The 922,746-nt window shown below is 40.1% G+C and carries 902 protein-coding genes, 31 pseudogenes, 9 riboswitches and 9 other annotated features (2 of these 951 running past the window's edge); of the genes and pseudogenes, 269 read left to right on the forward strand and 664 right to left on the reverse strand.

Translation table 11 applies throughout. From position 1 onward, the window contains the following. The 5 genes from ABIE66_RS19680 to zapA form a co-directional block, all read right to left on the reverse strand. Window positions 1-382 carry the 5' portion of a DUF350 domain-containing protein gene (locus ABIE66_RS19680; protein ID WP_370016006.1) on the reverse strand. The gene continues 26 nt to the left of window position 1, outside the view, so the window shows 382 of its 408 coding nt (coding positions 1-382); its start codon is at window positions 380-382; its stop codon lies beyond the left edge, outside the window. A gap of 64 nt (window positions 383-446) precedes the next feature. After that, window positions 447-2,801 carry an endonuclease MutS2 gene (locus ABIE66_RS19685; protein WP_370016007.1) on the reverse strand — a complete coding sequence of 785 codons (2,355 nt, stop codon included), beginning with the start codon at window positions 2,799-2,801 and terminating at the stop codon, window positions 447-449. A 35-nt stretch (window positions 2,802-2,836) separates the two neighbouring features. Beyond that, window positions 2,837-4,555: a DNA polymerase/3'-5' exonuclease PolX gene (gene polX, locus ABIE66_RS19690; protein ID WP_370016008.1), complete on the reverse strand. Its 1,719-nt coding sequence runs from the start codon at window positions 4,553-4,555 to the stop codon at window positions 2,837-2,839. A gap of 211 nt (window positions 4,556-4,766) precedes the next feature. Continuing rightward, window positions 4,767-5,312, reverse strand: coding sequence for a CvpA family protein (locus tag ABIE66_RS19695; protein ID WP_289315420.1), 546 nt, complete (start codon window positions 5,310-5,312; stop codon window positions 4,767-4,769). A 4-nt stretch (window positions 5,313-5,316) separates the two neighbouring features. Further along, window positions 5,317-5,577: a cell division protein ZapA gene (gene zapA / locus ABIE66_RS19700; RefSeq protein ID WP_048678967.1), complete on the reverse strand. Its 261-nt coding sequence runs from the start codon at window positions 5,575-5,577 to the stop codon at window positions 5,317-5,319. A 172-nt stretch (window positions 5,578-5,749) separates the two neighbouring features. Between zapA and rnhC the strand changes: the two genes are divergently transcribed. Together rnhC and ABIE66_RS19710 are read left to right on the forward strand one after the other, a co-directional pair. Continuing rightward, window positions 5,750-6,709 (forward strand): ribonuclease HIII, encoded by a 960-nt coding sequence (gene rnhC, locus ABIE66_RS19705; RefSeq protein WP_289325966.1) that lies wholly within the window; start codon window positions 5,750-5,752, stop codon window positions 6,707-6,709. A 38-nt stretch (window positions 6,710-6,747) separates the two neighbouring features. Further along, a complete protein-coding gene (locus tag ABIE66_RS19710) occupies window positions 6,748-8,292 on the forward strand; it encodes a hypothetical protein (RefSeq protein ID WP_370016009.1) in 1,545 nt (514 codons plus the stop codon). Window positions 8,293-8,333: 41 nt separating this feature from the next. Here ABIE66_RS19710 and pheT read toward each other — a convergent pair whose 3' ends face one another. The 3 genes from pheT to ABIE66_RS19725 all read right to left on the reverse strand — a co-directional run bounded on the left by pheT (window position 8,334) and on the right by ABIE66_RS19725 (window position 12,919). Beyond that, window positions 8,334-10,748: a phenylalanine--tRNA ligase subunit beta gene (pheT, locus tag ABIE66_RS19715; protein ID WP_370016010.1), complete on the reverse strand. Its 2,415-nt coding sequence runs from the start codon at window positions 10,746-10,748 to the stop codon at window positions 8,334-8,336. Window positions 10,749-10,776: 28 nt separating this feature from the next. Continuing rightward, window positions 10,777-11,817, reverse strand: a complete 1,041-nt coding sequence (gene pheS, locus ABIE66_RS19720) for a phenylalanine--tRNA ligase subunit alpha (protein ID WP_098370018.1) — start codon at window positions 11,815-11,817, stop codon at window positions 10,777-10,779. Between the two features lie 58 nt (window positions 11,818-11,875). Beyond that, window positions 11,876-12,117, reverse strand: a binding site (T-box leader). Between the two features lie 43 nt (window positions 12,118-12,160). Continuing rightward, window positions 12,161-12,919: a TrmH family RNA methyltransferase gene (locus ABIE66_RS19725; protein ID WP_370016011.1), complete on the reverse strand. Its 759-nt coding sequence runs from the start codon at window positions 12,917-12,919 to the stop codon at window positions 12,161-12,163. Between the two features lie 122 nt (window positions 12,920-13,041). Here ABIE66_RS19725 and sspI point away from each other — a divergent pair, with 122 nt between their 5' ends. After that, window positions 13,042-13,251 (forward strand): small acid-soluble spore protein SspI, encoded by a 210-nt coding sequence (gene sspI, locus ABIE66_RS19730; protein WP_214748415.1) that lies wholly within the window; start codon window positions 13,042-13,044, stop codon window positions 13,249-13,251. A gap of 33 nt (window positions 13,252-13,284) precedes the next feature. Here sspI and ABIE66_RS19735 read toward each other — a convergent pair whose 3' ends face one another. The 7 genes from ABIE66_RS19735 to ABIE66_RS19765 all read right to left on the reverse strand — a co-directional run bounded on the left by ABIE66_RS19735 (window position 13,285) and on the right by ABIE66_RS19765 (window position 21,874). Continuing rightward, window positions 13,285-13,677, reverse strand: a complete 393-nt coding sequence (locus ABIE66_RS19735) for a hypothetical protein (protein ID WP_370016012.1) — start codon at window positions 13,675-13,677, stop codon at window positions 13,285-13,287. A 342-nt stretch (window positions 13,678-14,019) separates the two neighbouring features. Then, window positions 14,020-14,790: a general stress protein gene (locus ABIE66_RS19740; protein ID WP_370016013.1), complete on the reverse strand. Its 771-nt coding sequence runs from the start codon at window positions 14,788-14,790 to the stop codon at window positions 14,020-14,022. A 180-nt stretch (window positions 14,791-14,970) separates the two neighbouring features. Next, window positions 14,971-15,900, reverse strand: coding sequence for a YsnF/AvaK domain-containing protein (locus ABIE66_RS19745; RefSeq protein ID WP_370016014.1), 930 nt, complete (start codon window positions 15,898-15,900; stop codon window positions 14,971-14,973). 244 nt (window positions 15,901-16,144) lie between these two features. Further along, window positions 16,145-17,470 carry a (Fe-S)-binding protein gene (locus ABIE66_RS19750; RefSeq protein ID WP_370016015.1) on the reverse strand — a complete coding sequence of 442 codons (1,326 nt, stop codon included), beginning with the start codon at window positions 17,468-17,470 and terminating at the stop codon, window positions 16,145-16,147. Further along, a complete protein-coding gene (glcD, locus tag ABIE66_RS19755) occupies window positions 17,467-18,879 on the reverse strand; it encodes a glycolate oxidase subunit GlcD (RefSeq protein WP_370016016.1) in 1,413 nt (470 codons plus the stop codon). Before glcD ends, ABIE66_RS19750 begins: the two co-directional genes overlap by 4 nt. 117 nt (window positions 18,880-18,996) lie before the next feature. Next, window positions 18,997-20,109, reverse strand: coding sequence for a PucR family transcriptional regulator (locus tag ABIE66_RS19760; protein ID WP_370016017.1), 1,113 nt, complete (start codon window positions 20,107-20,109; stop codon window positions 18,997-18,999). 73 nt (window positions 20,110-20,182) lie between these two features. Continuing rightward, a complete protein-coding gene (locus tag ABIE66_RS19765) occupies window positions 20,183-21,874 on the reverse strand; it encodes an L-lactate permease (protein ID WP_370016018.1) in 1,692 nt (563 codons plus the stop codon). Between the two features lie 253 nt (window positions 21,875-22,127). On the opposite strand from ABIE66_RS19765, the gene ABIE66_RS19770 reads away from it, so the two are divergent. From ABIE66_RS19770 to ABIE66_RS19785, 4 genes are all read left to right on the forward strand, one after another. After that, the gene (locus ABIE66_RS19770; RefSeq protein WP_289334609.1) at window positions 22,128-22,859 is read left to right on the forward strand and encodes a FadR/GntR family transcriptional regulator; all 732 of its coding nucleotides are present in this window, start codon (window positions 22,128-22,130) and stop codon (window positions 22,857-22,859) included. A 180-nt stretch (window positions 22,860-23,039) separates the two neighbouring features. Next, on the forward strand, window positions 23,040-23,756 hold the full coding sequence (locus tag ABIE66_RS19775; RefSeq protein ID WP_289325978.1) for a (Fe-S)-binding protein: 717 nt from the start codon (window positions 23,040-23,042) through the stop codon (window positions 23,754-23,756). Between the two features lie 22 nt (window positions 23,757-23,778). Next, on the forward strand, window positions 23,779-25,209 hold the full coding sequence (locus ABIE66_RS19780) for a LutB/LldF family L-lactate oxidation iron-sulfur protein (protein WP_370016019.1): 1,431 nt from the start codon (window positions 23,779-23,781) through the stop codon (window positions 25,207-25,209). Continuing rightward, on the forward strand, window positions 25,206-25,907 hold the full coding sequence (locus ABIE66_RS19785) for a LutC/YkgG family protein (RefSeq protein WP_370016020.1): 702 nt from the start codon (window positions 25,206-25,208) through the stop codon (window positions 25,905-25,907). The genes ABIE66_RS19780 and ABIE66_RS19785 overlap by 4 nt, the downstream gene beginning before the upstream one ends. A 54-nt stretch (window positions 25,908-25,961) precedes the next feature. Here the strand turns inward: ABIE66_RS19785 and ABIE66_RS19790 are convergent, their stop codons facing one another. Together ABIE66_RS19790 and ABIE66_RS19795 are read right to left on the reverse strand one after the other, a co-directional pair. Next, entirely contained in the window at window positions 25,962-27,047 is a 1,086-nt protein-coding gene (locus ABIE66_RS19790; protein WP_289325980.1) for a M42 family metallopeptidase, read from the reverse strand. Between the two features lie 71 nt (window positions 27,048-27,118). Further along, window positions 27,119-27,607: a dUTP diphosphatase gene (locus ABIE66_RS19795; protein ID WP_370016021.1), complete on the reverse strand. Its 489-nt coding sequence runs from the start codon at window positions 27,605-27,607 to the stop codon at window positions 27,119-27,121. A 109-nt stretch (window positions 27,608-27,716) separates the two neighbouring features. Here ABIE66_RS19795 and ABIE66_RS19800 point away from each other — a divergent pair, with 109 nt between their 5' ends. Further along, entirely contained in the window at window positions 27,717-28,097 is a 381-nt protein-coding gene (locus ABIE66_RS19800; RefSeq protein ID WP_289325982.1) for a sigma-w pathway protein ysdB, read from the forward strand. A 53-nt stretch (window positions 28,098-28,150) separates the two neighbouring features. On the opposite strand, the gene ABIE66_RS19805 is transcribed toward ABIE66_RS19800, so the two are convergent. The 26 genes from ABIE66_RS19805 to ABIE66_RS19930 form a co-directional block, all read right to left on the reverse strand. Continuing rightward, window positions 28,151-28,720 (reverse strand): TVP38/TMEM64 family protein, encoded by a 570-nt coding sequence (locus tag ABIE66_RS19805; RefSeq protein WP_289315403.1) that lies wholly within the window; start codon window positions 28,718-28,720, stop codon window positions 28,151-28,153. A gap of 60 nt (window positions 28,721-28,780) precedes the next feature. Further along, window positions 28,781-29,056 (reverse strand): DUF1294 domain-containing protein, encoded by a 276-nt coding sequence (locus ABIE66_RS19810; RefSeq protein ID WP_289325983.1) that lies wholly within the window; start codon window positions 29,054-29,056, stop codon window positions 28,781-28,783. A 67-nt stretch (window positions 29,057-29,123) separates the two neighbouring features. Next, window positions 29,124-29,483, reverse strand: a complete 360-nt coding sequence (rplT, locus tag ABIE66_RS19815; RefSeq protein ID WP_034309067.1) for a 50S ribosomal protein L20 — start codon at window positions 29,481-29,483, stop codon at window positions 29,124-29,126. 35 nt (window positions 29,484-29,518) lie between these two features. Beyond that, a complete protein-coding gene (gene rpmI, locus ABIE66_RS19820; protein ID WP_034309070.1) occupies window positions 29,519-29,719 on the reverse strand; it encodes a 50S ribosomal protein L35 in 201 nt (66 codons plus the stop codon). 34 nt (window positions 29,720-29,753) lie between these two features. Further along, window positions 29,754-30,254 (reverse strand): translation initiation factor IF-3, encoded by a 501-nt coding sequence (gene infC / locus ABIE66_RS19825; protein WP_034309072.1) that lies wholly within the window; start codon window positions 30,252-30,254, stop codon window positions 29,754-29,756. 98 nt (window positions 30,255-30,352) lie between these two features. Beyond that, window positions 30,353-30,489 (reverse strand) — a sequence feature (ribosomal protein L20 leader region). A 126-nt stretch (window positions 30,490-30,615) separates the two neighbouring features. After that, complete coding sequence (locus tag ABIE66_RS19830) at window positions 30,616-31,110, reverse strand: GNAT family N-acetyltransferase (RefSeq protein WP_370016022.1); 495 nt, start codon at window positions 31,108-31,110, stop codon at window positions 30,616-30,618. A 52-nt stretch (window positions 31,111-31,162) separates the two neighbouring features. Beyond that, the gene (locus tag ABIE66_RS19835) at window positions 31,163-31,333 is read right to left on the reverse strand and encodes a hypothetical protein (protein WP_370016023.1); all 171 of its coding nucleotides are present in this window, start codon (window positions 31,331-31,333) and stop codon (window positions 31,163-31,165) included. A 105-nt stretch (window positions 31,334-31,438) separates the two neighbouring features. Further along, on the reverse strand, window positions 31,439-33,370 hold the full coding sequence (gene thrS / locus ABIE66_RS19840; protein WP_370016024.1) for a threonine--tRNA ligase: 1,932 nt from the start codon (window positions 33,368-33,370) through the stop codon (window positions 31,439-31,441). Window positions 33,371-33,783: 413 nt separating this feature from the next. After that, complete coding sequence (gene ytxC / locus ABIE66_RS19845; protein ID WP_370016025.1) at window positions 33,784-34,620, reverse strand: sporulation protein YtxC; 837 nt, start codon at window positions 34,618-34,620, stop codon at window positions 33,784-33,786. A gap of 121 nt (window positions 34,621-34,741) precedes the next feature. Further along, window positions 34,742-35,680 carry a primosomal protein DnaI gene (gene dnaI / locus ABIE66_RS19850; protein ID WP_289325987.1) on the reverse strand — a complete coding sequence of 313 codons (939 nt, stop codon included), beginning with the start codon at window positions 35,678-35,680 and terminating at the stop codon, window positions 34,742-34,744. Continuing rightward, window positions 35,667-37,079: a replication initiation and membrane attachment family protein gene (locus ABIE66_RS19855; RefSeq protein ID WP_370016026.1), complete on the reverse strand. Its 1,413-nt coding sequence runs from the start codon at window positions 37,077-37,079 to the stop codon at window positions 35,667-35,669. Before ABIE66_RS19855 ends, dnaI begins: the two co-directional genes overlap by 14 nt. A gap of 64 nt (window positions 37,080-37,143) precedes the next feature. Next, the gene (gene nrdR / locus ABIE66_RS19860; protein WP_063232877.1) at window positions 37,144-37,605 is read right to left on the reverse strand and encodes a transcriptional regulator NrdR; all 462 of its coding nucleotides are present in this window, start codon (window positions 37,603-37,605) and stop codon (window positions 37,144-37,146) included. Window positions 37,606-37,850: 245 nt separating this feature from the next. Next, the gene (gene speD, locus ABIE66_RS19865) at window positions 37,851-38,231 is read right to left on the reverse strand and encodes an adenosylmethionine decarboxylase (protein ID WP_034311443.1); all 381 of its coding nucleotides are present in this window, start codon (window positions 38,229-38,231) and stop codon (window positions 37,851-37,853) included. Window positions 38,232-38,586: 355 nt separating this feature from the next. After that, the gene (locus ABIE66_RS19870) at window positions 38,587-39,624 is read right to left on the reverse strand and encodes a glyceraldehyde-3-phosphate dehydrogenase (RefSeq protein ID WP_289334599.1); all 1,038 of its coding nucleotides are present in this window, start codon (window positions 39,622-39,624) and stop codon (window positions 38,587-38,589) included. 159 nt (window positions 39,625-39,783) lie between these two features. Continuing rightward, window positions 39,784-40,383 carry a dephospho-CoA kinase gene (gene coaE / locus ABIE66_RS19875; protein ID WP_289315394.1) on the reverse strand — a complete coding sequence of 200 codons (600 nt, stop codon included), beginning with the start codon at window positions 40,381-40,383 and terminating at the stop codon, window positions 39,784-39,786. 24 nt (window positions 40,384-40,407) lie between these two features. Beyond that, window positions 40,408-41,040 carry a sporulation membrane protein YtaF gene (gene ytaF / locus ABIE66_RS19880; protein WP_289315393.1) on the reverse strand — a complete coding sequence of 211 codons (633 nt, stop codon included), beginning with the start codon at window positions 41,038-41,040 and terminating at the stop codon, window positions 40,408-40,410. Between the two features lie 79 nt (window positions 41,041-41,119). Next, window positions 41,120-41,950 (reverse strand): DNA-formamidopyrimidine glycosylase, encoded by an 831-nt coding sequence (gene mutM / locus ABIE66_RS19885; protein ID WP_289334598.1) that lies wholly within the window; start codon window positions 41,948-41,950, stop codon window positions 41,120-41,122. 19 nt (window positions 41,951-41,969) lie between these two features. Next, window positions 41,970-44,594: a DNA polymerase I gene (gene polA, locus ABIE66_RS19890; RefSeq protein WP_370016027.1), complete on the reverse strand. Its 2,625-nt coding sequence runs from the start codon at window positions 44,592-44,594 to the stop codon at window positions 41,970-41,972. A 126-nt stretch (window positions 44,595-44,720) separates the two neighbouring features. Next, window positions 44,721-45,653: a protease modulator HflC gene (gene hflC, locus ABIE66_RS19895; RefSeq protein WP_289315390.1), complete on the reverse strand. Its 933-nt coding sequence runs from the start codon at window positions 45,651-45,653 to the stop codon at window positions 44,721-44,723. Then, window positions 45,650-46,684, reverse strand: coding sequence for an FtsH protease activity modulator HflK (gene hflK, locus ABIE66_RS19900; protein ID WP_289327362.1), 1,035 nt, complete (start codon window positions 46,682-46,684; stop codon window positions 45,650-45,652). Before hflK ends, hflC begins: the two co-directional genes overlap by 4 nt. A 257-nt stretch (window positions 46,685-46,941) precedes the next feature. Continuing rightward, window positions 46,942-48,720: a two-component system histidine kinase PnpS gene (pnpS, locus tag ABIE66_RS19905; RefSeq protein ID WP_370016028.1), complete on the reverse strand. Its 1,779-nt coding sequence runs from the start codon at window positions 48,718-48,720 to the stop codon at window positions 46,942-46,944. Continuing rightward, complete coding sequence (locus tag ABIE66_RS19910) at window positions 48,717-49,436, reverse strand: response regulator transcription factor (RefSeq protein WP_370016029.1); 720 nt, start codon at window positions 49,434-49,436, stop codon at window positions 48,717-48,719. Before ABIE66_RS19910 ends, pnpS begins: the two co-directional genes overlap by 4 nt. 256 nt (window positions 49,437-49,692) lie before the next feature. After that, window positions 49,693-50,628, reverse strand: coding sequence for a malate dehydrogenase (gene mdh / locus ABIE66_RS19915; RefSeq protein WP_370016030.1), 936 nt, complete (start codon window positions 50,626-50,628; stop codon window positions 49,693-49,695). 126 nt (window positions 50,629-50,754) lie between these two features. Continuing rightward, complete coding sequence (icd, locus tag ABIE66_RS19920) at window positions 50,755-52,071, reverse strand: NADP-dependent isocitrate dehydrogenase (protein ID WP_289325995.1); 1,317 nt, start codon at window positions 52,069-52,071, stop codon at window positions 50,755-50,757. 94 nt (window positions 52,072-52,165) lie between these two features. Further along, window positions 52,166-53,281, reverse strand: a complete 1,116-nt coding sequence (gene citZ / locus ABIE66_RS19925) for a citrate synthase (RefSeq protein WP_289325996.1) — start codon at window positions 53,279-53,281, stop codon at window positions 52,166-52,168. Between the two features lie 522 nt (window positions 53,282-53,803). Continuing rightward, window positions 53,804-54,265, reverse strand: coding sequence for a DUF441 domain-containing protein (locus tag ABIE66_RS19930; RefSeq protein ID WP_289327363.1), 462 nt, complete (start codon window positions 54,263-54,265; stop codon window positions 53,804-53,806). A gap of 191 nt (window positions 54,266-54,456) precedes the next feature. On the opposite strand from ABIE66_RS19930, the pseudogene ytvI reads away from it, so the two are divergent. Beyond that, window positions 54,457-55,585 (forward strand): annotated as a pseudogene (ytvI, locus tag ABIE66_RS19935) (sporulation integral membrane protein YtvI). Between the two features lie 94 nt (window positions 55,586-55,679). Here ytvI and aceA read toward each other — a convergent pair. The 11 genes from aceA to dnaE form a co-directional block, all read right to left on the reverse strand. After that, window positions 55,680-56,963 (reverse strand): isocitrate lyase, encoded by a 1,284-nt coding sequence (gene aceA, locus ABIE66_RS19940; protein WP_370016031.1) that lies wholly within the window; start codon window positions 56,961-56,963, stop codon window positions 55,680-55,682. 38 nt (window positions 56,964-57,001) lie between these two features. Then, window positions 57,002-58,594 carry a malate synthase A gene (gene aceB / locus ABIE66_RS19945; RefSeq protein ID WP_370016032.1) on the reverse strand — a complete coding sequence of 531 codons (1,593 nt, stop codon included), beginning with the start codon at window positions 58,592-58,594 and terminating at the stop codon, window positions 57,002-57,004. 397 nt (window positions 58,595-58,991) lie between these two features. Beyond that, window positions 58,992-59,384, reverse strand: coding sequence for an FxsA family protein (locus ABIE66_RS19950; RefSeq protein ID WP_370016033.1), 393 nt, complete (start codon window positions 59,382-59,384; stop codon window positions 58,992-58,994). Window positions 59,385-59,465: 81 nt separating this feature from the next. Continuing rightward, on the reverse strand, window positions 59,466-61,226 hold the full coding sequence (gene pyk, locus ABIE66_RS19955; protein WP_289326000.1) for a pyruvate kinase: 1,761 nt from the start codon (window positions 61,224-61,226) through the stop codon (window positions 59,466-59,468). Between the two features lie 128 nt (window positions 61,227-61,354). Then, window positions 61,355-62,314, reverse strand: coding sequence for a 6-phosphofructokinase (pfkA, locus tag ABIE66_RS19960; RefSeq protein ID WP_289326001.1), 960 nt, complete (start codon window positions 62,312-62,314; stop codon window positions 61,355-61,357). A gap of 115 nt (window positions 62,315-62,429) precedes the next feature. Beyond that, entirely contained in the window at window positions 62,430-62,585 is a 156-nt protein-coding gene (locus ABIE66_RS19965) for a hypothetical protein (protein WP_370016034.1), read from the reverse strand. 7 nt (window positions 62,586-62,592) lie between these two features. After that, window positions 62,593-63,594, reverse strand: coding sequence for an acetyl-CoA carboxylase carboxyl transferase subunit alpha (accA, locus tag ABIE66_RS19970; RefSeq protein WP_289315378.1), 1,002 nt, complete (start codon window positions 63,592-63,594; stop codon window positions 62,593-62,595). Further along, window positions 63,591-64,454, reverse strand: a complete 864-nt coding sequence (gene accD / locus ABIE66_RS19975; protein WP_289315377.1) for an acetyl-CoA carboxylase, carboxyltransferase subunit beta — start codon at window positions 64,452-64,454, stop codon at window positions 63,591-63,593. Before accD ends, accA begins: the two co-directional genes overlap by 4 nt. A 90-nt stretch (window positions 64,455-64,544) precedes the next feature. Next, the gene (locus tag ABIE66_RS19980; protein WP_289326003.1) at window positions 64,545-65,174 is read right to left on the reverse strand and encodes a FadR/GntR family transcriptional regulator; all 630 of its coding nucleotides are present in this window, start codon (window positions 65,172-65,174) and stop codon (window positions 64,545-64,547) included. 5 nt (window positions 65,175-65,179) lie between these two features. Next, entirely contained in the window at window positions 65,180-66,421 is a 1,242-nt protein-coding gene (gene ystJ, locus ABIE66_RS19985) for an NADP-dependent malic enzyme (RefSeq protein ID WP_370016035.1), read from the reverse strand. A 112-nt stretch (window positions 66,422-66,533) separates the two neighbouring features. Beyond that, the gene (gene dnaE, locus ABIE66_RS19990; RefSeq protein ID WP_370016036.1) at window positions 66,534-69,893 is read right to left on the reverse strand and encodes a DNA polymerase III subunit alpha; all 3,360 of its coding nucleotides are present in this window, start codon (window positions 69,891-69,893) and stop codon (window positions 66,534-66,536) included. Window positions 69,894-70,075: 182 nt separating this feature from the next. Here dnaE and ytrH point away from each other — a divergent pair, with 182 nt between their 5' ends. Further along, entirely contained in the window at window positions 70,076-70,411 is a 336-nt protein-coding gene (gene ytrH / locus ABIE66_RS19995) for a sporulation membrane protein YtrH (protein ID WP_076364742.1), read from the forward strand. After that, window positions 70,408-70,911 carry a sporulation membrane protein YtrI gene (gene ytrI / locus ABIE66_RS20000; RefSeq protein WP_370016037.1) on the forward strand — a complete coding sequence of 168 codons (504 nt, stop codon included), beginning with the start codon at window positions 70,408-70,410 and terminating at the stop codon, window positions 70,909-70,911. The genes ytrH and ytrI overlap by 4 nt, the downstream gene beginning before the upstream one ends. Window positions 70,912-71,010: 99 nt before the next feature. Here the strand turns inward: ytrI and ABIE66_RS20005 are convergent, their stop codons facing one another. Continuing rightward, entirely contained in the window at window positions 71,011-71,949 is a 939-nt protein-coding gene (locus ABIE66_RS20005) for a DHH family phosphoesterase (RefSeq protein ID WP_370016038.1), read from the reverse strand. Between the two features lie 168 nt (window positions 71,950-72,117). On the opposite strand from ABIE66_RS20005, the gene ABIE66_RS20010 reads away from it, so the two are divergent. Continuing rightward, entirely contained in the window at window positions 72,118-72,420 is a 303-nt protein-coding gene (locus tag ABIE66_RS20010) for a YtpI family protein (RefSeq protein WP_289315371.1), read from the forward strand. A 30-nt stretch (window positions 72,421-72,450) separates the two neighbouring features. Here ABIE66_RS20010 and ABIE66_RS20015 read toward each other — a convergent pair whose 3' ends face one another. The 3 genes from ABIE66_RS20015 to ABIE66_RS20025 all read right to left on the reverse strand — a co-directional run bounded on the left by ABIE66_RS20015 (window position 72,451) and on the right by ABIE66_RS20025 (window position 74,948). Next, on the reverse strand, window positions 72,451-73,770 hold the full coding sequence (locus ABIE66_RS20015; protein ID WP_370016039.1) for a DRTGG domain-containing protein: 1,320 nt from the start codon (window positions 73,768-73,770) through the stop codon (window positions 72,451-72,453). A 60-nt stretch (window positions 73,771-73,830) separates the two neighbouring features. After that, window positions 73,831-74,088: a hypothetical protein gene (locus tag ABIE66_RS20020; protein WP_353957742.1), complete on the reverse strand. Its 258-nt coding sequence runs from the start codon at window positions 74,086-74,088 to the stop codon at window positions 73,831-73,833. A gap of 179 nt (window positions 74,089-74,267) precedes the next feature. Continuing rightward, window positions 74,268-74,948, reverse strand: coding sequence for a metal-dependent hydrolase (locus ABIE66_RS20025; RefSeq protein WP_289326008.1), 681 nt, complete (start codon window positions 74,946-74,948; stop codon window positions 74,268-74,270). Window positions 74,949-75,062: 114 nt separating this feature from the next. On the opposite strand from ABIE66_RS20025, the gene ABIE66_RS20030 reads away from it, so the two are divergent. Then, window positions 75,063-76,160: a M24 family metallopeptidase gene (locus ABIE66_RS20030; RefSeq protein ID WP_370016040.1), complete on the forward strand. Its 1,098-nt coding sequence runs from the start codon at window positions 75,063-75,065 to the stop codon at window positions 76,158-76,160. Between the two features lie 146 nt (window positions 76,161-76,306). Here the strand turns inward: ABIE66_RS20030 and ABIE66_RS20035 are convergent, their stop codons facing one another. After that, complete coding sequence (locus ABIE66_RS20035) at window positions 76,307-76,816, reverse strand: hypothetical protein (RefSeq protein ID WP_370016041.1); 510 nt, start codon at window positions 76,814-76,816, stop codon at window positions 76,307-76,309. A 248-nt stretch (window positions 76,817-77,064) separates the two neighbouring features. Here ABIE66_RS20035 and ABIE66_RS20040 point away from each other — a divergent pair, with 248 nt between their 5' ends. Continuing rightward, window positions 77,065-77,517 (forward strand): universal stress protein, encoded by a 453-nt coding sequence (locus ABIE66_RS20040; RefSeq protein ID WP_370016042.1) that lies wholly within the window; start codon window positions 77,065-77,067, stop codon window positions 77,515-77,517. Between the two features lie 47 nt (window positions 77,518-77,564). Here ABIE66_RS20040 and argH read toward each other — a convergent pair whose 3' ends face one another. Both argH and ABIE66_RS20050 read right to left on the reverse strand, forming a co-directional pair. Continuing rightward, the gene (gene argH, locus ABIE66_RS20045) at window positions 77,565-78,944 is read right to left on the reverse strand and encodes an argininosuccinate lyase (RefSeq protein WP_289326011.1); all 1,380 of its coding nucleotides are present in this window, start codon (window positions 78,942-78,944) and stop codon (window positions 77,565-77,567) included. Continuing rightward, window positions 78,941-80,146 (reverse strand): argininosuccinate synthase, encoded by a 1,206-nt coding sequence (locus ABIE66_RS20050; protein WP_370016043.1) that lies wholly within the window; start codon window positions 80,144-80,146, stop codon window positions 78,941-78,943. The genes argH and ABIE66_RS20050 overlap by 4 nt, the downstream gene beginning before the upstream one ends. 212 nt (window positions 80,147-80,358) lie before the next feature. Here ABIE66_RS20050 and ABIE66_RS20055 point away from each other — a divergent pair, with 212 nt between their 5' ends. Then, complete coding sequence (locus ABIE66_RS20055) at window positions 80,359-80,673, forward strand: hypothetical protein (protein WP_370016044.1); 315 nt, start codon at window positions 80,359-80,361, stop codon at window positions 80,671-80,673. A gap of 58 nt (window positions 80,674-80,731) precedes the next feature. On the opposite strand, the gene ABIE66_RS20060 is transcribed toward ABIE66_RS20055, so the two are convergent. From ABIE66_RS20060 to ABIE66_RS20075, 4 genes and pseudogenes are all read right to left on the reverse strand, one after another. Then, window positions 80,732-81,244: a MogA/MoaB family molybdenum cofactor biosynthesis protein gene (locus tag ABIE66_RS20060; protein ID WP_289315362.1), complete on the reverse strand. Its 513-nt coding sequence runs from the start codon at window positions 81,242-81,244 to the stop codon at window positions 80,732-80,734. Then, on the reverse strand, window positions 81,244-82,083 hold the full coding sequence (locus tag ABIE66_RS20065) for an EcsC family protein (protein ID WP_370016045.1): 840 nt from the start codon (window positions 82,081-82,083) through the stop codon (window positions 81,244-81,246). Before ABIE66_RS20065 ends, ABIE66_RS20060 begins: the two co-directional genes overlap by 1 nt. A gap of 238 nt (window positions 82,084-82,321) precedes the next feature. Next, window positions 82,322-83,525, reverse strand: a pseudogene (locus ABIE66_RS20070) (acetate kinase). Window positions 83,526-83,705: 180 nt separating this feature from the next. After that, window positions 83,706-84,692 (reverse strand): class I SAM-dependent methyltransferase, encoded by a 987-nt coding sequence (locus ABIE66_RS20075; protein WP_289326016.1) that lies wholly within the window; start codon window positions 84,690-84,692, stop codon window positions 83,706-83,708. 491 nt (window positions 84,693-85,183) lie between these two features. Between ABIE66_RS20075 and ABIE66_RS20080 the strand changes: the two genes are divergently transcribed. Beyond that, window positions 85,184-85,501 (forward strand): hypothetical protein, encoded by a 318-nt coding sequence (locus tag ABIE66_RS20080; protein WP_370016046.1) that lies wholly within the window; start codon window positions 85,184-85,186, stop codon window positions 85,499-85,501. A 108-nt stretch (window positions 85,502-85,609) separates the two neighbouring features. Here the strand turns inward: ABIE66_RS20080 and tpx are convergent, their stop codons facing one another. The 9 genes from tpx to ABIE66_RS20125 form a co-directional block, all read right to left on the reverse strand. After that, a complete protein-coding gene (gene tpx / locus ABIE66_RS20085; RefSeq protein WP_370016047.1) occupies window positions 85,610-86,110 on the reverse strand; it encodes a thiol peroxidase in 501 nt (166 codons plus the stop codon). 173 nt (window positions 86,111-86,283) lie between these two features. Continuing rightward, window positions 86,284-86,760, reverse strand: coding sequence for a GerW family sporulation protein (gene ytfJ, locus ABIE66_RS20090; protein WP_289326019.1), 477 nt, complete (start codon window positions 86,758-86,760; stop codon window positions 86,284-86,286). Between the two features lie 15 nt (window positions 86,761-86,775). After that, entirely contained in the window at window positions 86,776-87,468 is a 693-nt protein-coding gene (locus tag ABIE66_RS20095; protein ID WP_370016048.1) for a DUF2953 domain-containing protein, read from the reverse strand. Window positions 87,469-87,568: 100 nt separating this feature from the next. After that, complete coding sequence (locus ABIE66_RS20100) at window positions 87,569-88,108, reverse strand: RDD family protein (protein ID WP_289326021.1); 540 nt, start codon at window positions 88,106-88,108, stop codon at window positions 87,569-87,571. A gap of 12 nt (window positions 88,109-88,120) precedes the next feature. Further along, window positions 88,121-89,122, reverse strand: a complete 1,002-nt coding sequence (gene sppA / locus ABIE66_RS20105) for a signal peptide peptidase SppA (protein WP_370016049.1) — start codon at window positions 89,120-89,122, stop codon at window positions 88,121-88,123. A 376-nt stretch (window positions 89,123-89,498) separates the two neighbouring features. Beyond that, window positions 89,499-90,494 carry a 4-hydroxythreonine-4-phosphate dehydrogenase PdxA gene (gene pdxA / locus ABIE66_RS20110; protein WP_370016050.1) on the reverse strand — a complete coding sequence of 332 codons (996 nt, stop codon included), beginning with the start codon at window positions 90,492-90,494 and terminating at the stop codon, window positions 89,499-89,501. Beyond that, entirely contained in the window at window positions 90,494-91,786 is a 1,293-nt protein-coding gene (locus ABIE66_RS20115; protein ID WP_370016051.1) for a four-carbon acid sugar kinase family protein, read from the reverse strand. Before ABIE66_RS20115 ends, pdxA begins: the two co-directional genes overlap by 1 nt. A 28-nt stretch (window positions 91,787-91,814) precedes the next feature. Continuing rightward, window positions 91,815-92,789: a 2-keto-3-deoxygluconate permease gene (locus tag ABIE66_RS20120; protein ID WP_370016052.1), complete on the reverse strand. Its 975-nt coding sequence runs from the start codon at window positions 92,787-92,789 to the stop codon at window positions 91,815-91,817. A 154-nt stretch (window positions 92,790-92,943) separates the two neighbouring features. Beyond that, window positions 92,944-94,611, reverse strand: a complete 1,668-nt coding sequence (locus tag ABIE66_RS20125; RefSeq protein ID WP_370016053.1) for a PrpR N-terminal domain-containing protein — start codon at window positions 94,609-94,611, stop codon at window positions 92,944-92,946. Window positions 94,612-94,949: 338 nt separating this feature from the next. Between ABIE66_RS20125 and ABIE66_RS20130 the strand changes: the two genes are divergently transcribed. Continuing rightward, window positions 94,950-95,750: an NAD kinase gene (locus tag ABIE66_RS20130; protein ID WP_289326023.1), complete on the forward strand. Its 801-nt coding sequence runs from the start codon at window positions 94,950-94,952 to the stop codon at window positions 95,748-95,750. 35 nt (window positions 95,751-95,785) lie between these two features. Here ABIE66_RS20130 and ABIE66_RS20135 read toward each other — a convergent pair whose 3' ends face one another. Genes ABIE66_RS20135 through ABIE66_RS20155 form a run of 5 tightly spaced genes read right to left on the reverse strand, consistent with a single transcriptional unit; the run spans window position 95,786 to window position 99,378 of the window. After that, complete coding sequence (locus ABIE66_RS20135) at window positions 95,786-96,556, reverse strand: TatD family hydrolase (protein WP_289326024.1); 771 nt, start codon at window positions 96,554-96,556, stop codon at window positions 95,786-95,788. 18 nt (window positions 96,557-96,574) lie between these two features. Then, window positions 96,575-97,318 (reverse strand): ABC transporter ATP-binding protein, encoded by a 744-nt coding sequence (locus tag ABIE66_RS20140; RefSeq protein WP_370016054.1) that lies wholly within the window; start codon window positions 97,316-97,318, stop codon window positions 96,575-96,577. Then, window positions 97,302-98,084, reverse strand: coding sequence for an ABC transporter permease (locus ABIE66_RS20145; protein ID WP_289326026.1), 783 nt, complete (start codon window positions 98,082-98,084; stop codon window positions 97,302-97,304). Before ABIE66_RS20145 ends, ABIE66_RS20140 begins: the two co-directional genes overlap by 17 nt. After that, window positions 98,081-98,362, reverse strand: coding sequence for a thiamine-binding protein (locus tag ABIE66_RS20150; protein ID WP_289326027.1), 282 nt, complete (start codon window positions 98,360-98,362; stop codon window positions 98,081-98,083). The genes ABIE66_RS20145 and ABIE66_RS20150 overlap by 4 nt, the downstream gene beginning before the upstream one ends. Window positions 98,363-98,373: 11 nt before the next feature. Next, complete coding sequence (locus ABIE66_RS20155) at window positions 98,374-99,378, reverse strand: ABC transporter substrate-binding protein (RefSeq protein WP_370016055.1); 1,005 nt, start codon at window positions 99,376-99,378, stop codon at window positions 98,374-98,376. Window positions 99,379-99,499: 121 nt separating this feature from the next. After that, a riboswitch (TPP riboswitch) is annotated at window positions 99,500-99,609 on the reverse strand. Window positions 99,610-99,926: 317 nt separating this feature from the next. On the opposite strand from ABIE66_RS20155, the gene ABIE66_RS20160 reads away from it, so the two are divergent. Continuing rightward, a complete protein-coding gene (locus ABIE66_RS20160) occupies window positions 99,927-100,754 on the forward strand; it encodes a protein-glutamine gamma-glutamyltransferase (RefSeq protein WP_289326029.1) in 828 nt (275 codons plus the stop codon). 91 nt (window positions 100,755-100,845) lie between these two features. On the opposite strand, the gene rarD is transcribed toward ABIE66_RS20160, so the two are convergent. The 7 genes from rarD to ezrA form a co-directional block, all read right to left on the reverse strand. After that, a complete protein-coding gene (gene rarD, locus ABIE66_RS20165; RefSeq protein WP_370016056.1) occupies window positions 100,846-101,775 on the reverse strand; it encodes an EamA family transporter RarD in 930 nt (309 codons plus the stop codon). Between the two features lie 80 nt (window positions 101,776-101,855). Further along, window positions 101,856-103,457, reverse strand: a complete 1,602-nt coding sequence (locus ABIE66_RS20170) for an amidohydrolase (protein WP_370016057.1) — start codon at window positions 103,455-103,457, stop codon at window positions 101,856-101,858. Between the two features lie 146 nt (window positions 103,458-103,603). Further along, the gene (mbcS, locus tag ABIE66_RS20175) at window positions 103,604-105,187 is read right to left on the reverse strand and encodes an acyl-CoA synthetase MbcS (protein WP_370016058.1); all 1,584 of its coding nucleotides are present in this window, start codon (window positions 105,185-105,187) and stop codon (window positions 103,604-103,606) included. A 135-nt stretch (window positions 105,188-105,322) separates the two neighbouring features. Next, window positions 105,323-105,529 carry an alpha/beta-type small acid-soluble spore protein gene (locus ABIE66_RS20180; RefSeq protein ID WP_289315342.1) on the reverse strand — a complete coding sequence of 69 codons (207 nt, stop codon included), beginning with the start codon at window positions 105,527-105,529 and terminating at the stop codon, window positions 105,323-105,325. Window positions 105,530-105,611: 82 nt separating this feature from the next. After that, entirely contained in the window at window positions 105,612-106,823 is a 1,212-nt protein-coding gene (gene thiI / locus ABIE66_RS20185) for a tRNA uracil 4-sulfurtransferase ThiI (protein WP_289315341.1), read from the reverse strand. After that, complete coding sequence (locus ABIE66_RS20190; protein ID WP_370017087.1) at window positions 106,820-107,968, reverse strand: cysteine desulfurase family protein; 1,149 nt, start codon at window positions 107,966-107,968, stop codon at window positions 106,820-106,822. The genes thiI and ABIE66_RS20190 overlap by 4 nt, the downstream gene beginning before the upstream one ends. Before the next feature lie 239 nt (window positions 107,969-108,207). Continuing rightward, complete coding sequence (ezrA, locus tag ABIE66_RS20195; RefSeq protein ID WP_370016059.1) at window positions 108,208-109,902, reverse strand: septation ring formation regulator EzrA; 1,695 nt, start codon at window positions 109,900-109,902, stop codon at window positions 108,208-108,210. 168 nt (window positions 109,903-110,070) lie between these two features. On the opposite strand from ezrA, the gene hisJ reads away from it, so the two are divergent. Then, window positions 110,071-110,874 carry a histidinol-phosphatase HisJ gene (hisJ, locus tag ABIE66_RS20200; RefSeq protein ID WP_370016060.1) on the forward strand — a complete coding sequence of 268 codons (804 nt, stop codon included), beginning with the start codon at window positions 110,071-110,073 and terminating at the stop codon, window positions 110,872-110,874. Window position 110,875: 1 nt separating this feature from the next. Here hisJ and refZ read toward each other — a convergent pair whose 3' ends face one another. Continuing rightward, on the reverse strand, window positions 110,876-111,529 hold the full coding sequence (gene refZ, locus ABIE66_RS20205; protein ID WP_289326036.1) for a forespore capture DNA-binding protein RefZ: 654 nt from the start codon (window positions 111,527-111,529) through the stop codon (window positions 110,876-110,878). Between the two features lie 154 nt (window positions 111,530-111,683). Between refZ and ABIE66_RS20210 the strand changes: the two genes are divergently transcribed. Together ABIE66_RS20210 and rpsD are read left to right on the forward strand one after the other, a co-directional pair. Next, entirely contained in the window at window positions 111,684-112,163 is a 480-nt protein-coding gene (locus tag ABIE66_RS20210) for a GAF domain-containing protein (protein ID WP_289326037.1), read from the forward strand. A 370-nt stretch (window positions 112,164-112,533) separates the two neighbouring features. After that, window positions 112,534-113,136 carry a 30S ribosomal protein S4 gene (gene rpsD, locus ABIE66_RS20215; RefSeq protein ID WP_057276730.1) on the forward strand — a complete coding sequence of 201 codons (603 nt, stop codon included), beginning with the start codon at window positions 112,534-112,536 and terminating at the stop codon, window positions 113,134-113,136. Between the two features lie 99 nt (window positions 113,137-113,235). On the opposite strand, the gene tyrS is transcribed toward rpsD, so the two are convergent. Then, entirely contained in the window at window positions 113,236-114,492 is a 1,257-nt protein-coding gene (gene tyrS, locus ABIE66_RS20220; RefSeq protein WP_370016061.1) for a tyrosine--tRNA ligase, read from the reverse strand. A 66-nt stretch (window positions 114,493-114,558) separates the two neighbouring features. Then, window positions 114,559-114,775: a binding site (T-box leader), on the reverse strand. Between the two features lie 149 nt (window positions 114,776-114,924). Here tyrS and ABIE66_RS20225 point away from each other — a divergent pair. Beyond that, the gene (locus tag ABIE66_RS20225) at window positions 114,925-117,960 is read left to right on the forward strand and encodes a transglycosylase domain-containing protein (protein ID WP_370016062.1); all 3,036 of its coding nucleotides are present in this window, start codon (window positions 114,925-114,927) and stop codon (window positions 117,958-117,960) included. Between the two features lie 160 nt (window positions 117,961-118,120). Here ABIE66_RS20225 and acsA read toward each other — a convergent pair whose 3' ends face one another. Next, window positions 118,121-119,839, reverse strand: a complete 1,719-nt coding sequence (gene acsA / locus ABIE66_RS20230) for an acetate--CoA ligase (protein ID WP_370016063.1) — start codon at window positions 119,837-119,839, stop codon at window positions 118,121-118,123. A 348-nt stretch (window positions 119,840-120,187) separates the two neighbouring features. Here acsA and ABIE66_RS20235 point away from each other — a divergent pair, with 348 nt between their 5' ends. The 3 genes from ABIE66_RS20235 to ABIE66_RS20245 are packed head-to-tail and all read left to right on the forward strand — an operon-like array spanning window position 120,188 to window position 122,671. Beyond that, window positions 120,188-120,820, forward strand: coding sequence for a GNAT family N-acetyltransferase (locus ABIE66_RS20235; RefSeq protein ID WP_370016064.1), 633 nt, complete (start codon window positions 120,188-120,190; stop codon window positions 120,818-120,820). 26 nt (window positions 120,821-120,846) lie between these two features. Further along, window positions 120,847-121,497 carry an acetoin utilization AcuB family protein gene (locus ABIE66_RS20240; RefSeq protein ID WP_370016065.1) on the forward strand — a complete coding sequence of 217 codons (651 nt, stop codon included), beginning with the start codon at window positions 120,847-120,849 and terminating at the stop codon, window positions 121,495-121,497. Beyond that, a complete protein-coding gene (locus ABIE66_RS20245; protein ID WP_370016066.1) occupies window positions 121,490-122,671 on the forward strand; it encodes an acetoin utilization protein AcuC in 1,182 nt (393 codons plus the stop codon). Before ABIE66_RS20240 ends, ABIE66_RS20245 begins: the two co-directional genes overlap by 8 nt. Window positions 122,672-122,760: 89 nt before the next feature. Here ABIE66_RS20245 and ccpA read toward each other — a convergent pair whose 3' ends face one another. The 5 genes from ccpA to ABIE66_RS20270 all read right to left on the reverse strand — a co-directional run bounded on the left by ccpA (window position 122,761) and on the right by ABIE66_RS20270 (window position 127,346). Next, window positions 122,761-123,762, reverse strand: a complete 1,002-nt coding sequence (gene ccpA, locus ABIE66_RS20250; protein ID WP_289315329.1) for a catabolite control protein A — start codon at window positions 123,760-123,762, stop codon at window positions 122,761-122,763. Between the two features lie 380 nt (window positions 123,763-124,142). Beyond that, on the reverse strand, window positions 124,143-125,219 hold the full coding sequence (locus ABIE66_RS20255) for a bifunctional 3-deoxy-7-phosphoheptulonate synthase/chorismate mutase (RefSeq protein WP_289315328.1): 1,077 nt from the start codon (window positions 125,217-125,219) through the stop codon (window positions 124,143-124,145). A 543-nt stretch (window positions 125,220-125,762) separates the two neighbouring features. Further along, entirely contained in the window at window positions 125,763-126,089 is a 327-nt protein-coding gene (gene ytxJ, locus ABIE66_RS20260; RefSeq protein ID WP_289326043.1) for a bacillithiol system redox-active protein YtxJ, read from the reverse strand. A 127-nt stretch (window positions 126,090-126,216) separates the two neighbouring features. Then, on the reverse strand, window positions 126,217-126,789 hold the full coding sequence (locus ABIE66_RS20265) for a YtxH domain-containing protein (protein ID WP_289326044.1): 573 nt from the start codon (window positions 126,787-126,789) through the stop codon (window positions 126,217-126,219). Window positions 126,790-126,836: 47 nt separating this feature from the next. Next, entirely contained in the window at window positions 126,837-127,346 is a 510-nt protein-coding gene (locus ABIE66_RS20270; RefSeq protein ID WP_289326045.1) for a DUF948 domain-containing protein, read from the reverse strand. Between the two features lie 225 nt (window positions 127,347-127,571). On the opposite strand from ABIE66_RS20270, the gene ABIE66_RS20275 reads away from it, so the two are divergent. Then, on the forward strand, window positions 127,572-128,684 hold the full coding sequence (locus ABIE66_RS20275) for an aminopeptidase (RefSeq protein WP_370016067.1): 1,113 nt from the start codon (window positions 127,572-127,574) through the stop codon (window positions 128,682-128,684). Window positions 128,685-128,740: 56 nt separating this feature from the next. On the opposite strand, the gene murC is transcribed toward ABIE66_RS20275, so the two are convergent. The 7 genes from murC to ABIE66_RS20310 all read right to left on the reverse strand — a co-directional run bounded on the left by murC (window position 128,741) and on the right by ABIE66_RS20310 (window position 136,739). Beyond that, window positions 128,741-130,045, reverse strand: a complete 1,305-nt coding sequence (murC, locus tag ABIE66_RS20280) for a UDP-N-acetylmuramate--L-alanine ligase (RefSeq protein ID WP_370017088.1) — start codon at window positions 130,043-130,045, stop codon at window positions 128,741-128,743. A gap of 284 nt (window positions 130,046-130,329) precedes the next feature. Then, window positions 130,330-132,240: a DNA translocase FtsK gene (locus ABIE66_RS20285; protein ID WP_483313979.1), complete on the reverse strand. Its 1,911-nt coding sequence runs from the start codon at window positions 132,238-132,240 to the stop codon at window positions 130,330-130,332. A gap of 13 nt (window positions 132,241-132,253) precedes the next feature. Further along, window positions 132,254-133,150: a hypothetical protein gene (locus ABIE66_RS20290; protein ID WP_370016068.1), complete on the reverse strand. Its 897-nt coding sequence runs from the start codon at window positions 133,148-133,150 to the stop codon at window positions 132,254-132,256. Between the two features lie 438 nt (window positions 133,151-133,588). Continuing rightward, complete coding sequence (locus ABIE66_RS20295) at window positions 133,589-134,776, reverse strand: amidohydrolase (RefSeq protein WP_289327365.1); 1,188 nt, start codon at window positions 134,774-134,776, stop codon at window positions 133,589-133,591. 168 nt (window positions 134,777-134,944) lie between these two features. Continuing rightward, entirely contained in the window at window positions 134,945-135,751 is an 807-nt protein-coding gene (locus ABIE66_RS20300; RefSeq protein WP_289326048.1) for a DUF1444 domain-containing protein, read from the reverse strand. A 50-nt stretch (window positions 135,752-135,801) separates the two neighbouring features. Next, window positions 135,802-136,113, reverse strand: coding sequence for a thioredoxin family protein (locus tag ABIE66_RS20305; protein ID WP_134783638.1), 312 nt, complete (start codon window positions 136,111-136,113; stop codon window positions 135,802-135,804). Between the two features lie 119 nt (window positions 136,114-136,232). Next, on the reverse strand, window positions 136,233-136,739 hold the full coding sequence (locus tag ABIE66_RS20310) for a hypothetical protein (protein ID WP_370016069.1): 507 nt from the start codon (window positions 136,737-136,739) through the stop codon (window positions 136,233-136,235). A 123-nt stretch (window positions 136,740-136,862) separates the two neighbouring features. Between ABIE66_RS20310 and ABIE66_RS20315 the strand changes: the two genes are divergently transcribed. Beyond that, window positions 136,863-137,312, forward strand: coding sequence for a YtoQ family protein (locus ABIE66_RS20315; protein WP_289326051.1), 450 nt, complete (start codon window positions 136,863-136,865; stop codon window positions 137,310-137,312). A gap of 119 nt (window positions 137,313-137,431) precedes the next feature. Here the strand turns inward: ABIE66_RS20315 and ABIE66_RS20320 are convergent, their stop codons facing one another. The 3 genes from ABIE66_RS20320 to ABIE66_RS20330 all read right to left on the reverse strand — a co-directional run bounded on the left by ABIE66_RS20320 (window position 137,432) and on the right by ABIE66_RS20330 (window position 140,128). Beyond that, entirely contained in the window at window positions 137,432-138,301 is an 870-nt protein-coding gene (locus tag ABIE66_RS20320) for an AraC family transcriptional regulator (RefSeq protein ID WP_289326052.1), read from the reverse strand. A gap of 159 nt (window positions 138,302-138,460) precedes the next feature. Further along, window positions 138,461-138,973: a DUF84 family protein gene (locus tag ABIE66_RS20325; RefSeq protein ID WP_370016070.1), complete on the reverse strand. Its 513-nt coding sequence runs from the start codon at window positions 138,971-138,973 to the stop codon at window positions 138,461-138,463. An 81-nt stretch (window positions 138,974-139,054) separates the two neighbouring features. Further along, a complete protein-coding gene (locus ABIE66_RS20330) occupies window positions 139,055-140,128 on the reverse strand; it encodes a M42 family metallopeptidase (protein WP_289315318.1) in 1,074 nt (357 codons plus the stop codon). Between the two features lie 176 nt (window positions 140,129-140,304). Between ABIE66_RS20330 and ABIE66_RS20335 the strand changes: the two genes are divergently transcribed. Beyond that, complete coding sequence (locus tag ABIE66_RS20335; RefSeq protein WP_370016071.1) at window positions 140,305-140,622, forward strand: hypothetical protein; 318 nt, start codon at window positions 140,305-140,307, stop codon at window positions 140,620-140,622. 48 nt (window positions 140,623-140,670) lie between these two features. Here ABIE66_RS20335 and ABIE66_RS20340 read toward each other — a convergent pair whose 3' ends face one another. Beyond that, window positions 140,671-141,516, reverse strand: coding sequence for a YtnP family quorum-quenching lactonase (locus ABIE66_RS20340; protein ID WP_370016072.1), 846 nt, complete (start codon window positions 141,514-141,516; stop codon window positions 140,671-140,673). A gap of 332 nt (window positions 141,517-141,848) precedes the next feature. Next, window positions 141,849-142,487 (reverse strand): tRNA (guanosine(46)-N7)-methyltransferase TrmB, encoded by a 639-nt coding sequence (gene trmB / locus ABIE66_RS20345; RefSeq protein ID WP_289315315.1) that lies wholly within the window; start codon window positions 142,485-142,487, stop codon window positions 141,849-141,851. A 251-nt stretch (window positions 142,488-142,738) separates the two neighbouring features. On the opposite strand from trmB, the gene ABIE66_RS20350 reads away from it, so the two are divergent. Then, window positions 142,739-143,014 carry a YtzH-like family protein gene (locus ABIE66_RS20350; protein ID WP_289326054.1) on the forward strand — a complete coding sequence of 92 codons (276 nt, stop codon included), beginning with the start codon at window positions 142,739-142,741 and terminating at the stop codon, window positions 143,012-143,014. On the opposite strand, the gene ABIE66_RS20355 is transcribed toward ABIE66_RS20350, so the two are convergent. The 9 genes from ABIE66_RS20355 to ABIE66_RS20395 form a co-directional block, all read right to left on the reverse strand. Next, window positions 143,015-143,797, reverse strand: coding sequence for a phosphotransferase family protein (locus ABIE66_RS20355; RefSeq protein WP_289326055.1), 783 nt, complete (start codon window positions 143,795-143,797; stop codon window positions 143,015-143,017). Between the two features lie 292 nt (window positions 143,798-144,089). Next, entirely contained in the window at window positions 144,090-144,473 is a 384-nt protein-coding gene (locus ABIE66_RS20360) for a diacylglycerol/lipid kinase family protein (protein WP_370016073.1), read from the reverse strand. Continuing rightward, on the reverse strand, window positions 144,457-145,050 hold the full coding sequence (locus tag ABIE66_RS20365) for a diacylglycerol/lipid kinase family protein (protein ID WP_370016074.1): 594 nt from the start codon (window positions 145,048-145,050) through the stop codon (window positions 144,457-144,459). Before ABIE66_RS20365 ends, ABIE66_RS20360 begins: the two co-directional genes overlap by 17 nt. Next, entirely contained in the window at window positions 145,031-146,038 is a 1,008-nt protein-coding gene (locus tag ABIE66_RS20370; RefSeq protein ID WP_370016075.1) for an NERD domain-containing protein, read from the reverse strand. Before ABIE66_RS20370 ends, ABIE66_RS20365 begins: the two co-directional genes overlap by 20 nt. A gap of 20 nt (window positions 146,039-146,058) precedes the next feature. Continuing rightward, window positions 146,059-146,616 (reverse strand): RNA 2',3'-cyclic phosphodiesterase, encoded by a 558-nt coding sequence (gene thpR / locus ABIE66_RS20375; RefSeq protein ID WP_370016076.1) that lies wholly within the window; start codon window positions 146,614-146,616, stop codon window positions 146,059-146,061. Window positions 146,617-146,885: 269 nt separating this feature from the next. Next, window positions 146,886-148,124, reverse strand: coding sequence for an Nramp family divalent metal transporter (locus ABIE66_RS20380; protein WP_353957920.1), 1,239 nt, complete (start codon window positions 148,122-148,124; stop codon window positions 146,886-146,888). 301 nt (window positions 148,125-148,425) lie between these two features. Continuing rightward, on the reverse strand, window positions 148,426-149,280 hold the full coding sequence (gene dat, locus ABIE66_RS20385) for a D-amino-acid transaminase (RefSeq protein ID WP_370016077.1): 855 nt from the start codon (window positions 149,278-149,280) through the stop codon (window positions 148,426-148,428). A 21-nt stretch (window positions 149,281-149,301) separates the two neighbouring features. Further along, window positions 149,302-150,714 (reverse strand): dipeptidase PepV, encoded by a 1,413-nt coding sequence (pepV, locus tag ABIE66_RS20390; protein ID WP_370016078.1) that lies wholly within the window; start codon window positions 150,712-150,714, stop codon window positions 149,302-149,304. A 153-nt stretch (window positions 150,715-150,867) separates the two neighbouring features. Then, entirely contained in the window at window positions 150,868-152,208 is a 1,341-nt protein-coding gene (locus ABIE66_RS20395; protein WP_370016079.1) for an MATE family efflux transporter, read from the reverse strand. Window positions 152,209-152,557: 349 nt separating this feature from the next. On the opposite strand from ABIE66_RS20395, the gene ABIE66_RS20400 reads away from it, so the two are divergent. Further along, the gene (locus tag ABIE66_RS20400; protein ID WP_289326061.1) at window positions 152,558-153,292 is read left to right on the forward strand and encodes an SDR family NAD(P)-dependent oxidoreductase; all 735 of its coding nucleotides are present in this window, start codon (window positions 152,558-152,560) and stop codon (window positions 153,290-153,292) included. Window positions 153,293-153,366: 74 nt separating this feature from the next. Here ABIE66_RS20400 and ABIE66_RS20405 read toward each other — a convergent pair whose 3' ends face one another. From ABIE66_RS20405 to ABIE66_RS20440, 8 genes are all read right to left on the reverse strand, one after another. Continuing rightward, window positions 153,367-153,852: a DedA family protein gene (locus ABIE66_RS20405; RefSeq protein ID WP_289326062.1), complete on the reverse strand. Its 486-nt coding sequence runs from the start codon at window positions 153,850-153,852 to the stop codon at window positions 153,367-153,369. Between the two features lie 255 nt (window positions 153,853-154,107). Next, window positions 154,108-154,686 (reverse strand): signal peptidase I, encoded by a 579-nt coding sequence (gene lepB, locus ABIE66_RS20410; RefSeq protein ID WP_289326063.1) that lies wholly within the window; start codon window positions 154,684-154,686, stop codon window positions 154,108-154,110. 64 nt (window positions 154,687-154,750) lie between these two features. Next, window positions 154,751-155,134, reverse strand: coding sequence for a DnaJ family domain-containing protein (locus tag ABIE66_RS20415; protein ID WP_370016080.1), 384 nt, complete (start codon window positions 155,132-155,134; stop codon window positions 154,751-154,753). A 188-nt stretch (window positions 155,135-155,322) separates the two neighbouring features. Beyond that, window positions 155,323-157,215 (reverse strand): immunoglobulin-like domain-containing protein, encoded by a 1,893-nt coding sequence (locus tag ABIE66_RS20420; protein WP_370016081.1) that lies wholly within the window; start codon window positions 157,213-157,215, stop codon window positions 155,323-155,325. Between the two features lie 178 nt (window positions 157,216-157,393). After that, window positions 157,394-157,804: a DUF4064 domain-containing protein gene (locus tag ABIE66_RS20425; protein ID WP_370016082.1), complete on the reverse strand. Its 411-nt coding sequence runs from the start codon at window positions 157,802-157,804 to the stop codon at window positions 157,394-157,396. Between the two features lie 227 nt (window positions 157,805-158,031). Then, window positions 158,032-158,205: a hypothetical protein gene (locus ABIE66_RS20430; protein ID WP_289315302.1), complete on the reverse strand. Its 174-nt coding sequence runs from the start codon at window positions 158,203-158,205 to the stop codon at window positions 158,032-158,034. An 88-nt stretch (window positions 158,206-158,293) separates the two neighbouring features. Then, window positions 158,294-159,742: a uroporphyrinogen-III C-methyltransferase gene (gene cobA, locus ABIE66_RS20435; RefSeq protein WP_370016083.1), complete on the reverse strand. Its 1,449-nt coding sequence runs from the start codon at window positions 159,740-159,742 to the stop codon at window positions 158,294-158,296. Window positions 159,743-159,755: 13 nt separating this feature from the next. Next, entirely contained in the window at window positions 159,756-160,571 is an 816-nt protein-coding gene (locus ABIE66_RS20440; RefSeq protein ID WP_370016084.1) for a uroporphyrinogen-III synthase, read from the reverse strand. A gap of 193 nt (window positions 160,572-160,764) precedes the next feature. On the opposite strand from ABIE66_RS20440, the gene ABIE66_RS20445 reads away from it, so the two are divergent. Beyond that, window positions 160,765-160,980 carry a hypothetical protein gene (locus ABIE66_RS20445; RefSeq protein WP_370016085.1) on the forward strand — a complete coding sequence of 72 codons (216 nt, stop codon included), beginning with the start codon at window positions 160,765-160,767 and terminating at the stop codon, window positions 160,978-160,980. A gap of 170 nt (window positions 160,981-161,150) precedes the next feature. On the opposite strand, the gene ABIE66_RS20450 is transcribed toward ABIE66_RS20445, so the two are convergent. From ABIE66_RS20450 to ABIE66_RS20460, 3 genes are all read right to left on the reverse strand, one after another. Beyond that, on the reverse strand, window positions 161,151-161,432 hold the full coding sequence (locus ABIE66_RS20450; protein ID WP_370016086.1) for a hypothetical protein: 282 nt from the start codon (window positions 161,430-161,432) through the stop codon (window positions 161,151-161,153). Window positions 161,433-161,564: 132 nt separating this feature from the next. Next, on the reverse strand, window positions 161,565-162,275 hold the full coding sequence (locus ABIE66_RS20455; protein WP_370016087.1) for a DsbA family oxidoreductase: 711 nt from the start codon (window positions 162,273-162,275) through the stop codon (window positions 161,565-161,567). Between the two features lie 75 nt (window positions 162,276-162,350). After that, window positions 162,351-162,806, reverse strand: coding sequence for an RrF2 family transcriptional regulator (locus ABIE66_RS20460; protein ID WP_289326072.1), 456 nt, complete (start codon window positions 162,804-162,806; stop codon window positions 162,351-162,353). Between the two features lie 135 nt (window positions 162,807-162,941). On the opposite strand from ABIE66_RS20460, the gene ABIE66_RS20465 reads away from it, so the two are divergent. Further along, window positions 162,942-163,847 (forward strand): DMT family transporter, encoded by a 906-nt coding sequence (locus ABIE66_RS20465; protein WP_370016088.1) that lies wholly within the window; start codon window positions 162,942-162,944, stop codon window positions 163,845-163,847. A gap of 104 nt (window positions 163,848-163,951) precedes the next feature. Here ABIE66_RS20465 and ABIE66_RS20470 read toward each other — a convergent pair. The 4 genes and pseudogenes from ABIE66_RS20470 to ABIE66_RS20485 all read right to left on the reverse strand — a co-directional run bounded on the left by ABIE66_RS20470 (window position 163,952) and on the right by ABIE66_RS20485 (window position 168,185). Continuing rightward, a pseudogene (locus ABIE66_RS20470) lies at window positions 163,952-165,225 on the reverse strand (histidine--tRNA ligase). 398 nt (window positions 165,226-165,623) lie between these two features. Next, window positions 165,624-166,388 carry a TIGR03943 family putative permease subunit gene (locus tag ABIE66_RS20475; RefSeq protein ID WP_370016089.1) on the reverse strand — a complete coding sequence of 255 codons (765 nt, stop codon included), beginning with the start codon at window positions 166,386-166,388 and terminating at the stop codon, window positions 165,624-165,626. Further along, window positions 166,388-167,398 (reverse strand): permease, encoded by a 1,011-nt coding sequence (locus tag ABIE66_RS20480; protein ID WP_289315292.1) that lies wholly within the window; start codon window positions 167,396-167,398, stop codon window positions 166,388-166,390. Before ABIE66_RS20480 ends, ABIE66_RS20475 begins: the two co-directional genes overlap by 1 nt. Before the next feature lie 121 nt (window positions 167,399-167,519). After that, the gene (locus ABIE66_RS20485) at window positions 167,520-168,185 is read right to left on the reverse strand and encodes a YdeI/OmpD-associated family protein (protein ID WP_370016090.1); all 666 of its coding nucleotides are present in this window, start codon (window positions 168,183-168,185) and stop codon (window positions 167,520-167,522) included. Between the two features lie 698 nt (window positions 168,186-168,883). Between ABIE66_RS20485 and ABIE66_RS20490 the strand changes: the two genes are divergently transcribed. Next, window positions 168,884-169,387 carry a DinB family protein gene (locus ABIE66_RS20490; RefSeq protein WP_370016091.1) on the forward strand — a complete coding sequence of 168 codons (504 nt, stop codon included), beginning with the start codon at window positions 168,884-168,886 and terminating at the stop codon, window positions 169,385-169,387. A 372-nt stretch (window positions 169,388-169,759) separates the two neighbouring features. Next, a complete protein-coding gene (gene guaC / locus ABIE66_RS20495) occupies window positions 169,760-170,743 on the forward strand; it encodes a GMP reductase (protein WP_370016092.1) in 984 nt (327 codons plus the stop codon). 76 nt (window positions 170,744-170,819) lie between these two features. On the opposite strand, the gene ABIE66_RS20500 is transcribed toward guaC, so the two are convergent. After that, on the reverse strand, window positions 170,820-171,158 hold the full coding sequence (locus tag ABIE66_RS20500) for a zinc ribbon domain-containing protein YjdM (protein WP_289326079.1): 339 nt from the start codon (window positions 171,156-171,158) through the stop codon (window positions 170,820-170,822). Between the two features lie 195 nt (window positions 171,159-171,353). On the opposite strand from ABIE66_RS20500, the gene ABIE66_RS20505 reads away from it, so the two are divergent. The 4 genes from ABIE66_RS20505 (at window position 171,354) to ABIE66_RS20520 (ending at window position 175,842) form a co-directional block, all read left to right on the forward strand. Then, window positions 171,354-172,043, forward strand: a complete 690-nt coding sequence (locus ABIE66_RS20505) for a response regulator transcription factor (protein ID WP_289318312.1) — start codon at window positions 171,354-171,356, stop codon at window positions 172,041-172,043. Beyond that, a complete protein-coding gene (locus ABIE66_RS20510) occupies window positions 172,040-173,044 on the forward strand; it encodes a sensor histidine kinase (RefSeq protein ID WP_370016093.1) in 1,005 nt (334 codons plus the stop codon). The genes ABIE66_RS20505 and ABIE66_RS20510 overlap by 4 nt, the downstream gene beginning before the upstream one ends. A 100-nt stretch (window positions 173,045-173,144) precedes the next feature. Beyond that, window positions 173,145-173,906, forward strand: coding sequence for an ABC transporter ATP-binding protein (locus ABIE66_RS20515; protein ID WP_370016094.1), 762 nt, complete (start codon window positions 173,145-173,147; stop codon window positions 173,904-173,906). Further along, entirely contained in the window at window positions 173,896-175,842 is a 1,947-nt protein-coding gene (locus ABIE66_RS20520) for an FtsX-like permease family protein (protein WP_370016095.1), read from the forward strand. Before ABIE66_RS20515 ends, ABIE66_RS20520 begins: the two co-directional genes overlap by 11 nt. A gap of 204 nt (window positions 175,843-176,046) precedes the next feature. On the opposite strand, the gene ABIE66_RS20525 is transcribed toward ABIE66_RS20520, so the two are convergent. After that, a complete protein-coding gene (locus ABIE66_RS20525) occupies window positions 176,047-177,114 on the reverse strand; it encodes an NAD(P)/FAD-dependent oxidoreductase (RefSeq protein WP_370016096.1) in 1,068 nt (355 codons plus the stop codon). Window positions 177,115-177,652: 538 nt separating this feature from the next. Further along, window positions 177,653-179,293: a PucR family transcriptional regulator gene (locus tag ABIE66_RS20530; RefSeq protein ID WP_370016097.1), complete on the reverse strand. Its 1,641-nt coding sequence runs from the start codon at window positions 179,291-179,293 to the stop codon at window positions 177,653-177,655. A gap of 454 nt (window positions 179,294-179,747) precedes the next feature. Between ABIE66_RS20530 and ABIE66_RS20535 the strand changes: the two genes are divergently transcribed. The 3 genes and pseudogenes from ABIE66_RS20535 to ABIE66_RS20545 form a co-directional block, all read left to right on the forward strand. Beyond that, complete coding sequence (locus ABIE66_RS20535; protein ID WP_370016098.1) at window positions 179,748-180,869, forward strand: alanine dehydrogenase; 1,122 nt, start codon at window positions 179,748-179,750, stop codon at window positions 180,867-180,869. Between the two features lie 386 nt (window positions 180,870-181,255). Beyond that, window positions 181,256-182,623 (forward strand): APC family permease, encoded by a 1,368-nt coding sequence (locus tag ABIE66_RS20540; RefSeq protein ID WP_370016099.1) that lies wholly within the window; start codon window positions 181,256-181,258, stop codon window positions 182,621-182,623. Between the two features lie 17 nt (window positions 182,624-182,640). Further along, a pseudogene (locus tag ABIE66_RS20545) lies at window positions 182,641-182,799 on the forward strand (IS110 family RNA-guided transposase); the annotation flags it as partial. Window positions 182,800-182,864: 65 nt separating this feature from the next. On the opposite strand, the gene ABIE66_RS20550 reads toward ABIE66_RS20545, so the two are convergent. Both ABIE66_RS20550 and ABIE66_RS20555 read right to left on the reverse strand, forming a co-directional pair. Further along, a complete protein-coding gene (locus ABIE66_RS20550) occupies window positions 182,865-183,167 on the reverse strand; it encodes a hypothetical protein (RefSeq protein ID WP_370016100.1) in 303 nt (100 codons plus the stop codon). 422 nt (window positions 183,168-183,589) lie between these two features. Next, window positions 183,590-183,940: a hypothetical protein gene (locus tag ABIE66_RS20555; protein ID WP_098372038.1), complete on the reverse strand. Its 351-nt coding sequence runs from the start codon at window positions 183,938-183,940 to the stop codon at window positions 183,590-183,592. A gap of 543 nt (window positions 183,941-184,483) precedes the next feature. On the opposite strand from ABIE66_RS20555, the gene ABIE66_RS20560 reads away from it, so the two are divergent. After that, window positions 184,484-184,705 carry a DeoR family transcriptional regulator gene (locus tag ABIE66_RS20560; RefSeq protein WP_034309346.1) on the forward strand — a complete coding sequence of 74 codons (222 nt, stop codon included), beginning with the start codon at window positions 184,484-184,486 and terminating at the stop codon, window positions 184,703-184,705. A gap of 84 nt (window positions 184,706-184,789) precedes the next feature. Here the strand turns inward: ABIE66_RS20560 and ABIE66_RS20565 are convergent, their stop codons facing one another. Both ABIE66_RS20565 and ABIE66_RS20570 read right to left on the reverse strand, forming a co-directional pair. Then, on the reverse strand, window positions 184,790-185,512 hold the full coding sequence (locus ABIE66_RS20565) for a pseudouridine synthase (RefSeq protein WP_370016101.1): 723 nt from the start codon (window positions 185,510-185,512) through the stop codon (window positions 184,790-184,792). 124 nt (window positions 185,513-185,636) lie between these two features. After that, window positions 185,637-187,238, reverse strand: coding sequence for a putative polysaccharide biosynthesis protein (locus tag ABIE66_RS20570; RefSeq protein ID WP_289334533.1), 1,602 nt, complete (start codon window positions 187,236-187,238; stop codon window positions 185,637-185,639). Between the two features lie 205 nt (window positions 187,239-187,443). Here ABIE66_RS20570 and ABIE66_RS20575 point away from each other — a divergent pair, with 205 nt between their 5' ends. After that, window positions 187,444-188,709: a BaiN/RdsA family NAD(P)/FAD-dependent oxidoreductase gene (locus ABIE66_RS20575; protein ID WP_370016102.1), complete on the forward strand. Its 1,266-nt coding sequence runs from the start codon at window positions 187,444-187,446 to the stop codon at window positions 188,707-188,709. Between the two features lie 92 nt (window positions 188,710-188,801). Here ABIE66_RS20575 and ABIE66_RS20580 read toward each other — a convergent pair whose 3' ends face one another. The 3 genes from ABIE66_RS20580 to ABIE66_RS20590 form a co-directional block, all read right to left on the reverse strand. Continuing rightward, the gene (locus ABIE66_RS20580) at window positions 188,802-189,182 is read right to left on the reverse strand and encodes an MGMT family protein (RefSeq protein WP_370016103.1); all 381 of its coding nucleotides are present in this window, start codon (window positions 189,180-189,182) and stop codon (window positions 188,802-188,804) included. Continuing rightward, a complete protein-coding gene (locus ABIE66_RS20585; protein ID WP_370016104.1) occupies window positions 189,151-189,711 on the reverse strand; it encodes an MEDS domain-containing protein in 561 nt (186 codons plus the stop codon). The genes ABIE66_RS20580 and ABIE66_RS20585 overlap by 32 nt, the downstream gene beginning before the upstream one ends. A gap of 239 nt (window positions 189,712-189,950) precedes the next feature. Then, window positions 189,951-190,121 carry a hypothetical protein gene (locus ABIE66_RS20590; RefSeq protein WP_169803975.1) on the reverse strand — a complete coding sequence of 57 codons (171 nt, stop codon included), beginning with the start codon at window positions 190,119-190,121 and terminating at the stop codon, window positions 189,951-189,953. A 147-nt stretch (window positions 190,122-190,268) separates the two neighbouring features. Here ABIE66_RS20590 and ABIE66_RS20595 point away from each other — a divergent pair, with 147 nt between their 5' ends. Then, complete coding sequence (locus tag ABIE66_RS20595; RefSeq protein WP_289326094.1) at window positions 190,269-191,198, forward strand: SDR family oxidoreductase; 930 nt, start codon at window positions 190,269-190,271, stop codon at window positions 191,196-191,198. 162 nt (window positions 191,199-191,360) lie between these two features. Here ABIE66_RS20595 and ABIE66_RS20600 read toward each other — a convergent pair whose 3' ends face one another. The 4 genes from ABIE66_RS20600 to ABIE66_RS20615 all read right to left on the reverse strand — a co-directional run bounded on the left by ABIE66_RS20600 (window position 191,361) and on the right by ABIE66_RS20615 (window position 194,508). Next, window positions 191,361-191,546, reverse strand: a complete 186-nt coding sequence (locus ABIE66_RS20600; RefSeq protein WP_057913195.1) for a sporulation protein Cse60 — start codon at window positions 191,544-191,546, stop codon at window positions 191,361-191,363. A 65-nt stretch (window positions 191,547-191,611) separates the two neighbouring features. Continuing rightward, complete coding sequence (locus ABIE66_RS20605) at window positions 191,612-192,694, reverse strand: tartrate dehydrogenase (protein ID WP_370016105.1); 1,083 nt, start codon at window positions 192,692-192,694, stop codon at window positions 191,612-191,614. Window positions 192,695-192,999: 305 nt separating this feature from the next. Continuing rightward, the gene (locus ABIE66_RS20610) at window positions 193,000-193,311 is read right to left on the reverse strand and encodes a rhodanese-like domain-containing protein (RefSeq protein WP_370016106.1); all 312 of its coding nucleotides are present in this window, start codon (window positions 193,309-193,311) and stop codon (window positions 193,000-193,002) included. Between the two features lie 168 nt (window positions 193,312-193,479). Then, window positions 193,480-194,508 (reverse strand): NADH:flavin oxidoreductase/NADH oxidase, encoded by a 1,029-nt coding sequence (locus tag ABIE66_RS20615; RefSeq protein ID WP_370016107.1) that lies wholly within the window; start codon window positions 194,506-194,508, stop codon window positions 193,480-193,482. Window positions 194,509-194,689: 181 nt separating this feature from the next. On the opposite strand from ABIE66_RS20615, the gene ABIE66_RS20620 reads away from it, so the two are divergent. After that, window positions 194,690-195,130 (forward strand): MarR family winged helix-turn-helix transcriptional regulator, encoded by a 441-nt coding sequence (locus tag ABIE66_RS20620; protein ID WP_370016108.1) that lies wholly within the window; start codon window positions 194,690-194,692, stop codon window positions 195,128-195,130. Between the two features lie 138 nt (window positions 195,131-195,268). On the opposite strand, the gene ABIE66_RS20625 is transcribed toward ABIE66_RS20620, so the two are convergent. Together ABIE66_RS20625 and ABIE66_RS20630 are read right to left on the reverse strand one after the other, a co-directional pair. After that, window positions 195,269-196,111 (reverse strand): aldo/keto reductase, encoded by an 843-nt coding sequence (locus ABIE66_RS20625; RefSeq protein WP_370016109.1) that lies wholly within the window; start codon window positions 196,109-196,111, stop codon window positions 195,269-195,271. A gap of 193 nt (window positions 196,112-196,304) precedes the next feature. Next, window positions 196,305-197,510, reverse strand: coding sequence for an MFS transporter (locus tag ABIE66_RS20630; protein ID WP_289326100.1), 1,206 nt, complete (start codon window positions 197,508-197,510; stop codon window positions 196,305-196,307). A 188-nt stretch (window positions 197,511-197,698) separates the two neighbouring features. Between ABIE66_RS20630 and ABIE66_RS20635 the strand changes: the two genes are divergently transcribed. From ABIE66_RS20635 to ABIE66_RS20645, 3 genes are all read left to right on the forward strand, one after another. Beyond that, complete coding sequence (locus tag ABIE66_RS20635; RefSeq protein ID WP_063232600.1) at window positions 197,699-198,070, forward strand: winged helix-turn-helix transcriptional regulator; 372 nt, start codon at window positions 197,699-197,701, stop codon at window positions 198,068-198,070. A 368-nt stretch (window positions 198,071-198,438) separates the two neighbouring features. Further along, window positions 198,439-198,750 carry a hypothetical protein gene (locus tag ABIE66_RS20640; RefSeq protein WP_370016110.1) on the forward strand — a complete coding sequence of 104 codons (312 nt, stop codon included), beginning with the start codon at window positions 198,439-198,441 and terminating at the stop codon, window positions 198,748-198,750. A gap of 30 nt (window positions 198,751-198,780) precedes the next feature. Beyond that, window positions 198,781-199,929 (forward strand): CAP domain-containing protein, encoded by a 1,149-nt coding sequence (locus ABIE66_RS20645; protein ID WP_370016111.1) that lies wholly within the window; start codon window positions 198,781-198,783, stop codon window positions 199,927-199,929. Window positions 199,930-199,993: 64 nt separating this feature from the next. On the opposite strand, the gene ABIE66_RS20650 is transcribed toward ABIE66_RS20645, so the two are convergent. Then, window positions 199,994-201,187 (reverse strand): nucleoside transporter C-terminal domain-containing protein, encoded by a 1,194-nt coding sequence (locus tag ABIE66_RS20650; RefSeq protein ID WP_289327367.1) that lies wholly within the window; start codon window positions 201,185-201,187, stop codon window positions 199,994-199,996. A gap of 175 nt (window positions 201,188-201,362) precedes the next feature. Continuing rightward, a riboswitch (purine riboswitch) is annotated at window positions 201,363-201,466 on the reverse strand. Window positions 201,467-201,881: 415 nt separating this feature from the next. On the opposite strand from ABIE66_RS20650, the gene ABIE66_RS20655 reads away from it, so the two are divergent. Then, window positions 201,882-202,586, forward strand: a complete 705-nt coding sequence (locus tag ABIE66_RS20655) for a DUF421 domain-containing protein (RefSeq protein ID WP_370016112.1) — start codon at window positions 201,882-201,884, stop codon at window positions 202,584-202,586. A gap of 159 nt (window positions 202,587-202,745) precedes the next feature. On the opposite strand, the gene ABIE66_RS20660 is transcribed toward ABIE66_RS20655, so the two are convergent. Further along, the gene (locus tag ABIE66_RS20660) at window positions 202,746-203,492 is read right to left on the reverse strand and encodes an alpha/beta hydrolase (protein WP_289326105.1); all 747 of its coding nucleotides are present in this window, start codon (window positions 203,490-203,492) and stop codon (window positions 202,746-202,748) included. A 308-nt stretch (window positions 203,493-203,800) separates the two neighbouring features. Between ABIE66_RS20660 and ABIE66_RS20665 the strand changes: the two genes are divergently transcribed. The 7 genes from ABIE66_RS20665 (at window position 203,801) to ABIE66_RS20695 (ending at window position 205,301) form a co-directional block, all read left to right on the forward strand. Then, window positions 203,801-204,121 carry a PadR family transcriptional regulator gene (locus ABIE66_RS20665; protein ID WP_289315262.1) on the forward strand — a complete coding sequence of 107 codons (321 nt, stop codon included), beginning with the start codon at window positions 203,801-203,803 and terminating at the stop codon, window positions 204,119-204,121. Window positions 204,122-204,164: 43 nt separating this feature from the next. Beyond that, a complete protein-coding gene (locus tag ABIE66_RS20670; RefSeq protein WP_370016113.1) occupies window positions 204,165-204,362 on the forward strand; it encodes a hypothetical protein in 198 nt (65 codons plus the stop codon). A 15-nt stretch (window positions 204,363-204,377) separates the two neighbouring features. Continuing rightward, window positions 204,378-204,527 (forward strand): hypothetical protein, encoded by a 150-nt coding sequence (locus tag ABIE66_RS20675; protein ID WP_370016114.1) that lies wholly within the window; start codon window positions 204,378-204,380, stop codon window positions 204,525-204,527. Window positions 204,528-204,542: 15 nt separating this feature from the next. After that, window positions 204,543-204,692, forward strand: a complete 150-nt coding sequence (locus ABIE66_RS20680; RefSeq protein ID WP_370016115.1) for a hypothetical protein — start codon at window positions 204,543-204,545, stop codon at window positions 204,690-204,692. Window positions 204,693-204,768: 76 nt separating this feature from the next. Beyond that, window positions 204,769-204,918: a hypothetical protein gene (locus ABIE66_RS20685; protein ID WP_370016116.1), complete on the forward strand. Its 150-nt coding sequence runs from the start codon at window positions 204,769-204,771 to the stop codon at window positions 204,916-204,918. Window positions 204,919-204,974: 56 nt separating this feature from the next. Continuing rightward, entirely contained in the window at window positions 204,975-205,103 is a 129-nt protein-coding gene (locus ABIE66_RS20690; protein WP_370016117.1) for a hypothetical protein, read from the forward strand. 15 nt (window positions 205,104-205,118) lie between these two features. Further along, a complete protein-coding gene (locus ABIE66_RS20695; RefSeq protein ID WP_370016118.1) occupies window positions 205,119-205,301 on the forward strand; it encodes a hypothetical protein in 183 nt (60 codons plus the stop codon). A 14-nt stretch (window positions 205,302-205,315) separates the two neighbouring features. Here ABIE66_RS20695 and ABIE66_RS20700 read toward each other — a convergent pair whose 3' ends face one another. Both ABIE66_RS20700 and ABIE66_RS20705 read right to left on the reverse strand, forming a co-directional pair. After that, window positions 205,316-205,465: a hypothetical protein gene (locus tag ABIE66_RS20700; protein WP_289326111.1), complete on the reverse strand. Its 150-nt coding sequence runs from the start codon at window positions 205,463-205,465 to the stop codon at window positions 205,316-205,318. Window positions 205,466-205,486: 21 nt separating this feature from the next. After that, window positions 205,487-206,029, reverse strand: a complete 543-nt coding sequence (locus ABIE66_RS20705; RefSeq protein WP_370016119.1) for a VUT family protein — start codon at window positions 206,027-206,029, stop codon at window positions 205,487-205,489. A 51-nt stretch (window positions 206,030-206,080) separates the two neighbouring features. Then, window positions 206,081-206,123, reverse strand: a riboswitch (PreQ1 riboswitch). Between the two features lie 35 nt (window positions 206,124-206,158). Here ABIE66_RS20705 and ABIE66_RS20710 point away from each other — a divergent pair. The 3 genes from ABIE66_RS20710 (at window position 206,159) to ABIE66_RS20720 (ending at window position 207,465) form a co-directional block, all read left to right on the forward strand. Continuing rightward, window positions 206,159-206,323, forward strand: coding sequence for a hypothetical protein (locus ABIE66_RS20710; protein WP_370016120.1), 165 nt, complete (start codon window positions 206,159-206,161; stop codon window positions 206,321-206,323). Window positions 206,324-206,502: 179 nt separating this feature from the next. Beyond that, window positions 206,503-207,018, forward strand: coding sequence for an SRPBCC family protein (locus tag ABIE66_RS20715; protein ID WP_370016121.1), 516 nt, complete (start codon window positions 206,503-206,505; stop codon window positions 207,016-207,018). 6 nt (window positions 207,019-207,024) lie between these two features. Beyond that, the gene (locus ABIE66_RS20720; protein WP_370016122.1) at window positions 207,025-207,465 is read left to right on the forward strand and encodes an SRPBCC family protein; all 441 of its coding nucleotides are present in this window, start codon (window positions 207,025-207,027) and stop codon (window positions 207,463-207,465) included. A gap of 205 nt (window positions 207,466-207,670) precedes the next feature. Here the strand turns inward: ABIE66_RS20720 and ABIE66_RS20725 are convergent, their stop codons facing one another. Both ABIE66_RS20725 and ABIE66_RS20730 read right to left on the reverse strand, forming a co-directional pair. Continuing rightward, window positions 207,671-208,642 (reverse strand): HD domain-containing protein, encoded by a 972-nt coding sequence (locus ABIE66_RS20725; RefSeq protein WP_370016123.1) that lies wholly within the window; start codon window positions 208,640-208,642, stop codon window positions 207,671-207,673. Between the two features lie 46 nt (window positions 208,643-208,688). Continuing rightward, the gene (locus ABIE66_RS20730; protein WP_370016124.1) at window positions 208,689-208,976 is read right to left on the reverse strand and encodes a hypothetical protein; all 288 of its coding nucleotides are present in this window, start codon (window positions 208,974-208,976) and stop codon (window positions 208,689-208,691) included. A 348-nt stretch (window positions 208,977-209,324) separates the two neighbouring features. Between ABIE66_RS20730 and ABIE66_RS20735 the strand changes: the two genes are divergently transcribed. Together ABIE66_RS20735 and ABIE66_RS20740 are read left to right on the forward strand one after the other, a co-directional pair. Continuing rightward, window positions 209,325-209,894 (forward strand): TetR/AcrR family transcriptional regulator, encoded by a 570-nt coding sequence (locus ABIE66_RS20735; RefSeq protein WP_289326118.1) that lies wholly within the window; start codon window positions 209,325-209,327, stop codon window positions 209,892-209,894. Between the two features lie 53 nt (window positions 209,895-209,947). Further along, window positions 209,948-210,295, forward strand: coding sequence for a DUF4260 domain-containing protein (locus ABIE66_RS20740; RefSeq protein ID WP_370016125.1), 348 nt, complete (start codon window positions 209,948-209,950; stop codon window positions 210,293-210,295). A gap of 63 nt (window positions 210,296-210,358) precedes the next feature. On the opposite strand, the gene queE is transcribed toward ABIE66_RS20740, so the two are convergent. From queE to queC, 3 genes are read right to left on the reverse strand one after another with little or no spacing between them, the layout of a single operon-like run. Then, complete coding sequence (gene queE, locus ABIE66_RS20745) at window positions 210,359-211,087, reverse strand: 7-carboxy-7-deazaguanine synthase QueE (RefSeq protein WP_370016126.1); 729 nt, start codon at window positions 211,085-211,087, stop codon at window positions 210,359-210,361. Further along, window positions 211,080-211,550, reverse strand: coding sequence for a 6-carboxytetrahydropterin synthase QueD (gene queD / locus ABIE66_RS20750; RefSeq protein ID WP_289326120.1), 471 nt, complete (start codon window positions 211,548-211,550; stop codon window positions 211,080-211,082). The genes queE and queD overlap by 8 nt, the downstream gene beginning before the upstream one ends. Then, window positions 211,550-212,215 carry a 7-cyano-7-deazaguanine synthase QueC gene (gene queC, locus ABIE66_RS20755; protein ID WP_289315248.1) on the reverse strand — a complete coding sequence of 222 codons (666 nt, stop codon included), beginning with the start codon at window positions 212,213-212,215 and terminating at the stop codon, window positions 211,550-211,552. Before queC ends, queD begins: the two co-directional genes overlap by 1 nt. Window positions 212,216-212,270: 55 nt before the next feature. Further along, a riboswitch (PreQ1 riboswitch) is annotated at window positions 212,271-212,313 on the reverse strand. Between the two features lie 715 nt (window positions 212,314-213,028). Here queC and ABIE66_RS20760 point away from each other — a divergent pair. From ABIE66_RS20760 to ABIE66_RS20790, 7 genes are all read left to right on the forward strand, one after another. Then, entirely contained in the window at window positions 213,029-213,241 is a 213-nt protein-coding gene (locus ABIE66_RS20760) for a hypothetical protein (protein ID WP_289326124.1), read from the forward strand. A 768-nt stretch (window positions 213,242-214,009) separates the two neighbouring features. After that, window positions 214,010-215,191: a poly-gamma-glutamate synthase PgsB gene (gene pgsB / locus ABIE66_RS20765; protein ID WP_289315245.1), complete on the forward strand. Its 1,182-nt coding sequence runs from the start codon at window positions 214,010-214,012 to the stop codon at window positions 215,189-215,191. Window positions 215,192-215,206: 15 nt separating this feature from the next. After that, a complete protein-coding gene (pgsC, locus tag ABIE66_RS20770) occupies window positions 215,207-215,656 on the forward strand; it encodes a poly-gamma-glutamate biosynthesis protein PgsC (RefSeq protein ID WP_370016127.1) in 450 nt (149 codons plus the stop codon). A gap of 10 nt (window positions 215,657-215,666) precedes the next feature. Beyond that, entirely contained in the window at window positions 215,667-216,941 is a 1,275-nt protein-coding gene (locus ABIE66_RS20775) for a CapA family protein (protein ID WP_370016128.1), read from the forward strand. Window positions 216,942-217,015: 74 nt separating this feature from the next. Next, complete coding sequence (locus tag ABIE66_RS20780) at window positions 217,016-218,599, forward strand: gamma-glutamyltransferase family protein (protein ID WP_370016129.1); 1,584 nt, start codon at window positions 217,016-217,018, stop codon at window positions 218,597-218,599. A 69-nt stretch (window positions 218,600-218,668) separates the two neighbouring features. Beyond that, entirely contained in the window at window positions 218,669-218,818 is a 150-nt protein-coding gene (locus tag ABIE66_RS20785; RefSeq protein WP_176474433.1) for a CapE family protein, read from the forward strand. Window positions 218,819-218,901: 83 nt separating this feature from the next. After that, complete coding sequence (locus tag ABIE66_RS20790) at window positions 218,902-219,531, forward strand: poly-gamma-glutamate hydrolase family protein (protein WP_370016130.1); 630 nt, start codon at window positions 218,902-218,904, stop codon at window positions 219,529-219,531. Window positions 219,532-219,536: 5 nt separating this feature from the next. Here the strand turns inward: ABIE66_RS20790 and ABIE66_RS20795 are convergent, their stop codons facing one another. Then, window positions 219,537-220,739: a C40 family peptidase gene (locus ABIE66_RS20795; RefSeq protein ID WP_370016131.1), complete on the reverse strand. Its 1,203-nt coding sequence runs from the start codon at window positions 220,737-220,739 to the stop codon at window positions 219,537-219,539. A gap of 496 nt (window positions 220,740-221,235) precedes the next feature. Between ABIE66_RS20795 and ABIE66_RS20800 the strand changes: the two genes are divergently transcribed. Together ABIE66_RS20800 and ABIE66_RS20805 are read left to right on the forward strand one after the other, a co-directional pair. Beyond that, window positions 221,236-221,517 carry a HesB/IscA family protein gene (locus ABIE66_RS20800; RefSeq protein WP_370017089.1) on the forward strand — a complete coding sequence of 94 codons (282 nt, stop codon included), beginning with the start codon at window positions 221,236-221,238 and terminating at the stop codon, window positions 221,515-221,517. Window positions 221,518-222,000: 483 nt separating this feature from the next. Further along, a complete protein-coding gene (locus ABIE66_RS20805) occupies window positions 222,001-222,219 on the forward strand; it encodes a hypothetical protein (protein ID WP_370016132.1) in 219 nt (72 codons plus the stop codon). Between the two features lie 138 nt (window positions 222,220-222,357). Here ABIE66_RS20805 and ABIE66_RS20810 read toward each other — a convergent pair whose 3' ends face one another. From ABIE66_RS20810 to ABIE66_RS20830, 5 genes and pseudogenes are all read right to left on the reverse strand, one after another. Beyond that, a complete protein-coding gene (locus ABIE66_RS20810) occupies window positions 222,358-222,555 on the reverse strand; it encodes a hypothetical protein (RefSeq protein WP_289326131.1) in 198 nt (65 codons plus the stop codon). A gap of 192 nt (window positions 222,556-222,747) precedes the next feature. Next, window positions 222,748-223,999 (reverse strand): annotated as a pseudogene (locus ABIE66_RS20815) (MFS transporter). Between the two features lie 601 nt (window positions 224,000-224,600). Further along, the gene (locus ABIE66_RS20820; RefSeq protein ID WP_370016133.1) at window positions 224,601-225,086 is read right to left on the reverse strand and encodes an SRPBCC family protein; all 486 of its coding nucleotides are present in this window, start codon (window positions 225,084-225,086) and stop codon (window positions 224,601-224,603) included. A 23-nt stretch (window positions 225,087-225,109) separates the two neighbouring features. Continuing rightward, window positions 225,110-225,622 (reverse strand): GNAT family N-acetyltransferase, encoded by a 513-nt coding sequence (locus ABIE66_RS20825; RefSeq protein ID WP_370016134.1) that lies wholly within the window; start codon window positions 225,620-225,622, stop codon window positions 225,110-225,112. Between the two features lie 36 nt (window positions 225,623-225,658). Further along, window positions 225,659-226,176 (reverse strand): annotated as a pseudogene (locus ABIE66_RS20830) (YfiT family bacillithiol transferase). Window positions 226,177-226,410: 234 nt separating this feature from the next. Between ABIE66_RS20830 and ABIE66_RS20835 the strand changes: the two are divergent. The 4 genes from ABIE66_RS20835 to ABIE66_RS20850 all read left to right on the forward strand — a co-directional run bounded on the left by ABIE66_RS20835 (window position 226,411) and on the right by ABIE66_RS20850 (window position 232,099). Next, complete coding sequence (locus ABIE66_RS20835) at window positions 226,411-227,511, forward strand: endospore germination permease (protein ID WP_370016135.1); 1,101 nt, start codon at window positions 226,411-226,413, stop codon at window positions 227,509-227,511. Further along, the gene (locus tag ABIE66_RS20840; RefSeq protein WP_370016136.1) at window positions 227,486-228,970 is read left to right on the forward strand and encodes a spore germination protein; all 1,485 of its coding nucleotides are present in this window, start codon (window positions 227,486-227,488) and stop codon (window positions 228,968-228,970) included. The genes ABIE66_RS20835 and ABIE66_RS20840 overlap by 26 nt, the downstream gene beginning before the upstream one ends. A 3-nt stretch (window positions 228,971-228,973) precedes the next feature. After that, window positions 228,974-230,119 carry a Ger(x)C family spore germination protein gene (locus ABIE66_RS20845; RefSeq protein WP_370016137.1) on the forward strand — a complete coding sequence of 382 codons (1,146 nt, stop codon included), beginning with the start codon at window positions 228,974-228,976 and terminating at the stop codon, window positions 230,117-230,119. A gap of 1,542 nt (window positions 230,120-231,661) precedes the next feature. After that, the gene (locus ABIE66_RS20850) at window positions 231,662-232,099 is read left to right on the forward strand and encodes a GNAT family N-acetyltransferase (protein ID WP_289315228.1); all 438 of its coding nucleotides are present in this window, start codon (window positions 231,662-231,664) and stop codon (window positions 232,097-232,099) included. A gap of 52 nt (window positions 232,100-232,151) precedes the next feature. On the opposite strand, the gene ABIE66_RS20855 is transcribed toward ABIE66_RS20850, so the two are convergent. Beyond that, window positions 232,152-232,433, reverse strand: a complete 282-nt coding sequence (locus ABIE66_RS20855; RefSeq protein ID WP_289315227.1) for a transition state genes transcriptional regulator AbrB — start codon at window positions 232,431-232,433, stop codon at window positions 232,152-232,154. Between the two features lie 502 nt (window positions 232,434-232,935). On the opposite strand from ABIE66_RS20855, the gene ABIE66_RS20860 reads away from it, so the two are divergent. Beyond that, window positions 232,936-233,931, forward strand: a complete 996-nt coding sequence (locus ABIE66_RS20860) for a DMT family transporter (protein ID WP_370017090.1) — start codon at window positions 232,936-232,938, stop codon at window positions 233,929-233,931. Between the two features lie 47 nt (window positions 233,932-233,978). Here ABIE66_RS20860 and ABIE66_RS20865 read toward each other — a convergent pair whose 3' ends face one another. Next, window positions 233,979-234,215: a hypothetical protein gene (locus tag ABIE66_RS20865; protein ID WP_370016138.1), complete on the reverse strand. Its 237-nt coding sequence runs from the start codon at window positions 234,213-234,215 to the stop codon at window positions 233,979-233,981. Between the two features lie 214 nt (window positions 234,216-234,429). Further along, window positions 234,430-234,530, forward strand: a riboswitch (guanidine-I (ykkC/yxkD leader). A gap of 72 nt (window positions 234,531-234,602) precedes the next feature. Between ABIE66_RS20865 and ABIE66_RS20870 the strand changes: the two are divergent. The 3 genes and pseudogenes from ABIE66_RS20870 (at window position 234,603) to ABIE66_RS20880 (ending at window position 235,551) form a co-directional block, all read left to right on the forward strand. Next, window positions 234,603-234,945, forward strand: a pseudogene (locus tag ABIE66_RS20870) (DMT family transporter). Continuing rightward, the gene (locus tag ABIE66_RS20875; RefSeq protein WP_370016139.1) at window positions 234,945-235,259 is read left to right on the forward strand and encodes a DMT family transporter; all 315 of its coding nucleotides are present in this window, start codon (window positions 234,945-234,947) and stop codon (window positions 235,257-235,259) included. The pseudogene ABIE66_RS20870 and the gene ABIE66_RS20875 overlap by 1 nt, the downstream one beginning before the upstream one ends. 106 nt (window positions 235,260-235,365) lie before the next feature. Beyond that, window positions 235,366-235,551, forward strand: coding sequence for a DUF8096 family protein (locus ABIE66_RS20880; RefSeq protein ID WP_289326142.1), 186 nt, complete (start codon window positions 235,366-235,368; stop codon window positions 235,549-235,551). A 133-nt stretch (window positions 235,552-235,684) separates the two neighbouring features. Here ABIE66_RS20880 and ABIE66_RS20885 read toward each other — a convergent pair whose 3' ends face one another. The 16 genes from ABIE66_RS20885 to pruA form a co-directional block, all read right to left on the reverse strand. After that, window positions 235,685-238,894, reverse strand: coding sequence for a DEAD/DEAH box helicase (locus tag ABIE66_RS20885; protein WP_370016140.1), 3,210 nt, complete (start codon window positions 238,892-238,894; stop codon window positions 235,685-235,687). A 171-nt stretch (window positions 238,895-239,065) separates the two neighbouring features. Then, on the reverse strand, window positions 239,066-239,296 hold the full coding sequence (locus tag ABIE66_RS20890) for a YczF family membrane protein (RefSeq protein ID WP_370016141.1): 231 nt from the start codon (window positions 239,294-239,296) through the stop codon (window positions 239,066-239,068). Window positions 239,297-239,315: 19 nt separating this feature from the next. Further along, window positions 239,316-240,434, reverse strand: a complete 1,119-nt coding sequence (locus ABIE66_RS20895) for a GerAB/ArcD/ProY family transporter (RefSeq protein ID WP_370016142.1) — start codon at window positions 240,432-240,434, stop codon at window positions 239,316-239,318. A 21-nt stretch (window positions 240,435-240,455) separates the two neighbouring features. After that, window positions 240,456-241,679, reverse strand: coding sequence for a Ger(x)C family spore germination protein (locus ABIE66_RS20900; protein ID WP_370016143.1), 1,224 nt, complete (start codon window positions 241,677-241,679; stop codon window positions 240,456-240,458). Further along, window positions 241,669-243,306, reverse strand: a complete 1,638-nt coding sequence (locus ABIE66_RS20905; protein ID WP_370016144.1) for a spore germination protein — start codon at window positions 243,304-243,306, stop codon at window positions 241,669-241,671. Before ABIE66_RS20905 ends, ABIE66_RS20900 begins: the two co-directional genes overlap by 11 nt. A gap of 180 nt (window positions 243,307-243,486) precedes the next feature. Next, entirely contained in the window at window positions 243,487-244,098 is a 612-nt protein-coding gene (locus ABIE66_RS20910; protein WP_289326148.1) for a DedA family protein, read from the reverse strand. Window positions 244,099-244,180: 82 nt separating this feature from the next. After that, window positions 244,181-244,831, reverse strand: coding sequence for a phosphatase PAP2 family protein (locus tag ABIE66_RS20915; RefSeq protein ID WP_370016145.1), 651 nt, complete (start codon window positions 244,829-244,831; stop codon window positions 244,181-244,183). A 210-nt stretch (window positions 244,832-245,041) separates the two neighbouring features. After that, window positions 245,042-245,164 (reverse strand): hypothetical protein, encoded by a 123-nt coding sequence (locus ABIE66_RS20920; RefSeq protein ID WP_370016146.1) that lies wholly within the window; start codon window positions 245,162-245,164, stop codon window positions 245,042-245,044. An 81-nt stretch (window positions 245,165-245,245) separates the two neighbouring features. Next, window positions 245,246-246,484, reverse strand: coding sequence for a cytochrome P450 (locus ABIE66_RS20925; protein WP_370017091.1), 1,239 nt, complete (start codon window positions 246,482-246,484; stop codon window positions 245,246-245,248). 786 nt (window positions 246,485-247,270) lie between these two features. Next, window positions 247,271-247,450 carry a DUF4083 domain-containing protein gene (locus ABIE66_RS20930; protein ID WP_289315216.1) on the reverse strand — a complete coding sequence of 60 codons (180 nt, stop codon included), beginning with the start codon at window positions 247,448-247,450 and terminating at the stop codon, window positions 247,271-247,273. Window positions 247,451-247,586: 136 nt separating this feature from the next. Beyond that, the gene (locus ABIE66_RS20935; RefSeq protein WP_370016147.1) at window positions 247,587-248,264 is read right to left on the reverse strand and encodes a DUF975 family protein; all 678 of its coding nucleotides are present in this window, start codon (window positions 248,262-248,264) and stop codon (window positions 247,587-247,589) included. Between the two features lie 282 nt (window positions 248,265-248,546). Further along, window positions 248,547-248,786, reverse strand: a complete 240-nt coding sequence (locus ABIE66_RS20940) for a hypothetical protein (protein ID WP_289326151.1) — start codon at window positions 248,784-248,786, stop codon at window positions 248,547-248,549. 273 nt (window positions 248,787-249,059) lie between these two features. After that, window positions 249,060-249,314, reverse strand: coding sequence for a biotin/lipoyl attachment domain-containing protein (locus ABIE66_RS20945; protein WP_370016148.1), 255 nt, complete (start codon window positions 249,312-249,314; stop codon window positions 249,060-249,062). 37 nt (window positions 249,315-249,351) lie between these two features. Beyond that, window positions 249,352-250,617 (reverse strand): Glu/Leu/Phe/Val family dehydrogenase, encoded by a 1,266-nt coding sequence (locus ABIE66_RS20950; protein WP_289315212.1) that lies wholly within the window; start codon window positions 250,615-250,617, stop codon window positions 249,352-249,354. A gap of 22 nt (window positions 250,618-250,639) precedes the next feature. Further along, window positions 250,640-251,833: an ornithine--oxo-acid transaminase gene (locus ABIE66_RS20955; RefSeq protein WP_289315211.1), complete on the reverse strand. Its 1,194-nt coding sequence runs from the start codon at window positions 251,831-251,833 to the stop codon at window positions 250,640-250,642. Between the two features lie 17 nt (window positions 251,834-251,850). After that, entirely contained in the window at window positions 251,851-253,398 is a 1,548-nt protein-coding gene (gene pruA, locus ABIE66_RS20960) for an L-glutamate gamma-semialdehyde dehydrogenase (protein ID WP_370016149.1), read from the reverse strand. A gap of 383 nt (window positions 253,399-253,781) precedes the next feature. Between pruA and ABIE66_RS20965 the strand changes: the two genes are divergently transcribed. Then, window positions 253,782-255,194, forward strand: coding sequence for a sigma-54 interaction domain-containing protein (locus ABIE66_RS20965; RefSeq protein ID WP_289315209.1), 1,413 nt, complete (start codon window positions 253,782-253,784; stop codon window positions 255,192-255,194). A gap of 101 nt (window positions 255,195-255,295) precedes the next feature. Here the strand turns inward: ABIE66_RS20965 and ABIE66_RS20970 are convergent, their stop codons facing one another. The 23 genes and pseudogenes from ABIE66_RS20970 to ABIE66_RS21080 form a co-directional block, all read right to left on the reverse strand. Beyond that, on the reverse strand, window positions 255,296-255,982 hold the full coding sequence (locus ABIE66_RS20970; protein ID WP_289315208.1) for an FMN-dependent NADH-azoreductase: 687 nt from the start codon (window positions 255,980-255,982) through the stop codon (window positions 255,296-255,298). Between the two features lie 49 nt (window positions 255,983-256,031). Next, the gene (locus tag ABIE66_RS20975) at window positions 256,032-256,877 is read right to left on the reverse strand and encodes a VOC family protein (RefSeq protein WP_370016150.1); all 846 of its coding nucleotides are present in this window, start codon (window positions 256,875-256,877) and stop codon (window positions 256,032-256,034) included. 4 nt (window positions 256,878-256,881) lie between these two features. Beyond that, window positions 256,882-257,286 (reverse strand): DoxX family protein, encoded by a 405-nt coding sequence (locus ABIE66_RS20980; RefSeq protein ID WP_289315206.1) that lies wholly within the window; start codon window positions 257,284-257,286, stop codon window positions 256,882-256,884. 126 nt (window positions 257,287-257,412) lie between these two features. Further along, the gene (locus ABIE66_RS20985) at window positions 257,413-258,234 is read right to left on the reverse strand and encodes a nicotianamine synthase family protein (RefSeq protein WP_370016151.1); all 822 of its coding nucleotides are present in this window, start codon (window positions 258,232-258,234) and stop codon (window positions 257,413-257,415) included. Beyond that, complete coding sequence (locus tag ABIE66_RS20990) at window positions 258,212-259,549, reverse strand: MATE family efflux transporter (protein ID WP_370016152.1); 1,338 nt, start codon at window positions 259,547-259,549, stop codon at window positions 258,212-258,214. Before ABIE66_RS20990 ends, ABIE66_RS20985 begins: the two co-directional genes overlap by 23 nt. A 69-nt stretch (window positions 259,550-259,618) precedes the next feature. Then, a complete protein-coding gene (locus ABIE66_RS20995) occupies window positions 259,619-260,383 on the reverse strand; it encodes an ABC transporter ATP-binding protein (RefSeq protein WP_370016153.1) in 765 nt (254 codons plus the stop codon). Further along, on the reverse strand, window positions 260,380-261,177 hold the full coding sequence (locus ABIE66_RS21000; RefSeq protein ID WP_370016154.1) for an ABC transporter ATP-binding protein: 798 nt from the start codon (window positions 261,175-261,177) through the stop codon (window positions 260,380-260,382). The genes ABIE66_RS20995 and ABIE66_RS21000 overlap by 4 nt, the downstream gene beginning before the upstream one ends. Next, window positions 261,174-262,013 (reverse strand): nickel transporter permease, encoded by an 840-nt coding sequence (gene nikC / locus ABIE66_RS21005; protein WP_370016155.1) that lies wholly within the window; start codon window positions 262,011-262,013, stop codon window positions 261,174-261,176. Before nikC (ABIE66_RS21005) ends, ABIE66_RS21000 begins: the two co-directional genes overlap by 4 nt. After that, window positions 262,004-262,957: a nickel ABC transporter permease gene (nikB, locus tag ABIE66_RS21010; protein WP_370016156.1), complete on the reverse strand. Its 954-nt coding sequence runs from the start codon at window positions 262,955-262,957 to the stop codon at window positions 262,004-262,006. The genes nikC (ABIE66_RS21005) and nikB (ABIE66_RS21010) overlap by 10 nt, the downstream gene beginning before the upstream one ends. Further along, window positions 262,957-264,486 (reverse strand): nickel ABC transporter substrate-binding protein, encoded by a 1,530-nt coding sequence (gene nikA, locus ABIE66_RS21015; RefSeq protein ID WP_370016157.1) that lies wholly within the window; start codon window positions 264,484-264,486, stop codon window positions 262,957-262,959. The genes nikB (ABIE66_RS21010) and nikA overlap by 1 nt, the downstream gene beginning before the upstream one ends. A gap of 130 nt (window positions 264,487-264,616) precedes the next feature. Continuing rightward, on the reverse strand, window positions 264,617-264,841 hold the full coding sequence (locus ABIE66_RS21020) for a hypothetical protein (RefSeq protein ID WP_370016158.1): 225 nt from the start codon (window positions 264,839-264,841) through the stop codon (window positions 264,617-264,619). A gap of 1 nt (window position 264,842) precedes the next feature. Then, window positions 264,843-265,025 (reverse strand): hypothetical protein, encoded by a 183-nt coding sequence (locus ABIE66_RS21025; RefSeq protein WP_370016159.1) that lies wholly within the window; start codon window positions 265,023-265,025, stop codon window positions 264,843-264,845. Between the two features lies 1 nt (window position 265,026). Continuing rightward, on the reverse strand, window positions 265,027-265,188 hold the full coding sequence (locus ABIE66_RS21030) for a hypothetical protein (RefSeq protein WP_370016160.1): 162 nt from the start codon (window positions 265,186-265,188) through the stop codon (window positions 265,027-265,029). A 456-nt stretch (window positions 265,189-265,644) separates the two neighbouring features. Beyond that, window positions 265,645-266,790, reverse strand: coding sequence for a mannitol-1-phosphate 5-dehydrogenase (locus ABIE66_RS21035; RefSeq protein WP_370016161.1), 1,146 nt, complete (start codon window positions 266,788-266,790; stop codon window positions 265,645-265,647). Window positions 266,791-266,795: 5 nt separating this feature from the next. Continuing rightward, entirely contained in the window at window positions 266,796-268,886 is a 2,091-nt protein-coding gene (locus tag ABIE66_RS21040; RefSeq protein ID WP_370016162.1) for a BglG family transcription antiterminator, read from the reverse strand. Window positions 268,887-268,972: 86 nt separating this feature from the next. After that, window positions 268,973-270,916 carry a PTS mannitol transporter subunit IICBA gene (locus ABIE66_RS21045; protein ID WP_370016163.1) on the reverse strand — a complete coding sequence of 648 codons (1,944 nt, stop codon included), beginning with the start codon at window positions 270,914-270,916 and terminating at the stop codon, window positions 268,973-268,975. A gap of 230 nt (window positions 270,917-271,146) precedes the next feature. Then, on the reverse strand, window positions 271,147-272,409 hold the full coding sequence (gene ltrA / locus ABIE66_RS21050) for a group II intron reverse transcriptase/maturase (protein ID WP_370015463.1): 1,263 nt from the start codon (window positions 272,407-272,409) through the stop codon (window positions 271,147-271,149). Between the two features lie 601 nt (window positions 272,410-273,010). Further along, the gene (locus ABIE66_RS21055; RefSeq protein ID WP_370016164.1) at window positions 273,011-274,303 is read right to left on the reverse strand and encodes a CitMHS family transporter; all 1,293 of its coding nucleotides are present in this window, start codon (window positions 274,301-274,303) and stop codon (window positions 273,011-273,013) included. Window positions 274,304-274,544: 241 nt separating this feature from the next. Beyond that, window positions 274,545-275,404, reverse strand: a pseudogene (locus ABIE66_RS21060) (helix-turn-helix transcriptional regulator). A 137-nt stretch (window positions 275,405-275,541) separates the two neighbouring features. Then, on the reverse strand, window positions 275,542-276,231 hold the full coding sequence (locus ABIE66_RS21065; protein ID WP_289326167.1) for a response regulator: 690 nt from the start codon (window positions 276,229-276,231) through the stop codon (window positions 275,542-275,544). After that, complete coding sequence (locus tag ABIE66_RS21070) at window positions 276,225-277,820, reverse strand: ATP-binding protein (RefSeq protein WP_370016165.1); 1,596 nt, start codon at window positions 277,818-277,820, stop codon at window positions 276,225-276,227. Before ABIE66_RS21070 ends, ABIE66_RS21065 begins: the two co-directional genes overlap by 7 nt. 425 nt (window positions 277,821-278,245) lie before the next feature. Beyond that, on the reverse strand, window positions 278,246-278,620 hold the full coding sequence (locus ABIE66_RS21075; RefSeq protein ID WP_370016166.1) for a collagen-like protein: 375 nt from the start codon (window positions 278,618-278,620) through the stop codon (window positions 278,246-278,248). 164 nt (window positions 278,621-278,784) lie between these two features. After that, a complete protein-coding gene (locus tag ABIE66_RS21080; RefSeq protein ID WP_370016167.1) occupies window positions 278,785-279,711 on the reverse strand; it encodes a DNA-3-methyladenine glycosylase family protein in 927 nt (308 codons plus the stop codon). A 210-nt stretch (window positions 279,712-279,921) separates the two neighbouring features. Between ABIE66_RS21080 and ABIE66_RS21085 the strand changes: the two genes are divergently transcribed. Further along, the gene (locus tag ABIE66_RS21085) at window positions 279,922-280,488 is read left to right on the forward strand and encodes a bifunctional transcriptional activator/DNA repair enzyme AdaA (RefSeq protein ID WP_370016168.1); all 567 of its coding nucleotides are present in this window, start codon (window positions 279,922-279,924) and stop codon (window positions 280,486-280,488) included. Between the two features lie 20 nt (window positions 280,489-280,508). Next, window positions 280,509-281,039, forward strand: coding sequence for a methylated-DNA--[protein]-cysteine S-methyltransferase (locus ABIE66_RS21090; protein ID WP_370016169.1), 531 nt, complete (start codon window positions 280,509-280,511; stop codon window positions 281,037-281,039). 82 nt (window positions 281,040-281,121) lie between these two features. Here ABIE66_RS21090 and ABIE66_RS21095 read toward each other — a convergent pair whose 3' ends face one another. From ABIE66_RS21095 to ABIE66_RS21110, 4 genes are all read right to left on the reverse strand, one after another. Beyond that, a complete protein-coding gene (locus ABIE66_RS21095) occupies window positions 281,122-281,607 on the reverse strand; it encodes a DUF2690 domain-containing protein (protein ID WP_370016170.1) in 486 nt (161 codons plus the stop codon). A gap of 42 nt (window positions 281,608-281,649) precedes the next feature. Then, the gene (locus tag ABIE66_RS21100) at window positions 281,650-282,111 is read right to left on the reverse strand and encodes a YjfA family protein (RefSeq protein WP_289326172.1); all 462 of its coding nucleotides are present in this window, start codon (window positions 282,109-282,111) and stop codon (window positions 281,650-281,652) included. Between the two features lie 386 nt (window positions 282,112-282,497). Then, on the reverse strand, window positions 282,498-283,148 hold the full coding sequence (locus ABIE66_RS21105) for an NUDIX hydrolase (RefSeq protein WP_370016171.1): 651 nt from the start codon (window positions 283,146-283,148) through the stop codon (window positions 282,498-282,500). 55 nt (window positions 283,149-283,203) lie between these two features. Further along, entirely contained in the window at window positions 283,204-283,470 is a 267-nt protein-coding gene (locus ABIE66_RS21110; RefSeq protein ID WP_370016172.1) for a transporter suffix domain-containing protein, read from the reverse strand. Window positions 283,471-283,788: 318 nt separating this feature from the next. Between ABIE66_RS21110 and ABIE66_RS21115 the strand changes: the two genes are divergently transcribed. Beyond that, entirely contained in the window at window positions 283,789-284,337 is a 549-nt protein-coding gene (locus tag ABIE66_RS21115; protein ID WP_370016173.1) for a copper homeostasis protein CutC, read from the forward strand. 164 nt (window positions 284,338-284,501) lie between these two features. On the opposite strand, the gene ABIE66_RS21120 is transcribed toward ABIE66_RS21115, so the two are convergent. Beyond that, window positions 284,502-284,927 (reverse strand): UPF0715 family protein, encoded by a 426-nt coding sequence (locus tag ABIE66_RS21120; protein ID WP_370016174.1) that lies wholly within the window; start codon window positions 284,925-284,927, stop codon window positions 284,502-284,504. A 225-nt stretch (window positions 284,928-285,152) separates the two neighbouring features. Continuing rightward, window positions 285,153-285,890: a MerR family transcriptional regulator gene (locus tag ABIE66_RS21125; RefSeq protein WP_370016175.1), complete on the reverse strand. Its 738-nt coding sequence runs from the start codon at window positions 285,888-285,890 to the stop codon at window positions 285,153-285,155. 108 nt (window positions 285,891-285,998) lie between these two features. Between ABIE66_RS21125 and ABIE66_RS21130 the strand changes: the two genes are divergently transcribed. Next, window positions 285,999-287,012: a hypothetical protein gene (locus ABIE66_RS21130; RefSeq protein ID WP_370016176.1), complete on the forward strand. Its 1,014-nt coding sequence runs from the start codon at window positions 285,999-286,001 to the stop codon at window positions 287,010-287,012. Between the two features lie 49 nt (window positions 287,013-287,061). Here ABIE66_RS21130 and ABIE66_RS21135 read toward each other — a convergent pair whose 3' ends face one another. Then, complete coding sequence (locus ABIE66_RS21135) at window positions 287,062-287,925, reverse strand: pentapeptide repeat-containing protein (protein ID WP_370016177.1); 864 nt, start codon at window positions 287,923-287,925, stop codon at window positions 287,062-287,064. 278 nt (window positions 287,926-288,203) lie between these two features. Here ABIE66_RS21135 and yyaC point away from each other — a divergent pair, with 278 nt between their 5' ends. Next, window positions 288,204-288,770, forward strand: a complete 567-nt coding sequence (gene yyaC / locus ABIE66_RS21140; protein ID WP_370016178.1) for a spore protease YyaC — start codon at window positions 288,204-288,206, stop codon at window positions 288,768-288,770. 144 nt (window positions 288,771-288,914) lie between these two features. Here yyaC and ABIE66_RS21145 read toward each other — a convergent pair whose 3' ends face one another. From ABIE66_RS21145 to ABIE66_RS21170, 6 genes are all read right to left on the reverse strand, one after another. After that, window positions 288,915-289,082, reverse strand: coding sequence for a hypothetical protein (locus tag ABIE66_RS21145; protein ID WP_342602701.1), 168 nt, complete (start codon window positions 289,080-289,082; stop codon window positions 288,915-288,917). A gap of 58 nt (window positions 289,083-289,140) precedes the next feature. Beyond that, the gene (locus ABIE66_RS21150; protein WP_063232505.1) at window positions 289,141-290,451 is read right to left on the reverse strand and encodes a CitMHS family transporter; all 1,311 of its coding nucleotides are present in this window, start codon (window positions 290,449-290,451) and stop codon (window positions 289,141-289,143) included. Between the two features lie 181 nt (window positions 290,452-290,632). Then, window positions 290,633-291,331, reverse strand: a complete 699-nt coding sequence (locus ABIE66_RS21155) for a response regulator (protein ID WP_370016179.1) — start codon at window positions 291,329-291,331, stop codon at window positions 290,633-290,635. A 2-nt stretch (window positions 291,332-291,333) separates the two neighbouring features. Then, window positions 291,334-292,923, reverse strand: coding sequence for an ATP-binding protein (locus tag ABIE66_RS21160; RefSeq protein ID WP_370016180.1), 1,590 nt, complete (start codon window positions 292,921-292,923; stop codon window positions 291,334-291,336). Window positions 292,924-292,951: 28 nt separating this feature from the next. Then, the gene (locus ABIE66_RS21165; RefSeq protein ID WP_370016181.1) at window positions 292,952-293,422 is read right to left on the reverse strand and encodes a VOC family protein; all 471 of its coding nucleotides are present in this window, start codon (window positions 293,420-293,422) and stop codon (window positions 292,952-292,954) included. Between the two features lie 156 nt (window positions 293,423-293,578). Then, window positions 293,579-294,088: a GNAT family N-acetyltransferase gene (locus tag ABIE66_RS21170; protein ID WP_370016182.1), complete on the reverse strand. Its 510-nt coding sequence runs from the start codon at window positions 294,086-294,088 to the stop codon at window positions 293,579-293,581. A 312-nt stretch (window positions 294,089-294,400) separates the two neighbouring features. Here ABIE66_RS21170 and ABIE66_RS21175 point away from each other — a divergent pair, with 312 nt between their 5' ends. Next, on the forward strand, window positions 294,401-295,789 hold the full coding sequence (locus ABIE66_RS21175; RefSeq protein WP_289326180.1) for an L-cystine transporter: 1,389 nt from the start codon (window positions 294,401-294,403) through the stop codon (window positions 295,787-295,789). Window positions 295,790-295,870: 81 nt separating this feature from the next. Here ABIE66_RS21175 and ABIE66_RS21180 read toward each other — a convergent pair whose 3' ends face one another. From ABIE66_RS21180 to ABIE66_RS21210, 7 genes are all read right to left on the reverse strand, one after another. Continuing rightward, on the reverse strand, window positions 295,871-296,626 hold the full coding sequence (locus ABIE66_RS21180; protein WP_370016183.1) for an HAAS domain-containing protein: 756 nt from the start codon (window positions 296,624-296,626) through the stop codon (window positions 295,871-295,873). A 2-nt stretch (window positions 296,627-296,628) separates the two neighbouring features. Continuing rightward, window positions 296,629-296,958 (reverse strand): PadR family transcriptional regulator, encoded by a 330-nt coding sequence (locus tag ABIE66_RS21185; RefSeq protein WP_370016184.1) that lies wholly within the window; start codon window positions 296,956-296,958, stop codon window positions 296,629-296,631. Window positions 296,959-297,204: 246 nt separating this feature from the next. Beyond that, a complete protein-coding gene (locus tag ABIE66_RS21190; RefSeq protein WP_370016185.1) occupies window positions 297,205-298,410 on the reverse strand; it encodes a hypothetical protein in 1,206 nt (401 codons plus the stop codon). A gap of 166 nt (window positions 298,411-298,576) precedes the next feature. Then, window positions 298,577-299,233 carry a phosphatase PAP2 family protein gene (locus ABIE66_RS21195; RefSeq protein WP_289315182.1) on the reverse strand — a complete coding sequence of 219 codons (657 nt, stop codon included), beginning with the start codon at window positions 299,231-299,233 and terminating at the stop codon, window positions 298,577-298,579. Between the two features lie 243 nt (window positions 299,234-299,476). Continuing rightward, the gene (locus ABIE66_RS21200; RefSeq protein WP_370016186.1) at window positions 299,477-300,826 is read right to left on the reverse strand and encodes an amino acid permease; all 1,350 of its coding nucleotides are present in this window, start codon (window positions 300,824-300,826) and stop codon (window positions 299,477-299,479) included. A 59-nt stretch (window positions 300,827-300,885) separates the two neighbouring features. Next, window positions 300,886-301,122 (reverse strand) — a binding site (T-box leader). Between the two features lie 348 nt (window positions 301,123-301,470). Continuing rightward, a complete protein-coding gene (locus ABIE66_RS21205) occupies window positions 301,471-302,007 on the reverse strand; it encodes a hypothetical protein (RefSeq protein WP_370016187.1) in 537 nt (178 codons plus the stop codon). Between the two features lie 131 nt (window positions 302,008-302,138). Then, entirely contained in the window at window positions 302,139-302,372 is a 234-nt protein-coding gene (locus ABIE66_RS21210) for a hypothetical protein (RefSeq protein WP_370016188.1), read from the reverse strand. A gap of 188 nt (window positions 302,373-302,560) precedes the next feature. Here ABIE66_RS21210 and ABIE66_RS21215 point away from each other — a divergent pair, with 188 nt between their 5' ends. After that, complete coding sequence (locus ABIE66_RS21215) at window positions 302,561-303,724, forward strand: MFS transporter (protein WP_370016189.1); 1,164 nt, start codon at window positions 302,561-302,563, stop codon at window positions 303,722-303,724. 72 nt (window positions 303,725-303,796) lie between these two features. On the opposite strand, the gene ABIE66_RS21220 is transcribed toward ABIE66_RS21215, so the two are convergent. From ABIE66_RS21220 to ABIE66_RS21245, 6 genes and pseudogenes are all read right to left on the reverse strand, one after another. Next, window positions 303,797-304,096 (reverse strand): hypothetical protein, encoded by a 300-nt coding sequence (locus ABIE66_RS21220; protein ID WP_370016190.1) that lies wholly within the window; start codon window positions 304,094-304,096, stop codon window positions 303,797-303,799. Window positions 304,097-304,244: 148 nt separating this feature from the next. Then, entirely contained in the window at window positions 304,245-304,886 is a 642-nt protein-coding gene (locus tag ABIE66_RS21225) for a response regulator transcription factor (protein WP_289326188.1), read from the reverse strand. Beyond that, window positions 304,879-305,926, reverse strand: a pseudogene (locus tag ABIE66_RS21230) (sensor histidine kinase). The gene ABIE66_RS21225 and the pseudogene ABIE66_RS21230 overlap by 8 nt, the downstream one beginning before the upstream one ends. Continuing rightward, a complete protein-coding gene (gene liaF, locus ABIE66_RS21235; RefSeq protein WP_289315176.1) occupies window positions 305,923-306,669 on the reverse strand; it encodes a cell wall-active antibiotics response protein LiaF in 747 nt (248 codons plus the stop codon). The pseudogene ABIE66_RS21230 and the gene liaF overlap by 4 nt, the downstream one beginning before the upstream one ends. Window positions 306,670-306,823: 154 nt before the next feature. Then, window positions 306,824-307,459 carry a PspA/IM30 family protein gene (locus ABIE66_RS21240; RefSeq protein WP_370016191.1) on the reverse strand — a complete coding sequence of 212 codons (636 nt, stop codon included), beginning with the start codon at window positions 307,457-307,459 and terminating at the stop codon, window positions 306,824-306,826. A 19-nt stretch (window positions 307,460-307,478) separates the two neighbouring features. After that, a complete protein-coding gene (locus tag ABIE66_RS21245) occupies window positions 307,479-307,826 on the reverse strand; it encodes a lmo0954 family membrane protein (protein WP_370016192.1) in 348 nt (115 codons plus the stop codon). Between the two features lie 217 nt (window positions 307,827-308,043). Between ABIE66_RS21245 and ABIE66_RS21250 the strand changes: the two genes are divergently transcribed. From ABIE66_RS21250 to ABIE66_RS21260, 3 genes are all read left to right on the forward strand, one after another. Beyond that, a complete protein-coding gene (locus ABIE66_RS21250; protein WP_370016193.1) occupies window positions 308,044-308,262 on the forward strand; it encodes a hypothetical protein in 219 nt (72 codons plus the stop codon). 174 nt (window positions 308,263-308,436) lie between these two features. Beyond that, the gene (locus ABIE66_RS21255) at window positions 308,437-308,604 is read left to right on the forward strand and encodes a hypothetical protein (RefSeq protein WP_370016194.1); all 168 of its coding nucleotides are present in this window, start codon (window positions 308,437-308,439) and stop codon (window positions 308,602-308,604) included. A gap of 6 nt (window positions 308,605-308,610) precedes the next feature. Next, entirely contained in the window at window positions 308,611-308,943 is a 333-nt protein-coding gene (locus ABIE66_RS21260; RefSeq protein ID WP_370016195.1) for a hypothetical protein, read from the forward strand. 55 nt (window positions 308,944-308,998) lie between these two features. Here the strand turns inward: ABIE66_RS21260 and ABIE66_RS21265 are convergent, their stop codons facing one another. Then, the gene (locus tag ABIE66_RS21265) at window positions 308,999-309,613 is read right to left on the reverse strand and encodes a TetR/AcrR family transcriptional regulator (protein ID WP_370016196.1); all 615 of its coding nucleotides are present in this window, start codon (window positions 309,611-309,613) and stop codon (window positions 308,999-309,001) included. A gap of 182 nt (window positions 309,614-309,795) precedes the next feature. On the opposite strand from ABIE66_RS21265, the gene kynU reads away from it, so the two are divergent. The 6 genes from kynU to ABIE66_RS21295 all read left to right on the forward strand — a co-directional run bounded on the left by kynU (window position 309,796) and on the right by ABIE66_RS21295 (window position 315,586). Next, window positions 309,796-311,073 carry a kynureninase gene (gene kynU, locus ABIE66_RS21270; protein WP_370016197.1) on the forward strand — a complete coding sequence of 426 codons (1,278 nt, stop codon included), beginning with the start codon at window positions 309,796-309,798 and terminating at the stop codon, window positions 311,071-311,073. 130 nt (window positions 311,074-311,203) lie between these two features. Continuing rightward, window positions 311,204-312,625 carry an amino acid permease gene (locus ABIE66_RS21275; RefSeq protein WP_370016198.1) on the forward strand — a complete coding sequence of 474 codons (1,422 nt, stop codon included), beginning with the start codon at window positions 311,204-311,206 and terminating at the stop codon, window positions 312,623-312,625. Between the two features lie 55 nt (window positions 312,626-312,680). Next, window positions 312,681-313,535: a tryptophan 2,3-dioxygenase gene (gene kynA, locus ABIE66_RS21280; protein WP_289326197.1), complete on the forward strand. Its 855-nt coding sequence runs from the start codon at window positions 312,681-312,683 to the stop codon at window positions 313,533-313,535. Window positions 313,536-313,598: 63 nt separating this feature from the next. Next, complete coding sequence (gene kynB, locus ABIE66_RS21285) at window positions 313,599-314,225, forward strand: arylformamidase (RefSeq protein WP_289315165.1); 627 nt, start codon at window positions 313,599-313,601, stop codon at window positions 314,223-314,225. 199 nt (window positions 314,226-314,424) lie between these two features. Next, a complete protein-coding gene (locus tag ABIE66_RS21290; RefSeq protein ID WP_370016199.1) occupies window positions 314,425-315,057 on the forward strand; it encodes a LysE family translocator in 633 nt (210 codons plus the stop codon). Window positions 315,058-315,250: 193 nt separating this feature from the next. Next, window positions 315,251-315,586, forward strand: coding sequence for a hypothetical protein (locus ABIE66_RS21295; RefSeq protein ID WP_370016200.1), 336 nt, complete (start codon window positions 315,251-315,253; stop codon window positions 315,584-315,586). A gap of 123 nt (window positions 315,587-315,709) precedes the next feature. On the opposite strand, the gene ABIE66_RS21300 is transcribed toward ABIE66_RS21295, so the two are convergent. Beyond that, entirely contained in the window at window positions 315,710-316,561 is an 852-nt protein-coding gene (locus ABIE66_RS21300; protein ID WP_370016201.1) for an MBL fold metallo-hydrolase, read from the reverse strand. 163 nt (window positions 316,562-316,724) lie between these two features. Further along, window positions 316,725-318,152, reverse strand: a complete 1,428-nt coding sequence (locus ABIE66_RS21305) for a phospholipase D-like domain-containing protein (RefSeq protein ID WP_370016202.1) — start codon at window positions 318,150-318,152, stop codon at window positions 316,725-316,727. Window positions 318,153-318,375: 223 nt separating this feature from the next. On the opposite strand from ABIE66_RS21305, the gene ABIE66_RS21310 reads away from it, so the two are divergent. Beyond that, window positions 318,376-318,804: a hypothetical protein gene (locus ABIE66_RS21310; protein ID WP_289315160.1), complete on the forward strand. Its 429-nt coding sequence runs from the start codon at window positions 318,376-318,378 to the stop codon at window positions 318,802-318,804. A gap of 222 nt (window positions 318,805-319,026) precedes the next feature. Here the strand turns inward: ABIE66_RS21310 and ABIE66_RS21315 are convergent, their stop codons facing one another. The 3 genes from ABIE66_RS21315 to ABIE66_RS21325 form a co-directional block, all read right to left on the reverse strand. After that, complete coding sequence (locus ABIE66_RS21315) at window positions 319,027-319,185, reverse strand: hypothetical protein (protein WP_370016203.1); 159 nt, start codon at window positions 319,183-319,185, stop codon at window positions 319,027-319,029. A gap of 164 nt (window positions 319,186-319,349) precedes the next feature. Beyond that, window positions 319,350-319,910 (reverse strand): peptidoglycan-binding domain-containing protein, encoded by a 561-nt coding sequence (locus ABIE66_RS21320; protein ID WP_289326200.1) that lies wholly within the window; start codon window positions 319,908-319,910, stop codon window positions 319,350-319,352. 214 nt (window positions 319,911-320,124) lie between these two features. Next, complete coding sequence (locus ABIE66_RS21325; protein WP_370016204.1) at window positions 320,125-320,307, reverse strand: hypothetical protein; 183 nt, start codon at window positions 320,305-320,307, stop codon at window positions 320,125-320,127. 263 nt (window positions 320,308-320,570) lie between these two features. On the opposite strand from ABIE66_RS21325, the gene ABIE66_RS21330 reads away from it, so the two are divergent. Both ABIE66_RS21330 and ABIE66_RS21335 read left to right on the forward strand, forming a co-directional pair. Then, entirely contained in the window at window positions 320,571-321,341 is a 771-nt protein-coding gene (locus ABIE66_RS21330; RefSeq protein ID WP_370016205.1) for an alpha/beta fold hydrolase, read from the forward strand. 90 nt (window positions 321,342-321,431) lie between these two features. After that, complete coding sequence (locus tag ABIE66_RS21335) at window positions 321,432-322,100, forward strand: DUF2238 domain-containing protein (protein WP_370016206.1); 669 nt, start codon at window positions 321,432-321,434, stop codon at window positions 322,098-322,100. 29 nt (window positions 322,101-322,129) lie between these two features. On the opposite strand, the gene ABIE66_RS21340 is transcribed toward ABIE66_RS21335, so the two are convergent. The 17 genes from ABIE66_RS21340 to kdgD form a co-directional block, all read right to left on the reverse strand. Beyond that, the gene (locus tag ABIE66_RS21340) at window positions 322,130-322,582 is read right to left on the reverse strand and encodes a DinB family protein (RefSeq protein WP_370016207.1); all 453 of its coding nucleotides are present in this window, start codon (window positions 322,580-322,582) and stop codon (window positions 322,130-322,132) included. Between the two features lie 173 nt (window positions 322,583-322,755). Beyond that, window positions 322,756-322,953, reverse strand: coding sequence for a hypothetical protein (locus ABIE66_RS21345; RefSeq protein WP_370016208.1), 198 nt, complete (start codon window positions 322,951-322,953; stop codon window positions 322,756-322,758). Then, on the reverse strand, window positions 322,919-323,068 hold the full coding sequence (locus ABIE66_RS21350) for an FbpB family small basic protein (RefSeq protein WP_370016209.1): 150 nt from the start codon (window positions 323,066-323,068) through the stop codon (window positions 322,919-322,921). Before ABIE66_RS21350 ends, ABIE66_RS21345 begins: the two co-directional genes overlap by 35 nt. Beyond that, on the reverse strand, window positions 323,061-323,228 hold the full coding sequence (locus ABIE66_RS21355; RefSeq protein WP_081112861.1) for a Fur-regulated basic protein FbpA: 168 nt from the start codon (window positions 323,226-323,228) through the stop codon (window positions 323,061-323,063). Before ABIE66_RS21355 ends, ABIE66_RS21350 begins: the two co-directional genes overlap by 8 nt. Then, on the reverse strand, window positions 323,149-323,760 hold the full coding sequence (locus tag ABIE66_RS21360) for a flavodoxin domain-containing protein (RefSeq protein ID WP_370016210.1): 612 nt from the start codon (window positions 323,758-323,760) through the stop codon (window positions 323,149-323,151). Before ABIE66_RS21360 ends, ABIE66_RS21355 begins: the two co-directional genes overlap by 80 nt. Before the next feature lie 263 nt (window positions 323,761-324,023). Beyond that, window positions 324,024-324,626 (reverse strand): nitroreductase family protein, encoded by a 603-nt coding sequence (locus ABIE66_RS21365; protein WP_370016211.1) that lies wholly within the window; start codon window positions 324,624-324,626, stop codon window positions 324,024-324,026. Between the two features lie 55 nt (window positions 324,627-324,681). Then, the gene (locus tag ABIE66_RS21370) at window positions 324,682-325,332 is read right to left on the reverse strand and encodes a DsbA family oxidoreductase (RefSeq protein WP_370016212.1); all 651 of its coding nucleotides are present in this window, start codon (window positions 325,330-325,332) and stop codon (window positions 324,682-324,684) included. Window positions 325,333-325,610: 278 nt separating this feature from the next. Next, a complete protein-coding gene (locus ABIE66_RS21375; protein WP_370016213.1) occupies window positions 325,611-328,649 on the reverse strand; it encodes an efflux RND transporter permease subunit in 3,039 nt (1,012 codons plus the stop codon). Between the two features lie 601 nt (window positions 328,650-329,250). After that, window positions 329,251-329,949, reverse strand: a complete 699-nt coding sequence (locus ABIE66_RS21380; protein ID WP_370016214.1) for a polysaccharide deacetylase family protein — start codon at window positions 329,947-329,949, stop codon at window positions 329,251-329,253. A gap of 103 nt (window positions 329,950-330,052) precedes the next feature. After that, on the reverse strand, window positions 330,053-330,502 hold the full coding sequence (locus ABIE66_RS21385; protein WP_370017092.1) for an ASCH domain-containing protein: 450 nt from the start codon (window positions 330,500-330,502) through the stop codon (window positions 330,053-330,055). 73 nt (window positions 330,503-330,575) lie between these two features. Beyond that, window positions 330,576-331,052 (reverse strand): VOC family protein, encoded by a 477-nt coding sequence (locus ABIE66_RS21390; protein WP_289315147.1) that lies wholly within the window; start codon window positions 331,050-331,052, stop codon window positions 330,576-330,578. Window positions 331,053-331,087: 35 nt separating this feature from the next. Continuing rightward, window positions 331,088-331,399: a hypothetical protein gene (locus ABIE66_RS21395; protein WP_289315146.1), complete on the reverse strand. Its 312-nt coding sequence runs from the start codon at window positions 331,397-331,399 to the stop codon at window positions 331,088-331,090. A 247-nt stretch (window positions 331,400-331,646) separates the two neighbouring features. Then, entirely contained in the window at window positions 331,647-332,060 is a 414-nt protein-coding gene (locus ABIE66_RS21400) for a hypothetical protein (RefSeq protein WP_289326213.1), read from the reverse strand. 318 nt (window positions 332,061-332,378) lie between these two features. Next, on the reverse strand, window positions 332,379-332,831 hold the full coding sequence (locus tag ABIE66_RS21405) for a GNAT family N-acetyltransferase (RefSeq protein WP_370016215.1): 453 nt from the start codon (window positions 332,829-332,831) through the stop codon (window positions 332,379-332,381). Between the two features lie 207 nt (window positions 332,832-333,038). Continuing rightward, complete coding sequence (gene garD / locus ABIE66_RS21410) at window positions 333,039-334,562, reverse strand: galactarate dehydratase (RefSeq protein WP_370017093.1); 1,524 nt, start codon at window positions 334,560-334,562, stop codon at window positions 333,039-333,041. Between the two features lie 124 nt (window positions 334,563-334,686). Then, the gene (gucD, locus tag ABIE66_RS21415; RefSeq protein WP_370016216.1) at window positions 334,687-336,150 is read right to left on the reverse strand and encodes an alpha-ketoglutaric semialdehyde dehydrogenase GucD; all 1,464 of its coding nucleotides are present in this window, start codon (window positions 336,148-336,150) and stop codon (window positions 334,687-334,689) included. Window positions 336,151-336,167: 17 nt separating this feature from the next. Next, window positions 336,168-337,100: a 5-dehydro-4-deoxyglucarate dehydratase gene (kdgD, locus tag ABIE66_RS21420; protein WP_370016217.1), complete on the reverse strand. Its 933-nt coding sequence runs from the start codon at window positions 337,098-337,100 to the stop codon at window positions 336,168-336,170. A 309-nt stretch (window positions 337,101-337,409) separates the two neighbouring features. On the opposite strand from kdgD, the gene ABIE66_RS21425 reads away from it, so the two are divergent. From ABIE66_RS21425 to ABIE66_RS21435, 3 genes are all read left to right on the forward strand, one after another. Next, entirely contained in the window at window positions 337,410-338,771 is a 1,362-nt protein-coding gene (locus ABIE66_RS21425) for an MFS transporter (protein ID WP_289326218.1), read from the forward strand. Between the two features lie 31 nt (window positions 338,772-338,802). Continuing rightward, complete coding sequence (gene gudD, locus ABIE66_RS21430) at window positions 338,803-340,161, forward strand: glucarate dehydratase (RefSeq protein WP_370016218.1); 1,359 nt, start codon at window positions 338,803-338,805, stop codon at window positions 340,159-340,161. A gap of 150 nt (window positions 340,162-340,311) precedes the next feature. Then, window positions 340,312-341,013, forward strand: coding sequence for a FadR/GntR family transcriptional regulator (locus ABIE66_RS21435; protein WP_370016219.1), 702 nt, complete (start codon window positions 340,312-340,314; stop codon window positions 341,011-341,013). A 388-nt stretch (window positions 341,014-341,401) separates the two neighbouring features. Here the strand turns inward: ABIE66_RS21435 and ABIE66_RS21440 are convergent, their stop codons facing one another. Beyond that, a complete protein-coding gene (locus tag ABIE66_RS21440; protein WP_289315136.1) occupies window positions 341,402-342,160 on the reverse strand; it encodes an SDR family oxidoreductase in 759 nt (252 codons plus the stop codon). A 189-nt stretch (window positions 342,161-342,349) separates the two neighbouring features. Between ABIE66_RS21440 and ABIE66_RS21445 the strand changes: the two genes are divergently transcribed. Then, window positions 342,350-342,976 (forward strand): TetR/AcrR family transcriptional regulator, encoded by a 627-nt coding sequence (locus ABIE66_RS21445; protein ID WP_370016220.1) that lies wholly within the window; start codon window positions 342,350-342,352, stop codon window positions 342,974-342,976. Window positions 342,977-343,065: 89 nt separating this feature from the next. On the opposite strand, the gene ABIE66_RS21450 is transcribed toward ABIE66_RS21445, so the two are convergent. Both ABIE66_RS21450 and ABIE66_RS21455 read right to left on the reverse strand, forming a co-directional pair. Beyond that, window positions 343,066-343,755, reverse strand: coding sequence for an alpha/beta fold hydrolase (locus ABIE66_RS21450; RefSeq protein WP_370016221.1), 690 nt, complete (start codon window positions 343,753-343,755; stop codon window positions 343,066-343,068). A gap of 255 nt (window positions 343,756-344,010) precedes the next feature. Next, window positions 344,011-344,913: a LysR family transcriptional regulator gene (locus tag ABIE66_RS21455; protein WP_370016222.1), complete on the reverse strand. Its 903-nt coding sequence runs from the start codon at window positions 344,911-344,913 to the stop codon at window positions 344,011-344,013. A 122-nt stretch (window positions 344,914-345,035) separates the two neighbouring features. Here ABIE66_RS21455 and ABIE66_RS21460 point away from each other — a divergent pair, with 122 nt between their 5' ends. Further along, window positions 345,036-347,039 carry a YhgE/Pip family protein gene (locus tag ABIE66_RS21460; RefSeq protein ID WP_370016223.1) on the forward strand — a complete coding sequence of 668 codons (2,004 nt, stop codon included), beginning with the start codon at window positions 345,036-345,038 and terminating at the stop codon, window positions 347,037-347,039. A 251-nt stretch (window positions 347,040-347,290) separates the two neighbouring features. Here the strand turns inward: ABIE66_RS21460 and ABIE66_RS21465 are convergent, their stop codons facing one another. Further along, on the reverse strand, window positions 347,291-348,796 hold the full coding sequence (locus ABIE66_RS21465) for a DHA2 family efflux MFS transporter permease subunit (protein WP_370016224.1): 1,506 nt from the start codon (window positions 348,794-348,796) through the stop codon (window positions 347,291-347,293). 200 nt (window positions 348,797-348,996) lie between these two features. Between ABIE66_RS21465 and ABIE66_RS21470 the strand changes: the two genes are divergently transcribed. Then, window positions 348,997-349,893: a TetR/AcrR family transcriptional regulator gene (locus ABIE66_RS21470; RefSeq protein ID WP_289326225.1), complete on the forward strand. Its 897-nt coding sequence runs from the start codon at window positions 348,997-348,999 to the stop codon at window positions 349,891-349,893. 238 nt (window positions 349,894-350,131) lie between these two features. Next, window positions 350,132-351,805: a ribonuclease J gene (locus tag ABIE66_RS21475; RefSeq protein ID WP_370016225.1), complete on the forward strand. Its 1,674-nt coding sequence runs from the start codon at window positions 350,132-350,134 to the stop codon at window positions 351,803-351,805. 50 nt (window positions 351,806-351,855) lie between these two features. On the opposite strand, the gene ABIE66_RS21480 is transcribed toward ABIE66_RS21475, so the two are convergent. The 4 genes from ABIE66_RS21480 to asnA all read right to left on the reverse strand — a co-directional run bounded on the left by ABIE66_RS21480 (window position 351,856) and on the right by asnA (window position 356,766). Then, on the reverse strand, window positions 351,856-353,193 hold the full coding sequence (locus ABIE66_RS21480; protein ID WP_370017094.1) for an amino acid permease: 1,338 nt from the start codon (window positions 353,191-353,193) through the stop codon (window positions 351,856-351,858). A 199-nt stretch (window positions 353,194-353,392) separates the two neighbouring features. Next, a complete protein-coding gene (locus ABIE66_RS21485) occupies window positions 353,393-354,025 on the reverse strand; it encodes a LysE family transporter (RefSeq protein ID WP_370016226.1) in 633 nt (210 codons plus the stop codon). A gap of 183 nt (window positions 354,026-354,208) precedes the next feature. Continuing rightward, on the reverse strand, window positions 354,209-355,444 hold the full coding sequence (locus tag ABIE66_RS21490) for an MFS transporter (RefSeq protein ID WP_370016227.1): 1,236 nt from the start codon (window positions 355,442-355,444) through the stop codon (window positions 354,209-354,211). Window positions 355,445-355,770: 326 nt separating this feature from the next. Next, the gene (gene asnA / locus ABIE66_RS21495) at window positions 355,771-356,766 is read right to left on the reverse strand and encodes an aspartate--ammonia ligase (protein ID WP_289327377.1); all 996 of its coding nucleotides are present in this window, start codon (window positions 356,764-356,766) and stop codon (window positions 355,771-355,773) included. 252 nt (window positions 356,767-357,018) lie between these two features. On the opposite strand from asnA, the gene ABIE66_RS21500 reads away from it, so the two are divergent. The 3 genes from ABIE66_RS21500 (at window position 357,019) to ABIE66_RS21510 (ending at window position 358,735) form a co-directional block, all read left to right on the forward strand. After that, window positions 357,019-357,645: a LysE family transporter gene (locus ABIE66_RS21500; protein WP_289326229.1), complete on the forward strand. Its 627-nt coding sequence runs from the start codon at window positions 357,019-357,021 to the stop codon at window positions 357,643-357,645. 240 nt (window positions 357,646-357,885) lie between these two features. Next, entirely contained in the window at window positions 357,886-358,446 is a 561-nt protein-coding gene (locus ABIE66_RS21505; protein WP_370016228.1) for a hypothetical protein, read from the forward strand. A 73-nt stretch (window positions 358,447-358,519) separates the two neighbouring features. Further along, window positions 358,520-358,735, forward strand: a complete 216-nt coding sequence (locus ABIE66_RS21510) for a hypothetical protein (protein WP_370016229.1) — start codon at window positions 358,520-358,522, stop codon at window positions 358,733-358,735. On the opposite strand, the gene thrS (ABIE66_RS21515) is transcribed toward ABIE66_RS21510, so the two are convergent. After that, entirely contained in the window at window positions 358,695-360,602 is a 1,908-nt protein-coding gene (gene thrS, locus ABIE66_RS21515) for a threonine--tRNA ligase (RefSeq protein ID WP_370017095.1), read from the reverse strand. The genes ABIE66_RS21510 and thrS (ABIE66_RS21515) overlap by 41 nt on opposite strands. A 59-nt stretch (window positions 360,603-360,661) precedes the next feature. Continuing rightward, window positions 360,662-360,886: a binding site (T-box leader), on the reverse strand. A gap of 31 nt (window positions 360,887-360,917) precedes the next feature. Further along, window positions 360,918-361,142: a binding site (T-box leader), on the reverse strand. A gap of 30 nt (window positions 361,143-361,172) precedes the next feature. Continuing rightward, window positions 361,173-361,392 (reverse strand) — a binding site (T-box leader). A gap of 120 nt (window positions 361,393-361,512) precedes the next feature. Here thrS (ABIE66_RS21515) and ABIE66_RS21520 point away from each other — a divergent pair. Beyond that, a complete protein-coding gene (locus ABIE66_RS21520; protein WP_289326233.1) occupies window positions 361,513-361,788 on the forward strand; it encodes a hypothetical protein in 276 nt (91 codons plus the stop codon). A gap of 38 nt (window positions 361,789-361,826) precedes the next feature. Here ABIE66_RS21520 and ABIE66_RS21525 read toward each other — a convergent pair whose 3' ends face one another. The 11 genes from ABIE66_RS21525 to ABIE66_RS21575 all read right to left on the reverse strand — a co-directional run bounded on the left by ABIE66_RS21525 (window position 361,827) and on the right by ABIE66_RS21575 (window position 373,421). Next, complete coding sequence (locus tag ABIE66_RS21525) at window positions 361,827-362,462, reverse strand: DUF7010 family protein (protein ID WP_370016230.1); 636 nt, start codon at window positions 362,460-362,462, stop codon at window positions 361,827-361,829. A gap of 511 nt (window positions 362,463-362,973) precedes the next feature. Next, a complete protein-coding gene (locus ABIE66_RS21530) occupies window positions 362,974-364,461 on the reverse strand; it encodes an amino acid permease (RefSeq protein ID WP_289326235.1) in 1,488 nt (495 codons plus the stop codon). Window positions 364,462-364,621: 160 nt separating this feature from the next. Next, window positions 364,622-365,947: a peptidase gene (locus ABIE66_RS21535; protein ID WP_289326236.1), complete on the reverse strand. Its 1,326-nt coding sequence runs from the start codon at window positions 365,945-365,947 to the stop codon at window positions 364,622-364,624. Window positions 365,948-365,989: 42 nt separating this feature from the next. Beyond that, window positions 365,990-366,652, reverse strand: coding sequence for a 3-oxoacid CoA-transferase subunit B (locus ABIE66_RS21540; protein WP_289326238.1), 663 nt, complete (start codon window positions 366,650-366,652; stop codon window positions 365,990-365,992). Continuing rightward, window positions 366,637-367,335: a CoA transferase subunit A gene (locus ABIE66_RS21545; protein WP_289315117.1), complete on the reverse strand. Its 699-nt coding sequence runs from the start codon at window positions 367,333-367,335 to the stop codon at window positions 366,637-366,639. Before ABIE66_RS21545 ends, ABIE66_RS21540 begins: the two co-directional genes overlap by 16 nt. Window positions 367,336-367,345: 10 nt before the next feature. Further along, window positions 367,346-368,713, reverse strand: a complete 1,368-nt coding sequence (locus tag ABIE66_RS21550; protein WP_289326239.1) for an aspartate aminotransferase family protein — start codon at window positions 368,711-368,713, stop codon at window positions 367,346-367,348. Between the two features lie 80 nt (window positions 368,714-368,793). After that, on the reverse strand, window positions 368,794-369,024 hold the full coding sequence (locus ABIE66_RS21555; protein ID WP_289326240.1) for a ferredoxin: 231 nt from the start codon (window positions 369,022-369,024) through the stop codon (window positions 368,794-368,796). Window positions 369,025-369,037: 13 nt separating this feature from the next. Continuing rightward, a complete protein-coding gene (gene ablB, locus ABIE66_RS21560; RefSeq protein WP_370016231.1) occupies window positions 369,038-369,901 on the reverse strand; it encodes a putative beta-lysine N-acetyltransferase in 864 nt (287 codons plus the stop codon). 65 nt (window positions 369,902-369,966) lie between these two features. Then, complete coding sequence (locus tag ABIE66_RS21565; RefSeq protein ID WP_289315114.1) at window positions 369,967-370,233, reverse strand: YokU family protein; 267 nt, start codon at window positions 370,231-370,233, stop codon at window positions 369,967-369,969. Window positions 370,234-370,235: 2 nt separating this feature from the next. After that, complete coding sequence (gene kamA / locus ABIE66_RS21570) at window positions 370,236-371,672, reverse strand: lysine 2,3-aminomutase (protein WP_289327379.1); 1,437 nt, start codon at window positions 371,670-371,672, stop codon at window positions 370,236-370,238. Between the two features lie 267 nt (window positions 371,673-371,939). Next, complete coding sequence (locus ABIE66_RS21575) at window positions 371,940-373,421, reverse strand: sigma-54 interaction domain-containing protein (RefSeq protein WP_289326242.1); 1,482 nt, start codon at window positions 373,419-373,421, stop codon at window positions 371,940-371,942. Window positions 373,422-373,587: 166 nt separating this feature from the next. Here ABIE66_RS21575 and ABIE66_RS21580 point away from each other — a divergent pair, with 166 nt between their 5' ends. Further along, window positions 373,588-374,100, forward strand: coding sequence for a GNAT family N-acetyltransferase (locus ABIE66_RS21580; protein ID WP_370017096.1), 513 nt, complete (start codon window positions 373,588-373,590; stop codon window positions 374,098-374,100). Between the two features lie 329 nt (window positions 374,101-374,429). On the opposite strand, the gene ABIE66_RS21585 is transcribed toward ABIE66_RS21580, so the two are convergent. Continuing rightward, window positions 374,430-375,347 carry a peptidoglycan-binding protein gene (locus ABIE66_RS21585; RefSeq protein ID WP_370016232.1) on the reverse strand — a complete coding sequence of 306 codons (918 nt, stop codon included), beginning with the start codon at window positions 375,345-375,347 and terminating at the stop codon, window positions 374,430-374,432. A gap of 432 nt (window positions 375,348-375,779) precedes the next feature. Here ABIE66_RS21585 and ABIE66_RS21590 point away from each other — a divergent pair, with 432 nt between their 5' ends. Continuing rightward, entirely contained in the window at window positions 375,780-376,694 is a 915-nt protein-coding gene (locus ABIE66_RS21590; RefSeq protein WP_370016233.1) for an iron-hydroxamate ABC transporter substrate-binding protein, read from the forward strand. 337 nt (window positions 376,695-377,031) lie between these two features. On the opposite strand, the gene ABIE66_RS21595 is transcribed toward ABIE66_RS21590, so the two are convergent. The 6 genes from ABIE66_RS21595 to ABIE66_RS21620 all read right to left on the reverse strand — a co-directional run bounded on the left by ABIE66_RS21595 (window position 377,032) and on the right by ABIE66_RS21620 (window position 384,478). After that, window positions 377,032-377,679 (reverse strand): 3-oxoacid CoA-transferase subunit B, encoded by a 648-nt coding sequence (locus tag ABIE66_RS21595; RefSeq protein ID WP_370016234.1) that lies wholly within the window; start codon window positions 377,677-377,679, stop codon window positions 377,032-377,034. 17 nt (window positions 377,680-377,696) lie between these two features. Then, the gene (locus ABIE66_RS21600) at window positions 377,697-378,392 is read right to left on the reverse strand and encodes a CoA transferase subunit A (protein WP_370016235.1); all 696 of its coding nucleotides are present in this window, start codon (window positions 378,390-378,392) and stop codon (window positions 377,697-377,699) included. Window positions 378,393-378,424: 32 nt separating this feature from the next. Then, window positions 378,425-379,810, reverse strand: coding sequence for a GntP family permease (locus ABIE66_RS21605; RefSeq protein ID WP_370016236.1), 1,386 nt, complete (start codon window positions 379,808-379,810; stop codon window positions 378,425-378,427). Window positions 379,811-380,623: 813 nt separating this feature from the next. Further along, complete coding sequence (locus ABIE66_RS21610; RefSeq protein ID WP_370016237.1) at window positions 380,624-382,294, reverse strand: sigma-54 interaction domain-containing protein; 1,671 nt, start codon at window positions 382,292-382,294, stop codon at window positions 380,624-380,626. 64 nt (window positions 382,295-382,358) lie between these two features. After that, window positions 382,359-383,534 (reverse strand): acetyl-CoA C-acetyltransferase, encoded by a 1,176-nt coding sequence (locus ABIE66_RS21615; RefSeq protein WP_289326249.1) that lies wholly within the window; start codon window positions 383,532-383,534, stop codon window positions 382,359-382,361. Next, on the reverse strand, window positions 383,531-384,478 hold the full coding sequence (locus ABIE66_RS21620; RefSeq protein WP_370016238.1) for a 3-hydroxyacyl-CoA dehydrogenase family protein: 948 nt from the start codon (window positions 384,476-384,478) through the stop codon (window positions 383,531-383,533). Before ABIE66_RS21620 ends, ABIE66_RS21615 begins: the two co-directional genes overlap by 4 nt. Window positions 384,479-384,731: 253 nt before the next feature. Between ABIE66_RS21620 and ABIE66_RS21625 the strand changes: the two genes are divergently transcribed. After that, window positions 384,732-385,508 (forward strand): 3-hydroxybutyrate dehydrogenase, encoded by a 777-nt coding sequence (locus ABIE66_RS21625; RefSeq protein ID WP_370016239.1) that lies wholly within the window; start codon window positions 384,732-384,734, stop codon window positions 385,506-385,508. A 318-nt stretch (window positions 385,509-385,826) separates the two neighbouring features. Continuing rightward, entirely contained in the window at window positions 385,827-386,666 is an 840-nt protein-coding gene (gene mleCBF, locus ABIE66_RS21630) for a CBF family alpha/beta fold macrolide esterase (RefSeq protein ID WP_370016240.1), read from the forward strand. Window positions 386,667-386,763: 97 nt separating this feature from the next. On the opposite strand, the gene ABIE66_RS21635 is transcribed toward mleCBF, so the two are convergent. From ABIE66_RS21635 to ABIE66_RS21675, 9 genes and pseudogenes are all read right to left on the reverse strand, one after another. Continuing rightward, entirely contained in the window at window positions 386,764-387,282 is a 519-nt protein-coding gene (locus ABIE66_RS21635; RefSeq protein WP_370016241.1) for a histidine phosphatase family protein, read from the reverse strand. 196 nt (window positions 387,283-387,478) lie between these two features. Beyond that, complete coding sequence (locus ABIE66_RS21640) at window positions 387,479-387,853, reverse strand: hypothetical protein (RefSeq protein ID WP_370016242.1); 375 nt, start codon at window positions 387,851-387,853, stop codon at window positions 387,479-387,481. Between the two features lie 130 nt (window positions 387,854-387,983). Then, complete coding sequence (locus ABIE66_RS21645; protein WP_370016243.1) at window positions 387,984-388,163, reverse strand: DUF4083 domain-containing protein; 180 nt, start codon at window positions 388,161-388,163, stop codon at window positions 387,984-387,986. Between the two features lie 191 nt (window positions 388,164-388,354). Beyond that, entirely contained in the window at window positions 388,355-388,579 is a 225-nt protein-coding gene (locus ABIE66_RS21650) for a DUF6980 family protein (RefSeq protein ID WP_370016244.1), read from the reverse strand. 1,153 nt (window positions 388,580-389,732) lie between these two features. After that, a pseudogene (locus tag ABIE66_RS21655) lies at window positions 389,733-390,268 on the reverse strand (DUF1572 domain-containing protein). Window positions 390,269-390,320: 52 nt separating this feature from the next. Continuing rightward, a complete protein-coding gene (locus tag ABIE66_RS21660; RefSeq protein WP_370016245.1) occupies window positions 390,321-391,067 on the reverse strand; it encodes a class I SAM-dependent methyltransferase in 747 nt (248 codons plus the stop codon). Between the two features lie 190 nt (window positions 391,068-391,257). Continuing rightward, on the reverse strand, window positions 391,258-392,130 hold the full coding sequence (locus ABIE66_RS21665; RefSeq protein ID WP_370016246.1) for an AraC family transcriptional regulator: 873 nt from the start codon (window positions 392,128-392,130) through the stop codon (window positions 391,258-391,260). A gap of 326 nt (window positions 392,131-392,456) precedes the next feature. Further along, the gene (locus ABIE66_RS21670; protein ID WP_370016247.1) at window positions 392,457-393,107 is read right to left on the reverse strand and encodes a hypothetical protein; all 651 of its coding nucleotides are present in this window, start codon (window positions 393,105-393,107) and stop codon (window positions 392,457-392,459) included. Window positions 393,108-393,247: 140 nt separating this feature from the next. Continuing rightward, window positions 393,248-393,709 (reverse strand): GNAT family N-acetyltransferase, encoded by a 462-nt coding sequence (locus ABIE66_RS21675; RefSeq protein WP_370016248.1) that lies wholly within the window; start codon window positions 393,707-393,709, stop codon window positions 393,248-393,250. Window positions 393,710-393,938: 229 nt separating this feature from the next. Here ABIE66_RS21675 and ABIE66_RS21680 point away from each other — a divergent pair, with 229 nt between their 5' ends. After that, entirely contained in the window at window positions 393,939-394,118 is a 180-nt protein-coding gene (locus ABIE66_RS21680) for a small acid-soluble spore protein H (protein WP_054399815.1), read from the forward strand. A gap of 256 nt (window positions 394,119-394,374) precedes the next feature. Here the strand turns inward: ABIE66_RS21680 and ABIE66_RS21685 are convergent, their stop codons facing one another. The 3 genes from ABIE66_RS21685 to ABIE66_RS21695 all read right to left on the reverse strand — a co-directional run bounded on the left by ABIE66_RS21685 (window position 394,375) and on the right by ABIE66_RS21695 (window position 397,482). Continuing rightward, the gene (locus tag ABIE66_RS21685) at window positions 394,375-394,887 is read right to left on the reverse strand and encodes a DUF3189 family protein (RefSeq protein ID WP_370017097.1); all 513 of its coding nucleotides are present in this window, start codon (window positions 394,885-394,887) and stop codon (window positions 394,375-394,377) included. Between the two features lie 66 nt (window positions 394,888-394,953). Further along, window positions 394,954-396,063, reverse strand: a complete 1,110-nt coding sequence (locus ABIE66_RS21690) for a D-alanyl-D-alanine carboxypeptidase family protein (protein ID WP_370016249.1) — start codon at window positions 396,061-396,063, stop codon at window positions 394,954-394,956. A 447-nt stretch (window positions 396,064-396,510) separates the two neighbouring features. Beyond that, window positions 396,511-397,482 carry an acyltransferase family protein gene (locus tag ABIE66_RS21695; protein ID WP_289326263.1) on the reverse strand — a complete coding sequence of 324 codons (972 nt, stop codon included), beginning with the start codon at window positions 397,480-397,482 and terminating at the stop codon, window positions 396,511-396,513. Between the two features lie 390 nt (window positions 397,483-397,872). Between ABIE66_RS21695 and ABIE66_RS21700 the strand changes: the two genes are divergently transcribed. After that, window positions 397,873-398,265, forward strand: a complete 393-nt coding sequence (locus tag ABIE66_RS21700) for a thiol-disulfide oxidoreductase DCC family protein (protein ID WP_289326264.1) — start codon at window positions 397,873-397,875, stop codon at window positions 398,263-398,265. 113 nt (window positions 398,266-398,378) lie between these two features. On the opposite strand, the gene ABIE66_RS21705 is transcribed toward ABIE66_RS21700, so the two are convergent. The 7 genes from ABIE66_RS21705 to ABIE66_RS21735 all read right to left on the reverse strand — a co-directional run bounded on the left by ABIE66_RS21705 (window position 398,379) and on the right by ABIE66_RS21735 (window position 402,061). Further along, window positions 398,379-399,725 (reverse strand): DUF3238 domain-containing protein, encoded by a 1,347-nt coding sequence (locus ABIE66_RS21705; RefSeq protein ID WP_370016250.1) that lies wholly within the window; start codon window positions 399,723-399,725, stop codon window positions 398,379-398,381. Window positions 399,726-399,899: 174 nt separating this feature from the next. Continuing rightward, a complete protein-coding gene (locus tag ABIE66_RS21710) occupies window positions 399,900-400,364 on the reverse strand; it encodes a KGG domain-containing protein (protein WP_370016251.1) in 465 nt (154 codons plus the stop codon). A gap of 113 nt (window positions 400,365-400,477) precedes the next feature. Then, the gene (locus ABIE66_RS21715; protein WP_251432644.1) at window positions 400,478-400,744 is read right to left on the reverse strand and encodes a KGG domain-containing protein; all 267 of its coding nucleotides are present in this window, start codon (window positions 400,742-400,744) and stop codon (window positions 400,478-400,480) included. A 155-nt stretch (window positions 400,745-400,899) separates the two neighbouring features. After that, complete coding sequence (locus ABIE66_RS21720) at window positions 400,900-401,055, reverse strand: YvrJ family protein (protein ID WP_289315092.1); 156 nt, start codon at window positions 401,053-401,055, stop codon at window positions 400,900-400,902. Between the two features lie 50 nt (window positions 401,056-401,105). Continuing rightward, a complete protein-coding gene (locus ABIE66_RS21725) occupies window positions 401,106-401,324 on the reverse strand; it encodes a DUF2922 domain-containing protein (RefSeq protein WP_289326268.1) in 219 nt (72 codons plus the stop codon). 39 nt (window positions 401,325-401,363) lie between these two features. Continuing rightward, window positions 401,364-401,582, reverse strand: a complete 219-nt coding sequence (locus tag ABIE66_RS21730) for a DUF1659 domain-containing protein (protein WP_289326269.1) — start codon at window positions 401,580-401,582, stop codon at window positions 401,364-401,366. Window positions 401,583-401,779: 197 nt separating this feature from the next. After that, window positions 401,780-402,061 (reverse strand): DUF2798 domain-containing protein, encoded by a 282-nt coding sequence (locus tag ABIE66_RS21735; protein ID WP_370016252.1) that lies wholly within the window; start codon window positions 402,059-402,061, stop codon window positions 401,780-401,782. A 192-nt stretch (window positions 402,062-402,253) separates the two neighbouring features. Here ABIE66_RS21735 and ABIE66_RS21740 point away from each other — a divergent pair, with 192 nt between their 5' ends. After that, window positions 402,254-403,120, forward strand: coding sequence for a LysR family transcriptional regulator (locus tag ABIE66_RS21740; RefSeq protein ID WP_370016253.1), 867 nt, complete (start codon window positions 402,254-402,256; stop codon window positions 403,118-403,120). Between the two features lie 380 nt (window positions 403,121-403,500). Next, window positions 403,501-404,145 carry a hypothetical protein gene (locus ABIE66_RS21745; RefSeq protein ID WP_289315088.1) on the forward strand — a complete coding sequence of 215 codons (645 nt, stop codon included), beginning with the start codon at window positions 403,501-403,503 and terminating at the stop codon, window positions 404,143-404,145. A 47-nt stretch (window positions 404,146-404,192) separates the two neighbouring features. Here ABIE66_RS21745 and ABIE66_RS21750 read toward each other — a convergent pair whose 3' ends face one another. Together ABIE66_RS21750 and ABIE66_RS21755 are read right to left on the reverse strand one after the other, a co-directional pair. Beyond that, window positions 404,193-404,447: a sigma-G-dependent sporulation-specific acid-soluble spore protein CsgA gene (locus ABIE66_RS21750; RefSeq protein WP_289315087.1), complete on the reverse strand. Its 255-nt coding sequence runs from the start codon at window positions 404,445-404,447 to the stop codon at window positions 404,193-404,195. 232 nt (window positions 404,448-404,679) lie between these two features. Next, window positions 404,680-404,970: pseudogene (locus ABIE66_RS21755) on the reverse strand (GntP family permease); the annotation flags it as partial. Window positions 404,971-405,118: 148 nt separating this feature from the next. Between ABIE66_RS21755 and ABIE66_RS21760 the strand changes: the two are divergent. From ABIE66_RS21760 to ABIE66_RS21770, 3 genes are all read left to right on the forward strand, one after another. Continuing rightward, complete coding sequence (locus tag ABIE66_RS21760) at window positions 405,119-406,045, forward strand: NAD(P)-dependent alcohol dehydrogenase (RefSeq protein ID WP_370016254.1); 927 nt, start codon at window positions 405,119-405,121, stop codon at window positions 406,043-406,045. 182 nt (window positions 406,046-406,227) lie between these two features. After that, complete coding sequence (locus tag ABIE66_RS21765; protein ID WP_370016255.1) at window positions 406,228-406,581, forward strand: hypothetical protein; 354 nt, start codon at window positions 406,228-406,230, stop codon at window positions 406,579-406,581. A gap of 513 nt (window positions 406,582-407,094) precedes the next feature. Then, window positions 407,095-407,198: riboswitch (purine riboswitch) on the forward strand. Between the two features lie 176 nt (window positions 407,199-407,374). Next, the gene (locus tag ABIE66_RS21770) at window positions 407,375-408,256 is read left to right on the forward strand and encodes a 5'-methylthioadenosine/S-adenosylhomocysteine nucleosidase (RefSeq protein WP_289326275.1); all 882 of its coding nucleotides are present in this window, start codon (window positions 407,375-407,377) and stop codon (window positions 408,254-408,256) included. Window positions 408,257-408,399: 143 nt separating this feature from the next. On the opposite strand, the gene ABIE66_RS21775 is transcribed toward ABIE66_RS21770, so the two are convergent. Continuing rightward, the gene (locus ABIE66_RS21775) at window positions 408,400-408,765 is read right to left on the reverse strand and encodes a hypothetical protein (RefSeq protein ID WP_289326276.1); all 366 of its coding nucleotides are present in this window, start codon (window positions 408,763-408,765) and stop codon (window positions 408,400-408,402) included. A gap of 391 nt (window positions 408,766-409,156) precedes the next feature. Here ABIE66_RS21775 and ABIE66_RS21780 point away from each other — a divergent pair, with 391 nt between their 5' ends. After that, the gene (locus ABIE66_RS21780; RefSeq protein WP_370016256.1) at window positions 409,157-410,062 is read left to right on the forward strand and encodes an Abi family protein; all 906 of its coding nucleotides are present in this window, start codon (window positions 409,157-409,159) and stop codon (window positions 410,060-410,062) included. A gap of 150 nt (window positions 410,063-410,212) precedes the next feature. Here ABIE66_RS21780 and ABIE66_RS21785 read toward each other — a convergent pair whose 3' ends face one another. Both ABIE66_RS21785 and ABIE66_RS21790 read right to left on the reverse strand, forming a co-directional pair. Continuing rightward, a complete protein-coding gene (locus ABIE66_RS21785) occupies window positions 410,213-410,938 on the reverse strand; it encodes a ZIP family metal transporter (protein WP_370016257.1) in 726 nt (241 codons plus the stop codon). Between the two features lie 216 nt (window positions 410,939-411,154). Continuing rightward, window positions 411,155-411,493: a hypothetical protein gene (locus tag ABIE66_RS21790; RefSeq protein WP_057276953.1), complete on the reverse strand. Its 339-nt coding sequence runs from the start codon at window positions 411,491-411,493 to the stop codon at window positions 411,155-411,157. A 213-nt stretch (window positions 411,494-411,706) separates the two neighbouring features. Between ABIE66_RS21790 and ABIE66_RS21795 the strand changes: the two genes are divergently transcribed. From ABIE66_RS21795 to ABIE66_RS21805, 3 genes are all read left to right on the forward strand, one after another. Beyond that, window positions 411,707-412,201: a L,D-transpeptidase family protein gene (locus tag ABIE66_RS21795; RefSeq protein ID WP_370017098.1), complete on the forward strand. Its 495-nt coding sequence runs from the start codon at window positions 411,707-411,709 to the stop codon at window positions 412,199-412,201. 1,387 nt (window positions 412,202-413,588) lie between these two features. Beyond that, complete coding sequence (locus ABIE66_RS21800) at window positions 413,589-414,005, forward strand: very short patch repair endonuclease (protein ID WP_370016258.1); 417 nt, start codon at window positions 413,589-413,591, stop codon at window positions 414,003-414,005. Window positions 414,006-414,352: 347 nt separating this feature from the next. Next, a complete protein-coding gene (locus tag ABIE66_RS21805) occupies window positions 414,353-415,645 on the forward strand; it encodes a DNA cytosine methyltransferase (RefSeq protein ID WP_370016259.1) in 1,293 nt (430 codons plus the stop codon). 486 nt (window positions 415,646-416,131) lie between these two features. On the opposite strand, the gene ABIE66_RS21810 is transcribed toward ABIE66_RS21805, so the two are convergent. The 10 genes and pseudogenes from ABIE66_RS21810 to ABIE66_RS21855 all read right to left on the reverse strand — a co-directional run bounded on the left by ABIE66_RS21810 (window position 416,132) and on the right by ABIE66_RS21855 (window position 424,640). Then, complete coding sequence (locus ABIE66_RS21810; RefSeq protein WP_370016260.1) at window positions 416,132-417,862, reverse strand: hypothetical protein; 1,731 nt, start codon at window positions 417,860-417,862, stop codon at window positions 416,132-416,134. Window positions 417,863-418,330: 468 nt separating this feature from the next. Next, window positions 418,331-418,786: an SMI1/KNR4 family protein gene (locus tag ABIE66_RS21815; protein WP_370016261.1), complete on the reverse strand. Its 456-nt coding sequence runs from the start codon at window positions 418,784-418,786 to the stop codon at window positions 418,331-418,333. Between the two features lie 82 nt (window positions 418,787-418,868). Then, on the reverse strand, window positions 418,869-419,318 hold the full coding sequence (locus tag ABIE66_RS21820) for an SMI1/KNR4 family protein (protein ID WP_370016262.1): 450 nt from the start codon (window positions 419,316-419,318) through the stop codon (window positions 418,869-418,871). 37 nt (window positions 419,319-419,355) lie between these two features. Beyond that, window positions 419,356-419,690, reverse strand: a pseudogene (locus ABIE66_RS21825) (tRNA-Val4). Window positions 419,691-419,704: 14 nt separating this feature from the next. After that, window positions 419,705-420,199: pseudogene (locus ABIE66_RS21830) on the reverse strand (ankyrin repeat domain-containing protein); the annotation flags it as partial. A gap of 338 nt (window positions 420,200-420,537) precedes the next feature. Continuing rightward, window positions 420,538-420,987, reverse strand: coding sequence for an SMI1/KNR4 family protein (locus ABIE66_RS21835; protein ID WP_370016263.1), 450 nt, complete (start codon window positions 420,985-420,987; stop codon window positions 420,538-420,540). Between the two features lie 540 nt (window positions 420,988-421,527). Beyond that, window positions 421,528-422,082: an SUKH-4 family immunity protein gene (locus ABIE66_RS21840; protein ID WP_370016264.1), complete on the reverse strand. Its 555-nt coding sequence runs from the start codon at window positions 422,080-422,082 to the stop codon at window positions 421,528-421,530. Between the two features lie 57 nt (window positions 422,083-422,139). Continuing rightward, window positions 422,140-423,255, reverse strand: coding sequence for a hypothetical protein (locus ABIE66_RS21845; protein ID WP_370016265.1), 1,116 nt, complete (start codon window positions 423,253-423,255; stop codon window positions 422,140-422,142). 70 nt (window positions 423,256-423,325) lie between these two features. Then, entirely contained in the window at window positions 423,326-423,946 is a 621-nt protein-coding gene (locus ABIE66_RS21850) for a T7SS effector LXG polymorphic toxin (protein ID WP_370016266.1), read from the reverse strand. A 334-nt stretch (window positions 423,947-424,280) separates the two neighbouring features. After that, a complete protein-coding gene (locus tag ABIE66_RS21855) occupies window positions 424,281-424,640 on the reverse strand; it encodes an SMI1/KNR4 family protein (protein WP_370017099.1) in 360 nt (119 codons plus the stop codon). A 155-nt stretch (window positions 424,641-424,795) separates the two neighbouring features. Between ABIE66_RS21855 and ABIE66_RS21860 the strand changes: the two genes are divergently transcribed. Further along, window positions 424,796-424,927, forward strand: coding sequence for a hypothetical protein (locus ABIE66_RS21860; RefSeq protein WP_370016267.1), 132 nt, complete (start codon window positions 424,796-424,798; stop codon window positions 424,925-424,927). Between the two features lie 369 nt (window positions 424,928-425,296). Here the strand turns inward: ABIE66_RS21860 and ABIE66_RS21865 are convergent, their stop codons facing one another. From ABIE66_RS21865 to ABIE66_RS21880, 4 genes are all read right to left on the reverse strand, one after another. Further along, window positions 425,297-425,641, reverse strand: a complete 345-nt coding sequence (locus tag ABIE66_RS21865; protein WP_370016268.1) for a tRNA-Val4 — start codon at window positions 425,639-425,641, stop codon at window positions 425,297-425,299. A gap of 21 nt (window positions 425,642-425,662) precedes the next feature. Further along, on the reverse strand, window positions 425,663-427,384 hold the full coding sequence (locus ABIE66_RS21870; protein ID WP_370016269.1) for a T7SS effector LXG polymorphic toxin: 1,722 nt from the start codon (window positions 427,382-427,384) through the stop codon (window positions 425,663-425,665). 297 nt (window positions 427,385-427,681) lie between these two features. Then, complete coding sequence (locus ABIE66_RS21875; RefSeq protein ID WP_370016270.1) at window positions 427,682-428,008, reverse strand: hypothetical protein; 327 nt, start codon at window positions 428,006-428,008, stop codon at window positions 427,682-427,684. A 24-nt stretch (window positions 428,009-428,032) separates the two neighbouring features. After that, the gene (locus ABIE66_RS21880) at window positions 428,033-428,263 is read right to left on the reverse strand and encodes a DUF2599 domain-containing protein (protein WP_370016271.1); all 231 of its coding nucleotides are present in this window, start codon (window positions 428,261-428,263) and stop codon (window positions 428,033-428,035) included. Window positions 428,264-428,547: 284 nt separating this feature from the next. Between ABIE66_RS21880 and ABIE66_RS21885 the strand changes: the two genes are divergently transcribed. Continuing rightward, window positions 428,548-429,698, forward strand: a protein-coding gene (locus ABIE66_RS21885) for an IS3 family transposase (protein WP_370014669.1) whose coding sequence is annotated in 2 segments (ribosomal slippage) — window positions 428,548-428,797 and window positions 428,797-429,698 — 1,152 coding nt in all. Because the reading frame shifts where the segments join, the coding sequence is not laid out codon by codon here. 11 nt (window positions 429,699-429,709) lie between these two features. Here the strand turns inward: ABIE66_RS21885 and ABIE66_RS21890 are convergent. From ABIE66_RS21890 to ABIE66_RS21915, 6 genes are all read right to left on the reverse strand, one after another. Continuing rightward, window positions 429,710-429,874, reverse strand: coding sequence for a hypothetical protein (locus tag ABIE66_RS21890; protein ID WP_370016272.1), 165 nt, complete (start codon window positions 429,872-429,874; stop codon window positions 429,710-429,712). A 13-nt stretch (window positions 429,875-429,887) separates the two neighbouring features. Further along, the gene (locus tag ABIE66_RS21895; RefSeq protein ID WP_370016273.1) at window positions 429,888-430,193 is read right to left on the reverse strand and encodes a hypothetical protein; all 306 of its coding nucleotides are present in this window, start codon (window positions 430,191-430,193) and stop codon (window positions 429,888-429,890) included. A 360-nt stretch (window positions 430,194-430,553) separates the two neighbouring features. Then, window positions 430,554-430,736, reverse strand: a complete 183-nt coding sequence (locus ABIE66_RS21900) for a hypothetical protein (protein ID WP_370016274.1) — start codon at window positions 430,734-430,736, stop codon at window positions 430,554-430,556. A 64-nt stretch (window positions 430,737-430,800) separates the two neighbouring features. After that, window positions 430,801-431,628, reverse strand: coding sequence for a MetQ/NlpA family ABC transporter substrate-binding protein (locus ABIE66_RS21905; RefSeq protein WP_370016275.1), 828 nt, complete (start codon window positions 431,626-431,628; stop codon window positions 430,801-430,803). Between the two features lie 18 nt (window positions 431,629-431,646). After that, window positions 431,647-432,309, reverse strand: a complete 663-nt coding sequence (locus ABIE66_RS21910) for a methionine ABC transporter permease (protein ID WP_370016276.1) — start codon at window positions 432,307-432,309, stop codon at window positions 431,647-431,649. Next, window positions 432,302-433,051 carry a methionine ABC transporter ATP-binding protein gene (locus ABIE66_RS21915; protein ID WP_370016277.1) on the reverse strand — a complete coding sequence of 250 codons (750 nt, stop codon included), beginning with the start codon at window positions 433,049-433,051 and terminating at the stop codon, window positions 432,302-432,304. Before ABIE66_RS21915 ends, ABIE66_RS21910 begins: the two co-directional genes overlap by 8 nt. Before the next feature lie 364 nt (window positions 433,052-433,415). Here ABIE66_RS21915 and ABIE66_RS21920 point away from each other — a divergent pair. Together ABIE66_RS21920 and ABIE66_RS21925 are read left to right on the forward strand one after the other, a co-directional pair. After that, a pseudogene (locus tag ABIE66_RS21920) lies at window positions 433,416-434,209 on the forward strand (alpha/beta hydrolase). Between the two features lie 439 nt (window positions 434,210-434,648). Then, window positions 434,649-435,839, forward strand: a complete 1,191-nt coding sequence (locus tag ABIE66_RS21925; RefSeq protein ID WP_370016278.1) for an MFS transporter — start codon at window positions 434,649-434,651, stop codon at window positions 435,837-435,839. A gap of 229 nt (window positions 435,840-436,068) precedes the next feature. On the opposite strand, the gene ABIE66_RS21930 is transcribed toward ABIE66_RS21925, so the two are convergent. After that, window positions 436,069-436,581, reverse strand: a complete 513-nt coding sequence (locus ABIE66_RS21930; RefSeq protein ID WP_370016279.1) for a helix-turn-helix domain-containing protein — start codon at window positions 436,579-436,581, stop codon at window positions 436,069-436,071. A 173-nt stretch (window positions 436,582-436,754) separates the two neighbouring features. Between ABIE66_RS21930 and ABIE66_RS21935 the strand changes: the two genes are divergently transcribed. Both ABIE66_RS21935 and ABIE66_RS21940 read left to right on the forward strand, forming a co-directional pair. Further along, window positions 436,755-438,053 carry an MFS transporter gene (locus ABIE66_RS21935; protein ID WP_370016280.1) on the forward strand — a complete coding sequence of 433 codons (1,299 nt, stop codon included), beginning with the start codon at window positions 436,755-436,757 and terminating at the stop codon, window positions 438,051-438,053. Between the two features lie 33 nt (window positions 438,054-438,086). Continuing rightward, window positions 438,087-439,071, forward strand: a pseudogene (locus ABIE66_RS21940) (ornithine cyclodeaminase family protein). 421 nt (window positions 439,072-439,492) lie between these two features. Here ABIE66_RS21940 and ABIE66_RS21945 read toward each other — a convergent pair. The 3 genes from ABIE66_RS21945 to ABIE66_RS21955 all read right to left on the reverse strand — a co-directional run bounded on the left by ABIE66_RS21945 (window position 439,493) and on the right by ABIE66_RS21955 (window position 441,879). Beyond that, the gene (locus tag ABIE66_RS21945; RefSeq protein ID WP_370016281.1) at window positions 439,493-440,029 is read right to left on the reverse strand and encodes a hypothetical protein; all 537 of its coding nucleotides are present in this window, start codon (window positions 440,027-440,029) and stop codon (window positions 439,493-439,495) included. A 225-nt stretch (window positions 440,030-440,254) separates the two neighbouring features. Further along, window positions 440,255-440,428 (reverse strand): hypothetical protein, encoded by a 174-nt coding sequence (locus ABIE66_RS21950; protein ID WP_370016282.1) that lies wholly within the window; start codon window positions 440,426-440,428, stop codon window positions 440,255-440,257. A 992-nt stretch (window positions 440,429-441,420) separates the two neighbouring features. Next, window positions 441,421-441,879 (reverse strand): SRPBCC family protein, encoded by a 459-nt coding sequence (locus tag ABIE66_RS21955; protein WP_370016283.1) that lies wholly within the window; start codon window positions 441,877-441,879, stop codon window positions 441,421-441,423. Window positions 441,880-442,152: 273 nt separating this feature from the next. Between ABIE66_RS21955 and ABIE66_RS21960 the strand changes: the two genes are divergently transcribed. Next, entirely contained in the window at window positions 442,153-443,421 is a 1,269-nt protein-coding gene (locus ABIE66_RS21960; RefSeq protein ID WP_370016284.1) for an ATP-binding protein, read from the forward strand. A 474-nt stretch (window positions 443,422-443,895) separates the two neighbouring features. Here the strand turns inward: ABIE66_RS21960 and ABIE66_RS21965 are convergent, their stop codons facing one another. The 4 genes from ABIE66_RS21965 to ABIE66_RS21980 form a co-directional block, all read right to left on the reverse strand. After that, window positions 443,896-447,066 carry an ATP-binding cassette domain-containing protein gene (locus ABIE66_RS21965; protein WP_370016285.1) on the reverse strand — a complete coding sequence of 1,057 codons (3,171 nt, stop codon included), beginning with the start codon at window positions 447,064-447,066 and terminating at the stop codon, window positions 443,896-443,898. Between the two features lie 250 nt (window positions 447,067-447,316). Beyond that, window positions 447,317-447,448: a small, acid-soluble spore protein L gene (gene sspL, locus ABIE66_RS21970; RefSeq protein WP_370016286.1), complete on the reverse strand. Its 132-nt coding sequence runs from the start codon at window positions 447,446-447,448 to the stop codon at window positions 447,317-447,319. Window positions 447,449-447,629: 181 nt separating this feature from the next. After that, window positions 447,630-449,969, reverse strand: coding sequence for an RNA polymerase recycling motor HelD (gene helD, locus ABIE66_RS21975; protein ID WP_370016287.1), 2,340 nt, complete (start codon window positions 449,967-449,969; stop codon window positions 447,630-447,632). Between the two features lie 461 nt (window positions 449,970-450,430). Further along, the gene (locus tag ABIE66_RS21980; protein WP_370016288.1) at window positions 450,431-450,598 is read right to left on the reverse strand and encodes a hypothetical protein; all 168 of its coding nucleotides are present in this window, start codon (window positions 450,596-450,598) and stop codon (window positions 450,431-450,433) included. 245 nt (window positions 450,599-450,843) lie between these two features. On the opposite strand from ABIE66_RS21980, the gene ABIE66_RS21985 reads away from it, so the two are divergent. Further along, window positions 450,844-451,101 (forward strand): zinc ribbon domain-containing protein, encoded by a 258-nt coding sequence (locus ABIE66_RS21985; RefSeq protein ID WP_289315057.1) that lies wholly within the window; start codon window positions 450,844-450,846, stop codon window positions 451,099-451,101. A 175-nt stretch (window positions 451,102-451,276) separates the two neighbouring features. Here ABIE66_RS21985 and ABIE66_RS21990 read toward each other — a convergent pair whose 3' ends face one another. Continuing rightward, complete coding sequence (locus tag ABIE66_RS21990; RefSeq protein ID WP_289326314.1) at window positions 451,277-452,197, reverse strand: response regulator; 921 nt, start codon at window positions 452,195-452,197, stop codon at window positions 451,277-451,279. Beyond that, window positions 452,194-453,465 carry a sensor histidine kinase gene (locus tag ABIE66_RS21995; RefSeq protein WP_370016289.1) on the reverse strand — a complete coding sequence of 424 codons (1,272 nt, stop codon included), beginning with the start codon at window positions 453,463-453,465 and terminating at the stop codon, window positions 452,194-452,196. Before ABIE66_RS21995 ends, ABIE66_RS21990 begins: the two co-directional genes overlap by 4 nt. 205 nt (window positions 453,466-453,670) lie before the next feature. Between ABIE66_RS21995 and ABIE66_RS22000 the strand changes: the two genes are divergently transcribed. Further along, on the forward strand, window positions 453,671-454,942 hold the full coding sequence (locus ABIE66_RS22000; protein ID WP_289326316.1) for a cation:dicarboxylate symporter family transporter: 1,272 nt from the start codon (window positions 453,671-453,673) through the stop codon (window positions 454,940-454,942). Window positions 454,943-454,962: 20 nt separating this feature from the next. Next, the gene (gene aspA, locus ABIE66_RS22005; RefSeq protein WP_370016290.1) at window positions 454,963-456,399 is read left to right on the forward strand and encodes an aspartate ammonia-lyase; all 1,437 of its coding nucleotides are present in this window, start codon (window positions 454,963-454,965) and stop codon (window positions 456,397-456,399) included. A 225-nt stretch (window positions 456,400-456,624) separates the two neighbouring features. Here aspA and ABIE66_RS22010 read toward each other — a convergent pair whose 3' ends face one another. The 5 genes from ABIE66_RS22010 to ABIE66_RS22030 form a co-directional block, all read right to left on the reverse strand. Beyond that, window positions 456,625-457,602, reverse strand: coding sequence for a 2-hydroxyacid dehydrogenase (locus tag ABIE66_RS22010; protein WP_370016291.1), 978 nt, complete (start codon window positions 457,600-457,602; stop codon window positions 456,625-456,627). A gap of 79 nt (window positions 457,603-457,681) precedes the next feature. Further along, window positions 457,682-458,995 (reverse strand): Nramp family divalent metal transporter, encoded by a 1,314-nt coding sequence (locus ABIE66_RS22015; RefSeq protein ID WP_370016292.1) that lies wholly within the window; start codon window positions 458,993-458,995, stop codon window positions 457,682-457,684. Window positions 458,996-459,719: 724 nt separating this feature from the next. Next, complete coding sequence (locus ABIE66_RS22020) at window positions 459,720-460,280, reverse strand: competence protein ComK (protein ID WP_370016293.1); 561 nt, start codon at window positions 460,278-460,280, stop codon at window positions 459,720-459,722. Window positions 460,281-460,775: 495 nt separating this feature from the next. Continuing rightward, on the reverse strand, window positions 460,776-461,093 hold the full coding sequence (locus tag ABIE66_RS22025) for a protealysin inhibitor emfourin (RefSeq protein ID WP_370016294.1): 318 nt from the start codon (window positions 461,091-461,093) through the stop codon (window positions 460,776-460,778). A 32-nt stretch (window positions 461,094-461,125) separates the two neighbouring features. Next, entirely contained in the window at window positions 461,126-462,187 is a 1,062-nt protein-coding gene (locus ABIE66_RS22030) for a M4 family metallopeptidase (RefSeq protein ID WP_289326322.1), read from the reverse strand. Between the two features lie 398 nt (window positions 462,188-462,585). Here ABIE66_RS22030 and ABIE66_RS22035 point away from each other — a divergent pair, with 398 nt between their 5' ends. From ABIE66_RS22035 to ABIE66_RS22055, 5 genes are all read left to right on the forward strand, one after another. Next, a complete protein-coding gene (locus ABIE66_RS22035; RefSeq protein ID WP_370016295.1) occupies window positions 462,586-463,929 on the forward strand; it encodes a PepSY-associated TM helix domain-containing protein in 1,344 nt (447 codons plus the stop codon). 27 nt (window positions 463,930-463,956) lie between these two features. Beyond that, on the forward strand, window positions 463,957-464,427 hold the full coding sequence (locus ABIE66_RS22040; protein WP_370016296.1) for a FixH family protein: 471 nt from the start codon (window positions 463,957-463,959) through the stop codon (window positions 464,425-464,427). 216 nt (window positions 464,428-464,643) lie between these two features. Further along, complete coding sequence (locus ABIE66_RS22045) at window positions 464,644-465,126, forward strand: hypothetical protein (protein WP_370016297.1); 483 nt, start codon at window positions 464,644-464,646, stop codon at window positions 465,124-465,126. Window positions 465,127-465,576: 450 nt separating this feature from the next. Then, window positions 465,577-465,738 carry a hypothetical protein gene (locus ABIE66_RS22050; protein WP_289326326.1) on the forward strand — a complete coding sequence of 54 codons (162 nt, stop codon included), beginning with the start codon at window positions 465,577-465,579 and terminating at the stop codon, window positions 465,736-465,738. Next, window positions 465,735-465,902 (forward strand): hypothetical protein, encoded by a 168-nt coding sequence (locus tag ABIE66_RS22055; RefSeq protein ID WP_289326327.1) that lies wholly within the window; start codon window positions 465,735-465,737, stop codon window positions 465,900-465,902. The genes ABIE66_RS22050 and ABIE66_RS22055 overlap by 4 nt, the downstream gene beginning before the upstream one ends. Window positions 465,903-466,158: 256 nt before the next feature. Here ABIE66_RS22055 and ABIE66_RS22060 read toward each other — a convergent pair whose 3' ends face one another. Beyond that, window positions 466,159-467,358 carry a phosphoglycerate dehydrogenase gene (locus ABIE66_RS22060; RefSeq protein WP_289326328.1) on the reverse strand — a complete coding sequence of 400 codons (1,200 nt, stop codon included), beginning with the start codon at window positions 467,356-467,358 and terminating at the stop codon, window positions 466,159-466,161. Between the two features lie 138 nt (window positions 467,359-467,496). Beyond that, window positions 467,497-467,575, reverse strand: a riboswitch (ZMP/ZTP riboswitch). A 300-nt stretch (window positions 467,576-467,875) separates the two neighbouring features. On the opposite strand from ABIE66_RS22060, the gene ABIE66_RS22065 reads away from it, so the two are divergent. Beyond that, the gene (locus ABIE66_RS22065) at window positions 467,876-468,391 is read left to right on the forward strand and encodes a GNAT family N-acetyltransferase (RefSeq protein WP_289326329.1); all 516 of its coding nucleotides are present in this window, start codon (window positions 467,876-467,878) and stop codon (window positions 468,389-468,391) included. A 69-nt stretch (window positions 468,392-468,460) separates the two neighbouring features. Here the strand turns inward: ABIE66_RS22065 and ABIE66_RS22070 are convergent, their stop codons facing one another. From ABIE66_RS22070 to ABIE66_RS22090, 5 genes are all read right to left on the reverse strand, one after another. Further along, complete coding sequence (locus ABIE66_RS22070) at window positions 468,461-468,877, reverse strand: VOC family protein (RefSeq protein ID WP_289334370.1); 417 nt, start codon at window positions 468,875-468,877, stop codon at window positions 468,461-468,463. 351 nt (window positions 468,878-469,228) lie between these two features. Then, window positions 469,229-469,720 carry a PTS sugar transporter subunit IIA gene (locus ABIE66_RS22075; RefSeq protein WP_370016298.1) on the reverse strand — a complete coding sequence of 164 codons (492 nt, stop codon included), beginning with the start codon at window positions 469,718-469,720 and terminating at the stop codon, window positions 469,229-469,231. Between the two features lie 86 nt (window positions 469,721-469,806). Further along, a complete protein-coding gene (locus tag ABIE66_RS22080; protein WP_370016299.1) occupies window positions 469,807-470,184 on the reverse strand; it encodes an iron chaperone in 378 nt (125 codons plus the stop codon). 97 nt (window positions 470,185-470,281) lie between these two features. After that, window positions 470,282-470,926: a Type 1 glutamine amidotransferase-like domain-containing protein gene (locus ABIE66_RS22085; protein ID WP_370016300.1), complete on the reverse strand. Its 645-nt coding sequence runs from the start codon at window positions 470,924-470,926 to the stop codon at window positions 470,282-470,284. A gap of 49 nt (window positions 470,927-470,975) precedes the next feature. Further along, window positions 470,976-471,620 carry an alpha/beta hydrolase gene (locus ABIE66_RS22090; protein ID WP_370016301.1) on the reverse strand — a complete coding sequence of 215 codons (645 nt, stop codon included), beginning with the start codon at window positions 471,618-471,620 and terminating at the stop codon, window positions 470,976-470,978. 216 nt (window positions 471,621-471,836) lie between these two features. On the opposite strand from ABIE66_RS22090, the gene blaOXA reads away from it, so the two are divergent. The 6 genes from blaOXA (at window position 471,837) to ABIE66_RS22120 (ending at window position 480,688) form a co-directional block, all read left to right on the forward strand. Then, entirely contained in the window at window positions 471,837-472,628 is a 792-nt protein-coding gene (blaOXA, locus tag ABIE66_RS22095; protein WP_370016302.1) for a class D beta-lactamase, read from the forward strand. Between the two features lie 399 nt (window positions 472,629-473,027). Continuing rightward, window positions 473,028-474,788: a cache domain-containing sensor histidine kinase gene (locus ABIE66_RS22100; protein WP_370016303.1), complete on the forward strand. Its 1,761-nt coding sequence runs from the start codon at window positions 473,028-473,030 to the stop codon at window positions 474,786-474,788. 61 nt (window positions 474,789-474,849) lie between these two features. Then, window positions 474,850-476,022 (forward strand): response regulator transcription factor, encoded by a 1,173-nt coding sequence (locus tag ABIE66_RS22105; protein ID WP_370016304.1) that lies wholly within the window; start codon window positions 474,850-474,852, stop codon window positions 476,020-476,022. A 38-nt stretch (window positions 476,023-476,060) separates the two neighbouring features. Next, window positions 476,061-477,341, forward strand: coding sequence for an ABC transporter substrate-binding protein (locus ABIE66_RS22110; RefSeq protein ID WP_370016305.1), 1,281 nt, complete (start codon window positions 476,061-476,063; stop codon window positions 477,339-477,341). Between the two features lie 233 nt (window positions 477,342-477,574). Then, entirely contained in the window at window positions 477,575-479,041 is a 1,467-nt protein-coding gene (locus ABIE66_RS22115; protein ID WP_370016306.1) for a glycoside hydrolase family 68 protein, read from the forward strand. Window positions 479,042-479,173: 132 nt separating this feature from the next. Then, window positions 479,174-480,688 carry a glycoside hydrolase family 32 protein gene (locus tag ABIE66_RS22120; protein WP_370016307.1) on the forward strand — a complete coding sequence of 505 codons (1,515 nt, stop codon included), beginning with the start codon at window positions 479,174-479,176 and terminating at the stop codon, window positions 480,686-480,688. A 333-nt stretch (window positions 480,689-481,021) separates the two neighbouring features. Here the strand turns inward: ABIE66_RS22120 and ABIE66_RS22125 are convergent. The 9 genes and pseudogenes from ABIE66_RS22125 to ABIE66_RS22165 all read right to left on the reverse strand — a co-directional run bounded on the left by ABIE66_RS22125 (window position 481,022) and on the right by ABIE66_RS22165 (window position 489,152). Then, window positions 481,022-482,780, reverse strand: a pseudogene (locus ABIE66_RS22125) (SulP family inorganic anion transporter). A 16-nt stretch (window positions 482,781-482,796) separates the two neighbouring features. Beyond that, complete coding sequence (locus ABIE66_RS22130; protein WP_289326340.1) at window positions 482,797-483,390, reverse strand: beta-class carbonic anhydrase; 594 nt, start codon at window positions 483,388-483,390, stop codon at window positions 482,797-482,799. 376 nt (window positions 483,391-483,766) lie between these two features. Next, on the reverse strand, window positions 483,767-484,507 hold the full coding sequence (locus ABIE66_RS22135) for a PepSY domain-containing protein (protein ID WP_370016308.1): 741 nt from the start codon (window positions 484,505-484,507) through the stop codon (window positions 483,767-483,769). Window positions 484,508-484,613: 106 nt separating this feature from the next. Continuing rightward, window positions 484,614-485,957, reverse strand: coding sequence for a sensor histidine kinase (locus ABIE66_RS22140; RefSeq protein ID WP_370016309.1), 1,344 nt, complete (start codon window positions 485,955-485,957; stop codon window positions 484,614-484,616). After that, window positions 485,954-486,655, reverse strand: a complete 702-nt coding sequence (locus ABIE66_RS22145; RefSeq protein ID WP_289326343.1) for a response regulator transcription factor — start codon at window positions 486,653-486,655, stop codon at window positions 485,954-485,956. Before ABIE66_RS22145 ends, ABIE66_RS22140 begins: the two co-directional genes overlap by 4 nt. Before the next feature lie 160 nt (window positions 486,656-486,815). Continuing rightward, a complete protein-coding gene (locus tag ABIE66_RS22150; protein WP_370016310.1) occupies window positions 486,816-487,697 on the reverse strand; it encodes a PhzF family phenazine biosynthesis protein in 882 nt (293 codons plus the stop codon). Between the two features lie 155 nt (window positions 487,698-487,852). Then, window positions 487,853-488,347, reverse strand: coding sequence for a hypothetical protein (locus ABIE66_RS22155; protein ID WP_289334354.1), 495 nt, complete (start codon window positions 488,345-488,347; stop codon window positions 487,853-487,855). A 28-nt stretch (window positions 488,348-488,375) separates the two neighbouring features. Next, on the reverse strand, window positions 488,376-488,726 hold the full coding sequence (locus tag ABIE66_RS22160) for a DUF4181 domain-containing protein (RefSeq protein WP_370016311.1): 351 nt from the start codon (window positions 488,724-488,726) through the stop codon (window positions 488,376-488,378). Window positions 488,727-488,921: 195 nt separating this feature from the next. Then, window positions 488,922-489,152 (reverse strand): DUF3953 domain-containing protein, encoded by a 231-nt coding sequence (locus ABIE66_RS22165; RefSeq protein WP_370016312.1) that lies wholly within the window; start codon window positions 489,150-489,152, stop codon window positions 488,922-488,924. Window positions 489,153-489,406: 254 nt separating this feature from the next. Between ABIE66_RS22165 and ABIE66_RS22170 the strand changes: the two genes are divergently transcribed. Beyond that, on the forward strand, window positions 489,407-490,810 hold the full coding sequence (locus ABIE66_RS22170) for an NCS1 family transporter (RefSeq protein ID WP_370016313.1): 1,404 nt from the start codon (window positions 489,407-489,409) through the stop codon (window positions 490,808-490,810). A gap of 88 nt (window positions 490,811-490,898) precedes the next feature. On the opposite strand, the gene ABIE66_RS22175 is transcribed toward ABIE66_RS22170, so the two are convergent. Next, window positions 490,899-491,348, reverse strand: a complete 450-nt coding sequence (locus tag ABIE66_RS22175; RefSeq protein WP_370016314.1) for an NUDIX hydrolase — start codon at window positions 491,346-491,348, stop codon at window positions 490,899-490,901. 368 nt (window positions 491,349-491,716) lie between these two features. On the opposite strand from ABIE66_RS22175, the gene ABIE66_RS22180 reads away from it, so the two are divergent. The 5 genes from ABIE66_RS22180 (at window position 491,717) to ABIE66_RS22200 (ending at window position 493,101) form a co-directional block, all read left to right on the forward strand. After that, window positions 491,717-491,884: a hypothetical protein gene (locus ABIE66_RS22180; protein ID WP_370016315.1), complete on the forward strand. Its 168-nt coding sequence runs from the start codon at window positions 491,717-491,719 to the stop codon at window positions 491,882-491,884. Window positions 491,885-491,971: 87 nt separating this feature from the next. Continuing rightward, window positions 491,972-492,151: a hypothetical protein gene (locus tag ABIE66_RS22185; RefSeq protein ID WP_370016316.1), complete on the forward strand. Its 180-nt coding sequence runs from the start codon at window positions 491,972-491,974 to the stop codon at window positions 492,149-492,151. After that, on the forward strand, window positions 492,135-492,338 hold the full coding sequence (locus tag ABIE66_RS22190) for a hypothetical protein (RefSeq protein ID WP_370016317.1): 204 nt from the start codon (window positions 492,135-492,137) through the stop codon (window positions 492,336-492,338). Before ABIE66_RS22185 ends, ABIE66_RS22190 begins: the two co-directional genes overlap by 17 nt. Continuing rightward, window positions 492,335-492,502, forward strand: coding sequence for a hypothetical protein (locus tag ABIE66_RS22195; protein ID WP_370016318.1), 168 nt, complete (start codon window positions 492,335-492,337; stop codon window positions 492,500-492,502). The genes ABIE66_RS22190 and ABIE66_RS22195 overlap by 4 nt, the downstream gene beginning before the upstream one ends. Next, window positions 492,466-493,101 (forward strand): hypothetical protein, encoded by a 636-nt coding sequence (locus ABIE66_RS22200; protein ID WP_370016319.1) that lies wholly within the window; start codon window positions 492,466-492,468, stop codon window positions 493,099-493,101. The genes ABIE66_RS22195 and ABIE66_RS22200 overlap by 37 nt, the downstream gene beginning before the upstream one ends. Here ABIE66_RS22200 and ABIE66_RS22205 read toward each other — a convergent pair. From ABIE66_RS22205 to ABIE66_RS22215, 3 genes are all read right to left on the reverse strand, one after another. After that, window positions 493,023-496,193, reverse strand: coding sequence for a bifunctional cytochrome P450/NADPH--P450 reductase (locus ABIE66_RS22205; protein ID WP_370016320.1), 3,171 nt, complete (start codon window positions 496,191-496,193; stop codon window positions 493,023-493,025). The genes ABIE66_RS22200 and ABIE66_RS22205 overlap by 79 nt on opposite strands. A 71-nt stretch (window positions 496,194-496,264) precedes the next feature. Further along, window positions 496,265-496,840 (reverse strand): TetR/AcrR family transcriptional regulator, encoded by a 576-nt coding sequence (locus ABIE66_RS22210; RefSeq protein WP_289326358.1) that lies wholly within the window; start codon window positions 496,838-496,840, stop codon window positions 496,265-496,267. 272 nt (window positions 496,841-497,112) lie between these two features. After that, window positions 497,113-497,433, reverse strand: coding sequence for a MazG nucleotide pyrophosphohydrolase domain-containing protein (locus ABIE66_RS22215; RefSeq protein ID WP_370017100.1), 321 nt, complete (start codon window positions 497,431-497,433; stop codon window positions 497,113-497,115). Between the two features lie 97 nt (window positions 497,434-497,530). Here ABIE66_RS22215 and ABIE66_RS22220 point away from each other — a divergent pair, with 97 nt between their 5' ends. Next, window positions 497,531-498,112, forward strand: coding sequence for an LOG family protein (locus tag ABIE66_RS22220; protein WP_370016321.1), 582 nt, complete (start codon window positions 497,531-497,533; stop codon window positions 498,110-498,112). A 72-nt stretch (window positions 498,113-498,184) separates the two neighbouring features. On the opposite strand, the gene ABIE66_RS22225 is transcribed toward ABIE66_RS22220, so the two are convergent. The 3 genes from ABIE66_RS22225 to ABIE66_RS22235 all read right to left on the reverse strand — a co-directional run bounded on the left by ABIE66_RS22225 (window position 498,185) and on the right by ABIE66_RS22235 (window position 499,821). Beyond that, the gene (locus ABIE66_RS22225) at window positions 498,185-498,610 is read right to left on the reverse strand and encodes an NUDIX hydrolase (protein WP_370016322.1); all 426 of its coding nucleotides are present in this window, start codon (window positions 498,608-498,610) and stop codon (window positions 498,185-498,187) included. 32 nt (window positions 498,611-498,642) lie between these two features. Continuing rightward, the gene (fabZ, locus tag ABIE66_RS22230; protein ID WP_289334345.1) at window positions 498,643-499,068 is read right to left on the reverse strand and encodes a 3-hydroxyacyl-ACP dehydratase FabZ; all 426 of its coding nucleotides are present in this window, start codon (window positions 499,066-499,068) and stop codon (window positions 498,643-498,645) included. A 138-nt stretch (window positions 499,069-499,206) separates the two neighbouring features. Beyond that, the gene (locus ABIE66_RS22235; RefSeq protein ID WP_370016323.1) at window positions 499,207-499,821 is read right to left on the reverse strand and encodes an undecaprenyl-diphosphatase; all 615 of its coding nucleotides are present in this window, start codon (window positions 499,819-499,821) and stop codon (window positions 499,207-499,209) included. Between the two features lie 191 nt (window positions 499,822-500,012). Between ABIE66_RS22235 and ABIE66_RS22240 the strand changes: the two genes are divergently transcribed. The 4 genes from ABIE66_RS22240 to ABIE66_RS22255 all read left to right on the forward strand — a co-directional run bounded on the left by ABIE66_RS22240 (window position 500,013) and on the right by ABIE66_RS22255 (window position 502,387). Continuing rightward, a complete protein-coding gene (locus tag ABIE66_RS22240) occupies window positions 500,013-500,408 on the forward strand; it encodes an SRPBCC family protein (protein WP_370016324.1) in 396 nt (131 codons plus the stop codon). A gap of 130 nt (window positions 500,409-500,538) precedes the next feature. Further along, window positions 500,539-501,018, forward strand: a complete 480-nt coding sequence (locus ABIE66_RS22245; protein WP_370016325.1) for a hypothetical protein — start codon at window positions 500,539-500,541, stop codon at window positions 501,016-501,018. A gap of 78 nt (window positions 501,019-501,096) precedes the next feature. Further along, entirely contained in the window at window positions 501,097-501,723 is a 627-nt protein-coding gene (locus tag ABIE66_RS22250) for a DUF3885 domain-containing protein (RefSeq protein ID WP_370016326.1), read from the forward strand. Window positions 501,724-501,793: 70 nt separating this feature from the next. Then, window positions 501,794-502,387 (forward strand): dienelactone hydrolase family protein, encoded by a 594-nt coding sequence (locus ABIE66_RS22255; RefSeq protein WP_370016327.1) that lies wholly within the window; start codon window positions 501,794-501,796, stop codon window positions 502,385-502,387. A 13-nt stretch (window positions 502,388-502,400) separates the two neighbouring features. On the opposite strand, the gene ABIE66_RS22260 is transcribed toward ABIE66_RS22255, so the two are convergent. From ABIE66_RS22260 to ABIE66_RS22380, 25 genes are all read right to left on the reverse strand, one after another. Continuing rightward, the gene (locus ABIE66_RS22260; RefSeq protein WP_370016328.1) at window positions 502,401-502,595 is read right to left on the reverse strand and encodes a Fur-regulated basic protein FbpA; all 195 of its coding nucleotides are present in this window, start codon (window positions 502,593-502,595) and stop codon (window positions 502,401-502,403) included. A 33-nt stretch (window positions 502,596-502,628) separates the two neighbouring features. Continuing rightward, complete coding sequence (locus tag ABIE66_RS22265; protein WP_289326368.1) at window positions 502,629-502,838, reverse strand: Fur-regulated basic protein FbpA; 210 nt, start codon at window positions 502,836-502,838, stop codon at window positions 502,629-502,631. A 212-nt stretch (window positions 502,839-503,050) separates the two neighbouring features. Beyond that, window positions 503,051-504,259, reverse strand: a complete 1,209-nt coding sequence (locus ABIE66_RS22270) for a M20 family metallopeptidase (protein ID WP_370016329.1) — start codon at window positions 504,257-504,259, stop codon at window positions 503,051-503,053. Window positions 504,260-504,345: 86 nt separating this feature from the next. Continuing rightward, on the reverse strand, window positions 504,346-505,218 hold the full coding sequence (locus tag ABIE66_RS22275; protein ID WP_370016330.1) for a MetQ/NlpA family ABC transporter substrate-binding protein: 873 nt from the start codon (window positions 505,216-505,218) through the stop codon (window positions 504,346-504,348). Window positions 505,219-505,239: 21 nt separating this feature from the next. Continuing rightward, complete coding sequence (locus ABIE66_RS22280; RefSeq protein WP_289318292.1) at window positions 505,240-505,890, reverse strand: methionine ABC transporter permease; 651 nt, start codon at window positions 505,888-505,890, stop codon at window positions 505,240-505,242. A gap of 13 nt (window positions 505,891-505,903) precedes the next feature. Continuing rightward, window positions 505,904-506,926 (reverse strand): methionine ABC transporter ATP-binding protein, encoded by a 1,023-nt coding sequence (locus ABIE66_RS22285; protein WP_289326371.1) that lies wholly within the window; start codon window positions 506,924-506,926, stop codon window positions 505,904-505,906. 40 nt (window positions 506,927-506,966) lie between these two features. Beyond that, window positions 506,967-507,119: a hypothetical protein gene (locus ABIE66_RS22290; protein ID WP_370016331.1), complete on the reverse strand. Its 153-nt coding sequence runs from the start codon at window positions 507,117-507,119 to the stop codon at window positions 506,967-506,969. Between the two features lie 102 nt (window positions 507,120-507,221). After that, window positions 507,222-507,333, reverse strand: a riboswitch (SAM riboswitch). 137 nt (window positions 507,334-507,470) lie between these two features. Next, window positions 507,471-507,944: a GNAT family N-acetyltransferase gene (locus ABIE66_RS22295; RefSeq protein WP_370016332.1), complete on the reverse strand. Its 474-nt coding sequence runs from the start codon at window positions 507,942-507,944 to the stop codon at window positions 507,471-507,473. A 92-nt stretch (window positions 507,945-508,036) separates the two neighbouring features. Beyond that, on the reverse strand, window positions 508,037-508,405 hold the full coding sequence (locus ABIE66_RS22300; RefSeq protein ID WP_289326374.1) for a nuclear transport factor 2 family protein: 369 nt from the start codon (window positions 508,403-508,405) through the stop codon (window positions 508,037-508,039). Window positions 508,406-508,427: 22 nt separating this feature from the next. After that, window positions 508,428-508,679, reverse strand: a complete 252-nt coding sequence (locus ABIE66_RS22305) for a hypothetical protein (protein ID WP_370016333.1) — start codon at window positions 508,677-508,679, stop codon at window positions 508,428-508,430. A gap of 217 nt (window positions 508,680-508,896) precedes the next feature. After that, window positions 508,897-510,207, reverse strand: a complete 1,311-nt coding sequence (locus ABIE66_RS22310; protein WP_370016334.1) for an amidohydrolase family protein — start codon at window positions 510,205-510,207, stop codon at window positions 508,897-508,899. A gap of 219 nt (window positions 510,208-510,426) precedes the next feature. Beyond that, window positions 510,427-511,416: a zinc-dependent alcohol dehydrogenase family protein gene (locus ABIE66_RS22315; RefSeq protein ID WP_370016335.1), complete on the reverse strand. Its 990-nt coding sequence runs from the start codon at window positions 511,414-511,416 to the stop codon at window positions 510,427-510,429. A 444-nt stretch (window positions 511,417-511,860) separates the two neighbouring features. Further along, complete coding sequence (locus ABIE66_RS22320; RefSeq protein ID WP_370016336.1) at window positions 511,861-512,652, reverse strand: ABC transporter ATP-binding protein; 792 nt, start codon at window positions 512,650-512,652, stop codon at window positions 511,861-511,863. 15 nt (window positions 512,653-512,667) lie between these two features. Then, window positions 512,668-513,681 (reverse strand): FecCD family ABC transporter permease, encoded by a 1,014-nt coding sequence (locus tag ABIE66_RS22325; RefSeq protein WP_370016337.1) that lies wholly within the window; start codon window positions 513,679-513,681, stop codon window positions 512,668-512,670. After that, window positions 513,678-514,682 (reverse strand): FecCD family ABC transporter permease, encoded by a 1,005-nt coding sequence (locus ABIE66_RS22330; protein WP_370016338.1) that lies wholly within the window; start codon window positions 514,680-514,682, stop codon window positions 513,678-513,680. Before ABIE66_RS22330 ends, ABIE66_RS22325 begins: the two co-directional genes overlap by 4 nt. An 85-nt stretch (window positions 514,683-514,767) precedes the next feature. After that, window positions 514,768-515,736 carry an ABC transporter substrate-binding protein gene (locus tag ABIE66_RS22335; protein ID WP_370016339.1) on the reverse strand — a complete coding sequence of 323 codons (969 nt, stop codon included), beginning with the start codon at window positions 515,734-515,736 and terminating at the stop codon, window positions 514,768-514,770. Window positions 515,737-515,814: 78 nt separating this feature from the next. Beyond that, window positions 515,815-516,018: a hypothetical protein gene (locus ABIE66_RS22340; RefSeq protein ID WP_370016340.1), complete on the reverse strand. Its 204-nt coding sequence runs from the start codon at window positions 516,016-516,018 to the stop codon at window positions 515,815-515,817. 529 nt (window positions 516,019-516,547) lie between these two features. Beyond that, window positions 516,548-517,393: an HAD family hydrolase gene (locus ABIE66_RS22345; RefSeq protein ID WP_370016341.1), complete on the reverse strand. Its 846-nt coding sequence runs from the start codon at window positions 517,391-517,393 to the stop codon at window positions 516,548-516,550. Between the two features lie 118 nt (window positions 517,394-517,511). Next, complete coding sequence (locus ABIE66_RS22350) at window positions 517,512-518,780, reverse strand: PTS ascorbate transporter subunit IIC (RefSeq protein WP_370016342.1); 1,269 nt, start codon at window positions 518,778-518,780, stop codon at window positions 517,512-517,514. 31 nt (window positions 518,781-518,811) lie between these two features. Beyond that, window positions 518,812-519,078 (reverse strand): PTS sugar transporter subunit IIB, encoded by a 267-nt coding sequence (locus ABIE66_RS22355; RefSeq protein WP_053347686.1) that lies wholly within the window; start codon window positions 519,076-519,078, stop codon window positions 518,812-518,814. A 17-nt stretch (window positions 519,079-519,095) separates the two neighbouring features. After that, a complete protein-coding gene (locus tag ABIE66_RS22360; protein WP_289314989.1) occupies window positions 519,096-519,362 on the reverse strand; it encodes a PTS sugar transporter subunit IIB in 267 nt (88 codons plus the stop codon). Beyond that, window positions 519,359-521,425 (reverse strand): BglG family transcription antiterminator, encoded by a 2,067-nt coding sequence (locus ABIE66_RS22365; RefSeq protein WP_370016343.1) that lies wholly within the window; start codon window positions 521,423-521,425, stop codon window positions 519,359-519,361. Before ABIE66_RS22365 ends, ABIE66_RS22360 begins: the two co-directional genes overlap by 4 nt. A gap of 572 nt (window positions 521,426-521,997) precedes the next feature. Continuing rightward, window positions 521,998-522,441 (reverse strand): hypothetical protein, encoded by a 444-nt coding sequence (locus ABIE66_RS22370; RefSeq protein WP_370016344.1) that lies wholly within the window; start codon window positions 522,439-522,441, stop codon window positions 521,998-522,000. 590 nt (window positions 522,442-523,031) lie between these two features. Then, window positions 523,032-523,673, reverse strand: coding sequence for an isochorismate family cysteine hydrolase YcaC (gene ycaC / locus ABIE66_RS22375; RefSeq protein ID WP_289314987.1), 642 nt, complete (start codon window positions 523,671-523,673; stop codon window positions 523,032-523,034). Window positions 523,674-523,853: 180 nt separating this feature from the next. Next, window positions 523,854-524,414, reverse strand: coding sequence for an NADPH-dependent FMN reductase (locus ABIE66_RS22380; RefSeq protein WP_289326386.1), 561 nt, complete (start codon window positions 524,412-524,414; stop codon window positions 523,854-523,856). Window positions 524,415-524,623: 209 nt separating this feature from the next. Here ABIE66_RS22380 and ABIE66_RS22385 point away from each other — a divergent pair, with 209 nt between their 5' ends. From ABIE66_RS22385 to ABIE66_RS22400, 4 genes are all read left to right on the forward strand, one after another. Continuing rightward, the gene (locus ABIE66_RS22385; RefSeq protein WP_370016345.1) at window positions 524,624-525,715 is read left to right on the forward strand and encodes a low temperature requirement protein A; all 1,092 of its coding nucleotides are present in this window, start codon (window positions 524,624-524,626) and stop codon (window positions 525,713-525,715) included. Window positions 525,716-525,849: 134 nt separating this feature from the next. Next, window positions 525,850-526,293 carry a MarR family winged helix-turn-helix transcriptional regulator gene (locus ABIE66_RS22390; RefSeq protein ID WP_089363027.1) on the forward strand — a complete coding sequence of 148 codons (444 nt, stop codon included), beginning with the start codon at window positions 525,850-525,852 and terminating at the stop codon, window positions 526,291-526,293. A 169-nt stretch (window positions 526,294-526,462) separates the two neighbouring features. Then, entirely contained in the window at window positions 526,463-526,807 is a 345-nt protein-coding gene (locus ABIE66_RS22395; protein WP_289326389.1) for a hypothetical protein, read from the forward strand. Next, a complete protein-coding gene (locus tag ABIE66_RS22400) occupies window positions 526,794-527,432 on the forward strand; it encodes an O-methyltransferase (protein ID WP_370016346.1) in 639 nt (212 codons plus the stop codon). Before ABIE66_RS22395 ends, ABIE66_RS22400 begins: the two co-directional genes overlap by 14 nt. Window positions 527,433-527,615: 183 nt before the next feature. Here the strand turns inward: ABIE66_RS22400 and ABIE66_RS22405 are convergent, their stop codons facing one another. The 6 genes from ABIE66_RS22405 to ABIE66_RS22430 all read right to left on the reverse strand — a co-directional run bounded on the left by ABIE66_RS22405 (window position 527,616) and on the right by ABIE66_RS22430 (window position 532,872). After that, window positions 527,616-527,762: a hypothetical protein gene (locus tag ABIE66_RS22405; protein WP_370016347.1), complete on the reverse strand. Its 147-nt coding sequence runs from the start codon at window positions 527,760-527,762 to the stop codon at window positions 527,616-527,618. A 201-nt stretch (window positions 527,763-527,963) separates the two neighbouring features. After that, complete coding sequence (locus ABIE66_RS22410) at window positions 527,964-528,119, reverse strand: DUF1540 domain-containing protein (RefSeq protein ID WP_370016348.1); 156 nt, start codon at window positions 528,117-528,119, stop codon at window positions 527,964-527,966. Between the two features lie 60 nt (window positions 528,120-528,179). Next, the gene (locus ABIE66_RS22415; protein ID WP_370016349.1) at window positions 528,180-528,341 is read right to left on the reverse strand and encodes a hypothetical protein; all 162 of its coding nucleotides are present in this window, start codon (window positions 528,339-528,341) and stop codon (window positions 528,180-528,182) included. Between the two features lie 60 nt (window positions 528,342-528,401). Further along, a complete protein-coding gene (gene cstA / locus ABIE66_RS22420) occupies window positions 528,402-530,195 on the reverse strand; it encodes a carbon starvation protein CstA (RefSeq protein WP_370016350.1) in 1,794 nt (597 codons plus the stop codon). A gap of 141 nt (window positions 530,196-530,336) precedes the next feature. Further along, window positions 530,337-531,083: a LytR/AlgR family response regulator transcription factor gene (locus ABIE66_RS22425; protein ID WP_289326394.1), complete on the reverse strand. Its 747-nt coding sequence runs from the start codon at window positions 531,081-531,083 to the stop codon at window positions 530,337-530,339. Next, a complete protein-coding gene (locus ABIE66_RS22430) occupies window positions 531,055-532,872 on the reverse strand; it encodes a LytS/YhcK type 5TM receptor domain-containing protein (protein WP_370016351.1) in 1,818 nt (605 codons plus the stop codon). The genes ABIE66_RS22425 and ABIE66_RS22430 overlap by 29 nt, the downstream gene beginning before the upstream one ends. A gap of 531 nt (window positions 532,873-533,403) precedes the next feature. On the opposite strand from ABIE66_RS22430, the gene ABIE66_RS22435 reads away from it, so the two are divergent. Then, window positions 533,404-534,093 (forward strand): response regulator transcription factor, encoded by a 690-nt coding sequence (locus ABIE66_RS22435; RefSeq protein WP_370016352.1) that lies wholly within the window; start codon window positions 533,404-533,406, stop codon window positions 534,091-534,093. Between the two features lie 343 nt (window positions 534,094-534,436). Here ABIE66_RS22435 and ABIE66_RS22440 read toward each other — a convergent pair whose 3' ends face one another. From ABIE66_RS22440 to ABIE66_RS22455, 4 genes are all read right to left on the reverse strand, one after another. Continuing rightward, window positions 534,437-534,898: a carboxymuconolactone decarboxylase family protein gene (locus ABIE66_RS22440; protein ID WP_289326398.1), complete on the reverse strand. Its 462-nt coding sequence runs from the start codon at window positions 534,896-534,898 to the stop codon at window positions 534,437-534,439. A gap of 86 nt (window positions 534,899-534,984) precedes the next feature. After that, the gene (locus tag ABIE66_RS22445; protein WP_370016353.1) at window positions 534,985-535,851 is read right to left on the reverse strand and encodes an RNA polymerase sigma-70 factor; all 867 of its coding nucleotides are present in this window, start codon (window positions 535,849-535,851) and stop codon (window positions 534,985-534,987) included. 226 nt (window positions 535,852-536,077) lie between these two features. Continuing rightward, on the reverse strand, window positions 536,078-537,508 hold the full coding sequence (locus ABIE66_RS22450) for a YfcC family protein (RefSeq protein ID WP_370016354.1): 1,431 nt from the start codon (window positions 537,506-537,508) through the stop codon (window positions 536,078-536,080). A 71-nt stretch (window positions 537,509-537,579) separates the two neighbouring features. Beyond that, a complete protein-coding gene (locus ABIE66_RS22455) occupies window positions 537,580-538,782 on the reverse strand; it encodes a M20 family metallopeptidase (RefSeq protein ID WP_289326400.1) in 1,203 nt (400 codons plus the stop codon). Between the two features lie 283 nt (window positions 538,783-539,065). Here ABIE66_RS22455 and ABIE66_RS22460 point away from each other — a divergent pair, with 283 nt between their 5' ends. Continuing rightward, complete coding sequence (locus tag ABIE66_RS22460) at window positions 539,066-539,275, forward strand: hypothetical protein (RefSeq protein WP_370016355.1); 210 nt, start codon at window positions 539,066-539,068, stop codon at window positions 539,273-539,275. A gap of 147 nt (window positions 539,276-539,422) precedes the next feature. On the opposite strand, the gene ABIE66_RS22465 is transcribed toward ABIE66_RS22460, so the two are convergent. The 5 genes from ABIE66_RS22465 to ABIE66_RS22485 all read right to left on the reverse strand — a co-directional run bounded on the left by ABIE66_RS22465 (window position 539,423) and on the right by ABIE66_RS22485 (window position 544,675). Next, the gene (locus tag ABIE66_RS22465; RefSeq protein WP_370016356.1) at window positions 539,423-541,654 is read right to left on the reverse strand and encodes a transglycosylase domain-containing protein; all 2,232 of its coding nucleotides are present in this window, start codon (window positions 541,652-541,654) and stop codon (window positions 539,423-539,425) included. An 81-nt stretch (window positions 541,655-541,735) separates the two neighbouring features. Next, complete coding sequence (locus ABIE66_RS22470; protein WP_370016357.1) at window positions 541,736-541,975, reverse strand: hypothetical protein; 240 nt, start codon at window positions 541,973-541,975, stop codon at window positions 541,736-541,738. An 804-nt stretch (window positions 541,976-542,779) separates the two neighbouring features. Beyond that, window positions 542,780-543,520 (reverse strand): substrate-binding domain-containing protein, encoded by a 741-nt coding sequence (locus tag ABIE66_RS22475; RefSeq protein ID WP_370016358.1) that lies wholly within the window; start codon window positions 543,518-543,520, stop codon window positions 542,780-542,782. Then, window positions 543,517-543,681, reverse strand: coding sequence for a helix-turn-helix domain-containing protein (locus tag ABIE66_RS22480; protein ID WP_370016359.1), 165 nt, complete (start codon window positions 543,679-543,681; stop codon window positions 543,517-543,519). Before ABIE66_RS22480 ends, ABIE66_RS22475 begins: the two co-directional genes overlap by 4 nt. A 97-nt stretch (window positions 543,682-543,778) precedes the next feature. Further along, entirely contained in the window at window positions 543,779-544,675 is an 897-nt protein-coding gene (locus ABIE66_RS22485; RefSeq protein ID WP_370016360.1) for a LysR family transcriptional regulator, read from the reverse strand. Between the two features lie 135 nt (window positions 544,676-544,810). Here ABIE66_RS22485 and ABIE66_RS22490 point away from each other — a divergent pair, with 135 nt between their 5' ends. Both ABIE66_RS22490 and ABIE66_RS22495 read left to right on the forward strand, forming a co-directional pair. Beyond that, entirely contained in the window at window positions 544,811-545,776 is a 966-nt protein-coding gene (locus ABIE66_RS22490) for a DMT family transporter (RefSeq protein ID WP_370016361.1), read from the forward strand. Between the two features lie 35 nt (window positions 545,777-545,811). Continuing rightward, a complete protein-coding gene (locus ABIE66_RS22495) occupies window positions 545,812-545,955 on the forward strand; it encodes a hypothetical protein (RefSeq protein ID WP_289326407.1) in 144 nt (47 codons plus the stop codon). Window positions 545,956-546,222: 267 nt separating this feature from the next. On the opposite strand, the pseudogene ABIE66_RS22500 reads toward ABIE66_RS22495, so the two are convergent. The 12 genes and pseudogenes from ABIE66_RS22500 to ABIE66_RS22555 all read right to left on the reverse strand — a co-directional run bounded on the left by ABIE66_RS22500 (window position 546,223) and on the right by ABIE66_RS22555 (window position 559,470). Continuing rightward, window positions 546,223-546,854 (reverse strand): annotated as a pseudogene (locus ABIE66_RS22500) (class I SAM-dependent methyltransferase). Between the two features lie 293 nt (window positions 546,855-547,147). Then, the gene (locus ABIE66_RS22505; protein ID WP_289326409.1) at window positions 547,148-548,053 is read right to left on the reverse strand and encodes an NAD(P)/FAD-dependent oxidoreductase; all 906 of its coding nucleotides are present in this window, start codon (window positions 548,051-548,053) and stop codon (window positions 547,148-547,150) included. A gap of 66 nt (window positions 548,054-548,119) precedes the next feature. Continuing rightward, complete coding sequence (locus ABIE66_RS22510; protein ID WP_370016362.1) at window positions 548,120-548,533, reverse strand: Rrf2 family transcriptional regulator; 414 nt, start codon at window positions 548,531-548,533, stop codon at window positions 548,120-548,122. Between the two features lie 870 nt (window positions 548,534-549,403). Beyond that, complete coding sequence (locus ABIE66_RS22515) at window positions 549,404-551,308, reverse strand: endonuclease MutS2 (protein WP_370016363.1); 1,905 nt, start codon at window positions 551,306-551,308, stop codon at window positions 549,404-549,406. A 675-nt stretch (window positions 551,309-551,983) separates the two neighbouring features. Beyond that, the gene (locus ABIE66_RS22520) at window positions 551,984-552,142 is read right to left on the reverse strand and encodes a hypothetical protein (protein ID WP_289326412.1); all 159 of its coding nucleotides are present in this window, start codon (window positions 552,140-552,142) and stop codon (window positions 551,984-551,986) included. Window positions 552,143-552,450: 308 nt separating this feature from the next. After that, the gene (locus ABIE66_RS22525) at window positions 552,451-554,169 is read right to left on the reverse strand and encodes an adenine deaminase (RefSeq protein WP_370016364.1); all 1,719 of its coding nucleotides are present in this window, start codon (window positions 554,167-554,169) and stop codon (window positions 552,451-552,453) included. A gap of 16 nt (window positions 554,170-554,185) precedes the next feature. Beyond that, entirely contained in the window at window positions 554,186-555,250 is a 1,065-nt protein-coding gene (locus tag ABIE66_RS22530; protein ID WP_370016365.1) for an ABC transporter ATP-binding protein, read from the reverse strand. Between the two features lie 15 nt (window positions 555,251-555,265). Continuing rightward, window positions 555,266-556,054 (reverse strand): ABC transporter permease, encoded by a 789-nt coding sequence (locus tag ABIE66_RS22535; protein ID WP_289326414.1) that lies wholly within the window; start codon window positions 556,052-556,054, stop codon window positions 555,266-555,268. Window positions 556,055-556,060: 6 nt separating this feature from the next. Next, window positions 556,061-556,882, reverse strand: coding sequence for an ABC transporter permease (locus ABIE66_RS22540; RefSeq protein ID WP_289314961.1), 822 nt, complete (start codon window positions 556,880-556,882; stop codon window positions 556,061-556,063). Window positions 556,883-556,906: 24 nt separating this feature from the next. Continuing rightward, complete coding sequence (locus ABIE66_RS22545; RefSeq protein WP_370016366.1) at window positions 556,907-557,836, reverse strand: nucleoside hydrolase; 930 nt, start codon at window positions 557,834-557,836, stop codon at window positions 556,907-556,909. A 21-nt stretch (window positions 557,837-557,857) separates the two neighbouring features. Further along, window positions 557,858-558,904 (reverse strand): ABC transporter substrate-binding protein, encoded by a 1,047-nt coding sequence (locus ABIE66_RS22550; RefSeq protein WP_370016367.1) that lies wholly within the window; start codon window positions 558,902-558,904, stop codon window positions 557,858-557,860. A gap of 197 nt (window positions 558,905-559,101) precedes the next feature. After that, window positions 559,102-559,470: a DUF2294 domain-containing protein gene (locus tag ABIE66_RS22555; protein WP_370016368.1), complete on the reverse strand. Its 369-nt coding sequence runs from the start codon at window positions 559,468-559,470 to the stop codon at window positions 559,102-559,104. Between the two features lie 337 nt (window positions 559,471-559,807). Here ABIE66_RS22555 and ABIE66_RS22560 point away from each other — a divergent pair, with 337 nt between their 5' ends. From ABIE66_RS22560 to ABIE66_RS22570, 3 genes are all read left to right on the forward strand, one after another. Further along, on the forward strand, window positions 559,808-561,343 hold the full coding sequence (locus ABIE66_RS22560) for a maltose/glucose-specific PTS transporter subunit IIC (RefSeq protein ID WP_370016369.1): 1,536 nt from the start codon (window positions 559,808-559,810) through the stop codon (window positions 561,341-561,343). Between the two features lie 31 nt (window positions 561,344-561,374). Then, window positions 561,375-562,067, forward strand: coding sequence for an N-acetylmannosamine-6-phosphate 2-epimerase (locus ABIE66_RS22565; RefSeq protein ID WP_370016370.1), 693 nt, complete (start codon window positions 561,375-561,377; stop codon window positions 562,065-562,067). Window positions 562,068-562,214: 147 nt separating this feature from the next. Continuing rightward, window positions 562,215-563,069 carry a MurR/RpiR family transcriptional regulator gene (locus ABIE66_RS22570; RefSeq protein ID WP_370016371.1) on the forward strand — a complete coding sequence of 285 codons (855 nt, stop codon included), beginning with the start codon at window positions 562,215-562,217 and terminating at the stop codon, window positions 563,067-563,069. A 355-nt stretch (window positions 563,070-563,424) separates the two neighbouring features. On the opposite strand, the gene ABIE66_RS22575 is transcribed toward ABIE66_RS22570, so the two are convergent. The 15 genes from ABIE66_RS22575 to ABIE66_RS22645 form a co-directional block, all read right to left on the reverse strand. Continuing rightward, window positions 563,425-563,874 (reverse strand): YfmQ family protein, encoded by a 450-nt coding sequence (locus ABIE66_RS22575; RefSeq protein ID WP_370016372.1) that lies wholly within the window; start codon window positions 563,872-563,874, stop codon window positions 563,425-563,427. 213 nt (window positions 563,875-564,087) lie between these two features. After that, window positions 564,088-564,282: a hypothetical protein gene (locus tag ABIE66_RS22580; protein ID WP_370016373.1), complete on the reverse strand. Its 195-nt coding sequence runs from the start codon at window positions 564,280-564,282 to the stop codon at window positions 564,088-564,090. A gap of 698 nt (window positions 564,283-564,980) precedes the next feature. After that, entirely contained in the window at window positions 564,981-566,411 is a 1,431-nt protein-coding gene (gene pdxR / locus ABIE66_RS22585; protein ID WP_370016374.1) for a MocR-like pyridoxine biosynthesis transcription factor PdxR, read from the reverse strand. Window positions 566,412-566,612: 201 nt separating this feature from the next. Continuing rightward, the gene (locus ABIE66_RS22590; protein ID WP_370016375.1) at window positions 566,613-568,184 is read right to left on the reverse strand and encodes a SagB family peptide dehydrogenase; all 1,572 of its coding nucleotides are present in this window, start codon (window positions 568,182-568,184) and stop codon (window positions 566,613-566,615) included. 23 nt (window positions 568,185-568,207) lie between these two features. Then, entirely contained in the window at window positions 568,208-570,151 is a 1,944-nt protein-coding gene (locus ABIE66_RS22595; RefSeq protein ID WP_370016376.1) for a TOMM precursor leader peptide-binding protein, read from the reverse strand. Beyond that, entirely contained in the window at window positions 570,148-572,091 is a 1,944-nt protein-coding gene (locus tag ABIE66_RS22600; RefSeq protein ID WP_370016377.1) for a putative thiazole-containing bacteriocin maturation protein, read from the reverse strand. Before ABIE66_RS22600 ends, ABIE66_RS22595 begins: the two co-directional genes overlap by 4 nt. 83 nt (window positions 572,092-572,174) lie before the next feature. After that, window positions 572,175-572,354 carry a hypothetical protein gene (locus ABIE66_RS22605; protein ID WP_370016378.1) on the reverse strand — a complete coding sequence of 60 codons (180 nt, stop codon included), beginning with the start codon at window positions 572,352-572,354 and terminating at the stop codon, window positions 572,175-572,177. 477 nt (window positions 572,355-572,831) lie between these two features. After that, window positions 572,832-574,127: a uracil/xanthine transporter gene (locus tag ABIE66_RS22610; protein ID WP_289334294.1), complete on the reverse strand. Its 1,296-nt coding sequence runs from the start codon at window positions 574,125-574,127 to the stop codon at window positions 572,832-572,834. 561 nt (window positions 574,128-574,688) lie between these two features. Further along, window positions 574,689-575,936: an amidohydrolase gene (locus ABIE66_RS22615; protein ID WP_370016379.1), complete on the reverse strand. Its 1,248-nt coding sequence runs from the start codon at window positions 575,934-575,936 to the stop codon at window positions 574,689-574,691. 68 nt (window positions 575,937-576,004) lie between these two features. Then, window positions 576,005-577,216, reverse strand: coding sequence for an amidohydrolase (locus ABIE66_RS22620; protein WP_370016380.1), 1,212 nt, complete (start codon window positions 577,214-577,216; stop codon window positions 576,005-576,007). Between the two features lie 24 nt (window positions 577,217-577,240). Next, window positions 577,241-578,488: an amidohydrolase family protein gene (locus ABIE66_RS22625; RefSeq protein ID WP_289314945.1), complete on the reverse strand. Its 1,248-nt coding sequence runs from the start codon at window positions 578,486-578,488 to the stop codon at window positions 577,241-577,243. Between the two features lie 670 nt (window positions 578,489-579,158). Beyond that, window positions 579,159-580,724: a glutathione ABC transporter substrate-binding protein gene (locus tag ABIE66_RS22630; protein ID WP_370016381.1), complete on the reverse strand. Its 1,566-nt coding sequence runs from the start codon at window positions 580,722-580,724 to the stop codon at window positions 579,159-579,161. A gap of 102 nt (window positions 580,725-580,826) precedes the next feature. Further along, window positions 580,827-582,332, reverse strand: coding sequence for an amidohydrolase family protein (locus ABIE66_RS22635; protein WP_370016382.1), 1,506 nt, complete (start codon window positions 582,330-582,332; stop codon window positions 580,827-580,829). Window position 582,333: 1 nt separating this feature from the next. Beyond that, window positions 582,334-583,842 carry an amidohydrolase family protein gene (locus ABIE66_RS22640; RefSeq protein WP_370016383.1) on the reverse strand — a complete coding sequence of 503 codons (1,509 nt, stop codon included), beginning with the start codon at window positions 583,840-583,842 and terminating at the stop codon, window positions 582,334-582,336. 66 nt (window positions 583,843-583,908) lie between these two features. Further along, a complete protein-coding gene (locus ABIE66_RS22645; protein ID WP_289326434.1) occupies window positions 583,909-585,465 on the reverse strand; it encodes a glutathione ABC transporter substrate-binding protein in 1,557 nt (518 codons plus the stop codon). Between the two features lie 211 nt (window positions 585,466-585,676). Between ABIE66_RS22645 and nikC (ABIE66_RS22650) the strand changes: the two genes are divergently transcribed. The 7 genes from nikC (ABIE66_RS22650) (at window position 585,677) to ABIE66_RS22680 (ending at window position 592,416) form a co-directional block, all read left to right on the forward strand. After that, window positions 585,677-586,579, forward strand: coding sequence for a nickel transporter permease (gene nikC / locus ABIE66_RS22650; RefSeq protein ID WP_289326435.1), 903 nt, complete (start codon window positions 585,677-585,679; stop codon window positions 586,577-586,579). Between the two features lie 12 nt (window positions 586,580-586,591). Then, window positions 586,592-587,512 carry a nickel ABC transporter permease gene (nikB, locus tag ABIE66_RS22655; RefSeq protein ID WP_289326436.1) on the forward strand — a complete coding sequence of 307 codons (921 nt, stop codon included), beginning with the start codon at window positions 586,592-586,594 and terminating at the stop codon, window positions 587,510-587,512. A 12-nt stretch (window positions 587,513-587,524) separates the two neighbouring features. Next, on the forward strand, window positions 587,525-588,547 hold the full coding sequence (locus tag ABIE66_RS22660; RefSeq protein WP_370016384.1) for an ABC transporter ATP-binding protein: 1,023 nt from the start codon (window positions 587,525-587,527) through the stop codon (window positions 588,545-588,547). Window positions 588,548-588,549: 2 nt separating this feature from the next. Continuing rightward, on the forward strand, window positions 588,550-589,536 hold the full coding sequence (locus ABIE66_RS22665; protein WP_370016385.1) for an ABC transporter ATP-binding protein: 987 nt from the start codon (window positions 588,550-588,552) through the stop codon (window positions 589,534-589,536). Between the two features lie 88 nt (window positions 589,537-589,624). Then, entirely contained in the window at window positions 589,625-590,386 is a 762-nt protein-coding gene (locus tag ABIE66_RS22670) for a sensor histidine kinase (RefSeq protein ID WP_289314936.1), read from the forward strand. Further along, window positions 590,383-591,081 carry an AraC family transcriptional regulator gene (locus ABIE66_RS22675; protein WP_289314935.1) on the forward strand — a complete coding sequence of 233 codons (699 nt, stop codon included), beginning with the start codon at window positions 590,383-590,385 and terminating at the stop codon, window positions 591,079-591,081. Before ABIE66_RS22670 ends, ABIE66_RS22675 begins: the two co-directional genes overlap by 4 nt. 3 nt (window positions 591,082-591,084) lie before the next feature. Next, window positions 591,085-592,416 (forward strand): SLC5/6 family protein, encoded by a 1,332-nt coding sequence (locus ABIE66_RS22680; RefSeq protein WP_289326440.1) that lies wholly within the window; start codon window positions 591,085-591,087, stop codon window positions 592,414-592,416. Window positions 592,417-592,522: 106 nt separating this feature from the next. Here the strand turns inward: ABIE66_RS22680 and ABIE66_RS22685 are convergent, their stop codons facing one another. Next, entirely contained in the window at window positions 592,523-593,110 is a 588-nt protein-coding gene (locus ABIE66_RS22685) for an NAD(P)H-dependent oxidoreductase (RefSeq protein WP_289326442.1), read from the reverse strand. A gap of 120 nt (window positions 593,111-593,230) precedes the next feature. Here ABIE66_RS22685 and ABIE66_RS22690 point away from each other — a divergent pair, with 120 nt between their 5' ends. After that, complete coding sequence (locus tag ABIE66_RS22690) at window positions 593,231-593,659, forward strand: MarR family winged helix-turn-helix transcriptional regulator (protein WP_370016386.1); 429 nt, start codon at window positions 593,231-593,233, stop codon at window positions 593,657-593,659. Between the two features lie 107 nt (window positions 593,660-593,766). Here the strand turns inward: ABIE66_RS22690 and ABIE66_RS22695 are convergent, their stop codons facing one another. Continuing rightward, entirely contained in the window at window positions 593,767-595,224 is a 1,458-nt protein-coding gene (locus ABIE66_RS22695; protein ID WP_370016387.1) for a protein adenylyltransferase SelO, read from the reverse strand. Window positions 595,225-595,547: 323 nt separating this feature from the next. On the opposite strand from ABIE66_RS22695, the gene ABIE66_RS22700 reads away from it, so the two are divergent. Continuing rightward, window positions 595,548-595,715, forward strand: coding sequence for a hypothetical protein (locus tag ABIE66_RS22700; protein WP_370016388.1), 168 nt, complete (start codon window positions 595,548-595,550; stop codon window positions 595,713-595,715). A 387-nt stretch (window positions 595,716-596,102) separates the two neighbouring features. Here ABIE66_RS22700 and ABIE66_RS22705 read toward each other — a convergent pair whose 3' ends face one another. Then, complete coding sequence (locus ABIE66_RS22705; RefSeq protein ID WP_370016389.1) at window positions 596,103-596,231, reverse strand: hypothetical protein; 129 nt, start codon at window positions 596,229-596,231, stop codon at window positions 596,103-596,105. A gap of 181 nt (window positions 596,232-596,412) precedes the next feature. On the opposite strand from ABIE66_RS22705, the gene ABIE66_RS22710 reads away from it, so the two are divergent. Continuing rightward, window positions 596,413-597,105 carry an FHA domain-containing protein gene (locus ABIE66_RS22710; RefSeq protein ID WP_289326446.1) on the forward strand — a complete coding sequence of 231 codons (693 nt, stop codon included), beginning with the start codon at window positions 596,413-596,415 and terminating at the stop codon, window positions 597,103-597,105. Between the two features lie 138 nt (window positions 597,106-597,243). On the opposite strand, the gene ABIE66_RS22715 is transcribed toward ABIE66_RS22710, so the two are convergent. Further along, window positions 597,244-599,046 (reverse strand): hypothetical protein, encoded by a 1,803-nt coding sequence (locus ABIE66_RS22715; protein WP_370016390.1) that lies wholly within the window; start codon window positions 599,044-599,046, stop codon window positions 597,244-597,246. Between the two features lie 244 nt (window positions 599,047-599,290). On the opposite strand from ABIE66_RS22715, the gene ABIE66_RS22720 reads away from it, so the two are divergent. After that, complete coding sequence (locus ABIE66_RS22720; protein WP_370016391.1) at window positions 599,291-599,659, forward strand: hypothetical protein; 369 nt, start codon at window positions 599,291-599,293, stop codon at window positions 599,657-599,659. A gap of 44 nt (window positions 599,660-599,703) precedes the next feature. Then, on the forward strand, window positions 599,704-601,104 hold the full coding sequence (locus ABIE66_RS22725; protein ID WP_370016392.1) for a hypothetical protein: 1,401 nt from the start codon (window positions 599,704-599,706) through the stop codon (window positions 601,102-601,104). 431 nt (window positions 601,105-601,535) lie between these two features. Here the strand turns inward: ABIE66_RS22725 and ABIE66_RS22730 are convergent, their stop codons facing one another. After that, complete coding sequence (locus ABIE66_RS22730; RefSeq protein ID WP_370016393.1) at window positions 601,536-602,501, reverse strand: quinone oxidoreductase family protein; 966 nt, start codon at window positions 602,499-602,501, stop codon at window positions 601,536-601,538. Between the two features lie 122 nt (window positions 602,502-602,623). Further along, complete coding sequence (locus ABIE66_RS22735; RefSeq protein ID WP_141994063.1) at window positions 602,624-602,770, reverse strand: hypothetical protein; 147 nt, start codon at window positions 602,768-602,770, stop codon at window positions 602,624-602,626. 157 nt (window positions 602,771-602,927) lie between these two features. Between ABIE66_RS22735 and ABIE66_RS22740 the strand changes: the two genes are divergently transcribed. Together ABIE66_RS22740 and ABIE66_RS22745 are read left to right on the forward strand one after the other, a co-directional pair. Then, window positions 602,928-603,452 (forward strand): GNAT family N-acetyltransferase, encoded by a 525-nt coding sequence (locus ABIE66_RS22740; protein ID WP_370016394.1) that lies wholly within the window; start codon window positions 602,928-602,930, stop codon window positions 603,450-603,452. Between the two features lie 27 nt (window positions 603,453-603,479). Further along, window positions 603,480-603,716 carry a hypothetical protein gene (locus ABIE66_RS22745; protein ID WP_370016395.1) on the forward strand — a complete coding sequence of 79 codons (237 nt, stop codon included), beginning with the start codon at window positions 603,480-603,482 and terminating at the stop codon, window positions 603,714-603,716. Window positions 603,717-603,784: 68 nt separating this feature from the next. On the opposite strand, the gene ABIE66_RS22750 is transcribed toward ABIE66_RS22745, so the two are convergent. Both ABIE66_RS22750 and ABIE66_RS22755 read right to left on the reverse strand, forming a co-directional pair. Continuing rightward, on the reverse strand, window positions 603,785-604,612 hold the full coding sequence (locus ABIE66_RS22750) for an STAS domain-containing protein (RefSeq protein WP_289326452.1): 828 nt from the start codon (window positions 604,610-604,612) through the stop codon (window positions 603,785-603,787). A 111-nt stretch (window positions 604,613-604,723) separates the two neighbouring features. After that, window positions 604,724-605,164, reverse strand: a complete 441-nt coding sequence (locus ABIE66_RS22755; RefSeq protein ID WP_289326453.1) for an Lrp/AsnC family transcriptional regulator — start codon at window positions 605,162-605,164, stop codon at window positions 604,724-604,726. A gap of 152 nt (window positions 605,165-605,316) precedes the next feature. Between ABIE66_RS22755 and ABIE66_RS22760 the strand changes: the two genes are divergently transcribed. Continuing rightward, complete coding sequence (locus ABIE66_RS22760) at window positions 605,317-605,901, forward strand: DJ-1/PfpI family protein (protein WP_289326454.1); 585 nt, start codon at window positions 605,317-605,319, stop codon at window positions 605,899-605,901. 610 nt (window positions 605,902-606,511) lie between these two features. On the opposite strand, the gene ABIE66_RS22765 is transcribed toward ABIE66_RS22760, so the two are convergent. Next, a complete protein-coding gene (locus ABIE66_RS22765) occupies window positions 606,512-606,682 on the reverse strand; it encodes a hypothetical protein (RefSeq protein ID WP_289326455.1) in 171 nt (56 codons plus the stop codon). A gap of 335 nt (window positions 606,683-607,017) precedes the next feature. On the opposite strand from ABIE66_RS22765, the gene ABIE66_RS22770 reads away from it, so the two are divergent. After that, on the forward strand, window positions 607,018-607,449 hold the full coding sequence (locus ABIE66_RS22770) for a helical membrane plugin domain-containing protein (protein ID WP_289326456.1): 432 nt from the start codon (window positions 607,018-607,020) through the stop codon (window positions 607,447-607,449). A gap of 39 nt (window positions 607,450-607,488) precedes the next feature. Continuing rightward, window positions 607,489-608,670 carry an NAD(P)/FAD-dependent oxidoreductase gene (locus tag ABIE66_RS22775; protein WP_289314912.1) on the forward strand — a complete coding sequence of 394 codons (1,182 nt, stop codon included), beginning with the start codon at window positions 607,489-607,491 and terminating at the stop codon, window positions 608,668-608,670. Between the two features lie 158 nt (window positions 608,671-608,828). On the opposite strand, the gene hxlB is transcribed toward ABIE66_RS22775, so the two are convergent. The 6 genes from hxlB to ABIE66_RS22805 form a co-directional block, all read right to left on the reverse strand. Further along, the gene (hxlB, locus tag ABIE66_RS22780; protein WP_370016396.1) at window positions 608,829-609,380 is read right to left on the reverse strand and encodes a 6-phospho-3-hexuloisomerase; all 552 of its coding nucleotides are present in this window, start codon (window positions 609,378-609,380) and stop codon (window positions 608,829-608,831) included. Continuing rightward, window positions 609,377-610,009, reverse strand: a complete 633-nt coding sequence (hxlA, locus tag ABIE66_RS22785; protein ID WP_370016397.1) for a 3-hexulose-6-phosphate synthase — start codon at window positions 610,007-610,009, stop codon at window positions 609,377-609,379. The genes hxlB and hxlA overlap by 4 nt, the downstream gene beginning before the upstream one ends. After that, the gene (locus tag ABIE66_RS22790; RefSeq protein ID WP_289326459.1) at window positions 610,006-611,289 is read right to left on the reverse strand and encodes an MFS transporter; all 1,284 of its coding nucleotides are present in this window, start codon (window positions 611,287-611,289) and stop codon (window positions 610,006-610,008) included. Before ABIE66_RS22790 ends, hxlA begins: the two co-directional genes overlap by 4 nt. Next, the gene (locus ABIE66_RS22795; RefSeq protein ID WP_289326460.1) at window positions 611,271-612,242 is read right to left on the reverse strand and encodes a sugar kinase; all 972 of its coding nucleotides are present in this window, start codon (window positions 612,240-612,242) and stop codon (window positions 611,271-611,273) included. The genes ABIE66_RS22790 and ABIE66_RS22795 overlap by 19 nt, the downstream gene beginning before the upstream one ends. After that, on the reverse strand, window positions 612,229-612,999 hold the full coding sequence (locus ABIE66_RS22800; protein WP_370016398.1) for a sugar phosphate isomerase/epimerase family protein: 771 nt from the start codon (window positions 612,997-612,999) through the stop codon (window positions 612,229-612,231). The genes ABIE66_RS22795 and ABIE66_RS22800 overlap by 14 nt, the downstream gene beginning before the upstream one ends. A gap of 93 nt (window positions 613,000-613,092) precedes the next feature. Continuing rightward, entirely contained in the window at window positions 613,093-614,136 is a 1,044-nt protein-coding gene (locus ABIE66_RS22805) for a LacI family DNA-binding transcriptional regulator (protein ID WP_370016399.1), read from the reverse strand. A gap of 297 nt (window positions 614,137-614,433) precedes the next feature. On the opposite strand from ABIE66_RS22805, the pseudogene ABIE66_RS22810 reads away from it, so the two are divergent. Next, window positions 614,434-614,592: pseudogene (locus tag ABIE66_RS22810) on the forward strand (SET domain-containing protein-lysine N-methyltransferase); the annotation flags it as partial. Window positions 614,593-614,670: 78 nt separating this feature from the next. Here ABIE66_RS22810 and argS read toward each other — a convergent pair. The 3 genes from argS to desA form a co-directional block, all read right to left on the reverse strand. Further along, window positions 614,671-616,350: an arginine--tRNA ligase gene (gene argS / locus ABIE66_RS22815; RefSeq protein WP_370016400.1), complete on the reverse strand. Its 1,680-nt coding sequence runs from the start codon at window positions 616,348-616,350 to the stop codon at window positions 614,671-614,673. Window positions 616,351-616,388: 38 nt separating this feature from the next. Next, window positions 616,389-616,607 (reverse strand) — a binding site (T-box leader). Between the two features lie 88 nt (window positions 616,608-616,695). After that, entirely contained in the window at window positions 616,696-617,241 is a 546-nt protein-coding gene (locus tag ABIE66_RS22820; RefSeq protein WP_370016401.1) for a response regulator, read from the reverse strand. 93 nt (window positions 617,242-617,334) lie between these two features. Further along, window positions 617,335-618,366, reverse strand: coding sequence for a Delta(5) desaturase DesA (desA, locus tag ABIE66_RS22825; protein WP_370016402.1), 1,032 nt, complete (start codon window positions 618,364-618,366; stop codon window positions 617,335-617,337). Between the two features lie 368 nt (window positions 618,367-618,734). Here desA and ABIE66_RS22830 point away from each other — a divergent pair, with 368 nt between their 5' ends. Beyond that, window positions 618,735-619,151, forward strand: a complete 417-nt coding sequence (locus tag ABIE66_RS22830; RefSeq protein ID WP_370016403.1) for a hypothetical protein — start codon at window positions 618,735-618,737, stop codon at window positions 619,149-619,151. A 57-nt stretch (window positions 619,152-619,208) separates the two neighbouring features. Here the strand turns inward: ABIE66_RS22830 and ABIE66_RS22835 are convergent. Both ABIE66_RS22835 and ABIE66_RS22840 read right to left on the reverse strand, forming a co-directional pair. Further along, window positions 619,209-619,379 (reverse strand): annotated as a pseudogene (locus ABIE66_RS22835) (DinB family protein); the annotation flags it as partial. Between the two features lie 409 nt (window positions 619,380-619,788). After that, window positions 619,789-620,274, reverse strand: a complete 486-nt coding sequence (locus tag ABIE66_RS22840) for a DUF2975 domain-containing protein (RefSeq protein ID WP_370016404.1) — start codon at window positions 620,272-620,274, stop codon at window positions 619,789-619,791. A gap of 448 nt (window positions 620,275-620,722) precedes the next feature. On the opposite strand from ABIE66_RS22840, the gene ABIE66_RS22845 reads away from it, so the two are divergent. Continuing rightward, on the forward strand, window positions 620,723-622,213 hold the full coding sequence (locus ABIE66_RS22845; RefSeq protein ID WP_370016405.1) for a LysM peptidoglycan-binding domain-containing protein: 1,491 nt from the start codon (window positions 620,723-620,725) through the stop codon (window positions 622,211-622,213). A gap of 31 nt (window positions 622,214-622,244) precedes the next feature. Here ABIE66_RS22845 and ABIE66_RS22850 read toward each other — a convergent pair whose 3' ends face one another. Both ABIE66_RS22850 and ABIE66_RS22855 read right to left on the reverse strand, forming a co-directional pair. Next, window positions 622,245-623,141 carry a DMT family transporter gene (locus tag ABIE66_RS22850; protein WP_370016406.1) on the reverse strand — a complete coding sequence of 299 codons (897 nt, stop codon included), beginning with the start codon at window positions 623,139-623,141 and terminating at the stop codon, window positions 622,245-622,247. 54 nt (window positions 623,142-623,195) lie between these two features. Then, the gene (locus ABIE66_RS22855) at window positions 623,196-624,329 is read right to left on the reverse strand and encodes an NADH-dependent flavin oxidoreductase (RefSeq protein WP_370016407.1); all 1,134 of its coding nucleotides are present in this window, start codon (window positions 624,327-624,329) and stop codon (window positions 623,196-623,198) included. Window positions 624,330-624,466: 137 nt separating this feature from the next. Here ABIE66_RS22855 and ABIE66_RS22860 point away from each other — a divergent pair, with 137 nt between their 5' ends. Beyond that, window positions 624,467-625,333, forward strand: coding sequence for a LysR family transcriptional regulator (locus tag ABIE66_RS22860; protein ID WP_370016408.1), 867 nt, complete (start codon window positions 624,467-624,469; stop codon window positions 625,331-625,333). A 66-nt stretch (window positions 625,334-625,399) separates the two neighbouring features. On the opposite strand, the gene ABIE66_RS22865 is transcribed toward ABIE66_RS22860, so the two are convergent. From ABIE66_RS22865 to xylA, 5 genes are all read right to left on the reverse strand, one after another. Continuing rightward, window positions 625,400-625,603, reverse strand: a complete 204-nt coding sequence (locus tag ABIE66_RS22865) for a zinc ribbon domain-containing protein (protein WP_098373407.1) — start codon at window positions 625,601-625,603, stop codon at window positions 625,400-625,402. A 143-nt stretch (window positions 625,604-625,746) separates the two neighbouring features. Then, the gene (locus ABIE66_RS22870) at window positions 625,747-625,953 is read right to left on the reverse strand and encodes a hypothetical protein (RefSeq protein ID WP_370016409.1); all 207 of its coding nucleotides are present in this window, start codon (window positions 625,951-625,953) and stop codon (window positions 625,747-625,749) included. A 115-nt stretch (window positions 625,954-626,068) separates the two neighbouring features. Further along, window positions 626,069-626,632, reverse strand: a complete 564-nt coding sequence (locus ABIE66_RS22875) for a hypothetical protein (protein ID WP_370016410.1) — start codon at window positions 626,630-626,632, stop codon at window positions 626,069-626,071. 544 nt (window positions 626,633-627,176) lie between these two features. Then, entirely contained in the window at window positions 627,177-628,676 is a 1,500-nt protein-coding gene (gene xylB, locus ABIE66_RS22880; protein WP_370016411.1) for a xylulokinase, read from the reverse strand. Between the two features lie 24 nt (window positions 628,677-628,700). Next, a complete protein-coding gene (xylA, locus tag ABIE66_RS22885; RefSeq protein ID WP_370016412.1) occupies window positions 628,701-630,026 on the reverse strand; it encodes a xylose isomerase in 1,326 nt (441 codons plus the stop codon). 239 nt (window positions 630,027-630,265) lie between these two features. Here xylA and ABIE66_RS22890 point away from each other — a divergent pair, with 239 nt between their 5' ends. Continuing rightward, window positions 630,266-630,883 carry a YesL family protein gene (locus ABIE66_RS22890; protein ID WP_289326477.1) on the forward strand — a complete coding sequence of 206 codons (618 nt, stop codon included), beginning with the start codon at window positions 630,266-630,268 and terminating at the stop codon, window positions 630,881-630,883. Window positions 630,884-630,943: 60 nt separating this feature from the next. Here the strand turns inward: ABIE66_RS22890 and ABIE66_RS22895 are convergent, their stop codons facing one another. The 3 genes from ABIE66_RS22895 to ABIE66_RS22905 all read right to left on the reverse strand — a co-directional run bounded on the left by ABIE66_RS22895 (window position 630,944) and on the right by ABIE66_RS22905 (window position 634,072). Continuing rightward, window positions 630,944-631,765, reverse strand: coding sequence for a carbohydrate ABC transporter permease (locus ABIE66_RS22895; protein ID WP_370016413.1), 822 nt, complete (start codon window positions 631,763-631,765; stop codon window positions 630,944-630,946). Window positions 631,766-631,779: 14 nt separating this feature from the next. Beyond that, window positions 631,780-632,658 carry a carbohydrate ABC transporter permease gene (locus ABIE66_RS22900; protein WP_289326479.1) on the reverse strand — a complete coding sequence of 293 codons (879 nt, stop codon included), beginning with the start codon at window positions 632,656-632,658 and terminating at the stop codon, window positions 631,780-631,782. A gap of 115 nt (window positions 632,659-632,773) precedes the next feature. Next, complete coding sequence (locus ABIE66_RS22905; RefSeq protein ID WP_370016414.1) at window positions 632,774-634,072, reverse strand: extracellular solute-binding protein; 1,299 nt, start codon at window positions 634,070-634,072, stop codon at window positions 632,774-632,776. Between the two features lie 120 nt (window positions 634,073-634,192). On the opposite strand from ABIE66_RS22905, the gene ABIE66_RS22910 reads away from it, so the two are divergent. Then, a complete protein-coding gene (locus tag ABIE66_RS22910) occupies window positions 634,193-635,431 on the forward strand; it encodes an ROK family transcriptional regulator (protein ID WP_370016415.1) in 1,239 nt (412 codons plus the stop codon). A gap of 238 nt (window positions 635,432-635,669) precedes the next feature. Next, complete coding sequence (locus tag ABIE66_RS22915) at window positions 635,670-637,283, forward strand: glycoside hydrolase family 43 protein (protein WP_370016416.1); 1,614 nt, start codon at window positions 635,670-635,672, stop codon at window positions 637,281-637,283. 313 nt (window positions 637,284-637,596) lie between these two features. On the opposite strand, the gene ABIE66_RS22920 is transcribed toward ABIE66_RS22915, so the two are convergent. The 5 genes from ABIE66_RS22920 to ABIE66_RS22940 all read right to left on the reverse strand — a co-directional run bounded on the left by ABIE66_RS22920 (window position 637,597) and on the right by ABIE66_RS22940 (window position 641,653). Further along, the gene (locus ABIE66_RS22920; protein ID WP_370016417.1) at window positions 637,597-638,553 is read right to left on the reverse strand and encodes an ABC transporter permease; all 957 of its coding nucleotides are present in this window, start codon (window positions 638,551-638,553) and stop codon (window positions 637,597-637,599) included. Continuing rightward, window positions 638,553-639,485, reverse strand: a complete 933-nt coding sequence (locus tag ABIE66_RS22925) for an ABC transporter ATP-binding protein (RefSeq protein WP_370016418.1) — start codon at window positions 639,483-639,485, stop codon at window positions 638,553-638,555. The genes ABIE66_RS22920 and ABIE66_RS22925 overlap by 1 nt, the downstream gene beginning before the upstream one ends. 306 nt (window positions 639,486-639,791) lie before the next feature. Beyond that, the gene (locus tag ABIE66_RS22930; protein WP_370016419.1) at window positions 639,792-639,962 is read right to left on the reverse strand and encodes a hypothetical protein; all 171 of its coding nucleotides are present in this window, start codon (window positions 639,960-639,962) and stop codon (window positions 639,792-639,794) included. A gap of 378 nt (window positions 639,963-640,340) precedes the next feature. Then, window positions 640,341-640,859, reverse strand: coding sequence for a GNAT family N-acetyltransferase (locus tag ABIE66_RS22935; RefSeq protein ID WP_370016420.1), 519 nt, complete (start codon window positions 640,857-640,859; stop codon window positions 640,341-640,343). Window positions 640,860-641,002: 143 nt separating this feature from the next. Then, window positions 641,003-641,653, reverse strand: a complete 651-nt coding sequence (locus ABIE66_RS22940) for an HAD family hydrolase (RefSeq protein ID WP_289327388.1) — start codon at window positions 641,651-641,653, stop codon at window positions 641,003-641,005. Window positions 641,654-641,956: 303 nt separating this feature from the next. Between ABIE66_RS22940 and ABIE66_RS22945 the strand changes: the two genes are divergently transcribed. Then, a complete protein-coding gene (locus ABIE66_RS22945; protein ID WP_370016421.1) occupies window positions 641,957-642,754 on the forward strand; it encodes a peptidoglycan-binding protein in 798 nt (265 codons plus the stop codon). Window positions 642,755-642,876: 122 nt separating this feature from the next. Here ABIE66_RS22945 and ABIE66_RS22950 read toward each other — a convergent pair whose 3' ends face one another. The 3 genes from ABIE66_RS22950 to ABIE66_RS22960 form a co-directional block, all read right to left on the reverse strand. Further along, window positions 642,877-643,410 (reverse strand): GNAT family N-acetyltransferase, encoded by a 534-nt coding sequence (locus ABIE66_RS22950; RefSeq protein WP_289326488.1) that lies wholly within the window; start codon window positions 643,408-643,410, stop codon window positions 642,877-642,879. Then, on the reverse strand, window positions 643,398-643,835 hold the full coding sequence (locus ABIE66_RS22955) for a bleomycin resistance protein (protein ID WP_370016422.1): 438 nt from the start codon (window positions 643,833-643,835) through the stop codon (window positions 643,398-643,400). The genes ABIE66_RS22950 and ABIE66_RS22955 overlap by 13 nt, the downstream gene beginning before the upstream one ends. A gap of 71 nt (window positions 643,836-643,906) precedes the next feature. After that, complete coding sequence (locus tag ABIE66_RS22960) at window positions 643,907-644,911, reverse strand: phosphotransferase enzyme family protein (RefSeq protein ID WP_370016423.1); 1,005 nt, start codon at window positions 644,909-644,911, stop codon at window positions 643,907-643,909. A 684-nt stretch (window positions 644,912-645,595) separates the two neighbouring features. On the opposite strand from ABIE66_RS22960, the gene hepT reads away from it, so the two are divergent. Together hepT and ABIE66_RS22975 are read left to right on the forward strand one after the other, a co-directional pair. Next, window positions 645,596-646,003, forward strand: coding sequence for a type VII toxin-antitoxin system HepT family RNase toxin (hepT, locus tag ABIE66_RS22970; protein ID WP_370016424.1), 408 nt, complete (start codon window positions 645,596-645,598; stop codon window positions 646,001-646,003). Between the two features lie 109 nt (window positions 646,004-646,112). Continuing rightward, complete coding sequence (locus tag ABIE66_RS22975; protein ID WP_289326491.1) at window positions 646,113-646,817, forward strand: Dph6-related ATP pyrophosphatase; 705 nt, start codon at window positions 646,113-646,115, stop codon at window positions 646,815-646,817. Between the two features lie 120 nt (window positions 646,818-646,937). On the opposite strand, the gene ABIE66_RS22980 is transcribed toward ABIE66_RS22975, so the two are convergent. Both ABIE66_RS22980 and ABIE66_RS22985 read right to left on the reverse strand, forming a co-directional pair. Continuing rightward, entirely contained in the window at window positions 646,938-647,171 is a 234-nt protein-coding gene (locus tag ABIE66_RS22980; RefSeq protein WP_289326492.1) for a hypothetical protein, read from the reverse strand. A 77-nt stretch (window positions 647,172-647,248) separates the two neighbouring features. Next, complete coding sequence (locus ABIE66_RS22985; protein ID WP_370016425.1) at window positions 647,249-647,515, reverse strand: hypothetical protein; 267 nt, start codon at window positions 647,513-647,515, stop codon at window positions 647,249-647,251. A 309-nt stretch (window positions 647,516-647,824) separates the two neighbouring features. Here ABIE66_RS22985 and ABIE66_RS22990 point away from each other — a divergent pair, with 309 nt between their 5' ends. Next, window positions 647,825-647,950: a hypothetical protein gene (locus tag ABIE66_RS22990; RefSeq protein ID WP_370016426.1), complete on the forward strand. Its 126-nt coding sequence runs from the start codon at window positions 647,825-647,827 to the stop codon at window positions 647,948-647,950. Window positions 647,951-648,396: 446 nt separating this feature from the next. On the opposite strand, the gene ABIE66_RS22995 is transcribed toward ABIE66_RS22990, so the two are convergent. The 9 genes from ABIE66_RS22995 to ABIE66_RS23035 form a co-directional block, all read right to left on the reverse strand. Beyond that, on the reverse strand, window positions 648,397-648,834 hold the full coding sequence (locus tag ABIE66_RS22995; RefSeq protein ID WP_370016427.1) for a GNAT family N-acetyltransferase: 438 nt from the start codon (window positions 648,832-648,834) through the stop codon (window positions 648,397-648,399). A gap of 104 nt (window positions 648,835-648,938) precedes the next feature. Beyond that, entirely contained in the window at window positions 648,939-649,358 is a 420-nt protein-coding gene (locus tag ABIE66_RS23000; protein ID WP_370016428.1) for a VOC family protein, read from the reverse strand. A gap of 41 nt (window positions 649,359-649,399) precedes the next feature. Continuing rightward, a complete protein-coding gene (locus ABIE66_RS23005) occupies window positions 649,400-650,311 on the reverse strand; it encodes a DMT family transporter (RefSeq protein WP_370016429.1) in 912 nt (303 codons plus the stop codon). 253 nt (window positions 650,312-650,564) lie between these two features. Next, the gene (locus ABIE66_RS23010) at window positions 650,565-651,062 is read right to left on the reverse strand and encodes an SRPBCC family protein (RefSeq protein WP_370016430.1); all 498 of its coding nucleotides are present in this window, start codon (window positions 651,060-651,062) and stop codon (window positions 650,565-650,567) included. 20 nt (window positions 651,063-651,082) lie between these two features. After that, a complete protein-coding gene (locus ABIE66_RS23015) occupies window positions 651,083-651,343 on the reverse strand; it encodes an ArsR/SmtB family transcription factor (RefSeq protein WP_370016431.1) in 261 nt (86 codons plus the stop codon). Between the two features lie 196 nt (window positions 651,344-651,539). Next, window positions 651,540-651,851: a hypothetical protein gene (locus ABIE66_RS23020; RefSeq protein ID WP_289326503.1), complete on the reverse strand. Its 312-nt coding sequence runs from the start codon at window positions 651,849-651,851 to the stop codon at window positions 651,540-651,542. Between the two features lie 1,410 nt (window positions 651,852-653,261). Then, window positions 653,262-653,597: a ribonuclease E inhibitor RraB gene (locus ABIE66_RS23025; RefSeq protein ID WP_370016432.1), complete on the reverse strand. Its 336-nt coding sequence runs from the start codon at window positions 653,595-653,597 to the stop codon at window positions 653,262-653,264. Window positions 653,598-654,185: 588 nt separating this feature from the next. After that, a complete protein-coding gene (locus ABIE66_RS23030) occupies window positions 654,186-654,620 on the reverse strand; it encodes a hypothetical protein (protein ID WP_370016433.1) in 435 nt (144 codons plus the stop codon). Between the two features lie 18 nt (window positions 654,621-654,638). Beyond that, the gene (locus tag ABIE66_RS23035; RefSeq protein WP_370016434.1) at window positions 654,639-655,187 is read right to left on the reverse strand and encodes a hypothetical protein; all 549 of its coding nucleotides are present in this window, start codon (window positions 655,185-655,187) and stop codon (window positions 654,639-654,641) included. A 308-nt stretch (window positions 655,188-655,495) separates the two neighbouring features. On the opposite strand from ABIE66_RS23035, the gene ABIE66_RS23040 reads away from it, so the two are divergent. Continuing rightward, window positions 655,496-656,551 carry a potassium channel family protein gene (locus tag ABIE66_RS23040; protein WP_370016435.1) on the forward strand — a complete coding sequence of 352 codons (1,056 nt, stop codon included), beginning with the start codon at window positions 655,496-655,498 and terminating at the stop codon, window positions 656,549-656,551. A 156-nt stretch (window positions 656,552-656,707) separates the two neighbouring features. Here the strand turns inward: ABIE66_RS23040 and ABIE66_RS23045 are convergent, their stop codons facing one another. The 9 genes and pseudogenes from ABIE66_RS23045 to ltrA (ABIE66_RS23085) form a co-directional block, all read right to left on the reverse strand. After that, window positions 656,708-657,217, reverse strand: a complete 510-nt coding sequence (locus ABIE66_RS23045) for a DUF6584 family protein (RefSeq protein ID WP_370016436.1) — start codon at window positions 657,215-657,217, stop codon at window positions 656,708-656,710. A gap of 92 nt (window positions 657,218-657,309) precedes the next feature. Then, window positions 657,310-658,101 (reverse strand): aminoglycoside phosphotransferase family protein, encoded by a 792-nt coding sequence (locus tag ABIE66_RS23050; RefSeq protein WP_370016437.1) that lies wholly within the window; start codon window positions 658,099-658,101, stop codon window positions 657,310-657,312. Window positions 658,102-659,035: 934 nt separating this feature from the next. Beyond that, window positions 659,036-659,167, reverse strand: a complete 132-nt coding sequence (locus tag ABIE66_RS23055; RefSeq protein ID WP_370016438.1) for a DUF6254 family protein — start codon at window positions 659,165-659,167, stop codon at window positions 659,036-659,038. Between the two features lie 114 nt (window positions 659,168-659,281). After that, window positions 659,282-659,464 (reverse strand): hypothetical protein, encoded by a 183-nt coding sequence (locus tag ABIE66_RS23060; protein ID WP_034310968.1) that lies wholly within the window; start codon window positions 659,462-659,464, stop codon window positions 659,282-659,284. Between the two features lie 387 nt (window positions 659,465-659,851). Further along, window positions 659,852-661,114 (reverse strand): group II intron reverse transcriptase/maturase, encoded by a 1,263-nt coding sequence (ltrA, locus tag ABIE66_RS23065; protein WP_370016439.1) that lies wholly within the window; start codon window positions 661,112-661,114, stop codon window positions 659,852-659,854. A 738-nt stretch (window positions 661,115-661,852) separates the two neighbouring features. After that, window positions 661,853-662,350 (reverse strand): SRPBCC family protein, encoded by a 498-nt coding sequence (locus tag ABIE66_RS23070; protein WP_370016440.1) that lies wholly within the window; start codon window positions 662,348-662,350, stop codon window positions 661,853-661,855. A 13-nt stretch (window positions 662,351-662,363) separates the two neighbouring features. Beyond that, a complete protein-coding gene (locus tag ABIE66_RS23075; RefSeq protein ID WP_370016441.1) occupies window positions 662,364-662,684 on the reverse strand; it encodes an ArsR/SmtB family transcription factor in 321 nt (106 codons plus the stop codon). 281 nt (window positions 662,685-662,965) lie between these two features. Continuing rightward, window positions 662,966-663,418 (reverse strand): YoqH family protein, encoded by a 453-nt coding sequence (locus tag ABIE66_RS23080; RefSeq protein WP_370016442.1) that lies wholly within the window; start codon window positions 663,416-663,418, stop codon window positions 662,966-662,968. A gap of 171 nt (window positions 663,419-663,589) precedes the next feature. Further along, a pseudogene (gene ltrA / locus ABIE66_RS23085) lies at window positions 663,590-664,851 on the reverse strand (group II intron reverse transcriptase/maturase). Window positions 664,852-665,961: 1,110 nt separating this feature from the next. Here ltrA (ABIE66_RS23085) and ABIE66_RS23090 point away from each other — a divergent pair. The 3 genes from ABIE66_RS23090 to ABIE66_RS23100 all read left to right on the forward strand — a co-directional run bounded on the left by ABIE66_RS23090 (window position 665,962) and on the right by ABIE66_RS23100 (window position 668,596). Continuing rightward, the gene (locus tag ABIE66_RS23090) at window positions 665,962-667,194 is read left to right on the forward strand and encodes an IS110 family RNA-guided transposase (RefSeq protein WP_370013804.1); all 1,233 of its coding nucleotides are present in this window, start codon (window positions 665,962-665,964) and stop codon (window positions 667,192-667,194) included. 587 nt (window positions 667,195-667,781) lie between these two features. Further along, a complete protein-coding gene (locus tag ABIE66_RS23095) occupies window positions 667,782-667,934 on the forward strand; it encodes an RNA-binding protein (RefSeq protein WP_370016443.1) in 153 nt (50 codons plus the stop codon). Window positions 667,935-668,068: 134 nt separating this feature from the next. Next, window positions 668,069-668,596 (forward strand): acyl-CoA thioesterase, encoded by a 528-nt coding sequence (locus ABIE66_RS23100; RefSeq protein WP_089364314.1) that lies wholly within the window; start codon window positions 668,069-668,071, stop codon window positions 668,594-668,596. 363 nt (window positions 668,597-668,959) lie between these two features. On the opposite strand, the gene ABIE66_RS23105 is transcribed toward ABIE66_RS23100, so the two are convergent. Then, window positions 668,960-669,082 (reverse strand): hypothetical protein, encoded by a 123-nt coding sequence (locus ABIE66_RS23105; RefSeq protein WP_289326521.1) that lies wholly within the window; start codon window positions 669,080-669,082, stop codon window positions 668,960-668,962. 172 nt (window positions 669,083-669,254) lie between these two features. Continuing rightward, window positions 669,255-670,208: a nucleoside hydrolase gene (locus ABIE66_RS23110; RefSeq protein ID WP_370016444.1), complete on the reverse strand. Its 954-nt coding sequence runs from the start codon at window positions 670,206-670,208 to the stop codon at window positions 669,255-669,257. 65 nt (window positions 670,209-670,273) lie between these two features. On the opposite strand from ABIE66_RS23110, the gene ABIE66_RS23115 reads away from it, so the two are divergent. After that, window positions 670,274-670,948 carry a Crp/Fnr family transcriptional regulator gene (locus ABIE66_RS23115; protein ID WP_370016445.1) on the forward strand — a complete coding sequence of 225 codons (675 nt, stop codon included), beginning with the start codon at window positions 670,274-670,276 and terminating at the stop codon, window positions 670,946-670,948. Between the two features lie 326 nt (window positions 670,949-671,274). Here the strand turns inward: ABIE66_RS23115 and fosM are convergent, their stop codons facing one another. Both fosM and ABIE66_RS23125 read right to left on the reverse strand, forming a co-directional pair. Then, window positions 671,275-671,697, reverse strand: a complete 423-nt coding sequence (gene fosM, locus ABIE66_RS23120; protein ID WP_370016446.1) for a FosM family fosfomycin resistance protein — start codon at window positions 671,695-671,697, stop codon at window positions 671,275-671,277. A 286-nt stretch (window positions 671,698-671,983) separates the two neighbouring features. Continuing rightward, the gene (locus ABIE66_RS23125) at window positions 671,984-672,352 is read right to left on the reverse strand and encodes a winged helix-turn-helix transcriptional regulator (protein WP_289326523.1); all 369 of its coding nucleotides are present in this window, start codon (window positions 672,350-672,352) and stop codon (window positions 671,984-671,986) included. 257 nt (window positions 672,353-672,609) lie between these two features. On the opposite strand from ABIE66_RS23125, the gene ABIE66_RS23130 reads away from it, so the two are divergent. Beyond that, a complete protein-coding gene (locus ABIE66_RS23130) occupies window positions 672,610-673,605 on the forward strand; it encodes a zinc-dependent alcohol dehydrogenase family protein (RefSeq protein WP_370016447.1) in 996 nt (331 codons plus the stop codon). Between the two features lie 240 nt (window positions 673,606-673,845). On the opposite strand, the gene ABIE66_RS23135 is transcribed toward ABIE66_RS23130, so the two are convergent. Continuing rightward, complete coding sequence (locus tag ABIE66_RS23135) at window positions 673,846-674,160, reverse strand: hypothetical protein (RefSeq protein WP_370016448.1); 315 nt, start codon at window positions 674,158-674,160, stop codon at window positions 673,846-673,848. Window positions 674,161-674,215: 55 nt separating this feature from the next. Continuing rightward, window positions 674,216-674,668 (reverse strand): VOC family protein, encoded by a 453-nt coding sequence (locus ABIE66_RS23140; protein WP_370016449.1) that lies wholly within the window; start codon window positions 674,666-674,668, stop codon window positions 674,216-674,218. 630 nt (window positions 674,669-675,298) lie between these two features. On the opposite strand from ABIE66_RS23140, the gene ABIE66_RS23145 reads away from it, so the two are divergent. Next, window positions 675,299-676,534 carry an IS110 family RNA-guided transposase gene (locus ABIE66_RS23145; RefSeq protein ID WP_370016450.1) on the forward strand — a complete coding sequence of 412 codons (1,236 nt, stop codon included), beginning with the start codon at window positions 675,299-675,301 and terminating at the stop codon, window positions 676,532-676,534. 553 nt (window positions 676,535-677,087) lie between these two features. On the opposite strand, the gene ABIE66_RS23150 is transcribed toward ABIE66_RS23145, so the two are convergent. The 7 genes from ABIE66_RS23150 to ABIE66_RS23180 all read right to left on the reverse strand — a co-directional run bounded on the left by ABIE66_RS23150 (window position 677,088) and on the right by ABIE66_RS23180 (window position 684,556). Then, window positions 677,088-677,600, reverse strand: coding sequence for a hypothetical protein (locus ABIE66_RS23150; RefSeq protein ID WP_034310890.1), 513 nt, complete (start codon window positions 677,598-677,600; stop codon window positions 677,088-677,090). 312 nt (window positions 677,601-677,912) lie between these two features. Beyond that, a complete protein-coding gene (locus tag ABIE66_RS23155; protein ID WP_370016451.1) occupies window positions 677,913-678,410 on the reverse strand; it encodes an LURP-one-related/scramblase family protein in 498 nt (165 codons plus the stop codon). A 503-nt stretch (window positions 678,411-678,913) separates the two neighbouring features. Further along, window positions 678,914-681,529: a phosphoenolpyruvate synthase gene (gene ppsA, locus ABIE66_RS23160; RefSeq protein ID WP_370016452.1), complete on the reverse strand. Its 2,616-nt coding sequence runs from the start codon at window positions 681,527-681,529 to the stop codon at window positions 678,914-678,916. A gap of 523 nt (window positions 681,530-682,052) precedes the next feature. Then, entirely contained in the window at window positions 682,053-682,826 is a 774-nt protein-coding gene (locus tag ABIE66_RS23165) for an SDR family oxidoreductase (protein WP_370016453.1), read from the reverse strand. A 37-nt stretch (window positions 682,827-682,863) separates the two neighbouring features. Beyond that, a complete protein-coding gene (locus ABIE66_RS23170) occupies window positions 682,864-683,733 on the reverse strand; it encodes a hypothetical protein (RefSeq protein ID WP_370016454.1) in 870 nt (289 codons plus the stop codon). A gap of 153 nt (window positions 683,734-683,886) precedes the next feature. Beyond that, window positions 683,887-684,297: a hypothetical protein gene (locus ABIE66_RS23175; protein WP_370016455.1), complete on the reverse strand. Its 411-nt coding sequence runs from the start codon at window positions 684,295-684,297 to the stop codon at window positions 683,887-683,889. Between the two features lie 115 nt (window positions 684,298-684,412). Continuing rightward, entirely contained in the window at window positions 684,413-684,556 is a 144-nt protein-coding gene (locus ABIE66_RS23180; RefSeq protein ID WP_370016456.1) for a hypothetical protein, read from the reverse strand. 206 nt (window positions 684,557-684,762) lie between these two features. Here ABIE66_RS23180 and ABIE66_RS23185 point away from each other — a divergent pair, with 206 nt between their 5' ends. Then, window positions 684,763-685,719, forward strand: a complete 957-nt coding sequence (locus tag ABIE66_RS23185; protein WP_370016457.1) for a patatin-like phospholipase family protein — start codon at window positions 684,763-684,765, stop codon at window positions 685,717-685,719. 878 nt (window positions 685,720-686,597) lie between these two features. On the opposite strand, the gene ABIE66_RS23190 is transcribed toward ABIE66_RS23185, so the two are convergent. After that, window positions 686,598-686,831 (reverse strand): DUF3953 domain-containing protein, encoded by a 234-nt coding sequence (locus tag ABIE66_RS23190; protein ID WP_342605172.1) that lies wholly within the window; start codon window positions 686,829-686,831, stop codon window positions 686,598-686,600. A gap of 952 nt (window positions 686,832-687,783) precedes the next feature. On the opposite strand from ABIE66_RS23190, the gene ABIE66_RS23195 reads away from it, so the two are divergent. Then, window positions 687,784-687,912 carry a hypothetical protein gene (locus tag ABIE66_RS23195; protein WP_370016458.1) on the forward strand — a complete coding sequence of 43 codons (129 nt, stop codon included), beginning with the start codon at window positions 687,784-687,786 and terminating at the stop codon, window positions 687,910-687,912. 82 nt (window positions 687,913-687,994) lie between these two features. Here the strand turns inward: ABIE66_RS23195 and ABIE66_RS23200 are convergent, their stop codons facing one another. Continuing rightward, entirely contained in the window at window positions 687,995-689,167 is a 1,173-nt protein-coding gene (locus ABIE66_RS23200; protein ID WP_370016459.1) for an iron-containing alcohol dehydrogenase, read from the reverse strand. Between the two features lie 220 nt (window positions 689,168-689,387). On the opposite strand from ABIE66_RS23200, the gene ABIE66_RS23205 reads away from it, so the two are divergent. Continuing rightward, the gene (locus tag ABIE66_RS23205; protein WP_370016460.1) at window positions 689,388-689,483 is read left to right on the forward strand and encodes an FG-GAP repeat protein; all 96 of its coding nucleotides are present in this window, start codon (window positions 689,388-689,390) and stop codon (window positions 689,481-689,483) included. 353 nt (window positions 689,484-689,836) lie between these two features. Here ABIE66_RS23205 and ABIE66_RS23210 read toward each other — a convergent pair whose 3' ends face one another. Beyond that, window positions 689,837-690,691 (reverse strand): helix-turn-helix transcriptional regulator, encoded by an 855-nt coding sequence (locus tag ABIE66_RS23210; RefSeq protein WP_289326587.1) that lies wholly within the window; start codon window positions 690,689-690,691, stop codon window positions 689,837-689,839. Between the two features lie 120 nt (window positions 690,692-690,811). Between ABIE66_RS23210 and fabF the strand changes: the two genes are divergently transcribed. Beyond that, the gene (fabF, locus tag ABIE66_RS23215) at window positions 690,812-692,047 is read left to right on the forward strand and encodes a beta-ketoacyl-ACP synthase II (RefSeq protein ID WP_289326588.1); all 1,236 of its coding nucleotides are present in this window, start codon (window positions 690,812-690,814) and stop codon (window positions 692,045-692,047) included. Between the two features lie 386 nt (window positions 692,048-692,433). On the opposite strand, the gene ABIE66_RS23220 is transcribed toward fabF, so the two are convergent. Continuing rightward, window positions 692,434-692,706: a hypothetical protein gene (locus ABIE66_RS23220; protein ID WP_370016461.1), complete on the reverse strand. Its 273-nt coding sequence runs from the start codon at window positions 692,704-692,706 to the stop codon at window positions 692,434-692,436. Between the two features lie 409 nt (window positions 692,707-693,115). Here ABIE66_RS23220 and ABIE66_RS23225 point away from each other — a divergent pair, with 409 nt between their 5' ends. Further along, a complete protein-coding gene (locus ABIE66_RS23225) occupies window positions 693,116-693,247 on the forward strand; it encodes a hypothetical protein (RefSeq protein ID WP_370016462.1) in 132 nt (43 codons plus the stop codon). Between the two features lie 3 nt (window positions 693,248-693,250). After that, window positions 693,251-694,348, forward strand: coding sequence for an IS110 family RNA-guided transposase (locus ABIE66_RS23230; protein ID WP_370016463.1), 1,098 nt, complete (start codon window positions 693,251-693,253; stop codon window positions 694,346-694,348). 191 nt (window positions 694,349-694,539) lie between these two features. On the opposite strand, the gene ABIE66_RS23235 is transcribed toward ABIE66_RS23230, so the two are convergent. Both ABIE66_RS23235 and ABIE66_RS23240 read right to left on the reverse strand, forming a co-directional pair. Further along, the gene (locus ABIE66_RS23235; RefSeq protein ID WP_230162524.1) at window positions 694,540-694,902 is read right to left on the reverse strand and encodes a hypothetical protein; all 363 of its coding nucleotides are present in this window, start codon (window positions 694,900-694,902) and stop codon (window positions 694,540-694,542) included. A 164-nt stretch (window positions 694,903-695,066) separates the two neighbouring features. Then, a complete protein-coding gene (locus ABIE66_RS23240; protein WP_370016464.1) occupies window positions 695,067-695,477 on the reverse strand; it encodes an Lrp/AsnC family transcriptional regulator in 411 nt (136 codons plus the stop codon). A gap of 117 nt (window positions 695,478-695,594) precedes the next feature. On the opposite strand from ABIE66_RS23240, the gene ABIE66_RS23245 reads away from it, so the two are divergent. The 4 genes from ABIE66_RS23245 to ABIE66_RS23260 all read left to right on the forward strand — a co-directional run bounded on the left by ABIE66_RS23245 (window position 695,595) and on the right by ABIE66_RS23260 (window position 699,217). Next, window positions 695,595-696,356 carry an MBL fold metallo-hydrolase gene (locus tag ABIE66_RS23245; protein ID WP_370016465.1) on the forward strand — a complete coding sequence of 254 codons (762 nt, stop codon included), beginning with the start codon at window positions 695,595-695,597 and terminating at the stop codon, window positions 696,354-696,356. Between the two features lie 36 nt (window positions 696,357-696,392). Beyond that, window positions 696,393-697,598, forward strand: coding sequence for an MFS transporter (locus tag ABIE66_RS23250; RefSeq protein WP_370016466.1), 1,206 nt, complete (start codon window positions 696,393-696,395; stop codon window positions 697,596-697,598). 164 nt (window positions 697,599-697,762) lie between these two features. Further along, window positions 697,763-697,993 (forward strand): hypothetical protein, encoded by a 231-nt coding sequence (locus ABIE66_RS23255; protein WP_370016467.1) that lies wholly within the window; start codon window positions 697,763-697,765, stop codon window positions 697,991-697,993. Between the two features lie 42 nt (window positions 697,994-698,035). Next, complete coding sequence (locus ABIE66_RS23260; RefSeq protein ID WP_370016468.1) at window positions 698,036-699,217, forward strand: MFS transporter; 1,182 nt, start codon at window positions 698,036-698,038, stop codon at window positions 699,215-699,217. A gap of 279 nt (window positions 699,218-699,496) precedes the next feature. Here the strand turns inward: ABIE66_RS23260 and ABIE66_RS23265 are convergent, their stop codons facing one another. Further along, window positions 699,497-700,036: a GNAT family N-acetyltransferase gene (locus tag ABIE66_RS23265; protein ID WP_370016469.1), complete on the reverse strand. Its 540-nt coding sequence runs from the start codon at window positions 700,034-700,036 to the stop codon at window positions 699,497-699,499. Window positions 700,037-700,135: 99 nt separating this feature from the next. After that, complete coding sequence (locus ABIE66_RS23270) at window positions 700,136-700,330, reverse strand: hypothetical protein (RefSeq protein WP_370016470.1); 195 nt, start codon at window positions 700,328-700,330, stop codon at window positions 700,136-700,138. A gap of 363 nt (window positions 700,331-700,693) precedes the next feature. Between ABIE66_RS23270 and ABIE66_RS23275 the strand changes: the two genes are divergently transcribed. Continuing rightward, on the forward strand, window positions 700,694-701,932 hold the full coding sequence (locus ABIE66_RS23275) for an IS110 family RNA-guided transposase (protein ID WP_370016471.1): 1,239 nt from the start codon (window positions 700,694-700,696) through the stop codon (window positions 701,930-701,932). Between the two features lie 202 nt (window positions 701,933-702,134). On the opposite strand, the gene ABIE66_RS23280 is transcribed toward ABIE66_RS23275, so the two are convergent. The 38 genes and pseudogenes from ABIE66_RS23280 to ABIE66_RS23465 form a co-directional block, all read right to left on the reverse strand. Further along, window positions 702,135-702,593: an NUDIX hydrolase gene (locus tag ABIE66_RS23280; protein ID WP_370016472.1), complete on the reverse strand. Its 459-nt coding sequence runs from the start codon at window positions 702,591-702,593 to the stop codon at window positions 702,135-702,137. Window positions 702,594-702,743: 150 nt separating this feature from the next. After that, a complete protein-coding gene (locus ABIE66_RS23285; protein WP_370016473.1) occupies window positions 702,744-702,938 on the reverse strand; it encodes a DUF6366 family protein in 195 nt (64 codons plus the stop codon). Window positions 702,939-703,131: 193 nt separating this feature from the next. Next, on the reverse strand, window positions 703,132-703,590 hold the full coding sequence (locus ABIE66_RS23290; protein WP_370016475.1) for a GNAT family N-acetyltransferase: 459 nt from the start codon (window positions 703,588-703,590) through the stop codon (window positions 703,132-703,134). Between the two features lie 246 nt (window positions 703,591-703,836). After that, window positions 703,837-704,376, reverse strand: coding sequence for a PadR family transcriptional regulator (locus ABIE66_RS23295; RefSeq protein ID WP_370016476.1), 540 nt, complete (start codon window positions 704,374-704,376; stop codon window positions 703,837-703,839). Window positions 704,377-704,421: 45 nt separating this feature from the next. Then, a complete protein-coding gene (locus tag ABIE66_RS23300; RefSeq protein ID WP_370016477.1) occupies window positions 704,422-705,615 on the reverse strand; it encodes a YhgE/Pip domain-containing protein in 1,194 nt (397 codons plus the stop codon). Window positions 705,616-706,013: 398 nt separating this feature from the next. Then, window positions 706,014-706,778: a carbon-nitrogen hydrolase family protein gene (locus tag ABIE66_RS23305; RefSeq protein ID WP_370017101.1), complete on the reverse strand. Its 765-nt coding sequence runs from the start codon at window positions 706,776-706,778 to the stop codon at window positions 706,014-706,016. 252 nt (window positions 706,779-707,030) lie between these two features. After that, complete coding sequence (locus ABIE66_RS23310; RefSeq protein WP_370016478.1) at window positions 707,031-708,374, reverse strand: FAD-binding oxidoreductase; 1,344 nt, start codon at window positions 708,372-708,374, stop codon at window positions 707,031-707,033. A gap of 330 nt (window positions 708,375-708,704) precedes the next feature. Then, window positions 708,705-709,865: a CapA family protein gene (locus ABIE66_RS23315; RefSeq protein ID WP_370016479.1), complete on the reverse strand. Its 1,161-nt coding sequence runs from the start codon at window positions 709,863-709,865 to the stop codon at window positions 708,705-708,707. 614 nt (window positions 709,866-710,479) lie between these two features. Beyond that, window positions 710,480-711,280 (reverse strand): SDR family oxidoreductase, encoded by an 801-nt coding sequence (locus tag ABIE66_RS23320; protein ID WP_289326562.1) that lies wholly within the window; start codon window positions 711,278-711,280, stop codon window positions 710,480-710,482. 178 nt (window positions 711,281-711,458) lie between these two features. Next, a complete protein-coding gene (locus tag ABIE66_RS23325) occupies window positions 711,459-711,827 on the reverse strand; it encodes a PTS glucitol/sorbitol transporter subunit IIA (protein ID WP_370016480.1) in 369 nt (122 codons plus the stop codon). A 54-nt stretch (window positions 711,828-711,881) separates the two neighbouring features. Further along, window positions 711,882-712,907: a PTS glucitol/sorbitol transporter subunit IIB gene (gene srlE, locus ABIE66_RS23330; protein ID WP_370016481.1), complete on the reverse strand. Its 1,026-nt coding sequence runs from the start codon at window positions 712,905-712,907 to the stop codon at window positions 711,882-711,884. Window positions 712,908-712,920: 13 nt separating this feature from the next. Next, a complete protein-coding gene (gene srlA / locus ABIE66_RS23335) occupies window positions 712,921-713,466 on the reverse strand; it encodes a PTS glucitol/sorbitol transporter subunit IIC (protein WP_214787058.1) in 546 nt (181 codons plus the stop codon). Between the two features lie 20 nt (window positions 713,467-713,486). Next, window positions 713,487-713,909, reverse strand: a complete 423-nt coding sequence (locus tag ABIE66_RS23340; protein ID WP_370016482.1) for a transcriptional regulator GutM — start codon at window positions 713,907-713,909, stop codon at window positions 713,487-713,489. 75 nt (window positions 713,910-713,984) lie between these two features. Next, window positions 713,985-714,959, reverse strand: a complete 975-nt coding sequence (locus ABIE66_RS23345) for a sugar-binding transcriptional regulator (RefSeq protein ID WP_289326566.1) — start codon at window positions 714,957-714,959, stop codon at window positions 713,985-713,987. Window positions 714,960-715,330: 371 nt separating this feature from the next. Next, window positions 715,331-716,122 (reverse strand): DUF817 domain-containing protein, encoded by a 792-nt coding sequence (locus tag ABIE66_RS23350; RefSeq protein WP_289326567.1) that lies wholly within the window; start codon window positions 716,120-716,122, stop codon window positions 715,331-715,333. Window positions 716,123-716,217: 95 nt separating this feature from the next. Then, window positions 716,218-716,439 (reverse strand): helix-turn-helix domain-containing protein, encoded by a 222-nt coding sequence (locus ABIE66_RS23355; protein ID WP_289326568.1) that lies wholly within the window; start codon window positions 716,437-716,439, stop codon window positions 716,218-716,220. Between the two features lie 15 nt (window positions 716,440-716,454). Beyond that, window positions 716,455-716,937: a DUF2975 domain-containing protein gene (locus ABIE66_RS23360; protein WP_289326569.1), complete on the reverse strand. Its 483-nt coding sequence runs from the start codon at window positions 716,935-716,937 to the stop codon at window positions 716,455-716,457. Between the two features lie 278 nt (window positions 716,938-717,215). Then, complete coding sequence (locus tag ABIE66_RS23365) at window positions 717,216-718,487, reverse strand: MFS transporter (RefSeq protein WP_370016483.1); 1,272 nt, start codon at window positions 718,485-718,487, stop codon at window positions 717,216-717,218. Window positions 718,488-718,528: 41 nt separating this feature from the next. Then, a pseudogene (locus ABIE66_RS23370) lies at window positions 718,529-718,787 on the reverse strand (IS110 family transposase); the annotation flags it as partial. Window positions 718,788-718,923: 136 nt separating this feature from the next. Beyond that, window positions 718,924-719,616 (reverse strand): aspartate/glutamate racemase family protein, encoded by a 693-nt coding sequence (locus ABIE66_RS23375; RefSeq protein WP_370016484.1) that lies wholly within the window; start codon window positions 719,614-719,616, stop codon window positions 718,924-718,926. Window positions 719,617-719,835: 219 nt separating this feature from the next. After that, window positions 719,836-720,378, reverse strand: coding sequence for a PepSY domain-containing protein (locus tag ABIE66_RS23380; protein ID WP_370016485.1), 543 nt, complete (start codon window positions 720,376-720,378; stop codon window positions 719,836-719,838). Window positions 720,379-720,450: 72 nt separating this feature from the next. Beyond that, window positions 720,451-720,891 carry a GNAT family N-acetyltransferase gene (locus ABIE66_RS23385; protein WP_370016486.1) on the reverse strand — a complete coding sequence of 147 codons (441 nt, stop codon included), beginning with the start codon at window positions 720,889-720,891 and terminating at the stop codon, window positions 720,451-720,453. 727 nt (window positions 720,892-721,618) lie between these two features. After that, window positions 721,619-722,191: a hypothetical protein gene (locus tag ABIE66_RS23390; protein WP_370016487.1), complete on the reverse strand. Its 573-nt coding sequence runs from the start codon at window positions 722,189-722,191 to the stop codon at window positions 721,619-721,621. A gap of 12 nt (window positions 722,192-722,203) precedes the next feature. Continuing rightward, window positions 722,204-723,073, reverse strand: a complete 870-nt coding sequence (locus tag ABIE66_RS23395; protein WP_370016488.1) for a S8 family peptidase — start codon at window positions 723,071-723,073, stop codon at window positions 722,204-722,206. Then, window positions 723,070-724,035: a hypothetical protein gene (locus ABIE66_RS23400; protein WP_370016489.1), complete on the reverse strand. Its 966-nt coding sequence runs from the start codon at window positions 724,033-724,035 to the stop codon at window positions 723,070-723,072. Before ABIE66_RS23400 ends, ABIE66_RS23395 begins: the two co-directional genes overlap by 4 nt. Window positions 724,036-724,110: 75 nt before the next feature. After that, window positions 724,111-724,947, reverse strand: coding sequence for a hypothetical protein (locus ABIE66_RS23405; RefSeq protein WP_370016490.1), 837 nt, complete (start codon window positions 724,945-724,947; stop codon window positions 724,111-724,113). Window positions 724,948-725,944: 997 nt separating this feature from the next. After that, window positions 725,945-726,145 (reverse strand): YolD-like family protein, encoded by a 201-nt coding sequence (locus tag ABIE66_RS23410; protein ID WP_370016491.1) that lies wholly within the window; start codon window positions 726,143-726,145, stop codon window positions 725,945-725,947. Window positions 726,146-726,450: 305 nt separating this feature from the next. After that, on the reverse strand, window positions 726,451-727,011 hold the full coding sequence (locus ABIE66_RS23415; RefSeq protein WP_370017102.1) for a histidine phosphatase family protein: 561 nt from the start codon (window positions 727,009-727,011) through the stop codon (window positions 726,451-726,453). 72 nt (window positions 727,012-727,083) lie between these two features. Further along, entirely contained in the window at window positions 727,084-727,545 is a 462-nt protein-coding gene (locus tag ABIE66_RS23420; RefSeq protein ID WP_370016492.1) for a GNAT family N-acetyltransferase, read from the reverse strand. A gap of 178 nt (window positions 727,546-727,723) precedes the next feature. Further along, window positions 727,724-727,891 (reverse strand): hypothetical protein, encoded by a 168-nt coding sequence (locus ABIE66_RS23425; RefSeq protein ID WP_370016493.1) that lies wholly within the window; start codon window positions 727,889-727,891, stop codon window positions 727,724-727,726. Between the two features lie 239 nt (window positions 727,892-728,130). Continuing rightward, a complete protein-coding gene (locus ABIE66_RS23430; RefSeq protein WP_370016494.1) occupies window positions 728,131-728,487 on the reverse strand; it encodes an MmcQ/YjbR family DNA-binding protein in 357 nt (118 codons plus the stop codon). Window positions 728,488-728,683: 196 nt separating this feature from the next. After that, the gene (locus ABIE66_RS23435) at window positions 728,684-728,977 is read right to left on the reverse strand and encodes a GNAT family N-acetyltransferase (protein ID WP_370017103.1); all 294 of its coding nucleotides are present in this window, start codon (window positions 728,975-728,977) and stop codon (window positions 728,684-728,686) included. A 1,923-nt stretch (window positions 728,978-730,900) separates the two neighbouring features. Continuing rightward, entirely contained in the window at window positions 730,901-732,175 is a 1,275-nt protein-coding gene (locus ABIE66_RS23440) for an IS110 family RNA-guided transposase (protein ID WP_370016495.1), read from the reverse strand. 553 nt (window positions 732,176-732,728) lie between these two features. Next, on the reverse strand, window positions 732,729-733,712 hold the full coding sequence (locus tag ABIE66_RS23445; RefSeq protein WP_370016496.1) for a glycosyltransferase: 984 nt from the start codon (window positions 733,710-733,712) through the stop codon (window positions 732,729-732,731). 656 nt (window positions 733,713-734,368) lie between these two features. Beyond that, a complete protein-coding gene (locus ABIE66_RS23450) occupies window positions 734,369-734,974 on the reverse strand; it encodes a hypothetical protein (protein WP_289326578.1) in 606 nt (201 codons plus the stop codon). A 147-nt stretch (window positions 734,975-735,121) separates the two neighbouring features. Next, the gene (locus ABIE66_RS23455) at window positions 735,122-735,496 is read right to left on the reverse strand and encodes a hypothetical protein (protein ID WP_370016497.1); all 375 of its coding nucleotides are present in this window, start codon (window positions 735,494-735,496) and stop codon (window positions 735,122-735,124) included. Between the two features lie 255 nt (window positions 735,497-735,751). Then, entirely contained in the window at window positions 735,752-736,267 is a 516-nt protein-coding gene (locus ABIE66_RS23460; protein ID WP_370017104.1) for a serine hydrolase, read from the reverse strand. After that, window positions 736,264-736,779 carry a serine hydrolase domain-containing protein gene (locus ABIE66_RS23465; protein ID WP_370016498.1) on the reverse strand — a complete coding sequence of 172 codons (516 nt, stop codon included), beginning with the start codon at window positions 736,777-736,779 and terminating at the stop codon, window positions 736,264-736,266. Before ABIE66_RS23465 ends, ABIE66_RS23460 begins: the two co-directional genes overlap by 4 nt. A 398-nt stretch (window positions 736,780-737,177) precedes the next feature. On the opposite strand from ABIE66_RS23465, the gene ABIE66_RS23470 reads away from it, so the two are divergent. Next, entirely contained in the window at window positions 737,178-737,687 is a 510-nt protein-coding gene (locus ABIE66_RS23470; RefSeq protein WP_370016499.1) for a GNAT family N-acetyltransferase, read from the forward strand. A gap of 426 nt (window positions 737,688-738,113) precedes the next feature. Here ABIE66_RS23470 and ABIE66_RS23475 read toward each other — a convergent pair whose 3' ends face one another. From ABIE66_RS23475 to ABIE66_RS23505, 7 genes and pseudogenes are all read right to left on the reverse strand, one after another. After that, on the reverse strand, window positions 738,114-739,286 hold the full coding sequence (locus ABIE66_RS23475) for an MFS transporter (RefSeq protein ID WP_370016500.1): 1,173 nt from the start codon (window positions 739,284-739,286) through the stop codon (window positions 738,114-738,116). A 25-nt stretch (window positions 739,287-739,311) separates the two neighbouring features. Then, the gene (locus ABIE66_RS23480) at window positions 739,312-739,698 is read right to left on the reverse strand and encodes a MerR family transcriptional regulator (protein WP_370016501.1); all 387 of its coding nucleotides are present in this window, start codon (window positions 739,696-739,698) and stop codon (window positions 739,312-739,314) included. Window positions 739,699-739,892: 194 nt separating this feature from the next. Continuing rightward, window positions 739,893-741,155: a group II intron reverse transcriptase/maturase gene (gene ltrA / locus ABIE66_RS23485; RefSeq protein WP_289323195.1), complete on the reverse strand. Its 1,263-nt coding sequence runs from the start codon at window positions 741,153-741,155 to the stop codon at window positions 739,893-739,895. Between the two features lie 758 nt (window positions 741,156-741,913). Further along, complete coding sequence (locus ABIE66_RS23490) at window positions 741,914-742,411, reverse strand: hypothetical protein (RefSeq protein WP_370016502.1); 498 nt, start codon at window positions 742,409-742,411, stop codon at window positions 741,914-741,916. 411 nt (window positions 742,412-742,822) lie between these two features. Beyond that, the gene (locus tag ABIE66_RS23495) at window positions 742,823-743,131 is read right to left on the reverse strand and encodes a hypothetical protein (RefSeq protein ID WP_370016503.1); all 309 of its coding nucleotides are present in this window, start codon (window positions 743,129-743,131) and stop codon (window positions 742,823-742,825) included. Window positions 743,132-743,619: 488 nt separating this feature from the next. Then, window positions 743,620-744,087: a hypothetical protein gene (locus tag ABIE66_RS23500; protein ID WP_370016504.1), complete on the reverse strand. Its 468-nt coding sequence runs from the start codon at window positions 744,085-744,087 to the stop codon at window positions 743,620-743,622. 305 nt (window positions 744,088-744,392) lie between these two features. Further along, window positions 744,393-744,664: pseudogene (locus tag ABIE66_RS23505) on the reverse strand (aldo/keto reductase); the annotation flags it as partial. A gap of 111 nt (window positions 744,665-744,775) precedes the next feature. Here ABIE66_RS23505 and ABIE66_RS23510 point away from each other — a divergent pair. After that, window positions 744,776-745,192, forward strand: coding sequence for a hypothetical protein (locus tag ABIE66_RS23510; RefSeq protein ID WP_370016505.1), 417 nt, complete (start codon window positions 744,776-744,778; stop codon window positions 745,190-745,192). Window positions 745,193-745,430: 238 nt separating this feature from the next. On the opposite strand, the gene ABIE66_RS23515 is transcribed toward ABIE66_RS23510, so the two are convergent. The 8 genes from ABIE66_RS23515 to ABIE66_RS23550 all read right to left on the reverse strand — a co-directional run bounded on the left by ABIE66_RS23515 (window position 745,431) and on the right by ABIE66_RS23550 (window position 752,989). Beyond that, window positions 745,431-746,581, reverse strand: a protein-coding gene (locus ABIE66_RS23515) for an IS3 family transposase (RefSeq protein ID WP_370016506.1) whose coding sequence is annotated in 2 segments (ribosomal slippage) — window positions 745,431-746,332 and window positions 746,332-746,581 — 1,152 coding nt in all. Because the reading frame shifts where the segments join, the coding sequence is not laid out codon by codon here. A 252-nt stretch (window positions 746,582-746,833) separates the two neighbouring features. Then, a complete protein-coding gene (locus ABIE66_RS23520) occupies window positions 746,834-747,130 on the reverse strand; it encodes a DUF4181 domain-containing protein (protein ID WP_370017105.1) in 297 nt (98 codons plus the stop codon). 83 nt (window positions 747,131-747,213) lie between these two features. After that, entirely contained in the window at window positions 747,214-747,396 is a 183-nt protein-coding gene (locus tag ABIE66_RS23525) for a hypothetical protein (protein ID WP_057219286.1), read from the reverse strand. A 461-nt stretch (window positions 747,397-747,857) separates the two neighbouring features. After that, entirely contained in the window at window positions 747,858-749,435 is a 1,578-nt protein-coding gene (locus ABIE66_RS23530) for a PTS transporter subunit EIIC (RefSeq protein ID WP_370016507.1), read from the reverse strand. 115 nt (window positions 749,436-749,550) lie between these two features. Beyond that, window positions 749,551-750,069: a PTS sugar transporter subunit IIA gene (locus ABIE66_RS23535; RefSeq protein WP_370016508.1), complete on the reverse strand. Its 519-nt coding sequence runs from the start codon at window positions 750,067-750,069 to the stop codon at window positions 749,551-749,553. Between the two features lie 95 nt (window positions 750,070-750,164). Continuing rightward, window positions 750,165-750,923, reverse strand: coding sequence for a MurR/RpiR family transcriptional regulator (locus tag ABIE66_RS23540; RefSeq protein ID WP_370016509.1), 759 nt, complete (start codon window positions 750,921-750,923; stop codon window positions 750,165-750,167). A 172-nt stretch (window positions 750,924-751,095) separates the two neighbouring features. Then, window positions 751,096-752,454, reverse strand: coding sequence for a 6-phospho-alpha-glucosidase (locus ABIE66_RS23545; protein ID WP_370017106.1), 1,359 nt, complete (start codon window positions 752,452-752,454; stop codon window positions 751,096-751,098). Between the two features lie 286 nt (window positions 752,455-752,740). Continuing rightward, complete coding sequence (locus ABIE66_RS23550; RefSeq protein WP_187050130.1) at window positions 752,741-752,989, reverse strand: hypothetical protein; 249 nt, start codon at window positions 752,987-752,989, stop codon at window positions 752,741-752,743. A 379-nt stretch (window positions 752,990-753,368) separates the two neighbouring features. Between ABIE66_RS23550 and ABIE66_RS23555 the strand changes: the two genes are divergently transcribed. Beyond that, complete coding sequence (locus ABIE66_RS23555; RefSeq protein ID WP_370016510.1) at window positions 753,369-754,601, forward strand: IS110 family RNA-guided transposase; 1,233 nt, start codon at window positions 753,369-753,371, stop codon at window positions 754,599-754,601. 827 nt (window positions 754,602-755,428) lie between these two features. On the opposite strand, the gene ABIE66_RS23560 is transcribed toward ABIE66_RS23555, so the two are convergent. The 4 genes from ABIE66_RS23560 to ABIE66_RS23575 form a co-directional block, all read right to left on the reverse strand. Beyond that, window positions 755,429-755,698, reverse strand: a complete 270-nt coding sequence (locus ABIE66_RS23560) for a hypothetical protein (RefSeq protein WP_286141141.1) — start codon at window positions 755,696-755,698, stop codon at window positions 755,429-755,431. Window positions 755,699-756,477: 779 nt separating this feature from the next. Beyond that, on the reverse strand, window positions 756,478-756,627 hold the full coding sequence (locus tag ABIE66_RS23565; protein ID WP_370016511.1) for a hypothetical protein: 150 nt from the start codon (window positions 756,625-756,627) through the stop codon (window positions 756,478-756,480). A 177-nt stretch (window positions 756,628-756,804) separates the two neighbouring features. Further along, window positions 756,805-757,689 (reverse strand): aminoglycoside phosphotransferase family protein, encoded by an 885-nt coding sequence (locus ABIE66_RS23570; RefSeq protein WP_370016512.1) that lies wholly within the window; start codon window positions 757,687-757,689, stop codon window positions 756,805-756,807. Window positions 757,690-757,888: 199 nt separating this feature from the next. Beyond that, the gene (locus ABIE66_RS23575; protein ID WP_370016513.1) at window positions 757,889-758,128 is read right to left on the reverse strand and encodes a hypothetical protein; all 240 of its coding nucleotides are present in this window, start codon (window positions 758,126-758,128) and stop codon (window positions 757,889-757,891) included. Between the two features lie 401 nt (window positions 758,129-758,529). Here ABIE66_RS23575 and ABIE66_RS23580 point away from each other — a divergent pair, with 401 nt between their 5' ends. After that, entirely contained in the window at window positions 758,530-759,072 is a 543-nt protein-coding gene (locus tag ABIE66_RS23580) for an SMI1/KNR4 family protein (protein WP_370016514.1), read from the forward strand. 595 nt (window positions 759,073-759,667) lie between these two features. Here ABIE66_RS23580 and ABIE66_RS23585 read toward each other — a convergent pair. The 6 genes and pseudogenes from ABIE66_RS23585 to ABIE66_RS23610 form a co-directional block, all read right to left on the reverse strand. Beyond that, window positions 759,668-760,507, reverse strand: coding sequence for a tyrosine-type recombinase/integrase (locus tag ABIE66_RS23585; RefSeq protein ID WP_370016515.1), 840 nt, complete (start codon window positions 760,505-760,507; stop codon window positions 759,668-759,670). Window positions 760,508-760,713: 206 nt separating this feature from the next. Continuing rightward, window positions 760,714-761,529, reverse strand: a complete 816-nt coding sequence (locus ABIE66_RS23590; RefSeq protein ID WP_370016516.1) for an AAC(3) family N-acetyltransferase — start codon at window positions 761,527-761,529, stop codon at window positions 760,714-760,716. A 131-nt stretch (window positions 761,530-761,660) separates the two neighbouring features. Beyond that, window positions 761,661-761,855 (reverse strand): DUF6366 family protein, encoded by a 195-nt coding sequence (locus ABIE66_RS23595; protein WP_370016517.1) that lies wholly within the window; start codon window positions 761,853-761,855, stop codon window positions 761,661-761,663. A 168-nt stretch (window positions 761,856-762,023) separates the two neighbouring features. Then, on the reverse strand, window positions 762,024-762,443 hold the full coding sequence (locus ABIE66_RS23600; protein WP_370016518.1) for a UPF0715 family protein: 420 nt from the start codon (window positions 762,441-762,443) through the stop codon (window positions 762,024-762,026). Between the two features lie 487 nt (window positions 762,444-762,930). After that, window positions 762,931-764,192 (reverse strand): annotated as a pseudogene (ltrA, locus tag ABIE66_RS23605) (group II intron reverse transcriptase/maturase). 1,100 nt (window positions 764,193-765,292) lie between these two features. Next, on the reverse strand, window positions 765,293-765,733 hold the full coding sequence (locus ABIE66_RS23610; RefSeq protein WP_370016519.1) for an SRPBCC family protein: 441 nt from the start codon (window positions 765,731-765,733) through the stop codon (window positions 765,293-765,295). 646 nt (window positions 765,734-766,379) lie between these two features. Here ABIE66_RS23610 and ABIE66_RS23615 point away from each other — a divergent pair. Further along, window positions 766,380-767,792, forward strand: coding sequence for a PQQ-dependent sugar dehydrogenase (locus ABIE66_RS23615; RefSeq protein WP_370016520.1), 1,413 nt, complete (start codon window positions 766,380-766,382; stop codon window positions 767,790-767,792). An 80-nt stretch (window positions 767,793-767,872) separates the two neighbouring features. Here ABIE66_RS23615 and ABIE66_RS23620 read toward each other — a convergent pair whose 3' ends face one another. The 10 genes from ABIE66_RS23620 to ABIE66_RS23665 form a co-directional block, all read right to left on the reverse strand. Then, complete coding sequence (locus ABIE66_RS23620) at window positions 767,873-768,427, reverse strand: hypothetical protein (RefSeq protein WP_370016521.1); 555 nt, start codon at window positions 768,425-768,427, stop codon at window positions 767,873-767,875. Between the two features lie 255 nt (window positions 768,428-768,682). Further along, the gene (locus tag ABIE66_RS23625; RefSeq protein ID WP_370016522.1) at window positions 768,683-769,072 is read right to left on the reverse strand and encodes a cupredoxin domain-containing protein; all 390 of its coding nucleotides are present in this window, start codon (window positions 769,070-769,072) and stop codon (window positions 768,683-768,685) included. Window positions 769,073-769,371: 299 nt separating this feature from the next. Then, window positions 769,372-769,935, reverse strand: a complete 564-nt coding sequence (locus ABIE66_RS23630; protein ID WP_370016523.1) for a dihydrofolate reductase family protein — start codon at window positions 769,933-769,935, stop codon at window positions 769,372-769,374. Between the two features lie 911 nt (window positions 769,936-770,846). Next, window positions 770,847-771,059: a hypothetical protein gene (locus tag ABIE66_RS23635; protein WP_370016524.1), complete on the reverse strand. Its 213-nt coding sequence runs from the start codon at window positions 771,057-771,059 to the stop codon at window positions 770,847-770,849. Window positions 771,060-772,002: 943 nt separating this feature from the next. Then, a complete protein-coding gene (locus tag ABIE66_RS23640) occupies window positions 772,003-772,155 on the reverse strand; it encodes a YfhD family protein (protein ID WP_137020665.1) in 153 nt (50 codons plus the stop codon). Window positions 772,156-772,332: 177 nt separating this feature from the next. Then, window positions 772,333-772,680 carry a VOC family protein gene (locus ABIE66_RS23645; protein ID WP_289326594.1) on the reverse strand — a complete coding sequence of 116 codons (348 nt, stop codon included), beginning with the start codon at window positions 772,678-772,680 and terminating at the stop codon, window positions 772,333-772,335. Window positions 772,681-772,829: 149 nt separating this feature from the next. Then, window positions 772,830-773,513 carry a YesK family protein gene (locus tag ABIE66_RS23650; protein ID WP_370017107.1) on the reverse strand — a complete coding sequence of 228 codons (684 nt, stop codon included), beginning with the start codon at window positions 773,511-773,513 and terminating at the stop codon, window positions 772,830-772,832. Window positions 773,514-773,701: 188 nt separating this feature from the next. After that, window positions 773,702-773,887 carry a hypothetical protein gene (locus ABIE66_RS23655; protein ID WP_370016525.1) on the reverse strand — a complete coding sequence of 62 codons (186 nt, stop codon included), beginning with the start codon at window positions 773,885-773,887 and terminating at the stop codon, window positions 773,702-773,704. Window positions 773,888-774,471: 584 nt separating this feature from the next. Beyond that, entirely contained in the window at window positions 774,472-774,921 is a 450-nt protein-coding gene (locus tag ABIE66_RS23660) for an Lrp/AsnC family transcriptional regulator (RefSeq protein WP_289314782.1), read from the reverse strand. Between the two features lie 389 nt (window positions 774,922-775,310). Then, window positions 775,311-775,541 carry a hypothetical protein gene (locus ABIE66_RS23665; RefSeq protein WP_370016526.1) on the reverse strand — a complete coding sequence of 77 codons (231 nt, stop codon included), beginning with the start codon at window positions 775,539-775,541 and terminating at the stop codon, window positions 775,311-775,313. Window positions 775,542-775,911: 370 nt separating this feature from the next. Here ABIE66_RS23665 and brnQ (ABIE66_RS23670) point away from each other — a divergent pair, with 370 nt between their 5' ends. Then, window positions 775,912-777,252, forward strand: coding sequence for a branched-chain amino acid transport system II carrier protein (gene brnQ / locus ABIE66_RS23670; protein ID WP_370016527.1), 1,341 nt, complete (start codon window positions 775,912-775,914; stop codon window positions 777,250-777,252). 289 nt (window positions 777,253-777,541) lie between these two features. On the opposite strand, the gene ABIE66_RS23675 is transcribed toward brnQ (ABIE66_RS23670), so the two are convergent. From ABIE66_RS23675 to ABIE66_RS23705, 7 genes are all read right to left on the reverse strand, one after another. Then, window positions 777,542-778,069 carry a DinB family protein gene (locus ABIE66_RS23675; protein WP_370016528.1) on the reverse strand — a complete coding sequence of 176 codons (528 nt, stop codon included), beginning with the start codon at window positions 778,067-778,069 and terminating at the stop codon, window positions 777,542-777,544. Window positions 778,070-778,271: 202 nt separating this feature from the next. Next, window positions 778,272-778,430, reverse strand: a complete 159-nt coding sequence (locus ABIE66_RS23680; RefSeq protein WP_289314778.1) for a YuzK family famiily protein — start codon at window positions 778,428-778,430, stop codon at window positions 778,272-778,274. A 324-nt stretch (window positions 778,431-778,754) separates the two neighbouring features. After that, complete coding sequence (gene sdaAA, locus ABIE66_RS23685; RefSeq protein ID WP_289326599.1) at window positions 778,755-779,630, reverse strand: L-serine ammonia-lyase, iron-sulfur-dependent, subunit alpha; 876 nt, start codon at window positions 779,628-779,630, stop codon at window positions 778,755-778,757. Window positions 779,631-779,670: 40 nt separating this feature from the next. Next, entirely contained in the window at window positions 779,671-780,333 is a 663-nt protein-coding gene (sdaAB, locus tag ABIE66_RS23690) for an L-serine ammonia-lyase, iron-sulfur-dependent subunit beta (protein ID WP_289334158.1), read from the reverse strand. A 308-nt stretch (window positions 780,334-780,641) separates the two neighbouring features. After that, window positions 780,642-784,973 carry an endonuclease gene (locus tag ABIE66_RS23695; RefSeq protein ID WP_370016529.1) on the reverse strand — a complete coding sequence of 1,444 codons (4,332 nt, stop codon included), beginning with the start codon at window positions 784,971-784,973 and terminating at the stop codon, window positions 780,642-780,644. A gap of 47 nt (window positions 784,974-785,020) precedes the next feature. Beyond that, window positions 785,021-787,831, reverse strand: a complete 2,811-nt coding sequence (locus ABIE66_RS23700) for a bifunctional metallophosphatase/5'-nucleotidase (protein ID WP_370016530.1) — start codon at window positions 787,829-787,831, stop codon at window positions 785,021-785,023. A gap of 732 nt (window positions 787,832-788,563) precedes the next feature. After that, window positions 788,564-789,118, reverse strand: coding sequence for a helix-turn-helix domain-containing protein (locus tag ABIE66_RS23705; RefSeq protein ID WP_370016531.1), 555 nt, complete (start codon window positions 789,116-789,118; stop codon window positions 788,564-788,566). A gap of 103 nt (window positions 789,119-789,221) precedes the next feature. Here ABIE66_RS23705 and ABIE66_RS23710 point away from each other — a divergent pair, with 103 nt between their 5' ends. Further along, on the forward strand, window positions 789,222-789,806 hold the full coding sequence (locus ABIE66_RS23710) for a LysE family transporter (RefSeq protein WP_370016532.1): 585 nt from the start codon (window positions 789,222-789,224) through the stop codon (window positions 789,804-789,806). Between the two features lie 62 nt (window positions 789,807-789,868). Here ABIE66_RS23710 and ABIE66_RS23715 read toward each other — a convergent pair whose 3' ends face one another. Next, on the reverse strand, window positions 789,869-790,654 hold the full coding sequence (locus tag ABIE66_RS23715) for a PhzF family phenazine biosynthesis protein (RefSeq protein ID WP_289326604.1): 786 nt from the start codon (window positions 790,652-790,654) through the stop codon (window positions 789,869-789,871). Window positions 790,655-790,951: 297 nt separating this feature from the next. Beyond that, the gene (locus tag ABIE66_RS23720; protein ID WP_214811835.1) at window positions 790,952-792,364 is read right to left on the reverse strand and encodes a glycoside hydrolase family 18 protein; all 1,413 of its coding nucleotides are present in this window, start codon (window positions 792,362-792,364) and stop codon (window positions 790,952-790,954) included. A 331-nt stretch (window positions 792,365-792,695) separates the two neighbouring features. Here ABIE66_RS23720 and ABIE66_RS23725 point away from each other — a divergent pair, with 331 nt between their 5' ends. The 3 genes from ABIE66_RS23725 (at window position 792,696) to ABIE66_RS23735 (ending at window position 795,502) form a co-directional block, all read left to right on the forward strand. Next, the gene (locus ABIE66_RS23725) at window positions 792,696-792,980 is read left to right on the forward strand and encodes a hypothetical protein (RefSeq protein ID WP_289326606.1); all 285 of its coding nucleotides are present in this window, start codon (window positions 792,696-792,698) and stop codon (window positions 792,978-792,980) included. Window positions 792,981-793,026: 46 nt separating this feature from the next. Then, entirely contained in the window at window positions 793,027-793,404 is a 378-nt protein-coding gene (locus ABIE66_RS23730; protein WP_226990392.1) for a hypothetical protein, read from the forward strand. Window positions 793,405-794,752: 1,348 nt separating this feature from the next. Continuing rightward, entirely contained in the window at window positions 794,753-795,502 is a 750-nt protein-coding gene (locus ABIE66_RS23735; protein ID WP_289326609.1) for a sulfite exporter TauE/SafE family protein, read from the forward strand. A gap of 209 nt (window positions 795,503-795,711) precedes the next feature. Here the strand turns inward: ABIE66_RS23735 and ABIE66_RS23740 are convergent, their stop codons facing one another. The 5 genes from ABIE66_RS23740 to ABIE66_RS23760 form a co-directional block, all read right to left on the reverse strand. Next, window positions 795,712-796,410, reverse strand: a complete 699-nt coding sequence (locus ABIE66_RS23740; protein WP_253512742.1) for a GntR family transcriptional regulator — start codon at window positions 796,408-796,410, stop codon at window positions 795,712-795,714. A gap of 1,244 nt (window positions 796,411-797,654) precedes the next feature. After that, on the reverse strand, window positions 797,655-799,121 hold the full coding sequence (locus ABIE66_RS23745; RefSeq protein WP_370016533.1) for an aminoacyl-histidine dipeptidase: 1,467 nt from the start codon (window positions 799,119-799,121) through the stop codon (window positions 797,655-797,657). Window positions 799,122-799,147: 26 nt separating this feature from the next. Next, window positions 799,148-799,753, reverse strand: coding sequence for a VanZ family protein (locus ABIE66_RS23750; RefSeq protein WP_370016534.1), 606 nt, complete (start codon window positions 799,751-799,753; stop codon window positions 799,148-799,150). Between the two features lie 384 nt (window positions 799,754-800,137). Further along, window positions 800,138-801,154 carry an ABC transporter permease gene (locus ABIE66_RS23755; protein WP_370016535.1) on the reverse strand — a complete coding sequence of 339 codons (1,017 nt, stop codon included), beginning with the start codon at window positions 801,152-801,154 and terminating at the stop codon, window positions 800,138-800,140. Further along, window positions 801,151-801,876 carry an ABC transporter ATP-binding protein gene (locus ABIE66_RS23760; RefSeq protein WP_370016536.1) on the reverse strand — a complete coding sequence of 242 codons (726 nt, stop codon included), beginning with the start codon at window positions 801,874-801,876 and terminating at the stop codon, window positions 801,151-801,153. Before ABIE66_RS23760 ends, ABIE66_RS23755 begins: the two co-directional genes overlap by 4 nt. Window positions 801,877-801,995: 119 nt before the next feature. Between ABIE66_RS23760 and ABIE66_RS23765 the strand changes: the two genes are divergently transcribed. Further along, window positions 801,996-802,595 (forward strand): TetR/AcrR family transcriptional regulator, encoded by a 600-nt coding sequence (locus ABIE66_RS23765; RefSeq protein WP_289326614.1) that lies wholly within the window; start codon window positions 801,996-801,998, stop codon window positions 802,593-802,595. Window positions 802,596-802,641: 46 nt separating this feature from the next. Here ABIE66_RS23765 and ABIE66_RS23770 read toward each other — a convergent pair whose 3' ends face one another. After that, on the reverse strand, window positions 802,642-803,889 hold the full coding sequence (locus ABIE66_RS23770) for an MFS transporter (protein ID WP_370016537.1): 1,248 nt from the start codon (window positions 803,887-803,889) through the stop codon (window positions 802,642-802,644). 402 nt (window positions 803,890-804,291) lie between these two features. Continuing rightward, window positions 804,292-804,483: a hypothetical protein gene (locus tag ABIE66_RS23775; protein ID WP_289314755.1), complete on the reverse strand. Its 192-nt coding sequence runs from the start codon at window positions 804,481-804,483 to the stop codon at window positions 804,292-804,294. Between the two features lie 333 nt (window positions 804,484-804,816). Continuing rightward, window positions 804,817-804,959: riboswitch (cyclic di-AMP (ydaO/yuaA leader) on the forward strand. Between the two features lie 168 nt (window positions 804,960-805,127). On the opposite strand from ABIE66_RS23775, the gene ABIE66_RS23780 reads away from it, so the two are divergent. Both ABIE66_RS23780 and ABIE66_RS23785 read left to right on the forward strand, forming a co-directional pair. Continuing rightward, a complete protein-coding gene (locus ABIE66_RS23780) occupies window positions 805,128-806,465 on the forward strand; it encodes a TrkH family potassium uptake protein (protein WP_370016538.1) in 1,338 nt (445 codons plus the stop codon). Between the two features lie 23 nt (window positions 806,466-806,488). Then, on the forward strand, window positions 806,489-807,145 hold the full coding sequence (locus tag ABIE66_RS23785; protein ID WP_289314753.1) for a potassium channel family protein: 657 nt from the start codon (window positions 806,489-806,491) through the stop codon (window positions 807,143-807,145). Window positions 807,146-807,288: 143 nt separating this feature from the next. Here the strand turns inward: ABIE66_RS23785 and ABIE66_RS23790 are convergent, their stop codons facing one another. Both ABIE66_RS23790 and ABIE66_RS23795 read right to left on the reverse strand, forming a co-directional pair. Further along, the gene (locus ABIE66_RS23790) at window positions 807,289-808,122 is read right to left on the reverse strand and encodes an STAS domain-containing protein (RefSeq protein WP_289326617.1); all 834 of its coding nucleotides are present in this window, start codon (window positions 808,120-808,122) and stop codon (window positions 807,289-807,291) included. Between the two features lie 426 nt (window positions 808,123-808,548). Further along, the gene (locus ABIE66_RS23795; RefSeq protein ID WP_370016539.1) at window positions 808,549-809,253 is read right to left on the reverse strand and encodes a class I SAM-dependent methyltransferase; all 705 of its coding nucleotides are present in this window, start codon (window positions 809,251-809,253) and stop codon (window positions 808,549-808,551) included. 274 nt (window positions 809,254-809,527) lie between these two features. Between ABIE66_RS23795 and ABIE66_RS23800 the strand changes: the two genes are divergently transcribed. Beyond that, window positions 809,528-809,767 carry a hypothetical protein gene (locus ABIE66_RS23800; protein ID WP_370016540.1) on the forward strand — a complete coding sequence of 80 codons (240 nt, stop codon included), beginning with the start codon at window positions 809,528-809,530 and terminating at the stop codon, window positions 809,765-809,767. Between the two features lie 81 nt (window positions 809,768-809,848). On the opposite strand, the pseudogene ABIE66_RS23805 reads toward ABIE66_RS23800, so the two are convergent. Beyond that, window positions 809,849-810,469, reverse strand: a pseudogene (locus ABIE66_RS23805) (class I SAM-dependent methyltransferase). Window positions 810,470-810,706: 237 nt separating this feature from the next. Between ABIE66_RS23805 and ABIE66_RS23810 the strand changes: the two are divergent. Both ABIE66_RS23810 and ABIE66_RS23815 read left to right on the forward strand, forming a co-directional pair. After that, window positions 810,707-811,036: a PadR family transcriptional regulator gene (locus tag ABIE66_RS23810; protein WP_370016541.1), complete on the forward strand. Its 330-nt coding sequence runs from the start codon at window positions 810,707-810,709 to the stop codon at window positions 811,034-811,036. A gap of 16 nt (window positions 811,037-811,052) precedes the next feature. After that, window positions 811,053-811,772 (forward strand): pentapeptide repeat-containing protein, encoded by a 720-nt coding sequence (locus ABIE66_RS23815; protein WP_289326622.1) that lies wholly within the window; start codon window positions 811,053-811,055, stop codon window positions 811,770-811,772. A gap of 186 nt (window positions 811,773-811,958) precedes the next feature. Here ABIE66_RS23815 and ABIE66_RS23820 read toward each other — a convergent pair whose 3' ends face one another. Together ABIE66_RS23820 and ABIE66_RS23825 are read right to left on the reverse strand one after the other, a co-directional pair. After that, window positions 811,959-813,182 carry an MFS transporter gene (locus ABIE66_RS23820; RefSeq protein WP_370016542.1) on the reverse strand — a complete coding sequence of 408 codons (1,224 nt, stop codon included), beginning with the start codon at window positions 813,180-813,182 and terminating at the stop codon, window positions 811,959-811,961. A gap of 26 nt (window positions 813,183-813,208) precedes the next feature. Next, a pseudogene (locus ABIE66_RS23825) lies at window positions 813,209-814,099 on the reverse strand (PhzF family phenazine biosynthesis protein). A gap of 160 nt (window positions 814,100-814,259) precedes the next feature. Continuing rightward, window positions 814,260-814,512, forward strand: a binding site (T-box leader). Between the two features lie 59 nt (window positions 814,513-814,571). Between ABIE66_RS23825 and ABIE66_RS23830 the strand changes: the two are divergent. Together ABIE66_RS23830 and ABIE66_RS23835 are read left to right on the forward strand one after the other, a co-directional pair. Then, window positions 814,572-815,396, forward strand: a complete 825-nt coding sequence (locus ABIE66_RS23830) for an ATP-grasp domain-containing protein (RefSeq protein ID WP_370016543.1) — start codon at window positions 814,572-814,574, stop codon at window positions 815,394-815,396. Between the two features lie 739 nt (window positions 815,397-816,135). After that, complete coding sequence (locus tag ABIE66_RS23835) at window positions 816,136-816,456, forward strand: hypothetical protein (protein WP_370016544.1); 321 nt, start codon at window positions 816,136-816,138, stop codon at window positions 816,454-816,456. A 209-nt stretch (window positions 816,457-816,665) separates the two neighbouring features. On the opposite strand, the gene galE is transcribed toward ABIE66_RS23835, so the two are convergent. From galE to ABIE66_RS23870, 7 genes are all read right to left on the reverse strand, one after another. Next, entirely contained in the window at window positions 816,666-817,637 is a 972-nt protein-coding gene (galE, locus tag ABIE66_RS23840) for a UDP-glucose 4-epimerase GalE (RefSeq protein WP_289314746.1), read from the reverse strand. 101 nt (window positions 817,638-817,738) lie between these two features. After that, the gene (locus ABIE66_RS23845; RefSeq protein WP_370016545.1) at window positions 817,739-821,341 is read right to left on the reverse strand and encodes a CDP-glycerol glycerophosphotransferase family protein; all 3,603 of its coding nucleotides are present in this window, start codon (window positions 821,339-821,341) and stop codon (window positions 817,739-817,741) included. Window positions 821,342-821,554: 213 nt separating this feature from the next. Beyond that, window positions 821,555-822,445, reverse strand: coding sequence for a UTP--glucose-1-phosphate uridylyltransferase GalU (galU, locus tag ABIE66_RS23850; RefSeq protein WP_289326628.1), 891 nt, complete (start codon window positions 822,443-822,445; stop codon window positions 821,555-821,557). 237 nt (window positions 822,446-822,682) lie between these two features. After that, window positions 822,683-824,425, reverse strand: coding sequence for a phospho-sugar mutase (locus ABIE66_RS23855; RefSeq protein ID WP_370016546.1), 1,743 nt, complete (start codon window positions 824,423-824,425; stop codon window positions 822,683-822,685). Between the two features lie 265 nt (window positions 824,426-824,690). Further along, window positions 824,691-825,332 carry an NAD(P)-dependent oxidoreductase gene (locus ABIE66_RS23860; RefSeq protein WP_370016547.1) on the reverse strand — a complete coding sequence of 214 codons (642 nt, stop codon included), beginning with the start codon at window positions 825,330-825,332 and terminating at the stop codon, window positions 824,691-824,693. A 310-nt stretch (window positions 825,333-825,642) separates the two neighbouring features. Next, window positions 825,643-826,053, reverse strand: coding sequence for a disulfide oxidoreductase (locus ABIE66_RS23865; protein WP_289314741.1), 411 nt, complete (start codon window positions 826,051-826,053; stop codon window positions 825,643-825,645). Between the two features lie 2 nt (window positions 826,054-826,055). After that, window positions 826,056-826,745 (reverse strand): DsbA family protein, encoded by a 690-nt coding sequence (locus ABIE66_RS23870; protein ID WP_370016548.1) that lies wholly within the window; start codon window positions 826,743-826,745, stop codon window positions 826,056-826,058. 312 nt (window positions 826,746-827,057) lie between these two features. Between ABIE66_RS23870 and ABIE66_RS23875 the strand changes: the two genes are divergently transcribed. Next, window positions 827,058-827,489, forward strand: a complete 432-nt coding sequence (locus ABIE66_RS23875; RefSeq protein WP_289314739.1) for an Rrf2 family transcriptional regulator — start codon at window positions 827,058-827,060, stop codon at window positions 827,487-827,489. Window positions 827,490-827,537: 48 nt separating this feature from the next. On the opposite strand, the gene ABIE66_RS23880 is transcribed toward ABIE66_RS23875, so the two are convergent. After that, window positions 827,538-830,624, reverse strand: a complete 3,087-nt coding sequence (locus ABIE66_RS23880; protein ID WP_370016549.1) for an SH3 domain-containing protein — start codon at window positions 830,622-830,624, stop codon at window positions 827,538-827,540. A gap of 614 nt (window positions 830,625-831,238) precedes the next feature. On the opposite strand from ABIE66_RS23880, the gene ABIE66_RS23885 reads away from it, so the two are divergent. The 4 genes from ABIE66_RS23885 (at window position 831,239) to ABIE66_RS23900 (ending at window position 833,303) form a co-directional block, all read left to right on the forward strand. Further along, window positions 831,239-831,844 (forward strand): protein kinase family protein, encoded by a 606-nt coding sequence (locus ABIE66_RS23885; protein WP_289314737.1) that lies wholly within the window; start codon window positions 831,239-831,241, stop codon window positions 831,842-831,844. A gap of 36 nt (window positions 831,845-831,880) precedes the next feature. Continuing rightward, window positions 831,881-832,324 (forward strand): DUF6376 family protein, encoded by a 444-nt coding sequence (locus ABIE66_RS23890; RefSeq protein WP_289326634.1) that lies wholly within the window; start codon window positions 831,881-831,883, stop codon window positions 832,322-832,324. A 178-nt stretch (window positions 832,325-832,502) separates the two neighbouring features. Continuing rightward, window positions 832,503-832,931 carry an SRPBCC family protein gene (locus ABIE66_RS23895; protein WP_289326635.1) on the forward strand — a complete coding sequence of 143 codons (429 nt, stop codon included), beginning with the start codon at window positions 832,503-832,505 and terminating at the stop codon, window positions 832,929-832,931. Next, complete coding sequence (locus ABIE66_RS23900) at window positions 832,932-833,303, forward strand: ArsR/SmtB family transcription factor (protein ID WP_289326636.1); 372 nt, start codon at window positions 832,932-832,934, stop codon at window positions 833,301-833,303. It abuts the gene before it with no gap. Between the two features lie 46 nt (window positions 833,304-833,349). Here the strand turns inward: ABIE66_RS23900 and ABIE66_RS23905 are convergent, their stop codons facing one another. The 9 genes and pseudogenes from ABIE66_RS23905 to ABIE66_RS23945 form a co-directional block, all read right to left on the reverse strand. Continuing rightward, a complete protein-coding gene (locus tag ABIE66_RS23905) occupies window positions 833,350-836,199 on the reverse strand; it encodes a YhgE/Pip family protein (RefSeq protein ID WP_370016550.1) in 2,850 nt (949 codons plus the stop codon). A 2-nt stretch (window positions 836,200-836,201) separates the two neighbouring features. Then, window positions 836,202-836,708 (reverse strand): RrF2 family transcriptional regulator, encoded by a 507-nt coding sequence (locus ABIE66_RS23910; RefSeq protein ID WP_289326637.1) that lies wholly within the window; start codon window positions 836,706-836,708, stop codon window positions 836,202-836,204. 196 nt (window positions 836,709-836,904) lie between these two features. Then, window positions 836,905-837,243, reverse strand: a pseudogene (locus tag ABIE66_RS23915) (thioredoxin family protein); the annotation flags it as partial. A gap of 239 nt (window positions 837,244-837,482) precedes the next feature. Next, entirely contained in the window at window positions 837,483-837,878 is a 396-nt protein-coding gene (locus ABIE66_RS23920; protein WP_289326638.1) for a VOC family protein, read from the reverse strand. 45 nt (window positions 837,879-837,923) lie between these two features. Then, window positions 837,924-839,174, reverse strand: a complete 1,251-nt coding sequence (locus ABIE66_RS23925) for a family 8 glycosyl hydrolase (RefSeq protein ID WP_370016551.1) — start codon at window positions 839,172-839,174, stop codon at window positions 837,924-837,926. Window positions 839,175-839,578: 404 nt separating this feature from the next. Next, window positions 839,579-840,265, reverse strand: coding sequence for a VOC family protein (locus ABIE66_RS23930; protein ID WP_289326640.1), 687 nt, complete (start codon window positions 840,263-840,265; stop codon window positions 839,579-839,581). A gap of 70 nt (window positions 840,266-840,335) precedes the next feature. Continuing rightward, window positions 840,336-840,635 (reverse strand): hypothetical protein, encoded by a 300-nt coding sequence (locus ABIE66_RS23935; RefSeq protein ID WP_370016552.1) that lies wholly within the window; start codon window positions 840,633-840,635, stop codon window positions 840,336-840,338. A 29-nt stretch (window positions 840,636-840,664) separates the two neighbouring features. Then, window positions 840,665-841,312 (reverse strand): pentapeptide repeat-containing protein, encoded by a 648-nt coding sequence (locus ABIE66_RS23940; protein ID WP_370016553.1) that lies wholly within the window; start codon window positions 841,310-841,312, stop codon window positions 840,665-840,667. 324 nt (window positions 841,313-841,636) lie between these two features. Next, window positions 841,637-842,116, reverse strand: a complete 480-nt coding sequence (locus ABIE66_RS23945) for a DUF4306 domain-containing protein (RefSeq protein WP_370016554.1) — start codon at window positions 842,114-842,116, stop codon at window positions 841,637-841,639. Between the two features lie 134 nt (window positions 842,117-842,250). Here ABIE66_RS23945 and ABIE66_RS23950 point away from each other — a divergent pair, with 134 nt between their 5' ends. From ABIE66_RS23950 to ABIE66_RS23965, 4 genes are all read left to right on the forward strand, one after another. Beyond that, the gene (locus tag ABIE66_RS23950) at window positions 842,251-842,901 is read left to right on the forward strand and encodes a DUF6944 family repetitive protein (protein ID WP_370016555.1); all 651 of its coding nucleotides are present in this window, start codon (window positions 842,251-842,253) and stop codon (window positions 842,899-842,901) included. A gap of 156 nt (window positions 842,902-843,057) precedes the next feature. After that, a complete protein-coding gene (locus ABIE66_RS23955; RefSeq protein WP_370016556.1) occupies window positions 843,058-843,567 on the forward strand; it encodes a hypothetical protein in 510 nt (169 codons plus the stop codon). A 78-nt stretch (window positions 843,568-843,645) separates the two neighbouring features. After that, window positions 843,646-844,032, forward strand: coding sequence for a MarR family winged helix-turn-helix transcriptional regulator (locus tag ABIE66_RS23960; RefSeq protein ID WP_370016557.1), 387 nt, complete (start codon window positions 843,646-843,648; stop codon window positions 844,030-844,032). 12 nt (window positions 844,033-844,044) lie between these two features. Next, on the forward strand, window positions 844,045-845,244 hold the full coding sequence (locus tag ABIE66_RS23965; protein WP_370016558.1) for an MFS transporter: 1,200 nt from the start codon (window positions 844,045-844,047) through the stop codon (window positions 845,242-845,244). Window positions 845,245-845,409: 165 nt separating this feature from the next. Here the strand turns inward: ABIE66_RS23965 and ABIE66_RS23970 are convergent, their stop codons facing one another. The 7 genes from ABIE66_RS23970 to ABIE66_RS24000 all read right to left on the reverse strand — a co-directional run bounded on the left by ABIE66_RS23970 (window position 845,410) and on the right by ABIE66_RS24000 (window position 851,855). Continuing rightward, window positions 845,410-846,642, reverse strand: coding sequence for a hypothetical protein (locus tag ABIE66_RS23970; protein WP_370016559.1), 1,233 nt, complete (start codon window positions 846,640-846,642; stop codon window positions 845,410-845,412). A 28-nt stretch (window positions 846,643-846,670) separates the two neighbouring features. Beyond that, window positions 846,671-847,504, reverse strand: a complete 834-nt coding sequence (locus ABIE66_RS23975; RefSeq protein ID WP_289326649.1) for a hypothetical protein — start codon at window positions 847,502-847,504, stop codon at window positions 846,671-846,673. After that, entirely contained in the window at window positions 847,501-848,187 is a 687-nt protein-coding gene (locus ABIE66_RS23980; RefSeq protein ID WP_289326650.1) for an ABC transporter ATP-binding protein, read from the reverse strand. The genes ABIE66_RS23975 and ABIE66_RS23980 overlap by 4 nt, the downstream gene beginning before the upstream one ends. Next, entirely contained in the window at window positions 848,184-848,564 is a 381-nt protein-coding gene (locus ABIE66_RS23985) for a GntR family transcriptional regulator (RefSeq protein ID WP_289314719.1), read from the reverse strand. The genes ABIE66_RS23980 and ABIE66_RS23985 overlap by 4 nt, the downstream gene beginning before the upstream one ends. Before the next feature lie 194 nt (window positions 848,565-848,758). Next, window positions 848,759-849,514: an AAA family ATPase gene (locus ABIE66_RS23990; RefSeq protein ID WP_370016561.1), complete on the reverse strand. Its 756-nt coding sequence runs from the start codon at window positions 849,512-849,514 to the stop codon at window positions 848,759-848,761. A gap of 265 nt (window positions 849,515-849,779) precedes the next feature. Next, window positions 849,780-850,805, reverse strand: a complete 1,026-nt coding sequence (locus tag ABIE66_RS23995; RefSeq protein WP_370016562.1) for a 2-keto-3-deoxygluconate permease — start codon at window positions 850,803-850,805, stop codon at window positions 849,780-849,782. Window positions 850,806-850,889: 84 nt separating this feature from the next. Further along, window positions 850,890-851,855, reverse strand: coding sequence for a sugar kinase (locus ABIE66_RS24000; protein WP_370016563.1), 966 nt, complete (start codon window positions 851,853-851,855; stop codon window positions 850,890-850,892). 311 nt (window positions 851,856-852,166) lie between these two features. Between ABIE66_RS24000 and kduI the strand changes: the two genes are divergently transcribed. The 3 genes from kduI to ABIE66_RS24015 all read left to right on the forward strand — a co-directional run bounded on the left by kduI (window position 852,167) and on the right by ABIE66_RS24015 (window position 855,008). Beyond that, window positions 852,167-852,997: a 5-dehydro-4-deoxy-D-glucuronate isomerase gene (gene kduI / locus ABIE66_RS24005; RefSeq protein ID WP_289327396.1), complete on the forward strand. Its 831-nt coding sequence runs from the start codon at window positions 852,167-852,169 to the stop codon at window positions 852,995-852,997. A 68-nt stretch (window positions 852,998-853,065) separates the two neighbouring features. Continuing rightward, window positions 853,066-853,842, forward strand: coding sequence for a 2-dehydro-3-deoxy-D-gluconate 5-dehydrogenase KduD (kduD, locus tag ABIE66_RS24010; RefSeq protein ID WP_370016564.1), 777 nt, complete (start codon window positions 853,066-853,068; stop codon window positions 853,840-853,842). Between the two features lie 158 nt (window positions 853,843-854,000). Next, a complete protein-coding gene (locus ABIE66_RS24015) occupies window positions 854,001-855,008 on the forward strand; it encodes a LacI family DNA-binding transcriptional regulator (RefSeq protein ID WP_289326655.1) in 1,008 nt (335 codons plus the stop codon). 91 nt (window positions 855,009-855,099) lie between these two features. On the opposite strand, the pseudogene ABIE66_RS24020 reads toward ABIE66_RS24015, so the two are convergent. From ABIE66_RS24020 to ABIE66_RS24030, 3 genes and pseudogenes are all read right to left on the reverse strand, one after another. After that, window positions 855,100-855,603, reverse strand: a pseudogene (locus tag ABIE66_RS24020) (GrpB family protein). A 40-nt stretch (window positions 855,604-855,643) separates the two neighbouring features. Continuing rightward, the gene (locus ABIE66_RS24025; RefSeq protein WP_370016565.1) at window positions 855,644-856,144 is read right to left on the reverse strand and encodes a hypothetical protein; all 501 of its coding nucleotides are present in this window, start codon (window positions 856,142-856,144) and stop codon (window positions 855,644-855,646) included. Further along, window positions 856,141-856,512 (reverse strand): hypothetical protein, encoded by a 372-nt coding sequence (locus tag ABIE66_RS24030; RefSeq protein WP_370016566.1) that lies wholly within the window; start codon window positions 856,510-856,512, stop codon window positions 856,141-856,143. Before ABIE66_RS24030 ends, ABIE66_RS24025 begins: the two co-directional genes overlap by 4 nt. 116 nt (window positions 856,513-856,628) lie before the next feature. On the opposite strand from ABIE66_RS24030, the gene ABIE66_RS24035 reads away from it, so the two are divergent. Beyond that, on the forward strand, window positions 856,629-857,117 hold the full coding sequence (locus tag ABIE66_RS24035; protein ID WP_289326657.1) for a VanZ family protein: 489 nt from the start codon (window positions 856,629-856,631) through the stop codon (window positions 857,115-857,117). Between the two features lie 140 nt (window positions 857,118-857,257). Here the strand turns inward: ABIE66_RS24035 and modA are convergent, their stop codons facing one another. The 5 genes from modA to bioB form a co-directional block, all read right to left on the reverse strand. Beyond that, window positions 857,258-858,049 carry a molybdate ABC transporter substrate-binding protein gene (gene modA, locus ABIE66_RS24040; RefSeq protein ID WP_370016568.1) on the reverse strand — a complete coding sequence of 264 codons (792 nt, stop codon included), beginning with the start codon at window positions 858,047-858,049 and terminating at the stop codon, window positions 857,258-857,260. A gap of 174 nt (window positions 858,050-858,223) precedes the next feature. Next, window positions 858,224-859,390: an MGDG synthase family glycosyltransferase gene (locus ABIE66_RS24045; RefSeq protein WP_289326659.1), complete on the reverse strand. Its 1,167-nt coding sequence runs from the start codon at window positions 859,388-859,390 to the stop codon at window positions 858,224-858,226. Between the two features lie 185 nt (window positions 859,391-859,575). After that, window positions 859,576-860,175 carry a DedA family protein gene (locus ABIE66_RS24050; protein WP_289326660.1) on the reverse strand — a complete coding sequence of 200 codons (600 nt, stop codon included), beginning with the start codon at window positions 860,173-860,175 and terminating at the stop codon, window positions 859,576-859,578. A 17-nt stretch (window positions 860,176-860,192) separates the two neighbouring features. Continuing rightward, complete coding sequence (locus tag ABIE66_RS24055; protein WP_370016569.1) at window positions 860,193-860,765, reverse strand: polysaccharide deacetylase family protein; 573 nt, start codon at window positions 860,763-860,765, stop codon at window positions 860,193-860,195. 720 nt (window positions 860,766-861,485) lie between these two features. Beyond that, window positions 861,486-862,451 (reverse strand): biotin synthase BioB, encoded by a 966-nt coding sequence (gene bioB, locus ABIE66_RS24060; RefSeq protein ID WP_370017108.1) that lies wholly within the window; start codon window positions 862,449-862,451, stop codon window positions 861,486-861,488. Window positions 862,452-863,099: 648 nt separating this feature from the next. On the opposite strand from bioB, the gene ABIE66_RS24065 reads away from it, so the two are divergent. The 3 genes from ABIE66_RS24065 to bioA are packed head-to-tail and all read left to right on the forward strand — an operon-like array spanning window position 863,100 to window position 865,749. Next, complete coding sequence (locus tag ABIE66_RS24065) at window positions 863,100-863,684, forward strand: biotin transporter BioY (RefSeq protein ID WP_289326662.1); 585 nt, start codon at window positions 863,100-863,102, stop codon at window positions 863,682-863,684. Continuing rightward, the gene (gene bioD / locus ABIE66_RS24070) at window positions 863,663-864,370 is read left to right on the forward strand and encodes a dethiobiotin synthase (RefSeq protein WP_370016570.1); all 708 of its coding nucleotides are present in this window, start codon (window positions 863,663-863,665) and stop codon (window positions 864,368-864,370) included. The genes ABIE66_RS24065 and bioD overlap by 22 nt, the downstream gene beginning before the upstream one ends. Next, window positions 864,367-865,749 carry an adenosylmethionine--8-amino-7-oxononanoate transaminase gene (gene bioA / locus ABIE66_RS24075; protein ID WP_370016571.1) on the forward strand — a complete coding sequence of 461 codons (1,383 nt, stop codon included), beginning with the start codon at window positions 864,367-864,369 and terminating at the stop codon, window positions 865,747-865,749. Before bioD ends, bioA begins: the two co-directional genes overlap by 4 nt. Window positions 865,750-865,826: 77 nt before the next feature. On the opposite strand, the gene ABIE66_RS24080 is transcribed toward bioA, so the two are convergent. Further along, window positions 865,827-866,108, reverse strand: coding sequence for a hypothetical protein (locus tag ABIE66_RS24080; RefSeq protein ID WP_370016572.1), 282 nt, complete (start codon window positions 866,106-866,108; stop codon window positions 865,827-865,829). 559 nt (window positions 866,109-866,667) lie between these two features. Here ABIE66_RS24080 and ABIE66_RS24085 point away from each other — a divergent pair. Further along, window positions 866,668-866,940 carry a YesK family protein gene (locus ABIE66_RS24085; RefSeq protein ID WP_251542998.1) on the forward strand — a complete coding sequence of 91 codons (273 nt, stop codon included), beginning with the start codon at window positions 866,668-866,670 and terminating at the stop codon, window positions 866,938-866,940. 234 nt (window positions 866,941-867,174) lie between these two features. Here the strand turns inward: ABIE66_RS24085 and ABIE66_RS24090 are convergent, their stop codons facing one another. Next, window positions 867,175-868,665, reverse strand: a complete 1,491-nt coding sequence (locus ABIE66_RS24090; protein ID WP_289326668.1) for a peptide MFS transporter — start codon at window positions 868,663-868,665, stop codon at window positions 867,175-867,177. Window positions 868,666-868,998: 333 nt separating this feature from the next. Here ABIE66_RS24090 and ABIE66_RS24095 point away from each other — a divergent pair, with 333 nt between their 5' ends. After that, complete coding sequence (locus tag ABIE66_RS24095) at window positions 868,999-869,223, forward strand: hypothetical protein (RefSeq protein WP_370016573.1); 225 nt, start codon at window positions 868,999-869,001, stop codon at window positions 869,221-869,223. 107 nt (window positions 869,224-869,330) lie between these two features. Here ABIE66_RS24095 and rsiV read toward each other — a convergent pair whose 3' ends face one another. Together rsiV and ABIE66_RS24105 are read right to left on the reverse strand one after the other, a co-directional pair. Continuing rightward, entirely contained in the window at window positions 869,331-870,200 is an 870-nt protein-coding gene (gene rsiV / locus ABIE66_RS24100; protein ID WP_370016574.1) for an anti-sigma-V factor RsiV, read from the reverse strand. Continuing rightward, window positions 870,185-870,700 (reverse strand): RNA polymerase sigma factor SigV, encoded by a 516-nt coding sequence (locus ABIE66_RS24105; RefSeq protein WP_370016575.1) that lies wholly within the window; start codon window positions 870,698-870,700, stop codon window positions 870,185-870,187. The genes rsiV and ABIE66_RS24105 overlap by 16 nt, the downstream gene beginning before the upstream one ends. Window positions 870,701-870,884: 184 nt before the next feature. Between ABIE66_RS24105 and ABIE66_RS24110 the strand changes: the two genes are divergently transcribed. Next, the gene (locus ABIE66_RS24110; RefSeq protein WP_289326671.1) at window positions 870,885-872,291 is read left to right on the forward strand and encodes a polysaccharide deacetylase family protein; all 1,407 of its coding nucleotides are present in this window, start codon (window positions 870,885-870,887) and stop codon (window positions 872,289-872,291) included. Window positions 872,292-872,389: 98 nt separating this feature from the next. Here the strand turns inward: ABIE66_RS24110 and ABIE66_RS24115 are convergent, their stop codons facing one another. Further along, complete coding sequence (locus ABIE66_RS24115; RefSeq protein WP_289314697.1) at window positions 872,390-873,109, reverse strand: YebC/PmpR family DNA-binding transcriptional regulator; 720 nt, start codon at window positions 873,107-873,109, stop codon at window positions 872,390-872,392. Window positions 873,110-873,371: 262 nt separating this feature from the next. Here ABIE66_RS24115 and ABIE66_RS24120 point away from each other — a divergent pair, with 262 nt between their 5' ends. After that, window positions 873,372-874,097, forward strand: coding sequence for a DUF4261 domain-containing protein (locus ABIE66_RS24120; RefSeq protein ID WP_370016576.1), 726 nt, complete (start codon window positions 873,372-873,374; stop codon window positions 874,095-874,097). A gap of 321 nt (window positions 874,098-874,418) precedes the next feature. On the opposite strand, the pseudogene eutC reads toward ABIE66_RS24120, so the two are convergent. From eutC to ABIE66_RS24150, 6 genes and pseudogenes are all read right to left on the reverse strand, one after another. Then, window positions 874,419-875,144 (reverse strand): annotated as a pseudogene (eutC, locus tag ABIE66_RS24125) (ethanolamine ammonia-lyase subunit EutC); the annotation flags it as partial. A 32-nt stretch (window positions 875,145-875,176) separates the two neighbouring features. Then, window positions 875,177-876,541: an ethanolamine ammonia-lyase subunit EutB gene (locus ABIE66_RS24130; RefSeq protein ID WP_370016577.1), complete on the reverse strand. Its 1,365-nt coding sequence runs from the start codon at window positions 876,539-876,541 to the stop codon at window positions 875,177-875,179. 18 nt (window positions 876,542-876,559) lie between these two features. Then, complete coding sequence (locus ABIE66_RS24135; protein WP_370016578.1) at window positions 876,560-877,966, reverse strand: ethanolamine ammonia-lyase reactivating factor EutA; 1,407 nt, start codon at window positions 877,964-877,966, stop codon at window positions 876,560-876,562. An 18-nt stretch (window positions 877,967-877,984) separates the two neighbouring features. Next, window positions 877,985-879,256: an ethanolamine utilization protein EutH gene (gene eutH, locus ABIE66_RS24140; protein ID WP_370016579.1), complete on the reverse strand. Its 1,272-nt coding sequence runs from the start codon at window positions 879,254-879,256 to the stop codon at window positions 877,985-877,987. A 146-nt stretch (window positions 879,257-879,402) separates the two neighbouring features. Next, window positions 879,403-879,987, reverse strand: a complete 585-nt coding sequence (locus ABIE66_RS24145) for an ANTAR domain-containing response regulator (protein ID WP_289326676.1) — start codon at window positions 879,985-879,987, stop codon at window positions 879,403-879,405. 9 nt (window positions 879,988-879,996) lie between these two features. Beyond that, complete coding sequence (locus tag ABIE66_RS24150; protein ID WP_370016580.1) at window positions 879,997-881,376, reverse strand: sensor histidine kinase; 1,380 nt, start codon at window positions 881,374-881,376, stop codon at window positions 879,997-879,999. A gap of 419 nt (window positions 881,377-881,795) precedes the next feature. On the opposite strand from ABIE66_RS24150, the gene ABIE66_RS24155 reads away from it, so the two are divergent. Beyond that, window positions 881,796-882,311, forward strand: coding sequence for a hypothetical protein (locus tag ABIE66_RS24155; protein WP_370016581.1), 516 nt, complete (start codon window positions 881,796-881,798; stop codon window positions 882,309-882,311). A gap of 4 nt (window positions 882,312-882,315) precedes the next feature. Beyond that, on the forward strand, window positions 882,316-883,248 hold the full coding sequence (locus ABIE66_RS24160) for a YfcC family protein (RefSeq protein WP_370016582.1): 933 nt from the start codon (window positions 882,316-882,318) through the stop codon (window positions 883,246-883,248). A 65-nt stretch (window positions 883,249-883,313) separates the two neighbouring features. Here the strand turns inward: ABIE66_RS24160 and ABIE66_RS24165 are convergent, their stop codons facing one another. After that, window positions 883,314-884,057: an SDR family oxidoreductase gene (locus ABIE66_RS24165; protein WP_370016583.1), complete on the reverse strand. Its 744-nt coding sequence runs from the start codon at window positions 884,055-884,057 to the stop codon at window positions 883,314-883,316. 174 nt (window positions 884,058-884,231) lie between these two features. On the opposite strand from ABIE66_RS24165, the gene ABIE66_RS24170 reads away from it, so the two are divergent. Beyond that, complete coding sequence (locus ABIE66_RS24170) at window positions 884,232-884,351, forward strand: DUF4023 family protein (protein WP_061465287.1); 120 nt, start codon at window positions 884,232-884,234, stop codon at window positions 884,349-884,351. A gap of 51 nt (window positions 884,352-884,402) precedes the next feature. On the opposite strand, the gene ABIE66_RS24175 is transcribed toward ABIE66_RS24170, so the two are convergent. From ABIE66_RS24175 to brnQ (ABIE66_RS24190), 4 genes are all read right to left on the reverse strand, one after another. After that, entirely contained in the window at window positions 884,403-885,098 is a 696-nt protein-coding gene (locus ABIE66_RS24175; RefSeq protein WP_289326679.1) for a hypothetical protein, read from the reverse strand. Window positions 885,099-885,288: 190 nt separating this feature from the next. Beyond that, the gene (locus ABIE66_RS24180) at window positions 885,289-887,205 is read right to left on the reverse strand and encodes a vWA domain-containing protein (protein ID WP_289314688.1); all 1,917 of its coding nucleotides are present in this window, start codon (window positions 887,203-887,205) and stop codon (window positions 885,289-885,291) included. A gap of 15 nt (window positions 887,206-887,220) precedes the next feature. After that, complete coding sequence (locus tag ABIE66_RS24185; RefSeq protein WP_289326680.1) at window positions 887,221-888,087, reverse strand: ATP-binding protein; 867 nt, start codon at window positions 888,085-888,087, stop codon at window positions 887,221-887,223. 525 nt (window positions 888,088-888,612) lie between these two features. After that, the gene (brnQ, locus tag ABIE66_RS24190; RefSeq protein ID WP_370016584.1) at window positions 888,613-889,944 is read right to left on the reverse strand and encodes a branched-chain amino acid transport system II carrier protein; all 1,332 of its coding nucleotides are present in this window, start codon (window positions 889,942-889,944) and stop codon (window positions 888,613-888,615) included. A 357-nt stretch (window positions 889,945-890,301) separates the two neighbouring features. Between brnQ (ABIE66_RS24190) and ABIE66_RS24195 the strand changes: the two are divergent. After that, a pseudogene (locus ABIE66_RS24195) lies at window positions 890,302-890,867 on the forward strand (maltose acetyltransferase domain-containing protein). Window positions 890,868-890,910: 43 nt separating this feature from the next. Here ABIE66_RS24195 and ABIE66_RS24200 read toward each other — a convergent pair. Beyond that, window positions 890,911-891,555 (reverse strand): SDR family oxidoreductase, encoded by a 645-nt coding sequence (locus tag ABIE66_RS24200; RefSeq protein WP_289314685.1) that lies wholly within the window; start codon window positions 891,553-891,555, stop codon window positions 890,911-890,913. A 349-nt stretch (window positions 891,556-891,904) separates the two neighbouring features. Here ABIE66_RS24200 and ABIE66_RS24205 point away from each other — a divergent pair, with 349 nt between their 5' ends. From ABIE66_RS24205 to ABIE66_RS24215, 3 genes are all read left to right on the forward strand, one after another. Beyond that, complete coding sequence (locus ABIE66_RS24205; protein ID WP_101225543.1) at window positions 891,905-892,168, forward strand: CD3324 family protein; 264 nt, start codon at window positions 891,905-891,907, stop codon at window positions 892,166-892,168. Window positions 892,169-892,327: 159 nt separating this feature from the next. Further along, complete coding sequence (locus ABIE66_RS24210; RefSeq protein ID WP_370016586.1) at window positions 892,328-892,963, forward strand: FusB/FusC family EF-G-binding protein; 636 nt, start codon at window positions 892,328-892,330, stop codon at window positions 892,961-892,963. Between the two features lie 137 nt (window positions 892,964-893,100). Continuing rightward, entirely contained in the window at window positions 893,101-893,658 is a 558-nt protein-coding gene (locus tag ABIE66_RS24215) for an MEDS domain-containing protein (protein ID WP_370016587.1), read from the forward strand. A gap of 62 nt (window positions 893,659-893,720) precedes the next feature. Here the strand turns inward: ABIE66_RS24215 and ABIE66_RS24220 are convergent. Both ABIE66_RS24220 and ABIE66_RS24225 read right to left on the reverse strand, forming a co-directional pair. Then, window positions 893,721-894,148: pseudogene (locus ABIE66_RS24220) on the reverse strand (cytidine deaminase). A gap of 24 nt (window positions 894,149-894,172) precedes the next feature. Further along, a complete protein-coding gene (locus ABIE66_RS24225) occupies window positions 894,173-895,321 on the reverse strand; it encodes an amidohydrolase (RefSeq protein WP_370016588.1) in 1,149 nt (382 codons plus the stop codon). A gap of 441 nt (window positions 895,322-895,762) precedes the next feature. Here ABIE66_RS24225 and ABIE66_RS24230 point away from each other — a divergent pair, with 441 nt between their 5' ends. The 7 genes from ABIE66_RS24230 to ABIE66_RS24260 all read left to right on the forward strand — a co-directional run bounded on the left by ABIE66_RS24230 (window position 895,763) and on the right by ABIE66_RS24260 (window position 901,662). Further along, window positions 895,763-897,091: an LLM class flavin-dependent oxidoreductase gene (locus ABIE66_RS24230; protein WP_370016589.1), complete on the forward strand. Its 1,329-nt coding sequence runs from the start codon at window positions 895,763-895,765 to the stop codon at window positions 897,089-897,091. A gap of 85 nt (window positions 897,092-897,176) precedes the next feature. Continuing rightward, window positions 897,177-897,710, forward strand: a complete 534-nt coding sequence (locus tag ABIE66_RS24235) for a GNAT family N-acetyltransferase (protein WP_370016590.1) — start codon at window positions 897,177-897,179, stop codon at window positions 897,708-897,710. A gap of 19 nt (window positions 897,711-897,729) precedes the next feature. After that, on the forward strand, window positions 897,730-898,530 hold the full coding sequence (locus tag ABIE66_RS24240) for an amino acid ABC transporter substrate-binding protein (RefSeq protein WP_370016591.1): 801 nt from the start codon (window positions 897,730-897,732) through the stop codon (window positions 898,528-898,530). A 24-nt stretch (window positions 898,531-898,554) separates the two neighbouring features. Continuing rightward, entirely contained in the window at window positions 898,555-899,226 is a 672-nt protein-coding gene (locus ABIE66_RS24245; RefSeq protein WP_370016592.1) for an amino acid ABC transporter permease, read from the forward strand. Window positions 899,227-899,230: 4 nt separating this feature from the next. Next, on the forward strand, window positions 899,231-899,998 hold the full coding sequence (locus ABIE66_RS24250; RefSeq protein WP_370016593.1) for an amino acid ABC transporter ATP-binding protein: 768 nt from the start codon (window positions 899,231-899,233) through the stop codon (window positions 899,996-899,998). A gap of 5 nt (window positions 899,999-900,003) precedes the next feature. Then, entirely contained in the window at window positions 900,004-901,344 is a 1,341-nt protein-coding gene (locus ABIE66_RS24255; protein ID WP_370016594.1) for an MmgE/PrpD family protein, read from the forward strand. 105 nt (window positions 901,345-901,449) lie between these two features. Then, a complete protein-coding gene (locus ABIE66_RS24260) occupies window positions 901,450-901,662 on the forward strand; it encodes a hypothetical protein (RefSeq protein ID WP_370016595.1) in 213 nt (70 codons plus the stop codon). 29 nt (window positions 901,663-901,691) lie between these two features. On the opposite strand, the gene gltD is transcribed toward ABIE66_RS24260, so the two are convergent. After that, window positions 901,692-903,173 (reverse strand): glutamate synthase small subunit, encoded by a 1,482-nt coding sequence (gene gltD, locus ABIE66_RS24265; protein WP_370016596.1) that lies wholly within the window; start codon window positions 903,171-903,173, stop codon window positions 901,692-901,694. A gap of 16 nt (window positions 903,174-903,189) precedes the next feature. Continuing rightward, window positions 903,190-907,741 (reverse strand): annotated as a pseudogene (gltB, locus tag ABIE66_RS24270) (glutamate synthase large subunit). A 133-nt stretch (window positions 907,742-907,874) separates the two neighbouring features. Here gltB and gltC point away from each other — a divergent pair. The 3 genes from gltC to ABIE66_RS24285 all read left to right on the forward strand — a co-directional run bounded on the left by gltC (window position 907,875) and on the right by ABIE66_RS24285 (window position 910,137). Beyond that, entirely contained in the window at window positions 907,875-908,777 is a 903-nt protein-coding gene (gene gltC, locus ABIE66_RS24275; protein ID WP_370016597.1) for a glutamate biosynthesis transcriptional regulator GltC, read from the forward strand. A 136-nt stretch (window positions 908,778-908,913) separates the two neighbouring features. Further along, entirely contained in the window at window positions 908,914-909,408 is a 495-nt protein-coding gene (locus ABIE66_RS24280; RefSeq protein WP_289326688.1) for a spore coat protein, read from the forward strand. 129 nt (window positions 909,409-909,537) lie between these two features. Further along, window positions 909,538-910,137 carry a hypothetical protein gene (locus ABIE66_RS24285; protein ID WP_370016598.1) on the forward strand — a complete coding sequence of 200 codons (600 nt, stop codon included), beginning with the start codon at window positions 909,538-909,540 and terminating at the stop codon, window positions 910,135-910,137. Window positions 910,138-910,732: 595 nt separating this feature from the next. On the opposite strand, the gene ABIE66_RS24290 is transcribed toward ABIE66_RS24285, so the two are convergent. From ABIE66_RS24290 to leuS, 12 genes are all read right to left on the reverse strand, one after another. After that, window positions 910,733-911,254, reverse strand: coding sequence for a hypothetical protein (locus ABIE66_RS24290; protein ID WP_289326690.1), 522 nt, complete (start codon window positions 911,252-911,254; stop codon window positions 910,733-910,735). 97 nt (window positions 911,255-911,351) lie between these two features. Then, window positions 911,352-911,843, reverse strand: coding sequence for a DUF2716 domain-containing protein (locus ABIE66_RS24295; protein WP_370016599.1), 492 nt, complete (start codon window positions 911,841-911,843; stop codon window positions 911,352-911,354). 52 nt (window positions 911,844-911,895) lie between these two features. Next, entirely contained in the window at window positions 911,896-912,480 is a 585-nt protein-coding gene (locus tag ABIE66_RS24300) for a hypothetical protein (RefSeq protein WP_370016600.1), read from the reverse strand. A 32-nt stretch (window positions 912,481-912,512) separates the two neighbouring features. Further along, window positions 912,513-913,160 (reverse strand): hypothetical protein, encoded by a 648-nt coding sequence (locus ABIE66_RS24305; RefSeq protein ID WP_370016601.1) that lies wholly within the window; start codon window positions 913,158-913,160, stop codon window positions 912,513-912,515. Next, complete coding sequence (locus tag ABIE66_RS24310; protein WP_370016602.1) at window positions 913,147-913,788, reverse strand: ATP-binding cassette domain-containing protein; 642 nt, start codon at window positions 913,786-913,788, stop codon at window positions 913,147-913,149. Before ABIE66_RS24310 ends, ABIE66_RS24305 begins: the two co-directional genes overlap by 14 nt. A gap of 11 nt (window positions 913,789-913,799) precedes the next feature. After that, complete coding sequence (locus tag ABIE66_RS24315) at window positions 913,800-914,522, reverse strand: DUF2705 family protein (protein ID WP_370016603.1); 723 nt, start codon at window positions 914,520-914,522, stop codon at window positions 913,800-913,802. Beyond that, the gene (locus ABIE66_RS24320; protein ID WP_370016605.1) at window positions 914,515-915,246 is read right to left on the reverse strand and encodes a WxPxxD family membrane protein; all 732 of its coding nucleotides are present in this window, start codon (window positions 915,244-915,246) and stop codon (window positions 914,515-914,517) included. Before ABIE66_RS24320 ends, ABIE66_RS24315 begins: the two co-directional genes overlap by 8 nt. Next, window positions 915,236-916,000 (reverse strand): DUF2705 family protein, encoded by a 765-nt coding sequence (locus tag ABIE66_RS24325; protein WP_370016606.1) that lies wholly within the window; start codon window positions 915,998-916,000, stop codon window positions 915,236-915,238. Before ABIE66_RS24325 ends, ABIE66_RS24320 begins: the two co-directional genes overlap by 11 nt. Window positions 916,001-916,069: 69 nt before the next feature. After that, the gene (locus tag ABIE66_RS24330; RefSeq protein ID WP_370016607.1) at window positions 916,070-916,555 is read right to left on the reverse strand and encodes a DUF2712 domain-containing protein; all 486 of its coding nucleotides are present in this window, start codon (window positions 916,553-916,555) and stop codon (window positions 916,070-916,072) included. Window positions 916,556-917,033: 478 nt separating this feature from the next. After that, window positions 917,034-917,798 (reverse strand): DUF2705 family protein, encoded by a 765-nt coding sequence (locus ABIE66_RS24335; protein ID WP_289326696.1) that lies wholly within the window; start codon window positions 917,796-917,798, stop codon window positions 917,034-917,036. Between the two features lie 336 nt (window positions 917,799-918,134). Then, complete coding sequence (locus ABIE66_RS24340; RefSeq protein ID WP_289326698.1) at window positions 918,135-921,299, reverse strand: S8 family peptidase; 3,165 nt, start codon at window positions 921,297-921,299, stop codon at window positions 918,135-918,137. 340 nt (window positions 921,300-921,639) lie between these two features. Beyond that, window positions 921,640-922,746, reverse strand: the end of a protein-coding gene (gene leuS, locus ABIE66_RS24345; RefSeq protein ID WP_289326699.1) for a leucine--tRNA ligase. 1,308 nt of this gene lie beyond the right edge of the window; only the last 1,107 of its 2,415 coding nucleotides appear in the window; its start codon lies off the right edge, out of view — the gene reads right to left on this strand; its stop codon occupies window positions 921,640-921,642.

Raw genomic sequence — 922,746 nt, forward strand, 5'->3', positions numbered from 1 at the left:
AAGATAATGCGATTGAAATGATCATCGATAGGAATCCAACTGCCCGATTATCTTTTTGTATCTCTTCATCTATTTTAAATCCAGGAGTCATAAATTCAAAAATGAAATAACCGATCAACAGAAGGATAAATCCGTATACGCCCCAGCCAATCATGGTAAGCATCGAATTCTGATGGAGGATGGACTGTTGGAATACATAGGCGATCCCAAATATTTTACCACCTGTTGCCAACGCGACAGAAAGGTTTCCCTGTTTGATTTCCTCCCAGTTCTTGTACTTTGTGACAAGTTCAAAAATGGCTAAAAAAACAATCATGCAAAGAATGACGACACTGTAACGAGCAGCTATATATACATATTCATTTTCCCACATGTTCTCCATGGTCCAACTCCCGAATGGTAACTAGCCACCCGGCTTGGCAGTTAGCCGGAATGACCACTTTCCTTTATTTAAATTCCACCACCGTAACACCTGTTCCGCCTTCACCGGCTTCGCCGAAGCGAATCCTTTTGACAGAGCGGTGATTTTTCAAGTATTCCTGGACCCCGGACCGGAGAGCGCCCGTTCCTTTACCATGAATGATGGAGACACTGGAATAACCGGCCAAAAGAGCATCATCAACGTACTTTTCCACTCTTGATATTGCATTTTCAAAGCGTTCACCACGTAGGTCAAGTTCCACGCTAACATGATAATCGCGACCTTTTATCGTAGTAAGCGGCTTTATTTCTTTTACTTTCGTGGCCTTGATGAATTCTAGGTCAGACTCCTTCACCTTCATTTTCATGATGCCGATCTGAACCTGCCATTCATTACTTGATACCTTCTCGATCAAATGACCTTTTTGACCAAAACTTACGACCTTTACTTCATCTCCAGGTTTCAAGCTTTTATCCAGAGGCCTCGCCACTTTATTTGATGTTTTTTTCACTTTAGGCGCTGCTTCTTCGAGCCGTTTTTTGGCATCGATCAGTTCATGTTCTTTAACATCGGCATGCTTTTCGAGTCGCAGTTTACGTAAGTCAGCTATAATCGCTTCCGCTTCTTTTTGTGCATTTTCAACGATCGCCGCTGCCTCTTTTGCCGCCTTTTCAACCATAGCATCCCGTTCTTCATGGTATTCACCAATTTGCCTTTGAAGGTCTTTATGAAGGATTTCTGCCTGTTTCAAGTGATTCTTGGCTTCCTGCTCCTCTTCTTCGGCCTTCTTGCGGCTGTCTTCAAGGGACGCTATCATATTCTCAACTTTATTCGTATCCTCACCAATATGGCTGCGGGCGTTGCTTATCACGCTTTCTTCCAAACCAAGGCGCTTGGAAATTTCAAACGCATTACTCCGTCCCGGTACACCGATCAATAGTTTATAGGTGGGACTCAAGGTTTCCACATTAAATTCAACGCTTGCATTAATGACGCCTTCCCGATCATATCCATAAGCTTTTAATTCCGGGTAATGTGTCGTGGCAATCACACGTGCACCGCGCTTATACACTTCATCCAAAATGGAAATGGCCAAAGCGGCACCTTCCTGAGGGTCAGTTCCCGCTCCAAGCTCATCGAATAAAACTAGGCTATCATAATCGACATTCTTAAGGATATCGACAATATTGACCATATGCGAAGAGAATGTACTTAAGCTTTGTTCAATCGACTGTTCATCGCCAATATCGGCATAAACAGAGGAAAACACTGCCGTTTCGGAACCATCAAGCGCAGGGATTTGCAGACCTGACTGGGCCATTAATGTACAGAGGCCAATCGTTTTCAGGGTAACCGTTTTACCTCCTGTATTCGGTCCGGTGATAACAATTGTCGTAAATTCATCACCAAGGAAAATGTCATTGGCCACGACAACATCACTCGGAATGAGCGGGTGTTTCGCTTTGAATAATTTCACGCGTCCCTCATTATTCAAAATCGGTTTGGACCCTTTTATCGCTTTTGCATACTTTGCCTTGGCGACAAGAAAATCGATTTGTGCAAGGACTTTGACATTATGAAGCAATTCAGGGGTGAACGCACCTACCTTTTCCGAAAGTTCGACCAAGATCCGTTCTATTTCCTGCGTTTCCTTCACTCGGGTTTCCTGCAGGACATTATTCAGTTGAACGATTGCTTGCGGTTCAATGAACAATGTCTGTCCAGATGAGGATTGATCATGAATGATCCCGCCATACACACTGCGGTATTCCTGTTTTACCGGGATGACAAAACGGTCATTCCGGATGGTGATGATGGCGTCCGATAACATCTTTGATGCATTGGAAGAACGGATCATACTTTCCAGCTTTTCCCGGACACGGCTTTCGTTCGTCCGAATTTGGTTTCTTAGGGTACGGAGCTTATCGCTAGCAGAATCCATCACTTCGCCATGCTCGCTTACTGCATACGTAATTTCCTGCTGCAAATCAATCAATGGATGAAGGGAATCGATATATTCGGCTAAAAGCGGAACTTCAATTTCCTGTTCTGCAAGTTCTTCGAAGAAACGGCTGAGAATCCTGCCGGCTCGAATGGTACTCGCAAGTTCCATCAATTCCATAGGTGAGAGCATTCCGCCAATCTGTGCCCTTTTTGCATGAGGACGGATATCAAAAATCCCGCCCAATGGCAAGTTACCTTTCAAGCGGACGATTTTTGCTGACTCATCTGTTTCTTCCTGCCATCTCGACACCTCTTCAAAATCAGTAGAAGGCATCAAGTGCTGTGCCTTCTCTTTTCCTATGGAAGAGGATGCGTGTGAGATTAATTGTTCTTTTATTTTATGAAATTCCAATGTCTTTAAAGCTTTATTATGCATGGAGTTAAAGCTCCTCCTTATTTATGGGCAAATAGTTAATCATTTCTCTTTAAAAACGCTAATAATCCATCCGTATCCCTTGCATTAAGAACCGTTGATTCTTTAATCCAGCCCTTTTTGGCCGACGAGACCCCAACAGGCATATGATCAAGCATATCGATGCTGTGGGCATCTGTATTGATAACAATCGGAACGCCTGCTTCCTGTGCCTTGCGCAGATGGGGAGGTGCCAAATCCAATCGGTTCGGATTCGCATTCAATTCCAAGGCGGTATTCGTTTCGCGTGCCAGTTCGATCAGCATCTCTATATCGACATCATATCCGGCGCGTCTGCCGATAATCCTTCCCGTTGGATGGGCGATTATGTCGACATGCGGATTATTCAGGGCCGTTTTTAAGCGCTCCATGATCGTTTCCCGCGGCTGTGAAAAGCTTGAGTGGATCGATGCGATAACCAAATCCATCTCTGCAAGCAGCTCATCGTCATAATCAAGTGTCCCATCAGGAAGTATATCCATTTCAATCCCCGAAAGAACGGTAAAATCATCGTATTTTTCATTCATTTCATGGATGATCCGTTTTTGTTCCCGTAAACGTTCCACGGTCAAGCCGTTCGCAACTTTCAAATATTGCGAATGATCGGTTATGGCCATATATCGATAACCTTTTGCACGGCACGCTTCAATCATTTCTTCAATGGTATGAGCCCCATCACTCCATGTGGTATGCATGTGCAGGTCACCTTTGATGGCCTCCAAAGATATGAGAGGTTCATTTGCATCATAATGCTCTACTTCCGTTCCGTCTTCACGCAGTTCTGGGGGAATGAATGGAAGACCAAAATGATTATAAAAACGTTCTTCCGTTTCAAACGTCAATACCTCACCGGTTTCAGCCACTTCCACCCCATATTCGCTGATTTTCTCACCGCGATCTTTAGCCAGCTGGCGCATTCGCACATTGTGATCTTTCGAACCGGTAAAATGATGGAGTGTCGTTATGAATTCCTTATCCTTCACGATCCGGAAATCGACGGAAATATCATATTCATAATCTAGCACGACCGATACTTTTGTATCACCCGCTGCAATCACTTGCTTTATGCCCTTTAATGCAAGCAGTTGATCCTTAACTTCTTCGGGATGATCTGTCGAGATGATGAAATCGAGGTCCTTGATCGTTTCCCTCATACGCCTGATGCTGCCGGCTCTGGAAGAACGGATGATGTATTCCATGTTAGCAAGGGCCGTTTCAATATCATCCGCAATCGGCCTCATGAAGGCAAGGGGCAGCCGATCAGGCCTTGAACCTGCCTCGGCAATCGCAGACAGGATCTTCTCTTCCGTTTTTTTGCCGAAACCGGCAAGCGCCGCGACCCTGCCTTCTTCACAGGCGAGTTTAAGATCATTCACATCATTTACATGCAGCTCTTTATGAAGCTTGGCAATTTTCTTCCCTCCCAAACCTTGAAGCTGCAAGAGCGGAATCAGACCTTTTGGCACCTGCTCCTGAAGCTCTTCAAGTACAGTCGATTTCCCCTCATTCATATACTCTTCGATGACGGATGCCGTTCCTTTCCCGATTCCATTTAAAGCGGTAAAGTCTTCGATGGCCGTCAGGCTCCGGTCATCCGTTTCCAAGGCGCCTGCTGCCTTTCGGAAAGCTGAAACCTTGAACGGGTTCTCTCCTTTTAATTCCATATATATTGCTATTTTTTCTAATAATTTAATGATATCTTTTTTATTAATCGTCATTTCATTCACCGCCGAAAAAATTAGTAGGGTGTCCCATGTTCACTTTCTTAAAGATACCTTTCTTGGAGGCAAAGTACAAGCAGTCCGATTCTTGACTTTTGATTCAATCAGGGAGGAAGTTACATGCTGCTACATAAAAAGGGGCCTCCCCCATTCAAAGTATAGGAATCTAGGACTTTGAGAAAGGGAGGCAGGCCCTCGTATACTGACATTAAGATTGTTTTAAATCATGAAACCAAAGTTCCTTCACTTGCTCTGAAAGGAACGGTGTATGTTTCACGATCGATTCTGCCAGAAAAGAACCCGTTAATGGTTTCTGGATGGAATCCATTGGCAGCATGGCAGCTATATATAATATAATAAACATGATAAGATAGACTTCGATAAAGCCCAATATCCCTCCACCCCAGCGATTCAGCTGTTTTAAAATCGGAAGATGGGTAATGAAATTCAGCATGGACCCGATCATTTGCCAAAGAATCTTGGCAGCAAAGAAAATGATTGCAAAGGCAATCGCATTGTAATACGCCGTGTCCAGCCCGACTGTATCGAAAAACATATTAATGGTCGAGGAATCCCCCATAGTCGGAAACGGAATCCACAATTTCAAATTGGGAGCAAGATCTCCGTAAAATACATAGGCGACGATGAAGGCTACTATGAACCCAGTCATATGAACCGTTTGTAAAATGAAGCCACGCTTTAAACCGATTAATAAACCGATTAAAAGAATGGCCAGAATTGCTAAATCAAGCATGTACTCAGTCCTTCTCTCTCTTTAATTCCAGTTGAAGCTGGTCTAGTTCATCTTTTAATTTTATATATTCGTGAATCGTATTCACGGCCGTTAGTACCGCTAGCTTACTTGTATCCAAATATGGATTTTTCATCCTGATCTCTCTCATTTTTTCGTCAACCATCGAAGCGACCAGGCGCATATGACTCGCGCTTTCTGTACCGACGATTGTATATGGTTGTCCGTATATATCAACTGTTGTTTTATTTCGTTTATCGTCTGACAAAATGATGCCCCCAATCTAAACAATCCTAATTCTATCATATCATGAAGTTTTTCGTCATGAAAGAGAGTACAGCGTCATTTCTTGCATAAAAAATACAATAATTTGTCAAAAAAAAACGACTTAAGGAAGAAGATTACCTAAAAAATAAAATGAAGTTAGGAGTTTACCCATTATGTCCCATGTTGTTTTACTTATCAGCCCTGAACAAATAAAGGCGATGAAATCCCATTATTCTTCATCCTTGGCCGCCAAGCTGCCGCCGGGAAGCATCTTTTCCGCAAAACCGCCGCTATGTACGGTGACCGCCTATAAATCCGGAAAGGTACTCTTTCAGGGTAAGAATGCCGAACAGGAAGCGGTAAAATGGCAACAAAATACCACTGCTGTGGCTCCAAAGAAAAAAACGGCTTCATCTGCATCAGTAAACGTCCATCGCTATTCACCACCTGCAAATATCGGAAACATGTCAGTGATTGGTTCCGATGAAGTCGGAACAGGAGACTATTTCGGTCCGATCACCGTCGTGGCCGTATATGCAAAAAAGGAGCAACTCGCCCTGTTGAAGGAACTTGGTGTCCAGGATTCCAAAAATCTGAAGGATCCACAAATCATCGAAATTGCCAAACAAATTAAGGATGTGGTGCCATTCAGCCTGCTCACATGCGACAACCCGAAATATAATACGCTGCAGGCAAAGGGAATGTCACAAGGAAAAATGAAGGCACTCCTCCATAACCAGGCTATCAAGAATCTCATGCAAAAAATCCAGCCGGAAGAAGCGGAAGCGGTCCTTATTGATCAATTCGCTCAACCAGATGTATTTTTCAATTACCTAAAAGGCCAAGAACTATTTCAAGCCAATGCCACCTATTTATGCACAAAAGCGGAAGGCATACACCTTGGAGTGGCAGCCGCTTCCATCCTGGCCCGATATGCATTCGTCAAACGCTTTGACTTGCTGAGTGAAAAAGCCGGATTCAAAATTCCTAAAGGTGCCGGCTTTGCAGTCGATGAAGCGGCCGCAAGATTGATTCATGAGAAAGGAATCGAATCATTAAACGAATTCACGAAAACCCACTTCGCCAATACAGAAAAAGCGAAGCGATTATATCAACAGAAATATCATAAATAAGGGAAAGCGGCTGACCTTCCGGGTACAGCCGCCTTTTTTTGTTTAATGAAGAACGTGATATACTCGTGAGTTTGCTCCATTTACTCGTGAATTTACGCACTTTACTCGTGAATTTACTCCATTTACTCGTGAGTTTACGCACTTTACTCGTGAGTTTACGCACTTTACTCGTGAGTTCGCGACATTTACTCGTGAGTTTGCGCGTTTTTCTCGTGAATTCGCGACATTTACTCGTGAATTCGCGCGTTTTACTCGTGAATTCACGCCATTTACTCGTGAGTTTGCTCCATATACTCGTGAATTTGCACATTTCACTGAATTCGTGCGTTTTACTCGTGAATTTACGCACTTTACTCGTGAATTCGAGACATTTACTCGTGAGTTTACGCACTTTACTCGTGAGTTTGCGCACTTTACTCGTGAATTTGCTCATTTCACTGAATTCGTGCGTTTTTCTTGTGAGTTTATGCATTTTACTCGTGAGTTTACGCACCTTACTCGTGAATTCACGCCATTTACTCGTGAGTTTGCGCACTTTACTCGTGAGTTCGCGCCATTTACTCGTGAGTTTGCTCCATTTACTCGTGAATTCGAGACATTTACTCGTGAATTTGCACATTTCACTGAATTCGTGCGTTTTACTCGTGAATTTACGCACTTTACTCGTGAATTCGAGACATTTACTCGTGAGTTTACGCACCTTACTCGTGAATTCACGCACTTTACTCGTGAGTTTGCTCCATTTACTCGTGAATTCGAGACATTTACTCGTGAGTTTACGCACTTTACTCGTGAATTCACGCCATTTACTCGTGAGTTTGCTCCATTTACTCGTGAATTTGCACATTTCACTGAATTCGTGCGTTTTACTCGTGAGTTTACGCACTTTACTCGTGAATTCACGCCATTTACTCGTGAGTTTGCTCCATTTACTCGTGAATTTGCACATTTCACTGAATTCGTGCGCTTTACTCGTGAATTTACGCACTTTACTCATGAGTTCGCGACATTTACTCGTGAATTCGCGCGTTTTACTCGTGAATTCACGCCATTTACTCGTGAGTTTGCTCCATTTACTCGTGAATTTGCACATTTCACTGAATTCGTGCGTTTTACTCGTGAATTTACGCACTTTACTCGTGAATTCGAGACATTTACTCGTGAGTTTACGCACTTTACTCGTGAGTTTACGCATTTTACTCGTGAATTTGCACATTTCACTGAATTCGTGCGTTTTACTCGTGAATTTACGCACTTTACTCGTGAGTTTACGCACCTTACTCGTGAATTCACGCCATTTACTCGTGAGTTTGCTCCATTTACTCGTGAATTTGCACATTTCACTGAATTCGTGCGTTTTACTCGTGAGTTTACGCACTTTACTCGTGAATTCGAGACATTTACTCGTGAATTCACGCCATTTACTCGTGAGTTTGCTCCATTTACTCGTGAATTTGCACATTTCACTGAATTCGTGCGTTTTACTCGTGAGTTTAGGCATTTTACTCGTGAGTTCGCGACATTTACTCGTGAATTCGCGCGTTTTACTCGTGAATTCGCACGTTTTACTCGTAAGTTCATAAAAAGACAGCTTCCCTGGATTCAGGGAGCTGTCTTTCTGTTTTTATCCTCTTAGTTCTGCGCCAGCTTTTTCTTTGACGGCTTCAAGCACTTTTTCATGTGCTTTTGTAATGTCCTCGTCCGTTAGCGTACGTTCCGGATCGAAGTATTTCAGTGAGTAGGCAATGGATTTCTTGCCTTCCTCCATTCTGTCACCCTCGTATAAGTCGAAGATGCTTACTTCTTTCAGTAGTTTGCCGCCAGCTTCTTCAATAATATCCTGAATGTCCCCGGCTTTCGTAGCTTGGTCCACAACGAGCGCGATATCGCGTGTTGTTGATGGATAGCGCGGAATGGTTTTGTAGGCAATCGGCGCGACTTCGGCTTCGGCCAATGCTTTTAATGAAAGTTCGAAAATGTATGTTTCTTTAATATCCAAGTCTTTTTGGACGGTTGGGTGCACTTGGCCGATAAAGCCAATCACATCACCATTCAAAAGTACTTCCGCTGTCCGTCCTGGATGCATGTCGTTGATTTCCGCTTGGCGGTAACTGATTTGATCAGTTAATCCAAGTGTATCGAATAACGCTTCGATCACGCCTTTGGCTACAAAGAAATCCACTGGTTTCTTTTCACCTTGCCATAGGTGCGACTCCCATAGGCCTGTAATGGCTCCAGCAACATGTTCTTTTTCTTCAGGTAGTTCTTGTTCGTCCTGCTTAAAGAAAACCGAACCGATTTCATACAAGGCTAGTGAATCCATTTGGCGGGCATTGTTATATTTCACGACTTCCAGCAATTGAGGAACGATGCTCAAACGCAATTGGCTCCGTTCTTCACTCATTGGCATTGCTAAACGAATGGATTCTCTAGCTTCCAATGCGAATTGGGACGCTTTTTCCTGGCTTGTCAGTGAATAGGTCACCGCTTGATAAAGGCCTGCGCCTTCAAGTGTACGGCGTGCTTTCCGCCGTTTAATTTGATAGTCAGTCAATTGGCCTGGAGTAGAAGAACCGATCGGCAGTGTAGCGGGAATGTTATCATATCCATATAAACGTGCAGCCTCTTCAACTAAATCAGCTTCAATCGTAATATCACCACGGCGCGTCGGGACAGTGATAGTGAACGTTTCATTGTCAAGTTCGACGCCGAATTGAAGGCGTTTGAAGATGGACTCTACAACTGACACGGTCATGCTTGTTCCAAGAAGTGTGTTGATTTTTTCAAGTGTGATGCTAATGACCGCAGGTTCCATTGTCAATTCATCCACTTCTGCCGCTCCTTGTAAGACTGTTCCGCCAGCATATTGTGCAATCAATTGTGCTGCACGTTCTCCAGCTTCACGTACACGGGCCGGATCGACGCCTTTTTCAAAACGGGCACTTGCTTCACTGCGTAAGCCATGGTCTTTAGAAGCTTTACGAACTACTGTACCTGCAAAATATGCACTTTCAATAATGATGTTCGTTGTATCATTTTTCACTTCGGAATCCGCTCCGCCCATTACACCAGCTATTGCAACAGGCTCGCTGCCATTTGTGATCACTAAATGGTCTGGTGTCAAAGTGCGTTCAGCTTCATCCAACGTTACGATTTTTTCTGCATCTTTCGCTCTGCGGATGACGATTTCCTTTGAACCAAAGCGGTCATAATCAAAGGCATGTAGCGGTTGACCATATTCAAGCAAAATGTAGTTCGTGATATCGACCACATTATTATGAGGTCGGATACCTGCAGACATTAGCCGAGTCTGCATCCAAAGTGGTGAGGGTCCGACTTTAACATCTTTAATGATTTTTGCAATGTATATCGGGTTATCTTCTTTCGCTTCCACTTTGACACTGATATAATCAGAAGCTTTTTCAGCTGCCTCTTCTTTCTCGACAACCGGCCATTTCACTTCCCGGCCTAGAATGGCACCCACTTCGTATGCAACACCAAGCATGCTTAATGCATCAGAACGGTTTGGAGTCAGTCCAAGTTCAAGCACTTCATCACTTAATCCGAGTTCCTCCAATGCATCATTCCCCACTTCCACATCATTAGGGAAGACGAAGATTCCTGTAGCATAATCCTTGGACACGAGCTTGGACTCGAAGCCCAATTCTTGAAGCGAGCAAATCATCCCGTGCGATTCTTCTCCGCGAAGTTTCGCTTTCTTGATTTTGAAATTACCTGGAAGGACTGCGCCAACAGTAGCGACTGCAACTTTTTGGCCTTTATCGACATTCGGTGCCCCACAGATGATTTGAACGGGATTTTCGGCCCCGATATCAACTTGGCATTTATTCAATTTATCCGCATTTGGATGCTGTTCACGTTCAATGACATGCCCGATGACGACTCCCTTAAGCCCTTCACTTTTCTTTTCTACCCCTTCAACCTCAATGCCGCTTTTCGTGATTTTGTCTGCTAGCTCCGTCGCATTGATGCCTGAAAGGTCAACATAATCTTGTAACCATTTATATGACACAAACATGGTAGGTCCTCCTTTTTAAAATAAAAATTTATGCTTCGTGATGGTTGAATTGTTTTAAGAATCGAACATCATTCGTATAGAAGTGACGAATATCGTCCACACCGTATTTCAACATGGCAATCCGTTCCACGCCAATTCCAAATGCGAATCCAGAGTATTTCTTGGAATCGAAGCCAGCCATTTCAAGGACGTTCGGATGAACGATCCCGCCGCCAAGCACTTCGATCCAGCCTGTTTGTTTACATACGCTACAGCCTTTACCACCGCAGATTTTACAAGAAATATCCACTTCGACGGATGGCTCCGTAAATGGGAAGAAACTTGGACGAAGACGGATTTCACGGTCTTGCCCGAATACTTTTTTCGCAAATACGTCAAGCGTTCCTTTCAGGTCGCTCATGCTGATGTTCTCATCGATGACCAAGCCCTCAATTTGTTGGAATTGATGGGAGTGTGTCGCATCATCGTTATCACGGCGATATACTTTACCCGGGCAGATGATTTTAACAGGACCTTGACCTTTATGTTTTTCCATGGTTCTTGCTTGAACCGGTGAAGTGTGCGTACGCATCAGGATTTCATCCGTGATGTAGAAGGAGTCCTGCATATCACGTGCCGGATGGCTTTTTGGCAAGTTAAGTGCCTCGAAGTTGTAGTAGTCGCTTTCAACTTCTGGACCTTCTGCAACCGTATAACCCATACCGATGAATAAGTCTTCGATTTCCTCCACGACACGTGTTAATGGGTGAAGATTCCCCTTGTTAACCGGACGTCCTGGAAGTGTGACGTCAATCGTTTCAGTTGCTAGCTTAGCATTGACTGCCGCAGTTTCAAGTGCTTTTTGTTTCTCCTCGATCTTTGTTGCGATCGCTTCCCGAACATCATTGGCTAGTGCCCCGATTTTCGGACGTTCTTCGGCAGATAATTTACCCATGCCGCGCAATACCTCAGTGATTGGTCCTTTTTTCCCTAAATAAGCGACACGTACTTCATTCAGTTCCTTTAATTCGGAAGCGGCGGCAACTTTTTGCAACGCTTCTTCCTGCAGTTCTAGTAAACGTTCCTGCATCATGTCTTCCTCCTTTATTTTCCTTTTGTAAAAATGAACACAAAAAAACCCCAATCCCTAAAGGGACGAGGTTTATGTATCGCGGTACCACCCTTATTAGTGCATGAACAAATAAACTTCTGCACTCACTTCATTAAAAATAACGGCTTTTCACCGGAACATTTTTCGGACATTCTGTCTTCCCAATGCCAACTCGAAAGGTGAATTCCCTTAAGCAGTGCCATAAAAATGCTTTCAGTCAAGGCATTTTTTCCCTGGATATGGATAACTTAAGTTACTACTCTTTGTCATCGTTGTTTCAATATAAAATTCTGTTTTATTATATTATAATTCCACGGCCGTTTCAAATCGATTTTCGTAAATGGTACATTAAAATCCCGGCAGCGATCCCCACATTCAGAGATTCGCTTTTTCCGTAGATGGGAATATAAAGGTTTTTAGTCGTTTTCTCCAGTAATTCCTTCGATACTCCTTGGCCTTCATTGCCGACCAGCAGGGCAAATCGGGAAGACTTTTCCACTTCTTCAAATGGGGATGCGCCTTCTAATGCCGTGCCATAGACCGGTGTGCCGAGTTGCTTCAGCTCATCGATGATTTCGGAAAGGTTCCCTTTAATGACAGGCATATGGAATAGGCTCCCTTGTGTCGAACGTACCACTTTGGGATTATACAAGTCGGCACACCCTTCGCCAAGAATGACCGCATCGATTCCAGCTGCATCCGCTGTCCTGATCATCGTTCCAATATTCCCCGGATCCTGGACGGCATCGATCAACAATAGTTTATCCGGATTAATGGACGTCATGCTCGTTGATTTCTGTTCACAAACAGCTGCAATTCCCTGTGGGGCTTCGGTATCGCATATCGCTTTCATAATATCATTTTTCACATAGATGACTTCTGTGCCTTCCAGCTTAAAATGGGCTGGCATTTCAGTTTCTTCATTGACGATCACTTCCATGACGATATCTTCTTTTAAGGCTTCTTCAACTAGGTGAAAACCCTCGACTAAATATTTGCCTGTTTTATCTCGTTCTTTTTTCGTCAATAGCTTTTTCCATTGCTTCACTTGCGGGTTTTTTACCGATTCGATATATTTCAAGGGTAAACGCTCCTTTAACTTAACACTGATTTTCCTATTATAACGCAATTCACATACATATTGCATGCGAGTTTGTGAAATGCTATTAATGTCAGTCATTATGTGTTAGAGGAGGAATAATTGTGAATTTAAACCTACGTAATGCGATCATCCAAAATGTATCTGGAAATTCGCAAGAGCAGCTGGAAGACACGATTGTCGATGCCATACAGAATGGCGAGGAAAAAATGCTTCCTGGATTGGGAGTATTATTCGAGGTCATCTGGCAAAATTCATCTGAACAGGAAAAACAGGAAATGATCACTGCCCTCGAAGAAGGATTAAAAAAATAACAGCCCTCAAAGGCTGTTATTTTTTTGATTAGCTTACTTCTTCATTGGTATCACTTTACCGGCGCCAGCCTTCAATTCTTCGATAGAGACTTCTTCATCGATAAGAAGAATGAATTTCTTAGCGCCCACTTCTTTAAGCATCGCTTTTGTCTCAGCAAAAGAGTAGCCGTATTTCGTAAAAAAGCTGCGTAAATCTCCAGATCCTTCATCAGTGAAGTAGTGGAAAATTTTTAAAAAAAGAGTATCCTCCTTATCCTGATTGGCGATGATCAGGATATCCGTATGTTCATTTCCAAGCTGCATATCATTTTTTATATCAGCTGCTACTGTCATTTGGGAGCCAGTCACGCCTTTTGCTTGTAAATCTTGAATTGCAGCAAGTAGTTCCGGATTAGAGTCAAAAACACCATATACGTTTTTTTCCATGTTTTTCCCACTCCTTGTTACTTTACTTATAATAAAATTCCTTTGTAATTATACCTTGCAGCTTTATCAATAAACAAGCAAATAGTCTATTGAGAATTCCTGACTAATATACGAGGGAACCCTTTGCCTAAAGGGTTTAAGATGAAAATTATCTACAGTTTTTTAAGGGATTGTACAATATGAACGTTGCCTCCTGGCACTTGCTTTCCGCGGGCGGTCCGGGAGCCTACTCGGCGCCTTTGCGCCTGCGGGGTCTCGCATACCCGTTGTTTTGAAATTTAGATAGAATCCCTTTTGTCTACAAACTGAAATAACAGCCTTGCGCAGGCTGCTATTTCAGTATTATAGATTATCGGTATTAATTCGATTTTTAATGTATTCATCCTTCAAGATGTCCTCTTTCTCTTGCTGCCCATTATTAGCATTCGGGCTTAAGGTCCGATCCAGTGCTCCTTGAGGATCCAGGGACTTATGATCCCCTGGCTTTTGTTCCTTATACTTTTCGGTGGAGTTCCCCCTGATTTCCCTTTCTTGGGCTCGCTTCGTATCCAGCTCTTCCTTATCAAAGATGTTGGCAGAATTTCCGTGAAGTTCTTCGCTTCTTCCTGGCCGTGCTTCCACTTCCCTTGTTTGAAATGCATTCGCAGTTGTTTCAGGAAAAAGGTTCGGGTCCGGGTTGTTCACCACCCCTGTTTTAAGCGGATTCTCTGCAGGTAGTTCGTCTGCACCCTGCATGCCGTTGGAAGTTACGCCTTCTCGTTGTGATAAAGTTTCCGATTCATCTAAAAGAATCAGGAATTTTCCAGCTTCCACTTCGTTTATATAAGCGGTGGCTTCACTATCGGCAAGCCCTAAGTCACCTAGTCGGTTCCTTATATCTCCAGAACCCTCGTTCAGGAAAAAGTGTTTCATCTTATCAATGAAGGAATCGTCGTTCGAGTTAGTAACGACGTCTACATCCGGATCCCGCTTTTCATTCACGAAACCCAAATCTTCTTTCTTATCAGCCATTACTGTTATTTCTCCCTCATGGACCCCTTTTTCCTTGAGGGATTGTATAGCCTGGATTACTTCTTTTTCCGTATTAAAAACACCATATAATGTTTTTCCCATGCATCTTCCTCCTATTATTCCGATATTTCTTCTTATCTGTATTTATACCCCGATGGGTGCTAATTAAACAAAAAACAGCCCATTCAAAGGTTCTCCTCCACTAAGTTCAAACCTCTTTATCAAGCTTTAAAATAAAAAGAAGCCTGCAGTTTTAAAAACTGCAGGCCATTTCCATCACTCTTAGAAGCGGTCGCTTCTTCGTTCAGTTGCCTTTTTCTCATTTACGAACGATTCATCTGTACTATCAAGCTTGATATCTTCAATTTTAAGAGTATCCTGAACTTGTTCCGTTTCTTGTACAGCATGTTTCCTGATGACAATTTCATCTGTGACAACAGGTTTTTTCGAAACTTCCAATTTTTCTTCAACTACTGGGATACGTAGTGTTTCCCCATCTTCAATGCTTCCAGTTTCCAGATTCTCTTCACGTCCTGAAACCGCTCTATGCTCGACTGTCACTTCTTCGTGTTCAACAGGAACATTTATCGCTTTATGTTGTTCATTGACTTCTTTATTAATGACCACTTCACCTGTCTGAACTCTTTCTTTGTCAATGTTCAGCTGTTCTTCCCGAAGTGTAAGCGTCCTTTCATCTTCAGGCAATTCACGGCCTTGCCCGTTCACTCCATAAACATCTTCTTTATTCAGTGCATCGTTTTTTTCAGTCCCGTTATAAAGCGGGTTGGCGGAGTTCGTATCCAGCCTTGTACCGGCAGTGTCCATTGTTCCTGTCGTGAATTTATCTCTTGCCGTCCCCAGGTGCCCTTCACCTTCTTCGACCAGAACCAGGACTTTTCCGTTTTCTACATCAAAGACATGTTCAGCCGCTTCACTATTCGAAAGACCAGCATTCGCCAATCTTGTTGAAAGGTCTGCCGTATCTTCTGGCATGAGGAAGCGTGCCACCTTGTCCATGAATGATTCGTCGTTAGGAACATTCGTCATTGTATGAACATCTGTTTCGCGTTGCTGGTTCGTGAAATCCAATGTTTCTTCCTTGTCTGCGACGACCGTAATATCGTCCCCTTCAAAACCCTTGGCCTTAAGTGCATTGATTGCTTGGATCACTTCTGCATTTGATTCATATACTCCATATACTGTTTTATTCATTTTACATTCCTCCTTAGATTTTGGTGACTGGTTTAGTGATGCTATATATAAACTCTACCCGCCATACACCTAAGTAAACGAGAAATCAATATTTCATTTATGTTATATCATTACATTTCGTTCTCAGCACAGAACAATTTTTCAAATGAAATCCAGGTATTATACGGGTTCCCCCATTTTTAAAAATGTAATGTTTACCCAAGTAATCCCATTTCATTATTTTCATCTAATCTTTTTTCTTCTATTATAAAGCCACGGCCTCCACTAGCAGGTCCACTATATGCACCGCTTTCGTACATGCCCCCAGGTTTTCCCGCTCGATCCCCAATTGCATTTGTAGCAAACAGCCTGGATTTGCCGTGACAACGATATCGGCCTGTGTCGATTTAGTGTGCTCCATTTTAGTGTCGAGGATATTCATGGACATCTCTGATTCAACAATATTATAAATCCCTGCCGAGCCGCAGCACCGATCCGCATCCTTCATTTCCCTAAAATCGATTCCTTCTATCGATTGAAGGAGAATTCGCGGAGCCATAGAGGTATTCATCACATTCCGTAAGTGACAGGAATCCTGATAAGTTACTGATTGTGCTGGCAGTTTCAGACGGACTTTTTCCTGAAAACGCAAGTCCACAAGGATCTCGCTTATATCTTTCAACTTATTTTTAAATGCGATTGCCCGGTCGTTCCATTCCGGTTCATCTTGGAGCAAATGGTCATAGTCTATGAGAAAAGCTCCGCAACCGCCGGCATTCGTAATAATATAATCCACTTCGTCCGCTTCAAAAGCTTCAATATTACGCCTGGCCAGTTGCTTTGCCCCTTCTTTTTCACCACTGTGTCCATGCAGTGCCCCGCAACAAGCCTGGGATTTCGGAATAACGATTTCACATCCAGCCAGCTGAAGCAGCTTTAGTGTAGCCTTGTTCGTTTCCAAAAACATCGTATCCATCAAGCAGCCGGAAAAGAAAGCCACCTTTTTGAGTGCTGTTCCGATTGCAGGCAGCTCAGTTGGCCTATTTTTCATTTCTGATTTTTTTGGGACCTTCGGCAGCACTTTTTCCATGGTTGCCAAATTATCTGGAAGCATGTTCAGGACTCCCGTTTTACGGGCCACATATTGGAGTCCTGATCTCTGATAGAAGCCTAGCAAACTCGTCATGGCCTGCATTCGCTCCTGATGCGGGAATAATCCACTAAAAACGGCCTTGCGAATCGTTTTTACAGGGAGACTGTGTTTCTTATTCTGATGGATGATATCCCTTGCTTCTTCTAGAAGATGTCCATATTTCACACCTGAAGGACAGACAGGCTCACAAGCCCTGCAGCCGAGACAGAGACTCAAAGAACGTTCAACATCCTCATCGGGCGCAATCACACCATCGGCCACCGCTTTCATAAGTGCAATCCTGCCTCTTGGTGAATGGGATTCCTTCAACCCCGATTCCATGTATGTCGGGCAATGGGGTAAGCAAAAGCCGCAGCGCATACAATTCAACAATTCATCTTCATTCATTTTTTCCGCGAATTGTTGGGCAATGGTTTCCCTTTCCTGAGCTGTCGTCATGAAGATACCACCACCCTTTTCCTGCTTTCCTTGGCAAATACTTTACCGGGATTCATGATGTTATTGGGATCGAATGCTTGTTTAATCGCTCTCATGGCGGCAATCCCTTCTTTCTTCAGCTTCCATTCAAGGTAAGGGGCCTTCATCGCTCCTACACCATGTTCACCGGTAATCGTCCCGCCAAGGTCGATAGCCACGGCAAAAATGTCGGCAAAGGCGAGCTCCACTCTCTCCATTTCATCATGGTCACGAGCGTCGGTAATGCACGTTGGATGCAGATTCCCATCACCCGCATGACCGAAAGTGCAAATGTCCACGTTATGCTTGCTTGCGATCTCATTAATCGCCCTAACCATTTTGGCAATTTCCGACCGGGGAACGGTGGCATCTTCCAAAATGGTCGTCGGCTTGAGGCGTGCCAGTGCGGAAAGGGCTGTCCGTCTTGCCGTTTTCAAGGCAATTGCGTCAGATTCCGTTTCGGCAATTTCCACAGAAACCGCCTTTTCCTCTAGGCAGATATCGGCCATCCTTTTCATATCACGTTCCACCTCTTCCGGCGGACCATCCTGTTCAATCAGCAGGACCGCCTCCACATTGGTGGGCAAACCGATTTTCGCGAAGTCCTCAACCACGATCAACGTCGGCCGATCCAGAAATTCCAGTGTGACGGGAATGATTTTATTTGAAATGATCTTGGCCACTGACTGGGCCGCAGCATCCAGATCTTGATATAGGGCTAGCATCGTCTTTGTCGTTTCCGGGATTGGAATCAGCTTTAAGATCGCTTCCGTAACAATGCCCAGCGTCCCCTCTGAACCGACAAAAAGCTTCGTTAAATCATATCCGGCTACATCTTTGGCAAGCTTGCCCCCTGTTCGGATGATGTCCCCATTCGGAAGGACCACTTCAAGCCCGATGACATAATCACGGGTGACTCCGTACTTTAACCCACGCAGTCCACCTGAGTTTTCATTAATGTTGCCGCCAATCGTGGAGATTTTCATCGAACTTGGATCGGGCGGATAAAACAAGCCCTTTCCTTCAACTGCTGAAATCAAGTCCAATGTGATGAGCCCAGGTTGTACGGTCGCCGTTAAATTTTCCTCATCTATTTCGAGTAATGAATTCATTCGATTGAATAAAAGGACAAGCCCCCCCTCTGTCGGGCAGGTGCCTCCGCTCAAATTCGTCCCCGACCCGCGTGGAACGATCGGAACATGGTATTCATTGCAAACTTTTACGATGGCTGCGACTTCAGCTGTGCAGCCCGGTTTAATGACTGCATCCGGCATCGCTTGAAACCCTGGCGTGGCATCATATGAATAGACAAGACATTCAACTTTCGAGTCATCGTAATTCTCCTGACCAACGATGGTAAGAAGTAGTTGCTTAACCTGCTTTGTTAACATGTATATCCTCCTCATATAAACAAATGGAATTCGATATTTTTTATATGATTTAAGTATAAGAAAATAACATTCAACCTTCTATGTATGAACATATAGAATTTACAGCTTTCCATGGAATTAATTTGTATGTTTATCCAATACTCTTAGTGCTAGATACATAGTGACCAAATCGGCTAGCTTCCTAGGATTCAACTGGGTCATTTCTTCTATGCGCTTGAGCCTGTAATGGAGGGTATTGATATGGATATGCAGGGCTGCAGCGGTTTCCTTCAAAGATAGATCACTTGCAAAATACATGGAAAGGGTTTTAAGCAGCTCCTCATTAGGAAGCAAATCCTGAATAGTCCGGGATAAATAATCATGTCTTGTTTCAGGGGTAACTTCATCAAGCAGGACCTCAAGCTTCAAGTCCTCGTCAAATATTATTCCCGATGAAGGTAACGCGATTTTCAAGGAACGTTCCGCTTTAAAAAATGCTTGCCTGAATACGGATCCCGGTGCACGCGAACTAACCCCTGCGCTCACTTTATAACCCGAACTCTCTTCCAGGTTTCTTATCAGTTTACTTAATTTCTTTAGTTGTTGGATTTTTGAACCGATAAAATCGGCTATCGAAAGAATGACGAATTGGTTCCTCCCCCAACGGACCACGATGTCCTTGGGATGCTGCTGTTTTATGTACATCTGAAGCGTTCTCCACACATGAGGTTCGATGATTTTTTCAGTCTTAAATTCACCAAGGGTTATGATCCGGTCTGCATGAACATCGACCCCAAGCAACTTAGCCTTCTGAAGGAATGGTTCATTGAACATCTGCAGCTGATGCCATTCAAACACAAAGAATTCCATCAGACGTGATTGGGATTCTGCTTGTTCGATATGATAGCTTTCCTGAATGAACATCTCCGTCATCTTTTTTAAAAGTTCTGCATAGGGGGAAACATGTTTGGGGTCTCCCGTGATTCCAATTACACAAACGGCTTCCTGATTAAAGAAAATAGGTAGATTTATTCCTGCCTTCACCCCTTTCCAACTTCGTTCATCCTGTTTGTTGATGATCAATTTCTCACGATTGTTGAAAGCGTGGATGGCTCCTTCATGATAAGATCCGATACGGCTGCCATCGGTGCTTGCGATAATCGTGCCAGCATGATCAATAATGATGATTTCCTCATCAATCAGTTTTCGAACCTCATGAACCAATTTTTCTGCCACAGCTGCCAATTGCATGATATGTCCTCCTTTATTGAATGGGCTTGGAAAATACTTCGAGGCTCCCTTTCGAAAGGGAGCCTCTTTCTACTTATGGAATCATCCAGGAAAGGACGCCATTTTGCAAGAAGGTAATCACGCAAACAAGCAGCAGCAAGAATATACTATGTTTGAGCGTGAACCTTAATAATTCTGATTCCCTGCCGGCCAATCCAACGGCGGCACAAGCAATCGCTATCGATTGTGGTGAAATCATCTTTCCGGTGACCCCTCCGGATGAGTTCGCCGCAAGCGCCAGGACCGGCTCCATCCCCACTTTAAGTGCGGTAACTTTCTGAAGACTGCCAAATAAGAGGTTGGCTGATGTATCCGACCCGGTAATGAACACACCCAGCCAGCCGAGAACCGGTGCGAAGAACGGAAATAAATCCCCCGATTTTGCAAGGGTCATCCCTAATGTTGTCGACATGCCTGAAGCATTCGTTATATAGGCAAAAGCCACCACGGATGAAATCATCAAGATTGGTTTTGCCAACTCCTTCATCGCTTCCGCAAAGGTGCTAAAAAAGTCTTTTGCAGACATATGTGCGATGAACTTCGTAACGATGGCTGCCAGCAAAATGGCAGTTCCGGCTGCTCCAAGCAGTTCTATTTTATAGAAAGCCGCAATCGGCAATCCGTTGCTTCCGATTATCTCATTATGCAAACCTGGAACTTCGATTTGGAAGGTTAATAGTTTCCCAATTTCATTGATTCCGCCAAGCAACACATTGTTGCCTTCATAATGTCCGGAGAGCGCAGGCTTAATTGGGTTCATCCCCCATATTGAGATGAAAAGCGTTAACAGAAGGAATGGTGACCAAGCATGGAAAACCTGCCATTTCGTGTACGTTGTTTCCGCTTCGGCTGTTTCATCCAAAGGTTCGACAGCTGCTGCCGTTTCCTCGGATGCAAAGCGAAAGATCGTTTTAGGTTTCCAGAATTTAAGGAAGATCGCCAATGCAAATAGTGACACTAACGCAGAAAGGATGTCCGGTAATTCAGGCCCAAGGAAATTTGAGCTTAAGTACTGGGTGATGGCAAAGGAAAATCCGGAAACCAAAATTGCCGGCAAGACTTCGAGCGACCTTTTCCACCCAGTCATTATCAAAATGAGATAAAGCGGAATGAAAGCCGAAAGGAATGGCAATTGACGGCCGACCATTTTTGAAATCTCCATGGCGGCAATGCCAGTTGGGCCTTCCATGGCGATGATCGGTATGCCAACCGCCCCGAATGCTACCGGTGCGGTGTTCGCGATTAAACAAATCCCGGCAGCATATAGCGGGTTAAAACCGAGACCAACCAAAAGCGCGGCTGAAATGGCGACCGGTGCTCCAAATCCCGCGGCACCTTCTAAAAAGGCCCCGAAAGAAAATGCCACCAATAACGCCTGAAGGCGGCGGTCTTCGGTAAGCGAAAGCACAGAAGAGCGAATAATATTGAATTGCCCGCTTTTAACAGTCATTTTGTACAAAAATACTGAAGTGATGATTATCCATCCGATTGGGAGCAGCCCATATACCGCTCCTTGTGAAGCAGACATCACCGCTTTTCCTGCCGGCATTCCATATAACAATACTGCCACTGCAATAGCTACAAGCAACGTGGTTATACCAGCAATGTACCCTTTCATCCGTTTGATGGTAAGTGCCCAGAAAAAGTAAAGAATTGGGATGAGTGCGACAAGAGATGATAAAACTAAATTATCGGTGATTGGCGTAAAGTTTTGTGTCCATGTCATTCATTTCGACTCCATTTTCTATAAATTTTTTTAAAATTTCAGAAATCTGCCACTAACTGAAAACCCTTACATATCCAAATATTCAAAGTCATCAGATGACTTGATGAGTATTCATTAAAATTAAATGATTAAAAATATAAAATCAAGATTTTTTTTTATTTTTTGTTGATTTTTAACCTTCTGGAAGTGTGAAAGATCATTTGTGTTATATAATATTAACCAGAGAAACTCATAGAAAATAGAGGTGCTACCCTTGGTATATAAAAAAATAAAGCCGAAAAAAATTTATGAAGAAGTCAGCGATGAACTTTATGAAATGATTCGGTCAGGTATCCTGAAACCAGGTGAACAATTGGATTCCATTCAGCAGCTTGCGGAAAATTTCCAAGTTGGGCGCCCGGCCATCCGTGAGGCATTAAGTGCATTAAGTTCAATGGGCCTCATTGAAATAAAACAAGGGGAAGGAACATTCGTTAAAACCTTCGACCCTACTATCATGAACCATCCCTTGTCCGCAGCCCTTTTGATGGATCAAGACAATATCCAGCATTTGCTGGAAGTTCGGAAAATCCTTGAGTCCGGCACGGCAGAGGTGGCAGCGAAGAAAAGATCGGAAGAAGACCTTATCGAACTCAAAGAAAGGCTTTCTGATATTGAGAAGGTATCCTACGATGAAGAACTTAGTGATAAAGCGGATATCGCCTTCCATGTCGCAGTGGCAAATGCCTCCCAAAATGAGCTGCTGATAACATTGATGAACCACGTTTCAGAGTTAATGACGGAAAAGATGCGTGATATCCGTCGGATTGCACTTTATTCCGAAGAGATGACACTTAAGCAGCTTTACCAGCAGCATGCCCGGATATATGATGCAATCGTGGCACAAGATGAAGCCGGAGCCCGCAATGCCATGCTGTTTCACCTTCAAAGCGTCGAGGAATCACTGAACCGGGTCATCCAAAAGAATCAGCAAAAGAATCGTTGATCTTCCTTTAAATTTGAAAAATACCCTATACAAACAAAGATAAAATTGATATATTATTTTGAAAACGATTACTTCATTTAAAAATCTTGGAAATTGGTATATTCTCTTAACCATTTCCTTTTTCTATTTTTTAGTCATCAGATGACCTGTTAACTTATTTTGTTAAAGGAGGAGTTCAGATTGAAAGTTACTCTCTTTGCAACCTGTTTGGTTGATTTGTTTCAATCCAATGTCGGCAAGGCGACAGTGGAGCTGCTCGAGAGATTAGGCTGTGAGATTGATTTCCCGGAATCCCAGATATGCTGCGGACAGCCGGCATATAATAGCGGGTATACGAAGGATTCGAAGGAAGCTATGAAAAAGATGATTAAAACGTTCGCGGATGCTGAATACATCGTAACCCCTTCCGGTTCCTGTGCAGCGATGTTCAAAGAATATCCGGTCCTTTTCAAAGGCGATGCCGAATGGGAAAAGAAAGCAGCTTCATTAGCGGCTAAAACATATGAATTGACCCAATTCATCGTGGATGTCTTAAAAGTAACCGACGTCGGGGCTACTCTTAAGGGAAAGGCTACTTATCATACTTCATGCCATATGACACGGCTGCTTAAGGTGAAGGAAGCACCTGCCATTCTGTTAAGCCATGTTAAGGGTCTGGAAATGACACCTCTTCCCGATGCTCAGAATTGCTGCGGGTTCGGGGGAACATTTTCGGTTAAGATGGGGGACATTTCCGGGCAAATGGTGGAGGAGAAAGTCTGCAATATCGAAGCGACCGGGGCCGATTTTTTAATTGGGGGGGATGCAGGATGTTTGATGAATATCGGCGGACGGATCCAAAGGAAGGGGCAACCGGTGAAAGTGCTCCATATTGCGGAAGTCCTGAATAGTATTTAAAGAAAGTGAGGAGGGAAAAACGATGGCTCTGAAAACCAGCTCTGCCAAGTTTAAAGACCGGGTGGATGAAGGAATACATAATGATTTTATGCGATTGGCAGTATCGAGTGCCCAGGAACGGTTACACGGACGGCGGCTGACGGCCGTTGATGAATTGGGAAACTGGGAGGATTGGCGTTCCCTAGGCGAAGAGATCCGGCAGCATGTGCTCAGTAACCTTGATTTCTATTTGCATCAGCTTGCAGAAAATGTTTCAAAAAGGGGCGGTCATGTCTTCTTCGCTGAAACGGCTGAAGAAGCAAGCGGATACATCAAAGATGTCATTGTAAAGAAGAATGCCAAAAAAGTCGTGAAATCCAAATCGATGGTCACGGAAGAGATCAATTTAAACGCAACTCTTGAAGCGGTTGGCCTCGATGTCGTCGAAACGGACCTTGGTGAATACATTTTACAAGTGGATGATCATGATCCCCCTTCCCATATCGTCGCACCTGCTCTCCATAAAAATAAAGAACAGATAAGGGATGTTTTTAAAGAGAAGCTCGCCTATACGCAAACCGAAAAACCGGAAGAGCTTACTGCCCATGTCCGGGGCATTCTGCGGAAAGATTTCTTAAGCGCCGATGTGGGCATAACCGGCTGTAATTTTGCAATTGCGGAAACGGGCTCGATCGGTTTGGTGACGAATGAAGGAAACGCCGATTTGGTCACTGCCCTCCCGAAAACGCAAATCACTGTGATGGGAATGGAACGGCTTGTGCCTACATTCGATGAATTCGAAGTCCTTGTCAGCTTATTGACAAGAAGCGCTGTCGGCCAAAGATTGACCAGTTACATCACCGCACTTACCGGCCCGCGTGATGAAGGCGATGCAGACGGACCCGAGGAATTTCACCTTGTGATTGTAGATAATGGACGTTCCTCCATTTTGGGAACTGAGTTTCAATCCGTTCTTCAATGCATTCGCTGTGCTGCCTGTATAAATGTATGCCCGGTCTATCGCCAGGTTGGCGGCCATTCATATGGTTCAATATATCCTGGACCAATCGGTGCTGTGCTTTCACCCTTGCTCGGAGGGTATGATGATTTCAAGGAGCTTCCATATGCCTCAACTCTTTGTGCAGCATGTACAGATGCCTGTCCGGTAAAGATTCCTCTTCACGAATTATTGAGGAAGCATCGTGAAGTCATCGTTGAAAAGGAAAAAATGGCTCCATTTTCAGAAAAGATGGCCATGAAAGCCTTCGGAATCGGTGCGGCATCGCCTATGCTTTATAAGTTCGGTTCCAAAATGGCCCCATCAGCGATGTCTCCTTTTAAAACGGGGGATTTCATCTCAAAAGGACCTGGGCCACTCAAAACTTGGACAGAAAGCCGCGAGTTCCCAGCTCCAGGAAAAGAAAGCTTTCGGGACTGGTTCAAAAATCGGGAAAAAGGAGGGAAACCATCATGAATGGAACCATCCACAATGAAGGGAAGTTTTTAAACAATATTGCCAAAAACCTGGGAAGGGCTCCTATTAAGGAAGGCATTTCCGTTCCGGTATGGAAGCATGCCCCCCAAAAAGAAGTTTTGAAACATGCGACACCAAATGAGCTTGTCGAGGAATTGGAGGAGCAGTGCAAAAGGGTACATACTCAGTTTCACCTTACCGACTCCAAGCAAGTGATGCAGTGTTTAAAACAGGTGATCGAGGAACTTGGAAACGGACCCTTGATCATCCCTAAGGACGATCGATTTTCTGCCTATCAGTTAGATGATATCCTAAAGGATAAAGATGTCCATGTTTGGGATCACCCAGCAGGGAAAGAAAATGTCAAGAAAGCCGAGAGTGCCAACATCGGAATCACATTCAGTGAAATGACATTGGCAGAATCAGCGACCGTCGTCTTGTTCAGCGACAAGGACCACGGCCGTTCCATCAGCTTCCTTCCTTCCTGCCATGTTTCCATCATTCCAAAAAGCACCATTGTTCCGCGAATGACCCAGGCTGCTGCGGCCATTCGTTCAAAAGTTACCCGTGGCGAAGTCGTTCCTTCCTGCATTAATTTCATAACAGGACCGAGCAATTCCGCCGATATTGAAATGGACCTTGTCGTCGGCGTCCATGGGCCCATCAGAGCTGTCTATATAATCGTAGAAGATAAATAAAAGAAAAAATGGAGAGGCCCTAATTAGGCCTCTCCATTTTTAACTTTCACTATATCACTCGTAAATGATCCGATCAACCGCTTCACGGTCGAGGCGTTTGATCACTTCGACAATGAGCTTAACAGCATTCTCATAATCGTCCCGGTGAAGCATTGCTGCATGTGAATGAATGTAGCGGGTTGCAATCGTGATCGCCAGGGCAGGTACTCCATTTGCCGTTAAATGGATGGAGCCTGCATCCGTCCCACCACCTGGAATCGATTCATATTGATAAGGAATTTCCATTTCATCAGCTGTGTCGGTAACGAAATCGCGTAATCCCTTATGTGCTACCATCGACGAATCATATATGACTATTTGCGGACCTTCCCCCATCTTACTCATCGCTTCTTTATCAGATACCCCCGGTGTATCACCAGCTATGCCGACATCGACGGCAAAACCGATATCCGGCTGAATTTTGAATGTGGATGTTTTAGAGCCACGGAGGCCGACCTCTTCCTGCACCGCGCCAATTCCATAAACTACATTAGGATGGTCGCTATCTTTCAGCTGTTTAAGCACATCAATGGCGATTGCACAGCCAATTCGATTGTCCCAGGCTTTGGCCAGCAGCATCTTTTCATTATTCATGACCGTGAATTCGAAATATGGCACGACCATATCCCCTGGCTTGACGCCCCATTTCTTAACCTCTTCTTTGCTTGCTGCACCAATATCAATAAACATATCCTTAATATCAATCGGCTTTTTCCTCGCTTCCGCTGACAGGATATGCGGCGGCTTGGAACCGATAATGCCAGTTACATCACCTTTACTTGTAACGATCGTCACACGTTGGGCCAGCATGACCTGTGACCACCAGCCCCCTACCGGCTGAAAACGCAAAAATCCTTTATCATCAATTTGGGTAATCATGAAACCGACTTCGTCCATATGCCCAGTAACGACAATTTTCGGTCCGTTTTCATCACCCGTTTTCTTGGCAATCAAACTTCCCAGGCCATCTGTCGATATTTCATCGGCAAATGGTGCTATGTATTCGGTCATCACTTTTCTTACTTCACTTTCATTTCCTGCAATGCCTTTAGCATCCGTTAAGTCCCGCAGCATTCTTAACGTTTCGTCTAATTGAGCCATTCTTTTACCTCCCTATTACTTACATTACAAGAATAATTATACAGAAAATCGATTGCATAAACAATCAACATTCAGTAGCCTTGCTTTTGCCGTTGGTAGTTTACTTCATTTTTGCTTACATATGCTTTTTCGACATCCACTGCTGAAAATCCAAGCAACTCCCCTAAATGTAAATACTCAGCAAAAACCTTTTGGAAAGATGACTCTGTCAATTGCGTGCGAAATTCACTGATGTAGCCGTAAATAGCAGTAAATTGAGCCGTCAAATCCTCCTGAGGCATCTTGAGGGTGGATGGAACTTCAGGTTCAAATCCCAGTTCGATCCCCAGTGACAAAATGAAATGAATCCCATCCACGTATTCAGCCAAAATCGTTTCTTTATCAGAGGGGCCTTTGAGACTCCAAAATTTAAAACATCTCGTTTCATTAGCCAACTCCCCAAGCTCTACCAATAGAGCAAGTATCTTCCGTTCGACCAAGTCTTCAGCACCCAAATCATGTTTTGATTGTATATGCTCATCTAACGCTGCCTGCATGTCCATTAATTTACCTATGTTCATTTTCATCACTACTTTCTATCGTCTTCCTTTAAATTATATCAAATAAATGAAACTTATTAAAAACCCATACGTAAATGAAGGGAATCACTCTGTTTAGGGAGGTAGCTCCATGGTATTGATCATGCGGTTCATTCTTTTGGCTCTTATCATCTTCTTAATATATACAGTCATCAAATACGTATTTAACCCGAAAAGAAAATTAGAGCTGGCACATGAACAGAAAAAGTTCTTTCTGCTCGACGATACAGCCAATATACGAAAGAATTTTTTATTGACGTACAACGGGGTAATGTTTGAAGGGGAAAAGTATTTAGGGACGACGGAGCGCTCCTTCGAGGTCATATCCATCTTCATATGGCCTAAAAAAGTTGCGGGCCTGAAAGGCTTGAAGCGAAATGACTTTTTAAAAATCGAGGAAGCGATAAAAAAACAATATCCGGATGCCGTCATTGATTGGAAAAGCCCGGTTAAGGAATTTTTGCAAAAATGAAAAATATCACGCACAACAAAGAGCCTTGAGAAAAATGAACTCAAGGCTCTATATTAATCATGGGAACGGAAAAATTCCTTCCAGGGAACGACCGTCTGCTTCTCTCTCAATAAATATAGCAATAAGGTTAATGATAATAAAATAATGACAATCAGTGTTGGACTGAAATCGGCAATATAGTGGCCAAAAACCGTGTATACGAAAGCTACAGGGATATTAGTCATGAAAGATAGATAAAAGTAATTTTTCAACCCTTTATTGGATTCCAATAAGCAAAGCGATAATAAATAAAAATGTATGAATGGTATTAATCTCAGTACTGCAATTTGACGGCTGTTTAGCTTTCGGTTTCCAAACAACTTATTCTTAAGCCGCAGCAGCCTTTCCTTTGTTTTCGGAAATTTGCCTATCACGAAATAAAAGGCCATACTGGACAACGTCAAACCGATTACCGAATAGATGGTCCCAAAAGCGGCCCCGAATAATACTCCGCCAGACATGCAAACCACAATGACGGGAATGAATAAAAATTGCCTTAATAAATGAAAAGTGATAAAGATAAGTGGTGCAAATACGCTTCCGGATTGAATGTAGCTCATCACAAGTGTCAGTTTATCATTCATGCTCTCCCTCCAGCTACTCTTTGCTGCTTCTACAAGCATATACATTATACGGGCTACATATTACCATTGAATGAATATCTTGATCAATAAGCCTATTTGAAGAATCATCAATATAGGCAGGCCCCATTTAAAAGCGCCATGCTTCGTCTTATGGCGGAAATGCTTCATCCCCAGAAAGGATCCTGTCCCTCCACCTATGACCGCCCAAAACCAAAGTGTCTTTTCGCTGATCCGGTACTCCCCATTACGCGCTTTCCTTTTGTCGACTCCCATTATGGCAAATCCCATGATGTTCGTGATGATCATATAAACAACAATGAACCATACTCCTTGCATCCTCATTCCCTCCTTTAAATGTAAAAAGCCACCCTCTTGAAAAGAGAGTGGCTGATATCAGTCAGACTTATTTGTCTAATTGTTGTTTAGCAGCAGTTGCTAATTGAGCAAAAGCTTGTTCGTCAGCAACAGCAAGATCAGCAAGCATTTTGCGGTTCACTTCGATACCAGCAAGCTTTAGACCATGCATTAAACGGCTGTAAGAAAGACCGTTGATGCGTGCTGCAGCGTTGATACGAGTGATCCAAAGTTTGCGGAAATCACGTTTCTTTTGACGACGGTCACGGAAAGCATAGTTTCCTGACTTCATTACTTGTTGGTTAGCTACTTTGAAAAGAATATGTTTCGCGCCATAGTAACCTTTAGCTAATTTTATTACCTTTTTACGACGTTTGCGAGTAACAGTACCGCCTTTTACACGTGGCATGTTATTTCCCTCCTATTTAACTCGATAAATCGAACTTATTTAATGTTGTCTAGCATATGACGAATACGTTTGAAGTCACCTTTGCTTACAAGGCTAGCTTTGCGAAGCTTACGCTTTTGCTTAGTAGATTTGTTAGCAAATAAATGGCTTGTGTAAGCGTTAGAACGCTTAAGTTTGCCGGATCCAGTCTTTTTGAAACGTTTAGCAGATCCGCGGTGAGTTTTCATTTTAGGCATAAGGTATTCCTCCTCATTACAAATTACTTTACAATTACTTTTCGTTTTTCGGTGCTAAGATAATGAACATGCTGCGTCCGTCCATTTTTGGGTGTTGCTCGATTGTAGCCACTTCTTTACATGCTTCAGAAAAACGAACGAGTACACGTTGACCAATTTCCTTATGCGTAATGGCACGTCCTTTGAATCGGATAGAAGCTTTTACTTTATCGCCTTTTTCAAGGAATTTAATTCCGTTGCGAAGCTTCGTATTGAAATCATGTTCTTCAATCGTCGGGCTCAGACGAACCTCTTTCAGACTGATGACTTTTTGATTTTTACGTGCTTCCTTGTCTTTCTTTTGCTGCTCGAAGCGGTGTTTTCCGTAGTCCATAATCCGGGCTACCGGAGGCTTTGCATTTGCAGCAACTAAAACTAGATCAAGATTTACACGAGCGGCAATTTCCAATGCCTCGAATTTCGTTTTAATTCCAAGTTGTTCTCCGTTTTGGTCAATAAGACGAACTTCACGGGCTCGGATGCCCTCGTTTACCATCGCGTCTTTACTAATAGTTAGCCACCTCCAAAGATATTGGCGAATACGAATATTTGAATCAATTCGGTCACGCTCACAACTCGCTTACAGGATATAATCATAATAAAAAAGTGTGGATGCATGCTGCACCCACACTGATAGACTCATTCAGAAAGATCCAAATAATCAAATCATGACCTGTTAACTGCATTGCTTGCGTCAACCAGGTGAGAAGCGGGTGCTTCTTCTTTTCCTCAAACACGTATTCAATTCACTTTAGAAATATATCATAAACACTGATGACTTGTCAAATGCTAATTTATTCGTTTTTCACAACAAAATTAATATTATCAGACATTCTGTTATTTGACAATACGTTTTTTCAAAGTAATTTGGACAAAAAATATTCATCATGATACTTCCCATCAAAAAACAGCGATTCCCGTTTTATTCCTTCTTTTTCAAAACCCATCTTTTCATATAAGGAAAGCGCAGGGGCGTTGGTTGCAATTACGGACAGTTCCAGGCGCCTGATTTCGTTTGTCCGTGCATGCTCCTCCATTTTCTGAAATAACTTCGTACCGATGCCTTTTCCTCTATCCTGTTCGGCGATGCCGATGACGATTTTGGCTGAATGTCTGGTTCGGCTCAATTGATTGCCCAATAATATTAGGTAACCATTCAAATCATGGCCGCTCGCAGCAACGAGAAAAACGGAAAGGGGATTTTTTTCGATTTGCTCCAGTTGCTTTTCCATTTGGTTCCCCGTCGCTTTTCTTTCCCCAGGGTTGAACAGCATATATCCGGAATCTTCAACATGATTGAATAGAGCTGCCAATTTACCCGCGTCTTCCCTTGAAGCCCTTCGAATTTCCATTTCTCCCACTCCCCCTTTGGTTACAGGCCATACTGATCGAAGCCATCAAAAATCAAGAGTTTTCTTTCGCCTTTTTCTTTTTCTCAATGTTGTCCCAAGAAAATAGGGCTATCCAAAAAAGCAGGACCGGGACAATGGCATATTGCCGATAATCATCCAATAACAATAAGATGATTATGGCAAGGAATGTTGGCCCGAATAGATAAGTGAATTTCCTTTTCATGCTGACCCTCCTTTTCATTGCTGTACATATATTCACATGATGGTTTCATTTTATCATGCCTTACTTAAAAAGAGGGACACAATAATATGTGCCCCTCCATTGCTGTTAGCGGCTTACTTCCGCTTTAATCGCTGAAACAAAATCTTCAAATGCGATCGTTTCCGATTTTTGTTCACCGTATTTACGTACGTTCACGCTGCCTTCTTTGGCTTCATTGTCTCCAACAACCAGCATGTACGGGATTTTTTGCATTTGCGCTTCACGGATTTTATAACCGATTTTCTCGTCTCGTGTATCCAGATCGACACGAATGCCTTGCGCTTTAAGTTTTTCCTGCACTTCTTTCGCATAATCCAAGTGCACTTCAGGTGAGACCGGAATCACTTGTGCTTGGATAGGTGCCAGCCAAGTCGGGAATGCCCCCTTGTATTCTTCGATCAAGTAAGCGACAAAACGTTCCATAGTAGAAACGACCCCGCGGTGGATTACTACCGGGCGGTGCTGCTTGCCGTCTTCACCGACGTAATTAAGATCAAAACGTTCAGGAAGCAAGAAATCAAGCTGAACAGTGGATAGCGTTTCATCTTTTCCTAAGGCAGTACGCACCTGAACATCAAGCTTAGGACCGTAGAATGCCGCTTCACCTTCCGCTTCAAAGTAATCCAGACCAAGTTCATCCATAGCACCTTTTAACATGCTTTGGGCTTTTTCCCACATGGCATCATCATCAAAGTATTTTTCTGTATCCTGCGGATCGCGATATGACAGACGGAATGAATAATCCTTGATATCGAAATCTTTATATACTTCCAGGACCAGGTTCACAACACGCTTGAACTCTTCTTTGATTTGATCGGGACGGACGAATATGTGCGCATCATTCAATGTCATCCCACGTACGCGCTGAAGGCCGGAAAGGGCACCTGACATTTCATAGCGGTGCATCAAGCCAAGCTCGGCAATTCGGATTGGCAGTTCGCGGTAGCTGTGGATACTGTTTTTATATACCATCATGTGATGCGGACAGTTCATCGGACGCAGGACAAGCTGTTCATTTTCCATCTCCATGACAGGGAACATGTCGTCCTGGTAATGATCCCAGTGTCCAGATGTTTTATAAAGGTCCACACTTCCCATTACAGGTGTGTAGACATGGTCATAACCCAGGCGTTCTTCTTTATCCACGATATACCTTTCGATTGTCCGGCGGATTGTCGCGCCTTTTGGTAACCACATCGGCAACCCTTGCCCCACTTTTTGTGAGCTCATGAACAAGTTCAATTCCTTGCCGATTTTACGGTGGTCACGTTCCTTGGCTTCTTCAAGGAAACGTAAGTGTTCGGATAAATCTTCTTTCTTATAGAAAGCCGTACCATAAATGCGCTGAAGCATTTTGTTTTTGCTATCGCCTCTCCAGTATGCACCAGCGATGCTCAAAAGCTTGAATTCTTTGATTTTCCCAGTTGATGGAACGTGAATTCCACGGCAAAGGTCAAAGAACTCCCCTTGCTCATAGAGCGTTACTTGCTGTTCCGCAGGAATCGCATCGATCAACTCCAGTTTATACTCGTCGCCTATTTCTTTAAAACGGGAAATGGCCTCATCACGACTCACTTCGATACGGGAAATTTCCAAGTTTTCATTGACGATTTTCTTCATTTCTTTTTCAATCAATGGAAGGTCATCGGGAGTCAATGATTCCTCTAGATCTATATCGTAGTAAAAACCGCCCTCGATGACTGGCCCTACACCGAATTTAGCATTTTTGTACAAACGTTTGATCGCTTGTGCCATCAAGTGTGCTGTACTGTGACGTAATATTTCAAGAGCATCGGCTGCGTCCTGTGTAACGATTTCGATTGTACCGTCTTGTTCAATCGGGCGTTTCAAATCATATAATTCACCATTGAATTTTCCGGCAATGGATTTTTTCCTTAAACCAGGACTGATGGATGCAGCGATGTCTTCAGTTGTAGTGCCTTTAGCAAACTCCTTGACCGCTCCGTCAGGAAAAGATATTTTCAGTAATTCAGACATACAGTTTCACTCCTTCTTATTGTTCAAACAAATTAAGGGTTTTTGATTCCATTACAACACAAAAAGCCCGCCCCTGTATAAAACAGGGACGAGCTTAGTAATAAATATCATTAACCCGCGGTTCCACCCTCGTTCCATCTTGCTTTTCACGGCAAAACGGCACTTGTAACTTGGTAACGGCAGCTTCCCGTCAGCTCATATTCGCAGAATGCTTGCTTTCCGAGCCGAAGTTTAAAGGTGGTAAGTGTTCCATGCGAATAGGAAGCTTACAGCCTGTTGGCTTCCCTCTCTGATAATCGGCGACTAGAATACCCTTGTCCTCATCATAACTTTTTGTTTTTTAATAGTATGTAGGAAATTATAATTTGTTATACGGTGAAAATCAAGGTTAATTTTCTTTTTCCCAAGAAAGATCATTCAAATGCATTAGAAAAAGACGAAAGTGGCAAGATGGTCGCCCGTTCTTCGAAAATCCTTGAAATGGTCTGGATCAGCCCCTCTTCCTTGTCATCGGTATAGATACACAAGTTTTCAGGAGCAATTGATAAAAGTGGGGCAAGTATCACCGTATCTAGAAAAAGTGAACTTTTGGCAAGAAGCCTCCTGTCGATCATACTATTGATTTTTGGTCGGTCGAGCTTGCTTAATTTCTGATCATAGAAGTGAAAACCATCCCGATTTACGAGGTGAAGCTTTCTTAATTTCGACTCCTGCCCCTGAAGGCAATCACGGAGAGTGGCAATGAAATTTTGATAATCCTGTTCCAACTTGTATTCATCAATCGCCTTGACGACATACTTTTCCAAAGTTTGCTGAAATGATTTTAAGCGGAAAGTCGTAAAAGAATCGAATGAAAAAGATACCTTCCCCGCCAAAATGCTTTGTAGTCCTTCCTCAATCAATCGTTTCTCCGTACTGAATACTTCTTCTTGATTCCTTGCACGTTCCCCTTCAATGATGGATGAAGCAATCTCAGTGATGGCTTCAATTTCTTCCCGTTCCCTATAAAAAAATTTACCGACTATTATTTGCTCCAGAACAGGAAGCGTCTTTTCTTCCAATAAAAAAGAATGAAATGCATCACGAAGCAGAATTAGCCATTTATCACCTGAAGACTCCGTCATATCCACATGCATGCCTTGTTGCGGAAGAAATCGAATGTATGGTTGAAATTCTGCCCCTAGCGGATGGGCAGAAACGAAATTCAGTAATTTCAATGCCTCTGAATCGTTTTGAAACGAAATTTGCACTACGACATCCCCCCTTCCCCCTTGCTTCTTTTTTCATGTATATGGGGATGGGGACGTGTTTAGAAGTAGGATGGACCTTGTAATAAGAAAAAAGTGACCTCCATTAAGAGACCACTTTCCTTTATCTTCTCCGATTCACGCCATCCAGCTTGACCGGCTCCGCTAAATATTGAATTCGTTCCAGTACCCTGGCCGCCTTCACTTCTTCCTTCTCACCACGCTGTGAAAAGGTTAGGTGATTCTCCAAGCCATTCATGTCAAAATTCGAAGTAAAAAACGTCGGCAGGTTTTCCAGCATCCTAAATTGCAAAATCGGACCAAAAACCTCATCGCGTCCCCAGCTCGTCATGGACTCCGCTCCAATATCATCCAGCATGAGGACAGGTGCCGTTTTCACCATCTCAATTTTTTCATTGACCGTATTATCACCTATCGACCCTTTAAGTTCCCTCAAGTAGTCAGGCACATAGACAATAAGGGAGGAAATTTGCCTTTCTGCAAGTTCATTGGCAATCGCACCTAATAAATAGGTTTTCCCAACACCGAATTTCCCGTATATATATAAGCCTTTTTGCCTTTTACCTGGCTCATACTCCATAATGAACGACATCGCCTTACTTAAAACACCCAAGCGTTTGTTTTCATCATCCGTTTGAGTGAAGTCCTCGATGGTCGCCTTTAAAATATCCTTCGGCACGTAAAGGCTGCGGATCAATTTTTCCCGTTTCCGCTTTTCATCCTCTGCGAATTTCCGCGGGCAGATTTCATAATTCAGATTCAAGGCCTTCCCTTGAACGACCAATTTAGGATAATACCCATGCATCATATTGATGCAGCCATCCAAGCTTGGACATTTATCACACTTATTGCTTTGTGAAGTGAACTCATAAAGCTTACCCAAGTTTTTGTCTATCATTTCCTTCGTGACAGTCGAACTGTTGGCATTCAAAAATAACCGCACCTGTTCGTCTTCAAAAATCTCCTGTTTCAGCTTTTCATAACGCTCTTGAAATTGGTTTGTATTGGCCAATTTATTAAGGGATCTATTAATCTTTTCCATCGTTCATTTCACCTCCAGCTTTCCACTGCTTCCATTTCTCCTGAAGCTCACGTTTCTGGGCATTCAATTCAGGCTGATCCGCATTCTGCTCCTGCGGTGCTTCTTCTTTTTTCTCAAGCCACTCCGGAACCACTTCTTCCCGTATCGTCTTTTTCCGGCCGCCCTTCGCAACATTCCTGCTTCCTTGAGCCCAGTCCTGATATTTCCGGTGTTCATTTTTAGCCAGTTCCATCGCCTCGATGACCGTGGAGACCTTCAGCCGTGCCCAATGGCCTGCCAGCTTTTCCACATAGCCCTTCGTGAACTTCATATCCGTTTTGAGCATGACATATTCAATCAAGACATTGACGACACCCGGATTCAGCTTTTGATTGATCATCACGCCCTCCACCACTTTCAAATCACCGCTTGATGGCTCAGCACCGCCTGACAATTGCATCAGCCGCTCCCTTGGAGAAATCGTCTCCAAATGACGGATCAGCTCTTGTTCCTGCGTTTTCGGTTCTTCTTTTTGTGTCCGTTCACGGATCGGCTGCACGCGATTGACAAGGGAAGGCATATCGGCCTGCCGTTCGATCTGATACCAGTCCCTCGCCGCCTTCCTAAGCATTTCCTCATCGATCTCATCATCCAATGAAACGGCATCCATTACTAGTTTTTGCATTTCAAGCGGATCAATGCCATATAAAAAAGCAAGCTTGGCAATCGTACTTTTTATTTTCGGGGTAAAGGCCTTTTTCGGTACGATCGAGGATTTCATCCCGGCAAATAAAAGTTCAAAATCAAATAAGTTGTCAAACCCCGTTGGTTCGACGCCATCCGCCCGATCGATGAATTGCTGTTCAGGCATCGGTTTCCATTCATTTTTCGCTTCATCCGTTACATATAAAGAGTCCAAGTGATCTGATGAGAATACCTCCGCAAAAGATTTAGTCACACTTTCATATTGATCCGTTAAGATATGATCATCACAAAAGAATCTCTTCAACCGGTTGAATTGTACTTTACCTATTTTTTTGTATAAGTAGATATTCAGCATTCCATCCGTGAAAAATTGCTGGGGGGAAAGCGGCGGGTTTAACTCATAGATAAATTCCTTCGTGTCATTCTCCGATTTCTTATATACATTCAACAAACCGATTCCCTCAAGTAAAAGCCGTGCTTCGTAAATATCACCTAACTTAAGGCCGATGGTATTCATTAATTGATAGTGTGAGGAGGTTTCCGACCATAGCCTGTTTTCCTCCAACTCACTCCACAACGTCATATAAAGGCTGATACAGATAGGTCCAATAAGAGGTTGATATAGTCGGGTCAGTATTTTCCGATCATAATCATGAAGCAGCCCCGCAGATGAGACCAAATATGAATCCGCTGGGAGCAATTCTTGCCAATGCATTGACATCTCCATTCAAACCTTTCAAAAGATGTAGTGAAAAAAGAGCCAAAGTAAATCTTCAGCTCTACTTTCTTTCTTTATTTATTAAATCTTTCAATTCATCGATAAAGACATTGATGTCTTTAAATTGCCGATAGACGGATGCGAACCGAACATAGGCCACCTCATCGACTTCTGCCAGCTTATCCATCACCATTTCGCCGACACTGTCGCTTTTCACTTCCGCTATGCCCTGATTGCGCAGTTCTTTTTCTACATAACTGGTAATTTGCTCTAGTTCTTTCAAGGGAACCGGACGTTTTTCGCAAGCCCTGATTAAGCCACGCAGGATTTTATCACGACTGAACTCTTCCCGTGTCCCGCCCTTTTTCACTACAATAAGAGGTGTTTCCTCCACCTTTTCAAATGTCGTGAATCGAAAACCACATGCCTCACATTCACGGCGTCGTCGAATCGATTTACTTTCATCGACTGGCCTGGAATCGAGCACTCTTGTTCCGTTATATTGACATGATGGGCATTTCATCATTATCAGCTCCGTATTTTATGTAGGACTCCCCTATCTAAATGTTCCCCAAGGAATTACTTTTCTACCTTAATCTTATATTAAAAGGAACGGCCAGTACAAGTAAAAAGTGTAACTTCCAGCAGTAGGCACTTTTTGTCATGCACTTGAAGCACCTTTATCAAAGTCTTTTTGTTCATGGCTATCTTACCCTATAAAATTAAAAAAGAGATGCACCCATGGCATCTCTGTGTATACGTGTTTTTTTATAGGGCACTTATATTGGCTTTTTTCATTTGTACAGGACCTAATCCACGTGGTAATTCTATGTTTTCACGTGTTTGCGCGTTCAAAGCTTCTGCAATATAATCTGCCGCAATATTCGGATCCAAGTTACCGCATGTATAGACATCAATGCTAGCATAGCCGTGTTCTGGAAAACTGTGAATCGTTAAGTGTGATTCAGAAATGATGACAACCCCACTAACTCCTTGTGGAGCAAACTTGTGAAAGGCAACTTCTCTTACCTCTGCACCTGATTTCAAAGCAGCATCAACAAAAATCTTTTCAATTAAATCGATATTGTTCAGTTTTTCAAAGTCACAACCCCAAAGTTCAGAAATGACATGTCTACCCATAGTTTCCATAGTGTAAGCTGTTTCCATATTAAGCTTCCCCCTTACCATGATTAAAAATTAAGTCTGATAACTACCACGGGGGAAAGTTAGTCCAAAGAGGTCCTAACCCTTTAAGTAGCCATCATGCAAACCGCTTTTGAAGAAGTTCACGATTCATAGTATATATGGTTTGAATTTTTTTTGCAACTCCAAATTAAATTTTTGGAAAGATAAACTTTAAATGTAATAGGGTTATAGTGAAGGGTCAAATTTGAGGAAGATTACTGTTTTCGGGTTTATTCAACGCCTTAAAACCGCCAGAATTGATTGATCAATGAATGAAAAATAGCCCGCTAAAAAATTTTAGCAGGCCCGTTTATATTCATTATTTTACTGTTAACTCGACTTCTGAAGTTTTTTTCAACTCGGACGCAACTAATTTCACAAGGTCCACTACCCGGTTGGAGTAACCCCACTCATTATCATACCAAGCCAGGACTTTCACTTTCCTGTTCCCAATCATCATCGTTGTCAAACCATCGATGATGGCAGAGTGAGGATTAGTTTTGAAATCGCTGGAAACTAAAGGTTCCATCGTGAATTCCATGATTCCTTTAAGTTCATTTTCCGAAGCGTCGATGAACGCTTGGTTCACTTCATCAATCGTGACATCACGGTTTAGGTCCACAACAAGATCGACTAGAGATACGTTAGGTGTCGGTACGCGTATCGCCATTCCATGAAGTTTGCCTTTTAATTGAGGCAACACCAGGGAGATGGCTTTTGCAGCCCCTGTGGTGGTAGGAATGATGCTTTCCGCAGCGGCACGGGCTCGTCTTAAGTCTTTGTGCGGGTTATCGATATTATTTTGATCATTTGTATAAGAATGTATCGTTGTCATTAAACCGTTGTTTATGCCGAATTTTTCATCAAGCACTTTTGCAACCGGTCCAAGACAGTTAGTTGTACAAGATGCATTGGATATGACAAAATGCTTGTCGATTTCCAACACTTCCTGATTGACTCCCATGACAATGGTAACGTCTTCATTTTTACCCGGCGCAGATAAAATCACCCTTTTTGCCCCTGCTTCTAAATGAAGAGCCGCTTTAGAACGGTCATTAAATTTACCCGTAGCTTCAATTACAATATCTATGTTCATCTCTTTCCAAGGCAATAGCTTTGGATCGCGGTTATTTATTAGTTTTACTCGGCGGCCATTCACTACAAGTGAATCATCTTCCGCTATAATGATACCGTCGAATTTACCATGTATCGTATCATATTTTAGTAAGTGGGCTAAAGTTTCAGCAGGATAGCTTGCATTAATGGCAACAATGTCCAAACTCTCATCTAATATGGCCTTTCGGAAAACCATTCTTCCAATTCTCCCAAATCCGTTAATCGCTATTCTTGAATTCATTGTTCGGACCCTCCAAAAAATATTAATGTTATACTTATTACCTTTCTTATGTAATTAGTATAACATAATTCAGTTGAATTGTGCTAATAAAAATGCGGATTGTTCTTATTTTTTCAACATAAAAGGAAGAAACCCTGAGGTTTCTTCCTTTTATCACAATTATATGACATGCCAATCGCTAAGTATGGCCTTCACTTGCTTCTTCGTATCATTAATGTCTCCATTATTGTCGATGACGGCATCCGCTAAAGCCTTTTTATCGGCCAAGGGCATTTGCGAATGGATCCTGGCAAGTGCCTCCGTCTCCGAAAGACCATTCCTGTTCATTAATCGTTTCAGTTGAACTTGCTCATCCACATATATCAAAAGCGTCTTTTCCACCATGAATGTCAGCTTACTTTCAAATAGGAGCGGAATATCCATGAACACAGTTTCTTCCCCTGAAGCGAGTGCCTCTTCCGTCTTAAGGCGCATCCAATTCCTGACGGCAGGATGCACGATGCCATTCAATAGCAATCTCTTTTCCTGATCATGAAATATTATCGACCCAAGCTTTGCGCGGTCTATATTCCCATCCTTCAATAAGATATCTTCACCAAATGCCTTCACAACTTGATGATAGGCTTCTTCACCTGGCTCAACGACAGCACGGGAAGCCAGATCTGCATCCACAATCGTGAATCCCAGTTCCTGTAAATAGAGGCTGACACTGCTTTTCCCACTGGCGATACCTCCGGTGATTCCGATGATTTGTCCCATAAGCTCCCCCTTTTAAACCACGTATCATAACTTGAATAAACCGATGATGATCAATAGTACACCTGGAAGAAAGGTCAAATGCTGGACAACTTTATTATTTGAAAGCAGTTTCCCGCTTTGAATTCCGCTCCAAATGAAAATCGAACTCATAACAGCGATGCATCCTGCGAGGATAATCGGTGAAATCCCGATCATAGCCGCTCCGACTCCAGCTCCGAACGCATCCAGCGAAAGTGCAAACCCCAGAACAAGCGCTTCAATACCGGTGATCGTACCTGATTTATCAAAATCGGCATTCAATGGTTTTTGTAAAATATTAATGACTACCCCAAGTGATTTAATTTCAAAATTAAAGATGATCTTTTCATGGTATCTATCATCTTTCAGATCTTTTTCAGGCTTAAAATACTGGTATACCATCCAGGCACCAAGAAAGATGAGGATGATGCCCCCCGTTTTTTCAGCCGCCCCGATAGATATGAGCTGGCTGATGAATTGTCCGATGACCATCGCTATACCTAAACTCAATGCAGAACAAAATGAGATGACCGCTATTGACTTTAAGGGGATTTTCATCTTCCGCATACCGAATGTCAAACCTACGCCAAACCCGTCAATACTAACTGCAAAAGCAAGAAAAATAATTTGTAGCCACATCGGAATATTACTCCTTCCCTTCTCGTTGCTACCCTAGTATATGGAAGGAGCCCATCCGATGTGTTTGAAAAAACATTAGCTAAATAAGCGGCTGGCACAACGGGCAAATATGTGTGCCGCGTCCTCCAACAACCAGTTTTTCAAGTGGCGTGCCGCATGTTTTGCAGTTCTCGCCCTTTCGTCCATAGACATTCAGCTCCAACTGAAACATGCCGATTTGCCCTTGAGAGTTTAGGTATGAACGAATCGTGCTTCCGCCTTTTTCCACCGCTTCAGCTAACGTTGCAATGATTTCTGCATGCAACGTTTTTATTTCCTGCAATGATAGTGAAGAAGCGATTCTCTCCGGATGGATACCGGAACGGAATAACGACTCGTCCACATATATATTCCCAATCCCAACGACAACCGTTTGATCAAGGAGAACCGGCTTGATTTTCCTGTTGGTTCTTGCCAATTTCGCACTAAGCCCCTCGACAGTAAAATCTTCAGATAACGGTTCAGGCCCTAAATGCAATAGCGGCAACCGCTCAAGTTCTTCCCCTTTTGCAAACAGATGCATCGTACCGAATTTCCGGACATCCCTGTATCGAAGTTCACTGCCATCCGTGAAGGTGAAGATTACATGGGTATGCTTATCGTAAGGCTCTTCTTTTGGATGCACCCCGTATTTCCCTTCCATCCTTAAATGCGAAACCATCGAATAATCATCCAATGTGAAAATGAGGAACTTGCCCCGACGGCCTATACTCTGTATCGTCTGCCCCCTTAAAGCATCCTGAAACTGTTCGACAGGCTCAGGCGCTTTAATGATCTTTGGCCAGAAGACGGACACTTCCTTGATCTCTTTTCCGAGTACGAGCTGCTCTAACGTTCTTCTGACTGTTTCCACTTCTGGAAGTTCTGGCATTGCAATCACCTATCTTTTATTATTTGGCATCAAACCATGTCGGCCCGAAAGCATAATCCACCTTAAGGGGCACGTTCAATTCAATGGCATTTTCCATTTCCTCAGGAACGATCACCTTAAGGATTTCTAGTTCCTCAGGAGGTGTTTCAAAAATCAATTCATCATGCACCTGAAGAAGCATTCTCGTTTTCAGCCCTTCACTTTTCAGGCGCTTATTCATATTTATCATCGCAAGCTTGATGATATCCGCGGCACTGCCTTGAATCGGCGTGTTCATCGCTGTCCGTTCGGCAAAGCTCCTGATGTTGAAATTCCTGCTAGTAATCTCAGGTATATATCGCCTTCTTTGCATCAGGGTCGTGCTATACCCTTTTTGACGGGCTTCATGTATGCTTTCTTCCATATATTCCTGAACACCAGGAAAGCTCCTTAAATACTTCTCGATGAACTCTCCAGCTTCTTTTCTCGTGATGCCAAGACTTTGAGATAGCCCGTAATCACTTATACCATAAACGATTCCGAAGTTGACCGCTTTGGCTTGGCGCCTCATGTTCGAAGTGACTTCCTCCGCCGATACATGGAACACATCCATAGCTGTCCTTGTATGGATGTCCATCCCGGCCTGGAATGCTTCCACCAATCCGCTGTCATTGGCGATATGCGCCAGCACGCGTAACTCGATTTGAGAATAGTCAGCAGCAAAAATGATCCAATCCTTTTCGGAAGGAATGAATGCCTGCCTGATTTTCCTGCCTTCTTCCAGTCTGATCGGGATATTCTGCAGATTGGGGTCTGTAGAACTTAACCGGCCGGTCTGGGTCAATGCTTGGTTGAACCGGGTGTGAACCTTGTCCGATTTACCATTGACCACTTTAAGCAAGCCTTCAATATAAGTCGATTGCAACTTACCAAGCTGGCGGTAAAGTAATATTTCCTTAACGATATTATGCTGGCTCTCCAGTTTTTCCAGCACATCGGCTGAAGTCGAATAACCTGTTTTGGTTTTCTTCATGACCGGAAGCTCCAACTTTTCAAAAAGGATGGCCCCAAGCTGTTTAGGTGAATTGATATTGAAAGCCTCTCCAGCCAAATCAAAAACTCGTGCTTCGATGGTTCTTAAACGAATGGCTAATTCCTGCCCCATGTTTTTCAGCCGGCCTATATCCACCTTGATGCCCTGCCATTCCATATTCGCCAGGATGATCGACAGTGGAAGCTCCAGTTCCGTTAATAGATGATATTGCTCGAACTCTTGCAGCTTATCGATCATCGGTTCTTTAAGAGAAAGGATCGCCTTTGATTTTCTGGCGATATGCTCACTTAGTTCAGCTTGCTCAGGTATCTTGCGTTTTGCACCTTTCCCATAAAAAACATCATCGGTTTCAAGACGGATTGTACCTTGAGTTTTCGTGATTTCTGCCACTTCGTCCACTGACTCTGCCGGATCCAGGATATAGGAAGCCAAAAACACATCAAAATCGATGCCTTTTATTTCGACGCCTCGATGACGGAGTGCCACAACCGTACGCTTCGCATCGAAAACCGTTTTCTTTTTTGTTTCATCCTCTGCCCAAGTTTTAAATGCCGCGGAACTCAGGGCATCATCTCCATGGAAGTAAAAATGACCTTGTTCATTACTGATGGAAATCCCGATAATATCTGCACGATGATAATTATCTTCTAAAGTCTCAACATATAAAGCACTTTCATCTGTAAACATTCCTTCTGTCATTTCACCCGTGTGAACCTCTATCTTTTCCTGTTCAAGAGGTTCACTTTCCGTTACATCCAATTTATCGAGCAAAGTAGAAAAGCCAAGCTCTTTATAGAATGAGATGACTCGATCCTGATCTATGCCACTGTACTCGGTCTCATTTACAGAAACCTCAAGCGGAGCTTCCCTCGTAATTGTAGCCAGCTCTTTACTTAATAGGGCCAGGTCTTTATGTTCTTCTATTTTTTCTTTCAATTTTTGTCCGCTTACCTCATCGATCGACTGCAGAAGGTTTTCCACCGTTTCAAATTGATGCAATAACTTAAGTGCAGTCTTTTCACCAACACCCGGTATGCCGGGAATATTGTCTGAGGCATCTCCCATCAGCCCTTTTAAGTCAATGATCTGCAAGGGGGATAGACCGTATTTTTCATGTATATGCTTTGGAGTGTATTCCTCAATTTCAGTAATCCCCTTTTTCGTGATGGAAACCGTCGTACTTGGGGAGGATAATTGTGTTAAATCCTTATCACCGGAAATGACCTTCACTTCAAAACCATCTTTTTCCGCTTGTAAAGAAAGCGTACCGATAATATCATCGGCTTCGTAGTTCTCCAGTTCATACCTTTTTATTTGAAAACAATCAAGCAGCTCGCGAATGAATGGAAATTGCTCGGATAATTCAGGCGGCGTTTTTTGGCGTCCTCCCTTATATTCTTTAAATGAGGCATGCCTGAATGTCGTTTTACCCGCATCGAATGCAACAAGTATGTGCGTTGGCTTTTCTTCTTCAAGGATGCGGTTGAGCATCATGGTGAATCCGTACACGGAATTCGTATGGACCCCTTTATCATTATTCAAGAGCGGAAGCGCAAAAAATGCACGGTAAGCAATGCTATTTCCATCTATGAGTACTAACTTTTTATCCAAATCCGTCTTCCTCCAGTCATACAGGTTTATGTAGTTTTAGCTTCTATTTAAAACGCAAAAAGCCGTTCATTTTCTTTCTCTATTCTACCATGAGTAGAAGCGGAAAGAAAAATGACGGCGACGCGGTTATTTAGTATTTCCCATTAACAAGCTGGCATAAGGGGAATCCGACGGCAGGATGATGACCGTTTGATCTCCAATGGTTTTTTTATAGGATTCAAGAGTCCGGTATAGTTTATAGAATTCGGGGTCTTTGGAAAACGACTTATTATAGATTTTCGCTGCTTCCCCTTCTCCTTCAGCCCTGATCACTTCTGCATCAGCTTCTGCAGTCGAGAGCAATTCTTTCACTTTCCGATCAGTATCCGCAATGATACGGTTTTTCTTCGCATCACCTTTGGATAGGTACTCTTGCGCTTTCGATTCCCGCTCGGAAATCATCCTCTTGAAGACGGATGCTTCGTTTTCGGCGGGCAGGTCAGTCCGCTTTATCCGGACATCCGTCAAGCTGATGCCATAACTGTCCTTTTGCAGCAGATCGTTGACTTTATCCGTTATGCGGTCGTTTAAACTTCCCCTGGATGACTTCTCATCATTGATGATTTCATCATAATTCAGCTGTCCAAGCTCTGAACGAACTGCCGAATAGATGAACTCTTCCATTTTCGTTTCGGCATTCTCGAGCGTCCTTGCATTTGTAATCAATTTCTTCGGATCTTCTATTCTCCATACTGCATAGTTATCGATCAACATCCGCTTTTTATCTTTCGTATTGATTTCCGCTTCAGATACATCAGAACTCATCTGATACTTCGGCAAGGTCATCACACTCTGAATGAATGGCACCTTCGCCTTTAATCCCGGGGACTTATCAATCCTTACCACCTCTCCGAATTGACGGACGACTTTATATTCGCCCTCTTTGACGATATATACATTGGTGAAGATGATTAGCAGCAACGCGATGAAAATAATCAGGAAAATGCCAAATTTCACATAGCCTCTCCAATGAAAATCACCTTTTTTAAGCTCAGAGAAATCTACTATTTTTCCGCTCATTGTTTAACGCCCCCTTCCCCTGTCGCTTTTTCTTCCGATGCATTCCCTTTTTTCGTTCCTTCTTCAGGTGTAGCGGCTTCATCAGGAGCAGGCGTTTTTTTCGTTTCTTCCTTTTCAAGCGGGCGAAGCGGCAAGTACTTCATTGTGTTTCCATCATCATTCATGATATAAATCTCCGCATTCGGCAATACTCCTTCGAGGGTCTCAATAATAAGGCGGTCCTTCGTAATCCCCTTATTGCCCTTATACTCACTGAGTAATTTTTCAAAGACCGCAACATCCCCACGGGCAGCTTCCGTCCGGGCAGCTTTATCCCCATTAGCCTGTGAAATGATGGCGTCTTTTTCCCCTTCCGCTTCATTCATCCGTTTATTTTCATATTTATCCGCTTCGTTGACTTTCGTATTTGCCGTTTCACGGGCATCCGTTACATTGGTAAATGCTTTCCTAACTTCTTCATTCGGTAGCTCCACATCCTGGAGTTTAACCGCTGATATGGAAATCCCAACATCATATTTTTCCATTAGCTGTGACAACAAATCCCTTACATCCGCTTCAATTTGCGCTTTTCCAGATGTAAGTGCATCATCGATTTTCGTACTGCCGATAATGCTCCGTAACGCGGCTGACGTCGTATCATATAAAATTTTCTCAGGATCATCTGCATTGTACAGATATTTTGGAGGGTCTGTTATTTTCCACTGCACCACTAGATCTGCCAGCACAATATTTTCATCACCCGTAATCATTTTGGTCTCACTCGGGTAATCCTTCACCTCTCCATCCTCTTCCTTATATCCAAATTTAAGACTGAATGTTTCTTTCGATAATTTCTCGACCGATTGGATCGGCCAAGGCAGTTTAAAGTGAAGTCCCGGTTCTGTTATCGTCTGCTCCACCTCACCAAACGTCATTATGACAGCTTGATCGGATTCATCAACCGTGTACCAGGTCGATATCGCAACTACACCCAAAATTAAAATAAGAAAGACTAGTCCCGTGATCGTATATATCCTTTTTAAGCTAACGATATGTATCACCCCTTCTTTGCTGTGTTATATCTTATTTACGCAAGAAAGGGCCTAAAGTTTCATGAAAATCAAATATTTTCCTAAGAAAATAGGATAGAGGAATGGTTCCCGGGGAATTTAGCCAAAAATAAAAGACAGAGACTATGTGTCTCTGTCAATGTTTAACTCCTTGGATGAGGGGTTGTACAACCATTGTACCCCTGCATTATGAAGCGGGTTTTAAGAAATTGTAAAGGAAATGTAAATTGAGAAACCCGCTACATTTTTCCTTTTAAGCTTTTATTTAAAGTGACTGTAAAAGTCGTCCCCGTTCCAGGTGTGCTCTCCACGTTGATTTTACCTTTATGGACTTCTATTATATGCTTGACTATCGCAAGTCCAATGCCAGTTCCTCCTGAATCGCGGCTCCTTGCCTTATCGATCCGGTAAAACCGTTCAAAGATCCTCGGCAGTTCTTTTTCTTCGATGCCGATTCCGCTATCTTGAACCACAATATCAACCGTCTGTTCTTTCTCCAAGATGTTCACGGTGACACTCCCGCCATTAGGTGTATAGGTCAATGCGTTGGTTATCAAATTAATGAAAACCTGTTTGATCCTGTCAGATTCCCCTTCAATGAATACCGGTTCCCGTGATGCTTTAATTTCAAGCGAGACTTCTTTTTCCCTCAGCTTCCCAATAAGCATTTCCTGGATTTCGCCAAGCACTTTCGTAATATCCACGACGCCTGCGTTCAAAACGAATTCCTGTTGCTCCATTTTAGATAAATTCAGAAGCTCCTGAATGAGTTCTTGCAGCCGATCACTTTCTTTCAGGATAATCGATAAAAAGTGCTTTAAGGTCTTTTCATCTTTTAAAGCCCCATCCAACAAAGTTTCTGAAAAGCCTTTAATTGATGTAATCGGGGTTCTCAATTCATGGGACACATTTGCCACGAAATCCTTCCGCATCTGTTCGAGCCTTTTTAATTCGGTGATATCATGGAAAATGAGGAGGATCCCCTTCCATTCATCATGATTCCCGATGATTGGAGCCCCGTAAATCTCAAAATGCTTACGTTCGATGGCAAGTGGTATCTTCACCTGGCGTTTTATCGTTTTTTCCGTTCGAAAGATCTCTTCGATGATGGCAATCACTTCCTGATCTTTAATGACCGAGTAATATTCCTGAAACAAAAACGTAGCGGCGTTTACATGGAAGCTTTTCTTGAATTCACGGTTGATTAAGGTGGTATACCCTTTACTGTCTATCAGCAAGACTCCACTACCGATATTTTCAACAAGTGTTTCCAAACGATCCTGATTCATTTCCCTCGCTATCTCTGTTTCCTGAAGATTCCTCGCCAATATGTTCAAGGAAGTTGTCAGCATTCCCGTTTCATCTGAATGTCTCCCGAATGTCCGAGTTCCATAATTCCCTTTTGCCAGTTCAATGGCTGCCATCGTCGCTTCCTCGATCGGACGGGTATAATATGAAGTGATTTTACTCGCAAGCATGAGAATGATGATCAGGGCGACTCCTAAACAAATGATCAATATTTGCCACATTTGTTTATTCACTTGATTGATGGCCTCTATTTCATTGCTATGAACGACAAAACCTTCAATCTCGCCATCCTTTTCAACCGTCTTCCAATAATAATGGAGGTCCGATTCCCCTTCAACCACTTCATACCCTTCCCTATGCTTAAGCCCTTTTTCCAAAGTTATTTTTCGAAGGACATTGGCATGACTTTTAAGTATTTCATTGGATGATGTCGAATCGTATAATATTTCCCCATTCGTGGAGAGTATGGTTAAGTTCGAATCTAAAAGGGGTGTCAGTTTTGCCGTCTTGCCTTTTTCCAAAAAAGACACGATCCCCCCATGCTCTTGAATATATGTAGAAATGAAAAATGTTTCGTTCTGTATACGCTCATTGAACGTTTTAATATAATAACTTTTGAACAAATGTCCTAATAAAAAGCCCACGGCCATCAGGACGACCATCACTAGCGTGATAAGGGTATATAAGAGCTTTTTACGGTAGGTCGTCATTCTTTTTTAGGCTCCTCAAGCTTATACCCCAAGCCCCTTATCGTTTTAATATATAGAGGTTTTTTTGTATCCTTCTCTATTTTTTCACGTAGATGGCTAATATGCACATCGACGATTCGTGAATCTCCCGCGAAATCATAATTCCATACCGCACTGAGCAGTTGGTCCCTCGTCAGCACTCTGCCTTTATTCTTCGCCAAGTATAAAAGTAATTCAAATTCCTTTGGAGTCAATTCTAATTGCTGTTCATCAAAGAATGCTTCGTATCGTTCCGGGAATACCTTCAATTCCCCTAATTTCAAGAGACCATCTTCCTGATCCTGACCTGAGTCACTGCCGTTCGATTGAAACTGGGATCTTCTTAATATGGCTTTAATCCGGGCCACTACCTCCCGCGGACTAAATGGTTTGGTCAAGTAATCATCCGCTCCAAGTTCAAGTCCCAGCACTTTGTCAAATTCATCGTCCTTTGCCGTCAGCATCAAGATCGGTATATTGATTTTTTGCTGGCGAAGCTCCTTACATACTTCAAGCCCATCCATTTTAGGCAGCATCAAATCCAATACCACTAAATCGGGCCGTATATCCACAGCCGCCTGGAGCCCTTGTTCCCCATCCAAGGCCGTAATCACCGAATAGCCCGCTTGTTCTAAATTGTACTGAAGTAAGGTAACTATTGATTGTTCATCATCCACTACGAGAATTTTCTTTGACATTAGATCCTCCTGAATTATGTATTACCCCATAGACCAAATTCAGTCTACTCATCCACTTCCATTATAAAGAATATTATATGAAATTTACACATAAAAAAAACACATAGAAAGTTATTCCTACATTCAGCACCCCGCTAGAGTGGTTCGCGCCGTCTTTTGAAGCCGATAAAAAAACTGCCCGGAGAATGGAAAGGGGGCCTTGGCCTTCCCTTCCAGTATCCGGGCAGTCTGATCAAGAGATTGTTTTCACTATCCCTTATTGAAGAACTTGCATTACTGCTTTAACAGATTCAACTGATTTTGAAAGTGCCGCTTTTTCGTCTTCAGTCAATTCAAGTTCGATGATTTGTTCAATACCGTTCGCACCCAGTACAGTTGGCACTCCCAGGTAGATTCCTTCGAATCCGTATTCGCCTTCAAGATAAGCGATGGATGGAAGAACGCGACGTTGGTCTTTAAGGATCGCTTCAGCCATTTCCACTAGAGACGCAGCTGGTGCATAATATGCGCTTCCGTTCCCAAGAAGGTTTACGATCTCTCCGCCGCCAGTACGAGTACGAGCCACGATTGCCTCTAAACGATCTTGAGGGATCAATGTTTCCAAAGGAATTCCGCCAGCATAAGAGTAACGTACAAGAGGAACCATATCGTCACCGTGTCCGCCAAGTACGAAGCCAGTTACATCTTTGACGGATAAGTTTAATTCTTGAGCTACGAAAGTACGGAATCGAGCTGTATCAAGAACACCTGATTGTCCTATTACGCGTTCTTTAGGGAAACCCGATTCTTTATAAACAGTATAAGTCATTGCATCAACCGGGTTGGTCAATACGATGATTGTCGTGTTCGGGGAATATTTAACCACTTCTTTAGTTACTGATTTCATAACTTTTTGGTTAGTTTGCACTAAGTCGTCACGGCTCATGCCAGGTTTGCGAGCAATACCGGCAGTGATGATCACTACGTCGGAGTCAGCTGTATCCGCATAGTCGGATGTACCGATGATGTTAGCATCAAAACCTAGAACCGGGCCTGCTTCCGCCATATCAAGAGCTTTGCCTTTTGTAGGGTTTTCAGCTTGTGGAATATCAACTAAAACGATATCACCAAGTTCTTTTTGAGCTGCTAGGAATGCTGCTGTAGCACCAGTGAAGCCGGCACCAACCACTGTGATTTTTTTTCGATTAGACATGTTAATTTCCTCCTTAAAATATGTAAATACTTTTGGAATACTTTAAACATTTTCATGCACATATAATATAAGCCTCCTGGAAAGAAGCCCGTTAAGGCAATTTTCCAGAAAGCATATAAGCAATTATTATTTAAGGTTTTTGATAAGCTCGTCAGCGAACTCAGAACATTTAACTTCTGTTGCACCTTCCATTAGGCGGGCAAAGTCGTATGTAACAACTTTTGAAGCGATTGTTTGTTCCACTGATTTCGTGATGCTATCTGCAGCTTCGTTCCAGCCAAGGTGCTCAAGTAAAAGAACGCCTGAAAGAAGTACTGAAGATGGGTTAACTTTATCAAGACCAGCATATTTAGGAGCCGTTCCGTGAGTTGCTTCGAAAATGGCATGTCCAGTTTCGTAGTTGATGTTTGCTCCTGGAGCGATACCGATTCCGCCAACTTGTGCAGCTAATGCATCAGAAATGTAATCTCCGTTCAAGTTCATTGTTGCAACAACATCAAACTCTTTAGGACGAGTCAGGATTTGTTGTAAGAAGATATCAGCAATGGAATCCTTAACGATGATTTTGCCTTCAGCTTCAGCATCAGATTGTGCTTTGTTAGCAGCTTCAGTGCCTTCAGCATCTTTAATTTTGTCATATTGGTTCCATGTAAACACTTTATCAGCGAATTCTTGTTCTGCAACTTCATAACCCCAAGTTTTGAATGCGCCTTCCGTGAATTTCATGATGTTACCTTTATGAACAAGCGTTAATGATTTACGGCCTTCTTTGATCGCATAGTTAAGTGCAGAGCGAACAAGACGTTTTGTTCCTTCTTCAGAAATCGGTTTAATTCCGATACCTGAAGTTTCAGGGAAACGAATGTTTGTAACTCCGAATTCTGTTTGTAGGAAGTCGATTAATTTCTTAGCTTCGTCAGAACCTTTTGCATATTCGATACCAGCATAGATGTCTTCAGTGTTTTCACGGAAGATGACCATGTCAGTGTCTTCTGGACGTTTAACTGGTGAAGGTACACCATCGAAGTAACGTACTGGACGTAGACATACGAATAAGTCCAATACTTGACGCAATGCAACGTTCAATGAGCGGATACCGCCACCGATTGGAGTTGTAAGGGGTCCTTTAATAGCGATTAGATATTCGTTAATGACATCAAGAGTTTCTTGCGGAAGCCATTCGCCTGTTTGGTCAAATGCTTTTTGTCCAGCTAAAACTTCTTTCCATTCGATTTTCTTTTCGCCATTGTAAGCTTTTTCAACTGCTGCGTCTAAAACGCGAGAAGCTGCTGCCCAGATATCAGGACCGATTCCGTCTCCCTCAATATAAGGAACGATTGGGTTGTTTGGTACGTTAAGAGCACCATTAGTAACTGTGATTTTTTGGCTTTGTGTCATGTCTCTTACCTCCGATTCAAATTCAAAGGTTAGATGGCCTGCCATTAAATGAGGCAGAACCACTAACCCTTTTTACTCACATCTATTAATTTACTACAAATTCGTTGAAATAAAAAATATTTTCTCGAAAAACTTTTAATTAGCGTTTTTCGATCGGTACGTATTTTTGCATACCTGGTCCAACGTACTCTGCACGCGGACGGATAAGGCGGTTGTTTGAATATTGCTCAAGGATATGAGCGATCCAGCCTGAAGCACGGCTTACAGCAAAGATTGGTGTAAATAGGTCATGCTCGATACCTAAACTATGGTATACAGAAGCAGAATAGAAATCCACGTTCGGCGGAAGATTTTTTTGACCAGTTACGATTTCATTAATTTTGATGGACATATCATAATATTGCGGTTGTCCAGTAAGTTCAGTCAGTTTTTGAGACATTTCTTTAAGGTGTTTAGCACGTGGATCACCTTTACGGTATACACGGTGGCCAAATCCCATGATTTTTTCTTTATTGGCTAATTTTTCGTTGATATATGGCTCAACGTTATCCACTGAACCAATATCTGTAAGCATTTTCATGACTTGTTCGTTAGCTCCGCCGTGAAGTGGGCCTTTTAAAGCGCCGATGGCAGAAGTTACGCCAGAATAGATATCAGCTAAAGTAGCCACACAAACGCGTGCAGTGAATGTGGAAGCGTTCAATTCATGGTCAGCATGAAGAACCAATGCTTTGTTGAATGCTTCTTCTTCGATTGCCGTTGGTTCATTACCGCTTAACATATATAAGAAGTTAGCAGCAAAGCTTAAATCTGTACGTGGCGCAACCGCTTCTTTACCTTGACGGGTGCGAGCGAAAGTGGTTACCAATGTAGGGATTTTTGCTTGGATGCGGATTGCTTTACGATAGTTAGCGTCTTCACTCATTACATCTGCTTCTTCATCATAAAGACCAAGAAGAGATACTGCTGTGCGAAGAGCTCCCATTGGATGTACTTTATCAATTGGGTATGTTTTGAAGTGATTAACCACTTCAGCTGGAATTTCAGCATTTTCAGCAAGTTGTTTAGTTAATTCTTCTAGTTGGCTTTTGTTCGGAAGAGCTCCGTGCCATAAAAGATAGATTACTTCCTCGAATGTTGCGTTTGCAGCCAAATCATCGATGTCATATCCTACATACGTTAATGTATCATCGATAATGGAGCTTACTGATGAAGTTGTTGCTACCACACCTTCAAGACCTTTTGTTGCTGTCATACTAAATCTCTCCTTTTCCTAAGTATTCCCCTATGCCCTTGCTCATTGCGTATAAATATAGCGCTTCCAAGGAATTAGCTATTGTATACAACCATCTATTTTTTAGCAGAAGACATACATCTTGTATTGGAAGCGTTCACAGAATATGACCCCAACAATAGTAAAATGTACGATAATCTTTAACAAGAAAATCTAAAAATAATGCTTGTAGCTATTCCTAGTGAGCGCTTGCTCAATAACTACATCTTTTTTTAAGATTCCTCAAAACATCAATGATATTCTGAATCCCTTTTTAATAAATCAGAGCAGTTACATGATTATTATAAACAATAAACACTTTTTTGGGAATGAAAAGCACCTAAAATGTGAAAAAATTATTATTTTATTAGAAAAATTAGCTACATATTCTCTTGCCTTTTTTTATGGGTTTTTGAAAAATTGCCGCAAAGCAGAATAAATGAAACATTAGATAGAAAATTTCACTCTCAAGATTGACGGCCCCTTCAATCATTTGACAACGCTTCATTTAAAAAAATTGAAGATCTGCATGCATAAATAAGCAATTCCCGCCCCGATTAACGGACCGACAGCCACACCTTTGAATAATGCGACCGCAAGAATCGTCCCAAAAACAAGAGCCGTGGTAATGTGCGGATCATGCGATAGGAGGGTAATCCCATTTTTCGCTATGAGTGCAACCGCTATACCAGATGCAAGCGCAATCCAGGCATAAGGAGATTTAATGGCGTCACCGAGTTCCTTGAATCCTATCGTCCCATTCGCTATGGGTATGAGTACGGAGATCGTAATGATCGTAACGCCCAAGTTTATTCCCTTCGCTTCCAGATACGGAAACACTTTAGTATCGAGGCCGATCAGTTTCATGCTTAAAAGAAAACCCGCAGCCATGATCAGTGACGTATTTTTGCCAAACCAACCGATTGCTGCAAGTAAAATTAAAAATATAACAGGACCGTTTATCATTCTCCCTTCACCTTCTTTCGTCATTTTTGTTATTTTAACATAACAAACTCCCCTCTTTCCTGAGAAAAGATCGAATTCTGGAGCAATGCATCATCGGAAAAAATTTAAGCGAAAGACGAAAGAATCTTTCCTTTCTTTTCCATACTCGTTACAATTATAATACAAACTTTATGATTGAAGGAGGATATGTCTTGAATCCAGTATATATGTATCGTTTCATTCGTTCTTTACTGGTCGCCGGAGGGATAATCTTAGGTGGAATTGCCTTGTTTTATTTATCTAAATATACATATCCATTCATCATTGCCATGATAATCGCTTTCTTGATGAACCCTCTGGTCACTTTTTTCGAAAAGAAAGGAAGGCTGCCAAGGGGATTGGCTGTATTCGTTTCCCTTTTACTCATTTTCCTTTTATTTGCGGGTCTTATCACCTTACTGGTTACAGAGATCATATCAGGGACCAATTACCTTGCCGGAGTCATACCACAGCACATAGAGACTATCGTGGACTATATAGAAACATACATCGCGTCCACCGTCATCCCTTTATATAATCAAATAGCTGCCATGTTCAATAATTTGGATATCGAACAGCAAGATACAGTCCTCAAGAATATCCAAAATATCGGTGAATCCATCACTACCGGAGTAAGCGGCTTCATTCAAGCGTTCTTGAAGAACATTCCGACAATCATCGGATGGTTTCCCACTACAGCAACGGCACTCCTCTTTACCCTACTGGGCACTTTCTTCATCAGTAAAGATTGGGATACCTTTGGGCGTATGACCGGAAAAGTGTTGCCTGATAAGATTTTTGCAGGTGCCAAGCGTTTATTCAGGGATTTAAAACGTGCTTTGTTTGGTTTTATCCGTGCACAATTCACTCTTGTTTCATTGACGACCGTTACGATTTTAATCGGATTTCTCATTTTAGGTGTGAATTATTCAATTACCATTGCCCTGATATGCGGATTGGTCGATATCATCCCCTATTTAGGGACAGGGACTATTTTCATTCCTTGGATCATCTTTGAATTCATCGCTGGAAATACAAAGTCTCGCAATCGGTTTGTCCGTCCTTTACATAATCGTTGTTGTCCAGCGTCAGTTAATAGAGCCAAAAGTTCTTTCTTCCAGTATTGGTTTGGATCCGCTTGCCACTCTCATCGCCTTGTTCATCGGCTTCAAATTGATTGGTTTCCTAGGTCTGATCGCAGGACCTGTCGTTCTTGTCATATTCAATACACTTCAGCGTGCCAATGTCTTCAAGGCCATATGGGCTTTCATCATCGGACCGGATACAAAGAAAACCACATAAGTAATCCCGCTATCTTTATACCTTATAGCATTCTCCCATCTCCATATAAAAATCCGCCCCGGGTACGAGGCGGATTTTTGGTTTCAAGCTAAAATTATTTTGACGTCTGGAATTGTTCTGTTTCAGTAGAACCTTCAAGTGCTGTAGTGGATGATGTACCACCAGAAACGACCTGTGCCACTTCATCAAAATAACCAGTTCCCACTTCACGCTGATGACGTGTTGCAGTGTAGCCATCGGATTCACTGGCGAATTCCGCTTGTTGAAGTTCTGAGTATGCAGCCATGCCGCGTTCTTTATAACCAAGGGCAAGATTGAACATGCTATGATTTAACGAGTGGAATCCTGCAAGGGTAACAAATTGGAATTTATAACCCAATTTACCTAATTCAATTTGATAGCTGGCAATTTCTTCATCACTTAATTTCGCTTTCCAGTTAAATGATGGCGAACAATTATAAGCAAGGAGTTTACCCGGGAACTCTGCATGGATCGCTTCGGCAAAGCGGCGGGCATCCGCTAGATTAGGTTCAGAAGTCTCACACCAGATAAGATCGGCATACGGTGCATAAGCAAGGCCTCTTGCAATCGCTTGGTCAAGACCTGCTTTGGTACGGTAAAATCCTTCTGGAGTCCTTTCGCCAGTGATGAATGGTGCATCGACCGGATCGATATCATCGGTGATCAAATCTGCAGCATCAGCATCCGTCCGGGCAATTAAGATAGTCGGTGTACCCATTACGTCTGCTGCCAATCGGGCGGAAACTAAATTACGTACTGCCGTTTGGGTTGGCAGAAGAACTTTACCGCCTAGGTGGCCACATTTTTTCTCGGAAGAAAGCTGATCTTCAAAGTGAACGCCTGCAGCTCCAGCTTCGATCATGCCTTTCATTAATTCAAAGACATTAAGGGAACCGCCAAAGCCGGCTTCAGCATCCGCTACGATTGGTGCGAACCAATCGATATCACTTTTTCCTTCAGCAAAGCTGATTTGATCTGCGCGCTGAAGTGTCTGATTAATGCGTTTAACCACTTGCGGCACGGAATTGGCTGGATATAAACTTTGGTCGGGGTACATTTGCCCTGCAATGTTAGCATCGGCAGCCACTTGCCAGCCGCTTAGGTAAATTGCTTTTAAACCAGCTTTCACCTGCTGCATTGCTTGGTTACCAGTCAATGCTCCCAATGCGTTGATGAAATCCTCTGTATTTAATAGATTCCATAGTTTTTCAGAACCACGGCGTGCCAAGGTCTGTTCAATATCGATGGAACCTCTTAATTTAATAACTTCTTCCGCCGTATATGGACGTTTAATCCCTGTCCACCGTGAGTCATTTTCCCAGCTTTGTTTTAATTGTTGCGCTCTTTCATTCATCATTATATTTTCCTCCTAATTTATATTTAATATTTTAAATATTATGATAATTGTTCGTATGCCGGATTGGTTAAGAAATCTGCAAAGTCATCCGCTTCTATCAATTCTTCGAATAGTTTAGTAGACTCTTCAAACTTTCCTGATTTGAAAGTTTCTTCCCCCACTTCCGACTTAATGACAGCTAATTCTTCTTTCTTAATTTGATGGAATAATTCTTCGGTTATTTTCCTGCCATCTTCGAGAATGCCTTTAGGATGACGGATCCATTGCCAGACTTGAGCTCTTGAAATTTCAGCGGTTGCTGCATCTTCCATTAAGTTATTAATGGGCGCTGCCCCTCTGCCACTTAACCAGGAGGCAATATATTGGATGCCTACGTTAATGTTAGTCCTTAATCCTGCCTCTGTAATCGTTCCTTCGGGTACAGCCAGCAACTCTTGGGCTGTTACATGGACATCTTCCCGTTTGCGGAAAATTTGATTCGGTTTTGGAACAAGCAGGTCAAAAACTTCTTTTGCCGTTCTTACCATACCTGGGTGGGCAACCCATGTTCCATCATGACCGTCTCTTGCTTCGCGTTCTTTATCTGCCCGGACTTTCGCAAAAGCCTCATCGTTCTTAATCGGGTCATTTTTAACTGGAATTTGCGCTGCCATCCCGCCGATTGCCGGAGCATTACGGGTGTGGCATGTTTTGATTGCCAATAAGGAATAAGCTCTCATGTTCGGGACGGTCATCGTGACCTGTAACCGGTCAGGGAAGATCACATCATCCGAGTGACGGAATTTTTTCAGGAAACTGAAGATATAATCCCAGCGCCCACAGTTCAGGCCTGCCGAATGTTCTTTCAGCTCGTACAGAATTTCGTCCATTTCGAATGCGGCAAGAATCGTTTCTATTAAGACCGTTGCCTTGATGGTTCCTTGCGGAATTCTCAAATCGTTTTGTGCATACACGAATATTTCATTCCATAATCTTGCTTCCAGATGGCTTTCCATTTTTGGTAAATAGAAGTATGGACCGCTTTGTTGTTCGACCAATGCTTTTGCGTTGTGATAAAAGTACAGTCCAAAGTCAAAAATGCTGGCTGATATAGGCTGTCCATCTAACATGATATGTTTTTCCTCTAAATGCCAGCCGCGTGGCCTTACCTTTAAAACAGCCGTCTTATCATTTAATTCATACACTTTACCATTTGGATTTTTAAATGAAATGGTACCGCGGATGGCATCGCGCAAATTCAGTTGACCTTCAATGCAGTTCTCCCAAGTTGGTGAGTTGGCATCTTCAAAGTCAGCCATGAATACATTGGCACCCGAGTTCATGGCATTAATGATCATCTTACGGTCAACTGGTCCAGTGATTTCAACCCTGCGGTCCTGCAAGTCATTCGGGAGGGGCGCAATCGTCCAATCACTTTCACGAATATGCTTCGTTTCTTCAAGGAAATCAGGCAGCTTACCTTGATTCAACTCTTCCTGAACGATTTTGCGCCGTTCCAGAAGTTCTCTCCTTCTTTCACCGAAATGCCGTTCAATCCTTTCGATGAATTGAAGAGCTTCCGTTGTAAGTATTTGTTCATATCCAGGCTTAATGTTGCCTGTAATTTGTAAGCCTTTTGCTCCCGTAATCATGTTGCCTCTCCACACCCTTTCCAATTATCCTATGTTATAATACAGTTGTTTTATTTCCTGTTTGTATTATATAACACGTTGTATAAATTTGTCACCAGTTTTTTCTAAAAAATCTCAAAAAAAGAATTATTTAATGGAAAAGCCTAATTTATCAATGTTTTCACGGGATAAAAAATTAAAAAATTCTGTTATTATATACTGTTTCAACCTCTTAAAATCATCTTTTCATGGTGAAACAGTTAAAATTCAAATACATTAAATTGCCCAACGTCTTGTCCCATTTCAATTAAATGCAAAAAAAACATCCAATGATTACCCTTGGATGCTTTTGATAAATTCTTTTTTTATCCAGACCAAAAAGGCTGCCTAAAAGCTTGAGCCCTTAGACAGCCTTGTATTATTTATGCCGAATGATGGTAACTTTCCCTTTATTCATCCTGTTCATGATAAACCGGATAACTATCGGTTTGAGGAGATTCCGGGTTGGCAGAAACACAAGGATCAATCCCATGATATCCGAGATAAGCCCAGGGGACAGCAACAATGCAGCTCCGATAAAGATACAGATTCCATCAATGATTTCATTTCCAGGCATCATTCCATAACGAATCTGTTCCTGTGCCTTTTTCCATGTTTCCATCCCTTGCCGTTTAGCCAAATAAGCTCCGATTAAACCTGTGGCTACAATCAGGAACAGCGTTGGCCAAAAACCAATCATATTACCTGACAGCAATAGGACAATGATTTCAACGACCGGCATCGCAATGATAAACAATAAAAAATATTTCATCTACATTCCTCCTGCACAGCCCATTTCTGGTGCGGTACATACATCTTACCTCATTGGCACGGAATCAGCCAAAATTTCGTTTTACAAAACGTTGGCATGTCCATCATAAATGACTCCACGACCTGCATCGACTGTTATTCTTTGCCCATCCGTGAAAATTTTTGTTGCGTCCTCCGCCCCAACGATGACCGGAATGCCCAATGTGACTCCTACGACAGCGGCATGGCTTGTCAAACCGCCTTCTTCCGTAATCAATGCCGCACACTTTTCAATCGCTGGCATCATATCGCGGTCCGAACCGATTGTAACCAATACAGAGCCTGCCGTCACTTTTTCCAAAGCTTCCTTGGCATTCTTGGCTACAACCACTTCACCTTTCGCAGATTTCCTGCCGATTCCTTGAGCCTTCAAAAGAACTTCTCCTAACACATGAATTTTCATCAGGTTAGTCGTCCCTGTTTCACCCACAGGCACACCGGCAGTTATGACAACCAAATCCCCATGGGACACTAAGCCGGAATGCAAGCTTTCATCTATTGCGGTTTGAAGCATATCATCGGTAGTCGTCGCTTTAGGACCAATCTGCGGATAGACTCCCCAAGCCAATGCAAGCCGTCTTGAAACATGATCATTGGATGTAACGGCAATGATCGGTGCTTTAGGGCGGTATTTAGAAATCATCCGTGCCGTATGGCCACTTTCTGTAGGGGTGATGATTGCTCCGGCATTAAGATTAAGCGCGGTGTGGGCAACGGATTGACCAATTGCATCCGTGACATTATGACGGTTCACTTTGCTTCTGACTGATAATATATCCCGATAATCAAGCGCAGTTTCAGCACGTGAAGCAATATTATGCATCGTTTGCACAGCTTCGACAGGATAGGTTCCAGCAGCTGTTTCACCAGAAAGCATGATGGCATCCGTTCCATCAAATATGGCATTGGCGACGTCACTTGCTTCTGCACGGGTTGGCCTTGGGTTACGCTGCATCGAATCGAGCATTTGTGTAGCCGTTATGACAGGTTTCCCGGCATTATTACATTTTTTGATCATTTGTTTTTGGACTAATGGCACTTCTTCAGCAGGAATTTCCACTCCCAAGTCGCCACGGGCTACCATCAAACCATCTGAAACTTCCAAGATTTCATCAAGCCGGTCTACGCCCTCTTGATTTTCGATTTTAGGGATGATTTGAATATGTTCCGCTCCATTTTGCTGCAATAATTCACGCACTTCAAGCACATCGGAAGCCCTACGTACAAATGAGGCAGCAATGAAGTCGATCCCCTGTTCGATTCCAAAAAGGATATCTTGTTCATCTTTCTCAGTTATGCCTGGCAGGTTAACCGAAACACCTGGAACATTCACGCCTTTTTTGTTCTTAAGTGTACCGCTATTCAATATTTTGGTACGGATTTCTTTTCTTACCTCATCGATCTTCAACACTTCAAGACCGATCAATCCATCATCCAAAAGGATTTTAGATCCCGGGTGGACATCATGCAGAAGCCCTTCATAGGTAATGGAGAATTTTTCAGGGGTTCCCAGGACTTCATTCATGGAAATAATGACTTCATTGCCTGCCATCAGCTCAATGGAATCATTTTCCATATTATTCGTCCGTATTTCAGGTCCTTTTGTATCCAACAGGATAGCGACCTGTTTACCCGCTTTTTCACTTGCTTCCCTGATATTGCGGATTCTAGCGGCATGTTCTTCATGATTTCCATGAGAAAAGTTAAGCCGGGCCACATTCATCCCCGCTTCTATTAATTGAACCAGTTTTTCTATACTTTCACTTGCAGGGCCAATCGTACAAACAATCTTGGTTTTACGCATAGTGTCATCCTCCTCTAAGGAAAACTCGCCGCCTGTCCAACTTTTGAAGACAGGGGCGTAGTGTTTTAGTCACATCTTTTAAATACTCAATTTCATCCAGAGCAGTTCCTATCATTGATCAATACTGATTAAATGGATAGCTCTGAGGATAAATCATACATTTTCTTGTCGATTGTATGAGGTTTGGCAAGAGCTTCGATGATATCATAATCAACCAGTCGATTTTGTTCTATCCCAACAGCCCTGCCTCCTTTGCCTTCAAGTAGCAATTCAACAGCTTTTGCTCCAAGTCGGCTTGCCAATACCCGGTCATTTGCAGAAGGAGATCCTCCGCGCTGAACATGGCCCAGGACCGTTACACGGGTTTCAAATCCTGCCTTCGCCTCAATTTTCCTGGAAATATCAACGGCACTTCCAACACCTTCAGCTACAATGATGATACTATGCTTTTTCCCACGGTCATGTCCGCGATTCAGCTTCCCAATCAGTTCTTCTATATCGTATTCATATTCGGGACAAAGAATCGTTTCAGCTCCGCCAGCCAATCCAGCCCAAAGCGCGATATCGCCGGCATTTCTTCCCATCACTTCAACCACATAAGTCCTTTCATGGGAAGTTGCCGTATCCCGAATTTTATCGATAGCATCGATGACCGTATTCAGTGCCGTATCGAAACCAATCGTAAAGTCCGTACCCGGTATGTCATTATCAATCGTTCCAGGAACGCCGATACAAGGGAAGCCCCTTTCCGTTAAAGCTTTCGCTCCGCGGTAAGAACCATCGCCACCTATTATGACAATGCCCTCGATACCCAGTTTATTCAATTGTTCAATCGCTTTCAGCTGGCCTTCCTCCGTCTTGAATTCCGGACAGCGAGCCGTATGTAACATTGTGCCGCCTCGATGAATGATATCGCCGACCGACCCAAGTTCAAGCTTCCTTATATTGCCATTTATCAAACCCTGATAACCATGATAAATTCCGAAGACCTCCATTTCATGAAAAATCGCTTTCCGAACAACAGCTCGGACTGCCGCATTCATGCCTGGAGAATCTCCTCCACTTGTCAATACACCAATTCTTTTCATAAATGTCACCTCTCTACAGCACTAATCAATTATAAGCTTCATTATATCATTGTACCCTTTTTCAAGCTTCAATAAGCAATAACTGTTTCACTTATACTCACTTGATGTTATAAGCCTAACCGATTCTCTTCAGAAATTGAAGTAAAATGGCGTAAAAGTTTACATTCTTCACACAAGCCATATTCTTCACTCGTTCTGTAATGAATACTTTTGCTTCAATGAAAGGATGAAAAAACGTGTTGCCCCAGGCAGCACGTTTTTCCTTTTGCAAAATGTGTTTATGAATGCTGTTCCACTTCTTCCTTAGGTTCGCCCTCAGGTTGTTTTGCAAATTCATATTCACCGATTTTCTTGAATTTCATGTAACGCTGGTTGATGAGATCATCACTATTCAATGGCAGAAGTTCATTGAATGAACGTTTAAGGATTTCCTTGATGGCTTCTGCCTGTACATTTGCATCACGGTGGGCGCCGCCTCTCACTTCTGGAATGATCTCATCGATGACTCCTAAGCGATTTAAGTCGGGAGCCGTGATTTTCATTGTTTCCGCAGCCCTCTTGGCCTGAGAAGCATCCTTCCACAGCAAGGCTGCAGCCCCTTCAGGGGAAATGACCGAATATGTTGAATTCTCAAGCATGAAAATTCGGTCTCCAACGCCAAGTGCCAATGCACCGCCGCTTCCGCCTTCACCGATGACGATACTGATGACCGGCACCTTCAACCCTGCCATTTCGAAAAGGTTTTTCGCAATGGCTTCACTTTGCCCGCGCTCTTCAGCAGCTTTACCCGGGAAAGCTCCCTTTGTATCAATGAAACAAATGATAGGCCGATTGAATTTTTCCGCCTGTTTCATCAGACGCAAAGCTTTTCGATAGCCTTCCGGATGGGGCATGCCAAAGTTGCGACGGATGTTTTCCTTCGTATCCTTACCTCGTTGATGACCGATGACAGTCACGGCAAGTCCATCAAACTCTGCGATTCCAGCCACGATTGCTTCATCATCCCCATAATAACGATCACCATGAAACTCCATGAATTCATTGAATAATAGCGGAATGTAATCAAGCGTCGTCGGACGGGCTGGATGCCGGGCAATCTGAACGCGATCCCACGGTTTTAAATGGTTATAAATATCCACTTCCAGCTTCTCTAAACGCTTTTCTAACGTTTCGATTTCAACTGTAAGGTCTACGTCGGCATCCTTCGAAATTGCCTTAAGTTCTTTTATCTTATTTCTCAGGTCCGTAACGGGACGCTCGAACTCTAATTCGTAAATCATGACCATTCACCACCCGGGGCATGGATTTTAAGGATCGTCGTCAAGGTTTCTTTCATTTCCGTACGATTGACGACTGCATCCAATTGGCCGTGCTTCATCAAGAATTCAGCCGTTTGGAAATCTTCAGGAAGTTCTTCATGAATCGTCTGTTCAATGATTCTTCGTCCCGCAAAACCAATAAGGGCTCCAGGTTCGGCTAGATTAATATCACCAAGTGACGCGAAACTTGCCGAAACCCCACCTGTGGTAGGATGAGTCATCATTGATATGATCAGTCCGCCTTCATTGCTGAACATCTTAAGTGCTGCACTTGTCTTTGCCATCTGCATCAAGCTTAAAACACCCTCCTGCATCCGAGCGCCGCCTGAAGCCGTAAAAATGATAAACGGAATCTTCAATTCACCTGCACGTTCAATGGCACGGGTGATTTTTTCCCCAACAACGGATCCCATGCTTCCCATCCGGAAATTCGAATCCATGATGGCTGTTGAAACTTGGTACCCATTGATGCTTCCTACTCCTGTAACAACAGCCTCATTAATCTTGGCTTTCTTTTTATCTTTTTCCAATTTATCCAAGTAATCCGGAAATTCAAGTGGGTTAACTGAAATCATTTCTTTATCAAATTCATTAAAGCTGCCGGCGTCGAATAAACATTCGATACGCTCATGGGAAGACATCGGATGATGGAACCCACAATGCAGACAGACTTTCTTGTTTTTCACTAATTCTTTTGTATACATGATTTTTTTACAGCCGGAGCATTTTGTCATGATTCCTTCTGGTACATCTTGTTTCTCCCGATCAAAAGGAACTGTTGCATATTTCTTCTTAGACTTCGCAAATAGCTCTTTAAGCAAGCTTAATCCTCCCTTTACCACCAATTATCTATTTTATGATACTTGGTACAAACTATATCAGAAATAAAATTAGTATCGTGTAAAAAGGTGTCACTCGTCCTTCGACATATTTCTAATTCTAATAAGATACGTTTCGATGGCTTTTTCTTCATCCCGTTCGAGCAAATATGTAAGAAGTGCCAGATAGTCTTCTTTTTTCACATTACCCTGTTCCATCTCTGATGTTCTAGCATAGCTGTTGACAATACGCCAAATTCTTTCCAGCAATCGATTACGATTCAATATGGCAATTCTTAAGAAGAAATCATCATCATGAAATTCATCCTCATTGACCCAGACCATTAAACGTTTGATGTCCTCAGCCTTAGCGAAAAAGGCGACGATCCGCAAACAGTCTATTTCAATCAGCCTTTTCGTTTCAGCCAAATCTTCTTGAACCTTTTTATCTTGCAAAAAAAAGGTTCCCAGAAGCTCGACTAGCTTATGCTCCTGGAAATCCCTGATAAACGTCCCTTCACCACGCCTAGTTTCTATTAATCCTAATAGCTCTAAGGCACGCAATGCTTCACGGACAGAGGAACGACCAACATTAAAACGATCCGATAACTCCCGTTCAGATGGGATTTTATCTCCCGGCAAGAGACTGTCCGCTTCAATCATGCTGCGTAGGCTCTCAACGACATCGAGATAAATTTTTGATGAAGAAGTACGACCTGCCAAATTAATTATTCCTCACTTTTTCCAATGATCGCTAATTTCCTTGTTTTTTCTTTAATTTCCTCGGGATCCACATTAATTCTAGCCACTCCCGTTTCCATCGCTGCCTTGGCAACAGCCGCCGCAACCGCAGGCGCTACCCTCTCATCAAAAGGAGCAGGGATAACGTAGTCTTCATTCAACTCATGTTCCTGTATTAAACTGGCAATGGCTTGTACTGCAGCAACCTTCATTTTTTCATTGATATGAGTCGCACGTACATCTAACGCTCCACGGAAAATCCCTGGGAAAGCAAGGACGTTATTGACCTGATTCGGGAAATCCGAACGACCTGTTCCAACAACCTTGGCACCCGCTGCTTTCGCATCTTCCGGCATGATTTCCGGATCTGGATTAGCCATCGCAAAGATGATTGCATCCCGATTCATCGAAGAAACCATTTCTTTGGTCAATGCACCTGCAGCAGAAACACCTATAAATACATCAGCGTCTTGAATGACAGTTTCCAAAGGTCCTGAAATCTTATTTCGATTGGTCACTTTCGCCACTTGTTCTTTTATATCATTCATACCTGTCGAACGGCCCTCATAAATGGCACCCTTCGTATCACACATGATTATGTCACGAACGCCATAGCTATAAAGCAATTTAATGATGGCAATGCCCGCAGCGCCTGCCCCATTCGCTACCACTTTAATTTCTGACATTGATTTATTCACAAGTCGTAATGCATTTACAAGACCGGCAACAGTCACAATGGCTGTACCATGCTGATCATCATGAAAAACAGGGATATTCATTTCTTTCTTAAGACGTTCTTCAATTTCAAAACAATTTGGTGCGGCAATGTCCTCTAAGTTCACTCCACCGAAAGTCGGTTCGAGTAATTTAACGGTCTCTACAATTTTGTCCACATCCGTCGTTTTTAAACAGATAGGGAAAGCGTCCACTCCAGCGAAGCTTTTAAATAAAACGGCTTTTCCTTCCATAACCGGCATAGCAGCTTCAGGACCGATGTTTCCAAGTCCCAACACAGCCGTTCCATCAGAAATAACTGCAACAGTATTCCCTTTCATTGTATAGTCATAAACGGTTTCCGGCTTATCGTAAATTTCTTTACAAGGTTCTGCGACACCAGGAGAATAAGCCAGGCTTAAATCCACTGCATTCCTTACCGGTACTTTCGAAACTGTTTCTAATTTCCCTTGATTCAAGCGATGCATATGTAATGCTTCTTCTCTTAATGTCATAGTTTCACTCCTAAAACAAATTGGGTAACCCAAATCATATATGCTGAAATCTAGTGGTCAGACCACAGCGGCCTGTTTTCAATATAACATAACTATTAAAGTTGTAAAACAGTTATTCTCTCTTGTAAACCACATTCCCTTTTCCAACCATGTCAAATAGTGCCTGCATCAGACTATCTGTAGGATTGACCCAATCCCAATAAGATAGCTGTACATAGCGGTTTTCCCTCTCGTAAAAAAGCATCACCTTGGTTTCACCGCTATGCTGCATTAAAATTTTTTTTATTTTTTGCAGTGTTTCCTTCGTTTGCTTGCCAGCCTCAATTTTCAGGAATATCGTTCCGTTTTTTTCCTCTTTCATCTGCTTCACTTTTTCAAGCGGGTATACGTTCTTGATCAGGAGTTGTGTTTTTCCATCCCGTTCTTCCAATGTCCCTTGCAGCATAACGAGTTGTCCATTATTCAAGTCGGCAGAGTGGTTTTTATAAACATTGGGAAAAACGACTGCTTCAATGTCTCCCTCTTCATCACTAACGCTCAAAAAAGCCATCACATCGCCCTTTTTTGTCCTTATGGTTTTAACCGACGTAATGTATGCGCCAAGTAAGACTTTCGATTCCTTTTTATTGGTTGCTTCGTCTATGGTCAAACATCCGAAGTACTGAAAAAGTTCCCTGTAGCTGGTCACCGGATGATTCGATAGGTAAAGCCCCAAGGCGCTTTTTTCCAATGAGAGTTTATGCTCGATGGGAATAGGCTCGACCTTGTTGTATTTCGGTTTGAGTGAAAATTCGCCGTCCGAAAACATATCGAATAGATCATCATCTGGATTAACCAATTCCGTATGGCTGATCGCTACGTCCAAACTCGCCAACAATGTTGCCCGGTCTTCACCGAATTCATCAAATGCACCTGAATGCACAAGCGCCTCCAACACTTTTCTATTTACGATTTTTCCTGAAACGCGTAAACAGAAATCGAATAAATCAGCGAACTTCTTTTGCCGTCTGGCAGCAAAGATTTCTTTTAAAACCGTACCGCCTATTCCCTTTATGGCCCCAAGGCTAAAACGGATCCCTTCCTTTTCCGGTAAAAACGGGTATCCGCTCCGGTTAATCGAGGGTGTCAAAACCGTTATCCCTTTCTTTTTTGCCTCACGGATATATTGGGAAATCTTTTCATCATTCCCGACGACCGACGTCATGAGTGCTGCCATGAAATATTCCGGATGGTGGGTTTTCAAGTAACCCAGCTGATAAGCGATGACACTATACGCCACCGCATGGCTTCGGTTGAATCCATAGTTAGCGAAGCGGACGATCAAGGAATAAATCTCATCTGCCGTTCTTTCGGAATACCCTTGTTTCAACGAGCCGCTCACAAAATGCTGCCGCTCCTGATCCAGCACATCCTTCTTCTTCTTCGAAACGGCACGGCGGAGCAGGTCAGCCTCGCCAAGTGAAAATCCGGCTAGGCGGGAAGCAATTTGCATGATTTGTTCTTGATAAACGATGACTCCGTATGTAGGCTCAAGAATATCCTTCAAATCCTGGTGCAGGTAATCGATGGGGGCCAGTCCATGTTTCCGCTCGATGAACAGCGGTATATTTTCCATCGGACCTGGACGATATAGGGCATTGACCGCAACGATATCCTCGAATCGGTTCGGTTTCAGCTTGATCAAAACCTTTCGGATGCCATCTGATTCAAATTGAAACACGCCAGTTGTTTCACCTCTACCTAAAAGGGCTAACGTCTCGGGGTCATCCATTGGGATATGGGACAGGTCCAGCTTTTTCCCGGTTCCTTTATGGATGTTCTTTAAGATATTATCGATGAGCGTCAAATTACGGAGTCCAAGAAAATCCATTTTAAGCAGTCCCAGTTCTTCGAGGAGGTCCATTGGGTATTGAGTCAGATGGATACCGTCATGTCCTCCCTGAATCGGGATATGCTCGGTGAGTGCCTGATCGCTGATGACGACGCCTGCCGCATGTGTCGAAGCATGTCGGGGCAGCCCTTCAAGCAATAACGCCGTTTGAAAAAGTTTTTGATTAAGGTCACTCTCATTAACGAACTCCCTCAGCCTTTTCGATTCCTTGTATGCTTCAGGAAGCGTGATGCCCAGACGGCCTGGAATCATTTTCGATACCGCTTCCTGTTCCTTTGAATTCAAGCCGAAAACACGTCCTGTATCCCTTAAGGCAGCTTTGGCAGCTAATGTTCCGAACGTAATGATTTGTGCTACATGAAGTTCCCCGTATTTCTTCGCGACATAGGCAATCACTTCTTCACGGCGGTTATCCGGAAAATCAATGTCTATATCCGGCATCGAGACACGTTCAGGATTCAGGAAACGCTCGAACAGCAAGGAATGTTCGATTGGATCGACATCCGTTATCGACAAAACATAAGCGACCATCGATCCGGCGGCCGATCCCCTTCCAGGACCAGTCAGGATTTGATGGTCCTTAGCGAATTTCATGAAATCCCAAACGATTAAAAAGTAATCGCTGAATTTCATCTTGGCAATGACATCCAATTCATACCGAAGGCGCTCTTCATATTGAATGGATGGCTCCGGCATTCTTTTCTTCAACCCTTGGAAACAGACGGCTTCGAGCATTTCCTCTGCAGTTATTCCCTCTTCAGTAGGATACTTAGGCAGCAGTGATCGATGAAACGGAATTTCCAGATTGCATTGCGCGGCTATATGAAGTGTATTTTCGAGTGCATCAGGTCTGTCATGGAATAGTTCAGCTATCTGAGCCCGGCTTTTCAAATAAAATTGATTGGATTCAAGAACCGTATGCGCCTCATCCGCCAGCTTGTCTCCATTTCCTATTGCCAGAAGGACTTCTTGAGCGAGTGCATCGCTTTCGTTCAAATAATAGACCGGATTCGTAGCGACAATCTTTATCTCTAAATCTCTCGCCAACTGGCTAATGGCTTCGTTACCTTTCTCCTCATCCGTAATCGAAAGTCTCTGTATGGATACGAAAAAGTTATCATGACCAAAAATCTGCAGGAAACGCCCTGCTGCCAGTTTGGCTTCTTCAGGATTTTCTTCTCTCAAAAGTGTTTCTATTTGCCCCTCAGCACCCGGTGTGATTGCAATCAAGCCACTGGAATAGGCTTTAAGCCAGTTCATTGGAATGCCTGACGGGGATTTCGTTTTTATGGCACTGCTTATTTTAAGCAGGTTTTGATATCCTTGCAGGTTTTTTGCCAATAAAAGAAGGCCATGTGCCGATTCCTGTTCATCAAGGACATCTGCAAGGATGCCGATGATTGGCTTTATTCCCTGTCTCTTGCATTCTTTATAAAAATAGACCGAACCGTACATAACATTTCGATCGGTTAAGGCAAGACTTTTACAGCCATCCTCTTTCGCTTTGGCCACAAGTTCAGTGATTTTAACCGTACTTGTCAGCAAGCTGTATCCGCTCTGAATATGGAGATGAGTATACACGTTTTTTCTCCCACCTTTGTAAGGCATGTTTCTTTTCATTATAGTGTTTATTTCAAAAAAAGAAAATATGTTCTCATTACCAATGCAATTTAACATCCTGATTTCCGCCGACTATCATAATACCTCTGCACTTCCCATATAAATGGAATAGAAGAATATCAAGCAAAAAAGGATGATGATATATGAATGAAGCCTTTGTTCCAGCCTTTCTCAACAGCTTTTTCATATCGCTTGGCGTTTTGCTTGGCGGTTCGATAATCGGGGGCCTCGCCGCTTTTTTTACTGGACAAGCCCCGATGACGACTGTGTTCCGGCTATCGGACAGCCTGCGTATATGGGCGATTGTCGCTGCCATCGGGGGTACCTTTGATATGGTCTATAATTTCGAACGCGGTATTTTCCACGGAGAAACGAAGGATATAGTCAAGCAAGTCCTTTTGATTCTATCTGCACTTGGCGGAGCACAGACAGGAGCACTGATCATAAACTGGTTTACGCAGGAGCATATATCATCATGAGGATTCCCCCCTATCACCGGGCACCCACCTGGCAGCGTTTTTTTGCCGGAGCTGCGCTTGGCGGACTGATTAGCTGGGTGATGTTCTTTTATATGCATGGGGTCCAGCAAGAGAAGCAGATCAGAACCATTCACGAACAAAGAGAAGAGATCAAAGATTTAAACGGGGAAATCGCAATTTGGGAGCAGGATTATAAAAAATTGAACCAGCAAAACGAAGAGATCTTAACGATTCAAGAAGTCGAAGTGAAGATAACGAATGGAAAAACATACAGTCTCGATCAGTTGAGTATTGCTGAAGCGGAGGATGTGATAGAGGACGACCTTTCCTCTCTTCTCGCCAAAGATGTCGTCAGTGTATATAACGGAAAGATGCTATTGATAAAATCCATCGAAAATAAAAAACTGATCATCAATAAAAAGCGTTATGATCTTGAAGTCGTTGAAATCATGTTTTATACGAAAATGAACATAGAAATCAAAGTAAAGAGAAATTCGTGATAAAACGATTTCTGACAATCCTAAATTACGCAAAGATAAAAGACCAAATCACTTTGATTTGGTCTTCAAGTCATTTCAACAAAAATCGTATAACATACTCTAATTCACTTTATTCAACTCTTCCAAATCGGCAAGGATATTATCCACTTCATCCCAAGAAAAGATCGAAGCCCCTGCTGCAAGCGGATGGCCACCGCCGTTATATTTACGGGCAATCGTATTGATGATTGGCCCTTTAGAACGGAAACGGACTCGGATTTCTTTATCCTCTTCAATGAAAAAGACCCACGACTTAACATTTTTAATTGAACCGAGCGAGGAAACGAGCTGAGATGCCTCAGATGTCGAAGCATTGAATTTTTCAAGAATATCTTTTGTGATGATCATTTTCCCCGTACCGTATGGTAGGATTTCAAAATGCTGCAGCACATAGCCATTCAACCGGACAATGCTTTCATTGACGTCATACATCTCCTGATATAACTGCGGGCGGGAGAATGAATAGTGAATCAATTCACTGACATAGGCAAATGTCTTTTCAGTCGTACTTTGGAATAGGAAACGACCTGTATCGCCAACGATGCCTGCATATAGAAGACGTGCCGCTTCATCACTCATCTTCAAGCCTTGTTCTTTACCGAACTGGTAAAAGTCATAAATCATTTCACTTGCGGAACTTGCTGATGTATCGACCCAGCGCATATCCCCATATGGATCTTCATTAGGATGATGGTCAATCTTAATCAGTTTATCCCCCGTCTTATAACGCGCATCACAAATCCGGTCCGTATTTGCCGTATCACAAACGATGACCAATGCACCTTGATATGTTTCATCCGAAATCACATCGAGCCTTCTTAAATAATTCAATGACGGTTCTTCTTTCCCAACCGTAAAAATGCGCTTTTCAGGGAAAGATGCCTTCAGGATTTCCGCCAATCCACCCTGTGAACCATAAGCATCCGGATCTGGACGGACATGACGATGGAGAATGATAGTATCATAACGCTTTATATCTGCTAAAATTTCAGCTTTCATATTGATCTCTCCTCAACATATGTATTATCGAGCCTAATAAAGATGATATATTTCATTTAATCAAAAAATTGCGGAAATAGGAAGAGTCATCTTGTTTACTGTGGCATTCTCTTTCATTTCCCGCTACAATAAAAAGGTACATATGTTAAATTGGGGGAATTTTAAACGATGCCTATTCTTGTCACCTTGATCGTTCTATCACTAGGGGTCTATCTGTTTTATAAAATTAAAATGGTCCGAACCAAAATGCCGATGGAGAAAAAGTGGATTTCAGGGAAGTCTTCCATTGCCCTTGGAGCGTTTGTCGCACTATTCGGAATCAATCAGCTTTTTCTATTCCACACGACCACTACTTATATCATTTCTGCCGTTTTCATCTCCGTTGGCCTATTCAGCATTTGGGGAGGCTATAAAATGTATAGATTTTACCTGCCGCATGCAATTGAAGAAGCCGCAAATCAAAAAGGATAATCGAATTTCGATTATCCTTTTTGATTTTTTTCATGATCTATCAAGCAATTGGCAAGTTAACATCGCCTTGCCGACTAGTTTGCCTTGGTTAAACACCTCGACATCCACTTTTCCGAATTTACGTCCTACATCAAGGACACGCGGATGGATTTCAAGCGTACTGTCAATCTGGACTGGCTTGATGAAATAAATCGTCATATTTTCCACGACCAAGTCACCGCGCTTATAGCTTCGGAGTGCCCTGTTCGCTGAGTCCGTAACCAATGTCGTGAACACACCGCTTGAAATGGTTCCAAGGTAATTGGTCATCTGCGGAGTGACGCCATAGTTATACACTTCCTCGCCCTTGCCACGATTTGAAGTCATCACAAGCTGACTCGTGATCGTATCGTCGATCGTTTCGCCGACCTGAGGCTGCCTTTGACTCATTTGCAGGGCCTTCAGCACATCCTGCCTGCTCACGATTCCCTTCAGGATATGACTGTCATTCACCACAGGAATCAACTCAATGCCTTCCCAAACCATCATATGTGCAGAAGATGCAACACTCATTTTATCGCCTACGGTCATCGGGTTTTTCGTCATCACCTTATCAATGAGCGTCAACTCTTCCTGACCCATGATATCTTTTGATGTGACCATTCCTTGAACCTTCATATTGTCATCGACAACAGGGAAACGGCTATGCCCGGATTCCTGGTTCAGTTCATGCCAAGTCTGGACCCGGTCACCCACTGTTAAAAAGGTCGTTTCCTGTACGGGTGTCAAAATATCCTCCACGAGCAAGATCTCCTTTTTGATCAATTGGTCATAGATCGCCCGATTGATCATCGTTGCGACGGTAAAGGTATCGTAACTCGTTGAAATGACTGGCATCTCCAACTCATCGGCTAACCTTTTAACGGGCTCTTCCGTATCGAATCCCCCGGTAATCAGCACCGCTGCACCCGCTTTTAACGCGTTCTCATGGGCCTGGGTACGGTTCCCGACGATCAGCAGATTGCCTGCACCCGTATATCTCATCATGGCATCCAGCTTCATCGCCCCGATGACGAATTTATTTAATGTCTTATGAAGTCCCGTTTTCCCACCAAGAACTTGTCCGTCGACGATATTAACTACCTCTGCGAAAGTGAGCTTTTCAATATTCTCTTTTTTCTTTTTCTCAATACGAATCGTGCCTACCCGCTCAATCGAGCTTACGTAGCCCTGGTTCTCCGCCTCTTTAATTGCCCTATATGCCGTACCTTCACTAACATTCAATGCTTTCGCAATTTGACGGACGGAAATCTTCTCGCCAACAGGGAGCCCATCGATATGTTTTAATATTTGTTCATGCTTTGTAGCCAAGCGCTTCACCCTTTTCACGGTATTCCTATTCCCCATTATAAGGTCAAAGAGCCTAGTTTATCAAACTACTACTAGTATTGGCGCAACCTTTTGTATTCCGGCAGGCGATTTACCTTTTGTTTTTTCGGGGAATATAGTATCCCCGTCAAGTTGCCAGCCACCGCCAACAAGGCAAACAACAGCCAGGACCCAGCAAACAGACTCTCCAGACCGCCACTTTCCAACGACAAGCGCGGCACGGCATAATACAGCATCACACCGCATAAAAGCAAACACAGTAATAACCTCTGTTTCATCCAATCCCCCCTTTTTTCTCATCTATTCATTTTATGCCTGTGAAAGGAAAAAAGACTTGGCTGCTGAACGAGACTTTACTTTCCTATTGCTGGGAATCATCTGCGTAGAAGGCAAATGCTAAAGGGAAATCCGTCATTTCAGTCGGCTATCCCCATACAATCCACATAAAAAACGGAAGCCCCTGCAGGCTCCCGCTCTTATTAAAATTCTATTTCATCTCCGGCTTCCATGATCAGTCCATTTCCCTCTTCAAGCAGGTCGATGAATTTGTTAGGATCCTGTTTGATGACAGGGAAAGTATTGTAATGAATCGGCACGACTTGTTTGGCTTGAAGGAATTTCGCTGCAAGTGCGGCATCTTCCGGCCCCATGGTGTAATTGTCGCCGATTGGCAAAAATGCCAAGTCAATCGGATGTCGCTCCCCGATCAGTTTCATATCGGAATATACAGATGTATCCCCCGCATGATAGATCGTTTTCCCTTCTATCGTAAGCAACACGCCAGCAGGCATTCCCAAATAAACGATTTGTCCATCCCCGTTAACGAATCCCGTTCCATGGAAAGCAGGCGTCAATTTCACTTTTCCAAATTCAAATTCAAAAGCTCCGCCGATGCTCATCCCGTGAGTCCTAATCCCTTGAGCACCCAGGTAGTCGGCAATCTCTGCTATGCCAATGACAAGTGCATCATGCCTCTTGGCCAATTCAACCGTGTCACCGACGTGGTCATTATGACCATGCGTTAAGATGATCACATCCGGTTTCACATCTTCCACCTTCAAATCGGTCAAAGCGTTTCCAGTAATGAACGGATCGAATAAAATCGTTTTACCATTCGTTTCGACTTTTACAACTGCATGTCCATGAAAAGATACTTTCATTTTTGATGCTCCCTTCCCTTACTCACTTTTTAAATGGCCTTATCAGGCATTTCCCATTTACTATACTTATAAATATTGCTAAGGTAATTATATCTTATTAATGGAGGTATCGTCATGAATGAACGTTTGAGAGAACTACAAAATTGGCTACAGGCCAATGAAACGGAAGCCGCTTTACTTACATCTACAGAGAGCATCTTCTATTTGAGCGGTTTTTTTAGTGATCCTCACGAAAGACTGCTAGCACTTGCCATTTTTGCAAATGCCGACCCAATCCTTGTCTGCCCGCAGATGGAAGTTCCGGATGCTAAACAGGCTGGATGGGCTGGAGATATCATCGGTTACACCGATATTGAAAATCCATGGGAAAAAGTTAAGCAAGCAGTGGGGAATCGCGGGTTAAGCATTAATACAATGGCCATTGAAAAAGAGCATATGAATGTAGAACGCTATGAAAAGGTCCAACAATACTTCGGAGCACCAAAGCTCGTTTCCGCAGAAGAAAAACTTCAAAGGATGCGAATGATCAAATCGGAAGATGAAATGGTCAAAATCCGTGAAGCTTGCCGCCTTGCCGACTTTGCGATTGAAGTGGGTGTCAGCGAAATTCATGAAGGTAAAACGGAAATGGAAATCCTTGCAGCGATAGAATTCGAATTGAAAAAGGCCGGAGTCAGCCAAATGTCTTTCTCCACCATGGTCCTGACCGGTAAAAATGGCGCTTCCCCACATGGCACACCTGGGAATACGAAAGTTCAGCGCGGTGACCTTGTCCTTTTTGACCTGGGCGTCGTTCATGAAGGATACTGCTCTGACATCACTAGAACGGTCGCTTACGGAGATATCAATGATAAACAGGCAGAAATATATGAAACTGTACTTAAGGCACAAGAAGCTGCCGTTAGAGCCAGTAAACCTGGTGTATCCTGTTCCGAGATAGACTTGACTGCCAGAAACATCATCAGGGATAAAGGATATGGTGAATTCTTCCCGCACAGGCTCGGCCACGGACTTGGGATCAGCGTCCATGAATACCCATCCTTGACTGAAACGAATTCCCTCAAGCTTCAATCCGGAATGGTTTATACGATCGAACCGGGCATATATGTTCCGAATGTTGCAGGCGTCAGGATTGAAGATGATCTATTGATCACCGATACTGGCTGTGAGATTTTGACCAAATTCCCGAAGAGCCTGCAAATCATAAAGTGATCACGCATTTACCCATTTTATGTAACGAAACCCGGATACCCCCGCCTTCATTTAAGACGGGGGTATTTATTCAAAATTCATTTCAACTAATCTGTCCGCAGTTCAAGCTTCACTGCTTTATCACTGCCGTCAAACCAAATGACCAGTCATTCACTATCCATTCTTATGATTCCCCTCTCGGCACCAAGATAAAAAACAACATTATCTTTCTCTTTAAAATATTCCGTTTCTGTTGGGGGCCCTAAAAGCGTGGTCACTTCTTCTTTTGTCTTGCCTATCAATTCATGATCATTCATTAAGTCATCAACCAGATATACTCTTCCTTCATCATCATTCAACCATCTTTCAGTGGTGAACCTTGATTCATATTCATTTACCCCTAACATAACCACACTATAAAATAGAAGAGAAAAGCCAAGGCTTGATAGGACTATAAATCTAATTTTGATTTTCCTTTTATTATGCTGATCGGTATATTTCCATGAAATCCATTGAAAAAATAGTAAAAGAACAAATGGAAGCAGCAGTGCTGATATACTCATTAAACTGATCGAAGCATGTACAGCATTGATGTAAAAAATATAAATGAAATAGATCAAAGCATACAAAAGTACGTACAAATATAATGCATAGTTTAATATTCTTGAAACACTCAAAGAAAAAAACTCCCCTCTCGCACTAAAGATAACCATAAATGAAGAAATAAGGTGAATAAGATGCGTGTTTCGGTTCATGCAATGATTGTACTTATCTTTTCATCATAATAATAAGGTTGGAATCAGTTTTTTTCATTTTACGATTTCAGAATCATTGGCTAAAACATTCGCTAATTTGTTACAATTGAAATCAGATCCATTAGGTAAATCATTGTATAATAGGAATTAAATAGAAGGAGGAGATTCACTTGAATAGTATAGATTATAAAAATATTCTTGTAGCAGTGGACGGTTCGGAAGAAGCAGAGTGGGCCTTAAAAAAGGCAATCTATTTAGCAAAACTCAGTGACGCTACCCTTGTGCTCACACATATCGTGGATACAAGGAATTTCCCCACTGTCGAAGCTTATGATATGACTATCCGTGATCACTCTGAAACCTTTGCCAATGAGCTATTGGACAAGTATAAAACGGAAGCCATTGCATCGGGGATTGCAAAGGTCCAAACAGAAGTTGCATATGGTTCTCCTAAAGTTCAAATTCCAAGGGATTTAGCGAAAAAACATTCTATCGATTTAATTGTTTGCGGTGCAACAGGCCTTAACGCAGTCGAACGTTTCCTTATCGGCAGCGTGTCGGAAGGCATCGTTCGCCATTCAAACTGTGATGTAATGGTCGTGCGTACGAATTGTAAAAAATAATCATAAAAAAAGCTCGTTCGCCAAATTGGTGAACGAGCTTTTTATGATTATTCACTTACAAGTTTTTCCGCTTTTTCAATCGCGAGCAACACTTGGGCAAAACCTGTACCGCCCGCACTGTTACGGCGTTTAACGGCTTCGTATGGGTTTAATGCATCGTAAATATCTTGTTCAAACAACTCGGAAGCTTCCTGGAATTGTTCAATGCTTAGGTCCACTAAATAGCAGCCCTTCTGGACACAGAACAATACAAGTTTCCCGACCACTTCGTGCGCCTTACGGAAAGGCATTCCCTTTGAAGCTAGGTAATCAGCTAATTCCGTCGCATTCGAGAAATCATTTCTTGTTGCTTTTTCCATGACGTCCGTTTTCACTTTCATTGTCGAAATCATGCCGGCAAATATTTTAAGTGAACCAACAATGGTCTTAACCGTATCAAAAACGCCTTCTTTATCTTCTTGCATATCTTTGTTATAAGCAAGCGGCAGTCCTTTCAAAACAGTCAATAACCCCGTTAAATTACCATAAACCCGTCCTGTTTTACCACGGATCAATTCCGCCATATCAGGGTTTTTCTTTTGCGGCATGATGCTGCTTCCCGTTGAAAACGCATCATCCAATTCAACGAATTGGAATTCCTGGCTTGACCAAAGGATGATTTCTTCGCTGAAACGGGATAAATGCATCATCATCGTCGCACTGTTGCTCATGAATTCAATGGCAAAGTCACGATCACTTACCGCATCAAGGCTGTTTTCGTAAATTCCGTCAAACCCCAATAGCTCGGCACTGAGCGCACGGTCAATCGGGAAAGTCGTCCCAGCTAATGCCCCAGCACCCAATGGAGAAACATTGATCCTTTTGAAACTCTCGGTGAAGCGCTGCTTATCACGCTCAAGCATCCAAAAATAAGCCATTAAATGGTGGGCAAATGAAATGGGCTGTGCACGCTGCAAATGCGTATAACCTGGAATTAGCGTTTCCACATTTTTCTTGGATTGTCCCAAAATCGCTATTTGCAGGTCATTGATGAGTTCCAGAATCACTTTCGTTTGATTCCGCATATAAAGATGAAGATCGGTTGCAACTTGGTCATTACGACTTCTTCCTGTATGAAGCTTTCCGCCAACTGGACCGATTTCGCTTATGAGCATACTTTCCAGGTTAAGATGGATATCTTCCATCTCAACCTTAAAAGTCAATTCACCCTTCTCAGCTTTTCCCTGTAAACTTTTCAGACCTGCAATGATCTGATCCGCATCTTCTTCAGGTAAAATGCTGCATTGCTTTAACATGGTTACATGAGCTAAACTCCCTTGAATATCTTCAAGCACAAGTTCCTGGTCAAAGGAAATGGAAGCTCCAAATTCATCTACCCATTCTTCGGCAGATTTCGTGAATCTTCCTCCCCAAAGCTTGCTGCTCACACTGTCACCTTCTTGCTATTGACCATGCTGTTCACTTTCGTTGGAAGTCCCCATAACTTAATGAAACCAACTGCTGCATCATGATCGAATTCGTCAGCTTTTGTATAGGTAGCCAATTTTTCGTCATATAGGGAGTACTCTGATTTTCTTCCTTCAACAATCGCATGACCTTTGAATAGTTTCACACGGACTGTACCCGTTACATTCACTTGTGTTTCTTTCAGGAAAGCGGCCAATGCTTTTTGAAGCGGGGAGAACCAAAGTCCTTCATATATCAATTCAGTCATTTTCTTCTCGATCACCGGTTTGAAGTGAGCCAATTCTTTTACAAGCGTGATATCTTCAAGTTCCTTATGTGCAGCTATCAATGTCATCGCACCGGGTGCTTCATAGACTTCACGTGATTTGATTCCTACTAATCTATTTTCCACGTGGTCGATACGTCCAACTCCGTGTTTACCGGCAATTTGATTCAGTTCAACAATCAAGTCAGCCAATTTATAGTTTTTGTCATTCAATGTAACCGGCACACCTTGTTCAAAACCAATTTCAATGATATCAGCAGTATCTGGCGCAGTTTCAAGGCTTGCAGTCAAATCATACGCTTCTTCCGGTGGAGCTGCCCATGGATCTTCCAGGATTCCACATTCGTTACTTCTTCCCCAAAGGTTTTGGTCAATCGAGAATGGACTTGCCAAGCCAATCGGAACAGGAATGCCATTTTTCGCTGCATATTCAATCTCCTCTTCACGGGACCATTTCCAGTCACGAACAGGTGCAAGAACTTGTAAGTTAGGATTCAATGCCGAGATGGATACTTCGAAACGCACTTGGTCATTTCCTTTTCCCGTACAACCGTGCGCAACGGCTACCGCGTTTTCCGCTTCAGCCACTTCCACTAATTTCTTAGCGATCAGCGGACGTGATAAAGCTGATACCAAAGGATATTTCCCTTCATACAAAGTATGTGCCTGAAGAGCCGTCAACGCGTATTCATCAGCGAATTCGTCCTTCGCATCAATTACATAAGAACTTACCGCACCGACAGTGATTGCTTTTTCTTTAATGAAGTCCAAATCTTTCCCTTCACCGACATCCAAGCAGCATGCCACAACTTCGTACCCTTGATCTTGTAACCATTTAATTGCAACGGAAGTATCCAAACCTCCGGAATATGCTAAAACAACTTTTTGATTTTTCATTTTCATCGTCCTTTCGTATGAATAAAAATTCATCGTTTGTTATTTTTATTCAATCTATGATTAGTACTTTATCATCTTTATTAAAGGAATACAAGGGGTATTTTAAAGATTTCGCTAAAAAATCCGTTAATATTTTAAGGGAATTCACACATTGGATGCTTCCGCAAGAATATAGTAAACTAGGAGTATAATAATCGAATAATGGAGGGAATATGAAAGAACTATTTACTTATAATGAACGGCTTGGCATCCCCATTCCTGATTTCAACCTGGAGTGGGATGAATATACAAAAGGCGAGCAACAGCAAATACTCGTACATTGGGAGAATATCCGGGGGAGCATCCCCGACCGCATCAAGGAACTGGAATCCACCATTAACCGAAAGCAGTTTCAGCTCTCCGATGAGAGTAATTTCACCAAATCATGCCAGCTCAATTCTGAAATTGCCGAACTGGCTTCCATCATCAATGATTTATGGCTTTGGTATCGTGCCAATCAAGCCGTGAGTGAGAAGATGCATAATTAAGGCCTATTCCATGCAAAAAAAGCCACAGTTTAAAACTGTGGCTTTTCTTGCATCCCTCTTATAAATCCTTCCGAAGTTCACCAACGACATGTCCCAATTCCGGGAGAATCAATTTATTCATTGCAAGCCGAACCGCCCCTGATGAGCCTGGGGTGGAAAAAACCGCTTTGTTGTTCACGACTCCGGCATTAGCCCTGGATAGAATGGCGGCCGACCCGATATCCTCTTGATAGCTGAGCATTCGGAAAATCTCGCCAAAACCGGGAATTTCCTTGGTCATCAATTCTTTGACCGCCTCGATTGTTACATCCCTTTTAGCAATGCCAGTGCCTCCATTTGTTAATATGACATCGACTTTACTGCTTTGGCAGCCAGAAGTGACCGCATCTTGAATCGCTTCCCGCTCATCTTTTACTATTTCATATTCCGTAACTTCATGCCCATTCGTTTTCAATAATTCCATCATCAGTGCTCCGCTTTTATCCGTTTCTTCATTTCGCGTATCGCTAACGGTTATCACCTTGCAGCGAACTGCCTCCGTGATGGCTTTTTTATGATTTTTGACACTCATTATTCATCAGCCTTCTTCTCCTGTAAATACCTATATTGATAGAATTTCTGGGCAAATTCACTGACACTCCGGGTCATTTGATAATTGGACCCAGCCCCGATGGCCATGCTGATGAACGGTATGCCCCGAAACAGTTTTTTTCGAAAGACAGTAATGGATACGGCTTTCAACAGCTGCTTCAGCGGCTGTTCCATCCAGCTTGGATTCGTGAGTTCCTCGATTCCTAAATAAAAATAGTCATCTTCTGCGTTCTGGACTTCCCGAATCAATTCTTCCCAGGCTATTCCTTGGAGTCTCTTTGGCATCGCTCCTGCATTGAATACCTTAAGAGCCATCATCATTTCAAAAGGTGTATTCACCTCAACACCATAAGACATCGCAATCAGCTGTACCGTCCTGACATTGATGACCGTCATGGCCGGAATATCACTCCCTAGCAGGAGAAGGCCTCCTGATCCGCTTATCCCACCTTGTGCAAATGAATATAAGCGATGCTTAGCGATATGCTGGTTGGCTATGTAATTCAACTGATCGATCGATAAGAGATTCAAGTCACTCAGCGTTTCGATATCTTCATTAAACACACGCGCAGATGCTAAAGTCCGCTCTCTTGCATCTATTTGAACTTGTGAGCTCTGAACCATGGCATGCAAATGAAAAAGCCAGGTATCCAGCTTTTCAAAAAACTGTTGTTGGACGTTTTCCGGAAGCAGGGCAAACCCCTGCTCTAACCATTTATCATACAATGCAGCCAGATCCGTTGGCTCATACTGATAAAGATTTTCCTGCCATTCACTAATTTCATTCCAAATTTCCATTTCCCGATTCGTGAATTCCATGCATCAAGCCTCCTATGTACAGAATTGGTGGATTCTCCCTTAAGTATACCATAGAGGACGGCTTTTCAAGAATAGATGATGGGGATCCAGAGTTCAAGAGGATGGGTTTCATGAAAGATATCCATAAAGAAAAGCCATAAGAGGACGGCTATTGGGGTGAAATCATTTGAATCGCCGCATTCATAGAAAATACCCCCTTACCAGAGGATTGATAGGTAAGGAGATCCTAATAAAAAAATCAGGAAGTCATGTTTTCCAAAGCTATTTTCATGGTATCCCTGACAATCATGATTTCTTCATTAGTTGGGATGACCATAACTTTCACGGGGGAATAAGGTGTATTGATGAACGCTTCCTTACCCGAAGTGCGATTGAGATCCTTATCCCAATATACCCCCATGAATTCAAGTCCCTCCAAGATTTTCCCCCTAATGGTTTGACTGTTTTCACCGATGCCCGCTGTAAAAATGATGCCGTCCACACCTCCCATTTTAGCTGAATAGGAGCCTATGTACTTATGAATCCGATCTGCAAACACTTCAAGAGCGAGTTCAGCACGCTCATTGCCTTTATCCGCTTCAACCTGAATATCGCGCAGGTCGCTGGAAAATCCGGAAAGGGCTAGGATTCCGCTTTTCTTATTCAGGACATCCAACACTTCATCTGCTGTTTTTCCCGTCTTCTCCATGATATAAGGAATCAGCGCAGGGTCGATGTTGCCTGAACGCGTTCCCATTGTAACACCCGCCAATGGTGTAAATCCCATTGATGTATCAATCGATTTACCGCCCTTTATGGCAGTAATGCTTGCACCATTCCCTAAATGGCAGGATAACAAGCGAAGCTGTTCTATTGGGCGGCCAATCATTTCGGCAGCCCGCTGCGACACATATTTATGAGAAGTGCCATGAAACCCATACTTCCTTATTCCATAGTTTTCATAATACTCAAAGGGTAAGCTGTACAAATATGAACCCGCTTCCATCGTTTGATGAAAAGCAGTATCGAATACGGCAACCGCAGGAACATCACCAAGTATTTGCCTGAAGGCTTTGATTCCCGTGATATTGGCGGGATTATGAAGGGGTGCCAACTCGGAAAGCTTTTCGATTTCCTTGATTACGTCCTCCGTAATCAAGACGGAGTCACTGAATATCTCACCACCATGCACAACCCGATGCCCTACGCCATCTATCTCTTCAAAGGAGTCAATGATGCGATGGTCAATCAGCTTTTTCAAACAAAAGCCTTACAGCCACATCATGATTGGGTATATGCACCGTTTCAGATACATTTTTTGCTTCGACGCTCAAAGTGAATATGGAATTTTTCAAGCCGATCCGTTCTACAAGACCCTTTGTAATTACGTTTTCACTTGGCATCTCAAAAAGTTGAAACTTCAATGATGAGCTGCCAGCATTAATAGCCATGATTTTTGACATCCATCCTGCTCCTTTACTCTAAGATAGTACTTCCATTGTTCATTCCAACGACCGTGCAGTGTATTGTACAATCTTAGCATGGCAAGTGGATTCAACCAAATATAATGAAAAATGAAAAAAACACTTTTAAAAAAAAAAAAAAAAATGAAAGCCAATGCCTATGGCATCAGCTTTCATTGACTATTTTTCCTCTTTAAACCAGTCATCCATCTGTTGCATGACAGACCTTGTCGCTTCAAAATCCGAAAGCTTCGGAAGTTGTACGAGCAGTGCCTTCTTCGGGGCTTCGATACCCTCTTTTTTCTTTTGAAGGATCAGGATGCTTTTCGCAGCCGCTTCACTTTTAAACATGGAAAGCGGCAGTTGCACCATCCCTTGGATATGTGTATGCTTCTTCAGGAAATCATTGAGTTTCGGCGCTTCCTCCGAGACGAACAAGTTATTCGGGACAATGAAGAATAGGTGTCCGCCATCCTTGACATGTTTAACACTTTGCTCAATAAACAAATGGTGTGCATACGAATGTCCATTATCGGCCTTCAATTCATATTCAGCTGAACGCACATCATTCGGGTAATAACCAATCGGCAAATCACTGACCACAACATCCGAAGGATCGATGAAAAGCGGCTCCAAGCTGTCCTGGTTGAAAAATTGCACCGGATGTTCTTGCAGGTTGGCACCTGCATAAGCAAGCCTGATCAAGGTTTCATCAATCTCGACACCATATGATGCGATGCTTTTATCTGTAAGTTGATTCAAGATCGCAAATAGTAAGTTCCCCGTTCCGATGGCCGGATCGAGCATGACTAACTCTTTTTGATCCTTGGTGAATTTACCGACTAAATAGCTGACGAACATGCCGACTGCATCCGGGGTCATATGATGATTCGGTTGAACACTCTGCTGCATGCCTTTTAAAATAGCAAGCTGGTACGCTTTACGAATTGCTTCCTTCTCATATTTCTCAGGTGAAAAATCTGCATAATGCTTCACTAACCTTTTCTTCGATACTTCACTGATTTCCTCCTGCAGAACTTTCCCTTGGAAGAAATTCTCGCCCGTTTCACCTAGGGCATCCAGATACGTACATGATAGTTCACTTTGCAATATTTGGGCTGTTTCATCAAATTCATAAAATAATTGTTCAACTGGGGTAGACTTCACTTATTTATTCCTCCTGTTTTCTTCTGTCCCTATTTTAAAGGTAAGAAGAAAGAGATACAAGCCGGACGCCCTACTTATCAACCTTCGTTTGTTTAACGTACTGTTTTCCTATATGAAAGTCCGGATATAAGGAATCTCTCGCGCGCCACTTTTTTCAAAATTTTTAACCATGAGTAATTAAAAGGTAAATGAAATTACAGGGTGTACAATTTGGACGTTGATTTCCGCTCCAGGCACTCGCTTTCCGCGGGCGGTCTGGGAGCCTCCTCTCCAATCATCTTTGTTATAAAATTTAGATATAAACCATACCCGAGGAGTTGAAGATATTGCTTTGGGTCAGTTGGTTCGGGAACATCATTTTATCACAGTTACGTTTTCCGAAGCCCTTTTGTCTACAAACTGAAATACAGGGTTGTTGCCCTGTATTTTTTATTACTTGGAAAGGCTCAATGAATTCCCAAACAGAATACCATACAGGAGGTGGTGATCATATGGATAATGAATATCAATACTATCATGGGCCGGTTAATCCGATAAATCAGCAACATGATACACAGTCAGCAGATGAATTCAACAGGCAACAACAAGGATTTCAACAAGGTTTTAGACAAGGATTTCGGCAAGGGTATCGACAAGGGTATCGAGAAGGATATCGAGCAGGGCAACAAGCGGGGTTTTTTCCAGGACCTCATCAAAGACAAATGCCGTCGTGGCCTAATGAAATTGACATAAAAGTTGGTACACCTAATGGTCAAGAGTGGTCTGGCAAGATTGTTTTACCACTAAATGGTCCGATTTTGGAGCCATAACAAAATCCAGCATATAATAAAAGGAACCTGTCAAAAAATAATACAACACAATGCCTCTTAAAAACAAAAAACCGGGCACATTGCGCCCGGTTTCTACTAATTTGCATCTTATTTTGCTGCTTTAGCCGCTTCGATTGCACCCTCGTAATTTGGATGGTTAGTACCTTCACCAACATATTCTACATATGTGATTTCATCGTTGCTGTTCACAACGAATACAGAGCGTGCCAATAGACGAAGTTCTTGCATGACAACTCCATAGGCTTCACCGAATGAAAGGTCACGGTGATCGGAAAGAACTTGAACATTGTCCAAGCCACTGGCAGCACACCAGCGTTTTTGCGCGAAAGGAAGATCGTTGCTGATTGTCAGTACTTTCACATTACCCAATTTTGCCGCCTCTTCATTGAATTTACGTGTCTGTGCATCACATACACCAGTATCCACGGATGGAACTACGCTGATAATGCGGACAGAACCTTTGGAGTCGCTTAATGTAACCGGCGATAAGTCATTAGCCAATACTGTAAAATCAGGTGCTTTGTCCCCAACTTTTAGTTCTGGTCCCACTAAAGTGATCGGGTTGTTTTTAAATGTAACTGAAGCCATTAATAATTCCTCCCTTTTCTGCTATATGTACAAGCATAATAATATTTGTTTTACCGGAATTTTGCAATTAATTGAATTGGGAAATGTGAATGGTGCTTGCAATGACATCCAAGCTTTTTATGGTGTAATGCAGACTGCAGCAAAAAGAAAACTCGGCGGATGCCGAGTCACTGTTAGAAATCTATATCCTGTTTAGGTTCTTGGTACCTCTTTACAGCTGGTTGACTGCTGCCTTGATTACTGCCTTGATTTTGATTACTGTCTTTCTTGGATAGCATGGACTGAATCTTATCGACGACTTGTGGAGCTAAATCCATCATTTTTTCGAGAAGGTGCGTCCCTTCATCCAGATGAATCATTTTCACGCCATGGGAACCGACAATCAAAAAGGCAATTGGTGTTATGGAAACCCCACCGCCGCTACCGCCTCCAAAAGGCTGCTTGGAATCGCCTTGCTGACCTTGATGGTTTCCATCCATAACAAATTCGCTGCCACCGGCTGCAAAACCAAATCCAACTTTGGATACGGTTAAAATGACACTTCCATCCGGAGTTTCCACCGGATCTCCGATGATCGTGTTCACATCGACCATTTCTTTCAGATTTTCCATCGCTTCTTTCATTAAACCTTGGATCGGATGATCTGACATTTAAATTCCTCCACTCTAGAACGATTGTTTATTGGAATCACCTGATAGCTTCGCTAATTTCCTGGACTTGAAACGCGGCTTTCCGCCTTTCCAATAACGAAGCAGTTTTATTCCAGTCACCATAGCCTGCCCGATTCTAAATTGTAATATGCAGGAAATCGACGTATTGGCCTGCCATCTCTGAAAGTCGGGTGTAATGGAATAGGAGGGCATGATCCGGAAGTTGAAATAGGTTGTCAGCAAACCGATGATTGAACCTTTAAGTGCCCAGCATGCTCCTGTTAAAACACCGGTGTGTGCAGCGTTTTTAGTACCGACCATACTATGCCAGATGAACTTTTTGACTTGGACTTTCCCTGCGAATTGACGGACGATCCTATGAAATCCGACAATATGCTGAAGCATTTCCAGAATGTCGGCGAATCCGTCACGCAAATCTTCGGGTGTGATTTTTTTCTTTTCTTCCTTTTTGGTTTTTCCGTTCATTTCTTGCTCTTGCTTTACTACTACAGTTGCCGAGTCATCTTCCATTTTGATGACCGGAACCTTGAATGTATAGTGAAAAAGCCCATACCAAGCTGATAATTTAATATGTATTCGGTCATTCGTTTGGACACGTTTGTAGTCGATGGACACTCTTACTTTAGTGAAAACAACAATAAGCAGCACCAAAATGAGGATACCCATAATCAACAAAAGCCACTTCATGCACCCACACCCCTTCAAGCTATCATTATCGGCATATGCAAAAAAAATAAACCTGCAAAAGCGAAAATCACGCTCTTACAGATTTATTAATGGAAGAAAATCACCTTCTGATCAAAACAACACCCGTGTCAGCAAAAACATCATGCAAAGCCTGTTTCTTCGGTAATAGGCCTGCCAAGAGATAGCCAATCCAAGTGACTTTTGAAATATAGCGGCCAATCAACTCCCTGAACAATACCGTACCCCATGTAATGGTTTTTGCCCCTTCCTTCAATGCAACGACTTTCAGTCCAAAAATCATCTTGCCAAGGGTTTGGTTCAAGAATTTGGTCATCAAAACAAAGTATAAGAAAAATACGATCCCTGTTAAGAAACCCTCTGCGGAAAACCAAAGATCATCTGTCCCTTCATAAAACTTGAAGATGGGATGAATCAAAATCCGGTTCAAACTTCCGATAACCAACAGATCGGCTAAATAGGCCCAAAACCTCATCCAAAAACCAGCAAAATGCACTTTCGTGACTTCGCCATCATCCACTGCCTTCTTGGCCGGTGTAAATTCCTGCTGAACGGGAACCCCTTGATCTGCCATTAGATTGGATGAAGCGATTTGTTCATTGTTTTCATTTCGTTCCGTCATCCTTCAGCCCCCCTATTCCGCATACAAATACATTAAGCGTGGAGAATTTGAAGAGGAAAGGATTTTTGTCAAGACTGCCGTTTCCACATCATTTCCCAACATTTTTTGCGCTCCCATACTGAATAATGAACCGAAACCTGCCTCATCTGTATAACGGATAACTTGTGCATCTTTATTACCGATATCCGTTTTCATCGCGGCAATTACATCATCCAAATGGCCGAAATCATCTATTAGATGGTTTTCTTTAGCCTGACGCCCATCATAGATGCGGCCATCGGCGATTTCCCTTACTTCCTTCTCTGTCATACCGCGTCCGTCTGCAATGATTTTTACAAATTGATCATAAGAATTATCAATCATGTCTTGGAGGATTTCACGTTCATCTCCAGTCATTTCCCGGGTCGGACTCATTATATCTTTGTGTGGTCCGCTTTTGATGGTTTCGAACTCAACACCATACTTCTTGGCTAACTTTTCGTAATTATACCCATGCATGATGACACCAAGTGAACCTGTCATCGTTTCTGGGCTAGCGTAAATCTTATCGGCTGGTGCAGAAATATAATATCCACCGGAAGCCGCCACCGACCCCATTGAAACATATACAGGTTTTTTCACTTTTTTAATATCAAGGATCTTGTCATAGATCTCCGCACTTTCGACGACTCCGCCGCCTGGCGAATTCACCCTTAGTATGATTCCTTTGATATCATCATTTTCCTCTGCCATCTTCAACTTATCCATGAAGGCACGGTGATTATATGTTGTTGAACTAAGTAATGAAGCTTCTCCTGTATCTTGAATCGTGCCCTCTACATCAAATACGGCAATGACATTAGTTAAATCATCGCCTTCTATGACTTCCTCGTAAAATGCACTTTCGGAAGCAAATAATCCATCAATGATATTTTCCGTATCCGCTGTAAATAGAGTCGTAGCCGCCCCTACAGCAACGGAAACAAAAAATAAAACGGCTGCAATTCCAAGTGCTGCCCAACGCTTTCCATTCATCTGTTTTCCCCCTTAAATATATGTATCCTTCTTACCATACGAACTGCATACAAAAATGTTTCATTCCATGATAAAACAAGACATATAAAATTGTAGCAAATAATCCTCAAATTGGAAATGAATTGGTGCATTTTGCATGATTTGCATTTACCTAAACAGGAAAAAGTATGCCCTTTCATCGCTGCACATACTAGGGGGGAAACATTATATACAGCGAAAAAATATTATTTTCAAGTTACAATTCATAGATGCAGAAAAGTTTGCTCCCTCATGGCTAAAAAAAAAATAGCATCGTTATCATTCAAGGGTTTATTTCGGAAAGGTTAATAATTACAATATAAAACGCTGCCGGGATTAATCCCGGCAGCTTCTACATTTATAGCTTTGGAGCTAATTCAATTGCTGACTGAATGGCCGCAAGCATGCTTTTTTCATCAGCGATGTTCTTCCCAGCGATATCAAAGGCTGTTCCATGATCTACGGAAGTTCTGACAATACCGCCTTTAAGCCCTACGGTAATATTGACCCCAGCCTCAATTCCCATAACCTTGATCGGAGCATGTCCCTGGTCATGATAACAGGCAATGACTATATCAAAATCTCCACGGCCAGCCCTGAAGAACAATGTATCTGCAGGAAGCGGCCCCGTTACATTGACTCCCTCATTCTGTGCCCTTTCTATTCCAGGCATTAATTTCTCTTCCTCTTCACCATTTCCAAATAAACCATTTTCCCCAGCATGAGGGTTTATACCACAAACGGCGATGCTTGGATTGTGGAACCCCGCCTTTGTCAGTGTTTCATGTGCAAGCTTAATCACTTTGTACGTCCTCTCAGGATTAATGCTTTCGATCGCTTCGATCAATCCCATATGAGTCGTCAAATGGATGACCTTTAAATTGGGAGTGGTCAGCATCATCGAGAAGTCATCTGTATCCGTAAGGTCAGCAAGAATCTCTGTATGTCCCGGATACATATGACCACCTTTGTGGAGCGCTTCTTTATTCAATGGGGCGGTACAGATTGAATGAATCTTCTTCTCTTTCGCCAAGTCGATGGCCTTTGCCAAATATTGAAAGGCGCCGTCTCCCGCTAGTGCAGAAACCTCTCCAAACGGAAGGTCCAAAGGTAAGATATCCAAATCCAGAACATCTATCGAACCGAACTCATACTTCGCCTCTGCAGGATCTTTTATGGCATGCACCATCCCCTCAAAGCCTACGATGGGCTTTACCTTTTCTATTATTTTCGCATCTCCGATAATAAGCGGCCTGCACTGTTGATACACCTCAACGTGAGCCAATGCCTTTACGATAATTTCCGGGCCAATTCCCGCCGCATCCCCCATGGTAATTCCGATAATGGGTCTCATCAAGCATTCTCCCCCTTCAACTTTTTCATCGCATTTATAAATACGTCATCTGAACCAAATCCGCCGGCTTTCGTGACGACATAAATATCGTCATTACCCAGGAATTTGGAGACAGGGACTCCTATTTCCAGTTCATCCAGCAATTCGAATCCTTTTATATCCCATAGATTGCATATTTGCTTGGCTGTATCACCGCCAGTCATGGTCACACCTTTAAAATATTGTTTCTCCAACAAGACAGAACATACTGTGCCAATCGCTTTCACAATCTCGTTACTGATCTGTGTATGAGTAAGGCCTTTAGATTCGCCTGTTTCCCAAGCCATTTCAATATCAGCTTTTTCAGCAGTGGAATAAATGACGACATCCTGCCCTTCCGCTGCCTTTTGGATGGCCTCATGATAGACTCTCCTGATTTCCTCTGTTCTTTCCCGGTCGTCCCCTACAGCTTTATGGGACTCGAATGATATGGCATGTACCTGGGTCTGTTCCAACATTTTTTTCAATTGTTTCCGTGAATTCTTATTTACACTTCCGATCACTGTAAGAACCGGCGAAGGTGAAATAGGGATATTCAATCGATTTTCCTTTTGTGGAATGGAATAATGATCAGGCAGGTAATTGGCGATCCCTGCCGATCCCGCCCAGGCCACTTCAAGATTCATTTCTTTTGTATAATTCAATATGTCTTTCAAATGCTGCTCTTCGGTTGCATCGATGATGATATACGTTATCGAATCCTCTATAAAACCTTTTAACTTATCATTCACATGGTTTTTGCCTTTTTCCAAATCCTTCACTGTAATTGTACCAATTTGATGTGATGTCTGGGCACCAATCAATTCTGGCAGATATGATTGTGTCACAGGCGTTTTTGGATCCTTGGAAATCTCTGATTCTCCAAGAGGAATACCATTTAAATAGTGGGTAGAATCCAGAATGGATCTTCCATTTTTAGGATAACCTGGAGCAATCATGACTAAATCCGGTTTTAGAGCATCATACATGGCATCAATTTCAGCACCAATATTTCCGCGCATTGTCGAATCCAGCTTTTTGAAGATCGTTGAGAAGCCAGCCCGCTTTAGAAAATTTGCTGCTGCCCTGACTTTATCGTAAGCATCTTGCCTCTCCAGGGATCGGCTGTCCGTATCAAATACGACGGCATCATAATCCCGTACATTTTCTTCATCCAATCCAAATAGTACGGTCGTTTTAAGACCATGTCGAGCTAATTGGACACCGCTATCATTGGCACCCGTTAAATCATCCGCGATGATCGCTAATTTCATTTCAATCCCCTCCAAAACATGGGCTAACCTAATTATTGTATTTAGCCACTCCACCCTTCTTATCCAAGTGCTTGGATAGGAAGCCGATGAATATCGGGAGAAGGATAGCTGTTGTCACAACACTTGCTGCAATTTGTACAGTAGCAAGCTCTGCATGGATCCCGAATGAAGCATTCGCTGCCACGATAGCCACAGGAGTCCCGACAGCGTTCCCTGCAGTGGAACCTTCAGAAGCACCGACAATCGGGTTCCATCCTATCCATTTAAAGATCAGATACCCTCCTCCACCGGTTAGGAGAACTGTAATCACGCCAAGTAATACCCCACTTAATCCCCCTTGGATAATCGCTGTGAAATTAATACCCATACCTAATGAAAAAGCAAAGAACGGAACAAGCTTATCGCTCCCTTTAGAAAGAAAATCTTTCATCTCAGAATCTAAATTCCCTAATACCACCCCGACTATCAGCGGAAGCAATACGGCTATGAACGAAGTTGGAGAGAACATGCCATCCGCGAAGCCCATTGTTCCGAAAATAGCAAGCGCTACCATTGTTAAGAATGGCCCGTCACTTAAAGCGAGAAATGGGTAGGCAGCCTTGTCTTCTTCCTTTCCATACTGACCGGCTAATGCAATATAAAGCCCGCCATTGGAATTTGTCATGGCAGCAATGATTGCCAATGGTGCCATTCCTAAAAACAATCCGTTACTATCGGCCAGCCAGAATCCAAGTAGACCGACCAATGCCCCTAATACCCACTTATATGTTAAAAGTGTAACGCCCTTTTTGACCGAAGTACCTGCCGTACGAAGATTGATCTGCGTTCCGGCGATTAAAAGGAATAATGCAATTAAAGCACTTGAACTGTTCACGAACAGTGCTTCAGTAAAACCGCCAATCCTTAAAAGACTAGGAAATAATGTATTGATAGTCGCTGCCAGCAATAGTGGAACAACCATCATCCCCCCTGGGATACGTTCAAGCGTTGCTTTAATTCTCATAATAAAAACCCCTTTGTTTTATTATTAAAGCGCTTACAATATTCATATTAAAATATGATGTTAATAAAAGCAACACTTATAAAAATATAAAACTATTTTTAATGAAAACAGTTTAAAAATGCAACACTTTATTCAAAAAAAAACAAACTTAAAGTCATTCTTTAAGTTTGCGCCATAATGTTGCCCGATTGATCCCCAATCGTTCGGCAGTTTTCGTTTGATTATAATTTTCCTCTTTCAGAACTCGCTGAATGATATACTTTTCCATTTCTTTTAGCGTCGCTTTTTGTGAAACGAAGATATCAGTCGGAATGTTATTATCTGCTATTATTTTCTCAATGGTTTCCTTTCGTATTACATACTCTTTTTCATTTAAGGCTATTTGCTTAATTAACTGTTTTAAATCGTCGATATTGTCAGGATACGAATACTCTTCCAGAAGAGCAAGGGCATCATTTTTTATATTCATTGCCGTTGTTCCATACGTTTGATGATAATAGGATAAGAAAAATTTCGTTAAGTTTCCTATATCGCTCTTACGTTGCGATAAATCCTGCATATGAATCGTGTTTATTGGAAAATTCCCAGTAATGGCTTCGTTGATTTGAACATTTGATACAATGAATATCGATAGATTTTTTCTGCTGCAAGTGCTTAGAAATTCTCTTAATGGTTCATAATCCTGTAGACAATCGATATTTTTCAAAGTTATGGTGCGCATATGCTCAAGAGGCAGCTTGTTAAGATCGGCTTCCTTGAATTCTTTGAAATCAATTGTAAGGAGCTTTCCATTTTTTGTTTGTTCATTATGTATATGATTGACAAGAAACTCTTTACCCGTCCCTCGATTTCCTTTTAAGTGAATGATTTCATGGTTCTTATAGAGTGCTGTTACATTATTTATCAGAACGGTATCCATGGCAATCGGTTCTGAGATAGAAGCCACCTTGATCTGCACACCTTTTTGATCGAATCGTTTCACCGGACTGGCATCTAATACATAAACCCCATATGACGAGTACAAACCATCATGCCAAAAGCCGTCTACCTCTATACTGGTGCCATCCTGCGAAAAACTGGTATGAAGCTGCTTACTTACGTTCACTTCTCCATTCATGCTTCTAAATTGATCATCGGTCAATGGATTGGAGTCAAAATCAGTTAAATGCTCATAGACGATTTGATTATTACTATTTAAAATGACGATATTATGTACTTCTTTGACTAAAAGCCTTTCAAACATCCTATTGATGTCGCTTTTGTATTGAAGATAGGTAATCATTTCCCTAGCATCATCAATAGCCCTTATGATTGATTCCTTTCCCGATTGAATGAGGAATCCTTTCATTCCATAAGAGATGGTTGTATTTATTGTAATCACATCACCAACGATCTGTTTATAACCCTCGTTTTTTAAAGTCAAAATGAGAGGAGCTACATCTTTTGATTCACGGACCGTATAAACCTGTAAAGGAAGGTCCAATAAGTCGATAATCGATTGGGCGCCTGATGTTATGTTTGAAAATCCTACGATGGCCGTTTTATCTTTAAGCTCACTGGCTAATGTCAGGGAACGAATCATATCATAACCGGAAAGGTGCATGTCGATCACTGGAATATTGACGGATTTCTTAATTAACTTAGCCGTTCCTCCCCTGCTGATTATGGCATCCGCTCCGTTTTCCTCTTCTAATTTTGCAAGTTCCACACCCTTTTCCAAGTCACCTATGGAATACCTTATTCCTAAATCTGGATAAAGAGGTACACACGCTTTTATAATTGGAATCATTGATTCATACGGGGCAATAATATGCACTTTCATACACATAACCTCCTTTCTTATATATCCGAACCCTATTCTCCATTTAGTGATATAACCATTGTATCGCAGGTTTGAAAGAGCCCTTATTGAGAATTTATTATACCATCATTCTCTTTTCACTTCCTAAAAAGAACTGCTTGCGCTATCCGGTTATTCATGCAAGAGTGTCCTTTTTTTCTTTTCGATACCCTTCCTCAAAGGAATAACAAAAGTGCTTCATTCCATGCTAAAATAAATCATATAAACGTGTACGAAGTGTGTATCCGCTTTTGTACTTCCGCTTTTTGTCGAGGAAAAAGTAAGCCTTTTCATCACTATTCATACTAGGGGGGAACATGATGAACACTCGAAGGAATATTTATTTTTTCCATGCTCCGAATGCAGAGATGCTTAACAAGGTCGAATACTTATCAGGCTTGGCGAAGCAACATTCGTATGAAGTCATCCAAGATTTCACAAAAGCGAATATCATCGTAAGCATCGGTGATGACGGCACATTCTTACAGGCAGCCCGTAAAACTGGATTCAGGGATGACTGTTTATATGCGGGCATATCCACCACAGGCAACTTGAATATGTATTGCGATTTCCACTTGGAAGACACGGATAAAATGATCGATGCCATGACAAGAGAGCAAATCGAGGTACGTAAATATCCAACCATCGAAATCCAATTGGACGAACAGCCCTCCTTTTATGCCCTCAATGAACTAAGTATCCGGTCTTCCATCACCAAAACGTTCATCATGGATATTTTCATTGATCAACTCCATTTTGAAACTTTTCGCGGGGACGGAATCATCATTGCGACTCCGACCGGAAGCACCGCCTATAATAAATCGGTCAATGGGGCCGTTGTGGATCCCCTTCTCCCTTGCTTTCAAGTGAGTGAGCTTGCTTCCATCAATAACAATACCTATCGGACCCTGGGTTCTTCATTCATCCTAAGCGGGGACAAGACGTTGACCGTCCACCTTGAACAAAACGGGCCAAGCTATCCGATCATCGGAATGGACAATGAAGCATTAAGCATCAACCATGTCGAAAAGGTAAAGGTCCGGTTAAGCGGTAAAGTCATCAAGACCGTAAAGCTAAAAGACAATTCCTTTTGGGAAAAGGTTAAAAGGACCTTTCTATAACGAACTAAAGGTACCGGATATGATATCCGGTACCTTTATATATGATAAAAATCTTTGGTATTTTGATAAAGGATTTCATAGACATCCTCAATAGGCAATCTTTTAACAGAAGCGATTTGACGCACACTGTCATGCATCATGCCGGGATGGGTCCATTTCCCTTTGAAAACCCCTTCAAATGGCCATGGGCCATCCGTTTCAATCATCATCAGCTTAAGTGGGTATGCCGAAACCAATTCCTGTATTTCCCTCTCATAACAAACATCAGGTGTAATCGAAATGCTGTAGCCCTTTTCGGCCATTCGTTCGATTGTCCTGATATCACCTTTAAACCAATGAAAGTGTGCCTTTGTGATTTGATGTTTTTCCAAAAGATCGCAAACGATAGGTGCATCATCATGGACGGCATGAAGAATAACCGGCTTTTCAACCTCTTTAGCTAAAGCCAGGAACCTCTCCAGTATCTCTATATACGCTGAGTGATCAATATCGGGATTTTCCTGCCTTAAGTAATAGGGCAGCCCAACCTCACCTATAGCAAACATATTGTGCACATGTACCCTTATCCAGTTCAATAATTCGTCCACTTCTTCATTACTCGGTAAGGGCTGCTCTGGATGAAAACCGAAGGCAGGCTTAATTCGTGAATCTTTGCGTGAAAGCTGATAATTGTTAATGGAAGAAGTCAAATTCATGGAAACAGTCAGTAACGATTCCACATGAACCTTGTCCATATCAGTTAGAATCTGCTTCTGCTCACTTTCTTCATACCTATCCAAATGGATATGGCTGTCGATGATTCTCAAGTTTAGTCGCCTCCTTAATTAAGTCGAAACAGTTGGCTTTAGTGCTGCATATAATTCTCTCTTCAAATGGAAAAATTCATCACTAAGCAGCTGTTCTTCACTTCTTGGCCTTGGAAATGGCACTGCCACTTCTTTGATGACAGCAGCGGGTTTTGCTGATAACACATATATTCTATCTGAAAGGAAAACGGCTTCATCGATGCTATGCGTAACAAAAAGCACCGACCTCCGATTTTCTTCCCAAACGGACAGCAGCCATTCTTGCATTTGCAATCTTGTCAGTTCATCCAAGGCAGAAAAGGGTTCGTCCAGGCACATCAAGTCCTGTTGACTTAAGATACTCCGAATGAATGCGACCCTTTGCTTCATGCCTCCAGATAATTCATGCGGATATGCTTTCTCGTACTCTGCTAATCCAGCTTTCATCAAAAGGGCTTTTGCCTTTTCTTTATCTCTGATCCCAGCAAGCTCGCTTCCAAGCAAAACATTTTCCAATACCGTTCTCCAAGGTAAAAGGGAAGGCTGCTGCGGCATATAGCTTATATGGCCCTTTAAGCCATTTATCTTTTTACCGTCCAGCGAAATGTTGCCATGATCCGGCTTCAAAATACCGCCTATCAAGTGGAACAATGTACTTTTACCACTGCCGGATGGCCCAAGGATTGTGACAAATTCTCCATCTTCCACATGGAAATCCATATTCTCTAAAATATTCTGTTTACCATCGAAAGAATAGGAGACATCTTTAATTTCCAGCTTCATCCTTTTCACCCTCCTTTCTCTTCCATGAAACTAAGTATTTCTCCAGGAAGGTGATGATCCAAAAAAAGAGCAGGCTCATTCCCATAATGATGAAAATGGCAACAAACACCCGATCTGTCCTGAACGCAGAGGAAGCGAGCGTCATATAAACACCAATCCCCGACTTTGCCCCAAGCCATTCCGAAATAACCGCACCCATTACACTATAGGTGGCCGAAATTTTCAGGCCCGAGAAAATGAACGGGATCGAGTGAGGAAGTTCAAGCTTCCAAAATAACTGGTTTTTTCCCGCTCCCATCATCTTGAAATAATGCTTGAGTTCGTATGGTGTCTGGCGAAAACCGTCCAATGAAGCAACCGCAACCGGAAAAAAACATACTAGCGAAATGACGATTAACTTAGGCATCATGCCAAAGCCAAACCAAATTACTAAAAGCGGTGCCAAAACTATGATAGGTATATTTTGTGATAGTATGAGCAGAGGGTAAACCGCGTCCTTTACGCCTGGAAACAGATGTAGGATTGCTGCGATTAATAATCCGATGCAGCTTCCAATAAAAAAACCCGATAACGCAAGCTCAGTTGTTGATGAAAGGTGACCAAAAAGATTCTGGGACGACTCAATTCCTTCAATGAAAATGGCCGACGGAGCGGGAAGCAGCCATTTTTCAACCTTTAATAAGACTGTCACTGACTCCCATATTATCAGCAACAATAATAAAAGAAAGAAGGGAGCCCCCTTCTTCCAAATTACCCTTCCGGTCATGCCCGATATTTCTCCGTTAACGTATCCATCGTAATTCCGCTCGGCTGATATAATATTTTCACTTGGGATATGACATTCGGCGAGCCTAATTCAATCATTCTTACATTCATTTTTTCTATCACGGCAAAAAGTTCGGAAAGCTCACCCTCCATTGTCGTTTCTAGCGGGTGAACTTCATACTTGATACCTGATTCATCAATGATCTTGATTGCTTCGTCGACCAAAGGGATGACATCCCCTTTAGGAATAATTTGTATACTAATTAATGAATTGGCCATTGTATTTCCTCCTATTTTGGTAAAAATTCATTGGTAAATGCTTTTTCAGGATTGAAATCACCTTCAAGAAGCTTATTTTCCGTCATCCAATCACTGTAATTCTTCCAAATTTCAAGCTTTTGTTCACCCCAACGCGGAGCATCATCCTGATACTTAGCTGCAAGCCACTCCTGGCTTTTCTTCACTAGTTTTGCATCAAGATCCGGGGCAGACTTAATTAGCACGTCTGCTGCATCACCAGGGTTCTTTATCGCAAACTGGTACCCTTTCGAAGCTGCATGAACGAATGCTTTAACAGTCTCGGGATCCTCTTTTATCATCTTTTCATTCGTTGTCAAAACAGGTGTATAGTAATCGAGCTTATCCGAGTATTCGGTTAAGTAAACCATATTAAGCTTTTCATTTCGCAACTCTGCCTCAATACCTGTCCACCCATAATATATCCAGGCAAAATCTATATCCCTTTTAACCGAAGTGAAAAAATCCGTGTCTCCTGTATTCACTATATCCACTTTATTTACATCTGCATTTTCTTCTTTCATTAGTGAATCAATAATGGCCTTTTCAACCGGAGACCCCCAGCCACCATACGTTTTTCCTTCAAAATCCTTGGGTGTTTTAATGTTTTTTGCCTCAGGTGAAGCAAATCCAGAGGTATTGTGCTGGATGACAGCAGCTACCGAAACAATCGGGACGCCTTGCACGCGGGCCTGCGTAATGCCCTCCTGGTAGCCCACGCCAAATTCGGATTTCCCTGAAGCGACAAGCTTATCAGCTCCAGCTTCACCTGGCATGATAATATCCACATCCAGACCTTGTTCTTTAAAATATCCTTTTTCCTTGGCTACATACAAACCTGTATGGTTTGTATTCGGTGTCCAATCGAGTACGACCGATACCTTTTTTAATTCTTTATTGCCTTCATTTTTAGATGCTTCTTCTTTTTCATTAGTTCCGCCTGCACCGCATCCAGCCAAAAGGAACAACGAAGTCAACAGTGGTAAGAATTTATTCAAGTTATTATCCTCCTACACATCATATAAGATCCATATGCCGGAACCATAATGGGGCGCCAGGGTCTATAAAAATACAAAAAACGCCCGAAGATGAATTCGGACGTTAACATACAAAACAGAAAGTCAGTAATAATATGTTCCCTCCGCTGGCATCATCCAGATCAGGTTCAAAGAGTCAGCATCTAAAGGACGCAATCTCAGCCAGCTTTACTGGCCCCCCTACATTTCTCGCACATATGAACTTTTCTCTCTCATTATATCAATTCATTCAGAAAAGGGAATACTAATTTGCTCCTTCTCCCTAATTGGAAAGGTATTCCTTCTAAATGTTTAGCACAGCCACCAAAACATCTTTTTGGAATGATAATCATTGTTAGCAAAATGATCATCCCTTTTGCCATACCAATCATTCTCGGTTGCCCTCATGCCTGAAACGCTCCAAATGGTCATTTCTTTGCATACATTCATATAATGAGCATAACCTGTAGACTTTTTTGTGTACTGGTTTTATAAACCCTTCATTTCATAAGCAAAAGGTGGATATGGTCATGATAAAGATTAATCACAAATGGTTAGATGTCAGTCAAATCCAACCAGGTATAGTATCTGATACATCGCTTGAAATTCTCCAATTGCTGGCGGAAGATTCTAACGCTTTTGAATACCGGAACTTCGGATACCTTAATTTCGATATACAACTGAGGCACCGAGTCATCGATGCCGCCATTTCGTTAGATAAAAGTGGTCCAGAATTTTCCACACTTGATGAATCGGCAAGCAATGAACAATATTGGCGCGTTTCAAAGGATGGCACATTTACCCTTCAGCCAGGGATTGCCCCTCATGCTGCACTCCTGGACATTTTCTTGAATGGAAGGCTTTACGCCTTCGAATGCGGTACAGCGATAGTCGTCACTTTTTTAAAGGCCATTTTGGATTTAATCGGCCCTAGGAATTTTGACTATCTTTTTTCAAACCTATTTCTATATGACTTTCGCCCTCCAAGCAATATGGCTCTTAATATTCATCAAGGAACGGATTATTTACCAGGGGATTGCGTTTACTTCGAAAACCCTGATCACGACGAGGAAACTCCTGAATGGCAAGGTGAAAATGCCATATTATTAGGGAACAACCTCTTTTATGGACACGGGATCGGGATTACCACTGCACAGGGAATCATCGATGAATTAAATAGCAATAGAAAGCCGAACGCCACCATATCGGCATCCCTGACAACGCATATCATTAGCTTGGATAGTTCCTTCTATAGCCAATTCCTGGAAAACACCCCTCGTGCAATGCCCGTTCACAGTCCTGTCAGCCTTTCCAATTGTATTGTTTCTGAAATAGGTCCGAAGATTTACCTTTCATGACCCTGGCATTTCCCCTATGCCGTAAAACCGTTTTATTATATACCGGCATAAAAAAATGCTTGGGAGAGATCTCCCAAGCATTTTTTCTTATTCACGCACCAATATTCCCTTTGCCTTTAAACCTTCGGGCACTTGCCTGACCCCATTTCGTAATGGATAGCGTATAAACCGCCAAGGCTGACCATATGAATAAAAACGCTAAAAGATGTGCTTTGGTAAAACTTTCATGATAGACGAATACCCCGATCAATAAGGATAAGGTCGGAGCAATATACTGAAAAATGCCCAGCATCGATAACGGGATCTTCTCCGCCCCTTTTGCAAAATATAAAAGTGGCAAGGCCGTGACAATCCCACCGCCCACCAACAGCAAGCTTGTGCTTCCCGCTGTAAAGAATTGCATTTCTGATTGGTTCATCAAGTATATCAGGTAACCCAGGGCCAGAGGCGTTACCATCATCGTTTCTAGCGTCAGCCCGATCGCCGACTCGGCCTTGATCATTTTTTTTGCCAGACCATATAATCCAAAGGTCATGGCCAAAACAAGAGAGACCCACGGGATCGTACCGAAATGAATGCCCAGGATCAAGACTCCGATTCCTGCAAGCAGGAACGATAAGATTTGTGCCCCGCTCAATTTTTCTTTTAAGACTATCACTCCCAATAGTACACTGACTAGCGGATTGATATAATATCCAAGGCTCGTGTCGAGGATCCGTCCTGAGTTAACGGCCCAGATGAACACACCCCAATTAGCAGTAACGAGCAGTGACGCCATTAGTAATGCTGCAAAGAGTTTGGGATTTCGCATAATGATTTTTACATAATCTAGAAACGCTTGCCATTTTTTCATGAACATCAATAAAACCAGCATGAAAACGAAAGACCATAATACCCTCTGAGCTAAAATTTCCGTAGCACCGACTCCCTGAAGGAACTTCCAGTAAATCGGCACGACTCCCCACATCATGTAAGAAAGGGCTGCATAGATCGCCCCTTCTTTTTGTTCATCCACTTTCATAACCTGCCTTCTTTCCATTTACATTCCTTTATCGAATTCCATTTAACTATTTTGTATATCCATTCCTTTTTTTGCAACCGTTAGTTTTTATCATACATGATTCTGTCATCGATGACCGTCATGACCGCCTCAGCTTTTAGGAGATCATCAGGCGCAACAGCAAAGACATCCAGATTAAACACGGTAAAATCGGCATCATACCCTTTGATGATCTGACCGCGGCGTTTTTCCTGGCCGATTGCCGCAGCACTCCCTTTTGTATAAAGTGCGAAGGCCTCGTAAACGGAAAGCCTTTCATCCAAGCCATATACGGTACTGTCCTCACTGTTTATTTTCGTTCTTGTGACAGCTGCATGAATGCCCAAAATTGGATTTAATGGCTCAATGGGCGCATCTGACCCGCCCGCACAAATAATGCCCAAATTCAAATAGGTCTTCCATGCATAGGAGGATTCCAATAGATTGGCCGGAACCTTTTCTTCCACCCACGGAAAATCGGACGGGACGAAACCCGGTTGGATATCAAAGATGACCGGCAGCTTTGCTGCCCGCTCCAACAGCTCCGGCCGGACGATCTGCGCATGGATGAGCCGGTCCCTCTGTCCCTCTTTCACGGGGAGGGCTTCAAGTGCATTCAAGACGTATTCAAAAGCGAGATCGCCAATGGCATGGACAGCAATCGGCATTCCGGCATCCCTTGCTTTTCCTACCCATTCCTGAAGCTCATTTTCAGTGAATATCGAGACACCATTCGTATTCTGTTGATCTACATAAGGCTCGCTCAACAGGGCTGTGCGTCCGCCTAAGGAGCCGTCAGTAAAAATCTTCATGCTATCGAATTTGATATATTGCGTACCTTCTTGATAGCGGCCGCCTGCTGCCAGCATTTCTTCAAACGCTTCGTGATGGACGAGTAAATTGGCGCGAAAAGCCATTTCCCTGTCCTCGATTACCGATTTAAACGCCTGATATGTCGGCATGAAGCCATTATAGTAATGGAGGTCTTCTGTATGCCCGCCAGTCAAACCTAGCCTATATGCGTCTTCTATGGCCTCTGTGAGTGCGGTTTCGATATAGTCTTGGTCAATGCCAGGAAGGCTGTCTAAAATCAGGTTCTGCGCCTGGCTTTCTTTAAATAAACCATTTAGCCGTCCATCAGGATAACGGCAGATCACCCCGCCAGACGGTTCTTTTATATCTTCTTTAATACCCGCTTCCAAAAGGGCGCGGGTATTGACCACCAAGGCATGACGGCAGATCCTTTTCAATATGATGGGATGTTCCGTCGATATCGCGTCAAGCTCATCCCGTAATATCAATTCGGGACTGGTCCATTCATTTTCATTCCAGCCCTCGGCGACAATCCACTTTCCAGCCGGAGTCTTAGAACACTTTTCCTTCAAGGCAACCATGATGGCTTCCCTGCTATCCATCAAGGAGAGGTCAAGACGAAGCAGTCTTTCACCATGCCCGACCAAATGTAGATGACTATCCACTAAACCCGGCAGCATGGTTTGTCCTTTTAAGTCGATTTCCCTGGAAATATTGCCGGCATATTCATTTTTTAAATAGTCAATGCTTCCGGTATCAACAATTACCCCCTTTTCAGTGTAGAGCGCCTCCACTTGATCCTTTTCTTTAATCATCGTATAAATAGATCCATTGAACCATAACGTTCCCATTCCGGCTTTACACTCCTTATAAAATGATTCTTGCTATGCAGATATGCAGTAAGTTTACCATCTCATTTCACGAATTCCCATATTTATGATTTTAAGCAGCCCCTGTTAAAAAAACGCCAGCCGGGGGCTGACGTTAATGCGTTCGATTAATTGTTAAAGAGTGCTTCTTCCCTTTTCCGTAAATCGACCCGTTTGATTTTACCCGATGTCGTTTTGGGCAGCTCTTCTAAAAATTCGATTTTCCTTGGATATTTATATGGAGCAGTCAATTCTTTCACATGCGATTGGAGCGTCTTGATCAAGTCTTGGCTGTTCGGATCGATATCCTCCATCAAGACGACATACGCCTTGACCACATTTCCCCTTATTTCATCAGGACTTGCTATAACGGCACACTCTTTCACATATGGATGCTTAACGAGTGCATCTTCCACTTCAAACGGTCCAATGGTATATCCCGAGCTGATGATGATATCATCAGAACGACCCTCAAACCAGAAATAACCATCTTCGTCCTTTTTCGCTTGATCGCCGGTGATATAATAGTCCCCACGGAATTGCTTCGATGTCCGCTCGGGATCTTTAAAATACTCTTTAAAGAGAGCGGGTGTATCGACATGTACGGCAATATCCCCCACTACGCCAGGAGCACAGGGTTTACCAAAATCATCAATGATTTCCACATGGTTTCCCGGAGTCGGTTTTCCCATGGAGCCCAATTTAATTTCCATGCCTTTTGTTACACCTACCAACAGGGTATTTTCGGTCTGTCCATATCCATCGCGCACTTCAATATGGAAATGGTTTTTAAAGACCTCGTACACTTTTTGATTTAAAGGTTCCCCCGCTGATACAGCACTATGAAGATGGGATAAATCATAGTCATCAAGATTATTCACCTTTGCCATCAATCGATACTCGGTTGGTGTGCAGCATAACGCATTCACTTTATAGTCCTGTAGCAACTGAAGATATTTTTTCGCCTCGAACTTCCCATGATAGGCAAGACCGGTCGCTCCCGTTCCCAGAACAGCCAGGAAAGGACTCCAGATCCACTTTTGCCACCCTGGGCCTGCCGTTGCCCAAACCACATCCCCTTCGCTGATGCCCAGCCAGTTTGCAGCAGACGTTTTCAAATGGGCATATGCCCATCCGTGTGTATGGACGACCCCTTTTGGATTGCCTGTCGTGCCGGAAGTATACGATAAGAACGCCATATCCTCACTCTTCGTGTCGGCCATCGGCAGCTGATCGGATTCATCATCGGCAAGCTCATTCAAATCCAGCCAATTTTCCATCCGTTTTCCGATCGAAAATTTCAGGAGGCTTTCCGCTCCCTCTATTTCATTCAATTCTTGGGTATATTCATGATAACTGATAATTCCTTTTACATCACCGTGGTTGACCCGATACTGCAGGTCCTTCGCACGAAGCATTTCAGAACAAGGTATGACAATCATGCCAATTTTCAATGCGGCTAAATACACTTGATAAGCTTCCACCAAACGAGGGATTATGATAAGGACCGTATCGCCTTTACCCAGTCCTTTTTTCTTGAAGGCATTTCCAATTTTATTTGCACTCTTTAATAAATTCTCATATGTAAGTTGTTTTTTATCTCCGGTTTCGTTCTCCCAAAGTACAGCAACCTTTTCTGGATTTTTTGCATAACGTTCCATTTCACTCACTAAGTTGTAATGTTCCGGAGCTAATAAATCTTCACGCTTCATTTTCTTCCCCTCCAATTATGAACTCTTAGTACCTACTCATTATACAAGATACTTCTCTGATATATCCATTTATTTTTACAAATAAATAAAGAGAGCGGGTGTAAGAACCCGCTCTCTGTAGCCATATTTATTAAATTATCTTTTGAATCCTCCGCCTAATTGTTGTTCAGCCATTTGAACAAGGCGTTTTGTGATTTCTCCACCAACTGATCCGTTAGCGCGAGATGTTGTGTCGGCACCAAGTTGTACGCCGAATTCAGAAGCGATTTCATATTTCATTTGCTCTAGAGCTTGTTCCACTCCAGGTACCAATAATTCGTTTGAGCTGTTGTTGTTTGCCATGTGTTTTTCACCTCCTTGTGATTATAGAGTGTGTTAAAACACATGGCTTCATTCGCACTATTTTATTGGTAATTACAGGATATTAAAATAAGTCTTCCATCGCTTCTTCCTCATCGAATGTCTGACCCGGTTTAACCGTCAATATTTCTGTTTCGGAGACCGCTTTTTCAATCAAGGATTCAAAGTCGACGAAGCTCTCATAGTAATTGACTTTTTCACGTTTGGGTTTCGTTTTAGGGCTTGCCGGCGTAAAGACCGTGCAACAATCTTCGTACGGCAGATTGGATATTTCAAAAGTATCAAGCTCTCTTGCAATTTTGATGATTTCCGTTTTATCCATGGTAATAAGCGGGCGCAGGATCGGTGTATTCGTCACCTCATTGATGGCAAACATGCTGCTCATGGTCTGGCTCGCAACCTGTCCAAGGCTTTCACCTGTTATCAGTGCCATAGCTTCTTCTTTTTCACGGATTTGATCGGCGACCCGCATCATTAAACGACGAGTTGTAGTCATTGAGTAATTTTCCGGGATCTGTTTTTGAATCAATAATTGAATTTCCGTAAATGGAACGATATGCACTTTCATGCTTCCATTTATTTCTGCAAGCTTGCCCGCCAGATCAATGACCTTTTGACGTGAACGCTCACTTGTGAAAGGTGGGCTATAAAAATGGATCGCTTCTACGTCCAATCCGCGTTTCATCGAAAGGAATCCCGCAACAGGGCTATCAATCCCGCCTGAGAGCATCAGCATTGCCTTTCCGCTTGAACCAAATGGAAGTCCGCCTGCCCCCTGGATGATTTCACCCGTCAAATACACGGCTTCGCGTCTCACTTCCACTAGCAAGTTCAAATCAGGGTTCTTTACATCCACTTTTAAATCTTCTGTATTCCGAAGCAAATGCCCGCCAAGTGCCCTGTTAATTTCATCTGTATTATATGGAAAATCCTTATCTGCGCGTTTTGTCGTGATTTTGAACGTGTTTACATCTTCCAGAGTATGATTAAGGTAATATAATGCTGCCGTTTTCATCACTTCCAGATCACGCTCTATTTTTATCGCAGGGCTTAAAGACTGGATTCCAAAAATGCCTTTCAATCGGTCAATGACAGGCTTATGGTCCACACCGTTCAGGAGAACGTACATCCGCTCCCGGTTGGCTGTAAGCACTACGCCTTCAATATCCTTTAAACTCCAGCGGATATGTGCCTTCATTTTGTCTACAAAGCCTTTACGGTTTCTTTTTTTCGTGGAGATTTCTCCATAACGGATAATTATATGATCAAATTTCATTTTGCAACCCTCATTATTTTTTCTAAATTAGCGACTATTTTCTGTATCGCCGCCAGAACTTTCTTCGCTTCTTCCATCTCATTGCCATAGGTAGTACTGATTCGGATGACACTTTCGGAGCGAGCTTGATTATGGAACATCGCATCCACCGTTTTGCTTACCGTCCTTTTTTTCGAGGAACAGGCACTAGTCGTCGAAACATATATTCCTTCCGATTCAAGTGCATGAAGCAATACCTCTGATTTAAGTCCCGGAACGGAAAAATTCACAATATGGGGTGCGCCCGCTTCAGGACTGTTAACCAGCACCCCGTCCATTTCCTTCAAACCTTTATATAAATAACTTTTGATTTGCTGCAGCTTATCATGATACAGCAATTGATTGTTCATACTAATGCGTAAAGCCTTGGAAAGAGCGACGATTCCCGCAACATTTTCGGTGCCGCTCCTAATTTTCGTTTCTTGATTGCCACCGTGAAAAAGCGGATCGACCCGAACGCCTTCACGAACATAAAGGATGCCCGTCCCCTTCAAGCCATGAACCTTGTGTCCCGAAATTGTACATAAATCCACATTGGCATCACGTAAGGATAAAGGAACTTTGCCTGCTCCCTGCACATTATCGACATGAAAGAGTACGTGTGGGTATTGCTTTAACAATTTTCCAATATCAGCAATCGGCTGTATCGAACCAACTTCATTATTTACATGCATGACGGAAACCAAAATGGTATCTTCCCTCAATGCATGCTTAAGATCAGTTAGATCAATTTGCCCAAATTCGTTAACGGGGAGATATGTGATCTCATAACCCATTTTCGTCAATGATTGGCATGCATCTTCTACAGAAGGATGTTCGATCGCTGTCGTGATTATGTGTTTGCCCCGATTTCCCTGGGAGTGGGCGGCTCCTTTAATGGCGAGATTATTCCCTTCCGTCCCCCCGGAAGTGAAATATATTTCCGAACTCTTCACCTTTAATAAATCAGCGATCTGCTTTCTTGCAGCAGAAAGCAGTTTTTCGGATTGGACCCCAAGTCCATGCAGCGAAGAGGGGTTCCCAAAATAGTCCGAAGTAACCTTCATGAACGATTCGATCACTTCGGGATATGGTTTAGTTGTTGCACTATTGTCAAAATAAATCATGGGTTCACCTTCCATGTTTTGTATCTATATGGTCACACTTCTTAAATGTCTTTTCAAATGTTGCTGTTGCAACTTCTAATATTAACATAATTGAAATTGAAAGAGAATGTAAAACACTGGTCCATGAATGAAAGGAGACCTGCCTCCTTTTGATTCTTGCAGAATATTCAACTTCCCACGCTATCGGAAGTAAACTAATTCAGGATCCGGTAAAAGAAAAAACCCGCCATGGCGGGTTTTCAGGATAGGACTTCTTCTATGTTCGCTCCAATTTTACTTAAACTTCCCGGGTCGACCTTTTCAATGGCCGTGGCGGCCGTTTCCAATGCAGCTTGATATTCATAGCTTCGAAATTTCGCTTCCGCTTCCCTGAGACTCTCGGCAACTATATCGTGACTGCTGCGATAACGATTTCCGAATTGGATCACTTTTTCGGCCAAATACATATGCTCGATCAATTCATGGGCTTTTTCGTGGACCTTATTCACCTGTTGGACCGCTTTTTCTAAATAAATATAAACAGCGGCCATATCAAGCGGTTTTTCTTCAAGTTTCCCCTGAACGTCATCCATGCTTTCTTTGGCATCCTGAAGCACCACTTTATAGTCTTCGGGAAGACCTGGAATATTGCTTTTTGCAATTAATCGGCCAGTATCGACCATTTTGCGTTTCAATTCGGCCAGTGAATCCCTGGCATCCATTTCATCTTTTCGTAAAGCCTGTAATTTAACGGTAAAGTCTTTCTGATTTTCCTGTAATTCATTCAACTGCACAGCCAGTCCCTGCATCTCTTCGCTGATAAGCGAGCTTGCCATCACATTATCCTCCATCTTCAAGACAAGCAATTGATGGCGTTTCGAAATCTGGGCAATCTGCTTTTCCATTTTCCGTTGTGCATCGAGCTCATTTTCCGTTAGATGATACGTATGTTGAACATGGATGGTTTCTACTTTAAGTTTATCGTTTTCATATTCTAGGTCACTTATCGTTTTCCTGAGGACTTCATCATTTTTCAAGACATACTGTTTTGAAAGCACTTCTTTCTCCAAAAGGTCATAAAGCACCTCAATGCTTTCGCGCATATCTTTAATACCTTTATCCACAGCTTCCGTTTCGGCATTTTCCAACTGTGTTTTATATAGGTCAAGTTCTTCTTCAAGCCGTGATATTTCCTGCTCGAATTGGATATGGCTCAGCATATACCCCTGACCTGACATCTCCTCATATCCATCCTTCAATTCATGAAGCTGGGAATGAAGCTCGGATTGACTGTCAACCAATAATTTTGGGAGCATTTCCATTTTAACGGACAAGACCGCTAATTTTTCCTTAATGGAAAGGACAAGCTCCCTCGCATTCAAATAATTCCCGTTCACAGTCTCTTCTTCATACTTCTGAAGGATCAGCAATACTTCATCCAAGGAATTTTCCAGCTTATCAGCCGCTTTCCCGTAATTATGCCTGTGCGCAAGCAGGGATTTCTTCAATTGTCGGTAGGATTCCTTAATATCCTCAATTTCCAATCGATTCTTTTCCTCACTGCCTACGAGTTCATTCAATTCATAAAGGATCTTTTTGATCATTTCCTCGACTTCATTCAGCTTGACTGTAATTTTGCGCTGTACCTCTTTTGATCGGCTGAAACGGTACTTATCGACGAATTCCTCGGCATCGAATAAAAGCACTTCGACTTCCGGCATATGGTCCGTAATGATAGCGTCCCATTCAATGCGCCAGTTTTCGAACATTTCTTCTGTTTCACCTGTCATGTTCAATTGTTTGACTTTAGAAAGCTCCTCCAGCACGGGGCGGTGCATGATGCTTATTTTCCAGGATTCCAGTTTATCGATTTCTTTAAAATATCTCTTTTTGAAAAAATAACCCCAAATGATGAAAATCAAAATTAATACAATTACCCCAAGTATGTACTCCATGGTAAGCCCCCTGTTCTAGTCCTTACAGTCTTGCTCGTTTATATATCAATTATAAAAATGTTAAATTTAATGCTTTTATGATACCATGTTAGCAATAATTTTTGACGACAAAAATGATTTTTTTGTAGAAAATTGCTACAAATACCTGTTTTTTGGGAGGGAAGGACCATGAAAGTTGACGGTCATGTGCATACTCCGTTTTGCCCTCACGGCTCTACGGATAGATTCGATGAATATATTACGCGGGGAATCGAGCTAGGATTAAAGGAAATCACATTTACGGAACATGCTCCCTTGCCACGAGATTTTCAAGATCCTACGCCTGAAAAAGACAGCGGTATGGACGCTGCCCTGCTCCTGGATTACTTTCAGGAGCTCCGCGTACTGAAAGAACGCTATAAAGACAAAATCCTGATCAAAAGTGGTCTAGAGGTTGACTTTATAGAGGGTTATGAAAAAGAAACAAAAGAATTCCTCGACGAAATCGGAGAATTCCTTGATGATAGTATACTTTCCGTCCACTTCATCAAGCATCTAAGCAGTTGGCATTGCCTCGATTTCAGCGAAAATGGGTTTGGTGAGATCGTAAATGAACTAGGTTCAGTCGAATCGGTGTATGCCAAATATTTCGATACACTGGAAAAATCGATAAAAGCTGATTTAGGCATTTATAAACCTAAACGGATCGGGCATATTACGCTTGTCCATAAATTCCAGCATCGATATCCACCAGCATTAAGTTTTGACGACCGCGTTTACAAGGTGCTGGACATGATCAAGGAACAAAAGTATGAACTTGATTATAATGGCGCCGGGCTTGTAAAGCCGCTTTGCGGTGAGCCCTATCCTCCAGAACGGTTTGCTAAGCGTGCATTCGATCTCGGCATTCCGCTCATTTACGGTTCCGATGCCCATCAGGCTAAAGATTTGGGTCAGGGCTATCAGGCACTGATTGCAGCTTTCAATGGGTAGCTCATGTATACACAGGCCGGCCCGCTAACAGTGGCTGCAGGTCTTCTGCAATGAAAAGGGTATCTTGCAGGAAACGCCCGACTTCATTGGCATAAATATTCGTGTAATAGGCTTCCTGCGGGAACACATGCAGCACATCCATCGCATAATGGGTATGCAGGACAGGAGCTGTCAGCAGGCCCTTCAACTGCAGCATATACATGGGAATGGAGACCTGCTGGAAACTCCTGCTCTTAATTCCTTGTTCCAAAACATATTGAAAATAAGATTTTTCCTTTGTAAAATAAGTCGAATGAATTTCCCGGTTTAAATTGGAATCGAGTGAAGATTCCCCATATATGAACCGTGCAGCCAGGAAGTTTTCCCTCTGGAAAGTGAGAATATCCTTTACTAGATTCATCAAGCAATGCTGCGGGCCTTTAAGCTCCAGCAGTGTCATGTTCGTCTCAAGGACCAGGATATACTCTTCTAAATAGGAAGTGAAACAGAATTCAAGCAATCCCTGCTTATTCTTGAAATAGTAGGCAATATTGGCAGCGTTCACTTTCGCTTTATTCGCTATATCCCGTATGGATGTCGCATGATAGCCCTTTAAATGAAATAAATGCAGTGCTGCTTCCACAATGGCTTGTTTCGTTGGCGTCTGGCGATTCATTTAGGCAATCCCTCGCTTTCTTTGAGACAAGTCTTGTGGACTATTTCTGCAAGGAAGAGCCTGAATCCTTTAGTAAGTTCTCGACAATTTCCCAACAATGAAGCAACATGATTAGAAAGTGCTGTAAAAAAATGCGGAAGACAGGTGAACGCTTTTGTTTAATGTCGAAATGTATCAAGGAAAAAAAGAAAAAAATTATGAACTGGTCCAAAAACAACTTTTAGCCTTAATCGAGGATGAAACCAACCGGATAGCCAATTTAAGCAATGCGGCAGCTTTACTTAATCAGTTTCTCGATGAGATTAATTGGGTTGGCTTTTATTTATACGAAGAAGGCCAATTAATACTGGGACCCTTCCAGGGACTTCCAGCCTGTGTCCGCATCCCAATGGGTAAGGGTGTATGCGGGACTTCAGCGGCAACTGAAAAAACCTTGCGCATCGAGGATGTCCACCAATTCCCTGGACATATCGCCTGCGATGCGGCATCAAGATCTGAAATTGTCATACCGCTCATGAAGGATGGCAAATTGTTCGGAGTACTCGATATCGACAGCCCGGTCACGGACCGATTTGACGAAATCGATCAGCAAGGACTGGAGAAGTTCGCTGAAATCCTTTCCAGACATTTATAAAGTTCAAGGGAGCGGCGATCCTCGCCTACTCCCTTTTGAACATTACAGGACCCCATGTACATGTCCCCTCTGTTTCATGGCAATATAAATATATTGTATTTTCCCATCTACTATTCTCTTTCACCTTTTCCGTTAATTAATCGTAACTGTCCTTGACTCAATGAGCAGAATATTATACAATACTCCTTGTGTAAAATATTGCAGCCTATGTGACAGCCTTTATGTTCTCATTTTGTTCCTCAATACAGAGGTGTATCTCGTAACTCTCTGCTGCTAGGGCGAAGGTACATGAAAACAAAATGGTCATGATCGTACATTCACACGGTTTTTATTTTACCAAAATAAAAACATTTAAAGGAGGAGTCATCCTATGGCTCGTTATACTGGCCCAAGCTGGAAACTATCCCGTCGTTTAGGAATTTCCCTAACAGGTACTGGTAAAGAATTAGAAAAACGTCCTTATGCTCCAGGACAACATGGTCCTAACCAACGTAGAAAAATTTCTGAATACGGAATGCAACTACAAGAGAAACAAAAACTTCGTCACATGTACGGAATCACTGAACGTCAATTCCGTTCAATGTTCGACCGTGCTGGCAAACTTAAAGGTGTACATGGTGAAAACTTCATGGTTCTTCTTGAATCACGTCTTGACAACCTAGTTTACCGTCTTGGTTTAGCTCGTACACGTCGTCAAGCACGTCAACTTGTTAACCACGGTCACATCACTGTAGACGGAAGCCGCGTAGACATTCCATCTTACAAAGTGTCTCTTGGACAAACTATCTCAGTTCGTGAAAAATCACGCAACTTCTCAATCATTAAAGAATCAGTTGAAGCAACTAACTTCGTTCCTGATTTCCTTACTTTCGATGCTGAGAAATTAGAAGGTACTTTCACTCGTTTACCAGAACGTTCTGAATTGCCTGCTGAAATTAACGAAGCTCTTATCGTTGAGTTCTACTCTCGTTAATAACTTCGAAAACCCCATCCTTGGATGGGGTTTTTTTTCGCATGTAAACACTTTAGCGCATGACAAAGCCCGGCTGGGATTCAGCCGGGCTTTGAACAATCATTTCACTAATGTGTATTTCTTCTTGCCGCGACGAACGAGGATGAACTCCCCTTCAATCTTGGCAGCTTCGGTCACTACATATTGCAGGTCAGTCACTTTCTCCCCATTTATGGAGATTGCCCCATTTTGAATATCTTCACGGGCTTGACGCTTTGATGGCGAAATTTTCGCTTCAACGATTAAATCGACCAAACCGATGTCTTCCTTGCTTTCACGATCGAAGGAAGGGACATCTTTAAAGCCCAATTTGATTTCCGCTGCACTTAAATTCTTCACCTCACCGCTGAATAGGGCGGCAGAGATTTTGATTGCTTGGTCAAGAGCTTCCTGACCATGAATCAAACGGGTCATTTCTTCCCCTAAAGCTTTTTGCGCTTTACGCAAATGCGGTTCGGACTGTACGGATTGCTCTAACTCCTCAATCGCCTCACGTGATAGGAATGTGAAGAATTTCAAGTATTTTACGACATCAGCATCCGCTGTGTTAATCCAGAATTGGTAAAATTCGTAAGGAGTCGTTTTTTCCGGATCAAGCCAGATAGCCCCACCTTCCGTTTTACCGAATTTCGTTCCATCCGCTTTCGTTACGAGCGGGATCGTCATACCGAATGCTTTGGCATTCTCATCATTGGATTTCCTGATCATTTCAAGGCCGGTCGTAATGTTGCCCCATTGATCACTGCCGCCTATTTGCAATTTACAGTTGTAATTGCTGTATAAATGACCGAAATCAATTCCTTGTAAAATCGTGTACGCAAATTCAGTGAAGGAAATTCCCGTATCCAAGCGGGAAGCAACCGTATCTTTTGCCAGCATGTAGTTAATGCCGATGTATTTTCCGTAATCTCGCAAGAACGTAACCATATCGATTTTGCCTATCCAGTCATAGTTATTGACCATGACCGCACCATTTTCACCGTCGAATTCAAAGATGTGGGATAGCTGCCCTTTTAGGCAGTCGGCATTATAGAGCACTTTTTCCAGCGTTTGCAGCTGGCGTTCCTCTTTTTTACCGCTAGGATCACCGATGAGTCCTGTCGCACCGCCTACCAGCACAAGGGGACGATGACCGTGCTGCTGGAAACGGCGCAATGTCAAGAATGGCAATAGATGACCGATGTGCATGCTATCCGCAGTTGGATCGACACCACAGTATAAAGAAATTTTCTCTTTTTCCAAAAGGTTCTTAAAACCTTCTTCATCCGTTTGTTGATAAATAATTCCTCTCCACTCGAGGTCTTTAAGCAATTCCATTAAATATTCCTCCTCCATCTTAGAAAAAACCCGCAAAAAGCACACAAAAACGCCCCTTCATAAATATGAAGGGACGAATAAATTCGCGGTACCACCCAACTTGAGGACATAATATGCCCTCCGCTCAAGACGAATAACGGTCGTCAGCCGTTTCCTGCTACTAATCATTTCACAGCAAATGCTCCAGGAAGTAATTCATCATACCATTTGTACCGATTTCCACTAACCACCGGCTCTCTGAAACAGGGATAGTCTGACTACTGGGTCCTATCATCGCGATCATTTAATCATTTTATTGTTGTTAATAAACTTTTATCATACATAAGAATCCTTGTCAACATCACCCTTACAGATTATAGAAAAATATGAAAGATGCCCTTTCCCCTACCTGTTATATGCTATAATATATGTGATTTCAGGGGGTATGATACGATGAATAATAATCAAAAAGATAGATTTCAAACAGTCTGGAAGCAGCTGACCCGTTTTTTCCAAAGTGAAAAAACACATAAGAACGCGCGGGTTACATACCAAGTCATTTGGAATTTAACACTGATCCTCATTATTGTCGGGATCCTAGGATTCTCATTCGCCGGCGGCGTCGGAGCCGGCTATTTCGCTGCCCTCGTCAATGATGAGCCAGTACGCTCAAAAGAAGATTTGAAAAAAGACATTTACAATTATGAAGAGACCTCTGAAGTATACTTTGCAGATGAAGTATACTTGGGCAAGCTTAAGAGTGACCTTGAGCGTGAGGAAGTGTCCATCGATAAAGTTTCCGAGCATCTTAAAAATGCAGTCATCGCTACCGAAGATGAGTATTTTTATGAGCATGACGGGGTTGTCCCGAAAGCCATCCTGCGTGCGATTTACCAGGAATTTTCGAATGCAACCGTCCAATCGGGAGGAAGTACATTAACACAGCAGCTCATTAAAAACCAGGTCCTGACCAACGAAGTTTCGTTTGACCGGAAAGCCAAAGAAATTCTTCTTGCGCTCCGGGTCGAAAAGTTCTTTGAAAAAGAAGAGATTTTGGAAACGTACTTAAACGTCTCCACTTTGGGACGAAACTCTTCAGGCCGTAACATCGCCGGGGTCGAGTCCGCCGCTGAAGGTATTTTTGGCGTGGAGGCCAAAGATCTGACACTGCCCCAATCAGCCTTTATCGCTGGATTGCCGCAAAGCCCTTTCGGATATACACCATATACCCAGAAAGGAAAATTGAAGGAAAATCAAGAGCCCGGCATCAACCGGATGAAAACCGTTTTAAAGCGGATGTATAGTAACGGGTACATAACAAAAGCAGAATATGATAAAGCAAACGCATACGACATTACAAAAGACTTTATCGGCAAAACGGAGATGCCATCCGAGAAATATCCATGGCTCACCTATGAAATCGAAAAACGCTCCATCGAAATCCTATCTGTCAGTCTGGCAAAAGAAGATGGATATGAAGAGAAAGATTTAAAGAATGATGATTTAAAAGCTCAATATCTAGCACTTGCCGACCGTAAGCTGCGCCAAAATGGCTATAAGGTTTATACGACCGTCAACAAAAAGATTTATGACAAGATGCAGGAAGTAACGAAAAACTATCCGAATTTCGGGTACGATAAACTGGCGCAAGTCCCCGACCCGGATACGAAGGAAATGAAGACCGTGAGCCAGCCCGTAGAGGCCGGAGCGATTCTTATCGAGAATAAAACAGGGAAAATCATCAGTTTCGTAGGCGGGCGTGATTTCAAGCGGGAACAGACGAACCACGCCACCGCATCATTGCGCTCGAACGGATCAACGATGAAGCCGCTGGTGATATATGGTCCAGGCATCGAGCTAGGCAAGATCTCGCCTGGCAGCGTATCGGCCAACGTGCCAATCTCCATTCCAACAGGCGGCAAACCGTGGAGTCCAGGAAACTATGGCGGCGGCAGCTATACGGGAGTATCGACTGCCCGCGAGGCCCTGAAGAATTCCTATAACATCCCGGCAGCGCTCTTTTACAAGAAAATCATCAACCTGAGCCCGGCTTCGTATTTGGAAAAAATGGGCTTCTCCACCGTGACGAAAGGGGATTACTCCAATCTTGCCATGTCATTAGGTGCGATGGAAAAAGGTGTAACCGTTGAAGAAAACGTCAATGCATATGGCACTTTTGCCAATTCAGGAGAATTCATCGATGCTTATATGATCGATAAAATCGTTTCGAAAGATGGCAAAGTCATCTATCAGCATAAAGTGAAACCAGTGGATGTTTTCTCTCCGCAAGCCGCTTACCTGACGCTTGATATGATGCGTGATGTCATAAACAGCGGGACGGCGGCCTCAGTCAGGAACCGCCTTGCCTTCTCAAGCGATTGGGCAGGTAAAACCGGTACTTCACAAAACTATTGGGATGCCTGGTTTGTAGCCAGCAACCCGAATGTATCGTTCGGGACATGGCTCGGTTATGACAAGCCGAAATCCTTGCAAGGGACCTATAATGGTCTTGAATATAATAAACGTAATATGTATTATTGGGCAGATCTGATCAATGCCGCATATAAAGTCGACCCTAAACTCATCGACCCCGATAAGCGATTTGAAATGCCGGGCGGAATTGTCAGCCGTTCCTTCTGTGGCGTTTCAGGACTGCTGCCTTCAAGCTCATGCCAAAAGGCCGGGCTTGTCAAATCGGATTTATTCATCGCGAAATATGCTCCATCCAGGGCGGATGATAGTTTCATAGATGGACAATATGTATCAGTCGGCAGCAAACGCTACGCAGCCCTTCCGCAAACGCCTGGCGAATTCACAAGCGGCGGGTTCATGTTGAATCCAGATTCATTTGCAGATATCGGATTGAGATATGTCGTTGACCCGGGATCCGTGATTCCCGGAGCCGAAAAATCAGGAAATGTCGTCGGGGCGACAGCGAAATTGAATGATAATGGCAAAGCACCGGATGCCCTATCCATAACAAAAAGTAACGATAGGATTACATGGGGGCTGCATCATGAAGGTGATGTCGTCGGTTATCGTGTCTATAAAGACGGCAAAAAAGTCGCGAGCATCAATGCTGGGGAGAATCTTGTTTACAAAGTCGGCTCAGGCGGTTCTTATTATGTAACGGCCGTGGACATAGTCGGTAAAGAATCAGCCCCTTCTCAACGTGTTGAAAGCGGCTCTACAAAGAAAGTTTCAAAAGAAGATTCCACAAAAAATAAAGATGCTCAAGGAAAAGATAAAATAACAAACGAAGATAAAAAACCAGACTCAAAAGAAGTGAACGTTACACCAGAAAAGGAAAAAGTAATAGAAAAAGAGCAAGATAAAGTAATAGAAAAAGAGCAAGATAAAGAGCTAGATCAAGATAAAGAGCAAAACAAAGACAATACAGATAAAGAAGATCCGGAAACCGACAAAGATCAAAACACAGTCAACGATAAAGAACAGGACACGGATAAAGCTGAAGAAGAGGAAGAATGACACTCTTTTGAAGTAAAACAGGCTGTCGTGGATGACTCCGCAGCCTGTTTTATTTAATCTCCCACACTGGTTTGGCGAATGACCCAAACTCCCAAAAAGGCATCCATGCAATGACATGGATGCCTTTTTACCTTCTCAATAATCAGTATGACTCAGCTTTTCAATCCTCCATCGAGGATAAATCACCAGTTGGCAGATCAAGTTCCCAAGCTTTCAAGACACGGCGCATGATTTTTCCGCTCCTTGTTTTAGGAAGCTTATCCCTGAATTCAATTTCACGCGGCGCCGCATGTGCTGCGAGACCATTCTTTACAAATTGACGAATTTCTTCAATCAGCTCATCGTTTGCATCGTATCCGTCACGGAGGGCGATAAACGCTTTGATTATTTCTCCCCGAACTGGGTCCGGCTTACCGATGACCCCTGCTTCAGCTACGGCCGGATGCTCGACCAACTTGCTTTCCACTTCGAAAGGTCCGACTCTTTCCCCTGCCGTCATGATGACATCATCAACCCGGCCTTGGAACCAGAAATACCCCTCTTCATCCATATAAGCGGAATCTCCAGAAACATACCAATCACCCGGCATAAAATAAGATTCATATTTTGATTCATTCTTCCAGATGGTCTTCATCATCGAAGGCCATCCTTTCTTGATGGCAAGGTTCCCCATTCTATGCGGAGGAAGCTCGTTGCCCTGATCATCCACTATTGCCGCTTTCACACCCGGAATCGGTTTACCCATCGAGCCCGGTTTGATTTCCAGGCAAGGATAATTGCAGATTACCTGAGCCCCGGTCTCCGTCATCCACCATGTATCATGGATACGGTGATTGAATACCTTCATTCCCCAGCGCACCACTTCCGGGTTCAACGGTTCACCGACACTTAAAACATGGCGGAGAGAACTCAAATCGAACCGTTTAACGATTTCGTCACCTGCGCCCATCAGCATCCTGAAGGCAGTCGGGGCACTATACCATACAGTGACACCGAAGTCTTCCAGGGTCTTGTACCAGGATTCAGGCTTGAATCGCCCGCCTACAATGACATTCGAGGTGCCTGTCAGCCACGGTCCAAAGATACCGTAAGACGTCCCTGTCACCCATCCAGGATCCGCTGTGCACCAATACACGTCCTCTTCCTGCAAATCAAGGACCCATCTTGCCGTTTGATAATGCTGGATCATCGCATTATGAACGTGAAGCACGCCTTTTGGTTTTCCCGTGGAACCGGAAGTATAGTGAAGAATCAGTCCGTCATTCCGATCCACCCATTCAATTTCGAATTTTTTGTCCGCTTCTTTTAATTTTTTGTTGAAGTGATGATACTTTCCTTCTTCTTTTACATTTTCCCCCACTAAGAAAATATGTTTTAAATGGGGTAATTCCTCTACTGGGACCCGCGGCAAAAGCTCCGGGGTCGTCACTATCACACTTGCCTCACTATCTTCAAGGCGATCCCTTATCGCGCCTTCCATGAAGGCTTCGAACAACGGACCCACGACCGCCCCCGTTTTAATCGCACCCAACAATGCAAAATAAAGCTCCGGGGAGCGTGGCATGAAGATGAAAACACGATCACCTTTTTCCACATTGGCAATGTTCTTGAACACATTGGCCGCTTGGTTCGTATAATCTTTCATTTCCTTGAATGTATACTTTTCATTTCTTTTATCGTCTTTGTAATAAAGGGCGACTTTGTTCTTTTTGTATGTTTCGACATGACGGTCAATGGCTTCATACGCAAGATTCACTTTACCGGTTTCAGACCAGGAGAATTCCTTTTCCGTCTCAGACCAGTCAAACTTATTGTATTTCTCATCGTAATTCTTTAAATTAAAATTACCTTCCACTACTGGCAGCGCTTTCACATTCATACGACAAACTCCCCCTTTATTCGGCTCTATATTTTCATTATAGTATAAGAAACAAATTATCTCAATTTTTAAAATATTGAAACCTTCCATATTAGGGAAATTCCTTCTTGGCCTAATTTTGAAAAACACAGGTATATTGGTATAGTTAAGATGACTTCATAGCGATGGCGGGTATATGAGAAGTACTGTAACAAAAGATTCATATATGCCTTGAACTTTCTGAATTATGCCACTTGTTTTTAAGTATAATTAATGTAGGCTTTCGATTCGTTCAGTTTTAATAGCAATGCTCCTTATGCTTCGGAATGCGAGAGTGTAAGATTACTATATAATGAGGGTGGTGATAGAATGGAATATAATAAGACCTTTTATACCAAGGAACTGCAGACATTAAGCGGAACGCTCATCATCGAGGGGCCGTTAAACGGCGAAAAGATGTCCGCTTATGAGTTTCACGAAGACTTGGTCGCCTTTCGCCAGCCTGCTTTGCAGCATAAAGCGTTAATAGAGATTGCAGACTTGCCCGAGGGCAGGATCTTCATCGCCCGTGAAAATGAAACGATCGTGGGTTATGTAACTTATTTATATCCCGATCCCTTGGAGCGCTGGTCGGAAATCGAGATGGAGGATCTGATTGAGCTTGGTGCAATCGAGGTCATCCCTAAATACCGGGGTGCCTCCGTCGGGAAGAACTTAATCCGCCTTTCCATGGAAGACGATTCGGTTGAAGACTTCATCATCATCACCACTGAATACTATTGGCATTGGGACTTGAAAGGGACAGGGCTGAATATTTGGGACTATCGCAAGGTCATGGAAAAAATGATGAGTGCCGGCAGCTTGGTCTACTTTGCAACGGATGATCCTGAAATCAGTTCCCACCCGGCCAACTGCCTGATGGCCCGTATTGGCAAAAGAGTGCCGTCCGAATCCATCCAGAAATTCGACCAATTGCGTTTCATGAATCGGTATATGTATTAAAGAGGTGAAAAAGAGGAGGAAGGAAAATGATTGTTGAAACAATAATGAATGAGGATATCATCACCCTCACTCCAACGGATACAATCCATAGCGCTGTCATGATCATCAAGGAGAAGCGAATTCGCCATATCCCCATTGTCGATGACAGCTTTCAACTTGTGGGATTAGTCAGCGACCGTGATATACGGGATGCTGCCCCTTCTATATTCCGCACCGCAGAATACAAAAGTGATTTACAAAAACCACTATCGAGCATCATGAGAACGGATATAATCACAGGTCACCCGTTAGATTTCGTGGAAGAAATCGGGGCTGTTTTTTGTGATAACAATATCAGCTGCCTTCCAATTTTAAAAGGAAGGAAGTTAGTCGGCATCATAACCGGTTCTGATTTACTTCATTCATACGTTGAGTTGACAGGAGTCAATCAGCCCGGTTCCCAAATCGAGATTAAAATCCCGGATAAGGCAGGTACCCTTCATGATATTGCCCATATTTTCAAAAGGCGCAATTCGAATATCCTGAGCACTCTCGTTTACCCGGATAAAGATGGGAGCGATTATAAGATTCTTGTAATTCGTGTGCAGACGATGAATCCATTTATGGTGGTGGAGGATTTGAAGAAAGAAGGCTATACCGTTTTATGGCCTAGTCTGCCGGGGATTTCCCATGAATGATGCATCCCTTTTTATCTATTCGGATAAACTCCTCACCTATAAATTCAACGATGAGCATCCGTTCAATCAAAAACGTCTTAAACTCACGCTGGATTTGCTAAAAAAACACCATGCCATCAGTGATGATCAAATTATCAAGCCCAGAATGGCCACCGATGAAGAATTGGAACTGATCCATGATCAGCATTATGTAAACGCTGTCAGATTAGCAGGCCAGGGAAAGCTCCCCCCTGAAAAAGCCGGAAATTATGGGCTCGGAACAGAAGATACCCCAATCTTCCCGGGAATGCATGAAGCAAGCGCCTTGCTTGTAGGCGGTACCTTGACGGCAGTGGATGCCGTCATGACCGGTCAGTCCCTGCACGCACTTAATCTGGGAGGTGGCCTGCATCACGGTTTCCGCGGAAAAGCCTCGGGCTTTTGCATTTATAACGATAGTTCGGTCGCGATTAAATACCTGCAAAAAAAATATGGAGCAAGAGTCTTGTATGTCGATACCGATGCACATCATGGTGACGGAGTCCAATGGTCATTTTATGATGATCCGGATGTATGCACCCTATCCATTCATGAAACGGGACGCTACTTATTTCCCGGCACCGGCAATATTAACGAACGGGGTCAAGGAAAAGGCTACGGCTATTCATTCAACATCCCGGTCGATGCGTTCACTGAAGATGAGTCCTGGCTCGAATGCTACAGCGCTTCCTTTAAAGAGGTCATTGAATTCTTCAAACCGGATGTCATTTTAACGCAAAACGGAGCCGACTCCCATTATTACGATCCGCTCACCCATTTATCTGCCACCATGAAGATTTATAGGGAAATACCAAAGTTGGCCCACGAAATGGCCCATAAGTATTGTGAGGGCCGGTGGATTGCAGTAGGCGGCGGGGGATATGATATATGGCGCGTCGTCCCGAGGGCTTGGTCGAGGGTCTGGCTTGAAATGACGAATAATGATATTTCAGGGCCCCTAGCAAAGGAATGGCTTGAATGCTGGCAGCCTGAGTCCCCTGTTCCGCTACCAAACGAGTGGGATGACATGGAGGATATATATGAACCCATTCCGAGAAAGCCTGAAATTACCGAGAAGAATGCCCTGACGCTTGAAAAGGCCCTTTATCCCATCAGGTCTTCCAGGAAAACATCGACAAGCAATGACCAAAGTTAACCAAAAGATCGTTGAAAAACGATCTTTTTTGGTTGTGAATATATTTGAAAAACAAAAGAGAGTGCCCTCGGGACACTCTCTAAAACAGATTATTTCGTGGATTGACGGTTTTCAATCCGATGTGGCAGGATCACTTCATGCCCTTCCTCCACTTGTTCTTTATTCATCAACTTTGTCAGAAGCCTCATAGCAACCGCACCAATATCATATAATGGTTGAACGATCGTCGTGATTTGCGGACGCACCATCAATGTCAATCTCGTGTTATCGAAGCTGATCACTTCAAAGTCTTCCGGTACATTATACCCTTTGTCCTGTGCGGCATGGACAATTCCAAGCGCCATTTCATCAGCACCGGCGATGAATGCCGTCGGTTTCTCTTCAGTTTCCAGGGACTTTTCAAAAGACTCAATTCCTGAATCATATGTATAATCGCCTTCAATAATATACCTTTCATCAAATGAAAGCCCAGCTTCTTTCAATCCTCTTTTATAACCAGCCAATTTCTTTTCATTAATCAGCGCGGAAGGGTTTCCGCTTACAAAAGCGATATGCTTGTGGCCATTTTTAGCGAAGAAGGTCACTGCGTCGAATGCCGCCGCCTCATAATCAATATTAACCGATGGAACTTGCCCGCTTTCATCCACCGAGCCTGCCAGAACGATTGGAACCGGTGAATTCGTAAACTCTTTGACATGCTCATCAGAAATGTTACCGCCCATGAATACGATACCATCCACTTGTTTTCCAAGCATCGTATTCAACAAATGGAATTCCTTATCTATATTCTCATCAGAACTGCTTAGAATGATATTGTATTTATACATTGTGGCTATATCTTCTATGCCCCGTGCCAATTCGGCAAAAAAGATGCTCGAGATATCCGGAATAATGACCCCGACTGTAGTCGTTTTCTTGCTTGCAAGACCCCTTGCCACTGCATTGGGACGGTACCCTAACTTCTCAATCACATCCGAAACTTTCTTTCTTGTTGCAGGCTTTACATTTGGATTCCCGTTAACTACGCGGGAAACGGTGGCCATGGAAACATTCGCCTCACGCGCCACATCATAAATGGTTATATTATTCATTCATCCATTCCTCCATTTCTTTCATTTTTCCCATAAAAGACCCGAATTATTTTGGAAAATATTCTTTTATGCGTTTTCCTCTATAAGGAAGATTATTCCAGGAACGATCTGCCTAACAAAAAATGCAGTCCTCTCTCTTCTCAGTCAAAGATTCAATACCCTATTCAAGTATAAAATTCACATAGATATCTCTTTATGTATGACTCAATCTTCCGAACAGTTCTCATTCTTGTTATTTATCATACGATAGTCGAATCTTTCCTGCAATCCAATAGTGCTTATTTTGATGCTTTTTCTGCAAAAACAAGTATTTTACCATTAAAAATAGCCCTTGCCAATATGGTAAGGGCCGTAAGTAGATATTTTAAAGACTTTCCAGCTTAAACAGTTACCCAGTTCAAACGTTTAATTTCATCATAGAATTCATCAAATTGTTTGAAGTCCATTTGCTGTGCAGAATCCGATAAAGCAACGGAAGGATCCGGATGCACTTCTGCCATTACACCGTCAGCACCGATTGCAAGAGCCGCTTTAGCCGTCGGAAGTAAGAGGTCGCGACGTCCAGTGGAATGCGTTACATCAACCATGACCGGTAAATGAGTTTCTTGTTTTAAGATCGGTACAGCGGAGATATCCAGTGTATTTCTTGTTGCTTTTTCGTAAGTACGGATACCGCGTTCACAAAGGATTATGTTGCCATTTCCCTGTGACATGATGTATTCCGCTGCATGAATGAACTCTTCAATCGTTGCAGCAAGTCCACGTTTTAAAAGAACTGGTTTATTTACGGCACCTGCCGCTTTTAGCAAGTCAAAGTTTTGCATGTTGCGTGCTCCGATTTGGATGACATCGATATGATCGATCGCCGCTTCGATATCGTTAGCACTCACGATTTCACTGATGACAGCCAAGCCGTATTCATCAGCAACACGTTTAAGTATTTGTAAGCCTTCCAAACCAAGTCCTTGGAAGTCATATGGAGATGTACGTGGCTTAAATGCACCGCCGCGCATCAATTTCAAACCTTTAGCTTTAATGACTTCCGCCACCGCAGCTGTCTGTTCATAAGATTCAACGGCACATGGTCCGAACACGAAGCTAGGGATCCCGTTACCGACTAATTCACCTTTAATGTCGATGATAGTGTCTTCAGCCTTTTGTTTTCTTGATACCAGAAGAGTTTTCTTCTGATCATCTTTTTGAAGCTCCAAGCCCAATTTGAAGATTTCTTTGAAAATATGTTTAATCGAACCAAGATCAAGAGGTCCTTGATGATTGGCTTCGATAAGATCCAGCATTGTTCTTTCACGGACCGGATCGTAACGGTTAACACCTTGTTTTTCTTTAACGCGACCAATTTCCTGTACAAGTTCAGCACGTTGATTAATAAGATGTAATAACTGAATGTTCACATCATCCAGTTGATTACGAAGTCCATCAAGCTCTTTGTTGCTCATTACAAATCCATCCCTTCGTTTTTTAAAATAGAAATCGGTACAGCGGAAATCTAACCCGAAAATCCCATCTGGATCCTCATCATCCACCCCAATTATTTTATCAATGAAAAATTTAGAATATTTCATGTATGATTAAATCAATTATAAATGAAGTGTCCTTAAATGTCACTATATTTTTCTTTAATAATTAAACGCTTTTAAGCATTAAAGTTATAAATGCATAAAAGTAGGTGTTACCCATGTAAGAAAAACGATTTGCACTAGCTATTGGAACACGATCCGTTGTAGGAATTATATTGGAAATAGAACAGGAAAGCTATAATATAATTGATATTTTATCTAAGAGCATTCTGAGAGATCTCCAGAAACGGTATAGCGGTATTCGGCGAAAAATTTTGAGTTACAGGTTCCTCAACTCCCAGCGTTATTAACATCCTTTCAAGAAAAGGTTTCCCCCGGAGATCGATAAAAAATCCCCTGACCCATGAATGATGGAATAATAAAAGGCCGGATCCCTTACCTAAGGGATCCGGCCTTAATCAATCATTCAGTAATGGCCTTGCTCAATGAATCATATGTAATCCGCCAATGAGATTCATTCCAGGCCGGTTTTCCACTTTTAAAAAGGATGGCCTGAGGTGATTGATGTTTGATATCAAATGTTTCTGCCACATAATTGGATAGTGGACGAGCTTCCTGAACGGCTAAATAGGCCGTTTTAAGTTGTTCGTTTTCCAAGATGTACTTCTCATATTGTTCATATGCTTCAGCACTGACCGGGCATGTTACGCTATGCTTGAAAAGTAGGAATGTATCCTCTTTTAAAAGCTCATTGAATTGTTCTTCTGCTTCAATCTTGGTAATCGTCATAATACATCTCCTTTTCTTGTACATATAAATTTTACCATCAAAAAGGCGATGAAGCCATCGAAGCACTTCACCGCCTTATTCTTCGTACCTTCATGCCTCTTCATCCCCATCAAAGGAATGTAAGAGTTTATTTTTTAAGGTTATTCTCTGTTTCATCAAATGCCTTTTTCGTTTCATCGAGTTTTAATTTTGCCGTATTCTTGTTACCGCTTGTAGGATCGGCAGGGTTATTTTCCAGGTCGTTGCCGTTAGCAAAATTCGTTTCAACGGATACGATAGGAGAATCGGAAGTTCCCGTTACATCTATATCTTTATTGCTCGAATTTGTCGTATCATCAGCCGCGTTGCCGTTTTCTTTTCCCGTTTTCAAGCTTTTCACTTTATTGACGATATCTGAAGATTTAGTTGAAACGATTTCCGTGACAGAGCTTGTTTTTTCTTTTGCAGTATCAGCAAGCACTGTTCCTTTTTCCATCGCGGTTTGTCTTAATTTTTCTGTTTTCTCTGAAATGTTTTTAGCTTGTTCATTGAAATCATTCCTTAATTCCTTGCCTGTTTTCGGAGCCATGAACAAAGCTGTAGCCGCTCCGATCATCCCGCCGATTAAGGCGCCAATCATAAAGTCCTTAGAATTGATCGAGTCGCGTTCGTCCTCATATGATTTCTGATAGTCCTTTGCCGGAAATTCTTTTTGAGTCATAATACATTCCCCTTTCAATTTTCAGTTCATTTTTATTTAACTAGATTTTAAGATCTAGAACGTAAAAACCTTTTTTTAGGTAGGTTATCTGTTTCCAGTGCTTCCCTTTCTAACTCCGCCCTTTCAGTTGGGGTCGGGGCAGCCTGTTTGCTTCTGGTTTTCCATTTGTCCCTAATCTCCATGGCTACATTACTCCATTGTACAATTTGTGAGATTCGTTCTTGATTATTATCAATCTCAGCCTGTACTTTATGAGAAACCTTTTGGATGGAAGAATTGAAGCTAGAGATGGATGTACCTACATCCTTCACGGCATCCACCACTGTGTTCAGGTTTTCTGACTTTTGCTGCAAGTCTTCAGCCAACGTATTCGTTTTATGTAATAGCTGGGTAGTTTCGAGCGTTATGCCCTGCATTTGGCTCTCTAGTCCTGTCAGCGTCCGGGCCACACTGTCCAGGGTTGTTTGAAGTGATGTCAGTACCTTTGTCAGGAAAATAACAAGGACCAGGAAAGCTATCGCTGCAACAGCAGCACTTACGTATAAAATAATCTCCATTGGAACACCTCCGAAAAATCGACTTATTTAGTAGCTGTTAGTTATTAATTACCCCTTCCTGATTATTATAAACGTATTTATTTTTTCAATATACCCTATCAAACCCTAATCTGGAAATATTGTTGTCTGTATCCAGTTCCTCCATGAAATTCATGGGTGACACTTATGGCAGGAAATCGGGTATGATAGAAACATAAGTCGAATTTAAACAATGGAGGTATTTTTATGAAAGATCCCAGAATTGAAACATTGGCCAAAAACTTAATCAATTACTCAGTAAAACTTCAAAAAGGTGAAAGAATCTTGATCGAAAACTTTGGATTGCAGCGTGAACTTGTTAACGCGCTTGTGAATGAAGCCTATGCAGCAGGTGGTTACCCATTCGTCCTTTTAAAGGATCACCAAGTGGATCGTGCCTTGTTGATGGGTGCCAAAGAAGAACAGTACAAGATGATGGGTGAGTTTGAAGCAAACGTAATGAACCAGATGGATGCCTATATCGGGCTTCGTGCCGGGGATAATATCAATGAACAATCCGATGTCCCTTCAGAAAAGATGGCGATTCATGGACAGACAGTCGGTAAAGTACATAGAAATATCCGCGTGCCAAAAACAAAATGGGTCGTTCTTCGCTACCCGACAAATTCGATGGCCCAATTAGCCAAAATGAGCACAGAAGCATTCGAAGACTTTTATTTCGAAGTCTGCAACCTCGACTATGGCAAAATGAGCGCAGCAATGGACAACCTTGTTGAATTGATGGATAAAACGAATAAGGTCCGCTTAACTGGGCCCGGTACGGACTTAACCTTCTCCATCAAAGACATTAAAGCCATCAAATGTGCAGGTGAGCTGAACATTCCTGACGGTGAAGTATATACGGCTCCAGTTAAAGATTCCATCAATGGAGTGATTTCGTATAATACTCCGTCCCCTTATCAGGGTTTTACTTTTGAAAACGTGAAGTTAACATTCAAGGATGGAAAAATCGTTGAAGCGGTCGCGAATGATACGGAACGCATCAACAAAATTTTTGATACTGACGAAGGCGCACGATATGTCGGTGAATTTGCAATTGGTGTAAATCCTTATATTCTACATCCGATGCAAGATATCCTCTTTGATGAAAAAATTGATGGAAGTTTTCATTTCACTCCCGGACAATGTTATGATGATGCCTTTAACGGAAATCATTCAGACATTCACTGGGACCTGGTCAATATTCAACGCCCTGAATATGGCGGCGGGGAAATCCATTTTGATGACGTCTTGATACGTAAGGACGGACGCTTCGTTTTACCGGAACTGGAAAATTTAAATCCAGAAAATTTAAAATAAAAAAATACCAATAAAAAAACGACCGACCCGCACTAACTAACGGATCGGTCGTTTTTTTATTTTACCTGCAGTGAATGCTCGTAGGCTGCTTGGAATTTTTGAATGTCCCCCGCACCCATGAATAACACGACACTGTTTTCATGTTTTTGCAATATTGATGTTGTGTTCTCCGTAATCAGCTCGGCACCGGGAATTTTATCTTGAAGATCCTCAATCGATAATTTCCCTTGATTTTCACGAGCAGATCCAAAAATTTCACATAAGTATACTTTGTCGGCCAAATTCAAACTGTCAGCGAATTCATCCAGGAATGCTTGCGTTCTCGAGAAAGTATGCGGCTGGAATACCGCTACAACTTCACGCTCTGGATACTTTTGGCGAGCAGAGTCAACAGTTGCCGAAATTTCAGTCGGATGATGCGCATAATCATCAATGATGATCTGACTTCCGATTTCCTTTTCGGAGAACCGGCGTTTAACTCCGCCAAAAGTCCGCAATTGGGCTTTCACAGCTTCCGTATCCAAGTTTTCATATTTACAAAGTGCAATGACACCAAGTGCATTCAACACATTATGCTTTCCAAAAGTAGGAATAGTGAATGTATCATAGTAATTGTTCCTTACGTGCACATCAAAAGTGGTGCCATCCGGAGTGACGGAAACATTTTTCGCTTGAAAATCATTTCCTTCTGCAAATCCGTAAAAAATAACCGGTACTTTCGCCTGAATATGTGGTAAATGCTCATCATCCCCGCACGCAATAATGCCTTTGTTGACTTGAAGGGCCATCGTTTGGAAAGCCTCGAACACGTCTTCGACATTGGCGTAGTAATCAGGATGATCAAAATCGATATTCGTCATGATTGCATAATCCGGATAATATGAAAGGAAATGACGGCGATATTCACATGCTTCGAATACGAAGTAATCAGAATTCGCGATTCCCTTACCCGTTCCATCCCCAATCAAGAAGGATGTCGGTTTAGCGCCCCCCATTACATGGGCCAATAAGCCGGTCGTCGATGTTTTACCATGCGCTCCCGTAACGGCCACGCTGATAAAGTTTTTCATGAAATCACCTAGGAAACGGTGATAACGGATGATCGGCAAACCAAGTTCATTTGCCTTCACGATTTCCGGATGACTATCCGGAAACGCATTTCCTGCAATGATGGTCATTCCAGTTTGAATATTTTCCTCGTTAAAAGGAAGGATTTTAATCCCGGCTTTTTCTAATGCCAATTGTGTAAAAAATTCTTTTTCGTAATCGGAACCCTGCACTTCAATATTCATATCATGCAGTATTTGTGCAAGAGCACTCATACCCGACCCTTTAATTCCCACAAAATGGTAAGCAGTCATAAAGCGAACCTCCACCAATCGTCTACCTGTATGACAGTATATGACGTCATCTTTTATTTGTTTTTTCATTACGAGACTTGTTAGAAACGCAATTTCTTCTTTGGTTCTTCATGCATATATTTTCAATCATTCATAACAAAAAACTATTATATCACTTTTTTATCCATTCATCCATGTCAGGCAGATGCCAATTTATCAAATCATTGTTTTTTTCCTCAATTAAGGTGATAATAACGGGTTTTCACCCTTTCACATTATATACAATTTCCTTTTAATAGGTTCTCTTAATTAACATGTAAAAATTCAAGTTCTTCTTCCGTAATCAAAACATCCCTGGGCCTTGAGCCCCTGGATTCGGAAACGACTCCCTGCTGCTCCATCATTTCTATTAAACGCGCTGCACGGTTATAACCGACACGGAAGCGCCTTTGTACACTTGATGCAGAAGCAGCCTGTTGGCTCACGACGAATTCGCATGCCTCGAAAAACAGTTCATCCGCTTCTTCCGTGACCTGTGCCCTGTTCAACAAGTCTTCCTGTTCAAACAGATAGTTCGGTTGCTGCTCCAATTTGACATGGTTTACGACTTGATCGATTTCTTCATCACTAACAAAAGTCCCTTGCAGGCGCACCGTTTTTGAAGAGCCGTTTTCAGCAAATAACATATCTCCTCTTCCCAACAGTTTTTCTGCACCACCGCTATCGATGATTGTACGGGAGTCGACTTGTGAAGAAACCGAAAAAGCGATCCTTGTCGGGATATTTGCCTTGATCAATCCAGTTATGACATCGACAGAAGGTCTCTGAGTGGCTACAATCAAATGAATGCCACAGGCACGGGCCTTTTGGGCAATCCGGCAAATCGCTTCTTCTACATCAGCAGGCGACATCATCATTAGATCCGCAAGCTCATCGATGATCACCAGGATATAAGGCAGCTTGCTTGAATATTGACCTGCTTTTTCCGCTTGGTCATTAAAGCGGGTGATATCACGTACACCGGCATGTACAAACAATTCATAACGCCGTTCCATTTCCTCAACCGCCCATTTCAACGCAGCCGTAGCGGCTTTTACATCGGTTATGACTGGACTGACCAAATGCGGGATTCGATTATATGGGGCAAGCTCGACCATTTTCGGATCGATCAACAGTAATTTCAACTCCTGCGGCGTCGCTTTATAAAGCAAGCTGACCAACATCGTGTTGATACAGACGCTTTTCCCCGATCCCGTTTGCCCGGCTATCAATCCATGCGGCATCTTTCTCAAATCCGTGATAATAGGCTGACCGGATATATCGAGGCCTAAAGCCACGGCAAGCGGTGATTCATGCTCTTGAAACTCAGTACTTTCCAAAACCTCGCGCAAAAATACCGGCTTGCTCTTCCTATTTGGAATTTCGATGCCAATTGTATGTTTACCCGGGATAGGCGCTTCCATCCTCATATCCTGAGCGGCAAGGCTCAATTTGATGTCATCCATCAGGTTCGTCACCTTATTCACCTTCACTCCGGGTTCCGGATGCACCTCGAAACGAGTTACTGCCGGTCCTTGCGTGACATTGACGACCTTTGCACGGACATTGAAATTTTTCAACGTCTCATCAAGTAATAAAGTCTGTTCCTCGAGCCATTCATCATCATGTACAGCATAGGTGGGAGGCGTCAGCAACTCGATATCCGGAAACACATAGTATGGATTATCATTGGCTTCCACGGAGCAAAACACTTCGGGGGTTTCGCTCTGCTTAGCTTCTGCTGCCGCCTCTATATAAGCCGGTTCTTGATTTACATTTTCAGAAATGGGAGATCCCTGTTCGAAAGACTTTGCTGGGACCGGGTTCGAACCGATATTGGATTCAACTGTATTTTCAGGCACGGCAACCGTCTCGGTTCCATGCTTAGTGTCCACTAACGTTGGCTGAATGACCGGAGTCTCCTCCTCTTTAAACATCACTTTGCCTTCCTCTGATTTCCGTTCAGGGATGGAGGATGGTTTCGCTTGTCCCGCTTCCGTTTCAGCAGCGTTAATCAGAGATCGTTTATCAGATGATGCTACTCCAATTTCGACATCAGGGCTTTTTTTTTCCGGCATCATTTTATTGATGAACCCATTTTTTTCCCTATCTTGCTTAAGCATCATCACATTAAATGGGATATGTTTTTTCGGACGTTTAGTCTGTTCTTCCGGCATTGCCTCTGATGGATCACTTTCCGGTTGTGCCCCTTGACTGACGGATGGCTGAGGTGATTTTACAGTGACCTCCCCAGGAACCCGAAATAGCTTCAGGCGTTGTTTCGTCCACCTGTTCCATGATGGAAACAGCGACTTCGCGTCCAAAATCAACTTGGTCCTGTTCATAAGCCTCTTTTTCTACTGCTGGCTCATCTATACCAGGCTCGCTTACTGCTTCTTCAGGCGGTGACTTAATGGAATTCTTACGAAAGAAAGCGGGTATCTCCGAACCTTCCCTTTTTTCTTCCGTTTGTTCTGGTACAAGGACGGATGGCTCTATCGTCAATTCCTCATTGGCTTTTGGGATTTCAGGGATGGATATCGGAATCTCAATATCGGGTTCTTCTTTTTTACGGACCGGCATTTTACTTTCCAATTCATATTCGACAATTTCTTCAGTAGGGACTATTTTTTTTTCCGGGCGACGGAATCCATAAATGGGTGAAGGGATTTCCGTTGGGCGGAATGGAGTATTCGACGGGACTATTTTAGGGATTTGCTCCCGATCGAAGTTTCTCCGTTTTGGTTCAGGATCCCTCACAGGCCTTTTCGTTTCTTTGGCCGCGTTCCCCTGTTTGGGTTCGTGATCTTCCCTGTTTCTTTCCCTAGGCTTTCTTTTGTTCTGCTCCCGGTCAGGGATGAGCGGAAACTTGAACTGTCCTTTTGGATATTGAAACAGGATTTTCGTATCAGGATCTGGAGTCTGTGACATTTTTTCCACTGTTTGATTGTAAACTTTTATTTCTTCTTTCTTTGACTTTGCAAGCTTCGAAAAATCCATATTCCTTAATGTCTCTTCATCAAGCGGTTCATCTATAATAATTTCTTCGATTTCAATAATTTCCTCTGCTTGGAACCATTTTTTCATCTTATTTAGCCATTTCAAACCTATCACTCTTTCTACATCTGTAGTTATGTAACTAATTCTACCAGTTATTTTTAAAATATCGAGAAAATTTGGGATTTGTATCTACTTTTTTAATCGTATTCTTTACCAACTCTACGTATTTCGCAGAACTCCTACCCTACTAAACCCCTTCTGGAATGAGTTTAAACCTATCCATCGCGAAATAACATTAGCCCCTAGTCTACTATTTAAATAAAACACCGCTGTTAAATCGCGTTTACAAAGAGATTAAGTTTTCATGCAGCCCAGGATGAAAGCTGGTCATTTCATTGCATCATCCTTCACGAAACCTCCTGTGGCATCCAAATAACGGCTGAAACCTATAAAACACCGTTCGTTAATACTGAACGGTGTTTGTGGGTTCAAGCGTTTTTTTTTTGCAAACCAAGACCAATGGCACTAAGCCCAATCATAAAAACTGCATACAACCTGCGCCACTGATTTGGAAGCAATCAAAATGGCATCTTCATCAATGTCGAATTTAGGATGGTGATTGAAATATGGCTTTTCCACCCCTTTCGGTTTACAGCCAATGTAAAAGAAGCAGCCAGGAATCTTTTCCGCATAATACGAAAAATCTTCTGAACCTGAGAATACCGGAAATTCCACGACCTTCTTAATATCTTTATCATGCATGCTTTCCAGGCTATTTTTCACGAATCCAGTCAGTTCAGGGTCATTATATAACGGAGGATAATCAGGCACATAGGTAAGTTCGCACTGAACATCAAATTCCGTTTCCACCCCTTTGACGATCCGATGGATTTCCTTATCTATCAGCTGTTGGGTCTCTGCTGTCATATAACGGACATCCCCTTCAATTTCTATACGATCCTTTATGACATTAAAGCTTCCTTTTCCATCGAAGGAGCCGATTGTGACTACGCCCATATCAAAGGGGTTCAAGCGACGGCTGATTACGGTTTGTACGGCTGTCACGAAATGGGCGCCTGCCACAATGGCATCATTAGCCATATGCGGGGAGGAACCATGACCGCCTACACCCTTTATCGCTAACTTGAAATAGGTCCGTCCAGCCATCGAATAGCCGCCGCGATACCCGACGACCCCCGCTGGATGCGACGGAAATAAATGGATTCCAAAAACAGCATCCAGTTCATCCAAAAAACCTGATTCCATAATGCTTTTTGCTCCTCCTGGGGGTGTTTCTTCTGCATGTTGATGGATTATTTTGATAGTGCCTGAAAGGGAATCTTTCAACTCGTTGATGCAGTCGGCCAGTACCAATAAATAAGCGGTATGCCCATCGTGTCCGCAGGCGTGCATGACACCTTCATTTTTTGAACGGAATGGGACCTCCGCTTCTTCTGTAATCGGCAATGCATCGAAATCCGCACGGAGACCTATCGTTTTCCCTGGTTTTCCGCCTTCGATCGTTACGATGATCCCTAATCCATTTCCTACATTCGTTTGAATCGACACATCTTTCCCTTTATAAAAATCAATGATATATTGTGCCGTTTTCTCTTCTTTGAAAGATAGCTCCGGATTCTCATGTAAATGACGGCGGATTTGAACCATTTCCTCTTTACGGGCTTCCAGCATGTTCATTAATTTACTTTTCACATTCACGATAATAGTCCCCCTTAATGTTTATTCATAAGGCTTAAAATTTTCTTTCGGTCTGGTAAATTAACTCTATTAAACTTGTATATACTTCTCGATAATAAAACAGGACCGCTGCCAAGATGGAGTTTCCCCAATGCTGACACGGTCCTTATGTTTTGCGATGATTTATTGTTCTCGCTTTTTGTTTTTACCCATAATGAAAATGGGCTCCAACTCATTATCTTCGTAAAGGAATGATAGAGCCGTTATCGGTACATGACCGCTGGCAAAGAAGCTCATGGCCATTTGCGCAAGAATATCATAACCCGTATCATTCTTCACATCGGCAATAATGATGACATCCTGATGCGGAATGGCCACAGCCATGGTCCCCTCGATCTTTTCCTTCATTTCCCGAAGCCAGGATTCATTCAGGATTCTGCTGGCATCATATCCATCATTCGTATTCAAAAAATAAAATGCATTATCCGCGACGATATCCGACTTCATTTCAGTGGAGAGGGAACGGGCATTGAAAAGGGCAATTTCACGGATTCTGTCACCCTGCCAATTTTCCCGTTGAATCATCTTTTCATCTATAAGACGGTAGGTTTTTCCTAAATCAAGGGCATAAAAAACCCGGGTTTCAGCCGTATGCTCATCGAATAAAAATGGATTTCCTTCTTCCGATTCCATTGGAAAGGAGGTAGAGCGGATGACTGGGAAAATGAATTTCTCCTTGCCTTCCATGCTGTGTTCTTCCCCCATCACATTCAGGGCCTCTTCCACGTAATAGGTGATTTCATCGATGGCTTTTTCCTGTACGTTTTCATAGTTAGCAAGTACAGGAGGCAGCTCGATGGTGATCCCCTTCCCGGTCTTCACATTTTCCACGCGTAACGTATCTTGCTTGCTATCGAATTTGAAAGTCCGATTATCATCTTTTAACCGTTCCTTCAAGATATTTTTCAGCTTTGTGCTGTCCATTTTCATGGTTGACCCTCCTCTTCATTGAAAAATCCCCAGCGAGAAGGGGAAATTGATTATAGTGATTGTATGAATTCCTCAATTTGTTCTTGTGTTTTGCGATCCTTGCTCACGAATCTACCTAGCTCTTTGCCATTATCATAAGCGATGAAACTTGGTATTCCGAATACATCATTAGCTGCACAGACATCGATGAATTCATCACGGTCCACATAAATGAATGTGAAGTCAGGAAATTTCGTTTCAATCTCCGGCATAATCGGTTCGATTACACGGCAATCTCCACACCATGTCGCCGAAAAAAGAAAAATATGTTTGCCTTCATTTTTTAATGCATCATATTGCTCAATGGTTTGTAACTTTTCCATTTGAATATTCCTCCTGCTCTATATGTCACCTTAGTTTTTATAATCCCATCATACCAGACTCTCCGCGAATCAACCATTAATACGGATCGGTTGAATGACCGGGAAATTGGGGAGTTATCTTATTTCTGGGGCACGGATGATACGATTTCCATCATCTGTTTCGCATCGGTTTTTAAATGGTCTTTATCCGTTTCGGTTGTCAGCTTGACCCCACCGATCCCCACTGCAAGCTCATACTTTTCTTTCGGTATCTCTTTAATCGAGATAAAGCCGAATTTATCATCAGTTTGAAAGGAATGCAGCACCAAATATTGATCTCCTTGTTCCTTTATCGCCAAATATAAAACGGAGCTGTCTTCTTTTTCATTCGGATTGACAAATAATATATAAGCCTTATCACCTTTTTGTAAAATCAAATTATTATCATGTTCTTCCACTACCCTATATTCCTTTGGCAGATGGACTTGAATAAGCCCTGCCTCGAGATTGGGCTGTTTTTCATCGTCACGAAAAGCCACTTCAGCAGCCTTCATTGCCTTTTCGGTTTGTCTCTCGATACCTGAGCAGCCAACAAGCAAACTGCTTATTAACAGGAAAACAAGAAATTTCTTATTCGATAAAGCCATCTTCATTCCTCCAGCCGTCTCTTTTATTCACTTATGGATACTATTATCCTTATTTATGGAATTCATCCATTTTCTAAAAAACATGATACAATGAAAACAATTTAAATACCGAGGAGGAAAACAATGAAATTAACCGTGTATCTTGCTGGGGAGATCCATTCAAGTTGGAGAAGTGAGTTGAGAGATAAGGCTTCTGCACTGAAGCTTCCTTTAGAATTCGTCGGTCCGATGGAGAACCATGAACGCTCCGATAATATCGGTGAAGATATTCTCGGAGAACAGCCGAACCCTATTCTGAAGGATGCGGCCGCTTCCCAAATCAATAATTTGCGGACAGGTCTTTTGATGAAAAAAGCTGATCTTGTCGTCGCCCTGTTTGGAGAGAAATATAAACAGTGGAATACTGCCATGGACGCAAGCACCGCCCTTTCCCTGGGTAAACCGCTTATTTTGATTCGCCCGGAATCCCATCACCATGCCTTAAAGGAATTATCGGAAAAAGCGAGTGTAACGGTCGAATCCGTGAACCAAGCCATGAAGGTGCTTTCTTATATTTTTGAAGAAGGGTTATAAATCTCCCGCCGAAGGAGTTTCCCCCTTATATCAATAACGAGAAACGGTCTTTACCCAAATAAAAAGCTTGTAGGGAAAATTACCCTACAAGCTAAAAGCAAATATTTATGGGTTGAAACTTATCCCTTTTTAATAGGAATCCAAATTTCCGAGTAATAGTCAGGGTTTGAAGCGTCATCATTCGCGTATACTTCCATTTCGGGAGTTCCGGCATGTTCATAACCGCTGGTAGGGAACCATTCGGAGAAGACTTGCTTCCAAGCCTTTTGAATGGCATCCGGCATAGGTCCGTGAACTTCAAATACGACCCACTTGGAAGCCGGTATCGTAAGGGTTGAAAACTCTTCAGGCACTTTCCCGGCATACTCTGCACCTATCCAATAATCCATCGTTTCATTTTTTTCCACTGCCCGCTTATCGACACATACACCAATCAAGCCATCTATTTGGCCATTGTTCAACTTTCCTAACCTATCGCTGGTTCCATCCGTATTCACTTTATCCCACAACATCGGGATCCCAACCAAATTCTCTTCATTGACCAAGGAAAACTCTTGCTTGATCCCGATCAATTGAAAGGAATCCCTTTCGAGGATATTGTATTTCATCGGTTTTGCCCCTTTCAAAATCACCTGTATCACCAGGCGTTCATAGAATTTCAGCTTCCCCATACACTTTCGTGCTTCGCTTGGAGATACTCCATGCTGCCTTCGGAAAGCTTTTGAGAATGCCTCGGGAGTGTCATAGCCATACTTGTAGGCTAAATCAATGACCTTGCCATTTGTGGATGAAATTTCTTGGGCCGCTAAGGTCAGTCTTCGACGCCTGATATATTCACCAATGGAAATATCCGTTAAAATGGTGAATGTCCGTTGAAAATGAAAAGCTGAGGCATTCGCCTGCCTGGAAATACTCTCGATTGTCAGGTCCTCCAATAAGTGCTCCTCGATATACTCGATTGCCTTTTGGATTGATTCAACCCACCCCATTCCGCTCACCCCTTGTCATCTATACTAGCAACCCCACTCATTAAAATCCTGTCAGATTCTGCTCTGTTTTGGCAGTGTTCTTTTTCCTGATTCGAACCGACATTGTACTCTTCTATCATCATTCCATGGCTATTTCAGTCATGACATGATTCAAAAATCCTACTTTTTCATTTTCAGCTTATACTCGTGTTGACCCGCAAGCATCCTCATGATATGAAGGAACATTTCCCCCCTGGTGATTCGCTCATTTGTAAACACGCCGATTGCTCCTTCCTTTTTGCTGATATTCTCCTGCATTGTGTAAGCGTCCATCACCGGACCCAACTCTTCACCGTGCAGTAGCTTCCCGGCAACAATTCCGGGCAGCGGGATTCTTGCTCCGCCAGCTACAAAGACCTCACCGTCCCTCGTGGCCATCGCACCCCAATTGCATAGAAACAGGCCTTGCTCCATTTTCACGACACCGCCTTCAAGTCCGATACCGATTTCGGCATCACTATGAATTAAGCAATTCCGGGCACGCGTCATTGCCCCTTCCATCGTTTCCTCATCTGAAAATGGCTGTTCCGAGACACCGCTTTCCACTTGAAGCGATATGATTTCAGCTTCTTCATATACGTCAAGCACTGCCTTTACTTTCGCCGGATTCTTACTGCCTACCGCTATTTTCAATATGGTTACCTTCCTTCCATGTAAAAAAAAGCTGATGGAAAAGGATTCATGACAGCTCCCTTTCCATTTCAGCTTCTTCTATTAACCGTTATTTATCAATGTCTCGAATGTCGTTTTATCACAGGAACGAACCAATTTCCCGATCAGTTCACGTGCAGCGGCATAATCATCAATATGAATCATGGATGCATGTGTATGAATATAGCGGGAACAGATGCCAATCACCCCGCTTGGAATGCCTTCGTTTGCAACATGGACCTTCCCTGCATCCGTGCCGCCTTGGGAAACGAAATATTGATACGGAATGTCATTCGACTCGGCCGTATCAAGGATGAACTCCCTCATGCCGCGATGCGTAACCATCGAACGATCCAAAATACGGAGAAGCGCCCCTTTCCCCAGCTGCCCAAATTCACTTTTACTGCCGGACATGTCGTTCGCAGGACTTGCATCCAAGGCGAAGAAAAGATCCGGTTTGATCATATGAGCTGCTGTTTGCGCACCCCGTAATCCCACTTCCTCCTGCACAGTTGCTCCGGAATAGAGGATATTCGGTAATGTTTCATCTTTTAAATCCTTTAACAATTCAATCGCAAGTCCGCAACCGTAACGGTTATCCCATGCTTTTGCCAGGATTTTTTTCTCATTGGCCATCGGCGTGAACGGACAAATCGGTACAATCTGCTGACCGGGCTTAATACCGATTCTCTTCACATCTTCCTTATCATCCGCCCCGATATCAATCAGCATATTTTTGATATCCATTGGTTTTGAGCGTTGCGATTCATCAAGCAAATGAGGAGGAATCGAACCGATGACACCAATGACCGGCCCTTTATCGGTAATGATTTCGACTCTTTGGGCCAAAAGCACTTGACTCCACCAGCCTCCAAGGGTCTGAAAACGAATCATTCCATTATCCGTTACGGAAGTGACCATGAATCCCACTTCATCCATATGCCCGGCAACCAGTACAGTCGGCCCTTCTTGATTACCTCTTTTTACGCCAAATATTCCGCCAAGGCGGTCTTGGACGATTTCATCCGAATATTTTTCCAGCTCACTCCTCATGAAACTCCGAACTGCATGTTCATTTCCCGAGGCTCCCGGTAATTCCGTCAATGTTTTAAAAAGTTCTAAAGTCTCATGATTCATTTTTCTACCCCTAACCTATGTATTGTTTTATACTATTTTACAGAACTTAGCATCATGTTACACTAGAAAGTTCTAATTTATCAGTTAATGGTTAAAATTTCAAATTATTAGTCAAATAAAGCGTTCTTCTGTATACTAGAAAGAGTGATTGAAAAAATGCAATGGAGGAGAAATCAATGAATTGGAAAACGTTTTTACTAGGTACTGTAGCCGGGTTTGCTGCTGGCTATGCGACAAAACAAATATTGGATCAATCAATTAAACCTTCTCCGGATAAAGTCTTGGCCCAAGTGAAGGAAACAGTCAAAAAGGACGGAAATATATATGGCTCATGGATCTTGATGAAGCCGGAAAACTATACAAAAAATGATTTGGACTATGAAGTGTACAAAGGCGGGATCACTAGAAACACAGAGGGAAAACGCGAGCAATTCGAATTTGTTGCAGATGCCTCTACAGGAACAATATTGGAGCTTAATACGCAAAATGATTGAAACAAAAAGGAGGGCCGTCAAAATGACGTCCTCCTTTTGCTTCCCTGCTTACCGATTCCGTTTCAATTCGGCTATTATCTCTTTACCCGTTACATCCCATTTGATGGCACAGTAGTGGGCATCATGGTAAAAGCTGTACCAGGACCCATTTACCAGTCCGGATTTCATCCACTTTTCCTTCGCTTCGATGGAAGTCATGGGATAGTCGTCATAAGCAAGGACCCAGAGGACATTCGCATGCGCGTGCGTCGGCATGATATCTGCCATGTGAATCAATCTTTCCCCACCATCTTCAATGATGATGATTGCATGTCCATCACTATGCCCCCCTGTATGGATCATTTTAATGCCTTTCGTAATTTCTTGTTCACCTTCAAAAGGACGTACCTGCGAAGCGACAGCCTCCCAGTTTTCTGCCCAATATGTACTTTTTGAACGAATATTCGGCTTTTTCATTTCATTCCATTCAGTTTGAGTCGTAATGATTTCAGCACGCCCGAATACAGGCACCCAAGTTTCACCTTCACGTTTCGTCAAACCGCAGGCATGGTCGAAATGTAGATGGGTCATTAAAATGTAATCGATATCATTTGGTTGAATCCCAAGTCGGCCAAGATCTTCGACAAGACTGGATTCCTCCGTCACCCCAAAATTCCGTCTTTGCTTCTCATTCATCTTTCCATTACCAATACCGGAATCTATAAGCATGTTCAATCCATTTGCCTGCACTAAAATCGGATCAGTACGTAACTCGATTTGGTTATTTTCGTTAACAGGATACTTCTTGGACCAAAGCGGTTTCGGTACAACACCGAACATCGCACCCCCATCCAAGTGAGTCACACCGCCGTTCAACCATGTTAATTTCATTTCCCCTATTTGCATCGTTTCCATTTTACCCCTCCTCTCCTATAGTTTAACACCCACTTCCATATATTGAAATTGATAACAATCATCTCATCCTCGTGAATGCCCCCCTCCCATATCAGACCTTTATGATTTCCCCCAAACGAAAGAGCCATCACAAAGGCAAACATGGTTCATGGTAGACGAAATGGTGGATATATTTCTATCTAAACCTCCGTTGAGTTTCCTTGACATCCTTGCTTATTAACTTTGTTGGACATGTATATGGCAGCATTTAATTGGTGTGAACTTATGAAATTTTATTCGGCTTAAACAAAATAAAAAACCAGATGCTGTGCACCTGGTTTCTGATCGAATGATTATTGGAACATTGCTTCCAAGCGGTATATCCGGTTGCCTTTACTCGAGAACTTTTCTTCATATTCTGTCATGATATTACCTTCAAAACTGCTGTTATGCAGATCAAGGCTTACATATTTCAAGAGCATGCCGTATTCGGAAATACTCTTCAAGGAAGATTCGAATAACCCTTGGTTATCCGTCTTGAAGTGAATCTCGCCTTTGTCTGGCAGGATGCCTTCATATACTTCGAGGAATGTCTTATACGTTAACCGACGTTTTGCATGACGCGATTTCGGCCACGGATCAGAGAAATTCAAGTAGACGCGATCCACGTCACCTTTTGCAAAATATTCCCCTAAGTTCGCTGCGTCAACATTCAACAGCTTTAAATTTGGAACATCCGCTTCAATCAGCAAGTCCAATGCAGCTACAATGACACTTCTATATACTTCAATTCCAATGAAATTCACATCAGGATGGGCTTTTGCCATTTCTGTAATGAAACGGCCTTTCCCCGTACCCACTTCAATATACAACGGATTATCGTTACCGAAAACTTCATGCCATTTACCTTTATGGCTCACTGGCTGCTGAATTACATATTGTGGAAAATCATTCAAACGGTCTTCAGCCCAAGGTTTATTTCTTAAACGCATGATGACACCCCTATTTATAATATAATCGTTCAAACCATAACACGAGTGGATGGATTCCTGCAAGATGATTTTTTCAGGAAAAGCCTGCATGCACCCACTGACAAATAAAAAAACTGCCGGCCATCCAGGCGACAGTCTCTGTAGTTTTCATGTATAAAACTTTCCGCAAAACACACCATAAATAAGTGAAGGGCAGGCGAGAACCACCTGGGAACCCCTTGAATCCATATTTAAGATAGGAGAGGTATTATATGCCGCTTTCCCATGAACATCAAATGTCACTATTAAAAGATATATTAACCAATCATCAAACAGATTGCTGCGGATCCGTTTCTGAATGTGAACAGGTTGAAAGGCTCGTCAAATCCTTAATGGTCAATATGGATATTGACAGCAATGTAAAAACGATACTGACGGAGATTTACGAATATAGCCAGACAGGCATCGGTACCGCCGATTTAGAAGCACATATTTCAACCCACCAGAACGACTTGTCCCAGTGGGTGGATGATATAGATCAATTCTGATCAGCCAACCATCAATATTGCTTCAAGTTTTTGCAGTAATTCATTTCTTTCCTCGTACCGCTTTCTACGATGATGCCATTGGATGGAAAGCACTAGTTGTGAAACCGTGTGCCATTTCATCCTCATCTCCAGGCCTGCGTCAAGCTTCTTGCCGTAACGGGCAAGCCATTGATTCCATTCTTCCCTTGGGACATATGAATACAGGAGTACGCCGAGGTCAATGGCCGGATCGCCAATGACCGCTCCGTCCCAATCAATTAGGAACAATCCGTCGGTTTCGGTCATGAGCCAATTATTATGGTTCACATCACAATGACAGACGACTTTTTCGTCGCATTCAATCAACAGGAGATTATTCTGTAAAAAATGGATGGCCTGCTTGATAATCGGAATATCCGTAACATCCGAAGATAACCCGGTTTCTATGTCTGTAAGTATACTTTCAGGTCGTAAAGGGGATTTCCCAAGCCTTTTGAGCATGCTTAACAAAGGATCGGATTGATGAATTTTTTGAAGCAGCTTTGCGACTCTTATATTGTTCATTTCCTGCTGAGATAGCTCCCTGCCTTCCATCCAATGCTGGGCCGTAATTACATCCCCATTTTCCAGGCGTTTTGTCCACATTAACTTTGGAACAATGCCCTCAGCTGAAAGAACAGCTAAAAATGGCGATGAATTTCGTTTAAGGAAGAGCTTCTGCCCCTCTTTCTCGGCAATAAAGGCTTCTCCCGTAGCTCCTCCAGCAGGGGATATATCCCACTCCTGACCTAATAAATGTTCCAACTGGTTCACCTTCGATTTCCTCGCTTAATCATACAAATGTGGGTACGTTCACCTAGTGTATGTATTACCACTACTTTGAGTCCATGTTTAATAAAAAATCCGCCTGCCGGCGAAGCTGCATTTATACTTGCATCGGGATGATACCCGCAATTAAAAACATCCTCATTTTAGAGAAATAAAAAAATAGCTATTGAGCAATTAAACAATAGCCATAAATTAAATTTTAGTTGAAAAACGGTTTCTTCGTCAAGTACTATAAAACGATTATACGCATAAAACAAAAACAAATAAATCATTTCATATTTTTGTTTGGAATATCATCCTTGAACATGACGCGAATTTTCTCTTTCAGAACCACTGCAGCTACTTCACCCATTCCAACAATTTCCCCATCAGACTGGATTTTCACTGACCCGTGGTTCTTCATTTTTATCCTTTCACCAGAAAAAGAATCAACATTTTTAATGTTTAGGTGACCGCCCCATAAAACGGTGATGAATACGGTCAATAATTTCAACATTGTAATATCATGGACGACAATCACATTCAGACTGCCATCATCCAGCTTTGACATCGGTGAAATATTCATGCCACCGCCAAAGTAGGGCTGGTTCGCAATGACGATGAACCATACCTTTTTCAAAAGATGCCGATTTCCATCAATGATCAATTCCATACAGCTGGGCTGGTAAGAAAATATTTTTTATAAAAATGAACAGATAAATTAATTTACCCGCTCTGACAAAATTAAACCATTTTTTCAGAGGCGAACGGTCTGCTTCAGCTGAAATTTCAGCATCAATGCCCATTCCCAGGCTGTTAATAAAATAACCAACCTTACCATTCGTCTCGAACTGTCCAATATCAACGGCACTAAAGGCGTTATCCTGAAATAGAGAAAGCGCTTCTTCCACACTCTCAGTTTTTTGAATGCCCCTTACATAATCATTGCCAGATCCAGCCGCAAGGGAGCCGATGATTGCATGAGGAAAACCAATCGCGCCATTTATCATTTCATTGACCGTTCCATCTCCCCCGACAGCGATCATCCGGGTTTCCTGATTCGTCCCTGAAAGAATTTCCTTCGTCAATCTTAGCGCATGACCCTTTTCCTCCGTAAAAAAAACCTTATGGGGAACAGCTTTTGAATTCAGTATTTCCTCGGCTTTTTTCCAAATCTTCAAACTCTCTTCATTTCCAGCCATTGGATTGACAATGAAATACAGCGTATCATTAAGGTTCTGCATGCTCATTTTCCTCTGTTTGGTTATATTCAGCATCCCATTCAGGTCGCATGCTCGATGTAGTTTGACAATATTCAAGCAATGCCTGCGCCCCTTTTAGCTGCTGTGCCTTAAGAGGAGATGAAATTGCCCGCATCCTTTCAAACCATTCCGGGAAGGTCCTTTTATCCAATATCGTAATATCATAAGGAGTTTCGGGATAATCCACATAACCATTCCGGGATAGAATCACCTTTTTAATCGGTACGTTCACTTCATAAAGCTCAAATACCCGGGAAACGATGTTCGCCATCCGATTTGCGCCAAGCATGGGGTTGAGCACTTTTTTATCAGGATGCTTATGATGCATGCGGACCCAGAACCGGTCACCCGAACCGATGAAAGCAGCGTTTTCTTCCGCTTCCAGAAAAGTGATGCACCAAGCATCAACAGGGGTCAATAAAATGACATCGACTTCAACTGGTGCATTTTTCAATAGAAAGATAGGTTTATATAATACGAGAAACGTATCCGGAAAACGTTGCAGAAAAAAGCGGAGCCTTTCATCCAAAAAGAATGATTGGTCCACAAATGACTTTTCATGAAGCGTAGAACTTCCCCATTTCATTTGAAAGCGGAGCAATTGATTTAAAAAATTCTGCTTCAATTCATCCAGACTGGCCGGACGGAACGGAAATCTTAATGAAAAAACATTAGTATTTTCAATCTGGTTCGGTATGAGCAGCTCATCTGCCTTTGCGTCCTGTTTTCCTGTCCGGGGGAATATGCCTTTCACCTTTTTAAACAGGCCCTTTGACTCTTCCCGAGGCGTATCAAATTTGACCTGTGTTTCACTTTCAGCATGTTCACTATAGAGCCGATCTAGCTCGCCCGCTTCATAAGCAGCCTTCAATTTATCCCATTGCTGTTTTTTCAACCGGGCAAATTGTGTTGGATATCGATAAATATCCTGCTCATACCGGGAAATATAATCCTGCATCTTTATGAGCTGTGCCATTCGACCACCACCATCTCTCTCTATTTTTGGAGGTTTATCGCGAAAATCTTCTCATATGAAGGAGAAGCTCCAAGATGTGTTTGATATAACGCAACCTGGTCTGCTTCAAAATGCTTATCCTCCAAATCCGCTATCTGCCGGACGCTCTCCAACGAAAAGGGACTTACCCCCTCGAATTTCCTTGCTAGCGTTATATGAGGCTTAAACGGCTTTTTATCAAGTTCAAAACCTGCCCCGACACAGGAATTATAGATTTTCCTTTGAATGGTAAAAAGCCTTTCTTGCTGCTTAACACCTGCCCATAGAATCCTTGGACTATCACTCTTGCCGAAACCGCCGATATCGCCGAGTTCCAAACCGAATGAGGCCTCATTGGCAAGCTCGCTTTCCACACGCCCCAAAGCATCCTTTTTCAATGTATCGGGAGCATTGCCCAAAAAAGCCATCGTAATATGATAATCGGCTGGATGCAGCCATTTCTTAAATGGAAAGTCTAACTTAAGTTGTTCCGTAACAGCATTTAAATAGGACTTGATATCATCAGGTAATACTAAAGCAAAGAAAAAATGAGTATTCATGGTCAAATACATTCCTTCCTATTTTCCCTTTAATTTTACCATATTTCCAATGTATATACCTTTTCATGGACATCCTTATAAATATTCCCTCCATCAAAAAAACTGGTATATTCCCAGTCTTCCATCCTGTGAACGAAGCTATGGCGGATTATTGATACATGCGCAAGGACGGATGATCACGCGTTAGGACGGATTTAAAAACTGCACCCCGATTGTTAGATGTTTTCTAACGATTGGGATGCAGTTCAATATTGGTCTTTTTGTGCCGTTTAGCTGAACAGCGTTTCGTAAAGCAGGAACAAGTTCAGTCCGATGATAAGTACGGCAATAAGCCAAGCAATGCTTGAGGTGATTTTATGATTGACCAGGTTCCCCATGATTTTCTTATTGCTTGTAAACATGATCAATGGCACTAAGGCAAATGCGATGCCAAACGAGAGTACTACTTGGCTCATCACAAGTGCTTTAGATGGATTCACTCCCCATAATATTATCAGCAGAGGCGGAACGGTCGTAATGATCCTTCTCAAATAAATCGGTATATGTCTCTTAATGAATCCCTGCATGACCACATCTCCTGTCATTACACCGACTGATGAGCTGGATAAACCGGCAATTAATAATCCTATTCCAAAAAACATCGCGACTGATGGTCCAAGCATGGCACCGAATTGTTGATAGGCAACATCCAAATCCTCTACAAGCATTCCATTCTTATGAAATAGGGCAGCTGAAACAATGACCATGGCGGCATTGATTCCGCCTGCGATCAACATGGCGATGACAATATCAATTAGTTCAAAACGAAAAATTCTTTTTCTTTCCAAATCGTTTTTACCGACAATTCGCTTTTGAGTTAAAGAGGAATGAAGGTAAATCGCATGTGGCATAACGGTAGCTCCAAGCATACCCGCCGATAGTAATATACTGTCCACTCCCTCGAATTTTGGAGTGAAGAGTCCTAAAACAATGGCTGAAGTGTCAGGTTTTGCATAAAAAACTTGAGCACCAAAGGCAATCACCACAACAAATATCATGACCGTGATCAAGGCTTCGAATGTTCGAAAACCTCTGCGCTGGATTTCCAAAATGGCAAAAGAACCAATCGCTGCAATGATGGCCGATGTAATAAGCGGTAAGTCAAATAACAAATAAATTCCTAGTGCCGCTCCTATGAATTCAGCTAAGTCGGTTGCCATTATAACGGCTTCGGCCTGAATCCATAATAAGAAAGATGTCTTTTTCGAAAATCTCTCCCTGCATAACTCAGGAAGGTTCTTTCCCGTGGCTATCCCCAATTTAGCTGATAGTGATTGAATTAGCACAGCCATTAAATTGGATGCGAAGATAACCCATAATAACGTATAGCCATATTTAGATCCGGCTGTGATATTGGTAGCATAATTCCCTGGATCAATATAGGCAACAGCTGCTATGAAGGCCGGCCCTAGATAGGGAAGCAGTTTTTTGATTCCTCTCGAAGAAGAATGATGCAATACATCGGACATATCTATCTCTACTCCTTTTTACACGCAACTCAAATTGTTGCAACAGGTAAACTTTTTAAGTTATTAGCAAGTATATTCCTGGATCTTGAAAATGTCAAAAAGGAAAATCGGGGAAGTTCAAACTGAATTAAACTGCATAAGGAGGGGGTGAACGGAGGCATGTAAAAAGGGATCCGGACATGATTTATTTCACTTCAGACTTGAAGTCAGGCAATGAAAATGTCTGGACATGCAAGATTCATTCCGAGTAATTGCTGAATAATAAAAACCCCTTGCCGATTGCGGCAAAGGGGACTTTGATCTATTTAAGGGTACCGCATTGCTTCTCGATTTCCTCGGAAAACAGTTTTTGCAGTCTTTGGGTTATCGGACCGGGTTCCCCGGCTGCAATCGATTGGCCATCAATATTAATAATTGGAGTCACTTCGACGCTTGTGCTCGTATAAAGGACTTCATCTGCTGCCATCATGTCCTCGACCGTAAAGGCTTCTTCGACATAGGGAATTCCATGATCTGTGCAAAGTTTCAGCATTACCTGACGGGTGATTCCATTCAGGATCAAGTTGGTGGCCGGATGTGTTTTAATTAGCCCATCCACCACGATTGAAACATTGGACGAACTTCCCTCCGTCACCGTACCATCACGATGCTGGATCGCTTCATCACAACCAGCTTCGACCGCTTGCTGTTTAGCCATTATATTACCCAGTAGATTTAAACTTTTGATATTACAGCGAAGCCAGCGTATATCGTCGGTCGTAACGGCCTTGACCCCTGGCTTCATTTTTCCTGTATAAGGAATTTCCTTGGTATAGGCAACAAAGACCGGTTCCACCTCTGTAGTTGGAAAAGAGTGTGTACGCGGCGATGCTCCCCTTGTCAGCTGCATATAGACGATGCCGTCCTTCAGTTGATCTTCAGTGATCAGCTCTTTCATGCGGGCTTTGATTTCCGCTACAGTAAAGGGAACTTTCATCTGAATCAACTTCGCACTGTCCATCAGCCGGTTCAGATGCATGTCCCCCGCAAATAATTCGCCATTATAAACCCGGATGACTTCATAGACGCCATCGCCGAATTGATATCCCCGGTCTTCAATATCTACCTTTACTTCGGACCTGCTTTTAAGGTCGCCGTTGAAAATGATTTTTCCCATGTCTTTCTCCCTCTTTGCCTCTTATTTAGCCAATTCATGAATGGCACGTGCATAAATGGACGTAGCCTTAAGCATATCTTCAATATCAATATATTCATCTTTCTGATGCGCAATATCTTCGCTGCCAGGGAAAAGCGGACCGAATGCAACGCCTTCCTTCAATGAACGGGCGTAGGTGCCGCCACCAATGGAAAGGAGTTCAGCTTTCTCACCTGTTTCCGCTTCATAAACTTGCTGCAAAGTCTTAATCAAGAAGCTTTCACTGTCCACATAATGCGGAGTGGAATGCGAATTGGTCTTCACTTTCAAAGTATATGCCGCTAACCTATCTTCCAATGCCGCCTTTTCCGCTTCCCACTCAAACGTCACCGGATAACGCATACTGAAACCAATCGAGCTGTCCCCTTGTTTTGAATAATTGAAAACGCCGGCATTGATTGTCAATTCACCTGTTTGCTCATCCGAATATGCAAGGCCTAAATTATTTCCACGGGAATCTTCAAACAAGCGATCCTTGATGAAAGTGAAGTAAGCTTTAGCATGGGGATCAAGAGTAAGATCAGCTAGAAATACGGCTAAATGCAGACCTGCATTAATGCCATTTTTCGGTTCCATCGCGTGTGCCGAAACACCATTCATTTCAAGAAGCACTTGATTTTTTTGTGGAACGGCTTGGCCCTTCAATGAGTATTTTTGCAAATAATCCTGATAGTTTGCCACCACTTCAGCAGGGTTAGCCGCTTCCACAATCGCCGTAGCAAAATCCGGTACCATATTCGTCCTTCTACCTGAAGAAAATTCCTTGACATTCACGTTTGAGTTCGTACCATTTCCTGCATCGGCGGGGTGTATAACCGAGAAATCCCAGATTCCCTTTTCCGCACTGATGATCGGGAAGTCAGCATCCGGCGCGAAGCCCATCGATGGCATTTCCTCCACTTCAAAGTACCGGTCAACGCAGCGCCAGTTCGATTCTTCATCCGTTCCAATGATCATCCTCACACGTTTGTTCAAAGGTTTCCCTAGCTCCCGGACCAGCTTCATTGCATGATAGGCTGCCATCGTCGGCCCTTTATCATCGATTGCCCCACGAGCATATATGCGGCCATTACGGATTTCAGCACCAAACGGATCCGAACTCCATCCATCTCCTTCGGGTACCACGTCGACATGGCATAATATCCCGATTAACTCCTCGCCTTCACCCATTTCAATATGGCCAGCGACATTATCGACATTTTTCACGGTAAAACCGTCTTTTTCGGCTAATTGAAGCATGTAATCAAGGGCTTCCTTCACCCCTTTACCGAATGGGGCCTCCTCTGTCGGATGTTCTTCATCCAGTACACTTTTTATTTTCAGTAAGTTTTGTGTGTCCAGTAATAAGTCCATTTTCCGTTTTTCAACTTCTTCTCGCCAATTCAATTCACTCACAATACGACAACTCCTCTTGTATATATATTTTTCATTTTATCACTTTTACTATCTGATTCGCCAAGCGTAGCTACCTTTTTCTTCGTATTCCCGTATTATTGCTAAGGTCAAACTACCGATAAAATTCCTTATATAAATAAAAAAACACCCTCTTTAATTAAAAGAGGGTGTTTTCAATAGGCTATCTTCATCCATCAACTCTGTTACTTTTCGGTTCAGTCTTGGGATGTATAACGCTAAAAACAAGGAACGTCCTAAACTGAACGCCAGGAATGCAAGCCATAATCCATGATTACCATGGTGAGGGACTGCCATGAATTGGACACATAGAAAGGCCAATAGTGCAAGGAGCATCGAGTTCCTTACAGGAACGGCTTCAGTCGCACCGGTAAACACTCCATAGAAAATGAGTCCGATAAAGGCAGTGAAAGGGAATAGGACAATCCAAAGCCCGTATTCATGGGCCAGGTCGATGACGCCTGGAATATTCGTGAAAAGGAGAATGACCTTATCGCTAAATAAATAGTATGATCCGGCAAGTATGAACGAAGCATACAAGCCCCACCGCGCCGAAAGTGAGAGCGTTTTTTTATAAAGGTGTATATCTCTCGAACCAATGGCCCTCCCAATCAGGAGACTCGACGCGTTCGCGAAGCCATCAAAGCAATAGGCCATCAGGTAATGAATCTGAATGAGTACGGCATTGGCCGCCAGTGTCTCTGTCCCGAAAGTGGCTCCTTTGGCCGTAAAAAGATTGAAAACCGTAATCAGGCAAATGGTCCTGATGAATAAATCCCTGTTGACCACCATCATTTTTTTCAGGGAAGCATGATCGAACGCCTCCCGGAACGAAAAAGCATCAGGTATGATGACCGCTTTCCGAATCACCCACAAGCCCAGGAAAAAAGCGGCAATCTCTGATATCAATGAAGCGGCAGCAACCCCTGATACAGACCATGAAAAGCCATTTACAAAAACGAGGCACAAAATAATATTGATCACGTTCATGAAAACTTGTATGAACAATGATGTTTTTATCCTGGATTTCCCAATTAACCAGCCTAAGATGACATAGTTCAATAATGCAAAAGGTGCCCCCCATATCCGGATGCTGAAGTAATCGGCGGCAAAGGAGGAAACGTTCGATTCCGGACCGATTGCACCTAGGGAAACATTCAATATGGGTTTTTGGATCACGATAAAAAGAAGACCGATGATTGCTGCTATGAAAAAAGGACGAATCAAGGCCATCAGGCTCTGCTTGTCATCCCTTGCCCCCTCAGCTTGTGCAGCGAAGGCAGATGTACTGACCCGAAGAAATCCAAAAAGCCAATACATCGTATTAAAGATAATGGTTCCGACAGCTACCCCACCTATATAAGCGGGATCACTCAACTTTCCAACCACAGCCGTATCAACCGCACCGAGCAATGGTGTACTCATCGTCGAAATCGTAAGCGGAATGGCCAAGGAAAGATACATTCTGTTATTCATAAATGGATGACCCCCTTTTTCATGTCTGAAAAGTTCACAAAACTTTGCATTAAAAGTACAACTTGTTAGGCTATTTTTGATATTGACAATCTACGGAATCAAAATTTGAATATTTGTAGATTGATAGTGACTTCAAATTGAAGCGGTTATTTAAATATATCAACTTTCCGGCAAAATTTCAGATATACCTCTACTTTTCATCCAGCCAGAAAAAAACATTCGCAAGCGGGAAAACAAAATGCTTGACGGATTGATGATGGAGTAATAGTATTGCTCGTTGATAAAATAACTTTTGAACTATGCCTGAACATATATCCATCGTTATATCAACTAAACAGGAGTGAACATGATGGGAAGATTGACTAATAAAGTAGCCATTATCACTGGCGGAGCATCCGGTATGGGAAGAGAAATGGTCGACCTATTCACAAAAGAAGGAGCACAAGTCATTGCTGCTGATATCAATGAAAAAGCTGTAGCAGCTGTGAACGAATTGGATAACGTACATGGTACTTTCCTTGATGTATCTTCAGATGAAAGCTGGAAAAAGGTGACGGATGAAGTCATCGCTAAATTTGGCAAAATCGACATTTTGGTTAACAATGCCGGTATCTCGACAGAAAAAGGAATTAACGATACGACATTGGCCGATTGGCAGCTAATGTTAAGCATTAATGGATTTGGACCATTCCTTGGAATGAAACATGTTGTTCCTTACATGGTTAAAGAAGGTAAAGGCGCTGTTGTGAACATTTCTTCCTTTACTGCACAAATCGGAATGGGCTTAAACTCTTATTCAGCTTCTAAAGGTGCCGTTCGTGCTATTTCCAAGGCTGCCGCAACTCAATATGGCCGCATGGGCGTCCGTGTTAATGCCGTATTCCCTGGTATCATCGAAACACCAATGACACAGAAATTAGAAGAGTCAAAAGAGTTAGTGAACCAAATGATCAAGGCAACTCCATTACAGCGTTTGGGGCAGCCGGCGGATATTGCAAATGCCGTGCTTTATCTAGCATCCGATGACGCTTCATACGTTACTGGTGCCGAGCTCGTCATCGACGGCGGATACTCTGCTCAATAATAAAAGGTGGAAATGGAAAATCCCGTTTCTGAAATCCAGAAACGGGATTTTCTGATAACATGGAAATTTGGCGGTTACGTTAACACACCAATGAAATAGCCAAAAGTCGTAAATACCAAGCACCAGCTGAAAGCCCCTGCACCTGCAAATATAAAGTACTTTCGTTTCCCCATTCCGTTCATTCCGGATATGTAACTGGCGAAGTGGCGAACTCCTGGGATGAAATAGGCAATGATAATGGTCCATGGACCGTATTTATTGAACCATTTCTCCAGTTTTTCCAACCTCGCGGGTGTCATTCTGATCCATTTACCATGCTTTCTCAAAAAAGGCTTACCCACCTTTTTCCCGATGAAATAACTGACAAGCATCCCGGATATCGATCCAAGGAAACTGACTAGGAATGCCCCCTGGACATTCAAAACGGAAATGGATGACAAATAGCCGACAAAAGTCAACATGAACTCATCAGGTACCGGCAAGCCAATAATTCCAATGGCCAACAGTCCATATATCGCAAAATAACCATAGTTTGAAATTAAATCTTTTACTATATCCATCTATAGTACTCCATCTCAGCACCCTTTTTTAAAGTAATCCAATTTCTATGCGGGCCTGGGTAACGTGATTACTTCTTTTTAATAGGATAACCTAAATTAACCCAAATGAGTGGATTTTCATAAAAAAAGAAAAAAAAAGAAGAATGAACACGTTTTTTGTTGAAAGATTTATATCGCAATGGCAGTCAACGTTTCCCCCTTTCCGCGATGAATGACGGCAACAAAAGCGGACCCGATGACCGAGTCCGCTTCCTCTTATTTCACAATTTTTATTTCCTTGATCGGCCAATACACTAGATTCGCCTTGCCGACAATTTCATCGACGGAAATCGTGCCGATTTCACGGCTATCCAAACTATTTTGGCGATTATCCCCCATAAGGAACAGCTGGTCATCCGGAACTGTCATGCTGCCTGTAATATCTTCGAGCTTGAAGGATTCAGTCAGCGGCACTCCTGCCATCTGGTTCTTATATTTGTCCAAGTATGGTTCTTCATAAGCTTTCCCATTAATATAAAGCATATCATCTTTATATTCAATATGGTCACCTGGTAGACCGATAACCCTTTTTATATAATCTTTATCTGCCGTTGCATGAAAAACGACAATATCAAACCGGTCGATACTATCAATATTCGTTCCAAACTTGGTAAGAACAATCCTTTCGTGGTCTTGCAGGGTCGGCATCATTGACTCACCGTCCACGACAATCGGTGCAAAAATATACGTTCGAATTAAAAAAGCTAGAATGACTGCAATCAATATCGCTTTTATCCATGAAAAAACTTCTTTTCTATTTTCCAATCGAAGTCCCTCTCTCTGTTTTTTATTCATGCAATTATATCATAATCCCTTCATGATCACGTCATACAAATACCCACATTTTGCACATTATCAATTACTTCCATTTTTCATACTGGATCTCGATGCTTTCCAACTCTATTTCCCTGCGCTGCATCTTTGGAGGACAAATCGCATTATATGTACGGACTTTCTCATTTATATCGTCAATTCGTTTGATTAATTCCGATTCAGGTCCATTCATTTTTTTCAATCGAACCACTTCGGATAGCTCTTCCCGAATTTCTTTTTGCCATTTTATCCAAAGCGGAAGGTAACCGGCATCCTTGGCCTTCGTCAAGAAGTTGTCATAGATATTTCCTGATAGCACCGACTCCGGAAGCGGTTTTCCAAAGCCAGGATTATTCTTCAGTCCGCCGTCCTTTTCATAATCCTTAAAAATCTGATCCATCCAGTTTACATGCCCCTGTTCTTTGCCCATAAACAATCTCCCTTCAGATCACTTATCATTACATCTATTTACAATTATAACATTTTTATCTATATCCACTCCACCCTTGAAGATCATTCAATGAACACTTTCTACTATTATATATGCATGGCTTTCGGCCAAAAACATTCATGCATCAAAAAAGGGATTCCATTATTAACGGAATCCCTTTTTGCCATCTATTTAACCGTGATTTTCCTTTTTACCTCTGCCTTGTTCTGCGATTTATCCGTAACTGTGTAAGTCAATGTATAGGAACCCTTTTTCTTTGTATTCACAGTCCCTGTTATTTTGATCTTACTTGTTAAACTTCCATCCAGGTTATCTTTCGCAGATACACCTGATTTAGGATTGAATCCCGAGTTTATGGAAATGGTTTTACTTTTGGCTCCGGAAATGACCGGCTTGGTGCTGTCGATTGTGATCTTCCTGGTCACTGTAGCAGTATTTTTCGATGAATCAGTGATTGTATACTTTAATGTGTACATTCCCTTTTTCTTCGTATTCACCGTACCCGTCACCTTGATTTTACTGGTCAAGCTGCCATCCAGGTTATCTTTAGCGGATACGCCTGATTTAGGATTGAATGTCGAGTTATAGGCAATGGTTTTACTTTTGGCTCCCGAGATGACTGGCTTGGTGCTGTCTATCGTAATCTTTCTTGTGACTGTAGCAGTATTTTTCGATTGATCGGTGACCGTATACGTCAATGTATAGGTCCCCTTTTTCTTCGTATTCACTGTACCCGCCACTTTGATTTTAGTGGTCAAGTTACCATCGGCATTATCCTTGGCACTCACATTCGTTTTTGGATTGAATGAAGAATTAAGTTTGATGGTTTTATTCCCGGCACCGGAAACCACTGGCTTTACTTGATCATAAACGGCTATTTTCCTTGTGACCTTGGCAAAGTTCCCAGCCTTGTCAGCTACCGTATACGTCAAATTATAGGTGCCCACTTTCTTGGTATCCACCTTACCATCCACACGTATGGCACTCGTTAAGTCACCATCTTTATCATCCTTCGCCTTTACGCTTGTTTTAGGATTGAAAGTCGAGTTGAAAGGAATGGATTTATTTGTTGCCCCTGAAATCACAGGTTCATTCGTATCCTTGATAGGCACGACACTCGATAGCCTATTGGAGATGTAAGCTGATGAAACATACCCCTTAATCTTCCCGTCTTCCGTTTGTACGGGGTAAAAGACAAATTTATTTCCCTTAGATTCGTGATAGTCAAAATTCCCTTTGATGATCAAGCTTGTATTTGGAGGCACAAGCACTGCACCTACCGTAGTGTTTATTTCTTTCCTAATATTCGCGTTGGATGTCGTCACCACTTTGTCTTCTGGCATGAACCAATAAACAGAGTCATGCGTTTGGTCGGTCAGTGTGTATTCCAACTTTTTAAAGATGATATTTTCAGTGCTTTCACGATCATATTGAAAGTCCAATGTACTGAATGGATAGATTGCCAGTTTAGTGCTTTTCAAAAAACTTTGGTTTTCCAATTCGGCAAAAACTTCCTCTTGGTAAGCATTCACATTTCTTTTCCCGCTTTCCTGGTAAAGAGGACTGTTAACCGGCTTTGTCCCATTGTATGCCATGACAGGGAAATACCAATTTTCGATGACCCTGCGTCCTGCACCTTCGATCTTGGGCAAATCCCTTCTAGAATACATGCTGCCCAGCACCTCGACACCAGCCTCGATATTGTAGACTATATCATTTTCCAGCCTTTTCTGGTCATACCCACTTTTATTGGTAAGCTGCATTAGACCGATACCGCCATCGCCGGATATAATCGGTTTGCCCGCATCATTAAATTGCCTCCAATCCCCGTTTTCCTGCGTAGCCACCGCTTTTACCACTTCAGGAGGGATTTCAGTCTCTATTGCCGCATTCGTCAGTAAGCAGTTAATCTGCTTATGGGAAGGATTTACATTCGGTTGGATTTCACCAAATGATGAACACGCATTGGTTATTCCGGACTCTGCAAAAGCAGCCTGTCCATTGAACAAACCGAGTGTCAAACAGGTCATTATCCCAATCTTCATTAAAGGTATCTTCATCGATCGAACTCCAGTCTATTTATATTTAAATCTATAATAATAGTACCATGATAGACTGGTGAATGCAGGTATAAATAGGTATATTCCCCTAAAATATCCTTGCATCACAAAAGGAGCTTACCCGCATTTTCGGATCAGCTCCTTTGTTTTTGAATCACAAACTATGTATGGTGTTGGATCATACGATCACTTCCACCGTTTCCCTCGTCTTCCTTGCCAGGCACATGATTCCCGGCACGATGAAGAAGATAAGCGGCCAAACATGAAAGATCGTCAGAATGCCCGTAATGATCAATAAGATTCCGGCTGCCTTCGCTTTGCCGCCTTTTAATAGAAAGATAGCAATCAAGCCGCCTGCCAAGGCAATGAACAGCGATATGATTCCCGCCCATAGTAAGCCCATGAAAAACTTGATTGACATATCGACCTCAGACGTCGAAAACTCGGAGTCTGACATTAATGAGTAGTCCATCATTTCTGTCATATCGATACTGTTGAGATAAACTGCCGTTATAATCGTCACGATTAAAGAAATCGCAGCGATACTCACGCCTATGATACTTAATACGAATTCCCATGTGCGTTTCATTTACTTCGCCTCCCTAGAAAAGTCACTTATATATATACCCAATCTGGGAAGGAATAAAAGACTTTTATTCCTTCCTTTCAAAATCTGTGAGCGTCCATTTGGTATTTTCATTTTCCTTACTTGGATCGATAAGGCATGATGAATGGAAAAATCAATCCGAAGAAAGTACCCGTGGAGCTTGGCTCTTCTGAAAAAAGAACAGGGAAAATGAGCCGGATATATGGCCGTCAATCATCCTTCTTTTTCAATCGTTCATTTACTTCATCCGCTTTATTTTCCAGGTTATGCATTTTTGTCATATGTTTTATAAAGAAACGGACAACCTTCACAACCATTACGATTAACAAAACGAGTAGAGCAAGATAGAATAATTGCCATAAAATATCGCCAATATTAAACATGAAAACACTCCCTTCCAAAGGAAAATCATATCATTTAACACCGGTCTTTTGGGTAAAAAAAGGAAAAAGACTCTGTTTTTTTCAGAGCCTAAAAACCATTCCTATTCACGATCAAAGCCACCAATTGTTCAACAGACGGTTCCTCGGGCATCATATCCACTTTAAATCCATAGTCTTTAAGTCTTTTGCCAGTACTTTCCCCAATTACCCCTATGGAGGCATGATTTAGCAGCCCTTCAATATCCACGTCTGCCTGTTTCCCATATTCCAACAGCATATCAACTGAATGCTGATTCGAAAAAAGTACCGTTCCGACTGCTTTCCCGTCTAGCATTCTCGGAAGGATTTCAAGGAATCTTCCATCAACAAATTTAGTGATGGTTTGAAAATAGTCTCCTTCCCCATGAGCCGGATCTCTCTGATCCTTGTTTCGATCTCCAATGACCAACAGTGTTCCGGCTTCCGGCATCTCGGATTTGAGCTCGGCCATTAGTCCACGTTGCTGTAAAGCTTTCTTCGATTTCCGCGATATCACATAAAGTTTTGAAGAAATCCGGCGGAAATCAATAGCGTGTTCAGTAAGTGAATCCAAGAATCCATGGACGCTTTCGGGTGAAGTGAAGAGGATTCGATCATTCGAAAGAAAAGAGATCAGCTGACTTTCTTCTATTTCAACTTTTGCCGCATTCCATTTAGGAAACTCGATGACATCGCCTCCAAGTTCATGCAGCGTTTCTGCCAAGGAACTCTTTGCCGTCCCGGTCCGGGCCACTAAAAACCGTTGACCATATAGTGGCTTCTTTTCGAACCATTGCAGTTTTCCCCTTAGTGAAATGATATCCCCGACCAGGGTGATCGCCGGATTGCTAAGCGACCTTCCACTTACCTTTTCGACGATATCATCCAAGGTCCCCTCGACCGTTTCCTGTCTTCCATAAGTGCCCCATTGAATGACGAGTGCCGGCGTGTCCCCCGGCTTTCCATGATTGATCAAATTTTCGCGGATATACGGAAGGTTTGCCACACCCATATAAAATGCAACCGTATCTATACTATTCACAAGCCCATTCCAATCTATATCCTTCTTCGTTTGGTCATGGCCCGTCACCATCGCAAATGAACGTCCATAATCCCGATGCGTGACGGGGACTCCTGCGTACATGGATGCAGCAATGCTGGACGTAACCCCCGGAATGACTTCGAATGGGATACCCTGAGCTTTCAACGATTCCGCTTCCTCCCCGACTCTTCCAAAAACGGCGGGATCACCGCCTTTCAAACGGACGACCCGATGCCCCGCCAGTGCTTTGGACACAAGCAGCTCATTGATGTTCCCTTGACTGATACCATCCGCATAAGGTGTCTTACCACAATATATCAATTCACAATCGAGGGTCGCAGCCTCCAATAGTTTGGGATTCAGCAATCTGTCATATAAAATGACATCCGCTTTTTCAATCTCTTTTTGACCTTTTACGGTAATCAGGCCCACATCACCCGGACCTGCACCAACAAAATAGACCTTACCCTTGGTCATACCACACTCACCCCTATCTGCTTGCAATTCCCTGATAATATTTCACCAGCTCCACCATTGCACTGCCCATCCGTTGATCTTCAGGATATATGACCCGCTCTATCCCTTCATCGATTACCACCTGCGCCGTTACCTTTCCGACTGCAAGAGCAATTACATCCGATGCAAACAGGTCGATTATCTTATCCTCCACACCTTGTTCACGGACAAATCTCATTAAATTTCGTGGCTGCGGTGCACTCGTGAACACAACGGAATCAATTTTGCCCTCAAGGATTTCTTGAATCAGCTGCTGCATCATTTCTTTTTCGGGCGGTATATGCTCGTATGGAAGAATTTCTTTATGTTTCACCTTTTGCTCATCCAACCAGTTCATCAAAAGCGGCGCCGGATCGCCGTGAAGCTGCAAAGCGACCTTTACATCTCCGGAAAGATGGCCTTCCAGATTACGAACGAGCCCTGCCGTACTGCCATCATCATCACGGATTAATGGCTGCAGGCCAAGTTTTTTCAGCATATTCACCGTTTTATAACCCCTAGCTGCAATTTTCATGGACCGCAAAGCTTCTATGAAACGATCTCCCGCTTCCATTTTCACTGCCGTATTATATAATAGTTCCGTCCCCACTCCCGTCGTGAGGATGATCCAATCGAACTCCCCTGCCATCAAACGGGTGACATCCTCTTCCAAATGAGAATCATCAAGGAATACCGTCCCCTGTGCTGGACGAACCAGCGGGACTCCCCCAAGATTATGAACGATTTTACTAAGTTCTTCCGTTTTCCTCGCTCCCAATAAAGCAACGGTCCTGCCATTAAGCTTACTCATCCATGCCCCTCCTATATGTACATTCATTTTTAAAACCTCTTATCCATCTCAACCATTATACAAATTTTCAGTCTTTGAAACTATAAAAAAAAAAATGCCCCGTCAAAATCAACGCCCTTTTCTTGCTTGTTCCTAAATTAAATCAATGGAAAGATAGTTTAGCAGCACTTTGCTTTTTATAAGTCCCACCCTCGTGAGTTTGGAACAAATACTCGTGAATTTCGGGCTTTTACTCGTGAGTTTGAAGCAAATACTCGTGAGTTTCACGCTTTTACTCGTGAGTTTGGGGCAAATACTCGTGAGTTTCGCGCTTTTACTCGTGAATTTGAAGCAAATACTCGTGAGTTTCGCGCTTTTACTCGTGAGTTTGGAGCAAATACTCGTGAGTTTCCAAGAAAGTAAAACTTGACCTGGAGTTCACTCCAGTTTGTCAAGGAGAGGCATTTCTTGCAAACCTTAACCGTATTGACCAATTTAAGTATTCGCACAAAAGAAAGAAGCACAACCTGCCCAAATTGCACTTCCAGTCACTAAAAAAAGCTGCCTCCAGGACAGCCAATTTCAACGATCTAACATTTATTAATTGTTGTGAAGGGCCCTTTGGGCAATTTGCTCTTGTTCTTTTTTTACAAAAATATCATATTGACTAGTTTCATGGCGATTTTGAAAGTTTTCGGAACCTAAATTCATAGGCGTCTTCGTTTTGAATTGTATCCCTTCACTTTCCAATTTCGCAATCACCTTAAAATAATTTTCATTCCCGAATGCCGTATAAATACATGTCCAATATTTATAGGAAATGATTTTGGCAGTTAATATACATGCAAGCACGAAAACTAGTATTCCTATTATTATATACACCCTTTAGCTTCCTTTCATTTCGGACTTTTTCGAAAAGACATCCTGTACACTATATTCTTTGCCATACATAACATTTCCTTTTTAAGTAAAAAAAGGAGACCCCAGTTTCGGGTCTCCTTCTTCATATCTTCATTATTTTTCCGGCACGTTACAAGAACCGTCCGTACAAGCTTCGCCCGTTGCTGGATCATTCACCATTTGAAGCGGATTCTCCTCAGCCCACACTTTTTTCAGCGTATCAAGGAACGCTTCTGTTGGCTGAGCGCCGGAGATTCCATACTTGCGGTTAATGACGAAGAATGGCACACCTGTAATTCCAAGCAGGCTTCCTTCTTGCTCATTTCCTCTAACCTCCGCCGTGAATGCCGTTCCTGCCAGCATCGCTTCCGCTTCAGACTTTTCAAGGCCGGCCTCCTCAGCCAAACTAGCCAATGTAGCATGATCGCCAATATGTTTGCCTTCCGTAAAGTATGCTTTAAATAGGCGTTCATTCATTTCGTTCTCTTTGCCTTTCGATTCAGCAAAGTGCATCAAGCGATGAGCATCGAACGAATTTGTTAAGACCACTTTGTCCAAATGATAATCGAGTCCCAATTCTTTTGCCTGTTGAGTCAAGTTTTGGCTGTTCGCTTCCACTTCCGCCTGAGACATGCCGTATTTCTTGGCCAGCATTTCATTTTGCGTCACATTGATATCCCGCTCAGCCTCTGGGTTCAACTCAAAACTGCGAAATGAAACCTCTACCTGATCTTTATTTTCAAACTGCTTCAAAGCCTCTTCGAATCGACGCTTCCCTATATAACAAAACGGACATTGATAATCCGACCAAATTTCCACCTTCATGTAAAATACCCCCTCATTTTAAATGCAATCGCATTAAGCACATTATATAATCTAGGGTATCCTCTTGCAAGGAAATTACCCTAGACACTCATTTTCAAAATTGGTGAAGTCGACTTTTTTCATGAATTCTTCTAATGTATAGCCCTTTAATAGGCGCAATGTTTCCTTTTCGGCTTCGTTCATGATTTCCTCCAATGCCGAATCCAACTGCTTCCCGACTTCACCGCATTCGCTCGTTTCCATACAAACAAGGCATTCCGGCCGTACCGCTTGATACACATCGGCCAAAGTAAGCTGTGAGGCTGGTACCTTCAAGCTATATCCGCCTTCCCGCCCTTCCTTTGTTTCGACGATTCCCTCAGCTGCAAGCTGAGCCATCACCCTTCTTAAAAAAGTGGCATGTGAATTCACCTTCAAGGCGATTGCCGAACTTGTCAGGAGCTTTTCGCTTTGTGCGAGCCAAACCAGAGAGTGAATGGCAATTGCAAACCGCGGCGGTCCAATTTGATTGTTACGATTACCTGAAGACATGCTTATCCCCCTTACACCACTATCCATAGTAAGCCCATTATACTATGTTACGTTCTCCCGAACAAATGGACGCTTTGACTTAATTGACACAATCATATATTCTGAATAGTAAATCTTTATTACAGGAGAACTTCCATGAAGGAAAAATACCCCTATTTACTCGTCATACTTGGTGCCATGCTGTGGGGAACGACCGGAACTGCCCAGTCATTCGCCCCCGATGGAGCCCATCCCATAGCAATAGGTGCCGTCCGCTTGGCAGTCGGCGGTTCCGCATTATTGCTCATTGCAATCTGGCAAAAAAAATTAACGCGATATAATTGGCCACTAAAGGAGACCATCTTAGCCACGTTAGGCATGGCCTGTTACCAGCCGCTATTTTTCATGGCTGTCAGCATGACCGGAATTGCCATTGGCACCATCATCACTTTAAGCAGTGCCCCCATCATCGCCGGATTCCTTGAATGGCTGTTCAGTAAAAAACGGCCATCAACAAGCTGGTGGACCGCCACGGGTTTATCGATTGCCGGGTGTCTACTGCTTTTTTCAAATAAAGGATCCGTTACCATCGATCCTGTAGGTGCGCTGCTTGCGCTTGGGGCTGGAGTTTCCTTTACGGTATTCACATTGGTTAGTAAAAGGATTTTGGATAAACAACCTCCAGAAGCAACTGCCGCTGTCATCTTTAGTTTTAGCGCCCTGCTATTGGCACCCGCTTTATTCATACTGGATATCAGCTGGATCGGCACAGCGAACGGGATGGCCGTCAGCCTTCACCTTGGACTTCTTGCTACAGCAGCAGCCTACTTATTTTTTAATAAAGGGCTTTTATCCGTTCCTTCATCAACAGCCGTTTCCTTATCACTCGCCGAGCCGCTGACAGCCGCTCTTCTCGGTGTCTTCCTTGTCGGCGAGAGCTTGTCCCCCATGTCATGGATCGGGGTCGGATTACTCTTATGCGGAATCATCTCATTGACGATTTCACCAGGGGTACGAAAAAAAACTAGATTGATGAACCAGGAGCTTTCCGCCAAAAAGTGAAAAAAATAAAGCCAGGATAATTCCTGGCTTATTTTCGTTATTGGATTAACTGGTTTCCGGGCTTTTCCGGGAGATTCAGGTGCCCAACAGATCATTGTATACCTTCAATATATGAACGGAAGAGACGTCTCATCCCCGGTTTTCATATCTTTGATTTTTATGAGATTTGCTTTCACTTCATTTTCCCCTATGATCATGACAGTTTGAATTCCTTCTTTGTCTGCCCTTTCCAATGCTTTGTTCACCTTTTTACCTGATAATTCGACTTCCACTTTACAACCTTTTTGGCGGTATTTTTTTGCCACGGACAACGCTTCTTTCTCCATACCCATCGGGATGATGTAATAGTCAGGAGCAGAAACGATCTTTGTTTTTTTACCTTTCAATGCAGTTAAAATTACATCCAGACCAAAAGATATGCCCACTGTCGAAACTTTATCATTTGTACCAGCAAGCCCGCCGATTGCATTGTCATATCTTCCTCCACTTCCAATGCTCGATTTTATTTCGCCGTCTGCAAGAAAGATTTCATAAACCGTTCCGGTGTAAATCTCAAGGCCCCGGGCTAAAAACGGATTAAAGATGCAGATGTCACCCAGTTGCAGATAATCCACTAACCCTTTTAACTCCGATAATTCCTCCACTCCTTTTTGAAGGGTGATATTGGTGACTGCAATTCTTTTGAAGTAATTCAAATCGATTGTCTCCGCTTCAGTCAGCCAACTCTCGATGGCTTGGATCGTCGCTTCATCGACTCCTTTCCCCGCTAGCTCTAGTGAGACACCCTTTATCGATATTTTTTCAAGTTTATCCAAAGTCAATGTCACATCAGCTATTTCCGCCTTGGGGACACCTAGCCCTTCAAGCATCCCCGCTAATAGTTTCCGGTTGTTATATTGGATACGTACGTCCAATTTCAGCTTCCGGAAGACCTCTGCCGCCATCACAGCAGTTCCGCCTCCGCTGCCTGTGATTCGACTCCGACTACATCCACATCACTCTGGGTGAACTCACGGAACCGCCCGGTTTTAATCGGTCCATCACGAAACACTTTGCCGATTTCATACCGTTTAAAAGGCTTTTTTATTCCTGGATTCATCGCGATGACCTTTGCAAATGGAATGGTTAAGTCATAACGGAGCGCTAGTTCCCGCTTTCCTTGATCGGTCAATGTGTACATTTCCTTTAAGATTTCCGCTCCTCCTCCATATTTCGAGGCGAGTAAGCCGGCATGATTCAAGATCGGTGTTTCAATCGGCTTACAGCCATAAAGCAGAAACACTTCTTCTAACGTCCTTTTCACTTCATTCCGGATTTCTGCATCTTGGGGTAAATAATCCTGTGTCCCTTTTACATTTTGATAAGCCATCTTTTTCATGAAAGCCCCTCCCATTCGTTGGATAAAATAAAAAACCGCATCTGATTAACTTACTAATCAAATACGGTTCATGATAAATAGCTTTCCTATCTACGATTTTTTTAACGATCGGATAGCAAAGCTATTTTGTATGATGATGAAGTTGTGAATTCATGAAGGTTTTTCGTTCTTTCATTTTCATCCACTCCTAATTGTCATGTATTGTAGCACACATCTTAAAAAGGAACAATATTCCAAATCAATATTAATCGTTTAAAGCAGGTTGATCTTATATTTCATAAAATCTGAATGAATTCCTTTGCCAGAAATCTTGGTGTGCATTCCTTTCCTCCTTGGAGCCTATACAAGATAAGACCCACTATAACTGAAAACCCGTCCTTTTGCCGGGTTTTCCAATACTATTGAATGATTTGCACATTTTCATATAAATAAGCTTCTTCCGGTGCCTTTATTTTCTTCGACTCTTTTAAATCGATCACAGGTACGGCTTCACCTTTATAGCTTCCTTTTTTTAATGTACCCGTTATGGTGTACCAATCATTCGTCTTCATGCCCTCCACATTCCCGTTGACCATATATCCGTATAATGTCGCATCGACTACACAGCAGGACATGGAGAGGCGGGAGATGGCCATTTGTTTGTCCGTAAAAGTATCTTCACGATATATAAATCCCGAAAGCTCTATTTCTTTCCCCTCAATCGCATCGAGGTTGTTCAGCAAATCATCCAGTACCTCAAAGTAATTATCATCCGTAACGGTGATTTTATCCCCATTCACATGTTTCCCAGTATCATACGAACTTACCTTCTGTGGCTGCTGATTCGCCATCCCTCTTTTTGCCAGCACTTCACCGCTTAATGTAAAATCGGTCAAGGTGAAGCCGAGAAGGATCGGAATGAAAAACAAACTATATTTCAGGACCAACGCGGACGAGGAAGACTCTCCATTCGATTCGCAATTACAATGATGTGTACCCTGTTTTTGTTTTTTTAGACGGAGAAGACTGATCACCAAAAAAGCAAAAAGCGCCGCCAATGCATATGGAACCATTTTGGGTGCAATCAATTTCGTTAAATGTCCCGAAATATACAATTTAAAAATCATGAGGCCCAGACCAAGCAGCAGTAATCCCTCTAGTCTTTGGATAAAAAAACGTTTCATCAGAAGCCCCCCTTACTGATCAATCCGCCTGCAATCAGGCATAGGCTGAAGACGACTGCGAAAACAAGCAAGACATATGTGACGACAAAGCTCCGTTTAAAACAGGACATCATGATCAGGACATTTTTCAAATCCAGCATTGGACCAAATACTAGGAAACCCAGTATCGAACCTGGTAAAAAACTATGGGAAAAGGAGGCGGCAACGAATGCATCAGCTGACGAACAGAGTGAAAGCACAAACGCAATCCCCATCATCAACGCCGTGCCTTTTATCGGCGCCTGACCAATATCGGCCAGTACGGTCCGATCCATAATCACTTGAAATATACTGGCAAACAAAGCCCCGATGATAAAGTATCTGCCGACCATGAAAAATTCCTGTGAAGTATGATCAATGAAGCTTGTCCATTTAGTTGACCGAAAATCATGTTCATGCCCATGAACCAGTTCCACCTTCTCCTCTTTCACCACATCTTTAGTGCTGAATATATAAACGAATAAACCTACGATCACGGCGGTCAAGACACAAAGAATGATTCTTCCATATAGAATGGACGGATTATTTTGGAACGCATAATAAGTTGAGCCAAACACGATGACATTCAATATTGGAGCAGTTACAAGCAAGACAACACCTGCATGGACCGGGACACCCTTTTGAATCAATCTCCGTACGACCGGTATAATTGCACATTCGCAGACCGGAATGATCAGTGCTGCCCCTATCGCAGCAAAAATAGCCGTCAGGGGTCGTTTTGGTATCATTCGCTGAATGATTTCTTCACTGATGAACAACTGAATGAATGAAGATGCAATGGCACCCAGGAACAAGAAAGGAATCGATTCTAAAAACAAACCCAAAAACACGACGAGCACAGAGTGAAGCATCGGATAGCCCGAGAAATCAATCGCTTTTGGAATGAACACATCGCCTAGAAAAAAGAACGCTAGCAGCAAAAACAATAGAATCAATAACAGCAAATTGCCCGTGTATCGTTTCAAAAGCATGTTCAACCACCCTCACAAATCATAATTATTACGATTTAAGTTTTGATTCGGTCTAGTATATGCTTTTGATAGGATGAACATGACAAGAAACAAAAAGAGAATGGAAGACATTCCTCCACCCTCATTTATTTCTTCGATAAAGATCTCTGCTCTTGTATCCCTCTCCTAGAATCAATTTCATTTCCTGGCGCCGTTTCACTTGGGTCGCCTCTTGTTTCGCACTATACACGTAGCGGGCCCAATCTTTACGGTACCCTGGGGTAAGTGCTTGATAGAACGCAAGCAATTCAGGGGATTCCTGCAAATCTTTCTCAATTTCCTGAATCATTTCGATATAATCATCTACTGATTGGCTTGCTTTGGTAGATGGACGGTTTCTATTTTCCGAATCTTCTTTCAGTCCGACTACCGTAAAGACATCATCCAATCCCACCATACGTGCAAACTTCATGTCACCCGATCCAACATAACCGCTTTCATCCGCACCCAGGCCTTGCATCAAATCATCACGATGAATAAATGTGGCATATTCTTTATTCCCCTTCTTGGGGTATGCCAAATAGAAATAGCCGTTTTTACTCAAATGATTTTTCTCGATCACCTTATCCACGATTCCTTTTAAGGAATCCATATCCAATACAAAGGCAAATATAAGATCATACGCTCTTTCAATAAGCTCTGTATCGTAATCCGGAAGCTCCGCTAAATAATCCGCCCCGGCTAAATCCAAGACTGCCACCCGTTCATATTTATGTAAATTCAGTTTTTCAACTATTGTTTTAGCCATCGGCATTCACCCATCCCATTTCATTTTGACTATCTACAGTTTAAAAGTTCCCCATTCGGTTCGCAACTTTTGATAATCGTTTCCATCTAAAAAGCAAAATGACGATGAGTAAACCTTCCGTCTTTTTTCATATAATCATTTCTAGGAAAATATTAACTGTGCTATACTTCAGATATAATCAATTCCAACGCTTAGCTTCTAATAGTTTCTTTTTCCCTTTTGAATGCCAACTTACATTTCCGGATTCACCAGAGAAAGCCCTAGAGTCGCATTCTAGTTTTTGAAGCTCAACATTCAGATTGCAGGCATAAATTTAACTTTTATGCATAGGCATGATAGGGTATCAACGCTCCAGAAAAGATATAGTCCCTGGAAGTACTGTTCTGACTTCAGCTCTGCATTTCTTCCTCAAGACAACATTAAAGCCGATTATTGAACAATGTCCTTACCCATGAAATATGCCTTTTCTTCACACTTACTCAAATCGAAGCCTATCTTAGATGCATAGTGTCACTTCTGCAAAAGCACCCATAACCCAACATTGAAAACAAATCACGAATCCACTTAAATCAGTGTATTTTTTAATAAGTTCCCTCATCGTATGTCCTAGTTTTTATGCAGTCGATATCCCTTTGTTTTTTCTATATAAAAAAATCAGTGATGCTTTCAAATGGGGGTGTCACAAAAGGGGAGTTCCCATGAATTTTATCGAGTATGATTTACTATTCGAATCAAGAAACCAGTTAATAGAGGAAGTTACGGTATTGGATGAAAAAATGCTCCACCATAGGCCTGCACCTGAAGTATGGACCATCGCCCAAATTTGCCATCATTTATATCTTACTGAACAGGTATTTACAGAAGCTATAGCAAATGGCATTCAGGAAAGGGACTTTAATAATATCATCCAAAAAAACATTTACTTGGTTACTAATAGAACAAAGAAATTCGCAACCCCTGATATCATTTCACCCTCAAAAGCCCCATTTCAATTATCGAGCCTTATGGATTTACTGGCAGAATCAAGGGATCGGTTATTACAGGTTCTTTACGATATGGATTCAGATATCATCTTGAATAGAAAGAAAGCCAAGCATCCCCTGTTCGGGGACCTCTCTTTGGATCAATGGATTGAATTATTATCCTTACATGAACAAAGGCATATCAAGCAGATACAAGAAATAAAATCATCGGTATTATAATCCCTTCCACCTGAGCTGAATAGACTAAAAAGCTAGACACTCATTTCTAAAGTGTCTAGCTTTTACTATTTTGAGAACTCGTTACTATCCAGTTAGAAATAACAGACATGTTTTTCTGGCTTTTTTTGTAAAATCCAATTTTCCACTGAGCGTATCATACAGCCAAATATCGGTTTCCTCTATCATTATTTATACGATGGCATACGTTCGATTTACCCTTCTCTTTATCAATTTGTCATAACTTTTCTGAAGTGACACAAAATAAAACCATTAAAAATTTTGACTTACTGATAAAAATGATGTACATTACCTAATGGGGCGAACAATTTTTATATAAAATGACAAAAATATTCGTATATAGAGGTGCATAGTATGGAAAACGTGTTTGATTATGAAGATATTCAATTAATTCCTGCAAAATGTGTAGTAAATAGCCGTTCGGAATGTGATACATCCGTTACTTTGGGTAAACATACTTTCAAGTTACCTGTTGTACCTGCCAATATGCAAACGATCATTGATGAAAAGATTGCGATTTACTTGGCTGAAAACGGTTACTTCTATGTAATGCATCGTTTTGAACCAGAAAAACGACTGACTTTCATTAAAGATATGCATGCACGTGAGTTAATCGCGTCCATCAGTGTCGGCGTTAAAGAAGAAGAATACGGATTCATTCAACAATTATCAGAAGACAATATTGTGCCTGAATTCATTACGATAGATATTGCACACGGTCATTCCAATGCCGTGATAAAGATGATACAGCATATTAAAAAACATTTACCTGAAAGTTTTGTCATTGCAGGAAATGTGGGAACTCCGGAAGCGGTACGGGAATTGGAACATGCCGGTGCCGATGCTACAAAGGTAGGCATTGGACCAGGGAAAGTATGCATCACTAAAATCAAGACTGGATTTGGAACGGGCGGCTGGCAATTAGCTGCACTTCGCTGGTGTGCAAAAGCGGCTAGCAAGCCAATCATAGCTGACGGCGGCATTCGCACAAACGGTGATATAGCTAAATCAGTTAGATTCGGAGCTTCCATGGTCATGATCGGTTCATTATTTGCTGGACATGAAGAATCTCCAGGTCAAACGATCGAAAAAGATGGAAAGGCCTTTAAAGAATACTTTGGTTCAGCTTCTGAATTCCAAAAAGGTGAAAAGAAAAACGTTGAAGGCAAAAAGATGTTTGTCGAGCACAAAGGATCTTTGGAAGATACGTTGAAAGAAATGGAACAAGATCTTCAGTCTTCCATTTCTTATGCCGGAGGAACCAAGTTGGAAGCCATCCGGAACGTGGATTATGTGGTCGTTAAGAATTCAATCTTTAACGGTGACAAAGTTTATTAATTGAGTATCCAATCTCATAAAAAAGAACGGTCTAATCAATAGATTAGACCGTTCTTTCATTCGTTATATAAGTTCACTATACCTTTTTAACAAATTGGGATTTTAATTTCATTGCACCAAAACCATCGATTTTGCAATCAATATCATGATCTCCATCAACTAAACGGATACTTTTGACTTTTGTGCCCATTTTTAAAACGGATGAGCTCCCTTTCACTTTAAGATCTTTGATTACCGTCACGGTATCACCATCATTCAAAGCATTTCCATTTGCATCTTTAATAGTCTTTTGATCATTATTTTCAGTTTCCAATTCCATCGTCCACTCATGGGCGCACTCTGGGCAAACAAAAAGACTTCCGTCTTCGTATGTATATTCTGAATTACATGCAGGGCAATTAGGAATAGCAGACATAAATTCACTTCCTTCATTCGTTATTGTCAATTCTAATATAATAATGGTTTACATACAACAAGTAATATTTTAGAGTTGATGCGTTCTTTGTAACGATGGACAGGCTATTTCAGCTCCCGTTTCCTCCCTCCTATAGAACCTAAAAAGGTTTTACTATATACTTTTAAGAAAAAGCTGGAAAGTGCGGTGAAACCTTTGTTTAAACTACTATTGATAGAAGATGATACGACGTTATTCAATGAAATTAAAGATAGATTGGCGCAATGGTCTTATGATATTTACGGTATTGGGGATTTTAGTAAAGTGGTTCAGGAATTCACGGACATAAAACCCGATTTGGTCATCATTGATATACAGTTGCCGAAGTTTGATGGGTTTCATTGGTGCAGAATGATCCGGGCCCATTCCAATGTTCCCATCATCTTTTTATCATCACGGGATCATCCGACCGATATGGTGATGTCCATGCAGCTTGGAGCCGATGATTTTATCCAGAAGCCTTTTCATTTCGATGTACTCATCGCAAAAATACAGGCCACCCTCCGCCGGGTATATAATTACAATACCGAAAAGATCGAATTGAAAACCTGGTGCGGTGCAACAGTGGATTACGAGAAGAACACGGTATCGGCCGAGACTGGCTCAATCGAATTGACGAAAAATGAAATTTTCATCTTGAAAAAGCTTATTGAACAGAAAAACAAGATTGTAAGCCGGGAGGAATTGATCAATAGCTTATGGGATGACAAACGTTTCATAAGCGATAACACCCTTACAGTGAATGTGAACCGTTTACGGAAGAGGTTGGATGAACTGGGTTTAGGGCATTTTATCGAAACGAAGGTCGGACAGGGCTATATCGCCGTGGAAGAGGCAAACGCATGATTAGAAAATATCTCGTGGAAAGGTTCAGCTGGATCACATTCTACATACTGCTTCATCTATTCATCATCTTTGTCGCTTATCTTGATTCGGCCATTCCGTTAAAGCCCATACTGTATATTGTTTTTTTATCGTTGCTCATATTCAGTATGTTTTTGATATTCCGCTATAAAAAAGAAACATTTTTCTATAAAAGTTTAGAAGCGCGGGAAGACAACCTGGATATTACGAATATAGCCGAACCGGAAAGCCCTTTCGAAAAAATCATAGAAAACAGCATCATTAACCAAACCGAAATATTGAAGCAATCCGCATCAATTGGCCGAATGACTTTAGAGCAGGAGAAGGATGAATTATTATCTTGGATTCATGAAGTGAAAACACCATTGACGGCGATGCATTTAATGATTGACCGCTTGGATGATGAATTGCTGAAATCCCATTTGACTTATGAGTGGCTGCGCATTCACCTCCTACTTGATCAGCAGCTCCATCAAAGGCGCATGCCTTTCATTGAAAATGATTTGTATATTGAAAATACAGATTTGGAATCAATAATCTTTGATGAGATTAAAACGTTGCAATCATGGTGCATTCAAAAAGGCATCGGCTTCGATATACAATTGGATGTTACCGAAGTGCTAAGTGATGCCAAATGGCTGGCCTTCATTATGAGGCAGCTCTTGACTAACTCCATTAAATACAGTGAAAACTCCGATATTACGATATATAGCCATGAACAAGCTGAACAAACGGTTCTTGAAGTGAAAGATTCTGGACGGGGCATCGACCCAAAGGATTTATCCCGCATATTTGATAAAGGATTTACATCCACGACGAATCATCGTGACACGGCTGCAACTGGCATGGGTTTATATTTAACCAAGAATGCAGCAGAGTCCCTATTCATCTCCATTGACGTAAAATCAGAGCTTGGAATGGGAACGACCGTTACCTTGACCTTCCCAAAAAGAAATGAATTCGTGAATATCACAAGCATGTGACAAAAATGTCACATGCTTTTATTCTTTGTTCGTCCAAACGAAGGAAAAGAAATACATGGCCTTTTATAATGAGGATATAGAAAAAAAGGAGTGTATCCAAATGAATATATTAGAAGCGAAAAAAATCCATAAAAGCTATGGTAATAAATTCAATAAACAAGAAGTATTAAAGGGTCTCGATATAAGCATACAAGAAGGTGAATTCGTAAGTATCATGGGTGCATCCGGTTCAGGAAAAACGACTTTGCTGAATGTCCTTTCCTCGATCGATAAAATCAGCAACGGCACCATTACGATCGATGGAAAAGAGATTTCAGGTATGAAAGAAAAGAACTTGGCCGAATTCCGGAAGAACCATCTAGGCTTCATCTTCCAGGAATATAACTTATTGGACACACTGACTGTCAAAGAAAATATCCTTCTTCCTTTATCCATTACAAAAACACCCAAAAATGAAGCGGCAAGAAAGTTTGAAAACGTAGCGAAAGAACTGGGCATATATGAAGTGAAGGATAAATACCCAAATGAAATTTCCGGTGGCCAAAAACAGCGTACGTCTGCAGCACGGGCTTTCATCCATGATCCAAGCATCATATTTGCGGATGAACCGACTGGGGCGCTTGACTCCAAATCAGCATCCGATTTACTGAACAAACTGAGCGAAATGAATCGAAAGCGCAAAGCGACCATCATCATGGTAACCCATGATCCAGTGGCCGCCAGTTATTGCAGCCGAGTCATTTTCATTAAAGATGGACAAATCTATACACAATTGAATAAAGGTGAGGAATCCAGACAAACCTTCTTCAAGGACATCATGAAAACACAAGGTGTATTGGGAGGGGTTCAAAATGAGCATTAATCAACTCATCTTTCGAAATCTGAAGAAGAATCTGAAGAACTATTATCTGTATGTGTTTGCCCTGGTCTTCAGCGCTTCCCTTTACTTTGCTTTTGTCACCTTGCAATATGACCCATCGCTGGATGAAGCGGAGGGTACGGTGAAAGGGGCCGCCTCCATCAAGGCTGCATCGATCCTGCTTGTTGCGATTGTTTCCATATTCCTTTTATATGCCAATAGCATTTTCATAAAAAGACGCAGTAAAGAAATTGGCTTATTCCAATTGATCGGCATGACCAAGAACAGGATATTCCGTATCCTAAGTGTGGAAAACCTGATCCTGTATTTCTGTTCCGTATTCCTGGGAATCTTTGTAGGGTTTGCCGCTTCAAAATTGATCATCATGATATTATTTAAAATAATGGGTGTCCAGGCGATCGCGACCCTTAAATTTTCTTTTCAGCCGCTTGTTCAAACCATTCTCGTTTTTAGCGCCATCTATCTTTTCATCATGTTGATGAATTATGCCTTCATTAAAAGGCAGACCATCCTATCATTATTTAGGGTGACTTCAATGACGGAAGGAAAAGTGAAAAAGGTTTCGATGCTCGAAATGATCATCGGGATATTCGGAATCATCCTGATCATTGCCGGCTATGTCGTTTCATCCAAGTTATTCGATGGAGCCTTTTCAGAGATGACCGAGCTTTTTATGGCCATGATCTTCATTTTGGCATCCGTCATCATCGGTACTTACCTATTCTATAAAGGATCCGTAAGCTTCATCTTTAATATCGTCCGTAAAAAGAAAAATGGCTATTTGAACATCAATGAAGTATTGTCCCTTTCATCCATCATGTTCCGGATGAAATCGAATGCGATATTATTGACGATCATCACGACCGTTTCGGCTTTGGCGATTGGGTTATTATCATTAAGCTATATCTCCTACTACTCAGCGGAGAAAATGGCACAAAGCAGTATCCCCACCGATTTTTCCATGACGGATAAGGGAGATGCGGATGCATTCAAAGAAGCTTTATCAGACAGTAAAATTGATTACGACGAAAAGATGATTGATGTCATTCAAGTGGATGTCAATGTAAAGGAAATAATGGAGACTAGCTTGGAAGGTGTGAACTTTGATCCGGACATCATGACCGTTCCTGTCATCAGTGATGAATCCGTTAAAGGAATCAACCTCGCTGAAGATGAGACCCTTTTCAGCGGATACAGTAATATGATGGAGAAGGTCATGTCCTTGAAGGATTCAGGAAAGATTGAACTGAAGGGCAAACACGAAGTGATTCCGCAAACATATATGGGATTGAATGATGATACCTTCGTGTCCTATTACTTCACGAACGGCGGATTACCCGTTGCCATTGTAGACCAAACGATATTCGACCGTTTGAAGAAGGATGTCGACCCGAAAATCCAAAAAGTATCATCTGTAAATATCGGCATTGATGTGAAGGATGAAGCTGAAGTTGAAAAAGCGAATGATCTATTCAATAAAATGAGTTTTAAAGAAGAACATGTGAATGATTCCCAATTTGAAATGTTCAACACCCAGAAGAAGAACATGGGTCTTATCATGTTCATCGTCGGCTTCTTGGGGTTAACCTTCCTCATCACATCCGGCTGTATCCTATATTTCAAACAAATGGATGAAAGTGAAGGTGAAAAATCCAATTATACCATCTTAAGAAAACTGGGATTCACGCGAGGTGACTTACTAAGGGGAATCCAAGCAAAACAAATTTTCAATTTCGGCATTCCTTTAGTCGTCGGACTGCTTCACAGTTATTTCGCAGTCCAATCAGGATGGTTCTTATTCGGTACCGAAGTTTGGACACCGATGATCATCGTAATGGCATTATACACGGCATTGTACTCGATTTTCGCAATCCTATCCGTATTCCATTACAAGAAGGTCATCAAAGAATCTTTATAATGTGGAAGATGCTAAAAGCTCCAGGGCCCATGAGGCCCTGGAGCTTTTAGACTTAGAAAAATCCGAAGAAGTTCCAGCTGTTTTCAGAAATCCAATGGGATTCCATCCATAAAAAAGTAAACCATGAAGGATAAACAAGTCTTGTTTTATCATCATGGTTCGGGGGTGAGACATTTCGAACCAGCTTTCAGTTTTCGTTTCCCTTTAAAGGACCCCAGCCGGTTTCTTCATCATTTCTTTGATCAATTCCCTATTGCGCTTTTTAAAGACTTCATTATGTGAAGAGACCATGCCCACTCCGTTAGCGTCAGGCTGGATATATTGCTTTGCCTTGTTTACGGCGTTTGCTGCATCTTGGAAGGTACCTGCTATTAAGTTCAATTTACCTTCGTGCTTTAGGATATCACCGGCGGCGTATATTCCATCCATCGAGGATTCACTGGCGGAAGTACCTTCAATATAATAATTATCAACTATGGCAATATCCACTTTACTATTTCGAAGCAGCGATGTATCACGCTCATAACCATGATTGATGATGACTTCATCGATTGGCAAGTAAGATACCTCGCCCGTTTCATGATTCGTCAGTTCAACATGTTCAATTGATTCATGATCAGCGCAAGCGATCAATTTTGTGATCGTGGTATTCAAGAAACAAACCGCAGAGCTTTCCATCAATTGTTTCGCTTGTGATTCATGACCTGCTAAACTATCTTTCCTATATGTCAGATACACCTTTTTGGCGATGGGCTCCAATTCATTTGCCCAGTCTATTGCAGAATTCCCGCCGCCTGAAATGATCACCGTTTTATCCTTGAAACGATTGAAAGACTTCACGGTATAGTTTAAATTGGAGACTTCAAACCTTTCTGCACCGTCTATTTCCAACTTTTGCGGATTCAGGATTCCACCGCCGACTGCGACAATGATCGTTTTGGAAAAGTGCTTTTGACCTGATGCTGTATGTAAAACGAATATACCTTCCTCATTACGTGTGATCGATTCCACTTTTTCATTCAACACGACCGTTGGATTGAATGTTAACCCCTGCTCCACGAGCTGTTCAATTAATTTTCCCCCCGTAGTGGGCGTCAGCCCTCCTACATCCCAAATCATTTTCTCTGGATAAACATGAATTTTCCCGCCTAGCTGTGGCTGGTATTCAATCAGTTTAACTTTCATTTCTCTAAGTCCGCTATAAAAAGTGGAGTAAAGGCCTGCTGGCCCGCCTCCAATAACCGTTACATCAAATAAACCTTGCTGATCCATTTACGTCCACTCCTCGGTAATCAAGTGTGATTGATTATCATTCTCATTTAATCGTACACTCTTTTCTCACTTTTTACAATATGGATTTATTAAAAAACTCTGTTCATTTTAAAAATCAACAGAGTTGTTTATTTCCAATCACTAAAACTTACCATTCATTAAGAACGTATGAATGATAAATGGAGTATTACCATTAGAATGAAAAATTAGGTTGAAAATGGAGTAAGGGTATTGGTGTAATGTTAAAAATTAACCTGCTTTATTCATAGATAAAGTAGTTTAACAGGATAGCTCTCTTATCATATGCCCGTTTTTACTATATTAGAAAAGTTGACTCGTTTTAATAAAGTGTTCAATATATCTGTTCGTTGCATTCTGATTAAATCCAATCCAAGATTTGTTCTCCTCAGAGGGCACATCCAGTGAAATAGCTACAACCGTATAGAGAGTTTTTTCTTTTCGTATAATTAATCTTAGAAAGTAGACAAGAGATATTGTGGAACACGTTGCTATGCACCCCGTGATTGGCGGTTGATAACTACTTCGTAAGTACTCCCCCTTGTTGTATAAGTTGATATGCTTTCAAAGCCATTTCAACGTTTAATCTGTTCTCAGGCATATCAAAATCAAAATCAAGAATCTTTTTTATTTTTTCCATCCGATGATAGAGTGTTTGTCTTACAATATGCAATTTTTGAGCCGTAAGCTTCTTTGAGCGATCAAACTCAAAGTATTTCGTTAAAGTCAGAAGCAATTCCGTTCCATATTCCTTATCATAGGATATTAAAGGAGAGAGATAGTCTTCAATAAAATGGGCTGTATCTTGATCATGCTGAATTAATTGAATCAGCCGAAAGATTCCAAGGTCTTCGTAAAAGGCACTTGTTGAAAACGTACGATAATTTAAAGCTAACTGCGCTTCTCGATAACCATTATGAGCATCCAAAAGTAACTGGTATTGTCGCCCAACGCCTATACGGATTTGACTAGATTCACCTTCTCTAACATATAGCAAGGTTTCGATCACTTTCAAGAAGCGCGCCTTAGAGGAATCGGCAGTTCCAAGATCAATAGCTAATACAATAATCTGATTTCTTATTGATGTGATATAGGGTGTAAAAGAATATTTTGCGAACCCAGATCGAATTTTTAAAGAATAATGATAAATAGCAGATTCATTTTCTTCATCCGATAAACTTAATGAAGTCGGATGAAAAACATCTTCGATATCAATGATTGCAATTCGATAACGTATAGAAGCGTGCTTAGATTTTAACGAAATAAATCCCCTTGCTTGTTCCTCATTATTGATGCGTCTATAAAGTAAATCATTTAGCCATGTAGATTCTAAACGTAATCGTTTTTCATCCAAATAATGTTTACGCAATAAGTCTTGTGAGATTGCTAGAGAAGCACGATCAAGGATTAGGAAATCAAATTCATCCGATTCACGATCTAAAACCATAACAAGGTACGCCCAGATTTGATCCATTGCTCCGATCGGTTGGAGAAGAATAGTATGGTTTAATGCCTTCCATTCAACGGGCGAATCATTTGTAATTCGGTCGTGCCAGTGTTCTTTATCTTCATAAATGGTTTGAAGTAGCTGTTCCATAAATTCATTTTTCAATCCTGGAATCGAAAAAGGTGTTCCTTCTATAGGAAGATAGATAATTGGTGCTTCTGTCTTCTGTTGCAACAACTTTAAAATATTGGATAACCCATGAGTAGTGAGTGACAATGAATGGAATTCTCTTGAAATTGAATTTAATGTAATCAACTTCTCATGATGAGCATTAATGAAAAACGAATGTAGATCCTGCGCTATTTCGACGAAATTTATGAATTCTTTGAAAATTATAATCGGAAAGTTATACTCATTTGCCATCTCGATCATTTCTTTAGGGACCTTTTCGAAGTAGTGTCCAAGTTCTATACATAAACATGAGGCGTTGCGTTCGATAAGATTTAACAAAAATGAAGTATTAGAGGAGTCTCTCCATTCAAAGCCAAATCCGGTGGAGAGTATCAGTTCCCCTCCCTGAAAGATGGTATCATCAAAAAACGGAATTTCAAGGACATGTGTCCATTTGACTTGACGGTGCAACCCGTTTGCCCCCGCAACTACCTCCGTCTTTGAAAAGAGTGGGCGCTTAAGAACATCTTGTACTGTAAGCATATGTACCTCCTCATTTAATAATTGTTAGCTGTATCATCTTATTATAACTATACTAGAATGTCTAAGCCCATAAAATATGGATCCCTTTCTCTGTTTACCTCCAAGTAATACGGTCGGTGTCTATAAGTACGTTCTTTTACCTGCTTTGATGAAATACCTTAATCAACCTGAGAATCTTTCATAATGGTATCCATTTACACCGTATTTCATCAGTTATATGTGCGAATGAACGGTGGATTACTGAAACTTAAAACGACCAAAATATTAGATAAACAATAAAAATTTTCACTTTTTCACCAATGCTGTATTCATAAAAGTTCAAGATGACCCAAAGTGCTTGGTTAAAAAAAAACTAATATAAATTTAACCTCGTGTCTAATGAAAGGGTTATCATTTCCCTGTAAGATTTTAGAATGTTCAATAAATTAAATGCAATTAAAAAGGAGAATGAACAATGATAGTAGGAGTGCCTAAAGAATTAAAAACTGCAGAGACTAGAGTGGGATTAAATCCAACATGGGTAAAAAAATTAACAGCTTTCGGTCATGAAGTACTAATACAACGCATGGCAGGTGAAGCTAGTGGTTTTTGTGACGAAAAATATGTTTTGGCTGGAGCAAAAATAGTAAACACGATTGACGAAATTTATGAGAAGGCAGAATTTGTTGTTAAAGTGAAGGAACTTCAACCCTATGAATACGGCCTTCTTAGAGAAAATCAAATGATAATGGCATGGTTTCATTTGGCGGAAGATGTAAATCATGAAATGACACAGGCATTACTAGATAAAAAAGCAATTTCATTATCAATGGAATTAATCGTTTTACCTGATGGGACTAGACCTACAATTAAACCAATGAGTGAAATTGCAGGAACATTAGCAATGCTTGAAGCAGTCAAATATGCTCAATATGGTTATGGTGGAAAAGGAATACTTCTCCGGAAACTGGCCGGTTTACCGTCGAGCAAAGTATTCATACTTGGTGGTGGCAATGCTGGACTCAATACTGCGCAAGTTGCTGTGGGTCTTGGATTGAATGTAACAATCATGGAAGCATCAATGAAACGCATTGATTATTTGAACGATCAGTTGCCACAGGTGGACATTTTGTGTTGGGATAAAGATATGATGTTCGAAGAACTTATTCAAAGTGATGTTTTAATTAATACAATTTATCCGATGCCAGGGGTAACCGAATCTCTCATAACACGAGAGATGGTCAGTAAGATGAAACCTAATTCTATTATTATTGATATTGCAGGAACGGGTATAATTGAAACCTCACGTTATACGACTTTAGAGGATCCAGTTTACTACGAACAAGAAGTCCTACATTACTGTGTCCCGAATATGCCTGCTCTATGTCCACAAACCTCGACAAACATGATGTTGATGACAACCGGCCCATATATTATGAACATTGCGAATAATGGTTTGAAAGAGGTTGTAGTAAATGATGCAATAGTAAGAAATTGTATCAGCACTTTGAACGGTGAAATTGTTCATCACGAAGTTGGGATCAATCATAACATGCCTTATACAGATATAAAAACGGAGTTACTATTGTCCAAATAATAAAGCGTCCTTAGAGTCATCTCATATTCTACGTTTCATTTCTATTGATTAGAAATCAGTATACAAGTTATTGAACAAATCGCTACTAAAGAATTTCCAGGAGTCAGGAAAGATGCCAGCGAGAAAACTTTTGCAGGAATTATATAAGATATAATATACATTCCAATGAATTATCTTTGTCATTCTGCAGACGGAATTCTCTACGAGGAATGGGGAGATAAGTTCTACACAACAAATTCATGGATAATTCAAAGCAGGCTCCCTAGCATCTTTCTGACTCTTTTATGATTACTAGAAAACCACGTATTAAAAAAGCTATGGACGTAATAATATAGATCCCACTTCTTGTAAAAGGTTAAATCAGGTAAAAGAGGAGAGTATTTTACATGTCAAATTTAAGGAAAACAGATCGAACACTGACACTCATTCCAGTAGTGTTGTTTGGTTTTTCATTTATGGGGTTAACCACAGCTTTTACTACGTATGGTATTGCGGCTAATATTTCCCACGGTATGGTTCCGGGGGCAATGATTGTTGCTCTAGTGGTAATGATGTTTACTGCTTACAGTTATGGGAAAATGGCAATTGCGTTTCCATCTTCCGGTTCTGCTTATGTTTATACGCAAAAATCGATCAATCCCTCTGTTGGATTTCTTGTCGGATGGGTAATCTTAATGGATTATTTATTTATGCCAATGGTAAATTACTTAGTATTTGGTATATTTTTCTCAGCAGCCTTTCCTACAATTCCAAGTTACATCTGGATTGCAGGTATGCTGGTGCTCGTCACTTTTATTAATATTAAAGGATTGAAGTTTGCTACAAATGTAAACGCATTCATAACGATTTTCGCTTTACTTTTTATCCTTATCTTTATAGGTTTTTCCATTAAGGAAATTTTTATGGGCGAAGGCACGGCAACTCTTTTATCTCTTGAGCCATTCTATAATTCGAAAGAACCCTTTTCTTATACAATAGCTGGAGCAGCTTTATTATGCTTTTGTTTCCTTGGATTTGAATCAGTTACAGCGTTTGCTGAAGAGACAGTGAACCCTAAGAAAACGATTCCCCGAGCTGTTATTTTAATTACTCTTGGTGGTGGTTTAATCTTTACAAGTGTTGTATATTTCTCATATCTTGTATGGCCAGAATATAACACATTTAATAATCCTGATTCGGCTGCCTACGAAATTATTAAACTTGTTGGTGGAAAGGCGATGTACTCAATATATCTTGCGCTTTACGCATTAGCTGTATTGGGTAGTGCCATGTCGTCCCAGGCAAGTGCATCACGAGTCCTCTATACGATGGGGCGAGATGGACAGTTTCCTAAAAAGTTCTTTGGCACCCTGCATCCGAGATATAGAACACCCGTAAATAATATCCTGATCATTAGTTCTGTCTCTTTGCTTGCTTTATTTTTAAGTTTAGATCTTGTAGCATCATTCATTAATTTCGGGGCGTTTCTTGCGTATACTTGTGTTAATATTGCCGTAATTGCTCATTATTATATTAGAAATAGAGAACGTTCGGTAAAAGGAACTATCTTATATTTATTTGTTCCTCTTATTGGAGCTGCTCTTGATATTTTACTACTTGTGAATCTTGATGTGCACTCAAAAATACTTGGAGTAAGTTGGTTAATAATAGGCTTCATTTATTTACTTGTATTGACAAAGGGACTTAAAAAACAGCCACCACAATTGAAAATCGAAGAAAATTATGATGTAGATTTAAAAAGCCAAGATGCTTGAAAATAAGATAAAAACGCAGCTTAGACACGACTATTGTCGGTATGAGACATACAGGTCATTTCTGGATTAATCTATCGAATGGTTATCTAAAGAAAAGATTGATGTAGTAAGTCAATCCTCACCTTGTGAAAAGAAATAAAGAGAATCGAGATAGAACCCAGTCCAAAAGTGAAAAAGTGCAGCATCCCTCATCCCCACTCATGGGTGAAAGAGATGCTGCACTTTTTATTGGCACTGGGAGTTAGCTTGAACGAGGTCTCTTCCCTTCTGATATAAGAAGGTTGATGGTATCTATGAGTTCAGGTAATTCCTCGATCGTTTTGATGGTAAAGTCGGCACCGTTTTTCATAAAGGTGTCTGCCGTTTTAGAGATGAGATTTTGTTTATCAAGTTCTGGTAAACTTGTATACTCATTCAAACTCAATCCCATCTCGGAGCTTCCGACAATGACTCCGACCGTCCATACCCCAGCATTCACTCCTTCTTTCATATCGGAAATGGTATCCCCTACCTTCACTACCTTCCTTGATGCCGTTAACTTCAATTGAAGAAATTTGCGTCACTCCTGCCGAATTACTGGCTAGCCGAGACGCCGCAGGCGCTTGCTTTGATGTGGCTTGGAAGACAGTCGGCAGAAAGGGAGCGCATTTCTGAAATCAACTGGAACGTTTTCTTGAGGGTTTGTAAAATCCAATCATTGTTTTAAATTTTGATAGAAATTACCTTAGCAAATAACATCCTATTTAAAGTTCCTTTCATGCAAAAGGAGCCATTCCTTTCTCCATAAGCCACCCGCCCGCCTATACTGCTGCAGAAAGACCACACATATGCTTACGTTTATATCCAGATGAATTTCTACTGGATCTTTGGATTTAAAGGAATGGTTGTGCTGGATTCTCGTTTAATGGTTCCGGACAAATAAAAAAATGCCCTTTCATACCGAGGGCATTTTCATCATCCAATTTATTAATTTACGAAAAGATATAACTTTCTATGATATTCCACAAATGCCTGCTGGTCCTTTTCCGTGTAGTCCATCCACTTCACTTTCTTGCATCTTTCCTCTAATCTCTCATTCAACTCATCTTCTATTTCATTCATGAAACGAATGATTTCCCCATAAGGCATATTGAAATGACGGGCTGCGAGCCTGGGCGGAGAATGCTTTACCAGCAATCTCATGAATTGATCGACCGTGTCCGCCTTCGAGGCAAGATAATCTTCCTCATTCACGATGAATTCATACACTTGTTTTTTCACGCCAGAAAGTCTGGTCACTTCGTCGCGCAATAAAAACTCCATTAATCTTTCGTTCATATGGCTCTACCTCGAATTTGTTTATATTTACATTCTTTTTAGATCATGTATGAAAAGGTTATACTGCCCTTCACACCTCATTATGACATCGTAACCCCAAGCCATCAAGCAATTCCTGTATCCTTACACAAACCGTAACTGTTACGATTTGTGATCCTTTTTAAGTAAAATAACATGTATATGCCTCATAGTCAACGTTCGAGCTGTGTGCATCCCTTTATGCATATTTAGAATCGTTTATTGGCAAAATATGAGTATGAACAAATTGCACAACACAATCTTATTAATTTTTATATATGTAAAGAGAATAATTTTGTTAAAATTTGATATAATAAATGTAATATTTAGTCAATTAGCATCTTTTTATAGAATTTGCTTTTGTAAAGGAGTAAAATGATGCTAATGACATCTTATTTTTTCCAATGTTTCCGAGGAGTTATAGGGTGGGTATAGCAAGTACATAGTGACAGCTGAAATGCTGTCCGACATATCGGTTGTTTTCATTTGTTCAGAATAACAATGAAAAGAATAAGGAGTGATTTTTTGAAACCTTCAACAAATCGCATGTTAACCCGTATTAAATCCGTTTATATGTTCATCAGTAATAACGGTACGGTTTCTACTCAAGAGCTTGTAGAAGAATTTGGCATCACTCCTCGAACTGTGCAGCGCGATTTAAATGTCTTAGCATACAATGACCTTGTTCAAAGCCCAAGCCGTGGCCTTTGGACGACAACAAGTAAAAAGGTGAAGATGTCATCGTAAAAAGAACGACCACCCGAACAAGATCGATATGTAAAATACTTTGAGGCGGACAATATTTGTCCGCCTCATTTTTTATGCCTATATTCATTCAGCAGGCTGCCCCGCCTTTAACTGTTCAAGCTCTTCCGCCGTTAGCTCACGGTACTCACCAAGCTCAAGTTCCTCATCAAGCTGTAAACTTCCCATGGAAAGACGCTTTAGGTAGACGACACGTTTGCCGACGGCCTCAAACATCCGCTTCACCTGATGGAACTTTCCTTCCATGATCGTCAGCTCGATATCCGAAGTCAGACCTGATTTTAAAATATTCAATTCACCTGGTTTTGTTTCGTACCCATCATCCAAGGTCACGCCGTTGCGGAATGCCTCAATATCCTCTTCCGTCACTTCGCCATCAATGACCGCAAAATATGTTTTAGGGACATGTTTCTTCGGGGAAAGCAATTGGTGGGCAAGCTTTCCATCATTCGTGATAAGCAATAACCCTTCTGTGTCCTTATCCAGACGGCCTACAGGAAATGGCTCGAATACTGAATCCTCTGGCTCCAAGATGTCGATGACCGTTTCTTGGTGTTTGTCTTCCGTTGCCGACAATACGCCTGGCGGTTTATTCATCATTAAATATATGAACTCCCTATATTCAACCCGTTCATCATGGACGGTTACGATTTCCGTATCAGGGTCCACTTGCTCTTTCGGATCCTTCAGCACCCTTTCATCGACCTTCACGGCGCCGGATTTCAGGAGCTTTTTCACTTCTTTCCTGCTGCCATAACCAATATTGGATAAAATTTTATCAATTCTCATCGTTTCCTCCTAAAGCCTTTTCAGTAAAAAGCCTTGCCCACTTTAATGACAGGCAAGGCCAATATATTTTTAATCTGGGGATTCATTTTATCATACCCTTTTTTTTACACATCAAACTTCTATCTTATAATCCCAATTTAGCTTTTAACCGATCGATCCGGGTACCGAACAAACGATGGGCAAGTTTGCTTTTCAAGGAAAGTGCCGCATAAATGAGCGCTCCAAAGATTGCACAAATGGCCACGATCAAAATCGCTTGAAAGCGCCCTTCCGTTGTAAGCCACAGCGATAATAAACTGTTCATGCCCCATGCAGCCAGTCCCATAATTATTGAAAAAACAGAGATCAAAACAGATCTTCTGATGGTAAGGCTGTAACGATATCCAGTAAAGTAAGTAATGACATACAAATTCAGCAGTACAGCAGCCAAGTAGCCGAATGCCGTGGCATAAACGGATCCTTCCGTTTCAAACAACTTGATCATCGGGATATTCAAGCTCAATTTGATTAAAAAGCCAACAAGCAGGCTGAGCACCGTATATTTCTGCTGATTGATGCCTTGTAAAACGGCCGCCGAAACGGAAAAAAGCGCAAACAAGATGGAAACGGGCGCATACGCCTTCAGGACACTGATTCCTAGTGGATCATGGCTATAAAAGGCACTATAGATTGGATCGGCCAGTACCGACATGCCAACGACCGCAGGGATCGTAATGAACAACAAAATCTGGAAGGCTTGGTTCAGCTGGCGGTTTAACTCTTCCGAATCCTCGCTTACATAAGCCTTCGTCACCGAGGGTAGAAGCGCCATTGAAAACCCGGTTGCAAGCGTCATGGGAATCAAGACAAGCTTCTGGGCATATACATTCAACACCCCAAGGGCATCTTCTGCGACATGCTGCAGCCCGATGGCCGACATCGCCTTATTGAAAGACAGCAAGTCCGCCAACTGAAACATTGGCATCGCGATTCCGACGAATATGAAAGGAATCGACGACAGAAATATTTCTTTATAGATTTCCTTCAGGGAAATGTCCATCGTCCCCCGGTCTTTCTTCATCAAGCTGTCCAAATGGGGTTTTTGTTTTTTCCAATACCAAAATAACACCACTAAACCGCCGACAGCCCCAACCGTCGCCGCGAATGTAGCCATTTGGATGGCCTTCACTAACTCTCCATCCAAGACATTTAAAACAACATACACACCGGCCAGAAGGAACACGATGCGGACAATTTGTTCGACAACCTGAGAGATGGCCGTTGGTTCCATCGCTTCATGACCTTGAAAGAAGCCGCGGATGATACTCATGAACGGTACAAAAATCAAGGCGAAGCTGACTGCCCGTATGATCTCCGTGACATCACTGACATCTTCCTTCTTGACCCCGAAGACTCCAGTAAACATCGGTGCCATCGTATAAAGAACCAAAAAAGCGAGAAAACCGGTGACAACCATTAATTTCAGACTCGATTTAAATAACTTCTCACCGACGGCGTATTCCTCGAGCGCATTATACTTCGAAATGAATTTAGAAACAGCAAGCGGCATGCCTGCCGTTGCAAAGCTAATGAAAATGGTATATGGAACGTACCCATATTGATAGAGGGTAGCCCCTTTATTCCCAACCATATGTTCAAATGGGATGACGTAAAATAAACCAAGTACCTTGGAAATAATCGCTCCCAGCGTTAATATAAAAGCCCCTTTTAAAAACTTAGATGACATCTAATCCCTTCCTGCCTCTGTCAGTTACGTTTCACACGCTCTTTATCTTATCATATTAAAGTATTTTTTCTATAGAAAACTACAATCAAGTTTATCGTTTTCGAAGATAATACACAAACAAATAATTCCTTTTTTTCTACATTCGCAATCTGACGGGCACTTGCTATATAATGAAGGGACTGAAAATGATAAAGTGGTGATCAATTTGAAATATGATGTAGTGGTAATTGGCGGTGGTCCTTCCGGATTGATGGCAGCAATAGCGGCCGGGGAAAAGGGCGCCCATGTATTGTTAGTGGATAAAGGCGAGAAGCTTGGCAGGAAACTTGCAATCTCGGGCGGCGGACGCTGCAACGTGACGAACAGGCTCTCAATCGATGAAATCATTCAGCATATCCCTGGAAACGGGCGATTTCTATACAGTGCTTTCTCAGAGTTCAATAATGAAGACATTATTCAATTCTTTGAAAAATTGGGCGTGGCCCTCAAAGAAGAGGACCATGGGCGGATGTTCCCGGTCAACGATAAAGCGCAAAGTGTCGTGGATGCGCTACTGACGCGCCTGTCGAATTTAAAAGTAACGATCTATAAGAACTCCCCAGTTGCGGAAGTTCTCTATGAACATGGAAAAACAAGCGGTGTCCGGTTAAAAGATGGACAGACCATTGACACGGATGCAGTCGTGATAGCAGTCGGTGGAAAATCAGTTCCTCACACCGGTTCAACCGGCGACGGCTACGCATGGGCTAAGAAGGCGGGGCATACGATTACCGAACTGTTCCCAACTGAAGTTCCCGTACTAAGCCATGAAACATTCATTAAAAATCGAACGCTTCAAGGTCTCGCACTTCGCGATGTTTCATTGAGTGTCCTTAACCCAAAAGGCAAAGCCCTGATTACACACCAAATGGATATGCTCTTCACCCATTTTGGCGTCTCCGGTCCAGCTGTTCTAAGATGCAGCCAATTCGTCGTGAAAGCGATGAAAAAATGGAACCTATCGGAAGTGACAATGAAACTCGATGCCCTTCCGGACAGAAACAAGGAAGAGGTTTTTCAAGACATCATGAAGGAAATCAAAGCCGAACCGAAAAAAGCCATTAAGAACACCTTAAAAGGTTTAGTTCCTGAACGATACCTTCACTTCCTGCTTGAGCGTAGCGGCATCGACCTTCAAGAACAAGGAGCGACGATATCAAATGAAAAAATCCGCCGCTTTGCTGAACTATGCAAGGACTTCCAATTCGGAGTACACGGCACCCAGCCGCTGGAAAAAGCCTTCGTCACGGGCGGCGGCGTATCCGTCAAAGAAATTCACCCAAAAGAAATGGCATCCAAACTAATGGATGGACTGTATTTCTGCGGTGAAATCCTGGATATACACGGATACACAGGCGGCTACAATATCACCTCGGCATTAGTAACCGGAAGACTCGCCGGAATGAATGCTGCCATATATGCCCGTTCATAATTCTAAAAGAGGCTAATCCATTTGGATCAGCCTCTTTTAGATGTGATTTCGCATTTCCGGCGTAGGCGCACTTTTTTAGGCTACCACCTCTTTTATTCCGGCATTCCGTTAAAAAGTTCTGGATGATAGCGAAAAGCTTCGAGGTCAATGGTATTCCGTTTCGTGAATATGACGCCTTCACTCTCGAGCATCGCTTTCTGGTGTTCTGCGGCGCCGTCCGCTTTTATACCGATTTCGCCTTTTGCATTGATTACCCGATGCCAGGGAAGGTCATGTTTTTTGCTGCTTGAATGAAGGATCCTTACGACCTGCCTTGCACCGCGCGGACTTCCGGCGAGCTGTCCAATTTGACCATATGTCATCACTTTACCGGAAGGGATATGTTGAATGATTTTAATCACCCGTTCAGTAAAACTTTCCAAAATAACTCTCCCCTTTGTTCTATCCGTTAGCCAATATCGTAATTTTTTCATCGGTTACCAGGACCCCATGATGCTTGATCAAGTTTGCTTTTAGCTCAGAAGGCACTCTGCAGTCATCGTACGCACAAACAGAAATCAAACCTCGTTCATTAATCAATTTATCGATTCCTTTTTCATATTCACCTATTGCTACGCTGACTTGATCGTCATGGCCCCATTCAACATGTCCCCATGTCCGCACGAGTTGATTTCGTTTAGAGTATGTATCGATATTTTCCAAGAAATAATTAACCATCGTCGAAGGATGGAAGTCTCCATGAAAACAATAAAAATCAAAATTATTAATAAGATGCACTTTCTCCAATTGCTCCTCATTTAAATGAAGCTGCAATTTTTTGTACACCAAAGGAAAGATACGGTCATTTTCGACGATTAGGATGTGGTCTCCCTGTTCAACACCGGCAATGATGAATGTTGCTTCATTTTCTATGTAGGCTTCCAATTCATTAAAACAGTATAAGATATGGCCCCCATCCATTTGCTGTATAGTTTCTATTAGTTGTTTCATATTGTTATCCAAAATGAATCTCCCCTTTAAATACACCAGTCCGCACTATGTATTATGTTTAACTTTACCCATTATCTCTGTGTTTGTAAAATTCACAGAAGAATTTTAATTGGTTATTCCTAATTTATGCCTACTCTTTTTTGATTGGGAAGTCGAACTGAGGCTGCTTCAAGTCCACTCATCAAAAGACCAAGGCAGCCCAATACAGCAGACTCCGTTCTTAAATGCATTTTCCTTTTTGATGTACGTACTTAAATCACAGGATAATACGGCACATAGCGCGGGTTATAATAATAGGGCGGTCTTGGTCCTATGAGGGGCAATTCAAAGGTATTTGGGTTGGAATCATATAACAACTCCACTTTTTCATCAGATTGTTCGACCAATAGCAACTTCACTTCTTCACTATAATAATAGGGCATATAGAGGCCTCCAAAAACTTTTTTTCTCCCCTACAGCATATTCGAAACTGCACGGCAACGAGCCCGTACCCAAACATGTTCTTCATGCACGGCACTTACCTGATCGACATAAAGTAATCCGACTAAATTCTTTTAGGAGGACTCTTCATGGCAGAAGATAAGAAAAAGAAATCATCAGAAAAAGGCTATCCCATGCATCCGAATTATGGAAAGATCACTCGTTATCAAGACGTTCCCATTACAGTTCCGGAGCAACGCCAATTCCGCCAACCTGGTGTGGAAAAATTAATGGTGCCCCGGCCCATCATTGAAAATCCCAATTATAGAGGAAGCGGAAAATTAACAGGAAAGGTGGCATTGATAACTGGCGGTGACAGTGGGATTGGTGCGGCGGCTGCCATCGCTTTTGCTAAAGAAGGCGCAGATGTCTCCATCGCTTATCTGGATGAACATGAGGATGCCAATCGGACTAAAACGAGAATTGAAGAGCTTGGACAACGTTGCTTACTGCTGCCTGGTGACTTAAGGGATAAACAGCAATGTATCGATATCGTGGAAGACACCATCGAAACATTCGGGAAGCTCGATATTCTTTGTAACCATGTGGGTATTCAATTTCAGCAATTAAGCTTGCTTGATATTACGGATGAGCAATTCGATGATACCTTTAAAGTGAATATCTATTCCCACTTCTACACGACCCGTGCTGCCCTTCCCCATTTAAAAGCTGGGTCCTCCATCATTAATACATCCTCCGTCGTGACGTTTAATGGGAATAAGCAATTAATTGATTACACGGCGACTAAAGGGGCCAACATTGGTTTTACCCGTGCCTTGGCAAATAGTCTTGTCGATCAAGGCATACGGGTGAACGCCATTGCGCCTGGAAGGTTTTGGACACCCCTCATCCCGGCAAGTTTCTCGGCAGACGAAGTGACACAGGTCGAGAACCCGATGGAGCGTCAAGGCCAGCCATTCGAACTGGCTCCCACCTTTGTCTATCTCGCTTCCGATGATTCCCGTTTTGTGACAGGACAAACACTTCATGTCAACGGCGGGGAAGCTACATCATCCTAACTTTTCACACCGAATAATTCTCCCTTCCCTGAAACGCAAGAGGTTTTGGGAGTCCACTTTCTTGGCATTCACGGAAAAAGACTACCTTGGTTTGCCCGCCTTGCAGCAATAGGTAGTCTCATGTTGATTATATGTACGGATAAAGGTAGGGCAAAGCCTCCTTTATTTTTTCTTATAGATGATCATCGCACTAAAACAGTAAATCTGTTCCTCTTCCTCTTCACCTGTAGTGGCGACATTGTACTTGATATCGACGATTTGATTATCACGGATGTCTTCCAAGAAAACGTTCATTTCATCCTCTAGATCCTTTTCATGCTCATAATCGAATAATTTAACTTGAATCATCGGCTTTCCCCTGCCCTTTTACTATAATGATAGTTATTGTGCAGGATGCCCATTTTTCATGAGGATTATACTCGATTTTTTTGTAAAGTGGATAATAATGCAACCACTTCATCCCCGACTTCTTCTGTAGAGGCTCCCCCGCCCATATCGGGTGTCAGCGACTTTTTATCGACCATCACCCGTTCGATCACGCCCAACACTTTTGCTCCCCAATCCTCATGCCCGAAGAAATCGAGAATCTGACTGGCGGACCATATGGCCGCAAGTGGATTGGCGATGCCTTGATGTGCAATATCCGGGGCTGAGCCATGAATCGGTTCGAACATCGAAGGATAAATCCGTTCCGGGTTTAAATTGGCTCCTGCTGCCAGTCCCATCCCCCCTGCAATGGCCGCACCTAAATCCGTGATGATGTCACCAAACAAATTGGAAGTGACAACGATTTGAAATCGTTCGGGCTGTTTGACAAAAAACATGCTCGCCGCATCGACCAGATAGGAATTCGTTTCTACATCCGGATACTCCTGTCCGACTTCTTCAAAAACCTGATCCCAAAAGACCATTGAATAATTCAATGCGTTTGCCTTGCTTATACTCGTTAGCGCCCTTCCTGTCTTACGCGCCAGTTCATACGCATAACGGATGATTCTCTCCGTTCCTTTTCGTGAAAAGACCCCAGTCTGCAGGACGACTTCTTCTGGCTTGCCTTTAAAAAGCCAATCACCGGCACCGGAATATTCCCCTTCACTGTTTTCACGGATGACAACCATATCGATTTGGTCACGAGTCACGTCTTTTAATGGACAAGGTGCACCTTGAAGCAATTTGACTGGTCGAACATTCACATATTGGTCAAATTGCTTTCTGATTTTCAGCAGGAGTTCACGTAATGAAATATGATCAGGGACACCAGGATAACCGACCGCCCCAAGATACACGGCGTCAAACTTCATCAGTTGTTCCAGTCCGTCGTCGGGCAGCATTTTGCCGTGCTCAAGATAATATTCACAGCCCCATGGAAAATATGTGAACTCAAAAGTAAAATCCCCGGCAATTCCAGCCACTTCTTTAAGGACCTTCACACCTTCATTAATCACCTCAGGACCTATACCGTCACCCGCAATGACCGCTATCTTATGAACATTCATTCTTCAACTCTCCTTTTTCTATATTTTCTGATTTCAACAACCTAATTTTAACATATAACGTTTGCTTCCCAGGCCCTAATGGAACGCGTACAAGTGAACGGCAAAGTTTTATCGAAAATGTCCATAATGAAAAAAATGCCCTTTCATGATGAAAGGACCTTTTTTTCACGCCTTCAAAAATGCGCGTCTTTCCGCATATTCACGGCATTGTGAACAAACCGCGATCTTTTTTCTTTCTTCATTCAGATATGCCGTAACATTCTTGGATTTCCGCTTACAAAAGTAACAGGTTTTTTTAAAGAACTTCACTTAACGATGACTTCGCCGTCCCACTCAAGCATTCCGCCAACCATGTTTGCCACTTTATATCCTTGTTCCTGAAGATAATGGCATACATTTTCACTGCGGCGTCCAGAACGGCAGATAAAAATATATTCTTTTTCTTTATCAAAATAGTCAAGATTTTCCGGGATATCATTCATGCGAATATGCTTCGCTCCTTCGATCATTCCCTCTTGCACTTCTTCGTCTTCACGAACATCGACAAGTTCCATCGCTTCGCCTGCCTCAAGCTTGGCTTCCACTTCTTCAGTTGTAATGATTTTGATATCTTCCATAATTAGCACCTCGAATTATCGTTTGATTTATCTTATTCATTATAACAAAATTTCCAGATAAACATCACCTAATGGATCTCCTGATGAAATTTCCCATCAATAATTTGATCCAACTAAATACGCCAGCGAATAAAATTATTCGCTGACGTTTTCAGGATTGAATCTGTATCAATGCTTGAATCCCAGTTGATATTGTTTAGGGATCTCCGTTTCTTTATTCAAAGCTTTTGACGCTTCAAGTGCCCAGTAAGGGTTTCGCAGCATCCCTCTGCCTACGGCTACTAAATCGGCTTCTTCATTACCGATGATTGAATTTGCAATAATCGGATCATCTAATCGGCCAACAGCAATAACCGGAATATCCAAAGCTTTTTTAATTTCCCTGGCCAACGGCGTTTGATAGCTGGCATGCGTACCCGGTCTTCCGTCTGCCCCAATCGGACCTTCTCCACCAGAGCTTACATGGAACATATCCACGCCTGCTTCTTTAAAGACTTTTGAAAATGCAATGCTTTCTTCAAGACCATATCCGCCTTCAACGTATTCCTTTGCAGAAATGCGCATGATTAAAGGCATGTCGGCAGGCATTTCGCTTTTCACTGCTTTAATGACTTCCACTCCAAATTTAGTCAGGTCTTTTCCGTATTCGTCTTCACGTTTATTCGTAAGTGGTGATGTGAATTGGTGGATTAAATACCCGTGTGCACCATGAAGTTCAATTACGTCAAATCCTGCTTGAACAGCCCTTCTGACGGAAGCACGGAATTTATCGACCATTTCCTTTACTTCTTCCGTTTCTAAAGCTCTTGGTGTTTTAAACGTTTCATCAAATGCTATGGCTGATGGTGCTACCGGAGTTTCGGCATCTTGCGCTTTACGTCCTGCATGGGCAATTTGTATGCCGATTTTTGCTCCGTATTGATGTACTTCCTTAACAATTTTGGAGAAAGCATCAATTTGATCGTCGGACCATAATCCAAGATCGCGATTCGAAATACGTCCATCAGGCTCTACATCGGTCATTTCCACTATAATTAATCCCGTGCCGCCAACTGCCCTGCTTACATAATGCTGCTGATGCCAGTTTGTCGGGATACCATCTTCCGCTTCGACGGAGTATTGGCACATCGGCGGCATGACGATCCTATTTTTAAGTTCAAGTTCATTTATGCGATAAGGTGAAAATAAATCTTTCATAATTTTATCTCCTTTTTTATATAATGCATGCACATGCATTTATATCATCTGGATAATACTGTGTCAACTAATCAGATTCCCCAACACCCGATGCTGTCATTGTAAACGCTATCGTCTGTTGGTACACTTCATTTAATATGTGTTATATTTAATGGAAGTAAGCAGAGGAAGGCGAATATAAATGTCCAGTGAACAGAACCTTATCAATACATGGCTATCGTTTACACGTGTTCATGCCGAGCTCTCCAATGAGCTTGATCGAATGCTGCAAGCAAGACACCAAACTACTTTAAACGAATTTTATGTTCTATTATTTTTATCGAAAACACCAGAAAAAAAACTGCGGCTCCTCGAATTGCAGCAATTGGTCGGTTTAAGCCAAAGTGCGATGTCCAGGCTGTCTGTTAGAATGGAAAATAAAAGCTGCGGTGTCATCCAAAGGCTTGGATATGAAGACGACCGTCGCGGAGTGTGTGCAATCATAACGGACCGCGGTGAGGTAAGGCTTCAGGAAATCCTCGATACCGTTAATGAAACATTGGAAAAGTCCTTAAAAAACAGTGATATTGACACAGTACTGAAACTATTCGTGCAAAAAAACGGTCTCCAGGAGAATGAATGAATCAATGGCGATGTATGATGTGAAATTTTGTGCCCCATTCAATTTGAGGCCTTTTTTGCATGCCCATCCCCTTCGTTGCCGACATCCAATTAAAAAAGGAGAAAGACGGATAGGCCCGTCTCTCTCCTACTTACATGATTAAAAGTCGAAATTATCAGGATCTGGACCTACACGGTGATTTTGATTCAATCCATCAATTTGGTTCATTTCTTCTTCCGTCAATTCAAAATCGAATACAGATGAGTTTTCTACAATGCGATGTTCTTTAGTGGATTTTGGAATCGTTACAATCCCATTTTGTAAATCCCAGCATAAAATGACTTGTGCAACAGACTTGCCATGGTTGGTCGCAATTGCTTGTAATACTTCATTATCCAGCAGTTCACCTTGCATCAAAGGAGACCATGCTTCAAGTTGTATTCCTTGTTCCTTACAAAATGCCTGAACTTCTTTTTGAGTTAAACGCGGATGGCATTCTACTTGATTGACCATCGGCTTCACTTCTGCATCTTTCATTAAATCTTCAAGATGGTGAATCTGGAAATTGCTCACACCGATCGCTTTCACTTTTCCTTCTTTATAAAGAGTTTCCAACGCTCTCCAAGCTTCTTTATATTTCCCTTCCACTGGCCAATGGATAAGATATAAATCCAAGTACTCCAAGCCAAGTTTCTTTAAGCTTTTTTCGTAAGCCGCGATTGTTGATTCATATCCCAAATCAGCATTCCAGACTTTTGATGTTACGAATAATTCTTCCCTGGAGATTCCAGCTTCTTTCAATCCCTCACGGATCCCTTGTCCAACCCCTTCTTCATTTTCATAAATCGCAGCCGTATCGATACTGCGATAACCATGTTTAATGGCCACTTTAACTGCATTTACCAGCTCAGGTCCTTCTTCCACTTTAAATACGCCCAATCCGAACCAAGGCATTTTAACGCCGTTATGCAACGTTGTTGTATCTTGTAAATGTTTCACCATTATCACTCTACCTCCAAATTTTTTCTTCATTGTTTTTATAGATTGTAATGCGCTTAAGTATCAGTATCATTACATCCCTTCAAGGAACCTTCCACATTCGCTGAAGGGATGCAATGATACTAGGGTTTTGATACTCTATACGCTTTTCAAAAAATGGAACATGCTTTTTCTAACATGCATCACTTCTTCATTCCTATGCTATTTTGTCAGTTCCCTTGGTACGGTCTTTACTTTCCAAGGCCCGGCTCCAGCCTGTTAAAATCACTGCAGCAAACACCATGACTCCACCTATCCACGCTGTATGGATCAGTCCGATCGAATCCGTAATCACCCCTCCTAAGTAGGCACCAATGGCGATTCCCGCATTGAAGGCGGCAATATTGATGGCTGACGCCACGTCCACTGCACTCGGCACGAAACGCTCCGCTAACATGACGACATAGACTTGAAGCCCTGGAACATTCATGAAAGCAAACAATCCCATTAAAATGATCGTAATTAAACCAGCTATCTTAAACGGTGCCGTGAAGGTCAAGACCACCAGTACAATGGCTTGTATAAGAAACATATAGAATAGGGCATTAATAGGATTGCGATTTGCCAATTTCCCGCCGAGAGTATTCCCTATCGCTATGGCTACTCCATATACTAGCAAAATCAAGGCCACAGTTCCTTCTTTAAACCCTGTTACTTCCTGAAGTAATGGCGACAGGTACGTGAAGACAACGAATGTACCTCCGTATCCTAACGCTGTAATGATGAATACTAACAGCAATCGGCCATTTGTCACCAATTTGATTTGGTCACGGAACGTGGTCCGTGCAGCTTTTCTTAAATCGGATGGGACAAGGATGCCATTCCCGATGAAAGCTATCAGGCCGATTGCCACAATGATGATGAAAGCGAATCTCCAGCCGAATTGCTGCCCGATGAAGGTTCCAAACGGAACTCCGGTCACCGTTGCCACCGTTAGACCTGTGAACATGATGGCGATGGCACTCGCCCTGCGGTTTTCAGGGACCAAATCAGCCGCAATCGTAGCGCCGATCGACATGAAGATACCATGTGCAAGCGCTGAAATGACACGTGCGATCAATAATACACTGATCGTGGTCGCAGAAGCCGCCAATGCATTTCCGGCAATGAACACGACCATGATCCAAAGCAATAAGGTCTTTCTCGACATATTCGATGTCAGGGATGTAAGGATAGGTGCCCCGAACATGACCCCCAAGGCGTATAGAGATACCGTCAACCCCGCCGTCGTGACTGTAATGTGTAAATCTTTAGAAATGAGCGGTAATAATCCCACGCTGATGAACTCGGTTGTTCCAATCGCAAAGGCGCTGATCGCTAAAGCGAGCAATGCCCATGTACTTCTATTTTTATTTGAAATCATATCCTCTTCTCCTTCTTGTTGTTTTGTACTATCATTGAAATTGCCTAAGCAACTTTTTTTATAAATGGTACAGTGGAATTTGGTGTGCAAATGTTATTATGAGATATAATACAAATAAAAAACAGTACGTACTTTAAAGTAATATAGGTACCTTAAAGTTCCTATAAAATAAGGAGAGTATGCAAATCATGCAAAAAAAGAAGTACAATATATCCGTTGAAGCGACACTGGAAGTACTGGGCGGGAAGTGGAAATGCGTAATCCTCTGCCATTTGACCCACGGAAAAAAGCGGACTAGTGAATTGAAGCGCCTAATGCCAAACATCACCCAAAAAATGTTGACCCAACAATTGCGGGAGTTGGAACAGGACGGTGTCATCAATCGGATCGTTTATAACCAAGTCCCCCCAAAAGTGGAATATGAACTAAGTGAATATGGACAAAGCCTCGAAAGCATCCTATCCGCACTATGTACGTGGGGAGAAAATCACATTACCAGAGTGTATGGTGATAAGTTTTCCGTTCTCGAGGAAAGTGTATTGAATGATCAATTGAAGTAATTCAAAATAAAAAAACGGCGTCCACAAAGGGATTCCGTTTTTTTTGGATGAACCATCAATCATCTTTTTTGTTTATACTAATTTAACTACGAGAGGTATGAAAATAAGAATTAAAGCCAGCTGAGTTTTGTTATCCATAAAGCATTCCGCCTTAATTTATCATAAATGCAAATATATAATTGGTGTGCATTAAATATAATTTCACTTTAGTAAGAGTCACCCGTTTTATTCCTTTCTTACTTTTTGGTATAATATGTAATACCATTTGATATCCAAACTCTTTTATCTGATCAAGCAGGAAGTGTTGATCACTTAAAGTTTTTATTTTGTAGACGAATGAGTATAATGGTGAAACCAAGGAGTGACATATGAGAGTCATATTAGAATTGATACGCATCGTATTAATATTCGGGATAGCCGGATCGATCATTTCGATCATTGTAAACGGCATATATATAAACATAGGAGTTAATATGAATCAGTATGGCTGGCTAGGCTCGATAGCGATACTCATTTTATTGTTTGTCTGGTATAGAAATAAACTTCAGTTCAGTGGCTGGTATTCGGGAAAAGGGAAGGAAAAGCTTCCAAAAACAGCATCCCGAATACTCATCATGTGTTCACTCTTCTTTTTATGTGCCCCACCTGTTTTAAGTGTGCTGCAAATGATCTTTCAATAATCGGGATTCTATATCCCAGATAGAGCAGGAGTGAACGATTTGCGGAAATTGTTTAATAGTGTGGTTCTTATACTCCTACTCGGTGGATTTTGGTATGGATATGGTAAAGATATTCAGGAGTCTGGATTCAAGGCGGGGGTTGGTTCCTTTGCATCCGATGTTCGCACCTTTATAAACGGGCCCGAGGTTTCAACTGCCTTGGAAAAACTGAATGCTGGAGTCAGCAACCTGATAAGTTCGCTTAAGGAAACATTGGATACCGCTTCGGAAAAAGTACCGCAGGAATCGGAAAAAGTGAAAAAACCAGCACTGGAAGCACCTGCTGATGCATCCTTTTCAGTCCGTAATATTGAAATAGGCGACACGAAGGATGCCGTAGAAAAACTCGCTGGTGAAGCAAAGCGGAATACGCGGAATGAATATGGCGTGGACTGGTTCGCCTATCACGAAAATTATCAAAACTTTTTCATGGTTGCCTACGATACCAACAATAAAGTTGTTGGTTTATATACGAACCAAGATTTGATTTCCTCAAAAGAAGGGATTAAACGCGGCACCCCTAAAGATAGTGTGACAGGGAAATTGGGGGAGCCTGTTACGAAATTGCTTAAAGGAAACGTCTATTACCAGATTCGAAGCGATGGGGAATACGATATGTTTGAAATGGATAAGAGCTATGTAACCATTTTTTACGACAAACATGAGAAAAATACAGTCACATCGATCCAAATCATCGATGCAAACCTTGAAAAGCAAAAGAGCAGCTATTTTGCAGAAGCCAGCCCCGGGTTAAAGAAAGGCTTTGAATATCAATTATTCGATTTGACCAATGCATCACGGGTCAATCATGATCTCTCCGTGCTTTCATGGGATAAACAAGTGAAGGTCACTGCACAGGATCACAGTAAAGATATGGCCGTGAATCAATACTTCAACCATACAAACCTTGAAGGAGAATCCCCGTTCGACCGGATGGAAGATGACAAAATCAATTTTCGAATGGCTGGGGAAAACCTGGCTGCCGGTCAAAATAGCAGTATCTTTGCCCATGAAGGCCTGATGAATTCCATTGGACACCGGGAAAACAAATTACAGAAGGATTTTCAATCCCTCGGTGTCGGAGTTGCCTTCGATGGTGAAGAAAAACCATATTATACGGAGAACTATTTAAGGAAATAAACAAAAAAAGCTGTGCATGTGGAAATCCTGCACAGCTTTTTTTTCTCTTGTTTTTAATAAAATATCACCAAACGAATAATCCAACGACCATGGCACTTAACAAGGAAACAGCCATCCCGCTAACCAACAGTTTCCAAACATTCCTTCCGATAATGTTCGATTTCTCATCATTGAGGATGGAATTGAATGTTCCATAAATCATGCCCACTGTACTGAAGTTGGCAAATGACGTCAGATAAGTGACAGCCACAGCAACTGTATGCGGAGGCAGTGTACTGACTTTATCTTTTAAATCGAGCAAGGCAACGAACTCATTCGTGGCAAGCTTGATTCCCATCAATTGAGCGACGTACATGGCATCATGTCCAGACAGTCCAAGCAGGAATGCAAATGGACTGAAAATGACAGAGAAAATCTTTTGAATGGTCAAGCCATCCACAAAGAAACCGAAAATGCCGTTTACGCTGGCCGTTAACGCCACATAACCGATAACCATGGCCATGATGACGAAGACCATTTTGGCCCCAACCAGCATACTGTTAGAAATGGTGGAAAAGAAATCCTTACGTTCCTCTTTAGAAGGTACATAAACGACGTCTTCTTCTTTACTGACATCGACAGGATTTAGCATGTTAGCGATCAGCAAGGCATTTATGCAGTTCAATGGTATGGCTACAAAAACATAGGTTGCCGGTACCATTGATAAGTAGGCTCCAATGATTGAACCACTGATGCTGCTCATGCTCATGATTCCAAATGTCAAAAGTCGCTGATCTTTAATCGCACTAAGTTGAAGGCGCAGAACGGCAAGTGCCTCGGTATTCCCAAGGAACATCATCTGAATCGAAAAGAAACTCTCCAGTTTTGGCAAACCGGATACTTTTGAGATGAGCCATCCCACTTTGTCAATGATCCAGGTAAGTATACCGAAATACGATAAAACATCAAAAAACGTGATGATGAAAATAATTGGCATCAATGCGCTGAAAAAGAAATCCACTTGTTCATTTGCCATTAATGAAGGAAAGACAAAAGAAATCCCTTCATTTGCACATTCAATCAACCAGGTGAAGAAGGAAGCGATCAGATTAATGACCCACGCCCCTATTTTAGTCGATAACATGAACCATGTGATAAGCAATTCAAGAACCAGCAAGGTAAGAATGGCTTTCCACTTAACGTTCCTTTTATTAGGTGAACAAAGGTAAACGATGCCCATTACAACTAAAACACCTAGTATATTCAATAAGAAATACATGCTTTCATCCCCTTTGGTTATATCATTTCCCATTCATTTTCTTTATATAAAAAAGCCCTTACCTTTTTACACTTTCAGCCGCAGGAAGAAAGTGTGAAAAAGTAAGAGCCTTCATTGAAACACTAGATGCTGGACCAAACTTTTTAACTGAACCAACATAAACCTGTTCATCTCTTCTATTTTCATACTTCCTTGTAGTCCGGCATTATTACGGCTGCCAGGTAGAAACTATCAGACCATTGTCACTGATACTATACAAGGATATTTTTTAAAATAAATTTCTCTAGGAAAGATATCATTTTAAAGCAGTTTATTTTCAATTACAATACGTTTTACAATTGTTATATTAATATAAATTTTTCGAAAACAATTATGAAATGAAAGGGAAAGTCTCAGAGGGCCCAAGTTGGGTAATACTTATGAAGTGGCATGTCCCACCCATCCACAATAAAAAAACACCTGCATGATAGCGATGTTGCTATCCAAGAATAGACCTGTTTTAGCCGAGTTCACTTCAAGATTTAAAGTTTCCTCCATGACATTGTTGTCTAAGGGTCATGCCGCTACACAAATTTGGCAAAGGATAAGCAACAAACACAACTAAACTTCCCAAGTTGTGATAATCCTTGATTCAATGCTTCATACTAAATAATACATCTCATTTATTATAAGGAAATAAGGACGTGAATTTCGGGTGGATTTTTATAATAGCCAGGAAACTCTTACTGCAATTCAATGGACTTTGAGAGCCATTATATCCTTCTTCTTCTTACTTTTTTCGGTTAAATTGATGGGGCAACGGTCCATTTCCCAGTTAAGATTACTTGATTTCATAATGGCATTAATTATTGGAAACATTCTTGCCCACCCTTTGTCTGATGAACAGTTAGGTTTGAAGGGCTCAATGATTACGACCTTTGTTTTAGTGATTTTATATATAATTAGTGTGTTTACGGGTCTTAAGTGGGGCAAACTCCGAAGGTTTTTTGACTCCGCCCCTTTTCCACTTATCGAAAATGGACAAATCATTTACAAAAGCTTAGCAAGGGCCCGAATCTCCATCGATTTTTTATTATCGGAATTAAGAAAAGAAAAAGTCGAAGATATTCAAAAAGTGTCCCTCGCACTATGGGAACCGGGTGGTACCATTTCATTGTTTTTAGATCCACAATATGAAGCGGTAACCCCAGCAGATATGCATCTAGCAACAAATGCCTTCACTTTTCCTAAAACGATCATTAAAGAGGGGAAGATTGATTTTAAAGAATTAAATCGAGGCGGTAAAGACGAAGAATGGCTGAAAAACAAAATCAAAATAACATACCATGCGGATGTAAACGATATTTTATTAGCAACCATCGATAATAACGATAACGTAAAGGTCTTTTTCTACAAATAAATACTTGGAGCTTACAATAATCAGACCCTAATGGCAGCCCGATTTTCCCAAAATAAAATCCCCTCAAGATGGAAGTGTAACACCTACATATAAAATGTCGGCTTTTACACTTTCAAACTTAAAAGGGGATAATATCACATTCATACCTTCAAGAAAATATTACTCCGACCAATTCAGAGTATTTAAGAACTTGTACACATCCTCATAAACCTGCTCACGTTCTTTACCTAATGTGATTATATGACCAGAGTTTTCATACCATATCAAGTGTTTATGCTGCGTATCGACTTCATTGAAAATCGCTGTAGCACTATTCGTATAGTCAGGATCATCCAAGCGCCCTTGTAAAACAAGAGTTGGTGATGTAATCAGATCTAAATTTTCACCCGTCTCATTTATTACATTCACCACATCTTTCAGTGAAGTCATCGGGTCTTCTTCCAACAGCTTCACTTCTGCAGCAATTTGGTCAGCATCTTTGCCTTCAAACTTCTTATAGGCCTGTGCATAATTGAGCAAGCGGTTTTTTTGTCGATCGCTACTTTTTCCTTGTGTCGGGGCACACATTGAAACTACGCCTTTTACAGGAAGTTCAATTCCCACTTTCAATGAGAACAATCCTCCTAAAGAAATTCCCATAACAGCAATTTCCTCGTAACCTTCCTCTTTAAGGAATTTATAGCCATTGACTACATCTTCCCACCATTCCTTTGGACCTGTTTTAGCAAGTTCCTCGGCTGATACTCCGTGCCCTCTATAAAGAGGCCCGTGACAAGTATAGTCGCGATCATGCAGGTATTTCCCTAATTTCTTCATATCTCCTGTACTTCCGGTAAACCCGTGAAGTAAAAGAACAGCTCTATTTCCACCTCTGTATGTGAATGATTCAGGTGCTTTCACTTTCATCTTTCTAGGACCTTCTTTCTGCTCTTGTTGATAAATAGAATCTAAATGATTTTCAAAAAAAAATCAATTAATACCCCTTGAGTGGGATTTCTTCTATCCTATTCCGTATTTTCATTAAAACAATTAAATCATGTATATAATATCCTTACCACACGCTTTACAACTCATCCGTTCCGAAGCACATTTTACTATGATTGATTCTATTTAGCAATCGTCATTTAACCATTTTTTTTAAGAAAAGTAAAATGCACCTTGTGTTACGATGCACAAAGTATTACACTTTTAAAATGAAAAGGAGGCGATTTTATTTGGATAAAGAACTAATGAAGGGAAGCATTGACCTCCTTTTGCTTTCACTTCTTTCACAAAAAAAGCTATATGGCTATGAAATCACAAAGATCTTGAGAGAAATGAGCATGGGCAAATACGAAATCAGTGAAGGCACCCTCTACCCCGCCCTTAAACGGTTGGAAAAAAAGGAATTCATAGAAGGCCATTGGAAAGAGTCCGAATCAAGTCGCAGGAAATATTATCATGTCACGGAAACTGGACAAACCGAACTTGAACGGAAACGGAAATGCTTTTTCACCCTGGAAAAGTTAGTTCGGAAAAGCGCAGAGCAATTCTGACCAAAAACAAGATAAAAAGCTTCCCGCACCCATTATTGGAAATGTGGAAGAAGCTTTTTTGCTGTTTACTTGCGAGATTCGTGCTGCACACATGATTTCGCGCTGTTTACTCGTGAGATTCGCACGTTTACTCGTGAGTTTTGCTGGTTTACTCGTGAGTTTGGAGCATTTACTCGTGAATTCATGCTATTTACTCGTGAGTTCGTACTGCACTCATGATTTCGCGCTGGTTTACTCGTGAGTTCGTGCTGCACTCATGATTTCGAGCTGTTTACTCGCGAATTTCGCACGTTTACTCGTGAATTTTGCTGTTTTACTCGTGAGTTTGGAGCATTTACTCGTGAATTCGTGCTATTTACTCGTGGGTTGGTGCTGCACCCATGATTTCGCGCTGTTTAACTCGTGAATTCGTGCTGCACTCTTGGGTTTGTGCTGTTTACTCGCGAATTTCGCACGTTTACTCGTGAATTTTGCTGGTTTACTCGTGAGTTTGGAGCATTTACTCGTGAATTCGTGCTATTTACTCGTGAGTTCGTGCTGCACCCATGATTTCGCGCTGTTTTACTCGTGAGTTCGTACTGCACTCTTGGGTTTGTGCTGTTTACTCGTGAATTTTGCTGTTTTACTCGTGAGTGGAGCATTTACTCGTGAATTCATGCTATTTACTCGTGAATTTTACACGTTTACTCGTGAGTTTTGCTGGTTTACTCGTGAGTTTGGAGCATTTACTCGTGAATTCATGCTATTTACTCGTGAATTCGTGCTGCACTCATGATTTCGCGCTGGTTTACTCGTGAATTCGTGCTGCACTCATGATTTCGCGCTGGTTTACTCGTGAGTTCGTGCTGCACTCTTGGGTTTGTGCTGTTTACTCGCGAATTTCGCACGTTTACTCGTGAATTTTGCTGTTTTACTCGTGAGTTTGGAGCATTTACTCGTGAGTTCGTACTGCACCCATGATTTCGCGCTGTTTAACTCGTGAATTCGTGCTGCACTCTTGGGTTTGTGCTGTTTACTCGCGAATTTCGCACGTTTACTCGTGAGTTTGGAGCATTTACTCGTGAATTCATGCTATTTACTCGTGAATTCATGCTATTTACTCGTGAGTTCGTACTGCACCCATGATTTCGCGCTGTTTACTCGCGAATTTCGCACGTTTAGTCGTAAGTTACTCCGATGACGCAAAAAAAGGACCTAATTAGGTCCTTTTTTGTCTATTCCTTTATGCTTCCGATAATTGGCGCAGGAGAGCTTCATACAATCCCCTTGAACATGCGGGCCATATTTTTCACGAAAGGCCTCGAGGCAATAGCATTTGTCTTCTTCCTTTTTGGTTCCATCCATCGAGTGCATCCCTCCTAGCATTCAACCGGAGACTACTCGCTTCTCCAGCCTTACGTTGATTCGGCCCAACAATGTGGCACCGATTGACTGAATGACTGTTTTAACGATGATTTGGCCGATAACCGCGGCGGGTACAGCTTCCCATGGCAATATATTGGCACCCAGTGGACTTAGGCCAATCACGACAAATATCACTGAATCGAAAAATCCTCCAACGATCCCGCTGTAAAACACCCTCCAACTCATCGGGAGCTTTAACCGGGTATAAATTTCAGTATCCGCTGTTTCTGCCACCACGAAAGATAATGCGGAAGCAAATACAATCAATAATGTATCTCCTAATAAAAATGATACACACGCAGATAAAATCAGTGCGGTAATGATGCACATATAGGTTTTCGCGCGGCCGAATTTATTTTGGACCAGATCTCGAAAGATGAAGGTTCCCCCGATGAGCAATGTACCCATAGGAATGATGAACATACCAAAGTGCAATGGCTCAAAAGCTGCCGTAACCACATTCGCCGTGACGATGGATACTAAATACAATAGAATTCTTAACATTTCTTACATTCTCCTTATACAGAAAAAACAGCACCCTAAGAAAGAGCACCGTTCCCCTTAGTTTTTTTGAGAGGGTAGCTAGAACCTCTTCCGCTCGAGCGGATTATCATTTTCCTTAATTATCGTAGCTTGAAAACGATTGGAAATCAAGAAGTTTCCCTGTTGCTTCGTGATTTCGATTTAGTCGCTGGGATTGGTGCGAAACCAAGGTTTTCATTTGCCGAATCGTTAAGTCAATATCCATTTTTCCAAAGCTTTGTACGTAGTGAAATTAATACGAACATCCCACTTTGATATCACTTTAGGACTTTTGCCGATTCTTGTCGCAGAAAACTGCTTGACCAGCTGTATATGAAAAGCGGACAATCATTGATAGAGTTATGTTACGGTCTTTCCTTGTAAAAGAAGAAACTCATTTGGCCACGGTCTTAAGAGTAATGACAAAAGTATAAACGCGAGGAGGAAAAAGAATAATGAAAAAAACGACGTTTGTCTATCCTATTTATATCGCAACCACGCCAGAGAAGCTTTGGGAAGCCCTGACGAGTGGTGAATTTACGAAAAAGTATCATTTCGGATGCCAAGTCCAGTCTGATTGGCAAGAAGGCTCAACCGTTGAATATTTGCTGCAAGATGGGCGGGTTACTGATCATGGTATTGTACATAAGTGTGAGCCGTTGCACCTGCTCTCGTTTACATGGAACATGGCAGGAGACGAAACCCCTCGCGACCAGCCTACACGGGTCACCTTTGAACTACAGCCAATGGATGGTTCAACCGTGAAGTTAACGCTAAAGCATGAGGAGCTATTGGAGACAGATTTCGTATACGATGACAATACCTTTAAAGGCTTAAATAATGGATGGCCTGCCATTCTAAGTAACCTGAAGAGCTTGCTTGAAACCGGACGGACCTTGCCGCCAATCTATGTAGATCGGGAAAATCAGTTGTTAGTGGAGAACGATAAAAACACATTGAAAGAGAGTTGATTCAGTATGGATACTCAAATAACTACGAAATTTAAAATAGTCAAGCCAATTAATGAGGTGTTTGAAGCCATAGTGAACCCTGAAAAAATCGGGAATTTTTGGTTCTCATCGAGTTCGGAAAGATGGGAACAAGGCCGGACGCCTACATTGAGATATGACGAATACGATGCTGAAGTGGTAATCCATGTTTTAGAAGTCGAGAAAAATAGGAAAATTGTGTTTTCGTGGGGAGGAAATGATCAAGAAACGGTTGTTACCATCACACTTAAAGAGTTGGATAATACGAGTACAATTATCGAAGTAAACGAATCCGGTTTGAATGAAGATGACCCAGAAATAATAAACAAAATGATAGGGCAAAAAGAAGGTTGGGTATATACATTAACCTGTTTAAAGGGTTATTTAGAAAATGGCGTTAATAATTTGAGAGCATCGATAGTTTTTTAGTTATTAAAGGGTGCTGGTAAGAATCAATGGCAGTTGGGCGTGCCCAACTAAATAAAGGCTTTTTCTTCGAAGTTCAAAAAAAGAAGGCTTACAAGTCTTGGTTAGACAATATAATTTTCTTGATTTTTCCGTATTAAACGGAAAAAAAACTCAAGGATGGATGTCACCCTTGAGTTTTTCACTTTCCGTATGGTTTGACCGAGATTTAATCGGATATCACTTTTAGATACATTCCCTTCGAAGCTCTTTTATGGGCTTTAACCCCCATGTCCTGGACTTTTTCCGATAAATTGGAAGCTCTTACTAAATGGGTTCCTTGAATAACGGAAGGATCAATGAGCCGCACTTTATTTTTCAGATGAATATCGTAGTCCAATTGATCTTCTTTCAGCTTTACGTTACCATGGATCCGTTTTATCAGATTTTGCACTTCATGGTCTTCAGTGGAGCTTAATAAGGACATGACTTCTTCATCTGTACCTAGTAAGTCATCAAGGCTGATCAGGTTGTTAGCCAAAGCCAATTTTAAGGTCTTTGCCAAGATATCATAGCCATATATATTAATAGGGTCCATGAAAAAATCAATAACTTCGCTGTAATACGTTTCTACAAACCATTCTGCCGATTCAATATTATCCAAATACATCCTTCCATTAATTATGGTTACATGGTGTAGAAAGTCATGAACGGATTCCAGTGTGATATGTCCGTATTGATACATATCCCGGAGAGTATAATCTACCCGATCGGCGCATAACTCAGGTGCTGGCTGTTCAAGCAATTCCCATTTTGATTGAAAAATATCTTCACATTCATATCCATACCTCTTCAGTATCGAGGGGATTTCGGATTCCATAATGACATGTTCATATATTTTTTCATGATAATCTTCATCCTTACAATCCAGAACGAAATCAATTACATGTGAGAATGCAGTGTGGGATACGTCATGCAGCAAGCCCGCGATTTGTTCCTCCAATGACCCACCAAGCGATTTTATTAAAAGCATCACACCTATTGAATGGTCAAACCGTGTGGCGTCCCACTTCTCATTAACTAAATAACTTGCCCCTCCTTGATGTATCCCCTTCAATCTTTGGAGCGGTTTGCTTACTATCAGCTCTTCGAGAACTCCCTCTACAATGTGTTTCCCATAGATACTATCCGAAACTATCAATAACTGCCACCTCCCCCATTAGTTTACTCATTACAGGCAGGTGATTTCACTGATTTTCTTCTGTGAAAATTATTTCCCCCTTTTCATTTTGCTCATATTGCTTCCTTGCCAATTTTTCTAACTCCTCTTCATCATTCAAATCGATATTCCCTGGATTGACCTCATCAATACCCTCTATGAATATCATTTCATTTGTTTTTATTACCTGATCTGTCTGATTCACTTCAAAAATGTCTTCTACAGGTTTTGTTTTATTTTTATAAGGTTTAGTGAATAAAAAAAAAGCAGTCAAGACTATGATAATTGAAGACAAAATACCGAATTTCTTTTTCATTTATTCATCCCTTCCAAGCTATCTGCATAACCTTATAATACCACAAAAGGATATAACTGGTTGAAAAAATAAGACAAGCTCATATATAGCGGGTTCCCTTTTTCAGTTACAAGGACATTCAAATTTCTGGTTAGGGGAAATGGATTCTGCATCTTCGCCCCCTGCTGCCTTTGCAACTTTATCCTCCCCTTGAACCGTAAGACAGCAAGTGTTCCTTTCGGTCGCTTCCAATGGAAAAGTCCCCACTAAAAAAACATTTATTCAGAAGAATGTCTAATATTTGACATTTAAAAATCAGTACGATATCATCCTAATTAACCAGTGGTCAATAAATAAGGAGGGTGTATAATGTCGCCAAGGAAATCGGCAGGTAAAGAATTATCCAGGGAAATGGTATTGAATGAAGCTAGACATCTTTTTGCCACCGAAGGGTATTCGAACGTATCAATGAGACAATTGGCTAAATCATTGGATTGCAGCCATGGAGCCATTTATTATCACTTTAAAAATAAGGCAGAAATATTTTATAGTTTGGTTAAAACGGATTTTTCCGTTTTAAATACTTTAATCGATGATATCATCATGTCGGAAAATGACCCTTCCCGAAAAATGGAGAAGATTTTATTGTGCTTCATAGAGTTCGGTTTAACCCAACAGAATCATTATTCCATCATGTTTTTATCCAAGGAAAAAGAAATTCAGCATTTACTTCAAATCGATTCCAATAAGACCTACGAAAAGCTAATCCAGTCCTTGACAGACCTTACCGACAACAAACTGAATCCTGCATCCATATGGTCCATTTTCCTGTCTCTTCACGGATTCATAACGTTTTATATTAATTCTGATCTATCTTATCCGGATGTAAAAGGTTTAGCTGATTTTCACGTAAAAAATATCATCAAGAACATTATTTAATTTTTCATGAATATCATTGACCAATGGTTAATTGAATTTCAGGAGGCTTTTAAATGGTTAAGAAATTCCTTCATATCGAAGGACTCATGGTCCTTTTAGCGATGATTTACGTCTATTCGTTATTTGAATTCAGCTGGTGGATTTTCCTTTTATTAATTTTGTCACCTGATGTTTCCATGTTGGCCTATTCGATCGATGAACGAGTTGGAGCAAAAGTTTATAACTTTTTCCACACTTATACCGTGCCGATTTTCATGATTTTGCTAGCCGTTTTTCTAAAGTCGGATGCATGTATGATGATTGGTTTAATTTGGACCGCACATATTGGAATGGACCGCTTATTTGGGTATGGCCTTAAATACACATCATCCTTCAAAGCTACACACCTTCAAAAGGTATAGGAAGCTTTCCACATGTAAAAGGCAGTGTGATTACACATCACACTGCCTCCTGCTCTCTTTTCTTTACACGCCTCGCTTGTTACCCCATATATAGGTATGCAGCTGGGGCAGCACTTTCACATCATTCAAATCATCATCGGCTATCACTTTATCTATTAACTCTTCGTATTTCTTCAAAAGACCGCTGATCAATTGATTATCATCAGCCGTCGTGCTGTCATCATTGCCGACCTGCAGATAAAACGGAATATCCGGGTAACGGCCATGCACATTTTTGGCATACTGGTAATCTTCTTCGTTAAAGACGACTACTTTCAATGAGACATGGTTTTCAGGGTTTCGATTGGCAAGGTTCGATATGATTCGGTCAAGTACCGTAAAGTCCGTGTTCATTCTTGAGCTCGGCGGCTTAGGTGAAATGGTCAGTTCATCAATATCTAGAAACCAATCCTGCCATCGGCTCCCTTGTGTTTCCACACCTATTTTCATTTTATTTTCATGTAAGATTTCTACCAAGCCATTTAGGTTTTTCAGCAGTGCCGGGTTTCCGCCTGATATCGTCACAAAGGAAAAGCCGGAACCCCCAATTCGCTTCAGCTCATCCCATATTTCTTCGGCAGTCATTTGGACGGTATCTTCCTTACCGGTGCCATCCCAAGTAAATGCGGAATCACACCAGGCACAGGAATAATCGCACCCTGCCGTCCTAACGAACATGGTTTTTTGGCCAATGACCATTCCCTCACCTTGGATGGTCGGTCCGAAGATTTCCATAACCGGGAGTTTACTCACTTTCCATCCACTCCCGTCTGGCTTCAGCATAACTTGTCGGCGTTTCGTATAGTCGGACAAATTCGACTCTAGCACCCTCATAATCTTTTAATGAAAGGGCTTCGGCCATTTTTTCATAAATCCAGACAACCATATTTTCAGCCGTTGTATTCATGAGTGGCAAGGTTTCATTCAAATAACGATGATCAAGGTGGACTTCAATTTCATTTTTCCATATATCCTTGATGTCCCCGAAATCTATCATCAAACCACGTGAATCCGTATACCCGCTCAAGCCGAAAATGACCTTATACGTGTGGCCATGCAAGTTCTTGCATTTTCCTTCATAGTCATGTAGGTGGTGCGCCGCGTCAAAGGTGAACTCCTTACTGACCAGAACCCTCTTGGTGGTATATTTCAATTGGCTGCGTTGAATATCTTCATCTATTTTTTGGAGTTTATCCACTATAGTAAAACCGTACATCATGAAAGCACCTTCCGTCTGCTTACATAGTCATCCAGTCCTTTTTTCCGCAACTTACATGCCGGGCAATCTCCACAGCCATCGGATATGATTCCGTTATAGCATGTCAGGGTCTTTTCGCGAACAAAGTCGAACGCTCCGAGCTGATCCGCAAGCTCCCATGTTTCCTCTTTATTAAGCCACATAAGCGGCGTATCAATCACGAATGACTGGTCCATCGACAAGTTCAAGGTCACGTTCAACGATTTAATGAATACATCACGGCAGTCCGGATATCCGCTGAAATCCGTTTCACAGACACCGGTGACAATGTGTTTAGCGCCAATCTGACTGGCCAACACTCCGGCAAACGAAAGGAACAGCAAATTCCTCCCTGGCACGAACGTCGACGGCAATTCCCCGTCTTCTCCGTCCTCCACTGCAATATCACTTCTTGTCAACGCATTCGGTGCCAGTTGGTTCAGCAGCGACATGTCAAGAATATGATGGTTCACGCCCAATTCATTGGCAATCTTTTGAGCGCATTCGATTTCCAGGCTGTGCCGCTGATTATAATCAAACGTTACCGCTTCCACTTCCTCATATCTCTCCATCGCCCAGAACAGGCACGTCGTACTATCCTGCCCTCCGCTAAACACAACCACTGCCTTTTCTTTCTTCTTCATTTCTATAAAACTCCTTTTTACGGAAAAAAACAGCACCCTAAGAATAGAGCACTGTTTCTCCTTAGTTTTTTTGAGAGGGTAGCTAGAACCTCTTCCGCCTTAACGCGGAATATAATATTTTTCCAAGTCAATAGTAACTTGAAAACAAAAAGAAATCAAGATGTTTATATTTATTGAAAATTAGACCTAATGGAAACCTTGGTCATCTCCTCTTCTGCTTAAATATCCCATTATCCATCCGATAAAAAAGAGTGAATAAAATATCGATAAAGGGGACCATGCCAGTGAACTTGCATCGTCAGCTGAACTGCTGACTGAACAGGTTAAGAAATTCAAATTATGATACTAGCAATTTCCCGTCACTTGAATACGGGAAATTGCTTATTTTCCCTCCATGATGTGAATTGTTTCGTTTTCGTATATTCGGGGAATAAAACACTATACACATTAATGATTCATCAAAAGACAAATCAATCAAAAGTGGTTAGATGTGAATATGAATATTTTCGTTTGTTTTCAGAATATTTAGTGTATAATAAATATTATTATAGGAATAATTTAACTGAAATAATCATCATTTCCAATACCTACTTACCGCAAATCCCGGTACACGGATTCACTTGATCCGGACAGTTCATTTCAACACAATGCACGGGTACCTATCCATTGCTTACTTTCATTCAAACCACACTATTCACAACTTTATTCACACAAAATCATAACTTTTTCTGCAAAATTGAAAAAAGGTTAAACTTCACCAACAATATGTTACTATTAAACTAAGACCTTTTAACCCCATAAGGAGGAATTCATATGAAACGTTTTTTCAAATTCATCGCAGATTTTAACGAAAGAAAAGCAATGGAACGGGAAACCGAAGAATTCTTTCGCAAAGAATACGAAAATTATATGAAGATGAATCCTGAAAATCAAGGAAAAAGGAGATTAGCTCCTAGATTTTATGTAATTGATGGCGGTAAAAAAGGCTCCAACCTTGAGATATCCGACAGAAAGAAATCCAGTTAAACAGATCCCTTCCATAATCAGCCACTAATGTTGTAGCTCCTAACCCACAAACGGGATTATAACCCATTCGGATTCATTTAAAATATATAAGCCGAAAGCTCAGATATACATCTGAGCTTTTTTTATTTTTCATTCTTCTATTAACACTATATCAATAGAAGAAACTAGGTATTTTTTAAAAAAATTGGATGAACTTTAGTTTATTTCATGTTTAAGGAAAAGATCACTTTATAGGCCCATGGGTATTTTCCAATGAAAAAACCAAAAAATAACAAAAAAAGAGATGTGTTCTTTTACTCATCTTTGTCCATATTCATAAGAGTCCAACTAATTGAGTCGATAGGTGCAATATCTTACATTGAATGACAGATGCATAAATATTGTTACATTTAGGTCAAATAAATGGGTATAAACAATTATCATTCTGTAATAAACCTCACTTTTAAAAACAATTAATTATATAAATATAGCCAAAATGAATTGGGCTCAAATGCTCATGAAACTATTTTGATGCTGTTCAAAATGGGCTTTTATTACACTTTCCATATTTTAGTGTAAATATTCCAAGGTTTACGTGTTTTTTAGCCATTTCTTTGTACTCATAAAGCATTTTATCCCTTTAGATACTATTACACTTCTATATACATTTATTTGAAAAAGCTGACATTAACTATATTACAATAGAATAATTGACTATTGCCTATTAAGTTTAAAATCATGTAGTGTGTATTCAGTAAATCAAATATTTTAAAAAAGAGAGGTTAAAAAATGGCACCAATATTTATTTGTGCGATCTTTTTGCTTGGCTATGGCATATTCGAACAAAAACGCCATCAGAAGCGTCTCGACTCCATCCCGGTACGTGTGAATGTGAATGGAATTCGAGGGAAATCAACTGTAACGCGTCTAATTACAGGGGTGATCCAGGAAGCTAAGTACAAAACTGTAGGTAAAACAACCGGAACATCAGCAAGAATGATCTATTGGTTTACCGACAAAGAAAAACCGATTAAACGCCGCCCAGAAGGACCCAACATTGGAGAACAAAGGCGTGTAGTTAAAGAAGTTGCCGATTTAGGCACGGAAGCACTGGTTTGTGAATGTATGGCCGTTCAGCCTGACTATCAACTAATCTTTCAAAATAAAATGATCCAAGCAAACATTGGGGTCATAGTGAATGTATTGGAAGACCATATGGATGTCATGGGACCGACCTTGGATGAGGTTGCAGAAGCTTTCACTGCTACCATACCCTATAACGGTCACTTAATAACCATCGAAAGTGAATATTTGGACTTTTTCAAGCAAATTGCCAAAGAACGCAACTCTAAAGTGATCGTTGCTGATAATTCAAGAATTTCGGAAGAATTCTTACGCGAATTCGACTATATGGTATTTCCGGATAACGCGTCACTGGCTTTGGCCGTTGCAGAAGCTTTGGGCATCGATGAGAAAACAGCTTTTCGCGGCATGTTAAATGCGCATCCCGATCCAGGTGCCATGAGGATCACCAAATTCGGGGATTCCATCCAGCCAACTTTCTTTGTCAATGGGTTTGCTGCAAATGACGCATCATCGACGCTGAACATCTGGGAACGCGTCAATACGTTCGGATACAGCACAGAACCTCCTATCGTCATCATGAACTGCCGTGCCGACCGTGTGGACCGTACAGAGCAGTTTGCAAGAGATGTATTGCCTTACATAAAATCTGAAATCGTCATTGCCATTGGTGAAACCACTTCACCGATCACAAAAGCATTCGAGCAAGGTAAATTGGATACAAAAGAATATTGGGATTTAGAAAACTGGTCAACTGAAGAAATCGTGGCACGTCTCCGCCCATTGATGAAAAATCGAATCGTCTACGGTGTCGGGAATATTCACGGTGCAGCGGAACCATTAATTGAAGCATTCATGAAATCTAAAACAAAGCAAAAAGCGAGTTAAGTAGGAGGAACCTTAATGTTTGGATCGGATTTATATGTAGCCCTAGTGCTGGGAGTAACGCTTAGCCTTATATTTTCAGAAAAAACGGGTGTCGTACCCGCAGGACTTATTGTGCCAGGTTATTTGGCATTAGTATTTGATCAATGGGAAATCATGCTGACCATCCTGATCATTAGTGTCGTAACTTATTTTATCGTCACTCACGGCCTTTCAAGATGGGTGATTTTATATGGAAGAAGAAAATTCGCAGCCATGATGGTGACCGGGATTTGCTTGAAACTCCTATTGGACTTCGTCTACCCCGTCATGCCATTTGAAATATTCGAGTTTCGGGGAATCGGTATAATCGTTCCCGGTTTGATAGCGAATACCATTCAAAGACAAGGAATGCCATTGACACTTGGCAGCACGCTTTTATTATCCGGCTTGACTTTCGGATTAATGAACGTGTACTACCTATTCTGAGGTGCAAAAAATGAAACGGACTTTAAATGCAAAAGAAAAAACACTTATCTTTATTAAACGTACGAAGAAAAAGAATCTTAAATACACTGGAATCATACTACCTATATTACTGATCGCTTTAGTCATTACCACTTGGATGGGACGGGCTGAGGAAGTGAAAACAACCGCTTCAAAATCCGAGCAACCATTGACGATGACCATGGTCGGTGATGTAATGATGGGGCGTAATGTTGAAGAAGTGACGGAAAAGTACGGATATGAATACCTTTTCCGTTATATGAAGCCCTATTTTTCCGATTCAGACTATGTCAGTGGGAATTATGAACACCCAGCTTTAAAAGAAGAGGCAGCCAGCTACAAGGAAGCAGATACGCCCATCCATTTAAACTCCAATACTAGTGGTGTTGAAGCCGTTAAAGATGCTGGCTTCTCTGTGATGACTTTGGCCAATAACCATATGAAGGACTTTGAAGAACAGGGACTCCTTGACACGATTGATGAATTCAAAAATGCGGGCATACACTATGTCGGTGTTGGGTCGAACACTGAGGAAGCTAAAGCTAGCATCGACTATGCGGATGTTAATGGCGTTCGTGTCGCAACACTTGGCTTCACAGATGTTTACGGTAAGGATGCCGTGCCAAAACATAATCAAGCCGGCATATTGAACTCCAACCCTGATTTATTATTTGAAATGATCGGAAAAGCCCGGGATGCCAAGCAAGGCAACGCAGACTTGGTTGTCGTGAATATGCACTGGGGGCAAGAGTATACTACATCTGCAACAACTCGTCAAAAAGACTTGGCTAAAGCTATCATCGATGCGGGGGCTGACATCATCATCGGCCATCACCCCCACGTGCTTCAATCGTTTGATGTGTATAAAGATGGAATCATTTTCTACAGCTTAGGAAACTTCATATTCGATCAAGGCTGGACACGCACAAAGGATTCAGCCATGGTCCAATACCATTTAGCGGAAGACGGTAAAGCTACAATCGATGTCGTTCCACTGCAAATTGAAGAAGCCACACCAAGACCAGCTACCTCTTCAATCGACAAATCACGTGTTTACCGTCAGTTGACGAAGGAAACGAGTGAAAAAGCCCAATGGTCGAAAAAAGAGGATCGCATCGAGATTACCTTGGATCACAAGAAGATAATCGACCATAAGGCACAACGTGAGCAAGAAGAAAAAGCAGCGAAAGCAGCAATGGAAAAGAAAGCTGTACAAGAGAAAAAAGCAGCACAAGTTAAACAACAGGACATACAACCCATTCAGTAAAGAACGCTTTGTTACTACTACGTGAAGAAAAAAGACACACAACTTAGAAACTCAACGAAAAGGGGGATCAACCGATGATTAACCGTATGACGAGAAAAGTGATTATATCCCTTAGCATGCTCATATATATTGCTGGATGTTCGAAGACACCCCCTATTTCTGACACGAATGAACCGATAGATAGTAAAAACGCTCAATCATATGGGGTCAGTTCTTCAAACCCAATCGCAATAGATGTCGGGATGGATATATTGGAAAACGGCGGAACGGCGGCGGATGCTGCCATTGCCGTATCTTATGTATTAGGTGTAGTTGAACCTTATGGATCTGGCGTGGGTGGCGGTGGCGGTATGCTGATTGCCCCGGAATCCGGCGATCCCAATTTTATCGATTATCGTGAATCCTCTCCAGAAGACACGAGTTCAAGACACGATACAGGGATTCCAGGCTTAGTGGCCGGCATGCAGGTTATAAGTGATAAGTATGGGAGCGTACCAATGGCAGATCTTCTTCAGCCAGCGATAGAGTTGGCTGAAGGCGGATTTGAAGTCGACGAATCGTTATCATCACGCTTAGAAGCAGCTCAGCCAAGGATATCTTCCGATGCGACTTCACCTTTTTATCCTGATGGTGATGCCATTGAACCAGGCAAAACCCTCGTCCAAGAAAGACTTGCTGAAACATTGAAGCAGATTCAAAAGGATGGTCCTGATGGTTTTTATAAAGGGGAAATTGCGCGAGATATTAAAAGAGAATCAGATATCGACTTGATGGATTTAAAGCGCTATGAGGTTAAAGAACATAAGCCGGTCCAAGGAACATTTGCCGGTTATGATGTTTTTACCGCCCCTCCACCCTTTTCAGGAATCACAGTTCTTGAAATGTTAAAACTAGCCGAGGAAATGAACCTAGGTGATTCTTCAAGCAAATCAGCTTATATGAAAGTCTTGGGAGGCATCACAGATACTGCTTATCAAGATCGGTCCGACCACATTGGAGATGGAATAAGTCACTCTAAGGCGGAAAAATTGCTCTCCCCCATTCACTTGGATAATCTTAAAAGTAAGATCAAAAGTGAAAAATGGGAAGATAAAGAATCGAATGGCTCCGAAGAACATGAGAGTACGACACACTTTGTGATCATGGACAAGTATGGCACTGTCGTTTCCACAACAAATACGCTCAGTAACTTTTTCGGATCTGGTGATTATACGAATGGATTTTTCCTTAACGATCAATTGAAAAATTTTGGGTCCGACTTGAATTCCCAAGAGGCCTATAAACGGTCTAGAACGTTCACGGCACCAACCATTCTCAAGAAACCAGGGCAGGAATCGATTGGGATCGGCTCACCAGGCGGTGATAGGATTCCGCAAATATTGATGCAGGTCCTTTATTCTTATACAGAGAATGAAGGCTCATTTCAGGATATCGTCGACCGTAATCGGTTCGTCTTTGATGGAAAGAAGATTTATACGGAATCCAGGCTTCCGGATGAAATGATATCCAACTTGGAAGATTCAGGATATGAAGTCATCCAGAAGATTTCCCCCATGTATTATGGCGGGGTTCAAGTTCTCGTTAAAAACGAGAAAAATGGACGATTATCCGGAGCTGGGGATAAAAGAAGAAATGGAAGCTGGAAAGCTCAGCAATAAAAGTGCAATCCAGCCCCTCCTTTTCTAAATATCATATGAATTTTATCGATGTATAAGGGGATTTTGAATATGAATATCGTAAAAAAAATAACAAGCTGGGTTATACCTGTTCTTCTTGTAGCAGCCCTGCTTGTGACCATGAATACGTTTAAACGGACAGAAACTTTAACACCCGACGAGCAAAAGAAAATAGAACAATATACGACTGTCGAAGAATAAAAAAGCTGGGGCATCCCCGCTTTTTTTATTTTTGCCGTCAACGGTATGGAAGATTAAATACACTAGAGATATGGAGGATAACCATGATTGAAAATAACTATACTGATTTTTTTGAACTGCAGCAAAATGAACAAGAAGACCTCGATTACCGCATCATCGTTCATCACAGGAATCCTGATATTGCAGTTCTAGCCATACATGGCGGGAACATCGAACCGGGAACCAGCGAGATTGCAGCCGCACTTGGAGAGAAACTTTGTGCAAGCACCTATCTATTCGAAGGACTTAAACCAAGGGGCAACCAGGTCCTCCATATAACATCCCGCTTGTTCAATGAACCGATCGGCGTTTCAATGGCAGCGAACGCACAGACCACCCTTTCCATCCATGGCCACTACGACGTACATAATGCGCTGGTTTACATTGGCGGAAGGAACGAACCCTATAAGAACCTTATTCAGCAATACCTCAACAAAGCTGGATTTCAAACTGATCATGCACCGCAGCACCTTTCAGGCATGAAAGGAAACAACATCACCAACACATCCAAAACGGGTGCAGGCGTGCAATTGGAACTTTCCACAAAGCTTAGAAAAAGCTTTTTCAAAGGTGATGACTTTACTAGTAAGAACAGGGTCAATCACTGTGATCTTTTTAAACGGTTCGTTACTGCCATTGAAAAAGCGACTCTAGCATATAAAGAGATTGAATGATCTTTTTAGTCGATGAGGCTTTCAACTTGACCGAAGCTTTCGAATTTCTCGGCAAAATAACCTGACGAAAGATTGGAGATATGAACGCCGGTGTTTTCCGTTGTATTGAGAAAACGGCCATCACCTAGATAAATACCTACATGGGTCACACCTAGCCTAGTTCCTGTATCCCTAAAAAATACTAAATCCCCTGCCTTTGGATTTTCGATTTTGGGCACCAATGAGAAGTAATCCGCTGCGGAATCTCGTTTTACTGATAGGCCCTGCTCCTTCATGACCCAATAAATGAATCCGCTGCAGTCCATTCCGATCATCGGATCTTCTCCCCCGAAAACATAAGTGAATCCGCGTAAAGTATATGCATACTTGATGACATCATATGCTTTATCATAGGCAGCCTCCTGGTTTACATAAAACGGATATAACGGGTTGCTGTATAGTTGAAGATACTGCCCTTTCATCAACTCATCAGTTCTTAACGCGTTACGGCTTTTGATCGTACTCATGGAAATGCTGTAATGCTCCGATATACTATTAAGCGTTTCTCCCGCTTGGACGATATGCTCCCCTTTAGGCGTGTATGTTTTGTACGCCACTTGGTATTTTGCAAAGTAATCTTCTGTAGTGGATCTCACCTGAACCGTTTCTGCACCATATCCAGAATTGACAAATTGGTTTTCGCCGACATAAATACCCGCAGTCACGACTTTTAAGCTGTCTTTTTCCAGAAAGAATATAATATCCCCAGTTTTCGGAGTGGCTGTATCCATCCCTTGCTTATAAAAACCATCTACTGTCAAACGGTCGACCGGCACATTTTGCTGGGAAAGCACCCAATGAATCAATCCGCTCGAATCAAACCCTTTTTCAGGCTTCTCTTCTCCAGCTGTCTTTTTAAACCCTATAAAGGATTTCGCATAGTTCGCTACTTGTTTTCCTCTCTCCGACCATTGATAGATGGAAGGAGTATAATCCGTTAGAATGATCGTCAACTTTTGGCCCACAAATAACTTATCATCCGGTAAACCATTCGATTTCATTAATTGCTCCGCCGATATATCATAAGTGTCGGCAATCGATTCTACCGTTTCGCCAGAAATCACAGTATGCACACGATCTGCCGCCTCGGCCTTGAAACCAGGTAAAAAAGTGAAAATAACCATGAATACCAATGTAAGTACTATAACGTTTAATTTCCCTTTAAACATTTAAACCCTTCCTTTATACGCTCGAATATTTTAAAATTTACGATTTTCCAATAAATACTCCATTATAAGAAGCTGAACCAGTTCTATATAAACCTTTTACCCTATCATCAATCTATGGAAATATACCTTAATGCTCACCACGAGTGTATTATCGGCGAATAAACCGATACCTTTAGCCTATTAATTGACCATCGTTTATCAAACGACCTAAAAACAAACCATAATACCCACTGTTTGCATTTATCCTTTAAATGTAAGGTTATGGAGATAGAAAAAGGTTCATAGTGGATATACTTTTGGAAATCGAAGATTCAAAGAAGATCATGGGACAGCGCAATTTATTCATTTATTAATCGTGCAATCATATGGGTAAAGTTACATTGGAAACATCTAAAGATAAGAATGTTATCGGTTTTTTTCTCGGTCATGATAAAGTTGTACATATACGGGTGCCTATGAAGAGCCTAACCATATTGGAGTGAACATCTTGATAAAAATGACAGAGAAAGCCCAGCAGGCTATTAAAGATATGCAACATAGTTTGGGAGGGGAAACGTATGTGAGGTTTGGCATAAACAGACCTTGCTGTAACCAGATGAACTACACATTAAGTTTGGCAATCTCTAAAAAGGATCACGAGGAAATACTGATTTTACATGATATAAAAATGTTGATAGATCCATCGGACTCCCATTTTACAAATCAAACGGAAATTGATTACGAAGGCGATGGATTTTTGATCAGGAACCCGAATCCATTGGTATCACCCATCATCTAGCAAAAGTAAACAAGGGGAAAGCTTAAATGGCCTTCCCCACATTTCTATGAATCTATGGCATATACACCGCTTTAATATGTTATTGGTATGACTCTCCTTGTCATGACAAACCCAAAAACAGTCCGCTTTTTGGGTCTTGAGCCATTGGACCCTACATGTCCGATTCCTATATATTATTCCCCTTCGTAAAAAAAGCATGGATACTTGACCAGTCCCTCTAAATTGTACTTTTGTATTTCTAGTGATTTTATCCACTAAAGAGAAATGCAACGTTCAGCGAATCAGGGTTAAGTGCCTGCAGAATGATAAAATGGCCATACAACAAAAAAGGGGAAACCAATTTAGTGGCCTCCCCTTTTGCCGCGCTTATGTTATCCCCTAGTTCTTTACCTGGAATTCCCCCAGCGTATGCTCCAAATCATTTATTAACTGTGTAAGCTGCGAAAAACAGAATGAATGTAATTAAACATGAAATGCATGCCAGTGAAAATGATCCGAGAAAATGAAGTACATTTTAAACGTGATTGGAACGTAGGGCACTCACTTTCCGCGGGAGTCTCGCATACCCTTTCCAATCAACTTTGTTTTTCTTTTAAATTGAAGAAATTTGCGACACTCCTGCCTAATAACTGGCTAGCCGCTTGCGGCGAGGAGGCTTGGCAGACAATCGGCGAAAGGGAGCGGATTTCTGAAAACAATTGAAACGTTTTCCAAATGAAAAAATGCAGTCAATCTCGATTTCATCGAGTTTGACTGCATTCTGGGACCAACAATAGAATATGCCGGTCTTTTGAACTCGAAGCTGATCATTTCCGTGAGAAGGAAAGGTGATAACTCCTTTTACTTTTTATCCGGCTTGGTGAATTGCTGACCAATTGCACCTATTATTAAAATGATGATCGAAATGAGACTGTAGTCCTTAAAAAAAGTCGTGAATGGGATGTCCAGAAATAAAAACACCACCGTAACCAGTCGCCCTATTAGCAGAATCATTCCGATAACTACCATCCAATTAAATAATTTCCCCAAAAAATTCATCTTTTCCCCCTTACCGGTCTAATGTTGACTTTCATGCAGATTCCACCTCGATCCGCTAATTACCTTTCCACAAGAGCACTGCCAACTATCTAATAACCTTTTATATTCACAACATCCCATTAAGACAAGTCCTTTTCAGCTAACCCTCTAATACCGCTGTCCTTCATCCTGACTAGGCATTCTGTGTACCCTTTACTCGGAGGAATCTTTCGTAATCGGTTTTCCAGCTTCGATCAACACTTTGCTTCCCAGTAAGAAAAAACCTTGAATGAACAACAATAAACCAGTTCCTATAAGCAGCCATTCAATTTTAATGATATCGGATACCGGTCCGAATACAAGCATGCCCAGCGGCATCATCGAAGTCGAGATCATCCCTAAAACACCGAAAACCCTCCCGAGAAGATCCTCCTCGACTTTCTCCTGTAATAAGACCATGGACGGCGTATTAAAGATGGGCATCGCCAATCCGACTACTCCCATGATGATTAAGTAAATCCAGAAAACGGGGATGATTCCAAGCGCGAATGTACAGGCCCGTGATTATAAGGCTCGCAAGTGTCATCGTATGGATCTTATTTTTAAAGCCTCCCCAGGAAGCCATGAAAATCCCGCCTATCATCATACCGATGGCAAAGGTGATTTCTATCGCAGTCAACCGCCAAACATCATTCCCGAAAGAGCGTGTGACCTGTAGCGGTGTAAGAAATGCAACAGGTGCGGCTAGCACAAAGAAAAATGCGAAAAAAACAAAGAACTTCTTAAGAAAGTCGTGATTTCTGATATAACTGAATCCTTCTTTCAAATCGGTGAAATAGCTGGTTGTTTGCTTTTTTAATGCCTTCGCATGGGCTGGAATTTTCAAAAATGCCAGTAATGTGAAGATGGCAATTGCAGCAGTGATCACATCTATGAAGAAAATGGTTTCGATTGAAGCCATCGTAAGCAGCGCTCCGCTCACCATGGGGGATACGAGCATCACGAGCGCTTGAATGCTTCCATTTGTCCCGTTCACCTTAGTAAGCTTATCCTCCGGCACAAGCTGCGGAAGAATGGCCCCGACAGCCGGAGTTTGGATTCCAGTTCCGATTGCGCGGACGGCTGACATGACGAAAAGCAGCCAAAGCTCATCGTATCCGATTAAAAACAAGATGGCCAATATCAGGGTTGAAAAGGCAATCAATGAATCCGAAAGTATGATTAGCATCTTCCGATTGTAGCGATCCGCCCATACCCCCGCGATTGGCGATAGTATAAAGGTAGGCACGAAACCACAAACGATGGATATCGTCATCATGACACCCGACTGTGTATTCAATGTGATATACCACATGATGGCATACTGAACCAAGGACGATCCAAAGAGCGATATGGTCTGACTGCCTAGAAAGAGAATGATATTCTTTTTCCACTTTTCCTTTACTTGTTCATTTAATGATTCCATCTTACAAACACCCCATTCTATTTTTAATAATGCCCCAAAAAAAACACAGGCTATCTGCCTGTGTTTAGAGTAAATGGATAAAAACCTATCTAACGGAAACCTGAGAGGAACTGATCATCACGGAAAACAATAATCCCTCACTGGCCTTCGGTTTGGTCAATTAATTGGAGAAATGACACGAATCCAAAATAACCTGTCTTGGATAAGTGGAGTTTCTCCCCTTAATATCCTTTTCTATTTTTTAAAAACCAGCTTGAATAGCGAAAGCCCTTGATCCACAAAGGTTTTATGCTTCAGCTGGACAGCAAAAAAAGAGGATAGAATCGTTCCAACTTTTTTCACAAATCGTAAAATGAGGTTTCCTTAAAAATAGACAGACCATTCCCATTTACCCTGCGGACATGCAGAGCCCTTGAACGTATTCAATTAACGGTTCAAAGATAGGAAACGCAGTCTGATAAATGTCACAAGGAAAACCCCATTTCTTAAAAGTTAAAATAATATTAACATGTCACCAACTGGAATAACAATAAAAAACTTCCTTCATCACAGAAGCATCACTTCGGTTTAAGGCCGTCTTATGTAACCAACTGCATGTCATTCATCCACCAATACGTTTAACGGCGACGATATATTCCTTATGCCATTTTTCCCATTCATCCATTGGAAAGTCCTGATATTGACCATCCAGTAAATCACTTAACATATCGAGGCAAACATGCCAGCCTGCCAAATCTTTTGATGTATGATCATTAACCGGCGTGATGGATTCTTTCAATACTAATGAGCATCCATCCTTTTCAGGGGATACCTCGAAACGAACCCAGCCTTCCCCCCATTCAAAATCTAAAACGGCAGATTCCCGAAAATCCCTTATCTTCATATCAAAAGATTCCCCTGACCCATTATTGAAATTGAATTTTATCGTCCCGTCTTTTCGAAGGTCCTTCATTTCCAGGTTGGACATCCACTTTTCCACCTTATCATTCTCCGTTAAAGCACCCCATACCTTTTCCACCGAATGATGGAGCTGGCGATCGAATCTTGCGATGATTCCTTTACCTTCTTTTTCGATTACTGCTTGCACGTAGATTCCCCCATTCAATTTCGTTACCCAATCATATTTTTATAATAAAAAATGGTCGGATGGAATTCACCATTTGCAGATTTCGCAAAATCAGGAATGCTTCCTGCCTGAATATATCCCAATGAATTATACATGAAATTAGAAGGATCCCCTTCTCTTGTATCAAGGACCAATAATCTCCGACCCTCTTGCTTGGCTCTCTCCTCAGCCTGGTGCATGAGTGAACGGCCTATACCTTTTCGCCTATGACCAGTATGCGTCATTAATTTTGCGATTTCCGCCCGATGGCCGCCGTTCCGCTTTGTACATAAATGTAACTGTACACTCCCGACAATCTTCCCATGTAATTTAGCGACAAATAGAATCACATCAGGATTAATGACACTCTTCCAATAGTCAATGGCCTCGGACCGTTTCATGGGAGGCAAAAAACCAATCGACGCGCCATCTTCCACAACTTGCATCAAAAGGTCCGAAAGCTCATTAAGATGGTGCCCGATCGATGTTAATTGTTCGACTTTCACATCAGAACTCACAGTATTCACCTCACTTTCAGGAGATACAATATATATTCACCATCCCTGGCGCTTTGATAAAGAAGTAATATGAGCAAGATGATGGCGTCCATGCCATGCATAAATGCCTATATTTTCACCGACCGTCACCTCTCCCGAATCAGGATGGATGAATGTTCGGCTCAGGTCGTCTGCATGAAGACCCGATAAAAGTTTGCACATTCGGATATGTACGGCTTCGAGCAGTGATAGAGAAATTTCAATCGGCAAATCATAATCAGACATCTCTGCCCATTGCCCCTCTTCGTACGGCTTTATGACCGGACTTTCTTCCGTAAGGGCCAATTTAAAGCGAATATACGCATTCATATGACTATCAGCAACATGATGCACCACTTGGCGGACCGTCCATCCTCCAGGTCGATAAGCCGTATCAAGCTGTTCATCATCCATGTTACCCACTGTCTCCCGCAGCATCCCTGGCAAAGCTCAATCTCCCTGATCCATCCCTCGGCCACAAGATTAGTAATTTCCCCGTCAAACTGAAACTTTCCTATCGGGTATCTTAAATCCATCTTCATTCCCCCTTGATGTTCGATAAAAATAGCATCCAGTATATATTCTTTATCGATTGAGACAAACCCTTTTTACCGGCAATTCTTGGCTTTGCAATCCTGTTTTCATTGATCCTCAGGAATATTAATCCACATCATTAGCATGTATACTATTTCCACATTTAGCAACCATAACAAAAGACTGTCATATGCATCAATCCAATCTTTAAACATGGAAATGGGGATAGGATCATCTTGAAAAAAATAAGTTCGATACAAACCCTTAGCATCTTCTTTTTGTCAATCGGCCTTCTTAATCACGTTATTTTGATCCCTTTCCTCCTATCCACCGGCGGAAGGGATGCTTGGTTTTTTTCCATCCTTACTATTGGAATGATACCGATTTGGGTCTACATATTATCGAGGATAATCAAGAATATGAATAATCAATCCCTGACGGATTGGCTTGAAAATAGATTTGGGAAACCTATTAAAAATATCGCTTTATTCTTTATAGTGATTTATCTGATCAGCCTTGTATTGGCAACAACCAAGGAAACGATTGATTGGATCACTACAAGCTTTCTTTTTGAGACACCAAGTTTAGCCATTATCATTCCGTTTACACTTCTTTGCATCTTCCTTGCCCATTCAGGTATGCGCTCCATCGCCATTTGCTCTTCTGTATTATTGCCAATAGTCGTCATTCTTGGCATTTTCGTTGCGACCGGAAATATACCGACAAAAGACTACAGCCACCTCTTTCCCCTTTTCGAGAATGGCTATTTTCATGGCGTTAAAACCTTTCAATATACTGGTTATGGCCTTGCCGAACTGATATTAATCGCTTTTTTTCAGGAAAAACTTTCGGATACGCTCAATCTAAAGGTACTAGCATTGTTATGCCTCGGATTAGTGTTTTTACTTCTTGGCCCATTAACAGCTGCAATTGCTGAATTCGGACCGACCCTAGCCAAAGCCATGAGATACCCCGCCTATGAACAGTGGCGGCTGCTGACAATTGGAAAATATATCGAACATACAGATTTCTTTTCCATTTATCAATGGCTTGCAGGAGCCTATATCCGTGTTTCACTGGCGTTATTCTTAATAACGGAAGTCTTTAAAGGAAAAACTAATAATATGAAGCTCGGAATCCTTTTCGCTGTAGGCTTTCTCATGGTAGTCATCTCCATCGTACCCTACAGTAATTTCAAGTTCTTGCATGTAAGTCAGACATTCTACTATCCTGGCGCTTTTTATTTCCTGTTACTTTTGTCCACCTTTTTGTTTATCGGCACTTTCATCAGTTCTAAGGAGGGTAAACGACATGCGAATGAAACGATCCAAAAATGAACCACACCCGCCTGAATTAAGGGAGGAGACATTTCGGGAGTTATTCAGTTCAAGCTCAGATATTATGTTTGACACGATTTATATCGGAGAAACCGAAAGACCCGTTCCTGTCCTTATTTTTTATTGCTCGGGTATGGCCGATATCAGTTTACTTAACGAGGGGATTTTGGAAAAGTTAAACAAAATGATGGAATTGGATGAGAGAATCGATGCTGAAGAAGCAATCAACAAATTAAAACCCTTGATAGATCTGAGGAAAGTAACCATTGATAGTGAATTCAATAGCGTCCAACAGCTGATTTTCTCCGGGAATGCCTTATTATTCATACCATCAACCCAAGATTTATTTTCAATAAATTTGTCAAATGTACCGAACCGGCAGCCTGAGGAGTCTTCCTTCGAGGTCTCGGTAAGAGGTCCAAGAGATGGATTTGTCGAGGACATATCCCTCAATACAGCTCTAATCAGAAAGCGGCTAAAAACCAAATCGCTTGCCTATGAAGACTTTATCGTCGGCAGGCGCAGTCAAACGAAAGTCGCACTGATGTACATGGATGACATCATCAATAAGGAACTGGTTAAAAATGCAAGGTCGAAAATTAATAACATTGATATTGATATATTGGTAAGCAGTCAACAATTGGAGGAGTTGATCTCGAACAGTAAATATAGTATATTTCCACTCACTCATTATACGAGTCGCCCTGATTTTGTAGTGGAAGCACTCAATCAAGGAAGATTCATTCTAATCGTGGACGGGATGCCAACCATAATCGTGGCTCCTTCTACATTACTATTGCAAATAAAAACCGCGGAAGATTCGAATCTCCCTTATCTATTTGTAAGCCTTGAGAGACTTCTTCGTTTTTTGGGGATTGGAATAACGATTTTATTGCCGGGGTTTTGGATATCCATTTCCGCTTTCAATATTGAACAAGTGCCGTTTCCGTTACTAGCCACCATTACCCTTTCTAGGCTAGGGCTCCCCTTATCTGCCACCATGGAATTCATTCTCATGCTCATTTTATTTGAATTATTCCGTGAATCCGGAGTCAGGTTACCTAAAGCGGTTGGACAGACAGTTGCAGTTGTAGGTGGTCTCATTGTCGGTGATGCCGCAATAAGAGCAGGGCTGACCTCACAAACCATGCTTGTGGTAACAGCAGTGACCTCTGTCGCATCCTATACCCTTGTAAACCAGTCTTTAACAGGCGCCGTAACGATTTTGCGTATGTTTGTGTTGTTACTTAGCTGCATTTATGGAATCTACGGCTTGATAATCGGTTTCCTTTCCATTGTCACTTTACTATCCAGGCTTGATTCATTCGGGGTTTCATATATTGGCGGAATGAACCCACCAAAATTCACAAAAATCCTGGATTCATTCATAAAGAGGCCATGGAATTCCATAAGCAAACGATCCTTGGCAGCAGATGATAAGACCAGAAAGGGGCAGTAAGGCATGTTCCGCATCTGTAAAATTTGGTTGACCCTACCTTTAATCCTTTTACTTTCAGGCTGTTGGGATGAAAAAACGATCCAGGACTTTCATTATATAACGGCCATCGGGATTGATTTCAAAGATGGGGAATACATTGTTTATACGCAACTTGTAGACTTCGCTGCGGTAGCTAAAACGGAGGCGAAGCCTACGCAAAATCCTCCCGTATATGTAGGGAAACAAAAAGGCGGTTCCATCTCAATCGCCATTAATAAACTAATGCGCGATACTCAACAGTCTCTTTATATAGGCCATGTTTCTACATTTGTCATCAGTGAAAATGTTTTGAAGCAGCAAAGCACAGAAATTGTGGATTATATATACAGAAACCAATTACTTAGGTACTCAGCCAATATCTTTGGCACAAAAAGTTCCATGGATGAGCTCTTCTCCATTAATGGTTATTTTAATTTGTCGCCTTTATACACAACATTATATTTACCAGAGGATGTCTATCGGAGCAGATCATACATCGAACCCATTACGGTCCAAAGGTATTATTCTAACCAGAGGGAAAAAGCATCTACAACCATCTTACCCTCCATATCCTGGAACGATAAAGTTTGGAAAGAAAAAGATAAAAATCGAAAGAGCCTCTATATGGATGGTGCATTTGTCATTTACTATAAAGTGTCCCAACCCTGGTTCTCTGAAAAGGAACTGAGCGGTGTACGCTGGCTCACCAAAAGGACCAACAAAACTCCCGTAAACATTATCATGAATAAGCAAGACATCTATGCATCGTTCTCCCATCCACACCATAAAATAAAACCTGTTCTCAAGGATGGAAAGTACAAATTCGATATTGAAGTTGACGTATCAGGTAGAATACTTGGGCTTGATACCCAAATGGATATCGATAAAATAAAACGAAAATTCGAAAGTCAAATAAAAAAAGAAATCCAAGCAACCTTCCAAACCGGAATTCAAAAGAACGCAGACCCACTTAGCTTAGGCAAGATCCTTTATATCAAAGAGACAAAATACTGGCAAGAAAATCATATTAAAGAACCGACTGATTTCCTGGATAAGGATTCGATACATGATATAAACGTAAAGGTACATATCCTTAACACAGGCGGTTTAGAAGCTAAACCACTGCAGTAAGGAAAAAAAGGATTGGTGATTGAAAGCCTGTTTATTTGTAAATGCTCAATTCACGAGTAAATCGACCAAACTCACGAGTATTTGCTCTCAATTCACGAGTAAATCAACCAAACTTACGAGTATTTGCTATAAACTCACGAGTAACGCTTATATCTCATGAGTTTGCTGCTCATTCAAACGAGTAAATGCTCAATTCACGAGTAAATCAACCAAACTTACGAGTATTTGTTCCAATTTCACGAGTAAATGCTCATAGCTCATGAGTTTGCTGCTTAATTCTAAGTGTAATGCTCAATTCACGAGTAAGTCGAACAAACTCACGAGTATTTGCTCTCAATTCGCGAGTAAATCAACCAAACATACGAGTATTTGCTATAAACTCACGAGTAACGCTTATATCTCATGAGTTTGCTGCTCATTCAAACGAGTAAATGCTCAATTCACGAGTAAATCAACCAAACTTACGAGTATTTGTTCCAATTTCACGAGTAAATGCTCATAGCTCATGAGTTTGCTGCTTAATTCTAAGTGTAATGCTCAATTCACGAGTAAGTCGAACAAACTCACGAGTATTTGCTCTCAATTCGCGAGTAAATCAACCAAACATACGAGTATTTGCTATAAATTCACGAGTAAATGCTCATATCTCATGAGTTTGCTGCTTAATTCTAAGAGTACTGCTCATTTCACGAGTAAATTGACTATATTCACGAGTATTTGCTCCAATTTCACGAGTAAATCAACCAAACTTACGAGTAACGCTTATACCTCATGAGTTTGCTGCTCATTCAAACGAGTAAATGCTCAATTCGCGAGTAAATCAACCAAACTTACGAGTATTTGCTATAAATTCACGAGTAAATGCTCATATCTCATGGGTTTGCTGCTTAATTCTAAGAGTACTGCTCATTTCACGAGTAAATTGACTATATTCACGAGTATTTGTTCCAAATTCACGAGTAAATCAACCAAATTCACGAGTATTTGCTCCAATTTCACGAGTAAATGCTCATAGCTCATGAGTTTGCTGCTTAATTCTAAGAGTACTGCTCATTTCACGAGTAAATTGACTATATTCACGAGTATTTGTTCCAAATTCACGAGTAAATCAACCAAATTCACGAGTATTTGCTCCAATTTCACGAGTAAATCAACCAAACTTACGAGTAACGCTTATACCTCATGAGTTTGCTGCTCATTCAAACGAGTAAATGCTCAATTCACGAGTAAATCAACCAAACTCACGAGTATTTGCTCCAATCTCACGAGTAAATCAACCAAACTTACGAGTATTTGCTCCAATTTCACGAGTAAATCAACCAAACTTACGAGTATTTGCTATAAATTCACGAGTAACGCTTATATCCCCCAAGTTTACTGCTCGAGTTGTGTTTAAAAGCCCTCTTAATTATAAAAAAATTCAGGATGGATCCTTTTAGAGGCTCCATCCTGAATGTTGGCGCTAAAATTGGGTTCTGAATATATCATTAAACAGAAACAAATGGTAAATTAAGAGTATTCTAAAAATGGGGGTTTCCAAATATGAGCATTCAGAAAGCGACATTACTTGAACTCGAATCTCTGACAGAACTTTTTGATTTATACAGAGTGTTTTATGAGCAAACATCTGATCCTGATCGTGCAAGGGAATTTTTAAGAGAAAGGCTGACGAATGGAGAGTCTGTCGTTTTTATGGCCTTTGATGAAGGGAATCCTATTGGTTTTGTGCAATTATATCCTTCTTTTTCATCTGTGAGTATGATGCGTTCATGGATATTGAATGATTTATTCGTGAAGGAGTCCGCCCGCAAAAAGGGATTTGGCGAGGAGTTGTTGAACGCAGCCATCGCTTTTGCTCGGGAAACAGGTGCCAAAGGGGTTTCGCTCGAGACAGGTAAAGATAATGTAAAAGCACAAAAACTTTACGAAAGAATTGGTTTCGTCCGTGAATCGAACCATTTTTATCATTTCGCCATTTAATTAAAAAAGGTGTAGGGAAAATTTTCTTTTCCCTACACTCCGGATGATTTTATTAAACAGTTTCCATGCTGGCTTGAATTTCTTTAATTAGAAGTTCGGCACCTTCAGGGCTAAGTATTAATTTTCCGGCAGCAAGTTTCATATTGTCATCTGACACTTCACCTGTTACCTGACAAGTCATGTTCGGTTTATATTTTTGAAGAATGATGCGCTCTTGTTCTACATAGATCTCCAAGGCGTCTTTCTCATTAATTCCTAATGTACGGCGTAATTCAATTGGAATGACTACCCGTCCTAATTCGTCAACTTTACGTACAATACCTGTAGATTTCATTTAATTTACCCCACTATTTTTCTTTCGAATGTTGCATCTATATATTTCGTCACCATTCGACATTATTTGCACTTCTATAAAGATACCACTCCCTACCATTTTCGTCAATTCTCGTATCCTCATATATTATCTGCCTTTATATGATTTTTATATAACTCCACAGTAAACCCTTTATAAAACGCGTCATACCGCCGTTTCTTGATTAATTTAATGGTACTTATTGTTAATTTTACTATTAAAATGACAACGTTTCCATTTTATTTTCCACAACCATTCTTTCGATTCCATGTCGAATGATGGAGATGGAATTTCAGTAGTCTAAAAGAATCCAGTTGATTTTCTTTTACATTTGAAGGAAAATTAAAACTGATGGCTTATTATATTTCGAAAATTCGTTCTTCTGCCTTTGACGCAGTTGAACATGAGTGTATTTTAAACTTTTTTAATACTTGGAAAGCCGAATCAATTGCCACACTTCCAGAGTTTGGCTAATTACTGGCTCATAAAACAGATTGAGGTGAGTCAATTGCGTCCGATTATATTAGGTATTTGTTCTGCTTTCTTTTTTGCGTTTACGTTTGTTTTAAATCAGGCCATGGAGTTGTCTGGTGGAAGTTGGATATGGAGTGCTTCGCTGCGTTACATCTTTATGGTGCCTTTCCTGTTGTGTATCGTATTAAGCAGAAAAAACCTGCGTCCCCTTTTACGAGTGATGAAAGAACGGCCGGGGCCTTGGTTGCTTTGGAGTTTTGTCGGATTCGGGTTGTTTTATGCTCCTTTATGCTTTGCTTCCGCCTACTCACCTGGCTGGCTAATCGCCGGCACTTGGCAGATCACGATCATTTCGGGTGCTTTACTTGCCCCGCTATTTTTTGAAAATGTCCAAATGAAAGATGGGCTCGAAAGGCAAAGAGGAAAGGTATCTGTGAAAGGCCTCCTCATGTCGATGATCATTCTGCTTGGGATCATCCTGATGCAATTGGAACACACCAAGCACATTTCAATGGCCAATCTTTGGTTGGGAGTGATTCCCATCGTCATCGCCTCGTTTGCATACCCCTTGGGGAATCGCAAAATGATGGAAGTATCCGAAGGACGTTTAGATGCTTACCAGCGTGTATTGGGAATGACTTTGGCGAGCCTGCCATTCTGGTTCCTGCTTTCATTGTACGGTTTCTTCACAGTAGGGGCACCGACGAAGATGCAGAGTTTCCAATCCCTTTTGGTAGCACTATTTTCAGGTGTCATTGCCACGGTCCTTTTTTTCAAAGCGACCGACTTGGTAAGTGGAAATATGCAGAAATTAGCTTCAGTCGAAGCTACACAGTCGATGGAGGTCCTTTTTGCACTGGCTGGCGAATTACTATTCCTATCTTTACCGATCCCTTCTCCGTTATCGTGGTTCGGCATCTTTGTAGTTATCATAGGAATGATCCTGCATAGCTATGTATCACATAAAAAAGAAGGTCCATCCCGGAAACGGACAGTGAGTGCCTGAATAGCAAGTCAAAAAAAGAACCTAATCTGTACCTTTATTGGTATATATTAGGTTCTTTTTTCCATTGACAGGTGATTATTACTGCGGGTCGATTCTGTTGGAGCGTTCCCTGCTATCGGGCGCTTTACGGGAGGGGTTTGAAACCTTCCTGCGGCAGCATGCCACGCTACGTACCGATCATATATACCTTTTTCTTTTAACTCCAAAACCGCATTGATATAGTTCCTTTTTTCCTTTTCAGAAAGATGTTGTGCATTTTTTCTGATGTTATATTCAGGAGCCATGATTTGCCCTCATTTCTGGTTGGTCATCTAAACTAAAAACCTTGGGATATATTAAGTCATCCATGTTGGAAACGTTACAAGACGAATGCGGATATTAGGCAAATTGGGCATGACTCAAAAAGGTGAATGGATGGATCAAGGGCTTTCGAGTTGACAAAACTTTTACCTTGAGTTAATTCAAAAAGTATGTATAATGAAATGTAAATTGCATAATTCAAATGTTTTCTAGGGTTCCGCAGTATATCCAATTACTGGTCTGGTCCGAGAGAAAACTCACAGCTTGCTGTGTCACGGAAGGATAAAAGCCTGGGAGAAAACTGTTTAACGGTTATCTCTTTGGCTTTTTTTGTTTTTTTGTAAAGAATAAAATTGGAGGTGTTATTTTTCATGAGTGCAAATTGGATTAAAGTTTTCATTGCAGCTTTTTTTGAAGTTTTTTGGGTGATTGGCTTAAAACATGCAGATGATTTTTGGACGTGGACTGGAACGGTCATTTCCATCATCATCAGTTTTTATATGATGATAATGGCTGGCAGGAGGCTCCCTGTCGGAACGGTATATGCCGTTTTTGTAGGTATGGGAACGGCCGGAACCGTTCTTTCCGAAATCCATTTTCTTCGGAGAATCTTTCAAACTGAGCAAAACGCTATTGATCCTCCTATTATTATCAGGGGTAATCGGGTTGAAACTAGTGACTGACGATAAGGTCGAGGAAGGGGATGAATCCTAATGGCTTGGGTCTCTTTAATTTTAGCGGGACTATTCGAAATGTTTGGGGTTGCGATGATAAATAAATTGCATAAAGACCGAAATTGGCAATCCTTGCTGCTGTTATTCATCGGATTTGGAGCAAGTTTTCTATTTCTTGCTTATGCCATGCAAACCTTGCCGATGGGGACGGCTTACGCAATCTGGACAGGGATCGGCGCATCTGGCGGAGCGATTATCGGGATGCTCTTATATGGGGAATCCAAAGATTGGAGAAGGGTCGTTTTTATTGCCATGGTCCTAGGTGCGGCAGTGGGATTAAAACTGGTTTCATAGGTGACCGCCCCCACTGAATTCCCGTTTTATTGCAAACCACCTACCTGCTCCATTGAATTTTTGGTATGATACATGAGTTAAATAAATTAGTGAAGGTGATTTTACTTTGTCTGAAGAAATTCCAGAAGAAAAAAAGGAATATGACACCACAATCATTTATGATTACAATGACCATCCTGACATCGTTAGTGGACGGTGTGACAATTGCGGGAAAGCCCAGTTCGAGAGTTCGGTCAAGGATTATGTATATATTCGTAAATGCAGGGAGTGCGGCATGAAGAAATCGATTTAGTTGTTGGTTTGCCCGGATATATGAATTCATGCTACCCTTCTATATAATAGGCCGCCAATTAGTTGGCGGCCTTCTTGGGCTGGCAATATGCTACCCAATCTTTTAAAGTTGTAGGAGAACGGCAGCCCTATCCCTATATCATCAAGATTTCCCTGATATCCTCTTCTGTAAGTGCAGATGACGACTTTTCATCAGGGTCGATGATTTCTTCAATAAGGTGTCTCTTTTTCTCTTGCAGTTCATTCATTTTTTCTTCGATTGTGCCACGGGCAACAAGTTTGATGACCTGAACCACATTCTTCTGCCCCATTCGATGGGCACGGTCCGCAGCTTGTTCTTCAACTGCGGGATTCCACCAAAGGTCGTATAGAATGACTGTATCGGCCCCCGTAAGATTGAGACCCGTGCCGCCCGCTTTCAATGAAATGAGGAATATATCCCGTTCTCCTGCATTAAACCGATTGCAGATTTCCACACGTTCCTTTGATGGGGTTTGTCCATCCAAGTAGAAAAAGGGCTGTCCTTTAATAGCCAAATCCCTGCCGATAATTTGCAGCATTTTTGTAAATTGCGAGAAAATCAGCACCCGTCTTCCGGAAAGCTTCGATTCCTCAAGAATTTGCATCAGCTGCTCATATTTTGCCGAGCTACCTTTATAACCGTCCACAAACAAGGCGGGGTGACAGCAAATCTGCCGGAGCCGGGTCAGGCCAGCGAGGATCCTGATCCGATTTTTCCGGAGTGTATCCTTGTCCAGGTGTTTCAGTGTATCATGCCGCAGCTTCGCCAGATAAGCGGCGTACAGCTTCTTCTGATCAGGTAGCAGTTCCATCGATTCAAGCGACTCGATTTTTTCCGGAAGTTCCGCAAGCACATCCTCTTTCATTCTCCGCAGCAAAAATGGACGGATCCTACGTGAAATCTTCTTCCTTGAGAGGTTACTATACTCCTTTAACCCCATGAATAGTTCAGGGAATACCACGTGAAAAAGGGACCAGAGCTCTTCTAGTGAATTCTCGATGGGCGTACCGGTCAACGCGAATCGATGGGCCGCTTTTATCTTCTTGGCCGCTCGTGCAGTTTGTGTCCCCGGGTTCTTAAAGGCCTGTGCCTCATCGAAAAACACCGTATGGAATTCCTCTTTTTCAAACAAGGTGATGTCCTTCCGGAGCAATGGATAAGAGGTGATCACTACATCCACGTCCATTACTTCCTTAAGCAGCTTCGACCTTTCCGATTTGTGGCCATCCACGACGACGGCTTGTATTTCAGGAGCGAATTTAGTGAATTCACTCAGCCAATTATAGGTTAATGATGATGGGCAGATAATAAGCGCAGGAACCCTTTTCTTCCTGATGTCAGGCAGCTCCGATAAAATGAACGTGATGCTTTGCAGTGTTTTTCCCAGTCCCATATCATCAGCAAGTATCCCGCCAAAACCGTATTGGGCAAGTATTTTCATCCATTTGTAGCCGTTTTTTTGATAATCGCGCAAGATCGGTCCCAGACTATTTGGGACCTCGAACTCCAAGGCACCCGGATTCGTGATGTTATCCAAAAACTGACGGAATGATTCCTCCATTGTGAATGTCTGACTATCATTCACGGAATCAAGGAGTTGCAGCCCTTTTACGATTGGCATGTTCAGACTGCTTTCCAGGTTTTCATCCTGAACGGGAAGTGCATTCAGAAACCTATTGATTTCCTCGAACTCCCTTGTTTCAAGGGAAAGCAGCGATCCATTCCTTAAACGATAATACTTCCTTTTTTCTTCAAGCGCTGCTAAGACCTCACGAATTTGTTTATCAGGAATCGCATCCATTTCAAATTTGAATTCCAGCCAATCAGTCCGTTCTTTTTTGATTTTCACCCTAATGCGCGGTGCAGCATTCCCACGGGAAATCCGGTTTCTTACAGCGGTCGTGGCATAGATTTGTACCAGCTTTTGAAGTTTCGGAACGATATGGTACAAAAACTCATACTCCAACTCTTCGTTATGCAAGACATAGCCGCCATCAGTCTTGGCAAACAGGCTATCCTCCATAAGCTTTAGTATTTCAGCTTCCTTCTCCACATCCCTTATGAGCATGGAGACTGCCTTGGATTCCTGTTTTTCCAAAGGGTTGATCACGATATTTTCATAGTGGAATTCCAGCCCCGCAAGCAGTCTGTTTTTCACTCGATCCAAGAATAGCTTTGCAACCAGCGGTGTCTTCAAAAACAGTTCGGTGATGGACCTTGCTATACGGACTTCACCTAGTCTTTTCAAACCTGGCACCACTTTGTCAAGGAATAATTCCAGTTGGTCATGATGGATTGGAATTCGATTCATGCCCGAATTCTCCAGCATTTGCTTCAATTCTGAAAGGCGTTGGCAATCCTCGTTTTCGAGCTGAACCAAATTCCCTTCGAATAAAACCATTTTATATGCATTCATGACGATCATCTCATTCAACCCTTTAATATTCAGTTGATAACCTTTTCCCTCGCTTTGGGTAAAGTCAAACTGTAAAGGAAGCGGTCCGCTGGATAAACGAAAACCATTGAATGTATGGCTCCCATGGGATAGCTTTACCAATGGTGCTCTTTCAAGGATGGGGACAAGCCTTTGAAAAGAAGATGGAGGCAGAAGCAATAAGTGTTTGTCCAACGTATATTCAGATTTGTCCACCAATGCGTCAACATAGACTCTTTCATCCGATACTACTGTAATAAGCTCCTGAAGTACGGAATCCATTTCGTTCTGAAAACAATGCAGTTCCGGGTCATATATAAATGCAAGGGACACTTGGGCAGGTTTTCCTTCTTTTACTCGCTTCAGGAATTCCCGGACATTCGCTACATTGAAAGAACCGATTTTCATTTCCATTCCTAACATATATTGATCCGTGCCTATCCTTACAGGTTTACACGTAAATTCTGCATCAATCATCTTTCTTTTTTCAAAGTGGCGCTGATGACCGCTTTTGCGTACAGGCTGATTATTGAAAAGGGTCAGCAAGCCCTCTGACAATTTATCATTGGCTGAAGCATCAGAACGAGGTACATTTATCGTTCCATCTCGCTGATGGTCGTAAACCGACAGCAGGACGGCTGCAATATGCTGGCAATCCCTTTGGAAGGAAGCTAGCGTAGGACAGCTGCATTTCGTCTGAAATCCGCCGACAGCATCCACTTCGATCTTGACATGGAAGTCTTCCTTTCCTTTAACCGTTGCTTCACAACCATCAGGTCGGTAACTTTCAAATGTCACTTTATTGGCACGATGAAAAGCTTCCCCTCTTTTGAAGGAGACGGCCCCGCACATGTCTTTTATGATTTTTTGATTCAACTTGATATCCAAATTGCCGTCCTCCTCCCGAGGTTTTGTTGTTAAGTGATTTTACATTCCTCTGAAAATTAAGCTCATTTTATCATCATACTATGAAATGGGTTTACGGGGTTGTAAAAAAGCAAAAAGACAAACTCCCATATTCGGAGTTCATCTCTATTTCAGCAAGGGGAATTTGCACCATCATTGTTGTCCTTTGGTGTTGCCGTTCTTTTTTTTTCGATAAAAGAAGCTGAACACAAGGAATGCAAGAAGAATGAGAAAAAGGATAAGTTCAACGGGGTCCTTCACCAAAAATGGGTTAAAGGCATGCTTTATTGAATTATCCAAATCAAATCCCAATAATATATCCATACCTAAAGATATGACCACTAAAGGGGCTAGGATCAAAACTGTAATACCAAAGATTTTCATTTCTCATCAATTCCACCTTTTAGGAACTTTTTTTGGTGCTTGTCTTCCTTTTTTTTCGATTCTTAAAAAAGGCAATGATCAAGAGAAGCAACGGGATGATCACCTGAAATGGCAGATGGATGTAATTTGGTACGGCATCTAGCCCTTCATCGATATGTTCCGTATAGCTGCTTGCCATAATAATCGAAATCAATAAAATGATCATGCCAACAGGGTAAGCAAGTCTGGAGGGCTGTTTAACATTGAAAACATTCGCCGTACCCGTTACCGCTACATAAGTAAATACACTTATCTTGATGAACCCGCCAATCATCAACAAAAACAAGAAGTACACATCGAGACGTTCAAGAAAGCCAGCGACCTCTATTGACTGAATGAGGGTAAGAAGAGGGTATTGCGAACGTGTTGTAAGGTCCACACCAAGTACAGCAATATTCACAGCCATTATTATCGCGAGAAAAATACCGCTTGTCGCCAAGCCCCCTATCCCAATTTTTTTCAGTCGCTGAGGTTCGTTCAAATAAGGAAAAATCATTAAAAACACTATGATCTCGCCAAATGGAAAGAAAACGGTTTTAGTGAAACCCATTTTCATCATCTCTGTCCCGCTGATTTCAAAAATGGGTTTTAAGTTGTTTAAATGGATCATGCCTGAAGCAATAATCAGTAGCATGAAGGTCATTAAAAGTAAATTCTCCAAGACAAAGAATAGTTCCCCCGTCCTCGTCAATACTTCTATCCCTTTACGGACCGTATACACCACGACTAAAATGAATACAGCGTTCGCTACAAATAACGGAATATGAGGATAGGCAAAAGTAAGCAGTGTATCTCCGAAATCCCTCAGCACCCTTGCAGCAAGATAGATGAAATAAAGGATGTATAGAAAAGCTACGATCCTGCCTAGAAAATTCCCCAATATATGTTTTACAAACTCTGTTAACAGCTGCTCAGGGTAGTATTGAAAAAGGCCATAATAAACGAAAAATAATAAAAATCCGCCTATCATCGCAATAAGGATGACTAGCCAAGCAGCCTGCTTGGCTTCACCTGCAAGCGGAACCAAAAGTGCACTGCCCATTTCAAACAGGAAAATAAGGACGAACAGCTGGTAACCGCTGATTTTTGCCTTTTCCATGAGGATGCCACTTCCTTTCCATTATTGATCTTTCTTTCTTAAATTTGAAAGAAATGGCTTATTACGTAATCCAGTACGGCGAATGAATGTCTCTACCTGCACATCCACTTCAAGCTTGGGAAAAGCATCATCATCCCAGTTCTTTTCGATTTTTTTCCATTCTTTCGGGTGGGATTCGTGCATGAGTTCACCAAAGCCAAAAATATCGGATTTATTTTTCTGTGCCCGGACGATCGCATCTTCCATCTCCTTCTTCAATTCTTTCGCTAACTTCTTTTCAATATCTATCAGAACATGCATATCGGTTAGATTCAAAGGAACATTCACCTCCCGGATATCTCCTTCTGCACGGACCTTTATCGATATTTTCGGTTTGCCGTTTACCAATTTTGCTCCGACTTTGGTTTTTTGGCGAATAACCGAATAGGTGACTGCGTCTTTTTTACCCTCCCAATCAATGTTTAAATGGGTATTTTCAATCCTATCCAATACCCACATTGATCCTATTGCCTTATCGCCATCCAGCCAGTCAATCAATTTGCCATCTTTAAAAACACCTATCCCTACTGCATTAGGGTTTGCCTCAATATCCGAGGACATGGTATTCTCCATTTTATCCTCTTTACCTGTGTTTCCTTTCACGGTAAAACCACTTATTATCGGTTCTTTTCCGGTACTAAGCAGATTCTTGATCACTTCTTGGAGATTGATGCTAATATTTTTCCCCTGGGTTTTTTCAGTGGTTTCAATCGTTTTAATGACTTTCTCAGCAGATACCTTATCGATTGCGGTTAACGTTTCGACAATATCCCTTGCTTTCACACCCCGGGCAATCACGATCCTCGTAGTTGCCCTGAATTCCGGTGAGCGCTCAAATGCGTCGAAAATATCGTTGAGGCCCTCTTCTTTTGCTAGTTCCTCACCTATGACAATCAGATTGGCATGGGCAAAATACATATCTCGCGAGATTTTAGTTGAAGCGATATTATCCAGTTCAAGCACATTGTTTCCGGTGGCCCTATAAATGGATATGGGTGGATTTGTTCCGCCGCCGCCCTGAAGAGCTCCCGCTACATTTCCTGGATTAATGATTTGGAAAGTTCCCACTAACTTTCCTTCTTTATTTCTGTCGAGTCCAACCGCCGAGACGATGGCCATTTCGTTTAACTCTGTTTTATCCCAACAGCCGGTGGTGAATGTGGTACAGATCAACATCAAGAACAGAATTAGCTTTTTACGATTCATTGCCTTCACCTTTTTTCTCGTCAGCTGTTTTCATTCCGCGCGATTCAGGAGGCAGGGGTCTTTGATTTTCGCCTTCCCTTATCAGATTATTTTCGTTGGTTAAAATTTTTGGCCTTTCCTTAAAGGCCCACATAGGTCTTCTGAAGAATGTGTCGCCCAACCCTTCCGGATTCAGAGGGGCGAGCGGTGTCATATAAGGAACACCGAATGAACGGAGGCTGCATAAATGGACAATGAGCACGATAAAGGCCAAAATCATGCCATAAAAACCTAAAGTGCCGGCACAAATGATGAATCCGAAGCGCACGATACGGGCAGATATGGCTATGGAATAAGAAGGGGTTGCAAAACTGGCAATCGCCGTAATCGAGACGATGATGACCATTGCCGGCGATACGATACCAGCCTGGACTGCCGCCTGCCCAATCACCAATGCTCCGACAATGGACATGGTCGAACCAACGGCCTTTGGCATCCTAAGACTTGCTTCCCTTAATATTTCAAAGGTCATTTCCATGAGAAGTGCTTCAATGACGGCCGGTAAAGGAACCGTTTCCCTTTGGGCTGCAACAATGACCAGCAACTTCGTTGGGATCATTTCCTGATGAAAAGTCGTGGCTGCAACATAGACAGCCGGTCCGATTATAGAGATTATAAAAACGATGATCCGTAAAAAACGTGTGGCAGAGGCTATGTCGAAGCGATTATAGTAGTCTTCGACAGATTGGAAAAACTGTACGAATAAGGCCGGTGCCACCAAGACAAAAGGCGTTCCATTAACGAATATGGCCACTCTTCCTTCCAATAGGTTCCCCGCGACCATATCTGGTCTTTCTGTATGATTAAGGGTTGGGAAAGGGGTCATGACCTGATCTTCTATCAATTGTTCGATATATCCTGATTCAAGAATGCTATCGATGTTTATTCGTTTTAAGCGCTTCTTGACCTCCTCGACAATCCCTTCTTTGGCAATCCCATTTATATACATGATGGAAACATCCGTTTTTGTCACCGTGCCTATTTTCATCGACTCTATCCATAAATCCGGGGTATTGATGATGCGGCGTAACATGGCGATGTTCGTTCCATTCGATTCCGTAAACCCTTCTCTTGATCCCCGGACAGTCAAATGCGTACTTGGTTCCTGAATCGAGCGCCGTTCCCCCCCTTTTGTACTGGCAACCAGGGCTATGTTTAAACCATCAACAAAAATGATGCTGTCCCCTGATAATAAGGATAAAAATAGTTTTTCCCAGTCCGTGACCGTTTCTACACCACCGAGGGAAACCACGTCCTCAGAGATTACATCCAACGCTTCTTGTGGAAGTATTTTTTCTGATAGATGAGGATTTTTCATGATTGATTCAATTAAAAAGTCCGTAACGCTTGGATTATCAATCAGACCCTGCACATACAAAATAGTCGTTTTTATCTCCGGATTTTTACCGATTTTCAGCGTTCGGATAATAATGTCCGGACTGTTTCCCGTCTTTTTTTTCACGATTTCCAGATTGGCCGAAATGGAGCTTTCAATATACTCAGGCGTTTTGCTTTTGGATTGACCTGCATCTTCCTTTTTCTTTTCACGTTGCTTCACTTGTCTCTTTTGCTTGAAAAAAGAAGCCATAGTAACCGAACCTCATTCCTTTTTCGTTTCACTCATTTTGTCCAAAGCACTCCCCCTTTATTCTGGGTTCAGCCTTCTTCCTCCCATAAGAAAAAGGCTGTCGCAATGACAGCCTTTATGGTCATATTCGGTTATGTAATGAAAGTGCCGATTCGAACGGCCCAATCAACTAAACTGAGATTATACTTTGCCTTTATTCCTTCTAAAAATCAAAACAACGAAAAGAATGAATAGCAAAGCCAATATCGCATAAACGATGTTTGAATAAATGTCCATATATCCTACAATATCTTCCCATGAAGACCCAACAGCTGCCCCGATATTCACTAAGATGATGTTCCAAATTAATGTTCCGGATGTTGTGTAAAGCAGAAAGAGCCAAAAGCTCATATGGGACATGCCTGCTGGAATCGAGATCAAGCTTCTGATAAGCGGAACCAGTCTACAGAAAAACACGGTCCATGCCCCATACTTGTCAAACCATGAATTCGCCTTATGGACGTCCGGTACCGTTAACCTAAGAATATGGCCCCATCTTTCCACGAACTTTTCAATGACCTTAACATCAAGAAGTAAACCAATTCCATAAAGGACGACTGCCCCTGCCACTGACCCTATAGTCGATGCGATCACGACGCCCATAATCGTCATATTCGCTGTTGTCGTCATGAAACCGCCAAAAGTAAGAATGACCTCAGACGGGATCGGCGGGAAAATATTTTCCAATGCTATTAATAGAAAGATTCCCATATACCCAAAATCATTCATGAATTCCGTAATCCAGTTTTCCATTTATTACGCTCCTAACTGATTTGAATCAACAGCTGACTTGTTACCCGCCGGCTGCTTATCTTGCAATAATCTTGATCCTTTATTAAATATCTTTTTTCTTCCGCCGTTCTTGATACCTTTGGAAAAACCAAATGGAAATCGCAATCCAAAAACCACCCGCCAAATATCCTGCAATGATATCACTAGGATAATGGACTCCCAAGTATATTCGACTTATACCAATCGATAGGATCATCATCATACTCAACAGAATCAATAGGATCCTCGCCCACTTAGCCGTGATGTGACGCCATAGCAGAAATGTGAGAATACCGTATAAAGAGAATGCATTCATGGCATGTCCACTAGGGAAACTGTACCCCCCTATTTCGATGAGCCGATGTAAATCGGGCCGGGCGCGTTGAAAGAAAAGCTTGACCATCAAATTGAGAAGAGGTGAACCAACCATGACGGCACTGAATAAGATTAGCTCTAAACGATGCTTCAAAACCTTATATAAGAAAAACAAAATCATCAAAGAGAGGATGATCAAGGACCAAGTTGAACCTATGTAGGTAAAGAACTTCATGATACCCGTCAGTAAGGGGGACTCCCATCCCTGCACTAAGGAAATCACCTTTTCATCAAATTTCAGGTATTCATTTGCACTAATGGTAAATGCCATGAAACTGAACCCGATTAAAGAAAGTACACTTACTATAAAAGCAATGGTTAATTGTTGCTTTAATTTCATAATAACATCCTTTCACTTTTGAAAACCGTTTCATATGGAAATTTCTATTTTATCATATCTTCTTCATTGCAGAATGAATGTATTTGCTTCATTGCCCACAACGCATCCAGTGTTTATGATCAAATCTTCTACTTTTTCATACTACTCTATTCGTCATTGTCACCTCAACTTAAGGTTACTTTAGTTTCTCAGGGACTCACTTATGATCGATTATGGTACAATCAAATAACCAGTTTGCATTTTACAGGCTATCATTACACCAGCCAATGCCGAAGCAGCAAAGCCTACATATGGAATTTCAGATAAAATGGCAGCTTTAATAACATTACGCATACCAATCACCATGTATTCCCTGCGTCCCTACTAAAACGAAAAAACCTTATGCAGGTTAGTGCACAAGGTTTTTCGTTTTTTTTATAGTGTACGGCATGCCTTAAGCGGTAGTGATGTCAAAGTTTGCCCGGTCGCTGAATCGGTAAGATTCTCTTCTAACTGGAACGATGGCACCGCTTCAATATGCTTGAATTTCGTCAGGAATGTAGTAAGCGCAATCTTTGCTTCCAGTCTGGCTAGCGGAGCTCCGAGGCAGAAATGAGGACCATTTCCGAAGGTTAGATGTTTCTTATTATTTGGGCGGTGGATATTAAGAGTGAAGGCGTCTTCAAACATCTCTTCATCCAAATTAGCTGCGCTCATCCAAACAACCACGTTTTCCCCTTCTTTCAATTCCACTCCCAATAGATCGTTATCTTCCTTTACGGTGCGATCTAATTTAATGAGATTGAAACGGTAACGGAGCATTTCTTCGATCGCCTGCGGAACCAAATCCAGGTTTTCATGTAACTCTTGATAAACTTCCTTGTCATCATATAGCAGGGAATAAAAGCTATTGGCCAGTAAATGACTTGTTGTCTCAACACCTGCTCCTAAAATCAGCATGGTCGTGCGGACAACCTCATCATCCGTAAACATCTCCCCATCCACTTCCGCCTTCAAAAGATCCGAGATGATATCATCTGCCGGGTTCAATCGTTTTTGCACAACAATCGGATACAAATACTGATAGTATTCTTTTGCTGCCACTTGCTTCAATTCATTTACTTCTTCTTGTTTTTCTTTATCAAAAGGAAGGAATAAGATATCCACCCATTTCTTAAACAATAAGCGATCTTTCGAGGGAACGCCCATCAAATCTGACATGACAATGATCGGAAGCGGACTCGCCAATGATTGCACCATATCGATTTCCGTTTCCTCATCCATTTCTCCAATCAATTCATCTGCAATTTCCTGAATGCGAGGTTCCCAGTTTTGAAGACTTCTAGGTGTGAATGCTGCGGCAAGCAGTGAACGGCGTTTTCTATGCTCCGGTGGATCCGCTTCAGTGATTTTGATCTTATCAGGCACTGAACCTTCCTCACTATCCGTTCCAACCGATATGGTAGTCCGTTTCCGGACACTCGAAAAATGTTTATAATCACTGAGAACACGCTTAACATCTTCATATTTAAAAACATTCCACGTATCCGTTCCTTCGTGATAACTCACGGGGTCATTTTCTAACATCCGTTTACACCAAGCGTATGGACTAAATTCCTCTGTACGTGTTTTAAACCTAGTAAATTCTTTTATTGCTATAACTTCTTTCATGATACCGACTCCTCCCACTTCTCAAAGATACCTAACAAAAGGATCGAATGTTCAGCATTCCCATCTCATTCGATTTGTTATAGGGTCGAGCATTCCTGATAGACTTTTTCACCAAATCCTTAAATAGACATCTATTCCATTATAGGGTAAAACCCCGCAACAAACCATGCATCTTCCATACCAGCAGCCTTACATGAAATTTGCCCCACAATCCCAACAACCCTATGTAAAACTGCTTATTTTTGACAATTCCCTTCCTTTTTCTATTTTTTTATGTCTCTCAATTGATGCTTAAAATCCAATCCTCTTTTTCAAATTCGGAGACAGTGCTTTTCACTAAGTTATTTCAGTATAGATAATTTAATAATTTCCGGAGTTTGTAAAAATTGAACGTTTATTGAAACGTAGGGAACTCACTTTCCGCGGCGGGCGGGGAGCTTCCTCGGCACTCTTTGCACCTGCGGGGTCTCCCTTGGACACGCTTTTCCCGCAGGAGTCTCGGAATGGTCTCTTCCCGAACCATGATTATAAAAGAAGACTTGGTTATCCTTCATGTTTTTTTATTGTTTTATGAAACCTCATTAGACTGAAGAAATTTGCGACACTCCTGCCGAATAACTGGCTTGCCGAGACCCCACAGACGCTTGCTTTGATGTGGCTTGGCAGACAGTCGGCGGAAAGGGAGCGGATTTCTGAATTTAGCTGGAACGTTTTCAAATAAAAAAACTGCAGACAAACTCGCCTTTCTTCGAGCTTGTCTACAGTCTGAATGGCTGCACAATGCAGCCGTCAATTTTTGCCCTTTTTAATCAGTTCATGTAAATCATCCATTTTCTTTTCCATGATATCCATTCTGGTTTTACGATGCTTGACGGAACGGAAAAGGGATACGGTCCCAACAATGATCAGAATTAAAAATACAAGGCAAAACAATTGGTATATCAGATCCGCAATATTAAAACCACTCACTATGTAATCCCCCTAAATGGCATTCTCAGTATTCTATTATACACCAGGAAAAATGAACATTTTAACCTTTTTATGGGGAATCGAGAATTAACGGCATAATTGAAAAACCGATAGCCAATTGCTATCGGTTGATCATTTATACCTCTATTTGTTGATCGTCAAAATCTTCTTGAGGTACGATTAATTCATTATAGAATGCAGCCATTGTTGTTCCTGCATAAGGAATCAACCATAGTAAACCAATTCCCAGCGTGAACATGCAAAGGATGCCCCACCCTATGAAGCTTAGGTGCATAAGGAAATACTTCCATTTCAAGCCCTTCATTCTTTTTCTGCTTTCTGTAATGGCTTCAAGCACAGTGTATTCTGGATGATCCTTCAATAAGAAAAACTGCTGCGAATAGGCGATGCTTTTAATGATACCCGGAATGATTAATAATAATGACCATAAAAAAATGAAAATACCTTGTAAAATGGATGCACCAATAAGCTTGAAAGAGGTTCTTCCATCTTTATAGATTGCGAATACCTCTGGAATATCAGGATTTCCTTCCCTAACCAAATTCAAGTAGAACCAAGTGGTTGAAATGGTGAGCGGGATTAAGGCGATGGACAGGACCGTACTGAAGATATCAGACCATACCGGTGTTTCTTCCTGCATGAACCATTGTGAAAACCCACCGCTTACAATCACTTCGACAATTAAAGGTAAAATGATATTTATTAAGAAGAAGAGCAACATAAGCGATACAGCTGTTCCCCATTTACCTCCCAACGAATGCAGGGCTTTCCTTTTTAATTCTGAGATTCTCATATTCTATTTAACTCCCCTTTTTTAAACAGTGGAATTCTGAATATTCACCATTTTATTGCATATTTGGTTGAATTAAGAAAAACCACTATTTATTTGATGTTTAGATTCCATTTTGTATTTTAACATAATATTTCGAGCCGTGGGCTTAATTTCCTAGAAAGCACAACAAGCGGTTGAATCGGTTTCGGGCAATCACGATCACCTCCCATCTGGGCAATTAAATGATCCTTGGCTTGTTTGTATCCCATAACAGTTTATGAAAGCGAATATGACAATATGCCATTAATCAATTTCAGTGCCACGAACCCAACAATTCCTTCCAAAAACTTCGCTGAACCATGGCTTGTTAAGAATACCGTCAGCGAAGACGCTTTTATTTTTCACTATTGTTATTCTAGTTCCATTTTCCTTCTCCCCAATAAGACTTTGTGCGCCATTTACACTCAAGTAGATTCCAAGGCTCTCTTGCAAGAAAAGAGTAAAAAGTTTCTCACTATAGAAAGTTCCTTTCATCCGATCCAAGATAGTGAAAGGGACGAAAAGGAAATCTCCCCCTTTTCGTCCCCTATTATTTTTACTTAGTTTTCCCCCTTTCTTACTGATGAACCAAAGAACCGCCCATATAGGTTCCTTCCACTTGAATCCTATCGATTTCCTCCGGTCCGATCGAAAAATATCTCTTTCGAAATTTTTCCTGACTTACCCTAAAAAATCCGATTGCGCTTTAAAACAACAAAAAAAGAGCATCCCAAAAGCCGAATAGTTTCCGCCTTTGGAACACCCTTTTTCCTATGATCAATCAGAGCCAGTTATAATAAAATCGTCTTGGAGCAAAGCTAAAGGTAGCTTTCTGTTTATAGGATCCCCTGCCGTGACATTGATTTCAGTAATGTGACCACTGGCACCTATTGAAACATCAATCAATTTCCCATCATCCGTTTTCACTAAAAAGAGCCTCTCCCATTCATAAACATAGGAATTCTTTTGAACGTAAACTTGTTCGATGGTCCCATCATGTACACACTCGATGGTATGAATCGGTTTTAACACGGAATCACTCCTCCACTCTCCATTATTAGACTAAAGCTTAAACCCAGCCACGGAATATCGAGGCTTCTGCCATTTTTCTGACACCCACCATATATGCCGCCAGCCTCATATTCACTTTTCTAGTCTCGGACATTTCATATATTTGATTAAATGAGTTGACCAATAACGCTTTTAATTTGGTTTGGACCTCTTCATCTTCCCAATAATAACCTTGATTATTTTGAACCCATTCAAAGTAAGAAACAGTCACACCGCCTGAACTTGCCAATACATCGGGTACAAGAAGCACATTCCGTTCCGTCAAGATCTTGGTTGCCTCTAAAGTTGTAGGTCCATTCGCTGCCTCCACGACAATTTGGGCCTTGATAAGATGTGCATTATCTTTGGTGATTTGGTTGGAAATGGCAGCAGGCACTAAAATATCACAATCTTGTTCCAGAAGTTCTTGATTAGTGATTTTGTTTTCGAATAGTGTCGTTACCGTTCCAAAGCTATCCCTTTGATCAAGTAAGTAATCGATATCCAGACCATCCGGATTATATATCGCACCATATGCGTCCGAGATGCCAATCACTTTCGCACCTGCATCATGCATGAATTTAGCTAAAAAGCTTCCTGCATTCCCAAACCCTTGGACGATGATGCGTGCACCTTTCAATTCTATGCCCTTACGCTTTGCCGCTTCTTCGATACAGATGGTGACACCTTGTGCAGTCGCCTTTTCCCTACCGTGTGAACCGCCCAGTACCAGTGGCTTACCTGTAATGAAACCAGGAGAATCGTGTTCTCTTATTCTACTGTATTCATCCATCATCCATGCCATGATTTGTGAATTCGTATAAACATCCGGTGCCGGAATATCTTTAGTCGGCCCAACTATTTGGCTGATCGCCCGAACATACCCGCGGCTAAGTCTTTCCAATTCACCAATGGACATTTGGCGCGGGTCACAGATGATGCCGCCTTTTCCTCCGCCATATGGCAGATTCACAATTCCGCATTTCAAACTCATCCACATTGAAAGTGCCTTGACTTCTTCCTCATCGACTTCGGGATGAAAACGGATTCCACCTTTTGTCGGTCCAACAGCATCGTTGTGCTGGGCACGGTACCCAGTGAATATCTTCGTCGTATTATCATCCATCTTAATTGGAATCCGGACGGTCAGCATACGAAGAGGTTCCTTCAAAAGCTCGAACACTTCTTCAGAATATCCAAGCTTATCCAGCGCCTCCTTGATTACGACCTGTGTTGATTCAAGCAAGCTGGCAGTTTCTTTTTCTTCTTTGATCGTTGTACTCAATGGAATTCACCTCATAGGGATATTAGGATAAAACTCTTTTAATGCGTTCGATTGCCCAATCCAATTCTTCTTTTGTAATCACTAACGGCGGAGCAAAACGGATGACTGTATCATGTGTTTCTTTACATAGCAGTTTTTCTTCTTTAAGTTGCTCACAATAAGGTCTTGCAGCTTCTGTCAATTCAACCCCGATGAATAGACCTCTACCACGGATTTCTTTAATCATCGGATTCTTGATTTCTTTTAAACTATCCATGAAATATTGTCCAAGCTCCAATGAACGTTCCGCAAGCTTCTCATCTTCAAGGACTTCCAATGAAGCGATGGAAACCGCACATGCCAATGGATTGCCGCCGAATGTGGAACCATGTGAACCAGGATTGAATACGCCAAGGATTTCACGGTTTGCAGCTACGCAAGAGATTGGGAAAACCCCGCCGCCAAGCGCCTTGCCTAAAATGTACATATCCGGAACTACTCCATCCCAGTCAGAGGCGAACATTTTTCCTGAACGTCCAAGTCCTGATTGAATTTCATCAGAAACGAAAAGGACATTATTTTCTTTACACAGTTCGTAAGCTTCTTTTAAGAATCCTTGAGGCGGTATGATGATTCCCGCTTCACCTTGAATCGGTTCGATTAAAAATCCAGCCGTTTGCGGTGTAATCGCTGCTTTCAATGCATCAAGATCACCATAAGGAATAAGCTTGATCCCTGGTAACATCGGTCCAAAGCCCCTTCTATATTCATCATCGGATGACAATGAAACGGCTGCCATCGTACGGCCATGGAAATTCCCGATACAAGCAATGATTTCAGCTTGGTTTTCTGCAATTCCTTTAACATCATAACCCCAGCGCCTAACAGCTTTGATTGCTGTTTCAACGGCTTCAGCACCTGTATTCATAGGCAGCGCCATGTCTTTTTGCGTAATGCGGGACACCATTTCATACCATGGGCCTAATTTATCACTATGGAATGCACGGGACGTCAATGTCACGCGATCTGCTTGTTTTTTTAATTCGTCGATGATTTTCGGATGCCTGTGGCCTTGGTTCACTGCTGAATAGGCACTTAGCATATCCATATATTTGTTTCCTTCAGGATCTTCCACCCAAACTCCTTCTGCCTTCGAAATGACGATTGGAAGTGGATTATAATTGTTTGCACCATATTGTTCTGTTTGCTCGATTAATTTTTCCGTTACTGTTGTCATGTTGATTCCCCCTCAAATTATAGCGTTTCAGATGTTGTTTTTCCTTGAAGATGCAGAACTAAATAATCAGGACCGCCCGCTTTTGAATCTGTACCTGACATATTGAATCCGCCAAATGGCTGGTATCCTACAATGGCACCAGTACAGCCACGATTGAAGTACAAGTTACCTACGTGGAAATCCTCACGCGCCTGTTCGATATGTTCAATATTGTTCGAGATGACCGCACCTGTTAATCCATAATCCGTGTTATTGGCGATCTCGATAGCATGATTGAAATCTTTTGCCTTACAGAACGCTACCACTGGTCCGAAAATCTCTTCTTTCATGACTCGTGCATTCTCATCCACATCAGCAATGATGGTTGGCTGGATGAAGAAACCTTTTGAATTGTCTCCTTCTCCACCTGCAACAAGTTTCCCTTCTTGTTTACCGATTTCAACGTAGCTCATGACTTTGTCGAAAGCAGCTTGATCGATAACCGGACCCATGAAGTTGTTTACATCGGTTGGTTCCCCGACCGTTTTTTCTTTCGTTAATTCAATGACACGATTCAAGACTTGGTCATATACATCTTCCACGATGACGGTACGTGAACAAGCAGAACATTTTTGACCAGAGAATCCGAATGCAGAAGCGACGATTGATTGTGCTGCCAATTCCAAATCAGCCTCTTTATCAACAACGATCGTGTCTTTTCCGCCCATTTCAGCGATGACACGTTTCAACCAAATTTGGCCTTCATGAACTTTAGACGCACGCTCATAAATACGGATTCCAACATCACGAGATCCGGTAAAGCTGATGAAACGTGTGCGAGGATGATCTACCAAATAATCACCAACTTCAGCACCGCTTCCTGGAATGAAGTTCACGACTCCTGCCGGTAAGCCCGCTTCTTCCAATACTTCAATGAATTTTGCTGCAATGACCGGTGTTGTACTGGCCGGTTTCAATAAGACGGTATTACCTGAAACAAGGGCCGCTGTCGTCATGCCTGCCATGATCGCAAATGGGAAATTCCAAGGTGAGATGATGACACCGACACCAAGTGGAACATAACTGAAGGCATTGTGTTCAATCGGACGGCTTTCCACTGGCATGCCGTCTTTAAGCTTCAGCATTTGGCGTGCGTAGTATTCCATGAAGTCGATCGCTTCCGCTGTATCTGCATCCGCTTCATTCCAAGGCTTTCCTGCTTCTTTAACCAATATAGCAGAGAAATAGTGTTTTCTTCTCCGAACGATGGCTGCAGCCCTGAATAAAATATTTGCACGCACTTCAGCTTTCGTTTTTCTCCATGTTTGGAATGTCTTATCTGCCGCTTGCATGGCTTGCTCAGCAAGGTCCTTATTTGCTTTGGACACAGTTCCAATTACTTCTTCTTTATTTGCTGGGTTTACAGAGGTAATGACTTCATCAGTAAACACTTTTTCACCATTAATGATCAGCGGATATTTCTTCCCTAAATCATTAGCTACATCATTCAATGCCACTTGAAAAGCTTTATTGTTTTCTTCGATTTTAAAATTAGTAAATGGTTCGTGTTTATATGGTTGGACCATTATGGCTCATCTCCCTAAAGTTTATGTTTTTAATTTCTCACTTATTTAATAAGCAAGTTCCGTGCCAACTTTTCATTTTTTCGTAAAAATATTGTTTTTTTATGAAATATGCAATGAAATTCAGCACTTTTGGGGCAAAATTGACATAGTATGCCATTATTTTTTGCTCTAATCCCTGTTTTTGTCGCTTAAACCTTACACTTTTTATTAATGCAAGATTCATGCCAACTCATAAAACCATAAAAAACAGTGTTTTTACACTTTTTCCGCAAAATATCTTTGCACCTGGATGCAAAATATCCTTGCTGTGCAAATTTTATTTGCGCCTTTTCTTCAATTCCACTACAATAGCTCTAAGAAATGAATAAAAACGGGAGGCATTCATGCATTTAGATCAAATCATTAAAATAGAAGGTTTCCAAACCATCCTCTATTCGCTTGTGGATGTAATCGATATTGGGATACATATAATCGATATAAAGGGTCGAACCATCGTTTATAACAAGAAAATGGCTGAAATTGAAGGAATGGAATCAGATGAGGTATTAGGGAAAAAGATTCACGATATCTTTAAATTCAAGGAAGAAACGGAGAGTACATTAATCCGGGCGCTCCATTCAGGTAAGGCTACCGAGAACTCGAAGCAGACATACTTCAATAATCTTGGACAGGAAATTACAACAATCAATAATACGTTTCCGATTTTGGATCCGAACCAAACGATCATCGGAGCAATTGAAGTGGCAAAGGATATAACGAATCTCGAAAGAATCATTAAAGACAATATCTTAAATAAGGGCGATACCAAATATACGTTTGACAGCATCATCGGAACCAGTGAGAACTTCCTGGACGTCATAGAAAAGAGCAAGCGCTCGACCAGGACCACATCCTCCATCCTCATCGTCGGGGAGACGGGAACCGGAAAAGAACTCTTCGCCCAAAGTATCCATAATGGCAGCAGCCGTTCGACACATCCTTTCATCAGCCAAAACTGTGCTGCCCTGCCAGATAGTTTAATTGAAGGAATACTCTTTGGCACAAAGAAAGGGGCCTTCACCGGATCTATCGAAAGGCCTGGATTATTCGAACAGGCACAGGGCGGAACCATCCTGCTTGATGAAATCAATTCGTTAAATCCGAATTTGCAAGCGAAATTATTAAGGGCCCTTCAAGAAAGGACGATTCGTCGTGTTGGGGATACAAAAGATAAAAAAATTGACGTTCGGGTCATTGCAACGATAAATGAGGATCCAATAGATGCCATTTCAAATGATCATTTACGAAAGGATTTATACTATCGATTAAGTGTCGTTTCGTTATTCATCCCTCCTCTTCGTGAGCGGAAAGAGGATATCCCTTTGCTGGCTCAATCCTTCATCGAGAAATTCAATGCGCTGTTCGAATTGAATATTGAAGGGATCAGCGAAGAGGTTTACTCACTATTTTATGATTACGACTGGCCTGGGAACGTAAGGGAACTTGAACATATCATTGAAGGGGCCATGAATTTACTGGAACCTGGCGATACCAAGATTGCCATCAATCACCTTCCTACCCTATTTAGAAAGAAAGCCCATTTTGAAGACATTCATCCCGATAAAAAAGATGTGCAAACGAATGGAGATTTACAGGAGTCGACATTATCTCTTGATGATTATATCGCCAATACTGAAAAGCAATACTTGGAGAAGGTATTAAAGGAACATGGCATGAACATCTCTAAGGCAGCTAAAGCCCTGAATATCAGTCGCCAAAGTCTTCAATACCGTTTGAAAAAGTATCAGGACAAATAACGTCTTTCCTGCACAAAGAAGGCCCCCATTGATATATGGGGGCCTTCTTTGCCTGTTCATCCAGTACCTATTCGATTCCTTTCAGCCGAGAAACTTCCCAATCAGAATGTTTCAGCAGCTTTTGCAACGTTTTCCAAACCATCCGCGATGATTTTCTGTGTCCGATCCGGATACTGATTATGTCCTTCAATGACCACTGCCTCCGGATTGTTGATCCCCCACAGGCTAATGATATTTTTAACTAAATTCACAGCCATTTCAGCAGAAGCCATTCCTTCCAATGCATAATCCGAACCGCGGGCATTCAATAGCATGACCTTTTTATCGCCAGCATACCCAACCGGTCCCTCCGCGGTATAATTGAACATAATACCTGCTTGTGACAAATAGGAAAGGTATGTGATCAGCGGTGCAGGAACCGTTGCGTTCCATAGAGGGAATGCGAAAACAACTTTATCCATGGCTAGGAATTGATTTAAGTATTGGTCAACCAGTTTTGCCGCTTTTTCCTCTTCAGCTGTCAGTTCAAGACCCTGATTGCGTTTATACAAACCAGTAATGGCTGTATTCCCATAGTAAGGAAGTTCTTCTTTAAATAAATCCAACTCGATCACTTCATCTGTACGGTGGGTCTCTTTATATGTTTCTAAGAATGTGTCATACATTTTCGAGCTGATTGCCTGATCTGCAGGGCGATCGTTCACTTTTACGAATAATACTTTTGTCATTTCCCCATTCTCCTCTGTTGCCGTTTCTCTTTTCCCAAATAATCTATTTAAGAATCCCATTTTTCCTCACCATTGCTTTCTACTTTAATTCCATTACAATAAGCCCTTTTTAGACGACTAAATGAATCTCATTGCCTGATGGATCTGTTACGACATAAAACTCCTCTTTTTCCGTAACGACAGCTCCTATTCCTTTCAGTCGTTCCATCACTTTATCTCTCGCTTCATCATTTGCAAAAACGAGGGTATACCAGTTTAGTCCCACACTATTTTCCTTAGGAGCTGGGGCGCCTACACCATTCCAAATGTTCAATCCGATGTGATGATGATATCCCCCGGTGGAAGTAAAGAGTGCTCCTGCGTACCGATTCACAACAGTAAACCCAAGACCTTGCATGTAAAACTCCTCCGTGTTACGTAAATCTGACACATGCAAATGTATATGTCCCATTAAGGTACCTGCAGGCATTACGCTCCATTCTCCATTACTTTCTTCCAGAAGGGCATTCCCATCCAACGGATCCGTGCCCATCGCGACCTCCCCATTGGCCCACTTCCAATCAGTCGATGGCCGGTCAGAGTAAACTTCAATGCCATTGCCATCAGGATCGGTAATGTACAGCGCTTCACTCACTTCATGATCCGCCGCTCCAAATGGATATTTCGTTTGAAGTAAATGTCGTAAGAAAATTGATAAGTCGGCACGGGTCGGCAGTAAAAGGGCAAAGTGATATAAGCCCGTCGTCCGCCCTTCTTTTGGAATCACATCAGCAGGCTGTTCAAGTGTAAGCAACGGGGTTTTTCCGTCAGTCGTTAAAACAGCTTGCCTTTCATTTTTCTTCAATACTTGAAGGCCGATGATATCTTGATAAAACGTGATGGCTTTATCTAAATCCAAAACATTTATACTGACTTCGCCAACAAAAGTAACTGGTTTTTGATGAAAATTCTTCATAATGTCACTTCCCTTTTTTATTGAAAATCATGTTATCCAAAGAGAGGGCTATGCGGTTTGTACACGCTAGATAGACTGACATGGCTAGTAGTGCCAAGTCCAGTTCGTAGCCCGCTGCTTGCCCGTTTCCAAGAAAACCAGCAGATAATTTAGCCGTAAAAATCGCCCCCGCCATAATGACCGCAAACAGGACGGAAACGATTCGTGTTCCCAAACCAAGTATAACCGCAAGTCCACCGATTAATTCGATACCTGCAACGATGTAAGCCATGAACCCAGGAATACCAAGACTATCAAAAAATCCCGCCGTGTTTCCTATGCCCCCTTGAAACTTTGAAATGCCGTGAATGAAAAAGGTAAGACCTAAAATCACCCTTAAAAAAACTTGACCTGCTTCATTTTTATTCATGTATGAACTCTCCTTTTTTATCGGTTACTTTATGTAAGTAATTATATTTAAATAAGTTTATAATGTCAAGTAAGTTTATTGGAATATAAAAAGAAACGAATTGCCGAAGCAACTCGTTCCTTGGTATCACGGTTTAATTGTGTAATAAATGGTTGAATTGATGATGAAAGAGTCCGCAATGGTTCTCCCGACTTCCTCACATGCCACTTTACGGAACTTTGTTGCATCAACGGGCTCATATAATAATTGATGAATGCCGTCCACTGACCGTATTGCGACAGTTGCGTCAGGGTTCGTCTGAAATATCCTTTCCAGGATTTCTTCTTTATTGGGGACCAGGCTGGCAATCCATACTAGATCAAACTCCGCATAATCATGAAGGGCGCCATCATTCAAAATATAATCTGAAGTCCCTTCGTTATCCAGTTCTTGGACGATGCGCCTGCCAAGTGAATGGGCTTGTTCATCTATATCGAGACAAGTCATTTTTGCATCCAACTCCCGTTGAAGCAGTAACGGGCTTAATGGCAGAGGACCCGTTCCTACAAATGCAAATGACTGAATATCTTTTTTCACTTTTTTCAATTCATTGACTTCCGTTTTGATCAGTTCTTTGTAGTTATCCCAATAAATGAACGAACGGAAGTCATCCAGGGAGTTCACCCTGCCAATAAATAACTTGGCATAATGATCCTCCATCAAGGTTTCAGCAATCGTCAGCTTATCAAGCATGGTACCCCGAATCGATCGGATTTCATCATGGTTGAGAATTTCTTCAGCCATTTGCGGGTCCACTGGTTTCGAAACCATCGAAACCAGTTCGGATAAAACACGATTGATTATTTCGTTATTTGGTGATAAATCATCTTCTTTGAGTAAGGTTTTATATGTATCCATATATGTATGAATGATTTTTTCCTGTTTTCTAGACCATTTGATCGTTTTCAAGGCGAACACTCCCATTAGGAAATAATTTTTTACTTAACTGTGGAATATACAATGCTAAAAATACGGAACGTCCTAAGCTGAATACAGTAAAGGCCAGCCATAATGCATGGTTTTGATATGCCGGCACAAAGATATACAGTGTGATCACAAAGGCGATCAAGGAATAAATCATCGAGTTACGAATCGGGGCAGCTTCTGTTGCCCCAGTAAAAACTCCGTAGAAAACGATGCCTACGCTGGCCGATAGAGGAAACAAAATAAGCCAGATCCCATAAACGTTTGCAAGCTCAATGACACTCGGTATCCGTGTGAAAAGCGAAAGGATGGACTCACTGAATAAATGGTAACTGGCAGCAATCATCAGGGAAGATATTCCCCCCCACTGCAACGACAGGCTCAGGGTCTTCTTATATAAGCGCTTATCTCCCGCACCAATCGCTTTTCCAACAAGTATGCTCGAAGCATTTGCGAACCCGTCAAAGAAGTAAGCCATCATATAGTGAATTTGGATGAGAACGGCATTCGCTGCCAATACCTCCGTTCCATACGAGGCTCCCTTTGCGGTGAAGATATTAAAAACGGTCAACAGGCAAAGCGTCCTGATGAATAAATCCCGATTCACCGACATCATTTTCTTAATGGATGACGGATCGAACATCTCTTTCAAAGGAGGCAATTCCATTTGATGTGGCGACGCCTTCAAAATAATGATTAGTCCAATGAAAAAGGCCGTCACTTCCGAAAGGAGTGTCGCTATGGCCACCCCCGGCACACCCCATTTGAATATATGGACAAATAACAAATCCAGGGCAATGTTCATGAGGTTCATGAACACCTGTAACACTAGCGAAACCTTGATCTTGGACATCCTCATCAGCCATCCCAATATGACGTAATTCATCAAAGTGAATGGGATTCCCCAAATTCTAATGCCGAAGTATTCAGCCGCATATCCGCGTACATCAGCATCCGGATTCATCAGTGTTAAGGAAACTTGTTCAATTGGCCCCTGAAGAAGGATGAAACCCATCCCTACAACAATCGCCAGGATAAATGGCCTTAAAAAGGCTAACACACCTTGCTTTTCGTCGTCTGCCCCAAGTGCTTGTGCAGCAAATCCCGAAGTACTCACCCGCAAAAATCCAAACAGCCAATACAAGGTATTGAAAATGATCGTACCTATAGCTACGCCACCCAAATAAGCAGGGTTTGGTAACTGACCCACAACGGCGGTGTCCACCGCACCTATTAATGGCGTCGTTATCGTCGATATGGTCAGAGGAATGGCCAAGGCCAAATATGATCGATGGTTCACTTTACTTCCCCCTTAGTCCCCTTTAATCGAAATCGTTACGATTTAAAACCTATAAGTGGTATAACCACTTTATTCAAACATCGAAATCAGTTCTTTCGTGTATGAATGGCGATCGTTGCAAAAGAGATGTTCGTTTTCGAAAGAATCCACAATAACACCCCCTTTCATCACCATGATCCGTTGGCTCATCTCCTGTACTGCCGACAGATCATGGGAAATGAAAAGGTAAGAAATGTCCAAAGTCTCCCTCAGCTCGCCTAACAATTTCAGCACCGCCGCTTGGGACAGCACGTCAAGGCTTGAAGTCGGTTCATCCAATATAATGAGGGCCGGTTCAATGCTGATTGCGCGCGCAATGGTCACCCGCTGCTTTTGTCCACCGCTTAGTTCATGCGGGTAACGTTCAGCTAAGTTCTTTGGAAGCTCCACTGTTTCCAGCAGCTGTCCGATAAAGTTCCCTTCACTTGTATACGTAAAATGTTTCATATTGACCTGGCTGCCATATTGAAGATATGGATCCATTAGTGAATCTTTTATCCTTAGTTTTGGATTCAAAGCTGAAGCAGGATTTTGCAAAACGGCCTGGATATTCTTGCGGTATGGGTTTAAACTGCGTTCACTTTTATTTTGAAGCGCGGTTCCTTCAAATAGGATGCTTCCTCGGTCAATAGATTCTATCTGAAGGATGATTCTTGCCAATGTGCTTTTTCCGCACCCGCTCTCTCCCACTAATCCCAGGCATTCCTTCCTTTCGATGCTAAAATTCACGTTCCTCAGTATTTCTACTCCATTATCATAGGTTTTATGGACATTTCGTACGTCTAATAAACTCATCCCGACACTCCTTCAAGCTTAAATGGACTTCTTCTCAGTGTAGGCGATGATTGAATCAGTCTTTTCGTGTAAGTATGCTGTGGATGATTCAAAACCTGATCCTTATCACCGGTTTCAATAATGGCTCCGTCTTTCATGACCGCAATGCGGTTCGCATATTTCCTGACATGACGTAAATCATGGGTGATGAACAAGATTGCACATCCGGTTTCTTTTTGGAGCCTTGATAACAGCTGCAAGACCTTAAAGGAAGATACACTGTCCAAAGCAGTGGTCGGTTCATCAGCTATCAATATATCCGGTTCAAGCAGCATGGCTATTGAAATGGATACACGTTGAAGCTGCCCACCGCTTAATTGAAAAGGGTATCTACTGTAGATACCTTCATTCAGGCCCACCGATATGAGCGCCTTGACCGCTTGCTTGCGCCTTGCCTTTTTGGAAAGGTTCAAATGTGTCCGCTGATATTCCTCGAAATGTTGACCGATGGTATGGAACGGTGTGAATGAACCCTGGTAATCTTGAAAAATATAAGCCAGGCGCTTTCCGCGAAAATGCCGGATTTCAGAAGTGGATAGCGTTAAAAGATTATTTTCCCCATACCATATTTCCCCCTTTGCTTGGAGATTCGGTGCAAGCAGCTGGCCGATTGCCATGGCCGTCATGCTTTTGCCGCTCCCACTTTGTCCGACAAGTGCGAACCACTCACCTTCATGCACATCCAATGAAAGATCCTTGACGATATGATTTTGCTTTCCCATGATATTTAGATGTCTTACGGATAAAATGCTCATGATTCCACCTCCTTTTTCACATCTAATGCATCGCGCAAATAATCACCGAGTATGTTGGATAAAAGGACGACAAATACGATGGCTAGCCCCGGGTAAATCATCAGTAACAGATTGGATTGAAAATATGGACGGGCATCGTTCAGCATGGCCCCCCACTCCGGTGCCGGCGGCTGCGCCCCGAGCCCAATATATGATAAGGAGGATATGAGCAAAATGATTTTCCCTAAATCGAGACTCGAAAGGACGAGCACATTGCCGATGAGATGAGGAAATAGATGCTTCCGCATGATCCTGAATGAACTTAATCCATTGATTTTAGCGGCTGTGACATAATCCTTCTGGCGTTCGGTGATCACCGTACTTCGTACAAGCCGGGCATAATTCACCCATTTCACTAGAACGATCGCCAAAAGAAGATTTTCGATGCCTGGCCCTAATAGGCCACTCAGCACAATGGCAACAATCGTATCAGGGAATGCGAGAAACGAGTCTCCAATGCGCATGAAGATCCGATCGATCAGTCCTCCTTTAAATCCGGCAATCACCCCGAATGGGACGCCAATGATAACAGCCGCTAACAAGGATAAGAGCCCGTAGCCAACCGTCAGCTGTGCACCTAGCAGAAGGCGTGTCAATACATCACGCCCTAAATGATCCGTTCCTAATGGATGTTCCATACTTGACGGCCATAGCCTTTCTCCCAGATTGACCAATGTCGGATCATGTTTCAGGATAAGAAAGGTGTAAGCCGCAACGGTTAGGACCAAAACCATCACCGTAAATAGGAGGGTCATCCTCCACCGTCTTTTGGATTGTTTTTTGAACACTAACTCCATTTTCCATGCTTCCTCCCCTTCAGTCTTAGCTCCGGATTTAAATATCGATAAGATAAATCAACGGCACTATTAACCATGAATACAATGATGGCCATGATCAACAGGTACCCTTGAATGACTGGGTAATCCCGCGACCGAATCGAGTCCACGACCATCTTACCTATGCCTGGATAGGCAAAAATCACTTCGATCACCACTACACCGCCGATCAGGCTGCCAAGGCTGACACCGAATACGGTAATGACCGGGGGCAAGCTATAACGAAATGCATGGACAAAGAATATCCGGATTTCTGAAATCCCCCTTGACCTGGCAGCCCTGATGAAATCTTGACTGAGGGAATCAATCAAACTCGAACGCAGCAACCGGACGTACACACTAGTGATGGCCAGCCCCAACGTGACAGACGGCAGAATCAAAGAACGGAATCCGTCCCTGCCCATTGTTGGAAGCGCCCCCCATCGCACCGCAAATAAATCTATCAATAGCAGGCCCAGCCAAAAGCTAGGAATGGCTGCCCCCAACAAAGAAACGGTACGGCTTAATTGATCAATCCAGCTTCCTCTGTACAATGCGGCAAACGACCCTAAAGGAATGGCTATACCAAGCATGACAAGCAATGCCCCAACCGTCAGCTCAAGTGTAGCAGGCAGTCCGCCCATGATCATTTCCATAACGGGCTGATTCGTAAGATAGGAATTACCGAAATCCAATTGGATAAAGTCCGCAAACCAATCGCCATATTGCACGAACAGCGGATCATTGAACCCCAATTCTTCACGAAGCTCATTGACTTGCTCGTTTGTGATTGAAACATCATCCACTTGAAGTATCGAAAGAACCGGGTCCCCCGGAGCAAGCCGAACAAAAAGGAAAGAGATAAATGTAATCACAAGGACAAAAATCACGACCTCAATAAATCGCCGGAACAAGATGCAGAACATCACTTCACATCCAGTTCATTCGTCAGCATGTAGTATTCGCTTCTCGAAGTGATCCAGTTTTCAACTTTATCGGTGTCATAGGCAACAAGTGTATTCGGGTGTAAAATGAACGAATTATACACTTGTTCATCCACATACATCGCAATATCTTCAGCTAAATCCGAGCGCTTCTCCTGTCCGACCGTTACATTCAGCTTGTCAATAAGGGACGTCAGGTGATCATCATCGGCCCCGCTGAAATTCAAAGCTCCCTTTGGATGATAAGTTGCATTTAAATAATAACCGGCATCCCCGCGCGGAGCCGTTAAATTGCTGTAGGTCGTTAAATCCCAATCGCGATTGGAAGCCATATACTCTTCCGGGATTTCTATTTGCTTGATTTTCACATCAATCCCCAACTGGCCGGCATCCGATTGAAAAACTTGGGCAATTAACGGCAGGTCGGCACGAGAACTGTATGTAAGAAGTGTAAACGTTAACGGTTTGCCGTCTTTTTGCATGACACCATTCACTTTCTTATATCCCGCCTGATCAAGAAACCCCTTAGCCGCTTCCATTCCATTCTCTTTTTTCGGATAGTCCGGAGCAAACGAGAAAGTGGATGGAAAAGGCCCTGTTGCCACTTCTGCATGACCATGTAAAATCGTATCCGCAATCGAAGAGCGGTCGATCAAGGCATCTATCGCCTTTCGGACGTGTATGTCCTGCAGGGGTTTACGCTCCAAATTCATCGTCATTTGATGGACACGGAAAGTCGATGTGGATTCCACCTTCACACCATCTATCGCTTCTAAATTTTCCAGGCTTTCCACTTCCGGACGGAAAACTATATCGGCGTCTCCCGATTCCAGGGCAAGAGATCGTGCATTGGCATCTTCATTAAATGAAAACCTGGCTTTCTCAAGCTTAGCGGCTCCATCCCAGTAAGACTCATACCGGATTAGATCAACAGCCGTACCTGGTATGAACTTCGAAACGGCAAATGGCCCTGTTCCTATCGGCTTGTTTATGTCGTCACTTTCCGTTACATCAATAATCGATGTATTTGGATGGACCAATTCAGATGGAAACTCCGGAAAGGGAACCTCTGTCTTAATGGTCAGCTCATTTCCATTCGCTTCAATCGATTCAATGCGCAAGGCATTCTTGATCGCTAAACTATCTTTCATCGCCCGCTCCAAGGATGCCTTCACCGCTTTGCCATCCATAGGCTTTCCATTCTGAAAAGTCACACCCTCCCTCAACTCGAAATTCCATAATTGACCATCCTTGCTATCCCAGCTTTTCGCCAGCCAAGGTTCGATAGTCAAATCCTCATCATTGAGATGCACCAATGTCTCAGTGATCCCAGCCCTTAATGACACATAACTGGTATCAACATTCGGATCAAGCGAGCTAGTTGCGAAATTAAAAAGTAAATTCACTTCCTTCTTCCCACTCCCTTGCTCTTTCGTAGACTCGGTCGAGCAAGCAGCCAAGAGCAAGAATGAGAGAAATAGAACAAAAATCGATTTATATTTTCTGAACATGATATATTCCTCCATTACTTCATATTTATTTATGCTGTAAAATCGTATTGATTACGATTTACATCTTAGTCATGACGAACCAATCTAATGTTACCTCAATCAGAAATCATCCTATGTACACGCACCGTACTCAGAGTACACGCACACGAACGAGTAAATGTGCCAAACTCACGAGTATTTGCTCTAAACTCACGAGTAAATGTGCCAAACTCACGAGTATTTGCTTCAAACTTACGAGTAAATGCTCTAAACTCACAAGTATTTGCTTCAAACTTACGAGTAAATGCTCTAAACTCACGAGTAACAGCTCTATATCTCGTGCAATGGACGCAAAATCTTGTGTAAAATCAACCAACTTAACTTAAACACCCATTCACGAGTAAATCAGCCAAATTCACGAGTATTTGCTCTAAATTCACAAGTAAATGTGCCAAACTCACGAGTATTTGCTTCAAACTTACGAGTAAATGCTCTAAACTCACGAGTAACAGCTCTATATCTCGTGCAATAGACGCAAAATCTTGTGTAAAGTCAACCAACTTAACTTAAACACCCATTCACGAGTAAATCAGCCAAATTCACGAGTATTTGCTCTAAACTCAAGAGTAAATGTGCCAAACTCACGAGTATTTGCTTCAAACTTACGAGTAAATGCTCTAAACTCACGAGTATTTGCTTCAAACTTACGAGTAAATGTGCCAAACTTATGAGTATTTGCTCTAAACTCGAGATTAAACACCAAACTCTCGAGTAACAGCTCTCTAAATCTTGTTAATAGCCCAGATTCTTGAGCAATTGCACGAATCGCTTGTAATACGGCACTTATCCACTTATGTAAAATCTAAATCTTAAACTCAAGCAAGTGCTATATCCTCCAACATTAAAAAGCTCCTTCCATCAAATAAATCAAAATCGTTACGATTTAGACTTTGTGAAAATTAAAAAGTGACTCTTGTCTTGACTGTCTTTCATTATAAAACGTAATGATTACTATTAACAAGGTTTTTTTTCATTTTTGTTAATCGGCTTGCACTTCTTCCTTTGAGCTTCAAAATTTTGCTGCCATATCGGCTAAGAGGTACCTTCTTTAATTGGCTTTTGATTAAGAAAAAACTCCTGAAAAATAAATTTCAGGAGTTCTTCGGATCTTGTATATTTTTATTTTTTCAATTCGTTGTAATGATTGATAACTATTTTGGTTATTTCGCTATTTTCGTCCAATCCGCTAACCTCATTAAGTGCGTTAGCTACACCATTTTCTTTGATCATCGTTTGCAGTTTAAGCGCTTCTTCATCTTCATTAAAATCAAAGAGTAAAGCGGCTGCTATCGCCTTCGCCAGATTAGTATAGGAAAGACCGGCTTTCTTAGCTTCTACGGCAGGACGGACGAGTCGGTCGTTTGGCCCGAGCTTACGAAGCGGTGAACGGCCCACTCTATTCACTGAGTCATTTAGGTAGGAATTTTTAAATCGATTAATGATTTTTTCGATATACTGCTTATGCTCATCTGCGTCCAACCCGTATTGCTTTATTAAATATTCTCCCGTTTCCCCTAAGGTTTTCTTGACTTGCTCTACAATGCCTTCGTCTTCCAATGACTGGTCAATCGTCGATTTGTTATTTTTGAGATAACCTAGGTAAGCAATGACGGCATGTCCTGTATTAACGGTAAACAGTTTTCTCTCAATGAACGGAGCTAGTTCTTTTACAATGGTCATCCCCTCGACGGCAGGAATGCTTTCATTCGTTTCAACGACCCATTCATAATAAGGTTCCACCAATACATCTAGTGATCCCTCGTTATTTTGTAAAGGAACGATCCGGTCGACAGCTGAATTAAAGAAGAATACTTTTCCAGCTAGGTTTTCCTTCGTTTCTTGATCCATGTTTTCGAGAATGTACCCTTCTAAAAGGTCTGTTGCCGATATTTGGTTTTCACAAGCGATCACATATAGTTTTTCATCGGTTTCCTTCACTCTTGAAGCTAACCCTTTTGCAATTAAAGGAGCGATATGAGGCAAAATATTCGGACCGATTGCAGTGGTAAGGTAGGTTGCCTCTGATATTGCCTTAATGATTTCCTCTTCCTGCTTTAAGCTGTTTAAACCTGAAACATTTTTTACTGTGACAGATTCTTGTTGATCAGTTGCCAATTTGACTTGATATTGTTTTTTATCATTTAACTGATCGATGATTTGTTCAGCTATATCTACAAATGTCACATGATATCCAGATTGTGAAAAGAGTGCTCCGATAAATCCTCTTCCAATGTTCCCTGCTCCAAAATGTACTGCTTGTTTCATTACAATCATCCCTTTATCAAGTTAGTATATAAATAGTCCAAAAATATGGCTTCCAGTCTTCTGCTGATCATTTCTTCGTCCGAAGATGAAAAAATCATGATGGATTCATTACTTTCAATTAAGCTTGAACTTATTAAGCTGACGATTTCCTGCTGCTTCACACTCAATTCTTCAGGCGCCAGCATCAGCAGCAAATTTTTCATATGGACTTCATTTCCATCCATACCTTTTACCAGACAATAATCCTCCAAGTGGGCGACCTGGAACATCAGCTCTTTCACATTCTTATGTCTGGTATGGAATAGGCCCATTCCAGTGCCAGGAATGCCTAATCCGCCTTTTTTTTCCCGCTCGTTCAGTGATCGGATCACATCATCCGCACCAATTAGCAATTCTTCCTTTTCAGCCAGCCTGACCATTTCTTCGATGATCCGCGGATGTCCTTTCATGTGCGGAAACCGATAAAACCGTAAGTTATCCGTGATCGACTCGATGCTCTGCTGGACATCTTTCAATTCCTGCAGCACTTCTTTCAATTCGCCATCCTCTTTTTTCGGCTGGGAATCCTTATGGCCAGTATGACTGCCATAACGCTTATTCTTCGTGAAGTTTTCAATATTCTTCCTTAAATAATTCCTGATGTTCAATATATTCTCTTCACTCAAAAGAGGGGATACGAGGATATAATCCATATCGATATATGGAAGCCGAACGGTAGAAATGATCACATCATAGTTATTCAGGCTGCCCTGCTGCTGGATATCCTTGATCGTCTTGATTTCTACAGTCTGGATTTCCATGATTTCTTTTTTGATCCGGCTTGCAAGCATCTTCGACGTGCCTATACCTGTCGGACAAACGATGAGTGCCCTTATTGATATTTCTTCCTCCCGCAACACTAAGGCAGATCCGAAATGAAGGACGATGAAGGCTATTTCATCTTCAGGAAAATCTTTGATTTCTTTGAATCCCTTTTCCAGACTGGTCTTCACTGCTAAAAAGAGAACCGGATACTTTCGTTTAATATCTTCCGTTAAGGGATTATACAATCCCATTTCCTGTTTGATCCGGAAGAGCGATGGTTCCATATGGGCAAGGAGCCCTTGATACAATGGGAAATCCTTGGTCAAATCGATTTGCAGTTGAGCAGAAACATCTTTTATCAAGTTCCTTATCAGCTGGCCCAGCACCACACTGTCATAGGGAACGGCATCCGCCGCATGAAGCTTGGAACCTTTAAGGATGGCCGCAAGGTAGCTAATATCATCGATGGTAAAAGAGACTTCCAGCATGGCACTGAGTTCCTTGCCTATTTTATTCATGAGATTATTTTCATCCGAGAGTTCGCTTATTTTCTTGAAGTCCTTCTCCAAAAGAAATTGGCCTTCATTCCTTTGCAGGGTTACATAAATATGTACAATCAACCCTATATACCCGCTATCCGCCAACCGCGAATGGACACTGTTAAAAGTCGAGTTCAGCACCCCATCAATAGCCAGAAGATATTCGGGATCGAAATAGTCGAGGATTTTCGCTTCTGGAAATTTTCCTTCTTGCAACAAAAATAAACTTTCAATCAGCTCTTCATTAAAGAAGTGCAAGAAATAGGCGGCCTGGGCTTTCCGTTTATTTTCTTCAGTTCCGGCAAGCTCAATTCCGACTCCCCTTTTTCTGGTAACCACGATATTAAAATTTCTTAACCACTCGGTCAGTTCGTCTAAATAGGTGGTAAGAGTGGTTATGCTTATACCTAGATCCCCCGCAAGTGCTTGAGTTTTATATGATTCCTCCTGCAGTAAAGCTAAAAGGAGATGCAACTTTCGTTCTTGTGGCGTTTGATCGATCGGATGATTACCCATCAAGTGCTGTACTAGCCGAAAGACTTGTTGATTCTTTCCATCGATGGACAGCCCTTCATGCGTATTGCGTGTTAAATGCAATTCAAAAGATTGCAGGATTTTTTCTATGGACTTCAGATCACGTTGAACCGTCCGTACACTAACATTCAGTTGTGTCGCAATGGATATGGCTGAATGTTTCCCTGAAGTTTTTATGATCAATTCTATGATTGATTTTTCCCTTGAAGTAATATACATGCTACCAACTCATTTCAGGTGGAGTAACACGAGAAAATACTGAATAGAAAAGCGTAAAACGCTTTTCTATTCATGGTTTAGAGTATTTAATTATTTCCGACGTTTATGATATCCATCAATTCCCTGGCTGATGTGGCTTTAACCATCTTTTCAATATTCTCCATTTCAGAGCAGGTAACTGCTATGCCAGATAGAATTTCAAGATGTGTTCCATCCTTACCGGCAATGCCGAATATCAATCGTGCCTTTTGGCCGTCAAAGTCGACACCATCAGGAATCTGTAAAACGGTAAATCCGGATTTAAGGACATCTTTCTTCGCTTCCTCGGTTCCGTGCGGGATGGCTACATCATTGCCCATATAGGTTGAAGTCAATTCATCGCGGGCAATCATTGCCTCAATATAGCTTTCCTTCACGTAACCTGCATTGAACAAAGCCCTTCCCGCAAAGCGGATCGCTTCTTCTTTATTGGCAAATTGTTGATTAAGGAAAACATTTTCTTCGCGAAGCAATTCATTATCATCCTGTTCATCTTCGTTGATGCCAGGCTCGATTGAATGCTCACGAACACCGGGAACTTTCTCTTCGGCATCTTCGACGATTTCATGAAGCTCATCGGTACCGTCATCCTGAAGCCGTGCAAGCAATGCATCATATTCAGGGCTCGATAAGAAATTATCGACGGATACATGATAAGCATTCGGAACTTTATTCTGTGCCCTTGGAGTTAACTCTTCCTGTGTAATGACTATTTGTGCATCAGCAGGAATGTTTGAGATCGCCGTATTTGTAACCGCGATATTCAATCCGGCTTCCTTCACCTTCTTGCGAAGCAGCGAAGCCCCCATCGCACTTGATCCCATCCCAGCATCGCAGGCAAATATTATTTTGCTGACGTTTGTTGGCATCGTTCCCGGATCTGAAGCGAATACATCGGCTACAGAGCTTTTCTTGCCTTTCATTTCTTGCATTTTTTTCGCGGCATCTTCAATATTCTCTTCGGATTGCTTACCTGTTTTCAAGATGAATGCACCGACGATGAATGAAACAAGGGCCGCTACGATCACGCCTGCAAAGTTAGCAACATATGCGCCCGCATTATGCGGAGTTACTGCTGTAATGGCAAGTATGCTGCCTGGAGAAGCTGGAGCGAACAATCCTCCGCCTAGTAGGACCAATGTGAAAACTCCACTCATGCCTCCAAGAATGACGGCTAAAAATAACATCGGTTTCATTAGGATATAAGGGAAATAAATTTCATGGATCCCGCCGAAGAAATGAATGATGGCTGCTCCTGGCGCCGATTTCTTTGCCGTTCCCTTTCCAAAAAAGCAATAGGCAAGGAGTACGCCGATACCTGGTCCAGGATTCGATTCCAGTAGGAACAGGATTGAAGCCCCTGTTTGTTTAACTTGCTCTACACCGATTGGTGATAGTACACCATGATTAATGGCATTGTTCAAGAACAATACCTTGGCAGGCTCGATCAAGATGCTTGTCAACGGCAGTAAACCTGTACCGACAAGCCAATCGACTCCTGCTACAAGCCAGCCTGTAAATACATCCACAGCAGGCCCGATGGCCAGGAAGGATAGAATCGACAATAAGCCGCCAAGTATCCCCGCCGAGAAATTATTAACAAGCATTTCGAAGCCGGCTTTTATTTTCCCTTCAATGAGTTGATCGAATTTCTTGATGGCATAACCGCCGAACGGTCCCATTATCATTGCGCCAAGGAACATCGGGATGTCAGATCCAACGATGACACCCATTGTCGCAATGGCACCAACTACTCCACCTCTATGGTCATGGATTAGCTTACCGCCCGTATAACCAATTAAAAGCGGCAGTAAAAACGTGACCATTGGTGTAACCATTTTGGCAAGGCTTTCATTTGGCAGGAAACCCGATGGAATGAATAGGGCAGTGATTAACCCCCATGCTATGAAAGCTGATATATTCGGCATGACCATTGAACTTAGAAAGTTACCGAACTTCTGAACGGCAACCTTTATATTAAAATGAGCCATTTTGCTCTCTTCCCTTCATATTAATATAGTTTCCATTAATCTTAAGGTACGTAACTTCCGCATTCAATAAAAGAAAAAGCTAACTTTGTCGCGGAAGGGAAGACAAACATAATGTATCTCAATTTTCCAGAATTATTCAGCGCTTGATGCAGATAATCGAGTAGGGGGAGGCGCCTAGCCTCCGACCTCTCACACCACCGTACATACCGTTTGGTATACGGCGGTTCAGTTTAAGTCTGACGTAGTTTTGTATATCGTTCATATAGATTGACTAACCCTTGGTGGTGCCAATAAGCATTATTAAGGGTTTTGTCTAGAACAGGACTATGCGCTATGCGCCAAAAACCCTTTCTGCTATTTCCCCATTCATATGCTTTTCCAAATGGGACGCCTAATCCTTTGAGTTTCCTCACTCTCGTTCTTGGCAATTTCCATTGCTTCCATAGGCACATCCTGAGTCTTCTTCGAATCCATGAATCTAAATTCTGCAATACGTTCGGAGTATCAATGAGGGCGAAATACCCCATCCAACCTCTAAGGTATTGCTTTAACTTATTTATTCGGAGTTTCATGGGTATCGGTAATTTTCTCGAGGTCATTTCCCTGATTCGTTTCTTTACTCTCTTCACCGTTTGTTTAGCCAGTAGAACCTTCGGGTTCTTCTTTGACTTCGTGAAACTAAAACCGAGAAACGTTCTGTTCCAAGGGCGATCATACTTCGACTTCTCGTAGTTGACCTTTAGCTTCAGTTTATTTTCAATGAAGCTTGAGATATTTCCCATTGCACGTTTGGCGGCTTTTCGTGTCTTCACAAATATAGTACTGTCATCCGCATACCTTACGAATCGAAGATTGCGTTTCTCTAGTTCTTTATCTAAATCGTCTAACATGATATTAGATAATAAAGGACTTAACGGACCTCCTTGCGGAGTTCCCTCCTCACTTTTATGAAAAAGTCCGCCTATCATAATGCCTGCTTGAAGGAATTTTCGAATCAGTTTGAGAACTCGTTTATCTTCAATTTTCCGCTCTAACATTCCCATGAGCTTGTCATGATTCACTTTATCGAAGAACTTCTCCAAGTCCATATCCACTACCCATGTATAACCTTCGGTTATATAGGACTTTGCCTTTCGAACCGCCTGGTGCCCTTGTTTGTTAGGGCGAAATCCATAGCTATTCTCCGAAAAGGTTGAGTCATATATCTTGGTCAATATTTGGGCAATGGCTTGTTGAATGAAACGGTCTAGAACGGTTGGAATACCCAATAGCCGAACTCCGCCGTTTGGTTTCGGGATTTCGATACGACGGACGGGCTGCGGTTGATAGGTACCCTGTAAAAGGGCAGTTTTCATGTTGTACCATTCGGTTACGAGGTGCGGTCTCAGGTTTTGAACCGGCATTCCATCTACACCATGGCTCCCCTTATTTCTTTCAACACGCTTCAATGCCTGTATTAAGTTTTCCCGCTCTAGTATCTGTTCCATTAACATCGTTGATATCCTTTCTACGTGGATAAATGGTCTATTTGTGCCTTTATCTGCTCCGCCTTTTTGAAGTTCCCCGTGTATTCACCACTTCTTCCTTCAAATAAGTTCCGTTAGGAATTGTTTGCTTCTTCGCAGATAACGAACGCCTAGTATTCATCCTCCTTAATCTGTTCGGTCCTTCCTTATCTTCTCGAGTAGACAAGTACTATGACCTCTGCTGACTTCTGATGATTCAGCTGTCCATCACTGGACAGGTTACCAAGTGTACTTGGCTGTCATCAGACCTCCCCGAGTAAGAGTGCAATCTTTCCCTCCATCTATCTGCTTCATTTACTCTGTACCACCTTCGGCAGTAAGGACTTTGTTTTGTTTCGCAAACTCATCCAATGATACCTAGCCTTATATGAAGTTCGTGTTCCTCAGACCGGAGGTTTGCCGCTTGCTTCCTTCAGATTCCACGTCACCGTGGACACCCTTGCATTAAGCTAACCATTACTACTGCCTTCATGGTTCGGGACTCACACCCTATAGATTGCACCCATGCCGGGCGCACGAAAAGAGTCCCGTTCGCATCTTTACGAACGGGACTCCTTTAAAATATTTCTTATAGTGGGATGATTCCCAATAGGACAGCTACCACTATCATGACAAGCGTCGATCCGCATGCCCATTTCAGGAAAGTGCGCTGCAATGCACCGAAATCTTCCCCTACCATTCCAACCAATAGATAAGTAGATGGAACAAGCGGGCTTAATAGATGGACAGGCAACCCTAAAAGAGAAGCTCTTCCAATCAAGGCAGGGTCAATTCCATAAGCGGCTCCCGCTTTAGCAAGTAATGGGAGTACACCATAATAAAAAGCGTCATTAGACATGAAGAACGTGAAAGGTGCTGAGATGACGGCTGTGATGACGGCAAAATGTGCACCCATTTGGTCTGGAATATGCTGAATCAAAGAGTTTGCCATGGCATCGACCATTTCCGTACCGGCAAGGATTCCAGTGAAGACACCTGCTGCAAAAATCATCGAAATTACAGATAATGCATTGTCCGCATAGTTTGCCACACGTTCTTTCTGATCACTGAGTTTAGGATAGTTAACCGTAATGGCAATCGCAAAACCTATCATGAACAGGACCGCTGAAGGCATAAGTTCCATGATCAGCGCAACCAATAGTGTAAGAGTCAATGCGTAATTGAATATTATCAATTTAGGACGTTTAAGATAAGCATCTTCCGTTGCAGCAGCTTGCTGTGCCATAACATGATAATCGACTTCGATGATCCCAATTCTCTTTCTTTCTTTTTTACCCAGGTAATATGCCATGAAAAGAACGAATAGGACTCCGCCAATCATCGCTGGAATGACAGGGGTGAAAACATCGGACATTTCAAGTTTTAAAGCGGTCATCACCCGTGCTGTAGGGCCTCCCCAAGGAAGAAGATTCATGACTCCAGATGACGATACGGCAATACCGGCCAAGACTAACGGTCTCATTCCAATCCGTTTATATAGCGGAAGCATGGCTGAAATCGTTATCATATATGTTGTCGTACCATCTCCATCCAAGGAAATCAGCAAAGCTAGGATTGCCGTACCGATGGCAATTTTCACTGGATCTCCTTTTACAACCTTAAGGATTGTATTGATGATCGGGTCAAAAACGCCAGCATCGATCAAAATGCCAAAGAAAAGAATCGCAAATAAAATCATGATTCCCGTTGGCGCGACGTCTTTGATTCCTTCCAACGCCATCTCACCCATTTTACCGCCAAACCCACCAATAAGTGCAAAGGCACTTGGTACTGCAATCAAAGCTATCATGGCTGAAAGTCGCCCTGTCATAATTAAAATCATAAAAACTACTATCATCAAGTATCCCAATAAAGCGAGCATATCTATCACTCCTAATCTTCTAATAAGTTAAATTGTATATGAAATCGCTTTATCTGTAAGCGTTTTCAATTTATTGTGTTTTAAAACTATTTTGTTAATTTTGTTCATTGTGTTCACGGAAGCACTTTTCCAGAGTGAACCGGACGCCCTTTCCCGGGTTGAATGGCGGGTTCTTTAAGGAAAAGATATGATTATTAAACAAACAGTGACTAAATCTTTATGCAAGGCAGAGGCATCGTATTTATTCTTCAAATGATAAATTTGCCGGTCCATCCAATAGGTCACAGCCGTAATCTATATTCGTCGTTGGTGTATCTATATTGACTTCCTCGAAATCCAGTTCATCGATCCATACTTGGCCACGCCCTGAAAGAAGGACCCCGAATGAAATGATGGCACTGTTTTCGGGTACATCCAAGACAATATAATAATGGTTCCATTCCGTATCGTTAACGATGGGCCTATTTCCCATATTGTCGAATTGCAAAACATCATGAAGGGCATTATCCACCCTCATCCATAAACCACAAAATCCATCAACATCTTTTGATTTTAAAAAACCCGACAGTTTCATTCTTTTACCAAGGTAATTTTCCGCCTTGAATTGTTGCATCATCGTTGCAAATTCCTCCTTGGATTCCGCAGTGACGGATTTCAGGAAACCTGATGCCCGGCCTTTATGGAATGTCTCCCGGTCAATTCCCATTTTATAATTGAATGGATGACTCCCACTTAAATTTCATCCTTTTAATAATTGTTCGTTTTTCATCGTCAGTTCCTCCTTTTGCAAGGTTAATTTACTTATGAGTTTCCGATATTGCCCTGGCGGCAGTTCATAATATTTCTTAAATGAACGAGTAAAGGATTCTTGTGTTTCAAAGCGGTAATATAAAGCAATGTCAATTATTTTTTCATCCGTATAAAGCAGCATGTTTGCGGCATTGGCGATCCTTCGATATCGAATATATTCTGATACGGTCACGCCAACCTCCTTGTGAAAAATACGATGATAATGAAACTTCGATGTTCTCCAAGGACAATTCGTCATGTAATATTCTCTATATATTCAATCGTTTTTTGAATGATGGGACTGTATCTCATTTCCGAACCTCCTTAAGAATAAGATAACAGATTAAAACATCGTTTTTTTGACATATATTGCTTTTTTTGAAATCTTTCAAACCATGCATGCATAAAAAAACACCTCCATAATGAAGGTGTTTCAATTCATACAATCTCTATTGAATTTTATAATATCTTCGCTCGGGTCTTCCCACTACCCCGTATACGACTTCCGCTTTACATTTCTTTACGGATATCAAGTATTCCAGATAGCGTCTCGCGGTTGTCCTGGAAGCGCCGATCTGTCCGCTCACTTGCTCAGCCGACAAACCGATATCGCTTGCTTCGAGTACCTCGATCACTTTCGCCAAAGTGATTTCGTCGACGCCTTTCGGTAAGGCGGTCCCATCGTTCGTTTCCGAAACGGCAGATCCCTTTTTCAAAATGAGATCAACAAAATCCTGATCTATTTCTTGTTTGGATTTCATCAGATGCGCTTTCTTAAGATACTCTTCGATAACTTGGTTGAAGCGCTTCATTTCCACTGGTTTGATTAAATAATTCTCTACACCGTAGTGAAGCGCCTTTTCAAGTAGTTCTTTATCCGTTGCGGCGGTAATCATGATGATATCCACATTCGGGAATTTTTGCCGAATATCCGGAAGGAGGTCTGTACCAAGCTGATCTGGCATATATACATCAAGCAAAAGCAGATCAGGGCTTTTTTGTTCCAAAATCCGAAGCGTCTTTTTGGCATTGACAGCTTTTCCGACCACTTCTATTTCATCAAAGTTTTTCAAGAATTTTTCATGGATATCCGCTACACGAAAATCATCTTCTGCGATGACTGCTCTTATCTTCAGCATTCTTTCCCTCCTCTCTGTTCTTTAGGAAGATACACGGTGAATATGGTGTTTCCATCCTCACTTTGAACTTCGATGATGCCGCCCAGCTCTTTTACGACACGATCAGCATTCGAAAGTCCATAACCACTCGGACTTCCGCTGTTTTTCGAAGTGAAACCCCGATCGAAAATATGGGCGATTGCATCCTCAGGTATTCCTTTTCCGTTATCACTCACTTCAAATACCATATCATTTCCGATATCGGTGGCGAAAAATCTCACAAGGGGCTCCTCCATGCCTGAAACCGCTTCAAGTGCATTATCGATAATGTTGCCTAGAATCAATGTCAGCTGCGACAATTTTATATGATCCGGAAGTTTCTCTAGGTAACTTTGTGCGTCAATTTCAAAGAATATCTTCTTTTCCGATGCTTTCCCTATCTTACCAAGTAACAGGGCTTGTACCTTTGTATCCTTTATCTGTTCGAACACGACACGGTTAAGGGAATGCAATTCGGACGTTTCGCTTTGGATCATATCTATCGCTTCATCATATTCCCCTAATTGTATCAATCCGGATAAGACATATAGTTTATTGGTAAATTCATGGGTTTGTGCCCTTAAATCCTCTGAGTGCATCTTCACTTCCGATAATGTGTTGACCATTTCCTCAATTTCCGTTCGATCACGGAACGAAGCCACAACACCGCTTACGCCTTCACTATCGAAGATTGGCGTACAATTAACAATTACGGATTTATCTTTCCATGAAATCTCCTTATCTATTTGCGGTTTACCGGACTTCAACACTTCGAATAAATATTTCGAAGGAAATAGGCCATCAACGTTCAAATGGCGAACGGACTCTTTTATATCGAGCAATTTTTTCGCCGGCTGATTCATCGAGGTAATCAACCCATTTTGGTCAATGGCCAATATCCCTTCTTTCACCGATTGAAGCACTGCATTTTTTTCTTTATATAAATTGGCGATTTCAAAAGGTTCCAGCCCCAATGTATCTTTACGTATGCTCCTTGCCAGCATATAACTGCCAATAATCGATATCATGATGGCCACTAAAGTAACAATCATCTCTCTGGACAAATCCTTGAAAATTTGGGCGCGGACATCGTCCACTAAAAAACCGACCGAGACGATTCCAATAATTTTTCCATCCTCATTGAAAACCGGTGACTTCCCCCGAATGGAAAGACCCAGTGATCCAGCGGCTTCGGAAACATAATATTCACCATCCCGAATGGCCCTGCTATTATCTCCTCCTTCCATCCGCTTCCCAATTTCGGAAGCCAGAGGATGGGAATAGCGAATGCCCTCTTTATTCCCTACAACGATGAACTCAGCCCCTGTTTCCACGCGGATCTTTTCGACAATTGGCTGGATTGTGGCAGCAGGATCTTCCTTTTCAAATGCCCCTGTAACAGTAGGCATGAAGCTAATCGTCTTTGAGAGTTCCAAAGCCAATTGACCTTTATCCTTCGCTATTTGCCTTCCTTCCATATAGGAAAAAGTAGTCGTCAATAAAAGGATCAAAAACAGGCTCAACGATAGGACCAACCCGAGAATCTTGGTTTCCAGCGATACTTTCCTCATATTCAACAGCATCCTCTATTTTCATTTTCATTCACTAAATTTTATAGGAGCATAATGATTTTACCATTTCTATTAAATATTGAACATTGTTGGCCGTTTATTTCGCCACAATCAAAAAGGAAAGAGCACCTGCCTCCAAAACAAGGGATAGTTTAACAAAAAAGGGAGGGGAAAATGAATTTCTTTAATCCTTTTCAAATAGTCTATATGACCCTCTACTATCTGATATCGTTTCACCTGAGGTGCTGATCGGATTAGTTCTCAGTCTCCTATTAGACAAAACAATCATGGTGCGAAGTTCAAGGAGCAAATGATTTGCACCTTGTATTTCCTTTCCCTAGAGGGGTTGTTGACCGCTTTAGTTCGAAAAAAACATAAAATGCTCAAAGGAGATCGTATGACCGACATCTCCTTTGAGCATTTTTTCAAAAACAACTAAATGAATTGATTTGTCTTGTATCGATACCAAAAATTGTCCAGAACCTGCCATTCCATCTAAAGCCGGCAACAGAAAACGGACCGACGAAAATCGGGTAATACCAGAATCTCGCACCATTGTTAAGCCAGATAAAAGTATTCCTGAACAGACAAAACGAAATGGCCCCTGGATCTACAGCAAATGTTGAAGCCGATTGTTGTTGAGGGATAAACGCTGGTGGTGGGGCTGTTGGTGCTTGCGAATACGTCGGTGGTCCAGATTGACCTGGAAATTGAGGAGCACCTGGAAAGCCCGGTAGACCAGGAAACTGTCGTTCAAGAAAAGCTTGATCTTCATAATGATACGTTGGGTACATATACATGGTCATTCACCTCTATATGATTGAATGTAATAATGTATGTTATATGACTTAAGGTGTTTGGGCTGCTGACAAATTGAAGGGGAATTGCAATTTATCTTCGAAAATAGAGAATATCGACGAAACTTACAGTTACCTTTTGAATCCGTTCCAAAGAATAATTCAAGTCAATATAACAGTCTCCATAAATAGAAGGTCGCATATGATTCCCAACCGGTCCACGCTTCCGATAGTTTCAGGATTTCCGCTTTCGTTGGTTTTGCTTCCGTTTCCATGACCAGCTTCATGGAATTATGCAGCCCGACGTCATCGATTGGAAAAGCTGCTGGAAAACGCAGACACCTCATCAGTACATAATTGGCTGTCCACGGACCTATTCCGCGTATTTTGGTCAGCATTTTTTCGGCAACTTTTACATCCTTTGCATTCAACAGCTTTTCTTTTGTAAGTTCACCGCGTACCATTAATTGTGCCACGTCAATTAAATATTCGCATTTCTTTACGGTCATTCTCATTTCCACAAAATCTTCTACCGTTAAATTCGCAATCACATCAGGCGTCGGGAACAGCCAAAATCGTTTTCCTTCATATTCAACGGATGTCCCGAATTTCTCTACCAATCTCCGTTTCAAGGTATAGGCATAAGTCAAATTGATCTGCTGTCCAAGTATTCCCCAGGCAATGGCTTCAAATAAATCCGGAATGCCCATATTTCTTAAACCGAAGAATTTGTTTACCGGCTTTTGCAGTAAAGGGTCATTTTTGGCAAGCTCATAAAAAGGAAGCAGATTCGTTTCAAGATCGAACCAATGACGAATATATTGGGAAACAGTATCTTTTACATGTTTTTTCACCGGTGCAGTTCGTCCTGGAAATCGAACGGTCAGCTCCGTTTCGTTCATTGAACTGATTTCGACTAGAAGTGTCTCGTTATCGACAACAAGAGCACGATAAATCTTTTGATCAACAATTTCGAACATGCATTCATTGGAGGATCTTGATAAGTATTTAAGATTTTCCGAAAAACCAAACTCTTTTGGTGCACGAATTCTCAATTCAGTCATGCCTTCATCATTTGATAATGTCTCTTTCATTCTGCTCCTCCTTTAGCTTTATTCTAATGAAAAAATGAGTACGTTATCTTGCTCTTTCTTTCAAGCTTAGTGATGTTCCGGAAATTTCATCCAACCCCCTTATTTTAACAGAATAGCTCTAAAATGATTAATTACGTTATCTTGCTTTTATATTATCAAAATGTTTGTATATGAACCCTTTCTTGTATACTAAAAAGAGAGGTGAGTGTGATGAATCCGAAAAAGGCAGATATCCCGAATGATTATTGGAAAGCCATTATGGATTGTGATGCCGCATATGATGATCAATTTTTATACGGAGTAAAAACGACCGGCATCTTTTGCAGGCCTTCCTGTAAATCCAGGGTGCCGAATAAGGAAAACGTGAAGATTTTCAAAAATGCCAAGATTGCTTTGGAAGATGATTTCCGGCCTTGTAAACGATGTAAACCCGAAGGACTGAACTTGCCGACAGAAGAATGGGTTGAACAAATAGCCGAATGGATCGACACCCATTACAGCGAACCCCTCACATTGAATAGATTGGCGGATATTTCCCACGGCAGCCCCTATCATTTGCAAAGATCATTTAAGCGTGTGAAGGGAATATCGCCCACAGAATACATTCAACGGCTTCGCCTTGAAAAAGCTACGAGGCTCCTTGAAAACTCCGAACAGCCGATAAATGAAATAGGCTTGGCTGTCGGTTTCTCAAGCACACCCTATTTCATAACGCTATTTAAAAGGAGAATGGGGAATACACCTTCAGGATATCGGAAAGCTTATCACCAAAACTAAAGCCAAGGAGCGTGAACCAGATGAAGAATGTTAAACAACAAACCATTGACTGGGCCATATTACATTATGATACGTGGCAATTATATATCGCAAAGACGGAAAAAGGACTGTGCTATGTAGGCTCTCCGGGTCAATCGCATGAAGAACTGAAGTCTTGGATACAAAAACGCTTTCCAATGGCGAGCCTTGTTGAAAATGAAAATGCACTAACACCCTATCTAAAAGAACTCCAAGAATATTTCGAAGGGAGCAGGCAGACTTTCTCTCTTCCCGTAGATGTAACAGGTACTCCCTTTCAACAAGAAATTTGGGCAGCATTGAATCAAATACCTTATGGAAAAACCTGTTCCTATTCCGATATTGCCCAAATCATCCAAAGACCTGCAGCTGTTCGGGCGGTCGGAACGGCCATTGGTGCCAATCCTGTTCTGATCACGGTGCCATGTCATCGGGTAATCGGAAAAAACGGGGCCATTACCGGTTACCGGGGAGGTACGGAGATGAAACAATATCTACTTCAATTGGAAGCACAACATCGTGAGGATGAATGAGGGGTGAGTTCAATCTGACCGAAAAAAAAGCATCCGGTCATGCAGATGCTTGCAAACTGCTTTTGACGTTCCCCAAGTTTTTCTAGTACCAAATGGTCACCGCTTTTTTATATGCATCACTATTAGGGATCGCATGTATCCCTTGCGCCTGTGCTTTGCGAGGGTCATAATCATATACCATTGGTGTATAGCACGAGGTCTGCCCTTTATTCACAACACCATTCCCCCCGGAACTGGCGCATGTATAGGCTTTACCATCAGTACTTCGGACGATCCTGGCATCCGCTTCATGGTTGTATACAGCGGGGCGTGTTACGGTCACTTTTGCCCAGGCGGTTTTACAGACAGTGCTGAATTTCAATTCTACGTACGAATTGGAATCGATCCATTTTTTATCCTTCGTTACCGCCGTACTTGCACAACTATTATAGTTAGGGCTTTTACCATCATAGGTGTGTGTTTCTGCCAGTGCCTGATCATTTCCAAATCCAAAATCAACAATGAACATCGACAGTGTCATCACTATCGATAAACCTATCATTTTAAGCTTTTTATTCAAATCATTCATCCTTTCGTTGCATAAAAGTAGATGAAGGCTTTTCCTTTTTCATTAATACCAGCCGGTTTCACCTGCTGTATATGGCCAAAACGCGACCGCTTTTGCTTTCCGCGGATCTAAATCATATACCATTGGTGTATAGCACGTCGTTTGACCTTTATTTATTTCACCATTTCCTCCAGGAGATGCACAGCTAAATTGTTTATTATCAGTATTTCGAACAACCAATGCCGTTGCCTCCCCATCTGTTTTAGCCGGTCTGCTTAGAGTGATCTTTGCCCAAGCCGTTTTGCAAGTTGTGCTGAATTTCAACTCCAAATTGGCAGAACCTCCGTTGGCATAAATTTTCACGGACTTCTTCGTGACTGCGCTATTCGCACAACTATTGTAGTAAGGACTTTTTCCATCATAGGTGTGTGTTTCTGCTGATGCTTTGCTGGTAAATGAATCAAGGGAGCCAAAAAGGACTAAAAAAGCTACAAGAAATGAAATGCATAAAACCATTTTTTTCATTGTTTCACTCATCCCCTTAACAAAATTTATACACTGTTCATCTTACAATTTTGTAATATTCTTACAAGTGATAAATTCCCTAGATTATGAAAAACTACAGAAACCTCCTTAAACTTGCATCACGCTAGCACCCTTACAGTCTGGTATGTCTCGCTTTATCATTTAAATAACCGGATGGACAAAGTCATTATCCCTATGAGAAATTCAGGGAAATGAGAGATGAACTAAGGACATATGCGTATCACGTTGGGACAATACGAGCCAATAGGCTACCGTTGACCGGGAATGGTCACAGGCCGATATACTTAATGTTTTTAACGGGATTCGATTTAGAAAAGAGAAAAACCCCAACAAAACAAGAATCGTTTCGTTGGGGCAATATTTTATCATTTAGCGGCGCCAGCACCTGGCTCCATCGATAAGTTTTCCCTGATCAATCTGATGATGCTTTCATAATAGGAAATCTCATGCGGCACGAACTCATCTCGCCCGACAAATCGATCGATCATCATCCTGCGGCCTTCTTGATTCATTTCAAATCCCTTAATGTTCACTCTTTCCTTCGCATCGGTCCAAAGCCCTTCAAAGTCATTCAGTACAACCTTCACCATCCCGGAAACCTCTTCTGGCTGCAAGGTGAAATCATCGAAGCTATGTGTACTTTCATATAGAAAGACGTTAGCCAGTTCTTTATCGATGAAATCTTCCTTCGTTTGATGGTATTCGATAATCCCTAACGGAACCAATTCGTTAAAGGAAATTTCAATGCCTATTTCTTCTTTTATTTCCCTTACTCCGTCATATACCGTTTCATGAGCCAGTAAATGCCCGGCAGCCGTAATATCCAATAGATTCGGATAATCTTTTTTCAGCGCACAGCGATGTTGAAGATATAGGTAATCCACCCCGGCTTCCCTACTAACGAACCAACACTGGAAAACCTCATGCCAATGTCCCATTCTATGTACTTCCTCACGCGTAGCCACGCCGATTTGAATGCGATTGGAATCGAATATTTTCAACATCTCAGTTTCCATGGAGCTTCACTCCTAGCCCTTTTTTATAAAAAACTGCTTAACTGGCTGCGTTTCTTCACCCTTTTTCTTTTCTCCAATTTTTCGGGTTTAAATAACCTTTATATTTAGCAGCCACTTCTTTCCCAACCAAAAGTGCACCTGCCCAGAACATGACTTCCGCAAAGACGATCGCACCTGTTATGACCCCCGCTTTAACAGCAGTCGAAAAAGGCGTAAAAGGTGCTATTACAGGAATGATCCAAGTGAGAAGGGAAATGATCAGGCAACCCATCCCTACTTTGTAAAACCTCGATTTCGTTACTTCCTTACTTTTTTTATCCAATTAAATAACCTCCGTCATGATGATATTCATTTGATTATTCTGCAAAACTTTCGACTTTCTAATCTACCATCTTGAATATATTCTTTTTTTATACGTTTGAATGTTGATTTCGTTTCATAAATATGAGAAATAAAGAAATCCAGTTGAGGAAAGTTTGGGAAAAGCGAAGCAGTTATTTAATAAGGTATCCGGTTATAATAACGGTGAGTGGAAAATCTCATTGTATTCATTAGGATTGACTTTACTATTCTTAATGGATTTAATAATCTTATACATACTATTCTTTATAACACTTGCATGCAGGGAAAGGAAAATCCAATGTATATTGAATTCATTGCCACAACCATAGAAGATGCACTTTTAATCGAAAAATCGGGAGCAGACCGAATCGAGCTTGTCAGTGCTTTAGCCGAGGGGGGATTAACTCCAAGCCACGCCCTGATAGAAGCTGTCGTCAGCTCAGTAAAGATACCAGTCAACGTGATGGTAAGGCCTCATAGCCAGTCATTTTGTTATACTGAAAATGATTTGGGAATTATGAAAAAAGATATCCAAATCATTCGATCACTGGGAGCGAATGGGGTCGTATTGGGTGCATTAAATGAAAAAAATGAAATCAATCGACCATACCTCGAAGAGCTATTGACGGAATGTGAAGGTTTGGAGATTACGTTCCACCGAGCCATCGATGATACGTACGACCCAGTCCGTTCAGCTGAAATGCTAGCCCAATATCCAGAAATCACAACGATTTTGACCTCTGGTGGACACGGGGATTTCCCCAGCCGCATGAAAACCATTCAACAAATGAAAAGAGCCTGCGGCGACATAGCGATATTGGTGGGAAGCGGCTTAAAACAAGGATAATATCCTTTCCATCGATTCCGAACTGCATACCGGTTACTATCATTTCGGTACGGCTGTTCGAAAAAATAACAGTATCATTGAAGGCGTTCAATTAGAAAAAGCTAGTGAAATCGTAAACATGCTGAAGAAATAATGTTGGAAAGGGACCGCTACTTTGGTCCCTTTTATGATGCAGATCTCTTTTTCTGTAAAAAGACTGAGTCCCAAAACCAAAAAATCAGGGCCGCGGATAGACTCATTGCATAGTAAACCTTTGTAGTTAAAACTTCCATGCTGAAGTCAACGTTTAACACCGAACTATAAATGAATACAGCCACCAAAGAGAAAAAAACATAAAGGCATAAATAAACTAAATTGAATTTATTAGGATACTTATTGAAAAGGACCTGTACCGGAACAGCAAAAAATAAATAAGGGATAACCACATAAAAAGAAAACACGATAATGCCAGGCAGCCCCCAATTAGAACCCTCGCTAATAATAACCAACACCGTAGAAAGCGATAGACAGGAAGAGACTAGACTAAAAAAATAATAAGGAATCACATCGCTAAGCTCCGATACCTTTACACTCAATTTCCAAGTTTCCATTTAAACCAGCACCTCGCTATAATGCAGACGGACAGCGCAGCCTACAATAATATAATGGGAATTTTTACATAATTATTATACTATATAACGCGGAGATGTTTTAATTTGGAGCGAAACAACGTGCCATTCGTGCCTGATTTTCAGCTCACAAAAAGAAGGTTGCCGCAGCAACCTACCATCATGAAATTCCTTCAATCTTGGGCACCCCAGATTGATGAACAATAATCAATTTTTGTTAGAATCGGCAAAGTGCCCCATCGCATCACACATGAATTTTGCTAAACCATCACCATATTGGTCGATATTTTTGGTGAAGCGTTGATCATCCACATACATTTGACCCAATCCTTTGAAAGCATCCAATGAGTATGTTCCAAAGTTATTGTTCAAACAGTCATACCATTCTTTAATCGCTTCTTGTGCCTCCTCCGACTCGGGCGAGGCATTTCGCATTGACGCAAGTTTTATATAGATTTCCGATACAACTTTTTGTGCATCTTTGGACATGCCCGCCACTTTAGCTTTCGACTCATCGACAGCTTTATCCCCCCAAAGCTTGCGAGCTTCTTCTTCATATGGATTCTGGCTGAAGTCAAACCCTTCAAATTTTTCTTTATTCGTCATTTGAATTTCCCCTTTCATATGCTTAATCGATTTATCGACCGTGTTAATTAATTTATCAAGTTGTTTGCGTTTCTCCAGTAACATTTTTTGATGTTGCCTTAACGCTTCTTGTTTATCAAACGAAGAGCTGCTTACCATTTGTTTGATTTCCTTTAATGGCATGCCGAGTTCCCTAAAAAACAGGATTTGCTGCAACATCTCAAGATTATCATTCGAATAAAGGCGATAACCCGAATCGGTTGTTTCCTCTGGCGATAATAACCCGATTTCATCATAATAATGCAGTGTCCGCACACTAATGCCAACTAAATCGGCCAGTTCTTTCACTTTCATTGCCACTGCCCTTTACCTCCTTTCGATATCATTTACTGTAAGGTATTACGCAACGTGAGAGTCAAATGGAAAACTGAAATTTCCCCGCCCAATTTTAAAAGACGATCCTTCCTAATGAAGAATCGCATGTTAGTATTAAAATTCCTTTTACTCATGAATTTGATGCTTTTACTCGTGAGTTTGATGCTTTTACTCGTGAATTTGGAGCTTTTACTCGTGAGTTTGATGCTTTTACTCGTGAATTGGGCTTTACTCGTGAGTTTGATGCTTTTACTCGGGAATTTGGCTTTACTCGTGAGTTTGGAGCTTTTACTTGTGAATTGGGCTTTACTCGTGAATTTGGGCCTTTTACTCGTGAGTTTTGGCCCTTTACTCGTGAATTTGATGCTTTTACTCGTGAATTTGATGCTTTTACTCGTGAGTTTGATGCTTTTACTCGTGAGTTTTGGCCTTTTACTCGTGAATTTGGCTTTACTCGTGAGTTTGATGCTTTTACTCGTGAGTTTGGAGCTTTTACTCGTGAGTTTGATGCTTTTACTCGTGAATTTGGAGCTTTTACTCGTGAGTTTGATGCTTTTACTCGTGAGTTTGGCTTTACTCGTGAGTTTGATGCTTTTACTCGGGAATTTGGCTTTACTCGTGAGTTTGGAGCTTTTACTTGTGAATTGGGCTTTACTCGTGAATTTTGGCCAATTACTCGTGAGTTTGATGCTTTTACTCGTGAGTTTTAGCCTTTTACTCATGAGTTTTAGCCTTTTACTCGTGAGTTTGGCTTTACTCGTGAGTTCGATGCTTTTACTCGTGAGTTCGATGCTTTTACTCGTGAGTTTGATGCTTTTACTCGTGAGTTTGGAGCTTTTACTCGTGAGTTTGGCTTTACTTGTGAGTTTGATGCTTTTACTTGTGAATTGGGCTTTACTCGTGAGTTTTGGCCAATTACTCGTGAGTTCGATGCTTTTACTCGTGAGTTTTAGCCTTTTACTCGTGTGTTTGGCTTTACTCGTGTGTTTGGCTTTACTCGTGAGTTTGGCTTTACTCGTGAGTTTGGCTTTACTCGTGAGTTTGATGCTTTTACTCGTGAATTTGGAGCTTTTACTCGTGAGTTTGATGCTTTTACTCGTGAATTAAACAATTTTCTTATCTATGAACTCTGCATAAAAGTTAGCTCCGATCCTAGCTAGCCTTCTTTTCTCCAGTGATCGGGAATGCTTAAAGAAAGCGGCAATTTCGTTTTCATATCACCTTTAGCCGAGTTAACCTGTGCTTGTGTGATGAAGAAACTTCCAGTGAGGTCGGCACCGCGCAAATCAGCGTCCCTAAAGTCTGCGCCGATAAGATCAGTCACTCTCATGTCAGCTTCTCTGAGGTCAGTTGCAATAAACAAGGCCCCTCTTAAATTCGCCCCTCTAAGGTCTGCACCTCTCAACTTTGCACCAATAAGGTCACTACCCCTGCCTATTTTGTTCTGTTTCTTTCGATTTCCATTTTTCTTATTTGGTACCATTGCACGTACCAGTTCACTTGTGCGCAGAAGTAGCTCATTAACGGTCGCTCTATGGGCTGGTACATTTAGATTCATGATAGCTTCTGGGCTTTGCTGAGTGAGATATTCCGTTTCTTCAAAAGCGGCCTGCAAATCTCGATGAAGAGGTTTCGCATCTTCTAAATTCAGTGCTTCATTCAAGTAGCAAAGCATTTCATGAAGTTGTTGCATAATAGGAAATACCTCGAACATTTCCTTTGCTGACGCTGGGTTATCTCTCCAATCGTTTCCTTCATAAGTGAGTTGAGATACCTTCTGACCTGCACCGAAGCATTCATATACCGTACAGCCTCGATATCCTTTTGCTCTGAGATTTTCATGGATGCCGCAACGATAATCCGATTGCAGGTTTGAACATGGTGTACCTCCATCTTTATCCAATGCAAAATCAGCAGATTTTGCATAAGGCAGAGCTACACAGCACAAACCGAAACAATTCTCACAGTGTGCACGTAATTGATTAAGAATACTATCGTTATTCGTTAATTGATTAAACATACTTACACTTCCTTCTATAAAACCAATTGTTTCATACTAGTAGATTTTTTTGTTTTCTACTATTTTATCAAAAATCCCAATTAATCTACATATTTACAAAATACAAATAATCAAGAAATGATAATCCAATTGATATGGCTGCTGTATTTTTTTGAGATTAATTGCGAAACTGAAAATATGAAATTAATCAGGAAGGCAAGTGATTTCCATAATATTTCGAGGAATTATTAATCATGTTATAATTTCTTCAAGATCATGGAACTCCAGGGGGTGTAGGCATGTATCCTTTTAACGGCAGAAAAAAAGGCGAGACAAAAAAAGAAATGCAGTATTGCAACTACACGTTGGAGGCAGAAGGTGAAATAGACGAAATGTCTTTTCAAATCGCAAGGATTCTACGGCCAACGTCCAAAGAAATCATCTTTTTATGTATTGGTTCAGATCGTTCCACGGGTGATTCATTCGGGCCTTTAGTAGGGACGATGCTAAGAGAAAACCAAGTCCCTTATCCTGTCTTCGGAACACTTGCAGAACCTGTTCACGCCCTTAATTTGAAAAGTGTTTTTAAAGAAATAAAGAAGCAATTTAAAAATCCCTTTATTTTTGGCATCGATGCTTGTTTGGGAGGTTATCATCAAATAGGTTCTATATTTCTGACAAAAGGTCCTTTTAGCCCTGGTGAAGCCATGAGTAAATCATTACCTGAATTGAGTGATTATCACCTAAAAGCCGTCGTGAATTATTTAGATCCCCTTTTGCCCCAACAATCTTTAAATGGTACGAGACTGGATACTGTCATGAATCTTGCGAAGATTACCACAAAAATCATAGTTAAAGCCGTCTAAAATAATAGTAAAACCCCAATAAAGCCTTAGCTTTTTTGGGGTAAACAATTTGCTGTTTGATTTGTGTTTTAATCATCATATTTTGTAAAGTTACCCTTTATTCTTAACTAGCCCATAAACCACCTCTTCGATTCATTGCTATCATTATGCTTCTTGTCCAACCTGATGTGCTAAACCTGGGTCATTATAGTAAATAACTTCTGATAGAATCCTATTGCCCTGAATATTACGGAAAACTTCCCTTGCGGCTTGTTCTGTTTCAAATTCATACATTACAATACCTCTGTTTTTATAGAGTGTGATGATCCACATTGAAGATCCTCCAATTATCAATTTCATGATCGTAAGATAGGGTTACCGTCCCTTTTCACTAAATGACTCCCAAGATTATCGCTGCTATTGTCATGACAGTGACAGTCCCTAATGCCCATTTCACGGCAAACCGTTGTAAATCCCCGAAGTCAGTGCCCACTAAACCTATTAGCAAATGGGCTGCAGCCACCAAAGGACTCAATACGTGTATCGGCTGCCCTATTATCGAGGCGCGTCCTATTTCTGCCGCGCTAATTCCGTAAGCATCAGCTGCCTGTGCGATAATGGGAAGTACGCCAAAATAGAATGCATTATTTGACATAAAGAAAGTAAAAGGGGCACTGGCATACGCAACAATTACCGGTAAAAATGGTCCTAAAGATTCTGGGATCAGCGAGACCAACGTAATGGCCATTGCATCAATCATTTTCGTTCCAGACATGATGCCGGTAAAAATCCCGGCTGCAATGACAATGGAAACGACGGCCAATGCATTTTTCGAATGAATGGCGATTCGATCCTGCTGATCCTTTAAATCAGGGTAATTGACCAATAGCGCAATGGCGAAAGCAACCATGAATAAAATGGTTAAAGACATAAAATCAATGATTAATGATGCCATGAGCACAATCGTTAAAATGAAGTTGAACCAAACCAATTTCGGTCGACGATAATCACGGGAGACCGTTGTTGCCGCTAACTCGGAATTAGCCTCCGAATTCATTTCTTTTGTGTGATTATGCTGGATCTCCACAACGCCCAATCTCTTTCGTTCCCCTTTTCCCAATATAAAAGCCACAACAAGAACCCAAATGAGGCCAAATCCCATGACAGGAATCATTGGTAAGAACAATTCCGATGCGTCAATGTTCAACGAGGCCATCGCCATGGCGGAAGCTCCCCCCCACGGTGTCATATTCATTACACCCATGGATAACATGGCTACAGTGGCTAATATTATTTTGTTCATCCCCAGACGCTTATAAAGGGGTAAAAGCGCTGAGACGGTAATGATATAAGTAGTTGTCCCGTCGCCATCTAATGCGACGGTCATTGAGAGAATCGCGGTTCCTAAAACTATTTTTAATGGATCTCCTTTTACTATTTTCAATATTTTAGAAATGAGAGGATCGAATAAACCGGAATCTATCATTATTCCAAAATATAAAATAGCAAATAAAATCATTATGGCTGTGGAAGCTATTCCTTCTACCCCATCCTGCATCATGGGTCCCAGTTCTGTAAAGAATCCTCCAATCACTCCAAATACGATTGGAACGAGCATAATGGCCACTAGTGCTGATAGCCGCTTCGACATAATTAAATACATGAATACTGCAATCATGGAAAATCCTAAAATGGATAACATCTTCATGCTCCCTTCCTTATTGATAAAATATTACTATCTTTTTTGATAGCGCTTTCTTTAGAGACTATCATCCATTAAGCCTTATTCACATATAAAGAAAGTAATAAGAGTTTTATTCATTTTTTTCACGCCTGAAAAAGAAAAAACCCCATTGATGAAAATGAATTTCATCAACAGGGATTTATAGGTGTTTTATTTTATATTTTCTTTCAGGCCTTCCAATACTACCATACAAAACCTCAACTTCCATTTCATCACAGGAAACTAAATACTCCAGATATCTGCGCATGGTTGAATAACTAATTCCAACGAGTTGACCCAGTTCATCAGCATTTAAACTGCCATTGACGTTTTGAATCTTGCTTCTGACCATTTTCAAGGTATGTTTGTCAATTCCCTTGGGTAGGATTTGGACATCATTTACTGTATTTGGATTACTTATGGTCCGAAAAAGAGTATCGACTTTATCCTGATTTACTAAATTGTTATTATGTAGCTGCCGTCTCGTCTGATCGTATTGATTGAGCGTTGCAAGAAGCTTATCGATAATGATCGGTTTAATAAGGTAACCAAACGCGCCTCCCCTAATCGCTTCACTGACTGTTTCGGTATCATTCGCGGCGGTGATCAGAATTACATCAATTCCCCGGTATTCCCTCCTAATTTCCCGAAGAAGGTCAATTCCATTCATATCTGGTAAAAAGATATCCAATAAAATTAAGTCCGGTTGTGCGGCATGCAAAATATTTAATGCTTTCTTGCCTGTGCTAGCTGTAGCAATGACAGTGAATTGATCAAGTTGATTCGTAAATTGTTTATATATATTCACTGCATTTTCGTCATCTTCAACAATGACGACTGTAATCGGTCCTTTGGACATTCTTAAGCCTCCCTTTCTGCTTTTAAATCCTTCGGGATGACGATGGTAAATCTTGCTCCTCCCAAATAACTGCGATCAATATAAATTTCACCGCTTAAAAGACCAATGGAGTTTTTTACAATGGCCAAGCCGATCCCATGATTTTCTCCATTTTTAGTCGTATAACCATCTGTAAAAATAATATCTCCCATGGCATCAGGGATTCCTGGACCGTTATCCTCGATATCAAATATAATTTCGTTTCCTAAATCCGTAAACGAAATTTTGACCTTTCCTTCATTTTTGTTCTTTTGCCGTGCTGCCTCCATCGCATTATCGATGACATTACCAATAACGGAAACCAAGTGATGGGAATCCTCAGGTTTTAATGAATTATTTAAATTGCTTTCCTGTTCTATTTCTAATATAACCTGCAGTTCTTTTGAACGGTTTATCTTTCCAAGTAAACAGGCGGCTATTAAAGGATCTTTAACTGATGACATTAGAAACGAAATGATATCTTGCCTCTCCCTCACTTCTGAAGAGATGATGTCCAATGCCCTATCGTATTGTTTTAAACTAACTAATCCATAAATGGTATTTAATTTGTTTAAAAACTCATGGTTTTGTGCCCGCATATTTTCTGAAAAGGCCTTGATTTCTGAAAATTCATCTGTTAATTGTTCAATTTCGGATACTGTTCTTATTGTTAAAACGATGCCCCTGACGTCATTATGATTTAAGATTGGGGATAAATCCAAAATGTAGAGCTGTTGCCCTAAAAGTAACTTACGATTGAACTGTCCCTCTTTTGTGCTGATTACCATTTTGATGAGTTTTTCTAAATGCCCATTTACGATCCGCTTACCCACCATTAGCTGATGGTCATGAAACATTTCACGTGCTCTTTTATTCATGGAAGTAACCTGTTTTTCAATATTAATCGTAATGGTGGCATATCGGATGGCATCAAGTGTCGCTTCCCTTTCTTGAAAAAGAAAAGAAATTTCCTCCGGCTCTAGACCTAAAATAAGCTTTTTTAAGCGCCGCGCTATAAATATCGCCCATACGATTCCCACCATGATTGGGATAAGTGACAAATGAATAATCTTCATTTTATAATTGGACAGTTGATCTTGCACATTCTCTATCAAAAACCCTACAGATGAAACACCGATAACTTCCCCTTTATCATTCCAGATAGGCGCCTTAGCTTTAATCGCTGGCCCCGATATCCCATTTCCTTGATAAATAATTGATTTGTGTTCTTTGAGTACTGGATCATTACTCGTAGCCGTAGGCTTACCGATATAATCTGGATTAGGATGAGAGTAGCGAAGTCCTTTATGATTCGCAATGGTTACATAATCGGCACCCGTTGTTTGACGAATCATTTCTGATGCGGGTTGAATCACCTCTGATGGCTGATCTTCGTTAAATCCCTGGATGATCGTTGGATTTTGAGCCGCTAATTTGGCCACCGTCATTGCTTGCTTCCCCATTTGGTTTTCGACGATGTCTTCCAGCAGTGTGGAGAATAGAATGCTCACAAGCAAGGTACTGATAAAAACAACGAATATGATAAGTAAGGTCATTTGAGTTAATAAGTTCACTCTAATTTTAAACATCCGCATTTATGCCCTAAGCCTTTCCGTATTGAGTCAATAGTTCTTCCCATTCTTCAAGTGAAAGTTTTTCGGTCATATGTGTATATGCATCAGGGACATCTATCGAACACATAAGTTCGAGACTATTGCCATCCGGATCATTAAAATAGACGGAAGCGTTTCCTTGGTGCGGGCGCACAAAAGGTTCAATCGATGTCCTTTTTCCAAAAGGGACGACTTCAATTTTTAGAGATTGGAGCCAAGTTAATGCATTTTTCATATTTTCATAAGATACCCGAAATGCGATATGCCTTAGTGAAGGGTGGTATGGAGTTTGATATTCTTTCCCTTCCCATAGGCCAACCCAGCTTTTGTTTTCCTCGATCCAAAAGAAGGCAGTATCTTCATCCCTCCAAGCTGGTTTCAAGCCTATTTTCTTATAAAAATCGATTGAGATGGCCAGGTTCTTGACGGGCAAATGGGCTTCATATAAACCTTCTATCATCGTAAATTCTCCTTTCCACTTTAAGTAAGGACGCCTTTTACTAATTATACATGCCGGGAAAATATCTCGGGAATATTTCTTCATTGCTACAACACCCAAGGTCCCTTACAATCGTCACTCCTGCCCTTTCCCTATTATTAATATAAGAAAATGGATTTATAATTTCTTACTATAATGGTAGAATGTTAGCCTTTGACCCGTATCCGCACTAATTTCCTCATTAATCGAAATCCGTTCAAAACCGTTTTTCACCAAAACCTTTTGGGAGGCAATATTGTCGCTTGTCGTTTTGGCATGTATTTGAGTCACATTCATTTCCGGTGCCAGATTAACCAAAAGCCTTAAAGCTTCGTTCGCAATCCCTTTTTGCGTAAACGCTTCACCGATTCTATAACCGACATGAGCCGTACCATTAATCGGGTCGATATCCACAAGATTAATCCTGCCGACGATTGTTCCTGAGTCTTCCTTAATCAGATAAAAAGAGGAGATAGCATCCTCTTGTTCTTTTAATAATTCCTTATGCCTGATTGCAAACGTTCCAAAGCTATAATAATCATCTCCCCGGCCTGGGACCGTTTGCTCGAAAAACCTTCTATTATTGCATTCAAATGCAAATAACTCTTTTGCATCCTGTTCATTAAGCCTCTCAATGTATATATCCATCATTCCTTCATCCTTTCAATAAACGTTTAATATATGCGACCTGATATCTTCCATACCTATCATTCAAGAAAACCAAGGGCTTATCCTTCCTGATAAAGATATATAATGGAAGATTTGTATTCTAAGCTTGAAGATTTGTATACCTCTTTTTTGTGACTTCTTATTCAGTCCATGAATATGGATATATACATGAATTACTTGAAATGTCAAAAATAAATTATTTTCTTCTGGTAATAAATCAACGGATGATGTATCATAGTCATCAGATATTCATTATTCTCATTTGGTTAATCGGAATTAGGAGGAATATATATGATTGGTTATGTGTTTTTAAATCTTGCCATAATGCTCGTTCTTTTAGGCGTTTTATTTTACATGAATAAGAAGCATGTTTCCTTTACAAAAAGGGTCTTTACTGGACTTGGTTTAGGGATTGTATTCGGACTTCTTTTGCAGTTTTTCTATGAACCTCAGTCAGAAGCGATCGTTAAATCGGTCGATTGGTTTAACATTGTAGGTTCAGGCTATGTCAAGTTCCTGCAAATGATCGTTATGCCGCTTGTCTTCATTTCGATCTTATCCGCATTTACAAGATTGAAACTAACTAGCAATATCGGAAAGATCAGTATCCTGATCATCGGAATCCTGCTTGGAACGACTGCGATTGCAGCAGCCGTCGGGATTACCTCGGCAACTGTGTTCAATTTGGAAGCCGTTCAAATTGACCAAGGGGATGCAGAGTTAAGCCGCGGGGATGAAATAACGGAAACTTACGGTACGATTCAGGATAAAACGATGCCGCAGCAAATCCTTGAATTGATTCCTTCCAATCCGTTCCTTGATTTAACGGGAGCACGACCGACATCAACCATTTCAGTTGTGATTTTTGCCGCATTTCTTGGGATTGCCTATTTAGGCGTCAAAAGGAAGCAGCCTGAACAAGCTGAATTTTTTGCTAAAATAGTAGATACATTGCACAGCATCACCATGCGAGTAGTCACATTGATCCTTCGTTTAACACCATACGGAATCTTGGCGATCATGACGAAAACAGTAGCTACGAGTGATTTGGATGCCATCCTGAAATTGGGGAAATTCGTCGGTGCCTCTTATGTCGCCCTGATTGTCATGTTCCTCATCCATTTGTTATTGCTGACGATTTCAGGATTGAATCCAATGGTATATTTGAGAAAAGCTTTCCCGGTATTATCGTTTGCCTTCACTTCGAGAACAAGTGCAGGAGCACTTCCATTGAACATCCAAACACAGAAACAACTAGGGGTGTCCGAAGGAATTGCCAACTTTGCCGGATCCTTCGGCTTATCGATCGGTCAAAATGGCTGTGCCGGTATCTATCCGGCCATGTTAGCGGTCATGATCGCTCCAACGGTGGGAATCGACCCACTATCGCCTTCCTTTATAGCCATGTTGATTGCCGTCGTGGCCATTAGCTCTTTCGGGGTTGCAGGTGTAGGTGGAGGAGCAACATTCGCTGCCATTCTAGTATTATCTGCAATGAACTTGCCAATCGCTTTGGCTGGTATATTGATTTCCGTCGAGCCATTGATCGATATGGGAAGAACGGCTGTCAATGTCAGCGGCAGCATGACTTCCGGTATTCTGACAAGTAAAATAACGGGTGACCTGGATAAAGAACAATTCAGCGAAGAATCATCTTTGAAAATTGAAGCTGAAATGTAAAATAAAAAAGCATCGGACTTCCTGCCTTATGGGAAGTTTGATGCTTTTTATTTGCTTGTAAATTGGAACTATATAATCACTTCAATCACTTTTGGTTTTCCTGATGGTATATCCACAATAAAGAAGGATACTCAGCATCGTTATGACACTGCTCAATATCAAATTTACGTTCCCTTGATAATTGGTCAATAAAAGTTTTGGTGCAAAAAGCAATATTGGAATGATGATGGAAACCCAGGTTTTACTCCATATGGATATGAGGATGAATATAGAAATGGCTAGTATTACAGCAACAATAGTACCTGTGTTTTCAAGTTTTATAAAAGTTGTGCTATGAATTCCACTAAAAATAATTAAACCTGCAAACAATGCTATCGATATCATGCCTAGGGCAAATAGGATTACACCTTGCTTGAACATGGATAATTTATGCCTCGCCATATACCTGAAAGATATCATATAAACTAATATTGAAAGGATTCCAGCCATAGGATAACCGATGATCTCCAAAAACGAAAATTCAATTCCACCATTTAAAGCCTTATCAATAATCAAATAGGAAAATGCCCCAAATAAAATCATCAATATATATTTAAACCATCCCTTAAAATCAACTGACATTTCATCAGAAAGAAGTTTCATGTACTCTTTTGGACTACTGCCTATGATATGTTCTACACTTTTTTCATCACACTCCGCTTCAAAAAGATGGACCTCTAACTCTTCAATGATATCCTCAATTGCATCGGTTTTCTTCCCACTCGAAAAAAGGTATAATCTGAGGTTTTCCAAAAAGGTTTGACTCTCCTTGGATAACGTTTTGTTAACATCAAGCACCGCTACATTCCCCCTTGGTTTTTCACTATTTTATTTACATTTGAACTTAGCTTATCCCAGCGGTCAATGAAGACTTCCAGTTCGCTCTCGCCTTTTTCAGATAACGAGTAATACTTCCGGCTAGGTCCCGCTGTCGATTTCTTTAAAGTGGTATTGACTAATTTTTCTTTCTGCATGCGTATTAATAAGGGATAGATGGTACCTTCACTTAAAGAATCAAACCCATATTCCCCAAGCTTCTCGGCTAATTCGTACCCATAAACTTCCCCTTCTTTAATGATCGCTAACAGACAACCTTCCAAAATCCCTTTAAGCATTTGAGTTGATGACATGGATATTGAATCACTTCTTCCTTTGTCTTGTATAACAAGGTATTGGGCCCAAAAATATTTACCTTGCAAAGCAAGATATACTTTATTTTACATTTCACTACCTGGTATTGCAAGTCATTTATCCCTTATTATTCCTGTAGTGAGATTTATTCTTTTTTTGCGTTTTAAAATTTTGGGCGATTTAACAAAAAGGGACAATCCCGAAAAGATTTCATATAAAATTTAATAAAAAATTGAGGATACATTTTAATCAATAAGTAAATGCAAGTTATTTTCTTGTTTCTTATATCTTCCCTTTATTTCTCCAACATCATTAATTGTAATCGAATCAATGTTTTCAATGGGGGCATTCTCTAATAACAGGTGTAGTTTATTTATGTTTTGAATTCCATTATCAACATGGGCAATAACAGGTTGTTGAATAAGAAAATCTTGATTATTCATTCTTACTTTTATAAAGCTCTTATGTAAAAGTCTATCTTCTAATGGGATGATATTCATAGGGTCAAAGGATATAGCAGTTATTTCCCCTTCAATATATAGATGAATACCTGCTTGTTCATTAAACTCTTCAAATGCTTTGAATCTCTTTTCCATAGCAAAATTAACGACTTCCTCTGTTTCAGAACTTATTTTAACATCAGCTATTGAATATACCATATAGTCACCGGACTGTTGTTTTAATAGGTCATATAATGTATCTTCTATATCAAAAAAACTTTCCATCCAACCTGGCGAAAGCTCTTCGAGTAACAAGCACATAAACAAGCCGGAACTATAACTACTCCTTCTTATATTAGAAGTAGATTCATATTTGTTCATTAAGTCCTGTCCATACATTCTTAAAACTGAATCGTAATCAAGTGGGCTTTTTTCCGAGTAAGCCTTTAATTCCACATACAACGCAGGTCCCTCAACGGTTTCAATTAATTTTTCATATGTTAGGTACCCTGTAATCTTGGCTGTTCTTTTTTCTCTTAAGGCAATGAAAGTATTAAGATATTGTTTCTTCTTAATTATGTTATTTTCCAACAATGCATTATAAAGATTTGTTCTTTCCTGATTTCGTAATTCCACATTACCTTTTGACAACGGATATGTAATTCCCATCATTTCATCTGGAAACCGTTTTTCACTTTTTATATACTGATGCCCGTGAAATAATTCGTGAATCAGTATTGAATACAAACCTTCATATTCCTCATATGATTCCATATTGACAATCGCAGTGGGATATTCTTCATATATAATGATTGTATCTCCAGTAAACTGTACATCCCATCTTAAAATATGAAATCTATCTTGTTGATTGCTACTAAATTTAGGATGATTGAATAGATAAACATTTCTCCTATCATATAATGCATAAGCAACGAGTTCAAAACCCGGCCAATAATTTTCCACTTTCTCTTTAACTAAGTCTTCAGCAATTCGATTAAGATAATGAGTCATTTCTTACCTCCCCTCCACTGTTTCAATTCGGTTAAAAACATAATACCATATATGATTTAACATAAATATCCAAATTCTTAATAGAAACACAAAATGCCACTGTAAAATATCAGCTCACGGGAGCGAATATCTTACAGTGGCATTTTTCATGTAATGTGGCCTGAGATCATTTTTTTATTTGCCTCGCTGGATAATGATTGGCCTGATAAGCCGAAAACGCTTGGTACATATACTGGATCGAAGCATACACCCCATATGCAAGGAGTATTCCGGCCAGCACATCCAATACAGCATGCTGTTTCGTAAATAGCGTGGAAAGGATAATCAGTGTTCCGAATGCAGTGACACTGGCATACTCCCATTTATGCTGTTCTTTCCGCTTATGGACGACGATCATCATGATGAATGTAGTCAGTACATGAATGCTCGGCAGACAGTTGACAGGTTGATCATGACTATAAACGAATCGCATTAAATGGGCAAAGATATCGTTCCCCACCACTTCTGGACGCGGGACTGTCGATTGCCATAGGCAATATACAAGAAAACAGAGAAGTTTCCCCGATATCAAGCTGCCTAATGCCACAAAATAGTGCTTACGGTCAACAAAACAGTAGTAAATCAGCAATCCATAAATATACGGATACCAAAGTAAATATGGAACGACAAATTCTTTAATAAAGGGAATCTCCCCATCTATTATAGTCGTAACATCGACAGCGTGACCTGAAGATTGATTGATTACCGAGTAGATGGAACTAGTAATCATTAAAAGTAATAAATAGCATAACGGGTGAAAGGATAAGATAGGATTGTTTTTCATAGCTCGCTCCGGCTTTCAATATATTGGGTAATTTCCAAAGATTATTATACAACATTTTTCGCTAGATTGATTATTTATATGCTAAAGTTAATGATTCCCATGAACTAGTAAAATGGATATCTCTTACTTTTCCAGTTGTAGACCAAAAATAACTAAATTCCCATTCAGCTGCATGACATAAGGAAAGCCATGGTATGCATACCACGGCTTGAAACTGAAACTTTATTTATGCCCCGCTTACTGCTAGATTTTGTTAAGCCTTCTTTTCCATACATACGTCAAGGTAATGAAGATATAGATGCAAAGTGTAATGATCGTTACGATTATGGATGTCGTGAAAATGATTCCGATCAGGATCGTTATTAAAGCGATGATCGCAGCCCATGTCGTATACGGGAACCATTTTACCGAATAGTCACTTGTTTTTCCGGACTGTTGTTTACGTGATTTCAAATGGGCGAATGCAATGATCAACCAGATGAATAATACGGTATATCCCAGCGATCCCATTAGGAAATCAAAAGTCTTGCTTCCAGCAAATAAGGAAATCAATACACCGCCATATAAAGCGGAAGTACATATTAATATTGCGGGAACAGGTACCTTCTTCTTGGATAAACGGGAAAAGATTTTCGGAACGCGACCATCCACGGCTTGTGTATACAGAACGCGGGATGAACCATACAACCCGGAGTTCATCGATGATATGATCGCTAAAAGAACAACGGCATTCATGATATGATCGGCACCTGGAATCCCGATCATTTGAAAGACCATTACAAACGGACTTTCCTTCACCCCGTTTACTTCGTTCCAAGGAATTAAGCTAACGATGATGAAAAAAGGAATGATATAGAAAGAAATGATCCTGACCAATGTACTGCGAACCGCCTTTGGAACCACTTTTTCAGGATTTTTCGTTTCAGCTAATGTGACTCCGATGATTTCCGTACCGCCATATGAATAGATTACCACCAGCATCGCCGTGATCAAACCCGTCGATCCATTCGGAAAGAAACCGCCATGTTCGGTCAAGTTAGAAAAACCGACCGCGGTATGATCACCAAAAGTAACGAGCAGCAACAATAATCCAGCCATGATGAACACAATGATGACCGTAATCTTAATTAAAGCAAGCCAGTACTCCGTTTCAGCAAAAACCTTTACCGACAGCAAGTTAACCGCAGTAACTAACACCGAAACAGCTAATGCCAGTATCCAGATTGGATATCCGGGCAGCCAATATTGAAGGAAAATCGCCGCAACCACTGATTCGGCCGCGATATTCAATACCCACATTTTCCAATAGATCCAATCCAGGAAATAGGCAGGATACTTTCCTAAGATCGATTCGACCAAATCCCTGAATGTTCGTGCACCGCTATTGCGGACCGCCATTTCAGCTAAACCTTGCATGATGAATAATAGGATGATGCCTCCTATCAAGTACGCAATGATTACGGAAGGGCCTGCCATATCAATGGCTGAACTGCTCCCTTTAAATAAACCTGCCCCGATGGCACCGCCTAATGCCATCATCGTAATATGCCTTGAAGTCATTGTCCTCTGTAAATTCCGTTTGTCCGTTTCCATATCCTTACCTCCCAAAAATCAAAAAAAGCATATCGTCTCTTCCTTCATAATCAAATGAAGAAAGAGACGATATGCCTTAAGCTTACCGCGGTACCACTCTTATTGGCTCATTAAAGAACCCTGCTTTAAAAACCTTGTAACGAAGGTTAATCGTTAAAACAAAAGAATGGAATCATTCCTATCTTTCGCTTTACCACTCCCAGGCAAGTTCAAAGTATCATTGGACTGCGTTGCACCAACCCGCAGCTCTCTTCACCGAATAATGAGCTTTTACTACTCCTGTTCATTGCGTTTGAAAAATTATATCTGAATATTTTTAATAATATCCCATACTATACGGACTCAAGGTAAATTTGTCAATAACTTTCTTAGGATAATATTTTCAAAGAAACAAATTAGGGGAAATCGTGAAAGCCCTTGATCCAATTATAGGATACTGGCGGAAAAATAATATACAAATTTAATAGCACATAAGGAACATCCAGCGGCTGCAAAATCAAGTGTTAGATAGTCTTAAATGATTAAAATGAAGAATCCATGATGGTTGAAGCGTATTTGCAAGGTTTCCTAAAGACAAAGAGTGCCCTTTATGGATACCCTCAATTTACCAGTAGTTTCGTAAATTCAACAAATGTTCTTATGACTTATTTAGCAGGTTCTATATAGAAATAAATCCCACTTTCCTTGTCTATTGCAGGGCTTACTTCACTAGTTTGTGTTTTAACGATAGGACTTTGATCTTCACTTAATCCAGTGTAAATTGTAAAATCCTTTCCTGATTGTGTTGTTGTTCCCCAACTGATCTGGGAGGAATACTTTTTGACTTTATCGTTTTTAACAAGAACATCTTGATCAGGGTCATACCAAGCAAACTTTCCTTCTTGCTCACTAATGCTTGATACCCCTACTCCCAAGCCTTCTTCAAATTGTTTCTTATAAATAACAAATGTTTCTCCGTTTTCACTAACTTCTCCAATGATGTCTTCTTTTTTCATCTTTTCTTCTTTAATGCCATGATTAATCGTTTCTTCTTTGGTTTTATACCATTTCAATTCACTGGTTCCATTATCGGCTATTGCAGAACACCCTGTAAGTGCAATCATGGCTATTGCAAAAGGTAGCACTACTTTCACTTTAAAAATCCCCCTTTTAAGAAAAGATGCAATACTTAAATCATGCATTCGACGCGAATAAAATTACAATATATAGAAAAACCCTTTTCCCTATCCATCATCAATAATTCCCACTGGTCACCTAATCAAATCAATATTTTTAAATAAGCTTCTCGATTTTCCCAGACTCTCCTAACCTTTTAAAACCTTATCCCTAACCATGATGCAACCACCATCAGAACCCCAACGACAATCACTATAACCGGTCCTACAACAATTAATCCAAATAGCAGTGAGCCTACTGCGTCCAGGAAAATTCGAAATGGTCCTGCTTTTTCCTTTTTATTCTGTTGCTGCGTTAATAAGTCTTCAAGATGACCGACTTTTTGCTTCAATTGCTGCAACTCTTGAATCACTTTTGTGTCCTGGTCCATGAATTACCACCCTCTTTAAATAACAATAAGTGTTAATTCTATCATTTACATCCATTTTTTAAAAGTGAGATTTAACCTCGAAATCAAATCTATTTTAAAACTATTTTTTCAAATTCTGTCATCAATGATACAATAACATGGTCTGAAATCAATCCACTCTATAGAACACGTGAGGTATCATATTTTTTATGAAAGCAATACGATTATTAAAGAGTTTTAACTTTTTATATTTTGGACTGCTTGCCATTTTCATTCCGTTTCTCCCAGTCTATCTGGCTGATCAAGGTTTGCGTCCAGCCCAAATCGGATTCATCATCGGTACAGGAGGTTTTGTCACCCTCATTACCCAGCCTTTATGGGGAATGATCAGCGACAAAACAAGGACTATACGAAAAGTCCTGTTGTTACTCATCTTTTTCTCGAGCGTAATCGGTTATTTCCTCTATGATTCAAGCAGTTATCTTCAGCTCATCCTGTTTGCCATGCTGCTATATTTCTTTCTGATGCCGATCGATCCCCTGACGGAAAGCCTCAATTTTACGATGGCAGAGAAATCCGGGATCAGCTACGGCTCCATCCGGACATATGGTGCATTGGGTTATGCGGTCATATCGCTGATCACCGGCTATGTTATGTCATATTTCGGAGCGAACAGCCTGGCCTTCCTTTTTGCCGGCATAGGTTTGATCAGCTTCATCGTCAGCTGGATGATGCCTGATGCACCCGTTTCAGGAAAACCTGTCACTTTAAGCAGCCTTAAGCACTTTTTCAGCAATAAAGAGACACTTCTCTTTCTGTTATTGGTGTTTATCTGTGCTGTTCCAGCAAGGATGAACGATACTTTCCTCGGAGTGTATATCCGGGAACTTGGAGGAAGTGCCAAGCTTGTAGGCTTGACCTGGTTCTTAGCGGCAGGAAGTGAAATCGTTGTATTCGCCCTAAGCTTCTGGTGGCTGCGCAAGGGTAAGGAAATCATCATCATTTCGTTTGCAGCGGCGTTTTTCTTTATCCGTTATTTCGTCTCTGCGTGGATAACCGATCCACAGCTATTAGCTTATTTGCAGGTCATGCAGCTATTGACGTTCCCCATTTTCTACTCGGCCGCCATCCAATATCTGTATAGGATCGTTCCGGTGGAATGGCGTGCTACAGGCCAGACGGTACTGGCGCTGCTATTCTTCGGGGTTTCGGGAATCATTGCTTCTTATATAGGCGGAGCCATATATGGGGCTTTCGGGGGCAAGACCCTTTACCTGTTCATCTCCTCCATCTCCTTCATAGGAATGGTATTTGCTTTGGTTCTTTATCGGATATATGGCAAGAGGCTCGATACTGCAGAGGAAGCTGTATAATCCAAAAAACGGTATAAAAAAGAGCATGTTTTGATCAAAACATGCTCTTTTTGCATTCGAATGTAGTTTCCATTAGCGAAATAAGGGGGCAACCGTTAACATTAGCACGGAGATGCAAAGCAGAATTGTAGTTGTCCTGTTTGAGAGTTTTACTTGTCCGCCATTTTTATAGAACCCTGAAAATTGAAGCCGATTTTTATAGAGTACATAAAGTAATGGAAAAATTGCCAGACCAACAATCCATCCGCCCGTGGTATTCTCTACGGTTATACCAAAAATCGCATAGATTGAATTAATGATGAACCCCAAAATCATTCCAATAACGAAAATAATGGTGACGATACGAAATAATTCTAAGATGACTCTTACCATCATTCACCCGCTTTCTGCTTTTAAGCTGATTTATTATCCAAGAAAAAAAGGCTGCCGCAGCAACCCCTGATAGTGAAAATAACTTTCCAATATAGTGGGATAATTCCCTTAATATAACAAACTTTTACCTATTGGTAAATAGACGCTCTCACTGTTCTTCTTGTACGAGCGAATGCTTAAATGCGTAAATCACTGCTTGTGTGCGGTCTTGCACGGCAAGCTTACTTAATATATTGCTGACATGCACTTTGGCTGTTTTCAGGGCTATGTATAGATCATCCGCAATTTCCTGATTCGATTTCCCTTGTGTCATCAGCAGTAAAATTTCCATTTCGCGATTCGTCAATTGATCATGAAGCTGTGAAATCTTTGGACGACGCAACTTTTCCATCATTTTCCCCGTCACTTCCGGTTCAAGTACGCTTTGCCCCTGGAACGTGGAACGGACAGCTCTCGCAATCTCGCTGGCCTTAGATGTCTTCAACATATAGCTCGTCGCTCCGGCTTCCAATGCCGGGTACACTTTTTCATCATCAAGGAAGCTTGTCACAATGATAATCTTTGCTTCAGGCCATTTTTCGATAATTCGTTTCGTCGCTTCTATGCCGTCCATTTCAGGCATGACCAAATCCATCAAAATGATATCCGGACGCAAATCCATTGCCAGTTCGACAGCTTTCAGACCATTGTCAGCTTCCCCAATCACTTCGATATCCGCCTGTGCGGATAAATAGGCCGATACCCCTATTCTTACCATTTCATGGTCATCGACAAATAATACTTTAATCATCATGATCACCTCCAGCATTTAATAATGGGATTTTCACTTCAAGTTTCGTTCCTTTATTCGGAACGCTAACAAGCTGCATCGTTCCGCCTAATTCAACAGCCCGTTCATGCATGTTTTGCAGACCATATGATCCCGTTTTCGACTCTTCGACGTTAAAACCGATGCCATCATCCGTTATCCGTAAAATGATCAGCCCATCACGAACGATCAATAGCACTTCAAGCGAATCCGCTTTTGCATGTCTTAGAGTATTGGAAATCGATTCTTGTAAAATCCGAAACAGATGGTCCTCAATCCCCTTATCCAGAGTGACAGGCTCCATCTTCCATTTTATATCCATCGTTACTTTTTGAGCCAATTCCAAAAGGAGCTCCTTCATTCCTTCCTGTAAAGATTTTCCCTTTAATGCAACGGGTCTCAAGTGAAGCAATAAAGCCCTCATCTCGAGCTGGGATTGATGGATCATCTCTTCCACTATCTTGAATTGTTTCATTTCCGTTTTTTCCATATCGGATTGTGACTCGGTAATGGCCGACATGAACATCGAAGCGGCAAACAATTGCTGACTCACCGAATCATGCAGTTCCCGCGCCAAACGGTTTCGTTCCTGGGAAACGATTTCCTGGATCTGTTTCTCCTGATCAATGGCCTTTTCATTCGCCATTTTTTGCGATAATTTAGTCTGCTCATTGATTTGCTTATGAATCAGATGCATCCGTTCCACCATTTTAGCCATTTCTTGGACCGGAAACGTCTCCTCTTGCGAAGGTAAGCGGCCCTGTTCAAGTAAATGAAGCCCTTCATCCACCCTTTCCAGCTGCCTCTTCCAAAACATCCCCGAAACGACTCCATAGATCAACCCTACCGTAATGACCAGACTTGGCAGGAATATGACGAAAGGTAACCCCATGACCACTTTCTCCCACAATAAACTCCAGTGCGGATAAAGGAAAGATAAAGAAAACCGCCGCCGGCAAAGCAAGGGAAAGAACAAAAGAAACACCAAGGGCAGTCAATATCTGCCGTGTCATTATGCTCATACCCGCTTCACCTCTAAATCCCCAACTAAGATTGAAGTGATGATATGAACCTTGTGATCCGTTTCATTGAACCCTTCCGTTTGGTAGGAATAAATTTGATTAAAGACCCTGGATTCAGGCTTATTTTCAAAGATTCGGGCCCTGCCTGCAACGACGGAATGATGGACCCTGATTTCGATGCCATATGGTACAAGGACAGTAATATTGCCAATGATATTCCTAATGGAAATGACAGCGTCGCCTTTCGGTAAAATCGTTTTGCTTAAATCGATAACCGTATCACCGACCCCGCCCTGAACATTAACGGAATTCCATTCATATACATGTTCGGCCGTTTGTTGATGACCGAACAACTTATTTTTAAATAGATAATCGGTTTTCAGCAATCGTTCCTTCTTGATCCGTTCTTCGTCCAAATCCTCATTGGTTAAAATGGGACTGATCCAATCAGGGTTCTTTTTGGACTGATAATATAAAAGCAAAAGATAAATGAGGATCGCCATAAGGAAAAATCTAAAGACGAACATATTCAAGACTGTGATGATAAGGGAAATCAGCCCTATAAAAAATAGGATTTTCCCGATTGACCGTTTTGTGAATTTCCTGCCTAAATAGATAAATCCTATCGAAAAAGCGATGGAAAAAAGGAGACCTCCACCCGTAAATGAAATCTCTAAAAAAAGCAGGACGACTCCGATGAGAAATATCCATCCCATATAGTCCGTCTTCATCTTGTTCAACATCGGTTCGCCTCCCCTGTATGATCATGGTATTCTTAAAAGGCACAGGAACCCGTGCCTTTTAAGAATACCATGAAATTATCACGTTCTGAAGACTGTTTTCCCCCGCCCTCCATTCCAATAAGCCAGGGGATAACAGTAATTCTTCAATGTACGTTTACGCTTCTTTCTGTTCCAATTCTTTTTCAAGCTGGACAATCCTGGCATCGATCGTATGCCGATTATAATCTGTATGGACCTGGTGCTCGATGCGATCGATATAATGCTCCATTTCTTCAAACATCGCTACCGGTTTCGCGTCGGAACTGCCTCCGTCCAATACCCGATTGACCCGGTGGTTTGCCCGGGCAATATTCTCCCTGCCCATCAGTTCCATCCGCTTTAGATGCATATCCTTCAGCTTATGCTTCATTTCTTCATACTTCCGCTCCAGTTCAGCCAACTGAACCTCTGCACTTTTATGCGCCTCCTTCAAACTAAGCGCCCGATCCTCATAGTGTAGGCTTTCCTTGATGGCAAATTCCATTAAATCGGTTTCTCCCGACTGCTTAGCAATTTCCGCCTGATGCTTACGTTTTTCACCTAGATTTTGCGCTTGATTATATTCACGCGTGAACTCTTCTTTCAAAAGATATTGACGTTCAAGCAGCTTACCGACCTTTTCTGTCTCCTGCTCACATTGACGCAAATATTGATTTAACATCCCAATTGGATTTTTTTGCTCCTTCTTATCCAACAAGTCATGAAAATCCGCTGAAATCGTTTGTTTCATTCTTGAAAATAAATTACCCATTTCAATTCCATCCCTTCTATTAGTTCTTATTCAACTCTTTCCACTCTCTTTCAAAATTTGAGAATGGATCATTTTCATTCGATGATGCACTTTCATCATTTTCATTCCATTTTTTATAAACCAGGTAAAGAACATAAGCTGCCACCAATCCCAATATTGCCGGGATATGGGAAATAGAAATTATTAGCACGATAATGGAGACTGATCCCCACGCAACCTTTGCCCCTGTCGATTCGGACTTCATGAACTGCTTGAATCCAAAGTATAGGATCGCCAAGCAAATCGCCAGGCTGATCAATGGACCCACATTCGCCAGTAACAGGAATAATGCGATCAGTCCTACAATAAATAAACCAAATTTCTTCATTGTTTTCGTCCTCCTTTCCTTGTTTATATCTTATCTACTTTTACAAGTTCGTATAATGAGCCTTAGCTATATTTTCTAGTAAGACTTAAGGCGTAGACGCTGTAAGTCCCAGGTTAATGAGGGGCGTTTTAATCGTGAATTTGGGAGGTTTACTCGTGAGTTTGGATGCTTTACTCGTGTTTGGGTGCTTTACTCGTAGAATTCTGATGATTTACTCGTGAGTTTGGACTCTTTACTCGTGAATTTAACTGGTTTACTCGTGAGTTTGGACGCTTTACTCGTGAATTTAGATGGTTTACTCGTGAGTTTGGACGGCTTACTCGTGAATTCTGATGCTTTACTCGTGAATTCTGATGGTTTACTCATGTTTGGACGGGTTACTCGTGAATTTAGATGGTTTACTCGTGAGTTTGGACGCTTTACTCGTGAATTCTGATGGTTTACTAGTGAGTTTGGACGGCTTACTCGTGAATTTAGATGGTTTACTCGTGTTTGGACGGTTTACTCGTGAATTCAGCTGATTTACTCGTGAATTTGGACGGCTTACTCGTGAATTCTGATGGTTTACTCGTGAATTTAGATGGTTTACTCGTGTTTGGACGGTTTACTCGTGAATTCAGCTGATTTACTCGTGAGTTTGGACTCTTTACTCGTGAATTCAGCTGGTTTACTCGTGTTTGGACGGCTTACTCGTGAATTTAGATGGTTTACTCGTGAGTTTGGACGGCTTACTCGTGAATTCAGCTGGTTTACTCGTGTTTGGACGGCTTACTCGTGAATTCTGATGGTTTACTCGTGTTTGGACGGCTTACTCGTGAATTCTGATGGTTTACTAGTGAGTTTGGACTCTTTACTCGTGAATTCTGATGATTTACTCGTGAGTTTGGACTCTTTACTCGTGAATTCTGATGGTTTACTAGTGTGTTTGGACTCTTTACTCGTGAATTCTGATGGTTTACTCGTGAGTTTGGACGCTTTACTCGTGAGTTTGGACGCTTTACTCGTGAATTTAGCTGGTTTACTCGTGAGTTTGGACGCTTTACTCGTGAATTTAGCTGGTTTACTCGTGAGTTTGGACGCTTTACTCGTGAATTCAGTGTTTTGCTATTTATGCTGAAAATAAAAATCTTCCGATTGTATATAACCGGAAGATTTTTGCACTGCTATTATCATTACAAATACAAACCTTCGACGTAAACTGACGTGATGGTTTGAGAAATTTCTTCAACAGAACTATGATGTTCGTTTCGGACAATTTCCCAAAGATACATTTCATTCGTGAAAAACCACCCTCTTGCGACAAGCTCATGGTTCAGTTCAGCTCTTGCCAGTCCATTTTGCTGTGCGTAGGCGACGTCCTTTGAAATTCGCTGGATGAACTTCATGCGGATCGCTTTCCATTTATCTGATATGACGGTTGAAACCCCAATGGCCTGTTCGAAAACTTGCATCATATAGCGTTCAGCCTCTGCCATTTTTAAAAATGCATTGGCTTGTTTGTTTATGATATGTTTTGCTTCGTCTTTTGATTTTGGAAAGAAAGAGGTCTCGGCAATTTCGTAAAATTGCTCCATTACGTTCTCCATTAGTACAATTAAAAGATCCTCTTTTCCTTTAAAATGAACATAGGCAGTTCCGTATCCGATGTTTGCCCTTTTGATCATTTGGGAGATAACCGCAGCTTGAAAACCTTCTTCAAGAAATACTTCCTTTGCAGCTTCCAATAACTTTTGACGTGTCATGATTGAGCGCAAATGTCGTTTATCCCCTACTTTACCATTATCCATGCCTATTCCTCCCCTTATCTTCTAGCATAATGGATTTTCCTCAAAATAAAAAACATTTGTTGGAAATTTTTTTGTAAATGATCTAATGTTTATAATTTTCTGAATTAACTTATTGACATCATGTCATATTCTTTGGTACGATTCTCCTAGAATATTAGATAAACTAATATAGGAGGATGATTATGGTTTCAGAATACACGTTGGATTATGCAAAACAATTGGATGAGATAGATACACTTAAAGGTTTTCGAGAAGAGTTTTATTTAAAGCCGGATTCGATCTATATGGATGGAAACTCATTGGGGCTTCTGTCGAAAAGGGCTGAACGCACTCTTTTGGAATCTTTGGAAGATTGGAAGGAACATGGGATTGATGGATGGACACAAGGGAATCACCCATGGTTTTTCATGGCAGAGAAATTGGGCGCGAAGATGGCCCAATTGGTCGGAGCTTCTCCCGAGGAGGTTATTGTAACCGGCTCCACAACTGTAAATCTGCATCAACTTGTAGCTACTTTTTATAAGCCGGAAGGCATGCGTACAAAAATTTTAGCAGATGAACTAACCTTTCCGACTGATATTTATGCTCTTCAAAGTCAGCTGCGTACACATGGATACGATCCGGAAATCGATCTTATCCGCGTGAAAAGCCGCGATGGAAGGTTTCTTGAAGAGGATGACATCATCGAAGCAATGACCGATGACATCGCTTTGATCATCTTGCCTACAGTCCTCTATCGCAGCGGTCAAATATTGGATATGAAACGATTAACTGAGGAAGCTCATAATAGAGGAATAGTAATCGGTTTTGACGGATGTCATTCTATTGGTGCGATCCCGCATTCATTCAGCGAATGGGGTGTGGATTTTGCGTATTGGTGCAATTATAAACATTTGAATGGCGGTCCTGGCGGTGTTGGCGGTTTATATGTAAATCGAAAACATTTTGGAACGATGCCTGGATTGGCTGGATGGTTCGGCTCCAAAAAAGAAAAACAATTCGATATGGAACATACCTTAACACCAGCTGAATCAGCAGGCGCATATCAAATTGGAACGCCGCATGTGTTAAGTTGTGCACCTTTGATTGGGTCATTAGACATTTTTATAGAAGCGGGAATTGAGAATATTCGCGAAAAATCACTGAAAATCAATCAATATTTAATGGATTTAGTCGAATTCGAATTGGAAGACATGGGTTTTTTCATTGGAACGCCTAGAGAAGACATACGTCGCGGCGGTCATGTAAGCCTTGAGCATAAAGAAGCTGCACGGATATGTAAGGCATTGAAGGAAAACGGTGTCATTCCCGATTTCCGCGCACCCAATATCATTCGCCTTGCTCCAGTTGCACTATATACTTCCTACGCAGAAGTTTGGGAAGTGGTACAAATACTCAAGAAAATCATGTCAGAAAAACAATATGAAAAATTCAAGAATGAACGTGAAGTGGTTGCATAACGTGAATTTTTCGGCAGAGGAGGCTTCTTCCCTCCATTGGTTAGTTGAATCAGCCCGTCATTAGTCTACGCTTAAAACTGACTGCCCATTAGGGCAGGATAAAGTCTTTTGGATAAAAAGGGGATGAACTATGGAGAACAAAAATACTCAATTGAACATTAAAGATGAGCCAGAGAAAGGATTAAAACGTGAGTTAGAAACAAGCCAGCTTTCCATGATCGCGATGGGCTGTGCCATCGGGACGGGGCTATTCCTTGGCAGCGGGCTTGCCATTCAAGCGGCAGGGCCAAGTGTATTGCTCAGTTATGCTCTCGGGGCGTTCATTGTCTTACTATTGATGGGCTGTTTAGCCGAAATGACGGTTGCCCATCCTACTTCCGGATCTTTTGGAGCCATTGCTGAAAAGTACATGACTCCTATGGCAGGCTACCTTGTCCGCTATTCCTATTGGATTGGCAATGTTTTGGCTGTTGGGGTAGAAGTGAGTGCAGTCAGCGTATATATGAATTATTGGTTTCCGGCCGTTCCGGGAATCGTATGGATTTTGTTGTTTGCAGGTGTCCTGATTTATGTAAATGCTACCAGCGTGAATACATTCGCTACATTTGAGTATTGGTTCTCCTTTATTAAAATAAGTGCCATTGTTGGTTTTATCCTTCTTGGAGCCTATGTACTATTCGGTTCATCCGGACAGCCACATATAGGACCGGAAAACTTCGTGAATGAAGGCGGTTTTTTCCCATTTGGTTTGAAGGGTATGTGGATAGCCGTATTCATTTCTTTATTCAGCTTTCTTGGAACTGAATTGATAGCGGTTACATCAGGGGAAGCAAAAGATCCAGATGCAGCTGTTCCAAAAGCATTAAAAGCTACTGTGTTTCGTTTATCCACTTTCTATGTGCTGACAATCGGGATCATGCTGATGATCGTTCCGTGGAAAACGGCTGGGATCGAGGTAAGTCCATTCGTAAAAGTGATGGAAATATTGAACATTCCAGGTGCATCCGGGATCATGAACTTTATTATTTTAACGGCTGCCATATCTGCCATGAACGCTCAGCTCTATGCTTCAACACGGATGATGTTTTCATTGGCACGTGGAAAAAATGCACCTAGCTTTTTAGGAAAGTTAAACAAAAAGGGTGTTCCGACAAAAGCACTTGCTGTCTCTTCAACAGGGATTTTTATCGCTGCAGGCGTTCATGCGTTACTTCCTGGTTCTTCCTATGCCTTCATGATGGGGATTTCCATGTTCGGTGCCATGTTCACATGGCTTATGATCTTCATCTCCCATTTGTTTTTCAGGGTGAAATGGGATAAAACAGGCGGACGCAAGTTACCGGTAAGGATGATCGGTTTCCCCTATTTAACGATACTAGGAGCTGTTCTTCTATTTAGTTTGATGATTACGTCATGGTTTACGGATTTCAAAATCATGCTTCAATTCGGGATTCCTTGGTTACTATTTTTATCTGTCGCTTATTTTGTTTCGAAAAAAAGAAATATTAATCATAATGTAGTGGAGGAAACTCTGGCAGAGAAGATAGAATAGAATGACGGAAAAAATTGATCACAGTTTTTTATATGAAAAGTGAGGGGATTGCGGAATGAAGAATATGGATAACAATGGACAAACAATAACTGGGCTTGAGAAAGAAATTCAAACCGATTTTCAAAAGTCGATGTCTTACGGAGATTATCTCCACCTTGATAAGATTTTAACTAGTCAACATAGATGTTCCGATCATCATGATGAAATGCTTTTTATCATTATCCATCAAGCGAGTGAGCTATGGATGAAGCTCATTTTACATGAATTGACAGCTGCTACTGAGTCTATTCGCCAAAACAAATTGGAACCCTCGTTTAAAATGCTGTCGCGTGTTTCAAGGATTCAGCAGCAATTGATTCAGTCATGGAATGTCCTTTCAACTTTGACACCGGCAGAATATATGGAGTTCAGGGACAAACTTGGACAATCTTCCGGATTCCAATCCTATCAGAATCGTTTGATTGAATTTGCTCTAGGAAACAAAAATGTCCATACGCTATCTGTCTATCAACATCAGACAGATCTATACGAACAAATGCAGGAGGCCCTTAATGAGCCAAGTATTTATGATGCGGCGATTAATGCCCTTGTGGCGCGGGGATTACCCATTGATCAAGAAGCGCTTAACAGGGATTGGTCACAAAAATATGAACCAAATACCAGTGTAGAAGAAGCGTGGCTGACAGTTTACCGCGATGTCGAGCAATATTGGGACTTATATGAGTTGGGCGAGAAGTTAGTGGACATTGGCCATCAACAGCAATTATGGCGTTTTAATCATATGACCACAGTGGAAAGGATTATTGGTAATAAACAAGGTACTGGCGGATCATCAGGTGTCAACTATTTAAAAAGAGCCTTGGACCAACACTTTTTTCCAGAACTATGGAGCCTAAGAACGAAGCTATAAGAGGAAAATAGGCAGGTTAATTTTTAAAGAAAGCAACAGCCAGAAGATATGGAGGTAAGATGCATGGGAACATGGATTGATATTTCACAACGTCTGGATGAAAACGTTGCAGTCTGGCCTGGAGACACACCTTTCTCCTACAAAGTCAATTGGAGTAAAGAAGAGAGTGGATCTGTCAATGTAGGTCAAATCAATATGAGCATTCACACTGGTACCCATATTGATGCACCTTTTCATTTTGATAACGATGGAAAAAGAGTGATTGAACTGGATCTCGATTTATATATGGGGAATGCCCGAGTCATCCATTTACCAAACAGAACGAGCATTGGAGTCAATGAATTATCCAATCTGGATCTACAAGGCGTGACCCGTCTGTTAATTCGGACAGACGCATGGAAGGATAAACGTGTGTTTCCACAAACCATTCCTCATATCCAACCAGAATTAGCGGCATATCTTTCAGAACTCGGTGTTCGTCTTATCGGTCTTGATTTGCCATCCGTAGATCCATTGGATAGTAAAGAACTGTCTGCCCATCATGAGCTTGCCGGTCATGGAATTCACATTTTGGAAGGGCTTGTATTGGACGATATAGGACCGGGGAATTATGAGTTGGCAGCCCTCCCACTTCCATTAGTTGAAGCAGATGGAAGTCCGGTACGTGCTGTGTTGAAAAAGTTACCCTAATATATAACAGTGTTTGTATTGAAATAATAAAAAAACGAGCCAGATCAAAAAGTGATTTGGCTTGTTTTTTTGTTTCATTAAACAACGTATTTATTAGTCAACGCCGACGATTTCCCCTCTCTATCGAATTTATCTCCCAAAACCAAGTTCATCTATGTTATAATTTTCAGAATTCATCGTTCGGAATGGAGGTCGGAATATGGAAAACTTTTATTTGTTCATGATCACGTGCATTCTTCTCATCATTTTACCTGGTCCAGATACAGCAATAGCCACAAGGAACACCGTTACCGTGGGGACGTCGGGAGGTTTTAAAACCATGTTCGGCACATGCTGTGCCCTGCTTATTCATACATCAGCTGCCGTGTTCGGGCTTTCGGCAATCATTGTGAAATCCGCTTTACTATTTTCCATCTTCAAATATGTCGGTGCCGTTTACTTGGTATATCTAGGCTTCAAGACCTTATGGGGATTAAAGAATAAGCAAGTGGCTGCAGCGGCGGAAACGTCAGTCAAAAGTAGGTACGAAAACCAGTCTTGCTTTAAGCAAGGGTTCCTTACCAATCTGCTGAACCCTAAAGTGGCCGTTTTCTTTTTAACATTTCTGCCTCAGTTCGTGGATCCTGGCAAGGATACGTTTTTACCGTTCCTGATCATGGGCATTACGTATACCGTTTTAACTGTAATGTGGTTTGTATTTTATATCTATCTGTTGAACCAGATCAGTGCCTTTATGAAAAAGCCTAAAACCCAAGCGATTTTCGAGGGTATAACCGGGACGGTCTTGATCGGTTTCGGGATAAAGCTAGCTTTGGAAAAAGCTCATAATTAATTAGAACTGCACCCTAATTGTTAGGCACCCTCTAACAGTTGGAGGTGCAGTTTTTATTTTAAAAAGAAGAAAAAGACTGGCTCTTGATTCTGGTGAAGATGTAGGGATTGTACCTTTAGGTTATGTTACAATTACAAAAACCATAATTTGGTTTTTGTAAATTCGGGAGATCCCTGTAAGCAAGGAGATACATATGAAAACTATTGCCGTTAGGAAAACAAAAGATATCGGATTAGGTTCACTTTCTTTCGCCCTATGTTTAATCGGAATATTGTTCACCTTTAGATTTGGAGATGAATTTTGTATTGGAGATACTATTTTAAATAATATCGGCCTAAGCGCTTGGTCAAATGGAGATACAGGCATTCATTATACAATGATCTATTCAGCTATATTTTTCATCCCTTCCTTTATTATTGGTCATATTCATCCCGATAATAGCGGAGCAAAAGCTGGGAGAATCATATCAGGTTTCCTATCAGTTCTTATTGTTTCAGTACTAATATCGATTATTATCGATTTTGTGTAGATCTGTTGCAGAAAAAGGGCAAACCAAAGGGTATGAGCCCAATACCAAACTCATACCCCACCCAAACCTTTAAAATAAACCTGTTTACCTTTTTGTGTTCTTTAACTTGCCATGGTGTTCAAATCACTCAACATAACCATTTACGAAAAATCCAATCATTTCGAGCTCATCTTCCGTTAAATCCCGGTTTAACTCTTTAACCAATTCCTGCTCCATTAAAGCTCGATTTCCCCGATGTTCGACCACGGTTCTGGCACATTCTTTCATTAGCTTAAGCTCCGCCTCCATTTCCAGTCTCGTGCAAGGCTGCTCATGATGGGAGAGTATATATGTATCGGCATCATAGGCTTCAATTTTCTTAACGAGCAGCGATGCCTGTTCAGCCGTAAAATTCCATTTTTCAGCATAAAGATTGGCATAAAGGCAGTCTCCCAGAAATAATGTTTTTTCTTCTGGAACATAAATGATGCAGGAATCTTTGGCATGGTCGCCGCCGACATGTTCAATTACACAGGTTACATTGCCTAGATCGATTGTCATCGTTTTTTCAAAGATGATATCGGGCAGGGGCAGGGAAATCTCTCTATTCGTCCCATGTTCCAATTTGATTGCATCGGCGCAAAAGGGAATCTCTGTCCCTTCTTCGACCCGTTGATCAAGTGCCTGATCTTCCCATGAAAGCTGCTGCATATCTTTAATGTTGTTGTATGTTTTTTCCTGACAAATTACCGGAATCCCGATATGCTCCAGTCCGAAAACGTGGTCCCAGTGGGAATGGGTAAGAACAAGGAAATTCCCGCTTAAATCATTCCGAAGCAATTCGTCCTTAAAGAGCTGTGCATGCTGGACGGAATTCCCGGCATCAATGATGAGCGTTTTCTTGTTTCCCGTAACGGCGGCAAGAACCGGCCTATCGGTTACCTGAACTGGCGGCAGATAGACGATATGTTTCGATAGATGCTGTAATGTTTGCATGTTTCTGTTCTCCTTCGGATATTTGATGATGTCCCCCATATATTGATTGGCTTTTTTCAAGTATAGCAAATTAAACATTTGTTAATTAGCTAATGATCCATTTAAAACGAATACGACTAATAAAAGACAACAATCACTGAGATTGCTGTCTTTTCGTCATCATTCAAATGAACCTATTCAAATATACCGTAACTTTCGAGAGGGCATTTAAAAAGGTGGCTTTAAAAAAAGACTCTTCCTTTTTCTGATCTTCAGGTGGTTCTATATATTTATTATTGTCCGCAACGAGTGTACTATTTGAGATTTTCGACTCGATGGCTCCTGTCAATTGCGCTGCAAATTTTTCACTATCGATGACCACCATCGATTCTGTATTTAAAAAGGCAGATCGAGAATCCAAATTGTAGGAACCCACTGCACTTAATCGTTGATCATAGACAACCGATTTACCATGCAAAGAATAAGGCTTTGAATATTCATAAAGCCTTGCGCCCGTCTCAACGATACTATCCCTAAGCGCCAAGTAACCTGAAAAAGCGATCACATTCGGGGTTGATGCCACCGAGTTGGTAAGTATCGTCCAATTAGCCTTTGAATCCATCTGCTTCGGTACATATTCCTTCAAGGCATCCGCAGGAACAATATAGGGACTTTGGATGAGTACCGATTGATTGGCATTCGCCGCAATGTCCACTAGAGATCTCCAAACAATTGGGTGTTTATTGAAACGCTCGATGGGATTATGTATGAAGGACACTTTTTTAGTAGGTGTTGTAGCCTTGCTCCAATCGACGGCAGGATTAACGAAATCTACATTAGTTTTCAAAGCTTTACTGTATTGATTCGCTAATGCATCTCTTTCACGTTTTCCTTTCTCCGTTTGCCTTTTCGAGAGGTCCGAAAAAACATCGCTCGTATATGGATGGGTCCATAATTCATGCAAATAGTCCTTCATTTCAACGATTACACTATCTTTCTCCTCTTTAGCATTGAAAATGAGTACATCCCTGTCATAGACAAAATTCCTCGGCGGCTTGCTAGCTAAATACTTATCGGCAATATTTCTCCCTCCGATGATGCCTAACTTTCCATCTACAGTGAGGATCTTATCATGAAGGCGATTATGCCAGGTCCACGGCTTAAATGGCTTAAAGGTTTCGTAATATCTTAATTCAATGTTTTCATGAGAGACCAATGCATAACGGGCACTGCTTAATTGACCTCTGAGTCCATGAGATATTCCATCCAGAAGGATTCGGACTTTGACACCTCGGTCAGCCGCTTCGATCAAGGCTCCGAGAAAAAGTTCGGTTGATTTGCCTTTTCCAAAAGCATAGTAGGCAATATCGATTGAATTCTGGGCTTCCTGGATCAGTCGCATTCGGGCGAGTCCCGACTCATAACCGTCTTCGAGAAGAAGGACACGATCCACGGTGGCTTCCTTCTCTCCCATATATGCACTTACTTGATTAATCGGCCTATCTTCTTCTTTTTCTTCTTTGGGGAAAAGAACCACTGCCGTCACCACTACATAAAGCAAATACATTAGAAGAACGAGCAGCACTCCTTTAATTGCCGTTTTTACAGTCATTGAGCACTCCCCCCCTTTTAGCGATATTTTAATACTATTCGTAATATGCAAAGACTCTATTCAACATCTTCAAGCAGAAATAAAAACGCCTCTGATCAGTTAGTCAGCGGCGCCTATCTAGGTCATTCTTGGGTAGAAATTGGTGCATTTATTTTCCTTTTAAATGTGACAAAGTGGTGAACATGAAAGCAGTTGCATAATATGATATAGAAGGAGGGATTTCATGCTTAAACAACCTGATAGAATAAGTATTTTCAATTATTGTTTTGCCTTAGGTGTGTCAGAGGTATTCTTTTTATCCAGCTTTTATCTTTCCATTCTAGACGTTTCATTATTTGCCGTCGCTTTACCATTTTCCGCATTATTTCTAATGTTCTCCTTGTACCTATTCCTTCGAACGCATAAAGCAGCAATGACGTTACCCAATCAAGCGGAACGAAGAAGGGAAATTCATGCGTTCTATCATCAGTCTTTCGGGATTTTCACAATCATATTTTCCGTCTTATTTTTTACAGCTTTAGCCTATATTCCCTTGCTGGAAAATGGGGGGCACTTCTATCTTCTTTATTGTTTACCGATGGCCTTGCTTTGTTTGATTCCTTCGATTGTATCTTATAAAGGAAGGAAATTATTCAAACTGGAAATGATTTAGTGGAACTCCTTTGGAATCCGAAAGCTTCGTTATTTAAGAAGCTAATCGAGAAATGGATTTTAGTCTCTTTCCATGTTTATTAGTTGAATGTATAGGTAAAATGAGGATATAATAAAGATAACTAACATATATAAAAAAAGACACTGGTTAGACCAGCGTCTTAATGAACAGCAAACTGCATAAAGAGCAGCGGCTTTCTGTGGTAAGTCAGTAGCTACTCAATCATGAAAGTAACCCTTTTCCTACATACATCTGGCCGGATGGTATGGAGGGGGTTACTTTTTTAATGTAACCGCGATTACTGCGACGATTAAAGAGGCAAATGAAATCATAAGCATCAGTCCGTCCATAATAGAAATCACCAGCGACACCCCCTTTCATTAAAGGAGTGACCGCCGCCCACTATACCAAATTGCTGTCCACTTTCTATTATATCTGTATTTACTTGTTATTTATAGAAAAATATAGATATATTCATTCCCCTTATAAAATCCATGCTTATACATAAAAAAATCCCACTTATAGTGAGACCATTGTATATCCTATTATTGTTCCACTACACGGCCATCTTTGTAAATGTGGAACCACCCAATCGTTCCTGACCCGCCTTGATCCATCCAATCTTTATTAGCTGCTTTATAATTGTAATATGATTTTCTTTTGCCGTCTTTCAGCAATCTGCCATCACCGCTGAAAACGATATTGTTACCCAGCTTCTTTTTACCTAACGCAATCGCGTCTTTCTCCGTGAACTGTTTTCTTTCTACCTTATTTTCATCTAAGGCAGCCCATGTCAATGGTCCAACGATACCATCTGAACCCAGGTTATGATCCACTTGAAACTCTCTTACGACATTTTGTGTTTGGGTGCCGAAAATCCCATCAACGCCTACATTATATTTAACATCTTTAAGGCTTTGCTGTAAGTCTCTTACATAACTAGAACGCGAGCCTTTCCGGAGGGTCGGGCGCGTTTCCGCCTTCGTTTCGATTTTCTGGGTTTGACTGCCCTTAGATGCTGCTTGGGTAATTGAAGTTCCCATTCCTAAAGGGGCTAACATCAGGGCAACGGTTGGAATGATGACCAATACTTTCTTCTTCAACACAAATAACCTCCATTCATATAATCACTCCTGCAGGTTTCTGACTTACTTTCCTTGGAGCCCATTCATTATAACGTATGGAGTTATTTATTTGGTGTTTTATTACTTAAATTATAAAAAATGGTAAATAGTATCTACGGGGTACATTTCCAAAGTTTATTTGATGGAGACCTCGTTTCTTGAATAAAAAAATAATCCCCTTAAGGGGATTATTTTTTTATTGATAATCTGACGGTTGTTGATTCTGCCCTTGCATCCCAGTTCCCATTCCCATCAAGTTAGTAGCAAGCGGCATCATATTTTTCATTTTCCCGCCATTTCCACTCAACATTTGATAAGTAGCAATACCTACTCCGACCGAAGCGACAACTGGTAAAATTTTATCCATGTTTGCCTTCATTTTCATCACCTTATTATATATATATTTTTGTTCATTTCCTGAACTCTTATATCTTGTTCAAGAGAACCCCAAAAATTCAAGATGTTTGTTTCTAAAACAATTAGTAATAAAAGCATGTTTTTAAGGGAAAATTCTTTCAGGAGGGATATTATGCAAGTACCCTTCGAATGGAAATTTATTTTTATCCAAACGCTAGTTGTTTATTAAATGGTATAGCCATTCAATGATTGAAAAATGATTTAAGATTATTGAGGTGAATATTCATGCCAATGTTAGATGTGGACGGTATTAGCTTGTATTATTCTGTTAAGGGAAAAGGGGTTCCTATTGTTTTTATTCATCCTCCAGTACTGACTAGTGTGAATTTCCAATACCAAATGGAGGAATTATCCCAAGAATTCAAAGTTATAACTTTTGATATTAGGGGTCACGGAAGAAGTCAGTATTCAAGACTGCCAGTAACTTATCCCCTGATTATCGAAGATATCAAACAACTGTTTGATCATTTAAAAATTAAAAAAGCAATCATATGCGGATATTCAACCGGCGGCTCTATCGTATTGGAATTTTTGCTGAGTTGTGCCGATAGGACTCTAGGAGGCATTGTAATAGGTGGAATGTCTGAAGTGAGGGATAAATATTTAAAGCAAAAGATCTCTTTAGGAATATCACTTGCAAATAAAGACGCAGTTCCAATTCTTGCGCTATCCATTTCATGGAGTAATTCAAATACGGAAAATTTGTTCAACAAAATGTTTAATGAAGCCCTAAAAGGAGATGCCAGAAATATCGAGCAGTATTACTATTATAGTTTGCATTATAACTGTACCCATCAGCTAGAGAAAATCACCCTGCCAATTTTACTGATCTATGGTAAAAAAGATAAACCACTTTATCATTATGCTAATTTATTGCATGAAAAATTGCCATGTACGGAATTAAAATTTATTGATCATGTAAAGCATCAGATCCCTACAAAAGCGGCTAATGATTTAAATGAAAGTATTAAGCATTTTATCCATACAACTGTTTGATTCTTTCTATTTATAAACGAATAAACCAATCCATCAAGTACTATGTAGAATTTCATTCTTTTACTATTGTACATATCCTAAATTTATGGAGTGAAAAAATTGGGAAGAGATAAAAGTACACTGATTCATTTAATATTACTATTGCTAGTAACGGCAGTTTTTATTTGGTCAGTTATTAAGCCTGAAGGATACTTGATATGGACAATGGAAGTACTTCCTGCCGTTGTGTTTCTGATTTATGTAATGGCTACATATAATAAATTCCGCCTTACTACATTATCCTATTTCGTTATTGCCGTTCTTTCAATTACCATGTTCATTGGTGCCCATTATACGTACACAAAAGTTCCTCTATTTAATTGGATAAAAGATCATTACGATCTAAACCGGAACCACTATGATCGGTTTGGACATTTCCTAAAAGGTTTATTTGCGATTGTGATTAGAGAAATAGTAATACGTAAAACCCCTCTAACAAAAGGACCCTGGTTATTTGCTGTCACATTAAGTTTTGCGCTAGCCATTGGAGCCTTATATGAAATCATCGAATGGATAGCTGCCATCATTTCAAAAGGCGGAAAGGCTTCAAAGGAATTTTTAGGAACACAGGGTGATATCTGGGACGCACAATGGGATATGTCGTTAACCTTAATCGGCTCTATCCTTGTATTGTTAACCTTATCCAAACTTCATGACAAGCTGTTACGAAAAGTGAAAAATCGAGAAGAAAACAAAAAGAAAGGCTCTGAAAAACGATAAATTTAAAAAATAATGATCTATATAGATCACTATTTTTTAATTAGAATTTGATTGTTAATATGATGTTCCATATGTTCTAGATAATCATTTATTAGCCACTCCAATGATTTTTGTTGATTATTTCCGATATCACAAAGATTAGATAATCTATCATTTGGTGTATTCGTTATTATATGTACGATTTGCTTATTTAAAGTACAAAAAAGGTTAACTATCTCATCCATTGGTCGCTCTTGATAATTCTGGACTAATACCCATTGGTCTTGATTATATGATTGTATAACATATGGCTGTTCAACGTACTGAATCTTGATAAACCTATTCATATTGTTCAATGCAGAATCGCATAGATGTCCTAAAATCTCTTTTTTGGACCATTTGTGTGGCATTGGTCGATGATTTAATTCTTTTTCTGTCATCCGGTTGAACTCTTCTGGTATAAAACCTATCCAATTATTGATTCCATCTATTACATTTTTCAAGTGCACTCCCCCTAAGTTTTACCTAAAGGATTTTTATTCGGCAACCAACCAGAAAATACCTTCTTCTTCAATCAACAGCATTTAATAAATGACCCAAAGAAAAAACCGAAATCAAAAATGGATTTCGGTTCAGACTGCAGACAAACCCGAAAAAAAGCGAGTTTCCCTGCAATTTAAAAAACGTTCCAGCTGTTTTCAGAAATCCGCTCCCTTTCCGCCGACTGTCTGCCAAGCCTCATCAAAGCAAGCGTCTGTGGGGTCTCGGCTAGCCAGTTTTTCGGCAGGAGTGTCGCAAATTTCTTCAATACCTGGAGGCAACGTTCAAATTTTAACCAGTCATGATTGTACTTGCTTACTTCCCTTTTTTTCATTGATAGCTTTTTGATCGATTTTTGTATAGATGCGTTCCACTTCTATTTTGTCATGCAACAGAAGTTCGCGGTTTTCTTTTAGCAGTTCAGTATAAGATTTCTTTCTCCTAGACATTTTTTAATTCACCTCTCAAGTGATTGAATTCCTTCTGTAAAACTACTAACGGAAGCTCGTATAGTTGTTTATTATATTTTTTAAAAATCCCGAATTTCAGAAGTTCTTGGATAAGTTCCTCTTTTTTTGCTTCTCCCTTTGCACTTAATTGGGTAATCATCAAGGGCCCTCCTTAACAAAAATGCTGATTTTTGGTATTTTGGGTTGCCTAGCATCCGATCCCACATGAAGAATCTCCACTTCTTCCTCTTGCTTCCCCATATAAGGGCATGCTCTGCAAAGTCTTCACATTTCCTTAATCGGTCGTATGTACTGCTTTCATGGTGTATTTTCAATACTCGATCATATACATTAAATCCAAATCGCTTCATTTTATCGGAAAGGATATCTATCGCGGCGCACGGTTTCGAATGGGTCAAGTCGCCGGCACCAAAGAATGCGACTTTAACTCCAGCAAAGTCCACTTGGTCAATTTCTTCATAAAATTCGTTTGCTTCATACGGTAAATCTTCAAGATTCCATGTATATAAACCAATAAAGGCCAAATCAAAATCCTTTAAGGCATCAACTTCAACAGTATCCAATCTTTCCATATATACTTCACAGCCGACAGCCTTCATTCTATTCTTTATGTTCATAGCCATTTTCTCGGTATTACCGGATAAACTGACATAACCAATGAATACCTTCATCTATATCACCTTCCTAATTGAGAATTAATTTCATTACACACCTCACTATAAATGAAAATGATTCTCATTGTCAATTATTTACCTCCGCTAATTATATGAAGGATGAATCAGGAACGGATATTTTCGCTTCACTTTCCCTGTATCTGTAATGCTGCTGGAAAGTTCAAGTTCATTCTTCCAAAAAAGAGCCCGTTTTACTCATTAAGAGTAAACGGGCTCTTGGTTAATCTATTATCTTAAATCTTTATTCTTTAATCTTTGAATTAATAAAATTTCACAATATTTTCGAAAGGTAGGAACGTTTTGTCTTCTTGTTGTTCATTCGGCTCACCAAATGGCATTTGAGCTATCAACGACCATTTCCCTGGAAGATCCCAAGTCTTCATCACTGCTTCATCAATTATTGGATTATAATGTTGTAAAGATGCCCCTATGCCTTCCGCTGATAAAGTCACCCATATTGCATACTGCAGCATAGCACTTCCTTGGTGGGACCAATATGGAAACTGTTCTTTATAGGAGGGTGCTTTTTCTTGCATTTGTTCTATCGTTTCTTTATTTTCAAAGAATAGAATGGTCCCCACTCCATCACGAAATCCTTGTAATCGTTCTACAGTTGCCGCAAAGCTCTCTTCCGGAACGCGGGAACGTAGTGTTTCTTTTACAATATCCCAGAACTTTTCATGCTCGTCATCCATCACTACTACCACTCGTCCACTTTGCATATTAAATGAAGTTGGTGCATGTAAAGCGGTTTTTAACACTTCATTAATTCTTTCTTTCGTAATACTTTCGTTCTTTTTCACCTTACGGATGGAACGACGATTGATGATTGCTTCTTTTACATTTGTTGTAGTTGCTGACATTTTGATTCCTCCAAATAAATTTTCATTTAATTTTATTTAATAACTCAAAAGGCTTTTAGCAATTCCCCTTACCATCACATTGCAGGCCATCAAATTCATTCAGTTTATTCTTGGTTTCTTCCTTCTCAATGACTTGCGCTAACCTTTCTTTACTAGCAAGTCCTTGGATGACTTCATCACCAATAATAAACGTCGGAACAGCCCTGATATCTGCTTCTTCATAAGCATGTTTGAGTGCTTCTTGGTGCACTTCCCGATACTTCCGTGACACTAATGCTTCTCTAAAAGCATCTACAGGAAGTTCAACTTCACCCGCTAATTTTGTCAATACTTCAATATCTTCAATATTTTGTTCCTCTTGAAAAAACGCTGTAAATACTCTGTTGTGGAACTCGTTCCCTTTTCCGTGCTCCTTTGCAAAATGGCACCCTTCGAACGCCAAATGTGTATATGGATGCGGAGAAACACGGGGTAAACGTATATCAACTCCCAGCTTTTTCGCAACAGGAAGAATATAAGAATCCCATGAATTCAACTTATCCGGTTCTTTCCATGGATCAATTTTGGAATATGGACTCGGACGCAATTCAAATGGCATCCATTCCACTTCCACATCTTTTTCCTTCACGATTTCGTCTAAAGGACCTTTGCCCAAAAAACAAAATGGACATATAAAATCAGAATACGCTTTAATTTTCACTGTCATATTATATTCCCTCACTTTTCATCATTAGCTCAACTTGTAACCAAAATAGTTACAACGTAGAACAAAAAAATATTAATATAAGAACATTGCATTTTGTAACTACACAGTCGATTGCTTCCTGCGTTTGTTTCATCACCTGCTGTAATCATTTTAGTTACAGGTTGACGATAAGTCAAGCATTATTTTAAAAAAGCTTTAAAACCTTCAGTTCGGGAAGTAAGAAAAAAAGTTTGTAAAGGAAGCGTCGCTTTCTCTACAAACTTTTCAGTTATTCTCCATTACATCTCGATTTGTTCGTTAACGGGTTCTCTCTTTTTCTTCCTCTGTTTTTTCGATTTTTTATAATACAGCAATTCGTATATACATGGAATCACGATAAGTGTGAGCAGTGTTGAAACAGCTAGCCCGCCAATGACCACGATCGCTAAACTTTGTGAAACCAGGCTTCCTGTTTCCGCCTTTTTATATAAAAGCGGCAGCATGGCACAAATGGTTGCTACAGCCGTCATTATGATCGGACGGAATCTTGTAGCTGTCGCTTCAATGATCGCATCACGGATAATCATTTTTTCTTCGTTTTGTTTGACTCGATCCAGAAGCACAATTGCGTTTGTCACCACAATTCCTATCAGCATGAGAGCACCCAACAGTGCTGTAATATCCACTGGAATTCGACTGATAACCAATCCTAATACCGCTCCAATCGCAGCGAATGGCAAGGAAAATAGAATGGCGACCGGTGCTTTAATCGATTTGAAAGTTATAACCATGATTAGAAAGACAATGCCTATGGATATTAACATCGTAAGGAACAAATCAGTAAAATCATCTGTTTGCTGTGCACTGGCTCCTCCAACTAAAATTTCTACATCTTTCGGAATATCAAGGCCGCCTTTGTTCTCCTTATCTCCAAATATCTCAAGATTAATTTTGCTTGCAATATCGGAAAGTTTAGTCGGATCGACCGTTGCCGTTAATTGAAGATACGTTTCCCCATCTTTATGGAACTGCGTTGTTGCACTCTCTTCGCTCTTTAAAGAAGCAACCTTCGACACCGGAGCTAGACCGCCATCTGTCATAATGGGAATACTTTTTAAATCCTCTGGTTTTTTGGGATCTAAGATTGGTTCAAGGACGACAGGTGTCTGCTTATCCTCCAACGTTATATTGCCGATAGGGGTTTTATTAAGCATGATCCCTAATTGTTGACCTATTTGTTCTGTATTGCCTTTAGCTGGATCTACCCTGAATGAATAAATGGTTTTCTTTTCGTCCTGGTTCGTTGTAACATCTTCAATTCCTTTAATATCCTGAATTTTTTCTTTGACCTTATTGGCAGTCAGTTCCAAATCTTCAACATTACTGCCGATCACATCTATCGTAATGTTCGTCTTTGATGCCCCCATCATGAATGAAGAAGCGGTGGTCGTAAGCTTCGCATCAGGATAGTTTTCTTGTTCCTTTTCAATTTTTTTCAGGATTGCATCAATATTTGCTTTATCCTTCACCAAGAGGCCGAAAGTCGCTTCTGTAGGTGATGTGACCGCGCCATATTGTGCCGCCTCTGCAGAGTTTCCTAATTGCATGAACACATTATCCACTTCACTCATATCTTGCATCGTTTCTTCGAGTTCAATCGCTTTTTCTTTTACTTCATCAAATGGCTGATCATTTGGATAAGTTAATGTCACGGAGACATAGTCTGCAGACGAATTATCAATCGCCCCTTTTGGCATGGCAAAATATGTACCAACAGAACCGACAAACAATAGCAAAGCAACAATCAAGACAACCCATTTATGGTTTAATGACCATGTAACCAGCTTGGTGAAACGCTTGGCTGGTCGATGTTTTGGAAGCTTCGCTCTTTTCAGCAATCCCGCACTCATTAACGGAACAACCGTCAATGCGACAATCAAGGAAGCCAGCAAAGAATAAGTGACCGTTAAAGCGAAAGGCAGAAGAAACTCTTGGAGCCCTCCGTTCAATAAAGCTACCGGCAAGAAAACGGCTACAGTAGTAAGGGTTGAAGCTGTTATCGCCACTCCCACCTCTTTTACTGCATCCATCACCAATTCGATTGAAATCTTCTCTTGCTGCATTTTCCGGAAAATATTTTCAATAACAACAATACTATCGTCCACCAATCGCCCGATCGCTACAGCGACACCGCCTAGCGTCAAAATATTCAGCGTCACTCCCGACAATGACAGCAAAAATAACGTAAAGCCAAGAGATAACGGTATGGATACGATTGTAATGAATGTAGAACGTACATTTCGTAAAAAGACCATGATCACAATGGTGGCGAATAGCGCACCAAGCAGCACTTCTTTAACCATCGTCTGAACGGAAGTCTCCACCATATCTGCTGTAGATAAATAGATGGTCGATTTCTGGTCACCATACTTTTCATTAATTTCTTTTGATACTTTTTCAACCTCTTTACTGATTGTGACAGCATTTGATTGGCTGTCCTTGATAATGCTTAAATCAATGCTTTCCTTTCCGTTAAAACGACTGATGAGTTTACCATCCTTCGCTTCTTCAACTTTTGCTATCTCTCCAAGAGTTACTTTTGGAGTGACTTTTAACGCTTTTAATTTTTCAATACTTGTTAAATCCCCAATAACCTTAATGTTACTTGCCTTCCCATCAATCACTTTTTCGCCTACGGCCAGAGCTGTATTCTGACCGTTAAGGACGCCCATGATATCTTGAATGGAGACTTTCTTTTTAGCCAATTCTTTATTGTCCACTTTGACTGAAAGTACAGATTGGGAAACTCCAAATGTCTGTACATCCGAAACCCCTTTAATATCTTTATATAGAGGCTCTAATTCCTTCTTGGTAAAGTCTATGTTTTCAGCTGTTAATCCTTCTTTGAAAGTAACAGCTATAAATGAAATCGGAATCATTGATGTATTTAGCTGTGTAACAGTAGGCTTTGCCATGCTTTGTGGCAATGCTACATTGCCTAAAGCCTCTTGAACATCGAGTTTCGCCTGTTTCATATCCGATCCGGCTTCAAAAAATAGATCTACTTTTGAAAATCCATCTCCAGTGGTGGAGTATACTGAACTCTTTCCTTTTACTCCCGTTACTGCTCTTTCAATCGGATCTGTAACTTGTGTTTCCATCGTTTTCGAATCAGTGCCCTGCCCCATTGTGATAATCGTAACTTGTGGATTATCAGCAGATGGTAAAAATTCCATTGGTAATTTAAAATAACTGACCACACCTATCAACAAAATAAAAATGGTTACCAATGAAACGGCAGCCTTGTTGTTAAACGACCACTTAGTAAAAAACTCCACGAACAAATCACCCCTGATTATAATTTAAAAGAAAATATTTCCATTTTAAATCTTACCATATTTTACTAATGTTGGAGTGTTAATTTTTTATTGATTTTTATATTTTTTTGCGTCTCTATAAATTAAGATAAACCAACTTGGTATGAAGAACTTTTTCCACATAAAAAAGGCTGCGCAGCAGCCTCATAGAAACAATCTTGATTATTTAAATCCTTTTAAAAAAAGCATAACGATAGCGAAAATCATTATCCCGATAAATAATAAAGGTCCGATGCCCGAGCTATACACGAAGTATACCGTGATGTGGCGAAAAACGAGCACGACAAGAAATAGGAATAACAGGAAACACAAAATGATGATTAGAGCGGTATTTTTATTCCGATACAACGTAACCAGCCCCATTTTAATAGCTTTATTTACATGAAGGAAAATTCACATGAAATCCTGCCTCTTACATCAACATACCGTTATAAAACAATATGCCGCCCCCATTTTGTACTATTCTGTATATCGGGAATTATTAACCCTTCACATAGCGGAATAATAAAAAAAAGGTTGCCGCAGCAACCCATTTTTTCGAGAATCTTGTAAAAATTTAACCCTATAACTCTTGAAGTTCATTGACCGTTACAAACGTGTACCCTTCGTTCGTTAACTCTCGTAAAATCTCTTCAATCGCTTGAAGTTCTTTACCCGTATCATCATACATCGGATGCAACAGGATGATCGAACCTGGTTTTATATTTTCCTTCACATACTTCACTTTGTCAGAAGCGGAAGTGTAATAGCTATCCGGTTCCAGATTCCAGGTAATGGTGTCCCTATCATTTTCATTTAAGTAATAAGGCAAACCTAAGATCTTTTTCCCGTTTGGTGGGCGAACGTCGATTTCACCCTTATATCCTGAGTTTCGAATCAATTTATCCGTTTTCTCGATTTCCGCTTTTATAAAGGAAGGGGACTTAAAAACCATTCGCTTGTGGGCATACGTATGATTCCCAATCTGATGTCCGGCTTCCGCTATTTTCCCAGCTTCCTCTGGATAATTTTCGATTTCGTTACCAATCAGGAAGAATGTAGCTTTTGCATCGTATTTATCCAACAACGGAAGGATCTGATTTACATTCTTCGATGGGCCGTCATCAAAAGTCAAAGCGACCACTTTTTCATTCGTCTCGACCTTATCCGTTAATCCTCCGAATACCTGATAGGTTCTCGAATTCATCAATTTATACGTACCAAGCAATAGCAGGAAAACAACCAGGATACACAATCCAATGAATGTCAGTTTCTTTTTCATGGCAAATACCTATCTTTCTATAAGTCTTTTAATCCAATGACCTATTATAGCAAATCACTGAACGAAAATACTTATTGTGCACTTACGAATGAACCCTCTACATTCACTTCACATGAATCAATTCAAAACGCTCACACACCAGCAGCATATCTTCTTTAAAGGTGTGGCCAATTTTGTCCAGTGCTTCCTTGAAAAAATTTTCATGGGCATCCCACCAGTATGTATAGGTTCCATCGCCTTCCCCTTCTGCCATCGCAAACTCTTCACTCACTTCATTCATGGGCGATATATCGACTTTCACTGTTTGTATGATGGCTAAGGGCACATCCCCACTGCTTAATATAATGCTATAATCACCCACGGATGGTAATGGTTCATTTTCCTCTTCATAAAAAACATAACCAGAGCATGTAGCCGTTTTTTTCCCTTCGATCACTAATTGAGCCAAAAGATCGGGATCAGCCCCGAATTGCCACGCACTGACTGACTTGGGTTGTCCTTCGTCTTTCCCTTGCCAAAATTCATTCCAATATAATTCCGCTTTGACATTCATTCTATGAATCCCCCATTCTGTTTTGACATAAAGCATATTAAAACGATTCATTCTTAAAACTTCCGCCCATCTGTCATTCGCTTTTTTCACTTCTGTATTCATTTAACCGTTCCCATTCACTTAAATACATACGATTCGTGATTTTTTTTGGATTTGCCAATTTACTAATAAATTCCAAACTGTTGCCATCTGGATCATTAAAGTGAATTTTAGCATGGGCATCTTCCCCGTGAGGCATCACGAAAGGTTCTATTGGTTGAAATCCGAACGCCTCTCTTGGCGAATAGCCCCTATCTTCAAGCCATGCGACTGAACTCTTTAAATCTTCCAATGATACTTGAAATGCTATATGCCTTAAAGAGGGATGATACTCAACCTCCACTTTTTCCGTTTCCCAAAGTCCCAACCAACTTTTATCCTTTTCAATCCATAGAAAAGCCAGGTTGTCTTCAACCTTATGATCCAACTGTAAACCAAGTCCCTCATAGAATTCGATGGACCGTTTCAAATCACGGACCGGTAAATGTGCTTCATATAAACCTCTTATCATTGAAAAACCACCTTTTTAGTCAGATCCAATTTGGTCTACGGGGCAAATTCAATTTCACCCGTTAATAACAACGTGATGACGATAACCCATAATATGAAGAAAGACGAAGAAAAAACCAAAGAAATAATAGGAATCACTTTTTTCTCCGTATTCTTCAAAATACCTATGATAGAAAGGACGATGCCGGTAATCGTAAGGAAAAATGTTATATAATATCCAGTCAGGCTCCCGATATTGGCAATTCCAATAGGTGTAACAAAAACAATAAAAAAGCAAATAATTCCGATGATGAATGAAATAAAACTAATTACACCGTACCTCTTCTGAATAAATGCCTCGTTTTCCATCGAGCACACCCTTTCATGAATGTCATATAGATCCTACACATCTATAAATATCTCACGAATAATTTTAACATATAATACCAGCGAATGTTTGTGCAAAGGTTGCCGCAGCAACCTTCCCCAATGACAGGACAAAAAACGTTGAATTAAAGCTTCATTTTCATAGGTTTGCAAATGAAATTAGTAAGTGAATTAGAACGATAAAAGCCTACATCCCAATTAAGGATGTAGGCTTTTATTGACATTAATATTATTGCATTACTTTAAATGTATAAGTTATTTTTTTACCACTCGTGTTTTCTAATTTAACACGGTATGTAGCACCTTTGGTAACACCTGTCCAGTTCATGTTTGTATAGCCATTTTTAGCAGGATATTTTGTTTTGTAATTCTTCCAGACACCATTAGTCTTTTTTTGAAGTCTAGCTGTGAATGTTCCAGATGCAGAGCTACTTGCATTTACAGTAGTCCAAATTTCGTCTGACACAGTAGTCGTCATAGTACGTTGGTAAACATAATTAGTGAATGAACCAGAATGATAATATGAAGTCCAAATACTTCCTGTAGTTGACCAATCTGCTGCCTCTGCTTTTTGAGTACCTCCGAAGCTTGAAAGACTTAAAACAAGTGCAAGTGCAAGTGAAGCTATGATGCTTTTTTTCATATGTATTTCCTACCTTTCTAATTTCATACATTAGTAATATTAACACAACTACTCAATAGTACAATTACATAAATTCATATTTTCTTCTTTTTATTATAGATAGTCATTCTCGTTATTGTGGCATATTTAACGCTGTATTCTAATTCCATAATTTCTTTCCATTCTTTGAGTATCTCTTCCTTATTACGGCCAAACGATAGATCCTACACATCTATAAATATCTCACGAATAATTTCTACATATAATACCAGTCGATAGTTGTGTACAAAAAAAGGTTGCCGCAGCAACCTTCCCCAATGACAGGCAAAAAACGTTGAATTAAAGCTTCATTTTCAAACCTTCATGAGTCGCTTTGAACCCTAAATGTTCATAAAAACGCAGCGCTTCTTCCCGATTTTTATCGGTCGTTAGCTGAATGATATGACAGCCCCGCACTTTTGCACGCTCAATCGCATATTGGATCAACTTGCTTCCTATTCCTTTCCCCCGTTCTGAAGATGCCGTCCGAACCCCTTCAATCGTAGCTCTCCATCCGCCTTGATGGGTAATATAAGGAGTGAAAGTGATTTGTTGCACCCCAACGATTTCCTCACCAAGACATGCTACGATCAATTCATTATTCTCATCTGAATCAATGGATTCAAATGCTTTTTGATAGCTTTCAGGAAGGGGATTTTCATAGCGCTCCCTTTCCCTCCCCAATACATCGTCCGCAAGCATCTTCACTATTTCACTTAAGTCCTTTGCTGTTGCATTCCTGAATGTGATCATACAATGCCTCCTAATACGTACTTCATCATCACACTTTTACGTCATGATGAAATACTAATCTATCAACCACCAATTCATGTATAACTTCTGCCAATAGTTCGGCGTTCCTCTTTTCTCGAGGAAAAATAATGACAGCTTTAAAAATAGGAATAACAAAAAAAGGACAAACTTCCTCTTTTATAAGGAAGTCCGTCCAGAAAATCATTATTAGGTAATTGGAGCTGGATTGAATAATGCCAAATCATTATGCAGGCCCCAATGCTCTGCCCAGGTTTTCTTTTTACCGCTGGCCACTTCCAATATAAGGTGAAATATTTCCCACCCAACATCCTCTATGGTTGCTTCTCCAGTAGCGATAGTTCCGGCATTTATATCAATCAAGTCTTTCCATTGCTCAGCCAATGTATTTCGTGTAGAAACTTTGATGACGGAAGCCATTGCCAGATTATAGGGTGTCCCTCTTCCGGTTGTAAAAACTTGAAGATGTATGCCGGAAGCCAGCTGTAACGTTCCGCAAACAAAGTCACTAGCTGGTGTAGCTGCAAAAATCAGCCCTTTTTCCGTAGCCTTTTCACCTGGAGCCAGTACGCCAGATATAGGGCTGCCTCCTGATTTGGCAATGGACCCTAATGATTTTTCCACTACATTGGCCAATCCGCCTTTTTTGTTTCCTGGCGACGGGTTGGCACTTCGATCGGCATCACCCAATGCAAGGTAGTTATCATACCAATCCATTTCCTTTATTAGAGCCTTCCCTACTTCTTCATTCACTGCACGAGGCGTCAATAAATGAATCGCATCCCGTACTTCCGTGACTTCAGAAAATAGAACGGTTGCCCCTGCTCTAACTAACAGATCTGTAGCATATCCCACTGCAGGGTTAGCTGTCACACCAGAGAATGCATCACTTCCTCCGCATTGCGTTCCGATGACTAATTCGGAAACTGGACATGTTTCGCGCTGCCTGCGGTTCAACTTCATTAATCGTTCTTCAGCCATTTCCATGATGGATTGGACCATTCCCGCAAATCCCTGCTGATCCTGAAGTGAAATGATATCCGAGTCGTCTCCGCTTGGATTTATTCTCATTGGGGAAAGCTTTTCACAGCCCAATCCAACTACCAAGGCTTCACCGCCGAAGTTTGGGTGTTTCGCCAGGTTCTGAATCGTACGAATGGGAATAACTGCTTCCGGTGCATTGATTGCGACTCCACAGCCATAGTTGTGATTCAAAGCGACAACATCTTCAACATTGGGATACTTCGGGAGAATCTCTTTTTTTATGCGGTTCACCACGAAATCCAGAACGCCTACTACACATTGAACGCTAGTTGTAATGCCTAATATGTTCTTAGTTCCAACACTGCCATCTTCATTGCGAAATCCTTGAAATGTATATCCTTCAAGTGGTGGTAAAGTTTTAGGTATATCATTTGCTACCGTTAATTCCTTTAAATCCGGGGATGCCGGCAGTATCACCAATGACTCATGAATCCAACTGCCCTTCCTGATTGATTCAGCTGCATGGCCGATAACTTCTCCATAGCGGATGATGGCTTCATTCTTGTCTATATCCATTAATGCTACTTTATGACCTTGTGGAATTCTTTCTTTCAATTCTAGCCCACAAGGGAAAAGGGTTCCTTGATCCAAGCCCCCAGTATTAACCACAATGGCGACATTGTCTATCGTATTTACCTTAATATAAAGCGGTACCTCCGTGAGTTGCATTTTCGTATCCACTTTACCACTCCCTTCATTATAAGAAAGCTAACAAAGATTCACGGGCCAGTTATTATTTCCGATATAATATCAGTTTAATAAAATGGTAACACACACACTTCTTCTTTTCCCCTTATTTGACAAACACCGTTTTAATCGATGTAAAAAACTCTTTTGCTGCTTCCCCTTGTTCCCTGGAGTGGGAGCTGGAGTTTTTCATGCCACCAAATGGCGCCTGTAATTCAACGCCTGCGCTTTCCGCGTTGACCCTGATCAATCCCGCTTCCATATCGTTAACAAATGAGAGCAAATGTTTGATATTGGCTGTAAAAATCGAAGCACTAAGGCCGTATTCCACGCTGTTCGCAAGTTGCAGCGCTTCTTCAACTGAATCAGCTTTCATTATGGCAATCACTGGACCAAAAATTTCCTCTTGAACAATTGCCATATCTGACGTGCAGTTATCAAAAATCGTCGGCTCTACATAAAAGCCATTTGCCTGAGTGCCTTCTTCAGCACGCTTTCCGCCAATTAGAAGGGTAGCGCCTTCTTCCACTCCCTTTTCGATATAGGAAAGTACCGTATTTAATTGATTTTCGCTAGCACATGGCCCCATCCATGTCCCGCTGTCCAATCCATCCCCGATGGAAATGCCTCTCGTTTCTTCCACCAGCTTCCGCTTGAACTCTTCATAGACTTCAGCAGCAACAATGACACGGCTTGTCGCGGTACATTTTTGCCCCGTTGAACGAAACGCACCTGTAATGACTGCTTCCACAGCCAGATCAAGATCCGCATCCGCTGCAACGATTACCGGGTTTTTCCCACCCATTTCAAGCTGGTATTTCGCTCCACGTGCTAACGCCGCTTGTCCAATCCTTTTACCAACGCCGTTTGAGCCGGTAAAGGTAATGCCGTTAATATCTTCGTGATCGGCGATGCCCTGCCCGATGACACTGCCTTTGCCTGTAACCATATTGATAACACCCATCGGTAAACCGGCTTCTTCAAAGCACTCCACAATCTTCGCACAAGTGATGGCCGTCTCGGTTGCGGGCTTCACCACAATCGTATTCCCATATACAAGAGCAGGAGCCATCTTCCAGATTGGGATGGCGATTGGAAAGTTCCAAGGTGTAATGACGCCCACTACACCAAGCGGAACGCGCGTCGTGAACATAAGCGCTGAACTGTCCGTAGATGGAATGACATCCCCCACTTTACGCATTCCTTCTCCTGCATAGTATTTCAGGATCGCAATGCCGCGTGCCGTTTCCCCTTTTGTTTCAGCAAAGGTCTTACCCATTTCCCGTGTTGCACATTCAGCAATTTCATCAATCCGCTTTTCAAGAATTTGAGCTACTTTGTATAGATACTCCCCGCGCTCAGAACCAGCTAGTTTGCGCCATTTATCTTTTGCCTTTTTTGCAGCTTCCACAGCCAGGTTCAAGTCTTCCTCGGTAGACTTTTGTACATATCCGACAATGGCTTGTTTATCTGCCGGGTTTAAACTTTTTTCAACTTCATTTGAAATGGAAGCAACCCATTCACCGTTAATATAATTTAGATAGGTTTTTGTTTGAACTGTAGTTATCATATTTAATCCCGCCTTTATTAGATTGATTGGATGGTTGTTTCTTTTGGAAAACGATCTAAGGCATTCTCTAATATCGTTTGCATTTCTGCATAATGTTCTTTTTCAACCGGAAGAATCGGTAATCTGACTGTTTGCCCAACCGGCATTCCCATGATCTCCATACCTGCTTTAATGAGAGAAACGGCATACCCTTTTCGCTGACGGCGAATGTTGTTGATCGGCATGATGACCTGTTGGTAAATTTCATTGACCGTTTCTTGATCTCCACTCAAAATGCCATTATAGAATTTTCGTGAGATGTGCGGGATGTAATTGGATATCGCAGATGAGTATGAGTCAAAGCCAAGTGGAACATAGGCCGACATGGTAACTTCCGCAAGCGGCATTCCGTTCAGCCAGCCGAAACGGTTTCCGAAGGTTTGTGTAAGCAGTCCATTCAACTCCATATTGCCTAGACCATCTTTGACGCCGACCACCTGCGGAACCTCCGCGAGCGCTTCCAAAGTTGAAATTGAAAGGGAAACATTATCACGCTGATATACAATCGAATTTAAGTCTGTACTCTCTGCGATGGCTTTGAAATAAGCCGCCAGACCTGCCTGTTCTCCAGTAACGAGATATGGTGGCAATATTAAATAACCATCCGCCCCTCTATCTGCTGATATTCTGGCAAGTTCCAGGGAAGTTTGAATGTTCCCCCCTACCCCTGTGTATACAGGTACTTTTCCACCCGTGACGGATACGGCCACATCCACCATCACTTCATATTCCTCTTTACTTAACGATGGATACTCTGCTGCCGCACATGCCACGAAAATGGCCTCTAGGCCTTCATCTATTAAAAATTGGATATTTTGGGCGAGTGCTTGTTCATCAAGCTTATTACTCGTCGTGAATGGAGCCACGGGAAAACCTAGGATCCCTTTAGGTGCTTTGCGAATCTTATTCATTATCGATTCCTCCTTGTGTATTATTGTTTTATTGTAAGACAAATACACCAAATGGTCAATCGTATATTTTTTATTTTCTGAAAAATGAAAAATCAAATCAAACCTCAATAATTTTGCTTCTAATATATACAAGAAAAATAGATAATTAAGGAGCTAAAATGTAAAAACGAATTTACAAAAAACACATTGACAAACAATTTCATTTGTCTTACCATTGGACAAAACTAAATAGTTAGAATTTTCGCAAAGGGGGAAGCAACTACATTGTAAGCGGTATCAAGAAAAAAATACGTTTAAGGAAGTGAGTATATGAACGCTGAAGAAAAAGTTTTTCAAGCTTCTCCTATACTGCCAAGTGCACAGAAAAAAACACGCACACGATGGTTCATTGTCTTTATGCTCTTTATGGTCACCGCCCTGAATTATGCGGATCGTGCGACGCTATCAATCGCGGGTACGGACATGTCTGGTCAGCTTGGTCTCGATTCAGTCATGATGGGCTATGTTTTCTCCGCTTTCGCTTGGTCTTATGTAGCTGGACAAATTCCAGGTGGATGGCTTTTAGACCGTTTTGGCTCAAAAAGAGTTTACTTTTGGAGTATCATGCTATGGTCTACCTTTACGCTTTTACAAGGATTCCTCGGATTTTTCGGTTCTGCCGGAACAGCGGTCATGGTATTGTTCGGACTCCGTTTTTTAGTTGGATTGGCAGAAGCCCCTTCCTTCCCGGCCAACAGCCGAATCGTTGCTACCTGGTTCCCAAGCCATGAACGCGGAACCGCGGCTGCCACGTTCAATTCCGCCCAGTATTTTGCAACTGTTCTCTTTGCACCGATCATGGGTTACATTACGTATAAATTTGGTTGGGAATACGTCTTCTTCTTTATGGGCGCTTTAGGAATCATCGTTGCTTTCATCTGGATGAAAACGCTTTATAGTCCAAAGGAACATCCGCGTATCAACAAAGCTGAGCTTGAATATATCGAAGCAGGCGGAGCTTTGATCAATATGGATCAAACCATTACACATAAGGAGGAAAAGAAAGGCGTCAACTGGAATCATATTAAGCAGCTTTTATCGAACCGTATGCTGCTGGGTGTTTATCTCGGACAATATTGCATTACAACGTTAACGTACTTTTTCCTGACATGGTTTCCTGTGTACCTTGTGCAAGAAAGAGGCATGACCATTCTTGAAGTTGGATTCGTCGCTTCCCTTCCAGCCATTTGTGGATTCTTTGGCGGCATTCTCGGAGGGACATTCTCGGATTTCTTGTTACGGAAGGGATTCTCATTGACTGTCGCCCGAAAAGTGCCAATCGTTGTTGGGATGATTCTATCGATGAGCTTGGTGGCTGCAAACTATGTAGATACGGAATGGGTTGTTATTTTCGTTATGGCCCTTGCGTTTTTCGGTAAAGGATTTGGGGCACTCGGCTGGGCGGTAGTGGCCGATACCTCACCAAAAGAAATGTCCGGTGTTAGCGGGGGGCTTTTCAACACATTCGGTAACATTGCAGGCATTACAACACCGATTATCATCGGATATATCATTGCCACGACAGGGTCGTTCAATGGGGCGCTAGTCTTCGTATGTGCTAATGCTCTTGTCGCGATTTTAAGTTATTTATTCCTAGTTGGTGAAATTAAACGTGTCGAGTTAAAATCATAGTCAATTAAATATTCTAGTAGGGGGAAAAATTATGAATAATCAATTGCTTAAGGATAATGTAAAAATCGGCACACCGGTCATTTCAGAAATGAGCGTTATTCCAGTTGCGGGCCATGACGGCATGCTTCTGAACTTGAGCGGCGCCCATGCTCCTTATTTCACCCGGAACATTGTCATTCTAAAAGACAATGCGGGTAATACGGGTGTAGGTGAAGTTCCTGGAGGCGAAAAAATTCGCCAGACACTCGAAGATGCCAAACAATTGGTTGTCGGCCAGTCCATCGGGACATACAACAACATTCTAAATACCATCCGTAAGCAGTTTGCGGACCGGGATGCAGGAGGGCGCGGCCTTCAAACGTTTGATCTCCGTATTGCCATACATGCCGTAACAGCATTGGAAGCGGCACTTCTCGATTTAGTTGGCCAATACTTGGGGGTTCCAGTCGCAGCCCTTCTCGGCGAAGGACAGCAACGCGATAAGGTGGAAATGCTGGGCTACTTATTTTATGTAGGTGACCGTAATAAAACAGATCTTGGTTATTTAAGCGAACCTGAAGCGGAAGATGACTGGATCCGCCTCCGTCATGAGGAAGCACTGACACCCGAATCGATTGTCCGCTTGGCAGAAGCTGCCCACACTCGCTATGGATTCAATGATTTTAAATTGAAAGGCGGGGTTTTGCGCGGGGAAGAAGAAATCGAAGCGGTGACGGCACTTGCGGAACGCTTCCCTGAAGCCAGGATCACCCTTGATCCAAATGGCGGCTGGCTGCTGGAGGATGCGATTAAGCTTTGCCGGGATCAGCATCATGTTTTAGCTTATGCGGAAGATCCATGCGGAGCGGAAAACGGTTTTTCCGCCCGGGAGATCATGACGGAATTCAGGCGCGCAACGGGTCTTCCCACCGCAACGAATATGATTGCAACGGACTGGAGGCAAATGGGGCATTCCATTCAACTTCAATCCGTGGACATCCCTCTTGCCGATCCGCATTTTTGGACGATGCAAGGCTCCGTCCGTGTCGCTCAAATGTGCAACGAATGGGGATTGACATGGGGATCCCACTCCAATAATCACTTTGACATTTCACTTGCCATGTTTACACACGTTGCAGCAGCAGCGCCAGGCAAAATCACTGCGATCGATACCCATTGGATTTGGCAGGATGGTCAGCGCTTAACAAAAGAACCTTTTAAAATTGTCGGCGGAATGGTGGATGTTCCTTCCAAACCCGGACTTGGAATTGAATTGGATATGGAACAAATCGAGAAGGCGCATCAGCTTTATAAACAAAAAGGGCTTGGTGCCCGTGATGATTCAATCGCTATGCAATACCTGGTCTCCGGATGGAAGTTCAATCCAAAATCACCTTGCCTTGTCAGATGATTTTTTAAAGGAATGCATGCGTCACTCTCTTAAGAGCGGCGCATTTTACTTTTTTTGGACATAGGTCTACATGCAAATAAGTTTATTATATTATATAATTAGTCTTACAGTAGGAATACATATAGGAAGTCACAGAAAAGGGGTTACATAATGGAAGAATCGTCAAAGAAATTAGGCGTACAATCGGTACATCGCAACACTCTTTCACAACAAGTAGTGGATCAAATTGTGCATCTGCTCGTCACTGGACAAATGAAAGCGGGTGACAAACTGCCTCCTGAAATGGAACTTATGAAAGAACTTGAAGTAAGCCGGCCGGTTTTACGGGAAGCGCTCAGTGCACTTGATACACTGGGTGTCATAACACGGAAAACGCGTGAAGGAACCTTTTTTAACGATAAGATCGGAACTCATCCATTCTCTGTCATGCTGGCGCTGGCTACCGATAATTTACCAGCGATTATCGAAGCACGAATGGCATTGGAATTGGGATTGGTAACAATGGCTGCCGAGAAGATCACCGATGAACAACTGGGGAAATTACAAGTAACGATCGACACGATTGCCAATAGTGAAGACAATGATTATGGAGAGGCTGATAAAGAATTCCACAAAATCATTGCTTTAAGCGCGAACAATCCCATTATCGAAGGGATGATCGATTCCTTATTGATTACCCATAATAAAATAAACAGCCTGATTCAATTCAGGGAACGGGAATTGACTGTAAAATATCATAAAGCAATCTATGCGGCACTTGCAGCACATGATCCCCATGAAGCATTCAACCAAATGTACAAGCACCTTGATTACGTTCGTCAGAAAGTCCTTCAATATTCTCACGCAAAATAATATATCGTTTGTGAGGACGCAGCAAACTAATGGATCACTCAATGATCCAATTTAATAGGAAAAGTGGATTTTTTCAGGGAACCAATTTTGCTTCCAAGATTTCAGAGTTCAACTCATCTTTTAAATCCAATTGATAGCATAATTCTTTTTGAGAAAAACTGGATAGTAGTTGAACTATCCAGCCCCCACTTATCCAGTTCGATTGAAATGAAAATGTCAGGACTCCCTAATGAAGTCGAAACCTTCCTCTTACAAATTGTCTAACAAACCAAAATCCCCATCCAATGAACCTGCCAATGACCCACTCAAAAAAAATGTACCCCTGCTTATTGGCAGGAATGCATGTATAGTCACCTAGTTTTTGACCGTCCTCTTTTTAATCTACGGCTTAATAAGCACTCCAGCCAGCATCTGCCGTGATGACAGTACCATTAACAAAACTGGAATCGTCAGAAGCAAGGAACAAAGCCACTTTAGCGATTTCTTCAGGTTTGCCATTGCGTGGATTGATAGCCATACCCAGTTGTTGGCGGGATGCGCCAAACTTATTGATATTCGTCATGCTGGAACCAATATTGGTTTCAACTCCACCTGGTGCTATTGCATTGCAGCGAATGCCTTTATCTGCATACATGAAGCCCGTGTTTTTTGTGAACCCGACCACTGCGTGTTTAGAGGCAGTATATGCTGCGCCTGCTCGAGCACCATATAAACCGCCAGCAGAAGCAATATTGATGATGACCCCTTTTTGTTTTTCTAAAAAGATTGGTAAAACCTTTCTAGTCGAACGCATGACGCTTGTCGTGTTAATTGCAAAAATCCGATCCCATCCAGAATCCTCTATATCCCCGGCAGGTTCCATGCCATCCATGATACCCGCATTATTCACCAAAATATCAACCGTACCATACGTACTGACCGTGGTATCGATCAAATGTTGAATATCTTCTTCTACCGCTACGTTCGTTTTAATGGCAAATGCCATTCCGCCATTCGCTTTTATTTCTTCTACCGTTGCATTCGCACCATCGAGATTTAAATCCGATACAACGACTTTAGCACCTTCTCTAGCATAATCTATAGCAATTTGTTTCCCCATGCCTGATGCTGCGCCAGTCACTACTGCAACCTTGTCTTGTAATTTCATTCAAACTCCCCCATTCATTCTAGTGAAGTGATACTTATTGTACAGATGTTCATTAACTACCTTCCCTTATAGTATAATTAGTTTCAGCAGGCTTATACAATCAGCAAATGATGACCTCGATGTTGAACAATGAACAGAAAGAGTTATATTGTTTATCAAAAGTACAATAACGAACAAAGGGTGAAGAAAATGTCTAATAATAACACTGGGATTGATAGAAGGATCAGGAAATCCAAAAAGGCTTTAAAAGAATCCCTCATATCATTAATGCAAAATAAGGATTTCAGGGAGATATCAATTACTGACATTGTAGAACTCGCCGATCTTAATCGGGGTACATTTTATAAACACTATCAGTACAAAGAGGAACTGCTTGAAGAGGTCATGGAGGATGTCATAGCTGATTTGATCATATCTTACCGGGAACCTTATAAAGATGTGGATACTTTCACCATCAATGAACTGACGGCTTCCGTCATCAAAATATTTGAACATGTAGCTAACTATGCAAACATTTATACCCTCATTCTAAAGTCGAATGCATGGCCAAAATTACTAGAAAGGATTTGTCATGAATTAAAGAAACTCCCTTTAGAGGACCTAGAAGATTATCGGCCGAACCCAAAGATCAATACAGAACTTGCCTCCAGTTACCAAGCTTACGCGATTTTAGGCATGATAATCGAATGGGTCAACACTGGATTTAAATACAGCGCTGACTATATGGCTGAACAGCTTCTGGAAATCATTAATAATAAGCCGGTAAACGCCGTTTATAAAATAAACCAAACATTGAAAGATTCCAGGCAAAAATAAGAGGGCTGCATTGGTAGCCCTCCCTCAAAATGCTATTTGGATGGAATTTAATCATTTATCTATTAAAAGGGCCTTATAAGTAGGTGGATTCACGAAATAAGAAAACTTCTCACGGCAGCTAAGAAAGCTGGTAAATTATCATCATGCACAAAGTGCCCGGCGTCCTCTATCGTCACCAATTCACAATTCGGAATAAGCTCGGAAACTTCCTGTAATTTGTTTTGGGGAATATGACTCGCCCCACCGCCTATAACAAGAGTTGGCATGGTAATCTCAGTAAGACGCGCCCACCATTCGGGATTGGGTTCATTCAGTTGCTGTAGAATCGAAGGCACCACCTGCCAATCAAACGGCAGAGGGCCAGAAGGTCTGGAAGGAAATTCGATTGGTTTATCCGAAAAAGGAGGAGGCGTGTCTTCGACTATCAACCTTTCTATCCTAGAAGGATAAGTTTGAGAGAAAAGATAGGAAACCGTTCCCCCCATGGAATGCCCCATTAACGAAAACCTTCCCAAATTCATAGCATCCGCAAAATGAAGCAAATCATCGCACATCAATTCAAAACTGTATGTATCAGTTCTCGAACTCCCACCGTGACCCCGTTGATCTAAAGCTAATACGCGATAATTTTCCCCTAATACGGCAACCACGTGATCCCATGATTCTGCACTTTTCCCCAGCGCGTGAAGGGCGACAAGCGGTGGTGCGGAACGTTCCCCACTCTCCCGATATTGAAAAGTGAGGCCATTCAACTCAATTTGATTAACCCGTACTTCCATATCCATTCATCTCCTAGGATCGGATTTGTCATTTTGAACCCGATCTATTTAATAAAAACCTCCTAAAATACTATGTTCACCATAATTAAATTATACGTTTTATGCCTTCACCCATTTATTCGACCTTCATCCGCTAATTCCGGCCCTCATCCCTTTTATTCCGGCCCTCCTCCGATTTATTCGACCTTCACTAATTTATTCCGTCCTATATCCGATTTATTCGACCTTCGCACGGTCAATCCTGCCTCTGTCCTATTATTCACCCATCAGCCTAGCAGAGTTGACAGCAGCGAAGTAATCCATGACAAATAAACGAAATTGCTTGGCTACTGGTGTGAAGTAGCGTTTTTCTGACCAGCCGAGCCCAATGGTTCTTTGACAGGCAGGCTCGGTTATCCGGATTTTATGGGATAATGATCCGGTTTGGTGGAGCCATGTCAATTCGGATACGAAGGCGACGCCCAATCCTTTCCTGACAAGGTCCGAGATGACAGCAGGTTCATCTCCTTCGAATGCGATGTGCTGGACAAATCCAGCTTCGAGGCAAAATTGGTCGGTTAGGTTTCGGAACCCGAAGCCTGTGTTCATACTTATGAATGGTTCATCTTTCACTTCATGAAGTTGAATGCTTTCCCTGCCTGCCAGCCGGTGATTTGGAGGCACGATCAGATATATTTCTTCGGTAATCAGCGGTTCCCACTTTAATTCGGGGCCTTCAATTGGAACGGATGATATGCAATAATCGATTTCCCCTTCAATTAGTAGCTGTTTCATGGATGATATGGATTTTAGGAATTGTTGAAAACGGACATCCGGGTTTTGAGATAAAAATGTACCCAATAAATCAGGCAGGACCCTGGGAATGGTAACGGCCAATGTGATGTTCTTTTGGTCTTGAACTGTTAATTCCTCTATTTCGCGCCTTCCTTCGTTCAGTTCCGCGAAAGCCCGTTCGACCCGGTTCAAGAATATTCTTCCGGCTGCATTGAGCCTGATTTTCCTGTGTTCCCTATCGAAGAGTGCGACTCCCAAATCCTCTTCTAGGCGGGATATGGTTTTACTGAGGGATGGCTGTGCAATCTGAAGCTGTTCCGCAGCCTTCGTCATATGTTCCAGTCGTGCTACGGTTTGAAAGTACTTCAGCTGTAAAATTTCCATTTTCCCACTCTTTTCACATAGATTTAAATCTATTATTACATAATCATTTATGTATTATACAGTATCTTAAAAAGCCTTTATGATGAAATAATCTCATTTAGTTAGAAAGGGCAGGCTCTATAATGAAAGGTTTACAACTTGTACTTCATGATATAACAGCAATGTGGAAACATAAACACGGGAGAATCGCATTGATTTTCCTTTTAGTCGTTCCTTTAATTTACTCAGGTTTCTTCTTGGCAGGATATTGGAACCCTTATGGAAAGTTGGATCAGCTCCCTGTAGCAGTGGTCAATCTCGATAATGGTTCGGAAATGGACGATAAGCCAATCGAGGCTGGAGATGATTTCGTTAAACAATTGAAGAAGCAGAAAGAATTGGACTTTCATTTTGTTTCGGCAGAGGAGGCTAACACAGGCCTTGAAGAAGGTACCTATTATATGGTTGTCACGATTCCGGATGATTTTTCGGAAAATGTCACGACACTAATGGATGAAAAACCGGAAACGGCCAAACTTTTATATACGGTCAATCCAGGTAAGAACTTCGTTGCCTCACAAATCAGCACAACTGCTGTTGAAAAGATGACTGCAAAAATCAACGCAAGCATTACAAAGGTATATTCGGAAGGCATCCTTTCGAAATTCCAGGACGTTTCTAAAGGCTTGGCGGATGCCGGGGATGGAGCGGAAGAGCTTCATCTTGGAACGGCGGATGCGAAAAGCGGCAGTGAGAAATTGACTGATGGCATTCAGGATTTGAATGATGGTGCCCAGAATCTGCAATCAGGCAGCACCAAGCTCTTGAATGGACAAGAAGCCTTGGCTGATGGTGCGGAAGGATTAACATCAGGTTCCCAGAACTTATATTCCGGCATGAAGCAGCTAACGGATGGACATCACTCATTGGAAAATGGGATGAATGAAGTAAGTCAGGGTGTTGAGAACTGGTCAGCCGGAAATGCAAAATTGATGCAAGGGCAAGAACAGGCTGCCGATACAGCGAATACTCTTAAGAAACAATTGGATGCCTATATCAAAAGTCATCCCGATGCAATGAAGGATCAAGACTTCAAGCAAATCCTTGCCCTATCAGAAGGCTTATCAAAAGCAGCCATCACTTTAAATGCCGGACAAAAGCAATTGGGCGAAGGTGCAGCTAAAGTGGCAGATGGCCAAGGCACCATTCAATCGGGAATGAAAACCTTTGGTGATAAAATGGCACAAGCTACCTCGGGTGCTAAGCAATTGAACGAGGGGTCTGAAGAATTCGCGAATGGATTCTCTAAATGGACTAATGGTTTTTCCACTTTAAATACCGGAATCGATTCACTAGCTGACGGCAGCAGCCGACTAGCCAGCGGATCGACGGAACTTCAAGACGGACTGGCTTCATTGGAAACGGGTTCAAACAAGTTATCTTCCAAGCTAAATGAAGCTGCGGATAAAACGGCCAGTCTTCAGTACGACGATTCGACCACCTCGATGTTCTCTGAACCCGTGCAATTGGTCCAATCCAATCTGTCGGAAGTTCCTAACTATGGAACCGGGATTGCGCCTTATTTTCTGTCATTGGCCTTTTATGTAGGCGGCATCATGGCTTCCAATATCTTGCCGCTTGGCCGCAGGCAGAATCTTAAGGTTACCGGAACCGTCCATTTCACGAATAAACTGGGGCTGGTATATGTAATCGGCTTGATTCAGGCACTTCTAGTGGATGCAGTCGTCCTGCTTGGATTCCATTTACATGTGGCCAGTATCCCTGTATTCATTCTATCAAGCATCATCGTTTCATTTACCTTCATGACGTTCATTCTTATGTTGGTGACCGTATTCGGAGTGATCGGCAAATTCGCAGCCGTGACCCTTCTCGTATTCCAATTGGCTACCTGCGGCGGAACATTCCCAGGCGAACTGGGCATGTCAATATTGACGAAAATCGGTCAATTTTTGCCAATGGCCCACTCACTAAAGGAGCTTCAAGAGGTCATCTCATTAGGCGGCTGGGAAAACTTGCGAACGCAGATTTGGATCTTACTTGCCTATCTCGTTTCTGCAGCGATCATTGGCTGGATAGCGAGTCATATCCAGCATGCAAAGGCGCCTTCAGAGGAAATGACATCCTGATGTAAAAGAGCGCAGTGCCAATGGCACTGCGCTTTTTTGCATACATAAAGTCAGAAGTGAACTCACGGAAAAAACATACTAACGGATGAGGCTTATGGATTGTTGGTCGAATTAATTTGGGTGTAGGTCGAATTATTTCCATCCGGGGTTTTAAATTTGGTGATAAACCAAACTAAATCGGCTGAAGTTTAAACAAAGCCCCTATGCTGCCTGAGTATTCAGGTGACATAGGGGCTTTTTGATTGTTTCCTTTAAGCGGTTTGATCTTCTTTCACAGCTGGTTTTTCTTCAGCCGGCCATGCACGCTTAATGAATAATGTCAGAATCAGTGCCACAGCAGCAATGAAGGTAGATACAAAGAAGGAGAAGTTAATTCCATCGAGCATCGCCTGCATCCCGACTTGGGCCTGCATTTGTTCCATCATCTCGGCAGTGGGCTGGCTTGTTAATTTGCTCATCGCTTTGGTCATTAAATCCTCACCGGAAGAAGCGGCATGGTTTGACATGACCGTAACAAGCAATGCTGTACCGATTGCGCCTGAAATCTGGTTCAGCGTGTTATTCATGGCTGTACCATGCGGGTTCATACGGGCTGGCAGCGAGTTCAATCCATTTGTCATGATCGGCATCATGGCCATGGACAAACCGAATAAACGGACGGAATACAAAATCACAATATGTGTATAAGAAGTATCCATTGATAATTTACTGAAGAAATACGTCGTCACCACAGTAATAAACAAACCGGTTGAAGCAAGTATGCGCGCACCGAATTTATCGAAGAGCTTACCGGTAATCGGTGACATGAGGGCCATCAATAGTGCACCGGGCAGCATCAATAATCCTGAATCGAATGGTGAAATGCCACGGACCGTTTGTGTATACATCGGCATTAAGATCATCGCCGAGAACATGGCCATATTCAACACGATTGAAATCGTTGCGGATAAAGCGAACATCGGATGTTTGAAAATCTTGAATTCAAGCATCGGCGTTTCCATTTTAAGCTGGCGTGTAATGAAAAGGATCAGGGAAATGGCACCGACAATCAATGTTCCATATACCCAAGGGCTATCCCACCCCTTGCTGCCTGCGGAACTGAATCCATAAAGCAAGCCGCCAAAGCCTAAGCTTGAAAGAACGACCGATAATTTATCAATTTTAATATCGACTTTTTCCTTTTTGTCTTTAAGTTTAAAGAAGCCGAGAATAAGCACTAGTAAAGCTAGCGGAGTAATGAAATGGAATAGCATTCTCCAATCATAATGTTCGATGATCCAGCCTGAAAGCGTCGGCCCGATTGCAGGGGCAAACATCATGACTAAACCGAATAATCCCATTGCCGAGCCCCGTTTTTCAACAGGGAATGCAGTTAAAAGCACGTTCATTAATAACGGCATCATAATTGCAGAACCTGCAGCCTGAACCATACGTGCGCTCAATAATAACGGGAATGCATGCGCAACACCTGCAACGATCGTCCCGATTGAGAATAGGAGCATGGCTGTCAGGAACAGATTACGCACCGAATATTTTCTTATTAAGAAAGCTGTTGTCGGAATCAAGATTCCGTTCACTAGCATGTAGCCCGTCGTCAACCATTGTACTGTGGAAGTCTCAATCCCCAGGTCTATTTTGATTGATGGCAGTGCAATATTCAAAAGGGTTGAATTCAGTATCGATATAAACGCCCCGACCATCAGTATGATCAAAATGCCATACGAACCCTTTTTTTCAGTTGTTTGTGCAGTACTCACTTTTTATCTATTCCTCCATTCAAACTATTGGTTCATTTAATTGTACGAGAGGTATAACCCAATCTCATAAAATCAATAATATACCCCTAGTTCATTTTTTGCAATAAATATTTACTGGTTAAAATAAGGGTTTGTGCTGTGATGGAAAATAGAGTACGATTACATTTATACAAGCAGTATAATGAAAATTAGGTGATATGATGAATAATCGAAGGCAGAATGTCATCGATACGGCTCATAAGCTGTTTATTGATAAAGGTTACCAAGCCACCTCCATTCAGGACATTCTAGACGGCAGCGGTATTTCAAAAGGTACATTTTATAATTATTTCCCTTCGAAGGGTGAATTATTTATAGCCATTTTCCGCTCCGTCTATACAAGGATTCGCCACGAACGGGAAAAACTGTTGATTGATCAAGATTCAGCCAATATCGAAATTTTCATCCAGCAACTCGAACTGCAGATGATGGTGAACAAGCAAAGCAAATTGCTTATCCTGATCGAAGAAGTCCGTGTCTCCAACGATGAAGAATTAAAACAATTCATCAATCAGACGCTATTGTTGAGCATACGTTGGATGTATAACCGGTTTCTCGATATATTCGGGGAAAGCAAAAAACCCTTTCTTTTAGATAGCGTCATTATCTTTCATTCGATGATGACCCACATGAATCATTTTAGCTATCGTGCTAATGCGGCTGGTACACCGGACATTCAAATTATCCGCTATTGCATGAACCGAATTGTCCATTTAGTCAATGAAGTGGCTGAAAGCGGAGAACAGATTCTTGATCCGGAACTAATGGACACGTGGTTTCCCAACTTTAAAAACCATCTTGATCCTTGCCATAATGATTTGCTGGACGCCACCACGGAATTGAAAAAAGCGATAAACAAAGCTTTTCCTTGCGGTGAAGATCGAACAAAAGCGATGGAATTGGTCGATTTTATTCAAGATGAGCTGATGCAGTCAGACAAACCGCGAAAATTTTTGATAGAAAGTTTGCTGAACTCTTTAAAGACTCAATATGCAGCGCAGGTCCAAGGATACATTGAGACTTTTGAGGAAAGCATCAACTCTTGCTTGAGCCAATGAAGGAATGAGAGCGGATTCTTCTCTAATGAGGATGGAATGGTTTACTCACGCACCTACTGAAAACGGTAGGTGTTTTTTTTATGAGCATTAGTAGCTTGTTAACGCATGTTTCTCAGCCCTCCTCCCCTTTAGGTTTGGTTTTTAATTGCTTGAGAAGTCATTTTAAAAAAGAAGTTGGTTTTATAAGAGGGGCCTATGGAAACACTATCCTTATTATATTAAAGGGAGGTCTAGCTATTTGAGTGTGAATGAAAATACTTTGTCCATACTGGCTCTAGGCGGAGTGAATGAAATCGGTAAAAACATGTATGTGGTTCAATATTCAAACGATTTGGTCATTATTGACTGTGGTGCAAAGTTTCCTGATGAAAGTTTATTAGGAGTCGATTTGATCATTCCTGATATTACCTTTCTTCAGGAAAATAAGGAGAAGATCCGGGCTTTAATTGTGACTCATGGGCATGAAGATCATATTGGCGGTATCCCCTATTTCTTGAAAAAATTGAATGTACCGATTTATGCCACACGTTTAACACTTGGTTTGATTGAATTGAAATTAAAAGAACATAACCTTTTGGGTGATACGAAGTTAATCCAAATCGATTCGGATTCAAGATTGGAATTCGGGGAGATGGTTCTCGACTTTTTCAAAACGAATCATAGTATACCCGATTGCCTTGGGGTCAACATGCGTACGCCAGAAGGCACGGTCGTTCATACAGGGGACTTTAAGTTTGACTTGACTCCCATGAATGATCAGTATCCCGATATTCATAAAATGGCGAAAATCGGGAGTGAAGGTGTACTGGTTTTGTTATCTGAAAGCACGAACGCAGAACGTCCCGGCTCAAGTCCCTCGGAGCATCTCGTTGGCAGCCATATCGAAGAGGCCTTCATGCAGGCAAAACAGAAAGTCTTTCTTTCAACCTTCGCTTCAAACGTCAATCGCGTTCAACAAGTGGTGAACGCTGCTCAGAAGACAAACCGAAAATTGGCCTTACTGGGACGGAGCATGGTGAACGTCGTATCCGTTGCCATCGAGCGCGGCTACCTCGACGTTCCTGAGGGGATGCTGATCCAAGCACATGAGGTCGATAATTATGCTCCTGAAAGAGTCGCGGTTTTATGTACGGGAAGTCAAGGAGAGCCGTTTGCTGCTCTGTCTCGCCTTTCCAGTTCGAATTATCGGGATATGAGTATATTAGCTGGTGATACCGTGATTCTTGCCTCCACTCCAATACCGGGAAATGAACGCGATGTTTCACGCATCATCGACAACCTGTTTCAACTGGGGGCCAAAGTCATTTACGGATCTGGGACTGTAACAGGCATGCATGTTTCCGGACATGCCTATCAGGAAGAGTTAAAGCTCATGCTTACCCTGATGAAACCTAAGTATTTCATACCCATTCACGGGGAGTATCGGATGCTGCACCAACATCGACTACTAGCTGAGTCTGTCGGGGTGGAGAAGGACAATACTTTCATCATCAATAATGGCGATGTCGTTGATATTGAAAACTCGGTCGCCCGTCAAACGAGAAAGGTCGCTGCCGGCAATACCTTTGTTGACGGTGTGGGCGTTGGTGATGTTGGAGAAATCGTTCTGCGGGACCGTAAGCAGCTTTCCGAAGATGGGATGCTCGTAATCGTCATAACACTAAGCAAGACGGAAAGAAAAATAGTATCAGGACCCGATACCATTTCCCGTGGATTTGTATATGTTCAAAATTCCGAAGAGCTCCTGAGACATGTAAATCGTCTTGTTACGAAAACGGTCAACGATTTACAAAGTGATAAAATATACCGATGGAATATCATTAAACAAACCATAAAGAAGGAACTGGGGCAATATCTCTTTACCCAAACTAAGAAAAAACCAATGATCCTTCCGATAATCATTGAGATTTAGCGCCAACACATAAAAAGGAACTCGACTTCATATAGTCGAGTTCCTTTTTTTCAATCCAGTTCCGATTTACTGGCTTTTGCGGCCATCGCCTTATTCTTATTCCAAACCTTGAACTTCATGAAAACGGCAGCAAGACCGATGATCACGATGAATAAAAGGCTGATGAAAAACCCTGGTCGTATTTCTTTTTCAAGCAGGGTGCCACTGACAGCGGCAAAAATTAGAAGAAGTCCGAAAACGGCCGTAATCTTACTCCAAATCTTATTTTCCAAGATTTTGAATGAAGAAAGAATGATGAATGCCCAGTTATACAAAAGTAATATTCCAGCAGATGTTGTAATGTATTCATAAATCTTGCCTGGCAGGAGCAAGGCAGTGATGATCGATCCTAAAAGACCTAGGGCTCCAAGCCCTAGTGAGGGCAGTGGAAGATCCTTGAATTTCTTGATCTTTTGCATGAATACCGAGGGTGCATTCCCATCATTGGAGAGCGTTACCAATAGATTGGTTACACCAAATAGTGAAGCGGTCATCGTCGAGAATCCGGCAATGATGATCGCACCATTAAAAACGTGCGGGAAAAACGTCAGGTGATAACTGTCCAATGCCGAAACGAATGGACTTTCTTTTTCACTGAATGCCCCTAACGATATCATGGTCACGGCTAATCCCAATGAAACGACGTATATTATAGTAAGAACCAAGAGCATGATTGTCCCAGCCTTTGGAGCATCTTCTTTCTTTTTAAGCTGCATCGCCATCAGTCCAATGACCTCAATGCCGCCAAACGCATAAAAAGCATAGATAAGGGATGTCCAAAACCCTTTTAGCCCTTTTGGGAATAATTCATTGTACGTATTCGGAAATGAGGGCGGTTTCCCTCCATTAAGACCAAACCAGCCGAAAACGGCACATATTGCAATAATGATAAACATTACGATCGCTGCTGTCTTAATTACCGCAAGGATGTTTTCCACTCTGTCGAACCCTTTTGTTCCCAGCAATACCACCACGATTGAAACAATGGCAAATCCTGATGCAAATAGCCACAGCGGTACTTTAGGGAACCAAAATTGTGATAATAGCGAAAGAGCAGTAAGCTGACTTCCCATGATCAATATATTGGAGGACCAATAATTCCAGCCACAGCTAAAGCCAGCCCATCTTCCAAATGCTTTATTGGCATAATAACAAAAAGAACCCTCTTGAGGATCGGCAGCTGTCATCTTAGCAAGTAGATTATAAACGATGTAGGTACCTAGTGCAGCCAATACAAATGAAAATACAATGGATGGCCCCGTCGTTTTAATCCCTATAGTCGATCCAAGGAAATACCCTGTCCCGATCGTACAGCCTACACCGACCAATGATAGCTGCCACCATTTCATATCGCCTTGTTGTTCACCTGATGCATTAGAATCTTGGACAGCCTTCCCTTTCGCTGAACTGCAATTGGCTTTTGTCGTCATGACATTACCCCCTCCTTCCATCATTCATAGTGTTGATAATGCCACAATGAATTATGCAAGGAAGAATTTCTCCATATGATAAATCAAATACCTATGTAATAAACTTAAGCATTAAGCATTATGATAGGATGGCACGAATGCCTTGATAAGCAAAATAAACCCCAAAACCGATCAGTGATGATCCTGAGATGACCGAAATCGCCATTAAGCTTTTTTCATTTAAAAACCTGCGAAATCCATTTGTTAATGCCGCTACAAAAAAATCCCAGCAGGTAAGACCAAGAAAAATCATCCCGCTATAGAAGAAAAGTTGGGATGTCCCATAACTTGAAGCTGTTTTAGCCAAGACGGATCCATATATCCCTAACCAAAATAAAATCGATAATGGGCTGGTCACTGACATAATGAAACCAGTTAAAAAACAGGATAATAAAGAATCTCTATTCCTGTATTGATTTAATGTTATCGTATTAACCCGTAAAACACTTTCGACCCCAGAATAAATTAGCACAAATCCGCCAAAAAGCCATAGAAAGATTTGGACAATCGGAATTTCTAAAAACCGTACCATACCTACATACACTAAAATCATGAACAAGGCATCTGCGATCATCGACCCTGCCCCTACGATCCAAGCATGCCAAAACCCGTTCTTGATCCCTTTATCGATACGAGCAGAATTCACCGGACCAATCGGTGCTGCAAGGGTAAGCCCCAAGAAAAAATAACTCAGCAGTAAATGTACACTCAAAAAGCATCACTCCTTCGAGCTAGTTAATAACTTGTACATTCTATGTGACACCCCCTCACCTATAACCTCTTGCTGAAAAAAATTTAGATGGGATAACACTTTTCACGCGAATTACACACAAAAAAAGCCGTGTGGAAAAACCCGGCTTTTTTGAATTTTCCTTAGTATGCTTTTCGAAGTCTTTTAGTTAGCAGCTGCTTCTTTTTTGTCTGAACTAATGAATTTCATAACAATCAATACAATGCATATACCAATGATTCCCGAAATGATATAGGTCATATTGACATGATTTTTCATGACAAGGGACATAACCGGTGGGCCTGCCGCAACTCCGATGAACCTTGATGACATGTAGAAAGAGGTAATCGTCCCCCGCTGTTCCTTTTTTATATTTTGAGTGATGATTGCGTCGAGTGTCGGCAATAACGCACCAATTGCTATGCCAACTAGGCTCGTTATGAGTAATAGAAGGAAAACCTTTTCTTTTGTAAAACCGACAAAAACAAGGCTGATTGAAAGGACAGCTATACTGATCATGATGATCATTTTCATGATTGGTAATTCTCCCTTGATTTTTTTCCCTGCAACATAAGAAGATACACAAAGAAAAAACAGCGGGATCGCTATCACGAAACCTTTTTTGACTCCATGCAAATCATGGACTTTTTCAAGGTTGTCAGACAAAAAGAAAAGAACACCGAACAAAACCAACATGACAAATACACCAATCAGGAAAACTGTATATAACCATTTTCCCTCCTGCTTGAATATTTTTTTCGTATCATGCCAGAATTCTTTAAATTTCTTCGGTTCATCCTTCTCCTTTGGTACCTTTATAAAGAAAAAGACCAAGACAATAGATATTAAACTGAAGAATGAAATCGAGAAGAATGGTAAAAACCAGATAAATGCGGCAAAAAGGGAACCCAATATTGGACTCAGGACTTTACCAAATGTATTCGAGGTTTCAATGATACCCAGGCAAGAACTGGTTTTTTCATCATCATCCTTGTATAGGTCCCCCACCAGAGGCAAAATGATCGGCGAGGCTCCAGACGCACCAATCCCTTGCAATACTCTCCCAATGATGATCCATGTATAGGGATCATCCATTTTCCATGATGCATAACCCGCGATCAAGCCGCCGATCAGGGCAAGGACAAGGCTTGGCAGGATCACCATCTTCCTTCCGAATCGATCTGATAAATAACCAGCAATAGGAATTAAGAAAATAGATGCAACAGAATAGCTTGTAATCACCATACTTGATTGAAATGAAGATATTCCCACCTTTTCCTCGAAAATCGGCAAAACAGGGATAAGCATTGAATTTCCTAGTGTCATTACCAATGGAATTGATGCCATACTGATGAGACACCACACGCTTACATTATTTTTTTGCTCCTCATGACCTTCCATACTTACACTCCTCATCCATTATAAAAGCAATAAAAGGTAACCTATCTGTGTAACCAATTTGTTGTGCATCATTTTTTAGATGTCTTTAATTATTATGTTATAGGGCAATAATATTTATTCAGTGCCAAAATTACCCCTTTAGGACTTCCCCTTCTAGTTTGCCTCGACTTTAAAATAAGGATTCATTCTACTTTAAACCAAAAAACCCATTCTTTAAATGAATGGGTTTCCCTGCATTTCAAACGTCACTCGATAACGAGCTTCCTAAAATGTATCTTTTCGCATTCTTTCGAGAGTCTCTGCAATTAATCAGCTATCGTGTTTAACTATAAAAGAATAATATTCCTTTCTTTGCAATCGTTTACTATTTGGTCATTCCATACCGAAACCTGAACCTCGCCAATATGTGCTTTCTTCAACAAAAACATGCATAATCTGGATTGGCCTATTCCTCCACCTATTGAATATGGAAGATTTCCTTCCAATACGGACTTATGATATTCAAGCCCCGTACGATTTTCGTTTTTGGATAACTTTAATTGTTTTAACAGCGAATCTTCATCCACCCGAATTCCCATTGAAGAAACTTCAAAAGCACATTCCAAAAGTGGATTCCACAAAACGATATCGCCATTTAGCTCCCAATCATCATAATCTGGTGAACGCCCATCATGTTTTTCTCCCGATTGTAACTCTCCGCCAATTTTCATAATAAAAATCGCACCATATTTTTTTGCTACTACATTTTCTCTTTCCTTCGGAGTCAGATTTGAGTATGAATCCTCCAACTCCTGAGTCGTAATAAAGTGTATTTCATTAGGTAACACAGGCTTAAGCATATGATGGAATTCAAACATATGACGTTCGGTTGACTTAATGGCTCTATATATTTTTTTCACTTCAGATTTTAATGTATCTACGTTACGTTGTTCTTTCGCTATGACTTTCTCCCAGTCCCATTGATCCACAAATAACGAGTGTAAATTATCTAATTTTTCATCACGTCTGATCGCATTCATATTTGTGTAAATTCCTTCATCCGAAGCAAAACCATACCTAGATAGAGTTATTCTTTTCCACTTTGCCAAAGATTGAACCACTTCTATTTTTTTATTCTTAATATCCAGAGCATCAAAGGTAAGAATCCGTTCCACACCATTTAAGTTGTCATTTATTCCATTACCCTCATTTAAAACAATAGGGGCTGATACTTTTATAAGGTTTAACGCAGTTGAAAGTCCTTCTTCAAAATGATCCTTAATTTCATTAATTGCAATATCAGTATGCATGATATCAAGGATTGTTTTGTACTTATTTGGCATTGATAATTTTGGCATAATTATCCTCCAATTCCCTTTTGAACATAGCGCATGCATTTAATTTGACGTCTTTTTTTGACTAAATTACATTATGAAGGACCTTTCTGTGTTGTTACAAAAAGGGTCTCTACCGAGTGCAGCAAACCGGACTAAATTCACCATATCCACTCAAAAAAAGGACTAAAAAGGTGGTACAAGTCCAATTGTTTGAATACATTCAATTAACGAAGATGTAACAAACGATGAGGTGATGAATTGGGTGTTTTTTTCAGCTATGTATTATTGGGCTTATCACTGGCGGCTCCTATCGGTCCCATTAACGCTGCACAATTGGACAAAGGGATCAAGAAAGGTTTTTGGCATGCCTGGGTTTTTGGCTGGGGTGCCATTTTAGCGGATTTTGTTTTTATAGCCCTTGTCTTTTTCGGTGTCGTCCACTTTTTGGACAACTCCTTCATGAAGACATTTTTGTGGCTCTTTGGCTTTTTCGTCCTGACCTATACCGGAATCGAAAGTCTGCTTAGTGCGGGTAAGATTGAAGTGAATGAACGAAAAGCAAAAGATTCCCTTTTTTCTTCATTCCTAACAGGATTCATCATGTCCCTTTCGAATCCTTTATCCATTTTGTTTTGGTTGGGGATTTATGGATCGATTCTCGCAAACTCCGCATCCAAATATGATATGGATCATTTACTTTTATACAGTTCAGGAATCCTTATCGGCCTCTTAGCCTGGGATTTCACAATGGCCATCATCGCCAGCACCTTCAGACGTTTCTTATCCAAACCCATTCTAATGGGCATCTCGATCATTTCAGGAATATCCCTTATAGGGATTGGCATTTACTTTGCCATCCAGGCAGCCAAAGTTTTGTTTACATAAAGATTTAAGGAGATGTAAGCATTTACTCGTGAATTTTGGTGCTTTACTCGTGAATTTCAGGCATTTACTCGTGAGTTTGGCGGATTTACTCGTGAATTTCGATGCTTTACTCGTGAGTTCGTATTAATTATCTTATTTTTTATAAAATAGGCCGCCTATTTTATTGTCCATATTTGTCCATGTCGGACACTAGCCCCTCTTTGTTCATAGTCTGAAGGGTAAACACAAAGGGAGGATTTCTTGAAAATGTATAATAATTACGGTTATTACTCTTATAATGTTCCATATTATTATGATAATTCTTATGCTAATTTGCCTTATTATGATGACAGACTTCCAGTACAAACACTGGTTCCAGTAGCCACTATTCAGTCACATTTAAACGCAGGCCGACAAGGTCATTGTTTCAGAGGTTTTTGGGGTAACACCCAGCACACCTTTATTTTGATGGGGATAAATAATGTTACTAATATGGTACAGATACTCGAAGGCGGCATCCCAAATGAGGTTCATCATACAGATATAGTCGGATTACAATATCTAGGATTAACCTGCCCTGTTGGTGGCGGCGGACAAGGTGGTGGCCAAGGTGGTGGCCAAGGCGGCGGACAAGGCGGCGGACAAGGCGGCGGACAAGGCGGCGGACAAGGCGGCGGACAAGGTGGTGGCCAAGGTGGTGGCCAAGGCGGCGGACAAGGTGGTGGCCAAGGTGGTGGCCAAGGCGGCGGACAAGGCGGCCCGGGGGGTAACTGTTTCCAGCAGTTCATTCCTGGCGTTGGCTGGGTATGGATTTGTAGATAGATAAAAAAAAAGACAGACGATATATTCGGCTGTCTTTTTTTATGGGCATTTATGGAAACTCAAGCTTTTACTCGTGAGTTTTGGTGCTTTACTAGTGAATTTCGTGCATTTACTCGTGAGTTTCGCGCATTTACTCGTGAATTTCGTGCTTTTACTCGTGAGTTTCGCGCATTTACTCGTGAGTTTTGGTGCTTTACTAGTGAGTTTCGTGCTTTTACTCGTGAGTTCCGGATTAAGCTCCTTTCTTATTAGATGCTCCGTTCTTTTATTTGCTGGACCATTTTATTGATGAACCGTTCAATTGCGACATTTTCAGATTCTTGTTCCCCGTATTTCCGGACATTCACTTCATTTTCTTTCTCCTCTTTATCGCCAAGGACCAGCATATATGGAATTTTCATAATCTGAGCTTCCCTGACTTTATACCCCATCTTTTCATTCCGATCATCAATTTTCACTCTTATGCCTTGATTCTTCAGTTCTTTTTGAACCTTTAAACAATAATTCAAATGAACTTGTGAGACAGGGATGATCTGTACTTGCAAGGGGGCAAGCCATACCGGAAAAGCACCGGCAAAATGTTCAATCAGGATTCCAAAAAAACGATCGATCGATCCAAATATGGCACGATGAATGACGACAGGACGAACCTTTTCATTATTTTCATCGATGTAAGTCAGATCAAATTTATCGGGCATCTGAAAATCAAGTTGGATTGTTGCACATTGATGGCTTCGTTTTAATGCATCTTTAATATGAAAATCAATTTTCGGTCCATAAAATGCCCCGTCCCCTTCATTTAATTGATAATGTATCCCGATGCTTTCCAGAACATTTTTCAAGGCTGTTTCAGAAGCTTCCCAAAGGGAATCTTCGCCCATTAAATCCTCTGGACGAGTCGAGAGTTCCACCGAATACTCGAAACCAAAAGTGCGATACACCTTATCAATCAGATGAAACACTTGTTTAATTTCACTTTCGATTTGATCCTGCCGAACAAAAATGTGGGCATCATCCTGACAAAATGTACGGACCCGCAACATCCCGTTCAATGCACCGCTATATTCATGACGGTGGACTTGACCGAACTCGGCCATCCGGATGGGTAAATCCCTGTAAGAATAAAGATTGTTTTTGAAAATAAGCATATGACCTGGACAGTTCATAGGCTTCATCGCGAATTTTGTTTGATCCACCTCAGTGAAGTACATATTCTCATGGTAATGATCCCAGTGACCCGAATGTTCCCATAACCGCTGGTTCATCATGAAAGGAGTCCGAACTTCGTCGTAATCAGCTTCAGTCTGGATTTCCCGCGAGAACTTCTCCAATTCATTTCTAACGATTTGTCCTTTCGGTAAATAAAACGGCATTCCAGGAGCTTCCTCCGAAAACATGAATAACTCCAACTGCTTCCCTAATTTGCGGTGATCGCGTTTGGCCGCCTCCTCCAGGAATTTAAAATGATCCTGTAAATCTTTTTTCTTTCGGAAAGCCACACCATACACCCTTTGAAGAACTTCATTTTGATTGTCTCCCCGCCAATAGGCTCCCGATACACGAGTCAATTTGAACGATTTTACAAATGATGTGGATGGAAGGTGGGGTCCTCTGCAAAGATCGACGAATTCCCCCTGTTGATAGATCGTTAGTTTTTCATCTTTAGGGATATTCTTTGCTATATCCAGTTTGAATGACTCCCCTCTATCCTGGAATAACTTCACAGCTTCTGCATAAGACACTTCGATCCTTTTAATTTCCAGATTTTCACTTATGATATGTTCCATCTCTTTTTCAATAGCTTGTAAATCTTCTGAGCTCAAAGGATGATCTAACTTAAAATCATAGTAAAAACCATCTTCTACGACTGGCCCCATCCCTAATTCCACATTTCGGAATAATCTTTTCACAGCCTGTGCCAAAACATGCGCCGATGTATGTCGCAAAACTTGTAATCCTTCATCCGAATCCAGATTCAAGATTGACAGTTCGGCATCCTTATTCAACTTGTGACTTAGATCAACCAGTTGTTTATCCAGTATTCCTACTACTGCCTTTTTCCTTAAACTTGGGCTGATGGACCCTGCCACACTTTCCACTGTCATCCCTTGCGGATATTCCTTTTGCTGCCCATCCGGGAATTGAACTTTAATCATTTTTTCACCCATCACATAAACACCCCTTTTTAGTAATAAAAAAACGCACCCATCCCTATATAAGGGACGAGTGCGTTTATACCCGTGATTCCACCCAATTTCCCATAAGCAAGAAAACACTCATGGCTCTGGAGCTTTTAACGCAGCTTAGACGATATCAGTTACTCTCGTTCACCGATATAGCTCAAAGGCGGTAAATCATTTTCCTAAGCCAGGAAGTTTGCAGCTGCCCTTCCCTCTCTGCAGACCGTAAAAATGATTCATGTCCTTATCATGGCAATATTTTTATATATAAAAAAACGCACCCATCCCTATATAAGGGACGAGTGCGTTTATACCCGTGATTCCACCCAATTTCCCATAAGCAAGAAAACACTCATGGCTCTGGAGCTTTTAACGCAGCTTAGACGATATCAGTTACTCTCGTTCACCGATATAGCTCAAAGGTGGTAAATCATTTTCCTAAGCCAGGAAGTTTGCAGCTGCCCTTCCCTCTCTGCAGACCGTAAAAATGATTCATGTCCTTATCATGGCAATATTTTTATATAAAAAAAACGCACCCATCCCTATATAAGGGACGAGTGCGTTATACCCGTGATTCCACCCAATTTCCCATAAGTAGATTACTCATGGCTCTGGAGCTGTAACGTAGCTTAGACGATATCAGTTACTCTCGTTCACCGATATGGCTCAAAGGCGGTAAATCATTTTCCTAAGCCAGGAAGTTTGCAGCTGCCCTTCCCTCTCTGCAGACCGTAAAAATGATTCATGTCCTTATCAATGCTTCTAAAATGTAAATGGATTTTTATATTGTTATATATATTACAATATATTCCCATAAGTGACAACCTCAAATTTTTTAATTTCATTATAAACACTAAATTGGTATAATTAGTAAAAAGGAGTCGTCATGAAAAGTTTAAGCAATTGGTCTTTCCTATTTGCTGTGATTGGTGCCGTATCATTTTGCTGCGCCTTTTTTTTACCAAAATCCTTCGAGCTTCTAATGGTCTCAGGATTCGGTGCGTTACTTATTGGTATGTTATTTAGTTTCGGGGCCATGTTAAAAAGTGAAAAAGGAAAGACGAAGTTTCTGGCTGTGGCTGCCTTCTTTCTTTTAAGTTTCATTCTGGTTTGGAATGAACCATTTCAAATCGTCAGGCTATTAACCTGGATGAAAAATTAATCAAAACCCGTTCGCCACGACGGGTTTTTGTATGTTTCCTATTTATTTTCATTGTGTGAATCTTCCTCTTTCGCTTCCCTTGGATTCTTTACACTAAGCAATAATGTCAGTCCAGTGGTCCAAAGAATTAGCGCGCATCCAAAGCCAAGTAAGGATAACGGTGCAAAGATTTGATGCTCCCCAAACATGACGGTGTCTGGCACAATAAGTAATGTGATAAGCGCCAATAAACAGAGAAGCACTCCTGTTGCATAGTAGATCTTGATTTGAAAAAGCGCCGCCAAAGGTAAAAAATGAATCCCTACAATAATGGCGATGACTCCAGGAATAAGATCGGTCTGATTGATCATATTACAGATGGCGATGGCAATCCCAATCAGTAAACCTTCGGCAATGAAAACGATATTAAACCAGAAATTCATACGTTTCAAACGCCTAGCCCCATTTTCTGAAACTTGATCGGGCATTTTTTGTGATGTATATATTAAGGAAATGCCCTCTATAACCATTATGATTCCTACGAATATGGCAGCAAGTTCCACGTAAGGAACCCCCCACCCTTGCAATCCCATTACACCGGTACCTGCCCACAACGTGCCGAATAATGCCATGAAAATGACGCCAATTCCAGAACCGCGAAACGCCTCTTTCGATATGAGTCTTGAGGTTTGCATCATCAGTTTCCTTTCATCCACAGGTAATATCGTACATAGAATAATAGTATTGCGCTCACTCCCCGATTATTCATCATCACGGTCTTAAGCCATGCAGCCCAAACTGCAAAAATGCCAAAGCATTGACTATTATGGTGCCACTTCACCTTCAGCCAACATTGAATGGGCTGGCAGCAAATAAAACGACCGTTTTTATCGGGGACCTAAGAGAATATGTCTACTTACCGCCATAATGAGATAATTGCCCTTTTCGTCGATATATTTCTATTTTCGGAGATATAACTGGGTTTTCGTCGATATATTCCTACTTTCGGAGATATAACTGGGTTTGCGCCGATATATTCCTATTTTCGGAGATATAACTGGATTTTCTTCGATATATTCCTACTTTCGGAGATATAACTGGGTTCATACAATATCGCGTCTAATTTAGCATTTTCTTAATTAACTAAGTTGACTATAGAAAAACCTGAGTCCCCAAAGGGGTCTCAGGTTTTTCTATTCCTATCAGCTAAATGGTTTTATCAAATTGGCAATCTTTCAATGAAATTAATTTGGTTTTATGATAAATTTTGTAACCTAACCAAATTGCCAGGAATATCGGTAATCCGATATAGGAGACAGTGACGCCATACCAGTCGATGCTGCCGCTTAGGTATGCTTCATAGTTTTGTCCTGCTATGACAACCATGCAAAGGATGAATGAAAAAATCGGCCCGAATGGAAACCATTTTGCTTTATATTTCAATTCGGTTAAGTCACCACCTTGTGCAACATAGGCACGTCTAAAGCGATAATGGCTTATGGCAATTCCAATCCAGGCGATAAAGCCGGTTAGCCCCGATGCGTTCAATAGCCATGTAAATACATGGTCCCCAAAAATGGAGGTCAAGAAGGCGAGTCCCCCAATAAATGCCGTGATGAGCAAAGCATTCATCGGGATTCCCCTGCGATTGACCTTGCCGAGGAATTTGGGAGCTTGATTATCTTTTGCCATCGACCATAACATCCGTGTTGATGCATAAAGCCCCGAGTTCCCTGCGGATAGTAAGGAAGTTAACACGACAGCATTCATGACGGATGCCGCGAATGCAAGTCCTGCGCGTTCAAAAACAAGTGTGAAAGGGCTTACAGAAATATTTTCCACATCCCCGTTCAGCAAACTTGGGCTCGTATAAGGAATTAACAGGCCGAGTATGAGGATGGCCCCGATGTAAAACAATAGGATGCGCCAAAATACTTGGCGGATCGCATTCGGAACATTTTTTTCGGGTTCCTCACTTTCTCCGGCAGCAATACCAACCAGTTCCGTGCCTTGAAAAGAAAATCCCGCTATTAGAAAGATACTGATGATCGATAAAAATCCTCCCTTGAATGGAGCCTCATCCATGGTGAAGTTTTCAAACCCGATCACCTTTCCGCCAAAAACCCCTAAGATGGTCAATAATCCAATAATGATAAAGAAAATGATGGCGACGACTTTTATTAAAGCAAACCAATATTCAGATTCACCAAAGCTTTTAATGGAAAGGGCGTTGAGGGTGAAGACGATTCCAAGAAATAATGCACTCCAGATAAGGCTGGGTACATCAGGGAGCCAGAATTTCATGATGATGGCTGCTGCAGCTATTTCCACGGCAAGGGTGACTGCCCAGTTAAACCAATAATTCCAGCCAAGTGCAAAGCCGAATGCGGGATCTACAAAGCGCGTGGCGTAGGTGGAAAATGAGCCCGATACAGGCATATATGTTGCCATTTCCCCTAAGCTCGTCATAAGGAAATAAACCATGATTCCAATGCATGCATATGCAGCGAGGGCACCACCGGGCCCTGCACTCTGGATGGTTGCCCCGCTTGCCAGGAATAATCCGGTTCCTATTGAACCGCCAATGGCTATCATGGTCATATGCCTTGCTTTCAGATTCCTTTTAACTGTCGGTTCTTGATTATCATTGAGATTCCTTTTAACTGTCGGTTCTTGATTATTAATGAGATTCATGTCCATATGGTCCCTACCTCATTTTCTTTTAATATTAAAAGTTCAAGAAATAGTAAAAGAGATATTTTCAGATATGAATAGTCTCCCACAATCGTTTTGTGGAAGACTTTATTGCAGTTAAGGAAAATCCTGATATTTACTGGCTAGTCTACTATTCGGTTTAATTGCCATTGCCTTGAATCGTCAGCTTATTCCCTACAGGAATAGCCTCATCCTGATCTTGTTCCATTCCACACCATTGAATTAAAGTAAGGGCAATGATCTCCGCTGTCGAGAACACATTGTCGAGTAGGATGTATTCATTTGGATAATGGGCAACCTCGGTTACTCCAGGCCCGAACACGATTGCGGGCGTTTCACCGACATGTGTCAGCAATCCCCCATCCGTTCCCCACGGGGAGGCTTCAATGACCGGGTCCTGTCCAGCAACTCGTCGATATTGATGAACAAGCGCATTCATCAGTTCATGCTCTACATCAATTGCTCCTGGAACCCAGCGTGCCCCAAACCATTCCAATACGGGCGGGTTTTCCTTGAACCATTCGTCCACTTCTTTCAGCTGCACTAACCAGTCAGCCATTTCGTCCTTCGCCTGCTCCATCGTTTCCTCCGGCGCAACGCCCATCCTCCCCTCGATTTTCACAAGGTCGGGAACGGATGACGGCCAATTGCCACCTTCAATGACACCTAGATTGATTGGAATCGGAATAGGCGTGTTCTGATAAAGCGGGTCACTGATACGTGCATTTCGCTTCTCTTCCAAGGCCCGAATATGATTGATGACGATCATGCTTTTTTCAATGGCACTAACGCCTTCATACCTTGTTCCGCCATGGGCTGAACGTCCTTTAACATGGACCCGGAACCACATCGAGCCCTGCTGTTTCGGGAAAATCCTCATATTCGTCGGTTCAGGGATAAGGGCAGCATCAGCTTTATATCCCCTCAGGACGGCTGCTAATGTTCCGGCCCCGCCGCTTTCTTCTTCAATCACACTTTGAAAAATGACATCTCCTTTTAATTGGATGCCATTTTCCTTCAATGCCTGCATGGCAAGGATCAGGGATACATTGCCCCCTTTCATATCGGTTACGCCACGTCCAAACATTCTTCCATTCTTAATGGCTCCACTATATGGATCGTCGTCCCATTGTGCCCGGTCACCGTCAGGAACCACATCGATGTGCCCGTTCAAAATGATGGAACGGCCGCCTCCAGTCCCTTTCATGATTCCCACCACATTAGGGCTGTTGGAGAAATCACTTCGTGGAGAATGGAAATAAGAATGCTTCTTCAGTTCGCCGCCGTCAGGTTCCCAACTATCGATCTGCAAACCCATTTCCTCCAGCTTTTCGGCGACGATGGCCTGTGCCCCGGCTTCATTTCCTTGCGTACTCGGGGCTTGTACCATTTTTTGCAATAGGTCTGTTCCTTCTTCCCGATGATCCTTAATCCATTGGTTTATCCGTTTTTTTATATCCGGCACTTTTATCCTCCTTAGTTATGCATATTCTATTCCTTTTTCGGCTTATTCAATGGTGTTGACAGCAGCATGGATTTTCAACGTTGCCTCTGTATTCCTTATCACATCATCAACGGTATATGGCGCCATGACTTCCTTCAGCACCAATCCCTCTTCCGTAACTTCCATGACAGCCATCTCCGTAATGATTAAATCCACACTTTGCCTTGCCGTCAATGGAAGCGTACAGGTCTTCAATATCTTCGATTCACCCTGCTTATTCACGTGATTCATCAGGACGATCACCTTTTTGGCTTTCTGGGCAAGCTCCATCGCCCCACCCATCCCCGGCACTCGCTTACCTGGGACGATCCAATTCGCCAAGTCCCCCTTTTCACTGACTTCCAAGGCTCCAAGGATGGTGATGTCGATGTATCCTTTCCGGATCATTCCAAATGCAGTTGCACTGTCAAAGTATGAAGCGCCCATTACAGTGGTGATCGGGAACCCTCCCGCATTACAGAGGGCAGGATCTTCTTTCCCCGGATCCGGACTTGGACCTGTACCGAGAACGCCATTTTCCGCATGGAACAGCACATGGATATCTTGAGGTATATGGTCGGCCACCAGGGTAGGAATGCCGATGCCTAAATTGACGATCAATCCGTCATGGATTTCCTTGGCGGCGCGTTTCGCGATGCGATTTCGTACATCTACTGCCATGCCCATTTCCAATTCACCCCTTTTGTCGGAATCACCATATCTACATAAATACCTGGTGTGGCAATACACTCCGGATCCAATTCGCCTGCAGGAACGATTTCTTCCACTTCCGCAATCGTGAAGGCCCCTGCCATCGCTACCAGCGGATTGAAATTGCATGCAGTCTTGTCGTACACTAAATTCCCTAGTGAATCTGCCTTTTTCGCATGGACGATGCTGACTTCAGCGGTCAACGCGGTTTCCACCAAATATTCTTTTCCTTCTATGACCATCTTGTTCTTGCCTTCTTCGGCTATCGTGCCAATCCCGACATCGACAAAAATCCCGCCTAAGCCTACACCGCCAGCACGAATCCGTTCTGCTAATGTCCCTTGCGGTGAAAACTCCACTTGCAGCTTTCCTTCAGTCATGAGCCTGCCTGCATTAGGATTGGATCCGATATGTGAGGCGATGACTTTCTTTGCCCTTTCAGCAGTCACAAGCCTGCCAATGCCGATATCAGGGAATCCAGTATCATTGCCAATCAAGGTCAAATCCTTAACACCCTTGGCCAGGATACCCTGCACGAGCGTGGGGGGAGTCCCCACTCCGCCAAATCCGCCATACATGAGCGTGCATCCATCGGAAATATGCTCCAGTGCTTCTTCCAGGGTCACAATTTTGTTTTTCTTCGTAATGACCTGCTTCATACCGTTCCTCCTAAATTGCCTGCATGTCCTCAATCAAACCTTCCGAGTGCAATTCACGCTGCAACTCTTCAAGTGAAGCTTCCAGTATCTTGACGAGGCGATCGATTTCTTCATTCGTAATGATTAATGGCGGAGATAGGATAACCGCATCACCAGCGATTCCTTCAATCGCACCTGCAGCAGGATAGATCAACAATCCCTTCGCAAAAGCCTTATTGACAAGCCTAGTGGTCAGGCCGATTTGCAAGTCGAATGGCGTTTTTGAAATCCGATTGGAGACAAACTCAAGTCCGAGGAGAAGCCCTTTCCCCCGTACATCACCAATGATGTCGAATTTCCCAGCCAACCCTTGCAGCTTCTTAAACAGATATTGACCTTTATCCTCAGCCGCCTGAACCAGGTCATTTCCCTCAATGTAGGAAAGCACTTCCAATGAAACGGCTGCAGATAGAGGATTTGCACTATATGTGTGTCCAGCCATGATTGAATTCGAGCCTTTTAAAATGGGCTCCATGACACGGTCACTAACCATTGTGGCTGCCATTGGAGTATAACCGGCGCTCATTCCTTTACCCAATGCGATGATATCCGGGTCGACTCCCCAATGTTCCATCGCGAACATTTTTCCTGTCCGTCCGATTCCCGTCATTACCTCATCGGCGATAAAAAGAATGTCATAGTTTTCGCAGATTTCCTTAATCCTTTGATAGTAGCCATCCGGCGGTGTTACAGCACCAGCGGATGCCCCGATGATCGGTTCTGCGATGAAGGCTGCGATATTCTCGGAGCCGACCCTTTGAATGGCTGTTTCCAGTTCGTTAGCACACTGAAGCTTGCAGCCGGAAGATTCATTATTATAAGGACAGCGATAACAGTAGGGAGCGGAAATGCTAGGGAAATCTTCCAATAGCGGAACAAAACGCTTTCTCCTCGGTACATGACCTGACATCGATAAAGCGCCCATCGTAATCCCGTGATAACTCGTCCATCTGGAGACGATACGATTTTTTCGCTCATATCCTTTTTCTTGCCAATGCTGAATCGCTATCTTCATCGCCGTTTCGGTCGCTTCGGATCCGCTATTCACGAAAAATGACCAGTTCAAATCCCCTGGAGCCAAATCACTTAGCTTTTTGGCTAATGCTTCTGCGGCTTCACTCGTAAAATGAGACCTGTATGCAAAAGAAACTTTGCGGGCCTGCTCCGTCATTGCATCGACAACGTCTATTACACCATGGCCAATACTTGCCGTAACAGCACCTGATGATCCGTCTATATACTGCTTTCCATCTGTATCATAAAGATAAATTCCATTCCCATGAGAGATAGTGGGATAGTCATGATCTAAAGTAGGCTTAATCAAATAATTGCGTGTCATGTCATCTCTCCTTTTAACGTTCGTACCCACTGTGCAGCATTCTATTAATCAATTAATTTCCCAGATTAAAAAAACCTAGTTTACCAGCTAAAAGGTTCATCCTGAATCAGGATTGACTCTGTAGGGCAGCCTTCCATAGCATCCTGCATGTCCTCATGCAGGATTTCAGGAACTTCGGCAATCCCCTGATTATCATCCAAGATCACAAAAGCAATCCCTTGATCGTCATAGTCATAAATTTCAGGACCTGTTGAACCGCATGCCCCGCAGGCAATACAGGTTTCTTTATCAACCCATGTGTATTTAGCCATAGAAACAATCCTCCTACTTGAAAGATAAATCTTTACCCCAAATATTCATGTCCTCATACTTATCCCAAATATTGCAATTCTTCGTTAATCTGCCGCCATATTCATAACCAAGCTGATGAAAAACGGCGTTCATTCCCATCGACAATGATCGCGCCAATGAATAAGAGCAATAAATGTTTTTCCTGATCAATTCTTGTTCCAATGCAGAGATTAGCACCTTCATGAAACCATGCTTTCGATGATGGGGAATCGTTGCACAGTCCGTCAATTCAGCATTATGATACATCTCATTCACTTCCGCGGATGCAGCACTCACAATGGATCCTTCATATTCAATAACACTGAAGATCGTACCTTCCTCCATCACTTTCTTGATATATCGCTCATCATTCATCGGTGTAGGATAGGTTTCAAAAATTTCACCATATAAATTAGCCAGCTCTTGCACATCTTCATCTGTAGCAAAACGGAGGATATAATTTTCAGGAATTTTCTGCATATCCATCAGTCTGGGAATCTCACTTACATCTTGGATGACTTTATCTTCCTTGACCCAAAAGTCGCTCGTTCGCCTTTCATCCGTTAAATAGAAAGCCATGCAATAGGCATCATTCCCGTTGAAATACCTGCTTAATATTCCTTCCATCATGTATCCTTGTCCCAATGCCGCAGATAAATCTTCGTTTCTAGCTTTAAGTATCACTTTAGTAAAGCCCTGCTCCTTTGCGATGACAAGCGCCCGGGCCATCGCTTTTTTGATATTTCCCCGATAATCATCCATGCGCAAGCGCTGATTGGCATGATCATGATAGAGTTCCATCGTATAACAATCCCCAGTCTCGATCTGGGTGAAAAAAGGCAGCTTTTGAACAGGCATTATGTAACCCCCTTATTTAAAGAATTCGGGAGAAGAGATGCATATCATCCGCTTCTCCCGGCATTCTATTTCCAATTGAATAATTTTTTGACGGGTGCCTGAAGAAGCTGCTCATACGTAAACTCATCAGGGTATTCACTCACATCATATATGGATAAGGCTTCGTCCACCTTTTGATTCATCGAATCAGACACATAGATTCCACATTCCGGACAGTTCAAGGCAGGAACTTGAAGGACTCTTATTGAGCGTTTCCCATCAGGCATGATCCAGTAACAATCCTTTTTTTCACTTTCTTCTACGTTTGGGGCATTACACCACAAGCAATCCATCTTCATTCCTCCTTGCCTTCAGATTTCACCGAACCGCTTCCGACCAAGGCATTCTTTTTTTCTTGGGCTAACCTTAATTTTTCCTTCATTTCATCCCGTTTATCACGGCGATCCTTCAATGATGCATGTTCATCAGTGGTTTCATACGCCTTTCTCTTGTCAAGACGGCGAAGGCCCTCTGGCACCAAATTGAATTTCTCATCCGTCATGAGAGCGGAAATCCCCACGGCTTCTTTCCTATCCTCAGTACCATACACTTCATCAAAGTAAGCATCCGCACTGCCGGAAACATAATTCTTCGGCTCCGGATAACTAGTGATCACTCCTTCAAAGTTCCGTAAAACGACTTTATCCGGACTTTGCGAAAGCAGGTAATTCGGAGTCAAGGCAATCTTTCCTCCACCGCCAGGAGCATCCACCACAAAGGTTGGCACCGCATATCCTGATGTATGGCCGCGAAGCGCTTCAATGATTTCCAGTCCTTTTGAAACCGGCGCCCTGAAATGGCCAATCCCTTCAGATAGATCACATTGATAAATGTAATAAGGCCTTACCCTTGCTTTAACACAGTCATGCATAAGCTTTTTCATGATATGAACACTATCGTTGATGCCAGCCAGGATGACAGCCTGATTACCAAGCGGCACGCCTGCCATCGACAACATATCGCATGCCTTTTTCGCTTCATCCGTCAATTCAAGGGAATGATTGAAATGCGTATTTAACCAAATCGGATGATACTTTTTCAGAATATTGCATAAATTTTCCGTAATCCTCTGCGGGAAAACGACCGGTGCACGAGTTCCGATCCGAATGATTTCCACATGCGGGATGGCACGTAAGTTACTCAATACATATTCAAGGATCTTATCATTGATCAACAGGCCGTCTCCTCCAGAAATCAGCACGTCCCTAACTTCGGGAGTATTCCGGATATATTCAATCGCCCCGTCCAGCTGCTTTTTGGGAACACCCATGCCAACCTGACCTGAAAAACGGCGGCGCGTACAATACCTGCAGTACATGGAGCATTGGTTCGTTACAAGGAATAGAACGCGATCCGGATAACGATGCGTCAATCCTGGAACAGGGGAATCCTCATCCTCATGCAGCGGATCCTCCAAATCATATCTGGTTTTGTTCATTTCTGCCGAAAGCGGTACCGACTGTAAACGAATCGGACAGCGAGGATCATCCGGATTCATCAAAGATGCATAATATGGCGTAATGTTCAATGGAATCGTTTGAGTCGAAATCCGGACTCCTTCCTCTTCATCAGGTGTCAAGTTGACGACCTTTTTCAGATCATCCAATGTTTTAATCGTATTGGTCAATTGCCAGATCCAATCATTCCACTGCTCTTCCGTTACGTCCTTCCAAAGTTCGATATCATTATAATGCCTGCGCCCACCAAGGTATTCTGTATGTTTTACATCCATTCCCATCAAATTCATTTAATATGCCCCCTTATTCTAAGAACTTATCTATATACATTTGCAAGAATGATGCCAACATTCAAAACAAGGGAAACATAAGAAAAGGGGGACAAATCGACCTTAAAACCGCAAATAATTTTTCGTTATGCCTAATTTTTTGCAGCCAGATTCTTTGCGCCAAGCAAAAAAAAGAGGGTCTCTTTACACAAGAGCCCTCTTCAAGTTACATCATTATCAATGATTTGACAGCGTTTTCAAATACAACCACATTTATTTTGATTCTCGCGATCCTGCCGTATAAACTTTTTCAATGCCGTACTTGTTTAACTTATATTGTAATCCCTGTCTTTTAATATTGAGGGCTTCAGCCGTTTTGCTGATATTCCCGTTATATTTCTCGAACATATTGATGATCATTTCCCTTTCCATTTCTTCAAGAACGACAGGTAAATCAATCTTATTTTTCAATGGGGAAGGATGGTTCTGCGTATTTGATGCAGCGTAATTCCCTGAAGGAAAAAGATATGCAGGAAGATGGTGTTCATCAATCATATCTTCCCCTGCGTCCATGACGTTAAAGGTTAACTCGATGGCATGTCCCAGTTCACGAATGTTCCCGGGCCATGGATATTGAAGAAGCCGCTGCATCGCCTTATGACTGATTCCGCGTACTTCCGTAAAGAATGATTTGTTGAATTTCTGAATAAAGTGATTGACGATTTCCGGAATATCCGTTTTACGCTCCAGCAGTGAAGGCATTTGGATCGTCACGACATTCAGGCGAAAGAATAAATCCGAGCGAATGATTCCCCGATCTAACGCCTCTTCTGGAGAAATGTTCATCGCAGCAATAATCTTCACATTAACCTTTTGCTCCTTCGAACCCCCAACACGGCGTACCTCGCCTTCCTGAAGCACCCGCAGCAATTTTGCCTGCAGGCCGAGATCGAGGCTATTCAACTCATCAAGGAAAAGGGTACCGCCATTTGCCTGTTCAAAAATGCCCAGGCGATCCATCGCTCCAGTAAAAGCCCCTTTCGTCGTACCGAACAGTAGCCCCTCCATCAATTCCTTTGGAACAGCCGCACAGTTTTGCGCTATGAATGGTTGATTTCGCTGAGCACTTACATTATGTATACTTTGAGCGACCAATTCTTTTCCCGTCCCTGTAGGTCCATAAATCATGACTGGGGAATGTGTACGAGCCGCTTTTTTCGCCAATGAAATGGCTTGCTTAAATGCATGGCTATCACCGATTAAATCACTGAAATGGTAGGTCGCCGTCCCTTCAAGGAACTTGGTTTTCTTATGGGTCTCGGCCAGCTGGGAACGCAAATCAACAATTTGGTCGTACATATTCATGACCTTCGTAATATCCTTTGCTATTTCCACTGCCCCAATAATTTCACCATCCTCATATAAAGGATACGTACTATTGATTGAAGTTATTTTTTTCTCTTTTAAATTGACATACGTCTGAATGGACTCATTCGTTTCCACGCCCTTTTCCAATGCTACATGCAGCGTACTGGATTCATCGGTCAAGGATGGATAAAGCTGAAAGATATTCTCCCCCAATACCTGTTCACGATCAAGCCCATCGATATGTGCCATCATTTCATTGTAGAAAACCGTATCCCCATCTTTATTCACTATATGGACACCCACATTGATCACATTCAATATCCATTCAAATTGAGTGGAAAACTGATTCACTGAAGATTTCATTTCTTCATCTCCGTTCTCTGTCATTTGATAGAATCACCTGTAAATTATAGCATTTAATGGGAAACTTTCATCTCTTTATCTTTAATAAAATCATACCCCAATAGAATAGTAATTTCACATATAAAAAAAGGTATCTCGCATCCAGCAAAGAAAGTTACTATAAGAAAATAAAAAGGCAGGGGTGAGTCGGATTACAGAACGAAGCAAAGAAACCAGATTAGAAATTAAACCATGGGAAGATAAGGACCTTGATTTACTTTTTCAACTTAATGCCCCAGAAATGATGGCACATCTTGGTGGTCCGGAAAGTAATGAACAAATCATGAAACGGCATCAACGGTATCTTCAGCTGGGAAATAAGGGATGCATGTTTAGCATCATCCTGTTTCCAGAGACAGAAGCGGCTGGTTCCGTTGGCTACTGGCAAACCGAATGGAATAATGAAAATGTGTACGAAATCGGTTGGAGCGTCCTCCCTTCATTTCAGGGACAAGGAATCGCATCCCATGCCGTGAAGGCTCTGATAGCCAAAATCAAAGCCGAACGGAAATATAAATATATTCACGCATTCCCGTCAATCAATAACCCTGCGTCAAACGCAATTTGCCGTAAGCTAGACTTCCGCCTCATCTCCGAATGTGAATTCGAATACCCACCGGGAAGCCTAATGCGTTGCAATGATTGGTGCTTGGAACTTGAATGAATTCTTTATGGATTATTCCCGGGTAAGTCGAATTATGCCGAGTTTAGGTGAATTATTTCCCGGGTAAGGTTTGGGGGAGGTCGAATAATACCGTGTGCAGGCCGGATTTGGTGTTGGTCGGTTATTGCGATGTAGGTCGAATTATTGCTGTGTAGGTCGAATTATTGCTGTGTAGGTCGAATTATTGCTGTGTAGGTCGAATTATTGCTGTGTAGGTCGAATTATTGCTGTGTAGGTCGAATTATTGCTGTGTAGGTCGAATTATTGCTGTGTAGGTCGAATTATTGCTGTGTAGGATCAAATCCGCCATCATTTACCCGCACTCTCTATCAAGCAAACAATTCATTCCATGTTTCTTTACCTGCTTGCTTATCTGCAGAAATCTTGCTTGCCTTCTGGTATTTAAATAATGCCATCTCTGTATTCTCACCGAATTCTGCGTCAAGGGGCCCAGGGTTAAATCCTTCCATGTAAAGTGCTGCTTGGAGAATCCATGTGATATTGCCTGCAGCTCCTTTTTTTACGGTGACGATTGCAGTCTTGGTTTTAGGTCCCCATTTTCCATCGACAGCAAGCTTTTTATTGAATTGCTTATTCAGTTCCGTTTGTATAGCTTTTATAAGGGCCAATCGAGTTTCGGGACCGTAAAACCCATCAACGGAAATTGCTGCTTTATACCGGCTATTTAACGTATTTTGTATGGAAATTATATAGGTATCTCCTTTGCTGGTTTTCGGGATATCCGTTTTTTCGAATTTAAAGGTAAGATGAGGTTCTTTCCCTGCTTGTAACTGTGAATAGGATAGCCCACCCGTCATTTCCAAGTGGGGATAATCCTTGAATGAACTCCAATCCCCGCCCCATTTAAATCCTAAATCCTTACCTATAGCAGCTACACGCTGCCACTTTGAATTCACTGTCCAGTTCGCTTTCTTGCCATCATCACTCACAGTGAAAAAATCAATAGCCAGTCCAAAATTATGATAAGACTGGCCTGGTTTAGCGTTTGTCACATTAGGCTTAGCTAGATTACTATAGTTTTTTCCATTGTAGCTGTAAACTCTTCCTTGGCCATAAAGCGCAGCTTGTTCTTCCAAAGAGCGGTGGCCAGCACTTATCTGTACATAAATCCCTTCATTATAAGCACGTTCGATCATTTCCAATGCTGATGCCTTCACCACTGGATTCATCCTTGTGCCCATCTTTTTCACTGATCTATCCAATAATGTTCGTAATGCTACTGTCAATGTAATCCCTCCTTTAAACCTTATATAAGCCTTTTTAACGGAAAAGTAGCATGGCTGGAATATTTCCATTTTGTTATTAAAGGCTTCGTTAAATGATTATGCCTATTGAAAGGTTCTTCAGTTCTGATCCATCTAAAAAATCCCTGACCTTACTTTGGCTATCTTCCTTTGCCACATCTAGACCAACATTGCCGATCTTTGAACAGTTCTCTTAGTCCTCCGTGTATTTTCATAGCTTCACCCCACCCAGCCTTAAACATGTTTCTACAAGTAGGGGCAACAGCTTAGTTCAATGAGTTTAGCAATCTGGCGAAAGTAATTGACAATGATTATCATTACCATTAAGATATTGATAGTAATTGAAAATGAATATCATTACTAATTACATACATTTTTTAAACTTATACTATAATAAGCAAGGAGAAAATCAGAATGAAAAAACTATTCATACCATTCCTACTCTTGTTCGTACTTATTCTTAGTGCTTGTGGGAACAACGAGACAGCGAACGAAGATAATGCAGCCAAGACTAAAAAAGAAACATTTACCTATCAATCAGAAACTGGCCCTATTGAGATTCCTAAAAACCCAAAAAGAATAATTGCTCTCTCTAATGGACCTAATGTTTTGGCTTTAGAAGGTAATATCGTTGGGATAGATCAATGGACTAATATGAATCCCCTTTTTCAAGAAAAACTTAAGGGAGTGGAAGTCGTTTCAGAAGATAGCCTGGAGAAAATCATCGAACTGGAACCGGACCTAATCATAGCAGGATCCGAGATGAAAAATATTGGCAAACTAAATGAAATTGCTCCTACTGTAGTATTCACTTGGGGGAAATTGGATTATTTATCACAGCAGATAGAAATCGGAAAACTCTTAAACAAAGAAAAGGAAGCAAAAGAATGGGTTAATGATTTCAAAACGCGTGCAGAATCCGCAGGAGAAGCGATACGTGCAAAAATTGGCGAAGATGCCACCGTTTCTGTAATTGAAAATGATGCCAAGGAGTTTTATGTATTTGGAAATAATTATGCACGCGGGACAGAAATATTGTATCAAGCAATGGATTTGAAAATGCCTGAGAAAGTAAAAGAAAAGGCACTTAAATCAGGCATTTATGTCCTCTCATCGGAAGTGCTTCCTGAGTATTCTGGAGATTATATGATCTTTAGTAAAAACCCGGATGTTGTTAATTCATTTTTGGAGACTGATTCATGGAAAAATATACCTGCCGTTAAGAACGATCGTGTATTTGAAATAAATAGTAAAGCATCAACTTACAGTGATCCAATCACACTAGAGTATCTTCTAGAATTCTTCGAAAAATCATTTCTTAACAATTAATATGCAAAGAAGGAATTCATTTAATAAGAATTCCTTCTTTCAGACTGTAGACGAACTCGATGAAAACCGTGTTTGCCTACAGTTTTTTTATTTCTCCATACAAACTCTATGTAAAAAATGGAAGATGATAATTTTTCTAAGATTGATAACTGAATTGAAAAGCCTGTTTTCCCTCCACAATCTCTAGTAAAATACAAACTGCTTTTTAACATAGAAAGGGAATTTATTTCAACAACAAAAAAATTAGACTACCTCCGTCCGCCCGTTTACGAACTGAAAGTAGCCTAATAATGAGTTTTATCCGTTTCCCTGATAGGTCAATTCAAGTAATCTCTTACTATGCCTTAATTTCAATAGAGGGGCTTATTGTAAAGTCAGCCTCTGTTTTACTTTTCACTTCATCAAGTGTTATGCCATTTTGCAATTCAATCAATTCCATACCCGCTTCTGTAAAATGAAATACGGCCAATTCGGTAATCAGGCAATGGACGACCTTTTCTCCCGTCAATGGCAGTGTACAACTCTTTTTCACTTTGGATTCCCCATGTTTGTTCACATGGTCCATGATGACAACGATCCGTTTTGCTCCTTGGACGAGGTCCATCGCACCTCCCATTCCTTTTACCATCTTCCCTGGAATCATCCAGTTTGCCAAGTCCCCATTTTCGGAAACTTCCATCCCGCCTAAAATGGCTAGATCGATGTGGCCGCCGCGAATCATTGCGAACGATTCAGCACTATCAAAAAATGATGCACCGGCTTTTGCCGTTACTGTTTCTTTTCCTGCATTAATCAAATCCGGATCGACTGCATCTTTTTCTGGATATGGTCCGATTCCCAGTAAGCCATTTTCCGATTGAAGCATAACATTAAAGTCATTTGGAATCATGTTAGCAATCAAGGTCGGCATTCCGATTCCTAAATTTACACACATACCATCTTGGATTTCTTTAACGGCCCGTTCTAAAATTTGTTGTCTAGTCATTCGAATACTCCTCCTTTTTATGCGTTAGCAGTTGTAAGTTTTTCAATTCGTTTTTCATAACGGTTTCCTACAAGTACTTTTTGTACATAAACCCCTGAAGTATGAATTTCATCTGGATCGAGCTCTCCTGTGTTCACAAGCTCCTCCACTTCAACAATCGTGACTTTCCCCGCGGTGGCAACGACAGGGTTAAAGTTTCTTGCCGTTTTCCGATAGATGAGATTACCGAAATGATCTGCTTTCCAAGCTTTCACAAAGGAAAAATCTCCGACTATTCCTTTTTCCATAATGTATGTGCGACCATCAAACTCTTTATGTTCTTTACCTTTGGCGACTTCCGTTCCTACTCCAGTAGCTGTATAGAAGGCAGGGATTCCTGCTCCACCCGCTCTTAGACGCTCAGCAAGCGTTCCTTGGGGAACTAGCTCGACCTCCAGCTCTCCACTTAAAAATTGCTGCTCAAATAATTTATTTTCCCCTACATAAGAAGCGATCATTTTTTTGATTTGTCTATTTTCCAGCAAAAGACCTAGACCCCAATCATCGACTCCACAATTGTTGCTGACAATAGTCAAATCCTTTACACCTTTATCACGCAAAGCAAAAATTAGATTTTCTGGAATTCCGCTTAATCCGAACCCGCCAACGATAATGGTTGCTCCATCCTCGATTTGTTGAATAGCGCTATCAAAAGATGTTAATAATTTACTCATTTTCCATCATCTCCATTCCTAATACTATTCTATTAAATAAATAGGGAAGTTGCAAAAGCAAGGATGAACACAGTCACTGTTTTCAAAATCGTGATCGCAAAGATATCCTTGTAGGATTGACGATGTGTCAGTCCTGTAATAGCAAGTAAAGTAATAACGGCACCGTTATGTGGAAGCGTATCCATTCCGCCAGATGCCATGGATGCAATTCGATGTAGCATTTCCGGGCTGATTCCAACACTTTGAGCCACCTGTAAATAGTGACCGCCCATTACTTCTAACGCAATCGAAAGTCCTCCAGATGCAGACCCTGTAATCCCTGCCAGTACATTGACGGCAATAGCCTCCGATACGAGTGGATTACCGCTTGCATTGAACACCCAGTTTTGAATCACCGAGAATCCAGGAAGCGTTTTCACGACATTACCAAAACCAACTTCAGACGCAGTATTGAATATCGCAAGCAAAGATCCCATTGCAGCAGCTGTTAATCCACTTGCCAATTTGACCTTTATACGCCCAACATTCAGAAGCATCGCTGCAATAATACCGATTGTCAGTGCAACAATCAAAGACCAGGATGAAGTGACTGTGCTTACATCGGCAATATTGAAGGATTCCTTCAACACCGATGCATCATACCAGTGCTTAACCGAAATGGCACTGCGACTGAAAGCAAAATTAAACGCTACGACAAGGACGAGCGGTACGATGGACAGCCAAAAGTTAGGCAGGTTTTGCTCTTCGGCACTTTCCGGTTCATTAATATGTCCTTCCCCGTAGCCTTCACCATTTGCCACCGCTTGTTTACGGCGACGTTCTAACCAGATCATTCCGCCAGTGAATACCATGATCGCGCCAATAATCCCAATTAATGGAGCTGCATAAGTATCTGTTCCGAAATAGTTCGTTGGAATGATATTTTGAATCTGTGGTGTTCCAGGAAGGGCATCCATCGTATAAGTGAATGCGCCTAATGCAATCGTTCCTGGCAATAATCGCTTTGGAATGTCTGCTTCTTTAAAAATTGCAGCTGCAAATGGATAAACGGCAAATGCCACTACAAACAGCGAAACCCCGCCATATGTCAGCGCCGAACAAGCCAGCACTACAGCAAGAATAGCCTGCTTTGAACCTAGTGATTTTACGATGGTCTTGGCAATGGATGCTGCTGCACCGCTCATCTCCATGACCTTTCCAAATACTGCGCCTAATAAAAATATCGGGAAAAATGCTTTTACATAGTTAGCAGCAAACGTCATATATGTTTCTGTATAACTCGGCAGCAAATGACCGCCAGATAAAATGACCGCCAATAACGTAACAATCGGCGCTATGATAATGACCGGATAGCCCCGATAGGCTAAAAAGATTAAAAGTCCTAAAGCCACAGCAATGGCTAAGATTTGAATCACCAATTTAATTCCCCCTTTTCTTTTCTCCCCTTGCCCCCAAATTATTTCGGAAGCCTTTAAGTAGAAACATTAATCTCCCTAAATTCCATATTTTTAATTTTTCCGCTTTCACCATCCAAACCTGCCTTCCCCAAGTCAAGCTGAATGATCTTACTAAGTGCTTCCCATTTATTGAGAACGCTTTCAACAAACTATTGAATTAAAAATCCCTTTTCATTTTACGTCGAAACACCAGATAAAATGACAGATAGGCCATTCACCAAAGTATTTATGCAATTCTTGTGCCACCTTATCCTGAATTAAAAAAACGTCATCTTTTAAAGCCTTTTCAAAGATTTCATCTCCCTTTTTATAAATTGTAAAAGCTGAAACCCCTTAAAACTGTCAAGGTTTCAATACACAGAAGTCATAAACCCCAAAAAAGTGTAAACCTTTTCTTACAACATTCAAATTCCCTCTTGTTTTGTGTACGGATTTCTTAACACACTCAAGGATTTATGGGTGTAAAACATGCACAAATGTGTATCTATTCTTAAGAGGTGGTTTAAAAGTATAAAAAAAGTACCCTTTGGCTAAAGGGCACTTCAGAATGTAGACAAACTCCATAATAATGATTTTTTGAGGGTTTGTATAAATTGACCGTTGCGTTCAACTCCAGGCACTCGCTTTCCGCGGGCGATCCGCCCTCGACACATTTGCGCCTGCGGGGTCTCCTTTGGACGCGCTTTTCTAAGCAGGAGTTTCGCACACCCGTTCCAATCAAAATTGTTTTAAAATTCAGAAAGAACCCTTTGGCATAAGGGTTCTTTTCTACAGTCATAAACCATATTTATTCATTTTTTCATACAGTGTTGTTCGGCTCACTCCGAGTCTCTTTGCCGTTTCTGATTTATTACCAGAAGTCATTTCCAAACATGAAACGATTGCACCCCGTTCAGTTTCATCCATTACTTCAGCTAAAGTTCGGATTGAGACTGATTCTTTATGTCCCGTTATTTCTTTAGGAAGATGCTTGGAACGTATCATTTCCTCTTCATCGACGATATTCAATGCACGTTCAATGATATTTTCCAACTCACGAATATTACCCGGCCATTTATAAAGGCGAAGGAGACGTAATGCTTGATCACTCATGCCCTGTACGCGTTTTTTCATGAGGTTCTGGTACTTTTCAACAAAATGATTTACCAGTATTTCAATGTCTTCCGGTCGCTCCCTTAAGGAAGGTACGTGGATTTGCATGACCTTTAACCGGTAATACATATCAAGTCGGAATTCCCCTTTCGAGACCATTTCCTCCAAATTACGATTCGTTGCAGCAATTACCCGTACATCAATGGGAATGCTTCCCGTCGAGCCGACCCGTTCAATTTCTTTTTCTTGTAAAACACGGAGCAATTTCACTTGCATATGCAGTGGCAGCTCACCGATTTCATCCAGAAAAATCGTCCCGCCTTCAGCCGCTTCGAACTTACCTGCTTTTCCGCCTTTTTTTGCACCAGTGAAAGAACCCTCTTCATAGCCAAAAAGCTCTGACTCCAGCAGCTCTGCTGGGATGGCGGCACAGTTCACTTTGACAAATACACCCATGGCCCGTCTGCTGGCATTATGAATTGAATGCGCAAACAGTTCCTTACCAGTTCCGCTTTCACCCAAAATCAGCACGTTTGAGTCGCTTTTAGCAGCAATTTTCGCTTGACCTTTTACTTCCATGAATTCTGGACTTCTTCCCATCAAATGATCAAACGTATAGGAGGCCTTATTTCTCTCGCGAAAATCGCCTTTGTACTTTTTCAGCTCTACTTCAAGTGAGTTTATCCGCTTGGAAAGAGCGGTAAACTGCCCGACATTCTTAAAAAGAATCTTCCCGACCGCTCCCATTAATTTACCTTGTTTCCGTATCGGGGAGCGGGTCGCAATTATATAATTATCTTTAATCTTCTGTAATTCAGCGACCTCTTGCTTTCCAGTTTTGGCGACCACATGCATACGGGTATTTTCAATGACCTCCGTTACATGTCTCCCAATAGAGCTTTCCTGATCGACTCCAAGAAAATCCGCATAAGCGTGGCTCAGCATTTGGACATACCCTTCCGTATCGACCATCACCAAGCCATCATAGGCAAATTCGATGATATCCTTAAACAGAATTTCTTCATGATTATCGATATTAAGGAAATCACTTTTATTATTTGTAAACAATAGGAGATAAATCTGATATTCCTCATCAACCATTTGAACGATTGCTTTTCTGACAATCCCATTATTACCGTTCAAACGAATAGGAGTATTTACGTCTGGTATAAGGTTTTTTTCGATAATTAAATTTACTCGCAGGTCAAATTGATTCTCGGCAAAAGCCTCAGATAATACGCTATTGCATAAAACGATTTCTTTTTCGTTTTTCGTTACCAAAACCCCAAAAGGTAATTCTTCCAATATCGCTTTCACCAATTCCAATTGAACAGTTTTATTATCGCTGGCCATTCCCATTCTCCTTAACCGGTCTGAAGTTCCCCCCATTATATCATAGGAAATTGAGGCCAATGCATCAACGTTCCACAATCAGCGCAGTTCCCTGTCCACCTCCGATACATAGGGTGGCAAGGCCGGTTTTTGCATCCCTACGCTTCATTTCATACAACAATGTCACTAAGATGCGGGCACCAGATGCACCTACCGGGTGGCCCAAAGCAATTGCCCCGCCATTTACATTCACTTTTTCCGGATTCAATTCAAGATCCTTCAGCACGGCAAGTGACTGGGCCGCAAAGGCTTCATTCACTTCCATCAAATCAATATCATCTATTGATAATCCCGCTTTTGCCAAAGCTTTTCTAGTCGCAGGCACTGGGCCGTATCCCATGATTTTCGGATCAAGCGCGGCGTTTCCATATGATTTAATTGTCGCTAGCGTTTCCAGTCCCAGCTCGTCCGCTTTTTCTTTGGACATCAGGACCAACATCGCCCCACCATCATTGATTCCGGATGCATTTCCAGCCGTAACCGTTCCATTTTCCTTAAAAGCAGGACGTAGCTTCGTTAGCTGGTCTATCGTCAGCCCATGACGTGGGTGCTCATCTTGGTCCACCAAGATTGTCTTTCCTCTGCGTTTATATTCAACAGGTACGATTTCATCTGCAAATCGTCCTTCTAGCTGCGCCTTTTCAGCCTTCAATTGGCTATCTAAAGCAAATTCATCCTGCTTTTCCCGGCTGATGTCCCACTGCTCCGCAATATTCTCCGCAGTCACGCCCATATGATACTGATTGAAAACATCCGTTAAGGCATCATAGGTCATTGAATCCACTGCTTCGGCATTACCCATTTTCTGTCCAAAACGATAATTTGGAAGTAAATACGGGGCATTGCTCATGCTTTCAATCCCCCCAGCAAGAATCACATCGGCATCACCAAGGGCAATGAATTGCGCTCCCATTATTACCGTACGGAGGCCAGACCCGCAAAGTTTATTAACGGCCATAGCTGGCGTTGTTTCCGGAATCCCTGCATGAATCGCAACCTGACGTGCCACATTTTGCCCTAATCCAGCAGATAGAATATTCCCGATCAATACCTCATCGATCATATCAGCCGAGATATTTGCCCGCTTAATCGCTTCCTTTGCTGCCACAACTCCCAAGTCAACCGCTGAAACATTGGCAAGACTGCCTCCAAACGCACCCACTGGTGTTCTTGCTGCCCCTACTATCACTACTTCTCTCATAATACTTCCTCCTTCTCCATTTTTAATTTACCTAGTTTAATAAAATTACGGTCCCTCTCATTGATTTTCTGAGAAACGGTAGATTCCTCATACGTGAAAATCCCTTCACCCGACTTCGCCCCAAGCTTCCCCTTTTCGACCAAATCACGAATCAAAACAGGAGCTTCCTTACTCTGATCCAACACTGGTGAAACATTATCAAAAACACGCTGCCATGTATCCAGTCCGCCAAAATCGGCAATCTCGATTGGCCCTGTAAATGCCCATCGAAAACCTGGTCCTGCCGTTATCGCTGTATCAATATCCTCAGCATTGGCAACGCCCTCTTTTAATAGATAAAAGGCTTCCCGCATCAAGGCAGTCTGCAAACGGTTAGCAATGAATCCTGCTATTTCTTTTTTCAAGAGAATCGGAGACTTACCGATTTTACGCATCAAATCAAGTGTTGTCTTGACGACTTCCGGCTTTGTATCGTTATGCTGAACAACTTCAACCAAAGGAACCAAATGGCCAGGATTAAAGAAATGCGTGATTACCATTCGGTCCGCAAACGAGGCCTTCTCCATCAATTGGGAAATCGGAAAGGTCGATGTATTTGAAGCTACAATTGCATCCGGTTTGATTATCTTCTCCAATTGCTGATAAAGATTCAACTTCAACCCGATGACTTCCGGAATGGCCTCAATGATAAAATCAGCATCCCTTATAGCCTCTTCCAAATCTACACTATATGTAATATTAGCTAAGGCACCTTGCTTTTCCCGATCAGTCAAGACCCCTTCCTCAATGAGCAATGCTAGATTCTCAGAGATTCGATTTTGGGCATATGATAGATACTCTTCCTTTATATCGTTGATGGTGACGGAATACCCGCCAACTGCAAATGATTGAGCGATTCCACTCCCCATTACACCTGAACCGATAATGGCTATTTTTTTAATCATCCAGATTCTCCTTTCTTATCCGTTTAAATTACCTGCTTTTACTCACCTTTTTATGTATGCAATATCTGTGCCAGCAATATGGGTAAACAAAAATTCTTTTGTTATTTTGAAAATCATGATAGACTCTTACTCAATAACCTATACCATATTTTCATAACCTTCCCTTTATATTCCCTTCCCTAGTTAAATATCCCTGTTCACCAACTTAAAATGACAGACCTGGACCATTACATTTTTATTGGAGGAATGTAATATGGTTAAAGATAAAGTGGCGATAATTACCGGATCTGCCAGAGGAATTGGCTTTGAGATTGGAAAGATATTTGCTGAAAATGGCGCAAAGGTCGTTTTGTCCGACCTTGATCTAAACACTGTTGAAAAAACTGCATTGGACCTAAGGAACAAAGGCTTGGATGTTATCGGCTTAAAAGCAGACGTAACAAGTGAAGAAGATATTATCCAACTAATTCAACAAGCTAAAGACAAATATGGACGAATTGATATTTTCATTAATAACGCCGGCCTTCAACATGTTGCACCAATCGAAGAGTTTCCAACTGAAAAATTCGAACTGATGATCAAAATCATGCTGACCGCTCCATTCATCGCGATCAAGAACGTTTTGCCCATCATGAAAGAACAAGGCTTCGGCAGAATCATCAACATCTCTTCCATTAACGGGCTAATTGGATTCGCCAACAAAGCAGCTTACAATAGTGCAAAACACGGTGTAATCGGATTAACGAAAGTAGCCGCCTTAGAAAGCGCCTCTTCAGGCATAACCGTAAATGCCCTTTGCCCAGGATACGTGGACACACCTCTCGTCCGCGGTCAACTGGAGGACTTGGCAAAAACAAGGCAAGTACCGCTGGAAAGCGTTTTGGAAGAAGTCATCTATCCGCTCGTCCCACAAAACCGCTTGCTCGACGTAAGCGAAATTGCCGACTACGCCATTTTCCTTGCAAGCGACAAAGCACGAGGCATCACCGGCCAGGCAGTTGTGTTAGATGGCGGGTATACAGCTCAATAAAATACATCTTGCAAAAGAACAAAAGCCCGAATGAATGGCACCAAAAAGGTGCTCTTTTATTCGGGCTTTTCTGCATTCATGGAATAACAGGACAGACTTTTTCCTGAGGAAGGAATGTGGAAAATTTTGGTGGCGCAAAGGATTTCCACATGTTACAGTATTATAGGAATACCTTCCATTTTACAAAAATAAAAGGAGGCCCCGTCATGATTATTAAGTGGGTTAGACTGCGATAATTAAAGGGGCAGGCCAATCATGCTCCGGAAAGAATTTATTGATCTGCGTAATTAGATAATATTTAATACGGAGGTAAAAAACATGAGTGAACAGATACTGAAAATAAATAAAGTCGATATATGTACGGAAAGTTTTGGAAACCCTAAGGACCCTGCTGTGCTTTTAATCATGGGAGCCATGTCTTCATTAGACTGGTGGGATGAGGATTTCTGTCTCCGACTCGCTGGTCAGGGGAGGTTTGTCATTCGGTACGATCATCGGGATCTGGGACGATCGGCCGTTTGTGAACCCGGTACTTCCAACTATACAATAACGGACATGGCTGACGATGCCGTGGGTGTCCTGGACGCTTATTCCATAAAGCAAGCTCATATCGTCGGAATGTCCCTAGGTGGTATGATCGGCCAGATTCTTGCCTTAAAATATCCGAAACGCGTATTTACCCTTACGCTAATTGCATCAAGTGTGTTCGGGACTGTGATGGAAAAACTGCCTCCAATGGACCAGACTATATTGGATCACCATGCGAAGAGTGCTTCCATCGATTGGTCAAATCGGGAGGCGGCCATCCCTTACCTTGCGGACGGATGGAAAACATTAGCCGGTTCCAAACCTTATGAGCAGGAAAGAATGTATAAACTGGCGGAAAGAGAGTTTGATCGCGCCAAACAGCTACCGAGCAGATTTAATCATGCCATGCTGCAAGGCGGAGACGTGTATTACGATAGAATGGGTGAGATCAGTGTACCTGTCCTCATTATCCATGGCACAGAAGATCCAGCCCTGCCATACGAGCACGGGCTTGCACTTACGAAAGCCATCCCTCATGCAGAATTAGTGACTCTTGATGGATCAGGGCATGAGATTCATAGTGAAGATTGGGACAAAATTATAGATTCAGTTATAAAGCTTAGTTCGTGATAAAAGAATAAGTCGAAGATGACCCTAATAAAAGCCCAATTTCTCAGTGGTACAAACGAGAAATTGGGCTTCCTTTGTTATATAGCGTACACAAACGTTAATTCAAATGCGTGGTACTGTTTAAAAATCTAATAAGTTTATATGGATGTTCGGTATACTCAAGAAGATGAATGCCAGTATTATTGGAATTGAACCACACATCATCAATTTCGTGTGGCAATTGAAGAAAACTTTCAATTATTTTTGTAATCATACCCCCGTGGGACACAACCGCAATCCTTTTATAGTTTGCACTGTTTTCTCTAAGATGGGAAAGTACATTTTGAGCTCGTAATCTAAAATCAGATTCACTCTCCCTATCTTGCATCTCTCGTAACTCATCCAAGAATGTTACTGGACATTTGATAGTATTGGATAAAGTTTCCGCAGTTTTACTGGCGCGAATTAAGGTACTTGACCATATGAATTCCGGTGGAAACTCTTCTGAAACACGACGACACATTTTTTCTACTTGTTCCACGCCCTTAATAGTTAGCGGTAAGTCTGTAGATCCTTCATAATTTTCTTCTAAAAAATCGTCTTCTGACTCACCATGTCGAATTAATAGTATCTGCAAGATAACACCTCAATTTTGTTTATTTATCCAAATTAATAATTCTATTCAACCTTAATAAAACCTTTAACAGAATAAAAACAGAGGTATTCATTACAATTTAGACCTGCATGAAACTTGTTCGTTGCATAAGAAAAGGAGCTGCTGATCAGCTCCTGGTAATGAAGTAAAGCATCCGTTAGTCGAACTAGACTGAGTTTTACCGTGTATAATGTTCTCTAAAAATCAGTTTATATTTTGGCTTAAAATCTATTTCTATTGTTTGTTGGGAATCCTCATTCAGAACCGTTAAAAGTACACTTGAAAGTTCCCTTTTGTCTGCTATAATCTCAAACTTGTCAACTCGTTTTAAATCCAAAAGTGATAACAATTTATTTGAAGTCGGTAGAGTTACTTGTATTTTCACTTCACCGTAAGATGGAGATAGTGTAACAATAAAGTCTTCCTCTCCATTAGAAAATTGATATGTTGCCTTATTGTAATAAAATGGTAAACCTTTCTCAGTGGTATCAAATAATGTAGGTTCACACTCAAACAACGAAAGAAGATCGTCTTCATCCGGGAATACATTCACTCACCATCACCACCTTTCAACTCCCTATTTTAACATTTTCTTGTTGAGCTAAACTGCCCCGTTTGTTGCATAAGAGGAGCTGCTGATCAGCGATAATAAACTGTGCAGAAAAAAAAGGATAAAAAAGAAATTAATCTCTTTTATCCTTTTCAAGTAGCTCAATTACTCTATCAAGTTTTTGTTCTACGCTATTGGATTTGTTTGTCCTTGTAAGAAGGGAACGAACGAAAAAGTAAACAGCAAAAATGATACCAAACAACAAAATAAACATAATAAGTTGAAATACTATATCACCGGCATTAAAATTCAAAAAAAATCCACCTTTTCTCTTTTTTTGAATTAATTATAACATATATAAACTGCGCAGAACGTCTACACTAAGCTTGTTGAACTAACAACCTACGCCTATTGTTGAATAAGAAAAATAGAAGTAAAGGTAAAGCACACCTTAGTTCTTAAAAGCACCCTAAGTATCTTTCAACAAGCTAGTGAAACTTCTGCTCATTTAAAATTCTTATACCATTTATCTGTTTTAAATTCCTCTGGTATAGATTGCTCAGCAGGGTCATCAAATCCTAATTGTTCAAGGACTTCAAACCATAAATCTCTTTTAGAACCAGGTAATTTCGTGCCACACCAGGGACAATAGGTTATCTCTATACTTGAGCTGCCACCATCCTGGATTATTAACCCATATTCATCAAATTTATCATTATAAGTAATCAAAGTGTCTGGACAATCAAATGGGTCAGCGTGAACGTTGCACATATATTAACTTGATCTTTCATAGTTTCGCAGCAGTGATCATTCATAAAAATCTCCTTGAGTTCAAACCTTTATTGGTTTCTAAGTACATGGGTTTAATGTTATTTTAATCCCTTGTTGAAGTAAAGCACCTGTTAGTTGAATATTGTAGAGTTGGCACAAACTATTCGTATAGTTTTTTAGATATCTTTTTTACTTCTTTATATATTTGTGTAAGTAATATTAGCATATGTATTGGGAATCCGATGGCAAGTCCCACCAATGGAGAATAAGGCCCAGCGAAAGTAAAGAGCGATACAAGTGTAATAGTTATATATACAGAGATAATTAGTGCAATCAAATAAAATTCCCCTTTTTTAGCTAATTATAGATACCCATTTAGTTCCATAATTCCATTTACCAACAACATATTTTATCGTCAAAAAAACAAAAAAATTTCCTAAACAAGAATCAAATACGGCTGCCTATCCTGTTCAAGCTTTTCTTCTTAAACTCCCTTGCCCCGTTAGTTCTACAAAAAAATCAACATACCCTTTAACAGAGCTGGCTTAAAATATGTAATATATTTACACATAACCACTGGAACATCTGTTCTATTTATGTTATTATTATAAAAACAAAAAAAAGATCTGATCCTACCAAACGATTTGATCCGTAATTATAATTAAAGGTCGGTTGTATCCGCGGGCCTTACACGGTTGTACCGCTGAGCCGAGCCAATTGCTCTAGGGTGCCGGTAAAGACAGCTCCGAACTTCAGCTAACGCACCCATTAATTTAATAATCTGTTTAAATTTGAAAGGATTGAACCAACAATCTTCATCATTGACAATTTTCTTTTTTTCTTCAAAATCTATATTTAGCTTACTCTCTTGATACCTGCTGCCGTACTCACGATTATTGCTATGGTACTTACAAATCATACCCGGGTCGTTGTAAATGTGACCAAAACCTTATCAATTGTGCGAAATCAGCTAACATTTTTGATTGGGGCGATATTGTAATCGTATTAGAAGGAATAATGCGTGCAAATTCAACTTTTTATTCATAATGAAAAAGCTGCCTTAAAGACAGCTCCTATCTTCAACGCACCAGTTAACTCAATAACGATCGATCTACTCTCGGTGTTTTTCAAGCATTTGTTTTAAATATTCTTCAGATTTCCCCTTTGGTATACTGAGGCTTTCCCATTTATTGTTTTTTACTTGTTTACCAATATAAACAATTTGCCCAACATGATAAGAATAATGTGCAATTTGCCTCTCAATAGCCTCTAATACCAAATGCCCTTCTCCACGAATATATATTTTTTTAATAAATCTTGTTCACTTAAACCAGTTAATGTATCAATCAGGGTTTGCCAACCCTTTTCCCAAACAATTGTGAGCTCTGATTTTGAAGATATATCATCTGAAAATTCTTCGTCACGATTTCTATATTCCTTCTCTCCGTCTGTTGTTAAAAAGTCAGTCCACCTTGAAACCATATTTCCACTCAGATGCTTTACTATTATTGCGATACTATTTGACTCGTCATTATAAGTCCAATAGATCTCCTCTTCAGATAATTGGTTTATCGTTTTATCTCCAAGACCTTTTACACTTTTAAATCTTTCAATTACAATTTTTAAATATTCGTTTCCAATATTCATTATTCCGCCCCCACAAATTTTTTTAAAGAGCCTTCACAACTAAACTGCCAAGTTAGCTCCTATCCCCATTTCTTGATTTAATAATAATAAAAGACGGTCTCCGGTTTTCATTAATTAATTTCGGCATTTGCTCTAATCCAGTAGGGATTGATTGTGGTTCAATAATCTTTTCTACTACAAACCCATTATCTATAAGTGTATTTATTAAAGTTGAAATGGTTCTATGATATATAATCACACCATCAATATACCAATGTTGTTCCCTTTTTCCTTCTTCCTGGTAATTATCCAATGCCCAATGTAATTTAACCCCTTCATTATCGTGAATCCAATTATCCATCTCTTTTCGAGCTGTAACTATCGGATGTTCAGTTGAAAAGATAAATTCACCGTTCTTTTTTAATAATCCATTAATCTTCTTAATTAGGTTTGGGTAATCTTCTATGTAATGAATAGCCAAAGAACTTATGATTAAGTCGAATTTTTGATTTGGTAGATCCAGGTCTTCTATTGGTATACACATATAATCTATTTTCTCGTGATTGTTATCTTTTTTCGCTTGTTCAATCATATTTCTTGAAATATCTACACCTAAAACTTTCGAAGCACCGTTTTCTATACAATAACTTGAAAAATGACCAGTTCCACAACCTAAATCTAATATTGATTTTCCCTTAAGGTTTGAAATGGTAGATTTAATTGATGGCTGTTCAACAAAATCATTATAGGTGACACCACTCTCACGTAACGACGTATATTCATTAAAGAAAATCTGATTATCATAAATATTTTGTTTCATTCATTTCCTCCCCTGTTCTAGCATTAATCTATTAATATTAATTCTCGAAACATAATAAAAAGACCTCTTTTGCTTAGACCAGTCACCGATAGTTCCATAATAAAAAAGCTGCCTAAGGCAGCTACGATCCCCAGCTAAAAATAAATAAGAGCTGTCGAAACAGCTCTTCGGATAAATCTTATGCCTATGCTTACTTTTTCAAAACAGGAATCCAGATTTCACTTCGAAATGTTGGTGAGGTTACATCTTTATTTTCGTTCCAAAGGATTTCCGGCCCTTCGATTTGTTCATAGTTAGAGGATGGAAACCATTCGGAATAAATACGGCCCCATACATTTTGCAGTGTTTCAGGAAAAGGTCCGACTGCTTCGAATACCGCCCATGTAGATGCATCAACTTCAAGCTGTGTTAAGTTATCTGGACATTCCTTCGTTGTAGCTGCGCCGATATAATGATCAAGCTCCCCTTTTTCCTCCATCCTGCCTTCGGAAAAGTTCGCAGATGCACTAAGCAGTCCTGTTGGCTCGACATTCGAAAGGTCTTTAAGCTCATTTATCGTTTTCTCGTCTAAACTTTGCCACATGGATGCAATCTCTGGATTAACCCCGTTAAATATGATCGGAACTCTTTTTTTAATTCCAATAATGCGAAACGCCTCTTTTTCTTCAATTCGGTAGTTCATTTCGCTGCCTCCTTTAATGGATAATTGGAAGGACATCGGTGGAAAGGCTTTAAGTGAATGGCCATTACTTCTCGCTTCTGATGGTGTGATCCCATGCAAATGTTGAAACGCCCTTGTAAAAGAGTCCGGTGAGCTGTACCCGTACTTTATCGCTATATCAATGACCTTTATGGTGTTATCTTTAAGCTCAAATGCCGCAAGCGTAAGTCGTCTTCGGCGGATATACTCGGATAGGGAAATACCTGCCAGGAAGGAAAACATCCTTTTAAAATGATATTCCGAACAATAAGCTAGCCTTGCAACTTCTTTAAAGTCAATTTCATTCGTAAGATTGTCTTCAATGAATTTAATGGCGCCATTCATATTTTTGAGCAAATCCATTCAATGACCTCCCTTATATCAACAGAATAGCAGGAGTTGAAACTAATCATCCGACATTCTGTGCACGATTATGCAGGGTCTAATCCTACTTCAGCTAAACTTCAGTTAGTTTAAGTACAAGCCCTCACAATCTCTTTATAGACTTTCAATAAAAAAGCAACCTTTTACAAAAGTAAATGAAAACGATCACACTGTAAGTCATTTTATTATTTTTATTCATGTTCAGTAAGAAGAAGCTTTTCGTTCAAAATTCTTTAATTTGGGCAACCGCATTTTTTGATTGTTTAATCAAAATGGCCCTTTTATTCACCCCGAAATTATATTTTTTAACGAATCGCTGTCATATATCCGTTATATAAATCATCACATTTTTCAAGGCATTCTAAATATAATTGTCTGATTTCTGATATAGGACATAGTTTTATATAACTTTCATCTTTTATTATCCTAATTAGTGGGTTAATTTCATAATAATAACTATATTCTTGGTTTTCTTTATTTAAAATGCTTTTATATCTTTCTAAAATAGTTATATAAGCATCGTCAATTAACCTGTATTCACATTTGGCTCTCTCTTGTTTATAAAACGTATAGATTTCTCTTGCGAAAAATTCACTTTCCATAAAGAAGGAAGAACTTGCTGGCGAATAATAAAGATACTGATCTTGATAAGGTCTCTTACAAATCTGCATTCTATGCCAACTTTTAACTTCTTTATACTGATCTCCTAAAGCTTTATGATTATTCGATATCGTTTTTATTTGGAGATTCGATACATATTGAAAAATAGCAGAATTATTTTCATAGTCAGAAATCGTAGTTATAGAACACCAGCATATATAGTTATTATCTAATATCCCAATAATGCAGACCTCTTGTTTTGGACTAATGTATATATCAAAAGAAACTTCCTTATCATCTACTTTATAATTTGGAACTACACTATGATTTTGCTTGATCAAATTAAATCTTTCCATTTTAATTCCTCTCGTATCTTATATATACTGTTTTCCTGCATATAAGTAAGAATTGCTGCTTAAGCCCCTTTGCTCTATAAGAAAAGAGCAATTCGTCACTGTCCCTTAGAGAACTTTTGCACCTGCTAATGAAAATAACCTTATTGTTGATATGGGGATTTACGGACTTTTTGCATAAATAGCTCTGGATTATCAATCTGATTAAAACCGTATTTTTTATATAATGAATGTGCATCATTAGTAGCTAACATAAACCTGCGAACCCCTTCTAGTTCGGAATGGTTGGTGATAACATCCATTAACCATTTTGATAATCCCAATTTACGATAGTCAGGTAATATAAACACATCGCAAAGGTACGCATGGGTTGCTAAATCGGTTATTACCCTTGCAAATCCAACTTGTTCACTTCCTACATTACCTATTTCACCTTTATAAACCCCAAAGCATAAGGTCGTGTTTTCAATTGACTTTATTACTGTTTCCTTGGGTATCCCCTTTGACCAGTAAGCTTCTTGATTCAAAAAATTATGTATTAAATCTACATCTAAATACTTTTTATTAGTAGAAATCGAAAATCCCTTATTTACCCATATAGTCATTTTACATCCCCCTAAACTTTTTAATGTATTGTAATTATATCAAACCACTGATTTTAGTCTTTTGAACTAACATGCCGCGTTATTGGAAATAATTAAAAACTGACTCGATCTTCAGCTAACGCACCAGTTAGTTAAGTAAGGGTGTAAGGGCATTTTAATTACAACAGGTATATCTAAGTAATTCGAAACAAATATTATACATGTTGCAAGTCCAAAGGAGGTGGCTAAAATGAACGCACAACGAGCGGAAGAAATTGCTTCTTCACCAAATATGGTTACTGTAACCTATAATGAGGAAAGTATCTACATTGAGCACGTGGATGAACAAAATGGAACGGCTACAATCCATCCCCTTGATGATCCCAATAAAAAACAAAGTGTTTCTGTAACCAGCTTACAAGAACAGTAATTTCCTCGATTCAATAATAAACCACCACTTTCGGGTGGTGGTTTATTGTTCGGTTCAATTCAATTACCATCTTATTAATTAATCTATCCCCTATGCACCCGTTAGATGAACAATCACCACCTCTTCTATAGCACATCTTCATCAAAAGCGTAACAAAAAAAGCCAACATCAATTGTTGACTTAATCTATATATCGACATTCGAATTCCTATGGGCTAAGCAATCTTTTACTAACAGAGATAAACCATTTAATAGTATTACTTATATATTTCATTTTCCAATATAATCACTTTTTCCCCATTCGCTGCTTTCCCTATTTGTTTCGTATTTTCAACCAACCGAAAAATATTATCACAGCATTGTTTGGTGCCTATAATTAATAATGGTACACCTATAAAATCAATTTTTAATGCTCTTGATAAATATCCCCCTATGGACATGGCAATAGGTACAGTTGGTGATGTATTGGAGAATACTATTTTTTCGTTAAAGTGAAATTTCTCTTCTAGTAGTAAAGTCAATTCTTTTAATGCTGGAACAACAAGTTTGTCTCTTTTATGTCCAATTGTATAAACTGAGTTGCCCTCTTCATCGGTCCCGCGAAAAATTAGCTTTCCAAATTCTTTTTTTGTTAATTTATTGAAATATTTTACATGTAATATTTCTTCCGAAGTTAGTTTTCTTTCCGATTGAGGTAATTGTTTTAAATGATATGCGGCAGCCAAAGACGTGGTATGTGTACCCCCATAATCATTATAGATATACATCATGAAATCATCCCTAATAGTTTTATTTAATACTATTATGGTCAGATACTCCATTTCCAATTCGGCTGGTTATTTGCCTCCCCATGCTAGAGATGGGAAAGAAAAATTTATTAGCTTCTCATTGATTGTTTCTTTTTTAATCGAGGCAGGCAAAACTGTGTTCCTGACATCAGCGACCGTTTTAAGGTCAAAGGATTCTATTGCTTCCCCTTCTTGGTTCATGATTGAGAGAATTCCATCATTGCTCGTTTTTAGACTGGGTATATCATTAATTAAATGAGTATAGTATAAGTCTTCGTTCAGCGTGTAGGAATTAGAGTAGTCCGCTGAATACAGTATGCTTTTTTTATCAATTTTGGCTGATATAAAGTTTTCAAAGGCATAGCTGAATAAAAGCTCAGTATCAGAATAGGCAACCTTGTCCGAAGGAGCATTTAGAGTGACGGCAATCAAGTCCTGTTCTCCTCTAGTAGCAGTAGAAATCAAGGTGTAGCCGGATTTACTGACGAAACCGGTTTTCCCGCCGGTTATTCCCTTATAGGGTAGTTCGCCTTTTAACATTTTATGATGGGTAACTAGAGTTGTGTCCCATGTTTCCACTTCCCATGGTAACTCCTTCTTCCCAAGATATTCACGGAAAATTTCATTTTTCATTGCATATTGGGTAATTTTCGCAAGGTCACTTGCTGTAGTTACGTGGTTTTTGTCAAACAATCCATGGGGGTTCGTGAAATGAGTATCGGTGACATTTACTTCTTTTCTTAAAAACTCATTCAGATCTTCCATGAACAGTTTTTCACTACCAGACATATGCTCGGCAATAGCGATAGCTGCATCATTTCCGGAGTTGATTAGCATCCCTGCAATTAATTTGGAAAGCTCTATTTCCTCCCCAGGTTCAATGAATACCGAAGACCCGTCTGCCTCCGCTGCTTTTTTGCTAACAGTCACCAGTTCATTCTTATCCCCGTGTTCTATAGCATATATAGCAGTGGCAACTTTCGTTAGACTGGCTGGATACATACTTTTATCCATGTTTTTTTCGTATAATACGTTTCCACTTTTCGCGTCAATAATGATCCCGGCTTCACTATTGAGAGGTAAGTCAGATTCTGCACTTACAGTCGTAGAGGCGAAAGGGATTAAAGCCAAAATGAAGATGAAGAAAAACTTTTTCATATGCCGCTCCTTTAATGATAGTTAAATCCTATATAGTCATAATAAAATAAATCTGAATGTTTAGAGATGGATTATTGAAAATGAAATAAAACAGTAATTACCCTTTAATAATTTTGGAAACATTTCGGGTAATATCTTTCATTTTCTTTCCTGATATAACTTTATAAGGGGTATTGCCCTTTTAGTGGGAGTCTCCAACTAAATAAAAAAGATTTCCCTTTTAAATAGTTTTTTTGTAAATCACCCAATTAGGGGATCTGTGTGTTTTTTTATCTTGATGGCGATGGATCCTCCTGCATGACAATATCTTTTCATGAAAAAACCCTTCAAACTGAAGGGCTAGTTACTTTTTAGATGCTTGATCATTTCTTTATGAAATATTCATGTCCATGTATTTCGGACCTGAATTTTTTACAAGCTTTATTTAAACCTATCTTCAATTATCTGTTATGTTTTCATTTTCATACCTATTAACACACATTCCACTTTTACAATCGGTTTTCTTGATAATATAAATATAATGGTTACAGGTATGACTAATAAAACATAATATTGGCCACTTTCTTTGATCCAATCATAAATAAATGAGTTATAAACATATTCCAAAATAAACATATGAAAAAGATAAATAACCAATGTAATGGATCCTATTTCAGTAAAAAATGTATGCTTTTTAGGAACAATACAAAAAAAGCAATAAGTTGCTGCTCCCATAATTAAATAAACGATCAACTTATATATAAAACCGAGGGCAATGGAACCTTCCATTAATTCCTTATAACCTAAACGGCCATAAAACCACTCTCTCCAAGTAATTTCACCATAGAAATAAATACCGGTAAAGATTAACCCCAGCACAACCCAGCCGATTAGGGCATTACTTTTCTTTTTAACCCATTCAAAATGATCTTTTTCTAAAAAATGTCCAATTAAAAAGAAAGGAAAGAAAAAGAACGTTCTCGACAAACTTAACCATTCATTTACTTCACCAATGTAACCAATTATTAGAGATACAATTATCGAAAAAACGATTCCATATTTCCTGGAGGAAAATATAAACAATAATATATTCCAACAGAATAAGCTTATTAAGAACCATAAGGCCCACCTTGGAGTCAAAATGGAGAATTCAATTGGTTCATCAAATAACTTCTGATAATAGAAGGTATAAATCACCTGGAATATTACATAGGGAATTAATATTTTCTTTATTAGCACCCAGAGGTCCTTTTTACTTTTTATCTTTCTTGAAAAATAGCCGGATACTAAAATAAAAGCTGGCATATGGAACGAAAAAACAAACAAATAAATAGTTAAAATCCATTCGTTTTCTTCTACCATTCGAGCTAATGTGTGTCCCAAAACCACTAGTACGATTAAAACAGCTTTCGCATTATCAAAATAAGGATCACGTTTCAAAAAAATCTTACCTCCTATAAAGAAACTGCTAGTTATATCTCCTAATCCTCAATTATGGTTTGAATGAAAAAACCGGCTCTCCTCTAATAAAGGATTGCCGGCTTTTTACTAAAGGAACTTCATTGGAGTATCTACCATAACATAGCTTGTTTACAGTATGGTTAATGGAAAATAACAGTTTGATAACAGACAGAGACTGAAACCAAATTCCACCGCAAATGCGGCCTTCTTATGGCGCTAACGCACCCGTTTAGTGACTTGCCGGAACAATCAATCACCTTCCAACATTTCAAAACTCCAAACAGTTCCAGCCGTTTTCGCCTTACCAAAACGGGTAGTGTATTATATAAGCATGAGTATGATAAACGTCTCTCTATAGGAGGAATGTTCATGAATCCGGTCATTTTATTTGATGGTGAATGCAACTTTTGCGATTCGAGTGTCCAGTTCATTATCAAGCGGGATCCACAGGGGCTTTTTCATTACGCTTCGCTTCAAAGTGAGGCTGGTCAAGAGTTGCTGAAGAAGTACGATGTTCCTGCAGATATAGATAGCATGGTGCTGATTGAAAAGGATCAGGCCTACTATAAATCGTCTGCAGCCTTGAGGATTTGCCGCCGCTTAAAAGGGGCATGGAAATTGCTTTACGGTTTCATCATCGTTCCAAGCTTCATCCGGAACTTCGTTTATGACTTCATTGCCAGAAACCGTTACAAATGGTTCGGTAAGAAAGAAGAAAGCTGTATGCTTCCATCGCCAAGTGTTCGAAAGCGGTTTTTATAATAAGACCTAATCGAGAAGCAAAAAGGACTTCAAAGTATTCGAGGTCCTTTTTGTTTGTTGTATTAGAAATGGTCAAAAAAAGGACGATCAGCGATCATGGCTTTTCGTCCTTTTCATTGTGTAAATGTGGAGTATCTCCATAAATGATTCGCCGTAGGATGCGCCATCATTTCGAGCCCTTTGTTTTCCGCTTGGTGCAGGGGTTGCCAGTTTGGGGCATCTGCCTCCTTTAGGTAGACTTCGTGATGCGGTGCCTGATCATGATAGCCGGCTATATTGATTTCGCCATTTCGATAAAAGGTCCCGATCACTTTATAATCCACGGCAGGAGAAATGATGATTGGGTTGCCTACAGAGTGTGTCAGTTGTATCGTCGTTTTCTCATGATTGGATAACACGTGCTTCACTACAATGTCTTCATCGGATGCCACTCCTTCTTCGAGGAAATCCCCATCATGGTTGTAGGCCTCACTCTTCCCGACGGCTTTGGAAAATTCAATCTCGGCTTCCTTCTCCTTTTCGTGAATATACACATCGACCCTAGTCCGGTAACGGGATGATTCAGGATCAAACCCGCGGTTGTCACCTTTAAAATATGGAACCTTTGAGGCAAGATTGGGGTTTTTCAGCCATTCTTCCGGTAAAAAGGTGGAATAGCGCAGCTGCCAATTTCTTTTCTTTTTACCATCCACATCGTTTTCAACTGACTGTAAAAGCTGTTTCACAGGTCCTATCTTTTTGGTATTCGTTATTTCCTCGATCGCTGCCTGTGCTTGGGAAGAACCTTTTTTAAATGCTCCGACAATACTCGCCAAAAGGGATTTCACCGCAAAGGACTCTTGCTCTGAAAGTGGCAGGGGCCGCTTCGCTTTGATGGTGTAGGTGTATGCTTGATTTTCACTAATGCTCCGATCACTGAAGGAACATCCATCCACTTTCCCAACCTCCACGCCGTTCCGGTAAACCCTATACTCCTTTATCCCTTTGATGGTCTCCCATTCCAGGCTGGTTTGGCCTTTTGCGACAATCGTGGTGAACACCAAATCCAAAAGGATATTATCCTCTTTTTTATTCTCGGCGGTCGTTGATGTCTGTATCTTCATCCTGTTCACTGCCTGTTCTTTTTCATTCAAGCTATCTATCGTGTACGTATAGATGGTCCCTGGAGTCAAACCCCGATCTGCAATACTTGGCTCCGAGCCGCTGTAAATGAGCTCTTGCCCCCTATATACCCGATAGAAGCCACCTTCATCAGGCCACCTAAGCTTAATGGCATCCTTTTTCCTTTCGATCTTACACATCAATGAAGCCGTTTTGAATACCGCTTGATGCTTCCGCTTATTGGAAATGAGAAAAGCGATTCCCGCAAGACCAAGAGCAAGCAATGAATGCCGTGCAGTGAATGTAACTCCGCCCACTTTTAAACAGGGAATTGAATAATGAGCGATCAACTTCTTCATCACCTCTTCCTTTTCTAGGTGTTATTTCTTTACCCCCTTTAAACTCCAAGCACACTTTGCAATGTGCTGTGATAGGCATTTCCCCGGGACACGATGTTGAAACAACATAAAAAAACCGAGGGAATGGTTACTTCCCTCGATCATTTATGTGTTTTACTGATTTTTCCTTCTATTTTAACGGCGGCTTTTTTCCCCGCCTTTGCGTCCTGCTTCTTTCCGGCTCATTTTCCCATTACCGGAACCGTCAGAGCTGCCGTCGCCATCTCGTTGATTGGCCCGTGCCTCTCCGCCTTTTTCGCCGATTTCCTGATAGAATTCCTTACCATGACTTTCGGATGTCGCTTCTCCGCCTTTTTGGCCAATCTCCTGATAAAATTCCTTATCATGATTTTCGGATGTCGCTTCTCCGCCTTTTTGGCCAATCTCTTGATAGAATTCCTTACCATGATTTTCGGATGTCGCTTCTCCGCCTTTTTGGCCAATCTCTTGATAGAATTCCTTATCATGATTTTCGGATGTCGCTTCTCCGCCCTTTTGACCAATCTCTTGATAGAATTCCTTATCATGATTTTTGGCTGTTGTTTCTCCACCTTTACGGCCTGCTTCTTCACGATTCATTTTACCATTGTTGTTAGTCATTAAAAATTCCTCCTTATTATTTGGATTTTCCATGAACTAGCTACATGTGTCATATACCCGCTTGAACGGCTATAAAACTAGAATCTACAAATACTTCAGGTCGCTTCTTCTATTTAACGGCGACTCTTTTCCCCGCCCTTGCGCCCTGCTTCTTCCCTGCTCATTTTTCCATCATCGGACCCATCACGTTGATTGGCCCGTGCCTCTCCGCCTTTTTGTCCAATTTCCTGATAGAATTCCTTATCATGGTTTTCGGAAGTGGCTTCTCCGCCTTTTTGGCCGATTTCCTGGAAAAATTCCTTATCATGATTTTTGGCTGTCGCTTCCCCGCCTTTGCGGCCAGCTTCTTCCCTACTCATTTTTTCATTGTTGTTAGTCATTAAAACTCCTCCTTATTATTTGGATTTTTCATGAACTAGCTACAGTTTTATGTATACCCGATAGTTTCGGTATAAAACTAGAATCTATTAAAACTTTGCCATTTAAAAGGAAGAGCATCATGAATGATATCACTCATGATGCTCCCCGATTTTCGTTAACCTGACTTGGAAATCCCTTCTCGCAAGCGATTTGGCAGCTCCACAAGCGTCTCATTCAAAGTATCCAATTTCGTTTCAATCCTATGAAGCAAATAAAGGGTAACAATGATCGGGAACCCAATATCACTGACAAATGGCAGGATTTGATCCACTTTTCATTCACCTCACTTCCAGGGCGTCCTACAAAGATGACCTTCCCCCGTTAGATAAGTTCCACTTCCTCGACATTCCGCTCGACAACGCGCGCCGCTTTCAAATCTACGAAATCCCCGGAAGATGTAACGAACACATTCCCCGCTATCACTTTTTCCATAGCCAGTTTAACCGTATTTACACTGACCGGCTCCTTCGGATTATCAACAGAAATCGTCGCTGACTGCCCTTCCTTCGTAACGAAAATCATTTCCAGTACTTTAGCCATTTCATGTCACCTCCCCTCTTCCAACTTTTCAAAAGCCAATTAGCCAAACAATGAATACGTATCCACTCGAGTCACTTCGCCCATTGGATAATTCTGCACACTCGCGATTGCAACAGCTGTCGAAAATAACTGATCTGCCGTCGCATCGACCTTGATGTTTGAAAATGACCTCCGCCTGAAAACGAGAGCCCCTTTTTCATTTAACCCCGTCTCAAAATCGATCCGCAACGTACTTGATACTGGAATCTGGTTTGCCATGCCACTCACCCCCTTTCACACTCTATATAAACTTTTACGGGATGAAAGTAGCATGGCCTTGAAATTTCTTAATTAAGACATAAAAAAAGCCGCTCATCATTTGAGCAGCTCTCTTTATCAGTCTTCTTAAAAACCATATTTTTTACTGTTTTTCAGGAATGCCTTTAAAACAATATCCACAAATTCTCTACTGGCCATCATCTATTGTCTTCTTCTCTCACTAAAAAATCTTCCTCAATTATTAGCGGTTTTTCCACAAAATTAATTCTTCTCATTATTTGTTGTATTACTCTCGGAAAAAAGTAAGCTCCAAAGAAAGCACAGATAAAAGCCTGGGACCAAGTTTTTAACCATGTAGATAAGAATATATGATCATAACCCCTATTTATTGAGACTAATATAAATGAAATAAAAAAGGACATACAAAAAGCCATTAATAATGCAAAAATAATATTTCTGTATTTAACGTTAATATTCATTATTTTTCTACTTCAACTCCTGATCTAATAGGTTCCTTGATATTTTCAATTAATTCAACAAGTGAAACATTACTTCCCAACCGTTTTACGTAGTCCTATTCACAACTATATTTTATTTCTTCCATTTACATTAGTAAAACCAATTTTTATAATAGATCTATTAGGATTACTAATGTAAAGGGGTTAGTGAGGTTGAATTCGTATTATGCTTTTATCAAAACCATAGAAACAGGCAGTTTTACAAAAGCTGCTGAAGAACTTGGCTATACTCAGTCCGCCATTAGCCAAATGGTGCATTCATTGGAGGAAGAGCTTTCTACCACTCTTATTTTACGTTCACGAAAGGGTATTACACTGACACCGGATGGCGAGGAATTTTTGCCCTATATCAGGAAGATTTGTAATTCACATAGGGAACTGACTGAAAAGCATAAAGAGATGGAAGGACTGCAAAGTGGCCTTATTCGAATTGGCACCTTTTCCAGTGTTACATGTCATTGGATACCAGGATTGATCAAAGATTTTAAGGAACTTTACCCAACTGTTCATTTCGAATTACATCAAGGAAATTATACGGAAATCTCAAACTGGATTAAAGAAGGCAGCGTAGACTTTGGCTTTGTGAATTCAAATGTTTCGGATCTAACTACGATACCCTTGCAAGAAGATGAAATGCTGGCTGTATTGTCAGAAAATCATCCTTTAGCATCATCCACAAAAGTCTCATTGAAAGAATTGCTAAAAGATCCTTATATCCTGCTGGATGAGGGAGTTATAAATGAACCTTTAATAGTTTTTAAACAGTACAATTTTGAACCTGATACACAATATCGAGTATATGATCCCTATGCGATCATGTCCATGATTGAACAAGAGCTTGGCATTTCGATTTTACCGAAACTTCTCTTAAATAGATGTCCCTATAATATTGTGACGAAAACTATCACTCCTTCTATTATTCGAACAATTACTTTGGCATACAAGGATAAAAGGGTATTGCCAATAGCAAGTAGGTATTTTATTGACTTTATTATTGAAAGGTATAGGGAAGCTAGATAAAAATGCTCAAAACTGCGTTATCTATAAATGGAACCTTCGTATTCTACAATAACGCTGGATTAAAAAATCCAATAAATAAAGCCTTAATTCGCTTCGATTAGATGGTTTGGTTTTATTTAGAAGGCACTGCAGTTTGCAAAAAGCAGTGCAATTGTTGGAATGGTACAACCAGACATTTAGCCTTATCCCTTCCCGATTGCTTAAATCCAAGAATTTTTTCTGATTAGAATACCGTTTTTGCTTTTCATTTTATTTTTCCTTTAAATTATTTTTTTATAACTGACATTTTTGATGTGAAGTTAAATTCCATTTGGCTTTAAATGGAATGTCATGTTCGCCTTTTCTGGGAAATAATAATGATGAAAGGAAGTGGATGTTGGATGTCATTAGAATGGTTTGACAGAGTAAGCGGGGAATTGCAGGATCATCTTAAATCAATTTGTGAGAAATACGACCGCAATGGCAGCATGATCGTGGAACGCGGGTCTAAGCATCCACGCATCGAATTTTATACAGAGCTGGATGACGATGAGAGAGATTATTTTTCCACGCTGTTTTTCGATCCGTATAATGAGGAATTTTATATGGAATCCTTCGATCCGGATTTAGGGCAGATTAGCAAGGTGATCCTTTCAGATATTGAAGATATCGTCGATGCTGTCCATGAAAGCTTCCATAATTATTTGGAAGAGGATGACAACGATTATGAATTTGAATTGGATGATGAGTATGATGAATCTTATGATACAGACGGCGGCGAAGAATCCGATGTATACGAAATCGATGTAGATTGGGAAACGCCTGAAGTGACCGCCTATATCCAGGATAATGAAGTGGAGGTCACCTATCAATTCGGCATCGTGCAGGAAACGGGTGATGGCGTGTTGAAACGGATCAATCGAATTCGGACAGCGGATGATGACTTGATAAAGGATGAAACAAATTTCATTTTCAGCAGGGAAGAAGCTAGCACGATCATCGCCATGATAGCCAGTCATATGGATTCACTTAGTGAAATGGAGTAAAAAAAACCAACAAAACCTTGTCCATGATCATCATGGACAAGGTTTTATTAAATAAGAAGCAGTTCATATACCTCCGACAATTGAGTGACCCGTTCCGTATCACTGACTTCCTTTGCATGCTTAATTTCCTGGGGAAGAATATGGTTAAGCAGACTGGATTCTTTACCAGTAAGCTTATTGACGAGTTCTTCTTCAGAATGAAAATGTCCACTTTTGATTTTATTATAAATTTCCTGCGCTTCAGGATATTGGTCCGTATAGTTAGACAATATCTCGCGTAAGTAACCAATCGTACGATCCATCTTACCATCCCTCTCGAATGTTAATTTTTAGATGCTTCATTTATAACTTCCCCCATTATTTGCTGATAAATTCCTCTGTTGACCCCAAAAAAGGGATATCCAAATTGGATATCCCTTCTTTTTAGGGTTTTACTCGTAAGTTTTGGGGATTTACTCGTGAATTCTTTGCTTTTACTCGTGAGTTTTGGAGTTTTACTCGTGAATTTCAAGGATTTACTCGTGAATTCGTTATTTATACAATACCAAACCAAGAATAGAGGGCAATGATCACAAAGACAGCCAATGATTTAATGATGGTAATCATGAATATGCTTCCATATGACTGTCTATGCGTTAATCCTGTGACGGCAAGCAGGGTGATGACGGCTCCGTTATGCGGAAGTGTGTCCATGCCTCCTGATGCCATGGCGACGACACGGTGCATCACTTCGGGTGAGATATTTGCCGCAGCGATCGCCTGATTGTATTTATCGGCCATTGCGCTTAATGCAATACCCATTCCCCCTGATGCCGACCCTTCTACAAACTGAAGCAGTGGATTTCGGATGTGAAATCTCACTGCTTTTAAGCATTCATTCAAAAGTTTCTTTAGTTTCGTATCAATGTAGTTTTATCTTTCAGCTTATTTCATAGTATTAAAAGATTGAATCCAAAAACTAAGGAGACTCGCGATGAAAGCAATGATATGCACGAAATACGGTTCACCCGATGTACTGGAACTCAAAGAGGTAGCAAAACCAACTCCCAAGGACAATGAAGTTCTGGTAAAGGTCCATGCGGCAACAGTGGCTTCAGGGGACATAAGGGTCCGGAGCTTCAAGAGCCCTTTCTTGTTATGGCTGCCGATGCGGATCTTCCTGGGTCTTAGAAAACCGCGAAAACCGATACTCGGAGTGGAGTTGGCCGGGGAGATAGAGGAAACAGGGAAGAATGTGAAAAAATTCAAACAAGGCGACCAGATTTTTGCCATGACTGGCATGAATTTTGGGGCACATGCCGAATACACATGCTTACCTGAAGACGGGCCCATGGCACTGAAGCCTACTAATATGACCTATGAAGAAGCCTCCGCCGTTTCTTTTGGGGGAACGACAGCCCTGCATTTTTTCAGAAAAGCCAATATCCAGGACGGACAAAAAGTCCTCATCTACGGTGCATCCGGTTCGGTTGGCACTTCCGCGGTACAGCTTGCCAAATACTTTGGCACAGAAGTTACCGGAGTATGCAGTGCCGCTAATTTTGAATTGGTGAAATCATTGGGAGCCGATACGGTAATTGATTATACGGAAGAGGACTTCACGGAAAGACAAGAACGATATGATATCATCTTTGATGCAGTCGGGAAAAGCTCGAAAGCCAATTGCAAGAAGGCACTAACCCCGAACGGGCGATACGTGTCCGTTGAAGGACAAGGAATAGCAAAGGTACTTTCGGAAGATTTACTACTCCTCAAGGAGCTAATCGAAACTGAAAAGTTAAAATCAGTCATTGATAAACGTTACCCGCTGGAACAGATTCCCGAGGCTCATAGATATGTGGAACAAGGCCATAAAAAGGGAAATGTAGTTATTACTTTGGTTGATCATGATAAATCCTGACAAAACATTGCACATGTTTTAACTACCTTTTTGGACATGAAAATACCCCTTAGACAATGGATCTAAAGGGGTATGTCGTAACGTGATTCGGATGTCATTATGAAAGGTGTCCTTTTTTATATTGAAACTTTAACCAGATACAAACGTATATGGAAGATATGTATCAATTTCTGGAGGACTCAATGAATATAGATGCAATCGTACGATTAGTTTTAATGTTAGGGATTCCGGCCTTCATGATGTGGCGGGGTTATAAAAAGATGTCAGAAGATGAACGAAATGACCTGAAGACTGATGTTACGAGTAAGCGTTTTATCGCTACATATGGTTTAGTCGCACTTAGTTTCGTATTCTTGTTGGTCGAACCAATTTTTGAAATGACATGGATGAAAGTGATTAGCGGCGTGCTTTTTTCTATTGGAATGATAGTGAGCAGTGTCTTTATATGGTTGAACGCTTCATCAAAGTGGAAAGCAATGCTTGGTATCATCTCTTCAATGATCGCTTTAGCCATCTTTTTATGGGCGATTAACTAAATAGGTGCACCCTTTGCACCTATTCTTCTATCCTGTAATCATTTTTCGCCCTATTCATTAATGAACGAAAATTCCTCATTTTTCTATTTAAAAAACATTCCAGTTGATTGGAACGGAAGGTACGAGACTCCTGCGGGAAAAGCGTGTCCAAGGGAGACCCTGCAGCCGAGCGGCGAGGAGGCTTCCGGACCGCCCGCGGAAAGCGAGTGCCCTACGTTCCAATCAACGATCAGATTTACAACCCCTCATTAAGAAAACCATAGTCTTGTTTTAAAAATTATGGTTCGTGATGAGACACTTCCGAATCTTCTATCTCTGACCTTGCCTTTAAATTATACTATTCGAAAAGCATCCACATAATGATTGTGTCCAAGCCCCCACTAAAACCCCATTTACCTTGTAAGAAATTGGCTTTTTTATCGACCCTCCCCTTAAATACGAACATTAAAACAATTTTATATTTAAACGTTCACTTTTTTATTGATTATCTATCATTTGTTTGTTATATTAGCAAAGTAATAATCGTAATTTACTCGTATATGCTCGGAAATATGGTCTGAGCGTTTCTACCTGGTTCCCAGTGAAAGAACTAGACTACGAGTTAAAGTATTCGGCTGCCCGCTTTCTTGAGCAGCTAATGATTTAGCATTATAATCATTTTGCTTAATCATCTTTACTTTGACTATCGTAGGTCTAGAAGGCAGTAATCATTCTGCCGTTCTGGACCTTTTTCTTTGACCGCAACTGCGAGTGTATCAAACAATCGAATAAATATGTTTTAAGGAGAAATTATATGAGAAAAAACATGTTCAAAAAGTACACTCTATTAGGAATCCTTACATTACTTTTCGTGTCGGTGATTGCAGCATGCAGTTCTGCTTCCAAAAATGAAACGGCCGAAAAAAAGACTCAAAGGCCTATCATGATTCAAGGTCCAATGCCGATCGAAGCTGAAAATTTCGCGAAAAGGTTAAAAAATGTCAAAGAAGAAAAATCAGGAGATTTTGTATTTTACATTGGAACTTTAGACAATTATCCTGTAATCGTTGCAAAAACAGGTAAAGGGATGGAAAACACAGCTGCCGCTACAGCATTGGCCATTGAAAGATATAACCCCATTGCCATCATCAATCAAGGAACATCAGGCGGACATGATCCAAGTTTAAACGTTTTTGATGTTGTTTTAGGAAAAAGAACGGTAAACCTAGGTTCATTAAAAACGGCAGATAAAACTGAAAACCAAGGAATTGATCCAACCATTTGGAAACCAATGGACCTAATGGCTTCTGAAGGAAGTGCAGGAGAAGATCCTAACGCTGAAAAACCACGCTTTTACGAGGGAGATAAGGATTTACTCGCAGCTGCTCATGCAGTTAAAGATACCTACACAAAAGGTAAGGTTGTCGATGGTACTATCGGTTCTGCAGACGTTTGGAATAATGAAGTGGATCGGATAAAGTGGTTCCATACGAAATATGGTACATCTGTTGAAGAAATGGAAGGAGCTTCGGCAGCACAAATCGCCAAAGCTTACGATGTTCCCTTCTTAGGTATACGAGTGCTATCCAATAATAAAGTGAATGGCGGTAAATATAACCCTAATACAGCAGCAGCCAATCAAGAATATGTGTATGAAGTAGTCAAAAAATATATCTCTGCGATGCCAAGCAAATAAGATCGGGCTCGGAGCAAAAAGAATTAGAATCTTTTTGGTCAACTATCCCTATAATGAAATAGAAGAAGAGCACATATTATATACGATAATATGTGCTCTCTTTTATTCGCGGATGCCCAAATTAACGGACTATTTTTTTGTGGTTATATTGATTCTTCCTCGTTACAAAAGGTTAAACTGAGGCTATTCAATGTGTAAATTCTAGCGGTAAAAATGAATAAATCACTGTAGTTATTTTCTACGTATTCTTCAATGATGCCCATTCCTTTCCTGAATCTATCTACTAATAACGTAGTGTAGTTTTCATCCCAGGTAAACCGATTGATCCGTTTAAGTTCATCGGCCAATACTTGAAACTTAAACTCCTCAACAAGAAGCTTTAATTGATACAATTTATCTCTATTTAAACAAAAGCAATTGTTTTCATTTTCATGATTTTCCCGAACGAATGTAATGAAACCATTTATGTTTTTAGCCAACATATTCGCTATTTGCATCTCGTAGTTCATTTCTCCATCACCTCAATTTCCAAAATCCAATATATGAAAAGTGTATGATTTGAAATGATATTTTAACACCAACAATTATTCTTTAAAGATAGATTTCCTTGCTATACTGAAAGTTCTAATGGAATATTACTGGTCATGATGACAATGACCATTACCGAGCCACCTCTAATTAAACTTGCTTTAATATTGATCGACAAGGTATTGCATACACAAAGAAACCTAGAACTCGCCCGCTAAATAGGGAATTCCATTCCAAATTTCCTTATTTTACTAATTTATTCCTTGACATTATATATATTGAATGATAGGTTAAAAGTAACAGAACCCACCACGCCTCTTAACAATGCGGACCAAGGTGGGTCATTTTATTTATTCAAGGAGAAATGTATGTATGGATCCTGAAAAAGATAAGCCGACTGGAAAACTCCCCACTACGTATAAAGAACAAGTGGAATTATATAGGAGCAAAAATTTACATGTAGAGAATTCTGAAAATACAGAAAAAATATTACAAAGGATTAATTATTATCGTCTATCTGCTTACGGACTAACTTTAAAGGATCCAATTAATAATGATCAATATGTAAACGGAGCATCATTTAATAAATTACTATCATTATATGAATTTGATCGTAAATTAAGAGTATTGCTTATAAGTGTATTAGAAACTATTGAAATAGCCTTCAGAACTCATACTTCTTATGAAATTGCCCATAGATTTGGACCTCTGGGCTATAAAGATAAAGAAAACTTTATTAATGAAAAATTTCATAAAGAATCTCTGGATGAATTGGACAACTTAATTAAAAAAAGTCGTAAAGGTGAACTATTTATTCAACATCATTACAAAAATTATGATGGTAACATTCCTATTTGGGTGGCAATAGAAGTGACTCCGTTTGGCTTCCTGTCTAAACTATATCGAAATTTAAGCGAAGATGTAAAAAAACACATAGCAAAAATATATTATAACGTTCCTTATCTATACTTAGAAAGTTGGTTGCAAACATTATCCAATGTTCGAAATGTCTGTGCTCATTATGGACGGTTATACAATAAAAAGTTAACTTTTAAGCCACGCTTGTTTAAAGAAGAAGGAAAAAAATTTGATAACAAATTTACATTTGCTGCAATATACATTATTCAAAGATTATTGACCAAGGACGAAGGGCGAAGATTCATTACTGATTTACACGCACTTATTTTAGAGTATGAAGATAGCTTAGAATTCCCACATATTGGGTTCCCCTCCGATTGGGATGAACTTTTATCTAAAATCAATAATCAAAAGTCTTAATTGTAAAAAGATAGGAATGACAAACTCTTACTAATAGACCCAGGTTTATAAAATTGGCTTTTTTCCACAACAGCTTTCTAATTCTCCATAAACTACTTCCCACACAAAAAATGCCCCCTTTTCCAAGGGGACAATCTTACTTTTTCGTTATCACATCGAATCCAGAACCAAAGATACAAGCAGGCCGGCTGCAGTGAATATGCCCGTGATCGGTCCTCCTTCTTCATATGCTTCAGGCATCATCGTTGACGCAATCATGGCGATGATCCCGCCGCCTGCAAAGGCTGCCATCGCTGCCAGGACATATTCCGGGGCATGATCGAGAAATAGATAGCCCGACATCGAAGATAAAGCTGAAATGAGCATTACGGAAAACCACAGCAGCATGATTTTCTTCTTTGAATAGTCACTTTTAAGCAGACCAGTTGTACTGGAAAGTCCCTCAGGGATATTACTGATGAAGATGGCAATGATCAATAGCCAGCTTACCGAGCCACCGCTTATTAAGCTTGCGCCAATCATGATCGACTCCGGTATGGCATCCATCACCGTCCCAATAAAAATGGCTAGGCCCGCTTCTTTTGAAGAGCTGTTATTGGACCGTTTCCTTTTATTCGCACCTTTTTTGGAAACAAGAATATCCAAGCCAGTAAACACGGCGGCTCCTGTTATGAATCCAATCGCCGTTGCCCAGATTCCTCCATCCCGCACCGAATCAGCAAGCAGCTCATATGCTGCTGCACCTATCAATACTCCCGTACCAAATGCCATTATATAGCCAATGATGTTTTTCTTTATCGGAATGAAGATGGCGGCAAGTGCGCCAATCAGGACAGCAGAACCCGAAACCCCTCCCCAAAAGACCGCATTCCACATGCTACTCCCCCATTTCCTTTTTATAGGATAGTGTACCCTGGTTGATGTTGGGGTAAACGGTGATCCGGGAATAGAGGCGGTAAGCGCTTTTTTGCAAATCCCCTCAAAAAAAAGCAGTTATAAATCCCTGCCATGGTAAATGCGTATGAAAAAATAGTAGAGCCGATCCGGTTATCCCATAAGGATTCCTATGGATTGAGGCTCTGAATCTCTGCCTTATATGACTGATATTTGAGGCTTTCCTTCTTCTCTTTCACTAACCTTTTCAATTTTATCAACAAACATTTGGAAAACCTTTCTCTTCTCTTCCAGCTCTTTTATCGATTCTTTCAATTCGTTCAACTTTTGTTCAAAAGGTTTATGATAGAGCTCGCGGATGTTCCGAATAATTTCATCATTTATAGTGGATTGCACAACTTGTTTGGTGATATTGAATTTATAGGAATAAACCTGAAGGTCACGCTTAACTTCTTCATACTCTTTTTCTATCCCATTTAACACATCACTAATTTCTTCATTCCATTCAACTAAAGCCTTTTTCACATGTTCCTCCACCTTTGTTCCCCCTCTTTAACTAACAAAATCCGTCTCCATAAAAACTTATTTTATCAAAACTTCATTTCGGTTTCTTTTCTGCTTAGTTACTTAACAAATAAGTTTTATTAAAAAAAGATAACAGCCTGTCATGGTCTTGTGGCAGTTACGAAACACTTTTTAATAATTACATAGAATGTAACATGACAACTATAACATTTGGAGGTGTTCAGACTGATTCATACAGTTAAACCAGGTGAAACACTGACACAGATATCAAGGGACTATCGGAAACCGCTATCGGCAATCATCACTGCCAACCCGTCCATAAATCCAAATGTCATTTACCCTGGTCAACCCATTTTTATACCTGGTTTTCCTCCTGCCGATACCATTCCATTTCAAATCGATGTGTCCGTTAACAATCGTAAGCTAAGGCTGCTAAAAGATGGAGTCCTGCAAAAACAATATCCGATTGCCGTTGGAAGAATGCTGTTCGGTACACCAGTAGGACAGTTCATCATCATTAATAAAGCCCCCAACCCTGGAGGCCCATTCGGTACCATGTGGATGAGTTTATCAAAAGAACACTATGGCATTCATGGAACGAATGATCCCAGCTCGATTGGTAAAGCTGTCTCAAAAGGCTGTATTCGCATGCATAATCGGGACGTGGAGGAATTATCAAGAATTGTTCCAATCGGGACAACGGTTTCGATTCATCCTTAATGTGTGCAGTGCAACCTGTACACTTTTTTACACTTTGGATTCCCTTATCAACATGCGCAGCTTTGTAATATAACCATTAATAAAAACAGCCTAATCCACAATGGGATTAGGCTGCCAATACTTAACTATTTAATTTACCAGCTTTAATCCAACGACTGAAAAAATAATACCAAGTATGCACAACATTCGCATCCAGCTCGCTAATGCCCTTCTTATCACTGCTTTATCAAAAGAACGCACATTTGGTGCTGGTCAACCCCTTTAGGACAACCTTATTCAGTGATGCCAGTTGTTCTTTATATCGGAGCTAGAACGTTTTTATGACCATTATAGCTAAGTTTTCATACAGGAATATACTGTAATTGTTTTGAGAGTTTTTTCCTAGTTACTCTTACTTTTGATTATACTTTATGAAAGAACTATTGCCACTCCAGAATGTTTATGTTTTTTGAGAAGCTACACGTATTAAAAGCCGGCAACTAGCAAATACACGTTACCCCAATATTTTTTTGTGAAAAATTCAAAAGAGCTGTTCAGCGCTTAGTTCGAGTATTGCATTCCATACCCAATTACCCACCTTGGTGCAAACGACCAGCCTGAAGCCATTATTCAAGGAGTGGGTTTTGCGCCCTCAAATCTAAGATAGGGAATGGAAAAATCCAATTTAACGAATCCAACAGGTTCAATCATACAGGGATTGATGGGGAATGTTATTATGAGTTGCCCGGTATTAGGATTGATGGGGAATGTTATTATGAGTTGCCCGGTATTAAAAAGATCTATACTTTGGCCAATTGTATGTTTTTATAATTTGTTATGGAGATTTCTTTAATTTCAACTAAGAATTTGCTCATGCGCACGTGAATAAGCAAAAGAAAACCTTCGGTGATTATGGGACTAGAGTAGTTCGCTATAGAAAGATGTATTCGTTTCCAACGCAAGCTAAGTTTGTTCCTGGTGTGGCTCTTATACTGGACATTGATAATACGGAGAAAAATTAATTCCAACTTATTTTTAGAAAAAATTAACCGTTTTGAAAGAACCCTGGCAAAGCACATAATTTTTTTACATATCGGGATAAATTAATATCAAATTAGGGCTGCAGAGTATAGAATAACGTTAATATTTTTCTATAGTTACTATAGGACTTTCTTTTATAATCAATACGTGTGACCCTATGTAAAACAAAGCTTTAGATAAGCAATTGAATGGGCATCGGCATTTTAGTAGGCGCCTTTTGCGTTGGCAGCCATACTTTATTAAATGAAGATAAGGTCATTTTTCTGTGCAGAGTAACTAAAAAATTCATCAAAAGAAATGAATAAACGTTTTTTCATGTCTTTATAGGGAATGTTTTTATAAAACGGCTTAGAAAGGTTGTGGCCGAATGGACAAAATGTCAAAAGAAACTAGAAGCAATATTATGAAGTCCATAAAGTCAGTATCTCAACTAGAAAACATCATTTCGCGCGCATTATGGCAACGTGGCTATCGTTTTAGAAGAAATGCTAAGACCCTTCTCGGCAAACCAGATATATCTATAAAAAAGTATAAAGTGGTAATTTTCATTGATTCGTGCTTCTGGCATTTCTGTCCCATTCACGGTAGGATTCCCAAGAGCAATACAGATTATTGGAATGCCAAGTGCACAAAAAATAAAAACAGGGATGAAAAAGTCAATTCTTTCTACAAAGAGAACGGCTGGAACCTTCTGCGTGTTTGGGAGCATGAATTTAAAGAAGATTTTAATTCAACCATTGAATCCATTGCAGGTTTTATTGATTCAGCCAGAAAAAATCTATAAAATAAACATTTTAAGCAGTTCAACCAGTAATAATCCAAGGGAATACAAAACACACCACGCCCCATTTCTTCCATGATATTCTTAAAATTTTTTGGTATGCTAAAAAGAAAGAAGGATCTGATCCTTCTTTCTTTCAAGAATATATCCAGTCTGTTTCGTGCGTGGCTCCAGGAAATTTGCTCGGAGTCTTTTTATATTTAACGAATAATTTGCGGACATGCATCAATATTTCCTCTTGAATAACGAAAGTTGTAAAAATTCCCAACTCTATTAGCTGAATTTGACGCTGGCCTTTTTGTTTGAAATTTGTTATTATAACAAGAGGGGCAACAGGAGGTTGTTTAAATATGAATATAAAACTAGAAGTAAAAGGAAGAGGCAAATTTAAGCCTGCGCCAAACTATTCTATAGATGATGTAAAAAGTGTGTTAATGGAGAAAATATTTGAGGAATCTTCAAGAATTATCGATTCTCATGATGACCTTGAAGTTATTAAAAAGGTTGATTTTCGCACTGATAAAATAAACGTGCTTAGCTTGTTTTCTGGCTGCGGCGGTCTTGATCTTGGCTTTGAGTTAGCCGGATTGGCTGCAGCTATCGGGGAAGACGCAGCTCTTGAAGCATTTAAAGATAAAGACCTTTTTAGTGAATTAAGAGAAAAAAGTATTTTTCACACCATATATACTAACGATATGTTTAAAGAAGCCAACCAATCCTATAAATTGAATGCTCCTGCCCATGTTGTGCAGCATGAAAAAGACATAAGGAAAGTAAAATACTTTCCAAAATGCAACCTTATTTTAGGTGGGTTTCCTTGCCCTGGGTTTAGCGAAGCTGGACCGCGGTTGATAGACGATGAACGCAACTTTTTGTATTTGCACTTTATAAGAAGCCTGATCCAAGCGCAGCCTGAAGTGTTTGTTGCAGAAAATGTAAAAGGTATGATGACACTGGGCAAAGGGGAAGTTTTGAAACAAATAGTAGAAGACTTCGCTTCTGCAGGCTATAATGTCCAGTTCAAGCTGTTAAATGCCCGGGACTACGGCGTTCCTCAGCTGCGAGAGCGCGTCATCATTGTCGGGGTAAGGAAAGATATAAATTTCACTTACGAGTATCCGACCCCTACACACGGGAAAGGCAATAACCTTCTGCCATTTAAAACGTTAAGCGAAGCGATTGGGGATCTAAAAGAAGATCCAGGACCATATTATACAGGGTCATACTCATCAATTTACATGTCTCGAAACAGGAAAAAGGGATGGGATGACCAAAGCTTTACAATCCAGGCGTCTGGAAGGCAAGCCCCCTTGCATCCTGGCGGTTTGCCAATGCAGAAGGAAGGGACAGACAAATGGTTTTTCCCTGATGGGGAAGAAAAGAACCGGAGGCTCTCTGTAAAAGAGATAGCAAGGATTCAAACATTCCCGGATTGGTTTAAATTTAGCCAGGGAACAAGTGAGAAAGCATCACTTAACAATAAGTTAGACAAACAATATAAACAAATAGGCAATGCCGTTCCCGTTTATTTGGCAAAAGCAGTGGCAATGCCTATTGCGGACTGGGCAATAGAATACTTAAAGAAGTCTCCTAATGAACAAATCCAAAGAGAAAATGAAGAGTTTCAATTAAATCTTTTTTGATAAAACTACTTGCAATAATTGAATGAACTGTACCCCAAATAGCGCAACTCTTTAAAAAGGCTCTATTCAAGAGCGCTGAAACAGTGCATAAAAAAACAAAAGGCTGAGGCACTGTATATAGTAGCGCCTCAGCCTTTTAATGCCTTTTCCATCATTTTTACCCATTATTCCTGTATTTGGTAATAAACCATTCTTATTTAATACTCCAATTTATCTTTTATTAGTTTTAGTGTTATATTGAGCTTTACTACTTCTATCAAACCCATAGAAATGAATTAAATAACAAGCTTGCCAACTAACCAACTATTTCAAGTTCATTAACTATCCTTTCGATGTTAAGTTACGTTTTGTTCCCAAGAAACATAAATTACCCTTGCCTTAACCTCAGTTAAGCAGACTTTTAACAAACTATATTTTTCTTAAATCTAGCTTACTCATTTTTATTCTCCTCTTTAAGAGATGCAACAAGCTTCTAATTTGAATTACTCACTTAAATGAACCTAATTGGTATTCTGAAGTCAATTTAATTGATGACCATCCGTGTTGTTTACCTTTACTAAACTTTACCCGAAGGCTAACTGATTCCGAATCCTCATCCCAAGTTAAAGTATTTTGAATTGCAGTTGGTGTCTTAGTGTATACTTTTATTTGACCATTAATCTCGTTGTGTTCTCTGCAGTAACTTACGTTCTCATTATAAATTGTAATTGCCATCATAGCCTTTCCGAAAAGGTTCTCAATCCCCTGCCTCAACTGTTGCTGCGTTGCCCTTTCAAGCGGGGTACCCAATTCTGTTGCAATAACCTCTAAACTTTCCATATGTGTTAACTCACCGTTTAAGTATCTTGCTTTTACCTCTTGAACATTAGACCTTAAATCGCCGATATTAAAAAATGTTGGTCCTAGAATCGTCCCTATCCCAGGGTTCTTCGTAGTGATCTTAGCACTCTTTCTTGATATTGCTTTTAAGGAAATACTTTCAGTAATATAATCATCATTTACTCTCAGGATTAATTTAATATCACCTGTATCAAGCGCATCACTAATGTAGCTATCTGGAACTAAGTCAATACTTTCAACCATGTATGTATTGTATTTTTCTTTCAATTTTTCTTTTATAACAGGAACGATAGTGGAAGTCGAACTATATAATCTTTCTAATGTTTCTGCACTTACAAGCGAGTAATATTTATTTAACAACTCTATACATTTATTTCCATCAACCTGAGCAATGAAAGGATATTCTTTCAAAAAATAAAAATATGTAAGAGACTCGTGACACTTACCAATAGCATTACTGTCATTCTTATTGGAAGTACCTTGATGTGTATCGAGCACAACCATCATTTTTTTAATAGTAATATCATTGATGTGTTCTATTTCAGGTTCATTTGGGAAGTTCGCAAAACTTACAGCAAGTTTTATTGAAGAAGTCGGACTACTTTCAAACTTGAATCTAAGTGTTAATGCAACCTCTCCAAACTTAATTCCTACCGAATCATTTCCAGAATTATATAATCTAATATCATTAAATTGTGGGGTGCCTGGATTAAATTCTTCAACAACTACATCTTCGTCATTTTTACCGTAATACGTAATGACGTTAAAATCCTCAGTCATAAACAGTACGTTAAAAGCATGAAAGAATCCTGCATTTCTTTCATTATAAGAATTTTTCATTAAAAAAAAGCAATTCTCACGCAAGCTATACAGAAATTTTTTTCTATAATGGTTTATTTCTTCTGTGAATTTTGGAAAGTAATTCTTTACAATTCTTTTTAATTCTTTTTTATTGGTGATAAGTGTACTTTCTTCCTTTAATTCCACTAGATCCTTTAAAAACTTTAAATAATGTTTTTCAAATGCTTCATTAAACATATCCTGTAATTGTTCAGATAAAAAATATTTAGAAAAAAAGCTTTTGGCTCCTGGATTTTTTGGCTGTATTCTCCGACCCTTACTTAATGAAAATAAATTAACACTTATCGTTTTATGATTGTCTAAATGTAAATATAGGTCTTTCGACTGGTCTGGGTTTTGAGTTTCAAATTTTGAGGTTACAGATATAATATTTGGATAGCGAGATTTTATAAAAAGCACAGTTTGTTTAACCGTACTTGGAAAATAATCAATATCTTTTTGTTTTAAAGTTTGAGATAACGCTGTATAAACAAGTTCTACATGTTTATCACCTATAAGTCTGGGGTTTTTCCTCATTTTTACCACACCTCTATAACAATTTATTATATATTAATTAACACCGTATTTGAAATTACATCTAATGCATACAACTAATTATTGGTCTAGAAAAAACTGGTATTGCTCCAAAATTGATGATAAAATAATTGTTTATTTTATCATGTAAGGAACTAATAGGGTTGAAACCTCAAGAAAGAGGACTAGTAAAATACTGAACAGAATTATTAACTTTTTGAGAAATTCCATCAAAAAATTAAAACAAGCATAATCGATTATAAATCTTCGGTTTCAATTGTGATATCCCCAAAACTTTAAATCCTTAAAATTATCCCCAATGTTAATATAAATCCCGAGTAAGATAAATCCAAATAAACAAAAAATGGATAGGTCCCTTTGATTTTCGAAAGGCTCTATCCACTTCTTCTTTATATAAAAATAAATATTTCTTACTTTATAACAAAGCAATATAACTATTACCCTCAGCTTTTACCAATCTTCTTCATCTTCATCCCAATTATCTTTAGCCTCTTCAAGACTTTCGATTAAATAGTCTAGGAAATTATCAGCTACCTTTCGACCATAGCCTTCTTGATTATCCCACATAATAACTGGGCATTCACCATTCTTCATTTTATTAGTATCGAGACAATAGGCAAATTCATCAACATTTTCTATAACAACTATCCCGTCAATTAATTGATAATACTTCTGATAATCTTTAGTGGCATCTACTACTGCAGGACCTGTTAAACCATACCCAATTATTTCTACACCAAAAATGCCACCATAACCATAGTTTCTTAAAAACCATTTATAGCTATCCGGAAGTGGGACTTGTAGTTTAATTTCGGTTTCTTTAACTTTTTCATCACTTACTCCACCTGTAAAATCAGCTTCTTGACGATTTGTTTTAATAAATTCTTGTAACTTAGAATACTTCAACTAATTCACATTCTAGTCTTGAGTTCCGTATTCTTTCCTCTCCCCTTCCAATACTTTGAAATCCTTAATTAAATAAGATGGATTATTCTTCAACGTCTTCATGTAATTTTTCTAAAAATTCATTAATATCATTCGCTAGAAAATACATATTGCTCATATCATCAGGATTTTCAGGTTCTTGCTCATGATCCCAAAAATAAATATTATCCATATAAGGAGCTTTAGTGCCTAAGCATATAGTATTACCAGCAGGATCATCAGCTATTGGAATAAATCCTTCTGGAAGTCTATACTCATATATGTCTATGACCTTTTCCAAGTTATCATACATGTCACCTATCCCATTAAATACATTCAAAACACTTTTTCCCTGCTCTTTAGATATATCAAAAATACTTGGCTCAGGAGTTCCCCCATTCCATTTAAGTAAAAATCCCTTATACTTTTCCGTTAATTTCACATTATTTTCTGTTTCAAATTGCTCTATCACTTCTAGAGAAAGCTTATTATGCGAGTTTTCAATTCTAACCATTTTTAAATCCTCCTCTTATCTATTTTCCATTAATGGTTCATCCTTGGAATATTTCTGGAATTTTATCTCGCCATACTACTAGTAATTCTATAAATTGCTTTGTTTCTATCGAATTTTCATAAGGTCCTTCATTTCTAAAAAGGTTTTCTACAATTGTTACATCTTTTTTTATGAGTACACTTGTAGCATTTAATTTAATTTGAAAGTCCTCATATGTCCGTTTAAAACCTTTTCGATATAATCTATATATTCATCGACTTGGTCTACTGTTGCAATATTTTCAATGAAATCTGTGAAAAGACAAATTTCTTCCGGCAAAACTATTCCTAAATCACCAAATGGATCTTTCTTAAACTCATATGAATATTTCATACGATTCGATCCCCTTTTTGATTTTCTAACAACTTAACGATTTCCACTTGCCCTTGTTCCCTTGCAAAAGTTAATGCGTCCATATCTTTCTTTGATTCACCACTATATTTAACATTCGTATCTATACCACTTTCAATTAATAGTTTTGCAATTTCAACATGCCCATTACTAATTGCACCAAACAATGGGTTTCTTTCTGGTTCGCTTACGTCCATATCAGCTTTACAAGATAATAAATATCTTACTATATCAATATGCCCTGCAGAAGCAGCTTCGTTCAATGCTCCACCACCGTATACTCCACCTAGCCCATTAATATTTGAACCAAGTTCTATTAGTTTTTTAACTATATTTAACTCCCCTCTAGAAGCTGCGACATGAAGCCACGTACCAAAAGGAGTCATCATATTTAAATGTTCAGCATTAGAGCCGATTAATTCAACTACTTTTTCAATATTGCTTTTTTTTATAGCCGAACGAATTTCTTTAGCAACTTGTTTATTATCCATTCCTTAACTATTTCCTCCTTTTCGCAATATCCCCAAGTTTATTAAGCATTTCCACCATCTCTGTCTCCATCAGCATCCCTACTTTTTTAATATTATCGACAAGATTCCTAAGTGCTTCAATCCCATGTAAACTGTTTCGTTCCTTCCTTCCGGGCAACTTTACAAATCTACATAAGTTATAAAAAAACCTCGACTGACTTTATCAATCGAGGTCCGTAGAATTTATTATCGGGCTTATTTTTATTACAAAATATCGTTATTAATCCTTAAGTGGTAAGACCTTCATAAGTATTTGATTTTCATTAATCCCATTAATAAATTACTTCTAATTATCCATTTTAAAAATCTTCTTCCCATGCGTCTTTTGCATCCAATAACCTTTGTGATAAAAACTCATAAAAGTTATTTGCTGTATTGTAGTCATCAAGTCCCCCTTGTCTATTCCACGCTATTATTGGGCACTCATTATTCTCCATTTTGCTTGTATATAAACAATAAACATATTCTCCAGCATTTTCTATAACTACTAAATCCCTATCCAATCCTAATTCTCTATAACTCTTCGTATTAACAACAACTGGAGCTCTATTTGACTTAGCCACTCCTAAAATATCAACACCAAATGAACCACCAGAACCATAGGTAGTTAAAAACCACTTATAACTTTCTGGTAATTCAACCACTAGCTCTTTTTGGACAACATTGATTTGACTTTCATCTACTCCACCTGTAAAGTCATCTGATTCCTTATGTTCATTAATAAAATTTATTAATTCCTCTTTATTCATTCAATACTCCCCCTGCCAACAACGTTCAACTTTTCACCCTCCCGTTACATAAATTTTATTTTTTGTAACGCTTTTTAAACGATAGCGAGTATTATACGACCGTCTCCAGTAAAAATACAACCCAAAATTTAGAATCCACACAGTAAGAGATTACCCTTTCACGTCACCCATTGTTTATCGCCACGAGCTTTGTCATTCTCGTTAGTTTGTTAGCTATGTAATGTCCTAAACTACCCTTACCATGTAAAATGTCATCTTGCCTATTTATCGTATCTTTCTCACAAACCAAGTATTAAAACATAATGCCTTGATGGTACAACCATCATGAGTTTTGAATTTCTAGATATCGTCAACGATGTTGTCCTTTCCATGAATTATTATTTCTTTTTGGTCATTTACCTTATATTTCTCCCATTAACTTTACTTTTCCATTAAACAAAAAACCTTGAATAGCGTTTAGCCAATCAAGGTTTTCGTACATCTGAAAATATTCTTCTGTATCTATAATATTAAATGTAATACTATTTCACCCTATATATTTTATTCACTAAAGCTGACAAGTTCTTCTTCCCAGAACCCACCTTGAGTTAAAGAAACAGCGTCAATTTGATGAAGGCTCTTGGAAATCCAGTCTAACAATTCTTTAGTTGCATTTTTTTCAAGATAGGCCCTTCTTCCATTAACAGCTTTTACCTTTTTTATAAATTCTACATAGAAAAGCAAAGACTCTGCAAACTTTGCTATTGTAGAATTTATTAATACACTATTATTTTCATTATCATAATCAATATATACGACCTCAGAGTTAGATTCATTAATACATACTGGATTTCCGCTACCAGTATACCCTAAATATATAAACTTATCATACATTTTTCCTAAACTATTATTTTTTTCAGTTAGTCTAATCCCCCCACCGTTTGTTGAAGATTCGAAAGTTAGAAAAGGTGGAGCAGACTCAGGTAACCCTGCTTTAATTAAAAAATTCTTGGTTTCATTAGTTAAGGAAAATGAGTTAATATTAGATTCATCATAATTAACCAAACCATAGGTGTCACTATTCCATTTGTTCAAAAACTCCTGTGGCGAAATCATATTTTATACCTCCACTATTTATTAATAATTTACTTCAGTTGATTGTTTGTAATAATGTTATGGCTTCTTTTCTGACGTAAATACTTCTCCAATTTCAGTCAACGGGTCGTTCCCCCTAATATTGTGTTCTTTCTCAAAATTGTGTATTCCTCCAAAGCCTTTATGCAATGATTGTGGAACCGCAGCTGCTTGACCTCCGCCACCGATATGGTGATGTATTAGTTTATCACCCTTAGTATCTCTATACTGAGGAAAATGTTTAATAAAATCGTAATCAACTACAGGGACTAATCCATTCTCAATTCTTTCAACATTTGCTTCGCTGAAAAATTCAGGATGATTATCTAGTAATTCATTAAAGTGTTTCGAAGCACTTCTTTCCCATCCTGCTGCGTTAGTTCCGCTTTTTTTCTTTCCCTTATAGTTCATTTCGGTGACGAGTCTATGGTCAGCCCTGTATTCTATTGGTATTTTTTCAATTTCAATATCACGGTAAGCTCTAATATCACTATAATTAACTTTCACTGTATTTTCTACAGCATTATCTATACCCCTACCATTAACTTCCGACTCCACTCTTGCCATCGAAATCAACTGTTCTTTTAACCCAGCACCATTAACCACATTATAAGGTACTCCACCTGCCAACGACAGTTGGTTTTTTGGATTGTATGGCAATAGGTTAGGAATGGAGACTAGTTCTTTTGCTTTCGTAACGCCTTTTACTGCAGCCGCTTTTGTAGTGGCTATCCCAGTCTTCGTTACGGCTCCTGCGCCTTTTGTTCCTACTACTGATGTGACGACTGTTCCGAGGGCATAGGATACCCAGTGTGCTCGCGAGTAGGCATCGCCATTTACCATATCTCTTTCATAAGAGTCGGAGATGGATTTGGATATATATTTATAGGTTTTTATCGGGTGCATGATCGAATTGGCTACGCCTTCAACCGTTTCCCCTGGATCTGTGACAAAGTCCCAAACACCTGTCACGAAGTCTTTCCCTACATCATAAAGGCCTACGCCGATTCCTTTTGCAATGTCTGCGGTTTGCTTAGCCGCTTCTAGCTGCATAACATATTGCTGCTGGTTGGGCGCTAAGTTTTCATACCCGATCTGCTTGGCGATTTTAAGGAACTCATCCGGATCTGTGACAGGATCGAGTTGTGCCTTCAAATCCTTGAAACGGCGATTCTCTTCTTCCTCTTTCTTAACCTTCAGATACTCTGCGGTCTCTCTTTTTTCCTTACTTCCAGGTTTTTATAGGCAGGGGGGATACTACTCCTCCTCTTGTACTGGATACTTTCAATTGTTCCATGAGTGCCGCCACTGCCGCTTGGTCCGCTTCGGATTTAGCATATTCAGCCGTCCACTTATGATCGATTTCGTTTACTTTGTCTATCGTTTGGTTCCGTTTCCTTTCAGCTTTCTCCATATTCTCAAAGAACGCGTCATCAGAAAAGGGTTCTAACTGAATGATATCATCAATTCCAGCCAATATTTTTTTCAGATCATTTTTTTGGGCTATGACCATTTCCTTGGAGTTTCGACTTGCGTTTTCCAGCTCTTCCTCTAAAAAAGGGACCGTAACCACGGTTTCACTCAGGTTCGCTTCGATTGTATCTCCTTGAATTCCACTTAAAAACGCAATATGCCGATTGATCAGACGCAGCCAAGAATCCACAACATCGATCTGTGCTTTGTAAAACCCTTTAATGGCCTCTGCGCCTTGCCCCTGCAGCTCGTCATCCAAATGAACGATACTCTCAAATCCTTTTTTTAATTCCGTGAGCTGTTCTTTCAGGTCCTTATATTGTCCGACACGCGTTTGCATGGCAGAAACTAGTGTTTGAGATTCGTAAATCATCGACATTATGGAAAGTCCTTTCAACATCTTTTCTACTAACTTGATTTCATTTATATGTAATATTTTTATTCACTGTAAAATTATGGACTGATTATATTTTAGAAGAGTTTCTTCATTTATTCAAGAATTGAAGGGGCATTTTACTAAACACTTATTTTTCAAAATCAACTTTACCTAAGATTTGAAACTGTAAAAAGCCTATTTATCAGCAATACTAATTAAAAGACTCTCACTGAAGTTTATTCAATAGAAATTAATATAAATAGAGCGATTAATACTAAGATTAATCGCTCATATCTCACTTATTTTTTATCATGTATTGTTCTTATCTATACTAATCTAACATTTCATCCAAACGATAATAGAGATATATATAAAAGTCATCAAACTTTTCCTCTCCAACTTCTTCATTAATTGGATCCCAGCTTACAATTGGACACTCATTATTTCGGAATATTGACGTGTCGATACAGTACGCCAACTCACCTAATTCTTCGACCATTACATATTCTTTCGGTAGATTGTCATCTTCACGTGATTTCTCAGTAAATTTAACACAAGAAGGAATATTTGTTTCTTTTGCTCCTGCACCATAAATTTCAATTCCAAGTAGTATACCTTCACCATATTGCTCTAAAAACCATTTATAACTATCTGGTAGGCTTACATTGAGCTTGTTTTCAATATCTCCTATTTGCTCAACACTGGAGCCACCCCCCTTTCCAACCGCGCCATCGAGGCTTTAGTAAAGAAATACACGAAAGCCTTTAAGTCCAATAAATCCTTGTCTCCACACAAACTGAGGCATACCTATGGACGAACTTAATGGAGCAGTCAGGAGATATTCATTTGCTGATGACTCAACTGGGTCATACGTCGACCACAACGGCTGCCCTCTATACAAACCCTGAACAGGAGAAGGCTAAAAAGGCTGCTAAAAAGCTGGGTGAGAGAAGAACCAATTATCGTGAAAAGGATTAAATGAAAAGGAGGAGATTTTCTTTAGTATGGGTGTAGAAATGAAAACATTAGATACCATCTTGGAGTTAGTATAGTTTCATGGACACATTTTAGTTAAGTCCTTACAATGATTTTTGAGAGGATGTGTCCGTCTTGGAACGTAAGAATACAGGTAAAAAATACAATAATGAATTCAAGAAGGGAGATATATACGGCTAGAAGAGATTGAACTAGTTGGACAATCGCAATCTTCGCTTTATGTAATGTTTTTGAGCTTTTTCGTTTAGAGGATATGGAATTACATAAAGTTGTATTATTTTTCTTCCAAAATAAAAGATAGAATCAACCTTTATTTTGGATATCCCATTACTCTATCTAGATCTATAAAACTTAATTCTTAGGTTCTTTGTATCTTTCTGGAATTTTGTTTCTCCATATTAGCATTAGTTCTTTAAATTGTTCAGTTTCCATTTCATTCTCATTTGGCTTATCGAAGATATAAAAGTGGTGAAGAACCGTCGTATCTTTTTTTATCAAGACACTGGTAGCATTCCCTTCTATTTCAAATTCATCGTATTCACCTTCCATTACTTTCTGAACAATATCAATATACTCATCCACTTCTGTTTCAAATACAATATCTTCAATGAAGTCTGAGAAAAGGTTAATTTCTTGTGGTAGGATTATCCTTAGATATCCTAATGGGTTCCTTTTAAATTCATACGAATATTTCATTAGTTTATTATCTCCCGATATTTAATTTTTATATAAAGGAAATGCAGTAGCTATTGTCCCATCACGGTTTAAGTACATTCCAATATCAATTCCTGATGAAGTTCTGCCAACATATTTATTTCCATCTTTTATTTTGTTTTCAAAAGCCTCGTTAATAGCGTTATTCACCTTTACTCTGTCCCAATCTTTTGGAAAGAAAGTTGACTTTGCAACCTTCATTACTCCATTTATTTCTACCTTAGCTCTATATACTCCGTTGATATCTGAAGCTTCTTCTGTTCCTGGAACTATCTTACCACCCATCATACTCTCGTGATGATAACCAACAGCTTTTCCACGTCGGTTAATCTCTCCATGATAAACATGTCTCATAGTATCTAAAGTGAACTTATTTCCACCATCACCACTAATCTCAGACTCCACTCTCGCCATTGAAATTAACTGTTCTTTTAATCCAGTACTATTAACCGTATTATAAGGTACTCCCCCTGCCAACGACAGTTGGTTTTTAGGATTGTATGGCAATAGGTTAGGGATAGTGGCCAGTTCTTTTGCCTTCGATACGCCTTTTACTGCAGCCGCTTTTGTAGTGGCTGCCCCAGTCTTCGCTACAGCACCCGCTCCTTTTGTTCCTACTACTGATGTGACGACTGTTCCGAGGGCATAGGATACCCAGTGAGCGCGCGAGTAGGCATCGCCATTTACCATATCCCGTTCATATGAGTCGGAGATGGATTTGGATATATATTTATAGGTTTTTATCGGGTGCATGATCGAGTTTGCTACACCTTCGACCGTTTCGCCAGGATCTGTGACAAAGTCCCAAACTCCTGTCACAAAGTCTTTCCCTACATCATAGAGGCCTACGCCGATTCCTTTTGTAATGTCTGCGGTTTGCTTGGATGCTTCTAGCTGCATGACATATTGCTGCTGGGTAGGCCCTAGGTTTTCATACCCGATCTGCTTGGCGATTTTGAGGAACTCGTTTGGATCTGTTACATGTTCGAGTTGCGCCTTCAAGTCTTTGATTCGGCGATTCTCCGCTTCTTCTTTCTTAACCTTGAGATATTGCGCGGTTTCTTTTTTCCTTACTTCCAGGTTTTTATAGGCTTCACTATTTTTATATGCTGCTGCATTAAAATAGAGCGGGGATACTACTCCTCCCCTTGTACTGGATACTTTCAATTGCTCCATGAGTGCCGCCACTGCCGCTTGGTCCGCTTCGGATTTGGCATATTCAGCTGTCCACTTATGATCGATTTCGTTTACTTTGTCTATCGTTTCGGTTCGTTTCTTTTCAGCTTTCTCGATATTCTCATGGAACACATCATCGGAAAAAGGCTCTAACTGAATGATATCATCAATTCCGGAAAATATTTTTTTCAGATCATTTTTCTGGGCTGTGACCATTTCCTTGGAATTTCGATTGGCATTTGTCAGCTCTTCCTCTAAAAAAGGGATCGTAACCACGGTTTCACTAAGGTTCGCTTCGATTGTATCTCCTTGAATTCCACTTAAAAAGGCAACATGCCGATAGATCAGGCGCAGCCAAGAATCCAAGACATCAATCTGTGCTTTGTAAAACCCTTTAATGGCCACTGCGCCTTGCCCCTGCAGCTCATCATCCAAATGAACGATACTCTCAAATCCTTTTTTTAATTCCGTGAGCTGTTCTTTTAGATCCTTATATTGTCCGACACGCGTTTGCATGGCAGAAACTAGTGTTTGAGATTCGTAAATCATCGACATAATGGAAAGTCCTTTCAACTTCTTTTCTTATAACTAGATTTCATTTATATGTAATATTTTTATTCACTGTAAAATTATGGTCTACATATATTTTAGAAGAGTTTCTATATTTATTCAAGAATTAACAGGATAAGTGGCTCTTTTGTTCCAAAATCACCTAAAAACACAAAAGAGCGCTTATAAGCGCCCTCAATCCAAAACTAAATTAATTTTTCTCTGACCAGATTATGGTTAATTCTAGATATTTATTTTCTATTAAACCCCAGATAAAGCTTTGATTTCTCCCCTGAATTACTCGCCTTTTTTACCAAGAACCACCGCCAAAGCAAGAAATATATAAGGATAAGTTAATAAAGTAAGCTCTAAAAAACCGAAACTTCCAAAAACCAATATTTCTGGAGCATGTCCGTCTAAATAGTATCCTTTTCCGGTCATATACAAGCCAACAAGAAGATACGTTATTATAGATATTCCGATTAAACCATAGCCTATGATATTAAATTTAACTTCAGTAAAACTATATACTAAAATACCTAAATATAATATACCAAGCAGCACCAATAAAATCGGTATGTAAAATGGTTCATAAAAATAATCACTCATACTTTCAATTATCATCTTATCCCCCCTTCTAAACATAACTTATTCTGGATTACATCCCTTCATATAAGTACCAACCAATGTTTTATCTGGTCGCCACGGTTCTAAATTCCATGAACTTTTATAAATAGTAAGTGGATTAGCTGCATGACAAATAAACTGGTCTTTAATTCTACCTGCCTTTGAGCTACTAATATACTTCTTGAAATCAGCATCAGCTGTCACTTCACTCCACATATCCAACATAATTTTTGCTTGAGAAAGACCAGTCATACTAGACGGACCCAGTGCCCAATGAGCAGTAATATAAGCTTTAGTACAGGTTCTAGTATATACTGAAAAATCCCTTTTCCACTACTATAATTCTTATCCCATTTAGTGCTTGTATTGTCAATTGTATCAGAACAAAATAAAGGATCCGCTTTCACTGGATAATTATCACCAGAATAATTGACTGTTTGATATAGAGATTGATTTTTCACCTCTGGAGTTAGTATAGTTTCATGGACACATTTTAGTTAAGTCCTTACAATGATTTTTGAGAGGATGTGTCCGTCTTGGAACGTAAGAATACAGGTAAAAAATACAATAATGAATTCAAGAAGACTATTGTAGATCTTTATCACTCGGGTAATTCGGTCAAAGAATTAAGCGGCGAATATGGCGTATCAGAAGTTACCATTTATAAATGGGTTAAAGAATTTACTCCAATCGGTTTAGGGGAAGAGTCCATGACTCCAAAGGAATTAGCCGCCATTCAAAAGGAAAACCTTCGGTTAAAGCAAGAAGTTGAAATCTTAAAAAAGGCTATGGCCATATTCGCGAAAAAGTAACCGAAACAGATCTTACCGAATTTATTGAGGAACACAAGAAACAATATCCCGTACAGAAGATGTGTGAAATACTAGAAATCCCAAGAAGCAGCCATTATCAGTCCCTTCAAATAGTCGTATCAAATCGCGAACAGGAAAACCAAGAACTCACGAAGGAAATTCATCTCATTTACCTGGAAAGCAAGGGACGATATGGGGCTCCAAAGATTCATGAAAGCTTATTAACCAAAGGGTTTTCCCTAAGTCTAAAGCGTGTTCAACGCTTAATGAGCAAGGCGAGAATTCGTTCTATTACTAAGAAAAAATACCGTCCCTATCCATCTAAAGAAAAGGTTATTCAATTGGATAATTTGTTAAAACGAGACTTCACTACTCAGACCATTAATGAGAAATGGGTAGCAGATATTACGTATATCCATACGTTAAAAGACGGATGGTGTTATTTAGCTTCGGTATTAGACCTTCATTCTAAGAAAATAGTAGGGTATTCATTTTCTCGTTCAATGACGACAGAACTGGTCATAAAAGCTTTCAATAACGCACACCTATCACAAAAGCCCTCGGAGGGCTTAGTTCTTCATACCGATCTTGGCTCACAATATACAAGCAGTGAGTTTACTCAACATATCCAAAACCATCATATTAAGCAATCCTTTAGTCAGAAAGGTTGCCCGTACGATAATGCCTGTATTGAATCCTTTCATGCCCTATTAAAGAAGGAAGAAGTCAACCACGTACAATATCTAGACTATCAAACAGCTAAATTAGCGATGTTCCAATTTATTGAAGGTTGGTATAACCGAAAAAGAATTCACAGCAGCTTGGGTTATCAAACCCCACAAGCCATTGAAGATCGAATTAGGAATACAGCTTAAGATTTAACTTTTTAGTGTCCAAAATATTGACTCAAATCCACCTCATACTTTGTTTCAACAAAATTACCTAAACTGTCTACTGCCCAGGCTTTACCTATGTTATATATATTGTTACCATAAGAATCTTTTATGTAGAACATACCTTCTTCCTCTACTAAACTATAGTCTTCTTTCATTTCTATATCGATTTTAAATTCCTTTGGGGGCTTCCTTAGAATCAATGGAAAATATTTGGCTAAATCCACCATCTAAAATTTGATTCTCAACACTATAATCTTCTTCTGCGTTTGTAAATATAATTGTTCCATCCTCATTGTTTTCAAATTTCAAATCAGGATCATCTACTAAAACAGTAATTTCATTTCCTTCCGCGTCAGAAAAATTAATTTTATTTTCTTCTAAATTAATTTCAGCAGCAAAATCTTTTTCATTAGTAAATATTCTATCCTTATTTTCTTCGTAAGGAGCAACTTCGACATCCTTAAGTAAATCCATAGGCAAATCATCCATATTTCCGTTTACTTCTATACTTTCTTTTACATCTTCACTTATATTTATCTCTGCAAATACAGCACCATTTTAATTTAAACATACTAAGTAAAGTACATAAACCAGCTATAACCAACACTCGTTTTTTCATTTTCTTCTCCTTTTTTGTTTTTTCCTATAATGGAACATTAACAAAAAACTAGGATTGATTAATCCCAAAAATGAATTCAGGATTTCCACATATGGAATATTTCCCTTCTTTCCGTCCACTCACATATTAGATAGGTAAAAAAGCTGTGAACCACCTCTTTGTGATACCTTTTTCCCCACAAATTAAAAACCCCTGACACTAAAAGTACCAAGGGTTTAAAAGATTAATATATTTACATATAATGGGCGCATACCCATGAAGGGATCATTAAACATTTGTTTTTGAAAATCAATTTTACTGTTAGTAAGTGGCTTTATGACAAAGATGGGCTGTCCAGCAGCCACTAAATTGGCAAGCTGGACAGTATTTTTAATAGTAGCTAGACGATGGGTGATCACAAAGTTAAACTGACACGTAAATAAGGGCTATTCCTGAGGAATAGCCCTTTCTTTGTATCAAAAATTAAAAAGCCGGTATGGCAGTTTCACTATATTTCTCTTCTAAAAATTTGCGTACCTCCGGGCTTGTCATAGCCTTGGCCAACTTTTGGACTGGCTCAGAATCCACGTTATCCTTGCGTGCCACTAATGTAATCGCAAAGTCATTTTCAACACCTTCTGTGAGAAGGGCGTCATTTTTTGGTGTCAAACCAAGCGGTGCAGCGTAAGCTGGTGTTATCACTATCGCATCTGCTTCATCATACGTTCTCGCTAGCATTAATAAATCCACTTCTTTAAACTGATAGTTTTTAGGGTTCTCAGTAATATCAGACATTGTATAGTATGGACCCTTTTTTTCCTTTAAAGTAATAACTTTATGCTGTGCTAGCAATGCCAATGAACGATCAATATTCGACACATCATTTGCAATGGCAATAACAGCACCCTCTGGCAATAGATCGATTGAATCGTATTCTTTGGAATACACACCATAATTGGCAAAATAAATTGGTTTCACAGGTACAAGCTCGGCATTTTTGTTTCGATTGAATTCCTCCATATATGGAACGTGTTGGAAGAAGTTCACATCCACTTCTTTTGCCGCAAGTGCGGTGTTAGGCTGCACATTATCACTTAATACAACCATTTCCAGGTTAATGCCCTCCTCTGCCAGCTTTGGTTTAACAAGCTCAAGAATTTCCGTCATTGGGGGAATGAGTGAGGCCACTTTCAATGTTACCTCTTCCTTCTCCTGATTCTGCGTATTTTCTTTCTCTTTTCCTTCATCCGCCTTGCCACATCCTACTAAAAACAACATAATTGCTGTCATGAGAAAGAGTATTTTTTTCATGATGTTTCCCTCCATTATTTATCTTTTATCAATCATTCTGGCTACAGCTGTTCCAATAAATTGGATAAGCTGTACTAGAATAATCATAATGATAATCATATAAATCATTAGCTCTGTTTTAAACTGCTGATAGCCATACCTGATGGCAAAGTCGCCGATACCGCCGCCTCCGACCACTCCCATGATCGTTGAATAGGAAATAAAGCTGATAATCGATGTTGTTAGTCCGAGGACAAGCCCTGAACGAGCCTCCACGTATAGAAATTTAAATATGACATCCTTTACAGAAGCCCCCATGGAAATGGCTGCTTCGATCACACCCTTTGGCACATCCAATAAAGATTGCTCGACCAATCGCGAATAATGGGCAATGGCAATGATCGCTAATGGAACGCAAGCAGATGCTGTACCAATGGCTGTGCCGATTATGAGCCTTGTAAACGGGATTAAAAAAACAACCAATAACAAAAATGGAAAAGAACGAATAATATTCACCAATAAATTTAAAATCGAGAAAGCCCACGGATTATCAAGCAAATGGCCCTTCCTACAAAGAAATAGCAAGGTCCCGACAGGCAATCCAATCAAAATCGCAGCTAAAATGGACACACCAACCATAGTAATGGTTTCTCCAATTGACTGCCAAATTTCTGCCTCATATTGAACTAAAATCTCAGGCATGACCTAGCCCACCATTCTCTGCTAATTGTTCGATAAAGTATTCTGGACGATTATCCCTTTTTTGAATCCCGGTTGGTTCGATTAAGACAGTGTCATAAATCTCTCCATCTGCCATGATCGTAACACGATTGCATATACTTTTAATGACATCCAGCTCATGACTAACAATGACAATCGTCACACCGAAGCGTTTGTTTATGTTCTCTAGCACGTCTAATATTTCAGCCGTTGTATTTGGATCAAGGGAAGAGGTCGGTTCATCACATAACAAAACTTGCGGGTTATTTGCCAATGCCCTTGATATGGCAACACGTTGCTTTTGTCCCCCACTTAATTGTGCAGGATATCTCTCCATCTCCTTCTCCAATCCGACAAATTGAAGACACTCTACAACACGGCTCCGACGTTCTTTCTTTGGATAATTTGCCAGCTCTAAAGAGGCTGCCACATTGTCATAAACCGTTTTATTTGCCACAAGATTAAAATGCTGAAAGATCATGCCAATCGACTTCCGTGCCCCTCGAAGTGCTTTATTGTTCAATGTTGTCAACCTTTGGCCGTTTACCTCCACTTCGCCCGCATCTGGGGTCTCCAACAAATTCATTAGCCGCAGCAACGTTGATTTGCCTGCTCCACTTGCTCCGATTATTCCATGAATTTCACCTTTAGGTATTGTTAAAGTAACAGACTTAATTGCCTGAAACTGTGAAAATTTTTTACTCACTTGATGCAGGTTTATCATAAAATCCCACTTTCTATTTGTTGAAAGGTAATAAACATATCGCTCCTCATTATAGTTTCATCAAAGAAACACAACTGAGAAACATTTTATCAACTAATGAGGACCAAATGCAAAGACACAAATTAACAGTTAAAGACTTCCAACCCTATTAGGCTCCCTCTTTCTATTGGCTTTTTATATACCATTCTTAGATATGAGTGATTATTTCATAATTATCATCCTTTATGACTGGATTTTTTTGAGTTTTCACTCTATTAATCGGATTATTCATTTTAAACTAATAGAGGGTGTATTATAATTATAATTGATAATGGTTATCATTATCACAAAATACGAATATTCTAAAGGACGTGGAGGAAAATACATGATTCAATACCTTGATGAGAAAATTGCCAACTATGAGGTATGTGTCATATTGCCCTCAAATTACGATCAAACCAAGAAATACCGAACGATCTATATGCATGATGCTGGTGAAAATGCCATGCAAGCTGCAAACTATATCGATCATTTAATTCTTTCAGGTCAAATTGAGCCACTTATCGTTATTGGAATTGAACCAATTGATCGCAAAAATGACTATACGCCGTGGGAAGCTCCATCACTTGCACCACATGCTGCTGCCTTTGAAGGACAAGCACAGATTTATTTACATACTGTTGTAACCGAAATAAAGCCATATATAGATCCCATTATGCTACGAATCCTGAACCTTCTCATACAGCTATTTCCGGCTGCTCATTAGGAGGACTTGTTTCGATTTTCGCCTCCTATTATTATCCAGAGGTATTCCATCAATATATCTCATTATCTGCTTCCTTTTGGTACGAGGATGTTCTTCGCTATCTTCAAGGGGAAAAGATTGAACGGCAAGGAAATATCCATATCAAACCAACTGTGAATCGTCAAAATCATCAGCTATATTTATATGTCGGGGAACTAGAGGGAATTTATAAAGAAACGATACAAAAGCATATGGTTGCCTACACGAAGAAAGCCCACCTTGAATTTATCAAGGAAGGCTATTTGGAATCTAATCTATTATTTGCGTCAGATCCAGAAGGAACTCATGATGACCTATTCTTTACTAACTACTTCATTCAGTCACTTCGTTGGTTATTTGGAATAGAAAATAAAAACGAAACGTCGGATCGTTAATTATCCTTATCGATGGCATCACAATAGCCCCAAGAATGATGATTTTCCTCCAGTCTTGGGAGCTGCTTTTTCAAAGGTCGTTATATATTGGCGAATCCAAAGATTCTGCTCATAATGGTCGGCACTACAGAAGCATGATTTTTTTTATCCATCGCATCATTATAGAAACTTTGCATCCTCTACCATAAACCCTTCCTCACTTCCAACAGTGATTAAACGCCGTTGATCAATCCAATGATCGCGATCAGCATGCAGCATAACCTCATGATCGTTCTGCTACGGTAAAATTAAAGAATGATTCAACTACAAGCTTTTTAGCAAGAAATAACAAACGATAACTAAGCAAGGGTTTTCCTCGTAAAAATGTTTTGTGGTATGATAGTTAAATTGTTTATCTACCCTGTGACACATTTACATTCATCTAAGAAAAGAGGTATTTATGCACGCCACAGAATTATCCAAGCGACATTGGTTACTTATCTTAACACTTACTTTATTAACATTTGTTCTCGGGACAAGCGAATTTGTTATCGTCGGGATCTTAACCGATATTTCCTCGAGTCTCCATATCACAAATGCCAAAGCAGGCACACTCGTTTCTGCATTTGCGCTTACGTTTGCCGTTGCCACACCGCTCGTGATGTCGGCAACGAGTCATTTTCCAAAGCGTAAATGGATGTTGTTTTTGATAGGTTCGTTCATCGTCCTGAATGCTTTGTGCGTGATTTCGACGAGCTACATCATGCTCCTTGCACTTCGGATGCTGACTGCGATTGTAACAGGCGTTTTAATTTCACTTGCCATGGTTGTTGCAAGTGAAACCATGCCGATCGCTAAACGCGGACTTGCTATATCATTCGTTTTCGGTGGCTTTACGCTTGCAAACGTGATTGGAGTACCGATAGGCACTGTCATCGCTGAATGGTACGACTGGAATGCATCCTTCCTGTTAACGACTTTTCTCGGAGCTATTGCGTTTTTGGCATCTTTCTTCGTATTGCCTACTATGCAAAGTACAATTCGCAGTTCGATGCGTGATCAATTTTCTTTGTTAACACACCCGCGAATTTTAATGGCTTTTTTCATTCCATCACTTGGTTTTGGAGCGACGTATGCCGTTTATACGTATCTTGTTCCGATCCTGAAAGGAATGGAATCACCAGACAGTTCAATCAGTTTGATCTTGTTTGGCTACGGATTCATTTCCATTTTCAGCAACATACTCGCCGGTAAAATTGCCAGCTACAATGCGATCGGACGCCTCCGGTTTGTTTTCCTCGTGCAGGCAGTCGTTCTGATCAGTTTATATTGGACGACGAATAATTTTATCTTTGGGTTGATTAACATTGGCCTGATGTCGTTAATGGCCATCCTTTTAACAACATCCACCCAGCTTTATTTGATAGATCTTGCCGGTATTTATCAACCAAAAGCTACAGGGCTAGCTGCTTCACTGATGCCAGTAGCAAGCAATGTCGGTATCGCCTTTGGTTCCGCACTGGGCGGAGTTGTTTACCATCAGGGAAATTTGATGTATGTGACATGGGTCGGTGGGCTGGTTGCCATTTGTGCAAGTCTTCTAACATTCCTAAGTCATCGCTTAGACCAAAAACAAAAGAAAGCAGCATAAGTGAAAGCTAAGAACGCCTTGGTATGCTTCCTAGGGTACCTCAATAGAACAAAATCTTTCCATGTCCTAATAAAAGGGATTACAGTTAATCCTTCAAATAAAATTGAAGAAAGAAGTATCAAGAACGTTAGTTGTTCTTTGATACTTCTTTTTTTAAAAAAACTAGGTGCTTACCTCTAAAAACCAAGCGGACAATTGCGAGTTACGCTGCCATTTATATACCGTGACGTTATTTCGACGACACCATCAAAAACCGGACAATTTGGTCCGAGAAGTTAAACCAGTAATGGGCTTTTCTAGCATCGAACATGAACGACTGCTGTTCATGGAGTTCCATTCTTTCTCCTGCTATTTCCACTGTTAACTTCCCTTCGATAATGAATAAGAATTCATGTCCGCTATGAGAAAAAGCGCTTCCTTTATTTTCCCCTGGCTTTAACGTGACTAGAATAGGCGAAAAAACAGCATCACGAATGCCGCTGGATAAATTCTGATAATGAAATTGTTCATGATTATAATCTGAATTTTCTTGGGAGCGGTCCTCAGAAAAAAAGAAACTTGGATTGACATCTAATGTATCAGCGATTTTTTTTAATGACTCTAATGTGACGCTTGATTTTCCCCGTTCTACTTGTGATAAAAAGCTGATCGAAACGCCTGTTTGTTCAGCCAGACTCTTTAATGTTAGTTTTCGCTCTTTCCTCAATAATTTGAGTTTTTTTCCGATTGAATCAAAAGGCATACAGATGCCCCCTTTTTTACATAGTATCTAGCTTCATTATACATGACAAAATTTGATGAATGCTCCGTCATTAATAACTTATTAAAAAAATATTGACAGAAAATTTCTAATTATTTAAAATGAAGAAAATAATAAATTGAAGTGATACTTCAATTTTAAAGAGGTGACTCATGATGGAAAAGAAACAAATGCGGCGAATATTAATCGCGAGTTTAGTCGGAAGTTCGATTGAGTGGTTTGACTATTTTTTATATGGGACCGTTGCAGCTCTCGTGTTTAACCAGCTATTCTTCGTGAATGAGGATCCGACAATAGGGCTGTTGCTTTCCTATACATCCTTTGCGTTAGCATTCTTCATCCGCCCTTTTGGCGGAGTGATCTTTAGTCATATTGGCGATCGTATCGGGAGAAAGAAAACACTTGTTTTAACACTTAGTTTAATGGGGGTCGCAACATTTGGGATGGGGCTTCTTCCCACGTATCAAGCCGTTGGTATTTGGGCACCGATTTTATTAATCACGTTACGCTTAGTTCAAGGTCTAGGAATTGGCGGTGAATGGGGAGGCGCGCTTTTATTGGCCGTTGAATATGCTCCCGCTGAAAAACGGGGCTTGTTCGGATCTATTCCCCAGATGGGTGTTACAATAGGAATGCTGCTTGGAACCATTGCCTTATCTATTATGACACTGCTTCCTGAAAGCGCATTCATGACTTGGGGATGGCGTTTACCATTTATTTTTAGTGCTTTGCTTGTGTTTTTTGGCCTATGGATTCGTAAAGGAATCGATGAAACACCGTCTTTCAAAAAAGTAAAGGAATCCGGAGAAGTTCCAAAGCTACCGATTGTAGAAACTCTTAAGAATTATTGGCGTGAAGTGATTATCGCCGTGGGAGCCAAAGTGGTAGAAACAGCGCCATTTTATATTTTCAGCACATTTGTCGTATCATATGCTACTTCGAATCTCGGTTTCTCACGGACAGCTACCTTGACTGCAGTCATGATTGCAACAATTATAACGACAATTTTAATACCATTCATGGGGATGCTATCCGATAAAATTGGCCGCAAAAAGCTGTTTATAGCCGGAACGATTGGGATGGCACTGTTTGCATTCCCATACTTCTGGTTGCTGCAGCAAAAATCGGTACTGCTATTAATCATTGCAACAGTGATAGGTTTAGGGGTTATTTGGGCTCCAATCACAGCTGTTCTTGGAACGATGTTCTCGGAAATTTTCGATGTAAGGATTCGTTATACCGGCATCACGCTTGGATATCAAATCGGGGCAGCTCTGGCAGGAGGAACAGCGCCGCTAGTTGCAACTGCTTTACTTAATAGGTTTAATAACTCCTATGTTCCTGTCGCAATTTATATTATTTTTGCATCTGTCCTTTCCCTAGCGGCGATTTGGGCAGTTAAGGATCGCAGCAATCAGAAATTAGACGAAACGCATAATAGTAGCGCCATGTAACCTATGGTTTTTTACTTAAAGGAGGACAATTGAATGTTGGTTATAAGTGAAAAGGAAATTCAACAATCATATGAAATGAAGGACGCAATTTCGGATGTAAAGGCCGTATTACGTGCACATGGTGCTCAAAGAATAGACAACCCTCATCGCACAGTTCTTGCTTTCCCTCAACACGAGGCATCGGCACTTTACATGCCAAGCGCTGATTTATCTGAAGAAGTTTCGGCTGTTAAAGTTGTTACCATTTTTTCCAAAGAATCCTTCAAGGGGGATGGCAACAACACAAGGAGTCATCTTGCTGTCAGATGCGGAAAATGGCGAACATTTAGCGTTGTTGAATGCCTCATATTTAACACGTCTCAGAACGGGGGCATTGAGCGGCATTGCCACAGACTTTCTTGCTCGTAAAGACGCCAGGGTTCTCACGATTATTGGAACAGGAGCTATGGGATTTGAACAAGCACTTGGTGTGTTAGCCGTAAGGGACATTGAGCGTATTTTATTAGTAAATCGCACACCAGAGAAAGCGGAGAAATTCGGTGAAAAGCTGCGGGCATTCGGAGTAACCGTTCCTTTTGAAGTTTGCGAAGATGTTTCAACAGCTGTTCGTCAAGCAGATATTATTTGCTGTGCAACCCGCTCGAACGAGCCTGTATTTAATGGGCTGGATTTAAAGCCGGGCACACACATTAACGGGGTCGGTTCTTATTTGCCGTATATGAAAGAAGTGGATAATACCACGGTTTCACGCGCTGCTAAAATTATCGTCGATGATTTGGCGGGCGTGAAGGATGAAGCAGGAGAACTCATTCATGCAGCCAATCAGGGAAATTGGTCGTTTAATGATATTCATGGGGAGCTTTTTGAACTTGTCATGCGGACCAAAACAGGCAGGGAAAATGATGAGGAAATTACCTTCTTTAAATCAGTCGGTGCTGCTTACTTTGACCTCGCTGTGGCAAAAGGTGTTTACCGCCAATCGAAAGAACGGAACATCGGGATGGAGATTGAGGTTTAGCAGAAGCTGCATTCTATTATTTGAGTTAAATCCAGAAGGAACTCATGATGACCTATTCTTTTCCAACTACTTCATTAAGTCGCTTCGTCGGTTATTGGGCATTGAAAAAATAGAAACGATGGATCGTTAATCATTAAAATAGCCGCTAAGAATGGTGATGTTCACCAAGTCTCGGCGGCTGTTTTTTACAAAGGTCTTCATTTATCGGCGAATGGAACGGCGCTGCTCATGGTGGTCGGCACTACAGACGCATGATTTTCATCCATTGCTACAAACAGCTCCACTGCTAACTTTTTCAATCACTTTTACTTTATCATCAATTGCTGTAGAATGTTTTAGCTTTAACCGTACCCCTGCCAACAACAGTAGATAGGATTGTAAGGCAATAGATGTGTTTAACTATTTAGAAATCTTTAATTACTTAACTTACGCCAGAATCATTTCCAAGTATTTTCTCTAATAATCCCATCTGACTAACTATTTCAATATCATTTTTAAAATTTTGTAAACTAGCTTTATGTTCATCGTATTCTAAATCTTTGGAGTAGCCAATACATAAGTTTAATATACTGTTTAGTTTTTCAGCAGAACCACTAATAAAATAGGTCGTGAGTATTTTATTATTTGTGCTTGCAAGTACTACAATTGTTGCCATGTCCAGTGCATATTCTATGTCTGTATCTGAAATCTTTCTATTCTTTTCCTTAGGGTATTTAAATTCATAGCTATTAATAGAATGAATTTTTCCTGTGAGTAATTCTAGTATCGTTTTATTATAGATTAAATATACTCCTTTAATTAGCTTCATTTCTGGAGCATAAGGATCAGCCAATATATATTTTATACGTTCATCTTCTTTAGGAATCTCTATTCCGTCTAAATCATGCTCTAATATATAAGCTACTTCCTCAATTCTTTTAGGAGGGAATAAATTCGCGAAGCCGTATTTTTTTTCCATAGAATACTTCCTTCATAAATGGATTATTTATCCAAATGCTCATAAAAAGAACTGAAACGATCACACCAACCATAAATACCCATTTCATTCAAACCACACATTTCTTGAAAATTATAACTATAGGTAGAAGAGCCTTGCTCAAAAGGAGGCGAATATCGTTAAATAGAACAAAGCAGATAAAAAAGTAATCCGCATCACCTACAGTTTCTTGTGGAACATCCACATCTACCGCAAAAGTACCATCCATTTCATTCCCTTTAGATTTTTTTTATCCTCCGAACTTACGTCACTTACATCATCTTTCTTGGAATCGGAACAAGCTGAAACTATCAAAGAAAGACTAACTATAAATAATAGTGAAGCAAGTAACTGAACTTTTTTCTTACCCATCGTTTTCATTACTCCTCTTCCTGTTAGTATTTCGTATAAGCAGCGGTATAAGAAGCTCTATCATAATGCTATAATAACCAAAAATTCAGATTGAAATATCCCAAAATTGAATTCAGGATTTTCATATATGGAATATTTAATAATATTAATTAAACCAAATACTCGTGTGATATCAGATGCATTGAAGAAAAAAACTATGATTACTATTTTTTATATAATCAAATTTAGCCACCATCAATTACCTTTTATATTGGAAAAAGTTTCAACTAATAATCACTCATTTTTTAATGATTTTTGAACGAATAAGTATAGATAAAGCACAAGTACCATAGAGAAAAAAAGCTATGAAAAGTAAAGGTACTAATATTGTTGGTATTTGATCTTTTGGGACAACCCAAAATAATAGAATTGCAAAGGAAATTGTTCCACTTAACCCCATGAATATCGCATAAAATATGCCTTCTTAAAACTCTCTTTATTTGTAGACATCAATATCAAAATTCACCACCTAATTTTTATTTTGTTTTAACCACTGTTTTTTAGAATTACTTATCTTCTTCTAACCCTGCCTTTACTCCTACTCCGATACCATAACTTATTATTCTCGTATTTCTTAAAACGTCGTTAAGTGCCTCCATTAGAAAAAATAACGTCCGAAGCAACTCCCTTTTTGGGGTAAACACCTGTAAGTTCAGTCAATAATCCCCTACACCCCAATGTTTTACGACAAATAAAAAGAATCCATCTTGAAAAAAGATGGATTCTTTTTCTATCTGTGTTGCTGTGTCAACTTAGTTTTCATGCAGAGTTGATTGAAACGGAAGGTGCGAGACTCCTGCGGGAAAAGCGTGTCCAAGGGAGACCCCACAGGCGCAAAGAGCGCCGAGGGCGGACCGCCCGCGGAAAGCGAGTGCCTGCAGTGGAATGAAACGATCAAAGCACCCCCTCCAACATGGGCAAGTTGTATGACCCCCATAATGAGGAAGATTGACTTAATTAATTCATGATCCACTTGTTTCTGCTTCAGCTACCTTTTTGACACGTTCTAAAAATTCAACTACCACTTTATCGGTAGCAAACAATAATAATATTTTTAAAAACCATTTTAACGGGCGACTGGTGACTGTATATGTAAAGGAAGTCTTATTGTCATTGATTTTATTTAGTTCATAAAAAGCTGTAATTTCAAATATTTTAGCAAGTATAAAGCCTACTTTTAGCTTCTTCTCATTAGTTTCATTCAAATATTCTAATGTTTCTATATCATACTCTTCTGTTCGTTTTCCTTCTCTATATTTTTGGCGATATACACTTCCAACTACTTCTTCCGTTATTTTAACGGGCTTTTGTTCAACCACCTGAGGCATGATTCGTTGCATATTCTCTACAGAACCATCAAGAAATTTCCAAACCTGTTCAATTGGAGCGTTTATTTCTATTTCTCTTGTCCATTTTTTCAAAGAAAATCACCTCTACTTACATTATATTCACTTTCCTATGTAATACCAAATTAACACTGATAAATCATTGGTTGAATGAACTGGGGATCATTACGTCCATTTGAAATCATAAGGTGCAGAGTATGTCCTAGCCCAAGTGACATTTTTACCTAGGGCATTGTTAAACAACCCTTTTTAGAATTTTCTTTCTGTCAATAAATTACTTTATTAAATTCCTCCCATTTAGTGTTATTCTTGTATAATAGACCAAATTGTAATTTTCAGGAGAATCCAATGAATTTTATTTATATTAATCAAAATATATTAGATAATCTCTTTTATATTTTAGTAAGCATTTTGATTTATTACATTTTATTAGATCATGGCAAAAGGTTAAATCAGTATCGCAAGACCCTTATTACTGCATGCATGAGCATTCCCATTATATTATGTATGAAGTTCCCTATTTATATAGATGAATATTGTGTCCATGACCTCAGGCAAATTCCTTTTATAATAGGGACACTTTATGGTGGTTGGCCTGTAGGGGCTGCCCTGTTAATCATAATATTAACAGTTAGGTTTGCTCTTTATGGTTTCAATTTCCTTACGTTAATTGTTTATATCGTTATATTTATTATAACGGCTCTATTTTCTTCCAAATTCAAAAATTTTAATAGAAAAAATAAGCTAAATAGCTCGATACTATTAATTTTGTTTCTAGGAATCCTAACCAGCTTTATTTCACTCGTTATGTCTGATTATTTTCGAATAACGGATGCCTATGTATTTTACTTTATTATCCTTCCTCCTTTCATTATAGGTTTAGCTGTATATATCATGGAAATTTTAAAAGATGCAATTTTAATCCGTACACAAATGGTAAGGCTTGAAAAAATGGAGATAGTCAGTCAGCTTGCAGCTAGTATTTCACATGAAGTCAGGAATCCTTTAACGGTTGTGAAAGGATTTGTTCAACTGCTAAAGGATTCTGATATTTCTCAAGAAGTAAAAGAACAATATATAAAACATATTGTTAGAGAACTTGATAGTGCAGAATCAATTATTAGTGAATACTTAGCATTTGCAAAACCTGCAATTGAAAAAGTGGATACTATTTTAATTAACCGTGAAATAGGATATGTAATTGAAATGATAAGACCTTTAGCTAACATGAATTTAGTTAATATATCAGAACAGTTGACTCCAGGCACTACCCGCGGGAATATTCAACATTTCAAGCAATGCTTCCTAAACCTGATTAAAAATGGTATCGAGGCTATGCCAAATGGCGGGGAACTTAGTATTGTTTCCTATATTAATAATTCCGGCATGATTATCGAAATAAGTGACAATGGAATAGGAATGAACAAAGAACAAATAAATCGTTTTGGCGAACCTTATTACAGTTCCAAAGAAAAAGGGACAGGGCTAGGATCTATGGTAGCTGTTAAGACCATCCAAACGATGAATGGTTCACTTCATATAAATAGCCTTTTGAATAAGGGAACAACGATTTCAGTAACACTTCCCGTTTATCATGAAGATAATCCTAAAAAATAAATGAAGCATCTTTTCATAAAAAAAGCCCGCCTTTATCGGCGGACTTTCAAACTGTAGGCAAACTCGATGAAAACTCAGTTTGCTTGCAGTTTTTTATTTAAAAAGTTCAGATGATTTCAGAAATCCGCTCCCTTTCCGCCGACTGCCTGCCAAGCCTCCTCGGCGCAAGCGCCTGTGGGGTCTCGGCTAGCCAGTAATTCGGCAGGAGTGTCGCAAATTTCTTCAATCCAATGAGGATTACAGTAAAAAACTATAATAACCGGAGCATTTTATTCGACCAGCTACACTGTCTTGGGCCATTGACGCAGTTTATCGACCTAAACCACACAATATTCGGCCGTTCACGCACAGTATTCGACCTATCCCACATAGTATTCGACCGTTCATGTTCGACCTTCACCTCACTATATTCGGACTCTGAACCCCTTTTATATTCAAACAGAAGTCCGCCTTTATCGGCGGACTTTTTACTGTTTATTTTTTCTGTTCAAGGCATTGATGAACCGCCATCATATCTCGTTTGTTCAATTCACGAATCCGATTGAAAATGGGAATATCGGCAACGGCCTCGGTACGTTCACTTTCTGCCACGACATCCCTTACTTTCCCTGTCAGCCAGGTCTGCACGTCGATGTCTTCGACGATTGCTTTACGACCTTCATCATCGATGCCACTGGCATGACAACTCACACAGGGTATCGTTAATTTATACACACCGTCATGGATGTTATCTTCTGAAATGACTTTCTTCCCATTACAGAATGGGCATTTATGACTTGCTTTTATTTTATTGATTTGGGTAACGATTTTTTTGTAGCCAAATGCTTCATAGACATAGGTTAGTTTTTTGTATTTGCCATTGGTGAAGTATTTATCAATAATGGTTTCTCTTGTTTCGTTAATATTGGCAAAGTCACAGATGGTGATCTGGTTTTTGCTGCTGATTGCTTCGATATTGCCTTTAATGCTGCCCCAGAATGGCAGGGTATTTTGTAAAACCACTTCATAGCCCACGAAGCTTGCCAGTTCCAGTTCGAGCATTTTCAACGCCGCTTTTGTTTCCCGAGGAAGGAATGAGACATCATCAGTAAGTGCGATATCGCCGCCCACAATCGCTTTTAGTTTTTCCAGTTCTGGAAGCTTCCCAACAATTTTGATGACTTGATCAATCGGCTGTTGGATGATCTCGCGAATGTCTGTATCACCAAATGTCAGTTTTTTATGATGCTTGAGGATCGTTCCTTGACAGACAGGACAGGCGATCATCTCTTTTGATGCTTTCATCTGCTCTTTAATGATCGATTTCGATATGAACATATAACGTCCAATGATGAAATTGAATCCTTCCCATGTTCTTGATGCCTTGCCTGCTTTATCGTAAAAGGACTTTTCCCAATACCCATATAAGAAGGTCTGCTTTTCGGCATCTGTCATCTCATTATAGCTTTTACTAATGTCGTGACCGAGTTCATTCTTGATCTCATCAAACAGGAATTGCAGTTTTGAATGTTGATAATATTTTAGTACTTCCATCACGTCTGGATGTAATAAGCCATCCCAGAATGGCACGTTTTTGTCTTGAATGACGACATCAAAGTCAAATTTTTCAATGACCCTGCGGCCCGAACAGCTTGGACAATGATTTTCTGCAGAATAGAAATCGAAGCTTCTTGTATCTTTATTGGTTGGATGTGCAGCCACTAGATGGTTGATCATGCCGCCCAATTCATAAAGAAACGTATATTGGCTGTACAAGTGCCGTTCAAGATCGATGGCTATCACAGGTGCGATCGTGTCTGACTCGTATTCACCATAAATCACACGAGCAATTGGTGATAAGCTTTTTAAAATGCCGCCCTTATAGACGTTCTCTGCCTTTTTGAAATAGTCCAGATGATTTTCCCGTAAATAATTGATGCCATTTTTTGACCGGAGTGTAGAAGTGATTTGCAATGGTTCCACTTGATCCTCACTGTTATTGTGTCGAAAATGATCATCATGACTGACAACGTCAAGATGTTGGACAGGTGTTAGCTGTCGTTTACCAAAATCAACGATATAATCCGAGCTATCCAGCATATAACCATTATGTTCAATCATGATGATGGAGACGGATTCATCCTCCAGGATGACCCTGACACTATCGATGAATTGGTTTAATATATTTTGCGATAACCCTTTTGAAGGCTCGTCAAAAATGAACAGCGTATGCGGGTTTCTTGTCTTCGCGAAAAGCTCGGAAACTAAGTGGACACATTGAAATTCACCCGTCGATAGTGTTTGTGTTTTTCTTTCCAACGTCAAATAACCAAGCCCAAGATTGATCAATAAGCTCAAGCGTTTATGAGCGATGTCTTCATTTGGCAATTCTTCGATGATATCTTCAATCGAACGCAGAAAAATATCATCAATTTCATCACTGTATTTGGTTAGTTTCTTTTTAATATCAAGAAATGTCGCAACGGTTGATCGACTGGTAATCGATTTGTTTCGATCCTGCCCGACCATGACCAGTTTATCTTTTGGATACCGCTTCTGAAAATCTTTAGAGATACATTCATTGACAAGTGTAGATTTCCCACAACCTGACTCACCCGTAAAGGTAACCAGCCTATTCTTTGGAATCCGGATTTCTTCCATTTGAATATTACGGCAGTAAAGATCCTGAAATTGATAGTATTCCGTTGGCGCTGCTTCATTTCTTTCCCAGGCGATTGGTTTGGGACGTGGTGATTCCTCAACAATTTTCCCGCCATATTTCCCGCTGCCAGGTCCAAAGAACAATTGTTCATTTGTGCTATCTAATACCGTGTCTGAGTGATCAATGAGCCAAATTTGATTCTTATATCCTAATTGCTTAATCTGTTCCAAAATTTTCAATAGGGTTTGATGATCAAGACCGACGGAGATTTCATCAATGATGATCACGGTATTTTCACTTGTTGCCATAAATTCGGCCAAGTAAAGCCGTGTTAATTCTCCCCCTGACACTGTCCCCATAATACGATTTAAACTTAAATAACCAATATTCATATTGATTATATTTTGGAGAATATGCTGTTTAGCTTCACTAATATGTAATGTCTCTGCGAGTGAAAGGATCGTTTCGATGCTTAAGTTGTTGATATCGGAAATAGTATGCGGGCGATCTAATAATTCAATCGTATATTGCTCGACTTCTTGATTGTAGCGTTTCCCCTCACACTTTGGACATTCGACATTTTTCGTCGTACCGCGTCCTTTACAAGTGGGGCACCAGCCTAAGGCATTATTAAATGAAAAAACTTCCGGAGAAAGATTGAATTTTTCAGCAAGACAAACACGAATCTCTTTAAAGACACCAGTATGTGTGCCAATGGTTGAACGGGGATTGGCTGAAATGGATGATTTGCCGAGAAAAAGGACCAGCGGCATTTCCTCCATCTTGATGGCGCTGAAGTTGGTTTCCATAATATTAGGAAATAAATATTGATATTCAGACTTGGGCAATAAGGAAACGAGACGCTTCTTGGATTCTTCCCCAATGGTTTGACAAAAAGTCGTCTTCCCGGAACCGGATAACCCAGCAATTCCTAATGATTGATCATCTTGAAGTGCTGCATCTAAATGGTTTATATTGTTCGCTATTAATCGATTTATTTTCATTTGTAACTCCTCTCCATTTTATTAAGCTCAGTCTTTCATATTAGCACAGCGACAAATGTATTTGGTATTTTTTTAACGGTAGCTCCATTTTACTATTCTTTCACATTCCGCTGCTCCAAAAACGTATGATTCATCGACAAAAATCGTGGACTAGGTTTTTCTCCATAATCAATAAGATATAGATTATAAAAGCCCCTCTCGACATAGAGAAGGGCTTTCTTTATGAAGTGTGAAATTACCCGTATACCGCTTATTTTGTATTAGACCTTTTTGCCTTGTTTTCAAGCTCGCTTTTTGGCTCAGTGGAGAATTCGACATCTTTTCCATGTCCCTGCGGGTTTACACTTGGTGCGATTCGACCTCTTCCTGTCTTTTTGCTCATTTCCTTCACCTCCAAGTATATTATGTCCGAACTGTTGTAAATTAAAATGGAGGTCCTTTCTTTCTGTGAACTTCTGCCTGCGATCAGGAATTTATAAAGAGTACCCCAATAAAAAACCTGCATAGAACTAAAGTCTACACAGGTTTCAAAAAAGTTGTTTTCCATATTCGGGCCCTCTTTGTCAATCTAGGGTCAGAAGTAAACTCTTCGTTGCATCGTTGAGCAAGAAAGGACTGGGTTCGCCAACCGTATATATCTGCAAGTTATGCATAGCCCTGGTACATGCGGTGTAGAACAATCTTCGTAAGCTCTCATCACCGTAAGCTTGCACAGATGCATCATAAATGATGACAGCATCAAATTCGATGCCTTTGGCCAAATAAGCCGGTATCACAACAACACCCTGTTCATATTCATTTGTGCCTTTCTGTACGAGTTTAATTTCACTGATGATACTAAGGGCATCGTATGCAGCGGCACTTTCCGCAGCAGATTTACATATTATGGCGATTGTATTATACTCACGACTTTGAAAGTCTTTGACTTTAGTCACGATTTTGTGGTGCAATTCATCACGGCTGGAGACTTGGGTCAGTACAGGCTTTTCACCTTCACGGTCGAATGCCTTAATTCGATGGCCTTCAGGAACTAGTTCACGTGTAAATTCTATAATCTGCTTTGTGGATCTGTAGCTTTGATCCAAGGTTATACTCTCGGTTTCACTTATTCCGTATAAACTGGTAAGAGTCTGGAAATCCACCCGTTCGCTGGCATGAGCGAATATTGCCTGGTTAAAGTCACCGAGCACGGTCAGCCTTGCAGAAGGAAACAACCGTTTCAAAAACTCGAATTGAAATGGAGAATAATCTTGTGCTTCGTCTACAAGCACGTATTTTATAGAGGTATTCGTCTGAAACCCTAAAATTAGCTCCTTCAGTAGCAAAAATGGAGTCGCGTCTTCGTAATGCAGTTTACCTTCGTCCAGCATTTTTTGCGTTGATAAGCAAATTTCCCTTTCGATAGGTGTTTTACCCTCATTCCACACTTCGATCCGTATTTGATCGTCAAAAAGTTGCTTGTATATTCCCTTAATGTTGATAAAATGAAATGCTTTTATCCGTTTGCGTAACGTCTTCAATTTCTTTCGAACAATCATACGCGCGAGCATTTTATTCTCCATCTCATAATCGTCAAAGGAATCTTCATTAACACCGCGTTTTTTCTCTAAGTGAGTGTATACCTTTTGATAGTCTTCTTTGCTAAGATACTCGATTTCCTCCTGGACCCAAGGTTGTTTCAACTCAAACTTTTCCCTTTCATCAAGTAACTCACATAACCATTCTTTCAACTTTTCAATCCTATTGTGAAATCTTAGTGTGGTGTCTCTGTTATAAAATCTTTCTGAGATTTGTTTGGCGGAGACGAGCGTTTCCCCTCGGAACTTGAACCCTCTAAAGATCATTCCAGATGATTCCAGTGATTGACTGTATGTTTTGATTATCTCAAAGAAGCGAATTGAAGCCTTAAATCGGATACTCGCTGCCCTAGTGCTATAGGAAAGATCATCCGCTCCAGTCAACAAAAATTCTAATTGCTCATAAGGGTCCTCAACTTGAAATGAGTCAGCCAGACGATGGTCCAAATATTCCTGGAATGTTACCTGCTGCATATTCTCTTCGCCAAGTTCGGGTAGTACATTGGATACGTAGTTATTAAACATGGAGTTAGGTGAGAATAGAATGATTTGATCGGCCTTAATCCTATCTCGATACTTATAAAGCAAGTAAGCGATCCGTTGGAGGGCAGCTGATGTCTTGCCACTGCCAGCGGCTCCTTGAACAATGAGCAGACGTCCGCGATCGTTCCGGATGATTCTATTTTGCTCCCGTTGAATGGTGGACACAATACTGTGCATATGCTTATCCGTCCCCTTACCAAGCACCTGCTGCAGTATCTCATCTCCAATGGTGAGACTCGTATCGAACATTGAGTCGATAACGCCTCCCTTGATGATATATTGCCACTTATTCTCCAGCATCCCCCGAATTACGCCTCCGGGAGTAGAGTATTCTACGGGACCGGGAGGATAGTCATAATAAACACTCGAAATCGGAGCCCTCCAATCGTAGACAATGAAGTTTTCTCCTGTTGTATCAGTAAGGGTGGCGGTCCCAATATAAATATGTTCCGTAAGGGAAGCCCCTTCTTCAGTTAAATCAATCCGGCCGAAATAAGGTGCCCCCTGCATGCGGCGCAGTGTTGACAACCTCTTGAAGGAATATCTATGTGCACCTTCGCTTTGTGACAAGTCTTGAGCCTGTTGCCTTAAGCCAATGATCGTCTCGAGGTAATCATCGAAAGTATCCACATTAACCTTGAGGTCATCCCAAAAGTGTTTCCGGATATTAACAACTTCTTTTCTACGCTGTAAAGTCTCTCCTTCTATTTTGCTGATTTGCTTCGTAATTGTTTCTATCACCTCATCCAAACGTTCTTGCTCCTGCCGAATTTCATTGTTCATATCAGACACTCCTTCAAAAAAAGAAATTAGGGGTTGACTAGAGGTGAGTTTAACCTTATAATTAAAATAAGGGATAAACTGTTTAGATATAATTCGTAAATGTGTTTCTATACTAAGTTATCACAATTCCAGAATTATATCAATGAATATTACATAACAGTCGCCATGAAAGATCCGTCGTTTTTAACGCATGGAGGAACAATCCAACTTAACATTTAATGTCAGTAACCACTCCAGCATGTCGCATGGCTGGTTATTTTTTTTGTCTATTTACATATTTGAAGGCCTCATTGCTTCGCTGGTCATGGTTTCATGGTAGCTACGACACTCTCATCAACGGTTTGACTCGTAGTTTCGATGACATGTGATTCATATTGCCCTCCACCTGCATACAGATGATGATCAGGACCTCCTTATAAGAGGATTACAATAGCCCCCTCTCGATATAGAGAAGGGCTTTCTTATATGAAGTGTGACCTTAATTTACCCGTATACCGCTTATTTTGTATTGGACCTTTTTGCTTGTTTTCAAGCTCGCTTTTTGGCTCTGTGGAGAATTCGACATCTTTTCCATGTCCCTGCGGGTTAACACTTGTTGCGATTCTGGCGCTTCCTATCTTTTTACTCATTTCCTTCATCTCCAAGTATATTATGTCCGATCTGGTCTATATTAAAGACGAGTTCCTTTCTTTCTGTAATCCGTAATTCTACTGCCTCCTTATCTGCATGCATTTTAAACAGAACGATTCAAAAAAGGCTTGCCTGATGGATTTGTCCTACATATGTGGGGCTTGTCCCAACTTCAGTCAGTTCTACTCATAATTTCTTGCCTTATAATTTGTTTAGATTAAAACTTTTTGTAGGAGAATTTATAATGAAAAGATATAAAACATGTCAGAGTTGTGGAATGCCGCTCTCTAAAGATGAATTAGGTGGAGGAACTGAAAAAGATGGTAGTAAAAGTACTAAATATTGTAGTCATTGTTATATAAATGGTGAATTCACTCAAAATATTACTGCGATAGAAATGCAAAAATTTGTTCAAAATCATTTGATGGAAAATATGAAAATGCCTAAATTTATTGCTAAGTTTTTTACTAGAGGAATACCAAAGTTAGAGCGATGGCATTAGTCAAACTATTAGAAAACGAATAACTTTTTTATCTTTTTCTGTAGATTTGAAAGAAAGTCATACTGTTCATAAAGAATACGAAGAAAAAAGTGATAAAGACAAATCCATATAAACGGATTTGTCTTTATTATGTTTTTGTGAATTTTCAATCAATTTCACTTGTGTTTCTGGTTTATTATTTCATCATCTGTCTTGCTTCCATAAACAGCACTTGGATAAACTTTTTCATGTTATTACGGCTCTGGCTGCTTACTTTTTTGCTCTTATCTTCCAACTCCAGCATTTTTTTGCGGACTTCCGAGAAATCAAAAAATGTGGATGAATAGGCTTCGAATTTTGGATTCAAATAATCCGTCAATCCTAATGAAGCGATATGGATGAGGGCCTGATTAAGAGCGCGACGGACACGCTGCTCAGAAGCTTTCATTTCTTTCTGGATTTCGGCCTCTTTCGCTTGATCTCCCAGCTTTTCAGCAGCAATTCCTGCAAAAATTTCCTTTAAATATGGAAACGTGTAGGCGGAACCGAGTCTTTGCTTTTCATTTTGGAGGAATCCTAAAATGTTAAGTAAATCCTCGCTTCCCCCTTCGCCAATCATACCTAAATCGGAAATTAAGGAACGTCCGGCTTCCATAATATTTTTTGTATGGGAGGAGGGCACTTTCGAAGACTTCGGGCGGCCCGTAAAAACGTTCAACGATTTTTGAATGCCCTGGATCGATTGATCCACCAGTATTCGCTCATTCACTTTGTTTAATATGCTTGAAATTTCAACTTGGTTCAGCGGTTTTGTAATGTAGTATTCCGCCCCTAATCTATACGCCTCTCCAATCAGTTCCTTCGATTCCACTTGCGAAATCATCACAAACTTCCCTTGAAATCCATCAGCAAGAGCCCTGATCGTTTCAATTCCGTCCCTTATTGGCATGAGCAAATCAATTAGGACAACGTCTGCTTTTTTTAAAAACAGCAAGCCATTATTCACTAGCGATCCGTCTTCTGCTTCTCCCACCACTTTTCCTAAATCTTCATCTTCAATCATCTCTGTCAGCATTCCTCGAATGGCAGGATCGTCATCTATAATGAAATAATTCATTTCGTTAACCCTTTCTCCATAATCGCATCAATCGGAAGTTCTACGATGAATACGGTTTCTTTATAGTTATCCATTAGCCTGATATGTCCTCCAAATTTTTCAACAGTTTGTTTCACATACGATAAACCGATTCCCGTCGAAGGGTTTCCCGCCGCATCGAATTTCTTTGTATATCCTGCTGTAAAAATGAGTTCCTTCTGCTTCGGTGCAATGCCGGGGCCATTGTCACTGATGCAAAACTCCACGAATTGATCTTTCCTTTTCACATGCAGTGATACGTCCCCCTCTTCTTTAATGGCTTCCACTGCATTGGCCAATAAATTATTTATTAATGATAATACCATATATACATGGTAGGGCGGATGGTCACCATCTATATGCAAGGAAAATGAAATATCTTTGCGAAGGGACTCTGCATATCGTCTATTGGACACGATCATGATGTTACCAAGCTCTTCGATATTCATATATTCCTGCAGGTTTTCGGAAGACACGAGTTCCGACAGCCCCGCATAAATCCGCTGGTTATCTTTTTTGATTTCATGCACGAGACCGGCAATCTGCAACGCAGTTTGCGCATCGCTTCCATTAGTCCCCTCTGATTTTAACCGACGGTAAAAGTCATAACAAGTGCGGGTGATTTCTTCCGCATTTTGCATCGTTTTCTTCAGTTGAACCGATTCTTCATACAAACTTGAAATGAAAAGCAGCATTTGTTCCTTTTGCATGCGCTGCTCCGCTTCTGCAAATTTTGCTTCTCTCAGCTTTAATATATTAAAAAAGCCGAGGACGAAAAAGCTTCGAATAAAGGCGATTAAAACGAGTTGGTCAATGGCTAGCAAGGGTGTGCCCTGATTCGCCAAGAAAGAACGGATCATCATTTCCGATACACTTGCAAAAAGCTCGATCAATACCCCTAAAAGTCCGATCATAAACGGCTGATTGTGCCGTTCGTTCAATTTCGTTTTATGAAATGCGAACGCGTAGATGAAGTAATAGAAAAAGGCTGGAACATAAAGATACATCGCTTCCTCAACAGATATGTCCCGTATCCCGACAGCCAGTGAAAAACGAAAAACAAACACACTCATCCCCGTTAATATGCCTGCAATAATCGGGTGGATTCCCCTCCCCCATAGTAAAAACAAGAAAAATACGGGGGTTCCCAAACTGACTCTGAATGTATCGTCGAATGGATAAAACTTGAATTCACCCGCAAGAGGCACCGCAATCATAATCAATAGTAATATCCTTATCCTCTTTTTCAATACGGTCCCTCCCAGTCACTATAGTAAAAACATAACACATGAAATGGCAAAAAGGAGAGAAGGGTTTTGACTGAAATTATTATTTTTTCTGGCCCTTGTAAGTATCAGTAGGTTTCAGTAGGTTCCAGTAGGATGATCATAAACTTAAAATAATCTAAAAATTGAAAGCGTTAACAATAATGCAACTATCATAGGAGGAATTTAAATGAAAAAGTTTGGCTTAGCTACTCAAATTTTTGTTGCACTTGTACTAGGTATCGTTGTCGGTGCTTTATTCCATGGTAATGAAACAGCCATGGCCATTATGGTACCTATCGGTGATATTTTCATTCATTTAATTAAAATGATTGTCATCCCGATTGTCATGGCTGCATTAGTAGTCTCCATTGCGGGAGTCGGCGATATTAAAAAACTAGGAAAATTAGGCGGGAAGACTCTTCTATATTTTGAGATTGTCACCACAATTGCCATTGTCATTGGATTACTGGCGGCAAACTTGTTCCATCCGGGGGCTGGTTTAGATACAAGCAATCTTGAAAAAAGCGATATTTCAAAATATGAAGAAACAACAAAGACGGCTGGAAGCAGTGGCTTTGGAGAAACAATTTCTCATATTGTTCCTCAAAATGTATTTGAATCAATGGCTCAAGCGGATTTATTACCGATTATCTTCTTTTCTGTTTTATTCGGCTTAGGTGTGGCTGCGATAGGCGAAAAAGGAAAGCCTATTCTAGGATTCTTTGAAGGTGTGTTGGAAGTAATGTTTTGGGTGACGAATCTAGTCATGAAATTTGCCCCCTTTGGCGTATTTGCACTCATTGGTGTAACCGTTGCCAAATTCGGCATCGCAACTTTAATTCCTTTAGGGAACCTAGTAGTTGCCGTTTATGTGACGATGGTATTCTTCGTGTTCGTCATTCTTGGAATTATCGCGAAAATGTCTGGGACAAGCATTTTCGTTATCCTGAAAGTATTAAAGGATGAACTGATTTTGGCCTTTACAACAGCAAGTTCAGAGTCGGTATTACCAAGGCTTATGGACAAAATGGAGAAGTTTGGCTGCCCGAAATCCATTACTTCTTTTGTTATTCCAACAGGCTATACGTTTAATCTGGACGGCTCATCGATATATCAGGCACTCGCTTCACTTTTCGTGGCACAAATGTATGGTATTGATCTATCCATTACACAACAGATTACGTTGTTACTAGTACTGATGTTAACGTCAAAAGGAATGGCTGGCGTTCCGGGTGCGTCATTTGTTGTTGTTTTAACAACACTTGGTTCTATGGGACTGCCGGTGGAAGGTGTTGCGTTCATTGCCGGTATCGACCGAATTTTGGATATGGGAAGATCAGCGGTTAATGTCGTGGGGAACTCATTGGCGGCGATTGTCATGTCGAAGTGGGAAGGCGAATTTGACCAGGAAAAAGCAGACCATTACGTTGATTCTATTAAACAATCAGACGTAGCATAAACTATAAAGGGGGAAACACGATGTCAACAGTCCATATAAATCATAACGTACGTATTGAGAAAGATTTCTTAGGATCAAAACAAGTACCAATGCATGCATACTATGGTATCCAAACATTGCGTGCAGTCGAAAACTTTCCGATTACAGGCTATCGCATTCATGAAGAATTGATTAAAGCGTTGGCTATCGTGAAAAAAGCAGCGGCTTTAGCAAATATGGATACTAAACGTTTGTACGATGGTCTTGGTAAGATGATCATTCAGGCAGCAGACGAAGTAATCGAAGGCAAATGGCATGATCATTTTATCGTGGACCCCATCCAGGGCGGTGCAGGTACATCCATGAATATGAACGCAAACGAAGTCATTGGTAACCGTGCACTCGAATTGCTTGGAAAAGAGAAAGGTGACTATGGTCAATTAAGTCCTAATAGCCATGTGAACATGTCACAATCAACAAACGATGTGTTCCCGAGCTCGATTCATATCGCCACTCTTATTTCACTCGAAAAATTGTTGCATACGATGGAATATATGCTTACTATCTTCAGGAAAAAGGCCCAACAATTTGACCATGTGATTAAAATGGGACGGACACATCTTCAAGATGCAGTGCCCATCCGTCTTGGTCAAGAGTTTGAAGCATATAGCCGTGTAATAGAGCGGGATATTAAACGCATTCAACAATCACGCCAGCATTTATATGAGATAAATATGGGCGCAACGGCTGTGGGAACAGGATTAAATGCAGACCCTCGCTACATCGAAAGTGTGGTTGAACATTTGGCGGATATTAGCGGGCTTCCGCTTGTCGGGGCCGAGCATCTTGTTGATGCGACACAAAATACAGATGCTTATACAGAAGTCTCTGCTGCATTGAAAATATGTATGATGAATATGTCCAAAATTGCGAACGACCTACGTTTAATGGCCTCAGGTCCCCGCGCGGGCCTTGCGGAAATTAACTTGCCGGCTCGTCAGCCAGGTTCATCCATCATGCCGGGAAAAGTCAATCCGGTCATGCCTGAAATGATCAATCAAGTAGCGTTCCAGGTTATTGGCAATGACCATACCATTTGCCTGGCATCTGAAGCGGGTCAGCTTGAACTGAACGTGATGGAACCTGTGCTTGTGTTCAATTTGCTTCAATCCATCAGCATTATGAACAATGCATTCCGTGCCTTTACAGACTACTGTCTGGTGGATATTGAAGCAAACGAAGACCGTCTAAAAGAGAATGTGGAAAAAAGCGTAGGGATTATCACGGCTGTTAATCCGCATATTGGATACGAAGTGGCAGCCCGTATCGCACGGGAAGCCATTTTAAAAGGAAAATCAGTACGTGACCTATGCCTCCAGTATGATGTGTTAACAGAGGAAGAGCTTGATCTTATTTTAAATCCTTACGAGATGACAAACCCAGGTATTTCCGGGGCTGAGCTGTTTGATAGATCGTAATTTCCGATTTTGATGAAATGGCAGATGCGGTTGATGAATAATTCCAGTTATTTTCAGCAATCCAATGAGGATTTCTTAAAACAGTAAATCCGAACTCCCTGAAGCCCTCTTTTTATAGAGGGCTTTTTTTGCTTTACAGGATGAGTAAAAATATTGAATAATCCGGAATTGAAAAACTGGATAGCCCCATAAAGGACTATCCAGCGTAATTCATTCCATTATAAATTACTTTACCTTTACACCAGCTTTAATCAAGGTAGGCGGAGTTTCCCCCTGTAATCCGGCAACAAGGTTGGTTGCGGCCAGCATCGCCATTTTCAAGCGGGTTTCATATGTTGCGGAACCGATATGAGGCAAAGTGACAACATTCTTCATGGAAAGCAATGGGTTGTCTTCCTTGACGGGCTCTTGTACAAAGACATCCAGTCCTGCCGCGTGAATTTCACCGGTTGTTAGCGCATGGATCAAGGCTTCTTCATCCACTGTTTTCCCTCTTGAACAATTGATGAAGATGGCGGACTCCTTCATGAGCTTGAATTCTTTTTCCCCCATCATATTTTCGGTTTGGGGAGTGAGCGGTGTCATTAAGCAGACAAAATCAGACTGCTTTAACAGATCTTCCATTGAACAGTATGTAGCCCCATACTTTTGTTCCGCTTCCTCATTTCTGGATCTGTTGTGATATAAAATGTTCATGCCAAACCCAAAATGAGCCCTTTTTGAAACGGCAGATCCTATTCCTCCCATTCCGATAATTCCTAATACTTTATGATGGACATCCACCCCAAACCATTTTTCCCCGATATTCGATGTCCATTGCCCTGACTTCACCAATTGATCCAACTCTGGCATTCTTCTCGCTGTGGATAACATCAAGCCCATAATCGTATCGGCGACTGTCTCATTTAATGCCTCAGGAGTATTCGTAGCCATAATTCCCCGATTGGACAGCTCTGGTACATCCAGATTGTCGTAACCAACCGACGAATTACAGACGATTTTTAATTGCGGTGCCTGATCCAGTAAACTTTTATCCACTTTTAATCCTGAACCTAATATCCCTTGTGCTGTCTTCAACTCTTGAAGGAATTCAGGATGATTTTGTGAGTCAAGACCCTCAAAATATACGACATCACATGTCTTTTGAATATAATCCAACACTTCTTGATCCACTTTCTTATAAATGATTACTCTCGGTTTCATCATTGATCCCTCACTTCGAATAAAGTTTGATGTTCATTACCCAAGCAGACAAATCCCCTAACTATAATCTACCATTATTTCAAATAAAGGTAAGAGCCAATTGGACTGCTGACCAGACCGCTAAAACGGAGGCTAGGGTCAGAACAATATTTTCGAACCAATTATTTTTATATTTACCCATCAAGTTTTTTCGATTTGATAGTACAAGCATTCCTATTGCGATAATAGGGAAACCGATTATGTTTATTGCATTTACACCAATTGTCAATGCAATAAAACCAGGCATGCCAGGAATGGACCAAATGATTGGAGTAACTAATACAAAAATCGTAATCCATTTATACATTGGATCTTTTTCATATTTTCCATTGTACTTTTCGCGTCGGTCCTTATTAATTACGTAAAAGGCGTCTACAATCAATCTTGGAAACCCAGTTGACTTCCCTACTATACTCGCAAACAATACGCCAAATACACCAAGATAAAAAATGTACCAGCCAAATTGCCCTAAAGACATTTGTAATGCCATTGCCAAATCATCAATCGTTTCCACATGAATTCCATTTGGTTTTAAAATTTCTGCACCTACAACCCAAATGGCCAAATTGATCACAATGCAAACTCCGATGGCAAACAGTAAATCATTTCTTTGAACCTTGACGTGACTCGGTTTCGTCCAACCCTTTTCTCTCATGAAATATGGATGAACAAAGTTCGAAATGGATCCTGCCACTGCACCTATAATTGAAATCGCCACCAGCAATGCTCCATGAACGCCAGTATCACTTGGAATGCTAAAACCGACCGTCCCTTTAATGATTTGCCCCACATCCGGTGTTGCTGAAATGGCCAGGTACAAGAAGGCAATGGTCAATAATGCCAAAAGCACTTTCATTACACTTTCAATTCTATTATAAATATTTCTGCCAATAAGCATGAAAACTAATGCTACAACTACCATTGAAGCCAAGAATGGCTGATTAACATGGAATAGGGTCGATAATACCTCTCCCGCACCCTTAATCATATATGCATTAAAAAGATGACCCATTATTAATGCATAACCAAACATGAAGTAACCGAAAAATGGATGAATACGTCCATATCCTTCAAGAATGGTTAACCCCTCTGTGTTACAAAGCTGGAACCGAGCAATGATATTAACGATAAGAAAACGAAGGATTAATGATAAAGCTAAAATCCACATCAAACTATATCCATAATCTGCCCCGGCAACAGAAGAAGTCACCAGATCACCAGCTCCAAGCCACGTTAATACGGCAAGTATTCCTGGACCATAAGCTGTTTTAAACTTCGTGAAAAAATTTTGTTTCCTACTTTCGACCTCAGGAGCCATTACAGTAGATTCAGCAAGATTAGATTGATTTTTCAAGTTTTTCAACTCCATCCCAAAGAGTATGTATTCGCTTTCATTTCCCTGAGTAAAAAATAAATTGCTTACTCAAGACATACAGATATTGAAAATATGACAAAACTTTCTGAAAATATGATTTCGGAATTGACATAGAGTTTACACTCAGGATGTTGTCATGCTTCATGTTGAAGTGAATCAGCTCCTAAAAAAGCTCCCCTTCCATTTAATTGAATGTTTCGACTATTACAAACGCAATTGTAAGACAAATTAAAATGTAAGTCAATAATAAATTTTAGAATATTCTTTAAAATAACACCATAAAAATCCTTATGACCTTTCTTATTAGTTGATAAATCAGGACGTTATCTTTCAGACTTGGCAGCCTCAAAAATTCCCGAATATTCTTTTCTCCAATCCATACATTCTCTTAGAAACGAATTACTTTTTTAGAAAGTAAAAAAGCCTGACTCCCACATTTAATGGAGTCAGACTTTTTACGTTCTACATTCTCTTAAACAAGCAAATCTTTCTTTGTAAAAATGGAAAATTTATAAAACGACGTTATCACAAAATAACAAATAACAGTACCTAGAGTGAAATGTTTGACGTGAATTTTATTACATTGGATTGCTGTCACTTTTCCAATCAATAATAACAAGGAGCATGATTTCAAATGAAATCATGCTCCTTTAAGTTGTTTTTCATGGCTAATTCAGGTGGTCTACCTTTACGCTTTCCTTGGCTAGATTTCCTTCCCTTTCACCCTGTAATGGACCTCACCAGGTTCTTTGCAAAAGGTGATTCCGCTTCCCGGCTCGTAATAAAAGGTTTTTTTGCCTAAAGAGCGTCCATGGAAGGTGGTATGCAGATAGGATGCTTGGTCCCTTTTAAAGGCGAGCTGATTTTTGCTTAAGGATACAGGAAGGCAATGTCCATAGTTTGTGTGGACCATTGTTTCTTTTTCGTTCATTTCCTCTAAATCACGAATGTGGATGTAGGAAAACCAGACCCCTCCTCTTTTCCGGAAAGAGCGGGAGGAGAACCAGACCATTCCAAGCTGGGCGTTTATACAGACGGGCAGCCTGTATTTTCCGCCAAGCACGGATTTTGCTGCTGCAAGCCCGCCGTCAAGGTCCAATCCAAAGTGGTTTAGCGTGTTATTCAGGATTTCCTGGCGCGGTTGTGCAACATGGAATGTGTTTTCTCCTTCCACTACCATGGTCATCTCGGCACCATCCGAATCGTAACGCTCCATCATTCCCACCGTTTCCATATTCATTAAATAATTTTTCCGTATCATCATTCCATTCACTCCCCCATTTACTATTCACTTTCTTGGAGTATACTGGATATAGAGGCAGGTATACTCCTGCTCGCAAGCCCTTAGGTGATTGTCTTCCCGGACGTACTCACCTAGGGGTTTTTATTTCTGGCTATCGTCACTTTCATTTCATGAGACGTCATTCACTTCACCTCTATGCGACCATTATCCTATTTTATGCATTTTTTGTAAAATCGCTCTGATTTTACCTCTATCAAAATTCGTTCCCTTTTTGTGATTCCATTACCTGTTTGATAGCTAACTCTTTACAATTTGCCATCAAACGGCCATACTTTCCAATTTCCTTTTCAAGCTTTCTGCTCTAGATCGATCTTTCCTTGTTAATCTGTGTCCATTTAGAGAACTAACTGCCAAAATCCATGTAAAAGTGAAATGAAATGACATTTTTGTGAAGTTTTAAAACCACGTAAAAAAAGGTCTATCTGAGTAGATAGACCTTTTTTCATTACCTTCATTTTATTCTGCCATCTTTATTTCAATGGCCAAATTACGTAAATAATCCAATAAGGGCCTAACTGCCTCTGGAGCTGTTGTGTCAGTAAATGAGAAAGACTGTTTCTTCTTTTCATCAGCTATATCCAGCTGGTATGAAAACGAGTCAAACCCTTGAGCTTTAGCTCCGGCCATTTTATTTAGTTGAGCATTAGAAAGGTCCGCTGTCTTCATTAAGTTCTGTAATTCCTCATTTTTCTCCTTCGGCAATTCATCTGTATCTATCTGAAAATTCAAGTCGAGGTTGGCCATTCCCCCCATGCAGCTAAATTTGATATGCATTGTAGATGAAGCCTCCTATTCATAGAATATGACTACTCAGGCAGTCCAACCGCTTTAAAAGCATTTTCGATTGTCTCTATGGCTGTTTTGGTAACTTCTCCGCTATCAACAAGTTTTTGTGCTGCCTTGATGACTATTTGTACAAATTGATTGAAGTTTGCCGTTGCAAATAAATTCTGCATTGCATTGAACCAGATCAAAGCCGCTTTGTCCGTTCCAATCTCCATGGATACTAGATAAAAGGCCTTGTTGGGTATGCCGCTATTGATATGGACACCATGATTATCCCGCTCTCCTTTATAGAAGTTCCTCATGTGATCTGGCTGAATATCTTTACCCATTAACTTATTGTCAAATGCAGTACCTGGTGCTTTCATCGAACGTAGGGCTTGTCCTTTCAGTGTTGGTCCCATTATATCAGCACCGATTAGCCAATCGGCATCACCTGCTGTTTGCTTTAAATGAAATTGTTTTATGGCAATTCCAAACACATCCGAAAGGTGTTCATTCAAAGCCCCCGACTGACCTTCATACTCCAATCCACTTGTGAACTGCGTAACCCCATGTGTCAGTTCGTGTCCAATTACATCGAGTGAATTGGCAAAATTGCTAAAGATGACCCCGTCGCCGTCACCAAATACCATTTCATCTCCGTCCCAATAGGCATTCGTGAATTTATTCCCATAATGAACGTTCAGAATGATATCAAGGCCTTGGTTATCAATTGAATTACGGTGCAAGACATCCTTGAAATAATCACGCACAACTCCGCTATAATCGTATGCAGCGTTAACTACCGAGTCTGCACTTGATCGATCTCCTTCTTTCCTAGCCTCATTCTCCCGGAGCTTGGTTCCTCCTTTACAATCATAAACATGGCGGGCAGATTCACCATGACGCCCAGATCCTGCATCAGTTAAAGCAACAACCCCGTCAATATCATATTCTTTCAAAATTCTGCGCCTGCGCATTTGACGGCTTTTCGCTAAACTGATCCGTGCTTCTTCCACTTCATTTTGTGCCAAATTCTCAAGAATATAGTTAGGTACAATGAAACACTGACACTTCAATTTGGAACAATCTCTTTTGTGCATATTTAACACCCCTCCATGATTTTTTTTACGATCTATTACAGTTTCTTTTTTCAAGAGTGCTGCTTCCCTTCATGTGTTTGTCTTCATGTTCAATAGCAGTTTATCTCTGATCCGTTTACATTGTTGTCTCGCTGCTCTTCCTATCTTCAAGACATTCTATAGATTACTTTCGCCGCACTTACCCCATTTCCCTCCATTCCTTCCAACTCTACCAATCGCAAACTCTTTCTCATTACGTTCGCTCCTTTGTTCCAGTTGTTCTTCTTATTTGGAATGACCATCTCATCTTTAACAAATTCAAACTTCCTTTTTTTGAATAAATTTCATATTTTTCTCACAACTTTCTTTTATCATCTATATAGGTGAATTTAATAGTACTACTTGGAGGTCCTGTATAAATGGAAACTAAACAACCAAACGCCGCTCTGTATAGAACAGTATGGAGATGGCATTTTTACGCTGGAATTATTTTTGCACCCTTTCTTATCATTCTGGCAGTTACTGGTTCAATCTATTTATTTAAGCCACAGATTGAACAAGTACTTTATCAAGACTACCAAGAGGTAACACCGCAAGGAGATAAATTACCAGCATCTCGGCAGATTGAGAAAGTGAAGAAGCTATACCCAGATGCAGTGGTGACAAAATATCATCCCGGAGAAAATGCCTCCCGTTCAAGCGAAGTGAGCATTACTACTAATAATGAGTCTCTTACCATTTTTATAGACCCCTATACAGGTAAATCTATTGGAGAGTTAAATGATGAAGACAGAATTATGGATAAAATCGAGGAAATTCACGGTGAACTGATGGCTGGCACCTTGGGAGATAGAATTGTAGAGTTAGCTGCGTGTTGGGCAGTTGTGTTAATTGTTTCTGGTCTTTATTTATGGTATCCCAAAAATAAGCTAAGTCTTTCTGGTGTTCTTTTTCCAAGAATAAATAAAGGGAAAAATACTTTCAGAAGAGATTTACATGCAGTACCTGCATTTTGGATATCAGCAGGAATGTTATTTTTAATTATGACAGGTTTGCCTTGGTCAGGTTTTTGGGGAAGTAATTTTCAATGGTTAGCTACCAATTCCGGATCTGGGTATCCTCCTTCCATATGGACAGGAAGTGCTCCAACATCCTTAATTAAAACAAAAGACATTGCAGATGTTCCTTGGGCTGCAGAAAATTTAGATGTACCTATCTCAGATATTCAAGGTTTTATCCCACTGTCCATTGATGATGTAGTCACGATAGCGAATCGTGAGGGTATGCATCCAAGTTATAGCATTAATATTCCAAAAGAAACGGATGGCGTTTATACATTGTCAGCTTTTCCACCGAAAGCACAAGATGAAGCAACTATTCATATTGACCAATATTCCGGTGCTGTTCTAGCTGATTATCGTTATGATCATTACGGTTTAATAGGAAAAATAGTTGCTTGGGGGATTACCTTGCATAAAGGGACTCAATTTGGTTTGATTAATCAAATAATCAGCCTTCTTATTTGTTTAGGAATTATCCTTGTTGCATTTAGTGGTTTTTATTTATGGTGGAAGCGAAAGCCGAAAAAAGGATTAGGTGCACCAAAAGCTCCTCCTATAAAGAACATGAGATTCTTTCTATTTCTGTTAATAGGTCTAGGAATTTTGTTTCCTTTGGTTGGTTTGTCTCTTATTGTTGTTTGGCTAATTGACTGGTTAATTATTAAACGAATATCTGCAGTTAAGAGGTTTTTGAATGCATAATTCGAAATGTAAAGGGTGGCTTTTGCCGTGAAAAAATATATATGTATTTCTTTAATCTTTATTTTCAGCCTATTGTTAAGTGCGTGTTCACTTGAAAAGGATGTCACTAATCTATACAAAGAAGAAACACCACTTGAAGCTGAAATAATTATACCAGCATCCTTTTCAGCTAATACACAGGAGACGATAAAGGCTGTTCTTACTCAAGGTGGTAAAAAGGTTGAAAACGCAGATTATGTTCATTTTGAGATATGGAAACAAGATGGCTCTCTCAAATATAGTATGGAACAAGCTGAGGAAGAGGGAAACGGCACTTATACTTTACGTAAAAACTTTGATAGTGATGGCCTATACTATATAAAAGTACATGCTAGTAACGATGGTTCAATCATTATGCCTCAAAAACAGTTTATCGTAGGAAAACTGTCTGAAAGTGAATTGAAATTCTTGCAAAAAGGGATCCAAAAACAAGAAGAAAGTCATGAACATCATCATTAATAAATTTATTTGAAATCCGGTTTTCATTTGAAGACCGGATTTTTTATGGATATTTGTTTACCACGATGGTTCGGAGAGGATGCAGTTACAGGCAGGGTATGTAATGCTTCACCTTTATTTATTGGATTATTCTGCTCGTGCCGCATATACTGGATTGTTCCTATAAACAAGGGAGCTTCCTCAGAACATAAACAAACTTTAAGGGAGGGCATAGCATTGGTAACTTCACAGGGAACTGCTTCAGTTAGCTTTCCATTCCCATCTGTATGGGGTATCCACTCTTCAATAGCTGGCAGAACGATTATTTGGGGAACACTTAACATTAACTCCATTACAGATAATAGAGTAAGTGGTACGGCTAATTTTCGTGGTACACCTATTCCGATTAATGGCTTTTGGAATGAAAGCACCAAACAACTCACATTTGATTCACCTTATGCCACATTCTCTGGCAACTTAACCATTATTGATGATTTCCAGATTAGAGTTAGACATTTTATTTTACGCGGACGTTTTCTTATGAAGCCTCCCTCTTTACAAGCAGGTGAGTCTGGATCGTGGATTGCCACTACTGATATAGCTCTGAATGAATTTCCTGTTAGTGGTAATACCTATGCCGAGCAATTACCTCCTGTTGGAGCTTTTTTAACATCGAATATCCTTCATCAGTATCAGAATTTTTGGGGCAGAACAATATAGGGAAATCATTTCTGTGTAGAAAGGGTGTGAATCGTCTCTGTATTTCCTAGGGACGATTCTTTCCTATAGCAAATTACCAAAAGCCTTATTGAACTGACAGGTTGGTTGAGAATTTAGGGATTATTTTCTGATACGTCATCTTTTCAAATGTTTCCCATCAGGATATTACATTTTGATGTAATCCTGATGCCTACATAAGAAGGCAAAAAATAAACCCTTTCCCAAACGGAAAAGGCGATGCGCTGAAGTGAACGGATGCAAGGAGGCACACCAATGACTATCTAACTATGCAGATTAATATATGAGATAGTGATTTTGGTAGATAACTTTTGAATCCATTAACTCAAAATGAGTACAGATGGAATATTGATTGACAGCATTTTCCCTGTACTTCATACTATTGTAATAACGGAACTGACAGAATATTTGGTAAATTAGGAGGAGGACACTATGAAACCAGCAGTAATGACAATGGATTTACAATTATTAGCAGATGTTCTTAGGGAAAATAATTGTACAAGTTTAATAAATGCAATTGCAGAAAAGGATTTTCAAGTGGCTCAAATGCTTGATGTATTAATATTTGAGGATAAATGGGAGGATGACATGTGACTAAGCTCAGAATCCTTTTAACCATTCCAATTTTGCTATATGGAATTTTCATATTTGTTGTCATTCAAAACGATAAGAATATTCCACTTTATTTGCATCTTCTATTCGCAATCTACTTGATGTTGTTTGTACATTATGAAGAAGAAACGGAAGTGAAACCATGACAGATTTTTAATCTTGGAGAAGTTCGATCTTAAACAATTCGTGATGGAAGAAGTTTTGACTTCTACTGACTGTATCGAGCTGCACGGCATAACCCGAGCCAGGCTGAGTTCGTTCTCAACACGTGAGTCACTTTAATATGATCACCACAATAAGTGGCTTTTTTTGTTCAAAAACATTAACAAAGCCTAAAAAAAAGCCCCAACTCCTTAAAGGAATTGAGGCTTTCACTATTTATCATCTATTTTCCGGTACCAATTAGATAATACGAGTTGTGACGATACCTTCGATTTGTTTAATTTTTGCTTCCAAACCAGGAATGATATCGCCGTTTACTTCACCCTCAATGTCGATGATCGTATACGCATATCCCCCACGGCTTCTGTTAACCATGTCAGCGATGTTCAAATTAAAGCCAGATACAGCCAGTGTAATTTGCCCAACCATGTTAGGAACGTTTTCGTGGAAAGTTGCCACACGACGATTTCCTGTATAAGGAATGGCAGTATTCGGGAAATTCACAGAGTTCTTGATGTTCCCTGTTTCTAAAAAGGTCTTCAACTGACGAGCTGCCATGATGGCACAGTTTTCCTCTGATTCTAGTGTAGAGGCACCAAGATGCGGAATTGGAACGACATTTTTCATTTTCAACACATTTTCATTCGGGAAGTCTGTGATGAACCTGCCAACTTTCCCGCTCTCAAGTGCCGCTTCCATATCCGCTTCATTCACTAGCTCGCCGCGTGAGAAGTTCAAGATATGTACGCCAGGCTTCATGATGCCAAATGTTTCTTGGTTAAACATTCCTTTAGTGTCATCAGTTAATGGAACGTGTACTGTAATGTAATCAGATTCTGCAAACAATTGTTCAATTGTCATGGCGCGTTGTACATTGCGGGACAAGTTCCAAGCTGTATCAACAGAGATGAACGGGTCAAACCCAATGACATCCATGTCCAAATCCAGGGCATCATTCGCTACAAGTGCACCGATCGCTCCTAAACCGATTACGCCAAGAGTTTTTCCCTTGATTTCTTTACCAACGAATTGTTTCTTTCCTGCTTCTACAAGCTTTGGAATTTGTTCTCCTTCGCCTTCCAGCGTCTTTGTCCAGGCCACACCGGCAAACAGGTTACGAGATGAAGCCATTAATGACGTTAGCACCATTTCTTTTACAGCGTTTGCGTTAGCTCCAGGTGTATTGAAAACGACGATTCCTTGCTCTGTGCATTTGTCGACCGGAATATTATTGACTCCTGCCCCTGCCCTTGCAATTGCTTTTAACTGATCGCCGAATTCCATAGTATGCATGTTAAAGCTGCGAAGTACGATCGCATCAGGGTTTTCACTGTCATTGTCGACTTTGAAATCGCCTTTGTTGAATACATTTAGCCCGCTTTCGGCAATATTATTTAACGCTTTGATCGTTTTGACTTTTTCTAAAAGTACTGTGCTCATTTTGTTTGCTCCTCTTTGGTTATGATAGTTTTGAAGTTTCAAAATATTGACAAGATTTTGAATCCGTAAAAATCTGCATTCTCTAAACCTTTACTATCCTCTGTAAATACACAGAAAGAGGCAAGGGATAAAATCCCTTACCTCTGCCCAGGCGAACGGCTACGACACTATGTGTTCCCTCACGGTTATCCGTGTTTCGCCAGTTGCACATAGTCTTTTCATTTATTTTATTTTATCAAATTATTCAGCAATCTTCAATATCATTTTAAAGATTTATCTCTTTTTTTGAAGAAGTCACATCTCACCAGAACTTTATCGACGAAATCTATCGTTTTATCTCCGAAATTAGATATATATCGACGAAATTAATTATTGGCTATTAATCGTTGAAAAAAGGCACTGTTGAAAGTGGCTGTTGATATTCTTGGACTATTCCGGACAGCTTTGTTGTAAAATGGATAATATTAGTAAAATAAAGAAAGTATAGCAAACTAAAAGATAATTAGGAGGAATTAATATGTTAGTAAGAGAGGCAACGCTTGCTGATGCTGAAGGTATAGCAATAGTCCATGTGGATTGCTGGAGAACCACTTATGAAAATATAATACCAAGTGATTTTCTAGATAATCTGTCTTATGAGAAAAGGAAAGATTTATGGATAAAGAATATATCCAGTGATGGGAATCATATTTATGTAGCAGAGAATAACGAGGGAAAAATAGTAGGATTTATAAGTGGAGGGAAAAGGGAAACGAATAAGGCTGAGGATTCTGGTGATTTAACTGCGATATATATTCTCGAAAACTTTCAAAGAATGGGCATAGGTAAGAAACTCATCAAAGAATTATTCTTTAAATTCGAAGATCTGGGATTTAAGACTATTTACGTCGAGGTGCTTGAAGATAATAAATCTCGATACTTCTATGAGGCATTTGGTGCTGAATTGCTTAAAACCGAAAAAATCAAAATCGCTGGCGCTGAAATAAATCTATTGGTTTATGAATGGAAGGATATTAGCCCGGTATTGTTATGAATAAACCTACGGCACCTAAATTAAAAAAAAGACACAATCCTAAGTGAAGGATTGTGTCTTTCATTTGATTTAATTTTGATTAAATCCGCTTTCGTCCATGTAAAACACTTCCCAAGAATGACCGTCGATATCCTTAAAGCTCCAACCGTACATGAAACCATGATCAATTGCTTCATTAAAAGGCTTTCCGCCAGCATCCAGTGCCCTATTCACGACCTCATCCACTTCTTCCTTACTTTTAACCGATAGGGCTACGATTGCTTCCGTAGTTGTTGCTGGATCCGGGATATCCTTCTTGGTAAACGTTTTAAAGTAATCTTCCACCAATAACATGACATATATGGATTCACTGATAACCATGCACGTTGCATTTTCATTGGTCATTTGCTCGTTAAATTCAAAGCCGACCTTTGTGAAAAATTCCATTGAGGCATCCAAATCTTTAACAGGCAAGTTTACAAAGATCTTTTCTGCTTGAACTCCCATCAAATTCACCCTCGCTTGATTTATTTTATGTTCATTCACCTACTATTCGCTGCACTTCCCGATAATCCTGCTTGCAGCAAAAAAGGAGAGCTCACCGTGCCTCCCTCCTATTAGGTATGCATAATAAATCCCATTCAACGCCGAACGTCGCTTTCACTGCAAGTGCATGCCTGATCAGTTCAAATCTCAACTATCCCGCTCCACAATGCCGCCGTGCAGGCTTCGTAAAGCAGAAAGGTCGCTTTCAATAATTTTCATGCTTCATTAGAACATAAGCATCCGTGAGGCTAATGATTCCGTTTGCTAAACTTGTAGACATGTAGAATCACGTCTAATAAAGGACCTTTATTTTCACTTCAAATAAACACTCATAATCTGTGTTTCCTTAATATTTGCTTGTGTACTATCTGTTTTTTCTATTTTTTCAACCAGGTCGCCATTCGTGACAACAATCGGAGTTACGATGCTTGGAGCTTTGGATTTTAGAAATTCAATATCAAATGTAACAAGCTTGTCCCCTGCTTTTACCCTTTGCCCTTCTGTGACATGGACTTCGAACCCCTCGCCTTTCAGGTTCACTGTTTCTAATCCAATATGAATTAACAATTCTAAGCCATGCTTCGTGCGAAGGCCCAAAGCATGTTTAGTATGAAAAACCTGGATCACTTCTGCATCAATAGGAGAAACAACGAGCCCCTCCTCAGGAAGAATCGCTATTCCGTCCCCCATCATCTTACCGGAAAATACCGGATCCGGAACATCTTCAATATTTATTACTTGTCCATTTATAGGAGCAAGCAGTTGTTCCACTTTTTCTTTGTTACCGAATAATTTTTTAAACATAATATTCCTGCCTTTCTCTTTCCAGTTGATTTTAAGCTTCTTACAGCTTACATTTAGTGTTTTGTAAATTCTGATAATAGTAGAAATTATTTTTTCTTTTTCAATTTACCTTCTGCTTTTTTCTTATTCTCTTCCACTCTAAATGTAACCATCTTGGTTATTAATTCATAAGGAATTGGCTTGTTAAGTGGAAACTGAACGGCTCCTTTTGAACATTTATATTCAGATAAAGCATGTTCAAAAGCAGAAATCGCGTTTGGAGTTGGATAGAATCCAATATGTTTTTTATAGGCAGCGAAATGCACCAGATTTCCGTTTAAAGCAAAAGTGGGCATTTGATAACTGATCTTTTCTTCTGCAGCCGGTGCTGAATCTTTTATGAATTTTCTTAACGTTTTCAGTATCTCCTGAACTTCTTCGGGAAATTGCATAATGTATTCATCAATTGATTGAATTTCCTCCATGTTTAACTCCTTTCATAATCTAAACAATCACTGCCCACTATTATACCCTATCCTTTTCCGTTACCCTTAAGAAGAAGTGCTCCAAACACAACCCGATTCAAGAATCACTTTCCTTCTTTTGTTTATTTTTTTTAGTGTCACTAAAGTGAAAAATGTTCTTAATCGATGTTAACCCCTCATCATTCCAAAATAGGGCCCCTCCATTTGGGATGGCATATATATCCCTCTCCTTTGATAAAGGAATGAGTTCTTCATCCACAGAATCTTCATAATGGACTTCGACACTAAAGTCCACCAATCCAAGTCCTCTCAGTATTTGGGTTTCAGGATAATCCTCGTCTTTCGTTATAAGGCAATCCTTACAAAAAGCCAGCGCACCTGCACTAACACCGATCATTAAACCTTTGAATTCCTTTACCGTTTGTATCAAACCTTTATTGACCATACATTCCATTAATATTTCGGGTCTTCCTCCAGTGAAGTAAAGTACATCTTGAACTGATATATTTGCTTTCATTTCTTCATTGCCAAGTTCATCATTAAGAAGCTGAATATTCTCTACACCTATATCGTTGAATGATTTTTTAGCAGATTGAAACCATCCATCCCGTTTTGCATGTTCTGTAGCGAACGGAATGATCAAAACCCTGCTTTCCGGTTCAACATAAGTGGCTATCCGCTTCATTACCTCATCAAGTTCCCCTGTTAAAGGATTTCCTCCCCCAATAAAACAAAGATTCATATTTTTATCTCCTTCGTTCGTTATTTCCCGCTACCCTAACTTAAATGAGTTATATCTTTAAGAACTCTTCCATTCTTTTCATTACACCTTCTAGCATGGTAATCGACCTTGAAGTATTCAAAGGTTCACTATCCAAAGAATGATTAGCATAGAGGACTTTATCCATACTTATATTCGTTTTTGTTTCAATCATTTGAATTTTACCTGGAATATAATGATGATCTTTTTCTCCTATTATTATATGTACTGAATGGTGGCTACTTAATAACCCTTCAAAAATCGAATCGAACTTCAATAGTGGCGTAAGCAAAATCATTTTGGAATTCATAAACCGCTCACTTTTCATAATTCCGTTGATGATTGGTATGGTACCAAGTGATTTGCCCAAAAATACAGTTTCTTGATATTCATGATTTTGAAGAACTTCAGTTATGACGGGATTAATATCATTAACTATCACTTTTGTGATATCTACCAACGGATGCTTGAATATATCCTGGTCGTAAGAGTAATGAACATGCACGACATCATACTGAGTTTGAAGCATGATCATTGTCGAATAATAAAATAGCGGCTTCTCATACGTGTAACCCGCACCAGAAAACATAAAACAAACGGCTGGGCTTCCAGTTTCAATATGCGTGTATGTAATTTCTTTTTCATTACTATTTATTTTTCCTTGGTTAACCTTCATGATAGATTCCTCCCATTGAATCCATTCTATCGTCTGCTCTATATATTCATTAGCTACCCGCTGCATTCCTCCTTGATTGATACTTCTAGATAGAATCCAAGAATAAGGTTTCGTTTTTTACCGGGAATAGGTATACTTTAGCTGTCAGCCTATTTTTTGGAAGTTATTCTGTATTTCTGATGATCGATCAATCCATGCCTTAAAGGAGAGTGTGTAATGAAAATCAAAGCGTTATGTTTCATTCTTGTCCTGCTAGTCACTGGTTCCATGGGCTCGATTCATGCAAGTGCAAACGATCAAAAGGTGAAAGAACTGGATATCGGGGAGTCTTTCGATGGTGCGGAAGGCACGATGGTTCTCCAAAACTTAAAAAATGATAAAGTATTCATCTATAACAAACAGAGAAGTAAAGTACGCTACACTCCAGAATCGACATTCAAAGTGGCGAATGCATTAATCGGCTTACAGACAAAAGCGGTAAGCGATGAATATGAAGTGAAGCGCTGGGATGGCGTAATCAGGGAATTTGAAGATTGGAACAGGGATCATACGCTGGCTTCAGCCATGAGGCATTCTGTGATCTGGTATTATCAAGCAATGGCCCGCGATATAGGGGCGGAAAACATGCAGCAATATGTGAAACTAATCGATTACGGCAATCATGATATCTCCGGTGGAATCGATCAGTTCTGGCTGGACAGCAGCATAAAGATTTCTGCCCGGGAACAAGTCCGATTCATCGAAAACCTTGTAGAGGAAAAACTGCCTATCGATAAGCAGCATATGAGAACCGTTAAGAGAATCATGATCAATGAAGAAGCAGACTCATATGTCCTCCATGGAAAAACCGGTACACGCCTTTCCGATATGGGATTGGGCTGGTATGTGGGTTACATCGAAACGGACAAAGGCAAATGGGCTTTCGCCACCAACTTGGATGGCAGCGGAAGCAAAGCCAAAACGATTACACTGAATACCCTGAAAGAGTTGGAAATCATAAAAGAATAATAGTTCACGCATGCTCTTAATTCGGGCATGCGTTTTTACTTTATGAAACTTCACCTGAATTGTCAGCAAACACATTCAAAACTCTTCTAGACAAGCTACTATAGTCGTAATCATTTATACTCTTCCTTCCTCCAATTTTGAAAAATGAGAAATTATGAATTTCCCGTTTTTTTATATCGAATAGTTTTTTGTTCCATGTTCTCAATGCGCATCACGTGTTTATGCCTTGTTGACGATACGTGTTTATTTGATATAGTTTTAAAATAGTATTCAAGACTGACTAAATAAAGCAAAAAAACTGCATCATAATAAAATGGAGCTAAGGATTATTTGTTTGTAACGTTTATATAAACTCTGCATGAAATAAATAATGGGCCTTTAGCGAAAGGGGCACCTTCTGTGAAAACCATTCAAAGTCGCTTATTGTTAATGTTACTTCTTTTTATCATCTTACCGTATTTTCTATCAGTGTTTCTGATTTACAGCTATACAAAAAATAGTGTGGAGAGACATGAACTTGAAAATAGCCAAGAACAACTTCAGAATAACGCTGAAGAACTGGAGCAATACTTTGATGACATGATTAATCTTCCCTATCTATTATATCGAAATCCCGATTTATTCCGGATTTTCAAGAATGGTTTTGAAGACTCGATATACTTTAACCCGATTGCGATGGAAAAAAGTATAGAAACCTTTTATCTGATGCGAAACGAAATCCGTCAAGTACGGTTTTATATTGATAAGGATCAAGAATCGTTTACAGTTTATAATGCGACGGTCAGTGCCCGGAAACCTCAACCCGATTTATTAAATGAGGAACCGATAAAACACTTTTATAGCTCTGACTCTAATTACATGATTGAGCCGCCACATCAAATTCAAAATTACAATGACACAGCAATCATTCCCCAGTCGGACGACACGATGGTGATGACTTTTCACCATAAAATAGTCGATGTGCCTTCAAACGAATATCTCGGAATAATTACAATTGATATAGATTTGGATGCCTATGCCCGTATATGTAACAGCCTTATTCAAAAGGATGAAGAATCTGTAATACTTATGGATTCACATAACAATGTCATGTATGCAAATGATCGGTCCCTTATAGGAAAATCCGTTACTCCTGAATTTAAAAAGCAGATTACGGGTGAAGATATTATCTTAACCAAAACATTATCAGGAACTCTAAATCATTGGAAATTAGTTAAGATAACCCCTAATCATGTATTATTCGATGATGTCCGGAAGACTGCCTATACAAATATAATTGTTGGACTAATAGTCGGCTTGTTAGGGCTATTAATGATTGGTATTATTTCATACAGAATCACTCGTCCCATTAAACTTCTTAGCAAGAAAGTGAGAACAATAAAAGGTGGAAATATGGATGTCCCCTTTGATGATGGAAGAAAAGACGAAATTGGTGAGCTGGAAAAACATATGAAAGATATGATGAACCGAATCAATCTACACATTGAAAGAGAATATAAACTCGAAATAGAAAATAGAAAAAACCAATTCAGAGCATTAAAATCTCAGGTTAATCCGCATTTCTTATTTAATTCGTTACAATCTATTGGTGCAGTTGCCCTAAGATCTAATTCTCCAAGAGTTTACCATTTATTGACGTCACTATCTAAAATGATGCGCTACTCCATTAAGGCAAACCAATGGGTGTTGGTTCGAGATGAAATGAATTATATAGAAGCATACCTAAGCCTTCAAATGGAGCGTTTTGGAAACAATGTGAACTATTCTATTAAAATAAGCGAGACGATCCTTGATATGACGATTCCAAGTATGATTCTTCAGCCCCTCGTTGAAAACTTTTTTAAACACAGTTATGAAGAAGGTTTCTATCAGGCTCATTTAACTATTCATGGAGAAATACAAGGAGAATTTTTACACCTCATCGTTGAAAATTCGGGTCCTAGTTTGACTCAGGCGGAGCTTCGAATATTAAGAGAAAATATATACGCGTCCCCACATGAAAGCACATATTCACATAATCATATCGGTCTGAAAAATATTTATGACCGTTTAGTTCTAAATTATGGATCAAAAGCAGGCCTGGAAGTGGATACGTATCAAGGACAAGGATTTTCCGTTAAAATAGTGATTCCACTAGAATTTCCGCTTGCTAATGAATAGATTGCTTCGTAGCTATTCAAAAACGGACACTTTAACTCATTCATATAAGGAGATGAAATCTGTGAAAGCTTTAATTGTCGATGATGAGTTCAATGTACGTGACGTAATACGCCATTTGGGGCAGTGGGAAAAATACGGTATCACCCAACTATTAGAAGCGAGTAATGGCGATGATGCAAAAAGAATGATAGAGAAGGAAAGTCCGGAAATCATCTTTACAGACGTGAAAATGCCGGGAATGAGCGGTATGGAACTAATCGAGTGGCTAGATTCCATTTCTTATCCTGGTAAAGTGATTTTAATTTCGGGTTTTGACGACTATTCATTTATGCGTAAAGCAATTCAGTTTAGCAGCTTCGATTATTTGTTGAAACCGATTGAAGCTGATGCATTTAACAAAACACTGGAAGAAGCCGTTAAATCATGGGCGAATGAAGAAGAAGTTCGTGCTAATGAAGATACCGGTGTATATGAAGATGTTAAAAGGTATCGGGGTAATCAATTAGTTACTGCCGCTTGTATGGGGGAAAACTTCGACAAAAACGATATTGAGTCATATCTTCCAAAAGCAGACGGATACACTCTTACATTAATTTCCTTTTATCAAATGCACCATCCTGCCCCCTACATTCAGTTACTCGCTGACGAACTTGTTGAGCGGAAAATCGGAAATGTATTTGCGCTTCAGAATGATCATAATCTTTGTCTAGTGATCACCATACCTGACCATTGGTTATCCGTTGAAGAATGGATCAGCCATCAATTTGATATTCCTGTCCGCCTTGTTTGTGGCGAGCCCTTGGAATCATTGGGGGATATCCACAATTCCTTTAAGTCATTACAAAAAGCAATGAAAAATCAAAACTTCAGATCCATCCACCGTTTGGATGACTTGGATGTTGCACGTCGCATAGAGGACATCGTTTCATATGTTGAAAAATATTACATGGAAGAATTGAGTTTAGAAAAACTATCGAATGTATTCTTCTTAAGTCGCGAACATATCTCAAGAAAGTTCAAACAAAAAACCGGAATGCTCCTGTCCAAATACGTCACTAAACTTAGAACTGACCAAGCAAAACGCTGGTTAAGAGAAACCGAAAAAAGCATTTACTCCATCTCTTTAATGCTCGGCTATCAGGATGAGAAATACTTTTCAAAACTATTCAAAAAAGTGGTTGGCATGACACCATTCGAGTACCGAAACGGTGAAAAGAATGCAGATCAGAAGTAAATAATTCACCTTAATTAGAAAATTGCAGGGGTGACATGATGAAAAAAGAGATACTAAACATATTTTTAATCGGAATATTGAGCCTATCACTTTGTGCATGTCAAACAAAGACTGAGAGCGGAACAAAAAAACCGAAAATTTCAGAGCGAAAAATCACTTTGAATGTAAGGAATCCGAAGGTTGAAATTTCTACGCAGTTCGAACAAATGGTGATTGCTTATGAAAAAGAAAATCCAAATGTAGATATAAAGGTTCACACGGTTGGCGGGGCTATGGATAACCTTGCTGATTTGAAAGCAAAAATGGCCACTGGCAATGGTCCTGATATTTTCACAAACAGCGGATACGAAAATGCCAAACAGTGGAGTGAATATTTAGAGGATCTTTCTGACCAACCCTGGGTTGAACATGCATATGAAGATGCATTAACCCCTATGAAATTCGATGGGAAAATTCATGGGATGCCGATTAATCTGGAAGGGTACGGATTCATCTATAATAAGGATATATTTAATAAGGAAGGAATCGATGAATTACCCAAAACGCTGACTGAATTAATAGCAGTGGCTGAAAAATTGCAAAAAGCAGGAGTTACTCCTTTTGCAACTGGATATTATGAAGAGTGGAAATTGGGTGACCACTTAATGAATGTCGGTTTTACAGAGCAAGAAGATCCACCGGCTTTTATAAAAGGCCTAAATGATGGAACTGAAAAAATATATAATAATCAAAAATTCAATGATCTAATCAATTTGCTGGATGTAACATTAAAGTATGGAAACAATAACCCGCTAACAACCGATTACAACATGGAAGTGAATCTATTCACTTCAGAAAATGCAGCGATTATTCAACAAGGAAACTGGATACAGCCGATGATCGATCAACAATCACCGAATATGAACATCGGATTTATGCCAATACCAATAAATGATCAACCTAAGAAGGAAGCCTTGATGGTCGGCGTACCGAATTATTGGGTTGTAAACAAACAAACCACACCAGAAAAGAAGAAAGAAGCGAAGAGATTTTTAAATTGGATGGTTTCTTCCGAACAAGGCAAAATGTTTTTGACAGAACGCTTTAAATTCATTCCTGCTTTCACTAACATTGAAGCTGACAATTTAGGACCTCTTGCTGATGAAACGATTCAGTATTATAAAGAAGGAAAAACGTTACACTCAAACTGGTATGATTTCCCTGTCGGAATAAGAGAAGAATTTGGGGCTGCCATGCAGCTATATGTAGGAAACAAGCTTAGTCGTGGTCAATTACTGCACGAGTTTCAGAGGTCATGGGAAAGGGCTTCCAGCGAATAAAATAGGACTTCTGTACACTTCTTGCCTCCTTTGTTGGGGCATTTTTTTGTACGGCGAAAACTACGATATCAATATAAGACTAAATTCTAATCAATATATGACATATCCATAGAATTAAGACTAACCTATAATTTTATTAGTACTTCAAACAGGCGGGACTGTTACTCCCAAAAAGTAATCGTTCCACTAGACTTTATTTTTATATACTAATAAACATTCTAGGAGGAAGGCATATGAACCTTAACAGGCTTGCCAAACAAGCAACAGTAATAACACTTAGTACAGTTATCTTATTAGGAGGCAGTCGCTCAGAAACTTTCGCGGCACCAAAAGACCCATTAGATCACAATGAAAAGTATGGCACTTCACAAATCACTCGTTACGACATGCAAAAAATGATTAATCAACAAGGCGATGCAAAGTTTACAGTTCCCAAGTTTGACGAATCAACAATAAAAAACATTCCCTCAGCAAAAAAGTATGACAAATCAGGAAATTTAATTGATATGGATGTATGGGATACCTGGCCATTACAAAACGCTGATGGTACAGTGGCAGAATATAAGGGCTATCATATCGTATTCGGATTGGCTGGAGACCCTCAAAATGGTAGTGACACGTTCATTTACTTGTTCTACAAAAAAGTTGGAGAAACATCCATTGATGCTTGGAAAAATGCTGGCAGAGTATTTGATGATAATGATAAAAATGTTCCAAATGATCCTTATTTAAAAAATCAAGCAGAAGAGTGGTCCGGTTCTGCAACCTTCACGTCTGATGGAGAAGTTCGCTTATTCTATACAAATCGCGGACAGTTTTCACCAGATTCCAAGCAATACGGTAAACAAACATTAACAACGGCTCAAATAAACTTATCTGAGTCAGGTGCTGGTACATTGCAAGTGGATGGCGTAGAAGATTTCAAGTCCATCTATGAAGGCGGAGACAGCAAGTTTTATCAATCACATGATAAGGCTTTCGCTGATGAAAATTTTAGTGATAATCATACATTCAGAGATCCTCACTATATTGAAGATAAGGGTCGTAAATACCTTGTTTTTGAAGCGAATACTGGGACTGAATATGGTTACCAAGGAGAAGAATCCCTTTACAACAGGGCCTACTATGGCAACAGCAATAAATTCTTCCAAGCTGAAAAGGATAAACTTCTGCAAAGCTCTAAAAAAGGTTTAGCTGAATTAGCAAATGGTGCAATTGGCATCATTGAAATAAACGATGATTATACATTAAAAAACGAAATGAAACCCATGATTGTTTCGAATACAGTCACAGATGAAATTGAACGTCCTAACATATTTAAAAAGGACGGAAAATGGTATTTATTCACAAGTACAAGAGGATCAAAAATGACCATTGATGGAATTGATGATAAAGATATTTACATGTTAGGCTACGTGGCAAATTCTTTAACTGGCCCATACAAACCGTTAAATAAAACCGGAATTGTCTTACATCAAGATCTTGATCCTTATGATATTACTTGGACATACGCTCACTATGCAATCCCACAACCGGAAAGCGATAATGTAGTTATCACAAGTTACATGACAAATAGAGGTTATTTTAAAGACCATAAATCTACCTTTGCCCCAAGTTTTTCACTTAACATTAAAGGGCCAAATACAGCTGTGATAGAAGATAGTATTCAGGAACAGGGTCAACTAACGAATAACCAATAATTTAATGTTCATCCTAATTTTTACAAAATAAATCAAAAAAGAAAATGTCTATAAAATTGGCATTTTCTTTTTTTGATTAGCGTGGTGATTTACTTGGACAAAATAGTTTTTACTAAGAAAGGTTTTAAGAGGTTGGCTCTATTAATACTTGGATTATTCATTGCCGGATTATTAGTCTTTTTAGTCAAATCAACTTTACCAGTTAAGCATAAAGAGGAATCGTATCGAGCTAACTACCATTTCACTGTACCTGACAAGTGGAAAAACGATCCTCAGAAGCCGATTTTCATAGATGGTGAGTACCATTACTTTTACCTCTATAATGGGGATTATCCGGATGGAAATGGAACAGAATGGCGTCATTCAACCTCAAAGGACTTGGTGCATTGGAGCGATCAAGGGATAGCCATTCCGAAATATACCAATGATAATGGAGATCCATGGTCGGGATCAGTCGTTGTAGACAAGGAAAATACGGCAGGCTTTGGAAAAGATGCTCTTGTGGCAATTGTTACGCAGCCCTCCAAGGATGGCGTTAAACAGGAACAATTTCTATGGTATAGTACGGACAACGGTAAAACATTTACCTCCTACAGTGATGATCCCATCATCTCAAATCCAGGAACGAAAGATTTTAGAGATCCAAAAATCATCTGGGATGACAGTGATCATAAATGGATTATGGTCATGGCTGAGGGAACAAAAATAGGTTTTTATAAGTCTGACAACCTAAAAGATTGGCAGTATATGAGCGGTTTTGTCACGAAAAACATAGGTATTGTAGAGTGCCCGGACCTTTATTTGTTACGGGCGGATGATGGGACTCTAAAATGGGTACTTGGTGTCAGTGCTAATGGGCAATCGAATGGTAAACCAAACACATACGCCTATTGGACTGGAAGCTTTGATGGAATGGAATTCTTCCCAGATTACAATAAACCGCAATGGTTGGATTATGGCTTCGATTGGTATGGTGGAGTTACATTTGAAGATGGGACAGAAAGCGATAAATACAACAAACGGTATGCTCTCGCTTGGATGAATAATTGGGCCTATGCCGATAATACTCCGACCCTGAAAGAGGGCTTTAATGGAATGGATTCCATCGTTCGCCAAATCGGGCTAAAACATGCGGGCAACAACCAATATTATTTATCTTCACAACCTATCGAAGCATTGAAAGAATTGACGAGTTCAACGGATTCCTATGAACAAATTGAAGTGAATGGTTCCAAAACACTAGATGTAAAAGGTGATGTATATCAATTGGAGACGGATATCAATTGGTCAGACCTAAACAATGTAGGCTTAAGGCTTCGAGAATCAGCAGATCGAACACGCCACATTGACGTAGGAATTTTTGTAGAAGAAAACTACTCTTATGTCAATCGAAATTTCACCGAACACCCTGACGAAAGTAATCAATATATTAAAAGCATTGCTCCATATGATGCTAGCAAGAAACATGTTCACTTAAAGATCCTCATTGATAAAACAAGTATTGAGGTGTTTGTGGATGATGGAAAGATTGCACATTCAAATTTAATATTCCCTGAATTTGATGATAAAGGAATATCCCTCTTCTCAGAGGGAGGCAAAGCGGTCTTTCATAATATTAAGATCAAACACCTCGGTTCGATTAATTGAACACCATTTATGAATGGCGATACTATGAGGGTATACTTTGACCACAATTCACCATGTCTTCCCTACTCTTCAATAAGGAGTAATAACGAAAAGCCGGATTCAACAAGTATTGAAATCCGGCTTCTCGCTATGGCTGAGAGGCTTCTGTCCCTCCCTCTCCATTGTGTCTTCATGAATCTATTTGTATTTGAGTTACTTCTACTTGTAACCTTCCTGACTACTACCGTATTCATTTATAGCCATGGTGAATCAAGAAGATAGTTGATTAGAAATAAGGGCATCTGCCAAAAGCAGATGCCTTAATTTTCGTGAATTGATCTTTCTTGATAAGGGTCATGTTAACCCTATCTCCCGTTTTCTTTTCTGTTTTAATACCGCAGGCTTCGGAACCTGCTGGGAGAGTACCGTACATTCATCAAAAGCAAATTGTTTACACCCTTTACAACGGTTCTCATCCAGTTTGGATAAAGCTTCATTAATGGCATCACCCGTATTGGAAAAGAACTGTTCTTCACCAACCAGTTTAATAAAACCGGTTTTTTCGAGCATTTCTTTAGGTTCCTGTTGAATCCCGGAAATCAACACTTGTAGTTTGTGGGACTTGAATTGCTTCACAATGTCGGTGAGAAGTGCTTCTCCCGAAGTATCAATGAATGACACATTGCTCATTCTTAATAGGAGGATTTTTGGTTTAGAACGCATCATTTCCTCGATTTCTTCTTGCAACCTTTCGATTGAACCAAAGAATAAAGGTCCTTCTATCGTATAAATGTTTATCTGCGGGCAGCTTGAACCTTGTTGCACCATTTCCGGTTTAACTAGTTTATCAGCTGGATCTGGTAAAACCTTTGTTAATTTCAGTGTACCGCTCATTAGTTTAACAAAAGATAGAATAGCTAATAGTAAACCGATCCCAACACCTGTTGTCAGGTCAATCAAAACTGTTAACAAGAAGGTGACGATCAATACGACCGAATCCATGGTTTTTGCTTTTAAGATATGCGAAAATTCTTGGCGTTCGCTCATGTTCCATGCGACAAACATAAGAACGGGAGCCATGCTTGCCAAAGGAATGGCAGAAGCATAAGGAGCTAAACTGACTAACACCAGCAATACCACCAACCCATGTATCACACCTGATATGGGGGAAACTGCACCGTTTTTAATATTCGTTGCGGTACGGGCGATGGCACCTGTAGCCGGAATGCCTCCAAATAATGGCGTAATCATATTGGTCAATCCTTGCCCCATCAGCTCTTTATTGCTGTTATGTTTACTGTTGGTCATGCCGTCTGCCACTACAGCGGATAATAGTGATTCAATTCCTCCAAGCATGGCAATGACCAAAGCAGCCGGAAGGAGTTCAATCACTAGGCTGCCAGTGATATGGGGGAACTGAAAATGGGGCAAGGCATTAGGGATGGCGCCATAAGCCGATCCAATGGTCGCTACCTGATCAGGAAAGAAAAAGGTGGCGACTAGAGTTGATACAATCAATCCCAGCAAGGCTCCAGGGATTTTCGGTAAATATTTTGGAGTTAATATGACGAGAGTTAAACTTATGATAGCCACCAGTACACTGTAGATATTAACTGTATTGAAGTTCAATAAGATTTTCTTTCATGTTTAAAAGAAAGGCTTCTTCTTTTTTTAAGTTACTGAGTCCAAAGAAATTGGCAATCTGGCCAGAAAAGATAATCACAGCAATTCCAGCAGTAAATCCGATGGTAACTGGACGCGGTATGAACTTGATGAATCTCCCCAGTTTGAACACACCTAATAGAAAAATCATGATACCTGCCAAGAAACCGGCGATTAACAGTTTTTCATATCCATACTGCATGACCACTCCCAACAAGATCGGGACAAAGGCTCCAGTCGGGCCTGCAATTTGATATCTCGATCCGCCTAAAAGGGAGACCATGATTCCAGCTATGATTGATGTGTACAGTCCGTATTCTGGTCTTACCCCTGAAGCAATGGCAAAAGCCATCGCTAAAGGAATTGCTACAATCCCAACTACCACACCGGCAACCAGGTCTTTCTGAAAATGGCCAAAGTTGTATCCTTCAAGCCTGCTAGAACCCATCATTTTATCGCCCCTTCTTTTATTGAATATGTATTTCATCCTTGTTGACAACGTTGCTATATCCATCTATGATTCGATCCAATTTACCGGTTTCGGGATGGATGACCATACCGTGAACGGCAATGGAATCCGGTAATAAGGGATGGTTTTTGATCAAACGGACACTATTAGTAACACTCTCCTCCACACATTGAAAACCTGACAGCCATTTTGTTAAATCAATACCAGAGTTTGTTAGGATATCAATATGCTCCTGACTGACTTTCTTCTGCTTTGCGGCATCAAGAAGTGAAGAGGATTGAAGCCCCACCATACCGCATCCGTGATGTCCGATCACGCATACTTCCTCCGCTTTCAGCTCATAAATAGCGACAAGGACACTGCGCATAATGCTGCCAAAGGGGTGAGAAACAATAGCTCCTGCGTTTTTAATGATTTTCGCATCTCCATTTTTTAAACCCAACGCCTTTGGAAGCAATTCCAATAGACGGGTATCCATACACGTTATAATGACGATCTTTTTATCTGGATACTTTGTCGTTTGAAACTCTGTATATTTGTTTTGATCGACAAACGTCTTGTTATAATCCAAAATACTCGAAATGATTGACATTCATCATTCTCCTTTCCGTTGCAATTCTTTGTTAAATTGTTATAGAAGGTAATGTTTTAAAAAAGGGGTAAGTACAATGATCCAGATGCTTTTCATCCAATGATCTTATTTGGCTTCGTTTTACATGGATGAAACCTTCTTTTAAGCTAATTCCATGTTAAAGTTATTAAATTAGAGTTAAATGATAGAAGGATTAGAAAATGGTGAGAATTATTACAATTTCTTCTCTTTTGTTTTGCATTTCCCTTACTCAACAAAAAAGGGTGATACCCATTAGACATCTAATTGGTATCACCCTTTTTTATTTTAGCGGAAAGGAAAATTGAAATGTGATGGGAAACATCTCTTAGTTTTTCTCAGTTTTGAGCAAACTGTTTTATTTAGAGTCATCATTATCATCCACATCAGCATCATCATCTTCCCATGTAACTGTTTTTACCTCTTTTGTGTAACCGTCCACTTGGACAACTGCGTCACGATCATCTTCCAATTCAACTTCGACCAAATAATACGGTGTCTGATTCGGGGGTTGATAAAATTCTGTATCATCACCTGTTCCTTTTACATGTTTTTCGGCAATCGCAATTGCTTCGTTTTCTGTAATGATACTATCTGCTACCTTTTTTGAGTCAATAATGGTTCCTGTATATGGGTCGAGTATTAATGTGGTTTTTTCATTATTCTTATTTACAACTGCTTTATAATAGGAGTTGTCTTTTTCCTGCACAAAATCAATTTGTTCCAGATCACCTTTTGCGGAAATACGTTCCTTTATTTCTTTTTGAGTTAGTTGCTTCGTCGTTTCTTCAGTTGCATGATCTGAAGTTTCTTCAGCTAACCTCTTCCTTTTTATGGAATTAACTTCCCCACTTTCTGCATCCATCCTAATTTGATATACCCCAGTTTCAAGCTGCATTTCAATCTGATATTCTTCACCATCATTTTTCGTTGTCTTAATAATGGTTCCAGGATATTTATCCTTTGCTATCTGGTTCACTTCTTCTATAGTCAAGTTTTCCGCGGATAATGATGGAGCCCACCATTGAAATCCGACAAATGAAAGCAGACCAAACACGACAATTAACCCAACTGGTACCAGCCATCTTCTACTCTTCATCGTATCACCCATCCAACTTCATTCTGGCTTAATTAAATCTTGGTAAAATGAGAACTCGATAAGAATTCACCCATTCTTTTATTTAAATCTCTTTCAGTAAAGGGACTTAAGTAAATAAAAGAGTGACGATTGTTCCCTTGCCTTCGAGACTATCCATTTCAATCCGTACGTCAATTGCCTCAGCAATTTCCTTTGCCATGGAAAGCCCTAATCCTGATCCGCCTTGCTTTCGGCTTCTTGCTTCATCTACACGATAAAAGCGATCGAACACTTTTGGCAATTCAGCCTTTGGGATTCCGTCCCCTCTGTCTTCGATGCGGATATATGCTTCATTACCTGTTTTTCCTATGTAGACTGAGATATGCTCGTCACTATACTTTCTTGCATTGTCCAAAAAAATGAACAAAAGCTGTTTTAACTTTTGAACGTCCGTTAATGTTTCAATTGCATCGTTGCTATGAATCTCCACTGTTCGATCGTACGCATTTTTATACACTTTTGCTAAATCTGCCATGATATCAGTCAGATTTACGTTTTCCTTCACAATATTCCATTTTTCCTGATGCTTTGCAAGCAGGAGCAATTGCTCTGTCATCTCTCTCATTCTAATGGCCTCAGAATGAATGGCCTCTACTGATTCATCAAACAAATCAGGACGCTTTAAACCCCTTCTTTGCAAAAGACTCGCATAGCTTTCGATGACAGTTAGCGGTGTTTTTAATTCATGTGAAGCATTTGATACGAATTGTTCCTGTTTCTCGAAGTTAGCCTGTAACAAATCGATCATGTGATTAAAGGTTTTCCCCATTTCCACAAGTTCATCTTTTGAATTTTCTTCTAGGCTGAGTCGCTTAAATTGGCCACTTGTTTGAATCTCTTTCATCGTTTCAATCATCAAGCGAATCGGACGAGCAATGAAATTACTGAGAATACTGCTTGATATCAGAACAGGAATCATGGCGATGACCGTTACAGCAATTAATACAATGCGAAGAACAGCGAGCATTTCTTCTGTTGCTTGAATGCTTTTGGTGATTTGAAGATTAACTACACTTCCATCCCCCCAAACGATCGGGTTTGAAACGAACACATACTTTTTCTGATCAAAAGTGATGATTGCGCTCTCCTCACCTGGGTAAAAGCTGCTAGGTCGATTGCATAACTGTTTTTCAGAATTGGATGTAACAACTGTTCCTTGCCTTTGACCCTCTATTACAATACCAACCATGCCATCTATAGGCACATAGGCACGTAGTAGATCATTTGGTGAAATACGATTTACATTTTCACTAACATCAAATGCCATTTTCTCTGTCTCCGCTTTCGCACGATTAAGTTCATTCATCATCACCTGTTTACTGAAAACAAAATAAATGGAAACATTCATCAAAAGCAGCAGGAAAATGAATAACACCGTTGTATATAAATTTATTTTCCTTCGAAGTCTCATTTGGCTTCCTTTATGACGTAGCCAACGCCTCTTACAGTATGAATAAGTGGCGCATCAAAGCCATATTCGAGCTTTTTTCGAACATATCGGATATACACATCCACTACGTTTGTTTCTCCATAGAAATCATACCCCCAGACCGCTTCCAGAATTTGATCCCGGTTTAGCACTTGACGCTTATTCTTCAGTAAATAAAGAAGTAAATCATACTCCTTTGGGGTTAGGTCAATTTCATTTTCGCCTCTGATGACTTCGCGCGTTTTGACATTTAACCTTAAATCAGCAGTATTTAGCCATTCATCGCCGTCATCTTCCATTAAAGGTGCTGCAGTTCGCATTCTTAAAACCGCACGGATTCGAGCAAGCAATTCCTCAATTTGGAAGGGTTTTGTAATGTAGTCATTCGCGCCGAGATCAAGACCAGAAACTTTATCTTCAACCGACCCCTTTGCCGTTAACAGGATGACAGGTGTAAAGGTGTTTTTCGTACGAATTTTACGAAGAAGCTCGATTCCGCTAATGCCTGGAAGCATGACATCCAATAAGATCAAATCCCATTTTCCTGATCCATATACTTCAAGTGCTTCATTCCCGTCCATTGCCTTTCCGATTCGGTAGCCTTCGATTTCAAGCTCTAATTCAAGCAGTCTCAAAATTTTCTCTTCGTCTTCTACGATTAATATTGATTCTTTATTCATATGGAATGCCTCCTTTTGGGGGGATTTTTTTGTAGGACTTTTTATTTTGCGTAAGAAAAATAGGATCACGAGATTAATAGCGAAGCTAAGTTCAATAAGAAAAAGGCTGCCTCAGCAACCTTACTATTTGAAGCAAAGCACCTGTTAGAATGTTAGGTTATTAAAGGAACCATTCACCTTGAGCAATTTTCACTACTTTACCTCCTACATGAACGTTGATTTTCCCGGTATCATACCCTGCTTTTAAAAACAACAAAGAAGGCCTTCCGATTTCGTATCCTTGTTCTACGCGAACGTTTATTTCACTATTTTCAAAATACCGGTATTTAACTAAGTAAGAAGCTAAACATCCATTAGAACTGCCAGTAGCTGCATCTTCAGGGATACCATAAAAATCTGCAAAGTCTCGAACATTTAAATCATTTTTCGAATTATACGTTTCTGGAGAAAAAACCATAATGGCTTTTGCCTCAGTATGTTCAATTAACTCAAAATATTTTTCTCTATTCACCTTTACTTTTTTAACGGCATCCAATGATTTTAATGGGACAACAATCACTGGTAGTCCAGTCGAAACTTCCTGAATGGGAAATCTATCATCTATGTTTTCTTTATGTATATTTAAAACTTCAGAAATTTTATTTTCATCTAAAATCCGGCCGAAAGTCGGTTCATTTTGTTTCATCCATATAAGTTCTTCCTGATTATTGAATGATACTGTTATCTGACCACCTTTAAAGTTTAAAATAATGTTTTCCGATGGTTCATCCAATACTTCGTTTTGAATGATGTATGCAGTTCCTAAAGTCGGATGGCCAGCAAAAGGAACCTCTTCATTAGGTGTGAAAATCCGGACATCATAACCGCCATCAATTTTTGAATCAGACAAGATAAAGGTAGTTTCTGAAAAATTAATTTCTTTGGCTATTTGTTGCATTTCATTATCCGGAACATTTCCAGCGTTTTTAAAAACCGCGAGTTGATTTCCTGTATATTTTCCATTTGAAAACACATCAACAATAGAATAATTAATCCTCTCCATAAGACTCCCCCTCATTTACTTGTTAGTTATTTAAACGAATGTCCCAATTATTGCATTTAAATTTTTAAAATTACAGTCGCTATTTGCCCAGTTAGCTCCATAAAAAAAAGAGCTGCCTGAGCAACTCTCATGTTAAAAGCCCTATATCTATTCCACTAAAAATAATTTGGGATTTCATAGGATATGGAGTCCATATCCTTTTCATTCGAATAATACATACAAATACTATCCTCATATTTTTGCTTAGTGGAAGGGAGTTCAATAAAGTTCAATTTTTTATAAAATGCCGTTCCAATATCGCTATATAGGAAAAAATCAGTACAATTCATCCTCTGCTCTAAATCGTTTATCACTTTCTGGATCAATAACGATGCATATCCTTTTTTCCTCAAATGCATCGGGGTGGCAATTGAACCGATCCCTCTGACAATCAAGGCTTCCGAGGGATTTAATTCATATACAATCAAGGAACTTAATAGCTCTTTTGTAGCCGTTTCTTCTAAAACATGCCATTTACCTTTTTTATATTTACTGGAATTCCGACACATCGTTATATATTCGTTAGCTGCCATTTTGTCTCCCCAAACATCATGGCCCATCATATACACAGCTTCCATATCCCCGCTTGTTGCTTCTCTCATTATTTTCAAATTATCTGCTCCTTATGTACCATCCAACCTATATAAAATAATCCACATTATACATAATCACTAAGGCTAACAGAAGCTGAACTATTGTAATGACATGTTCTTTTGCGTTTTTCAAGTACTTCCATTCCAAGAACAACTGAAAACCAGTTAATACAATTAAAAAGGATATCAGATACAACTTCATGACATATGGGTCCTCTGTAACAAAGGGGATAGTACATAAATAAATGGATGCAATGATGGCTCTTCCCCACCGATCCACTTTCTTACCAGGGGTATCGGCTATCTTTTTCTTATCTACACCAAACCATTTCCTTAAAAATTTATCTATGAAGAGAGAAAAACTAATAAAAATAATGAAGATCCACACAATTCCCACTAAAACTACATCCCTTTCACCAACCATTTTATCTATATTTTACCATAATTAGATATGGTCTTATTAACCGAATCAGCCATTTAAGCACATAAGAAAAAGAGCTGCAAGAGCCCCCCTTGTTTTGTTATGAACTTCAAATCTATATCCCAATGATGAACAAAGACCCCCATTAAGATCTTTAGGTAAAAACTAATTCTATATTAAGAAACTCAGAATGACGGTAAAGAGAACTAATAGCGAGACAACAAGACACATATACCCCACGAATCCTTTACGATCCTTTTGAAGATCGGTAATTCCAATCACCAGCATCATTAACCCCAGGAAAAACATGCTGTATGGTAACAACTTATCATTCCCGGTAATTAGCTGTGTAGCTGATAAAGCAAAAACAATGATTCCTAAGATGATTCTAGCTATATTCAAGAATATTCCCCCTTTAACCCAATCCACTAACTATATCCTAATTATACCATTTTGTGAAAGGTGAGCTTTCAGACAGAGGGTCTTTTTTATATGATTACCGAAATAATTTTAGTTAAAAAGCACAAAATAATATCTGAAATTTCACACTTCTTCTAATGATTCCTAAATCCGAATCTTATATACTTTATTTATGTTAGCTTTTATTACATTATGCGGTATGTCATATAACACTATGAATGGGAGTTGAGTGTAAATTGTCTACATATCTAGAAAGTCATGCTTTGGAAGAAACGGAGTTTAACCATACTGCGGATTTGGATGAATCTCTGAAGCCTAAAACAAAAGAAGATAGGACGGTTGGCCCGATATCCTATATATTCATGTGGATTGGAGACGGCGTCAATTTAGGGAATATGACACTAGGGGCCAGCTTGGTTGTAGCGGGAACCGCAACGTTGAACATCATTCAGACGTTTGCTGCAGCTGCCATCGCCATCGCCATCATTTCCATAATTTTCGCTTTAAATGATAGGATCGGATACAGGACCGGAATTCCCTATGTTGTTCAGCTCAGAATGTCCTTCGGGATGGGAGGCTCCATCATATCATCACTTTTGCGCGGAATTCCGGCCATCATCTGGTACGGTTTTCAAAGTTGGATCGGTGGTACTGCCTTAAACGAAATCGTGAAGATCATGACGGGTGGCGCTTTTGATAATGCCGTCATTTGCTTTGTCGCGATTCAACTGGTGCAAATTGCGCTTTCGCTGTACGGCTTCCATGCCATCAAATGGGTGGAAATGCTTGCATCCATCGTTATCATGCTAGCGCTTGTCTATGTATTTGGTATTCTCCTTACATCACATAGCGAGGTCATCGCGGAAAAATGGGTGCATGCCGAAGGATCATGGGGCTTGCCGTTCTTTGCTTTCATCATGATGTTTTTGGGGAATTATGCGGCTATCTTTTTAAGCGCAGGGGACTATTCAAGAGAGCTTAAGTCTGGCATCAGTGATGCAAAACGAGGTTTTTTGTACTTTTCGCCCATTTTAATAGCCTATGGATTCGTACTGACAATCGGTGTAATGCTTGCTACCGCTACCGGCATATCCAATCCCGTTAAGGCGTTTGCAATAGTGGTGGACAATCCTTATATCACTGTAGGCGTTTCTGCATTTATCGTAATAGGTGCGATTGCCGTAAATATGGTCGCCAACATTATTCCGCCAACCTATGTCATTACTTTACTTACAAAGTTGAAATATAAGATTGCCGTTATCATAACCGGACTTCTTGCCTTTTGCTCATTCCCTTGGGTGCTTGTACAGGATTCTTCGGCGAAGGGGCTCGGTATGTTCATTCTGATTTATTCCGCTTTTTTAGGCCCGATCGTTTCGATTTTATTAGTCGAATATTATATATTAAGAAAGCAAAAAATGAATGTTGCCGATTTATACAGAGAAGACGGACCATTTGCAGGATATAATCCATGCGCACTGCTCGCCATGCTTATCGGCGCCGGTGCCGCCTTTATAAAAGTGGAGCTTGCCTGGATCATCGGCGTTGTTGTGGCAGGCATTGCCTATATTATTCTGATGAAGTTCGCCTTTAAGGATTCAAGATTCAAAAAAGGTACGATATTCGGGAATGAAAGTTAATTTGTAGACGCAATCAACATTCATATGACAGCCCAAAAAGGGATACTGCTCAAAATGGTAGTATCCCTTTTTTTAAGGAAGGTTGGTTTCATGAATGATACGTTTGACCATTTTTGTAAGTGAATGTGTAGTTTCCTTCTTTTTTCAATAGAACCGGTAAGTACTGTGCGACCATTTCAGCAATTCCGAGATTCTCTGGATGGAGGATCCACTCAATCGATTTCCATTCCAGAATACCTTCCCGCGTTTTTTTCGGTGTTTCATATATTAAATCTGCATCCACTTCATACAAATACACATATATCCCATCCAGTTCACCTTCTGAAGTCTCCCAAGTTACCGTTCCCTTAGAAAAAAAGGGCTCTACTCCAATGTCCGTTTCCTCAAACACCTCACGCCGTGCACCTATATCAGGTGTTTCACCGTTCTCGATTTTGCCCCCTACCCCGTTCCATACACCCATAATTGGAGCCTTCTCCCGATTGAGCATGAGTATTTCATTATCTTTCTTAACAAAACAAACTGTATACTTAAACATTATATAAAGTAACCCCTTTATCGTTAGTTTAACCCCACCACATCGCCGTGACGAATGTTGACCATAGAGAGCGTCATCTGCCTCCACTATTAACACACCCTCAAATTTTAACAATGAATAAAGAATCCGTAAACGTCCGTCCTCCCTCAATGGATGTTGTACTCCCCATTTGCAAACCAACTCTTCTATTTTTGCGAAAAACAGCTTATTTCACTCGTGAGTTTGATCGTTTGAGCTGTTTACTCGTGAATTTGCGTGTTTACTCGCGAGTTTGCGTGTTTTACTCGTGAGTTCGTGCTGTTTACTCGTGAGTTTTGCTGTTTTACTCGTGAATTTGTGCTGTTTACTCGCGAATTCGTACTTTACTCGTGAGTTTTGCGGTTTTACTCGTGAGTTTGCGTGTTTTACTCGTGAGTTCGTGCTGTTTACTCGTGAGTTTGCGTGTTTTACTCGTGAATTTGTGCTGTTTACTCGCGAGTTTGCGTATTTTACTCGTGAGTTCGTACTTTACTCGTAAGTTTGCGCTTTACTCGTGAATTTGTGCTGTTTTACTCGCGAGTTCGTACTTTACTCGTAAGTTTGCGCTTTACTCGTGAATTTGAGCTGTTTACTCGTGAGTTTGCGTGTTTACTCGCGAATTTGTGCTGTTTACTCGTGAGTTTGCGTGTTTTACTCGTGAATTTGTGCTGTTTACTCGTGAATTTTGCTGTTTACTCGTGAGTTTTGCGGTTTTACTCGTGAGTTTTGCGGTTTTACTCGTGAGTTCGTGCTGTTTACTCGTGAGTTTTGCTGTTTACTCGTGAGTTTGAGCTGTTTACTCGTGAGTTTTGCTGTTTACTCGTGAGTTTGAGCTGTTTACTCGTGAATTTGTGCACTTTACTCGTGAGTTTTGCTGTTTTACTCGTGAATTTACGCACTTTACTCGTGAGTTTTACGTGTTTTACTCGTGAATTTGTGCTTTTTACTCGTGAGTTCGTACTTTACTCGTGAATTTACGCACTTTACTCGTGAGTTTTGCGGTTTTACTCGTGAATTTGCGTGTTTTACTCGTGAGTTCGTGCTGTTTACTCGTGAGTTCGTACTTTACTCGTGAGTTTACGCACTTTACTCGTGAGTTTTGCTGTTTTACTCGCGAGTTCGTACTTTACTCGTAAGTTTGCACTTTACTCGCGAGTTTGCGTGTTTTACTCGTGAGTTCGTGCTGTTTACTCGTGAGTTTTGCTGTTTTACTCGTGAATTTGTGCTGTTTACTCGTGAGTTCGCGTGTTTACTCGCGAGTTTGCGTGTTTTACTCGTGAGTTCGTGCTGTTTACTCGTGAGTTTACGCACTTTACTCGTGAGTTTTGCTGTTTTACTCGTGAATTTGTGCTGTTTACTCGTGAATTTGTGCTGTTTACTCGTGAGTTTTGCTGTTTTACTCGTGAATTTGCGTGTTTTACTCGTGAGTTTGCGTGTTTTACTCGTGAGTTCGTGCTGTTTACTCGTGAGTTTTGCTTTTTTACTCGTGAGTTCGTGCTATTTACTCGCGAATTCGTACTTTACTCGTGAGTTTGCGTGTTTTACTCGTGAGTTTGAGCTATTTACTCGTGAATTAGTGCTGTTTACTCGTGAACTCATATATCATTGCCACACAAGAAAAGCAGCGATTCTCTTGGAATCGCTGCTCCCTCCTATTTATGCTCCTGCCCAAACATCTTTTGCATATCTGCCATTCTCCTCTAATGATTGCAGCCATTCCGTGGCTTCTTCTTGAGGTTTTTGATAGAAATGCATATAGCTGTCGATTAATGTTCGTTCAACATCGGGTGCCATTTTACCTCCGTCTCCGCAGATGTATAGGTGCCCTCCTCCTTCTTTTAATAAAGGAAGTATGTCATGAGCGTTTTCCGCTAATCGGTTCTGGACATACGTTTTTTCTTGGCCGGGACATCTTGAGAAAGCGGTGTGCAGTGTTACAAGTCCCTCTTGTTCGGCTTGCACGAGTTCTTCTTGATAGAGGAAGTCGTGTTCCGGATTACGGCATCCAAAGTAAAGGTGGGCAGCCCCTAGCGTTTCACCTTTTTCCTTCAGAACGCGACGAGCCTGAATGAATCCTCTGAATGGTGCAATTCCTGTTCCAGGGCCAATCATGATGATTGGTTTTCCTGTTTGCTCTGGAAGTTGGAAATTGGATTGCGGCGTATTGATAAAGCAGGCTACCTTGTCGCCTAAGGAGCGTTCTGCCAAATAATTCGATGCAATTCCTTTGTATTCCCCGTTGCCGCTCAAAGCTTCCCCGCGGACAACGCTGACGGTGATGCTTGCTTCTCCTTCCTTGTGAAGAGGAGAGCTTGAAATAGAGTAGTATCTTGCTTTTAAAGGTGGCAGTAAAGCCAAGAAACGTTCAAATGGGATTTCACATGCAAGATACTTTTCTATAAGATCAAGCATGGTTATGCGCTTGTTCAGGATTTCTTGTTTATAGGTCCTGTCCTCAAGTAGTTCTTCAAGTTCTTTTACATGTGGAGGACATACCGTGTAAGTGGCAAGCGCCCGAATTTGAGACCGGGTGGCGGGTTCTTGGAACTCCACATGGTTTGATAGTAACTCCTCGAGTTTTACTGGTTTTCCTGTAGGAAGATGGGCAGCTTTTCCCGAATCCCCAGTCAGATTCACGTAATCTTGGCCGTTTAGGTTAAATCGACTGAGCACTCGCTCGACAAGTTCCGGTGGATTTTGTGGAAGAACCCCGAGATGATCACCTTCCTGATAATGTGTTCCCTCTGGCAAAGTTAACTCTATATGCCGTGTACTTCTTCCGCTTTCCACATGTTGTAATTCGTAATTCCTTTTTAAAATGGCTGTAAAAGCATGATGGGTGCGGGCTAGTGGCGTTCCGCTCACATCGCTTACGAAGTTCATCGTAATCGAGCTGACTACCCGATCATTCATATTCACTTCAATGTTAAGGGTTTCGGCAAGATTCGGCCAAAGGGCTTCTGTCCATTTCTCGTAATCACCTTCAAAGTCATCACTTGCATCTCCATAGCCTGTTTCTGACAGCCGCACCGCTCCTTTTTGTTCCAGCTGCTCATCAATGAAACGTGGAATGCGTTGGTACGTATTGGCCCAATTGCGGTCCCCGCATCCGAAGATGGCATAGTGAACACCATCCAATGTGTCATCCTGACTTTCCTTCAGCCATGAAACAAAGTCACCCGCATTATCAGGGGGATTTCCATTATAAGATGCCGAGACGATGAGAACAGCCCCTTCTCGAGGTAGCCGATCCGTGTAATCATTCAAAGGAGCAATCTCGGCATTGAAGCCTTGCCGCTTTCCTGATTCAGCAAGGTCACGAGCAATCCCTTCCGCTGTTCCCATGTTTGATCCAAACAGGACAAGTAATGGTGTACCATGTGCTGATTCGATTGAAGATGCCGTGGCTCCTTTGTCCGCAGACTTTGGTTCTGGAGAAGAAACGGTAAACGACATCTCCGGCTTCCTCGGAGAAACGCGCATGGTCATCCCGTCCGGTTTGAGAGTCAACGTTTCTTTAACATCCAATTGATATTCTTCATGATCAATCAAGTCAAAGTGCTGTAAAACCATGCCAAGCACCAGTGTCGCTTCATGAAGGGCAAACTGCTGTCCGATACAGGCGCGCTGCCCGTTTCCAAACGGTTTATAAGCATGATAAGGGATGGAATCCAAATCCTCGAACCGCTCAGGAATGAACGATTCAACGTCATCACCCCAAACGGATGGATCACGGTGAAGCTCAGGAATAAGTAGCGAGAACACATCGCCTTTCTTCACCTTGTATTTTCCGCCCAGCATGGTATCTTCTTTAGCATAAACGGAAAATGCCGGAGCTGTCGGCCACATACGAAGCGTTTCATTCAGCACCATCCGGACATATTTCAGCTTTTTCACTTGTTTGTAATCAGGAACATCATCACCAAGCACTTCATCGACTTCCTGCTGCGCTTTTTTCAACTTGTCCCTGTTATTCATCAGGAAATAGATGGCGAACGATAGGAGACCGCTCGTCGTTTCATGCCCGGCTATTAAGAAGGTAATGATTTGAAAACGAATATTTTCAACATCCAGGGAAATGCCCGTTTCAGGATCGACTCCCTTCAACATATGGGAAAGAAGATCATCTTCTCCTTGATCGCCATTTTGTTTTCGTTCAGCAATCATTTCATCCACTAGAGAGAACATATATTGAATGTCTTCCCTGAATTGTTTTTTAGACTTGATCATCAGTTTATCTTGGATGCCAAGTCGCTGCGTTTGGCTCATCGCTTCATCCAACGCACGCACCATACTGGTGACAAAAGGATGGGTGGTCTCCCGATAAAAACTGTTAAAGCGGTAATTGAACCCGCAGAGTCCGATCGTATCCAAGGTCAATCGTGTCATATCTTCAGGAACATCTATCTCATCAGCCGGATTCAGGCGAGCCCATTTTTGAATGAGTTGGGTTGCAAGATCCACCATTTTAGCATGGTAGCCCTTCATTGCCTGCTGGCTAAAGCTGGGCAGCAGGATGTTATGGGCTTTTTTCCAATTCGGCTCCGTGGTTTCACTTGTGAAGAGTCCATCGCCGCCGAACGCTCTCACTTTTTGTAGGGCAGGTCCAACTTTCTTATCAAACCTTGCTTCATCACAAATTTCTTTAGCGAGGTCAGCACTGGATACGAATGTAGCGATGCGACCAGGAAATTGAAATTGAAAAACCGGCCCAAGTTCCCGTGCCAGCTTCATGAAAGACTGAAGCGGCTTATCCTTATCAATGATAGGCAGGCTGCCTAGGGGTCCGTAAGTTTTTGGCTGTGGAAACTGAGTTGTATTTTCCATTTTATAAGCACCTCTTTTAATAGTTTAGAATGCGGAATGAACATTCATTCAGTTTAATTGTTAAAAATGTGTCAAGCGTGCAATCGGACTGCATCCCAAAAGCTTTCTTCCACATCTGCCAATAGTTTTGGTTCAGGTTCTAATTCCCCAATGCGGACAAGTCGCTCAAGCTCAAGAAATGCTCCGTAAATGATGGCAATCAAAGCAGAAGAAGGCAGCTCCTTAATTTCTTTTTTTTCTTTTCCATAATCAAAGAAATTTTTAAATATATTCAATAGCCCTTGAAAACTAGCATGACTATCTTCATTTAAAAAATGGGCTCCACTATGTATCTTTATAAAATAAAGAGCTTGGTCCTGCTCATTTGTAAAATGAACCATAGATTTAAAAATATGGTGGAACTGATTGCGAATCGAATCATCATGGGGAAATCCATTCTTGATCGTTTCAGTGAAAATATCCAAGTACTCTTGAAAAATCTTGTTGCCCAGCACCTCCTTATTCTCAAAGTAACGATAGATGGTACCGGCTCCAACCCCTGCCGATGTAGCTATCATCGGAATCGTCGTGGCATCATATCCCCGTTCGGCGAATAGTTCCAAAGCGCTGGATACTATACTGTCTCGTTTATTTACTGCATTGATCATAATGATTCACCCCTTTTATAAGATGCGGAATGAATGTTCATTCCTATTAATGTAAGTGTATACCCAATAAAATCCCATCTCAATCGCGCATATTACCCATATTTTGTGAATTCTTTGTTAATGAAGGGGGATAAAAGGCTGATGTTTTTTCTTATAATTAGTTAAATTAGTACAAATCACTATCGTTAGACCCATAAGAAAAAGAGCTGATCGTCACAGCTCTTCAAGTTTAAAAACAGGAAGTTTTTCATGTACACCAATAATGACGGAAATTATGCATGATGATAGCGTTCGGATAGTTTCTTTTTATGGGCATTAAACACTTCTTCCAATGGAATATCGTACTTGTTCGCAATCACAATCAAGTTACCTAGCACATCTCCCAATTCTTCGATTAACTCCTGTTTGTTCTCTTCAAACGAACCAATAACTTCATCAGGTCTATCCCTGCCAATCTCAAGGGAGCGAATGGCCCGTGCCACCTCGCCAGTTTCTTCTGCCAAAAAGCCAATGCGAATGAAAATGTCCAAATCTGACCATCCTCGTGCTTCATAATAATCTTTTACCCATTGTTGAAATTCAGTGACGTTCATATTCATCCACCCTTCATTTAGATAATTCAAGTTTAACAAAACCCCCTGAATTATGTATGATAAGAAGGGAAGATTACTAAATGGGAGATGTGATATTTTGAAAAGTCTAGCTGTATTTTGTGGATCAAGCATTGGTGCATCTACTGTCTATGTAGAAGAGGCTAAAAAACTGGGTGCGGTACTGGCAAAACGTAATATTACCCTTGTTTATGGAGGCTCAAGTGTAGGAATCATGGGTGCAGTTGCAGATTCCGTTTTGGAAGCAGGCGGAAATGTAATTGGCGTAATGCCAGATTTTCTAGAAAAAAAGGAAATAGCCCATAAGAACTTAACCGAACTGATTGTCGTGGAATCCATGCATGAAAGAAAAGCTAAAATGGCTGAGCTTGCAGATGGGTTCATTGCCTTGCCAGGCGGGCCAGGAACATTGGAAGAATTCTTTGAGATTTTCACTTGGGCTCAACTTGGTCTTCATCAAAAACCTTGCGGACTCTTAAATATCAATCACTATTATGATCCTTTGGTCGCTTTATTCAATCATATGTCCGACGAACAGTTCCTTCATGAAAAATTCCGTTCGATGGCGCTGGTAGATGTTGAACCAAATGGGCTCCTTGATCAATTCAATACATATGAACCGCCAACCGTAAAAACTTTCATTACCGAAAAACAGACCTGATTATAAAAAAACAACAGGCCAAGATCAATAATGACCTTGGCCTGTTGTGATATACTGCTGCGCACTGAAGGGTTAGGTAAATATCAGGTTTAAATAATCTCCATGCCCTTTAATAAGTTCCACTTCATGTTGGGATGAAATCCAGAAGAAATGGAATGTCAGCCCCTCTTCATCTCCTCCACCCGTTTGCTGATAGTCCCATTCATCAGGAACAATCGATACACTTATTTGATAAAAATATCTATTATGTATGGCACCATCAGCGCTCTCCCAAAAATCTTCCGCAACTAATTTCTCCACATGAAAATTCTCAAGACCTGTTTCTTCTTTCATTTCCCTAATCACTGCTTGGTAAGCATTTTCTTGAGGTTTCACTGTTCCCTTAGGTATCTGTATACCCGCTTCCCTAATGGGATGTTGAAAAACCAATACCTGAGTTTCTCCATTTTTGATTCTTGTCACATACCCATAGGCTTTTTTTATCGGTATCACTTTCATCCCCCCGTGTTCAAGTTACCCCTATTGAAAGATCAATCACCAAAAGCAAATATGAGCTCTGTCTCGCATACAGTTTCTCCATCAACAGTAGCCCTTCCTTTTCCTTTCCCGATAGGACCTTTCAAGCGAGTAATCTCCACTTCTAAACGTAATTGGTCCCCTGGTCTTACTTGCCTTTTAAAACGACATCCATCGATCCCAGCCAAAAGCCCAATCCGCCCTTGATTTTCTTCTTTTGTAAGCATAATAACAGCACTTACCTGTGCTAAAGCCTCAACGATCAATACACCTGGCATCACTGGGTGATTTGGAAAGTGACCAGTAAAAAACTCTTCATTTGCTGTTACATTTTTAATGGCCACCGCCCTCTTTCCTTCTTCCAATTCCAGTACTCTATCAACTAAAAGAAATGGATAGCGATGCCTGATAATGTCTTTGATTTCTTGGATATCAACCAATATTAAGCCCCCCATTGTGATGAATTCTTTTCCTTTATTTTACCATCAGGATCACCATATGGATATTTTTGTATTTACCACACTACACTTCTTTCAACAAAAAAAGGCTGCCTGAGCAACCCTGTTTTTAAGTCTCGCTTAAAAGTCCTTTGATTTTTTTTCCTTCGATTTAGTCAATGGAGATAGAAGTATTTGTTCATACCTCGCATAACCCGCTAATATTGTATGAATCAAACTTATCTTAGGAACAACAAAGTAAACAACCAGGCCTGAAATGGTGCTCAGTATAGCTCCTACCAGCACATCTGCTGGAAAGTGGACTCCTACCCAAATACGGGAAATGCCAACAAGGAAAGCCAGCACGATCCATAGCATCCACCATCCTCTTTTGAAAAGCCAAAAGGATACACAAAACGAGAAAAACAAGATGGTATGGTCGCTTGGAAATGAATTATCCACTGCTTTTTCAATCAACTTATTAACATTGGTCAATTCGGCAAATGGCTGATTGTTCGAATGCAATCCCCCTGCCATTTTCCCCATCATTTCAGCTATTACAAACGTAATCATTCCACAAACAACCATCATTCTACTCTGTTCATTTCGAGTGATCCATATTACGATGACTGCTAAAGCTAATAAGAATACCATGTACTCGGCAATGAAAATGGCAGAAGGGTTTAAATAAGAGTATTGTTTCCCTAAGTCATTTATCATTCTAAATACATTGACATTCCATTCAAATAGACTCATTTCATATCCACCTTTCCTCTTTTTCTTTCATAGTAAAAGAAAAGAGGTGTAAATCGCCATCGATTTTCCTAACAGTTTTAGCTGCAATCTTACAATATTGTCACGTGTTCAACTATCGCTAGAGTATAAATCTTCTTGTATATTTCTAAGACATTCTATATAATCCATAGAAAAATCAGGAGGTTAGTCAGGTGAATAATGATAGTAACTCTGTTCTAATTCATAAAAACCAAGAAGCTGTTTGGCATGCGATTACAAATGATGAAAACATTTCAAAATGGTATGCCCCGGGTTCAAAATGGAATATTCCTAAACTCAAGGTTGGCGAGAAGGCAATCTTCGTATTAATGCCTAGTGCACATAACAATCTTAAAGATAACGAAAGTATTCCAATGAGCTTTACCATCCAAGAAGTAATTCCTAACGAAAAGTTTTCTTATTCCTCGGATTCGGATAACCTCGTTTTCACTTTCGAAATATACCCAGAACCTGAAGGAACTAGAGTATCCATTAACATGGACGGATTTGAACTTAGTTTGGCAAACCTAAAAGCATTTTCAGAAGGAAGAGAACTTCCCTATACCTAATAATGAAATAAACACGATGATGCTCACGAAGTTTATTAAAAGATGCGAGTAATTTACTTAAACCAATAGAGAAGGTTCGTTGAAGAAGAAGTGATAAAATAAAGGGGAATTTAGTTGTGAGGTGGAAGAAATGAACACCATTTTAGAAGAGTTCTTGGAGTTAAAAGAAATATTAAACTCGTTCAATGGCCTCAATAAAGATTATAATTGGCTACTTACCGACTTAGATTGGTCTTACCCTGAAAATTACCTTGATTACTTCGAAGATTATCGAATTATTGACGACCCTCATAATAACTTCTGGATTACAGGTGAAAATCTAACGGAACTTGCCAATAATAAAGATTTTCATTTTATATGGGGTGTATTTTCGGCATTCGATAAAAACGAAAAAATTGATTTAGATGACATTAAAGAAGAACCATATGCTGATGGAAATCCGAATTTTTGGGTGGAAAATCCAATTATCCAACATCCTAAGGCTATGGTTGAATTGGTTCTGTGGGACTCTTCATTGATTTTACTTCTTAGTAAAGATGATGATATATCCAGAAATTTCAGAAATACTTTTGAAGGGTGGAAAGATTTAATTTATCACAATCAGTCGTAATACCAACTGCTGCAACCCTTTTCTTCCGAACTAAAGGACAAGTTAATGAGGAATGAGGAAAATTAACGAGGTGCAAAAATGCTTTTAAACGAATTTATGAATGAGAATTTCCCAAACTTAGAACTTAGACCACCCGTGTTTTATAGTTGGAAAATTGGTATCCGTTTTGAATTAGGTGTGGACTATGATAGTGGTTTTGCTTATGAAAATAGCCCATATCTACAAGGAGTATATAAAAGGGTGATCACTTTATTTAAGTCCTTGCATTCTAATAACGATGATATTTATATTGTAGTTGACGTTAGTGATTATGCAGATGATTTTAAACTTAAATCAAAAACTTTTTCTCGTTATATTAAAGGGAAATCTGTCTTATATGGGTTAAACCAAAAGACTATTATTCATGACGATGATGAAGAAGGAACATATAAAACACATAGATTCACTTTAAAATGTAAAACATCCGACTTCAAATACATTCCTATGTTGAAAGCAATCTGCAATCAGGATATGGGGATAAGACCTAGTATTTTTAATATGGTCTATTTTATCAACATCAACAGGAAAACTATATTTCACGTTTATGATGACAGGGGTTGTGATTTAGTGGCGACCTCGCGCGAAACAATAAGAGATGTTTATGACAACTACAACGATTGGATATTAGCTTACGACAGAAATGAAACAGACGGGGTATTCAAATAAAGGATTCAACTAACAAGTGCGTTAGCTGAAGATCAATATATAATGAAGCAATAGGATAATGGGGGGGAAAATGCTGCACATACAGAAAGATTCCGATACTGTAATCATTGTCATTCACGAAATTTATGGACTGAACGAACATATGCAGGGTTTTTGTGAATCATTATCGAATCAGGGTTTTGATGTCATCTGTCCGAATTTGTTAGACCGAGAGACACCTTTTGATTATTCCCAAGAGGATGCTGCTTATCGTCATTTTATGGAGAATGTAGGTTTTACAGGCGCTTTACATAAAATAAAGGATATATTATCGGATGTTAAAGATGAATACCAAAAAATATTCATCCTTGGATTTAGTGCAGGGGCAACTGTGGCTTGGCTGTGTAGTGAGGACGAATGTGTCGATGGAATGGTTGGATACTACGGTTCCCGTATTAGGAATTATGTAGAATTAACGCCACAATGCCCTACACTGTTATTCTTTCCGCAAGAAGAATCAGCATTTAATGTGGACGAATTGATTTCAGCTTTAGAAATAAAGAATATCGAAGTGCATAAATTCAACGGAAAACACGGATTCAGTGACCCTTACAGTTCAAAGTATCATGTAGAATCAGCACAAAACGCTTTTAGCAAAATGCTGAAGTTTTTCATGATGAACTGAGGTGTCACATTCTCTAATATCGTTTTGTATTGATCCATTGTATCGAACCAGCATCGCTATGGGGATGACTGTCCGTTTGAACCTTTTTGTACTCCACTTTCAATTCTTTCAAGGTTAACGTCATAAGCTGTTCCACACTCTTATTTACAGTATGGATCATAAGTTTATGGATTAATTCCTTCCGCCTTTCTTCCACACTCTTCCTCATTTCACCCTCCCCTTTTCATTATCTTTCCACTGATTATATGAAATGATGGATCTTCAGACAGGGGTAATGATCATCGGATTCCTTCTCTTCAATTTTAATTATTTTGATATATTCTTCCTCTAAATCGGTTAGTGTTAATTCAAATAGATGGATGTCATTCTTTTTATAGACTCCCTCGTTAATCAACTTGTTGATCAGGAAGTTTCTTTTCTTTTCAATTGCTTTACGTAATAATATCCCCATAATAAATCCTCCTTTATTATATGAACAACTACGGTATTGGAACAGCGATGGAACCTGGCTCATACACCAAAAAAAACGGAGACATCTCTTTTTAAAGAAAAGTCTCCGGTTTTCCGGTCAATTAACCTATAATTCCTATTTAATTACTCGGTATTGTTATTTCTTATATTACAAACTCCGAGCTCCGTAGTCAACAAAAATTTTTATTTTATTTATTTTTCCGTTTGCTTCGCTTCATGAAATGCCGTTTTCACCTTACCCAACAGGTCTTTATTCGATAGCAATCGATATCCTGTAAGCGCAAGTGCTTTTGCACCAGTCAGAATGGCTTTGTTTCCAGCTTCTGATTTAGCACAGTCGCGGAATTCATTCGTATGGGCAATCAACTCATCCGGTCCAATTTTAATATAAGGATGGGCTGTCGGCACTACATGGCTTACATTACCTGCATCCGTCGAACCAAAACCACTCTCTTTTCGAGGGGCCACCGCTTCCCCCAATTGATCCAGTTCTTCTTTTAACAGTTCATCAAGGACTGGATTAATGACAAAATCGAGTACTTCATTTTGGAAACGCTCGACTTTAACCGTGCTTCCTGTGGCAAGTGCTGCCCCTTCAGCGACAGCACGTATTTTTCGGGACACTTCTTGGCAAAGTTTCCATGTTGTTGCCCTAATGTAAAATCTGGCTGAAGCAAATTCAGGAATGATGTTAGGCGCTTCCCCGCCATTGGTGATTATTCCGTGGATCTTGACCTCGGTTGGAAGCTGCTGGCGCAAAGCATTAATGCCATTGAACAGCTGAATCACCCCATCAAGTGCATTTACGCCTTGTTCAGGAGCAGCAGCCGCATGTGCTGCCTTCCCGTAAAAATGAAAATCAAGGGGATCGACGGCCAAAAATGGACTAGTTATACCCGTTTGTCCGGCAGGATGGATAATGATGGCTGCATCCACCCCATCAAATAGACCATGTTTCACAAAACTGCCTTTTGCGCTTCCATTCGGCCCGCCCTCTTCAGCCGGTGTACCGAAAACAATCACCTCTCCGCCCGTTTCCTCCAGCACTTGAGCCAAGGAAATGCCTGCTGCAACACTCGTTGTGCCGATGATATTATGGCCACAAGCATGGCCTAAACCCGGCAATGCATCATACTCGGCTAAAAAGGCAATGGTAGGTCCTTCCTTTGAAGAGGTTTTTTTGGCGATGAATCCTGTTTCATGTCCAGCTATATTGCGGGTCACTTCAAATCCTTCATGTTGAAGTATTCCGGTTAACGTGTCCGAAGCGAAGAACTCTTGATTCCCAATTTCGGGTTTGGCATGAATGGCTTGACTCGTTTGGATATATAATTCGGAATGAAGGTCGATGTGATCTTCAATGATTTGCTGATGCTGCTTCTGCACTAATTCTCTCGCCATACTCTTATCTCCCCTTTTATTTATTGGTTTAAAAGGCCGGATAGCATTTTGAATCCTTCCGGCATTCCTTCACATTGTTCTATTCATCATTTTTCGTTAGCTGGTTTTGTCCAAGCATCTTGGTAATTCAATAATTCATCTACAGAAACATATGCAGGAATGGTGTTTCCATTAAACGTTTTTTCAATGAATTTCTTCACTTCTTTCGATTGATAAAGCTCTACTAATTTTTGCAGCTCAGGACGATCGGCATTTCCCTTTTTAACTGCAATGATATTGATATATGGTTTCGCCGTTTTACTTTCATGGAATAATGCATCTTTTAAAGTAAGGTCTGCTTCGACGGCAAAGTTATTATTAATGGCTGAAGCATCGGCATCATCCAATAGACGCGGTGTATTGCCGGCAGCAACAGGTTTGATTTTCAATTTTTTCGGATTTTCCTTAATGATTTCCAATGATCCCGATCCATTGAATTCCTCTTTCAATGTAATCAATCCAGCTTCTTGAAGAAGGAGTAACGCACGGCCAAAGTTTGTTGCTTCATTCGGAACCGCTATCGTAGCGCCATCTGGAAGATCCTTGAGATCTTTGTGCTTTTTCGAATAAAGGCCCATAGGTGCAATGACAGTTGACCCGATGGCCTCTAATTTCAGATTTTGATCTTGAACGAATTCATCGAAGTAGGCGACCGTTTGGAATGAATTCGCATCAATTTCCCCTTCACTTAATGCAAGGTTCGGTTGGATATAATCATTGAAAGTGACCAGTTCGATATTCAGCCCCTTATCTTTAGCTAAGTCGACAATGTATTCCCATGTTCTCGTATCCCCACTGCTGACACCGACTTTTACTGTTTTCACATCATCCGAACCGCCTGATGCACCCTCTTCGTTCCCGCATGCTGTAGCCACGATGGCCAATGCCAATACTATGATCGTTAATAAGATTTTCTTCATTTCTCCTACCTCCTGTTATTTTTATCTTCTTCTGATTTTTCTTGAAACAAAATTCCCGGTGGATTGCAGTAATTGAACGATGATCACGAGCGCCGCCACTGTGACGACCATCGTCATCGTATCGAACCTTTGATAACCGTAAGCCAAAGCTAAATCTCCGACCCCGCCTGCTCCGACGGCACCTGCCATGGCCGTAGATCCGACCAGCCCGATTGTCGCTGTTGTAAATGTAAGGATCAATGAACTAAGTCCCTCGGGAATCAAAAAGCGGTAAATGATTTGCCATGTCGTCGCCCCCATCGCCTGAGCTGCCTCGATGATCCCTTTGTCCACTTCCAAAAGGGAGTTTTCGACAAGCCGGGCAATATAAGGAGCCGCGTAAAAGATAAGCGGAACAATGGCCGCATTCGTTCCGATCGCACTGCCTACGAGCATTCTGGTAAACGGAATAAGTGCTACAAGCAAGATGATGAAAGGAACCGACCGCAATATATTGATGATCGGATTCAATACATTAAAGATCCATTTATTCTCCAGGATGTGACCCTTTCTTGTAATGACAAGCAGGATACCGAGCGGAAGCCCAATCAATCCGGAAAATACCAATGAGATGGCTACCATATAAAGTGTGTCACCGAAAGCTGTCGACAGCTGCTCTGCCGTTATTTCCATTCCCCAAAGCGTATTACCCATTTATCTGCACCTCCTGGACGAGAATCCCCTCATCTTTAATATATTGATAAGCCTTGTCCACCTCTTTTTTGTTCCCTGTCACTTCGATGATCAAATTCCCAAAAGGCGTTTCCTGAATTTCAGAAATATTGGCTGATAATACGCTTAAATGAACATCATATTTCTTCGAGATGGTAGAAAGTAAAGGAGTACCCGAAGTAGTCCCAATAAAATTAATTTTCCAAATAATCGGGATATGGGACCCTATACTTTTTAGGAAACTTTGTGGAATCTCATCATGTATGACCGTTCTCACGAAGTTTTTTGCAATATCCGTCTGCGGCTTGGCAAAAACCTCGAAAACTGAACCTTGTTCAACTACAAATCCGCCCTCCATGACCGCTACTTTATTGCAAATTTCCCTAATAACAGACATTTCATGAGTGATTAACAGAATCGTAATATTGTATTCTTTATTAATTTTCTTTAAGAGCTGCAGAACCGCACTCGTTGTTTGTGGATCCAATGCAGATGTAGCTTCATCACACAATAAGATCGATGGATTGGTAGCCAATGCTCTCGCTATGCCGATCCGCTGCTTTTGACCGCCGGATAATTGTTCCGGATAGCTCTTTGCCTTACTTGATAAGCCAACGAACTCTAACAGCTCGCCTACCCGCTGTTTGATTTCTTTACTAGGAGTTCCTGATAAAACCAGCGGCATGGCGATATTATCAAAAACAGTCTTTGAGTTTAGCAAGTTGAAATGCTGAAAGATCATTCCGATTTTTTTCTTTTCTGCCCGCAATTCCTTCGGATTTAATGAAGTTAAATCCTTACCCCCGACAATCACCGAACCATCTGAAGGCTGTTCAAGCAGGTTGACCAACCTGATCAACGTACTTTTCCCGGCCCCGCTATAACCGACGACACCGAATATATCCCCCTTTTCCACCGTCAAATTAATTCCTTTCAAAGCCTCAACGGTCTGTTTCTTTGTTTGATAAACCTTTTTAACATTTTGAAACTCAATCATCCTATCTCCCCCCATGTTGTTTATTTGTTAAAATTCATTATCAGAGAAGAGCTTTGCAAAGTTTCATAATGATAGGGTTAATTTCGAAATTCACGAGTAAATGATCGAAACTCACGAGTAAATGCCCGAAACTCACGAGTAAATGATCGAATCTCACGAGTAAATCAATAATTCTCCAAATAACCATATACATTTTGAATAAACAAAAGAGGCCTCTTCCGTCATCAGACAGAAGAGGCCTCTTTTAGAAATAAAAAAGAGTAAACTCTTAATTTAATTATCTAAGAAAAGCTCCTTCTTATCTTTCAAACTTTCGTCCGTTGGAATTAGCACAGTATTTTTACAAAAGTAAAAACCCGCTGCCGAGGTATCATAGGGCCAAGTCCCTCCACATCTCTTGATAAGAATTAACGTTATATTTAATTATGTCCTTCACTATATATTCTAATTTCTCTAAAGTCAACCATATTTTTCAGCGCACTAAATATTTTTATAGTATAGTGACTTGATGTTTTTTAATTATATTAATATAATTTTTTCTATTTTATAATGATTTACTCATTCTCCATACAGGGTAATTTTCATTTTCTTCGCTTATCTTCATCATGCCCGAATTCGTATATAATCGAATCGCCCTTTGGTTATTCGGAGAAACCCTTAAATGATATTCGGATACATTAAATTGCCTGAAAAAGTTTTCTGCGTAGCGAACCAATTCCTTGCCAAGGCCTTTACTGCGGTATTCAGGAATAAGATAAAATAGATTCACATAGCCGATCTCAGTTCCTTCATACTCCCGAATTTGAAGCTCCATTTGTCCAATCGGTTCTTGGTCCTTTTCAAGGATCACCTGTCCATCCGGAAATTTGCGGACCCGTTCTTTCATTCGTTGCAAGTATGTATTTTCATCTCCAAAACCGTCTTCAGATCCAAAACTTACAACAAATGAATCTTTCCGGAATTTAACGATAATATCTTTATCTTTGTCCGTATCAATGGTACGAAAAAGCAAATTCATCCACCCCTATCATTTTATTGGAATAGTTTTTAGATAGGTAATACTCATTTTTTTACGCTAATTCACCATTTTCAATTTCATAAATAAAAGGCTTAAAGAGGCCCTTTCGTTTTTGTGCCTTGATGAAAAAACATTTGCCATCTTCCATTCGTACATTTCCAGATTGAACTTCTTAAGGTATGTTCCGCTTTACTTTCATCAAAAATCCGGTACGTAGTTAACACGGTATCCTCTGACAATTGATGCATGTCAAATTGACTTAAGGTCATTTTCACCGCACCGGCTCCCTCTTCCCCCACAAAATCGCTTTTAGTCCATATATTACCCGAACTGCCAAACTCAAAGAAATCATCTTTCAATAATAATGAAAGCTCTTCTGGAGATGTACGGATTTCAGATTTTAACAATTTCTCCTCCAGCTGATACAAATGCTCTTTTAACAACGAAGAATCACTTTCCATTCATCTTGTCCTCCTTTTTCAACTACTTTCCTCGAGTTGACTGCTTCTCAATACGATTGGAAAATGGTGTATAATTCATACAAAGACTTTCATACGGTGGTGAATTCATGATCCATGCTGTCAAAGATTTTTTTTCCAGCTGCTTGCTGATTACCAGTTGGTTAATATTTGCGGTCAGCAGCATTTTTTTCATTTTTTCGTTTTTAACCGTTTTTGCCATACCTATTTTCTTATTAATATTTTTAACCGGCTTACTTTGTTTCCATATTTCCAAGAAACTGGACTCATGACGGATTTCTAAGTGTTAAGAACAATTTATTCCATAATACTAGCGGTAATTCCTTTTAAACTGCCATTCGATACGATTTATTCCCTGCTAAAACCCAATAATATGGTCCTCAAAATGGATTAATTCGGCCTTCACCCCTTCATTGAATCCATAAAAAAAGGAGCTGCAATGACAGCTCCTTTTTTCATGCATCCGTTCATGTTTATCGTGATAGGGTCCCCTGCAGACGATTCGTTTCGGCGATTACTTTTTCTTCATCGATCGTTAAGCAGCGGCCATCTTTCACGACCATTTTGCCATCAATGTATACATCACATACATCATTTCCGCGTGCTGCATAAAGCAGGTGCGAATAGGCTTCACTCAGTGGCTGCAGATGTTCTTTGTTATATGGGTAAATGGTGATGAAGTCTGCTTTTTTACCAGCTTCAAGTGATCCCGTATGACCCATGCCGATCGCTTCTGCACCCATTCTGGTGGCCATGGCGAGGGCCGTTTGTGCAGGGAATTTAGTGGCATCCTTATAGATTCCTTTTTGTAGTAATGCAGCTGTCCTTATTTCCTCGAACATATCGAAGTTGTTATTCGAGGCGACGCCGTCTGTTGCAACCCCAACTTTAATGCCTGCATTAAGGAGGCTGACGACATCTGCTATTCCAGATCCGAGCTTCAGGTTACTGATTGGATTATGGGCAACGCGTACATCGTGCTGTTTTAGTATCGCCCGTTCTTCATCATTGAGAACCACACCATGGGCCATCACGGTAGGCTGATCGAACAGTCCTAAACGGCGAAGGTGCTCGACAGGACGGGATCCGTAACGTTTTTCGATGTCGAGGATTTCAAAGTCCGTTTCCGATACGTGAATGTGCACCATTAAATCATTCTCTTTTGCAATCCGTGCACTTTCCATAATCGCCTCAGGTGTACAGGCATAAGGGCTGTGTGGCGCGACCATGGTGGTCAGGCGGCCATCGGCAAACGTTTTATAGTTTTTTGAAAACTGCTCAGCCCCCATGAGGTTCGCTTTTTGGTCTTTTTCCGTACCCAAGTTGAAAATTGTGTAAGAGAAGGCTCCGCGCATTCCCGTTTCGCCTATCGTCTCCATGACAGCACCCGCATCTATTCCATTAGGATTAAACATATCCGAAAATGTCGTGGTTCCTGATTTCATCATTTCCATAAGGCCAAGCTGAGAACTTACAGAGGCGATTTCCGTTGTAAACTGGCTTTCAATCGGCCATATTTTCGTTTCAAGCCACGGCTTCAGCAGCATGTCGTCCCCGATTCCGCGTAAAAGGGTCATCACAATATGCGAATGGGCATTCACAAGGCCTGGCATAATCCATTTCCCGCCAAGGTTGACCACTTGATCAGCATCTGCCAATTGTTCTTCAGAGTGCTGGCCGATGTAGGATATGGTTTGATCTTGTATAATCATCATCCCATTTTCAAAGATTTGATTTTCTTTATCCATAGTAAAAAAGGTAGCATTCATATATATCGTTTTCATATAAGTATTTCCTCCAAAGTCGTATCATGTATCAACATGTTTCTATTCCGCATTCTAAACTAGCATCTTACAGGTAATCAAGTAATTCCATATTATCAGGGGACATTTCCATTTACCTTAGGAACCTATTGGAAGAGCTTCAAGATGAATGCTTCCTTCAATATGTCCGTTCAATCAGCAAACCACATAGAAATGTCCATTGCAAATTCAGCAGGCAAATCAGCTGCTTAAAAAAATCTTCCCTCTATTGCCCACAGGGGTTTCGGTGATACGAATGGCTTCTTGCACATCTTGAAGGCCGTAGTAGGAATCCGGCTTCATGAACATCAATCTTTCATCAGCAATGAAACCCATCAAAAGGTTAAACGTTTCATGCCAGGTTTGAACGGAAGCCTGCTGATTCCAATGGCGAAGATGAAACATTTTAACATTCACTTTTGTCCTTTGTGAAACTTCCGCCCAATTTACAGACTTTCCTGATAAAAGGCCAATCGTTAATAAGATGCCGTTAGGCCGAACACAAAAAGCTAGCTCTGAACCATCAATGCCGCCCACTGAATCTATGGCCGCATTCGCTCCGCGCCCATTCGTCCATTCCATCACGGTATCATGCAAGGATGATTGGGACGTATCGATTACATATGCAGCACCAAGTTCATGCAGTTCTTCCGTATACTTATCGTTTCTCGTTACAGCAATCAGCTTAAAACCAAGAATCCTGGATAACTGGGCAAATAAACGGCCAATGGAAGATCCGCAAGCATTTACGAGTAATACATCATCCGGTTTCAATGCTAATACTTCTGTGATTATTAGCCACGCGGTTATCGGATTTATATATAATTGCGCTGCTATATGGTCCTCGATCGAATCAGGAATGACGATGGCCAGCTCCGCAGATGCTTTAACATAATCCTGCCAGGTCCCTTCACCACGCAAAGGCAGTACACGCTTGCCTATCAGCTCTTTCGAAACCGATGCACCCACCTCTTCTACAATGCCGACACCTTCATAACCAGGTATGGAAGGTAAGGGGATTCGGTGGGAATAGGCACCGCGAATGGGCAGCAAGTCAGACGGGTTAATGGGACGTGTGGTCATCCGAACGAGGACTTCCCCCTCGAAAGGTCTTTGGATAAATTTATTTTCAACTTTTAAAACCTTTTGCGGATTCCCAAACTCATAGAATGTAACACATTTGGCTTCCAAAATAATAAGTCTCCTTTTATGTATAAGTCTATCTATTTTATCATTTAAACTGAGCCTGGCCAGTATTCTAAAAAACTTAAAGAGCTGTTAATTCTGGATTTAATGTATTGTGGTTCTTCACGTTTTAATCACTTCTAATTAAGCATTCCGTTTTATTATTATAATCCCTTTTCACCTTCAATTGACCTGCCCCTTTCGTTCCATAAAAAAAAGGTTGCCGCAGCAACCCAGGTTTAGAAGTATCTAATATAAAAACCCCTATCAGTTTAATCCGGCATTTTAGTAGGAAACCCGGGATATTTCACAACAGGCCATTTCTCCTTACGTAGTGAATCGAGCAAAAGGCATCCCCTTTTGAAGGAATGCCTCATTTAATGTTGGTTGGATTAATATAAAAATCTACCGCTAACGTCTTGATCTATATTAATAGGGAAGAAACTGCTTCTAATGATCTTGAGATAAACCAATTGGAATGCATAGAGGCGTTTGATCAACTGGATTTTCAATAATACAGCATTCCAGTCTAAAGACGTCCTTGATCATCTCTTTTGTAAAGACCTTTTCAGGCGGTCCCTCTTTATAGATTTTCCCCTTAACGATGCTAATCAGATGATCTGCATACTGTGCAGCTTGATTTAAATCATGCAGAACCATGACAATCGTGCGCCCATAAGTTACGTTTAAATCGCGCAGTAATTCCAATATTTCAATTTGGTGTGCTAAGTCTAGATAGGTTGTCGGTTCATCTAGCAGTAAAAGGTCGGTTTCTTGTACTAAAGCCATCGAAATCCATGCTCTTTGCCTTTGTCCTCCAGATAATGCATCCAATGTGCGGTCAGCAAATTCAGTCATTTTCGTTGCAGATAAAGCACGGTCGACAATGGCATGATCTTCTGGAGTTTGTCTGGAAAACAATCCTTTGTGTGGATGCCTGCCATAATAACATAAATCTTTAACGGTTATATCTTCCGGCGCTTCCGGAGCTTGCGGTAAAATAGCCAATTTCTTCGCAACTTCCTTGGAAGATTGTTGATGAATGGCCTTTCCATCTAAATAGATCGTGCCTTGCTGAGGTATTAATAATCTAGCTAGAGACCGTAAAATGGTAGATTTGCCACAACCATTGGAACCTATGATTATACTGATTTTACCTTCTGGAATTTCTAAATCGATATTATCAATGATTTGAGTTGATCCATAAGAGAGAGAAAGATGCTCTGCTGATAATGTTGTCATGATCGCCAGCCTTCCTTATGTTATTTTTCGTTCACGACGTAATAGATATAAAAAGTATGGCACCCCAATAACCGCAGTGATAATTCCGGCGGGTATTTCTATTGGAGGGAATAATCCTCTGCCCAAGCTATCAGCAACGAGTAGAAAGATAGAACCAAAGAGCGCTGAAGCAGGAAGTAAAACCTTGAATTTAGATCCAACCACTCTACGGGCAATATGGGGGGCGATTAAACCAATAAATCCGATGGAACCAACCGCAGCTACACAGACTCCAATTAAAATGACAGAAACACCTAGTAAAATATAACGCAGTAATTTTGATCTTTCACCGAGACCTGTAGCTATTTCGTCTCCAAGGCTCAGTACATCCATTTTAGAAGTTAATGCAATTAATACCGGGACAAGAACTAGACATGGAAGCAAAATGAATACTTGATCCCATCCTCTTCCCCATAGACTCCCCGTTAACCACAAGAGAGTCGTATTCACATCATCCGGGAACTTGACCATGAAATACTCTATGCCTGCTTGACATATTGCCCCTAAAGCAATTCCCACCAAAGCTATTGTATTTGGTTGAGCCCCTTTTTTATAAACAAATATCATCAAAATTGCCGCCATGACCGCTGCTCCGATAAAAGCTGAAAGGGGTAAAATGATGATTGGCGATTGCGGAAATAGAACAATGACGATAACAGCTGCCAATCCGGCACCTTTTGTTACCCCAATCACATCGGGAGAAGCCAATGGATTTCGAAGGACCCCTTGCAGAATGGCTCCAGCCGTTGCCAATCCGGCACCCACTATCACGGCAATCAAAATACGGGGTATCCGGTAGTTGTGCAGTATGAATGCCTGACTTTGCATGCCATTTCCAAGGAAATTTTGGATGATTTCCAAAGGTGAGATGTAAATGGCCCCTAATCCCAGGCTCACCATTGATAAAATCAGCATGATTACCATAAGTATAAGGAGAATGGAATAAGGGTGAAATTTGGGTTTCAACACGGATTTTCGACTAAGTTTCATTGCTTAATATTCCTCCCTCTCTTCGCTAAATAAAGGAAGAATGGCGCACCGATTATAGCTGTTACAATTCCTACTGGCGATTCAAAAGGATAAGCGATAAACCGGGCGATAATATCTGCATAAACTAAGAGTAAAGCGCCGAATAATGCAGAAAAAGGGATGATTCTTCGATAATCTCCCCCCACCAGCCTCCTGACGATATGAGGAATAATCAAACCAACAAAGCCCACTGGGCCTGCGACGGCAACCGAAGATCCTGCCAAAATAATGACCAATATTCCTGCTAAAATCCGGATTCGGTACACCCGTTGCCCAAGTCCTTGCGCCATATTTTCTCCTAATACAAGGACGGAAACAGATCGAGAGAACAAGACAGCTACAAATAGCCCAAAAAGAGACCAAGGAAGAATCATGTTAACGTGCGCCCATGTTTTCCCATTAATAGATCCGACTAACCAATAGAGCACATCTTTCGCTTGTTCATTAAAGATGATCATGCCTTGCGTTAAAGAAGATAAAAAAAAGTGAACAGCCATTCCCGCCAATGCCAGCTTCACTTGGGTCATTCCCCCTCCCGAAGCAAAAGAATAGACTGCCATCCCTCCCACTGCTGCACCAATGAATGCAACGCAAACTAGAGAGACGGAAGAAAGGTTAGGAAAGAAAACAAAAGCTGAAACAATAAAAAATGACGCACCGGCATTAACACCAAATACTTGTGGAGAAGCTAATGAATTCCGGGTGATAGCCTGCATGAGAGCACCCGCCACCGCTAAATTAGCACCGACCAATGCTCCAACCAAAGCTCGAGGTAAACGAAGAGTCCTTATAATAACCTGTTCTTTTGACGAGTCCATCTCAAAAAAGGACTTCAAAACCATTGCTAAATTTATGTCGGCCGCGCCCACAGAAATACTTGTTAGGACTCCCAAAATTAACAAAACGATTCCGGCTACAGCTGTACAATACACTTTCATTTTACTTCTAACTAAGGTCTCCATTGACTATACAACACACTTCCTAACAAGATTTTCATACTAATAGAAAGAGAAGTAAGAATTGGATCTCTTACTTCTCTTTTGTTCCTTATTCGTTACCAAGCATGTTTAAGGTGTCTTTAGCAATGGCCTCTGCGGATACAACACCACGGTATCTTGTCCATAAATCCCGATCAACACTATAAACTTGTTTGTTTTTTACAGCCTTTAGGTCTTTCCAAAGAGGGTTATCTTTCCACTCATCAGTAAGTAACTTACCCTCATTGTTCGCCAAAAGCAGCACATCCGGATTAATCTCGACAAGTTGCTCCAGATTCATCTCAGCATGTGGTTGGTCTTGCTGAATGGCATTTTTCAATCCCATTCGTTCAAGCAATTCTCCATCATAAGAAGAAGAAGTATGAGCTTGGAATGAAGTATCCCGTACAACAGCAGGTAAAACCGTCATATTTGAATTAACTGTTAGCTTTGATTTAAGTTCTTTGATCGTTTTTTCATGCTCGTTTAATCTTTTATCTGCAGCCTCTTCCTGATTTACTGCTTTTGCAATCGTTTTGAAAGAATCCAAGTTTTCTTGATAGGTAGATTCCCGACTTTTTAAGACAACGGTAGGAGCGATCTGCTGTAAATCTTTATAAATACCTTTATGCCGCTCAGCATCTGCAATGATTAAATCCGGCTGTAATGAACTGATAACCTCTAAATTAGGCTGTTCACGTGTTCCTACTGAAGTATAATCCATTTCTTGACCTACAAGTTTTGTAATCATATCTTTTTTGTTGTCATCTGAAATCCCAATAGGTTTTATTCCTAGAGCATTTAGAGAATCAACGAAAGATAACTCAAGGGTAACTATTTTTTTAGGAGTATTTTTAATTTCCGTTTCTCCCATTTCATGCTTAATCGTCCTTATTTCTTGATTCTTTGTTTCGGCAGATGTCTTATCTGCTTCTGTTGTTTTTTGAGAATTATTACATCCTGATAAAATCATCATAATCGTAAATAACAGGATTAATGCTCCTCCCCCAAATGTTCTTGCTTTTTTAGATTCTCTCATTTTTTGCACCCTTTCCGTCATCTATATCTATTTAACTTCTTAACCAACGAATACATTCATAATTGAAAATGATTATCATTATCCTGCTGTTATGATAAAGTCATCGATTGATAGCGTCAATATTAATGAAATTTTGTGAATAAAAATCATTATGGCCATTAAGGCAACCTGCATGGATTTTATACGTGAAGTAAGTTGAAGTACCGATTCGGCAAGGGCTTGAAGTTGAACATTAACAAAAGTAAAAAAAGCAGACCCGTTAAGGTCTGCTCTTTTGATCAATGTATGTCCTCATTTTCTTTCCATCAGCATTTCCTCAATAGGAAATACTTCATTTGAAGCTTCCCCTTTTGAGGGTTTTATGGAGGTGGAGTTTATTATAAGAATGATTCACTTGATCCCAGAAATCCGCATCCTTTCCGCCGACTGTCTGCCAAGCAGCATCAAAGGAATCGTCTGTGGGGTCTCGGCTAGCCAGTTTTTCGGCAGGAGTGTCGCACTCTTAATCCATTGAGGGTTTCATAAAATAGTAAAAAATCATTAAGGATTATCTAGTCTTGCTTTACTATCATGGGTCGGGTTGAGGCCCTTCCGACCCCCCTTTTATTGACCATTTATTATCGATTTTGCAGACAAAAGAAGTTACATCTAAAACAAAGTTGATTGGAACGGAAGGTGCGGGACTCCTGCGGGAAAAGCGCGTCCTAAGGGAGACCCCGCAGGCGCAAAGGCGCCGAGGGCGGACACCTACGTTCCAATCAACGTGCAAATTTCACAAAAAAGATTGGATCTTCTTTGCTTTCCAGGTTATTTAGTGAAACTTTCCCTTCAAAAATCGATACAGTCCATCTTCTCTGTATGAATGCTCCGTCACTTCATCGGCTTGTTCTTTGACCAGGTCAGTGGCGTTTTTCATGGCAACGCAATGTCCTGCGAGTTTAAATAGGGGGAGGTCATTTTCACCATCGCCCACTGCCAGGATATTTTCCGGTGCTAGCTGGAAATGCTTCAGTAATAGTTGGACCCCTGTTGCTTTTGAGACGCCTTCCACTGTCACTTCTACATTGTGATGGGTGGAGGAAGCTGTTGTGAAGGCATTGTATTGCTTGATTTTCCCCAAATCCGCTTTCCATTTTCGAATGGTATTCATTTCATTGCTGAAAAAGTAGATTTTGGCGACGCTGCTTATATCCATTTGTTCTGACCATCTTATTTTGTCATCCACTGCATCCTGTCTTGATAGCCATTCATTTTCATCGACTGTCTCGGGCTTTGGCACCAAGCCTTGTTTAACCATATAGTCTTTATCTTTAAGTAATGCCATCCGTGTTCCATCGTTCGGATGCACTTCGTAAAAAATCTCTCCAGCTCCAGCTTTGGCGACCAATTCTTCCACAAGTTCCGGCGACAGGGCGTGTTCGACAATCTGTTCCTTTCCGATGAATACGGACATTCCATTGGCTGTCACCATTCCATCGGCTTCCATGCCAGACGGCAAAACGTCCCTCACTTCTTCCAGCGTTCTTCCTGTTGCAATGAAAATCAGCTTACCTCTTTCCCTAAGTTCGCCTATGTACTGTTCCAGCGTCTCATTCACCTTATTCATTTCGTTCAATGTCGTGCCATCCAAATCCAGCACAATTGCCTTGTTAGTCATGCAAATCACCTCTAGAATCCGAATGATATGAAAATGCCAACAGCCCATTATCAAAAAGATCTTAGGCTGTTGGTTTCATTGATTTATTTTTATTCATGTACCTTATCAGTATAACAGTTTAGGATAATCCTAAAAGTTTCATGACACTTAGGATGAAGAGACCGACCACGCCGAAGTCCGAATCACCAAATGTGGTTCCTTCAAAACCTACATCCCCCAAGAAGACCAGGAGTGTCGCCGGCAGGAAACTAATGATGAGCCCGTTGGCAAATGATCCTAGCATCGCACCGCGTCTGCCGCCTGTAGCATTTCCAAAAACACCAGCAGCCGCTCCGGTAAAGAAATGCGGTACGAGCCCCGGAACGATGACTTTCAATCCGATTGCCGGAAGGAGGAACATGGATAATAGGCCAGCCAGGAAACTGAATAGGAATCCGATGATCACTGCATTTGGAGCGAAAGGAAAGATGGTCGGGCAATCCAATGCAGGTTTTGTATTCGGTGCCACTTTATCAGCAATCCCTTTGAATGCAGGGACGATTTCAGCAATTAACATCCGTACCCCTGCAAGGATGATGTAGACCCCTGCTGCAAATGTTATCGCCTGGATGAAAGAAAATACGATGAAGTTCGAGCCGCCGGATAATTCCGTTTCAATATAGTTCTGTCCGGCAAACAATGCGACGATCACGAAGAACAACGTCATCGTAAGCGACACGGCGACTGATGTGTCCCTCAGGAATCCTAAAGATTTAGGAACCTTGATCTGCTCGGTCGTCTTCTCCTTATTCCCAAACCATTTTCCAACAGTCGCGGATACAAAATATCCGATGGTCCCGAAGTGGCCTATGGCAAAATCATCGCTTCCGGTGATCTTCCGTACGTATGGCTGAAGGAGGGCTGGGAACATCACCATGCATACCCCCAATAGAATGGAACCGACCAAGATAAGCGGAAATCCGTCAAGCCCGCCGACCGATAGGGTGACTGCAAGTAAACAAGCCATGAATAAGGTATGGTGCCCCGTTAAGAATATATATTTAAATGGCGTGAAACGAGCTAGCAATACATTGACGACCATACCAAAAACCATGATAAGTGCAGTCGAGGTCCCAAAATCACTTTGGGCGGCTGCGACAATGGCTTCGTTATTCGGTATGACGCCTTGTACATTGAATGCATGATCGAACATTTTACTGAATATATCAAGGGCGCCGATGAGCACTGCCGCTCCCGCTCCAATGATAATGAAACCCATGACTGTTTTTAACGTTCCAGATACAACATCCGCACTGGATTTCCGCTGTAACAGCAGGCCAATGAGAGCAAACAGCCCCACTAGTATGGAAGGTGTACCCAAGATGTCATTCATGATAAGTTCCAGCATTGCCTCTCCCCCTCTTTTTTAAGTTTTCTTGTTATAGATGTGACGCTAATTTCGATGTGATTTCAGGGATGCTCATCATGTTTTCCAGCGTGACGATCGTCCGGGTTCCATCATCCAGCTGACCGACAATATCCGCCGCTCCCAGGAAAATATCTGCCTGAACCGTTTTTGCGGATGTAAGATCCGTATGATCCACCTCGGCCGTTTTTCCCATTTCCGTCAATGCCTTCTTCACATTCATCTCCATGATGAAGCTGCTGCCCAATCCGTTTCCGCATACTACCATGATTTTCTTCATATCAATCTCTCCTTTTTTTATCCTACATGCTTGTCTAATTTAGATTTGATTTCAGGGATGCTCATCATGTTTTCCAGTGTGACGATCGTCCGGGTTCCATCATCCAGCTGACCGACAATATCCGCCGCTCCCAGGAAGATATCCGCCTGAACCGTTTTTGCGGATGTAAGATCCGTATGATCCACCTCGGCCGTTTTTCCCATTTCCGTCAATGCTTTCTTCACATTCATTTCCATGATGAAGCTGCTGCCCAATCCGTTTCCGCATACTACCATGATTTTCATTCCGTTTCCTCCTTCGAATATTTATGAACGTACTCCATAAGGAGCGATTTATCTGAAGTGCGTAAGATTTCCTCTATATTGGCTGGTTCATTCAATAATTGAGTGAGCTGGATCAATGCCCGCAAATGCGAATCGTTATCTACGGCTGCCAAAATGATAATCAGGCGAACCGGTTTATCCGGCCCAAAGTCCACGGCTTCATCCAATTTCAGCAAACTCATGGATAAAGATCTTACCCCCTGCTCCGGACGTGCATGGGGAATCGCCACTCCAGGCGTTATCACTACATATGGGCCATTCGTTTCTATGGCCTCGATCATTGCATCCACATATCGTTCTTCGACGGTTCCTAAGTCCACGAGAGGCTTGGCCGCGACTTGAATGCCTTCTTTCCAATTGGAAACATGCGGCTGTAATTGAATCGTTTGCATATTGAGCAGTTCTTCTAACACAGGCTTCTCTGCCTCCTTTAAAGAAAATTGGGTTACTTTTGGCGTGTGAGTAAACACATTCGACTGCAGTGCCTTTTCAAGCTGATCCGGTTCATGGATTGTCGCATGCTTGGAAATGATTTTTAATAATGCTGCAACATCCACACTTTCCGTTGTATATCCATACAATTCCTGCATGACCTGCTGGCGCAATGTATGTTTATCCTGCATTTCCAAAATGGGCGGTACAACGAATAAGGCCGCTTTCGTTCTCATATGCACCGTTGAAAAAACAAGGTCGTACGACAATGGGTATTCTGCCGCATTCCTTACTGACAGAACATCCAGGAACAAAATATCCGGAAATAATTCCCTCAATGTATAAATGAGGATATTGCTGATGCCGATACCATTCGGGCATACGACAATGGCCCGTTTTCGATCATCCAATGTGGTCCCTTGCCTGCGCAGCCATCCGCCAAAATAGATCGTGAAGTATGCCACTTCCTCTTCTGATACTGGACAGCCAATCTCTTTCTCCAACACCCATAGGGATTTTTTTGTCAAATGATGCAGTTCAGGATATACTTTCTGAACCCGTCCCGTCATCGGGTTCATTTGCGGGAGACCATACCGCAGGCGATGATATGCCGGTTTAAAATGAATGTATAATTGTTGGCAAAGCTGCTCTTTGTCTTTCAGGTGAACAAACGCCAGCCTCTCGAACTCTTCCACGATTTCCTGCAAAAGCTGTTGAATGACTTCATCATCCTTAAGAGGGGAAATGTCCTTCGTTCGATTCATGCTCAGTAAATGTAACGTTGCGTATAAGTTTTCCGTTTCGCTCCACACTGATTGAAAGGCATCCGTCATGGTCATTTCCTCAACCATTTTGTATTCTTCCGTCGCTACAAATGGAGCCCAGCTCTGGTCGGCCTGTAACTCTTCCCCTTTTCCTATGAGCTGATCTGTACATAAAAATAAATAGCTCAGTTCATGAAGCCGTTCATCCGTAAAGGTGATGCCTAATTTACGCTCGATTCCCTCAAGCTGGAACCGGATTGAGCTGATTTGCTTTTCATGATTTCCCCATATGCACTCCATGATCAATTCACTATTGGGACTATTTAGTACATCATGCACGAGACGTTCAATGATATATCTCTTTACCCGGCTTTCCCCAATCACCACGTAGCCATCTTGTTTGGAATACTGGATTTTGAGCGCTATGTCCCTGTTTTTCTCCTTAAGCCTTTTTAAATCCTTCAACACCGTATTTCGTGAAAGCCCGGTGATTGTCTGGAAATGATAGACGGACAATTCTTCATGGCTTAACAGGATCATGAGGTAAAAAACCTTTTCCCTATCTGTCTCTGAAAATATATAATTGCGTTTTGTCAGTTTTACGTTCAATTCTTCATCCCTGATTGTTTCGGAAAAGGAGTAGCCCAGTTCACGATTATATTGAATCGGTTGATATCCATGAAATTGGAGCCAGTCATTCGCTTTGTTCAGACCATATTGTATTTGCCTTCTCGTCAGACCTGTTTGGGCTTCAAGTTCTTTCATTTTTGAAATGGGCGAATGCTGTAATAGTTTTAGTAAATTGGCGCTTCTTTCATCTAAAAACATTCTCTATCCCTCTCCCTGCTTCTACGATATCTCACTTCTTATTAGAATTATAGCGTTTCTAAGTCCGAATGTTGTCATGGGTACTGCACAATAATAAACTCTTTATAAATTTGTGCACAATACCGCATCCTTGCTAGGTCAATTACCATTATGCCTTGTAGAAAAGCGGGTGAATTAAAAGTGGATTATGCAGTACTAAAATGAAATTGCACACACTCTTTAAAACAAAAAAAAGTGGTGAAAGTTTTGAGATTAAACTCCACCACTTTTTTATTAAGAAATATGCCAACAGGACCTGTTTATAAATCACAAGTATTGTTCCAGATTACTATTTTACTTAGCTCTTTTTTGATAACTCACACTTGTTTTTCCTACTTGTATTTTACGTGCCTTGTCTTTGAAAAATTTCACAGTTCTTTTGTTGTATAAGTACTTACCAGATGTGCATTGAGCATCATTCAAAGAGTAATATATATTTGGAACAGCGCTAACAACAACACTTGCAGCTGCTAAAGCTGAACTGTAAGGAGCTTTCGTAATAGTAGATAGATATGCTGCAAATGCTGAAACACCTATTTTAGGTACAGCTGAACTCCATAATACGTCCCCAGACTTTTATACTTGCACGCATTAGCTGTGGCCATTTCTATAACTTGAACCTCATTTTCTGCTGAGACGAAGTATTCACTATCGGAAATATATTCATTATTAACATATTCAACATAATTATTAAGTTCTATTTGTTCTTCTTCAGACAAATTCACACCATCAATTTCCAACTGATTTGTTAATTTATTAATCTTTACTTCAGTAATCTGATTCCCTTCTGCATCTGTAACTGTTGAAATGATGAAGTTATCGTTTTCAACACTATTAAAGTGAAGCTCCTCGCTAGTTCCTTCAAACAATATTTCTTCATTTTCAAATTCTTGAGAAGCAAACGCTATAGTACTACTTGAAAATAATGAAAAAGTAATAGCAAAGGCAACCAATAGACTTAAAATCTTTTTTACCATAGGTAAAACCTTCTCTTCTTTATTACAAAATATTTTCAATTATATATTTTACATTAAATTATTTGTAAATTCAAAACATTTTGACTATAGTATGTAATATACTAACTAAAAAAGTGAGGAATTGTATTTTTATGTTTAATTACCTAAGGTTTAGATATAAATCTTATATTATTATTCTTTTAGGGATTTTTATTGGTCCAATACTTGCAGACATTTTATTGGAAAACCCAGATTATTTTATGGGCATTACCTGTGTTCTAGTAGGTCTATTAATGGGAGAATGCATAATGATAAAAAAATGGTTCAAAGAACGATAAATAAGGAGAAGACTTTACAAAGGTGATCCTCTAACTATTCAAATGAATAAGATTTAGAAGAATAATCATGGTACATTCATTTTTGTTTGAAAGCTCCAGCTTATTAAACACCTGCGATTACGAACGGGTAGGACAACCATTCTCGATAACTGCTTTAAAATTCGGTAAAAATTCAAAAAGGTTTCGGAATGAGAACATTCCGAAACCTTTTTGTTTACAAACCGGGAAGGACATAATGTCCCCTCCCTTATTCAACTTGGATAAAGACACAATCTAAATCTGCTTGCTGAGATTGCGCTGAGCTCCCCTATAGCTTCCGATTATATTTTGATAACCAGGCAGCTGGCTGGAAAGTAAAGCACCAAAACCTTCGACATCGTTGCGCCAATCACGTTGTAATTCGCACGCTACGCTAAACCAGTTCATAAGCTGCACACCGCCATGTGCCATACGCGATAATGCCGCATCAGCTACCTGTTTGCTGACTGTTCCAGAAGCATCAGTGACAGCGAATACTTCATAACCAGCTTTCAAAGCGGAAAGTGCCGGGAAAGCAACGCAGACATCTGTAACCACGCCCGCGATGATAAGTTGTTTTTTTCCAGTTTCTTCGATTGCTTTAACAAAATCTTCATTATCCCATGCGTTAATTTGTCCAGGCCGAGCTATTTTTGGTGCGTGAGGAAAGAGTTCTTCCAATTCTTGCATCAGCGGTCCGTTTGGTCCGTTTTCAAAGCTTGTTGTTAAAATAACTGGCAAATCAAAAAACTTGGCGGTGTTGGCAAGAGCCATAACATTGTTCTTGAATTCATCAACACCATAATCACGCACTAGCCCGGAAATAAGACCGGTTTGATGATCCACTAGAAGAACGGCAGCATCATCTTTGGATAGACGAGAATAGAGATCAGACATTTTTAAAGTCCTCCTTTTATTAAAGCTATCGAAGAAAGTTCATATGTAGGGAAATTCCCCCCAACTCCTTCGTTGGTTCCAATCAGTTTATAACTTAACTGACTGTTGCTCATAAGTTTATCTATAAACTTATATCCTGTCAATCATATATATATAATAAGAATCATTGATTATTGATAATTAATCTAGAACTGGAGTGTGATCGATCCAATGAATGAATTGTTGTAAATAACGCTCAAGATAACGTTTTGTTTGATCATCAGTAAGCTCTTTCCGATCAGAATCAATCTTTTTATGTACTTGCGATATCAGCATTTTTTGAAATGGAAGAACATGAACTTGCATCGCTTCAAGTACTTGCCTGATTTGCATTTGAGCAAATGCAGTACCTAATCCCCCAGGAGTAGCTCCAATCAGGCCAACTGGTTTTTTGGTAAGAACAGCGGACTCCCGAGGTCTTGACGCCCAGTCCAATGCATTTTTTAATACGCCTGGTATTCCAGAATTGTACTCTGGACTTACGATAATGATACCGTCAACGTCCTGAATGGCGGATTTAAATGATGTCACTGTTTCTGGAACCCCACTCATTTCCAAGTCTTCGTTAAACAAAGGAAGATCATTAATTTCGATCCAGCGAAATTGATAAGAATCAACCATATCTGTCAATGATTGAGCAATGATTCTATTATAAGAATTTTCCCGTAAACTGCCACAAATAAGGCCGATGGTTCTAGTCATCTACTTCCCTCCCTTTTTGAAATCATCTCCTATATTACCATAATCTACCAACTATAAAAAAGTGACGTTATTCCCAATTAAGCTTGTGATGTAAATATGGCATAACATGATTGCTGGGTAAAAAGAACTTCCTTATATTGATTCCACTTCCATTTTCTGAATATTTCCAACATACTATAAACTAGAAGGGTATTGGGAGGAGTGCAGAAATGGATGAAAAGAAAGTCACATGGTTAGAGCTCTTTTATGATTTGTTATTTGTGGCGGCCGTTGCGGGCGCAACTCATGTTTTACTGCATGTTGAAGATGGATATATCCATCCGGAGTATTTATTGAAGTTCGTGTTGATTTTTATTCCTATCTGGTGGGCTTGGGTAGGGCAAACCATCTTTATTAACCGGTTTGGAAAGGATTTATTTCATCAACGGCTATTTTTGATACTGCAAATGTTTTTTGTCCTAATTATGACATCAAGCTTATCAGCTGATTTTGATCCTTATTATCTTTCTTTTTTAATTGGTTATATTGGCTTAAGAGCCGTGACTGCTATCCAATATCTAGTTGTACAGCGAATAGAAGAGGGATTTCGAAAAAAAGCGGCACTCTTTTTGGGAAGGTATTTTTGGATTGGAATCATCATTTCATTATTCTCCGTCCTTTTTGATTCTTGGCTTCGATATGCTGTGTTGTATTTGGGCATCCTGATCGATATCATTGTCCCAATCCTTGGAAGAAAATGCTTAGAAAAGGTTCCTACAAATACGGCCCACTTGTTAGAGCGCTTTGGTCTATTTACCATCATTCTCTTTGGGGAAGCGCTTATCAGCACTCTTGCGGTAATTCAACCTAAACAAGGAAATTGGGACTCGATAGCCTTTTCCATCATTTCATTTGCCTTGATAATAGCTATGTGGTGGCAATATTTCGATAACATGGAGAAGAAAGTCGACAAGTCTGTACAATCTTCCGGCCAAATCATCATTTACGGTCATCTGTTTATTTTAATGTCTATAAGCATGATTGCAGCAGCCATCAGATTATTGTTTTTACATGAAGTCCATTTTTCATTTATCCTCTATTTTGTTTTTGGTTCCGTATTGCTCTATTTCATTTCAACCACTTTTGTTTTCCACCAATATAGACATAAGCACCAGCGGTTGCAAATATATCATTTAGGGTTATTTCTAGGGATTTTAGCGGTCTTTTTTATTTTTAATTTGATTGTCGTGGTACCGAATATTGTGATAATAGGCGAATTAACACTGTTTTTTATCATCTTTGCTAAACTGACGACCACATAATAAAGGAATCAAAGGAACCAGTATCAAACGATAATACTGGTTTCTTTGTATGGGATTTGGAAGTTTTTGTATTTGACTTCGATTTAGTTTATTCATAAACTGATTGTGACAAAAAGAAGAATGAGGTGACATTCATGAAAGAAAACACAACGAATCCCTCCACATCTAATAATGAGGAACGACTGGGTTTAATGTTATGGTTCCGAATAACACGAATATATAACCAGAGTATCCGGGAATCCAATCAACATTTAAAAAAATGGAATCTATCGGCAGCCCAATTCGATATCTTGGTTCAAGTTGGTTCCCATGAACGATTATCTCAGCAAGAACTTGCAAACAAGCTTTTTGTGACAAAAGGCAATATCACTCAACTATTAAGGAAAATGGAAGAGTTGGGATTGATTAAACGGGAACAGGAATGGAAAACAAAATACCTTTCATTGACTGAGGAAGGAAAAGAGTTTTTTCATGAAGTTGTTCCAAAACAAGAGCATTTTCAGGCATCACAGTTTGCCAACTTGAATGAGACGGAAAAACAACAGCTTTTAGATCTACTTAGTAAAGTTCAAAAATAAAAACAGATCACCTGTTTAATGGTGATCTGTTTTTATTTTGATAATCGAATTTGTACTTTGAGCAGATGTTTTTTTCTATTTGTATGCGTTGACATTTTGTATACATTTGTATACATTTAAACCAAGACACAATGTGTATACAATCGTATACACAGAAAGAGGATTTAACATGAGAAATGAAAAATTCAAGGATTTCAAGAAAGAGGGACATCACCGTGGGGAGCATCACAGTGGCAAAGGCCATGGTCCAAAAACCTTTCGCCGAGGGCGGGCAATTGCTTTTTTGGAAATGATGAACCTTAAACGTTCAACCATTAAGGAACAGTTAGATAAACCAGAGTTTCAATCCATTAATCAAATCTTAGTCGGTGAATTAAAAGCCATTGATATGTTAATCAACGAATTCATTCAATTATTTGAAATACAAGAAAGTGAAGCAGCCGATAAGAATAGTGAAGAAAAGGAAACTTCCAATAATAGTGAGAAAGGAATTGAAAGCAATGAAACAAATTAACAGTTATATCGATTCAGTGTTTTATACCCAAGATGCACTTTTGGAAGAAGTCATTAAGTCCATACAAGAAAACGGAATGCCGTCCATATCGGTATCTCCCTCATCTGGAAAACTTCTTACCATGCTTGTATCCATTTCAGGGGCTAAAAATATTTTGGAAATAGGCGCTCTAGGGGGATATAGCGGGATTTGCCTTGCCCGGGGATTCGGCAGCGAAGGCAAATTAACCTCCCTTGAATTAGAGGAGAATTACGTAAAGTTAGCTCATGGCAACCTATCCAAAGCCGGCCTTGGAGATCAAGTATCATATATGACCGGAGCAGCTTTGCAAAGTCTTGAAACACTTGTTGGTGATAACAAAAAATTCGACTTTTTCTTTATAGATGCTGACAAGGACAATTATGAAAATTACCTGCAATATTGCATTAGACTGGCGGAACCGGGTGCTTTAATCGTCATGGATAATGTACTTGCGGGAGGCAGTGTCGCAGACCAGGATGCTAAACCTAAACATTATACTGCATTCATGAAGACATTCAATGAAACTGTGGCCAATCATCCTCAATTGGAATCCCTGATCATTCCGATTGGTGATGGGCTGACCATTTCAAAAGTAAAGAAATGAAGGATGGAAATGAAGTTTGATTAAAAGTACGTGCATGAAGACATATAAGTCAAAAAACAAAATTCACGAGTAATACTGCTAAATTCACGAGTAAAACAGCCAAACTCACGAGTAAAACTGCTTAATTCACGAGTAAAGTGCTCTAACTCACGAGTAAACTGCTTAATTCACGAGTAAAGTGCTCTAACTCATGAGTAAACTGCTAAATTCACGAGTAAAACAGCCAAACTCACGAGTAAAACTGCTTAATTCACGAGTAAAGCGCGAATTCACGAGGATATCGCTCAAACTTTCGATTTTATCGATCAATCTCTCGTATATATCGCTCAAACTCGAATTTATCGTACAAACTCTCGTATATATCGCACAAACTCACAATTTTATCAATCAAACTTACGTATATATCGCCCAAATTTCCTTTTCATGAAGAAAAAATAAAATGAATTTCTATAATCTTGAATGAAAATGATTTTTATTATCAATAATAAATATGAAAGAAGGGTAACCAGTTTGATGGTTACCCCCGATGATTTAAATTTCTGGATCAAATGTTTTGCAATCCGTTTCTTTGCTATTTGATGCTTGCTTCCCTTTATGACTGACAACATAAATAGCATCTGCACTGCATTTGTTTCCAGAATCCCAATATTTACAATTATCCACTTCACATAGAACATCTTTTGCCATCGTATCACACCTCCTCATTTGCTATCATTAACAGAATTGGGGTTATTGATACTTTCCTTTTTAAGGTTCAGGTTCCTTCATTTTAAGGAAACCGCCTATCTCGTGTAATAGAGCACTCAAATTCACCAGTAAAACCACCAAATTCACCAGTAAAACGCAGAAACTCACGAGTAACGCGCTCAAATTCACCAGTATTTCTATGGTTTTATGAAAGAATTTCATTCTCGTGTGGAATCTAAGGACAAAAAAAACCGGGCAGCTTCCGCCCGGTTCTTTTTATGATCATGCTGATTTTTTCAGTAGTTCTGCTTGTGGGATTTTCCAAAGCTCCCGCCATTTTTTCAAGGCTGCAATGAGAATGACCAGGCCTAGGCATAGCATGATGATCGATAATACTCCGTTCAAGATGCTGAATCCTGCAGAGTCCGGGTTCAGGTATACGTTTTTCACCATCCAGTACCCAGCTACATTAACCGTTACATATAAGTAGGCTAGGGGTACGAGGCATGTCCAGATATACCAGCGTTTGTCTGCAATTTTCAAAACGACGGTCGCACCGATAATTAGTCCAATCGAAGCCATGAGCTGGTTGGATACACCGAAGAGTGCCCAGATCGAACCAATGTCCCCAGAGTAAAGAAGATATCCCCATATAAAGCAGGCTAACGCGCTGGCGAAGATGTTACCTGGCAACCAGTCGACTCTTTTTAATGGTTTATAGAATTCCCCGAAGAAATCCTGGATTAAATAACGGGCAACACGTGTCCCCGAATCGATTGCGGTTAATATGAACACAGCCTCGAACATGATGACGAATTGGAAGAAGAACGAAGCCAGTTTGTCAAAGAAGGGGATTTCGGTAAAAATATAGGTCATGCCGACAGCAAGTGTAACTGCCCCGCCTGTCCGTCCTTCTAGATTCATGCCGATTTCTTCACTGAGTTCGTTAAGGTGTACGGTTTCCATGCCTAATGTTTGAAATACTTCAGGTGTGGAGTTAATGGCAAAATAATCTCCTGGCTGTAGCGAAACCGCAGCAATCAGTGCCATGATGGCAACGACACATTCTACAAGCATCGCTCCGAAACCAACGGATTTGATATCACTCCATCGGTTTAACATTTTTGGAGTTGTGCCTGATCCAACAAATGCATGGAATCCTGAAATCGCTCCACAGGCGATGGTTATTGAAATGAATGGCCAGACAGGTCCGGCTACAATTGGGCCCCCGCCATTAATGAATTCGGTAAACGCAGGAAATTGGATTTCTGGATTTACCACGAAAACGCCGATAATCAATGCGGCAAATACACCGATTTTCATAAATGTACTCAAGTAATCACGAGGTGCCAGCAGCAGCCAAACAGGCAATGCGGCAGCGAAGAAAGCATAGATTGGCAAAATGATGGCAAGTGTGCTCGCTTCCAGTGTCAATAATTCACCAAATGCCGTTCCTTGAATGTTCGGCCCAAGTAAAATTCCGGCCATGATGAGCGCGAACCCGACGATGGTCGCACCTTTCAGATTGCCAGTTTTTTTATGGTAAAGCCCAACACCCATGGCGATGGGAATGGTGATCCCGACAGCAAACGTCCCCCATGGATTATTTTCCAAAGCATGCAGAACGACCATTGAAAGTCCTGCCATCGTAATGGTAATGATAAAAAGCATGGCAAGTCCTGTACAGAAGCCTGCTACAGGGCCAAGTTCTTCTTTCGCAACTTCCGATAGGGATTTTCCGTCTTTACGCATCGACGCGAAAAGCACGACGGCATCATGGACGGCTCCCCCGATTACAGCCCCGATTAAAAGCCATAATAAACTTGGTAAATACCCGAATTGTGCAGCAAGGATCGGGCCCACCAATGGACCAGCCGCTGCAATGGCTGCAAAATGGTGGCCGAATGCCACCCATTTATTTGTTGGAACATAATCTTTTCCATCCTCTAATTTATGGGCAGGAGTCGGCTTGGAATCATCTAGTTTTAATACTTTAAGTGCTATGAATGTCCCGTATAAACGGTAGGCAATCATTAATATACAAATGGAGCCTATGACGATTGGAACCGCATTCATATTTGAACCCCCTCTATTACTTACATCGTAAACTGATGATATCACGATGAAAGCGGGTTCAATAGGTTTTCAAGTTATAATGCAGATAATGAGGGATGGGCTGCATTATATAGAAGATAAAATGCAGAATTGTGAAAATTTTTAAAAACCGATTAGCTGCTTTAGCTCCTTCACATACGTGCGGCTTACCGGAATGTTTGATCCGTCACTCATAATGAGATTATAAGTCGAATTGAACCAAGGCTGTATTTCAGATATATGGATGACATTCACGATAAAGCCGCGATGGACCCGTAAAAATGAGCGATTGTCGAGCTTCCTTTCAAGAACGATGAGAGGGTCACCGATTTTATATTCATTTTCCTCGGTTTTAATGATCGTCTTTCCTTCTATGAGTCCTATGAATAAAATAGTGTCCCGGTCGATCAAAACAATCCGATCATCTATCTCTACAGCCAATTTACCTGTCTGTTCCACCGCCGTCCGACTGTCTAGAGGTGCTGTTCTGGGTCCATCTTCCCTGTTTTTACGCAGCTTCATTAGCTTATCCAATGTTTGACGAATCCTATTTTCATTATAGGGCTTTAATAGATAATCAAACGCATATAATTCGAAGGCTTGGAGGGCAAACTCATCATAAGCGGTCGCAAAAATGAGCGAAGGTGCAGGGTCAAGTTCAGCTAATTGCTTAGCCAATTGGAGACCATTCCCCTCTGCTAGCTCAATATCCAAAAAGACAAGATCAGGTTTAAGGTGGGAAATATCCCTCATGGCATCTTCTATCCCTTCGGCCTCACCCACAACGTCTACTTGCCTGCTTCTCTTCAGTAAATATTTCAATTCATCTCTTGCCAGTGGTTCATCCTCTACGATAAATGCTTTCATCATCGTTGACATATGCTCCTTTTTCGTTGAGTGGTATTGATATTTTCACTTGTGTTCCGTGCCCCGTTTCGCTTTCTATCGAGAGACTGGCCTGACCATTATAGATCCCATCCAGCCTTTCACTGATATTATGAAGCGCCGTTCCTGTACCTTTAGTCGATTCTACAGCATGCTTACCCAATTCATCTAATCTCCCGCTTGAAATCCCTTTCCCGTTATCTGCCACAACAATCTGCATCTTATCGTCCTTAAAAAAAGCCTGTATGATGATTTCACCTTTGTTTTTCACATGTGGAAATGCATGGTGTACCGCATTTTCAACAAGTGGCTGTAACGTGAATGGAGGGATGAGGACTTCCTTAAGCCTTGGCTCAATGCGATAATCGATATGATATTTATCTGGAAAACGGGCCTGCTCCAGTGATAAATAAGCGTTGATATGCTCTAATTCCTTTTCAAGCGGTACCAGGATTTGACGGGCCCCTTGTAAATTTGAGCGAAAGAAGGCACTGAGCTCCGACAATAAATTTCTTGCCTTCTCGACATCCATCCGGCATAAAACGGATATCGTATTGATTGCATTAAATAAAAAATGAGGATGGACCTGTGCCTGCAAGGCCTTAATTTCAGCATCCTTCAATAATTTCGTTTGCATTTCCGCTTTAGCGAGCTCCAATTGAGTGGAAAATAGTTTCGCCAATCCTTCCGCAAGCTCTTGCTCCACTTGGCTTAATTTATCCGGATGCTTGAAATACATCTTCAAAGTCCCCACCGTTTTCTGTTGTACCTGCAACGGCAGGACTACGGCCGCCTGCAATGGGCATTGATCATGAAAACAATAAATGTCCTTTTTTGTTTTGGCCACGATGATTTTGCCTTGTTCAAGGGCCTTTTTCGTTAAGCCTGTCGCTATTCCCACTTTCGGGACATGGTGATCGGACGCAGCACCCACATGGGCAAGTACACTATGTTCATTGGTAATGGCCACGGCATCGGCTTCAGTCAGCCCCAAGATGATTTGGGCAATTCTCTTACAGGAAGATTGATTCAACCCTTGCCGGAAATAGGGCAATGTCTGATCCGCAATCAGGAACGCAAGGTTCGTTTGCACGGCCCGCGTCCGTGCTTCTTCCCTCGTGATCGATTGAATGATGAGCATGAATAGTAAAGTGCCGAACCCGTTGATGATGATCATCGGGAGACCGATTACTTGTACGAGCTCCCACGCCCTTTCAAATGGTTTGGCCGTCACTAGTATGATCCCCATTTGGATCGCTTCCAAGGCCATGCAAATAGGGAGGGCAAACCAAGGGGTGATCGTCCCATGCTTTCGGCGCCTTTTTCCCAAAAACCCCGATAAGACTCCAGCCAAAATCGCTGCGATCGCACAAGCCACCGCTGTAAAACCCCCGAGAGAATAACGGTGAAGCCCCGCAATCAAACCCACGCCCAAACCGACAAATGGTCCCCCCAGCAAACCGCCGATTGCCACACCCATGATCCTTGTATTGGCAATCGCGTTATCCGGAGCTATCTCAGTATGCCAAGCACCCTCTGGTATGGCATGATTCCCGATTTCGATTCCTGTATAGTTACTTATGATGCCGAAAGTTCCAAAAAGTGCGATAAACATGATTTTCTTCGACATTTCATGTTCATGGCCTATCATTTGCCGAAAGGGTTTCATATAAGAAAGCAGGAATGCAGCAATCACGATGATCCCCACTTTTTCAAACAGCGACGGTAATAAATGAACCAACTCACTCACCCCATTTCTGGCTTTTTCATTCATCTTACAACAGCCATGAAATCTTTGTCGAATTTTGTTTTTACGATTAACACTGATAATCCTAGAACATGGAAAGAAACAGGGGGACCTCCATTTAATCATCTACATTCGGGACATACGCCTTCAGATACCTCTCATCAATATATCGGGAGAAAAAGCTAAAATAGTAGTTAGAGCAGAATAAATCTAGTGGGACAGAAGCTTTAGGACAATTCTATTAAATACAAAAAGGGCATGTTTTGATTAATCTTTTTTCAAAACATGTCCTTTCTATCGCTTTCGAAATTACCTTTGTAGGTTCGTCACAAAAAGGTTAATTATCGGAAAAGTCCACATCTGCACCCCCGGGTATCATTTCTGAATTTGCATTCGTCATTTTTGGAATCCATCACACTGAAAAATAGTTTATTGTTAAACGAGGAGAATAAATAGGTTATTTCATGAAAAAAGGTAACCTGATGGGTTAAAGATGCAGTGCTTCACACCCTTTTTAAATGCCAAAAATATTATCTTTTATAACTATGAGGTATGAATATGGAATTGAAAAATCAAATCATTTATATCAGTAAAAAAGTATTGAATAGTATTAAGAATTTCAAATTTAATTTTGAAACTTCTATATTTATCTTTGATAAAGAGCTAAATGTTTTATACTCTAAGAGTAATTTTGAAAATGAAGATATATGTAACGTGGTTATAAAAGAATCTGTTGAAAATAATGCATTTGTTTTAAGTACATTGCAAAATACTACTGTAAGAACTAAAAACCAAATCTACGGGAAGGATTTTAGTGTCATATCTTCCCCCATCCATGAAATTAAAAATAAGGAATTGCAAGGATATGTAGGTATAATAACAACGGATGATAGTGAAAATTTCAAAATGATTTCTGAATTGCTAGCTAATCAAATCTCCTACGAGTTACATGTGCATCGTGAGAAATTATTAATTGAAGATATAATAAAAACAGATACATCATCTTTAATTACCAGGGAGCAACAACATAAAGTTGAATTGCGAATAATAAAGAATATAACTCAAGGTCTCAAAGATAAAGAAATAGCTGATAATCTGCATATAAGTGTTTCTACAGTTCGTAACTATGTAAATAAAATGTTTGAAGAATTAGAGATAACCTCCAGATCACAATTAATCAGCTTGTACTATGAAAATAAATTGTATGACATTCTTAGCGAAATAAAGATAAAAAACCGCTATTTTTAGTAGGAGGAATTAAGATTAGTGGAGTCAGGATTTTTTATACACTAGGGATAACATCATTAATTGGTGCTGCACTGTTCCCAGTAGGCTATGTAAAATCTTTCAATATATTTATCTCGTTGTTTATTTTAGGTATGGTACTTATCTTAATCGCTCAAATTCAAAAAAAGAAAAATAAATGATGAGATTTCACTATAAGTTTATATTAGATGGTTGAAATCATTAATCTGCTTGATAGTTCAAATTTGACTACACAAAGGTTTATAAAAAAGCTGAGGATTACCTTTCCGCTAAAAAGCTAAATAAAAACCCCTCGCATCAATGCAAGGGGTTTTTTTGTTCAAAATCATTTTTCCATTACAGGCTTATAGTGTCCGGGTATGCTTCTGGCTGAAATAGCCAATCGGTTCCAGCCGTTGATCGTGATGATTATGGTAACGAGATCGATATATTGTTTTTCATCAAAGTGAAGGCGGACCCGCTCATACAGATCATCAGGGACACCGTTTGCAGAAATGGCCGTGACCGCTTCCGTCAATTCCAGCGCTGCCCTTTCCGACTCAAGATAGAACGGCGATTCACGCCAAGCACTCAAACAGTAAATTCTTTGTTCCGTTTCACCCATTGCCCGGGCATCCTTTGTGTGCATATCCAAGCAGTACGCACAGCCGTTGATTTGAGACGCACGAATTTTAATCAATTCGATTAACTTGCTATCGATTTCCGTTGTTTTCTTGTACTCCTCGAGTTCCATCATCAATTTGACTACTTCCCGATTTGTCTTCATGTAGTTAATGCGTTGTTCCATGTCTATCTCCTCCATTAAATCTTTTTAGGTTTCACTTATAAGACAAAATAGAGGATTGATTTGTGACATACCCTCTGTCCATTCTATTAAGGAACAGGAATATGAGTTAATTTATCCGGATTTGAAACAATGAAGATTTTCCGGATATTTTCTTGTTTTGGATCTAATTCAAAGCAGATGACTTTGATAGGCTGCCCGTCTTTCATTTGCAAAATTCCTTCCTGACCATTGACCATCACCGGAAGAAGCTCTCCTATGAAACCTCCTTTAGCAGAAACTCCTTTAAGAAAGGAGGATACGCGCTGTTTGTTTACAATTGGATTTAAAGCAGAAAGCACTTTTCCTCCGCCATCAGTGACAAGAACGACATCTTCTGTAAGGATATCCAAAAACTCCTCAAAGTTCCCTGTCATTGATGCTTTTATGAATGTTTTTGCCAAAAGATCGACATGTTTTGTATCCTCCGGAAGGACTGGCATATCATTCTTTAATTTCCGCTTAGCCCGGCTGTAGATCTTTCTGCAGTTCACTTCATTCTTTTCCAGCATCTCGGCAATATCCTCATAGCTGTAAGCGAATGCTTCTCTAAGCACTAACACCGCTCTTTCAACAGGTGACAGCTGTTCCAGCAAAACGAGGAAGGCATAAGCAACCGTTTCATCTGTTACAACCTTATCTAAAGGCTGCTCTTTTTCGTTTACCCGAGGTTCAGGCAGCCAAGGTCCTGTGTAAACCTCTCTTCTCTTCCGGGCTGATTTTAAAAAGTTTAGACAGCGATTTGTCGTCATTTTCGCAAGATATGCTTTCATGTCCTTAATTTGGTCGGTATCAAGCTTAAGCTGCAGGAATAAATCATGAACGATATCTTCTGCGTCGGTAATCGATCCAAGCATCCGGTATGCGATGGAAAAAAGAAAAGGTTGATATGTCTTATATAATGTATCCAACTCCACTTGCTTCACCTATTTTCTATCAAATTCATTTTCGAGAACGTATGACCCTTTCCATAATTATTCTCTAAACCAATCATTTATCCTTCTTCACCTGGTATAAAGCATTCATTCTAAAATTGATATAGTTTAATTCAAACAACATAAAAAAGAGCAGCCAAAGAGCTGCTCGATTCGTTCTTGTTCAGTATATCCAGGCATATATAACCGAATTCACCACTTACCATATTTAATATCGAATGAAATCTGCTATTAAAATAAATACAGCACCTATTACAATCCATATCAATAACAAAGGCCAGAAGAATTTTACCCATTCTTGATATTTAATTTTAGAGACTGCTAAACTTCCCATAAGCATGGCAGAGGTAGGGAGAATACAGTTTGAAAGACCATCTCCTAACTGATAAGTAAGGATGGTCGTTTGTCTCGTAACACCGATCAGGTCGGAAAGCGGTGTTAAAATCGGCATGGTCGTTGCTGCCATACCCGTTCCTGAAGTAATGAACACATTCATGATTGTCTGAAATATATACATGCCAAGAACTTGGATCGAACTTGGCAAATGGCCTACTGTTGATGCAAGTCCGTTTACAACTGAATCGATGACATGCCCTTGCTCCAACACTACGACTACACCTTTTGCCAGACCAACAATAAAGGCCCCGAAAGTAATATCCCTTGCCCCCTGAACAAACTCACTGGCAATTTTGCTCGGCCCATATTTAGATATAAAGCCAACAATCACACCTAATGTTAAGAAAAATGCAGCTAATTCTTCCATCCACCAGCCTTTTTTTGAAACACCCCAAATTAAGAAGCTAAATCCTATCAACACGGCAAATATCGTTAAGTAATGATTGAGCTTCATGGAGGATAAAGTGGATATATCCAAATTCTCATGCTTTTCCTCTTTTTCTAAGTCATATACAATACCGGCTTGTGGATTTTTTTGCACTTTTTTTGCATATTTAATGATATAAAAACTCGTGACAATTAGTAAAACCACCAAGATGATTCCCCGTAACCACATTCCTGAAAACATCGGAACTTCAGCAATGGCTTGAGCGATTCCTACATTGAAAGGATTAAGGAGTCCAGCTGTAAATCCGACCGCTGCGCCAAGCGTCACCATCGCTGTTCCAGTCATGGCATCATAGCCTAATGACCTTGCAACGGCAATGCCAATTGGCACAAATGCCATCACTTCAGCTGACATTCCAATCGTGAATCCCCCGATTGAAAATAGAGTTAAAAAAATAGGAATAATGACGATTCCTTGGTTCATGAAAGTCTTTCCAACCCTCGCAGCCACGGCTTCAATCGTACCTGTGGAATTAATGATTTGAAATACTCCACCGACAATGAAAATAAAGAAAACCGTATCACTTGCATCAATAAGGCCATGAACAATCGCTAAAGGGACTTCGAATATACCAATGGGGTTGTTCTCTACAGAATGGTAAGAGTTTTCCACTACTACCGTATTTCCTGTTTTTTTATCTTCCACTCTGTCAAACTCACCTGCGGGTACTAAATAACTTAATGCAGCTGCAATCAGGATCATACAAATAATAATTACAAATGTGTGTGGCATTTTTATTTTGCTTTTTTTGAATGGGGGTTCACTCTTTATTTTTCCGACGCTCACTTTACTCATTTTCCCGTACCACCTTCAACATTATTTCCACCTGTATTTCCTGGATCCACCCCGCAAAATGGAAGCTTTCTTTATCTTCCATTACATGATTTAGTAGCTTTCCATGCTTCGAATTCTCCCCGAATTCCTTGAATATATTGAGGGTTCATACATACTTCGTATGCCGTCATCGCTAATGCCTTTGCCGCTTTATTCAATCCGATCATCCCTCTCTCCGATGCTGCTGCTTGTACAAACTCCGGAGTATGGGTTATTGCGTCATCCGTTATTTTGATATACGGATGAATCGTTGCAGTTACTTGTCCAACATTACCAATATCCGATGAACCGATTCCCCCTTTTGCAGGCGGGTCACATACTACCTCCCCTAACAACTCCAGGTTGTCTTTAAATAAGGCAGCAAGCGCTTTATTATTATTTCGTTCAGCATATATCAGCCCTTCGGTTATCTCGATTCTGGCACTGACAGCTTCTGTAGCATGACGAGCTGCAGCATATACTTTCTCACGAACAACATTTAACTCTTCCACAGTGCTTGCTCTCAGTAAAAACTCCGCCTGGCAATAGGCAGGAACTACATTTGTTGCATCCCCGCCCTTTGTAATGATCCCATGGATTCTCACATCATCTTTAAAAAATTGACGTAAGGAATTGATGGCAACAAAAGTATTAATGACTGCATCAAGAGCACTAATTCCTTTTTCCGGAGCAGAAGACGCATGAGAGGCTTTTCCATAAAACTTAAAAGATGCATCCACACATGCCAGACCCCCACGCAATACCATTGTCTGTTTTTGCGGATGACACATCATGGCTACATCCACATCATCGAAAATGCCATCCTCTACCATTAAAATTTTCCCTCCGCCTTCCTCTTCCGCAGGCGTCCCTAATACGACGATTTTCCCCGGAAGGTCAGGGTGAGCATCTTTCAATGCTAATGCTGCTCCAATGGCTGATGTTCCAATAATATTATGGCCACATCCATGGCCAAGTCCTGCCAGTGCATCATATTCAGCTAAAATGGCAATCGTCGGACCGCCGGGGTGCCCCTCCCATGTTGCCCTGAATGAAGTTTCTAAATTAGCAACCCCTTTTTCAACCGAGAAGCCCGCCGTCTCTAAAGGCTCTATCAACCATTTCATTGCCTGGTACTCTTGGAAACTAAGTTCTGGATGAGCATGAATGTTTAATGCTAGCTCACGTAATTCAGCATCACGGGCATCAACAGCCACTTGAATAGATTTCTTTCCTTCCACAACATTAATTGACATAAATATACAACCTCCAAAAGATTCAGAAAATTAAATGTTTATTTTTAAATATTACGTTCACTTCAATGATAAGTAAAATTAAGGTTTTTTTATGAAACTAAAAAATTCTTTTATAGTTTAAATAGTAACAACCATGAATATTTAAAAATTCATTGAACTTTCTGTTAACAACTAACGCAAAAGGAGGGTTCGGATTGGTCTCATCTTGAATCAGCAAGGAGCGAATTACGGAATCAATACTTGGGGATTACCATAATTTCAAAACAAGACTTGGTTATAATCCATGATTTTTTACTGTTTTATATGGAGTGGAATCCTCCCTGGATTGAAGAAATTTGCGACACTCCTACCGAATAACTGGCTAGCCGATACCCCACAGGCGCTTGCTTTGATGCGGCTTGGCAGACAGTCGGCGGAAAGGGAGCGGATTTCTGAAATCAAGCTGGAACTTTTTTTTAATAAGGCTTTGCTAAAGATTAATGTTGATTTTTGAACAAATAAAAGAGACCACCTAATAAGTGATCTTCTTTAGTGCATCCTATGGAACTAACGCACCCTATAGTTTAAGAAGAAACCTTCACATTCTCTTACGTGTATCAAAAAAAAGGATGGAACCAATGCGATCCCATCCTAAAAATCTTTATTGATTGTGTTTCTTTTCCTCTTGTTGTTTATGCTTCTCTTCTTTTTGCTTATGCTTCTCTTCCTTTTGTTTGTGTTTCTTTTCCTCTTGTTGTTTATGCTTCTCTTCCTTTTGTTTATATTTCTCTTCCTCTTGTTTATGTTGTTTATCCTCTTTATTTCCATCAATATCAAATGGTTTATCTTTATTATTTTTTGTAACTGGTGGAGCTTCTTCAGGATTTGCACCTTTAATGAACAGTTCATTATTCACCTGGTATACATCACTAGGCTGTTGGAAGCTACTTTGGTCTGTTCCAAACGCTTCCAGCATGGCCTTAAACATTGGGTGCGAGATTTTAGTTGTATTTCCATCCATATAATTACCTGGACCATTTTTAGTATATCCAGTCCAAACCGCCATAGTGTATTGCGGTGTATAACCAGCAAACCAACTATCATTTACCGAACCGGATGGATATCCATATTGTGCTCTGGTTTTACTGTCAAAATTGGTTGTGCCAGTTTTTCCAGCCACATCTAGTCCAAGGACATCTGCTGTTTTTCCTGTACCAGATTTTACGACTGTCCGTAACATATCCGTCACCAAATAAGCTGTGTAGTCATGCATAACACGTTTTGGCTTTGGAGTTAAATTAACAACTCTGCCATCAGGATAGACAACTTTACGAACAAAATGTGGTGTATTGTATTCACCGTTATTTCCAAAAGCACTATATGCCCCTGCCAGCTCTAATGGATTAACCGTATTACTTCCAATCGCATATGATTCGTACACCTTATTATTATTAAAAGTAATACCCAGATTTTCTGCAAAGTTTTGTGCTTTATCCATCCCTACTTCTTGAAGGGTAAGGAGTGCTGGAATATTGTATGACCATTGAAGTGCTGTTCTAATCGACAACATTCCGTGATATTGATGATCCCAGTTAGAAATAGATTGACCATTTGAGTAGGTTATCTCATGATCATTAATTTGGTGTGCTGTAGACCATTTTGAATTTTCAATAGCCGGACCATAATCAAAGACTGGCTTGAAAGTAGATCCTGGTTGACGTTTAATATCAACCGCAAAGTTGTTGCCTCGGAAGGAAGCTTTATATTGGTTTCGACCGCTTCCAATAGCTCGAACTTCTCCTGTTTTTGTATCTAAAAATACGAAGGCTCCTTGAAAATTGTCATTTGGATAAGAAATAATCGTATCGGTGTTCATTATTTTGTCCGCAAAGGTCTGAGCTTTTGGATCTAGCGTCGTATAAATAGATAATCCATCCGAACTGATATCTACATTTTTCAGCTTTCTTTCAACTTCTTTTACAACAGCGTCCAAAAACGCCTCGTACGGCATTCCATGTTGTTTCTTTTTTTGAACAAGTCCTGATGTAACTGGAACCTTCTTTGCATCCTCCAATTGCTTTTTCGTAATATACCCTTGTTTATACATGGCTTCTAAAACAATATTTCGACGATTTGTTGCAGCTTTCACATGTTCGGGTTCAGTGGGATCGTAATAACTTGGACTCTGTGGGAGCCCCGCCAACATAGCGGCCTGCGGAAGCGTTAATTTATTTAGATGATCGGCATCGATTCCGTAGTAATTTTTGGCGGCAGCTGCTACACCATATGCCCCGTCTCCAAGGTAGATCTTATTTAAATACATCATTAAGATTTCATGTTTAGAATACTTTTGCTCAAGCTGATATGCCAAACTCCATTCCTGTACCTTTCGCTTTATTGTTTTCTGTGGGGACAAAAAGGAGTTTTTGATGACCTGCTGTGTAATCGTACTTCCGCCTTGAGATCCGAAATCCCCTTTTAGGTTCTTGAAGATTGCTCTCGCAGTTCCTTTTATATCAATGCCATTGTGTTCATAAAAATGTGCATCCTCCGTGGCAATGAAAGCATGTTCCAACATTTTTGGAACTTGAGAATACTTAATTTTTGTCCGCTTTTCTTTACCATATTCGTAAAGGAAATTCCCGTTTTTATCGTATAATTTGGTAGAAAGCGGATCGACTAGTTTTGAAGCATCTATTTTAGGTGCATCCTTAATCATTGCTGTAACCGTAACTGCCCCTATTCCAATTGAAACAACACCTAACAGTAAGCACCAAAGTAAAACTTTTTTCAAGAAAGACCTTCTTTTAGGGGAGTTTTTACCTTTTTTTTGATCTTGTTTTGTTTTTTCCACTTGTTTTCGTTCCTGACGAGAACGATACGTTTCTGACATTAATCTTCTCTCCCATATTCAAGTTACTCAACAAAATTGAAGAAAACTTTGCAAAGAAATAACCTTTTATTTACTCACTGGTCATTGATGATCAGTATGGTATTTAATACAATGCATTTCATGCAAAACCTGTATATAACGTATTAAGGAAGAATTTATCCTATACTCTCCTTGGTCGGTTTTCGCAATAAAGTAATTACTTCGTACTATCTTATCTAATACATCTTGTAGAACGTCTTCCTTCTTTACATCTGGCACTTTTATTATTTTTTCTCGTTTAATATCATTTTCCAAGGTATAACAAACAATAAAGTTCTTCAAATTAAATCCCCCTTTCGAGAACCACTTCTGATTGTCTTAAGTAGGGAAACACGTCTACTTATTTGAAGCGAATAGTCTTAAAATTTATATACTGAATAAGAATGCAATTATCGACCAGCTTTGTCTTTCAAAGACGTTATTCATGAAGCAAATACCCATGTTGATAAAATGATGGATAGCATTCCTACTATTTTTGAAAAATACCTTGTATACCATCTATAAATATTTTATGAATACCATAGATACAGCCTAAAAAGGTCAAAGCGTGTATAGAAAATTTCATTTTTTTCAGTCCATTACACAGTCCATTTATATTAATTCGAAAGGAACCCTAGTAATAAGGGGGCACCTCGATTCCCCCCTCTATATAAAGACCAAATCTGCACTTTAATCAAATAAAAAGCCACCAATTATGGCAGCCGGATTTTGTTCCCGTTTATAAGCACATTCTCTTATTCTATATATTATGTTCGTTTTACGTAATAACCTGGATAACTTACCTTTCTATAGACCATAATAAGATTTATCCAATAGACACCCTAAGGATCTTGGTGTTTGTCTGAAATCCATCCTTGAAGCTTTTCAGGGATGGATTTTTATTTTTTACTTTTCTTAGCTGAATAATATTTCTCAAGAGCGACTTAAAAGAGAGCTGGATTTTCAACCCGTCTTATGGCACTAACATGCCCCGTTAGTTCATCAAGATGATCAACAACACTCTTTAACATAGCCTTTAATAAAAAAACTGCAGGCAAACTCGCTTTTCTTCGAGTTTGCCTGCAGTCTGAAAGGCGAACAACCATTTCAGTTGTTCTCACTATAGCAATATAGCTTTTTGATTTCACTCACAAACTTGGAAACACTGGCTAATTGTAAAGAAGATTGCCGGTATATCATCCATGTTCTTCTTTTTAGTTCTTCACCATTTTTTAAAATCAAATCATGGGAAAACAAGTCATCATTTTCTTGCAAAAAAACACGAGGAATAATGGCATACCCAAGCCCTCTTTTCACCATTTCTCTGCATGTCTCATAGCTATCCACTTGCATCATCATCAAAGGAGGTGATGTAAACCTTTCATTCCACCAATGATCAATACTCATTTCAGAAGGAATTTGCGATATATTTCTATATTTCAGCAAAACATTCGGTTCTTTACGATTAATCATCGGCAATCCCGGAAGGCTATCAACAGGTATCTCATCTTTTGAAATGATGCATATATTTTCTTCAGCAAGAAGATGCTTTTCATCGAACCATTCATAATCGCCTTTTACAATCGCAACATCGATCTCCCCTTGCATGAGCAATTCCATCATTTCCGTACTGAAGCCCGTATCAACATTTAAATGGACCATAGGACAATTGACCATGTAATCTTGTAAAATGGAAGGCAGGTTATAAAGACCGAAATGGCTGCTTATCCCTAACTTCAAACTACCCTTTGTTTCACTTCCCATATTCAATAAATACTCTTTGGTTTGACGTAAATCTATGAGCATTTTTTTTGCATAGCTTACCAAATATTCTCCAGCTGGTGTCATTTTAATGTTTTTTCCGTTCTTGGACAATATTTCAGTTTGGTTTCAATTTGCCTTACGCGGTACGTTAATGCAGGCTGGGTCATGTAAAGTCGCTCCGCAGCTTTTGTCAGATTCTGGTCTTGGTATAAATATTGCAAAATTAAACAATCTTTCTCATCCATAAGTTTTCGCCACCCCTAATAGTTTCGCAGCCTAATAATCAACGGTTTCAGCGATCCTCAATCATTCTATGTACAGAGATATGATGCTCCCCTTCCTTCATACTAACTCAGGAGTGGTTCCAGGACTTTGCTTAAATCGGTCTTCATGATGAACTTCAATCGTTTGCAAGAAGCTTTGCATGGAGTTTGTCATATAAGCATCTTTACGGTGAATGAAGACAGTCGAAATATTGCCGTACTCTTCCGGAATTGCATGCACGTGTACCTTTTCATTGGCTGTAAGGTGATTTACCGCTGATTGTGGTACGAGGGTAATGCCAAGACCGAGAGTTACGCTGGTTAAGATCGTTTCCAATACATTGAACTCCATGATCCTTTTGGGCATCACTTCTTCTTCTTTCAGCCATTGTTCCAGTTTAGAGCGATAGCCACAACCCTGACTGAATACCAAAAATGGTTCTGTTATAATTTCTTCAAGGTCAAATGTTTCATTTCTTGTAACCAATACAAGTTTTTCTGTACACACATCATATGGCTGAATGAGCGGATGTTTAATCGGTCCTGTAACGAAAGCTCCATCCAACCTATGTTCAATGACATCTTTAATTAGGTCTTCTGTTAACCCCGCCTTTATGGATAAATCAACATTTGGATACTGTTTATGATAAGAGGCTAGAATCTTGGGAAGATCGGTGACCGTTTCAACTGTACCTATGTTCAATATCCCTGTAGGTGTTTCACTATCCAGGAATACTTGCTTGAGTTCTTTCACATCAAGCAAAATTTTGTTTACATACTCCAACATTTTTCGAGCCTCTGCAGTTAATGACATACCACGTTTATGTCTATTGAATAGAGGCGTCCGTAACTCCTGCTCTAAATGCTTAATCCTCGCCGTTACATTGGATTGGACGTAATTCAACTCAACAGCCGCCTTACTTATGCTGCCATATTTAGCGACGCACTGGAATATTTGCAAATCCCTTATTTCCATAAAAGTGACCCCCTTTCTCAACTATCATTAATAATGATGATTATATTCATTTTAAGTCATTTTACATGATAATGACTTTATCATAAGGTGTGTATAGGAATTTAATCAATCATTATTTTTTGAGGGGAAGCTTTTATGAAAAAAAATCAAGTTTTAATCGGTGCACTTTTATGTTTGACAGCCAGTATTTCCTGGGGAGCCATGTTTCCAGTTGCAGAAAGGGCATTAATGTATATTGATCCTTTTTATTTCTCTTTTTTGCGATATTTAGCTGTTAGCGTAATTTTAGGGATATTACTTTTAATGAAAGAGGGGAAGGAGTCATTTAAGCTGGAAGGGCAAGGAAAGAGGTTATTGTTTTTCGGAACGATGGCTTTTACAGTATATAACTTTCTCATTTTCGCAGGTCAGGACTTACTGGGACATAACGGGGTAATTGTTGCTTCCATCATGGAATCATTAATGCCCATGATCTCAATTTTAATAATGTGGGTTTTCAAAAATTCCAAACCCATGAAATATAACATCGCCAGTATGCTCCTTGCCTTAATTGGGGCCATTCTTGTCATTACAAGTGGCAAATTATCATTCCTATTATCATTGAAAGATAGCATCATTCCTCTACTTTTCATTCTCATCGGGGTGATAGGCTGGGTTATATATACAATGGGCGGCAACCAATTCAATGGATGGTCAACACTCCGCTATTCGACTTTAACATGTATTTTAGGAACTTCGGTATCAGGAATCATAACATTATTTGCAAGTGTACTGGGCCTGTCTGTCCCTACAGCAGAGGTTATGCAATCCATTTATGGCGAAATGATTTTCATGATTATTTTCCCCGGTGCCATAGCCCTTTTAAGCTGGAATTTAGGCATAAAACTTTTAACGCCGATCAATGGAATCCTATTTATTAATTTAGTGCCAATAACCACGTTGGCCATCGTTTTCATCCAAGGAGGATCACTATCATCATTCGAATTACTGGGAACTTTTTTAGTGATATATGCATTGATTCAAAACAATTATTATCAAAGAAAAAACTCGCCTTCCCAAGTTGAGGAATTGAATCCAAGGAAAGTAAAGAGAATCGTTTAAACATAAAGGTACAAAACATCAATAGGAGGGCAACAATGGATTTATTAACGCTTATGCTAATCTTTGGATTAGCTGTACTATGGGAATTGGCAACGATTAATAAGAATGTAAAAAAAATGAATGAGCAAAATGCAGAATTAATCAATCTGTATAATGATAGAAATAAAAGAACTCAGTAAAATAGACTTTTGGCAATACAACGCAAAAAAGCCTCTCATATAGATAGGCTTTTTTTGTACTAACCAGAACGACGACATCGTCTATGAATCCTTTTCTTATAAACGATTGCATGTCCACAGCTCACTTACCTTCGCTTTGTCAGCGGCCGCGAGCAAATAGAAAAGAGCATGTGTTGAAAAATGATTGATCAAAACATGCCCTTTTTATGGATAATGCGTAATCACTTCATAAGCCGTAACAATTAACAATTCACTATTTTTGATTTTTTATGATAGTTCTTTTTGACATTTTACCATTATAAATTTAAATGGAGGTTTATTTTCCATATTCTTATGCGGCTCGACAATTTCCGAAGATTCTATCAATCCATATTTTCCAAATTCTTGTTTTATCGAGTCGGAATCATAAAAAAACATTTTTACCCCTTCCATTATCTCGAAATAGTCTTTATCCAGTTGTTTGCCCTTTCCAAACATTGGGGCTTCTTTTGAAATAGTAGTAAAAATCATATAGCCGTTTGGCTTTAACTGATTATAGCAATCTTTAATAAACTTCTCTCTCTCACGATTATTCAATAAGTGAATAAGCGCATAACAAAATATACCATCATAAAGTTTGTTATCAAAAGGCATATCGGTTACTGAACCATGAAAAATACTAATATTAAGCCCATTTTGCCTTGCCAAATCTTCGCTGTTTTTGAAATCTCAATACCTGTTACATTTATTCCGTTTTCAATAAAAACCTTTGCGTTTCTGCCATATCCAATACCAGGAATCAATATATCCTTAACTTTATTCTCAAGGAAAAAGTCCTTTGCCAAGATTGCGGAGTCTGAAGGTTCAAATCCCCACATCATTTGATTTTCTATAAAACTTGCTTCCCAGAATTCTGTCATGCCTCAATCCCCTTTACAAATATTAGCTCTTTTTCTTTGGCTGTTTTCGCATACTTTGTTGCTATTCACCAAATAATGCGGTGTGGTTGATTTCCCCTCCATTGCTCGCTTTCCGCGGGGCGGGCGGTGAGCCTCCTCGGCGTGAACGCCTGTGGGGTCTCACCTGTCCCGCTGCTCCCGCAGGAGTCTCGCACTTCCGCTCCAATCAACCTTAAATAGTTTCGTTTTAAAAACAACAATCTTTACGAAAAGATCTTTTTCTTTTGAAAAATACTCTTATGCATTCAAGGATTTTATGCCTCCAAAAGAAATGCAGCTTCAACTAAATCCATGATGACTCCGGCCGCCGCTTTATTGCCCTCCGCCGCCGCAATCACCAGCTGGGAAGGCGTGCTGAGTGATGTATCTCCGCATGCAAATACTCCTTCAACCGTTGTTCGTCCAAATGAATCCACTTTAATCCCGCCGTTTGGAGTGATCTCGCAGCCAAGCTGTTCCGCAAAAGGAGCAGACTGCACCAAGTCAGTGACCACAATCCCTGCCTCCCTTTTGATTTCCTGTCCGTTTTGCAGCCGGATTGATGTCAGCTGACCTCCTTTCGATTTAAGACTTTCAATCTTTTCTTCCACGACTGTTACGTGCTGCCTAGCTAAGATATCCTTCTCCTCATCAAGAACCTGATAGCCATTTGTAAAAACGATCACATCACCGCTCCAGTTTGACAGCAGTTTTCCCATATGAAAAGCCCGTTCATTTTCTGCAATTACCGCCAATGCTTGGCCCCGCATTTCCCAGCCGTCACAAAACGGACAGCTGAAAACACTCGTTCCGTATACATTCTGTATGTTTGGAATCTCCGGCAAAACATCCCGAAGACCTGTTGCAAGAAGCACCTTTTTCGCCATGTAATCCGTTCCGCCTTTCGTTTGAATTCGGAACACACCACTAGCTTTTTCAATAATCTCCACCCGCTCATCCTTAATGGAGACGGACGGATATTTCTGGACATCCGTTCTTGCCCGCTTCTTGAATTCTGACGGCTTTACCCCATCCTGTGTGATAAATCCGTGCGACTCCTGCGTCACCCGGTTACGGGGTTTATCCTCATCAAACAAAATTGTTTTCCGTCCAGCACGCCCCATGACCAATGCGGCATTCAGTCCTGCAGGTCCTCCGCCAATAATTACACAATCCAACACATGAAACACTCCTTCTTTATAAAATCTATTAAAGACCCTTAATGTCCTTAATTTGTGTAAAAAAATTTATTTTTCTTTTTTTGTTTCCTGACACTGCTCCGCAATGCTTTGAATCGTTCGTCCAGCCAGTTCTTTCTTCATGTTGCCTTCCGCCTCGATCATCACGCTCTCAATTAAACACTCGCTTTCTTCATGGTCAAACGCACAGTTGAACAGCACCGACTGACCCTCCACCGCTTCAATAACATCCAGAAACGAAATGTCCTGAGCCCGGCGTGAAGTACTGTAGCCGCCTTTTGCCCCTGGCACTGATTCAATTAATCCAGCCTTCACAAGCTTCGTCAAAATCTTCGACAAGTACGTCGGGGACAAATCCTGCATGTGCGCCAGCTGATCCACGCTTACCGTCTGGCCTTTTGGTTCCGACGTTAAATGCACCATTGTATGTAGTGCATAATTGGTTGCCTTTGAATACTTCATTGATGCACCTCATAATTAAAACTATTACAGACTTTTAATATCCGTAATTGATTGTAACTCAAGCTGCAAAAAACCGCAAACCTTTTTCACCTCACCGAACGTTGATCATCCTGCCAAAATCTTAACTTGTAATAATTTGCCTGGTTACGATCCACACGAGAAAGTAATGTCGACATCGCTCCCTCTATACAAGGAGGGCCGTATCATTTCTGAAATTTTACTGGTCATTTTTGGAACCCACCGACTAAAAAAATCGTTTATTTTGGAAACAAGGATTAATAAACAAGTGATTTTCATTCTAGGTATTTGGGTGTTTAACCTTAACGGAGCAATTGGCTTTGCTATGGTTGATAGATTTTTATTAAATTCAAAGGATGATTAATAATGAAAAAATCCAAAAAATATATTGTCCTATTTCTCTGGGTCGTATTATTTTTATATTACTTTGATATGTATATGCCCAAAGGTATTTATTATTTTATTGTAGGAATTCCAGTACTTTTTCTAAGTGCAATTTTTATTTTAAAGATGTTTGGTTATTCAAAAGATGTAAGAAGCAGGTGATATTAACAACCTTTTTCGAGATGATGCATGTATCTCTTTTTTGTTTATCTCTAATTGATTTAGTTGTTCCTCTTTTTTGCATATTTTCAAATTTAAAAGCGATTAAACTTGATTACTATTAAAAATTCCCTCTTTACATTTTTTGAATGTTTAATGCCTTTCATATCTGCGTCTATAGCCTAATCCTCTTTCTCCACACGAGAATGTAAGCCCCAAAAGTATGAGCACTGTTAATACAGAACTCATACTTTTTGGGTTGAACACGTTTTTTACAACCTCTATATTTCGATTTCATTAATCATCTGTTTATTCACCAAGCTTCTTCCGAATATCCGTTGCTACGTTCTTTAGCGCTTTTTTTGATCCCCGTTCAAGGTCGTGGTTCAATTTCCTTTCTTTATAGCTGACAAATAAAGTATTGAGATCATAGCCTTCAGGATATAAATCGATGGCCTTTATTTCAAGCTCCAGCCTATTGGCATGAACCTCCTTGAAGGTATCTTCTATAAGAACGGTGACATTATTGTATGAATCCTTTTTCTTATAAACGATCGCGTGCCCATTTAGTTCGCTTACCTTCACTTTGTCGCCGACTTCATATTCATATAATATTTCCTTAGGAACGGCCGCTGGCTTCGCTTTTTTGATTTTACCTTCCTGGACACGCTCCAGGTCATAGTCTTTATTGTCGATATATAGCTTTGCCTTTTGCAAAACCTTTTCACGTACATTCATTTTTTTCGCTATCCACAGGGCATTGCTTTCCCCGGATTGACCGATCAACAGCTTATACTTTGGCTCAAGTGTTTCACTATTGAATTGCATGGCCGCATTCATAAAATCACTGTGTATTTCCGAATAGCGCTTGATTTCACCATAATGGGTCGTCGCAACGGTAATGCAGCCCCTCTGATAAAATTCCTCAAGGATGGCAATCGCTAACGCGGCACCTTCATTTGGTTCCGTTCCGCTCCCGATTTCATCGAACAGCAGCAATGAGTTATTGGTTAATGCCCCCATGATTTCCGAGATGTTTTTCATATGCGATGAAAATGTGCTCAGTGCATTTTCAATGCTTTGGTTATCACCGATATCGACGAATACCTGATCGAAGACGGCAAGCTCCGTCCCCTCTTTCCCGGCAACATGCAGCCCTGACATGACGGCCAATGTAAGGATGCCGATCGTTTTCAGGACGACCGTTTTACCCCCGGCATTAGGGCCGGTAATAATTAAGCTGCGATAGTCCTTACCGATTTCGAAATCTAAAGGTACGCTGTCTTGCGGCAAAAGGGGATGTTTACAGCCCTTTAATTTAATATAACCATGATCATTGATTTTCGGTTCGATGGCATCCATGCTTTTACTGAATTTGGCTTTTGCGAAGATCATGTCATATTGACTGATTAACTCGATGTTTATCTTGATCGGTTTCAGATGTTCGAAAACCGTTCCGGATAATGTGGCCAAAAGTTGATACTCTTCCATCGATTCCTCCGCTTTTAAACTGGCCAATTCTACATTCAATTTCGTTACCGAGGCAGGTTCAATGAACACGGTAGCCCCTTTTGCGGATACTTCCACGATCGTTCCAGCCACTTGATTTTTATAGGAGGCTTTGATCGGGATGGTGTAGCGATCATCCTTTTTACTGATGAAAAATTCCTGAATGAACTCTTTATTGGCTCCGCTCTTCAAGAACTTATTCAGTCGTTCCTCTATTTTACCTTCTGTCTTGATGATTTGGTTCCTGATCCGTTTCAGATCCTTGCTGGCTTCGGAAACAACAGCATTTCCTTTGATGGTGAATTGGATTTCTTCTTCAATGCTCCTGTATTCAGTCATGGAGCGGGCGTAGGAATGCAGTGTTGGTGCAAAGAACTCTTTATCGGTCATGAATTTCTTGATATTCCTGCAGCCTCTTAAGAAGTCTGCTATCGCCACTAACTCTGACGGCTCCAAAATCATTCCTTTTTCCAGTTTGTCGATATGGAGGCCAATATGTGAAATTCCTTTTAAGGGAATATGGCTTTCCGCATTCAGTAAGTTCCTAGCCTCCGTAGTCTCGTTCAAACGATTTTTAACGACCTTCAAATTGCTGCTAGGCTTAAGCTGATCCAATAATGCTTTTCCTAAACCGCTTACGCAATGGTTTTTCACCATTTCCTTGAGTTGGATATATTGTATTTTTTCATAAGTCATTGTATTCATCTAATGATCCCCCTTGAATGAGTGAGTGATTAAAATTCCCGAATCCAAAAAATGCCCGCAATGGTCCCCCTACCTTTACAAATGAACAAGCCATTTGAGTAGAAAGCTCCTGCGGGCATCGGTCTTATCTATAGATAAGGACCTAAAATCGTTAACAAATAAGGCAGCTCGAATAGACCTGCGTACACAAAAAAGCATGATAGGACAAATCCCACCATGCTTTTCGTCGTAACACCTACATGTTACACGATTTATGGAAAAGGAAGCAGTCTTAAGGTAGGTATTCACAATGCATAATTACACTGTGAAAAAAGGCATACTTAATCCACTGACCAATCAGTGATTAAATACCTTATTCAACTAAATTAGTTGATACCTACTCCCGACATAAAACACCACACCTTTTCTCAGATTGGAATTAATATACCATATCAGTAAGAAAGAGTCAATTCATTTTTTCCATTTTTTTGCCGTCCTTCGAATCCATTCATGTAAAACAAAAGGGGATATTGGCTTTAACAGCCATAATGCTTCAGTAACTCCCCTTTTCAGTGTCTGAATATTTACTTTAAAATTTGGGTATGTTATCCTTATATTAACATAAACTAAAAACAGCCTCATGCGCTAACATGAGGCTGACAACTAGCAAGAGTGGTTGGTCACAACTAATAACTCTTAATCAGAAGAATCAGAAGAAGAACCATTGCCATCTTGGGAGGATGAGTGGTTCTTTTTCATTTTCTTGGCGAACACAGACAGGATTAGACTGGTTGCTACAGCAACAATTATCTCTTTACCCAAATCTGTAATTAAGTTCAATAAGAAATGAATCATGAGGTCACCTCCTTCCCCATCTATAATTAGATGGAAAAGCAAAACTGTGACCTTCCACTCTATCCTCAGTTGTCCCTCTATTTTATCATATCTTTCACATTATGGAAAATATATGAAAGTAAATATCAGAGGACGTATTCTTCCCCTTCTACTCTAGAGTGGATTAATTCCCATTATTTAGAAGTGCAGCTAACATTTGAACAATATCTCCTAAGTAACTAGACATATGATACGTAATGACGAAAGAAGTCCGTCCTGTTAAGTCATTAAGAATAGGGGATTATCCATTGGATAATCCCCTTTGCGGTTTAAGCTTCATCATTCATTATGAGAGGGACTATTTTCCCTTCATTCACGTTGATCAATCCATGGTCGGTTATTTTCAGGGCCGGGCTGACAGGAAGCGATAAGGTGCTTAATGACATGATGACATTATAATGTTCGTAGCCTAACGATTTAAGTGCATCTGTCAGGTGCTGAACCTGCCTTGATACGATGTCCATTGGCTCTTCGGAAAGGATGCCCCCTACCGGAAGAGGTATCATGGATAGGACCTTGCCATCTTCAACGCAGCAGACTCCGCCTTGCTTCTTTATCACTTCGTTGGCGGCAAGCAGCATATCCTGCTTGTTATGGCCAATCACCAAAAGATTATGGTTATCATGCGAATAGGTTGTGGCAACCGCTCCCCGCTTCAAAACATCGCCGGTGATTAACCCGTGCGCCCTGTTGCCGTTTTTCCCGTATCGCTCGAATGTTGCGATTAAACCATAAGGGCTTTCTTCCCAGCATAATTCACCGTTCTTCCCATCAATAAAATCATGGGTTTCCGTTGTGAAAGTGGAACCATTCTGCACGTTGATGATCCGGCACTTGCTGTGTCCATGCTTGTCTGAAATTGGGATGTTAAAATCGTTTTCAGTAAGTTCCGCTAGTTTCACACTTTGATAGAAATGCTCAGGAAATTGCCTTTCCTTCACTTCTTGCACATATGGCCGGGAAGATTCATAGACTAGCTCGCCTTTTTTGTAAACTTGTTCAATATCAAATGTTTCCAAGTTGGATACAAGCAGAAAATCTGCCGCTTTTCCTGGCGCAATGGCGCCGCGGTCATACATCCTCATCCGCTGTGCAGGTGTATATGTGCATGCATAGATGGCTTTTTCCGGGGACATGCCCATTTGAATGGCTTTCTTCAAAAGGACATTCAGGTGTCCTCTTTTTTGGAAAGAGTCGGTCATGACGTCATCGGTGACAAAGCAGAAATGCTCATCCACCTGCTTTTCCTTCAAGTACTCGATCACTTCTTCAGTCATTGATTTTTCTTGAATCTCAATAAACATTCCGGCTGCGATCCTCGCATCCATCCCTTCAACGGTCTGGTGTGTATGATCTGAATTCACTCCGGCATAAATAATCTTTTGCAAGTCCAAGTCGAGCAGCTTTGGAACGTGCCCCTCTATGATCAGATTCGGATAGCGGGAACGGATATGGGACAAGATCCGGTTCGTCTTGCAATCCGGGTCGGATATGACCTCATAGTAATTCATGATCTCGCCGAGGCATATAATGTCCTCTGTTTGCATCAATTCATCTATGTCGCCTATTTCGATAGAACCGCCTGTCGTTTCCATCGATGTCGCAGGAACAGAACTCGGGATGGCATAAAACATATCCGCTACGCAATCTTTACTCGCTTTGATCATTTCCTTCACACCGGAAATTCCGAAAACATTGGCCATTTCATGCGGTTCCGGCACGATCGTCGTCACGCCGTTTTTGATTAACCCGTAGGAAAACGTGGCCGGCGTGACCATTGTACTTTCAATGTGGAGATGGATATCGATCAGACCTGGAACCATATACTTCCCCTGTCCATCGACGATTATATCCGGCTCGAAGGCATCCAATTCCCGTTCTCCAATATAATAGAACTTTCCATCCTTGATGGCTGCATTCCCTTTAATGAATCTTTTAAAATAGCTGTTAAACACGTTGATATCTCTTACAAGCATATCCATTCGCATAACTTACCCTCCTAAGCTAGTCAACAAGCACCATCTGGTTTCTCGGAATTTCAAGGATGATTTCCTGACCCGTCCGGTAGGATTCCGTCATTTCCTTGTTCACAGTGAAATCCCCTATTGGCGTTTCAACGACATATTGATAGCTTCTTCCCAGATACGTACTTACCTTAACCCGGCCTGATAAACTATTTTCCAGAACCGCTCCAACTTTGTCTTTTTCCCTGATCAACAGATCGTCCGGTCTGATGGCGCCTATTTTTCCAGTCGAATTGGTCATCTGTGCATCCTTGTGCAGCACAAATGAGTAGCCAGACTTATTCAGTTCAATTTTGCCTTCATGATCCGTCCGCTTATCAAACTCAATGAAGTTCTTAAAACCGATGAAGTCTGCGACAAATTTGGTTTCAGGATATTTGTAAATGGTGGCAGGGTCACTAAGCTGCTCGATGATCCCTTTATTCATGATCGCTACCTGATCGGAAATGGAAAAACATTCTTCCTGATCATGGGAGACATACACAGTCGTAATACCCAGCTCTTGCTGGATACGACGAATCTCGACTCTCATATTCACCCTTAAGTTCGCATCAAGATTACTCAATGGCTCGTCGAATAATAGGATGTCCGGCTCAATCACCAATGCCCTGGCAATCGCAACCCGCTGCTTTTGGCCTCCGGAAAGCTCTTGGGGATATCTCTTTTCAAATCCTTTTAAATTAACGATTTCGAGCACATTCATCACTTTTTTTTCAATTTCACTTTTTGAATTCTTTCTAAGGCGGAGACCGAATGCAATATTATCGAATATCGACAAATGCGGGAATAATGCATAGTTTTGGAACACAAAGCCAAAATTCCGCTTGTTTACGGGCACTTTCGTATAGTCCTTTTCCTTAAATAAAAACTTCCCTTCGTTCGCCTGTAAAAACCCGGCAATTAAACGCAGGGTCGTCGTTTTCCCACAGCCGCTCGGGCCAAGAAGGGATACCAGTTTCCCTTTTTCTATTTCAAGATTGAAATCCTTTAATATATTCTGTTTGTTATAAGCTACAGATATATCTTGTAAAGTGAATAAAGCCATCCATCATTACCTCCTTTATCGTTTTGTGAAATAAGACAAGCCCATGAGCCGTTCTACTATAAACATGAAGAAAGCCGTTATGAACATGAGTAATACTGAAATGGCCGAAATGGTGGGATCGAAGTAGTTCTCTACATACGTCAGCATCTGGATCGGAAACGTACTTACCCCAGGGCCTGTCATATAAACTGAAATGTCTACATTATTGAAGGATTCCAAGAAGGCGATCATGACTGCCGCTAGAATTCCTGATTTTATATTCGGGAGGACGACTGTAAAGAATGTCCCCAATTTACTGGCTCCGAGACTCTCCGCCGCTTCTTCAATGGAAAAGTCAAAGTTTGATAAGCTTGAAGAAATCACACGGATGATGAACGGCAGCATGATAACAGTATGTCCAACAAACAGGGCCGCATATATCGGAAGCTGATAAGTTCCGACAATATAACGTAAAAATGCAAAGCCCAGCACAATTCCCGGAATTAATATTGGCGAAACGAAAAATGCATTAATCACGCTTTTCCCTTTAAAATCATATCGGCTCAATGCATAGGCAGCTGGCACTCCCAGTAACAGTGCCAAAAGATTGCCTCCGAGTGAAACAAGGATGGAAGTTTTAAAAGCGACCAAAAACATTTCCACATTAAAAATATTTTCGTACCATCTTAAAGAAAACTCTTCCGGCGGGAATTTCAAAATATTTCCGCCTTCAAATGACGTAACGGATATGATAAGCAAAGGCCCTAGTAAAAAGAGAAACACCAGGAGAGTAAACAGGGCCAATCCTCGATTTTTTTCCTGCATACACCTCTACCCCTTTGGATTTAATTTTTTTGCCAAACCATTCATGATCGATATGATTAGAACGGTCACGGCAATCATGATGGTGGCGACAATCGATGCCACTTGCCATTCGTTCAATGTAATGGCGTTTTGATAAAGAAATGTCGAAATGACCCGCTGTTTCCCACCTAGTAAAGCAGGCGTCGTATAGGCAGTGAAGCTCCCTACAAATACAAGGATGCTGCCAATGACCAAACCTGGAACCGAAAGCGGAATGATCACTTTTGAGAATACTGCCAATCTTGACGCTCCAAGGCTCTCCGCCGCTTTTAATAAATCCGTCTCGATGTTCTCCATCACTCCCACCAGCGTCACAATGATCAATGGCAGGAATAAATGGACCAATCCGATGATGATTGCAGTAGGCGTGTATAAAATATCAAGCGGCTTTTCAATCAGGCCCATGCCCATAAGCAATTTATTCACCACGCCGTTTTTACCGATAATCACCATCCAGCTGAATGAGCGAACCACAGGGCTTGTCAATAGCGGAAAGATCGTCAGTAAAAGCATGATCGCTTTTTTTCGTTGTTTCAGTTTTGAAATATAATAAGCTGCTGGAAATCCTAATAGAATGCAAATGATGGTCGTGAACAGACTCACCCTAAGTGTCGTGAGCAGTATTTCAATAAAGTATCGATCTTTGAAAAAATCGAGATATCCTTGTATGGAAAAGCCGCTTTCAGTAAAAAATGTCGTGCCAATCGTCAATAGGATTGGAATGATCATGAATATCGTTAAAAATAGAACCCCTGGCAACAGCAACAGGTATAGATAGCGTTTTTTCACCTCGGAACCCCCTGTTCGTATTATTTATGAATTGATTATGCGAATAAACAGGTCGAAAAACGCTTCCGCATTCACGTCAAGACAAACATGCGCATTTGGCGGCTTATTCAGCCTATTTTGAAAGTCGCAAACCATCTGTCCGTCACAAATTTCACTTTTTGTTTCTACATCCACATAATATTCTTCTCTAGTGACAAGATCATTTTGCAAAGCAATGGCTACAGCTAATGGATCATGCATCGCACAAGCCCATATACCGTTACGTTCAAAATACCTTTTCCGATAATCGGATGTACTTTCGCTTATATAGTCAGCAAGTGCATCGTTTTGGATCAATTGGATATGCTCTTCATCCAATAGAACCTTTCTCGTGACATCAAGACCAACTTGCGTGATCGATTCGAATCCCGCCTGTAAGACGATTTTGGCAGCTTCAGGATCGACATACGTGTTATATTCAGAAGTTGGCGTGACATTGCCAACCCCTTGTACAACACCGCCCATGAAAATGACTTCTTTAACTAGCTTGGTGATTTGCGGACATTTTTTCACCGCTAATGCCAAATTCGTAAGAGGTCCCGTCATGACAAGCGTCACTTCATCAGGAAAATTCAAAATGGAATTGATGATGAAATCAGAAGCAAATCCATCATCAGGCTGCTTTTTGACCGGCACATCCTTCAAGGCACCGCCAATCCCGTCTTCGCCATGGATCCGGTGTTCAAAAAAGGGTCTCCTGATAATTGGGCTATCTGCCCCATTTATGACTGAAATGTCCTGTTCATTCAATAAATCCAATATTTTGCATGTATTCAGTGTGGCCGTATCAAGTGATACATTCCCGTTCACTGTCGTAATCGCCAATATGTCGAATTGACGGCTTTTAACAGCAAGAATGATCCCGATCGCATCATCTATTCCAGTATCCACATCAAGAATCATTTTTTTCTTCATCAAGCACACCTCTTTTTTTTCTTAGTGTGTAAGTTCACGATTCCAACGGTCGATCCATTGTTTAGATTCTTGATTTACAAACTTCATATCTAACACACGCAAGCTGCTAATGACGTCATCCCCATATGTTAAGCCTTTCGCTTCCGTTTTAGAGAGCTTGACTTCGGTATTGACAGGAGAATCCACTTTCGCTTTCGCTGATTTTTCCTGAACTTCCTTGCTTAAGATGTAATTCATGAATTCCCCGGCCAATTCTTTTTGATCGCTGGCTTTTACAATATTCACCGTATTCATCACTGCGTAACCGCCTTCTTCAGGTGAAATGAACTTAGCTTGAGGAACAGCTTCCTGTAAATCGCCAAAATACATTTCCATGATCGGGCCTGCAGCAATTTCCCCTTGTGAGAACATGTTTACGAACTCAGATGTTTGCCCATATTCCTTTACCGCATTCGGCATGATCTTTTTCATTTGATCAAAGGCTTTATCTTCATTGAACTCTTTACTTCCGCTGACATTTGAAGCGGCATCCAAAAACATCGGTCCAGTTGTTGATGTGATTGACGGGATCGTTATCTTCCCTGCCAAATCCTTGCTCCAAAGATCTTTCCAAGACGTAATTGGCTTATTCACTTCATCGGGATTATAAGCAATGCCAAATTGTGCAATGGTATAGGCTGGTCCAAAGTCCTCTCCATTTGGTGCTTTTGCTTTGTCGTATATATTATCAATATTCGGAATTTTACTGTGGTCAATTTTTTCAAATAAGCCTTCATCGATGCCCTGCTGTGCATAGTAGTCGGATAAATAGATAACATCCACATCACTATTCGCTTGGCGTACCTTGTTCAGTCGATCAGCATTATTTCCTGAATCAACGACAATCTCGACATTATGATTCTTTTCAAATGGTGCGTAGACTTCCGGCCGGAAGAAATCATCAGCGAATCCCCAAGTGGAAACGACTAATTTGGCTGGTTTTTTCTTGCCATCCTCCTTTGAAGAGCATGCAGCTAAAACAAATGTGAAAAGGGATAACACCATCAATACGCTAATCATTTTTTTCATCATTCAAACCTCCACTTTCATATTGTTTAAAATTTCCTTTTTACTGATATAAATGTAAAAAAAGACAATCTTAAATAGAATTGAAATTCTACCCAAGATTGTCTTTTCTTTGTAAACAAAGATAAAACTTATCATTTGGTTCTATTGTGGCGTTCCCTCCAGATAAATCCGAGTGGAAATCCATTTATATGATTATATTAATTTTCCTTCAATACAATATTGGTGAATGCCAGTTGCGTCGCTGAGTCATAATCCCTCAGGACGGCTTCAATATCCCAATCCGTTTGCGTTTCCAGCTTTTGTCTCAGTTTCTTTTTATAAAGCAGTGACATATGGAAGTCAACTTCCTGCTTCAGGCTGGGAACTTCACCCTCTAAAGCTTCAGAGCGCGGGGCACGTCGATGTTTGGCCTGAAATGTAATCACATTCTTCTCAATGGTAACCTTTAGCAAAGTCGTACCAAAGCCGAACAATTCCTTCGATACCTCATTATACATATGAGAAAGCAATTTCTTCGTTTCGTTAGAGTTTATCGGTAAGATGACTATCACCTGCCAAACTATCATTTGAGGTAATTATATATACTTTTTCAGAATTGCACAAGATAATATTCGGATTTCGTACAAAAAAATCTTTTTTTTTATAAAAAACGTACATTTACTTACCAATACACGAATTATAAAAATAAACAAATGAGGATTTCAATATATTCATATAACTTTATATCCAAGCCAGCACTTCTATTAATGAAAACTTTTTCAGAGAAATAAGCGCAAGATTGAAAACCATTGATATAACCTTGCACCGCATTGAAGACGCTATCATAAGGATTTAATATAGCTAGTATAGAGCGATTAAAAATAGAGAGTATCAAAGGGCTCGTTAAATGAGGGAGGAATTAATATGAAGAAAGCTTTTGAGAAAGCGCAACAGTTCGGTAAATCTTTTATGCTCCCGATTGCCGTTTTGCCAGCTGCCGGTTTATTGCTGGGAATTGGCGGTGCTCTTTCTAATCCAAATACAGTTGAGGCCTATCCTTTTTTAGACTTTGCTTGGCTGCAGGCCATTTTCACGATCATGAGTTCTGCAGGAAGCATCGTATTCGGAAACTTGCCGGTTATTTTTGCCGTAGGTGTTGCAGTGGGCTTGGCACGCTCGGATAAAGGGACCGCTGCACTTGCAGCCATGATCGGCTACTTCGTCATGAACAGTACAATAAATGCACTGCTTCTAATAAACGGGGAACTTGCCAAAGAGAATCTGGCAGGTGCCGGACAGGGAATGGCGGTCGGGATCCAAACACTGGAGACTGGTGTGTTTGGCGGTATCGTAGTAGGTATCTCTGCTGCATATCTGCACAATAAATATATTAAAATTCAGCTTCCGCAAGTTTTAGGGTTTTTCGGTGGTTCCCGTTTCATTCCAATCATCGTTTCCTTCGCGTCCATCTTGGTTGGAGCCGTGCTTTTTATCGTATGGCCTTATTTCCAACTTCTCATTAACCAATTAGGTGCACTGGTAACGAGCACAGGTACGATCGGGACTTTCTTTTACGGGTTCATATTACGGATGCTCGGGCCGTTAGGGTTGCATCATATTTTCTACCTTCCCTTCTGGCAAACAGCTTTAGGCGGGACGATGGAGATTAAAGGGCAGATTGTCAGCGGGACTCAGAATATCTTCTTTGCGCAATTGGCCGATCCAACTACTGTCAAGTACTATGAGGGTGTTTCCCGGTTCATGTCCGGGCGGTTCATCACGATGATGTTTGGTTTACCAGGCGCTGCACTGGCCATTTATCACTGCGCTAAACCTAAAAATAAGAAAGTCGTGGCCGGTTTGCTTCTTTCAGCTGCCTTAACATCTTTCTTAACAGGCATTACCGAACCGCTTGAATTCAGTTTCTTATTTGTCGCCCCAATCCTTTATGTTTTTCATGCCTTGTTTGACGGGCTTGCCTTCATGATGGCAGATATATTCAATATAACAATCGGTCAAACCTTCTCTGGAGGATTTATTGATTTCACTTTATTCGGGATTCTCCAGGGTATCAGTAAAACAAACTGGGTTTATGTACTTCTCGTCGGCATTCCATGGTTTTTCCTATACTTCTTCACTTTTAAATTCTTGATCAGGAAGAAGAATTTAAAAGTGGTTGGCCGTGAAGATGATGAACAAGCCACTGTTACACAAGTAACGGCATCAGAGAGAACCCAGACCATCGTTAATGGATTAGGCGGACAGGAAAATATCGATATAGTCGATTGCTGTGCAACCCGTCTCCGTGTCACGGTAAAGGATGAATCATTGGTGAAAGAGGACGTCATTAAACAAACCGGTTCAAAAGGCGTCGTAAAAAAGGGGAATGGCATTCAAATAGTTTACGGTCCCCAAGTAACGATCATCAAAAATGAAGTGGAAGAATTCTTGGGTCATTAAGAACATAGATAACGATAAGGAAGTGTTAAACATGCAACAGGTGCTGGATCAAATTCACAAAGGCTTAATTGTATCTTGTCAAGCATTGGAGAATGAGCCGCTGCACAGCTCTTTTATTATGGGACGCATGGCTATTGCTGCCAAAGAAGGCGGTGCGAAGTGCATTCGCGCAAACTCCGTAGCTGACATAATGGAAATCAAGAAAAATGTGGACCTTCCTGTCATAGGGATCATTAAACAGGTGTATGGACAGAATGATGTCTTTATCACTCCCACCATGGCCGAAATTGATGCATTGATGGAAACTAAAGCGGAAATCATTGCGACGGATGCTACAGCCCGGGTAAGACCGGACGGTAAAACGTTAAAACAGTTTTATTGCGAAATAAAAGCTAAATATCCGGATGTTTTACTAATGGCTGATGTATCCACCATAGAGGAAGCAGTATACGCCGAACAGTTAGGATTCGATATTGTAGCACCCACTTTATACGGCTATACGAACGAAACATTTGGCCAAAAAATATATCAGGATGATTATGCTGTGCTCAAAGAGATAGTAAAAGCAGTGAAAAAAGCGAAAGTGATCGCTGAAGGAAATGTCATAACACCAGAAATCGCCCGCTCTGTATTGGATATGAATGTCCATGCAGTAGTAGTGGGCGGTGCCATTACCAGACCGCAGCAAATCACTAAGAGATTCGTGGATGCTATCCAAGAATAGAAAATTGCACATAGTAATGAAATGACCCAGACTGGCAATAGTTTGGGTCTCTTTTTTGATTCATATTCCTGTAGTCATCCGTTCCGGTTATTGACGTCCCTAATGGATACATTAAACTATAAAAGGTATACATATAAGTAATTTGAAATGGGTGATCAGATGGAATATCTAGCAGAAAACCTCATATATGGCATTGAGTGCAACATGGACAAATTCACCAAAACAGAAGAAGAATTGGCCAAATACATTCTGGAACGCCCTGAAGAAGTAAGTCAGTTAACCATTAGTCAAATAGCTAAAAAGCTTCATATTTCGCCTGCAACGATTACGCGTTTCTGCCAAAAATTAGCCTTTTCTGGGTTTAATGAGTTCAGGCATGAGTTAAAAAGGTTCGTGGATCTCCGAAAAACACCGAAAAATATGAAGGACATCAAGCAGGTGGATTATTTCGCTAAACTGTACCAAGATCACTTAGGTATCATAGATAATACCTTTCATATAACCACATATGACGATATCCAGAAAGCGGTATCTTTCCTTACACAGGCAAATAAGATACATGTATATGGAATAGGGAGTTCGGGTTTAGCCGCCCAGGAGTTCAAATCCAAGTTTTTCAGGATTGGCTTATCTGTTGAGGCTATTACAGATCCCCACCAGTCAATGATGGACGCAGCTTTAAGTGACCAGAATAGTGTTGTCATCGGCATTTCCATTTCCGGAGCAACAAAAGAAGTGATTCGCGCAGTTAAAATCGCAAAGGCACAAGGCTCGCGCATCTTGGTTTTTACTGGTGATAAAAATTCCGAGCTCTCACATCTTGGTGATATATCGCTATCAGTCACCAGCAAAAATAGCCTGCATATGGGACAAAACATCTCACCATTGCTTCCACTACTATTACTTTTCGATTTAATATATACAGAGTTGGTTGCTAAAGATTATAAAAACAGGATAAGCATCAGGGAAAAGACTTTAAAGGTATTAACCGAGACCGACTGACTTTCGGCTTATCCGTTAAAACCATACACGAATTATACAAGATCCATTGGGTATTTTTTGAGATTTCATTTACGACTACAAACAGCTGTAATTACCCAAAATTTGGATTAACCCTTATTATATTCTTATAAAAGCGACTCCCCCACAGCCCCCGTACAACTACAGCTTTATGATTGGCAGAAAACGGGGCAAATCCATGGTAGGGCTGAAAGTTATCAGTTTGTTTGATTAGCAGAACCTGACCGAAAGTCATTTTCGTTATTCATCATATAAAAAAACTGCATCTCCAATTAGTTAGATGTTACTAACAATTGGGGTGCAGTTCACTTTAAAAGACATCTTTTTTTTGTTCCTTTTAAACTAAATTCCTTATTACTGGCATGGATCGTTCTTGGAGGCTCTCGGAAAGAAGACTATACGCAACTACTTTATTCTTGAACTGTTTGACCACATCCACGTGGTCGTTGTAAATGTACACAAATAATCTAACATCGTTTTTTCCTCTTCTAGTATCAATTATTATTGGAGTCCCACTGTTCTCTGGATGTAAAAACAATTTCTCGTTCCCTGGGAATATATGATTTTTTTTCAAAAACTTAGCTTCGTTAAAATAATTAATTACTTGAATTTTGTCTTCACCTTCCAAACGTTTTTCATCAAAGGTTACGATTGCATTCGCGTCACTAATTTCTGAATGCATTTTAAATTTGCTCATAATCCAATTCACTGCATCGGTTGGAAGACAGGTAACTAATAATTTAAGCAAGCTTAAGATAATTGTCAAAATCAATACAGGCAATGTCATATTTGATCATCTCCGCGACGTTATAATTTAATTATTAAATGAAAGAGGCGGTCAGTTTTTCTTTGAAGTGACTTCTATTAACGTTTCATTTTTGGTTTCACAAATAGAGTATGTCTTGTAAATCACTCGTACAAAACATGACCTTTATATACAATCAAGCCTATATTTCTATGCATTTTGATATACTATTATAATAATCATTCACGTGGTATCTTAGGCTAATTTTATTACGAAGTAGATGATGCCCACAGTTAATACTAGGGCAAGACCAATATAAATATAACTAAGGTTCAACAAATTCCCTCTCGTTGCTGCAGAATAATTACTATCACTCTTCCCCGTTAATGAAAGGGTGCCAACCAGAGCAACTAAACTAATGGCTACTACTAATATTACACTTATCGTCATGATTCAACGCCTCCCAATATTATTATCTATTTCCTTGAACCATTTCAAATTATTCCGATTCTCATCGTATATCGTAGTGTAACTACCTAATTTGGATGTCAAAATTATATTGTCCAAGTAGTTCGCGATTCGTGTTTACTGAGTAAATATATTAGAACAAGCCTACTTCTCTATAATAAAAGAACAGCAAATTTTCGGACCATCCAATCAAGTGAAATTTTCACCATCCACTTGTTGAATTCTTTCGTTCATATACATAGAAAAGTGCAAAGCGCCACTGAAGAAATGGCTAAGATACCACGTATTGCAGGAACTCTGACCTAACTTGCTTCCTCGAAAAAGACAAAAAAGAATCATGACTTTGTCATGACTCCAGTTTGTAGACAAAAGGGGTTCGGAAAACGTAACTTTCATCAAATGATGTTCCTGAACCAACTGACCCAAAACAACACCTTCAACTCCTCGGGTATGGTTACAATTTAGATGTTGATTTCCACTCCAGGCACTCGCTTTCCGCGGGCGGTCCGGGAGCCTCCTCGGCGCTTGCGCCGAGGAGGCTTGGCAGACAGTCGGCGAAAAGGGAGCGGATTTCTGAAATCAACGGAACTTTTTAATTAAAAAACTGCAGGCAAACCGAACAAGTTTGTCTACAGTCTGGAATCATCATGACTCTCTCTCGTGAATATCAAAGCATATGATTATAAACTTTTTACAGCCTCTGCAAACCTTTTGATGCCTTCGTGAATGGATTCCTCATTTTCCCTTGCAAAAGTAAAGCGTACGTATTCCTTATTTGTACCTAGTGTTGAACCCGGAACGTATATGACTCCTCTTTTGATGGATTCCTCCAGTAACTTTATTTCGTTCAATGGCACTTTCAGCTTACACCACAAATGAATTCCACCATTTGGCGAATTATAATCAACTTTTTTTTGCAGGAATTGTTGAAGACTCGAAACCATTGCATCCCTTCTTTTTTTCAGTTGGCCCCTTAAGTAGGCAATATGGGCAGGAAAATACTCTGAATCCAAAAAATCGTTTGCTATCCATTGAGTGAATGAGCCATGACCGAAGTCAACCTGCTGCTTAGCATCAGATAGTCTCTCTATAACTGGTTTCGGTCCTATAATCCACCCAATTCTTAAACCGGAAGCAACAATTTTTGACAAAGAGCTTATATACAAAACATTTCCGTTGTTGTCCATCGATTTAAGCGTGGAAATTTCTTCCCCGGTAAAGGAAGTTAAACTATAAGGATCGTCTTCTATGATCGGTATTCCATATTCGGATGAAAGTTCAAGAATTCTTTTACGACGGTTGATATGAAGGACAGTTCCTGTAGGGTTTTGAAATACAGGGTTCAAAAAAATCATCCTGATCCGATGTTTTTTATGGAGTTCCAATAAATCCTCTGGGTTGATTCCATCTTTATCAACTGGCAAAGGAAAAATTCTTAGCCCCGCGGATTGAAAGATGGGAAGGTTGTAACTATATGATGGATCTTCCAATACAACGGCATCTCCTGGCTTTAACAAGCATTGGACCACCAGATGTATGGCTTGCTGTGCACCCGAAGTAATGAGTATAGAAGATGGATGCGTGTCAATTCTCCTATACTGTTTAACATGTTTGGTTATTGTTTCCCTTAAAACCGCATTGCCTTGAGGGTGATCATAACCTAAGCTACCAATGAAGGACCTATTAGAAATGATTTCACGTAAGGATTGGACTGGAAATAAGTCTTCTGAAAGTTCCCCACTAGCTAAGTTAATAAGGTTATGCCCTTCCGTCTCTTTACGAATTCTTTGGGTTACTGGCATATTGGGCAAAAAAGAACCCGCTTCGATATATCTATTCCAACTAGGTATACGTTTTCGGGTAATTCCCCAGATATCCTTGCTGATCATCGTTCCGCTTCCTTTTTTTCGTTCAACTAGCCCATTTGCTTCCAATTCATCATAAGCCGCAACAACTGTGCTTCTGTTAACTCCCAGTTCACTTGCCAAGAAGCGTTCAGACGGTAGCGGCTTATCCAATAAAAATGTTCCATCAGCAATGCCACTCTCGATGTAAGCTGCTATTTGTTTATATAAAGGCTTCTTGGATTTTCTGTCAGTTTTCCATTCCATAAGCTACATCCTTTAAAATGTTTAGTTAAAAGCGTACTAATTAACTTTATATACTTATTCATTCCCAAAAGTAGTAAAATCTTTAATTTCAGTATAATCTTCAGTAGAGATTATTGCACTCTTAGGATAGAAGCTGCACTACAAAATAAAAACGAAAGCCTCCATTTCTTAAATGAAATGGAGGCCTTCGTTTCATGTTTTTCAACAATGCAGACTCCCCTTCAGCCAAGGACGATTCCGATAGTGGCCGATCGGGACTTGGATAAGGCTCGTTTTTCCTTGAGGACCACCACCGATTTTGTAAAGTTCATCACACATATTCACATCAAAGCCGAGCAGCGGGTGCCCGTTCATTCCGAGGGCTGAGGCCGCTATCAGTAATTTCTGTACGAGCATACCTGCCTCCATTTGCTGGATGCGGTACCCTCTATATCCAAGCTGCTTTTTGGAATGATCTTGATCGCCAACTACATGTATGCAGATCGGCACTTGCTGAAAGTTCATGATATCCAGGGACATTCCGTATTGCAATTGGAGCCGATGATCTCCTGATTGTATCTGTCGTAATGAATGTGTCGTGCTGTCATAATGGTATGCACCATCTTGAATGTCTTCCACATTATACAAACAAACATATAAGGAAACGCGATGTTCGTTGTTCTCGTTTGTTCCATCCAAATCATTTCGATAGGAGAACGAGGCGGTTGCCTCCTGCAGGAGAGCCGCCAGTTGCAGTTGACTGACTTTCCCTAGAGCGAAGTCCATTTCAGGTGAAAACCGCTTTCGGCAAACCGCTGCCAAATCATGGGATAACCTTTTAACGATAGGTAGGGTTACTACATGCCCTTCGCATTCGGCCCCATTCTTTGGATCAATCGGCCGGAATGATTGGGTGGACTCGATCATGGATGCTTCATTCATTTTAGTTAACATCGGAAATTCCCTGATCCTCTTCGACCGAACATAGTGTTCAGGCTGAATCCCCGTCAATTCCCTGCATAATTCCGTCGAAGTGACATGTCCGTCACTGTAGCTTTCATCCGTACACCAAAATGCTGGTTCTGCCGATAAGGGAATCACCGCATACGTGCTCTCCTCCTCTTTCGAAAGCCCGAGCAGATGATTGATGGCCCGGTCAAGGAATTGGAAGCAAACCCCAGATGCGATTCCAAACCGTTTCGCCACTTCGAGTAACTGTCCAATGAGCACGCCCGCATCCAGACCTTGCAGGCGGTATGAAAAATTATTATATTTGTAGAAGTTTTTCCAAAACATCGTCGATACAAAAACCGTCCCAAAACATGAGGTCATATCAAAGGTTTCACCAAGAGCTTTTGTTACATATGAATCAAAATCCCCTTCCCGCAGCAATACCAACCGGTGGTGTGCCGCATCATAGTGGTATACGCCAGCAGGCACTTCCTCCATCTTCAAGTACACGTACAATTCACTTGGATACAAACCTCCCCCTGATGGCGGAAAACGCCGGAATGACTGCATGAGGTCCTCGGATTCCGAGGATCTCGGTACCTGACTGACTTGGGTCAGGCCATATGCATACCAGAGGAAATGACCGATTCCTTCGAGGTCCAGCTTTGTAGGCCCATTGCCCCCCTCAAGCGTCAGCGGCACCTCCAGTGATAGTGGAAAAACAGGCAAGTCACGGTAAATCTTATACGTTAGCGGTGCATCATCCCAATCCACTTCCCAATCCGGCGGACTTGCCTTTTCGATGTCAAAATGCAAATTGTGCAGAAATGCCTCTAGACTCATCCTCCTACCTCCTAAGTCACCGCTTATGGAAAAGGATGCGGATGCGGATTGATCTGTTCGAATTCAAGCGGCCGTTTTGCATATCCAAGTTCCATCGGAACCCTCAGTATCCTCTCAAGCCCCGTTATGCGGGTAAGATGATGGCCGAATGTCATCGGCAGCATCCCCGGGATCAGCACTTTTACGCAATGTAATCCATTCCGTTCAATCTCCGGTGTCGTCTGATCCACCACGATCACCTCGAGTTTCAATCGGCGGAACTCCTGAAGGATATCCTGCAGATCTTCGGTCAAGTCCGAATGATTCACCTTTTTCCCGAATTCTTCATCGAAAGTTCGCATCGGCCGGTCAGCATCCAGCAGAAATTGCAGTCGCTCCTCGGCTTGCGGTAAACCGTACAGCATGCCATGATCATCCATTTTCCGTACCAGTGAGGAATCATGCAGCATTTTCTCAATCTCCTCCTGGTTTTCTTCCAATTTATCGTCAAGGGTCAGCATCATGCCTGCCAACTCGAAGACCGCGCTTTTCACCGCCCGGATCGGGTCCAGATGAGCCCCTGCCGCACATATGAGATTCAATCCTTTTTGTTTCCTGTTTTTTGCCAACGCCCATACGCTTGGTATACCGTGTTCCATGGTGGCATTAAACAAATGGATATCATACCCCGCTGCCGCCCTTGCCCTGTCAATCATCAATTCCAGTTCTTTGTCATTTGCAGAATAGGGGTCAAGACGTGCGAGGGGCAACTGCGCGTACCAGGTCAGCAGAAACGAATCACGTTCCACCACTTCCATGATTCCGTAGAAAATGGCCTCCTCCAAACTTCCCCCTAATGCACAGCCATTGGAAGTTTCATAGACGAATCCATCTCCGCAGCCCAAGCTGTAATAGGAAAGCAATTCCGGGACCAAGATCGGCCGCTCTTGCAAAAATGAATGGCCCCACACCCAATCTATCTTGCGGTCAGGATCAAACGGTCGAAAAGGGAAATCCTTCTGGGCATAATGTTCCTTCGAGTGCACCCCTATCTTGATGGGATCGAGCGCATGATCTTTCAGGTTACTGTAGCTGTCATGTATGACTGTCCGTTTGCCGCGGGGCTCCATTCCGCAATACCTTTCCAATCCCTCCAATATGGCAGTCATCTCACTGAAGGCGTATGAGAGAGTCCGGCCTGCCGCCCCCTCATCTCCTATGAACAAAGGCAAATTAACACTTACATCGGCAAATGGCGGCACAAGGTCTATCATTTTATTATTCAAGAATCCTGTGCGGTGATCCAAGTAATCCTTGGCCAGAACTTCATTCAGATCATCCATTGAACGGGTCCGGTAACTGTCGGGACTTATTTTCGGACTTGGCTGTAACGAAATCCTTGCACGATCCTTCGAGTCATCAGGTAATTGGCTGCAAACAGGACACAAGGGATCAGGTAAAAACGAGTGCCACGAGCCGTTCAGCGTTTTCAGATTGATTAATGATACACGTCCTTCCGAATTGGCGTGTTCTCCTTTCATCACCTTCCTTACCTCTGCACCAATCAGGTGAGCCATCTGCAAAAGGCCTGTGCGTGATGCCGACGCATCACGCTGTATCCCCCCATTTTCTTGCAGCTGTTTGCGGATTCCCCACATTTCTTTACGATCACGCCCGGCCATGAAATGTCTTTGGTCTGCACATTGTGAGCAACCTGTAATACCTGGGCGCACCAGCGGACCTACCACTCCCTCTCCAAATGATACGAACCCCCGCAGCCACGGAATGCCAGCTGTTCTTATCACCTCTTCCGCCTTTTGATGGACAGTGGGATTCCAAGCATCTTGAAGCACAAGGACCAAAGCCGTCGTTTGCGGTATTCCTGCCTCGAAATCGGTTTGGCGATTGACCTGATATTGGCCGGACAGGTCCCCATGAACATGGTCGGCCAACACTCCTTCCCCGACAACCAATACGTCAGTTTTCACCCTGATTCCTCCTCTCGCAAAAATACCCCAAACACACCTGCCAGTTCTTCCTTAAAGAATGGTTCCAGTTCTAATTCGCAAACGAAGATCCGCTTCTTATTCTTCTTCAGGACTTGAATGGCGGACTGTACTATCTCGGAATTCCCTGTCACATCGCACGAAGGAATCACAAGATTCACCTTTTTTTCCTTAAGAACAGACGATGCCACTAGATCCGGAGCTGTGAGGCAAACGGTCTGGTTCTGAACTTTCATGATTGCCTTTTGCAGCGCGTTCCGTAATGCGATCGTTACATTCAAACCGACAGCGCCAGACCAGCCGTCGCTCGTTCCTGCCCAAACAACTGGGAAACCGGACACTTCCTCACCCAACGCGATGATTGGATCTCCTTGCAGCCGGGTCAACGCTTGTAAATAATACCGGCAGCGTTCATCATCCACATCTCCCAACTGCACCGACACAAGTTTCTCCTTGTTGAACTCCTTATTTCCAAACTCTGTATCTAAACTGCTTTGCAGCCCACGGCAAACACATTCAGCAAATGTTTCCCCTGCTCCGACACCGATCGATTCCTTTATTTCGCCTGCTCCCTCAATCGGAAGAAGAGTTTGAATGAGCTGGCTGAGTGTCCGCGATGCATATGCTTCAACCCCTGCCAGACCGCTTTCCCTCCGCGCTTCCTCATGCGTCAAATCTGAACGGATAATATCAGGCAGAAGTCCGGCTGGACCGGACGACAACGGATCAACAACCTGAACGCGGCATTGAGCCAACGGCAGCTGTTTTAAATCGCCCTCTTCCCAAGTATGAAAGATTCCGGATTCTGCCGATGTCAACCGGCTGAAATGCATGAACACTTTTCCCGGCTCACCCCGGCCCGATTTCTGTTCGAGCCGCTGATCAAAATCTTCAATCCATTTAGCAGCCCCTTTTCCCGTCACCCCCGGATGGGGAATGAATGGATGCCACTTTCCCTCCAATGTTTCCATATCCAACAGATAGAATTGATTGGCTTGTTCTGCAGTTGTAACACCTGTAGCCTCTTTGAACCATTCGAAAACCATTATATTGGCTAACATCGCTCCGGCTGTGGAGGAAAAAGAAGTCGAAGCCTGATCCTTTTCCAGCACAGTTTGATGTAAACGGTGCCACGCTGACTCCCAACATCCTTTGGAATCCGGATGGACAAGCGGGCCAGCCATGCCTATTTGATTGATGATCAATGCAGGAAACAGGACCTTTTTCCCTTGCCTGCAAACCGAATGAAGTTCTCTTAATTCCTTAATATCACCCTCCTGTGACAAATATAATATCGAGTCGAATGGCCGCACGATCTCCTGCCATTCAATCCCTGCTCCCTTCTCAAGCACGACCTCCTCTATCGCTGCCTCTTCGTCCGACTTACGTGCATGTGCAACGATTGCCTTTAATCTTTCTCTATTGGTCGGTACCGTGTCCGTAATGAGGATATGGAATGTGGGCAGTCCGGATTCGATCAGCGCGGACACCAATGAAAGGAACAGTGGGCCAGAACCTATTGCCAGAGCCCTTCCCTTTCGATAAGCTTGAAAACGGTATGCCCCGGAATCGCCGTAGCTGTCGAGGAACTCGATTTGGGAAGCATACCTTTCAAGAACCTGATCCCCTAATTGATGGGGACTGTCCTGACTTACATCCCGAACGAACCCATTCGCGTACAAAACCTCGGCAATTTCCATGACACGGTTCCGATACGGGCCAGGCAATCCATCCGTCAAATCGCTTAATGTATGGTCCCCGTTGAACATCGGCAATAACTTTTCAATCCATTGGACGATCGTGCTGCCCTCCATTCGGAACGAACTTATGTTATTCCTGAAATAAACACCTCTGTTTGGTTCCGGTAGAAAAAACGTATCCCTTTTCACTTTCAAACGCATAGAAGGGGTCAAATTCACCATTCCGCTCCTCCTAACCCGAAGCATTCTACGTTCTGCTTCAGCACTTCACTTTAATCCTATGTACGACAATTTGTCCCTTATGTCTAATAAAGAAAAGTCCCTGCTGCACCGCAGGGACTTTTCTTTATTAGACCTGAAACCTTAACGGCCGCAACGTCCGCAACGTCCACCGCATCCTCCACAACGTCCGCATCCACCACAACGACCACAACGACCGCCGCATCCTCCACAGCCAAAGCAGCCAAAACACAAGAAACAGCCAAAACAACCTAAACCAAATTGACGAGAATCTTCCATGGAATACTGCTGAGGGACTTGTTCCCAAGAAACTGGCTGAGTCACCTGGAAATCATCGACATTCAGGTTTTGCAATTGATTTTGAAATTCATACATTTTATATAACCTCCGTGTATTATTTATAAGGTAGTGCTTGGAATAGATAAAAAAACCGGAACGAAATGGTCAGGGAATTAACACCACGTCAAGTATCCCTCCAACAAAATATGTAAGGGGAGTGGGTATTGCCACTGATTAAAAAGCCTATTTTTACTAAATCCCGTTCACGTCGAATGCCTGATCACCATTTAAAACCCAATGAAAAAGCAGAAAACCGGAAGGATAATATCCTTCCGGTTTTCATGCTCACCTCTTAAATTAAGTCCTTACAAGACACTTCAATGGAGGATCATTTATGTATAGGCCATATCGATCGGTCATCAGGATATGCATGAAAAGTCACCTTAGTTCTGCAGTTGTTCATAGCGATTCCAGTTTACCGATTTTTCCAGCACGATTGATATTAACACACCCATTATGAGCCCATTCGTCAAAAAGGGCTGTAAAAGCGTGGGAACGCCCGCAAATGCATTGGGCAGGATATTCATCAAACTCACTCCGATCAATACTGGTACGGCAAGCCTGAATATCGTGTCTGAAGTGAAATGCTGACCCTTGACGCTGTTGAAAGCCGTTCCAAACAGTTGAAGGTAAGCGACGAACAATACAGCGTTCCCGACTGTTATTGGCATGCTGGCCAGGAAAGAGATAAACGGAGGTATGAGACCAATCATGGTCAACAACATGCCTCCGAATAAGAAGGGCCTCCGCTCATAGATTTGCGTGCTTTGCAAAAATCCGATGGATGAAGTGAAAGGTGTATACGGCACAAGGCCAAGCACCGGAGCGAAAATGGTAAATCCGCCAGTCATGAATAAAGAATTTCGATACTGCTTGTGGTCAGCGTCATCCCCCATTAACTCGGATGCGGCTTGAATGGAAGCGAACGTGTTACACAAATTCAGTAAGCCTGCAAAAAAAGAAATCGCTATTATCCCGAATTCCAGGTTTGGTGTGCCTAATGGGAACAAGGAAAAAGAGGCACCCGTCGATCCCATTTCTCCCCCGTCCTCTGGAAATAGCAGCGAGTAAAAAATCCATCCCACAACAATCCCGATCAAGATGGAGAAATTGCTTATGGTCCTTGGTCCTTTTATTTTTAATATACTTACTAAAAAGACAATCCCCAATGATAGGAAACTGACCGGGATGTTAATTTCCCCATCCTCCGTAATCCCCAGCATCCCCTTAAAAAAGACAAAAATGAGCTGGAACGTCAGAAGGAATAAGTAAACGGTCATGACCATGGGCGTAAAAATCTTCTGGACATAAGAAATCAGGTTGAAGCCAGATATAATGAGGGTCACGACACCGGCTGCAATGAGACCAGTAGCTATTCCCCCTCCTATTTCAGCATAACCGAGCCCTATGGATGGTGCAGATAACCCTAAATTCAGCATCACTCCCCACAATAGACCGGAGTGCCCTTCCATAATGGGATACTTATGCCCCTTCCAACCCTGAATCACGCAAGCGATCCCGGTGAAAATGAGCGAGCTTCTCATGGTCATTTCCGTAACATTGGGAGGAAGATCAAAAGCTGCGCCAATCGATATGGGCACCACTACCGTATTTGCAAAAATAAAAAACAACCATTGAAAAGAAGAAAATAGAGTCACGGAAGATCTCCAACTTTTCATAGATTCCATCTCCTTTGAACATGATACTTTTTTAAGCTCATGGTGAATACATGGTTTAATCGCCCTTCATAGGACAACACCATGCTAATGGACGCGGTCCCCAGATTGCCATTTCTTGAACACATGGCAACACAGGGATCAAAGTCCTCTTACGCTTTGCGGTTCTGCTGCCATCATCATGCCAAAAAATAAAGATGCAGATTCGATGCAAAAATGACAGCGTTTACCATTAATAGTAACAAAGGCCGCGGCTTCTTGCTAATTTGTTGGCTGGACTCGATTACAAGGCAAATGGACTAGCGGAAGCCAAACCCTTTAATTTGATAGAAGAGATCATTGTTAACCAGCCCTTTTGGAATCGTAGTCCATTTTATCCTGTTTAAATCATATAGGGCAAAAACATAATGACATGGGAAGCAAGTCCTTAACCAATATAGCAAAAAAAATTACAGTAAGTAAAAGTATACGGGAGCGAACATGGCAGACTACCTGCATTCCGAGACTTTCAATCCCCAAAAGAAAAAGGAAATCCGGAAGTATCCAGAGATCCTTGGGTTAGCCCTACAAGTCTATTGACTGCTTTTGTTTATATAGTGAACCGGAAACCAAGTTACCCTTGAAAATGACCGCTTTACGTTCAGAACGCCTGGCAACTGCTTCTGCAGAACAGCTTGCGTCAATTAACACCAAGCTTGCTGCATCCCCCACTTTCGGCCATACCTGGTTACCCTTTTCGTCCAATGGGGTTTTTCCGCCCGTTATATACCCGAGTGTTCGGGAGAGGGAGACTTCATCAATCCATTTGAAGCGTTCTGCCAGCCTGCCGGCTCTCTCTAGAATGTCACCATTCCCTAGAGGTGACCATACATCAAAGATATTATCATTCCCTACTGATACTTCAACCCCTCTTTCATGTAATAAACCAACAGGGGGCATCTGTCTGTTAATAGGGACACTTGTGACGATGGAAATCCCCGCATCCTTAAGGATGTCAGCCAGCTCAAAGGCTTCTTCCCTGGATACGTCCCCTATGCCAAACGCATGGCTTAATGCTACCCTTCCTTCCCAGCCTGCTTGCTTGGTCAGGGCTGCCAAACGTTTCATGGTGAACGTGCCCAAGTGGCCGGGATCATGTAAATGCAGGTCCACATCAGCGTTCGCTTCCACTGCCAAATCCATCAATTGCACGAGCGAAGCTTCAATATTGTTATCGACTGTGGCTGGGTCGACTGCCCCGACGATTCCCGCTCCGTTTCGCAATGCCTCCCTGACAAGCTGGACAGACCCCGACCGCAACAATCCGTGCTGCGCAAATGCGACTATTTCTGAACTGAGTCTATTGGAATAGCCAGCAAGCGCCTCTTGGACTTGCTCTAAGTTCTGCAATCCCGCTTCCGGATAGATATCAACATGGGTCCGTACATGTGTAGAGCCAGAAGCTAAAAGTATTTCCAGTAAAGACTCTGCCCGTTTACATGTGCTTGTTGCAATGGAAGGCAGCACCCTCTTCTCATTTTCAAAGCGTTCAATGACACTTTTAGAAGGCGTGCATGCTCTCCATACATCCCCCATCAGTGTCTTATCAAGATGGACATGCTTTTCAATGAAGGAGGGTAACGCCAGCAATCCTTTTGCATCTTCCGCTGGCAGATCATCAGGTATGGCCTCCCCATCTTTAACGATCTTCGTGATCCTTCCATCCTCCATCAACAGATGGAATAGACCGGTTATTGTTCCTGTAACTCTATCATTCTCTTTCCGGTAACCACATTCCATACGAACATTCTTTAACCAATAGATTGTATTCATGTCCTTCATTCCCTTCTTGAAATAGACATTCCCTTCACATTCAAGGCGGATTCACAGTCGAGTCCGCCTTAAACCAGATTCCCATTGACCATGACCGCAGAACGTGTGGATCTCCTGGCAACTGCCTCGGCAGCACAAGAGGCATCCACGAATACCATACTTGCTTCATTTCCCACGTTCGGCCATAAACGATTTCCTTCATGGTCCAGTGTCCTGACCCCGCCCGTAATGAATTGGAGCGATTGAGCCAATCCATACTCGTCCTTCCAGTTGTACCTCTCTGCCAATCGACCTGCCTTTTCCAGCATATCCCCTGTACCGAATGGGGACCAGGAGTCATAAAAGCCATCACATCCGAGAGCAACGCGGACACCTTTTTCATGCAGTACATCAATTGGGGGAATGACCCGGTTGATCGGAACTGTGGACATGATGGCTATCCCTAGGTTTGATAATTCACTGGCCAATTCATTTGATTCCCCACTGGAAACATCCCCAAGGGCAAAGGCATGACTGACAGCCGCTTTGTTTTTCCAGCCTGCTTCATCGATTAAAGAAGCGAGTTTCTTAATCGTATAAAAACCAAGATGACCGGGATCATGTATATGAATATCAATGTCTGCATCAAATTCAACAGCTAAATCCATCATTTCATAGAGGGAAGCTTCTATATTATTATCCACTCCGCCAGGATCCAGGCCTCCCACCAAAGACGCCCCTTCTTTCATCGCTTGTCTCATCAACCCTTTTGAATTCGTTCTTAGCAGTCCATGCTGCGGGAAAGCCACGATCTCATATGTCATTTTCCCTTTGAAACTGCTTAACGCCTTCTGAATTTCTTCCAAGTTCTTCATACCGATGTATGGGTCAATGTTAACATGCGTCCTTACATGCGTCGCACCGCCTTTCAACAATAGTTGAAGCATCCGTTCAGCCCGGAGCCGCCCAGTTTCAGCCAGTTCGGCAAGCTCTTCCGCTTCTAATTTCAAGCGTTCGATTAAATTCTGAACAGGAGTGCATGATTTCCATGGCAGTCCTAAATAGGTCTTGTCCAGATGGTTATGCATCTCTTTAAAAGGCGGAAGTGCAAGCAAGTTTCCCGCATCTTGGACGGGCATTTCCGTTTTCAAAGGCATACTTGAAGCCAATTGCAATTCCTCAATGATCCCGTCTTTTATATACATGTTGTATGAAGCTGTCTTTGTTCGATCGATTCTTTCATTCTCAAAAACAAATCCACTATCAAGTGTAACGTTTGTAAGCCAGTACGCTTCATTCATTGAATCACTCTCTTTAATAGAAGATTAAACACCTGTCGTCTCGAAAGATGAAATAGATCCGCTTACAACATTGCCCCTGAAAATGACAGCGGCACGCTTTGACCTTCTGGCCACCGCTTCCGCGGAACAGCTAGCTTCAAGCAAAACGATATTCGCCTCATCCCCGACATTGGGCCATGCCTTGACCCCGTCTTGGTTTAATGGGGTCTTCCCTCCTGTTATGAACTGCAGGCTTTTAGCTAAAGAACGTTCCTCAATCATGCGAAACCTCTCAGCAAGGCGACCGGCCTTTTCCAGATTGTCACCGATGCCGAAGGGTGTCCAATGATCAGTGATGCTGTCATTGCCCAGTTCAACTTTCACCCCTTTTTCATGGAGCAGGGGAATGGGGATCGTTCTGAAGATAGGCACTGTGGATGTAATGGATATTCCTGTTTCCGAAAACCTTTCGGCTATACCCGTAGCCTCTGCAACGGAAAGATCTGCCAAACCGCTGGCGTGGCTAACCGTTACCCTTCCTTGCCACCCTGCGTCTTCCGTCATCGAAGCGAGGCGTTGCATGGTAAAGAGTCCAAGGTGATCCGGATCATGTAAATGGACATCAATATCGGAGTTCGATTCAACCGCGATATCCATGATCGTTTCAAGAGACCGCTCTATATTTTCATCAATGGTGGCTGGATCCACGCCTCCTACCAGATTCGCCCCATTCTTCATGGCCTCCCTTACTAGTCCTGCGGAATTGCTGCGTAATAGTCCATGCTGTGGGAATGCGACGATTTCATACGTCAATTTATCCTTATATCCTTCGAGCGCTTGAATGGTAGCCTCTAAATTTTTCAGACCTATAACGGGGTCAATGTTACAATGGGTGCGTATATGGGTAGATCCGAAGCCCAATAATAAATCCAGCATTTTTTCTGCTCTTGCTTTAGCGGTAGGCAATAACTCAGGAAGTAAAGCCTGCTCTTCCTCTATCCGGGTTTTCACGCCATTTATGGCAGGCATGCAAGCCTTCCACGGACCGCCATAGTACGTTTTATCAATGTGAATATGCATTTCCTTAAACGAAGGGACCATCAGGAGACCTTGAACATCATGCTGTGGATCCTGATCTGTTATCGATTCCTCCGCTAATAAAATCGAGGATATTTTTCCATTTTCAATCTTGATGTGGTAATTTCCGGTTTCAGTGCCGGTAACCGTTTCATTTTCATTATAAGTAAAACCATTTTCCAAGCGTACATTCGTCAACCAATATGATCGTGACATTAAACTCACCCTTCCACTCCAGATTGAACATGCATCCATTTCATTATAATTCTAAAGGTCATTTAATAATTTCAGAATTTTTACTCATTTTTATGTTATTTTTACTTATTCTGATTTAACCAAAGAAAAAGGCTCACCCTAAAATGGATGAACCCTTTCAGACTGGAGACAACTCTATGAAAACTAGTTTGCCTGCAGTTTTTTATTTAAAAAGTTCAATTGATTTCAGAGATCCGCTCCCTTCTTTTGTAGACGTTGATTTCCACTCCAGGCACTCGCTTTCCGCGGGCGGTCCGGGAGCCTCCTCGGCGTCTTTGCGCCTGTGGGGTCTCCCTTGGACGCGCTTTTCCCGCAGGAGTCTCGCACCTTCCGTTCCAATCAACTTTGCTTTAAAATCCCTTTCCGCCGACTGCCTGCCAAGCCTCCTCGGCGCAAGCACCTGTGGGGTCTCGGCTAGCCAGTAATTCGGCAGGAGTGTCGCAAATCTCTTCGATCCAATGAGGATTACAGTAAAAAATCCTAAGGACCGGAGCACTTTATTCGACCCGCTGCACTGTCTTGGGCCGTTGACGCAGTTTATCGACCTAAACCACATATTATTCGGCCGTTCACGCACAGCATTCGACCTACCCAGCACTTTATTCGACCGTTGAGGAACTATATTCGACCGTCATTTTATCGTTACGTCATTTATATCCAAATAGCCTGAAGGGCTGATCGAAAACCCTTTTACTTCTGTCGCGACTGCAGCAACATTTTCAATGACCCTTACAGGAATATACGGGGTGTCACCCATCTCGATTTCCTGTGCCTCTGCGTATAGTTCTTTGCGTTTCCCTTCTTCCTTTTCTTTTCTGGCAGCATTTATTAAACTGTCAACCTTTGGATTGCTGTAAAAGAATGTATTTCCAGCCGCCCCCTGTGAATCCGTATGAAAAAGATTATATTGATTATAATCAGCATCTCCGGTCGCGTTTCTCCAACTGATGATGAACATTTCCGATTGCCCTTTATTCACTTGTTCCACGAACGAACCGTACTCCATGACCTGTACCTTCAAATTAATTCCAATCCCTTTTAGTTGGGATTGCAGGACTTCAGCCAAGTTCACTCTTTCCTTACTGTCCATCGTCAGGATGGTCGCATCCAAACCTTTTGAATATCCAGCTTCAGCCATCAGTTTCTTTGCTTCTTTCAGATTGTATTCATAGGCTTCCAGATCTTCGTTGTACCCGAATACTTTAGAGCCCATCAATGAGTTCGCCTTTACTCCCACATTATTGAAGACACCCTTGATGATCGAATCCATTTCTATGGCATGGGCAATGGCTTTTCTGACCCGGACATCATTGAACGGTTCATTATTGACATTGAACCCTAAATATTCGGTGCCATACCCTTCACTGCGGTAAACATCCATTGCCGGTGAAGATTCCACCTGGTCCATGACAGCTACAGGAAGAGGTTCAGCAATCTGCGCTTCACCGGTTTCAATCATCGATATCCTCGTGGAATCTTCAGGGACGACCTTGAAGATGACCTTGTCCAATTTTGGCTTGTCTCCCCAATAGCTTTTGTTTTTCATCAATGTGATTTCTTGCCCTGGGGACCATGAATCAAAAACGAAAGGACCGGTTCCATTCGGTTCCTGGATGATCTTTTTGCCAAACTTTTCAATTGTTTTCGGACTGATGATGCCGCCTTCGTGATTCGCCAATATGGAAAGGAGCGGGGAAAAAGGTTCCTTCAGTATGAATTGCACGGTAAATTCATCAATCGGTTTCACCTCTTTTACCATATCGAATACTACCGCTCTAGGAGAAGCGACCTTTGGATCCAATAGTCGATCAAACGTCTTTTTTACTGCATCTGCATTAAATGGCGTGCCATCATGAAACGTTACGTCTTCCCTAAGCTTGAATTCCCAGGTCGTGTCATTTATTTGCTTCCATTTTTCTGCTAGCATTGGCTGTATCTCACTATTCTCATCCCGTTGTACAAGACCTTCATAGATTTTATGGTGAGTGACACTAGCGGCGTTAATCGTGGACATGAACTGCTGATCCAAATTCTCAGCGTCGGACAAACGGGCAATGACCAATGTACCCCCTTCGTTTGATGCTTTGCTTTGATCATTTGCCGTTTTGCTTACATCATTGTTAGAAGAACAGCCCGTAATTATGATAACCATGATCATGACTAGAAAAAGCTTTCCTGTTCCACGTTTTAACCCCATCGACTTCGACCTCCCGATTTCATTTAATTGAGCATTTATCTAATTATAGGAAATATTCTGACTATTTATTTTGAAACATCTTTACTATGTTTTTCATTTTCTTTACTTGTTTTCGTAAATGGTTTTCACTTCTGTATCGCTTATCGATTCGACGACCTTAAATGATGGCTTAAACAATTCTTTCTCAGGAAGCTTCTGATAATCTCTTTCCATAAATCCTCTTCTCATCTTATCGAAATACTTTTGCCCCTTATATTTGATTTCCATTAAATCAAGATTGGGGATTTTTTGATCCTTCATGACTACTTTTCCATTTATGATGGATAATTTAACGTCTCTTCCTGATCCGCTTACGAACATGGTTCGAATGGGATCATCGATTACACCCATATGATAACTGTCCAAATCAATCGCAATGATATCCGCCTTGGCCCCTGCTGCAATGCGGCCAAGATCGTTCCTGCCAAGAAAAGCCGCCGCATCAAGAGTGGCTGACCGAAAGAAATCGGCAAATGCAGAGCCTTCCGCTTCTCTTTCCACCATCCGTGAGAGCATGCTGCCTGTCCTGACGTTCTGAAACATATCCGGAGGGAAGGTGTCCGTTCCAAGCGCGATATTTATCCCTGCCCTTTTATATTTAGCGAATGATTCCAACGCCTCCCCATGCCTCCCGATAATCAGAGGGCAATGAATCACTGTTGTATTCGTTTCTCTTAGCAGCGCCAAGTCATCCCCCTGTCCATATTTCGCTCCACTGTATCCTGAAACAAAATGGGCATGCGGTATCCCTGTTCTTGGACCCAGAAAGCCAAGGTCGTACAAATATCTGATCGGTGTGACACGATAAGCTTCCCATATGGTATTGAATTCAAAACTTCCTTGTGCAGCATGGAGCTTTATCGGTACATCCAATTTTTCACTGTAATATTTGATCTGTTTTAATTGCTCTGCAGTTTGAGACTCTATACGTTCTGGAGCGAGCATCCCTCTGACCATGCCTCCATGGGCTCCATCGAATTTTTCTACAAACTCCACCGCTTTCCGCAATCCCGCTTCCCCGGCCTTTTCATCCCAATGCAGTTTTATATTTCCGTTAGGCTCGACGACTCTCATTCCTGATTGGAAACTTGGTCCCAGGTAAATCCTTAACCCCAATTCAGCTGCATGTTTTGCCGCAGCTGCCAATTCTTCATAGGTTTCGGCCCAGCTTTTATAAAAAACGGAAGTGATGGGCATGGCCGTCGTCACACCATGAAGAATGAGTTGTGAATAAGCATATAAAGATTTAAAGGATTCTTCTTCCTCGTTCATTAATTCGGGATGTCCGCTTTGTATATGATTCTCTGACCAGAGAAGGTTTTTCTGTCTGTTGGAACCGGCTTCAAAATGTAAAATATCATGGTCAATGTCCCCTAATGCATTTAAATCGATGAACCCGGGACTGATAATGGCGTTACCGGCATCCATTACCTCGTCCACTTCTTCCGGATAATTTTTTCCGACATACAGAATCGTGTCTTTTTCATAAACGATCTCTGCATTTTCCAAAATGACATGATCGCACCCGTCATACCCAATTACATATCTTCCTTTAAGCTTGGTTTTCATCTTATTCCCCTTTCCTCATTGAGGCACCGTCTTCTCGTTCGTCATATCTTTTTTCATCTACATATGCCCTGGCATGTCCCCAGAAATATTTCGTCGGCTGCATATACTTTTCGAGCCCGGCACGCTTTATCGTTGAAAAGGCCTCTTCATTCGCTTCGTTCAGCACTGTACTTTCATGAACCGTCCGTACATTCCTCCCTTCCATGATCAATTTCCCATCCACGATGACATGCTCCACATCATTCGCCACTGCTTGGAAAACAAGCCGGTGAACATGCATGAATTCAGGGGTCAGATGAGGCTGATGCATGTTCACCGTAATGACATCCGCTTTTTTCCCGATCTCCAGGGAGCCTATTTCATCATCCCAGCCAATGCATTTCGCAGCATCTATCGTGATCATTTCCAACAGTTTACCTGGGGGTAAATAATAGTAGTCCCTAAGGGCTGCCTGGTGAACGAACTGCGTTTTCCTCATTGCCTGAAACATATCGAAACTTGTGGAAGGGGAAGTCCCATCAGTGGAGATCGCCACAGTTGCACCCATCTCCAATAATTCAGTTATCGGGGTGCGTGCATGAACCTGTCCAAATCCAGGTGATGCACTGACGTTGGTACCAGTTTCTGCCAGTATTCTTGCTTCATCGAAGGAAATGCCCCGACAATGCTGTAAATGGACATCCGGACCCAATAGGGCATTTTCCTTATCCTGTATCGCTAAATGAATCATCCCGCCAAAGGCATCGGAGTGTATCCTTGTGTTATATTTCCTGGCAATCTCCCTTATTTTCTTCGCTTGATAAAGATCATGATCATTCAGCCCATAAAGCCTGTCAGGTGATGTGGGATTGGAAGGATCAACGGATGTCACAATGACAAATGGTGTAATGAAGGCTCTCGTGCGGTCTTCATTCGCATGGTTCAGTGCCTCGATTACCGCTTCCGCCCCCTTCAATACTTCTTCATAGGAAACTTCCTTCACCACTCTCTTTCCGTCAATCCACCGGCTGAATGAATGGGGCCATGGAGGGTTGCAAGGACCCGTGCAAACCACTTCCCTGATTCCCACTTCGGCGTATGCTTTTGCATGATTGATGGCGAAAATCGGTTCATCGGATCGTGGCATGGATCCTAAAACGCTCACCCCGGTTGTCACTCCCGCCTTTAATCTCTCAAGGGAGGACAGCTTTCCTTCGTAATACCAAAAGTCATCCGTAACAAAATGCTTGTACGTATTTGTCATGATGGGCATCCAAAAATCAATATTCTCCATTGCAATCGTTTTGAACATGGAATGTCCCCCATGACCATGAACATCTATTAATCCGGGCAATATACACTGATGGCTGCAATCAATGACTTTTACAGCCTCATACTTCAATTTCAGTTTTTCGGTTGAATCAACGGCTAAAATCCTTCCTTGATTAATGGCGATGGCGCCATCCTGCAGAATTCTCCTGTTTTGATCCATGGTTATCACGGTTCCATGGATTAGCAGTAAATCTATCATATTTCCCCTCCTAATTGAGAAGACAGCATAACATCCTTATGCTGCCTCCCTTTTTTGATGATTTCCCTACTTCACGGTTACGTCATCAAGCATTAAATAATTTGCTGGATTCAGCCAAAGCCCTTTAACCGTCCCACCATATACCGCCAAATGTTCATAGTTACGGATAGGAACATATGGAACTTCTTCCCTCTCAATTTCCTGTGCCTTCGAATATAGTTCCTTACGTTTATCTCCATCCGATTCTTTACGTGCACTTTCAATCAATTTGTCCACTTCCGGGTTGCTATAGAATGAACTGTTTCCAGCAGCACCTTGGGATTTGCTATCAAAAAGATTGAATTGGTTATAATCTCCATCCCCGGTAGCATTGCCCCAGCCGCCTATCGATACCTGGTGCTCGCCTTTAGCGGTCGCATCAATGTAAGCCCCATACTCAAGGACTTGAATCTTGACCTTGATTCCAATTCCTTTTAACTGGGATTGAATCACCTCGGCCATATTAATCCTTTCCTTACGGTCACTCGTCGTCAATGTAAACTCCAAGCCATCCTTGACCCCTGCCTCAGTCAAGAGCTTCTTCGATTCATTAATATCATAGTCGTAGCCTTTTATATCCGGATCATAGCCAAACACTTTTGGGCTCATTGTCGAATTTGCCCTCGTACCGACATCGTTATAAACCCCTTTAATAATCGAATCGACCTCGATGGCATGAGCGACCGCTTTACGGACACGTACATCATCGAAAGGTTTTTTCTTAACATTGAAGCTTAGGTATTCAACCGCAAGTCCCTCCGTGCGATATAAATTCATCGTGTCCGATGCTTCGATCCTATCAATCTCAGTCACTGGCACTTGATCGGTCACATGTGCTTCACCGGTTTCAATCATCGCAATCCTCGTGGCATCTTCAGGGACAACCTTGAATACTACGCCATCAATCTTCGGTTCATCCCCCCAGTATTCCTCGTTTTTCGAAAGTGCGATCTCTTCACCTGGCTTCCACGATTTAAAAACGAATGGCCCTGTCCCAACCGGGTTTTGACCTAGCTTGTCACTATGTTCCTTAATCGCTTTAGGGCTGATGATGCTTCCTTCATTACTCACTAAAATCGATAACAGCGGTGCATAAGGATATTTCAGCTTGAATTGTACGGTCGTTTCGTCAACCACTTTAATTTCTTTGATCATTTCCAATTTACCAGCCTGCGGAGAAGCTGTTGCCGGATCAAGTATCCTGTCGAAATTGGTTTTCACCGCTTCGGCATTGAATGGAGCTCCATCATGGAATTTGACCCCCTCTTGCAATTTAAATTCCCAAGTGACATCATCCAGTTGTTTCCACTCTTTTGCCAGCAGCGGTTTAGGATCCATGTTTTTATCAGGAACGACCAACGTTTGATAAACCTTTTCATAAACGACGTTTGCTGATGGAATGTCTGTTATGAAATGAGGATCCAGGATGGTCGCGTCAGATAATCTCGCGACGATCAGTGTACCTCCTTCTTTCGCTTTTCCTTCCGGTTCCTTGCTGCCGGTTTGATCTGCTGCACACCCAGATAAAACGGATGAGATGCCTAATAACGATGCAAACAGTAACCCCATCATACTTTTTCTCATTCTATTTCCTCCTTTTTCAACCTGCCTTTGTTTTCTCCAAGTAACTTTCAGCTATGAGTACATCGGGCTTACTTCAAATTATAAAAAAAAACTGAATTTTATATTTTCAGAATCTTTACACATTTTTTAATTATCTTTACTGCTTTTCCGCATCATATTTACTTCAATACCTATTTTGAATAAATTTAATGAAAGAAAAGGAGGAAGTGCAATGAAGCCAGAGATTGTCATTAATAATACCGAATTGAAGGTAAACGAAAAAAAATCTCCAAAACTAAGCCACTGGAAAGCCTTTTATAAAAAATTCAAGAGAAATAAACTGGCATTGATAGGCGGATATATCGTACTTTTTTATATTTTATTGGCTATCTTTGCACCTTTGATTTCACCGCAGGATCCCTATGAAATTGATTTAGTCAACAAACTCCAGCCTCCGTCGGCCGAACATTGGATGGGTACGGATGATAAAGGAAGGGATATTTTAAGCAGATTATTATATGGAACCCGGCTTTCATTAACCGTTGGATTTGTCTCTGTATTCTTCGGGGCTTTCATTGGCATTCTGCTAGGGTTAACGGCTGGTTATTACGGAAAATGGATCGATACCGTCATTATGAGGATTGTCGATGTTCTGCTGGCTTTCCCGGGAATATTGCTCGCACTTGCCATCATTAGTGCCCTTGGCCCAAGTTTAATCAATGTAATGGTAGCGGTCGGTGTCTTTTCCATACCCATGTTTGCCCGAATTGTCCGCGGCTCCACACTGTCAGTCAGGAAGCTTGAATATATCGATGCCATTCGTGCATTGGGAGCCACTGACTTCACGATCATAACCAAGCACATTTTTCCGAATATTCTATCACCTGTCATCGTTCAAGCTACATTACGTCTGGCAACAGCCATTCTATCGGCAGCAGGATTATCATTCCTGGGGCTCGGAGCCCAGCCTCCCTCACCGGAATGGGGAGCCATGTTGAGCAGCGGTCGGGATTATTTGTTCAGCGCCCCTCACATCGCTTTGTTTCCCGGATTAGCCATATCAACACTGGTACTCGGTTTCAATGTCTTCGGGGATGGACTTAGAGATGCCCTGGATCCAAGAATGAAAAAATAAGGAGGAGAGAAAATGTTCGTATTTATAATCCGACGGGTCTTTCAAACCATACCGGTTTTACTAGGAGTAAGTCTTGTTGTTTTCCTCATCATGCAAATGGTCCCTGGAGATCCGGCAACACTGCTTGCAGGTGAAGGAGCGACTAAAGAAACGATTGAATCACTGCGACATGAGCTTGGCTTGGATCGCCCAATCCTTTATCAATACGTCGACTATATCATTCATGCCGTTCAAGGAGACTTTGGGGAATCACTCCGCAGCAGCCGGCCTGTTTTGGATGAAATCATGGTCCGCTTGCCAATCACCCTTGAACTGGCACTCGCCAGCATTTTCATAACCGTTGTCCTTGGTATGCTTGCAGGGATCATCTCGGCAACCAAGCAATACTCGGCAGCTGACATTTCCATCATGATCGTTGCTTTACTGGGAATCTCTTTACCTAGTTTTTGGCTGGGTCTGATGCTTATCTACTTCTTTTCCGTAAACCTTCATTGGTTTCCGGTTTCAGGTTGGGGAACCATCAGGCACATGATTCTGCCAGCGATAACCCTTGGGGCCGGCGGAGCGGCCATAGTTGCCAGGATGACCAGGTCGAGCATGCTCGAAGTCGTTCGCCAGGACTACATCCGGACAGCAAGAGCCAAGGGATTAAAAGAATATGTCATCATTTATAAACATGGCCTGAAAAATGCGCTTATCCCCGTCATTACAGTCGTTGGCCTCCAGTTCGGTGCACTCCTCGGCGGTACTGTATTGACAGAGTCCGTTTTTGCCATCAATGGACTTGGGAGATTGATAGTCGATGCAATCAGAACGAGGGATTTACCAATGGTTCAGGGCGGGGTCCTTATCGCTTCCGTTATCTTCGTATTCATGAATTTGGCAGTGGATGTCCTCTATCGATACTTTAACAAAAGAATAGATTTGAATTAAGGAGGTATGATGATGAAACAGGTTGATGATAAAATACTGGAGGTAAAAAATCTGCAGACCCACTTTTTCACTGACGAAGGCACGAGTAAAGCGGTCGACGGAATCAGTTTCTCCCTAAATAAAGGGGAAACCCTTGGAATCGTCGGGGAGTCGGGAAGCGGCAAAAGTATAACATCCTTATCATTGTTAAGGCTTATTCCATCGCCACCCGGAAAGATTGCCGGGGGCAGCATCCTTTTTAAAGGGGAGGATCTGCTTACGAAGACTGAAAAACAGATGCGGTCCATACGCGGCAATGAAATTTCGATGATATTCCAGGAACCGATGACATCATTGAATCCCGTATATTCAGCAGGTGAGCAAATTGCAGAAGCGATCCGGCTCCATCAAAATCTCGGAAAAAAAGAAGCATGGGACAAAGCGGTCGACATGCTTCGGCTCGTCGGAATCCCCTCACCTGAAAAAAGGGCAAAACAGGAGCCGCATGAGCTAAGCGGCGGAATGAGGCAAAGGGTCATGATTGCCATGGCACTTGCCTGTCACCCTGAGGTTTTAATAGCCGATGAACCTACTACAGCATTGGATGTGACGATCCAGGCCCAAATCCTGGAGCTGATTAAGACGCTGCAAAAGGATTTCGGGACGGCTGTCATTTTGATCACTCATGATTTGGGTGTCGTATATGAAACCTGTGATCGGGTTGCTGTCATGTACGCAGGAAAAATCGTTGAATACACATTGGCCAAGGAAATATTCACAAATCCTAAACATCCTTACACTATCGGTTTATTAAACTCCCTTCCGCGTCTGGACATGGACCAGGAAGAATTGACTACAATTCCCGGGACTGTTCCGAGTCCTTACAATATGCCTAAGGGCTGCAGCTTTGCCCCCCGCTGTGCACATGCGAAGAGCATTTGTGAACAAGCCGTACCGGATCTACAAGCGACCGGCCCAAGCACCGAGGTCAGCTGTTGGATGTTCACCCCCCAATGGGAGAAGGAATATGACACTCAAGAGAAGGTAGGGGTTTAATGATGGGTGTACCAGTTGCAGAGAAAAAGGTTCTGCTTGAAGTGGATCAATTGAAACAATATTTTCCGATCAAGGGTGGGTTTTTCGGAAGAACCGTCAATCATGTAAAAGCCGTTGATGATATCAGCTTCCATATCTATCAGGGTGAAACCTTAAGCATAGTTGGCGAATCCGGCTGCGGAAAATCGACTACCGGAAGGGCGATCCTTCGATTGGATGAACCTACAAGCGGGAGTATACATTTTCAGGATAGGGATTTACTGAGTTTAGGAAAAAAGGAAATGAGGAGCACCAGGAAGGACTTGCAAGTTATTTTCCAAGATCCATTTGCCTCTCTTAACCCCAGACAGACCATAGGGAAAATTCTCGGAGAAGCCTTAGCCATACAAAATGTAGTGCCTAAAGAAAAACGAAAGAGCAGGATTGAAGAATTATTGGGACATGTCGGGCTGAGACCTGAATCCATGGAAAGATATCCGCACGAATTCAGCGGCGGCCAGAGACAGCGGATCGGCATTGCACGGGCCCTTGCAGTGGACCCAAAATTGATCATATGCGACGAAGCCGTATCTGCACTCGATGTCTCCATTCAAGCACAAGTACTGAATTTATTAAAATCGTTACAGCGACAGTTCGACCTTACCTTTCTTTTCATATCACATGATTTGGGTGTGGTCAGACATATCTCGGATCGTGTAATGGTCATGTATCTCGGAAAGATAGTCGAAATAGCCGATAAAAAGTCCATTTTCGAGCAGCCGCAGCATCCATATACGAGAGCATTGCTATCTGCCATCCCAGTACCGAATCCAGTGAATGAAAGGGAACGGATCCTATTGACGGGTGATGTCCCCTCACCCATCGATCCTCCAAGCGGCTGCCGCTTCCATACACGATGTCCTTTTGCATTGGACATCTGTAAAACAGAGGCACCCGAACTAAAATTATCTGAACAGAATCATCAAGTGGCTTGTCACATTGTGTCATAAGTTGTAGATTTCCCAAGGGGTCTTTAGTATGATACTAATAAACAGAATAATTAAAGTTATATAAAAATATAACCAGTAGAGGTTCTCCATGCTTAGTTACGAAGGATTCACGTTAATTATCATGCTCTTCATATTAGCTCCCATCATGGGAGCTATCGCTCTTTTATTTCTATTCATATTCGAGAAGCGGATCGATCTCCTTGAAAATAAAAACAAAGAGATACGTCTGGAGCAAGCACTTCAAGAAGCACAATATAATAAATTGAACCAGCAAATCCAGCCTCACTTTTTGTTTAATACACTAAATGTCATTTTGGGCTTGGCCCGCCTGAACAGGACGGCTGAACTGATAAGGGCCTTAGAGGCATTTTCGCAATTCTTGAAATTCAAATATAAAGCAACTGAACCATTAATCCCCCTTTCCCAGGAAATTCAGTATACTCAGCATTATCTCGACATCCAAACCCTTCGCTTTGGCGATCGCCTTAAGATCGATATGGAGTGCCCAGACCCATTATCAATTGCAATGGTACCCCCTTTCATTCTCCAGACTTTAGTGGAGAATTCGTTTAAACACGGCTTGGAAAAAAAAGTGGGGGAAGCCCTTCTGCATATCCGGTTCCATCAGGATTCACAGATGGTGTATCTCGAAGTGATGGATAATGGATTAATGGGACATTCCGTTACAAACGAAGGCGGCCATGGACTGGATAATATCCAAAAGCGTTTATATTTGTATTTCAATGACCGTGCACAATTGAATATATCTTCTAATGAATCTGGAACAAAGGTAGAGGTATCATGGCCACTGGTTCATGATAAGAAAATGGAGGAGGCGGCGCCGGAATGAATGTATTATTAGTTGATGACGAACCATTGGTCCTTGAACAAATGGAATATATGATTCAGTCCATATACCCTTTTTGGAAGTTTCATAAAGCTGCTGATGCCTGTCAGGCACTGACCCTCACCCAAAACTTTAAAATAAACCTCGCTTTCCTGGATATCAATCTCCCGGGGCGATCGGGTCTTGAATTTGGTGAAGACCTAAGGGCACTGAACAAAGAAGTGGAAATCATCATGGTAACCGCACATCAAAGTTTCGATTATGCCCAGCAATCCATTAGGATAGGCGTAGTTGATTATTTAACGAAACCTGTAATTGAAAGCGATTTGCATAAAGTGCTATCCAGGTATGATAAAAGGGAGTCTTCTCATAACTACTCAACCCTGATTCACCATTCCCTTTCATTCATTCATGAAAATTATGCTGAAAAACTCTCCCTTTCGGACATCGCCCGTGAAGTGCATACAAACCCGACTTATTTAAGCAGGAAATTCCATGAAGAAGTCGGCACTTCCTTTTCGGAATATTTAATGCAATATAGAATAAAGGCAGCTAAAAGGGCCTTAACCAATAACACCAGTTGGAGCATATCAGACGTCGCTGAAAACTCGGGTTTCAATAGCCAGCATTATTTCAGCACTTTATTCCGGAAGATAGAGGGAATCACGCCCAAGGAGTTCCGCGAGAAAGGAAAATGAACATTGCGACCACGTACATTTCAAGAATACGTACAAGGCCCCATTCAAATTGGGATGGGGTTAGGGATCATCTCCCTCCTGGCACGCTGGGTGACGGGAACAACGATATTATCCTCCCCTGAATCGATGGTGAAGTATGGAGTTTTCGGAGGGATCGGCTATGCCCTGATGGGAGCGATCGCCCTGTTCATGTTCAGTTTCATCGGGAAGAGGGTCAGGCAGGATTTTCCCGTCGGTTTGACCATCGGGGACTATTTAAAAACCCGGCTTCATCCATTGGGATATTGGATATTGATCGTGATTCTGGTCATGACCAGCTTACACATTTTATTCATTCAGGGAATGGCCGCGTCCACCCTATTGCAGTTTCTTTTCGACACGCCGCTCTATGTCGGGCTGTTCTTCTTTTACGGTTTTTGTGTTCTTTTTGCTGGTTTCGGCGGGTTAAAGCTCATTCATCGATTCGCAGCTTTTCAAGTCGTCTTCATGTTTGCCGCCGTTATCTTAATTCCTTTATACTTTTTCGTCAAGGAAGGCATTCAGCCTGTTTATGATGGGATTCGTTTATACCATCCTTACATGCTGGTGATCAATAAGTATGATCTATGGAGTTTTCTTTTTGCAGGACTTCTTGTTGGATTCGGCCAGTTTTTCTTTGACCTGACATCATGGCAGCGATTATTTATGATGGAAATGAAAAAGGTTCGATTGACATTTTCTTTATCCGGCCTTATATGGATCATATTCCCGCTCTCGTTTTCATCCCTGTTCATAATGGTTATCTTTACGGGCGGATTCACTGATATACACTCGATTTTGGCTGGATTGGCAAACAAGATAACGACTCCATTCTTTTTCGTCCTTTTTGTGCTCTGTGCTTTCAGTGCAATCACCTCGACATTCGGTGCCTGCCTGCATTCATTGGTAAGCCTGATCGTCGCCAATATTCTTGAACCCTTCCAAACCCAAAAAAGCGACCAGCAAAAAATAAGGATGGCCTGCCTGCTTTCAGTCTGTATTGGTGGATTGATTTTCGTAGCTACGCTCTTCTATTCCCCAAACCTGTTAGAGCTCTTATTTTATTCAGGCAATGTATACTCAGCATTGCTGGCACCCATTCTGGTAATCGTATTCAGTAAAGGGAAAATCGCTGATTTCATACCGATAAGCGCGGTCTTGGCCATTGCCGCTTCATACATCATCCAGCCTTATGTAAGTGAATTCCAAAGCATATGGTTTAGCGGATTGGCTTCATTGACCATCATAGTGATTTGTACGATCCTTACGTTCATCAAGAACAAATGGAGATCCGTAATAACAAAACGGCATGTATGACGAAGGCCGACTCATTGTAGCAGGTGCACTGACCAAGTGAATATCACCAACCCCATTCAGTGTGAAGATCCTCATGAATGGGGTCCTCTATTAATCTCGTAAAAACTTAGCTATCCACCTTTTTGAAGTACCGATAAACCTTTTCTAGTTTTTGGGTTTGTTTCCCCTTCGGACTTTCCATATTACCGAATTCGAAAAACTTCACTTTTTTGATTCCGACAAAATTGAATAACGCTCTCTTCATCAATATTTTATGGGCATCATTCAACCAGAAAAGTGGATACTTTGCAGGGCCCTTCATCGTGGACACACATACGACCGACTTTCCTTTTAGAAGGCCTTCTGGTAACAGTCCCTTCTTATCCCTGTAGGCAAAATTCGCAGAAAATAATTGATCAATGTATCCCATGAGCATGGCAGGAGGCCTCCCCCACCAAATCGGATAGACAAAGACAATCTTGTCGGCCCAAGTAATCTGGTTTCTATATTTTTCAAGCTGAGGATCACGATGCATATCACGCCTTCGTTTATGCTCATTGAACTCCAAGAGTGGATTAAATCCCTCAGCATATAAATCCAACACCTGCAGCCCCTTTATGTTGGTGTTCTCCTTACTACCTATGATGACTTTTTGTAAAAAGGCATAGCTTAAACTCTTATGATTTGGATATGTGTAAATGACCAAAATGTTCATGAGGCCCCCCTATTTACTTATCATTTGATAACAATAATATAGCACTCCTTATTTTTTATTGTCAAATGATAATTGTATTTTGATAACACTTTTGTTATCTTCTCTGTAGAGGTGAAAGTTATGGACAAAAAAGCTCTTTTTGATAAATGGGTCTCATTTACAACTTCCGTACATCAAGTGACGCACGAATTAACACAACATGCTAAATCTGATTCGATCACGCCGGTTCAATATAATATTCTTGAATACATTACAGTCAGTCAGCCTGTCACTCCAAGTGAAATCAGTGACTGTCAGCATATTTCCATGCCTAACACGAGCCGTGAACTGAAAAAATTAAGCGAAAAGAATCTAATTGAAAAATTAAGTGATTCGGAAGATCGAAGGAAACAATACATCCGTCTCTCGAAAGAAGGGGAAATGATGATGAACGAAGCCTTTGCAATCGTGGAATCCCGTTTCCAAAGCCGACTGCAGCATGCAACGAAGGAAGACTTAGAGGATATTGAGCGTGCCATGGATATTCTTCACACAAAACTTTTTTACTAATGCATGAATACACAAAATAGGCTCCCGCGATTGAAGTTGACAACTGATCAACTTCAATCGCGGGAGCCTCTTCATTAATTCCATGCACGCATAAAACTAACTTATAATCAGGTACCGCAAAAGGTTCGGTAAGGTGTTGTTGACTCAGGTAGTGTCGAGTATTCAGCTTGTTCCTCGCCGTGTGCATAAGGATTTGAAAGAACCGCCAAAAGCCGTTCCATCACGCTGTAGTCCCCTTGCTCCACTGCCGCTTCCAATGCCTCTTCCACCCGGTGGTTCCTTGGGATAACCGCAGGATTGCTGTTCTGCATCAACTGATTCGAAGATTCCTTCGATTCCTTCTGCCTGCCTAGTCTCGCCTGCCAGAGCTCTTGCCACTGAGCGAATTCAGGTGTCCCGAAAAGGACCGTTTCCTCCATCGTATTAAAGGTCAAAGCACGGAAGGTATTGGTATAGTCGGCACCATGCTTTTTCATCATGCTGAGGATGCCATTAATAAGGGCTTCATCCTGTGTCTCTTCGTTGAATATCCCCAGTTTTGCTCTCATTCCCGCTACCCAATTAGCGTGATAAAGTTCATTGAAAACGGAAATCTTCTCTTGGGCCAGCGTAACGGCCTGGTCCTCATCATCATGCAACAGCGGCAAAAGGGATTCAGCGAATCGCGCAAGATTCCATCCCCCGATAACCGGCTGGTTGCCATAGGCATAACGGCCTTGAGTATCAATTGAACTGAATACTGTTGCAGGATCATAAGCATCCATGAAGGCGCAAGGGCCATAATCGATGGTTTCCCCGCTAATTGTCATGTTGTCGGTATTCATCACCCCATGAATGAAGCCTACCAGCTGCCATTGGGCAATAAGCTTGGCCTGACGCTTGATCACTTCCTGAAGGAGCGCAAGATAACGGCCTTCATCGGCTTCAATGTCTGGAAAATGACGCTTTATTGCATAGTCCGCAAGGGTCCGGAGTTCCTCGACCGTACCCCATTTTGCACCGAATTGAAAGGTTCCGACACGAAGATGACTCGAAGCCACACGGGTCATGATGGCACCAGGCAGCCCGGTTTCACGGATTACCGTTTCACCGGTCGTCACCACTGCCAGACTTCGGGTGGTAGGAATGCCGAGCCCGTGCATCGCTTCGCTGATGATGTATTCGCGCAGCATCGGTCCAAGTGCAGCCCGGCCATCGCCACCGCGGGAGTATGGCGTTCTTCCCGGACCCTTCAACTGGATATCATACCGCTCGCCTTGAGGCAAAATCTGCTCGCCAAGCAGTATCGCCCGGCCGTCGCCTAACATGTTAAAATGCCCGAATTGATGCCCCGCATAGGCTTGGGCAAGAGGCAAAGCACCTTCTGGAACCTCGTTGCCGGCAAACACCGCTACGCCATCATCGCTTTGCAGTTTTTGAACGTCCAAACCAAGGGATGCAGCCACACGATCATTGAGAATGATCAACTCCGGTGAACGTACAGGAGTCGGGTTCGTGCTCGTGAAAAATTTTTCCGGAAGACGGGCATAACTATTATCTAAATTCCATCCAGTTTCATTTGTCATGGTTTCTCCTTTTCTTGTTTTGACTTTATTGTATAAAGGTCTTTCTCTCATGATTCAATTAATAAACGTCATAAAACACAGGTGCAGTCCATTTTAATGTCTACTTCTGCCAATTAATTATACCGTCTCAGGATAAAAATGGCTCTTTTAAAGTCATGTAAAATCAATGGCGCCTTCCGGGATTTCATAAAACGCTTGTGTAAAGCGCCAATAACCTCCCTGTCCCTTAGAAATAATGAAAGCAGGTACCCTTACTAGGTTCCTGCTTAAGAATATCTTAGTCTATTCCCGTTTAAAATTGTGAAACTGTACAGCGTGATTATATGGATGAAACCCTCATTGGATTGAAGAAATTTGCGACACTCCTGCCGAATAACTGGCTAGACGAGACCCCACAGACGGTTGCTTTGATGCGGCTTGGCAGACAGCCGGCGGAAAGGGAGCGGATTTCTGAAATCAACTGGACCGTTTTTCAAAGAAAAAAACTGTAGGCAAACTCGCTTTCTTCGAATTTGTCTACAGTCTGAAACCTGCCGTTAAATCGGCAGGCTTTTTTATAGCATCTATGATTTTCACAAACAGGTGAACAGAAACTTGCCAATCGGGTGGAGGATTCATGTTTTCACCATGCCTCCCCCACCTTTTTCTATCTTCTTCCTTCCCGTTTCGTCTCCAACATCCCTCTCTAATCCAGGATATGCTTAATTCAGTAAAGTCAGGCTGATAAAGGCAATGCCAAATATACAGTACAGAATGAGGGTAAAGGGCTGGGGAAAAATAATATATACCATCATACTAATGATCATCAGCAGGATGCTGAAGGCATTTATCCTATCTCTCCACATACTCACCTTTGGTCAACTCCTTTTCCATTGCGTTCAAGCGTAAGGTACATTTTCATCGCATACTTCTTCCGGTGCTGCCTGGTCGGCTTTGAGGAAACGCCATAAAAATACTCCTCGCACAGTCAAAGCGAATATCAGCAAAAATAGAGTTACTTTCTTCATCCATCATTTCTATTTGTTATAATGGCTGTGTGCCTAATTTGTATTTTTTCATTTTTCGTTAGTAAGTAAGCGACTGATAATTTATAATTATAAGATTGAACCCACTAAACAGCCATGTAGCCAAAATGATAAATCCATGAAAATAATTTAAATATTCAGACTTTTAAGGGGTATGAAGTGAATGATCTATAAAACTTTCAAGGTTGTATTGAGGGCCTTGCACAAAGGTCAAACCGAGGAATTCGCCTATGTTTTTGAAGGAAAAAGCCTGCTGATTGGCCGTGCAAGCCAGCACTCCAAAGCTGATTTCAAGCTTTACAATGACTTCGTTTCCAGGGAACATTGCCGGATTTATATGGAGGAAGGACAGCTCTTCATTGAGGATTTGGCAAGCAAACACGGTACCTCGGTGAACGAGATGCCGCTCGTACCGGGCAATCCCTGTCTCATTGAACCGGGGGATTCCATTACTTTGATTAATGGATTGATTGAATTCATGATCTCCATCGACAATGATTTAACACGGGATTTCACGCCGTTGAACCCCGATATCATGCAAACCGTGGCTATCAATGAGCACCTTCAGACTGTGATCATCAATGAAGAAGCACCCATTAAAATGCCTACAAAGGAATTCAATTGCTTTAAGTTGCTTTATGAGAATTTGGACAACCTTATTTCGAAGGAAGAGATTGTCCAGCATGTATGGCCAGAGAGAATCGGTGATCCCGAGCAAATCGTGACGGCAGAAGAAATCGCTTCACTCCTGTACCGGGTACGGAAACGGTTAAATGGGCACTTCGCCATAAAAGCCGTCATTCAAAAGGGATATTATATGGAATCCATCCTTACATTCAATCTATCGGACTTATAATGACAATCATTCGAAGACATGAAAAAAAGCATTGCTGATTACAATGCTTTTTTTCATGCTTTAATAATTGGTTTAGTGTTTCATATATTGGAGATGGCCAGCCTGTAGCCTGAATCCACCCGTTTCATCGTAATGCTTTTATTTCTTTGGTAAGTCCAGATTAGTGAATTGATCGACTGGAACGACATCTTCTTCCATATCCATCACCTTCAGTACAACCCGGTCCCCTACATTCGTCAATACAACATCGGATAGCGCATTGACCCCAGGGTCCACTGAGAATCTCTTGGCATTACCCTCGACGATTAAATGAAATACATATCCATTTGGGAGATTGGCGTCGTTGATCCTTGTTACTTTCCCCTTTATTTCTTTCATCTCAAATCCTTTTTGTGGCGTTATACCGCTGACTTTCCCTAAAGATGCAATCAGTTTTTTATAATTCCGGAAAGCTTCGTCTTTCGTTTTCCCGAAGACCACTTGGGGATTATCGCTATTGGCGTAAACGATCGCCACACCTTGAAACTTGCTGCCCTTTGTAACTGGAATGACATAAGTGGGAGCACCGTATATCGTATAGAAAATTCCATTAGTGGCTTTCCAGCCTGGATATTTAGACAAAAATTCACTCGCATTGGCGTTGGATTTTGCTTCCTTTCCAGTTAGAACGGACGTGACACCTTTGTAGTACGTCATTTCACCGGTTTTGGCATTGAAAACACCGTAACCTACCAAGGTTTTGGAGTTTCCTTTTGATTTAGCCCTGGTAAAGTCCACTACATAAATCAATTCGCCTTTTTCGTTAAACGTAACCTGCATATTATCCTCATTAGGTATCAAGACATCTTTCTTCGGCCCAATCAGGGATTGGTTTTTCCACCCGTGAACATATTTCCCCCAGTAGGTCCAATATTCCAGGGCTGTTTCCAGCGTGAATGTTCGATCCACCCATTCAGGTTCTTTTCCTTTTGGGTAGTATTTCGTATCCCCCGTTTCCGGATTCACCAATACCACCCCGTCCACTACGGACCCGCTGCGGTATTTCAAATAATGTCCCACAGAAGCTACGAAGTAGGGCTTTCCATCTTCGTTCGGTTCCAAATATGAATCATGGATGATTTTATTCGGATAGGCCTTGCGGATGGTCCTTTCCAAATCATGATCGAGATACTGTGAGGGAGCATACAGCATCTTCCCTTTTACCGTACTTGCCCCTTTATCCGTCGATACGGCGGAAATCAGATTATAACCTGGCGTGTACTCCGCTTTCCCGGCTTTCAAAAATCCGGCCATTTCAATGGGTGAAGTATAAGCCAATTGATCATTTATATTCGTTAGTCGGTATTCGCCTTCAGTGAAATATGATGCATTTTCTATTTTATTAATCGCGGCATCGCCTTTTGCGTCTGCCATTTTCACTGTAACAAGCGGCATGGTTTTAATATCTTGAACTTCTTCCAGCTCATTTTTCTTATCGACCTTTGCCAAGCCATGCAGACCAGAGGCAAGAGTGATGGGGTAAAACAACATGATAACCCATGCTGCAATCAAAATGCCCCCTAACAAACTGTTGAAATGTACGTTCCATGGTGTTTTTGGTTTCTTCGCAGCTTCATTTTCCCTCCGATTTCGTCGGGTCATTAAAGATTCCCTGGCACTGTACACATACATTCTTGAATCAATGATGAGAATGAGCCCAAGAATGATGGCAAAACTCGAAAAGAATGCTGCGGCAGTAAGATCCACTAACATAATATCGATAACGAAAAATAATACGGCAGCAGAAACTAAAAGTCTCAGCACCTGTTCAATGAAAAAGGGTATATCCTTTTTGGTGATTGCGTTTGTCCATCTCTGCGGAATCAAGGAAAGTCCCAATATGGCAAATGGTATTTTCATTAAAATTCCTTTTAAGATGAAAACGAGTAGTGAAAGTATCATGGTTTTAAAAATCTCTCCTTGTCATATATGTTTCCATTTACCCAGTTTATCACTTTTGTGCAACAAATTTACTGTTTTCGAAATATATCGAAATAACATTTCTACCAAATCATAAAACTTATTTTTTCCAGCGATGCTACTTTTTCCGATTCATTGTTTATATAGACGGTGAAGTTCGTTCTTTTCGATGTAGATATACCAGATATTCGATAGGATCGAACCAAACCATTCGGGAGGGATGTAAATGAAAATGGAATTGGAAACGATACTCGATCAGAGATATGAGATGGGGCTCAACCCCCATTTGGCAAAAGCGATTGGCTTGCAAAAAGCTCTGATGCTGGTACATCTTCATTCATTGATTGAAGCTTATGGAGTGGAACGGGACGGGAGTGATTGGATTTGCCAGACTTATGAACAGTTGCAAAGGCAGATGCCCTTTTGGTCGAGGGGTACAGTCAAACGGACGATCCTTAATCTTGAAAAGGATGGATGCCTTGTTTCATGGAACTATAACAAATGGAAAATGAATAAAACGAAATGGTATAGCATTCGTTACGAATTAGCCATTGATATGTGTGATGACACAGATAGAACATCGCATTATCTTTGAAAAGTGACACTGCGTCATAGAAAAACCAAAGGGGACAAAACCGTATGATTTATGAAGAAACCTACCAATACCTATTAAGAAATGTATCTTCCACTGAATTCGATACGTGTTTGTACGCCTTGCTTCACAGTGATTGGGATGGGGTCATCCAGAGCCCGCTTCATATGATGGCCCGAGGAGTCGGGACAACAGAAAAGTACTTAAGGCAGATCATCAATAAATTCACCGCCCCTCAAGGATCACTAAAAGAAGTGTTTGTGCCTGTTCATCAGGGCGAAGACATTTTATATAAGTTTAACCTGGGGCCTGCAAGCAATCTTGGTTTTAACAGGAAGACGGACCGTTACTGCAAGAAATACCGTTTCTTTTATAGCGATGCTTTCAAAATCTTAACGATTCATGGAAAACGGCTGCTGCTGATGGGCGCTTTTCGAATGTCTGTTTTGAAGTCTGAAGAAGTACTATTCGATTATAGTGAAATTGTTCCTGATTCCAGCTCGCTCTTTACTAGGCAGCGCTTATTGGATGCAATCGATGCAGTCCATGACGCTTTAGGCCATTTAGTGAGGATTTCTTTTGCAAGCAGGGCTTTTTCAAAGAAAGAAGTTCTGGTATTCACCTTTACCGAAGGCGTCTTGGAGCAGTATAAGGAAAATCGGGCGGAAAGGACATTGTTGCGGAGAACGATTTTCAACTCTGGCTTCCTTGGGCATATCAATGATTCTGTATGCAGGGAATTGGAACGGATCGGCAAATATATTTTCCGTTCATTTCTACAAGAAGCGACAAATCCAGGGGTTTCCAATGATACCCAACAGGAACTTCTGAAATTAGCCCGTTTCGTCTATTCTCATTCCCTTAAGAAATTTGGCACGGCCCTTCCTGCCAATAAGCAGTTACTTCTGGCACCAAAACAAGCTTCTGCCTATTTAAGCAAGATCATTTATAACGAAACCCTGGAACAGATGGTGAAATTTTCCCACCAGGCGGAATCCATCAAAAGCTTGCTTGAACGTGTTCATTTTCATAGGGACATCTCCGAGAAAGCTCTAGGCCGGGAAGTGAATGATTTGGAAATGGCTGACCATATCGAACCCATTCTCCATAAATACCATCAGGCGGAATTCATCCGCAATGTACTGAACGGCTGGTGCGAGACATGGCTCATTTCCCGTGTGAAGACAGTGACCGAAGAACTGAGAGCAGAAGGAAAAAAGAAAAGAACGCATGATGATAAGCAGATTGCTGCCGAATATATGACACGCATTAGAAACGATACATATGGACAGTTGGACAGGCTGTTGACCTTGATCCTTAAATTCGGCAACCATGCAGTGGCCCCGTCTGCCCGGAATTCTCCCCTCACAAAGAAAAAGGAAATCCTCCAATCCTATTTCGCAATCCAAAAGGAGCGTCTGGATGTTCTCTCTATTTCCACTTGCTAACATTCACACAGAGCATTAAGTTTCGTGTGGTTCCCCATGCCTTTTCATATAGATTGTTCAAGAGAACGAATCCGTTCTCTTTTTTTTGCGGTCTTTGGGGTATGTGGATAACGAATGTCGACTGTGAATTGCAGAATGACGACTGTGGTTTGGGGATGGCACACTGTGGATTTCCCCTTTGAATTCGTGGGTTGCATATGAATCATGTGGATAAGGGAACTTGGTCAGCAGGTTGTTGTGACAGCAGACCCTACCCCCTGTAAGGGCAAGGGCATTTATAAATGAGTTATGCAAGGGTCTAAGAAAAAGGTCTATATAAAGGAACTGAAAAAGATTCTGATCATCAGTATGAACAAGGAGTTATGTGGCGGGCCCATTTAAGAAAGGAATGAAAAAAGGCCCCCATTTGAATGGATGACCCTCATACGTTTTTACGGTATTAATAATATCTTCCCCGTACTTTTCCGGCTTTCAAGAAGTCTATGTGCATCCGCCCCATTTTCCAACGAAAAAAGAGTCGGTTTTTCAATGAGGATTTTCCCTGACATGATCCATTCAAACAACTCTGCGGTCCTTCTTTTCCGTTCTTCATGGGTAGTCAAGACGTTCCAGAGGTCTCCACCTATCAATGCTTTCGATGTATCCATCAACATTCTCGGATCGATTTTCTCTGGATCTCCGCCCGCCATTCCAAAGAAAACGACCGTTCCACCAGTCTTGGTCGCCTCGAAACTATCCAGCAAGGTTTGTCCTACTGATTCATAAACGACATTAACGCCTTTCCCGCCGGTCACATCCTTAATGGAATTCACCCAGTCGGATCCGTAAAGGAAAACATGATCGGCACCCGCTTGTTTGGCAACAGACGCTTTATCATTTGATGAAGTCAAGCCAATGACCTGACCGCCCTTCATCCTGATCATCTGTGTCAGTAATTGACCGACTCCGCCTGCAGCTGCATGGACCAGAATGGTTTCCCCTTCTTTTACTGGATAACTGTCATGAGTTAAATATTGGGCAGTCAATCCTTGAAGTAAAACGGAAGCGGCCGTTTCAAAGGAAATGCCCTCAGGCAGCGGTAGCAGTTTATCCGCTGGAACTGAAACCAGCTCCGCATTGGCATGGGGAACATCAGCAAATCCGACACGATCACCTGCTTTCACATGATGAACATCTTCCCCGACATATTCGATGACCCCCGCCCCTTCATAACCTAGAATAAATGGAGGATCACCCACCAAGTGATAATTCCCTTTCCTTCTATATACATCAGCAAAATTCAATCCGATTGCTTTCATTCGAACGATCACGGTTGATTTTGAATGTTCAGGTTCTGCAATTTCCCTTACAGACAGGACTTCCGGTCCGCCGAAATTATCAAAGACAAGTGCTTTCATCATCCTAACTCCCTTCAATGGTTCTTTACATTCTTAAAGATATAGGATGAACCCCTTGATGGCAAGGAACACAAATAACCGCCCTGCCCTTAAAGGCTAGAGCGGTCACTAAGTTTGACCCATCAATCGGTATTGGAACCAGGGCCGTTCTTTCGTTTATTGGCAGAATATTCCTTACCGTGTGCTTCATGTTCTGCAATGATGTCCGCTTTCGGAATATGGTTATTCTTTTTCGGTGAACCGGTACGGTTGCGATGTTTTTTTCCCATGATGCATCTCCCCTTCATTATGCTATTTATTACGTTTTCTAATGTTAGCTTGTCCGATTATCACCGAAAATACCTGCAAAATAAGCACTTCATAATAAAGGAAAAACCATCGCTGAGACCGAATAGATAGAAAACTGATATATGTGGAGGGAATAATATGTTTCCTGTATTGAACACGGAAAGGTTACGATTAAGGGAAATTCGTGAAAGTGATGCGGAAGCCCTTTTCCAATGTTTATCAAAAGATGAAGTCACCCGCTTTTATGGTCAGGATTCATTGGAAACTGTCGGGCAGGCGCAGGATATTGTGGCAACTTTTGCGAAAAACTATCTTGAAAAACGAGCGATTCGATGGGGAATTGAACGCATTGATACGCAAGAATTGATTGGTACAATCGGTTTTCATGCCCACAGTCCCAAATACAGGCGGGCGGAAATCGGTTATGAAATCCATCCTGCACATTGGCGCAAAGGATTTGCTTCAGAGGCTCTTAAAGAAATTATCGCTTACGGCTTCAACAACCTTGATTTAACACGCATCGGTGCAGTTGTCTTTCTGGAAAACCAGCCATCAAGTGATCTATTGGTTAAGCTGGGCTTCATCCAGGAAGGAATATTAAGGAGTTATATATATCAAAATGGTGTCCCTCATGATACATATGTCTATTCACTTCTGAAGTGAAACGATAACCCTCTTTGGAGGGTTCCATTGAAGAAATTTGCGACACTCATGCAGAATAACTGGCTAGCCGAGACCACAAAGGTGCTTGCGGCGAGGAGGCTTGGCAGACAGTCGGCGGAAAGGGAGCGGATTTCTGAAATCAAACTGGCTCTTCTTTCTAATTGTCTACAGACTGAAACCCTCTTTCACTCATTTCGTTTCTGTTTCGAAGCATCCGTTCCCCCATTCCATTTACTTATTCGAGTCGAAAAAAACAGCAAATAGATTTCCTTAATATACCAAATTACCCACAAGAAAAAGTCACCAAAACATGGCGACTTCCACTTCACGATTTAGGTGACTACAAGATAGTCTTTCAAGGCCTGCTGCAGCGTCCCCTTTGTCTCTGCTCTACTTTCGATTTGAACCCCTGAACGGATCATTTTGGTAACCACTTCAGGGCGTAAACCAGTCACTACAGCTTTACACCCCATCATTGCCGTTCCATCGAGGATTTTCAATAAATCATTAATGATTTCAACCTCCATTTCGATGATACCGGATAGATCCAAGATTAAGGTATGTATCCGTAGTTTACCTATCTCCAGCAATACCTTTTCCTCGATTATCCGTATACGTGAATCATCGATTGTCCCAATTAAAGGAAGGACGCAGGTGGTGGAAGTGATTGGAATGATCGGGACGGATAGATTTTCCACCAAGTTTTGCTGGGCCAGAATCAATTTGTCTTTGTAATCGGAGTAACTGACGAAAAAGGATTTAAGAAATACATCAACCTTTTCATTCACTTTTTTCTCTAATTCAAAAAAGGTTTTGGATTCACTAAACACTACTTTTGCACTTTCGTACTTATAAAGAAAGGTCCAAAGCGTTCGGCGGATGGCCTGAATCCATTCCAGCTTGAATGAAAGCGTCAAGGAGTGGGTTGCCCACGTAACTCCCTCTTGTTCGGCAAAGGCAATCATATCCACTTCATTCTGTTCCACTATATAACGGATGAGTTTATGGGCATTATTCAAAAGGTCGACATTTCCAATTAGAAGGATTTCTTCGATCTTATCCCTGACATTGACAGCTTCCGATAAAAGATATTCTTCAAATTCACTTTTATTCTGCAAAAGGAATTCCATTATTTTTTCTTCCTCATAAACAAAACTCATTCGTCTCCACTCCCTTTTTGTAACTTTCAACTGTGACTTTTGTTACTAATTACTTTCTATATTGGTGAAGTTTTTTCCTGCTAAAATATTAGAGATATGGCAGGCATATAATTAAAGCTGGGTTACATCCTCGCCTGAAAAGACATTATTCGTTGCTGAAGAAAAAATCAGATGGGTGGAAGATTTCCCGTATTTGATGGCTTCATCGACGAATTCTTCCAGTGTTTCCATGGAAAATGTACTTATTTTAATAAGATAACTGTATTGTCCGGCTAACCGGTGGCACTCCAGAACGTCTGGATGACTTAAGCTAAAATTATAAAAGTCTTTACATCGATCCGTTTCGAATAAAATGAAAGCTGTAATGCTCCTATCAAGTTTTTCAAGGGATATTTCCGTTTTATATCCTTTTATCACTCCGCTTTCCTCCAATTTATTAACACGTTCTTTAGTTGCTGGAGCTGTCAAGGAAACTTCATGTGCCAGTTCCTTCATTGACATGCGCCCATTATTCTCCAACAGGGAAAGTATCTTTTTATCCGTTCTATCCAACTCAATCGCCCTCACTTTTCATTATTAATAAAAATCATCTAAATACATTATAAAATAAATAGAAATGTATTTAATACGTAATTAATCGTATGTAATGGGGAATTTCATTTTTATATAATTAATACAAATATAAAGTTAAGGGGGATGCTGCTATGAAAAAAGTATTGATGCTGCTTTCCAATGGATTCGAAGCAGTTGAAGCAAGTGTTTTTACAGATGTATTGGGATGGAATAAATTGGAGGGTGATGGTACCACTGATCTGGTTACGGTGGGACTTCATGAACAATTGAAATGCACATGGAATTTCATCGTGCAGCCCGAATTGACCATCGATCAAGTAAATCTTGATGACTTCGATGCTTTGGCCATTCCTGGAGGCTTTGAAGAAGCCGGTTTCTATGATGATGCATATGATCAGAGGTTTCTTGATGTTATAAAGTATTTTCACAATAAGAACAAAATCATAGCAACGATTTGTGTAGGTTCTCTACCATTAGGAAAAAGCGGGATATTGAATGGAAGAAAAGCCACTACGTACAATCATCCAACTAGTAAGAGACAGGGTCAGCTAAAAGATTTTGGTGCGATTGTCGTTAATGAACCGATTGTCGTCACTGATAATATCATTACATCCTACAATCCTTCAACAGCATTCGATGTTGCCTTCACGCTCTTGGAAATGCTCACTTCCGAAGAGAATTGTAAACATGTGAAGGAATTGATGGGTTTCCATTAAGAATGGTTCTTATCCTAATGAATAAGAAAATCCAGCGGTTGGCTGACACTCATTCACACGGTTCTATTTGAAAAGACTGTAGGCGTAGGAGAAAGGGGGCGGAAAACGTATCTTTCGTCAAATAATTCCGAACCAATGACCAAAAGCAACACCTTCACAAAGTTGATTGGAGAGGAAGGCGCGAGACTCCTGCGGGAAAAGCGCGTCTAGGGGAGACCCCGCAGGCGCAAGCCGAGGAGACTCCCGGACCGCCCGCGGAAAGCGAGTTTCTTGAGCGGAAATCAACGTCCAAATTGTATACAGTCTGAGGGTTCCGAAGGCCAAAAAACGGAACAAGATGAATGATGAAATAAAAAAACCAGTCATATCAATAAGAAATAATTGATATAACTGGTTTTTGATTTAGGTCTGCCATCGCCTTAAAATGGTCGGTGATTTAAAAGATTAATCTATAAATAACTGTCGAATCTAATGGACTTCGCCAGCCAGCGAAGCTAAGAGTTAACTTTCAGAATATCCGAACAGCTGCATAGTGAGGATTGAGGAGTTTTTTTTACAAAAATGAGCAACACTAAGTAAGCATAACTGGTTCGCTATGCTTACGAAATTATTATTTATCAGATGTTTCCGATGTGCCTTCCTCACTGTTTTTGAGGTAAACTTCAGAAATTCCATTCATGCCTTCCAATAGTTGCGCTTTCGTATATTCCATATTGCCAACCAGTTTATTATGCTTCTTATCATTATTCTCTTCTACAAGTTTAGATTCTGAATCAGTCACAATATTCACCTCCATCATTTAGGATGGCAGATAAAGAAGGAAATATGTATGACAGGCGACGACGATAGACATTTTACAAAATGGTCCATTTTAGTGAAAAATTTCAGGCCATACATAAGACCTTCCATTTGGTTAGATCCTTTAAATATGAAGGAAAAGCTTATTTTATGGATATTTTTAAAAAATCAGCTGTTTTCATGAAGCTAAAGGGATATACTAAAGGATAGCTTTTATTTAATTTTTAAAAGTATTTTTTTCGTGTTGCACTTTGTGCAATATTTTACAAGTTTTTCTAATTATTTTAACAAAATGCTTATTGTAAAGGAGAATTGGATATGTCAGAAACGATTACCCAATCACAGACTGAACAACTTAATGACCGCCAAAAACAATTAGATGTACTGGACCAATTATTAAAGCCTGAGGTTCAGGAATCCTTGAACACTTTAGTTGAGCAGTTACCAAAGCTGACTGAGATAGTGAATATTTTAACAAAGTCTTATGATTTTGCTCAATCAGTAGCGACTGATGATGTTTTGAAAAAGGATACGGTCAGCGCCATTTCGGAGATCGCAGGACCTGTGGTCGATTCAGTGAAAGGGCTTGCGGCCACTTCCATCGAAGCTAAGGATCGCGCTGAAGTGAATAATGATGTGATCGGTCTTTTTGGTCTGTTAAGAATGATGAAAGACCCGCAAGCGCAAAAGCTTTTCCGTTTCGCCCAAGCTTTTCTTGAAGTCTCTTCAGAACGTAAAAACCAAAAATAATTTGATAAACTTTCAATCAGTAAGGACGGGGGATTAACTATGTCAAAACAAATCGTCATCTTAGGTGCAGGTTATGCTGGATTACTATCTGCCTTATCCGTACGTGAATATTACAAGAAGGATGAAGTGCAGGTTACAGTGGTGAACCAATTTCCAACGCACCAAATCATCACCGAATTGCACCGTCTTGCAGGCGGATCCATTTCTGAACAAGCTGTTTCCATTCCTTTGGAAAAGCTTTTTAAAGGAAAAGATATCGACCTTGCCATTTCCAAAGTGGAGTCTTTCTCAGTCGATAAAAAAGAAGTGAAGCTTTCCAATGGCTCCACTTTATCTTATGATGCCCTGGTTGTTGCTTTGGGAAGCCAAACAGGATTCTTCGGCATTCCGGGACTTGAGGAAAACAGCATGGTCTTGAAATCCGTAAATGATGCAAACAAGATTTACAAACATATCGAAGATCGCATCCGCGAATATGCACAAACGAATAATGAGGCGGACGCAACGATCGTGATCGGCGGCGGCGGCTTGACGGGCGTCGAGTTAATCGGTGAAATCGTGGATCATTTCCCTAAAATCGCCAAAAAGTTCGGAGTGGACTTCAAGGACTTGAAAATCAAGCTTGTGGAAGCTGGTCCAAAAATCCTACCGGTCCTGCCTGATCACTTAATCGAACGTGCCATGACAAGCTTGGAAGCACGCGGCGTTGAATTCTTGACAGGTCTGCCTGTTACGGGTGTTAAAGGAAACCAAATCGAATTGAAAGATGGACAAACGATCGTTGCCAATACGCTTGTTTGGACAGGCGGAGTCGCAGCCCTTCCTATCGTAGGCGAATCAGGCCTTGAAGTGGATCGCGGCAAAGCGGCCGTCAATGAGTATTTGCAATCCAAATCCCATAATGATGTATTCGTCGTCGGGGACAGTGCCCTTGCTTTCCCTCCAGAAGGCGGACGTCCATACGCTCCTACTGCACAAAATGCTTGGCAAATGGGTGAGCTTGTTGGATACAACCTTTATGCAGCGTTTGAAGGCAAGAAACTTGAAGAATTTTCACCTGTAAACTCAGGTACACTTGCGAGCCTTGGCCGTAAGGATGCGGTGGCAACCGTTGGAGCCAATAACACTTCCCTAAAAGGTCTGCCGGCTACATTGATGAAAGAAGCAAGTAATATTCGCTATCTATCACACATCAAAGCCCTATTCAGCTTGGCTTATTAATTTATAATAGCCGTTGACATGCATTTACATGTCCGCGGTACATGCCCTTTATTCCCGGTCATTGGGAGTAAAGGGCATTTTTATTTCACTAGGATTAACTTTTTATTGATGGCCTACAGAAAAGGCGGGCCCCCTACTTGAAGGGGGCCCGCCTTATTTCACTCTACATTACTATGTTTGGAATAAGTGAGCTCGTGGCTTATGGACTGGGTTAATGAATAGTCCAAACATACTGCATCACATAAAACATGTACGCATTGATCAAACAATGAGCTTAACGGCTGGACGCTTTTCGTTTCATGGTCCAAGCGATTTTTCGTTGCAGCTGGAATCAACAAGACCTCATGCGAGACATTCGCTAAATCGGATTGATCATTCGTCGTGATGGAAAACACCTTGCATCCCATTTCCCTGCCTTTTGCCGCAACCGAAATCACACTTTTCGTCGAGCCGCTACCGCTAATGGCTATGATTAGATCGCCTTTTGCAATAGAAGGCGTAATCGTTTCGCCGACTGCATAAACGTTTAAGCCGAGATGCATCAATCGCATCGCAAAGGCTTTAGCCATGAAGCCCGACCTTCCTTCACCTACGATGAAAATCCTGTTTTCCGACTGTAACTGCTTTAGGAGCTCATCCGTTTCCGTTCCGTCCATTTTGTGAAATACACCGTTCACTTCTTCTAAAATAACCGCAATTTCTTTTTTCAAACTTTCTTCACACCTTTCTCCCCATTCATCGTTTCCTTAAATAGACGTGCAGCTTCTGCTGGATTTTTTGCTTGTGTAATCGCCGAGCCAATTATCAAGACATCCACACCCCGCCTGATCATTACAGGCAAGGATGAAAGTGTGATCCCTCCTGCAGCCGCGCTCATGGATCCAGCGTGATTTCTCATATGGATCATGGCATGATCAGCTATCTCCTGGCTATCCTTGCTTACATGCTCACAGAAAATCGCCTGATTGTAAATCCGTAACTGTTCAAGCCGGGAATCGGATACATTCAATAAATCAATCATGATCTGCCCATTGTATTCAAGTGCCTTTTCCAGACATTTTTGGATGGTTACATCTGATGCAGCCCCCATTACCGTAGCTACATCGGCCCCGCCTTGAAAGCAAAGATCCATTTCGTAAGCCGCATTGTCCATCGTCTTCATGTCTGCAACAATCTTTTTATCGGGAAAGTGTTTTCTCATTTCTTTGATGCTTTTCGTTCCGAACTCTTTGATCAGGGAAGTCCCCACTTCGATCCAATCAATCGAAGATTCCACGGTTCGTGCCATTTCAATGGCTTCCCCCATATTCATGCGATCCAACGCCAGCTGAATTTTCAAGACGAAACCACCTCCATTTGCTTGACTGATGTAACCGCTGGCTTTTTAACCATCAATGTCAGTAACGCTGAAATCAATAAAGATCCCGCCATGAAAATATAGGATGCTCCAGGCCCGCCAGTCAATCCATTTAAATATCCGACGAAATAGGCACCTACAAATGAGCCAAGCGCCCCCATGCTGTTAATCAGGGCCATTGCTCCGCCAGCGACATTCCTTGGAAGTATTTCAGGAATGATGGCAAAGAACGGTCCATACGGGGCATACATCGCACCGCCAGCAATGACCAACAGTGCATATGAAAGCCAGAAATTCGATGTGCCGATCATGAAGGATCCGAAGAATGCGATGGCCCCCACTAGCAGCGATGTCCAAACGAACGTTTTTCGATTCAATGTTTTATCCGAATAATAGGATAGTGTCAACATTGAAATGACCGCTAATAAGTAAGGTCCGGATGAAAGCCAGCCCGTTGCTACTATATCCATATTGGACGCCTGTTTAATAATGGACGGCAGCCACATGACGAACCCATAAACCCCAATGCTCCACATGAAGTATTGGACGCTGAGCACGATGACCTGCTTCGACTTAAAAGCTTCCTTATAATTTTTAACGGGTTTTAATGCGGCCTGTTCTTTCTGGAGGACCATTTCCATATCTTTCTTTTCTTGATCGGTAAGCCACTTGGCATCTTTTGGACGATCATTGACGACCTTATACCAGATGAACGCCCACAGGACAGCCGGAAGTCCTTCAATGATGAACAGCCATCTCCAGTCGAATGCTTTCAATAGGTAGCCTGAAAGGATCGACATCCACAATACAGTAACAGGATTCCCCAGGATCAAAAAGGTGTTGGCCCGGGAACGTTCTTCTTTTAAGAACCAGTGGCTAAGGAAAACGAGCATCGCAGGCATAACAGCGCTTTCAACGACACCCAGAAGGAAGCGAATCGGATAGAGCCATTCCACACTTGTCGCCATACCCGTCAATGTGGCCAGTCCTCCCCAAAGAATCAAGCTCCAGAAAATCAGAATTTTGGCACTTTTCTTTTCCGCGTAATGCGCGCCTGGAATTTGAAAGAAGAAATAACCAAGGAAAAACAGCGCGGCCAGAAAGGAAGATACCCCGGCTGTGATATTGAGGTCTTCCCCCATCCCTCCCGCTACACCAAACCCATAATTGGCACGGTCGAGATAGGCGAGGCTGTATGTGATGAACACTAAGGGGATCAATCTCATCCACCTTTTTCGCGAAGCTACCTGTAATTGAGACATGATTGAACCACTCCTTTTTTCATAAAGTGTTCTAGCTCTGCCATATTAGGAAGCCCTTCGTGATCTCCAGAAGACATCACGGCTTTGGCCCCTATCGCATTTCCCCGTACAACTGCTTCTTGATACGTTGCCCCTTCCAATAAAGCGCTTATTACCCCGACTGCAAACCCGTCTCCTGCCCCTACGGTATCTACGACCTTCGTTACAGCAAAACCCGGTACCTCTTTCCTTTCATTCTGGGTCGCAAAGTAGGCGCCTTCTTCCCCAAGTTTAATCACGACAAGCTTAACACCGAGTTCGAGATAGTAACTGGCGATATCCTCTTTGTTGCTGTATCCTGTAAGAATTTCACCCTCCTTCATTCCGGGAAGCAGCCAATCCGCCTCTTCCGCAAACCGATTGACGATGTTGATCATCTCCCTTTCATTCTTCCAGAGTGATGGACGAAGGTTTGGATCGAATGATACGGTTACACCCTTTTGTTTCAGATGATTCAAGACTTCCCACGACAACTCTCTGAAACTGTTGGAAATCGCAGGAGGTATCCCCGTTAAATGCAGATGCTGAGTTAAAGGGAGCTTCTCCAGGGGAAAATCCTCCAGGGAAATCTTACTGGCGCTTGAATTCTTCCTAAAGTATTCAACGACCGGATCCCCTTGTTCGACTTTCGATTTTAGCTGGAACCCAGTTGGATTGAACGCATCCACTAAAACATTGGAGACATCCACGCCTTCATTTGTTAGCGTTTTCAAAATCATTCGCCCGAACGAATCGTCCCCCACCTTGCTCATCCATGCAGTTTTGATCCCTAACCTTGACAGACCAATCGCTACATTGGTTTCCGCCCCCGCCACATAACGTTTATAACTAAAGCAGTCTTCAAGTTTTCCTGGCTCATCAGCTATGAACATCGCCATTGCCTCTCCCATCGTCAATACCTTAAGCTCGCTCATGGCTAACCTCCCGTTCTGATTTCATGTGTGAAATATAGGTTTCTATATTTTCCAGGGTTATCGGGAATTCAATCGCTCTCGGACAGGCATCACTGAACCTTTCCAATAACTCTATCACCTCAGGCTGCAGCGGCAATGATACCGGCTCGGTCACCCATTCCTCTTTCCCCCGCTTCACTTTTTTCAGATGAATATAGTCTACATATCTCGCTAAATCTTTTGCAGCATTCATTGGAACCTCGTCTGTATACAGCCAGTTCCCCGTATCAAACGTCAATCTAATCGGGATATCAAACTTTTCGGAGCGGTTCAGGAAATGGGCAATCCGGTTTACATTTCCGCCGTCTAGCGTTTGATCGTTCTCGATGGTGATTTTTAATCCGCAGTTTTGCAGATTTTCCGTCAAGACCTCTTTCACTTGAGCCATATCGGTTTCCGAGAAGTGGTAGTTTCCTAGAGGCATCTTTAACAATTCCGCTCCCAGTTCATCCGATTCCCTTGCCAGTCGCTTAAAACCTTGTTCATTGATTTGATAGTTAGGTCCGATCAGGAATTCCGGAGCGGAATAATAAATGTCCAAGTTAAGCTCCTTGCATAAGGCACCCAATTCTTCCAACGTATCATCCTGGCCCAATAGCTCTCTTCTGATTTCGATTCCATCAGCTCCAGCAGCCGCCACTGCTTTTATGATTTCAAGATGTCCGAGCGTTTGAAGCAATTCCAGCGGTAGTGAATTCATGCATACAAAGACTTTCATAATGATTCCTCCTCCTAATGAACGCTTTAACAAACTAAAATGGTATCGGTACCATTTTGGGTGAAGAATAAAAGTCTTCCATGCTTAGAAGACTTACTTCTGTATAAAAGGCGTCGTTTGTCTAACATTCAACTTCGCTTGATATGCCATTGTTTGGGCTGGAGACACCTGCCCATCAATGCGGCGCAGGATCATTTCCATAGCAGCGACCCCGATTTGGTATGTGGGCTGTTCAATCGTTGTAATACCCGAATAAACAATGGTACTCCAATCCGGATTATCAAATCCCATTATTGCTAAATCTCTAGGTACCGCCAATTTCTTTTCTTGTAAAAGTAAAATTAATTTTAATAGCACGACGCTATTTGCCGTCAATATAACTCTTGATACGCCTTTTGAGTCATCTAAAAAATGCTGGAGCTTGGACTCGACATCATGTAAATCGTCGACATTTACCTCATAAACATCTTCTGAACTCGGATGACTGTGGCTCATCAGCGTTTGCTGAAACGATAGCCGCCGTTCATACCTGGTACTGACCTTGCTTGCAGGTTCGCTGAAAAACGCAATCCGTTCATAATTTTGGCCGACGAGATAATTGACCGCTTGGGAAGTAGCCTGAAAATTATCCAATCCTACCGTATCGATTTCAAGATCTGGCACTTTCCGATCCAAAAGGATGATCGGTGTCTTTTGGGCTTGCATCTGTTTTAACATGTCGTGATTTCCGCCAGTCGTATGAATGATAAGACCGTCAATGCGATGGGATAGAAGCATATCAAAATATCCTCTTTCCTTCTCCGGATTATTATCCGAATTGCAAATCATCAGATTATATCCATTCTGGCTGCATATATCTTCAGCCCCCCGAAGGATGGCCGTCGTATATGGATTGTTGATGTCCGCCACGATGATTCCAATCAAATAACTCTTATTGCTTTTAAGCCCTCTGGCCATCGTGTTTGGGCGGTAATCCATTTTGTTGATCGCAAACTCGATTTTCTTGCGGGTTTTGTCAGAGAGTTCATCATATCTCCCCCCTAAATACCGGGAAACGGAGGTTTTTGAAACACCTGCTTCTCTAGCGACATCGTAAATTGTAACTTTTGAATTTTCTCGTTTAACCATTTCATTCATCCATTCGCGAATTTTGGAACCGGTTCCATTTTTATAAATATTAACACATTCCCAATGAATGTCAATCCATTTTATTCATATTTTCCCACATCAAATTTAATAGCAGAGCCCGCTTTTGAAAAAAGAGCTTCTTCTTCCGGTCCGTTCATTCATCAATCACTCTCTCTTGCAGGTTCCTGAATCAATACCGTAAGTACTACAAAACACTCTTGGTTGAAACATTGGAAACTACATTTACCGTGCAGCATCTGGAAAACAAATTAGTATCACTGCACCAGGGTTGCCTTAGGAAATGAATCACTATTCAATCATTCTTATACTCCGAATGCGCCGTTCGATCATAATTCAGAAGATTTAACGATAGACTTTTTTGCACATAAAGATATAAAGGCTGGCGAGGAAATCACGATCGAAATTGATGATAAATCACCCTTATGGTTTTATATCATCGAGTAGGAGTTTTTGCCATTTCATTTAAAAAGAATCCATTTTGATCAATCTTTCGTCAAAATGGATTCTTTATTCGTTTTAACGTTACATTTTAGTCGGCGCTGAAATTCCCAATAAGCTTAGCGCATCCTTTAATACCGTCGATACGGAAAAAGCGAACGAGAGCTTCAATTGTTTCCATTCATCTTCAACCAAGATTTTCGTATGTGCATAATACTTATTGAATGCGCGTGATAACTGCAAGCTGAATTTCGCGATTTGTGATGGGTCGGCTTGTTCAAATGATTTTTGGACAATGATCGGATATTGCTCCAGCAGCTGGAGTACTGACCAAGCATATTCTCCTAAAGCTTCAAAATGGATGGCCTGCTCTTTATATTCACCTTTCTCAAGCAATGATGAAATTCGCGCAAATGTGTACTGTACATAAGGACCCGTTTCTCCCTCAAAATTCATCATTTGCTCTAATGAAAAATCAATATCGTTCATGCGGTGATTTTTTAAATCATTAAAGATTACCGCTCCGACACCAACCTGTTTTGCAACCAGTTCTTTCTGTTCAAGTGCCTGATTTTTTTCATCGATATTGCGCTTTGCAGTTTCGATTGCCTCTGCCAATACATCCGCAAGCAGCACGACTTTCCCTTTACGTGTCGACATTTTCTTACCGTCTTTTAACATCATGCCAAAGGCTACGTGCTGTAAGTCATTTGACCAATCGTACCCCATTTTCCCAATGACATTAAAGAGTTGTTTAAAATGCAGGGATTGTTCGTTTCCTACAACGTAAAATGTTTTCTTCGCATCATACTGCTTTTTACGATACAGTGCTGCTGCTAAATCACGCGTCGCATAAAGTGTCGCACCGTCCGTTTTCGTAATCAAGCAAGGCGGCATATCTTCCAATTCCACGACATAAGCACCTTCGGAAAGGGTAAGTAAGCCTTTTTCATTCAATTCCTCGACAACAACATCCATCTTGTCATTGTAAAACGCTTCGCCAGCATAGGTATCAAAACGGATGCCCAATAAATCATAAATCGTATCGAATTCTTTTAAAGACGCATCCCTGAACCATTTCCATAGTGCCAGTGCCTCCTCGTCTCCATCTTCAAGCGACTTGAAGCTAGCGCGTGCTTGGTCATTCAACGATTCATCCGTTTCAGCCATAGCATGGAACTTCACATAGATTTTCAATAATTCTTGAATCGGGGAAGCTTCGATTGCCTCTTTGTCTCCCCACAGCTTATACGCGACAATCAATTTGCCGAATTGCGTGCCCCAATCCCCTAAATGATTAATACGCACGGCATTGTAGCCATTTTTTTCAGCAATGTTAGCCAGTGCATTCCCTATGACCGTTGAGCGTAAGTGCCCCATGGAAAAAGGCTTGGCAATATTCGGGGATGAATAATCAATCACGACATTTTCCTGTACAGGCTGCTTCGAACCATACTGCTCCTTCTCACTTAATATGGTTTGCAGCACATTTTCCGTCACCATCTTTTGATTGACGAAGATATTCAGATAGCCACCCACTACGTTCACTTCGTGGATCAATTGACCGTTTAATTGCTCAGCTATTTCAGACGCAATAACTTGAGGTGATTTTCTAAATTTTTTTGCAAGTGTAAAGCACGGAAAGGCGACATCACCTAACTCCATTAATTTAGGCTTTTCCATTAATTTTTCTATTTCACTTGCTGGCAATTCATTGTTTAAAGCAGTTGAAATTAATGCTGCAATTGTTTTATTCATCGTCATTTCCCCTCCTAAAAAAACAAAAAAGCCCCCGTCTCTAAATAAGAGACGAGAGCATAGATTCCCGTGGTACCACTCTAGTTGCCACAAATCGTGACCACTTTCCATTGTTAACGAGGTGACTCCCCGATGTTCCCTACTAAACGTTTCAAGAAATTTCTCCAAAGTGCGCTTCATTCATCCGTCCTGCATTAGGCTCACACCGTCCCTAACTCGCTTTCCATTTCAAAATGAACTACTCTCTTTATCACAGAATTTTCAATATTATGATTTAATCCATCGTACACAATTTAAAAATACGTGTCAACACAGGATTTCAGATCCAACCGGTTATAAGCCTCAATATGACTAACCAGCCGGTAACTTCATTTTATCCTTGATGGTCGAAAAATATTTCCTTACGGTACCAATTGGGTTTCTTTGCTGATTAGATGGTTCATTTGTGGTTTGACCATCGGCTAACAGGCCTAACACTCCCATTTCCCGGGTATTATTGTTGGAAGACTCATCTGTAAGTTCGGGGGAGTATATACGCTCGCCATCCATTATTCTGCGAATCGAGCAGGCTAACTCTTCGCTCGGGCCATCCTTCAATAAATAACCACTTACATTAGCTTTTAACGCAAGTTGAAAATAACCAGTCCTTCGAAATGTCGTTAATATAATCACTTTGCATTCAAATGACTTTAAAGCTTCTGCTGCCTCAAGTCCGCTCATTACAGGCATCTCCATATCCATGATACAAACATCAGGCTGTAATTGGTTCACAAGAGTGATCGCTTCTTCTCCATTACTGGCTTGCCCGACAATTTCTATATCTTCTTCAAGATTGAGTAGAGAACTTATTGCCTCTAACAGCATTTGCTGATTCTCTGCAATGACAATTCGAATCATTTTAAGTTCTCTCCTTTATCGAGTCGCTTATATGAAGCAAAGACTCCCCCTAATCCAAGGATTATTAAGGGAGTCTGGAATGATTCATGAACGTTACAGTTCAGATTTCACTTGAGCGGAAACGCTTTTTTTCGTTAAATATTTTATGTCTTTGAAGCCAACAAAATTCTTGTTTTTCTCATCCCATAAACGGAAACGGAGTGAGCTCAAGCTTGTCGCAAGAGTAATCGTTGGAACGTTCTCTAATGGCTGCGTATTATTGTGCGCCATTTCCAATTTATAGTTAGGTACCCTTGGACTTAAATGGTGAACATGATGGTAACCGATATTACCAGTAAGGAACTGCATCAGTTTTGGAAGCTTATAAAAAGAACTTCCTTCCACTGCTGCCAATACATATTCCCACTCCTCATTTTCTTCAAAATAAGAGTCCTCAAATGTATGCTGGACGTAAAACAGCCAAATGCCCACTGAACCAGAAATCATGAAAATGGAACCTTGTACTAAAAGAAACGTCTGCCAACCTACTGCCAGGCAAAGTAATGCCACTAAAACAACGATTATTGCATTCGTCAAATAAGTATTCATTTTTTCCTTCTTTCTAGCACCTTTACGGTTAAATCTATTTTTAAGAAGGAAAACATAAATTGGACCTATTCCAAACATAACCAATGGATTGCGATAAAAACGATAGGCAAAACGAAGCTTAAGCGGTGCAGCCAAATATTCATCCACCGTAAGGGTCCAAATGTCTCCTGTACCCCGCTTATCTAAATTACCACTTGTTGCGTGATGCACAGAATGCTCGTGCCCCCATTGATCAAAAGGGAATAAAGTCAAAACACCCATGATTGTCCCGACTATCCTATTCGCACGGCGGTTTTTGAAAAATGAATGATGCGTACAATCATGAAAAATAATGAAAATTCTTGTCAGGAAGCCAGCAGCCAACACAGCTGGAATTAATGTTAACCAATAAGAAACGGAAAGACTTATATATGCTAGGTACCATAAAATGATGAACGGTCCCAATGTATTGATGATCTGCCATATACTTTCCTTTGTCGTTGATTGTTCAAAAGGAGCAATTTGTTTTCTCAAGTTTTTAGTGTTTTGTATAGTCATTAATCAATTGCACTTCCTTTTATTTGTCGTTATTTCATATTATAAAGAAATCAACCTTAAATTATTAGTACCAGGTGTCATGACTAGAAGATGACAAATGTCATGTACAAGTTTTTTTTAGCCTGCACATAAATGAAAAACCTTACCCAAAAACCAAAACGAGAATAGGCCAACCAGTGACAACTGGTTAACCTGTTCATAAGTATAGCATTTCAATATCGTTCTCCAATAAGGCTTGGCAACATTTTTTGACAATACAACAGTAAGTAAAATGATTTTAGAGAGATGTTTATTATCGACAAATGCTACTTATGATAGGCTTAGACTATAAGGATTTATCAGGTAAAAAACTGTAAAGGAGGATTGAAATGGATAAGGAAATCGAAAAAATAATTGTAAAATCATTTTTCACCAAAAGGCTCCAAGATAGAGTTCTGTTCGAATTGTCTTCAAACAAGAAACGCAAAGATGCCTTAAGTCGACTTTGTCATACTTACAGAACAACTCTTCGTGAAGAATATATCATTGAGATCCCAAAACCTAATTCAGATCCAGTAGATATAGCAAAGTTACTGAAACAGAATGGTGCTGAAGACTCTTGTTATGTAATATCCTGGGATAAAGATATTGATGGTAAGGAGCTCCCCTTATTAACCGCCTTAGAAAAAACCGTTGGGATGGGAATGCCGTCAATCATATCCTGTATCCCAAATAAACTCGCTTATTTTGAAGCTGAACAAGAAGTCCTTCCATCTCCAAGATTTTTACTTAAAAGAAAACAATAAATATTTGCATACACAAATAGTCCTATTTCTAGATGAAAAATCAACATTAACCTTTAGTCACTCCCCTTTTAAAAATAAATAAAGACCATAATCCGTTGAAATTGAAGCGTAACCCATTTGGCGTAACATGGCTGTGATATTGCCACGATGGTATGTTCCATGATTCACGACATGTGGCCCCAATTCGGCTACACATGTTTTCATTAGGCCGCCAGATGGGTTCTCAATTACGCTAAATGTAGGTCCTAATAGACAAGTCTATTAGGGATATAGAGTGAGATATGCTGTCGAAACAGGCGAAAACCACACAGTCAATATCTACAATGGGGATATCATTTCTAAGAAAAAAGATAAAGTCAATAAAATTAGCACGGCGAATACACAAACTAGTCGACTATTAAACCATCAATCTAAAAAAAAAGATTAGCTCATAGCTAATCTTTTTTTTTTAGGCTATGTTAAATTCTAATGTTGATATTTGACCATAAGAAAACCGCCTTGGTGAAAAGGCGGTTCATTGAGCTATCGTCCCCGTAGTTAAATAAATTAGTTGTGTCTGTTTTTATTGAGTGTCTTCGTCGCTTTTGTACTCCAAAAATTACCTAGCTGACAATCCAAAGTCTTACATATCCGTTAATCATTCATTTTTTGACTTTATATCTGGGGCATTTTTTAATGGCTTTTGAAGTGCGTCCACAATGGCTGCGATGATACTTGTTGCTAAAATACCCATTAGACATAATGATGTAGGACCCGCTGCATCATCACTACCTGTAACTTTAGCAAGCACCCTTAAGCTTACTATTCCTAACAAAATGAGGAAAATGACTGTAAAAGCACATTTCTTTATAATCTTCAAAGATTTAAGGGATAATTCAGAGAAAGCATTGTTCTTTTCGATGTAGGTTAATAGTTTATATGCTTGATACAACGCAACAGAAAACGCAATACAGAATCCGTATGCACATACTAAAAAGGGGATTAGGAAGTAAGCCGTTTCTGGATGTACCCTTGCATCTCTAACGGCTATCTCAGGCAACCAGATACACAAAGCAAGCACTGCAATTCCAGCCAGAAAAATAATTACCTTTAAGAAAGTGGTTGAACCTCGTTTAACATTCATTTAAAACACCTCACTTATTTAATGACAACATGATTTTAGCATACCGTTTATCGTTTTACAATAAATTTATATTGTTTTTATTTATATTGTTATTGAAATATCCTTCTAATTTTGACAAAAATAAAAAGCACTTCTCATTACAAAGAAATGCTCTTACTTTAAAATGTTAAATTTACAACTTGTTCAACAAAACTGCCCGTTAGCTTAACAAGAATAAGCAGAGAGCCGAAGTTTGGTATTCGTGTCGGTCACAGTAAATAGGCACGATTTGACCAACATAACAGCAGAATCGTAATCCTTTTTAGATTCCCCATTTCCTTCTATATAGGGCCTTTCCACAATGTACCTCTATTTTAAAGCTATTTACCATAGTAAACTAGTAAAGTTAAAATTGACGTAATTTAAGGGGAATAAAATAATAGTGAAAAAATTCTTTGGATGTCTTATTATGTTAAGCCTTCTTTGTATATGTCTCTGTCCTGCCAGTGGTGAAGCATCAAGTAAAACCCTTGACATAGGTTCCGTTAAGGAAGGCAATACGAAGGTTTTCAGTTCTCCTAAACTAGGTTCCACTATATTACAGACCTTAAAAAAGGGCGAGGAATTTCCCGTCATTTCTTCTGTCGCCGGGGATTCTGCGAAGCCTATTATACATACAGTAAAGACTGGAAACACCTTATGGAAAGTAGCAAATCAATATGGAGTTTCAGTAAGTGCGTTACAGAAAGAAAACAAGTTAACCTCTTCCGAAATTACTGTTGGCCAAAAATTGAAGATTCCTCAAAAATATAAGATCCATACGGTTGGATCAGGCGATACATTGTGGAAGATTTCTTCTAAATATAAGGTAGCCACAAGTGATTTGACTAAATTGAATAACTTACGTACAACTTCCCTTAAAGTTGGCCAAAAATTGAAGATTCCGGAATATTACTACCAGGTTCAATTGCTTGGAGGTAAAAAGGGATGGATAAAGAAATCCCATCTTCAAAAAAAAGCGCAAAACCGCATCGTCATGGGCTGGAAACATAATGGATCGAAAGAAAACTACACCCAACAACTTAAACACCCCAATTTAAATGTAGTATCTCCCCGTTCCTATACGCTGACGAATACCGGTAATTTCGTTTCCGTTTCTGTAGATACAAAATACGTTCAATACGCTCATAAACAAGGAAAACAAGTTTGGCAACTTATCGGTAATAAATTCGATCCTGTTTTAACTGGTTCTATACTAGGCAATACAAAAAAACGTCAGAAACTAGTTTCAGCTTTACGTGATTCACTTGTTCAAACTAAAAGTGATGGATTAAATGTAGATTTTGAAAACATCGATCCAAAAAATAAGAAAGACTTTGTACTTTTCATAGGCGAACTAAAAAAGGCCCTAAAACCCCATGGCATCAAACTATCTGTGGATGTCACCCGAGAAAATGACGATCCTTTTTGGTCAAAAAGTTTAGATAGGAAAGCACTTGGCAAAATAGCGGACTACATAATCATAATGGGGTATGACGAGCATTGGGGAGGTAGCCCAGTAGCCGGGTCCGTTTCCTCGTTACCTTGGATCAAAGAAGGAACTAAGCTTTTAATGAAAGAAGTACCAGCTCATAAGATTATATTGGCTGTCCCATTTTATACGAGAGAATGGGTAACCGATTTATCGACCAATAAAGTGAAAAGTCATGACCGTACCATGGCTGAGGTCAACAAAATCATTTCATCTCATGGACTTAAAAAGGTATGGGATAAAAAGACCTCACAAAATTATGTGGAGTATACTTCCAAAGGGAAAAAGCATCAAATATGGATAGAAGATAAAAAATCGGTGACCCTTCGTCTTGACTTGGTAAAACAAAATCATCTAGGCGGTGTAGCTGCTTGGTACATTGGAGCAGAAACTCCTGACATTTGGGATGTATATCATTTTAATAAATAGGTTAATAGAAAAATCATAAAGGTAAAAGGCCTCACATTGTGTGCGGCCTTTTCTGCATGACATCATTTTCAGTCGGTCTTGTCGTCTTAAGTGAATAGACCACCCCAATGAATATTAGTGAAATGCCCAAGATTTGAATCCTGTCAGGTTGAAATCCTGAAAGCAGAATATCCAAAAGGATGGCAACTGCCGGATCGACAAAAATCATGAAGGATACTACATTTGTGGGCAAATGACGGATACTATTAAAAAACAGAAGATACACGACGCCTGTATGGATGATGCCGGTAAGTATCGTATAAAACCATTCGGAAGATTTTAGCGTTGTGTATACTGAAAAATCGGCAAAAGGAATCAGTAATAGAAATCCAATGAACATTTGCAGAAAAGTGGTCGCATATACACTCGTCTTTGTAATGCTCTTTCCTAAAAGCATGGTTGCCGCATAGAAAAATGCAGCTATGATTCCATACATGATACCTTCCCATTCAGGAGATGATGATCGAAATCCATCTGTTCCCATAATGAATAATGTGCCAATGAAACATAATGAAATGGCCAGGATGGAGAATAAGGTCATTTTCTCCCTAAATATGAAGCTCCCTATGATGAGTACGATGATCGGGGCTAAATGATAGAGCGAAATGGCAATTGTCACGGATATCAGTTCAAATGATTTAAAGAGGAATATCCAGTTTAACAAGTTGGCCACGGCGCAGAATATGATGAGCATCACCTCTCTACCGTTCCATATTTCGTTCTTGAAATTCCCTGTAATCATCCAGGCTGCACATAAGAATATGGCAGCACAAATGCAGCGAACAAATACCAACTCCAGTGCTGGGAGTCCTGATAGTTCTGAAAAGAAACCGACAGAACCAAAGATTGTCATTGCTAAAGACAGTTGAATAAGTGCTATTTTATTCATTTAATTTCTCCTTATATAATAACCTATTATTTTACATTAATGTAACTAATACTATCACTTCTCGGGCATTCCGTCACGAGTGATGATATTCTCCCACATTTGCTCTGGAATCATCAATTTACACTTGCTATCGCGCGGCAAGGTTGTCATGATTTGTTCTTCCTTACCTTCCTTTATTTTGGCGGCCCAGTCCGGTTCCATCAGCAATTCCCTCCCCAGCGCGAAAAGCGGTATATTTTTCTCAAGCACACCATTTGCTTCTTCTGGAGTATTAATCGATCCGAGTGATATGAAACTGGTTCTGCCAGCAATGATATCGCGGATGATTTCCGTCCTTGTTAACCCCATGTTCAAGCCGCTTCTAGGCATGGACCAGACATTTTTAACGGAAAGATGTAAATAGGAAAGCTCTTGGCTGGCCAATTTATCCACCAATGCAGCTGTGTCATCCATTTTCATTCCGCCTTCTTCCGGTTCTTCGGGGGAGAAGCGATAGCCTATAATGAAATCTTTGTCTGCGTATAGATCACGTATCCGTTTCACTTCCGCGATGACGGCAAGTGGAAAATGCATTCTATTCTCCAAATTCCCGCCCCATTGATCTCTCCGCCTGTTAGAGTGGGGTGAGAAAAACTGCTGAAGGAGATATCCATTCGCACCATGGATTTCCACACCGTCGAATCCTGAACGAATGGCATGGCGGGTGGCTCTTCCAAAGTCTTGAATAGTGGAGATGATCTCCGTGTGACTCATTGGCCTTGGAATGTATTCCCCGCCCATTTCTTTATAAACGCTTGCAATGATTCCACTTGGACTAACCATACGTTCTCCGCCTGTACAGCTTGGAAGGCTCTCGCTTCCGCCATGATGAAGCTGGAGAATTGCTTTTGCACCTTTTGATTTGATTGTTTTTGAAAGCTGGGTGAGTCCAGCGATGCTTTGTTCATCATATACTTTCATTTGCCGGGGAAAGCTTGTAGCAACAGGGGATATGGCGGCCGCAGCAGTAATGAACATGGCAGGTCCATCTGCCCTTCTTTTATAGTAAGCTAGTTCCTGGTCAGAAACCAAGCCATCCTCTTGAGCAGAATAAGTGGTCATTGGCGCAACTACAATCCTGTTTTTAAGAACCGTTCCATTAGAAAGCGTGTACGGTGAAAAAATTTGGCTGTATTTCCGTTTCATCATTTTCCCATCACCCATTCGTATTTTATTTTTTCTAATTTTATTGTATTCTCGACCCTAACATAAGTAAAATGAATCTTTTTCATCACTTACATTAGAACTTCTCATGTATAATTCATTAGAAGAAAGGTGTGGGGCATTTGAATTTTTTTCAGTTGGAAGTCTTCTTACATGTTGTTGAACACGGAAGTTTCACGAAAGCGGGAGACCGGATCGGACTGACTCAATCAGGCGTGAGCCATAACATTACGGCCCTTGAAACGGAACTTGGTGTGACTTTATTAAAACGTGATCGAAAAGGAGTAACACTCACCACTGCTGGAGAACAGGTTATTCCACATATGCGGGCCATTGCTGCCAACCTTGCACATATCGAACAAAAGATTGCAGCTATGAATGGAATGGAAATCGGGAAGATAACGATTGGCAGTTTTCCAAGCTTCACTGCCAGATTCATACCGATACTATTCTCTATCTTTAATGAAAAATACCCTACTATTGAATTGCTGATTCATGAAGGAGGATATGATGAAATCTTAAAATGGATAGAAGAAGGAACAGTGGACATCGGCTTTGCAGCAAAACCAGTTAAGAATGTGGAATTCATCCATCTGCTAACAGATCCTTTATCAGCCGTCGTATACGAAGGCCATCCACTTTCAGGGAAAACCGGAATCAATCTTGAGGACTTCGCTGATGAACCATTCATCATGCTGCGATCCGGCTGTGAAACACTCATAGAGGATAGATTCCTTGATGCCAAAATAAAACCAAACATTTCATACGACATTAAAGACAATCAAACGGTGCTCTCAATGGTGGCAGGAAAATTAGGCATCTCAATTATGCCCAACTTGGCTATACCTGAAAAACCGGAACGTATAAAAAGCCTGCCCTTGACTCCGGAAATTTCCCGGGAGATCGGATTGGTCATGAAATCATCCAAAGACCTTTCACCAGCAGCAAAGGAATTTTCAAACGTCGTTCAAGATTATTTCCGAAAGTAGAAAAACATAATGAAGAAAAAAAAAGAATCCCCTTTCATGAAAAAGGGGATTCTTTTCGTGCAGTGATCATCCAAAGAATAGATCCAGCAGATTACTGCCTGCCGATGATTGCTTATTATAAAACTCCGAATAACCGCAATTCTTGCAATACACAACCGTAAATTGATTATTCTGGACATCGAACATTTTTGACAATCCTGTTCCTGTCATGGCTACGTCCTTCTTAGCAGCATCATTGCTTCCGCATTTCATGCATCCCTTTTCATTCATGATCCTTCATCTCCCAATTTATAAATAATAATGCCGATAAATACCGGAGCTTCCCAGCACCGTTCATAATTAAATATACGGATAACGTGATAAATGGTTTCGGAACTCATGCGAAAATATGTAAATTACATTGAATACTGTTTTTATTGGCTGCCTTTTTTATTTTTAGATTTTATGGTAGGCAAAGCATTATACACACTAATTGCAAAATAATAGAGTAAAATCATATGCAGAGCATCACTTATAGGAACGGGGGTATCATCAAGCTTAAAAATAGCAAATAATGCATATACCCCAACGAATATGATTGGATAAATGATGTAATGATAGCTGAAATTTTTAATGAACATATTCTTTATGCATCGCTTTCTTATTTACTTAAACGGCCAAATTGATTAATATGGAACACTCCTATAAAATCTTACTTTAAATTAGATTCTAATCATTCTTTTCGGTGAAAAAACATCAAATAACATCTGCATCATCTAATCGTATTTCTGCAACCTTTCCACCTTGAACACACCAAAATTCTAAAGTAATATGCCGTTTATGGTCAATGTAGCCGATAATGTCCGCTCCCTGTTCATAACTTTTATAATAATGATCTCCGTACTTCGAAAGAACTTCTGCTTTCTTACTCCCTAATTTAATCCCTTTGCTTGTTTGAAGGGAGCTTTCAAATGGAGCGTCGTCCGTACTTGAAATGATTAACCGCACAATTTTCCCTTTATCTTCGTCTGAATTTATAGAGGCCGTTTTTAACCCGCCTTTCCAATAATAATAATTATATGAATAGTTATTATCCTGATCGATGGGTTCTCCATATTCCCTAATAAATTGTGGACTCGATATGTTATCCATAACTTTATATCCCCCGATAGATTCATCAGACAAATCCGTTGATTTTGTCAATTTCTCAGAGAATGCCGAGTACACATAGAAACCTAATGTGGTTCCAATAATAATAAGTACAATTACTAACTTTCGTTTATAATGGGTTTTTCCCATCTCTAAATCTACTCCATCCATATCGGAAATAAAGTATTGGCAATACCGTTTTCCTTTTTGAACTTTAACCTAACTGAATTAGTCGATTCGCGCGTGAAGTCATTTTCGATTATCTTCCCTGTTGTAAAACTAAAAAGGAGGTACTAACTAGAAAACAGAACAGAACTGATTCCCATTATGAATCCTCCGCCTATCCCGATCGCTACTCCAAAAACCGTCCATTGTGATATGATCATACCTATTAAAAATAAAGAGAATCCTATAAGTCCAATTAACAGAACCTTTTTTTATTCATTTTGCACCCCTATTACCCAACTGAAATATCCTTATATTATCTTATACGGATAAAATTGGTTAAGGTTTCATTCTGTACCAGATTCAATGATCCAATCGAAGTAAGAAGAGTATATCTAGTAGATTCAAATACCCTCCGTTTTTTCCCATGATAAAATCCCCTTCAAACAGAGGTGTAACACCACGATCGCTCGTGGTCTTTTTACACGTTCCATTTAAAGGGGACGGGAATTGAATATTTATATTATATTTCAATAAAGCTTATGAATCATCAATTGCGATATTCCAATAGTTTTTCATTCAAATTCTTTGTTTGTGCATAGATTTCTTGGTAAATCAGGAATAAGGCTTCATACTTTTCGGCATTCTCCCTAATGGGCATGTACTGTTTCTCTTCTTTTATGAATTGGGCTGCACATTCCTTTAAAGAGTCGAACCAGCCGCAGCCATAAGCCGCTAACATGGCCGCCCCCAAGCCTGGGCCTTGTTCACTTGATAGCCTGACAATTTTCGAATTGAATATGTCCGCTTGCATTTGCAGCCACGCTTCGTTTTTGGCACCTCCGCCAATCGAAATGATTGTATCGATATTTTTTCCGCTCCTGCGGAAGATATCAATGGATTCATTCAAGGAGAAAGTGATGCCTTCAAGGACGGCCCGTACAAAGTCTTTACGCTGATGGGAGCCATCGATTCCAATGAAGCTTCCGCGTATTGCCGCATCTGCATGCGGGGTCCTTTCGCCCACTAAGTACGGAGTGAATAAAAGTCCATTAGATCCGACGGGCACATCACCTACATCTGCCAATAACGTTTCAAATGATTCACCTTTGGCAAAAACTTCTTTAAACCAAGTGAGGCTGTAGCCTGCTGCCAAGGTTACTCCCATCGTGTAGAAGGCATCAGGTGCACCGTGATTAAAGTAGTGGACTTTTCCTTGAAAATCCCTGTCATCCCTTGCTTCATAGGACAATATCACTCCTGAAGTGCCGATGCTGCAGAGTGTTTTTCCGTCTTCTAAAATGCCAGCGCCAATGGCACCGCAAGCATTGTCTGCTCCGCCTGCAAATATACGGGTGGAAACGGTTAGCCCCGTGCGTTCTGCCACTTCGTCCGTTATCCTGCCCACTTCCGCATGTGATTCGACCAATGTCGGACATAGCCCGATATCAAGACCAAGCATCTCACAGATTTCTTTACTCCATTCCTTCTCGCTGACATTCAATAATAATGTGCCGGCTGCATCGGAGTATTCCATATGTAATTCCCCAGTCAGTTTATATCTCAGATAATCCTTTGGAAGGACGAATTTCGCTGCATTTTTAAATACTTCAGGCTCATGCTCTTTCACCCATAGGATTTTGGGTAAAGTGAATCCTTCTAATGCAGGGTTTTTCGTTATTTCCAACAGTCGTTCTTCCCCGACCGTGTCGTAAATGGTCTGACACTGATCGGTCGTCCGCGTATCATTCCAAAGGATGGCATCACGCAATACACGGTTTTCTTTATCCAGCAGGACAAGTCCATGCATTTGCCCGGAAAAACTGATCCCTTCAATATCTTCCGGGTTTCCATCAAAGCTTTTCAGTAGCTCGGCAAGCCCGGCAACTGTCTGTTCCACCCACGTGTCAGGGTCCTGTTCACTGTAGCCTGTTTTCAGATGAATCAATGAATAGGATTTAGCTACTTCCTGCATGACCTCGCCATGTTGATTCACGAGTAAAATTTTTACCGCACTTGTCCCCAGATCGATACCGATTACGTATTTCATGGCAGCACCTCATTCTATTAAGCTTTATTCCCCTGCGTAAGCTCTTAACAAATATTGGTTGATCGTCCCTTTAACTTTCTCCAAGCGTCCTGATTGATTTTTGATTTCTTTCAATCCTAGCGCATATTCTTCCAGTTTACGAAGGTCTGTATTCCCTTCGACGATTTCCAACCCGATTCCTTCTGTATAGCTGCTATAGCGGTTTTCAATCACATCATCAAGGATTCTATCGTCGATCAACTTTTGGGCAACCTTCAGGCCGGCTGCAAAACTGTCCATTCCTGCAATGTGTGCATGGAATAGGTCTTCCAATTCAAATGAACCACGGCGGACTTTAGCATCAAAGTTCAAGCCACCACGGCCTAAACCGCCATTTTTAATGATTTCATACATTGCCAGGGTTGTAGAGTACAAGTCGGTTGGGAACTCATCCGTATCCCAACCCAATAATGGATCTCCCTGATTGGCATCAACGGATCCAAGCATACCATTTATCCGTGCATAGCGAAGCTCGTGTTCGAATGTATGGCCGGCAAGAGTGGCATGGTTTGCTTCAATATTAAATTTGAAGTGATCTTGGAGACCATAATTCTGCAGGAATGCATGACCGGTCGCTACATCGAAATCGTATTGATGTGTTGTCGGCTCTTTCGGTTTTGGTTCAATCAGGAATTGTGCATCGAACCCGATTTCTTTCGCATAATCGACCGCCATATGGAAGAAACGCCCGAGGTTATCCAATTCAAGCTTCATATCGGTGTTAAGCAGCGTTTCATATCCTTCACGTCCGCCCCAGAATACATAGTTTTCCGCGCCTAGTTCCTTACCGATTTCCAATCCTTTTTTTACCTTCGCAGCAGAATAGGCGAAAACATCCGCATTATTTGAAGATGCTGCGCCATGAGTGAAACGGGGGTTCGTGAAGTTATTCGCCGTATTCCAAAGCAATTTCGTTTGACTATCTTTCATATAGTCTTTGATCATTGCGACGATTTCATCTAAGTTATTATAGGTTTCTCTCAAATTACTTCCTTCAGGAGCAATATCGGCGTCGTGGAAACAGAAGAATGGTACACCTAGTTTTTCAAAGAACTCGAAGGCCGCTTCTACACGCGCTTTTGCCATATCCATTCCACTGAATTTGTCCCATGGACGGATCATCGTGCCTGCACCAAATGGATCTGACCCATCGGCAGTGAATGTATGCCAATATGCCACGGCATAACGCAGGTATTCCTTCATTGTCTTCCCGCCGATGACCTCCTCCGGATTGTAAAATTTAAATGCATATGGATTTGAAGAGGTGGCACCTTCATAATTTATTTTACTGATGTTGTTAAAATAGGACATTGTTTTTACCCCCTTATTATTTCATGAATGATATCCGGTAAATGTAACTGCTTACATTTCCATTATAGCAACACTAAGTTAGTTTGTACATTAGATAAACTAAGTTTATGAAAATACCCCCATTTTACTAGTTAATCATGTAAAATGAGTAATGTAGTCTTATTATTGGCGTGAATTAAGCCGCTCCCTCTCTAAGTTCACCCATCATGCAGCTCATTTCAAGGAGGAACGACACATTTATGGACAATGCCAGCCGGGTCATTTATAACATACTTGAATGGATCACTAAATTCGCTTACCTGCATATTCTGTGGATATTTTTCACTATTGCAGGCGGAGTCCTTTTCGGATTCTTTCCATCCACAACAGCCATGTTCGCAATCATCCGGGATTGGTTAAGAGGAAACACCGATATTCCCCTCTTTAAAACCTACTGGAAATTTTTCAAACGCGATTTCTTGAAAAGTAATGGACTGGGAATATTCATCACAGCCATTGCCGGCATCATCGGCATCGACCTCTACTATATCCAGAATCATATAAACGATGTTTTGACATGGACTTACATCCCGTTATTCGCCTTCATATTAGTATTCACTATATTCATATTCTATCTATTTCCTGCCTTTGTTCATTATGACTTACCTGTGTTCAAGGTCATGAAGAATGCTTTTTTGATCATGTTGATCAATCCGCTCAACAGCTTTTTAATCCTGCTTTGCCTAGGCTTGCTTTTCATGGTGATGAGAACACTTCCGGCACTGGCCTTCATTTTCGGCGGAAGCACTTATGCCTTCATTACAATGTGGCTTTGTTTACATGCTTTCAATAAAGTCCAAGGAAAACAGAATAAATAAATAAAAAATCACCCACCGTTTATCGATTCGCTTCGGTGTGGTGATTTATTTTATCGCTCTTTATCCTTTCACGGCACTCGAAGAAATCCCTTCGACGACTTTATTGCTAAAGAAGACGAATGCAAGCAATATCGGTAGGATACTAATGATTAATGTAGCTCCGATTGCCCCCCAGTCCGTCATATATTGCCCGATGAAGTTTTGGATGCCCACTGTCAGCGTTTTATATTTATCTGAACTTATAAACGTATTGACGAATACGAATTCATTCCAATTATAAATCATATTGATAATGACGGTTGTGGACATGACCGGTAACGTCATCGGAAGAATGACCTGGAAGAACATCCGGTGGACCGAACATCCATCTATGATGGCTGCCTCTTCTATTTCAACCGGCAAAGTATAGTAGAACCCAAGCAGGATCATCATGGTGATAGGCAAGTTATAAGCCGTATACGTTATAACGATCGACCATGGATTATCAATCAGATTAATATTTAAGAACATGCTGAATAAGGGGATTATTGCGGAATGAATCGGGATCATCAGGCCAACCATGAACAATCCCAACACAAGCTTGCTTAATTTCCACCTCATCCGTGAAATGGCGAAAGTGGCCATGCTTGCTAATAAAACGGTAAGAATGATCGCTATGCCTGTAATCCAAATACTATTCCAGAAGTAAACGCCTATACCGCTTTCCCAAACCTTCGCATAATTTTCCCATCTTAATTCAGCTGGCCATGCAAACGGAGAACCTGAGAAGATTTCACGGTTATCCTTTAAGGAAAACAGGAATAGCCAAATGACCGGGAAGATTTGAAAAACAGCTACCAGCGTTAATAAGAGATAGAGAAAAAAGTAACCCACGCGCCCCATTATGTAACCCTCCCTTAGTATTGGATTTCTTCTTTTGTCGCTGTAACTTTACGGACGAAGACAGTCACGATCAGGGTGATGATCAATAACAAAAAGCCAACTGCACTGCCATAGCCGAAGTTATTGCTCGAGAAAGCCAGCTTATACATGTAGGATGCCATGACCTCACTAGATCCGTTCGGTCCGCCGCCAGTCATTACGTAAATCAGGTCAAAGTATTTCAAGGATCCGACCACAGCCAATACTACGGTCACTTTAACCACACCCATTATTAATGGCAATTTGATTTTGCAAGCGATTTGAAAACTGGTTGCCCCATCGATTTTTGCCGCTTCCACCAATGACTCAGGAATATTTTTCAAAGCTGCATAATAAATCAAAATATAAAAACCGGCATATTGCCATAAGATCGGGATGAATATCGCATAGAGCACAATAGTCGGCTCCGCCAGCCATGCCGGGGGATTTTCGACCCCGATTGCCATAAGCAGACTATTCAACATTCCATTCGTCGGGTTAAACACCTTAATCCAAAGCTGCGCTATCGCAACTGAAGACAAAAGCATCGGAATCAAATATATTTTCCTTAAAAGATCGGATCCTTTTATTTTTGAAGCTAGCACAAGTGATATTGCTAAATAGATCACTAAACTGAGTGTGGAGAATATCGCCAGCAAAAAGGAATGCCAGGCACTATACCAAAATTTATCGTCTTTCAATGCTTCCGTGTAATTTTCCAGCCCAATGAATTCCATGGGGCCGATACCATCCCACTTCATCAATCCATAATATCCCGTTAAAAATAATGGGATGAATATGAGTACAGCGATTAATAAGAGTGCAGGAAGGACATACAAGGCTATAATCCACTTATTGGACATTACTTTATTCATAACCATTCAACCCCATCGTTATAAAAAGTTGAAAAGGACCATCCATCATCAAGGATATGCCCTCCTCATGTTTTGACTAAGATTACATAAAGTGAAATCAATTTCTATCAATCATTCATTCTTTCGAAAGGGCCTCTTCATGTTCTTTTGCGAATTTTTTCGGTGTTACTTCCTTACCGAACAAAGCCTGGATCATATCCAAGTGGACTTGCGCTACATCTGAATTCATTTGAACGTCGGCAAATAATGTGATATTCGTTGCTGCATTCAATTCATTCAACACATCCACATACATTTGCGGTAGATCCAAAGACTCGGCATCCACTTTAGTTGCGGGAATCACGCCTGCTTTAGTCACGGATTTTTCTCCCCATTCTTTTACGAAGAATGATGTAAATGCCTTCGCTTCTTCTTTTACTTCCGAATCCTCTGCAACGAATAACCCAACACCAGGTCCGCCAACGAAACTGTTCATGTCCCCTTTCCCGTCGACTGTCGGAAATTTGAAATAGCCTACAGAATCTCTGAATTCTTGGGGAACCCCTTCATTTGTCGTGTAATTGGGCAAGTCCCAAGTAGCGATCAAATACATCGCTGCCTGTTCGTTCATGAACATGCTTTTAGCTTCCTCATCGGATAAACCGTTAAAGCCTTTCACGAAAGCATCCATATCCACAAGGTCCTGGACTTTTTTCGCTGCCGAAACCAATGCAGGGTCTTCAAAAGAGCCAGATCTATTGATTGCATTTGTCAATACGTCTGAACCGCCCATGCGATCAGCCAAATACATATACCATAATGAACCTGTCCAACGGTCTTTATTTCCAAGTGCGATGGGTGCCACTTCCTTGTCGGATAGCGTTTTCACTACCTGTTCGAACTCTTCATACGTTTTAGGCACTTCAAGGCCATATTTTTCGAATATTGCTTTGTTATAGAATACATTCGCAACATTCAATTCCAAAGGGAGACCATAGGTTTTACCATCGATTGCGTAAGCCTCTGCAGTTCCTGATACGAAACGGTCTTTAAGATCCCCTTCCAATAAATCATCCAGCGGGGCAAACTTCTTGCCGTTGACATAAGGCTCCAAGAACCCTGCTGCCCAGGTCATCCCCACATCCGGTAATTCATCAGAAGTGGACAGTACTTTTAATTTATCTTTATATTGCTCATTACTTAGTACTTCCAGGTCGATTTTCACATCAGGATTTTCCTTTTCAAAATCCCCGATGATCTCTTTTACAATCTGATTATGCGTTTTAGAACTTCCTTCCGGCCATAAATGCATGAATTTAACCACTTTTTTGTCATCAGAACTTGCTTTTTCAGTACCCGAGCCTGAACAACCTGAGATTAATAAAATAGATGATATAACCGCAAATAATAATGTAAACGCTTTCTTTTTACCCATTCCTAACCCTCCCCAAGATATTAAAATATTGATTATTCTGTTTTTTGAGCTTATTAATAGATTATCAAACAACACATCGTTTGTCTAGTCGACAAACAAAGTTTGTATTCGTTTTATAAAATGCTACAATGTAATAAAGTCTTAAAAAATGAAGGTGAAAATCGATTGAATAAAACGTGGAATCAACATGTTGTCAAGGAAGGAAATAAATCATTAGTTCTGCAAACCATCAAGGATCGTTCGCCCATTTCAAGAGCTGATATTGCTGCCCACACCGGTTTGAACAAAGGGACCGTTTCTTCTCTCGTAAGTGAACTGCTGGAAGAACAGTTCATCTATGAATCTGGACCAGGCGAATCAAGCGGTGGCAGGAGGCCAGTCATGCTGCTCTTTAATCAGGCAGCTGGATATTCCATTGGTATCGATTTAGGCGTCAATTATTTACTGGGGGTGCTAACAGATCTCGAGGGGAATATCTGTCACGAAAAAACTTTGAAATTCAATGAGCCATCATTCGAAGAACTTGAGATCAAACTGTACGAAACCATCGATCACCTCATCTCTTCTGCCCCGCAAAGTCCATACGGTATCGTAGGAATTGGAATAGGGGTTCCGGGAACGGTCAGCACAAACGGAAAAATCTTGCTTGCACCTAATCTCGGTTGGAAAAACATCGATTTACAATCATTGATGCAAACGAGATACAGTCTTCCTGTCATCGTTGAAAACGAAGCGAATGCTGGTGCTTATGGGGAGAAAAAATTTGGTGCCGGCAAGGATTTCAACAATATTGTCTATGTAAGTGTTGGAATCGGGATAGGCGTCGGCCTCATTCTTAATGATCAGCTCTACAGAGGAAATAATGGACTTTCAGGTGAATTGGGCCATATGACGATCGATATACACGGTGCGGAGTGCAGATGTGGAAATGTAGGATGCTGGGAACTGTATGCATCGGAACAATCCTTAATGAAACAAGCCATTCGTTTAGGAATAGCCCCACCTGCAGACGAGGAGCTTTCCTTGGAAAGTTTATTGTCTCTTGCGGAAGATGGAGATTTGAAAACCATTCACTTATTTGAATATATCGGTGACTATATAGGCGTGGGCATCAATAACATCATTAATATCTTCAATCCCCAGCAGGTCATCATAGGCAATCGGATGGCTTCTGCGAAACAATGGCTGACTGAACCATTAAACAAACGGATGGTCAATCAAACACAATGGTTTCACCAAAAAGATTTACGAATTAATTTTTCAGAGTTATCAACCCATTCAACAGCTTTAGGGGTAGCCGCATTTTCCGTCGAAAACTTTTTCAAGGATGATATTCCGAATATAGAGGCGATACTCTAAAGATCACAAACCCTTAAATTTGAATAGGAAACTGTCCTGCAAGGAATCGTTGTGAATGTTGCCCATCTTAGATATTCCACAGATATCACAGCTCCCATCCAGGGATGGTTTCCTATTGAAAAAAGGACCTTGCAAGAAAAAGAAAGCGCATACACTCTTTTGGATTGACGCTCTGTTTATGTTATTCATTGCATTGCTATTATTCATAAAAAATATCAATATACGAGGTGGATTACCCATGACAACGATTCAAAACCCCATTTTAACTGGATTCAATCCCGACCCATGCATTTGTCGCGCAGGGGAAGATTATTATATTGCTGTTTCAACGTTTGAATGGTTTCCCGGTGTAGGGATTTATCATTCCAAGGATTTAAAGAATTGGCGATTGGCATCAAGACCCCTGAATCGGCTGAGTCAATTGAATATGATGGGTAACCCGGATTCCGGGGGGATATGGGCACCCGCTTTATCTTTTAGTGACGGGAAATTCTGGCTTATCTATACCGATGTGAAGGTTACAGAAGGTCAATGGAAGGATTGTCACAATTACCTGGTTACTTGCGATACCATCGATGGCGAGTGGTCAGAACCCATTCACATGAACAGCTCAGGCTTTGATCCATCACTATTCCATGATGATGATGGCAGGAAGTATTTCGTCAACATGTATTGGGATCATCGCGTCGGCAATCATAATTTTTATGGAATCATGCTCCAGGAATATAGTGTTGACCAAAAGAAACTTATCGGAAAAGCCGAAATCATCTTCAAGGGAACGGATATCAAACTGACGGAAGCGCCGCATTTATATAAAATGAATGGCCATTACTACCTGTTAACTGCAGAAGGCGGGACAAAATATGATCATCAAGCCACTATCGCCCGTTCAGAAAATTTACGGGGACCCTATGAAGTGCATCCTGATAATCCATTGATCACTTCCATGCCATATCCCAGAAATCCGCTGCAAAAATCTGGACATGCATCCATCATTCAAACACATACAAATGAATGGTTTCTAGTTCATTTAACAGGCCGGCCATTACCTCAGGTCAATCAACCCCTATTGGATCCAAGAGGATTCTGCCCATTAGGAAGGGAAACGGCCATCCAACGCTTGGAATGGAAAAATGACTGGCCCTATGTGGTTGGAGGCAATCAACCGTCCAAAGAAATTGAAGGCCCGGACATCAAGGAAGTAAAGTGGGAAAAAGGATATGAGGAAAAGGATGATTTCAATTTCAAGACATTAAATCCACATTTCCAAACCTTACGTATCCCACTTGGTGAGGAAATCGTTTCACTAAATGACAACCCGGGACATTTACGTATATATGGCAAAGAATCGCTAACATCAAAATTCACACAAGCCTTTGTCGCAAGACGCTGGCAGCACTTTACCTTCACTGCAGAAACCAAAGTCGCTTTCAGACCAGATACCTTCCAACAATCAGCAGGGGTAGTAAACTACTATAATACGCAAAATTGGACATCCCTTCAGATTTCCTGGCACGAGGAAAAGGGAAGAATCCTTGAGCTCGTGACCTGTGATAACTTTTCTTTCGATCTGCCGCTTAAGAATAAGGAAATTGTCATTCCGCACGATGTCGACTATGTTTACCTGCGAGTGGATGTGAAAACGGTGATTTACGAATACTCCTATTCATTCGATGGCGAAACCTGGACCCTGATTCCTATCACATTCCAATCATACAAGCTCTCTGATGATTATATTCAAGGAGGAGGATTCTTTACTGGAGCCTTTGTGGGCATGCAGTGCCAGGATACATCCGGTCAAGGTCAGCACGCAGACTTCGATTACTTCATCTATAAAGAAAAACATGAGTGACTAAGGTTTTAGGGGAAGAGCCTGCCAAGGAACCCGACAAGCTTGGTAATTCTTTAAACGTGAAAACCCTGATTTTTTCGATTAAATGAACGACTGTCTCTTCGTAGACTACAGACCGAGTTATACCAGAGGTTCTTGGGATGGGGAATAACCACTTCTTCCCTCCCTGATCTCAAGAGAATAAACAAGTTATATGTGGCAATAGCAATGCATACAAATCTTCCATTTATATTTCACTCTCGGCAATATTCATGGCCTCAATAAGAAAAAACCGAAATCAGCCACTGATTTCGGTTTTTCCAGTAAGGATTATTTAATTAGTGATATCTTTTTTCTGGAAGAAGAAGAAAGTTAGCGCTAAAAAGATAAGATAATAGATGCCCAGTACACCCATTGAAAATCCAAGGGTAGCTCCATCAAACATTTCTATGGTTCCGGAAATATAGCCCCTTAAATCAAGATGGGGGAATAAGACGAATTTTAACCACTCGTATTTACCGATGAATGATTGAATGACCATATTTAACGTCGAAGAAGCGAATAGGATGAAAATGGATATACCTACTGCAAGTGCTTGGTTTTTAAATAATGTGCTTAGCATGAAAGCGATGGTCGTGATGACTAAGAATCCTGGTATCCAGTAAACGATCATGTCTACGAAATATTCTCCGACTACCACCGTACTGAATTCACCGAAAGATGCAGGATCCATTATTTTGTCTGAATACGAACCATTGCCAAAGAATATGATTCCGATTAGATAACTGAATATAAGTAGGCTCGCAAGTAATAACGCTGCAAATAACAGGGAAGTAATATATTTGGAAAGTAGAATCTTCCAACGTTTATAAGGCCTGATCAACAGTTGTTTTATGGTGCCATCCGAAAATTCCGAGGAGACGAGCGAGCTGCAAACAATGACAACGAATAAAGTGACAAATGATGTTAATGATGTCGTCCATTCCGCCATATAGGTCCAATTCGTGTTTAAGTCAGGGTTTATATTATCAGCTAACTGTTGCTTATTGAGATCAATTTCTTCCATGATCATGGCTTTTTCCTCGTCACTGATATCCTTAGCTTCCAATGCCTTTTGCTGTTCTTGGATATCTGACTTTAACTCTTGCTTCCAATCTTTACTCGTTTCTTCGGGACTTAGTTTATAATCGATGACTGCAGCCCCTAATGCTGCCAATAAAAGAAAAGCGATGAATATATAAGTTGAAACTTTTGAAAAGATTTTCATCCATTCATTTTTTACTAAGGACATCATACAGACTCCCTCATTTCCTGCTCAGTGATTTCAAAGAATTTATCTTCCAGTGATTTTCTAGTAATGCCAATTTCATAGACATCCAGCTGATTTCCATTAAAACTCCTATTTATATCGGCCGTTTGTTCACGAGTGGCCGATACGGAGATTGTCTTCGCATCATATTTTAAGATCGTAATATCGACAAACTGTTCTTGAAGGATTTTTTTAGCTAGCTCCCCATCACTCACAGTGAATGAAACTTCATTAATCGTTTCGGTTTTTTCATCTAATATATGTTCTTTCGTATGTATCAGTTTTCCCTTTTCGATAACGGCAAAACTATCACACATCAATTGCATTTCCGATAGTAAATGGGATGAAATCAATATCCCGACGCCTTCACTTGCCAGTACTTTCAAATAATCACGAAACTCGCGAATCCCTTGTGGATCCAAGCCATTCGTCGGTTCATCAAAAATCAATAACGACGGTTTATGTAAAATGGCCTGTGCCACGCCAAGGCGCTGACGCATCCCTAATGAATATGTTTTAACCTTCTTATCGATGGCATGATCCAGTTTGACAAGCTTTATGACCTCTTCTATTCTCTCATTGGATATCTCATTGGATGACATTCGGGCATAATGCAGGATATTCTTTCTGCCTGTCATGTACTTATAAAACTCCGGGTTTTCAACAATGGCCCCCAATTGATTCATCGCACCTTCGAAATCTCTATCGAGGTCACTGCCATTGATCATGACAGTACCGCCCGTACGATTGATAAGACCTGTGATCATACGGATGATAGTGGTCTTACCAGCCCCGTTCGGACCAAGCAAACCAAATATTTCATTACTTTTTATTTCAAAGCTAACATTGTCTACAATGGTTGCTTTTCCAATTTTTTTAGTTAAGGATTGAACCTTAAGAACCGATTCAGACATATAATACCTTCCTTTTTTTATATTTTCCAAAATAACACAAATTCAACATTACCATATTATGCATATTATTACTATACTGATATTTTTCCATCTGGATATGGAGCAGCCCATTGGGATTTGATGGACCACATTTATTTTCAATATCAGCCACAATCAATAGATTTTTTCATCGTTACCATCGATGGAATCCAAGGTGATGGCAGCCTCTCCGACATACCCTTTTTCAAGATACCCAATGATCGTTTCCGTATGCCGCTTCCCTTTTTAATCCTTATAGTGCAATATCATCGAACTCTCGTTAAAGTCTTACTTCTGCGTTACATTCAGCTTAAGCTCTTTGCCAGCCTGTATAGAGGAATATAATCCTGATATATTTTCCACTGCTTGATTTTTGACCTTAATGTCAAATCCTTTTTGCTTAAACATCCCGCCCCCAGAGTTCCCATTATCAATAACACTGCCATCACTTTTTTCCATCGAAATAGCCACAACTCCTATGTATCGTTACCTTTTAATACGTTTCCGAAAGAATAAGGTTTCAGGATTATTTTATCTAATAAGGAAAATTCATGGAAAATCATAAAAAAAGGAAAAAATAGATAAAGAATATAGAAATGGCAAGACCCAAGGCAAAAAGAAAGATTCTTCTAATAAAAGAAGGAAAAAGCCTATATATCATCATTACAATTACATCGATGAAATTCGTTGGTATTCCTGATCCGAACTCTTTGATCTCTTTCTTTTTGCCAAATACGGCGAACCACATTACAAAAAGACCACATAAAATAAAAATGATGGAAAAAATCTTAAACCCCATTATATGTCACCCGTTTCCTCATAGGTTAAACGATATTGTTATATTCTTATCTTAACTGGGTTTGTGGATTCAAGTTTCAAAATGAATTCTTCAACCTCTTTACCCCTTGCATGGGAATACCCTTTGTCCTCACCGAATCTCTCAAATCCGCATTTTTCCAGCACCCGGATGGATGCTAGATTATCCTTGGCCGACCGGGCATAAAGAGGACGAACATTTATTTTCGGCAAAAAATTGACCAGTGCCTCTGTAGCAATTCCTTTACCCCAATATTGCTTCCCAATCCAATAACTCACTTCCGGGTTACCAAACTGTTCAAACTTGAGAATGCTGCCCGCAACACATCCTTTGCAGATTATCGTCATTTTTTGAATATCCCGGTTCGATACGATATTCTTCCAGCGGGTCAGAAAAGCCACTTTGTCTGTTGGATCTTTAGATGTGAAAGCAGCCATATAATTTGCGGACGTATCCAATTGCTGCTCGAAAAAGATAGGAAGATCACTTTCCTTTACCTCCCGCAGCCGGACTCCTTCGTCATTGATATGCAATCCCATAAATTCACCCTCCCCTTCAAAAAAGTCTTCATAGAATATAACATTTATTAAAAATCATTGGACGGTAAAAAAGAAAAACCGAAGACTCTGCCATCTTCGGCGTGGTTTCATTCCTTTATCATACTATACTTACCGCCGAACGCTTATTGCTCAATATGTTTTATAACGTCAGATAAGCTCTTATCCACCATGGATCGGAGGCGTAAATGATGGTTTTCAAAAGCTAAAGCTTCCGTCACGGGATTTGGTACGATTACACACTTTAATCCAGCAGTCAGGGCCGCTTGAAGCCCATTTAACGAATCTTCAAATGCTACGGCTTCTGTGGGCTGAATATCCAGGACTTCTATTGCCTTTAAATACAAATCAGGAGCTGGTTTTACTTTATCCACATCATCCCCTGTGATTATTACTTCAAAATAGTTTAACAGTCCAAGTTCCCCCAAATGATGCGTGACCCACTCTTTTGTTGAACTTGAAGCGAGGGCGATTTTATATCCATTTTTTTTTGCTTCTTCTAAATAATCCTTTACACCTTCACGTGCCTGTGATGTTTTCATCTTTACTTCATGGACGCTTTTTGCTCTGGATTCAATTTCTTCAATATTACAACTTTCCCCCAGCTGATCTTTGAAGTACTGATTAAGTTCAGTATTATCCGTTCCGATGCATGTAACGAAATGTTCGAGAGGCAAATCAGATTTATAAAAAGACATCGTTTCCTTATAAGCCTCATACCAAGCCGTTTCTGTATCTAAAATTAAACCATCAAAGTCGAAAATAACTGCTTTAATCAAAATAATTTCCTCCTCTAACCGTGAAATGGAATTTCTATTAACATAAACGTACATGAATGAATCCCCTTGTTCAACCAAACGGTTCTTTTCGTTCCATGGGAAGCCTGATTATTTTTCATAGAATCCAGAATCCGTTAATTACTAAGGACATGGTAACCCGTTCTCCGCCTCATTTCTTTTCTTTATGTTACATGTTTTAACAATTCCTTAGTGCCTTTGCGGTGTTTTTCCTTAACTGCGTCTAAAAGAGTGATAGTTTAACGAATGGTTTAATTGCAGGAAACAACGAGGAGGATAAACATGAAGAAAATTTTATTAACGATCCTAACGGCTTCTGTATTCATTCTAGGAGTTTGCATGCCAACTAAAGGCGAAGCCGCTGCTTTGGATCGCACACTTTCATTTGGAATAAGTAATGGCGATGTAAAAGAACTACAAGAATTATTACTGACAAAAGGGGTTTTTCCCTATCATGAAGCAACAGGTTACTACGGACCGATTACAAAGGAATCCGTAAAGCAATTTCAGGAAAAATCAGGGCTGAAAGCCGATGGAATAGCAGGAACACAAACGAATCAGAAAATACAGACCCTGAAAAGCGGGGATATGGGAAAACCTGTAGCTGAACTGCAAAGGCTATTGAAAGCCTGGAATGTTTACACATCAACGATCGACGGCATTTATGGAACAGGTACAAAGCAAGCAGTTATGAACTTTCAAAAGCAAAAGGGATTATCAGCTGATGGAATAGCCGGTGCACGGACTTTCAGTAAATTAGATGAAAAAGCAGTTTCAGCAAGTTCAGCCGTTAAAGAACTGACGGTTACAAGTACAGCTTATACAGCGAGCTGCGAAGGGTGCTCAGGCACAACAAGAATGGGCGTCGATTTAGAAAAATATGATGATGCCAAACTGATAGCAGTCGACCCGAATGTGATTCCGCTAGGCTCGATCGTTGAAGTCGAAGGCTACGGACAAGCCATCGCTGCAGATACGGGCGGAGCGATCAAAGGAAACAGAATCGATGTATTCATCGCAAAAGAAGCGGATGCTTTAACATGGGGAAGAAAGCAAGTGAAGGTTAAAGTAATTAAATGATGCATGACGGAAACGTCATTTTTATATAAAAAGATACATAACAAACAGAAAGAGCATGTATGGAATCAATACATGCTCTTCCTGTATCCTGCTGGAGCTATGGATTTCAAGCAGCCGACTTATCAAACCAACTTGTACATGATAATGTCATCGACGTATTCACTTTCGCTCATCTTAAATTCCTTTATTTTTCGTCCTTCTTCAACAAACCCCATACTTTTGTACAAGGCTATTGCCCGATGATTTGTCGAAAAAACTCCTAAACTCACCTTTTCTATTAACGGATTGGCTTCTGCCCAGTCCAATAATGCTTGAACAAGCTCTTTTCCGATTCCCATCCCCCTGTAATTTTTTCTGATCATCAATCCAAATGAGCCCTTGTGAGACATTCTCTTTCTATTTTCCGATTCAAATCCAATCCATCCAATCACTTCACCATTTATTTCGGCCACGATGATGGTTTCACGTTCATTTTCCAATGACCTTTGTATCCAATCTCTTTGTTGTTCTATTGTTTTATTAAACTCGTTTGATACTGCAATGAAATACTCCCCTTCGGAAATAACGGAACTCTGTAACTCCAAAACAGCTTCCGCATCTTCCAATTCACCAGTCCGAATCATATACGAAAGACTATCATTTTTCATTTCTGACATTCCAATCCCCCTTGACTGCTCCCGCTCGGATTCAATGACTGTGAAAACCTTAGTAAATAGCCATCTGGATCTTGAACTAAAATTTCTTTTTTTACAAAAACCCCTTTATCGCTTTCATAATGATTTTCCATCATTTCTCTAAATAAGTTTATTCCATTTCTTTTTAAAGCAGCCGCCAATTTTTCAACATCATCAATATCAATCTGAAAATTAATCCCTCTGCCTAATGGATAGATTAATTCTCCTGTATCCCAGCTCCCATTTATTTCTTCTAGCATCATTTGCGCTTCGCCTAAAGAAAGAAAAGCAAATTTATCATTAACACGCTCATATTCTAAATGGAAACCCAAAATATCCATATAAAACTTTTTCGATTCGCTTATATCCGATACTGATAATTCAGGTATTAGTGCATTGAATTTCATATTTGTTCTAAAGTCTCCTTGTCTAACTTTCTTATACGGCCATTATCAATGTAACTTTTCATTACGAACCCTCAATGAATCACCTTCGCATCGAAGTGAACAATAGGACGGCTTTCCATAATTCTGCGTTCGATTTTTTGAACGGTTTTGTATAATTGACTATCCCCACTATTCAAATCGTACTTTTTATGAAAAAAATTATATAACGTCAGGTCCCTTAATTTTAAAAATAGCGGGATCGCTTCGTAATCTGCCCGTTCCAGTTTATTTTCCGTCTCATAACCTTTTATAAATTCCCTCATGAATTTTGCAGCATATTCATCGAGTTCTTTTACACCTTCACGTTCCAAGCTCCATATCAGATAATACAGGGGTATGGCCAAATCGCTGGCAAACCAGTGATAAGAACAGTCATCAAAGTCAAACACATGAATCTTCCCCTCATGAAAATGGAAATTGCCGTTATGTATATCAGAATGAATCAATCCAAAATTATCTTGATGAACTGGAAGCGCATTTAATTTCTTCATGATTAATTCTTGTTGGTGCTTCACTTGCTCTGGAACATCAGATTGATAGAGTTCGGCATTCAATAATTCTTCTTCATGCCAATCCAGCCTTTTATATTCCGTTTCAGGCTTGTAACTTTTTGTTTTTTTATGCAGTTGCCCTATTGTTCTTCCCCATTCAAAAAATAAATGTTCGTCGAAATTTTCATCGGTGACTTTCATCCTTACACCAGGAGCCTTTTCAAACAGGCAGCAATAAAAATCCGTGCCATCCAGACCCTTTACAATTTCAACTAAATTATTTCCTGTCGAAGAGATGACTTTCGGAATTTCACTTCCATTATTCTGTAAATGCTCAATCCACTTCAACTCAGCAAGCACTTGCCCTTTTGTACGATGTGATTGGTGTGTCATTCTTAAGATGTATGGAGTTCCATTCCGGTAAACCTCAAATACATAGTTCTCTGCATCTCCAAGTTTTACTGGACTCCCTGAACTCACTTGAAAAAAATGCCCAGCCATTCCTACCAATTCATTAGAAAAAATCCGCTCTACCGACGCTTCCATACTCTTCACTCCCATTAAAGATGTTGCTAACTAAGTTAATAAAAAAACGAATTATACTATGCTTTATACGATATCAAGATGCCTTTTCCCTTTATTTGTATATCATTCTTCTTTAATAAAACTTTACGATAACCAGGATAAAGATATGTTTATAGGGATGAAGCAATTACGGATTCCCACCAGTTATCACTCTATCCCCAAAGTTTAACGCATCACTTGGTTCATAAAGAAACCTATATAAATGAAACCATATTTTTCATAGGATCCTTTGTGGTCAGTACAAAGGAAAACTAATGTTTGGTATACTATTCGTATAATCATTAGGGAACATATCTTATGAAAACAGAAATGTTTCAAAGTATCCAAGAGTTCCTAATCGGCAAAATTGATCCTTCATTTATAATCGTGTTTCGCTCATACGCGAATAATACTACACATCGGGATAGTGACATCGATGTGGCGTCCTTACAGTACCTATGAGCTTTTTTATTGGCCCAGGAACGGCAGATATCCTTGAAATAGATGTTGATTTTTCAGGCACAGATTCACACGACTGGTACTGTGATATATTCAAAGGATTACCCCCTTCTTAAAAACCAACAAATGACTGTTCTTAGCATGTAAGCTAAATTGGATAAGGAACGTGAAAACATCTTAAAAAAATAGGGGAAAGTGGGACCATATATGAAGAATGATGTGATTTTGAACAAAATCAATGCAATAGAACGTTGCATGAACCGCGTTAAGGTGGTATATGCGAATAATCCAGAAAACCTAAAGGACTTTACCAAACAAGATTCCATCATCCTTAATATACAACGTGCTTGCGAATCCTCGATCGACTTGGCCATGCATATTGTAGCTGATCAAAGACTCGGGTTGCCTCAGTCAAGCAGGGATGCTTTTGATATGTTGCAGGAACACTCGGTAATTGATGAAGATACAGCAAAGCGCTTAAAAGCTATGGTTGGATTTAGAAATATTGCCGTGAATGATTACCAAACCATTAATTTAGATATTTTAAAACAAATCGTAGTGAATCATCTCAGTGATTTCACTGTTTTTACAAAACAAGTCCTGAATTTCCAGTAAAGAGGTTTTCCTGAAATTTGGGACTAGAAATCTCATATATAAAATAGGAAATTGGCTAATAACAGGGGCATCTTGAAAAAAGTCATTAGAATAAAGGGGAAAGATATGAATGGCGGAATTAATCGATTGGAAACATGGTGCTCACGGGCATAAATTTATAGCTTCTTTTAGCGGAGGAAAAGATAGTGTCCTAGCTCTGTATAAAGCAATGAAGGTTGGAGAAGCGGTTGGACTGATCGTCATGCTGGAGGAAGAAGGGAAACGTTCCAGATCCCATGGAATGCCTCCTGAGCTCATACGTGCCCAAGCGAATTCCATAGGTTTGCCCGTATATACTGCAGCTGCAAGTTGGACTGATTATGAAAAAGTATTTATGCGACTTTTAGAAAAAGCTAAAAATCAAGGAGCGGAAGTTTTAGTAACTGGAGACTTGGATATGCCTGCTCATGGCTGTTGGCATGAAAAGGTTACAAAAAATGCGGGATTAAAGCTTGGGATGCCTTTATGGGAAATGAACCATCGTGAAGCTGTCGAAGAGTTCATGAATCTAGGATTTGTAACGATCATTGTAACTGTTAATTTATCATTGGGAATGCGAGAGGACGACTTAGGGCGAACGTTGACCCATGAATACGTGAAGGAGCTTGAAGCCCGTGGTATCGACCCTTGCGGAGAAGGTGGAGAGTTCCATACCACGGTAATAGATGGGCCCATTTTCAAGCATCCCATTCCAGTTCGTAAATGTGAGATCATTAAGGATGGAGAATATGCCTTTTTGCCTTTGGAGCTAGATCAGATGGCAGATATAGTATAAAATCACATAAAAAAGATAGTGAGGATATCCCTCACTATCTTTTTCCGTTAATTTACATAATTTCAGCGGAAAGGCTAGTAAGAGTTGTCCCATATAAAAAACGCCCAATAGGGCGCCTAATCATGATTCCTTCTCTTCTTCATCATTTGCTATTTTATTGAACTTCAAGATGGATTCTTGGATTACTGGATTGTTGAATTCTTCCTGAATGGCTGATTGTACAAATGAATCCGCATCATTCGTTTCGTCCCAAGCATTAGCTCTGTACTCTGGATCATTATTCGAATGCTCCCTGGTATCCTCTGAACCTTGCCGACGATTTGATTGACCGTTTTGTTTCTCATTATTCGACAACTATTTCCACCTCTTCATGCATATTAGAGTTCGTTTATAAAGCCCAAAAATCTAAATGAAAAAAGTTTTAATTGCCTCTAAAGTTCCTCTTCCTTCATTGAAATCGGTGACCCAGTTGAAGTATGTTGATTAACCCAGTCAAGCGACACTTTTGAAACGGCAGGCCACTCAGGGATTTGGTTTTTATGCTGCTCCACCCAGCTCATGCAATATTGCGGATCTATATTGCTTTCTTCGGATTTTGCCAAGAATGACTGAATTGTAGTTTCCGTACAGTTTTCCCATGATCCACATGTATCCTGCCAAATATTTTCCATTTTCATTTGTATATTTTCGTCAGGCATTGGGGTTCCTCCTTTAGTAAAATTTTCTTTAAGAGTCTTAACTAAGTATGTCCAAGGCTAAAAAAATCATTACAAAATTTTTCCGAATTAATGTTAAGTACATCTACAGCACCCGTTTTTCATAAAGTTTCAGGCTTTTACTCGTGAGTTTAGGTGTTTTCGCGTGAGTTTCGAGCTTTTACTCGTGAGTTTCGAGCTTTTACTCGTGAGTTTCGAGCTTTACTTGTGAGTTTCGAGCTTTACTCGTGTGTTTCGAGCTTTTACTCGTAAGTTTCAGGCTTTTACTCGTGAGTTTCGAGCTTTACTCGTGTGTTTCGAGCTTTTACTCGTAAGTTTCGAGCTTTACTCGTGAGTTTCGAGCTTTTACTCGTGAGTTTTGAGCTTTTACTCGTGAGTTTCGAGCTTTTACTCGTGAGTTTCAGGCTTTACTTGTGAGTTTCGAGCTTTTACACGTGAGTTTCGAGCTTTTACTCGTGAGTTTCGAGCTTTACTCGTGAGTTTTGAGCTTTTACTCGTGAGTTTCGAGCTTTTTCTCGTGAGTTTCGGTGTTTTCGCGTGAGTTTCGAGCTTTACTCGTGAATTTCGAGCTTTACTCGTGAGTTTTGAGCTTTACTCGTGAGTTTTGAGCTTTTACTCGTGAGTTTCGAGCTTTTACTCGTGAGTTTCGGTGTTTTACTCGTGAGTTTCGAGCTTTACTCGTGAGTTTCGAGCTTTTACTCGTGAGTTTCAGGCTTTTACTCGTAAGTTTGGTCGATACATGAGTTTGCGGCTTTTATGCAAGGAATGGAATTACAAACACCTTCAAAAACCACCGTTGCCCCTATAGTCAAATAAAAAAAGCTGATTACTCAGCTCTTGTACTTGATTACTGCTATTTTTAATCACAATGTTTTCCTGAATGAATAGCACCATTTATCATAATCAAATTTCTCTTCATAAAAACGGTGCGCATCGTTTCGCTGAATTCCAGATTCCAATGCCACATATGCTGCTCCATTTTCTTTTGCCCAGTTATGTATATAACTTAATAATTTCTCTCCATATCCAAATGAACGGTGCGCAGTATCTGTTACCAGATCATAAATAAACACGTGACGTTTATTATAAAAGTTAACTCTCCAACTTAAACCAGCCAAGGATACAATCCGGTCATCCTTATATAAAGCATACAAACGATACCCATCTTTCCTCATTTCTTCTAGTGACTCCAGATATGTCTTTTGAGTTAAGTCAGTACGTAACTGATTCATAATTGGAAAGGCTGCTAACCATTGTTCTTTCTCTGTTAATTCTTGTATTGTTTCTACCGTTGAATTCACATTAACACCCCTGAAAATTTTATTAACATTACATTCAACTTTGAACACCGTAATTCCTCCATCAGATTGCAAGGGGCGCGTCCCATCTGTACACTTTTATTATTTTAATTTCCTATGCCGGGCGAATTCATTAATACAATTCTCCAACCATCCGGGTCTTCAATGGTAACACCTGACTTTTCCCAATATGGATTTTCTGGAGAAACTGGATCATACCCCATAGCTTTCAATCTATTTGCGATTTCTTCAATGGTCTTACGTTCAGGAATATAAAAGACAAGCAGATTATCCTTTGATGGGGCAGGACAAGGACTGCCATCTTTATGTTGAGTGAACTCTAAATGATAGTCGGAATCAGGTAGCCCGATCATGATACCGTCATATCCCTCGTGCCCTTCAAAGGAACCAATTTTTTTCAAACCTAATCCTTCACAATAGAAGTTGACAACCTTTTTTAGTTGATCAGTAGGACGTGCAACTCGGATTTGCGCTACTTTCATTTCTTTTGGCCATTTACTTTCCATTGTCCCATCCCTCTCTGTATATCGAATTACTGCGGAAACCCTTATTTAAGTATCAATTTTTCTTCCTTCAAGTTTATCTTACCAATACGCGTGCCTAACCCTAAGGCAATAGCAGCACCTAAACAACTGAAAAGACAGCCAGCAGCCAAGAAAATGGATGGATCTGATTCACCAATCATCACTGAAGCTATACCTCCAATTGCCGGAAAAAGGGCAACCATGTATCCACTTTTCGCCCCACCTATTTTCTCTACAAGCTTTAGGTAGAATAGCCAAGCTCCAAAGGAAGCGAATATAGTTAAATAGAACAAAGCAGATAAATATGTAATAGATGTTGGCAGACTGACTGCCTGTCCTTTAATGAACACAATTGCCCCTAAAAGAATTCCCCCTGCCGCAAATCCAAGTACATTAGCATAGATTGGATTTACTTTATTCTTAGCATTTCTAGCTGAGCTAGCATCGCCCAATGCAGTAAGGATCGTACCAAGAACAGCTATCATGATACCTTTTATATCATTAAAACCATGAATGTCATTCAAACTTGGGTAAATAACGATACAAACAGCCAGCACTCCAATTACCCCGCCAATTAAGATACGGGGATGTAATTGTTCTTTCAAAAAAATACGGAGGGCAATGGGTGTTAAAATGACTTTCAATGAAAATATCAATGTAACCATTGCCGCTGAACTTAAGATAGTGGCGTAATAGAGGCATAAATAACTTAAGGCAAAATTACATACACCAAACACAATAATAAATGGAACATCCTTTTTCATTGGTTTTCCTTTAGGTCTAAGAATGCACAATAGAATGAAAAATAGGATAGCCGTCAAACTTAAACGATACGTTAAAGATAATTCTAAACTCACAGGCGTACCTTGAATCTTTACGGCAATAAAATTAAGCCCCCATACCAATAAACAAAATAAATACATAAAGTTAGTCATATAAAGCGATATTGCCCACTTTCTTAGATTATTTCACCCATTATTCCTAAAGTTTTTTTATCGCCTATTAACGGAATCACCCAGAATAATGGAATAATAAAGAAATATTACCAGCTATGAGGGAATTGTCAATCTAAACGACTTTTCAAGAAAAGATGCGACCATTAATGCTGAATTAAAAAAGCACTCCAGTTAATTTGGAGTGCCTTCAAATTGAGTTCATTGAATCAACTTTGGATTATGCTAACGACTATTAACCTTTATAGCTAACTTGTCCAGTTTCAACCAATTCCTTCAGTCCCATGAACATTAAATTCCAGCCATGTTCAGATCCATCATGATATTCTCCAAGAGCTTTTTCAATATCCGCTTCTGTCCAATTTTCTTCATGAGGAACGTTGATGTTTTGTGAAAAGGTCATTTCACAGCCCTGTTGAAGTTCCTTCAGCTCAACTGTAATGGTATCTTCCGATTCACTAAACTGCGGCATTTTAAAAGTGAACACTAATTTGTTTGGAGAGTCTATTTCAAGATACTCCCCTATCGCCCGATAATCTTTTCCATCGCGATGATCAATAATTTCCCAAGTGCCTCCCACTTGAGGATCATTTAGTGCCACCTTATTTGTCCCCTCCAATGTAAAAAACCATTTTCTCATCATCTCAGGGTTCAACCATGCATCAAAAACTCTTTCAGGTACTACATCAAAATTTCTTGTCATCTTTAAAGTGGTTGTTGAATGTTTTTGCATTTACAGACCCCTTACGTAATTTAATGTTCTTTCTTTTTTGCTTTCAATAACTCATTCTCAAGAAGATCAAAACGATTACTCCAAAATTCCTCATATAAATGCAGCCATTCTGTAGCTTGTGATAATGATCCGGTATTCAATCGACAGATGTGAATTCTTCCATCGACAATCTTATCGACTAGATTTGCCCGCTCCAAGACCTTTATATGCTTTGAAATAGCAGCCAAAGACATTTCAAATGGTTTCGCTAGTTCAGAAACCGTCCTTTCTTTCAGAGCCATCATCTGAACCATTTCTCTTCTTGTTGAATCAGCTAAAGCATGGAAAAAATTCCATTTAAATTATCCTCATTTTGCTTAACCATATAGTTAATATAACAGTTTTTCGCCCTTAACATTCAACCATTTGGTTAAATATGAATGTATGCACTACATCAAATAAAAAACCCTTCGTGAAAAATGAAGGGTTTTTACCTTTTTACATACTTTTTAGTTCTTCTTTTGAGACAGCACACCAACCATGTGCTTCAAGTTTCCCTATGTAGGTTTCTATCTTGATTTCCTGAATTTCTAACGCAAGTGGGTGCAGCGAAACAAAACATTCATTCAAAGCATAATTAATCGAAACTTTTACAACTTCATATCCATTATGAAACCCTGGATCGAATCCCGGATCATCGATTATATCCCCTCTGACAGGACGAATATCAGATTCGAATGTTTTCATCATCGATATACTCTTTTCTTGTTCTTTTACAGACGATATGAAAATCAGTAAATTTATTTTCATTGCAGTCTCCTTTTCTCTAACCTTAGCACCTCTATCTTTATAAAAAAAGATCCCTCATAATAATGAATCGCACTGATAAGATTACATTCCCATTTTCCTTCAATCAATATGCCCCGATAGTTCCTAGGAAAAAGCTACCGAAACTCTCATACTTCCGTCATGGGCTAACACACTGCCTATTTTATAATAAAATACAAAACCATTATGATTATAAATACCATAATATAAGTCAACCATCCTACTTTATTTGATACCGATTTCTGAAGGCATTCGATCTTTGATAAAATAAAAAAGACACAATAAATCACAGCAAATATACATAACCCTAAAAGCCAAAAGGAGATTCCTATTTTTTCAAGAAAATAAGGAAGAAAAGTTAGTATAATTACAAATGAAATGCCCCTAGCTACATTTTCCCATTTTTTCAATCTATCCACCACCGTTATTTTTGTAAATTTTGTCAACATTCCTATAATGAACGATTTATTTTGGTACTGGATTCCCCCCTGTTGATTATCTTAAAATATCAACCCATTTATGAATTCTAATAATTTATAAGCGAAAATAATTAATAATTGATACAGGGCAATGGGGATTAGTGTAACGAATGGGAAGTACTTTATCCTATTTTTTTCTTTCCTTTTCAAAGCTATAATCGTACAAACAATAGAAGCACCATACAGACTCAAACTACTAATTAAAAATATATTATCTAACCTGCCATTCATCGTTTCGATTGCAGCAAATAAAATAACGGAGCCATAATTCCAACGATGGCTGCCGTAAAACTAAACATATCTTTCTTCATCTCAAACTCCAACCTCTAACATTTAATTTCCCCCATAAGAATACAACTAAATTTAATAAACTATACCATAACGCAAACGGGTCTTCTTCGCCCCGAGCTTGAGAAAAAGGCTGCCTTAGCAACCTTCCTTATTGTTTAAGTATATTTGTTAACAAACTCCCTATATATCTCTATTTATTAATAACAATCGATAATTTATAATTTGCATGCTCGTTTAAGTTTTCCAAAAATCGATTCAAACTAAATATTACATCATAATAAACCAATTCCTTATAGAACTAACCCGCCCCGTTAGTTGCATAAAGAAAAAGCTGCCTTAAAGAAAGCTCTAATCTTCAGCTTACGCACCCGTTAGCCATCCATGAATCGTAAAAATCGGCGATTCACCACAAAGAATGAAAATGGTTGGGAAGTGTCAATACTGATACTGACCTTAATCCAGTCAACCCTAATCCATAGACTAATTAATTAACGCTCTCCTCTTTTTTTAAAACGATTGAGCAGGGTCTACTTAAGTATTGTCATTTTTAATTTTTAAAGAAACTTATTTTCATGGTAGTTCATTAAAAACTGGTGATTTTATAACAAGAACAGCTATTAAATCAATCAACCATAACTCCCCATCCATCTGTGTATCCATCGTAAGGTTTACTTAATTCATCAATTCGTTTTTGTATATCAATAATGTCTTCGTAATTTAAAAGCATTTTTATAAAACAATAACAAGTCCAATCTTCTGTTTCATCATCTTTTTCTAATTCACAATTAAGGCCAGCATCTCTTAATGCATTTAATACAGATTCACCACTCTTTTTATCTGGAACTGCAACAAAAAAATCTACATCTTGTGATTCTTTAAAATCCACACCTTGTTTATATAGCATTTTTAGCACTTGTCCATCATCATCGTTAGGGAATTTTTTAGGGAATAATCTCATTATTTATCGTCTCCTTCATTCTTGAGTAGTGAATTAGTTCTTCTCGAAATTTCACTTCAACTAACCTGTCTTAAAGACAGCTCTGATCTTCAGCTAACGCACCCTTCATTAGGGATAAAATCTCATTCTCCTGTTAAAATCTCTATAAAAATAATGGTAATAACAAAAGCTAACAAAGAAAGTAAAACTCTATTAAATAAATGAATAGGCGTTAGACGTTCTTTTAGCTTAAAGTATCCATTTAACACGACGATTAGTATAGCAAAATGAATAATTATTGCTATTAAATCAGTGTAAGTAAATGGCTTGCTTATGTAACTATCTGAGTAAAACCCTGTTAGGATTATTACAGTAAAAAGAATAAATTGGATTCCAAAATATTTAATAAGATTCAAACTGCAAAAGCTCCTTCTCAATTTCTCATTGTGTTTCACCATTATTGTAGCTGTAAGAAACAACTTTGGGAAACAGTACATATCGAGAAAACTTCTTCAACTAACCTGCCCCTTTAGTCCATAATAAAAAGCTGCCTTAAAGGCAGCTTCGATTTTTAGCTAACGCACCTGTTAGTTCAACAAGTATATCTAATTACAAAAATTCATAATAACTCTCTAATAATTCTTCGCTTTCGTTTTCTGCTTCTTTCTCATCCATCTCCTTATCTTCTAGCCATTGTTGATAATGGATTATCTCATGAGCCATGCTGCGTAAAATTGCCCATAAAGCATCATTTTTTCCTATTTCTAAAACTAATTCTTCATAATCTCCTGTTGCAATTCTTATGTAAGGTTCAACAGTTTTATCATAGGGTGCAAAAAAAGTAGCACTTGCCAGTTCTTTTGTATCTCTGGTTTTAAGTTGTTTATCCGTTTTTAGGTAAACAACAACCCTTATCGGAAATTCCATATATGTACGTAACCAAACCGCAATGCTTAAGCAAGTCCGTCTTACTGATGGATTTACATCCTTTTCACATTTGACTCTTAATCCTGAGCGTAGATATTGCAAATCACTGGTTATCATAATAATTCACCTTTAGTTTCATTTTATTGCATTTATGGTTTTTACCTTTTTCCTTAGTTTTTCAATTTCTTCTATTATTAATTTTGGATATTCTTTAGGGGTTGTGTTCTTTGTATTTTTTTCAAACACCTTGTTATCATTCAATGTATTCCAAAAGTGTGTTGCTCCATCTAAAATGGCCTCTAAGAATTCTTTTTTAGGTAATCTAGCTTGTGCAAACACCTCAACAGGTTCCCAATCCCCAACAATGGAAAATTCCAATAAATTGCTGTTTATCGAGATTAACTTCATAAGATATGGATCGATACCATATGTTACTTCAACGTTCTCACCGTCTAAATATTTCTCTATTCCAACTATATAATCACTCCATAAATCTAACCCACTAGGAATATCATTTCCTACAATAATTTGATCATTATATTGAATCTTTATATGCATTTGAATATGCTCCGTAGTGAATTTTCGATGTTCAAAAATTCCTCTTAATTTTAAAGAATCATCCAAGGATATATAACTCTCTTCACCTGCACTGGTTTTAACTAGAAATGTACTTATTTTAAACATCATTAATCTCCAATCTTTAATGCCCCTTTAGTCCATAAGAAAAAGAGCTTCCAAAGCAACTCCCTTATTGATGTAAAGCACCTATTAGTTCAACAAGGATTATAACAAAAAGGCGTTAATCCTCGTTGCAACGCACAATAAGTGAAAGACAATTTTATTTCCCCCTTTATTAAAAAGCACTCCTCAATTTTGAATATGCTGTTCTTGCTCCCAACTTGGGTAAAATACTTTTACGCTTACGTTTAATTAATTGTTAAATTGGGGAAATATAAATCTAATCGATGACTCGAAAACTAGGATGGATATTGATGAGAATTACGGCTAAAAAAATAATGTATTACTTTATTAAATTAAGAGGTAGAATCTTTTTACCATTTGCCATTTTATACATATTAGTTGCTGCGTATGTTGCTTTTTCTATAGAGCCACAGACGTTCGAATCTTATTTAACCTCCGTTTACTGGGTACTTACAACGCTTGCTACGGTTGGTTTTGGAGACTATGCACCGGTCACCGATCTTGGAAAAGCATTTACCATTGGTCTTTACATCACGGGTATTGGGCTTGTTAGTCTTTTTATTGGAAAAATCATTAAATCTGTATATCTTATCGAAAAATTTAAAGTTGGTGGAAAAATGAAATATACAGGTAAAAATCAGATCATTCTGATTGGCTGGAGTGATAAGTCAAAATCCGCCATCCAAGAAATTTTAAAATCTGATGAAATCATTGATATTGTAATCATTGATAACTTGGAAAAAGCTCCTATGATGGAAGAGCGTCTGTTTTATGTTCGTGGGGATGCTACCGATGAAGAAACATTACTCCGTGCAAACCTGCCTAGAGCAAAAGGCGTTATCATTTTTGCTGACCAAATAACACAAGATAATTATGCTACAAAGGATCCGTTACTTGTCGATGGAAAGACATTATTAATTGCCACTGCCATAACATCCATTGAAGATAAAACGAATACATCTATTCATGTCACCGCCGAGGTAATCAATCAAAAGCATATTCGTTTATTCGAGCGTGTAAAAGTGGATGAGTTTATTCCTACACAAGAGATGATCTCCCACGCAGCAGTAAGATCATTATTTTCTCATGGAGTCACCCACATGTATTCTGAACTTATGAGCACAAAGTATAAAGAAACCATGTATGAGATTTCTAAACAAGATGAATGGAGAACCTATCGTGATGCGTTTATAGATCTTCTTGACAAAGGAGCCACACTGGTAGCAGATCGTGGTAATCTTACCATTAACCAAAAATTAGATGAACGAATTCCTGATGATGCACAGCTTTTCGTTATTTGCGATAAAGAGACCATTTCCGAAATAAATTCAAATACATTACGTTGAAATCCGAAATCTTTAGGGATGCTATAATAGCATCCTTTATTGATTTTTATTATTAAACTAAAAGGCTGCCGCAGCAACCCCTGGTAATGAAGTAAAGCACCTGTTATCTGAAGAACAACAACTATAAATACCTCGCTTGAATAAAGACTCTAGGGATCAAAAAAACCAGCTAAAGAGAGTGTAAATTCCGATTAATGTAAAGAAAATGATTAATATTAATATCGTGATACACCCAATAATAAATAACTTATCCTCCAATGTCTCATCAGGTTCTTCCGTCAATTTTTCATTAACTTTATTTTGTATAGGAGAAATTTCCTGATCTTGCAGTCTTTTTATAATTTCACTATCTCCTTTAAATTTTAGAACCCTTGCTATTCTATTAGGATCGTTACCCATAGATTTTTCGAACTGAATACACGCATCTACCATTTCAGGTGTCTTATCCTTTTCTAGATACCAATATCGACCGGCCATCGAGGGATATTTTAATGCAAAATAGATATCCCCTAACTTTTTACTGAGTTCTAATTCATCTGGATAGGTGAAAATTAACCCGTGTATTCTATCTCTTGCTTTTCCTAAATCATTATTTTTAATGTCCTCTTCTATCTTCTTTATGGTTTTAACAGGTATTTTTTCTATAAATACTCCTCCTTCATCCATTAACCTGACCCTATAGTTCCTGAAGAAAAAGATTGCTGTAGCAACCTTGCTTATTGAAATAAAGCACCCGTTAGTTCAACAAAAACCTTACCTCAAATCCACTCTTTTCCATATTCACGAATGAATTTAATATCGTTTTGATAATGTTCAAGATGCCCTTCATCTATCATCTTTTGAAAAGCAATGTCACCTTCACTGGCTTTTCTTGTAATTGTTTTACATAACCCTTCCAATCGCAGCAATACCATTTCCAAAAAATCTTCTTCTACTCCCTCACCGTAAGAATCAAAAAACAATTTAACTCTTTGTTTTATACGGTTAGCGTGCTGCAATGAATTATAATAAACTTTCTCACCAGTTTCAGAAAGATAAAATCTACTTAAGGGGACGCAAGTATAAAGAGTATAAGCTATGTCCCAAAGTCTTGGACCAGGTCCAGCAACATCAAAATCAATAATACCTACTGGTCTTTCATGATTAAAAATAATGTTGTATCTGGCAAAGTCATTATGGCATAATACCTCCACTTTGTGTGGAGTATTATCTATCGGTTTCCAATCATCTGATAATGGAAAATCACTCACAGCATCATGATAAAGACAGAGCATCTTCGCTATTTCCCTTAAAGCATCATCAGACCACATGTATTCTTTTAAAGGATCATTACCAGCTTCTCCTTCAATAAAGGATAATATCTCTCTTCCTTTTTCATCAATACCTAAAAACTTTGGTGCATAACTGAAACCTTCGTTCTCCAAATGCTTTAATAGCTTATGAATTTTGGTACTGTCTGGCTTTAATTCTCGTCGCACAGTATCTCCTGATCGATAAACGTTAGAAATATTCCCCCCTGTTAGCATTTCTTCGTTTTCATGGTTTGACATCTAAATATTCCCCCCTAATCTACTTTCTATAAACCGTAAAACAAATCCTGTTTGTTCAACTAACCTGCCCCGTTAGTGCCATAAGAAAAAGGCTGCCTCAGCAACCTCCTAAGCCTAAATTTTCATTGGTTCATGCTTTTCCTACTATTATGTGACTCTTCAAACATCTTTAGAAATAAAAACCTAAACAAAAGTAAACCAAACAGTAATGAGTATAATACGTGGAATACTACATAAATGAAATTTGCACTTAAGAAACCATCATAAAAATAGTTCAAATGAGAGTATATCCGTACTTAATGACATTATTAAGGCGCCGAATAGTTCAATTCTAGTTGTAGATTCTTTTAAAGAGAAATCGACTTTATGTATGTTAAATATCTTTTTAAAATCAGAACCGGTTTTAGTACCTTTATAAAGACCTACTAAACCAGTGCAATTATAAAGGGAACAATTGACTCTATTTTATACATAAATACTAAGACATTAAATATGACAAGTCCAAAAATTATATTATATTTCATTCCTGCTCCACTTATAACCAAATTTATTACAGGCTGGCATATTAAACTATCTCCTTTTTTTATCTCTGCCATTATTTTAACATAAAATTACATTTCCTTATGCAACAAACCTGCCCCTTTAGTTGAATAAGAAAATTGGCTGGCGCATGACTGGATACCTCATAAACGAAAGGAGTAGCAAACTGATATTTCTTTACGTTTAACAAGTCCAACTCACCGGCAAAACAACCGCCAATATAAAAAATCACCTGAATATTCATCATCATTAATCGGCATCTCTGTATGAATAATTACACTCCAGAAAATTATGACCTTTTAGGTAACGACAAAGAGAAGGTACCCCAAGGGAGTGACCTCACTATTATGTGGGGCTCTGACCCTTTGGGATAACCTCTCATTCTTAAACAGTTTTACTTAGTTTCTGATTCATTTTTGCCCATGCCATCGGTTAATTGTTCAAATGATTTGACCTTACCATGTGGATTCTGCGATTGTTTACGATCTTTCCATTGGCGTTCTTGTTGTTGCTTAGATTGAGTCATCTAAATAAGCTCCTTTACCTAAAGTGAAGTAAATAGTTTGAAGCATGATAAGCCTCCACCCTTTGTACTCGGTGCAGGCATCACTTATCAAGAGTCGAGTCTGGCAAGTATTAATTAATGCATGCCTTTCCACTCACCTTGATTTTTAGATGCTTTTTCTTTTTTTGCTTTATTTTTATGTGCTTGATTAGCGTTTGCACTGCCAAATTCTTTAGAGAATTCTGAATCAGTTTTGCTTGAATCAAATCCTTGCTTGTTCTTTTGGTCTGCATCGTTTTTCTTTGTTCGTTTTGCCATGGATACCCCTCCTTCTTATCTTTAGTATGAGATCAGAAAGAAGAAATATACCCCGAATTAAAACCGATAATAACATGAATCCGTCAAGTAATTCGGGTAAAAAAACAAAGTGAATAATAAGTTCCAGTTCGGTTATTTTATAAGTTATATACCAACAATGTTATCGTTTTTACATAAGATGTTTGAAATTAACTGAACTCCAGAATAATCGGATACATGATGTTCAAGACGTATATCAATATAGGAAGCCAAACTCATTTCCACTAACTCCTTGTTATTCCTTTTTGAACTACGCACCCGTTAGTTGCATAAATCGAGTAGGAGGAGGCGCCTAGCCTCCGACCTCTCACACCACCGTACATACCGTTCGGTATACGGCGGTTCAGTTTAAGTCTGACGTAGTTTTGTATATCGTTCATATAGATTTACTAACCCTTGGTGGTGCCAATAAACATTATTAAGGGTTTTGTCTAGAATAGGACTATGCGCTATGCGCCAATAACCCTTTCTACTATTTCCCCATTCATATGCTTTTCCAATTGGGACGCCTAATCCTTTGAGTTTCCTCACTCTCGTTCTTGGCAATTTCCATTGCTTCCATAGGCACATCCTGAGTCTTCTTCGAATCCATGAATCTAAATTCTTCAATACGTTCGGAGTATCAATGAGGGCGAAATAACCCATCCAACCTCTAAGGTATTGCTTTAACTTATTTATTCGGAGTTTCATGGGTGTCGGTAATTTTCTCAAGGTCATTTCCCTGATTCGTTTCTTTACTCTCTTCACCGTTTGTTTAGCCAGTAGAACCTTCGGGTTCTTCTTTGACTTCGTGAAACTAAAACCGAGAAACGTTCTGTTCCAAGGGCGATCATACTTCGACTTCTCGTAGTTGACCTTTAGCTTCAGTTTATTTTCAATGAAGCTTGAGATATTTCCCATTGCACGTTTGGCGGCTTTTCGTGTCTTCACAAAGATAGTACTGTCATCCGCATACCTTACGAATCGAAGATTGCGTTTCTCTAGTTCTTTATCTAAATCGTCTAACATTATATTAGATAATAAAGGACTTAACGGGCCTCCTTGCGGAGTTCCCTCCTCACTTTTATGAAAAAGTCCGCCTATCATAATGCCTGCTTGAAGGAATTTACGAATCAGTTTGAGAACTCGTTTATCTTCAATTTTCCGCTCTAACATTCCCATGAGCTTGTCATGATTCACTTTATCGAAGAACTTCTCCAAGTCCATATCCACTACCCATGTATAACCTTCGGTTATATAGGACTTTGCCTTTCGAACCGCCTGGAGCCCTTGTTTGTTAGGGCGAAATCCATAGCTATTCTCCGAAAAGGTTGAGTCATATATCTTGGTCAATATTTGGGCAATGGCTTGTTGAATGAAACGGTCTAGAACGGTTGGAATACCCAATAGCCGAACTCCGCCGTTTGGTTTCGGGATTTCGATACGACGGACGGGCTGCGGTTGATAGGTACCCTGTAAAAGGGCAGTTTTCATGTTGTACCATTCAGTTGCGAGGTGCGGTCTCAGGTTTTGAACCGGCATTCCATCTACACCATGGCTTCCCTTATTTCTTTCTACACGCTTCAATGCCTGTATTAAGTTTTCCCTCTCTAGTATCTGTTCCATTAACATCGTTGATATCCTTTCTACGTGGATAAATGGTCTATTTGTGCCTTTATCTGCTCCACCCTTTTGAAGTTCCCCGTGTATTCACCACTTCTTCCTTCAAATAAGTTCCGTTAGGAATTGTTTGCTTCTTCGCAGATAACGAACGCCTAGTATTCATCCTCCTTAATCTGTTCGGTCCTTCCTTATCTTCTCGAGTAGACAAGTACTATGACCTCTGCTGACTTCTGATGATTCAGCTGTCCATCACTGGACAGGTTACCAAGTGTACTTGGCTGTCATCAGACCTCCCCGGGTAAGAGTGCAATCTTTCCCTCCAACTATCTGCTTCATTTACTCTGTACCACCTTCGGCAGTAAGGACTTTGTTTTGTTTCGCAAACTCATCCAATGATACCTAGCCTTATATGAAGTTCGTGTTCCTCAGACCGGAGGTTTGCCGCTTGCTTCCTTCAGATTCCACGTCACCGTGGACACCCTTGCATTAAGCTAACCACTACTACTGCCTTCATGGTTCGGGACTTTCACCCTATAGATCGCACCCATGCCGGGCGCACGAAAAAGAGCTGCCAAAGCAACTCCCTTAATGAAGTAAAGCACCTGTTAGTTTAAAAATCTGTTTTAGAAAAGACTTTTCATCTTCTTTAATTCCATGACCAATTATTGAACTGTTATTACCTTTCCTTAAACGAGAAACTGCTATTAACAGTGTTCTCATTGTTCTTTTGTTCGTCATCGACCTATATCAGTTTTTTGAAATATTAGAGAGGTAATCAGCCAGTTGAACGAAGGTTCCTGAAAAGCCCTCCTGAAGCATTTCTTCCGACTCCTCGTATGTTTTCATTTCCTCCTCAGTTGGGGATACAGGTGTCCCAATCATCGTAAGTATTGTTTTACCTTCATGCTCAGTGAATGTAAAAGTATTGAGAGTTTCCAATGGCCAGTTGTCGTTAAAAGGAGCACGTACGATGTTACCCTTTTCATCAGAAAAGAAAGAGGTGTAAACGAGTTTCTCTGGAGCATTTACTTCATGATAAACAAATTTGACCCACATTACATTACCGTCAGGAGATGTCTGGCTGTAATGGAAGACACCATCCTTGCGAAGATCGAACTTAGAAATATCAAGAGCCCATCCTTTAGGGACCCACCAGTTCTGCAGATGTTCTGATTCGGTAAATGCCTTAAATATAAGCTCACGAGGAGCATTGAAACTACGGGTGATTTCGGTTTTTGGAAACATTTTATTCCTCCAATTATTGTTTTTTATTTTGTAGCTCCTTCAGGTAAAGTTCCAAGCTGTCGAGTTTTTCTTCCCATATTTCACGATACTGTTCCAACCAAATGTTTAATGCCTTAAAGGGTTCTGGACGAAGTTTATAAATTCGACGGTTTGCTTCCGCATAAAATTCCACCACTCCTGATTTATAAAGCACACTTAGATGTTTAGATGCCAATGGCTGGCGAATCTGAAGTCGGTCCGCAATTTCTCCCACGGTGAGAGGTCCGTCTCTAAGGAGTTCAACAATCCTTAATCGATTTGGCTCGGCAAGAGCACTTAATAATGTAGTATTCATCATTACACCACGATTTATTAGAATTATAATCCCTTGATTAAAAGATAAACGAATAGGAATATTCCCATCAAGTAATATTGAAGAAAATATTTATCTCGGACTAACCTAGTATAGCTAGGGGAGGTGAATCGTTCTTTTCTATTCCCATGATAGTTTTCTTGTTTTGTTGGTACACCAGGCTGTACCAATTATATCCTTCCCCCTTGCCCCGTTAGCTCCACAAGAAAAAGAGCTGCAGAAGCAACTCCCTTATTAAGGTGAAAAACCTATTAGTTCAATAGCTACTTACAATATTTGATATTGCCTCTTAATATACTGGGTCCCAATTTTTCAGTCTTAGAATTAGAAAGACGCACCTGCACTTCTACATTTTCCAATTTCGCTGTAATTTCATCAAATCTCCCAGCCCAAGTTGGACTATCTTTTTCTGGAGAAGGATAAAGCCTGAAACGCCAACTAATTTCGTCTGGTATAAAAGCAAAACCTTCATAGCTATCGTAATTCCCATAAGAAGATGGTTCTGGAAGGTGTACCCCAAGAATACTTACATTAGTTCGTGCAAAACTTGGTGGGCGTAACTGCACTTTATAAACCAAGGCTGTTCCCTTTGAATTAGTAAGCTTTTTATCAATTGGTTCCAATACCATACTACAAGGCATAGATATTGCATTTGTTTGTAAAGGAGAAATAGCAAAAGTTGAGAAAATAAATATACCCAAAACAAAATGTATCATATAACACCTCTTACAATTATTTTGGATATTTTACCCTCATTATGATCTAAATATAGATAGTCCCTCTTCAAGTAATCTGCCTCTTAGTTGCATAAAATCGAGTAGGAGGAGGCGCCTAGCCTCCGACCTCTCACACCACCGTACATACCGTTCGGTATACGGCGGTTCAGTTTAAGTCTGACGTAGTTTTGTATATCGTTCATATAGATTTACTAACCCTTGGTGGTGCCAATAAACATTATTAAGGGTTTTGTCTAGAATAGGACTATGCGCTATGCGCCAATAACCCTTTCTACTATTTCCCCATTCATATGCTTTTCCAATTGGGACGCCTAATCCTTTGAGTTTCCTCACTCTCGTTCTTGGCAATTTCCATTGCTTCCATAGGCACATCCTGAGTCTTCTTCGAATCCATGAATCTAAATTCTTCAATACGTTCGGAGTATCAATGAGGGCGAAATAACCCATCCAACCTCTAAGGTATTGCTTTAACTTATTTATTCGGAGTTTCATGGGTTTCGGTAATTTTCTCAAGGTCATTTCCCTGATTCGTTTCTTTACTCTCTTCACCGTTTGTTTAGCCAGTAGAACCTTCGGGTTCTTCTTTGACTTCGTGAAACTAAAACCGAGAAACGTTCTGTTCCAAGGGCGATCATACTTCGACTTCTCGTAGTTGACCTTTAGCTTCAGTTTATTTTCAGTGAAGCTTGAGATATTTCCCATTGCACGTTTGGCGGCTTTTCGTGTCTTCACAAAGATAGTACTGTCATCCGCATACCTTACGAATCGAAGATTGCGTTTCTCTAGTTCTTTATCTAAATCGTCTAACATTATATTAGATAATAAAGGACTTAACGGGCCTCCTTGCGGAGTTCCCTCCTCACTTTTATGAAAAAGTCCGCCTATCATAATGCCTGCTTGAAGGAATTTACGAATCAGTTTGAGAATTCGTTTATCTTCAATTTTCCGCTCTAACATTCCCATGAGCTTGTCATGATTCACTTTATCGAAGAACTTCTCCAAGTCCATATCCACTACCCATGTATAACCTTCGGTTATATAGGACTTTGCCTTTCGAACCGCCTGGTGCCCTTGTTTGTTAGGGCGAAATCCATAGCTATTCTCCGAAAAGGTTGAGTCATATATCTTGGTCAATATTTGGGCAATGGCTTGTTGAATGAAACGGTCTAGAACGGTTGGAATACCCAATAGCCGAACTCCGCCGTTTGGTTTCGGGATTTCGATACGACGGACGGGCTGCGGTTGATAGGTACCCTGTAAAAGGGCAGTTTCATGTTGTACCATTCAGTTGCGAGGTGCGGTCTCAGGTTTTGAACCGGCATTCCATCTACACCATGGCTTCCCTTATTTCTTTCTACACGCTTCAATGCCTGTATTAAGTTTTCCCTCTCTAGTATCTGTTCCATTAACATCGTTGATATCCTTTCTACGTGGATAAATGGTCTATTTGTGCCTTTATCTGCTCCACCCTTTTGAAGTTCCCCGTGTATTCACCACTTCTTCCTTCAAATAAGTTCCGTTAGGAATTGTTTGCTTCTTCGCAGATAACGAACGCCTAGTATTCATCCTCCTTAATCTGTTCGGTCCTTTCTTATCTTCTCGAGTAGACAAGTACTATGACCTCTGCTGACTTCTGATGATTCAGCTGTCCATCACTGGACAGGTTACCAAGTGTACTTGGCTGTCATCAGACCTCCCCGGGTAAGAGTGCAATCTTTCCCTCCAACTATCTGCTTCATTTACTCTGTACCACCTTCGGCAGTAAGGACTTTGTTTTGTTTCGCAAACTCATCCAATGGATACCTAGCCTTATATGAAGTTCGTGTTCCTCAGACCGGAGGTTTGCCGCTTGCTTCCTTCAGATTCCACGTCACCGTGGACACCCTTGCATTAAGCTAACCACTACTACTGCCTTCATGGTTCGGGACTTTCACCCTATAGATTGCACCCATGCCGGGCGCACGAAAAAGCTGCCTTGAAGACAGCTCTGATATTAAGCTAACCCACCCGTTAGTTCCTAAGTTATCAACTGTATACGTGAGCTACTCACTTGTTAGAATAAGATCTCTTGATTTAGCGTCATAAATCTTATAACTTACTTCAAACTCATGATCCTTTGTGACGGTGACCTCACAATAATAGGGAACTGCCCTTCCATAGTCAGTCCCCTGTTTTCGTCTCTATTTTATATTACCATAAAAAACCATTACCCTTATTTAACTAACCTGCCGCATAGTTGCATAAGAAACTCCAATGGCGGCGCTCCTCGCCGCCACCATCTACTACGAAAATCTACACTCAAAAATAGAGTCTAACCCATTAACCCCTTGACGATAATGGATGATAACAATACAACCAGGCTGAGCTTTTTTTGGTGGATCTTAAGGAAGATACCCTGTATAAGAAACTGGTTGTGACAGTATGGAAGAACCATTTAGTGTACTGCTAGTACGTATACAAAATTTTTTGTAACAAATCTCCTGTCATATGTATTGTTAATCTTTTTTTGAGGTGATTCTCCTATGGAAGCAATGATTGAACGGTGTGCTGGCCTAGATGTACACCAAGAAACAGTAGTAGCCTGTGTATTATTTGGTCCATTAGATAAAAAGCCAAAAATCTCTATTGAAACGTTTTCGACTACAACAACAGGACTCTTGGCTTTAAGTGATTGGTTAACTACCCTTCAGGTATCCGATGTTGTGATGGAAAGTACCGGAGTCTACTGGAAACCAATATGGAATATACTCGAAGGATCTTTTCACCTTGTTCTGGCCAATGCCAGGCATGTCAAAAATGTTCCAGGGCGTAAAACTGATGTAAAAGATGCCGAATGGCTTGCCAAGCTTCTAAGATGCGGACTTATTGAAAGCAATTTTGTCCCACCAGAGGATATTCGTGATTTACGAGATCTTACTCGTTATCGAAAAAAATTGATTCATCATCGCACATCAGAGCAGAATCGCATTCACAAAATTCTTCAAGATGCTAATATCAAGCTAACATCCGTTCTATCAGACATTTTTGGTGTATCGGGACGCCGTATACTTGAAGCCATTCTAAACGGTGAAAAAATAGAGACCGATGGTCTTCGAAAAATGGTGGATTGGCGAACAAAAGCAAGTATTACTGACATTGCCCATGCAATTAATGGCCGTATTCGCCGTCATCATCGTGATATGTTGCGTTACCATTGGGAGCATATGGGTTATTTAGAAGAAACCATAGAAGAATTAGAAAAACAAATTGATCAACTCCTGTCCCCTTATCGTAAGGAAGTAGAATTATTGGATGGTATACCTGGTGTGAACAAAGCTGCGGCAGCTACTTTTATTGCGGAGATGGGTGTTGATATGTCCGTATTTAAGTCAGCTAAACATCTTGCCTCTTGGGCTGGTGTGAGTCCTGGAAATTACGAAAGTGCTGGTAAAAAAAAAACGAGTAAAACCACACAAGGAAATAAAGCTTTAAAAACGATGGCCGTAGAATGTGTATTAGCGACATCAAGGCAAAATAATCGAATTGCTTCACATCGAAAAAGGATTACCAAACGACAGGGAAAAATGAAGGGACGAATCGCTTCTGCCCATTTACTAGTAACGATTGCTTACAACATCTTAAAAACAGGAGAACCTTATCATGAACTAGGCTCAAATTACCTTGAAGAAAAACAAAACAACAAAGAATTAAAAATGATCGAATACCTAAAAAAGAAAGGCTATACAATTGCTCCATCTGAACAACAAACTGCATAACCAGTTAAAATAACGCAATAGTACATTTACCCCCATCAAAAAAATAATGAGAATATGGAGGGTTTATTTTAGCATGGCTTTTTTACTAATGTATTTTCATACAAAAATGCTGCCCAGCAACTCCCTAATTGAAGTAAAGCACCCGCTAGCTGATGTAAAAACTAAACTGCATAATTTATTTAAGTAACTTTATTAAAGTAAATTGAGTGGAATTGACAAAGCTTAATCTTTTTTTTGAAAGTGGCAGATGGGTGCAAAAATATTTTGCAATCGACACATAATAATTATTCATGCAAAAAAATTTGGCAGTCTATAGACGCTTAAACTCTTTTAATTCTGCGAGTTACAAGTTGGCGCGATACTTGCATTGTAGATTGATAAAGATTTAAAAACTTAGGAGGTACAGAAAATATGTCCTTAATCCTAAAATAATGAACCATTTATAGACTAAGTCATAAAGTCGATGTACGTATAGCGGCTTATTGTTTGGAATAAGAAAGATCGCTGAATCTTTTCGTTTCCGGTGCTGGTTTTAAAAACATCTAATGGAAAAACAGATTTAAAAAACATTTTATTGGAGGCCTTTTATGTGGGTAATCACTGTTCATTTAAAGAACAACTTTAAAATTTATGAGTTTGACTCTGAAAAAGAAGCTAAAGATGCTTTCAGGAGGATGCAGGGTTGTAAATTCCTAACAGAAGTCATTTATTTTAATGATCATGAATTAGTTAAAATATAAGAATTCAGAATTTTTCGCTAATTATTACTTTTAGCATTCCCTCTTATTAACTAGTCAGGAAGAAAGATAGATGTACTAGAACCTTTATAGGTATGGATATAAAGAGGTTTATAAATTAAAGGAGAGATATGTTTATGGAAACTAAATACTGTAAAGAATCAAGAGTTATAAGAACAAGCCGCATTTTCCCAAATGATGTAAATAACCATAATACTTTGTTCGGGGGTCGTTTGATGAGTCACCTGGATCAGGTATCCTCAACTTCTGCAGCGCGTCATAGCCGCAGGGAATGTGTGACTGCCTCGACAGATTCAGTTGATTTTTTACATCCAGTTCGAACAACAGATTCAGTCTCGTTTGAATCTTATGTGACATGGACAGGTACCTCGTCAATGGAGGTTTTTGTGAAAATCATTGCAGAAGATTTAAAAAGCGGTAATCGTAAAATCGCAGCAACGGCACTATTGACTTTTGTAGCACTCGATCAACATAACCGGCCAACACGTGTTCCACAAGTCATTCCAGAAACAGAAGAAGAGCGAAAATTACACGAAACCGCACCTGATCGAGCAAGAATTCGCAAGGAAAGGAAACAAAAAAGTAAGGAATTGGCTGCCTTTTTAACTGCAAATTATCCCTGGGAACAATATAGTTCTTGCTAAGCTTTATGGACGTAGTTGAATGGGATAATTAGATAAGGGACCAATAAGTTAGTTTCCTGAGGGGAATGGTAGTCCTAGTGATTCTTACAATCAGGATGCAGCGAGAGGATAGATTAGCGTTTCTACGAAAGATAAAAATGATAAATTATTGCCTTTACTCCCGTGGAGCAAAGGCTTTTTTTGACGAGTTTCTTCTATTGATAACGATGAACATTGTATTCTTTAATAATAAGTTCTAACTTTTTGATCGAATTCACAGAGGTATACAAGAGATATAGGTAAGCAAATGTGACGATAATTTTTGTATCCCCCAAAAAACATCATTTCAAATTTTTTGAGGGACAGTTTGAAAGTCAGATATGTTTACTTTTTTTGGCGTTCCTGGTCTTTTAATGCTATTCTTTCAAGTCCATTATGCGCAAATTCTACATCTTTTCTAGGTAAAGCATCATTATTCTTCAATTGCTTATTTTTATTTTTAGACATTTTTCCACCCCCCTGTAGTTTGAGTTAGTGTTACAACGTGGATGCCAATAAATACACGATTTAAAGTTACTGTGTAATATTTTTTCTTTTTCGTTATCGGCAACCAGTATTTTTAGTTTGCGTTCTTTTTTGTAGGCTATGCTATTTGTGATTCTTCTTCAACCTCGTGATTTTAACTGACCAATAATTCTAATAACCGATTTTTGAATAACTGATTGTCAATGATCTTACAGATAGTCGCATTAGGAGCATTGCTGCCAAACCCATCTGAAATAGCGAGTTTACTCCCATCATTTATGATAACTTGGCCATAAGTCGCTTCTTCTGTAGTACACACATAGCAGTAGCATAACTTGTCTTCAATAACGATATCATCCCATAATGCAACACCCATTGCGACTGCATCAGGCAAATCAACAAAGTGCCCTCCGCTTGCCTGTAGGTTGTATTCTAGAAGAGAAGAATTACATTGAACGGCAAACATCGCTTCATCCTTTTGGCTCACCATTAAAAATTTCATATCTTCTCTATTCCAAGCTGCTTCACCTAAGCAAACATCAAAGCCGATAATACTAATAGGAATTCCTGATTTCATCATGATGCTATATGCTTCTGCATCTACATATACATTAAATTCGGCTACAGGTGTAGTGTTTCCGGCGCCAAATCCAGCAGTGCCCATCGAATAAATACGCTTAACTTTGTTCATCGTTTCTGGTGCTTTTAATATTGCAAGTGCTATATTTGTAACAGGACCTATTGTAACAATTTCTATTTCTCCTGGATTTTTTTCTACCAAGTCCAAGATCACGTCAACTGCATGTCCAGGTTCAGGATTAATGGTAGGATGAATTAAGTCATCATCTCCCATACCATCTTCACCATATACATTAACTGCTGTTACGAGGTCTCTCATTAGTGGCTTGGCTGCGCCTGCATGAATGGGTGGCTGTTGCGAATTTGTTACTTCTACAGTCATTAAAGCATTTTTAGTTGCGAGTTCTAGGGGTACGTTCCCACAAACAGTCGTAATCGCCAGAACTTCCACTTCCGTTGACTTTAGTGCCATCATTAACGCAACTGCATCATCACTTCCCGTATCTGTATCAATAATTAATTTTCTCATTTTCATTCCTCCATAAATAGGTTTGAAATCAGTATAAATTGCGACTTATTATTAAAATAGGTCATTTGACCAAAACCCAAGATCAAAAAGAAATGGTTGGTGAGGAAATGAACCTTGAAATGATTATTAACAAGGCCCCAGATAATATAAAAAAAGAATTTATTTATCGTAAATATCCAAAAGGCAGCTTTATTATTCACCCTTTTGAAGATAACAATTATCTCTATATATTAAATAAAGGCAGTGCTGAAGTCTTTAGGCAAATCTCTGATGGTTCGATGATTTCTCTGTATAAATATCAGTCATATAGTTGTTTTGGAGAAGTTGAGATTTTCAATAAAGACATAAAAACGTTAAGTGTCACGGCGAAAACAAATTGTGAAACAATAGCTATTCATAGGACATTCGTTTACGAATGGATGCGGCAAGATTTTAATTTCACTTCTTATTTGATGGAACACTTAGCGGCAAAATTAATTACAAGCTCAGAAACTGTAGCTAAACTATCGCTTTTAACAGTCAAGGACCGTATTTTGTACAGTATCCATGCTCATTACAAAATTGGTGATCTAGAAACAGTGACCAAAAGCACACTCTCGAGTGAGGTATGTGCTCCAATAAGAAGTCTAAATCGTTCAATATCTGAATGCATAAACGAGAACTACATTGATTTTAAAGAGAAGAGATTCAAGGTAGTTTCATTAAAGAAGCTTGAAAATCATCTTGAAAAAATCTTTTAAAAGGCTCGATGATTTTTGTCAAAAAACATACTAAGGTCTAGGGAGGTTTGATTCCTGGAGTTCGTACAAAAACCTGGCGGGACTTCACAGCTTGTTATGTGTTTTTGTAGGGAAAATCCTTTATAATCGGGGGAATGTACCAACCGCATAAAATATACTCTAAGCAAATCATCCTGTATTAAAACACTGTCAATGACACTGTTTTAATAAGAAAACTCATGATCCACGCTCTCTCTATATAAGTCCTCGTTATATCTACTATTACATTCCTTATGGAACATCTTCCCCGGTATTTGCATAAAAGAAAAAGCTGTCTTAAAGACAGCTTAATCGAAAAACTCCATATGTGCTTTTTCTTGTTTGTAGTAATCCATTCTATCTTGTAAAGTACCTGTATGAAACTCAAACTTATGGCCATCGGGGTCAGTAAAATAAATAGATTTCTTATCTTTTTCATCTCTTGGACGACCTGACAAGATGTTTACATTCAATTCCATTAGTTTCTCGTACATTTTTACAAAGTCGGCTTCTTCGATTGAAAAAGCTATATGTGTGTATGAATGGCTTATTTCATTACGGGAAATATCTTTTTCTACATTCAGGGCAATCCACATTCCATTCAAATCAAAATAGGCAGTATTTCTTCCCTTAACTAACAATTTTGCATCAAAAGCTTTTTGATAAAACTCAATGGAATTCTCTAAATTAGAAACTGAAAATAAAAAGTGGTTCAAACCTTTTATAGACACCTTATCACCTCAAAATAAGACTTCTTAATTATTATACAAAGGAAGTAAAATCTTATTGTACTAACCTGCCCCGATAGTTACATTAGAAAAAGGCTGCCGCAGCAACCTTCCTGATTGAAGTAAAGAAACCGTTAGTTTAAGTACAATATTTTATAATATAATTTCTGAATTTCATTTTTATATTCAATTATCATCCTTTTTATTTTTATCTTTTTGGTAAAAAAACATAAGTCATGGATATGCTGAAAGCTAACTTTCGGTTTTGTCAGAGAGATCGCTATTGATGCTACACATTTTTTGAGATCTTTCGTTTCATTAAAACCTCACTTTGGTAAATATCTCCCCAATCTCGCATGAGGTAGATGATAGGTTTTAATGTTTCTCCAAAAGCAGTAAGAGAATATTCAACTTTTGGAGGAATCTCCCGATATATTTCACGATGTACAATACCATCCTGTTCCAATTCCCGAAGTTGTAACGTTAACATACGTTGTGTGGTATAGGGCATAAGTCTCCCTAACTCGCTAAAACGTTTAGGGCCGGAAATTAAGTTATATAATATGATCCCTTTCCATTTGCCGCCTATCACATCCACTGTAACTGCAACAGGACAAGCAGTGGTATCAGGACACTTTTCCGTTTTAAAGTCCTTCATATCGACACCCCAATCAATCTTTTTAAGTATCAAATTGTATACTATATTACAAATTTTATCCTATTCAACAAAAATGTGCGTACTTTTAATTTTATATTATATAAAGTATCATTGATTTTGCAAGTAAAGACTAAATATTCATTCTTTTCATACTATTCATCATTAAAGATGTTACTAATAAAATTCTCCGGTGTATTAATCCTTAACATGAATAGGTGATGAGACATTTTCCCATAAAATAAAAAGGAGTGACTAGAGTGAAATCACAAATCATTCAATCTTTTGGTAAACCATCCGTATTTCAATATAAAGAGATTTCAAAACCTGAACTAAAACCTGGACATGTACTTATTCAAGTAAAGGCTACAAGTGTAAATCCTATTGATACGAAAGTCCGTGCTGGTGCAGTTCCGGCCGTTGCACCCGAGTTTCCAGCAGTATTACATGGGGATGTGGCAGGTTTGGTATCTGCTGTGGGTGAAGGAGTAACCGAGTTTAATATTGGGGATGAAGTGTTTGGATGCGCGGGTGGATTTAAAGGGACTGGCGGTGCACTTGCAGAGTTTATGCTTGCAGATGTTGATTTACTTGCTCACAAGCCGAAAAATTTGACGATGGAAGAAGCCGCAGCTTTACCGTTAGTTGCCATTACCGCTTGGGAAGCATTATTTAATCGGGCAAGGCTTACCACAGGACAAGATATACTAATTCATGCAGCCACCGGCGGTGTAGGACACATTGCCATTCAACTAGCCAAATGGAGAGGAGCGACAGTCTATACAACTGCCTCTTCGCAAGAGAAGCTGGAGATTGGCACGCGTCTAGGTGCTGATGTAACCATTAATTATCGAGAAGAAAGCGTTCAGGATTATGTACAAAAATATACAGACGGAAAAGGATTTGACGTTGTATTTGACACAGTTGGGGGTGAAAACCTTGATCGCTCTTTTGAGGCGGCCGCGGTACATGGAACGATAATAGCCATTGCTGCACGTTCGACTCATGACCTCTCCCCAGTGCATTCAAAGGGACTTTCTCTCCATGTTACCTTTATGTTGTTGAAGATTTTAAACAAGGACCTGCATAAACATTATGGAGAAATCTTGAAGAAAGTTGCCAGGGTGGTTGAGGAAGGGAAGCTGCGTCCGCTTTTGGATTCAAATATTTTCACGTTTGATGAAGTCTCAAAAGCCCATGAGTACATGGAGTCAGGCAAGGCGATAGGAAAAATTGTTTTGAAAAATAGCTGGTAATATTACATGCACATTTGAAATGCCTCAGCAACTTTACGTTCATTTAAAAGTAGATGGTCATTAGAATCTTTATAAGATCCTCGATGTACCGTCTGCTTTTATTTTTATTACAGTAAAAACCATCAGGGCATAATAATAGAAATCGGCAACTTTAAGATAATTTGAAACCACTAACACTCTTTAAATAAATGTTTTTTCAATTTCTTTTCGGTTACTTCCTTTTGTTCTTCATTCAAAAAATCATACATTAAACCTCAAGAAAAAGCTGCCTTTGAGACAGCTCCGATCTTCAGCTAACGCACCCGTTAGTTCATTAAGAAAAGCGATCCTTATTAAAGAATCGCGCCCTTTTATTGAATAAGAATTTTCTTCAAATCGAGACGGATTGGCATATAACGTTTTCGCATTCAGGCTCGCAGGGTTGTCGCCTGAATCTGGCTTCCCTGTTTCTTCTCCTGGCGACCAAGGGGCTCGGAGAGTCCCGCAGCGTGAATGCTGTGTTATATGGCGTACCCGACTTCTTCGAGATACTTTCACACTGCTTTTCTGTTTCAATTTTTACTTCAGTAATGTATATTTCAGTAAAGGCTTTTTATAAAACGTCACTTACTTATTCGTTACCGAGTTGTTCCGCCAAACCGATTAGAAGTCCTTCTGTTCCACGAATGTAGCAGAGCCTATACGAGTCCTCGTACTGAACCACTTCGCCAACGAGCTGAGCACCATACTTAGTGAGTCTGGATACCATTTCGTCAATGTCTTCAACGGTGAACATGACGCGTAGATAACCGAGGGCATTTACAGGAGCAGTCCGGTGATCTGATATAGTAGGTGGGGTGAGAAATCGCGAAAGTTCAAGTCGGCTGTGGCCATCTGGGGTAACCATCATAGCAATCTCTACGCACTGAGAACCCAATCCGGTTACGCGACCAGCCCATTCACCTTCGACAGTGGCTCGCCCTTCGAGGTTCAAGCCAATCTCCTCGAAGAAAGAGATTGCGTCATCAAGGGATTCTACAACGATGCCGACATTGTCCATTCTTAGTAATTTGTTTTTTTCCATAGTTTTATCTCCTTATGTGTAAAAATTTATTATCTGATCATCTTCATAATTATTCTATTAAAAAGTTACAAATTCCTTCCTAACAAAAAACACCTTGTCACAGTTCATGATAACAAAGAAAAGTCACAGTATAGGAAAATGTGAAATTGGGTTTTCGGGTATTTGTTAAGAACAACACTTCGTAAACCCTCTACTATTGGAATATTCGTGAACCTTATTTCGTGAATGCCATCATGTTCAAATAGTTTCAAAAATTCGATACCGTAGTTGCTATTCGATAAAACAACTTCGACTTCCTCACAAAATATTCCTGCCCTGTACTCCATTAAATGGCCCAATTGTTGAACAACTCCATATGCACTCTTGAACTATCCTGCCCCGTTCGTATTATAAAGGTCAGCCAGTTATTTCAGGTTGAACAATTTTTATATCGATATATGATAACGGTAGCCGGGGTAGAACGTTCCTGCCCGTGGGGCTTGGACCCCGTCAACTAAACAGTTCGCCCCCTACTTGTAGAAACATGATTAGGCTGGTTGGGACAAAGATCTCGTATAACAAGCGAAGCTATGATACTGCAAGAAGGATTAGGGGTTACCGGCAATAATATGTTTTTGGAGGAGATAAAAAATGAATCCAGTGGTTGGTCTGGATATAGCGAAAGGTGAAAGTCAGGTTCAAGCGTTCTTGGATAAAAAGAAGCCTTATAAAAGAAGTTTTAAAGTAGCACATACCATTGAAGGACTAGAGAGCTTACACCAATATCTTAGAGAGATAGAAAACGCAACAGGAATTCGACCTCCGGTCGTTTTAGAGTCTACTGGGCATTATCATACGCCCATTGTGCAGTATTTTGAGGAGAGAGGTTACTTATTAATTATCGTTAACCCACTCATTTCTTATCGTGCGAAGAGCTCTAGTTTACGGAAAGTAAAGACAGATTTAATCGATGCACGTCACCTCTGCGAGCTGTACTATAAAGAGGATTTAGAGCCTTATAAAAAACGAGGGATACAACTCTTAAATCTTCGTAATCTTTCAAGACAACATGCAAATATAACAGGTATCTATGTACAAACAAAACTACAGTTTCAGGCTGTTCTTGATCAAGTATTTCCTGAATATAGAGGGGTTTTTGGAGATTTGTATTCGGTTGTTTCTTTGCTTACTCTATTAGAATTCCCTACTTCTGAAGACATATTAGCAGTCGGTGAAGAAACTGTAGCAAATAGGATTAATGAGCTTTGTCCAAGTCGTTCTAGAAAGTGGGCGAATACACAGGCAGAGAAACTTATGGCTGCCTCAGCTCGAAATCCTTTTCAGAGAACTTTATATCAGAGTCACATTTTAAGCCTAGAGATGTATATAAAAATGCTTCTAGAATACCAAAAGCACCTATCCAAATTTGAAGAAGAGATAAATGCTTTGGCAAAAGAAATTGAAGAATATAAGATTATCCAATCCATCCCTGGTATCGGTGAAAAAATCGCTACAACGATTATTTCTGAAATTGGTGAGATTGATCGGTTTAATCACCCTAAAAAACTAGTGGCATTTGCCGGAATTGATCCAAGTATCTTTGAATCAGGTAAATTTAAAGGCTCAGTAAATCGAATTACCAAAAGAGGTTCTGGCAGACTACGACATGCCTTATATATGGCCGTTCGTTGTGCCATTCGTGATTGTCGCAAGAAGAAAACGACAGATGAAATCATCCCTCGGAACAAGAGATTACGAGAGTTCTATGATAAGAAACGTGAAGAAGGAAAGCCCTTTAAAGTAGCTGTGATAGCATGTGCTAATAAGCTTCTACAATGGATTTATGCACTATTACAAAATAACTCGACTTTCCAAGATCTAACCTAGTTTAAAAGTATAACTAAATAGCACAAAACTTTCCAAATACGGTTCATTGGAAGGTTATTTGGCATGCACAAATTTAGTATAGCATGAAATATTTTAAGTTTTCATTGAAAAATGTTGACTAACTATTAGCTGGTTTAGTTCTATAAGACTTATCGCAGAGTTGACACAAACTGTGTTAAAACTGCTTAATCAACATCTCTTTTTCTATAAAAAATCAATGTTACCTTGATAATTAAAATTATGAAAAGGGCAAAAACCATAATAATATCTAGTGTTCCTTCGTCTGTGTTTTTATTAAAAAATCCATTAATTGTAGTGAGAAATAGCAGAATTATATAAATATTGGTTTCATTTTTTTGGAGAAATTTAATTGGGACTACCGCCTTTAGAGTTGAAATTAGTAGTAAACTATCAGCAACTATTTTATCTAAAAAAGGAGAAAATTATAAGAGGCTCAATGTGTTTTTTAAGAAAGTACAGCACAGTTCGACTACACTACGCATATTGAACTTACCTGCCCCGTTAGTTCAACAACGAAAGTTATGAATAGCTTTCAGGATAGTACAATTTTTTTGACTTGTTCTTTCGTGGATAAATTGGAGTCATTTGTACCAACTAAAAAAGAATGTCCGTGTATAATCACTTCTGTTAGAGTATCGCCTGGACCTAATTCGAATAGAGGGCACTGTGCCGGAATTTTACCCTTTAATGTTTCTCTATCAATTTTCTTAAATCTTATTTCCTTTGACGAATTAGTAATAAAAAAGTCTTCCAAGGTTAATTTCCACCCAACATCGTCTAGTATATGTTTTAGTTCATCTATCGAATGAACCTCGTCAATTTGGTATCTATACACTTTATCATCGTTATCTAAATCATCCATTTCCCTTACAAAGTTATGGATAACCTTAAGTGGAAAACGATTGTAGTTTTTCCAGAATTCAATTAAAGTTGTTTCATATTCACCGTCAACACTATACATATACTCCGGTTCTGTTATACAATCACAAACCCAAAAATCTATGCGGTTATTTTCAAACACCGTTCGGTCATCTATATCCACCATATTACTTTCTCCCCTCTAGTGATGTTACTCAACTTCTTATTTTACTTTTCATTATTCCTTTTTCTTCTTCAACTAACCTGCCCCTATAGTTGCATAAAGAAAAAGCTGCCTTAAAGACAGCTCCGATCTTCAGCCTGTTAGTTCTATAAGAAAAGCGAACCTTATTCAAGAATCGCGCTCAATTACTGAAGAACGCATATAAAACCTTGGTACCCCAAATGGCCTTGTCATTTATTTATGATACGGTTCACCGCACCTATTCAAGCTGTGATTTTTTAAAGACTGTCAGCCTTTTAATTTTACACTTCTACTTTAAATCGACGCTGCTGAGGAAGCAGCTGCTTGATCAGCCTTCACACAATCAATTGCAACAACGAGTGCAATAATAATGGTTTCCATCTCTTCATCTATTATTTGAACCTTGTAGCTATCGCCCCAAGTGAACCACTCCTTGCCCACTTTACCTACGATTTTACCATGCTGTAAAACTTGAAAATTCATATCCCACCAATTACCATGTACTTCAATGCCTGCCGCATCAATTGAATATCGTGCTTTAAAGAAGGAAAATTCCTTCTTTATTGTTAATACCTCTCGACCATTCACCTCAACCAAAAACTTTGGTAAAAAGCTGAACACCTTTTTCGTAATGAGTGCTACTTCATCTCTTGCTGTATTCATAATGGAGAAAGTTTTTGGAACTTGCATAAAACTTCCCTCCACGTAATATATATCCTTCTCCTGCTGATCCTTTACTGTAAATTTCCCGCTAAGACTGAATACCTTCTGCTTTATATAAAGCTGCCTCATACTTATGCCTCCCAACCTTAAGTCTTTTACATTACTTACGTTTGAAATGGACATCGGTTCCAATCTTATGCATTAAATTCCAAATAATAGCTCCACTCAAAAGCGCCTTCTTTTCGGTTCACCACTATTTATCCTTAACTAATTTACCTTTTGTAAAGACAGCAATTCTTCCTTAGCAATCTGGCCCAATGGTTGAACAACTCCTTATGTACTCTTGAACTAACTTGCCCCGATAGTTCCATAAGGAAAAAGTTGCCTTAAAGACAGCTTCAATCTTCAGCTAACGCACCCGTCAGTTCTATAAGAAAAGCGATTCTTTTTAAAGAATCGCACTTTAACAGAAGACTAGATTTCAAGATAACCTTAAAAGACATTACTATCGATTTTCAGTTACTGCCCCCTTATATGTCCTAGTCAGGGTTCTTACCATAGACCGCAAAGCACCATGATGTCAATGATTCTCCTAATTCGAATGCTCTTTTTTATGATTTAAATGTAATGGATTATAGTATTTCTATATAACCTTCTGTTCCATTTACTCGAATACGTTGCCCATCTTTTATCAGCTTCGTAGCATTTTCAACACCGACAACGGCAGGTAAGCCATATTCACGTGCGATGACTGCTCCATGGGTCATCAGTCCGCCAACTTCGGTGACTAGGCCTTTTATGGATACAAACAATGGTGTCCAGCTAGGGTCAGTAAAGGAGGTGACTAATATATCTCCATCTTCTAGATCAGCATCTTCCATGTTTAAGATGACACGTGCTCGTCCCTCTATAACTCCGGAAGAAACAGGTAGACCTACAATAGCTTCGGCTGGGAGATTTTCTCGCTTGTACTCACCTACAATTATTTCACCATCAGACGTGATAACACGTGGTGGAGTTAGTTTTTCATACAATTTGTACTCGTCTTTTCGTTTGCTGATGATCTGGTAATCTAGTTTATTTGTGCGTACGACTTCGTGAAGTTCTTCAAAAGTGAGATAGTATATATCTTCTTTTTCATGAATAACGTTGGCTTGTACGAGTTGTTCGGCTTCTTTCAGTAGAGCCTGCTTATAAACGAAGTAGCGATTAACCATGCCGTATTTTGGATATTCCCGATAACCGATGAAATTCCGGATTAGGTCGATCATTCGTTTTGTTTCTTTGGCTTTTTGTTCACCATCCGGTAATTGCTTCAATCGATCTAATAACTCTTGTTCTTTTATCAAAGCTTCCTGTCGCCCTTGCTCAAATTTCCGATTGCTAGCATTAGGCTCAAAGTTTTTGATATTACTAAGAATCACGGGGACAAGTGTAGTTGGTTTTTCGCTCCAACGAGTTTTCGTAATATCGATTTCTCCGGTACATCGCATTCCGTATTTGCTGAGATAATCATAGATAGCGTCTTGGGTTTCCTGTCCACCATCAAACTTAACCAGTTCATCCAAAAAGTTATCATCTTTTACATGTTGTAAATAATCAATTACTTCTGGATAAGGACGAATCACATCTGCGACCTCCAATAGCGCAAGACCCATTTCCGAAGTAATATTGTTTGGTACAGATTGAGAAAGGGTGTCGGCTGCGTTTTTTTCACCTAACCACTCGTTCATATTTTCATTGATCCATGATGAAGCATCTATAGCAGCCATAAACACAGCTGAACTTTGTGGGTCAAATAAAATCTTCTTTAATATCTGGATATCTTCCAGAATAAAATCAAATAAATCCGATCCTAATTTCGTTTGGATGTTTTGTTTTAACTCTTCTATCGATGTTTGACTACTCTTAATCAAATCAGAAACGATTGTCACGTCGTTTTCGATTTGTGCCCTAGAATCCGCAGACGACACACTTTTATTGCTTTTACGGGAACTCTGTTCTTGCTTATCATTTGGTAAAGATTTTATGAAATCTCCTCGCTCTATTATGGTCATAAGTGCGTCTTTCATGAGCAGATCGTGTTGTCCCATGGCATCTAATAACATTTTTCTGCTGTCAGGTGAAGCCAGCATATGTGTGACATCAACAAACAACCTTCCACCAGCTTTACGCATGGGTGCATTAGTCGTTAACAGGAAAAAAGACAATCCCAGTGGTTTCATGGAATCGGTCATCATTTGTTGATGACCGACAGATACATAAACGTGATTTTCTTGATCATTCGCTTCAGGGATCGGGTATAAAGTAGTGATTGGCCGACTCTGGACAATATAAAATGTATCGTCAACCAAACACCATTCGATATCTTGTGGGTAACCAAAATAAGCTTCGATCTGTCTTCCTGTGCGTGCTAGTTGTAAAATTTGTTGTTCAGTAAGTGTTTGAGTCTTTTGCTGATCAGGATCAATCTGTTGTGTCTCTGTTCCGCCTTCTTTTAGTCCATAGATCGCCAATTTTTTGGTCGCTATCATCTTATCGACGATTTCCTCTTCCTGTACTTTATAACAATCGGCAGATACCAAGCCGGAGACAAGGGCCTCTCCTAGTCCAAAGCTAGCATCGATCGATAGTAGCTTTCGATTGGATGTAATCGGATCAGCAGTAAATAAAATTCCTGAAGCCTGTGGGAAAATCATCCGTTGAATGATAACTGATAGGTAAACTTGGCTGTGATCAAATCCGTTTTGGATTCGGTAAATTACTGCGCGATCAGTAAATAGGGAAGCCCAACATTTACTGATATGCTGTAAGATTGCTTCTTTTCCGATGATATTTAAATAGGTATCTTGTTGACCGGCAAAAGAGGCGTGTGGTAAATCTTCAGCAGTCGCACTAGAACGCACTGCATAAGCATATTCATCGCCAAACTGGGAGAGATAGTGAGCAACTGCTTTCACAACATCGGAAGGAATTTCCATTTCCATAATGATTTGTCGAATCTTCCTGCTGATTTCACCAATTTGAACTCGATCCTCTACTTTTAGCAGTGTTAGTTGATCCAACAATGCGTAGAAGGCTTCGTTTTGTTCGAGGGCTTTTTGATAAGCCTCTGTCGTAACACAAAATCCTTCTGGCACTTGTATTCCATGAATCTTCAATAGTTCCCCTAAATTCGACCCTTTTCCTCCGGCGAGCAAAAGTTGCGTTTTATCGATTTCCCGTAACTCTAGTACATATGGTTTCATTTCTTTCCCTCCCATTTATCGCTCAATACCAAGACGAATCATATGACAAAAATTGTTCATCTAATCAACCAATTACCCCTGTCCACTCGTTCTTGCTCCTGGAGAAATTCCATATTCATATCAAACACTCCTTTTAAAAAATAAAAATAGGGGTTGACTGAAAAGGATTTTATGTTGTATACTTATAGTAGGGATAATTTAAACAAAAATACATATTAGGTGTATCTATATAAATTTACCACAGTTTCTCATTTTTATCAATGTATTTACACGGCCATAATTGTTGCAAATTCAAAAGATTTACAAGACAAATGACTCACACTATAAATGATATCCAATCATTTAGTATATTAAAAAGCCCCATTTCTTAGTATTAATATTAAGAAATGGGGCTTTTTTCGTTACCCCATTAAAGCGCCCGATTACTGAGGATTTCAAAGAGTGATTTTGAATGTTGAAAAGCAACTGTTAGCTTAAGTACTATCCTTCAGACAAAATATCTATCCTTGGAATTCAATTTAATTTACCTTTTAAATCCACCTTCTGCATGAATAATCTGACCTGTAATCCAATCTGCTTCATCGCTCACCAAAAATTTAATAGTTTTTGCAACATCTCTCGGTTTTCCTATTCTACCGAAAGGAAACATCGGTTTTAATTTACTTTTTATTTCCTCTGTCATCCACCCAGTATCAGTTGGACCTGGATTTATTGCATTAACCGTTATTCCTAAAGGAGCCAGTTCAGCTGACAATGTAATAGTTAGAGCATCAACTGCTCCTTTTGTTGTTGCATACGCTAATTCGCCAGGCATTGGTCCTTGAGACTGACCTGAAGTAATGTTGACTATTCTTCCACCTGATTTCTTATCGAACCTTTGAGCGAATTTACTACTTAATAGTGTCGTTGCACGAACATTCACCATGTAATGTTTATCTAATTCTTCGGCAGTTAAATTAGAAAAATCGTTGTTAGTAGAGTATGCTGCGTTATTAATCAAGATATCAGGATAACCAAGTTGTTCAGAAACTTTATTTAAAAGTTGTTCAGGTGCATCATATTGAGTTAAATCCAACTCCATACATGATACCTTAACACCTTTTTTTATTAATTCTTCCTTTAATTTCAATGGCTCATCTAATTCAATGCTCCAAGGCATTTTTTTATCATATTCCGTCCAATAAGTAAAAAATATATGATAGCCCGTTTCAGCTAACTCCCTACAAATAGCAGCTCCAATCCCTTTCAGACGGCTTACACCTGTAATAATTGCAATTTTCCCTTTTAATTGGTCCATTATATTATCCCTCCATTATTTAAGTCTGAAATGCTATTTACATAGAAGGAAGGTACACTCTCCATTCTTTCCAAGCTTTAAGATAGCCACTTAAGTCATGCGGGTGAACTCTAATACAAATTCCTATACGTGTGTATAATTGAAAAAGAACTTCATCCAAAAGCCTTTCTTTATTAAAGGGGACATCTTGAGTCAATAATGAGAAAGATGACAATAGTGTCCGTAAATTTAAATTGTCTGGAGAAGAGCAAAATGCATAAGTAAAATCATAAATCTTTGGACCGAATAAAGGTGAAGGATCTATAACCCCATTTAATTTATTGCCCTTATATACAAAATTGTGAACACCAACATCTCCATGTAGGTAATACTTCTCTTCTTGATGTTCGTATGTTTTCAATTTATTAACCAATAACTCTACTTTTTTATGATCCTCTCTTGTTAATAAATCGCCTATATCCTCTTTGGCGAATTCCAAACTACTTAGATTGAAGTCCGCCCATGAATTTCTATGTATTCCATTTACTCTTCCCCAGTTATCTTTGTTTACCTTTTTGTATTTATTTAATAGTTCCTTAATCAAAATAGTCATCCATTCTAATTTAGATCCACGATTAAAATGAGTTTCTCCAGAAATATAAGAGTATATTATAAATCCTTTTTTCTCGTCTGTATAAAGTACATTAGGCAACAAATTTACATCTTTATAAGTAAGGAGAAAATCCGCTGTTGCAGTAATAAGTTTTGGTGTGTCTATTTTTATTACATATTTCGGTATTTCATTATTATTCAGTGTATATAAAATTCCATTGGTAGTACCACTTTTTAATTTTTTTAAGTCTATATCATCATTTTTTAATATGCCTTGGTTTACAAGACTATTAATAATTTCATTTATTTTCTCCATTTACCTAGTCCTCTCGATTAATTTTGACAAGTCTTTATAATATGTAAGTTCGCTCTTCTTAATGAACTAACCTGCCTCTTTTGTTGCATAAAAAAAGGAACTGTTGATCAGCTCCTGGTAATGAACTAAACTCGTTATTTAAAGAAGAAAAATTCATTTTTCAAATCTAACTAACGTTTTTTCGGGAATTTCAATCTGGTCAATATCAAAGTTATTGATTCGGAGGGTTATCTCACCATCTCGCTTTTCAGCTTCTTCTCCTACCCAACAACTATACAGTTCAAAGAAATCACCTTTTTCAAGGTAACTGTCCATAATTTTACACAATTCTATTAACTTCTTTTTCGATTCGGCACACGTTTTTGGGTTCATATTTTCTGAAATCTCAATTCCCCAATGACTTGATACCTCATAAACGCAAGGAGTAGTAAACTGATATTTCTTTACATTTATCAAGTCAAAATCACCGGCAAAGCAACCGCCAATATAAAAAAATTCATCTGAATATTCATCATCATTAATCGGTATTTCTATATTACACCCAATATAGGAAGCCAAACTCATTTCCACTCACTCCTTGTTAATCCTTATAGAACTTACGCACCCGTTAGTTTAAGTGCAATTCTTCACAATCAGTTGTTGGAAAAAGCAATCTCCATCTTGAAGGATCGCAAGATATTTAATAATAATAATCATCAATAACCTTTTGTGCACAAGGTTGCAAAATAGCCGTTTGAGGACGGAACAGGCAGCCGTAGCCTACCGCTATGACTTTTTTATTTTCTTTCAAGTTTTTATTGGTTGTACTTTCTGACTTTCTCATCACCCATTACAAATAAAGTACGTGCATAATGATTCCTGTTCGGCTTGCTGGTACTGCACTCAAACGTAGTCTCCTCTATCCTAGTCGTAGTTTTTTATATACTCGATGAAGTCTTTCCTTGGATGTTTAGCTACATAATCCGGCTCCTGAAAAATAAACATATACTGAATGATACTTGTGACCAGATTAGAAAGGAGAAATCAGCTTTGACAAAATATCGGATCATGTCCTTTGATGGAGGCGGTACCTTAGGTGCTTTAAGTTTACAACTTTTGAACAGACTGGCTCAGCAAAACCCAAAATTAATTAGTCGAACCAATGTTTTTTCGGGAAATTCAATAGGTTCATTCACTGCCATTGCGTTAGCAAGTGGAAGATCGCCGAAGGAGACACTCCAGTTTTTTAAGGATAAAATCCTGCCGGCTTTCAGCGTTTCCCGACCAGGTGGACCTGTTTTTAACCAACAATTGCCATATTCTGGTTTCATTAAAGCGGTACAAATATTTTTCCCATCAGATCTTCTCCTCAAAAACTTAAAAAGACGAATTGTTGTCCCTGCATTTCATTTATTCTCACCGGAGCTGAATCGTTGGACTCCTGTGTTATTCCACAACTTTCCTGGCTCTCCCTATTTAAATGAGAAAGCGAGTGATGTAATACTACGGAGCAGTGGTGCTCCCGCGACGCAACGAGCCTATCAAAACTACGTGGATGGGTATACAGTAACAACTAACCCCAGTACAGCCAGTATCGCGTTTGCAGTGGGGAAAGCCAAACAGCCGTTGGATCAAATTGCAGTATTATCCATTGGAACAGGTGAAGAGCCGACTCAATTAAGAAGAGATACGAAGGGGTGGGGGATGGTAAGTGCAGATAACATACATCCCGAAAATATGAAGAACCTTCCCCCAAATTGGGGAGTTCTTTTGGATCGATCGCCCAATGAACCCTTACTGCCATTTCTTCAGATTGTCGCTAGTGGATCCGGTTACTATGAATCCATGGTCAGTTCTCAGCTTCTAGGAAATCGTTTTTTTCGGTTAAATCCACGGATCCCTAATTTCTCCAAAACGGACCCTTCTGTGGTTCCAGCTGTCATTTCAATTGCTAACAAAACAGATTTACAACCTGCAGTTCAATTTATAGAGAAAAACTGGAATTAATAAAATTATCCCATAAGTCTGATTGAATTTTGGTTTTCATTTCAAGCATTTGGATTTTTTATAAAAAAACAGCCAGAACCTGGCTGTTTTTATTTATTCAGTTCTTCTTCAACTAAACTGCCCCGTTAGTTCCATAATAAAAAGCTGCCTTAAAGACAGCTCCGATCTTCAGCTAACGCACCCGTTAGTAAGTTCAACAAGAAAAAAAGGAGTTACCGAAGAAACTCACTTCAATTTTAATTTAAAGCATCTTACGACCAATAGAAATTCTTTCGCTATTTCTACCTTCTTATTCCTTTTCTTCTTTTTTTGCTGAATGAACCATAACATCAGTTCAATACGTGTACATAATGTAAAAAGTTCAATATTAATCCTGTAAAAGCAAATAATAGTCCAATGTAAAAAGTCCAAGGATTATCCTCTTTTTCAGAATCAAAGGTCCGGTAAGTAATAAAACCCAATAACAAAGATACGATAGGAATAATTATATACTGTGGCCCAAAAATAAAGGATACTAAACCTAATAATAGAGTTAGCATCCCATAAGGATTTTGTCCTTTTATAGTATTTAAATGCTCAATTTCCTCCGGGGTCAGACCCTCGTGTTCGTACTTAGTTATTATTCGTTTAAGCATCCCTTGCACCATCCCTTGAAAAATGATGTTTATAACAAAATTAAGCTTACCATAATTGTTAATTATTAGTTAACTTGATTTGTAAAAAAATTGTAGAAACATCACCGTACCCTCGGACCCTGTAATTCAACTAACGCACCCGTTAGTTTAAGTACAAACCTTCACACTCTTGCTAACCTGTCCCTTTAGCTCCATAAGAAAAAGCCGCCTTAAAGACAGCTCCGATTTAAGCTAATGCACTCGCTAGTTAATTAAGAAACCCTGTATGGAAACAAAGAAAAGAAATAAAGAGACAACAATGCTCATATACCCCCAAAATCTTTTTCTATCCTTTTGAAGTTCGGCTAATCCTGTCACTAACATAGTTGCCCCCAAGAACAACATAGAATACGGCATCAACTCAAAATTTTCAGTAATTAGCTGATAGGCTGATAAAGCAATAACAATTATCGCTAAGGTAACTCTAACTATTTTCAAGAATATATTTCCCCCTAAGAATTAAGTCGGTACAATTTAAAATTTAATCATACCATTTACACATTTTCATTTGTGTAGAAAATGGAAATTCCTTCTTTAACTATCCTGCCCCGTTAGTGCCATAAGAAAAAGGCTGCCTCAGCAACCTTCCTAAAGCACCCTTTAGTTCAATAAAGGCTATTAAATTTTTTCTAAATTTTTAGTGAATCTGATAATCCAATACAATACTATCCACGGAAGTATGAACTTTGTAGCCCATTCAATTACATTAGGAATTAAATATGATGAGTTTATATTAAATAACGGAAGTATTAGCCAAAGTACCAATAAAACTATGATACCAATAATTAAATTTTTCATTTAGATAGCCCCCCTATAATCTCATATTACCATAATAACCCATTATTCTTCTTCAACTAAACTGCCCCGATAGTTCCATAAAGAAAAAGCTGTCTTATGACAGCTCTGATCTTCAGCTAACGCACCCGATAGTTCTATAAGAAAAGTAATTCTTATTAAAGAATCGCGCCCTTTAACAGAACAACTCTATTACCACTCAAAAATTCCCTTGAACCATTTTTAAATTTCAGATGTACTTTATCTTTTGGACATAAAAACACCCCTTTAGAGGATATTATCCAAAGGGGTAAAACGGTGCAACTTTATTATAAACATCGGACTTTATTTCAAAGCCACATCATTTTCCCTTTAATTCAGCTAAATAGTGCCTTACGGCACTTTCAACTAGTTCATAAACACCGGGTTCATGCCCTCAAGGTTGCCTAATTAAATAATGTGTCTAACTTTTTGGGTTCACTTCAAATAATTTCAGGGCTTTTTCATTGAATCAGTATTATGTTAACTAATCCTCCCTAAGTAATCTTTAAAAATGACATTCAATTGTTTTATAGCAGAAATTATTTCTTTATTCAGGTTCCCTATAATATGGATAATGGCAATCGCTTATACAACTATTGTAGTGAAGTTAAAAGGAGAAGTTCGATTTCAGCGAGCCAAAGTAATTGACGAACCATATACTAATCCAGAAGAAATTTCAAATCCAAATAATATAAGGAATTGAGAACATATCCGTATTCGTTTTATGAAATCCACACAAAAAAAGTAGTAGATATACATCTGCTACTTTTTTTGTGTTTCTTATTTTACAATGAAGCTGTTAAGATAGATAAGATATCTGCTTTATTTAACTTTTTAAAGTTGCCAAATCCTCCATGCTCCATTTCACGAGCAGCTATTTCTGCAATTTCGTCTAGTCTCTCTTCTCCGATATCATAATCAGATAAGCGAGACGGTGCACCAAGGCTTGACCAGAAAGTACGTAGCTTATCGATTCCTTCTAAAGCAATTTCTTTGTCGCTATTGCCTGCTGTTTCAATATCAAACATGCTCAGCATTAGACGCTTCATACGAATTACGTCTTGATCGAGAACGTGTCTCATCCAATTTGGGAATAAAATTGCTAACCCACCCGCATGAGGAATATCATATACTGCTGATACAGCATGCTCAATTGTATGGGAAGCCCAATCGCCAAAGTAACCCATTTGAAGTGTTCCGTTTAATGCGATTGTTCCTGAATATAAGATCGTTTCACGATGTTCGTAACTTTGCAAATCCTCTAGTAATTTCGGCGCTGTTTCAATCACCGTTTGTAATACTGAATAACACATACGGTCTTGTAGAGGTGTGTTTTTCACGTTATGGAAGTATTGTTCAAATACGTGACTCATCATGTCTACCATGCCGTAAATTGTTTGATCTCTAGGAACAGACATCGTATTTACAGGGTCTAAAATAGAAAATGAAGGGTGTGTTACAGAGCTCCCCCAAACATATTTTTCATTTGTTTCCCAATTAGTAATAACAGAATCAGGATTCATTTCAGAACCCGTTGCTGCTAATGTTAATACTGTTCCGAACGGTAGTGCTTTTGTAGCTGTTACTTTTTTGTTGATGATATCCCAAACATCTCCCTCATACTGAGCTCCAGCAGCAATTGCTTTTGTACAATCAATAACACTTCCTCCGCCAACAGCTAACAAGAAATCAATTTTTTCATTTCGACAGATATCAATACCTTTTCTTACCGTAGATAATCTAGGATTCGGTTCTACTCCAGCTAACTCTTGCACGTTTACTTTTAAATCTTTTAATAACGTAAGAACTTGATTATATAACCCGTTTCGTTTAATACTTCCTCCACCGTAAACGAGCAAAATATTCTTTCCGTATTTAGGGATTTCTTCTAATAACGCTTGAAGCTGATCTTTTCCGAAGATTAATTTTGTGGGATTATGATAAGTGAAGTTCTCCATAATATCTGTATGCCTCCTAGTTGAATTTTAATTAAGTTGTCGCGATACGCAAACAAGAGTGTAAGTATAATAGTAAAATAAAATAAAAACAAGAGAAAAGTACTCAACTCGCGTACTTCACTTTATTGATTGATTATAAAAATTAGAGAAAAGAAATAAAGAACTCTGACGTATTTTATTACAAGATCTTAAACCAATAAAAATATCAATCAGCAGTAAAATGGAAGAAGTATATCCTGTAGGCGAGTTTCCGGTTCATATTGCAGCAGTAGATTTTAACGGAGATGGCTTTGTTGATCTAGCAGTTGTTAGATAGTCGGTTCATTTTTAACGAGTTTCTTCCCCTTTTCTTTCATAGCCTGAAGTTGTCGTCCCTCATTTTGATTATTGCTGCTGACCCTAATGTATCCAAATTAACGAATATCTATTTCTTACCATTTTTCCATTTCCTTCCTTTGGTTTGTCTCAATAATATATGGATATGTGTAGTACGGTTTGTGTCTTATGCGACATAAATGACATGTTCGCCTTATGCAACTAACCTGCCCCGATAGTTCCATAAGGAAAAAACTTCCTTAAAGACAGTTCCGATCTTAAGCTACGCACCCGTTAGCTTAATAAGAAAAAAACACCTTAGTTGGCATTTTTCGGCACAGTAAATATGCTGGTTTATGAACTTTCAATGGAGATTTTCTTCATTAATCGTTTTAATTTATCTTCTGTAGCAGTTCCCTCTACTGGTGTATAGATACTACACCTTAAGTCCATGTCCCCCTGGACTTGGAGAGAAGTTAAATTAAACAGCATCTTTCCGGCTTTAGCATGTCTAAATTCAATCATCATTTCTGGAGCTTTACTCACTTGACTTTCTTGCCATAAAGATTGAAATTCCGGGTGAGAATCGCTCATTTCTTTAATAAATAGGTTATACCATTCATCCCCTAAGTAGTGACCATAATAGGCACGGAAAATGGAAAGAAACCCCTTAACGAAATGCTCCCAATTCACAGCTAATGCTTTTAATTCTTTTCTTGTAAATACTAGGTTGATCAAATTTCGTTGATCATCTGGAAGTTGTTCAAAATCTAAAAATACATGTGCTGCAGCATCGTTCCAGCCTACAATATGACAATGTCGATCTGTAATGATAGTAGGACAGTACATCAACTCGGCTAAAATTCTTTCCAAAGAAGGACTGAGTTTTGGCTGATCCTTCTTTCGATCAATAATGGGTGATTTCACTTCTAAAGCTAAATCATATAGATACTCTCGTTCATCATTATTTAATTGTAGAGCTGTAGATATACAATCCAATACACTTGTAGAGACCTTTATATCCCGGCCTTGCTCCAGCCACGTATACCAAGTAGTGCTAACTCCCGCCAAATGTGCAACTTCTTCTCTTCGTAAGCCAGGTGTTCTTCTCCGTGTACCAGCAGGTATACCGATAGATTCAGGCTTTATTTGGGATCGCTTCGTTTTTAAAAATGAAGACAAAGCGTCAAGTCTGTTTTTATCATCCATTTCTAAAACCTCCATCATAACATTTAACCTAGTAGTTATTATACCAGGATAAACACTCACTTGTAATAGGATAACCCCGAAGTATAATACAAGTATACTATTCATTTGGAGTGATGAAAAATGGAAAGAGTCGTTATTACCGGAATGGGAGTAGTCTCTCCTATTGGAAACAACGTAGAAAAATTTTGGAGAAATCTGACTGAAGGGAAGTCGGGAATTTCCTCTATTGATACATTTGACGTAAGCAATCATAAAGCAAAAATTGCAGGAATCGTTCGTGATTTCAATGCAGATGATACTTTAGGAAAAAATGAGGCCCGACGTCTAGACCGCTTTTCTCAATTTGCTTTGGCAGCCGCTGAACAAGCTTGGACTGATTCCCATTTAAATATGGATGATATCAATCTAGAAAGACTTGGCGTATATGTTGGTTCGGGGATAGGAGGAATCGAAACATTCATTGAGAATGTGGATACTCTGCGGACGAAAGGTCCTAGACGAGTTAGTCCAACCTTGGTGCCAGCCATGATTTCAAATGCAGCTGCAGCTCAAATTAGTATAAGATGGAACGCAATGGGACCTACTATGTCACCTGTTTCCGCTTGTGCGATTGGAAATACCGCTATAGGTGAAGCATTCAGACTTATTCGCTATGGGGAAGCAGATGCCGTTTTTGCAGGAGGAGCAGAGGCAGCTATAACAGATTTATCTTTGGCTAGTTTTGGTAATGCTACAGCATTATCAACGAGAAACGATAATCCAACTAAAGCCAGTCGTCCTTTTGATGTAAATCGAGATGGATTTGTCATGTCAGAAGGAGCAGGAATTTTAATTTTGGAATCTTTGTCTCACGCTTTACGTAGAAATGCAAAAATTCATGCTGAGGTCATAGGGTATGGCGCCAGTTCTGATGCCTATCATATGGTAGCTACACACCCAGAAGGTAAAGGAGCCTATCTTGCAATGAAAATGGCATTGAAAAATGCAAAAATTTCTCCTGAAGAGATTGATGTTATTAGCGCCCATGCAACAAGTACAGAAGTGGGCGATCGATCTGAGACACTGGCCATTAAAAAACTATTTGAATCAAAAGCTTATCAAATCCCAATAACAGCTAATAAATCCATGCTTGGTCACATGTTAGGAGCAGCTGGAGGCGTGGAAGCAATTGCTTTGGCAAAAAGTTTAAAGGAAGGAATTATTCCTCCAACCATCAACTTAGAAAAGCCTGATTCATTATGTGATTTAGATTATGTACCAGGTGTTGCTCGTAAAGTGAAAATAAGTACTGGTCTATCCAATTCATTTGGTTTTGGAGGTCATAATGCAGCTATCGTTTTAAAAAAATACGAGTGAATTAACTTTCGCTCGTATTTTTTAAATTAAAATAAAAGATCTTCCAGAGTACCTTTAGTTAGTTACCATAATGAGTCTTATAAAATTAAATACGAAAAAGCCCCTTTTTCTTCTCTTAAGGGCTTTTTTCTTGTTCATAAAAGTGTACTTTTACGAATGGCAGCAACAATGCTATACCGTCCATTTCGGAATTTTATATGTTAAGAGAATCCAACCTGAAAAGTAGTCGATCTCCTCGACGTTAAGGAATCACACTTTTTTTACTTCCTCTTATAGAACTAACGCACCCGTTAGTTCTATAAGACTTATCGCAGAGTTGACACAAACTGTGCGATACGTCTCTTAAAACGGAGGATTGGAAAAATCCAACACTTTTGTATTAAAGATTATGGACCTTGTGTAAGTATAGCGACGATGTTATATAAGATTGGGAACAGAAATAAAATGATGTTAAAAATTATTCCAACTAACGAAAGTTTATCGCGATTCATTTTATAGCCTACGAATCCCAATATAGCTCCTATTGGACACAGTATAAACGGAAATACGAGTGGCATTCCTTGAATTTTCAAAGATACGATATCAAATAAAAAGTTAATGATCAATAATGTTAAAACAGACGGGATTAGAATGGATATAAGTCCTGGTATTTTTTGCACAACAATTGCCCCTTAATGATAATTTAACACTACCTAATTTTAACAAAAATAAGTGTGTTTGTGTAAATATCGAACTACGCAGTACGAATACACTACGCTTATGGAACTAACCTGCCCCGATAGTTCCATAAGAAACTCCTATGGCGGCGCTCCTCGCCGCCACCATCTACTACGAAAATCTACACTCAAAATTAGAGTCTAACCCATTAACCCCTTGACGATAATGGATGATAACAATACAACCAGGCTGAGCTTTTTTTGGTGGATCTTAAGGAAGATACCCTGTATAAGAAACTGGTTGTGACAGTATGGAAGAACCATTTAGTGTACTGCTAGTACGTATACAAAATTTTTTGTAACAAATCTCCTGTCATATGTATTGTTAATCTTTTTTTGAGGTGATTCTCCTATGGAAGCAATGATTGAACGGTGTGCTGGCCTAGATGTACACCAAGAAACAGTAGTAGCCTGTGTATTATTTGGTCCATTAGATAAAAAGCCAAAAATCTCTATTGAAACGTTTTCGACTACAACAACATGACTCTTGGCTTTAAGTGATTGGTTAACTACCCTTCAGGTATCCGATGTTGTGATGGAAAGTACCGGAGTCTACTGGAAACCAATATGGAATATACTCGAAGGATCTTTTCACCTTGTTCTGGCCAATGCCAGGCATGTCAAAAATGTTCCAGGGCGTAAAACTGATGTAAAAGATGCCGAATGGCTTGCCAAGCTTCTAAGATGCGGACTTATTGAAAGTAATTTTGTCCCACCAGAGGATATTCGTGATTTACGAGATCTTACTCGTTATCGAAAAAAATTGATTCATCATCGCACATCAGAGCAGAATCGCATTCACAAAATTCTTCAAGATGCTAATATCAAGCTAACATCCGTTCTATCAGACATTTTTGGTGTATCGGGACGCCGTATACTTGAAGCCATTCTAAACGGTGAAAAAATAGAGACCGATGGTCTTCGAAAAATGGTGGATTGGCGAACAAAAGCAAGTATTACTGACATTGCCCATGCAATTAATGGCCGTATTCGCCGTCATCATCGTGATATGTTGCGTTACCATTGGGAGCATATGGGTTATTTAGAAAAAGCCATAGAAGAATTGGAAAAACAAATTGATCAACTCCTGTCCCCATATCATAAGGAAGTAGAATTATTGGATGGTATACCTGGTGTGAACAAAGCTGCCGCAGCCACTTTTATTGCAGAGATGGGCATTGATATGTCCGTATTTAAGTCGGCTAAACATCTTGCCTCTTGGGCTGGTGTAAGTCCCGGAAATTACGAAAGTGCTGGTAAAAAAAAAACGAGTAAAACCACACAAGGTAACAAAGCTTTGAAAACGATGGTCGTAGAGTGTGTATTAGCGACTTCAAGGCAAAATAATCGAATTGCTTCACATCGAAAAAGAATTACCAAACGACAGGGAAAAATGAAGGGACGAATCGCTTCTGCCCATTTACTAGTAACGATTGCTTACAACATCTTAAAAACAGGAGAACCTTATCATGAACTAGGCTCAAATTACCTTGAAGAAAAACAAAACAACAAAGAATTAAAAATGATCGAATACCTAAAAAAGAAAGACTATACAATAGCTCCATCTGAACAACAAACTGCATAACCAGTTAAAATAACGACATAGTACATTTACCCCCATCAAAAAAATAATGAGAATATGGAGGGTTTATTTTAGCATGGCTTTTTTACTAATGTATTTTCATACAAAAAAGCTGCCTTAAAGACAGCTCCACTCTTCAGCTAGCGCACCTGTTAGTTTAAGTACAAACCTTCACAATCTTGCTAACCTGTATTTTAATCGCCAATTGCTACTATTAACTTGTTTTTCAGTAATGCTTCTTTGCAAAGTTCGATTAATTTTTCAGCAAATTGTTTTATTTTTTGCCCGTATAAATTATCTGTTTTGTATTTAATAACTATACCCTCGCAAATGTTTACTAACTGATTTATTTCTTGCGTTGAAAATATTTTATCACCATATTGGTCTAACCCTATAAGCAAATCGAAAGGTCCCTTTTCCCTATATCTTTTACCGTATTCTTCCTTAATCTGAAGATAACCCTGCAACTCTTCATTAAATTTAACGGATTCTTCTAAGTATTGTGTTTCTTTTATTGTATTTCCAATAAAGAAATCAAGTCCAACATCATTATCCATTCATTGTCCGCCCTTTTCATATTTTAATGTTTTTCATATTATATCAGTCTTTGTTGAACTAACCTGCCCCGTTAGTGCCATAAGAAAAAGCTGCCTTAAAGACAGCTCCGATCTTCAGCACCCGTTAGTTTAAGTATATTTGTTCACAAACTCCCCATATTACACTATTTATTAATAACAATTGATAATTTATAATTTGCATGCTCGTTTAAGTCTTCCAAAAATTGATTTAAAAGTTCATTTGATGGAAATTTGCATTCGAGCAGATAACAGCCATCTCCACTGATTTTATAGTTATTTATGATGTATTGTTCTTGTGTTTTTATGAACGACAGATAAGGTTGGTGATAAGTGCTTTGTGTAATGATAGTAATAAAAGCATGGATAAAACAACCTAATTTAAGTTGATTAACTTTAATGGCATATCCCTCAATCACTCCATTATCTTCCAATTTAGCAACTCTAGATGCAGCTGCTTGACCAGTCAAATGGACTTTCTCCCCCAATTCTTTCATCGTGATTCGACTGTTTTTGGATAGTTCATGTAAGATACCCATATCCGTATTATCTAACATTTATTCAAATCCTTTCAATTATCAAGTCAAAGGGCCAAAAGACTTGATTTTATCTATGTATTTGCTAATTGTCCATAGTATAAACTATACGTAGATTAAAGAATAGGAGCGATAAAGATGAATATTAAACAAATTCGAAATGCCACACTTGTTGTCGAATATGCAGGCAAAAAGTTTTTAATAGATCCGATGTTAGCTGAGAAAGGTACGTACCCACCGTTCCCAAATTCATTAAGACAAGATCAATTTAATCCTTTAGTTAGTTTACCAACATCGATTGAAAATATTATTCATGATATAGATGCTGTCATTGTCACTCACCTACATCTAGACCACTTTGATGATGTGGCCAAAGAGGTATTGCCAAAAGATATCAAAATGTTTGTTCAAAATGAGGAAGATGCTACAGAAGTTAGAAACGCCGGTTTCCAAAATGTAGATGTTTTACAAGAAGATACAGTCTTTGAGGGTATCCAATTAATCAAAACAAAAGGCGAGCACGGAAGAGGAGAAATATTAAAACTTGCTGGTTTAGTATGTGGCGTTGTCTTCAAACACTCAAATGAAAAAACGTTATATGTAGCTGGAGATACAGTATGGTATGACGCAGTCCAAGAAGTGATTGATACAAATAAACCAGAAATCATTGCTGTAAATGGTGGAAATAATCAATTCTTTGAAGGCGGTTCTCTCATCATGGGGAAAGAGGATATATATGAAGTGTACAAGTCTGCCCCTAACGCTCAGATTATTGTGAGCCACATGGAAGCCGTCAATCACTGGACACTATCAAAAAAAGAATTAAAAAGCTTTCTTGATGAAAAGGGAATCTCTTCTACTGTTTTAATCCCAGATGATGGCGAATCATACTCATTATAGGTTGAAAAATGAACAAAAATATCATGAAGGGAGGAGATGAAAATGCAAACAAAATCTAAAGTGTGGACGAAAGATTTTATCATTCTTTCTTTAGTTAATTTTTTCTTAACATTAATATTCTTTTTATTAAATGCAACAATCACCCTTTATGCTTTAAATGAATTCAATGCATCTACAATCCAAGCTGGTCTTGTAGCCGGTATTTTCATTATCGGGGCATTAATCGGTCGTTTGTTTACCGGGCCGTTCATGTATACAATTGGGCCAAAACGAATATTAATGATCGGGTTAATCTTTTTTACATTAACTACATTGTTATACTTTATAGATTACGGGATTTCCTTTCTCATAATGAGCCGGTTCGTAAACGGTATTACAGTGGGTATAGCGACTACCGTAATTGGGACGATTGTCGCCCTCACAATACCGGAATCACGGAGAGGGGAAGGAATTGGCTACTTTGCTGTAAGTACAGCACTGGCTACTGGACTCGGTCCATTCATTGGCCTTTACATGAGTCAGCATAAAAGCTTCGACATGATTTTTAGTTTCAGCCTTGTTTTAGGGATTATTAGCTTAGTAACCGGATTCTTCGTTAATATCCCTTTATCGAAAACAACGAAAATGAAACACGAAAATGTAGGATTTAAGCTTTCCGGCTTCATTGAGCCAAAAGCACTTCCCATTGGTATCATTATCCTTACGATGGCCTTCTGTTTCTCCGGTGTTCTTTCTTATTTAAATTTATATGCTATCAAGTTAGATTTAGTGGATACGGCAAGCTTTTTCTTTATTGTACATACAGCCTCTGTCTTGGTATCGCGACCATTCACCGGCCGGTTGATGGACAGAAAAGGAGCAAACTTTATTATGTATCCGGCCTTTATCCTTTTTGGAGTCGGAATGCTGCTCCTCAGTTCAGCAAGCAACAGTGTAACCTTCTTATTAGCAGGTGCTTTGATTGGTTTTGGCTTTGGTAACATTTTGTCAGTGGGTCAGACAATAGCAGTTAATTTTGCTGCACCTCACCGCATGGGCCTCGCCACAGCCACTTTCTTTATATCTTTTGACATAGGTAATGGATTTGGCCCTTCTCTTCTTGGATTGGTCATTCCAACAACCGGTTATAATGCCCTGTATGCGATTTTGGGTATCGTCGTCTTTGCAACGTCTACCCTCTACTACTTCCTATACGGCAAAAAAGAACGTGCAGATCGGTTACGTATGGCTGAATCAAGTTGATAAATGTTTGGCAAAGGACATCCTACAGCAATCTGGATGTCCTTTTAACTTAACTTAACTTTATATTTTAAGGAGGATTATATGCTTTCAAATTATCGAAAAATAAATAAGGAATTAAACGACGTTTTGAAATCGCACAGCAGTTTGCGATTTCAAAACGTGCTGTGAGCCAAGTATTATCAAAACTTGAAGTACAACATTTTATTAAACGAGAGAGCAATCCAAATAATCACCGTGAATTTTTCATCGTGTTAGCTGAAGAGGGATTGGCTTATCAAGCATTAATCGAGGAATTTGTCGAGAAACATTATACAGATATCGACCTAGAAAGTCTGAGAAATGTACTACAAACTATGAAGAAAGTGAATGCATCTATTTCAAAGTTCTTAAAATAGGATAGCGATCTGTATTGATGTCATTTGAGGAAATAATTCATCATGAATCGAAAAGAAAAAGTGTCTATCGCACTTGTATTATCTAGTTTATTTATTGCATATGTAGGGATTGGATTAGTAGTACCGGTCATGCCTTCCATCGCGGAGGAATTAAGTCTTAGTGGCGCTACTGTCGGATACTTATACGCTGCAATGGCCGTTGCTCAATTACTTGCCTCTCCTTTTACCGGCATTTGGGTTGATACAATCGGTCGAAAAAAAATGATTGTGATTGGCTTACTATTATTCTCGTTTTCTAAACTTTTATTTGGATTCGGAAACGAAACATGGGTACTGTTTGTTAGCCGACTATTAGGCGGCGTGAGTGAAGCCTTTATTATGCCGGCAGTAATTACGTATATTACAGATAAAACAACGATGGCGAATCGAGCAAAAGCGTTAGGCTACCAATCGGCTGCGATTAGCTTAGGGTTTATTATTGGACCCGCAATCGGTGGGTTCATTGCAGAGTTGGGCATTCGTGCCCCATTCTTCTTTGCTGCTGCAATCTCATTTATCGCTGCAATTGTCATTTTTATCGTATTAGAAGAGCCAATTTCAAAAGGGCAGCTTCAAAAAAATCGCGAATCGAATGTACGTCCACAATTTATTCAAGAATTTAAAAAGTCATTCAATCCGCAGTACTTCACGCCATTACTCATCGTGTTTGTACTTGCATTTGGACTTGCAATTTATGAAATGATGTTAAGCTTATTCGTTGATGAAAAGTACGGTTTTACTGTACGTGATATTTCAATTATTATCACAGTCGGTTCCATTGCTGGAGTTGTTGCGCAAATATTATTCTTTGATAAGCTTGTATCGTTATTTGGAGAGAAACTGATTATTACTATGTCTCTATTATCGGCTGCGATTTTTATTTTTGTGACTATTTTAATTGATGGTTACTGGCTCATCATTGCCATTACAAGCATTGTATTCTTCTCTTGCGACATTTTACGTCCAGCTGTGACATCATTTTTATCAAAAATCGCTGGGGAAAATCAGGGCTTTATTGCTGGTATGAACTCTGCTTATACAAGCTTAGGAATTATATTAGGTCCTATCGTTGGTGGTATTTTATTTGATATCCATATCGATATACCGTATATATTTGCAGCAATTATACTCATAATCGCCTTTATAATTTCAACAGCAAAACTAACGAAACCTACTTTTAATTAATTCCCTTTGGAAGTCCACTACCTATTAAAAGATAATGGAAGAAAAGTGACTGCGTCATTCAGCCCTGCAGATGGTTCAGTTTCCCTTACTGTTAGGTAGAAAATAATGACTCAACACACAAAAAGCTAAGAGAAAATTTTCTTAGCTTTTTGCTAATCTTTATTCCATAAACTGGCCCAATTGTTGAATAAAGATCAAACAGCGCTCTTCAACTATCCTGCCCCGATAGTTCCATAAGAAAAAGGTTGAGCAGCAGCCTCTCTTATTGAACCCGTTAGCTTAATAAAGGTAGCCTAAAAAATCTAGATCTCCTTCGCACCAATCATACTTACCAACTTCTTTAATCATTAATCCCTCAATTGCTTCATAACCTATTCCCCTTGTAATTTGACTTTCATGGTCAATTTTTAACCATTTACATTTGTTCGTAACTGACCTGTATCCATTTTTCAAATACAACGTTTCGTTGTCAGCAAACAACAATAAAAAATCAATATTTCTATTGCAACAAAACTGTTCAATTTCTAAAAGTAACATCGAACCTATCCCTTGCGAGCGAGTGTTTTGGGTGACACATAAATCAATTAGACCAAGAACTCTTATAGGATTTCCGTTAAGATTCATCACTCTGTAATCTATTCCTACCTGTCCTACAAGTTGATTTTTTTCGTTAAAAGCTACAAATCTAAAATGGGGTAATTGTTTAAAATAAATTCTATTTTTTGGATAGTCTTCTTGAAAACATTGACTTAACAATTCTTGTATCTTTGAGGTTAAATCATTACCCATCTCATAATCAAATACCATATCTATCTTCATATTATCTTCTCCAATTATCATCATTAGAGTATCCCTGTCTTCTTCAGCTAACGCACCCGTTAGTTCAAGAAGAAAATTTTAAAATCACCTTTTACATCTCTAAACAACAAAAATGACTGCAAGTCCTGTTAATGAAGCAATACTTAAAAACAACATCATTCCAAAATCCAGATCTTTTATCTCTTTAAAATGATCCCGTATCAAATAAAGTAAAGGTATTGCAAAAAGTGTTGGAATACCTTTACCTGCCTTACCAAAAATATCAGTAAAAAAAACACTTTCCATTGAACCCATTACTAGGCCACTTAAAAGAAACAAATAAAAAAAACATAAGAAAACTCGAATACTAGCACCTCCTACAACTTACCCTACTTTTTCTGTTACTGTTCTTCAACTAACCTGCCCCTTTCGTATTATTAGGTCAGCCAGATATTTCTGGTTGACCAATTTTTATATAGTTTTATTATAACGGTAGCCGGGGTAGAACGTACCTGCCCGTGGGGCTTAAGATCCCGTCAACTAAACAGTTCGCCCCCTACTTGCTTAAACATGATTTGGCTGGTTGGGACCAAGATCTCGTATAACAAGCGAAGCTATGATACTGCAAGAAGGATTAGGGGTTACCGGCAAATATTATGTTTTTGGAGGAGATAAAAAATGAATCCAGTGGTTGGTCTGGATGTAGCTAAAGGTGAAAGTCAGGTTCAAGCATTCTTGGAAAAGAAGAAGCCTTATCAAGGCAGTTTCAAAGTTACACATACCATTGAAGGATTAGAAACGCTATTTCAGTTTCTGAGAAAAATAGAAAATAAAACAGGAATCAAACCTCCGATTGTATTGGAATCCACGGGGCATTATCATACGCCAGTTGTACAGTATCTTGAGGAGAGAGGCTACTTATTAATTGTCGTTAACCCACTCATTTCTTATCGTGCGAAGAGCTCAAGTTTACGCAAAGTAAAGACAGATATAATCGATGCACGTCACCTCTGCGAGCTGTACTATAAAGAGGATTTAGAGCCTTATAAAAAACGAGGGATACAACTCTTAAATCTTCGTAATCTTTCAAGACAACACGAAAATATAACAGGTATCTATGTACAAACAAAACTACAGTTCCAGGCTGTTCTTGATCAAGTATTTCCTGAATATAGAGGGGTTTTTGGAGATTTGTATTCGGTTGTTTCTTTGCTTACTCTATTAGAATTCCCTACTTCTGAAGACATATTAGCAGTCGGTGAAGAAACTGTAGCAAATAGGATTAATGAACTTTGTCCAAGTCGTTCTAAAAAGTGGGCGAATACACAGGCAGAGAAACTTACGGCTGCCTCAGCTCGAAACCCTTTTCAGAGAACCTTATATCAGAGTCACATTTTAAGCCTTGAAATGTATATAAAAATGCTTCTAGAATACCAAAAGCACCTATCCAAATTTGAAGACGAGATAGATGCTTTGGCAAAAGAAATTGAAGAATATAAGATTATCCAATCCATCCCTGGAATCGGTGAAAAAATCGCTGCAACGATTATTTCTGAAATTGGAGAGATTGAACGGTTTAATCACCCTAAAAAACTAGTGGCATTTGCCGGAATTGATCCAAGTATCTTTGAATCAGGTAAATTTAAAGGCACAGTAAATCGGATTACCAAAAGAGGTTCTGGCAGACTAAGACACGCCTTGTATATGGCTGTTAAATGTGCCATTCGTGATTGTCGCAAGAAGAAAACGACAGATGAAATCATCCCTCGTAACAAGCGATTACGAGAGTTTTATGATAAGAAACGTGAAGAAGGAAAGCCCTTTAAAGTAGCTGTGATAGCATGTGCCAATAAACTCTTACATTGGATTTATGCACTTTTAAAAAGCAACTCACCTTTCCAAGATAGCCTAGTTTGAAAGTATAACTAAACCACCCAGAACTTTCCAAACACAGAAACTTGGAAGGTTATTTGGTATGCACAAATTTAGTATAGCATGAAATATTTTAAGGTTTTATTGAAAAATATTGACAAACTATTGGCTGGTTTAGTTGCATAAGAAAGAAGCTGCTGAACAGCTCCTGGTAATTAAGTAAAGAACCTGTTAGCTTAATAAAAAATTATTTACTTAGTTGTTCATTATAAATACTAATTGAATGTACCCTCTCTTTTAATAAGTTATCTATTATTTGCTTTAGTACCCTCGTTTCACGTAGTTCTTCATTATCAAATTTCACAAGGTCATTCACCTTAATCCACCTACTGTCTAAAATTTCATCTTCTTCAAGATTTAAAGAACCACCATTAACCTCACCAGTAAAATGAAATAGAATAACTTGATTGTTTGTACTACTGATAAAATTATATACACCCGTTGTACCATTAAGTTTTACATCAAAGCCAGTTTCCTCTTTTACCTCCCTACAAGCTGAATAGAGAATGTCTTCACCATATTCAATGCGTCCACTCGGAAAGTTCCACTTATCAATAGCAGTTGGTTTATTTTCTCTAATTATTAAGACTTCATCATCTCTGAATATTGATACACTAACTACTAAAACTATCCCATTATGAGCCATCCTTTTCGCCTCAGTTATTTAATTTTATATTTATTGCTACCTTTTTCTCTACTTAACACCTAATTACCTTCTTCTACCACTAACCTGCCCCGTTAGTGCCATAAGAAAAAGGCTGCCGCAGCAACCCCTGTTATTGAAGTAAAGCACCCGTTACTTGAAGAAGAGTGATACAAAAATAAAGCCAATTATGATTATAAGAATAAGAATTCCTGTACTTTTCCATCCCATACTGCCTACAAAATCTGGAAGGCCTCCACCGTGAAGACTCCCACCAGGATTCCTTTTTAGTTCTTCTTGTCTTAGTCTTTCTCTTCTTCTTTCAGGTGTTTCTTTATCCTCACTCATTTGAACCCCCCCTGTAAATTAAACAATCATCCCTTCTAAATTTTACCACAAATTACCATTATCCTTGTTGAACTATCCTGCCCCGTTCGTGCCATAAGAAAAAGCTGCCTTAAAGAAAGCTCCGATTATCTAGAATAGGTTCAACAAGAAACTCATCTTGTGTTCCCTATATGCACTTTGAATTCTCCTTAAATTACATACATTTTTCATACTTAAATAACAAAAGCTTTTCAGATAGCTGAACTTCTCCTATTTTTTCATAGCCGAATTTCTCATAAAAATATTGATTTCTTTTGTTTAAATATGGAGTATATAAACGCCAAATTTTTATCAATGGAAATTCAGCCTCAATTAATTTCATTATCCTTGTTCCGAGACCTTTATTTTGATATTCGTTTGCTATGAATAGTTTGTCTAATAACAGTGTATTTTCTTTTTTACGGAGATCTATTCCACCGATAATGTTGTTATTTGACCATATTGTGTAATGAATAGCGTGTTCTATATTTTCGATTAATTTCTCTGTTGTCTCATTTACAGGTGTTGTATCGTGGTCTTCGTATAACTTATAGTCCTCTGCAAAAGCCTTTTTCTGAATAGTCAACAACATATCTACTTCAGTTAAACTTGTTCTTTTGATGGTAATTTCCACTGATGCACACCCCTTATTTGGATTTCTTTGTTATATACATATTCTATACAAATTGTGAATTATCCTTGTTGAACTAATTGCCCCGTTTGTTGCATAAAAAAAGGAGCTGTCGATCAGCTCCTGGTAATGAAGTAAAGCACCTGTTAGTTTAAGTAGACTTCTTCACAACTATCAGTTTTAACAAAGAAAAAAGCCAGTTTTCCCTTTAGTAATGAAAACTGGCTTTCTTTAATTAGACCAATACCATTATATTTCCCCTTGATTAATTCGATTAATTAACTCTTCAAGCCAATAAATTGTGTGCTCTGTTCTAGTTGAAACATAGCCACTCATAAATTCAATAAACTTCTCGTGACCTTCGTCAATCTGAATCTGCTGTTCAAAATCCTTAATTTGCTCCCAACGATCCCTGATATTTTTTGATTTTCTTTTCAGTATTACTAGTACTTCCTCCCGATCAACATACTTTAGGTTTGCTAAACCAACCACCATATCCTTAATTTCATCCGCATTTTCAAACAACTTGTAGATTAATTTTGGTAGTTCTTCACGACCTTTAGCTGTAATTGCAAATACTTGCTTATCAGGTCGATGCTCTTCTTTTATGATTTCGACTGCCTCAACTAACCCTTTTTTTGCTAATGAATCAAAATGGTAGTACAGTTTACTTTCTGTTAACCCGCCTAGTCGATCCATTGGAATGGGTTCTGATAGCTGTTTTTTCAATTTATAAGGATAATTGTTATCCTCCATCAATTTACTCAATATAAAAATTTGAATGGGCATTCTCTTTGCTCCTTCAAGAAGAATTATCTCCTTATTATAGCAAAACTAAGCTGTGACTTCCGTTGCATTCTTTACACTTTCCGTTTCAGCCTTTGTTTCCGGACCTTCTATTGGCATTGGTTTATGGATAAAGGCGACAATAGCAATATTAATTAACAGTGCACCTGCACCAACTGCAACCATTGACCAAATATATGGACTTGGACTTATGCTGCCATATAGGTTTGCGTAGTATGCCTGTACCGAATAATACATTGGTGAAATGTGGCTCATCCATTCATATGGCAAGTACATCATATCACGTGTAATTGTGGCACCATTTGCTAATGTTTGTATTAATAAAATTGGTAAGTTTAAAATCATACCGCCTTCACCAATTAAGAAGATAATAATCGCTGTAAAGTTGAAACATACCATATAGTTTAAAATTTGTTGTCCTACTAAACTGAAGAACAGGTCACCACTTGGCTCATTGATTAAATATGTTACACCTAAAGCAACTAAAGATGATACAACCGCAACCAATAACGCAGTTAATTGTACATAGCTGAATAAACGTGTTTTACTTGCTTTTCCACGACTTTCTTTAAATGCACCTACTAATTGCATCGCTCCGATCATCGCACCCGTATATCCAGCCATCGTTAAGAACATTGGCAGCATATTATTATTCATACCGTCTGGCACTTCGTTGATTGTCACTACGTTTCCTACGTAAGCTGTTTCAATCTTTTTTGCTAATTCAGCAGCTTGCTCTTCTGGTACATTAAAGTTCATTAATACGCCTTGGGCTGTTTGTTCTGAGAATTGTGTACTTAATTGATTGTTAATTTCGTTAACAACTGAATTCATAGTAGAAGAAACAGTTGTTGCCCCTGCTTCATTAATTGTAAAGTCGATACCTGATGATGCTTCACCTTTTTGCATATCGGCAGAGAATGTTTCAGGAATGTGTACGACTAATGATAAATCATTGTGCTCTAAATCGTTTAAGGCTTGTTTATTTGTTAAATCCCTATCGATTTCTTTAAACGGTAAATTTTCTTGTAACTGGTCGGCAATCTTTGCCCCATATTCACCGGCATCATCATTGACAATAGCAATCGGTAATTTATCGATATTCCCTGGAATTGATGTATAACCAGGCAAGAAGATGCCTAGCATTGCAATGGCATAGAAAATCCCCATGAAGATTGTCGCAGTTGCACCTTTTGTTTTTAAGAACTGAGTAAATTTCATATGTTGTATCCTTCCTTAAGTAAGAATTTATTTAAATCAAATCATACCACTTTAACAAAAGTACTTTTATTAAACTACTCTAATTAAAGTACTTTTATAGTTTATTTTATTCCTATTGCAAAGTCAATTAAAAAAACGCTCCACTTTTTACGGAATACTTATCCAACAGGACAAAAAATGAAAATACTCCCCATACAGCAGCGCAAAGTGATGTGCTGCTATGGGGAGTATTTTTATGGTTTTCATTCTTTGACGGACCTTAAAAATTAGGTAGTTGTAAGTTCCTTAATTCAACCAAACTGACCCTTTCGTGCCATAAGAAAAGGAGCTGCTGATCAGCTCCTGGTTATGAAGTAAAGCACCCTTTAGTTCAAGTTATATAGTAAATGAAGTTCTCATTATATGTAATGGATGTCGAAATGAGGGGATATTAATTCCATGCTTTGTAAATCCCATTCAAAGGTAAGTATAGCTGATTGTTTCGATTTATGTGTTAGGAGGCGTACACCATCTTTTATGATCATGCTTTCTGCATCCCAAAAACGGACAGTTTCGTCTTCACCAGTACGATTACAGACAATTACGGGCAGTCCTGTTTCTAATGACCTTTGTTCCCATTCTCCCTCTGGACCATGTAATCCGGGACCCCAGGAAGACGGTGCAATTAATATTTCTGCTCCTTTTTCAAATAAGTTGTATGCAATACCTTTGGTATATGCGTCTGCACAAATCATGATACCAACCTCAACATTGTCTGTTTTTATAGGCTCTATTACATCACCTGAAGCTGACCAATCATCAATAACACTTATTTTTCTCTGTTTACCTAATAAATGACCTTTTTTATCTATGACAAACACAGAATTATACAACTCTCCGTTACTGCCTTTTTCAGGGCAACCCAAAAATACAGTGCTTTTCAAATTCTTTAGTTTACGGCTCAAATTACTCATCCAAGCATCAGGTTGCCTGTTAATCCATCCAGTCCCAATCTTATGATTGAATTGAAGCCCGCTGACACATAGTTCGGGTGTTATAATCCATTCGGCATTATTATTTGACGCTATATGAATGGCTTGTTCAATTAGTTTTTGGTTATACTCCACATCACCAGCGATAGGCAATAGGTGTAATAAAGCTATTTTTATTCTTCTAATAGTGATCTCCCAAACATCAACTTATATTAATGGCTATGCTTTTAATAATTGTAGCATAGACATTGATTTGCTTGTTCAACTAACCTGCCCCTTTAGTGCCATAAGATAAAGGCTGCCTCAGCAACCTCCCTTATAGAAGTAAAGCACCCGTTAGTTGTAAATTTCCCATAAAAAAACTGCACCTCAATTGTTAGATGATGTCTAACAATTGAGGTGCAGTTCAAGACGCAGGGATTTTATCTTGAACGAATAAACTATTTAAAAAGATGGTGGTATGCTCTGTGGAAAATGAAATAAATTTTTGGGATCATATTTCGCCTTTACTTTTTGAAGCCTTGCAAAGTTTGAGCCGTAATATGCTTTTCCGAAATTCTCAATATTTTGGTCTGGAACATTAACATATGAACCTGTTACATATGGTTTTATCAGCTTACGTACCCTTTCAACTGATGCAAGATTCATAGCTTCTTGTGATTTATTTTCCCAACTAGCAGTCCATTCCACATAAAACAATGGATTACGCCAAAAGAAGGCTGTTTTGTCGCTAGGTACTCTGCTTAAAGCACCACCCCAATTTATAAAAAAGAAATTGGATTCTGTCCCAGTGGCTTCCTCCAAAAATTTTCTCATGATTGAAATTGGTTTTTCCGACCAAAGATTAAGTCCCCAAGCCGAGGAGAATTTAACATTCTGATCAGATCTACCAGGGATTGGTTCGTCAGGGTCTAAGAAATCTATAGCGTCTGGATAGGATAATGTTTCTATAACTATTTGCGTTGGGGTTGCAGAATTTGTTAAAGGTTTCAATAATTTAATGAGCTCAGTTTTTGAACCCTGGAAAATTCCTTCGGCATGACACAAACCATTTACTTTGCTGTAAATCTCAAGTATGCACCCTAATCGTTCGTCTACAAACGGCGCCCATTTTTGCCAAGCTTTAAATATTGTTTCCAATTGTTCCCACGGCCAAATGATATTGAAGACGGTTGCAGTTTTAGGGGCAGGACGAACTTTAAATGTGTATTCGGTATTATATCCAAAATTACCTCCTCCTCCGCCTCTGGAAGCCCAAAATAGATCCTTGTTTTCGTCCTTATTTGCTTGAATAATCCTGCCTTTTGCATCCACTGTTTTCAGTGCGAGGAGGTTATCACTTATAAGACCAATCGATCGTGAGAGCACACCAAATCCACCGCCCATCGTAATTCCTCCGATGCCAACGGTTGGACTGTCTCCAAACGGAGCCATAAACCCTTTTCGAGCTAATCCTTTTACAAGCGGGCCTACGTGAATTCCTGTTTGAACGGTCGCAATTGCCTTTTTTTTATTTAAGTGCACTTTTTGCATGTCACTGACATCAATAACAATTCCTCCCTTTACTACTGAGAGGTTCTTATCAAGAGCATGACGGCCACTTCTAACACGTACAGGTACATTATTCTTACGTGCCCATTTAATTCCATTGCTTACATCAAGGGTATTTTGTGCAAAAACAAAGACAAGAGGAAAAGTATCAACATAAGGGTTCCAATTCTTAATGGCTTCTTTATAGCCGGGGTCTCCTTTGAAGATTACACGTCCTGTTAACTCTCTAGATCCCATGCATTCCACTCCCATTAAATACTTTTGTAGATTTTCAATTGTATGAATTGAGAGTTAATACTATGAAGAAAATTTAGAGAATTGGAATTTCCTTCTTCCACATGTAATCTCATATAGTTCGCTCATATGACAGTTTTTTTTATATGTTTTGCGGAATAGGTTCTTTGTCAATAAGTCGTGTTCGTCTGTTGGTTCAAGCCGTTTAGCTGGAACATGGTGAATAGTGTTTACCTTATTAGGAGGAATATGCGGTCCACCGGCTACATAGCCGGTGGCTTTTTCATTATGTAAAACAATTAGTTTTTTCCAATGCCAAAGACTGTACCTTCATTAAAAATCAAATGACAGTTCAGGCATGAATTGATTCATATGTTTTTGAATTTCGTTATATTTGTCAGACTGATCATTCAAGGTTTTCATTGGAATGATCTCATATGGCCGGTTGACCCAGGTTGGCAGGAATTTAGGATTTTGCAGTTCGATTTTCACATCATTCCCGGTTTGGATTTTCTTTACGCCAATTTGCATAATACCGCCGATGTCTTTGTAATCTCCCTGCTGGCCGGATAAGAAATTCCCAAGCGAATAAGCAACAAATGCCCGTTCGCCGTTTGGTTTTGTAAGCCATGAAACAGGCTGCAAAACGTGTGGGTGGTGGCCAATAATAATATCAGCACCTGCATTAGCTGTCGTTTGAGCAAGTAGCTTTTGTTCATCATTAGGCAACCGTTCATACTCTTTGCCGAAATGCAGACTGACCACAACGACATCTGAAACTTTCTCTGCTTCTTTAACTTCCGTCTGGATTCTCGTGGTATCAATTAAATTCACAAGATGCGGCTTCCCCGCAGGAACAGGAATCCCGTTCGTTCCATACGTATAGCTGAGAAACGAAAAGGTAATATCGTTTCTTTTTAATATTCGAATGATCTTCTGGTCTTCAGACGATTGATAAGCTCCTGTATAAGGCATCCCAATACTGTTCCAGTGGTTAAGCGCATTCAAAATGGCCTTTTCTCCTCGGTCAAGTGTATGGTTATTGGCGATTGTCACGAGATCAACCCCGTTTGCCTTTAGAGCATCTCCCACCTCTACTGGTGAATTAAAGGAAGGATATGAGGAAAGCCCTATTTCTTTCCCGCCAATCATCGTTTCCTGATTAGCCACCGTAATATCCGTTTTTCCCAGATAGGGCTTCACAAATCGGAACATCGGATTAAAGTCATACGAGCCGTTTGACTTGCGGGCGGGTATATACACCCTATCGTGAATTAAAATATCTCCCACAGCGCCTATGGTTGCTGCAGTTACTTTTTGTTTCGGAACAGGTGTATGAGCGTTAGATGAAGCGTTTTCGGGTTTAAGTTTCTTTTTATTTTCTGCCTTTGTTTCCGAGACTTTTGGTTCCTCTTGAAATTGACCTTTTACAAATGGTGCAAGAATCCATAACAAACATATAAATGTAGCTAGAAACACTAGTATTCTTTTCATGGCAATGCTACCTCCTACTATTATAGTAGGGTGTTTTTAGGAAATAACAACAAAAATATCTATTTGATATTTAAAATGAACACATCATTTGTTTGAAACAGAGTACGAAATAGGAAAAAAAGTTAGCCATATCATGTGTTGCTATGTCAGATGTGCTTGCTATCTCATCAGTCGTATACAAAGCATTTCCGTTTGACGCAGTCCATTCCAAAAGGATACTTAAAGCAAATCGCGAACGAAGCGAATGATGAATAGACTTACTAGAAGTGAGCGAACTTGTCACTGTTCAACGAATGGCTAATTTTAAAAATGGGCACCAATCATATGTGACCACTTTGGATATCGGATAAAAGCCCTTCTCATATAGAGAGGGGCTTCTTTCATTTGCCACATCCCGTCCAACAATTATCGTTCACGGGATCATGTCCCTCGCATCCGTCCATCCTAACTAGGCTACTGATATATTAGGCTCCATTAAAAAAAGGTCAACCAGTAAATAAACTGGCTAACCTTATAATACGAACACACCTGTTTGTTAATTAAAGACTTACTAAAACCAACACCCTCGTTTTCATAATTGGGATGAAAGGGATCTCAGTGGTTGATGCCATTATTTATCCGCGGGATTTTCCACCTGAAATATTAACGGTTGTACCTGTAATATAACTAGAACGGTCTGAAGCTAGATAAGTGACCAATTCACCAATTTCATCCAATTTACCAGGTCGTCCAAGTGGTATCGTTTTGCTGTAATCTGTTCCAAGACCTTCTACTGTCACTCCACGTGTGTAAGCTAATGCTTCATTATAAGCGTCTGTTGTTAAACCTGTTTGCTCATTGATCCCTGGCGCAACACCGACTACGCGGATGTTGAATATCCCCAGCTCTTTTGCCCAAGAACGGGTAAAGCCATTGACAGCACCTTTTGTTGCCGAATAAACACTTTGTCCAGAAGATCCTTCCATACCTGCCTCGGAAGAAATATTAATGATAACGCCTTTATTATTTTTCACCATTACTCTCGCAACTGCCTGAGCACAAAGGTAAGGTCCTTTTTGATTGACGGCAACCATGAAATCAAAGTCCTTTTCACTTAACTCATACTCTGGCTTTTCGCCACGGAAATCAACAAGTAAACGTGGTAAGTTTACACCAGCATTATTAACTAAAATATCTACAGTTCCAAATAACTCGGTGGCTATGGTGACCATATTTTCAACGCTTTCTTTATTGGTAACGTCGCATTGGATATGATATGTTCCATCAGTTTGTTCGCCAGTATTTACATTTAGATCGGAAACAATCACCTTTGTACCGTTCTTTACTAAATGCGCTGTAATTTTCGAGCCAATTCCAGAGGCACCACCCGTAACAATTGCCACTTTATTTTCTAATTGAGGCCATGATTCATTCATTTTTTTTCCTCCTTATTATATATAGAGTCGAGAATCATAGGTGAAATTTAAAAATGAGTAACAAACTCTAAATTATTTATTCTCGTTTTGGCTGTGTTGACTCTTACTAAATGCAATTTTCCGGTGAGGGAACTTCCCTCTTCTTGCATTCAATTATTCTAATAAATCTTTGATAAGCTTATTTTTTCAAGATTTGAAGAGTTGTCCCTGCTTGCGGCATTTGAATATCTCTTTCTTCAAGATGTATAGTGCCAGGTAATTCTGCCGTTTCAGAACCATTGAATTTTAACGTGATATGTCCAAGTGAACCTAAATTCTTTTTCACCACGTCACCTACAGAGGTAATGGTATATTGCTGATTGCCTAAGACGAGAATGTCACCCTTTTCGATTTCTCCATTAATTTCATTTACATCAATTAATAGGCAATAATCCGCTAATTCAATCGGGGCATTTGCTCCGAATAAGATGAACATTTTTTCTCCAAGAAAATCAGAGACAGATGGACCAAGTTGGTTAAATTTTAGTTTGATAAACTGTCTGCACAAGAAACTCCTCCAATTCTTTGCTTTACATCATTCATTCAGAATCTATTCTAGTAATTATTCATACAAACCGAAGCTTGCGAGCCAAGCAATAAAAACGGTTGGTGCTCCGGTTAAAAAACGTCCGTACAATACGGAAGGAACTCCGACTTCAATGGTTTCCACTTTTGCCTCTGCTAAACCTAGCCCAACTGGAACAAAATCAGCTCCAGCCTGTGAGTTAATCGCGAAAAGAGCTGGCAATGCAAGGTGCGGAGGGATATTTCCTTTTCCAATTTCCACTCCAATTAATGTCCCAATGACCTGTGAAATAACAGCTCCCGGTCCCAAGAATGGTGATAATAATGGGAATGAGCAAATTAAAGAGATTAAGAGCAAGCCCGGCAAAGTTCCTGCAAATGGTGATAAATATTGTGCGAACACATCCCCAATTCCAGATGCTTTAATCACCCCGATTAACATGGCCACAAAAGCCATAAACGGTAAAATTGTTTTAATGACAGTATCTATCGTGTCGCGGCCAGCCTGATAAAAGACATTGACGATGGAACCCATCGCCATCCCAATGCGTGTTATGGCGCCTTTAGGCTTTCTTTGTTCACTAATTTTTTTATCTGCGCTATACTTAGGTTTAGAAATTGTTTTTTCAATTTGTCCGTTAGCATTGTTCACATTGGATGTTGGAGGTGTTGCAGCACCTTCATACAATTCAATGTTTTGAGGCTTTACTCCAGAAACGTAAATGTCCTCGGTAATGTGCATTGCTAACGGGCCACTTTGTCCAGTAGGCATGATATTGATCGTCATGATTCTTTTTTTGGGGTATAAGCCACATCGGAGCGTTCCGCCACAATCAATGATGACACACGCCATTTCATCCTCGGGTACACTCGTTTTAAAACCGTCGACTAATTCACAGCCTGTTAATTCTGCAATGGTGTCTGCAATATCCGGTCTTGTTCCGCCTGTTACATATACCACTTTATTTTTTTCTTCTGTCGGTGAAATCACTAATGGCCCGCCAAATCCGCCTTGCCCTGCATTGACGACAATTGACTTGTACTTCGTAACCGTTTGAGTCATTCCTTTCCCCTCCTTAGAGATCCACTGTTTCTTTCAATTTAACGCCTTGCTGTTTAGATACATAATAAGTTGTTAAATCTGTTACCCAACCTCTTAAAAAGTTTGTGAAAATCCCCACCAAGAAGTACCGAAGGGCTAGTTCTGTTGTTTCAAATCCCAGTGTTGTAATTCCTGCAGCAATTCCCAAGAATACGAACAGCTCTCCTGGATTAACGTGTGGAAAAAGTCCGTTATGCGTGTGACAGGAATAAGAAGCAGCAGCATAATAGCTTGGTTTGTATTTTTCCGGCAAAAATTTCCCAAGTGATAATGTCATTGGATTTGCCAAAGCGAACGTTCCAATTACCGGAAGAACAAAATATCTTGTAAGTGGGTTCTTACTCGATTTCTTCGCAATCAGTTCCACTCTTTCTTCTCCAACCAACCGTATAAGAGCATTCATTGCAACTAAAAGCATGATAAGGAGTGGAACAATACCTGTTACTAAATCGACAAAAGTTTCGGCACCTGCTCTAAATAAATTCATAAAGCCATCTGCTGCATTTGTAAGCCAATCCATTCAATTCACCTCAATAATTCCTATTTTTTTGATAAGAGTAAATCAATCCAGCCTTTCTTAACCTTCAATTCACCCCCTTTAGAGATAATATGATAGCTGTTCAGTGCATCCTCAATGGCTAACCTTGTTAACTTATTTACTTTATGAAAATCCTCTTCACCGAGGTGTAAGAGATTTTTCCCTTCAAATCCTTTTAAGTTCCTTACTCTTGAAAGCACGGTTACTCCCTGCATTTTGGCAGCTTTCAATATGTTGTTTTTTCGGTCAATTGCAAACATTACGACAGTGCCAGATTTAAAAAGTCCCGTTCTTTTCCCAATCGCGACCCTTCCAAGCTTTCTCAACTCTGCATACCTTTTATTGAAATGCTTGATTTGCAAAAGTCCAAAAATGCTTTGAAGGAGCCAAGAAAAACCAATTAATATAATGACATACCATAGCATTTTGATTTCCTCTTTTCATATGAACTGAATCTTACATCTTGTTTCCGTTACAATCAGATAATTAATCCATACTTCCTAAGATAAGGATGTTCCATTTTCTTCTATGATTTCAATGATTTCATTTGCCGTTTCCTCAGTGGTGATCAGAGTGTTAATGTATCCTCCTCTTAATCCCCCAATAATGGAAGGAGCTTTTTCAACAGACTCTGCAATACCGATTGAGTATGGAATATTTTTTAGTTTTTCCAGCTCAATGGCTATTGTTCGATCAGATAAGTCAGATTGAATCAGGTTTCCGTCTATATCATAAAATCGTGAGCAGATATCACCTATGGCACCTTGTTGATTTAAATCTTCAATTTCCCGATTGCCGCAAAAGCCAGCCCAGACTAAATTAGATGATTGGTTTGGGTTCCCAATCCCTACTACTGCAATTGTTAAGTTGTCCCAAAGCTCCGTTATTTTAGTGAAGTAGTGAGATTGAACAATGTCATCCTTTGTCTCTTTTTTTTCCACTACTGCCGCAGCATCAATAAAATAAGAAGTTCCTCCAAAATCTTCTGCAATATTATAAACAATTCTATTGACGTGATGCTTCGTATCCATAGGTCCAGGCCCACCTACTAAAGGGACAAAATTAGCGTCTTTTTTTCCGGCGTTGGTAAATTCACCGATCAGACTGGCCATTGTGCTTCCCCAGGCACAGCCTACGACATCACCGTCTTTAATAATCCGTTTTAGTAATTCAGCCCCGGCCATCGCAACCACTTTCTTTTTATCCAGTTCGGTACTGTCTCTTTTTTCAGGAACGATAATTACTTCTTTTAAGCCAAACAACTTTTCCAATTGACGTTCCAATTCAAAAGCTCCATCAATATCGCTGCTGACAGTAATTTTAACTACACCATCTTCCCTTGCTTTTTTTAAAAGTCTGCTGACGGATGTTCGGTATATACCTAATTCTTTTGAAATGGCGCCTTGCGTCATATCTTCTTCATAGTACATTTGCGCAATTTTAACTAAGAGCCTTTTTTCTTCTCTTTTATCCATTTCGTCACTTCCTTTTTAAATATGCACATTTGTGCAACCCTAATCATTTGTGCTTTATTGAATTTAGTATACGCTTACAAAAATAGCTACGTCAACAAAAAAATACCACTTGTGCAAATTTTTAAAAAATTATGTCATTTGTGCTTGGTGTGGACTCATAAAAGCCCCAAAAAAATGAAGCAGCTCCATTGGATCGGGCTGCTTCATTTCTATTATCAAAAGTATTTATAAAGAGCAAAGCAACAACTCGAACGTTCCTTTTCCAATTTATCCATTTCGGAAATTTGTAGGCCAGGAAAACTTCAACCTAAAAAAAGTCGAATTCCTTACTATTCTAAGGATCCGACTTTTTTTATGAGGGCTCTTAACAGTTATAAAAATTGACTGGTATCTATCCTAGTGGAACTTTTCCCCTTAACCTGTTTTAACGTCGCCACTATAAGAAAGCTAACAATCACTAATAAGAGCCATGAACTCACCTTTCCTAGATGAACCAGACTCCATGCATCGGTTTGGTTTGGATATTCCCACGCCCCAAAGAATGTTGCGATATTTTCGGCTATCCATATAAAAAATCCGATGAGCACAAAAGAAAGCGCTAGTGGCATTCGGTAACGAGTTCCATCAACCTCGTATGTGACCCATGATTGCCAAAAGACGATAATGACAAGTCCAGATAACCACCAACGAACGTCAATCCAATAATGGTGGGTGAAAAAATTCAAATAAATCGCAGCTGCAAGAGGTACAACTACCAAAAACGGTGGCCACTTAACCAGTTCAACCTTAAGCCTCCTCCACGCCTGGCAAAGATAACTCGCTACACTTGCGTACATGAATCCGCTATACAAAGGCACTCCAAAAATTTTGAAATATCCTTCCTCTGGATAAGACCAGGAGCCCATATGTACCTTGAAAAGTTCAAGAGCAAGTCCAATAAGGTGGAACAATGTGATAACCTTTAGCTCATCCCGTGTTTCAAGTCCAGAACGCACCATCCACCACTGCATAAGAAGGCAGATGATGAGCAGCCAGTCATACCGTGACAGGAAGGGAAGCGGCATGACTTTTGTAAAAGCCAAAGAGGCAAAAATAACGACAGGAAACAAACATGATAGGGCCTGCTCCCAACCAAAACGAACGAGTTGTTTTAGTGCTCTCATGATTGGTGCCCCCATTTTTGAATCGTTAAATTCATGAGTAACTCCCCTTTTTAAAAATCTTTCTTTTCCTTTCAATGTTGCATTTCCCCACTTTATTAATCTTTTGCGCCTTCATCATTTCGGTATTCTAAAATATCTCCGGGTTGACATTCTAAAGCCTTACAAATCGCCTCTAAAGTTGATAATCGAATCGCTTTTGCCTTGCCATTCTTCAATATGGAAAGATTAGCCATCGTGATTCCAACCCTCTCAGAAAGTTCTGTAACGCTCATTTTCCTTTTCGCCAGCATCACATCAATATTGATTATAATTGCCATATTATTCACCTCAGATCAGACTATTAAATCATTTTCCGCTTTTATATCTATGGCTTCTTTTAAAAGCCTTTGAAGAACGGCAGCAAAGACAGCAACCACCATTGAAGCAAAAATAACGACCATTCCGATTAATATGATACCTGGGGCGTCGTCCATCTCCGCCATGAGATAAAAGAGTGGCATGCCTGCGACATACAAGATACTGATTGTGATTGCACAATATTTGATAATCTTTAAAGCTCTAACAGATAATTCCGAGAAAGCTTTGTTCTTGTCAATATAGCTTAAAAGTTTAAAAGCTTGATACAGAGCAAAGTAAAAAGGTATCGCCGATGCATACAAATCGATTAAAACGAGATATTTCATATAAGCAAAATCCGGATACAATTCTGCTGCAAAATTCGCTATCTCAGGCACCAAAAATATGCACAAAGCAAGAACTGGAATTCCAATAAGAATAACAGCTATCTTTAAAAAGAGTGTTGTTCCCCGTTTCATAAAAAGCACCTCACTTATTTATTATTAATTTGACTTTAACACACGTTTTATCGTTTTACAATAAAGTATTATTGTCTTTTATTATATTATTATTGTTACGTAATTATCCCTTTCATTTTAAAAAAAGAAGAAAAGCATACTCATTACAAAGAAAGATAACTTGTGCAACTTGCCCCTTTAAATCCATAAGAAAAAGGCTGCCGCAGCAACCTTCCTTATCGATGTAAAGCATCTGTTAGTTCATCAAAAAATCTCATTTCGTAGAGAAATTGGTTATTTTATTTTTCACTTCCCCGAGACCAGATAACTACAGGAATCAATAATAAAGATAATAACCCTCCAATAAATGATAATGTTGTATAACTTGAACCCGCCACAATCATTCCAGAAAAGGCTCCACCAGAAGCACCTGATAATGCAATTAAAACATCCACTGCACCTTGAGTTTTAGCCCGAGTCGAAGTTCCAGTTGAATCAACAATGAGAGCAGTCCCACTTATTAAACCAAAATTCCATCCTAATCCAAGTAAAGAAAGAGCAATAACTAGGAGAATCATAGAATCACCTGGTGCAACCGCTGATATTAAACCTGCCAGAAGCAGCGTAACTCCAGAGGCAATAGCCATGGTAGTACGACCAAACTTATCAACAAGGACACCTGTAACCAGAGAAGGGAGAAACATTGCACCTATATGAAAGCCAATAACAAGACCTATTTCACCTAAGTCATGTCCATGATGTCTCATATGAACTGGTGTCATTGTCATAATAGCCACCATGACAATTTGAGTAAGAACCATGATTGTTGCACCAACAATAATGCCTCTTTTGTTTTCTGTTTTATCAGTATCTGTCGAATGTTTTATTCGATTACTTTCTTGGTTGGACACTTCTATTGTTCTAGCTATAACCAATGGGTCTGGACGAAGCATGATGAAAAGTACAAGACCTGCTAAGATAAATGCTGCTGCTGATAAAATGAAAGGACCAGCAAGTGATGGAACGCCAATGGAAAGAGCAAAATCCCCCATTACATTCACTAAATTCGGACCTGCAACTGCACCAAATGTTGTAAATACCATAGTAATACTAATAGCAGTAGCTCGCTGTTTATTGTTTGCTAAGTCCGTACCAGCGTAACGAGCTTGTAAATTTGTCGCTGTTCCTGCACCATAAATGAGCAGGGAAGCGAATAAAAGGAAAATGCTATTTATTATAGCTGCAGTTATGACTCCTATCGCTCCAAGTCCACCTACCATAAAACCAGCTGTTAGACCTGTACGACGACCGTAACGTTGAGAAAGTCTCCCTACGATTAAAGCAGCCCCTGCAGACCCTAAAGTAAATAATCCCGAAGGAAGTCCAGAAAATGCATCTGTGCCAAGCATTTGTTGTGCAAGAAGTGCCCCCACCGTAACTCCAGCTGCTAACCCAGCACCACCAAAAATTTGTGAAATACTTATAATAATCAATGTACGTTTGTATAACATTTTTTGTTTTTCTTGAGAATCTACATAACTCTGGTTCAATTGATATGTTTTACTAGACATTTGTTAAGACCTCAATTCATATATCATTCTGTAATTTCTCCGGTGTAGTAACCGTTCTTCACCATATCAGTGATGACCAGGGCATCTTTCTTATCACTTTTCGACTGAGAATCATCACTGTTTTCTTTATTCCTTTTTACTAAGTGATGTTTACCGTCACTACCTCAATTCCTTGTTTAAATAGCCACTTCGAAAGATCATCCAGTAATGGATTTTAGGTTCCATTCCCACAATGGCTACCTCCAGTTTATTTAATCTCTGAATCTTATCCATCCATTTTAATAAACTAGCAAATCCATCTACATTAAGCTAACCTTTCTTTAGTTCAATAAGAAAAAAGGCTGCCGAGCAACCTCGCTTATTGAAATAAAGCACCTGTTAGATGATGAAGGAGAAAGTGATTTACCTCGGATTGAAAGTACATTGTCTAATCAAATTATTTTCCTAATGCCATATTAACAGATTCAATGGCATGTATTACTGTTGTATCAAATAATGGTACTTCTGAATCCTCTGGTTTTACTAATAATCCAATTTCTGTGCAACCTAATATTATTCCTTCAGCTCCATCATCAACTAACTTCTTAATGACCTTTTTGTAATAATCCCTTGATGATTGTTGAATTTCCCCTAAACATAACTCTTCATAAATTACTTGATTTATCACTTTTCTATCCTCATCATTTGGTATCAAAACCTTAATACCATTAAACTCAATTCGTGTTTTATAAAAGTCTTGCTCCATCGTATATTTAGTACCAAGTAAACCAACCTTACTTATTTCGGACTTTTGAATTTGTTTTGCTGTTGAATCAGCAATGTGTAAAATTGGTATGCTAACTTTTTCTTCAATATATCTAATCACTTTATGCATCGTATTTGTACAAATTACAATAATTTCTGCACCTGCCTTTTCCAAAGACTGAGCAACATCCCCCAATAATTTACCTGAACTTTCCCAATCGCCTTCAGCTTGATAGCGTTCTATTTCTTCAAAATCCACGCTATATAAAATGCACTTGGCTGAATGCAATCCTCCCAATTTAGCTTTCACTTCTTCGTTAATAATACGATAATATTCTAACGATGACTCCCAACTCATTCCACCGATAAGCCCAATAGTTTTCATCAATATTCCCCTTTTAATTTGAAATGAATTGAAAATTACAAACATAAATTCAATGTATCTTTCTTCTTAAACAAACCCGCCATTTTAGTTCCATAAGAAAACAAGTGTTGCCGCAGCTTGTTATTAACATAAAACACCTGTAAGTTGTAGATGGTGTTTGCTAAAAATCTAAGTTAGATACTTCTCACAGTAAAACACATTCCTTAATGGGTCCCCTAGCTAAATCTCCGAATCTCTTGTTTTTCTTTTCGCCATCAGACGCTTATAAAGAGGAAAGCCAAACATATAATACCCTGAAAATGACAGCAGTATTAAGGCTAAACCTGTCATTGTGAGGATCGTGTATCTATACCAATTGCCAAAGAAGGATCCATCATGCAAAGTAATGAGGAAAGTTGAGTAATCCGGGTTCGTGGATAAAACTTTTCCCGTACTTGCGTCGATTTGAACACCTTGACTGTTATTAAAGCGAACCTGGTAAACATTTGCACTTGGTCTATATTCAATTCTAAATATATCATCAACCGAGTCTGTCCCTGGAAGCCCCTGGGAAGCAGCAATCGACACGACCTTCTCCATTGGTATCGCTTGATCTGGACTCGACTCTTTCCCGGTCCTTAACTCATCAGCCACTCCGAATGGTATCATATAAACAAGCACGAGGCCTGTGACTGCGATGAACATAAAAAAAACAGATAAAATTAATCCTGACCATTTATGTACTTTTCGGCTAAATTGATACAACTTTACAGATTTCGACATTGTTCCACCACACTCCTTGGCTACTTTTCACAACATTTTTCAATTTGGAGTAAAAGCCTAAAATTCGTACAATTATAAACTTTTCTTCATAACTATCCTATGTTCATTTACAACATAATCATTCTTTCGATAAAATGCTTCTGCAAGCCCGTCGTTAGCAGTTAATAAATATAGGCTTTTAATCCCTCTCTTCTGTAGTTCATCTTCTAAAGAATGAAGCATTTTTGAGCCGTATCCCTTACCTTGCATTTGATTATTTACACAAAGTTCCGCCAGATAAAAAGTTAAACCTTGATAAGACACCTTACTATTTCCAGCAATAAAACCTACTGGATTGTGATCGTCATGGAATAAAAAACCAAGAAACTTAGGAGTATTCAATAAGTCAGTAAGTCTTTCTTTTGCAGTCTCGTATGTCCAACTTTCATTCCATGGTTCACTATTAAAAACGTTCATGTAGAGTTCGATACATAGCTCTAAATTCTCCGATGTCAGTGGTGACATTTCTGTCATATTCATGCTTCCTTTCTATTTTCATTAAAATTTTGTATATTAATCCAAATTATATCTTATCTTTGTTGAACTAACCTGACCCTTTAGATGCATAAGAAAAGGAGCTGCCTTAAAGACAGCTCCGCTCTTCAGCTAACGCACCCGTTAGTTGCATAAGACTTCTTGTAGTAAAAAAGTCAGAGTCAGACTTCGGCAAATTTAAATTCCTTTTGTTTATCTTGTTATATCTTCAATTAATTCTTACAATAGCCCCACCATATATCCGTGACAAATGTTGACCATTAAGGAGTTATAAAACCAATGACAGCGAGATAAATCCTAAATATATTTTCTTTGTTTTTTTGCTTTTAAAAAAATATGTAAGCCGACACAAAAGTAACTAAATAAAAGGAAATACTTAACATTCTTAGTACAGTCAAGTAATATAAAGCAGATATTTTCGCTAATCCCTTCCATCATAAATCCTAATGATTTGAATTTAAAAAGAACATTTCTAAATGAAATGTTCTGATTTGAATAAATAGAAATATATTTTTACATATATCCTATAAGTTCGAATATAAAAGCTCCTAAACCTAATGATAGAACCAAAAGAATACTAGAGAAAATGATTATACTTCTTTGTTTTTTCATTAATCCTATAATTAAAAATATTAAGGATAAAATGAAAGAAAAAATAATTACTATTGAAATTCCCATGTTTATCTCCCTTTCCCTCAATATAGATTCATGAGTTGGTAGTTAAAATGATTTGATATACTTCCTCTTTATTTATCACAAATCGAAGAAGAATGTTTCTATCCTTATCAATATATGTAATAGTTTCCCCTATTTCATCAATGGATGATTTAAAATTATTACCGTATAATTCTTTAATCGCAACTATGTTGTCTCCAATACTAATACCTTTACTAGTTTTTATATTAGGATTTTCTGAAACAACACTATTAACTTTATTATTTGTAACGCCTAGATAAACTTTTTCAAACTTATAAGAATTATCATGTTCAGTAGTAATTAATATTGCCATACCAGTATCGTTCACTATTTTCCCATAGCTATTCTTTAATTCCTTAAATAATAATGGAGTAATTTCATCTCCAAGATGAATTTCATTTAGTGATTCATTTTTTAAATCAGTACTCTCTACAAAGAAATTACTACTATTTATAAAGTAAAAAATTAATAATATAAATATAATAGATACAATTATTATTATACTAACTTTTAATGAGAGGAATTTGATTAAAATATAACAAAAAACTAAAAAAACAATAGCTGCCAAACCTATTATTATCAACCACTTTTCCCCCTAGGATGCATTAAATGTAGGTGTCCCATAACCTTTGAATTTATTAAATTTGTATTGATTGTCTGTCATTTCAATTAATTTATTATAAACATTTGAAGGAGTAAATTCTGGATATTCTTCTAAAATCCTTCCCACTATACCAGACATAATTGCTGTAGAATATGAAGTTCCTTGTTTATAATCCTTTTCTGAACTAAAAAATACTCCTGGAAGCACAAAGTCTAAATTATCACCGTAATTTGAGTATGTCCATCTATTTCCATTAGAATCCAATGCCCCTACAGCAATCACATATGGAGAAGAAGCAGGATATTCAAGAAGATTTTTACCGCTATTACCTGAGGCAGCAATCATTACAATACCATTTATATTTGCAAGTTTTAGAATAGATTCTGCTTCTTTAATATTCTGAGTGAAGCCTAAACTCATATTAATAATATCTACATCTTGTTCTATAGCCCATTTAATACCCATTAATAAGTCATGAGCATGTACTTCACCACTCGGGGAGGCTACAGTTGCACAATATAAAGTAACATCCGGAGAAATTTTTTGTATAGTTGATATAATTTCATCCGAATGAAGATTACTATTTTTCTTTACTTTTTGTTCATTATAATAAAAATCACATTTGCTATTGCCTTCTTCAGTATCTAAAACTGCAACTTTAACTCCTGAACCACTAAACTGATTTTGATTAGTAGCCAAGTATTTTTCCATCCAATCTTTTTCATTAATATAATTTAGTTTCTGCTTATTAATAGATGTTTCTACTTCTATTAAAGAGTTTTTAGTGTAAAAGGCGAAATAATAGCAGGTAGTTAATATTATTATAAAAAAAAGAATAAAAATACAGACTTTTAATTTCATTTTTTTTGCAATTTAACCTTATATTTGCTCTTTAAATGACTAATTAATTCAATTTTCTCTTTATATATATTTTTTGTAATATAATAATCGCTAATTTCGTCTTTGTCATTTTCTAAAGTTTTAGATTGCCCATTGATAATTTTTTCAAGGATAAGTATTGCATGACTACCTTCTCCTTGGCTTTCACCATGACTTTCATGACTTTCATGACTTTCATGACTTTCATGACTTTCATGACTTTCATGACTTTCATGACTTTCATGACTTTCATGACTTTCGGTATTCTCTTCATTTTTTATATTTGATTCGTTTATATAGTTGTGTGAATGCAAATAATCTAATGGTTTTAATTGAGATATATCAGAAGATATAGGATTATCCTCTTTTACAGTCTCATTTTTAAATTGAATATTGTATTTACCTTCAATATCCTGTAATTTAACCCCTTTGGCTAAGTCATTTTCAATTTGCTGCAATTTATTATGATCTTTATCAGTGTAAACTTTCACCTGGTATTCAGAAGAAACAGATTTGTTCTTTTCTTCGTTCCAAAATTTATTAAGTTCCTCATCAGTAACGGTGTTTTTTTTGATTATTAACAATGTATAGTAAAAAAGCTCAATTTTCTCCCTTAAACTTTTATCGATATTATTCTCTTTTATCTCCATATTATTAACTAGAGAATAATATTTTTTTGCTTTATTAAATTCTTGTTTATCTAAGTTTTTATATCCAGCTCTTTTAATTTCTTCTTTCACTAAAATGTCATTAACTTTACGAGTAATTGCAGTATCTCTATAAAGTTCATTTAGCGATTTTTGTAATTCTTTTTCTTTTAATTCATAGTCATTTACTTGAGCTACAACTTTTTGATTCTTTGAAAAATCTCCAACCAAAAGGAAAAACATTATTAAAAAAATAATTGAGAAAACCAAAGTTGCGCCTAGTTTAAAATATTTCATAAAGTATTTCTCTCCCTAAATTATTAAAAGAGAACTTAGGAGAAACCATAGTTCTCTTTATTAATTATTGATAAATCAGCTAGAAGGACTGAAAAATCCAGTATGTTTATGGTACTTTCTTGAGTGACCTACCTTACTAAGTATAGAGCATTTACCCTTATTACTAGATGTATAATTAGAACAATATCGCTTACTTGCTTCTCCATAGTCCTTCAAGCAATATGTATACCAGAATAACGCAACATCACAGTCACTTTGCACAAAATTTTTAGCTGCCAAGACCGGATGATCAAATTTATCATAGTACTTTCCGTCACCCAGATACCCATTAAAGCGATTACAGTGAACCGTAGCTCCGCGAGAGTACGATGTACCTGCTGATACGCTTCCTACAATATCTGAAGCATTCTGGTCAGTTGTTTCAGTTACTTGTTCTTCTTCTTGTAGATTTGGATTACCCATTTCCTCAAGAATTTCATCTAGGTATATATCTTGAACAATCTTGGTTGTCGAAACTTTATCAACCTCAACTAAGTGAGGATCCATTTCATCACCTACAGAATTAACCAATACTTCGATTTCTTCTCCTTGGCTTTCTTCAACAGGAATCTGTACAGTACCCTCAGGAGAAGTGTGGTATGTATCGCCTGCATATTCTACCACTACATTTTGTTGGTTTACTTCTTTAATAAAAAAATCACCATCTGCAATCCAACCCGCACTTTCATAAATATTAATTAGTTCTTCTATTTCTTCTGGTGTACCACCATCTTTTGGAATTTCTAAAAATAGATTTTGTTTTACTTGAAGATTTACAGTGTCATCTACTGTTCCTTCGGCAGAAGCATAACTTACGGTAGATGTAATACAGTATAAAAATAAACCAAAAATCATAAATCTTACTTTTTTCATTTTTTTCCTCCAATTATAATATTTTACAACAATGTAGATTTTACAATAAATTAAAGTATATGAAAACAAAAAAATAGTAAAATAATACTTTTATTCTATTCCCAATCTATGAATACTATCTTGGATCTAAAAATATGTCACCATTCACCCTCCTGTCCCTTTGGTTCAATTGTGTGTTAGTTATTAATTATCGTAAGCTAATCAATTATTTCCTTTTAAGATTATTTATTGAGAAATGAATAATGCCAACAAATAAAAAATATAACCATATCCAATTCATTTCAGGATTATTCATTTGCGTAGTAAGCTTTTCTACTATATCTTTAGCAAAACTTGAATAACCAATTGTTAAAAATAGTCCTACTACTAAATAAAACTTTGCTATACTGTATTTTTTTTATCTAAAGTTCTCCTCAAAATATATTGTCCACCTGATGTTAATTGTCACCTATATTATAAAAAGTTAGCGTTCAGCAGATACTAGAAAAGTTTTAATGAACAATGGAGGACAGCCATTCAACTAGATAACCAATATACCAAGCAAAAAATACACTAAATGTCATAAATAGATTCCCTGTGATCCCAAACATGGAAAATTTATTAGTGAATTTTGAACCAATCCTAGCCAAGTTGAGACAAATTGGATTCATAATAAAAGTCCAAGCCCACATTGGGAACCCTTGGTCAAGACCTATATTTTGACTAGGAACCAAAAAGTATATAAACCAGAATAGAATTCCTAATAAAACACAAACCAGTGATAAAATACTCCAATAAGAATTCCTTAATGGCAAAACTTCTTTTTTTCATTCATATATCCTCGTTCCTATATTCAATATATAATTACGTTCCGATAAATATCCTAAAAGAAATACTTCCCTACATAGCATTTTTTATGGAACTAACCTGCTCCTTTAGTTCATTAAGAAATTCAACAACATCTTTAACAGAGCTTCAACAAAAAAAGAGCCCTACTCAAAGTGAGTAAGGGCTTTTATTAATCCTCAACGATTACACTAATGATATTATCAAACTTTATATACTCAAAGGAACTATCTTTCTTTTGAATTCGTAGCTCTTTCGTGAAAGGATGTATGTACACACAATGTCCGTATAATTCATGTGGATTTCCCTCGTTATGCAATCTAAAACTTATTGGTAAATGATATTCCATCGCATAATGAATGCTGCTTGCCATTTAACGAGCCCTCTATCACGAATTGTACTCATCAGAAAGATCCCTCCTTTACATCCATTATAAACGAACAAATGTTCCTGTTAAAGACAGAAAAAAATCCCTTCCACAAATAAGTTCGGGCAAGAGAAAAGTTGATTTTTGAACAAATAAAAGAGACCACTTATTGTGGAATTCCTTTATGCCCTATGGAAATAACGCACCTGTTAGTTTAAGTACAATCCTTCACAAATATAAGAAAAAGAGCTGCCAATGCAACTCCCTTATTGAGTAAAGCACTTGTTAGTTGAACAAAATAATACGCCTAATCAAATATTTATTATTGTTTCTTCTTGCCATATACGTTCAATATTTACATCATTTTTTGTAAAAGTTAATTGAAAGACGTCAGGATTACTAAGATTCCTCCAACATTCAAAATCAAAGTTATTATTATAATTCTTTAGCAGTAAAGACATTAAATTTCCGTGAGTAACGATTATTGTGTTTTCAGTTTCACTTTTAAAAACTTCATCTACAACGCTTACTATTCGGTTCATTGCTTCTTGACTCGACTCTCCTCCTTCAAATTTCAACTCCATATCATTGAACGTTGCTTTAAGTTTTTCAAACCAGTCAGGTAGGTCCGTTGTACTTAGTGTGCGTTCTGACAAACGTTCATCAATCTCTATTTTTAAGTTTATTTTCTCACTTATTGGTTCTACTGATTGAATAGCACGTAAAAATGGACTTGATATGATTCGATCAATTTTAGTATTGGAGAAAAATTCAGATAAATATTTCGCTTGTTTCAATCCTTTTTTTGTTAGTTGTGCTTCCGAAGGTTGGCCTTGTGCTTCACAATGTCTCACAATATAAATCTTTTTTATCATACAAGTATCCCCCAATTAAATCTTTAATTTTCCTTGTGTAACCAAACTGCTCCTTTAGTTCCGTAAGAATTACAGTTCTTTATAAACAAATTCTCTGTACTTTATAAAATTTTGCTTTTTATAGAAGTCCTTTGCAACACTGTTCTCAAACCAATAATCTAATTCTATTAAATCTATTCCTCGATCGTTCGCCATTTCATATATACATTCCATAAGGCTTGAACCATAACCCTTATTCCTCTTAGTTTCTACTATGCTAATCTGGTGTACATAAACAGACTTATATCCTTTTTTAAACGCATTTTCTGGATATTCTCTTATCTCTATCCAAGCATAGCCAAGAGCTTCTTCATTATCTTCTAACAAAAGGAAAATGAAACTTTCGTTATTAACCAGACTTTTGAAAACTTCCTTCACATTTTCATAGTTATATTCCTTAAAGTATTTAGGATATAAATTTGAATGTAAATCGTGCACATATTTGTTTAATTTAGCGACCAAATTGAAATTCCTGGTTTGACTAATATTCATAACAAATCCCTCATCCATCTTTTAAAATTCTAAATAATTGTACCTTTTTATGTAATTTTAGGGAAATTTCTAGTGTTTCCCTTAATGAACTATCCTGCCCCGATAGTTCATTAAGAAAAAATCTGCCTTAAAGACAGCTCCAATTACCACCTAACGAATAAGAAAAATTCTTATGTGTTTATTTTCCACCTAAATCTTTGAGTTGATTTTTTATTTCTTTAAGTTCGGACCTTAAAGCCTTAACTTCTTTAGAATTGTCAATCCCAATACTTATGGCATATTGAACAATAAAAAATAGAATAACTAAACCAACAAAGCCGTAAAAAATTGAAAGTATAATACCCATAATTTTAGCTCTCCTAATAAAATTCATTAATTTAATGTTACCATAAATTAGTAAACGTGATTGAACTTTTAACATAGCTCTTCTTCAAGTAACCTGCCCCGATAGTTGCATAAGAAAGAGCTGCCTTAAAGACAGCTCTGATCTTCAGCTAACGCACCCGTTACTTTAAGTAGATTATTTCACAATCATAGTAAGTTCCACAGAAAAAGGCATTAATCCTTCCTGCTGAATCAATGCCTTCACTTTTTCAAATTAACTTTACTATTACTTTTTTTAGTTAACAAATAGCTTTGTTTTATCATTTCGTAAATGTCTTCCTTTGGAACAGTACCGTCAAGAATTATCGAATTCCAATGGTCCTTATTAAGATGAAATGCCGGAACTACCGAATTGTAAATCTGACGCCAATAATCCAAAAAACCGAGTTCACATTTCACATTAATCCAAATATGGCCATCTTTTTCAAATATCCACGCAAACACTTTCTTGTTATCTATATGTCGCATTAACGTCCAATTCTTATCGCGAAATGGATAATCTTCATATGTATTCCCCATCCCTAAACAGTAACCGATAGCTTCCTCTCTATTTTTCATTGTTAACCTCTTCTCTAAAATAATAACTTTCTAATTTTTTAATTGCATCCTAAATTATAAGCCTTGGACCCTTTATTGCACTAACCTGCCCCTATAGTGCCATAAGAAAAAGCTGCCTTAAAGACAGCTTTGATCTTCGGCTAACGCACCTAATAAGGTTGTTTAATTTGGGTGGCGAATAGCTAATAATCGTCCCCTAATCAAGTTTAGCGAAAGCTACTAGGGCCCCTTTATCACAAGATTGAAAACCATTCTTTTCGTAGAAGTGACGTACATCAGGTGCTTCTTCTGTTAAAAGTACTTTTTGACGTACATCCTTATATTTTTCAAGGACATGCTGCATCATGAGTGTTGCAATCCCTTGATTTTTATATTCATTTAAAACTAAAATATCTTGAACATAGACAATTGTCAGTCCATCTCCAACGATCCGAGTTAAACCGATTAATTTCCTGTGTTCCCACGCTGATACAACATTTAAAGATTGAATTAAAGCTTATTGTAATTGATTTAAATCTTTCGTATATGCATACCACTCAACATCATCATAAAGGCTTTTTAAATCATCTTGCTCTATGTGTTTTTGTTCAATAATAATTATTGACATTATATTTTCCTCCTCAAAATTTTATTTTGAAGAGTATAAACGTAATTTCACCACTGTTTTATACCTCCCTTTAAACACACATAATGCTTCTTTTGAATAAAGTAACGAAATATTCCTTCTTTTTATTATACAAGAAATAAAATAGTTGGTATTAACTTCCATCATATAATTTTTAAACAATTTTATTATCCGTAAACACTCTACACATTAGTCCTCATTTTCTTAATGAACTAACATGCCCCTATAGTGCCATAAGAAAAAGCTGCCTTAAAGCCAACTCTGATCTTCAGCTAACGCACCCGTTAGTTTAAGTACAATCCTTCACATATTTTTTAAAATAGGCTATGTTAATGATTCATGTTGTTTTTATTTTTAAACAAAGACCTTCGTAATTGAAGGTCTCCTAAAATGTGTAACTTATTTAACTACTTCTTCTTATAGACCCAGATAAAATAATATACTGCAAGTGAAGTCAATCCAACATTCGTATATATGAAAAATATTCCCGCATACCATATATTTTTTTCAGCAAGTGGGTCAAAAATATAATGTAAAAAATGATATATTGCCACATACAATATGCATACATACCAGAATACTTGCTCTTTTCCTGAATTGAATTTTTTAACAAGTTGAAGAATAACAACCCAAAGCACTAGTATAAATAATGTGCCAATTAAATTGAAGGGATAAGATACAAAATAAAAAATGTATGCACTACTATAAAACGCAATAATGGATAACAAAAGCATTAATAGTGATTTTCTGGATTTTTTTCGTGTAATAAAAATATATAAACCGACTAAAATACCAACACAAGAATAAATGTAGTGAAATAAATTTTCCATTTCAAAACCTCAAATTTAGCAACAAATTTTAAAATACTTTTTTTAGTTCTATACTATTTCTTACATTTTCAGTGTTGTTTCTATAATTAAACTTTTCTTTCTGTTCCGTTTTTGAATTAGTACTACTTAATTCCAAATTAAACAGTTATTATACTAACCTGCCCCTTTAGTTGCATAGCAGAAAAAGCCGCCTTAAAGACAGCTCCGATCTTAAGCTAATGCACCCGTTTGTGAAATAAATCTTAGAGAAAAATCACGATAAATAGTAATCCTACACCAATAAGAACTCCACCAATTAACTCAAAGTTATCCAATAAGAAGAACAATTTACTTTTATTTTTAAAATCGAATGAAAGAATCCTTTTTCTTAACCAAAATCCAAAAATGACAATAAATAAAAAAGAAAAAAGAAGTAACATTGGATTATTTTTAATATAGAGTCACTCCCATTTTTTACACCTAGCAGTAATTATTAAATAATACGGATTGATTTTGTACTCATTCTTCATTGGAATAAATATACACTAAAATAATACCTTCTTGAACTCCCTCAGTTTGATGCGAATATCTCTCGAATGCTCACTTATTCGCAGGATTTCATACCCCCTGTAATTAGACTTACGGGTAAATGAATTGAGTTCAGATAAGTTAGGCTTCGTGAAGGCATAGTTAAATAAAGGAGTCAGCTACCACTCCACATTTTACCATATAATGTACATCTCCACGCCGCCCCTGGAGGCTTTCCCTCCCATGTCTCAACGGGTCAATTGCCCTCTCATTCCATCGTCATGCCTATCCAAGGGGTGGAGGCCAGTTATGCTAACCTGATGGGTCACAGTGCCCTTTTGTTTAAGAAACCTGGTACTCGTACATATTTGAAATCCTACGAATAAGACAACATTCAAAATTAAAGTTAACTATTTTGAATGATACATTCTATATAACTAATGTTTTATTTCTATGCTGCTAATGGGATCAATACTTGGACTTTATTTGGACAATAAGACTCGTTTCGTCGTGCTATTCCTACAAAAATCCTTGCTAGTTTACCTATGAGTTTCATGATTGATTTCATTTTCTTTATCTTCTTTACCTTCACATTATGGGAATGGACGGCCTTAAACTCAGGGTTATTCATCACAAGGCTCATAGTTGCTAAGTAGAGGAATCGTCGTAGTCTTGACCTTCCACGCTTTGAAATGACAATCTGACCTTTCCATTTGCCTGAACTTGCTTCAGCTAGATGTAATCCCGCATGCCGTAATAGAGAGTTTCCGTGAGAGAAACCACTTAGATCTCCTGATTCACCCAGTATCCCGGCTAATGAAATTTCACTTATTCCTTTAATCATAAGTAGTTTTTTTGCAAATGGGATTTTGTAGAGAACTTCTTTAACTTGTTGTTCAACTCTTTCGAGTTGTTTGACAGCGAGGTCATATTCCTCTAATAATTGTTCTAAATGGAATTTATAAGCATCAAGAGCTTGTCCGGTCCCAATAGAGGATTTTGCTAGATTGATTAGTAATTGAGCCTTCTTGGGTCCTGGTTGTCGTTTCATTAAAGACTTCCAACCCCTCATGACATCTAGTGTTTCTAGTGAAGATATTTCATCCGGTGTAGGAAATAAACGAAGGGTTGCGATCGCCCCTTTGCACGTTACATCTTTAAACACTTGTCTGAGTTCAGGAAAGACCACATCCACCCATCGATTTACTTGATTAATAGACATCACGAGACGTTTAACAATCACATCACGATTAGACATTAGAACTCTAAGCTTCTCAAAAGATTCTGATGATTGGCGAATAAAGGAATAGTAGCCGTTTTTGACCATATCCGCGATAACGAGCGCATCTTTTTTATCACTCTTAGATTGGGTATTATCACGATTCTCTTTATTCCTTTTTACTAAGTGGGGATTGACTGTTACAACCTCAATGTTTTGGTTATATAACCATTTTGAAAGGTTAATCCAGTAATGGCCTGTAGGCTCCATACCTACTATTGCAGCATCTAAGTTTTTTAATCTTTTTAAATCATGAATCCATTTTAATAGTTTAAGGAACCCCTCTTCATTATTTTCAAATGTAAGAGGGTCTCCAACTACAATTCCACGGAAGTTAACTGCTCTTGCAACGTGTAGTTGTTGAGCGATATCCACACCAACAATAAGGTGTGTATCGGAAATTCTTTCTATTAGTTGATTTTGTTTGTCTTGCATTTTAAAATTCATAGTAGGGCTTCCTCCTTAAGATTCTGAGTTAGATTGGACTCTATACTCGTATCTTACTGAGGGGCTCTATTTTTTTCAAACCTGATATTTAACGATCTACAGGAATGCTAACCTGCCCCGTTAGTTCCGTAAGAAAATGGTCGCCGCAGCACCCCCTATTAATAAACTAAACCAGCTAATAGAAGCTTCAGTGATTCAGCAATCGAGCGCGATTCTTTAAAAAGAATCGCTTTTCTTAATGAACGGGTGATAAGCATTCTGTTAATGAGGTGCTTAAATATTTGACAGAGGAAGTTCTGATATCGGTAAGCGTGGTAGAGATAGTTATTTCGGAGAAGGAAAAGTGAATGCATATAGTTCGTAATGATGATTAATAAATAAAAAAAAGCAGGGAACCTTTTTTTGGTTGCCTGTGTAGGTACGAGAATGACGTCGATTAGTTTGTTATACTTTGTATCAGAAAGCTAGCAATTGGAATTAGAATTTGCTAGCTTTAAAATACTCAAGTGTATTTCTATTTACTAATAATGGCCTCAATAAAAATTAACTAACATTATTTTATTTTCAAATACTCAGTAAATAAAAGATAATCCTCATTGCAAAGTAACATTGCAGTATAACGTTTATAACCTGTTAATAACGGTGTTATTAAGGGTCCTTCATACTTATTAAACAAACGTAGTAGAATCGCAAATGAATGATTTCTTTCCATTTCAGTTCTATTACGCTTAAACTCATTAACTATATCAAGTGTAAGTAATCTGTCCCAATATATTCTATAAGCTTCTGTTCTTTCTTTTTCAGTGATTCGGGCATTTTTTATTACTTCAAATGTTTCAAATAAATACTTATAAAATTCATCTACTGCGATGACGCCGCCAGTTAAATGAGTTTTATTCTCAGAATTAATATGTCTCACCCAATAATAACAAGGAGAATCTGCATATATACTAATTTTTTTAGTGTGTAAATAAGCACTCATAGCAATGGGGTGATCTTCTGCCAATCTAATATCTTTTCTAAAACGAATATTCAAAGAACGGAGATATTCAGTTTTAAACATTTTCAATACTGACATCGTGTCTTTTACTAGTGAATCAAAAAAATTCGTGTTTATTTGCGTACTTTTAAATACATATACAGGAACTCTACGATTGACGCCCTCATATTTTCCGATAATAACATCTGAATCATTTTCTTTACCTAATGTATACATATTTGAAATGGAATTTTCAGCAAGATAATCGTCTCCATCAACAAAGAAGATATATTCCCCTTCGGCTTCATCGATAATTCTATTTCTAGCAGTTGATGGGCCGCCAGTATTTTTTTGAGTTAATATCTTCATATTGCCATTTATATTGTACTGTTTTTTATAATTCTCAATAATTTTTACTGTATCATCCGTTGACCCGTCATCTACTATCAGTACTTCGATACCCTGAAATATATCTGATTGAGATGTAATACTATCTAGGCATTTTAAAATGTTTTTACTTTCATTGTAACAAGGTATCCCAACTGTAACCTTACGCATAACCACTTCTCCTTAAAAGACTATAAACTGCATCAGAAATATTTATCGTCATTTTTTGGTTAATTATACCATTATTAATCTAGTTATTAGGTAATTTACATAAATTTAACAATCAATAATTGTTACGAGGAATATTAATCATATTTAATTCGCTAGAAATTGATGTGTTGAATCTTCTTTGTAATAATGTGGTTACTGATGTAGCAAAGCTTCATGAATAATGAGGGAGTTCATTTATTATTAAGAATAATAAATAAAACCTCATTTACACACGTTACGCTTAACCTGACTTCCCCTTTAGTGCCATAAGAAAAAGGCTGCCGCAGCAACCTCGAATTAAGCACCCGTTAGCCATCCATGAATCGCAAAAATCGGCGATTCACCACAAAGAATGAAAATGGTTAGGAAGTGTCAATACTGATACTGACCTTAATCCAGTCAACCCTAATCCATAGACTAATTAATTAACGCTCTCCTCTTTTTTTAAAACGATTGAGCAGGGTCTTCTTAAGTATTGTCATTTTTCCATTTTTAAAGAAACTTATTTTCATGGTAACTAAACTGTCCCTATGGTTGACAGATCCGCTCTTCAGCTAAGGCAAAGTTATTTAAGTGAATTCAATCAAATCAAGTTTATGTAATCAAAAATTATTCATTTATTTTTCTTCTATTTTAATTTTAAGTAAAAATACAACTTTATCATCATTTAACATTTTCTTCACTTCATTTTCGTCTTGTAAATCGTATGTCCTTATGGAGTTTCCATTGGATTCTCTGTATGCACCTAATAAATACGTTTCTCCTAATTTTAAATCTACTTTTTCTTCCCCTATGGCATAGTCCCATCCACTAAACACACCATTAGAATGTATTTTGTCTATTTTTTGTGGTGTTGTGGTTGTATTTGGTGAATAAAGAAAACATAAACGAGTATCATTAGTATATATTATTCCAAATCCTAAGTTTCCTTCCTCCTCTTTGTTAGGGCTTAACCCATAAGATAGTTCAGCCATCGGTTGAGGTTCTTGCTTTCCATCTTTGTAACTTTCTATCCAAACATTTACCCAAGTTTTATCTGCATTATTTAATTTGAAATCAAAATCATACAGTTCCCCTAAATTTAATTTTTTAAAAGTATTCGTATGTTCAGATTCGGAATTAACTGAAATAGTAGCTATGCTGTCTTTAGAATTAGAGCATCCAGAAATTATTATCAAGGATAAAATTGATATTAAGCTAAAAATGAGATAGTTTTTTTTCAAAAGATTCCCCCCAGACTTATATTGATTTTACTGAATTTAAATTAACTTTCTTACCCCAATCATTTGTTGAACTATCCTGCCCCTTTAGTCCGGTAACAAAAAAGGCTGCCGCAGCAACCTCATTAATGAAGTAAAGCACCCGATAGTTCAAGGAGAATAATAAATTATTGTGTAGTATCTTGTATAATATTGATAACCAACACTTGTGGTAACATCGCCCTTATTAAACACTAAAGCATTTGATATCTCGTTTCTTTCTTCAAATTCCCAGCCTTCCTTTTCCATCATTTTAATGAAAGGCTTCATTTCCCCGCGTTTTACTAAATATCCGTAAATCCCTCCCACTTCCTCTGTACCTTTTACTTCAGTAATTTCTTTATCCTGAATAATTATTTTAGATATAGCCACAGCAAACGGAATAGGGTTTCCTTCCTGAAATATCACATCTTTTTTTAGAATTATAAAGATGGAGAATAGGATGAATATTAGTACTAACATTCTAAATGCTTTCGATTTTAACAAATATACTACTCCCTTCTTTACATTTATTCAGCCGAATCATAGGATAATTTTAACATTATTAATTTGGAATTAAACAGATTTTGGAATATTTTTCATAAAGCAAGCCTACCCTATTTGTCGCATAAGAAAAGGAGCTGCTGATCAGCTCCTGGTAATGAAGTGAAAAGTCACTTTCAATTAAAGAACACATGAAGATATGACTCTATCTAAAAAAATTTTTGATAGCTTCAAGACGTATTAATTCGAGGCTATCCATTAATGGGATGCCGATATTAAGCAGGTCATGATAGTATTACCAAATTCTCGGACATCAGCTAAGTAATCAAATCCATTAGGAGAACCAAAACTATTAAACGCACGCACTGCCACAAGATTATGTTGAGGTATAACCAAAAGAGTTACTCCTGTATAGCCTAAAATTTGAAAGGATCCTTTAGATATAAGTTCACCAATTTCTGATTTTCTTGCAGGTAAATCTTTTACGAACCATAAATATCCGTTTTGGGGAAGTTCCACATCTAATGAATTTGGGCTTTGAACGGTTGTAGCGATATCTATAATTTCATTTGATACGATTTGTTTTCCATTTACATTTCCCTTTTTAAGATGAAAGTACCCCCATTTAGCCAACTCTCTTGATGATACATACATATTCATCTTATTGCCGTCTGTACTCTTACTTGTAGTCCAATTTTGGTCATTAGGCATCCGTATTACAGAAACAAGTTTTTCATTTACTTCTCCATACCAGCCAGTCTCCGTAAAATTCAGAGGTTTAAATACGTTATCAGCACTATTTCAGCAACCGATTTACCAGTTGTACTTTTAACGATTTGCGTCAACATATCAATTCCGACACCCCTATATGACCAATTAATTCCAGGTGTAAATTCCCAATGTATCTCTCCATTAATACTCTTTAAACCATGTGTATGTGTTAGTAGGTGTCTTATTGTTGTCCCATTAAATATTGGCATACTATTTGCTGGAAGATATTTAACTATTAAATCATCTATTGAGTCTATGTATCCTTCATAAACCGCATAGGCAACTGCAAAGCCTATGTAACTTTTTCTAACTGATGCAACATGAAATTGGGTATCTTCTTGGATTCCCCTCGAATCAGGAGCCTTAGAATGTTTACCCCAATATTCCTCTGTAACAATATTATCGTTGTGAATTATAAAAACAGATGCACCTGAACAGTCAACTAATTCAGATGTCTTTCTAACATTTGATACAACTGAATTAAACTGTGTGTTTATCTTTTTATTAATAATCATTTTTTCACTACTTTCCTTTATTAATCTTTTCGATACAATAAAGAATAAATCCTTGTTTCTTATTAAATAACTGCCCTGTTTATTTTGTAACGAGTCTTTTTCGTGTATTGGGCTTTATAATGAAATAACTCCTTGTTCATTTCATTGGAATTTGAAATAATTGTTATTATGACTAACAGGGGTCCTGACGCATCATCGTAAAACAGCTTGAGGGCGATGGGGTAATACCAGTGTCTGTTTCCCAGGGAGAAAAGGCCAGACTTCCCATCAGAATGAAAGGAAGATTCATGTTTTCTTCATACGACAAGAGAGTTTGGTAGCTATACCTGTGGTGATCGAAGACCAGACTCTGACTTATATTGAATCATTTATAGACATTATAAAGGGGTGTAACTACTTTGAAAGTTCTTGAAACAAATCGATTAATACTTCGTTGGATATCACCTGATGATGCGGAGTTTATACTTGAGCTTTTGAATGAGCCTTCATGGATCCAGTTTATCGGGGATAAAGGTGTGAGAACCCTCGAAGATGCGAGAAATTATATTTTGAAAGGCCCCATTGAAATGTATAATCGATTGGGCTTCGGTCTGTATTTGACCGAATTGAAAGAGGAAGGTATTCCTATTGGGATCTGCGGTCTGATAAAAAGGGACACCTTGGAAGATGTGGATATTGGATTTGCCTTTCTTCCCAGGTTTTGGGCGAAAGGATATGCCTATGAGTCAGCCTCTGCAGTAATGGCGCATGGAAAGAACGTTTTAGGTCTTAATCGTATTGTGGCTATAACTTCTCCAAACAATCACAGTTCTGCTAAACTACTTGAAAAGCTGGGGTTGCAATTTGAACGAATGGTTAAGTTTCCCAATGAGTCTCAAGTGCTTAGGTTGTTTGCGAATGAAATCTAACTATCCTTTGAATCCTTAGGAATGGTATTCTAGGTATGACTGACTGAATGTTGATTAAAATTCCTGATATGAAGGAGTTTTTTATTCCGCGATCGGGCGCGATTGTTGAACAAAGAGAAGTCGCTTTTTTTCTAAGATCAGATAGAGCTATAAATGATTGGATGTAAATAATTAAGAAGCCCAGCTAATCTTCTAATGTGAAGATAGCTGGGTTTTTTTAAGTCGGATGTTCCAAATAACACTTAAAATGCGCATCTATCGGTCAAAGTGACACTTTCAGGCTTGTTATTTATCACACCTTATAAGTTATGAAACTATCCGTAATCAAAAATATATTTCCAATTTAAGGAATATACCTAAATTAATTTTATTCAACTAACTCACTGTAAGTTGAAGTACAAATGTTCACAAACTTATCTTTACTTCTTAGTTAGCAATTTGTTTTGTTGTAGGATTATATATAAAACCTCTCAGTAAAATAGATATTAGAGTTAATATCAAGAATCCTATTCCCCCTAATACAACATATTGTGCACCCATTCCCGATATAAATAATCCACCTACTGCGGTTCCAATCGTTATCCCCAAGTTACCGCATGAGAGATACAATCCATTAGCGAAATCAGGGGCTTCCGGAGCAGAAGAGGTAATCCAATATTGACCAACATTATTTCCTATAGCAAATAATATCCCCCATAACATGATAGTCATTAACATAGGTCCAGTGGACTTCCCTGTAAGGAATGATAATAGAAGAACCATTCCTAATATGATTGGAAAAAGGGTTGCAGTTTTCATAGCATTTTTGGTAAGTAACCTTCCTCCTGCAATATTTCCAAAAAGACTTGCTATGCCTAATAAAAATAATGCTAAAGTTAAGGTTCCCCCCGATATATTTGTAACGGTTCCAAGATATTCTGCAATGAAACTATTGATACTCGAAGTTGCAGAACCTATAAATACGACAGTAGCAATAGCTAACCAAACAATTGGCTTTTTTAATACACTGATTTGTGTTCCGTAAGAAAGCCTTTCTTTAACAGGTAAGGATGGGATGAATAACAATGTAGCCATGAAGGCAATTGCATTAACGACAGCAAAGAATAACATCGCCATTTCTATGGAGGTTTCACTAGCAATGTAATTAGTGATTGGTACACCAAGTATCATACCTGCGGTTACTCCCATAATCACTTTAGAAACAGCCTTTGGAGCTTCTTCCTTGCTGACAGATGTGGCAGCTACTGTCAAAGCCAACGAACAAAAAATTGGATGAAAAACAGCTGGAATCACACGAGCAATTAGCAAAACGGTAAAGTTTGATGCAAATATTGAGACAATGTTTCCTATAACGAAAATACCAAGTACGAGTAGCATAATCTTCTTACGATTTATTCCTGAAAACAATATCGGCATAATAGGAGCTGATATGGCGACAGTAAGTGCAAAGAGGCTCACTAGCAGACCTGCTTTGGCTACACTGATATCAAAGTGCTCAGCAATTGAAGGTAATATCCCAATTACGCCCATCTCAGTAGTTAGGATACCGAAAACTCCTATGGTCAAAATAACTATTAGTAAACCATTTTGTTTAGACATAAGTTTTACCTCCTCTATTTATTACTTACTCTTTTGTTTTTTTCAGTTTTTTTTCATTCGGAACTACAGACTTTTCATAACTCTCAATTTTCCCGTTCAAAAGCTCCAGGGTTCTTTGTAGTTCCTCTATCCTTGCAACCAACTGGTTTCGTTGTTCAATTAACAGTTCCTTTCTTGTTTGCATAGTCTCATCGCCTTGATGAACCATTTTTACATACTTCAGCAACAACTCTATGGACATACCTGCGTTACGCATAAACAAAATTACTTGAATCCAATGACAGTCCTGTTCTGTGTATTCCCTTAGCCCACTTTTGTTACGGTTTATAGGGGGAATCAGACCTATTCGTTCATAATAGCGTAGGGTATCAGGTGAGATACCAAATTTTTCGCTTACTTCTGAAATTATCATAACAATGTCCTCCTTAACTTTTGAAAGCATAACAGCTGGAGTTAACTCCAGGTCAAGGGTATTTATAAAATTTTCGCTTTACATTCTTCTTCATCTATCCTGCCCAGATAGTTCCATAAATCGAGTAGGAGGAGGCGCCTAGCCTCCGACCTCTCACACCACCGTACATACCGTTCGGTATACGGCGGTTCAGTTTAAGTCTGACGTAGTTTTGTATATCGTTCATATAGATTTACTAACCCTTGGTGGTGCCAATAAACATTATTAAGGGTTTTGTCTAGAATAGGACTATGCGCTATGCGCCAATAACCCTTTCTGCTATTTCCCCATTCATACGCTTTTCCAAATGGGGCGCCTAATCCTTTGAGTTTCCTCACTCTCGTTCTTGGCAATTTCCATTGCTTCCATAGGCACATCCTGAGTCTTCTTCGAATCCATGAATCTAAATTCTTCAAAACGTTCGGAGTATCAATGAGGGCGAAATAACCCATCCAACCTCTAAGGTATTGCTTTAACTTATTTATTCGGAGTTTCATGGGTTTCGGTAATTTTCTCGAGGTCATTTCCCTGATTCGTTTCTTTACTCTCTTCACCGTTTGTTTAGCCAGTAGAACCTTCGGGTTCTTCTTTGACTTCGTGAAACTAAAACCGAGAAACGTTCTGTTCCAAGGGCGATCATACTTCGACTTCTCGTAGTTGACCTTTAGCTTCAGTTTATTTTCAATGAAGCTTGAGATATTTCCCATTGCACGTTTGGCGGCTTTTCGTGTCTTCACAAAGATAGTACTGTCATCCGCATACCTTACGAATCGAAGATTGCGTTTCTCTAGTTCTTTATCTAAATCGTCTAACATGATATTAGATAATAAAGGACTTAACGGACCTCCTTGCGGAGTTCCCTCCTCACTTTTATGAAAAAGTCCGCCTATCATAATGCCTGCTTGAAGGAATCTACGAATCAGTTTGAGAACTCGTTTATCTTCAATTTTCCGCTCTAACATTCCCATGAGCTTGTCATGATTCACTTTATCGAAGAACTTCTCCAAGTCCATATCCACTACCCATGTATAACCTTCGGTTATATAGGACTTTGCCTTTCGAACCGCCTGGTGCCCTTGTTTGTTAGGGCGAAAACCATAGCTATTCTCCGAAAAGGTTGAGTCATATATCCTGGTTAATATTTGGGCAATGGCTTGTTGAATGAAACGGTCTAGAACGGTTGGAATACCCAATAGCCGAACTCCGCCGTTTGGTTTCGGGATTTCGATACGACGGACGGGCTTCGGTTGATAGGTACCCTGTAAAAGGGCAGTTTTCATATTGTACCATTCGGTTGCGAGGTGCGGTCTCAGGTTTTGAACCGGCATTCCATCTACACCATGGCTTCCCTTATTTCTTTCTACACGCTTCAATGCCTGTATTAAGTTTTCCCTCTCTAGTATCTGTTCCATTAACATCGTTGATATCCTTTCTACGTGGATAAATGGTCTATTTGTGCCTTTATCTGCTCCACCCTTTTGAAGTTCCCCGTGTATTCACCACATCTTCCTTCAAATAAGTTCCGTTAGGAATTGTTTGCTTCTTCGCAGATAACGAACGCCTAGTATTCATCCTCCTTAATCTGTTCGGTCCTTCCTTATCTTCTCGAGTAGACAAGTACTATGACCTCTGCTGACTTCTGATGATTCAGCTGTCCATCACTGGACAGGTTACCAAGTGTACTTGGCTGTCATCAGACCTCCCCGGGTAAGAGTGCAATCTTTCCCTCCATCTATCTGCTTCATTTACTCTGTACCACCTTCGGCAGTAAGGACTTTGTTTTGTTTCGCAAACTCATCCAATGATACCTAGCCTTATATGAAGTTCGTGTTCCTCAGACCGAAGGTTTGCCGCTTGCTTCCTTCAGATTCCACGTCACCGTGGACACCCTTGCATTAAGCTAACCACTACTACTGCCTTCATGGTTCGGGACTTTCACCCTATAGATTGCACCCATGCCGGGCGCACGAAAAAGAGCTGCCATAAAGACAGCTCCGATCTTGAGCTAACGCACCCGTTAGTAATTTTTTTTACTATAAAATATAACTACCTTCCTCTTTAGCTCGTATAATGCAAGCACTGATGATATGTTCTAACACATACATTTTTCTGCATGAAAAAGCCGACTGCTTTTAAAAAAACAATCGGCTATATAGGCTTTTATTTTGTTTGATTATTACGCATTTACTGCTTTACGTGCCTGACTTGCATGTAATTTTTTCATTGCAAATCTTGCTATCGGCTGTGCGATCAAAGCTTCAACCCAAAATGCGATGAAAAAGTTACGTGGCCAATCATAAAAGAACGTTTGAATCGGCTCCAAACTAATTTCTCTCATGCCAATCCAAGAACCGATAACTGTCAGCAAAATGGACAGGATGGTTACGCTAAATAATATCGTGAATAATACTCTTGCATTAAAACCGTCCGTAGGTTCAGTAAACTTTTGTACGAGCTTATTAACAATTGGATTTGCAACAAGTGTTACCAATAAAATGACACAAATCCATACAAACGGAATTACTTGTAAGGTTTCAAAATACACTTCTTTACTGAATCCAAATTTAAATCCCATAATAAGAGGTGCGATAATGTTGACTGAAAGTATTGATATGATCGCTAAAAATAATACAAATTCTTTTCCGTTTCGCGGTAATCTTGTTTCCTCGTGCATATTGATCATCTCCATTAAAAACATTTCAGATGGCAGACGTATCATGAGACATATATTTTTGGTCAATAACAAAGACCAATATCTCTACACACTGATATAACAATATTAGCACGTTTTTTTAATGTATTTCAAGGCTTAATCTGGACCTTATTCAACTAACCTGACCAGTTTGTCCATAATAAAAGGAGCCCCTGATAATGAAGTAAAGCACCCGTTAGTTGAAGAATACAGCTCAATTTTATCCCAATATATAGGAGACAACCTAATAGAATGACGGTTTTTCAAAATCACTATTGGGTTCGCTGACTCCTAAACTTTCGCATTTTGTGTTATCAGCAAGGTCTCAAAAATAAATTAAAAGAAATTAACAGAAAAGAAAAAGGCAGCCAAGTAAATTGGCTGTCTCTTTTTTTATCTTTCAAACCGTCCAAAATGTGTATTTTCTCGATTAATAAGTGTATCTCCAAGAATGATTCTGCCCATAAGTCTCTCATGGTCGGAATTGAAACGTTCTCTAAAGTTTGTAGCTTCCTCTATTGTTGGTATATTATCACCACGCCTAGAACGTTCTTCTCCATCAAATCCAGGGCCACCATCAATCATTACAGATCTGTCAACTGTATCGTTGTCTTCATTCTTATCAGTAGGATAATTAGTTGGGTCTCTACGTGTATCAAGGTTCTCGGCATTATTTAATGGATCATTATAATCTTGTGGCATATGATTCACTCCTTCGCTTATATTATCTGCTGATGGCATTAATCTATTCGCTAACGATTGGAACCTTCTAAATAAAAGGCCATGTTTTAAAATAGTGTCGAAAATTAAGCAATTTTCAAGAATAATACATAAGCATTTGAAGGTCTTAGTGAATAGGTTACATAAGCCATTGTGAGGTTATCACACCACTTAATAAACTCAAATTGTGAAAATCTGTTTTCTTTTCTACATACGGTATTTAACAAGTTCTTTAAGTTTTCGGACGAGAATGGAAAATCTATAGTAGTGGTTTCATTCCAGTTCCAATTCATATAAACATCCCCTATTATCAACTGTAATTACTTACTATCCTCATCACCTTCTACTCTCTAATTTAACATTTTCTTATACAACTAACCTGCCCCGTTTGTTGCATAAGAAAAGGAGCTGCTGATCAGCTCCTGGTAATGAAGTAAAGCACCTGTTAGTTGAAGAAATCATATCCTTGCTTAGTTTCTCAAATATATGACACTGTCTCTTATTTCTACTTGAAAATTTAAATCATCCTTAATATTAAGCATATAACCAACATCTTTATTATTCTCAGATTCAAAAGATATACCATATCCATTATTCTCAGGATAACCATATAAATAGCAGACCACTTTTCCCTCTTTTAAAAATACAATTTGATTCATTCCTTCATTTACAGTTTCGCTAATAGTATCCCATTTATAACCTACCGTTTCATATATATGATCTTTCGGGCTATATGGTGGAAAGGAATATACTACATCCCAGTTAAACGGTGTTACTTCTAATAAATTTATTGTTTCAACGGAATGTCCAATTGATAACACTTCTTCTTTTAACAACACTTCGTTTACATCCCATAAATCTTTCTTTAATAGCTTTATAAAGATAGCTATACATATTATACCCAAAGCAATAATCAATACTGTCTTTTTAGATTTCATAACTATACTCCACCTTGAACAGCAACCTTCCTAACGAATATTTCACTTTATTATAACAATTATTCCCAAAATGAATATGTATTCTTAATGAACTAACCTGCCCCGATAGTTGCATAAAGAAAAAGCTGCCTTAAAGACAGCTCCGATTTTCAGCTAACGCACCCGTTAATTTAAGTACATTTCTTCACAAACTTGTTCTTTATGAAAAAGTTCAAAAATTTCTATTGCTGATATGCCACTTGAATACATGGAAATACGAAAAAATCATTGCATATGCAAAAATGAAATTAGGAAAGAATTTAAACGACTAAACGCTCTTGTTGAAAATTATCAACACCAATTGCTCGAACTTTACCTTCTCGATATAATTCTTCCATAGCCCGCCAAGCACCATAGTAATCATTATATGGTTGGTGAATCACATATAAATCAATATAATCTAGTCCTAAACGTCCAATGAATTTTGAAAACCTCTTTTTGCCCCTGCATAATTAGTATCTGTTATCAATAACTTAGTCGTAATGAATAACTCTTCACGTGGCACACTACTTCTTTTAATCGCCCTTCCCACGGTTTCTCTTTTTTTAGACAACAATAAATAGGCAGCCCAATTTTTTTGTCCATATAGGACACTAACCCCTCTTTGTACATAACCTGAAAGGGTAAACACAAAGGGAGGATTTCTTGAATGTATAACTATAATTACGCTTTTAACCCTTATAATGTGCCTTATTATATAGACGGAGAACGAATACCGGGCCCGGGCGGTGGTCAATGGGATGGACATGGCGGCGGTCATGGTGGTGGTCATTGGGACGGACACGGTGGTGGTCATGGTGGCGGTCATTGGGACGGACACGGTGGTGGTCATGGTGGCGGTCATTGGGACGGACACGGTGGTGGTCATGGTGGCGGTCATTGGGACGGACACGGTGGTGGTCATGGTGGCGGTCATTGGGACGGACACGGTGGTGGTCATGGTGGCGGTCATTGGGACGGACACGGTGGTGGTCATGGTGGCGGACATTGGGAACACGGGCAATGGGTTCCACGCTGTAGGAGAGTATGGGTTCATGGATTTGGTTGGACTTGGATTTGTAGGTGATGAAAAAAAGACAGCATATTGCTGTCTCTTTTTTTCGCTTTTTCTTCGTATTGTACATTTCTTAAATTAACTTTAATCACCAGTAAATTTACATTTATTGAAGTGTTACAATTATTATGAGGTGTTTTGAAATGTTTATATCACCAATGTTATTACACAAATCTAATCATCCTTTCGATGATGATTCATATATAACTGTGGATTTGAGTCAATATTTTGGACACTAAAAAGTTAAATCTTAAGCTGTATTCCTAATTCGATCTTCAATGGCTTGTGGGGTTTGATAACCCAAGCTGCTGTGAATTCTTTTTCGGTTATACCAACCTTCAATAAATTGGAACATCGCTAATTTAGCTGTTTGATAGTCTAGATATTGTACGTGGTTGACTTCTTCCTTCTTTAATAGGGCATGAAAGGATTCAATACAGGCATTATCGTACGGGCAACCTTTCTGACTAAAGGATTGCTTAATATGATGGTTTTGGATATGTTGAGTAAACTCGCTGCTTGTATATTGTGAGCCAAGATCGGTATGAAGAACTAAGCCCTCCGAGGGCTTTTGTGATAGGTGTGCGTTATTGAAAGCTTTTATGACCAGTTCTGTCGTCATTGAACGAGAAAATGAATACCCTACTATTTTCTTAGAATGAAGGTCTAATACCGAAGCTAAATAACACCATCCGTCTTTTAACGTATGGATATACGTAATATCTGCTACCCATTTCTCATTAATGGTCTGAGTAATGAAGTCTCGTTTTAACAAATTATCCAATTGAATAACCTTTTCTTTAGATGGATAGGGACGGTATTTTTTCTTAGTAATAGAACGAATTCTCGCCTTGCTCATTAAGCGTTGAACACGCTTTAGACTTAGGGAAAACCCTTTGGTTAATAAGCTTTCATGAATCTTTGGAGCCCCATATCGTCCCTTGCTTTCCAGGTAAATGAGATGAATTTCCTTCGTGAGTTCTTGGTTTTCCTGTTCGCGATTTGATACGACTATTTGAAGGGACTGATAATGGCTGCTTCTTGGGATTTCTAGTATTTCACACATCTTCTGTACGGGATATTGTTTCTTGTGTTCCTCAATAAACTCGGTAAGATCTGTTTCGGTTACTTTTTCGCGAATATGGCCATAGCCTTTTTTAAGATTTCAACTTCTTGCTTTAACCGAAGGTTTTCCTTTTGAATGGCGGCTAATTCCTTTGGAGTCATGGACTCTTCCCCTAAACCGATTGGAGTAAATTCTTTAACCCATTTATAAATGGTAACTTCTGATACGCCATATTCGCCGCTTAATTCTTTGACCGAATTACCCGAGTGATAAAGATCTACAATAGTCTTCTTGAATTCATTATTGTATTTTTTACCTGTATTCTTACGTTCCAAGACGGACACATCCTCTCAAAAATCATTGTAAGGACTTAACTAAAATGTGTCCATGAAACTATACTAACTCCAACTGAGCTTAAGTTATCTAGACCTAATTATAAAAAACCTAAATAAATAAAGGAGAGTACATATTAGCCATGTATAATATGTACTCCCCTTTTTTCTTTTACTGAACTAACGCACCCGTTAGTTCTATAAGGACACAGTAATAAAAGTCCCTTATAGGGGGCTGTTTTTATTTAGATAATATTAAAATAAATAAGAGCCTATGACCAACACAAAAAGGTAAATAAAAATAGAGTATAAAGTTAGTATGTATTCCTTTTTTTCTCTTTTATATTTCCATTCCATGAAAGCACGAAAACTTAATGAAATAAACAAGTAGCCTATTAGCATGTAGAAAGGATTATCAACAAACCATATTGAAATAAGAAATGCTATTAGCATAGCCCTTTCAATCCATATCTGAAATTTATTGACACCTTTATAAAAATACCCCTTACTTTTTTCAATCTTCAAATTCTTCTTCAACCAACGTTCAAACACTGTTGTAATGATTAAAAAAACTGTAATAAAAATGATGAAATTTAACAAAAACTCACCTGCCCTGACTACCAATTATAAACAATTTAATGATGTGAATTATTTACCTTGTTCCTTTTTCCAAGCGAAAACCCAGCAGCTAATAAAGATACTGTCGCTAAACCAACTCCAATAATCATAGAATAGTCGAAATAATTTTTAAGTGCCATACCACTAGAAATAGCTACAATAAACAAAAGTAAAAAGAAAACCGTATAATTCTTTTTCATAATTCCTCACCACCCTTTATCGATATTACAAAAAAAAGCAAATGAATTGTTGAACTAACCTGCCCCTTTAGTTCCATAAGACTTATTGTAGAGGCGAATATAATGTGACATAAAAAAAAGACGGTTTTACCGTCTAATAGATTGCACTAGTTTTCTTAGTAAAAACAAAACTAATATTGCGAAAAGAGAAGTTAGAATTAATCCTGGGATATTTATAGAAGTTAACAAATTCACACCGCCCAATTAATATCATTAACTAAATTTTAGGTGTTGATACAAAAATAGTCAATAATCAAGGTTCGAATAAGTTACGCTTCTAGAACTATCCTGCCCCGTTAGCTCCATAAGAAAAAGAGCTACCGAAGCAACTCCCTTATTGAAGTAGCCTTATTGTGCACTTTTTTCATTGTGCTTTCTACTAAATCAACCGAACAATCGTAAGCGTTTACATAATCATTAATTTAACTAGCTAGATATTTCTCAACAGAATTCCTAACTCCATTTACTTTTGGTCCATATACAACTTGAATATTATCACCATTTTTTATTACTCCTGCTGCGCCTGTGCCTTTTAAGGTTATTTCATCAACTATATTAGGATCTGTAACTTTTACTCTCAAACGTGAAAAGCAATTGTCAACAGTTTCAATATTTTCCTTTCCACCAAGTCCTTGAACTATTACGGCGGCCAAATCTGAATCTTTGTCTGCTGTTGCTGCTACTTCTCCTAAACCAGTGGCGATTTTTTCTTTATAATCTTTTTTAGTAAATAATTTAACTTCATTATCTTCTCTACCAGGAGTTTTAAGTTTTAATTTTTCAATTAAAAATTTAAATACAACAAAATATGTCGCTAATTGAACAAGTCCCACCATTACAAATATAGGCCATTTCGTTCTTGCCATTCCAGCTGGTAGATTAAAAGATAAAAACTCTATAAGTCCACCGGCTCCATAAGTTCTAACTCCTAATAATACTGTAACAGCTTCAAATAGACCATCCATAACAGAATGAACGAGCCATAAAAATGGTGATACAAATAAAAATGTAAATTCTATTGGCTCTGTAATACCGGCCAAAACTGATGTTGCTAACGCTGGTATTAAAATTGCCTTTAATTTCGTCTTATTTTCTGGTTTAGCTGTTTTATAAAAGGCTAAACCAGCACCCACTAAACCAAACATTTTAACCATACCATATTGTAAATATTTTGCTGATGGATCAAACACCTTTATAGATGGATCAGCTAGCTGAGCTAAGAATATATTTATAGCTCCTGAATAAATTTTTCCGTTTATGGTTAATTCCCCCCCTATATTAGAATAGGAGAATGGTGACCAAATCAAGTGATGCAATCCCGTTGGAATTAAGAATCTATTCAAAAATCCATATAAAAATACACCTATAGATCCTGATACATTTATAAAGCTTGTCAATGCTGTAATACCTGTTGCAACAATTGGCCAAAAATAACTAAATGCTACTGCTAATGTGAGTAAAATGGGCACTAAAACAATAAATACCAGCTTAGTATTTCCATATACACCAATTGCCCCCGGAAGCTCCTTATTACAAAATTTGTTATGAACAAGTGCAACTACTACTCCAAGAATCATTCCTAGGAAAACACCCATATCTACTATTTGAAAACCTAATAAAACGGTTTGACCAGTACCATATAAATCAGAAGAGTCATTATAGGGTAATAGTTTACCTGTTAAAGTAAGCCACTGATTGTTAGCCCCTAAAAAAACTAAAAATGAAAATAAGGATACAAGTGCTGCTTCTGCTTTCTTTTCTTTAGCCATTCCCATCGCTATTCCTACACAGAAAATAATACTCAAATTCATCAGCATAGGCCAAAGCCCACTTGCAATGAATTTACCTAAATTGATTAAGAAACTTCCCTCTCCTACAATAACTGGATTACTCAGAATTGAAGTAAGAGCTAAAATTATACCTGCAATAGGTAAAAATAATACTGGAGCAACTATAGCTCTTGCAAAAATCTGCATACTGTTTAAAACTTTATCTTTCATTTTAACCCTCCCTAATATAGCATGAAGTAAACGTTTTAATTTTTAGTTGCAAATTTGAACACTAATTATTTGCTCATAATTATTTAAATTTTCTAACTATTTTTTGTAAAATGATTTATTTTATATTACACTTTAGAATTAGCTCTTGTCTTAACACTTCTGCAGTAGAGATTTGCTCCATTCCTTCTAGTTTTTCCAGAGTATTTGTAATAATAATTGGAGTAACAATTTCTTTATTTTTATTTTCTAGAAATTCGATGTCGAAGTTTAATATGGCATCACCTTTTTTTACAAATTGTCCTTCTTCGACAAGTACTTCAAATCCCTCTCCTTTAAGTTCTACCGTCTCTAATCCTACATGAATAAGAATTTCTAAACCTTTTTCCGATTTAATTCCTATCGCATGTTTAGTAGGGAAAATCTGAATTATCTCACCATCAATTGGAGAAACAAGATTTCCTTCCATAGGTATGATTGCTAAACCATCTCCTAACATCTTTTGTGCAAAAACCGGATCAGGAACTTCTGCTAATGATATAACCTCTCCAGCAAGGGGAGAATATATTTCTTCGATTTGAAATTTTACCTTTTTTTGAAATAAATTTTGCAGCATTATTATCAGCCCATCTTTCATAATAGAATGTATCTTTAAATCTTCAACAACAGAAAATTCATCACCACAAAACAGAGAAATGAAAAGTTTGTTATTCAGTCTTATAATGTTCACGCTTATAATTCTAAATTATGTCGATAATCCACATATTGGCGGAACAACGTCTCTCCAATAAAAAAGAACGAAGAGGATGAGACACTTGAAAGTCCATCATTCATTGGAATTTCTGAACTGCTCGCATATAAATTGTAAGGAGTCATAGTTGCTAACCTATTATTTTTAAGGTTTGTTATAGAAATAAATGGTACTCCTTTTGTAAGCAGCGATTGTACTATTGGAAATATTACGGGCGTATCACCTGAAAAGGAGATCATAATTATAAGATCCTTACTTGTTAAACCTTGGAGTAATATTTCGAATTCTACTAGAGCTCTTATTACATATAAATGACGTTGCATACTAAGAAACATTCTTTGTAATTCATCTGCACAGTTCAATTGTAAGCTACCTGTTCCGTAAACAAATATTCGCTCAGATCGGTCTATTAACTCACATATCTCAATAAAATCTTTTGTTTTCGTATATTTTATCGTTTCTTGTATATCTTCATTTAAACTATCAACACTGGTTACTTCTCTCTGCACATGTTCTTCATCTTGCCATTTTAAATATACACGAAACTCACTGTACCCACTAAACCCCAGTTTTTGTGCTAAACGAAGAATAGATGATCGGGAAACATTACATTTATTTGCTAATTGATTGATTCCGAGATGATAACACGTGCTTTTATTGTTAAGAGTGTATTTTAAAATATGGAAGTCATTTTCATGAAGTTGATTATAATGTTTATTGATTAATTCTTCGATTTTCATTATTTATACCTACTCCTGTTTCTTTTTATCTTACCATAGTAATTTCTAAATTATGGGTAGGAGAAGGTGTGAAAGAAACAAAAGGTACAACTAATTTAATAGTTTTGTACTTTTTGTTTCCATTGATTTTCTTAAATTTTCAATACATTAAGTTTATTCAGTGTTTTTTAAATTAAACAGTAGTAAGAGCCTCTTCTTTACGGAGCACTGGCCAATATTCTTTGTTTGCTTCAACTAATTCATCTAAAATTTCTTTAGCTACTTTAGCGCTTGGAACTGGTTTAGATAAAGTTAAAGCTTGCCACAATTTTTGATAAGACTTTTGCTCCCATGCTTCTACAACTAATTTTTCTACAGATACCTGTTGTTCCATTAATCCTTTTTGGAATTGTGGGATTTTTCCTATCGACAGTGGTTCAGGTCCATTACTTCCAACGATACAAGGGATTTCTACCATAGCAGTTGAATCAAAGTTTTCAATTGCACCATTGTTCTCAACAATTAACAACATTCTTTCGTGAGTGTTATACGCAATTGCTCGAGTAAGGTCAACGATATAAGAAGCATGATCGTCAATATGAAGCTTATTTCCTTCAGTTGATTGCTGCTCAATAATTTTTTCACACTGGCCAAACACAAATTTCTCACGACCATCGATTACCTGATTCGCTCGAGTATAATTCGGATTTGAGTGTTCAACAGCATAATCAGGATAGAAATAATATTGCAAGTAGGTATTCGGCAACGTATTCTGGTCAAGCGCAAATACATCACGGGCTTTTAAAAAGGTATCATTCCAACTTGCGTCTGCGTGTTGATCATTATTTCCTGCGTTAGGTACATACCCATATTTACTAACATGTTCTTTCAGCTTTGGCATCAAATCGTTTCCGTCTTTATCGCGAATATCTGTCCACCAGCCAAAATGATTAAGCCCATAATAACGAGCGACCATGTCTTTGCGGGATGATAGACCCACTATCTTAGACATCAAATCTTCAATTCCGATTGGCATATCACAAATGTTCAATACCCTAGAGTTAGGACGTAGTCGGCGTGTTGCTTCCGCTACAATGGCTGCCGGATTTGAATAGTTCAGCATCCAAGCGTTCGGTGAAAATTTCTCCATGTAATCAATAAGTTCGAGCACTCCACTAATGGAACGCATTCCGTAAGCTATTCCGCCTGGTCCACATGTTTCCTGGCCGACAACTCCATATTTTAGTGGTATTTTTTCATCTAACTCACGCATTGCATATTTCCCGACTCGAATATGTGCCATTACAAAATCAACATCTGTGAAGGCTTCTTCCGGATCTGTAGTAGCAACAAATTCAATATCTGGAGCTTTTTCTCTTACAATCACTTCACAAGCTCCGGCTACCAGATCTTGACGTTGTTTATCGTTATCGTAAAACTTTAATTTGCGAATTGGTAGCTTTTCTAGGTTATCTAATAACATTAATACAATCCCTGGTGTAAAAGTACTTCCCCCACCTGCAATAACAATTGAAAATTTCTTCATTTGTATTCCTCCTCGATTATTGAACTCATCTACAACACAATTTATAGCATATTGAAAAAACAGAAACAATAAAGTACAGGGATTAAGGGCTCGTTCCCAGTTTCTGTTCTTTTTCTCATCTTCTGAGAATTTTCACATCACTTTTAAAAGGCCGATCATTTGAAAAAAGAGAAAAGCATACCTGACGGTTTCCTTTGAACTATCCTGCCCTGATAGTTGCATAAAAAAAGGCTGCCTTAAAGGCAGCTCCGATGTTCAGCTAACGCACCCGTTAATTGATTAAGGATGGTCTTTACACCATTAGATTATCAAATAAAATTCCTGAAAAAATTAACACCATCCCAATAATGATATGGACTTTTTTTTCATTCACTTTTGAATTTTCTAAAATAGTAAAGATGATTCCAATTAGGCCAATATATACAACACTTCTTATAAAATAAGATGTATTTACAAGAAAAAGGTTAGGAAACTTTTGATAAAGACCAGATGTAACACCCATAACAAACAAAAAAAGAGGAATTCTTAATTTCCAATACATTTCTTCACCCCATTTAATCAAGGAAATTATTCCATTATTTTATCATTAATCAATTCATAAATGAGTTATTAATGAACTAAACTGCCCCGATAGTTGCATAAGAAACTCCTATGGCGGCGCTCCTCGCCGCCACCATCTACTACGAAAATCTACACTCAAAAATAGAGTCTAACCCATTAACCCCTTGACGATAATGGATGATAACAATACAACCAGGCTGAGCTTTTTTTGGTGGATCTTAAGGAAGATACCCTGTATAAGAAACTGGTTGTGACAGTATGGAAGAACCATTTAGTGTACTGCTAGTACGTATACAAAATTTTTTGTAACAAATTTCCTGTCATATGTATTGTTAATCTTTTTTTGAGGTGATTCTCCTATGGAAGCAATGATTGAACGGTGTGCTGGCCTAGATGTACACCAAGAAACAGTAGTAGCCTGTGTATTATTTGGTCCATTAGATAAAAAGCCAAAAATCTCTATTGAAACGTTTTCGACTACAACAACAGGACTCTTGGCTTTAAGTGATTGGTTAACTACCCTTCAGGTATCCGATGTTGTGATGGAAAGTACCGGAGTCTACTGGAAACCAATATGGAATATACTCGAAGGATCTTTTCACCTTGTTCTGGCCAATGCCAGGCATGTCAAAAATGTTCCAGGCCGTAAAACTGATGTAAAAGATGCCGAATGGCTTGCCAAGCTTCTAAGATGCGGACTTATTGAAAGCAATTTTGTCCCACCAGAGGATATTCGTGATTTACGAGATCTTACTCGTTATCGAAAAAAATTGATTCATCATCGCACATCAGAGCAGAATCGCATTCACAAAATTCTTCAAGATGCTAATATCAAGCTAACATCCGTTCTATCAGACATTTTCGGTGTATCGGGACGCCGTATCCTTGAAGCCATTCTAAACGGTGAAAAAATAGAGACCGATGGTCTTCGAAAAATGGTGGATTGGCGAACAAAAGCAAGTATTACTGACATTGCCCATGCAATTAATGGCCGTATTCGCCGTCATCATCGTGATATGTTGCGTTACCATTGGGAGCATATGGGTTATTTAGAAAAAGCCATAGAAGAATTGGAAAAACAAATTGATCAACTCCTGTCCCCATATCATAAGGAAGTTGAATTATTGGATGGTATACCTGGTGTGAACAAAGCTGCCGCAGCCACTTTTATTGCAGAGATGGGCATTGATATGTCCGTATTTAAGTCGGCTAAACATCTTGCCTCTTGGGCTGGTGTAAGTCCCGGAAATTACGAAAGTGCTGGTAAAAAAAAAACGAGTAAAACCACACAAGGTAACAAAGCTTTGAAAACGATGGCCGTAGAGTGTGTATTAGCGACTTCAAGGCAAAATAATCGAATTGCTTCACATCGAAAAAGGATTACCAAACGACAGGGAAAAATGAAGGGACGAATCGCTTCTGCCCATTTACTAGTAACGATTGCTTACAACATCTTAAAAACAGGAGAACCTTATCAAGAACTAGGCTCAAATTACCTTGAAGAAAAACAAAACAACAAAGAATTAAAAATGATCGAATACCTAAAAAAGAAAGGCTATACAATCGCTCCATCTGAACAACAAACTGCATAACCAGTTAAATAACGACATAGTACATTTACCCCCATCAAAAAAAATGAGAATATGGAGGGTTTATTTTAGCATGGCTTTTTTACTATTGTGTTTTCATACAAAAGAGTGTTACGTAGCAACCAAATTGTTAAACTCAAGCACCCGTTAATTGAAGAAGAAAATGGCAAAAGAGAGCTCTTATTTATGGTACAAATAAAATAATGAATAACATAAATACTGCCAAACCAAGAAACATTGAAATAAGCTTAATCCACCCTTTTTCTTTAGATATCGTTAATAGAGTAAATATCATTATAATAAAAATCCATTTTGAAACCGTTTCATTTATGTTCAATGAATCAGGCAAGAAAATAATGGTTATGTAAAGCAATAAAGCTGTTACTAAAATGTTAATAATAATCCTTAAAGCCATCAAATAAATCACTTCCTTATCCTTTCAACTAAGCTTGCTAATAAATTACTATATTACCTCTTTTTAAACTAACCTGCCCCGTTAGTGCCATAAGAAAAAGGCTGCCTCAGCAACCTTCCTAAAGCACCCTTTAGTTCAATAAAGGCTATTAAATTTTTTCTAAATTTTTAGTGAGTCTGATAATCCAATACAATACTATCCACGGAAGTATGAACTTTGTAGCCCATTCAATTACATTAGGAATTAAATATGATGAGTTTATATTAAATAACGGAAGTATTAGCCAAAGTACCAATAAAACTATGATACCAATAATTAAATTTTTCATTTAGATAGCCCCCCTATAATCTCATATTACCATAATAACCCATTATTCTTCTTCAACTAAACTGCCCCGTTAGTTCTATAAGAAGAATTAGAGATACAAAAAATATGAACTAATAACAAACAGAGCAAAAGTAATAGCTATTTTAATCCTTGTTATTTTATTGCTTATCCCTGCTTTTTTTTCTAAGTAATATATGTAACTAATAGTTAACGTAAAACCCAAGTATGTAAATATGTATCCTTCAAAATCAAAATCAGAAACGATTACTTGATACCTCAAAGCTCCTAATCCTACAAGGACTATGCCTACCGTTCCAAAAAACATATATAAATACAAAATCTTATTTTCTTTAAACAATTTTTCTCTTTCCCCCTTAGTTCTGGTACAATTTACTATTTAATCATATCATTTAACACCTTTTCATTTGTGCGAAAACTGGAAGTTCCTTGTTGAAATAAACTGCCCCGTTAGTGCCATAAGAAAAAGCTGCCTTAAAGACAGCTCCGATCTTCAGCTAACGCACCCGTTAGTTCAATAAAAATAGGTTTTCATTGTCAGTCCTTTATAAACAGTAACCATCTGAAGGAATTGAATTTGAATTCCTTACATGAATAGAAATTCGGTCATTTGTAAAAGGCTTCATTCTTTTCTTTAAATCGTTTAACAAAAAAGCTAAATAAAATGCTCGTAAATAAATAATATAACCCTAAAATCGATAAAGAATCTGTTAAAACCATCCATAGATCATTACCTTGAATAACAAATCTCCATAAAAAAAAGCTAATCATAAAAATTATTGGAAATAATAGAAAATACCCCAAAAAGTATAAAGTTCCCTTTACCATTGTAATCACCCTTATTCAGACATTTAATTAAAAAAGACTGTATTTATGCTCATTTGATTTTAAAAATCCTCATTTGTGGTTCTTCTTAACTTTATTAGTTTCTCAAGACGAAGATAAATAAAACCAACCGAAAAACCAACAATGAAACCACCTGCAACTGCAACAACACTCTATTCAACAATACCTCTTTTCGGATTTATTTATCTTAAAATAGGTAGTTATTAAGAGCATAAGAATATATTGTTATTTATTTCCTGCTTATTCCACTAACCTGCCCCGTTTGTTCAATAACTAATTAAATAATTTGAATGAACTAAACCCCATAACATAACCTCTACCAATACCAATCACCATGCCAAAAAGATTCCATTGTGAAATGTAAATACCGAACATAAATAACAATAACCCCAATAATCCTAATAGCCCCATTTTTTTATTCACTAAATTGTCTCCCATTTCCTCGTATATTCTTTCATGCACTAACTATCTCCAAATTATAACAGTTTCTTAATGAACTAACCTGCCCCTTTAGTTCCATAAGAAAAGGAGCTGATGATCAGCTACTGGTAATGAAGTAAAGCACCTGTTAGTGCAATAAAAAATTCTATTTTAATGCCTTTATCTTTCAGTTTCATAATCATTAATGATTACTTTTATAATATTACATTGTTCATCTGCGACTGCTTTGTTAGATTGTTTATTATAGTTGTAGGTTATTAAAGCCTTCCATAAAGCCCAACCTCTTGCTCTATTCCAAGTTTCTGCATCAAAATTCAATGCATTCTTAAATGTCTTTCTGCTACTATTATCAAAAAAAGTCCAAGCCATTGCAGCATCGCAAGAAGGGTCTCCTACTCCCAATATCCCAAAATCAATAACCGCATACAAATTACCATTTTCAATTAATATATTTCCTGGGGCTATGTCACCGTGGACCCAAAATGGTTCACCAGCCCACTTTGAAGTTAATGCCAATTCCCAAATTTCTTTCAATAGGTGTTTATTAAAAGTATTTACATTATTATTAATGGCATCTCTACACTCATCATCGTATACAACAATGTCTCCGCCTCTATAAAAATTATGTTCTCCAGCTAAGGGACCTCCACTGGCGTCAATAGATTGTAATTCAACTAAAAATCCCCCCAAATCATTTGCAAATTGATTTGAATCATCTATATTTTCTAAAGTTAACGTCTCTCCATCCAACCATTTGTTGACTGACCAAGGATGTGGGTAATCCTCACTTGGTTCTCCTTTAGCTAATGGTTCAGGTATTAGTGTTGAAAGATGCTTGGCTAAAATGGGTAACCATTTTTGTTCTTTTTCAACTTGAGGTACATAGGCTTCATCACTTGGTAACCTAACGCTCATACTGTTGCCTAAGTGAAAAGTTTTATTATCATTTCCACTTTTTTTAACAGGCTTAATTTCCAAATTAGACCAATCTGGAAATTGGCTATTTATTAACTTCGAAACTAATTCTACGTCGATTTTTATCATTTAATTTCTCCTTCTAATTTTATTTGTTCATCTCCAAAACCCAGTTACAGTCACAAATTTATTTGACCCTTTAATTTGATTACATTTAATGTACCATATACTTACTACTACAAAGACTTCTTATTCCACTATCCTGCCCCGTTAGTTCATTAAGAAAATCAACAACATCCTTTAACAGAGCCATTCTTATAAAAGATTTTTACAGGTCCTTGGATTCTTCTTCTGCCAGAATCTCTCTCTTTTTCGTCACGGACCATAGTGTCTGTCCGATCACCATCGTAATCGCAAACATCACCGCGTAAAAACTACGTTGGTCTTCGTAGTAGTGCAGGTAATGGCCTTGCAAGGAATTCACCAGGCTTAACACCAATTCTCCTAGAAAATAATACACCAGGAACGAACCCAATACCTTGGATGCTGCGAACATGATTTTTCCCATTACGTCATCCCCCTTACGTTGAAATAAAAGAACTCTTTGCCATTTTAACTATATTTCCTATAATACCTTTTATTAGCAAAAAAGAAGGGGGCTCTCCTTGTTCTTGAAAACAAACGAAAAATAATGTGATAGAGAATAAAATTACGATTTTATAATAGGAGGTGTTTTGAAATTTTTCTTAATGTGATTTGCTGAAGAAACAAAGGTACAAAAAAGGAAGAGGGACTTTTGTAGCTCCTCTTCCTTTTTTTACTTTATTTTTGGCTATGTTAAAGGTAAGGGTTGATTTTTCGTAAGGTGGTATTGCTTGTAAATGTTACACTTAAACTAACGCAGCAGGATGGTTTAATTAGGGTATGTATTTAAGTTAAGCTAATAAATAAATGTAGGAGGTGCTGTCATTGAAAAAGGTTTATTATAATGGACTGGATTTTTGGCTGGAAGGACCAAAATATAAACGTATTGAATATCCGATAAATGATGAAATATTTAAAAAAGCTGAAAACTTATTAAACATTAAATTTCCTCATTCTTTTATAGATTTAATGAAAATACAAAATGGAGGAGACTTAAAATACCCTTATTTCAATTTACCTGCTGTAGATACTGAAGGCATTCCTTATGAGGAACGAGTAAAACTTCCTTCCATAGAACCCATACATTTCGAGAATGATGATATAAGCATTTTGTCGTCCGAAGAACTATTAAAAGAAGTCGACCTCCCTAAAGGGTTTATTGTATTGTGGACCGATTTCCATTTTTGGGTTGTGTTAGATTATCGAAAAACAAAAGATAATCCTTCTGTTATGTATATAGCAGAAAACTTTTTAGCTTCAACTAATGAAACAACAGAATGGGAATATATCAAAATAACAGATAGCTTCGATGAATTTTTAAAAAAATTATTCCGTTCTTCAACTAACTGGTTCTTTAGTAAAAAATGAGCTTGGAGATACATTTTCCAGCTCATTTTTTTGTGCATTATTAAATCAACCTTAACCTTTAACATAGCCTTATTTTTTTGAAATTTTTCTTAATAAATATAAAGCGTATATGATAGCTGGTATAGCTCCAATCATTAAAATCATGTTTATTAAACCAAATATAAAATAAGAAGGCGATACATTCATTTTAATTCAACCCCATTAAAATTTTTAATCTCTATATGTGTATCTTTGATAAACACGAGCAAATCAACTAACGCACCCGTTAGTTGAAGTAAGTCTTTTATTTTTTTTTGATAAATATTCTTTTTAAAATACCAATGACAAAAATTGAAAATATAAAAATTAAAGTAGAGATTATGGCAGATGGATTATCAAATCGAGATTCATAATTAGCTATCAATATAAGATAAACTAATAATCCTGCTAAATATATAAGAATTGTTTTCATAATTAGCTTAGATATCCTTTCGAATTCTTCATCCTTTAATTTTAACAAAAATCCCTCTTCAATCTCTAGCATAATCTAAGTTCTTGTTCAACTAACCTGCCCCGATAGTTTATTAAGAACAAAATAAAAAGGACCCTTGGTCCCTTAAAAATACTTTCTATACAAGTCTCTCCGCATTGCACCACTTAGATATGCATAAATTTTTGTGGTTTCACTTTTTTCATGACCCATTAAATTTTGTATCACTTCTAGAGGAGCTCCATTATTCAATAAATTTGTGGCATAACTATGTCTAAGCTGGTGGGGATGAATGCTCTTTTTAATGTCCGTTCTCTTTGCTACCAGTTTTAAAATGTTCCTCGCTTGAGAAATACTCATTCGATGGGGTGCGCGTGTTGTCACAAATAGTGCTTCCTCATGATCTTTTCGCTCACTTAAATATCGCTTCAACCATATTTCACAACGAGTATTGAAATATACTTCTTGTTCTTTACGCCCTTTACCTAAAACGATTGCTGATTGATTAGAGAAATTGATTGAGGCCTTATCTAGATTTATTGCTTCACCAATTCTGCATCCTGTTGAATACATAAACTCAAATAAAGCATTTTCGAATGTTGTATGACAAGCTTCCCGCAAATGTTCAATTTCCTCTTCAGACAAGTATTTTGGTACCCTTAATTCTAATTTTGGTTCCTTGATTTTGGAAGCAGGATTTCCATTAATTAAATTTTCATCCTGAGCCCATCTAAATAAAGATTTAATAAATCGAATTCTGTGACCCAGACTGGATGGCTTAAGCTTTTCAGCTGCTTTTCCCAGATAAACTTTAAGAGAATTAGTTGAAAGTTCTTGAATGGATATATTTCCAAAATTATTCACCAACAAGTTAAATTGGACGTAATAGGCCTTTAATGTTTGTTGAGAATAACCTTGGATTTGCTTATCTGCCTTATATAAACCCCATACATCAGTTAAGATCATACCTGTTTCTCTCCAATCTATACCATATTAATAGACAGTATAGTCAAAAGAAGAACTATTATACTAGATTAGTAGAGTTTTCATTAAACAATAACACTGTTTGTTAAAGAAGAAAAAGCTGCCTTAAAGACAGCTCCGATCTTCAGCTAACGCACCCGGTAGTTCAACAAGTACTAGCCTCATTTAGCATATCAAGCTATTTATAGTCATTCTATATTTTTACTATCATAATTATTTAACCATTTCTCAGCAAAATCCACTGCTTCTGTAAGTGAAAAAAGGCGACAGTTAGCAGAACCCACTTTGCCAGCTTTCAGATCATGCTCTCCTTCAAACGCTTGACCGACTTCTTGAAATAGTTCCTCTCTAAATTCTAAGTCTTTATATTCTTTCCATACACTTTTACCTTCTACTAGCATAGGTGAACCCTTGCTTATAATTTTTTGATAAGGAATCCTATACTCTGCAAGATGGAAGCATGTAGTACTATCAAAATCAGCACCTAATAGTAATACATGTGAATGATGCATATAAAGTTTTCCTAAAGGTGATTGTTCACCAAGTCCGAAGTTCAAAGGATGTTGATTAAGAATTTTATTTTTATCTTTACCCCAAGCTATAAAAGAGTAGTTTGGGTGAACACTTCTTTTAACTTCTGGATAAGACCTGAATAACTCTACTATTTTCCCCATCCCTTTAGTGGTAGGGGTATAGTTAGAATTGTAAGCTGGCATACTTTCTCTAATAATATTCCACCACTCTTCTGGTACGGGAGGATTTTCCCAATCTTTTGGGTCAGATAATTCCACAGATTGAGAAGGCATCACGATGGTACCTTCTTCAGTAACAACATCTATTAATGCTTGAATAACAGTTACAGCCCCGCCATTTACCCATCCTATGGATGATAAAGAGGAATGTACAAGTACAGTCATTCCTTTCTTTAACCCTAAAGCTTTCAAATCTTCTGCTATCGACTGTTTAGTTCTTGGAAAAGTTGTACTTTCAATTATTGTTTCCATTCCATTTGTTCATCTCCAATTGATAACCTCTTATTAGATACTTATTATCTCTAGCTGTAAGTTTGGTGACAATTAAATCCTGCCCCTTTAGTTGCGCCACAGCAAGACCTGTTATTGAAGTAAAGCACCCGTTACTTGAAGAAGAGCGATACAAAAGTAAAGCCGATTATGATTACAAGAATTAGAATTCCGGTACCTTTCCAACCTAAGCTACCAACTAAATCAGCAAGGCCTCCACCGTGAATGCTGCTAGAAGGATTTCTTTTTAATTCTTGTTGTCTTAATTTTTCTCTTCTTCTTTCAGGAGTTTCTTTATCTTCACTCATTTGAACACCACCTGTAAATTAAGCAACCAGTCCTTTTGAATTTTACCACAAATAACCATTATCCTTGTTGAACTATCCTGCCCCGATAGTTACATAAAGAAAGAGCTGCCATAAAGGCAGCTCTGATCTTTAGCTAACGCACTCTGTTAGCTGAAGAACTAGGATATTTCAGTTTTTCTTTTGTAAGAAGACAGAATCCCAAAACCAATAAATAGCAGCTGCTGCAAAACTAAAACCGTAATATATTTGAGTTTTAACTAAATATGTAGGTTCAACTCTAAATAACACTACATTAAATAAAAATACTGCTACAAAAGAAAGTACCGTGTAAATTAAAAGATAAAACACATTAAATTTTCTCGGGCGTTTATTAAATATAATTTGCAATGGTACTGCAAAAAGTAAATAAGGTATAACAACATAAAAAGAATATATAATAACAGGCATTAACTGCAACCAAGAGGGTTCTCCACTAACTACAATTATAAAAACAGAAAAAGAGATACAAGACAAGAATAGAATAACAAAATAATAAGGTATTACATCGCTAATTTTCGATACTTTTTCACTTAATTTCCAAATCTCCAATTTTTCTCAACCTTCCAAATGTCATGTTACTTTTTTCCATAATAATATCATTTCTTCAACTATTCTGCCCCTTTAGTTCCAAAAGAAAAAGCTGCCTTAAAGACAACTCCGATTTTCAGCTAACGCATCCGATAGTGAACATTAACTATAGACTCATTAAATTCACAGTAACGATTATTGCTAATGAAGCCCATACAAGAAAAAGGATTGCAGTAAGATGCGAGGATACTTCCTCTTGGATAGCTTTTATTAATGTAAGTATAAAACTATATCCAAAAATGAAAAATAAAATTGCATATATTAAAAACAAAATATACATTCCTTTCGTACATTTAAGCTATTGAACTTTGTACTTACTACCCAGAATATTTTACCATAATTTTCGACTAACCTGCCCCGATAGTTACATAAAATCGAGTAGGAGGAGGCGCCTAGCCTCCGACCTCTCACACCACCGTACATACCGTTCGGTATACGGCGGTTCAGTTTAAGTCTGACGTAGTTTTGTATATCGTTCATATAGATTTACTAACCCTTGGTGGTGCCAATAAACATTATTAAGGGTTTTGTCTAGAATAGGACTATGCGCTATGCGCCAATAACCCTTTCTGCTATTTCCCCATTCATACGCTTTTCCAAATGGGGCGCCTAATCCTTTGAGTTTCCTCACTCTCGTTCTTGGCAATTTCCATTGCTTCCATAGGCACATCCTGAGTCTTCTTCGAATCCATGAATCTAAATTCTTCAAAACGTTCGGAGTATCAATGAGGGCGAAATAACCCATCCAACCTCTAAGGTATTGCTTTAACTTATTTATTCGGAGTTTCATGGGTTTCGGTAATTTTCTCGAGGTCATTTCCCTGATTCGTTTCTTTACTCTCTTCACCGTTTGTTTAGCCAGTAGAACCTTCGGGTTCTTCTTTGACTTCGTGAAACTAAAACCGAGAAACGTTCTGTTCCAAGGGCGATCATACTTCGACTTCTCGTAGTTGACCTTTAGCTTCAGTTTATTTTCAATGAAGCTTGAGATATTTCCCATTGCACGTTTGGCGGCTTTTCGTGTCTTCACAAAGATAGTACTGTCATCCGCATACCTTACGAATCGAAGATTGCGTTTCTCTAGTTCTTTATCTAAATCGTCTAACATGATATTAGATAATAAAGGACTTAACGGACCTCCTTGCGGAGTTCCCTCCTCACTTTTATGAAAAAGTCCGCCTATCATAATGCCTGCTTGAAGGAATCTACGAATCAGTTTGAGAACTCGTTTATCTTCAATTTTCCGCTCTAACATTCCCATGAGCTTGTCATGATTCACTTTATCGAAGAACTTCTCCAAGTCCATATCCACTACCCATGTATAACCTTCGGTTATATAGGACTTTGCCTTTCGAACCGCCTGGTGCCCTTGTTTGTTAGGGCGAAAACCATAGCTATTCTCCGAAAAGGTTGAGTCATATATCCTGGTTAATATTTGGGCAATGGCTTGTTGAATGAAACGGTCTAGAACGGTTGGAATACCCAATAGCCGAACTCCGCCGTTTGGTTTCGGGATTTCGATACGACGGACGGGCTGCGGTTGATAGGTACCCTGTAAAAGGGCAGTTTCATGTTGTACCATTCAGTTGCGAGGTGCGGTCTCAGGTTTTGAACCGGCATTCCATCTACACCATGGCTTCCCTTATTTCTTTCTACACGCTTCAATGCCTGTATTAAGTTTTCCCTCTCTAGTATCTGTTCCATTAACATCGTTGATATCCTTTCTACGTGGATAAATGGTCTATTTGTGCCTTTATCTGCTCCACCCTTTTGAAGTTCCCCGTGTATTCACCACTTCTTCCTTCAAATAAGTTCCGTTAGGAATTGTTTGCTTCTTCGCAGATAACGAACGCCTAGTATTCATCCTCCTTAATCTGTTCGGTCCTTTCTTATCTTCTCGAGTAGACAAGTACTATGACCTCTGCTGACTTCTGATGATTCAGCTGTCCATCACTGGACAGGTTACCAAGTGTACTTGGCTGTCATCAGACCTCCCCGGGTAAGAGTGCAATCTTTCCCTCCAACTATCTGCTTCATTTACTCTGTACCACCTTCGGCAGTAAGGACTTTGTTTTGTTTCGCAAACTCATCCAATGGATACCTAGCCTTATATGAAGTTCGTGTTCCTCAGACCGGAGGTTTGCCGCTTGCTTCCTTCAGATTCCACGTCACCGTGGACACCCTTGAATTAAGCTAACCACTACTACTGCCTTCATGGTTCGGGACTTTCACCCTATAGATTGCACCCATGCCGGGCGCACGAAAAAAACTGTATTAAAGACAGTCCGATCTTAAGCTAACGCACGTGATATTTCACCAGGTCTAGATAGTGTTTTATCCATTAAGGGTTGAAACAGCAACAATGAATGAAAAGATTATTGCTAATATTGCATCTTGTCTCGTAGTTGTTCTTATCAGTGGCATCCAGCTAATCTTACCCATTAGGCTAACAAGTCTTGCAATAATAAAAAAGATAACAAAAAAACTAAAAAACGTTCCAATCATAATATCACCTTGCCTCATTTTTCTTTTATTGTAACATTCATCTTCAACTAACCTGCAAGGTTGCATAAAGAAAAAGCTATCTTAAAAACAGCTCTGATCCTCAGCTAACGCACCCGTTAGTTAATTAAGAAAAGCGATTCTGGAATATTGAAAAAAAGAGGCCATCCTTTTTGGACAGCCCCCTTTCCGCTAATTATAAAATTTCTAGTAGAGCTCGATATCATTATATTGGTCACTTCCGAATGTTACCATCTATACTTCAGAGAAGGTATCTCCAAAATGAATTGGCTTTCAATCTTTGAAAACTATGAGAATACTGCAATTTTACGTGCGATAGATTCTGTTAAACGAGATGCTACTTTTGGAACAGCCCATTTAATAATTGGTGTTAACACCGCACCAGATAATCCGCCTGCATGGATTTCCACCGTACAAGTCATTATTGTTTTACCATTAACATCTTCTGCAGTAAAGTGACCGCTTCCTGAAAAATTATCTGATAAACCTTTTAGTTCAAACTTAATATTTGAAGGTTCATTCCATTCGGTAATATCTACCTGCGCTTGTATTGTTTTTTTAATACCTTTCACACTACCTTCAAATGTCCAAATAGATTGCTTGTCATTTATGATTTCATGTTCTTTATAGGCTGGTACTGTCGTTGCCCATTTTTCGAGATCACTGACATAATCCCAAACTGCTTGTACATCTACTGGAACTACTACAGTATGCGTTCCCGTTGCCATTATGATCCCCACCTTCACTATGTATGAATTGTAACTTTACATTTCTACAAAATAATTATTACATAAAAAGCATAAATTTACATCACTAATTATACATAGCTTTCCTTCTTCCAATCCCCCAATTATTTGTAGAATCAAAATTTTCCAATCCTCCACAATCTGGCCCTTTAATGGAATAACAGGACTGACGTTTTTAAACGACTTTAATGTCACTTAACAGTATTCCTTATGGAACTTTCCTGCCCCTATAGTTTAAGTACATTCTTTCACAACCCCAATAGTGCAGAGCCTTTTGAGACACAATCCAATTACCTACAAAATAGAGTTCATACTGTCTCATATGACTTGTATCAGAATGCTCATCGTTGTAAATACGCATTTTCCTGATGCTACCCCTTATTCAAGAATATGGCCCTAAAAGGAAAAATAAGCGCTTATCCTTGTTCCTGGATAGCGTCCTTTTATGGCATAACTTGAATTTATCCTCATTCTTAAAAATCTCAACTAACGCACTCCTTTCGTTTAATTACGCTCGTGCGGAAAGTGGTGCAATGCCTTATCAGATTCCCCGGCCTAATTGGGTACTAATGGACAGTTCTAATCATATTCTTATAAAAGAAAACAATAGGAAGGAGTGCAAAGTCAGTTGATAAAAGTTAAGGTTGGTTTACGGCCCATTGCAAGTAAGATAAATTTACCTACTGTTTTGAAAACAACTATACTTCCAGGTGACTCAATTGAAAGATTATTTATTGCAACCCAGGTAGGAGAGATCTTTTACATAGGAAACGGAGTTATAAGGACTTTTTTAGATATTCGCCCGCGAATCCTAAAACTAGGTGTTTCTGGTGGCGGATATGATGAACGGGGATTGCTGGGGCTAGCGTTTCATCCCGAATTTTATTATAACGGTCTGTTTTATCTTCATTATTCAGTAGCTGAAACACAAGGACCAGGTGCTCTTCGTGAATCTTTTAAGCCTGACCCGTGTGATCCTAGAACGTTAAACCTAAGGTGGATAAATAGAGAAACGCAATATGATCATATTGATACAATTGAAGAATGGATTTTACAATCGAATGGTCAACCCCGAAAACGACGGACATTACTTAACTTAAGAAGACCATTTTCAAATCATAATGGGGTCAATAGTTTAAACTTTTCACCTGAAACAGGAAAACTTGTTTTAACAACCGGAGATGGTGGATCAGGCTATGATCCATTTAACTTAAGCCAGGACGATCTAGAAATCGCTGGTAAAATAATTGAAATTGATGTAGGTAAGGATATATACATCAATAATCCACCCATTGTCACACGTTTTAATGAACTTCCCACAACTATTCAGGAAACGCTCATGGTAATGGCCAAAGGAGTTCGCAATATACCAGGCATTTCATTTCAAAAGTTTTATAATCAGTATATTAAATATGCGGGAAATGTCGGACAGGATTTGGTCGAGTCCATTTTTTCATTCGTTCATTATAAACCAATACCGGTTACTCAGCTTATTCAAGCTTCTTTAATGAATTCTGAACCTGACAAAGAAGGATTTATTAACTTTGGCTGGCGAGGTTGGGAAGGTGCTTTTCCTGCTTCGATTATAAGAGGCTGCACTGAAAATCCGACTTTGGATGAGAAAACAATTGCTTTTTACAATGAAGCAGTAACACTTTCAGGTAGTCGCCTTCAGCCTTTAACTAGTTATTTTCATAAAGATACCAGACCCGATAAGTTTGGAGGAACTGCACTTACAGGAGTGCAAGCCTATATGGGGGAAAGTATCCCTGGTTTAACAGGAAGCGTTGTGTTTACCGACCTTGCCCGGAAAGAATCTCAACCTCAGGTTCGAGGGGCTTTAGCTTATACCATCGTAAGACCAAATGGTGAACAAAATGATTTTAGTGTGATACAAACCGATTTTGAATTTGGGTCTCAATCAGCCTATTATGTTAGTTTGGGAACGAACCTCAATCAAACCAGATTATATTTAGCAGTTTATGGCTCCATGAAAGTGACTGATTTTAACCAAGGCACTGTTTTTGAAATAATTCCATGAATCATAACTATAAAATTCTACTTGATAAATCTCTACATGGATTTAAGTAATCGAAATTAAAACCAAGTGATGGAGAATCACTAAATTATAATCATTTTTAATTTTTTAAAAATGATTAAAGCAATTTCAACCCATAACCAGCTATAAATGAAAGCCAATAAAAAGCCAATTGTAAGAAATGAAAAGGAAACAGGGACGGCTGGACCTAAAACTGGAAAGTGAAAAATAAATATTAGACTCATAATTCCTAACATTAAAAGAATTGCACCAGTGGCAATAATACTTAATCTCTTCCTAAAAAAGTAAAAAGATGCCCCTATGCCAAGTCCTAACAACCCTGTTGTAAAAGGAAATACAATTAGTTCAGTTGGTTGTAGGATGAATAACAACATAATTGTCAGAAAGTAGGACATTACTCCAAATGGAATGGAAAACATGGAACATAACAGAATAGGTGCAGTGGCTAGCGGACTTAAAAAATATCCTATACCTGGTATAAAGCCAGCAGCAGCCTGTAGAATAGCAGCAATACAGGCAAAGATAGACCCTAAAATGAGCTTCATCGTTTTTTTATGTTTATTGAATATTATTTGAGATAAACGAACCTCATCAGAAATAGGTTTAAAAAAATACACCTTTCCACCTCATTCTAAATGGTTTATACGTTACGATACATTGTATTACCATTTATTAGAGGTGGAACAATTATTAATAATTCAAACATCAATATCTTGTGTAATGAAAAACTTAATAAAAAATCTCTCTAAAACTTAACCGGTAATACAAAGGAAAGAACATCTGTGGAGGAAAGTTAGCTGTTATGAGGATGTCTGGGTAAAAAGTAATTTCCTTTGCCTATAAAAAAAACAAGGCCTTATAGGCCCTGCTTCTTATTTGACAATTACTTCTCCAACCATTCCTTCCTGGAAATGGTACCGGCATTTCAGTTCATATGTACCGGGCTGTTTAGGATTCACGGTAATGTTTTTTTCTGTACCTGGCTGGACCTCGGCGTCAATTCCGAGCTTTTCCACTGTGAAGGTGTGCTCTTTTGTACCTTTGTTTTTCAATATCAACGTTGTGGCTGTTCCATTCGGAATAGTGATGACTTTCGGATTAAAGAGATCATCGTTCAACTCGACCTCAATCGATTTTCCTGTCTCCATAGGCTGAGTTACAACCCCGGATTCGGCATATACGCCGAGTGGGCCTAGTGAAGTCACAACTACAACCATTGCAAGCACAACGACCAATCCTGTTACCCACTTTTTCACAGACATTCGCAATCCCTCCTTCCCTAACACTATTTTTTTCTAATTCATAAAATATTATTACTATTAATTTGGTTGCAACGTGCTTTAAAATAATAAAGAAAAAGATCGACTCTAATGGCGATCTTCTGGAATCCATTCTTATGCAACTAAACTGCCGCCCGTTACTTTAAGTACATTTTTACAATCTTATTTATTAAAATAAATATCTAAGTCTAATTCCATTATCTGGCCCGTTTGCTGAATAAGTGACTATTACTATCGAGTATTACCTATATTGTATTTTATCTTTTGAATGTGCAATATTATTAATCCCCATTCAAATGATAGATTAGTTGCACAACGCCAGAGGAGAACGTTCTTGTATTAACCACTTTTAAATTCAACCTCTGTTTTATATCAATAAACAACGGTTTTCCTTCTCCCAAAATTACAGGGTGAACAGATAATCTAAATTCATCAACAAGCCCTAAGTTGATAAAAGTAGTAATAAGACTTGCTCCACCATATAACCAGATGTCTTTACCAGGCTTATTCTTTAATTTATTTACTTCTTCAAGAATATTATCATTTATGAATATCGCTTTATTATCAGTCCCTTTTTGCGTTCTGGAAAACACATATTTTTCTTTACTATGAACTAATTCCCAAATTTCTTTATCTGTATCTTCAATTTCTGGAGTAAATTGTCCCCATAAATCGTAGCTTTTTCTTCCATATAAAATAGTATCAATTTGATTTAAGAAATTAATAAACCCCATCTCAGAATCCATGATGCACCAATCAACTTCCCCATTTTTCCCTTCAATAAAACCATCTAAAGTAATTGCTAAATCTAAAATTATTCTTCTTGGTCGTACGTTATTGGTCATAATTCTTCCTCCCTTTAATCATTTAGATATAGTTTCTCCCGCCAAGTTTTTTTATATTTTCATTATTTACAGCATTTATTTCTGAATATTACTGATGTTATTAAACTGCCTTCCCTTAATAACAATTAGTTATTCAGGATATGGCATATACACTCTTGAACTTTCCCGCCCCGTTTGTTGCATAGGGGTACTTTCTTTCTTCTCTAATTTGAATGGAAAATCACATTTAAAAGACCACCAATTTGGTGGCCTTCTAAATGAACTAACACACTCGTTAGTTAAGTGTTTATATTTTAATTGGATTCAAATGGTATCTTTCTAATATCGGAAACATCCGTGTGTTCGTAGTTAATCACTTCGAAACCATTCGGTGCAGCCTATGTCCTTCATAAGGATTATGTTTTATTTGTTTTTCTTTTTTCAATTTCTTTTTTCACCAAAGGAATTACCTTTTCTTTTACTGCTTTTTGTACTTTTGGATCATTTATTAATTTTTTTAATTTGTCCTTCAACATTCATACCTCCGATTTATTAAATTTGGGATTTAACTAATATGGAGTTGTGTCCTAAAGGAATAAGATTCTGCTATCATATGACTATTGTACCCTAAAGAATACACTGTGTCTTGCAGGAGCCCGACACCCAAATGTGAAAGAAACAGATTAATTGGTATACTTTAATTTTATTATTTCGGATATATAACCTTTAATTCATCATGATAAAAAATTGAAATAGATAAAATTACTAATATCGTACCCCATTACAATACAAGTAAATCCTGGAACGATTTCATGCTGAATCTAAATAAAAGGTAATTATAGTAAAAAGAAAAAACTCCCTTAAAGACAGCTCTCATTTTCAGCTAACGTACCTGTTAGTTGTAGAGGTTTTTTTTAAGCACTTAAATTCCACTATAAACTTATAGGGGCTTCTTCACGAGTACAGGTCAGGTATTTTCGGGATATAGCATTAAAATATCCTACATCAATAATTGCTTTTTCTCCTTTATCAGGGCATTGAATATGCGTCAGCTGAAGTGATTCATTGATGATGACCAAGTCTATTGCGTCCAATTCCTTTTTGCAGCACGAACATTTTACAGCTAGTAAGTTTTCCTTTTCCATTAAAAGATGCCCCCTTTTGATAAATAGGTATTCTTCATTTCTAGTCGCTAATCCTACCAGTTCACACAACTGTCAAAAATTTCTTTTTCCAGTCGTTTGATTCGGTAGATGAATTATTAGAACAATCTACGATTGACAGGAAGTCTTTACAAGAAGGATTGAGCCGTATTAAAAAGGATTATTAGGCTATTCGTTTCTGTTGGCAATGTAAATTATTTGGTACAATACCCCTCAGCTGAATTTTTCTTCAATCAAGAAAAAGACCACAAAAAGGATCTGGTACATATGACTATACTATAATTGGATTTACCTACCACTTAATAAACTGCCCCTTTAGCTCTATACGAAAAAAGCGACGCTTCGTTATTGAAGTATCGCACATGTTAGTTCAACAACTATTTCATTTGCATTAAGCTTGTCCACAAAAATTCTTCTCCGAAAAATTCACTTGGTTGAGTAATCTTTTTCATTCCCCTAAAACTTTTGATATCAAAATCCTTTGCGAATACTTCTTTAAGTCTGCTACATACGGCAGTCAAGGTGGCATCATTGTGTTAATGATCTGGTGTTAATGATCTGGTTTTATTTATCTGGGTTCATCATCATTATATGGGGAGAAATCAATGCCTTCATAAATGAAGATCATCCAAAATGTAAATGAGCTTCCTTCAGTTCCCGTAATACCTGAAAGCTCTTCAACGAACACTAATCAAGAAATAACATCTTGTATTGGGGAGGAATTATTTCATGAGTAAGAAAGGAAAGCATAAGGGTAAAAAGGGGAACCATAAAACATCAGGTTCTGCAAATGGGCAGAATGGCTATCATTAAAAAGTTAAGCTGCATACAAAAGGGAACCTTTTAGGCTCCCTTTTGTATCTGTTTTACTAAAATTTAAAGAGGAGTGTAATCAATCCGTATCTTTTCACTTTTTTTTGTAGTTTCATTTAGGTCTTGTAGCTCTTATTTTCCCACTTTCACCTAGCTCACGAGAAAACTCTTCATCCACACGATCCGGTTCTATTTTTAAGTTTTTGGGAGTTTGAGGTAATGAATTTTTACTGCTAGATGGTTTTTGATTGTTTGATCTTCCCATAATATTGCCTCCTAACGAAATTTTAATCTTTATTAGTATGGCTAAGAATCACATTTATATATCTTTAGATTTGCTCATGAACGAACATTTTTATCTTAAAAACAGTTTTTGGTGATAGCTCCGATCTTCAGCTAACGCACCCGTTCTTTAGCTCAATAGCAAATGAATTACAACTCGTTATTTCTCCCAAAGCTCGACCAGTCGACCTTCAGGATCTTCAATCCAAATAAACTTTCCAAATTCACTAATCTCTTTTTTCTTCGCAAGAGGTACACCAATATGTTCAAGATGCTTAATAGTCTCGTTTAGATTATGTACTTCGAAATTTAACATCACTTGTTGTTCTGTTGGAAAATAACTGTCATTCTCGGTAAAGAAAGAAAAGATGGTCTCATTTCCTAATTGGGGTTTTATCACAGTCCCATTCCAATTTTCTATTTCAATCTTCAACACTTCACTGTACCATTTTTTTATAACTTCAAGATTCTTAGTTCTCCAAAATATTCCTCCGAAACCTTTTATCATCGTATCTAACTCCTGTCTGTCATCAAATTTTTAGCTATCCGATTACATTAGATATTCGAGATTTAAATTCAAGTTCCTTTTTCAACTTATCCTGCCCCGTTAGCTCCATAAGAAAAAGAACCATTCAAATATGAACAAATTATAAAGGTTTAATCAAATATACCATCTCCATAATTTGTTCCATCAGTATCCAAAATGACTACCTTTGATTTAATACGAGTAAGTGCTACAGCTATATACGGATTGGGCTCAGGATTTTTATTATAAGATGTCCGAATGCGAATGATAGTCTTCTCACTATCGTCTTTCACTTCCAACACTTCAATGGTATTTCCCTTTCTTTCACCACCCATTGATATTAATAAAAAGTCCTCCCCTTCACCTCCTTTAAACTTTTTGTAACCGACAATCGATGTATCTTTCTCGATTTTTTCAATATAATTCCCGGTTTCATCATCCGTCAGTCTTTCTTTATCCACTACCCGGTAGTCAACTTGATTGATGAACCCAATGAATATATGAATAACGATGATGAGTGGAACCCCTATAAAGAGTATTTTCTTTCCTATAACATATTTCTTTAAGAAAAAGTATAGAATGGCCAGTGTGAATACTCCAAGGCTCAACACAGCATACGGCATTCCCTCAAACCCACCAATCACAGATAAGGAAAACACTAAAATCAATATGCCTAGCGAAAATTGAAGTAAGATTTGCGTTCTATCCTCTATCCCTTTTACAAATACATAAGCGAGTCCGAATACAATCATTGCTAGGATTATTCCTGCTTCATAAACGTATAAAAAAATACTTATCTCTCCCTTGGTTGTTATTTATATAAGGATATGTTTGTATAAATGGTTGTTAAGATTCCAGTCAAATTTTCAAGGAATGTTTTGTGCGGTAGAGACGTGAATACACAATCACACGATTTGTTTTTTTGCTTGTTTATCAAGAATAATAATGAGCATTTCACTCGGTTTCTTTTTCTTGATCATTCTATTAATTGAATAACGTTGTCCTAAGTAACCTCTAATTTGTTTGTTGTGATTAAAAAGCTAGTGTATTTAGGATTGTAATACAAAGCCGTAAACCAATCGTATTCTTTTAGAATTTCAATGTGTTTGTCCGTATGTTTCGTACTATTATGCAATGACATAGATGCAACGAATAAAAAATCTAATGCTAACGATAATAATTCACCCATACGAACGGGCCTCCACTCTCTAGTTACCCATGTCAGTTTATTAATCTAAATTAGATGGGTTTTTCAAATAAGAACTAAGTATGTAGCCACAATCTGTACAATAGTAAGTAATAATCTTGGAAGGTTTATTCCTTAAATTATCATGGGAAAACATCTGAACAAATTTAAACCCGGTTCCAAGAGCTCCTTTCTTAATATTGTTTGAGTTACATTTAGGGCATTGTTCATCGTTTATTCTCTTTTACACGCTCCTCATTTGGATAATATTACTAATTAATAGGATACCCATTCATTTATTTTATTACTATTCTTAAGGAGTATTAATGTTTACCGCACAGTTCGAATACACTCATTTCTTGAACTCCCTCAGACAAACGCCCGAAACGTTTTGATAATTCAACCCAAGCAGCAGGGGCACCTGGTACAGTGAATGAAGAGGGGAAAAAGTTCATAGAGGTTTGATTACAGAAGAATGAAGGTTTTGCTGAAGAGGAAATAACGAAATCAAAAAATTGCCTGAGTCCCTATGAATAGGGAACTCAGGCTGCATTGAGCGTATACTTTTTACAATTATGAAGCGTTCATTATAGCTTTAACCCAGACCTGCTTTTGAAACGCCGGAGCAAGATATTACTTTCAACTCGGGAAATGCCTTCTATCCCATATAATTCGTTATTAATGAATGACTCTAATGAAGGAAAGTCTTCAACTAAAACGTGCATATGTAATGTGCTGGGACCTGTCATTTGGTAACAGCTTGCAACACTTGGGTTCTTAGCCAACTTTTCTGCTACTTTCACTAAGTATGCAGGTTCACAATCCACTTCAAAAAAAGCTGATACCTTTTGGCCAACAGCTTCAGAGTTGATAACAACACTGAATTTTTCAATTACGCCTTTTTCTACTAGCTGCTGAACACGGTCACGGACAACATTTCGTGATATGTTTAATTCCTTACCCATATCCGCATAAGACGTTCGGCTATTTATCGTTAATATCTCTAATATTTTTTTATCTATATCGGTAATCTTCATCTGTTTCACATCCTACATCGTTATCAGGATTCTTTTCTAAAATCGTCGTATACTGTAACTTAAAAAAATTGAAAAGAATCTAACTTTCACTAGGCCTTAGACTAATAATAGACTTTCTAACATGGACTGTAAACCAACACAATACTTCAGGTTGGCTTTATCCACTTTTAAAAGAAAAAAAATAACGTAGTTCAAAAGTTCAGATGAGCATCACAAGAATTTCCAAAAAGTCGGATCTTTGGAAGGGTGTTTGGCCTACATAAGTTAAGTATAGCATGAAATATTTAAAGTTTTTATTGAAAACTGTTACGAACCATTTGCCGGTGTGGCTAAGTACAATATTAAAAAAAGCCTGCCTTCACGCCTACAGTTAGCTCAACAAGATGAATTCATTCATCGCTTTCCCTGTTTCTTTTTCCTTCCATATGTATGAGTACCCCAAGAACAATAAATGCAATCAATACAATGGTAGATAACCAAAATAAGTCCATATCCGAGAAATACTCAACAATGTTCAATATGGAAAGGCCGAATAAGCAAACCATTAGTAAAACATCTTTTTTGCCTTGTTTCCTTTTTTCAAAAAACACTCCCAACATTTTTTCAATAAATACTCCCATTATAAAACACTCCTTAATTTTTCCTCTGTAACATCATCGTTTCCTTTGACAATGTTCTTACTACACGCACCTGCCCCTGCCTCTATGAACAATACGGATAAAAACAATGAGCCAAGAATTTCATTTCTCCTTTGAATTTTATCAAAATGAATTTTATTAATGGTATGAGTTACCTTTAGATGTTCAAAATAAGACAAGGGCGGATCACTGATCATCCAAAGTAATTAATAAAAAAACAAAAATATATTGAAATATCAATTTAATTTAGTTATAATACGATACGTTCTTAATATTAGTTTGTATATAATTTTTAGAAAATTTAATAATTTTCTAAAATAGTAAATTCTGGTTTATTCGTGGAGGGTTTATTTTGTCTAACAAGGTACCATTTTCATTTATAGTAGTGATTGGGTTAATGTTATTTGCCCTATTCTTTGGGGCAGGGAATTTAATTTTCCCGCCAATGCTTGGTCAATCTGCAGGAACGAACATCTGGTCAGCTAATGCAGGGTTTTTAGTCACAGGTGTAGGATTACCGTTACTTGGTGTACTGGCACTCGGTTTTTCGGGAAAAGATGATTTACAATCATTAGCAAGCCGCGTCCATCCCGTGTTTGGAATTGTATTCACAACCGTTCTTTATTTAGCGATTGGTCCATTATTCGCAATGCCTAGAACCGGAAACGTTTCTTTTGAAATCGGTGTAAAACCTTTTTTGCCTGAAGACTCAGGGCCACTGCCTTTACTTATTTTCACCATCATCTTTTTTACGATTTCGTGCCTTCTTTCGCTCAATCCTGCGAAAATTGTCGAAATTGTGGGGAAAATATTAACGCCCATCAAGTTGACATTCATTGGAATCCTGGTGGTAGTCGCTTTTGTTAATCCAATTGGAGATTTTCAAGCACCTGCCGAACACTATATGGTTCAACCATTTTTCAATGGGTTTAGAGAAGGGTATTTAACCATGGATACTCTTGCATCTTTTGTTTTTGGCATCATCATCATTAATGCCATTAAAGAAAAAGGTGCTAAAACAAAAAAAGAAATAATAATCGTTTGCGGAAAAGCGACTGCAATTGCTGCCGTTATCCTTGCCACCATTTATACAGCTCTCTCTTACATGGGTGCTTCAAGTGTTGAGGAACTGGGACGTTTGGATAATGGAGGCATTATCTTAGCGAAAGTCTCGGATTATTACTTCGGTGCATATGGCGGGCTTTTATTGGGATTAATGATCACAGTAGCTTGTATAACGACGAGCGTAGGGCTGATTACATCTTGCTCGACTTACTTCCATAAACTATTTCCAAACCTGCCTTACAAAACAATTGCAATAAGTTTATCCATATTCAGTGCAATCATTGCCAATATTGGATTAACCCAGTTAATTGCCATTTCTGTACCGGTAATGACAGCCATTTATCCATTAGCCATTGTTTTGATTTTCTTAACTTTCCTTCATTCTTTATTTAAAGGAAGACCTGAAGTTTATCAAGGCAGCTTATTTTTAACATTCATCGTCAGTTTAATGGATGGATTAAATGGAGCGGGTATACACATTTCATTCATCAATGATTTCTTCACTGCAATCCTTCCTATGTATGAGACAGGACTAGGATGGATCATTCCAGCCATTGTCGGAGGATTCATTGGGTATGCCAGCAGCGTCTTACGGTCGAAATTCGGTCATAATCATCAAATAGATTAAATGGTATAAAATCGGTTCAGGAATATTTCCTGGACTTTTTTTATATTCATTTAGGACGAATTAATTTCTGTAGATCGAATTATCTCTGTGTAGGTCGAATTATTTTCACTGCAGGTTTATTTACGTTGTGACATTAACCAATATACCATAAACTGTAATATATTATGGGTAATCCCCCTAATTTACCTAAGCTGCCTGTCTCCCAACGAGAAAAAAGCTGCCAAAAAGGCAACTCCGGCTAAGCTAGATAGCAGCGATATAAAATCCCAATCCCATTTCTTTTCACTTCTTATTCATTCCGTAATTTCTTCAGCAATTGAAAAATCTGCCCCCTATGATGCGATTCATGTTCAATCAAATGGTAAACGACCCACTCAGGCGTGACATCATATTGTTCAAGCACCCTCGGTTTACGCCAATCCGTTAGGTCCATTGAACGAAAGTTTGCAAGGAATACTTCACGTACCTTATTGAGGCGGTAGAAATGTTCTTCTAATGTTTGTCCTTCAATGTGGGTTAGGGAGCCATCTTCCGCACGGCATCCTAATGGAAACAAAGCGCGTATTTCCGTATCCCATTCCGTAACAAGTACCTCCTCGTATAACCAATCCGCCTCGACCAATGCTATGTGATATAACATCGAGCCAATCGTTTGCCTTTCATCCATTTTCGAATCGAGTATATTTTGGCTGATTCCAGTTAATTCCGTTATAAGCGTACGGCGAACATCTTCTAAACACCATAGCCACCGCCCAATTTCTTCTTCATATTCCGGTAATGCAGATACCAGTAATGCTCTTCTCTCCAACAAGATCATCCTCCTCTTATTGAACGTACATTCTATTTAAATTGTTCGTTTCCTTCTTTTACATGAAAAATCGCCTGTTAATTAATGGCCTGCTTTATGGGAAGTTTAGTTTTATTGACGGTATAGGCAGGACAAAAGGGCAATCCTCAGATTGCCCTTTCGATTGTGTATGATTTTTTCGTTTTATTTTAACTGATATCGTAAACCGATATTAACTCCCCATAAAAAGATTGGCCCTCATCTCATCTGTTATACGCCTGCTTTGTAAATGATCCTGTTCCCGTTCTTGTTCAACCATTATACGTTGCTCCAGTTTTTGAGCATATTGTGCATAGCCGATTCCATGAGCCTGAAACATTGCCTTTTCCATTGCCGACGTGTACGTTAATTCGAGAAAATTAATGAAGAATCAATCCTTTCCATAGTGAATTTCGTACTCATCTTATCATTGAAAATGCTAACTGACAAAGTTGCTACGGCTCCATATTCACTGATAATTCAGAATTCTCTACAGCTGTTCCTATCTCCATGTACGTAAACGCCATATCCCTCCCTCTTCCTCCGTTTTCCATTTTAACCGTAAAGATAAATTTTTAATTTGTTCAAAGCTATGAGCAAGTAGATAGGAATGAAGTCATTTTTTTAAACAAATTAAAAATCCCATTAACAAACTTGTTGTCAATGGGATGAATGTTTATTTATAAGAACCGAATATTTCTTTTGCCAATTTACGCCCAGTCGGAGTGGCAGCAAGGCCGCCCTCTGCCGTTTCACGAAGTGCGACTGGCATGGTCAATCCAATTTTATACATGGCATCGATGACTTCATCACATGGAATGCGGCTCGTAATGCCTGCAAGTGCCATATCAGCTGCCGTTATCGCGTTAGATGCCCCCATTGCATTACGTTTCACACAAGGAACTTCAACCAAACCTGCCACTGGATCACAAACCAATCCAAGCATATTTTTCAGTGTGATTGCCATCGCTTCTGCGGCTTGACTTGGTGTACCGCCGGCCAGTTCTACAATTGCAGCTGCCGCCATTCCACTTGCCGAGCCCACTTCTGCTTGGCAGCCACCAGCTGCTCCAGAAATGGAAGCGTTGTTTGCAACTACGAATCCGAAGGCAGCGGAAGTGAAAAGAAAATCAATCATCTCTGCTCGGGTCGGGTTAAGTCTTTCTTTCACGGCAAATAACGTACCGGGAACCACGCCCGCAGAACCGGCTGTAGGAGTGGCACAAATCATTCCCATTGCTGCATTCACTTCGTTCGTCGCAACAGCTTTACTGACGGCATCCAATAATAAATTGCCTCCGAGTGCCTTGCCCGTCTTGATATAATTTTGCAAAAGAACGGCATCTCCGCCCGTTAGGCCTGTAACGGATTGCACGCCTTTCAGACCTCTTTCCACCGCCTGTTCCATCACTGTCAGATTCCTGTCCATCTTTTCAATGATCTGTTCTCTCGACAAGCCTGAGAACTCCATTTCTTGTAAAATCATGATTTCCGCGATTTTTACATTTTTACTTTCAGCAAGTTCAACCAACTCTGCTACATTTCGGAACATGTTTTTACCTCCATATCTATACCAACACTTTTAATGATTCTCATTCAACCATCCTTATGACTTGCGACACGTTTTCCAGTCCCTCAATTTCCTTCATGACTTCGACCTTGATTTTCTGATCGACTTCAATCACCATGAGGGCCATTTGACCTTTTTCTTTTCGTGAAACTTCCATATGTCCAATGTTAATTTCATGATTGGCCAATACTGTTGAAACGGAAGATATTATTCCAAACACATCGTTGTGCACAACTAAAATGGCTGGGTTTTCACCCGACAATTTAAGCTTGAACGTATTCAACTCCGTTATTTCTATCGTTCCTCCGCCAATGGAGATTCCAACAAGCTCTAATTCTTTATCTTCGTCAAACAGTCTGATTTTGACTGTATTAGGGTGATCCATCACAGTATCCTCGATTGTAAAGGAAACTTCCATACCCGCTTCTTCCGCTATCGTCAAAGAAGTAGGGATTCGTTCATCATCCGTATCGAAATCCAATATCCCTCCTACGACAGCAACATCCGTACCGTGTCCCCGGTAGGTTTTTGCAAAAGAACCATATAAAGAAATAATGGCTTTCTTCGGTTGCTTTCCGAATAACGTCCTTGCTACTCTGCCAATTCTGGCAGCTCCTGCTGTATGTGAGCTTGAAGGTCCAATCATAACGGGACCGATTATATCGAATGCAGATCTGTATTTCATTTTGTAATGCCCCTTTTCTGGCAATATATTTTTTAACCGTCTTTCATCTCAAATAAGGGTGAACGAAGATCAAAAAGCGGCATAATTACTATATTAAGATATTTTTATCATTCCTGCAATGAAAACCCTTTCATTGCATATCCCATATTAACATATATTACATAACATACCTACCAAAAACTTTTATTATTTATCGCAAAGATAGTATTTGATTTTTCAGTATTTTAAGATAATTAATATAATCACTTACAACAATTAAACATGTAAAAAAGCAGCCATCAGGCTGCTTTCCCTTTTATCTCTCCGCTCTAACTCGCTTTTTTCTCATCCGTGGATTTAGCGGCTCCCCAAATTTCGGAGACCCACTCAGGATGATCGATGAACGGATTGCGGTTATTCTGCCAGTCATATATGACCTCATTACGGTGGCTCTCGAAATCATCGACTGGATCGAGAGCATTCCATTTCAAAAGTGTCGATAGCTTTCCATGAAGCGGCTTCGGATACGTATTGACTGTATCGGATAGTTCCAGATCCAATTCACCATTTCCTTCATAGCGGACGGCCATGTAAAAGAGCATCCGGGCTATATCACCTTTAACATGATCTGGCGGTTCCCATGAATCTGAATCAAACTTACATTCACATCCGCTATATGTTTGACCGCCATCGTCGAAATCCAGATGGCCCCGTTTACCATTGACTGTAACATCAGCCGGACGGAGGTGATGAAGGTCGGTCCCGGGACCTATGCTTGTTCCAAAATCACCGTGGGACTTGGCCCAAACATGCTCACGGTTCCATTGTCCTGCATTGCCTCCATTAGCGTTCTTCGAAATCGATTTTCCAGAGTAAAGCAAGATGACATTCTGTTTGTTTGCCGGATCTTCATCCGTTTCTTTAAGGGCATCCCACACTTGATCATAAGATAACTTCGTATGACCCTTAATAATCGAGTGCAGAACCGATTTCAATTCCGGGCCTGTTTTTCCTGTCGCCGTTTCATAATAAGCTTCAAGCGGCTTATCATCCGTTACGGTCAACGTGAAGCGGGCAACCACTTCCGATAGTTGGTCCACAGCCTTGACTGCAACAAGGTATGTTCCAGCTTCATTTGCAGGAAGGGTTAATATTGGGCCAGCGACAGTACCGATAGTGGATGAAAAGGTCAGATTATCTTCATCCGGATCTGAGAAGTGCTCACTCAAATCGATAGTGACCTTAGAACCGGCTTTCACTTCAAGATTCTCCAGTTTTTTCTTTACAACAGGCGCTTGATTTTCTTTAGGGTCGAAAGGGGAAGCGATTGCTTCCCCTTTTGAATCGACAAATTTGATATTAGACTCGTCGACACCTTCTGTTACAGTCCATTTCTGAACATTTTCAGCACCCCTGATTTCTTTTACATTGGCGTTATCAATGATGACTTCCTTCACCGCCATGCCTCCAAAATCAATGATCGCGCCTTCCTTAGCCGGTTTTATCGTCACAGTTGCATCCTTCAGCCCAAGACCTTTGAGTACGGCATAGGAACCTTTTAACCAGATCCCTTCCTCGATGTTGGATGTTTCGTCAAGATCGATCAAGACACTAGGTGAAGCAATCGTAAGTCTTTTTGTTTTAACGTTTGTTAAATGATACGTTTTTTCTGGAGCAGCGGGTTCAACTCCCCCTGATTCAGATAACGATGTTTGAATCAATACAGGGTCATGATCACTTGCCCTTCCATGAGCTTCCATGAAGGATGAGTTAATATGGACAATATCGACTTTCGTTGCCGCCGCCATATTATTCGATACAAGGATATGGTCCAGTACTTGTGAATTGCCTTGATATGTGTAAGAATAACGTTTTTCAAAAGGAACTTTCTCGATCATATTGGTTAAATCTTTACCCTTTAATGTTTTAAGCGGAGCCGAAAATTCAAAATCATTAAAGTCTCCAAGCAAGACGATATTCGCCTTGGCATCCTGTGACTTGATATCACTGACAAACCGATTGACGATGGAGGCAATTTGTAGCCTCTGCGTCTCACTTGAAAGGATAGGAGGTTGGTTCCTGCCAAATAATGGCTGGTCGCCGCCCTTGGAGTTAAAATGATTGGCCACCACCACTACACTTTCCCCTTTAAATTCGAATTGAGCGGCTAAAGGCTTCCTGCTTGAAGTAAAGGCGGAATCAGTAGGCTCTATTCGTCCAGGATTCAAGGTGAGTTTTCCATCTTTGAAAGCAACGGATTGCGTCGCCGTTCCTTTCGTCCCCTCAGTTAATTTGACACGGTCCACATTATATAAAAAGCCTACACGGATATTCCCGCCAGGTGCCCCGCCATCAAGTTTATCTTCTGGAGCGATATCGATGAATTGATATTGCGGTCCGCCCAACGCTTTTATTTTGTCGGTCAGCTTCTTGGCACTTTGAGCAGAATCCGTTGTCCCGCTATCTGTTGCCCCATCATTATCTTGCATTTCCGTTACGCCGATTATATCCGGCTGTTTAAGATTAGTAATGATGGATGTTGCGATCGTTTCAACTTTCGAGTCAGCGGTTTGTGTGGAGAAATTCTCGATATTATAGGAAGCGATTGATAATTTATCGGAATCCTTCTCCAAGGATGTCACTTCCCGGGCCGTACCGCCATCCTTTAACGCCGGCAGCTGATTTTTATCCGTCAATACCCTATAGTTGCTATATCCATAACTGATGACTCCTGTAACCGAGCCTTCAAAAGAATCACCCGTTTTCGCTACAAATGATTCATCATCCATATCAAGGGTTATTCTTTCAGGATTGAAATCCGTTTCCGTTATTTTGACACCTTTAACTGCAGTCGTCGTTTCCATATTCCCCGGAATCACGACCAATTCACCATAGTCTTGAGGAGCGACCACTTTCGGGTTATATACTTGCACGAGCATTCCTTCCAAACTCTCGTAGAAATCAATGCCGTCCTCATTCGGATTAAAATCTGTCAATCTATCATCATCGATATTCTCAGACGGTGGAATGACATCTTTTCCAATGATGATCGGTTCTGGCATTGCTACAGTTCCAAGCTTTTCAATAGTCGTATTCGTCAATTCGGTCGTTGGCAGATCCGTCGTTTTCATTTCAGCGTATCCTTCGATATACCACTCCACGACTTTACCTGCCACTTTGATATGATCTCCCGCTTTTAGACCATGCGCTTTGTTGTACACGAGTATTCCCTCTGAAGTCGTTAAGTCCTTATCCGGATTCAGATCTTGCATGTAAAAGTTATTCGCATCCCTTACATAAGTGACGACACCTTCAACACCTGAGACGAGTTGATTCTCATATGATGAAAAATGATTCATCCCCTGAATGTCACGGATCTTCAATTCATTGGTTTTGATAACCGTATAGGCAAATGTGAAAACTTCCGATGTCTTATCATTGACAGCGATTGCCTTTATGACGGTATCTTCCGTTAAAAAGATAGGATCTGTGTACAAGGCACTTGAAGACGTCGGAGTGGATCCATCCAGCGTATAATGGATTTTCGCTTCTTCCCAGCCCGATTCAAGTGTTACTTTTGTATTTTCACTAACCGTACCAGGGAAAATATCCGGGTAAACAGCTGGTTTGTTCACCAGTTCATAATCTTCAAGACCACGTGGCTTCAGTTGATACGTGTCATTGAACTGCGATGCTATCCCGGTTACAGAAATGACATCCCCCGCTTTAAAGTTCCTCAGGAAATCTTCATAATTCGAACCGTTCCGGTTATCATGGCGAACGGTAACAGAGTTCCCTTCAGTATCTGCCGCCTTGAATTCGAATGTTCCATATGTTCCCGATGCCGCCAATTCAGTAATGGTCGCTTTTTCAATCGTGACCAGCTCACCTTGCGTTTCTTCATTGACGCCAGCGGCATCGATTTTTTGGATTTCAGGAAGTTCATTCCCGGAAGAAACCACTTCAAGGGAGGTTGGTTGGATTTGTAATTCCTTATTATAAGCGGATACTTGTCCGATTAAACGAACCTTATCCCCTTGCTTTACATCCACCGGCCATGAAGAACCATAAACATATAGCCCAGCGGTTTCATCTTGGATATAAAAGCCTTTTCCTCCCCAATAACCTAGCCCTGTGGTAACCACCCCATCGACCTGCACTACATCTTCGGTATTCGTTCTTGCCTCGGCGATGGAATCCAGAACCTTCACATCAGGCTCTTCAGGTGGTGTTCCTCCATCAGTGATGATTTTGTAATCGGTTGCGGATTTCAGACCTGGTACTGAAAAATATCTTTCCAGCTTTCCAGTAATCGTCACCTGTGCTTTGAGTAATTCCGGATGTTCGACTAGATTCAACGCCGTACGGATATTACCGGCCGGAAGCTGAACAGGCATGATTTTCTTTACATCCGTTTCATCCGGACTATCCGCAATACCTATATTCGTACCTTCAGTAAAAGGCGATGTTTGTTGATAGCTTGTACCGCTTTTAGCTGTACCGACAATATATCCCTTCACCGTTGCCGTGCCACTGTTATTATTAATCGCTTCCGTTACCGTTATAGTCCCTTCCGCATTTGCAGCGTCTGCATATGGCAAAACCGTTGATAGCACGATCAATATGGCAAAGAAAAGCTTGCATATCCCATTCTTCTTCAAGATCTCAACCCCTCCAACTTTTTACGTAGGTTCAGCATTCATACCGATTAAAAAATCGTTTCGCCATTCACGGTGACACCGCTTAGGCTCACGGTTTTACCGTTAAGTCCCGATAAATCCAAATTACCCTCGACTGTAACATTTGAAAAAGTAAAGCTGTCTGGAGGAGTTCCTGTTAATGTAAGATTTCCTTTAACCACTGCATTTTCCAATGAAGCAATATCCGTGATGTCCACAGCTACATTACCCTCATGGTTTTTTGGAGCATCAGCCGTTCCGCCAAAGTCTTTGGCCAACACCGTATTCGGGTCTGTAGAGTTTCCGGCCACATCTTTGATGCGTCCTTCGATGCTTGGATCGACAGTTTTGAGCCCACTTACATAATCCCGTAGATTCTCCCAATCAGCGAGTCCGATATCCGTCACTCTTCCTTCTTCATAAGCCTTCTTGAAAACGGTGAATCCATCTCCGCCCTTAGCTGTAAAAGCGTTGGTCGCCACGACATATTCCTTCGCGGCATCCAACTCGGAATATGTTCCATCTTGTCCCATGACTTCAACCTTTGTCACACGATTGCCTGATTCCTTTGAACTATCGTAGCTGAATTTCATTCCGGATACATGCAGGAAGCCGCCATTTTCCTTAGGAGCCAAGCTGACACTATGCTCTAATGCTTCATTGATCTCTGCACCCGTAAGCGCCATCGTCGCTAACGTATTCCCAAACGGTAAAACGGTCAGTATTTCCCCTAAAGTGATCTCACCTTGATCGATACCTGCACGGATGCCCCCGCCATTTTGGAAAGCAATGACCGCATCCTTATTGAATTCTTTTGCTTTACTAAGCATCCCGTCCGTAATTAAATTACCCAGTTCTGTTTCATTTTTACGAACACTCGGTTTCGTTTCATCCCCTGCATCACGCGGTGTGTCCAAAGCCTTCACAGCTGTTGCCCCAGTCTGCGTTTCCTTCAGGTCCTTAATCTTCGAGGAGTATGTTTCGAGCACTGTTGCCGCTTCAGGATCATCCTGTTTTTCAGAAAGCTTAATCAGCTGACCGGCTTGTCCGACAATCTTGCCCTTCTTATCGAATTCCACATCGATCGTTCCTAAAAAGTCGCTATACTGATACCCTTGAACGATGACTGTCGGATCTTTCGTTTTCCCCTTATCATCCTTATCAATTACAACGGGGGCGTTTAACTGCGTATGGCTATGTCCGCCCACAATCACGTCGATGCCTTTGACCTTGGCAGCTAATGTTAAATCATTGTCATAAGCCGCATTGTCATCATAACCAATATGGGATACGGCAACTATCTTATTAACACCCATCCCTTTGAACGCCTTGACCGCTTTTTCGGCCTCTTCAAGATAGTTTTCGAATACTATACTTCCAGGACTTGAAATATCTTTCGTTTCTTCAGTCGTAAGCCCGAAGAAACCCACCTTCTGACCATCCACTTGTTTTACGATTCCATTGTATATCTTCCCTTGCTCCGGCTTACTTGAAATCAGGTCCGAAAATAATCCCTTAAACTTATCATCCTTGGAGAAGTCCACGTTCGAACTGACAAATGGGAACTGAGCCCCCTTAATGAAGTCAGCCAAAGCTTGATGCCCTTCAGCGCTTGATCCCAAGTCAAACTCATGATTCCCAAATGTCATGACGTCATATTTCATTAAATTCATGAAGCGAAGATCCGCTTGCCCTTTGAATTCATTAAAATAGAGGGTTCCCGAGAATACGTCACCAGCATCCACCAATAGAGCTTGCGGTTTACTCTTACGCACTTCTTTAACAGCTGTCACCCTTTTGGCCACATTGTCCAAGTGGGCATGCGTGTCATTCGTATGCATCAAGGAAAGCGTGATTGCCTTCGCCGGATTTTTCAAAGCTTCTTTAGCAGCTGCCACTTTCTTATCCGCCAATGCTATTTTCGCTTCGAATTCCTTTCGGTCCGACTCCTTGATCCCATTTAAATGGATGTCGGCTCTCGCCTTTTTAGCCGCTTTTATCTGTTCTTTCGTTTTAAGTTCCCCATTGGCAAGAGCTACATAGGTATTGACCCGTTTTGCCACTTCCTTTTTCTTTTCTGCATATACCGCTTCATCATACTTACCTTTCACCTCTTTAACATAAGCATGAATGGCTTTACCGAGTTTGGACGTTTTGCTGACCTTTTTCAACTGCGAAGAAACGGTATTCATCCGGTTGTCCGCGGTCTTTAAATCACCTTTCTTCACCCAGTAAGCAGCTTTCTCATAGTAGTACGGCACTTTCAGGTCACCGCTCAAAGCCGTTTTGGTCGATTTAGTGAATTTATCGTATAAAAGCTTTTCGATTTTCGCACCGTAAACCGTATCTTTAATGGCTTTGTCTGTCTTTTTCACGGCAATATCCAGTGCCTCGTATTGATTCCTGATATCAATAGATTTCTTGGCAAGAATTGAATTCGTAAGGGCGCTAATCGATTTATCATGTGCAGCTTTTGCTTTCTCAGCCGCTTTATATCCTTTTACATAACCTTCTGAACGAGTGATGTACTTGTCATAAGCTTCGATTTCTTTGTATTTGGCGTCTTTTTCTTTTTTGCTTAACATTGATTTTTTAATGGTAGAGTTGATGTCTTTTTTTGCTTGTTTTGCAGACTTGATTTGTTTCTCAACAGTGGATACGGAAGCGAGTTTAGAAGAGTAGAAATAGGTGTCGAATGGTTTTTTGATGGTGGCCTTTGCCGTTTTGATTTTACTATTCAGGCTAGTGGCAGCATCCGATGGTGCCGGTGCTACTGCTACGATCGTTGTCGCAGCCATTATGGTTGCTGATGCAATTTTAACGATTTTCTTTTTCCCCATTAGAGTTAATCCCCCCATAAGTTCTATACTGGCATAACATTTCGCGAACATATCAATGGATTTGACACGTTTTTCAAAAAATTAAACCTGAATAAATTTTATTGCTTATACACAAATCCACCCTACTTTTTTCCTCTAAAGATTCGTGTACATCCTATATTACAACAAAATAATCCAATTTTAAAACAAATTTACAATGCCACACGGAATATTAACAGAATATTATCATTATAATCACCTCAAAATACCCATCTGTATCTTGATGATATATCAACAAAATTATTTAATGGTAAAATAGTATCATTATTTCTCCGTAGTCAATTTTGGTCTTTATACCTACAGAAGATCAAAAAAAAGAGAGAGATTTATATCTCTCCCACAGACTGTACAAGTTAGACGTTGAATTCCGCTCCAGGCACTCGCTTTCCGCGGGCGGTCTGGGAGCCTCCTCGGCTTGCGCCTGCGGGGTCTCCCTAGACTCGCTTTTCCCGCAGGAGTCTCGCACCTTCCTCTCCAATCAACTTTGTTATAAAATTTTGATATAAACCATACCTGAGGAGTTGAAGGTATTGCTTTGGGTCAGTTGGTTCTTGATCAAAGTTACGTTTTCCGAAGCCCTTTTGTCTACAAACTTGAGAGAGAGATTTTAATCTCTCCCAGTCTTTGAGCTGCATCATTGAACATGAATTTTTAATAATTCATAACAAGCAGAACAACATTACTCCCATATTTTTAAGTTGGATAATATAGGATCATGCTTAATCGAGTTAATGTTTCCCCTGAATTATGGTAAGTATGCGGTCTGTCAGCCTTGAATCTGATAGAATCACCATTCCTTACTGTATATTCTTCGTTATTTACACGTACAGTCAATTCCCCTTCAAAAACAGTTATGTACTCTTCAGTTCCTTCTCTATGCGAATCGGAACTTAGGAATCCACCTTTTTCTATCTCGACTGAATATACTTCAAAGCGCTTCTCATCTTCAAAGGGAAAGTGGGGATAAACTCGATATTTGCCGTTATCTTCAGATAATGATTGAATTTCACTTTTTAAAACAATTTTTGTATCCGGCTGCGGACTATTTATCAGTGAAGAAAATGAAATCTTTAATCCATTGGCTATTTTCCAAATTGTTGTAATCGTAGGGCTCGATCCGCCCCTTTCGATTTGTCCGATCATCGTTTTGCTTACTCCGGTTAATTCAGCAACCTTTTCAAGACTTAATTTCTTACTTTCCCTGATGGCTTTTAAATTGTTAGCAATAATAAAATTTATTTCTTCCATAAAAATGCTCCTTATTTACAATATAACGTCGGCGTTGTACAATATAAAGAAAGTCGTTATATTGTCACTTTTGGTCATTATAGCATACAAAGGGGAGTCAACCATGCCTTTACTATCTTTTTTGCTATTTGTTTTTGTTACAAGTTTCACTCCAGGTCCAAATAACATCATGGCAATGTTATTTGCGAACAAGTACGGGTTAAAAAAGACGATTAAATTTTGTTTCGGGGTAGGTGCCGGTTTTTTTGTAATAATGTTATTGTGTAGTTATTTTAATGTTTTGCTTGAAAATTTCATACCAAAGATTGAATTTATCATGACTATCCTAGGTGCAATTTATATGCTGTATCTGGCCATAAAAATCATTTCCAGTTCAAATAAAGATAAGGACGATAATGATGACAGGAACAACAGTTTTATAGCGGGCATGCTTTTACAATTCATAAATCCAAAAGGCATCTTATATGGCATCACGGCAATATCAACCTTCATACTACCTTATCACTCTTCAAATTTCAGCTTACTATTCTTTTCATTATTTCTGGCTTTTGTTGGTTTTATGAGTACGTTCTGTTGGAGTATGTTCGGTTCGGTTTTTCAAACGGTTTTATCAAAGTATAGAAGTCAGTTTAATGTAATCATGGCTTTGTTATTAGTGTATAGCGCCATTTCGATTCTTGTACAATGAAAAAGGGCAACGGGTTCGATCCTTCATTAAGAAGGATTGCCCCATACCTCCCTCTCCCTGCATTAAATGTTTAAGCTCCCTTCGAATATGGTCACGGCATGGCCTGAAAGTTTAACTGTGTCTTCCGTTACTTCAACCTTCAGCAGTCCTCCTCTTTCCGATGCCTGATAGGCTATAGTGATACTTTTGTTCAGCTTGCTTTTCCAATATGGTCCCAGACAGCAATGGGCCGAGCCGGTTACTTGATCTTCGTCAAGGCCTTGGGCAGGGGAAAAGAAACGTGAAACGAAATCATATTCACTGTTATCCGATTGACTCGTCACGATGACGCCCCGAACCGGCAATTGGGCAATGGAGTCTATATCCGGCTTTAAATTCCTTACGATTTCCTCTGATTGAACTTCGACTAGAAGATCCCATTTGTTTTGCCCAACATACGCAGGCACAACTCCTAAAGCTTTTATCAGTAAATCAGGGGCAGTGGTCTCCTTCTCCCTTAATGACGGAAATTCCAACTGAACCATCCCATCAACGAATTTTGCAGTGAGAAGCCCGCTTTTCGTCTGATAGGCAATCGGCTGATTCCTTGGCACGTATCCTTTATCCCATAAAAAGAAAGAGCTTGCCAGCGTCCCATGTCCACAAATCGGGATTTCAATGAAAGGTGTGAACCATCGCAGCTTCCATTCCCCATTATGAGGTTGAATAAAAGCGGTAACAGGCATATTAATCTCTTTAGCTGTTCGCTGCATCCACTCGCTGTTACTTTCCCCGGTAAGAAGGCAGACTGCAGCAGGGTTTCCTTTAAAAGGTTGATCTGTAAACGTATTAATGATGGTTAATTCCATTAAATGTTCCTCCGGTAAGTAATATTCTAGTCTCCTAATTCCACAATGAGGAGCCCTTTTCCTTTTTTGAATGACCATTCCCTTGTTTTTAAAGAGTTCTCATTAAAATGAAAAGGACCACCATATGGCGTCCTCGATTAAGTCCCTTTATCTACACAGGTTCCAGACGATTTTAACGTTGTTATAAAAATCCTGTAATTATGTAGTGCATTTCGAAATCACTAAAATAGACAGCTTTATAAAAAAGCTGCCCATCACTATATCAATTATGTGATCTACCTTGCCGTAACAAACACCCTACAGTTTCCGTACAATGAATGTATCCCCAAGCAGTTCCCAATTCTGGGGGAACGGATAACCAAGTACCCAATAACTGAGACCCCTTGACCTGTAAGTCTTCACCAGATCGAATTTGGCTTTGGCACTGCGTGCGTCCTCAAACCAAACTTCATGTGTGCGTCCCTGATCATCTTTGTACCTATAATAAGGGGATTGGGCTGTCTCGTCATATTTTATTTCTGCATTATATTGGACGGCTCGCCTGATGGCTTCCTGCATGTCGAAAGTCTCTGCTTCCTGTCCCTCTTCATGAGGAATAAGCCAGTCCCTGGCATAAATTTGAAATCCTATGAAGATTTTATTTGTTGGTATCACCGTTACGGCATAATCAAGGACACGCTTTATTTCATTAATGGGAGAGATTGCCTGCGGCGGCCCCTTTCGGTAACCCCATTCATATGTCATCAGCACCACGAAGTCGAGCAGCCGTCCGTGAACTGGATAATCATGTGCCTCAACTAATGTCCCCTTTTGATTGGCGCTAGTTTTTGGGGCAAGGGAGGATGACACAAAGTAACCCTCAGGATGCAATCGATCCACTGCTCTTTGGAGAAAGCGATTATAGAGATCACGGTCCTCTGGTCTTACACTTTCAAAATCGATATTCAATCCACGGTATCCTTTATCTTTCATCGTTTTTATGACGTTGGTTAATAATGTTTCCACTAAACTTAAATCGGAAAGTATCGTATGGGCAAGCTGAGTTCCCGCTTCCGTCGCGGAAAAATTCGTTATGCACATCATGGGTATGACGCCAGTCGACTGTGCCGCCCGGATCGTCGGGATGTCATCTATGACTTCTAAGCTGCCATCTTGCCTCATTCTATAACCAAATGGACTTACATAGGTCAAATCATGGGCTACTTCACGTACCTGCTCCGCACCGGCTTGCCCGTAAACGTTTGTAAAACCATTTACTTCAATGATGGGTTTTGGTTTCTGGGGAATCCTCATTATCCGTCCTATATGGATATTGGACGGATCTGTAATCCTATTCATCTGCATAATGGCCTGAACTGTCGTTCCATAACGTCTCGCTATATCATAAAGGGTATCTCGTTCCCTTACGGTATGATAAATAACCGGGATGGTTAGTCTCTGCCCTGGATAGATAGCGGAAGGATTTGTGATGCGATTCGATTGCATGATTTCCTGTACCGTAATTCCAAACTGATTTGCGATATTATTTAGAGCATCCCCTTGCTGAACCCTGTACTGAAGATAAGGTTCAGGAATCAAAAGAGCTAGGCCAAGCACCAGCTTATCTGGATTTTCAAGGCCATTGATCCGAACAATCCGGTTGATACTGACACCATATTGCTGGGAAATTCCCCACAAAGAATCCCCCCTATTCACCACATGGATTCTCACATGCACAGCCCCGCTTTCCTTTTAAATATTCCTTTCATTTTATTCCCTGGATAGCCCTAATATGTTTTTTGCGTTCAACACTCATTAAATGAATGTGTTCATAAGCCTGAGAAGGTATATAGGGGAAAAATAATAATGGCAGCTATCAATTCCAGGGAAGGTATGGAGGGCTTGTCCATGTTTTAAATGAGACTGCAGCATGATAATACGATTTTTAGAGGGGATTTTGAAGCCGAAGTAATCCAGAAGAGAATCTATTATTCAGAAGGAAAGGATTCATTTAAGACTCAAAGCTTATGAGCATGAAAGAATTTCAGCATTGGCCTATTCCATGGATTGCAGTGTTAGTGTAGCAGCAACTATGCTGCTGATTGCTGGTATTAGAAATCGAGACGTCTCTACACAAATGGTGGATTCAGAGGTAATTCGTTTACTTGATCCGGGAATTCTTAAAAGTTTAAAGATGATTCAGAAATACATTTCAAAACTGAATGACGAGCACATTTTCACTTTTTCTCTAATTCCATATGTTGGGCATGAAGTAGTGGAAACTTCAAAAACGCTTCATGAAAAAGTGAATCTTTGGATAGATGATAATATAAAAAATATTGATTAGAATTATATGGAGAATAATAAGTCAAAACGGGTGAGGAGGAATGAGCATGAAAATGTTTAAAATGAGTGCTGTGACATTGTTAGCTGCGCTGTTGTTCCCTTCTTCTACATTTGCAAGTGGCTGGGATTACTTAGGAGAACAATCTCTTTATTCTAATGGTGCTGAAAGTGATCAGTTTCCCTCTACTGGTGGTGATTATAAGATTTGTCGGGATTCTTACGTGGGTCCAGCGGGTAAGTTAAAAGTTGAATTATGGGAGTATGATCCTGACAGTTATAATGATTATGTAGGGGTAAGATATTTAGATCGAGGCCAATGTGGTATTTTCCGGGGTATTGGTAACTTTGTTGATGGAGGAAATGAAGCAGAATTTTTTGCGAAATCAAGGACTAACAGTGATATGCATTTAATCTTTTATGATTAATTCACTAACTGAATGAAAAAAAGAGCTGAGATTGATTCGTAAATGCTAAAGGATATTCTTCTAAAATGAGTGCGTAAACACCTTAATATGACCGCTAATATATATAGGGTTTTTTAGGCTGATGTATTTCCACTTCAGCCTTTTCTTATGCAGGAAAATAACTACTTGATTTATCTAAATGAAAAGTGTCATAACTTAAAGGTTGGTAGAAGAAAGAGCATAAGGAAGAACTGTCCCCAACTATGTTGTTGAAAAGGCAAAGCCTAGTGTTTTTGTGGGTACATGAAAACTCCCCTATTAAAGCCATCACTGCCCCTTTCATGTCCCCCTATTTTATTAATTTTACTTTTTCATTGTTTTTTTCGATGAAAATTAGCGATATTGTACGCAGTTACACCAAAATAAACCACTTGAAGGGGTTTATTGTCTTTCACCTTTATGGTTTATGTATGATTTTATTCACCTAAAAAAGTAGTTTCATAGTGTTAGATTGATTGTCCTTTTTTTCTCTACTGTTATTTAAGGACTCACCTCTATCAAAGGATTTGGCGTTTATTGTGTACCCCTGCTGGACACACAATAAACAAAGACCATCTTATAATGATGGTCTTTGTTTTGGTTAGCAGATTAAACTTTAAATTGAATAAAAGCTTATAATTCCAATTATCATAGCGATTATTAGAATTGATACTACACCAATAAGTATTTTCTTCCAAGTTTTCATATAATCACCTACTATATGTAAAATTTATTTTTTTACAGAAGTTTTTATACTACCTGAGAGTTTTCCTAGATGATTTCCTGATACTTTAAGATAAACATTTCCTATTTGTACAATACCAAGCGATCCTACTCCAACTTTATAATAAAAAGTTACCTCTCCGTAATATTTTTTTATTATTGATATAACCACCATAATAAGTTAAATCTGTAGCGATGGTTGGATTATAATGATAGACTACTTCTCCTTTCCCGGATTCTTTATTGAGAAAAACAAGGGAGTGATTACAGTAGAGGAACAAGAGCTAAAGCAAATCCCCCAATACTTTTAGGAAACTTTTTAATTTAACAAACGATTCTGCGCTACCTCTATTAATCTGTTAGAAAACCCTCACATCAAAATAAATTAACACCTCAAGATATATCCCCGCTTTCCCAGCCTTATTTTTGACTCTTAAGAAACAAAAACAAGGGGTGTGTACCTCTCCATTAAATAGTTAATCAAACGCTTTAAAAAGAGTGTAAAGGGTCTTAAATAACCCGTTTTTAAGTACGGTTACCTCGGTCTAAAACTGGATTGGTATGGTATAATAATAGAAGGTGTACTGTGCTTTTAGGAGGTGAACGAATGACGACCAGCAGCATCATATTGGTGGTGGCGGCAGTGTTTATCGGCGCCTTGATGCGGACGATGTTCGGGTTCGGTGAAGCGATTGTCAGCATGCCTCTGCTTGCCTTACTTCACATTCCGCTTAATACTTCGGTTTCCCTGATTGGATTGGCTGGTCTTACCGTCGCTTCACTAACCGTCGTTAGCGGATGGCGGCATATCGAACGCTCCGTTTTAATCAGACTGGCGGCTTCAACGGTCATCGGCATACCAGCCGGCCTGGCTTTGCTCCATTACGCACCTTCTTTGATCATTACTTCTGCACTCGGTGTTTTTTTGATTGCATATGGAGGATATTCTCTTCTAAAGCAAAAACTTTTTCAGACTGTGGATAAACCATTACTTAACTCGGAGCGCTGGGTATGGCCGTTCGGTTTTGCCTCAGGAGCCCTTGGCAGCGCCTATAACTTTAACGGGGTTCCGGTCGTCGTCTATGGAACTTTGCGAAGGTGGAATCCAGATCGATTCCGCGGAACATTGCAAGCCCATTTCCTGATATCCGGAATCCTGGTCGTGACGGGTCATGCGCTAGGCGGACTATGGACAGCCGATTCACTTATTCTTTACGCTTATTCCATTCCAGCTATATTACTTGCGACAGGTCTCGGAATCTTCATGAATAAGCGAATTCCCGCGAAGAAATTCGAAAGTTATTTATTCTTCATCATCATTGCACTAGGTGTACTATTATTGATTCCCCATGACTGATAACCAATAAAAGCCTGATTTCTCATTAAAACAACGAGGAATCAGGCTTTTTTCACCTCAACCTTAGTTTAATTAAAAATTTGTAATAGAACAATTAAATTAGTTCATAAACTATTGTCAGGAATTCAAATGAATTTAAGAAAAAACGGTGTGAATCGATATCTCCCATTCACACCGTAAAATCTTATTTAAGAATTTTCCTGCACTTTTTAAGTCAATGTTAATAATTTGGCTGAAGTGTAATTATATTTCTCGATTGATAAATCAAAAACGGCTCCCGCTTTTAAAAAGACCGTACTTTCAACGATTAATGTCGGATCACCTGGCTGCAAGTCCAAAAGCCCAGCATCATCGTCATTAAGTTTTTCACACGAAATGATTTTATCCGCAAACCCGATATTCAACTTCAAATCCTCGACTATATATTCATAAATGGAACCATTTGCGATTTCTTTATTTATGAAGGGAATGATATCTTTATTGAAAAAGGATTCTTCTATTACAATGGGTTGACCATTTAAGTATCTAACCCTTTTCAGGTTATAGATTTTGGTTTTTACATTGCATTTCATTCGTTTGGCCAATTCCTCATCGGCTTCTATTAATTCTAACGTCAACACTTTACTTTTCATTTCATCATTTGGAAACACTTTGGTTAAGCCACCCATATCCCTCATCGAAATGCAGCCCGGTCTGGTAAATTCCCTAAGGAATATGCCGCTTCCTTGAACTTGATAGATATACCCCTGCTCAACCAATATGTTGATTGCTTTCCTAATGGTGTTCCTGCTGACATCGAACTTCTTCATCAACTCTTCTTCAGTAGGTAACTTAGTATTTAATGTATATTTTCCATCTAATATTTCTTTCTCCATTTGTTCTACGACCATTCTATACTTTACACCCATATTTCCATATACCTTCCTCTATACATAATGATTTAGAACAATAATTTAGACTGAATGATAGGTTTTCTTTACAATAGTTTATTTTATAACGATTGTAAAGAAACCTCTGTTTCTTTCAGACTGCAGAGAAATCTGAAGAAAAGCAAATTTGTCTGCAGTCTTTTCTAAAAAACATTACAGCTGATTTCAGAAATTCGCTCCCTTTCCGCCGACTGTCTGCCAAGCCTCCTCGGCGTAAGCGCCTGTGGGGTCTCGGCTGGACAGTATTTCGGCAGGAGTGTCGCAATTTTCTTTCATCCAATGGGGATTACAGGTGAAAAACTTAAAGGATAAACTAGTCTCAAACATAATTCGGTGTGAGATCAGCCTACAGTTTGTTCTAGAAAACATTACAGCTGATTTCAGAAATTCGCTCCCTTTCCGCCGACTGTCTGCCAAGCCTCCTCGGCGTAAGCGCCTGTGGGGTCTCGGCTAGCAGTATTTCGGCAGGAGTGTCGCATATTTCTTCCATCCAATGAGGTTTACAGGTGAAAAACTTAAAGGATAAACTAGTCTCAAACATAATTCGGTGTGAGATCAGCCTACAGTTTGTTCTAGAAAACATTCCAGCTGATTCCAGAAATTCGCTCCCTTTCCGCCGACTGTCTGCCAAGCCTCCTCGGCGTAAGCGCCTGTGGGGTCTCGGCTAGCCAGTATTTCGGCAGGAGTGTCGCAATTTTCTTCCATCCAATGAGGTTTACAGGTGAAAAACTTAAAGGATAAACTAGTCTCAAACATGGTTCGTGATGAGACCGACCTGCAGTTTTTTCTTTTAAAACACAAAGTTGATTGGAACGTAAGGTACGAGACTCCTGCGGGAAAGCGTGGCATGGGAGACCCCGCAGGCGCGCCGAGGAGGCTCCCGCCCGCCCGCGGAAAGCGAGTGCCTGGAGTGGAAATCAATGAACGTCCCATTTTACAAACCCACAAAAAAAAGACTGTCGGCAAACAAATATTATCTAGTTTGTAAACAATTAGGGTTCTATCTAAATAAAACAAAGTTGATTGGAGCGGGTGTTCGAGACTCTTGCGGGGAAAGCGTGGCCAAGGGAGACCACGAGGGCGGACCGCCCGCGGAAAGCGAGTTCCCTACGTTCCAATCAACGATTAGCTTTACTAACCATGAAAAAAGAGACATCCAATCGATTAACGATAGGATGTCTCCAAATCTATTGAATTTCAACTGTCCCCAGCCATGCAGTTGTTTATAAATCCTTCATTCTCTTTAATGTGTAAACAAAATATTCCCAGTTGTTTATGGTCGAAGGGATGCTTATGTGTTCATCAGGTGTATGTACGGAAAATATATCCGGTCCGATTGAAACAGTATCCAATCCTGGTATCTTATCAATGAATACCCCGCATTCGATCCCTGCATGCACAGCGATGATTTCAATATCCTCATGATATTTTTCTTTGTATGTTTCTTCAAATAATTTCTTGAGTTTCGAATCGGGATTATAGGGCCATTCCGGATAATCCGCATCTACCAATATCTCGCATCCAAGCATATCAGCTATCGCCTTTGCCTGAGTGACCATATTATATTTGAGGCTTTTGACCGAACTCCTGATTTCACTTTCGAATATCATTTCCGCTTCATTTGTCGTAACGACCCCTAGATTCGTCGAACTCTCCACTAATCCTTCTATTCCCATGCTCATTCCTTGAACGCCATGCGGGATTACCAGTAAAGAGGTAATGGCTTTAGATGCCGTCTCTTTGGAAAAAACGTTTGAAGAAATCGTTTCGATCTTTTCAAACCTAATCGATACCTCAGGGTCGGAAGATTGCAGTTCATTTTTAAAAGTATCTTCCCATTGCTGGAGTCTCTCCTCTATCTTCTGAACATCTTCTACATGAATCAGTACAGTCGCCTCTGCTTCACGAGGAATCGCATTCCCTTTCAGGCCACCGTTCATTTGCTGTATGAAGCAAGGAAAGTCTGTCGTTAATTCATGTAATACTCTGCCCAAAAGTTTATTGGAGTTCCCTCTTTCCTTATGGATGGACATACCGGAGTGTCCGCCCTTTAACCCTTTAATCCTGATGTTATAAGATACAGCTTCAACAATTGAAGCCGATTCCCATCCGATTTGCAGGATTTGCCGAACGCGTATTCCTCCTGCTGAGCTGACCAGCAGCTTTCCATCTTCCTCCGAATCGATATTGATCATCATTTTTCCCTTGAAGTGAGCCGGATCCACAGCAAGTGCACCGTTCATTGTCGTTTCTTCTTCAGTCGTTATGACTATTTCAAGAGCAGGATGCGGAATATCATTTGCATCCAATAATGCCAAAGCATAAGCAACTGCAATCCCATTATCCGCCCCTAAAGTTGTCTCCGTCGCATACAACATGTCACCAACAATCCTTAATTGAAGCGGATCCTTCTCAAAATCATGAAGTGTACCCTTGTTCTTTTCGCAAACCATATCCATATGCCCCTGGATAATGACGGTAGGTCCACTTTCATATCCAATTGTGGCAGGCTTTTTGATAATGACATTCAGTGCTTCATCCTGAATCACCACCAGGTCCCTATCCTTAGCAAAGCGAACCAAATAGTCACTGATCGTATTTTCATTGGCTGATCCTCTCGGGATTTCGGAAATCGCTGCAAAATAATGAAACACGGGATGGCCCGTTAATTTTTCTAAAGTGCTATACATGGAATTCATCCTTTCATTTATCTTATTTATGAATCTACTCTAGAATGGATCGCTACCACTCTCGTGAACAATGGATACAGGATATACCCCAGGTAAACACCAATCATATTCAGTATCAGATCATCGACATCCAAACTGCCGCGCCGAAAAACAAACTGACAGATTTCGATGCCCGAAATCGAAAGTAATGGATAAAGAAATTTCCTTGAAGTTGATGGATCTTTCCCTTCCTTGGACAATAAATATAGCCCGAATGGAATGAACAGTCCCACATTGGCGCTAAGATTATAAAATGACACAAGCCCGTTCATTTCGTTCGAAATATATGAAAGAATCGTCGAAAAAGGAATCAAATTATACGAATAGACCTGCCCTTTTGGTCGAAAGAACAACAAAACCATTAATGATAAACTGTAGCCACTGAAGGCTGCCTGCCACAAAAGGCGCGGAACCTTGACCATTTCACCTCGATAATAAAGAACCGCAAGCGAAACGAAAATGAATATACAAAACCAGACAACCATGATCACCAAAGGATTCAAATATAATAGGAGCTGAAGGAAAAGAGGCAAACCGCATAAAAACAGTGCTTGCGACAGCAAAAGGGAAAGCATGACCGACTTTAGAGACATGTAACTCCCCCCCTTCTATTTCTTTCCAAATCACTGCATATCATTATATCCTAGGACATCTTTAACACCCCGTCAACAAACTACTTCTAAGGGAAGCTTTTTAGAATGAATCAACGATGGGAAGGATAATTCGTCCTTAATCCCCGATAATTCGTCCTTTGTGTGGGATATTTCGACCTACATCCGGATAATTCGACCGATGTGTGGGTTTATTCGACCTTACTCCGGATAATTCGACTGTTGTGTGGAATAATTCGACCTTCAACCAAAATTCGATCTTCTTCCAGTAAAACAAAAAGCCGGTTCCTCACGATCCAGGAATCCGACTTTGTTTTACGTTATTCAGATGTAATCATCTTAGCAAGGATTGGTATTTAATCCTCATTATAAGGCACGGTATTTTTTTAAACTGATGATATTGATGGTTATAAAAACGACGGAAAATGCCAGGAGAATGAGTAAATCCAGTAAAATATCATTGAATGTGAAACCTTTGTACATAATGCCGTTCATGGCATCCGACGCGTAATAGAGCGGCATGACCTTGCCTATTTTTTGCAGCCAGTCTGCCATGCCATCTAATGGGAAAATCCCTGTAAAGAAGACTTGCGGCACGATGACCAGCGGAATGAATTGTACCATTTGGAATTCAGATGTGGCGAAACTCGATAGTAATGTACCAAGCGATAATGCAACGAGCGCGACGAGTATATTCGTCAATAAAACGAGCCATATTGAGCCAACAAGCACGATATCCAGCACATTTACAGCATATAGGACGACTATTATCGTTTGAATAAGAGCAAATAAGCCATATCCGATCACATATCCCGCTACGATTTCGTATCGTTTAATCGGTGTCGCAAGCAGCCGTTCCAACGTACCACTTGTTCGCTCCTTCAAAAGCGCAATACCCGCTATTAAAAATACGAAGAAGAAAACGAAAAAGCTAACGAGCATCGGACTGAAAGTATCAAAACCCTTTGTGTTTGCATCCCCGTAAACATATTGCTCCTCAATTGAAGGAGTATTTTTCTGTTTCCCTTGCAACGCCTGCATCATTTGCATTTGAACGGCCTTTGCTCGAGCCGGTTCGTCGTTTAACAGCGTCAGTTTTATCTGGCCATTTTCAACATGCAACCAGCCATCCGTATTATTTTCAATCATTCTTTCCTTAGAAAACTTCTCAGCAGCCGTTACTTGAAAATCCGCTTGTTTCAATGCTTTAACCAGAGTTTCATCACTACCTGTAACAACGATTTCCAAATCACTCGCTTCTGTATCGAAAATAAAATACATGAGCGTTAAAATGAGCAATGGAGCAAGGAAAAATAAAGCGAGTGTCCTCCGATCCCGGCGCATCTGCTGTATAATTCGAGTAACAAGAGAGGCAATTCTCATGATAGTCCACCTCCAATCCTCAAAAAAACATCATCAAGCGTTTCCACTACATATTGTGTTTTTAAAGCTGCTGGTGTTCCTGATGCGATTATTTCACCTTCACGGAGCATCGCCAGTTTATCGCATCGTTCCGCCTCATCCATCACATGAGTCGTGATGATGATCGTCTTATGATCTTCATTTCTTAAACGTTCAAGTTCCTGCCAAATGGATTGTTTCAGCAAAGGGTCTATCCCTACGGTCGGTTCATCCAAAATGAGGATCTCCGGGTTTTGGATGAGTGCTACCGCCAGTGACAGACGCCGTTTCATCCCACCGGAATAATACGCTACCCGAACGTTCAAATCATTCGTCAATTGTACGATTTCAGCTGCATATCGAATGCGTTCCCTTCGCTCCTTTTTCGATAAACGGTAAAGCTTCGCAAAAAATGCGAGATTTTCAGCTCCCGTCAGTTCTGTATATAAAGCATCGGACTGTGCCATATAGCCGACATCCATTAACAGTGCTTCATTTGGCACTTCATGATCAAGAACCGTGACTTTACCCGCATCGGGCTTAATCAATCCGACAATCATTTTAATCAAGGTCGTCTTTCCACATCCGGATGGACCTAGCAAGCCGAAAATCCCATTTTTTTCTATATTCAGGTTCAATGGCTGAATGACCTTTTTATGGTGAAAACCTTTAGCAATTCCTTCAATGGAAATAGCATTTTTCATTGTACACACATCCTTCCTCTTTAATTGACACGGTGTTGAGTGTATCATCATTCTAAGGTAGCATTTGGTCTAATACAATCAACATATTTGGAAAAAATGTTAAGTGAAGGAGACATTTCATGGGATCGATTCATGAGGATATGGTACATAAAACGAAACTGCAGATACAACATCATTTTATTGCACTCGTAGAGGCAGAGGGGTTCTCACATGTAACAGTGAAGAAAATTGCGGAACGCGCTAACATTAATCGGGGCACATTTTATTTGCATTATACGGATAAATATGAATTGATGGATCACTTACAGCAGGAATTGTTAAATGAACTTCAAACACGGATTACTGCCATTCTGCCGAAAGAGGCTTTTTTGGCTCTTCATCATCAACAACTTTACCCGCCCTTCGTAGCAATTTTTCAATTCATTAGTGAACATGCACATGCATTAAGGGCCATTCTTGGTGATCAGGGCGATCCTTCTTTTGCAAAAAAAATAAAGCGTGTATTCGGTGAAGTGCTGTTGGAGCGACTAATCAGCCAGCATCCAGCAGCAAAAGATGAGGCGTTTCGTAAGTATATGCATGCCTTCATGACATCAGCGATTTTAGGCGTGATACAGGAGTGGCTGGAGAATTGCGACGGCCAAACGGTGGAAGAAATGGCGAAAATTCATTTTCAAATCTTGAACTTCATCAGCCAAGTGCGGACATTCGTTCAATGAACTTTTTATAAGAGGCATGTTCCATTTACATGCCTTTTATAAAAAGTTACATCTTTTCCCCGGCATTCCCAACGGAATAATACCTGCTCTTCGAGACCTTCATACTAAGTATGGACAGTAAAATTGATACGGCGAACATGATCATGGTACCTGAAATGACCACCAACCTAATCGAAATGAAATGAGCTGAGACACCAACAATCGCTGTAGTCATGATGATCAGTAAAGCTTCCAACAAGCCAAAAATACTTCCAACCCTCCCCATAATCTCCACTGGAATATTATTTTGATAAAATGTTTGAAATCCTGTGTTGGCAAAAGCCAGTGAAAAGGCAATGATGAAAAATCCGATGGCGGCCATCGAAAAGGAATTTGAAAGGGCATAGATCACATAACCTATCGATACAAATAAAGATCCAAGTCCAATTAGGTACGATATTGGTATTTTATTGATGAATACCGCATTGACTATTGCACCCGCAATGATGCCTGCCCCGGCGATGCTTACAAGGAATCCGTAATCGCTGTCCGACAAAAGGAGCACGGCCTTGGCAAACACCGCTTCTTGGGAATCCATGGCCGTTTCCATTACTACCATACAGCTGAATAAGAAATAAATGAGCATGATATAGGAAAATTTCCGGCTGAAGTCCATGACGATGCCCCAATCCTTTTTCATGATGGTCCAAGACAGGTAATGACTGGATTGTTCAAGGGAACGTTCCCTTTCAAGATCGGGCATGAATAGAGTGATGATGCCGGATAATAATAAGGCAGCCGCGTTAATGTAAATGGCTAAAACGGGTGTACCGATCAAGAAAAGGAGACCCGCTATCGCAGGTCCAATCAAAAAAGCCCCAGAATCCATTAAGCTTCGTAACGAGTTAAATCGTTTCCTCTGTTCAATGGGTATTAATTTTGTTATATAAGATCTTGATGTCGTTCCGAACATGGCCCCTGCCATATTGATCACGAAGACAAGGGAGTAGATGACCCAAATAGAAGAAGTCAATGGCAGCAAGGCTATGAATACCGCTCGAAATAGGTCAAGTGCCACCATTAGATTTCGCTTATTTATCCGGTCGATCACGCTGCCTGCCCAAACATTCGTAAATATGGCAGCCATCGGTTTAACGATATAAAGTCCAGCTACCGCTAAAGCTGAATCAGTCATATCCAGCACGATTAAATTAAGTGCAATAAAATAAACCCATGCACCAAAGTTGGAAATCCCGATCCCGCACAATAGGATGGAAGGATATTTCCAAGCTACTAATGAATTTTTTAATGTCAACGCTTCTCCTCCTTAGAAAAAGAAATATAAACAATAAAAAAATCCCATCCCCAGGAAAGGCTTCTCGGGGGACGAGATCAATAGTGCGGTGTTACTACGCACCATAACGGAAGTTCCCGTCACAGCATCCCCTTCCCATACTGGAGAATTGCTTCAATTTATGCTTACTCCTTCCAGTTGACGGTGCTCTCTGATATGTGGTCATTCCATTTGCTTTCTCTTCATTACATCCAGATTCATCATTTTTCTAAATTTTAACATTATTGTATTAATAGTGTAAACGTCATAATTTTCAACGCAAAAAAACTCATTCAAAAATAAATGAGTTTAAAAGCAAAACAAGTTATGGATTTTTCGCTCTAGTTCCCGGATAGTACACAGGATGACATAATTTCAGTTGATTTACCTTAGAGAAAACAATTTTAACAACGGATTCTTTTTCTTATCCGTTATCCTTAACTCATTCATTATGATTTGATCCTCATGATCGGCTATCCATTTCCTAAGTGCATCTTTATCCTGGCATTGTGTTAAATATGTCTGTCCACCCTTGCCTGTAGCGTTAATAACATATCTATTGAACGTCTTCTCCATAATTGCCCGCCTTTTTTATAAAATGTTTGAAACCTTTAAATAAGAATGCCATACTTTTTTTCTTTATGATTTTCAAAAGAAAAATAATTTATTTATATTAGAAAATAGATTTGCAATGACATGTTCTGCTTGAAAGTATTGAATAAAGTACATCGATGTTGGTCATCATAATCGCCTTAATCGAACCTATCATAATGTGCTAACTAATATTTGTCAATACGTTTTTAAAATGTAAATAAAACGTAAATTTTCAGTCTTGTTAAAGAAATATTTTTTTACACTTTAGGGGTTTACAACTGCTAAATGATGGGAGTAGAATACGTTTATCAATTTAATGCATTTCGGCCAAAACTCAAGGGAATTGAGTACGGAGGACCCAATCATTTGGGGTTAATTCTGCCTTGCAGAAGGGATGAGATCAGCTCTTTCGCCATCCTACCCGTCAGCTAACTTCGTCGGCTAAAGCGAAGGAGGTCATAAGACCGCCTATTTCGGGAGCTTTTTTTGCACTCTTTTTGTGACAAAAAAGCCTTTCGATGTTTTCGCAGGTCTTTTTATTATGCTTTGAAAAAGATTTATAAAGAGGATTGATGGTTAAGATTTCATAAGTTTTACACAATATTTTTATAGGTAGGGATGATCATTTGATAAAAGCAAAAAATTTATTGGATCCGCCAAAAATCCTTGTACTCGGCTTTGCCATCCTGATACTTATTGGGGCCTATTTGCTGACCCTGCCGATTTCGACTGAAAATGGGAATGGCCTTTCTTTTCTGGATGCTTTATTCACATCAACCTCCGCTACATGTGTAACAGGGCTTGTGGTGGTTGATACGGGAACGACTTTCACCACCTTTGGTGAGTTGGTCATCTTAACACTGATTCAGATAGGCGGCCTAGGGTTCATGACATTTGCCACGTTTTTCTTTTTCTTATTAGGCAAAAAGATTTCTTTAAAAGGCAGGTTACTCTTGCAGGAGTCCTTAAATAATCTATCCATGGCAGGTGTAGTCAAGTTAGTAAAACGGCTTTTAATTTTCACGGCCATCATTGAAGGCGTGGGTGCCCTTATCTTATCAATCCGCTTTTCTTTTGACATGCCAGTCGGCAAGGCGATCTATTACGGGGTTTTTCATTCCATATCGAATTTCAATAACGCCGGCTTTGATTTAATGGGGGAATTCAGGAGTTTGACCCCTTATGTATCGGACCCATTCGTAACCCTTACCGTCGCCTTCCTCATCACGTTTGGCGGAATAGGTTTTATCGTAATGAATGAACTATACGAATATCGTGAAACCCATCGTTTATCCGTACATACGAAGGTTGTTCTGATGACTAGCTTGACCCTTACAATCGTAGGCGCAATTTTAATCTTTTTATTCGAGTTCGGTAATGCCAAAACATTGCAGCCTTTATCTTTCATGGGTAAAGCGTTATCATCTTTATTTCAATCGGTTTCACCAAGGACAGCAGGCTCCAATACGTTGAATATCCCTGATTTAACTCAACCTACATTACTGCTCATCATTTTCTTGATGTTCGTTGGGGCTTCACCCGGATCGACTGGCGGCGGGATTAAAACAACAACATTTGCGACGCTTCTTGGAACGGTTTGGTCACAGATTAAAGGAAAGGATGATGTAGTATTATTCCGTCACCGCATTTTGAATGAAACCATCTTTAAAGCATTATCCGTTACTTTCATCGGGGTCTTCCTCGTTTCAATCATTTCCATTCTGCTGACCATCACAGAAAGCGGAAGTGATTTCTTGATGATTTTATTTGAAGCCACTTCAGCATTCGCCACAGTGGGACTTTCAATGGGTTTGACTCCCGAATTATCACCGGTTGGCCGGATGCTTATCATTTTCACGATGTTTGCAGGCCGGGTGGGTCCTTTGACTTTGGCCTTTGCCATCGCAATGAGGCGTAAGCCAGATCCCTTCCGTCATCCAAAAGGGAAAATCATGATTGGTTAACCAAAACTGAAGGAGTGTAAATGATGGGAAAACGACAATATGCCGTGATCGGTTTAGGCAGATTCGGAAGTAGTGTGGCAGATAGATTATATACCGCTGGCCAAGAGGTATTGGGTATTGATATCAGCGAGGAAAGAGTCGAGAATGCGGAACTGAGCGTTACCCATGCAGTCATGGCGGATACCACTGAAGAAGAGACATTGAAATCCATCGGAATCCGTAATTTCGATTGTGTCATCGTAGCCATCGGAAATGATATGCAATCAAGCATTTTGACTACCTTGCTTTTAAAAGAGCTTGGGGTCAAAAAGGTCATTGCCAAAGCACTTAATAAAAATCACGGTCAGGTGCTCACTAAAGTTGGTGCCGACTGGGTCATCTATCCTGAGAGGGATATGGGGGAACGGGTCGCGAATCAACTCCTGTTCCCTAACATGCTGAACTATATAGAGCTGTCTAAAGAATACAATATCGAGGAAATCATCCTCCCCATGAGCATGAAGGGAAAAAGCCTCAGGGAACTTGATTTACGCGCAAAATATAATATCAGCGTCATTGCCATCGTGAGTAACGGAGAAATTATCATAGCACCGTCACCAGATCAGGATATCCATGAAAAAGATATGCTTTTGGTCGTTGGCAATAAAGAAGACCTAGCCGTCTTTGCAAATATTGAATAATCCGGCAGGTTCCGGCTCTTGCCTTATGGAGCCCGCCACCTATTTTGAATGTAGCATCACCTATACATGCGAGAAGACCGCCATATGGAGGTCTTCTCGCTGAAATTTATAACGAGCATACCCTTGGCATGTATATGTATGTATTATTTTATCGTACTGATCGCTTGGGCAAGAGTGGACTTTATCGTCACTTTATCAAAAGGCAGTTGAAGCTTAACGGCGGTCATGGCTATTTCCGGCCGAAGTCCTGAAAGGGTTGTATGAATTCCGATCAAATGTAAGGATTCAATCAATTGAGACAGTTGGTGGGCGGATGCACTATCTATTGCATGAACGCCCGATAGGTCAATGAAAAGCCTGGTGACATTTTTTTCAGCGCACTTTTGTAAGGTGTTTTCAAGCAAGGACATGCCCCTCGTCGTGTCAATATCGCCTATCAGGGGAAGCAACGCGGTATTATCTTTAAGGGAAATGATGGGCGTGCTCAATTCATCGATCGTGGCCTGTTGGGCTTTCATAATTTTATTGGCATATTTATGATTCGCTTCCGTAAACCTCTCCATCACTTCACTGAACACCTTGACCACTATCCGATACCAGGAATTTACTTCCTCCCGTGTATATCGATCTCCATGCAATCCCACAAATCGGTCAATGTAATCCAGATATTGCTCTTGCGTTCGAAAAAACTCCCTCAATATAAAATAGATGGGTGTGTTTAAATGCTGCTCATCCTGACCGATATCTTCAATCCACTCATCAAGACGCTTAAAGAATTCCCTTTCCTCTGTAACAAATATCTGAAAGAAATGTAAGTGGAATTCATTATTTTGTTGCTTCAGTTTTTTAATCACTTTGGGATCGGGTGAGCTATAAACCCCCGACTTATCATTTTTATTCAATGTTGCGTACCAATCCTCAGTCAATTGAGCTGCCTCACCTAATAAAAAGGAATATAGTTCTTTATTTCTGTGCATAAACTCCTCCACCTATTTAATTTTTTTATAATATCTAATGCTATTAAAGACTGAATCAGCATTGTCAGGGTATTGAAAGTTAACCGTTTTATCAACAAAAGAAGCATCGAAGATAACCGCTTCAATACTTAAGATCCCATGCCAATGGTCCCTTCATTCCATATACCTTCCCAGCTGTTTTTGAAACCATACAACCACTGATTTTTCAAAAAAAAAATCTGCAAGAACATTCATCTATCATTCTGGTAAAGCAGCATTCACCAAATCGTATTTTTTTGTTATAGTTTACCATTTTTATTTTTTGTTAACAAATTCACCGCCATCCTGCCCCTTTTCTTTATCACGTAAAAAAGGACCTGATCCCAGATCCTCCGTTCAGTGACATTGAGCTATACTATCCACATAACCTAATTAACACTATGAGAATTACCTTTTCATAAATATTGCGGTCCATAAACCCTGCACCCCAAAGGTTTCATCAGATTGTTCCATTTTCCTCATTTTACGTATTTCCACCACTTCAAAATCCTTGAAGATCATTCTAAGTTTTTCTTCAGTAAAACCTAATCCGCCTTTAAGGCTTCTTTGCCTATATACCTCCCAATCCGAGATATCTGCACCACCCAATATGCCGCCTTCCACAAAACAAGTAATCGAATACATTCCCTTAGGCCTTAACGCCTTTTTCACCATCTCCAAATAATTGATCCTTCGATGTGGAGCAATATGATGAAAACAACCTGAATCATATACAAAGTCATATTGCCCTTCCCCAATGTCCAATTCAAATATATTCCTTTGAATGAAGTTCACGTGCACTTTGCTTTCTTCCGCTCGTTCTTTCCCCCATTCCAAGGCTTCCTTTGAAAGATCCACCGCATCAACGGAACAGCCCTTTTGAGCAAGGTAAATAGCATTTCTTCCAGGTCCGCACCCAAGCTCAAGAACCTTTCCTGACCCAAGTAACCCACTATCAAAGTATTGAACCAAATTCTCATCAGGGAGGTTTCCGAAAAAGGGAATCCCTTTTTCACGGTCTTCATAAAAACCATTCCAGAATGCAGTGGGCTCACGCAATAACGAGTCCAGCATGTTCAATAGATCTTCATAGGTTGTAATCGTCTCCGACAAAACCATCACCTCTTTCCATTAAACCCCACCATTTAATTATATCGATTTCGGTCGGTGCCCATGTAACAGCTACATCAAAAATGCGTTACGGATGGCGTTCACACATTATTGGAACCCGTTGATTATATAATGTCCACTGGCATTTAAAGGTATCAAGAATGTGCTCTAACTGCCTTCTGATAGTATTTATCCACCATTACTTAATAACCCGTTGATCAGTCCTATATCCATAATAGATGAGACAGGGGATTTTTATTTACATGTCAATCATTACATGTACTTTACAGCGGATCAGGCTTACGTTTTCCTATATAAACAGACTGATCCATATGTAAGGCTGTATAGAAAAGAAGGACACTTAGAAGACTTAATTGGAATTTTTCTTTTTAAAAATCCTTTTAATATAAGCCGACCTAAGGAAAAACAAACAAAAGGTATGATGGATGACGTAATAAGTGAGATTGAAGAGTATATGAACGATGACTGGAAATCATTCAGATTACCAAATCTATAAGAATATAAACTTCTTAAGTGTTTTCATGTTGAGCCCTTTCATTTTCGAGAATGTTTCCACACCTTTATAGGTCTTTACATGTCATATCCGTTTACTGATGATTATCTTTCTGTACATTCCATTCAGCATGATCGGTCGATCTTCTTCAATTTTCATATTCATTTCATGTCTACTGAACAAGTCCTCAAACCGCAAGCCAATATCTGTACCTAACAATCCAATGATGGGTCTCAGAACCTTTTTGGGTAATGAAAGCCGTTCATCTTTAGAAATGAACTTATCAAATAGTATTATTTTCCCCTCTCCTTTTAAAACCCTGATCATTTCCTGAAGGCATTGATTGGCATCAGGTACGACGGAAAGGACCAAACTTCCAACTACTTAGTCAAACGATTCATTATCGAATTCCATATTCTGTGCATCCATCTCCAGGAAATTGATCGTTGTATTTTCATATTTCCCCATCGCTTTTTTTAGCATATCGGCTGATAGATCTATCGCCGTTATCTCAAGGTCAAGGTTCTTGATCAACTCCAAATCGGCACCCGTACCTACGCCTACAAACAGAACCTTTGCATTATCATGAAAATGCATCTCTTCAAATATTCTTTTCCTGGCATCTAAAAAGAGATGAGAGTTGAAGATTTTATCATAAATCGGCGACCAAAACTTATAAATCACTTTATTCCACGAATTATTCAACATCCCCACCCCTTACATACTTCTTCTATGTAGCATAATAAATCCCTTCCAAGCGGATATTATATCTGGCAAATTAGTAAAATTAAAAATAGTATGCGACGCAGTGGTCCGCGATAACGGACATGTTTAAGAACGACCCTCCAAATATAAAGCCCCCAACTGACACACTCCATATTATACAAATTACCTTGACTGTCATAGTAATACACTATAAGATATACCAAAGGAGGTGAGGATTTGGTTGAACGTAAACTATCCTCTGACTTGCTTCGCGGACATGTAGATACGATGATTCTAAAACTCCTGCAAAGTAGCGATAAATATGGTTATGAAATCAGCAAACTGATATATGTGAGTTCAAATGAGCAATATGAAATAAAGGAAGCTACGATGTATTCCAGCTTAAAACGACTGGAAAAGGATGGTTGCATCATCTCTTATTGGGGAGATGCTACACAAGGCGGAAGAAGGAAGTATTACAAAATCACCCCAATCGGGGAAGAGACATATACGCAAAATAAAAATGACTGGGAGCAGGCTAAGAGAATACTTGAACGCCTCTTGTAAGAAAGGAAGATGAAATGTGATTGAAAAACTGCATGCACATGTTCATAGCATTTTTGCCCCGTACAAAAATGCAAAAACCACAAAGGAATTGGAAGAAGAACTGCTGCAAAACTTACTGGAAAAATACAATGACCATAAAAGGAATGGCTCTAGTGAGCAAGAAGCTTATAAGCTGACTGTGGATTCAATTGGAGAAGTATCAGAGCTCATGGAATCACTCAACCTTCAGTATAACGAGCTTGAGCAGGCCATATCCATGGACTATTCCAGACACCGTTTATTGGATTCCGACTTCCGCTCGGTTTCCGTGCATGATGGGAAATTTAATTCCTGTGATTTAAGCCGTTCCGACTTCAGCCATTCGGACCTGACGAACAGCACGTTTAAAAGCAGTAACTTAAATGACTGCATCTTTGAAAACGCCAATTTAACTAGTACCTTATTTAAAAGTGCCAATTTAAAAGGCGTAACTTTCAAGAACAGCATTTATAACAAGACCCATTTTAAAGGCTGTAATTTATCTGGTCTTATATTTGATGGGGAAACATTCAACCAAACCGTTTTCGAGGGTTCTTCATTGAAAAAGGCATCATTTCGCGACGCCACACTCATCAATGTTCAATTTCGGGTGTCCGATTTAAAGAAAATTGACTTTACGGGAGCTTCGATGGATAAACTCACTTACAACTTTTTACATGGAGGTAAGGTTGATCTTAGCGGCGTGACCATCATCTAAGGAGGAATTTCCAATGACTTTACCGTTAGCGATTGTCGTATCCACCTCAATCATTTGCGTGACCGTGTTTCTGACTGCGGTCGTTTTAAAAGGAATGAGCATGGGCGAATGATTCATCAAGAACCCTGTGCTAAGACATGAAACGTCTTGGCACAGGGTTTTTCGTATTTTCAATATACCTTAACTTCAGGCAGTACGTTTCCCATCGTTTGGGTAATCCATGAATTTAAAGTACGGAAGTAACAATCCTAATATCGATACGGTGCAGATCACCGATCCTATCAATATGTATAAAAGTCGGATTGGCCAAATTTCACTCAGTATCGTTCCTGTCATTACCCCTAAAAGCATCGTACCTCTAATGATGAATAATCGGACCGATGATATTTTTCCCATAATGGAATTCGGTACATGCTGTTGGAAGATGGTTATATTATGGACACTGAAAATGGCCATGGCCACGCCCGCAACCCCCTCCGTAACAAAGGCAAAATAGATATTTTCATTCATTCCTAGAGAGATATATGTGGACCCGCCTATGATTAGGGCCCCTAACATCAATGCCCTTCGGCTCCTATGGCTTATTCTTCTTACAAGCAAGGCACCTAATACATAGCCTAACGGAAAACTGGACATGAAATACCCGTATTCAGCATAACTTCCAGATAATTCCCTTGTAATATAAGGAAGGTTAATGACCATCGATACGCCCACTCCAAATTGAACAAACGCCAAAAAGACTCCCAGCCATACAATAAGGGGCTGGTTGAAGAAATAAGATATCCCTTCGATGAATTGTTCTAGCCATGATTTGCGTATCGGCAATTCCACTCTCGATTCTTGAATGAATAGGAGTATGAAACCACTTGTAATAAGAAATGCACAAACAAGAGGCAATGTGGCTTTCACGCTTATGGATTCCACGACCACTCCTCCGGCGAAGGGTGCCAAAAATGTCATCAGCCGGATTGTCCCATCCAAATATGCATTTGCAGCGCTTAACAGGGATGCGGGAATGATTGTAGGGATAATCGATTGATTGGCGGGGGAATACAAGGGCGTTATTAATCCTATGAAGATCTGGACGGCGAAAATGTGCCATGCTTCAAGACTTCCCATCAATGATGACAGCAGTGGGATAAGAAAAGCCAGTCCTCTGCTCCATTGCGATAATACCATGATCCACTTCCGGCTCCATCGGTCAATAAACGGCCCAATAAATAATTGCAGGATCAAGGATGGTACAAAATATAATATCCACATGCTCCCCAAAGCCATGGTTGAACCTGTAAGCTGAAAGATAAGGATTGAATTGCAAAAGTTCCCAAAGGCGGCCCCTAATTCAGAGATGATATTTCCTATCCAAATGAAAAGAAATGATCGGTTCCTTAAAATATGCTCATCATTCAACCGCCCATCCTCCCCTGCATGAACCTTTAGACTTCCACTTCAAATTCATTAACGTAGACAGCATTCCCTGTGATTTCAATATCATAGTTGTCATGGTTTTTTATAGCCGTAACGCGGACCCTGCCATCCTTTCCGATTTCATTTCCCTGTTCTATTAACAGGTGCAGCTCATTTTCACGGTCATCTTTTATGTATTTTGCATAATAAGCGCCCATTACACCTGAAGCCGTTCCTGTAACCGGGTCCTCAAGCGTACCTGAAAATGGCGAGGAGAAATGCCGGGCATGCATATGGGCATCCTGATCGTACGTTTCCAAGCAAAAGGGATGAACAGAAGCTCTTGGCATTTCCTTTAAAATTTGTGGAAACAGTTTATTGTTCGCCTTCATCTTTTTGAATCCATTGAGGTCATTTATCGGAATCAGTTAAGTCCATAAACCTGTACTTCCATACATAATAGGTAACTCCGCTTCCAGATCTTCTATATCAAGTCCGAGGGAACTCGCTAAATCCCGCTTATCTCCGCTAAACTCTTCAAACGTTGGGGTAGCCTGCTTCATCGTAATGTATAGCTCTCGATCAGCCATCGTATGGATCTTGATTGGTAATATTCCCGCTCCCGTTTCAATCATCAGCTCATCTTTATCCAATAATCCCCTGGTCTTCAGTGCATGAATGGCAGCCATTGTGGCGTGTCCGCAAAGATTCATTTCGTGTCCTGGTGTAAAATAACGGATTCTAAGATCGGCAATATCGGACTCCATGGGAAAAGAGGTTTCATTGAACCCCACCTTCAGCGCTATATCCTGCATTTCCTTTTCCGTCAGTCCATCCGCATCTAAAACCACACCTGCCGGATTTCCTTTATTCGGTTTACTGCTGAACGCATCGTAATGAAAAACCCTAACCATTTTCAAATCTAACATCTCCTATTAACCGAATGGTGCTTCTCTTGAATAGTAATTCTATGTTCTTTATAAAATCCCTTTTTCGTCCAGTTTACCTATATTAAGAGAAACAACCATTGATTTTATTTTCTGACTATTGTACAATGACTCAAATTCATCTAATTTCATTTAAAATTCCATGAAGGGAAAAAGTACGTTATAGTTTCTGTTCCAAAGAGAGCTGGTGCTTTGCTGAAAGCCAGTGTCCAGAATATAACCGAAGATCATCCCTGAGAAGTAAAGCCGAATCCTTAGTAAGCTTTACCGGTTTCCCCCGTTATAAGGGACAACGTATTATTGTATGTTCGTAAAGGGTAGTAATTTGCTTTCGAAGCATTTTATTAAACAAGAGTGGTACCGCGAGTTCAAATCTCGTCTCTTAATGAGACGGGTTTTTTTGTATTTAATTCAATGAAAATAAAGGCAAAGAGGTGCAGGTCTAATGCAGACACTATTATTCGTAACAGATTTAAACTATGAAGCAAAAGGAAGAAATTATTACGAGGAGGATTTATATCTAACTTCAAAACTTAGGGAAGATTTTCAATTGGTCATTTGTCATCCTGAAGATATTGAAACGTTTGAAAAGGATTTTGACCTAATTGTATTTCGAAATGCTGGTCCAGTAGCGAATTTTAAAGATAAGTATCAAGCATTCCGTAAAAGAGTGGCTACCGATCATTTGAAAACTTACAATTCATTTATAGGAAAGGCTGATATGAACGGAAAAGAATACTTAATAGAACTAACGAATGCTCAATTTCCTGTCATTCCAACTATCGATACGGTTCACTCCCTAGATAAACTGCCTAATGTAGACACGTATATCGTAAAGCCGAAAGATGGAGCGGATTCTATCGGTTTGGAATTTGTTACGAAAGAAGAATTGGGAGATAAAATGAATTCGGAATCAAAGAACACATTGGTACAACCATTTATCAATTTTGAATATGAAGTCTCATTTTACTTTATCGATACAGAATTTCAGTATGCCCTTTATGCACCGGATAAAGAGAAAAGATGGGAATTGAAAGAATATGTACCTACCGAAGAAGATCTAGCTTTTGCTCAACGATTTATTGAATGGAACAACCTTGATTGGGGGATTCAACGCGTTGATGCGTGCCGGAATGAGCATGGTGAACTATTATTAGTTGAACTGGAAGATTTAAATCCCTATCTTTCTTTGTTGGAATTAACCGATGAAACACGCCAGAAATTCGTAAAAGCCCTGAAAAAATCAATCCAGAAAGCACTGGAAGCTTAGAATGTCGAATGAAGTGTGTGTAGGTCGAATTACCGCGGGGACGGTCGAATAAAGCACGCGGTAGCTCGAATTACTGCGGGGACGGTCGAATAAAGCACGCGGTAGCTCGAATTACTGCGGGGACGGTCGAATAAAGCATGCGGTAGCTCGAATTACTGCGGGGACGGTCGAATAAAGCACGCGGTAGCTCGAATTACTGCGGGGACGGTCGAATAAAGCACGCGGTAGCTCGAATTACTGCGGGGACGGTCGAATAAAGTACGCGGTAGCTCGAATTACTGCGGGGACGGTCGAATAAAGCACGCGGTAGCTCGAATTACTGCGGAGACGGTCGAATTAAGCACGCGGTAGCTCGAATTACTGCGGGGACGGTCGAATAAAGCACGCGGTAGCTCGAATTACTGCGGGGACGGTCGAATTAAGCACGCGGTAGCTCGAATTACTGCGGGGACGGTCGAATTAAGCACGCGGTAGCTCGAATTACTGCGGGGACGGTCGAATTAAGCACGCGGTAGCTCGAATTACTGCGGGGACGGTCGAATTAAGCACGCGGTAGCTCGAATTACTGCGGAGACGGTCGAATAAAGCACGCGGTAGCTCGAATTACTGCGGGGACGGTCGAAAGTAAGAAGACTAATCTCATTACTCCCCATTTAAATTGTCCAAACGATAATATTAATTTGGTCTAAACGAAGTTCGCTAAAGCTAGCTTTATTTAATAAAATATGAGGTGGTTAATTTGAAACAATATCATGATTATTATCAAAATCTATTAAAAAGACTTTGTAAAGCTGATAATATTTCTCCTCGAAAACCTAGGTTTGAAAATATTGAAGATCTAGTAATAATTCATGTTAAAAATCATTTGAAAGAAGGAGTAGATTTAGAATGTTTTAAGATTTTAAATCTTATTTATCAAACAGTCGTACCTTTAGGTATAAAATTCAATCAACAGTTATATTTATATCCAAATGGAGATAGATTAGATAGAGTAGCGATAACCTTTAACAAAGATGATTATATACTTTTAAACAAAAAACTAGAAACTGGAGAGATATGAATAATTAATACATATTGGAGATGGCCTCCCTCTATGGTGGGCTATTTTTTTAGGTTTTCCTCATTGTTTTAGGTATGTCGGCTTGACCGGAAAGGGAGCGGATTCCTGAAATCACCTGCAACTTTCTTTAAATAAAAAAACTGCAGGCAAACTCGCTTTTCTTCGAGTTTGTCTACAGTCTGAAACGACTATCGAGTCCCAAGGGACCTTTAATTCATTTGAGATTTATGCCATTTCCATGCACTTTCAATAATCTCTTCCAAATCTATTGATGCCTTCCATCCAAGTTCTTCATATATCTTATTAGCAGAAGCAACCAGACGGGCTGGATCACCAGGGCGTCGGTCTGCATACTCTATGGTCGGTTTCACTCCTGTGACTTTTTCGCAAGTGTCGATTACATCCTTAACCGAAAATCCTTTTCCATTCCCAAGATTGTAGGTGGCCGTATCCTTCTTCCCGGACAATAGGGCTTGAAGCGCGATTATATGAGCTTGAGCTAAATCCGTTACATGAATATAGTCACGGATGCAAGTGCCATCTTCTGTGTCATAGTCCGTACCAAACACGGAAATCTTATCACGTTGACCTAATAAATGCTGTAAAATAATGGGGATCAGGTGTGTTTCCGGATCATGGCTTTCACCGATTTCTGCCGACACATGTGCTCCAGCCGCATTAAAGTATCGCAAAACTACATAATGGAGTCCATATGCCTTTGCAAAGTCACCTAAGATTTGCTCTACCATCAATTTCGAGCGGCCATATGGATTAATCGGATTAGTTGGCTGATCTTCATCAATCATATCTACATTTGGTATCCCGTATGTAGCTGCCGTTGATGAAAAAATGAAATTCTTAACATCATGCTTGAGCATGGTATTCAATAATGTAAGAGTTGCACCAACATTATTCTCATAGTATTTATAAGGGTCTTGAACAGACTCACCAACCAAGCTATTAGCAGCAAAGTGCATAACGGCTTTAATGGGATATTTAAGGAATATTTCATTCAAAACCGCTTCGTCCCCTAAATTCCCTTCAACCAAGATGGCCTTCGAATCGACCAGCGAACGAAAACCGGTTGAGAGATTATCCAGAATGACAACCTCTTCTGTATTCACTAACTCTTTTACAAGATGACTTCCAATATATCCTGCACCGCCAACGACCAAAATCATATAGAATTTCCCCTTTTACTTTAAGCTTTATTCGTAACCTATTTATGTCCTTAGAGTTTGAGGGGCTCTTTTTTATTATTAAAAAGAGCCCCTCCCTTATTTTATAAGCATTTTTTGAAGGTTTCCATGGCTAATCCATTATATTGGTTGTAATCAAACTTTTCTAGTTTAGGATTATCAGTACTAACCATAGTAGATAAGCCTTTTTCAAGTCCATTTATGCTATTTTCAACAAGTAAACCATATTTACCGTTTTCCAAAACGGTTCGGTTAGCAACTATATCAGTAGCCATGATTTTCATTCCTAAAGTCATTGCCTCCAATAATACCATAGGCTGTCCTTCATAATGTGATGAAAGAACGAAACAGTCACATTTTTCCATGAACGAAAATGGATTTTCAAGCTGGCCCAAAAGATGAATGGAATGATTTAATTCCAGCTCATCAATGATTGCCTGCAAATCTTCCTTTAATGGACCTTGTCCTAAAATATACAGCTTGCTATTACTGTATTTCTCATGAAAACCTGCGAATGCACGAATCAAATTATCCTGACCTTTTTCAGGAGATAACCTTCCCATATTGACAAAATTGAAATCATTTTTATCAGGAAATGGAACGAATTGATTGTTTACTTCCAATCCATGCACTTTTTCTACGATCAACGCCTGTTCATCTATCCAACCTAGAGATATCCCGTCCAATGATATATGAGCATAAGTACCAAGTTGAGTAACCGCTTCTTTATCGAATTCCACAATACGGCCATTAAAGGTTGGCCCATTTTCCACGACCATGGCATCTTGCAACCCATAAGGCTTATCCCAAATATTATAATCTCCCAAGTTAATTTCTGCGGTGCCGCGCACTTCCCGCTCTTTTAACAGTATTGGCTCTTCCATAATTTCGAATGCCCTTGTATTCAACCAGCCAATTCTCTTATTATCTATTTCGAAAAGGTAATAGCCGCCTTTTCTGGTTCTGTTATATTTTATGATCTTGACGATTTGCCCTTCAAAATCGATAGCCTTAGTTACTCTTTTAGCCTTGTAATTCGGGTAAGCCTTCGTCCAGATTGTATGGTCTTCCGGTTCCGTTATTTTTCCGTACTTCTGATTGCCTGTGTTTATTTCCTTCAACGTTCTATTATCGATCTTATCAATGAATTTTTTATTGTTTTTATAGTTTCTGGATATTATATACTTTCTTTTCACCATGATTTGAAGCTTGTCACCTAAGCTCGTGTTTTCATTGATCGTACAATGTTCAAGCATGGATAAAGCTGCATTATCTATCCAACCTATTACCTTGTTTTTCACAGATATCCTGCTATAAATCGAATGTTGGGTCTTTACTTCCCTATCAATTTTTACAATGATCCCTTTAAAATCTTGACTGCCAGAAACCTTGTACGTTCCTTCAACCTTATATGGCATGGACCAAATATAGTTCGATCGAGGCCTTACTAACCTTGCAATTTTATCCAATTCCTTTTCGTAAATAATGCTGTCTGGCAACAACTCAACAGCTTCTTCACTAATCCAGCCAATTATTTGATTGTTATGACTGAATTTGTAGAAAGTATTTTGATTTGCATGGCCTTTCCTCGAAATCATGATTTCAGCTTCTTCAAATCGTTCATCCAAGGGAAATTGAGTGGCATTTGAAATTCCCGGAAGGGTATTCCAAACCTGATTATCCTTCACATTCCTTAATATCGCTCTTGCTTTGAAGTTTTCAGTGGTCAACGCATCTTCATCATTATCGCTGACTTCAGAGTTATTTGACTCGAGTTGAAGGATTTTATCCGGGTTGATAGAATTCATTACGAAATCAAATTTATCAAAGTCTGCATACTCCAATAGGTTCTTTCGGTTTAATTCCATCGTTCCCTCAGAAACACTTACAAGTTTATCAAATCGATTATATACAGAAAAAATCCCTCTTAGATTAATACGGTGAGGTCTCTTTCCATTAATGATACGCTCACTATCAGACAGTAAATCATTATGCATATAACAAACTTTCTTTTTTGCATCTGCCGCTAGCAGATATTTAGCCCAATAATGGCTATAACCACTAAAATCGATAACAAAATCAAATTTAGTTTTACCGAATAAACGTGCATGCTCTCTAATATAGGCATTTTCCGGGTAAAGCTTTTTCCCTAAGAAACCTCTTTCCCCTCTGTTATGGATGAATTTATCTTTATAGACTTCCAAAAATTTATACACAGGTAAGCCAGGTTTAAAAAGAAAACGCACATTTTTATTTACTTTGTCCATATTTTTCAAAACCTCGTATGAGTGAGGAGTGGCAGTGAAACAGCTGACATCATATTTCTCATAATCAATATTATTCATTAGGTTAAGAAAAGAGGATGTAATTCCGTTATCCCTCAATCCGCCAGGATAAATTAATATTTTTTCCTTTGAGGAATCCAGGCCAGTAATTGTGTTTAGTTCTTTCGCAGACTTATTGAAGAGATAGTTGACTATTCTCTCCGTTACATGTCCATCCTCATGGTTAGTGAATTTTTCCTGCATCTTTTTATATTTATCGGAATAACTCAATTTCACATTATTGATATCTTTAATTGCGATAGCCAATTCTTTCGAGTTAAAAAGCATCGGGCCTGGGAGTTCATCATTTTGGAGATACTGTCCCCTTTGTTCTGTATAAACGTCCGTATCCCATGTGTAAAATAGGATGGGCTTATTGGTAACAAGGAAATCAAAGAAAATGCTGGAATAATCCGTGATAAGCAAATCAACAGCAGCAAGTAATTCATTCGTATCCACATAGTCAGGTATCAATCTATCCATGATTTCTGAATGCTTGGCGGCTTCTTTATATAGAAATGGATGCACCTTGATGAATAAGTTATATTGTTCACCGATTTGACTTTGTAAATAATTAATATCGGCAATGATTTGAAGAAGGTCGTTATCCACTTTGGCAAGGTTCGTTCCCTTCCAAGTCGGAGCATATAAGATATTCTCCTTACCATCACTGATGTTCAAACCCAGGGTCCTTAGATATTCCTTATACTCCCCTGGATTCGTATTCAACGTTAAATCGATCCTCGGATATCCTTCTTCTATAATTTCACCTTTATACAATCCGTTTAACTTATAGCTATCTGAAAATATCTTGGTAGTGTGGGAATTAGGGCTCAAAATGTAATCTGCACTCAAAAAGTTCCTTACAACGTTTTGAGAGACAGAAGGGTTACCGGGTATATCAAAGCCCATATTCTTAAGGGGCGTTCCATGCCAGGTATTCATGTAAATTTGATCGCTTTTAGGTATGAAGAAGGACTGGAATGTGGAGTTATTGATTAAATACTCACTTGTTGCCAACCACTTTAAATATTCCTTTGAATTACGTTGAACAAATTTTACATTTGGAATATCCTTATATTTCGATATTACACCTGAGAGGGCACTAAAATCCTGGATTGACCAAATGTGCATGAAATCTTTAAAGTCTTGCTTTTCCAGCATATATTTAAACATCGCGTATGGACTGTCAGTCATACTGTTTCCATCACGACTCTCATATAAAATCGTGTTTTTTTGCACATTTAATTTCTCAAAATACTTCGCATATCTATTTACACGCTGATGGTTCTCCTTCAATAGAAAATTGGCAAGCGGCTGTTTAAGGAAATCGACTTTTCTTTTTATTACCTTCTTATTCACTAATAGGCATCCCCTTTTAAGAATTTAGTATTCACCATTCAAAATCATGATTTCATTAACAAAAAATAACAACTATGAATGATCAATAGTTGGAGATTTTTTTTAAACTCTATTAAACTTAAAACTTAATGACTCCAACCATCATTTGCTGTGTAGATAATCTTTCTTTAAACTGAAAAAATCGATTTGGCGGTAATACAGTAAATCAATAAATCATTTTTTGTTCACTGCCTTGTGCCGTTCGAGGATTTTTTCCATTTCCTTTATAATGTCATCTCTTAATTCAGGATGTTGCAGGGCAAATTCAATTGTCGTTTTCACAAAGCCATCGACAACTCCGACATCATAGCGTTTCCCTTCAAAATCGTATGCGAAAACTCTTTGGATTTCATTCAGTTTTTGGATGGCATCCGTTAACTGGATTTCACCGCCAGCTCCCGTTTCTTGCTTAGCTAAGAAATCGAATATTTCCGGAGTCAGTATGTATCTTCCCATAATGGCCAAATTGGATGGTGCCGTTCCTTGTTTGGGTTTTTCAACGAAACGATTCACTTCGTATCTTCTGCCTTCTTGGGTAAGCGGGTCAATGATGCCATATCTATGTGTCTCGTTCTCATTTACTGGCTGCACTCCAATGATGGACGAACCCGTCGCATCATATTCGTTGATTAATTGACTTAGAGAGGGTATTTCGCTTTGAACGATGTCATCGCCTAATAGTACGGCAAACGGCTCATCACCAATAAAGTTACGTGCACACCATACAGCATGTCCAAGGCCTCTCGGTTCTTTTTGCCTAATGTAGTGGATATTAGCTAAATTGGATGGGTATTGTACTTTCTCCAATAAATCGAATTTCCCTTTTTCCCTCAAGTTATTCTCTAGCTCGTATGCATTATCAAAATGATCTTCTATCGCACGTTTATTCTTTCCTGTGACAATGATTATATCTTCAATTCCCGATTTCACGGCTTCTTCTATAATATATTGAATAGTTGGTTTATCCACTATTGGCAGCATCTCTTTTGGCATTGCCTTCGTAGCAGGTAAAAATCTAGTTCCCAATCCCGCTGCAGGTATAATAGCCTTTTTAACTTTTTTCATTCTTTTGTAACTCCTCCACATTAATATAAAACTAAAAAATTTACTTATTCACCCTTTTCATAGTAACATAGACTTGTTTTTTGTAAATATGTTAGCATGAAACATTTGTAATCCCATATATAATTGCAACTTTTCCCCAAACCCATCTTCAGAAAATATAAAGGCCTTTTCCCGATGAAAACAGGAAAAGGCCTTATTTTCTTCAATATATATGGCTGTCAGGTCCAAGGGTCTGACTTATGTAGCACTATTGATTATCCCATTAATTTTTTCCATGAAAGCATTCATGACCTGCTTCAATTTCAGCTCGGCTGATTCCATCTTTTCACCTTGGACCCCGAAATAGAATTTGATTTTAGGTTCTGTGCCAGATGGACGTAAGCATACCCATGTACCATCCTCAAGGAAGTACTTAATTACATTTGATTTAGGTAAATCAATGACTTCTTCCTTATTGGTGCCCATGTTGAGCTTCACGCCACTTTGATAATCCTCTTGAATCGTTACAGCTTTTCCGGCTATATGCTTTGGAGGAGCATTGCGGAATTGATTCAATATCCCTTGAATCTGCCCAGCGCCTTCAATCCCCTTTAAAGTCAATGACTGAAGTCCCTCCAGGTAATATCCGTACTCTTCAAAGATATTAAGCAATCCTTCATATAGGTCCATGCCCTGTTTTTTATAGTAGGCACAAACTTCCACCGCAAGAATGGCCGCTTGGATCGCATCTTTATCACGGGCAAAATCCTTGATTAAATAACCATAACTTTCTTCATATCCGAATAAGAAAGTATGCTTACCGCTTTCCTCATATTCGTTGATCTTTTCAGCGATGAATTTAAAACCCGTTAATACATCAACGGTCCCTAAACCATATTCCTTTGCGATTCTGCGGCCTATTTCAGAGGTTACTATCGTTTTTAAAACAACTCCATTTTCAGGTAAAGTGCCTTTAGATTTCTTTTCTTTCAAAAGATAATCCAATATTAGTGCACCTGTTTGATTACCTGTAAGCACCACATATTCGCCATCTTTATTTTTAACGGCGATACCGAGTCGATCTGCATCAGGATCTGTTGCGATCAAGAGGTCTGCCGATACCTCATTTCCTAATTCAATGGCCATTTCAAATGCTGCATGCTCTTCAGGGTTCGGGGATTTGACTGTCGAAAAATTGGGATCAGGCAATTCCTGCTCTTTTACAACATGTACCTTGTCGTATCCCAGATCTTGTAAAGCCCTTCTAACCGACTTATTTGCCGTGCCATGAAGCGGTGTGAATACTACAGTCACATCAACTTCTTCACTTAGGTTTTTATTTTCGGGCACAGTAAGCAATTTATCATTATAAGCAGTATCGATTTCCTCTCCAACCATCTTGATGAGGCCTTGCGCTTTCAATATATCTTCATCTTTTACCGAAATGGCAAGTTCATTTTCAATCGCATTCACGAATTCAATCACTTTATCAGCCGTTGCCGGAGGAAGCTGGGCACCATCTGGCCCGTACACTTTATAGCCATTATATTCAGGGGGATTATGACTTGCTGTGATAACGATCCCAGCATAAGCATTCAGTTCACGAACGGCAAAGGATAACTCCGGCGTTGGTCTTAACTCATCGAATAGATAAGCCTTGATACCTTCTGTAGCAAGGGTCTTGGCTGCTTCCAAGGCAAATTCAGGCGATTTGAAACGTGAATCGTAGGCAATCGCGACACCTCTGCGTTTTGCTTCATCACCCATCGATTGCAGATAATGGGCTAATCCCAATGTTGCTTTACGGACTGTATATAGATTCATCCGATTGGTACCTGCCCCAATTTCCCCTCGCATACCGCCTGTGCCGAATTCCAAGTTCTTATAAAACGCATCTTCAATATTTTTTTCATCATCTTGCATCTTGTTAAGTAATGATTTCATTTCCTCATCAAGGTTTTCGAAATTCACCCATGAGTGGTAAGAACATTTCCAATCCATCTTCACATAGTCCTTCTTTCTTTCTAGTTTCCCTTGGAAAATCTAGATGTTTTCACTAAAAAATAACAATTACCGCTGAAATAAAAAAAAGCCGTTCATACGACTTTCTTCGCTATATTATCAGCAATAAATAGACAACAGTCAATATTCTCAACATAAAAAATTTGTTGGAAGGCAAAAATAGAGGATGGCGATGTTGCGGTGATCGTGGACATCACCGCTTGTAAACAGGAGCGATGTCCACGATGATGGATCACCTTACAAATTATTCAGCTTCGGCAACAACGGTGAAGCGTTGGTTGATGTGTTGCGGGTTTTCAATTTCATCAAGTACTGCAAGGGCAAAATCGGCGTAACTTACATAACTCTCACCCTTTGAGTTTACAAGAAGGTTGTCTCTACCCAATTTATACTCTCCGGTTCTATTTCCTTGCGGATCAAAGAAGGCTGAAGGACTGATGAACGTCCATTGGATGCCAGTTGCATTTTGTAAATCCTCAAGGTTCTTGGATTGATTATATGCCGTTGCAAAGTATTCTTTAGGGAATTCAGGCGTTTCCAGTACACGTGTCGTTTTCGCCTCGTCAACGAAAAGACTTCCAGCTCCGCCAACAACGATCAGTTTAGTTTTAGGAGCCCCTTTCATGGCGTCAATTAGGATTTTTCCTGCATCCACATGCAGATGTTCTTTCCCTGGAGCAGCGCCAAAGGCATTCACTACCACATCAAATTCTTTAATATCTTCCGCTTTCAGAGCGAATAGATCCTTTTCCAGTACGGATGCACCTTGAATTTGGACTTTGGCTTCATCTCTGACAATGGCCGTAACTTCATGTCCCCTAGTCAATGCTTCCTTTAAAATCAGACTTCCAGCTTTTCCGCTCGCACCTATAATACCTATTTTCATTTTCAAATTCCTCCTATATCATTTTTGAATTATAATTGTAATCAAATTACTTACATGTAATAATATAAGTTACAGGTTGCTGTTTTGTCAACTTATTTATCGAGGAAGTATTTCGATGATATATTGCGGTTTTCGTCGATATATTTCATTTTTCGTTGATATATCCCGATTTTCGCTGATATATTGCAATTTCCGATAGATATATCCCGATTTCCGTTGATATATTTCAAATTCCGATAGATATATCCCGATTTTCGTCGATAAAAAAAGCACCATTCCTTGCAGACACAAGGAATGGTGCACTTATTGATCAGTTCTTTCCATTCTTCCTCATTAGCAATCCCATACAGATAGTAATGAGAGTAAAAGCAATAAAAGCCAAAAACGGGATCGTGATGAATCCTAGCCAATTTATATACTCGCCTGAGCAGGGAACACCGCTTTGGCACATTTCGAAATGCTGTAGTGCCGGAATTTTTTGCAGACTATAGTGATATCCTGACACCAACATGCCCAAAATCGATAATGGGAGGATGTATCGATGGATTTTCAGGTCTTGCTCATAAAAGGCCCGGCCCAATAAAATAACGAGCGGGTACATCAAGATCCTTTGATACCAACAAAAGGTACAAGGTACATAATGGAGAATCTCACTAAAGTAGAGACTTCCAGCAGTGGCAATGATGGATAGGATCCACGAAAATAATAGTGGTTTGTTCATCACTATTTCTCCTTCGCTGCATCATCAACCATTTTCACTAAATCATCAATTGTATTTCCTTCAAACTTCTTGCCATTGACAAATAAGGAAGGTGTTCCAGAAACGCCCAATTCGTCGGCCAACTCCATATCCTTGTTCCATTGGTCCTCGGACTTTTCGGCTTTAAAAGAGGAAACGACCTTTTTCACATCTTTGTCATTTGCGATTTCTTTCAATGTTTCTTCTAGGAATTTATCCGTAAAGACATCTACCTTTTCATATTTCAAGTCATCTGGCTGCTTATCGTACAACAGCTCATGAAATTTCCAAAAGGTATCATTTCCTAATTCTTGATAAACACTTTCCGCAAATTTAGCGGATCTGGTTGAATCGATGTTAATGAACGAATAATTCATGAAATAAAATTGCGCTTTTCCTGTTTCGATCAGTTCACTTTGTATGGAAGGAAAGAATTGCTCCTCGAATGTCTTACATACTGGACATTTATAATCACCAAATTCCACTATTTGGACAGGAGCCGATTTTTCTCCCAAATAAGGCTGTGATTTATAATCGATTTCATTAACGGCTGTATCTTCGTCCTTCCCATTTGCTAAAAATATAAAGCCAATAATGATTACAGCGATTAACCCTATGATCCAAAACGTGAATGCAGAAGATTGTTTTTGATTACCCTTTTTTTTATTAGCCATCATATACCTCCATCACTTGTAGTTGTGTCGATATTCCTTTTGCAGCCATAGCGGCGATTTCAGTTCCCCCTTCCTGTAGCCTTCACCTGTAACTGATTCATTTACACGTTATAATATAAGTTTCATCATGATGGTTTGTCAATTACACATACCTTTTATTTTTGCCTTTGCAAAAACGGCGTGACTTGACAAGGAAACGGTTAATGGATAAATATTATTCTTGCAGGCCATTATAACTTGTAACCACTTGAATTACATGTTAAATAATTTATACTATATAAGAATAGAGATTTTAAAGGAGAGAAAAAAGAGATGTCCATCAGTACCCGCTTTTCCGTAGGAATCCATATATTATCTCTTTTAGAAATAAACAAAGAAGGCGTTAACACTTCTGATTTTATAGCAAAAAGTGTAAACACAAACCCAGCCTTAATCAGAAAAATCACCGGCATGCTGAAGAATGCAGGTTTAGTGAACGTTCGGCCGGGTATCGCCGGAGCGACATTGGCCAAGGACTTATCAGATATTACTTTGCTCGATGTTTATCAGGCTGTTAACGTTGTCTCCGATAAAGAATTATTTGGAATCCATGAAAATCCTAATCCAGCATGCACTGTTGGAAGAAATATACAAGATACAATAGAGCCCATCTTTTCAGTCGCTGAACTTGCCTTGGAAAAGGCGCTTGGAGTGGTGACTATAGAGGATGTCGTTAGAGGTATTCTGGAAAAGGATAAAAACTAAATAGCAAAAAAACACATGAGTCGGACTCATGTGTTTTTTCCTGTTTTCTTATTTATACTTAGGAACTTCAATCGTCATTTTATAGGAATCTAGTAAACTATACAAATTATAAATCTGTTTCACTTGTTTTGTTGCCCAGCCAATATCAGTTGCATACTGGTGTGAAGCATATCCATTTTTCTCTGCAGCTGTAGGATTCCATCTCATTTTGTAAAGCGTGTCCTGTCCAGCAGAGATATACCCTTTGGCGATGAATTCGGCACCGCCTATAATGGCCGCTTCCGGGGTGAACCAGCCTGCTTTATATGCGTATTGAGCGCCGCTGCTTACCGCTGTTCCGTCAAAAGCTCCCACTCCGTACATATTATAGACCGTTTTCCCATTCACCTTAACTCCTGTTGCTAACGGTGAAGTACCATTCCCGGTCTCCAGCAAAGCATGTGAAATCAGGTAAATTTCATTGACCCCATATTTTTCCCCTGCCGTAGTGAAGGTTGCAGCTTGGCTTTGTAAAATCCCTTTACCTGAAAGGATTCTAGCATTCACTTCAGAAACGTTCATGTTGGTGACCTGGGAGAGCTTAACGAACTGGAACGATTTGATTGGATCATTCACAAAATTATCTGGGTTGAGATTATAGTTTATATCATCCGGACTGGCATTTACCCATGTCTTGTTATAACTCACTTCATACCAATAGTATCCGTCAGAGCCCTTTACTTTTGATTTAATATTCAATGATTGATTATTGCTGACAGCACCGACTTCCCAATAATTAGATCCAGCTCCGCCCCTAACACGCCATCCGCTTCCTTTTACCGTTCCCTTTGTTGAATTGATTAAAGTTAACCCATCCTCACGTATGTAGGTTTTATACGTTTTATCCGTTTGACCATTTACGGCCATTTGAATTTCAACCATCTTGTCCATCGTAAGATTGTACTCTTTATCGATCCTGATTATCGATCCATTCGAACTTCCTGGACCTTGTGCTTTAGCAGTTAAATATTGCGTACTGACATATCCCGTTTTTCCATTAGCCGTGACCCTTGACCAACCATTGGACTCAGAATACACCGTTACGGCCGTATTGTTTACGAGTTTGGCTATAATTGAAGCGGAAGCTGATGCAAAAGAGCGCATATTAAGACTGTAGCCATCATTCACTTTTACATATTTAACTAACGTGGTTTCTTCCTCGTCTGGATTGAGATTCGGGCTTTCCGGTACAGAACCAGGCTTCGTTGCTGATAGATATTGCGTATTGACATAACCTTCTCCGCCATACGCTTTTATTTTTGACCAGCCATTTGATTCCGAGATGACTTCCACCTTCACACCCTTTGCCAATTTCACAATAACGGAAGCACTTTCTGACGGTTTATTCCGCATATTCAGAGAACCAGAGCTTACATTTATATATTTCACCGTCGTTTTTTCAGGTATGGAGGGTTTGGCTTCTGGCTTTGTTGTTGAAAGAAAGTCAGCACTGACATACCCATCTTGCCCATTGGCTTTGATTTTCGCCCAACCTTTGGATTCCGAATACACCGTTACTTGCGTTCCTTTTGAAAGCTTCGCGACTATGCTGGCACTTTCGGACCCGATTTTTCGCATATTAAGCGTTCCTGAGCTTACATTGACATATTTCGTCGTCGTTTTATCAGGTATGGAGGGCGTGGTTTCCGTTCCTGGTTTTGTTGTCGATAAATATTTGGTGCTGACATGTCCGTCTTTTCCATTGGCCTTGATCTTCGCCCAGCCTTTGGATTCTGAATATACCGTCACTTTCGTTCCTTTTGAAAGCATCGAAACTATGCTTGAACTTGCTGTACCACTTTTTCGCATATTAAGTAAACCCGTGTTCACATATTTCGTCGTCGTTTTTTCTGGCGTGGCTACTGTGGATCCCGATCCCGGCTTTGACGTCGATAGATATTTGGTGCTGACATATCCGTCCTTTCCATTGGCTTTGACTTTCCCCCAGCCTTTGGATTCCGAATACACCGTCACTTTCGTTCCTTTTGAAAGCCTCGCGACTATGCTTGAACTTTCTGTACCACTTTTTCGCATATTGAGTGAACCCGTGTTCACATATTTTATCGTCGTTTTTTCAGGTGTGGCTACTGTAGATCCCGATCCCGGCTTTGCAGCAGACAGGTATTTGGTGCTGACATAACCGTCTTTTCCATTGGCTTTGATTTTTGCCCAGCCATTGGATTCCGAATACACCGTCACTTTCGTTCCTTTTGAAAGCCTCGTAATTATGCTTGAACTTACTATCGCGCTTTTTCGCATATTGAGCGTGCTTGCATTGACATATTTTGTCGTCGTTTTAACGGTTGCCGCAGCCTTGGTTACCGTTCCAGGCTTCGTTGCCGATAGATACTTCGTACTGACATATCCGTCTTTTCCATTGGCTTTGATCTTCGCCCAGCCTTTGGATTCCGAATACACCGTTACCTGTGTGCCTCTTGTCAGCTTCGCGACTACGCTTGCACTATCTGCCCCACTTTTTCGCATAATAAGTGAACCTGTGCTCACATTCACATATTTCATTGTCGTTTTAACGGGTGCCGCAGCTTTGGTCACCGTTCCAGGCTTCATTGCCGATAAATACTTGGTACTGACATATCCGTCTTTTCCATTGGCTTTGATCTTCGCCCAGCCTTTGGATTCCGAATACACCGTTACCTGTGTGCCCCTTGTCAGCTTCGCGACTACGCTTGCACTATCCTTTCCACTTTTGCGCATATTGAGTGAACCTGTACTGACATTCACATATTTCTCTGCCGTTTTAATGGTTACTGCAGCTTTAGTTAAAGTCCCTGGCTTCGTTGCCGATAAATACTTGGTACTGACATATCCATCTTTTCCATTGGCTCTGATCTTCGCCCAGCCTCTGGATTCCGAATATACGGTTACTTGTGTGCCTTTTGCCAGCTTTGCAACTATGCTTGCACTATCCCCACCAGTTTTTCTCATATTTAGCGAACCGGAATTTACATTTACAAACATGACGCTTTTTTCAATATTGGCATGCTCTGCTTGTAGTGGAGCTGCAGCTATTTTTTCTTCGAAAGCAACTGTAGACAACACTGCAAAACAGAAAGTTGGTATAATTAATTTCTTCATCTCATTCTCCCTACTAAAGAATTATATTTTTAACATTTATTTAAATATCGGTTAAATTTAGTATGATATTATAGGTAATTGTGCTTATTCGTTAAAAATATAACATATTCCTTTAGATCTATAGAGAGATGGACGAGATTGTAACACAACAGTAAACTAATAGACATTTAAGTAATTAATTAGTAACATTAGAAATGCAATCCATTTCACTAAGTTCCATAAGAAGCGGATACAAGCTTAATGACGTAAAATAAGATATTTTGAAATAATTCATTCATACTCATAGTAATGTTTATGAGACGAGCATCTTTCTACGCATACCGAATATACATAAAGGGTAAGCCTACAATCCTTATATTTGACGGATCGAGGCCATAACCTATATAATTACTGTATATAACCTATATGAATCCTTCTGTTAAGGGGAGTAGCTATACAATAAAGTCGTCAGTACAGGATTTAATCCTCGGCTTTATTGGCAACTGATTTTAGTTGTTTGCAAGACCTTGCCGATTATTTGGTGAGGTCTTTTTAATTTTCAAAAGACGGTATAACCAAAAATCGGTTATACCGTCTTTTTTAATCGAAAAAATTGCACAATAGAGGTGAAAAGTATGCAGAACTATAATGAATTAGCTCAAAGCGTTAAGATTTCCGATGATAAAAAGCATATATTGCTTGATGCCGACCCATCTTTATCACTTATCGGAAAAGGCCGCAGCGCTTATGTATTCCGAATACATTCCACCAATAAAGCACTAAAAGTATTTTTCCCGGACCATACTCACACAGCTAAAGTAGAAGCTGAAATATACAAAACCGTTCAATCGATCGATTACTATCCAACCCTATATGATGCGGGGGTAAATTATCTGGTAATAGATCACATCGAAGGCAACACCCTTTTTGAATGTTTAACATTGGGAATCCCAATAACGGAAGAAAATATCAAGGAGATTGACCATGCCTTACAATTAGCAAGGAAAGAGGGATTGAACCCTTCTGATATTCATTTACGAAACATCTTCATCACTTCCGAAAAGAAGGTGAAGATCATTGACGTTGCGAGGTTTAAGCAAGTGAAATCCTGCAATCAGTGGCACGACCTGAAAAGTGCTTTTCACCTTTTCTATTCGAAGTCATTTTTTCCGAAGAAAATCCCAGGCTTCATACTGAATTCCATTGCAGCGATTTATAAAAAGAGATTCTTGCCCATCTGATCATATCACTATAAAAAAATCACATTGGAGGCACATATGAAAAAAATCATGACCATTGCTTTACTGTCCATCCTTACATTAAGCGGATGCTCGCTTTTGGGAGAAGTCAATTCATCATTGGAGTATGCAGATAATGCCACGGAGTATATAAGTACCGTTAAGGAATTTTCCAATGAGGTGCCCGCATTGTCACAAGACGCCGTCGCGAATACCGAAGCAAGAGCAAATCTTGAAAAAGAACTGGAATTAATGAAAACGGAGATTGAAGAATTCAATTCAACTGAACCACCCCAAATCGCTGAAGGCATCCATGAGAAGATCGTCAGCTCAAATCAACAGCTTTCAGATGGAATTGAATTATACTTGAATAATATTGAAAATGGCCAAATTGACCCTAAGGCATTGGAAGATTCAGAGATAATGAAATCAATCGATAATATAACAGGATTGGCAAAGCAAATTGAAGAGTTGGGTAATTAAGCAGCCTGCTCCATTAAAATGAAGAACTCCTCGTACCGATGTCCCTTTTAATTTCAAGGAATCATGAATAAAAAAGGAATGTTCGGAACAAATTATTGACATGAAACCAAAAGGTTTTATATAATCGATAAAGCGAAACCAATTGGTTTTATATTTTTAATTAAAAAGGAGAATCAGTATGGAAAATCAACATACATTACAAGATATCAAAAAGACGATTATTCTTGAAGCACCCATCCAAAAAGTTTGGGATACAGTTTCGACTGCCGAGGGTATAGCTTCATGGTTCATGCCAAATGATTTTCAACCGAAAGTTGGACATGAGTTCCATGTCCAATCACCTTTTGGTCCTTCTCCTTGTAAGGTATTAGAGTTAGATGCTCCTCATCGGCTTTCATTCGCTTGGGATACGGACGGTTGGATCATATCGTTCACTTTAAAAGAACTGGATGGCAAAACGGAGTTTACCCTTATTCATGGTGGTTGGAAAGAGCCTGACACGATTCTTCCGAAACCGAACGAAAAAAGCTCAGTCATTCGCGATAGAATGGATCATGGCTGGGAACAGATCGTTAATCAAAATCTTAAAAAGGCTGTTGAGGGCTAAGTGTCTGCAGCAGAAAAGCATGATGTATTTCAGGCTATCGCGGACCCAACCCGCAGAAAGGTCCTGCAATTGCTTGCTGAAGGTGATTTACCCATTTCAGAAATCACTTCTCACTTTTCCATGAGCCGTACAGCGATTGCCAAGCATCTTCATATCCTTTCTGAAGCTGAATTGGTCAGTGGCCGGAAGGTAGGAAGAGAGAAACGCTTTCGGCTTCATCCAGAACCTTTAGCGGAATTGAAACAGTGGCTTTCTTTTTACGATCAATTTTGGGATAACAAACTATCCATCCTTAAACATGTGATTGAAAATCCAAGGGAAAATGGATTTAAAGCCGCCGAAAAAGAAAAGGACACGGATGAACAATCATAATGAAGAACCCCCCGGCGCATTGCACCGGGGGGTTTTCTTCATTAATTTATGCATCCATTTCAATATTGTGTTCTTTGCGCTTCCTGATGGCCATCGTTAGCAACAACAGTAAATTAAATACAATAATGCATCCAGTAAGGAACACGATACTCGTTGTCAATGCATCCGCTCCAAGGCTCGTACTCATCGCCTGACGGAAGCCCATGACTGAGTATGTCATTGGTATGAACGGGTGAACATGACTGAAGAAGTTATTGGTCAGTTCCACAGGGAACATTCCTCCGCTTGCTCCTAGCTGTAATACAAGGAATATCATCGCTAATAAACGACCTGGATTTCCAAATCCTACAGTTAAGAAAGTAACGATGAACATGAAAGTAAGGGAAGTCAATATGGAAACCCCTATGAATTGCCCCATGTTCTCGACCTGTAAATCCATACCCCAAATCATGATTGCATCCAATACTAATGCTGAAATCGTGGCTTGTATAAATAGGACCGTAAATTTACTGAACCACCATGCCGCTCCTGATGTAGGTCTTGTAGATGGCTTGCCTGTCGGGTATCCCATATTGAAGGCAATCGCTCCTACAAATAACCCTAGAGACAATACGTAAGGAGCCAGAGCATGACCATAATTAGGCACCTCACTGCTTTTTTGTTCTTTAACCTGTGTCGGCTCAGCAATCATGCTGTAATTATCATCGGTTGTTTTATTTCCCCTTATTTCTTCTGCACCATCACTTAGTTTTTCCGAAAGTTCGACCGTTCCATCTTTTAGTGAGGAGATTCCATCACCCAATTTATGTGAACCTTCAGCTAGTGCCGATGAACCTTCATTGATCTTACCTGCGCCTTCAGCAAGTTGGATCACCCCATTGCTTAAAGTAGGCAGATTGCTTGCCAATTGTTCAGTGCCTTTAACAAGTGCTGATGAGCCATCGTTCAAGGATGCTGAGTTGGCATTCAGTTGATTGGCTCCATTAGCAAGTTTGTTCGCCCCCTCGCCAACTTTGCTAACACCAAATGCATACTTCTCCAGACCATTTCCAAAGGAGGATGACCCTGCTTGAAGTTGTGAAACTCCATCAACCAACTGACCAGATCCCTCAGTTAGTTTTGACAAGCCATTATTTAACGAGGAACCGCCTTGTGCTAACTGATTGATCCCATTCACTAGTTCCGGTGCTCGTTCATTTAAGCTTTCGGTTGCCGCCGTTAATTGATTGCTGCCTTTAACCGCTTCATTCAAGCCGCTATTTAATTGGGTTGCACCAGGAATCAATTGTTCTTCCAGTGCGTTCCTTATCGCGGTATATCCATTTAACGCTGATGCCGCGTTTGGATTGACTTTATTCACCGCATTATTTAAATTGGCCACTTGTTCTGGAAGCTGGCCTAATCCATTCAATACTGGCATTACTTTATTCGTTAATTGTGTTGATAAGTCGGATACACTTGAAGCAAGAGTCGATGCAATTTGTTTTTGTGCTTCCGCTTGCATTTGAAGTTCATTTTGAATGGCTCCGATTAATTCGGATTGTTGTTCACTGGTCATACTTTTGTATGCTTCAGTGTTTTGTACAGTATTGATTGTGCTTTGTCCATTATTCGCAATCGTTGATTGAAGTTCTGTTAAAGCTGCTTGGCTATTCTCGAGATTTGCTGTAATGCCCGATACGGTACCGGACGCACCGCTTCCTGCAGGAACCGCTTCTTGCAATTGATTTACACCGCTTTGAATGCTTGTCAGGCCTTGCTTAAGCTGACTCAGCTGTTCTTCCGCGGGCAATTGGCCATCCATCTTTTTCAGGCCGTCATTTAATGCCTGGCTTCCTTCTGAAAGTTTAGTGATTCCCTCATTTAAGCTCTGCTGACCTACTGCCATTTTTGGGATTCCCGTCGATTCGTCAGTCAGCTGGCTTGCATTTTGTGATAACTGATTCAAGCCATCATTTAAATTCGCACTGCCTGTTTGCGCTTGTGCCAATCCATTATTTAATGTTTGGGCTCCTGGAATCATTTTTGCAAGCCCAGTGGAAAGTTGGGAAGAACCTTGTATAAGCGCTTCACTATTATTAGTCAACTCCCCTGTACCAGATGCGAGTTCGTTAGCACCCGTTTGCAACTGACCGACACCAGACGTGTATTGTGAAATTCCCTTACTTAATTCCGACGCCCCACGTTCAAGTTTATTGGCGCCTTCCAAAAACTCGCCAACGCCAATTTGAAGTTTATTCGCGCCATCTTTAAAAGTTAATGTACTGGAAGCCAATTTATTCAGATTGTCTGTCACTTCTTTGTTTCCATCATTCAGTTTTTCAGCACCGTCATCCAGTTTTGATGCCCCATCTGCTGCATCACCGAATCCATCTCCGATTTCATCCAGTTGTGAGAAGATCGCTTCTGCATATTCCTTTGTGACACTTTCTGCAATTTCAGTTTTCAAATTATTCGTTGCCTGTTTTCCGACCGTTTCAGAAACGAAACTGCGTCCAGGATTCACATCATACGTTAAATTCATTTTTTGTGGCTTATCATCCATGACGGTTGAAGCATTTTTCGAAAAGTCCTCAGGAATGGTGACGACCATATAATATGTACCATCATCGAATCCTTTTTTCGCCGCTTTTTCCGTTACGAAATGCCATTCTAAATCATCGTTGTCCCTTAATTGCTCGATTAGCTCATCACCGACAGATAAGGTTTTACCCTCATACTCCGCCTTCACATCATTATTCACGACTGCAACAGGCAATTTACCGGTATTTCCGTATGGATTCCAAGCAGAACTTAGGAATAACCCCCCATAAATAATCGGCACGAACAGTAATACGATTGCGACCCCGATCAGTTTTCGATTTGTAAGTAAAAGCTTCCATTCTTGTTTAAGCATGTTCACTCTTTTTCACCTTTCTTTTCACGAATTAATTCACCCAATGACCCCGAATTCCAATTAACAGTCGGTATATCCGTGGTGCCAAAGCTTTCTTTAAGCAAATCTGCTACCGTTTGACTGGAAAAGAAATCCATTAAAAGTTCATCCGCCTGAGAAAACATCCGACGAAGAACGTCCATGCCCTTTTCTGCATACTCTCCATCTTTAAACGCTTTTTCTATAAGTCCTGTATCTGGAAACATCGAAATGGGGCCTTCCATCGCTTCAATAATTTCAAGGTTTTTAATCTTATCTACACTTTTGGCAAGAGAAAGGCCGCCATTATTACCAGGAACGGAAGTGATTATCTGCTTAACGACCAATTTCCTAATGATTTTCTTCAAATAAGAAGGAGACACCTCTAACCGCCTGCTGATCTCATTAGACGAAAGCGGTACATTTTTATCCTGGGTAGAGAGTATAACAATGATGCATATAGCTTGCTCGACACCTTTTGTTAATTGCAAATCAGTTCACCTCTTCAAGTATATATGTGGATGTTTGATATCCATAATGGATATTCGGTATCTATAATTAAACCCTGTTTCAACTTAGAAATCAAGTTATTTCTAGAAAAAATTTCTAAAAAAGCGTTTTGGGTCCTCAAAACAAGGTGAACCCCGCATGACAACATCATGCGGGGTTCACCTTTGGAAGGATCTATTATAGGTCATTTAAAAATTCATTGACTGCCTCTGGAGTTTTAGCATTTGCACTGTGCAGGTGTGCAACCTTTTCTCCATTTTTAAATACTAATAAAGATGGAATTCCCATTACGGTTTGCTCTTCAGAAATCTCTGGGAACTCGTCACGATCGATTGTAAACCACTGTTTGTCTTGATGTTCTTGAGTGATCTCATCAATGAACATATCTAAACGTTTGCAGTCTGGACACCACGTAGTCGTAAAAATCCCGACCGTCAGTCCCTCTTGTTTGATTTGTTCACGGTATTCTTGTTCTGTATTAATATTTTTCATGATTGTCTCCTCCGAGCTTTTCTTATCATCATCATACTTTAATCAATGAATATATGTACTCAAGAATTACTATATAATTTATTCCTTCCCAGTTCAAACGGTTTAACCTCGATCTATCCCACTATTGCCCGGTTTATGTTGATTGTTTATGAAAAATTCTCTTTTTCCGTCGACAGGTATGTGATATTACTTTTAATCTAGCAATCCACAAATCAGTGTTTATTCATGAAAAAAGCCACTTTCCAGTGGTCTTTTCACTTCATTCATATTGGGAGAGTTAGTTGCCAGGAAACACCGAACTTATCGGATACCCATCCGAACTTCTTACTAAAGAAATAATCACCCAATGGCATCATCACTTGTCCGCCATCAGTTAAGCTCGCATAAAGCCTGTCAATTTCCTCTTCACTATCACATGTAAGGAATATTGAAAACGAAGGTGTAAACGTAAATTGATGCTTAACATTGCTATCGATGCACATAAATTCCTGATCCTTCAAGGTAAAGGTAGCCTGCATGACACTCCCCTCTGTACCTGATTCATTTGCACCATAACGTTTCATGCTGGTTATTTTCGATCCTTCGATTAAAGATGTGTAGTAATTCATTGCTTCTTCCGCATTTCCTTCGAACATCAAGAAAGGTGTGACCTTCATCATTCTCATCAAACCCCTTTTCATCTTTAATTAAGTTCTTGCATTGAATCATGGTGCCCACCAGTTACCTGAAACCACGATCATTGTCTGTAATTTTATCGTATTGGCAAAATAATCATCATCATCTTGTTCCTGTATCGTCCGATTCCATAACTGATTAATCCATTGCTGATTGGAGGAATCAACCATGGCACTTACCATGAATGGAGCAACGAAGCTTGTACTATTCCCTTCTTCCAAGGCTTTTCCGCTTAGCGTATAGCCCGATTGGATATTTTCAGGGTTTCCATCCGTTTCCTCTTTAATCCAATCATTCATCCGCTTTAATTGCGGCAGCGCCCTTTCATCACCAGTCAGTAAGTAATCGAGCGTATACCGCCAAGGGGTCCTGCTGCTGTTCCAGCTATAATTGCCGTCATTCTCCCCTTCTAAAAAGTCAGCTTGTGCTGGCTGATACTCTCCCTTGGATTGTACAATGAAGTCCGGCATGAGACCAGTATTGCCGCTTTTCTCCTTATAAATGGAATGAATGATCGCATAGGCCTTATCCGTAACACCTTTCCATTCATGATTCCCAGTTGCCTCCTCAAATGACTTCAAATGATTCAGAAGAAAGTCCGATGAACGAGTCGATTGTCCGTATACTTCATCTTCATCCTCCGCCCAGTCACCTAGTTTAATCAGGGACTGCGACCGATTTATCTCATTCGACATGATCGCATCCATGATGTCCTTTGCTCTGGCGAGATAGTCGATGTCCCCTTCACTTCCCCACTGGCGATCAGCCAATAATAACGAATAGGCGATATCCATATCGCCATCAGTTGCTGAATCGGCATCCCCTGGAGTATTTATGATTTTGCCCGATTTATCCTTAACTTGCTGCCACGCCATTAATGAAGGGTCATTGTCACTTCGATGCGCTTTATAAAAACGATACAGACCATCGAAGTACTGTTTGTCCTTGCTGCCTGCCATTATTGCCGTAACCATCATCCCATAACCGTGCGCTTCAGAAACGGTCACTGCGTTCTTGGGTTCTGCATATCCTTTATCATTGTAAAAGATATAATATTCATCATTTTTATCAGCAGGCTGCTTCAAATATTCATTTTTCCAGGTTTTATAATAATTCGCTACGGCATCATCCATCGCCTTCTGAGATAGATTGTCAGGTTTTATCGTACCCGCTTGATAGACTGTATGCTGAGGAAATGCCCTTTTACCGGCACTCTCTTTCTTTGTGGTTTGAGATACCAATGCTAGCGAGGCAATGATCACGAAAACGATCGAGCCCACCGCTATCAATAAATTTTTTTTTTCATGGCTCGCTCCTTGGGTTATGGTGCAGTATTCACTTCTTTTTTATGTTTGGCTATGAGCATTTCAATCTATTAACATGACTTTTCTTCCTTTCCGGAAGACAAAAGAAAAAGGGCCTACTTTATCCTTTTACAAAACATTAAGATTCATAGCCTTATTTAAAGAAAGTGATATTTAATTTACTCCTAATTATTAATACTGATATCAGGAGTAATAAGTTTATACTCATAAAATTTGAATCAGTAATGAGATTAAATGAATATCTTAATCCGAATAGGATAATTAAACTTAAAATAACCATTGTCAAAAAAATGAAATTCCTCAATTAACTCACCTCTTTCATCATTCCAAATTCCGGACATATCAATCTTACCCCTTGGTCATTCCACTTTTTTCAACTCCATAAGGCCTTCGCCATCCAATGAAATTTCTAATTGCTGATTAACGACTATCGAAAGCGGAAAGATTTCCGACTCTCTATCCGAAAAGATCCACCGCCGTTTACTTGGACCTAAAAGTAAAAACGAACCTGCTTCATGTTCCCCCATGAAATTCAATCCATCTTCACTTAACGTTTCAGCCTTCCTTACGGGTACACCAAAACTGACCAACTGATTTCCCAAGCTCCTTACTTCATTCGTCGTAATGTTTATTTCACTAATACACAGGACGTTTTGAGCTGAAAAAGACTCCGCCTCAGATTTGGGTGATACGGAATATCTGGAAATGAACTCGACAATGTTGCCTGAAGGGTCTGAAAAATAAAAGGCATGTGCATTTGAATAGCTGAAATAAACTTCGTCCACATCATCTTCTCTAGTCAATTCCACTTTTGATTTCGCCCATGCTTTGGCCGAAGTGAATAAATTGGTCGGTATATTCATGGCAAAATGATAAAAAGGCTTTTCCTGGAGATGATATTTTTTAATTTCAAGCACACTGTCCCCTGCCTTAATTTCAAAACCATCATCAGTATGCGATAGTAACTCAAATCCTAACTCATTAACATAAAAATTCCGCATATCATTCAATGCATGACTATACAAAGTGACCTTATTGATAATCAAAGTTTAATCCCCCTTCTCCCAAACCCGTACTCTTCATTTACATATTAAAATATATATATTCATATTCACTTTACCTATTTTTACCACAAATAGCCAATGGAATATCCCTTAATTTTTCGGCCAGCCAACTCAAAAAGGACCACCAAATCGGTGGTCCCCCGTATACATATAGTAAAGGCGGCCTTATTGAAAAAATCTCTCCGCCAGCGCAGTTTACGATGGTTCCATTTAACATGATCGCCCCTGTTGTTGAAGCAAAAATGACCATGTCGGCAATTTCTTCTACCGTAACTGAAATGTTCCGCCCTGTTGGAGAACCAGTAATCAAACCACTTTGTTTTGAATCATTTCTCCTTCTCCATTTGGTCATGTATTTTCATCTTTTCATCTTAAAAAGGATCATTCTTTAATTTTCATTCCAAGCATGGCTGCAAAGCCTATCGCTTGGTCCGGGGAAACTTCGCATCCATTTAAATCCTCCAGGGATACGGTAAGCCTTTGAAATGTAGAACTGCTAATATCGATTCCTTTGAGCGGTGTCCGGGAAAAGTTCGCTTCATTTAATCTACATGTTTCGATCTTCACTTTAATGAATTTACACTCATAATAATCAGCACTTTCCATTGAGCAATGATCGAACTTCACTTGCTTCAAACCGGAATAACCGAATGCACTTAAATTCAAGTTGCAATTCTCAAAAGAGACATTGCCTAAACTTGCGTCAGACAGGTTAATGCCTAAAAGTTTGGACTCCTTGAATTCCACCCGATGAATCGAGCCACCCATGAAATCCGCATTCGTCAAATCGCAATGGTCAAAAATGACATCCGTCAGCTCGATATTCCTGAAAGATACATCGCTGAATATCACATTTTTAAAAACAACCTGTGATAATACGATTTTGTCCATTTTTTCTCTATCGATCGTGCAGTTAGTTATGATACAGGACTCAAGATAAGGCTCATCCTGATAATATAATTCCTGAAAGTTCGCTTGAGTTAAGTCTTGGGGGATCTTTGGCTGTTCAATTTTGATTTTGCCTGACATATTATCACCTTTTCGCTTTATTTCTTTTTCCCAACTACTGCATCACACTTCTTTACAGGAAACAGTACGTTTTGCTTTTAACAGCGTATCCCTTTATTTGAAAGGTGCGATGCATTGAACCGATAAGGGTTCACCTCTGGTAATATAGCAACTGGTCTACTCAATTTCGGCTTAAATATAAACTATATTTCGGTGAAGTTCAATCTAAGAATTTTGCGAAAATGACTATTATTTTTGGTACTTTTGTGTCACCTTTGCCACTGCAAATTAAAAAGCTGCCTCATCGGCAGCCTCGCTTACTTCATAAAAACGGATGAAGTGATTTTATATTTCAGTATTGAATCTTTTTGGGATCCGGAAATAATATAGAGCTGCGCCCATTATGGCTATCATTCCACCTATCAGGAAAAAAGCTTGAAAGATATTTCCTCCAACAGTCGGGGAAGCGGATATGAAACCACTTGAAATCAGAAAAAGGACCCCAAATCCAGCCAAAAATAGTGCTATCTTTTTAATGCTTCTTTTGAATAAGGTATAACCCGTAAATATGATTATATATGAAGCGGTAAGGGCCATTAGAAATGGAAATAACGGCTTGAATTTTGCGGCATACACGAAATGATCCAAATTCGAGATATCATGTGCCTCCATCACCTCATCATCACTTACTTGTGAAAAATGCGCGGAATACTTCCATTCCCAAGGTTCATCCAGAATTTCGATGCCTTCAAACCATGCACAAAATGAAAATACCATAAAGAAAAGTGCAGCGATTATTATTTGCAAAAAATATTTAAAAGTCAATGCCATCTCCTCCAGCTGTCATTATACCAATTAATGGTTAATTTTCAACCGAGTTCCCGATATTAAAGCAATATGTAAACAATCATTGTTTCCTGAATAATATAATGTAACCACTTTTAAGGAGCGTTTGAGATATGATCACTCATGGAGATGACCTCCTTATTTCAGGAGCATGGTTACTGGGCCTCGGTACACTCGTAGGTGCAATCGGTCAAACCCGGCAAACTTTAACGGGCACTAATCTCGGCAAAGATCTGGTCCTCAAAGGGAATGTCATTGAAGCGGTTGGAAATTCGCTGCAAGCAATCGGCCGGACGAAAATGCTGAATTCGGAAAATGAACGTTCGGAAACCTATTTCATATTCGGTGCTTGGCTTGAGGCTGCTGGTAATACCGCAAATGCAGTTGGAATAGATATGCAGTTGAGTGGCTCAGAGGAAGAGGGCACCAGAACCGATGCACTCGGCAGTGGAATCCAAGGCCTGGGTGCCACTTTTGAAGCATTCGGGGCATCACTGACGGAGGCGACATTTTCACGCTCTCTAGAGATCAAAGGAAATGGCCTCATTGCTGCAGGTTCTTTTTTGGAATCGATCGGAAATATTTTCATTTTGAATGAAAAACGACGGATGGGAGAGCAAATTCTTTTGCTTGGCAGCTGGACCCAAGTTATCGGTGCATTCATATTAATCGATGCCTTATCCATTGGACCAGAACCCGAACAACCTGAGAAAGGTAAGGATGAACATAACGGCCATTATAGCTATGCAAACTATTACGCATGAAATTGACTGGTAATTAAGTGCCTGCAAGTTCGACTTTCATCAAGAACCCTTGTTTCCGCTTGTACAAAAACAATGCATATACTTCTCATCCAATTTCCAACTCTTCCCGCTTCCCCACTCCTAGAATGGCTCAAAGCCCATCCCCTCCAAAAACCAATGGTCCTGTTTAAATTTGATACATACAGCTCAAAATTATCATCGCTTTTCGTAAATTTCGGCACTTTACTCGTGAATTCGGGACTTTTACTCGTGAGTTTCGGCTCTTTACTCGTGAATTCGGGGCTTTTACTCGTGAGTTTCGGCTCTTTACTCATGAGTTTCGGCTCTTTACTCGTGAGTTTCGGCTCTTTACTCGTGTGTTTCGGCACTTTACTCGTGAATTCGGGGCTTTTACTCGTGAGTTTCGGCCTTTTACTCGTGAATTTCGGCCTTTTACTCGTGAGTTTCGGCTCTTTACTCGTGAATTCGGGGCTTTTACTCGTGAGTTTCGGCTCTTTACTCGTGAATTCGGGGCTTTTACTCGTGAGTTTCGGCTCTTTACTCGTGAATTCGGGGCTTTTACTCGTGAGTTTCAGGATCGCTCCTCCCCTTCATTTTATTAAATTAACAATACAAATCCGAGTGGACAGAATGGATTTACTTTGTTATTATAGTTACTCAGGGTAACAATTACTCACGGTAACTATATATTAAGTATAAGGGGTGTTTCTGATAGAGACTTACCAAAAGTTCTTTCAGCAATTTTTGCTGCTGTACCGTCCGTTTGAAAATAATCTTAATATCCAGCTGAACAAGCATGATTTACACAGGGCGCAATGGTCCATTTTACATTTCTTAATCAATTATGGTTCGGCGACGCTTGTAGAGCTTGCCAATTATCAAGGTGTGGAAAAGCCAACGATTACGAGGACCATTGCCCGTTTGGAAGAGCTGGGGTATGTCGAGCATGTGCCAAGCAAAGATAAGCGCGAAAGAAGAATGCGGCTTACGGAGCTTGGCAAAAAGATCTACAGTGAAGTCCGCGTGACAATTGATCAATACGAACAGGCTATCTTGAAAGGAATCACTGAAGAGGAACAACTCGCAGCCATACGCATCATGGGCGAAATAAGAAATAACATTATAAAATAAGGAGATAATAACATGGATCAATCCAGAGCCAGACTGTGGACGAAGGACTTTGTCATCGTTTCGTCCATCAATTTTTTCATAACCTTAATCTTTTATTTACTGATGGTGACACTTGCCATCTATGCTGTTAATGAATTGGATGCTTCTACAAGTGAAGCCGGACTCATATCGGGTATTTTTATTATCGGGACGTTAATCGGACGTCTGTTCATTGGCCGTTTCATTGATTCAATCGGCCGCAAGAAAACATTATTCATAGGTTTGATCTTTTTCACTTTGACAACACTTCTATATTTTGTGGACCTTGGAATTGGCTTCCTGCTTGTTAACCGCCTGATCCATGGTATGGCGATGGGGATGGCGAGTACTGCGACAGGAACGATCGTTGCCCAGATCATCCCGGCAACACGAAAGGGAGAAGGCATCGGCTATTACAGCATGAGTGCAACACTTGCGACGGCAATTGGTCCTTTCATCGGTCTGTATATGGCTCAACATACAAGCTTCCAAGTCATTTTCAGTTTCTGCCTGGCTTTAGGAGTGATCAGCCTGATTACAGCATTCTTCTTACATGTCCCGGCATTGAAAGTGACGGCCAAAGTTACGGAAAGCAAAGGATTCAAGCTTTCCAATTTCATTGAACCTAAGGCACTGCCCATCTCAATCATCACTCTGGTATTGGCATTCTGTTATTCCAGTGTCCTTTCTTTCATCAGTTTTTATGCCATTGAAATCAATCTGGTCAATACGGCAAGCTTCTTCTTTGTAGTTTACGCAGTAGCCGTATTGTTATCACGTCCATTCTCAGGACCACTGATGGACCGGAAAGGATCGAACTTCATTATGTATCCGGCTTTCATTATTTTCGGAATCGGCTTGCTGCTTCTAAGTATGACAACCAATAGTTTCACTTTACTAGCAGCTGGTTTCCTCATTGGCCTTGGGTTCGGTAATATGCAATCCAGCTCTCAGGCGATTGCCGTTAAACTGACACCGCCTCACCGAATGGGGATGGCAACGTCCACCTTCTTTATCATGCTTGATGCAGGACTTGGATTCGGCCCTTATATTCTGGGATTCATCATTCCAGTAACAGGTTACAGCACACTTTATGTCATCCTGGGCGTTTTAGTCATCGCAACTTCCGTCCTTTACTACTTCTTGCACGGCAAGAAGGAACGTACAGCCAGAACGAACTTGGCTTCCATTTAAATGAAAAAGGGATATCCTATTGGAGGATATCCCTTTTTCATTTAAAGCAGTAAGCCGATTAATGCCCACAGAAGTCGTCCTTCATGAACCATAATCCGAACTTCACCAAAAGAAGCTGCCAAAAAAGTTTATACTTTTTGAGACAGCTTCTAGTTATAGTGATCCTTATTTTACTTCCAATTCATCGATAAAGATTCCAAATTTTCTGCCATTCTTTTTATTTGTTGCTTGCATGACCGATTCACCTTTATATAAAGTCTTTCCAGTCTTTATATCAGCGATTAGAAGTTTGGCAGGGTTGTATGTTAATGAGCCCACTTGATCCACTCCGTTGCCTAATAGGAAGTACACACGTCCATTCTTAATGGCAGCGAAGTTTTGTTCCTTTTTATTAACAGCTAAATCTAGCTCCATGTCATTCGTTAATGTTTGACTGCTTAGGTCAAACGTTTTAATGCGATAATTATCGGATTTCTTATCAATTAGGTAAAGTTTTTTCCCGTCCACATATCCTGATTCAACCATACCAAGGCTAAGAGATTCCTTTTTGGGTAATTTAACCGTTTCTACTTTTTCCGTTTCATAATTATAAGATAACAGTTTGCTTTCATTTAATTTTTCCTCATAGGGACCGTCCTCATGATTTACTCCTTTAATTACAGAAATTAAAACCATATTGTTTGGCTGGGAAGGAGCAATATCAATTGGCATCTCAAAATCTACTTGATTGGGGTAAGTAAAGGCTTCGGATAAAAGGGTTTTATCGCTCAAAACTTTTTTATTAGCTAAATCGATCGTATACAGATGAACCTCTTTCGTTTGCTTATCATCACTTGAATTCACATCATTCATCGTTAAAACCTGTAGTTTTGAATGGACCAACTGCACATCCCTGACATCAGCATTCATGATTCTCTCTTGGTCGGGAAGTTCAATTTGTAAAAAAGTTTCCTCTTCATCCTTCTTCTCCAGTAAACCGATATCAAACTTCGCTTCCATTTTCCCGTTATTCGTAATTTCGTTATTCACCCAAGCGTAAGCCAGAAAATCATCGTCTTCATATAAAGAACTAATGGAATCCTTGCCACGCATAAACGAACGATGTTCTTTTATTAATCTTTCAATTTGATAATCTTGTCTTCCAGATAAGTTCTGCCAGTAAGACTTTTCACTGTCATATGTGGTTCGATTTGATTCAATTGTTAACGATTCATAAAAGACACCATTTTCAAGCGAAGCATTTATGGTCACCGGATCAAGCTCTTTATCACTGCCTTCTAGCGTCTTGAACGTATACTTTGGTAGGCTGGAAGCGGAGGAAGCTACTTTGACATAATAGGTCCCGATGCTTAAGATTACAACCATTCCAATAATGATGCTGCATAGATAACGTTTCACCTTGTTCACTCTCCTTTAATAGTTGTTGTTATACGGTAACGCGGTTTTTCAATAACCAGGAACCAAGCCAAATCGAAAGCCCTGTCACAATGATTCCTAATGCGAGCAGCAGACCAAATAATTCATTAGGATAAAAATGGAATTTACCAAGCGCCATTACGAAAACAGGAGCTAAAAACAATGCAGCAGCAATTCCGCAATACACCAAGCCCAGTACGATTCCTTTTATGCGGAAACTTCTTTCAAACATGATCGCTGTGAATAATATCGACATGACCATAAGACCGATGCCATAGGAAAGCAGGAATTGCGTGAAGGTACTTGGGATGATCAACATCAATACCTGATTGGCTTTCGCTATGGAGTAAGTTGACATTTCCGCATTCAAGAATGCTTCCGGCACATTTGAATTAAATAGGGCATTTTCCATTGGTAAAATGATGATTTGGAAAGCAATCAACCCTAATACCATCAGGAAGATGGCCGTAGCTTTTGAAAGGTAGATCGATAATCTGGATGTCGGTAACATCAATAGCCGATAAATGAATGTATTCTTACCAAACCAATCACGATACCAAATAAGGAAAATGTAAAAAATAAGGGCAACCGCACTCAGCGCAATCGGTCCTACAAACAAGAGGGTATTGGCGATATGGCTAAAATCAATGCCATTATAAGTCGCAATATAGGCAGCTTCGGATAGTCTTTCATCCGACATGATCTTCCTGGCATCTTTAAGAAGGCTCTTCGTTACGATGATCACTCCAGCAAATTGCGAAACCAAGGTTATCAACAATAAGGATATATATATTTTACTAAATCGATTGATTTCAAAGTTCACTAGCTTTAAATATCGCATCATGATTGATACACCTCTCTCATTACATCGACTACCGATTTTCCTTCCTCTTCACGCATTTCTTCTGTTTTGAACTCTTTAAGCACTGTACCGTTATCCAATAAAATGACCTTATCGATTAAATGTTCAATATCACCGATTTCATGGGTCGTGATGATGACTCCTCTATCTTCAATAAGGTGGCTCGCAAAGACATCGGCGATTTGCTCGCGGCTAAACATATCGATGCCTGAAAATGGTTCGTCCATCAGTACATAATCCACGTCAAGGGACAAACCAAGCATCAGGTTGAGCTTAGCTGTATTCCCCTTTGACAGTTCCGAAATGGGGGTCTCCTCTTTCAGCTTGAAGAATCCCATCAATTGGTTAGCTCTTTCCGAATTCCATGACGTATAGAAATCCTCCATGAAAACCATTGCCTGTTTAACGGTCATTTGCGGAAGCATGATCGGTGCGTCCGGAATGAAGGTGATTTTTTCATAACTGTCCTTTGTCATCTTTTGATCATCGATCAGGATTTCACCTTTATATGGCGTCAATCCCATAATGGCTTTGAGTGTAGTCGTTTTACCTACACCATTTATCCCGATCAGACACGTGACTTCCCCTTTATTAGCTGTAAAAGAAACACTATCCAAGATTTTTTTCCGGCCGTAATTCTTGGAAATCCGTTTTACTTCTATCATTTTTCTTCCTCCTCCCTTATTTCTTCCGAATATTTTTCTTTAACAACACGAAGCAGTTCATCAACTGGTACATTAATCGGACGAATCGCATCGACAAACGAATCAACCGCTGCCAGAATCAATTCCTGCCTTACAGCCTGTAAAATCGTTTCATTCGTCGTGATTTGACTTGGGAAATTTCGTTCTGTATGAATCAAGCCCTGTTCCTCCATTTCTTTATACGCTTTTTGAGCGGTATTAGGATTTATATTCAGTGAAGCCGCCAGTTCTCTGCGGGAGGGAATTTCCTGTCCAGCAACGAATTTACCAATGGCTATTTGTTCTTTAAAATGCCTAACGACTTGCAGATATACCGGTTCCCGGGTATTAACATTCATTAAAAACACCCCCTATTTATTTAGAATTACGTGTATTAACTTGTGTATGTACTAAGTGGTTCATACACCTTATAGATGTACTATACCCGTAATACACCTAAGCTGTCAACAATGAATTCCAAAAAATGAAAACCCCGTATGCGCAGTGCAGACGGGGTTTTTCCTTAGTTGCTTTTCATGGAGATGCTAAAATCTCATTGAAATAGATGATGAAGCAGCCGATCTTTATCTTCAAAAAATTGTTTCATTAACAAATAATGATTGGACTCCTCTAAAGTCACTTCATTCATTCCCTCTTCTGAAATCTGAAGGATTTTAGCATCCGGGTAGGCCATGATGATCGGGGAATGGGTGGAAATGATGAATTGGGAACCTTGTTGAACAAGCTCATTTATCCTGGCCAGCATCGATATTTGTCTTAGCGGCGACAAAGCAGCTTCAGGCTCATCAAGGATATACAATCCATCGCCTTGAAATCGTTCTACAAAGGCTGAGAAAAAAGATTCCCCATGTGATTGTTGATGAAGTGACTTTCCACCGAAGGAATCGATAATTTTCGAACCAAACGATGCCTCCCTGTCCAATTCCTCTATATTCGTAGCTAAATTATAAAAAGTTTCCGCCCTAAAGAAAAAATTATCCTTCGGTTTGTACACTCCTTTTTTCAAACGGAGGTATTCGTCCAAATTGGAATGTGAATCATAATTGGAAAAATTGAAATTCAACGTTCCGCCTTCTGGATTGAAGCCATACGCAATCGCAATACCTTCAAGCAAGGTGGACTTCCCCATTCCATTTTCCCCGATAACATAGGTAACACTGGGATGAAAGGTCACTTCCTGAAGGTGGTTGATAACCGGAAGATTAAGAGGAAAATAGTCATACGAAGATATTCGGTCTCTATTCAGGTAGACGCCCCTGATGTACTGTGTATCATAATTTAGTTTCATATGTAATCACCTTCTGTATAATAGATTCTTATAAACATTTAAAGAGCTAGTATATTCTATCATGCTACATTCTTAAAACGGCTAAGAACTGCAATCCAGGAGCCTTCCCTATCGAAGAACTCCATTGATTAGCCAAATTCATAGATTGATAATGAGGGAGGTTCTGTCATTTCCTTATTTTAACATCAATCTATATGCATCACAAAAAAAGCAACTGGGACTACAATCCCAGTTGCTTTTAGTTAACGCTTACATTTCTTATGTTTTACTTCGCTCTTTTTATGGAAGTTACATTTGGATCTTTTAATATGGCTGGTTTCATGCCTCTACGGTGCGGAATGCCTCTTTCTTCTTGTTTCTTTGCGACCCACATCGTCAGCATGGGTGTTAGAATCGCCGTTACCAATACACTTGTTGCGATAATCGCTGTTGCCGATTCCGCTACAGGTGCAAATTGCGGGTTTAACTCGGCAATGATGAATGGTACAGCAACTGCTGCACCCGCTGTGGAAGAAGCGGCGACCCCAGCAACACCATCAGAGCCTGTAACGTAGCGGTCCAGTAAATATAAGACACCTCCGGAAAGGAAGACGACAGCAACACCCATTAAAATACCCATGAATCCGGATTTTAAGATCATGCCAAAGTCCAACCCGAATCCTAGAGCTAATGCGAAGAACGGGATAAGGACCGGTACCGCCTGGCCAAAGAACTCCCGGCATTCTTTATCAATATTCCCTACAATCATGCCGACTGCAAATGGAATCAAAGTGGAGACGATTGTTTGCCATGGAAATGTAGCAAGCCCGCCTACTCCCAGGATGATCATTGTGAAGAACGGTCCGCTTTCAATACTGATGAACGGGAATGCGGCAGCATCTTCCGTTCTGCCCAATTTTGTCATAAGTGCGGTATAAAGACCGCCGTTCGTTTCATTAAAAGCTGCAATCAGCACTAAAACCGAAAGACCGGAAAAGAGACCAGTTTGAATCCCATTCTCTGGAAGCAGCAAAGCTGCCCCATATCCTAATAATGCCGCAAATACGACTTTACCGATAAGCAACGTAAATCCTTTTCTGGCAATATACCCTGATTGCTTAACATCTATCGTAGCTCCGACACAAAAGAAAAAGACGGCTAATATCGATGCGGTACCTGTTAGCATGGCACCTGTAAATCCTCCAAAGAAGGTTGCCGTATCAGGAAAAATAGTATGTATCAAGGCTCCTATGAACAAAGGGACAACCATCATGCCACCAGGGATTTTTTCTATTGCAGCTTTTATTCTCATCGCAATCTCTCCACTTCATTATCAAATTTATGATTATTTGTAATTGGAAGTCTAGGTGTGGAGTTAACTGGTTGCTGTCATCGATCATTCAACGTTTAAAAGTTCATTCTGGCTTTCAATAAAGTCCTGTAATTTTTTCCGGCTAGGCATACCATCCATATCACCAGGTGACATGACTTGAAGAGCGCCAATCGCATTACCCCGAGTAACGGTTTCAATCGTAGATTTACCTTCAAGCAAGCCGCTGATCACCCCGACGGCAAAACCATCGCCGGCACCTACTGTATCAACAACCTTTTCGGCGACAAAACCTTTAATATACCCTTCTTCATCCGCATTTTTATAATAGGCTCCCTCTGCTCCAAGCTTGATGACGATCATTTTAACTCCTTTGTTCAAATAAAATTCAGCCACCTCTTCAGGTCTTTTAAGTCCTGTTAAAACTTCCGCTTCGGACATGCCAGGAAGAAATAAATCACAAATGTAAGCAAGCTGATTAATGCAATCCACCATTTTTTGTTTATCCGGCCATAGGTTAGGTCGTAAATTCGGGTCAAATGAAACCGTTTTTCCTTGATTCTTCATAAATTTCATGGCAGCAACTGTGAATTCATGGCAACTTTCAGATAATGCGGATGGGATACCTGTTGCATGCAGATGTTTGGCTTGCCGAAAATATTCTTCAGAAAGGTCGTCAATATCCAGGGTGGAAGCAGCTGAATTTTTCCTGAAATATTCCACCTCCGGATCTCCCTGGAGTACTTTAGACTTAATTAACATTCCTGTCGGGTGATCACTTGTAAATCGGATCCCTGTCGTGTCGACTTTTTCTTTATTCAATTCTTCGATGATGAACTTACCGAAACTGTCTTTGCCAAGTTTCGTCATGTAAGCAACATCTAAATCAAGACGCGCCAATCCGCAAGCAACGTTTGATTCTGCTCCCGCAATCGCTCGGGAAAAGGATTTAACATCATGTAATGGCTCTACTTCATTTGCATAAAACATGTTCATCGGTTCCCCAAAGGTGATCACATCTAAATCTTTCATTCCCAATTCCTCCTGAAAAAAGGTATATTACGGTTTAGTAAACCATAACTACTAGAAAGCGCTTTCTTTTGAATGAAATCAGATTATCATATAAACCAGTTATTAACAATACTAAGTTTTTATATTTTATTTTGCATAAAAACACATTATTTAACATATTTTCCCTTAGTTATACTAATTAACTACTAAATTTTTCTATTAACATTGACTATTCGGAAAACATTATATATATTTTAAATATTGGTAACGTTAACATTTTTTAAAAATATGATAAACCGTTTTACTAAATTAGGAGGTTATTTATAATGCATATGGAAAAACGTTATTCCATTCATCCGTCACAAGCCAAACATTTTGATACAAGTGAAATTCGCAAAAATTTTTTAGTGGAAAATTTATTTCTCGATGATGACGTTTCTTTATGCTATTCCCTTGATGACAGGATCATCATAGGGGGAATCAAACCTGTTTCTAAAGGGGTGAAGCTTGAGGGCCATGATTTCATTAAAGCCGATTATTTTCTACAACGAAGAGAATTAGGTGTATTTAATATAGGCGGCCAAGGGAAGGTTTCAGTTGATGGGGCAGTATATACCCTTGAAAATCGCGATTGTCTGTATATAGGATTAGGCTGTAAAGAGCTAATTTTCACTAGTGATTCAGGCACCGAACCCGCTAAATTTTATTTAGCCTCTGCTCCAGCCCATAAAAATTACCCAGTTCAACACGTTGCATTTAAGGAAGTGCAAGGTGATGAACTGGGTTCACAGGAAACGGCAAACAAGCGGACGATTCGTAGAATGATTCATGAAAAAGGAATCCAAAGCTGTCAACTGTGTATGGGAATGACTGAATTGGCTTCAGGAAATGTCTGGAATTCGATGCCTCCTCACGTTCATGACCGCAGAGTAGAAGTTTATATGTATTTTGACTTAGCTAAAGATGCAATTTTGTTCCACATGATGGGTGAACCCGAAGAAACAAGGCATATTGTAATGAAAAATGAGCAAGCTGTCATTTCCCCTCCGTGGTCCATACATAGTGGTTCCGCTACGAGCAACTACACCTTCATTTGGGCAATGGCTGGAGAGAATTATACATATGAGGATATGGATACCTTTCCTATTTCAGAAATGAAGTAACACCAAAGAATGCTAAAACTAAAATTGCCGAAGACAATCATATTCTTATTGGGGATGGAGGAAAAAAGATGAGTTTACTTGATTTTTCAATGGACTTTTTCAGTTTAAAAGGTAAAGTTGCCATCGTAACAGGAGGAAACACTGGATTAGGACAAGGATATGCGGTAGCGTTAGCAAAAGCAGGTGCAGATGTTTTTATCGTTGCCCATGGTGATAATTGGCAGGAAACGAAGGATTTAATCGAAACGACCGGACAAAAGGCAGTCTTTTACCAAGCAGAACTTACGAACAAGGAAAGCCTTAAAGGTGTTGTAAAAGGTTGTCTTGATGCATACGGGAAAATCGATATCCTTGTTAATAATGCAGGAACGATTCGCAGGGCTCCTTTATTGGAATATACAGATGAAGATTGGAATGCAGTAATGGACATTAACCTTAATTCCCTGTATTTTCTTAGTCAGCTTGTTGCTAAAGAAATGGTTGAACAAGGCAGCGGAAAAATCATAAATATCGCATCCTTGCTCACATTCCAAGGAGGTAAGTTCGTTCCGGCCTATACAGCGAGTAAACATGGCGTTGCTGGGCTGACTAAAGCATTCGCTAATGAATTAGCCGCTAAAAACATTCAAATAAACGCGATTGCGCCAGGATATATTGAAACGGCCAATACAGCCGCGCTTCGTGCAGATGAGTCAAGAAACAAAGACATTCTTTCAAGGATTCCGGCTGAAAAATGGGGAACACCTTTTGATGTCATGGGAACCGTCGTATTTCTTGCAAGCAAGGCCTCTGACTATATGAATGGCCATATCCTCGCTGTTGATGGAGGCTGGCTCGTTCGTTAATCCGCCGATTAAGACAAATGAATATGTTTAAGGTTAACACCCTTAGCCAAAGCGCTTAGGGTGTTTCTTTCATCCAATGTTTAACAAAATCAGACTCCTTTGTTATGATGTAGGTATCCCGTTCTATTTCAAGAAATTATTCCCTTTAGGAGAACATCATGAAAAAAAAGAAAATTACCATATCGGATGTTGCTGAGAAGGCCGGTGTTTCCAAAAGTACGGTTTCTCAATATATCAACCAACGTTTTCGTTATATGAGTGCTGAAACCAAAGACAGAATCGAGAAAGTCATCCAAGAACTCGACTTTCGTCCCAATGATAATGCCAGGAATTTAAAAGTGAAAAAAACAAAAGTCATAGGGATACTCGTAGCTAATATTTTACATACTTTATCCACCGAAATAATTCGTACCGTAGAAGAACAGCTTCAGCAGCATGGCATGAAGGTATTCATATGTGACTCTGCCGATGATCCTGAGAAAGAAAAAGAATATCTTGATTTGCTGGTTTCCACGCAAGTAGATGGAATCATCATTTTTCCGGTAGGAAATGATTTCAAAGTCTATAATTACCTGATCGATCATTCCATTCCAATGGTATTCGTTGATCGATTGGTTGATGGAGTTACATCTGATTCCGTTCTTTTAGACAATCATGCTGCAATCTTTTTGGCTGTGTCCATGCTGGCTGAAAAAGGACACGAAAATATTGCATTCTTAACCTTACCGATTGATATCCCCATCACACCAAGAATGGAGAGAATCGAAGGATTTAAAAAAGCGATGGCATCTCATAAATTGGAAGTAAGGGATGATGATATTTATTCGTTGCCCAGAAACCAAATTCAAGAAAAGTTGGCCCGGATATTCGATGCAGAAAAGCCTCCGACAGCCATAGTGGCAGGAAATGATTTAGTGTTACGTGAAATCCTTAGCTATTTGAAAAAACAAAAAATCTTGATTCCTGAGGATGTGGCCATTGTCAGCATTGATGATGTCGCTTATACGGAGTTTTATGAACCATCGATCACAACAATCGGACAACCAATACAACAAATGGGTATTAAAACAGCAGAGTTATTATTGCACCGGATAACCGATTCTGGTCAGACCCCGTACATTACTTATCGGTTTGCCCCCGAACTGATTGTTCGAGGTTCATGCTAATTGCTCATACAAAAACGGCAGTTTACATTCACTGCCGTTACCACCTTTTAGGTAATTTACAGAAACATGGCTATATCTTTCACCTTGGAAATCACCCGCCATTCACCTCATTTTTAGCTGATTCTATGACATTTTGGATAAATGGTGCCTTCGCTTCCGTGTACCCGACTATATCCGCAGGATGCTTTTGAGCTAAGGATAATTTTAATTGCTGATATTGTTTCCTTACGTCAGGATGGCTTCTTAGAAAGTCCCTAAACGAAAGTTGATTCTTCCACTGTTCACTTCCGAATCTATAGATATGCAAATGATGTGTCCCCGCTCTCCATTGGCCTTTTCTAAAAAAACGCCTTTCGGGAAACTTCTTATGTTGGACAAATTCATAACCAATCGATTTCAAGGGTTCAATGAATATGTCAGCTATCTAAATGCCGGACGCCAGCCATGCCCCCAACCCTTTTACAGATGTACTTCCAATATGCTCAACACAAAGGGGGGAATAGTTCTTTAAAACCTTCGTTATCCTTACTTTTTCCTGTTGAAATTCGCTAACCCAATCAGGGTTATAATCCTCGACCTTTACTGTTTTCTCCATATAATCACTCAACTTTTCATGTAAAAGGTATTATCAGCCATTATTTCTCATCACGTGACCATTTGACGATAGGATCTTGCGTGCTCGGCTCATAGTAAGTTCCGACATACACCTTTTCTTTTCCCGTTATTTTATTGGTTCGGATGACTGTATATCTTCCTTTATCATAATTTTTGGTAAGAAAATATTTCCGGTATGAAAACCCTTTTTCGGGACCGGTTAATTTTACTTTAGTTTTATACGCCTGCGGCATGTTCAAGCTCCCTTTCACTACACTTCTAATATTCAGTGGAGTTTCCTCAAGCTTAACATCACTTCGGTAATCAACGCTCCTGGTATCGGTTTTCCCTGAAGGCACGGATGCCATTTCGATCGTATCTTGGGTTTGTTCCGAGAATGATTTTGTGACACTGTATGAATAAAGGATATTCATGGAACTTATATTGCCTTTCATTTTGCCAGCAAATTCAGGCATGGCAAAATTCATTAGAAAGGTGATCGATATACATACGATTAATAGGGTAAGCGAAATTTTCTTCATATTTCCTCTTTCTCAACTATGTATTCTTGTAATTCAACTTGTTCATTTTCCTTAGGAATAATCCCAAATTTAGCGATTAATAGAATGGCAAGAAAACTGAAACAGCAAAAACTAGTATTATCACTTGTAATAAATGAAGCCTGTATAATACGAGATCCCAGTAATGAATTCAAAATGTAGGAAAAAAGAAAACCCGAATAGGATAGGAAAAACAGATAGTTTCCGATCAGTATCCTCTTGTAATGTGCATAATCAGATTTATTTCCATTCCTGATACTGACGCATTGTCTAAATTGCCTAATCAGACCGTATGTGAAACCAATAATTAACATGACTACAATGAGAAAATCAATTATTGCTTCCTCCACTTTTACTCCTCCTTGGTCATTTGTTCTAAAAACTAGTAAAATATTACATTAAAATCATCATATACCATTTGTGATAAAATGATATATATTTCCTACTTTAATATTGGAGTTGTATCATGAAATTTTTTGTAAAAGTCCTTTTATCGCTATGTATGGTTCTTTATCTATTAATTCTTACAAAGCTCATTTTATTTAAAACCTTCTCGATAACCGAAATGAATGATCATATTAGTTTTTCCTTCAATGGCCGCTATTGGGGTTCCCATAACTTCATCCCTTTTAAAACCATTTTCCATTACCTGTTCTTAGCTGATGTAAATACATCCATCCGGATTGAAAACATAGTGGGGAATATCATCGGTTTCGTACCATTTGGCCTCATGCTTCCTTTACTATCAAAAAGGTTTACCCAACTCAAACCGATCTTGATTGCGACATTCTGTTTTAGCTTCACCTACGAGATTCTTCAGCTTTTATTTGAATTAGGAAGTTTTGATACCGATGATTTAATCCTGAATACTCTCGGTGGGATTATAGGATACCTGCCGATTAAGCTGTTTTACACAGTTTTCAAAAAGAATGGAACCATTCGCAGTCAAGTGTAGGTCGAATTATCCCCTTATGTTGAAAGATGAATACATGCATGTCCTTATACTTACGTTTAAAGCGAGATGAAGTTTCAATATAAAGTAAAATATTCCTAATATTACTTGTTATACTAAAAAAAAGACCACCAGATTGGTGGTTATTTCAAATTCTTAAATCCGTATTTTTCAAAAATTTTAATGGAGGCTTCCGTTTGGAGATAGTCATAGAATAGCTTGGCTTCCTTGGAATGGTCCAGGTCATTGATCATTCCGACGGGATATATGATCGGATCGTGTAAATCTTCCTTGGCTGTTGCAATGATATCAACTTTTGATGAGCTCATCGCATCCGTTTTATAAACGAGCCCTGCGTCCACATTTCCCGTTTCCACATATGTAAGCACTTGCCGGACATCCTTGGCATAAATCAATCTATCTTCAACCTCTTTCCAGAGATTCAGGTTTTCCAAGGTTTGTTTCGCATATTGCCCTGCCGGTACAGACTCCGGAGTGCCAATCGAAATTTTGGTAGCCTTTGTGAGGTCTTTCAGTGATCCCAGTTCCTTATCGGAATCCTTTGGCACCACCAGCACCAGGTCATTGCCGACTAAATCGATTCCGTTTTTCTCTTCAATAAGGTCTTCCTCTACTAATTTATCAAATTTATCTTCTGCAGCCGAGAAAAACAGTTCAACAGGTGCGCCCTGGGAAATCTGTTGCTGAAGAGCTCCAGAGGCTCCAAAATTGTAATTAACTTTCACATTTGCATTCTCTTTTTCAAAGGACTCTTTTATATCATTTAAGGCATCTTGCAAACTTACAGCTGCGGAAACCGTCAATTCCACCTGCTGCCCCTTCATTTCCGTGTTTTCCGCTTCTTCATTTGAACACCCTGTACCCACTGCCACAAGCAGCATAATCGCAAAAATCATAAGGTATATTTTTTTCAAAATCGCTCTTCCTTCCGACCAGTTATAACTAGTTATATCTTATAAAAACAAAATCAGGAGAGCTACTAATAAAGCAGCCTTCCGGGTTTGGAATGCCATTGACTATAATCTGTTCTTTTCAAACCGCCTCTTCATCTGGTTCACTGTAGGATGCCCTTGCCAGAAAGTGAAAACTTAGCTATAAAGTATTTTGGGCTGTCGGGCTAGATAGGAAGGCGTACCATTTTGATTAAGATTAAGGATCAATTTCATGACCTCCACCATTCGCTCAGGTTTCTCCAACTCTATTTCCTTATGATAGGATTCAATGGATGTGTTCCATTTTTTCATTTTTTTCTGATCCTTCAATATACTCAACAATTGTTTTTCAAAAGGCGTTTTCTGATTAAGTTTAAATACAAGTCCTTGTTGTTTTAAATACTGTAGATTAATTTCCTCCTGCCCCGGAAGCCTGGAATGAACAAAAATGGGAAGCCTTTTTCGCAATGCTTCGCTAATCGTGACACCGCCCGGTTTCGTAACGATTGCGTCAACTTCTTCATAAAGCTTATTCATTTCAGACCTTGATGAGATATAAGGCAATGGTTTGATATGAGCTAAGTTCCACGTTTGGATTTCATCATACAGCTTGGTGTTGTTGCCACAAAGAACTAAATAATCAAAGTCGGTCGAATTCTTTAACTCATCACCTAAGTTCAAAATCCCTCCCAAACCACTATTTCCTCCGGATATCAAAACTTTTGGTCGTTCTGTGTTTCTTTGTACACCGGCATTTTTAGTGATTTCCTCGTGCACGGGAATACCAGTGACCATCATCGTTTGTTTTGGTATTTGACGCTTACCCATCAGCTTTTCTTTTACTTCTTGACTAGGAAGAAAATGGGCATCTATCCCTTCGCTTCCCCACACATTATTAATAAAGAAGTCCGTGTACACGTTTATAACCGGTGTGCTGCACTTTCCTTTCATCTTTAACTGGCTCAAAAGATAGGAAGGGAAACCATGTGTACAAACAATTAAATCAGGCTTTTCTTCAGCTATCAATTGTTCCATTTTTTTCATGAATATTTGCTGATACCATTTAAATATCCGTTCCTTTGGTGAGTGAATGTAAAAAAGGTTTTTATAGGCAAGATTATAGGTTTCTGGCGCATAACGAATCCATGTCAGATAACTATTTGCCACTATTTTTTCTAGAGAGGTGTTGGTATAACTGATTAGATCGATTTTTTTATAAGTAATCCCATTTGAATGCTTTTTCAACATATCCATTAATGCCTCTGCAACTTGATGATGTCCCGATTGCATTCGAAAGAGAGGTAAAAACAAAATCTTCTTCATATGTGTCATCTCCTAAGAAATCATTCTGAAAATATATAATGGGGAAATGTATTAGCAGGTCCATGATATCTTCCTCTTACAATATAATTATCGATATTTTTAAACAATTTCCTTTAAATCAAGTTTAGCAAAGGTTCCATCTTCCGAGAGGGAATCAATGTTGTGCTGTATAACGAGGAGCCGACTCAATTTTTCGACATTCGTTTTCTCTTTTTAATGTATTTGATAGTAACATATATTACAAAAATTACCAAAAATACAATTCCTAAATATGGAACATATTTGGGATTAACATTAAAAGCATCCCCCACATAATAACCGGCCACTATAAAAGGGACAGTCCAGAGTATAGTGCCTAATAGGGAAAATAGGAAGTATTTCCGAAAGGGTATAGAAGAGATTCCTGCAAAATATGGACTAATTTGTCTTATACCCGGAATATAAAATCCCAATACTAAGGTTTTTTGTGCATTATCCGTATAGTTTTTCTTTGCTTTCTCCCAGCGTTCACCAGTAATTCCAATGAATCTTCCATATTTATTTATAAATGGATACCCCACATATTTTCCGCATGCATAAGCTGCCAGCATTCCGATAAAGGCGCCGAGAATTGCACACAGCGTCGCTAAACCAAATGAGAGCTTCCCTTGGACAACCAACACCCCAATCAGAAATAGAAGGGATTCTTCTGGAGCAGGCACTCCCACAATGCCAAAGAATAAAAAAAGAAAAATGATCAGGTATCCATACGAATCAATAAAATGTAAAAGCGTATCTATATTCATAATACCCCCAGAATTAGTTATAAGTCTTTTAAAGTAATGAAGCGCGTTCCCTTTTCCTTATGCTCCTGCAGGTAAATTTTTAACATTTCAATCATGTAGCCAGGTGCTTCTTTATCCGCTCCCAAGGTTTCACCACAGTCATGAAGCAATAGAATGGAACCTTCTGTTGAAGTGGTTCGCAGTTGATCAAGCAGATTATTTCTGCATTTTTCCACTTTCCAATCTCCGAAAATGTGCGACCACATTATCACCTTATATTTCTTACTTAAAAGTGGGGTGAAAATATTGAAATGGCCCCATGGAGGTCTGTAAAAAACCACCTTTTCATTCGTACATTCATTTATTGCCTTTGCCGTCATATCCAACTGTCTCCGCAGATGGATTGGAGAAAGAACCCAACTTGAAACATGATGAAAATGATGGATACCTATAGTATGTCCCTCTTCATGCATTCTTTTAATAATTTCAGGATTGCTTTTCACTTTATTGCCAACAACAAAAAACGTAGCCTTTATCCCATAATCTTTTAAAAGATCAAGTAATTTTATCGTATATTCAGGGTTGGGACCATCATCAAAAGTTAGCGCCATCCCATTATTCGACTTGAAATTTTTTGTTATTCCCAGACTGCATGCACGAATAAGCACCGTTGGGAAAATAGTATAAAATATAAATAGCAAAAATAAAATAATAAAACTAAATATCCATATATGTATCACACAAAAACATACCCTCTCATTATTTATATTACCAATACTGGTCCTTTCCCTATATCATAATCTTTTACTCTATGCAGCAAATGTTATTATCTTCAAGCAATTACAATTTTCATTGCACTGTCTTTCATTACATTAAAAAAACCTCTTCTTACAATTTAGCATTTTTTTTTAATTATTTTCACTAATCAATCATTTTTTTATTTTTGTAAAGATTGACTGGTCACTTGCTATCTACAGCTAAATAAAAAAAACACCCTGACTGTAGACAAATTGAAGAAATCGGGTTGCCTGCAGTTTTTTCAAAACATTCCAGTTGATTGGAACGGAAGGTACGAGACTCCTGCGGAAAAAGCGTGTCAAGGGAGACCCCACAGGCGCAAAAAGCGCCGAGGAGGCTCCCGGACCGCCCGCGGAAAGCGAGTGCCTGGAGAGTAAATCAGCGTTCAAATTTTACAAACCCTCAAAAAATATTCCAGCTGTTTTCAGAAATCCGCTCCCTTTTGTCACAAACTGAAAAAAAAACACCCTAAGGGTGTTTTTTTCAAATCCATATGGTTTCTTCAAAAAATGAAAGTTTTATAACCTTCTTTATCAAAGAGCACATTCTTCAATTTCAAATCCCAGGTCTTCGATGATTCCCCAATCCGCCGTGGGTTCTTGACCAGCTGTCGTTAAATAATCGCCGACGAAGATGGAATTGGCTGCATAAAGTGCCATGGGCTGCATGGAACGGAGATTAACCTCACGACCGCCGGCCAGACGGATTTCTTTACTCGGATTAACGAATCTCATCATTGAAATCAATTTCAGGCATTTATTGGGGGTCAACTCGGAAGTTCCCTCAAGCGGTGTTCCGTCAATTGCATTGAGAAAATTACAAGGAATGGAATCTGCATCAAGGCTGCGTAATGATAGAGCGATTTCCACCGCTTCCGCCTCAGATTCCCCCATACCGAAAATGGCACCTGAACATGGAGACATTCCGGCATCTTTAACAGTTTCTACTGTATCTACCCGGTCCTCATATGTATGTGTCGATGTAATATTGCTGTAGTTTTCCTGTGATGTATTCAAGTTGTGATTGTAGCGATGAACGCCTGCTTCCGCTAGTTTGCCGGCATGTTCCTCATTCAGGAAACCTAAACAGCAGCAGATTTTAAGATCCGTCGTTTCGCGGATTTCTTTTACCGCTTCAATGACATGATCAATTTCCCTGCTAGTCGGCCGACGGCCAGAAGCAACAATGCAATATGTACCCGCTTTACGACGAATGGATTCTTGCGCTCCCTCGACAATCTTTTCTTTAGTCAGCCAGGCATATTTATCGATTGGGGCTTCCGAAACGATCGACTGCGAGCAGTAGCCACAATCTTCGGGGCATAATCCTGATTTCGTATTGATGATCATATTCAATTTAACCTTATTCCCATAATGATGCTTGCGTATTAGATAGGCTGCATTCAAAATTTCCAAAACATCGCCGTCCGGAGCTTGCACGATGGATAATGCTTCTTCCTTCGTCACCTTATATCCTTTAATTACGTTCTCAGCTAACATCTTCCAATCCCTTACTAATGTATCCAAACCTTATCCCTCTTTTCTTTACAATCTTATAAATTCCTTCTCATGAAACTGACTCGATTAATTACCTGACCCTTGGAACGGATTGAATAATTTTTTGCACTCGCTAAATCACATCTGTTGTTCCTGATGTGTTGCCATTAAAGTGTGATGAATCGCTGGTGCATGGATTCCGTGGCTTATGTACTTCCTAGGAAAGCAGCTTGGCTCGTTCCGGTTTTCAGCAGAATGGCTCCATTTCGATATCTATCTTTCCCTTCAAACCAAAATGTTCGGAAGTTCCCCGCCGGTAGAACGTGCAACACCAACCATAATGAGCACCGAAAGATCAACAATGCCTGGAAACATGCCAATAAGTGATCTAAATAGTTCTCCCGAAAATAGAACTTTTAATTTGTTAACCTAAAATATTTTAAGTTAACATATCGATAGAATAATAACATACAAACAAAATATTATTCAATGGTCTTTTTTCAATATTTTACTAGTCTGTCCATTAAAACCTGTGAACGTATGGTTTTTATATGTTAACTAAATAATAAATTAGTTGACATATAAAATGGAAATCAGGCAAACTAATAGTGAGCATTTCGCCTATCATTTCTAAAAAAGGAGGTGAAAACCTTGAAAGCAAGGACGATTTCTTATGTGGCCCTTTTTACCGCGTTAACCGCAATTGGCGCCTTTATTAAAATACCTATCCCTTACATACCATTCACACTTCAAATTCTGGCAGTCTATTTGGCAGGCGCATTATTGGGCCCCCGTCTTGGATTGCTCAGTCAGCTATGCTACGTCTTGATCGGACTTATCGGGGTACCCGTGTTTGCTGAAGGCGGGGGATTCGGCTATATATTCAAACCCACTTTCGGCTATTTGCTCGGATATATACTGGGAGCCTATGTAAATGGATGGCTGATCAACCGGTTTTCCCTCACCACGATTCGTTCCATATTCTTTGCTAATGCCGCCTCTTTACTGACTGTTTACTTCTTCGGCTGCATCTGGCTGTATGGTGCAATGAAGTGGATTGTGGAAACGCCGCTTTCAATCAACCAAACGATTCTTTACGGCTTCTTATTACCTGTACCCGGTGATCTACTGCTGTGCATTCTATGTGCTGTCATCATTCAACAAGTACGTCCGCGCATTGCAAGATATATAAACTTAAAGGAGCTGAATCATCCATGGGCCAAGCCTACTTTATAACCGGAACTGGCACGGATATTGGAAAGACCATCGTCACGAGCGCACTCTATCTGTCTCTTCAAACATTGGGAAAAAGCGTCACGATATTCAAACCATTTCAAACTGGAATCAATGAGGAAAACAATACATACCCGGACATATCTTGGTTTGAGCAGGAACTCGGTGTAAAGGAATCAGGGTTTTACACACTGGAACCTGAAACCTCCCCACATTTGGCGATTAAATTGACCGGAAAGCAAATTGATGAGAAGAAAGTCGTGGAAAGGGTTCATGAACTTGAGGAAATGTATGACATCGTATTAGTCGAGGGTGCTGGCGGATTGGCTGTCCCGCTCATTGAACGATCCGACGATTTCTATATGACGACGGATTTCATAAGAGATTGCGGCATGCCTGTCGTATTCGTATCTACAAGTGGTTTAGGGGCGATTCATAATGTCGTGACGACGCATTCGTATGCCCAAATCCATGATATATGCGTGAAAACCATTTTGTATAACCATTACCGGTCAGAGGATCGGATTCATAAAGACAATATCGAAACCATTGAAAAGCTGACAGGGCTGAATGGCCTCGCCTGCATCCCAACACTGGCGGATGTTAGAAAAGACTTGAGGATCTGCATCCTTGATTTACTTGGTGATCAAGATTATACCCAACAACTGAAAGAGGTGTTCCAAGCATGAACAGTCAGGATTTAGAGCAATGGGATAAGGAATATGTATGGCATCCGTTCACACAAATGAAAACGTATCGGGAAAGTAAACCGCTGATCATCGAGCGCGGGGAAGGCAGCTACTTGATTGATGTGGATGGCAAACGCTATTTGGACGGCTATGCTTCATTATGGGTGAATGTGCACGGGCATAACGAGCCGGAATTAAATGGCGCCCTTATTGAACAAGTGAATAAAGTCGCGCACTCCACGCTGCTGGGATCTGCAAATGTACCATCGATCTTACTGGCAAAAAAACTTGCAGAGATCACTCCTGGTCATTTATCGAAAGTCTTCTACTCTGACACTGGATCTGCTGCTGTGGAAATCGCCCTTAAAGTCGCTTATCAATATTGGCAGAATATCGATCCCGTCAAGTATCGGAATAAAAACAAATTCATCTCCCTTGACGAAGCATACCATGGCGATACTGTCGGTGCCGTGAGTGTTGGCGGAATGGATCTATTCCATAGAATCTTTAAGCCACTCTTATTTCAACGGATTTCCGCCCCTTCACCATATGCCTATCACATGACTGAGTATGGAGATCAAGAAGCAGTGAAAAACCATTGCTTGAAGGAGCTGGAGAAGTTACTGCAAGAACAATCAGAGGAAATTGCAGGATTGATCATCGAACCGCTTGTGCAGGGCGCGGCAGGCATCATAACCCATCCGGCAGGCTTTTTGAAAGAAGTCGAACAATTATGCAGAAAGTACAATATCCTCTTAATTTGTGATGAGGTGGCTGTTGGATTCGGTCGAACGGGTACAATGTTTGCCTGCGAACAGGAAGATGTCGTTCCTGATATCATGTGTATGGGCAAAGGGATCACTGGGGGATATATGCCACTCGCAGCAACCATCATGAATGAGCAGATCTTTCAATCCTTCTTGGGAGAACAGGAAGAACATAAAACCTTCTATCACGGCCACACCTATACAGGAAATCAGCTAGCCTGTGCACTGGCCCTGAAGAATATCGAGCTAATGGAAAGCCGCAATCTCATTAAAGACATCCAGAAAAAATCAAAATACCTATCCGAAAAACTGCAAGCACTATACGAACTTCCGATAGTCGGCGATATCCGCCAGCGCGGCTTCATGATTGGAGTGGAGATCGTTAAAGACCGCCAAACAAAAGAAACGTTCACCCTCCAAGAGAATGTCGTTTCCGGAATCATCCATACAGCACGGGAAAATGGCCTGATCATCCGGGAACTTGGTCCAGTCATCACGATGATGCCGATCCTTTCCATGTCAGAAAAGGAACTCGATTTCATGGTCGAAACCGTCTACCGTGCCATTCAGGAAGTCTCCATTCATAAAGGATTGATCCCAGCAGCAAACTGATTCAAAAAGATGTAGAATTAAAAAGGGCACCCTCAATGGGATGCCCTTTTTTTCGCTTGAATTTTGGATGAAGTCACCTATTCAAACAAAGGGATTTCCGGCGGCATCCCGGCTTCAGGCAAGAAATAAATGAAAATGGTGAAACAAATGATAAGCAATGAAAAGATGATTGCAATAAACGAAATGCCCAAATGAAATTTCTTAGCTACTAAATATAAGCTGATCACCAGACTTGCAAACCCAATGATCAAATAAATGCTGGCACCAACATAGGAATTCAACTTTGGAGTAATCCCCGAGATGAAAAGCAGCACGAAAGTCATTTGCATGGATATGCATATTCCAAGTAAACGTTTCATTTTTACCTCCTGTCTTTTGAAAAATCGAGTGCGTTATAAATATAACATTCATCCCTATCCGCTTCTTCATTACGCACCATTAATGGACTAATTTTAATAATGTTGATGTAAATGATTGGATATTTATTGTAAACTGGATAAGCAAAGGAGTGGATTTGCAGTATGGCGATAACAAAGAAAAGATTTTTCATAAGTTCTATAGTGGGTATCATACTCATGTTTCTTGCTAACTCTGGTCTGCAATACTTCAGTGGCCAACCGATAAAGTGGTCAGGGAATTTAGGATATGCATTCTATTTCGTAGCATTTATTTTACTTTTTATTTGGCTATTTGGAGATTTTGATAAGAAAAAGGCCGATCACTAATGTAAGTGAAATTTGTTTGTACACAAATATTAAGAATTTAAATTACCTCACCTTTACGTTTGACTTTTTTGTTTTCCTCCCTCATACATCCAAGAAGGTGACCTCCTGCTGTCTTTTTCACTCCTTAAATAAAAAAAGAGAAATTTTGCTAATTATGGTATTATTTACATAATGATTTTAAGGAGGTTACAAAATGATGTTGGGATTTCCCCTCCTGGTTGCTTGTGTCCCTGGGATGTTAGTAATACTTTTGGCGTGGTGGTTTAGGAAATTACATTTATCTTTATTTGTAAGGCTTTTACCAGGCGTATTAACCGTTATAGCGTCAATTATTTTGTTTTACATTGGTTTTGTGAACATCAGAGGGTTTGAAGGAGCTGGATATGGAATACTGGCTTTCTTTTTACTTCCCTTTGCAATTGTGGCTTCAATAATTGCGAGTAAAAACAAAGGTGTGCAAAGCTAGTCCATTTAGTTCGGATAATCTATGAAAACAGGAATATATACAAGCACTAAAACGATTAAAACAAAAAAAAACATTGGTGAAATGACAAATAGCTGAATGCGTTGGGCGTTTGACCCCTCCAACCGTATTATTAAAAACAAAAAAGGAAAAGGTTCTTACAACGGAAAAAGAGCAATCCTATAAAGGATGCTCTTTTTTTCTTATTAGCTTATTTCTTTTAATGCTTGCTAAGTGTTAGCGAATGCCTTTCATGTAACCTTGAATCTTTGGTGATAAGGCCATCAGGGCCAGTCCAAGGACGATTGAAGCAACACCGATCACTCCAAAATAAGCCATTTCGGTTTGAGGTGTGTAGAATCTAACGATTTGTGCGTTCAGTGCTTGTGCTGCTGCACTTGCCAGGAACCACAGGCTCATCGTTTGTGCCGAGAATGCAGCTGGAGCCAATTTGGTAGTGGCAGAAAGTCCAACTGGCGATAAGCAAAGCTCTCCAAGTACTACAAGGAAATAGCTAAGTACAAGCCATAGTGGATTGACTAATGCGTCTGATCCACCGAAATAAACAGGAAGCAGGATAACCAGGAATGATAAACCGGCGAACAATAAACCTATTGAGAATTTTTGAGGAATGGTCGGCTGACGCTTTCCTAGTTTAATCCATAACCATGCGAATACTGGTGCAAGGGTAATGATGAACAAAGGGTTCAAAGATTGGAACCATGCCGGGTTTATTTCTATTCCAGCAAAATTCAACTGTGTCCTTTTATCTGCATAGTTTGCCAATATTGTTGCACCTTGCTCTTGAATCGCCCAGAACATGACAGCTGCTATAAACAAAGGAATATAGGCAATCAAGCGTGAACGTTCAACAGAAGTTGTTTTAGGGCTGCGATACATGAAAAAGAAATAAAGGGTCGGAATAACGATCCCTAGGATACCTACAAGATTAATGAAGGTTTTAATCGTTAAGATGCCTTTAGTGGCAGTGATGCCGATGATGGCAGCTATGATAAGTGCAGCTATCCCCAATTTAGTGAATACTTTTTTCTTTTCATTCTGTGATAATGGGTTAGCAGGAAGAGTTCCAGCCAGACCCAGGTTCTTTTTCTTTGTTGCAACAAAGACGATGAGTCCAATTAACATACCAATTGCGGCTATGCCGAACCCAAGGTGAAAGCTGTAGTTCATGACTGAACCAACAATGAGTGGTGAAAGGAATGCACCCATGTTGATACCCATATAGAATATACTGAAACCGGAATCCCGGCGTTCGTCGTTTTCCGCGTAAATTTCACCGACAATGCTGGAAACATTCGGTTTTAATAAACCAGTACCTAGAACAATGAGTACCATGGAAACAAAGAACATGGAGAGATTGCCTGGTACAGCAAGGACAATATGCCCGAGCATGATCAAGATACCACCGTATAATACGGCTTTTGAGGTCCCGAAAATCCTATCGGCAAGCCATCCGCCAATTATACCGGACATATAAACTAAAGATCCGTAAATGGATACAAGGGAAAGGGCTGTGGTTTCATCAAGTCCTAGTCCCCCTTTAGAAACTTCATAATACATATAGTAAACAAGAATGGCTCTCATGCCATAATAGGAGAAACGCTCCCAGAACTCAGTAAAGAAAAGGGTAAATAGTCCTTTGGGGTTTCCAAAAAAACCTTTTTGAGGTACACTATCCACAATTTTCTGTTTATTTATCGTTGCCATACCCAGTCCTCCTTTTATTATTGTATAATAACATTTTATTTTCTCTATTGTAAACAAATATTTAGTATATTTAAATAATTAATTTCAAAGTAAATAATAATGGCTTTTCACCCTGCAAGTAACACTGCGAATCATCCGGAAAAAAACACCATCCAATAGGAAACACCATCAATGATATATTGCCCTAACTTTACGAATGATATTACGTTTAATACCTCATTAGTAATCATTTACCAATTAAATGAAAGTCCAAAAAGGAAAACGCAAAACCCCAACCAAAACCGTTATAGACACCGTATAATAGAAATAACACAAAAATGAGGAGGCACAATAATGCTCGGTATCATAACCGTCGTGATGATTTTTTCCATCCCTATACTCGGCATACTGACAACCCATTTCGAAAAACAGTCAAAAACCAAACACAACATGCTCAAAGATGAATTGGAACTTGAAAAACTTAAACATGCAAACTTTCTTATGGAGACGGAAAAAATGAGGCTGGAACTGGATCAGATGAAATTCGATGAAAAAAAGGACGAGCCAAGGTTACTGTAATCAAGTAACGTTGGTTCGTCCTTTCTTATGGGCATTGTGGGGTCCCTGTTTTAAAACCATCCCGCCCGTCATAAGAATGATTAATGCACCTTACAAATAAGTTCGTTTTAATGGATATATTGATTGCCCACAAGAAGATCTGTTAGCACCTTTGTCGGGATGATGAACTCGACGGCCCCCATATATCCCGGGGCAGCTTCATAGCTGTTAAAGGCGATGACTAGCTTGCCATCTTCGTTTATATAAAAGTTTTGGTTTTCATCTATGCATTTAAAAGCAGTAAAATCATCATCTTCGACCCAATATATCTTTTCCGGATCTTCAGCCATCTGCCGCTTCATCTGTTCCTTTATGTTCTCACTGATCACCTGGAGATAACGATCATCTTTAAATAAGCTATTTAACGTTAAAAGCACTTCGTTTTTCTTGTCGACTGTATCGAATTGACTTTCTGTAGAACTGGAAGCCTGGATCTTATCCGTATAACGCCGTACGGATAAGATCGTTTCATTATCCGTCAATATCTCATACCCGCTTTCCACCGAGATATTACCCTTTTCGCCTTCCTTCAGTTTTGACATGGAATCCGAGAATTCCTTATAGAGCTGCTTGCTTTCCGATAAGTATTTATCATTCAAGCTATTTTCAAGCTGTTTATTCTCCAGACCGGATATAGCAGGTGTTTTGATTACTGCCGAGGAATTATTCGCTTCTTCTTTCCATTCGACGAAGGTGATCACATCAATGACCTTATCGACTATTGGAATATCACTCATGGCTTTCGCCACTGCCGGACTGATGTTTACGGAAGCTGTCACAATCAGAAGCGCTGCAGCCGCTGACACCAGGATATTCCTGCCAACCCTTGGCTTCTTCCTTGGCCTTTCATTCAAGGCGGCTTGAACGACATCTTTCAATTCCTTTGGGATCGGTGTTTTAAGATACTCTTCCCGTAGATCTTTTAATTTTTTTTCCATCTTTTCGTTTCCTCCCGTTCAGTCATGTTGATCCGCAATAGTTGCAGCGCTTTATATAATCTCGTTTTAATCGTGCTTACGTTCTCTTCCAGCACTTCCGCTATCTCTTCCAACTTCAGGTCCTCAAAGAAACGAAGGACGACTACCGTTTTATACTTGACCGAAAGTCCTTCAAGGGCCTTTTGCAAATCCAGGTCAGCGTAGTGATCTTCCTCACCGCTGCGTAAGTACTCTATTGTTTCGTCATCGGCGACGGTCAGCTTCTTTTTCTTTCGCAAAACATCAAGTGCCGTTCGGACGATGATCTTATATAACCAACTATCTATAGAAGCAGCGTCTTTTATTTTGCTGCTGGAGGCCAGCGCTTTCCTGATCGATTCCTGCACGATATCAAGCGCATCCTCTTGATTTTTGACATAGTAAAAAGCAAGTCTGTACAAATTTTCCTGCCGTTCGGTTATCCGGTCCGTTATTAATTGATTCATATCTAGATTTTTCATTGCATGATAGAGCTCCTTACATTTAAATTACGTATCCTAGGTACAAAGGATAGACGTTCATGCAGCCATAAAAGTTTGAAATTGATCAAGGAAATATTTTTATATAAAAAATGAAAATATTTACAAACTTTTAAGGCTTTTGGCGCGTCTATATAGTAGAATGATTATCGAGGTGGAGTGCATCATGAGGAAATTAAATTATAAAAAAGTCTTTATTTTTCTATTTTGTCTAACAGCTGCTGTGGGAACGATGGGGTTAGCCATTAAAAGCCTTGCTTTTGATAAGAAAAGAACCGTTTCGGCCTATACAACTGATAAAAATTACCCAGAAGCCGATATTCAAACGTATGTGAAAGATAATACGAAAGGCGGGTATTCAGCCAGCAGGCCTGTTCTGCATTTAGAAAAGATCGACAAGCAGCTAGAAGCTTACATAAAGAAAGAAATTAAGAATTATGAAAAGAAATGGAAAGCATCCGACGGAAAAGCTTCCGAGCTTAACCTCACCTATACGATCCTCCATTTCAGCAAACAGACCATTACGATTTCCTTCGATAAATATGAGCAAGTGGAAGGAAAGAAACAGTCTGGAACCCAGATCTTCACTTATGATATTCCATCTCAGCAAAAGCTCTCTATAGAAGACATCTTTGCCACGGATACTGATTATTTATCCGTTTTATCCGATATTGTTTTTGAAGAGTTAACGCAGAAGGAAGAAGAAGGCATTTCAAACAGTCTCATTAAAAAGGAAAACAAACTGAAGGCAGCCAACTTCAATTCTTTTTCAGTCTTGAAAAATACGCTCATATTCTACGTTAAGACTGATGATTCAACTAAGACCCATACAATAGCCATCAAGAAGGATCTTTTTAAAGATAGTTTGCTAGATTCATATCAAAGTCAAGATTTGAATGAGGATCGTGTAAAGGAATGGCAGCCGAAACATATCGTCGCCAAACTGCCCGTGCAAAAGGAATGGATCGACCCTTCAAAAAAGGTCATTGCCTTGACGTTCGATGACGGGCCGCATCCAAGTTATACCATGTCCATTCTTGAAAACCTGAAAAAGTATGATGGACACGCGACGTTTTTCGTGCTTGGAAGCCGCGTACAGCACTATCCGGAAGTTCTGCAAAAAATGCTGCAGCAAGGAAATGAGATCGGCAACCATTCATGGGATCATCCGCAGCTGACGCGCTTAAGCAAGAACAAAATCGAAGATCAAATCGAAAAGACCCAAGACGCTGTAGAAAAAGCTACAGGTACTGAGCCAAATCTCGTCCGTCCCCCATATGGAGCGATTAACAATAATGTGCGTGAACACATGGAGGATATGAAAGTCTCACTTTGGGATGTCGATCCAGAAGATTGGAAAGAACGCAATGAAAAGAAAATCGTAAACAAAGTGATGAGCAAAGCCAAAGATGGCAGAATCATATTAATGCATGATATCTATCAAACTAGCGCCCAGGCTGCAGGAAAAATCATCAAACAACTGCATGACCAAGGTTATCAACTGGTCACAATTTCGGAATTGGAAAAGGTAAAAAAAGATCGTGAACTTTCCGGAATCACCATAAATGAATAATCAAAAGAAAGAGCCTGTTTCGTGATTCGAAACAGGCTCTTTGCATTCAAATAAAATAAGCAGACCTTTGATCATATAGCAAAGGTCTGCTTGTTTTCTCATTCACCAAGGTCTACATTATGATAAACTTGTTGAACATCTTCCAAATCTTCCAATGCATCAATCATTTTTTCGAATTGTGCTTGTGCATCTTCTGGCAGGGTAAGGTCATTTTGTGCAAGCATAGTCAACTCTGCCACTGTAAAATCGGTGATTCCTGCATCCTTGAATGCTTGTTGCACAGCATGGAATTGTTCAGGTTCAGCATAAACGATGACCGATTCTTCTTCTTCAATGATGTCACGTACATCAACATCCGCTTCCATGAGCAGTTCAAGCACATCATCTGCCGTTTTACCTTCAATCCCGATTACAGCCGTTGCGTCGAACATATAAGCAACAGATCCGCTGACACCCATATTCCCGCCATTTTTCCCAAACGCGGCACGTACATCAGATGCCGTCCGGTTCACGTTATTTGTCAATGCATCCACGATGACCATTGAACCATTTGGACCGAATCCTTCATAACGAAGTTCGTCATAGCTTTCTTCTGAACCGCCTTTTGCCTTTTCAATCGCACGGTCAATGATCGCTCTCGGAACATTGTACGTTTTCGCACGCTCAAGTACGACCCTTAATGCCTGATTGGATTCTGGATCTGGTTCACCTTGTTTCGCCACTACATATATTTCCCGTCCGAACTTAGCATAAATCCGACTTGTATTTGCATCTTTTGACGCTTTTTTTTCTTTAATGTTATTCCACTTACGACCCATTATATTCCACTCTCTTTCATCATTGAATATATACGAATTGATTATTAAGATACTGCTCTAAGAGAAAACCCATTAAGGGAATTCCTTTAAAGATAGACAGTACGTTTACTAGATTATATTATACATCAATTGTATAAATTTGAAAAAGTCTGCACATCAACCACTGGCATTAAATCGACGGTTTGGCGCCATATATTATAAAATACTACGGAATACATCAAGAGTGGTATAGTATGAAGTGATTGGAAAGGAGAGATGATTCATGACGGAAAACCAAATCATCATCGGGATACCCGGAAAGTGGAAGGACCGGACAGAATTGATTCAAACGGTAGCCTCCCAAAGCGAAGGGTATCTGTTAGCCGGGAATATTTTTCATAACAAGGATAAGAACATAACTTTTCAGGCGGAGATCCAGGATTATGAACCCACTTTAACAGAGACCTTTTCCTACGCCAGTAAAGGCGCCTTTCCAGAGAGTTTATTAGCGGAAATCAATGACCATACCTTTACCGTTTATATAATTGCTGATATATCCAATGTTGGAAATGTTTCAGATTTGATCGATGCCGGTGCAGCAATCCTTAGGGCAGGCGGAATGGCAGTGAAAATAGAAACAGCTGGCATTGCCCATTCAAAGGAAGATTGGCAACAACTTCATCATAGCCCCGATATTCTCTCGGTATATGCCCATTTTGTCACGATCATCGGTGAAGAGGATTATTATTGTTCTTTCGGAATGAAAGCTTTTGGTCTTCCGGATGCCGTGACACTTAACACAATGAGTCCGAAAGAGGCGGCTGCTCTACTTAACACATTCAATTATTACCATGTAGGTGAACAGCCTCTCTTTAAGAATGGCGAAACCTTTAGCATACAAAAAGACGCACCCCACTTCATATTGACGGGCCTTCAGGACTTTAGATACGAAGAAGACCATCCCTTCTATAACCCATTTGGATTGTGGAATTTAGGGACAAGTAAATAGTGGGGCAATTCGCTCCTCCCAAACTGTAGACAAATTCGAATAAAGCGAGTTTGCCTACAGTTTTTTTATTGATTTCAGAAATCTGCTCCCTTTCCGCCGACTGTCTGCCAAGCTTCCTCGCCGCAAGCATCTAGCGGGGTCTCTGCTAGCCAGTTTTTCGGCAGGAGTGTCGCAAATTTCTTCTATCCAATAAGGATTACAATAAAAAAACTTCAAGGATAATCTAGTCTTGTTTTAAAATCTTGGTTCGGGATGAGACCATATCTCCCCACTTTTACCGACAAACTCTGAGGAGTAATTCGCTCCTCCATTTTTATTTTTTCAACTGAGTTTTTCACGCTTTTCTTCGTCATGTTCTTTCTTCACGAGGGACATGCCGCTCGCTTTGTATTTGAGGATCTTTTGAATGACCGTGCCAAGATGTGCTCCAGCTTCAACGGGTGGAATCCCGCCTTTATGGATGTTGGAAATGACCATCCGCTCTGCTTCAATTGTGCCCAATCGAGGTTTATAGCAAATATAAGCGCTCAATGATTCAGCACTGACGAGACCAGGCCGTTCACCGATCAACAGGACAATGACCTCAGGTCCAAGGATTTCACCGATATCATCCATCACGGCAACCCGGCCCTTTTCAATATAAAAAGGGGTACCTGTATCCAGTTTTGCCACTGCCAAGGATTGTTTGAAAGATAAATAGACGTCCTCCATATTTTCTTCGATCGCCTTGGCACTTAAGCCATCGGATATGATGATCTGAACCGTAGGGGCCTTAATGCATTTGGCTTCTATCACCCGCTTTGCTTCATCCGAAAGCTTCCTGCCGTAATCCGGACGCCGCAGATAGACTTCCTTATCATCGGCCTTCGTTTTCACCTTGAATAAATCCAAGCGTTTCAACAGAATTTCACTGACCTCACCATATACAGCATCAACAGCTGCTGCATGGTCAAAACGGAATTTCAGCCAAGAATCCGTTTTCGGCCGTGTTCCCGATCTGCCTACCCCTATCCGCGCAGGGGTTTTCGCCATCAAAGCATCCAAATCTTCCTTATTATTCATTCCCATATCATCCACTCCTAATGGTTAAATATCGTTGGATCACCTGCACGCTTCGTTAACTTGCCGTTTTCCATAATCCCCATCTTCTCCAGCCAAACTTCATATAAGGGGGCAGGCCGCTTATCCATCGTTTGCCTCAAAGTCGCTATATCGTGGTAACTCAAAGACTGATAGTTTAACATGCAGTCATCCCCCATCGGAGTTGCGATGATGAAATTCACGCCAGCCGCAGTTAAAAGTACACCCAAGTCCTCGATATCATTTTGATCCGCCTTCATATGATTCGTGTAGCAAATATCGACTCCCATCGGCAGTCCATGCATTTTTCCCATGAAATGATCTTCTAACCCGGCGCGGATTACCTGCTTGCTGTTATATAAATATTCAGGTCCGATGAATCCGACGACCGTATTGACAATGTACGGATCAAAATAGCGGGCAAATCCATAGTTCCTCGCTTCAAGCGTCACCTGATCGATTCCGAAATGCGCTTCCGCCGATAACTCGGAGCCTTGCCCCGTTTCAAAATAAAGATGCTGTGGACCTGTTCCGGTCCCATAGGCCTTTGCCACCTCATTGGCTTCTTCGAGCAATTGAACATTAATTCCAAAAGAACGATTGGCCGTTTCGGTTCCGGCTATGCTTTGAAAGATCATATCAGCAGGTGCCCCCTGCTGTACGGCCTTAATTTGTGTGGTCACATGCGCAAGCACACAATTTTGGGTCGGGATGTTCCACTTCTGGATGACATCCTGTGTCGCATGAAGCAGCCGCTTTACGCTTTCGACTGAATCATCGACAGGGTTGATTCCAATGAGTGCATCCCCGATTCCATAGGAGAGGCCTTCTTTTAAAGAAGCGAGCATGCCATCCACATTGTCTGTCGGGTGGTTAGGCTGAAGGCGCGAGGCAAGCGTTCCTTTATATCCGATCGTGCTATTATTCTTGGTGAGCACTTCAATTTTATTGGCTGCATGAATGAGGTCGAGGTTCGACATCAGCTTGGCGGCAGCAGCAATCATTTCACTATTCAACCCCCTACTTATTCGCTTTAAATCCTCTCCCGTCGTTTCGTCACTTAAAATATATTCACGCAGCTCGGCAACGCTCCAATTCTTTACGGATTGATAGATGGTTCCATTGATGAGACCATCTATCACCCGTGACACTTCATCCTCTTCTGGGGAGAGTAAGGGATAGTTCCTAATGTCTGCCAAAGTCAATTCGCTAAGCACCGCTTTCGCCGCAATCCGCTCTTGGACCGATTCTGCTGCAATTCCCGCAAGCCTATCTCCTGATTTCTCTTCATTCGCTTTGGCCAAGACTTCTTTCAACGATTTGAATTGATGGATTTCCCCAAAGTATTGAGTGGATAATTTCATCGTGTAATCCTCCTTTTTCTAACTGTGAAAGGTTAGCGTTTTTACGACAACCGGAACGACCCCTGTCCGCAGCAGCCTTCCTATATCTAAATAATCACCATGTTCCATTTGTGTCTGATCAATGCAGATGACCGGCAGATCTGGTTGATTCGCTAGAAATGTTTGACCAAGCACCTTCCCATAATCACTATCCATGACAATGATCAGAGGCTGCTGCTGATTCGGTTTTTGCTTCAAAGCCTCGGTAAAAACGACTGCGAGCTGCTGAATGTCCCGAAATGATAGATAAGGCAAATTCGTTAAATAAAAGGCAAAATTAAGGCCTTCATGCTGGGGATCGTATATCGTGATCGCATCCTGAACAGCTTGTTTCATTCTCTCGGCTCCATCATCCAGCACGCCTTGAAAATCGAGCCGATAGACTGGGATATTACGAATTGGCAGATGGGAATCATTCACCTCGATGGTAGCACCGCTGATTTCAGTTGTATGTGCGCCGGCTCCAAGGACAGTCGCCCGAACCGTTTCAACGGGCTGTTCCCACTCCCATGCAGCCAATCCTTCATTTTCCTTTATAGAGGTTGCAAGCATCATGCCGATATCCCGGAAGCTTTTGTCCTTCCGTTCTTCATGATAAATGCAATCACTGACCCCGCCCGAGAACATTAACCCATCTATTCGTCCTGTCCACGATGGCTCCTTCCCCACTAAAAGGAGTTTATCTTCGTTTGTGTATGAACCAGCCAGAAACCGCAAAAGCACCTTCGACATTTCATTTGCGATGATTGCCCCATCACCATTCAGAGGAGAATACCCCTTTGATTTCAGCCATTTTCCTATTGAAGGAGCAACCTTCACCTTCGCTCCCTCCCATTCAACCAAACGGCCTCCTATATGCAGTGTGCAAGTTCCACAAAGCATGCCAGAACGGTATACGGCAATATTCGCCGTTCCCCCGCCAATGTCTATGTTCGCAATTGTCTTTCCTGTCTCAATGGAATGTTGATAGGCACCGGATCCCTTGGCGGCAATGATTCCCTCCAAATCCGGACCGGCTGCCGCTACAAGGAATTCCCCTGCCGCTTTGGATAACTGGTGTACCATTTTTTCTGCATTTTGTTTGGTTGCCGTTTCCCCTGTGATGATGACAGCCCCTGTTTGTATGTTTTCCATCATGATTCCGGCTTGATGATATTCACTTTCCACCATCCTTTGAACGGCAGGTATATCAATTACCGTATCGGATAAAAGCGGGGTCCTGAAAATGGGACTTCGATACAGAATTTTCTTATCGGTAATTTCGATTTTTGGCACCTGTCCGCCACCCGCCACATTCCTAAGCGAAAGCTCGCTGATAACAAGTTTCGTCGTACTGGTGCCAATATCAATTCCTGCACTGATGATTCGTTCCACCTGTTCATTCATTAGAATTCCACCTCAGTTTTACACCACTCGGATTTCATTTCCATCTTCTTCCTTGTTTTCACCTTTATATTCATTTATGCCGATAACTCCTGCTGCACGATCCTTTTCCTCCAATTCCAAAGCTTTCGGAACGGACAGCCAGTAAGCAAGACCGATTCCAATAACACCGGCAGATAGCTTGCCTACAATGATCGGTAATATTAAGGATGGCTGAAAGTTGGCTGTGAAAGATAAATGATCGCCTAATAGGAAGGCCGCACACACAGCGAAGGAAATGTTTATGACCTTATCCTTCGGCGGCATATCTTTAACAAGTTTGAACATCGCCAATATATTGGCTACCGTGGCTAATATCCCTGCACTCCCCGCTTTGCTCAATCCGATTTTCCCGCCCATCGCTTCAAGCGGCTTGCCTGCATACTTTTGAATCAGGTAAATCATTGGAAAAGCACCTGCCAGCATGATTCCGATATACCCCGCCGTTTCCAGGGCACGGAACTGGTCTGCCTTATCGGCCATGATCGGATGGAATCCCCAAGCACCAAATACAGTGGAAAACAGTCCGGTGAAAATTTCCACGATTGAAAACACAAGTACGAGTTTAATCGCGGCATCCAGTATTTTCCCAAACCACATGAAACCTTTGATCATCAAATCCGGCAGGAAATAAAGACCTAACGCAAGCAATACCACAAAAATGAGAAGGGGGGAAAGATTCAGGGCAATTTTCAAATAGCTCAACGCGAATTCGTATGTAGAATCCGCATTCGTGGAAATAACTTCGCGGATTTTCGAATTCGTTGCCACCACTAGCACGCTTGAGATGAAAGCGCCAATCGGAATCGTCAGGATTCCTGACATGACACCAAGAGCCATGTATTTATGATCACGCTTCTCTAACATGGCAAGTCCCATTGGAATCGAGAATACGATCGTTGCTCCAGACATGAATCCGACAATCATCGCCATGATCCAACCTTCATATGATTCCTGGAGCTCGGCAGCCAATTGGTAGCCCCCCATATCCGTTGCCAAAATCGTGGTTGCAGCAAGGGCGGGATCTGCACCGATTGCAGCGAAAACCGGACCGCATACTGTATCGATGAACCATGATAAATATGGGATTGAGGCCATGATTCCAGCCGCCGGGATGAATATATGGCCAACGGTATGCAAACCTTCCATGAATTGCTTGCCCAACCCTCGCTCACTGTCTTTAATCGATGCAAAAGCACCAACAACAGCACACACCATAATGATATAAATAACGAATTTACCTACCATCTCCATACATATTCCCCCTGAATTCCGATTTGATTTGGCCTATCGACTTTTAAAAAAGGGTATAAAAAAAGACGCCTCTTATAGCCCAAACTTAGGTTTTTCAGTAGAATTGCCTACCTATAACCAATTTGGTCCATCAAAGCGCCATTGCTTCATCTATTTACTTGTTTTTGATCATTTGAAATGATCATGCGTGCCACTGTCTCCATGGAAAGCTGCTTATCCATACTCAACCTTCTCAGCTTTTTGTAAGCGGTTTCTTCCGTTACTTTCTTCCTTTTCATGATAATTCCTTTTGCCTTTTCAATGACTTTACGATTTGTGAGCGTTTCATCCAATTGAGCATTTCGTTCCTGATACTTTTTTGCATTGGCCGCTTGCAGTAAAGCAATCTCCACTGCCGGAATCAAATTCGCCTCCGTTATTGGCTTTACAAGATATCCGACGATATTCGCCCGTTTCGCCTCGTCGATATATTCACGCTGGCTGAATGCAGTTAAAAGCAGGACCGGTATCTGAAAGGTATTGGATATCACTTCGCTAGCCTTGAGTCCATTCATTTTAGGCATTTTTATATCCATCAAAACGAGATCCGGCTGTAAAGCATGTGCCAATTCAACCGCCTTCTCGCCGTCACGTGCATGTCCAACCACATCGTAGCCTGCATCCTTGAGCATAATCGTTATATCAAGCAGAACGATCGATTCATCCTCAACGACCAAAATCCTCTTGACCACTTCTCCCACCTACCTCTTGTATGGAAATCTCACAGAAGCCAGGGTACCTTCTTTAATCCGATGAATCGAAAACTCCCCATCCAAATCATTTTCCACCGTCATGCGGATGATATCCAGCCCCAAAGAAGGTTTCACTGCCGGCGAATAGCCGATGCCATCATCTCTTACTTGAATCTCCAATTCAGAACCATCCTTTTGAAAGCATACGGTAATCTTCCCTTCCGTACCTTCCATGAAAGCGTGCTTCACACAATTATGAATCAGCTCATTCACCACCAGCGCGACGGAAATGCCAATGTCGGAATCAATGGAATGAAGCTCACCCGTATATTCAATGCTTAGGACGTTACGGGTATGATCCTCCGTATAAACGATCATATCGCCTATTTTCTTAATAAGCTCCAGTAAATCCACGTGATCCGCATGGCTGCTTGCCAAAATGATTTCATAAACCGACGATATGCTTAACACCCGGTTCAAACTGACCAATAAATGGGGCTTGCTTTCTTCAGGGGCCCCTATCCTCATTTGCAGCCGAAGTAAACTGGCAACAGTCTGCAAATTATTCTTCACCCTATGATGAATTTCACGAATGGCTACTGACTTGCTAATCAGCTCTCTCTCTTTATCCCGCAGTTCAGTCAGATCCCGGATGATGATGAATGTTTCATCGGAATTCTTGTTGCCTAAATGGAATTTCTTAATTTGGAAAGTCTTTTTACCAATATTCATTTCTTTCATTAAAATCTCTTCTTTTGAAGCAAGAACATCGGCAAAGTCAGGAAAACAATCGAAAATTGAATCCCCCAAGACACAGTCCCTCAAACCTATTTCCGTTACTAGATTAATGGCAGCAGGATTCGTATAAACAAGTCGGTTCTGGTTATTGATCAGGAAAATGGACTCTTCGATGAATTCAGGAACTAAGGAATTTTGTTGATCTTGCCTTTCAAACTGATTTGAAGTTTCAGGTTCTTCCTGAATCACCTTTTCCATGATCAAAACGGCTATGACCCGATTGCATTCTCCCTTGACCGGAACGACACTTTGCTGGACCATTGCTCCCTCTTGAGTCAATGCCCGATTCACGAACATCTCCTTTCCGGTGCGCAATACATAAAATACTGCCGGCTCGAAGGCCTCATAGGCAAATTTCCCGACAACCGGATGATCATAAACCGATTTTACGGAATATGCGCTTGCCTCTGCCACGACTATGGCATGCTTCCCTTCACGCACCGGACAATCAATAAAGACATTCGCTTTATTCAAATTGGCTATCAACGATAAATTCGTTGATAGGTTTTCAAGAATTTGAATATCCTTGTCCAGTAGGTGAGTATGCATCTCACATAATTCTCGGACAGTAATTGTAGTTGTCCGTTCCATAGGCAAAACCCCAATAACGTTTATTCATGGATATTATTATTGATTATTATAGATACCGCCCCTATTTTTGTCAATATTCAAAATATTCAAATGTAATGTATTCTAACATTAGATAGCGATATTTTTAAATAGTATTCCCCTATAAAAAATCACCCTAGATTAGTCCTTTTAACTAAATTGCTTTTCTGTTCAACGAACTATTTTTCCATCTCTTATATTTTCGAATTATTCATATCATCTAATTTGTCCAATTAATTTTAGTGAATATGAACAATGACAATCCATTATCATTAAATTAATATGTAATAAATAGATACATTCAACGTTATTTAACATAACACGAAACGTGAAATATCGATTTCTTATTCATAATACCTGGAAGGACATGCTTATAAACTAAAGATGATGGGGGAAAAATAATGGCATTAGAAAATGATTCAAAAAAAATTGTCAGTATCGATGAAGTGACTAAATTCAAAAAAAAGAAGTTTAATATGCCACATATTTATGTCATATTATTCGTATTTATCTTCCTTGCAGCAATTGCAACTTATTTCGTTCCTGCTGGTGTTTATGAGCGAATTCCAGGTCCTGAGGATCGATTGACGATTGATCCAAATTCCTATCGACTCGTTGAACAATCACCTATTTCTCCAGTAGACTTCATGACAGCTATACCAAAAGGCTTAGTAGCCGCAGGGGAGATTGTTTTTTTTACATTCATCATCGGAGGAATATTTTCTGTACTTCGGAAAACAGGACTTATTGAAATGGGAGTGGATAGATTAGCTAGGCGATTTTCAACAAAAAGTATGATGTTAATTCCTATCCTGACAGTTGTATTTGCAATTATTTGCAGTTTGATCGGAACACAGGAATTAAGTTTAGTGTATGTACCTGTCATCCTCCCCCTAATGATTGCCCTTAGGATTTGATTCTATGGTTGCCGTCTCTGTAGCTTTAGTCGCAACTACCGCTGGATTCATGACTGGCTTTCTTAATCCCATTAACACTGGGTTAGGTCAAAAAATCGCAGGTCTTCCCCTATACTCCGGTATCGAGCTAAGGATTATCGCTTTTATCATTTTTGTTACTGCAGGGACGGCTTACATTATGCGTTATGCTAAAAAGGTTCAAAATAATCCAAAGTCTAGTTTTGTATTTGATGAGGATCAACCCAAGCGGACGCTATACTTAAATAAGCCCAGATCTGAAATATATAAGGTGAATAAAAGACAGAAAATTTCATTAATTTTAACGGTCGGTTTCTTGTTTCTACTCGTATATGGCGTTTTAGCAAAGGGTTGGTTTATGTTGGAAATGGCAGGACTCTTCATAATCATGGGAATCGTTGTCGGTTTAGTTGCCGGGTTAAATTTAACGGAAATTTGCGAAGGATTTAATGACGGATTTCGAGAAGTTTTGGTAGGTGCCATGATTGTAGGTATTGCAAGAGCTGTCGCTGTTGTTATGGAGGATGGTCAAGTAATGGACACGATCGTTCATAGTCTCGGCAATCTTGTCGGCGACTTTCCCGCTGTATTTAGCGCCCTTGGCATGTTTATTGTACAAATGTTATGTAGTCTTTTAATCCCCTCCGGCAGCGGTCAGGCTTTAGTTACCATGCCCATCATGGCTCCATTGGCCGACATCATCGGCGTTACAAGACAAACAGCCGTGTTAGCTTATCAGCTGGCAGATGGAATCGGCAATATATTATATCCAACATCTGGATATTTCATGGCCACCCTTGCCTTAGCAGGAGTCGCCTGGCAAAAATGGGTGCGCTTTTACCTACCCTTGTTTTTTATCTGGTTCCTCTTATCGGGCGCTTTCTTGGTCATCGCTCAAACAATTCACTGGAATGGTTAAATGCAAATTAATGATATTACAAAATACTAAAGCAACGATTATTACGTTGCTTTAGTTGAATTACATTAAATGAATCCTCCATTTACCCTAATCGTCTGACCCGTAACCCACTGCGCTTGTTCACCTACCAAAAACGAAACCACATTGGCAATGTCATCCGTTTCACCTAAACGTCCGAAGGCATTCATTTTTTTCATCCCTTCAATTTGCTGCTCCGATTTCCCTACATTAAACAACTCTGTGTTGACCGGACCTGGAGCAATTGCATTGATCGTAATCCGTTTTGGCCCGAACTCTTTAGACAAATGTCTTGTGAACTGTTCAACTGCCCCTTTTGTACCTGCATACATGCTATACGAAGGAAACATCTGGCCTATTACAGAGGTTGATATATTGACGATCCTGCCATCGACCTCCATATATTTTAAGGCTTGTTGGCAAGCGAATAATGTCCCCTTCACGTTCACTGCAAATTGTTTATCAAAGTCTTCTTCCGTTGCTTCGGAAAGTGGTTTATTTATCATCAGTCCGGCATTGTTCACTAAAATATCGATTTTCCCAAACGCCTGGACCGTTTCTTCGAAGAGATATTCAATATGGGAAACTTGGCTAATATCGGCTTTGATGGCGACGGCTTCCCCGCCCTTCTCCTTAATCCTTTCCACTGCTTCATATGCCTTCTGCGCACTGCCTGAATAGTTGATCACCACTTTTGCACCCAATTCTGCAAGCTGTTCCGCTATGGCGCGACCAATTCCCCTTGATGAACCTGTGACCACTGCAACTTTTCCATCCAACCGATTTTCCATTCATTTCCCTTCTTTCTTTTCATGATAAGGTGGTTCCAGTTCATAAAAGAATCCCCATAGTCCAAATATTACCACCTTTCCCTCTTTATAAGGTAGTCAGCATCACTTCCCTACTCATGAATTTCACCTCTTCTGGTTATAGTAAAGAAGAAAATAACGGAGGAGGTTCATTCCATGAAAAGTTCAAAGGAATTTGTGGAAAGCATTCAAGAGCAGCAGAAAAAGGAAGAAGGCAATTTTCGCCGTCAAGGTAACGGTAATCCCGCTCAGAAATTACCGAATAAAAAACATTAATGAAGACCGCAATTCAAAAAATCCCCGCCTTATTTCAAGGCAGGGATTTTTTCACCCCGATGTACTTTTTTTCTTCTTCATCACTTCGATTTCTTTTGAAAATGTGTCTTCTATCTCTTTTTTATTTCCATATAAAAAGAGGTTATCCCCTAATTTAATTTTATACTCAGATAACTCTTTCCTGATTTTCACTTCTCCGCTTTCAATAAATAAAATATTAATGTCCGCTCCATGCGATATGACATCAAACGCTTTGACATCTATGAATTCAGAGTCCTCATAAATATCAATCTCCATGACCACGTCATCATCTTCTAAAAATAGGACCTCCTCTATCGGGTGCTCCCATAATTCATAATGATTATACATTTCACTTTTCAACTTATTCGATATTCTATTATTCAGGAATGGCGTCTTCACAAAAATGGTTAAGACCACCAATACACCAATAATGATGCTTAACTCCATCAAGCGTAGGTCATCTGTAAGCAATGTACTGATCGATGAAATAATGACAGCAAGTGAGAAAGCACCAAATAATATTAAAAACATGCTTATTTTCCTGCGAACGGGATGATCAATAATGGATTTTGACTCATCAGTTGTAAAACCAGTACCTGTCAGCATGGAGATAACCTGAAATCTGGCTACTGTGCTTTTTAATCCAGTCAATTTCAGCAAGGTAACCGATATTTCAATAACAAGAACAATGATTATAAAGTAAAGTAACATAAACAGTAAATTCATCAACACGATCACTTCCTCATTTATGGTTTACCCTAATCCCGTCAAAAGAATCGCATCCTTTTTTCTTTTCAAGCTTCTCATCAATATATTCACTTTCTGCAAATAACTGATAACTGATAGGAAACAAAAAAAACACAGTAAGATCCAAATCAGAATCCTACTGCGTTTTTTCCCTATATACACCTAATTCTTAAATGGTCTTCAGCAGTAGCTTTTTTAACAGCGGTGTAAACTGCTCTGGCAATTCAGCTACACTCGGAATCATTAGCCGTTCTTTGCCATAGATGTTTTTCATCGTCAATTCTTCACTTTCATCGACGCCTCCATCCGCTAAAAACAGGCCTATGACTTCTATGCCTTTTTTCCTGGCTTCCGATACGGCAAGATGTGTATCGACAATTCCATTTTGATCATAATCGCTTGCTGCCGGCTCACCATCGGAAAATACGAGCAAGAAACGGTTTTTTTCGCGCCTTTTTTCCAATTCCATTGTGGCCACCCTGATGCTGTATCCGTCCCGGTTGTCTTCTTCCGGTTCAAGCTGCATGATTTTCGCTCCTGAGTTCAGATAAAAAGAATCGGAATGCGACTGGATCACATGGAAGTAATTCGGCTGATATCCTTCTCTCACTTCATTCGCATCTTCCCAAAATCCCACGATCGAATGGGGAATCCTTAATTTTTTCAGCACTTCATGAAACAGGACGACCCCTCGTTTCGTTTCATCCATTTTGTTATGCATGGAGGCCGAGCAATCGATAAGCAATGTGAATACGGCATCCAATTCATTTGAATCCTGGTTCTTTTTATAAAAGACCCTTGGATTTTCTTCAAGTACAAGCGGCAGTAATTTCTTCGATAAACGACCAAAAACCAAATCTTTTCTTGGTGCATTCTTTTTATTTTCCAGTGTCTTTTCAATTGTACTGGAAAGTTTCCTCTTAAACGGTTCGATATCCGCAACAAACTCACGGTAGCGTTTCTCTTCCGAAAGTGTTGGTATTTTTGCTTCCTTGATTACTTGGACGACGTCTTTATTTTCTTCACCAAACGGATGTTCACCACTTTTGCCCATATTGGTTTGTTTCTTCTCCAGCGTTTCCTGCTGATTGTATTCCTTTTGTTTACTTTCCCCTGATGAACCCTGAATCGAAGCCAGCGCTTGGTCGGCATCTTCCGCTTCTCGGGCACCGCCGCCCATCAGACTTGTTTTCGTTCCCTGCTCCAATTCAAATTGAAGGAAAGTCGAATTACTCTCGCCGTTCTTATTCTCCCGGTGCCAAGTTGAGAATTTCTCATCGATGAACTCACTTTTTTCTTCGTCTACCTCTTCTGTATCATCGTTAACCAGTTCATCATTTCTAGTCAGTTCATCAAATAAGGTATTTGCCTTATACTTTTCCACATTTGCAATGGGGAAGATGAAATATTCATTGATCGTATCCTCGTATCCATCGTTCACACGAAAAACGATTTGCTCGCAAATCCTCGTGATATCACTGGTTTTAGTGGCTTCAAAGACAGAATGGATGAACGGTTTGATTTTCTCCAACTCTTCCAGCTGCCGTACATTGGCTCTGGGAAAAATCGGATCCGGCCGGTCGGATTGAAGCAGTAAATAGATGAGGCAATATAATTCATCCAGCGCAAAACTTCTTGTGACATTCGTTGCTAATTGGCTTTCGAAATATTGTTTAAGGTAAGCTCCCCTTACCGAAAACCATTTTTTCGTGCCTGGCCTTTCTTTCTTCACCAATTCTTCCAATCGCAAATCTTCCATTATAGCGAATAATTGGGCTGCAAACTTCGGAAGCGAACTTTCCCCGATGATGTCCTGGTACTCCTTCATGCTCTGGATTGTTGAATGATGCAGCGTACCTATCGTCCTAAGGAGCACGTCCGTTTTCAGTCCCGCTTCCTTCACTTCCTTATTGCCATTTTCCCAAAAATGGCTGGCTGTGACCTTATTCTCGATCAGATCAATGAAGGAACCATAATTGTATTCGAATTCCAGCTCAGAAATGCCGGATAAGACAGTCGAGAGATCCTGAAGCTGTAAAAAAAGGGCCGTATCGATTATTGAATCATTAAACCGGATATACTTCATGAGGCATTCTCCTAGTTAGAATAATGTGTCAGCCAAGTTCTTCACAAACTCACGCTCCCGCTCCTCGTCCAACTTATCCACAATGGAACGAAGAATCGCCCGTTTCGGCGGGATCAATACACTCAGATCGCAAGCATCAAGCAAAGCCCTGATCGATGCCGCATCTTCAGCGACCTTCCCTTGATTCACGGCATTTATCAAATCACTCGACAGTTTAACGAACAATTCAATACTTCTTGGGTCCTTCAACTTTGTATTGGTTTCTATCAATTGCTTTAACTGCTCCCCTTCGATATAGGGAACTTCGATTACGACAAACCTATTTTTCAGCGCTTCATTCAGCGGCACTGTACCGACATACCCTTCATTGATTGCAGCAATCACATTAAAGCCATCTTTTGCAGTGATGACTTCATTCGTGAACGGATTCGTTATCGTCCTTCTGTAATCAAGCACCCCATTGATTAGCGGCAGTGTTTCCGGTTTTGCCATATTGATTTCATCTATATATAGGAAATGACCGTGATTCATTGAATTGGTCACAGGTCCGGGTACGAATTCTATCACCTGTTTTTCCTCTTTATAAGCCAACGTCTTGAAGCCCAATAAACTTTCGGCATCCAAGTCGACTGAGCAGTTGACACTGAACATTGGCTGGTTGAATAAATTCGATAATGTCTCGGCAAACTTTGTCTTTCCTGCCCCTGTCGGACCCTTCAAAAGGATATTCTTCCCCATGCTTAAGGCAGTGATGGCATCTACCATCAACTCCATCTCGGGAGGCAGATATCCGCCGCTCCTGATCAATTCCTCGTATTGAGCAGGATTTTTTTTATTAGCTTCTAATATATTTGCTATTTCTATTGGTAGTCGATTGATCATTGTGTTCCTACACCCCTTTCTGAACATTTTAAGGCTCTTTCCCATTAAAAACAAACACTAAGAAAAAGAGCTGTCATCAAGACAGCTCCCAGACTGTGACAAACTAGAAGAAAAGTGTGTTTGCCTGCAGTTTTTTATTTAAAAGACGTTCCAGTTGATTTCAGAAATCCGCTCCCTTTCCGCATACTGTCTGCCAAGCCAGATCAAAGCAAGCGCCTGTGGGGTCTCGGCAAGCCAGTTATTCGGCAGGAGTGTCGCAAATTTCTTCAATCCAATAAGGATTATAAAATAATAAAAAAATCAAAGTGTAACCTTGTCTTAATCAAGGTTCGGGATGAAACCAGACTACAGTTTTTTCTTAAAAAAACAATCCAGTTGATTGGAACGGAAGGTACGAGACTCCTGCGGGAAAAGCGCGTCCAAGGGAGACCCCACAGGCGCAAAGAGCGCCGAGGAGGCTCCCGGACCGCCCGCGGAAAGCGAGTGCCTGGAGGCAACGTTATTCGAAGTTCATTCTGATGACCCTTAAAAAGCTTCCTCAGGGTCCCCTTTCATCAGGTATATCATATAGCCCAATACACCGCCGATGATGGCAGGAATCACCCATCCTACCCCAACACTATATAGTGGAAGGTATTGGGTGAAAAAGTTCGAAACAGCATCCAATTTAATGCCTGATGCCACTACTCCATCCATTATGCTGATGATGGCCGTTAATAATAAGCTTCCTAAGTATACCTCCGATTTCCCTTTGAAAAGGGAATGGAAGAACGTCAGAACGATCAAAACGATCGCCACGGGATAAAGTGCGGTTAACACAGGCACTGTAATTGAAATGAGCTTTGTCAAACCTACATTTGCAACAGCCGCACTAAAAATGGAGAAGATGACGACAAATGATTTATACGATACAGCAGGCAGTATTTTATTGAAATACGCAGAACAAGCCGTTATCAACCCAATGCTTGTCGTCAGGCATGCTGCGATCACGATCAACCCTAACAACACGGCACCAGCCGATCCGAAAAAATGATTCGAGGCTTGAGCCAAAACGTCTCCGCCATTACCCAGTTGACCTAGTTTTTCCACACTTGTTGCCCCCACATAAGTCAATGCCGTATACACGATCACCAACAAGGTTGCAGCTATCAAGCCAGCTTTCATACAGAAGCCTAACACTTCTTTTCTTGAAGTGATCCCTCTGTCTTTGATCGCGTTGATGACAATGATACCAAATGCAAATCCGGCCAGCGTATCCATGGTCAAATATCCTTCTTTAAATCCCTTGAAGAAAGAATTATCTGAATAATTCGCCGCTGGTGACTGGATTTCACCCATTGGGTTAATAATTGCGACCACAATGAGAATCCCGATGAAAATCAATAATAACGGTGTTAATATTTTTCCGACGATATCCAGCATTTTGGATGGATTGATGGATAATAAACAGGCAATTCCAAAGTATATGATCGTGAATACCAGCAATGGTAAAAAACCGACGTCATTGGAAAGGAAAGGTTTAATCCCTATTTCGTAAGAGACACTTCCCGTTCTCGGAAGCGCGAAAAGCGGTCCCAAAGATAAATAAAGAATGACTGTGAAAATGATGCCGAATAACGGGTGTGCCCTGCTTGCAAGCGATTGAACATCATTTTTTCCCGAAAAACCAAATGCCAGTATTGTAATGAATGGCAATCCAACACCAGTAATGATGAATCCTAAACTAGCCGACCATAAATTGGTCCCAGCGGATTGACCGAGCATGGCAGGGAAAATTAAGTTTCCTGCACCAAAAAATAAAGCAAAAAGCATTAATCCTGTTACAACGATAAAAGAAAGTGGTGCTTTCTGTGACATATTGAGCCCTCCATTATTTTGATTATCTTAACGAAGAAAAGAGTTGTCCATTCGATAAAAAAGTGAAATGAGCCTCGGTCCATTCTACTTATCTATTAAAATGCACCTTCATGAAACTATTGATTATTGATAACTCTCCTTACTATAAAATCCGGCGGAAAGTTTGTCAAAGCTATTTCACTAATTATTCGGAAAAATCTTTCTCTTCTTACTTCTTTTTATAAAAATGAGAGAGGCATTCAGATTCAACAGAAAATTTGAGTAAAATGTCCTGCAATTTATTTTGCAGGAAAAATGTTTTAGTATTCAGATATTTAAATAAACTATATAAAAACCAAAAAAATAGGAGGAGTAAACATGAATACTGAAAAAGAAAAGATGGTGAGCGGGGAACCTTATATGGCCGCTGATCCGGAATTAATAAGAGATAGGGAAAATGCTAGAAAGTTGACCGGTTATACAATCAGACAACGGAAAGCGAAGGGAATGAACGAAGGGCACTGCTAAAACAGCTTTTAGGTTCCACTGGACTAAATGTTTATATTGAACCCACTTTCCATTGTGACTATGGATACAATATTTCTGTCGGGGAAAACTTTTATGCTAATTTAGATTGTGTCATTTTGGATGTTTGTGAAGTGAAGATTGGCAAGGACTGCATGTTGGCTCCCGGAGTGCATATCTATACGGCCACACATCCGCTGAATCCCTTCGAACGCAGTTCTGGAGTGGAATACGGAAAACCGGTTACGATTGGGGATCATGTATGGATTGGCGGAAGGGCCATCATCAATCCTGGCGTTACAATAGGGAGTCATTCCGTGGTCGCTTCAGGGGCCGTCATAACAAAGGATGTTCCTGAAGGCGTTGTTGTCGGTGGAAACCCAGCGAGGGTCATCAAGCATATTGAGGGAATTAAATAGCAGAGCTCACTCGACGCTGAGTGGCTCTGCCTCCTTTTTTTCGTTATATTTTCCTTAATGCTTCCGCGATTGCAGTATCACCAGAGATTAAATCAAATGAACGCTTGTAGGTATTTTCTTCAGTTAAAGAAGCAAGAATAGTTCGAGCTACATCTTCACGGGCAATCGAACCTCTTTCCAATTCTTCGGCGGCGGTCACTTTGCCCGTTCCCGGTTCATTAACCAGACCGCCAGGCCGAATGATGGTATAATTCAAATCGCTTTGTAACAATGCCCTATCCGCATAGTGCTTGGCCACATAATACGGTTTGATGGCTTCATTCCAGTTTTCGCGATTATTGGCCTGAAAAGCACTCACCATTATGAATCGGTTGATTCCCAAGTTTTCTGCCGCTTCAATCGTTTTAACTGCACCATCCAGATCAATCAACAGCGTTTGATCAGCGCCAGTGCTTCCTCCGGACCCTGCTGTAAACACGATGGCATCACAGCCTTTTGCCGCATTCGCAATCTCATCCACTGTTCCCGTTAAACTGACGACTGCAGCTTCAATTCCGTTTTTCTCAAAATGCTTCCTTTGATCCTCTTTGCGAATCATTGCCCGTACAGTATGATCCGGACTATCTTTTAATAAATCCACCAGATGTTTACCGATCTGCCCATTTGCCCCAACTACGAATACTTTCATGAAAGTCAGCTCCCATAATGGTTAGTTTGATTTCATTTCAAATTATTTCATGTACTTAGATCATTATCAAACAATCAGCCCGCCATACATTGGAAAAAGTTTGGCAACCACCCTTATATATTTTATAATAATGACAGTACGTGTTCTTCTAGGACACAAAAGGGAGGTGTAAAGATGGCAATAAGAATGTTAATGCCACCTTCTGCAGCGTCTCATGCAAAGCCTAGTATTGGAGGCGATACTTTGCATGGGGTTAAATTAAGCTAAACTTAATCGCCCGACTTATCATTTCTAATATTTGGCTTTGCACCTTATTTCATTCTTAAAAAAGAATAAGGGGCTGGCAGAAATGAAATATGTAAAAGCAACGGCCGTGTTGCCTGAAAAGCTGATCGTTGAAATTCAAAAGTATGTGCAAGGTGAAACCATATATATCCCGAAACCTGAAAAGGCCCATCACAAATGGGGAACCCGTTCGGGATCAAGGGAATTGATCGATGACCGAAATGCCTCTATAAAATATGCATTCAAGGACGGGCATACCATCCATCAATTAGCCGAGGAACATTTTCTCTCCGCGGAAACCATTAAGAAAATCGTTTATTCTAAATAGGATTGCATGGGCAGCACTGATAATGATATCAGTGCTATTCATATGCCAAGAATGTTTCTTAGTCGTTTTCCCCCTTTTAATGCAGATGCGATTTCTGTAAAGTATATAAAAACGGTATCATGTTACAAGTATCGCGCAATAAAAACAGGAGTGAAGAAAATGGAACCTTATATCAGAAGCGAGCAATATAACTTCATTAAATCCCAAACGCAGATTCTTATAAATGGACACGCGACGGCCAACGATAAGGATGTGATCAACACCCTGAAAACTGTTGCCAAAGAAAGAGTATTAAGCTTATTCGGTGACTTGAGCGAAGAACAAAAACAACTACTGGATCCAGTAGATACCATTAAAGATCCCGCACAAGCCGAAGCCTTTCTCTTACAGGTAAAGCCGTTTGTGATCCCATTTAAAGAAGTAAGCGAAAAAACGATAAAAAAATTGTTTCCTAAAGCAAAGAAATTAAGAGCCCCTTTGTTGGAAAACATCGATTTGAGAGAGATTTCATACTTGGGATGGGATGATGGCGGATCCGGAAAGAAATTCATCATTGCACCCCATCATAATAAACTCACCGGATTGCATGGAACCATTAAACCCGCCAACAAAAAAGGGATCTGTGCCATATGCAGCCGCTTTGAAGAAGTAGGGATGTTCATGTCTGAAACAAAAGGAACCGTCCAAGGGACATTCATTAAAAAAGGGAATTACATTTGCCTGGATAGTATGAAATGTAACCAGAACATAACCACTTTAGATAAAATGACCGATCTAATCGAGCGGCTGAAATAATACGGAAAAGCAATCCTTCAAATGGTGAAGGATTGCTTTTTGTTTCTTGTTAAAAAATTCTCATTTTGTCCTGCCTATGGAATTCTAGTATAATTGAAGCGATACATGAAAGAAGGAATGATATATTGAAAAGCAAAATGAATCAGTTGTTTGAAGATCAAAAAAACATTCATGTGCTGTATTCCTATAATGAAATGGAAAACTACATTAACCAGGTTTTAAGTTATATCCAAGATGGCATCGCGGCGGGAGATTATGTCATTCTTGTTGAAAATGACCGTATTTACCCCATTATTCATAAAGAGCTGAGCACTCGGTTAACGGAAGATCAAATGGAGTTCCTTCATTTTGTGAACAACTTCGATTTCTATTGTTCAAGCGGCAGTTATCATCCTCCTGCAATCGAAGAATACTTTAATAAAACGGTACAGCCCTATGTGGAAAATAAAATCTCTTTCCGATCATGGGCACATGTGGAATGGGCAACTCTGGAAGAGCCGCTGCACATCATAGAGGAATTTGAGAGAACAGTAGATGAAGCAGTAAATCTGCTGTCATTTCCATTAATTTGTGCGTACAAAGGTGAGAGGATGCCAGACTACCTCAAAACCATATTGTTGGAAACACATCCTTATGTCCTAAAAGACGATGATATCATCGTCTGTGAACAATACTTGCCACCTAGTTTGATATAATAATACACAACACGCTCAGGAATCTCCTAAGCGTGTTTTTTCCGTTGCATTATTGATTATCATCATGAGTCCCTCGTGTATTTATACGGCAGTAATTCACCGATTTTCACCTTGACCGTTTCCCCATTAACAGTCAGTATGACAAAGCAGTCTTTTGTATAATCCGAGATTAATTCCCGACACATCCCACACGGGCTAACGACTTTTAAATCTCTGTCTTCATCATCGGAATAGGGATGCTTAATCGCCACGATTGTATCAAATCCCTTTTCGCCGTCCGATATCGTTTTCCCAATCGAATGGCTTCTGCACATACGGTAACCCGGCCAATATATGATTCAATATGTACGGCAGCAACGATTTTTCCTGACTTTGTTTTTAATGCAGCACCAACATGATGCCTATTTTCCTCGTAAAAATCCCTAATTTTTGCACTTGCAGCTTCTATTAAATCACGATCCGACTCATTCAAAGGATAAGTTTTGATGATTGGCTCTCCTTCTCTACTAATATTTCATTTAGGGATTTTTTTTAACGCTTCTAAAGCCAATAAGCGGAAATAAGAAGCAGCTGGAAAAAGTGCCGTTTCATCTACTATAAACTTAGGGTGATGCAGGTCATACGGACCTCCTGAACCTATCATTACGAAAGCACCTGGCATTTTTTCTTGGTAAAAAGCGAAGTCTTCCCCTATGGAGCTAGCTTCTAACGTTTTTGTCGTGTAACCTGCTGTGTCACCAACCTGAAGCGCCAAATCGGCCCATTCAGGTGTATTATCAACTGATGGAGGGCCTGGATGCCATGATAATTCAACATTTGCATTGAATGTTTCACTTATACCGTGCAGGACTTGTTTCATACGTTTCTGAATGAACTCTCGTTGAATTTTACTGAAGGTCCGGACGGTTCCTTCCAAATATGCACTATCTGGGATAACATTCCACGTTGAGCCACTATGAATTTGAGTGATGCTCAAAACCGCTGACTCTTTTGGCGCTACATTTCGGCTGATAATGGTTTGCAACGTTGAGATAATATGTCCTGTTATGATAATCGGATCATTTCCCTCTTCCGGTTTGGCCGCATGTGAGCCAGTTGCTTTAACATGCACTTCAAAGCGATCGACTCCCGCTGTCAGTGCTCCATGTTTTGTCCCTAACTCCCCAACTTGCAATGTCGGATCATTATGAAGACCAAAAATCACATCCACATCATCCAACACACCAGTTTCCATTAAAGCACTTGCACCATGTCCCGTTTCCTCCGCAGGTTGAAATATCAAACGAATCGTTCCGGACAGATCTCTTTCTTCTTTTTTTAATAAAAAAGCAGTCCCCAAAATGACAGAAGTGTGAAAATCATGACCACATGCATGCATCACGCCGATGTGCCTTGAAGGAAAGTCCACCTCAGATTGCTCCAAAATTGGTAAAGCATCAATATCGGAGCGAAGTGCTATCGTAGGTCCCGGCTTGCTGCCTTTTATCTCTGCTACGACACCAGTTTTCAATGGAAAATTAAGTATCTTAATATTTTGAGATTGAAGCGCTTCTTTAATTTTTTTAGTCGTTTCAAATTCTTCGTTTGATAATTCAGGTGTCATATGAAGATCACGTCTGAATTCCAATAGATAATTCTCCAATTCTACATTACTTATAGTCAACGGTTGTCCATCTCCTTAAAAATCCGAATATTAAAGAACGAAAGCTATATCCAAGCAATATCAAATTAAACAGTATCAAATAAGCTATTTGATAAACATGTAAAGCATGAGATCTAATTTAAGACGCATCGCAAGCATCATAACAATGAATTCCCTTAAATGAAAAGTGTTTATTTCGAATATTCAGCATTGACAATTTATTATACAAGGTGCTACCATGTGAAGTAATTCACTATATTATAGTAACGTATCAATACTAAAAAGGATTAAATTTCTATAGTAGAAAAGAAGTAAAGACATAGATACACATTGGTCGGGAGGAACCCTCTTCAAAACTGGAAGCGGGTTTTATTTTAACATTAATTCATAGTAAACCAGTAAGGATATACTATTATACATCCCCTGCGTTTAAAAGTGAAGACATAAAGGAGCAATTGACATATGAAAAAGAAAACAGTAAAACTTGGTGTATTTTTGGCCGGAACAGGACATCACGTTGCTTCTTGGAGACATCCTAACGCCAATCCGAAAGCAAATATGAACATCGATTATTTTAAGAGGTTGGCGCAGACTGCCGAAAAAGGTTTATTTGATTTATTATTCTTAGCAGATAGTTTGTCAGTTGCAAAGGACTCGCATCCTAATATTCTGACTCGATTCGAGCCATTGACCTTATTATCTTATCTAGCCTCGGCGACTTCCAATATTGGTTTGGTTTCAACGGCTTCTACCACCTACGAAGAACCCTTTAATGTTGCTAGAAAATTTGCTTCTTTAGACCATATTACCTCCGGCCGTGCTGGATGGAACGTAGTCACAACGTCCCTTGCCTCCACTGCAGTAAACTTCAATAAAACTGAACATTTAGAACATGGTCTCCGTTATAAAAGGGCGACTGAATTTGTTGAAGTTACCAAGAAATTATGGGACTCATGGGAAGAAGATACGTTGGTTATCGATAAAGAAACAGGGCAATTCATTGATGAAAGCAAGTTTCATGAAATCAATCATCAAGGTGAGTTTTTCTCTGTAAAAGGACCATTAAATATTTCTCGCTCACCTCAGGGGCATCCTGTCATTGTACAAGCAGGCTCTTCTGGCGATGGGCAATTGCTTGCAGCAAAGCATGCAGAGATTGTCTTTACCGCCCAGGAGAATAAGGAGGACGCGGTTTCATTTTACCATGTGTTAAAAGGTCAATTGGCCGCTTTTAATCGGGCGAAAAGCAGCTTGAGTATTATGCCAGGTTTGTTCCCGATTGTGGGACAGACTGAGAAGGAAGCCCAAGAAAAGTACGAGGCATTGCAGGAGCTAATCATTCCCGAAATAGGATTGGCTGTTATGGGAAGGTATTTTGGAAATGTGGATTTTTCGAATATCCCTTTGGATACACCGTTTGCTGATATTTCGTTACCAGATAATGTAGATAGCATTCAAAGTAAATATGATTTGATCGTTAAGCGGGCGACCAGTGAAAATTTGACGTTACGTCAGACATATCAGTGGGTTGCTGGATCACGTGGACATCATATCGCAATTGGAACACCAACGCAGATTGCGGATAAGATTGAAGATTGGGTGAATGGAGATGCAGCTGACGGCTTTAATATTATGCCAGCCCTCTTGCCTGATTCTTTAACGGATTTTGTTGAACTTGTTGTCCCTGAACTGCAATCAAAAGGAATTTTCCGTACTAAATATGAAAGTAACACATTACGAGGGAATCTTGGCCTGGATAAACCGGTCAACCAATATTCTCATAAGCTTTAAACATCTTACACCTGGCGGAAAGTTCTCAAAGACGGAATCACCCACCCGAAGAGGAATTAACTAGATAGAGTATAGGAGGCGCAAGATGAGTCAAATATTTCGTGAAGTGCGTGTAGAAGATGTGGATAAATTTCTTAATTTAACATTGGATGCTTATGCGAGTATAAGAGAGTTGGATATTCACTTCTCTGCGGCAACGGCCACGAGAGAGGAAGCGATTAAGCACATATCCGAAAATAAGGTATATGTTCTGGAGGAAAATGGGACATTTGTTTCCACCGTATCGATTCGGTTACCGTGGGGCCCCAATCCTGGCCCGCTCGTATTGCCACACATAGGCTGGTTCGCTACAAACCCTGCATATAAGCGTCAAGGCATAGGGAAAAAAGTTCTGTCATGGCTCGAAGATGAAATTTTGAAGAAGCAACTGAGAGCCCCCGCGGTTACACTCGGAACCGCGGATAATCATCCATGGCTAAAAGAAATGTACGAAAAAAGTGGATTTGAAGAGATCGGTCAAAAAGATTTAGGCAAAGGTCATCTCACGATATATTTGAGGAAAATCTTGCAACCGGGACAATATCAAGCTTGGTCTGAAAAACATAATCAAACCATTTAATAATAGGAGGAAAATAACAATGAAGAAAATTCTTTCCCTTGGACTCTCTTTACTTTTCATATTAGTGCTTGCAGCATGTGGCAGTTCAAAACAAGAGAATACTGCCAATGATTCCGAACAAAAAACAATCAAAGTGGGGTCAACTGGCCAAAGCTATCCAAATGGTTATCAAGAGGATGGTAAATTAATAGGTTTTGACGTAGAACTTACAGAACTCATCGCCAAGAATTTAGGATACAAGGTAGAGTGGGTCACTTCTGATTTCAGTGGGATAATGGGGCAATTGGGATCAGGTAAATTGGACACCGTTGCGAATGCCGTTGCTATAACACCAGAACGCCAAGAACAATTTAATTTTACAGAGCCGTATAGTTATTATGGTGCACAAATTGTATCAAGCACAAAAAACGATGATATTAAAAGTTTGGCTGATCTTAAAGGCAAAACCGTTTCCGGTGTGCTGGGGTCTAATAACGTCACAAACCTAGAAAAATATGATAAAAATGGCGATATCAAAATACGAACCTATGAAACCCGGGATGGCGCGATGCAAGATGCCATTAACAACCGAGTAGATGGATATATCAATTCCCGCCCAATCCTGGTTGCAGAAATAAAGAAAAATGATCTTCCGTTAAAACTAGTTGGTGATCCAGTGGCCTATGAAAATGTAGGGTATCCATTTACCAAAACAGAAAAAGGCAAAAAATTAAATGATGAATTCACGACAGAAATCAAAAAACTTAAAGAAGATGGTACATTAACGAAGCTGTCCAATAAATATTTTGGTGAAGACATCACCACGAATTCCGGCGAATAAGCATAGCGGAGGTTTTAAAGCATTATGAATTTTGATTTACAATATATGTTGGAAATTTCCCTGCAAATCGCAAAATTTATTCCAATCACTCTGGTTTTAGCCATCATTTCGATGGCTTTAGCCATTATTATCGGACTTGTAGTAGCCTTAATAAGAAATAGCAATATTTTTGGAATCACCCAATTGGCAGGCTTATATATCTCTTTATTCCGAGGAATGCCAACATTGGTACAATTATTCATCATTTACTACGGTTTACCACAGTTATTCCCGTCGTTGTCAACGATGGAAGCAATGACGGCGGCGATCATTGGATTTAGTTTGAAAGAATCCTCTTATTTAGCAGAAATTTTCCGAGCTGGATTGAATTCCGTGGACAAAGGGCAGATGGAAGCGGGACTTGCAACTGGCATGAAAAGAGTACAGATTTACTCGCGAATCATTTTACCACAGGCTGCTTTAAATGCATTGCCAGCAACAGGGAATACATTTATATCTTTGATTAAAGAAACGTCCCTTGCCTTTACATTAGGAATTACGGAACTATTTGCAGAGGGAAAAATTATTGCATCCGCTAACATGCGCTTTTTCGAGACATATTTGGTGGTTGGCTTGATTTACTGGCTATTGGTTATTCTTTATTCTTGGATGCAAAAATACCTGGAGATTTGGCTCAGCAAACCACTTAGAAGGTGATCATATGATAAAAGTAAGAAACTTATCTAAACATTTTGATGATAAACAAGTATTGAACGATATTAACTTGGATATAAGAACCGGGGAAGTTGTTGCCATAATTGGTCCGTCGGGTTCTGGAAAATCGACGTTATTACGCTGTCTGAACTTGTTGGAAAAGCCCAACAGCGGAACCATCGAAATCAACGATGTAAAATTGGATACCCAAAAATATAAAGAGAGAGACGCGTACCAATTAAGACAGCAAACAGCGATGGTATTCCAACACTATAACCTTTTTAAAAATAAAACAGCTTTAAAAAACGTGATTGAAGCTTTGCTTGTCAGAAAAAATATGAAAAAAGAAGATGCCATTCAAATCGGCGTGGATTTATTGAAACGGGTTGGCTTAGAAAAACAAGCAAAACAATACCCCGCTACCTTATCTGGTGGACAACAGCAGCGCGTCAGCATCGCTAGAGCCTTAGCTGTAAAACCACATGCCATTTTATTTGATGAACCTACCTCCGCTCTTGATCCCGAATTGGTTAATGAGGTTTTACAAGTAATACGGGAGTTAGCGAAAGAGGATACCACAATGGTGATCGTGACGCACGAAATGCAATTTGCGAAGGAAGTTGCTGACCATGTCATATTCATGGCAGAGGGACATATTATCGAACAAGGCACCCCAGAACAAGTAATTGAGCATTCTCTTAATCCGCGAACTCAGCGTTTTTTACGGCAAATGGGAGATGAAACGGACGGATCTGCCAGGCAAAAAAGGAAGTGAAGTGTATGAACACAGAAAGGTTATCTGAAATGATCTATCATTCCAATCCGTTGGTAAATGAAGTAGTATTACAGGCTGCCATCGAAGGACTTCTTGATTATCTTGCTGTTTCCTATCAAACAAAATCCGAAAAGGAAATTACGATTTTAAAGCAAATCATTTTGGAAGAAGGCGGAAATGGGACGAGTTACTTGATCGGAAGTCACATACATGCAACACGATCCCAAGCAGCACTTTTCAATGGCTTTCAAGCTCATTTACTAGATTATGATGATGTACATTCAGATGTACGCGGTCATCCAAGCGCAGTCATTTTGTCTGCTTTGTTAGCAGTTGGAGAACCTGAAATGCCTGGGAAACGTTTTTTAGCTGCCTATGTGGTTGGTGTGGAGATTATGGCTCGGTTTGGAGAAGCTATGAACCCCTATCATTATACAAAAGGGTGGCATAATACAGCTACACTTGGCGTAATAGCTGCAGCTGGTGCGGTTGCGTATTTACGGGAATACTCTCCACGCTTAATAGCTGAAACCATGAGTCTTGCCGCTACCCAATCGGCTGGTTTAAGACTCCAATTTGGTACTGTGGTAAAGCCGCTCCATGTAGGGATTGCGGCTAAAAACGCTGTGGATTCCGCAGATTGGATTCGGATGGGATTACATAGCAACCCCGACTTTTTGAATGATAAGAATGGTTTCTTTGAGGTATATGCAGAAAATGGAGTTCCCGATTTGACGGTAAATTGGGGAAAAACATGGCGGATCGTATCACCGGGATTATGGTTTAAACAGTATCCCTTTTGTTCTGCTGCGGCACATGGCGCTGAAGCAGCTGTTTTTTTACATAAAACGTACGATTTGTCGGAAGAGGATATTGAATCGGTGAGTGTTTGCTTTCCTCCAAATGGTGATTCCGCTTTGCTTCACCATAACCCATCGACTGGTGAAGAAGGAAGATTTTCGATTGAGTATATTGTATGGCTCGCGCTTACAGGCAAACCCCTGACCTTTGCTTCTTTTGAATCGAAACCTATTCCCCATTCATGGAGAGAATCCTTTCAAAAAGTAAATAGAGAGACGGATGCAACGATCAAGCCTTCCAAAGCAGCACTCCCAGTGGGACGATTTACAATTGTGACCGTGACTACAACGAGTGGGGATGTACTATCGAAACGAATCGATACACCTAAAGGAAGTCCTGGGAATCCATTAACAAAGTCCCAGCTAATAGAAAAATTGCATAAAGCCGTAGGAGATGAAGTAGAGACAGAGCAAATAATAGCAGCCGTCCATTCACTGAATCATACATCACTTGGTGTTCTTCAAGAAGCTGACTATAGAAGCTGACTGATAATAAATTAGGCGAACAGTATTTATATACTGCTCGCCTAATTTGTATACCATCAATCCTAATTCCATGACGTCCCTCTTCTTTAGCACGGTATACTTTACTTGTGTGTTTGGAAGCTTTTACTCGACAGAATCGGTGCTTTACTCGTGAGTTCCGGTGCTTTACTCGTGAATTTCGTGCTTTTACTCGTGAGTTTTGGTGCTTTACTCGTGAATTCCGGCGTTTTACTCGTGAGTTCCGGCGCTTTACTAGTGAGTTTTAGCGTTTTACTCGTGAATTCCACATTTCCCACCACAAAAAAAGAAGCGCCATAATGATTGATATGGCACTTCTTCTTTTGCAATTATGGCAATACCGATGCTCCCATCAAGTAGCGGTCCACTTCACGTGCTACTTCACGGCCTTCATTTATCGCCCAAACGATGAGGCTTTGGCCTCTCCTTGCATCTCCGGCAGCGAAAACGCCTTCGACATTCGTTCTGTATTCGCCATAGACGGCATCAATTTTTTGATTGACTGTTTCTACGCCAAATTGAGTTAATAGTGGCTGTTCAGTGCCTTCAAATCCGATTGCGATGAAAACGAATTGGGCAGGCCATACTTTTTCAGTTCCTGGAACTTCCCTGAAAATGTATTTTCCATCTTCACCTTTGATTTTTTCCATTGAGATTGTATGCAGTTCTTTAACGTTTCCATTTTCATCGGCTACGATTTTCTTTGTTTGGATGGAATATTGACGCGGATCTGCACCAAATTTCGCTTCCGCTTCTTCATACGCATATTCTAGTGAAAATACATTCGGGTAGGCCGGCCACATATTATCAGATGTACGGGCCGTCGGAAGGATTGGATGCTTCCCGAATTGTACGACGCTCTTACATTCCTGGCGAAGGGCAGTCGCGACACAGTCCGCTCCTGTATCCCCGCCGCCGATGACGATGACATCCTTACCCTTCGTGTCTAAAAATTTGCCGTCTTCAAAATTGGAGTCCAACAGGCTTTTAGTCGAAGTGGTCAAGTAATCCATAGCAAGGTGAATGCCTGATGCCCCGCGGCCTTCAATTTCCAGGTCACGCTGCTTTTGGGCACCTGTGCATAGGATGACTGCATCATATTGATCTTGCAGTTCTTCGGCTGAAATATCTTTGCCCACTTCCGTATTGGTAATGAAATCGATGCCTTCTTGGGTCAATAATTTGATCCGGCGTGCAACGACATCTTTTTCAAGTTTCATGTTCGGGATGCCGTATGTCAACAGCCCGCCTGCACGGTCTGCGCGCTCATAAACCGTGACAGAATGACCTGCTTGATTTAACTGATCGGCACTCGCCAATCCTGCTGGGCCTGAACCGATGATGGCAATTTTCTTGCCGGTCCTGCTCTCAGGGATGCGAGGCGTGATCCAGCCATTTTCAAATCCTTTATCGATGATGGTCCGTTCAATGTTCTTGATGGTAACCGCAGGGTCGCTTATCGCTACCGTACAAGACCCTTCACATGGGGCCGGGCAAACTCGCCCGGTGAATTCAGGGAAATTATTCGTTTTCGACAAACGGTCCAATGCTTCTTTCCATCTGCCGCGGTAAACCAAATCATTCCACTCCGGGATCAGATTATGAATCGGACAGCCTGTTGTGACTCGGTTCAATTCCATGCCCATATGGCAGAAAGGGGTCGCGCAGTCCATACACCGCGCTCCCTGTGTACTTAACTTTTCATCAGAGAAAGGAGCTGTATATTCTCTCCAGTCGCTTAAACGAGTGAGAGGATTCCGGTCTGTTGGCTTTTCTCGCGGATAATCCATAAATCCTGTTGCTTTTCCCATCTTTCTCTCCCCTTCCTTACTGCATCACAGCTTGTTTAGTGATTTTTTTATCTTGAACGGAATTTGCCTGAAATGCACTCATGATCGCTTCTTCATCCGACAACCCAGCGTTCTTCTGCTCATTGATGCTTTTCATCATCCGTTTGTAATCTTTCGGAATGACTTTTACGAATTTCTTAACGAAATCCTCCCAGTTCTCCAGTACATAAGAGGCTTTTGCACTCTCTGTATAATGAAGGTGGCTGTAAAGCATTTCTTTTACCTCGTTTGCATCATCCATATCCGCCAGCGTCTCGAATTCTATCATTTCACCATTGCATAATGCCTTGAATTCTTCTGCATCATCGGCAAGTACATAAGCGATGCCGCCTGACATTCCTGCCGCAAAGTTTTTGCCGACGTCGCCAAGGATGACCACACGACCGCCTGTCATATACTCACAGCCATGGTCTCCAATTCCTTCAACCACGACATTGACTCCACTGTTCCGTACGGCAAATCGTTCTCCCGCACGGCCATTAATGTAGGCCTCGCCGCTTGTTGCACCGTATAAGGCGATATTACCGGCAATTACATTGTCCCCGGCCTCAATCTGATTCCCAGAAGGTGCCGTGACAATGATCTTTCCGCCAGATAATCCTTTCCCAACATAGTCATTGACATCACCTGTCAAATACATCGACATTCCTTTTGGAATGAACGCACCGAAGCTCTGGCCCGCCGATCCCGTAAAGCGAAGTGTGATCGTATCTTCAGGCAAACCATCTTCCCCATAGCGTTTGGATACTTCACTGCCGACGATCGTTCCCACCACACGGTTCACGTTTGTAATCGGGAAGCTGACATCCACTTGGGTTTGATCATTTAAAGCAGGCTGCACCACAGGTAAAATCTCACGGATATCTAAGGATTCGTCAATTTTATGGTTTTGCGGAAGTTGATACGTACGTATCCCCTCCGGTTGGAAAAGAAGTGTCGTCAAGTCCAGATGCTTCGCTTTCCAATGGTTTTGTGCCCGCTCGCTCACTTGTAAAACATCAGTGCGGCCGACCATCTCCTCTAGTGTTCTAAAACCAAGCTCAGCCATCGTTTCCCGCACTTCCTCAGCGATGAAGCGCATGAAATTCACGACATGATCCGGATCTCCAGTGAATTTGCTGCGAAGCTCAGGGTTTTGAGTAGCTACCCCGACTGGACATGTATCCAAATGACAAGCACGCATCATGACACAGCCAAGTACCACAAGCGGTGCCGTAGCAAAGCCGAATTCTTCCGCTCCAAGGATTGCCGCCATGACAACGTCGCGTCCCGTCATTAATTTCCCGTCCGTTTCAAGGACTACACGGCTGCGCAGGCCATTCAGCATCAATGTTTGGTGTGCTTCAGCAAGGCCAAGCTCCCAAGGAAGACCCGTATGTTTGATACTTGTTTTTGGTGATGCACCCGTACCGCCATCATACCCGCTGATAACGATGACATCTGCGGCACCTTTGGCCACACCCGCTGCAATCGTGCCTACGCCTGCTTTTGACACTAGCTTGACGCTGATCCTGGCATCACGATTCGCATTCTTTAAATCATGGATCAGCTGTGCCAAATCCTCAATCGAATAGATATCATGATGCGGAGGCGGTGAAATCAGGCCGACACCTGGTGTGGAACCACGAACCTCTGCAACCCAAGGATATACTTTATTCCCCGGTAGCTGGCCGCCTTCACCCGGCTTTGCACCTTGTGCCATTTTGATTTGAAGTTCATCGGCATTGACTAGGTAATGGCTTTTCACACCAAAGCGTCCAGATGCAATTTGTTTAATCCCGCTACGGCGGTTATCACCATTTTCATCCACTTGGTAACGGCTTGGGTGTTCCCCGCCTTCACCGCTATTGCTTTTTCCGCCTAAACGGTTCATCGCGATCGCCAATGTTTCATGTGCTTCCTGACTCAATGAACCGAATGACATCGCACCCGTTTTGAATCGGCTGACGATGGATTCCACGGATTCCACTTCATCTATTGAAATGCTTTGGCGCTTTTGATCGAACGAGAATAAATTCCGTAAAAATCCGAGTCTCTCTTCATTCGCCAAGTTTGAATATTGCTTAAATAAATTATAATCGCCTTTCCGGCAGGCCCATTGCAGTGTATGGATCGTTTTAGGATTGAAAGCATGATGTTCCCCTGTTTTTCTCCATTGAAAATCACTTCCGCTTTCAAGTGTTTGGTCAAGGGAATCAGCTGCAGCTTTTCTATGGCGAATCAACGCTTCATCCGCTATCGTTTCCAAATCTATCCCTCTAAGCTGCGATGCCGTACCACTGAAATAGCGTTCGATTACATCAGCACCAATTCCGACTGCTTCGAAAATTTGTGCCCCACGATAACTTTGAATCGTGGAAATCCCCATTTTCGACATCACTTTTACGATACCTTCCGTCAAGGAGCTTACATATTTCCTTACCGTTTCTTCGTAGCTGATGGCTAAACTGCCTTCCAATACAGCTTGCTTATATGTTTCATAAGCAAGGTATGGGTAAATCGCATCCACTCCATACCCGATAAGGGACGCATAATGATGGACTTCCCTTGCTTCACCCGATTCAACGATAATGCTCACTTTCGTACGGTTTCCATGACGGATAAGCTCTTGATGAAGGGAGCTCGCAGCCAACAAGGAAGGAATCGCAGCCTTTTCTTTGCTCATATCCTTGTCAGATAATATCAAAAGGCTGACACCATCAGCGATCGCTTGTTCCGCTTCACGGCAGATGCGATCGAGTTCACTCTCTAAATCTTCTGAAAATAAAGTGTGTATGACTTTGCTTTTGAATTCCGGGAAGGCATTTTCCTTCAACTGCTGCATTTGACCTGGCGTCAAAACAGGTGAATCCAATTGAATGCGGCGGCTGTTCGTTTCATCCGGTTTCAGCAAATCTCCTTCCGCACCCAGAAATGTCATCGTTGACGTGACGATCTGTTCACGAAGCGAATCGATTGGCGGGTTGGTTACTTGTGCAAAGGATTGTTTGAAATAGTTGAATAGCGACTGCGGACGATCTGATAAGACCGCTAACGGAATGTCATTCCCCATGCTGCCCAGCGGGTCTTTGCCTTCGGTAATGACGCGGCAGTAAATATTTTTGGACATCTTCATATGTGTATCCGAACGCTTTTTGCCTGAATAACAAATCACTCAATGGCTTCCCTTCGGTCACTGGTTCTTCGTCACTTAATTGAACAAGCTGTTCGTCCAGCCATTGCTGGTATGGATTTTCCTGAGCCATTTCCGTCTTGATTTCTTCATCGGAAACAATACGGCCTTCCTCTAAATCTATTAAAAGCATTCTGCCTGGGCTTAAACGATCTTTATATAATACATTCTCCGGCTCCACATCGATCACGCCGACTTCGGAGGAGAAAATGATGTAGTCATCTTTTGTCACATAATACCTTGCAGGCCTTAAACCATTTCGATCCAGGATTGCCCCGATTTGCTTGCCATTCGTAAAGGATATGGCCGTCGGACCATCCCATGGCTCCATGAGCATGCTATGATATTCGTAAAATGCCTTCTTTTCCTTCGTCATATGCGGATTTTCCGTCCATGGTTCAGGAATGAGCATCATGGCCGCATGTGCCGGTTTACGCCCGGCTAGGACGAAGAATTCAAGTGCATTATCAAGAATCGAGGAATCACTGCCGTCTATATCCAAAATGGGCAGTACCTTTTGCAGGTCATCTCCGAATGCTTCTGAAACAAACTGCTGCTCACGCGCTTTCATCCAATTCACATTGCCTCTAAGCGTATTGATTTCGCCATTATGAATCAGGTAACGGTTTGGATGTGCCCGTTCCCAACTAGGAAAAGTATTCGTGCTGAAGCGGGAATGCACTAAAGCGAAAGCCGAAACGAAATCCTCCTGTTGAAGGTCAAGATAAAATGCATCCACCTGCTCAGGTGTCAACAAACCTTTGTAAACGATCGTAGTACTTGAAAGGCTGGCAAAATAAAAACGATTCCCACGTTCACGAGCCCAGTTTTCAGCTTGTTTTCTAATAATGAACAATTTACGTTCAAAAGCTAAATCATCGGTTATTCCTTCACTGGCACCGATGAATACTTGGCGGATCGTCGGACATGTCTCCTTACCGACCTCCCCGATTTTCGCTGCATCAACAGGGACCGTTCTCCAGCCTAATAGCGTTTGGCCCTCTTGTTCGATAAATGCATTCAAACGAGCTTCAATTTCATTCCGTTCATCCTCATTGTTAGAGAAAAAAAGCATGCCTACACCGTAGCGCCCTTTTGCTGGCAAATTCATCTCCGGGCATGCCAGCCTGAAATATTTATCGGGAATCTGCACCATTAATCCTGCGCCATCTCCTGTAAGGGGATCGCTGCCTTGTCCGCCGCGATGATCTAATTGGCACAGCATCTTCAGTCCTTGTTTGACGATGTCATGTGTAGCAAGCCCTTTTAAATGAGCGTATAAACCGATCCCACATGCATCATGTTCAAATTCAGGATGGTAGAGCCCTTGTGCTTTTGGTATTTTATTGTATGTCATATTAATCGCCCCCATCGTATTCTTACACCGTTATATCACTTACATTTATTCTAGGTTTTCAAATCGATATAAACAATATATAATTCTAATAGAATCTATCTCAATTTGAGATGAATGGTTGGAGGATGAATAAATGGAACTACGGCAATTACGTTATTTTGTTGAAGTCGCCGAGAGAGAACACGTCTCTGAAGCCGCAGAGCACCTGCATATCGCACAATCAGCAATCAGCCGGCAAATTTCCAGATTGGAAGATGAGCTTGGCGTCCTTTTATTTGAAAAAATCGGCCGAAATATTCAGTTAACCCCTATCGGAAAAATATTCCTTATCCATGCAAAAACGGCGATACATGCGATAGAATATGCCAAATATCAAATTGAGGAGTTTTTGGACCCTGAACACGGAACCATTAAGATTGGGTTCCCGACTAGCCTTTCCACCCATTTACTGCCTACCGTTATTTCTGCTTTTAAAGATGAGCAGCCGAATATCGGGTTCCACTTAAGACAGGGATCTTATTCCTCTTTAAAGGAAGCCGTCAAAAATCGCGAAATCGGATTAGCCTTCCTTGGACCAATCCCGACAAACGATCCAGATATCGAAGGTCATATCCTGTTCACGGAAAACATTTCCGCTTTACTGCCCATAACTCACCCATTAGCGGAAAGGAAGAGTTTGCGACTAAATGACTTACGAAATGATCCATTCGTCTTGTTTCCGAAAGGATACATCCTTCACACTATCGCTATCGAAGCGTGCAAAGCAGCTGGTTTCGCACCGAACATCACCTCGGAAGGTGAAGACATGGATTCCATTAAAGGTCTCGTATCAGCCGGAATCGGAGTCAGTCTGCTCCCTGAAAGTACGTTTTATGAAGTCACTCCAAGACTTACCGTCAAAATCCCGATCGATACACCCGAAGTCAAACGGACTGTTGGCATCATCACTCCAAAACACAGGGAATTGGCTCCATCGGAAAAGGTGTTTTATGAATTTGCCAAAAAGTTTTTCTCTGTTCTCGAGCAATATCAATAAAATATGGCGATCCTTCTAAACTGTGAATGTGAACGAAGATGGGACAGCCTTTTCCATAAATGATTTCACTAGACAACTTACAAATAGCCCACTGTTCGAATAACGTATCAAGATTATTCGTTCAGGAGGAACTTAAATGACACCCACCCATTCACATCTTGCATGGCATGAAACACTCGAGCTTCATGAATTGGTCGCCGCCCAGTCCAATGCCCTTATGAAATTTAAAAAAGCTTTTCCAAAAATAAAAGACCCCATTTTAAAAACGATATATAAGCAAACGATTGATACCCTTACCCAAAACATCATGGAGCTGCTGCAATTTTACCCATTGGCGCCTAAGACGGGCCGGGATGACGATGTATTAAGGGATGACGCTTCGGCCGCTGCTGCCGGGGAATTGCTGGGCTTTGCCAAATCATCCATCAAAAGTTATGCACTTGCCATTACTGAAACAGCCACCCCTTCTCTTCGAAAAGTATTTAAGAAACATTTAAATGGAGCCATCGATACCCATGCCAAGATTTTCAACTACCTTTATGAAAGAAACCTCTATCCTGCATACGACTTGAACCAACTGCTTCAAAATGACGTCGATGTTGCCAATAAGGCTCTTTCCCAACCATTCTAAATGCAAAAAAAGGTAAGCATACCGATTGCTTGCCTTTTTTGCCGCGTTCCGATTCCGATTTTCATTATAATGTTATAATATATAAGAATTGGTTTTAATTAGGTTGAAAGTATTAAAGAGGTGAAAATCATGAAAAAGATCTTTTTATCCATCAGCATATCCCTACTATCATTTTCTTTAGTCGCCTGTAAGGCTGATGGGCCAAAATCCGAGAATATCCTTTCAGTTCCTGAGTTGACCGCTAGGGAAAAAGCAATCCTGGAGAGTTCAAGTGAACATTCCTTCCTTATCGATTTCAAAGTTGATGATACATACAAGGAGATATCCGTCTGGGTCGAGAAATATGAATTTGGTAAACTAGTTGAGGATGAAAAAGGCCGCATGACAACTGGGGTTGAAAAGAATGGGACGATTATCTTCACCACATCCAAAACGGATGATGACCAAGATCAATCGATGTTCAATATCAGCATTCAAAACGATGACGGTTTGGTTTCAGCTACTTATCCTGAGAGCATTGATAGAAAGGATTCCAGCGTATGGGGCAGTCCTGATAATATCAATATTAACAGCACAACAAAGCTTGCATTGGCGAGTATATGCTACTCAAGCGGAAATGGAGGCATACGTTCACTTTCCACTGATTTTTATGGTGATATGGATGGCCATATGGACGAGTTGAAGGAATACGATGTTGTCTACCTCCTGAGAAGTGAATTCACTAAATGAGCTGACAAATGCAGGTGCAAGTTGAATCGAACTTGCACCTGCAAAGTTTTTTTTTAGCACGCTAATACTACAAAACTCTATGGTTTCAAGAAAATAAATGAGCCATTTGAAGATTCAAAAAAGGGTTGGCGATCAAATTGATGAAGTGAAAAAGCCCCTGCAAATGCTGATCTTGCTCATTCGATATATGAGCAAGTCCAAATAATGGGTATGGGAAAATTTTAATGAGTAAATTTTTCTACATTTTAAAAAGGGGTTGAAGGAAGAGGCATTTGGGTGTAATCTTTTAAAATAAAAAAAAACGGAAAGAAGATATTAAATTGAAGAAAATCATCCTCCTCTTTGCAGCAGTAGTCATTGCGAGCTCTCTCGGACATCAAATAACCGGCGGATATAATGACCCTCGAAAATCCCGCCCTAGGTATATACATTTGAAATAAGGAATCCTGCAAGATGACAGATTACGGATCAATGTTCCAACATTCCCCTAGTTTATCGTAAGTACACTAGACTTTTTTACCGAGATTAAAATAAGCTAATGAGAGTCCGCCAAGAGCGTACAAGTTCTTATTGTTCTAATATAAATTTTGTGAATTTATTTAAAGTCCTTCACTTCTAAATTAATACCATCTACTTTATCTTTATAGATAAAGAATGAAATTAATATATGGTTATCCTGATCAATATATTCAATTAATTTGTCAGTTTGATCACTGGAGCGCTCTATATAGTTTCCCCCATAGATTTTAATTAAGTCTTTTTCAGATGTACCTATGGAAACATTCTTAGAAGTCTTGGAGCTAGAATCAAAAGTTTCAATTCTATATATCCTGTTATTTTTTTTACCCTTATGTACAGTAATTCGTTTATTTAGATTTTTATCGATGTTATACATTTTATAACCCGGATGGCTAACATCTTTAGCGAGAGAAAAAAAGTGGTTCTTTCGATACTTTTCCATACTGTCCAATAAATATATATGATCTATATTTTCTTTTGATAGATCTGTCGTTTTTGTTTTATATTCATAAAACTTATACCCTACAAAAAAACTTATTACTGCTAAAATGATTATAGTAAATAACAAAAAATTGTTTGCTTTTTTTATTTTTTCCAATCACCGATACTCCTGAAAATTAATGGCTCTATTAAATGATAGTGTTGATTTTACCAAAACGATAAGGGGCCCATTATGGGGTCTTTAAAATTATATATCATTCCTGTCTTAAAATCTTATGAAACATCCTTGGCTTATGTTTACCAAAACCATTTATTAGTTCTTTTCCAAATATAGTTATACTTTTTTCCCATGGATGCCCTAAAAAGCCCCACTTAAAATCCTTCTGAATAAAGAAATAGTAATCGCCATTCGGAAAGATTGGTATTATCCATTCACCGAATTCATCTCTTTCAAACTTTACGTTTGGATTTACCCAATAACATTCGTGCTGCCAATCGAGTGCCAGTATATATTCGTTAAATGATGTGTTCTCTTTAAATACAAGTAATGCCTTTTCTTCGAGGTCATCATAAGCATCCAAATCCACTGACTCTCCGAAGTAATCAGAAACATCATATGTTATAAAAGGATACGGCACTTTAAAGGACGGAAATTCAGAAATACTTGGCTCAAATTTAAAATCTCTATATATCCTTTCCCAAATTTGGTCGTACTCTTTGTCCGAAAAAGGAACCCAGTTCTTCATTAAATAACCACCTTTAAATTGCAGTTGCTAGGATCTCAAACTATTAAATTTCCTAAAATTTCTCATTATTTCTCTCCAATACCAGATCGCCCTCATTTGATATAAAACCATCTTTATCCATTTTCTTAATATATACGTTATAGCCCTTTTTCAGTTCGATCTCGATTGGTTTTTTCACTTTTTCGTCAATTTCCCATTGAATCGTTTGCAAGCTTTCGGTTTCCGTTTCATCTTTTATATCGACAAACACTCGGATTTTATCATAATGACCAGGATCTTTCATGATGATTTTTTGATTTTTTTTCACTACTTTTTCAAATTCAGAAGGCTTGAATTCGATCTTCCCTTTAATCGACATTTTCGCATTTAGATAAAAAGGCCTTGCATGTAAAACAGCATTTTTATGCATTTTATCGCCAAAAAACTCTGCTTCACTATCGAGGGCTTTAATATCATAATAGCCCTGATCGATATCCTTGCCGACAATGATGTTTTGTGATTCCATGGAAGCCGCATTATTTTCCGTATTTCTATTAGCGGCACTCATCGCTGAAGAAACAAAGTACACTTTATAAATAAGAAATCCGCCTACTAATAGGAATAAACTTAACGCGGCTATGCTTTTATTTAGAGTCAAGGACGATTCCTCCATTATATAATAACTTATCCTTAATTACTTTCCTGATCATTTACCTCCAATATTAGATCACCTTCATTTGATATATATCCATCTTTTCCTGTTTTATCGATATATACGTTATAGCCCTTTTTCAGTTCGATCTCGATTGGTTTTTTCACTTTTTCGTCAATTTCCCATTGAATCGTTTGCAAGCTTTCGGTTTGCGTTTCATCTTTTATATCGACAAACACTCGGATTTTATCGGTTGTCCTTGTTAGTACATAATTCCCCGCTGGTATCTCTGTACCGACCACATAATGACCAGGATTTTTCATGATGATTTTTTGTTTTTTTTTCCCTGCTTTTTTAAATTCAGAAGGCTTGAATTCGATCTTCCCTTTAATCGAGAATTTCACATTCATATGAAAGGGCTCTGCATGTAAAACAGCATTTTTGTGCATTTTATCGCTACCAACTTCCGCTTCATTATCGAGGGCTTTAATATCATAATAGCCTTGATCGATATCTTTCCCGACCATGATGTTTTGTGATTCCAACACCTTATAGGAAGCAGCATTATTTTCCGTATTTCTATTAGTGGCACTCATAGCTGATGGAACAATGTACACTTTATAGATAAGGAATCCGCTTATCAATACGAGTAAAGTTAACGCGGCTATGCTTTTATTTAGAGTCAAGGACGATTCCTCCATTATCCATCTTTACATACTCATCGGCTAATTCCTCCAGGTCCTGTTTATGATGGCTTGTCAACAGAATGAGGGCGCCGCGCTCTTTTTCTTCCTTCAAGATCTGATAAACTAGCGTAACACCTTCTTCATCGATTGCATTTGTCGGTTCATCCAATAATAAAATGTCCGGTTTTTCAAATATCGCTTGGGCGACGCTTAGACGCTGCTTCATTCCTAAAGAAAATTTTCCAACCTTCATTTTTGATTCCGGATCAAGGCCGACTCTTTTTATATTCGCTTTAATATCTTCATCAGTGGCAATATTCCTGATTTTTGCTAATATTTTCAGATTTGTATAAGCGTCATATTGGTGCAGCAGCGAAGTGTTTTCAATAATGACGCTGCAATTAGCAGGAAAGAAAATATCTTTATGAAGAATTTTTTCGTCTATGGCAATTTCTCCTGAGCTTGGCATGATTAATCCTGCTATTGCTCTAAGCAGCATCGTTTTACCGGAGCCATTCCTTCCATACAAACCATAAATTTTCCCGCTGTTAAACTCATAATTGATATCATGCAAAAGTGTCTTCTTCTTCATCTTTTTATGTAAAGAACTAATTCGTATTTTTGTCATTGTGCACCTCGTTAAATTAAATCGATTTTCTTTAATCGTCTATAGGTTAAAACAGTTAAAATGATCGTCATTACGGTTAAAACGATATAAGCATTTACTGTTGATATTCCGCCAGTTTCAAGTACATCATTTCTTACATACATGCCGAAATTGGGAAGCAAAAAATATAAAATCCACGTCAGCTTTTGTGTAGATAATAGAACTCCGCCTAATGTAACCGAAAAAAGCACATAAACATTTATCAGCAATAAAGATACTTCCTCCGTAAAATGCAATTCGAGTGCCATTTGAGTAGAGATTAGGAAAATATTGGACATCATATAAAGACCTGCTATACAAATCAATGATGGCAAATCATGATAAAAAAAGGTCTGATCGACATTATTTATAAAAGCGAATACGATCGAGATAAGAAGTTGAATTAAAGATAATCCAGATATAAGGATCATTAAGTTCCCGATTCTTCTAAACCCAAGTTTCACCCTGCTTTTTTCCCTGATCATGAGGTAGACCCCATAACCGGAAATATATTGCCGCAAATAACCTAACGACAAAAAACTCAATCCAGAAAAAAACATATACCATGTTCCCAATACAACAAACTTATTACTGATTGGAACTCCGCTAACGATCATATATCCCGTAAGATCGGCTTTAGAGCCATCGAAATAATCAAATAGTAAAATTTGCAACAAAATGACGATCAACATCGTTAAGAAGATTCGTTTAGTCATCAGAAACACCAAAAATGAAATCTTTTTTCTCGATCGCAAATAGCCCAAGTAAAACCATCACGAGAGATAGAAATAATTCTTTTCCAATCATGATTAGCGAATAATATCCTGTAATTCCGCTGCTTAATAAAGGATCGATAACATTTGCGGAACTGGCAGGGCCCCAGACAATATTCAGCTGACTCTTCATCACATATAAGAGAAAACAGATACAAAAGGTTGCTGCCGTCGCAATGATTGAATTGGAATAATCAAAAATGAAATAATAAAGCAGGCCAATCGAGAAATAAATACACGTTAATAGTGCTAGATTAAGTAGAGATAAGTTCCAATATTTTGATGATATAAAGTGAAATCTATCAAATAAGAAAACAGCTACGAAATTAATCATTAAGATGATGAACGCAAAGATAAACGAACTTATAAAAACTTGGATGCTCCGTCTCCGATACATGTCGATTCTTGATGTTAAGCGAACGATAATATGTGGATGCTCATCTTCAATAAAAAAACGATAAAATAGTAACAAAGGAATAATATATGTGATCAGTAAATTTTTAACTGAGAGATAGCCTTCTACACTCGCACTTACATCACTGATCAAAAGATACGCTGGGTCTAGCTGCTTGATTTTTAAATAATGAATATTATAGGTCATCCATAAACATCCAAATAACAGAACAAGCAGCAGTGATACATACACTTTTTTTTGATTAGACTTCATCACTTTTCACCTTATACATGAACCCGACCGTGATGATCGCTAAAAAAAGGATGGTCGATCTAAAGAAAATAAAAACGAAAGCTTCCAAGGTCACTTCGTTAAAAGGCTGGATGATCATTGCTAATGAATAATTCAGCCCTAAAATTTGTGAAAACCAGATAACAAAGCTTAACGGATATGTATACTTTATATCCGGGAAACACCAACTAAGAACAGTCGCCATCCCTGCACATAAACTAGTGTAAAACCCAAAAATGATGATATAAACCACATTGGTGACAGCAGGCATTTGGTTGTTGAGTGTATATATAGGATTTTCCGGGAATAAATCTGGTGACAACCCTTTGTCAAATTCACCATTCATGAAAACCATATAGACAATGAGCATATTTAACAGCAAGCAAGCCACTATCACTAAAAAGGAAAATGACATATTTCCTAATAACATGGTTTTATAATAAGAATATCGCCCTTTTTTGGTCGCTACGATATATCGATAGCCTGTTTTATAGTCTTGGATATAGCTGTCGGCGCACAGAATCAATAGAAAAATGGGCAAAAACCAGATTAGTAGTATTTGCATCATATGACCTAATGAACTTGACTGCAAAAAGGTCGCCAAATGGGGCATGATCCATGATTCTGAAACATTGCCGATCAAGATAAATATGTCAATAATAACAATCGCCAAAATACATAACACGATGAACTTTGTTTTTTTATTATTTGTTAATCGATAATAATAACTATTCATTTTGTCTCCCTTTATAAGGCCACCTTGAATCAACAATCATCCAAGGTGGCTTCACCATATTCAACATTTTTATTTATTATATTCCGTGGTGTAATAAGTCTTATACTGGGAAGGTAACATTCTCCCTGTTTCTTCATCCCAATATCCTTTTACGGTAAAGCTACTAGAACTTGCAGTATTATTCTCTGCCGTTAACCTTACATTAGCGGCATTCGCACCTGCATTGCCTTTAATATAGTGATTACGTCCACTATTTGTATTGGTATTTCCAGCATTCACATCCACTGCAGGAGATACATTCGTACCATTGCTTTTTTCCAGCCAATATGTGGTTACCGTATTAGTTCCTTCGTTTGAAAAATACATCCTCACCTTCCATGTATTTCGTTCTGTAGTCGTTTGGCGATACTCTGTGCCTGTGAACGAATTTTTTTGATCCTTCAGAATTGTAAATGAATAATTCGTATTTTCATTACCAGCTTCAACCGAAAGCGTTCCTAATCCAATCGAGCAAGCTAAAATAGTCCCTAATGCTATTACTCTTACTTTTTTCATGTTATTCCCTCCTGATATTTGGTATTAATAATTTTAATGATTTCGTTTTTTCCATTTTTCCAAGCTTCATTAGCACCTATACACGTATGCGTTAGTAGCGCTTGCCATGGCAATCACTGCAAAAATCCTGCTCTACTTTTTTCTGATACCAGATTTATATTATAAGAAAGGAGGGGAAGTGAAGTTTCAGAATTAAAACAGGACATGCCAAAATCTGACTTTATTCATTAAAAAAGGCTTTATTAAAGGATAATTTGTCAGCTTGGCAAAAGACACGCTCATGGAGAAAATACCAGCATATGAAGATTAATGAAGTAGTGGTAACTCAAAGTTATGGTGGAATTAGGTGAGGTTTATTTTAATGAAGGAACATATGGAACTTTTTTAGTGTCTGTAAAAAGGAAAATGTTAAGGGACCGAATTTTTGGGTCCCTTATCTTATCAATGATGTTTTGTGACGCTTAGACGTTGTTTTTGATTAGACTTCATCACTTTTCACCTTATACATGAACCCGATAATGATGATCGCTAAAAAAAGAATGGTAGATTTAAAGAAAATCAAAATGAAAGCTTCTAAGGTCACTTCGTTAAAAGGTTGAAAAATTAGGGCCACTGAATAATTCAACCCTAAAATTTGTGAAAACCAAATAACAAAGCTTAACGGATACGTATACTTTATATCCGGAAAACACCAACTAAGGACGGTAGCCATGCCTGCGCATAAACTAGTGAAAAATCCAAAAATGATGATATAAAACACATTGCTAACAAAAGGCATTTTGTTGGCGAGTGTATATAAAGGATTTTCCGGCGATAAATCTGGTGATAAACCCATATCAAATTCACCATTCATGAATACCAAATATGCAATAATCATGTTTAATAGCAAGCAACCAACCATGACTAAAAAGGAAAATGACATATTTCCGAATAGCATGGTTTTATAATAATTATATCGCCCTTTTTTGGTCGCTACGATATATCGATAGCCTGTTTTATAGTCTTGGATATAGCTGTCGGCACACAAGATTAATAGAAAAATAGGCAAAAACCAAATAAGTAGTATTTGCATCATATGACCTAATGAACTTCCCGCTAAAAAAGTGGCTAGATGGGGCATGATCCATGACTCTAAAACATTGCCGATCAAAATAAAAATATCAATAATAACAATCGCCACAATACATAACACGATGAACTTTGTTTTTTTATTATTTGTTAATCGATAATAATAACTATTCATTTTGTCTCCCTTTAGAAAGCCACCTTGAGTCAACAATCATCCAAGGTGGCTTCACCATATTCATCATTTTTTATTTATTATATTCCGTGGTGTAAGATTCTTTATACTGTCCAGGTAATATTCTCTAATAAAGTTTTATAGTACAAGAAAAAAAAGTAGGTTCTATTTCAGAATTAAAACGCGAAACTCCAGATCTGACATCATGCAATGACAACGCACAGTCAAAAGACACGCTCATGGCAAAAACACCGCTGATCATCGAGCGGTGTTTTCATTCGTCTTCTCACATAAAAAGGCCGTTTAACATGTAAGTTAAACGGCCTTCACCTCTTATAACTATTTTGATTTTTTAACGGTTACTTTTGTTGCTTTTCCTGTATTGCCCGCTTTGTCTTTTGCTGAAGCATATAATGCGGACCCTGCTTTTTGCTTGCTGATTTTAATGGAGAAGTTCCCCTTGTTATCAGCTTTTGCCGTTCCGATGTTTTTATTGCTGTACTTCACGGTAACGGTTGAACCGATTTCCGCTTTACCTGTTACTTTGGTGGCTTTGTCGTTCACTTCATTCACTTTCGGTGCTCCTGGAGCCGTTTTATCTTTAACCGTTACTTTTGCCGCTTTTCCTGTATTGCCTGCTTTGTCTTTTGCAGAGGCATATAATGCGGACCCTGCTTTTTGCTTGCTGATTTTGATGGAGAAGTTCCCCTTGTTATCAGCTTTTGCCGTTCCGATGTTTTTATTGTTGTACTTCACGGTAACGGTTGAACCGATTTCCGCTTTACCTGTTACTTTGGTGGCTTTGTCGTTCACTTCATTCACTTTCGGTGCACCTGGGGCGGTTTTATCCAGAACAGTTACGGTTGTCGCCTTACTTTCCCGTTTTGCTAGATCTGTAGCTGTGACTGAAAGTTTAGTGCCAGCTTTTTGTTTGCTGATTTTCACTTTGAAATTCCCTTTGCTGTCCGTGTTACCTGAACCAATCACTTTTTTGGCATTATTTTTGACCGTGATTTTCATGTCCGCTTGTGATTGACCAGTTACATACGTATCTTTGTCACTTACAGCTTTAACGGTTGGCTTATTAGGGGTTTCCCCTTTCTTCACGAATACTTTGATTGAAGAGGTTGCCAGTTTTGAAGAATCAGAGATATTCACAGTAAGCATTTGCTCAGCTTTTTGGACCGGAATCGTAACGGTGAACGTTCCGTTAGCTGACGCCGTTCCTTTACCGATCGTTTTGCTTCCGCTTTTCACTTCGATTACTGAACCTTTTTTAGCTGAACCAGTCAGTTTTGTTTGCGTATCCATCACAAGATTGACTTTTGCTTTTAAATCCACTGCACTAAGTGCACTGTATGCATTCAGCCTTCCATATCCGGATACTAAATCTTTTCCGACAGGAAGTTCTTCTTCTGGTATTATGATTTCTCCATCCTCAGGTGGATAGTCCTCATAAGGGTCTACATTATCTTCTTCTTCAAAAGCAACATATTCCGATGTCTCATGAAGGATTTCCCTTACTTCATTCAATTTCAATCCAGGGTTTCCGGATAATAACAAGGCCGTAGCTGCCGCAACATGGGGAGCTGCCATTGATGTACCATCCATATAGGTAACATTTCCATTAGGTACAAGGCTCGGGATGCCTGTCCCTGGAGCGACCATGTCCAATTTCGTTCCATAATTGGAATAATCCGATACTAAATCAAGGGCATTGGTTGCGCCGACGGAAATGGCGTATTTAGATGATGCAGGATAAGAAAGACCTTCCATCCCATCATTACCGCTTGCTACGACAACCATTACATTTTTGGCGGCTGCATCTTTCAAGGCGTGTTCAATCGTCCTGCTATATTCTCCGCCCAAGCTAAGGTTTATGACCTTGGCACCATGTTCCACGGCATATTTAATGCCTAGTGCAATTTTCTCATTGTCTCCATATCCTGAAGAGTCCAAGACCTTTACAGGCATGATTTTAGCTACTGGATTGATTCCTTGCATGGAATAGCCATTGTCTGCTTTTGCAGCGATAATTCCGGATACATGTGTACCATGGCCATTGTCATCGACGGCATTTCCCTTCTTATCAATGAAATTCTTGCCTAAGTCCATGCGAACCGTATCTTTCAAATCCGCAAGTGAATCATCGACACCTGTGTCGATAACCGCTACTAATGTATCCTTTAGATTACGTTTCTTAATAAGGTTTTGCAGTTTTTCGTTATCGATGTCCGCACCCTTTATGCCCTCTTCACCACCGAGGTTATTTAAAGACCATTGATACGATGATTGAATATCGGCTGAAAGTGCTTTATACGTTTTTACCGGTTCGATATATTCCACTTCTGGAAGATTTTCAATACCGGAAAGAGCTGCTGTGCTCATTTTTGCTTGATTCTTTAACTCTACGACATACATATCATCATACAGAACCTCTTGTTTCTTAGGTGCCGATAATGTTCCATATCCTTTTCCGCTTACTTTGGATTGGACAGAGCTTAATGACTTCCCTGGTTTAAGTTTGACGATATATTTGTTCTTTATATTTTTCGAAGCCGGAACTTCAATTCCCGCTTTGCTTGCGATATCGACGATTCTCTCACCGGCAAGCTTATCAAGATTGATTTTCTTTGCAATGCCGTCCATATCCTTTTTCAATCCAGCCGGAGCGACGTCTGCCGTCTTAGTGAATAAAGCTTTAATCGCTTCTTGCTGCTTGTTGCTAATGACTGCCGTACTGCTTGCTCCATTTTCATTAAGATCCTCAATAAGGGGCTTAATGACGACTAAATGATTATAGACGGCTTCCCTTGCCGTTTTATTACCAGCCAGATGAAGTGCCAGGAATGGAGAAGCCTTATAGTATAAAGAGGACATGGTGCGTCCCTCAGATGATTTCGTGAGAACTTCATCTCTAAACACGCGGAGTGTTTTCAACATGGATTCTCCCGTTTTCTTATCGTTTACACTCAATTCAACCGGGCATGATTCGAGATTTTCCCCTTCGTCCCCGGCAGATGGTGGCAATGTCACTGAATGGGCATTGATGGAGTATTCAGCTACATTTTCCGCATCCGGTAGAGGATTTCCTTCATCATCCGTATCGCCGAAATATTCAACTTTAACATAATATGTGCCGTCCCAAGCATATGGGAAATCGACTACAGCTTTTTCATCAGGATAAGAAGAGACAAAATAATTGCTCTCATCTTTTTCTGCTTTTTCTTTATCTTGATATACGGAAATATTCAAGATTTTATCCGAATTGACTTCGAACTCAATATGGGAGAATTTTTGTATTTCTTCTTGTGTGGGACTGATTTGATACCATTGAACACCCGGTTTTTCAAACTTCCCGTCCAAAGTGTCCCCATTTTTAATCGTATTTACATTTTCAATAGGTGTTACAGCTGCAGCTTGAGAATTTTGTGGAACCAAGCTGAAAATCAGTGCAAAAATAAGCACAAACACCGTAATTCGACTCACATTCTTAAATTTCACAGTTTCGCCTCCAATATTTGGTTATAAAATAACAGTACTATACCAAACTATCACACTGTATAATTTTATCAACCAATTTTTTCCCTTTTTTATGAGAAATGCTTGATATAATTGGACAGCGAGCAGAAAAATGATTCTCCTGTACCAATTAAGCAAGATATTTGAGCTCCGATCGACACCTTATAAGGATTGTTGATGCCAAAATTTGATAGATTCATCGCTAATGGACTTAAATCGGTGAAAATCCTAACATGACCTAATTCCTAAGTTCCGCCAATGCCCGCGAAAAAAAAAGCTGTCCCAGCATTAAAACATGCGGAACAGCTCTCATTTGATTTCGTTAGTTTGCGACGATATTGACTAATTTACCTGGTACAGCAATGACTTTACGGATGGTTTTCCCATCGATTTGTTCTTTGATGGAATCATCACCCATCGCAATTTCTTCCAACTTTTCTTTCGTAGTGTCAGTCGGCACCATTAATTTCGTTTTGACTTTTCCGTTGATTTGGATGACGATTTCGACTTCGTTATCCACTAACTTCGCTTCGTCGAACGCCGGCCATGTTCCGTATGTGATGCTCTCGGAATGGCCTAATTTAGACCAAAGCTCTTCGGCGATATGCGGTGCAACCGGTGCAAGCAATTTGACGAAACCTTCGATATATACTTTAGGAAGCGAATCGGCTTTATAAGCATCATTGATGAAAACCATCAATTGTGAAATCGCCGTATTGAATTTCAATTCTTCATAATTCTCGGTCACTTTTTTAACCGTTTGATGATAGACTTTTTCAAGCTTGCCCGTGTCATCCGTTTCGGTCATCTTATCTGTGATCGAACCGTCTTCGTTGACTAATAAACGCCAAATGCGGTCAAGGAATCTGCGGGAACCGTCCAATCCGTTTGTAGACCAGGCAATCGAAGCATCCAATGGTCCCATGAACATTTCGTACATGCGAAGTGTATCTGCACCATGGCTTTCAACGATATCATCCGGGTTCACGACATTCCCTTTTGATTTACTCATTTTTTCATTATTCTCGCCAAGGATCATCCCTTGGTTAAATAGGTTTTGGAAAGGTTCCTTCGTTGGCACAACACCGATATCGTATAGGAATTTATGCCAGAAACGAGCGTAAAGCAAGTGAAGCACCGCATGCTCAGCGCCGCCAATATAAATGTCGACCGGCATCCATTCTTTTAATTTTTCAGGATCTGCGAGTGCTTCCTTGTTGTCCGGATCGATATAACGAAGGAAGTACCAGCTGCTGCCTGCCCATTGTGGCATCGTATTTGTCTCACGGCGCCCTTTTCGTCCGTTTTCATCCGTTACGTTCACCCATTCCGTAATGTTCGCAAGTGGTGATTCGCCCGTACCCGAAGGCTTGATGTCCGTAGCTTTCGGTAAAATCAATGGAAGTTCTTCTTCCTTCACTGCAGACAT

Origin of the sequence: Peribacillus sp. B2I2, from assembly GCF_041261685.1 — a bacterium.
Classification (GTDB): Bacteria; Bacillota; Bacilli; order Bacillales; family DSM-1321; genus Peribacillus.

Bases quoted from the DNA above. Each gene is read 5' to 3' on its own strand.
- ABIE66_RS19685 (WP_370016007.1), bottom strand. From the start codon at position 2,801: ATGCATAATAAAGCTTTAAAGACATTGGAATTTCATAAAATAAAAGAA.
- polX (WP_370016008.1), bottom strand. From the start codon at position 4,555: ATGACGATTAATAAAAAAGATATCATTAAATTATTAGAAAAAATAGCA.
- ABIE66_RS19695 (WP_289315420.1), bottom strand. From the start codon at position 5,312: ATGCTTGATTTAGCAATTCTGGCCATTCTTTTAATCGGTTTATTAATC.
- rnhC (WP_289325966.1), top strand. From the start codon at position 5,750: ATGTCCCATGTTGTTTTACTTATCAGCCCTGAACAAATAAAGGCGATG.
- pheT (WP_370016010.1), bottom strand. From the start codon at position 10,748: ATGTTTGTGTCATATAAATGGTTACAAGATTATGTTGACCTTTCAGGC.
- pheS (WP_098370018.1), bottom strand. From the start codon at position 11,817: ATGCAGGAACGTTTACTAGAACTGCAGGAAGAAGCGTTGCAAAAAGTT.
- ABIE66_RS19735 (WP_370016012.1), bottom strand. From the start codon at position 13,677: ATGGAAAAAAACGTATATGGTGTTTTTGACTCTAATCCGGAACTACTT.
- ABIE66_RS19740 (WP_370016013.1), bottom strand. From the start codon at position 14,790: ATGGGAAAAACATTATATGGTGTTTTTAATACGGAAAAAGAAGTAATC.
- ABIE66_RS19745 (WP_370016014.1), bottom strand. From the start codon at position 15,900: ATGAATAAAACAGTATATGGAGTATATGAATCAAATGCAGAAGTGATC.
- ABIE66_RS19750 (WP_370016015.1), bottom strand. From the start codon at position 17,470: ATGACGACAGCTCAGGAAAGGGAAACCATTGCCCAACAATTCGCGGAA.
- glcD (WP_370016016.1), bottom strand. From the start codon at position 18,879: ATGTTAACAAAGCAGGTTAAGCAACTACTTCTTACCATCGTTGGTCAG.
- ABIE66_RS19760 (WP_370016017.1), bottom strand. From the start codon at position 20,109: ATGCAATTGGCAGCTGTGGCAGAAAAATTGGTTCATGAGGTTCGAAAA.
- ABIE66_RS19765 (WP_370016018.1), bottom strand. From the start codon at position 21,874: ATGACATGGACACAAAACTTTACGCCAATCACCGATAATTTAGTTTTA.
- ABIE66_RS19780 (WP_370016019.1), top strand. From the start codon at position 23,779: ATGGCTCTGAAAACCAGCTCTGCCAAGTTTAAAGACCGGGTGGATGAA.
- ABIE66_RS19785 (WP_370016020.1), top strand. From the start codon at position 25,206: ATGAATGGAACCATCCACAATGAAGGGAAGTTTTTAAACAATATTGCC.
- ABIE66_RS19790 (WP_289325980.1), bottom strand. From the start codon at position 27,047: ATGGCTCAATTAGACGAAACGTTAAGAATGCTGCGGGACTTAACGGAT.
- ABIE66_RS19795 (WP_370016021.1), bottom strand. From the start codon at position 27,607: ATGAACATAGGTAAATTAATGGACATGCAGGCAGCGTTAGATGAGCAT.
- ABIE66_RS19800 (WP_289325982.1), top strand. From the start codon at position 27,717: ATGGTATTGATCATGCGGTTCATTCTTTTGGCTCTTATCATCTTCTTA.
- ABIE66_RS19805 (WP_289315403.1), bottom strand. From the start codon at position 28,720: ATGAATGATAAACTGACACTTGTGATGAGCTACATTCAATCCGGAAGC.
- ABIE66_RS19810 (WP_289325983.1), bottom strand. From the start codon at position 29,056: ATGCAAGGAGTATGGTTCATTGTTGTTTATATGATCATCACGAACATC.
- rplT (WP_034309067.1), bottom strand. From the start codon at position 29,483: ATGCCACGTGTAAAAGGCGGTACTGTTACTCGCAAACGTCGTAAAAAG.
- rpmI (WP_034309070.1), bottom strand. From the start codon at position 29,719: ATGCCTAAAATGAAAACTCACCGCGGATCTGCTAAACGTTTCAAAAAG.
- infC (WP_034309072.1), bottom strand. From the start codon at position 30,254: ATGGTAAACGAGGGCATCCGAGCCCGTGAAGTTCGTCTTATTGACCAA.
- ABIE66_RS19830 (WP_370016022.1), bottom strand. From the start codon at position 31,110: ATGGAAATTCGAAGGGCTTCAAGGGAAGACGCGGGTAAATTGGCAGCT.
- ABIE66_RS19835 (WP_370016023.1), bottom strand. From the start codon at position 31,333: ATGAAAAGGAAATTCACTTATCTATTCGGGCCAACATTCCTTGCCATA.
- thrS (WP_370016024.1), bottom strand. From the start codon at position 33,370: ATGTCTGAATTACTGAAAATATCTTTTCCTGACGGAGCGGTCAAGGAG.
- dnaI (WP_289325987.1), bottom strand. From the start codon at position 35,680: ATGGAAAAGATTAATAGATCCCTTAATAAATTGGCCAATACAAACCAA.
- ABIE66_RS19855 (WP_370016026.1), bottom strand. From the start codon at position 37,079: ATGCATTGGCAAGAATTGCTCCCAGCGGATTCATATTTGGTCTCATCT.
- nrdR (WP_063232877.1), bottom strand. From the start codon at position 37,605: ATGAAATGCCCATCATGTCAATATAACGGAACAAGAGTGCTCGATTCC.
- speD (WP_034311443.1), bottom strand. From the start codon at position 38,231: ATGGAAACTATGGGTAGACATGTCATTTCTGAACTTTGGGGTTGTGAC.
- ABIE66_RS19870 (WP_289334599.1), bottom strand. From the start codon at position 39,624: ATGAATTCAAGAATAGCGATTAACGGATTTGGGAGAATTGGAAGAATG.
- coaE (WP_289315394.1), bottom strand. From the start codon at position 40,383: ATGGGACAAATCATCGGAATCACCGGAGGTATCGCCAGTGGGAAAAGC.
- ytaF (WP_289315393.1), bottom strand. From the start codon at position 41,040: ATGTGGCTACAAATTATTTTTCTTGCTTTTGCAGTTAGTATTGACGGG.
- mutM (WP_289334598.1), bottom strand. From the start codon at position 41,950: ATGCCAGAACTTCCAGAAGTGGAAACAGTCAGAAGAACGTTAGAGCAG.
- hflC (WP_289315390.1), bottom strand. From the start codon at position 45,653: ATGAGCGGAAAAATAGTAGATTTCTCTGAGCTTAAAAAAGGTGATTTT.
- pnpS (WP_370016028.1), bottom strand. From the start codon at position 48,720: ATGACGACCTACCGTAAAAAGCTCTTATATACCCTTATCACGCTAGTG.
- ABIE66_RS19910 (WP_370016029.1), bottom strand. From the start codon at position 49,436: ATGTCAAAGAAAATTCTCGTAGTGGATGATGAACAATCAATAGTTACC.
- mdh (WP_370016030.1), bottom strand. From the start codon at position 50,628: ATGTCTAATCGAAAAAAAATCACAGTGGTTGGTGCCGGCTTCACTGGT.
- icd (WP_289325995.1), bottom strand. From the start codon at position 52,071: ATGGCAGGCCATCTAACCTTTGAATTTGAATCGGAGGTAAGAGACATG.
- citZ (WP_289325996.1), bottom strand. From the start codon at position 53,281: ATGACAGCAACAAAAGGTCTTGAAGGTGTGGTAGCAACAACTTCATCA.
- ABIE66_RS19930 (WP_289327363.1), bottom strand. From the start codon at position 54,265: ATGATAAACGGTCCTGTTATATTTTTAATTTTACTTGCAGCAATCGGT.
- aceA (WP_370016031.1), bottom strand. From the start codon at position 56,963: ATGATGAATGAAAGAGCGCAACAATTAAAACAAAGCTGGGAAAATGAC.
- aceB (WP_370016032.1), bottom strand. From the start codon at position 58,594: ATGATTACGGGAGCAAAAGGCTTACAAATTACAGGCAACATTAAGCCT.
- ABIE66_RS19950 (WP_370016033.1), bottom strand. From the start codon at position 59,384: ATGAAATATTTTTTATTGTTTATCATTGCGATGCCGGTCGTTGAAATC.
- pyk (WP_289326000.1), bottom strand. From the start codon at position 61,226: ATGCGTAAAACCAAGATTGTTTGTACGATTGGCCCTGCAAGTGAAAGT.
- pfkA (WP_289326001.1), bottom strand. From the start codon at position 62,314: ATGAAAAGAATTGGTGTATTGACAAGTGGAGGAGATTCTCCAGGCATG.
- accA (WP_289315378.1), bottom strand. From the start codon at position 63,594: ATGATTTACGAATTAGAGTTCGAGCGTCCCGTTACGGACCTGAGAAAT.
- ystJ (WP_370016035.1), bottom strand. From the start codon at position 66,421: ATGACATTAAGAGAAGAAGCATTACATATGCATCGCTTGAATCAAGGG.
- ytrH (WP_076364742.1), top strand. From the start codon at position 70,076: ATGAATGAAGCCTTTGTTCCAGCCTTTCTCAACAGCTTTTTCATATCG.
- ytrI (WP_370016037.1), top strand. From the start codon at position 70,408: ATGAGGATTCCCCCCTATCACCGGGCACCCACCTGGCAGCGTTTTTTT.
- ABIE66_RS20005 (WP_370016038.1), bottom strand. From the start codon at position 71,949: ATGAAAGCTGAAATTTTAGCAGATATAAAGCGTTATGATACTATCATT.
- ABIE66_RS20010 (WP_289315371.1), top strand. From the start codon at position 72,118: ATGCCTATTCTTGTCACCTTGATCGTTCTATCACTAGGGGTCTATCTG.
- ABIE66_RS20020 (WP_353957742.1), bottom strand. From the start codon at position 74,088: ATGAGAAAAAAGGGGGGATTGGATGAAACAGAGGTTATTACTGTGTTT.
- ABIE66_RS20025 (WP_289326008.1), bottom strand. From the start codon at position 74,948: ATGAAAGTATCTTTTCATGGACATGCAGTTGTAAAAGTCGAAACGAAT.
- ABIE66_RS20030 (WP_370016040.1), top strand. From the start codon at position 75,063: ATGAATGAACGTTTGAGAGAACTACAAAATTGGCTACAGGCCAATGAA.
- ABIE66_RS20050 (WP_370016043.1), bottom strand. From the start codon at position 80,146: ATGAAAAATCAAAAAGTTGTTTTAGCATATTCCGGAGGTTTGGATACT.
- ABIE66_RS20055 (WP_370016044.1), top strand. From the start codon at position 80,359: ATGAAAGAACTATTTACTTATAATGAACGGCTTGGCATCCCCATTCCT.
- ABIE66_RS20060 (WP_289315362.1), bottom strand. From the start codon at position 81,244: ATGAGTGTCAAAAATCATAAAAAAGCCATCACGGAGGCAGTTCGCTGC.
- ABIE66_RS20065 (WP_370016045.1), bottom strand. From the start codon at position 82,083: ATGGAATTCACGAATCGGGAAATGGAAATTTGGAATGAAATTAGTGAA.
- ABIE66_RS20080 (WP_370016046.1), top strand. From the start codon at position 85,184: ATGGATAATGAATATCAATACTATCATGGGCCGGTTAATCCGATAAAT.
- tpx (WP_370016047.1), bottom strand. From the start codon at position 86,110: ATGGCTTCAGTTACATTTAAAAACAACCCGATCACTTTAGTGGGACCA.
- ytfJ (WP_289326019.1), bottom strand. From the start codon at position 86,760: ATGTCAGATCATCCGATCCAAGGTTTAATGAAAGAAGCGATGGAAAAT.
- ABIE66_RS20095 (WP_370016048.1), bottom strand. From the start codon at position 87,468: ATGAAGTGGCTTTTGTTGATTATGGGTATCCTCATTTTGGTGCTGCTT.
- ABIE66_RS20100 (WP_289326021.1), bottom strand. From the start codon at position 88,108: ATGACGGAACGAAATGAAAACAATGAACAAATCGCTTCATCCAATCTA.
- sppA (WP_370016049.1), bottom strand. From the start codon at position 89,122: ATGAATGGAAAGCGTTGGGCAGCACTTGGAATTGCAGCCGTTTTATTT.
- pdxA (WP_370016050.1), bottom strand. From the start codon at position 90,494: ATGAGACCCATTATCGGAATTACCATGGGGGATGCGGCGGGAATTGGC.
- ABIE66_RS20115 (WP_370016051.1), bottom strand. From the start codon at position 91,786: ATGAAATTAGCGATCATCGCGGATGATTTAACGGGTGCCAATGATAGC.
- ABIE66_RS20120 (WP_370016052.1), bottom strand. From the start codon at position 92,789: ATGAGAATTAAAGCAACGCTTGAACGTATCCCAGGGGGGATGATGGTT.
- ABIE66_RS20125 (WP_370016053.1), bottom strand. From the start codon at position 94,611: ATGAAAGTGCATATTATTGCCCCGTATGAATCAATGATTCCAATTATA.
- ABIE66_RS20130 (WP_289326023.1), top strand. From the start codon at position 94,950: ATGAACACTCGAAGGAATATTTATTTTTTCCATGCTCCGAATGCAGAG.
- ABIE66_RS20140 (WP_370016054.1), bottom strand. From the start codon at position 97,318: ATGAAGCTGGAAATTAAAGATGTCTCCTATTCTTTCGATGGTAAACAG.
- ABIE66_RS20145 (WP_289326026.1), bottom strand. From the start codon at position 98,084: ATGACCGGAAGGGTAATTTGGAAGAAGGGGGCTCCCTTCTTTCTTTTA.
- ABIE66_RS20150 (WP_289326027.1), bottom strand. From the start codon at position 98,362: ATGGCCAATTCATTAATTAGTATACAAATTATTCCTAAAGGGGATGTC.
- ABIE66_RS20160 (WP_289326029.1), top strand. From the start codon at position 99,927: ATGATAAAGATTAATCACAAATGGTTAGATGTCAGTCAAATCCAACCA.
- rarD (WP_370016056.1), bottom strand. From the start codon at position 101,775: ATGAAAGTGGATGAACAAAAAGAAGGGGCGATCTATGCAGCCCTTTCT.
- ABIE66_RS20170 (WP_370016057.1), bottom strand. From the start codon at position 103,457: ATGGGAACGTTATGGTTCAATGGATCTATTTATACGATGATTAAAGAA.
- mbcS (WP_370016058.1), bottom strand. From the start codon at position 105,187: ATGAAGCGTGAAGATTTATTAGCTCCGGAACATTACAACTTAGTGAGT.
- ABIE66_RS20180 (WP_289315342.1), bottom strand. From the start codon at position 105,529: ATGGCAAACAACAACAGCTCAAACGAATTATTGGTACCTGGAGTGGAA.
- thiI (WP_289315341.1), bottom strand. From the start codon at position 106,823: ATGAAATTTGATCATATAATTATCCGTTATGGAGAAATCTCCACGAAA.
- ABIE66_RS20190 (WP_370017087.1), bottom strand. From the start codon at position 107,968: ATGATTTATTTTGACAATAGTGCAACAACTAAACCATATCCCGAAGTG.
- ezrA (WP_370016059.1), bottom strand. From the start codon at position 109,902: ATGGAGTACATACTTGGGGTAATTGTATTAATTTTGATTTTCATCATT.
- hisJ (WP_370016060.1), top strand. From the start codon at position 110,071: ATGAAAGTTGACGGTCATGTGCATACTCCGTTTTGCCCTCACGGCTCT.
- refZ (WP_289326036.1), bottom strand. From the start codon at position 111,529: ATGAATCGCCAGACGCCAACGAAACAAGCCATTGTGGAAGCAGCACTG.
- rpsD (WP_057276730.1), top strand. From the start codon at position 112,534: ATGGCTCGTTATACTGGCCCAAGCTGGAAACTATCCCGTCGTTTAGGA.
- tyrS (WP_370016061.1), bottom strand. From the start codon at position 114,492: ATGGAATTGCTTAAAGACCTCGAGTGGAGAGGAATTATTTATCAACAA.
- ABIE66_RS20225 (WP_370016062.1), top strand. From the start codon at position 114,925: ATGAATAATAATCAAAAAGATAGATTTCAAACAGTCTGGAAGCAGCTG.
- acsA (WP_370016063.1), bottom strand. From the start codon at position 119,839: ATGAATGTGAAAGCGCTGCCAGTAGTGGAAGGTAATTTTAATTTAAAG.
- ABIE66_RS20235 (WP_370016064.1), top strand. From the start codon at position 120,188: ATGGAATATAATAAGACCTTTTATACCAAGGAACTGCAGACATTAAGC.
- ABIE66_RS20240 (WP_370016065.1), top strand. From the start codon at position 120,847: ATGATTGTTGAAACAATAATGAATGAGGATATCATCACCCTCACTCCA.
- ABIE66_RS20245 (WP_370016066.1), top strand. From the start codon at position 121,490: ATGAATGATGCATCCCTTTTTATCTATTCGGATAAACTCCTCACCTAT.
- ccpA (WP_289315329.1), bottom strand. From the start codon at position 123,762: ATGAATAATATAACCATTTATGATGTGGCGCGTGAGGCGAATGTTTCC.
- ABIE66_RS20255 (WP_289315328.1), bottom strand. From the start codon at position 125,219: ATGAGCAACAAAGAGCTTGATGGACTTCGTAATCAACTGGATGATGTG.
- ytxJ (WP_289326043.1), bottom strand. From the start codon at position 126,089: ATGACGATTACCAAGATTGAAGCAGAAGAACAATTCAATGAGCTTTTA.
- ABIE66_RS20265 (WP_289326044.1), bottom strand. From the start codon at position 126,789: ATGACTCAAAAAGAATTTCCGGCAAAGGACTATCAGAAATCATATGAG.
- ABIE66_RS20270 (WP_289326045.1), bottom strand. From the start codon at position 127,346: ATGGAGATTATTTTATACGTAAGTGCTGCTGTTGCAGCGATAGCTTTC.
- ABIE66_RS20275 (WP_370016067.1), top strand. From the start codon at position 127,572: ATGAAAGATCCCAGAATTGAAACATTGGCCAAAAACTTAATCAATTAC.
- murC (WP_370017088.1), bottom strand. From the start codon at position 130,045: ATGACTGCTTACCATTTTGTGGGAATTAAAGGGTCGGGTATGAGTGCT.
- ABIE66_RS20285 (WP_483313979.1), bottom strand. From the start codon at position 132,240: ATGCCGGAAGAACAGACTAAACGTCCGAAAAAACATATCCCATTTAAT.
- ABIE66_RS20290 (WP_370016068.1), bottom strand. From the start codon at position 133,150: ATGAAAAAATGGTTCCAAGCAGAGGAAATTATTGAAATCGAAGAAATT.
- ABIE66_RS20300 (WP_289326048.1), bottom strand. From the start codon at position 135,751: ATGAAAATGGACAGCACAAAGCTGAAAAATATCTTGAAGGAACGGTTA.
- ABIE66_RS20305 (WP_134783638.1), bottom strand. From the start codon at position 136,113: ATGGAAAAGTTACAAACCATTGAGCAATATGATGCATTAAAAAATGAA.
- ABIE66_RS20310 (WP_370016069.1), bottom strand. From the start codon at position 136,739: ATGGCTTTATCGAATAAGAAATTTCTTGTTTTCCTGTTAATAAGCAGT.
- ABIE66_RS20315 (WP_289326051.1), top strand. From the start codon at position 136,863: ATGAAATTAACCGTGTATCTTGCTGGGGAGATCCATTCAAGTTGGAGA.
- ABIE66_RS20320 (WP_289326052.1), bottom strand. From the start codon at position 138,301: ATGGGGTGGGTTGAATCAATCCAAAAGGCAATCGAGTATATCGAGGAG.
- ABIE66_RS20330 (WP_289315318.1), bottom strand. From the start codon at position 140,128: ATGAATCATGAGACTTTAGAACTTTTTAAAACATTGACGGAATTACCG.
- ABIE66_RS20335 (WP_370016071.1), top strand. From the start codon at position 140,305: ATGAATTGGAAAACGTTTTTACTAGGTACTGTAGCCGGGTTTGCTGCT.
- ABIE66_RS20340 (WP_370016072.1), bottom strand. From the start codon at position 141,516: ATGGAAACGATGCAAATAGGGGAAATGAAATTAACATGGTTGAACGGC.
- trmB (WP_289315315.1), bottom strand. From the start codon at position 142,487: ATGCGTTTAAGAAATAAACCTTGGGCTGAAGACCGTTTGAATGATTTT.
- ABIE66_RS20350 (WP_289326054.1), top strand. From the start codon at position 142,739: ATGCCGCTTTCCCATGAACATCAAATGTCACTATTAAAAGATATATTA.
- ABIE66_RS20360 (WP_370016073.1), bottom strand. From the start codon at position 144,473: ATGGAATTGATCATTGATGGAAATCGGCATCTTTTGAAAAAGGTATGG.
- ABIE66_RS20365 (WP_370016074.1), bottom strand. From the start codon at position 145,050: ATGAGCATGCAGAACCTTAATGATACGCTGTATTTCATTGTCAATCCA.
- ABIE66_RS20370 (WP_370016075.1), bottom strand. From the start codon at position 146,038: ATGGCACAGCTCATAAAGATGCAGGATTATATTTCCCGGTATGAGCAG.
- thpR (WP_370016076.1), bottom strand. From the start codon at position 146,616: ATGAATACTCATTTTTTCTTTGCTTTAGTATTACCTGATGATATCAAG.
- ABIE66_RS20380 (WP_353957920.1), bottom strand. From the start codon at position 148,124: ATGTCCGATGTATTGCATCATTCTTCTTCGAGAGGAATCAAAAAACTG.
- dat (WP_370016077.1), bottom strand. From the start codon at position 149,280: ATGGGAAAAATCATTTTCAACGGCGACCTTAAAAGCAGGTCCGAAGTA.
- ABIE66_RS20395 (WP_370016079.1), bottom strand. From the start codon at position 152,208: ATGAATAACAGAATGTATCTTTCCTTGGCCATTCCGCTTACGATTTCG.
- ABIE66_RS20400 (WP_289326061.1), top strand. From the start codon at position 152,558: ATGGGAAGATTGACTAATAAAGTAGCCATTATCACTGGCGGAGCATCC.
- ABIE66_RS20405 (WP_289326062.1), bottom strand. From the start codon at position 153,852: ATGGATATAGTAAAAGATTTAATTTCAAACTATGGTTATTTTGCGATA.
- lepB (WP_289326063.1), bottom strand. From the start codon at position 154,686: ATGAATAAAAAACAGAGAGAGGGACTTCGATTGGAAAATAGAAAAGAA.
- ABIE66_RS20415 (WP_370016080.1), bottom strand. From the start codon at position 155,134: ATGGGCAAAGAACAGGGGCATGTAAACTGGATGGATCAGATTTTTAAG.
- ABIE66_RS20420 (WP_370016081.1), bottom strand. From the start codon at position 157,215: ATGAAGATACCTTTAATGAAGATTGGGATAATGACCTGTTTGACACTC.
- ABIE66_RS20425 (WP_370016082.1), bottom strand. From the start codon at position 157,804: ATGAAACGCACATGGGAATTCGTATTAAGTATCATAGGCGTGAGTATC.
- ABIE66_RS20430 (WP_289315302.1), bottom strand. From the start codon at position 158,205: ATGTTTAATATTGGCGATATTTTATGGCAATTATTCTATCTTGCTCTA.
- cobA (WP_370016083.1), bottom strand. From the start codon at position 159,742: ATGACCAAGGGTAAGGTCTATTTTGTTGGTGCAGGTCCGGGTGATGTG.
- ABIE66_RS20440 (WP_370016084.1), bottom strand. From the start codon at position 160,571: ATGAGTAAGCTTAATGGCAGGACCGTTGCTTTATTGGGAGCGAGGAAA.
- ABIE66_RS20455 (WP_370016087.1), bottom strand. From the start codon at position 162,275: ATGAAGGTGGAAATTTGGTCGGATTATCAATGTCCGTTTTGTTATATA.
- ABIE66_RS20460 (WP_289326072.1), bottom strand. From the start codon at position 162,806: ATGTCTTCAGGTAATCGTAACAATCAAATTGGACCGCCGCGGTTTGCA.
- ABIE66_RS20465 (WP_370016088.1), top strand. From the start codon at position 162,942: ATGAAGGAAAAATACCCCTATTTACTCGTCATACTTGGTGCCATGCTG.
- ABIE66_RS20475 (WP_370016089.1), bottom strand. From the start codon at position 166,388: ATGAAACGTTTTTTTATCCAAAGACTAGAGGGATTACTGCTGCTTGGT.
- ABIE66_RS20480 (WP_289315292.1), bottom strand. From the start codon at position 167,398: ATGCTTTTGAAACGATACACGGGCAATTTGCTGTTATTGATTCTATTG.
- ABIE66_RS20485 (WP_370016090.1), bottom strand. From the start codon at position 168,185: ATGGCTAAAACAATAGTTGAAAAACTGAATTTACATAAATATGAACGG.
- ABIE66_RS20490 (WP_370016091.1), top strand. From the start codon at position 168,884: ATGAATTTTATCGAGTATGATTTACTATTCGAATCAAGAAACCAGTTA.
- guaC (WP_370016092.1), top strand. From the start codon at position 169,760: ATGGAAAACGTGTTTGATTATGAAGATATTCAATTAATTCCTGCAAAA.
- ABIE66_RS20500 (WP_289326079.1), bottom strand. From the start codon at position 171,158: ATGTCTGCTATTCCTAATTGCCCTGCATGTAATTCAGAATATACATAC.
- ABIE66_RS20510 (WP_370016093.1), top strand. From the start codon at position 172,040: ATGATTAGAAAATATCTCGTGGAAAGGTTCAGCTGGATCACATTCTAC.
- ABIE66_RS20515 (WP_370016094.1), top strand. From the start codon at position 173,145: ATGAATATATTAGAAGCGAAAAAAATCCATAAAAGCTATGGTAATAAA.
- ABIE66_RS20520 (WP_370016095.1), top strand. From the start codon at position 173,896: ATGAGCATTAATCAACTCATCTTTCGAAATCTGAAGAAGAATCTGAAG.
- ABIE66_RS20525 (WP_370016096.1), bottom strand. From the start codon at position 177,114: ATGGATCAGCAAGGTTTATTTGATGTAACGGTTATTGGAGGCGGGCCA.
- ABIE66_RS20530 (WP_370016097.1), bottom strand. From the start codon at position 179,293: ATGCTTACAGTACAAGATGTTCTTAAGCGCCCACTCTTTTCAAAGACG.
- ABIE66_RS20535 (WP_370016098.1), top strand. From the start codon at position 179,748: ATGATAGTAGGAGTGCCTAAAGAATTAAAAACTGCAGAGACTAGAGTG.
- ABIE66_RS20540 (WP_370016099.1), top strand. From the start codon at position 181,256: ATGTCAAATTTAAGGAAAACAGATCGAACACTGACACTCATTCCAGTA.
- ABIE66_RS20555 (WP_098372038.1), bottom strand. From the start codon at position 183,940: ATGAACGAAAGATTAATGGAGTTTTTATTGCGCGACGAAGTGACCAGA.
- ABIE66_RS20565 (WP_370016101.1), bottom strand. From the start codon at position 185,512: ATGAGAATTGATAAAATTTTATCCAATATTGGTTATGGCAGCAGGAAA.
- ABIE66_RS20570 (WP_289334533.1), bottom strand. From the start codon at position 187,238: ATGTCATCTAAGTTTTTAAAAGGGGCTTTTATATTAACGCTGGGAGCG.
- ABIE66_RS20580 (WP_370016103.1), bottom strand. From the start codon at position 189,182: ATGAAAAAATTACGATATTGGCTAACGGATAGAACAAAGGGGAGAGTT.
- ABIE66_RS20590 (WP_169803975.1), bottom strand. From the start codon at position 190,121: ATGCCCTATTATTATAGTGAAGAAGTGAAGTTGCTATTGGTCGAACAA.
- ABIE66_RS20595 (WP_289326094.1), top strand. From the start codon at position 190,269: ATGGCAGAAGATAAGAAAAAGAAATCATCAGAAAAAGGCTATCCCATG.
- ABIE66_RS20600 (WP_057913195.1), bottom strand. From the start codon at position 191,546: ATGATTCAAGTTAAATTATTCGATTATGAGCATGAAAAGGATCTAGAG.
- ABIE66_RS20605 (WP_370016105.1), bottom strand. From the start codon at position 192,694: ATGAATGTTCATAAGATAGCGGTCATTGCGGGTGACGGTATAGGTCCT.
- ABIE66_RS20610 (WP_370016106.1), bottom strand. From the start codon at position 193,311: ATGGAAGATATCAAAATCATTACAACTGAAGAAGTGGAAGCCAAGCTT.
- ABIE66_RS20615 (WP_370016107.1), bottom strand. From the start codon at position 194,508: ATGAAAGATTTATTTTCACCTTATCGCATAAATGAACTTGAACTTAAA.
- ABIE66_RS20620 (WP_370016108.1), top strand. From the start codon at position 194,690: ATGTCCAGTGAACAGAACCTTATCAATACATGGCTATCGTTTACACGT.
- ABIE66_RS20625 (WP_370016109.1), bottom strand. From the start codon at position 196,111: ATGGTGAAACATTTACAAGATACAACAACGTTGCATAACGGCGTTAAA.
- ABIE66_RS20630 (WP_289326100.1), bottom strand. From the start codon at position 197,510: ATGATTTCAAATAAAAATAGAAGTACATGGGCATTGCTCGCTTTAGCG.
- ABIE66_RS20635 (WP_063232600.1), top strand. From the start codon at position 197,699: ATGCAAAAAAAGAAGTACAATATATCCGTTGAAGCGACACTGGAAGTA.
- ABIE66_RS20640 (WP_370016110.1), top strand. From the start codon at position 198,439: ATGAGAGTCATATTAGAATTGATACGCATCGTATTAATATTCGGGATA.
- ABIE66_RS20650 (WP_289327367.1), bottom strand. From the start codon at position 201,187: ATGTATTTCTTATTGAATATACTAGGTGTTTTAGTTGTAATGGGCATC.
- ABIE66_RS20660 (WP_289326105.1), bottom strand. From the start codon at position 203,492: ATGAAAGTGAAAGCACCTGAATCATTCACATACAGAGGTGGAAATAGA.
- ABIE66_RS20675 (WP_370016114.1), top strand. From the start codon at position 204,378: ATGATTTCGAGCTGTTTACTCGCGAATTTCGCACGTTTACTCGTGAAT.
- ABIE66_RS20700 (WP_289326111.1), bottom strand. From the start codon at position 205,465: ATGGATGGAACCAAAAAGGAAGAAGACAAATGCTATTGCCTCGAGGCC.
- ABIE66_RS20705 (WP_370016119.1), bottom strand. From the start codon at position 206,029: ATGTTAAGAATTCTATTGTATTTAGTATCCATCGTCACGGCGAATGTG.
- ABIE66_RS20715 (WP_370016121.1), top strand. From the start codon at position 206,503: ATGAAAAAAACGACGTTTGTCTATCCTATTTATATCGCAACCACGCCA.
- ABIE66_RS20720 (WP_370016122.1), top strand. From the start codon at position 207,025: ATGGATACTCAAATAACTACGAAATTTAAAATAGTCAAGCCAATTAAT.
- ABIE66_RS20730 (WP_370016124.1), bottom strand. From the start codon at position 208,976: ATGAAAAAGAAATTCGGTATTTTGTCTTCAATTATCATAGTCTTGACT.
- ABIE66_RS20735 (WP_289326118.1), top strand. From the start codon at position 209,325: ATGTCGCCAAGGAAATCGGCAGGTAAAGAATTATCCAGGGAAATGGTA.
- ABIE66_RS20740 (WP_370016125.1), top strand. From the start codon at position 209,948: ATGGTTAAGAAATTCCTTCATATCGAAGGACTCATGGTCCTTTTAGCG.
- queD (WP_289326120.1), bottom strand. From the start codon at position 211,550: ATGTACGGTTTTACTATAGTGGATAAACTCCAAAAAATAGATGAAGAT.
- queC (WP_289315248.1), bottom strand. From the start codon at position 212,215: ATGAAGAAGAAAGAAAAGGCAGTGGTTGTGTTTAGCGGAGGGCAGGAT.
- ABIE66_RS20760 (WP_289326124.1), top strand. From the start codon at position 213,029: ATGAAACGTTTTTTCAAATTCATCGCAGATTTTAACGAAAGAAAAGCA.
- pgsB (WP_289315245.1), top strand. From the start codon at position 214,010: ATGGCACCAATATTTATTTGTGCGATCTTTTTGCTTGGCTATGGCATA.
- pgsC (WP_370016127.1), top strand. From the start codon at position 215,207: ATGTTTGGATCGGATTTATATGTAGCCCTAGTGCTGGGAGTAACGCTT.
- ABIE66_RS20775 (WP_370016128.1), top strand. From the start codon at position 215,667: ATGAAACGGACTTTAAATGCAAAAGAAAAAACACTTATCTTTATTAAA.
- ABIE66_RS20780 (WP_370016129.1), top strand. From the start codon at position 217,016: ATGATTAACCGTATGACGAGAAAAGTGATTATATCCCTTAGCATGCTC.
- ABIE66_RS20785 (WP_176474433.1), top strand. From the start codon at position 218,669: ATGAATATCGTAAAAAAAATAACAAGCTGGGTTATACCTGTTCTTCTT.
- ABIE66_RS20790 (WP_370016130.1), top strand. From the start codon at position 218,902: ATGATTGAAAATAACTATACTGATTTTTTTGAACTGCAGCAAAATGAA.
- ABIE66_RS20795 (WP_370016131.1), bottom strand. From the start codon at position 220,739: ATGTTTAAAGGGAAATTAAACGTTATAGTACTTACATTGGTATTCATG.
- ABIE66_RS20800 (WP_370017089.1), top strand. From the start codon at position 221,236: ATGACAGAGAAAGCCCAGCAGGCTATTAAAGATATGCAACATAGTTTG.
- ABIE66_RS20810 (WP_289326131.1), bottom strand. From the start codon at position 222,555: ATGAATTTTTTGGGGAAATTATTTAATTGGATGGTAGTTATCGGAATG.
- ABIE66_RS20840 (WP_370016136.1), top strand. From the start codon at position 227,486: ATGCGAATGAAACGATCCAAAAATGAACCACACCCGCCTGAATTAAGG.
- ABIE66_RS20845 (WP_370016137.1), top strand. From the start codon at position 228,974: ATGTTCCGCATCTGTAAAATTTGGTTGACCCTACCTTTAATCCTTTTA.
- ABIE66_RS20850 (WP_289315228.1), top strand. From the start codon at position 231,662: ATGAGCATTCAGAAAGCGACATTACTTGAACTCGAATCTCTGACAGAA.
- ABIE66_RS20855 (WP_289315227.1), bottom strand. From the start codon at position 232,433: ATGAAATCTACAGGTATTGTACGTAAAGTTGACGAATTAGGACGGGTA.
- ABIE66_RS20865 (WP_370016138.1), bottom strand. From the start codon at position 234,215: ATGGCTCCTGAATATAACATCAGAAAAAATGCACAACATCTTTCTGAA.
- ABIE66_RS20875 (WP_370016139.1), top strand. From the start codon at position 234,945: ATGGCTTGGGTCTCTTTAATTTTAGCGGGACTATTCGAAATGTTTGGG.
- ABIE66_RS20890 (WP_370016141.1), bottom strand. From the start codon at position 239,296: ATGAAAATCTTTGGTATTACAGTTTTGATCCTAGCCCCTTTAGTGGTC.
- ABIE66_RS20895 (WP_370016142.1), bottom strand. From the start codon at position 240,434: ATGGAAAAGGCAAAAATCAGCGGTTACCAGCTGTTCGTCCTTATTTTC.
- ABIE66_RS20900 (WP_370016143.1), bottom strand. From the start codon at position 241,679: ATGAATCGTAAAAAGCTAATTCTGTTCTTGATGTTGATCTGTACCACA.
- ABIE66_RS20905 (WP_370016144.1), bottom strand. From the start codon at position 243,306: ATGGCTTCTTTTTTCAAGCAAAAGAGACAAGTGAAGCAACGTGAAAAG.
- ABIE66_RS20910 (WP_289326148.1), bottom strand. From the start codon at position 244,098: ATGGAAAACTGGATTACGGAATTCATGAATGATTTTGGGTATATGGGA.
- ABIE66_RS20915 (WP_370016145.1), bottom strand. From the start codon at position 244,831: ATGAAATTAAAGCAACAATTAACCATTGCTTTTATAGTAAGTGTACTT.
- ABIE66_RS20920 (WP_370016146.1), bottom strand. From the start codon at position 245,164: ATGCGTAATGTTATTAAAGCTGCCATTTTATCTGAAATTCCATATGTA.
- ABIE66_RS20935 (WP_370016147.1), bottom strand. From the start codon at position 248,264: ATGAGAATCTCAGAATTAAAAAGGAAAGCCCTGCATTCGTTGGGAGGT.
- ABIE66_RS20955 (WP_289315211.1), bottom strand. From the start codon at position 251,833: ATGACAACAGTAACGGAAAAATTAATCGAGCAAACAGAACAATATGGT.
- pruA (WP_370016149.1), bottom strand. From the start codon at position 253,398: ATGGTCCAACCATATAAACACGAACCATTTACTAATTTTAAAATCGAA.
- ABIE66_RS20965 (WP_289315209.1), top strand. From the start codon at position 253,782: ATGCATTTAGATCAAATCATTAAAATAGAAGGTTTCCAAACCATCCTC.
- ABIE66_RS20970 (WP_289315208.1), bottom strand. From the start codon at position 255,982: ATGGGATTCTTAAATAGATTATTTGGGAAAAGAGAAACGGCAACAGAG.
- ABIE66_RS20975 (WP_370016150.1), bottom strand. From the start codon at position 256,877: ATGAAGAATTTTCATCAAAAACCAGTTACTTTTGTTGGCGAAGTCAGT.
- ABIE66_RS20980 (WP_289315206.1), bottom strand. From the start codon at position 257,286: ATGAATAAAAATGAAGCAGGTCAAGTTTTTTTAAGGGTGATTTTAGGT.
- ABIE66_RS20995 (WP_370016153.1), bottom strand. From the start codon at position 260,383: ATGAGTTTATTAGACGTACGAAATGTCCATAAAACCTATGATAATGGA.
- ABIE66_RS21000 (WP_370016154.1), bottom strand. From the start codon at position 261,177: ATGAGCATTTTATCCGTAAGACATCTAAATATCATGGGAAAGCAAAAT.
- nikC (WP_370016155.1), bottom strand. From the start codon at position 262,013: ATGGAGTTAGTGTTCAAAAAACAATCCAAAAGACGGTGGAGGATGACC.
- nikB (WP_370016156.1), bottom strand. From the start codon at position 262,957: ATGTTCTGCATCTTGTTCCGGCGATTTATTGAGGTCGTGATTTTTGTC.
- nikA (WP_370016157.1), bottom strand. From the start codon at position 264,486: ATGTTCAGAAAATATAAATCGATTTTTGTTCTATTTCTCTCATTCTTG.
- ABIE66_RS21035 (WP_370016161.1), bottom strand. From the start codon at position 266,790: ATGAAACAAGCAGTACATTTTGGAGCAGGGAACATTGGAAGAGGATTT.
- ABIE66_RS21040 (WP_370016162.1), bottom strand. From the start codon at position 268,886: ATGTATATTACTTCAAGGGAAAAATCAATCATAGAATTGATCATAAAA.
- ABIE66_RS21045 (WP_370016163.1), bottom strand. From the start codon at position 270,916: ATGGCTCATTTTAATATAAAGGTTGCCGTTCAGAAGTTCGGTAACTTT.
- ltrA (WP_370015463.1), bottom strand. From the start codon at position 272,409: ATGTTAATGGAACAGATACTAGAGCGGGAAAACTTAATACAGGCATTG.
- ABIE66_RS21055 (WP_370016164.1), bottom strand. From the start codon at position 274,303: ATGCTCGCTTTATTGGGATACTTGATGATAGTAGTTTTTATGATTTTA.
- ABIE66_RS21065 (WP_289326167.1), bottom strand. From the start codon at position 276,231: ATGCTGAAGATAAGAGCAGTCATCGCAGAAGATGATTTTCGTGTAGCG.
- ABIE66_RS21070 (WP_370016165.1), bottom strand. From the start codon at position 277,820: ATGAGGAAAGTATCGCTGGAAACCAAGATTCTCGGGTTGGTCCTATCG.
- ABIE66_RS21075 (WP_370016166.1), bottom strand. From the start codon at position 278,620: ATGTATATGTACCCAACGTATCATTATGAAGATCAAGCTTTTCTTGAA.
- ABIE66_RS21080 (WP_370016167.1), bottom strand. From the start codon at position 279,711: ATGAAAGAGACATTATCAAATGATGAAGGCATGACTGAATTGAGAATT.
- ABIE66_RS21085 (WP_370016168.1), top strand. From the start codon at position 279,922: ATGAATCCGAAAAAGGCAGATATCCCGAATGATTATTGGAAAGCCATT.
- ABIE66_RS21090 (WP_370016169.1), top strand. From the start codon at position 280,509: ATGAAGAATGTTAAACAACAAACCATTGACTGGGCCATATTACATTAT.
- ABIE66_RS21095 (WP_370016170.1), bottom strand. From the start codon at position 281,607: ATGAATGATTTGAATAAAAAGCTTAAAATGATAGGTTTATCGATAGTG.
- ABIE66_RS21100 (WP_289326172.1), bottom strand. From the start codon at position 282,111: ATGAAAAAAATGGTTTTATGCATTTCATTTCTTGTAGCTTTTTTAGTC.
- ABIE66_RS21105 (WP_370016171.1), bottom strand. From the start codon at position 283,148: ATGGAAACTGAGATGTTGAAAATATTCGATTCCAATCGCATTCAAATC.
- ABIE66_RS21115 (WP_370016173.1), top strand. From the start codon at position 283,789: ATGTATATTGAATTCATTGCCACAACCATAGAAGATGCACTTTTAATC.
- ABIE66_RS21120 (WP_370016174.1), bottom strand. From the start codon at position 284,927: ATGGAAACTTGGAAATTGAGTGTAAAGGTATCGGAGCTTAGCGATGTG.
- ABIE66_RS21130 (WP_370016176.1), top strand. From the start codon at position 285,999: ATGAAGAATCGCATGTTAGTATTAAAATTCCTTTTACTCATGAATTTG.
- ABIE66_RS21135 (WP_370016177.1), bottom strand. From the start codon at position 287,925: ATGTTTAATCAATTAACGAATAACGATAGTATTCTTAATCAATTACGT.
- yyaC (WP_370016178.1), top strand. From the start codon at position 288,204: ATGTATCCTTTTAACGGCAGAAAAAAAGGCGAGACAAAAAAAGAAATG.
- ABIE66_RS21145 (WP_342602701.1), bottom strand. From the start codon at position 289,082: ATGTGGATCATCACACTCTATAAAAACAGAGGTATTGTAATGTATGAA.
- ABIE66_RS21150 (WP_063232505.1), bottom strand. From the start codon at position 290,451: ATGTTATCCATTTTAGGATTTTCCATGATTGCAGTATTCATGTATTTA.
- ABIE66_RS21155 (WP_370016179.1), bottom strand. From the start codon at position 291,331: ATGTCCAAAGGACCGATTACAGTCGTCATTGTTGAAGATGACGAAAAT.
- ABIE66_RS21165 (WP_370016181.1), bottom strand. From the start codon at position 293,422: ATGATAGAAGGTTTATATGAAGCCCATTTGCCCGTCAAGAACCTGGCC.
- ABIE66_RS21170 (WP_370016182.1), bottom strand. From the start codon at position 294,088: ATGGATATATACATTGAGAGGCTTAATGAACAGGATGCAAAAGAGTTA.
- ABIE66_RS21175 (WP_289326180.1), top strand. From the start codon at position 294,401: ATGATTGGTTATGTGTTTTTAAATCTTGCCATAATGCTCGTTCTTTTA.
- ABIE66_RS21185 (WP_370016184.1), bottom strand. From the start codon at position 296,958: ATGTCATCAACTCAAATGCTTAAAGGGATTTTGGAAGGTTGTCTGTTA.
- ABIE66_RS21190 (WP_370016185.1), bottom strand. From the start codon at position 298,410: ATGACTCATTATCTTAATCGAATTGCTGAAGACTTAGTTAAAGAGAAA.
- ABIE66_RS21195 (WP_289315182.1), bottom strand. From the start codon at position 299,233: ATGAAAAACAATCCTATCTTATCCTTTCACCCGTTATGCTATTTATTA.
- ABIE66_RS21200 (WP_370016186.1), bottom strand. From the start codon at position 300,826: ATGGAAACGGACAAACGGAATTTACAGAGGACAATGACTTCAAGGCAT.
- ABIE66_RS21205 (WP_370016187.1), bottom strand. From the start codon at position 302,007: ATGCATGATTTAAGTATTGCATCTTTTCTTAAAAGGGGGATTTTTAAA.
- ABIE66_RS21210 (WP_370016188.1), bottom strand. From the start codon at position 302,372: ATGGACCAGGACACAAAAGTGATTCAAGAGTTGCAGCAATTGAAGCAA.
- ABIE66_RS21215 (WP_370016189.1), top strand. From the start codon at position 302,561: ATGAAAGCAATACGATTATTAAAGAGTTTTAACTTTTTATATTTTGGA.
- ABIE66_RS21220 (WP_370016190.1), bottom strand. From the start codon at position 304,096: ATGGTAAGAGTCATCTTAGAATTATTTCGTATCGTCACCATTATTTTC.
- ABIE66_RS21225 (WP_289326188.1), bottom strand. From the start codon at position 304,886: ATGATTAAAGTATTATTTGTCGATGACCATGAAATGGTAAGAATAGGG.
- liaF (WP_289315176.1), bottom strand. From the start codon at position 306,669: ATGTTGAACAAGATGAAGACGGACTATATGGGATGGATATTTCTCATC.
- ABIE66_RS21240 (WP_370016191.1), bottom strand. From the start codon at position 307,459: ATGGGTAATTTATTTTCAAGAATGAAACAAACGATTTCAGCGGATTTT.
- ABIE66_RS21245 (WP_370016192.1), bottom strand. From the start codon at position 307,826: ATGAAGAAATTTGGTTTATTTATTGTAGGACTGATCGCATTATTCCTG.
- ABIE66_RS21260 (WP_370016195.1), top strand. From the start codon at position 308,611: ATGGTTTACTCGTGTTTGGACGGCTTACTCGTGAATTCTGATGGTTTA.
- ABIE66_RS21265 (WP_370016196.1), bottom strand. From the start codon at position 309,613: ATGGATAATGGTAAAGTAGGGGATAAACGACATTTGCGCTCAATCATG.
- kynU (WP_370016197.1), top strand. From the start codon at position 309,796: ATGGTTTCAGAATACACGTTGGATTATGCAAAACAATTGGATGAGATA.
- ABIE66_RS21275 (WP_370016198.1), top strand. From the start codon at position 311,204: ATGGAGAACAAAAATACTCAATTGAACATTAAAGATGAGCCAGAGAAA.
- kynA (WP_289326197.1), top strand. From the start codon at position 312,681: ATGAAGAATATGGATAACAATGGACAAACAATAACTGGGCTTGAGAAA.
- kynB (WP_289315165.1), top strand. From the start codon at position 313,599: ATGGGAACATGGATTGATATTTCACAACGTCTGGATGAAAACGTTGCA.
- ABIE66_RS21290 (WP_370016199.1), top strand. From the start codon at position 314,425: ATGGAAAACTTTTATTTGTTCATGATCACGTGCATTCTTCTCATCATT.
- ABIE66_RS21295 (WP_370016200.1), top strand. From the start codon at position 315,251: ATGAAAACTATTGCCGTTAGGAAAACAAAAGATATCGGATTAGGTTCA.
- ABIE66_RS21300 (WP_370016201.1), bottom strand. From the start codon at position 316,561: ATGCAAACATTACAGCATCTATCGAAACATATCGTCTATCTGCCGCCA.
- ABIE66_RS21305 (WP_370016202.1), bottom strand. From the start codon at position 318,152: ATGACTGTAAAAACGGCAATTAAAGGAGTGCTGCTCGTTCTTCTAATG.
- ABIE66_RS21310 (WP_289315160.1), top strand. From the start codon at position 318,376: ATGCTTAAACAACCTGATAGAATAAGTATTTTCAATTATTGTTTTGCC.
- ABIE66_RS21315 (WP_370016203.1), bottom strand. From the start codon at position 319,185: ATGAAAGGGGGTGTCGCTGGTGATTTCTATTATGGACGGACTGATGCT.
- ABIE66_RS21325 (WP_370016204.1), bottom strand. From the start codon at position 320,307: ATGAAGGCAAACATGGATAAAATTTTACCAGTTGTCGCTTCGGTCGGA.
- ABIE66_RS21330 (WP_370016205.1), top strand. From the start codon at position 320,571: ATGCCAATGTTAGATGTGGACGGTATTAGCTTGTATTATTCTGTTAAG.
- ABIE66_RS21345 (WP_370016208.1), bottom strand. From the start codon at position 322,953: ATGAAAAAAAGGGAAGTAAGCAAGTACAATCATGACTGGTTAAAATTT.
- ABIE66_RS21350 (WP_370016209.1), bottom strand. From the start codon at position 323,068: ATGTCTAGGAGAAAGAAATCTTATACTGAACTGCTAAAAGAAAACCGC.
- ABIE66_RS21355 (WP_081112861.1), bottom strand. From the start codon at position 323,228: ATGATTACCCAATTAAGTGCAAAGGGAGAAGCAAAAAAAGAGGAACTT.
- ABIE66_RS21360 (WP_370016210.1), bottom strand. From the start codon at position 323,760: ATGAAGGTATTCATTGGTTATGTCAGTTTATCCGGTAATACCGAGAAA.
- ABIE66_RS21365 (WP_370016211.1), bottom strand. From the start codon at position 324,626: ATGTCAGCAACTACAACAAATGTAAAAGAAGCAATCATCAATCGTCGT.
- ABIE66_RS21370 (WP_370016212.1), bottom strand. From the start codon at position 325,332: ATGACAGTGAAAATTAAAGCGTATTCTGATTTTATATGTCCATTTTGT.
- ABIE66_RS21380 (WP_370016214.1), bottom strand. From the start codon at position 329,949: ATGAAAAAGAAACTGACATTCATTGGATTGTGTATCCTGGTTGTTTTC.
- ABIE66_RS21385 (WP_370017092.1), bottom strand. From the start codon at position 330,502: ATGAATGTCAAAGCGGAATTATATTGGAATGAATTTTGGCAAGGGAAA.
- ABIE66_RS21390 (WP_289315147.1), bottom strand. From the start codon at position 331,052: ATGATAAGAGGTTTATATGAAGCACATTTACCGGTCCGTGATTTGAAA.
- ABIE66_RS21395 (WP_289315146.1), bottom strand. From the start codon at position 331,399: ATGGAAAACGAGGCATTTATTCAGAAGAGGTACGGTGTAATTAGTTTT.
- ABIE66_RS21400 (WP_289326213.1), bottom strand. From the start codon at position 332,060: ATGAAAAAAAGCATCATAGCTTCACTTGCACTTGCACTTGTTTTAAGT.
- ABIE66_RS21405 (WP_370016215.1), bottom strand. From the start codon at position 332,831: ATGATCACATTCAGGAATGCAACAGCAAAGGACTTAAGTGAAATAGTG.
- garD (WP_370017093.1), bottom strand. From the start codon at position 334,562: ATGCAACTCACGGAGGTACCGCTTTATATTAAGGTAAATACGATAGAC.
- gucD (WP_370016216.1), bottom strand. From the start codon at position 336,150: ATGATAACTACAGTTCAAACAAAAACCTATCTAAATTATATTAACGGT.
- kdgD (WP_370016217.1), bottom strand. From the start codon at position 337,100: ATGAATAAGATTCGCAAAGCACCTAAAGGGATCCTAGGTTTTCCCGTG.
- ABIE66_RS21425 (WP_289326218.1), top strand. From the start codon at position 337,410: ATGAACGCTGAAGAAAAAGTTTTTCAAGCTTCTCCTATACTGCCAAGT.
- gudD (WP_370016218.1), top strand. From the start codon at position 338,803: ATGAATAATCAATTGCTTAAGGATAATGTAAAAATCGGCACACCGGTC.
- ABIE66_RS21435 (WP_370016219.1), top strand. From the start codon at position 340,312: ATGGAAGAATCGTCAAAGAAATTAGGCGTACAATCGGTACATCGCAAC.
- ABIE66_RS21440 (WP_289315136.1), bottom strand. From the start codon at position 342,160: ATGAAATTACAAGACAAGGTTGCAGTAGTGACTGGCGCAGCATCAGGC.
- ABIE66_RS21445 (WP_370016220.1), top strand. From the start codon at position 342,350: ATGTCTAATAATAACACTGGGATTGATAGAAGGATCAGGAAATCCAAA.
- ABIE66_RS21450 (WP_370016221.1), bottom strand. From the start codon at position 343,755: ATGGAAGTACGGGTTAATCAAATTGAGTTGAATGGCCTCACTTTTCAA.
- ABIE66_RS21455 (WP_370016222.1), bottom strand. From the start codon at position 344,913: ATGGAAATTTTACAGCTGAAGTACTTTCAAACCGTAGCACGACTGGAA.
- ABIE66_RS21460 (WP_370016223.1), top strand. From the start codon at position 345,036: ATGAAAGGTTTACAACTTGTACTTCATGATATAACAGCAATGTGGAAA.
- ABIE66_RS21470 (WP_289326225.1), top strand. From the start codon at position 348,997: ATGAATAATCGAAGGCAGAATGTCATCGATACGGCTCATAAGCTGTTT.
- ABIE66_RS21480 (WP_370017094.1), bottom strand. From the start codon at position 353,193: ATGAAATGGTGGCAGCTATCATTGGTCGGTGTAGGCTGTACGATCGGG.
- ABIE66_RS21490 (WP_370016227.1), bottom strand. From the start codon at position 355,444: ATGGAAGGTCATGAGGAGCAAAAAAATAATGTAAGCGTGTGGTGTCTC.
- asnA (WP_289327377.1), bottom strand. From the start codon at position 356,766: ATGCCAAATAAGTACAAAACAATCCTTGATATCATGCATACTGATATT.
- thrS (WP_370017095.1), bottom strand. From the start codon at position 360,602: ATGATTAAAGTTCAATTCCCGGATGGGCAGCAAAAGGAATATCCGCAA.
- ABIE66_RS21520 (WP_289326233.1), top strand. From the start codon at position 361,513: ATGAAAAGTTTAAGCAATTGGTCTTTCCTATTTGCTGTGATTGGTGCC.
- ABIE66_RS21525 (WP_370016230.1), bottom strand. From the start codon at position 362,462: ATGCAAACCTCAAGACTCATATCGAAAGAGGCGTTTCGCGGTTCTGGA.
- ABIE66_RS21530 (WP_289326235.1), bottom strand. From the start codon at position 364,461: ATGAATCTCATTAATAATCAAGAACCGACAGTTAAAAGGAATCTCAAT.
- ABIE66_RS21540 (WP_289326238.1), bottom strand. From the start codon at position 366,652: ATGGGCATGGCAGTAGATGTACGAAATCGCATCGCGAAACGCGCCGCC.
- ABIE66_RS21545 (WP_289315117.1), bottom strand. From the start codon at position 367,335: ATGAAGCAGGTCATTACGAAGAAAAACAAAATTGTGACCCTGGAAGAA.
- ABIE66_RS21550 (WP_289326239.1), bottom strand. From the start codon at position 368,713: ATGACACGCAATTATTTGATTAAGCCTACTTTAGATCATGACTATCCC.
- ABIE66_RS21555 (WP_289326240.1), bottom strand. From the start codon at position 369,024: ATGGCTAAATACACATGGGTTGATAAAGAAACCTGTATTGCCTGCGGG.
- ablB (WP_370016231.1), bottom strand. From the start codon at position 369,901: ATGCCTGTTCAAAAGCTGCCTTTTTTCACCCAGATCGAGACTGGGGAT.
- ABIE66_RS21565 (WP_289315114.1), bottom strand. From the start codon at position 370,233: ATGGATTGCTTGTGGTGTAATGCCCCAAACGTAGAAGAAAGTGAAAAA.
- kamA (WP_289327379.1), bottom strand. From the start codon at position 371,672: ATGGATGTAAAACATACAGAATACCTTGGTGGGCGCAGGCATTATAAT.
- ABIE66_RS21575 (WP_289326242.1), bottom strand. From the start codon at position 373,421: ATGACAGAGAACGGAGATGAAGAAATGAAATCTTCAGTGAATCAGTTT.
- ABIE66_RS21590 (WP_370016233.1), top strand. From the start codon at position 375,780: ATGAAAAAACTATTCATACCATTCCTACTCTTGTTCGTACTTATTCTT.
- ABIE66_RS21595 (WP_370016234.1), bottom strand. From the start codon at position 377,679: ATGACTAGACAACAAATTTTAGAACGGGCCGTTAAAGAAATCCAAGAT.
- ABIE66_RS21600 (WP_370016235.1), bottom strand. From the start codon at position 378,392: ATGAGTAAATTATTAACATCTTTTGATAGCGCTATTCAACAAATCGAG.
- ABIE66_RS21610 (WP_370016237.1), bottom strand. From the start codon at position 382,294: ATGGCCAGCGATAATAAAACTGTTCAATTGGAATTGGTGAAAGCGATA.
- ABIE66_RS21615 (WP_289326249.1), bottom strand. From the start codon at position 383,534: ATGAGAGAAGTAGTGATAGTAGGGGCAGCAAGAACACCAGTGGGTGCG.
- ABIE66_RS21620 (WP_370016238.1), bottom strand. From the start codon at position 384,478: ATGATTAAAAAAATAGCCATTATCGGTTCAGGTGTAATGGGGAGTGGA.
- ABIE66_RS21625 (WP_370016239.1), top strand. From the start codon at position 384,732: ATGGTTAAAGATAAAGTGGCGATAATTACCGGATCTGCCAGAGGAATT.
- mleCBF (WP_370016240.1), top strand. From the start codon at position 385,827: ATGAGTGAACAGATACTGAAAATAAATAAAGTCGATATATGTACGGAA.
- ABIE66_RS21660 (WP_370016245.1), bottom strand. From the start codon at position 391,067: ATGAAACAAAATATTTATGATAATCAGATTTTCTTTAATGAATATACG.
- ABIE66_RS21665 (WP_370016246.1), bottom strand. From the start codon at position 392,130: ATGGATTTGCTCAAAAATATGAATGGCGCCATTAAATTCATTGAAGAC.
- ABIE66_RS21670 (WP_370016247.1), bottom strand. From the start codon at position 393,107: ATGGAAAGATTTAATTTGATCAAGCAAAATCATAGTGTAGTTCCAAAT.
- ABIE66_RS21675 (WP_370016248.1), bottom strand. From the start codon at position 393,709: ATGACTATATGGGTAAATAAGGGATTTTCGATTTCTACTAATAAAAAG.
- ABIE66_RS21680 (WP_054399815.1), top strand. From the start codon at position 393,939: ATGAACGCACAACGAGCGGAAGAAATTGCTTCTTCACCAAATATGGTT.
- ABIE66_RS21685 (WP_370017097.1), bottom strand. From the start codon at position 394,887: ATGATGTATATCTATAATGATTATGGGGGTACACATACCACGTCTTTG.
- ABIE66_RS21690 (WP_370016249.1), bottom strand. From the start codon at position 396,063: ATGAAAAAGTTTTTCTTCATCTTCATTTTGGCTTTAATCCCTTTCGCC.
- ABIE66_RS21700 (WP_289326264.1), top strand. From the start codon at position 397,873: ATGAATCCGGTCATTTTATTTGATGGTGAATGCAACTTTTGCGATTCG.
- ABIE66_RS21705 (WP_370016250.1), bottom strand. From the start codon at position 399,725: ATGAAGAAGTTGATCGCTCATTATTCAATTCCCTGTTTAAAAGTGGGC.
- ABIE66_RS21710 (WP_370016251.1), bottom strand. From the start codon at position 400,364: ATGACTAACAACAATGGTAAAATGAATCGTGAAGAAGCAGGCCGTAAA.
- ABIE66_RS21715 (WP_251432644.1), bottom strand. From the start codon at position 400,744: ATGACTAACAACAATGAAAAAATGAGTAGGGAAGAAGCTGGCCGCAAA.
- ABIE66_RS21725 (WP_289326268.1), bottom strand. From the start codon at position 401,324: ATGGCTAAAGTACTGGAAATGATTTTCGTTACGAAGGAAGGGCAGTCA.
- ABIE66_RS21730 (WP_289326269.1), bottom strand. From the start codon at position 401,582: ATGGCAAACCAGATTCCAGTATCAAGTACGTTGCGGATCGATTTTGAG.
- ABIE66_RS21735 (WP_370016252.1), bottom strand. From the start codon at position 402,061: ATGAATATTAACGTTAAATACAGAAATATTATTTTTGCATTATTAATG.
- ABIE66_RS21745 (WP_289315088.1), top strand. From the start codon at position 403,501: ATGTCATTAGAATGGTTTGACAGAGTAAGCGGGGAATTGCAGGATCAT.
- ABIE66_RS21750 (WP_289315087.1), bottom strand. From the start codon at position 404,447: ATGGATCGTACGATTGGTTACTTACGCGAGATATTGTCTAACTATACG.
- ABIE66_RS21760 (WP_370016254.1), top strand. From the start codon at position 405,119: ATGAAAGCAATGATATGCACGAAATACGGTTCACCCGATGTACTGGAA.
- ABIE66_RS21765 (WP_370016255.1), top strand. From the start codon at position 406,228: ATGAATATAGATGCAATCGTACGATTAGTTTTAATGTTAGGGATTCCG.
- ABIE66_RS21770 (WP_289326275.1), top strand. From the start codon at position 407,375: ATGAGAAAAAACATGTTCAAAAAGTACACTCTATTAGGAATCCTTACA.
- ABIE66_RS21775 (WP_289326276.1), bottom strand. From the start codon at position 408,765: ATGAACTACGAGATGCAAATAGCGAATATGTTGGCTAAAAACATAAAT.
- ABIE66_RS21780 (WP_370016256.1), top strand. From the start codon at position 409,157: ATGGATCCTGAAAAAGATAAGCCGACTGGAAAACTCCCCACTACGTAT.
- ABIE66_RS21785 (WP_370016257.1), bottom strand. From the start codon at position 410,938: ATGTGGAATGCGGTCTTTTGGGGAGGGGTTTCGGGTTCTGCTGTCCTG.
- ABIE66_RS21800 (WP_370016258.1), top strand. From the start codon at position 413,589: ATGGACAAAATGTCAAAAGAAACTAGAAGCAATATTATGAAGTCCATA.
- ABIE66_RS21805 (WP_370016259.1), top strand. From the start codon at position 414,353: ATGAATATAAAACTAGAAGTAAAAGGAAGAGGCAAATTTAAGCCTGCG.
- ABIE66_RS21810 (WP_370016260.1), bottom strand. From the start codon at position 417,862: ATGAGGAAAAACCCCAGACTTATAGGTGATAAACATGTAGAACTTGTT.
- ABIE66_RS21820 (WP_370016262.1), bottom strand. From the start codon at position 419,318: ATGGTTAGAATTGAAAACTCGCATAATAAGCTTTCTCTAGAAGTGATA.
- ABIE66_RS21835 (WP_370016263.1), bottom strand. From the start codon at position 420,987: ATGAATAAAGAGGAATTAATAAATTTTATTAATGAACATAAGGAATCA.
- ABIE66_RS21840 (WP_370016264.1), bottom strand. From the start codon at position 422,082: ATGATTTCGCCACAGGAGTTTTTGAACAAATGGAATAGTGACACCTAT.
- ABIE66_RS21850 (WP_370016266.1), bottom strand. From the start codon at position 423,946: ATGATTTACGAATCTCAAACACTAGTTTCTGCCATGCAAACGCGTGTC.
- ABIE66_RS21865 (WP_370016268.1), bottom strand. From the start codon at position 425,641: ATGAAATATTCGTATGAATTTAAAAGGAACCCATTAGGATATCTAAGG.
- ABIE66_RS21870 (WP_370016269.1), bottom strand. From the start codon at position 427,384: ATGATTTACGAATCTCAAACACTAGTTTCTGCCATGCAAACGCGTGTC.
- ABIE66_RS21875 (WP_370016270.1), bottom strand. From the start codon at position 428,008: ATGATAATTGAAAGTATGAGTGATTATTTTTATGAACCATTTTACATA.
- ABIE66_RS21880 (WP_370016271.1), bottom strand. From the start codon at position 428,263: ATGACTGGTCTTTCTCAAGCAAAAATTATGTTGGATATGTGGAGTGAA.
- ABIE66_RS21890 (WP_370016272.1), bottom strand. From the start codon at position 429,874: ATGAAAGAAGACTATAGTTTAGTAGAGGAAGAAGGTATGTTCTACATA.
- ABIE66_RS21895 (WP_370016273.1), bottom strand. From the start codon at position 430,193: ATGGATTTACTTAAGGATGTCGAAGTTGCTCCTTACGAAGAAAATAAG.
- ABIE66_RS21905 (WP_370016275.1), bottom strand. From the start codon at position 431,628: ATGAAAAAAATACTCTTTCTCATGACAGCAATTATGTTGTTTTTAGTA.
- ABIE66_RS21910 (WP_370016276.1), bottom strand. From the start codon at position 432,309: ATGCCTGAGATTTTAGTTCAATATGAGGCAGAAATTTGGCAGTCAATT.
- ABIE66_RS21915 (WP_370016277.1), bottom strand. From the start codon at position 433,051: ATGATAAACCTGCATCAAGTGAGTAAAAAATTTTCACAGTTTCAGGCA.
- ABIE66_RS21925 (WP_370016278.1), top strand. From the start codon at position 434,649: ATGCACGCCACAGAATTATCCAAGCGACATTGGTTACTTATCTTAACA.
- ABIE66_RS21930 (WP_370016279.1), bottom strand. From the start codon at position 436,581: ATGCCTTTTGATTCAATCGGAAAAAAACTCAAATTATTGAGGAAAGAG.
- ABIE66_RS21935 (WP_370016280.1), top strand. From the start codon at position 436,755: ATGGAAAAGAAACAAATGCGGCGAATATTAATCGCGAGTTTAGTCGGA.
- ABIE66_RS21945 (WP_370016281.1), bottom strand. From the start codon at position 440,029: ATGGAAAAAAAATACGGCTTCGCGAATTTATTCCCTCCTAAAAGAATT.
- ABIE66_RS21950 (WP_370016282.1), bottom strand. From the start codon at position 440,428: ATGAAAACGATGGGTAAGAAAAAAGTTCAGTTACTTGCTTCACTATTA.
- ABIE66_RS21960 (WP_370016284.1), top strand. From the start codon at position 442,153: ATGAATTTTATTTATATTAATCAAAATATATTAGATAATCTCTTTTAT.
- ABIE66_RS21965 (WP_370016285.1), bottom strand. From the start codon at position 447,066: ATGAAAATAAATCGATTAATAGCGAACAATATAAACCATTTAGATGCA.
- sspL (WP_370016286.1), bottom strand. From the start codon at position 447,448: ATGAGCAAAAAGACAGGAAGAGGTCGAATCGCACCAAGTGTAAACCCG.
- helD (WP_370016287.1), bottom strand. From the start codon at position 449,969: ATGAACAATGAAATTCGGCAGGAGCAAGAACGTTTGGATGAGGTGATA.
- ABIE66_RS21980 (WP_370016288.1), bottom strand. From the start codon at position 450,598: ATGAGTAAAAAGATAGGAAGCGCCAGAATCGCAACAAGTGTTAACCCG.
- ABIE66_RS21985 (WP_289315057.1), top strand. From the start codon at position 450,844: ATGAAAAGATATAAAACATGTCAGAGTTGTGGAATGCCGCTCTCTAAA.
- ABIE66_RS21990 (WP_289326314.1), bottom strand. From the start codon at position 452,197: ATGAATTATTTCATTATAGATGACGATCCTGCCATTCGAGGAATGCTG.
- ABIE66_RS22000 (WP_289326316.1), top strand. From the start codon at position 453,671: ATGAAAAAGTTTGGCTTAGCTACTCAAATTTTTGTTGCACTTGTACTA.
- aspA (WP_370016290.1), top strand. From the start codon at position 454,963: ATGTCAACAGTCCATATAAATCATAACGTACGTATTGAGAAAGATTTC.
- ABIE66_RS22010 (WP_370016291.1), bottom strand. From the start codon at position 457,602: ATGAAACCGAGAGTAATCATTTATAAGAAAGTGGATCAAGAAGTGTTG.
- ABIE66_RS22020 (WP_370016293.1), bottom strand. From the start codon at position 460,280: ATGATGATACGGAAAAATTATTTAATGAATATGGAAACGGTGGGAATG.
- ABIE66_RS22025 (WP_370016294.1), bottom strand. From the start codon at position 461,093: ATGCATATCAAATTTAGCTGCATGGGGGGAATGGCCAACCTCGACTTG.
- ABIE66_RS22030 (WP_289326322.1), bottom strand. From the start codon at position 462,187: ATGCACAAAAGAGATTGTTCCAAATTGAAGTGTCAGTGTTTCATTGTA.
- ABIE66_RS22035 (WP_370016295.1), top strand. From the start codon at position 462,586: ATGGAAACTAAACAACCAAACGCCGCTCTGTATAGAACAGTATGGAGA.
- ABIE66_RS22050 (WP_289326326.1), top strand. From the start codon at position 465,577: ATGAAACCAGCAGTAATGACAATGGATTTACAATTATTAGCAGATGTT.
- ABIE66_RS22060 (WP_289326328.1), bottom strand. From the start codon at position 467,358: ATGAGCACAGTACTTTTAGAAAAAGTCAAAACGATCAAAGCGTTAAAT.
- ABIE66_RS22065 (WP_289326329.1), top strand. From the start codon at position 467,876: ATGTTAGTAAGAGAGGCAACGCTTGCTGATGCTGAAGGTATAGCAATA.
- ABIE66_RS22070 (WP_289334370.1), bottom strand. From the start codon at position 468,877: ATGGGAGTTCAAGCAGAAAAGATCTTTGTAAACTTGCCTGTTAAAGAT.
- ABIE66_RS22075 (WP_370016298.1), bottom strand. From the start codon at position 469,720: ATGTTTAAAAAATTATTCGGTAACAAAGAAAAAGTGGAACAACTGCTT.
- ABIE66_RS22080 (WP_370016299.1), bottom strand. From the start codon at position 470,184: ATGGAGGAAATTCAATCAATTGATGAATACATTATGCAATTTCCCGAA.
- ABIE66_RS22085 (WP_370016300.1), bottom strand. From the start codon at position 470,926: ATGAATCTTTGTTTTATTGGGGGAGGAAATCCTTTAACAGGGGAACTT.
- ABIE66_RS22090 (WP_370016301.1), bottom strand. From the start codon at position 471,620: ATGAAGGTTAACCAAGGAAAAATAAATAGTAATGAAAAAGAAATTACA.
- blaOXA (WP_370016302.1), top strand. From the start codon at position 471,837: ATGAAAATCAAAGCGTTATGTTTCATTCTTGTCCTGCTAGTCACTGGT.
- ABIE66_RS22110 (WP_370016305.1), top strand. From the start codon at position 476,061: ATGAAAAAAGAGATACTAAACATATTTTTAATCGGAATATTGAGCCTA.
- ABIE66_RS22115 (WP_370016306.1), top strand. From the start codon at position 477,575: ATGAACCTTAACAGGCTTGCCAAACAAGCAACAGTAATAACACTTAGT.
- ABIE66_RS22130 (WP_289326340.1), bottom strand. From the start codon at position 483,390: ATGTCAATCATTTCGAGTATTTTGGATTATAACAAGACGTTTGTCGAT.
- ABIE66_RS22135 (WP_370016308.1), bottom strand. From the start codon at position 484,507: ATGAAGAGTAGAAGATGGCTGGTACCAGTTGGGTTAATTGTCGTGTTT.
- ABIE66_RS22140 (WP_370016309.1), bottom strand. From the start codon at position 485,957: ATGAGACTTCGAAGGAAAATAAATTTATATACAACGGTGTTATTCATT.
- ABIE66_RS22145 (WP_289326343.1), bottom strand. From the start codon at position 486,655: ATGAATAAAGAATCAATATTAATCGTAGAAGACGAAGAGAAAATTTTG.
- ABIE66_RS22150 (WP_370016310.1), bottom strand. From the start codon at position 487,697: ATGGAGAGGATTAATTATTCTATTGTTGATGTGTTTTCAAATGGAAAA.
- ABIE66_RS22175 (WP_370016314.1), bottom strand. From the start codon at position 491,348: ATGTTTAAGTATACAGTTTGTTTTGTTAAGAAAGATAATGAAATACTC.
- ABIE66_RS22205 (WP_370016320.1), bottom strand. From the start codon at position 496,193: ATGGAAAATACAACTCAGTTTCCACAGCCAAAAACTTACGGACCCCTA.
- ABIE66_RS22210 (WP_289326358.1), bottom strand. From the start codon at position 496,840: ATGATCAATGCAGTAAATAAACGAGACAGTATAGTATCCAGCGCTTTG.
- ABIE66_RS22215 (WP_370017100.1), bottom strand. From the start codon at position 497,433: ATGAACGTCACTGAATTTCAACAATGGGTAAAAGATTATTATGAAGCA.
- ABIE66_RS22225 (WP_370016322.1), bottom strand. From the start codon at position 498,610: ATGAAAGTGATACCGATAAAAAAAGCCTATGGGTATGTGACAAGAATC.
- ABIE66_RS22235 (WP_370016323.1), bottom strand. From the start codon at position 499,821: ATGAGTCTATTTGAATGGAATGTCAATGTATTTAGAATGATAAATGAC.
- ABIE66_RS22245 (WP_370016325.1), top strand. From the start codon at position 500,539: ATGAACACCATTTTAGAAGAGTTCTTGGAGTTAAAAGAAATATTAAAC.
- ABIE66_RS22250 (WP_370016326.1), top strand. From the start codon at position 501,097: ATGCTTTTAAACGAATTTATGAATGAGAATTTCCCAAACTTAGAACTT.
- ABIE66_RS22255 (WP_370016327.1), top strand. From the start codon at position 501,794: ATGCTGCACATACAGAAAGATTCCGATACTGTAATCATTGTCATTCAC.
- ABIE66_RS22260 (WP_370016328.1), bottom strand. From the start codon at position 502,595: ATGAGGAAGAGTGTGGAAGAAAGGCGGAAGGAATTAATCCATAAACTT.
- ABIE66_RS22265 (WP_289326368.1), bottom strand. From the start codon at position 502,838: ATGGGGATATTATTACGTAAAGCAATTGAAAAGAAAAGAAACTTCCTG.
- ABIE66_RS22270 (WP_370016329.1), bottom strand. From the start codon at position 504,259: ATGGCGAGAGAATTAGTGCAGAAGCAGCATCAGCAAATCATTGAAGAT.
- ABIE66_RS22275 (WP_370016330.1), bottom strand. From the start codon at position 505,218: ATGAAGAAAATCTTATTAACGATCATAGTATTGGCATTGGCCATCGTG.
- ABIE66_RS22280 (WP_289318292.1), bottom strand. From the start codon at position 505,890: ATGGAAATAACGGCAGAGCAGCTGTCGACAGCTTTCGGTGACACACTT.
- ABIE66_RS22285 (WP_289326371.1), bottom strand. From the start codon at position 506,926: ATGATTGAGTTTCAAAATGTTAAAAAGGTTTATCAAACAAAGAAACAG.
- ABIE66_RS22290 (WP_370016331.1), bottom strand. From the start codon at position 507,119: ATGTATATGGTTATTTGGAGAATTATTGATTTACTCGTGAGATTCGAT.
- ABIE66_RS22295 (WP_370016332.1), bottom strand. From the start codon at position 507,944: ATGAATTTGCTTTTTCGTACCATTGATACGGACAAAGATAAAGATATT.
- ABIE66_RS22300 (WP_289326374.1), bottom strand. From the start codon at position 508,405: ATGGAAAGTGATTCTTCGTTGTTAAAAGAGCATTTGTATCAGCTGGAG.
- ABIE66_RS22310 (WP_370016334.1), bottom strand. From the start codon at position 510,207: ATGAAAACGATATATATGAATGCTACCTTTTTTACTATGGATAAAGAA.
- ABIE66_RS22320 (WP_370016336.1), bottom strand. From the start codon at position 512,652: ATGACAACATTATCAGCAGAGCATCTTTCTCTCTCTTATGGATCAACT.
- ABIE66_RS22325 (WP_370016337.1), bottom strand. From the start codon at position 513,681: ATGAAACTTAGTCGAAAATCCGTGTTGAAACCCAAATTTCACCCTTAT.
- ABIE66_RS22330 (WP_370016338.1), bottom strand. From the start codon at position 514,682: ATGGAGACCTTAGTTAGAAGTAAAATGAAAGTGTATTGTACAGCTGTA.
- ABIE66_RS22335 (WP_370016339.1), bottom strand. From the start codon at position 515,736: ATGAGAGAATCTAAAAAAGCAAGAACATTTGGGGGAGGAGCATTAATC.
- ABIE66_RS22345 (WP_370016341.1), bottom strand. From the start codon at position 517,393: ATGACTAACAAGGCAATTGTGCTGGATTTGGATGGCACGACATTGAAC.
- ABIE66_RS22350 (WP_370016342.1), bottom strand. From the start codon at position 518,780: ATGCTGGAACTTATCATGAATGACATCTTGGGTACACCTTCCATACTA.
- ABIE66_RS22355 (WP_053347686.1), bottom strand. From the start codon at position 519,078: ATGAAGAAAATCATGGTAGTATGCGGAAACGGATTGGGCAGCAGCTTC.
- ABIE66_RS22360 (WP_289314989.1), bottom strand. From the start codon at position 519,362: ATGAAAATCATGGTAGTATGCGGAAACGGATTGGGCAGCAGCTTCATC.
- ABIE66_RS22365 (WP_370016343.1), bottom strand. From the start codon at position 521,425: ATGTTTTTAGATGAAAGAAGCGCCAATTTACTAAAACTATTACAGCAT.
- ABIE66_RS22370 (WP_370016344.1), bottom strand. From the start codon at position 522,441: ATGGTAAAAAAGATTTTAAGTCTATTGGTTGCCTTTGCTATTACTTTT.
- ycaC (WP_289314987.1), bottom strand. From the start codon at position 523,673: ATGTCTGATCTCTATTCTCGTCTATCCAAAGATGATGCTGCCGTTCTT.
- ABIE66_RS22380 (WP_289326386.1), bottom strand. From the start codon at position 524,414: ATGACTAGAACCATCGGCCTTATTTGTGGCAGTTTACGGGAAAATTCT.
- ABIE66_RS22385 (WP_370016345.1), top strand. From the start codon at position 524,624: ATGGATGAAAAGAAAGTCACATGGTTAGAGCTCTTTTATGATTTGTTA.
- ABIE66_RS22390 (WP_089363027.1), top strand. From the start codon at position 525,850: ATGAAAGAAAACACAACGAATCCCTCCACATCTAATAATGAGGAACGA.
- ABIE66_RS22395 (WP_289326389.1), top strand. From the start codon at position 526,463: ATGAGAAATGAAAAATTCAAGGATTTCAAGAAAGAGGGACATCACCGT.
- ABIE66_RS22400 (WP_370016346.1), top strand. From the start codon at position 526,794: ATGAAACAAATTAACAGTTATATCGATTCAGTGTTTTATACCCAAGAT.
- ABIE66_RS22410 (WP_370016348.1), bottom strand. From the start codon at position 528,119: ATGGCAAAAGATGTTCTATGTGAAGTGGATAATTGTAAATATTGGGAT.
- ABIE66_RS22415 (WP_370016349.1), bottom strand. From the start codon at position 528,341: ATGAAATTCTTTCATAAAACCATAGAAATACTGGTGAATTTGAGCGCG.
- cstA (WP_370016350.1), bottom strand. From the start codon at position 530,195: ATGAATGCGGTTCCAATCGTCATAGGCTCCATTTGTATATTAATGATT.
- ABIE66_RS22425 (WP_289326394.1), bottom strand. From the start codon at position 531,083: ATGATGAAAGCATTTATCGTAGAGGATGAACCACTGGCAAGAGATGAA.
- ABIE66_RS22430 (WP_370016351.1), bottom strand. From the start codon at position 532,872: ATGAATGAAAAAGCCAGAAATGGGGTGAGTGAGTTGGTTCATTTATTA.
- ABIE66_RS22435 (WP_370016352.1), top strand. From the start codon at position 533,404: ATGGAATTGAAAAATCAAATCATTTATATCAGTAAAAAAGTATTGAAT.
- ABIE66_RS22440 (WP_289326398.1), bottom strand. From the start codon at position 534,898: ATGGAACAACGCATTAACTACATGAAGACAAATCGGGAAGTAGTCAAA.
- ABIE66_RS22450 (WP_370016354.1), bottom strand. From the start codon at position 537,508: ATGAGTAAAGTGAGCGTCGGAAAAATAAAGAGTGAACCCCCATTCAAA.
- ABIE66_RS22455 (WP_289326400.1), bottom strand. From the start codon at position 538,782: ATGTCAATTAATGTTGTGGAAGGAAAGAAATCTATTCAAGTGGCTGTT.
- ABIE66_RS22460 (WP_370016355.1), top strand. From the start codon at position 539,066: ATGATTTTTTACTGTTTTATATGGAGTGGAATCCTCCCTGGATTGAAG.
- ABIE66_RS22465 (WP_370016356.1), bottom strand. From the start codon at position 541,654: ATGTCAGAAACGTATCGTTCTCGTCAGGAACGAAAACAAGTGGAAAAA.
- ABIE66_RS22475 (WP_370016358.1), bottom strand. From the start codon at position 543,520: ATGACACCAGCTGGAGAATATTTGGTAAGCTATGCAAAAAAAATGCTC.
- ABIE66_RS22480 (WP_370016359.1), bottom strand. From the start codon at position 543,681: ATGGATGAGAAAGATTGTTTAATTTTGCAATATTTATACCAAGACCAG.
- ABIE66_RS22485 (WP_370016360.1), bottom strand. From the start codon at position 544,675: ATGGAAATAAGGGATTTGCAAATATTCCAGTGCGTCGCTAAATATGGC.
- ABIE66_RS22490 (WP_370016361.1), top strand. From the start codon at position 544,811: ATGAAAAAAAATCAAGTTTTAATCGGTGCACTTTTATGTTTGACAGCC.
- ABIE66_RS22495 (WP_289326407.1), top strand. From the start codon at position 545,812: ATGGATTTATTAACGCTTATGCTAATCTTTGGATTAGCTGTACTATGG.
- ABIE66_RS22510 (WP_370016362.1), bottom strand. From the start codon at position 548,533: ATGAAGTATTCAAAGGCAACCAATTATGCACTACATACAATGGTGCAT.
- ABIE66_RS22515 (WP_370016363.1), bottom strand. From the start codon at position 551,308: ATGAATACAATGACTTATGAAAAAATACAATATATCCAACTCAAGGAA.
- ABIE66_RS22520 (WP_289326412.1), bottom strand. From the start codon at position 552,142: ATGATTCATTTCTTATTGAACTTAATTACAGATTTGGGTAAAGAGATA.
- ABIE66_RS22525 (WP_370016364.1), bottom strand. From the start codon at position 554,169: ATGCGAATGGATATGCTTGTAAGAGATATCAACGTGTTTAACAGCTAT.
- ABIE66_RS22530 (WP_370016365.1), bottom strand. From the start codon at position 555,250: ATGGCTTTATTCACTTTACAAGATATATCTGTAGCTTATAACAAACAG.
- ABIE66_RS22535 (WP_289326414.1), bottom strand. From the start codon at position 556,054: ATGCAGGAAAAAAATCGAGGATTGGCCCTGTTTACTCTCCTGGTGTTT.
- ABIE66_RS22545 (WP_370016366.1), bottom strand. From the start codon at position 557,836: ATGAAGAAAAAAATGATTCTTGATGTGGATACTGGAATAGATGATGCG.
- ABIE66_RS22550 (WP_370016367.1), bottom strand. From the start codon at position 558,904: ATGAAAAAAATGATTAGCGTATTGATGGTGTTATCCCTTTTCACATTT.
- ABIE66_RS22555 (WP_370016368.1), bottom strand. From the start codon at position 559,470: ATGATAGTTTGGCAGGTGATAGTCATCTTACCGATAAACTCTAACGAA.
- ABIE66_RS22560 (WP_370016369.1), top strand. From the start codon at position 559,808: ATGAAGAAAGCTTTTGAGAAAGCGCAACAGTTCGGTAAATCTTTTATG.
- ABIE66_RS22565 (WP_370016370.1), top strand. From the start codon at position 561,375: ATGCAACAGGTGCTGGATCAAATTCACAAAGGCTTAATTGTATCTTGT.
- ABIE66_RS22570 (WP_370016371.1), top strand. From the start codon at position 562,215: ATGGGTGATCAGATGGAATATCTAGCAGAAAACCTCATATATGGCATT.
- ABIE66_RS22575 (WP_370016372.1), bottom strand. From the start codon at position 563,874: ATGACATTGCCTGTATTGATTTTGACAATTATCTTAAGCTTGCTTAAA.
- ABIE66_RS22580 (WP_370016373.1), bottom strand. From the start codon at position 564,282: ATGACGATAAGTGTAATATTAGTAGTAGCCATTAGTTTAGTTGCTCTG.
- pdxR (WP_370016374.1), bottom strand. From the start codon at position 566,411: ATGGAATGGAAAACTGACAGAAAATCCAAGAAGCCTTTATATAAACAA.
- ABIE66_RS22590 (WP_370016375.1), bottom strand. From the start codon at position 568,184: ATGAGTCTAGAGGCATTTCTGCACAATTTGCATTTTGACATCGAAAAG.
- ABIE66_RS22600 (WP_370016377.1), bottom strand. From the start codon at position 572,091: ATGGTGAATTTGACCCCTTCTATGCGTTTGAAAGTGAAAAGGGATACG.
- ABIE66_RS22610 (WP_289334294.1), bottom strand. From the start codon at position 574,127: ATGAAAAGTTGGAGATCTTCCGTGACTCTATTTTCTTCTTTTCAATGG.
- ABIE66_RS22615 (WP_370016379.1), bottom strand. From the start codon at position 575,936: ATGAATACAATCTATTGGTTAAAGAATGTTCGTATGGAATGTGGTTAC.
- ABIE66_RS22620 (WP_370016380.1), bottom strand. From the start codon at position 577,216: ATGAATGAAGCGTACTGGCTTACAAACGTTACACTTGATAGTGGATTT.
- ABIE66_RS22625 (WP_289314945.1), bottom strand. From the start codon at position 578,488: ATGTCACGATCATATTGGTTGACGAATGTACGCTTGGAAAATGGTTTT.
- ABIE66_RS22630 (WP_370016381.1), bottom strand. From the start codon at position 580,724: ATGGGGTTAAAACGTGGAACAGGAAAGCTTTTTCTAGTCATGATCATG.
- ABIE66_RS22635 (WP_370016382.1), bottom strand. From the start codon at position 582,332: ATGAAAACCAAGCTTAAAGGAAGATATGTAATTGGGTATGACGGGTGC.
- ABIE66_RS22640 (WP_370016383.1), bottom strand. From the start codon at position 583,842: ATGATAGATTTACTGCTAATCCATGGAACCGTGATAACCATGGATCAA.
- ABIE66_RS22645 (WP_289326434.1), bottom strand. From the start codon at position 585,465: ATGAGAAAAAGTATGATGGGGTTACTGTTTGCATCGTTATTAGGCATC.
- nikC (WP_289326435.1), top strand. From the start codon at position 585,677: ATGAAGCCAGAGATTGTCATTAATAATACCGAATTGAAGGTAAACGAA.
- nikB (WP_289326436.1), top strand. From the start codon at position 586,592: ATGTTCGTATTTATAATCCGACGGGTCTTTCAAACCATACCGGTTTTA.
- ABIE66_RS22660 (WP_370016384.1), top strand. From the start codon at position 587,525: ATGAAACAGGTTGATGATAAAATACTGGAGGTAAAAAATCTGCAGACC.
- ABIE66_RS22665 (WP_370016385.1), top strand. From the start codon at position 588,550: ATGGGTGTACCAGTTGCAGAGAAAAAGGTTCTGCTTGAAGTGGATCAA.
- ABIE66_RS22670 (WP_289314936.1), top strand. From the start codon at position 589,625: ATGCTTAGTTACGAAGGATTCACGTTAATTATCATGCTCTTCATATTA.
- ABIE66_RS22675 (WP_289314935.1), top strand. From the start codon at position 590,383: ATGAATGTATTATTAGTTGATGACGAACCATTGGTCCTTGAACAAATG.
- ABIE66_RS22685 (WP_289326442.1), bottom strand. From the start codon at position 593,110: ATGAACATTTTGGTCATTTACACATATCCAAATCATAAGAGTTTAAGC.
- ABIE66_RS22690 (WP_370016386.1), top strand. From the start codon at position 593,231: ATGGACAAAAAAGCTCTTTTTGATAAATGGGTCTCATTTACAACTTCC.
- ABIE66_RS22695 (WP_370016387.1), bottom strand. From the start codon at position 595,224: ATGACAAATGAAACTGGATGGAATTTAGATAATAGTTATGCCCGTCTT.
- ABIE66_RS22700 (WP_370016388.1), top strand. From the start codon at position 595,548: ATGGATGAAACCCTCATTGGATTGAAGAAATTTGCGACACTCCTGCCG.
- ABIE66_RS22705 (WP_370016389.1), bottom strand. From the start codon at position 596,231: ATGAAGAAAGTAACTCTATTTTTGCTGATATTCGCTTTGACTGTGCGA.
- ABIE66_RS22710 (WP_289326446.1), top strand. From the start codon at position 596,413: ATGATCTATAAAACTTTCAAGGTTGTATTGAGGGCCTTGCACAAAGGT.
- ABIE66_RS22715 (WP_370016390.1), bottom strand. From the start codon at position 599,046: ATGATACTTTCACTACTCGTTTTCATCTTAAAAGGAATTTTAATGAAA.
- ABIE66_RS22720 (WP_370016391.1), top strand. From the start codon at position 599,291: ATGAAAATGGAATTGGAAACGATACTCGATCAGAGATATGAGATGGGG.
- ABIE66_RS22725 (WP_370016392.1), top strand. From the start codon at position 599,704: ATGATTTATGAAGAAACCTACCAATACCTATTAAGAAATGTATCTTCC.
- ABIE66_RS22730 (WP_370016393.1), bottom strand. From the start codon at position 602,501: ATGAAAGCACTTGTCTTTGATAATTTCGGCGGACCGGAAGTCCTGTCT.
- ABIE66_RS22735 (WP_141994063.1), bottom strand. From the start codon at position 602,770: ATGGGAAAAAAACATCGCAACCGTACCGGTTCACCGAAAAAGAATAAC.
- ABIE66_RS22740 (WP_370016394.1), top strand. From the start codon at position 602,928: ATGTTTCCTGTATTGAACACGGAAAGGTTACGATTAAGGGAAATTCGT.
- ABIE66_RS22750 (WP_289326452.1), bottom strand. From the start codon at position 604,612: ATGAGTTTTGTTTATGAGGAAGAAAAAATAATGGAATTCCTTTTGCAG.
- ABIE66_RS22760 (WP_289326454.1), top strand. From the start codon at position 605,317: ATGAAAAAAGTATTGATGCTGCTTTCCAATGGATTCGAAGCAGTTGAA.
- ABIE66_RS22770 (WP_289326456.1), top strand. From the start codon at position 607,018: ATGTCAGAAACGATTACCCAATCACAGACTGAACAACTTAATGACCGC.
- ABIE66_RS22775 (WP_289314912.1), top strand. From the start codon at position 607,489: ATGTCAAAACAAATCGTCATCTTAGGTGCAGGTTATGCTGGATTACTA.
- ABIE66_RS22790 (WP_289326459.1), bottom strand. From the start codon at position 611,289: ATGTCTCAATTACAGGTAGCTTCGCGAAAAAGGTGGATGAGATTGATC.
- ABIE66_RS22795 (WP_289326460.1), bottom strand. From the start codon at position 612,242: ATGAGCGAGCTTAAGGTATTGACGATGGGAGAGGCAATGGCGATGTTC.
- ABIE66_RS22800 (WP_370016398.1), bottom strand. From the start codon at position 612,999: ATGAAAGTCTTTGTATGCATGAATTCACTACCGCTGGAATTGCTTCAA.
- ABIE66_RS22805 (WP_370016399.1), bottom strand. From the start codon at position 614,136: ATGAATGAAATGGTTAAACGAGAAAATTCAAAAGTTACAATTTACGAT.
- argS (WP_370016400.1), bottom strand. From the start codon at position 616,350: ATGACGATGAATAAAACAATTGCAGCATTAATTTCAACTGCTTTAAAC.
- ABIE66_RS22820 (WP_370016401.1), bottom strand. From the start codon at position 617,241: ATGATTCGAATTGTCATTGCAGAGAATCAGCAAATGCTGTTAGAGGCA.
- desA (WP_370016402.1), bottom strand. From the start codon at position 618,366: ATGACTATACAAAACACTAAAAACTTGAGAAAACAAATTGCTCCTTTT.
- ABIE66_RS22830 (WP_370016403.1), top strand. From the start codon at position 618,735: ATGGATAAGGAAATCGAAAAAATAATTGTAAAATCATTTTTCACCAAA.
- ABIE66_RS22840 (WP_370016404.1), bottom strand. From the start codon at position 620,274: ATGAATGTTAAACGAGGTTCAACCACTTTCTTAAAGGTAATTATTTTT.
- ABIE66_RS22845 (WP_370016405.1), top strand. From the start codon at position 620,723: ATGTTAAGCCTTCTTTGTATATGTCTCTGTCCTGCCAGTGGTGAAGCA.
- ABIE66_RS22850 (WP_370016406.1), bottom strand. From the start codon at position 623,141: ATGAATAAAATAGCACTTATTCAACTGTCTTTAGCAATGACAATCTTT.
- ABIE66_RS22855 (WP_370016407.1), bottom strand. From the start codon at position 624,329: ATGATGAAACGGAAATACAGCCAAATTTTTTCACCGTACACGCTTTCT.
- ABIE66_RS22865 (WP_098373407.1), bottom strand. From the start codon at position 625,603: ATGAATGAAAAGGGATGCATGAAATGCGGAAGCAATGATGCTGCTAAG.
- ABIE66_RS22870 (WP_370016409.1), bottom strand. From the start codon at position 625,953: ATGTTCATTAAAAATTTCAGCTATCATTACATCATTTATCCAATCATA.
- ABIE66_RS22875 (WP_370016410.1), bottom strand. From the start codon at position 626,632: ATGGATGGAGTAGATTTAGAGATGGGAAAAACCCATTATAAACGAAAG.
- xylB (WP_370016411.1), bottom strand. From the start codon at position 628,676: ATGAAATACGTAATCGGTATCGATCTGGGGACAAGTGCGGTAAAAATT.
- xylA (WP_370016412.1), bottom strand. From the start codon at position 630,026: ATGTCCTATTTTAACAACATCAGTAAAATAAATTATGAAGGTGCCACC.
- ABIE66_RS22890 (WP_289326477.1), top strand. From the start codon at position 630,266: ATGGACAATGCCAGCCGGGTCATTTATAACATACTTGAATGGATCACT.
- ABIE66_RS22895 (WP_370016413.1), bottom strand. From the start codon at position 631,765: ATGGGGCGCGTGGGTTACTTTTTTCTCTATCTCTTATTAACGCTGGTA.
- ABIE66_RS22900 (WP_289326479.1), bottom strand. From the start codon at position 632,658: ATGAATAAAGTAATGTCCAATAAGTGGATTATAGCCTTGTATGTCCTT.
- ABIE66_RS22905 (WP_370016414.1), bottom strand. From the start codon at position 634,072: ATGGGTAAAAAGAAAGCGTTTACATTATTATTTGCGGTTATATCATCT.
- ABIE66_RS22910 (WP_370016415.1), top strand. From the start codon at position 634,193: ATGCTACAATGTAATAAAGTCTTAAAAAATGAAGGTGAAAATCGATTG.
- ABIE66_RS22915 (WP_370016416.1), top strand. From the start codon at position 635,670: ATGACAACGATTCAAAACCCCATTTTAACTGGATTCAATCCCGACCCA.
- ABIE66_RS22920 (WP_370016417.1), bottom strand. From the start codon at position 638,553: ATGTCCTTAGTAAAAAATGAATGGATGAAAATCTTTTCAAAAGTTTCA.
- ABIE66_RS22925 (WP_370016418.1), bottom strand. From the start codon at position 639,485: ATGTCTGAATCGGTTCTTAAGGTTCAATCCTTAACTAAAAAAATTGGA.
- ABIE66_RS22930 (WP_370016419.1), bottom strand. From the start codon at position 639,962: ATGGAAAAAAGTGATGGCAGTGTTATTGATAATGGGAACTCTGGGGGC.
- ABIE66_RS22935 (WP_370016420.1), bottom strand. From the start codon at position 640,859: ATGGGATTGCATATCAATGACGAAGGAGTCCGGCTGCGGGAGGTAAAG.
- ABIE66_RS22945 (WP_370016421.1), top strand. From the start codon at position 641,957: ATGAAGAAAATTTTATTAACGATCCTAACGGCTTCTGTATTCATTCTA.
- ABIE66_RS22950 (WP_289326488.1), bottom strand. From the start codon at position 643,410: ATGTCAGAAATGAAAAATGATAGTCTTTCGTATATGATTCGGACTGGT.
- ABIE66_RS22955 (WP_370016422.1), bottom strand. From the start codon at position 643,835: ATGAAATTCAATGCACTAATACCTGAATTATCAGTATCGGATATAAGC.
- ABIE66_RS22960 (WP_370016423.1), bottom strand. From the start codon at position 644,911: ATGGAAGCGTCGGTAGAGCGGATTTTTTCTAATGAATTGGTAGGAATG.
- hepT (WP_370016424.1), top strand. From the start codon at position 645,596: ATGAAGAATGATGTGATTTTGAACAAAATCAATGCAATAGAACGTTGC.
- ABIE66_RS22975 (WP_289326491.1), top strand. From the start codon at position 646,113: ATGGCGGAATTAATCGATTGGAAACATGGTGCTCACGGGCATAAATTT.
- ABIE66_RS22985 (WP_370016425.1), bottom strand. From the start codon at position 647,515: ATGCCTGACGAAAATATACAAATGAAAATGGAAAATATTTGGCAGGAT.
- ABIE66_RS23000 (WP_370016428.1), bottom strand. From the start codon at position 649,358: ATGGAAAGTAAATGGCCAAAAGAAATGAAAGTAGCGCAAATCCGAGTT.
- ABIE66_RS23005 (WP_370016429.1), bottom strand. From the start codon at position 650,311: ATGACTAACTTTATGTATTTATTTTGTTTATTGGTATGGGGGCTTAAT.
- ABIE66_RS23010 (WP_370016430.1), bottom strand. From the start codon at position 651,062: ATGCAAAAACATTCAACAACCACTTTAAAGATGACAAGAAATTTTGAT.
- ABIE66_RS23015 (WP_370016431.1), bottom strand. From the start codon at position 651,343: ATGGCTCTGAAAGAAAGGACGGTTTCTGAACTAGCGAAACCATTTGAA.
- ABIE66_RS23020 (WP_289326503.1), bottom strand. From the start codon at position 651,851: ATGAAAATAAATTTACTGATTTTCATATCGTCTGTAAAAGAACAAGAA.
- ABIE66_RS23025 (WP_370016432.1), bottom strand. From the start codon at position 653,597: ATGAGATTATTCCCTAAAAAATTCCCTAACGATGATGATGGACAAGTG.
- ABIE66_RS23030 (WP_370016433.1), bottom strand. From the start codon at position 654,620: ATGATAACCAGTGATTTGCAATATCTACGCTCAGGATTAAGAGTCAAA.
- ABIE66_RS23035 (WP_370016434.1), bottom strand. From the start codon at position 655,187: ATGTTTAAAATAAGTACATTTCTAGTTAAAACCAGTGCAGGTGAAGAG.
- ABIE66_RS23040 (WP_370016435.1), top strand. From the start codon at position 655,496: ATGAGAATTACGGCTAAAAAAATAATGTATTACTTTATTAAATTAAGA.
- ABIE66_RS23045 (WP_370016436.1), bottom strand. From the start codon at position 657,217: ATGGATGAAGGAGGAGTATTTATAGAAAAAATACCTGTTAAAACCATA.
- ABIE66_RS23050 (WP_370016437.1), bottom strand. From the start codon at position 658,101: ATGTCAAACCATGAAAACGAAGAAATGCTAACAGGGGGGAATATTTCT.
- ABIE66_RS23055 (WP_370016438.1), bottom strand. From the start codon at position 659,167: ATGACTCAATCTAAGCAACAACAAGAACGCCAATGGAAAGATCGTAAA.
- ABIE66_RS23060 (WP_034310968.1), bottom strand. From the start codon at position 659,464: ATGGCAAAACGAACAAAGAAAAACGATGCAGACCAAAAGAACAAGCAA.
- ltrA (WP_370016439.1), bottom strand. From the start codon at position 661,114: ATGTTAATGGAACAGATACTAGAGAGGGAAAACTTAATACAGGCATTG.
- ABIE66_RS23070 (WP_370016440.1), bottom strand. From the start codon at position 662,350: ATGTTTCCAAAAACCGAAATCACCCGTAGTTTCAATGCTCCTCGTGAG.
- ABIE66_RS23075 (WP_370016441.1), bottom strand. From the start codon at position 662,684: ATGAATACTACATTATTAAGTGCTCTTGCCGAGCCAAATCGATTAAGG.
- ABIE66_RS23080 (WP_370016442.1), bottom strand. From the start codon at position 663,418: ATGATACATTTTGTTTTGGGTATATTTATTTTCTCAACTTTTGCTATT.
- ABIE66_RS23090 (WP_370013804.1), top strand. From the start codon at position 665,962: ATGGAAGCAATGATTGAACGGTGTGCTGGCCTAGATGTACACCAAGAA.
- ABIE66_RS23095 (WP_370016443.1), top strand. From the start codon at position 667,782: ATGTGGGTAATCACTGTTCATTTAAAGAACAACTTTAAAATTTATGAG.
- ABIE66_RS23100 (WP_089364314.1), top strand. From the start codon at position 668,069: ATGGAAACTAAATACTGTAAAGAATCAAGAGTTATAAGAACAAGCCGC.
- ABIE66_RS23105 (WP_289326521.1), bottom strand. From the start codon at position 669,082: ATGTCTAAAAATAAAAATAAGCAATTGAAGAATAATGATGCTTTACCT.
- ABIE66_RS23110 (WP_370016444.1), bottom strand. From the start codon at position 670,208: ATGAGAAAATTAATTATTGATACAGATACGGGAAGTGATGATGCAGTT.
- ABIE66_RS23125 (WP_289326523.1), bottom strand. From the start codon at position 672,352: ATGAAGGACTTTAAAACGGAAAAGTGTCCTGATACCACTGCTTGTCCT.
- ABIE66_RS23140 (WP_370016449.1), bottom strand. From the start codon at position 674,668: ATGGAAAAAAACAAATTACTAAGAATGGACAATGTCGGCATCGTTGTA.
- ABIE66_RS23145 (WP_370016450.1), top strand. From the start codon at position 675,299: ATGAATCCAGTGGTTGGTCTGGATATAGCGAAAGGTGAAAGTCAGGTT.
- ABIE66_RS23150 (WP_034310890.1), bottom strand. From the start codon at position 677,600: ATGGTGGATATAGATGACCGAACGGTGTTTGAAAATAACCGCATAGAT.
- ABIE66_RS23155 (WP_370016451.1), bottom strand. From the start codon at position 678,410: ATGAGGCAGCTTTATATAAAGCAGAAGGTATTCAGTCTTAGCGGGAAA.
- ppsA (WP_370016452.1), bottom strand. From the start codon at position 681,529: ATGAAACCATATGTACTAGAGTTACGGGAAATCGATAAAACGCAACTT.
- ABIE66_RS23165 (WP_370016453.1), bottom strand. From the start codon at position 682,826: ATGGACCAATTAAAAGGGAAAATTGCAATTATTACAGGTGTAAGCCGT.
- ABIE66_RS23170 (WP_370016454.1), bottom strand. From the start codon at position 683,733: ATGGAGAAAATAAATGAAATTATTAATAGTCTTGTAAACCAAGGCATA.
- ABIE66_RS23175 (WP_370016455.1), bottom strand. From the start codon at position 684,297: ATGAGTTTGGCTTCCTATATTGGGTGTAATATAGAAATACCGATTAAT.
- ABIE66_RS23180 (WP_370016456.1), bottom strand. From the start codon at position 684,556: ATGAGAAAGTCAGAAAGTACAACCAATAAAAACTTGAAAGAAAATAAA.
- ABIE66_RS23195 (WP_370016458.1), top strand. From the start codon at position 687,784: ATGGCAATCGCTTATACAACTATTGTAGTGAAGTTAAAAGGAGAAGTT.
- ABIE66_RS23200 (WP_370016459.1), bottom strand. From the start codon at position 689,167: ATGGAGAACTTCACTTATCATAATCCCACAAAATTAATCTTCGGAAAA.
- ABIE66_RS23205 (WP_370016460.1), top strand. From the start codon at position 689,388: ATGGAAGAAGTATATCCTGTAGGCGAGTTTCCGGTTCATATTGCAGCA.
- ABIE66_RS23210 (WP_289326587.1), bottom strand. From the start codon at position 690,691: ATGGATGATAAAAACAGACTTGACGCTTTGTCTTCATTTTTAAAAACG.
- fabF (WP_289326588.1), top strand. From the start codon at position 690,812: ATGGAAAGAGTCGTTATTACCGGAATGGGAGTAGTCTCTCCTATTGGA.
- ABIE66_RS23225 (WP_370016462.1), top strand. From the start codon at position 693,116: ATGGAAGCAATGATTGAACGGTGTGCTGGCCTAGATGTACACCAAGAA.
- ABIE66_RS23235 (WP_230162524.1), bottom strand. From the start codon at position 694,902: ATGGATAATGATGTTGGACTTGATTTCTTTATTGGAAATACAATAAAA.
- ABIE66_RS23240 (WP_370016464.1), bottom strand. From the start codon at position 695,477: ATGTTAGATAATACGGATATGGGTATCTTACATGAACTATCCAAAAAC.
- ABIE66_RS23245 (WP_370016465.1), top strand. From the start codon at position 695,595: ATGAATATTAAACAAATTCGAAATGCCACACTTGTTGTCGAATATGCA.
- ABIE66_RS23250 (WP_370016466.1), top strand. From the start codon at position 696,393: ATGAAAATGCAAACAAAATCTAAAGTGTGGACGAAAGATTTTATCATT.
- ABIE66_RS23260 (WP_370016468.1), top strand. From the start codon at position 698,036: ATGAATCGAAAAGAAAAAGTGTCTATCGCACTTGTATTATCTAGTTTA.
- ABIE66_RS23265 (WP_370016469.1), bottom strand. From the start codon at position 700,036: ATGAAGATAGATATGGTATTTGATTATGAGATGGGTAATGATTTAACC.
- ABIE66_RS23270 (WP_370016470.1), bottom strand. From the start codon at position 700,330: ATGGGTTCAATGGAAAGTGTTTTTTTTACTGATATTTTTGGTAAGGCA.
- ABIE66_RS23275 (WP_370016471.1), top strand. From the start codon at position 700,694: ATGAATCCAGTGGTTGGTCTGGATGTAGCTAAAGGTGAAAGTCAGGTT.
- ABIE66_RS23280 (WP_370016472.1), bottom strand. From the start codon at position 702,593: ATGGCTCATAATGGGATAGTTTTAGTAGTTAGTGTATCAATATTCAGA.
- ABIE66_RS23285 (WP_370016473.1), bottom strand. From the start codon at position 702,938: ATGAGTGAGGATAAAGAAACACCTGAAAGAAGAAGAGAAAGACTAAGA.
- ABIE66_RS23295 (WP_370016476.1), bottom strand. From the start codon at position 704,376: ATGCCCATTCAAATTTTTATATTGAGTAAATTGATGGAGGATAACAAT.
- ABIE66_RS23300 (WP_370016477.1), bottom strand. From the start codon at position 705,615: ATGAAATTTACTCAGTTCTTAAAAACAAAAGGTGCAACTGCGACAATC.
- ABIE66_RS23310 (WP_370016478.1), bottom strand. From the start codon at position 708,374: ATGGGATCTAGAGAGTTAACAGGACGTGTAATCTTCAAAGGAGACCCC.
- ABIE66_RS23315 (WP_370016479.1), bottom strand. From the start codon at position 709,865: ATGAAAAGAATACTAGTGTTTCTAGCTACATTTATATGTTTGTTATGG.
- ABIE66_RS23320 (WP_289326562.1), bottom strand. From the start codon at position 711,280: ATGAATGAATCATGGCCTCAATTAGAAAATAAAGTGGCAATTGTTACG.
- srlE (WP_370016481.1), bottom strand. From the start codon at position 712,907: ATGACTCAAACGGTTACGAAGTACAAGTCAATTGTCGTCAATGCAGGG.
- srlA (WP_214787058.1), bottom strand. From the start codon at position 713,466: ATGGATTGGCTTACAAATGCAGCAGATGGCTTTATGAATTTATTTAGA.
- ABIE66_RS23340 (WP_370016482.1), bottom strand. From the start codon at position 713,909: ATGCTATGGTATGTCATTATATTAATTGGTTTTTCTTGGCTCCTTCAA.
- ABIE66_RS23345 (WP_289326566.1), bottom strand. From the start codon at position 714,959: ATGGATAAAAGAGAAGAAAAAAGGCTCTTAGTTAAAATTGCGCAAATG.
- ABIE66_RS23350 (WP_289326567.1), bottom strand. From the start codon at position 716,122: ATGAGAGCACTAAAACAACTCGTTCGTTTTGGTTGGGAGCAGGCCCTA.
- ABIE66_RS23355 (WP_289326568.1), bottom strand. From the start codon at position 716,439: ATGGCAATTATAATCAATATTGATGTGATGCTGGCGAAAAGGAAAATG.
- ABIE66_RS23360 (WP_289326569.1), bottom strand. From the start codon at position 716,937: ATGAAACGGGGAACAACACTCTTTTTAAAGATAGCTGTTATTCTTATT.
- ABIE66_RS23365 (WP_370016483.1), bottom strand. From the start codon at position 718,487: ATGTCTAGTAAAACATATCAATTGAACCAGAGTTATGTAGATTCTCAA.
- ABIE66_RS23375 (WP_370016484.1), bottom strand. From the start codon at position 719,616: ATGAAAACTATTGGGCTTATCGGTGGAATGAGTTGGGAGTCATCGTTA.
- ABIE66_RS23380 (WP_370016485.1), bottom strand. From the start codon at position 720,378: ATGTCGAAATCTGTAAAGTTGTATCAATTTAGCCGAAAAGTACATAAA.
- ABIE66_RS23385 (WP_370016486.1), bottom strand. From the start codon at position 720,891: ATGACAGAAATGTCACCACTGACATCGGAGAATTTAGAGCTATGTATC.
- ABIE66_RS23395 (WP_370016488.1), bottom strand. From the start codon at position 723,073: ATGAAATTAAAAGTCTGTATTTTTATTCTTTTTTTTATAATAATATTA.
- ABIE66_RS23400 (WP_370016489.1), bottom strand. From the start codon at position 724,035: ATGAAATATTTTAAACTAGGCGCAACTTTGGTTTTCTCAATTATTTTT.
- ABIE66_RS23405 (WP_370016490.1), bottom strand. From the start codon at position 724,947: ATGAAAAAAGTAAGATTTATGATTTTTGGTTTATTTTTATACTGTATT.
- ABIE66_RS23410 (WP_370016491.1), bottom strand. From the start codon at position 726,145: ATGGCAAGCAGCATTCATTATGCGATGGAATATCATTTACCAATAAGT.
- ABIE66_RS23420 (WP_370016492.1), bottom strand. From the start codon at position 727,545: ATGAATATTAGTCAAACCAGGAATTTCAATTTGGTCGCTAAATTAAAC.
- ABIE66_RS23425 (WP_370016493.1), bottom strand. From the start codon at position 727,891: ATGGGTATTATACTTTCAATTTTTTACGGCTTTGTTGGTTTAGTTATT.
- ABIE66_RS23430 (WP_370016494.1), bottom strand. From the start codon at position 728,487: ATGAAAAATAGAGAGGAAGCTATCGGTTACTGTTTAGGGATGGGGAAT.
- ABIE66_RS23440 (WP_370016495.1), bottom strand. From the start codon at position 732,175: ATGAATTTTAAAATGCAAGACAAACAAAATCAACTAATAGAAAGAATT.
- ABIE66_RS23445 (WP_370016496.1), bottom strand. From the start codon at position 733,712: ATGCGTAAGGTTACAGTTGGGATACCTTGTTACAATGAAAGTAAAAAC.
- ABIE66_RS23465 (WP_370016498.1), bottom strand. From the start codon at position 736,779: ATGATTATTAATAAAAAGATAAACACACAGTTTAATTCAGTTGTATCA.
- ABIE66_RS23475 (WP_370016500.1), bottom strand. From the start codon at position 739,286: ATGTCTAAACAAAATGGTTTACTAATAGTTATTTTGACCATAGGAGTT.
- ABIE66_RS23480 (WP_370016501.1), bottom strand. From the start codon at position 739,698: ATGATAATTTCAGAAGTAAGCGAAAAATTTGGTATCTCACCTGATACC.
- ltrA (WP_289323195.1), bottom strand. From the start codon at position 741,155: ATGTTAATGGAACAGATACTAGAGAGGGAAAACTTAATACAGGCATTG.
- ABIE66_RS23490 (WP_370016502.1), bottom strand. From the start codon at position 742,411: ATGCACGAGGAAACAAGATTACCGCGAAACGGAAAAGAATTTGTATTA.
- ABIE66_RS23495 (WP_370016503.1), bottom strand. From the start codon at position 743,131: ATGCCACAAGATTATAATGATCCATTAAATAATGCCGAGAACCTTGAT.
- ABIE66_RS23500 (WP_370016504.1), bottom strand. From the start codon at position 744,087: ATGAAATCTAAAAAGACAGTATTGATTATTGCTTTGGGTATAATATGT.
- ABIE66_RS23510 (WP_370016505.1), top strand. From the start codon at position 744,776: ATGTATAACTATAATTACGCTTTTAACCCTTATAATGTGCCTTATTAT.
- ABIE66_RS23525 (WP_057219286.1), bottom strand. From the start codon at position 747,396: ATGAAAAAGAATTATACGGTTTTCTTTTTACTTTTGTTTATTGTAGCT.
- ABIE66_RS23530 (WP_370016507.1), bottom strand. From the start codon at position 749,435: ATGAAAGATAAAGTTTTAAACAGTATGCAGATTTTTGCAAGAGCTATA.
- ABIE66_RS23535 (WP_370016508.1), bottom strand. From the start codon at position 750,069: ATGAAAGATGGGCTGATAATAATGCTGCAAAATTTATTTCAAAAAAAG.
- ABIE66_RS23540 (WP_370016509.1), bottom strand. From the start codon at position 750,923: ATGAAAATCGAAGAATTAATCAATAAACATTATAATCAACTTCATGAA.
- ABIE66_RS23550 (WP_187050130.1), bottom strand. From the start codon at position 752,989: ATGTATTGGAAATTAAGAATTCCTCTTTTTTTGTTTGTTATGGGTGTT.
- ABIE66_RS23555 (WP_370016510.1), top strand. From the start codon at position 753,369: ATGGAAGCAATGATTGAACGGTGTGCTGGCCTAGATGTACACCAAGAA.
- ABIE66_RS23570 (WP_370016512.1), bottom strand. From the start codon at position 757,689: ATGATAAAAATCGACGTAGAATTAGTTTCGAAGTTAATAAATAGCCAA.
- ABIE66_RS23575 (WP_370016513.1), bottom strand. From the start codon at position 758,128: ATGGGAAAAATCATGTTCGCAGCATCCAAGGTATTGGGTTCGTTCCTG.
- ABIE66_RS23585 (WP_370016515.1), bottom strand. From the start codon at position 760,507: ATGATCTTAACTGATGTATGGGGTTTATATAAGGCAGATAAGCAAATC.
- ABIE66_RS23590 (WP_370016516.1), bottom strand. From the start codon at position 761,529: ATGGAAACAATAATTGAAAGTACAACTTTTCCAAGAACTAAACAGTCG.
- ABIE66_RS23595 (WP_370016517.1), bottom strand. From the start codon at position 761,855: ATGAGTGAAGATAAAGAAACTCCTGAAAGAAGAAGAGAAAAATTAAGA.
- ABIE66_RS23610 (WP_370016519.1), bottom strand. From the start codon at position 765,733: ATGGCAACGGGAACGCATACTGTAGTAGTTCCAGTAGATGTACAAGCA.
- ABIE66_RS23625 (WP_370016522.1), bottom strand. From the start codon at position 769,072: ATGTCTGTGAAAAAGTGGGTAACAGGATTGGTCGTTGTGCTTGCAATG.
- ABIE66_RS23630 (WP_370016523.1), bottom strand. From the start codon at position 769,935: ATGACCAATAACGTACGACCAAGAAGAATAATTTTAGATTTAGCAATT.
- ABIE66_RS23635 (WP_370016524.1), bottom strand. From the start codon at position 771,059: ATGGAAAAGGAAAACTTACTAGCTGTAAAATGTTCGTGCTGCAAAAAG.
- ABIE66_RS23640 (WP_137020665.1), bottom strand. From the start codon at position 772,155: ATGGGAAGATCAAACAATCAAAAACCATCTAGCAGTAAAAATTCATTA.
- ABIE66_RS23645 (WP_289326594.1), bottom strand. From the start codon at position 772,680: ATGATAAAAGGTTTCGGAGGAATATTTTGGAGAACTAAGAATCTTGAA.
- ABIE66_RS23655 (WP_370016525.1), bottom strand. From the start codon at position 773,887: ATGGGTGAATTATTATCGTTAGCATTAGATTTTTTATTCGTTGCATCT.
- ABIE66_RS23660 (WP_289314782.1), bottom strand. From the start codon at position 774,921: ATGAAGATTACCGATATAGATAAAAAAATATTAGAGATATTAACGATA.
- ABIE66_RS23665 (WP_370016526.1), bottom strand. From the start codon at position 775,541: ATGGGAGTATTTATTGAAAAAATGTTGGGAGTGTTTTTTGAAAAAAGG.
- ABIE66_RS23675 (WP_370016528.1), bottom strand. From the start codon at position 778,069: ATGATCTTGTTGGAGAGAAGAGCATTACTGGTATCTGCATTACCGGAA.
- ABIE66_RS23680 (WP_289314778.1), bottom strand. From the start codon at position 778,430: ATGGAAAAGGCAATGTTTCAGGCTCATGGAATCGGCTATGCACAATAT.
- sdaAA (WP_289326599.1), bottom strand. From the start codon at position 779,630: ATGTTCCGAAATGTAGCAGAGTTGGTTGAACTTGCTGAAAGTAAAAAT.
- sdaAB (WP_289334158.1), bottom strand. From the start codon at position 780,333: ATGAAATACAGATCTGCATTCGATATAATCGGTCCCGTTATGATTGGA.
- ABIE66_RS23700 (WP_370016530.1), bottom strand. From the start codon at position 787,831: ATGGGGAAAAAGAAAATCGTTAAAATTGCATCAGCAACCATAATGGCT.
- ABIE66_RS23705 (WP_370016531.1), bottom strand. From the start codon at position 789,118: ATGGAAGAAATAAATTTTATTATTGCTAACAATTTAAAAGCCATCAGG.
- ABIE66_RS23710 (WP_370016532.1), top strand. From the start codon at position 789,222: ATGCCTTTACTATCTTTTTTGCTATTTGTTTTTGTTACAAGTTTCACT.
- ABIE66_RS23715 (WP_289326604.1), bottom strand. From the start codon at position 790,654: ATGGAATTAACCATCATTAATACGTTTACAGATCAACCTTTTAAAGGA.
- ABIE66_RS23725 (WP_289326606.1), top strand. From the start codon at position 792,696: ATGGATTGCAGTGTTAGTGTAGCAGCAACTATGCTGCTGATTGCTGGT.
- ABIE66_RS23730 (WP_226990392.1), top strand. From the start codon at position 793,027: ATGAAAATGTTTAAAATGAGTGCTGTGACATTGTTAGCTGCGCTGTTG.
- ABIE66_RS23735 (WP_289326609.1), top strand. From the start codon at position 794,753: ATGACGACCAGCAGCATCATATTGGTGGTGGCGGCAGTGTTTATCGGC.
- ABIE66_RS23740 (WP_253512742.1), bottom strand. From the start codon at position 796,410: ATGGGTGTAAAGTATAGAATGGTCGTAGAACAAATGGAGAAAGAAATA.
- ABIE66_RS23745 (WP_370016533.1), bottom strand. From the start codon at position 799,121: ATGTATAGCACTTTAGAAAAATTAACGGGCCATCCCGTGTTTCATTAT.
- ABIE66_RS23750 (WP_370016534.1), bottom strand. From the start codon at position 799,753: ATGTCTCTAAAGTCGGTCATGCTTTCCCTTTTGCTGTCGCAAGCACTG.
- ABIE66_RS23755 (WP_370016535.1), bottom strand. From the start codon at position 801,154: ATGAGAATTGCCTCTCTTGTTACTCGAATTATACAGCAGATGCGCCGG.
- ABIE66_RS23760 (WP_370016536.1), bottom strand. From the start codon at position 801,876: ATGAAAAATGCTATTTCCATTGAAGGAATTGCTAAAGGTTTTCACCAT.
- ABIE66_RS23765 (WP_289326614.1), top strand. From the start codon at position 801,996: ATGGGATCGATTCATGAGGATATGGTACATAAAACGAAACTGCAGATA.
- ABIE66_RS23775 (WP_289314755.1), bottom strand. From the start codon at position 804,483: ATGGAGAAGACGTTCAATAGATATGTTATTAACGCTACAGGCAAGGGT.
- ABIE66_RS23785 (WP_289314753.1), top strand. From the start codon at position 806,489: ATGGGAAAACGACAATATGCCGTGATCGGTTTAGGCAGATTCGGAAGT.
- ABIE66_RS23790 (WP_289326617.1), bottom strand. From the start codon at position 808,122: ATGCACAGAAATAAAGAACTATATTCCTTTTTATTAGGTGAGGCAGCT.
- ABIE66_RS23800 (WP_370016540.1), top strand. From the start codon at position 809,528: ATGTACTTTACAGCGGATCAGGCTTACGTTTTCCTATATAAACAGACT.
- ABIE66_RS23830 (WP_370016543.1), top strand. From the start codon at position 814,572: ATGCAGACACTATTATTCGTAACAGATTTAAACTATGAAGCAAAAGGA.
- galE (WP_289314746.1), bottom strand. From the start codon at position 817,637: ATGATTTTGGTCGTTGGCGGTGCAGGATATATTGGAAGTCATCTTGTA.
- galU (WP_289326628.1), bottom strand. From the start codon at position 822,445: ATGAAAAAAGTTAAAAAGGCTATTATACCTGCAGCGGGATTGGGAACT.
- ABIE66_RS23855 (WP_370016546.1), bottom strand. From the start codon at position 824,425: ATGGATTGGAAATGTTCTTACCACTCATGGGTGAATTTCGAAAACCTT.
- ABIE66_RS23860 (WP_370016547.1), bottom strand. From the start codon at position 825,332: ATGAAAATAGGTATTATAGGTGCGAGCGGAAAAGCTGGAAGTCTGATT.
- ABIE66_RS23865 (WP_289314741.1), bottom strand. From the start codon at position 826,053: ATGAACAAACCACTATTATTTTCGTGGATCCTATCCATCATTGCCACT.
- ABIE66_RS23870 (WP_370016548.1), bottom strand. From the start codon at position 826,745: ATGGCTAATAAAAAAAAGGGTAATCAAAAACAATCTTCTGCATTCACG.
- ABIE66_RS23875 (WP_289314739.1), top strand. From the start codon at position 827,058: ATGTCCATCAGTACCCGCTTTTCCGTAGGAATCCATATATTATCTCTT.
- ABIE66_RS23880 (WP_370016549.1), bottom strand. From the start codon at position 830,624: ATGAAGAAATTAATTATACCAACTTTCTGTTTTGCAGTGTTGTCTACA.
- ABIE66_RS23885 (WP_289314737.1), top strand. From the start codon at position 831,239: ATGCAGAACTATAATGAATTAGCTCAAAGCGTTAAGATTTCCGATGAT.
- ABIE66_RS23890 (WP_289326634.1), top strand. From the start codon at position 831,881: ATGAAAAAAATCATGACCATTGCTTTACTGTCCATCCTTACATTAAGC.
- ABIE66_RS23895 (WP_289326635.1), top strand. From the start codon at position 832,503: ATGGAAAATCAACATACATTACAAGATATCAAAAAGACGATTATTCTT.
- ABIE66_RS23905 (WP_370016550.1), bottom strand. From the start codon at position 836,199: ATGCTTAAACAAGAATGGAAGCTTTTACTTACAAATCGAAAACTGATC.
- ABIE66_RS23920 (WP_289326638.1), bottom strand. From the start codon at position 837,878: ATGATGAAGGTCACACCTTTCTTGATGTTCGAAGGAAATGCGGAAGAA.
- ABIE66_RS23935 (WP_370016552.1), bottom strand. From the start codon at position 840,635: ATGACCAAATGGAGAAGGAGAAATGATTCAAAACAAAGTGGTTTGATT.
- ABIE66_RS23940 (WP_370016553.1), bottom strand. From the start codon at position 841,312: ATGTCAGGCAAAATCAAAATTGAACAGCCAAAGATCCCCCAAGACTTA.
- ABIE66_RS23950 (WP_370016555.1), top strand. From the start codon at position 842,251: ATGATCACTCATGGAGATGACCTCCTTATTTCAGGAGCATGGTTACTG.
- ABIE66_RS23955 (WP_370016556.1), top strand. From the start codon at position 843,058: ATGGTCCTGTTTAAATTTGATACATACAGCTCAAAATTATCATCGCTT.
- ABIE66_RS23965 (WP_370016558.1), top strand. From the start codon at position 844,045: ATGGATCAATCCAGAGCCAGACTGTGGACGAAGGACTTTGTCATCGTT.
- ABIE66_RS23975 (WP_289326649.1), bottom strand. From the start codon at position 847,504: ATGATGCGATATTTAAAGCTAGTGAACTTTGAAATCAATCGATTTAGT.
- ABIE66_RS23980 (WP_289326650.1), bottom strand. From the start codon at position 848,187: ATGATAGAAGTAAAACGGATTTCCAAGAATTACGGCCGGAAAAAAATC.
- ABIE66_RS23985 (WP_289314719.1), bottom strand. From the start codon at position 848,564: ATGAATGTTAATACCCGGGAACCGGTATATCTGCAAGTCGTTAGGCAT.
- ABIE66_RS23990 (WP_370016561.1), bottom strand. From the start codon at position 849,514: ATGAAACTAAATTATGATACACAGTACATCAGGGGCGTCTACCTGAAT.
- ABIE66_RS23995 (WP_370016562.1), bottom strand. From the start codon at position 850,805: ATGAGAATAAAAGCTGCAATAGAAAAAATCCCTGGTGGCATGATGGTT.
- ABIE66_RS24000 (WP_370016563.1), bottom strand. From the start codon at position 851,855: ATGAAAGATTTAGATGTGATCACCTTTGGGGAACCGATGAACATGTTT.
- kduI (WP_289327396.1), top strand. From the start codon at position 852,167: ATGGAAAAACGTTATTCCATTCATCCGTCACAAGCCAAACATTTTGAT.
- kduD (WP_370016564.1), top strand. From the start codon at position 853,066: ATGAGTTTACTTGATTTTTCAATGGACTTTTTCAGTTTAAAAGGTAAA.
- ABIE66_RS24015 (WP_289326655.1), top strand. From the start codon at position 854,001: ATGAAAAAAAAGAAAATTACCATATCGGATGTTGCTGAGAAGGCCGGT.
- ABIE66_RS24025 (WP_370016565.1), bottom strand. From the start codon at position 856,144: ATGAAGAAAATTTCGCTTACCCTATTAATCGTATGTATATCGATCACC.
- ABIE66_RS24035 (WP_289326657.1), top strand. From the start codon at position 856,629: ATGAAATTTTTTGTAAAAGTCCTTTTATCGCTATGTATGGTTCTTTAT.
- ABIE66_RS24045 (WP_289326659.1), bottom strand. From the start codon at position 859,390: ATGAAGAAGATTTTGTTTTTACCTCTCTTTCGAATGCAATCGGGACAT.
- ABIE66_RS24050 (WP_289326660.1), bottom strand. From the start codon at position 860,175: ATGAATATAGATACGCTTTTACATTTTATTGATTCGTATGGATACCTG.
- ABIE66_RS24055 (WP_370016569.1), bottom strand. From the start codon at position 860,765: ATGGCGCTAACTTTTGATGATGGTCCCAACCCTGAATATACGATAAAA.
- bioB (WP_370017108.1), bottom strand. From the start codon at position 862,451: ATGTTAGCTGAGAACGTAATTAAAGGATATAAGGTGACGAAGGAAGAA.
- bioD (WP_370016570.1), top strand. From the start codon at position 863,663: ATGGGCCAAGCCTACTTTATAACCGGAACTGGCACGGATATTGGAAAG.
- bioA (WP_370016571.1), top strand. From the start codon at position 864,367: ATGAACAGTCAGGATTTAGAGCAATGGGATAAGGAATATGTATGGCAT.
- ABIE66_RS24080 (WP_370016572.1), bottom strand. From the start codon at position 866,108: ATGAAACGTTTACTTGGAATATGCATATCCATGCAAATGACTTTCGTG.
- ABIE66_RS24085 (WP_251542998.1), top strand. From the start codon at position 866,668: ATGATGTTGGGATTTCCCCTCCTGGTTGCTTGTGTCCCTGGGATGTTA.
- ABIE66_RS24090 (WP_289326668.1), bottom strand. From the start codon at position 868,665: ATGGCAACGATAAATAAACAGAAAATTGTGGATAGTGTACCTCAAAAA.
- ABIE66_RS24095 (WP_370016573.1), top strand. From the start codon at position 868,999: ATGCTCGGTATCATAACCGTCGTGATGATTTTTTCCATCCCTATACTC.
- rsiV (WP_370016574.1), bottom strand. From the start codon at position 870,200: ATGGAAAAAAAATTAAAAGATCTACGGGAAGAGTATCTTAAAACACCG.
- ABIE66_RS24105 (WP_370016575.1), bottom strand. From the start codon at position 870,700: ATGAAAAATCTAGATATGAATCAATTAATAACGGACCGGATAACCGAA.
- ABIE66_RS24110 (WP_289326671.1), top strand. From the start codon at position 870,885: ATGAGGAAATTAAATTATAAAAAAGTCTTTATTTTTCTATTTTGTCTA.
- ABIE66_RS24115 (WP_289314697.1), bottom strand. From the start codon at position 873,109: ATGGGTCGTAAGTGGAATAACATTAAAGAAAAAAAAGCGTCAAAAGAT.
- ABIE66_RS24120 (WP_370016576.1), top strand. From the start codon at position 873,372: ATGACGGAAAACCAAATCATCATCGGGATACCCGGAAAGTGGAAGGAC.
- ABIE66_RS24130 (WP_370016577.1), bottom strand. From the start codon at position 876,541: ATGAAATTATCCACTCAATACTTTGGGGAAATCCATCAATTCAAATCG.
- ABIE66_RS24135 (WP_370016578.1), bottom strand. From the start codon at position 877,966: ATGAATGAACAGGTGGAACGAATCATCAGTGCAGGAATTGATATTGGC.
- eutH (WP_370016579.1), bottom strand. From the start codon at position 879,256: ATGGAGATGGTAGGTAAATTCGTTATTTATATCATTATGGTGTGTGCT.
- ABIE66_RS24150 (WP_370016580.1), bottom strand. From the start codon at position 881,376: ATGGAACGGACAACTACAATTACTGTCCGAGAATTATGTGAGATGCAT.
- ABIE66_RS24155 (WP_370016581.1), top strand. From the start codon at position 881,796: ATGGCATTAGAAAATGATTCAAAAAAAATTGTCAGTATCGATGAAGTG.
- ABIE66_RS24160 (WP_370016582.1), top strand. From the start codon at position 882,316: ATGGTTGCCGTCTCTGTAGCTTTAGTCGCAACTACCGCTGGATTCATG.
- ABIE66_RS24165 (WP_370016583.1), bottom strand. From the start codon at position 884,057: ATGGAAAATCGGTTGGATGGAAAAGTTGCAGTGGTCACAGGTTCATCA.
- ABIE66_RS24170 (WP_061465287.1), top strand. From the start codon at position 884,232: ATGAAAAGTTCAAAGGAATTTGTGGAAAGCATTCAAGAGCAGCAGAAA.
- ABIE66_RS24175 (WP_289326679.1), bottom strand. From the start codon at position 885,098: ATGAATTTACTGTTTATGTTACTTTACTTTATAATCATTGTTCTTGTT.
- ABIE66_RS24180 (WP_289314688.1), bottom strand. From the start codon at position 887,205: ATGAAGTATATCCGGTTTAATGATTCAATAATCGATACGGCCCTTTTT.
- ABIE66_RS24185 (WP_289326680.1), bottom strand. From the start codon at position 888,087: ATGATCAATCGACTACCAATAGAAATAGCAAATATATTAGAAGCTAAT.
- brnQ (WP_370016584.1), bottom strand. From the start codon at position 889,944: ATGTCACAGAAAGCACCACTTTCTTTTATCGTTGTAACAGGATTAATG.
- ABIE66_RS24200 (WP_289314685.1), bottom strand. From the start codon at position 891,555: ATGAAAGTATTCGTAGTTGGGGCAAATGGGCAGATCGGTAAACATCTG.
- ABIE66_RS24205 (WP_101225543.1), top strand. From the start codon at position 891,905: ATGAAATATGTAAAAGCAACGGCCGTGTTGCCTGAAAAGCTGATCGTT.
- ABIE66_RS24210 (WP_370016586.1), top strand. From the start codon at position 892,328: ATGGAACCTTATATCAGAAGCGAGCAATATAACTTCATTAAATCCCAA.
- ABIE66_RS24215 (WP_370016587.1), top strand. From the start codon at position 893,101: ATGAATCAGTTGTTTGAAGATCAAAAAAACATTCATGTGCTGTATTCC.
- ABIE66_RS24230 (WP_370016589.1), top strand. From the start codon at position 895,763: ATGAAAAAGAAAACAGTAAAACTTGGTGTATTTTTGGCCGGAACAGGA.
- ABIE66_RS24235 (WP_370016590.1), top strand. From the start codon at position 897,177: ATGAGTCAAATATTTCGTGAAGTGCGTGTAGAAGATGTGGATAAATTT.
- ABIE66_RS24240 (WP_370016591.1), top strand. From the start codon at position 897,730: ATGAAGAAAATTCTTTCCCTTGGACTCTCTTTACTTTTCATATTAGTG.
- ABIE66_RS24245 (WP_370016592.1), top strand. From the start codon at position 898,555: ATGAATTTTGATTTACAATATATGTTGGAAATTTCCCTGCAAATCGCA.
- ABIE66_RS24250 (WP_370016593.1), top strand. From the start codon at position 899,231: ATGATAAAAGTAAGAAACTTATCTAAACATTTTGATGATAAACAAGTA.
- ABIE66_RS24255 (WP_370016594.1), top strand. From the start codon at position 900,004: ATGAACACAGAAAGGTTATCTGAAATGATCTATCATTCCAATCCGTTG.
- gltD (WP_370016596.1), bottom strand. From the start codon at position 903,173: ATGGGAAAAGCAACAGGATTTATGGATTATCCGCGAGAAAAGCCAACA.
- gltC (WP_370016597.1), top strand. From the start codon at position 907,875: ATGGAACTACGGCAATTACGTTATTTTGTTGAAGTCGCCGAGAGAGAA.
- ABIE66_RS24280 (WP_289326688.1), top strand. From the start codon at position 908,914: ATGACACCCACCCATTCACATCTTGCATGGCATGAAACACTCGAGCTT.
- ABIE66_RS24285 (WP_370016598.1), top strand. From the start codon at position 909,538: ATGAAAAAGATCTTTTTATCCATCAGCATATCCCTACTATCATTTTCT.
- ABIE66_RS24295 (WP_370016599.1), bottom strand. From the start codon at position 911,843: ATGAAGAACTGGGTTCCTTTTTCGGACAAAGAGTACGACCAAATTTGG.
- ABIE66_RS24310 (WP_370016602.1), bottom strand. From the start codon at position 913,788: ATGACAAAAATACGAATTAGTTCTTTACATAAAAAGATGAAGAAGAAG.
- ABIE66_RS24315 (WP_370016603.1), bottom strand. From the start codon at position 914,522: ATGACTAAACGAATCTTCTTAACGATGTTGATCGTCATTTTGTTGCAA.
- ABIE66_RS24320 (WP_370016605.1), bottom strand. From the start codon at position 915,246: ATGAAGTCTAATCAAAAAAAAGTGTATGTATCACTGCTGCTTGTTCTG.
- ABIE66_RS24325 (WP_370016606.1), bottom strand. From the start codon at position 916,000: ATGAATAGTTATTATTATCGATTAACAAATAATAAAAAAACAAAGTTC.
- ABIE66_RS24330 (WP_370016607.1), bottom strand. From the start codon at position 916,555: ATGAAAAAAGTAAGAGTAATAGCATTAGGGACTATTTTAGCTTGCTCG.
- ABIE66_RS24335 (WP_289326696.1), bottom strand. From the start codon at position 917,798: ATGAATAGTTATTATTATCGATTAACAAATAATAAAAAAACAAAGTTC.